General features: G+C 34.5%; 652 protein-coding genes, 18 tRNA genes, 3 other RNA genes and 133 pseudogenes (1 of these 806 running past the window's edge). 380 read left to right on the top strand and 426 right to left on the bottom strand.

What is annotated here, in order from left to right:
- The first annotated feature begins 401 nt into the window (after positions 1 to 401).
- Positions 402 to 1,220 (top strand): transporter associated domain-containing protein, encoded by an 819-nt coding sequence (locus ABLO99_RS08640; protein WP_114517186.1) that lies wholly within the window; start codon positions 402 to 404, stop codon positions 1,218 to 1,220.
- A gap of 459 nt (positions 1,221 to 1,679) precedes the next feature.
- On the opposite strand, the pseudogene ABLO99_RS08635 reads toward ABLO99_RS08640, so the two are convergent.
- Positions 1,680 to 2,002 (bottom strand): annotated as a pseudogene (locus ABLO99_RS08635) (transposase); the annotation flags it as partial.
- A 39-nt stretch (positions 2,003 to 2,041) separates the two neighbouring features.
- Between ABLO99_RS08635 and ABLO99_RS08630 the strand changes: the two are divergent.
- The 3 genes from ABLO99_RS08630 to ABLO99_RS08620 all read left to right on the top strand — a co-directional run bounded on the left by ABLO99_RS08630 (position 2,042) and on the right by ABLO99_RS08620 (position 2,822).
- A complete protein-coding gene (locus ABLO99_RS08630; RefSeq protein WP_349968552.1) occupies positions 2,042 to 2,227 on the top strand; it encodes a hypothetical protein in 186 nt (61 codons plus the stop codon).
- 258 nt (positions 2,228 to 2,485) lie between these two features.
- Positions 2,486 to 2,674, top strand: a complete 189-nt coding sequence (locus ABLO99_RS08625) for a transposase (protein WP_153295556.1) — start codon at positions 2,486 to 2,488, stop codon at positions 2,672 to 2,674.
- Positions 2,595 to 2,822 carry a transposase gene (locus tag ABLO99_RS08620; protein WP_153295514.1) on the top strand — a complete coding sequence of 76 codons (228 nt, stop codon included), beginning with the start codon at positions 2,595 to 2,597 and terminating at the stop codon, positions 2,820 to 2,822. Before ABLO99_RS08625 ends, ABLO99_RS08620 begins: the two co-directional genes overlap by 80 nt.
- An 82-nt stretch (positions 2,823 to 2,904) precedes the next feature.
- Here the strand turns inward: ABLO99_RS08620 and ABLO99_RS08615 are convergent.
- Positions 2,905 to 3,046: pseudogene (locus ABLO99_RS08615) on the bottom strand (IS3 family transposase); the annotation flags it as partial.
- 110 nt (positions 3,047 to 3,156) lie between these two features.
- On the opposite strand from ABLO99_RS08615, the pseudogene ABLO99_RS08610 reads away from it, so the two are divergent.
- The 3 genes and pseudogenes from ABLO99_RS08610 to ABLO99_RS08600 form a co-directional block, all read left to right on the top strand.
- Positions 3,157 to 3,480, top strand: a pseudogene (locus tag ABLO99_RS08610) (transposase DNA-binding-containing protein); the annotation flags it as partial.
- 134 nt (positions 3,481 to 3,614) lie between these two features.
- Positions 3,615 to 4,725: pseudogene (locus tag ABLO99_RS08605) on the top strand (IS256 family transposase).
- A gap of 293 nt (positions 4,726 to 5,018) precedes the next feature.
- Positions 5,019 to 5,851, top strand: a protein-coding gene (locus ABLO99_RS08600) for an IS5 family transposase (protein ID WP_349967383.1) whose coding sequence is annotated in 2 segments (ribosomal slippage) — positions 5,019 to 5,385 and positions 5,385 to 5,851 — 834 coding nt in all. Because the reading frame shifts where the segments join, the coding sequence is not laid out codon by codon here.
- Between the two features lie 45 nt (positions 5,852 to 5,896).
- Here the strand turns inward: ABLO99_RS08600 and ABLO99_RS08595 are convergent.
- From ABLO99_RS08595 to rseP, 10 genes and pseudogenes are all read right to left on the bottom strand, one after another.
- Positions 5,897 to 6,669 (bottom strand): annotated as a pseudogene (locus ABLO99_RS08595) (transposase).
- 61 nt (positions 6,670 to 6,730) lie between these two features.
- Positions 6,731 to 7,561, bottom strand: a pseudogene (locus ABLO99_RS08590) (IS66 family transposase); the annotation flags it as partial.
- 343 nt (positions 7,562 to 7,904) lie between these two features.
- The gene (gene ffh / locus ABLO99_RS08585; RefSeq protein WP_047759401.1) at positions 7,905 to 9,248 is read right to left on the bottom strand and encodes a signal recognition particle protein; all 1,344 of its coding nucleotides are present in this window, start codon (positions 9,246 to 9,248) and stop codon (positions 7,905 to 7,907) included.
- A complete protein-coding gene (locus ABLO99_RS08580; RefSeq protein WP_349967688.1) occupies positions 9,233 to 10,792 on the bottom strand; it encodes a proton-conducting transporter membrane subunit in 1,560 nt (519 codons plus the stop codon). The genes ffh and ABLO99_RS08580 overlap by 16 nt, the downstream gene beginning before the upstream one ends.
- Positions 10,793 to 11,328: 536 nt before the next feature.
- Positions 11,329 to 11,712 (bottom strand): hypothetical protein, encoded by a 384-nt coding sequence (locus tag ABLO99_RS08575; RefSeq protein ID WP_349967686.1) that lies wholly within the window; start codon positions 11,710 to 11,712, stop codon positions 11,329 to 11,331.
- An 85-nt stretch (positions 11,713 to 11,797) separates the two neighbouring features.
- Complete coding sequence (locus ABLO99_RS08570) at positions 11,798 to 14,608, bottom strand: FAD-dependent oxidoreductase (protein WP_349967685.1); 2,811 nt, start codon at positions 14,606 to 14,608, stop codon at positions 11,798 to 11,800.
- A gap of 45 nt (positions 14,609 to 14,653) precedes the next feature.
- The gene (fabZ, locus tag ABLO99_RS08565; RefSeq protein WP_349967684.1) at positions 14,654 to 15,085 is read right to left on the bottom strand and encodes a 3-hydroxyacyl-ACP dehydratase FabZ; all 432 of its coding nucleotides are present in this window, start codon (positions 15,083 to 15,085) and stop codon (positions 14,654 to 14,656) included.
- Between the two features lie 4 nt (positions 15,086 to 15,089).
- Positions 15,090 to 15,650, bottom strand: coding sequence for an OmpH family outer membrane protein (locus ABLO99_RS08560; protein ID WP_349967682.1), 561 nt, complete (start codon positions 15,648 to 15,650; stop codon positions 15,090 to 15,092).
- Positions 15,651 to 18,137, bottom strand: a complete 2,487-nt coding sequence (gene bamA, locus ABLO99_RS08555) for an outer membrane protein assembly factor BamA (RefSeq protein WP_349967679.1) — start codon at positions 18,135 to 18,137, stop codon at positions 15,651 to 15,653.
- A gap of 7 nt (positions 18,138 to 18,144) precedes the next feature.
- The gene (rseP, locus tag ABLO99_RS08550) at positions 18,145 to 19,260 is read right to left on the bottom strand and encodes an RIP metalloprotease RseP (protein WP_349967678.1); all 1,116 of its coding nucleotides are present in this window, start codon (positions 19,258 to 19,260) and stop codon (positions 18,145 to 18,147) included.
- 99 nt (positions 19,261 to 19,359) lie between these two features.
- On the opposite strand from rseP, the gene ABLO99_RS08545 reads away from it, so the two are divergent.
- Positions 19,360 to 19,626, top strand: coding sequence for a succinate dehydrogenase assembly factor 2 (locus tag ABLO99_RS08545; protein ID WP_047759407.1), 267 nt, complete (start codon positions 19,360 to 19,362; stop codon positions 19,624 to 19,626).
- On the opposite strand, the gene ABLO99_RS08540 is transcribed toward ABLO99_RS08545, so the two are convergent.
- Genes ABLO99_RS08540 through ABLO99_RS08530 form a run of 3 tightly spaced genes read right to left on the bottom strand, consistent with a single transcriptional unit; the run spans position 19,604 to position 21,913 of the window.
- Positions 19,604 to 19,921, bottom strand: a complete 318-nt coding sequence (locus ABLO99_RS08540) for a cell division protein ZapA (protein ID WP_047759408.1) — start codon at positions 19,919 to 19,921, stop codon at positions 19,604 to 19,606. The genes ABLO99_RS08545 and ABLO99_RS08540 overlap by 23 nt on opposite strands.
- 43 nt (positions 19,922 to 19,964) lie before the next feature.
- Complete coding sequence (locus tag ABLO99_RS08535) at positions 19,965 to 20,243, bottom strand: HU family DNA-binding protein (RefSeq protein WP_047759409.1); 279 nt, start codon at positions 20,241 to 20,243, stop codon at positions 19,965 to 19,967.
- 20 nt (positions 20,244 to 20,263) lie between these two features.
- On the bottom strand, positions 20,264 to 21,913 hold the full coding sequence (locus tag ABLO99_RS08530) for a 30S ribosomal protein S1 (RefSeq protein WP_349967674.1): 1,650 nt from the start codon (positions 21,911 to 21,913) through the stop codon (positions 20,264 to 20,266).
- Between the two features lie 124 nt (positions 21,914 to 22,037).
- Here ABLO99_RS08530 and trmB point away from each other — a divergent pair, with 124 nt between their 5' ends.
- Positions 22,038 to 22,682, top strand: coding sequence for a tRNA (guanosine(46)-N7)-methyltransferase TrmB (gene trmB, locus ABLO99_RS08525; protein ID WP_047759492.1), 645 nt, complete (start codon positions 22,038 to 22,040; stop codon positions 22,680 to 22,682).
- A 39-nt stretch (positions 22,683 to 22,721) separates the two neighbouring features.
- On the opposite strand, the gene terL (ABLO99_RS08520) is transcribed toward trmB, so the two are convergent.
- Complete coding sequence (gene terL, locus ABLO99_RS08520; protein WP_349967672.1) at positions 22,722 to 24,110, bottom strand: phage terminase large subunit; 1,389 nt, start codon at positions 24,108 to 24,110, stop codon at positions 22,722 to 22,724.
- 71 nt (positions 24,111 to 24,181) lie between these two features.
- Here terL (ABLO99_RS08520) and ABLO99_RS08515 point away from each other — a divergent pair, with 71 nt between their 5' ends.
- Positions 24,182 to 25,246: an alpha/beta hydrolase gene (locus ABLO99_RS08515; protein WP_349967670.1), complete on the top strand. Its 1,065-nt coding sequence runs from the start codon at positions 24,182 to 24,184 to the stop codon at positions 25,244 to 25,246.
- Positions 25,247 to 25,559: 313 nt separating this feature from the next.
- On the opposite strand, the gene ABLO99_RS08510 is transcribed toward ABLO99_RS08515, so the two are convergent.
- The 10 genes and pseudogenes from ABLO99_RS08510 to ABLO99_RS08475 form a co-directional block, all read right to left on the bottom strand.
- Positions 25,560 to 26,912 carry a hypothetical protein gene (locus ABLO99_RS08510; RefSeq protein WP_349967668.1) on the bottom strand — a complete coding sequence of 451 codons (1,353 nt, stop codon included), beginning with the start codon at positions 26,910 to 26,912 and terminating at the stop codon, positions 25,560 to 25,562.
- Positions 26,913 to 26,916: 4 nt separating this feature from the next.
- Positions 26,917 to 31,686, bottom strand: coding sequence for a collagen-like protein (locus tag ABLO99_RS08505; RefSeq protein ID WP_349967667.1), 4,770 nt, complete (start codon positions 31,684 to 31,686; stop codon positions 26,917 to 26,919).
- Positions 31,687 to 32,198: 512 nt separating this feature from the next.
- Entirely contained in the window at positions 32,199 to 33,656 is a 1,458-nt protein-coding gene (locus ABLO99_RS08500; RefSeq protein WP_349967664.1) for a DegQ family serine endoprotease, read from the bottom strand.
- A gap of 3 nt (positions 33,657 to 33,659) precedes the next feature.
- Complete coding sequence (locus tag ABLO99_RS08495; RefSeq protein WP_349967662.1) at positions 33,660 to 34,532, bottom strand: protease modulator HflC; 873 nt, start codon at positions 34,530 to 34,532, stop codon at positions 33,660 to 33,662.
- Between the two features lie 2 nt (positions 34,533 to 34,534).
- The gene (gene hflK / locus ABLO99_RS08490) at positions 34,535 to 35,557 is read right to left on the bottom strand and encodes an FtsH protease activity modulator HflK (RefSeq protein WP_349968534.1); all 1,023 of its coding nucleotides are present in this window, start codon (positions 35,555 to 35,557) and stop codon (positions 34,535 to 34,537) included.
- 454 nt (positions 35,558 to 36,011) lie between these two features.
- Positions 36,012 to 36,502, bottom strand: a pseudogene (locus ABLO99_RS08770) (DNA mismatch repair protein MutL); the annotation flags it as partial.
- 12 nt (positions 36,503 to 36,514) lie between these two features.
- Positions 36,515 to 37,822 (bottom strand): annotated as a pseudogene (gene mutL / locus ABLO99_RS08485) (DNA mismatch repair endonuclease MutL); the annotation flags it as partial.
- Between the two features lie 7 nt (positions 37,823 to 37,829).
- Positions 37,830 to 38,330, bottom strand: a complete 501-nt coding sequence (gene purE / locus ABLO99_RS08480) for a 5-(carboxyamino)imidazole ribonucleotide mutase (RefSeq protein WP_047759417.1) — start codon at positions 38,328 to 38,330, stop codon at positions 37,830 to 37,832.
- 156 nt (positions 38,331 to 38,486) lie between these two features.
- A pseudogene (locus ABLO99_RS08765) lies at positions 38,487 to 38,591 on the bottom strand (IS5/IS1182 family transposase); the annotation flags it as partial.
- A gap of 19 nt (positions 38,592 to 38,610) precedes the next feature.
- Positions 38,611 to 38,778: pseudogene (locus tag ABLO99_RS08475) on the bottom strand (transposase); the annotation flags it as partial.
- 724 nt (positions 38,779 to 39,502) lie between these two features.
- Between ABLO99_RS08475 and ABLO99_RS08470 the strand changes: the two are divergent.
- The 9 genes from ABLO99_RS08470 to ABLO99_RS08430 all read left to right on the top strand — a co-directional run bounded on the left by ABLO99_RS08470 (position 39,503) and on the right by ABLO99_RS08430 (position 44,992).
- Positions 39,503 to 39,799 (top strand): helix-turn-helix domain-containing protein, encoded by a 297-nt coding sequence (locus tag ABLO99_RS08470; RefSeq protein WP_047759418.1) that lies wholly within the window; start codon positions 39,503 to 39,505, stop codon positions 39,797 to 39,799.
- 60 nt (positions 39,800 to 39,859) lie between these two features.
- Positions 39,860 to 40,252 carry a DNA-directed RNA polymerase subunit omega gene (gene rpoZ / locus ABLO99_RS08465; RefSeq protein WP_349967659.1) on the top strand — a complete coding sequence of 131 codons (393 nt, stop codon included), beginning with the start codon at positions 39,860 to 39,862 and terminating at the stop codon, positions 40,250 to 40,252.
- A gap of 28 nt (positions 40,253 to 40,280) precedes the next feature.
- The gene (locus tag ABLO99_RS08460; RefSeq protein ID WP_349967657.1) at positions 40,281 to 40,526 is read left to right on the top strand and encodes a monovalent cation/H+ antiporter complex subunit F; all 246 of its coding nucleotides are present in this window, start codon (positions 40,281 to 40,283) and stop codon (positions 40,524 to 40,526) included.
- Positions 40,527 to 40,532: 6 nt separating this feature from the next.
- Entirely contained in the window at positions 40,533 to 40,832 is a 300-nt protein-coding gene (gene mnhG / locus ABLO99_RS08455) for a monovalent cation/H(+) antiporter subunit G (protein WP_114517297.1), read from the top strand.
- Positions 40,817 to 41,338 (top strand): DUF4040 domain-containing protein, encoded by a 522-nt coding sequence (locus tag ABLO99_RS08450; protein ID WP_349967655.1) that lies wholly within the window; start codon positions 40,817 to 40,819, stop codon positions 41,336 to 41,338. Before mnhG ends, ABLO99_RS08450 begins: the two co-directional genes overlap by 16 nt.
- Positions 41,331 to 41,750 (top strand): Na(+)/H(+) antiporter subunit B, encoded by a 420-nt coding sequence (locus ABLO99_RS08445; RefSeq protein WP_349967654.1) that lies wholly within the window; start codon positions 41,331 to 41,333, stop codon positions 41,748 to 41,750. The genes ABLO99_RS08450 and ABLO99_RS08445 overlap by 8 nt, the downstream gene beginning before the upstream one ends.
- The gene (locus ABLO99_RS08440; protein WP_047759422.1) at positions 41,747 to 42,049 is read left to right on the top strand and encodes a cation:proton antiporter subunit C; all 303 of its coding nucleotides are present in this window, start codon (positions 41,747 to 41,749) and stop codon (positions 42,047 to 42,049) included. Before ABLO99_RS08445 ends, ABLO99_RS08440 begins: the two co-directional genes overlap by 4 nt.
- 138 nt (positions 42,050 to 42,187) lie before the next feature.
- On the top strand, positions 42,188 to 44,098 hold the full coding sequence (gene rpoD, locus ABLO99_RS08435) for an RNA polymerase sigma factor RpoD (protein WP_349967652.1): 1,911 nt from the start codon (positions 42,188 to 42,190) through the stop codon (positions 44,096 to 44,098).
- A gap of 363 nt (positions 44,099 to 44,461) precedes the next feature.
- Entirely contained in the window at positions 44,462 to 44,992 is a 531-nt protein-coding gene (locus ABLO99_RS08430; RefSeq protein ID WP_238580418.1) for an SGNH/GDSL hydrolase family protein, read from the top strand.
- 101 nt (positions 44,993 to 45,093) lie between these two features.
- On the opposite strand, the pseudogene ABLO99_RS08425 reads toward ABLO99_RS08430, so the two are convergent.
- Positions 45,094 to 46,162 (bottom strand): annotated as a pseudogene (locus ABLO99_RS08425) (IS4 family transposase); the annotation flags it as partial.
- Positions 46,163 to 46,674: 512 nt separating this feature from the next.
- Here ABLO99_RS08425 and ABLO99_RS08420 point away from each other — a divergent pair.
- From ABLO99_RS08420 to ABLO99_RS08410, 3 genes and pseudogenes are all read left to right on the top strand, one after another.
- Positions 46,675 to 47,223, top strand: coding sequence for a hypothetical protein (locus ABLO99_RS08420; RefSeq protein WP_238580409.1), 549 nt, complete (start codon positions 46,675 to 46,677; stop codon positions 47,221 to 47,223).
- A gap of 56 nt (positions 47,224 to 47,279) precedes the next feature.
- A pseudogene (locus ABLO99_RS08415) lies at positions 47,280 to 48,383 on the top strand (IS256 family transposase).
- A 185-nt stretch (positions 48,384 to 48,568) separates the two neighbouring features.
- A pseudogene (locus ABLO99_RS08410) lies at positions 48,569 to 48,787 on the top strand (transposase); the annotation flags it as partial.
- Positions 48,788 to 48,858: 71 nt separating this feature from the next.
- Here the strand turns inward: ABLO99_RS08410 and ABLO99_RS08760 are convergent.
- From ABLO99_RS08760 to ABLO99_RS08395, 3 genes and pseudogenes are all read right to left on the bottom strand, one after another.
- Positions 48,859 to 49,166: pseudogene (locus ABLO99_RS08760) on the bottom strand (IS5/IS1182 family transposase); the annotation flags it as partial.
- Between the two features lie 179 nt (positions 49,167 to 49,345).
- Positions 49,346 to 51,142 carry a translation elongation factor 4 gene (gene lepA / locus ABLO99_RS08400; protein ID WP_349967647.1) on the bottom strand — a complete coding sequence of 599 codons (1,797 nt, stop codon included), beginning with the start codon at positions 51,140 to 51,142 and terminating at the stop codon, positions 49,346 to 49,348.
- Positions 51,143 to 51,214: 72 nt separating this feature from the next.
- A complete protein-coding gene (locus ABLO99_RS08395) occupies positions 51,215 to 51,907 on the bottom strand; it encodes a hypothetical protein (RefSeq protein ID WP_349967646.1) in 693 nt (230 codons plus the stop codon).
- Positions 51,908 to 52,016: 109 nt separating this feature from the next.
- On the opposite strand from ABLO99_RS08395, the pseudogene ABLO99_RS08390 reads away from it, so the two are divergent.
- From ABLO99_RS08390 to ABLO99_RS08365, 6 genes and pseudogenes are all read left to right on the top strand, one after another.
- Positions 52,017 to 52,709: pseudogene (locus tag ABLO99_RS08390) on the top strand (IS4-like element ISWpi18 family transposase); the annotation flags it as partial.
- A 101-nt stretch (positions 52,710 to 52,810) separates the two neighbouring features.
- A complete protein-coding gene (locus ABLO99_RS08385; RefSeq protein ID WP_349966866.1) occupies positions 52,811 to 54,088 on the top strand; it encodes an IS4-like element ISWpi18 family transposase in 1,278 nt (425 codons plus the stop codon).
- 197 nt (positions 54,089 to 54,285) lie between these two features.
- Positions 54,286 to 54,879, top strand: a pseudogene (locus ABLO99_RS08380) (IS4-like element ISWpi18 family transposase); the annotation flags it as partial.
- 138 nt (positions 54,880 to 55,017) lie between these two features.
- Positions 55,018 to 55,855 (top strand): annotated as a pseudogene (locus ABLO99_RS08375) (IS630 family transposase).
- Between the two features lie 90 nt (positions 55,856 to 55,945).
- A protein-coding gene (locus tag ABLO99_RS08370) for an IS5 family transposase (protein ID WP_349967383.1) occupies positions 55,946 to 56,778 on the top strand; the annotation gives its coding sequence in 2 pieces (ribosomal slippage) (positions 55,946 to 56,312 and positions 56,312 to 56,778; 834 coding nt in all).
- Positions 56,771 to 56,962 carry a hypothetical protein gene (locus tag ABLO99_RS08365; protein ID WP_349967644.1) on the top strand — a complete coding sequence of 64 codons (192 nt, stop codon included), beginning with the start codon at positions 56,771 to 56,773 and terminating at the stop codon, positions 56,960 to 56,962. The genes ABLO99_RS08370 and ABLO99_RS08365 overlap by 8 nt, the downstream gene beginning before the upstream one ends.
- Positions 56,963 to 56,987: 25 nt before the next feature.
- Here ABLO99_RS08365 and ABLO99_RS08360 read toward each other — a convergent pair whose 3' ends face one another.
- The 3 genes from ABLO99_RS08360 to cutA form a co-directional block, all read right to left on the bottom strand.
- Positions 56,988 to 57,290: a hypothetical protein gene (locus ABLO99_RS08360; RefSeq protein WP_349967642.1), complete on the bottom strand. Its 303-nt coding sequence runs from the start codon at positions 57,288 to 57,290 to the stop codon at positions 56,988 to 56,990.
- A gap of 243 nt (positions 57,291 to 57,533) precedes the next feature.
- Positions 57,534 to 57,608, bottom strand: a tRNA-Gln gene (locus tag ABLO99_RS08355).
- Positions 57,599 to 57,934, bottom strand: a complete 336-nt coding sequence (gene cutA / locus ABLO99_RS08350; protein WP_349967640.1) for a divalent-cation tolerance protein CutA — start codon at positions 57,932 to 57,934, stop codon at positions 57,599 to 57,601. Before cutA ends, ABLO99_RS08355 begins: the two co-directional genes overlap by 10 nt.
- Before the next feature lie 81 nt (positions 57,935 to 58,015).
- On the opposite strand from cutA, the gene ABLO99_RS08345 reads away from it, so the two are divergent.
- The 3 genes from ABLO99_RS08345 (at position 58,016) to ABLO99_RS08335 (ending at position 60,756) form a co-directional block, all read left to right on the top strand.
- Positions 58,016 to 58,174: a hypothetical protein gene (locus ABLO99_RS08345; protein ID WP_349967639.1), complete on the top strand. Its 159-nt coding sequence runs from the start codon at positions 58,016 to 58,018 to the stop codon at positions 58,172 to 58,174.
- Between the two features lie 227 nt (positions 58,175 to 58,401).
- Complete coding sequence (locus ABLO99_RS08340; protein ID WP_349967637.1) at positions 58,402 to 59,697, top strand: ankyrin repeat domain-containing protein; 1,296 nt, start codon at positions 58,402 to 58,404, stop codon at positions 59,695 to 59,697.
- Between the two features lie 429 nt (positions 59,698 to 60,126).
- Positions 60,127 to 60,756, top strand: coding sequence for an alpha/beta hydrolase (locus ABLO99_RS08335; RefSeq protein WP_349967635.1), 630 nt, complete (start codon positions 60,127 to 60,129; stop codon positions 60,754 to 60,756).
- A gap of 472 nt (positions 60,757 to 61,228) precedes the next feature.
- Here ABLO99_RS08335 and ABLO99_RS08330 read toward each other — a convergent pair whose 3' ends face one another.
- The 3 genes from ABLO99_RS08330 to ABLO99_RS08320 form a co-directional block, all read right to left on the bottom strand.
- Positions 61,229 to 61,396, bottom strand: coding sequence for a hypothetical protein (locus ABLO99_RS08330; protein ID WP_349967582.1), 168 nt, complete (start codon positions 61,394 to 61,396; stop codon positions 61,229 to 61,231).
- A gap of 324 nt (positions 61,397 to 61,720) precedes the next feature.
- Positions 61,721 to 62,011 (bottom strand): transposase, encoded by a 291-nt coding sequence (locus tag ABLO99_RS08325; protein WP_349967632.1) that lies wholly within the window; start codon positions 62,009 to 62,011, stop codon positions 61,721 to 61,723.
- Positions 61,989 to 62,522: a hypothetical protein gene (locus ABLO99_RS08320; RefSeq protein WP_349968532.1), complete on the bottom strand. Its 534-nt coding sequence runs from the start codon at positions 62,520 to 62,522 to the stop codon at positions 61,989 to 61,991. Before ABLO99_RS08320 ends, ABLO99_RS08325 begins: the two co-directional genes overlap by 23 nt.
- A gap of 119 nt (positions 62,523 to 62,641) precedes the next feature.
- Between ABLO99_RS08320 and ABLO99_RS08315 the strand changes: the two genes are divergently transcribed.
- The 3 genes and pseudogenes from ABLO99_RS08315 (at position 62,642) to ABLO99_RS08305 (ending at position 64,881) form a co-directional block, all read left to right on the top strand.
- Entirely contained in the window at positions 62,642 to 62,797 is a 156-nt protein-coding gene (locus tag ABLO99_RS08315) for a hypothetical protein (RefSeq protein ID WP_349967579.1), read from the top strand.
- Between the two features lie 207 nt (positions 62,798 to 63,004).
- Positions 63,005 to 63,721 carry a reverse transcriptase N-terminal domain-containing protein gene (locus ABLO99_RS08310; RefSeq protein WP_349967630.1) on the top strand — a complete coding sequence of 239 codons (717 nt, stop codon included), beginning with the start codon at positions 63,005 to 63,007 and terminating at the stop codon, positions 63,719 to 63,721.
- 56 nt (positions 63,722 to 63,777) lie between these two features.
- Positions 63,778 to 64,881, top strand: a pseudogene (locus ABLO99_RS08305) (IS256 family transposase).
- 130 nt (positions 64,882 to 65,011) lie between these two features.
- Here ABLO99_RS08305 and ABLO99_RS08300 read toward each other — a convergent pair.
- On the bottom strand, positions 65,012 to 65,290 hold the full coding sequence (locus ABLO99_RS08300; RefSeq protein ID WP_047758790.1) for a hypothetical protein: 279 nt from the start codon (positions 65,288 to 65,290) through the stop codon (positions 65,012 to 65,014).
- Between ABLO99_RS08300 and ABLO99_RS08295 the strand changes: the two are divergent.
- Positions 65,284 to 66,217: pseudogene (locus ABLO99_RS08295) on the top strand (IS110 family transposase); the annotation flags it as partial. The gene ABLO99_RS08300 and the pseudogene ABLO99_RS08295 sit on opposite strands and share 7 nt — an antisense overlap.
- Positions 66,218 to 66,566: 349 nt before the next feature.
- A complete protein-coding gene (locus ABLO99_RS08290) occupies positions 66,567 to 67,514 on the top strand; it encodes an IS110 family transposase (protein ID WP_349967103.1) in 948 nt (315 codons plus the stop codon).
- Between the two features lie 284 nt (positions 67,515 to 67,798).
- Here the strand turns inward: ABLO99_RS08290 and ABLO99_RS08285 are convergent, their stop codons facing one another.
- The 7 genes from ABLO99_RS08285 to ABLO99_RS08255 all read right to left on the bottom strand — a co-directional run bounded on the left by ABLO99_RS08285 (position 67,799) and on the right by ABLO99_RS08255 (position 75,018).
- On the bottom strand, positions 67,799 to 69,775 hold the full coding sequence (locus ABLO99_RS08285) for a type IV secretory system conjugative DNA transfer family protein (protein ID WP_349967628.1): 1,977 nt from the start codon (positions 69,773 to 69,775) through the stop codon (positions 67,799 to 67,801).
- Positions 69,776 to 69,805: 30 nt separating this feature from the next.
- The gene (gene virB11 / locus ABLO99_RS08280) at positions 69,806 to 70,798 is read right to left on the bottom strand and encodes a P-type DNA transfer ATPase VirB11 (RefSeq protein WP_047759307.1); all 993 of its coding nucleotides are present in this window, start codon (positions 70,796 to 70,798) and stop codon (positions 69,806 to 69,808) included.
- Position 70,799: 1 nt separating this feature from the next.
- Positions 70,800 to 72,263 carry a TrbI/VirB10 family protein gene (locus tag ABLO99_RS08275; protein WP_349967625.1) on the bottom strand — a complete coding sequence of 488 codons (1,464 nt, stop codon included), beginning with the start codon at positions 72,261 to 72,263 and terminating at the stop codon, positions 70,800 to 70,802.
- A 16-nt stretch (positions 72,264 to 72,279) separates the two neighbouring features.
- Positions 72,280 to 73,077 carry a P-type conjugative transfer protein VirB9 gene (gene virB9, locus ABLO99_RS08270; protein WP_349968530.1) on the bottom strand — a complete coding sequence of 266 codons (798 nt, stop codon included), beginning with the start codon at positions 73,075 to 73,077 and terminating at the stop codon, positions 72,280 to 72,282.
- On the bottom strand, positions 73,064 to 73,744 hold the full coding sequence (locus ABLO99_RS08265; RefSeq protein WP_047759309.1) for a virB8 family protein: 681 nt from the start codon (positions 73,742 to 73,744) through the stop codon (positions 73,064 to 73,066). Before ABLO99_RS08265 ends, virB9 (ABLO99_RS08270) begins: the two co-directional genes overlap by 14 nt.
- Before the next feature lie 72 nt (positions 73,745 to 73,816).
- Positions 73,817 to 74,899, bottom strand: coding sequence for a GTP cyclohydrolase II (locus ABLO99_RS08260; protein ID WP_047759310.1), 1,083 nt, complete (start codon positions 74,897 to 74,899; stop codon positions 73,817 to 73,819).
- 31 nt (positions 74,900 to 74,930) lie between these two features.
- Positions 74,931 to 75,018 (bottom strand) — tRNA-Leu (locus ABLO99_RS08255).
- Between the two features lie 190 nt (positions 75,019 to 75,208).
- On the opposite strand from ABLO99_RS08255, the gene ABLO99_RS08250 reads away from it, so the two are divergent.
- The 4 genes and pseudogenes from ABLO99_RS08250 to ABLO99_RS08235 all read left to right on the top strand — a co-directional run bounded on the left by ABLO99_RS08250 (position 75,209) and on the right by ABLO99_RS08235 (position 80,822).
- Positions 75,209 to 76,453, top strand: a complete 1,245-nt coding sequence (locus tag ABLO99_RS08250; protein WP_349967623.1) for a metallophosphoesterase family protein — start codon at positions 75,209 to 75,211, stop codon at positions 76,451 to 76,453.
- A gap of 797 nt (positions 76,454 to 77,250) precedes the next feature.
- Positions 77,251 to 78,494, top strand: a pseudogene (locus ABLO99_RS08245) (IS110 family transposase); the annotation flags it as partial.
- A gap of 43 nt (positions 78,495 to 78,537) precedes the next feature.
- Positions 78,538 to 79,525 (top strand): annotated as a pseudogene (locus ABLO99_RS08240) (IS110 family transposase).
- A 349-nt stretch (positions 79,526 to 79,874) separates the two neighbouring features.
- On the top strand, positions 79,875 to 80,822 hold the full coding sequence (locus ABLO99_RS08235; protein WP_349967103.1) for an IS110 family transposase: 948 nt from the start codon (positions 79,875 to 79,877) through the stop codon (positions 80,820 to 80,822).
- A gap of 278 nt (positions 80,823 to 81,100) precedes the next feature.
- Here the strand turns inward: ABLO99_RS08235 and ABLO99_RS08230 are convergent, their stop codons facing one another.
- Positions 81,101 to 82,477 (bottom strand): malonyl-CoA decarboxylase, encoded by a 1,377-nt coding sequence (locus tag ABLO99_RS08230; protein WP_349967621.1) that lies wholly within the window; start codon positions 82,475 to 82,477, stop codon positions 81,101 to 81,103.
- 276 nt (positions 82,478 to 82,753) lie between these two features.
- Here ABLO99_RS08230 and ABLO99_RS08225 point away from each other — a divergent pair, with 276 nt between their 5' ends.
- Positions 82,754 to 83,440, top strand: coding sequence for a TerC family protein (locus tag ABLO99_RS08225; RefSeq protein ID WP_047759324.1), 687 nt, complete (start codon positions 82,754 to 82,756; stop codon positions 83,438 to 83,440).
- 166 nt (positions 83,441 to 83,606) lie between these two features.
- Here the strand turns inward: ABLO99_RS08225 and ABLO99_RS08220 are convergent, their stop codons facing one another.
- The 4 genes from ABLO99_RS08220 to ABLO99_RS08200 form a co-directional block, all read right to left on the bottom strand.
- Positions 83,607 to 83,849, bottom strand: coding sequence for a transposase (locus ABLO99_RS08220; RefSeq protein ID WP_047759204.1), 243 nt, complete (start codon positions 83,847 to 83,849; stop codon positions 83,607 to 83,609).
- 449 nt (positions 83,850 to 84,298) lie between these two features.
- The gene (locus tag ABLO99_RS08215; RefSeq protein ID WP_153295518.1) at positions 84,299 to 84,451 is read right to left on the bottom strand and encodes a hypothetical protein; all 153 of its coding nucleotides are present in this window, start codon (positions 84,449 to 84,451) and stop codon (positions 84,299 to 84,301) included.
- Between the two features lie 591 nt (positions 84,452 to 85,042).
- On the bottom strand, positions 85,043 to 85,288 hold the full coding sequence (locus tag ABLO99_RS08210) for a hypothetical protein (RefSeq protein WP_349967327.1): 246 nt from the start codon (positions 85,286 to 85,288) through the stop codon (positions 85,043 to 85,045).
- A 1,016-nt stretch (positions 85,289 to 86,304) separates the two neighbouring features.
- Positions 86,305 to 87,318 carry a class I SAM-dependent methyltransferase gene (locus ABLO99_RS08200; protein WP_349967618.1) on the bottom strand — a complete coding sequence of 338 codons (1,014 nt, stop codon included), beginning with the start codon at positions 87,316 to 87,318 and terminating at the stop codon, positions 86,305 to 86,307.
- A gap of 101 nt (positions 87,319 to 87,419) precedes the next feature.
- On the opposite strand from ABLO99_RS08200, the gene ABLO99_RS08195 reads away from it, so the two are divergent.
- On the top strand, positions 87,420 to 87,791 hold the full coding sequence (locus tag ABLO99_RS08195) for a hypothetical protein (RefSeq protein ID WP_410543673.1): 372 nt from the start codon (positions 87,420 to 87,422) through the stop codon (positions 87,789 to 87,791).
- Positions 87,792 to 88,073 (top strand): DUF2610 domain-containing protein, encoded by a 282-nt coding sequence (locus tag ABLO99_RS08190; RefSeq protein WP_349967616.1) that lies wholly within the window; start codon positions 87,792 to 87,794, stop codon positions 88,071 to 88,073.
- On the opposite strand, the gene dapD is transcribed toward ABLO99_RS08190, so the two are convergent.
- Positions 88,014 to 88,916: a 2,3,4,5-tetrahydropyridine-2,6-dicarboxylate N-succinyltransferase gene (gene dapD / locus ABLO99_RS08185; RefSeq protein ID WP_238580391.1), complete on the bottom strand. Its 903-nt coding sequence runs from the start codon at positions 88,914 to 88,916 to the stop codon at positions 88,014 to 88,016. The two genes, ABLO99_RS08190 and dapD, sit on opposite strands and share 60 nt — an antisense overlap.
- Positions 88,917 to 88,954: 38 nt before the next feature.
- Between dapD and ABLO99_RS08180 the strand changes: the two genes are divergently transcribed.
- Entirely contained in the window at positions 88,955 to 89,365 is a 411-nt protein-coding gene (locus ABLO99_RS08180) for an MJ0042-type zinc finger domain-containing protein (protein ID WP_047759199.1), read from the top strand.
- A gap of 191 nt (positions 89,366 to 89,556) precedes the next feature.
- The gene (gene sdhA, locus ABLO99_RS08175; protein ID WP_349967614.1) at positions 89,557 to 91,362 is read left to right on the top strand and encodes a succinate dehydrogenase flavoprotein subunit; all 1,806 of its coding nucleotides are present in this window, start codon (positions 89,557 to 89,559) and stop codon (positions 91,360 to 91,362) included.
- Here the strand turns inward: sdhA and ABLO99_RS08170 are convergent.
- The 4 genes from ABLO99_RS08170 to ABLO99_RS08155 form a co-directional block, all read right to left on the bottom strand.
- Entirely contained in the window at positions 91,334 to 93,823 is a 2,490-nt protein-coding gene (locus tag ABLO99_RS08170; protein ID WP_349967612.1) for an ankyrin repeat domain-containing protein, read from the bottom strand. The two genes, sdhA and ABLO99_RS08170, sit on opposite strands and share 29 nt — an antisense overlap.
- Before the next feature lie 284 nt (positions 93,824 to 94,107).
- The gene (gmk, locus tag ABLO99_RS08165; RefSeq protein ID WP_349967609.1) at positions 94,108 to 94,713 is read right to left on the bottom strand and encodes a guanylate kinase; all 606 of its coding nucleotides are present in this window, start codon (positions 94,711 to 94,713) and stop codon (positions 94,108 to 94,110) included.
- Between the two features lie 41 nt (positions 94,714 to 94,754).
- Positions 94,755 to 96,539: a pentapeptide repeat-containing protein gene (locus ABLO99_RS08160; protein ID WP_349967608.1), complete on the bottom strand. Its 1,785-nt coding sequence runs from the start codon at positions 96,537 to 96,539 to the stop codon at positions 94,755 to 94,757.
- Positions 96,523 to 97,443 (bottom strand): ankyrin repeat domain-containing protein, encoded by a 921-nt coding sequence (locus ABLO99_RS08155; protein ID WP_349967607.1) that lies wholly within the window; start codon positions 97,441 to 97,443, stop codon positions 96,523 to 96,525. Before ABLO99_RS08155 ends, ABLO99_RS08160 begins: the two co-directional genes overlap by 17 nt.
- Positions 97,444 to 97,675: 232 nt before the next feature.
- Here ABLO99_RS08155 and ABLO99_RS08150 point away from each other — a divergent pair, with 232 nt between their 5' ends.
- The gene (locus tag ABLO99_RS08150) at positions 97,676 to 97,960 is read left to right on the top strand and encodes a hypothetical protein (RefSeq protein WP_047759193.1); all 285 of its coding nucleotides are present in this window, start codon (positions 97,676 to 97,678) and stop codon (positions 97,958 to 97,960) included.
- 340 nt (positions 97,961 to 98,300) lie between these two features.
- On the opposite strand, the gene ABLO99_RS08145 is transcribed toward ABLO99_RS08150, so the two are convergent.
- The 5 genes from ABLO99_RS08145 to rpmE form a co-directional block, all read right to left on the bottom strand.
- On the bottom strand, positions 98,301 to 99,182 hold the full coding sequence (locus ABLO99_RS08145) for an aspartate carbamoyltransferase catalytic subunit (RefSeq protein WP_047759192.1): 882 nt from the start codon (positions 99,180 to 99,182) through the stop codon (positions 98,301 to 98,303).
- Between the two features lie 82 nt (positions 99,183 to 99,264).
- Positions 99,265 to 100,281 (bottom strand): Fe(3+) ABC transporter substrate-binding protein, encoded by a 1,017-nt coding sequence (locus tag ABLO99_RS08140; RefSeq protein WP_047759191.1) that lies wholly within the window; start codon positions 100,279 to 100,281, stop codon positions 99,265 to 99,267.
- Between the two features lie 81 nt (positions 100,282 to 100,362).
- The gene (locus ABLO99_RS08135; protein WP_349967604.1) at positions 100,363 to 101,694 is read right to left on the bottom strand and encodes a hypothetical protein; all 1,332 of its coding nucleotides are present in this window, start codon (positions 101,692 to 101,694) and stop codon (positions 100,363 to 100,365) included.
- A gap of 82 nt (positions 101,695 to 101,776) precedes the next feature.
- Complete coding sequence (locus tag ABLO99_RS08130) at positions 101,777 to 102,562, bottom strand: NAD kinase (protein WP_349967602.1); 786 nt, start codon at positions 102,560 to 102,562, stop codon at positions 101,777 to 101,779.
- 21 nt (positions 102,563 to 102,583) lie between these two features.
- Entirely contained in the window at positions 102,584 to 102,796 is a 213-nt protein-coding gene (rpmE, locus tag ABLO99_RS08125) for a 50S ribosomal protein L31 (protein WP_047759189.1), read from the bottom strand.
- Positions 102,797 to 102,921: 125 nt separating this feature from the next.
- Between rpmE and fabD the strand changes: the two genes are divergently transcribed.
- A complete protein-coding gene (fabD, locus tag ABLO99_RS08120) occupies positions 102,922 to 103,887 on the top strand; it encodes an ACP S-malonyltransferase (protein ID WP_349968529.1) in 966 nt (321 codons plus the stop codon).
- A gap of 67 nt (positions 103,888 to 103,954) precedes the next feature.
- Here the strand turns inward: fabD and ABLO99_RS08115 are convergent, their stop codons facing one another.
- Genes ABLO99_RS08115 through ABLO99_RS08105 form a run of 3 tightly spaced genes read right to left on the bottom strand, consistent with a single transcriptional unit; the run spans position 103,955 to position 105,024 of the window.
- Positions 103,955 to 104,605: a hypothetical protein gene (locus ABLO99_RS08115; protein ID WP_047759187.1), complete on the bottom strand. Its 651-nt coding sequence runs from the start codon at positions 104,603 to 104,605 to the stop codon at positions 103,955 to 103,957.
- Positions 104,526 to 104,699, bottom strand: coding sequence for a hypothetical protein (locus ABLO99_RS08110; RefSeq protein WP_349967601.1), 174 nt, complete (start codon positions 104,697 to 104,699; stop codon positions 104,526 to 104,528). Before ABLO99_RS08110 ends, ABLO99_RS08115 begins: the two co-directional genes overlap by 80 nt.
- A complete protein-coding gene (locus tag ABLO99_RS08105) occupies positions 104,656 to 105,024 on the bottom strand; it encodes a recombinase family protein (protein WP_047759186.1) in 369 nt (122 codons plus the stop codon). Before ABLO99_RS08105 ends, ABLO99_RS08110 begins: the two co-directional genes overlap by 44 nt.
- 103 nt (positions 105,025 to 105,127) lie before the next feature.
- On the opposite strand from ABLO99_RS08105, the pseudogene ABLO99_RS08100 reads away from it, so the two are divergent.
- Positions 105,128 to 105,704: pseudogene (locus ABLO99_RS08100) on the top strand (IS481 family transposase); the annotation flags it as partial.
- Positions 105,705 to 105,798: 94 nt separating this feature from the next.
- Here ABLO99_RS08100 and ABLO99_RS08095 read toward each other — a convergent pair.
- Complete coding sequence (locus tag ABLO99_RS08095; protein ID WP_349967600.1) at positions 105,799 to 108,231, bottom strand: ankyrin repeat domain-containing protein; 2,433 nt, start codon at positions 108,229 to 108,231, stop codon at positions 105,799 to 105,801.
- 114 nt (positions 108,232 to 108,345) lie between these two features.
- Here ABLO99_RS08095 and mutS point away from each other — a divergent pair, with 114 nt between their 5' ends.
- On the top strand, positions 108,346 to 110,856 hold the full coding sequence (gene mutS, locus ABLO99_RS08090; RefSeq protein WP_349967599.1) for a DNA mismatch repair protein MutS: 2,511 nt from the start codon (positions 108,346 to 108,348) through the stop codon (positions 110,854 to 110,856).
- A 275-nt stretch (positions 110,857 to 111,131) separates the two neighbouring features.
- On the opposite strand, the gene ABLO99_RS08085 is transcribed toward mutS, so the two are convergent.
- The 5 genes and pseudogenes from ABLO99_RS08085 to ABLO99_RS08060 all read right to left on the bottom strand — a co-directional run bounded on the left by ABLO99_RS08085 (position 111,132) and on the right by ABLO99_RS08060 (position 119,165).
- Complete coding sequence (locus ABLO99_RS08085; RefSeq protein ID WP_349967103.1) at positions 111,132 to 112,079, bottom strand: IS110 family transposase; 948 nt, start codon at positions 112,077 to 112,079, stop codon at positions 111,132 to 111,134.
- 349 nt (positions 112,080 to 112,428) lie between these two features.
- A pseudogene (locus tag ABLO99_RS08080) lies at positions 112,429 to 113,416 on the bottom strand (IS110 family transposase).
- Between the two features lie 43 nt (positions 113,417 to 113,459).
- Positions 113,460 to 114,703: pseudogene (locus ABLO99_RS08075) on the bottom strand (IS110 family transposase); the annotation flags it as partial.
- Between the two features lie 842 nt (positions 114,704 to 115,545).
- Positions 115,546 to 116,319, bottom strand: a complete 774-nt coding sequence (locus ABLO99_RS08065; RefSeq protein WP_349967597.1) for a hypothetical protein — start codon at positions 116,317 to 116,319, stop codon at positions 115,546 to 115,548.
- Positions 116,320 to 116,519: 200 nt separating this feature from the next.
- On the bottom strand, positions 116,520 to 119,165 hold the full coding sequence (locus ABLO99_RS08060; protein WP_349968527.1) for a 2-oxoglutarate dehydrogenase E1 component: 2,646 nt from the start codon (positions 119,163 to 119,165) through the stop codon (positions 116,520 to 116,522).
- Positions 119,166 to 119,562: 397 nt separating this feature from the next.
- Between ABLO99_RS08060 and ABLO99_RS08055 the strand changes: the two genes are divergently transcribed.
- Positions 119,563 to 120,942, top strand: coding sequence for a hypothetical protein (locus ABLO99_RS08055; RefSeq protein WP_349967595.1), 1,380 nt, complete (start codon positions 119,563 to 119,565; stop codon positions 120,940 to 120,942).
- Between the two features lie 7 nt (positions 120,943 to 120,949).
- Here the strand turns inward: ABLO99_RS08055 and trpS are convergent, their stop codons facing one another.
- The 5 genes from trpS to ABLO99_RS08030 form a co-directional block, all read right to left on the bottom strand.
- The gene (gene trpS, locus ABLO99_RS08050; RefSeq protein WP_047759026.1) at positions 120,950 to 121,948 is read right to left on the bottom strand and encodes a tryptophan--tRNA ligase; all 999 of its coding nucleotides are present in this window, start codon (positions 121,946 to 121,948) and stop codon (positions 120,950 to 120,952) included.
- 17 nt (positions 121,949 to 121,965) lie between these two features.
- Entirely contained in the window at positions 121,966 to 122,535 is a 570-nt protein-coding gene (locus tag ABLO99_RS08045) for a nucleotide exchange factor GrpE (protein ID WP_047759025.1), read from the bottom strand.
- Positions 122,536 to 122,596: 61 nt separating this feature from the next.
- Complete coding sequence (locus ABLO99_RS08040; RefSeq protein ID WP_349967592.1) at positions 122,597 to 123,583, bottom strand: polyprenyl synthetase family protein; 987 nt, start codon at positions 123,581 to 123,583, stop codon at positions 122,597 to 122,599.
- A 10-nt stretch (positions 123,584 to 123,593) separates the two neighbouring features.
- Positions 123,594 to 123,908: a 30S ribosomal protein S16 gene (gene rpsP, locus ABLO99_RS08035; protein WP_349967590.1), complete on the bottom strand. Its 315-nt coding sequence runs from the start codon at positions 123,906 to 123,908 to the stop codon at positions 123,594 to 123,596.
- Positions 123,909 to 124,044: 136 nt separating this feature from the next.
- Positions 124,045 to 125,844, bottom strand: a complete 1,800-nt coding sequence (locus tag ABLO99_RS08030; protein ID WP_349967589.1) for a peptidylprolyl isomerase — start codon at positions 125,842 to 125,844, stop codon at positions 124,045 to 124,047.
- A gap of 335 nt (positions 125,845 to 126,179) precedes the next feature.
- Between ABLO99_RS08030 and ABLO99_RS08025 the strand changes: the two genes are divergently transcribed.
- Both ABLO99_RS08025 and rho read left to right on the top strand, forming a co-directional pair.
- Positions 126,180 to 126,782, top strand: a complete 603-nt coding sequence (locus ABLO99_RS08025; RefSeq protein ID WP_349967587.1) for a cell cycle transcriptional regulator TrcR — start codon at positions 126,180 to 126,182, stop codon at positions 126,780 to 126,782.
- Positions 126,783 to 126,977: 195 nt separating this feature from the next.
- Positions 126,978 to 128,384 (top strand): transcription termination factor Rho, encoded by a 1,407-nt coding sequence (gene rho / locus ABLO99_RS08020; protein ID WP_349967585.1) that lies wholly within the window; start codon positions 126,978 to 126,980, stop codon positions 128,382 to 128,384.
- 283 nt (positions 128,385 to 128,667) lie between these two features.
- On the opposite strand, the gene guaB is transcribed toward rho, so the two are convergent.
- Both guaB and rsmA read right to left on the bottom strand, forming a co-directional pair.
- Positions 128,668 to 130,161, bottom strand: a complete 1,494-nt coding sequence (guaB, locus tag ABLO99_RS08015) for an IMP dehydrogenase (RefSeq protein WP_047759019.1) — start codon at positions 130,159 to 130,161, stop codon at positions 128,668 to 128,670.
- 118 nt (positions 130,162 to 130,279) lie between these two features.
- A complete protein-coding gene (gene rsmA / locus ABLO99_RS08010) occupies positions 130,280 to 131,074 on the bottom strand; it encodes a 16S rRNA (adenine(1518)-N(6)/adenine(1519)-N(6))-dimethyltransferase RsmA (RefSeq protein ID WP_349967583.1) in 795 nt (264 codons plus the stop codon).
- 77 nt (positions 131,075 to 131,151) lie between these two features.
- Between rsmA and ABLO99_RS08005 the strand changes: the two genes are divergently transcribed.
- The 4 genes from ABLO99_RS08005 to ABLO99_RS07990 all read left to right on the top strand — a co-directional run bounded on the left by ABLO99_RS08005 (position 131,152) and on the right by ABLO99_RS07990 (position 133,295).
- Positions 131,152 to 131,224, top strand: a tRNA-Thr gene (locus tag ABLO99_RS08005).
- Between the two features lie 24 nt (positions 131,225 to 131,248).
- The gene (locus ABLO99_RS08000) at positions 131,249 to 131,974 is read left to right on the top strand and encodes a triosephosphate isomerase (protein ID WP_047759017.1); all 726 of its coding nucleotides are present in this window, start codon (positions 131,249 to 131,251) and stop codon (positions 131,972 to 131,974) included.
- Between the two features lie 487 nt (positions 131,975 to 132,461).
- The gene (locus tag ABLO99_RS07995; RefSeq protein WP_349967324.1) at positions 132,462 to 132,803 is read left to right on the top strand and encodes a transposase; all 342 of its coding nucleotides are present in this window, start codon (positions 132,462 to 132,464) and stop codon (positions 132,801 to 132,803) included.
- A 324-nt stretch (positions 132,804 to 133,127) separates the two neighbouring features.
- Positions 133,128 to 133,295, top strand: coding sequence for a hypothetical protein (locus tag ABLO99_RS07990; RefSeq protein ID WP_349967582.1), 168 nt, complete (start codon positions 133,128 to 133,130; stop codon positions 133,293 to 133,295).
- A 132-nt stretch (positions 133,296 to 133,427) separates the two neighbouring features.
- Here the strand turns inward: ABLO99_RS07990 and dprA are convergent, their stop codons facing one another.
- Complete coding sequence (gene dprA, locus ABLO99_RS07985; protein ID WP_047759016.1) at positions 133,428 to 134,504, bottom strand: DNA-processing protein DprA; 1,077 nt, start codon at positions 134,502 to 134,504, stop codon at positions 133,428 to 133,430.
- Positions 134,505 to 134,565: 61 nt separating this feature from the next.
- Here dprA and ABLO99_RS07980 point away from each other — a divergent pair, with 61 nt between their 5' ends.
- Positions 134,566 to 134,940: a ferredoxin family protein gene (locus ABLO99_RS07980; RefSeq protein WP_349967581.1), complete on the top strand. Its 375-nt coding sequence runs from the start codon at positions 134,566 to 134,568 to the stop codon at positions 134,938 to 134,940.
- A gap of 228 nt (positions 134,941 to 135,168) precedes the next feature.
- On the opposite strand, the gene ABLO99_RS07975 is transcribed toward ABLO99_RS07980, so the two are convergent.
- Positions 135,169 to 135,450 carry a hypothetical protein gene (locus tag ABLO99_RS07975; RefSeq protein WP_349968525.1) on the bottom strand — a complete coding sequence of 94 codons (282 nt, stop codon included), beginning with the start codon at positions 135,448 to 135,450 and terminating at the stop codon, positions 135,169 to 135,171.
- A 119-nt stretch (positions 135,451 to 135,569) separates the two neighbouring features.
- Here ABLO99_RS07975 and ABLO99_RS07970 point away from each other — a divergent pair, with 119 nt between their 5' ends.
- From ABLO99_RS07970 to ABLO99_RS07950, 5 genes and pseudogenes are all read left to right on the top strand, one after another.
- Entirely contained in the window at positions 135,570 to 135,725 is a 156-nt protein-coding gene (locus ABLO99_RS07970) for a hypothetical protein (RefSeq protein WP_349967579.1), read from the top strand.
- A 207-nt stretch (positions 135,726 to 135,932) separates the two neighbouring features.
- Positions 135,933 to 136,676 carry a reverse transcriptase N-terminal domain-containing protein gene (locus ABLO99_RS07965; RefSeq protein ID WP_349967577.1) on the top strand — a complete coding sequence of 248 codons (744 nt, stop codon included), beginning with the start codon at positions 135,933 to 135,935 and terminating at the stop codon, positions 136,674 to 136,676.
- A gap of 89 nt (positions 136,677 to 136,765) precedes the next feature.
- Positions 136,766 to 138,043: an IS4-like element ISWpi18 family transposase gene (locus ABLO99_RS07960; protein ID WP_349966866.1), complete on the top strand. Its 1,278-nt coding sequence runs from the start codon at positions 136,766 to 136,768 to the stop codon at positions 138,041 to 138,043.
- 582 nt (positions 138,044 to 138,625) lie between these two features.
- A complete protein-coding gene (locus ABLO99_RS07955) occupies positions 138,626 to 138,979 on the top strand; it encodes a transposase (RefSeq protein ID WP_349967575.1) in 354 nt (117 codons plus the stop codon).
- Positions 138,980 to 139,023: 44 nt separating this feature from the next.
- Positions 139,024 to 139,242: pseudogene (locus tag ABLO99_RS07950) on the top strand (transposase); the annotation flags it as partial.
- Between the two features lie 124 nt (positions 139,243 to 139,366).
- Here the strand turns inward: ABLO99_RS07950 and rsmD are convergent.
- The 8 genes from rsmD to ABLO99_RS07910 form a co-directional block, all read right to left on the bottom strand.
- Positions 139,367 to 139,915, bottom strand: a complete 549-nt coding sequence (gene rsmD, locus ABLO99_RS07945; protein ID WP_349967573.1) for a 16S rRNA (guanine(966)-N(2))-methyltransferase RsmD — start codon at positions 139,913 to 139,915, stop codon at positions 139,367 to 139,369.
- A gap of 105 nt (positions 139,916 to 140,020) precedes the next feature.
- Positions 140,021 to 140,650 carry a hypothetical protein gene (locus tag ABLO99_RS07940; RefSeq protein ID WP_047759864.1) on the bottom strand — a complete coding sequence of 210 codons (630 nt, stop codon included), beginning with the start codon at positions 140,648 to 140,650 and terminating at the stop codon, positions 140,021 to 140,023.
- Positions 140,640 to 143,861, bottom strand: coding sequence for a type IV secretion system protein (locus tag ABLO99_RS07935; RefSeq protein ID WP_349967571.1), 3,222 nt, complete (start codon positions 143,859 to 143,861; stop codon positions 140,640 to 140,642). The genes ABLO99_RS07940 and ABLO99_RS07935 overlap by 11 nt, the downstream gene beginning before the upstream one ends.
- A gap of 91 nt (positions 143,862 to 143,952) precedes the next feature.
- Complete coding sequence (locus ABLO99_RS07930) at positions 143,953 to 146,883, bottom strand: type IV secretion system protein (RefSeq protein ID WP_349967569.1); 2,931 nt, start codon at positions 146,881 to 146,883, stop codon at positions 143,953 to 143,955.
- The gene (locus ABLO99_RS07925; RefSeq protein WP_349967567.1) at positions 146,880 to 149,291 is read right to left on the bottom strand and encodes a type IV secretion system protein; all 2,412 of its coding nucleotides are present in this window, start codon (positions 149,289 to 149,291) and stop codon (positions 146,880 to 146,882) included. Before ABLO99_RS07925 ends, ABLO99_RS07930 begins: the two co-directional genes overlap by 4 nt.
- A gap of 17 nt (positions 149,292 to 149,308) precedes the next feature.
- The gene (locus tag ABLO99_RS07920; RefSeq protein WP_349967565.1) at positions 149,309 to 151,798 is read right to left on the bottom strand and encodes a type IV secretion system protein; all 2,490 of its coding nucleotides are present in this window, start codon (positions 151,796 to 151,798) and stop codon (positions 149,309 to 149,311) included.
- Complete coding sequence (locus tag ABLO99_RS07915) at positions 151,791 to 154,196, bottom strand: VirB4 family type IV secretion/conjugal transfer ATPase (protein ID WP_349968524.1); 2,406 nt, start codon at positions 154,194 to 154,196, stop codon at positions 151,791 to 151,793. The genes ABLO99_RS07920 and ABLO99_RS07915 overlap by 8 nt, the downstream gene beginning before the upstream one ends.
- 9 nt (positions 154,197 to 154,205) lie before the next feature.
- Positions 154,206 to 154,502: a type IV secretion system protein VirB3 gene (locus ABLO99_RS07910; protein WP_047759806.1), complete on the bottom strand. Its 297-nt coding sequence runs from the start codon at positions 154,500 to 154,502 to the stop codon at positions 154,206 to 154,208.
- A gap of 64 nt (positions 154,503 to 154,566) precedes the next feature.
- On the opposite strand from ABLO99_RS07910, the gene ABLO99_RS07905 reads away from it, so the two are divergent.
- Positions 154,567 to 156,144 carry a lysine--tRNA ligase gene (locus ABLO99_RS07905; RefSeq protein ID WP_349967563.1) on the top strand — a complete coding sequence of 526 codons (1,578 nt, stop codon included), beginning with the start codon at positions 154,567 to 154,569 and terminating at the stop codon, positions 156,142 to 156,144.
- Positions 156,145 to 156,737: 593 nt separating this feature from the next.
- On the opposite strand, the gene ABLO99_RS07900 is transcribed toward ABLO99_RS07905, so the two are convergent.
- The 6 genes from ABLO99_RS07900 to ABLO99_RS07875 all read right to left on the bottom strand — a co-directional run bounded on the left by ABLO99_RS07900 (position 156,738) and on the right by ABLO99_RS07875 (position 160,306).
- The gene (locus tag ABLO99_RS07900; protein WP_349967560.1) at positions 156,738 to 156,869 is read right to left on the bottom strand and encodes a hypothetical protein; all 132 of its coding nucleotides are present in this window, start codon (positions 156,867 to 156,869) and stop codon (positions 156,738 to 156,740) included.
- Positions 156,836 to 157,465 (bottom strand): ankyrin repeat domain-containing protein, encoded by a 630-nt coding sequence (locus ABLO99_RS07895; RefSeq protein ID WP_349967558.1) that lies wholly within the window; start codon positions 157,463 to 157,465, stop codon positions 156,836 to 156,838. The genes ABLO99_RS07900 and ABLO99_RS07895 overlap by 34 nt, the downstream gene beginning before the upstream one ends.
- Positions 157,466 to 157,503: 38 nt before the next feature.
- Positions 157,504 to 157,653 carry a hypothetical protein gene (locus ABLO99_RS07890; RefSeq protein WP_349967557.1) on the bottom strand — a complete coding sequence of 50 codons (150 nt, stop codon included), beginning with the start codon at positions 157,651 to 157,653 and terminating at the stop codon, positions 157,504 to 157,506.
- A gap of 185 nt (positions 157,654 to 157,838) precedes the next feature.
- The gene (locus ABLO99_RS07885; protein WP_349967556.1) at positions 157,839 to 158,417 is read right to left on the bottom strand and encodes an RlmE family RNA methyltransferase; all 579 of its coding nucleotides are present in this window, start codon (positions 158,415 to 158,417) and stop codon (positions 157,839 to 157,841) included.
- A gap of 76 nt (positions 158,418 to 158,493) precedes the next feature.
- Positions 158,494 to 159,051, bottom strand: coding sequence for a DUF2497 domain-containing protein (locus ABLO99_RS07880; protein ID WP_349967555.1), 558 nt, complete (start codon positions 159,049 to 159,051; stop codon positions 158,494 to 158,496).
- 19 nt (positions 159,052 to 159,070) lie between these two features.
- Positions 159,071 to 160,306: a TolC family protein gene (locus ABLO99_RS07875; RefSeq protein ID WP_349968523.1), complete on the bottom strand. Its 1,236-nt coding sequence runs from the start codon at positions 160,304 to 160,306 to the stop codon at positions 159,071 to 159,073.
- A gap of 164 nt (positions 160,307 to 160,470) precedes the next feature.
- On the opposite strand from ABLO99_RS07875, the gene rplM reads away from it, so the two are divergent.
- From rplM to ABLO99_RS07860, 3 genes are all read left to right on the top strand, one after another.
- The gene (gene rplM, locus ABLO99_RS07870) at positions 160,471 to 160,929 is read left to right on the top strand and encodes a 50S ribosomal protein L13 (protein ID WP_349967553.1); all 459 of its coding nucleotides are present in this window, start codon (positions 160,471 to 160,473) and stop codon (positions 160,927 to 160,929) included.
- A gap of 10 nt (positions 160,930 to 160,939) precedes the next feature.
- The gene (rpsI, locus tag ABLO99_RS07865; protein ID WP_349967551.1) at positions 160,940 to 161,395 is read left to right on the top strand and encodes a 30S ribosomal protein S9; all 456 of its coding nucleotides are present in this window, start codon (positions 160,940 to 160,942) and stop codon (positions 161,393 to 161,395) included.
- Positions 161,396 to 161,540: 145 nt separating this feature from the next.
- A complete protein-coding gene (locus ABLO99_RS07860) occupies positions 161,541 to 161,852 on the top strand; it encodes an HU family DNA-binding protein (RefSeq protein ID WP_349967549.1) in 312 nt (103 codons plus the stop codon).
- Here the strand turns inward: ABLO99_RS07860 and ABLO99_RS07855 are convergent.
- The gene (locus ABLO99_RS07855; RefSeq protein ID WP_349967548.1) at positions 161,845 to 162,552 is read right to left on the bottom strand and encodes a pyridoxine 5'-phosphate synthase; all 708 of its coding nucleotides are present in this window, start codon (positions 162,550 to 162,552) and stop codon (positions 161,845 to 161,847) included. The genes ABLO99_RS07860 and ABLO99_RS07855 overlap by 8 nt on opposite strands.
- Positions 162,553 to 162,843: 291 nt before the next feature.
- On the opposite strand from ABLO99_RS07855, the pseudogene ABLO99_RS08755 reads away from it, so the two are divergent.
- Positions 162,844 to 163,141: pseudogene (locus tag ABLO99_RS08755) on the top strand (IS630 family transposase); the annotation flags it as partial.
- A gap of 200 nt (positions 163,142 to 163,341) precedes the next feature.
- Here ABLO99_RS08755 and ABLO99_RS07845 read toward each other — a convergent pair.
- From ABLO99_RS07845 to ABLO99_RS07825, 5 genes are all read right to left on the bottom strand, one after another.
- Positions 163,342 to 164,076, bottom strand: a complete 735-nt coding sequence (locus tag ABLO99_RS07845) for a hypothetical protein (protein WP_349967547.1) — start codon at positions 164,074 to 164,076, stop codon at positions 163,342 to 163,344.
- A 64-nt stretch (positions 164,077 to 164,140) separates the two neighbouring features.
- The gene (locus ABLO99_RS07840) at positions 164,141 to 164,530 is read right to left on the bottom strand and encodes a phage tail tube protein (RefSeq protein WP_047759797.1); all 390 of its coding nucleotides are present in this window, start codon (positions 164,528 to 164,530) and stop codon (positions 164,141 to 164,143) included.
- The gene (locus ABLO99_RS07835) at positions 164,505 to 164,906 is read right to left on the bottom strand and encodes a DUF3168 domain-containing protein (protein ID WP_349968521.1); all 402 of its coding nucleotides are present in this window, start codon (positions 164,904 to 164,906) and stop codon (positions 164,505 to 164,507) included. Before ABLO99_RS07835 ends, ABLO99_RS07840 begins: the two co-directional genes overlap by 26 nt.
- Before the next feature lie 309 nt (positions 164,907 to 165,215).
- Positions 165,216 to 165,746, bottom strand: coding sequence for a head-tail connector protein (locus tag ABLO99_RS07830; protein WP_349967545.1), 531 nt, complete (start codon positions 165,744 to 165,746; stop codon positions 165,216 to 165,218).
- Positions 165,747 to 165,850: 104 nt separating this feature from the next.
- Complete coding sequence (locus ABLO99_RS07825; RefSeq protein WP_349967544.1) at positions 165,851 to 166,144, bottom strand: hypothetical protein; 294 nt, start codon at positions 166,142 to 166,144, stop codon at positions 165,851 to 165,853.
- A 677-nt stretch (positions 166,145 to 166,821) separates the two neighbouring features.
- Here ABLO99_RS07825 and dut point away from each other — a divergent pair.
- The 8 genes and pseudogenes from dut (at position 166,822) to uvrC (ending at position 175,154) form a co-directional block, all read left to right on the top strand.
- Complete coding sequence (gene dut / locus ABLO99_RS07820) at positions 166,822 to 167,283, top strand: dUTP diphosphatase (protein ID WP_349967542.1); 462 nt, start codon at positions 166,822 to 166,824, stop codon at positions 167,281 to 167,283.
- Positions 167,284 to 167,362: 79 nt separating this feature from the next.
- The gene (locus ABLO99_RS07815) at positions 167,363 to 168,019 is read left to right on the top strand and encodes a hypothetical protein (RefSeq protein ID WP_349967540.1); all 657 of its coding nucleotides are present in this window, start codon (positions 167,363 to 167,365) and stop codon (positions 168,017 to 168,019) included.
- 225 nt (positions 168,020 to 168,244) lie between these two features.
- Positions 168,245 to 168,631: pseudogene (locus ABLO99_RS07810) on the top strand (IS4 family transposase); the annotation flags it as partial.
- A gap of 115 nt (positions 168,632 to 168,746) precedes the next feature.
- Positions 168,747 to 169,449, top strand: a pseudogene (locus tag ABLO99_RS07805) (IS4 family transposase); the annotation flags it as partial.
- 141 nt (positions 169,450 to 169,590) lie between these two features.
- A complete protein-coding gene (locus ABLO99_RS07800) occupies positions 169,591 to 170,337 on the top strand; it encodes a phosphatidylglycerophosphatase (protein WP_349967539.1) in 747 nt (248 codons plus the stop codon).
- Between the two features lie 55 nt (positions 170,338 to 170,392).
- On the top strand, positions 170,393 to 171,232 hold the full coding sequence (locus ABLO99_RS07795; protein WP_349967538.1) for a glycine--tRNA ligase subunit alpha: 840 nt from the start codon (positions 170,393 to 170,395) through the stop codon (positions 171,230 to 171,232).
- Between the two features lie 3 nt (positions 171,233 to 171,235).
- A complete protein-coding gene (gene glyS, locus ABLO99_RS07790) occupies positions 171,236 to 173,344 on the top strand; it encodes a glycine--tRNA ligase subunit beta (RefSeq protein ID WP_349967537.1) in 2,109 nt (702 codons plus the stop codon).
- Complete coding sequence (gene uvrC, locus ABLO99_RS07785; RefSeq protein WP_349967534.1) at positions 173,328 to 175,154, top strand: excinuclease ABC subunit UvrC; 1,827 nt, start codon at positions 173,328 to 173,330, stop codon at positions 175,152 to 175,154. The genes glyS and uvrC overlap by 17 nt, the downstream gene beginning before the upstream one ends.
- A 2-nt stretch (positions 175,155 to 175,156) precedes the next feature.
- Here the strand turns inward: uvrC and ABLO99_RS07780 are convergent, their stop codons facing one another.
- Complete coding sequence (locus ABLO99_RS07780; protein ID WP_047759788.1) at positions 175,157 to 175,648, bottom strand: Smr/MutS family protein; 492 nt, start codon at positions 175,646 to 175,648, stop codon at positions 175,157 to 175,159.
- Positions 175,649 to 175,740: 92 nt separating this feature from the next.
- Between ABLO99_RS07780 and rlmB the strand changes: the two genes are divergently transcribed.
- Complete coding sequence (gene rlmB, locus ABLO99_RS07775) at positions 175,741 to 176,508, top strand: 23S rRNA (guanosine(2251)-2'-O)-methyltransferase RlmB (RefSeq protein ID WP_047759787.1); 768 nt, start codon at positions 175,741 to 175,743, stop codon at positions 176,506 to 176,508.
- A 309-nt stretch (positions 176,509 to 176,817) separates the two neighbouring features.
- Here rlmB and ABLO99_RS07770 read toward each other — a convergent pair whose 3' ends face one another.
- Both ABLO99_RS07770 and ABLO99_RS07765 read right to left on the bottom strand, forming a co-directional pair.
- Positions 176,818 to 178,239, bottom strand: coding sequence for a hypothetical protein (locus tag ABLO99_RS07770; RefSeq protein WP_349967531.1), 1,422 nt, complete (start codon positions 178,237 to 178,239; stop codon positions 176,818 to 176,820).
- A gap of 411 nt (positions 178,240 to 178,650) precedes the next feature.
- Positions 178,651 to 182,052 carry a peptidase M2 gene (locus ABLO99_RS07765; RefSeq protein ID WP_349967529.1) on the bottom strand — a complete coding sequence of 1,134 codons (3,402 nt, stop codon included), beginning with the start codon at positions 182,050 to 182,052 and terminating at the stop codon, positions 178,651 to 178,653.
- 244 nt (positions 182,053 to 182,296) lie between these two features.
- Here ABLO99_RS07765 and ABLO99_RS07760 point away from each other — a divergent pair.
- The 4 genes from ABLO99_RS07760 (at position 182,297) to ABLO99_RS07745 (ending at position 184,361) form a co-directional block, all read left to right on the top strand.
- A tRNA-Val gene (locus tag ABLO99_RS07760) sits at positions 182,297 to 182,369 on the top strand.
- Between the two features lie 27 nt (positions 182,370 to 182,396).
- Positions 182,397 to 183,293, top strand: coding sequence for a cation diffusion facilitator family transporter (locus ABLO99_RS07755; protein ID WP_349967528.1), 897 nt, complete (start codon positions 182,397 to 182,399; stop codon positions 183,291 to 183,293).
- Between the two features lie 52 nt (positions 183,294 to 183,345).
- Positions 183,346 to 183,690: a hypothetical protein gene (locus tag ABLO99_RS07750; protein WP_161794196.1), complete on the top strand. Its 345-nt coding sequence runs from the start codon at positions 183,346 to 183,348 to the stop codon at positions 183,688 to 183,690.
- A complete protein-coding gene (locus ABLO99_RS07745; protein WP_349967526.1) occupies positions 183,684 to 184,361 on the top strand; it encodes a hypothetical protein in 678 nt (225 codons plus the stop codon). Before ABLO99_RS07750 ends, ABLO99_RS07745 begins: the two co-directional genes overlap by 7 nt.
- 221 nt (positions 184,362 to 184,582) lie before the next feature.
- Here the strand turns inward: ABLO99_RS07745 and plsY are convergent, their stop codons facing one another.
- The 5 genes from plsY to ABLO99_RS07720 all read right to left on the bottom strand — a co-directional run bounded on the left by plsY (position 184,583) and on the right by ABLO99_RS07720 (position 189,672).
- Positions 184,583 to 185,155 carry a glycerol-3-phosphate 1-O-acyltransferase PlsY gene (plsY, locus tag ABLO99_RS07740; RefSeq protein ID WP_349968520.1) on the bottom strand — a complete coding sequence of 191 codons (573 nt, stop codon included), beginning with the start codon at positions 185,153 to 185,155 and terminating at the stop codon, positions 184,583 to 184,585.
- A gap of 237 nt (positions 185,156 to 185,392) precedes the next feature.
- Positions 185,393 to 186,859 carry an amino acid carrier protein gene (locus ABLO99_RS07735; RefSeq protein ID WP_349967524.1) on the bottom strand — a complete coding sequence of 489 codons (1,467 nt, stop codon included), beginning with the start codon at positions 186,857 to 186,859 and terminating at the stop codon, positions 185,393 to 185,395.
- Positions 186,849 to 188,198 (bottom strand): amino acid carrier protein, encoded by a 1,350-nt coding sequence (locus ABLO99_RS07730; RefSeq protein WP_349967522.1) that lies wholly within the window; start codon positions 188,196 to 188,198, stop codon positions 186,849 to 186,851. Before ABLO99_RS07730 ends, ABLO99_RS07735 begins: the two co-directional genes overlap by 11 nt.
- Before the next feature lie 8 nt (positions 188,199 to 188,206).
- On the bottom strand, positions 188,207 to 188,992 hold the full coding sequence (locus ABLO99_RS07725; protein WP_349967521.1) for a CDP-alcohol phosphatidyltransferase family protein: 786 nt from the start codon (positions 188,990 to 188,992) through the stop codon (positions 188,207 to 188,209).
- Entirely contained in the window at positions 188,989 to 189,672 is a 684-nt protein-coding gene (locus ABLO99_RS07720; protein WP_349967518.1) for a phosphatidylserine decarboxylase, read from the bottom strand. The genes ABLO99_RS07725 and ABLO99_RS07720 overlap by 4 nt, the downstream gene beginning before the upstream one ends.
- Positions 189,673 to 189,895: 223 nt before the next feature.
- Here ABLO99_RS07720 and ABLO99_RS07715 point away from each other — a divergent pair, with 223 nt between their 5' ends.
- Positions 189,896 to 190,885, top strand: coding sequence for an ankyrin repeat domain-containing protein (locus ABLO99_RS07715; protein WP_349967517.1), 990 nt, complete (start codon positions 189,896 to 189,898; stop codon positions 190,883 to 190,885).
- Here ABLO99_RS07715 and ABLO99_RS07710 read toward each other — a convergent pair.
- Positions 190,860 to 191,692 (bottom strand): IS5 family transposase gene (locus tag ABLO99_RS07710; RefSeq protein ID WP_349967383.1). Its coding sequence is split into 2 segments (ribosomal slippage): positions 190,860 to 191,326 and positions 191,326 to 191,692, totalling 834 coding nucleotides; the frame shifts between segments, so codons are not numbered across the junction. The genes ABLO99_RS07715 and ABLO99_RS07710 overlap by 26 nt on opposite strands.
- Before the next feature lie 351 nt (positions 191,693 to 192,043).
- On the opposite strand from ABLO99_RS07710, the gene ABLO99_RS07705 reads away from it, so the two are divergent.
- The 6 genes and pseudogenes from ABLO99_RS07705 to ABLO99_RS07680 form a co-directional block, all read left to right on the top strand.
- Entirely contained in the window at positions 192,044 to 192,808 is a 765-nt protein-coding gene (locus ABLO99_RS07705) for a hypothetical protein (RefSeq protein WP_349967515.1), read from the top strand.
- On the top strand, positions 192,805 to 193,263 hold the full coding sequence (locus ABLO99_RS07700) for a hypothetical protein (RefSeq protein ID WP_349967514.1): 459 nt from the start codon (positions 192,805 to 192,807) through the stop codon (positions 193,261 to 193,263). Before ABLO99_RS07705 ends, ABLO99_RS07700 begins: the two co-directional genes overlap by 4 nt.
- A gap of 173 nt (positions 193,264 to 193,436) precedes the next feature.
- Entirely contained in the window at positions 193,437 to 195,809 is a 2,373-nt protein-coding gene (gyrB, locus tag ABLO99_RS07695) for a DNA topoisomerase (ATP-hydrolyzing) subunit B (protein WP_349967512.1), read from the top strand.
- Positions 195,810 to 196,002: 193 nt separating this feature from the next.
- Positions 196,003 to 197,469, top strand: coding sequence for an Asp-tRNA(Asn)/Glu-tRNA(Gln) amidotransferase subunit GatA (gene gatA, locus ABLO99_RS07690; RefSeq protein WP_349967511.1), 1,467 nt, complete (start codon positions 196,003 to 196,005; stop codon positions 197,467 to 197,469).
- Between the two features lie 121 nt (positions 197,470 to 197,590).
- Positions 197,591 to 200,155 carry a DNA polymerase I gene (polA, locus tag ABLO99_RS07685; protein ID WP_349967510.1) on the top strand — a complete coding sequence of 855 codons (2,565 nt, stop codon included), beginning with the start codon at positions 197,591 to 197,593 and terminating at the stop codon, positions 200,153 to 200,155.
- Positions 200,156 to 200,385: 230 nt separating this feature from the next.
- Positions 200,386 to 200,481, top strand: a pseudogene (locus ABLO99_RS07680) (IS5/IS1182 family transposase); the annotation flags it as partial.
- A gap of 522 nt (positions 200,482 to 201,003) precedes the next feature.
- Here the strand turns inward: ABLO99_RS07680 and ABLO99_RS07675 are convergent.
- The 3 genes and pseudogenes from ABLO99_RS07675 to ABLO99_RS07665 all read right to left on the bottom strand — a co-directional run bounded on the left by ABLO99_RS07675 (position 201,004) and on the right by ABLO99_RS07665 (position 203,843).
- Positions 201,004 to 201,599, bottom strand: a pseudogene (locus ABLO99_RS07675) (transposase family protein).
- A gap of 451 nt (positions 201,600 to 202,050) precedes the next feature.
- Positions 202,051 to 203,274: a histidine--tRNA ligase gene (gene hisS, locus ABLO99_RS07670; RefSeq protein WP_047759777.1), complete on the bottom strand. Its 1,224-nt coding sequence runs from the start codon at positions 203,272 to 203,274 to the stop codon at positions 202,051 to 202,053.
- Positions 203,271 to 203,843 (bottom strand): NifU family protein, encoded by a 573-nt coding sequence (locus tag ABLO99_RS07665; protein ID WP_349968518.1) that lies wholly within the window; start codon positions 203,841 to 203,843, stop codon positions 203,271 to 203,273. Before ABLO99_RS07665 ends, hisS begins: the two co-directional genes overlap by 4 nt.
- A gap of 169 nt (positions 203,844 to 204,012) precedes the next feature.
- Here ABLO99_RS07665 and ABLO99_RS07660 point away from each other — a divergent pair, with 169 nt between their 5' ends.
- From ABLO99_RS07660 to ABLO99_RS07605, 12 genes are all read left to right on the top strand, one after another.
- Positions 204,013 to 204,261 (top strand): J domain-containing protein, encoded by a 249-nt coding sequence (locus tag ABLO99_RS07660; RefSeq protein WP_237349939.1) that lies wholly within the window; start codon positions 204,013 to 204,015, stop codon positions 204,259 to 204,261.
- A gap of 108 nt (positions 204,262 to 204,369) precedes the next feature.
- On the top strand, positions 204,370 to 205,557 hold the full coding sequence (locus ABLO99_RS07655; protein WP_349967507.1) for an ankyrin repeat domain-containing protein: 1,188 nt from the start codon (positions 204,370 to 204,372) through the stop codon (positions 205,555 to 205,557).
- Between the two features lie 254 nt (positions 205,558 to 205,811).
- Positions 205,812 to 206,870 carry an ankyrin repeat domain-containing protein gene (locus tag ABLO99_RS07650; RefSeq protein WP_349967506.1) on the top strand — a complete coding sequence of 353 codons (1,059 nt, stop codon included), beginning with the start codon at positions 205,812 to 205,814 and terminating at the stop codon, positions 206,868 to 206,870.
- Between the two features lie 122 nt (positions 206,871 to 206,992).
- A complete protein-coding gene (locus tag ABLO99_RS07645; protein ID WP_349967504.1) occupies positions 206,993 to 208,219 on the top strand; it encodes a cytochrome b/b6 in 1,227 nt (408 codons plus the stop codon).
- Positions 208,220 to 208,497: 278 nt separating this feature from the next.
- A complete protein-coding gene (locus ABLO99_RS07640; protein WP_047759771.1) occupies positions 208,498 to 209,259 on the top strand; it encodes a cytochrome c1 in 762 nt (253 codons plus the stop codon).
- A gap of 86 nt (positions 209,260 to 209,345) precedes the next feature.
- A complete protein-coding gene (gene uvrB / locus ABLO99_RS07635; protein ID WP_349967503.1) occupies positions 209,346 to 211,280 on the top strand; it encodes an excinuclease ABC subunit UvrB in 1,935 nt (644 codons plus the stop codon).
- 758 nt (positions 211,281 to 212,038) lie between these two features.
- Positions 212,039 to 213,235: an MFS transporter gene (locus ABLO99_RS07630; protein WP_349967502.1), complete on the top strand. Its 1,197-nt coding sequence runs from the start codon at positions 212,039 to 212,041 to the stop codon at positions 213,233 to 213,235.
- A gap of 38 nt (positions 213,236 to 213,273) precedes the next feature.
- A complete protein-coding gene (locus ABLO99_RS07625; RefSeq protein WP_349967500.1) occupies positions 213,274 to 213,573 on the top strand; it encodes an integration host factor subunit alpha in 300 nt (99 codons plus the stop codon).
- The gene (locus tag ABLO99_RS07620; protein ID WP_047759767.1) at positions 213,570 to 213,902 is read left to right on the top strand and encodes a MerR family transcriptional regulator; all 333 of its coding nucleotides are present in this window, start codon (positions 213,570 to 213,572) and stop codon (positions 213,900 to 213,902) included. The genes ABLO99_RS07625 and ABLO99_RS07620 overlap by 4 nt, the downstream gene beginning before the upstream one ends.
- 46 nt (positions 213,903 to 213,948) lie before the next feature.
- Positions 213,949 to 214,539, top strand: a complete 591-nt coding sequence (locus ABLO99_RS07615; RefSeq protein WP_349967499.1) for a M23 family metallopeptidase — start codon at positions 213,949 to 213,951, stop codon at positions 214,537 to 214,539.
- Positions 214,540 to 214,543: 4 nt separating this feature from the next.
- Entirely contained in the window at positions 214,544 to 217,132 is a 2,589-nt protein-coding gene (gene leuS, locus ABLO99_RS07610; RefSeq protein WP_349967497.1) for a leucine--tRNA ligase, read from the top strand.
- 119 nt (positions 217,133 to 217,251) lie between these two features.
- A complete protein-coding gene (locus ABLO99_RS07605; protein ID WP_349967495.1) occupies positions 217,252 to 217,962 on the top strand; it encodes a hypothetical protein in 711 nt (236 codons plus the stop codon).
- Between the two features lie 114 nt (positions 217,963 to 218,076).
- Here the strand turns inward: ABLO99_RS07605 and folD are convergent, their stop codons facing one another.
- From folD to ndk, 6 genes are all read right to left on the bottom strand, one after another.
- The gene (folD, locus tag ABLO99_RS07600; protein WP_349967492.1) at positions 218,077 to 218,964 is read right to left on the bottom strand and encodes a bifunctional methylenetetrahydrofolate dehydrogenase/methenyltetrahydrofolate cyclohydrolase FolD; all 888 of its coding nucleotides are present in this window, start codon (positions 218,962 to 218,964) and stop codon (positions 218,077 to 218,079) included.
- Positions 218,948 to 219,523, bottom strand: a complete 576-nt coding sequence (locus ABLO99_RS07595) for a UbiX family flavin prenyltransferase (RefSeq protein WP_349967490.1) — start codon at positions 219,521 to 219,523, stop codon at positions 218,948 to 218,950. Before ABLO99_RS07595 ends, folD begins: the two co-directional genes overlap by 17 nt.
- A complete protein-coding gene (locus tag ABLO99_RS07590) occupies positions 219,516 to 219,782 on the bottom strand; it encodes a DUF2312 domain-containing protein (RefSeq protein WP_114516760.1) in 267 nt (88 codons plus the stop codon). The genes ABLO99_RS07595 and ABLO99_RS07590 overlap by 8 nt, the downstream gene beginning before the upstream one ends.
- Positions 219,783 to 219,791: 9 nt before the next feature.
- The gene (locus ABLO99_RS07585) at positions 219,792 to 221,069 is read right to left on the bottom strand and encodes an HlyC/CorC family transporter (RefSeq protein WP_349967487.1); all 1,278 of its coding nucleotides are present in this window, start codon (positions 221,067 to 221,069) and stop codon (positions 219,792 to 219,794) included.
- A 68-nt stretch (positions 221,070 to 221,137) separates the two neighbouring features.
- Positions 221,138 to 222,316: an aspartate aminotransferase family protein gene (locus ABLO99_RS07580; protein ID WP_047759763.1), complete on the bottom strand. Its 1,179-nt coding sequence runs from the start codon at positions 222,314 to 222,316 to the stop codon at positions 221,138 to 221,140.
- 126 nt (positions 222,317 to 222,442) lie between these two features.
- The gene (gene ndk / locus ABLO99_RS07575; RefSeq protein WP_349967485.1) at positions 222,443 to 222,862 is read right to left on the bottom strand and encodes a nucleoside-diphosphate kinase; all 420 of its coding nucleotides are present in this window, start codon (positions 222,860 to 222,862) and stop codon (positions 222,443 to 222,445) included.
- A 112-nt stretch (positions 222,863 to 222,974) separates the two neighbouring features.
- On the opposite strand from ndk, the gene ABLO99_RS07570 reads away from it, so the two are divergent.
- The 3 genes from ABLO99_RS07570 to ABLO99_RS07560 all read left to right on the top strand — a co-directional run bounded on the left by ABLO99_RS07570 (position 222,975) and on the right by ABLO99_RS07560 (position 225,673).
- Positions 222,975 to 223,790 carry a hypothetical protein gene (locus ABLO99_RS07570; RefSeq protein WP_349967483.1) on the top strand — a complete coding sequence of 272 codons (816 nt, stop codon included), beginning with the start codon at positions 222,975 to 222,977 and terminating at the stop codon, positions 223,788 to 223,790.
- A gap of 7 nt (positions 223,791 to 223,797) precedes the next feature.
- A complete protein-coding gene (gene hemH, locus ABLO99_RS07565; RefSeq protein WP_349967480.1) occupies positions 223,798 to 224,826 on the top strand; it encodes a ferrochelatase in 1,029 nt (342 codons plus the stop codon).
- A gap of 61 nt (positions 224,827 to 224,887) precedes the next feature.
- A complete protein-coding gene (locus ABLO99_RS07560; protein ID WP_349967478.1) occupies positions 224,888 to 225,673 on the top strand; it encodes a hypothetical protein in 786 nt (261 codons plus the stop codon).
- On the opposite strand, the gene gshA is transcribed toward ABLO99_RS07560, so the two are convergent.
- Positions 225,670 to 226,824, bottom strand: coding sequence for a glutamate--cysteine ligase (gshA, locus tag ABLO99_RS07555; protein ID WP_047759760.1), 1,155 nt, complete (start codon positions 226,822 to 226,824; stop codon positions 225,670 to 225,672). The two genes, ABLO99_RS07560 and gshA, sit on opposite strands and share 4 nt — an antisense overlap.
- Before the next feature lie 82 nt (positions 226,825 to 226,906).
- Between gshA and hslV the strand changes: the two genes are divergently transcribed.
- Entirely contained in the window at positions 226,907 to 227,461 is a 555-nt protein-coding gene (gene hslV, locus ABLO99_RS07550; protein WP_047759759.1) for an ATP-dependent protease subunit HslV, read from the top strand.
- Position 227,462: 1 nt separating this feature from the next.
- Positions 227,463 to 228,905 (top strand): ATP-dependent protease ATPase subunit HslU, encoded by a 1,443-nt coding sequence (gene hslU / locus ABLO99_RS07545; RefSeq protein WP_349967476.1) that lies wholly within the window; start codon positions 227,463 to 227,465, stop codon positions 228,903 to 228,905.
- A 393-nt stretch (positions 228,906 to 229,298) separates the two neighbouring features.
- Here the strand turns inward: hslU and ABLO99_RS07540 are convergent, their stop codons facing one another.
- Positions 229,299 to 230,180, bottom strand: a complete 882-nt coding sequence (locus ABLO99_RS07540; RefSeq protein ID WP_047759757.1) for an FKBP-type peptidyl-prolyl cis-trans isomerase — start codon at positions 230,178 to 230,180, stop codon at positions 229,299 to 229,301.
- A complete protein-coding gene (locus tag ABLO99_RS07535) occupies positions 230,173 to 231,195 on the bottom strand; it encodes a polyprenyl synthetase family protein (protein ID WP_349967474.1) in 1,023 nt (340 codons plus the stop codon). Before ABLO99_RS07535 ends, ABLO99_RS07540 begins: the two co-directional genes overlap by 8 nt.
- 88 nt (positions 231,196 to 231,283) lie before the next feature.
- Between ABLO99_RS07535 and acpP the strand changes: the two genes are divergently transcribed.
- From acpP to thyX, 4 genes are all read left to right on the top strand, one after another.
- A complete protein-coding gene (acpP, locus tag ABLO99_RS07530) occupies positions 231,284 to 231,544 on the top strand; it encodes an acyl carrier protein (RefSeq protein WP_047759756.1) in 261 nt (86 codons plus the stop codon).
- Positions 231,545 to 231,550: 6 nt separating this feature from the next.
- Positions 231,551 to 232,822, top strand: coding sequence for a beta-ketoacyl-ACP synthase II (gene fabF, locus ABLO99_RS07525; RefSeq protein ID WP_349967473.1), 1,272 nt, complete (start codon positions 231,551 to 231,553; stop codon positions 232,820 to 232,822).
- A gap of 295 nt (positions 232,823 to 233,117) precedes the next feature.
- Positions 233,118 to 234,404 carry a UDP-N-acetylglucosamine 1-carboxyvinyltransferase gene (gene murA / locus ABLO99_RS07520; RefSeq protein ID WP_349967470.1) on the top strand — a complete coding sequence of 429 codons (1,287 nt, stop codon included), beginning with the start codon at positions 233,118 to 233,120 and terminating at the stop codon, positions 234,402 to 234,404.
- Entirely contained in the window at positions 234,397 to 235,236 is an 840-nt protein-coding gene (thyX, locus tag ABLO99_RS07515) for an FAD-dependent thymidylate synthase (protein ID WP_349967469.1), read from the top strand. Before murA ends, thyX begins: the two co-directional genes overlap by 8 nt.
- A 365-nt stretch (positions 235,237 to 235,601) precedes the next feature.
- Here thyX and ABLO99_RS07510 read toward each other — a convergent pair whose 3' ends face one another.
- The gene (locus ABLO99_RS07510) at positions 235,602 to 239,105 is read right to left on the bottom strand and encodes an ankyrin repeat domain-containing protein (RefSeq protein WP_349967466.1); all 3,504 of its coding nucleotides are present in this window, start codon (positions 239,103 to 239,105) and stop codon (positions 235,602 to 235,604) included.
- Positions 239,106 to 239,127: 22 nt separating this feature from the next.
- The gene (locus tag ABLO99_RS07505; RefSeq protein WP_349967464.1) at positions 239,128 to 240,069 is read right to left on the bottom strand and encodes a hypothetical protein; all 942 of its coding nucleotides are present in this window, start codon (positions 240,067 to 240,069) and stop codon (positions 239,128 to 239,130) included.
- Between the two features lie 119 nt (positions 240,070 to 240,188).
- Here ABLO99_RS07505 and priA point away from each other — a divergent pair, with 119 nt between their 5' ends.
- The 5 genes and pseudogenes from priA to ABLO99_RS07480 all read left to right on the top strand — a co-directional run bounded on the left by priA (position 240,189) and on the right by ABLO99_RS07480 (position 246,864).
- Positions 240,189 to 242,660, top strand: a complete 2,472-nt coding sequence (gene priA / locus ABLO99_RS07500; RefSeq protein ID WP_349967461.1) for a primosomal protein N' — start codon at positions 240,189 to 240,191, stop codon at positions 242,658 to 242,660.
- A gap of 130 nt (positions 242,661 to 242,790) precedes the next feature.
- The gene (locus ABLO99_RS07495; RefSeq protein ID WP_349967459.1) at positions 242,791 to 243,597 is read left to right on the top strand and encodes an ankyrin repeat domain-containing protein; all 807 of its coding nucleotides are present in this window, start codon (positions 242,791 to 242,793) and stop codon (positions 243,595 to 243,597) included.
- Positions 243,598 to 244,067: 470 nt separating this feature from the next.
- A complete protein-coding gene (locus ABLO99_RS07490) occupies positions 244,068 to 244,538 on the top strand; it encodes a hypothetical protein (RefSeq protein ID WP_349967457.1) in 471 nt (156 codons plus the stop codon).
- A gap of 202 nt (positions 244,539 to 244,740) precedes the next feature.
- Positions 244,741 to 245,687, top strand: a pseudogene (locus ABLO99_RS07485) (IS110 family transposase).
- Between the two features lie 148 nt (positions 245,688 to 245,835).
- On the top strand, positions 245,836 to 246,864 hold the full coding sequence (locus tag ABLO99_RS07480; protein WP_349967455.1) for an ankyrin repeat domain-containing protein: 1,029 nt from the start codon (positions 245,836 to 245,838) through the stop codon (positions 246,862 to 246,864).
- Positions 246,865 to 247,220: 356 nt separating this feature from the next.
- On the opposite strand, the gene ABLO99_RS07475 is transcribed toward ABLO99_RS07480, so the two are convergent.
- On the bottom strand, positions 247,221 to 247,418 hold the full coding sequence (locus tag ABLO99_RS07475) for a hypothetical protein (protein WP_349967453.1): 198 nt from the start codon (positions 247,416 to 247,418) through the stop codon (positions 247,221 to 247,223).
- 160 nt (positions 247,419 to 247,578) lie between these two features.
- Between ABLO99_RS07475 and ABLO99_RS07470 the strand changes: the two genes are divergently transcribed.
- The 11 genes and pseudogenes from ABLO99_RS07470 (at position 247,579) to ABLO99_RS07420 (ending at position 259,216) form a co-directional block, all read left to right on the top strand.
- A complete protein-coding gene (locus tag ABLO99_RS07470; protein WP_047759748.1) occupies positions 247,579 to 248,229 on the top strand; it encodes a CADD family putative folate metabolism protein in 651 nt (216 codons plus the stop codon).
- A gap of 22 nt (positions 248,230 to 248,251) precedes the next feature.
- Positions 248,252 to 248,638: a dihydroneopterin aldolase gene (locus tag ABLO99_RS07465; RefSeq protein WP_047759747.1), complete on the top strand. Its 387-nt coding sequence runs from the start codon at positions 248,252 to 248,254 to the stop codon at positions 248,636 to 248,638.
- A complete protein-coding gene (folP, locus tag ABLO99_RS07460) occupies positions 248,635 to 249,888 on the top strand; it encodes a dihydropteroate synthase (RefSeq protein WP_349967450.1) in 1,254 nt (417 codons plus the stop codon). The genes ABLO99_RS07465 and folP overlap by 4 nt, the downstream gene beginning before the upstream one ends.
- Positions 249,885 to 250,355: a dihydrofolate reductase gene (locus ABLO99_RS07455; RefSeq protein WP_047759745.1), complete on the top strand. Its 471-nt coding sequence runs from the start codon at positions 249,885 to 249,887 to the stop codon at positions 250,353 to 250,355. The genes folP and ABLO99_RS07455 overlap by 4 nt, the downstream gene beginning before the upstream one ends.
- 528 nt (positions 250,356 to 250,883) lie before the next feature.
- Complete coding sequence (locus ABLO99_RS07450) at positions 250,884 to 251,525, top strand: protocatechuate 3,4-dioxygenase (protein ID WP_047759744.1); 642 nt, start codon at positions 250,884 to 250,886, stop codon at positions 251,523 to 251,525.
- Positions 251,526 to 251,660: 135 nt separating this feature from the next.
- Entirely contained in the window at positions 251,661 to 253,124 is a 1,464-nt protein-coding gene (locus ABLO99_RS07445; protein WP_238580444.1) for a leucyl aminopeptidase, read from the top strand.
- Positions 253,125 to 253,362: 238 nt separating this feature from the next.
- Entirely contained in the window at positions 253,363 to 253,575 is a 213-nt protein-coding gene (locus ABLO99_RS07440) for a hypothetical protein (protein ID WP_017532424.1), read from the top strand.
- Entirely contained in the window at positions 253,560 to 255,629 is a 2,070-nt protein-coding gene (gene nuoG, locus ABLO99_RS07435) for an NADH-quinone oxidoreductase subunit NuoG (RefSeq protein WP_349967448.1), read from the top strand. Before ABLO99_RS07440 ends, nuoG begins: the two co-directional genes overlap by 16 nt.
- Complete coding sequence (nuoH, locus tag ABLO99_RS07430; RefSeq protein WP_047759742.1) at positions 255,613 to 256,638, top strand: NADH-quinone oxidoreductase subunit NuoH; 1,026 nt, start codon at positions 255,613 to 255,615, stop codon at positions 256,636 to 256,638. Before nuoG ends, nuoH begins: the two co-directional genes overlap by 17 nt.
- On the top strand, positions 256,631 to 257,629 hold the full coding sequence (hemB, locus tag ABLO99_RS07425) for a porphobilinogen synthase (protein WP_349967446.1): 999 nt from the start codon (positions 256,631 to 256,633) through the stop codon (positions 257,627 to 257,629). The genes nuoH and hemB overlap by 8 nt, the downstream gene beginning before the upstream one ends.
- Positions 257,630 to 258,378: 749 nt before the next feature.
- Positions 258,379 to 259,216: pseudogene (locus ABLO99_RS07420) on the top strand (IS630 family transposase).
- Between the two features lie 132 nt (positions 259,217 to 259,348).
- Here ABLO99_RS07420 and ribD read toward each other — a convergent pair.
- Together ribD and ABLO99_RS07410 are read right to left on the bottom strand one after the other, a co-directional pair.
- Positions 259,349 to 260,605, bottom strand: a complete 1,257-nt coding sequence (gene ribD, locus ABLO99_RS07415) for a bifunctional diaminohydroxyphosphoribosylaminopyrimidine deaminase/5-amino-6-(5-phosphoribosylamino)uracil reductase RibD (protein WP_349967444.1) — start codon at positions 260,603 to 260,605, stop codon at positions 259,349 to 259,351.
- On the bottom strand, positions 260,605 to 261,786 hold the full coding sequence (locus ABLO99_RS07410) for a deoxyguanosinetriphosphate triphosphohydrolase (protein ID WP_349967441.1): 1,182 nt from the start codon (positions 261,784 to 261,786) through the stop codon (positions 260,605 to 260,607). Before ABLO99_RS07410 ends, ribD begins: the two co-directional genes overlap by 1 nt.
- 47 nt (positions 261,787 to 261,833) lie before the next feature.
- Here ABLO99_RS07410 and ABLO99_RS07405 point away from each other — a divergent pair, with 47 nt between their 5' ends.
- Both ABLO99_RS07405 and ABLO99_RS07400 read left to right on the top strand, forming a co-directional pair.
- Positions 261,834 to 262,280 carry a heme biosynthesis protein HemY gene (locus tag ABLO99_RS07405; RefSeq protein ID WP_349967440.1) on the top strand — a complete coding sequence of 149 codons (447 nt, stop codon included), beginning with the start codon at positions 261,834 to 261,836 and terminating at the stop codon, positions 262,278 to 262,280.
- Between the two features lie 26 nt (positions 262,281 to 262,306).
- On the top strand, positions 262,307 to 262,981 hold the full coding sequence (locus tag ABLO99_RS07400; RefSeq protein ID WP_349967439.1) for an ABC transporter ATP-binding protein: 675 nt from the start codon (positions 262,307 to 262,309) through the stop codon (positions 262,979 to 262,981).
- Between the two features lie 245 nt (positions 262,982 to 263,226).
- Here ABLO99_RS07400 and ABLO99_RS07395 read toward each other — a convergent pair whose 3' ends face one another.
- A complete protein-coding gene (locus tag ABLO99_RS07395; RefSeq protein WP_047759215.1) occupies positions 263,227 to 263,925 on the bottom strand; it encodes an alpha/beta hydrolase in 699 nt (232 codons plus the stop codon).
- 135 nt (positions 263,926 to 264,060) lie between these two features.
- Between ABLO99_RS07395 and ABLO99_RS07390 the strand changes: the two genes are divergently transcribed.
- The 3 genes from ABLO99_RS07390 (at position 264,061) to ABLO99_RS07380 (ending at position 266,840) form a co-directional block, all read left to right on the top strand.
- On the top strand, positions 264,061 to 265,248 hold the full coding sequence (locus ABLO99_RS07390; protein WP_349967438.1) for a cysteine desulfurase family protein: 1,188 nt from the start codon (positions 264,061 to 264,063) through the stop codon (positions 265,246 to 265,248).
- Positions 265,249 to 265,580: 332 nt separating this feature from the next.
- Entirely contained in the window at positions 265,581 to 266,303 is a 723-nt protein-coding gene (locus ABLO99_RS07385) for a Bax inhibitor-1/YccA family protein (RefSeq protein ID WP_047759216.1), read from the top strand.
- Positions 266,304 to 266,840, top strand: coding sequence for a cytochrome c oxidase assembly protein (locus ABLO99_RS07380; protein WP_047759217.1), 537 nt, complete (start codon positions 266,304 to 266,306; stop codon positions 266,838 to 266,840).
- A 45-nt stretch (positions 266,841 to 266,885) separates the two neighbouring features.
- Here the strand turns inward: ABLO99_RS07380 and ABLO99_RS07375 are convergent, their stop codons facing one another.
- On the bottom strand, positions 266,886 to 267,584 hold the full coding sequence (locus tag ABLO99_RS07375) for an ankyrin repeat domain-containing protein (RefSeq protein WP_047759218.1): 699 nt from the start codon (positions 267,582 to 267,584) through the stop codon (positions 266,886 to 266,888).
- 118 nt (positions 267,585 to 267,702) lie between these two features.
- Here ABLO99_RS07375 and ABLO99_RS07370 point away from each other — a divergent pair, with 118 nt between their 5' ends.
- Positions 267,703 to 268,680, top strand: a complete 978-nt coding sequence (locus tag ABLO99_RS07370; RefSeq protein ID WP_047759219.1) for a quinone oxidoreductase family protein — start codon at positions 267,703 to 267,705, stop codon at positions 268,678 to 268,680.
- A 245-nt stretch (positions 268,681 to 268,925) separates the two neighbouring features.
- Here the strand turns inward: ABLO99_RS07370 and ABLO99_RS07365 are convergent, their stop codons facing one another.
- From ABLO99_RS07365 to ispH, 8 genes are all read right to left on the bottom strand, one after another.
- Positions 268,926 to 269,096, bottom strand: coding sequence for a hypothetical protein (locus ABLO99_RS07365; protein ID WP_153295520.1), 171 nt, complete (start codon positions 269,094 to 269,096; stop codon positions 268,926 to 268,928).
- Complete coding sequence (gene dapA / locus ABLO99_RS07360) at positions 269,089 to 269,970, bottom strand: 4-hydroxy-tetrahydrodipicolinate synthase (protein ID WP_349967435.1); 882 nt, start codon at positions 269,968 to 269,970, stop codon at positions 269,089 to 269,091. Before dapA ends, ABLO99_RS07365 begins: the two co-directional genes overlap by 8 nt.
- Before the next feature lie 9 nt (positions 269,971 to 269,979).
- Entirely contained in the window at positions 269,980 to 270,462 is a 483-nt protein-coding gene (ssb, locus tag ABLO99_RS07355; RefSeq protein ID WP_349967434.1) for a single-stranded DNA-binding protein, read from the bottom strand.
- Positions 270,463 to 270,530: 68 nt separating this feature from the next.
- A tRNA-Arg gene (locus tag ABLO99_RS07350) sits at positions 270,531 to 270,604 on the bottom strand.
- A 12-nt stretch (positions 270,605 to 270,616) separates the two neighbouring features.
- Positions 270,617 to 271,405, bottom strand: coding sequence for a hypothetical protein (locus tag ABLO99_RS07345; protein ID WP_349967433.1), 789 nt, complete (start codon positions 271,403 to 271,405; stop codon positions 270,617 to 270,619).
- Complete coding sequence (locus tag ABLO99_RS07340; RefSeq protein ID WP_349967431.1) at positions 271,402 to 272,010, bottom strand: hypothetical protein; 609 nt, start codon at positions 272,008 to 272,010, stop codon at positions 271,402 to 271,404. The genes ABLO99_RS07345 and ABLO99_RS07340 overlap by 4 nt, the downstream gene beginning before the upstream one ends.
- A 4-nt stretch (positions 272,011 to 272,014) precedes the next feature.
- Positions 272,015 to 273,454 carry a hypothetical protein gene (locus ABLO99_RS07335; RefSeq protein WP_349967430.1) on the bottom strand — a complete coding sequence of 480 codons (1,440 nt, stop codon included), beginning with the start codon at positions 273,452 to 273,454 and terminating at the stop codon, positions 272,015 to 272,017.
- A 335-nt stretch (positions 273,455 to 273,789) separates the two neighbouring features.
- Positions 273,790 to 274,716: a 4-hydroxy-3-methylbut-2-enyl diphosphate reductase gene (ispH, locus tag ABLO99_RS07330; RefSeq protein ID WP_349968515.1), complete on the bottom strand. Its 927-nt coding sequence runs from the start codon at positions 274,714 to 274,716 to the stop codon at positions 273,790 to 273,792.
- 20 nt (positions 274,717 to 274,736) lie between these two features.
- Here ispH and ABLO99_RS07325 point away from each other — a divergent pair, with 20 nt between their 5' ends.
- A complete protein-coding gene (locus tag ABLO99_RS07325; protein WP_349967427.1) occupies positions 274,737 to 275,297 on the top strand; it encodes a hypothetical protein in 561 nt (186 codons plus the stop codon).
- A 94-nt stretch (positions 275,298 to 275,391) separates the two neighbouring features.
- Positions 275,392 to 276,270 (top strand): penicillin-binding transpeptidase domain-containing protein, encoded by an 879-nt coding sequence (locus ABLO99_RS07320; RefSeq protein ID WP_238580393.1) that lies wholly within the window; start codon positions 275,392 to 275,394, stop codon positions 276,268 to 276,270.
- Positions 276,271 to 276,272: 2 nt separating this feature from the next.
- On the opposite strand, the gene ABLO99_RS07315 is transcribed toward ABLO99_RS07320, so the two are convergent.
- Positions 276,273 to 276,581, bottom strand: a complete 309-nt coding sequence (locus ABLO99_RS07315) for a hypothetical protein (RefSeq protein ID WP_349967425.1) — start codon at positions 276,579 to 276,581, stop codon at positions 276,273 to 276,275.
- A 300-nt stretch (positions 276,582 to 276,881) separates the two neighbouring features.
- Between ABLO99_RS07315 and ABLO99_RS07310 the strand changes: the two are divergent.
- Positions 276,882 to 277,582, top strand: a pseudogene (locus tag ABLO99_RS07310) (IS4 family transposase); the annotation flags it as partial.
- A 7-nt stretch (positions 277,583 to 277,589) separates the two neighbouring features.
- Here the strand turns inward: ABLO99_RS07310 and ABLO99_RS07305 are convergent.
- From ABLO99_RS07305 to ABLO99_RS07290, 4 genes and pseudogenes are all read right to left on the bottom strand, one after another.
- Positions 277,590 to 278,922 (bottom strand): annotated as a pseudogene (locus ABLO99_RS07305) (IS110 family transposase).
- A 459-nt stretch (positions 278,923 to 279,381) separates the two neighbouring features.
- A tRNA-Ile gene (locus tag ABLO99_RS07300) sits at positions 279,382 to 279,458 on the bottom strand.
- Between the two features lie 39 nt (positions 279,459 to 279,497).
- Entirely contained in the window at positions 279,498 to 279,824 is a 327-nt protein-coding gene (trxA, locus tag ABLO99_RS07295) for a thioredoxin (RefSeq protein ID WP_047759228.1), read from the bottom strand.
- A gap of 89 nt (positions 279,825 to 279,913) precedes the next feature.
- On the bottom strand, positions 279,914 to 280,534 hold the full coding sequence (locus tag ABLO99_RS07290) for a ribonuclease H-like domain-containing protein (protein ID WP_349967423.1): 621 nt from the start codon (positions 280,532 to 280,534) through the stop codon (positions 279,914 to 279,916).
- Positions 280,535 to 280,685: 151 nt separating this feature from the next.
- Between ABLO99_RS07290 and ABLO99_RS07285 the strand changes: the two genes are divergently transcribed.
- From ABLO99_RS07285 to ABLO99_RS07270, 4 genes are all read left to right on the top strand, one after another.
- Positions 280,686 to 280,758, top strand: a tRNA-Gly gene (locus ABLO99_RS07285).
- Between the two features lie 207 nt (positions 280,759 to 280,965).
- Complete coding sequence (locus tag ABLO99_RS07280; RefSeq protein ID WP_349967421.1) at positions 280,966 to 281,361, top strand: hypothetical protein; 396 nt, start codon at positions 280,966 to 280,968, stop codon at positions 281,359 to 281,361.
- A gap of 286 nt (positions 281,362 to 281,647) precedes the next feature.
- Positions 281,648 to 282,532 carry a GTPase Era gene (era, locus tag ABLO99_RS07275; protein ID WP_349967419.1) on the top strand — a complete coding sequence of 295 codons (885 nt, stop codon included), beginning with the start codon at positions 281,648 to 281,650 and terminating at the stop codon, positions 282,530 to 282,532.
- A complete protein-coding gene (locus ABLO99_RS07270; RefSeq protein WP_349967417.1) occupies positions 282,525 to 283,343 on the top strand; it encodes a 3'-5' exonuclease in 819 nt (272 codons plus the stop codon). The genes era and ABLO99_RS07270 overlap by 8 nt, the downstream gene beginning before the upstream one ends.
- 428 nt (positions 283,344 to 283,771) lie before the next feature.
- Here the strand turns inward: ABLO99_RS07270 and ABLO99_RS07265 are convergent, their stop codons facing one another.
- The gene (locus ABLO99_RS07265; RefSeq protein WP_349967416.1) at positions 283,772 to 284,587 is read right to left on the bottom strand and encodes a lipase family protein; all 816 of its coding nucleotides are present in this window, start codon (positions 284,585 to 284,587) and stop codon (positions 283,772 to 283,774) included.
- 68 nt (positions 284,588 to 284,655) lie between these two features.
- A complete protein-coding gene (locus tag ABLO99_RS07260; RefSeq protein ID WP_349967414.1) occupies positions 284,656 to 284,994 on the bottom strand; it encodes a hypothetical protein in 339 nt (112 codons plus the stop codon).
- A gap of 310 nt (positions 284,995 to 285,304) precedes the next feature.
- Between ABLO99_RS07260 and ABLO99_RS07255 the strand changes: the two genes are divergently transcribed.
- From ABLO99_RS07255 to ABLO99_RS07245, 3 genes are all read left to right on the top strand, one after another.
- Positions 285,305 to 287,290: a hypothetical protein gene (locus ABLO99_RS07255; RefSeq protein ID WP_349967413.1), complete on the top strand. Its 1,986-nt coding sequence runs from the start codon at positions 285,305 to 285,307 to the stop codon at positions 287,288 to 287,290.
- 382 nt (positions 287,291 to 287,672) lie between these two features.
- Positions 287,673 to 288,470, top strand: coding sequence for a DUF2163 domain-containing protein (locus ABLO99_RS07250; RefSeq protein WP_349967411.1), 798 nt, complete (start codon positions 287,673 to 287,675; stop codon positions 288,468 to 288,470).
- Between the two features lie 31 nt (positions 288,471 to 288,501).
- Positions 288,502 to 288,588 (top strand) — tRNA-Ser (locus tag ABLO99_RS07245).
- Positions 288,589 to 289,432: 844 nt separating this feature from the next.
- Here ABLO99_RS07245 and ABLO99_RS07240 read toward each other — a convergent pair.
- Entirely contained in the window at positions 289,433 to 289,651 is a 219-nt protein-coding gene (locus ABLO99_RS07240) for a hypothetical protein (protein ID WP_349967410.1), read from the bottom strand.
- Between the two features lie 203 nt (positions 289,652 to 289,854).
- Entirely contained in the window at positions 289,855 to 291,012 is a 1,158-nt protein-coding gene (locus ABLO99_RS07235) for a hypothetical protein (protein WP_349967409.1), read from the bottom strand.
- Positions 291,013 to 291,411: 399 nt separating this feature from the next.
- Between ABLO99_RS07235 and ABLO99_RS07230 the strand changes: the two genes are divergently transcribed.
- Positions 291,412 to 291,789 (top strand): hypothetical protein, encoded by a 378-nt coding sequence (locus tag ABLO99_RS07230; RefSeq protein ID WP_349967407.1) that lies wholly within the window; start codon positions 291,412 to 291,414, stop codon positions 291,787 to 291,789.
- On the opposite strand, the gene ABLO99_RS07225 is transcribed toward ABLO99_RS07230, so the two are convergent.
- Positions 291,786 to 292,631: a rhodanese-related sulfurtransferase gene (locus ABLO99_RS07225; RefSeq protein ID WP_349967406.1), complete on the bottom strand. Its 846-nt coding sequence runs from the start codon at positions 292,629 to 292,631 to the stop codon at positions 291,786 to 291,788. The two genes, ABLO99_RS07230 and ABLO99_RS07225, sit on opposite strands and share 4 nt — an antisense overlap.
- A gap of 130 nt (positions 292,632 to 292,761) precedes the next feature.
- Here ABLO99_RS07225 and ABLO99_RS07220 point away from each other — a divergent pair, with 130 nt between their 5' ends.
- The gene (locus tag ABLO99_RS07220) at positions 292,762 to 294,369 is read left to right on the top strand and encodes an iron ABC transporter permease (protein WP_349967404.1); all 1,608 of its coding nucleotides are present in this window, start codon (positions 292,762 to 292,764) and stop codon (positions 294,367 to 294,369) included.
- On the opposite strand, the gene apaG is transcribed toward ABLO99_RS07220, so the two are convergent.
- Positions 294,366 to 294,770 carry a Co2+/Mg2+ efflux protein ApaG gene (apaG, locus tag ABLO99_RS07215; protein WP_114517720.1) on the bottom strand — a complete coding sequence of 135 codons (405 nt, stop codon included), beginning with the start codon at positions 294,768 to 294,770 and terminating at the stop codon, positions 294,366 to 294,368. The two genes, ABLO99_RS07220 and apaG, sit on opposite strands and share 4 nt — an antisense overlap.
- Before the next feature lie 106 nt (positions 294,771 to 294,876).
- On the opposite strand from apaG, the gene ABLO99_RS07210 reads away from it, so the two are divergent.
- Positions 294,877 to 295,941, top strand: a complete 1,065-nt coding sequence (locus ABLO99_RS07210) for a 5-(carboxyamino)imidazole ribonucleotide synthase (protein ID WP_349967403.1) — start codon at positions 294,877 to 294,879, stop codon at positions 295,939 to 295,941.
- A gap of 603 nt (positions 295,942 to 296,544) precedes the next feature.
- On the opposite strand, the gene ABLO99_RS07205 is transcribed toward ABLO99_RS07210, so the two are convergent.
- Positions 296,545 to 297,582 (bottom strand): aspartate-semialdehyde dehydrogenase, encoded by a 1,038-nt coding sequence (locus tag ABLO99_RS07205; RefSeq protein WP_349967401.1) that lies wholly within the window; start codon positions 297,580 to 297,582, stop codon positions 296,545 to 296,547.
- A 132-nt stretch (positions 297,583 to 297,714) separates the two neighbouring features.
- Between ABLO99_RS07205 and ABLO99_RS07200 the strand changes: the two genes are divergently transcribed.
- Complete coding sequence (locus tag ABLO99_RS07200) at positions 297,715 to 298,140, top strand: hypothetical protein (RefSeq protein WP_047758857.1); 426 nt, start codon at positions 297,715 to 297,717, stop codon at positions 298,138 to 298,140.
- 36 nt (positions 298,141 to 298,176) lie between these two features.
- On the opposite strand, the gene ABLO99_RS07195 is transcribed toward ABLO99_RS07200, so the two are convergent.
- Complete coding sequence (locus ABLO99_RS07195; protein ID WP_349967399.1) at positions 298,177 to 299,454, bottom strand: APC family permease; 1,278 nt, start codon at positions 299,452 to 299,454, stop codon at positions 298,177 to 298,179.
- A gap of 70 nt (positions 299,455 to 299,524) precedes the next feature.
- Positions 299,525 to 300,799: an APC family permease gene (locus ABLO99_RS07190; RefSeq protein ID WP_349967397.1), complete on the bottom strand. Its 1,275-nt coding sequence runs from the start codon at positions 300,797 to 300,799 to the stop codon at positions 299,525 to 299,527.
- A gap of 136 nt (positions 300,800 to 300,935) precedes the next feature.
- Between ABLO99_RS07190 and ABLO99_RS07185 the strand changes: the two genes are divergently transcribed.
- On the top strand, positions 300,936 to 301,565 hold the full coding sequence (locus ABLO99_RS07185; RefSeq protein WP_349967396.1) for a hypothetical protein: 630 nt from the start codon (positions 300,936 to 300,938) through the stop codon (positions 301,563 to 301,565).
- A gap of 184 nt (positions 301,566 to 301,749) precedes the next feature.
- Here the strand turns inward: ABLO99_RS07185 and ABLO99_RS07180 are convergent.
- Positions 301,750 to 303,027, bottom strand: a pseudogene (locus ABLO99_RS07180) (IS4-like element ISWpi18 family transposase).
- Between the two features lie 103 nt (positions 303,028 to 303,130).
- On the opposite strand from ABLO99_RS07180, the pseudogene ABLO99_RS08750 reads away from it, so the two are divergent.
- From ABLO99_RS08750 to ABLO99_RS07170, 3 genes and pseudogenes are all read left to right on the top strand, one after another.
- Positions 303,131 to 303,208, top strand: a pseudogene (locus tag ABLO99_RS08750) (helix-turn-helix domain-containing protein); the annotation flags it as partial.
- 457 nt (positions 303,209 to 303,665) lie between these two features.
- Complete coding sequence (locus tag ABLO99_RS07175; RefSeq protein WP_153295409.1) at positions 303,666 to 303,803, top strand: hypothetical protein; 138 nt, start codon at positions 303,666 to 303,668, stop codon at positions 303,801 to 303,803.
- 21 nt (positions 303,804 to 303,824) lie between these two features.
- A pseudogene (locus ABLO99_RS07170) lies at positions 303,825 to 304,580 on the top strand (integrase core domain-containing protein); the annotation flags it as partial.
- A 162-nt stretch (positions 304,581 to 304,742) separates the two neighbouring features.
- On the opposite strand, the pseudogene ABLO99_RS08745 reads toward ABLO99_RS07170, so the two are convergent.
- The 4 genes and pseudogenes from ABLO99_RS08745 to murD all read right to left on the bottom strand — a co-directional run.
- A pseudogene (locus ABLO99_RS08745) lies at positions 304,743 to 305,045 on the bottom strand (IS630 family transposase); the annotation flags it as partial.
- 47 nt (positions 305,046 to 305,092) lie between these two features.
- Positions 305,093 to 305,247, bottom strand: a pseudogene (locus tag ABLO99_RS08740) (IS630 family transposase); the annotation flags it as partial.
- A 135-nt stretch (positions 305,248 to 305,382) separates the two neighbouring features.
- Entirely contained in the window at positions 305,383 to 305,994 is a 612-nt protein-coding gene (locus ABLO99_RS07160) for a COQ9 family protein (protein ID WP_410543672.1), read from the bottom strand.
- 6 nt (positions 305,995 to 306,000) lie between these two features.
- A complete protein-coding gene (gene murD, locus ABLO99_RS07155) occupies positions 306,001 to 307,368 on the bottom strand; it encodes a UDP-N-acetylmuramoyl-L-alanine--D-glutamate ligase (protein WP_349967393.1) in 1,368 nt (455 codons plus the stop codon).
- Positions 307,369 to 307,797: 429 nt separating this feature from the next.
- Between murD and tnpC (ABLO99_RS07150) the strand changes: the two genes are divergently transcribed.
- The 4 genes and pseudogenes from tnpC (ABLO99_RS07150) to ABLO99_RS07135 form a co-directional block, all read left to right on the top strand.
- On the top strand, positions 307,798 to 309,144 hold the full coding sequence (tnpC, locus tag ABLO99_RS07150) for an IS66 family transposase (protein WP_349967072.1): 1,347 nt from the start codon (positions 307,798 to 307,800) through the stop codon (positions 309,142 to 309,144).
- A 182-nt stretch (positions 309,145 to 309,326) separates the two neighbouring features.
- Complete coding sequence (locus tag ABLO99_RS07145; protein ID WP_349967101.1) at positions 309,327 to 309,548, top strand: hypothetical protein; 222 nt, start codon at positions 309,327 to 309,329, stop codon at positions 309,546 to 309,548.
- Positions 309,549 to 309,656: 108 nt separating this feature from the next.
- A pseudogene (locus tag ABLO99_RS07140) lies at positions 309,657 to 310,760 on the top strand (IS256 family transposase).
- A gap of 80 nt (positions 310,761 to 310,840) precedes the next feature.
- Positions 310,841 to 311,445, top strand: a pseudogene (locus ABLO99_RS07135) (transposase); the annotation flags it as partial.
- 196 nt (positions 311,446 to 311,641) lie between these two features.
- On the opposite strand, the gene ABLO99_RS07130 reads toward ABLO99_RS07135, so the two are convergent.
- The 7 genes and pseudogenes from ABLO99_RS07130 to ABLO99_RS07100 all read right to left on the bottom strand — a co-directional run bounded on the left by ABLO99_RS07130 (position 311,642) and on the right by ABLO99_RS07100 (position 319,547).
- Positions 311,642 to 312,589: an IS110 family transposase gene (locus ABLO99_RS07130; RefSeq protein ID WP_349967103.1), complete on the bottom strand. Its 948-nt coding sequence runs from the start codon at positions 312,587 to 312,589 to the stop codon at positions 311,642 to 311,644.
- Positions 312,590 to 312,938: 349 nt separating this feature from the next.
- A pseudogene (locus ABLO99_RS07125) lies at positions 312,939 to 313,926 on the bottom strand (IS110 family transposase).
- Between the two features lie 43 nt (positions 313,927 to 313,969).
- Positions 313,970 to 315,069, bottom strand: a pseudogene (locus ABLO99_RS07120) (IS110 family transposase); the annotation flags it as partial.
- Positions 315,070 to 315,215: 146 nt separating this feature from the next.
- A protein-coding gene (locus ABLO99_RS07115) for an IS5 family transposase (protein WP_349967383.1) occupies positions 315,216 to 316,048 on the bottom strand; the annotation gives its coding sequence in 2 pieces (ribosomal slippage) (positions 315,216 to 315,682 and positions 315,682 to 316,048; 834 coding nt in all).
- 90 nt (positions 316,049 to 316,138) lie between these two features.
- Positions 316,139 to 316,976, bottom strand: a pseudogene (locus ABLO99_RS07110) (IS630 family transposase).
- 138 nt (positions 316,977 to 317,114) lie between these two features.
- Positions 317,115 to 318,392 (bottom strand): IS4-like element ISWpi18 family transposase, encoded by a 1,278-nt coding sequence (locus tag ABLO99_RS07105; RefSeq protein WP_349967391.1) that lies wholly within the window; start codon positions 318,390 to 318,392, stop codon positions 317,115 to 317,117.
- A 49-nt stretch (positions 318,393 to 318,441) separates the two neighbouring features.
- Positions 318,442 to 319,547, bottom strand: a pseudogene (locus ABLO99_RS07100) (integrase core domain-containing protein).
- A gap of 51 nt (positions 319,548 to 319,598) precedes the next feature.
- Here ABLO99_RS07100 and ABLO99_RS07095 point away from each other — a divergent pair.
- The 4 genes and pseudogenes from ABLO99_RS07095 to ABLO99_RS07080 form a co-directional block, all read left to right on the top strand.
- Positions 319,599 to 320,423: pseudogene (locus ABLO99_RS07095) on the top strand (IS4-like element ISWpi18 family transposase); the annotation flags it as partial.
- A gap of 246 nt (positions 320,424 to 320,669) precedes the next feature.
- Complete coding sequence (locus ABLO99_RS07090; RefSeq protein WP_349966893.1) at positions 320,670 to 320,798, top strand: hypothetical protein; 129 nt, start codon at positions 320,670 to 320,672, stop codon at positions 320,796 to 320,798.
- Between the two features lie 309 nt (positions 320,799 to 321,107).
- Positions 321,108 to 323,810 carry a hypothetical protein gene (locus ABLO99_RS07085; protein ID WP_349967389.1) on the top strand — a complete coding sequence of 901 codons (2,703 nt, stop codon included), beginning with the start codon at positions 321,108 to 321,110 and terminating at the stop codon, positions 323,808 to 323,810.
- 388 nt (positions 323,811 to 324,198) lie between these two features.
- Positions 324,199 to 325,668 carry a hypothetical protein gene (locus ABLO99_RS07080; RefSeq protein WP_349967387.1) on the top strand — a complete coding sequence of 490 codons (1,470 nt, stop codon included), beginning with the start codon at positions 324,199 to 324,201 and terminating at the stop codon, positions 325,666 to 325,668.
- Positions 325,669 to 325,958: 290 nt separating this feature from the next.
- Here the strand turns inward: ABLO99_RS07080 and ABLO99_RS07075 are convergent.
- From ABLO99_RS07075 to ABLO99_RS07040, 10 genes and pseudogenes are all read right to left on the bottom strand, one after another.
- Positions 325,959 to 326,544: pseudogene (locus ABLO99_RS07075) on the bottom strand (phage terminase large subunit family protein); the annotation flags it as partial.
- Positions 326,545 to 326,579: 35 nt separating this feature from the next.
- On the bottom strand, positions 326,580 to 327,080 hold the full coding sequence (locus tag ABLO99_RS08735; RefSeq protein WP_410543671.1) for an ankyrin repeat domain-containing protein: 501 nt from the start codon (positions 327,078 to 327,080) through the stop codon (positions 326,580 to 326,582).
- Complete coding sequence (locus ABLO99_RS08730; protein ID WP_410543670.1) at positions 327,064 to 327,726, bottom strand: ankyrin repeat domain-containing protein; 663 nt, start codon at positions 327,724 to 327,726, stop codon at positions 327,064 to 327,066. The genes ABLO99_RS08735 and ABLO99_RS08730 overlap by 17 nt, the downstream gene beginning before the upstream one ends.
- Before the next feature lie 57 nt (positions 327,727 to 327,783).
- Positions 327,784 to 328,008, bottom strand: coding sequence for an ankyrin repeat domain-containing protein (locus ABLO99_RS08725; protein ID WP_410543669.1), 225 nt, complete (start codon positions 328,006 to 328,008; stop codon positions 327,784 to 327,786).
- A 3-nt stretch (positions 328,009 to 328,011) separates the two neighbouring features.
- Positions 328,012 to 328,484 (bottom strand): annotated as a pseudogene (locus ABLO99_RS07065) (hypothetical protein).
- 13 nt (positions 328,485 to 328,497) lie between these two features.
- Positions 328,498 to 329,681 (bottom strand): annotated as a pseudogene (locus tag ABLO99_RS07060) (DNA modification methylase).
- A gap of 109 nt (positions 329,682 to 329,790) precedes the next feature.
- Positions 329,791 to 330,259 (bottom strand): annotated as a pseudogene (locus ABLO99_RS07055) (crossover junction endodeoxyribonuclease RuvC).
- Positions 330,260 to 330,296: 37 nt separating this feature from the next.
- Positions 330,297 to 330,587 carry a RhuM family protein gene (gene rhuM, locus ABLO99_RS07050; RefSeq protein ID WP_349968511.1) on the bottom strand — a complete coding sequence of 97 codons (291 nt, stop codon included), beginning with the start codon at positions 330,585 to 330,587 and terminating at the stop codon, positions 330,297 to 330,299.
- Positions 330,588 to 330,622: 35 nt separating this feature from the next.
- Complete coding sequence (gene rhuM / locus ABLO99_RS07045; RefSeq protein WP_349967386.1) at positions 330,623 to 331,315, bottom strand: RhuM family protein; 693 nt, start codon at positions 331,313 to 331,315, stop codon at positions 330,623 to 330,625.
- 527 nt (positions 331,316 to 331,842) lie between these two features.
- A pseudogene (locus ABLO99_RS07040) lies at positions 331,843 to 332,481 on the bottom strand (MFS transporter); the annotation flags it as partial.
- Between the two features lie 16 nt (positions 332,482 to 332,497).
- Between ABLO99_RS07040 and ABLO99_RS07035 the strand changes: the two are divergent.
- The 3 genes and pseudogenes from ABLO99_RS07035 to ABLO99_RS07025 form a co-directional block, all read left to right on the top strand.
- The gene (locus ABLO99_RS07035; protein WP_047759694.1) at positions 332,498 to 333,055 is read left to right on the top strand and encodes a GNAT family N-acetyltransferase; all 558 of its coding nucleotides are present in this window, start codon (positions 332,498 to 332,500) and stop codon (positions 333,053 to 333,055) included.
- A 254-nt stretch (positions 333,056 to 333,309) separates the two neighbouring features.
- Positions 333,310 to 334,239, top strand: a complete 930-nt coding sequence (locus ABLO99_RS07030; protein WP_047759695.1) for an AEC family transporter — start codon at positions 333,310 to 333,312, stop codon at positions 334,237 to 334,239.
- A 114-nt stretch (positions 334,240 to 334,353) separates the two neighbouring features.
- Positions 334,354 to 334,521 (top strand): annotated as a pseudogene (locus ABLO99_RS07025) (transposase); the annotation flags it as partial.
- Here ABLO99_RS07025 and ABLO99_RS07020 read toward each other — a convergent pair.
- Positions 334,501 to 334,803 (bottom strand): hypothetical protein, encoded by a 303-nt coding sequence (locus ABLO99_RS07020; RefSeq protein WP_349967385.1) that lies wholly within the window; start codon positions 334,801 to 334,803, stop codon positions 334,501 to 334,503. The pseudogene ABLO99_RS07025 and the gene ABLO99_RS07020 overlap by 21 nt on opposite strands.
- A gap of 108 nt (positions 334,804 to 334,911) precedes the next feature.
- Between ABLO99_RS07020 and ABLO99_RS07015 the strand changes: the two are divergent.
- Positions 334,912 to 335,905: pseudogene (locus ABLO99_RS07015) on the top strand (IS630 family transposase).
- A 42-nt stretch (positions 335,906 to 335,947) separates the two neighbouring features.
- On the opposite strand, the gene ABLO99_RS07010 reads toward ABLO99_RS07015, so the two are convergent.
- The 6 genes and pseudogenes from ABLO99_RS07010 to ABLO99_RS06985 form a co-directional block, all read right to left on the bottom strand.
- A protein-coding gene (locus ABLO99_RS07010) for an IS5 family transposase (protein WP_349967383.1) occupies positions 335,948 to 336,780 on the bottom strand; the annotation gives its coding sequence in 2 pieces (ribosomal slippage) (positions 335,948 to 336,414 and positions 336,414 to 336,780; 834 coding nt in all).
- Positions 336,781 to 336,870: 90 nt separating this feature from the next.
- A pseudogene (locus tag ABLO99_RS07005) lies at positions 336,871 to 337,708 on the bottom strand (IS630 family transposase).
- A gap of 250 nt (positions 337,709 to 337,958) precedes the next feature.
- Positions 337,959 to 338,690, bottom strand: a pseudogene (locus ABLO99_RS07000) (transposase family protein); the annotation flags it as partial.
- 242 nt (positions 338,691 to 338,932) lie between these two features.
- Positions 338,933 to 340,744, bottom strand: coding sequence for a glutamine--fructose-6-phosphate transaminase (isomerizing) (gene glmS, locus ABLO99_RS06995; protein WP_349967381.1), 1,812 nt, complete (start codon positions 340,742 to 340,744; stop codon positions 338,933 to 338,935).
- Between the two features lie 15 nt (positions 340,745 to 340,759).
- Complete coding sequence (gene yajC, locus ABLO99_RS06990) at positions 340,760 to 341,173, bottom strand: preprotein translocase subunit YajC (protein WP_047759698.1); 414 nt, start codon at positions 341,171 to 341,173, stop codon at positions 340,760 to 340,762.
- A 128-nt stretch (positions 341,174 to 341,301) separates the two neighbouring features.
- A tRNA-Asp gene (locus tag ABLO99_RS06985) sits at positions 341,302 to 341,378 on the bottom strand.
- A 181-nt stretch (positions 341,379 to 341,559) separates the two neighbouring features.
- Here ABLO99_RS06985 and rpsB point away from each other — a divergent pair.
- Genes rpsB through frr form a run of 4 tightly spaced genes read left to right on the top strand, consistent with a single transcriptional unit; the run spans position 341,560 to position 344,566 of the window.
- Complete coding sequence (gene rpsB / locus ABLO99_RS06980; RefSeq protein WP_047759844.1) at positions 341,560 to 342,399, top strand: 30S ribosomal protein S2; 840 nt, start codon at positions 341,560 to 341,562, stop codon at positions 342,397 to 342,399.
- Positions 342,396 to 343,256, top strand: coding sequence for a translation elongation factor Ts (gene tsf / locus ABLO99_RS06975; RefSeq protein WP_349967379.1), 861 nt, complete (start codon positions 342,396 to 342,398; stop codon positions 343,254 to 343,256). The genes rpsB and tsf overlap by 4 nt, the downstream gene beginning before the upstream one ends.
- A 10-nt stretch (positions 343,257 to 343,266) precedes the next feature.
- Positions 343,267 to 344,001 (top strand): UMP kinase, encoded by a 735-nt coding sequence (gene pyrH / locus ABLO99_RS06970; protein ID WP_349967377.1) that lies wholly within the window; start codon positions 343,267 to 343,269, stop codon positions 343,999 to 344,001.
- Between the two features lie 7 nt (positions 344,002 to 344,008).
- Positions 344,009 to 344,566 carry a ribosome recycling factor gene (frr, locus tag ABLO99_RS06965; RefSeq protein ID WP_047759701.1) on the top strand — a complete coding sequence of 186 codons (558 nt, stop codon included), beginning with the start codon at positions 344,009 to 344,011 and terminating at the stop codon, positions 344,564 to 344,566.
- Positions 344,567 to 344,797: 231 nt separating this feature from the next.
- Here the strand turns inward: frr and ABLO99_RS06960 are convergent.
- Positions 344,798 to 345,284 (bottom strand): annotated as a pseudogene (locus ABLO99_RS06960) (IS4 family transposase); the annotation flags it as partial.
- Positions 345,285 to 345,555: 271 nt separating this feature from the next.
- Between ABLO99_RS06960 and ABLO99_RS06955 the strand changes: the two are divergent.
- The 11 genes and pseudogenes from ABLO99_RS06955 (at position 345,556) to dxr (ending at position 358,683) form a co-directional block, all read left to right on the top strand.
- Positions 345,556 to 346,888: pseudogene (locus ABLO99_RS06955) on the top strand (IS110 family transposase).
- A 294-nt stretch (positions 346,889 to 347,182) separates the two neighbouring features.
- Positions 347,183 to 347,907 (top strand): annotated as a pseudogene (locus tag ABLO99_RS06950) (transposase).
- A 158-nt stretch (positions 347,908 to 348,065) separates the two neighbouring features.
- Positions 348,066 to 348,659 carry a recombination mediator RecR gene (gene recR, locus ABLO99_RS06945; protein WP_349967375.1) on the top strand — a complete coding sequence of 198 codons (594 nt, stop codon included), beginning with the start codon at positions 348,066 to 348,068 and terminating at the stop codon, positions 348,657 to 348,659.
- Between the two features lie 157 nt (positions 348,660 to 348,816).
- Positions 348,817 to 349,215, top strand: a complete 399-nt coding sequence (locus ABLO99_RS06940) for a hypothetical protein (RefSeq protein WP_349967373.1) — start codon at positions 348,817 to 348,819, stop codon at positions 349,213 to 349,215.
- 60 nt (positions 349,216 to 349,275) lie between these two features.
- Entirely contained in the window at positions 349,276 to 349,659 is a 384-nt protein-coding gene (locus ABLO99_RS06935) for a hypothetical protein (protein WP_349967371.1), read from the top strand.
- Positions 349,660 to 349,710: 51 nt separating this feature from the next.
- Positions 349,711 to 350,913 (top strand): P-loop NTPase fold protein, encoded by a 1,203-nt coding sequence (locus ABLO99_RS06930; RefSeq protein ID WP_349967370.1) that lies wholly within the window; start codon positions 349,711 to 349,713, stop codon positions 350,911 to 350,913.
- 150 nt (positions 350,914 to 351,063) lie between these two features.
- Positions 351,064 to 352,968 (top strand): molecular chaperone HtpG, encoded by a 1,905-nt coding sequence (gene htpG, locus ABLO99_RS06925; protein ID WP_349967367.1) that lies wholly within the window; start codon positions 351,064 to 351,066, stop codon positions 352,966 to 352,968.
- A gap of 37 nt (positions 352,969 to 353,005) precedes the next feature.
- On the top strand, positions 353,006 to 355,591 hold the full coding sequence (locus ABLO99_RS06920) for a hypothetical protein (RefSeq protein ID WP_349967365.1): 2,586 nt from the start codon (positions 353,006 to 353,008) through the stop codon (positions 355,589 to 355,591).
- Between the two features lie 71 nt (positions 355,592 to 355,662).
- The gene (gene hemA, locus ABLO99_RS06915) at positions 355,663 to 356,868 is read left to right on the top strand and encodes a 5-aminolevulinate synthase (RefSeq protein ID WP_349968508.1); all 1,206 of its coding nucleotides are present in this window, start codon (positions 355,663 to 355,665) and stop codon (positions 356,866 to 356,868) included.
- A gap of 117 nt (positions 356,869 to 356,985) precedes the next feature.
- A complete protein-coding gene (locus ABLO99_RS06910; RefSeq protein ID WP_349967363.1) occupies positions 356,986 to 357,480 on the top strand; it encodes a hypothetical protein in 495 nt (164 codons plus the stop codon).
- Between the two features lie 27 nt (positions 357,481 to 357,507).
- Complete coding sequence (dxr, locus tag ABLO99_RS06905; protein WP_349967360.1) at positions 357,508 to 358,683, top strand: 1-deoxy-D-xylulose-5-phosphate reductoisomerase; 1,176 nt, start codon at positions 357,508 to 357,510, stop codon at positions 358,681 to 358,683.
- 64 nt (positions 358,684 to 358,747) lie between these two features.
- Here dxr and ABLO99_RS06900 read toward each other — a convergent pair whose 3' ends face one another.
- The 3 genes from ABLO99_RS06900 to dapB all read right to left on the bottom strand — a co-directional run bounded on the left by ABLO99_RS06900 (position 358,748) and on the right by dapB (position 361,177).
- Positions 358,748 to 359,518, bottom strand: coding sequence for a hypothetical protein (locus ABLO99_RS06900; protein WP_153295698.1), 771 nt, complete (start codon positions 359,516 to 359,518; stop codon positions 358,748 to 358,750).
- A 109-nt stretch (positions 359,519 to 359,627) separates the two neighbouring features.
- Positions 359,628 to 360,386: a phosphate ABC transporter ATP-binding protein PstB gene (gene pstB, locus ABLO99_RS06895; protein ID WP_349967358.1), complete on the bottom strand. Its 759-nt coding sequence runs from the start codon at positions 360,384 to 360,386 to the stop codon at positions 359,628 to 359,630.
- On the bottom strand, positions 360,383 to 361,177 hold the full coding sequence (dapB, locus tag ABLO99_RS06890; RefSeq protein WP_349967356.1) for a 4-hydroxy-tetrahydrodipicolinate reductase: 795 nt from the start codon (positions 361,175 to 361,177) through the stop codon (positions 360,383 to 360,385). Before dapB ends, pstB begins: the two co-directional genes overlap by 4 nt.
- Before the next feature lie 450 nt (positions 361,178 to 361,627).
- Between dapB and ABLO99_RS06885 the strand changes: the two genes are divergently transcribed.
- Positions 361,628 to 362,971 (top strand): alanine:cation symporter family protein, encoded by a 1,344-nt coding sequence (locus ABLO99_RS06885; protein ID WP_047759711.1) that lies wholly within the window; start codon positions 361,628 to 361,630, stop codon positions 362,969 to 362,971.
- 229 nt (positions 362,972 to 363,200) lie between these two features.
- The gene (locus ABLO99_RS06880; RefSeq protein ID WP_153295700.1) at positions 363,201 to 365,528 is read left to right on the top strand and encodes a hypothetical protein; all 2,328 of its coding nucleotides are present in this window, start codon (positions 363,201 to 363,203) and stop codon (positions 365,526 to 365,528) included.
- A 16-nt stretch (positions 365,529 to 365,544) separates the two neighbouring features.
- Here the strand turns inward: ABLO99_RS06880 and ABLO99_RS06875 are convergent, their stop codons facing one another.
- The 4 genes from ABLO99_RS06875 to ABLO99_RS06860 form a co-directional block, all read right to left on the bottom strand.
- On the bottom strand, positions 365,545 to 366,141 hold the full coding sequence (locus ABLO99_RS06875; protein ID WP_047759712.1) for a Maf family nucleotide pyrophosphatase: 597 nt from the start codon (positions 366,139 to 366,141) through the stop codon (positions 365,545 to 365,547).
- A complete protein-coding gene (gene infA / locus ABLO99_RS06870) occupies positions 366,119 to 366,382 on the bottom strand; it encodes a translation initiation factor IF-1 (RefSeq protein ID WP_047759713.1) in 264 nt (87 codons plus the stop codon). The genes ABLO99_RS06875 and infA overlap by 23 nt, the downstream gene beginning before the upstream one ends.
- A 112-nt stretch (positions 366,383 to 366,494) precedes the next feature.
- Positions 366,495 to 368,366: a hypothetical protein gene (locus ABLO99_RS06865; protein WP_349967353.1), complete on the bottom strand. Its 1,872-nt coding sequence runs from the start codon at positions 368,364 to 368,366 to the stop codon at positions 366,495 to 366,497.
- A gap of 158 nt (positions 368,367 to 368,524) precedes the next feature.
- Positions 368,525 to 369,802, bottom strand: a complete 1,278-nt coding sequence (locus tag ABLO99_RS06860; protein ID WP_047759715.1) for an adenylosuccinate synthase — start codon at positions 369,800 to 369,802, stop codon at positions 368,525 to 368,527.
- 180 nt (positions 369,803 to 369,982) lie between these two features.
- On the opposite strand from ABLO99_RS06860, the gene ABLO99_RS06855 reads away from it, so the two are divergent.
- Entirely contained in the window at positions 369,983 to 371,479 is a 1,497-nt protein-coding gene (locus ABLO99_RS06855; protein WP_047759716.1) for a hypothetical protein, read from the top strand.
- A 61-nt stretch (positions 371,480 to 371,540) separates the two neighbouring features.
- Here the strand turns inward: ABLO99_RS06855 and ABLO99_RS06850 are convergent.
- Positions 371,541 to 372,076, bottom strand: a pseudogene (locus ABLO99_RS06850) (IS4 family transposase); the annotation flags it as partial.
- 259 nt (positions 372,077 to 372,335) lie between these two features.
- The gene (gene elbB / locus ABLO99_RS06845) at positions 372,336 to 373,049 is read right to left on the bottom strand and encodes an isoprenoid biosynthesis glyoxalase ElbB (RefSeq protein WP_349967350.1); all 714 of its coding nucleotides are present in this window, start codon (positions 373,047 to 373,049) and stop codon (positions 372,336 to 372,338) included.
- A 150-nt stretch (positions 373,050 to 373,199) separates the two neighbouring features.
- Here elbB and ABLO99_RS06840 point away from each other — a divergent pair, with 150 nt between their 5' ends.
- Positions 373,200 to 374,270: a hypothetical protein gene (locus tag ABLO99_RS06840; protein WP_349967348.1), complete on the top strand. Its 1,071-nt coding sequence runs from the start codon at positions 373,200 to 373,202 to the stop codon at positions 374,268 to 374,270.
- Positions 374,271 to 375,090: 820 nt separating this feature from the next.
- Here ABLO99_RS06840 and ABLO99_RS06835 read toward each other — a convergent pair.
- Genes ABLO99_RS06835 through ABLO99_RS06800 form a run of 8 tightly spaced genes read right to left on the bottom strand, consistent with a single transcriptional unit; the run spans position 375,091 to position 379,068 of the window.
- A complete protein-coding gene (locus ABLO99_RS06835; protein WP_255351247.1) occupies positions 375,091 to 375,219 on the bottom strand; it encodes a hypothetical protein in 129 nt (42 codons plus the stop codon).
- 23 nt (positions 375,220 to 375,242) lie between these two features.
- On the bottom strand, positions 375,243 to 376,193 hold the full coding sequence (mdh, locus tag ABLO99_RS06830) for a malate dehydrogenase (RefSeq protein ID WP_349967346.1): 951 nt from the start codon (positions 376,191 to 376,193) through the stop codon (positions 375,243 to 375,245).
- A 3-nt stretch (positions 376,194 to 376,196) separates the two neighbouring features.
- Positions 376,197 to 376,769, bottom strand: coding sequence for an NADH-quinone oxidoreductase subunit C (locus ABLO99_RS06825; protein ID WP_349967344.1), 573 nt, complete (start codon positions 376,767 to 376,769; stop codon positions 376,197 to 376,199).
- Positions 376,762 to 377,277: a NuoB/complex I 20 kDa subunit family protein gene (locus tag ABLO99_RS06820; RefSeq protein ID WP_114517486.1), complete on the bottom strand. Its 516-nt coding sequence runs from the start codon at positions 377,275 to 377,277 to the stop codon at positions 376,762 to 376,764. The genes ABLO99_RS06825 and ABLO99_RS06820 overlap by 8 nt, the downstream gene beginning before the upstream one ends.
- 4 nt (positions 377,278 to 377,281) lie before the next feature.
- The gene (locus tag ABLO99_RS06815; protein ID WP_047759723.1) at positions 377,282 to 377,635 is read right to left on the bottom strand and encodes an NADH-quinone oxidoreductase subunit A; all 354 of its coding nucleotides are present in this window, start codon (positions 377,633 to 377,635) and stop codon (positions 377,282 to 377,284) included.
- Between the two features lie 18 nt (positions 377,636 to 377,653).
- Entirely contained in the window at positions 377,654 to 378,022 is a 369-nt protein-coding gene (locus tag ABLO99_RS06810) for an HIT domain-containing protein (RefSeq protein ID WP_047759724.1), read from the bottom strand.
- Positions 378,023 to 378,028: 6 nt separating this feature from the next.
- On the bottom strand, positions 378,029 to 378,310 hold the full coding sequence (locus ABLO99_RS06805) for a hypothetical protein (protein WP_349967342.1): 282 nt from the start codon (positions 378,308 to 378,310) through the stop codon (positions 378,029 to 378,031).
- Positions 378,307 to 379,068, bottom strand: coding sequence for a hypothetical protein (locus ABLO99_RS06800; RefSeq protein ID WP_349967341.1), 762 nt, complete (start codon positions 379,066 to 379,068; stop codon positions 378,307 to 378,309). Before ABLO99_RS06800 ends, ABLO99_RS06805 begins: the two co-directional genes overlap by 4 nt.
- 192 nt (positions 379,069 to 379,260) lie before the next feature.
- Between ABLO99_RS06800 and ABLO99_RS06795 the strand changes: the two genes are divergently transcribed.
- Both ABLO99_RS06795 and ABLO99_RS06790 read left to right on the top strand, forming a co-directional pair.
- Positions 379,261 to 380,637 carry a UDP-N-acetylmuramoyl-tripeptide--D-alanyl-D-alanine ligase gene (locus ABLO99_RS06795; protein ID WP_349967340.1) on the top strand — a complete coding sequence of 459 codons (1,377 nt, stop codon included), beginning with the start codon at positions 379,261 to 379,263 and terminating at the stop codon, positions 380,635 to 380,637.
- A gap of 50 nt (positions 380,638 to 380,687) precedes the next feature.
- Positions 380,688 to 381,638 carry a complex I NDUFA9 subunit family protein gene (locus ABLO99_RS06790; protein WP_349967339.1) on the top strand — a complete coding sequence of 317 codons (951 nt, stop codon included), beginning with the start codon at positions 380,688 to 380,690 and terminating at the stop codon, positions 381,636 to 381,638.
- An 8-nt stretch (positions 381,639 to 381,646) separates the two neighbouring features.
- Here the strand turns inward: ABLO99_RS06790 and ABLO99_RS06785 are convergent.
- The 4 genes from ABLO99_RS06785 to rpmF all read right to left on the bottom strand — a co-directional run bounded on the left by ABLO99_RS06785 (position 381,647) and on the right by rpmF (position 384,035).
- Positions 381,647 to 381,720 (bottom strand) — tRNA-Arg (locus tag ABLO99_RS06785).
- Between the two features lie 146 nt (positions 381,721 to 381,866).
- Positions 381,867 to 382,829, bottom strand: a complete 963-nt coding sequence (locus ABLO99_RS06780) for a beta-ketoacyl-ACP synthase III (RefSeq protein ID WP_349967336.1) — start codon at positions 382,827 to 382,829, stop codon at positions 381,867 to 381,869.
- Positions 382,816 to 383,844 (bottom strand): phosphate acyltransferase PlsX, encoded by a 1,029-nt coding sequence (gene plsX / locus ABLO99_RS06775; protein ID WP_047759730.1) that lies wholly within the window; start codon positions 383,842 to 383,844, stop codon positions 382,816 to 382,818. The genes ABLO99_RS06780 and plsX overlap by 14 nt, the downstream gene beginning before the upstream one ends.
- Before the next feature lie 8 nt (positions 383,845 to 383,852).
- Complete coding sequence (rpmF, locus tag ABLO99_RS06770) at positions 383,853 to 384,035, bottom strand: 50S ribosomal protein L32 (protein ID WP_047759731.1); 183 nt, start codon at positions 384,033 to 384,035, stop codon at positions 383,853 to 383,855.
- A gap of 234 nt (positions 384,036 to 384,269) precedes the next feature.
- Between rpmF and ABLO99_RS06765 the strand changes: the two genes are divergently transcribed.
- Together ABLO99_RS06765 and ABLO99_RS06760 are read left to right on the top strand one after the other, a co-directional pair.
- On the top strand, positions 384,270 to 385,052 hold the full coding sequence (locus tag ABLO99_RS06765; RefSeq protein WP_047759732.1) for an MlaE family ABC transporter permease: 783 nt from the start codon (positions 384,270 to 384,272) through the stop codon (positions 385,050 to 385,052).
- Entirely contained in the window at positions 385,045 to 385,746 is a 702-nt protein-coding gene (locus ABLO99_RS06760) for an ABC transporter ATP-binding protein (protein ID WP_047759733.1), read from the top strand. The genes ABLO99_RS06765 and ABLO99_RS06760 overlap by 8 nt, the downstream gene beginning before the upstream one ends.
- A gap of 158 nt (positions 385,747 to 385,904) precedes the next feature.
- Here the strand turns inward: ABLO99_RS06760 and ABLO99_RS06755 are convergent.
- Positions 385,905 to 386,717: pseudogene (locus ABLO99_RS06755) on the bottom strand (IS630 family transposase).
- A 124-nt stretch (positions 386,718 to 386,841) separates the two neighbouring features.
- Between ABLO99_RS06755 and ABLO99_RS06750 the strand changes: the two are divergent.
- Positions 386,842 to 387,674, top strand: a protein-coding gene (locus ABLO99_RS06750) for an IS5 family transposase (RefSeq protein WP_349967334.1) whose coding sequence is annotated in 2 segments (ribosomal slippage) — positions 386,842 to 387,208 and positions 387,208 to 387,674 — 834 coding nt in all. Because the reading frame shifts where the segments join, the coding sequence is not laid out codon by codon here.
- An 86-nt stretch (positions 387,675 to 387,760) separates the two neighbouring features.
- Positions 387,761 to 388,370, top strand: a pseudogene (locus ABLO99_RS06745) (transposase).
- A gap of 224 nt (positions 388,371 to 388,594) precedes the next feature.
- Here ABLO99_RS06745 and ABLO99_RS06740 read toward each other — a convergent pair.
- From ABLO99_RS06740 to ABLO99_RS06730, 3 genes are all read right to left on the bottom strand, one after another.
- Positions 388,595 to 389,755 carry a porin gene (locus ABLO99_RS06740; protein WP_047759734.1) on the bottom strand — a complete coding sequence of 387 codons (1,161 nt, stop codon included), beginning with the start codon at positions 389,753 to 389,755 and terminating at the stop codon, positions 388,595 to 388,597.
- A 131-nt stretch (positions 389,756 to 389,886) separates the two neighbouring features.
- Positions 389,887 to 390,054 (bottom strand): hypothetical protein, encoded by a 168-nt coding sequence (locus ABLO99_RS06735; RefSeq protein WP_153295703.1) that lies wholly within the window; start codon positions 390,052 to 390,054, stop codon positions 389,887 to 389,889.
- 36 nt (positions 390,055 to 390,090) lie between these two features.
- Complete coding sequence (locus tag ABLO99_RS06730) at positions 390,091 to 391,017, bottom strand: hypothetical protein (RefSeq protein WP_349967333.1); 927 nt, start codon at positions 391,015 to 391,017, stop codon at positions 390,091 to 390,093.
- 28 nt (positions 391,018 to 391,045) lie between these two features.
- On the opposite strand from ABLO99_RS06730, the pseudogene ABLO99_RS06725 reads away from it, so the two are divergent.
- The 4 genes and pseudogenes from ABLO99_RS06725 to lpdA (ABLO99_RS06710) all read left to right on the top strand — a co-directional run.
- Positions 391,046 to 391,810 (top strand): annotated as a pseudogene (locus tag ABLO99_RS06725) (IS630 family transposase); the annotation flags it as partial.
- 66 nt (positions 391,811 to 391,876) lie between these two features.
- Positions 391,877 to 392,344: pseudogene (locus ABLO99_RS06720) on the top strand (helix-turn-helix domain-containing protein); the annotation flags it as partial.
- Between the two features lie 242 nt (positions 392,345 to 392,586).
- The gene (locus ABLO99_RS06715; protein WP_349966866.1) at positions 392,587 to 393,864 is read left to right on the top strand and encodes an IS4-like element ISWpi18 family transposase; all 1,278 of its coding nucleotides are present in this window, start codon (positions 392,587 to 392,589) and stop codon (positions 393,862 to 393,864) included.
- Between the two features lie 1,037 nt (positions 393,865 to 394,901).
- Complete coding sequence (gene lpdA, locus ABLO99_RS06710; RefSeq protein WP_349967331.1) at positions 394,902 to 396,287, top strand: dihydrolipoyl dehydrogenase; 1,386 nt, start codon at positions 394,902 to 394,904, stop codon at positions 396,285 to 396,287.
- Between the two features lies 1 nt (position 396,288).
- On the opposite strand, the gene ABLO99_RS06705 is transcribed toward lpdA (ABLO99_RS06710), so the two are convergent.
- Entirely contained in the window at positions 396,289 to 396,651 is a 363-nt protein-coding gene (locus ABLO99_RS06705; RefSeq protein WP_349967329.1) for a hypothetical protein, read from the bottom strand.
- Positions 396,652 to 396,724: 73 nt separating this feature from the next.
- Here ABLO99_RS06705 and murG point away from each other — a divergent pair, with 73 nt between their 5' ends.
- The 5 genes from murG (at position 396,725) to ABLO99_RS06675 (ending at position 400,698) form a co-directional block, all read left to right on the top strand.
- Positions 396,725 to 397,753, top strand: a complete 1,029-nt coding sequence (gene murG / locus ABLO99_RS06700) for an undecaprenyldiphospho-muramoylpentapeptide beta-N-acetylglucosaminyltransferase (protein ID WP_047759262.1) — start codon at positions 396,725 to 396,727, stop codon at positions 397,751 to 397,753.
- Positions 397,754 to 397,859: 106 nt separating this feature from the next.
- The gene (locus ABLO99_RS06695) at positions 397,860 to 398,057 is read left to right on the top strand and encodes a hypothetical protein (RefSeq protein WP_047759263.1); all 198 of its coding nucleotides are present in this window, start codon (positions 397,860 to 397,862) and stop codon (positions 398,055 to 398,057) included.
- Positions 398,058 to 399,016: 959 nt separating this feature from the next.
- Positions 399,017 to 399,262 (top strand): hypothetical protein, encoded by a 246-nt coding sequence (locus ABLO99_RS06685; protein WP_349967327.1) that lies wholly within the window; start codon positions 399,017 to 399,019, stop codon positions 399,260 to 399,262.
- A 591-nt stretch (positions 399,263 to 399,853) separates the two neighbouring features.
- Positions 399,854 to 400,006, top strand: a complete 153-nt coding sequence (locus ABLO99_RS06680; protein WP_153295518.1) for a hypothetical protein — start codon at positions 399,854 to 399,856, stop codon at positions 400,004 to 400,006.
- Positions 400,007 to 400,455: 449 nt separating this feature from the next.
- Positions 400,456 to 400,698 carry a transposase gene (locus ABLO99_RS06675; RefSeq protein WP_047759204.1) on the top strand — a complete coding sequence of 81 codons (243 nt, stop codon included), beginning with the start codon at positions 400,456 to 400,458 and terminating at the stop codon, positions 400,696 to 400,698.
- A gap of 95 nt (positions 400,699 to 400,793) precedes the next feature.
- Here the strand turns inward: ABLO99_RS06675 and pnp are convergent, their stop codons facing one another.
- The 7 genes from pnp to ABLO99_RS06640 form a co-directional block, all read right to left on the bottom strand.
- Positions 400,794 to 403,070, bottom strand: a complete 2,277-nt coding sequence (gene pnp / locus ABLO99_RS06670; RefSeq protein ID WP_349967326.1) for a polyribonucleotide nucleotidyltransferase — start codon at positions 403,068 to 403,070, stop codon at positions 400,794 to 400,796.
- A gap of 14 nt (positions 403,071 to 403,084) precedes the next feature.
- The gene (gene rpsO / locus ABLO99_RS06665; RefSeq protein WP_047759207.1) at positions 403,085 to 403,357 is read right to left on the bottom strand and encodes a 30S ribosomal protein S15; all 273 of its coding nucleotides are present in this window, start codon (positions 403,355 to 403,357) and stop codon (positions 403,085 to 403,087) included.
- Positions 403,358 to 403,364: 7 nt separating this feature from the next.
- Entirely contained in the window at positions 403,365 to 403,556 is a 192-nt protein-coding gene (locus tag ABLO99_RS06660; protein WP_410543668.1) for a hypothetical protein, read from the bottom strand.
- A 131-nt stretch (positions 403,557 to 403,687) separates the two neighbouring features.
- Positions 403,688 to 403,855, bottom strand: coding sequence for a hypothetical protein (locus ABLO99_RS06655; protein ID WP_349967325.1), 168 nt, complete (start codon positions 403,853 to 403,855; stop codon positions 403,688 to 403,690).
- Positions 403,856 to 404,180: 325 nt separating this feature from the next.
- Positions 404,181 to 404,522, bottom strand: coding sequence for a transposase (locus ABLO99_RS06650; protein WP_349967324.1), 342 nt, complete (start codon positions 404,520 to 404,522; stop codon positions 404,181 to 404,183).
- Between the two features lie 279 nt (positions 404,523 to 404,801).
- Positions 404,802 to 405,038: a hypothetical protein gene (locus tag ABLO99_RS06645; RefSeq protein WP_047758869.1), complete on the bottom strand. Its 237-nt coding sequence runs from the start codon at positions 405,036 to 405,038 to the stop codon at positions 404,802 to 404,804.
- 507 nt (positions 405,039 to 405,545) lie between these two features.
- Complete coding sequence (locus ABLO99_RS06640) at positions 405,546 to 405,704, bottom strand: hypothetical protein (protein WP_238580353.1); 159 nt, start codon at positions 405,702 to 405,704, stop codon at positions 405,546 to 405,548.
- A gap of 356 nt (positions 405,705 to 406,060) precedes the next feature.
- Between ABLO99_RS06640 and ABLO99_RS06635 the strand changes: the two genes are divergently transcribed.
- Together ABLO99_RS06635 and topA are read left to right on the top strand one after the other, a co-directional pair.
- Complete coding sequence (locus ABLO99_RS06635) at positions 406,061 to 408,304, top strand: hypothetical protein (protein ID WP_349967322.1); 2,244 nt, start codon at positions 406,061 to 406,063, stop codon at positions 408,302 to 408,304.
- 79 nt (positions 408,305 to 408,383) lie between these two features.
- Positions 408,384 to 410,834 (top strand): type I DNA topoisomerase, encoded by a 2,451-nt coding sequence (gene topA, locus ABLO99_RS06630; protein WP_349967319.1) that lies wholly within the window; start codon positions 408,384 to 408,386, stop codon positions 410,832 to 410,834.
- A gap of 181 nt (positions 410,835 to 411,015) precedes the next feature.
- On the opposite strand, the gene ABLO99_RS06625 is transcribed toward topA, so the two are convergent.
- From ABLO99_RS06625 to ABLO99_RS06585, 9 genes and pseudogenes are all read right to left on the bottom strand, one after another.
- A complete protein-coding gene (locus tag ABLO99_RS06625) occupies positions 411,016 to 411,849 on the bottom strand; it encodes a P44/Msp2 family outer membrane protein (RefSeq protein WP_349967317.1) in 834 nt (277 codons plus the stop codon).
- Between the two features lie 181 nt (positions 411,850 to 412,030).
- Positions 412,031 to 412,462: a group II intron maturase-specific domain-containing protein gene (locus ABLO99_RS06620; RefSeq protein ID WP_161794178.1), complete on the bottom strand. Its 432-nt coding sequence runs from the start codon at positions 412,460 to 412,462 to the stop codon at positions 412,031 to 412,033.
- A 218-nt stretch (positions 412,463 to 412,680) separates the two neighbouring features.
- Positions 412,681 to 413,022 carry a hypothetical protein gene (locus ABLO99_RS06615; RefSeq protein WP_349966860.1) on the bottom strand — a complete coding sequence of 114 codons (342 nt, stop codon included), beginning with the start codon at positions 413,020 to 413,022 and terminating at the stop codon, positions 412,681 to 412,683.
- On the bottom strand, positions 413,012 to 413,455 hold the full coding sequence (locus ABLO99_RS06610) for a zinc ribbon domain-containing protein (RefSeq protein WP_349966862.1): 444 nt from the start codon (positions 413,453 to 413,455) through the stop codon (positions 413,012 to 413,014). The genes ABLO99_RS06615 and ABLO99_RS06610 overlap by 11 nt, the downstream gene beginning before the upstream one ends.
- Positions 413,456 to 413,528: 73 nt before the next feature.
- Positions 413,529 to 413,675, bottom strand: a complete 147-nt coding sequence (locus ABLO99_RS06605; protein WP_153295385.1) for a recombinase family protein — start codon at positions 413,673 to 413,675, stop codon at positions 413,529 to 413,531.
- A complete protein-coding gene (locus tag ABLO99_RS06600) occupies positions 413,635 to 414,150 on the bottom strand; it encodes a recombinase family protein (protein WP_349966864.1) in 516 nt (171 codons plus the stop codon). Before ABLO99_RS06600 ends, ABLO99_RS06605 begins: the two co-directional genes overlap by 41 nt.
- The gene (locus tag ABLO99_RS06595; RefSeq protein ID WP_153295389.1) at positions 414,147 to 414,284 is read right to left on the bottom strand and encodes a hypothetical protein; all 138 of its coding nucleotides are present in this window, start codon (positions 414,282 to 414,284) and stop codon (positions 414,147 to 414,149) included. Before ABLO99_RS06595 ends, ABLO99_RS06600 begins: the two co-directional genes overlap by 4 nt.
- Positions 414,285 to 414,780: 496 nt before the next feature.
- Positions 414,781 to 416,058: pseudogene (locus ABLO99_RS06590) on the bottom strand (IS4-like element ISWpi18 family transposase).
- Positions 416,059 to 416,159: 101 nt separating this feature from the next.
- Positions 416,160 to 416,312: pseudogene (locus tag ABLO99_RS06585) on the bottom strand (IS110 family transposase); the annotation flags it as partial.
- A gap of 823 nt (positions 416,313 to 417,135) precedes the next feature.
- Between ABLO99_RS06585 and ABLO99_RS06580 the strand changes: the two are divergent.
- The 5 genes from ABLO99_RS06580 (at position 417,136) to ABLO99_RS06560 (ending at position 420,677) form a co-directional block, all read left to right on the top strand.
- Entirely contained in the window at positions 417,136 to 417,285 is a 150-nt protein-coding gene (locus ABLO99_RS06580) for a hypothetical protein (protein ID WP_349967315.1), read from the top strand.
- Positions 417,275 to 418,261, top strand: coding sequence for a tyrosine recombinase (locus tag ABLO99_RS06575; RefSeq protein ID WP_349967314.1), 987 nt, complete (start codon positions 417,275 to 417,277; stop codon positions 418,259 to 418,261). Before ABLO99_RS06580 ends, ABLO99_RS06575 begins: the two co-directional genes overlap by 11 nt.
- A 55-nt stretch (positions 418,262 to 418,316) precedes the next feature.
- Positions 418,317 to 419,042, top strand: a complete 726-nt coding sequence (locus ABLO99_RS06570) for a lysophospholipid acyltransferase family protein (RefSeq protein WP_047759453.1) — start codon at positions 418,317 to 418,319, stop codon at positions 419,040 to 419,042.
- Positions 419,043 to 419,085: 43 nt separating this feature from the next.
- A complete protein-coding gene (gene rpsT, locus ABLO99_RS06565; RefSeq protein ID WP_047759454.1) occupies positions 419,086 to 419,355 on the top strand; it encodes a 30S ribosomal protein S20 in 270 nt (89 codons plus the stop codon).
- A gap of 80 nt (positions 419,356 to 419,435) precedes the next feature.
- On the top strand, positions 419,436 to 420,677 hold the full coding sequence (locus ABLO99_RS06560; protein WP_349967312.1) for a citrate synthase: 1,242 nt from the start codon (positions 419,436 to 419,438) through the stop codon (positions 420,675 to 420,677).
- An 89-nt stretch (positions 420,678 to 420,766) separates the two neighbouring features.
- Here ABLO99_RS06560 and ABLO99_RS06555 read toward each other — a convergent pair whose 3' ends face one another.
- Both ABLO99_RS06555 and ABLO99_RS06550 read right to left on the bottom strand, forming a co-directional pair.
- On the bottom strand, positions 420,767 to 422,251 hold the full coding sequence (locus ABLO99_RS06555) for a hypothetical protein (protein ID WP_349967310.1): 1,485 nt from the start codon (positions 422,249 to 422,251) through the stop codon (positions 420,767 to 420,769).
- Positions 422,252 to 422,281: 30 nt separating this feature from the next.
- Entirely contained in the window at positions 422,282 to 422,470 is a 189-nt protein-coding gene (locus ABLO99_RS06550) for a hypothetical protein (RefSeq protein ID WP_349967308.1), read from the bottom strand.
- A 327-nt stretch (positions 422,471 to 422,797) separates the two neighbouring features.
- Between ABLO99_RS06550 and ABLO99_RS06545 the strand changes: the two genes are divergently transcribed.
- Both ABLO99_RS06545 and ABLO99_RS06540 read left to right on the top strand, forming a co-directional pair.
- Positions 422,798 to 423,091: a GIY-YIG nuclease family protein gene (locus ABLO99_RS06545; protein WP_349967306.1), complete on the top strand. Its 294-nt coding sequence runs from the start codon at positions 422,798 to 422,800 to the stop codon at positions 423,089 to 423,091.
- Between the two features lie 107 nt (positions 423,092 to 423,198).
- Positions 423,199 to 423,345 carry a hypothetical protein gene (locus ABLO99_RS06540; RefSeq protein ID WP_349967304.1) on the top strand — a complete coding sequence of 49 codons (147 nt, stop codon included), beginning with the start codon at positions 423,199 to 423,201 and terminating at the stop codon, positions 423,343 to 423,345.
- A gap of 294 nt (positions 423,346 to 423,639) precedes the next feature.
- On the opposite strand, the gene ABLO99_RS06535 is transcribed toward ABLO99_RS06540, so the two are convergent.
- The 3 genes from ABLO99_RS06535 to ruvA all read right to left on the bottom strand — a co-directional run bounded on the left by ABLO99_RS06535 (position 423,640) and on the right by ruvA (position 426,654).
- Positions 423,640 to 424,848 carry a hypothetical protein gene (locus ABLO99_RS06535; protein ID WP_349967303.1) on the bottom strand — a complete coding sequence of 403 codons (1,209 nt, stop codon included), beginning with the start codon at positions 424,846 to 424,848 and terminating at the stop codon, positions 423,640 to 423,642.
- A 247-nt stretch (positions 424,849 to 425,095) separates the two neighbouring features.
- Positions 425,096 to 426,085 (bottom strand): Holliday junction branch migration DNA helicase RuvB, encoded by a 990-nt coding sequence (gene ruvB / locus ABLO99_RS06530; RefSeq protein ID WP_349967301.1) that lies wholly within the window; start codon positions 426,083 to 426,085, stop codon positions 425,096 to 425,098.
- Positions 426,082 to 426,654, bottom strand: coding sequence for a Holliday junction branch migration protein RuvA (gene ruvA, locus ABLO99_RS06525; RefSeq protein ID WP_349967299.1), 573 nt, complete (start codon positions 426,652 to 426,654; stop codon positions 426,082 to 426,084). The genes ruvB and ruvA overlap by 4 nt, the downstream gene beginning before the upstream one ends.
- Positions 426,655 to 426,953: 299 nt before the next feature.
- Here ruvA and ABLO99_RS06520 point away from each other — a divergent pair, with 299 nt between their 5' ends.
- Together ABLO99_RS06520 and ABLO99_RS06515 are read left to right on the top strand one after the other, a co-directional pair.
- A complete protein-coding gene (locus ABLO99_RS06520) occupies positions 426,954 to 427,478 on the top strand; it encodes a c-type cytochrome (protein WP_047759461.1) in 525 nt (174 codons plus the stop codon).
- Between the two features lies 1 nt (position 427,479).
- A complete protein-coding gene (locus ABLO99_RS06515; RefSeq protein ID WP_047759462.1) occupies positions 427,480 to 428,235 on the top strand; it encodes an alpha/beta hydrolase in 756 nt (251 codons plus the stop codon).
- Between the two features lie 133 nt (positions 428,236 to 428,368).
- Here the strand turns inward: ABLO99_RS06515 and ABLO99_RS06510 are convergent, their stop codons facing one another.
- Positions 428,369 to 430,282, bottom strand: a complete 1,914-nt coding sequence (locus tag ABLO99_RS06510; protein ID WP_349967296.1) for an ATP-dependent helicase — start codon at positions 430,280 to 430,282, stop codon at positions 428,369 to 428,371.
- Between the two features lie 122 nt (positions 430,283 to 430,404).
- Entirely contained in the window at positions 430,405 to 430,842 is a 438-nt protein-coding gene (locus ABLO99_RS06505) for a hypothetical protein (RefSeq protein WP_349967293.1), read from the bottom strand.
- A gap of 482 nt (positions 430,843 to 431,324) precedes the next feature.
- Here ABLO99_RS06505 and ABLO99_RS06500 point away from each other — a divergent pair, with 482 nt between their 5' ends.
- The 8 genes from ABLO99_RS06500 to ccmE all read left to right on the top strand — a co-directional run bounded on the left by ABLO99_RS06500 (position 431,325) and on the right by ccmE (position 438,749).
- The gene (locus ABLO99_RS06500; protein WP_349967291.1) at positions 431,325 to 431,750 is read left to right on the top strand and encodes a hypothetical protein; all 426 of its coding nucleotides are present in this window, start codon (positions 431,325 to 431,327) and stop codon (positions 431,748 to 431,750) included.
- Between the two features lie 73 nt (positions 431,751 to 431,823).
- Entirely contained in the window at positions 431,824 to 432,411 is a 588-nt protein-coding gene (locus ABLO99_RS06495) for an NADH-quinone oxidoreductase subunit J (protein WP_349967289.1), read from the top strand.
- Positions 432,402 to 432,710 carry an NADH-quinone oxidoreductase subunit NuoK gene (nuoK, locus tag ABLO99_RS06490; RefSeq protein WP_349967287.1) on the top strand — a complete coding sequence of 103 codons (309 nt, stop codon included), beginning with the start codon at positions 432,402 to 432,404 and terminating at the stop codon, positions 432,708 to 432,710. The genes ABLO99_RS06495 and nuoK overlap by 10 nt, the downstream gene beginning before the upstream one ends.
- Positions 432,707 to 434,554, top strand: a complete 1,848-nt coding sequence (gene nuoL, locus ABLO99_RS06485; protein WP_349967285.1) for an NADH-quinone oxidoreductase subunit L — start codon at positions 432,707 to 432,709, stop codon at positions 434,552 to 434,554. Before nuoK ends, nuoL begins: the two co-directional genes overlap by 4 nt.
- Before the next feature lie 3 nt (positions 434,555 to 434,557).
- On the top strand, positions 434,558 to 436,000 hold the full coding sequence (locus ABLO99_RS06480; RefSeq protein WP_349967283.1) for an NADH-quinone oxidoreductase subunit M: 1,443 nt from the start codon (positions 434,558 to 434,560) through the stop codon (positions 435,998 to 436,000).
- Positions 435,997 to 437,361 carry an NADH-quinone oxidoreductase subunit N gene (locus ABLO99_RS06475; protein WP_349967281.1) on the top strand — a complete coding sequence of 455 codons (1,365 nt, stop codon included), beginning with the start codon at positions 435,997 to 435,999 and terminating at the stop codon, positions 437,359 to 437,361. The genes ABLO99_RS06480 and ABLO99_RS06475 overlap by 4 nt, the downstream gene beginning before the upstream one ends.
- A gap of 17 nt (positions 437,362 to 437,378) precedes the next feature.
- The gene (locus ABLO99_RS06470) at positions 437,379 to 438,239 is read left to right on the top strand and encodes a biotin--[acetyl-CoA-carboxylase] ligase (RefSeq protein WP_349967279.1); all 861 of its coding nucleotides are present in this window, start codon (positions 437,379 to 437,381) and stop codon (positions 438,237 to 438,239) included.
- A 117-nt stretch (positions 438,240 to 438,356) separates the two neighbouring features.
- Entirely contained in the window at positions 438,357 to 438,749 is a 393-nt protein-coding gene (gene ccmE / locus ABLO99_RS06465; protein WP_047759470.1) for a cytochrome c maturation protein CcmE, read from the top strand.
- Between the two features lie 76 nt (positions 438,750 to 438,825).
- Here ccmE and ABLO99_RS06460 read toward each other — a convergent pair whose 3' ends face one another.
- The 3 genes from ABLO99_RS06460 to ABLO99_RS06450 all read right to left on the bottom strand — a co-directional run bounded on the left by ABLO99_RS06460 (position 438,826) and on the right by ABLO99_RS06450 (position 441,374).
- Positions 438,826 to 439,218, bottom strand: a complete 393-nt coding sequence (locus ABLO99_RS06460) for a hypothetical protein (protein ID WP_349967278.1) — start codon at positions 439,216 to 439,218, stop codon at positions 438,826 to 438,828.
- Between the two features lie 95 nt (positions 439,219 to 439,313).
- Positions 439,314 to 441,134, bottom strand: coding sequence for a magnesium transporter MgtE N-terminal domain-containing protein (locus ABLO99_RS06455; RefSeq protein WP_349967276.1), 1,821 nt, complete (start codon positions 441,132 to 441,134; stop codon positions 439,314 to 439,316).
- Between the two features lie 164 nt (positions 441,135 to 441,298).
- Positions 441,299 to 441,374: transfer RNA gene (locus tag ABLO99_RS06450), tRNA-Ala, on the bottom strand.
- A 302-nt stretch (positions 441,375 to 441,676) separates the two neighbouring features.
- Between ABLO99_RS06450 and ABLO99_RS06445 the strand changes: the two genes are divergently transcribed.
- Both ABLO99_RS06445 and nuoF read left to right on the top strand, forming a co-directional pair.
- Positions 441,677 to 441,749 (top strand) — tRNA-Lys (locus tag ABLO99_RS06445).
- Positions 441,750 to 441,768: 19 nt separating this feature from the next.
- Positions 441,769 to 443,022, top strand: coding sequence for an NADH-quinone oxidoreductase subunit NuoF (nuoF, locus tag ABLO99_RS06440; protein ID WP_349968506.1), 1,254 nt, complete (start codon positions 441,769 to 441,771; stop codon positions 443,020 to 443,022).
- 22 nt (positions 443,023 to 443,044) lie between these two features.
- Here the strand turns inward: nuoF and infC are convergent, their stop codons facing one another.
- From infC to nuoI, 3 genes are all read right to left on the bottom strand, one after another.
- The gene (gene infC / locus ABLO99_RS06435; protein ID WP_047759472.1) at positions 443,045 to 443,563 is read right to left on the bottom strand and encodes a translation initiation factor IF-3; all 519 of its coding nucleotides are present in this window, start codon (positions 443,561 to 443,563) and stop codon (positions 443,045 to 443,047) included.
- Between the two features lie 12 nt (positions 443,564 to 443,575).
- Positions 443,576 to 445,477: a threonine--tRNA ligase gene (gene thrS / locus ABLO99_RS06430; protein WP_349967275.1), complete on the bottom strand. Its 1,902-nt coding sequence runs from the start codon at positions 445,475 to 445,477 to the stop codon at positions 443,576 to 443,578.
- 185 nt (positions 445,478 to 445,662) lie between these two features.
- Positions 445,663 to 446,145, bottom strand: coding sequence for an NADH-quinone oxidoreductase subunit NuoI (gene nuoI, locus ABLO99_RS06425; RefSeq protein WP_349967273.1), 483 nt, complete (start codon positions 446,143 to 446,145; stop codon positions 445,663 to 445,665).
- Between the two features lie 206 nt (positions 446,146 to 446,351).
- Here nuoI and mnmE point away from each other — a divergent pair, with 206 nt between their 5' ends.
- The 4 genes and pseudogenes from mnmE to ABLO99_RS06405 form a co-directional block, all read left to right on the top strand.
- Complete coding sequence (mnmE, locus tag ABLO99_RS06420; protein ID WP_349967271.1) at positions 446,352 to 447,680, top strand: tRNA uridine-5-carboxymethylaminomethyl(34) synthesis GTPase MnmE; 1,329 nt, start codon at positions 446,352 to 446,354, stop codon at positions 447,678 to 447,680.
- A gap of 47 nt (positions 447,681 to 447,727) precedes the next feature.
- Positions 447,728 to 447,812 (top strand) — tRNA-Ser (locus ABLO99_RS06415).
- 170 nt (positions 447,813 to 447,982) lie between these two features.
- The gene (locus ABLO99_RS06410; RefSeq protein WP_349967270.1) at positions 447,983 to 448,993 is read left to right on the top strand and encodes an NAD(P)/FAD-dependent oxidoreductase; all 1,011 of its coding nucleotides are present in this window, start codon (positions 447,983 to 447,985) and stop codon (positions 448,991 to 448,993) included.
- 641 nt (positions 448,994 to 449,634) lie between these two features.
- A pseudogene (locus tag ABLO99_RS06405) lies at positions 449,635 to 450,435 on the top strand (terminase); the annotation flags it as partial.
- A 197-nt stretch (positions 450,436 to 450,632) separates the two neighbouring features.
- Here ABLO99_RS06405 and ABLO99_RS06400 read toward each other — a convergent pair.
- The gene (locus ABLO99_RS06400) at positions 450,633 to 451,910 is read right to left on the bottom strand and encodes an IS4-like element ISWpi18 family transposase (RefSeq protein WP_349966866.1); all 1,278 of its coding nucleotides are present in this window, start codon (positions 451,908 to 451,910) and stop codon (positions 450,633 to 450,635) included.
- A 101-nt stretch (positions 451,911 to 452,011) separates the two neighbouring features.
- Here ABLO99_RS06400 and terL (ABLO99_RS06395) point away from each other — a divergent pair.
- The 3 genes and pseudogenes from terL (ABLO99_RS06395) to ABLO99_RS06385 form a co-directional block, all read left to right on the top strand.
- A pseudogene (gene terL, locus ABLO99_RS06395) lies at positions 452,012 to 452,653 on the top strand (phage terminase large subunit); the annotation flags it as partial.
- 117 nt (positions 452,654 to 452,770) lie between these two features.
- Positions 452,771 to 453,559, top strand: a complete 789-nt coding sequence (locus ABLO99_RS06390) for an ankyrin repeat domain-containing protein (RefSeq protein WP_349967268.1) — start codon at positions 452,771 to 452,773, stop codon at positions 453,557 to 453,559.
- 175 nt (positions 453,560 to 453,734) lie between these two features.
- Positions 453,735 to 454,982, top strand: a complete 1,248-nt coding sequence (locus tag ABLO99_RS06385) for an IscS subfamily cysteine desulfurase (protein ID WP_349967266.1) — start codon at positions 453,735 to 453,737, stop codon at positions 454,980 to 454,982.
- 48 nt (positions 454,983 to 455,030) lie between these two features.
- Here the strand turns inward: ABLO99_RS06385 and rodA are convergent, their stop codons facing one another.
- Both rodA and ABLO99_RS06375 read right to left on the bottom strand, forming a co-directional pair.
- Positions 455,031 to 456,134: a rod shape-determining protein RodA gene (gene rodA, locus ABLO99_RS06380; protein WP_349967264.1), complete on the bottom strand. Its 1,104-nt coding sequence runs from the start codon at positions 456,132 to 456,134 to the stop codon at positions 455,031 to 455,033.
- Between the two features lie 45 nt (positions 456,135 to 456,179).
- Positions 456,180 to 457,628, bottom strand: coding sequence for a proton-conducting transporter membrane subunit (locus ABLO99_RS06375; RefSeq protein WP_349967262.1), 1,449 nt, complete (start codon positions 457,626 to 457,628; stop codon positions 456,180 to 456,182).
- A gap of 64 nt (positions 457,629 to 457,692) precedes the next feature.
- Here ABLO99_RS06375 and ABLO99_RS06370 point away from each other — a divergent pair, with 64 nt between their 5' ends.
- The 3 genes from ABLO99_RS06370 to virB9 (ABLO99_RS06360) all read left to right on the top strand — a co-directional run bounded on the left by ABLO99_RS06370 (position 457,693) and on the right by virB9 (ABLO99_RS06360) (position 459,429).
- Entirely contained in the window at positions 457,693 to 457,998 is a 306-nt protein-coding gene (locus tag ABLO99_RS06370; protein ID WP_349967260.1) for an NADH-ubiquinone oxidoreductase subunit NDUFA12 family protein, read from the top strand.
- Positions 457,999 to 458,000: 2 nt separating this feature from the next.
- The gene (locus ABLO99_RS06365) at positions 458,001 to 458,456 is read left to right on the top strand and encodes an outer membrane lipid asymmetry maintenance protein MlaD (protein WP_047759482.1); all 456 of its coding nucleotides are present in this window, start codon (positions 458,001 to 458,003) and stop codon (positions 458,454 to 458,456) included.
- A 187-nt stretch (positions 458,457 to 458,643) separates the two neighbouring features.
- Positions 458,644 to 459,429: a P-type conjugative transfer protein VirB9 gene (virB9, locus tag ABLO99_RS06360; protein ID WP_047759483.1), complete on the top strand. Its 786-nt coding sequence runs from the start codon at positions 458,644 to 458,646 to the stop codon at positions 459,427 to 459,429.
- On the opposite strand, the gene ABLO99_RS06355 is transcribed toward virB9 (ABLO99_RS06360), so the two are convergent.
- Positions 459,430 to 460,026, bottom strand: a complete 597-nt coding sequence (locus tag ABLO99_RS06355; RefSeq protein WP_349967258.1) for a ribonuclease HII — start codon at positions 460,024 to 460,026, stop codon at positions 459,430 to 459,432.
- 5 nt (positions 460,027 to 460,031) lie between these two features.
- Entirely contained in the window at positions 460,032 to 461,012 is a 981-nt protein-coding gene (gene mraY, locus ABLO99_RS06350; RefSeq protein WP_349968503.1) for a phospho-N-acetylmuramoyl-pentapeptide-transferase, read from the bottom strand.
- Between the two features lie 595 nt (positions 461,013 to 461,607).
- On the opposite strand from mraY, the gene ABLO99_RS06345 reads away from it, so the two are divergent.
- The 3 genes and pseudogenes from ABLO99_RS06345 to ABLO99_RS06335 form a co-directional block, all read left to right on the top strand.
- Positions 461,608 to 462,165 carry a hypothetical protein gene (locus ABLO99_RS06345; RefSeq protein WP_349967257.1) on the top strand — a complete coding sequence of 186 codons (558 nt, stop codon included), beginning with the start codon at positions 461,608 to 461,610 and terminating at the stop codon, positions 462,163 to 462,165.
- A 64-nt stretch (positions 462,166 to 462,229) separates the two neighbouring features.
- Positions 462,230 to 462,781 (top strand): DNA-3-methyladenine glycosylase, encoded by a 552-nt coding sequence (locus ABLO99_RS06340; protein WP_349968500.1) that lies wholly within the window; start codon positions 462,230 to 462,232, stop codon positions 462,779 to 462,781.
- Between the two features lie 91 nt (positions 462,782 to 462,872).
- Positions 462,873 to 463,632, top strand: a pseudogene (locus tag ABLO99_RS06335) (IS630 family transposase); the annotation flags it as partial.
- 35 nt (positions 463,633 to 463,667) lie between these two features.
- Here the strand turns inward: ABLO99_RS06335 and ABLO99_RS06330 are convergent.
- The 13 genes and pseudogenes from ABLO99_RS06330 to ABLO99_RS06270 form a co-directional block, all read right to left on the bottom strand.
- Positions 463,668 to 463,811, bottom strand: a pseudogene (locus ABLO99_RS06330) (IS256 family transposase); the annotation flags it as partial.
- Positions 463,812 to 463,898: 87 nt separating this feature from the next.
- Positions 463,899 to 464,869: pseudogene (locus ABLO99_RS06325) on the bottom strand (integrase core domain-containing protein); the annotation flags it as partial.
- A gap of 78 nt (positions 464,870 to 464,947) precedes the next feature.
- Positions 464,948 to 465,846: pseudogene (locus ABLO99_RS06320) on the bottom strand (transposase); the annotation flags it as partial.
- 97 nt (positions 465,847 to 465,943) lie between these two features.
- Complete coding sequence (locus ABLO99_RS06315; RefSeq protein WP_349967255.1) at positions 465,944 to 466,660, bottom strand: hypothetical protein; 717 nt, start codon at positions 466,658 to 466,660, stop codon at positions 465,944 to 465,946.
- Between the two features lie 77 nt (positions 466,661 to 466,737).
- Positions 466,738 to 466,959, bottom strand: coding sequence for a hypothetical protein (locus tag ABLO99_RS06310; protein ID WP_153295372.1), 222 nt, complete (start codon positions 466,957 to 466,959; stop codon positions 466,738 to 466,740).
- 14 nt (positions 466,960 to 466,973) lie between these two features.
- Positions 466,974 to 467,405, bottom strand: a complete 432-nt coding sequence (locus ABLO99_RS06305) for a group II intron maturase-specific domain-containing protein (RefSeq protein WP_161794178.1) — start codon at positions 467,403 to 467,405, stop codon at positions 466,974 to 466,976.
- 218 nt (positions 467,406 to 467,623) lie between these two features.
- The gene (locus tag ABLO99_RS06300; RefSeq protein WP_349966860.1) at positions 467,624 to 467,965 is read right to left on the bottom strand and encodes a hypothetical protein; all 342 of its coding nucleotides are present in this window, start codon (positions 467,963 to 467,965) and stop codon (positions 467,624 to 467,626) included.
- Positions 467,955 to 468,398, bottom strand: coding sequence for a zinc ribbon domain-containing protein (locus ABLO99_RS06295; protein WP_349966862.1), 444 nt, complete (start codon positions 468,396 to 468,398; stop codon positions 467,955 to 467,957). Before ABLO99_RS06295 ends, ABLO99_RS06300 begins: the two co-directional genes overlap by 11 nt.
- Positions 468,399 to 468,471: 73 nt before the next feature.
- Positions 468,472 to 468,618: a recombinase family protein gene (locus tag ABLO99_RS06290; RefSeq protein WP_153295385.1), complete on the bottom strand. Its 147-nt coding sequence runs from the start codon at positions 468,616 to 468,618 to the stop codon at positions 468,472 to 468,474.
- Entirely contained in the window at positions 468,578 to 469,093 is a 516-nt protein-coding gene (locus ABLO99_RS06285; RefSeq protein WP_349966864.1) for a recombinase family protein, read from the bottom strand. Before ABLO99_RS06285 ends, ABLO99_RS06290 begins: the two co-directional genes overlap by 41 nt.
- On the bottom strand, positions 469,090 to 469,227 hold the full coding sequence (locus tag ABLO99_RS06280; protein WP_153295389.1) for a hypothetical protein: 138 nt from the start codon (positions 469,225 to 469,227) through the stop codon (positions 469,090 to 469,092). Before ABLO99_RS06280 ends, ABLO99_RS06285 begins: the two co-directional genes overlap by 4 nt.
- A gap of 496 nt (positions 469,228 to 469,723) precedes the next feature.
- Positions 469,724 to 471,001: pseudogene (locus ABLO99_RS06275) on the bottom strand (IS4-like element ISWpi18 family transposase).
- A gap of 101 nt (positions 471,002 to 471,102) precedes the next feature.
- A pseudogene (locus ABLO99_RS06270) lies at positions 471,103 to 471,255 on the bottom strand (IS110 family transposase); the annotation flags it as partial.
- 753 nt (positions 471,256 to 472,008) lie between these two features.
- Here ABLO99_RS06270 and ABLO99_RS08720 point away from each other — a divergent pair.
- Positions 472,009 to 472,487: pseudogene (locus ABLO99_RS08720) on the top strand (transposase family protein); the annotation flags it as partial.
- Positions 472,488 to 472,654: 167 nt separating this feature from the next.
- Here the strand turns inward: ABLO99_RS08720 and ABLO99_RS06255 are convergent.
- Both ABLO99_RS06255 and ABLO99_RS06250 read right to left on the bottom strand, forming a co-directional pair.
- Positions 472,655 to 473,527 carry a hypothetical protein gene (locus tag ABLO99_RS06255; RefSeq protein WP_349967251.1) on the bottom strand — a complete coding sequence of 291 codons (873 nt, stop codon included), beginning with the start codon at positions 473,525 to 473,527 and terminating at the stop codon, positions 472,655 to 472,657.
- A gap of 96 nt (positions 473,528 to 473,623) precedes the next feature.
- Positions 473,624 to 473,980 (bottom strand): glutaredoxin, encoded by a 357-nt coding sequence (locus ABLO99_RS06250; protein WP_047759608.1) that lies wholly within the window; start codon positions 473,978 to 473,980, stop codon positions 473,624 to 473,626.
- Positions 473,981 to 474,049: 69 nt separating this feature from the next.
- On the opposite strand from ABLO99_RS06250, the gene ribF reads away from it, so the two are divergent.
- Genes ribF through ABLO99_RS06230 form a run of 4 tightly spaced genes read left to right on the top strand, consistent with a single transcriptional unit; the run spans position 474,050 to position 478,109 of the window.
- Positions 474,050 to 474,982: a riboflavin biosynthesis protein RibF gene (gene ribF / locus ABLO99_RS06245; RefSeq protein WP_349967249.1), complete on the top strand. Its 933-nt coding sequence runs from the start codon at positions 474,050 to 474,052 to the stop codon at positions 474,980 to 474,982.
- Entirely contained in the window at positions 474,979 to 475,455 is a 477-nt protein-coding gene (gene lspA, locus ABLO99_RS06240) for a signal peptidase II (RefSeq protein WP_349967247.1), read from the top strand. Before ribF ends, lspA begins: the two co-directional genes overlap by 4 nt.
- A gap of 4 nt (positions 475,456 to 475,459) precedes the next feature.
- Positions 475,460 to 476,800, top strand: a complete 1,341-nt coding sequence (locus ABLO99_RS06235; protein ID WP_349968495.1) for a pitrilysin family protein — start codon at positions 475,460 to 475,462, stop codon at positions 476,798 to 476,800.
- Positions 476,787 to 478,109 (top strand): pitrilysin family protein, encoded by a 1,323-nt coding sequence (locus ABLO99_RS06230; RefSeq protein ID WP_349967246.1) that lies wholly within the window; start codon positions 476,787 to 476,789, stop codon positions 478,107 to 478,109. The genes ABLO99_RS06235 and ABLO99_RS06230 overlap by 14 nt, the downstream gene beginning before the upstream one ends.
- Here ABLO99_RS06230 and purN read toward each other — a convergent pair.
- The gene (gene purN / locus ABLO99_RS06225; protein WP_349967244.1) at positions 478,103 to 478,669 is read right to left on the bottom strand and encodes a phosphoribosylglycinamide formyltransferase; all 567 of its coding nucleotides are present in this window, start codon (positions 478,667 to 478,669) and stop codon (positions 478,103 to 478,105) included. The genes ABLO99_RS06230 and purN overlap by 7 nt on opposite strands.
- 271 nt (positions 478,670 to 478,940) lie before the next feature.
- On the opposite strand from purN, the gene ABLO99_RS06220 reads away from it, so the two are divergent.
- On the top strand, positions 478,941 to 479,357 hold the full coding sequence (locus ABLO99_RS06220) for a hypothetical protein (protein WP_047759603.1): 417 nt from the start codon (positions 478,941 to 478,943) through the stop codon (positions 479,355 to 479,357).
- Here the strand turns inward: ABLO99_RS06220 and ABLO99_RS06215 are convergent.
- Entirely contained in the window at positions 479,350 to 479,871 is a 522-nt protein-coding gene (locus ABLO99_RS06215) for a Na+/H+ antiporter subunit E (protein WP_349967242.1), read from the bottom strand. The two genes, ABLO99_RS06220 and ABLO99_RS06215, sit on opposite strands and share 8 nt — an antisense overlap.
- Before the next feature lie 103 nt (positions 479,872 to 479,974).
- Here ABLO99_RS06215 and ABLO99_RS06210 point away from each other — a divergent pair, with 103 nt between their 5' ends.
- From ABLO99_RS06210 to lgt, 3 genes are all read left to right on the top strand, one after another.
- Positions 479,975 to 480,577: an ankyrin repeat domain-containing protein gene (locus ABLO99_RS06210; protein WP_349967241.1), complete on the top strand. Its 603-nt coding sequence runs from the start codon at positions 479,975 to 479,977 to the stop codon at positions 480,575 to 480,577.
- Between the two features lie 181 nt (positions 480,578 to 480,758).
- Positions 480,759 to 481,208, top strand: coding sequence for an SsrA-binding protein SmpB (smpB, locus tag ABLO99_RS06205; RefSeq protein WP_349967239.1), 450 nt, complete (start codon positions 480,759 to 480,761; stop codon positions 481,206 to 481,208).
- A 6-nt stretch (positions 481,209 to 481,214) separates the two neighbouring features.
- A complete protein-coding gene (lgt, locus tag ABLO99_RS06200; protein WP_047759600.1) occupies positions 481,215 to 482,006 on the top strand; it encodes a prolipoprotein diacylglyceryl transferase in 792 nt (263 codons plus the stop codon).
- Between the two features lie 183 nt (positions 482,007 to 482,189).
- On the opposite strand, the gene ABLO99_RS06195 is transcribed toward lgt, so the two are convergent.
- Entirely contained in the window at positions 482,190 to 482,762 is a 573-nt protein-coding gene (locus ABLO99_RS06195) for a hypothetical protein (RefSeq protein ID WP_349967237.1), read from the bottom strand.
- A 309-nt stretch (positions 482,763 to 483,071) separates the two neighbouring features.
- Here ABLO99_RS06195 and ABLO99_RS06190 point away from each other — a divergent pair, with 309 nt between their 5' ends.
- The 3 genes from ABLO99_RS06190 to ABLO99_RS06180 all read left to right on the top strand — a co-directional run bounded on the left by ABLO99_RS06190 (position 483,072) and on the right by ABLO99_RS06180 (position 484,593).
- Positions 483,072 to 483,242, top strand: coding sequence for a hypothetical protein (locus ABLO99_RS06190; protein ID WP_349967236.1), 171 nt, complete (start codon positions 483,072 to 483,074; stop codon positions 483,240 to 483,242).
- Between the two features lie 158 nt (positions 483,243 to 483,400).
- A complete protein-coding gene (locus ABLO99_RS06185) occupies positions 483,401 to 483,619 on the top strand; it encodes a transposase (RefSeq protein WP_047759597.1) in 219 nt (72 codons plus the stop codon).
- 788 nt (positions 483,620 to 484,407) lie between these two features.
- Positions 484,408 to 484,593, top strand: coding sequence for an IS3 family transposase (locus ABLO99_RS06180; RefSeq protein WP_410543667.1), 186 nt, complete (start codon positions 484,408 to 484,410; stop codon positions 484,591 to 484,593).
- A gap of 16 nt (positions 484,594 to 484,609) precedes the next feature.
- On the opposite strand, the pseudogene ABLO99_RS06175 reads toward ABLO99_RS06180, so the two are convergent.
- The 3 genes and pseudogenes from ABLO99_RS06175 to dapE all read right to left on the bottom strand — a co-directional run bounded on the left by ABLO99_RS06175 (position 484,610) and on the right by dapE (position 488,131).
- Positions 484,610 to 485,411, bottom strand: a pseudogene (locus ABLO99_RS06175) (transposase family protein).
- A 563-nt stretch (positions 485,412 to 485,974) separates the two neighbouring features.
- Positions 485,975 to 486,154 (bottom strand): annotated as a pseudogene (locus ABLO99_RS06170) (IS4 family transposase); the annotation flags it as partial.
- Between the two features lie 780 nt (positions 486,155 to 486,934).
- Complete coding sequence (gene dapE, locus ABLO99_RS06165) at positions 486,935 to 488,131, bottom strand: succinyl-diaminopimelate desuccinylase (protein WP_349967232.1); 1,197 nt, start codon at positions 488,129 to 488,131, stop codon at positions 486,935 to 486,937.
- A gap of 42 nt (positions 488,132 to 488,173) precedes the next feature.
- On the opposite strand from dapE, the gene ABLO99_RS06160 reads away from it, so the two are divergent.
- A complete protein-coding gene (locus ABLO99_RS06160) occupies positions 488,174 to 489,448 on the top strand; it encodes an iron-containing alcohol dehydrogenase (RefSeq protein WP_047759592.1) in 1,275 nt (424 codons plus the stop codon).
- 152 nt (positions 489,449 to 489,600) lie between these two features.
- Here ABLO99_RS06160 and ABLO99_RS06155 read toward each other — a convergent pair.
- From ABLO99_RS06155 to dnaE, 6 genes are all read right to left on the bottom strand, one after another.
- Positions 489,601 to 489,672 (bottom strand) — tRNA-Met (locus ABLO99_RS06155).
- Positions 489,663 to 490,964: an adenylosuccinate lyase gene (purB, locus tag ABLO99_RS06150; RefSeq protein WP_153295638.1), complete on the bottom strand. Its 1,302-nt coding sequence runs from the start codon at positions 490,962 to 490,964 to the stop codon at positions 489,663 to 489,665. The genes ABLO99_RS06155 and purB overlap by 10 nt, the downstream gene beginning before the upstream one ends.
- A gap of 112 nt (positions 490,965 to 491,076) precedes the next feature.
- Complete coding sequence (rplI, locus tag ABLO99_RS06145) at positions 491,077 to 491,601, bottom strand: 50S ribosomal protein L9 (protein ID WP_349967230.1); 525 nt, start codon at positions 491,599 to 491,601, stop codon at positions 491,077 to 491,079.
- A gap of 3 nt (positions 491,602 to 491,604) precedes the next feature.
- On the bottom strand, positions 491,605 to 491,883 hold the full coding sequence (rpsR, locus tag ABLO99_RS06140) for a 30S ribosomal protein S18 (protein ID WP_047759590.1): 279 nt from the start codon (positions 491,881 to 491,883) through the stop codon (positions 491,605 to 491,607).
- Positions 491,883 to 492,656, bottom strand: coding sequence for a 30S ribosomal protein S6 (rpsF, locus tag ABLO99_RS06135; RefSeq protein WP_047759827.1), 774 nt, complete (start codon positions 492,654 to 492,656; stop codon positions 491,883 to 491,885). Before rpsF ends, rpsR begins: the two co-directional genes overlap by 1 nt.
- Before the next feature lie 48 nt (positions 492,657 to 492,704).
- Positions 492,705 to 496,025, bottom strand: coding sequence for a DNA polymerase III subunit alpha (gene dnaE, locus ABLO99_RS06130; protein ID WP_349967228.1), 3,321 nt, complete (start codon positions 496,023 to 496,025; stop codon positions 492,705 to 492,707).
- 845 nt (positions 496,026 to 496,870) lie between these two features.
- Here dnaE and ABLO99_RS08715 point away from each other — a divergent pair.
- Positions 496,871 to 497,077 (top strand): annotated as a pseudogene (locus tag ABLO99_RS08715) (DnaJ domain-containing protein); the annotation flags it as partial.
- Between the two features lie 785 nt (positions 497,078 to 497,862).
- Here the strand turns inward: ABLO99_RS08715 and ABLO99_RS06120 are convergent.
- A pseudogene (locus ABLO99_RS06120) lies at positions 497,863 to 499,140 on the bottom strand (IS4-like element ISWpi18 family transposase).
- Positions 499,141 to 499,232: 92 nt separating this feature from the next.
- Here ABLO99_RS06120 and ABLO99_RS06115 point away from each other — a divergent pair.
- Entirely contained in the window at positions 499,233 to 499,472 is a 240-nt protein-coding gene (locus ABLO99_RS06115; protein ID WP_349967225.1) for a hypothetical protein, read from the top strand.
- Here the strand turns inward: ABLO99_RS06115 and ABLO99_RS06110 are convergent.
- Positions 499,459 to 500,763: a bifunctional folylpolyglutamate synthase/dihydrofolate synthase gene (locus ABLO99_RS06110; RefSeq protein WP_047759587.1), complete on the bottom strand. Its 1,305-nt coding sequence runs from the start codon at positions 500,761 to 500,763 to the stop codon at positions 499,459 to 499,461. The two genes, ABLO99_RS06115 and ABLO99_RS06110, sit on opposite strands and share 14 nt — an antisense overlap.
- On the bottom strand, positions 500,760 to 501,344 hold the full coding sequence (locus ABLO99_RS06105) for an ABC transporter substrate-binding protein (protein WP_349967223.1): 585 nt from the start codon (positions 501,342 to 501,344) through the stop codon (positions 500,760 to 500,762). Before ABLO99_RS06105 ends, ABLO99_RS06110 begins: the two co-directional genes overlap by 4 nt.
- 115 nt (positions 501,345 to 501,459) lie before the next feature.
- Here ABLO99_RS06105 and ssrS point away from each other — a divergent pair.
- From ssrS to ABLO99_RS06090, 3 genes are all read left to right on the top strand, one after another.
- Positions 501,460 to 501,621: non-coding RNA, 6S RNA (gene ssrS, locus ABLO99_RS06100), on the top strand.
- Positions 501,622 to 501,638: 17 nt separating this feature from the next.
- Entirely contained in the window at positions 501,639 to 502,088 is a 450-nt protein-coding gene (locus ABLO99_RS06095) for a type II toxin-antitoxin system RatA family toxin (protein WP_349967221.1), read from the top strand.
- 26 nt (positions 502,089 to 502,114) lie between these two features.
- Positions 502,115 to 502,846 carry a thioredoxin domain-containing protein gene (locus ABLO99_RS06090; protein WP_349967220.1) on the top strand — a complete coding sequence of 244 codons (732 nt, stop codon included), beginning with the start codon at positions 502,115 to 502,117 and terminating at the stop codon, positions 502,844 to 502,846.
- A 28-nt stretch (positions 502,847 to 502,874) separates the two neighbouring features.
- On the opposite strand, the gene ABLO99_RS06085 is transcribed toward ABLO99_RS06090, so the two are convergent.
- Positions 502,875 to 503,153 (bottom strand): DUF2671 domain-containing protein, encoded by a 279-nt coding sequence (locus tag ABLO99_RS06085; RefSeq protein WP_047759584.1) that lies wholly within the window; start codon positions 503,151 to 503,153, stop codon positions 502,875 to 502,877.
- Between the two features lie 251 nt (positions 503,154 to 503,404).
- On the opposite strand from ABLO99_RS06085, the gene ABLO99_RS06080 reads away from it, so the two are divergent.
- A complete protein-coding gene (locus ABLO99_RS06080; protein ID WP_349967217.1) occupies positions 503,405 to 504,052 on the top strand; it encodes an O-methyltransferase in 648 nt (215 codons plus the stop codon).
- 1 nt (position 504,053) lies between these two features.
- Here the strand turns inward: ABLO99_RS06080 and ABLO99_RS06075 are convergent, their stop codons facing one another.
- Entirely contained in the window at positions 504,054 to 504,707 is a 654-nt protein-coding gene (locus tag ABLO99_RS06075) for a glutathione S-transferase family protein (protein WP_047759582.1), read from the bottom strand.
- A gap of 349 nt (positions 504,708 to 505,056) precedes the next feature.
- On the opposite strand from ABLO99_RS06075, the gene ffs reads away from it, so the two are divergent.
- From ffs to dnaN, 7 genes are all read left to right on the top strand, one after another.
- An RNA gene (gene ffs / locus ABLO99_RS06070) (signal recognition particle sRNA small type) lies at positions 505,057 to 505,155 on the top strand.
- A 16-nt stretch (positions 505,156 to 505,171) separates the two neighbouring features.
- A complete protein-coding gene (gene dnaX, locus ABLO99_RS06065) occupies positions 505,172 to 506,647 on the top strand; it encodes a DNA polymerase III subunit gamma/tau (RefSeq protein WP_349967215.1) in 1,476 nt (491 codons plus the stop codon).
- 21 nt (positions 506,648 to 506,668) lie between these two features.
- Complete coding sequence (locus tag ABLO99_RS06060; protein WP_349968493.1) at positions 506,669 to 506,983, top strand: YbaB/EbfC family nucleoid-associated protein; 315 nt, start codon at positions 506,669 to 506,671, stop codon at positions 506,981 to 506,983.
- Between the two features lie 340 nt (positions 506,984 to 507,323).
- Complete coding sequence (locus ABLO99_RS06055; RefSeq protein ID WP_349967214.1) at positions 507,324 to 508,043, top strand: P44/Msp2 family outer membrane protein; 720 nt, start codon at positions 507,324 to 507,326, stop codon at positions 508,041 to 508,043.
- A 294-nt stretch (positions 508,044 to 508,337) separates the two neighbouring features.
- Positions 508,338 to 509,231 (top strand): RNA polymerase sigma factor RpoH, encoded by an 894-nt coding sequence (gene rpoH, locus ABLO99_RS06050; protein ID WP_349967212.1) that lies wholly within the window; start codon positions 508,338 to 508,340, stop codon positions 509,229 to 509,231.
- Entirely contained in the window at positions 509,224 to 509,721 is a 498-nt protein-coding gene (locus ABLO99_RS06045; RefSeq protein WP_349967210.1) for an invasion associated locus B family protein, read from the top strand. Before rpoH ends, ABLO99_RS06045 begins: the two co-directional genes overlap by 8 nt.
- 111 nt (positions 509,722 to 509,832) lie before the next feature.
- Entirely contained in the window at positions 509,833 to 510,984 is a 1,152-nt protein-coding gene (gene dnaN, locus ABLO99_RS06040; protein ID WP_349967208.1) for a DNA polymerase III subunit beta, read from the top strand.
- A 1-nt stretch (position 510,985) separates the two neighbouring features.
- On the opposite strand, the gene truA is transcribed toward dnaN, so the two are convergent.
- Positions 510,986 to 511,723 (bottom strand): tRNA pseudouridine(38-40) synthase TruA, encoded by a 738-nt coding sequence (truA, locus tag ABLO99_RS06035; RefSeq protein ID WP_349967206.1) that lies wholly within the window; start codon positions 511,721 to 511,723, stop codon positions 510,986 to 510,988.
- Between the two features lie 119 nt (positions 511,724 to 511,842).
- Between truA and recA the strand changes: the two genes are divergently transcribed.
- The gene (gene recA, locus ABLO99_RS06030) at positions 511,843 to 512,910 is read left to right on the top strand and encodes a recombinase RecA (RefSeq protein ID WP_047759575.1); all 1,068 of its coding nucleotides are present in this window, start codon (positions 511,843 to 511,845) and stop codon (positions 512,908 to 512,910) included.
- A 190-nt stretch (positions 512,911 to 513,100) separates the two neighbouring features.
- On the opposite strand, the gene ABLO99_RS06025 is transcribed toward recA, so the two are convergent.
- The gene (locus tag ABLO99_RS06025) at positions 513,101 to 513,370 is read right to left on the bottom strand and encodes a hypothetical protein (RefSeq protein WP_349967204.1); all 270 of its coding nucleotides are present in this window, start codon (positions 513,368 to 513,370) and stop codon (positions 513,101 to 513,103) included.
- A gap of 675 nt (positions 513,371 to 514,045) precedes the next feature.
- On the opposite strand from ABLO99_RS06025, the pseudogene ABLO99_RS06020 reads away from it, so the two are divergent.
- A pseudogene (locus tag ABLO99_RS06020) lies at positions 514,046 to 514,601 on the top strand (IS5/IS1182 family transposase); the annotation flags it as partial.
- Positions 514,602 to 514,634: 33 nt separating this feature from the next.
- On the top strand, positions 514,635 to 514,850 hold the full coding sequence (locus tag ABLO99_RS06015) for a hypothetical protein (RefSeq protein ID WP_238580430.1): 216 nt from the start codon (positions 514,635 to 514,637) through the stop codon (positions 514,848 to 514,850).
- Here ABLO99_RS06015 and ABLO99_RS06010 read toward each other — a convergent pair.
- Positions 514,826 to 515,416 (bottom strand): nitroreductase family protein, encoded by a 591-nt coding sequence (locus ABLO99_RS06010; protein WP_047759573.1) that lies wholly within the window; start codon positions 515,414 to 515,416, stop codon positions 514,826 to 514,828. The genes ABLO99_RS06015 and ABLO99_RS06010 overlap by 25 nt on opposite strands.
- Positions 515,417 to 515,501: 85 nt before the next feature.
- Here ABLO99_RS06010 and ABLO99_RS06005 point away from each other — a divergent pair, with 85 nt between their 5' ends.
- From ABLO99_RS06005 to petA, 6 genes are all read left to right on the top strand, one after another.
- Positions 515,502 to 516,029: a biotin transporter BioY gene (locus ABLO99_RS06005; protein ID WP_349967203.1), complete on the top strand. Its 528-nt coding sequence runs from the start codon at positions 515,502 to 515,504 to the stop codon at positions 516,027 to 516,029.
- Positions 516,026 to 516,436 carry a DUF1284 domain-containing protein gene (locus ABLO99_RS06000; protein ID WP_047759571.1) on the top strand — a complete coding sequence of 137 codons (411 nt, stop codon included), beginning with the start codon at positions 516,026 to 516,028 and terminating at the stop codon, positions 516,434 to 516,436. The genes ABLO99_RS06005 and ABLO99_RS06000 overlap by 4 nt, the downstream gene beginning before the upstream one ends.
- A 143-nt stretch (positions 516,437 to 516,579) precedes the next feature.
- Positions 516,580 to 517,446 (top strand): tetratricopeptide repeat protein, encoded by an 867-nt coding sequence (locus ABLO99_RS05995; RefSeq protein ID WP_349967201.1) that lies wholly within the window; start codon positions 516,580 to 516,582, stop codon positions 517,444 to 517,446.
- A gap of 64 nt (positions 517,447 to 517,510) precedes the next feature.
- Positions 517,511 to 517,583: transfer RNA gene (locus ABLO99_RS05990), tRNA-Val, on the top strand.
- Positions 517,584 to 517,634: 51 nt separating this feature from the next.
- On the top strand, positions 517,635 to 520,337 hold the full coding sequence (gene gyrA / locus ABLO99_RS05985; protein ID WP_349967199.1) for a DNA topoisomerase (ATP-hydrolyzing) subunit A: 2,703 nt from the start codon (positions 517,635 to 517,637) through the stop codon (positions 520,335 to 520,337).
- 92 nt (positions 520,338 to 520,429) lie between these two features.
- Complete coding sequence (gene petA / locus ABLO99_RS05980) at positions 520,430 to 521,029, top strand: ubiquinol-cytochrome c reductase iron-sulfur subunit (RefSeq protein ID WP_047759568.1); 600 nt, start codon at positions 520,430 to 520,432, stop codon at positions 521,027 to 521,029.
- A 522-nt stretch (positions 521,030 to 521,551) separates the two neighbouring features.
- On the opposite strand, the gene ABLO99_RS05975 is transcribed toward petA, so the two are convergent.
- Both ABLO99_RS05975 and ABLO99_RS05970 read right to left on the bottom strand, forming a co-directional pair.
- Positions 521,552 to 521,827, bottom strand: coding sequence for a type II toxin-antitoxin system RelE family toxin (locus tag ABLO99_RS05975; protein ID WP_047759567.1), 276 nt, complete (start codon positions 521,825 to 521,827; stop codon positions 521,552 to 521,554).
- The gene (locus ABLO99_RS05970; protein ID WP_349967196.1) at positions 521,818 to 522,033 is read right to left on the bottom strand and encodes a hypothetical protein; all 216 of its coding nucleotides are present in this window, start codon (positions 522,031 to 522,033) and stop codon (positions 521,818 to 521,820) included. Before ABLO99_RS05970 ends, ABLO99_RS05975 begins: the two co-directional genes overlap by 10 nt.
- 143 nt (positions 522,034 to 522,176) lie before the next feature.
- Here ABLO99_RS05970 and ABLO99_RS05965 point away from each other — a divergent pair, with 143 nt between their 5' ends.
- Entirely contained in the window at positions 522,177 to 522,434 is a 258-nt protein-coding gene (locus ABLO99_RS05965; protein ID WP_349967195.1) for a hypothetical protein, read from the top strand.
- Between the two features lie 701 nt (positions 522,435 to 523,135).
- Here the strand turns inward: ABLO99_RS05965 and ABLO99_RS05960 are convergent.
- From ABLO99_RS05960 to ABLO99_RS05930, 7 genes are all read right to left on the bottom strand, one after another.
- Positions 523,136 to 523,918 (bottom strand): SDR family oxidoreductase, encoded by a 783-nt coding sequence (locus ABLO99_RS05960; RefSeq protein ID WP_349967193.1) that lies wholly within the window; start codon positions 523,916 to 523,918, stop codon positions 523,136 to 523,138.
- A gap of 5 nt (positions 523,919 to 523,923) precedes the next feature.
- Positions 523,924 to 524,568 (bottom strand): alpha/beta hydrolase, encoded by a 645-nt coding sequence (locus ABLO99_RS05955; protein WP_349967192.1) that lies wholly within the window; start codon positions 524,566 to 524,568, stop codon positions 523,924 to 523,926.
- A 107-nt stretch (positions 524,569 to 524,675) separates the two neighbouring features.
- Positions 524,676 to 525,041: a hypothetical protein gene (locus tag ABLO99_RS05950; RefSeq protein ID WP_047759563.1), complete on the bottom strand. Its 366-nt coding sequence runs from the start codon at positions 525,039 to 525,041 to the stop codon at positions 524,676 to 524,678.
- A 101-nt stretch (positions 525,042 to 525,142) separates the two neighbouring features.
- A complete protein-coding gene (locus ABLO99_RS05945; protein ID WP_349967190.1) occupies positions 525,143 to 526,948 on the bottom strand; it encodes an aminopeptidase P family protein in 1,806 nt (601 codons plus the stop codon).
- Between the two features lie 132 nt (positions 526,949 to 527,080).
- Positions 527,081 to 528,973 carry a tRNA uridine-5-carboxymethylaminomethyl(34) synthesis enzyme MnmG gene (gene mnmG, locus ABLO99_RS05940; protein ID WP_349967188.1) on the bottom strand — a complete coding sequence of 631 codons (1,893 nt, stop codon included), beginning with the start codon at positions 528,971 to 528,973 and terminating at the stop codon, positions 527,081 to 527,083.
- A gap of 93 nt (positions 528,974 to 529,066) precedes the next feature.
- Complete coding sequence (locus ABLO99_RS05935; RefSeq protein ID WP_349967185.1) at positions 529,067 to 529,627, bottom strand: hypothetical protein; 561 nt, start codon at positions 529,625 to 529,627, stop codon at positions 529,067 to 529,069.
- 169 nt (positions 529,628 to 529,796) lie between these two features.
- Positions 529,797 to 529,872, bottom strand: a tRNA-His gene (locus ABLO99_RS05930).
- A 139-nt stretch (positions 529,873 to 530,011) separates the two neighbouring features.
- Here ABLO99_RS05930 and murJ point away from each other — a divergent pair.
- Together murJ and ABLO99_RS05920 are read left to right on the top strand one after the other, a co-directional pair.
- Entirely contained in the window at positions 530,012 to 531,499 is a 1,488-nt protein-coding gene (gene murJ / locus ABLO99_RS05925; RefSeq protein ID WP_047759559.1) for a murein biosynthesis integral membrane protein MurJ, read from the top strand.
- Positions 531,500 to 531,630: 131 nt separating this feature from the next.
- The gene (locus ABLO99_RS05920) at positions 531,631 to 534,165 is read left to right on the top strand and encodes an AsmA-like C-terminal region-containing protein (RefSeq protein WP_349967183.1); all 2,535 of its coding nucleotides are present in this window, start codon (positions 531,631 to 531,633) and stop codon (positions 534,163 to 534,165) included.
- 372 nt (positions 534,166 to 534,537) lie between these two features.
- Here ABLO99_RS05920 and ABLO99_RS05915 read toward each other — a convergent pair whose 3' ends face one another.
- The 4 genes and pseudogenes from ABLO99_RS05915 to ABLO99_RS05900 form a co-directional block, all read right to left on the bottom strand.
- Positions 534,538 to 534,972 carry an ankyrin repeat domain-containing protein gene (locus ABLO99_RS05915; RefSeq protein ID WP_349967181.1) on the bottom strand — a complete coding sequence of 145 codons (435 nt, stop codon included), beginning with the start codon at positions 534,970 to 534,972 and terminating at the stop codon, positions 534,538 to 534,540.
- 61 nt (positions 534,973 to 535,033) lie between these two features.
- A pseudogene (locus ABLO99_RS05910) lies at positions 535,034 to 536,209 on the bottom strand (phage portal protein).
- Between the two features lie 355 nt (positions 536,210 to 536,564).
- Entirely contained in the window at positions 536,565 to 537,263 is a 699-nt protein-coding gene (locus ABLO99_RS05905; protein ID WP_349967179.1) for a hypothetical protein, read from the bottom strand.
- Between the two features lie 96 nt (positions 537,264 to 537,359).
- On the bottom strand, positions 537,360 to 538,127 hold the full coding sequence (locus ABLO99_RS05900; protein WP_349967176.1) for a hypothetical protein: 768 nt from the start codon (positions 538,125 to 538,127) through the stop codon (positions 537,360 to 537,362).
- 234 nt (positions 538,128 to 538,361) lie between these two features.
- On the opposite strand from ABLO99_RS05900, the gene lipB reads away from it, so the two are divergent.
- The 3 genes from lipB to recJ all read left to right on the top strand — a co-directional run bounded on the left by lipB (position 538,362) and on the right by recJ (position 542,145).
- The gene (lipB, locus tag ABLO99_RS05895; protein WP_349967175.1) at positions 538,362 to 538,979 is read left to right on the top strand and encodes a lipoyl(octanoyl) transferase LipB; all 618 of its coding nucleotides are present in this window, start codon (positions 538,362 to 538,364) and stop codon (positions 538,977 to 538,979) included.
- Entirely contained in the window at positions 538,979 to 539,947 is a 969-nt protein-coding gene (locus ABLO99_RS05890) for an LD-carboxypeptidase (protein ID WP_349967172.1), read from the top strand. Before lipB ends, ABLO99_RS05890 begins: the two co-directional genes overlap by 1 nt.
- A gap of 458 nt (positions 539,948 to 540,405) precedes the next feature.
- Positions 540,406 to 542,145 carry a single-stranded-DNA-specific exonuclease RecJ gene (recJ, locus tag ABLO99_RS05885; protein WP_349967171.1) on the top strand — a complete coding sequence of 580 codons (1,740 nt, stop codon included), beginning with the start codon at positions 540,406 to 540,408 and terminating at the stop codon, positions 542,143 to 542,145.
- Positions 542,146 to 542,198: 53 nt separating this feature from the next.
- Here recJ and ABLO99_RS05880 read toward each other — a convergent pair whose 3' ends face one another.
- A complete protein-coding gene (locus tag ABLO99_RS05880; RefSeq protein ID WP_047759551.1) occupies positions 542,199 to 542,432 on the bottom strand; it encodes a hypothetical protein in 234 nt (77 codons plus the stop codon).
- 112 nt (positions 542,433 to 542,544) lie between these two features.
- Here ABLO99_RS05880 and ABLO99_RS05875 point away from each other — a divergent pair.
- Positions 542,545 to 542,876, top strand: a pseudogene (locus tag ABLO99_RS05875) (IS5/IS1182 family transposase); the annotation flags it as partial.
- Between the two features lie 19 nt (positions 542,877 to 542,895).
- On the opposite strand, the pseudogene ABLO99_RS05870 reads toward ABLO99_RS05875, so the two are convergent.
- A pseudogene (locus ABLO99_RS05870) lies at positions 542,896 to 543,889 on the bottom strand (IS630 family transposase).
- Positions 543,890 to 543,973: 84 nt separating this feature from the next.
- On the opposite strand from ABLO99_RS05870, the pseudogene ABLO99_RS05865 reads away from it, so the two are divergent.
- Positions 543,974 to 544,329: pseudogene (locus ABLO99_RS05865) on the top strand (IS5/IS1182 family transposase); the annotation flags it as partial.
- A 738-nt stretch (positions 544,330 to 545,067) separates the two neighbouring features.
- Here ABLO99_RS05865 and tldD read toward each other — a convergent pair.
- The 3 genes from tldD to ABLO99_RS05850 form a co-directional block, all read right to left on the bottom strand.
- Positions 545,068 to 546,486: a metalloprotease TldD gene (gene tldD / locus ABLO99_RS05860; RefSeq protein WP_349967168.1), complete on the bottom strand. Its 1,419-nt coding sequence runs from the start codon at positions 546,484 to 546,486 to the stop codon at positions 545,068 to 545,070.
- 273 nt (positions 546,487 to 546,759) lie between these two features.
- Positions 546,760 to 546,903, bottom strand: coding sequence for a hypothetical protein (locus ABLO99_RS05855; protein ID WP_153295631.1), 144 nt, complete (start codon positions 546,901 to 546,903; stop codon positions 546,760 to 546,762).
- A 137-nt stretch (positions 546,904 to 547,040) separates the two neighbouring features.
- A complete protein-coding gene (locus ABLO99_RS05850; protein WP_153295628.1) occupies positions 547,041 to 547,205 on the bottom strand; it encodes a hypothetical protein in 165 nt (54 codons plus the stop codon).
- A gap of 637 nt (positions 547,206 to 547,842) precedes the next feature.
- On the opposite strand from ABLO99_RS05850, the pseudogene ABLO99_RS05845 reads away from it, so the two are divergent.
- The 3 genes and pseudogenes from ABLO99_RS05845 to ABLO99_RS05835 all read left to right on the top strand — a co-directional run.
- Positions 547,843 to 549,086: pseudogene (locus tag ABLO99_RS05845) on the top strand (IS110 family transposase); the annotation flags it as partial.
- A 43-nt stretch (positions 549,087 to 549,129) separates the two neighbouring features.
- Positions 549,130 to 550,117, top strand: a pseudogene (locus ABLO99_RS05840) (IS110 family transposase).
- 349 nt (positions 550,118 to 550,466) lie between these two features.
- Complete coding sequence (locus tag ABLO99_RS05835; RefSeq protein WP_349967103.1) at positions 550,467 to 551,414, top strand: IS110 family transposase; 948 nt, start codon at positions 550,467 to 550,469, stop codon at positions 551,412 to 551,414.
- A gap of 388 nt (positions 551,415 to 551,802) precedes the next feature.
- Here the strand turns inward: ABLO99_RS05835 and ABLO99_RS05830 are convergent, their stop codons facing one another.
- A complete protein-coding gene (locus tag ABLO99_RS05830) occupies positions 551,803 to 552,438 on the bottom strand; it encodes a hypothetical protein (protein WP_349967166.1) in 636 nt (211 codons plus the stop codon).
- 158 nt (positions 552,439 to 552,596) lie between these two features.
- On the opposite strand from ABLO99_RS05830, the gene ubiH reads away from it, so the two are divergent.
- Complete coding sequence (ubiH, locus tag ABLO99_RS05825) at positions 552,597 to 553,745, top strand: 2-octaprenyl-6-methoxyphenyl hydroxylase (protein WP_349967165.1); 1,149 nt, start codon at positions 552,597 to 552,599, stop codon at positions 553,743 to 553,745.
- Positions 553,746 to 553,996: 251 nt separating this feature from the next.
- Here the strand turns inward: ubiH and ABLO99_RS05815 are convergent, their stop codons facing one another.
- Positions 553,997 to 555,010 carry a gamma-glutamyl-gamma-aminobutyrate hydrolase family protein gene (locus tag ABLO99_RS05815; RefSeq protein WP_349967164.1) on the bottom strand — a complete coding sequence of 338 codons (1,014 nt, stop codon included), beginning with the start codon at positions 555,008 to 555,010 and terminating at the stop codon, positions 553,997 to 553,999.
- Between the two features lie 90 nt (positions 555,011 to 555,100).
- A tRNA-Phe gene (locus tag ABLO99_RS05810) sits at positions 555,101 to 555,173 on the bottom strand.
- A gap of 74 nt (positions 555,174 to 555,247) precedes the next feature.
- Here ABLO99_RS05810 and coaD point away from each other — a divergent pair.
- The gene (coaD, locus tag ABLO99_RS05805) at positions 555,248 to 555,751 is read left to right on the top strand and encodes a pantetheine-phosphate adenylyltransferase (protein ID WP_047758787.1); all 504 of its coding nucleotides are present in this window, start codon (positions 555,248 to 555,250) and stop codon (positions 555,749 to 555,751) included.
- 74 nt (positions 555,752 to 555,825) lie between these two features.
- Positions 555,826 to 556,035, top strand: coding sequence for a zinc-finger domain-containing protein (locus ABLO99_RS05800; RefSeq protein WP_047758786.1), 210 nt, complete (start codon positions 555,826 to 555,828; stop codon positions 556,033 to 556,035).
- Positions 556,036 to 556,050: 15 nt separating this feature from the next.
- Here ABLO99_RS05800 and ABLO99_RS05795 read toward each other — a convergent pair whose 3' ends face one another.
- Positions 556,051 to 556,677, bottom strand: a complete 627-nt coding sequence (locus tag ABLO99_RS05795; RefSeq protein WP_047758785.1) for a phosphatidate cytidylyltransferase — start codon at positions 556,675 to 556,677, stop codon at positions 556,051 to 556,053.
- Positions 556,667 to 557,362, bottom strand: coding sequence for a polyprenyl diphosphate synthase (gene uppS, locus ABLO99_RS05790; RefSeq protein WP_349967161.1), 696 nt, complete (start codon positions 557,360 to 557,362; stop codon positions 556,667 to 556,669). The genes ABLO99_RS05795 and uppS overlap by 11 nt, the downstream gene beginning before the upstream one ends.
- A gap of 278 nt (positions 557,363 to 557,640) precedes the next feature.
- On the opposite strand from uppS, the gene odhB reads away from it, so the two are divergent.
- The 3 genes from odhB to ABLO99_RS05775 all read left to right on the top strand — a co-directional run bounded on the left by odhB (position 557,641) and on the right by ABLO99_RS05775 (position 561,589).
- Positions 557,641 to 558,804, top strand: a complete 1,164-nt coding sequence (odhB, locus tag ABLO99_RS05785) for a 2-oxoglutarate dehydrogenase complex dihydrolipoyllysine-residue succinyltransferase (protein WP_349967159.1) — start codon at positions 557,641 to 557,643, stop codon at positions 558,802 to 558,804.
- Positions 558,805 to 559,527: 723 nt separating this feature from the next.
- Positions 559,528 to 560,403, top strand: coding sequence for a hypothetical protein (locus ABLO99_RS05780; protein ID WP_349967158.1), 876 nt, complete (start codon positions 559,528 to 559,530; stop codon positions 560,401 to 560,403).
- Between the two features lie 409 nt (positions 560,404 to 560,812).
- A complete protein-coding gene (locus ABLO99_RS05775) occupies positions 560,813 to 561,589 on the top strand; it encodes an enoyl-ACP reductase (RefSeq protein WP_349967156.1) in 777 nt (258 codons plus the stop codon).
- Positions 561,590 to 562,034: 445 nt separating this feature from the next.
- On the opposite strand, the gene secD is transcribed toward ABLO99_RS05775, so the two are convergent.
- Both secD and ABLO99_RS05765 read right to left on the bottom strand, forming a co-directional pair.
- Positions 562,035 to 563,540, bottom strand: a complete 1,506-nt coding sequence (secD, locus tag ABLO99_RS05770; protein ID WP_349967155.1) for a protein translocase subunit SecD — start codon at positions 563,538 to 563,540, stop codon at positions 562,035 to 562,037.
- Between the two features lie 79 nt (positions 563,541 to 563,619).
- Positions 563,620 to 563,994: a hypothetical protein gene (locus ABLO99_RS05765; protein ID WP_047758778.1), complete on the bottom strand. Its 375-nt coding sequence runs from the start codon at positions 563,992 to 563,994 to the stop codon at positions 563,620 to 563,622.
- A 118-nt stretch (positions 563,995 to 564,112) separates the two neighbouring features.
- Here ABLO99_RS05765 and hemC point away from each other — a divergent pair, with 118 nt between their 5' ends.
- The 4 genes from hemC (at position 564,113) to pyrE (ending at position 567,705) form a co-directional block, all read left to right on the top strand.
- Positions 564,113 to 564,991, top strand: coding sequence for a hydroxymethylbilane synthase (hemC, locus tag ABLO99_RS05760; RefSeq protein ID WP_047758777.1), 879 nt, complete (start codon positions 564,113 to 564,115; stop codon positions 564,989 to 564,991).
- On the top strand, positions 564,982 to 565,866 hold the full coding sequence (murB, locus tag ABLO99_RS05755) for a UDP-N-acetylmuramate dehydrogenase (RefSeq protein WP_047758776.1): 885 nt from the start codon (positions 564,982 to 564,984) through the stop codon (positions 565,864 to 565,866). The genes hemC and murB overlap by 10 nt, the downstream gene beginning before the upstream one ends.
- A gap of 68 nt (positions 565,867 to 565,934) precedes the next feature.
- Positions 565,935 to 567,113, top strand: a complete 1,179-nt coding sequence (locus ABLO99_RS05750; protein ID WP_349967152.1) for a dicarboxylate/amino acid:cation symporter — start codon at positions 565,935 to 565,937, stop codon at positions 567,111 to 567,113.
- Position 567,114: 1 nt separating this feature from the next.
- Positions 567,115 to 567,705 carry an orotate phosphoribosyltransferase gene (gene pyrE, locus ABLO99_RS05745; RefSeq protein ID WP_349967150.1) on the top strand — a complete coding sequence of 197 codons (591 nt, stop codon included), beginning with the start codon at positions 567,115 to 567,117 and terminating at the stop codon, positions 567,703 to 567,705.
- Between the two features lie 78 nt (positions 567,706 to 567,783).
- Here the strand turns inward: pyrE and ABLO99_RS05740 are convergent, their stop codons facing one another.
- Complete coding sequence (locus tag ABLO99_RS05740; RefSeq protein WP_349967149.1) at positions 567,784 to 568,203, bottom strand: hypothetical protein; 420 nt, start codon at positions 568,201 to 568,203, stop codon at positions 567,784 to 567,786.
- 55 nt (positions 568,204 to 568,258) lie between these two features.
- A complete protein-coding gene (locus ABLO99_RS05735; RefSeq protein ID WP_047758773.1) occupies positions 568,259 to 568,504 on the bottom strand; it encodes a hypothetical protein in 246 nt (81 codons plus the stop codon).
- Between the two features lie 166 nt (positions 568,505 to 568,670).
- Between ABLO99_RS05735 and ligA the strand changes: the two genes are divergently transcribed.
- From ligA to ABLO99_RS05715, 5 genes and pseudogenes are all read left to right on the top strand, one after another.
- Positions 568,671 to 570,659 carry an NAD-dependent DNA ligase LigA gene (gene ligA / locus ABLO99_RS05730; protein ID WP_349967147.1) on the top strand — a complete coding sequence of 663 codons (1,989 nt, stop codon included), beginning with the start codon at positions 568,671 to 568,673 and terminating at the stop codon, positions 570,657 to 570,659.
- Between the two features lie 290 nt (positions 570,660 to 570,949).
- Positions 570,950 to 571,067 (top strand): annotated as a pseudogene (locus ABLO99_RS08710) (IS481 family transposase); the annotation flags it as partial.
- A 210-nt stretch (positions 571,068 to 571,277) separates the two neighbouring features.
- Positions 571,278 to 572,618 (top strand): ankyrin repeat domain-containing protein, encoded by a 1,341-nt coding sequence (locus ABLO99_RS05725; RefSeq protein WP_349967146.1) that lies wholly within the window; start codon positions 571,278 to 571,280, stop codon positions 572,616 to 572,618.
- A gap of 181 nt (positions 572,619 to 572,799) precedes the next feature.
- On the top strand, positions 572,800 to 574,260 hold the full coding sequence (locus ABLO99_RS05720) for a secretion system protein (RefSeq protein ID WP_047758769.1): 1,461 nt from the start codon (positions 572,800 to 572,802) through the stop codon (positions 574,258 to 574,260).
- Positions 574,261 to 574,595: 335 nt separating this feature from the next.
- A complete protein-coding gene (locus tag ABLO99_RS05715) occupies positions 574,596 to 575,867 on the top strand; it encodes an MFS transporter (RefSeq protein WP_047758768.1) in 1,272 nt (423 codons plus the stop codon).
- 7 nt (positions 575,868 to 575,874) lie between these two features.
- Here ABLO99_RS05715 and ABLO99_RS08705 read toward each other — a convergent pair.
- From ABLO99_RS08705 to yidC, 4 genes and pseudogenes are all read right to left on the bottom strand, one after another.
- Positions 575,875 to 575,986 (bottom strand): annotated as a pseudogene (locus ABLO99_RS08705) (IS481 family transposase); the annotation flags it as partial.
- 59 nt (positions 575,987 to 576,045) lie between these two features.
- Positions 576,046 to 576,513, bottom strand: a complete 468-nt coding sequence (gene nusB, locus ABLO99_RS05710) for a transcription antitermination factor NusB (protein WP_238580335.1) — start codon at positions 576,511 to 576,513, stop codon at positions 576,046 to 576,048.
- Entirely contained in the window at positions 576,510 to 576,938 is a 429-nt protein-coding gene (locus tag ABLO99_RS05705; protein WP_047758766.1) for a 6,7-dimethyl-8-ribityllumazine synthase, read from the bottom strand. The genes nusB and ABLO99_RS05705 overlap by 4 nt, the downstream gene beginning before the upstream one ends.
- Positions 576,916 to 578,616, bottom strand: coding sequence for a membrane protein insertase YidC (gene yidC / locus ABLO99_RS05700; RefSeq protein ID WP_047758765.1), 1,701 nt, complete (start codon positions 578,614 to 578,616; stop codon positions 576,916 to 576,918). Before yidC ends, ABLO99_RS05705 begins: the two co-directional genes overlap by 23 nt.
- Positions 578,617 to 578,729: 113 nt before the next feature.
- Between yidC and ABLO99_RS05695 the strand changes: the two genes are divergently transcribed.
- Entirely contained in the window at positions 578,730 to 579,254 is a 525-nt protein-coding gene (locus ABLO99_RS05695) for a TIGR02281 family clan AA aspartic protease (RefSeq protein ID WP_349967145.1), read from the top strand.
- 24 nt (positions 579,255 to 579,278) lie between these two features.
- On the opposite strand, the gene ABLO99_RS05690 is transcribed toward ABLO99_RS05695, so the two are convergent.
- From ABLO99_RS05690 to dnaA, 3 genes are all read right to left on the bottom strand, one after another.
- Entirely contained in the window at positions 579,279 to 579,599 is a 321-nt protein-coding gene (locus tag ABLO99_RS05690; RefSeq protein WP_047758763.1) for a hypothetical protein, read from the bottom strand.
- Positions 579,600 to 579,681: 82 nt separating this feature from the next.
- The gene (gene secF, locus ABLO99_RS05685) at positions 579,682 to 580,554 is read right to left on the bottom strand and encodes a protein translocase subunit SecF (protein WP_349967144.1); all 873 of its coding nucleotides are present in this window, start codon (positions 580,552 to 580,554) and stop codon (positions 579,682 to 579,684) included.
- A gap of 164 nt (positions 580,555 to 580,718) precedes the next feature.
- Positions 580,719 to 582,101, bottom strand: a complete 1,383-nt coding sequence (dnaA, locus tag ABLO99_RS05680) for a chromosomal replication initiator protein DnaA (RefSeq protein WP_349967143.1) — start codon at positions 582,099 to 582,101, stop codon at positions 580,719 to 580,721.
- 325 nt (positions 582,102 to 582,426) lie between these two features.
- Between dnaA and ABLO99_RS05675 the strand changes: the two genes are divergently transcribed.
- Positions 582,427 to 583,164 carry a glutamine synthetase gene (locus ABLO99_RS05675; protein ID WP_047758760.1) on the top strand — a complete coding sequence of 246 codons (738 nt, stop codon included), beginning with the start codon at positions 582,427 to 582,429 and terminating at the stop codon, positions 583,162 to 583,164.
- A gap of 3 nt (positions 583,165 to 583,167) precedes the next feature.
- Here ABLO99_RS05675 and ABLO99_RS05670 read toward each other — a convergent pair whose 3' ends face one another.
- Positions 583,168 to 583,890 (bottom strand): hypothetical protein, encoded by a 723-nt coding sequence (locus tag ABLO99_RS05670; RefSeq protein WP_349967141.1) that lies wholly within the window; start codon positions 583,888 to 583,890, stop codon positions 583,168 to 583,170.
- A gap of 161 nt (positions 583,891 to 584,051) precedes the next feature.
- On the opposite strand from ABLO99_RS05670, the gene ABLO99_RS05665 reads away from it, so the two are divergent.
- The 7 genes and pseudogenes from ABLO99_RS05665 to ABLO99_RS05635 all read left to right on the top strand — a co-directional run.
- The gene (locus ABLO99_RS05665) at positions 584,052 to 587,126 is read left to right on the top strand and encodes an efflux RND transporter permease subunit (protein WP_349967140.1); all 3,075 of its coding nucleotides are present in this window, start codon (positions 584,052 to 584,054) and stop codon (positions 587,124 to 587,126) included.
- Positions 587,127 to 587,213: 87 nt separating this feature from the next.
- The gene (gene nusA / locus ABLO99_RS05660; protein WP_349967139.1) at positions 587,214 to 588,767 is read left to right on the top strand and encodes a transcription termination factor NusA; all 1,554 of its coding nucleotides are present in this window, start codon (positions 587,214 to 587,216) and stop codon (positions 588,765 to 588,767) included.
- 7 nt (positions 588,768 to 588,774) lie between these two features.
- Positions 588,775 to 591,096 (top strand): translation initiation factor IF-2, encoded by a 2,322-nt coding sequence (gene infB, locus ABLO99_RS05655; RefSeq protein WP_349967137.1) that lies wholly within the window; start codon positions 588,775 to 588,777, stop codon positions 591,094 to 591,096.
- Positions 591,097 to 591,105: 9 nt separating this feature from the next.
- A complete protein-coding gene (locus tag ABLO99_RS05650) occupies positions 591,106 to 591,456 on the top strand; it encodes a ribosome-binding factor A (RefSeq protein ID WP_047758755.1) in 351 nt (116 codons plus the stop codon).
- 3 nt (positions 591,457 to 591,459) lie between these two features.
- On the top strand, positions 591,460 to 592,326 hold the full coding sequence (gene ubiA / locus ABLO99_RS05645; RefSeq protein WP_047758754.1) for a 4-hydroxybenzoate octaprenyltransferase: 867 nt from the start codon (positions 591,460 to 591,462) through the stop codon (positions 592,324 to 592,326).
- Between the two features lie 395 nt (positions 592,327 to 592,721).
- The gene (locus tag ABLO99_RS05640; RefSeq protein WP_047758753.1) at positions 592,722 to 594,014 is read left to right on the top strand and encodes a cbb3-type cytochrome c oxidase subunit I; all 1,293 of its coding nucleotides are present in this window, start codon (positions 592,722 to 592,724) and stop codon (positions 594,012 to 594,014) included.
- Between the two features lie 227 nt (positions 594,015 to 594,241).
- Positions 594,242 to 594,624, top strand: a pseudogene (locus ABLO99_RS05635) (IS66 family transposase); the annotation flags it as partial.
- Here ABLO99_RS05635 and ABLO99_RS05630 read toward each other — a convergent pair.
- From ABLO99_RS05630 to ABLO99_RS05615, 4 genes and pseudogenes are all read right to left on the bottom strand, one after another.
- Positions 594,610 to 594,970: pseudogene (locus ABLO99_RS05630) on the bottom strand (IS4 family transposase); the annotation flags it as partial. The pseudogenes ABLO99_RS05635 and ABLO99_RS05630 overlap by 15 nt on opposite strands.
- 22 nt (positions 594,971 to 594,992) lie before the next feature.
- A complete protein-coding gene (locus tag ABLO99_RS08700; protein ID WP_410543666.1) occupies positions 594,993 to 596,168 on the bottom strand; it encodes an ATP-binding protein in 1,176 nt (391 codons plus the stop codon).
- A complete protein-coding gene (locus ABLO99_RS05620) occupies positions 596,143 to 596,823 on the bottom strand; it encodes an ankyrin repeat domain-containing protein (protein WP_349967135.1) in 681 nt (226 codons plus the stop codon). The genes ABLO99_RS08700 and ABLO99_RS05620 overlap by 26 nt, the downstream gene beginning before the upstream one ends.
- A gap of 752 nt (positions 596,824 to 597,575) precedes the next feature.
- Complete coding sequence (locus ABLO99_RS05615) at positions 597,576 to 598,244, bottom strand: septal ring lytic transglycosylase RlpA family protein (RefSeq protein WP_349967133.1); 669 nt, start codon at positions 598,242 to 598,244, stop codon at positions 597,576 to 597,578.
- 17 nt (positions 598,245 to 598,261) lie between these two features.
- On the opposite strand from ABLO99_RS05615, the pseudogene ABLO99_RS05610 reads away from it, so the two are divergent.
- A pseudogene (locus tag ABLO99_RS05610) lies at positions 598,262 to 599,077 on the top strand (Mur ligase domain-containing protein); the annotation flags it as partial.
- Positions 599,078 to 599,649: 572 nt separating this feature from the next.
- On the opposite strand, the pseudogene ABLO99_RS05605 reads toward ABLO99_RS05610, so the two are convergent.
- The 12 genes and pseudogenes from ABLO99_RS05605 to ABLO99_RS05550 form a co-directional block, all read right to left on the bottom strand.
- Positions 599,650 to 599,948: pseudogene (locus ABLO99_RS05605) on the bottom strand (hypothetical protein); the annotation flags it as partial.
- Positions 599,949 to 599,987: 39 nt separating this feature from the next.
- A pseudogene (locus ABLO99_RS05600) lies at positions 599,988 to 600,227 on the bottom strand (IS481 family transposase); the annotation flags it as partial.
- A gap of 21 nt (positions 600,228 to 600,248) precedes the next feature.
- Positions 600,249 to 600,593, bottom strand: a pseudogene (locus ABLO99_RS05595) (IS110 family transposase); the annotation flags it as partial.
- A gap of 209 nt (positions 600,594 to 600,802) precedes the next feature.
- A tRNA-Ser gene (locus tag ABLO99_RS05590) sits at positions 600,803 to 600,896 on the bottom strand.
- A gap of 99 nt (positions 600,897 to 600,995) precedes the next feature.
- The gene (ppa, locus tag ABLO99_RS05585) at positions 600,996 to 601,502 is read right to left on the bottom strand and encodes an inorganic diphosphatase (protein ID WP_349967131.1); all 507 of its coding nucleotides are present in this window, start codon (positions 601,500 to 601,502) and stop codon (positions 600,996 to 600,998) included.
- 68 nt (positions 601,503 to 601,570) lie between these two features.
- On the bottom strand, positions 601,571 to 602,230 hold the full coding sequence (locus ABLO99_RS05580) for a hypothetical protein (protein WP_349967129.1): 660 nt from the start codon (positions 602,228 to 602,230) through the stop codon (positions 601,571 to 601,573).
- Between the two features lie 171 nt (positions 602,231 to 602,401).
- Positions 602,402 to 602,788, bottom strand: coding sequence for a hypothetical protein (locus ABLO99_RS05575; protein WP_349967127.1), 387 nt, complete (start codon positions 602,786 to 602,788; stop codon positions 602,402 to 602,404).
- A gap of 105 nt (positions 602,789 to 602,893) precedes the next feature.
- The gene (mnmA, locus tag ABLO99_RS05570; RefSeq protein ID WP_349967125.1) at positions 602,894 to 604,006 is read right to left on the bottom strand and encodes a tRNA 2-thiouridine(34) synthase MnmA; all 1,113 of its coding nucleotides are present in this window, start codon (positions 604,004 to 604,006) and stop codon (positions 602,894 to 602,896) included.
- A 318-nt stretch (positions 604,007 to 604,324) separates the two neighbouring features.
- A complete protein-coding gene (locus ABLO99_RS05565) occupies positions 604,325 to 605,401 on the bottom strand; it encodes a rod shape-determining protein (protein ID WP_349967123.1) in 1,077 nt (358 codons plus the stop codon).
- A 20-nt stretch (positions 605,402 to 605,421) separates the two neighbouring features.
- Positions 605,422 to 606,840 (bottom strand): carboxypeptidase, encoded by a 1,419-nt coding sequence (locus ABLO99_RS05560; protein ID WP_349967122.1) that lies wholly within the window; start codon positions 606,838 to 606,840, stop codon positions 605,422 to 605,424.
- Between the two features lie 145 nt (positions 606,841 to 606,985).
- Positions 606,986 to 608,054: pseudogene (locus tag ABLO99_RS05555) on the bottom strand (IS4 family transposase); the annotation flags it as partial.
- 305 nt (positions 608,055 to 608,359) lie between these two features.
- Positions 608,360 to 609,637, bottom strand: a complete 1,278-nt coding sequence (locus ABLO99_RS05550) for an IS4-like element ISWpi18 family transposase (RefSeq protein WP_349966866.1) — start codon at positions 609,635 to 609,637, stop codon at positions 608,360 to 608,362.
- Between the two features lie 432 nt (positions 609,638 to 610,069).
- Here ABLO99_RS05550 and ABLO99_RS05545 point away from each other — a divergent pair.
- Positions 610,070 to 611,402: pseudogene (locus ABLO99_RS05545) on the top strand (IS110 family transposase).
- A gap of 70 nt (positions 611,403 to 611,472) precedes the next feature.
- On the opposite strand, the pseudogene ABLO99_RS05540 reads toward ABLO99_RS05545, so the two are convergent.
- The 6 genes and pseudogenes from ABLO99_RS05540 to ABLO99_RS08685 all read right to left on the bottom strand — a co-directional run bounded on the left by ABLO99_RS05540 (position 611,473) and on the right by ABLO99_RS08685 (position 615,812).
- A pseudogene (locus ABLO99_RS05540) lies at positions 611,473 to 612,575 on the bottom strand (IS256 family transposase).
- Positions 612,576 to 612,654: 79 nt separating this feature from the next.
- Positions 612,655 to 612,924, bottom strand: a pseudogene (locus ABLO99_RS05535) (transposase); the annotation flags it as partial.
- A 140-nt stretch (positions 612,925 to 613,064) separates the two neighbouring features.
- Positions 613,065 to 613,414, bottom strand: an RNA gene (gene rnpB, locus ABLO99_RS05530) — RNase P RNA component class A.
- An 82-nt stretch (positions 613,415 to 613,496) separates the two neighbouring features.
- Positions 613,497 to 614,354, bottom strand: coding sequence for a hypothetical protein (locus ABLO99_RS08695; protein WP_410543665.1), 858 nt, complete (start codon positions 614,352 to 614,354; stop codon positions 613,497 to 613,499).
- A 7-nt stretch (positions 614,355 to 614,361) separates the two neighbouring features.
- Positions 614,362 to 615,171, bottom strand: coding sequence for a hypothetical protein (locus ABLO99_RS08690; protein ID WP_410543664.1), 810 nt, complete (start codon positions 615,169 to 615,171; stop codon positions 614,362 to 614,364).
- A 35-nt stretch (positions 615,172 to 615,206) separates the two neighbouring features.
- Positions 615,207 to 615,812, bottom strand: coding sequence for a hypothetical protein (locus tag ABLO99_RS08685; protein ID WP_410543663.1), 606 nt, complete (start codon positions 615,810 to 615,812; stop codon positions 615,207 to 615,209).
- An 844-nt stretch (positions 615,813 to 616,656) separates the two neighbouring features.
- On the opposite strand from ABLO99_RS08685, the gene nuoE reads away from it, so the two are divergent.
- The 3 genes and pseudogenes from nuoE (at position 616,657) to ABLO99_RS05510 (ending at position 620,170) form a co-directional block, all read left to right on the top strand.
- Positions 616,657 to 617,157, top strand: coding sequence for an NADH-quinone oxidoreductase subunit NuoE (nuoE, locus tag ABLO99_RS05520; RefSeq protein WP_047759149.1), 501 nt, complete (start codon positions 616,657 to 616,659; stop codon positions 617,155 to 617,157).
- Positions 617,158 to 618,369: a tRNA guanosine(34) transglycosylase Tgt gene (tgt, locus tag ABLO99_RS05515; protein WP_047759148.1), complete on the top strand. Its 1,212-nt coding sequence runs from the start codon at positions 617,158 to 617,160 to the stop codon at positions 618,367 to 618,369.
- 468 nt (positions 618,370 to 618,837) lie between these two features.
- Positions 618,838 to 620,170, top strand: a pseudogene (locus ABLO99_RS05510) (IS110 family transposase).
- A gap of 586 nt (positions 620,171 to 620,756) precedes the next feature.
- On the opposite strand, the gene ABLO99_RS05505 reads toward ABLO99_RS05510, so the two are convergent.
- Entirely contained in the window at positions 620,757 to 622,028 is a 1,272-nt protein-coding gene (locus tag ABLO99_RS05505) for a pitrilysin family protein (protein ID WP_349967119.1), read from the bottom strand.
- A 1-nt stretch (position 622,029) separates the two neighbouring features.
- The gene (locus ABLO99_RS05500; RefSeq protein WP_349967117.1) at positions 622,030 to 622,638 is read right to left on the bottom strand and encodes a superoxide dismutase; all 609 of its coding nucleotides are present in this window, start codon (positions 622,636 to 622,638) and stop codon (positions 622,030 to 622,032) included.
- Between the two features lie 127 nt (positions 622,639 to 622,765).
- Between ABLO99_RS05500 and ABLO99_RS05495 the strand changes: the two genes are divergently transcribed.
- Positions 622,766 to 623,260: a hypothetical protein gene (locus tag ABLO99_RS05495; protein ID WP_349967115.1), complete on the top strand. Its 495-nt coding sequence runs from the start codon at positions 622,766 to 622,768 to the stop codon at positions 623,258 to 623,260.
- Between the two features lie 188 nt (positions 623,261 to 623,448).
- Here ABLO99_RS05495 and ABLO99_RS05490 read toward each other — a convergent pair.
- The 5 genes and pseudogenes from ABLO99_RS05490 to ABLO99_RS05470 all read right to left on the bottom strand — a co-directional run bounded on the left by ABLO99_RS05490 (position 623,449) and on the right by ABLO99_RS05470 (position 627,253).
- A pseudogene (locus tag ABLO99_RS05490) lies at positions 623,449 to 624,325 on the bottom strand (IS110 family transposase).
- A gap of 465 nt (positions 624,326 to 624,790) precedes the next feature.
- A complete protein-coding gene (locus ABLO99_RS05485; RefSeq protein ID WP_349967114.1) occupies positions 624,791 to 624,961 on the bottom strand; it encodes a hypothetical protein in 171 nt (56 codons plus the stop codon).
- A gap of 10 nt (positions 624,962 to 624,971) precedes the next feature.
- Positions 624,972 to 625,874 (bottom strand): hypothetical protein, encoded by a 903-nt coding sequence (locus tag ABLO99_RS05480; RefSeq protein ID WP_349967113.1) that lies wholly within the window; start codon positions 625,872 to 625,874, stop codon positions 624,972 to 624,974.
- A 258-nt stretch (positions 625,875 to 626,132) separates the two neighbouring features.
- Positions 626,133 to 626,261 (bottom strand): hypothetical protein, encoded by a 129-nt coding sequence (locus ABLO99_RS05475; protein ID WP_349967112.1) that lies wholly within the window; start codon positions 626,259 to 626,261, stop codon positions 626,133 to 626,135.
- The gene (locus ABLO99_RS05470; protein ID WP_349967110.1) at positions 626,258 to 627,253 is read right to left on the bottom strand and encodes a group II intron maturase-specific domain-containing protein; all 996 of its coding nucleotides are present in this window, start codon (positions 627,251 to 627,253) and stop codon (positions 626,258 to 626,260) included. The genes ABLO99_RS05475 and ABLO99_RS05470 overlap by 4 nt, the downstream gene beginning before the upstream one ends.
- A 92-nt stretch (positions 627,254 to 627,345) precedes the next feature.
- Here ABLO99_RS05470 and ABLO99_RS05465 point away from each other — a divergent pair.
- A pseudogene (locus ABLO99_RS05465) lies at positions 627,346 to 628,623 on the top strand (IS4-like element ISWpi18 family transposase).
- Positions 628,624 to 628,802: 179 nt separating this feature from the next.
- Here the strand turns inward: ABLO99_RS05465 and ABLO99_RS05460 are convergent.
- The 3 genes from ABLO99_RS05460 to ABLO99_RS05450 form a co-directional block, all read right to left on the bottom strand.
- Positions 628,803 to 629,600 (bottom strand): reverse transcriptase N-terminal domain-containing protein, encoded by a 798-nt coding sequence (locus ABLO99_RS05460; RefSeq protein ID WP_349967108.1) that lies wholly within the window; start codon positions 629,598 to 629,600, stop codon positions 628,803 to 628,805.
- A 654-nt stretch (positions 629,601 to 630,254) separates the two neighbouring features.
- Positions 630,255 to 630,383, bottom strand: coding sequence for a type B 50S ribosomal protein L36 (gene ykgO / locus ABLO99_RS05455; protein ID WP_349967106.1), 129 nt, complete (start codon positions 630,381 to 630,383; stop codon positions 630,255 to 630,257).
- A 69-nt stretch (positions 630,384 to 630,452) separates the two neighbouring features.
- Positions 630,453 to 631,271: a pyruvate, water dikinase regulatory protein gene (locus ABLO99_RS05450; protein WP_349967104.1), complete on the bottom strand. Its 819-nt coding sequence runs from the start codon at positions 631,269 to 631,271 to the stop codon at positions 630,453 to 630,455.
- A 126-nt stretch (positions 631,272 to 631,397) separates the two neighbouring features.
- Between ABLO99_RS05450 and ccmC the strand changes: the two genes are divergently transcribed.
- The 4 genes and pseudogenes from ccmC (at position 631,398) to ABLO99_RS05430 (ending at position 636,406) form a co-directional block, all read left to right on the top strand.
- Complete coding sequence (gene ccmC, locus ABLO99_RS05445; RefSeq protein WP_349968431.1) at positions 631,398 to 632,108, top strand: heme ABC transporter permease CcmC; 711 nt, start codon at positions 631,398 to 631,400, stop codon at positions 632,106 to 632,108.
- A 726-nt stretch (positions 632,109 to 632,834) separates the two neighbouring features.
- Positions 632,835 to 634,078 (top strand): annotated as a pseudogene (locus tag ABLO99_RS05440) (IS110 family transposase); the annotation flags it as partial.
- A 43-nt stretch (positions 634,079 to 634,121) separates the two neighbouring features.
- A pseudogene (locus tag ABLO99_RS05435) lies at positions 634,122 to 635,109 on the top strand (IS110 family transposase).
- 349 nt (positions 635,110 to 635,458) lie between these two features.
- Positions 635,459 to 636,406 (top strand): IS110 family transposase, encoded by a 948-nt coding sequence (locus ABLO99_RS05430; RefSeq protein ID WP_349967103.1) that lies wholly within the window; start codon positions 635,459 to 635,461, stop codon positions 636,404 to 636,406.
- Between the two features lie 196 nt (positions 636,407 to 636,602).
- On the opposite strand, the pseudogene ABLO99_RS05425 reads toward ABLO99_RS05430, so the two are convergent.
- The 11 genes and pseudogenes from ABLO99_RS05425 to ABLO99_RS05375 all read right to left on the bottom strand — a co-directional run.
- Positions 636,603 to 637,207 (bottom strand): annotated as a pseudogene (locus ABLO99_RS05425) (transposase); the annotation flags it as partial.
- Positions 637,208 to 637,287: 80 nt separating this feature from the next.
- Positions 637,288 to 638,391: pseudogene (locus ABLO99_RS05420) on the bottom strand (IS256 family transposase).
- A 109-nt stretch (positions 638,392 to 638,500) separates the two neighbouring features.
- The gene (locus ABLO99_RS05415) at positions 638,501 to 638,722 is read right to left on the bottom strand and encodes a hypothetical protein (protein ID WP_349967101.1); all 222 of its coding nucleotides are present in this window, start codon (positions 638,720 to 638,722) and stop codon (positions 638,501 to 638,503) included.
- 170 nt (positions 638,723 to 638,892) lie between these two features.
- Positions 638,893 to 639,730 (bottom strand): annotated as a pseudogene (locus tag ABLO99_RS05410) (IS630 family transposase).
- Between the two features lie 138 nt (positions 639,731 to 639,868).
- Positions 639,869 to 641,146 carry an IS4-like element ISWpi18 family transposase gene (locus tag ABLO99_RS05405; RefSeq protein WP_349966866.1) on the bottom strand — a complete coding sequence of 426 codons (1,278 nt, stop codon included), beginning with the start codon at positions 641,144 to 641,146 and terminating at the stop codon, positions 639,869 to 639,871.
- 135 nt (positions 641,147 to 641,281) lie between these two features.
- On the bottom strand, positions 641,282 to 642,082 hold the full coding sequence (locus ABLO99_RS05400) for an ankyrin repeat domain-containing protein (RefSeq protein ID WP_349967099.1): 801 nt from the start codon (positions 642,080 to 642,082) through the stop codon (positions 641,282 to 641,284).
- A 653-nt stretch (positions 642,083 to 642,735) separates the two neighbouring features.
- A pseudogene (locus ABLO99_RS05395) lies at positions 642,736 to 643,560 on the bottom strand (transposase family protein).
- A gap of 223 nt (positions 643,561 to 643,783) precedes the next feature.
- The gene (locus tag ABLO99_RS05390) at positions 643,784 to 644,719 is read right to left on the bottom strand and encodes a tyrosine recombinase XerC (RefSeq protein WP_349967097.1); all 936 of its coding nucleotides are present in this window, start codon (positions 644,717 to 644,719) and stop codon (positions 643,784 to 643,786) included.
- A 2-nt stretch (positions 644,720 to 644,721) separates the two neighbouring features.
- Positions 644,722 to 646,101, bottom strand: coding sequence for a dihydrolipoyl dehydrogenase (lpdA, locus tag ABLO99_RS05385; RefSeq protein WP_349967096.1), 1,380 nt, complete (start codon positions 646,099 to 646,101; stop codon positions 644,722 to 644,724).
- On the bottom strand, positions 646,094 to 647,203 hold the full coding sequence (locus ABLO99_RS05380; protein WP_349968488.1) for a PQQ-binding-like beta-propeller repeat protein: 1,110 nt from the start codon (positions 647,201 to 647,203) through the stop codon (positions 646,094 to 646,096). Before ABLO99_RS05380 ends, lpdA (ABLO99_RS05385) begins: the two co-directional genes overlap by 8 nt.
- An 88-nt stretch (positions 647,204 to 647,291) precedes the next feature.
- Positions 647,292 to 647,557, bottom strand: a pseudogene (locus ABLO99_RS05375) (hypothetical protein); the annotation flags it as partial.
- A 364-nt stretch (positions 647,558 to 647,921) separates the two neighbouring features.
- Here ABLO99_RS05375 and ABLO99_RS05370 point away from each other — a divergent pair.
- The 5 genes and pseudogenes from ABLO99_RS05370 to ABLO99_RS05335 form a co-directional block, all read left to right on the top strand.
- Positions 647,922 to 648,098, top strand: a pseudogene (locus ABLO99_RS05370) (IS110 family transposase); the annotation flags it as partial.
- 81 nt (positions 648,099 to 648,179) lie between these two features.
- A pseudogene (locus tag ABLO99_RS08680) lies at positions 648,180 to 649,248 on the top strand (IS4 family transposase); the annotation flags it as partial.
- Positions 649,145 to 650,021, top strand: a pseudogene (locus tag ABLO99_RS05345) (IS110 family transposase). The pseudogenes ABLO99_RS08680 and ABLO99_RS05345, both read left to right, overlap by 104 nt.
- A 346-nt stretch (positions 650,022 to 650,367) precedes the next feature.
- The gene (locus tag ABLO99_RS05340; protein ID WP_238580396.1) at positions 650,368 to 651,000 is read left to right on the top strand and encodes a hypothetical protein; all 633 of its coding nucleotides are present in this window, start codon (positions 650,368 to 650,370) and stop codon (positions 650,998 to 651,000) included.
- Between the two features lie 44 nt (positions 651,001 to 651,044).
- A pseudogene (locus tag ABLO99_RS05335) lies at positions 651,045 to 651,397 on the top strand (integrase core domain-containing protein); the annotation flags it as partial.
- Between the two features lie 34 nt (positions 651,398 to 651,431).
- On the opposite strand, the pseudogene ABLO99_RS05330 reads toward ABLO99_RS05335, so the two are convergent.
- The 3 genes and pseudogenes from ABLO99_RS05330 to rpmG form a co-directional block, all read right to left on the bottom strand.
- Positions 651,432 to 651,790: pseudogene (locus ABLO99_RS05330) on the bottom strand (IS4 family transposase); the annotation flags it as partial.
- Between the two features lie 39 nt (positions 651,791 to 651,829).
- Positions 651,830 to 651,958, bottom strand: coding sequence for a hypothetical protein (locus ABLO99_RS05325; RefSeq protein ID WP_349967088.1), 129 nt, complete (start codon positions 651,956 to 651,958; stop codon positions 651,830 to 651,832).
- Positions 651,959 to 652,648: 690 nt separating this feature from the next.
- Positions 652,649 to 652,849 (bottom strand): 50S ribosomal protein L33, encoded by a 201-nt coding sequence (gene rpmG, locus ABLO99_RS05320; RefSeq protein ID WP_349967086.1) that lies wholly within the window; start codon positions 652,847 to 652,849, stop codon positions 652,649 to 652,651.
- Between the two features lie 149 nt (positions 652,850 to 652,998).
- Between rpmG and ABLO99_RS05315 the strand changes: the two genes are divergently transcribed.
- The 5 genes from ABLO99_RS05315 to murE all read left to right on the top strand — a co-directional run bounded on the left by ABLO99_RS05315 (position 652,999) and on the right by murE (position 659,871).
- Positions 652,999 to 654,762 (top strand): Rne/Rng family ribonuclease, encoded by a 1,764-nt coding sequence (locus ABLO99_RS05315; protein ID WP_349967084.1) that lies wholly within the window; start codon positions 652,999 to 653,001, stop codon positions 654,760 to 654,762.
- Positions 654,763 to 654,835: 73 nt separating this feature from the next.
- Complete coding sequence (gene dnaK, locus ABLO99_RS05310; RefSeq protein ID WP_349967082.1) at positions 654,836 to 656,749, top strand: molecular chaperone DnaK; 1,914 nt, start codon at positions 654,836 to 654,838, stop codon at positions 656,747 to 656,749.
- Between the two features lie 96 nt (positions 656,750 to 656,845).
- Positions 656,846 to 657,130: a BolA family protein gene (locus ABLO99_RS05305; protein ID WP_349967080.1), complete on the top strand. Its 285-nt coding sequence runs from the start codon at positions 656,846 to 656,848 to the stop codon at positions 657,128 to 657,130.
- A gap of 7 nt (positions 657,131 to 657,137) precedes the next feature.
- On the top strand, positions 657,138 to 658,370 hold the full coding sequence (metC, locus tag ABLO99_RS05300) for a cystathionine beta-lyase (protein WP_349967078.1): 1,233 nt from the start codon (positions 657,138 to 657,140) through the stop codon (positions 658,368 to 658,370).
- Positions 658,339 to 659,871 (top strand): UDP-N-acetylmuramyl-tripeptide synthetase, encoded by a 1,533-nt coding sequence (gene murE / locus ABLO99_RS05295; RefSeq protein ID WP_349967076.1) that lies wholly within the window; start codon positions 658,339 to 658,341, stop codon positions 659,869 to 659,871. The genes metC and murE overlap by 32 nt, the downstream gene beginning before the upstream one ends.
- Positions 659,872 to 660,009: 138 nt before the next feature.
- Here murE and ABLO99_RS05290 read toward each other — a convergent pair whose 3' ends face one another.
- The 4 genes and pseudogenes from ABLO99_RS05290 to ABLO99_RS05275 form a co-directional block, all read right to left on the bottom strand.
- The gene (locus ABLO99_RS05290; protein WP_047758843.1) at positions 660,010 to 660,330 is read right to left on the bottom strand and encodes an ankyrin repeat domain-containing protein; all 321 of its coding nucleotides are present in this window, start codon (positions 660,328 to 660,330) and stop codon (positions 660,010 to 660,012) included.
- A 91-nt stretch (positions 660,331 to 660,421) separates the two neighbouring features.
- Entirely contained in the window at positions 660,422 to 661,369 is a 948-nt protein-coding gene (gene trxB / locus ABLO99_RS05285; RefSeq protein WP_047758842.1) for a thioredoxin-disulfide reductase, read from the bottom strand.
- The gene (locus ABLO99_RS05280) at positions 661,356 to 661,955 is read right to left on the bottom strand and encodes a peroxiredoxin (protein WP_047759079.1); all 600 of its coding nucleotides are present in this window, start codon (positions 661,953 to 661,955) and stop codon (positions 661,356 to 661,358) included. Before ABLO99_RS05280 ends, trxB begins: the two co-directional genes overlap by 14 nt.
- Positions 661,956 to 662,257: 302 nt before the next feature.
- Positions 662,258 to 662,896 (bottom strand): annotated as a pseudogene (locus tag ABLO99_RS05275) (IS5/IS1182 family transposase); the annotation flags it as partial.
- Between the two features lie 85 nt (positions 662,897 to 662,981).
- Between ABLO99_RS05275 and tnpC (ABLO99_RS05270) the strand changes: the two are divergent.
- A complete protein-coding gene (tnpC, locus tag ABLO99_RS05270) occupies positions 662,982 to 664,328 on the top strand; it encodes an IS66 family transposase (RefSeq protein WP_349967072.1) in 1,347 nt (448 codons plus the stop codon).
- 127 nt (positions 664,329 to 664,455) lie between these two features.
- Here tnpC (ABLO99_RS05270) and ABLO99_RS05265 read toward each other — a convergent pair.
- From ABLO99_RS05265 to ABLO99_RS05235, 7 genes and pseudogenes are all read right to left on the bottom strand, one after another.
- A pseudogene (locus ABLO99_RS05265) lies at positions 664,456 to 665,132 on the bottom strand (transposase); the annotation flags it as partial.
- 129 nt (positions 665,133 to 665,261) lie between these two features.
- Positions 665,262 to 666,770: a bifunctional phosphoribosylaminoimidazolecarboxamide formyltransferase/IMP cyclohydrolase gene (purH, locus tag ABLO99_RS05260; protein ID WP_349967070.1), complete on the bottom strand. Its 1,509-nt coding sequence runs from the start codon at positions 666,768 to 666,770 to the stop codon at positions 665,262 to 665,264.
- Between the two features lie 80 nt (positions 666,771 to 666,850).
- Positions 666,851 to 667,750, bottom strand: coding sequence for a methionyl-tRNA formyltransferase (fmt, locus tag ABLO99_RS05255; protein WP_047758840.1), 900 nt, complete (start codon positions 667,748 to 667,750; stop codon positions 666,851 to 666,853).
- A gap of 19 nt (positions 667,751 to 667,769) precedes the next feature.
- The gene (gene rplT, locus ABLO99_RS05250; protein ID WP_349967068.1) at positions 667,770 to 668,135 is read right to left on the bottom strand and encodes a 50S ribosomal protein L20; all 366 of its coding nucleotides are present in this window, start codon (positions 668,133 to 668,135) and stop codon (positions 667,770 to 667,772) included.
- 21 nt (positions 668,136 to 668,156) lie between these two features.
- Positions 668,157 to 668,363 (bottom strand): 50S ribosomal protein L35, encoded by a 207-nt coding sequence (gene rpmI / locus ABLO99_RS05245; RefSeq protein WP_047758838.1) that lies wholly within the window; start codon positions 668,361 to 668,363, stop codon positions 668,157 to 668,159.
- A gap of 90 nt (positions 668,364 to 668,453) precedes the next feature.
- Positions 668,454 to 668,897: a PAS domain-containing protein gene (locus ABLO99_RS05240; RefSeq protein ID WP_349967066.1), complete on the bottom strand. Its 444-nt coding sequence runs from the start codon at positions 668,895 to 668,897 to the stop codon at positions 668,454 to 668,456.
- Between the two features lie 222 nt (positions 668,898 to 669,119).
- Entirely contained in the window at positions 669,120 to 669,653 is a 534-nt protein-coding gene (locus ABLO99_RS05235; RefSeq protein WP_349967064.1) for a hypothetical protein, read from the bottom strand.
- 48 nt (positions 669,654 to 669,701) lie between these two features.
- Here ABLO99_RS05235 and ABLO99_RS05230 point away from each other — a divergent pair.
- Positions 669,702 to 670,539: pseudogene (locus tag ABLO99_RS05230) on the top strand (IS630 family transposase).
- A gap of 278 nt (positions 670,540 to 670,817) precedes the next feature.
- On the opposite strand, the gene ABLO99_RS05225 reads toward ABLO99_RS05230, so the two are convergent.
- Together ABLO99_RS05225 and ABLO99_RS05220 are read right to left on the bottom strand one after the other, a co-directional pair.
- Complete coding sequence (locus ABLO99_RS05225; RefSeq protein WP_349967063.1) at positions 670,818 to 670,979, bottom strand: hypothetical protein; 162 nt, start codon at positions 670,977 to 670,979, stop codon at positions 670,818 to 670,820.
- Positions 670,948 to 671,826, bottom strand: a complete 879-nt coding sequence (locus tag ABLO99_RS05220; RefSeq protein ID WP_349967061.1) for a hypothetical protein — start codon at positions 671,824 to 671,826, stop codon at positions 670,948 to 670,950. The genes ABLO99_RS05225 and ABLO99_RS05220 overlap by 32 nt, the downstream gene beginning before the upstream one ends.
- Positions 671,827 to 672,021: 195 nt before the next feature.
- On the opposite strand from ABLO99_RS05220, the gene alaS reads away from it, so the two are divergent.
- The 3 genes and pseudogenes from alaS to ABLO99_RS05205 all read left to right on the top strand — a co-directional run bounded on the left by alaS (position 672,022) and on the right by ABLO99_RS05205 (position 676,214).
- The gene (gene alaS / locus ABLO99_RS05215; RefSeq protein WP_349967059.1) at positions 672,022 to 674,613 is read left to right on the top strand and encodes an alanine--tRNA ligase; all 2,592 of its coding nucleotides are present in this window, start codon (positions 672,022 to 672,024) and stop codon (positions 674,611 to 674,613) included.
- A pseudogene (locus ABLO99_RS05210) lies at positions 674,603 to 674,852 on the top strand (transposase); the annotation flags it as partial. The gene alaS and the pseudogene ABLO99_RS05210, both read left to right, overlap by 11 nt.
- 84 nt (positions 674,853 to 674,936) lie before the next feature.
- Positions 674,937 to 676,214 (top strand): annotated as a pseudogene (locus ABLO99_RS05205) (IS4-like element ISWpi18 family transposase).
- A 184-nt stretch (positions 676,215 to 676,398) separates the two neighbouring features.
- Here the strand turns inward: ABLO99_RS05205 and ABLO99_RS05200 are convergent.
- Positions 676,399 to 677,628: a hypothetical protein gene (locus ABLO99_RS05200; RefSeq protein WP_349967057.1), complete on the bottom strand. Its 1,230-nt coding sequence runs from the start codon at positions 677,626 to 677,628 to the stop codon at positions 676,399 to 676,401.
- Positions 677,629 to 678,279: 651 nt separating this feature from the next.
- Between ABLO99_RS05200 and ABLO99_RS05195 the strand changes: the two genes are divergently transcribed.
- On the top strand, positions 678,280 to 679,686 hold the full coding sequence (locus tag ABLO99_RS05195; RefSeq protein ID WP_349967054.1) for a cytochrome ubiquinol oxidase subunit I: 1,407 nt from the start codon (positions 678,280 to 678,282) through the stop codon (positions 679,684 to 679,686).
- On the top strand, positions 679,679 to 680,701 hold the full coding sequence (cydB, locus tag ABLO99_RS05190; protein WP_349968485.1) for a cytochrome d ubiquinol oxidase subunit II: 1,023 nt from the start codon (positions 679,679 to 679,681) through the stop codon (positions 680,699 to 680,701). The genes ABLO99_RS05195 and cydB overlap by 8 nt, the downstream gene beginning before the upstream one ends.
- Before the next feature lie 360 nt (positions 680,702 to 681,061).
- Here cydB and ABLO99_RS05185 read toward each other — a convergent pair whose 3' ends face one another.
- From ABLO99_RS05185 to ABLO99_RS05135, 10 genes are all read right to left on the bottom strand, one after another.
- On the bottom strand, positions 681,062 to 682,531 hold the full coding sequence (locus tag ABLO99_RS05185) for a recombinase family protein (RefSeq protein ID WP_349967052.1): 1,470 nt from the start codon (positions 682,529 to 682,531) through the stop codon (positions 681,062 to 681,064).
- The gene (locus tag ABLO99_RS05180) at positions 682,524 to 682,964 is read right to left on the bottom strand and encodes a DUF2924 domain-containing protein (protein ID WP_349967049.1); all 441 of its coding nucleotides are present in this window, start codon (positions 682,962 to 682,964) and stop codon (positions 682,524 to 682,526) included. Before ABLO99_RS05180 ends, ABLO99_RS05185 begins: the two co-directional genes overlap by 8 nt.
- Before the next feature lie 4 nt (positions 682,965 to 682,968).
- Positions 682,969 to 683,424 carry an ankyrin repeat domain-containing protein gene (locus ABLO99_RS05175; RefSeq protein ID WP_349967048.1) on the bottom strand — a complete coding sequence of 152 codons (456 nt, stop codon included), beginning with the start codon at positions 683,422 to 683,424 and terminating at the stop codon, positions 682,969 to 682,971.
- Positions 683,425 to 683,449: 25 nt separating this feature from the next.
- Complete coding sequence (locus ABLO99_RS05170; protein ID WP_349967046.1) at positions 683,450 to 684,169, bottom strand: ankyrin repeat domain-containing protein; 720 nt, start codon at positions 684,167 to 684,169, stop codon at positions 683,450 to 683,452.
- A 167-nt stretch (positions 684,170 to 684,336) separates the two neighbouring features.
- Complete coding sequence (locus ABLO99_RS05165) at positions 684,337 to 685,497, bottom strand: phage tail protein (RefSeq protein ID WP_349967044.1); 1,161 nt, start codon at positions 685,495 to 685,497, stop codon at positions 684,337 to 684,339.
- A 278-nt stretch (positions 685,498 to 685,775) separates the two neighbouring features.
- The gene (locus tag ABLO99_RS05155) at positions 685,776 to 686,567 is read right to left on the bottom strand and encodes a baseplate J/gp47 family protein (RefSeq protein WP_349967041.1); all 792 of its coding nucleotides are present in this window, start codon (positions 686,565 to 686,567) and stop codon (positions 685,776 to 685,778) included.
- Positions 686,568 to 686,569: 2 nt separating this feature from the next.
- The gene (locus ABLO99_RS05150) at positions 686,570 to 686,905 is read right to left on the bottom strand and encodes a GPW/gp25 family protein (RefSeq protein WP_349967039.1); all 336 of its coding nucleotides are present in this window, start codon (positions 686,903 to 686,905) and stop codon (positions 686,570 to 686,572) included.
- Between the two features lie 2 nt (positions 686,906 to 686,907).
- Positions 686,908 to 687,156, bottom strand: a complete 249-nt coding sequence (locus ABLO99_RS05145) for a PAAR domain-containing protein (RefSeq protein ID WP_349967037.1) — start codon at positions 687,154 to 687,156, stop codon at positions 686,908 to 686,910.
- A gap of 7 nt (positions 687,157 to 687,163) precedes the next feature.
- Positions 687,164 to 687,628: a phage baseplate assembly protein V gene (locus ABLO99_RS05140; RefSeq protein WP_349967036.1), complete on the bottom strand. Its 465-nt coding sequence runs from the start codon at positions 687,626 to 687,628 to the stop codon at positions 687,164 to 687,166.
- The gene (locus ABLO99_RS05135) at positions 687,615 to 688,088 is read right to left on the bottom strand and encodes a hypothetical protein (RefSeq protein ID WP_349968462.1); all 474 of its coding nucleotides are present in this window, start codon (positions 688,086 to 688,088) and stop codon (positions 687,615 to 687,617) included. The genes ABLO99_RS05140 and ABLO99_RS05135 overlap by 14 nt, the downstream gene beginning before the upstream one ends.
- Before the next feature lie 170 nt (positions 688,089 to 688,258).
- On the opposite strand from ABLO99_RS05135, the gene ABLO99_RS05130 reads away from it, so the two are divergent.
- Positions 688,259 to 689,206: an IS110 family transposase gene (locus tag ABLO99_RS05130; RefSeq protein WP_349967034.1), complete on the top strand. Its 948-nt coding sequence runs from the start codon at positions 688,259 to 688,261 to the stop codon at positions 689,204 to 689,206.
- 251 nt (positions 689,207 to 689,457) lie between these two features.
- Here the strand turns inward: ABLO99_RS05130 and ABLO99_RS05125 are convergent, their stop codons facing one another.
- The 13 genes and pseudogenes from ABLO99_RS05125 to ABLO99_RS05065 form a co-directional block, all read right to left on the bottom strand.
- Positions 689,458 to 689,940: a phage tail protein gene (locus ABLO99_RS05125; RefSeq protein WP_410543684.1), complete on the bottom strand. Its 483-nt coding sequence runs from the start codon at positions 689,938 to 689,940 to the stop codon at positions 689,458 to 689,460.
- A 19-nt stretch (positions 689,941 to 689,959) separates the two neighbouring features.
- Positions 689,960 to 690,271, bottom strand: coding sequence for a hypothetical protein (locus ABLO99_RS05120; RefSeq protein ID WP_264377060.1), 312 nt, complete (start codon positions 690,269 to 690,271; stop codon positions 689,960 to 689,962).
- Positions 690,271 to 691,267: pseudogene (locus ABLO99_RS05115) on the bottom strand (major capsid protein). Before ABLO99_RS05115 ends, ABLO99_RS05120 begins: the two are co-directional and overlap by 1 nt.
- A 33-nt stretch (positions 691,268 to 691,300) precedes the next feature.
- Positions 691,301 to 691,660 (bottom strand): head decoration protein, encoded by a 360-nt coding sequence (locus ABLO99_RS05110; RefSeq protein ID WP_349967030.1) that lies wholly within the window; start codon positions 691,658 to 691,660, stop codon positions 691,301 to 691,303.
- A 67-nt stretch (positions 691,661 to 691,727) separates the two neighbouring features.
- A complete protein-coding gene (locus tag ABLO99_RS05105; RefSeq protein WP_349967027.1) occupies positions 691,728 to 692,741 on the bottom strand; it encodes a S49 family peptidase in 1,014 nt (337 codons plus the stop codon).
- A gap of 23 nt (positions 692,742 to 692,764) precedes the next feature.
- On the bottom strand, positions 692,765 to 694,162 hold the full coding sequence (locus ABLO99_RS05100) for a phage portal protein (protein WP_349967025.1): 1,398 nt from the start codon (positions 694,160 to 694,162) through the stop codon (positions 692,765 to 692,767).
- Complete coding sequence (locus ABLO99_RS05095; RefSeq protein WP_349967023.1) at positions 694,159 to 694,863, bottom strand: glycoside hydrolase family 25 protein; 705 nt, start codon at positions 694,861 to 694,863, stop codon at positions 694,159 to 694,161. Before ABLO99_RS05095 ends, ABLO99_RS05100 begins: the two co-directional genes overlap by 4 nt.
- On the bottom strand, positions 694,860 to 695,084 hold the full coding sequence (locus tag ABLO99_RS05090; protein WP_349967022.1) for a gpW family head-tail joining protein: 225 nt from the start codon (positions 695,082 to 695,084) through the stop codon (positions 694,860 to 694,862). The genes ABLO99_RS05095 and ABLO99_RS05090 overlap by 4 nt, the downstream gene beginning before the upstream one ends.
- Positions 695,074 to 696,877, bottom strand: a pseudogene (locus ABLO99_RS05085) (phage terminase large subunit family protein). The gene ABLO99_RS05090 and the pseudogene ABLO99_RS05085 overlap by 11 nt, the downstream one beginning before the upstream one ends.
- On the bottom strand, positions 696,874 to 698,346 hold the full coding sequence (locus ABLO99_RS05080) for an ankyrin repeat domain-containing protein (RefSeq protein WP_349967021.1): 1,473 nt from the start codon (positions 698,344 to 698,346) through the stop codon (positions 696,874 to 696,876). The pseudogene ABLO99_RS05085 and the gene ABLO99_RS05080 overlap by 4 nt, the downstream one beginning before the upstream one ends.
- Before the next feature lie 2 nt (positions 698,347 to 698,348).
- Positions 698,349 to 698,828, bottom strand: coding sequence for a hypothetical protein (locus ABLO99_RS05075; protein ID WP_349968482.1), 480 nt, complete (start codon positions 698,826 to 698,828; stop codon positions 698,349 to 698,351).
- 28 nt (positions 698,829 to 698,856) lie between these two features.
- Positions 698,857 to 700,064, bottom strand: a pseudogene (locus ABLO99_RS05070) (DNA modification methylase).
- Between the two features lie 109 nt (positions 700,065 to 700,173).
- Entirely contained in the window at positions 700,174 to 700,629 is a 456-nt protein-coding gene (locus ABLO99_RS05065; RefSeq protein WP_349967020.1) for a Holliday junction resolvase, read from the bottom strand.
- A 217-nt stretch (positions 700,630 to 700,846) separates the two neighbouring features.
- Between ABLO99_RS05065 and ABLO99_RS05060 the strand changes: the two genes are divergently transcribed.
- Together ABLO99_RS05060 and ABLO99_RS05055 are read left to right on the top strand one after the other, a co-directional pair.
- Positions 700,847 to 702,079, top strand: a complete 1,233-nt coding sequence (locus ABLO99_RS05060; RefSeq protein WP_264376971.1) for a hypothetical protein — start codon at positions 700,847 to 700,849, stop codon at positions 702,077 to 702,079.
- Between the two features lie 64 nt (positions 702,080 to 702,143).
- Positions 702,144 to 703,160: a hypothetical protein gene (locus ABLO99_RS05055; protein WP_349967019.1), complete on the top strand. Its 1,017-nt coding sequence runs from the start codon at positions 702,144 to 702,146 to the stop codon at positions 703,158 to 703,160.
- A 938-nt stretch (positions 703,161 to 704,098) separates the two neighbouring features.
- Here ABLO99_RS05055 and ABLO99_RS05050 read toward each other — a convergent pair.
- From ABLO99_RS05050 to ABLO99_RS05025, 6 genes and pseudogenes are all read right to left on the bottom strand, one after another.
- A complete protein-coding gene (locus ABLO99_RS05050) occupies positions 704,099 to 705,928 on the bottom strand; it encodes an AAA family ATPase (RefSeq protein ID WP_349967017.1) in 1,830 nt (609 codons plus the stop codon).
- 35 nt (positions 705,929 to 705,963) lie between these two features.
- Complete coding sequence (locus ABLO99_RS05045; RefSeq protein ID WP_349967016.1) at positions 705,964 to 707,139, bottom strand: AAA family ATPase; 1,176 nt, start codon at positions 707,137 to 707,139, stop codon at positions 705,964 to 705,966.
- Entirely contained in the window at positions 707,136 to 707,627 is a 492-nt protein-coding gene (locus ABLO99_RS05040) for a hypothetical protein (protein ID WP_349967015.1), read from the bottom strand. The genes ABLO99_RS05045 and ABLO99_RS05040 overlap by 4 nt, the downstream gene beginning before the upstream one ends.
- A 33-nt stretch (positions 707,628 to 707,660) precedes the next feature.
- A pseudogene (locus ABLO99_RS05035) lies at positions 707,661 to 708,466 on the bottom strand (AAA family ATPase).
- Positions 708,467 to 708,488: 22 nt separating this feature from the next.
- Complete coding sequence (locus ABLO99_RS05030; protein ID WP_349967013.1) at positions 708,489 to 709,301, bottom strand: ATP-binding protein; 813 nt, start codon at positions 709,299 to 709,301, stop codon at positions 708,489 to 708,491.
- 52 nt (positions 709,302 to 709,353) lie between these two features.
- A complete protein-coding gene (locus ABLO99_RS05025) occupies positions 709,354 to 709,842 on the bottom strand; it encodes a sigma-70 family RNA polymerase sigma factor (protein WP_230609203.1) in 489 nt (162 codons plus the stop codon).
- Positions 709,843 to 710,095: 253 nt separating this feature from the next.
- Here ABLO99_RS05025 and ABLO99_RS05020 point away from each other — a divergent pair, with 253 nt between their 5' ends.
- The 15 genes and pseudogenes from ABLO99_RS05020 (at position 710,096) to ABLO99_RS04950 (ending at position 722,954) form a co-directional block, all read left to right on the top strand.
- Positions 710,096 to 710,779 (top strand): hypothetical protein, encoded by a 684-nt coding sequence (locus ABLO99_RS05020; protein ID WP_264690058.1) that lies wholly within the window; start codon positions 710,096 to 710,098, stop codon positions 710,777 to 710,779.
- Between the two features lie 6 nt (positions 710,780 to 710,785).
- A pseudogene (locus tag ABLO99_RS05015) lies at positions 710,786 to 712,718 on the top strand (DUF4815 domain-containing protein).
- Between the two features lie 4 nt (positions 712,719 to 712,722).
- Positions 712,723 to 713,907: a hypothetical protein gene (locus ABLO99_RS05010; RefSeq protein WP_349968479.1), complete on the top strand. Its 1,185-nt coding sequence runs from the start codon at positions 712,723 to 712,725 to the stop codon at positions 713,905 to 713,907.
- Positions 713,907 to 714,101: a hypothetical protein gene (locus ABLO99_RS05005; protein WP_114517444.1), complete on the top strand. Its 195-nt coding sequence runs from the start codon at positions 713,907 to 713,909 to the stop codon at positions 714,099 to 714,101. Before ABLO99_RS05010 ends, ABLO99_RS05005 begins: the two co-directional genes overlap by 1 nt.
- Positions 714,098 to 715,579 carry a hypothetical protein gene (locus ABLO99_RS05000; RefSeq protein WP_349967011.1) on the top strand — a complete coding sequence of 494 codons (1,482 nt, stop codon included), beginning with the start codon at positions 714,098 to 714,100 and terminating at the stop codon, positions 715,577 to 715,579. The genes ABLO99_RS05005 and ABLO99_RS05000 overlap by 4 nt, the downstream gene beginning before the upstream one ends.
- 6 nt (positions 715,580 to 715,585) lie before the next feature.
- Positions 715,586 to 716,146 carry a hypothetical protein gene (locus ABLO99_RS04995; protein ID WP_349967009.1) on the top strand — a complete coding sequence of 187 codons (561 nt, stop codon included), beginning with the start codon at positions 715,586 to 715,588 and terminating at the stop codon, positions 716,144 to 716,146.
- A complete protein-coding gene (locus tag ABLO99_RS04990) occupies positions 716,139 to 717,314 on the top strand; it encodes a phage tail sheath subtilisin-like domain-containing protein (protein WP_349967007.1) in 1,176 nt (391 codons plus the stop codon). The genes ABLO99_RS04995 and ABLO99_RS04990 overlap by 8 nt, the downstream gene beginning before the upstream one ends.
- A gap of 13 nt (positions 717,315 to 717,327) precedes the next feature.
- Entirely contained in the window at positions 717,328 to 717,834 is a 507-nt protein-coding gene (locus ABLO99_RS04985; protein ID WP_349967005.1) for a phage major tail tube protein, read from the top strand.
- Positions 717,835 to 717,870: 36 nt separating this feature from the next.
- On the top strand, positions 717,871 to 718,128 hold the full coding sequence (locus tag ABLO99_RS04980) for a phage tail assembly protein (RefSeq protein ID WP_114517844.1): 258 nt from the start codon (positions 717,871 to 717,873) through the stop codon (positions 718,126 to 718,128).
- Positions 718,129 to 718,237: 109 nt separating this feature from the next.
- Positions 718,238 to 720,523: pseudogene (locus ABLO99_RS04975) on the top strand (phage tail tape measure protein).
- A complete protein-coding gene (locus ABLO99_RS04970; RefSeq protein ID WP_349967003.1) occupies positions 720,523 to 720,858 on the top strand; it encodes a phage tail protein in 336 nt (111 codons plus the stop codon). The pseudogene ABLO99_RS04975 and the gene ABLO99_RS04970 overlap by 1 nt, the downstream one beginning before the upstream one ends.
- Before the next feature lie 26 nt (positions 720,859 to 720,884).
- Positions 720,885 to 721,064: a tail protein X gene (locus ABLO99_RS04965; protein ID WP_349967001.1), complete on the top strand. Its 180-nt coding sequence runs from the start codon at positions 720,885 to 720,887 to the stop codon at positions 721,062 to 721,064.
- Entirely contained in the window at positions 721,061 to 722,026 is a 966-nt protein-coding gene (locus ABLO99_RS04960; protein ID WP_349966999.1) for a phage late control D family protein, read from the top strand. The genes ABLO99_RS04965 and ABLO99_RS04960 overlap by 4 nt, the downstream gene beginning before the upstream one ends.
- 97 nt (positions 722,027 to 722,123) lie before the next feature.
- Positions 722,124 to 722,606, top strand: a complete 483-nt coding sequence (locus ABLO99_RS04955) for an ankyrin repeat domain-containing protein (RefSeq protein ID WP_349966998.1) — start codon at positions 722,124 to 722,126, stop codon at positions 722,604 to 722,606.
- A 141-nt stretch (positions 722,607 to 722,747) separates the two neighbouring features.
- Positions 722,748 to 722,954 carry a hypothetical protein gene (locus tag ABLO99_RS04950; RefSeq protein WP_114517864.1) on the top strand — a complete coding sequence of 69 codons (207 nt, stop codon included), beginning with the start codon at positions 722,748 to 722,750 and terminating at the stop codon, positions 722,952 to 722,954.
- Here ABLO99_RS04950 and ABLO99_RS04945 read toward each other — a convergent pair whose 3' ends face one another.
- Positions 722,955 to 723,518, bottom strand: coding sequence for a phospholipase D family protein (locus ABLO99_RS04945; protein ID WP_410543683.1), 564 nt, complete (start codon positions 723,516 to 723,518; stop codon positions 722,955 to 722,957).
- 90 nt (positions 723,519 to 723,608) lie between these two features.
- Positions 723,609 to 724,841: a group II intron reverse transcriptase/maturase gene (gene ltrA / locus ABLO99_RS04940; RefSeq protein WP_349966995.1), complete on the bottom strand. Its 1,233-nt coding sequence runs from the start codon at positions 724,839 to 724,841 to the stop codon at positions 723,609 to 723,611.
- A gap of 88 nt (positions 724,842 to 724,929) precedes the next feature.
- Between ltrA and ABLO99_RS04935 the strand changes: the two genes are divergently transcribed.
- The 21 genes and pseudogenes from ABLO99_RS04935 (at position 724,930) to ABLO99_RS04835 (ending at position 739,941) form a co-directional block, all read left to right on the top strand.
- A protein-coding gene (locus tag ABLO99_RS04935; protein ID WP_349966994.1) for an IS3-like element ISWpi17 family transposase occupies positions 724,930 to 726,034 on the top strand; the annotation gives its coding sequence in 2 pieces (ribosomal slippage) (positions 724,930 to 725,195 and positions 725,194 to 726,034; 1,107 coding nt in all).
- Between the two features lie 129 nt (positions 726,035 to 726,163).
- Entirely contained in the window at positions 726,164 to 726,997 is an 834-nt protein-coding gene (locus ABLO99_RS04930; RefSeq protein WP_349966992.1) for a transposase family protein, read from the top strand.
- 65 nt (positions 726,998 to 727,062) lie between these two features.
- Positions 727,063 to 727,464, top strand: a pseudogene (locus ABLO99_RS04925) (terminase gpA endonuclease subunit); the annotation flags it as partial.
- Positions 727,454 to 727,669 (top strand): gpW family head-tail joining protein, encoded by a 216-nt coding sequence (gene gpW / locus ABLO99_RS04920; protein ID WP_349966990.1) that lies wholly within the window; start codon positions 727,454 to 727,456, stop codon positions 727,667 to 727,669. The pseudogene ABLO99_RS04925 and the gene gpW, both read left to right, overlap by 11 nt.
- Positions 727,670 to 729,082 (top strand): phage portal protein, encoded by a 1,413-nt coding sequence (locus tag ABLO99_RS04915; protein WP_349966988.1) that lies wholly within the window; start codon positions 727,670 to 727,672, stop codon positions 729,080 to 729,082.
- A complete protein-coding gene (locus ABLO99_RS04910) occupies positions 729,083 to 730,147 on the top strand; it encodes a S49 family peptidase (RefSeq protein WP_349966986.1) in 1,065 nt (354 codons plus the stop codon). It abuts the gene before it with no gap.
- Positions 730,148 to 730,344: 197 nt separating this feature from the next.
- Complete coding sequence (locus tag ABLO99_RS04905) at positions 730,345 to 730,716, top strand: head decoration protein (RefSeq protein ID WP_349966985.1); 372 nt, start codon at positions 730,345 to 730,347, stop codon at positions 730,714 to 730,716.
- A gap of 45 nt (positions 730,717 to 730,761) precedes the next feature.
- Entirely contained in the window at positions 730,762 to 731,766 is a 1,005-nt protein-coding gene (locus tag ABLO99_RS04900; RefSeq protein WP_349966984.1) for a major capsid protein, read from the top strand.
- Complete coding sequence (locus ABLO99_RS04895) at positions 731,766 to 732,077, top strand: hypothetical protein (protein ID WP_264377060.1); 312 nt, start codon at positions 731,766 to 731,768, stop codon at positions 732,075 to 732,077. Before ABLO99_RS04900 ends, ABLO99_RS04895 begins: the two co-directional genes overlap by 1 nt.
- Positions 732,078 to 732,096: 19 nt before the next feature.
- Positions 732,097 to 732,573, top strand: a complete 477-nt coding sequence (locus tag ABLO99_RS04890; RefSeq protein WP_410543682.1) for a phage tail protein — start codon at positions 732,097 to 732,099, stop codon at positions 732,571 to 732,573.
- On the top strand, positions 732,573 to 733,049 hold the full coding sequence (locus ABLO99_RS04885; RefSeq protein WP_349968476.1) for a hypothetical protein: 477 nt from the start codon (positions 732,573 to 732,575) through the stop codon (positions 733,047 to 733,049). The genes ABLO99_RS04890 and ABLO99_RS04885 overlap by 1 nt, the downstream gene beginning before the upstream one ends.
- Positions 733,036 to 733,500: a phage baseplate assembly protein V gene (locus ABLO99_RS04880; protein WP_349966981.1), complete on the top strand. Its 465-nt coding sequence runs from the start codon at positions 733,036 to 733,038 to the stop codon at positions 733,498 to 733,500. Before ABLO99_RS04885 ends, ABLO99_RS04880 begins: the two co-directional genes overlap by 14 nt.
- A gap of 1 nt (position 733,501) precedes the next feature.
- A complete protein-coding gene (locus ABLO99_RS04875; RefSeq protein WP_349966980.1) occupies positions 733,502 to 733,756 on the top strand; it encodes a PAAR domain-containing protein in 255 nt (84 codons plus the stop codon).
- 23 nt (positions 733,757 to 733,779) lie between these two features.
- Entirely contained in the window at positions 733,780 to 734,115 is a 336-nt protein-coding gene (locus ABLO99_RS04870; protein WP_349966978.1) for a GPW/gp25 family protein, read from the top strand.
- Between the two features lie 2 nt (positions 734,116 to 734,117).
- On the top strand, positions 734,118 to 734,894 hold the full coding sequence (locus tag ABLO99_RS04865) for a baseplate J/gp47 family protein (RefSeq protein WP_349966977.1): 777 nt from the start codon (positions 734,118 to 734,120) through the stop codon (positions 734,892 to 734,894).
- On the top strand, positions 734,894 to 736,048 hold the full coding sequence (locus ABLO99_RS04860; protein ID WP_349966975.1) for a phage tail protein: 1,155 nt from the start codon (positions 734,894 to 734,896) through the stop codon (positions 736,046 to 736,048). Before ABLO99_RS04865 ends, ABLO99_RS04860 begins: the two co-directional genes overlap by 1 nt.
- Positions 736,049 to 736,207: 159 nt before the next feature.
- Positions 736,208 to 736,903 carry an ankyrin repeat domain-containing protein gene (locus ABLO99_RS04855; protein WP_349966974.1) on the top strand — a complete coding sequence of 232 codons (696 nt, stop codon included), beginning with the start codon at positions 736,208 to 736,210 and terminating at the stop codon, positions 736,901 to 736,903.
- A 25-nt stretch (positions 736,904 to 736,928) separates the two neighbouring features.
- Positions 736,929 to 737,372, top strand: coding sequence for an ankyrin repeat domain-containing protein (locus tag ABLO99_RS04850; protein WP_349966972.1), 444 nt, complete (start codon positions 736,929 to 736,931; stop codon positions 737,370 to 737,372).
- Between the two features lie 4 nt (positions 737,373 to 737,376).
- Positions 737,377 to 737,808, top strand: coding sequence for a DUF2924 domain-containing protein (locus ABLO99_RS04845; protein ID WP_349966970.1), 432 nt, complete (start codon positions 737,377 to 737,379; stop codon positions 737,806 to 737,808).
- Positions 737,809 to 737,818: 10 nt separating this feature from the next.
- Entirely contained in the window at positions 737,819 to 739,303 is a 1,485-nt protein-coding gene (locus ABLO99_RS04840) for a recombinase family protein (RefSeq protein ID WP_349968474.1), read from the top strand.
- A gap of 239 nt (positions 739,304 to 739,542) precedes the next feature.
- Positions 739,543 to 739,941: a hypothetical protein gene (locus ABLO99_RS04835; RefSeq protein WP_349966968.1), complete on the top strand. Its 399-nt coding sequence runs from the start codon at positions 739,543 to 739,545 to the stop codon at positions 739,939 to 739,941.
- 70 nt (positions 739,942 to 740,011) lie between these two features.
- Here ABLO99_RS04835 and ABLO99_RS04830 read toward each other — a convergent pair whose 3' ends face one another.
- Complete coding sequence (locus ABLO99_RS04830; protein ID WP_349966966.1) at positions 740,012 to 742,351, bottom strand: hypothetical protein; 2,340 nt, start codon at positions 742,349 to 742,351, stop codon at positions 740,012 to 740,014.
- 733 nt (positions 742,352 to 743,084) lie between these two features.
- Here ABLO99_RS04830 and ABLO99_RS04825 point away from each other — a divergent pair.
- On the top strand, positions 743,085 to 744,671 hold the full coding sequence (locus ABLO99_RS04825; RefSeq protein WP_349966964.1) for an ankyrin repeat domain-containing protein: 1,587 nt from the start codon (positions 743,085 to 743,087) through the stop codon (positions 744,669 to 744,671).
- A gap of 560 nt (positions 744,672 to 745,231) precedes the next feature.
- Positions 745,232 to 746,003, top strand: a pseudogene (locus tag ABLO99_RS04820) (transposase).
- Positions 746,004 to 746,018: 15 nt separating this feature from the next.
- Here ABLO99_RS04820 and ABLO99_RS04815 read toward each other — a convergent pair.
- The gene (locus tag ABLO99_RS04815; protein ID WP_153295501.1) at positions 746,019 to 746,171 is read right to left on the bottom strand and encodes a hypothetical protein; all 153 of its coding nucleotides are present in this window, start codon (positions 746,169 to 746,171) and stop codon (positions 746,019 to 746,021) included.
- A 12-nt stretch (positions 746,172 to 746,183) separates the two neighbouring features.
- Positions 746,184 to 746,579: a transposase gene (locus ABLO99_RS04810; protein ID WP_238580381.1), complete on the bottom strand. Its 396-nt coding sequence runs from the start codon at positions 746,577 to 746,579 to the stop codon at positions 746,184 to 746,186.
- Positions 746,580 to 746,822: 243 nt separating this feature from the next.
- Between ABLO99_RS04810 and ABLO99_RS04805 the strand changes: the two genes are divergently transcribed.
- A complete protein-coding gene (locus ABLO99_RS04805; RefSeq protein ID WP_349966962.1) occupies positions 746,823 to 751,325 on the top strand; it encodes an ankyrin repeat domain-containing protein in 4,503 nt (1,500 codons plus the stop codon).
- A 10-nt stretch (positions 751,326 to 751,335) separates the two neighbouring features.
- Here the strand turns inward: ABLO99_RS04805 and ABLO99_RS04800 are convergent.
- The 3 genes and pseudogenes from ABLO99_RS04800 to ABLO99_RS04790 all read right to left on the bottom strand — a co-directional run.
- Positions 751,336 to 751,485 (bottom strand): annotated as a pseudogene (locus ABLO99_RS04800) (transposase); the annotation flags it as partial.
- A gap of 2 nt (positions 751,486 to 751,487) precedes the next feature.
- A pseudogene (locus ABLO99_RS04795) lies at positions 751,488 to 752,019 on the bottom strand (pyrimidine dimer DNA glycosylase/endonuclease V).
- 12 nt (positions 752,020 to 752,031) lie between these two features.
- Positions 752,032 to 752,952, bottom strand: coding sequence for an Rpn family recombination-promoting nuclease/putative transposase (locus ABLO99_RS04790; protein ID WP_047759108.1), 921 nt, complete (start codon positions 752,950 to 752,952; stop codon positions 752,032 to 752,034).
- 359 nt (positions 752,953 to 753,311) lie between these two features.
- Between ABLO99_RS04790 and ABLO99_RS04785 the strand changes: the two are divergent.
- The 5 genes and pseudogenes from ABLO99_RS04785 to ABLO99_RS04765 all read left to right on the top strand — a co-directional run bounded on the left by ABLO99_RS04785 (position 753,312) and on the right by ABLO99_RS04765 (position 758,223).
- A pseudogene (locus ABLO99_RS04785) lies at positions 753,312 to 754,217 on the top strand (helix-turn-helix domain-containing protein).
- A 171-nt stretch (positions 754,218 to 754,388) separates the two neighbouring features.
- Positions 754,389 to 755,045, top strand: coding sequence for a RadC family protein (locus tag ABLO99_RS04780; RefSeq protein WP_349966961.1), 657 nt, complete (start codon positions 754,389 to 754,391; stop codon positions 755,043 to 755,045).
- A gap of 102 nt (positions 755,046 to 755,147) precedes the next feature.
- The gene (locus tag ABLO99_RS04775; protein ID WP_349966959.1) at positions 755,148 to 756,284 is read left to right on the top strand and encodes a hypothetical protein; all 1,137 of its coding nucleotides are present in this window, start codon (positions 755,148 to 755,150) and stop codon (positions 756,282 to 756,284) included.
- A 72-nt stretch (positions 756,285 to 756,356) separates the two neighbouring features.
- Positions 756,357 to 757,270, top strand: a pseudogene (locus ABLO99_RS04770) (helix-turn-helix domain-containing protein).
- 38 nt (positions 757,271 to 757,308) lie between these two features.
- Positions 757,309 to 758,223: a helix-turn-helix domain-containing protein gene (locus tag ABLO99_RS04765; RefSeq protein WP_410543662.1), complete on the top strand. Its 915-nt coding sequence runs from the start codon at positions 757,309 to 757,311 to the stop codon at positions 758,221 to 758,223.
- A 249-nt stretch (positions 758,224 to 758,472) separates the two neighbouring features.
- Here the strand turns inward: ABLO99_RS04765 and ABLO99_RS04760 are convergent, their stop codons facing one another.
- From ABLO99_RS04760 to ABLO99_RS04690, 15 genes and pseudogenes are all read right to left on the bottom strand, one after another.
- Positions 758,473 to 759,402, bottom strand: a complete 930-nt coding sequence (locus ABLO99_RS04760) for a patatin-like phospholipase family protein (protein WP_349966957.1) — start codon at positions 759,400 to 759,402, stop codon at positions 758,473 to 758,475.
- Between the two features lie 15 nt (positions 759,403 to 759,417).
- Positions 759,418 to 759,633: a hypothetical protein gene (locus tag ABLO99_RS04755; RefSeq protein WP_349966955.1), complete on the bottom strand. Its 216-nt coding sequence runs from the start codon at positions 759,631 to 759,633 to the stop codon at positions 759,418 to 759,420.
- Positions 759,634 to 759,849: 216 nt separating this feature from the next.
- Positions 759,850 to 760,386, bottom strand: a complete 537-nt coding sequence (locus ABLO99_RS04750; protein ID WP_349966953.1) for an ankyrin repeat domain-containing protein — start codon at positions 760,384 to 760,386, stop codon at positions 759,850 to 759,852.
- Between the two features lie 12 nt (positions 760,387 to 760,398).
- Positions 760,399 to 761,349, bottom strand: coding sequence for a phage tail protein (locus tag ABLO99_RS04745; RefSeq protein ID WP_349966951.1), 951 nt, complete (start codon positions 761,347 to 761,349; stop codon positions 760,399 to 760,401).
- A complete protein-coding gene (locus ABLO99_RS04740) occupies positions 761,350 to 761,559 on the bottom strand; it encodes a tail protein X (RefSeq protein ID WP_208571687.1) in 210 nt (69 codons plus the stop codon).
- On the bottom strand, positions 761,556 to 761,903 hold the full coding sequence (locus ABLO99_RS04735) for a phage tail protein (protein WP_349966949.1): 348 nt from the start codon (positions 761,901 to 761,903) through the stop codon (positions 761,556 to 761,558). Before ABLO99_RS04735 ends, ABLO99_RS04740 begins: the two co-directional genes overlap by 4 nt.
- Position 761,904: 1 nt before the next feature.
- Positions 761,905 to 764,214, bottom strand: a complete 2,310-nt coding sequence (locus ABLO99_RS04730) for a phage tail tape measure protein (RefSeq protein WP_349966947.1) — start codon at positions 764,212 to 764,214, stop codon at positions 761,905 to 761,907.
- Between the two features lie 109 nt (positions 764,215 to 764,323).
- Positions 764,324 to 764,581, bottom strand: coding sequence for a phage tail assembly protein (locus tag ABLO99_RS04725; protein ID WP_349966945.1), 258 nt, complete (start codon positions 764,579 to 764,581; stop codon positions 764,324 to 764,326).
- Positions 764,582 to 764,655: 74 nt separating this feature from the next.
- Positions 764,656 to 765,162 carry a phage major tail tube protein gene (locus tag ABLO99_RS04720; protein WP_349966943.1) on the bottom strand — a complete coding sequence of 169 codons (507 nt, stop codon included), beginning with the start codon at positions 765,160 to 765,162 and terminating at the stop codon, positions 764,656 to 764,658.
- 21 nt (positions 765,163 to 765,183) lie between these two features.
- On the bottom strand, positions 765,184 to 766,347 hold the full coding sequence (locus tag ABLO99_RS04715; protein WP_349966941.1) for a phage tail sheath subtilisin-like domain-containing protein: 1,164 nt from the start codon (positions 766,345 to 766,347) through the stop codon (positions 765,184 to 765,186).
- Positions 766,344 to 766,901, bottom strand: a complete 558-nt coding sequence (locus tag ABLO99_RS04710; protein ID WP_349966939.1) for a hypothetical protein — start codon at positions 766,899 to 766,901, stop codon at positions 766,344 to 766,346. Before ABLO99_RS04710 ends, ABLO99_RS04715 begins: the two co-directional genes overlap by 4 nt.
- A gap of 6 nt (positions 766,902 to 766,907) precedes the next feature.
- Positions 766,908 to 768,404, bottom strand: a complete 1,497-nt coding sequence (locus tag ABLO99_RS04705; RefSeq protein ID WP_349966937.1) for a hypothetical protein — start codon at positions 768,402 to 768,404, stop codon at positions 766,908 to 766,910.
- The gene (locus tag ABLO99_RS04700) at positions 768,401 to 768,586 is read right to left on the bottom strand and encodes a hypothetical protein (RefSeq protein WP_349966935.1); all 186 of its coding nucleotides are present in this window, start codon (positions 768,584 to 768,586) and stop codon (positions 768,401 to 768,403) included. The genes ABLO99_RS04705 and ABLO99_RS04700 overlap by 4 nt, the downstream gene beginning before the upstream one ends.
- Before the next feature lie 2 nt (positions 768,587 to 768,588).
- Positions 768,589 to 769,773: a hypothetical protein gene (locus ABLO99_RS04695; RefSeq protein ID WP_349966934.1), complete on the bottom strand. Its 1,185-nt coding sequence runs from the start codon at positions 769,771 to 769,773 to the stop codon at positions 768,589 to 768,591.
- Between the two features lie 11 nt (positions 769,774 to 769,784).
- Positions 769,785 to 770,498 (bottom strand): annotated as a pseudogene (locus ABLO99_RS04690) (DUF4815 domain-containing protein); the annotation flags it as partial.
- A gap of 101 nt (positions 770,499 to 770,599) precedes the next feature.
- Between ABLO99_RS04690 and ABLO99_RS04685 the strand changes: the two are divergent.
- On the top strand, positions 770,600 to 771,877 hold the full coding sequence (locus ABLO99_RS04685) for an IS4-like element ISWpi18 family transposase (RefSeq protein ID WP_349966866.1): 1,278 nt from the start codon (positions 770,600 to 770,602) through the stop codon (positions 771,875 to 771,877).
- 192 nt (positions 771,878 to 772,069) lie between these two features.
- Here the strand turns inward: ABLO99_RS04685 and ABLO99_RS04680 are convergent.
- Both ABLO99_RS04680 and ABLO99_RS04675 read right to left on the bottom strand, forming a co-directional pair.
- Positions 772,070 to 773,297 (bottom strand): annotated as a pseudogene (locus tag ABLO99_RS04680) (DUF4815 domain-containing protein); the annotation flags it as partial.
- Between the two features lie 6 nt (positions 773,298 to 773,303).
- A complete protein-coding gene (locus ABLO99_RS04675) occupies positions 773,304 to 773,987 on the bottom strand; it encodes a hypothetical protein (RefSeq protein WP_349966932.1) in 684 nt (227 codons plus the stop codon).
- A gap of 171 nt (positions 773,988 to 774,158) precedes the next feature.
- On the opposite strand from ABLO99_RS04675, the gene ABLO99_RS04670 reads away from it, so the two are divergent.
- Both ABLO99_RS04670 and ABLO99_RS04665 read left to right on the top strand, forming a co-directional pair.
- Complete coding sequence (locus ABLO99_RS04670; protein ID WP_349966930.1) at positions 774,159 to 775,409, top strand: hypothetical protein; 1,251 nt, start codon at positions 774,159 to 774,161, stop codon at positions 775,407 to 775,409.
- Positions 775,354 to 776,463: a hypothetical protein gene (locus ABLO99_RS04665; RefSeq protein WP_349966928.1), complete on the top strand. Its 1,110-nt coding sequence runs from the start codon at positions 775,354 to 775,356 to the stop codon at positions 776,461 to 776,463. Before ABLO99_RS04670 ends, ABLO99_RS04665 begins: the two co-directional genes overlap by 56 nt.
- A gap of 139 nt (positions 776,464 to 776,602) precedes the next feature.
- Here the strand turns inward: ABLO99_RS04665 and ABLO99_RS04660 are convergent, their stop codons facing one another.
- From ABLO99_RS04660 to ABLO99_RS04640, 5 genes are read right to left on the bottom strand one after another with little or no spacing between them, the layout of a single operon-like run.
- Positions 776,603 to 778,135: an AAA family ATPase gene (locus ABLO99_RS04660; RefSeq protein ID WP_349966926.1), complete on the bottom strand. Its 1,533-nt coding sequence runs from the start codon at positions 778,133 to 778,135 to the stop codon at positions 776,603 to 776,605.
- Positions 778,136 to 778,171: 36 nt separating this feature from the next.
- A complete protein-coding gene (locus ABLO99_RS04655; protein WP_349966925.1) occupies positions 778,172 to 778,687 on the bottom strand; it encodes a hypothetical protein in 516 nt (171 codons plus the stop codon).
- A gap of 32 nt (positions 778,688 to 778,719) precedes the next feature.
- Positions 778,720 to 779,523: an AAA family ATPase gene (locus tag ABLO99_RS04650; RefSeq protein WP_250294784.1), complete on the bottom strand. Its 804-nt coding sequence runs from the start codon at positions 779,521 to 779,523 to the stop codon at positions 778,720 to 778,722.
- Positions 779,524 to 779,545: 22 nt separating this feature from the next.
- Positions 779,546 to 780,358, bottom strand: coding sequence for an ATP-binding protein (locus ABLO99_RS04645; protein ID WP_349966923.1), 813 nt, complete (start codon positions 780,356 to 780,358; stop codon positions 779,546 to 779,548).
- A 56-nt stretch (positions 780,359 to 780,414) separates the two neighbouring features.
- Entirely contained in the window at positions 780,415 to 780,930 is a 516-nt protein-coding gene (locus tag ABLO99_RS04640; RefSeq protein ID WP_349966921.1) for a sigma-70 family RNA polymerase sigma factor, read from the bottom strand.
- A 216-nt stretch (positions 780,931 to 781,146) separates the two neighbouring features.
- Here ABLO99_RS04640 and ABLO99_RS04635 point away from each other — a divergent pair.
- The 4 genes and pseudogenes from ABLO99_RS04635 to ABLO99_RS04620 all read left to right on the top strand — a co-directional run.
- Positions 781,147 to 783,211: pseudogene (locus ABLO99_RS04635) on the top strand (AAA family ATPase).
- Between the two features lie 2,226 nt (positions 783,212 to 785,437).
- Positions 785,438 to 785,899, top strand: coding sequence for a crossover junction endodeoxyribonuclease RuvC (locus ABLO99_RS04630; RefSeq protein ID WP_047759131.1), 462 nt, complete (start codon positions 785,438 to 785,440; stop codon positions 785,897 to 785,899).
- 103 nt (positions 785,900 to 786,002) lie between these two features.
- Positions 786,003 to 787,279 (top strand): annotated as a pseudogene (locus ABLO99_RS04625) (DNA modification methylase).
- A gap of 133 nt (positions 787,280 to 787,412) precedes the next feature.
- Positions 787,413 to 789,077, top strand: partial view of a hypothetical protein gene (locus ABLO99_RS04620; RefSeq protein WP_349966919.1) — the 5' portion only. The gene runs 273 nt beyond the window's last position; only the first 1,665 of its 1,938 coding nucleotides appear in the window; it begins with the start codon at positions 787,413 to 787,415; its stop codon lies beyond the right edge, outside the window.

Here is a 789,077-nt window from a genome sequence, read left to right as displayed (position 1 = left end):
TCTATTTTATCTACTTTTTTATATATTAAAGCATAGTAGTAGTAATAGTTCTATCAATAAATTGTTATTAACTTAAAATTTAGTAAAAATTAGTGTTACTTAACTTGTGGATAAATATGTTAATAACTTCTATATGCTATTGATTTTACCTTATGATTTATGTGCATAAGTAAGATGTTTAGAATGTTAGTAATTTTCTTTTATGGAAAAACTCTACTGTCATGTATTGTTATAAAATTATGTATATGCTATTAAAAAAGTTGTTGATCAATTGTTGGTATTTGATATCAACAATTAATTCACAAGTTAATTTGACATTATTCACATGCTTATTAAACATTTAATAACAGTTTTCTTGATAGATCTGATCTAAAGACATTTTCACCATTAAAGGGAATAAATTGAATAAGAAAAGAACCTTAGTAGAAAAAATAGCATACAGAATTTTTCTCTTCCTCTTCAATAAAACTTCTGTGTTAAAAAAGTGTGCATCTGATGCATTAATGAATGATCTGTCAGATCCTAGTATATTCAATAGTCTATTAAAATTCCGTGATTGTAGTATAATGGACATAATGACTTCACGTACTGAGATATGCGCAGTAGACATTGAGTCAAGCAAACATGAGGTAATAAAGAAGGTGAAAAGTACTTACCACACTAAGATACCAGCTTATAGGAATAACTTTGATAACGTAATAGGTTTTTTTTATGTAAAAGATGTTATTTTCGATAAGAATAAAAATTTTAATCTGAGAAATATTATACAAAGTGTAATATTTGTCCCATCCTCGATGAAAACAACAAATCTTTTTGTTAGGATGAAATCTTCCAAATCATATCTAGCTATTGTGTTGGATGAATATGGTGGAACTGATGGTTTAATTTCAATGACTGATCTTATAGAAGAATTAATACCAAACATTGATAACGGGAATGAGGTAAATTCAGAATACACCATTACTGAATTATCTCAAAGTAAGTTTGAAGTGTCGGCAAGGGCCCTTATAAAAGATATAGAGGAAAATCTAAAAATAGAGTTGCGTGACTCTGAAGAGGATTATGCTACACTTAGTGGTTTGATTCTTTCAATTGCTGGTAAGGTACCTTCTGTAAATGAAGTCATAAAGTATAAAAATGGTATAAAGTTTATCATCAAGGATGCAAATGAACGATGCATTAACAAAATAATAATAGACTTAAGTGATTACAAAAATTAAATTTAATATTTTTTGGTGAAAGGTACTTTACCTTGGAAGGGGGAGATTACAGTAGCCAGATGTGCAACTTAAGTAGGGAGAAACCATAGGTGTCAAGTTAAGAGAATACACCCAATATAGCAACCATTTAGTATCCGTTCAGGGGAGTGGTTCAAGAAACGATAGATAGAAGATTGTGAAAAGGTTTTAGCCCCCATAAGTGTTGAAAGTATCAAAAATGGCGTGATATAAGGTGATCAACGGCATGCAAGTTACCTCCTGATAGTAAAACAATTGAACGTAAAAAAGAGTCATTAAGATCTAATGTAAACTGTAATAGTGCTATCTTAAATCCGTCTAAGTTGTTTCTTATTTTATAAACAAGAAATAATAAAGCTGTAATAATAATCATATAAATATACACTTTCATTCCATTCATGTCATGGGGGAGTGTTAAATAAACTGTGTCAAACCGAATTTTTAGTTCAACTCAATTCTTAACCTACCAGGAAAAAAGATATCAAGTTGAGACATAGTTAAAGCCCAATTAGACAGAGCCATTCCATTTTTGTTCTACTTTCTTTATAGCACAATATACTTGTTTATACAAGGCATTTGTGTTGGTAAATGAACCTTTGGTCTTGGTAAATTTTCTGATCTGCCTATGTAGCCCTTCAATAGGATTAGTGGTATAAATTAGCTTCCTAACGGAACCAGAATATTTAAAATAACTGGATAAATTTTCCCAATTATTTTGCCAAAACTAAAGGATACTTTTCGCCCCATTTTTCCTCTATAGCTAACTGAGGAAAGGTTTCCCAAAAGAGATAAAAAGGTATAATATGGAATTGAATAATAATAAAAGTAGAAGGATGCCAAAACCATATAGTGAAGATCTCAGAGGACACGTTTTGAAAATAGTTGACGATGACAATGGAAGCAAGATGTTCAAAATCGACAGAAAAACCATATATTGGTGGAGAAAAAGAAGAGAAGAAACAGGTAGTATAAAACCGTCATTTGGCTAGCAAAAGGGACATAGTCATAAGATAAAAGACTTAGATAGCCTGGTCAAATTTGTGGATGTAAAGCGGGATATTAAAGTTGAAAAGATAATTTGAAGAATTTGGCAATATGTGCAAGGACACAGTATATAACTATCTTAAAAAAGTAAACTATAGATATAAAAAAAACTTTTCTTTATCAAGAAAGGGATAAAGTGAAACGCGAAGAGTTCATGAAAAAGATAGAAGAAATAAACGGAGAAAACTTGATATTCATAAGGGATAGAGGACAATAAATTTTATGCATACGGATGGGCTAAAAAAGGCAAAAGGTTATTTGCAGATAAACCAGGATACAAAAGAAGGAGAGTGAGCATAATTGGAGCACTGAATGAAGGAAAAACCATGGATGGGTATTGTAACAGCGAAATATTTGAAGCATACATCGAAAATAGGCTTGTCCCAATATAAAAACCTGATCATTCTCGACAATGCGAGCTTTCATAAATCTGAAAGAACGAAAAAATTAATAGAAAGTGTTGAATGTAAAGTTTTATTTTTGCCACCATACTCGCCGGATTTAAATCCAATTGAGAAATTTTGGTTTGCTATAACGTAAGAAAGTCACTGCCAAATTTTTGGCCTGATCTGCCATTGATTTTGTTTTTTAGCACTCGGGGAAACCTTACTTTGGTTAGCTATAGCAGATCTTTGGCGGGTTTGCGCTTATCAACAGCCATCAATAAAGCATCTATAACTAATCGCTTAGCTACTCATTGACCAGCCAACTAGATCAATTATTGCTGCCAAATATAGCCAGCCATCCTTAGTTTTTATGTATGTAAACCCATACTTTATTTGGCTGACTAGTAGCTTACTATTACCCACAAATATAAATGGACATAAAAACAAAGTATTACAATATTAAAGTTTGCAAATATTAAGGGTGTAAAATGGAAAGCAAGAGTAATGAATGGGCTAAAAATGAATTTGGAAATGCTGTACTTGGGGATAAAAGATTAACTGATCGATTAGTAGATATTGCTGATAGCTTGGCAAATATGCCTGAAAGTTCAATCAATCAAGCATGTGAAAGTTGGTCAGAGGCAAAGGCAGCATATCGCTTTTTCCAAAACGAGAGTATAAAAGAAGCTGACATCTTAGCATCACATATTACAAAAACTGTTGAAAGAGCAAAAGATTATAAAAGAATTATTGTAATTCAAGATACAAGTTTTCTTTCATATACTGGCCACAAAAAAAACAAGCGGGTTGGGGCATAAGTGTTGAAAGTATCAAAAATGGCGTGATATAAGGTGATCAACGGCATGTAAGTTACCTCCTGATAGGGGAAAACTGTGTCAAACCAAGAAATAAAAATATAATTGATATAAAAAAACGGAGGTTTGACATGAGTCAAGTAAATAAAACTACCGGTTTGGTAGATTATAAAGAATTAGAAACCTGTCGTCTATACGAGAAGGAAGACCGTTGACAGGAAAGGAGGGAGCATTAACACCATTTATAAAAAAGCTGCTGGAGGCGAGTCTAGAAGGTGAAATAGAACACCACTTGTCTGGTGAAAGCGAAGAAAATAATCGAAGAAATGGGAAAAACTTTACGTACAACTCATTTGAGTTGTTAACACCTAGAGACAGGGAAGGAAGCTTTGAACCCCAAATAGTTAGAAAAAGACAAACAACAGAACTTGAAGCAAAGGTCTTAAGCACATTTGCCAGTGGCATGGAGATATAGCGTCACATATTGAGGAAATTTACGATCACAAAATATCGGCGGCAGAGATATCAAGTATTACTGACAAACAGTAATCAACGAATGGCGTAGTCGTCCGCTGCAGTCTGTATATCCGATAGTTTTCATGGTTTTTTAAGGAGTTGTGTAAGTAAATGTATGTATAATATATTAGCAAAATGGCAGAAAAGAAGTTTTATTTAGCTGAAAGTGAAGTTCTGGTTGGGAGTACTAAATGATCTCAAAGAGAGAGGAGTGGAAGATATTCTAATTGCATGTGTAGATGGGCTAAAAAGCTTTCCTGCAGCAATAAACGGTGTGTTCCCTAATGCAGAATGTGTATAGTGCATCAGATACGTAACTCACTGAAGTATGTAGCTAGTAAAGAGTTTTTTGAGTGATTTAAAGAAAAGCTTCAAGTAAGGAAATTGCCGAGAATTATCTGTTGGAATTAGATGAAAAATGGGGCACAAAGTACCCTATAATCTTGGCAGAATAATTGGGAAAACCTATCTGGTTATTTTAAGTATTCCGACCCAGTTAGGAGGATAATCTATACTACTAATCCCATAGAGGGGCTACATAGGCAAATTAGGAAATTCACCAAAACCAAGGGCTCATTTACTAGCATAAATGCCTTGTATAAACAGGTATATTGTGCTATAAAGAAAGTGGAGGAGAAATGGACTATGCCTGTACATGATTGGGCATTGACTATATCTCAGCTCGATATTTTCTTTCCCAACAGATTGAAAATTGAGTTGAATTAAAAATGCAGTTTGACACAGTTTATTTAACACTCCCCAATTTTCAGAAAAAATATAACCTGAGGTTCAATATTATTGCTGGTATTGTGAATCTTAAGCACTCCTTTTAGTTAACCTTGATTTTAGTCACCCTCCTTTCCTTTTTTTTATCGCTTGATTCGCAGCAGGTCTTATGTTTCAAAATCCCTTGCTAAGTGTGCCCAACAGATTTGCCTATTTTTATCAAAAAAATAATTAGAGGTTGTCCACAAATCAAGAAATAAGTAGTATATAAAGGCAGAATATTGAGGTAAGAGATGAGGAAAAAATATCCAACAGATTTAAGTAAAAGGGAATGGTCCCGAATAGAAAAACACTTCAGGGTATCGTATAAGAAAGGAGGAAGGCCGCCAAAATACAGTAAGTGTGAGATACTGAATGCAATTCTTTATGTACTGCGCACAGGATGTCAATGGCGCAATTTACCACACGATTTTCCGTTGTGGAAGGCTGTGCATGAACAGTTTAGAAGATGGAAAAAGCAGAGGATTTTTGAGAAAGTGAACTATGATATCACTAAATATAGTAGGTCAAAAATGGGAAGAAGTGAGGAGCCAAGCGCATGCATAGTGGATAGTCAATCGGTAAAAATCACGGAAAAAGGGGGGTCAAAGGTTATGATGGTGCAAAAAAAGTAAATGGGAGAAAAAGACATATAATCACAGATACTCAAGGATTTGTGCTTGGTTGCTATGTAGGAGCTGCAAGCGAAAATGACAGAGATGGGGTGAAGATGGTATTGGACAATATGAAAGAAAAATACAGCAATATTAAGAAAATGTGGGCTGATATGGGGTACCAAGGAAAAGATTTAAAAACCCATATAGAGGAAGAACATGGGATAGATATTGAAATTGTGAAAAGACCTCCATGTAGGTTTTGGGTGCATAAAGATACACCACCAGAACTATTGCCACAACGGGATCCTGGATTTGCAGTACAACCGAGAAGGTGGGTGGTAGAGAGGACTTTTGCTTGGATCAATAGAAATAGAAGGCTATCAAAGGAGTACGATTTACTTACAACATCTACTGAAAGTTTCATATATCTGGCTATGAGTAAAGTTATGTTAAGTAGGGAATATGCTTGAATTTAATGGTTTGTGGACAACCTCTTATAGCTCTTCTCATAATAGTCAGAATAAAAAAGCAGAAACAACAGCTTGAAGGAAAGACTTAAAAATAGGGATATTTTTTTCTAGCTCTGTTCTTTATAGCAAACCACTGATGCTCAATTTCGTTAAAGTCTGGAGAATATGGAGGAAGTTCAGCACCAACTCCTTTAGCAAGATCATCTATTTTAGATTTATAGAAAGTAGCGTTATCAAAGTTTGGCCAGACCTTAAAATTGGAGTTAAAAACTGCTCAAACCAAGCCTCGAAAACATCTTTATTGCAGTAAAGGTCAATGGAGCAATGATTTTCTTTTTATTTAGAGCTATACTGACGCGCTGAGTTTTTTTACCTGATTTTAGTGAATGAAACCTCTCTCCTTTTCTGCAATATCCGTATGTTCTGTATTGTCTATTCCAGATTCGTCAATATATACAAGATTTTCATGACGTTTTGTTGCTATAACTTTTGAAAATTGAGCTCGCTTTTCTTCATTTCTTTCTTTATATCCGTAGATCTTGTAAATCCAATATTTTTAAGTGCTCGTTTGTCGACTGATATTGCCCCAGCATTTCTGACTGAGTTTTGCCACTATGGTTTTTTGCAAATTTGGTAAAAACATTCCAGTCGGTAATTTTATCTACGCTTCCAGGCTTTTTTGACTGAAAATCTCCCGTTTCCTTACGCCTTTTCTGCCACTCATATAGAGTCGTTTTTCCAATTTTAATCTCTTGGCAACAGTTTTCTCCTTCATCCAATGCTTTTTTCCTTAAGTCGTAACTATACTCTGCTGGCATACAAACCCCACTACCATAAATCCATATCTTAACTTGTTTGGATTATTATGAGAAGAGCTATATATGCTGCGTACCTGTCAGTTATTACCAAGCTATTACGATTGCAACATACATTATTTTTTAAAACTTTCATTCCTCTTGACTCTGTAAGTTTTACGAAACTCTCTTGATTACTAACAAATATCCAGCACCAACCAATTTATTGTAATGGCTCGTTTCATCAATATGCAAAACTTCACTTCTGCTTATTTCTTGCTCGATTTGCTCATACGTTTTTCCGCATTTTGACGCAACTCTATGTTCACTATTTGATACGCTGCCAACACTTATGTTCAAATTAAAAATGTCATTTATGATACTAGCAACTTCACGCTTTGAATTTTTGTAAAACCCACTTAATGCTGCAACTACTGACTTAACTCTTGGTCCAAATGTATCTGACATAACACCTTCTGGTAACTTGCTGCTTCTTCTTTTTCCACATTTCCTACAACGTCCATGCTCTAATTGATATTCTACTACATAGGGCTTGATCTCCGGAAGATCAACTTTCTGATGAATGTACGGTTTGTCGCATAATTGCAATCTCTCCTCCGCATTCGCAAGAATTCTATCTTTATTACTTTATCTGCATCCATTTTAGACCGATAATTGCCTTTGTGCCCGACCGACCACCAACATTCCTTTCGCTCTTTGGCCTGTCTTTTTTTATTTTGTATAATTCTTTAGAGCTTGGCAGAGATGAGTTTTTTGAATTTAAACCTAGCCTTTCCTTTAACTCAGCATTTTCTATTTTTAGAGCTTTATTTTCTTCCTCTAACTCTTTTATCCTTGCCTCCAATTTTTCTATTCTTTGCTGTAAATTTTTGCAGACTTCTAAAAGATTAACCATATTACCTCACATTCATTCTATGATTATCTTTTTATCACTCCTCCGTCCATCTGTTTCTCCACTCCCCTGAACGGATACGTATTTTTTCTTCTCATATCTGACACTCCTTTATAATTTGTTCATATTTTTATCTTACTTTATTTCCCTGTCAGATTAAGTCTAAACTATTACACCTAAGTTTACTACTTTCAGGACAATCTCTAACTTATTATCAATTTTTATTATTATGCCAATTCCAACTGCGGAAATTTATTAAATTTGTTACTCCACGCTAAAATAATATACTTCACTACTCAACAGCAATTACAACTGATGGTTTTATTTCTTTCTACTACCTATTGACTTACTTTCTGCTCAGCATATTCATTAAATCAGATTCTTTGAGTTTACCATGATCAACTTTACTGAACTTATTTACCATAGAGCTCATTTGATTATACTGCTTAATTAAAAGATTAACATCAGTTACACTTGTCCCAGACCCCTTAGAAATTCTAAGTCTTCTTTTGCCATTTAAAATATCTGGATTTTGTCTTTCTTTTTCAGTCATTGAGTTTATAATGGCTATATATTTTTTCACTTTATTATCGTCTGGCACACCGCTGCTTAGCTTTTTTGTGAATGAACTAGGAATGAACTTCATTATGTTGCTAATACCATCCATTTTATTGAGAATTTTCAACATTCCTACCAAGTCGTTTAGGTCAAATTTACCCCTTTTTACTTTCTTTTGTAACTTATCAATTTCTTCCTGACCAACAATCTCAGCAGCTTTTTCAACCAATGAGACAACATCACCCATGCTAAGTATCCTTTTTGCAATTCTATCGGGGTAAAAATCATCAAGGTCACTTAATTTTTCACCACAAGCAATAAATTTAATTGGACAATCGGTGATCATTTTCATAGAAAGAGCAGCACCACCACGTGCATCACCATCAACACGGGTAAGAATAATGCCGGTTACACCTATTGCCTCATTGAATGATTTGGCAATGTTGACTGCATCCTGGCCTATCATTGCATCTGCTACTAAAATAACTTCTGCAGGTGAAGCTATTTCCTTTATAGTTTTCAACTCACTCATCATATTATTGTCGATATGAAGCCTGCCTGCGGTATCTAGTATTAATACATCATAATTATCATTTTTTGCTACTGCTACTGCCTTTTTTGTAATTGCAATGGGCTTCTCGTTTATCATTACAGGTAAAGTTTGCACATCTATTTGTCTGCCTAGCACTTCAAGTTGTTTTTGAGCAGCTGGTCTATAAATGTCTAAAGAAGCGAGCATCACTTTTTTCTTTTGTTTTTTTAACTTTAAAGCAAGTTTCCCTGAGGTAGTTGTTTTACCTGCACCTTGTAACCCCACCATCATAATCACAGCAGGGGGTTTAACTGCTAGGTTTAAGTCACTTTTTTCTGATCCGAGAACTGCAGCTAAATTATCCTGCACAATTTTGATTATCATTTGCGCTGGAGAGACACTTTTTATGACTTTTTCTCCAATCACTTTATCTTTAATGTCGTTGATGAATTTTTTTGCAACTTCAAGTGAAACGTCAGCTTCAATTAAAGCTATACGTATTTCACGCATGGCAAGATTAAAATCATCTTCAGAAATAATTGACTTTCCTCTCAGTTTACTAAATACAGAATTTAAACTTTCGGTTAACGACTTAAACATAATAGCATTAGTAGAATACTCATTAAAAAGAGAGAAGAAGCTGAAACAAAACTCACTGAGTTATAATCCAGCACTTCTTTAAGTTTAGTAATATTATTAAAGTATAAGCCAACAAGTGGATTAGTCAAGTTTTGCACTACGCTGGCAAGCATTTCTCTAGTTTTAGAGACTAACTGATTGAACAGCAAGATAATATAGGGTATGAAAGCTCTAAAAATCCAATCAACATCCATTTTAAAATTTATTCTCGGGTAAAATAACTTGCGTAAAAGAATGAACAATAAAGTGGTACATAATAACAAATTAAATTGCGACAAAATATTTTTTGTGTTGTACACAAAATCGAAAATCGAAGGTTTATTGTAAATAGGTAAGTAAGGATTGCCAGCAATTACGCATATAAATGCTAAAATAATCATAGTCATTTTGCCTCCCCTCTCTGCTAAAGGTTTCGACTTACTTTTTACAATAAATATGTAGTAAAGAAACTTGAGCCCCACGCTTAAATAAAGCAGTAAATTTAGAATCTTGTATAAGTTTTTATACACTTCTAAATTAGCACCACTTGCTTCAATCTCGGCTGTAATGTATGATTTACTAATAAATCCAGCGGTTCCAGGAAATGCAGCCATTGTAAGTATTGCAATTATAGCACACATGCCTTCCACTGACATTAAATTACCCACTCCATTAAAACTAATTGTTTTTGTCCGCGAAATAATCGCATTGCTAACCACAAACAATAATGATTGATAAACGAGAGAGAAAATTATGTGTAGCATCAAAATTGGTATTGCCTTTTCCGAAGGGCTGAGTAAACCTCCTGCAATAATCAGCAAGCCCATTTGTCCTACAACATTGTAGCATAAAAATCTACGAATATTTTGCTCAAGAGAAGCAAATATAATGCTGTAAATTGCAGTGATGGCGCCTACAAGCGCTAATATTTCAGTACAATCTTGCCATAGGTTATAAGTGTGTAAAAGCATCACTAAAAAGGAGATTTTAGTAGTAAATAAAGAGAGATATGTAGTGCCATGTAGCGATGCAGCAGGATATGCATCAACAACCCAAAACGAAAAAGGAAAACAAGCACAGTTTATCAATAAACCCCAAATTATCAGGTTAGTGCTTTGAAATGCCAATCCTGCTATTAATATAACCCCAACCAAAAAGTGTACGCAAGCGTACCTTATTGCAGATCCACTATCTCTACAGCTAGCTGCAATAATAAAAGATGCACTGATGGTCATTAATTCAAAGAATACTACAACTAATATTATCTGCTCAGATAAAATTGCACACAATGAGCTGATAGTGTAAGCAGCAAAAGAAAGCATCTCTGAAAAACTCAAATTTTTTGCTGGTAGAACAGCTAAAAACGCAACTGATAGAAAAGATATTAGTACGATACGGAAAGATAAATCATAATTTAGAACTGGATGAGACCAATTTAATATATTACCTAAATTTTCAGGTAGTGTTAGTACTATAACTATTAATGCAATCAGCAGAAGTAGCAGTGACAATTTATAAAGCTGCACAATGATGTAAACCAGTATGGTTTATGCTACCTCAATATACGAATAAAATCAATTTGCATATTAACCACTAATTAAACTAATTACCATATAATTATATCAGGGTTTAGAGGGTTATAGAGAAACCGGTCAGATTAGGTTTTAAATCTAATCTGACCGATAGCTTTAATAGTGAGGTAAGCTTTAATATAGCACTCCTAATTCATAGTGCTACACTCGTGCATAATTTATTTTTAATTTGTGCACGAGTGTTAGTAAATTATTTACTTTTTGAAATAAAGTTTGACATTACTTTAATACCAAGAACTTCAGTAAGTCTGCCAGTTGAAAGTTATTTACTCGCTTTCTCTTAAGTATCTGCATAAATCTAATGGAGTTGGCAGTTTTCAATTCACTCATTCAACTTTTATGACCTTTGCAATAGTTGATCCTATTAAAGAATTCTTTGTTAATTTAGTCTGTATCAAGTGCTGTAATTACGAAATTTGAGCAGCAGATACTGGAACTAAGAAAGCTCTTTAGTAGCTGTATAATGAAAATTAGATTATAAAATTCTCTAACAGTACATTCTGTGTTTCACCTTCATCCACAACAAAAATATAATCAATATTATATTTGTTTAATCCACCTAATATTCTCTCTTGGAAATATTTTTCACCATAACCTTCCATAATAACACTTATATAGTCAGCACTATCAATATCAGAGAGCTTATTACATATTTTTGGATCTTTGACTGTGTAGTGTTGCTTAGATTTACACTCATTATCATCATCTTTACAAAAAGAAATTTTTCCTTTTTGTTTATTATCTGCAGTCATGATAAATCTGTTACCTTCTTGATCTTTTGCTGTAAATTGATTACTGTTCTTGTCTATAGAGTATTTTTCCTTTGGAAATTCCAGTGTTAAGTGATATTTCATAATACTACCTTAATAAAAATTGTTATTGTAGTATAGATTTATTAATAAATAATATATATTGTAGTATAACTAGTACGAAGTGGGTTTAATCAACATCAGTAGGTTTACCAGCTGGACCCATAAGGATTATTTTCTCTCCTTCTCTTAAGTGTCTGCACAAATTAGTGGAGCCGCCAATTTCAAGCACAATAGTGGAAATAATTCCTTTTTTTTTATCTACTTCAGTGCCAGTTACAGCTATACCTTCCATAGCAAGGTTTGTATTATTGGCTTTTCTGCTATTGGTTTCAAAATTTTGCAACCTAAAGAATTGTCCAGGTTTAAAATTCTTTGCCGCAAGTGGTGCTTTGATCACTATTTCCACAACTTTGTCGGTTAAGTATTGGACTTTTATAACCTTTGCAGTGAATTGCTCTTTAATTTTGTTGAAGAATTCTTCATTAGTTGCAGCGTGTGACGCTGGCCGGCCATTATTTAAAAGCTGGGAAATAATAGGGTAACCATTCTTAGCGCTTGCCATAGCTTTCACGACACTGCCACTATATGAAGGATGAAGATCACCAAAAAAGCTAATTGTTTTATTGCCTTGCTTATATACCAATATCCTGTCTTTATTCTGCATCTTAGGAGAAAATATTGGATCTATTTCTTTTCCTGATAAATTCAAATGAGTAAAATACCCATTGCTTAATTTAAAGTGCTTTTTATCTTCTGTTGCAATAACTGTATTTGGCTCAGTACCTGCTGCTATAAAAATAGAACGTGCTTTCATGTATTTGATTTCGCCGGATTTTGTGTCTATTAGTTTTATTGATTCAGCATGATTATATTTATCCGTCACAACTTTAACTGGCTCTAAGTTTTCAATAAAGTAAATCCCTTCTGATAGTGCATTTTGCACCTCTTCGCTATTTAATCGATAACTTGGTGAGTCTTTTAGCTCTTTTCTATATATAACTTTTACTCCCCCGAGACTTTGCATGAATTCTAATATTTTTATTTTTCTACTCTCTTTTTTTGCTAACTCTTGCTCTGCTTGGATCAATTTTGCGTGCGATATGAGCTCATTTGCAATTTCATATTCTTCTTCTGTCCAATCTTTTTCGACATATTTCTTTCCATACTTATCAACCAATATTTCATAACGAAGAAGAAATTTTTCTACTTGAATCGGATAGTAAGCTAAAGCTTCAGTAGCAGTATCAATTGCAGTGAGTCCTGCACCTATGACAATTATCGGCATGCGAACTTGCAGATTTGCTATAGAATCACACTTAAGAGCGCCAGTTAGTTGTAACAACATAAGAAAGTCGGATGCCATGCGCACTCCACGAGCTAGCATGTTTTTTATTTTGATCATTCGTGGCTTACCAGAGCCAAGTGCCAAGGCAATGTGATCAAAACCCAAGTTGAATGCGTCATCAACGGTCATCGTACCTCCAAAACGAATGCCTCCATAAAGTGCGAAATTCTCACGTCTTTTCAATAGTAGTCTAATAATCTTTAAGTGATTTTTATCCCACCGAGAAGTAATGCCATACTCCGCCACCCCACCAAACCCATCTGCCGTGCGTTCACTCAATTTTTCGTATTTGAGATCTTTAATTAGCTGGAAATTATCAATCAAAGGTTCAATCTTTAGTCCATCAATGGAGATAACGCTATGCCCATCATTCAACAAATGATGAGCTAAATTAAAACCAGCAGGACCAAGGCCTACAACTAGGACGTTTTTTCCGGTGGTTTCTTTTGGCAATGGACGTTGAAAATTTAAAGGATTCCAACGGCTAAGCAGAGAATATATTTCAAATCCATACGGTAAACTGAGCACATCATCTAAAATCCTTGTTTCAACCATTGGCACATTTACAGGCTCTTGTTTCTGATATATGCATGAGTTCATACAATCATTGCATATTCTGTTCCCAGTAGCCGCACATAATGGGTTATCTATCATCACAATTGCAAGACTTGCTATGCTGTACCCTTCGCTTTTCACCAGATTCATTTCTGATATTTTCTGTTCTAGTGGACAGCCGTGCAAATCAACTTTCAGTGGGGATTTTTTAAAGATGTTATTATTATTGACTAGCCCCTTTGAGCAACTATCCTTATTTTGCTTATGACAAAATATGCAGTAGTGAACATTATCTAATGCTTTATTCAAACTCACTTTTTCACTTGTTAGGTCAAAACCATATCGTCTTTTTGTTTTGCTTGAATACAATACCTCAACTTCGTCTACTTCTTTTTTAAAGAACGATACGAGATTTTCGTGATCAATTTTTCTGTGAATACTAAAAAGTATACTTTGTTTGTTTTTCACTCTCCACGCTGCATATTGAGCTGCAATCTCTATTTCTTCTTTATGATTTTCCCTATCTTCAAACCAGTGCATTACCTGCTCGGCAAAGGTTTCTTCTGTTGTCGGTAAAGTGAGAAGGCGGTTTAGCTTGCTAGTAACAAGATCAATGTTGATATTTGTTATATCAGCGTATTTCTTCAATGCATAGCGCTGAACAAATAATCTTTTGCACTTATATACTATAGTAAAGTCATTATGTTTTTTCTTTAGCTTCTCTGCTTCTTTTTCAATATTAAAAAGTTTTGCAATAAATTCATCAAGTAAATACGAGAGGTCTATTATTAACTGGCTATGACAACCATCTGTCATCCAAGTAGCTGACACTGGGATCTGTCCTTCTTGTTTTCTAGATCCCAGTGTCAAGCACTGGGATGACATCAAAGAAGAAGCTGCTTTTTCTCTTGCTTCAATTAATAAACAAAACAAGCTTTCATCGCACGATTTTACATAATCTAAAAACGCCTCATCCAATTTTATTAATCCACTGCGAGTGTATAAGTTTGAAAATGAGATTTTGAAATTCAGTTGCATCGTTATACTATACAGTGTACATACTGTTTTTTGCAGATGAAGATTTTATTTGTTTTGCAGTCTTGCTAAGATTGTTGCTTCTGCAGCCTTTTCTTCCCCAACATATGCAACACACTCAAATTTACATGCACCCAAACGTGCATTTTTTATACTGGATTGAAGAATCAACGTGTCCCCTGGAATAACTGGCCTTCTGAATTTTGCGTTTTCAATAGACATAAAGTAAACAACTTTATTTTCTATTGTTTTTTTACCGAGGACACATATAGCAGATGCCTGAGCTAAAGACTCAATTATCAAAACTCCTGGCATTATCGGATGGTCAGGAAAATGACCAATAAAAAATGGCTCATTGAAAGTTACGTTCTTAATTGCTTTTATGCTTTTACCATGGTCACATTCTATTACTCTATCTACTAGGAGAAACGGATAAGAATGTGGTAATATTTTCATAATATCACTGATATTAAATTGCATAAGCTTACTCAATGCTTTGTAAAGCAAATTCAGGTATTTCCTTATTTACATTTTTTAATACCACATCTGATAAATCAACCTCATCCATAGAGTATAGAACTTGATTCTTTTTTGAAATAAGTAGTACTAAATCTATATTGTTTTTTTCTGCTGTTCTTTTAGCAGCTTCTTTTATCTTATTAAAAACACTTTCTACTGCTTCTCTATAGTTTTCTTCTAAATTTGACATTTTTTTAGCGTAATTATCCCTAACACTTACAGCGTGCTTATTAAATTGTTCTGCCCTTTCTTTTTTTGCTTCTTCTGACAAAAGGTCAGATTCTTCTTTTGATGGCTTAAGTTTTTCTAACTCATTTTCAAATTCTTGCTGCAACCTAGAATTCTGTTCCTTTATTTGTTGTTGTATATTTTGCAGAGCCAGAGATTCATTGATAACTTTGTCACTATCAATAATAGCAGCCTTTGTATTAAGCACGCCCTGAGATTGATATCCTACAAACTTATATCCCACAAACATGGAAATAATTAATGCAATAACTGATATTAATAACTGTATATATCTCATTCAAATCCCCGCTTCAATAGAAATTTTAACGTTTGGTGATAGTATTATATCATAAGCTTCCTTTACTAAAGGGAACCCAAAATCTAATCTAAGTCTACCAAAAGGAGAAGGCATTGAAAAGCCAAAACCTGGTGATACTCTTATAAGCTTACTATCATAATATTGCCCACTATACTTCTCTCCTTTATCTAAACCAAAAAGTGTTGCATAGTCAACAAATAGTGAGCCTTTGATACCAACATAGTCATATAGTTTTGGCAGTGGAAAGTCCACTTGCTGCGTTAGATTAAAATAAGTTTTGCCTCCTAACGAACTTTTATTTTTATCTTCCGCTCTTGGCCCAATACCAGAAAGATCAAACCCTCTAATTTCATTACCTCCTTTAAAAAAATTTTGGCCAATGTTTAGTGGTTTATCAGTATAAGAAAAAATATGACCTGCCGCCATCTTAAAGCGTAGCGTTATATCATCGTCAATTTTGCTTAATATAGGATGTGTATAAAAAGATAAAAATTCAGATTTTAAGAAATTCACGGTCCCTCCAAGTCCTGAGATATCCTGACTTAAGCGCAATAAATATCCTTCTCTTGGAGCGTATAGGTTATCCAATTTATTATATGCTAACGTGTATCCCACTGATGAAATCTTATATTTACCTGCTTGGTTCAATACTATAGAAGAGATGCTATCACTGTTTTTCTTATCTTGATCCGTATTTGTGTTGTTATTGCTAGAATTAATGTAAGGGTTGCTAGTATCCTTAAGGTCACTAGGACTGCTAATAGGATTAATAATGTTTTCTTTTCCAATTCTTTCATGATCTGCTGCGGTAAAAAATGCATCGCTATTTTCCTTGCCTTTATCAATGTATATATGGTTATATTTATAGGAATAACAAATGGAATTAGTTAAATTTTCTGTAATCTTGTATGATAATCTTGTTAAAAACCCCATATTGTGGCTACCAAAAGTAGTGTTTGGCTTATCTTGTTTTTCATAAAATAAACCTATACCTAGTGATGTGTCAGAGTCATTAAAGTTATTTTCAATAATCTCAAAATCAGTAGAAAGTACGTGTTGACTTTTTTCGAGAGCAAAAAAGAGCTCTTTTCCAGTACCAAATAAATTCCGGTCTTTGAGCTCAGTTTTAATAAATGCTCCACCAGGAAGAGACACACCTCCTCCCAAATACGACGAAGTAGTGTTTTTTTCTTTAACATTTAAGTCAAGATTTACTGCATCATTATTAACTGCGTAACTATTTATTTTCACTGTTTCAAAAAAATCACTACTCATTAGTTTTTTACGTGATTTTTGAATCTCAGATGTGTTATATGCGTCGCCTTCTGCTATACTGAGCTTTCTTCTAATTACTTTATCTAAAGTGCGATCATTACCATCAATAGTAATTTGGTTTATATAAATCTTTTTACCCGGTAGCACTTTGTAAGTTACATCCATAATATTGTTACGTTGTGTAAATTCTGGATTAACTCTTGCAAATATATACCCTTTTTCATTTAAATGTTTACTTATTTTTTCTACTGTATTGTTAATTTTAACTCTATTAAATATCTGATTATTTTCTTCTGTGATAAATTCTAATATTTCTTTCCTTAAACTTAAATCCTGAATCTCAGCTTCAATATCAACTTCATTATTTCCAAATAAATATTGCTGCTTTTCATCAATCAAAAAAGTTAACTCTATTTGGTTGTTATTATCAATCTCAACAATTGGTTGGATATTATTTTGAATATATCCTTTAGATGAGTAGAAGCGATCAAGCAGTTCTGTGTTAATCAGTAGATATTGAGGTGAATAATGAGTTCCGCTTTTAAAAATTGCTCTAAATAACTTACTAAATATATCATTGCTATGTCTTTTGATAACTTGCTCTAGCTCATTTGCTGAAAAATTTTTGTTACCTATGAATCTTAAACCCTTAATTTTAGAGGTTCTGCCTTCTTTTACCTTAAAAATCAGATTGATCCTATTGCTACCAAGCTTATCTATCTCATATGCAATTTTAACACCAATTTTACCGCTATTCCTATAAAGAGTAACTAGATTTATTAAATCGTTTTGTAATTTTGTTTCAGTAAAAATAGTTAGTGATTTCAACTGGATAACGTTATTTAGCAACTCTTTACTGTTAAATAACTTATTGCCCTTCAATATTACTTTGTTAATTAGTGGATTCTCCTGAATTTTTACTACTAAGTTTGCTTCATCATCCATATAGGCGTTAACACTAGCAAATAACTTTGTTTTATATAAACCTTTTATAACTGAATCTATATCATCATCATTTATATAACTACCTGGTTCTAATTTTGTATAAAACCTTATTGTTTGATCACTTACTCGCTCATTTCCAATATACTTAATATCTTTTATCTGTACTTTTTCCTTATTTTCTAGAGCAGCAAGTAGAATAGGAAAAGAGATAAAAATTATTATTAGTATGTGGAATAACTTTCTCATACGTATCTTAAAAAAAATGCCTAATATCATTTGTGATTGCAACTGCCATCAACAAAAACAATATGGTAGCACCAAAAGTGGCTGCATATTTTTGATATTTCAAACTCAAATCTCTACGTATAACTGCTTCTATGATATAATGAAATAAATGCCCACCATCTAGCAGTGGTATTGGCAGCAAGTTAATTGCAGCTAAATTAGCTGAAATAATTGCCATAAAATATAGAACCATAATAAATCCCTTTTTAGCTGATTGTCCTGAATATTTTGCGATTTTTATTGGCCCGCCTATTTCATTTACATTCCTTTTACCCACAACAATTTGAAAAAGAGCTTTGATTGTTAAACACATAGTGTGGTAGGTTTCACTCACTGATAGGCTAGCAGCTCCAAGAAAAGATGACTGTTTTAACCCCATTATATTAATTGAGGTAATTCCTATAGTTTTTCTTTCTATTATGTTGCCAAAAACATCTCTATCCTCAACTGTAAACGGAGTTAGGGTAGTTCTGTGCTCTTGGCTATTTCTGCTATACTTAATTTCCATTCTTGTTTCAGGGTTTGACATTATCACTCGTGAAATATCTTCAAAGTATTTTATTTTATACTCATTAATCTGTGTAATAGTGTCACCTGGCAGTAGGCCAGCTTGCTTTGCTGCACTTTCTTCAATTACATTACCAATTACTGGTGGAGTACGATAATAGCCTGCCACGCTGAAAAATACTGTGAAAGCTATAACGGTAAATATCATGTTTGCAAAAGGCCCTGCAAAAACTATTGCTGCTTTTTGATATCGAGGTTTTGTATGGAATGAGTATAATTTTTCTTCTTCAGTTAATTTTTGTTGATCAACAGGAACGCTTGCTGCATTAGTATCCCCTAACATTTTAACGTAGCCACCCAATGGAAAGGCACTTAATTTCCATCTAGTTCCAGACTTATCGTTAAAACCAAAAATTTCAGGACCAAAGCCTATAGAAAAAGATTCAACTTTAACCTTGCATGCTTTAGCGACAATATAATGACCATATTCATGCACGAATACTATGACAGAAATTATAAAAGAAAATGATAGAAAATAATATATTCCATCGCTAAGTTGATGAGAAATTAATTCCACCTATATTTAAAATCTTAATCAAAGGCTAAGTATATTAAAATGTGCCTCGCTTGACAAGTATTTAGTTTAGTCTTTAAATTAAAAAAAAGTTTAATGACAATGACAGATATCTCCTTATTAAGAAGAAAATTGATGTATAGGAGCTGGCATAGGGGCTGCAAAGAAACCGATATACTTTTAGGGCATTTTGCATTAAAATATCTTGATAAATTTTCCTTAAGCGAACTAATCGAATACAAAAAAATAGTTGATCTTGATGATTACGAATTATATTGTTACATAACTCGTAAGACACTCCTACCACCTGGCTTGAGTAGTGAGATAGTCGATTTGATTGCTTGCTTTAATCCTTTATGCACTCAATAATCTTATTCACCTTGTTTAGTACTTCAACATATTCTATTTTTCTCTCACTTCTATACTTTTCGCGCTCTTGATTTACTTCATCCAACCACTTTGTTAATTCTAAAATTTTATCCTCGAGAGTCAATGCTGCAAGTAAGAAATTTAATGCGTCTGAGCCCTTACCTCCAGTTTTTTGAGATATGGAGCTAACTAGCTTGTTAAAGCTATTAGCAAGTTGTAATAAATGGTCCTTCTTTTTACTTTCGCAAGATATTTTGTATGTGTTATTACGTATAACTATTTCTACTACTTGCATATGGTGCTATATTGTATGACTTTCACATTTACAATATAGATTTTTATTCATTTATCAAGTTGGATAACTTTTTACTGCTACGAAAATAAGTTTTAAAATATTGATGTTTTGCAACCTTCTGTAACATCAAATTACTTGTCTCTTTCAAGTTATAGCTCCTAATTGAAAAAGAACCAAATCCCCTGATTTCAACTCTACTATGATACTTCAATGCGCTTGAAAGTACCAAAAAAAAACTATCAACTATGGCTGCTATAAAGATCTTATCTAACAGAGGATGTCTTTTTGCTACTTTTGCTATTATATCAGATTTTGTTGCCATTTATATGAATTCACAATAAGTTACTTGGCAGATAATATGATATTATATTTTTCAACACCCAGTACTTCAACTTGTATTTTTTCTGATATAGAAAACCTTTTATTTTCTGGTAAATGCTCTTGATCTATTAAAAGGGCTACATTGTTCTCAACCTCAACAACTAGACCATTTTCTTCTCTCTTACTTACAGTAACCTGCATTTTATCGCCTACTTTAACTTTCTTTATTAGTTCTTCAAGAGGATCATACTCTATTTGTTTTACTCCAAGATAAATCCTTGTCCGATCTACATTAGCCCTTATTACTTTTGCTTCTATTTTATCACCTACATTACACTTTTTTATCTCATCTGAATTATTTCTAGACCAACTTAGGTTTTGCATATAGATTATCCCTTCTACATCCTCACATATCTCAGAATCATCAAAAATCACAGATATTTGTGAACCAGTATTGCTCTTAACTGTACCAGAAACAATAGAACCGAGAGGATATTTATCAATAAATACTTGCCAAGGATTATCTACGCACCTTTTTGTACTTAAACTCATCTTATTTTTAATAGTGTCAATACCAAGAATTTTAACATCTACCTCTTGTCCTATTGTTACAAAGTTACTAATTGGTAAAGTACTCTTATTCCAAGTTATTTCTGATGAGTGCACCAAACCTGCAATTCCAGGTTTAATCTCAACAATAAACCCGCAATCTTTTATACCTGTGACACATCCTTTGTGTATGCTGTTAATTGGACATTTTGACTCTAGATCTTGCCAAGGATTATCTCCTAATTGCTTTACACCTAGGGAGATTTTTCCATTTTCTCTATCTATTTTTATAATTTTAGTTTTTATATGCTGACCACAAGAAAAAATCGCGGATGGATGACTTACATTACTCCAAGAAATATCTGTAATATGTAGTAGCCCATCTATAACTCCCACTGTATCTGATTCATGAATACCGACAAATGCACCATAGTGAGTGATGCTTTTTACTTTGCCTTCTACTATATCACCTTCATTTAAAGATTCTAAAAACTTAATTTTTTCACCAGCGCATAATTTCTCTAACACCAGCCTTCTTGATACTACAATATTCCCCTGCTTCTTATCCATTTTAAGCACGATGAATTTTTGTTCAGTTTCAATAAGGTGATTAGCATCTTTTACTTGCTTCAAATCCACATGACTCAGCGGTAAAAATGCACTTATTCCATCACCAAGATCAACAATAAAACCGCATTTAATTGAGCGTTTAATGATTCCAGCCACTTCATCCTTTGTAACTGTGCTTTCTTCCAACTTATTCCATTTCTCGTCTCTAATTGCTTTCTCACGACTAAGAACAACATTACCATGATAATCTTCAATTCTTTCTACATAAACTTTAATTTTCGAGCCAATAGTGATTTCATCATTACAACCGAGCTCCTTGATCAGAATTCTTCCGTCTGACTTTAAACCAACATCCACCACAATATCATTGGGATTTATTCTTGTAATTACACCTTTTACCACATCTCCTTCTTTAATTCTATTAACAAAAGAATCTTCAAAAAAGGCATTACCTTGATTATCAAATTGGTCTTGAAATATCTCTTCTATGAACTTATTTGATGATAGCTTCCTGATAGTGAACGGCAGACTTACAGATGAATTATTATTCATACTCTTAATTTAAACTTTATTAGAACTCATATATTATATAATATTAATAATTAGTGACAAGTAATTTCTCATTAATTCATTTCTAGAATTGTTTAAGCTATAAAAAATGAGGTTATGTAAGAGTGTGCTATTTGAGAATAACAAATGGATTAGGTCGTTCTCCAGAAAATCTAGGTTAAAGTCGGATATTTTGGAGAAATATTCTATTCAAAATAGCAGGGAATCTATAAAAAAGATCGTAAGCTCGCAAAAAAGAATATGGATAGAAATAGGTTTTGGCAATGGTGAAAATATGCTTCATCAGGTATTCAATGAAACTGATCTATTATTTATAGGATGTGAGCCTTATTTAAAGGGGGTTTCTTGCTTGCTAAAGAACATAGAAGCACACAGCATAAAAAATATTTTAATATGGACAGAAGATGCGAGAGAATTAATTGCCAATTTTCCTGATAACAGTGTTGAAAAATTCTTTATTCTTTTTCCAGATCCATGGCCAAAAAGAAGTCACAACAAAAGACGGTTAATTAATAAGGAATTTTTAAATTTATTAGCAAAAAAAATACTTGTCACAGGGGAAATATTTATTGCAACTGATCATCAAGATTATGCAGAGTGGATAGAGTTGCATATAAAGCAGTGTAACTCTTTAACCTATAAGGAAGATAGTTTTGCAAATTATACTCTTACAAAATACCACAGAAAAGCGCTAGAATATCAGCGTAAAATAAAGTTTTTTAAAGTAAGTGTTATAGATAAACTAACTTAGATTTACCTCTGCTTGTTAGTACAGCTGTGTACGTGACACTCAAACAGCCCTGATTCTAAAGGCATTGGTGTTAGTTTTTCTCACCCACTGCAAATACTGCACAATACTGTCTACTTGATCGTCGTGACGAACTTCTGGAAACATTAAAATCTCATGCTCAAAATCGCTGAGCCATACTGCTTGATGCGGCAGAAAAACCCTCTCAGATTCTATAATTGGGACAATTCGGTGGAATCGAGTTAGTTTGTCATCATGTGGTACTATTTGAATAATAGGTAAATCACTGTTTTTCTTGAGCTCTTGCACCAATTGCTGACCGCTTGCTTTTGCTTCGATTAAAATTGCATGTGGCTTCCACTTTGCAGCCAGTAATAGAACTTGCTCTTTAAGTTTTGGATACTCAAGTTTTGCACGATATACGTCGAGCAAATAGAATTTATTATCTATTTTTGTCCAGGTAGTGCAGACGCTAAAGTCGCTTACGTTACTTGTTGAAATTGCGGTATCCCAACTTTGCGTTACATGCAAGAGGCTATCAGGAAAATTTTTATAGCGCTTTAGCCACTCTCGTTTAATTATACCACTTGAAAGTGGTAGAGGATTTTGTTGGTATTGAGCAGCAAAACCATAACTTCCAAGTTCAGTTTTTATCATCTCAATTTCTTCTTTTCCTTCATTAAGGGAATATAGCAACTGACCTTCTTCCCTTGAGTATATACGCGCTGGAATATGATTATTAACTGAATAAATAATCTCTTTATCTTCAGCTATTATTGGTAAACAGACATGATGCCATATGTTTTTTGGTTTAGAGAGAAGGTGACCAGTTAAATCTTCCAGATGGAGCCTATGCATCACAAGAACGATGACTCCTTTTTTTCTGTCGTTGAGTCTGGTTACTAGAGCCTGATCAAACCAGTTTGCAGCACGCTTTCTAAATGTTTCGCTCAAAGCTTGCGCGGGACTTAGTGGATCGTCCACAATAATGAAATCACCACCTTCACCGGTTAATGTTCCTCCAACTGATGTTGCAATCCTACATCCTCTTTGCACTGTTTGAAATTTATATTTAGTGTTTTGATCTTTGCATAATTCTACTTCCGGAAATAGCTCTCTATACCAATCAGATTGCATTATGCACCTTGTATCAAGTGAGTGCTTTTCGCTAAGCAGTCGAGAGTAACTTGCAACTATTATTCTTGCAGTTGGCTGATTCCCGAGTATCCATGCGGGCCATGCAACACTTACGCATACAGACTTCATCGAGCGTGGAGGCATATTGAATATTATTCGTTTTACTTCACCAGCGCTTGCCGCTTCAAGCCTGTCTGCTATGACTTTTATATACTGATAACCGTTATACTCACACCCTGGCACTACCGTTTGAAAGCATAACTCAATGAATTTGAGAAGGTTTATATTGTTCATAAAAATGAAGATTTTATTTACTTTCTTTAAGATTTTATATATAGCTAAATTAATGTAGTAAGGGTTAAAACATGAAAGAAGCAAGAGAGCAAACCAAGAGAGAACTTATAAGAACTCAAAACGGGATGAAAATCGAGACGATTATTCTTCCTAGTAAAAGTATAAATAATCAAAGTGAAAAACATCTGATATATTTTATTGGTGGAAATAGAGCATTAAGTCCTAGCAAAGATTATTCCCAAAATTGGGATTGGGCTACAGAGCAAAGCATTACTGTACATCTCTTTAATTATCCTGGACTTGGTTTAAGTAGAAACAACTCATTGATACGTAGCAATAGAGTTAAATCTGGTATAGCAGTTGTAACTAACTTATTGGAAAAAGGTATAAAACCAGATGATATTATATTATTCGGAGACTGCCTTGGTGGACATGTAGCTGCAGAGGTTCACAAAAATTTCAAGGATAAGGATATACATTTAAGATGTATCGTTAGCAATGCTGCTAGTTCACTCAAACGAGCGTCTCTTTATTACTTTGATTTTATGGCAAAGTTAAAAATTTTTCTTGCTCCGATAATCAAATTAGTACTAAAGGTTTTTGGTTGCCACTGGAAGACACATAAAATCGTAAATTCAATTACTCCTTATACAATATACTTTAATCGAGAGGGAGACAAGACGATTAAACAGCCAGCTCAGCTTGCGACAAAAATAGAAAGAATAGAGCAAAATGATAAGAGGAAAGATTGCCAAAAAAAAGAAGTATTTGAAGATTTTGAGGAATATGAAGAATTTTTCAAGCAGCATATAATATTAAGAAGGAATGATAAATGTATTGATCCTAAAAAAGCTGATAAAGATATACATAAATTGCCAATTACGTGCTTAAAATCTTCCAACAAAACTGATTATACTTTTCCTGAGCTGATTAGTTTATATATTCAAACGACAGATGAGTATTTTTCTAAACATGGCTCACTAAACAATGAAGAGAAGGTTAAAGCATTTAAAGAAAGCAAATTATATAAAGATTTTTCAAGCTATGAAAAATTTTCACATAACAAAAATCCTTCGGAGGCATTACAGGATGTGAAGCTTGATCTCAGAAGGAAAAATCAACAGACACTGGGATGACAAAGGAGGGCAGCATACCCAGTTCATGTTGGCTTAAGAAACTTACCAAACAAAAAAAAGAGGGTTAGGTTTTTTACTAATTAAACCTGTGTAGGTCAAAATAAGTATAAACACTATGATAATGGTATTGGCGAGGTTTGCCAAGCAAGTTTTTGCAGCGGCTTGCCTTGCGTTCTATTACAAAAATTTTGTGGTACTAATGAGTAGCAAAATGATAGCGAATCTAAACTAAAAAGAATACATTCTTACACTGCTTTAAAGTCTACTAAATTCATTTTCAAAGAATAATAATTATAATATACTTTGTGTGTGGTTAAGATAGCTCTGGAATGGCATAAAGAATTACGCCATCATCGAAATGAAACTCGTTATTTGTATCTGCTGCTGTGTACTCTTTATGAATTTTATAAGAGTTATAAACATCATACTCTGCTTTTATATGGTAATCATAATACTGAAACTCACCATTTTCATTGAAAGAGCCAAATTGATCAATTAATGTAGCTATTTTTCTACCTTTTCCACTCTTTGTTAATTCAAATACATTAGCTGGGCAGTAACCTGGATCAGCGGTTCCTTCTGTGATGAGAAATGATGGTTTATCGTTAAGCAACTTGCAGAAATTTGGTTTATATTCCTTTTTCATACAGTTTAAACTTATATACTGATATTCATCTGGAACGTTTGAGTATTGTGGATCATACTTTTTATGTTCAAAAAACTCATTACCTAAGAAATTACAAAACGTTAATTTATAATCATCATTATTACTGGACTTAACGACTTTAAGGTAATGAAAATCTCTAGGAATTTTTACCTCTTCTTCCGTAACGTGATTACGTATGACCAATTGATCATCAAGCATGTAGTAACCTATTTTCGGTAAAGTAGCTACAAGCTTACCGTTCAACATGATATCTGCTTGATAGATATCATCCGACAACTTCTCTCCTTGTTGCAAAGTAAAATCCCGCCCTGCCTTAGTTGTTGCTTCTGATACACCACACTGTTCAGCCTTAGTTAAGTTTTCTATTATTGTTGATATCTCACTTATTTCTAATATATCATGTTCATTTTTTGTGTATTGATATTTATAGCAACTACCATCTTCACATATCGGAAGACACTCTCCATCTTTGTCTGATATAAAGATATTATCTCCTTCTATTGCAAAATAAAATCCACCTGTTTCTTCTTTAATCTTTTGTAGTACTGGGTCATTTTCATCGTTAAAATTGATGAAGTTTAATACTCCAGTTGTTGTACTTTTTCTAGAAATGAACAATTTAGCACCAAAATATGTACTATCTTTTATGTCGTAAAGCAAGATTCCTATTGGCTTTAGTTTAAGTCCTTTTACAATATCATCACTACTTCCGCTTATGATAGCCTCTTGTTCTATAATAAAATCCTCTTCAACAAGTCTATTATTTTCATCATATCTTCTTGCCTTCAGAGGTGAGTTTCCTTTATATAAAACTATTGTATTATTCTCCCACCTCAATTCTACATCTCTAATAGTGGTACCCAGATCAGCTGTGCCAATGTGTGAATGAATAGTATACCCGTTGCCATTGCTCTCCAATTTGTAATATGTAGTGGGAAGTTTAATCAGCTTTTTATAAAGCGGATTTTTATCGTCTATTTTAAATATGTGTTTTTCCATGATATTACCTTAAATAACTAACAACTTTCTGATTAATGGCACTGAGGCTACTAGGAGGAGCGACATACCTCATAAAACTCCTTGGCTGTTCGTTATCTGCCACTATTTTTTCAGTATTAACGAAAGCTCTTTGCTCCTCATTGTCTTTTAATGTTTCCTCCATATGATCTTTGAAAGTAGCGAAAAATTTACTAGTTTGTATGTAATTAGGGCATGATTTTTTTGCAACTACACACAGAAACTTCAACAGCTCGTTATGATTTTCATCATTAGATAATATAATAGTTGACTGTAGTTTCACTGGATCAAAATTTAGACTTTTCTTTGGAATGCCACATTTTGAAGCTGCTTCTTCTAATACCTTTTCAAACTTTATGGCAATATCTGCTGCATCTATTATTTTTGCCACTTCCTGTATTTTATTTTTTACTTTATATTCATCCTGTCCTACAGAAGGATAAAAGAAATTTATTACTTGAGATATAAATGAAATTGGTTTGCTTGCTCCGCTTGTCACTGGTGCGATTTGCCTCCTTTTTCTACGTGTAGGACAAACTTGATGTGTGGGATGTGTTGTGCAAAACATATTTTTTATCTTACTATAAAGTTCTTGAGTATTTTGTTCTGATTTACTTGCTTCATCAGCAAAACTGTCAGCCTCTTCTTTAAAAACTTTAGCTTCTGTGGCAGATCTTTCAGAAGCATTTTTAGCTACCTCTGCTGCATTTTTAGCATCCAAGGTTTCAGTTCTTGTTTGATTAATCTCACGTAAAAATTGATGCACCACATCAGCACCTATTCCATCTTCTCCCTTTGGACCTGGCATTCCTATTGAACCAGTATCTCCTTTACTACCCTTAAGACCAGATCTGCCAGCCCGACCTTTGGGCCCTTGAGGTCCAATATTTCCCTGTTCACCCTTTGTACCTTTTGTTCCATCCATACCTGGCAAACCTGCAAGACCTACTGGACCTATATCTCCTTTTAATCCATCTGTACCTGGCTCACCCTTGTTACCTGGAAGACCTTGTGCACCTGGCAACCCATCTGTACCGATATCTCCTTTCTCACCCATATCGCCTTTTATTCCTATGGCTCCATCTGCTCCTTTAGGTCCAATATTTCCCTGTTCACCCTTTGTACCTTTTGTTCCATCCATACCTGGCTCACCCTTGCTGCCTGGAAGACCTTGTGTACCATTGAAGCCCCTCAGACCTGTTATACCTGGCAATCCATCTTCTCCTTTAGGACCTTGGACTTCTCCTGGATTTTTCCTTAGTTCTTCTGAAATGCTTTGTGTTAGCTCGGTATTATTTGCAAGTTTTTCTACTAATGTATCACTTAGTAACACATCTGCTAGCTCTTGAATTTTGTTATCAGCTAGTGCAATGGCTATTCCTGTGTGAATATCTTGATCATCGATAATTCTTCCTGCAATTTGCTGCTCTAATACTAAATCTCCGTCTTGATTACGGTATTCAAGTACCTGATTAGCAATGGTGCCACCATTAATTAATTTTTGTACAACTTCTTCAGGACTTGCATTTACACCGCTATCCCCTCTATCACCTTTTGTTCCTGGAGCTCCCGGTGTTCCTGGAGCGCCATCTACTCCTTTAGAACCTACTGGACCCTGCGGACCAGGCATTCCTGGTGCCCCATCTGCTCCTTTAGGGCCTGGGGTTCCGTCTTTGCCAGCTTGACCTGGCGCTCCAGTATTTCCTTTATTACCCATACTTCCTTTAAAACCCTGTATACCTTGATCACCCTTTAGTCCATCTATACCTGGCTCACCTTTTTGTCCTTGCACGCCTGGAAGACCTTGCAAGCCCCTTGGACCTTGGTCACCCATATTACCTTTAGGACCAGATACTCCAGTATTGCCTTGAGGACCTTGAACTTTTCCTGGATTTTTTCTCAACTCTTCCGCTACTCCTTCTTGTAATGCTTGGTCATTTATCAAGATTTTTTTACCTTGATCATCTTTTGCTTCTAGCACTGCTTTTCCTAGCTCATCTACTTTATTGTTAAAGAAGTTATGAACAATATTTTCAACTATTGTTTTTGCTGCGCCCACATTGCCTTTTAATTGAGTATATTCAAGTAAATACTTAGCCAATTTTTCCTTATCTATTTTTTGTTCCACCATGTGGAGAGCTTTTGCTTGCTCACCTAAACCACTATGCAATAGAAGGTACTTAGCAAGTCCCCACCCACTCACCTTATCTCCTACAAGAGTATTAGCCTCTTCTTTGTTCATACTGCTTCTATCAACAAGTAATTCGGCAAGTTTTTCTGCAAATTTTTCATATTTCTTAAAGACCATAGGATCGGGATTATTTTGTTGTGTAACATCGCTTGTTATTGCGTTTACAATATGTTTTGCAATTTCTTTCGCTTCCTTTTGAGAAAGTTTATGTACTACTCCTTCAGTGAGTTTTGCTTCATCAACTTTATTCATAAATTCCTGTGGATCGAGATTAATTTTACCAGCAACCTGAGTTGCAAGATTTTCACCATTGCTGTCCTTTGTATTAAGCACTACGTTTCCTAGCTCAGCTTTTTTACTAGTAACTAATTCTGTTGCAATTTCTGTAGTACTTGGGGTATATCCTTTCTCACCCTTTTTACCCTCTGGACCTTTTGCACCTGTTGGACCATTACTACCTTTTGGTCCTTCATTACCTCTATCTCCCTTCGCTCCACTTTGACCTTGTGGACCTGGAAGACCTATAAAACCTGGCTCACCCTTTTGGCCTCGAGAGCCTGGAAGACCTAGAAGACCTGACCGACCCCTTTTACCTGGATAACCCATCATTCCACCTTTACCTGGACGACCAGGGAGACCTAGTTCACCTTTATAACCTGGAGGACCAGGGAAACCTCGCAATCCTTGTTCACCCCTTTCACCTGGGAAACCTATAAGACCTAGCTCACCCTTTTGGCCTTGAGAACCTAGAAAACCTCTATCACCTTTTTCACCAGAAAAACCTCGCAATCCTTGTTCACCCCTTTCACCTTTGAAGCCTGGAGGACCTTGTATACCTTTATCGCCTTTTGATCCATGCGCACCTGACGCTCCAGTATCTCCTTTATTACCTTTAGGACCTTGAATTTTTCCTGGATTTTTTCTCAATTCTTCTGCTACTCCTTCTTGTAATGCTTGGTCATTTATCAAGATTTTTTTACCTTGATCATCTTTCGCTTCCAGCACTGCTTTTCCTAGCTCAGCTTTTTTACTAGTAACTAATTCTGTTGCAATTTCTGTAGTACTTGGGGTATATCCTTTCTCACCCTTTTTACCCTCTGGACCTTTTGCACCTGTTAGACCACTACTACCTTTTGGTCCTTCATTACCTCTATCTCCCTTCGCTCCACTTTGACCTTGTGGACCTGGCTGACCCCTTTCACCTAGATAACCCATTATTCCATCTTTACCTGGAGTACCAGGGAGACCTCTACCACCTTTTTGACCTGGAGAACCAGAGAAACCTTGCTCACCTTTATAACCTGGAGGACCAGGGAAACCTCGCTCACCCCTTTCACCTGGTTCACCTTTGGAACCATCAAAACTTGCTTCACCAGACATACCTGGCTCACCTTTTTGACCTGGAATACCTGGAACACCAAAGAGACCTTTCTCACCCCTTTCACCTTTAGAACCATCCAAACCTGCTTTACCAGGGAGACCTGGAATACCCAAGAGACCTTCCTCACCTTTTTGACCTGGAGGACCTTGTACACCAGCACGTTCTAATCTTTTAATGTCGCTTTCTAAAGCTTTAATTCTTTCTTCTAAATCTATATATTCTTTAGTGTTCACATCAACCTCCAAAAAGTTGTCAAAATTTTCTAAGTTATAATAATAAGGATATAGATCTCGGTTATTGCCATACTCATCTCCAAAATAACCGAGGTTTAAGTCATGGTAATAATCAGTATATGAATCTGAGCTACTGTCATGCTCATATCCAAAATAACTGGGGTGTAAGTCATAAAATTCTTTGCATTCACCATCTTCATCTGATATGCAGCCAACATAATTATTGCCTAACTTTTTTGCTGTAAAATAACTATCTTGCGCTTTTAAGGTCTTTATTTCATGAAAATGAGATAACTTGAAATTATTATCCCTGCGATCGAATATTGGAATAACGTTATTCAATATGTAAACCTCGCCACTAGTGGTATCATATACATGAACGCTCTTATAGTATCTGTATTGCGGTTCCTTAGAAGGCCAGTTTCTTGCTCGTATTGTGAGCCTTTTATCAGACGAATTTTTAAGATTTTCTAAAATAAGACTGATATTTTTGCTACTAATTATGTCTTTTGGATCTATTAAAACCTTGCTATTTTCTAGCAGTTCATAATTAACACTACATTTGTTAGCATTATATGTGTAAACATGGGCATTATTTGCGTAATTTTTGGGTATATGATCAATAGTAGCTATAATAGTATCTTTGCCATCATAGTAATAATAATAAGGTTTATCAGAGGTAGTAACTAAAGCTAATTTATAATCGTTTCCTACCCTTTCTAGCTTTAGCCGTAGCCCTTGAGATAAGTCGTGTAGTACACTTGTCACGTTATACTTCAAATCCAGAATTTGAAAATCCTGATTAGTAGGTTGTTCAGTGATAATGTAAGATATACTAGGTAGGCTAAGTGTTGTTTTGTCATTTACTCTTATTTGAGTAGTTGTTACATAACGAGTTACATTACTGCAATCTTTTTGAGGAACATCTTCCTTTTCTAGTTTAAAACGCATCTCCACCTCCCTTTGCGATTAGATATAGTTAATTTACAGACGTTAATTATTGATTAATAATGATGATAAGTAAATATAATTATGCTTTATGCTAATTTAATTATAAATTGATTTGTGAAAGAAAGCTGTTCTTTTCTGTCATTCCAGCACCTAAACAGTAGTTACTCACAAGCAAAAAGCAGCTAACTTATGATAACATTCGGTGAAATTGTGGAAAGTTTGGATGTCAGTGTCTGGACATTGGCATCTGTTATGTCACAAAAACAAATGTTCATTATAATTGTAATTAGCTATAAGCATCAAAAACTTTACCAATCTAAAAAAGATAAGGTAAGTCCAGAATTTAAATTAATAATTTACTAATGCTTGGCTAAATATAGAGAAAGCTGCTATAATTTTCACCAAAATGAATTTTATAAAAACACCCTTATTGTTATAATAAAGGGTATATAAGAACCTGTCAAGCAGTTTCTTATGACTTAGATTCGATGATAGAATACAATGTAAAATAGCTACTTCTTCAATTTTATTGAAGTAAAGAACTGGTTTCCATTGCGGTAGATGAGCAACATTATTGAATCTTTGCCGTTTTTCTTTACTGCTGAATCAATTTGTTTTTGAAAATCATTAGTGTTTTCAATATCGATTCCATCTAATTGGATAATGATATCCCCTTTTTTAATAACACGCAGTGTGGAATTACTATTACTATCTACACTGGTAACTACTACACCTTTTGTGGGTGCATTATTTTTTAGTTCTTTTGGCAAATTTGAAACGGTTAAACCACTTATATAACTAGATGTTGATTTATTTTCTTCTTGATTATTACCTAGATCATCGTTTGCAGATTCCTCGATTACAACCTTGATATTGACTTCTTTACCCTTTCTAAGTAACTTAGTTTGTACTTTTTTCCCAAGTTCAGTTCTTGAAACCATTTGCGGTAATTGTGTCATTCTATCAATTTTTTTACCGTCAAATTCTAATAATATATCACCTACTTTAATTCCTCCTTTCTCTGCAGGACTACCCTTTACTACACTTGCAACTAGTGCACCTTTGGTGTCTTTTAAACCCAAGGATTCAGCAAATTCTTTTGTTATAGGCTGAACCTGCACACCAAGCCAACCATGTTTTATTTTTTTGCCACTTTTTAATGTGTCAATAATTGACATAGCTAGATTAGATGGTATAGCAAAGCCTATACCCACGTTACCGCCAGATTCAGATGGGGAATAAATAGCAGTATTAATGCCTATAACTTTTCCATTTAGATGAAATAATGGTCCTCCTGAATTGCCTCTGTTAATTGCAGCATCAGTTTGAATAAATTCATTCATAGTACCAATACTAATGTCTCTAGATCTTGCGGATATAATTCCTGTGCTTACAGAGCCACCCAAACCAAATGGGTTACCTATTGCAATAACTGCATCACCAACCCTTGCTGTATCAGAATTACCAAATGCAACAAAAGGAAGATCTTTATCAGAATTAATCTTAAGCACAGCAAGGTCAGTTTTTGCATCGTAGCCTAAAACTTCTGCTTTGAAGTAAGTGTTATCGTTCATAGTAACTGTAATATCTTGGGCGTTTTTAATAACGTGATAATTAGTTACTATTATTCCACCTTTATCTATAATAAATCCAGAGCCAAGCAACACCACCTCTCTGTTAACGCTAGGGCCCCTGTCCATAAAAAACTGATCAAAGTGCTCAAAAAATTCTTTAAAATCATCAAAGAAATTATTTCTTGGTGTAAAAGGAATTTTAGTTCTATTGTTATTTTCTTGCTTAACTATTTGCTCACTTGAAATATTTACAACTGCAGGAATAAGCTCTTCCACTATATCAGCAAGCCCTTGATATACAGGGCCCGCAACCGTTTTTGTGAACACATTAGCATATGAAGAAAACGCAATTAGAAAATATGCAAATATAGATAAAATAAATGCTTTACTTCTCATAAACTATTTCCACCCCTTGTTCAAAATATCTAAGAAATTATTATTTGGTGAAAGCACGAATTTAGTATTATTTTCGGCAAATGATTTACTGTAAGCGCTCATAGAGCGATAAAAGTTAAAAAACTCTTCATCAACCTTAAATGCCTCATTATAAATTCTAGTTGCTTCAGCATAACCACGACCTCTTATTTCATGCGATTCTTTTGCTGCACTAGCAATAATTCCCCTTTTTAATTTATCAGCTTCTGATCTAACTTCCTGCCCAGCTTGCTCTCCTTCTGCTCTAATTTCTTTTGCTTCTTTTTCCCTTTCAGTTTGCATACGGCGAAATATTGCAGAACTATTTTCTTCTGGTAAATCTGCTCTCTTAATTCTTACGTCTATTATTTCTATGCCAAATTTTTCAGCTTCAGAATAAACTCCACGCTGAATCAATTGCATAACCTCTGATCTTTTTTCATTTAACAAACTGATCAACGAAAATCTGCCTATATTTTCTCTTATGTGTGCTTCTATAACCGGATATAATCTTCTAACCAGCCCTGATTCATTCCTCACAGCCTGGTAAAAAGCAACAGGATTTGTTATTTTATATTTTGCATACGCATCTACTATAATACGTTTTTGATCCGCTGTTATCACTTCCCTTGGGATCTTATCAGGACTTAAATCTAAAACTCTTTTATCAAGAAACTCTACACTATTTATGAATGGTAACTTAAAATATAAGCCACTTTCCCTAACATCTCTTACAACCTTACCCAGCTGTATAACTATCGCTTGTTTTGTTTCTTCTACAATAAACATCGAGTTAGATAAAGCAATCAATAAAACAACAAATATGAAAACAAAAACGATTTTAGTATTACTACTCATGGTTATTTTCCTAAATTTGTAAGAGGTAAATAAGAAAACATACCTTTCAGATCATCAGTTACAACAACTTTGTCTACCTTACTGAAAATATTTTCCATAGTTTCAAGATAAATACGATTCTTAACGAGAGAAGGATTCTGTCTATATTCCTCATAAAGAGATAAAAAGCGATTTGCATTACCTTTTGCTTCATTTATTACTTCATTTTCGTATGCTTGTGCATCTAATTTTATCTTTATTGCTTCACCCTTTGCTCGAGGTATAATATCATTACTATAAGCATATGCTTCGTTTATAGTACGCTCTTTGTCTGCACGAGCGCTTTGTACATCTCTAAACGAACTGATTACTTTTTCTGGTGGATCAATTTTTTTCATTTGAACAGATAAAATCTCTATGCCCATTTGGTATCCATCAAGAATCTGCTGCAATAGAATTCTAGTATCTCTAGAAATTTCTGGTCTGCCTTGACCAAGTGCAAAAGAGATCGTGTTTTTACCTATTATTTCTCTCATGGCACTTTCGGCAGCATTTTTAACACTGAAACCTGGTTTGTAATCCCGCACTTTGAATAAATAGTCCTTAGCATCTCTAACGCGCCACTGAACCTCGAAGTTAACGTTGACTATATTTTCATCTCCAGTTAGCATCACACCTTCACCGCGATCTGTATCTCGTCCATAAGAACCACTTACACCAATTTCTTCACGATTTACTTCCTTAACATTCACTTTGAAAACCTTACCAATAGGATAGGGAAAGTGATAGCGCAAACCAGATGTTTCTGTATCAGAATATTTGCCAAAAGTAAGTTCTATGCCTTCTTCGCTAGGATGAACAATATAAAATCCAGTACAAACATAAAGCAGCAAAATAATGAAAATGATGAAATAAGGTTTTTTGCCTCTATTTCTGGTGAAGCCATTAAAAAAGCATCTTATATCAGACATAGCTTTACTTAAAATATCTTCATTATTGGAACCTACCGGTTTCTTGCCAAGATTCCAAGGATTATGCTCATCCATAAAAATTATTGATTTTATAACTAATACGCTGATATTACTTAATCTTATCAAAAAATGCAAAACTATTTTATTTGCAAATTAATTATCAGAGCGAAAGGTATGATCATACACTGTCTTTTCCCTGTATGATATGGTCGATTCTACAGAATTTGCTGGCTTTGAATTCCTTATTGTCATTCTTGAGATGCACTACGTCTTCGTGAAAACTACTATGATTTTTTAATAATAAAAACGCTAGAATTGTAGTAACTAGTAAGATGAACGCTCTTTTTCTATACCTCATACAATCTTGACATTAATGCCAATAAGCCAAATTTCTCTTATCTTTCAACAGAGTTAAAAGACAGGACAAGTATCTTTAGTCTATATTAACTCAATTTTGTTTACAGTCTTAGAGGTAGCATTGTGCAAGTAAATAGATGTAGATATTGCTAAACAAAAATATGACAATTTCTCACCTCCGCTCAAACAATTTTTCAATATCACTTAGTTTCACTTCTATATAAGTTGGTCTGCCGTGGTTGCATTGTCCAGAATGTGGCGTTTTTTCCATTTGCCTCAATAATTCATTCATTTCCTCTAATTTCATCTTCCTACCTGCTCTAATTGATCCATGACAAGCAATTGTGGCTAGTATTTTATTTACTTTATCTTCTATAGGCAGTGTATCCTCTATTTCTGTTAATCTATCCACTACATCAATGAGCATCTCCTTCACATCTATTGCTCCTAAGATTGCAGGGACTTCTTTTACTATGACCTTATTTTCTGATTTAATTTCAATATCAAAACCCATTTCGAAAAGCTTATCTTTATAAATTTCAATCATCTCCATTCCAGCTCGATTATTGATTTTAACTGTTTCAGGCAAAAGCAATTTTTGTCTTTTTATACTTGATTTTTTTTTAAGCACTCGTATACTAACCTTTCATGGGCTGCATGCTGGTCTACTATAATTAATTTGTCTTTTACCTCGGCAATAATATAAGTGTTATAGACTTGACAGTGTGCAAACCCAAGGGGATAGTCCTCTATCAAATCAGTTTGTTCCCTTTCTAGAACTATAGTTCCTGCTTGTGGTAGAGACTTTTGCATACCAGTATAATCAAACGATTTTGAATGCTCTGACAAGCTTTTTACCTCTACATTTGGAGAAGTAAACTCTCTCATTAACTGATTTTCAAAAGGACTTATTTTCTTTTCATAAAATTCTTTTTGAGTACCAAAACTCTCTGTTGTTGAAGTAATTGGACCACACGCTGGAATGATATCAGAGGTACCTATTCTTGTTGATAATATTTTTATTAGCCCTCTTCTCACTATTTCATATATTAGCCTCTTGTTCTGAAATCTTACCTCTGATTTGTTTGGATGCACATTTACATCTACTTGATCATACGGTATCTCTAAGTGCAGTGCTGCAAAAGGATATCTATCACTTGGAATAAAGTCGTGATACGCATAACGAATCGCACCAACAAGTAGATTGTCCTTAATAGGCCTTCCATTGACAAACGTATGGACCATATCAGACTTACCACGATTGACAGTTGGTCTACAGATGTGTCCTGTGAGTTTAATGCCGTCTTCTTCTTCGTTAATTTCCAGGGAATTATCCTGAAATTCCTTCTCTACTTCACACAGTCTGCTAAATAACGAAGCATGCTTAGCATATTTCAGAAGCTTTTTATTCCCGGAAGTAAGAGTAAACCCAATACTATAGTTGATCATCGCTAAATTATTTACGATATCAATGATGTTCTGCGTTTCCGCCCTTTCAGTTTTTAAGAATTTTAATCTATTGGGAGTAACAAAAAATAAGTCTCTTACTTCAATATGTGTGCCTTTTAATAAAGAACAAGGTGTAACCTCTCCTATTTTTTCTCCCCCCTCATAGCTTATAGACCATGCTTCATCTGCCCCATTTGCCTTAGACGATAACTTTATTCTACTTACTGCTGCAATTGAAGGCAAAGCCTCTCCTCTAAAGCCAAGGTACTTGATTTCTATTAATTCACTATCACTTAATTTTGAAGTAGCGTGACGCGTAAACGCAAGTTTTAAGTTATTCTTCTCTATTCCACTTCCATTATCCATCACAGTAATAAGATTGCGCCCACCACTCTCTATTTTAATTTCTATCTCTGAACTTCCAGCATCTATTGCATTTTCCACTAATTCCTTTACTACGCTTGCCGGCCTTTCTACTACCTCTCCTGCTGCTATACGATTTATAGTTTTCATGTCTAAAAGGATTATTGCCATAAGCTCATTATAATGTTGGTTTCTCTTTTACTGCTTTGGTCTGTTTTTCTCTCCATTTTTTTAATCTACCTGCAATTTCACTGTTAGAAATCGATAATATGGATGCTGAAGTAATTGCAGCATTGCATGCCCCACTCTCGCCTATAGACATTGTTGCAACTGGAACACCCTTTGGCATCTGCACTATAGATAACAGACTATCTAGCCCATTTAATTGCTTGCTGTGCACAGGAATACCAATAACAGGTAAATAAGTAAGCGACGCAGTCATACCAGGCAAATGAGCTGCCCCTCCTGCACCAGCTATAATAACCTTAAAGCCTTTTTCTTGAGCAGACTTAGCAAAATTAAAGAGTCTCTCTGGTGTTCTGTGTGCGGATATTATAAATACATCATGTGAAATTTCCAATTCTTTTAATAAATTAATAGCATGAACCATAGTGCCATAATCCGATTCGCTTCCCATAATTATAGCAACATCTTTTTTCATTTTTGCTGTATTCAACATAATTTTATTTACTAACTAAATAGTGTTTCAGAAGCAACAAATATTTAAATTACATTGCGAATATAATATGGCATTCTCATTAAATAGAAATTTTGAAAATTGAAATTAATCTCTAATGAAAATATAGAGGTACAAATTTCTGATGTAAGAGTCTGCTCATAGTCTTTTCAGAAACAAAGCGATGGAAGCCAGAAGAAGGTTTGTAGGCTAGTATTGAGTTTTTGCTCGCCACAGTCTTCTACATTTTTCCAACCAAGCAAAAAATAACCCATCTTTTGGTCCACTGACAACCACTTTTTAGAATGTATAGCACTCCACAGAATATGCCATACAAATCAACTTTTCTTGGTCTTGTTTTCTTCCTACTGCTCTCCAGTATTAGCCTGATTTTTTCAAATTGCTCTCGACTTATATCACTTGTTTTGCATAGATATACCTCATTCTTAATCTATGCTTATTTTACCTCATCATCTAGAGATTCTTAACGAGTTCTTACAGCGCTATGCCGTTGTCACATAAATTGCATATTTGTCTATCAACTGCACTAAAACTTTTTACATAGCCTTTTCTTTTGCCATTATCTGCGTTTAACACTTTGAGTACCAATTATGTATAAGCTGTTTCCGACCATTGTTTCTTCGCAACTACTTCTTTCATGCTCCAAAACACTTTTTTTACTTCCGCTATGCTTTTCACTTCATTTTTTAAAATAATCTTGCCATTTTGGAAACTCTGTTAGCCCACTCAAAGTAACTTTTTAGAACCTATAACACTCCACAAAATACACTATAAGTCTTTTTGGTTCTGTTTTTCTATAGAGCTCTGCTCAACTCTTTCCCTACTTATCTTACTTTGTTTTCATGATTTATATACTCTATCCCTGACCTTATTCCTTTCTTGAAACCATATACAATCTCTAAAACGAGTTTGTAAAATGATTATTTCTATATTTTAAACTTTATAGTTTTAATTTATTCTTTCTATTAGTGATTTTTTTAACAAAATAATAATTTAAAATTACTAGTATTTTGATAGAGATATAGTCAACTTAAAATTTTAAGATCAGTATATCATTATAGTTATTGACAAATTATATAATATTAATATATTGGTATATTAAATATTATGATATAATACTTAATAAAGCTAATTGGTATGTGAGAGTAAAAATTATGGAAATAATATCATTAAACAATCTGGATAGTACAGAAATAAAAGCAAAGTTGCTTTACATAATAAACAAAATTGTAGAAAAAAATACTTGGACTCAAGCTTGTGCGGCTGAGAAACTTGGTATTGATCAGCCAAAGGTGTCACAAATTAAAAATGGTAAAATAGATGGTTTTTCTTTAGAAAGACTGTTAGGGTTTTTAAGAAAGCTTGATCATGAAATAACAATTACAATAACAGAAAATCAAGCAGTAAAAGCTAAAACAGAAAAAGTAGAGTATGGAGTTGCATCTCAATAGATACGCAGTTGACATCTTATTTTTTGTGATATAGTATAAAGCTTATCAAGGTGGTGTTTTATGGTTGAATCTATTGCAGAAAAGTGTGTAGAACAGGTGCATAACCGTTTTAAATTGGTTCTGCTGGCAAGTCAAAGAACGCATGATTTAAGTACAGGGACAAGCGATCCAGTTCAAATGGTTAAGTTTAAAGGGCATAAGGACACTATAGTTGCTTTATATGAAATAGCAGAAAAGAAGGTAGATACTCATGAGTTGTTTAACCTTTTGGTGAAAAGGTGCAAGGAGTACATGAAAGGAAATATGAATAATGCTTACAGTCGTAGTCCAAGTAAGCTAGCGAGTTTGTTAAATTTTTCTGATCATCAATTTAACACAGATCTTGATATAAGTCAAGGAAGCCAAGATGATGAAATAGATGATCAAGATAGCGGTGAAGAAGTACCAATTTAGAAATCTGCAGAGGTTGTATAGTTTATAAATGATTAGCATTGCTATCTATGCACTTTTGTCCTGTATGAGTGTAATGTTATGTTGTATAGTGTTTAGATCAAGTGATGTATACAATAAGGTTTTAGCATTCAATAATTTTTCAACGCAAGTAGTTTTACTCATAACAGCAATATCAATCATTCTTAATAATTTCTTTTTAATTGATATAGCACTACTGTATGCTAGCATTAGTTTTATATCAACTATAGCACTAATGAGATTAATGTTGTTTTGATAATTTATGATAGCATCCATTCTCATATTTTTAGGTGTTTGTTTAGTAGTCATTTCAAGCGTAGGAGTAATAGTATTTCCTGATTTCTATACTAGACTACATGCTGCAGGTATTGCAGATTCTAGTGGCGCAATGTTGTTGTTGATTGGTTTTGCTTTGCAAAATAAATTTTCAATCAATACTATTAAAATTATATTATTGATTTTTATAATATGGATAGCCAATGCAACTAACAGTTATATTTTAGCGCGTACTCATTATAAAAGTAAGGACTATTCAAGAAGATTAAGATGCTGGAAATACTAAATCTAATATTACTTTTGCTGTTACTCACGGTTACTATTTTTATAGTCCTTTCAAAACACTTAGTTGTAAGTGCTGTTCTAATGTGTGTATTTAGTTCACTTATTGAGCTTATATACTTGATTATGAATGCGCCCGATGTTGCAATTACTGAAGCTTCTGTCGGTGCAGGACTGAGCACAGTCTTTACGTTTGCAGCACTCTCTTTGATAAAGAATCACAAAGTAAACTTATCTCATAGCCCCATAACACTTTTTTTTATGTTGGTTTTGACTGCATGTTTATCATACTTTATGATTCAATTGCCAGATTTTGGCAGTCATGATGCTCCAGTCCATTTGCATGTTGCTCCTTATTATATAGAAAATACTGAAAAAGCTACTGGTATTCCTAATATAGTGACAGCTGTTTTAGCAAGCTTTCGTGGCTATGACACGTTTGGAGAAACTATAGTAGTTTTTACTGCTGCACTTTGTGTAATATTAAAGGAAGAAAAAGAAGATGATTAAAGATCCGATATTAAGTGTAGTAACATTTTTGATGATACCTTTTATCACTTTGTTTGGTTTATACATACAATTTCATGGTGACTACACTCCAGGTGGAGGTTTTCAAGCAGGAATAATTATTGCCTCTGGGGTAATATTATATTCAATGTTATTTGGCATATCTACAACTTTAAAAGCAATACCTTACTCTGTGATCAAATTTACTAACGTGCTAGGTATTTTAACCTATGGGGGAACGGGTATTATAACAGTTTTACTTGGCCAAAATTTTTTATCTTATAATATATTATCAACTAATAATAGCACAGGTCAAAAATTGGGTATTTTCTTAGTGGAGCTGGGTGTAGTATTTACCGTCTGCTCTTCCATGCTAATCATATATATAAGTTTTGCTCGTAGGAAAAAACAATGACCCTATATAATTATATAATCATTACTATATTAATGGTGCTAGGTTTGTATATTATTATAAACGATAAAAATTTAATCAAAAAAATGATAGGGTTAAGTGTCTTACAAGCATCTATTTTGTTATTTTACATATCTCTCGGATACATAAAAAGTTCTTTGCCTCCTATATTGACTTCAAATTTTTATTTATATAGCAATCCTATACCTCACGTTTTAATGCTTACTGCTATCGTGGTTGGAATTGCAACATTTTCAGTTGGATTGTCCATAGCAGTAAGAATGGAGGGAATAATTGATTAAGAAGAGTGTGTATAAATTAACAGTATCTTAAACTATATGAAGTAGCAAATAACTATAAATTAAGAATAAAACTATAAGCTTGCTCATTGTAAGTTTATTTGATAATAAGAAATAAACTTTTAAACTATAAAGGTAATGATGTCAACTATTAATGATACAGAAGATAGAAAAAAAATTATCAGAGCTCTTGTAACTAAAGGTATAAGGAAGGGTGGTTTTATCACCTTTGATGATATAAATGATAAGTTGTCAGATGAAAATTTTTCATCTGATTTTATAGATGATACTATATCTTTATTGCAGGACTCTGGAATTAACATACTTGAAAGTAGCGAAGATGAGGAAGAAGCTCCTTCTAACAGTGATAGTAGCAAACTTGATGATAACGAGACATCGTTGAATACTAATGCAACTTTAGTGCAAAATGATGATCCAGTAAGGATTTATTTGCAAGACATGAGCTCTGTAAAGCTTTTGTCACGAGCAGATGAAATTGAGATAGCAAAAAAAATTGAGTCTGGAAAGCATAACATGTTACGTGCAATAATTGAAACATCAGCGGCATTCAATATGATAAAAATGTGGCGTGATGATTTAAGTGGGGGAACTTTTTTACTGAGAGAAATTATAAATCTGGATGCAATTTATAATTCTGATTTTAATGTGGTACCCAAAGAAAAAAGTGAAGCTGAGGATATTCCTGAAGATGCTAAAGACTGTGTTGATGATGAGGAAAAAGGTAATGATGAAAAGGGAAATGAGAGTGAAGATATAAGTTCAGTGAATTTAAATATTTCTGTTCTTGAAATGGAAAGTGATTTATTGCCAAAGGTTATAATGGCATTGGATGAGATAATCACTTTAACAAATGAGGCATTGATATTGAAAAAAAATTCTAAAAGTTTCTCTAGTGAGCTAGAAAACTTATATAATCAAATATGGTCTCTAGCATTACAAGTTAAGTTTAGTGATGCTGCTATTGCAAGAATTACACAAAAACTTTACGAAATAAATAGATTAATTGTGCTTGAAGAAGCTAATCTTATTGCTGAGGCTAGAAAGTACGATATTGATAGAGAAAGTTTCTATAATGTTTATGGTGATGTACTTTTAAAGCACGAGTTGAGAGAGATAAGTCTTCTAAAGATCAATGAAAACCAGTCTTCTTTTACAGGTAAATTAAAAAATAAATTCTTAAGGTTTATAAACGATAACTATGAGCATATAGCTAGTGCCTTAAGCAGTATTAAGCATCATGTACAAGGAGATAATGTGCAAGAGTTTAAGAAGCTAATCAAGAGAATACAAAAACACGAACGAGAAGTCTCTGAAGCAAAACAAGAGATGATTAAGGCTAACTTAAGGCTAGTGGTTTCGATTGCTAAAAAGTATTCAAAAAGAGGTCTTGATCTGCTTGATTTGATACAAGAAGGCAATATTGGTCTTATAAAGGCCGTAGATAAGTTTGATTATAAACGTGGATATAAATTTTCGACTTATGCTACTTGGTGGGTAAAACAATCGATCACTAGGGCAATACCTGAGCAGTCTAAAGTAGTTAGAATACCAGTTCATATGGTAGAAATTATCAGTAAAATCAATAAAGCATTAAGAAAGATGACTCATAGAATGAGTAGAGAGCCAACATTAGAGGAATTAAGTATAGAATTGGAGATGCCGATAGAAAGAATACGCAAAGTTATGAAAATAGCAAAAGATCCGGTAAGTCTTGAAGCTCCAACAGGTAAAGATGATAATAGTACCTTCGGTGATTGTATAGAAGATAAGCGAGTTTCTAAACCAGAGGATGCTGCAATACTTGCTGACTTGCGCGGTATTACGACCAATGTTCTTGCAACTTTAACAGCAAAAGAAGAAAGAATTCTAAGAATGCGTTTTGGCCTTGGTAAAGATGGAAAGGAGCATACTTTAGAAGAAGTAGGAAAAATTTTTAATGTAACACGTGAGAGAATTAGGCAAATAGAGGCAAAAGCACTGCGCAAGTTGAAACATCCAAACCGCGCTAGAAAATTTAGAGGGTTCTTTTAAGTATACGTGTCAAGTTAAGAAGAAGCTGATTTTGCCGGGAAAAAGTGGAGAAAAAGTCAGAGCGTTTTTAAAATAAAACGTTTTTTCAAAAAGGTATGATATGAAGGAAATACACAATAAAGTTTAAAATGGGGGTTGTAAAAAAGTTGCACCGCTATTTTTCTTTTTTTATGAATCTAATGAAACAACATGCTAATCTACGGTAAATATTATGACAAACAAAGATGACAATTCTAATTCAAAGTATAGAAATTTTTATGTTCTGGGTGATAGTTTATCCGATAATGGTGCAATCATTAAAATTTAAAATAACTTATCCTTTGTAAGAAACGTGAAATTTAGTTCCCCCTTTCATCAAGGAAGATTTTTAGTAATGGTCCTACTGCTGTTGAATATGTAGCAAAGTATTTAGGTTTAAAAGAATTTAAGCCGAGATGGAGTTACTCATTTTTTGGCAAATGCCACGAACAGCAAGGTCACAACTATGCGGTTTCATATGCAACAGCATCTGAAATTCTTGACCTTATTTTTTCTTATTTCTTCAATAAATTTCGTTTAGCTAACCAGCTAGATGTGGTAATTAAACATCATCCAGATATAGGTAAAGAAGATTTATTTTGCATCATAATCGGCGGAAATGATATTATGGTTGCCACTGTTTATAACAGTGTTAAAGCAGAAAAAGTATTGAAACAAGCAGTTAGTGAAATATGCAATGCACTTAAGGTTCTAAATGAACATGGTGTAAAGTATGTGGTTGTTGCAAATGCGCCTGAAGTTGGCTTAATACCAGCTTTTAATAAAGATGAAAAAGCAAGAGAGCTAGCTGCAAAGCTCACAAAGAGTTTCAACGCAAAATTAGCTAATAGATTATATGAAGAAAAGTACATGTGAAATCAAAACATTCGATCTTAACTCTAAAATGAAAAGTATGCTTGGCAAATATAAGAGCAAAGGTTTAAACAATCAAGATGCATGCATATCAAACCTTACTATTACCCATAAGTATAAAGTTCAGTAGCAAGCCTCCATCCTTCTGATAAATCAAAGAGACGTCTCCATCCTTTCCAAAGGGTAATAGGTCCAGGTTCTGGGTCATTTTTTCTGGCTAAGTGGCCTCCAAGCTGAGCAATCCATGAAACAACCTCTTTTATAGTAGGAGTTACATTTGGGCATTTGTGTATTTTCGCGTATAAAACTTTCCACTCTTCTTCAGCTAATAAAGTAGTGTTGGATTGGTTCTTGCAATTGTTGTAATAAAAAAAATTCTCCAAGCAATAACACTCATAACCGTTAAATACCTCATTAATCTTTCTGCTGTTTCAAGTCTACATTCTTCAACTTTAAGGCCGGATTTTAAAATTTTATGAAGTATCTCTATCTTCCATCTAAGACAATACCAACTAACCTTTTCAACTGCCTCATCAAAAGTATTAACAGGAAGATTCGTTAAAAGCATCCACTCTAGCGGACTTGCTTCAGGAGGACAGAACACCATAAACTGCATAAAGTGGTAGGTTATATAACTCTTTATACCTTATGTGCCTTTTAGGCGGATCCATCATAAACTTCCCAAACTTAACCTCTAAACATGCTGTTCTTTTTGGCTTATTATCTCTAGCAGGGATTTCAATTTCTATTGTACCAATGCTAGAGAAGTCTTCAAAAAATTCCATAATTTTTGTTTATCGTTGGAAAATCTGGATTTTCTATTTATATCTCGATCTTTGGAAGCTCTTACTAAAACTGCTGAGTTAAGATTACGTGCAAGTTCAAAAAATTCATAAATATCTGCCTCTCTATCACATACAGTTATAGCTTCAGTTTTAGTTGAGTCTATATATGCTATCTGTTTTCCTTAGGCTTTCTAGCCACTTTATACTTTCTTTATCTTCAATATGTGCTCTTTTACGATTCCTCTCTTTTAGCTCTTTGGCTTCTTCAGAAACAGGTGGTCTCGAGTAAATTTTTTATTCCTAATGCCAAGCCTTCTGTACTAACAGCAAAAGCTGTATGCAGCATAACACCTTTACTACGTTTTCTTGAGATAATTCCCAACCCACTTGCCATTTTTATACCCTCAATATTTGCAAACTTTAATATTCTAATACTTTATTTATAAGTCCATTTATATTTGTGGGTAATAGTAAGATATCAAACATCACAGACCAGTTTGTGGAAGGGGGATTTAGAAAAAATATAAAGATACTCTTAAAGTTGATATTTAAAGGAGAGCTTAATATTTACTATAATCCTGGATGGCTTTGTTGAATAGCTAGTGTTATATTGTAAGGAGAAAAGCTTTTCAATATATGGTTACTAACGCATTTTGTTGTAAAATAAGCATTTTTCAAACAAGTATAACTTATGCCGCAAAAAATGAGAGTAAGTAACCAAAGAGAATATAACGAGTTTCTCAAAAAAAAGAGGAAATGTTTTTCATTTTGTTAATAGAAAATTGGTATGAAAATAGTCCAAAAGTTGCAGGTGCACTTATAGTGGTAAAGTTGTAATTTTAATACACATATCTTTTTAGAATTGGCTTGAGACAAGCTGTAGGTTTTGTAAAAGGTTATATGGTACAAATAGGCAAAAAACTTAAGGTTATCAGCTATACACAAGCTTCCAGAAGATTTAAAAAGCTTAATTTGAAGATTGATGACCATAGAACCAATAAAGATGATTTGGAAAATATTAAAATTGCCGTAGATAGCACTAGAGTTAGTATCTACAATAATAACGGTGGGCATAATACTCGAAAAAGAAAATACAGTGGCTATGGTCAAGTAAGAAAACTACATGTTGTTTTAAACGTAAATGATAAGAATAGTGGTGTTGCTGTGCCGGTCTGCGATATGTTAGAGGAAGTCAGTGATAAATATAACATTTGTTCTATTCGAGCAGATGCGGCTTATGATATAAAAAGTGTGTATAAAGAATGCAGAATATTGTGCCTATTATTCGCCCTAGCTAAAATTTGTTTAGCTATCAGAAAGAAACAAGTAGAATATGAGAATTATGAAGATGGTATTAATGAATGGAAGAAAAAAGTTAAGTATGGAGCACGGTCTTATATTGAAGTCTTTTTCTATAGGTTATTTGGGTTTGGCGGGAGTGTTAAATAAACTGTGTCAAACCAAGAAATAAAAATATAATTGATATAAAAAAACGGAGGTTTGACATGAGTCAAGTAAATAAAACTACCGGTTTGGTAGATTATAAAGAATTAGAAACCTGTCGTCTATACGAGAAGGAAGACCGCTAACAGGAAGAGATGACACCGTTTATAAAAAAGCTGCTTGAGGCAAGTCTGGAAAGGTGAAATAGAACACCACTTGTCTGGTGAAAGCGAAGAAAATAATCGAAGAAATGGGAAAAACTTTACGTACAACTCATTTGAGTTGTTAACACCTAGAGACAGGGAAGGAAGCTTTGAACCCCAAATAGTTAGAAAAAGACAAACAACAGAACTTGAAGCAAAGGTCTTAAGCACATTTGCCAGTGGCATGGAGATATAGCGTCACATATTGAGGAAATTTACGATCATAAAATATCGGCGGCAGAGATATCAAGTATTACTGACAAACAGTAATCAACGAATGGCGTAGTCGTCCGCTGCAGTCTGTATATCCGATAGTTTTCATGGTTTTTTAAGGAGTTGTGTAAGTAAATGTATGTATAATATATTAGCAAAATGGCAGAAAAGAAGTTTTATTTAGCTGAAAGTGAAGTTCTGGTTGGGAGTACTAAATGATCTCAAAGAGAGAGGAGTGGAAGATATTCTAATTGCATGTGTAGATGGGCTAAAAAGCTTTCCTGCAGAAATAAACGGTGTGTTCCCTAATGCAGAATGTGTATAGTGCATCAGATACGTAACTCACTGAAGTATGTAGCTAGTAAAGAGTTTTTTGAGTGATTTAAAGAAAAGCTTCAAGTAAGGAAATTGCCGAGAATTATCTGTTGGAATTAGATGAAAAATGGGGCACAAAGTACCCTATAATCTTGGCAGAATAATTGGGAAAACCTATCTGGTTATTTTAAGTATTCCGACCCAGTTAGGAGGATAATCTATACTACTAATCCCATAGAGGGGCTACATAGGCAAATTAGGAAATTCACCAAAACCAAGGGCTCATTTACTAGCATAAATGCCTTGTATAAATAGGTATATTGTGCTATAAAGAAAGTGGAGGAGAAATGGACTATGCCTGTACATGATTGGGCATTGACTATATCTCAGCTCGACATTTTCTTTCCCAACAGATTGAAAATTGAGTTGAATTAAAAATTCGGTTTGACACAGTTTATTTAACACTCCCGGTTTGGCTTGAAAAATAAATCAGAGGTAAATCGTGTGTTAATTAAGTGCTACTTACTGAACAAATTTACTGATATAGGTATGGCTAAATTTAAATTAGCTGTGTAAATTCATTGTGATTTACATGCCTATCAGTGCTATGCAACATAGCCACACCGATTTTGGAACCTGGACAAACTTTGATAATGCTACTTTTCATAAGTCTAATAAGATTACCGAACTTGCTAAAGGGGTTGGTGCAGAAATTTTATATCTGCCTCCGTATTCTCCAGATTTTAACAAAATTGAGCATCATTGGTTTGCTATAAAAAACAGAATCAGGAACTCTATTCACATCTTTTTGTCATGCTGTTGATTCTTCCTTCTTATGACCTTTTTGGACTGTTATGAGAAGGGCTATACTTATGTTTTTATTGTATGTTTCTTTTTTTTCCTAAAAAAAATCTTTTCTGCTTTTTTTTGCTCTCTCTATGGGAGTTTCTGTTCCGTCTACTACCAGAATCTCATATTGCATTTAATAGCTCTTTTTTTCCAGGCAATGCAAAATCTTGATGCTTTATCAGCGAATGCAGGCACTTTCACTTAGTACGGTAGTGCCATTAACAAATGATCTTCCATGCCTCCTTTTGCCTTTTTCTTAGCCTCTTCCTCTATTAAAATTTCTATTATTTTTTCGAACGTTTTTCTTTTTACTCCTGTCAATCTCCGTAACTCCTCTTCATCAAGTTTACTTATTTGTTTGTATTTCATACCTTCACTAATGTTGCTTTCGGTATGTTCTTGCATATTCCTAAGTTATGCAAGAAATCTTTTGTTGCGTGGCATCTTGTATAGTGTTGATTTAAGATATGATATAGCTATTTCAATGCAAATAAATTTATTGAGCAAATAGCACTTAGTTCTTTAAAATTATGTTTTTAGACATACAGTTAATCATTTATTTTCAAAGCCTCAATAAAAGCATTCTGTGGAATGTTTATGTTTCCTACAGAATGCAATCTTTTCTTACCTTTCTTCTGCTTTTCAAGCAACTTCATCCTTCGTGTGACGTCTCCACCATAGAGTTTGGCTGTTACATCTTTTCTATACGGGTTAATTGTTTCTCTCGCAATAATTTTACTGCCCACTGCCGCTTGAATCGCGATTTTATATTGCTGACGTGGTATCAAGTCTTTCAAACGTGCACATATTTCGCGTCCCCTTTTTTCTGCCCTACTTTTGTGAACGATGCAGGCTAATGCATCCACAGGCTCTCCATTAACTAAAAAACTCAATTTATCTATTTGACTTTCCTGGTAATTGGAAATTTCCCAATCTAAACTTGCATATCCCTTGGAAATTGATTTTAGTCTATCGTAAAAATCAAAAACAACTTCAGACAGCGGTAATTTATACTTCAGCAGTGCTGTTGTCGTATTACCAATATAAGATAAGTCCTGCTGTTCTCCTCTCCTCTCTTCACACAGAGATAGAATTTCTCCTAAATATTGGTCAGGTACCATTATAGTTGCAGTAATCCATGGTTCTTCTACCATTTTAATTTTTACTGGATCTGGCATGTCGCTTGGATTATGAATATTCAGAATCTCGCCGTTTTGTGTTGCAACCCTATATATAACACTTGGTGCAGTTGCTGTTAGATCTAAATCAAATTCTCTCTCGAGTCTTTCTTGGATAACTTCTAGATGCAGCATTCCCAAGAAACCACAACGGAATCCATAGCCTAGCGCATTTGATGTTTCAGCTTCAAAAGTAAAACTTGCATCATTTAAATGCAGTTTTTCCAGTGCTTCCCTTAAATATTTAAAATCATCTGTGTTGTTGGGAAAAATACTGCAAAATACCACAGGATGGACTTCTTTAAAGCCAGGTAATGCTTCACTGCATGGCCTTTTCTCTTCGGTAATAGTGTCCCCTACTTTGCAATCTGCCATCTCTTTCATTGAAGCAATTATAAAACCAACTTCACCTGCTGAAAGTTCACTAGTCATAACTTTTTTAGGAGTGAAAATACCAATATTATCCACTTGATATGTAGCATTATTAGACATCATAACAATTCTCATGCCTTTTTTTAGAACTCCATTTTTAACTCGCACTAAAATTACTACCCCTAGGTAAGGGTCATACCAACTATCAACTAAAATTGCTTGCAGTGGAGGATTTATATCACCTTGAGGAGCTGGAAGTTTTGTCACTATAGCTTCAAGTACATCTTTTATCCCAAGCCCAGTTTTTGCCGATATCAAAATTGACTCACTTGCATCAATACCAATTACTTCTTCAATCTGAGACTTTACTCTTTCTGGATCTGCAGCAGGAAGGTCGACTTTATTAAGCACAACTATTATCTCATGATTATTGTCAATTGCCTTGTACACATTTGCCAAAGTCTGAGCTTCCACTCCTTGGCTGCTATCTACTACCAAAAGTGAACCTTCACATGCGGCTAAGCTTCGGCTGACTTCATACGAAAAGTCGACATGACCTGGAGTATCCATGAGATTTAGGCAATATTGATTACCATCCCTTGCAGTATAGCTTAGTCTTACCGTTTGTGCTTTGATTGTGATTCCACGTTCACGCTCTATATCCATTGAGTCAAGTATTTGATTGGTCATTTCCCTTGTCTCAAGAACGTTACATTCTTCTATTAAACGATCAGCAAGAGTTGACTTCCCATGATCTATATGTGCTATTATTGCAAAGTTTCTTATATTGTTCATAGATCTACTTATTTAAGTAGATCTATTTTACATTTTAAGTATTGTAAGAGCAATTACTTATCTCCCTTTTTGCTAAAAACATGAAGTTGGAGCCTTTACTAGTGGCCGGAAATGCTCATTAGCTGATGATGATTGACTAAGTTTGCTACTTGCCTCATCGCTTTGCTGGCTATTCTGCTTACATGTTGTTACTGCATCAGCAAGGCTTAGGTAAGTATTACCAACTTTAATTTTTACATCTTTATTTTCTTCTAAATCTTTATTATCTGGTTTATCACTTACTATTTTAATAGTGCCATCGCTATTAGCACTTAATGTAATGCTACATTCCCTTTCATCTATATACCAGTTAAACTTTATTTTATACTGAGTTGTGGTACCTAAATAATAATATCTAACCCCCTTATATATGTGACCATTGATAGATTCTTTTTGATCACCATTTGAAAGAAAGAAACCAACAATATTGTTTTTTTTACAAAAATCACTATTTAAAAATTCGCTTACTTTAATATCTGTGCTTTTATTGTCTTCTTTTAGCTTAATTGTTGCATAAAGAAGATTTTGATCCCCATACTTTGTAATTGATACCGCATCAATAGTGCCGCTTTCTATGCACTTGCTAAACTCTTCTTCAATTTTCTTTTCTAATTCTTTTTGCCTTGCTGCATTTTGTTGTTGCATTTTTTCTAGCGCTTCTTTCATTTTTTTCTGAAGTGATTCGGTATTACTAATTAACTTTTCTTCATCATAGCCTAAGGTCACGTATGCTTCACTGCCATTAAGTTAAGGGAAAGTGATGGACTGTATTGTAAAATCAGGTAAGATCCACAAATTAAAAGAAGTAATGACATGAGTAAAAAAAAGAATAATCATGTTTATAAAAAATAAATTGATGAGTTTAAACTTTATAAACGCACACAGAGCATCCTCAAAAGACTTCTCACGAAAAAGAAAGCTGCCCTTCATTAATGTATTTCTCCTGATTTTTAGAAAGAGTGTAAAGTCATTACAAGTAATGCTTAATGAGTTTGTTCTGCATACAAGAAAAGATTACACAATTACGGCAAGTGCATTTACTCAAGCAAGAAAGAAGCTAAAGCATACTGCGTTTTCAGAGTTAAATGATGATATAGTTTCCCTATACTACCAAGATCAGGAATTTAAAACCCACCATGGCTTCAGAGTACTTGCATTTGATGCTTCAATACTGATTCTGCCAAAGAGCGACAAAATAATAGGCGAGTTTGGCTCAAGAGCAGTATGGAATGGAATCCAGAGATTTGAAGACTATACAAGTGCAACCTTTGAAGTTTGCTACGATGTGCTAAATAATATTGCAATAAAATCTGTGCTAAGTAGAGGTGACAGCTATGAGGTTGATTTAGCGATCGGTATGCTTGAATCCATAAAATCAGACGATTTGTTAATCTGTGATAGAGGATACGTATCTTATCGATTTCTTGCTGAGCTTACAGGAAGGAAAATCAATTATATAATTCGCTGTCCAAGTTCGTCTTTCAATGAAATAAACGCTATGTTTAAGCCGGAAAGCCCATCTAGTATGCACTGCCATTAAGTTAAGGGAAAGTGATGGACTGTATTGTAAAATCAGGTAAGATCCACAAATTAAAAGAAGTAATGACATGAGTAAAAAAAAGAATAATCATGTTTATAAAAAATAAATTGATGAGTTTAAACTTTATAAACGCACACAGAGCATCCTCAAAAGACTTCTCACGAAAAAGAAAGCTGCCCTTCATTAATGTATTTCTCCTGATTTTTAGAAAGAGTGTAAAGTCATTACAAGTAATGCTTAATGAGTTTGTTCTGCATACAAGAAAAGATTACACAATTACGGCAAGTGCATTTACTCAAGCAAGAAAGAAGCTAAAGCATACTGCGTTTTCAGAGTTAAATGATGATATAGTTTCCCTATACTACCAAGATCAGGAATTTAAAACCCACCATGGCTTCAGAGTACTTGCATTTGATGCTTCAATACTGATTCTGCCAAAGAGCGACAAAATAATAGGCGAGTTTGGCTCAAGAGCAGTATGGAATGGAATCCAGAGATTTGAAGACTATACAAGTGCAACCTTTGAAGTTTGCTACGATGTGCTAAATAATATTGCAATAAAATCTGTGCTAAGTAGAGGTGACAGCTATGAGGTTGATTTAGCGATCGGTATGCTTGAATCCATAAAATCAGACGATTTGTTAATCTGTGATAGAGGATACGTATCTTATCGATTTCTTGCTGAGCTTACAGGAAGGAAAATCAATTATATAATTCGCTGTCCAAGTTCGTCTTTCAATGAAATAAACGCTATGTTTAAGCCGGAAAGCCCATCTAGTATGGTGGTAGTGTCTACCGCACCTATTAAAGTAGCAAGACAGCTACGAAAGCTAGGATTACCTGATGAGATGAAATTCAGGTTAGTCAAAATAATACTTTCTTCTGGAGAAGTTGAAGTGTTAGTAACATCTCTGTTAGATGAGCAAAGTTTTACAGTCGAAGAGTTTGAGAGATTATATTACTTGCGCTGGGGAGTAGAAACATTTTTTTCTAGGCTGAAGGGAAGATTAAATTTAGAGAATTTCACAGGAAAAAGTATTGAAACTATCAAGCAGGATTTTTGGTCAACTATCTTCATCAGTAATCTAGAAAGTATCATGATAGAAGATGATGAAGAGACGTTGAGCGCACAGAATAGTAAACTAAAAAAAAGCATCAATAAATCTGTCTCATTTAATGCGATTAAAAACTTAGCCTTTGATATTTTTTCTACAGAGTCAGACATAGACTGCATTATGGATCGACTATCACAGTTATTTTTGATGAACACTTTAGTGGTAAGAAAAGGGAGAAGAGTTGATCGTCATAAGATATCTGATATTCGTTCACTCAACTACCAGAAAAGAGCTAGAAAACATGTGTTTTAAATTCAAGATATCTTTTCAGTATCATTGCATTAGTACATTCTTTGCAAAATAACCTGCAATTATTACTTTTTTAAATAACTTGCACTTTTCAGACTCCCTTTTCTTAAAAATTCACCCTAGTATTTACCATAATTATCAATCACTTCAAATTTTTTGTCCAATCTTAACTTCTCTTTCCCTTAACTTAATGGCAGTGATCTAGTATGGTGGTAGTGTCTACCGCACCTATTAAAGTAGCAAGACAGCTACGAAAGCTAGGATTACCTGATGAGATGAAATTCAGGTTAGTCAAAATAATACTTTCTTCTGGAGAAGTTGAAGTGTTAGTAACATCTCTGTTAGATGAGCAAAGTTTTACAGTCGAAGAGTTTGAGAGATTATATTACTTGCGCTGGGGAGTAGAAACATTTTTTTCTAGGCTGAAGGGAAGATTAAATTTAGAGAATTTCACAGGAAAAAGTATTGAAACTATCAAGCAGGATTTTTGGTCAACTATCTTCATCAGTAATCTAGAAAGTATCATGATAGAAGATGATGAAGAGACATTGAGCGCACAGAATAGTAAACTAAAAAAAAGCATCAATAAATCTGTCTCATTTAATGCGATTAAAAACTTAGCCTTTGATATTTTTTCTACAGAGTCAGACATAGACTGCATTATGGATCGACTATCACAGTTATTTTTGATGAACACTTTAGTGGTAAGAAAAGGGAGAAGAGTTGATCGTCATAAGATATCTGATATTCGTTCACTCAACTACCAGAAAAGAGCTAGAAAACATGTGTTTTAAATTCAAGATATCTTTTCAGTATCATTGCATTAGTACATTCTTTGCAAAATAACCTGCAATTATTACTTTTTTAAATATAGCTCTTTTCATAATAGTACAAACGAGGTAAAATAAGATTTTATAGTAGTGAAGGTAAGTATGCCAGCAGCATATAGTTATGATTTAAGAAAAAAAGCAATGGAATCACTAGAAGAAGGATAAAGCAGAGAAGCAGTGGCAGCAAGATTTAAAATTGGAAGAACTACGTTATGGGAGTGGCAGCAAAGAAAAAAAGAAACAGGAGATTTTCAGTCAAAAAAACTTGGAAATGGAGGTTATAATCACAAAATTACTGACTGGAATAAATTTACTGAATTTGCTAAAAAATATGGTGGAAAAACTCTATCGGAAATGGCTAAGCTTTGGAGCAATGTTAGTATCCCAACGATTCATCGAGCTCTTAAAAAAATTGGACTCACACGCAAAAAAAGACATATGGATACAAAGAAAGGGACGAAGAAAAACGCGCTGAATTTTTGAAAATTATAGCAACAAAAGAACCTCAAAACTTAGTTTATATAGATGAGTCTGGCATTGATAACACCGAGGACTACCCTTATGGATATTGCCAGAAGGGACAGAGGTTTTATGCTCTAAAATCTGGTAAAAAAATTCAACGAATCAGTGTGATTGCAGCCTTAAACGGCAGAAAAATAGTTGTTCCGTTAACATTTGAAGGCCACTGTAATATGTTAATAAATGGTTTGAGCAGTTTTTGACACCGATCTGGACAAACTTTGATAATGCTACTTTTCATAAGTCTAATAAGATTACTGAATTTGCTAAAGGAGTTGGCGCAGAAATTTTATATCTACCGCCTTATTCTCCCGATTTTAACAAAATTGAGCATCATTGGTTTGCTATAAAAAACAGAGCTAGGAAAAACATCCCTCTATTCACATCTTTTCGTCATGCTGTTGATTCCGCTTTTCTATAAGCTTTTCGGATTATTATGAAAAGAGCTATAAGAGGTTGTCCACAAATCAAGAAATAAGTAGTATATAAAGGCAGAATATTGAGGTAAGAGATGAGGAAAAAATATCCAACAGATTTAAGTAAAAGGGAATGGTCCCGAATAGAAAAACACTTCAGGGTATCGTATAAGAAAGGAGGAAGGCCGCCAAAATACAGTAAGTGTGAGATACTGAATGCAATTCTTTATGTACTGCGCACAGGATGTCAATGGCGCAATTTACCACACGATTTTCCGTTGTGGAAGGCTGTGCATGAACAGTTTAGAAGATGGAAAAAGCAGAGGATTTTTGAGAAAGTGAACTATGATATCACTAAATATAGTAGGTCAAAAATGGGAAGAAGTGAGGAGCCAAGCGCATGCATAGTGGATAGTCAATCGGTAAAAATCACGGAAAAAGGGGGGTCAAAGGTTATGATGGTGCAAAAAAAGTAAATGGGAGAAAAAGACATATAATCACAGATACTCAAGGATTTGTGCTTGGTTGCTATGTAGGAGCTGCAAGCGAAAATGACAGAGATGGGGTGAAGATGGTATTGGACAATATGAAAGAAAAATACAGCAATATTAAGAAAATGTGGGCTGATATGGGGTACCAAGGAAAAGATTTAAAAACCCATATAGAGGAAGAACATGGGATAGATATTGAAATTGTGAAAAGACCTCCATGTAGGTTTTGGGTGCATAAAGATACACCACCAGAACTATTGCCACAACGGGATCCTGGATTTGCAGTACAACCGAGAAGGTGGGTGGTAGAGAGGACTTTTGCTTGGATCAATAGAAATAGAAGGCTATCAAAGGAGTACGATTTACTTACAACATCTACTGAAAGTTTCATATATCTGGCTATGAGTAAAGTTATGTTAAGTAGGGAATATGCTTGAATTTAATGGTTTGTGGACAATCTCTAACTGTAAAAAAACAGAAAGCTTGGTAGAGAAAAGTAAAGCAATTTCCTGGCTATCAGACTTTAGTCAAGATTTTGTTGAAACATGTATACTGGCTGACTGTGATCAGTTATACGTAAAAAATAAAATACAGCCAATTTTAAAAGGCCTTACTAGATAAACCTTTTTAATGAGGTTTACCCCTTTCACCAAAAAAAAATATCATGTAATCTTTTGTCTATAGCTTCCTCTATATCTTTGATTAATATCTGCTTTATCATGTTCACTTTCTGTTCCGCCTCTTGAAAATTATTGTTACCATAATTGTTCTTATTACTATAACCATAACTACTGCCATTTGGTTTACTACTCTTTTTTCTTCTTGTGCTGAGTATCTGAACTATCTTTTTTTTGAAAAAAGACTTCCAGCCTGTGCTAAGAAATAATTTGTAGAGAAAATGCGGAATAAGGAACGCTACTAATATTCTAATAGAAACTCCATAACCCAAATCACCTCTATTTTCATAATACCATTTTAAATATTGATACAAATGGTAAAATGCATTTTTGAAAGAGCTAAATTCTACAGCATACCAAAAGCCATTGGTGAGAAACATGAGCATAATGCTGGATGTATAAAGATACATCGTGAAAAGAAATAGCTTTACAACTATATCTTTCAAGCTGCCCAGTATGTAATTTAACAACCTTAATTTATAAAAAAGTGATATCATTTCACACACACTTCAATATGGCTGGGGTGGAAGGATTCGAACCTTCGCGTGGCGGTATCAAAAACCGCTGCCTTACCACTTGGCTACACCCCAATATTGTTTATATCAATAACATTATTAACCCAATTCGTAAAAGATTTACTCGCTTTTCCTACGGGTATTACCGCAATAGCTGGTTGATCATAAGAATGCATTGCTTCGATTTTTTCTACAATCTCATCAATTTGATCATTCCTGCTTTTCATAATTGCCGCTACCTCACAACTACTATTAATTTTACCTTCCCATAGATACAGAGAATTTACTTCAGGAAATATATTTACACATACAATTAACTTCTCGTTTAACAATTCTTCAGAAATAATCTGAGCCTCTTTCAAGTTTGAAAAAGTTATATAGACTAAAACTAAATTGCTCATTAAACGCCACATAAATGCACTTTCATTATACTCCACTTAGATTTATTCATCAAGAGAAAATAGAAGAGACTTCTCCAGTGCTTGACACATAGCTGTACAGAAATTGAAGATGTTATCCGAGTAGCTGACACACAGCTGTACGAAAATTATCCGCAAGGAAATGTCATCCGAGTGTTTCCTTCTGCTGTCATTCCAGTGCTTGACACTGGAATCCAGCCTTTCTTACCAACAAAAACTTAGCATAACTTTCGTACTCAAAAAATTCCTGGATTCCAGCGTCGCGCGCTGGAATGACATCTTCAATCTCCTTACATCTCTCTGGAATGACACCAACTGATTTTCTTTTTAATTCCAGTTATGCAAGAAATCCAATGTTTTGGTGAGATTACGAAAAGCCAGTGTCAAGCACTGGCGTGACATCTTCTTGAATCAAAATGTTCGTACAGCTGTGTGCTTGACAATAGAATTTGGCGAGTATAAAAGTAGCTAATAAAGCAGCTCTTGATGAAATTACGTTAGAAAGAGCTGCAGCTAGTTTGTTGCGAGGAGGCATTATGAATAGAGATCAGCAAAAAAAAGCCATAGCTTTAGGAATGAGATTTTATTGGAAGACAATATTTACATATATTAAGCAAGGCGACAAGGAAAGTGCAAAAAGACTTGCAGAGCGTTGTATAAAGGAAAATAAATGGGAATCTAAAGAAGTTTATGGTTACTTGCTAGCTTTAGCTGCTGAGCAAGGAGAAGTTGACATTGCCGAATTTTTTAAAGATCAAGGTGCAAACCTTGATTGTGAAGTCTGTCATGGAAGGACACCACTCTGGCTTGCTATGCAATATCGACACAATCAAATGGTTAAAGCTTTAAAAGAGTGGGGAGCACGAAAGGACACTCATGATATTTTTGGTTCCCCTTCTAGAAGTCATTATACTCCTCCTCCTTTCTCTGCTGGGGCAAAAAGCACCGATCAAAAGGGAGAGATTAGGGATAAGATGGAATTATATTGGCCGGATATATTTTCATACATTAAACAGGGTGATAGAGAAAGTGCAGAGAGAATGATAGAAAATCTTATAAATAGAAGTAAATGGGAGTCTAAAAAAGAGGAAATATATGGCTGCTTATTGGTTATTGCTGCCACTCAAGGTGAGATTCAAGTTGCTGAATTCTGTAAAAATCACGGAGCAGATCTTGATTATGTAAGTTATGGTGGGAGAACATCGTTGTGGCTTGCTAGAGTAAATGGAAAAAATCAAATGGTTGAAGCTCTTGAAAAATGGGGCGCACGTGGAGACACTGATGAGTATTGTGGTAAATCTTCCTCTGATTTAACAAAGCCAGATTATCGTAAAATAGAAGGTTTTTGTCATAATATACTCTCTGAGTGCTTTAAGACAGGTTTAAGCAAAGAAAATTTAGCAAGGACAGTAGAAGATTTTGTGCGAAACAAAGGATATAGGATTAAGGAAACATACGGAGAACTTCTCTTGTGTTCTATTGTTGGACGTGATATCAAAATTGCTGAGTTTTGCAAAGACAATGGAACAGATCTTAATTATAAAGGCCATTCTGGAAAAACACCATTAGAGGTAGCTGAGAAATTAAAATATTGTGAAATGGTTGAAATTCTTAGAGAATGGGGAGCGCGTAAAGACAATAAGTTTTGGAGTAAGTTGCCTTCTTCGAGTTTAAAAGACCCTAGTTGTAGTAAACAAGAAAAACAAAGAGGATGTACGAAGAAAACTTCATGCAACTTGATGTAAGTAGATCTTGCAAGCATTTTAAGATTGTCATTTCGCTAGTTAATGTAAAAAAAGCTTGGCGAAATTTTGATAATAGTATATAATTGATAGTGTTCTATAAAAAGGATGATGCCCAATACTAAAGGAAACGAAATACATCTTATATTCTTTCATGGATTAGGAGACTATTATAAAAATGCAACTGCATTCTGTGAAGGGGAATTTGAGCGCATGTACCTCCACGATAAACCTAATTTTCACATTCATGCACACAAATACCCTGCTGCATTTCAAAATTATGTAACTTATGTCTTAGCCAGCTTCGTATGTTTAGGAACGTCCATATTGCTACCTGCTGTAATACTGCTTACCAATCGAATAACAGCTAGAACAGCCGGGTTGGCAGTCTTAGCAGCTTTAGCTTGTGTTTTTTTATCTATATTGCTACTCATGATTCCGTTTCTAAATAGGAATCAAAACTTATCTAAGTCTTCAATAGAGCAAATTAGTCAACTGATAGATAAAGGTGTAAAACCCGAAAATATTATACTTTTCGGTCATTCTTTTGGAGGAGCAATTGCATCGGAAGTGTTAAGGCATTTTTCAGATAGAGATGTTAAACTTGGAGGCATTGTTTTTACTAGCACCTTTAGTTCTTTTCATACAGCAATAAAGCATTTTCCAATGCCTCAGACGAAAATTTTGAGTATGCTGCCTTCATTTCGATTAAAAGGAATACTAAAGGCCCTAAATTTAGAATTTGACATAGTAGATAATTTGCAAAAGTCACAAAATGAGAAAATGCCAATAGTAATTATTAACCACATGGAAGACAAATTAATACCACTTTCTGCACAGTTGGCAATTGCGATGTTAGATGATGCGCAAAAGCCAAAAGATGAGAAAATGCCTAACTACATAGAAGACGAATTAACAGTAATTGCGATAAGAAGTGGTCGATATCTGATTAAGGTTTATGATGATCTGGGGGGTTCTCATAATAACATTTTGGGTAGTGCCAAACTTACTAGAGAATTAAAAGAAGTGGTACTTAGTAAAGTTACGTCTAGAACGCGTTAACTTTTCTGCCGCTTTTTTTGGCTAAGGTCACATTTTATCTTTATTACGTATTAAATTACATGTATCTGTTCAGGGAATTTGCTAGTGTGAAAGCCAGTACTTCCTTTCTTGTCATTTTAGCTTCCATAAGGAGAGTAGACCGGCGGAACTTCCCCACCAGTCTCTTGCAGAACTGTACGGAAACCTCTCGGTTTATACAGCTCCCATTATTTAGCCTTTTGATCCTAACCCAAGTGTCCAATGATAGAAAATATTTGGAGACCTCTTTCTCACTTTTCCTAGAAATTGCTTTGCTAGCCTTCCATGATCCCGAAGTTTCTCATATTTTGTCCTGACCCATCTTACGAGGTATCTTTCTATATTTCTGAGAGATGTATACATCTCCGATTTATAAAACCTGCCATAGCCAGCCTCTGACTATTGGATGGCTTTGTTGCATCGCTTATCGGATAGTGGGTAAAGCATAATAAATTCATGAAACTACCTCAAACTTAGCCATGCCAATATCAGTAAATTTATTGAGTAAGTAACATTTTATTAGCAACTCTTTTTCTCGATTTACTTCAGATCTATTTCTAAACAAATATTTGCTTGAAAAAAATCCTTCAATATATGACCTTTTTCCATAAACCGCTTCCACTCTTTCACACCGTCTTTACCACATAATCTAATGGCAGCATTCCTTTCAGCCATATAATCCAATTTTGTATGCTCCACTGCACGATTTTTCGGTAAAATTTTTGTCTTTATATCATATACAATTTATAAAGCTTGCGCCTATCATAGGCTCTGTCTGCATATAATGCTTTTATAGCATGCTGAAATCAAGTCAGCAAGCACCGTAATGGTTGACCATTGCTATATTGTGCAGCTATAGCTTTTTTACTATTTATACTCAATATTACATCTTACCTGTTTATAACTGCGATACTTTCCTATTTTCCTTACTGTGACCAGGGTATTATTATAAATTTGTGCTGTCTATTGCAATTTCAATATCTTCCATATTGTTTTTATCAACTCTGCAATCATTGATCTTAATATTGAGCTTTTTAAACCTTCTTGAAGCCTGCGAATAGCTAATGACTGCTAAGCCCTTTCCTACTTGCTGCAAATATCCTTTTATAAACCCTACCGTTTGTCTTAAGCCAATTCTAAAGAGACTAGCGACTATATGCACTAAAATCACAACTTTATTACTATAAATATAATTTCCACCTCGCATTTTGGGGCTATTTTCGTACCAATTTTCCATTAATAAAATGAAAAATATTTCCTCTTTCTTGGAGAAATTTGTTATATTCATAGCAGTTGCTGACCTTCATTTTAGTTGGCATATTTTTCTTTCGTAGGTTAAATGCCTGTTTTATAGTGAATTTCGTCAGTAACTGCCAGTTCTTTTCTCTTGAGTGATGCAACAAAGCCCTATTGGATCTATTTTCTTCGATATTTTCTAATGTTATCCACGTAATCCGATGTATTCTCCATGACTTTATGGTTTTCTTGATCTTCTTCTTAGCTTTGTTGCAAATTGCTGGTAGAAATGAGACGAAATAATTCCTCATCTTATTCTTTGCTATTCTAGGTCTAAAAGTATAGCCCAGAAAATCAAAGCTCTGTGTAGGAAATTCTTCTCTCCTATCATCATCCTTACTGTACACAATGTGTGTCTTTTCAGGATGTAACTTCAGTTTACACTTAGCCAATCTTTCTTCGATCATTACTTTCATAAATTCTGCCTGCTTACGAGTTTTACAGTGTACTATCGCATCATCTACGTGCGACCTGAAGTTGCATTGTTGTGATGGTTAAATTCCATCTCCCCAGACATCAGGGGTAAAGCATGGCCCACATTCTGAGAGGTGGCAACTTTTGGGATGCAAGCATGGGACAAAAGGAGGTAACACCAAACCTTATGGTGAATCCCTTCGAGCAAAGCTGCATAAGGTTACGAAAGAAACCTATGTTAGAACTGTCGTTACGCGGAATATGCGAAAAAAGGTTGAACACGCATAGACCAAAATGGTATGAGATAATTTAAGGAATTAGAATAGTAGATGTCTAGTTTTGATGTTCTTAATCTTCGGTGGAGACTAAGTGCGGCGTGAAACAAGAATGTAGAACAGGGTAACCATCATATTTGCTCTCTTGAGAAGGTAGCCAAACCGCAAGCTTTATGATGGAAGGATTGTCTAAGAAGCTAATGCCTGAAATAATATTCAGGATATGCTGACGTAGACACTATAATTTGGAAGGTAAAGTTATAAGTAGTAGTAAATATGTTATGAACCAACAAAAAGTTAGGTATGAATGGAATGAAATTCCCTGGCGTAAGTTAGAGCAATCTTCATTTAAGCTGCAAAAACGAATTTACCAAGCTTCTAAATGTAATGATGTCAAAAGGATGCACAATCTTCAGAGACTATTACTCAAATCAACAAGTGCAAGGATGCTTGCTGTTAGAAGGGTAACTCAGGATAATAGAGGAAGAAAGACAGCAGGTATTGATGGAAAAGCTAGCCTTAAGCAAAAAGAAAGATTGCAATTAGCAAACTCTTTAAATATAAGGGAAAAAGCAAAACCATCAAGACGTGTTTGGATTCCAAAATCTGTTAAACCAACAGAATATCGTCCTCTTGGAATACCTACAATAGCAGATCGAGCAAAACAAACACTTGTAAAAATGGCTTTAGAACCTGAATGGGAGGCAAAATTTGAGCCTAACACTTATGGTTTTAGACCTGGTAGATCTTGTCACGATTCTATAAGAGCTATATTTGATGCACTAAAAAGAAAAATGGCATTTGTCTTGGATGCAGATATATCTGGATGCTTTGACAATATTGACCATAAGGTGTTATTGGAAAAGCTTCATACCACACCAACTATAGTAAAGATTATAAGAGGATGGTTAAAAGCTGGCATTATGGAAGGAAAAGTATTCCAATTTGGGAGTGTTAAATAAACTGTGTCAAACCAAGAAATAAAAATATAATTGATATAAAAAAACGGAGGTTTGACATGAGTCAAGTAAATAAAACTACCGGTTTGGTAGATTATAAAGAATTAGAAACCTGTCGTCTATACGAGAAGGAAGACCGCTAACAGGAAGAGATAACACCATTTATAAAAAAGCTGCTTGAGGCAAGTCTGGAAAGGTGAAATAGAACACCACTTGTCTGGTGAAAGCGAAGAAAATAATCGAAGAAATGGGAAAAACTTTACGTACAACTCATTTGAGTTGTTAACACCTAGAGACAGGGAAGGAAGCTTTGAACCCCAAATAGTTAGAAAAAGACAAACAACAGAACTTGAAGCAAAGGTCTTAAGCACATTTGCCAGTGGCATGGAGATATAGCGTCACATATTGAGGAAATTTACGATCATAAAATATCGGCGGCAGAGATATCAAGTATTACTGACAAACAGTAATCAACGAATGGCGTAGTCGTCCGCTGCAGTCTGTATATCCGATAGTTTTCATGGTTTTTTAAGGAGTTGTGTAAGTAAATGTATGTATAATATATTAGCAAAATGGCAGAAAAGAAGTTTTATTTAGCTGAAAGTGAAGTTCTGGTTGGGAGTACTAAATGATCTCAAAGAGAGAGGAGTGGAAGATATTCTAATTGCATGTGTAGATGGGCTAAAAAGCTTTCCTGCAGAAATAAACGGTGTGTTCCCTAATGCAGAATGTGTATAGTGCATCAGATACGTAACTCACTGAAGTATGTAGCTAGTAAAGAGTTTTTTGAGTGATTTAAAGAAAAGCTTCAAGTAAGGAAATTGCCGAGAATTATCTGTTGGAATTAGATGAAAAATGGGGCACAAAGTACCCTATAATCTTGGCAGAATAATTGGGAAAACCTATCTGGTTATTTTAAGTATTCCGACCCAGTTAGGAGGATAATCTATACTACTAATCCCATAGAGGGGCTACATAGGCAAATTAGGAAATTCACCAAAACCAAGGGCTCATTTACTAGCATAAATGCCTTGTATAAATAGGTATATTGTGCTATAAAGAAAGTGGAGGAGAAATGGACTATGCCTGTACATGATTGGGCATTGACTATATCTCAGCTCGACATTTTCTTTCCCAACAGATTGAAAATTGAGTTGAATTAAAAATGCAGTTTGACACAGTTTATTTAACACTCCCACAGATTAAAAATACATGAACTCTTGATCTTACATTTCATTTGCGATAGACAATAACTTTACGTTCTCATTAAAGTGTTACTTAACGAGAAGCTTTTTAAAATAGATAATCTGAACTGGATTGACCCTCAAAAAGAGTAAGACAGTATTCAAAATTATCATTATTATCTTCTAAACACTTTAGATACTTGTCAAGGTCTTGCCGATCTTTCTCACTTAAATTATCTGGATCTTTTAGATTATCTAAATCGCGTTCTGCTTTTTCTAATTCATACTTAATGCAGTAATCTTGGCATTTGTTTTCGCATGCTTTTTTGGATGGTGATCTACATTGACGTGTGCATATAAGATCGGGACTTTCTATTTTTTCTTTCATTCATAAGTAAAAAAGAAAAGCGTGAAACTAGGAAAAGGAGCTTTAAGAACGATGATCTTGGGTTTCAAGGTCTGCTGAGTTTTCTACAAAAGCATAATGTGGAAGAAGTAAAGGCATGCATGTGGTTGTTATAGCGAAGCTTTGGCTGAATTTCTGCACAATGCTGGACATTTTGTTAGTGTTGTAAATCCTTATTGTATTAAATCTTATACAAGGAGTAAGCTCGTAAGACAAAAGAATGATCAGACTGATGCAGAAATTATTGCTGATTATTGCCAAAGACAGGAACCAACTCGTTGGACACCACCTTCTTCTGAAATGAAAAAATTAAAACATCTTTATCGTTGCTCAGTTGCGTTAAAAGAATTAGTAAATAACCACCTAGAAAAAAAAGAGAGACTGCCTAAAGAAGTTGCAAATGCTTGGGAGGATCTTGCAACGAATATAGTTAAAAAAATAGAAATAATAAAAAACTCCATACGCAAACTATTAAAGCAGCACAAAGAATTGTTGGAAAATTTTCAGCTTCTATTGACTATTCCAGGAATAGGAGAGGAATCAGCAATAGCTATTTTAGCTGAAATCCCTGACATAAAAGCTTTTAGAGATGCCAGGCAATTGGCAGCATATACAGGAGTTATACCGAAAAATATAACATCAGGTTCATCTGTACATTCTAAACCAAGATTAAGTAAATCAGGTTACAAACATTACGTAAGGCCCTTTTCTTTCCTGCCATAGTAGCCAAGAATCACAATCCTATCATTGTGAGTTTTTGCCAAAGACTAAAGAAGAAGGGTAAGCATAATATGGCAATTGTGGGAGCGTAAGCTACTCCATATCATTTTCGGTATCCTGACATCCAAAAGTGCTTTTGATCCAAATCATATCAAGAATTACAGAACTAGGATGTTGACTGTAGTTTAAAATCAAAAAATGCTTCCAATCCATTCAACATATTCACTAACTGTAATCTGTGTACTGTTACACAATCAGAAGTATTTTTTGATTTTATGATACAGCTTGAGTAATTTTTTTGTTGACTAGCAAGACGGTTGTAAGTTGGAAATATGATATAAAAGAAGCAAGAAGGAAGGTAGCTCTATAAAAAAATATAGTTATCAAAGGCTTGAGCGACCGTAAGACGGTAGTATTACACATACGTAGATATCAAGGTACTCAAGCCTATCCTTCGAGACGTTTGAATAGTTGTTTGGGACATACATATGCACCTGTTTACAATCTTAAATTTTAACTTAAACTCTCGAGGTTCTTTATGGTTATATCTTATCAAAATTTTATTGGCATTGATATCGGAAAACTTGAATTTGTCATTGCAGTGAATGAACAAAAAAGTGTTATCAAGTTTGACAATAGTTGTTCTGGCTGGAAACAATTTTACCAAAAATTTTCAAATATCTTACCCAATTCCATGATAATTTTAGAAGCTACAGGAGGCTATGAGCTTGGCTTATTGTATTTTCTTATTGACAGAAACATTGCTGTGCATCGTGCTAATACTCGTCAAGTTAAAAACTTCATTCTATCTCATGGAACTTTGGCAAAGACTGACAATCTGGATGCAAAAGCGCTTGCCCAATATGGTGTTGAGCGTTGTGGACGTCTGCAGCTATTTACACCTATCTCAAAAGAACAAACCACCTTATTTACACTTTGTCAGCGTCGTGATGATATTACAAAAATGCTTGTTCAAGAAAAAAATAGGCTTAAAACTCCTGGAAATGATTACATTAAGGAAAGTTGTCAACAAACTATTGAATTCCTCAATAATCAGGTAGAAAAGCTTGATCAAGCTATACAAAAAATAGTCAATGAAAACCCTGAACTGAACCGATACCAGAAGATTCTTGAAACAGTTCCTGGAATAGGTAGAAAAACCTCTCAATGTTTATTGTGCCTTATACCGGAACTTGGTTCCTTAAACAAAAGGCAAGTTGCAAGCCTTGCAGGTGTTGCACCTCATCCTAAGGAAAGTGGTAAAGCTATTGGTTACCGAAGGATTATAGGTGGAAGAAGTAACGTTCGTTCAAAGCTTTTCACAGCTGCTATGGCTGCTAGAAACTCCAAGTCAGAACTTGCTGCTTTTTATTGTAAGCTTATTGATAGTGGTAAAAGAAAGATGGTAGCACTCACTGCACTTATGCGTAAAATTATAGTCATCGCCAATGCCAGACTTAAAGAAGCAATTAATTTGCATGTTTAGAAATTTACATGGCAATAATTAAAATTAGTTAATGAATATGTGCGTCCACACACACACTAAACGCACATATTCATTGGCTTAAGCAAGGTAGTAGCTGTTTGATATAAAATTCTATTCTTATACGACAAAATGGGGTTTTATTGCCCATATGAAGTTGCAAAATTACACAAATAAAAAATTTTTAAACATAGTTGATATCTTTCTTATTCCACTTTTCCTTAACTTGACGCCTATGCTTCTTTGAACGTTCCCTCTATTGTGCAGCTTCAACACTTCTCATGTCTCTACAGCACACCTTTATCATCAAACCCATCATCATCTTCTTCCTCGTCATCAAACTCATCCTCATCTTCTTCATCATCAAATCCATCACCACCTTCAAATTTATCACCAATACCTTCGTCCTCAAATTCATCGTTGACCTCTGGCTCATCGTATATTGCATCTTCAGTTTTAGCTTCAACAGGATAATCAGCAGCTTCAATAGCATTACTCTCTTCTTCATTACTAATCTTATCTTCGTTAGCAGCAGAAAAGACCTTATTCGGGTCATATGGCTCTTGTGTAGGCACACGTGTTGGTTTGAGCAGCCTTCTTGTGAATGTGCTGTCATTATAATATAAAATTTTCTTCGATTTAATTGGATAAGTTGATTCTATCAAAATTATCTGATCATCACGTGGCAACATAATAATTTCTTGAGGTAAGAGTAATGCCCTCTGTGTTTCAGAGATATGCAACGATCTTGATGCAGGATTCAAGTCTAAAAATTTAGGTTTATTTAATGATTCTTGTTGTACAGTTTTGTTTCCTATAAGCTGAGATATTAAATTAGCCGTTTCAATATTATTGGCTGCAAAAGTTACTCTATAGGTTGAGTTTGATAAAAAGGAGTTCATTCCTGCTTCTTCATATATTCCTTTGAGCTGTTCAGTATCTTGAACAATCAAAAACAACCTCACTCTGTAACCACGAAAATACGCAATGCCCGTTTGAAATTGCTCCATTTTTCCAAGCGTTGGAAACTCATCCATTAAAAATAATACGCCGTAAGGCTCGTCATCAGATGGCAATTTCCTACATAAAAATTCAGTTGCCTGTTGGTAAAAAACCTGCATTAAAGGCCTTAACCTAGTTAAATTGTCTGGAGTTAAGCCAACATAAACTGTAATTCTCTTCTTTTTAAAATCTAAAATATTAAAATCACTTGATGCAGTTGCAGTATCAATCAATGGGTTTGCCCATAATTCAAGAGATGAGTTCATGGTTGATACAACACCTGATCTTTCTTTGTCAGCTTTTTGTAAAAAAGCCGCAATGTTCATATACGCCACGGGGTGTATTATTTTACCCATTGTGTCCAAAACTACAGCAAGATTGTAAACTACGTCATCGCTACGCATTGTACGCACAACTTCACCAAAAGATTTAACTTTCTCTGGTGCAGCAAGTAAGTATAGTACCACTCCAACAAATAAGCTTCTTGCTTCGTTTTGCCAAAAATCTTGTTCAGGCATAATTAGGTTAGCTATTTTTTGCACATCATCAACCATCTGTCCAGGTTTTTCACTAATCCATTCCAGTGGATTATAACAATGGCTTACTCCATCTGGCTGCGCTGGATTCCATACATATACTTTTTGCCCTTGTCGTTCTCGCCAACCACTTGTTATTTCATAGTTTTCTAATTTTATGTCGTGCACAATTACCGAGTCAGTCCAAAATAATAAATTAGGAATCACAAAACCAACACCTTTACCAGAACCTGTAGGCGCAAAGAGCAATGCATGCTGAAACCCATCAGCAATAAAATATCCTCTCTTATCTTTACCGAGCAATATCCCTTTTTTGCTTCTTAATCCTGCTTTTCGTATGTCTTTCTCTGATGCCCACTGTGAATCTCCATGAAGTGATTCTTTCCTTTTAAATGGTCGCCACTCAATTAATCTTTCTCTCACATTCCATAAAATAATCATCAAAACAATGATAGGCAGTGCAGAAGATACAATTAATTTAATTTTGAGCTCAAGGCTATATAACTCTGGATGATGCCAGCAATATTGTATATGATCAAAAATTGTCGGCCAGAGAGCTTGAGGAAAAGGCGTCAAGCTAGGGTTAATTGCTCTAAAATCCACACTATCTGGACCGTCAACAAACAAGTAGAATAATATACCAGACAAATAGAAGCAAAATTCAAGTATGCTAAAAGATACCACACCTCCTATGAGAATATTGCGTAGGTGATTTCCATTACTCATAAACTACTTTTTCTTAACTTACGTATAAATTTAAGCATTTTCATTTGAAAATCTAGTAAATAATACCTCAGAAACGATTCTTCTGCCCCTACAAGTTCTTTTTAGCTGAATAACAGTATCGATTACATTTCTGATGTATGGTATGATCTGATCTGGGGGAATGCCAAGATTTGCTTGCATAACCATCAGTTTTATTTGCTCAAGGGCCATTGCTGGACTATCTGCATGAAGGGTTGATATTGATCCTGGGTGACCAGTGTTTATTGCTCTAAGAAAGCTAAAAGCTTCCGCTCCACGGAGCTCACCAACTATTATTCTATCTGGCCTTAAACGTAAACACGCCTCTATCAAATCCTGAGTGGTCACTTTTGCTCTGCCTTGCCCTCCTTTAGAAGCAATCAGATGCACTCTATTAGGGTGATCGTTCAAAACTATCTCCCTCGCATCTTCAACAGTAATGATTCTTTCTTCAGATGGAATAGCACGCAAAGTAGCATTAGTAAAAGTGGTCTTACCGGTAGAAGTTCCACCACTAATTATAATATTTTTCTTATTTATTACAGCACATTCTAAAAATTCTTTTATTTTCTTTTGTTTCAATAGCAAATTCAAATGACGATTCACTGGATCATCGATTACTTCTATAACAGCTTCAGAAAAAGCTCCCATCTTTTCATAATCATCCAATGATAATTGCATGCTAGAGGGCTTACGAATTGACATAACTACTTTGTCGGGCTCACATGCTGGTGGAAAGACTATCTGTATACGATAACCATTTGGTAATGTAGCTGAAAGTAGTGGTGCTTCTTCGCTAAGTTTTTGTTCTGTGGCTTGAGCAATCAGCCTGCCAAGAGACTTTAAGTGATTAAGATCAAATATTTCTAGCTTTTCGCATCTTATTTCACCACGATTTTCAATCCAGACTTCCTTAGGCTTATTTATTGATATTTCATTTACGCCTTCCTCTTGAAAGATGCCTTGCAATGGCTCCAAATATGTTTCAAGTGCAACATAGTTCATCTCAATTATTTAATATTGCCTGTGGAGGAAATACTATATCTTGGTTAACAAATACTTTCAATGCAGTGCCTTGATCAACATAAATAGTTGGTTTTTTATCTGTGTATCTGCTTACTATATTCCGCATATCTTTAGAAAAATCCTCGATTGATTTTCCAATTGCTTCATCATAGACAGACTTGCTCCCTTGTTTCCGCAATAATCCCTTTATATCTTCCAAAGTTATTTCATCAACCTTACTACTATCAATTGAGACCAAGCTTAGGTCTCTTACTACTTGCTTAAATGTCTCAACTAAGCTCTTTTCATTAAACGCATTCTTAATTTTCCTAATAGCTCCAAGCCCAAGTTTCCACTTATCATTCTTTGCATTTTCTTCATCTTCATTAGACATGCTCTTCTTACCAATAATATCCTTAAGGGAAGAGATATCTATTTCAGTTGCAGTGATGGATCTCACTGCGTCCATAGGAGTTAACGTATCAATAAGATTAGAGGCCTTTTGCCCTATAACAGCCGAACCAATTGAAACACCAGCAAGTGCCACTGAAGAGAATAATGCACTTACTATTTTATTATCAACTATTCCTGCTATCCCTGCTCTACCAAGCTCGTCAGTACTAAGTGATAAGATAGCAATATCTATTCCATGTGGCATAATCACTCTGTTCCAATTTATATTTACACGAGATTTAGCAACATTCGAGTCAAATGAATAACTACCTATCAATCTTGAGCCTTTAGGTATTAAAACTGTATCACCAGTTTCTGCATAAACATCTCTACTCACCATAGCACGCAGCATTCCTTGCAGATCAGAGTTTATTGCAGTTTCAAGAACAGCATCAATAATTTTACCTTGAGTAATCATTAAACCAAGCTTTCCTACTCTAGTAGCTTTGCTCGACTGCGCTGAAGTGTCGGATAAAATAGCATCAGCAGCCTTGTTCTCTCCACTACTACCTGAAATTATTAACATTTGTGCATTACGTCTTTCTCGAGGATAACCTACACCTCCTATTGTAGGGAACGAAGTAGGTAAATTACTAATAACATTGCTAGAAGGAAAATTTTGCTTTGGCAAAATAGGTATACTTGACACAGGAATTTCTTTTAGTTGCTCTTCTTTTTTAATTTGTTTTACTTCTGGTATAATTTGTGGAGTAGGAAGAGGAGGTAAGGGTGGCAAGGGATCAGTTATTATTCTTTCAGGAACCATTACATTATCTGGAACCTGCTCCAACTTTTCTTTTAATTCTTGAACGTTTTGCTTTATTTCCTCTTTTTTAACAACTCCTAAATCCTCTTTATGAGAAGGACTAAAATAGAAATAATACACTCCACCAGCCAGAAGCACTAAAACCATGATCATCAATGCCCTATGACCTTGATTAGAGCCAACCGTTACCACCTTATTCTCTATTTCTGATTCATCTTCTGAATTGTTACGCCTTTCTTTATTCATATTGCATGTACCACAGCTAAAGAGACCTATTTATAACTTCAACTTCACTACCTTCATAACGCATGAATAGCTTTTTATGCACTCCTTTTATTACAACATAATCATTAAATAACAGTCTTTTACAGGGTTTATCATTCTCTTCTATAAAAATCTGAGGAATTTTATTACTATTTCTAAACTTTAAATAGGTTAAATAACCATCATCAAATAACTCAATCGGAACTATATCTGCATTATTACCTTCATCAATATATGTATAATTGTATCTCGTATTATTTTCTTGTATTATTTTTTCTGAATTTTCTGTAGTATATTGCATTTGAGTAGGTAAAGAAACCTCATCTAAATCAACATCAAATTCATCTTCTTCTTGAGGATAATAAAAACGTATTACGTAAGATATATCCTTTTCAACGGAATAATCGCGATCCACTTTTTTAGCATCAGTATATGAATATTTATCGTAATTTGGTCTTGAAATTAGATCAAAAATGTAATTTCTTTTTTTAGTTGTTGTAATAATCATGTTAGTGCGACTACTGACTTCAAATGGCATGACAAGCAGTTTATTATCATAAGGGCTAATTTTCCAACTTGATGCATCACCAACGGCGATATTCTTGACTTTTTCCCCTTCTGCAAATTCAATATAAGAATAGTAACCTTGACTAAAAACTACCGTAAATACCTCATTAGGGCTATATACAAAAGTCTTTATTCTACTATCTACAGAAATAGGTTTATTATTAATAGATGCATTTAAACTGCCACTTATTAGTAAAGCTAAAACTAACAATATCCTACACATATTCATCATCTACTCTATATGAAATAACTTGAAACCCTAACGGGTTAATATATCTTTGCTGATCATTCATTTCAAGCGATGCATATTTATATGACATCACAACTATCTTATTTTTCCTTGAGGAATTTCCATCTTTTCGTGTAAATTCTATAGAAAACCTCACTTGAAGAGCATCATTACCTAATTTTTGAATTGAACGAATTTTCAACTCACCTTTAGCATCTGAATATAAATTAAAAAGGTCATTCATATTCTGCGATTTTATATAATTGCTAAATTCACTATATACATTAGGTGAAGAAAATAACCTTACCTTTGTATAATAATTATAATTATAATTATACGAGTCAAAAACCTCCCTTGCTTTTATATACTCTGAAATAAAATAATTGTTTAACACTTCATCCGCAGAATATTGTTTTACTGTAACAGGATCAACCAATTGCACTATTCCTGACTTTTTGTCAATTTCTATAACGAATGGCTCAATAGTGCTGCTTGTGCTAATTTTAAATATAGCTAATATGCTTACAGAAATTGCCACTAATAATATTAACGTAAACAAAAGTAGAATATTCCTTTGAGCAATAACTGTGCTGTAGCGATTTGAATTCCAATTTATATCCTTATCTAAGGATTCAGTATTTTTTTCTCGCTTAAAAAATCTTAGCATCTTAACATTCTTAAAAATCTTAACTTATATTAATGAGCATAGCAAATTAACAAAGTAATTATAACAAAAAAACTAAAAAACCCTTAATCCATGGCCTAGCCTACCAAATTTTGTTTCCATATATGAATCATTATATTCATTACGTTCCATAATAAGTGGTAGACACTTTGTAACCTCTATACCATTGTTTTTCAACTCCGATAACTTCCTACCGTTATTTGTAAGTAATTGGATCTTTTTGATGTCTAATTTCTTGAGTATTTCAACTGCAACAGCAAAGCTTCTTTCATCATCTTCAAAACCCAATACTCTATTTGCATCAACAGTATCAAGATTATGTCTTCTTTGCATACTGTACGCTCTTAACTTATTAGCTAAACCAATGCCTCTTCCATCTTGCATCAAATACAATATAATACCACTTCCAAAGTCAGCTATCATTTGAATTGCTTGATGTAACTGACTTCTACAATCGCATGATAAGCTATCTAACAAGTCACCCGTATAGCACGAAGAATGAATTCTCACTAATGGTTCGTCATCTTTATCTGGATTGCCAATGATAATTGCATGATGTTCTCTTCCGCCACTTTCGGTTCTATAAGATATGATATCTACTTCTTGAGTCTGTTTTAAAAATAATGATGTTTTGCACACTTCATATACATCCTGATTTTCTTGAAAATTATTTATGAATGACGTGTCCAGTGCAATAACGTCATTTTTCTCGCACCAATTTTGCATTTCATGGTTATTCTCAAAAGTCATATCAGCCACTAATGCGTATGGCAATAATTCTGAGAATTTAAGCAAGGCAATAGCACATTCATCTATTGTCTTTGAGCATTGCAACTCTTTTATGCAATCTTCCTTTGAACAGTTTATTAAATAGAGCAGTTCATCAAAATTATTCACCAACAGACGTTTGCTGTTATGTTCTTTATTTTGAGATATGTATTTTACCTTACTTGAAGTTAAAGTAACATATACATTACTTGATATAAGCTTGTATTGATTAAATAAATCTCTTTCTAAAGCCTCAACAGCAGCAAACAATAGGTAATTACTTTCATCATATATTACAATTGGCCGGCCACTTCTAATTTCGCTGATAGCTCTTTCTACCTTATTGCTATTCCGATTTTCTATAAACATTTTTACTCATATTAAACAGCGATAAAAAAACTGGTGCGGCCGAGAAGACTTGAACTTCCAAGGCCTTATGAGCCACAGCGACCTCAACGCTGCGTGTCTACCAATTCCACCACGGCCGCACTATATTCTATTTTTTATATAATTATTTTAAGTTACTTAATCATTTTAGAATTTTTCATCTAGAGTGTCAATCTGATACTAGAATAATTTAGAAATTACCTATATAATTTGATTATGAATTTTGTGATTATAAGTTTTAATCATTTAAGATAACCTTACTACTAATTTTTAACTTAGGCTTTTATACAAATGAATATAGCTAATATCTTTATTTTTTTAGCTCTCTCTCTTGTAACTAGTTTTCATTTCGTCCATGCACAAATATTATACACATGGTCTCAAGTTATCCCAGAAAATAAATTAAGCATACGTGCAATTACAGACAATGACATGTGTCCTATTGCTTACGTCGATGGCAAGGAAATAGAAATGCTGAATCGCAGCTCAATTAACAATGGTAATCACAACGAAACAGTCTGTGAGCTGACAGTACAAACAAGTGTCAAAAACATTAGTATTGAGGATCTACAAGTTCCTATATTACCAGAAAAGGTTAATAAAATTGCTTTTATTGGTGATACAGGTTGTAGAATAAATATGTTATTTCAGCAGGAATGTAATTCGGTAGATAGCTGGCCTTTAAAAAAAAATTTAGATTCTATTGCCCTTCATAAACCAGATTTAATTATCCATGTTGGTGATTATCATTATAGACAAACAAAATGTAGAAATACAAAAAAGTGTGGCGATATTTATGGATATAATAAAGAAGTCTGGTACGCTGATTGGTTTGAGCCTGCAAAAGATATTTCAACACAATCTCCTTTTCTTTTTGTTCGTGGAAATCATGAGAGTTGTAATAGAGCTTATGAAGGATGGTTCAGATACTTAGATTCATACCCTTTTTCCCCTAAAAAATGTGAAGATCTTGTTTCTAGTTGGTCTTTAGATGCTGGACCGATTACATTTTTTATTTTTGATTCTTCATCCGGTGAAGACATTTTTACAACCCGAAGCACAATTGATGCTTTTGAGAGACAATTTGATAAATTGATACAAGATAAGCCCACGTGGTTTTTAACTCATAAACCGCTTTGGAGATCTCCAAAAAAAGAATTTTTGGCATTAAAAAGCCATGGTAATCTTACACAAATTGAAGCTTTTGGAGATAAATTTCCAAGCAATGTTACTACCATAATTTCTGGTCACATTCATATAGCCCAGATTTTATTAATGGATAATGTGCCAGACCAGATTATAGCTGGAAACGGTGGTGCATTATTACACGCTCAAGATCAAGAACCTGTTTATCAAAATGTAGAATTTGACTATCCAAACGGTAGAAATTACTTAGCACACGAGGTTAGAAACTTTTTCGGCTTTGGCTTTGCAATATTAAGTTTAGATGATCACAAATTTACTTTCTATAATCAAGATAATAAGGAAATGTATTCTGCAAACCTAATGAAAGACTTTAAACTTAAAACAAATTAAAGTTAGGACTGACCTGTTAATTTATTGTTAGCGATTACACTTTCAAAATGATAAGACTCTATCTTATAATAGAACTTTGTGGTATGCTACTATGACTCGTATTATACTTTGAATTGTCCATATAACCTGTTTTTAGCAATCGATTAATTAGTTGAATAAAACGCTCATCTTAGAAATTTTCACTCAGTATTTCCAACAACACGGTATGATCGATTAAATTATACATGTACTGAGCTCTCCTTCGATAAATCACTTGTACTGACCTTACCCCAAATTATAGCTTTTACGAATAATGAACCACTCGATTACCTCTTGTATCTTGTAAAAAGCATCTAATGTTTTAAGCTTAAGCATTAGGTGGAGGAGGGAAGAACTCTGTTTCTCCTCTTAGATATAAAATCTATAAGAAAGATAAGAGTTCCCTCCTCAAAAGTATAGGCTGGACGGTATCGTAGAAAGACCTAAATGGCTCTAATTCTGTATCCACAAGGTTAGCATCGGACAGATACAAAACCTGTCAAACCAGAAAGAAACTCCTATTTTCTACTTTTTTGAATATAATTTTACGGAGAAGCGCTTCTGCAGTTATAGCCGAGTAGGCAATGGTGCCTTAGTGCTCGTAGGTTAGCATGGTTTTGGAAGGAAAATCACTGATGGAGTCTTTGAGACTACCTCGATTAGAAGAGCGTATAATTCAACCGTTCCAAGCTGAAGTGCTTTTCAATTATTATATGATGGAGGTTAGAAATGGCAAAAACAAAAAGTAAATTAGAGGTCTGATGCGGCAGGAATAGATATCTGTGCATTATGTATGTGTACCAGAAGGAAGAGATAAACAGAATATACAAAAATTCTGCTGCTTCACAGAAGATCTTTATAACTTAGCAAAGTGGTTAAAGAGGTGCAAAGTTACTACAATAGCCATGGAATCAACAGGAGTGTATTGGATCCCCTTGTTTCAAGTACTTGAATCATATGGATTTGAAGTAAAATTAGTAAACGCAAAATATGTTAAGAATGTGCCTGGAAGAAAATCTGATGATTGCCAGTGGTTACAACAACTGCATAGCTATGGACTGCATTTAGACCAGATAATCAAATTTGTGTATTACGCAGCTACGCTAGACAACGAGATAACCTAATAAAAAGTGCAGCAGCACACATTCAACGTATGCAAAAAGCGTTAATTCAAATGAGCATTCAATTGCATAAGGTGATAAGCGATATAACAGGAGTTACTGGCATGCAAATTATTAAAGCAATACTTGAGGGTGAAAGAAATCCAGAAAAATTAGCTGAATTAAGAGATGGACGAATAAAAAATGATAAATCTACCATTGCAAAAGCATTAACTATAGAGAGGAACACCTGTTTACACTAAAACAAGAGTTTGAGCTATACAATATTTATCAGGAAAAAATAGCAGAATGTGATAGAAGTATTGAAGGATATTATAAAACATTTGAGACAAAGTCAGGTGGGAACAAGCTATGTAATAAAATAAAGCGTAAGTCTACAAAACATAGGCCAAATTTTGCTATACACGAAGAACTGCATAGAATTACAGGTAGGGAAAAGTTCCAGGACTTGATGTAGTAACCATACAAACAATAATTTCAGAAACTGGCATAAACCCTAATAGATGGCGGACAGAAAAACACTTTTCATCGTGGTTAGCCCTGCCAATAAAATTACAGGAGAAAAAGTGTTTAGCACAAGAACGCGTAAAGTCATTAATCGTGCTGCAAATGCATTTCGAATAGCTGCTCACTGTGTATCAAGAAGCAACAGCGGAATAGGTGCGTACTGTAGAAGAATAAAGAGACGACTAGGTGCACCAAAAGCAATCACGGCTACCGCAAGAAAACTAGCATGCATTTTTTATAGTATGCTAAAGTATGGGTAAGAATATGTTGAAAAAGGAATGAACTATTATGAAACACGTTACAAAGAGAGAGTTAAAAAAAACTTGATCAAAAAAGCACAGGAATTTGGCTACATCTTAGTTCAAAAAGATGAACTGGTTGAGGGAGTTTCTTAGAAGGCTTACTTTTCGTTTTAAATGGTAACGTATGGGGTTATATATGATCAACAACTTTCTTGGAATTGATGTATCAAAAGATCGCTTTGATGTTTTTCTTTCATTCATAAGTAAAAAAGAAAAGCGTGAAACTAGGAAAAGGAGCTTTAAGAACGATGATCTTGGGTTTCAAGGTCTGCTGAGTTTTCTACAAAAGCATAATGTGGAAGAAGTAAAGGCATGCATGTGGTTGTTATAGCGAAGCTTTGGCTGAATTTCTGCACAATGCTGGACATTTTGTTAGTGTTGTAAATCCTTATTGTATTAAATCTTATACAAGGAGTAAGCTCGTAAGACAAAAGAATGATCAGACTGATGCAGAAATTATTGCTGATTATTGCCAAAGACAGGAACCAACTCGTTGGACACCACCTTCTTCTGAAATGAAAAAATTAAAACATCTTTATCGTTGCTCAGTTGCGTTAAAAGAATTAGTAAATAACCACCTAGAAAAAAAAGAGAGACTGCCTAAAGAAGTTGCAAATGCTTGGGAGGATCTTGCAACGAATATAGTTAAAAAAATAGAAATAATAAAAAACTCCATACGCAAACTATTAAAGCAGCACAAAGAATTGTTGGAAAATTTTCAGCTTCTATTGACTATTCCAGGAATAGGAGAGGAATCAGCAATAGCTATTTTAGCTGAAATCCCTGACATAAAAGCTTTTAGAGATGCCAGGCAATTGGCAGCATATACAGGAGTTATACCGAAAAATATAACATCAGGTTCATCTGTACATTCTAAACCAAGATTAAGTAAATCAGGTTACAAACATTACGTAAGGCCCTTTTCTTTCCTGCCATAGTAGCCAAGAATCACAATCCTATCATTGTGAGTTTTTGCCAAAGACTAAAGAAGAAGGGTAAGCATAATATGGCAATTGTGGGAGCGTAAGCTACTCCATATCATTTTCGGTATCCTGACATCCAAAAGTGCTTTTGATCCAAATCATATCAAGAATTACAGAACTAGGATGTTGACTGTAGTTTAAAATCAAAAAATGCTTCCAATCCATTCAACATATTCACTAACTGTAATCTGTGTACTGTTACACAATCAGAAGTATTTTTTGATTTTATGATACAGCTTGAGTAATTTTTTTGTTGACTAGCAAGACGGTTGTAAGTTGGAAATATGATATAAAAGAAGCAAGAAGGAAGGTAGCTCTATAAAAAAATATAGTTATCAAAGGCTTGAGCGACCGTAAGACGGTAGTATTACACATACGTAGATATCAAGGTACTCAAGCCTATCCTTCGAGACGTTTGAATAGTTGTTTGGGACATACATATGCACCTGTTTACAATCTTAAATTTTAACTTAAACTCTCGAGGTTCTTTATGGTTATATCTTATCAAAATTTTATTGGCATTGATATCGGAAAACTTGAATTTGTCATTGCAGTGAATGAACAAAAAAGTGTTATCAAGTTTGACAATAGTTGTTCTGGCTGGAAACAATTTTACCAAAAATTTTCAAATATCTTACCCAATTCCATGATAATTTTAGAAGCTACAGGAGGCTATGAGCTTGGCTTATTGTATTTTCTTATTGACAGAAACATTGCTGTGCATCGTGCTAATACTCGTCAAGTTAAAAACTTCATTCTATCTCATGGAACTTTGGCAAAGACTGACAATCTGGATGCAAAAGCGCTTGCCCAATATGGTGTTGAGCGTTGTGGACGTCTGCAGCTATTTACACCTATCTCAAAAGAACAAACCACCTTATTTACACTTTGTCAGCGTCGTGATGATATTACAAAAATGCTTGTTCAAGAAAAAAATAGGCTTAAAACTCCTGGAAATGATTACATTAAGGAAAGTTGTCAACAAACTATTGAATTCCTCAATAATCAGGTAGAAAAGCTTGATCAAGCTATACAAAAAATAGTCAATGAAAACCCTGAACTGAACCGATACCAGAAGATTCTTGAAACAGTTCCTGGAATAGGTAGAAAAACCTCTCAATGTTTATTGTGCCTTATACCGGAACTTGGTTCCTTAAACAAAAGGCAAGTTGCAAGCCTTGCAGGTGTTGCACCTCATCCTAAGGAAAGTGGTAAAGCTATTGGTTACCGAAGGATTATAGGTGGAAGAAGTAACGTTCGTTCAAAGCTTTTCACAGCTGCTATGGCTGCTAGAAACTCCAAGTCAGAACTTGCTGCTTTTTATTGTAAGCTTATTGATAGTGGTAAAAGAAAGATGGTAGCACTCACTGCACTTATGCGTAAAATTATAGTCATCGCCAATGCCAGACTTAAAGAAGCAATTAATTTGCATGTTTAGAAATTTACATGGCAATAATTAAAATTAGTTAATGAATATGTGCGTCCACACACACACTAAACGCACATATTCATTGGCTTAAGCAAGGTAGTAGCTGTTTGATATAAAATTCTATTCTTATACGACAAAATGGGGTTTTATTGCCCATATGAAGTTGCAAAATTACACAAATAAAAAATTTTTAAACATAGTTGATATCTTTCTTATTCCACTTTTCCTTAACTTGACGCCTATGCTTTTTTTGAACATTCTCATATACTTTTAAGCATTATTATAAATTATCCCTTCAATAGAGAAGAAACCTGCTTTGAGCAAGAGATCGCTTTATTAATCATATAATTCTCATGATTGTTATTTATTTTAGGCAATTCATACAGATAATTCACCATCATCCCGACTGACTGACTAATGCCTTTTTCAGAAGTATCTGCCATCCAGTTGAGTTGTTTGATTGATGCACCATTGCTTAAATGAAAGTGTGCCACCGGATCATAAGCACCGCCACTACTGCTTTTAACCTTTAGCAAATAGTGTGCACAAAGTTTCAGTAGACACTGTTTTTCGCATTCAACGTTAGTTTTTATGCTTTCTAAAATTTCTTCACCTGATTGTTTTATATTAAGCTTACCTAATAAAGCTACATCTTGATTTTTCAGCCATTTCGTAAAGCCAGGTATTGGAGAAAGAGTTGCGTACGCTCTTATGCTTTTAAATTCCTGCGATAGCTTTTCTACAACCCTTTTGATTAAGAAATTACCAAGACTAATTCCAGATAACCCTGCTTGAGTATTTGATATTGAATAGAATATAGCAGTGCTTGCACTACTTGGATCGCTTGAAGGTACTGATTCATCTAAAAGGTGTTGAATGCTATCTGCAATCTTATTCACCAATGCAACCTCTACAAAAATTAGAGGTTCGTTTGGTATCTTGTAATGAAAAAAAGCAAAACAGAGATGATCAGAATCCAGCCTATTTTTTAAGTCACCCCAAGAAGAAATTTCATGCACAGCTTCATATTTTATAAGTTTTTCTAGCAATGATGCAGGTGAATCCCAGGTGATTTGACGAAGATCAAGTAGATCAACATCAACCCAAGTATAGAGTATATTTTTTAATTCGTTCTCTAGTGGATCCAAACTTCTATATTGGTTCTTTAGCTTAAGCACATCAGAACGCATATCAACAATAAACTTGAGGCCTTCTGGTAAAGAAATAAATTGCTTTAATATTTTAGAACGTGATGATTCAAGAGTTTTTATTAAATCCTGTTCAAATTTATAGTTTAACTCGGGATTTTGATTTTCTTTGTATTCTTTTATTTTCTCATCTATTTCTTCTTTATGTAGACTAAATTTTTCTGCCAGGGTTTGTAAAAATTTTATTTTACCTTTCTCTGATAAACTCAAGTAAAGATTACCAAGAGATACAGTGTTCTTACGTGCTGAGACTTCTCCTCCCTTTGGGTTTAAGCATTCGTTCATCTTCAAGACTAAACTATCGATATCGCGACTACTACTTAAATCAGGGCTAATATTGCCAACCCATGACCTTACAGCATCTGCTACTTCACCTAATATTTTAAAAAAGCCTTTTACTGTTTTCTTATCTTCAACTTTCACTATATCAGTTTTTGCTAATGATTCTTTTGCCATAGGTTCCTCTTAACTGTGTATCTATCTTAAATTAAAAAAAATATTAGTCTACATAGCAAGCATATACTTTCATGGTACAATTATCTTAGAATCTGCTTAAAATTTTCGTAAAAAGAGTTAGATTTTCAATCTTATTACTCTTCTTAAAAAAACACTTTTATTATAAAAATGCCCTTTTCCCTTTTTCTGGGCAAGGTTGATTTCTAATTACCTGAGCGAAGTTACTTAATTTTTACACATCTATTGTAAAGTACAAAGGCTGACTTTGGAATGAAAATGCTAGCCGATACTTGGACTTTATTGATACTTACGCTACTTGAAACTATACTTGGTATAGACAATTTAATCTTTATTTCTCTAGCAATAGATAAGGTGCCAAATCTGCTGAGAGAAAGAGCGCGCCTTATAGGTTTTAGCCTAGCGCTATTGATGCGTTTTGTAATACTATTTTTTACATCATATATATTATCAATGCAAAAACCTATATTTCACGCCGTATCACTGGATATCTCAGTAAAGGATTTACTTATGATTGCAGGAGGGTTATTCCTTATTGTTAAAAGCTCTATGGAGTTATGGAGCGACATTTTTGTACATAAGGAGAACAAAACAAAGGCGAACGTTAAATCACAATTTTTTTTAGTTGTGCTACAAATTATATTAATAGATTTAGTTTTTTCGGTTGATTCAATATTAACTGCCATAGCATTAACTCACAATATGATAATTATTGCTATAGCATTTACATTTTCCATATTAGCAATGCTATTTTCATCAAGTTATACCGCTCAGTTAATAAAATCAAACCCAAGCTTAAAAGTAATTGCCATTCTATTTATTTTACTCGTCGGTGTATATCTAACACTTGAAGGGCTTCACATAGAACTACCAAAAGCATATTTGTATTCTTCATTTATGTTTGCATTGCTTGTGGAAGTTATAGGTAGCGTAAAGAAAACGTAGCAGACCTCTTTCAAAACTATTTTACACGAAGCAAAAATCTAATCAGCGCGTGACGCACATCTGTATGAACATTGTCTAGCAGGAAGGTGTCATCCCAGTGTCTAGACACACAATCGTACAAACATTATCTGTAGGATGCCAGTGTGTGACACTGGCATCTACCGTCTTAAACATCAAGATAAAAATTATTATTTTTTATCATAGCATTTAAACAAATGATGATTTTTCTCATTACAGCAACTTTAGCGGCTTTGCCAGAGTCAACTAAACGCTGGTAAAATACTTTCATTTTTTTATTATGATGCATTGCAACCACAGCAGACATGTATAATGCTTTTCGAGCATAAAATCTGCCACCTATGATTTGAGCTTTGCTTATTTTCCTTCCGATTTCGTTGGTTTTTGGCAACTAAACAAGCTATTTCCTTATTATCTAACCTACCAAGTTCAGGTACCTCTATGAGTAGGATACTTGCGGTCAACACCTTTATAGCTAGTTAGCAGTTTGCTTTTTTCCTTCAAATTAGGATCAGAGTTCTTCTATATCTTTCCTAACTTGCTCTTTTGCAAATTCTATCTGTCTTTCTATATATTTTCTGGCTTTTCCTGTTGAAAACGGCACTTATTTGCATATCGTTTAGATTGCGCTCAACTGCTCTTTTAGTTCTTCTTGCTTTTGTGAAACTATGTATTCTATTACCTCGTCATTTTTTGTGATAAATTCAGCATATTTTTCTAGTAATTTTGCATCTAATTTATCTGTTTTTGCAAAGTGGTTGCAGACCTTTGCAAACCCGATTTGGGTGAGCTCTGTGAACAGCTATGTTATGTTCCCGCAACAACTTTATGACAAATTTTTCATAACCACCTGTTTACACATAACCTAATAAGTACGTTAACTATTTTTGACTTTATAAACTCAGATATAGCTCTTTCTACATTTTCTATACGCTGATGTTTATTATCGATTGAGATATCAAGTGTTTCTTTTGAAACATCAAAAATAGCCATTTTTGTACCTATAAATATAATCAAATAATAATGTAAATGCTGTACAGGATTGTTTTTCTACCGTTCGTACTCCATTTTTTAAAGCTAGGAGTGTACTGAGATGCCTACGATTTCTATCAATCAATCCAATTGACAGCTTGCTCATTATAGCCTTGCGGCTTTGATTTAATATACAATCATTTATATTACCTTAAAGCCTTACTATGCCTTTATTATCCCTTTGGGGAAACCTCTTTTAAGTTAGCTATATGATACCACTTGTTATACTTTCAACACTTATGATGTCTATTCCCGCTGAGTTAGGATTCATTACCTATAATTTGCTTTTTTTTGTTTTTTGTTTGGTAGAAGTCATAGTCCTATCCACCTTGTTTGAGTTTTATTTTTATGACTCCCCCACAAGAACCGTGCTTGCGTAGAGTAGGTAGCCAGCGAGTTACTACTAAGCACTTTTCCAACAACCCCTCTCCGAACCACGCATCCGTATCACGTGGCTCTCCGATAATCTTTACATTTTAAGGAATCACCATCACATTTACCATATTGGATTTTCTTATGGCATTCATGACAAACAACAAGAGTTTTCCTCTGTCATTCAATCATTCTTTTCTTCCATTCAGGTAGTTTAGTATTATTTTTACTTCGCAGATCAGTAAGTTTACGTACCTCAATTTGCTCTTGTGATTTACATAATTCACAAGTTTGCGCTAGTAGTCTTTGTATTACTTCACTACGCTTATTCCATGTTGGTATAACGTTATCATTTACACCGACCCATTTATTCCATTTTAGTGATACAGTACCAAAGTGTGTAATAAGTGGTATCTTTGGTGACAAACTAACCTTACCCAGAAAAAGTAGAGAGGAAGTTAAGAAGTTTTTTCAAAGAGGTGTGATATGACAAAAAGAAGAGAACATACAGCAGAATGCAAAAATGAAGACTGGAAAAAGAAACAGGTCAATCATCAGCAAAAATAGGAAGAGATTTGGGTATTAGCGGCTAAGCAGGTGGGTAAAAACATACAATGTCTGGAACCCAGGAAAAGGAACTTGTGACAAAGAAAAGTTTGATTTAAAGAAAGAGCTGGCAACGAGAGAAAGAGACATTTTAAAAAAAGCCCTGGGATATTTTGCAAACCAAAAAGAGTTTTTATAAAAGAACATGAAAACTGCTATAAAACACGGGAATTATGAAGGTTTTTGAACGTATCTGCTTGTATAGATGGATTACTCAGAAAAAAACAATAAGAGAAGAGCTCATACAAAGAAAAGCATCACAATGCAGGTACGGAGCTCCTAAACTGAATTAAAGGCTTTAGGTAAAATCAAAACAATGTTATGCAGAAAAATGGCATTCAAGCTAAGCTTAGATGAAGGTTTAAAACTACAAATAACATATTGAATCAGAATTTCACCACTGATCAACTAAACAAGATATGGGTTTACGTACATAAAAACCAATCAAGGATGGTTGGCAATAATAGATTTAGTTGATAGGCATAGATATGGCTATTGCGCAAATCTGCTTATAGCGATCAAGGATCACAATACACCTCTAAAAATTATCAATTTTTACTGAGTACAAAAAGTATTATTTCTAGACAAAGGTTGTTGTTATGATAATGCTGTTTCAGAGAGCTTTTTTAGTTCACTCATACTCATTGATACTTCACAATACTCTGCACAACACCGCAATATTTGAATATATAGAAATTTTTTATAATAAACAGCGTAGACATTCTACATTGCATTCCTGAACTTTTTATTTTCATAGCAAAAACTTCTTTACTTCCTCTCTACTTTTTCTGGGTAAGGTCAATAGTCAAAACGTTTAACATAAGAACCACACAAGGTTACAAATGGTGAATCAGCATTGCCTTAAAGAGAGTACCCATATTTTCAGTTAACCTTAGAAATTCACTGAAGATCTTATTTTTTTGTTCATCACTTGCATTTTTCATCAAAGTTTGTGTTCTTTCTTTTATACCAAAAAGGTGTAAAAATTCTCTTTGAGTCAAAATCTCACAATTTACGTGACTTAATGAATCTTTTAATGATTGAAAGTTCACAAGTGCAGTGATGTCACTATTACCGACATTTTCAAGAAAATTAGTATACTTATGCTGTCTTATCGATTGTAGAGTGCTCTTGTATTCAGGATATACATAACCATAATCTATAATCAGGGCAGCTCCTCCATTATTGACTATCTTATTCTCAAGTTTCTTTAATATTGCAATTCCAGCTGGACATATTTCTACCACTGCACCATTGAAAAGTTTTCCTATTCCAGTAATTGGCATTGAGCACTGAAGTAACAACGAAAGACTGCCATTATCCTGCTTTGTCACTCTGTTTTCATACCACTGTCCATCACGATAAACGAACTGGTCAATTGGAAGGGCGTCAAATAACTCATTTGCAAAAAAAATAGTTGGCTGGTTTGGTAAGTTGTTGACATCTGTGTGCCAGTTAATATCTAATCCCTTTAATTTTTCCTTTTGTGTTTTCTGTAAAATAGGACTTATTTCAACTAGGTGAATGTCCATTGAGCTAAAAAAACAGCTATATTTTTTAGTGACTCTTATTACATCGTGAATGAGTGTTCCTTTACCTGGTCCAAGCTCAACTAGAGAAAATTTTGATGGCTTTCCTAGTTTTTCCCATGTATGCATTGTCCAAACTGCAATTATTTCACCAAACAGTTGACTAATTTCAGATGCAGTAATGAAATCACCATCTTTGCCAAGTGGTAATTTATTCATGTAATAGCCGTACTCTTTATGATATAGAGCAGCGTTCATAAAATCACTGATGGATATTGATCCTCGGCTTTTATCAATTAATTCGTGTATATAAGTGAGCATGTTATTAATAAATGTTTAACTATAGCGTGCCATAATATAAAATAGTAGAGTATTTATATATATAGTATAAACTTAAGTTTGTGAGTAATAGTGCTTCAGTTATGGACGACAAAAACACCGGTTATGTTGCCCTTATACCTCAAGATGATAGTATTGAATACAAATTTGAAAAAGCTGTCAATTTTATAGAAAACAAGGTTATAAATGCTGATGGACTAACTTTAGCAGAAATATTTCAAGTGCTAGTTCGAATGTTAAATGGTGATCTAGAATTAGTAAAAAAAGTGCTAGCATGTGCTAATATTATGGTAAAGCATGAAATGAGGGTAGCAAAAGAGTCACAATTGAGCAGAGCTGATGTTCATCGAGCTTTAGAAGGCAAAGAAGGTGTTTTCAATGGGCAAGATTTTATCAAAAAACCACCTCTTTTACCTGCGATGAGATCGGTCAAAAAGAAAAGTAGAGGTCTTTAAATGGCTGAGTCTATAAAAAAGTTTACTGTGCAGTGTGATTTCAAAGGGCAAAGTTCGCCTTTTGCAATATACATAGGAAATCCAAAGGATGATACTCATCCAATTCACCATCAAGATTCCTGGCTTGCAAAGGAGCGTGGAGGAAACATACCTAATAAAGTCAAAGAAAGTCTGCAAAAATTATATAAGTTATCTCAAGAAAATGGAGTCTCTTTTTCAGAGTTATGTGTATATGCCATTACTGTAGTTAGTAATAATGATAAAAAAAATGACGGCAAGTAGTGAGATTCTCAATATTTCATTTATGGAGGTTTTTGATCTCGTCTTCTTGTCCACTTTTTTTACTATAATTGCGCAATAGGTTGAGATATTATTTTTAGATGGAGTAGATCCTGGTACAATGACGGAATAAGGTGGCACTTCACCATAAAATATCTTGTTTGTTTCTCTATCAATGATCTTTGTTGATGCTCCAATAAACACCCCCATGCCAAGGACTGATCCTTCTCTTATTATCACACCTTCTGCTACCTCACTGCGCGCTCCAATGAAGCAATTATCCTCTATAATAACTGGAGAAGCTTGAACAGGCTCAAGAACTCCACCTATTCCCACTCCACCGGAAATATGGCAATTTTTTCCTATTTGTGCACAACTACCAATTGTTGACCAAGTGTCTATCATTGTACCAGAATCAATGTATGCACCAACGTTGATAAAGCTTGGCATTAGAACAACATTTTTACCTATATAAGCAGATTGGCGGACAAAACACCCAGGTACTGCTCTAATTTTTGACTGGTAAAATTTCTCCTCATTCCATTCACTAAACTTGCTACCGATCTTGTCAAACCAGCAATTGGTGTTGTCTATTATTTTGCTTTTTTCAGTGAGAAAGTGTAATAATATTGCCTGCTTTATCCACTTATGTACTATCCATTTTCCACTTGATGACTTTTCTGCTACTCTAATTTTACCACTATCAAGTAACTCAATTACCTTTTTGATTATTACTCTTGCTGCTTTTTTTAGATTACAATCGTTAAGTTTATCTTTATCTTTCCAAATATTTTCTATCTCATCTTGTAATTTTTTAGTTGCAAATTTTTCATTTATTATATACATATTGATATCAAATTTATATTATTTTATACGTAAGCACTATGAAAATACAATGTCATAATTGTACTAAAACCTACTTAGTATCTCGTGAGCAAATAGGTTTTTCTGGAAGGAAGGTGAAATGTACGAACTGCAATCACATGTGGCATGAGTATCTAAAAGAAATGTCAAGCGAATTGTGCTCTGCTAACGCACAAGAAAAAAAAGCTAGCTGGAGACAAAGTTTAACTCTAACTTTTGCAGTGGTTGCAGGATTATGCGTTATAATTGTTGGTGGTATCTTTCCAGGAGAGGTAAGTAAGATATATAAAACAGTTAGTGCATATAAAGATTCAATAGGCCATAAATTAGGGTACAAAAAGGTGCAAACGGAAAGCTCAAATGCGAGAGAACTTGTTGTCAATGAGTTTTATCAAGATTACCTTTTCCTGTCTAATTTTAGATCTAGTTGAATAGGCATAAGTCATCAATGTCATGCAAGTAGCTACACTTATTTCTCATTGTCACGCACTGGAATGACGCTCTATGGTTGTTATGACATCATTTACTATAGATTTGTTCCAGAAGCTTACATTTAGAAAACTTCTATAGATTTTTCCTACTTCTGTGATATTATAAGCCTGTGATGATAAAATAAGTGAATATGGATAAGTTAGCGTATGAAATCATAGAGCATGAGTATGATGTGGTGATAGTAGGTGCAGGTGGAGCAGGGCTTAGAGCAACACTTGGAATGGCTGCAACTAGTTTTTCGGTTGCCTGCATTTCTAAGATTTTCCCTACACGAAGTCATACAGTTGCAGCACAAGGCGGAATTAGTGCAGCTTTGAGCAATATTGCTGAAGATGATTGGCGCTGGCATGCGTATGACACAATAAAAGGTTCAGACTGGCTTGGCGATCAAGATGCAATAGAGTATATGTGTAAAAATGCTGCCAAAGCTGTTATCGAACTTGAAAGTTTTGGCGTACCTTTTTCTCGTACGGAGGATGGCAAAATATACCAGCGTGCTTTTGGTGGAATGACAACTCGCTTTGGTAAAGGAAAATCAGCTCAGCGTACTTGTGCAGCAGCAGACAAGACTGGGCATGCGATTCTTCATACTCTATATCAGCAATGTCTCAAATTCAACGCTGAGTTTTTTGTTGAATACTTTGTGATTGATTTAATTATGGATAGTGAAACAGGAGCATGCTGCGGAGTTCTTGCCTGGTCGCTGTGTGATGGCACATTACATAGATTTCGTGCACATTCGGTGGTAATAGCGACAGGTGGTTATGGACGTGTTTATTTTTCTGCAACAAGTGCACACACCTGCACAGGTGATGGTAATGGCATGGTAGTGAGAGCTGGATTGCCACTTGAAGATATGGAATTTGTGCAATTTCATCCAACAGGAATATATGGTTCAGGGTGCTTGATGACAGAAGGATGCCGCGGTGAAGGTGGATACCTCATTAATTCTCAGGGTGAAAGGTTTATGGAACGTTATGCACCAAAGGCAAAAGATTTGGCTTCTCGTGATGTGGTAAGTCGCGCAATAACAATTGAAATTAGAGAGGGAAGGGGAGTTGGACCGAAGAAGGATTACATGCACTTGAATATATCGCATCTTGATCCAGAAGTGATCAAACTCAGATTGCCAGGCATTAGTGAAACAGCAAAAACCTTTGCAGGAGTTGATGTTACTAAAGATCCGATACCTGTTGTTCCAACTGTTCACTACAATATGGGTGGTATTCCAACCAACTATCATGGAGAAGTGATTACACTGAAGAAAGGTAAAGAAGAAGTAGTGAATGGACTGTTTGCAATTGGAGAAGCGGCATGTGTTTCTGTACATGGTGCAAATCGACTTGGTTCTAACTCGCTTCTTGATCTTGTGGTTTTTGGTAGGGCTGCAGCGCTCAGAGCAAGAGAAAAATTGAAACCTGATACACCGCATAAAAAATTGCATTCAGACTGCACAGACTGGATAGTAGATAGATTTAATAAAATGCGATTTGCTTCTGGAGGGCTCAAAGTAGCAAAAATACGCAGTGAAATGCAGCACACTATGCAAAAATATGCATCAGTATTCCGTGTTGCTGAAGTTTTAGAAGAAGGCAAAAAAGCTATAAAAAAGGTAGCAAAAATGATGTCTGATATTTCACTTGAGGATCGCAGTATGATATGGAATAGTGATTTGGTTGAAGCGCTGGAGCTTGCAAATATGATTCCACAAGCGGTTATTACTATGGAATGCGCAGCTAATCGCGAGGAAAGCAGAGGTGCTCATGCTCGCGAAGATTTTCCCGAGCGCGATGACAAAAATTGGATGAGGCATACTATAGCATGGCTTAAAGAAGAGAAAAACCAAATCAGTGTAGAAATTGACTATAAAAAAGTTGCTGAAAAAACTCTGAGCGATGAGATTGATTTCATCGCTCCAGAGAAGAGGGTTTATTAGTTACACTATCCCTATCACAATTTTTTAATGAGTTCATTATTGATATGGCACTCATTTTAGTGTCTGGAGGACTTTCAGTATGTTCTGATTGATTTGATGATTTTTGCACCTCTTGCTCTTCTAAATCGTTGGACTTATTTTCTATATCTTTAACAGAGTGATTGCATTGTGTATCATTTTTTGGTGCGTTATCTTGAAGTGTAAGTTGCTTTTCTTCAGTAAGCTTTCCTTTAATTTTTCCAAATCCTTCATAAATATTTTCTAAATTCAAGTAAATGAGATAACAAACTCCAATAACTGCTATAATAGATGAGGCAGCTGCAATTGTAATACTTCCTTGAGAAGCGCTGAATATTACTGTACAGGCTAAAGCAGTAAACACAAGCGTTGTCACTACTTTACAAACACCATTATTGACATACTTTACAATATCGCGTGCTTTTAACTTCTTGCCAAAATTGCACTTCAGTTCAGTTCTCATATTATCTGGAATAAGCTTTCTACCTATTGATTTCTCTATTCCTTTTATAATTTTATAATACTCTTTGCTCCATAATCTTTTGGGTAGTATTTGCTTTGGGTCAACACCATTTTGCAATAATTTTACACAGAACTTGATCGTGTTATCACGGCTCTTAGGATTGATCAAATTATGTTTATCTTTTGTCGTCTTAGTAATTAACGCTACTTGTAGTGGTGTTCGTTTTTTTTCGTTAGTGGCGTTTACAGCTTCACCTAACTTGTCTTTGGATATTACTCCTTTTTTCACTAAATCTAATATTAAATTCAAGCATGAAATCTTTTGCTCTCCTTTTAGTAAAGCAATGTGATGCAGAATATTATTACCCTCTTTATCTTGAGCAGTAATATCTGTACCATTTTGTAAAAATAACTCTAAGGCTTTATATCTATTTGTTTTTTCAAATTTTCTATCTGTATATGATCGATCCTCATTTTTTTCTTTTATATGCTGAAACAAATAATGAATAGGTGTTAATCCTTCCCTGTTAGTAGTATTTACAGCATCATCTTTATCTGAAATCAACTCCAAACATGTAATCTTTTGTTCTCCTTTTAGTAAAGCAATGTGATGTAGAATATTATTACCCTCTTTATCTTGAGCAGTAATATCTGCACCATTTTGTAAAAATAATTTTAGGACTTGATACCTAGTAGTTCCTTTAAACTCCTTATCCGTAAGCGACTGGCTTTCACTTTTTTTTCTTATATATTGAAGTAACTGATGTAGAGGTGTTTGTTTTGCTGTATTTTCAGCATTTATAGCTTCTGTGAGTTGTGTTTTAAGTTGCCCTTTTTCTTTCTTCTTACTTATATTTAATATTATATTTAAAAATTTAAGCTTTTGTCCCTTATCCAATTTTGTAACTATCAGGTGTAGAACATTGTTACCATTTGTATCTTTAAGGCTAATATCTGCTCCTTCTTTCAATAATTCCTTAAAAGATTTCTCATCTTTATTTTTAATTGCTAAATGTAATTGATAATTATCATTACTATCTGGAGTATTTATGGCATGGGCTATAACTTCTTCAACTTCTGTTTTTGCTTCTGGCTTTAGCTCAGCCAATTTCTTTAAAAACTTAAGATGGTATTCATTTTGCTTTTTAGATAATTTTTTTAAAGTGTCTGTAGACAAGCTTATCTTGGCCACATGCTCTGGAAATTTCATAAGAAACTTAAGTGTATTATCACTACTTCGAATTGTATTAGACTTATGTTCTTCTTTGGTTATCTTGTTAATTAGTGCAACTTGAAGAGCGTTCTGTTTTTTACTATCAACAAGTTGTGCTAGATCTTCCTCGGGGATCGTTTTTTTTAGGGTGCTTAGAAATTTGTATTTTTGTTTCTTTTCGAGCGATACAATAAGGTGTAAAATATTATTTCCTTTTTCATCTTTTATGCCACTGACATTTATGCAATTTTTTAGATATTTTCTAAATTTTCTGTTATTTCCATTTTTGATTGCTTTTAGTAATTGAGCATCATTGTCCGTTATTTCATTTACTTCATCTTCAAAATCGCTACCGTAGCCACTTTCTGACTCACTGTCCTTGCGATTTTTATTAGAATGACTTTTAGTGACTTCAGAAATTACTTGTTCTTTTGTTTCATTTGATATTTTTTTTGATTGTTTTATTACTTTATCTAGCACTGGAAGGAAGCATTTCGTATAGTACTTATAATATTTTTCCCGTTCTCTAAATGATTCTTTTAATTTTATTAATACTTCAGGACTAGCACCTTCCTCAAATAATCTTTTGCACTTCTTGAGCGTTCTATCTCGACTTCTCGGTCTTTCACGCTTATGTTGTGCTTTTTTTACCTTTCTCTCTATAGTATCATACAATTGCTTGTCTTTTTTATCTTGTTTTTTATTTTTGTTTATATATTTATCTAGTTTGTTTGCATTAGTAACTAATACACTTAGATCTATACTCATATTAAAACCTCAATATTAAAGCTATTTGGCGTTAGCGCTTCAACTAACAACCTATTGAATTGGACTTTTAAATTGAGCTAGATGTGATCGAAATATAGGTGGAAAGGCAGAAAATTAATTTCTGTGAGAAAATTTGCCGTCATAGTTGAACCTCACTTGAACAGTTGCTACTATTTTAACCATTTAATCTTAAAAAATAATAAATATAGCTAAACTGTGAAACGTGCTATTGGCTAAAATAGGATAAGAAACTATAGCTGCAAATATCCAAATTGATGTTTTTATCAGTCTTCCAGACTTGGTTTTTCTTTTAGTTTTTTAAGTCTTTCTTTATTTAGTATGGAGCTTATCTCTTCTACACTTTTATTAATATCATTATTGATTATTACATAATCATATTTACCACGTTTGCTTATCTCTTTTTGAGCTTCGGCTAATCTGCGCTCTATTTCACTTGCATCATCACTATTACGCCTTTGCAGGCGTAACCTCAGCTCTTCCATTGAAGGGGGAAGTATAAAAACACTTACAACTTTTTTCCTCATGAGCTTGAATAAGTGAAATGCTCCTTGCCAGTCTATGCTTAGTAAAACGCTTATTCCACTGCTTAAGTTTTGCTCTATAAAATCTCTTGGTATACCATAAAAATTCTCAAAAACTTTGGCGTATTCAAGCATTTGGCCAGCTTTGCATAACTCGTGAAATTTTTCTTCGGTAACGAAAAAATAGTCTTTTCCATTTATTTCGCCGGAGCGAGGCTTGCGTGTAGTCATAGAAACAGACATAACTAAATTAGTTGATTGCTCAAGTAATTTTTCTGATATAGTAGTTTTTCCAGCTCCAGAAGGGGAGGATAGAATCAGTAGTATGCCCTCATTTTTTACGGTCATTTTTGTTTCTACATAGTTTAACAAGTACATTATAGAGTTTTTTAAGACTTTGTATTTTTTGAATCAAAGTTTAAAAGGCTAGAGCCCTCTAAATTAGAATTTGATAAATTGGTGCCAATAAGAGAGGAATTATCAAAGATAGTATAACGTAAATCGGCTTTTTCAAGATTTGCCTTATTCAAATTAACGTTTACAAACTTTGTCCTACTTAATATTGAATTAGAAAAATCAGCATTTTCTAAATTCATATCCTTGAACTCAAAGTAAGAATAATTTACATCAAATCTTTCACCCTGTGATATTTTCTCTTGCAGATCCTCAATTGAAGTTATAGCATTCTCTAGACTTGTAATTTTTGTCTGTCCCTGATTGTCAATCACAATTGAATTATCAAATTTGCAATCTGTTAAATGAATATCAGCAATTGAACTTTTATATATGCTTGAAGAGTGAAAAGACATATCACTCATTGTTGAATTACTCAAATTGCTAAGAAAAAAACTAGCTTTCCTAAAGGCATTATCATAAAACACAGAAGATCTAAAATCACTTTCAATGAAGTTTGAATTAGTTACTTTTAAATTAGACCACTTTGAGTTATCAGCTAATAATTTGAAGAATATTGAATTTTCTATCTCACTGAAATCAATATTATGGTGGGAAAGCGTACTATTGTAAATTTGAGAGTCTTGAATTTTCGTCTTATACATTGAGGTTGTAGAAAGATCTGAATCTTCTATTTTTGCAGAGGTAAACAATGAATGGTCAAAGAACGAACCATTCATGTCAGAATTCACAACTTTAGTATTATGAAACTTTCCGTGACAAATGTTAGCATCATAGGCATTAACTTTATACAATTCACTAAAACTAAAATCAATATTAGATAAATCAGCATCCTGAAGATCTGCTTCAGAAACATATGCATGTTTTATCTTGGAACCATTTAGTATAGATTTAACGAAGTTTGAATTATCCCCTTTCACATAGGAAATTTGTGAATTGCTTAAATTGGCTTTTTCGAAATTACTATCCACTATAATGGAAGAATTAAAATAGGCGTTCGAAAGATTGCTACCTGCAAAATCCGATTTTTTTATTTCTGCACCATATATGTTAGCATTTTTTAGTGAAGAAAATTGTATCTTGAGCTTGTGTGCATCCACTCCAAAGAAACTTGCATTGTCGAAATTATTCCTCTGCATAACAGTATCGTTTATTTCACTATCACTAAAATTTATGTAGCTAGCATTTGAGTTTGATAAATCGGAGAAATTCATTTTTACATTCAAAAATTTAGTATGCAAACCAATTATATTACGCATACTTACTTTGTTGAGGTTAGAACTAATAAAATCAGCATAACTGATATTAGACTGATCGAATATGATATCTGTTAAATTTGCAGAAGCAAATTTTGAAAAACTCAAATTTGTGCCTTTTATTTTAACGCCATATAAATTAGCATTGGAAAAATTAGCACCACGTAAATCAACATCGATAAAAGACACATCTGATAAATCGGTGTTAGAAAAATCGGCACCAATCAAACTCACTCCGTCAAAAATAGATTTATTTAAATATAATTGACTAAAATTAGCCCCATTTAAATTAGGGCCAAAACCTTTCTTAAAATCTTGTGGAACCCCTGCTTTGCTGCACTGTACTAAAAACTTAGCAAAATCTTTTGTATTGTAAGATACGTATTTTATATCGTGCAGAGCGCTTAAAAAATCATTGATTGGATTTTTTTCATCATCTATTTCATTTCCATAGCATAAATGACCAGCTAAAATTAATATCAAAAGTCTAATTATCTTTTGCATTGCAGGTATTTTCTTTTGTTTTTATAGCAAAGTTATACATATCTGAGTTTTCTTCATTGTTTATTTCTTTATCCTCCAAAAGATATGGCATCATTTCGGCAATTGCGTTTATTATATCGATCTGCTTTTTCTCGATTGCTATGTCGATAGGGGACTTAAAACTATTATTAACCGCTCTAGGGTCAGCACTTTGTAATAAGAGAAAACGAACTGTGTCTATTTGACCTTGCTTCACTGCATAAATTAGAGGAGTATCACCCAGTTTATTTTTAAATCTTAGTATTTCTTGAATTGTTAACCCAATTTTTTCTAACTTATTTATTACTCCTCTTAAACAAGTTAAGTTACCCTTCTTAATGCAATAAAAAAATTGCTTACTGTAATCATCAGTAAATATAGTTGTAGGAAGATGTTCATTAAGGCTATCGTATTGTCGTTTATATATTGACTTACTTTTATGATCCCATTTTTTTGTTATTTCTTTGTTTAGCTTTGTCCATTTTTCGCTTTCTTCATCTTCTTTATTGACAGGTATTGTCTGACTTTCTTTGCTGCTGTCCTTAGTTACTCTTTTCTCTTCAGGCTGTTCTTCCTCTAATAATTGACCTGTTGAAAGCTCAGTATCTTTTATATTAGTCTCCTGGTCAGGTTGTAGGTTTGTTTGTATATTTTTATTACTTGAAGGTACTTCGACTACATTTATTGAGTCTTGGTCTGTGCTTTCCTTTAGTTCGCTCATAAGCGAAGGAATTTTATCCTCTTTATCAGCGCTTTCAGCATCAGTATTGCTTTTCGATTTGTCTTCTTGATTTATGCTGCTTTCATTTTTATTTTCTTCAGGCTGCTCTGCAGCAAGCAGGTTAGATATAACGATTAATAGTATGAAGAATACTTTATATTTCATAAACATTGCAAATATAGGCTTAATTAAAATGATACTATAATCAAATGATTAATCTACAGTAAAAAGTGCCTTAGTTATACTATACAAAAAGGATATCTGCGAAGAATAGGAAAATTTTTAGTACATAAATACAGCTCAAATAAGAATGCTTCCTTTGGTATGCACTATAGGTATAACTTTTTTCATAATTCTCATGTATAAAACAGCATAATTTGTATTTTAGGAGTAATTTATGCTTACAAAGTGTGCTAAACTGATTTCATGTGAGGAAAGTGGAAATAAGCAGTTCGTAGTTTATAATGCCAAAGCATGTGACGGTGATGAAAGATTTAGTTTTTTTACTGAGATGGAAGAAGACGAAAACGAAGGTGAATTACCTAGTACTTGCCCAGTAGGTAGTCTAGTAGATGTTTATTATAACCCTGAGTACTGTTTAGAAGAAAATCATTCCTGCTACGCAGAGTATATGCAATTCTCAGCTGATGATCACTGTAAAGCTGATTGTGGGGTTTTCTAGATTATCTATTGCTATCTATTAGTAGAAATTAACGTATGGCAGACAATAACTGTATGTCACACGCTGGCTTTGTGTTTATAGTAATTTTTTGCAAATAAATGCAAAAAATTACTTGACACATTTTGTAATTTGATTATTCTCAGTGAAAATGAGGGTATTTTAGAGCTCGAAATTCACCTTATTCAAGTCTGCAGACTTTTCAATTAATTTCTCAATAAGAAAATATAGCACAGTCTACTTCAGTGCATACTTAATTTCTGTCATGAGGTGTGTTATATTTTTCTAAATCGTTTTTCATAGGAGGATCATTATGTCTAAAATTCCTTAAAATTAATTAAAGTTAAACATTAATTAAATAGTGCAGTACTGCCTTACGCGTTGCTAATCCAAACTTTACTTGCTGTAAAATAACACAATCTGCTATATCATTGCTAATTTCGATACCTCTATTTATTGGTCCTGGGTGCATAACAATTGCATCGGGTTTTGCGTGCGATAGTTTTTGTGCATCAAGTCCATACAAATAAAAATATTCTTTTTCCGAAGAACTATTATTCATGCGCTCTTTTTGCAATCTCAAAAGCATAATTACATCAGCATCCTTTATACCTTCAGTTAATGAGTAATGAGTTGAATCTACTTCAGGAAAATGCTTACAAATCAAAGTTGGTGGTGCAACCAAGCTTATTTTTGCTCCAAACATTTTTAGCAATCTTATATTTGATCTTGCAACTCTACTGTGCAAAATATCTCCACATATCACAATTTTGAGGTTTTTTATTTGCTTTTTATAATTGATAATTACAAGATAATCTGCAAGAGCTTGAGTTGGATGTTCACTGCTTCCATCACCCGCGTTAATTAGCGAGCAGTTAGCATGCTTTACCAGTGTATTAATGATACCACTACTTTTATGCCTGATTATCATATAGTCAGGATTCATTGCATTTAATGTTTTTATCATATCTTTTAGATCTTCTCCTTTGTTAACAGAAGAAGATTTTATTGGCAAAGTTACAACATTTGCTCCAAGGCTTTTTGCCGCTATTTCAAAAGATGCAAGTGTGCGTGTTGAATCTTCAAAAAATAAGTTTATTACTATCTTGTTTTTTAGAATATGGCTAGTTTCTGTTTCAAAATATTGGTTGGCTAACTTAGTTATATTTTCTACATCACTAACCGTGAGATCTGAGATGTTCAGCAAATTCCTTTTTTTGTTCATAGCTCCCTTTTTGAGCTTATTCTACTTTCTTAATTATTATTTTTCAACTCTACAGTTATAAAATAGAATAGAAGAAAGACTATTATTTCCACTTACACTCGTCTGCTATCATAATAGCCTCAAAGAGGTGCTTCTCAAGCTCACTTATAGGTAGATCACTTTGTGGATAACTTCCCCAAGATTTTAATACATCAGAAGTTTCAATACTTTCAACAATGGGATATTCTTGATTTTTTTCAGCATATAATTCTTGAGCCTGTTTACTTACAAAAAACTCCAATAAAGCTATAGCATTTTCTCTGTTTTTTGCGTTTTTTGTTACTGCTGCGCCACTAAGATTCACCATTACACCATCATTAGGAAAGAAAGCTCCTAGTTTATCTGTAACACTTTTCTTATTTTTTGACGAAAGAATTCTTGCAAAGTAGTAGCTGTTTACTATTGCAACATCCCCTTCACCAGCGGCTACAGCATAGATTTGATCTGTATCACCACCACTTGGCTTTCTTGCCATGTTGTTCACAATTCCACTAACCCATTCCTTGGTATTTTCAAATCCATTTTTTGCAATCATAAAAGCAATCAATGATCGGTTATATGGACTTGTGGAAGAACGCACTAATATTTTCCCTTTCCATTTTTCATTTGCTAAATCTTCGTAGGTACTTAATTCTTTAGGATCTACTGATTCTTTATTGTAAACCAATATTCTGGCTCTTTTTGTAAGGCCAAACCAATAATCTTCACTATCTCTAAATTTAGCAGATATGGCATTTTTTAGAACTTCTGAATCCACTTGAGACAAAAGCCCTCTTTTTTTTGCTAAAATCAAATTCACCACATCTGCGGTTAAAAATAAATCAGCTTCACCACCATTTTCCATGCGTGAAAGTAACTGAGAATAGTCGTCGATGATATAACGTACCTTGATACCCGTATTTTTTGTAAATTCATCAAATAAACTATGTACCAATTCTTCTTTACGTGATGAATAAACATTTACTACTTGCGAATCATCAATTCCGCTATTTTTATATAAAAAATTAACGACTATCAATACAATTGCTACCAAAGGTATAAATACTAAAGCTTTTTTCATATCATAAAACAAATCCCTTCATTTTAAGATACTCAAATAGCAAGGTTCTGGCAAGTGCCAATAAGGGGCATTGAAATTCATCTACCAACCGTAAATAACATCTGGATAATTGTGAGATTGAACTATAACTTGCTCAAGCGTTAAACTGCTGCGTTTAGCATCTTTACTATGATTTTCTTCAAGAACTTTTGTTCTTTCTTGTTTTATTTCCTGAGTGAATTTCTCATTAACACCTTCAGCGCCAATCTTTTCCCGAGAATATATAAGATTAGTACAATTTGTTTTTCTATAGTAATGTACACCAAGACACAAAATTAATAATGCAAGTACACCTGAGCCTATAAGTAATGATAGTCCTATGTCATTAGTCAAAGGGTTCTGGTAAAATTTTTGTACACCATTAACACCATTTGTTGCAAGTAGCCCTAAAGGAAGTGCTACATTTGCAGCAACTACGCCAGTTAATAATGTAGTAAATATAGGCCTATTATTAATTAAGGACTCTATTTTATTAGTTTTACTAATTACTTTTTCGTCAATGTTGATGAAGTCATTCTTAGATTCCCAAGCATTAAGTACAAAATTTGAATGAGTGCCATTGCTGTATTTCAGTCTTACAGACTTTATAGCTTTATCTTTTCGTTGACACTTCAATACGTTATCTAAAACTTCATCTGCATTTTTTCCTTGAGCTTGATATTCTTTGGTATTTACAAACTGTTTTATTCCAAGAAACATTGGACTAATTGCGAGCAATGAAGCAATTGCAATAACTGGTATAATAGTATAGAGCGGACTGTTTGCAAAGAACGCAATAAATTTTGCTTTATCTTGTAAATGCACTAAAGCTGCAGATGTGCCAAGTACAATAGCAGTTGCACTAAAAATTACAAAACCCTTCTGCTGCATGGCATATTTTGCTCTTGGCCAGGATCTGTTTTTTTGCAGTTTAAATTCGCTATTTGTAGACAAAGACTTTTCAGAGCCATCCGTCTTATATGAAGGTGGAGGAGTTGAAGGTGTACCTTGATTATCAGAGCTTTTGCTTGATGATTTTTCTAAATCTTCTAATATTTTACTATCCCAAGGTTCGCTATATATCGTCCCTTCAGAAGATGATCTTCTTAGGCTTGGATTACCTACTCCACTATCTGAACTCTTTTTTGGAGATTTTGTTTTTGGATCTATGGATGCATAAATATGTTCTGGAATGGCCACATTTGATGTTTCTTGCCCTTCTTCATCAGAACTTGATTCGCTAGCCGAATTTGTAGATTGTGAAATTTCATTTTCATCGGTTGTTTGTAACACTGTGTTTCTAGGTGCTGGTGTTGGTGGAGTTGCTGCACTATTTTCACCCTCCGTTGTACAAGAAATTGGTTTAGTTTGATGTTCATCTACTGTTTCAGGCATATTCGCTCCAAAATTAATTACAATGCTCTTTAATTACGCGATAGTTATTAAAATACAGTAAATACTAATTTAAGGATAAATATTAGTATAAGAACTGCTGATCAAAGATCCTTTCATTCAGAGGGCAATCTTTGTCAAAGAGCAAAGTTATTGTGTTTTCCTGTTCTTTTTGTATTTTTACCTGCGATATATCATGGAATTCTTTATAATCTGATACTACAAGTGCTGGACGATTTTTTATATTATTAATGTCAATTTGTACTATCGTGTCATTTGATATGAGCGCTCCATTCCAATGCCTTGGGTAATAACTATTGATGGAAGTCAGTGCAAATAAATTTGAATTAAGTGGCAGAATTGGCCCGCCGGCAGAGAAGTTATATGCGGTGCTGCCTGTGGGAGTAGACAATATTATTCCATCTCCTCTGAATTTTTCTACTTTTAGCTTATCATTAATGGTAATATTCATCTCCACTATTTGATTTGCTTTTCTGAAGACATACACTTCATTTACTGCTATGTAATGGTGTTTTTTGCCGCTTGTGTCTGTGGCTTCCATTTTTAGTAAAGTTAGCTGAGTAGGGACTGCATGTTCTATATGATCAATTAGATCTTTAAAGCATTTATTCATTAAAAACCCGACGTTGCCGGTATTTATTCCATACACATGTACATCTTTATTTCCTATGACGTAGTTGTGCAGAGTGCGTAGCATAAAACCATCGCCCCCAATGACTATAAGTAGATCAATTTCGAACTTACTTTTCTCTGTTATATTGATAAAATTGAACTTCTGTAATAACTGAGATACTTCCTGAGAATTTGGTGATGAAGAAGCAATATAGCCTATATTTTTATATTTATACATGTTTAATAAAGAAGGAGAAAACTAGAAAAGACTCCCATATTTATCATTAAACTTAGCTATTTTACTATCCTTGTCTCCTGATCCGCTTGTCAAGCTTCCAGTCCATGCAGGGTGAGTAAGAGGATCTCTATCAAGTTTTATTCTTTGACCTTCCTTTCCATAAGTGGAATAAGTTTCAAACTCTTGACCGTCTGTCATGACTATAATAACTTTGTGATAACTGATTTCTGCCATTGCTGCTTACAACTTTTTATCAAGTCACATTCTAGTGAATAGGATTGATTTAGTCAATCATTATTGTGAAATATTGACAAAAAATAAATAAAGTAGTATTGTTAGTGAAGAATGAAGAATTTATTATGATTTTTGCTTTTCCTGGTCAGGGCTCTCAATTTGTAGGAATGGGAAAGAGCTTATATGATGAGTTTTCAGTTGCAAGACAAGTATTTGATGAAGTAGATAACACATTAGGTAGAAAGCTGTCTCATTTGATCTTCAACGGTCTTATTGAAGAATTAACCATTACAGAGAATGCTCAACCAGCTATCATGGCAGTGTCAATTGCGACACTACGTGTTATGGAGCATGTGCTTGGTAGGCCCTTTTTTTCTGGTTGCAATGTTAAATATGTTTGTGGGCATTCAGTTGGCGAGTATACAGCGCTATGTGCTGCAGGGGCATTGACGCTTGAGTCTGCAGTTAAATTGTTAAAAGTTCGTAGCGAAGCAATGCATGAAGCTTCACTAAAATGTAAAGGTGGAATGGTTGCGCTACTTGGAGCAGAAATAAGCGAAGTAGAAGATATATTGAAATCAGCTAAAATTGAAGGTGAGATTGCAAACGATAATGGTGGTGGGCAGGTAGTGGTAAGTGGTACTGCAGAAGCCCTTGAAATGTTACCTGATTTGTTTAAAAGCTCGAGTGTGAAGAAAATGATTAAATTACAAGTTAGTGGACCTTTTCACTCATCTCTTATGAAACCCGCTGATGAAAAACTTCTAGAATTTTTAGAGAGCGTCAACATAACTCGCCCTTCGATTCCTTTTGTATCAAATGTTACAGCTAAAGAGGAAAATGATCCAGAAATCATAAGAGCTTTACTCGCTAAGCAAGTCGTAAGCAGAGTCAGGTGGAGAGAGATGGTTTTATATATGACAAGCCGTGGCACTGATAAATTTGTTGAAATTGGGCCTAACAAAGTTTTATCTAATCTAGTTAAAAGAATTATCAGTACAAAAAGCATAGGTAGTGTTGGCGATATTGATAGCTTCTTTAATGAATCATTAATATTGGCAGCGAAAAATTTAAAAGTGAGTTTGAGTTAAATTGTATCTATTTTGTATTACCCAAGCAGTATTATTGCGCTAACAAGAATGTAAGACCTTTTTGGTGTCATTCCAGCGCGTGAACAGTTCTTATTGCCTGGTCAGTCCTCTGGATCCCAGTGTCTGTACGACTAGTACAACATTGCATAATTTTATTATGCCTATTTTGATCAAGATTTGCAAGACTTTTTATGCGAAATACTATGTATAAGTGGTTGTGATTGATTTCAATTTGATGAATTAACATTCTAATAATATTTTGCTTAGTCTGCCAATCTACCAGATCAAGTTTTGATTCAACACTTGAGGAAAAGTTTTTTAAGCTATCTGTAACAAGGCTCAATTCTTGTTGTAATTTCTTTTGATCAAGTACTTTTTCTTTTTCCTCCTCAATTTCTTTTAAATGCTGTTTCATTGTTGTAATTCTTGGCTCAAATTCTTCTTGGCTTATAAACCCTTTGGCATAGCTATCGATAAATTTTTTGATACTTAATCTTAATTTACTTTCTTGCTTTTCACGTGTTTGATTATGTTGACATACCATTAAACCTTGTAATAAATACGTTTCTCTTCTTTGCCGTACTCTTGCTCTTTGTCTATTTTCAGCTAGTTGTGCTTGCACTGAATCAAATAAATTCTCATTGATTATTTTTGGCACTGGAATAATAAGTCCAGTTCTCTTTATCACTATTAAAGCGACCACTTTTAAGCTTGCCACAAGTTCCTTTTTTTGATTTCCTTACTTGTGGTTTTGAGCATGTCTTAGTTTTACCATAAGCTGCTTGTCCTATATAAGCAGGATTTCTTAACATGTTCCAAATAGTGCTTCCTTTTCCAATAGCTTTTCCCTGTTCGTGTTACTATCGGTATCTTATTCAGTTTATGTACAACCTCTCCTATATTTGCTCTTTCTTGACCAACCCAACTAAATATTTTACGCACTACATTTACCTCTTCTTCATCAACCTCAAACTGAGCACTTCCTTCACCTACATGTTTTGCTATGTAGCGATAACCATAAGGTGCATTACTCATTACACTTATACGGCCAGTTTTAGCTGCATGAAGTTTTCCCCTGCGATTACGTTCCATAATTTTTGCACGTTCATACTCTGCTACTGACCTTACCCTGCACAACTATACCCGAAAATTGCTAAACTTAAATTTTGGTGTTTCTTCTTGATTTGACAGATTTTGTTTGTCTGACGCTTATATTTCACACTTTCAAATATTCGATTTTACACTCCCTGTGACAATTTTGAAAGAAGTCTATCGTTGTTTACAAAGGCATGAGATTAGTAGACTACCAAACATTGATGGAGACATCCAGCCTAAAAAGAAGTTCAAACAATATCCTATCGGCTACTTTCATATTGATATCAGAACTGAGGAAGGCATTTGTTTGTTGCTATAGACAGAACGTCCAAATTTGCTTATGTTGAGCTTCACGAAAGCGCTATAAAACCTATAGCTGCTGAGCTTTTCGTAACTTGATTAGAATTTTACCATATAAAATCCGTACCGTTTTGATAGACAACGGTATACAATTTACTAATCAGAAGCGTCATAAATATGCTTTTCAACATATATTTGATAGAGTTTGTGAAGAACATGATATTGAACACCGTTTGACAAAAGTCTTGGACAAGTTGAACGTATGAATAAAACCTTAAAGAATGCTACAGTTAAACTACCGAGCAACTCAAAGAGCATCTTTATGCCTTTGTTATAATTACGCTAAAAGACTCAAAACTCTTAAAGGTCTTACTCCTTTTGAATTTATATGTTCTCAATGCTCCCTGATTTATTTATACTAAGTCCTTACTATTACACTCTGAGAGCATACAGCCTAGCTCGTTTAATATCATAAAATTTGCACTCTTTGGCAATTTAAACTTAAGCTGAGCAACACTAACCTTGCGAACGAACTTTCTCTATGCCCTGTTGTACAATAGGAGATGAAGATATATTTCTTAATGAAGAACTCACACCATGTTTGGAATCTTTTTTTAAAACTTCCTCATGTAAGCTAATTACTTCAGAAGATTTCAATTCTTCATACTCAAAATACCCCTGCTCAATAGCATCGTAGACAGAATAATCGCCAAGCAAGCAATTCTCACCTAACTCTTCTTTATAATTTTTGAACTTTTCCAATGTTTCCTCTTTATTACTTACTTCTACTATAATTTTATTTTTATCTTGCACATCAGGATACAATCTAACATCTACTTTTCCCAAATCAGTATGTAAAGTTAGTACTATATTACCCTTAAGGTTAGTATAATTTCTTACTCCATTTTTCGTTAAAATTTCTATCTCGCTTTCACCGATCGCTATCACGTCTCTTCGCAATTCTGTGCTTTCACCTATTCCATTTATGACTTTCGCAACCTTGACTGTACTATTCTTTGAGCATTTCAAGTAGAAAGTGAAGTTGTCCATTTTTGCCTCTTTTACCGTACCAGTAGTTGCGCTTTTTGCAGCTTCCAAAAACCTTAGAGAATAACGTACATATCTTTTACGTGCTTCTTTCAGATTAGCTTTGTGTCCTTCAAACTTCTCTAGTTTATCAATTACAATTATACTACTCAGAGTTTCAAGTACTGCCCCTTTTGATACCAAATGACATACTATGCGACTAGCAACTTCTATGTCCCTTTCAACTTGAAAAATCTTTAATTCACTAATTTTTTTTATTACATAATCTGTAAAATTATACCTACTTTCATAAGTATTCATATATATATTTCCATCGCAAGAAAAATTTAACCTTACCCCAAATTCTATAGCTTCGGTTACAACCTGTTCTAACTGATTTATGTCTTGAACTTCATCTAATTCACCAAAATATTCATGTAGATTTTGTTTATCTATAGAGGACTTATCCCATAGATTTATACTCTTGCACGAACGCTTTTTTCCATTATGGTCAACTTGTGTTTTTTTACGAAAAATTCCATAAAGAACATCCTTGGCGCCAATTTGTGGTCCTTCTTCCCAACCAAAAAAGTGGCAAATCCTTTCAAAATCTTGAGTATTCTTGTATTCACTCAAAAGCTCTTGTTGCTTGGTAGGGTTTCCAAAAGCAGAGCGTGATTTTTTAAGTAAACTCTTTTCCTTATCAGTTAAAAGGTACTTTTTAGTGTAATAATTGGGATTATTAATTGCGATTTCCATTGGGGTTTTCCCTTTATTATCCTGTATATCACGATTAGCTCCTTTCTCTCGAAGCAAACCCACAATTTTACTACAACTACCAGGACGCGCCGCATAATGCAAAGGCGTTCTTCCTGTAGCGTCTTTTTCATTAGGATCAGTCTCTGCCTCTAAAAGTAAATTCATGAATTCTTCTGCATTGCCACATTCCATAGTTGATAGCACATGCAGTATTGTCAGTTTAGATTCTCCTCTTTTAAGGTTGAGGATGGTTTTTAGATCTTGATTACTTTTATGATCTAGTAAAAATTTTTTAATTTTTTCAACATCATTCTTATAATCCTTATAAGTAACATGTGGAAAATCTTTAAAAATGCTTAAAAATTTTTTATTCAACTCCTTCTGACTTTCTGTTAAGTTGGACATATCAGCAAGCCACGTAGATATCAACTTACCAAATGCACTTCTTTCAACAACATCAGTTAAAGAACAGTCATTGCGAAGTAGCAATGAGTATTTAACCAATTCATATTCATCATCTTCTTGTTGCTGTATTTCTTCTGCTTTCTTAGGATGCTCAAATCCATTTTTTATTAATTTAATAAAGAGCTTTAATGTGCCAAAACTTTTATGTTTTAATAAAGGATCTGCTCCTTTTTCAAATAGAATTTTTACTACTTTTAAATGGCCATTTCTAGTAGCCCAGCATAATGGAGTACGCCCGTACCTATCCGCTACATCAACATTAACTCCCTTTTCTATGAGGGTTTTTACTATTTCCACTTGGCAATTTTCAGCAGAAACAGCATGATGTAATACAGTACTTCTATCCTGACCCACTGCATTAACATTAGCCCCTTTTTCTAACAGGAACTCTACTATCTCTTTATATCCATTGAGAGCAGCACAATGCAAAGGAGTACACCCTTCTTGGTCTGCTGTATTAACATTAGCCCCTTTTTTTATTAAAAGCTCTGCCATCTTTACAAGATTATCTCTAGCAGCTATATGTAAAAACGTATTCTGATCATCGAATGTATAATTTATGTCAAATCCATTATCTTGCCACTCTTCATACGTGCCTGGATCTTCTTTTTCCAACTTCTCTTTTACTCTTTCTATTATATTATTCTCATTTAAATCACTTATTGTACTTAATATTTCTGACAATCGTTCATGTGCCATAATCCTACCTTAAACTATTTGCTTTTGTACTATAGCTAAAAAAAATTATTGATCCATAATAAAATAACCAATGCCAGAGAAAGCTAGTTTATTGCTAACATATTTAAAAGTATTATGAACTTAATAAGAGAACAAAACACTCCTGTGATGGAGCAGTATTTGAACTTGAAAGCTCAATACAAGGATCATCTATTGTTTTATAGACTGGGAGATTTCTATGAATTATTTTTCGATGATGCCATTAAAGCTGCGAAGTTGCTGAATATAGTGCTTACTAAAAGAGGTAATGCGTGTGGACAGGACATACCAATGTGTGGAGTGCCAGCACACAGTAGCGAATCTTACCTGCATAAGCTAATAGATTTAGGATTTAAAGTAGCAATTTGTGATCAATTAGAAACTGCCGATGAAGCAAAAAGGAGGGGCTATAAATCTATAGTAAAACGTGATGTAGTGCGAATTGTAACTCCAGGTACAATTATGGAAGATTCACTACTGGAGGATAAAAGCAATAATTATCTCGCATCCATAGTTGAACAAAATGGAGAGTATGCTATTGGCTGGCTCGAATTATCAACGGGAAAATTTTTTCACACTACAACGAATTTGAAAGCTCTAGATAGTGATTTACTGCGTATATCACCAAGGGAATTATTGATCTCTGAAAAGCTCACTGAAGATGAAAGAATTAGATCAATTTTGAAAAATTATAAGATATCGATTACGCAACATGCACAGAGTTTTTTTGAGTATAATAAATCCCATAGAACGCTGTGCGAATTTTATAAAATCAGAGAGCTTGGAGTTATAGGAAAATTCAGTAAAATAGAGATTATGGCATGCGGTGCGCTGCTTGAATATGTTAGAGTAACGCAAAGGGGCTCCATTCCAAGACTTGAGTTGCCAAAGCCCTATAAACAACAAAATTTCATACTTATTGATGCTTCAGCAAGGAGAAATCTTGAGTTATTTTCAACTCAATTTGGTGAAAAAAAAAGTTCATTAATTTCAGTTATCGATCATACAGTTACAGCCTCTGGTGGACGCCTGCTCAAACAAATGCTTGCTTCACCACTTGCTTGTTCTAAGGCAATTAATTTAAGGCTCAGCACCGTTGAATTTTTTGTAAATCACCATGAGTCATGCAAAAAGATACGGGAAATATTATCTAATATTCCAGATATTGAGAGATCATTATCGCGCTTGATGCTAGAGCGTGGTTCACCAAAGGACATTAATTTATTAAAAATTGGCCTTGGAAAAACGTTAGAGTTATCTGAGCTTTTGTCTACCTTACATAGTTATCACTTAAGTGAAAAACCGGCAGCTAACTCTCAGATGTCATTTCAGTGCTTGACTAGAGAAAAGGAGTCAGTGTCTACTACTCAAGTGATAAGTAGTGACAAGAGTGAATTCAGCACAATACATAAAAGTCTTGGAAATCATAAAAACCTATTCGAGCTTCTAGAGAGTGCTGTACTTGATAATAACCTCAGTTCCGTAAAAGAAGGAGGATTTATCAATCCAAGATATAATCAAGAACTATCTGAGCTATCCTATGTGCTGAACAATAGTAGCAAACTGATCACTAAACTCCGTGAATCTTATCGCGACCTAACTGGCATTGCTGCACTAAAAATATTACACAACAATATACTCGGTTATTATGTTGAAGTGTCAGCAAATCACAAAATAACTTCAGATGTATTTATTCATAGGCAAAGCTTAGTAAACAGTGTTCGCTATACTACTAATGAATTGAAAGAATTAGAAAATAAAATTCTTACGGCACGTGATGCTGCAATCGGCTTAGAAATGAAAATTTTTAGTGAACTGTGTAGTCAAATTGCTAAAGAATCTGAAAAAATTGCTCTTTCTGCAAATGCTTTGGCAAAACTTGATATTAGAACCGCGTTTGCAGAGCTTGCGGTACAAAACAATTACGTAAAACCCATTATTGACGATAGTAAGGAATTTAATATCTGTAGCGGAAGGCATCCAGTGGTTGAAGTAAACAATAAGTTTATTGCAAACAGCATAAGTTTGGCTGGTATACATCTAATTACTGGTCCTAACATGGCAGGAAAAAGCACTTTCCTAAGGCAAAACGCTCTTATCACAATTTTAGCTCATATGGGATCATTTGTGCCAGCAGATAGTGCACACATTGGAGTAATTGACAAGATATTCAGCAGAGTTGGTGCAACAGATAATATAACAGCTGGTTATTCTACCTTCATGGTAGAGATGATTGAAACAGCAACGATAGTCAATCAGGCAACAGATCGTTCCTTGGTGATACTTGATGAAATTGGTAGGGGCACAGGAGTATATGATGGCTTATCTATTGCTCAGGCGGTAATTGAGCATATTCACAATATAAATAAGTGCCGCGCCATTTTTGCAACTCATTATCATGAATTGACTAAAGTAGGTGAATACTTAGAAAATGTGAAATGTTTTTGTGTGAAAATAAAAGAATGGAATGGAGAGGTAATCTTTCTACATGAAGTAATTGAGGGTATTGCAGATGAGTCATATGGAATACATGTGGCAAAACTTGCCGGTTTTCCTGACTCTGTTTTAAATAGAGCAAGTGAAATATTTGAGGAGTTGAAGGCTTGAGAAAGGTAACTATTATTTAAGTACACACAGTTACGGCCAGCATAGGCGTCAAGTTAAGGAAAAGTGGAATAAGAAAGATATCAACTATGTTTAAAAATTTTTTATTTGTGTAATTTTGCAACTTCATATGGGCAATAAAACCCCATTTTGTCGTATAAGAATAGAATTTTATATCAAACAGCTACTACCTTGCTTAAGCCAATGAATATGTGCGTTTAGTGTGTGTGTGGACGCACATATTCATTAACTAATTTTAATTATTGCCATGTAAATTTCTAAACATGCAAATTAATTGCTTCTTTAAGTCTGGCATTGGCGATGACTATAATTTTACGCATAAGTGCAGTGAGTGCTACCATCTTTCTTTTACCACTATCAATAAGCTTACAATAAAAAGCAGCAAGTTCTGACTTGGAGTTTCTAGCAGCCATAGCAGCTGTGAAAAGCTTTGAACGAACGTTACTTCTTCCACCTATAATCCTTCGGTAACCAATAGCTTTACCACTTTCCTTAGGATGAGGTGCAACACCTGCAAGGCTTGCAACTTGCCTTTTGTTTAAGGAACCAAGTTCCGGTATAAGGCACAATAAACATTGAGAGGTTTTTCTACCTATTCCAGGAACTGTTTCAAGAATCTTCTGGTATCGGTTCAGTTCAGGGTTTTCATTGACTATTTTTTGTATAGCTTGATCAAGCTTTTCTACCTGATTATTGAGGAATTCAATAGTTTGTTGACAACTTTCCTTAATGTAATCATTTCCAGGAGTTTTAAGCCTATTTTTTTCTTGAACAAGCATTTTTGTAATATCATCACGACGCTGACAAAGTGTAAATAAGGTGGTTTGTTCTTTTGAGATAGGTGTAAATAGCTGCAGACGTCCACAACGCTCAACACCATATTGGGCAAGCGCTTTTGCATCCAGATTGTCAGTCTTTGCCAAAGTTCCATGAGATAGAATGAAGTTTTTAACTTGACGAGTATTAGCACGATGCACAGCAATGTTTCTGTCAATAAGAAAATACAATAAGCCAAGCTCATAGCCTCCTGTAGCTTCTAAAATTATCATGGAATTGGGTAAGATATTTGAAAATTTTTGGTAAAATTGTTTCCAGCCAGAACAACTATTGTCAAACTTGATAACACTTTTTTGTTCATTCACTGCAATGACAAATTCAAGTTTTCCGATATCAATGCCAATAAAATTTTGATAAGATATAACCATAAAGAACCTCGAGAGTTTAAGTTAAAATTTAAGATTGTAAACAGGTGCATATGTATGTCCCAAACAACTATTCAAACGTCTCGAAGGATAGGCTTGAGTACCTTGATATCTACGTATGTGTAATACTACCGTCTTACGGTCGCTCAAGCCTTTGATAACTATATTTTTTTATAGAGCTACCTTCCTTCTTGCTTCTTTTATATCATATTTCCAACTTACAACCGTCTTGCTAGTCAACAAAAAAATTACTCAAGCTGTATCATAAAATCAAAAAATACTTCTGATTGTGTAACAGTACACAGATTACAGTTAGTGAATATGTTGAATGGATTGGAAGCATTTTTTGATTTTAAACTACAGTCAACATCCTAGTTCTGTAATTCTTGATATGATTTGGATCAAAAGCACTTTTGGATGTCAGGATACCGAAAATGATATGGAGTAGCTTACGCTCCCACAATTGCCATATTATGCTTACCCTTCTTCTTTAGTCTTTGGCAAAAACTCACAATGATAGGATTGTGATTCTTGGCTACTATGGCAGGAAAGAAAAGGGCCTTACGTAATGTTTGTAACCTGATTTACTTAATCTTGGTTTAGAATGTACAGATGAACCTGATGTTATATTTTTCGGTATAACTCCTGTATATGCTGCCAATTGCCTGGCATCTCTAAAAGCTTTTATGTCAGGGATTTCAGCTAAAATAGCTATTGCTGATTCCTCTCCTATTCCTGGAATAGTCAATAGAAGCTGAAAATTTTCCAACAATTCTTTGTGCTGCTTTAATAGTTTGCGTATGGAGTTTTTTATTATTTCTATTTTTTTAACTATATTCGTTGCAAGATCCTCCCAAGCATTTGCAACTTCTTTAGGCAGTCTCTCTTTTTTTTCTAGGTGGTTATTTACTAATTCTTTTAACGCAACTGAGCAACGATAAAGATGTTTTAATTTTTTCATTTCAGAAGAAGGTGGTGTCCAACGAGTTGGTTCCTGTCTTTGGCAATAATCAGCAATAATTTCTGCATCAGTCTGATCATTCTTTTGTCTTACGAGCTTACTCCTTGTATAAGATTTAATACAATAAGGATTTACAACACTAACAAAATGTCCAGCATTGTGCAGAAATTCAGCCAAAGCTTCGCTATAACAACCACATGCATGCCTTTACTTCTTCCACATTATGCTTTTGTAGAAAACTCAGCAGACCTTGAAACCCAAGATCATCGTTCTTAAAGCTCCTTTTCCTAGTTTCACGCTTTTCTTTTTTACTTATGAATGAAAGAAAAACATCAAAGCGATCTTTTGATACATCAATTCCAAGAAAGTTGTTGATCATATATAACCCCATACGTTACCATTTAAAACGAAAAGTAAGCCTTCTAAGAAACTCCCTCAACCAGTTCATCTTTTTGAACTAAGATGTAGCCAAATTCCTGTGCTTTTTTGATCAAGTTTTTTTTAACTCTCTCTTTGTAACGTGTTTCATAATAGTTCATTCCTTTTTCAACATATTCTTACCCATACTTTAGCATACTATAAAAAATGCATGCTAGTTTTCTTGCGGTAGCCGTGATTGCTTTTGGTGCACCTAGTCGTCTCTTTATTCTTCTACAGTACGCACCTATTCCGCTGTTGCTTCTTGATACACAGTGAGCAGCTATTCGAAATGCATTTGCAGCACGATTAATGACTTTACGCGTTCTTGTGCTAAACACTTTTTCTCCTGTAATTTTATTGGCAGGGCTAACCACGATGAAAAGTGTTTTTCTGTCCGCCATCTATTAGGGTTTATGCCAGTTTCTGAAATTATTGTTTGTATGGTTACTACATCAAGTCCTGGAACTTTTCCCTACCTGTAATTCTATGCAGTTCTTCGTGTATAGCAAAATTTGGCCTATGTTTTGTAGACTTACGCTTTATTTTATTACATAGCTTGTTCCCACCTGACTTTGTCTCAAATGTTTTATAATATCCTTCAATACTTCTATCACATTCTGCTATTTTTTCCTGATAAATATTGTATAGCTCAAACTCTTGTTTTAGTGTAAACAGGTGTTCCTCTCTATAGTTAATGCTTTTGCAATGGTAGATTTATCATTTTTTATTCGTCCATCTCTTAATTCAGCTAATTTTTCTGGATTTCTTTCACCCTCAAGTATTGCTTTAATAATTTGCATGCCAGTAACTCCTGTTATATCGCTTATCACCTTATGCAATTGAATGCTCATTTGAATTAACGCTTTTTGCATACGTTGAATGTGTGCTGCTGCACTTTTTATTAGGTTATCTCGTTGTCTAGCGTAGCTGCGTAATACACAAATTTGATTATCTGGTCTAAATGCAGTCCATAGCTATGCAGTTGTTGTAACCACTGGCAATCATCAGATTTTCTTCCAGGCACATTCTTAACATATTTTGCGTTTACTAATTTTACTTCAAATCCATATGATTCAAGTACTTGAAACAAGGGGATCCAATACACTCCTGTTGATTCCATGGCTATTGTAGTAACTTTGCACCTCTTTAACCACTTTGCTAAGTTATAAAGATCTTCTGTGAAGCAGCAGAATTTTTGTATATTCTGTTTATCTCTTCCTTCTGGTACACATACATAATGCACAGATATCTATTCCTGCCGCATCAGACCTCTAATTTACTTTTTGTTTTTGCCATTTCTAACCTCCATCATATAATAATTGAAAAGCACTTCAGCTTGGAACGGTTGAATTATACGCTCTTCTAATCGAGGTAGTCTCAAAGACTCCATCAGTGATTTTCCTTCCAAAACCATGCTAACCTACGAGCACTAAGGCACCATTGCCTACTCGGCTATAACTGCAGAAGCGCTTCTCCGTAAAATTATATTCAAAAAAGTAGAAAATAGGAGTTTCTTTCTGGTTTGACAGGTTTTGTATCTGTCCGATGCTAACCTTGTGGATACAGAATTAGAGCCATTTAGGTCTTTCTACGATACCGTCCAGCCTATACTTTTGAGGAGGGAACTCTTATCTTTCTTACAGATTTTATATCTAAGAGGAGAAACAGAGTTCTTCCCTCCTCCACCTAATGCTTAAGCTTAAAACATTAGATGCTTTTTACAAGATACAAGAAGAGAAGCGGTAAAAATTATTTTAGATATTAAACAATAAAATTAGTAATTTATAGACTCTTAAAAAAAATTATCTTATTTTAGATCAAGATTTCTTAAAAAATAAATATAATAAATAAACCTTAAATGGTTGCTATATTGGGCGTATTCTCTTAACTTGACGCCTATGGTTTATTTAACACTCCCTGCCTGTGCGCTTTGATGCAGATTACTTAAACGCTTCTATTGATAACTATTGCAGTAGCATCTGGAATAATATTCCCTTGGTGGAAGTGAAATAAAGTTAAAGTAGGCTAACATAAAAATTAAGTGATACTGAGGCTCATATTCAAATGAGCCTCAGTATATTTTAAATCTTACCGCCCATTACAATGTTGATGAGTTTCCATACTTGAAATTTGAGGAGATTCTAATTTAGTACTCTGCAAAATAGAAAGTTTTAATAACTCCTTTAGAGCTAATTTTTCAAGTGCTGTATCATCTTTATTTAAGATTTTATCTAGCATGTTGCTTTTCTGTAAGCAATTAACATAATTTCTAGCTTCCCCATTAAGAGCCTCTACTGTGTTGATACAAGACAATACTAAATCCGAGCTCTTTATTGCTAAAATTCCATTTACGAAAATGTCTAATTTTGTTTTATCTTTAGTTAAGTCTCTAGCTAACCTATTTCTGATAACAGGATTATTATCATTAAACACAGTGTATCTAAGATAAAAACTAGGATTAGTAAGTATAGAGTACTCCACAGGTGCTGTGTTGGAAGTGCCGTAACGGCGGTACAAAGACATGCCACACTTAACAACACGATCTCCTCTTGTTGTAGTATCATACCTGAAATTACCATAATACTTTGATAACAAAGAAAAAAGACGTATTATACTTGTACCTCTATCTTTCATTTCCTCAAAAAGCTTTTTATCATTTATTAGTTTGTTCAAGATATAATCCATAGTGTCACACAAATGAAACATACCTCTCTTTTCCAAAATAGCCTCAGCTAATTCGATAGATTTTTTATCCTCATCTATGAAAGTTTTTTCATTTCTATTTAACTGTATGATTTCAGCTTTGCTACTGCTGTATAGGTTAGTTGTTTCTATTAATATTTCAAATCTTTTTGTATTCATATATATTAATTAAAGTAAATATTAATAATATTTACTTTTTAATAAAAATAAATAGAAATCTTAATTTTTTAAACAAAATGAAAGTCCTTTTATATTTGTCTGAGCATCAAAGAGGTTTTATTAGTGTGATCCGTTCTCTATTGCACCTGGCTGGAGCACGTAGTGCCAATACTTTTATAGCACCACTTCTACTGTGAATACTAAGCGATCTGTCTTAGAATCTCCTCTTTTTGCTGCTCATGAACTTTAGAACAACCGCATGCAGGAGATGCAGCAGCAGGTCTTGCAACACACTTAGGTCTTTTTGCTTGAGCATTGAGGCCAGACAATACCTCTTCCATCAATGGGTTGACAAAGAACCATCCTCCCATATTTTTTGGTTCCTCTTGACACCATATAATTTCAGCGTTTTTGTACTTCTCAAGTTCACTGCCTAGTTTATCAGCAGGGAATGGATAGAATTGTTCTAAACGGACTACTGCTATATCGTTTATTTTTTGTGCTTCAAGCATTTCAATTATGTCGTAATAAACTTTACCACTGCATATTACGACTTTACGTATTTTATCATTTGAAGCTAAACTTTTTCTACACTCTGGAATTATCGTGAGAAATTTTTCTTCAAAGTCAGACAGATTAGAAACTGCCTTTTTGTGGCGCAATAGCGATTTAGGTGTAAATGCTACCAAAGGCTTACGGAAGTCTCTGTGGATTTGCCGGCGCAAGGCATGAAAATAATTTGCGGGAGTGGAGCAATTCACTATCTGCATATTATCTTCTGCACAAAGTTGCAAAAATCTTTCTATACGAGCAGAACTATGCTCAGGTCCTTGCCCTTCATAACCATGAGGCAAAAGTAAAACTAGACCACTTGATCGCAACCACTTTGTTTCTGCAGATGCAACAAACTGGTCGATCATAATTTGCGCGCCATTTGCAAAATCACCAAACTGTCCTTCCCAGAGCACCAGTGAATATGGAGAATCAAGGCTATAGCCATATTCAAAGCCCATCACAGCATACTCAGATAGTGCACTATCTATAACTTCAAAGCGAGCTTGTTCTTTGTTTATATTGTTCAGTGGAATAAACGTTTCTTCTGTTACCTGATTAACAAGTCTTGAATGACGGTGCGAAAAAGTACCGCGACCAGAATCTTGTCCTGACAAGCGCACTCCTATTCCTTCTGTGAGCAATGACGCGAATGCAAGACTTTCAGCAGTTGCCCAGTCTATATTCCTACCGGAATTTATATTGTCTATTCTTCCATCGAGTATTTCTCTAACCTTATTGTGGATATTAAAACTGCTTGGAATATTGCCATTTATGTGTACACCTAACTTTTTTAGCTCATCTGGTGAGACACCAGAGTCTGTATAGTATTCATTCAAATCGTTCAACTTTGCTCTTCTTAATTTTGACCACACTCCACCAAACCAGTCGGCTTTTTTGGAAGTGTAAGTCGCTGACTCAGCAAGGCTTTTATCCAATCTTGCCCTAAATTCGCTGCGTAATTTATTTACTTCATTGTCACTTAATACTTTCTCTGCAGTCAGCTTCTCTTCATACAGTGTTCCTGGAGTTTTATGCTTTGATATTGCTTGATACATAAGTGGCTGAGTGAAATTTGGTTCATCGCCTTCATTATGGCCATATTTGCGGTAACATATTATGTCAATCACTATGTCCTTTTTAAATTTCTGCCTATATTCCATTGCCAAACTTGCAGCAAAACTCACAGCTTCTGGATTGTCTCCACTGACGTGAAATACTGGAGCTTCTATTGACTTTGCTACATCAGTGCAATAAAAAGAAGATCGCGCACAACGAGGATTAGCGGTAAACCCAACTTGGTTATTAATGACAATATGGACGATACCACCTACTGTATAACCTTTAATGTTGCTCAAAGTCAGGGTTTCAGCAACCACTCCTTGCCCGATAAAAGCTGCATCACCATGAATTGATATTCCAAGCACAGATCTCATATTTTGCTTTGCTCTTACTCTTCCAGCTAGAACTGGATTTACCGCCTCAAGGTGAGATGGGTTAGGACATAAACTTAAGTGTATTTTTTTACCACCAGCAAGTGCTCGATCAGAAGAGTAACCAAGGTGATATTTGACATCACCAGACACCTCAAGACCACTTAGGTATGCAAGGTTACCTTGAAATTCAGATAGCATTGCCGCATACTCTTTTCCCATAACTTTGGTTAGAACATTAAGCCTTCCTCGGTGAGCCATACCAAGGACTATTTCTTCAATACCAAAAGCTGCGGAATCACTAATGACTCTTTCAATTGCAACAATAGTTGACTCTCCGCCTTCAATAGAAAAACGCTTGTATCCAGGAAATTTCATATGGAGAAATTGCTCGAACATCTCAGATTCGATTAAGTACCTCAGTATTTCTTTTTTATCCTGAGGACTCAGCGTATAGGTCTGGTTTTCAATTTTCTCCTGCAGCCACATCCTCTCCTCGTAAGAGGAAATATGCATAAATTCAAAGCCGATATTCTTGCAGTAAATATCTCTATAGATTTCAGCATCACGCATTGGAGATAGGTTCGAGTATTTTTGATAATTTATTTCTTTATTTACATTTGGTGATAATGGATTTAAGTCTGCAAAAAAATGACCGTAAGATCTGAAAAAATTTGCTACACTAGACTCTACCTTAGTTACATGTTGCGTGTCACAAAATTCCGTTTTATTAACCCCTAAATTGCTCGAAAAAATTCTGTACCAATCCTCCCCGATTGATCTATCGCCCTGCAGATAACGGCTATACATTTCCTCTACAAATTCTGCATTATCACTATAAAGGCAGCTTAAACTTAGCATAATCACTATAAAAGATATCAAATACTTATAAGTATACCTTAAGTTTTTTAAAAAAGAACTCCTTTAGTTTCCAATTATTAAGTTATACAAACACTGCAATCTGAGTTCTCCAGGAAGGGTGTCATTCTAGACTGGCGTCTAATCTTTCCATAAAACATTGTATTTTAACATAAAACAGCTATACTCACCAACTTATGCCCAATCAGAATTCCTAGATCCCAGTGTCAAGCGCTGGGATGACATCTTTTTTGGACTCCTATACTATTGCTGATTGAAGATTATTGAAATTTTTTTTGCACATTTAAGAGCGCAAGCGTTTATGAGTCAGAGGATAAGTCATATAAGATTTACTGGATCTTAATACTTTGAATTTATATTTTAGTAAACGGTAATTGGTATGAGTGATCTATTTAAAAGTGATAATTATGATAAGAATCTCAATTCTTTGATAAGAGCCATAAATCTGAAGGATACAAAAAAAATTAATGAACAATATGATGAAACATTGAGGGATTTATCTCAAGCTCTGAAGGGTTTTACAAATAAGGCAAAGTCAGAAGATGTAGCCAAGTTTGTTATATATAGTGACTTGAATAATTATGTAGAACCGGTGGATGCAAAGCCACTCGGTTTTTTTGGAACATTGAAGGGGATATTAGATAGAGTTTTGGGAAAAGATATTCCAGTTAAGGATAATGACATAAGAGATTTTGTTGGTGATGAATTATCAAGTTTCACTATAGAAGAAAAAGCAGCCGAATATACAATCATTTTGAAAGGAATTAATGTATTCGGCTATGAAAAATTTAATGCTTTGAAAAAATTTTTAGACTCAGAGCAGAACAAAAAAAGCCAGGAGGAACATAAACCGCATGAAGTAAACTTGGAAAGCAGAACAACGCCAAGGCAAAAGAAAGAAAAGCAGCCAAAAAAAGAATCTGCTAGTAATCACATGAAGCAAATAAAACGACCAACAACAGCGCCTCCGCCACCTCCTATTACTTCAAATGAGCTTAAACCTGAGCCTCAGAAAAAGGTTGCTACTACTGAAAAGAAGAAGGTGCGCTTTGAATCGAAACCAGAGATTATACCTTTTGATGATTCAGGATATGAAAGTTTATCAGATGAAGAGTCTGATAAAAAAATATCTAATTACCAAGAAAAAGGGTCAATTTACGTAACAGTTCCTAAAGAACATATAGAAGCGAAAAGAGAAAGTAGAAAGAAACAGCCAACAAAACCGTCAATAGCACCACCAATGCCAAACGCTATCGGTCAAGAAGTGAGGCAAAAACCTAAAAAAGATAAACCTGAAATACCACCAAAGCCTAAAAACCTAGGCCAACAAGTGAGCACGAAACCAAGGATAGTAGGAGTGACTCCAAAAAAATCAGCTAAAAGTAAACCGATAGTACCGCTAAAAAAAGCTGCTGATAAAGCAGCACCAGAAGTAAAAGTGGTTACTATGAAAGAAAAAGTAAATAGCAAGAAGGACGGCAGAGTAAAGTCAATGGTAGAAAAAATTGAGCAAAATCAAGCTGCTGAGAGCAAAGCCACTCCTGCTGCACAAGCAGATATCGGTATGAAGAAAAATCCTGAACCATCGCCAAAAGCTGCCTCTCAATCTCACTTATTTCCGACAGGAAATAAAAGATCTAAAATGAACCCCATAACAGCAAAGTCCGATCCCAAGCCTCCAGTTAGTGAAAAACCTCTTCTCACGCATGTCAGCGTAAAGAAAATAGCTGCACGATTTGAAAGCCATGGGAAGAAATAGCTATAACCTATTGAACAAACCCTATAATATCCTTGGTCTTTCTTATATTGTTATTTGCAATTTCTGCTGCTTTCTTTGTACCTTTTTTTAATATTTCATGTAAATGGAATTGGTCTTTTAAAAGACCGTTCATCTTCTCACGTATCGGTGATATAACACCGATGATTAAGTCAGCTAACTCTTTTTTGAAGTGCTTCATGTTATGCTTGTTCATTTCTTCGCACACTTTATCCACGCTTGTGTCACTAAGCACTGAATAAATGCTCACCAAATTGCTTATTTCTGGACGACACTTTAAAGTACAAAAATCAAAGCTTGAGATTGAATCTGTTTTTGCTTTTTCTATTTTTTTGACAATTAAGTCATCCGTATCATCAAGGTTAATGCACGAATGTTCTGAAGGGTCAGATTTACTCATCTTGCTTGTACCATCTCTTAAGCTCATTATTCTTGATGTGCAATCCAAAGTTAAGATTTCAGGTACGATGAAATAATCCAGTTTATAATGATTGTTAAAAGCTGATGCAATATCACGTGCAAGCTCCAAATGCTGTTTTTGATCATCACCAACAGGAACGTATTTAGTTTGATACAACAATATATCTGCAGCCATAAGTACTGGATAACTATATAATCCAAGAGAGGCTTTTTGCTTATCATTGCCAGCCTTGTCTTTAAATTGAGTCATACGACTGAGCCAACCAATTGGCGTGTAGCACCCAAGTAGCCAACAGAGCTCTGCATGCCCACTAACTGTAGACTGATTAAAAATAATGGACTTTTCTGGATCTATTCCACATGCAATATAAGCTGCTGCTGTTTTGAAAATATTACTTTTTAATTCGTTTGCAGGAAGCTTATTTGCTGTGATTGCATGTAGATCAACAATGCAAAAAAGAGATTTATATTTATCCTGTAAGCCTATCCACTGTTTGATTGCACCAAGATAATTACCTAAATGTAGTACGCCACTTGGCTGGATACCTGAAAAGACAATACTTGTCATTATACATTTACCTCATGCTAATCGCTTCCACAATCAGTAGATTTCTTAGAAAGAATAACCATTGCAGGACGGAGCAACCTATTTTTGATAGTATAACCAGTTTGTAGTACTTCTATAATAGTACCAGGCTCTTTTTCATCGTCCTCTCTTTCCACAACGGCTTGGTGTAAATTACTGTCAAAAAGCTCACCAAGTGGATCTACTTCCTCTATTCCATGTTTTTTTAGATCATTTATAATTTTTTGATAAGCTACTTTAATCCCCTCATGAACAGGATCACCATCTTTCAAATTTTCCATTACTTTTTTTAAATTGTCGCACGAGTCGATCATATCACGTGCAAACTTTGTGACTGCATAGTCACTTGCATCGCTAATTTGCTTTTGCATTATACGTTTGACGTTTTCATTATCTGCAACAGCACGGCGTAAATGATCTTCAAGCTGAGCTGCACGCTCTTTTAATGTATTGAGATCTTCATTTAAATCATCAGTTTGCTTATGGTTATCACTTTGTTGGTCGTCACCTTTCTGCCTACTTACCATATCAGCAAACTTCTTCTTTTTCTCTTTACTGCTATCTGACATATTATTACCCTTAAGAATCTAATAAATATATAGCAATTAATTCGAAAATATCAAGCGCCAGCTACATTCGTCTTTCTATGCTCGCATTTAAAAAGTCAATTAAAGTAGTTTTATAAAAAGAATCAGAAAAAGTACTAATATCATTTTGTGCCATATTAATGTAGTGTCTAGCTTTTTCCATAGAAAGCTGAATGGCATTATGGTGGTTAATATAGTGTAATGCTTGGTTAAAATTGTGTCTAGCTGAAGAAAAGCATTTTTCCCAGAATTTTTGCTCTGCTGGACTGCCCTTTTCGTATGCTATAATAGCAGGTAAGGTGACTTTACCTTCGAAAAAGTCTTTTCCGACTTGTTTTCCAGAAGTGCCTTGATTAGCAGTATAATCGAGCATATCATCAACTATTTGAAATGCCATACCAAAATTAAAACCAAAATTCTTTAGCCTCTCTGTTTCGTCATTTGTTGCACCAGATACTGTAGATGCAGCTTCACAGCATGCAGAAAATAAAGATGCTGTCTTTTCTCCAATGATATCAAAATAATTTTTCCTAATCGTGTTAGGGTCAAAACGCGTTGTCATCTGCTTTATCTCACCCTTCACAAGCAAGTTTGATGCCTTAGATAAAATAGAGAGAACACTTAAATTTCCACATTCTATAAGCCATCTAAATGCCAAGGTCAACAACAGATCACCAACTAAAATGCTTGATTTATTTCCCCAAATTTTATTCGCTGTTGCAACTCCATGGCGTGCCTTACTTTCATCAAGCACATCGTCATGAAGTAAAGTAGCGTTGTGTATAAATTCTACCGATGCAGCAATGTTGATCCTACTCTCTCCAGAATAGCTCAGCATTTTACATATAATAAAAACGAGCTTAGGCCTTATCTTTTTTCCTCCTGATTTAACAAGATGAGATATGATATCGGTAGCAAGCTTCGCATCTTCATCATTGACATTTTTGAAGATAAAATCATTCATAGTTGATAAATCATAAGATACGATATTATCTAATTTACTATTGTTTGTTAAATCAGTGTTTAGCATTTAAGAAGACTTATGCTTCTTGTTCTTGTGCTTTCCCGACTTTCTTCTTTTCTATTTTTTTTGATTCTGTTTCTAAAGTTACTATGCCTTTTTTAATGAACCACAGTACCCTTTCAGTTGCCTGCGCTCCTACACTTAGCCAATGTTTTAATCTATCAGCTTTCACTACAATACGACTTTTATTGTCTTTTGGTAACATTGGATCGTATTGTCCTATTTTCTCAATAAAACGCCCATCTCTTGGTGCTCGTGAATCAGCTACAACTATCCTATAAAAAGGGCGTTTCTTTGCGCCAAACCTTGCCAACCTTATTTTAACTGCCATGTCAACCTTTATTCATATATTAATTACAACTTAATACAATAAACAGTTCAAGTCAAACTAATTGTACCTCTTTTACCTGAAAACAACATAACTTCCGCTAATCACTCATAAAAGGAAGACCTAAGATAAAACTTTTTTATATATCATCAATCATAGCGTGGTTAACTTCAACTATATACTTTAATTTTAGATAGCGAATTAGCTGTTCCTTTAGCGGTATCATCACACGTTTTCCAGTGTCAAGTATGTTTAATTTACCATTTGATAAGTGCATTTCTTTTAAAACACCTATTATAATTTCATTGTTGTATTGAATAGGCTCTGTTACTAAACCAGCTGTCTTCATATTAAAAATCTCTTCTATAAAAGAAAAAGGGTAGCTTTGTTCATTGCGTTGTATTTGCTGATCTTTAACCAATTTTACACCTTGCATTTCTTCCAAATCTGTCTTTTCTTTTAGTTGAACTGCAACTTCTTGTCCTAATTTAAACATTCTTTCTTTTATAAACTCACTACGCCAAAGCTTCACGGCTGATGCCCTACTTTCTTCAAAACTTTGTAATTTAGGAGGAATGATATCAGTGATTTTTACACTAACAACAGCGTCCCCAACGTCCTTGAAATAACCTTTCTGATCCTTTTCTCGCGAAAAAATGAAAGAAATCAAATCACCAGAATCTCCTACGTTATTACCGTTTTGATCTTTTCCACTCGCATCTACTGGACCAATAGTTTGTATAGGCAAATTGTATTCACTCAATATTTCTTCAATTGCTGTGCCATTGTATATCTTATAGTTCACTTGGTTTATGAAGTCATTGACTCTTTCAAAAGACTTTTGGTTAGTTAAAACTGACTTTATGCCTTTTTTTAAATCAACTAAGTCTTCATCAGAGATTTGATGCGCACTTTCCACTTTTATTATGTGCCAACCAAAACTGCTTGCTAAAACTTCACTTACTTCACCTACTTTGAGAGCAAATACCTTTTCTCTCACGTCTTCTGGTAAAGAATCCTTGGTTATATTATCTACTCTAGTTTCCTCAAGTTTTGCTTTACCAAACTTTTCTACTATCTGTTCAAAGCTCGTTTTACCCTCCTCAAATGCCCTTCTTGCTGTCTCAGCTTTCTCTTTGGTAGAAAATATTACATTGAATATATCTCTTTGATCTTTAAGTTCCTGTTGTTCTATTACACCATCAACTTCTTCATCTGAGATTTTGATTTGATCTTCAAAATACTTTTGGTCCAGAGAAATATATTGCGCAGTTCGATACTCAGGATAATAAAAATTGGACTTATTTCTTTCGTATAAATCAAGTAAGACTTGATCATTTGGCTCAGGAACGTTTGTAACTGCATCTTCAGTTATTTTAACAATATCAACTACTCTAGTTTGGTAGCGACTTTTGTATATCTGCTCGTCAATTTTCTCGCCAAAAGTTATCGGATAATTATCTTTAAATAATGAAGTCATGAACATCATTACAGGCAGGATTTTCTCTAGCTTTGCTATATACTCCTTTTCTGTAATATGCAGGCTATTTAGCGTTTTATGGAATTTACTTTTGTCAAATTCGCCTTTATCATTTTGAAAGTACTTGGTATTTTTAATATGGTTTTTTATAGACTCTTCTCCAACTGTTAATCCCAGTTCACTAGTTAGGTTAAACAATAGTTTTTGCTCTATAAGTGCATTAAGCAAATCGTATTTCAGCTTTTTTACTTGTTCTCCACTTGCATCAGATCCAGAGATTTGCTTTCCATAATTTTGATATAGCGATTTATACTCATCTGATGTTATAACTTCTTTTCCAACTCTAGCTACCTCTTCTTTTTCATCATCATCTGATAAAAGGTTGCTAACTCCCATGAAGATTAACAAGCAAGCTAAAAGGACAACGGTTACTTTAGTGAAAAAATTTTTAACATTCATTTTAAACTCAGTTAATTAATGGTTAATGATAGGATAGTGATAATATAATTCTTGTAAACCTGTTGCTTTATTAGCTAATATATATAATATTACAATATATTAACTTAAAATTTAACTCTCCTCTTAGATAAAAACATATATTCAACTGAGTTATACTATACCTTAAGAAGGGAAAATATTTTTTTGAATCGTTTGAAATATGCTTAAAGGTAAGCGCATTTAATTAACCTAAGAGGTGAGAAATATAAACCAAAAAGTTGTTGAATGACAAAGTTAATGCTTTTTTAGTTTTAATAGCTTATATTTTATCTTTATAACAGTAAAGGAATATTAACATGGGAGATGTTTTTTTGATGTCAATGGAGCCTTCTAAGGACAATAACGATAAAAATGAACAATTTCTCATGCAAATAGCTGCTTGGCTGGTAGATAACACTAGTTTAACTTTTAATCAAATAGCACAATGTTGCAAGTTAGCCCTTGAAAAAGTACAAGACATAGCTGATGAGGAAATAGAAGTTGAAAAGTATGACCCTATTATTTCTGGAATAATTACTGAAAAAGAAATCGATGATTGCAAAAAAAATCCAAATCGTGTGCCAAATTTGATTATGGAAAATATAAAAAAAAGGAGAAAAGCGGTTTGCAGCATTCTTGGCTTTGCTTCTACAATAAGGCGTAGAGATAAACCTAATGCGATTTATTATTTGGTAAAAAAATTTCCTATCTTTAACAATTATGTTATAGCTAAGCTAGTGAGTACAACAAATTATACAGTTGAGCAAATAAGAGATGGATCTCATCATAACATGCACAATATAAAACCCCAAGATCCTGTACTGCTCGGCTTATGTAGCCAGGAAAATTTAGAAGCGGAAGTGGAAAAAGCAAAGGTAGAAGAAGAAAAACAACGAAGGTTAAAAAATATAAATGAATAGCTATTGATGATTCTCAAATTTTTGCGATTTGTGAACATTAAATTAACTTGACTTGTTAGTTTTTGTCAGTATAATATAAATAAAGTATCTAGTTTAATAGTAATTAAGCTTAAGTACGCACTAAAAACTAGCTCATTTATTATCTTATAGTCACATCTTAGGTTAGTAAGCATCAGTTAAAATTTTTGGAGGATTATGACAACAATCAATGAAGATGTCTTAGCAAAAGGAAAGGTTATAGATCAACCTGAAAAAGGTGAACGAGTTCACAATAATGATACAGTAAACCAGATAGCCATTGAAGGTACTGAAAAAAACAAAAAAACATTAGATCTGAGCGAATTAAAAAAGAAAACAGCAGAAGAATTGTTAGAGTTAGCTGAAGAAAGAAAAATTTCAACTAACGGTAAAAGCAATGGTAGAATGCTAAAGCAAGAAATAATATTCAGCTTAATGAAGAAAATGAGCGAAGAAGGAGGCATAACCACAGGGAGTGGAATAGTGGAAATATTGCCTGATGGTTTCGGTTTCTTACGTTCAGCAAGTGCAAATTATGCCCCAAGTACCGATGATGTTTTTATTTCCAACGGGCAAATAAAGAAGTTTAATTTACGCACAGGAGATATGGTATATGGGGAAATAAGGCCACCTGGTGATAAAGAAAGATATTTTACTTTAACTAAGGTTCAAAGTATAAACTCTACTGAAGTCAGTGAATTAAGAAAGTACGTCCATTTTGATAATTTGCTTCCTCTTTATCCTGAAGAGAGCTTAATCCTTGAAAACAACAGCAGTGGAGATAATAAAAAAGATATAAATATGCGTGCTGTGGATATAGTGACACCTCTTGGAAAAGGACAAAGAGCATTGATAGTTGCTCCGCCTCGTATAGGAAAAACGATATTGCTTCAGCAAATGGCTCACTCTATAGCTACAAATCATCCTGAAATAGAACTAATAGTATTACTTATAGATGAAAGACCCGAAGAGGTGACAGATATGATGCGCTCTGTAAAGGGTGAAGTGGTAAGCTCTACATTTGATGAACCTGCCTATCGTCATGTCCAGCTTGCTGAAATAGTAATAGAAAAAGCTAAAAGAATGGTCGAGCACAAAAAAGATGTAGTGATTTTGCTTGATTCTATAACTCGTCTTGCACGTGCTTATAATGCAGTAATTCCTTCGTCTGGAAAAGTTCTAACTGGCGGTGTAGATTCAAATGCACTGCAGAGACCAAAACGCTTTTTTGGAGCAGCTCGTAATATTGAAAATGGTGGTTCTTTGACAATTATCGCTACAGCTCTTATAGAAACTGGTTCAAAAATGGATGAAGTTATTTTTGAGGAGTTTAAAGGTACAGGTAATGCTGAAATTATACTCGATAGAAAGCTTGCTGATAAACGTATATTTCCTGCTATTGATATTACAAAATCCGGAACAAGGAAGGAAGAGCTATTAGTTAATAAGGCTATACTAAATAAAATATGGGTGTTGCGTAGGATACTTAGTCCTATGGGATCTGTTGAAGCGATGGAGTTTTTGCGCGACAAATTACTTTTAACAAAGAGCAATGCTGACTTTTTTAACTCTATGAATCACTAGAAGTAAGCCAGTTATGATTGGATATGCTGAGCAAAAAGTAAAACGCTCTTATAGCTAAAATAATTTGGATTTACCAGATAGATAGTTAAGTTGGTAATCTACCTTAAGTTGCTGTTCCAGCGTGTAGCACTAGTTTTGATCGAAAATTTTGTACAGTCAGTTTATTTACAATCAATTTTCCAGTATCAGCTACGTAAATGACATCTTTTGGACTCTTAATATTAGTATGTTTATACAATTGTGTATCAGTATTGGAGTTGACATATTCCAAAAAGAATCGTATCTACTCTGAATCATCTGACAGGTTGTATGCTTGATAAGCGTAATTTGGAGCTTCCTGTGTAATGATTATATCATGAGCATGACTTTCTCTTAATCCTGATGCAGTAATAGTAACAAATTTGCAGTTTTTTTTCATCTCTTCTATATTACGATTACCAGTATAACCCATTGCAGCTTGCAATCCACCAATTAATTGACAGATCACTCCTGAAGCTGGACCTTTAAAAGGAACTCTTGCTTCTACTCCTTGTGGGACTAAATCAAGCTTTGAATCTTTATCTTGAAAATAACGGCTAGCTGAACCTCTTTTCATTGCGCTAATAGATCCCATTCCTCGATATTCTTTATATGCTCTACCCTTATACATGATAATCTCACCTGGGCTTTCGTCAGTACCAGCAAAGATTGAACCTATCATCACAGTATCAGCACCAGCTGCAATAGCTTTTGCAACATCTCCCGAGTATTTTATCCCACCATCAGCAATTAGTCTGACGTTTTTTGTTCTACACACCTCTGCAACATTCTTGATTGCAGAGAATTGCGGTATACCAACACCTGTAACTATTCTGGTAGTACAAATTGATCCGGGTCCTATTCCAACCTTCACTGCATCAACACCAGCATCAATCAACGCTTCAGCAGCCTCCTTTGTTGTAATATTTCCGCCGATTAATTGCGTATTCGGATACATCTTTTTTATTTCTCTAATGGTGCTGATAACGTTTTGGGAATGACCATGAGCGGTATCTACAATAACCACATCGACTTCTTCTTCGATCAAAGCTTCACATCTTTCTATATCATCTTTTTTACCAGTACCAATTGCAGCGGCAACTCTGAGCCGACCTTTACTGTCTTTACACGAATTTGGATATCTATTGTATTTTTCAATGTCTTTAACTGTAATTAGGCCTATGCAACAAGAATTTTTATCAACAACCAAAAGCTTCTCTATTCTATTTGCATGCAACAATTTCATTGCTGAGGCGCTACTCACTTCCTGCTCCCGCACTGTCACTAACTTATCTTTTGTCATTACTTCGGAAACTTTTATATTCATGTTCTGGTCTTCAATAAATCTTACATCTCGGTTAGTTAAAATTCCCACTAACTTGCGTTGCTCAACTACAGGAATTCCAGAATAGTTGTACTCTCTCATTAATGAAATTGCTTCCGCAACCGTTTTATCTGGGGAAATTGTAATTGGGTTATACACGATCCAACTTTCATATTTTTTCACCCTTCTTACTTCTAAAACTTGTTCATCTATTGATAAATTCTTATGTATGCAACCTATTCCCCCATGTTGGGCAATAGCTATTGCAAAGCCTGATTCAGTAACAGTATCCATTGCGGAGGATATGAGAGGGATATTTAGTTCTATATTATTTGTTAAATAAGTTTTTGTATCTGCATCACGAGGCAATACATCAGAATAGGCTGGTAAGAGAAGTACATCGTCAAACGAATAACAAGCTTCCATTTTTTTCATATGCTTTATTTAAAGCTTATACGCCAATTAATGAAATTGCAATAGAGCTTTTGTAAAATTAGCCTGGCTCCAGCTGTTTTTAGATCAAAATAGGATAGGGATGTAGCTTCTAATATATTTATCGCATAATTATGTTATTTGCTAGCAAACAAAACTGTTCAATAGTTAAGCTTTCTGGACGTTCGTCTCCACTCAGTTTAGCATTCTCAAGAATAGTTGAGACATCACTAGTTATACTTTGCAAGCTATTTCTCAGCATCTTTCTTCTTTGAGCAAAAACAGCACGTGTTAGCTTTGTTAAGGTTTCTAAATTGACTGCAAATCTTAGGTTGGACAAAGGTTTTACTGTAATTACTGAAGAATATACTTTTGGTCTTGGAAAAAACTCCTTAGATTCAATATCAAATTCCTTTTTTATGTCGCATAGTAACTGGCTTAGCACTGATAGGGAACCATAATCTTTAGAATTAGGTTCTGCTGTAATACGCTCTGCTACCTCCTTTTGGAACATTAACGTCAAACTCGTAAAAAATTTTATATTATTTAACCACTTTAAAAATAACACTACCGAGATATTGTAAGGCAAGTTAGCAATGACTTTAACTGGACATTCTACCAGCTCTTTTTCTACAACATTAAGTGCATCTGCTTCTATAATTCTATATTTTCCCTTATGCTCATTCAGCAATTGTTCATGATGTTTCACTAAATTACTATCTTTTTCTATAGAAAGTAGAAACTTTGGATTATACGCCAATATTTCCCTTGTTAACGCACCATATCCAGGACCAATTTCAATAACATTAAAATCTTTCAGGCTACCAGCTAAGGCAACTATTCTTTTTGTTATCTCATTCGATAAAATAAAATTTTGCCCTAGACTCTTTTTTGGCTTCAATAAAAATTTTCTCATATAATCTTATTATGCAGTTTTTTAAAAATTAGTTGACGAAAATTCACTGATAATTGTATATTGTCAGTGTATTTAATGCCGGCTTAGCTCAATTGGTAGAGCAACTGACTTGTAATCAGTAGGTTGTCAGTTCAAGTCCGACAGCCGGCACTCTTATCCATATAAGAAAAATTGATGTCCTTTTTAATAGTAGCAAATTGGAAAATGAATGGAACGCGTTCTTCATTTGTTGACTTCATAGACAAACTTAATGATAAGAGCAACAAAATTACCTCTAAATTAGTAATTTGCCCTCCTTTTACATCATTTCCAAGCAATATAGAGTTGGACAACAATATTAAAATAGGAGCACAAAACTGCCATCATAAAAAATCTGGTTCTTATACAGGCGAAATTAGCGCAGAAATGTTAAAGGAGCTAGGATGTAGTTACGTAATACTTGGACATTCTGAAAGAGCTCATGAAACAGATAGTGAAATAAAACTGAAATCAGAAACAGCAATAGAATCAGGCTTACACCCAATCATCTGCGTAGGTGAAAACTCAGAAGATTATAAAAATAAAAAAACAAAAGAAGTAATAGAATATCAGTGTAAAAACCGTTTACCAACACATGGTGAATATACCATAGCATACGAACCGATATGGGCAATAGGAACAGGAAATGTGCCAAATAATGACGCAATTGCTGAGGTGATAGAGACAATAAAATTTTGTACTGGTAAAAAACACATTATATATGGTGGTTCAGTCAGCTCAGAAAATATAGAAAATTTACTTAGTATTCCAAATTTATTAGGAGTTTTAATTGGTAGTGCAAGCTTAGATTTTGATCACTTTTATAAAATTATACAACAAGTCGAGAAAAATTTTTCTCTTATTAATTCTAAAAATAGATAATACTCAATATAGGAATAGGTCTATCACGTGCGTCTCAGCAGATTCCGCTAACATATAGTGAGATTGACGGTTGTCAAGGTGACACTGATTTCTATACAAAAGTGGTGTCATCTAAATACTGACACTGATTTCCATCCAAGACGGTGTCATTCCAGTGCCCAGACACTGGAATCCAGAAAAAGTAATTTCAACCAAGTGATAAAGGCTGGATTCCAGCATCACGCGCGCAGCTGTACGAACATTATCTGTAAGAAGATGTCATCCCAGTGCCCAGACACTGGGATCCAGTTAAATTTGCGAGTATAAAAGTAGCTGCTTTATGTTAAAATACAACGTTTCTGATGGTGATGGAAAAATGGATGCCAGTGGGCTTTGTTGCATCACTCAAGAGAAAAGAACTGGCAGTTACTGACGAAATTCACTATAAAACAGGCATTTAACCTACGAAAGAAAAATATGCCAACTAAAATGAAGGTCAGCAACTGCTATGAATATAACAAATTTCTCCAAGAAAGAGGAAATATTTTTCATTTTATTAATGGAAAATTGGTACGAAAATAGCCCCAAAATGCGAGGTGGAAATTATATTTATAGTAATAAAGTTGTGATTTTAGTGCATATAGTCGCTAGTCTCTTTAGAATTGGCTTAAGACAAACGGTAGGGTTTATAAAAGGATATTTGCAGCAAGTAGGAAAGGGCTTAGCAGTCATTAGCTATTCGCAGGCTTCAAGAAGGTTTAAAAAGCTCAATATTAAGATCAATGATTGCAGAGTTGATAAAAACAATATGGAAGATATTGAAATTGCAATAGACAGCACAAATTTATAATAATACCCTGGTCACAGTAAGGAAAATAGGAAAGTATCGCAGTTATAAACAGGTAAGATGTAATATTGAGTATAAATAGTAAAAAAGCTATAGCTGCACAATATAGCAATGGTCAACCATTACGGTGCTTGCTGACTTGATTTCAGCATGCTATAAAAGCATTATATGCAGACAGAGCCTATGATAGGCGCAAGCTTTATAAATTGTATATGATATAAAGACAAAAATTTTACCGAAAAATCGTGCAGTGGAGCATACAAAATTGGATTATATGGCTGAAAGGAATGCTGCCATTAGATTATGTGGTAAAGACGGTGTGAAAGAGTGGAAGCGGTTTATGGAAAAAGGTCATATATTGAAGGATTTTTTTCAAGCAAATATTTGTTTAGAAATAGATCTGAAGTAAATCGAGAAAAAGAGTTGCTAATAAAATGTTACTTACTCAATAAATTTACTGATATTGGCATGGCTAAGTTTGAGGTAGTTTCATGAATTTATTATGCTTTACCCACTATCCGATAAGCGATGCAACAAAGCCATCCCAGTGTCACGCACTGGAATGACACCATCTACTACTCAAATTACCTGCAAATTGCAATTTTCGTACGATTGTGGGGTTATAGCTTAGAAAATTAACGATATTTTATTCCCCGGTGAACGCTCTATTTTGTTTTCCAACTCCAGTTCCAAAAGAGCCATTAGAGCTATGTTGGTAGAAAGTCCGCTTGCTAATATAAGTTCATCTATATCAACAGGTACAGAGTTAATATGATCAACTATAACAGATTTTGCCTGTTGTAATTTTCCTTGTTTTTGGTCAGCAACGATATCAAATAGACTTTTTTGCTGAGGAGGTAAACTAAACCTAATACTCTCTATTATGTCATCAGCGGATTCAACAAGTTTAGCGCCGTTTTTAATTAAATAATTACTACCACTACAGCGTGAATCTAGAGGGAAACCAGAAACTGCAAACACCTCTCTTCCTTGATTCAAAGCAAAATCTGCTGTGATGAGAGAACCAGACTTTTTTGATGCTTCAATTACCACAACACCGAGTGACAGGCCAGATATAATACGATTCCTTTGAGGAAAATACTGAGGCTTTGGTTTAGTAGTAAATGGAAGCTCAGTAATTACTAATCCGCCATTTTCAGTGATTCTTTTGTATAGATCAAAATTCTCTTTTGGATACACCACATCAATTCCGCTTGCTGTAACAGCAATAGTGGGATGATTTTTGTATATTACACTGTTTGCTGCGGTATCGATTCCTTTTGCAAGTCCAGAAACGATAACAAAACCAGCTTTGCTTAAATCAAGTGCTAGTTTACTGGCAAAATTTCTTCCATTCATCGAAGAGTTACGACCACCAATTATTGCAATTATCTCACGGCTTAATAATGATACATCACCAAGCACGGTTATTACAGCTGGACAATTCGTTATATTCCTTAAAATATCGGGGTAACTTGGGTCACATGCTGGTATTATTTTGGCTCCAATTTTTTCTGCACTCTTAATTTCTTCTTTTGCACTTTGAATTCCATAATCCTTATTAGCTAACTCATTAAGATATTTAAGCACTTCATCTAGCGAACCACATGCTCTTAGTATACTAAAAAACTTTACTGGTCCCACAGCTCTAGCCAAGCTTAGCCATATTTCTAGTTCTTCGTTATTTAATTTATTTATCTTCATAAAAGGCTTGAATTTCTTATCAATTTAGTGTACCCAAGATAATGTAAATATACAGTGTTTTATGACGCATTTTGTTACAGATAAATGCATAAAATGTAAATATACGGACTGTGTAGAAGTATGTCCCGTTGACTGCTTTTATGAAGGTAAAAACATGCTTGTGATTAACCCAGATGAGTGTATTGATTGTGGAGTGTGTATACCTGAGTGTCCAGTAGATGCAATTGTAACTGATGATTCCATAAAAGATATTCTAGAGCTAGATGAAAGCTTACTGAATAATGAACAAAAAATCTTTAAATCATTTTATAACATAAACGTAGAATATTCGCAAAAGTGGCCAAATATCACAGCTAAAAAGCAACCCCTAGATACAGCAGAAGAGTATAAAGAAAAAAAGGATAAAACAGCTTATTTTGACGAAAATTTAGGGTAATATTAACAAAGAAAAAAAGATTAAACTCCTTGTATAACCATATGAAAAGCTAGCAACTCACTCTTTTTTGTCATTACAGGGCGTAACGCACGAACATTGTAGTTTGAGTCCACCAAGAAAGATGTCATTCCAGTGCCTCTATGATGTCATCCCGCTACGTGTTAGCGGGATCTATAGCTAACCCAAATTAGGTTTACCGAAACAAATTTTATGGTTGTACTGAACAATTTAAGTTGTCATTCCAGCGCGTAACGCTGGAATGGCTTTGTTGCAAATTGCTGGTAGAAATGAGACGAAATAATTCCTCATCTTATTCTTTGCTATTCTAGGTCTAAAAGTATAGCCCAGAAAATCAAAGCTCTGTGTAGGAAATTCTTCTCTCCTATCATCATCCTTACTGTACACAATGTGTGTCTTTTCAGGATGTAACTTCAGTTTACACTTAGCCAATCTTTCTTCGATCATTACTTTCATAAATTCTGCCTGCTTACGAGTTTTACAGTGTACTATCGCATCATCTACGTGCGACCTGAAGTTGCATTGTTGTGATGGTTAAATTCCATCTCCCCAGACATCAGGGGTAAAGCATGGCCCACATTCTGAGAGGTGGCAACTTTTGGGATGCAAGCATGGGACAAAAGGAGGTAACACCAAACCTTATGGTGAATCCCTTCGAGCAAAGCTGCATAAGGTTACGAAAGAAACCTATGTTAGAACTGTCGTTACGCGGAATATGCGAAAAAAGGTTGAACACGCATAGACCAAAATGGTATGAGATAATTTAAGGAATTAGAATAGTAGATGTCTAGTTTTGATGTTCTTAATCTTCGGTGGAGACTAAGTGCGGCGTGAAACAAGAATGTAGAACAGGGTAACCATCATATTTGCTCTCTTGAGAAGGTAGCCAAACCGCAAGCTTTATGATGGAAGGATTGTCTAAGAAGCTAATGCCTGAAATAATATTCAGGATATGCTGACGTAGACACTATAATTTGGAAGGTAAAGTTATAAGTAGTAGTAAATATGTTATGAACCAACAAAAAGTTAGGTATGAATGGAATGAAATTCCCTGGCGTAAGTTAGAGCAATCTTCATTTAAGCTGCAAAAACGAATTTACCAAGCTTCTAAATGTAATGATGTCAAAAGGATGCACAATCTTCAGAGACTATTACTCAAATCAACAAGTGCAAGGATGCTTGCTGTTAGAAGGGTAACTCAGGATAATAGAGGAAGAAAGACAGCAGGTATTGATGGAAAAGCTAGCCTTAAGCAAAAAGAAAGATTGCAATTAGCAAACTCTTTAAATATAAGGGAAAAAGCAAAACCATCAAGACGTGTTTGGATTCCAAAATCTGTTAAACCAACAGAATATCGTCCTCTTGGAATACCTACAATAGCAGATCGAGCAAAACAAACACTTGTAAAAATGGCTTTAGAACCTGAATGGGAGGCAAAATTTGAGCCTAACACTTATGGTTTTAGACCTGGTAGATCTTGTCACGATTCTATAAGAGCTATATTTGATGCACTAAAAAGAAAAATGGCATTTGTCTTGGATGCAGATATATCTGGATGCTTTGACAATATTGACCATAAGGTGTTATTGGAAAAGCTTCATACCACACCAACTATAGTAAAGATTATAAGAGGATGGTTAAAAGCTGGCATTATGGAAGGAAAAGTATTCCAATTTACAAAACAAGGTACAATTCAAGGGGGAACTATTACACATTAAGTTAAGGGAAAGTGATGGACTGTATTGTAAAATCAGGTAAGATCCACAAATTAAAAGAAGTAATGACATGAGTAAAAAAAAGAATAATCATGTTTATAAAAAATAAATTGATGAGTTTAAACTTTATAAACGCACACAGAGCATCCTCAAAAGACTTCTCACGAAAAAGAAAGCTGCCCTTCATTAATGTATTTCTCCTGATTTTTAGAAAGAGTGTAAAGTCATTACAAGTAATGCTTAATGAGTTTGTTCTGCATACAAGAAAAGATTACACAATTACGGCAAGTGCATTTACTCAAGCAAGAAAGAAGCTAAAGCATACTGCGTTTTCAGAGTTAAATGATGATATAGTTTCCCTATACTACCAAGATCAGGAATTTAAAACCCACCATGGCTTCAGAGTACTTGCATTTGATGCTTCAATACTGATTCTGCCAAAGAGCGACAAAATAATAGGCGAGTTTGGCTCAAGAGCAGTATGGAATGGAATCCAGAGATTTGAAGACTATACAAGTGCAACCTTTGAAGTTTGCTACGATGTGCTAAATAATATTGCAATAAAATCTGTGCTAAGTAGAGGTGACAGCTATGAGGTTGATTTAGCGATCGGTATGCTTGAATCCATAAAATCAGACGATTTGTTAATCTGTGATAGAGGATACGTATCTTATCGATTTCTTGCTGAGCTTACAGGAAGGAAAATCAATTATATAATTCGCTGTCCAAGTTCGTCTTTCAATGAAATAAACGCTATGTTTAAGCCGGAAAGCCCATCTAGTATGGTGGTAGTGTCTACCGCACCTATTAAAGTAGCAAGACAGCTACGAAAGCTAGGATTACCTGATGAGATGAAATTCAGGTTAGTCAAAATAATACTTTCTTCTGGAGAAGTTGAAGTGTTAGTAACATCTCTGTTAGATGAGCAAAGTTTTACAGTCGAAGAGTTTGAGAGATTATATTACTTGCGCTGGGGAGTAGAAACATTTTTTTCTAGGCTGAAGGGAAGATTAAATTTAGAGAATTTCACAGGAAAAAGTATTGAAACTATCAAGCAGGATTTTTGGTCAACTATCTTCATCAGTAATCTAGAAAGTATCATGATAGAAGATGATGAAGAGACATTGAGCGCACAGAATAGTAAACTAAAAAAAAGCATCAATAAATCTGTCTCATTTAATGCGATTAAAAACTTAGCCTTTGATATTTTTTCTACAGAGTCAGACATAGACTGCATTATGGATCGACTATCACAGTTATTTTTGATGAACACTTTAGTGGTAAGAAAAGGGAGAAGAGTTGATCGTCATAAGATATCTGATATTCGTTCACTCAACTACCAGAAAAGAGCTAGAAAACATGTGTTTTAAATTCAAGATATCTTTTCAGTATCATTGCATTAGTACATTCTTTGCAAAATAACCTGCAATTATTACTTTTTTAAATAACTTGCACTTTTCAGACTCCCTTTTCTTAAAAATTCACCCTAGTATTTACCATAATTATCAATCACTTCAAATTTTTTGTCCAATCTTAACTTCTCTTTCCCTTAACTTAATGGCAGTGGTGAAGTTCCACCCCTGAAGATTGGAATTCAAGCAGTTTAGCTTTAACCATATTGATCAGGTGTTGCAAGCCGTTATCTTACACATCTTCAGATAACTCTCGCTTTACATACATGCTCTTGTCCTCCTTCCCTTTCGGGTTAAAGTTAGTTGTTCACCTCGAGGCCCTTTATTCTGAACCCCGCTTAGCTCCGCTAAGTATTTCTTAATGCGTACCACGGCGCACACTCGCATCTCATAAAGCTCCCACTAGTCATTAGCCCTAAACTATTACAAAAGCTTAATACTCGAAAAAGAAAATACAGTGGCTATGGTCAAGTAAGAAAACTACATGTTGTTTTAAACGTAAATGATAAGAATAGTGGTGTTGCTGTGCCGGTCTGCGATATGTTAGAGGAAGTCAGTGATAAATATAACATTTGTTCTATTCGAGCAGATGCGGCTTATGATATAAAAAGTGTGTATAAAGAATGCAGAATATTGTGCCTATTATTCGCCCTAGCTAAAATTTGTTTAGCTATCAGAAAGAAACAAGTAGAATATGAGAATTATGAAGATGGTATTAATGAATGGAAGAAAAAAGTTAAGTATGGAGCACGGTCTTATATTGAAGTCTTTTTCTATAGGTTGTTTGGGTTTGGCTTGAAAAATAAATCAGAGGTAAATCGTGTGTTAATTAAGTGCTACTTACTGAACAAATTTACTGATATAGGTATGGCTAAATTTAAATTAGCTGCGTAAATTCATTGTGATTTACATGCCTATCAGTGCTATGCAACATAGCCACACCGATTTTGGAACCTGGACAAACTTTGATAATGCTACTTTTCATAAGTCTAATAAGATTACCGAACTTGCTAAAGGGGTTGGTGCAGAAATTTTATATCTGCCTCCGTATTCTCCAGATTTTAACAAAATTGAGCATCATTGGTTTGCTATAAAAAACAGAATCAGGAACTCTATTCACATCTTTTTGTCATGCTGTTGATTCTTCCTTCTTATAACCTTTTGGACTATTATGGGAAGGGCTATACTTTCTCTGGAAACTTGCAGGAGCAGAATTTATGCACATAAAACCAGTTCGTGTACAAAAATAGCAATCGTGTGATAGATGTTTAGGACGGAGATTCAAGTGAGTAAAGAAAGGAAAATTATTTTTGCAATACCGTAGGTACGCTCCAAAATTATACTGAGATTTTTATTGCACTTAAAATCTTCGTTCTTCCTAATCTCCAGAATTATCAATGCATCATTATTTAACCAGCCTGAGTGAGCTAATCCTTCTAAAGTTGAATTAACTAGATTACTATTATAAGGCGGGTCTATAAAAACTATATCGCACTTTGAAATAGATCTTGGTAATCCATTAGCATTGCAACAAATTAACGTGATATCGCTCATAATTCCAAAATCTTCTGCTGTTTTTTTAGGCAGTTGCAAATTGTAATAATCTGAATCTACCATGAATGCATGTTTAGCACCTCGAGAAAGCGCTTCAAATGAAAAAGAGCCACTTCCGCAGAATAAATCAAGCACATTCAAGTTATAAATAGATTTTCTTGAAGAAAGTACACTAAATATTGCTTCTCGGACAATACCCATAGTTGGCCGTACAGCTAAATGCTTGCCTGTGGTTATTTTTCTTCCACGATATTTGCCTGCAATAACACGTAGCATATAAAACAAGCTCCAAATCAACTAATTATTTAATAATATACATTTAATGTCAACATGGCTTTAGCAGTCTAATAGAGAGAAAGTTGCTTGTGGAGAAACGCAAGATCAATCTCTTTTCTTTGATTTATTTGCTATACTGATTGCATGGGCAATCTCGTCTTGTAAATCATCATGATTGTTTTTTTCATCATGACTTAGCTCTTCAATTCTACTTTCTAACTCTAACTTAATTATAGTATTGATTTTCTCTATATTATCGAGGAAGTTTTTACATTCTTCATCACTATATTCTTCACCAGATGCTTTTCTTTCTATAAATAGATTTTTGAACCCTATTAAATTAGAACTCTGATCGGCATTCAACACAATATTTCTCTCTATAAAACTAAGATCTGATAGTAATAAACTAACCTCAAGTAGATCTTCACTTTTAATATCTGCAAGACTACTAAGATTGTCTAAGACGTTAAACACCTTAAACTCCTCTTGCGCAATTTCTTGATCTTCCTTGTCAAATTCTGACGATAGCCCTTTATCATCTATAAGTCTCTCACTCAGAGCTTTATTGAGCTTTGAAAGATTAACATCATCTTGCTTAGTGTTATGCAATAACAAATCTACTCTTGCTCTGCGTGCATTCAAAACATCATCGTAATCGTTTAACTTGATGTTACCATCTTCGTCTTGCTGCAAACCATAATATTTTAGTCCTTTAAAGTTATGATTACTTGCCATTATCATCCTTGTTATTATCCTCAGGTCCTTTTGGTTCTATACCTAATTTTCGTGCTACTTCACTTGGTTGGTTAGGCTTATTTTCTTTTAATGATTTGTCTTTTTCTGGTTCCCTCTTGCGGCCAATAGTGTAATCATGAAGCCTTTTCAAGAATTCCCTTCTATGCGTTTTTGCTCTATAAAGCAAATTATGCTGATAACCATCCTTTTCTCCCGTAGCAGGGTTAATTCCTATAGAGTCAAGACCATGCTCCCAAGTAAACTTCATAGCATCTTCTACTGTATAGCCTAAATGTGATCCTACATATCCTTTATAATATTCTAAGTATTTACCAATTCTTCTATGTGCAATATCTTCTTTATCAACTCCAAATGCCCTGTAAATTTTTTCCTCAAGCTTGTCAACATCATTTTTAGGCGATGTTGCAAACTTCGTTGCTTCAATAGTAGCACCTACAAATTTACGTGGCACATCAATAGCGTATTTCAGCACTCCTCCAACTCCTGGTATTCTACCTAGCAAATTAGCTGTACCTCCAGCTAATCTGTCTGGTACATGAGTAGCCCAACTGCCTAAAGACTCTAACTTTCCACCAGCAAAGTTCTGCCACTTCTGCTTTAATCCCTCTGTGATACCAGCTAGAGGTGATGCTTGATACATACTAGATATGCTATAAACACTAAACCCACCACCAGCAATGCTTGAGCCCATCTGTTGTACGAACTCCTTCAAAGAAAACATCAAAAACGAAAGCAAGAACAGTACAAAGATCTCTCCTGCATTGATTAAATAACCTCTCTGTATGTCCCGCACCCTTTGGTAATCGCTATTTTCTTGATAGTTTTGATTTACATCATAAAAATCCTCTGATTGGCAGCTTGCACTTTGCATAATTACACCTTGTACTAAAGACTTTATTTCACTTTTTGAATTTGGTTGAATGATACCCTTTTTGTAGTTGCCTATTATTTTCTCATAATTTTTGCATTCTTCTTCATGTTGTTGAGACTGACAATAACGCCTCTTTATCTTACCATCTATCTTCTTGTCTATACTACCTATCAACAATAAGATATCAGCCTTTTCTGATGCATGTAATAAACTATTTGTTAGACGCACTAGATCTTTTTCACTTTCACTACAACCAGCGCTAACTACCATATCACTTTCCGCAATATAATGATCTGCTGGACTACCCTTAGTACCAGGAATTGGATTAAAGAAAGGATAATCTATATAACGAAAGCCTTTTTCAACATAATCTGGTGGCAGAGGAATATATCCAGCACCACCAGTGAACTTTACTGCACCACCTTCTCTGCTTAGCTTTTCTATTCCTTCTATATTCTTATCTACGTTCAATGGAGAAGCCTCCCCGATAGTATAAGGTACAAAAATTTGCCCTGGAGTCCAGCCAAAGTATTCTTTATCAATTATACAAAAACCACCAAATACCCATTTTGGAGCGCATAACTTTATTTCAAGCCATTTATTATAGCATACAGTAAAACCTAACTGTTTATAAAAGGTATTCATTATCATTGCAGCAAGTAATGACAGCAGGGTAAATATCATAATTGATTGCAAACAGAAACTAATACAGAATTTTATCCAACCCTCAAATAGACTTTTCAGCGGTGAAAATAAAATAGAGATCAGGAATAGCGGCATTATAGCTATAAGAAAAGCTATGCCCATAAAACCAGAAAGGAATATTATGTAGGCATAAATACAGAGTAGAAAATATAAGACAATCCCTATAAAAATTGCCGGTATCATAAGGAGACTCGCCCACATTTGATAATGTAAAAATGCTGTAAACTTTTTCCAAACAGAGTAAGCAAAAAATTTATTGAACATATCCTCCATGAAGCTGAACAATTTAGCTTCATCTCCTTGAGCAACGTTTGAATTACTTCCGGTGTTCATGTTGGGAGCAAAATTAGTAATTATGCTTATCAATTGTTCAAGACCTTTGACAAATAAAACAAGAAAATGATCATAGAAAAATTTAAAACTTCCGGGAGATATAAGCGCTACAACTAGAGTGATTTTCATCATTCTGATGAGCATATCTTGCTTAGCTTGTTGTATCATACCAAAAAGATAGAGAAGTGATGAAATCACTACAAACAGAACAAGCAAGGAAAGAACAAAATTATGAAAGCTTGTACCTTTCTTAACCATATTTTGGAACATAGTTTGTGCAGCTGCAGGATCATCAATTTTAAAATGTTCCTTGCAATTTTCGTTAATCAACAATACACATTTTAGATAGTTATAAACGTAATCAAAAAATCCAAAGGTACTTGGCTGCTGCACTCCTCCCAAAAACTCAAAAGAGTAGCCGCCTGCATTGTCTAGATAATATCTGTCTAATATCTTTACATATATTTTCCATCCCTTTTCTAATTTCACCGGGTCACAATTTCTGTCTTTTAATTTAGTGCTATCTCTATCTAAAGTAAAAAGTCCATTGTCGCCTTCTGCTGTAGAGTTATAACCTAGATGTACAGTAAGAGATTGAGGATTACGCATAGATTTCAGACTTTGATTAGGATCTGGTTCCATAGTTTGCTTACCATCCTGATCTGTAAAAGTTCTTCTGAATAGAAGGTAAGCACCATGACCGTTAGTAAACCAACATGAAGCACCACGTTTTTCTTCTCTATCATCTTCACTAATACATTTGCAATTTACAGTACAACTTGCATTAGAGTCACTTGAAATTTTCTGTGGCGCATTAGGCTTGTAATCATTACAAACTAAGTGAAAGTCAGGCAAACTATTATCGCCTTGCTTGCCTTCAAATTTGGTTACATATTTTAGCTGTTCCAAGCTTTGTAAACTATAACTACCTTTAGATTCTTTCTTGTTATTATTACTCCAAGATGTCCATGCACCATTTACTCTTACTACTAAACTATCTCCATTGGTTTCTAATCCAGTATCTTTCCACTTAACCACCTGATTATGGTGGAAACCATAATTAATTTCGCCAATATCAGAATCTATAACTTCCTGATCTTTAGGAATAAAAGCATCGTGATCTTTTGAAAAATGAGCACCAACTGCAACTGGTTCAGGACCAAAATAATCAGCAGATATACATCTTGGAAAAGGCATGTCATTCTTACTACAACCTGTGATCAGCACACAGATTACCAAAATTAGTAACCTAAACCAACATCTGCCTAAGCGTGATTGCATAGCTAAACTTTTCCCAAATACAGAATAAATCTCTAAAACCTTATACTTTAAACATCTTTTTAATTAGTTACTCTATAATATCATTCATATCTCATCCATCTTCATTTTCTTTCTCTCTTATTCTATTAGACTCCCCTTTCTGATCAGGCCGGCTTAGTGTTTCAGGTCTGCTTGATTTTTTATCAGAACTCCCTTTAGATTTCTCTTTCTTGTCTAGTTGTTTCAACTCTATCGCAGTTCGATCTTTACTCATTCCCTGTTTGATGTTCTGTATCATATTTTGAGTTTTATCATCAAGACCAACAGTTGACAGCATAGCTTGTGATGCGCTCCTAGCAACATGACCAACACTTTGAGCAACTCCATAACCAGAGCTGAACAGTGCCTGAGCTATAGTTTCTGATACAGAAACAAAAGCTTCCATTGCACTGGCAATAATAAGATATATAAATGCCTGGACTAGGTCTATAGGTAATGCTGCAAAGTGCCCACCAGCCTTTTCTCCAATACTAAGTGCAACATCAACACTAGTACTAGGACTATAACCAAGAGGTAATATTGACTTCATAAGGCACAGATCATACGATAAAAAATTTACGCTAATTAAACATTGATAGCATGCAGAAAAATTTGTGAGATTGTATAAAACTGAATACATCAATTGGTTTAAAAGAGACAAAGATGAAAATAAAATGACTGGTTGCAATGAAACATGAGCTAGCGTTTTTATCCAATTATCAAACAATCCCTTAGTTTGTTGAAATAGAATAAATATGATAAATAAAGGAGCTAATGACAATAAAAATGCTACTAAAACAGTAGATATCACATACTTGAACGTAGCACTAATAATGCATTTTAAGAACGTAAAGGTAGCTTTAAGTATCATCAAAAAAGCGATAAAACCAAAAGGACCAGAGAGCATTAACGATAAAAACTTCAACCATGTTTCTCCTGTAAATAATACTCCCGCTGTTAAATCTAAGAATGCAAATTTTTTACCTCCTTCACCTATATAGCCAGAAAAACTATCAACTAAATAAATGCTACCATCCACAAAGAGCCCAGACAAAATTGTACCAAAGAATTCCCAACTTCTATTGCTAAAAGCAAAAGCTATAAATGCTATCTTGAACACTCTTATAATAAAATCGAATTTACTTAACTGTATTGTTCCAAGCATATAGCCAACAACAGTAAATATAACGTATAGAATAAGTAAAGCTCTTACTCCTTGTAGAAGCCCCTTTCTATATCCTTCGTACGGAATTTTAATTCCATTTTCATCTCTTGCTGTTATGAAATCAAAAATCTTGTTTATAGTTGATGAAATAAAATCGTTTATTTTTCTTTTTAAAAATAAATTTACTGTATATTTGTTATCTTCATAATATTTGCCGTCTTTGTCCGTAATATCATCTCTCTCTACGTTACTTACATCAACACCAAAATATATTTTCTTAGACTCTTCGTTCCCCAAATGACTTCCATCTATTATGTAATAATTTACATCATCCTCTGTTATTTTATCCAAATTCTTTACTTTTTTGAAATCATTAGTCTTTATAGCAGATGGATCTCCTGGCGGATTATCACCCAAGTACATATACAGTTTTTTACCACTATCGAAGTTACATGATCTAGTCACTTCAACATGATATCCACCTCTATGAAGTTGGTAGTTGCCATTACTTGCTATAGCAAGCATCACATTACTACCAGGTTCTACCTCTTTATTTACTTTATAGTCATGATTTAATTTTAAGGAAAAATCCTTAAAATTATTACTTATTTTTGAGCATACCAGATCATCATTTGCTTCTTTCCTTTTTGGAAAACATTGAATAGCTTGAGCAGTATCCTGATCATCAAGATCGCCAATTTTTGCAACAAGAGCCTCAGCCCAAGAAATATCTCCTCTGCTCTCTTTGAAGTTTAATTTAGAGTTTGATATTAAATTAATGTCAATCTGCTTAGAATCTCCTTTATTTCCTTCAATCTTTTTTAGCTCATCCTCAATGCCTTTAAGGTGAGAATACATGTCACACTTATTGCCTTTATCATACTTTTTGTGTCTTACAGAAGAAACACAATTTCGTTTTCTTTCTGCACCTATCCCAAAACCCCATATACCCTTTTTATTGTAGCATATGTTCTGATAGTGACAATTAAGCTCATAAGAACTGTACTTATTTGCCTCATTATCACATCTTTCCCCACTACATAATTTATCCAGTCCTATTTTAGCTCGTCGTAAATCTAACAATGCGCCATTCATCCATGGACTTCCATTTTTAATATAATCCTTATTAAAGTGTACCTTATTATCGTATGGAGTGTAGCCGTTACCAACTAATACTTTTCTTTTCTTCATGCTTTCTTTACTAAGCTGTGGAAATTCTACTGCAGTCCTTTTACCACTTTCTCCACAAAAGAACGTTCCTCCATTGAGCATTTCTTTTATTGTAACTCTGTCTTTGTCATCTTCTTTTTCAGTTCTATAACAATTGTCATCAAAGCTGATACCTTTTCCTTCTGGATTATCATAGTCAATTGGTATCTCTCTGGGAACTAAGCTAAACCTTAATTTATCACCAGGGTTTACTTTGATTCCAGTATCCACATAACGTCTCTTACTATATGATTGACCGTTTCCGAACCCTGTGTCTCTACACACTTCTTGCTCGTTAAGACCAGAATTATTAATTAACTCGCTACTGTAATTTGGTATTGAATCATCGGTACAAAATACAGCAGGCACAAGTACTCCCTTTGGACTTTGACCTTCTTTAAGAGGACAGAAATTCGCTGATCCACCGAGAGTAAATTTGATTTTCTCATCCTGGCTAATTACTTGACCAGAGTCAATCCAATGAATTTTAACTCCTTCATCTGCTTTATAAACTGGAACATCTACGCTGACACTAGTATTTCTGCTCTGCAGACCAGGTTCAACACAATCCATCGTGCAGCCAGTAATTACAAGATATAGTATCAATAATAATGATCTTCTGCTCATCATTGATTTCCTGTGTTTGTTGGTATTTTAGGCACTGATCTTTGGGCTGGTTGTGGTATTTGAGGTCTTCGACTTGGTGTACCAGATTGCTGACCTGCTCTTCTTTGAGCGCTTTGCTCATCTAAACCTACTACTCCCATTAAGCTTTGCTGATATTGCCTTCCTGGTTCGCTTGCTACATAAACACCAAACAACGAATCAGATATTGTCGAAGATGCTGCAACTAAAGCTTTCATAGCATGTCCTAAAATAACAAAAGCCATCATAGCGGTGATATTAGGTACATACTTGGAAGCATAACCGTAAAAAATACAAGGATTAAAAATCCTTAAGTTAAGATTAAGTATACATGTAGGGCAGACCTCAAAATTAAAGACCGAATACACAATATAATCCATAACCTGGCTTATTAATGATATAAAAATTAAAAGCACTACCGGATGAATTGCAAATCTTGCTAAATTTCTGATCCAATTGTGAAACATCTGTCTGGTATATCCAAATAGAAGACAAATAATAAAAATAGGTGCCAAGGAAAGCAACAATGCAACTATTGCTATAGACGTGATAAAAGAAAATAAGGCATTAAAAATGGATAAGATTACTGTTATTAAACCCCAAATCACCAAGCAAAATGATACAATACCCAAAGGACCAGAGAATATAAGGGATACTATTAATAACACTGAGTGTGCTGATAAAAACCTATTGAGTGGTAAATCAAGAAATTCAAAAACATTTGACGTTGTACCTCTGAAATTTGCTATTTCTATTAACTGTTTTGGAGTGTTAACAAACATAGAAAATGCGTTGTTATAAAAAAAGTTCCAGCTGTTATCCTGCAATAGCTGGGTAATGATTCCTATCTTTACGCATATAATTAAAAACTCATATATAGAAATATGAGTTAACCCAAAAAAGTAGTAAAGTGTGTACAAAACTATATATAACACTAATAACGACACTATTGTAGATCTGATGGTCTTTGTTCTATTTGACGCTACAAAACTTTGATAAAGAGATTTTACAGGGCTAGTATCAGAGTGAATCGCATTAGTGTCTTTGTAGCTAGAGCCGAAAAATGCAGTTTTTACTTTTTCATCAAAAAAATTATATATCGCACTAAAAGTTTTCGTAGGTGACTCTTTAGTTGTGAGGTTAATGCTAAACTGACCTTCATTTTTGTAATCGCAACCATGGTCTCTTATTCCGTAATATATGTTGCCTGTTTTGTCTTTTAGCTTTTCTTTTAAGCTTTCCATGTACTCAGTATCATGAACTCTGTTAATATCAACAGGTATATCCCCCTGGGTTTCGTCAGGGCCATGTTCAGGGAATGTGTCAGAAACACGTATGTACAAGTCATCTTTCGGACTAGGTATTCTTGTTACTCTTATGTTGTAGCCGCCCTTGCCATTACTATCCCCCAACCAGAAAGTTAATTTTGGTACTGGGTGGTCTTTACTTACCTTGTGGTCATAATTAGTATATGTACCACCATTTTGCAAATATTCAAAACTTTTTTCACCCTCCATATTAACTCTTAAGTGTGGAACATAAGTTTTGACTTTTGCATTCTTTAAAACATCACCAATAATCTCAGCATCTGCGAATTTACCACCAGAACTATTTAAAGCGCTAGTAATAGAATTAAACAATTCGTGTTCTGTAGTATTATATTCAACATACACACAATCTTTTTTAGTGTTAGAATTATAAAACTTGCATATACATCCACACGCTAGATTGAGAATATATGTATCTACTTTGCTCACCTGGTTGTCTGAAAGCCCGCTACAGTCTATATTTTTTCCTTGTTGTTTTACAAAGTTGATAATCTCTTTAATTTTCTCTTCATCTTGACCTGACTCTGAAGAATCGGAACTCCAATACTCTTTTCCATTCAACCACTGTGGATCACCTATAATGTACTTATTAGGACATATTTCACCTTGACAATTCTCTTGATTTAAAACATGTGCAAAATACTCCTTCTCCCCTTCACCACAACTCTCGTCAATTTTTTTATAGGTAACCGTGCCATTATCATTTTTACACATTTTACTGCCAATAACACTAAAACTTATCGAATCACCTTCTTTAAGCGCAAATGGCAATGTAACAACAATAGGGTCTTTCCCAGGTTGAACTGCAAAATCTTTATACCGCTTAGGACAAAAATTAACCTTGCTGGGCACTATGCTAATCTCTGTTACTTTTACACCACCTGAGATATAGACACCAGAATCAACCCACTTCTGCTCTGTTGACACTACATCTAGTTTCTCACGCAAGCCTGATAAATCTTCTGGCTTAATACAGTGATGTTCCCCGCACCCAGATAATAAAAAGAGTACCACAAAACTTATGCATAGCTTACCCAAGTTTTGGTTGCTCAAACGCTCAAACATCTGTTACTCACCTGCGCTCACTCTCCACCTGATTTTATAGTTTCACTAGAGGAGGATCCCTTATTAGCATCTCCACCTCCTCCAACAGATCCTCTTGCCTTGTTTACAGCTGCAGCGGCAACTTGACCAACACCACCAGCAGCAGCTTTGGCAGCAGATAAAGCTTTATTCACCATTTGCGCAGGCGTATTGCCTGAACCTAGTGCTGCTCTATGGTTACCAGCAAGCTCAGCAGCCATACCGGGAAGAACGTTTAAAAAATGGTAAAATAAAAATAGCACTAAACATAACTTCAGTAACTCTCCAAGTACAGAGTTACTAAATTCAATATACGCAAAATCAACCAGACCAAGCAGCATGCTTTTCTCCCATTTGTATTCTTGTAGCATGCACGCTAAAGTATTTGGATTGTTAGTACATCCTCCTTTTTCCAACTTAAACCAATATGTTTTCTTGCCTAATATTTCAACTTGCTCTTCCTCAAAATTTAAACCTCTATAAAAGATTTTATCACATGCTATGAACATAAAAGATAAAAATGCAAAAAGGATAACAGGGTATAAACTGTAGGTAATTAATTCTTTTACCCAACCATCAAAATATCCCTTAGTATGTTGAAATAAAACCATAGGAATGAATAAAGGCGATAAAATGATAATTACACTAAGAGCAACTAAAGATAAGATAAATACATAACACATCCACAAAATAACCATCATCATTAAAATGGCCATGAATATACAGACAAGAGCTACTAAAATTTGCCCACCAGCAAAAATAATACCTATTATTGAACCTGCTACTAACAAGACAGGAGCAGCGCCAAGCAAGACTGCTAACGCTACAACACCCCCAGTACCAATTTTGCCACCAATTCCATCAAAAGGTGCTCCTAAATAAAATAAAATCCTGCAATCAAACCTATCCCAAGGTGCAAGATAACTGTAAGATACCTTCTTTCCTGTATGAAGAGCATATTCATAATCTGTACCTGCATTGTAATTACATATACCTTGACTCTCAGATGACGCTTTAAGCACTATTTCTGATAAACCATTTGAAAGTCTTGTCAATTCTCCGTAATAATGAGACATGGTGCTACCTGTTGTGAAATAAATCACCAAAGCGAATTTAATGATCAACGTGTACATTTCTTGTGGACTGCGAACACCACCTGACATGGCTTTTATAGAGAACAGTATTAAAGCCAAAACTAGAACAGCAGTTACGGTGTTTTTTAGCTTTTTTTGTGCCACAGATAAGAAACTGCCTTTTTTATTCCCATTCTTGTCTTTCAGTAGCTCACCACTTGAATCGATACCTGCCACTAAATTGTCTAACGATTCCTTAATGCATTGCACTATCATAGAAGTTATGGGAATAGGAGATAATGATTTACTTCCTGCTTGATTATAGCAAGCTTCAGAGATATACGAGCTAAAACAGCCTTTATTGTCGTAACCTATAAAAATTTTTCCTTCTTTTTCCTTATTTCTTATAATAGTTTTATGATCTTTATTGGGATCAATTTCTATCGGCTTGTCAGGAATACTACTAGTCTTATCTTTGAAAATCATCATAGATTTTTCACACATAGGAGCAAGTGGATCAGGTGGCAATTCCGTGCACCCTATATCAATTCCTTGCGGCCAAGGAGTTCCAGCTGCTCTAACTTCAGCCAATTCCACGCATAACCTGCCCATTTTTCTTACTGCCCTGAATGTTGACCCATGTATGTCTTCGCTCTGTCCAGCTTTAAGCACTTTACACTCTAGATCGCCATCAACCTTCGGAGACCATGACCCACTTTCATATCCAGTGTCTTTCTCCCTGACATCAAATTTTATTTCTCCAAAAAGATTACCAAAAGTTAAAGGATTGCGATGACACACTTCTATGTATTCACTATATTGCACGCCATTTTTTGGCCAGTAATAGTTTTCCTTGTTGACATCAACAACATTCCAATTAGTAGAGTCTAAAATCTCTTTTTCTGTTTGTTTTCCATCTTTTCCTGACCTTTTCTGTAATTCAGAAAAATATTCGTCTTCTGTTTGATAATTTTTATCTGTGTCATTACTATAATCTGTGTCTTTTAGTTTGAAATTTTTATACTTTCCATCATGATCACGTGCAACTGGATGCCTAACAAAACTATGCTGACAAACAATAAGTCCCCCTACCGCCTTCCAGACTCCAACAACTGCAGCTATCATTCCAACAATAACAAGAGCGGTAAACAAACCAGCAGAAGAGACGATTAAAACAATGCCAGTAAATATTGCGCCAACAGCAATCGCTATTCCAGCAAGTGCTGCAACTGTTTTAAACGCTCCACAATCAGGATTAGAGGCACGACTAAAACTGCCAGTGGAATGAAATCTACTAACAAATTCTGTCTTGTCAGTACCACTTACTCCATCTGCAAATACTGGATATGAAAGTAGAAAATCTATATTTAATAAAAATATCGCAATTAATAGCAATGAAAGTTTAGTTTTAAACATTTTTCACCCTTTGATAAAACACAGGCAACCATACTTTTGGATTATCTCCGACCTCTTTTAGTATATCATGTAACAGTAGAACACTTTCTGCACGTCCAGATAATACGTTGATCACATCATCCAAATCTTTTAGATCTATTCTAGCTACTACAGCATTAACCCCCTGCTTTACCAAAAAGAATCTAGTACTTGGATCTGTGTGTTTGATCAGTATGTATTCACGTTCAGTTAACATAAAAACATCTCGGTAGACACTAGTAGCTTTCAGATTTGGCAAAAAAATTTGTGTTGCTGTCTGCTGTACAAGCGTATCACTAATAGCACTTTTACTCGCATCTTCAACACTCTGAGTAGCAAAAATCACAAAAGCATTTAACTTTCTCAGCACTTTCAACCAGTCCTTTATCTTAGGTGCAAAAACTGGATTATCTATTAACGCCCATGCTTCATCAAGAACAATAATAGATCGAGTGCCATCAAGAGATATACTAATCCTATGAAATAAATAAATCAAGACTGGTCCAAGAGCAACAGGATCCTTGAGCAAGCTAGCCATTTCAAAGCCAAACACCCTTGCTTTTGAAAAATCTAGCAAATCTTCTTTATTGTCAAATATTGCAGCGTGAGAGCCATTGTCATGCCACATAGATATTGCTCCAGCTAAAGTATCAGGGCCTTTATCTCCCAAAAAAGGTACGAAACTTCTCAAGACTCTTTTTTCTTTTTCTAATTTAAAATTTCCCTCGATTGCATCATTAATTATAGCAATGTCTCCTGAAGAGAATTTATCGTTGTACACCGAGATTAAGGATTTTATCCATTCCATTAAAAATGTTCTATTATCAGGAGTATCGTCAAGTTGTAGAGGATTAAAATTTGTTTTAGTTCTTGGTTCTATTATAGTGTAGATGCCGCCAAGTGCTCTCAAAAAAATCTCTGCACCACGATCTTTATCAAAAAAGAATATTCTTGGAGAAAATTTTATCGTTTGAGCACATAAGAAATTCATTAAAACAGTCTTACCAGCACCAGTTGGCCCAATTATCATAGTATGTCCAACATCTCTTATATGAAAGCTGAAGAAAAATGGTGTGCCAGATGTTGTGTCAAAAACTGTAACAGCATCTCCCCAGTGGTTATTGAATTTTTTACCAGTAGGATAATTATGCTGAGATGCAAAGCCAGCCAAATTAAGACTACTTATCGTACCTTTTCTTACTATATAATCAAAATTACCAGGAATTTGCGCCCAAAATGCTGGTTCAAGGTTAACTCTCTCACGAACAGGATAAATACCACAATTAGAAAGCTCTGATTCTACCAACGACAAAGCATTATCTAATGATTTAGGGCTTTTCTCTATACATAGGATAGTTAAGTGATGTTCACCAAACGCAATCTTACCACTCATTGCATCATCAAGCGCATGAGAAATTTCTGCTATTTGAGAAATAGCTTTATCTGCAGATTGTATCATCCGATTTTGCTGTATCTGCATTTTTGCAATTGCCATTTGCCTATTTGTAAATTGAAAAGATTGTGTGATGATAAATTCATAAGGAAGTTGCAAAAAAGAATCGAGCATCCCTGCAGAGGTATTATTTCCATATTCCTTGATACTAACTATTCCAGCGTATTTACTCTCATTATGAGTCACAACCTGTATCATCTTACGACCAAAAAATAACCTATGTACTGGTAAGTATCTTGATATTTCAGTTTTTAGTGGAAAGAGCGTGTTTGTAACAAATCCACAATTTACAATTCTAGATAGAAACTCCATTATTTCACAAAATAGGCCGTTTGGAGTTTCTTTCACTTCAAGAATTTTAGGCGAATAATTCCTAAGGCTTGTCACTATACGATTGGTCGTTTCCTCTAGATCTTCATAGGTAGCACACATATCACTTTCCCAAGCATGTTTTGAAGTTACATGCCCGAATTTCTTTAATAAATGTGATAAAAACTCTACTCCTTTTGTGTCTGCTCTACGAATAATCGTAATGTATAGGTCATTAATAAAAGATCGCCTCGTTGCGTGTTTTTCTCTCCATTTTAGATTTACATGATTAGCAAAAAAATTTGGCAAATTCTGACTTGCAAATTCGTCAGAAAAGATATTTTTCTTACGCCTAATGGTATGAAAGTACAAACTAAATGCTGGAGATGAAATGCTTCTTAGCATCTGATTTCTGATGTTGTTCTGTATTACCAAATCTTCATCATCGGCTGTTTCAAACGCAAAGCCACTTAATTTGATAAACTTAACCAACCAATTCTGCTTTGTTATTAGGGTCGTACTATTCCAATAGCAAGAATAAGGTATAAATTCAGCAGCGTGAACCTCCCTGCTTAGAGTAGATTTATTCTTCGATTGAATAGCTCTAAATCTCAGCATCACACTACTTCAAGTAATATCATAAGTATTAGCTCCATGATAAAAACGATTTAAACATTTGGAGCATTTTCCCAATTTTACCATAAATAACTCAATAAACAACGGTTCCTTTGCAGAAGCTATATAGCCAAGTCCATGTATCCCTGGTAACATCAGGAGAATTACTCTAAGATCATTTGTATTAATGAAAATTAGCATGCAAATTAGAACGTTTAATATTGCAAACATATAACTCACACCAAAAAGCATTGCAGGTCTTGTAAGACCTTTAAATAATTGATCCGTTTGTATACTACCTGTAGACATATCTTTAACCTTCTAATAATAGCTTTAACACTAATACTACATCATTAATTAAAAATCCATTGAAATGAATAGCACTTTAGGTAAGATAATTAATTTAAATTCAATGACTACAAGCTGGCCATTTCAAGAAGCAGAAAAAATACTACAAGAATTTCCTAATAAAAAAGAGATAATATTTGAGACTGGATATGGGCCTTCAGGTTTGCCGCATATTGGTACTTTTGGGGAAGTTTTTCGTACTACAGTTGTTGCAAATGCCCTAAAAAAAATAGCTCCTGGTATAAAAACCAAAATCATTGCAGTTTCCGACGATATGGATGGTTTGCGAAAAATACCAGATAATGTACCAAATCAGGAGATGCTAAGGGAATATTTAAATAAGCCATTGACTATGATACCAGACCCATTTGGTACTCATGAAAGTTACGGTCATCATATGAATTCATTGCTGTGTAAATTCCTTGATTTATTTGATTTTGAATATGAATTTAGAAGTGCTACAGAGTGTTATAGATCTGGTGTTTACGATGAAAAGCTCTTACTCTTGCTGAAAAATTACGACAGAGTAATGGAGATAATGCTTCCGTCATTCCGAGAAGAAAGACAGCAAACCTATAGTCCATTCTTACCGATATGCCCAAAAACTTCTCAAGTTCTACAAGTTCCAGTAATTGAAAGAAATACAGATAAAGGAACAATCACATACGAAGATGCAAATGGAGAAAAAATAGAAATTCCAGTGACAAAGGGAAGATGCAAATTGCAATGGAAACCAGATTGGGGAATGAGATGGGCCGCATTTGGAGTCAATTACGAAGCTCATGGAAAGGATTTGACTCCATCTGCTGTGCTTTCAAGTCAAATATGTAAAATACTTGGAGAAAATCCACCGCTTTTGTTTTGCTATGAGTTATTTCTTGATAAAGAAGGAAAGAAGATATCAAAATCAAAAGGAAATGGTATTTCGATCGAGGAATGGCTAACTTATGCGCCCACAGAGGGTTTAGCGTTATACATCTTTCAGAGTCCTAAAAAAGCTAAACGTTTACATTTTAGTGTGATACCAAAATCAACTGATGAATATTTGGAGTTTGTTAAGCGTTACAATAAGAGTGAAGAAAAGGATGTAAACAGTTCTGTATGGCACATTCACCAGGGTAACGTTCCTAATATCGAAACTTCGGGTATAAACTTCTCATTGCTTTTAAACCTAGCAGCAGCCTGTAATGCTGAAAATAAAGAGATTCTTTGGGGTTTTATATCGACTTATGCATCGGACGTTACACCGAAAAATAACAAAATGCTCGATAGGCTTTCAGACTTTGCAGTTAGGTATTATCACGACTTTATCAAACCAACAAAAGCGTATAAGACTCCAAATGAAAAAGAGAAAGAAGCGTTACTAGATTTAAAGAATACCCTGCATTCTCTATCTATAATCGCTACTGCCGAAGAGATTCAATCTCAGATTTTTTCCATCGGAAAAAAACACAATTACAATAACTTACGTGATTGGTTTCAGTTTTTGTATGAAACACTACTTGGACAAAAAACCGGTCCAAGAATGGGATCTTTTATAAAGCTTTATGGAATAGATAATACAATCTCTCTTATAGAAAGTGCTACTGAACGTACACTTTAGAGTTTACCTTCTTTCATTTGAGCCCTCTAGTTTTACTACTTGACAAACTTTCCCACTTTCCTTATTATATCAACAAGAGTATTTATCCTTGTTTTCGATCCGCGCGGTCTCAATGACAAAATTCAGTAAAAAACTCAGATATTTATTGGCAAATTACATAAAATTATAGCGGCTGCATGTCTTTTTTATTTTTTCTACATTCAGCCAAAACGCGCTTTAAATAAGCGTTAGCACATTATTACAACGCCAATTTAAATTATTATAGGGTCAAAACTCGCTATACGGGGGTTCTTTTGTCTTTTTTTATTTAGTAAATTTCTTAATATTTATAGCTAAAGTAATTTTAGAGAGCCAGCGCGTGACCAGTTCTTATTACCTGGTCAGTCTTCTGGATCCCAGTACTGGAATAACAAAAAAGAGGGCGCTGGGATGACACCATTTGCTGTCTTCAAAATGAATGTTCATACAGCTAGCATCTAGAATGTTTAAACCTTAATTCTGTTTTGGTGTTAAATAAGGTATTCTAGTATCTAGATACCTCGCTAAATAAAAACTTGGAGAAAAGGAAGAAGAGACTTCTTCCTTCTACTTAACTACGCTGTTATAACTAACTCTGAAGAAACTCCTGGTTGTGCATGAACTTCATTTAGCTCATTACCAGGTTTTAGCATTGCTTGTGCAATAGCGTCCTTTAGCTCATTACAAGGCTTAGACACTTCATACATAATACCCACGCAACAAGTCCAGTAAGTACAGCAGCAGCCACAGCTATACCAGCCATAGCACCTACTGATAATGACACACCAATAAAATATGCAGAAGTAACTACTATAGCAGCTACAATAGATGTAATAATAAATATACCAACACCCAAGACTACTGCTTTTATAATTGCTTCTTCAGTAACCATTTCTGCTAGATTCTTGCCTTCACAATCATCTAAGAAAGGATCAGCACCTTCTTTTAATAGAGCTCTTACTACCTTGTTATGGTTTTCTTTAGCAGCAATATACAAAGAAGTTCGTCCATGTTCATTTGGAAGATCAATACAATTAGGCCTCTTATCTAATAGAGCTTTTACTATCTCCGTTTTGCCTTTCTCAGCAGCAAGATATAAAGGAGTTCTTTCCTTTTCATCTCGCAAACTAACATCTATGTTTTGTACTGCTAATAGAGCGTTTACTATCTTTTCCTTACCTATTTTAATAGCAAAATTCAAAGGAGTTTGTTCAAATACATCTTGTAAATTAACATTTATTCCTTTTACTGCTAATAGAGCGTTTACTACATTTTTTTGATTATTTAGAAATGCTACATACAATAGTGTTAATCCTTTATCACCAGTATTAAATCGACGATTTATATCAAAATTTTCCTTCCCCCATTCTTCATAAGTAGATGGGTCTCTTTTTTTAGTTGCTCTTTTATTTTTTCAACTATGTTATTACCATTCAAATCATTTTCACGATTTACTATACTTAATATCTGTTCCAACAATGCTAAATACATATCAAACTCTCCTATAAAAATAATAATATACTTTAATTATTATATATTTAAGTAATAAAATCAAAAATTCAGTAATTATACCTAACTATCACAAACACTCAAACAAGAAAAAGGGGCTTTTGTGCGAGCGTTATTAATCTTCAGTTTAATAGGATAAGATTCGTCAACGTTTCTGTAAGTATCTGCTATACAGAAGAGTTGCCATCAATAAAGCCTAAACTTACCAAATACATTTCTGTAGATTCAGATCTACTTGACTTTGGTTTGAAGTATCTTACTGTTTTGAACATTTTTTTTAGCTCATTGCAGAAATTTTTATCAGATTCTCCTTGAAAAATTTTTACTACGAACTTACCATCATGATTCAAGAAATGCTTTACAAAATTGAGCGCTGCCTCGCATAAAAGCATAATTCTGATATGATCTAACGATTTTAAACCGCAAGATTCGGGTGCCATATCAGATAAAATTACATCAAATTTGTGATCCTTGAATTTTTCTCTTAAAATTTCAAGTTCGTTGATAATATCACACTGTATACACTCTACTCCACTAATTGAATTTATTGGTTTTATGTCAACAGCAACCACATCTGCTCCTTTCTTAGATGCAACTTGTGACCATCCACCAGGAGAAGCACCAAGATCAATAATTTTTTGCCCTTCTTGGAATAATTTAAATTTATTATCTATTTCTACTAGCTTGTATGCTGAGCGTGACCTATAACCATCCTTGCTAGTTTTTCGCACATACTGATCATTCAAATGACGATGTAGCCACCTTGTTGAAGATAGTTTTCTGCCTCTAGCCGTCTTTACTCTAGTTTTTATTGCTAATATCCTACTTATTATTGATTATATCTTTGAGCTCTTTTTCAACTACTTCTTTTACCAGTGCATGTAGATATTTATTTAGCCATTCTGAGAGCTGAGGTTTTAAAAGAGATGTAACTAATTCTTCAACAGTAAGGTTCGCTTTTCTTTGTTGTTTATGCTGCAATTCGTTTTGCATTTTTCCAAGCAGCGCTTTGATCTCCTTCATATTCTCTTTTAAAACTAGATGATCATTATTTTGCGCTTGTAAGCCGCTATTACTCGCTTTGTTATTACTCATTTGGATATTATCGTACAAATTTTTTTCTTCTGAGTTGTAGCTATGGCCATTAAATTGGTTGTTTTTGCAAGCCATTTCCTCACTTTGGTCATCATTATCAATGTCCTCTTTTTCACTATTTTCTTTTTTGCCATCTTCTTCCATGTCTTCTGGATACTCTTCCTCAAGGTATAACACATCATCACTTTCATCTTTTATTTCTGCTTTTGCGTTTTTACCCGATATAGCTTTTTTTATATCTTCTAGAATATCTTTTACAGATTGATTACCTTGTTCATCATGCATAGTGCTAATACCATTAAATTTAGAGGTTTATACTATTTATTATAAAAAGCAAATTATAAACACTAATCACATAATTGCTTTTTGCTTCAACTAAGTCTGAACGTGCTTTAAATAATGCATCTTCAGTGTCCAAAAGGTCAGATGTACTCTTTAAACTTAAGTTTACCTCTTGCTCAACTCCTTCCAATGCTAGAGCTGCTGCTTTTTCCGCTTCTTGACTTGCTTTAATAATGGCTTTTGCTGTCAGCACATTATTCCAAGCATTTACAACTGCTTGTTCTATATTTTTTACCGTTTCATAATAATCGTAGGTAGATTTTTTTGCATCCATTTTAGCTTTACTGACACCAAAAACATTAACTCCTCTTTTAAAGATTGGAACATCAAGAGTAAAAACTACATGAACATTTTCTAATAGCTTGTCTACCTTCATACCATCCTCCCCAAAATTTTTGCTTGCGCTTAGATTTAAAGAAGGAAGCCACTTGGAGCTTTCAGCAATCACTTCCATTCCGGCTGCTCTTTTTTGATAAACTGCTGCTTTTAGAGATAAATTATTGGTTTTTGCTAACTGTAAACATTCATTTAGCTCTGGGATAGAAGGTAGTTTATCATTAGCTTCAGAAAGGTCATCAGCATCTTCGCCAATCAAATGATAATAAGCAATATTTGCCAACTTTAATTTACCTTCAGCATCAACTCTTTCGGATATAGAAGACGAAAATTTTGCTTTTGCTAACGAAACTTCAGCATTGGTTACCTCTCCAAGAGAAAAGCGTTTTTTCATAGCTGACAAATGTTCCAAAGAAACGCGTTCTTTATGTTCTCTGAGTTTTAATATTTCTGCCTTTTGTAAAACATTAACATATGCTTTCACAGCGCTGAGTGCTACTTCTTGCTTCGACTGTTGAAATCTCATTTTTGCTGCTTTAAGAAGATGACTTGATCGGTTGAATGTAGCAAAAGTGCCCCCACCATCTATTATCCTTTGGCTTAATATCAGGCGTTTTCCAGGTAAATTAGATTGATTATAAAGATTAAAATTACTATCAAAATTGTACTGTAAATTAATGTCAGGTAAAAAACCAGCTAATCCAGAAGATTTTAGTTGTTTTTCAGCACTTTTATATTGGTAAAACTGAGACTTTATTTTTGAGCTGTTTTTGATAGCTTTACTTATAGCCTCTTCCAGATCGATTGCATGGCAACTTATAGCACTAAAAGCGATTGCAAATATAATAATCAATCGAAACATTTTACTTTCTAACATGGTATTTAAGTTACTAACATAAATTACTTGAGTAATCAATAACTAATTTAGTAATCAATAACTAATTTAGTAATCAATAACCAATGTTGTTGACACTATTGAGAAATTTAATATATAGTAACTTACTATTGTGTATATAAGATTAAGACATGAAAACTTTTTTCTTGAAAGAGAAACAAATCAATAAAAAGTGGTTTATTATAGATGCAGAAGGGTTAGTGGTAGGTAGGCTCGCAGCGTTTATAGCAATGCTGTTACGCGGGAAGCATAAGCCTGAGTATACACCTCATATGGACTGTGGTGACAATATAATCATTGTTAATGCGGAAAAGGTGTATTTCACCGGGAAGAAGCTTAAAGATAAAATTTACTATAAGCATACAGGTTATTCTGGTGGTTTGAAGAAAACTACTCCAGATAATATTTTAAGTGGCAAATTTCCTGAGCGTGTAATAAAAATGGCAGTGAAAAGGATGCTTGATGATGGGCCTATGGCACGTAGACGCTTTGAAAATTTGTATGTTTATTCTGGTTCAGAGCATAAGCATCAAGGACAGCAACCTGAAAAGATAGATTTTGCCTCTTTGAATCGTAAAAATAAAAAGTAATGGAGTAAAAATGAAGAGTTCTATAATAAATAACAATGATTGGTCAGAAAAGACAATTAAATCAGCAGTTGATTCGCTTGGTCGTTTATATGCTACAGGCCGAAGAAAAGAATCTGTAGCAAGAGTATGGATAAAGCCGGGAAGTGGAAAATTTAGTGTTAACAAAAAAGGCGATCTAATTTCTTATTTTAAAAGAGAAGCGGCGTGCCAAATGATTAAAGCACCATTTATAGTAACTTCTATGTTAGGTGAATATGATGTGTTTGCAACTGTAAAAGGTGGAGGGCTATCTGGCCAAGCAGGTGCCTTAGCTCATGGAATAAGCAAAGCTTTAAGTAGTATAAGTCAAGATTTACACTCTATATTACGTAACGGTGGGTTTTTAACTAGAGATTCACGTGTTGTTGAGCGTAAGAAATATGGTCAACATAAAGCTCGGAAAAAATGTCAATTTTCTAAGAGATAGTGATTTTATAGTGGTGTTTTTTGTAAATATTGTACAAATATTTGTGTAAAGTTTATGATGTCTTCTATTTTTGTAATAAATTTAGTTGACTATTGATATTAGCATAATATGCTGTTTATGTGATTTTTCAATATTAAGGTAGTTTATGAGTAAAGAAGATATAACAAAACAACTAAAAGAAGGTTGTGCTAATCAGGGTATATGTATAACACAATCTGATTCGAATAAGTTGTATGACACGTTCATGGGAATAATCAAGAATGAGATAAACTGTAAAGGTGAAATACGTCTACATGGAATAGGTACACTCTCTACTGTTATAAGTCAGGAGAGACAATGCCGTAATCCTCAAAATGGGAAGATTATGACTGTTCCTGAAAAAACAAGGATAAAATTTAAACCAAGCAAAACTTTTTTAAGTATTGTAAGGCACAAGAAAAAAGTACCTGCTATTTAGATATTGTCATTTTCATCCTTTTGATTACACTGTGTAAGCCATAAAATATAGCCTCACTGATTAAAGAATGGCCTATATTAAGAGCTGAGATGTGAGGTATTTCTTTTATTCTTTTAGCGTGTTTATAAGTTATGCCGTGTCCTGCGTGGCATTCTATTCCTAGCTTGTTAATGTATTCTGTAGCATTGATAATTAACTGTAGCTTTTTCTCTGATGGATTATTGCAGTAATTTCCTGTATGAATTTCTATTATATCAGGTTTCATCTTTAACTTTTCAAGATATTTTAGTTGATCAATATTTGGATCGATAAACAGTGAAACTTTTATGTCAGAGCTATGCATTTCCTCTATTATACTAGAAAGTTTGCTATATATGTTAAAGATATCTAGGCCACCTTCAGTTGTTAGTTCTTCTCTTTTTTCTGGTACTATACAAATCGAATAGGGTTTTACTTTTTTTGCTATTTTGAGCATTTCTTCCGTGGCTGCGATTTCAAGATTTAGCTCGGTGCTTATAGTTTTTTTTAGGGTAAATACGTCTTCATCTCTAATATGCCTTCTATCCTCTCTTAAGTGCACGGTGATAAAATCTGCTCCAGCATCAATAGCTATTGTTGCTGCTTTTAGCGGATCTGGATAAAAAGTGCCACGCGCGTTGCGAAGTGTTGCAACGTGATCGATATTAACACCTAATTTCACAATTCATCTCAAAAATTATTTATAGATTATACGTATCATTAGGTCTTCTGCATAGTCATTGTTTAATGCCATAGCTGGGAGACGGAGCTACTAACAAACTCTGCCAGCTATGTATTTTATTATCTTCAATCTGTGCAGATTAAACGACAAAACAACATTGAACTTCTTTCGAAACTCATTTTGCCAGCTCTAAATTGTATAGCCCTACTCATAATAGTCGAAAAAGAGTAAGATATGGATTTATAGTAGTGAAGGTAAGTAGCATATAGTTATGACTTAAGGAAAAAGGTAATGGAAGCGTTGGATGAAGGAGTTGCCAAGAGATTTAAGATCGGAAAAACAACTTTATATGAGTGGAAGAAAAGACGTGAGAAAACGGGAGATTTTCAGTCAAAAAAGCCTGGAAGAGTGGAAAAATTACCGACTGGAATGCATTTGTAAGGTGGCAAAACTCAGTCAGAGATGCTGGGGCAATATTAGTAGACAATCGAGCACTTAAAAATATAGGATTCACAAGACCTACGGATACAAAGAAAGAAATGAGGAAAAGCGAGCTCAATTTGCAAGGGTTATAGCGACAAAAGAACCTGTGTAGAGTCTGGCTATGGATATTGCTAGAAAGGACAGCCCTAAAATCTGGAATCAGCTCTTAAACATAACTTGGTCACGATTTTCATTAAAAGATAAGTACAGAAAAACTAGAGTATCTACCTTAACTTCCCTGAATTCGCTCACAATCTCTTAACTTGACGCGTATGCTTTTTTTGAAATCATGCTTTTATCGATAACCTACATAGATCGACCTTTTTGTGAATCTGGGTTTCTGCTTTCTTCAACTTGCTTTGCAAAAGACGTCTCTTGTGTGTTCATATGTTGAAGTGGTTTAGCAATTTCGCGCACAACAGTAGCAATTACGGTTAAAAATGCCTTCAACAATCCACCTAAAACTCCACCAACTGCTTCCCTGCCATATATACGAGCTTGCTTTTCGTTATCGTCAGCAGTTTCCCCTACTCTTCTTCTTGGATCCATTCTATGAGCAATAACTGAAAATAGCACTCCCCTAATTGAAGACTTCATTCGTGCTTTTGCCTTCTGAACATCTCCATCACTTGCTGCTTCATGTTTTTGCCTATTATTCATTAACTCCTTTTGTTGTTGAACGCTTAAAACCTCTTCCATCAGTTGTTTCTTTCTCTTTTCCAGAACTCTTTTCTTGGATTCTGATTTATCGCGAGTGTGCTTTGTGGTTTCAAGTTCTACATCAATATCCTCAGATGCTGCCTGACTATATAAGGTTTCTATGAGCCTATCTATACTTCGCTTTACTTGCATAGTCCTTTCGTAACTATCTAAATTATCGATTCCTTCATCAATTTGACTTAAAATATCCTCAAAAGGTTTTAAATATTCTTTGCACTGCTCTTCGAGCTGATTTTCATTCTTCAAATTCCTTTCTCTTCTGTCATCGCTATTCTCTTCAATATTAGCATCGTCTTCCTCGAAAAGATCTTCATCATTCATAATTTTTTTAATTCAGTTAAAATCTTCACCAATCACTATTGTATATGAAAAAATTAAATTAACATTAATGAAAAGTGTTTACAACTTCAGCACTAGCTAAAACTACAGTGAAGCTATCAAAAGTGGCAGGGTCGTAATATCTCTCATACAGTTCAACTGAACACCTAAGCCTTATCTTCTCCTTAGCACTAAAGCTAATTTCATAATCATTATTAGAGTTTAATATTGCAGAATTACGCAATAATTCATCAGCCATTGCAGAGTTTAAAATGCCATTAATTTTTATTGTAATCTGTCTACTTCCAGCACAATCAAGCACTTTTCTCCAGCCAAAAGAGGAAATATCTTTCATCTCTTCTTTGTTATTACGCAAAGTAAACCTTAGATTTCGTATATTATTCAGCACGACGAAATTACTGTCATGACCTTTAATTTTCAGCTGTAATTTGCTCATTGCTACCTCCTTGTATTAAAATATCAAAATTAATTGTTGAATGTAAAGCTTCATCATACTGATTCATAGCACAATTACTTTCCAAAATGGTCTCACTACTAATGCTCTTTACCACCAAGCTAACATGCTTTATAGCAGCAAGCATGCTGTTTATATGATAAGTATATATGTCGCATGAAAATCTTACTTTTGTAGCAAAGTTAGATAGCATATGCAGATTAATATAATTTACTATTCGCAATCTCAGATAAGGAATAGTAACCTGCTTAGGTAGGTAATCATAAATGTTAGTAATGTATTTCTTTAAATCAGAGTTTGCTTTTAATGCTGCATAAATACTATTATACAACTCATTTATAATTTGAATTTTTTCCATCTCACAGATACGGTTACGAAGATTGCAATTTGTAGGTACGACAGATGGTGTCATCCCAGTGCTTACTGTACGAACATTATCTGTCAAGAAGATGTCATCCCATGCCCAGACACTGGTTCACTTTATAATGATGTCATTCCAGTAGCCCTTTCTTGTCATCCCAGTGCTTGACACTGGGATCTAGGAAAATTTGCGAGTATAAAAGTAATGTTAAAATACAACATTTCTGATGATGGAAAAATGGATCCCAGTGTCTGGGCACTGGGATGACACCATCTGTTGTATATGCTATTGAATGACAAACAGGAGTTACAAAACAACCTTTGGTTCGCGAAACGGAGAATATACCTTCTTTACTTCAGACAAATTGCTACTTACTTCTGATTCACGATTTTTATAAAGAGCAGAAACATGCTGCATAATACCCAGCTTTATTTGTTCAGGAACGCTGTCATAACCAGCTTCGTATACAACATCAGCCCTTATTATGCTCAAATAATTGAAAAATTCAATATAGCTCCCTACATCACTAAAATAATAACTAAGTTTTCGATTTTTATCAGTAGCCAATATTATTTTGTTCACAGGACCATAGCTTAAATAGATTCTACGAGGTATATAACCTTCATATGAAACTTGCCACGTTTGCTTTACCAGTGACTTTTCCATATGCCACTGAGCATAATCAGTTGCCATAAAAATAAAACTTGAAATCAACTTATCATCTTGATCATTTTCAATGCGTAAAAAAGATTTAACCTCTTCTAAAGTAACTGGAAAAGATTTAGGCTTAGATTTACGCTGTACATTTATGATTGGATACTTTTGTCTTGTTGACATAACAACCCTCCTTTTCTATATATAGCTAAAATAAGTAAGACTTATCTGTGAAAAAAATCTGACTTATTTTAGTTATAACTCAATACTAAATTGCAGCAGCAACTCTATCGTATGAATATATTGAGAAGAGAACGTACAAAAGCTGTTTCTCCCTTTTTATTGATCAAGTTTACTAAGCCGGATTTTAGTAGATTGATATTCTGAGAATGAATGTTATTGAAAGTGGAGTTTATCTCTTTAGCAAGCAGACTGCGAAATTTCTGCACACTTTCATATGCAATATTTTCAAGTTCATGCGCAAACTTATCTTGAGCTACAGCTGCTATATCTTCAACTTCCTCATTGAACTCTTCTAGCTTTTTTTCCTTAGCTTTAAAGTTTTTCGTAAAAGTTTTCATATTAATCAACCTCAACTATTCTTATGATTATAATGACAATAAAAAAATTACCGAAGTAAAAAATTTGTACTACGATACTTAAAACAATTGCAGCATAGTGAAGCCCAAATCGGTTCACTTTATAGCGTGAATTCAAGTAGCCCCTTTGGTGTCATCCCAGTCTGGGATCCAGACTTTAATTGTTATACTTGTAAATAAGTCTGGTAAGAATAAACGTTCATCTCAAATGCAGTATTTTTGTTGAAATAGCTCAACTGGATCCAAGTATTCTAGGCACTGGGATGACATCGTCATAAAGTGAACCAGCTTCACACGCCACCATTTCGGTCTGTTTTAGCCACAAATGTTAAGAAATTTACCAAGCAAAAAAAAAGGCAAAAGAATCCCCTAATAGTGAGTTTAATAATTTAAACTGATAATGTGCTAACAAGCGCGTTTTGGCTGAATGTAGAAAAAATAAAAAAAGCCGCTATAATTTTATGTAATCCGCCAATAAGTACCCTAAGTTTTTTACTGAATTTTTGTTATTGAGCCTGCAGGTCAAAAACAAGTTTTGAGTCATAAATACCCTCAATGTCATAATAAGGAAAGTTGGCAACATTTGTCAAGTAGTTTTCTTATCTTTTGCAGGTATAATTTACATGCTACAATTAAATTTTCATAACTGGTGAATAAAAATGCAAAGAGATAAAATTAAAGTAGAAATAAAAAAGTTATCACATGGCGAAAGCCTGCCTCTTCCCTGTTATATAACCACGCAGAGTGCTGGCATGGATCTTTATGCTGCATTGGACAATACTATTATTTTAAATCCACTTGAAAGATTACTTATTCCAACTGGAATTGTGATTGCAATACCAAACGGTTTTGAGGGACAAGTCCGCCCACGTTCTGGACTTGCTGCAAAACATGGAATCACTGTTTTAAATTCTCCGGGCACTATAGACTCTGATTATCGAGGTGAGATTAAAGTTTGCCTAATTAATCTAAGTAATCAGTCATATGAGATAAAAAGAGGAGATAGAATCGCACAAATCCTTATCACTCCTGTACCTCAGGTAATTTGGAACAACACAGAAGAATTCTATGCAGAAGAAACTGACCGCAATGAAGGAGGCTTTGGCTCAAGTGGTAGATAATTTATTGTTTATAAGTTGACAATAATAATTTTTTCATATACTATATTAATATATTATTAATTTATTTTAAGAGGTAATTATGTCAATTTTTAAAAACCACCGTCACAAAACAAACATTGCACTTGCAGCATTTACTTCTGTATATGTTATAGGCGTAGCAGTAGTATTTTCAACACCGTATTTGCTTTCGATTCTAGAGCCAATTACAGTTTTTACAGCTATACTACTTGGAATGAGTATTTTCGCATTTGTTGCTGCTGTTACACTGGTTGGTTTAGCAATATATCCCATCATCAAAAACAATGAAATATCTGAGCCTAAAGCTCCGAGCATTGTTATTAGAAGTAATAAAGGAGATCTATTTGCGAAAGTAAAAGATGAAGATTTCGAGTATATCAAAACACACACAAAAAATAAGAATCAAGATGGCAGTGTTATCTCCGATGAGTATCGTATAGATTTTAACTTCGAAAATCACAGTTACTACATTACTGCTGCAGGTAAGGAAATGGATAACAATGATGTATTATTAAGGATAAATTCAGTAGGAAGAAAAAATGATAAAGGTGAGTATGAATTAATACATAAAGATAAAGAAAAGTTAAAAACGTTAGGTTTAGGCGCTGAAGAAAATGATGCTAAAGAACTAATCATTAGACTTTTGCCAAGATCAATTTTTAAATCACTAGAAGTTAAACACGAAGAGCCAGAAAAATTATTAAACAACCAAGTATAAAAGGGGTGGACTAAATAAGTCTGCCCTTTAGTGTTAGTTATTTAAACTTATTGTAGAAACTGCCTTAAAAAATAGACGTTTACATACTTGTGAGAAGGTATCTGTTCAGTCAATGGCGTCAACTTAAGGGGAGATATTAAGGAGTAAAATACTACAAGAGACAGGGCTTTTGTTTCTATTTTATTTCAATAAAAAAGTTTAAAATGTGTCTTTTTTAGGTGAGACATGCAAAAAGGAAAAAACCTTATCTTACAAATAAAAAATGCAATATACTCGAAAACTTTTCAGAAAATCCATTGTATTGAGTTTTACACGAACAAGAAAACTTCCTTTTTCGACAGTATTTTCTATAGTTAGTTAAAAAAAGTTTGGGAATAGAATGTGAACTTATGGAGCCGTTGACATGTACCTTCAAAGCAAGCTTTCTCTAAAGCAAGATATATTTCAAGAATTTAAGCATCCGAACAGCCTATCAGGATGAACCTGAATTTGGAGAGGTTATAGACTTATTGCAGTAGATGGATGAGATTACCCAACTCCGAAGAAATCATATCCGAGTTTAAACCAAATGGAACAACAGGCACCATTGGCAATTTGTTTGTTGATTTATGTATAGCTCTTTTCACAATAATCCGAACAGATCATAATAACACACTGCTGGCCTCCTGGCTTACAATAGCTATAAAGACGTTTTTACCCACGCTCGGACTATTATAAGAAGGGCTATACTTCACTGATTTGCAGTGCTCGTCTTGCCGCTTAGAATGTAGGTGAGCAAACACTGGCAAAAGAGCAATTACCCGAAGTTATTACTAAAATGCGTTTGTTAAATCAAATTATTTATCTATTATCGTGTTCAGTAAAATTCATTCAGCAGCATTATGATTTGAAAGTAAACTTTATTTTTCGCTTGCAAAAAAGAAATTATAGTAAGCTATGGGCGAATTAGATTTTGATTTTATATTAGAAAATGAAAATCTAAAAAATAAAATGAAAGGACAAAAAGTAAGAGTTATAGTGCTGACATTAGCCAATGGAGAAACAGAGTTTTTGATCGAGACTTTGGAAGATATCAGTAGAGCTTATCTATTAAGGTGGCGCATAGAGGAGTGCTATAAACGACTCAAAGTAGGATAGAGAATTTTTCTGGGATAAATTTAGAGACAAGAATTTTGGGCAAATGTGCAATATTCATATGTGTGATGCACAAGGGCCTTGGAACCCAGATCAAATTGCTGAGTATCGTTTAAATTTTTCAGTTTTATTTGGTGTGATGAGGCAGAAACTTTATCAAGTGCTTGTTGCACCAAAAAACTTTCAAGACCTTTTTAAGTATACGCGCTAAAGTTAAGATCCGACCGGGAAGATTGTATAGCCGCACTAAAGCAGATAAGCCTAAACGACATCATATCTTTAGGAGAATTTGCTAATGTATTCTCTTAAGTTAACGCCATTGTCTGTTCAGATACGGTCATTTTTAACTATTTGCCTTTTTTCTATGCAAGAAGTGTATTGATAAGTCCATTACAATTCAGTATTGTGAAAAATATAAGTCAAGTGTTAGTTAGGACATGGGGATTTTTTTTCAATTTTTGGGTAAGGTGCTAGGCAAGGTTTTTCCTGCCAAAATAGTAAGCTCTTTTTTAGGAGTAGGATATTTACCGGGTTGGCAGCATTATTGGTCTTCTTTTTTAATATTATTTATTACCGACATTATATTAATGCTTACATACGGAGGTGATTTTATACTATATAAAATGCCGAATTCAGGCATAGTTGTAGCTGCTATTCTTACCAAGCTAGCAATAGTTATGTTAGTGCTGCAATTAGTTGGCATATCTATTTTTCATACTCAAGATCCTTCAGCCAGCAGTGATGAGAATATAGTAATACAAATAGCATCAGGACAGGTGATGACTGTTGCGCTTTCGATGCCGGCAATAATGTCAATTTATTATATTGTAAGTAAATTCTATTTAAGTATATGCAAGGCAATACTTAAATGTCCATTTTGGTTTAATGATCTTATGCATTTGTTCTTTTTCTTTATAATACCTTATTTATTTTTTAATATTGTAGAAGTAATAAAACCATGGCCGATAAGTACGATACAGCTTAGTTATAACAATGCAATATCAATCACATTTGAAGGGATTTTTCATGTGTTTTATGCAGTGATTTTATTGTACTTGACTGCATTTATATTCTGCGATCTGACTATGCATGATGCGATTGTTTTAAACAAAAGCATATTTGAGTATGTAAAAGAAAGTTCAATAGCCTTGAGTGACTATTTTCATGGCACTATTAAAAAATAAGTATAGAATAGTACTTATTTGCTTATGTATTCAGTTTAAAAGATATACAGTTTGCGTGAATCTACAGGATATAATAAAGGGATTACAAGATTTTTGGGCAAATGAAGGGTGTACTATACTTCATCCATATACGTCTGAAGTTGGAGCTGGAACACTACATCCCGCAACAATCATGTCAGCGATTGACGAAAAATCAACAAAAATTGCATATCTGCAACCAGTAATAAGACCTGCAGACGGACGCTATGGCGACAACCCTAATCGCTTATATCAGCATCATCAATACCAAGTTATAATAAAACCATCTGGCAGCAATTTGCAAGATGTTTACTTAAATAGCTTAAAAGCTCTTGGTGTATCGACAAAAGAATATGATATTAAGTTTATTGAAGATGATTGGGAAAACCCAAGTGTTGGTGCATCCGGTCTTGGCTGGGAAGTTACATGCAACGGAATGGAAGTAACACAACTTACTTATATACAGCAAGTGGGAAGTATTGACTGCAGAATAATTCCTGGTGAAGTAGCATATGGGTTAGAGCGTTTAGCAATGTGCATACAGGGTGTAGATAATGTTTACGACATAATGTGGAATGATAGTGGTGTAACTTACGGAGATATTTTCAAACAAAGAGAGTATGAGTTTTCTTACCTGGCACTTGATTATTATGATACTAAAGTAGTACAACGGCAGTTTGAGGACACAGAAAAACTGTGTAAATTCCTTATCGAAAAAGAATTGCCAGTAGCAGCTTATGACCAATGTATTAAAACTAGCCATCTACTTAATCTACTTGATGCAAGAGGTGTGCTTGGTGTAAATGAACGTACAGCCTATATTGGTAGAGTGAGAGAGTTAACAAAAAAATGCTGTGAATTATATAGAGCGAAGTAGAATATGTTGTCACAATTATTGTTTGAATGTCTTTCAGAAGAAATTCCATCAAGAATGCAGAATTCATCTGCAGCTCAGGTTAAGAGCTATATCATTAATGCTTTTAGTAAAAATAATGTGAAATTTGCATCTATAGAAGTTTATGTGACTGCACGTCGCATTGCTCTTTTTATTGATGGAATAAGTGCTTTGGAGCTAAAAGATTCTAACAATGAGATTAAAGGACCAAGAGTTAATGCACCGAAAAGTGCTATCGAAGGTTTTTTGAGAAAAAATCGGAAAGGTGAAGAAGATTTACTCATTCGCAAAGTAAACGATGAAGATTTTTACTTCATTAAGAGAGAAAGCTGCTTATTTAACATCAGCGGGTTTCTCAAAAATCAACTGGAGGAAATGCTAAAAAACTTTTCTTGGCCAAAGAGTATGAGATGGAGTGAAAGAAAAGAGAGATGGGTTAGACCAATTAAAAATATTCTATGTATTTTAAATGACGAAATAATACCCATATCTTTTGCAGGGGTTACAGCATGCAACGTGACGTATGGTCATAGGTTTCTTTCAGGTGATGCAGTACTTACTGTTAGAACACCCAAAGACTATTTTGAATTGTTAGAAAAAAATAATGTCATTCTCCAGTTGGACAAAAGAAAGCAATTTATACTAGATCAGATTAATAAGTTTACAAAAGAGGAGAACTTACAACTTGAAAAAAATGATTATTTACTTAATGAATTGGCAGGGCTTATAGAGTGGCCAATAGTATTATTTGGTAAAATAAAATCATCAGAGTTACCGAAGGAAGTAATACTTAGTATAATTAACATGCAGCAAAAGTATCTTGCTTTAAGTAATGGACAGAAAATTTCACATTTTGTTACTGTTGTAAATGTTAACAATAATGAAGTTGTCAAAGGTCATGAAAGAATATTAGAAGCACGTCTTGCTGATGCCCAATTTTTGATGTCTCAAGACAAAAAGGAAAACCTAGATTACTATGTCAAAAAATTGAGCTCTATTTCATTTCATGCTTCGCTCGGTAGCGTAGAAGAAAAAGTGAAGCGTATTATTACTCTGTCAAAGTATGTAGCGATATTTATTCCACATGCTTCACTAATTAAAGTTGAACGTGCTGCATATTTAGCAAAGGCAGATCTTGCAACGTTGATAGTAAAAGAATTTCCGGGATTGCAAGGAATAATGAGTGGATATTACGCTTCTTACTTTCAAGAAGATAAAGAAGTAGTAGAAGCTATAACTGAGCACTATAAGCCAATCGGATCGGAACAAGAATGCCCTAAATCTCCTACTGCGATTGCTGTAGCTATTGTAGACAAAATGGATAGTTTGGTTGGTTTAATTGCAGCAGGTGAGAAAATCTCTGGTTCGTATGATCAGTTTGGTTTGCGGAGAATGACAATTGGTATAATTAGAACAATACTTGAAAATAATTTGCATATTCCAATTAGGCTACTGATAGATAAGTCAGTATCTTTATGTTCAAGACTTCTCTTTAATAAAAATACAACACCAGTTGATAAGCCAAATGAAAAACAAATTTCAGAGCTAGTATTTAAATTTTGCTTAGAGAGGTTCAAGGTTATTTTAAAAAATAGAAATATAAGGCAAGATATTGTAGATTCAATAATATATAAAATCGATATTAATGATCTGCTGACAGCAGAAAAGCAAACTGTTATACTGGATCGTTATCTTAGTACGCCAGAAGGTGAACAGGTTCTAAGCACTTATAAAAGAGCCAGTAACATGATGAGCAAAGTGAGAAAAAGTGATGGCACTACTTATAATGCATCTTACAGTAAGAAGTTTTTGATTGAAAATGAGGAGATTGCGCTATCAAATTGTGCTATAGCTGCTTGTAAAAACATAAAACAAGCGATAGAAAATAACGACTTTAATACAGCGCTTGATGAACTTGCTCGTTTTGCTCCATTTATCAATCAATTTATGGACAGTGTAAAGATTAACTGTGATTCTAATGAGCTTAGAATAAACAGGTTATCTTTGCTTGCAAATGTTGTTTCTAGCTTTCATTTAGTAGCAGAGTTTAACCTTATACAGGTTAAACAATTGATAAATGCTCAGGCAATATAAGGAACAAATCAAATCATCTCCACAATCCTGTGGCGTTTATAAGATGGTTGGAGATAAGAATAAGGTTTTATACATTGGTAAAGCAAAAAACTTGAAGTCGAGGTTATCCGACTACCTTCAATTCGAAAACCTTTCTGAACGAATCAGAGTAATGATCTCACAGGTTATTAAGGTTGAAATATTCATCACTGAGAATGAAATCGAAGCATTGCTTCTTGAAGCACAGTTAATAAAATCGTTAAAACCATCTTATAATATTTTGCTTAGGGATGGAAAATCTTATCCTTATATAACAATTTCTAAGCATGGTTATCCAAGAATAGCAAAATATAGAGGTAAGTTTAAGAAGAATGAGTTTCATTACTACGGCCCTTTTCCATCTGCTGCTGCTGTTAAGAACACTATATTATCATTGCAAAAAGCTTTTCTCTTAAGAGTATGTTCAGATCAATATTTCTCTTCAACAAAAAGACCATGTCTTGAGTATCAAGTTAAGCGCTGTTCAGCACCATGCGTAGATAAAATTACAAAAGATGATTACTGCAAATCAGTAAAACAAGCACAAGATACTCTGCTAGGAAGGAATAAAGAAGTGCAAAGACAGCTATTTTCTACAATGGAAAAGTGCAGTAGGGAGATGAATTACGAGCTTGCTGCTGTCTATAGAGATCGATTGAAATTTCTTCAGCAAATTCAAATGCAGCCAATGGATTTTTCTTTTGAAGAAGATGCAGATTTCTTTAGCGTTGTACGTGAGGCAGACTTAGCATGCATTGGTGTACTATCTTTCAGAGATAAAAGTAACTATGGAAGCATTCCTTACTTCATTGAGAATTGTAGTGATCATCCAAATGATGAAATTTTATCCACCTTTTTGGTCAATTTGTATAATCAAGTTAGCACACCACCAGCACAAATTTACGTTCCCGATTTTATTAAGGATAAGGAAATTATAGAACAAGCACTTTATGCTCTTACTCAAAAATCAATAAAAGTTTTGTATGCGAAAAATAGTAAAGAGCGTGATTTGTTGAATTTTATTTACAATAATTCTAAGCATAGCCTAGAGCAGAAGCTTACTGATTATAGAAATAACCTAGAAAAGCTCGAAGAGCTTAGGAAGATTTTCTCGTTACCAAATATTCCAAAGCGTATCGAGGTTTATGATAATAGCCATATATCTGGAAATCAACAAGTTGGTGTGATGATTGTTGCAGGGCAGGAAGGTTTTTTAAAAAGTGAATACAAAAAATTTACTATAAAAGAAGAAATTTCAGGTGATGACTATAAAATGATGAGAGAAGTGCTGATTAGACGTTTCTCTGGCAATATAAAAGATATAATCCCTGATTTTTTACTGATTGATGGCGGTCCAGGACATGTTTCCATAGTGCATAATGTGTTGGAAATATTGAATATAAAAGTTCCTTTTGCTTGTATGGCGAAGGGTCATGATCGTAATGCAGGAAATGAAAGATTTTATGTGCCGGACAGAGAAGAATTTACTCTAGCAAGTGACAGCAAGGTCATGCTTTATTTACAATTACTGCGTAATGAAGCCCACCGCTTTGCAATAACTTCGCATAGAAAAAAACGTGATAAACAGTTTTTTGCTTCACAATTAAGCAAAATATCCGGCGTTGGCAATAAAAGAAAGAAGGCACTCATGTCTCATTTTGGTTCGGTAGAAAACATAAGCAAAGCTTCTCTAGCTGAAATTCAAAACGTACCTGGAATTAGTAAAGGTTTAGCAGAAATCATTCTTAAACACGTAAATTATAAGAGAGGTGCTCCTAAAGAGATACTCTGAAATCAACTTTTATTTCTTCTTAATAAGACATAAAAAGCCCCTTTGCCACCATGTTTTTTTGTGGCTTGCTGGTAGTATAAGATCATATGCCGAGCTTTTGTATCATTCAACCACTTATTTAAGCTATTCTTTATAGTGTCTATTTTATCTATGCTATTACCATGCCCCGTAATTATCAATAAGCACCTATTCCCTGCTTGATAATTTTTAACAATAAAATCTATCAATTTACAATAAGCATTATCTATACTATAGCCATGTAAGTCGAGTTTATCGCTTATAAAATATTTGCCCCTATCGATCTTTAATTTTGTATTGTAGTCAAGACAAAATGATGAATTACCATTATCGGTATTAAGAAAATTTCCTTGTAAGCCGGAGGTACCTTTATCAATCATAGATTTTATATTTACTTTATGATCAACTTTCAAAGTAACTTTTCCACATTCTATTGGCTTAACATTTTTTTGCCAATCTAACTCATCATCTGACATAAACGCATTAATTGAATTGCATAATTTTACAACAATATATAAACACAGTAAAATATTGCTTATTCTATAAAAACCAGATTTTCAATAATACGATGAAATCATCAAAAGCTAATGAAAACTGTTGGCTATACGGAAAGCACACTTGCATGTCAGCATTAAGAAATAAAAATAGACAGTGTATAGAATTGTTAGTAACAGGAAACTTCTACAGAGAATGTGAGAAAGAAATTAGACAATGTGCAGATAGTAAGGGCATTAAAGCTCAGCTAGTAGAGAACAAAATATTCAATGATATTTTACCCAAGGGTGTAAATCATCAAGGAATTGCTTTAAAAGTTGCTCCTATTTTTCACAGCTTAAATATCGAAGAAATAGCTGAAAGATCAGGTGAAAACTCTACTATAGTCATTTTAGATCAAATTACTGATACATACAATATAGGGTCGATTTTAAGAACCTCAGCTTGTTTCAACATTGATGCATTAGTTTTACCACATCACCATTCACCGAGCGAAAATGCATCTATTGCAAAAGCAGCAAGTGGAGCACTAGATATTGTCCCTCTAATATACGTTACAAACATAGTAAAAACTATGGAGTCTCTCAAAAAGATAGGCTACTGGTGTTATGGGTTTGATTGCAATGCTAAGGAAAATATAGATGAAATAAAGAACTTTTGGAAAAAAAGAGTAATTATTTTTGGCTCTGAAGAGAAAGGAATGCGGAGATTAGTTAAAGAAAGTTGTGATTATCTTTTAAAAATCCCAATGTCAAACGTAATTGATAGTCTAAATGTTTCAAATGCAGCAGCAATAGGACTATATTCCATCTACATTAAAACAAAAATAACTGCAAATTAGTTGCAATAAAAAATAGACTTCTTGCCTTTTATCAAGACCGTTGGAATCTAGAAAAAAGGTTGTCATTCTAGCTTCACATGCACAGTTGGAAGATGTCATGCCAGTGCGTGACACTGGGATCCAGTTAAATTTGCGAGTATAAAAGTAATGTTAAAATATAACGTTTCTGATGATGATGGAAAAATGGATGCCAGTGTCTGGGCACTGGCATGACATCTTTCTACAGAATAATGTTCGTACAGCTGTGTATCACATGCTGGAATGACAACAGTGAATGACATAGCGAGATATCATCTACTGGCACTTACATTACCAATCCCAAGAAAGTGGTGCACTTGGATCTATTGGAATCTCGAAGGATGGCTGTGACATTACAGCTGTTTGTAAGTCCTCATTCTGTGCTACAGCTGTTTGTAAATCAGTATTATTTGCTACAGCTGTTCGTAAGCCAGCATCAGCTGCTACAGCTGTTTGTAAAGCTGGAATAGCTGCTATAGAATTTGGATTTGCTAAAACCGCTTGTAAGCCAGCATCAGCTGCTACAGCTGTTCGTAAGTCAGCATTCATTGCTACAGCTTCTTGTAAGTCAACGTTTTCTGCTACAGCCGTTTGTAAAGCTGGAATAGCTGCTACAGCTTCTTGTAAATCAGGATTATTTGCGACTTCGTCTGCCAAATCTTGTTTATTTTTAGCAATTAGTTCACTAGCTACTTCTGAAGGCACCGGTTTTAATCCTTTTTCACCTAAGAATGCTTTTGCTGCTTGATTGCCCTGAGCACCGTATGGAGTTTCAGGAGCATCAAGGAATCCTCCTAATTTTTCTACTAAAATTGATTTTGTACCATCTTTAGCAGGAAGGATAGCTTCTGCAAAAGCTTTTTGATTTGCTGCATCTGTAAGATTGGAAGCATCGACTTTAGCAAATGCAGTATCAGCATCTGATTTAGTATAAACTTTCTTATTATCATCAGAACCAACTGTTGCAAGAGCAGGAACTAAAACATCCACAACAGCTTGTTCTGCAACTTTTGTTGCAAGATCTGAAGTTTTAAGAAATGTAGTATCAGCAGCTGTTTTGGTATAGACCTCATCAGCTGGAGTAGCTTTAACATATACCTTATTTGTAAAATCAGGAGAAGCAGTTATAGAATCCACAACGTCTTTTTCTGCAGCTTTTGTTGCAAGATCTGTAGCCTTAACGAATGCAGCATCGGCAGCAGGTTTAGTGTATACGTTACCGGTAAAATCAGCAGAAGCAGTTATAGCATCTACAACAGGTTTTTCTGCAACTTTTGTTGCAAGATCTGCAGTTTTAAGAAACGTACTCCCTGCTTCAGTTTTAGTGTAAACCTTCTTAGTATCATCAGTACCAACTGTTGCAAGAGCAGGAACTAAAACATCCACAACAGGCTTTTTTGCTACTTCTCCTGCAAGAATTGTTTTACCGTTTTGAACGCTTTGTGTAGCGAATAATGAGCCTATAATACTTCCAAGACCTGTTGAAGTAGTTTCACTATTATCACCTTTTAGCTGATATTTAAATACTACATCTTTTAGGGTGCTTAGCTTGATATCATCGATTTTATTAAGATTAGCAATACTTGAAGCATCTAGGGTATATTTATTACCATTGCCATCTTCATAAACTACGACTTTAGCATCACTTAAGTCTGCTGCTGTTGCTTCTGTGCTTCTTCCTGAACCTGTATAAAATTTTAAACTAGCCACCATATAACTCTCCGTTAATTATAAAAATCATAATGTGCATGAAAACAATATAAATTCCGTAAATACTAGATTTTGCATGAGATTTACTTGAGGTCTTTTGCTTTAGAATTCTTCTCTTGTGATCTAAGTATATAGCAGACGATGTCATCCTAGTAGCCCCCTCGGTGTCATTCCAGTGCGTGACACTGGGATGACATCTTCTTACAGATAATGTTCGTACAGCTGCGCGCGTGATGCTGGAATCCAGCCTTTATCACTTGGTTGAAATTACTTTTTCTGGATTCCAGTGTCTGGGCACTGGAATGACACCGAAGGGGCTACTCGGATCTAGCTAGCTCAAATCACAATGTTCATACAGTTGTGTGTCTGGGCATTGGAATAACAAAAAGAGGGCAGTGCCCTCCTTGTAGTGTATTAGATGTAGGTCGAGTTATGATCGTGATAAACATGATCGCTTGTGCAATCAAACATTGTCGCAAAACCATTCTCTAGATAGAGATTGTATTCATGATGTTGGTCTGATAACTCAATGTTATCTTGCATTTCTAAGTTGAAATGACTTGAATCTGACAGCAATTCGTAATTCGGATTATCTATTTTACTAATGCTGCTTATTACTTTGCCATTACCACTTGATATAGCCAAACTATAGCTATCACCATCCTTCATTATTTTGATGGATACCTTATCCTCAGGTAACACTATAAGCTTTTTCGTATCACTATCGTGAATTACAAATTTGCCATCTTTAAAGTAATACTTGTCTTCGGGCAAAGCACCAACCTTATAATCTGATGTATGCAGTTTGTTCCAAAACTTTAACACAGAGCCTTTATCTTCTCCTTCTGCTCTATCATACAAGGCTTTCACATCATTGTAATCTATGGTTACATTTGCCTTGTGCTTTCCTTCTAAGTCTCGATCATAGTTCTTTTCTATTTTCAAGATTGTGTCTTTTAATACCTGCTCTTTCTCCTCCACTGAAGCTGACCTTTTTGCCCTTGTTGGAATTTGTGGCTGATCAGACTGCATTTCACTATTGTCGTTTCTCTCTTCAGCAACAATATTAGTAGTACTATGGCTCATGTTAACTTCTGTCTTAGCTTCACTTACTTGCCCTTTTGGACTTTCGGTTTGTTTCTCTTTTGTGAATATTCTCTGATAGTCCGTGTAGCCTCTATTAGTATCACCGATATCGCCATCACCTTGATCGAAAGTTATTTTTTTACTTCCATTCCCCATGTCCTCAATTTCAACTTGAGGAGAAACAGATGCGAGGAAATCATTATAACTGTAGTTATAATCAGCAGAAAAGAATATTTTTCCTTTGAAGTTATGGAAATTATTAGATAACATTCCAATTTCTTCATCAGTATCACCATCAAATAGTTTTACTTTAGTGAAATATGCTTGATCTTTTATTCTAACTATTTCGCCACTTGAGTTTCTTTGTATGTGGTAATCATTTGGGTCGTACTTTATAGCAAAAAGTTTGCCAGAGCCATATTTCTCTAAGTTTATAAGGCCCACATTTACATGTTTATGGGAATAATCTCTCTTCTCATATTCATGTGCAAATATTGGATCTATATATCCATATTCATCTGGTATGCCATTATACTCTCTCCCTTCAGAATCAGATGGTGCTAACTTATATTGTCCATCCTTTTGCACTAACTTTAGATGAGTAACTTTTTCAGGTAACTGATAGCGCACATTTTTTCCGTGATCATGAATGAACAAGTTACTTCCATTTGTAATTTCACCTCTTTCATTTTTCACCTCTTCGGTAATATAAAAGCCCATATTTTTGAATGCATGTAGATTTTCGCCTCCTTGCTTTACAACCGCTTCGTATACATCGTCGTTTGTCCTATCTGTCCCCTTATTATCCAGTAATTTTCCTTTTTCCACGATTACTCCATTTGCCTTTTGCTCATCAGAATATTGTGCATGCTCTGAATCCTGATGATTCAAAATTTTAGTACCTCTAAGGAGTAGAGAATCTAAATCTTTTTGGATGTGTCCAGTGCTAGGATGCAACAATTCATTTTCATGCAAATGTGCTTCATCAAAGTATTCATCACGTTCAACTGTTCTGCCGTCTATTAAAGAAGCTTTATAATGACCATTTTCTTTCGTAATCGCCATATAAGCACCACCATCATATTGAGTATTTAAGTTGTGCAGTATATCCTCAAAAACGAAAATTTCTTTAGTTTGGCCTTCAACTTGCTTGAAAAATCCTGATTCGCTCGATAATTCTCCAAGCTTTGTATCTCCATCTTGTATGGATAGCGCACCCATATTCCCGTGACCATGGGCTTTTATAGAGAAAATCTTACCTTCTTGTAGATCAATATGATTTGTACTCCTTATTAAGTTTGGATCGATATTGATCATCTCTTCTAACATCTTTTCTACATCGATGTTCTTAGTCGCTTTTACTTGTTCTAAGCCAGTGTTTATGGTTTTATCAAGTAAGGAATTTTTCAATTCTTCATATCGAGAGGAAGAAGTAATGAAATTATATTTTTCCAAAAGTTCTTCATAGGAGATCTCTTGTTTATGATATCTTTCAAGTACTTCAGTGGATTCCTTATGAATCTGCTCATCGAGATTCTTTAGTTTCTCATCGCAAGTTTTTTTCAAAGTTTCATCATACTTTGACAATACATTTAAAACCTGACTCTTATATTCTTGACTGTTTTGATATTCATTACCTTGTTGATCAGAGTAAGTTAGTTTATCCTGTTCATTAGAAGTTTTTACTACCTTGAGGAAATGATATTCCTTTGATATATCAAGTGTATCATCTGTTGCCCTATTTATAGCACGAGCAACATCATAAAATGCGACGTGTTCTACAGGAGAAAAACTTCCAACGTTTTCTCCATCCATTTTTTCTATATTTGCTTTATAGTAGGATATGTTTTTAATTTCTCCACCCACTATTTCTTGACCAGTTGCTATAAAAGCTCCTTTTGTAACTTGCAAAGCGTTAAGATGTTCCATTGCAGTTTCTGTATCATTCTCAGCAAGCCAGCCTTTAAAATTATCATTATGCCCTTTTATTTTAGAGAGAAAGTCTTTTGACTTATGTGAGTCACCTTGACGTAAAGCATCTAGGTAGTCTCTTAATAAACTAGGATCTTTTTCCTGTAAGTACATTATCAACGCATGACCTGTTTTATAAACCAGGCTATTTGCTTCGTCGTTCTCTGAATATTCTAAACTTAAAATTTCACTTAAATTCAAATTTGTAGCTTCAGTTTTGTCGATACTTGATCCTTGAGAATTGAATTTATGATCTGAATGGTGCTCAAAGTAATCTGCAATTCCTTCCATTAATACTGCAGGTAGGTGCTCACCTCCTGTAGCCAAGTAAGTTAAACCATGTGCAAATTCATGCTGAAGGTTATGAACGCCACCTTGTTGGTAGACATACATTTCAGCAAAAACATCAGCTTCCCCTTTGTAGTAACATTTACCACCTTCATCTCCAAGGTAAGAACCGAAACCCTCGCTTCCGCCAAGGTGAGTGTAATCATCCTTGTCATCAAACATATAAATTTTAAATGTTTGTTCTGAGTTGCTGTGTTCTAACTCGAATGCGTCTTTAAAATTAGTAGCTGTTTCTCTTATCTCACTTTCAATGTTAGCAATTTTACTTGCTCTTAAATTATGAGAATAAACCTCTACTTTAATATTTAAATCTTTAACTTCTACAACATGTGGCGAATTAAACCCTTTGCCGTTATTGTTGAAATATTCTTCTTTAGTTATATTTTTATTTATTTGTTGATTGATTGTCATAATTCTAACCTCTAATTTACTAACTCTTCAAATATAAAGTGATCTCTACTAAAAAAATGTGAATTTTCATATTGGTATAGTCTATATCTTAGTGAAGAAATATAAGTAATTAATTTAATATGAACAATATAAGATATAGCTTGACTACAAAAAAAATCTACATTCTAACGTTACATTAGGATAGGGTAAGAATTAAAAGCAAATTGACTTCTATTCCACTGAAGCACTATACTAAAGCTACGATGGGTAATTAGCTCAGTTGGTAGAGCACTTGCTTGACGTGCAAGGGGTCGCTGGTTCGAGCCCAGTGTTACCCACGTTTTTTGCTCATGAAAAGATTTTATATGACAGCAGTCCACAATGGCAAACACTCAGCAGCAGCATCCAAGCGCTTAATTTATTCTATAATAATAGTTGCAATAACAATGCTTATGGAGATAGCAGGTGGAATAATTTCACACTCGCTTGCTCTGTTATCAGATGCAGGACACATGCTCACTGACCTTTTTGCCTTGGTTTTAAGCTGGATAGCACATAAATTTTCAGCTAAGAAATCTGATTTACAGAGGTCATATGGTTACCACAGATTGCAGATAATTGCAGCATTTATTAATGGTTTAACTCTATTTCTCATTGCAGCGGTCATTATAATTGAATCAATAAAAAGATTTATTTTTCCAGTTAATGTTGAATGGAAAGTAATGCTAATAATTGCCACACTTGGCCTGATTTCTAATATCATAGTCTTTTTTATATTACATAGTAAATGCGAAAGTAACATAAATATAAAAAGTGCTGTATTACACGTCATAGGAGATATTTTAGGCTCTGTGGCTGCTATACTTGCATCCATAATTATCATGCTTACCGGATGGCAAATAGTGGACCCTATTTTGTCAGTATTTGTCAGCGTAATAATCTTAAACAGTGGCTATAAAATTCTCAAGAATTCTTGCCATATACTCCTTGAAGGTACACCTGAAGGTGTATCTGCTGAGGAGATCAAAAGTGAGATTGTATCTAAGTTACCTGAAGTGATAGATGTGCACCACATACATGCATGGTCACTGTCTGATAATTATTTTATAATTACCATGCATGCCAAAGTAAAGCAAGATGCACAACACACTGATATTTTGTATGAGATAAAAAAAATACTACTAAATAGGTTCGAGATAGCACACTCTACAGTCGAGATCGAATACGATGAGTGTGCGGATAATAAGATACTTAAACATTGACGTTTTAAATTACTATGCTATTACTAGGGTGTAATGATGTTGAAGGTAAGCTATGATAGGTATTTCTCAATTACAATTTCCTTCAAAGGAATCTAGCAGGCTAAAGTTTTTTGTTTACCTTGGTATTGTACAAGCGTTAAATATATTAACTATGCCCACCAGTATAGCAATTTCTTTTGTGGCTGTTCTTTACAGATTAGAGATCCAGACTTTTCTTACCTATAAAAAAATAAAGAATGAGGAAGTAAATAAAAAGGAATATTGGAAAATGTTTATTAAAGATAATATAATCAAGTCAGTGTTTTTTTTATCGTTAGTAGGGTTTATATTATATCTATCCTTTACTAAGGCTCTCATATTAGCTTGGCTGTTAGCACCGATACCATTACGATGTTAATAATTTTGTTGCAACCTGAAGTCAGACCAAAAAAACTTAATCCTATTGCCCTGTTTAAGAATGCAGTGAATTTACTTTTGGATGGTGCACGAGAAAATTTATTCGGTATGAAGTATATTATTAATACTGCTATTGAACACACATTGCCTAATTTATCGAATGATAGTATTATTGACAATATTAATATATTAAAAGATAAATATGGTGAGAAGGTACCAGAACCTAAGGATGTTATACGTAATGATGAGTTTGTTAAGTTTATCCAGTATATAAAAGAAGAAAAAGAGTTTAGGAAGAGTAATGAACAAGAATTCATTAACTATCTTAATAGATGGTGCAATAATGATGAACAAGTTCATGTTTCTGGACTTACAGGAGGGCAAATTTTATACTTAGTTCTAAAGGCTTGTAACAGTGGAGATAGTGAATCAGTTGCAGCAAAAAGGCGGGAATTGGCAAAGTCTTTAATGTATGCCATAAATTATGCTCAAGGGACGTTTATTCCTGAAACTTGCTTTACCGGTATTATTGGTGCTGCGGTAAAGTCATTAAAAGGAATACACCCTGATATTAGAGTAAAATACCTTATGGAAGACAGAATTGGAATGGATGCAAAAGATGAGGCGTATGAGTTTATTAAGAAAGAGCTGAAAAAAAAAGAAGAATCATAAAGAAATCCTCAATGCTTGGAATAAGTCAGATGATAGCAGTAAACAAATAACTTCTAATTTTATTCAAGAGATCAGGATGCCTTTAATGAGAAATTTGTTTAGCTTGGACTGTAGTGAACAGAATGTAGTAGATACAATAGAAAATCTTGAATATATTAATCCAGAAAAATTAACCGACCCAAACATCGATAATATAAGAAGTAACAGGATCAGCACGTAAATTATAAAAACTTATGTTCCTTGCCTTGCAAAAGGTTTGTGATGTTTTTGTGGTGCTTGAGAAAAACTAACACTTCTATAACTATGAGTGTTAAGGATAAATCCATTTGAAAAAAGAATGAAGTTATCACGGCTATTGTAATAGCACTTAACGAAGCAAGAGAAGAGTACCTAAAGATAAAAAATACCATTATCCAGGCAAATATAAATATCAGGGCAACTAGCATATTAAGTGCTATCAAAACTCCCAAAGTTGTTGCAACTCCTTTGCCTCCTTCAAATTTTAGCCAAATGGGAAACATGTGCCCTAAAACTGCTAAAATTGCAGATATATATATACAAAGATTGTCATCGAAAAATTGTTGTGCTATATAAACCGCGATAAACCCCTTAAAGGTATCCAGAAATAATGCAAGAGCAGCAAGGCCTTTATTTCCTGTCCTTGCAACGTTTGTAGCGCCAATGTTTCCTGAGCCTACCTCTCTTAAATTTATCCCCTTTATTTTTGCAATAATTAAGCTAAACGGTATTGAACCGAGTACGTAGGATAGTATAAGGATTACATACCTCTCCATCATTCTAGCATCCTCTCTCTTGTCATCCGAGTAGCTGACACTGGGATCCAGCGAACTTTGTTCGCAAACGAATCTAGTAGATAAATATAAAATTTTACATTAAAACATAACACTATGGTGGAACTATATGCAAAATAGATCCCAGTGTCACACACTGGGATGACAAAAGGGAGTTTTGCTATGACAAGAAGATGATACTGAAATGACATCTGTTGCTGTACCTTCATATGCCAAAATTTAATTAATTTTATTATTCCTCAGCCTTTTTAGGTAGCACTGAACTTCATCGTTAATCTGATTACTGAACAGTATGAGCGCTGTCATATTGATGAGTGCTAAACAAGAGAATAAAGCTCCACCAATATTGGCAATAGCCATTATATCTTTAGAAAGACCAGAGAAAAATGCCACAATTATTACCGATATTCGGTATATCACTATACTCTTTGCACCAAACAAATATAACCATCCCATTTCACAGCAATAGACAAATGAAATTACTGAAGAAAATGCAAATAAAGGCGCAGCTATTGTTAAAAGGATAGGAAACCAAGAAGAAACTGTCTCAAATGCTTTTTGGGTGATCAGTATTCCCTCGCCAGTGCTGGTCTGGTATGCACCTGTTATTACTATTGTTATTCCTGTTAAACAGCAAATTAACATTGTGTCAAAGCATGGTTCTATCATCGCAACTAGTCCAGTTCTAACCGGCTCCTCATCTTTAGCTACCGCGTGAGTGATTGAAGCAGAACCAACACCTGCTTCGCTGGCAAAAACCGCCCTTTGAATTCCAGCAACAAATGCTCCTACCACTCCTCCACCAACAGCATTGAAGTCTATCATACTGGAAAACAATATTTTTAATGTATTGCCAAAGTTGTGAATATTGAATGCAATGATTGTGACACAACTGAAAATATATATGAGCGACATAATAGGCACTAGTGCAGAAGACACCCTGGCTATCCTTCTAATTCCACCAATAATTACTAGAGCAAGTAACATAGAAATTATGGAAGAGAGAAACCAAGGATGACCATCTATCCAATTTGAATAACCAGATAATATTGAAACCATTTGGTTAGTTTGAAACGCTACACTTCCACCAAGACCTGATAATATAAAAAATACTGCATATATAGCAGCCAGAACAATACCAAGTTTTTTAAATCCAAATTCCTCTAGCCCATTTCTTATATATTGAAAAGGACCACTGAATAACTGCTCTTGACCCTCTGTTCTGTGCCTGAATGCTAAAGTTACTTCAGCAAACTTTGCGGACATACCAAAAAAGCCTGTAATCATCATCCAAGGTACCGCTCCTGGCCCTCCCATTGAAATTGCAATTGCAACACCAGCAACAGTTCCAAGACCTACTGTGCTTGATAGCGCGGTTACGAATGCCTGAAAATGCGTAATGTGACCATCGTGATGATCTGTGTTATATTTTCCACACAAAATAGCGAATGCATGCTTAAACATCCTTATGTTGAGAAATTTAAAACGTAGTGTTAGAAATATATAACCAAAAACCAATAGAAGAATTATAAATGGTACGTGAAAGATCTTGAAAAACAATACTTCATTCATGAAGTTGCTTATTCCATTTAATGCAATGTCATAACTTTTGTAAAAAATTGAAGCAGCATATACATCATTAAACGATAGGCAAAATAACATCATATAAAGCAATCTATAAATCATGTTTATACCTTTCGTAATAAGAGTCTACTGCATTTGAAACGTCCCTTCTCAGTAGGTATATTGCAACAGCATTTGGAATCATAAGGCACATAAACAGGCTGTCACCTAAATAAGATATAAATTCTATATTTTTTGATATACAGCTGATATACACTGAACCCACTATAAAAAATTGAAATAATATCAGTACTTTTTTGTTACCAAATAAGTACACAAGGGCAACTTCACAGTAGTAATAATAAGCTATTATCGTGGAAAATGCAAAGGAAAACATTATCAGCGGAAGAACTAGCTTGCTAAATAAAGGCAAGGCTGTCGAAAATGCTGAGCTAACTAACGTAATATCACCGATTTCATTGGTACTGTGCATACCAGTGATAATTATCACAACACCAGTCAAAAATGAGACTAATATTGTGTCTACAAATGGTGCAATCATTGCAACACTCCCAACTTTAACTGGGTCTTTCTCTTTTACAATTGAATGTGCTATAGCTGCTGTTCCAGTACCTGCTTCATTAGCAAACACTGATCTTCTTACCCCTGCTATTAATCCACTCAATACTCCACCTCCTATAGCTGATTTGTTAAAGATATCTTGAAACATTATAGATAGAGCATTCAAAAGATTACTTCCGTTTGCACAGATTAAATACACGCACATGCCTACATATAACATTATCATAATCGGCCCTAAACCTGTTGCAACGAAAGCAATTCGCTTTATCCCTCCCAGTATTACAATTAATACAAGCAGAGATATAATAACAGATGAGTTGTATTCAAATAGGTTATTTGACAACGCTGCAATTTGATTTGCCTGAAATGGTATGCCGCCCAGAATCATTGCAACAAGCAGCATAATCACATAAATAAATGCGAGGGATTTGCCAGTTTTTATAAATCCAATCTTTGCAAGTCCATGCTCCATATAATAAAAAGCTCCACCAGTTGTGTTTTCAGAGCGGTAATTGAATGCAAGCACTACTTCAGCAAACTTTATTGACATACCAAATATTCCAGTAACTATCATCCAAAAAACTGCACTTGGTCCCCCTATTGTGATAGCTATTGCAACTCCTGATATTGTTCCAAGACCAACTGTTCCGGAAATGACTGTTGCAAACGCTTGAATATGAGTGATTACACCATTGTTATTGCCATTACATTTTAGGTTGAATAGCGTCTGTATTCCATGTTTGAATAATCTAAAGTTAGTAAATTTGAATTGAATCATACAAAAAACTCCAGTTGCAATTACCCAAATAATTATGAATGGAATGTTAAATATCTTTATATATAGAAGAGAGTTTAATAGATCAGTTACTTTTACAACCATGCTGCTCACTATTTTTTATATAGCGGACTAGTTTTATATGCGTAATATATATAAAGTCCGGTACTTATTGGAAGAGTCAATATATAAACTGCACCTAAAATTGGTAGTGTTATCCAGGGCTTGCTTATAAAAAATATGATCAATATTCCAAAAAATGATACAAAGATATAGGATAAACTTTTAGGGACATAAATGTACTTTGCGGAGAAAGTTGGAATATGACTTATCGAAAAAAATGAAATGGCCAAAAAGTAACAAGCTGTATTCCTTGCGTTAAAAAATTGCTCTATAAGAAGTAAGTATTCACTTTCATGAGATTGGAAGGTAATAATTATTGGTAACAGAGTAAGTAAAGCGCATACAGGAGCTGGAATGCCGGAAAAGAAATTTTTTTTCCAGTATAGTTGTTCTGAATGTAGCGAAACATTGAATCTTGCAAGTCTTATTGATATGCAGATTACATATATCATTACTAAGATCCAACCTACAACTTTAATTTCATTTAACTTCCAAAAATACAAAAGAAAGGCAGGTGCTGAACCAAAATTCAGAAAATCTGCAAAAGAATCAAGCTGTGCTCCAAAATCGCTAGTTGATTTTAGAATTCTGGCTATTCTACCATCCATTCCATCTATTATTGCTGCGATGATAATAAAAATTGCTGAAAATTCCCATTGTTCATTAAATGTGAATTTAAGTGAAGTAAGGCCAGCACATAAACCCAGTAAAGTTATAAAGTTTGGAAATAATTTGGTAATAGGTAAGAATTTACCGTTACTTCCATCGTTATTCATATTACATCAAAAATAAGCTTCTCTTGCTTGTTTAAATCTGCTATAATTGTTTCACCACCAATAACAGTTTGCCCTTCTGAAACTCTTACCTCTATGCCAGCAGGTATATAAATATTTACTCTACTGCCAAATCGTATAATTCCAAATCTTTCACCTGCTTTTACACTTTGAGATACTCTCAAATTACAAACAATGCGACGTGCAATAAATCCAGCTATTTGTTCCACAGTGATTTCTTTCCCCTCTTCATATTCAATCACAATAACTTGCTTTTCATTTTCATTACTAGACCTATTGCTTATTGCAGAAACAAACTTGCCTTTTTTATAATTCATTTCCTTTATCGCACCAGATATTGGTATACGATTCACATGGACATTCAAAACACTTAGAAATATGCTGACAAGTGTAAACTTCTTTCCTTCTTCGTTTTCTGCTAACAAAGGAGAATTAACTTCTTCAATTTTTGAAATCACACCATCAGCAGGGCTTAATATGAAATCCTTATTGTTTGGTACAGCTCTTGATGGGTCACGAAAGAAATAAGTACATAATAGTGTTGGGAATAAGCAAGTAATGCCAGCCCCCCAAGATATAGAGAATGCTATACACGTCACTATAAAGGAAACAATTATAAATAAATAACCTTCTCTGTTTATGTTAGGCAAACCAAAGCACATAACTTATTCTCGATAATTCATTATTAACAATTTATCATTTATAATTTCTCATGAAAAGCTTTTTTTTACTGTTTCACTTTTGGAATTATTATATAAACATTTGCTTATAAAATCGTTGATAGATATCTATTTTTTAATAGAAATTGAAGTTTTTTTTAACTATTATTAATACAATCTTAATAAAAACTTAATAATATATGAATTAATATGTTCGCAATTTCGTATGACGGGGGAAATAGAAAAAGATGAATCTCCTTCCTTACACGTTGCAATTAAGGCGGGTGATATTAAAACTGCAGAACTACTAATAAAATCTGGTGCAAACGTCAATGATAATTATGAACGTAATCGTACACCACTGCATATTGCCATCGGGCATAAGCAATTTAAAATAGCGAAATTGCTGATAGAAAGTGGAGCAAACGTTAACGCAAAAACTGAAAATCATGGCAAAGATTACTTAACACCAATGCACCTTGCAATTTTTGCAAATACGCCAGAGTTTATAGAATTACTATCTAGCCATGATGCGTTAATTAATGAAAGAGAAAGCACCGAAGGACATACACCTCTTCACTTTGCTGCTTTATATGGAAATAAAAGTGTAATACAAGCCTTAGTTGATAAGGGACGGAATATTGAAGATATAGATAACAATGGGCGAACAGCTTTATTTTTAGCTACTAGACAATGCACTGAAGCAGAGGATGATAGCAGAATAGAAATTATCGAGTACTTGATAAATAAACTCAAAGCAGGCGTAACAAAAAAAGATAATAATAACAACACAATACTTGTTTCTGCTGCTAATAATTGTCCTGGAAAGGTAGTGAAACTCATCATTAAACAATATATAGAAAGCTTTGGCAGAGATCAGTTGAAGAATTTTATCAACTACAAAAATAAAGCTGGAATGGATGCTTTGGATATCGCGCTCAATAGTGGGAATGAAAAAGCCATTGAAGTACTTAGATCATATGGAGCAGATATTGAAAAGATAGAAGGTGAAAGTCGTCTATTTCGTACAGTAAAAGAAGGTAATATAGAAAAAACGGGGCTTCTTTTAAAACAGGGAGCAAACATTAATATAAAAAATGGGAGGGGACTTACTCCTTTAGATCTTGCGATGCAGGAAAACGATCAAGACATGACTCGATTCCTAAGAGGTTGTCCACAAACCATTAAATTCAAGCATATTCCCTACTTAACATAACTTTACTCATAGCCAGATATATGAAACTTTCAGTAGATGTTGTAAGTAAATCGTACTCCTTTGATAGCCTTCTATTTCTATTGATCCAAGCAAAAGTCCTCTCTACCACCCACCTTCTCGGTTGTACTGCAAATCCAGGATCCCGTTGTGGCAATAGTTCTGGTGGTGTATCTTTATGCACCCAAAACCTACATGGAGGTCTTTTCACAATTTCAATATCTATCCCATGTTCTTCCTCTATATGGGTTTTTAAATCTTTTCCTTGGTACCCCATATCAGCCCACATTTTCTTAATATTGCTGTATTTTTCTTTCATATTGTCCAATACCATCTTCACCCCATCTCTGTCATTTTCGCTTGCAGCTCCTACATAGCAACCAAGCACAAATCCTTGAGTATCTGTGATTATATGTCTTTTTCTCCCATTTACTTTTTTTGCACCATCATAACCTTTGACCCCCCTTTTTCCGTGATTTTTACCGATTGACTATCCACTATGCATGCGCTTGGCTCCTCACTTCTTCCCATTTTTGACCTACTATATTTAGTGATATCATAGTTCACTTTCTCAAAAATCCTCTGCTTTTTCCATCTTCTAAACTGTTCATGCACAGCCTTCCACAACGGAAAATCGTGTGGTAAATTGCGCCATTGACATCCTGTGCGCAGTACATAAAGAATTGCATTCAGTATCTCACACTTACTGTATTTTGGCGGCCTTCCTCCTTTCTTATACGATACCCTGAAGTGTTTTTCTATTCGGGACCATTCCCTTTTACTTAAATCTGTTGGATATTTTTTCCTCATCTCTTACCTCAATATTCTGCCTTTATATACTACTTATTTCTTGATTTGTGGACAACCTCTAAGAGAGAATAAAGCAAAAACGGGTTTAGAGATGAAAGTTTAGTTAGCAGCATTAGTTACGCTAACTATTATAACTCTTGGTTTAGCGCTAGTAGTGTATTTTATTGTGAAAGGTATTCAAGAAATTGCTGCACAAAAAACAGGCAGTACTCTCAATAATGCAGAAAGCACAAAGATAGAATCTCCAATCAAGCAAAAATAAAAGCAGCTCACAGATAGTTGATAAATTTCTTGCTTTATTTACATGCTTTCTATAGCATAGCATATTAATATTAGAATGGGGTGTGTGTTATGTTTGTAGGTCAAAATAATAATCAACAGCAAAATAGAAATAGGGCACAGGATTTAATAGAAGAAGCGCAAAATGTTCACAACAACACTAGTAAAACTAAAAAGCTCATCAATATAGTTTTATTAGTAAGTATGATTTCTCCGCTTCTTTTCATCATACAATTCCTTTTATATTTATTATTAGTAAATTATTTTTTCAAACCAGGAGAAAATGAAAAAAGGTCGTCAGCATGGTTAAAAAATATCATTAGAGGAATATTAACAACTATTTTGATCGTATGTATTATTCCTTCCTGTATGTTTTTAGTGCTGCCTATGTTGTTCTTGTGGCTGCTAAATCGTGAAGGAGTACAGCAGCTTAATAGTTTAATACAACAAATTCCAAAAGAAGAGATACCTTTCTTCCATAGTTTAACTAATGTCCTTCCTTTTGCTGTAAAAACTACTCATGATCCAAGTGCAGTTGCTAGTATAAACTTGAGTGTTAATAGACTCATAGAAAAGCATAAAGAGAATCTAAGCAAAGATGAATTCTATGTACAGCTAAATAGAGGCAACACAAACGACATTGAAGAGTATATCAAACAGTCAAGTGAATTTACAGAAGGTGATAAATCTCATGCACTTGAATGCTTAAGATTTATCAATAGAACAGGAGATAATTTTAAAGACAATCATAGTAAGCTAACACTAAAGCAGGCAGCTGTTTTATGTTGGAAAGCCTGCAACGATAGAAATGAACAGAAAATCAAAGAATCCCTTTGAATGGTGAAGACATAAAAAATAGAAAAGATATGTTTGTAAAGGGTCTTGTAGACGCTGCAACAACTTACGGTACTCAAGGTCAAAATTGTGCAGGTGGAACATACAATAAACTGTTTGAGTCTTTATCTGATTTGCATCCATTAGTAGTTATTACACTAGATGAAGAAGAAGCTAGAGCAATGATAAGAGAAACGATTACGCAAAAATTCCCTGAAATGGCCAGAGCCAATTTTAGCAATTTCTCTGAACTAGAACAAGGAAGGATCCGTAATAAGTTACCAGAGTTATCATCTGAAACGGTAAGGTATATTATGACTACGCATTCAGCTGTCGAGAGAAGGTGTCAGGAGTTCAGCAGTAAACTAAACAACGATAAAAAGGATGAAATATTAGAAGAGTGTATGAGTAATCTATCCTGTGTTAATTTGGAAAGTCTAAGCAAAAGGGAAAGGTAAATTATACCTCACTGTAGTTATACGTCTTGAAATATAAAGCAGGGTTTCATGTAGGTAGTGTAGTATATTTTACCTATATACCACAACCAAAGATACTTCTTTCAGTTTTAAAATCTTGCTAATCGTTGTATACAAATGTAATATTAATTAACATTTATAAATAAAGCAATTCCATGGAAAGTAATTACAACGCTGACGCAATAAAAATCCTAAGAGGTCTTGATGCTGTAAGAAAGCGTCCAGGTATGTACATTGGTGATACTGATGATGGATCTGGTTTGCACCATATGGTGTATGAGGTTGTTGATAATGCGATAGATGAGTCTTTAGCTGGATATTGTGATAAAATTGAAGTTAGCATAAATGAAGATGGATCAGTATCTGTAACTGATAACGGTCGTGGCATTCCAACTGATATTCATGAAGAAGAAGGAATATCGGCAGCAGAAGTAATAATGACTCAACTTCATGCTGGTGGTAAGTTTGATAATAATACCTATAAAGTTTCCGGTGGATTACATGGTGTTGGAATCTCGGTTGTAAATGCATTATCAAGCTGGCTGGAATTAACTATCTGGCGCAACAAGAAAGAACACTTTATACGCTTTGAAGATGGTGAGTCCATTGAATCCTTAAAAGTAGTGAATGAAAACACAAACAAAAGAGGAACTAGAGTGACATTCATGCCATCAACAGAGACTTTTAACGGTGTCGATTTTAGTTACTCTACTCTTGAGAGTCGCATCAGAGAATTAGCATTTTTAAATTCAAATATCAAGATTACTTTGTGTGATTTACGTAATAAACCATATGTGGAGTCTCACTTTAACGATAGTAAACAGTCTGAAGATAATTTCGGCACAGCAAATTTTGTACGGTACTTAGATAAAAACAAGACACACATTACTAAAATTGCCAGCATTAGAGATGATGTGAAAAATCTAGGCACCAGTGTAGAAATATCGATGGAGTGGAATGATTCTTACTATGAGAATATGCTGTGCTTCACAAACAACATAAGACAAAGGGATGGCGGTACGCATTTGGCAGGGTTTAGATCTGCACTAACCAGATGTATCAATAACTATGCAACCAATGAAGGGTTTTTGAAGAAAGCAAAAGTGAATTTGACCGGAGAAGACGTTAGAGAAGGCTTAACTTGTGTTTTATCTCTCAAAATGCCTGATCCTAAATTTTCTTCACAGACAAAAGATAAATTGGTCAGTTCTGAAGCGCGGACAGTTGTAGAGAGTATAGTTTTTGACAAATTAAGTACAATACTTGAAACTGACCCCAAGTTAGCAACAAGTATAGTAGAAAGAGCGATTAGATCAGCAAAAGGAAGAGAAGCAGCAAGAAAAGCACGAGAGTTAGTTAAAAATAAAAATAATATTGATATCGCAACTCTACCTGGAAAGCTTGCCGATTGTCAGGAAAAAGTTCCTGAGTTATCGGAATTGTTTATAGTAGAGGGTAATTCCGCAGGTGGTACTGCAAAGCAGGGACGTAATCGTAAAACACAGGCAGTACTTGCATTAAGAGGGAAAATTCTAAACGTAGAACGTGCAGGATTGGATCGTATTTTTTCATCTGCAGAAATTGGCTCTCTGATCACGGCAATTGGGGCTGGAATAGGGAGTGAGCACTTCGATATTGAAAAAACTAGGTATCATAAAATTATCATTATGACAGACGCAGACGTTGATGGCTCACATATAAGAACTTTGATTCTAACTTTCTTTTTTAGACATATGCGCGAAGTAATTGAAAAAGGATATTTATATATAGCGCAGCCACCGCTCTATAAAGTTACAAAAAATGCCAAAGATACTCATATTAAAGATGACGAAACTTTTGAAGAGTATATAGTAAATTCAGCGATTAAAAGATTAACATTAAATGGTATAGGCAAAGACTTGCGTTTCGTTTTGAATAAGTGCCTCAGTATTTCAAACATTAGCAAAAATTATGATAGGGAAATACCACAAGATCTCTTAGAATCATTGCTAATTTTAAGCAAAAAGAATGCTCTATTGTCTGCTGATGAGATATTAAAATATTTAAAATTGATGTATAGTGAATATAATTGGGAAGTAGAAGTAAAAGATGAAGAAATTCACATTGCTAAATTGTTTCAAGGATTAGCAGACAAATATGTATTCTCGCTTAGCATGCTTGAAAGCAAAGAAATACAGAATATATTGAGTTCTCTTGATAACATAATTGACTTATTTAATGGTGATTCATTTTTAAAGTCGCAAGAAACTGAAATAAAAATAAAGTCTCCAAGTGCACTTGCAAAAATAGTAATGGATTGCGGTAAAAAAGGTTTAACTCTGCAGAGATTTAAAGGCCTTGGTGAGATGAATGCTGATCAGCTTTGGGAAACTACACTCAATCCAGAAACTAGAACTCTGCTAAAAGTTGAAATAAAAGATTATGAGGAAGCAGATAGCATATTTTCTGTGCTGATGGGTGATATAGTTGAACCACGTCGTGACTTTATAAATAACAATGCACTTAACGTACATGATGTTGATATTTGATTTTAGAAACGCTAAACCCTTATGGCTTGTGATTCCAGCATTGTGTGCCAACACAACATTTAAAACGTACTACTAATCAGTTCATTTTAGAAATCTGAATTGATCTTGATTGTATTCCTATTTTCGATCATAAATATATAGATTTTCTGCCCTACTGTTGTTATAATTAATACCTCGCTAGAATTGAATATTAATGAATGAATTGAGAAGGTTAAGTATTACAGAGATGCATGATGGACTTAGGCGGAGAGATTTTTCTGCTGTTGAGCTTGTAGAGACGCATGTTAATGCAGTCGAAAATGAGCAACTAAATGCATTTGTAACAAAAACCCCAGAAATCGCGATAAAAGCCGCTAAAATAGCAGATGAATACTTCTTGAAACAAAAAGATAATATCTCACCACTTATGGGCATACCAGTTGGTGTTAAAGATTTATTCTGTACAAAAGGGATAAAAACAACAGCATGTTCAAAAATGCTGGAAAATTTTGTTCCAACTTATGAATCTACGGTGTCTGACTTACTTTTAAAAAATGGAGCAGCCATTCTCGGTAAACTTAATATGGATGAGTTTGCTATGGGTTCTGCGAACACAAATAGCTATTTTGGTCCTGTTGAAAATGTATGGATTAGAAAAAGCGATGGAGAAAAGGTTGTTCCCGGTGGATCTTCTGGTGGATCTGCAGCATCAGTTGCTGGGTTTTTATGTGCTGGAGCACTAGGAAGTGATACTGGTGGATCTGTACGTCAACCAGCAGCTTATTGCGGAGTAGTGGGAATAAAGCCAACTTATGGAAGGTGTTCGCGTTTTGGTATGATTGCATTTGCAAGCTCTCTCGATCAAGCAGGAGTAATTACTCGTTCTGTTTCTGATTCAGCATTAATGCTGGAAGCGATTTGTGGCTATGATGAAAAAGACTCAACATCAAGCGAAATGCCAGTACCTAAATTTTCCAATTTTGTAAATGGCGATATCAAGGGTAAGCGCATTGGTATACCAAAAGAATATAGGATGGATGGAATTTCAGAGGAAATAGTCCATAATTGGGAAAAAGTTACTTCCTATTTAAAAGAAAATGGTGCTGAAGTTATTGACATTGCTCTGCCTTATACTAAACATGCAATACCAGTCTACTATTTAATTTGTTCTGCTGAAACTTCATCTAATCTAGCTCGTTATGATGGTGTACGTTATGGATTTAGGGTTGATGCTGACACCCTTGAGGAAATGTATTCGTTAACAAGAGCAGAAGGTTTTGGTAAAGAGGTAAAAAGGAGAATTTTAATTGGTGCTTATGCGCTTTCTTCAGGTCATTACAATGAGTATTACGAAAAAGCGCAGTGCATTAGGGCGCTAATCAGAAATGATTTCATAAAAGCATTTGAAAAAATAGATTATATACTTGTACCATCTGCTCCAACAGAAGCTTTTGGCTTAAATGAAAAGCCAGATCCGCTAATGATGTGCATTAATGATGTGTTTACTGTGCCAGCGAGTCTGGCAGGATTGCCTGCTATTTCTGTTCCTGTTGGGCTCTCCAATGAGGGTTTGCCCCTTGCTTTGCAAGTAATTGGAAATTATTATGATGAAGCTGGAATATTAAATATAGCTAGTGTGATAGAGCAAAATTGCGGCAGAATAATTAACTCTCTTATGTAATATGTTTTCTTATAGTAACTATAAAATAGTGATTATAATTTGAATCTTTAGCTATAGGAAACAAGAATTTGATTTTTGTAGCTAAATAATAGACCATCAAAGGCACACATAAATATCTACAATGAAAGAAAAAACTTTCACAATCATTGATGGTTACAGCTTTCTTTTCAGAGCTTATTACGTTTTGCATCATTTAACTACCACAACCGGTATTCCAATAGGTGCTGTGTACGGCTTTCTTAATATGGTTCTGAAGTATATTTCCCATTCGGACTACTTAACTATAGCACTTGATTCAGGAAAAAAAAACTTTAGGCACGATTTATATACTAAGTACAAAGCAAACAGAGTAACGCCTCCTGAGAATCTAATTCCACAGTTTACCATACTGAGGGAAGCTGTAGAAGCTTTTAACCTCAGCTATGAAGAGATTGAGGGTTATGAAGCAGATGACATAATTGCAACACTAGCTGCAAAATATACCAATCATCAAGACTTTAAGGTGGTAGTAGTTTCCTCAGATAAAGATTTATTTCAACTTTTGAATTACAATATTTTGATATTTGATCCCATTAAAAATATATACATAGATGAAAAACAGGTAATAGAAAAATTTGGTGTAAATTCAAACAAGCTTCTTGATTTATTTTCTCTAACTGGAGATGCATCTGATAACATTCCAGGTGTCCCAGGGATAGGCCCAAAAACTGCAGCTAAATTGCTGGATGAATTTGATTCGCTGAATAATATTATAGAGAACATTGATAATATCGAACAAACAAGAGTTCGTAATATTCTTACTGAACATCAGGAAAAAGCACTCATTTCAAGAAAGCTTTTATCATTATGCGAAAGAGTAGATCTTCAGCATGACGTTGCAAAATACGAAATCCATCCTCCAAATATGGAAAAATTGTTATCCTTTTTAAAGAAGTATGAATTTAATTCATTGATAGGAAAAGTGGAAAAGCTTTTTTCTTATAATGGGTCTAGCACAAAAGAGGAAACAGAGTATAGCAGTGAAAAGTTAGAGAAATTTTTAGAGCACTGCAGATATGAAGGCAAAGTTGCAGTTCATTGCCACTTTGAAAACAACGCGTTAAAAAAAATCTCCTTATCTTGCAATGAAGATAATATTTTCTACATAGATCAAAACTATCTACAAGATGCACTCACTATAATAAATTCAACTTTATTTTCAAATGGGGTGCTTAAAATAATACATGATATTAGAAAGATCAGAGAAACATTCCCTACAATAGAGAAAGTGCTAGACTCAATTGATGACTTGATGATCATGTCATATAGCCTTGACACAGGGAAGCATGATCACAGCATTCCAAACATAGTTGCACATAATTTGAGTGAAAATGTAGAAACTTTCTCGGCAAAAACTTTAATAGCGATCCATGAGAAACTGACACGAAGATTATTTCAGGAAAAACTTTTTACGATTTACGAACGCTTTGACAGGCCTCTCATGAAAGTAATATTTGATATGGAGAAAAATGGAATACTGCTCAATATTCAAAAACTACAGGAATTGTCTGATAAGTTTCAACAGCTAATCACTGTACTTGAGAACGATATATACGACTTGGCAGGGGAAAAATTCAACATTGCATCACCAAAACAATTAAGTGATGTTTTATTTAATAAAATGGGGTTGAGTAAAAAGAAAAAGTCAAAATCTGGATCGTACAGCACCAATTATGAAGTGCTAGAGGCGCTTGAAGAAGAAGGGGTAGAAATTGCAAGTAAAATTTTAAGTTGGCGACACCTAAGTAAATTAAAGGGCACCTACACTGATGCATTAATAAAACAGGTTGATCCTCTTGATGGTAGGATACACACAAACTTTTCGATAACTATAACTGCAACTGGAAGGCTGAGCTCAAGCAATCCTAACTTGCAGAATATTCCTATCAGAAGCGAAGAAGGAAATTTCATCAGACAAGCATTTATTGTGCCAAAAGGATGCAAGATAATCTCTGCTGACTATTCACAAGTAGAACTAAGACTCCTGGCACACGTTGCAAACGTTGCAGCATTTAAAGAAGCTTTTGCAAACAGGCAAGATATTCATGATATCACCGCAAGACAAGTTTTTGGAGTGCAAGAAATAGATGAACAATTAAGACGCAAAGCAAAATCCATTAATTTTGGAATTATATATGGCATTAGTCCATTTGGCCTTGCAAAGCGGCTTGGAATTACCATTGCGGAAGCTGCTGAATATATTAATTACTACTTTTCCTGTTACCCAGAGATAAAGGTCTATATGGAAAAAGCAGTATCTATCGCGAGACAGCATGGTTATATAGAGACTTTGTTTGGTAGAAGATGCTTTATAAAGGACATAAACAATAAAATTCCTTATCTAAGACAATTTGCAGAAAGGGCAGCGATAAATGCACCACTGCAAGGAACTGCCGCTGATATAATAAAACGTGCGATGATTCAGCTTTTTGATCAGCTAAAATCAGGTAAAATAATCCTGCAAGTGCACGATGAATTGCTTGTAGAAGTTGAGGAAGTCAGAGTACAAGAAACAGCGAAACTTATGAAAGACATAATGGAGAATGCAGTAAAAATTACTATACCACTTGAAGTAGAAGTAAAAATTAGTGATAACTGGGCTCTTAATTATGACTTAAACATGGCGGATTCTAAGAACATGTCTTAAAAGGGAATAAAGAAAAGAATATGATTAGGTAAGCAAAAAATAGGAGGGTAAATTGTATCCAAGTAATGTAAGTGACAAGGATTTTTCGCCGTGGAAGAGTGTGTATCTCAGGTGGATGGCAAATTGGAAAAAATACATGATATGCTAGTAAAAGGGGTGAGAAAAATGGTTGGTAAAAACGAAACGCCTTCAGTAGGAATAGTTAATCAGTGAAAACAACTCAAACCAGGGCTGGCAAGAAAATAAAGGGTAGGAAACGTCATGTTGTTGTAGATACAGTAGGGCTAGCAGATGTTCATAGTGCAAGCGTTCAAGATCGTGATGGTATCTTTTGTTCAAGCTAAATGCAAATGTACGTAAGTTTTTTGCTGATCAGGGATATATAGGCAAATTGCAAAATCACTGTTTATTGGGAAATGTTCAAAAAAGCATAAGCGTCAAGTTAAGAGAATACGCCCAATTAGCAACCATTTAAGGTTTATTTGTTATATTTATTTTTTAAGAAATCTTGATCTAAAAAGATAATTTTTTTTAAAGAGTCTATAAATTACTAATTTTATCGTTTTATGTCTAAAATAATTTTTACCGCTTCTCTTCTTTCTTATGCCACTTTTCCTTAACTTGACGCCTATGGTTTATTAACACTCCCATCAAAAGCTGATCTTCATTTATTTTTAGTTGCCAAGTAATTATTGTTGATGTCGAGTTCTGTTAATAATTGATTCAAAGGTAGCTGTGTACCGCAAATCTCAAGTACCATTCCTTGCTGAATAGCCTGCTCAATGTCGAATATTAGTATATCGGTATTTAATGAATCATCATGCAAGATAATAGACCTCTTGCATAACTCATATGGACAACTCCAAATTGTAAATTCCGGAAATAAGATTGAACCTCAGACTGAAGCGTTTCCTTCGATTTCTATATCTATCCACTATAATTTTGAATCTTTTGAGCAATTCTATCACATTTTCAACTACTGCTCTCTTAGCTTTTGATTTTCTTTCTTTTGCTCTTTTGTTAAGAGGTTCTTTTTCGTTTTCCTGTATGGCAATTCAACGTTTTCATGAATTTTTTGCAAACCTCTGTACCCTGTATCTGCTAGCACCTTCATTTCTGGTAAATACGCACTTTTGACTCTTTAAAAATCCAAAAATCACACACCCTGCCGTTTGAAAATGACGTACATATCACTCTCTTGCTCTCTTTTTCTATCACTACTTATGTCTTTTTATATGCTGTACTTTCGCTAATTCCATAGCTTTATGAAAATATGTACGATATTCTCTCAGTGCCATAAATAGTATACCCTCTTCACTCAACTCTACCTCCTTTAACCTTTTTTTCCTTCCCGTAAAATCTCTACCATTTTATTAAATATTACCTTTTTTACTCCTGTTAACCTGCGAAATTTTTCATCATCCAACTCTTCTACTATTTTCACCTTTTCCCTTACTCAAAACCCATCATTGTACACTCTTCTTAGCTTTGTTCTAGTTTCAAAGAGGTTTAATGAGATCTGATGATTGTTCCATCAATTATGGAGATTTCCAAATCTGGATCTTGTTGTGCATACTTAAGTAATTTTACCAAAATTCCCTTTTCGCACCACTTTTTAAACCTCCTATGTATACTCCTGTAATTACCGTAAATTCTTGGTCATTGGCAGCCATTTTGCCACACTGCTTCCATAAATATTCTTAACTTCTCCTCATTTTTACTGTGTATTCCTTTTGTGCTCTTTAAAAATGCAAAAATTTGCTTCCAAATTTCCTTTTTTATGTGATATTTCATGCGGTAACTTCTCTATATTTATGATCATTAGGTTAAATTACCGCTTTTTTATACTTCCTGCCCTCAATTAATTTGACCTGCTAACATTTTGTTCACAGAGCCTAGATGTTTTCTACTATTTTATCGCGAGCGATTATTTTTTCTTCACTCGTATCCATATTTTTAATTTTTAAAGTTTTACTGCTTAGCTCTTCATCACCAAAGATTAATGCAGCTTTTGCATTTGCTTGATTTGCTTTTTTCATGCGGGTTTTAAGCGTTCCGCTATATTCGTGAACTACATATAAACCATTTTTGCGCAATTCATTTACAAGTATTAGAGCATGTTCTTCAGCTTCTCTACCGATTGGAATTAGGTAAATGGGTCTCTCTTCTTTTGCAACATAGTTGATTAACTCCATTATGCGTTCAATACCTCCTGCAAATCCTATCGCTGGAGTGTGTTTTCCACCTACTGAAGATACTAGATTATCGTATCTTCCACCGGCAAAAACTGCCCCTTGTGCACCTAAATCTTCTGTGACAAATTCAAATACTGTGTGACAATAATAGTCTAGACCTCGAACTAATTTGCTATTTACAGTGTAAGGTATGCCAAGAGCTTGCAGTCCATTTAACACCTGGTCAAAGAAATATGAAGATTCTTTTGTATAGTGATCACTGATTTTAGGCGCATCAGAAATTATTAATCTATCTTTCTCATCCTTAGAATCCAGTATTCTGAGTGGATTTTTGATCAACCTATTTTTGCTATCTTCTGATAGATCGTTTTGATACTTTCTAAAGTATGATATCAAAGCTTCTCTGTATTTGGTTATTGTTTCACCATCGCCCAAAGAATTAATTTCTAGTTTTACATTCCTATTAATGCCAAATTCAGTTAGTAAGTGCTGAGCAAGTGATATCAATTCAATATCAACTTTTGGATCTTCTATGCCAAAAACTTCAAAATTTATCTGATGAAATTGCCTTTGTCGTCCCTTTTGTGGTCTTTCGTAACGAAATGCAGGTCCTGTTGAGAATAATTTTATCGGTGTTTGCAGTTTTTTTTCAATGAGCAGTCTGACAATCGCTGCAGTAAATTCAGGACGCAGAGTTATGCTCTTTCCTCCTTTATCATTAAAGGTGTACATCTCTTTATTGATGATATCTGAGCTATCACCTAAAGTCTTTGTGAAAACTTCTGTGTATTCAAATATCGGAGTTTGAGCAGGCAAAAAGCCGTATAAACTTGAGATTCGATTTGCTATTTGCTCTATGTGTTTAAACTTGTACCATTCATCAAACAGGAGATCTTTTGTTCCTCTAACCGTTTGATTAGTCATAGTGTGGTCTCTATACCTGCAACCTCTGGTATGTGGTAGCTCAGCATATTCTGCACTCCTTGCTTGAGGGTAATTGCAGCACTTGGGCATCCAGAGCAAGCTCCTTGTAGCTCAACATAAACTATCCCGTCTTTATAGCCACGAAATTTGATATCGCCACCGTCTTGAGCAACTGCAGGTTTGATATAACTTTCCATCAATTCTTTTATTCTATTTACAATTTCTATATCATTCTCATCGAAAAATTCTTCATCTGGCAAGTTGTTGTCATTCACTCCTTCTTTATCTAGTGCTTTTCCACCTGAAGTAAAGTGATCCATAATTGTAGTTAAAACTTCTACTTTTAATGTATCCCAATTAATTCCACCCAATTTTGTTACTGAAATAAAATCATGACCAAAAAACACTCTTACCACATGTTCTATTTGAAAAAGATTTGCTGCTAACTTGGAGTTTTTTATTTCATCTGCATTTGAAAAATCGGCTGTTTCTCCTTCGCTTAAAATTTCAAACCCAGGAAGAAATTTTAGTGTGTTTGGGTTTGGTGTTTCTTCAATCTGGATAAACATGTTATTTACCACAATAATTATAATTGTTACTATTTAATCATAAAATGATAAAAAAATATACATGTCATTCATCTTTTTCCTTTTTTTGATATTCGCAATAATCACTTTTGTCCTGCCTAGCGTTGTTGTATTTTTTCTCTTTCTGGCGAAGAGAAATAACATAAGTTTTATGATGAACTCTATATTAAGTAAGTTTTTAAACGAATTTAATAGTGGTACAAGTTACAACAAAAATTATACTGGTGATAACATGTCTAAAGACGAAGCATTAAAAATACTGGGGCTAAATCCTGAAGCAAGCCAGAATGAAATCAATAAAGCATACCAAAATTTAATGAAGCTAGTCCATCCAGACAAAGGAGGCTCAGAATATTTTGCACAAAAGTTAAACGCAGCACGTGATAAGTTGCTGAAATAACAATTTCTTACATTGTAAAAACCTCTTTAATTTTCCATATAGATTTTGCTAGCACACATTCAATTTATATGGTATAAGGGCTAAAAATATTAGTCTTTAGGAGGGTTTATGCTCACAAGTACAGAATTTAAGAAATTGGAAGATGATCTACGTTCTGCAGTGAAGGAAGAGAATTTTCAGAAAGTTAAAGAATGTGTTAAAAAAGCAAAAGAGGCTGAAACTGCTACTCTCAATTCCAACGTTATTATTAACTCTAAAGATGTGAATGGTAACTCACCTTTATCGATTGCTGTTAGTAAACAAGATTTAGAAATGATGAATTTTTTAATTGAGAATGGTGCAGATGTTAATATTGAGGATTATTTTCGTATGCCACCTATATACTATGCTGTTACGAAGGGCACTACAGAAATGATAGAGCTTCTAATCGATAAAAAGGCTAGGATTAGTGGCTACTTTTCATACGCTCGTAAAGAACGTACTCTTGTAGGTTGGGCTATAGATGAAAATAGTCCGGAGAAAGTGGAAGTCTTACTTAAGCGTGGTGCTAGCCCAAATGGTAAATTTGATCTTTACGATCACTCACAAGATTCATGTCTACATGCTGCTGTTAAAAAAAATTACTTAAGGATAGTTGAGCTTCTTATCATACATCACGCTGATGTTAATGTTCAAAACGAACAGGGACAAACACCTATATACTTGGCTATTAAATCAAAACGCCAAGAAATAATAAAGCTATTATACGATAATGGTGCTGATATTGACAATGTTAAGGACATAAGAAACGATACACCATTAGATTATGTTAAGTCATTTTATCCTGGTAAAACGATAAAAGAAATTGCTGCAGAGGCAGAAAGTGCCAATTTAAACCCAGAAGATACTACTCTTGCACCAAGTAGTGCAGTAAAACCTTCCTCTTTTATTAATAGTATATTTAGTGGGATAACTACCACCATCAGTTGCTTATTCAGCAGTGCTCCTGCTTTACCTCCTGCACAGCAAGCTGTTGCCCATTCGGCTGAAAGCCCAATTGGTTTTTCGCAAGTTGATTTTAATGGAACAGTTCTGCTAGCTGATGTGGTAATCAGAAAGTTTATCGGGAGGAAATATTCAACACCATTGGATGATTCGCTTTTGACATTGGAGCAAATTAGAGAAAGAAAGGTTAGTGCTATAGAAAGGAATATCAAGATGGCAATTAGTGAGTTTGAAGAACTTGATCAATGTCCTAGGAGTTCACTAAGTAACACAACAATATCTAAAGGTGTATGTCATCAAAAATCCCTCTAAATCAGTTAAAATAAGCACTCAAATTTGAGTGCTTATTTTTCTATCCCTTATTTCCTCTTCTCAAACACATTGCTTCTTATCAAGAGCCAAAAAATTCGAATAAGGAAGCTCGGAATGCTTTGCACAAAAGTTACATGATAGGTTGCTGAAGACCTAATTTTTAACCATTGAAAATTTTTCTCTGTAAATTTTTACTTGTGCACACTAAATTGTGTGATATAAAGCTGGAAACATTGTTCTTCAAGAGGTATTTAATGGAAAGACAAGAAATAATTGAGAGCCTGAGAAAAAAATTACTTGCTGCTATAAGCATGGGTGATTTTCAGAAAGTTAAAGAATATATTGAAGAGGCAGATCATAGACACATAAAAAATGAGATTTTGAATGATGAAAAATATAGTATGAATCCTATGCATTCTGCTACTTACATAGGTAACTTAAAGGTATTGCAGTTTTTGTGTGACAGTGGTGCTGATGTTAATACTACTATTAGCAGTCGATATTTGAGCACTCCCTTACACATTGCTGCTATTGATGGCAAACTAGAAATAGCACAATTTTTACTTGATTGTGGTGCTAACATCAATGCTACAAATTATAAAGGCTTTACACCTTTGCACTTAGCATCTTTCTATTGTCGCCCAGATATAGTAAAACTTCTGCTCTTCAACAATGCTGATACTAGTATTAAAGATATGAATAGCAAAACAGCCTTGGATGTTGTTGGAGGTTATAGAAGAGATAGATGTAATAGCAATAGTAAAATTCAAGAGATAGAATCTGTATTGAGTAGTGCAGCGAATCTTTCACTATTCCCTACCAAAGCAATTAAGATAGAATTGGAAACTAATAATACCACAGACTTGGCAAGTAGCACAGTGAATTCTTCCTTCACTCTTACCAGAGAAAATTTTAAAGAAGCTAGCAGCACTACAAGCAGCGCAGTAAAATCTTCTTCTTCTATTAATAGTATATTTAGTTGGGTGAGAGCTTTAACTACCGCCACACTCAATGGCTTATTCAGCAGTTCTCCTGCTTTACTCCCTGCACAGCAGGCTGTTGCTAGAAAGATTGATTTTAATGGAACAGCCCTACTAGCTGATGTAGTGGTCAGAAAGTTCACAAGAGAAAAATATTCAATGCCATTGGATGACTCATTTTTGACGATAGAACAGATTAAAGAAAGAAAACTTAATTCTCTAGAAAGAAACATCGAGACGGCACTTAGTAAGTGTGAAAAACTTTATCAGTGTCCTGGAAGTTCACTAAGCAACTCAACAACATCTAAAGGTATATATCAAAAGTCCCTTTAAAATAAGCACTCAAACTTGAGTGCTTATTTTCGTGAAATCTATTCTTTAAATTTAAACTTTTTATTGTGCGTTGTAGGTAAGTTGTTACAATAAAATGAGTTAAGGCGAAAAAACTTTAAGTTATGGAAGATGATAGCAAAAAAGAAATAATAGAAGAAAAAGGTATATTAGGTTGGATAGAGTATAGGCTTCCTATATTTTCTTTTCTAAAACACACTGCTTCTTATCAAGTACCAAAAAATTTAAATTATGCTTGGAACTTTGGTTCTTTAGCTGGTATAGCACTAATTTTGCAGATAATAACAGGTATATTTCTTGCTATGCATTATACTCCGCATGTTGATTATGCGTTTAACAGCGTGGAGCGTATAATGCGTGACGTAAATTACGGATGGTTGATACGCTACACTCATGCTGTTGGAGCTTCGCTTTTTTTTATGGTTGTATACGTCCATATAATGCGTGGATTGTATTATGGATCTTATAAGAGGCCACGAGAGATGGTGTGGTTTATTGGCATATTTATATTTTTTGCAATGATGGCAACTGCCTTTATGGGGTATGTTCTTCCCTGGGGGCAAATGAGTTTTTGGGGTGCAACAGTCATAACCAACTTATTTTCAGCCATACCCCTGGTTGGCAATGAAATAGTTACATGGTTATGGGGCGGTTTTTCTGTTGATAACCCAACACTTAATCGTTTTTTTGCACTGCATTATCTTCTGCCTTTCATTATTATTGCTTTAGCTATGTTGCATGTTATTGCTCTACACAGATTTGGTTCTAGTAACCCAAGTGGAATAGAAGTCAGGTCAGATAAGGATACCATTCCATTTTATCCTTATTATATAGCAAAGGATTGCATAACTTTTGGCTTATTTTTTATAATTTTGTTTGCATTTGTTTTTTATGCCCCTAATTATCTTGGGCATCCTGATAATTATATAGAAGCTGATCCTATGGTAACTCCAGTACATATAGTGCCAGAGTGGTATTTCTTACCTTTTTATGCGATGCTGCGTTCAATTCCAAATAAACTTATTGGTGTACTTACCATGTTTGGGTCTATTTTAGTGTGGTTTCTTTTGCCTTGGCTTGATCAATCAAAGGTTAAAAGTGGTGCTTATCGTCCACTGTTTAAGAAATTTTTTTGGGTTTTTGCAGTAAATTTTGCATTTCTTGCTTGGCTTGGCGGTCAGGAAGTCAAAGAGCCTTACATCACTTTAAGTAGGCTTTCAACTCTTTATTACTTTTCATACTTTGTGATAATTTTACCTTTACTTAGTAAGTATGAGAAACCAAAAGAACCATCAAAAACCATAAGTGATTCTGTGCCGGAGATGAAGTAATGTCAACTCAAAGCAAATTCCTTACAAAATTCTCTGTCATCCCAGCTTCACAACTTTATGAACATTGTACACGACACACAGCGTCATTTCGCTATCTTCTGTTGTCATCCCAGTGCTTGACACTGGGATCCAGATATAAAAATACTTATAAATCATGCAATGAACAACAAATTCTGGGAGTGCACGATAACCATAATGTCAGTGATGAAATAAACTGGATTCCAGTGTCAGCTACTTACATGACATCAATTCGAAATTTACTAAAACAGTGGTTACGCATGGGATCTAATGTATTTGCAGTCTTTTGCATGTTATTCCTGTCTAGTTTTATATCTGCAGAAGAATTCACACCATCACCAAATAAGAAGATGGATTGGAGTTTTAATGGGATTACCGGATCTTTCGATAGAGAGTCAGTTCAGCGTGGCTATAAGGTATACAAGGAAGTCTGTGCTGCTTGCCATTCAATGAATAGAATAGCGTTCCGTAACTTGCAAGATGTTGGTTTTTCTGAAGAGGATGTAAAACAAATCGCAGCCTCTTATCAAGTGAAAGATGGGCCAAATGATATGGGTGAAATGTTTGATAGGCCGGGAGTATCTTCGGACTATTTTATTGCACCTTTTGACACGAAAGAAGCAGCTGCAGCAAGCAACAATGGCGCAATTCCACCGGACTTATCATTAATTGTCAAAGCAAGACATGATGGTGCAAATTATGTCTATTCACTACTAATTGGTTATCAAAACGGTGAACATGATGAGAACGGTTTATATTTTAATCCATATTTTTCAACAGGTAGGTTAGCTATGGCACCACCGCTTTCTGAAGGAATGGTAGAATATGATGGTGCAAGGCAAGCTACAGTTGAAAATATGGCATATGATGTGGTAAATTTTTTACAATGGGCAGCGGAGCCAGAGCTGGAACGCCGACATAAACTTGGGTTAAAAATAGTGACATACTTTATAATTTTGACGGTGTTTTTTGTATTAACTAACAACAGGATTTGGAGCAAGCTCTATAAAAAGAAAAAATAGAGTTTTTTTATGTTCATTCTTTTATACCTTATTTACACTAGCAAATGTATTATATAATAATAAATACATTATGAAAATATAAAGGTATGGAATTTCAAATAGTTACACATTTTCAGCCAGCTGGAGATCAACCACAGGCAATAGATAGCTTAGTTGAAGGGCTAAATAACAACAAAAGAGATCAGGTTTTGCTTGGAGTTACCGGCTCTGGAAAAACTTTCACTATGGCAAATGTTATTGCAAGAACAAACAGGCCTGCGTTAATTATGGCGCATAATAAAACTTTAGCGGCGCAGCTTTACGAGGAGATGAGAGGATTTTTTCCCCACAATGCTGTTGGATACTTCATTTCTTATTATGATTATTATCAGCCTGAAGCTTATTCGCCACAAACTGACACTTATATTGAAAAAGACTCTTTAATAAATGAAAGAATTGATATGCTACGTTACTCCGCTGTCTGTTCGCTTTTGGAGCGCAGGGACACAATTGTAGTTGCCAGTGTTTCCTGTATATACGGTCTTGGTTCGCCTGAAAGTTACCTCAATATGACTATATCCCTTAATATTGGAGATAAAGTGCGTGTTAATGATTTCCTGAGTAATTTAGCTGATCTTCAATACAAGCGCTCTGATGTTAGATTTGAGCGAGGATATTTCAGAGTGCGTGGCGACATTATCGATATCTTTCCTACCTATTATGAAAATAAAGCTTGGCGTCTATCATTGTTTGGTGATGAAATAGAAGAAATTTTTGAAATCGATGCCATGACTGGCAATATTATCAGACGCATAGATAAAATCACCATTTTTCCAAACAGCTATCACATTACATCACGTGAAACTCTATTGCAAGCAGTTCAGCTGATCAAAAAAGAACTTCATGAACGCTTGGATTATTACTATTCACAGAACAAAATTGTTGAAGCAAAGCGCCTTGAGCAGCGTACTAATTTTGATATTGAAATGATGATGGCAACGGGAGTGTGTAAAGGTATTGAAAATTATTCTCGTTATCTTTATGAAATGAAAGCAGGGGATCCACCGCCTACGTTGTTTGAGTATTTACCTAAAAATGTAATTTTATTTGTTGATGAAAGCCATGTAACCGTTCCCCAGATAGGTGCAATGTATAGTGGCAATGAAGCACGTAAAAAGAAATTGATTGATTATGGTTTTAGGCTCCCTTCTGCTTCTGATAACCGTCCATTAAAATTTGAAGAGTGGGAGGCAATACGGCCCCAAACTATTTACGTTTCGGCTACTCCTGGAAAATACGAATTAGAAAAGACTAATCATGCATTCATAGAGCAAGTTATCCGCCCAACAGGACTCACAGATCCCATCTGTACCATAAAACCAACAGAGAATCAGGTTGATGACGTAATTCACGAGGCGCAAGTAACAATAAAAAAGGGATTTTGTATTCTAATTACCACATTGACAAAAAAAATGGCTGAAAAGCTAGCTGAGCATATGAGTGAGCTCAGTATGAAAGTAAATTATCTGCATTCAGATATTGGTGCACTGGAAAGAATTGATATTATATGTAAATTAAGATCGAAAGAAATCGATGTTCTAATTGGTGTTAACTTACTGCGGGAAGGTCTTGATATTCCCGAGTGTGGGTTAGTTGCAATTTTGGATGCTGACAAAGAAGGATTTTTACGATCGGAGACTTCACTCATTCAAACGATAGGCCGTGCTGCACGCAACGTTGAAGGCAGAGTAATTTTATACGCAGATAAAATGACTAATTCTATGGATCGCGCACTGAAAGAAACTGAAAGGAGAAGAAAGAAACAGACAGAGTATAATACACTGCATAATATTGTACCAAAAACTATAATAAAGCCTATATCAAATACTTTACAGGAAAAAGTGGTAGTTGAGAATTTTAATAAGGATGATCTAAACAGTTTGAAAAAGCAAATGTTGAAGCATGCTGAAAATTTAGAGTTTGAAGAGGCGGCAAAAATAAAAGGTATTATTGAAAGATTTAATAATAGACCCATTGAATAACTGGAAAAAAGATGAATAATTAATAGCTAAACTGACTTTGATTTACCAACAATTTGAAAAAACATCATCCGAGTGGCAGAAAAAAGGTATCTGTTCAGGTGCATGACTAATAAATATTGAAATCAGTGCTTCCTTTCTTGTCATCTAAGTAACCTCTGTAGTGTCGTTCCTGTAGCCCCTTCGATGTCATCCCAGTGCCCTCTTTCCTGTCATCCGAGTAGCTGACACTGAGATCCAGAAGGCTGACCAGGTAATAAGAACTAGTCACGCGCTGGCTCTCTAAAATTACTTTAGCTATAAATATTAAGAAATTTACTAAATAAAAAAAGACAAAAGAACCCCCGTATAGCGAGTTTTGACCCTATAATAATTTAAATTGGCGTTGTAATAATGTGCTAACGCTTATTTAAAGCGCGTTTTGGCTGAATGTAGAAAAAATAAAAAAGACATGCAGCCGCTATAATTTTATGTAATTTGCCAATAAATATCTGAGTTTTTTTACTGAATTTTGTCATTGAGCCCAAAAACAAGGATAAATACTCTTATTAGTATAATAAGGAAAGTGGGAAAGTTTGTCAAGTGGTTTTTATTGGCTGTTGTGCTGGAATAGGTCTACTTTGATGGCAGTTTAAATTTCACAATAAATTGTTTGTTTAGTTTCCATAGCTTTTATATCATACTATAATTGCAACTGTTTTAACAGTAATCAGAGCCTAAAGGAGGCTTAGTATCAATGGATTACTCGTAAAATAAATTTTATGGGAAGTAGAGCTTGGTTCATTTGGTTGATCAGTAACTTGATTGTTATATTCAGCAATATGCAGATAATCTATACTTTTATAAGTGTAAATCTTGAAAAAGAACTTGGGATCACAATTGCGCAAGTTGCACTGGCTAATTCAGCATATACTTGGACTTTTGCCATCTCACAATTTTTCAGTGGGGCAATGTTTAACGTTTTTTCCAGTAAAAAAATTTATTTTTTCTCATTGTCAATTATGATCTTTGGGTTTTTTGTCCTTATCAACAGTGACAATTTTGCCCATTTAATTTTATCTCAATTGTTGATTGCAATTGGAGCATCGTTTGGTTTTATTGGCGCTGCTCATATAAGTAGCACATACTTTCCCATTACCCAATTTGGATTAATGTTTTCACTAGTGCAGACAATTTCAAGTCTTTCCGCTTTGATGATTCAAATGTTATTCTCTAGCTTTCTTGCTGAAGGTGCAGATTGGAAGAATCTAATTGTATGCGTAATATTATTTGGCGTGTCAATATTTGTACTTATGTTTTTTTATCCAGAAGGATTTTCAAAAAAAAGTTTGGAAAGATACATAATAAAAAGCTCTATAAAAACAGTAATACGTTCTGTACTAATGGTGCTAAAATTAAGAGATATCTGGATAACCTCAATAGTGGGTGCTATTACTTTTGGAACATTTTTAGCGCTTAATATGTTGTGGGCACCAAGGTTACTAATCAACTTAGAGCTCAATACAATGGAGTCAGGTGTGGCAACTGCAATATTGTGGCTTGGTCTTGCAATTGGTGCTCCAATTGCAGATCTAATCTCAAATCTATTTGAAAATAGAAGGCACGTAATCTCCGCTTTTGCTCTACTGCAAGGCATTTCAATTGTTATTTTACTATACAGCCACTTAACAGTTCATATTGTATACTTTTGTATGTTAATGTTTGGTTTTTTTTCAGGAGGACATATGCTTAATTTTACTGTTGGCAGTGAGATTGTGGAGCGGAAATACATTAGCACATCATCATCCATTATCAATGGATTTATGTTTATTGTCAGCGGAATTGTAGTATCAGTTTTAGCGCTTTTTCCAGATTATCAAAAAGCGCTTTTCACAGTATTTGCGATGTTAGCAGTTGCTAGTATTTTAAATTATGCCACAAAAGAAACATACTATAAAAATAAAGTAGCTGAATCTTGAGTCGATTGCTATATTATATTGACATACTGTAATAAATTATGGCAATAAAAGACACAACAGTAACTAAGGCAACAATAGCTGAATGCATAAATCAGGAAATTGGACTATCAAAAGAAGACTCTATTGCGATAATAGATGATATATTGAATGAGATAAAGACAAGCTTGGTAAAAGATGGAATAGTAAAAATATCTTCATTTGGAACATTCTTGGTTAAAAAAAAGAAAGAAAGGCCAGGAAATATACCAAATACATCGAAAAAAGTAGTAATTCAAGCGAGAAAATCAATTTCTTTTAGATCTTCACAAGTGTTAAAGAAATCAATAAATAATCGATGAATAAGGAAAAATTATTTTATACAATTGGGGAAGTAGCTGAAGAACTACATTTGGAACAGCATGTTTTGAGATTTTGGGAAAGTCAATTTCATCAAATCAAACCCATAAAACGTAAGGGAAGAAGACTATATGATCGTAAGTGTATAGAGGCGATAAAAAAAGTAAAATACATGCTATACGATAAAGGATATACAATAAAAGGAGTACAAAAGGAATTTTGTAATGACGTAAAAATCAATCATGATTTAAGGAATTTGTTTCAAGAACTTACTGATTTAAGAGACTATTTGATTGATAAAATAAATGAAGAAAGTAATGAGCAGACGTAAAACACTATAAAGTTTTGTGAAAGTTGATATATCTAGAGATAAGTTTATGTTTCGTATAGTCTTGTTCTTTATATTATCAGCAATACTGATAAGCTGTGGCCTGCAAAAACCTGCTTCTGTACTACTTAAAGGTGAGGAGTTTTATGGGAAAAGAGACCTAGAGTACACAAGGGAATACCATTTGATTAAAGAAAATGTTGATTCTTCGCTGCGAAAAGAAAGTAGAAAAGCCTTCGTAGATAAGGTATATAACAATAATGCACAAAGCATGTGTAAATTTGTAATACCGGTTAAAGGTGCAGCTACCTCTTCTGATAAAATATGTCAGGATGGCATAAAAATTACTGCTCAAAATGGAATAAATGTTATTGCTTCTGCACCTGGCAAAGTAATATACGTAGGTAAAGGACTGAGGTGGTATGGAAATTTAATTATAATGGAACATAAAGATAATTACATGACTATGTACTCCTATTTAAAAAACATACAAGTTGAAATTGATGATAAAGTAAAACAAGGCCAGGTTATTGGGTCTGCAGGTAAATCAAGCACACAAGATAAAGATCCGCAGATGTGTTTCACAATACGGCATAATGGTCAAGCAGTCGATCCTTTGGCACACATAAATTGTGATTAAATTTATGAAATATGATTTTAAAAACATTGAAAAATTCTACCAAAATAAGTGGGATTTTTCTGTAAGCAAAGATAGTAAAAAGAAGAAATGTTACGTGTTGGAAATGTTTCCATATCCATCTGGTAAGATTCACATGGGGCATCTGCGCAACTATGCAATAGGGGATGTAATAGCACGTTACAAGAGAGCTCGTGGATTTGAGGTTTTGCACCCAATTGGCTGGGATGCGTTTGGATTACCAGCTGAAAATGCAGCGAGAGACAATAACATTAACCCTGCGGCGTGGACAAAAGAGAATATAGACAATATGCGTGCGCAGCTAAAGTCTATAGGTCTTTCCTACAACTGGAATCGTGAGCTCTCCACATGTGATCCCGATTATTACAAACACGAACAGAAATTTTTCCTGGATTTTTTAAAGCATGAGCTTGCCTATCGAAAAGAGTCGTGGGTTAATTGGGATCCAGTGGACCAAACAGTGCTTGCAAATGAGCAAGTGGTTGATGGAAAAGGATGGCGATCAGGTGCAGTTGTTGAAAAACGTAAGTTATCTCAATGGTTTTTGAAGATTACTGATTTCGCTGAAGATCTACTTGAGTACTTGCAAAATTTAAAAAACTGGCCAGAAAAAGTCAAAACGATGCAAGAACGCTGGATAGGAAAGTCCGAAGGGGTAACTATAGAATTTGAAATAGTTGGCTTGAATAAGAAGTTAAAGATTTTTACAACTTCTCCTCATACTTTATTTGGAGCTTCTTTCTGTGCAGTGGCAGCAGAGCACCCTATTGTGCAGGATTTAAAAGATGGTTCTTTTGCTGTCATTCCAGACGCTTCTGAAGCTTTGTCATCCCAGTGCTTCGACACTGGGATCCAGGAAATAAAATCGAAAAGAGAGAGTGACGGAAAAATCGGGATTTACACAGGATTAAATGTCAAACATCCATTTCTTAATAAAGAGTTGCCACTTTATGTAGCGAATTTTGTGTTGATGGAGTATGGAGAAGGTGCAATTTTTGGTTGCCCTGCACATGATCAGCGTGATTTTGAATTTGCGCAGAAATATGATTTGCCGATTATTCCCGTTGTTTCTTTGGCCCACTTAGGTGTCATTCCAGCGCGTGACCAGGATTCTTATAATCGATCCCAGTGTCAAGCTACTTGGATGACAGAGGATTTAAATGAAGCCTATACTGGCGATGGAGTGATGTTCAACTCCGAATTTTTAAACGGACTAACGGTTAATGAGGCAAAGGAAGTAATCATTAAAAAGCTTGAGGAAAAAGGAATAGGTAAGAAAACAATAAACTATCGTTTGCACGATTGGGGAATTTCAAGGCAACGTTATTGGGGATGTCCTATACCTATTATATATTGTAAAGATTGCGGAACTGTGCCAGTTCCAGAAAAAGACCTTCCTGTAGTTCTACCAACGGATGTAGAATTTACAAGTGGTGGTAATCCTCTGGATAAGCACCCAACTTGGAAATTTGTTGATTGTCCAAAGTGCGGAAAGCAAGCAGAGCGTGAAACTGATACATTCGACACTTTTTTCGAGTCTTCTTGGTATTTTGCTGCATTTTGTAGTGAAAATAAGTCTATCAATAAAGATGCGTGTAATCGTTTTATGCCTGTTGATTATTATATAGGTGGGATAGAACATGCAATTCTGCATTTGCTTTATTCAAGATTTTTCTGCCGTGCTTTGACCAAATGTGGCTATTTTGATATTAAAGAGCCTTTTTCTACTTTAATCACTCAAGGAATGGTCTGCCATGTAACTTATAAAGATGAGAATGGCAAATGGCTCTTTCCTGAAGAAGCAAAAGATTTGATGGCACGAGGTGCTAAGGTTCAAGTTGGGAAAGTTGAAAAGATGAGCAAATCGAAAAAGAACACAATTGACCCAAACTTTATCATAGAAAAGTACGGTGCTGATACTGCTCGCTTGTTTGTATTATCTGACACTCCTCCAGAAAAAGATATGGAATGGTCAGATGATGGCGTAGAAGGCTGTTCTCGCTATATAAATAAATTGTGGCGTATGGTAATGCAGCTAAGGCCTATACAACTGCCTGTCATTCCGGCACGTGATGCTGCAGTGTCACGCACTGGGATGACACCAAATTACACAGATAAACTTCTAGAATATAGAAAAAAAATTCATAAACTCTTACACGGACTTACAGATGACTTGGAAAACTGCAGATTAAACTGTGTGGTAGCAAAATTCCGTGAAATGACGAATTTAATAGCCGAAATAGATGTAAAAACTGGAAAATCTCTTATTGATGAAGGTATATGTATACTAATCAGAGTAATCGAACCGTTCATACCACATCTAGCTGAAAGCCTATGGCAAGAAATAGGAGGTCAACCTTGGCCAAAAGCTGATGAATCACTACTAATTGATAATATGGTGACTGTGGCAGTGCAGATCAATGGAAAGTTGCGTGCGACTATCAAAGTAGCAACTGATTTACCTCAAGAAGAATTGAAGAAAATAGCAACAGGTTCTGTATCTAATAGAATCGATCAAAGCAAAATTCGCACTATATATGCTATACCAAATAAGGTAGTAAACATAGTTATATAAAAATTTGAGTAGCACGTCCCTAATTTTATAGTTATACTTTTTTTGATATGCAGTTATATCTTTTTTAATATAAAGGATATATACTTACGCATTATATATTTTTTTGTATGGGTAGTTATATGAAAATAAAGAGATTGTGTGTTTTGGCTGTATTGCTCACTTCATCTCTAGCAGGTGCAGATGATAATGCAGCGGCTAATTTAGAGAGTCAGTACTATGCAGGTTTAAACTTTGGTGCTGGTTGGGGTGATGGCTTTAAAATGAAACCTGGCGTTGTTCTTGGTTACCATTATGATCAAAACTCCGAATTTGAACTTGAGGTTCTCAGTAATGTTAAGTCATTAAAGAGCATAGGAGCTAGCTTATTGGTAAACTACCGCTTCTATCCTGGTCTTAATATTGATCCCGTTAAGCTATACGTTAGTGGAGGTTTAGGTGGATATGTCCAGATAATTGAAGCTAAATCAGGATCAAACGCAGCTCAAGCATTACAAAATGTAGTAGGCAAGGACACGTCATTAGGCGGGGCAGTAGAAAAGGCAGACGCGTTAGCAAGCAGGTTAGTAGAAAAGGTGGGGGTAGTAAAAAATGTAGCGGAAAGGGTAGACGAGGCAGTAGGCGAGATAATAGGTACAGCCCCAGAACCATCTTTAGTAGATAAAATACTGGGTGCTATTTCGTACAAACTAAAGGTTGGTGTTGATTATGAAGTTACTCCGCAGATAATTGGTACAGTTGGTATGACCATGGGTGGGCAACTAAGTAGTTTTAAACCACCATTACAAATACCGGACGCGATGCTAGAGGTAGGAATACGTTATAATTTTTAATGCTCTAAATTGCATATTTCTGTAGTGGATAAGGTGATCCTGCAAAGTGGTTTGCTGTTTGGACAAAATTAGATGTTATTATCTAGAGACGGGGTATCTATTCTTCTCATGCCCTCAACTAATGAAATTAGAAGCATCAACTCCCTGCTGCAAGCAAGCAGCGACTACAGTGTTCATCATTAGAAATGCAATTGTCATCGGGCCAACGCCTCCTGGTACTGGAGTAATTGCTTTGACTTTTTCTTTTATTCCTTCGAAGTCAACATCACCTACGAGCTTACCTTGATTTCCTACATTAACACTATTTATGCCAACATCGATCACTATTGCACCTTTCTTTATCCAATCTGCTTGAACAAAATTTGGCTTTCCGACTGCTGCAACTACTATATCCGCTTTAGAGCAATATTCAGCTAAATCCTTGCTTTGTGAGTGTAAGATGGTAACGGTGCAATTTTCTTGTAACAATAGGTGAAACATTGGTTTACCCACAATATTTGACCTACCAATCACCACTGCGTTTTTACCGGAAAGGTTCTCTTCAATTGATTTAATTAAATGCAAAGAACCTTTAGGAGTGCAAGGTATAAGGCAGTTTTTTTCACCTTTAACTAATCTACCAACGTTTTCATTGTGGAAGCCATCTACATCTTTTTCAATACTTACTGCGTTAATTACTCTGCTTGCACTAATATGATTTGGTAAAGGCAACTGTACTAAAATGCCATGCACAGATCGATCTTCATTTAACTCATTGATTTTTTCAATCAATTCATCTTCTGAAATATTATTAGGCAAAACAATGGTCTCAGAACTTATGCCTATTGATTCTGCTTTTTTCTGTTTGTTGCGGACATAAACCTGACTTGCTGGATTGCTGCCCACGAGAATTACTTTCAGGCAAGGAAAAATATTATGCTCTCTCTTTAAAGTATCAATTTTTTGTGATAGCTTCTCACAGAGACCATTAGCTATTTTTTTACCGTCAATAATAATTGTCATTTCCTTGCCACTCCTTGAAATTAGGTAATGCGATATTAAATAAATTCAATACTTTACCAACAGAATGATTTACAATATCACTCAAAGATTTTGGTTTAATATAAAAAGCAGGCATTGGCGGAGCAATAATTGCTCCCATCTCCGTTAGTTTTAACATATTTCGTAGATGCCCAAGATGTAGTGGCGATTCTCGCACCATAAGAACTAACTTTCTTCTTTCTTTTAGCGTTACATCTGCAGCTCTTGTCAATAGATTGGAAGTAACACCTGATGCAATTTCAGACATTGTCTTCATAGAACATGGAGCAATAACCATCCCTGAGGTTTTAAATGAGCCGCTTGCTATTTTTTCTCCTATTTTTTCTTCAGAATAGTAAAAATCTGCAAGCAATGTAATATCTTCAAGTTTTTCTTTCATCTCATGAGCTAGAGTTATTTTTCCAGCACTGCTGATCACTAAATGAGTTTCATGGTTGGTATTTTTTAGTGCTTCTAGAATCCGTACACCATAAATAGAACCAGATGCTCCACTTATTCCAACTACAATTCTACTATTCACTTAGTTCTTCTTCGCAACTCATTCCTAATGCACGTTTATAGGTATCAAGTAATATTTCCTGTTCCTCTCTGTCACCATCATCCATCTTTCTTAGCCTAATAATTTGTTTCATCACTTTTGCATCCCAGCCTTCATCTGCGGCTTTTGCATATATATCACGAATGTGATCTTGCACATCCCTCTTTTCTTGTTCAAGTTTTTCGATTCTCTCTATGTAACTCTTCAACTCTTCAGCCGTTATTTTTACTGTATCTTCCATAGAACCCAACTAATTAATTGCTACTATAGTATTATCAGTTTTTACTTGTACTTCAATAACAGTAATAACATTTTTATCTTTTTTTAAAATCTTAAAGCAAAAACCGTACATGAAAAATTCTTCGTTTTCGTCAGGAATGCGTTCTATCTCGTTTACAATCATACCCGCTAGAGTCGTAGCTTCATCATCAGGGAGATTCCAGTGTAACTGTCTGTTAATGTCTCTAATAGTAGATTTCCCTTCTATGTGATACACATTATCAGATATTTTTTTTATAAAATTCTCCGTGATCAAATCATGTTCATCCGAAATTTCTCCAACTATTTCTTCCAGTATATCCTCAAGAGTTACGATTCCCTGCAGTGCTCCATACTCATCAATAACAAATGCAAGGTGTTTCCTGTTTTTACGGAAGTTGTGAAGTTGTACACTAAGCGGCATACTTTCTGGTATAAACCAAGGCTTTGACATAACCTGGGCAATCTCTATTTTATTATCCTTTTCACGCAAGGCGTTTATTAGATTTTTCACGTGAACCACTCCAACAATATTATCTGGTTCTCTTTGCCATAAAGGTACTCTACTATGACTGCTGATTAAAATCTCTCTTATTAAATCTTCTTTGTTTCGATCTATATCAAGAGAAAATAAGTTTCTCCTGTGGATCATAATTTGTGATATTTCTGTTTCAGCCAAATCAAGTATACTACTTAGCATATCTAAATCCTGTTGCAGCATAGTTCCTTCACTGCGGTGAAGAGTAATCATATTACGCATTGCGTCTGCTGCGGATATTATCTCCCTATTCTTATGAAGCCCACATAACTTCAGAATGAGATTGACAATAAACTGAATGCCTAATGTCAATGGAGAAAGAATCTTGACAAAAAACAGCATAAAATAAGCAGAAAGTAATGTAAATTTTTCAGGATTTTGTATGGCGTAAGTTTTTGGTAAAACTTCACAAAATAGCAAAATACAAAACGTCATCATGACTGTTGAAAGAAATATGCCCTCACGCCCAAAAGAATTTATAAATATTGCTGTAAATAAAGCAGAGCAAGTAATGTTAATAATTGTATTGCATACTAATATTGTTCCTATTGTTAATTCTTTTTTACCTAACAAAAGGTCTATTATCTTAGCTTTTTTGTGACCTTCTAGCTTTAGTTTATTGACTCGGGAGCGGCTAATTGAGGTTAACCCTATTTCTGCTCCCGAGAACAAAAACGATAAAATCAACAAGAAGAAAATTGCTGACAATACTGAAACCAATAACCAATCCATTAAAGTATGATGTTATTGCAATATAGAAACAGAGTTGATTTTATATGTTGTAAGGAGCATTTGCAAGTTTATATATCTTTAATATTAAAAAACAAATCATGAAATATATCACACACTGCATTCACATGCACACTCTCAACAATAAGTGGAGGAGTTATTCTTATTACTCTATTATTTAAAATTTTAGTCACTATTAAGCCATTGTCAAGGGATTGGCTAACAATTTTATCAGCCAAAGGTACTCTAAGCTCTATCCCTATCAATAAACCCTCTCCACGAACTTCTGAGATTATCTTCGGAAATTCTTCAGCTAAAGGCAACAATTTTTCTTTTAGATATTTACTAACCTTCTTAACATGGTCAAAAAAGCCTTCTTCTAGCATTACATCGAGTACTGCATTACCAACAGTCATAGCAAGTGGATTGCCACCATAGGTTGATCCATGAGTTCCTGGAGTAATTGCTTCTGCTATGTAATCTTTTACTAAACACGCAGCTAGGGGAAATCCATTACCCATAGCCTTCGCACAAGTGAGCATGTCAGGTTCAGCTCCTATATTTTGATAGTAAAATAGAGAGCCAATCCGTCCATATCCGCATTGCACTTCATCAAAGCATAAAATTATTCCTTGAGCTTTTGTTATCTCTCTTACTCTTTTTAGATACCCTACGTCCAATGGATGTACCCCTCCTTCACTTTGTATAGGCTCTAAAAATATAGCAGCTGTTTCATTGCTGATTTTTTCCTCTAGCGCTTTAATGTCATTTCTTGGTACCTTGTCAAAACCAGAAAGGAGTGGAGCAAAACCTTCGCGTGATTTTTCATTTCCTCCAGCAGAAATTGCAGCAATACTGCGGCCATGAAAACCTCCTTCAATTGTAATGATGCGATTACGCTTTTCCTGATTTTTTGAGTAGAAATAACGGCGAATAAATTTAATTGCAGCTTCTGTTGCTTCAAGTCCACTTGAGCAGAAAAAAACTTTATCAGCAAAGGTAAGTTCTGTTAAACGCTGAGCGAGCCTCTCCTGCTCAGGGATAGTGAAAATATTAGAGCAGTGCCACAATGAACCCAATTGCTCTTTCAGTTTATCTGTAATGTATGGATGACAATGGCCTAGAGAGGTTGTAGAAATTCCCGCAGCAAAGTCTAAATATTTTTTACCATCCTTATCGAAGAGATATACTCCTTCTCCTCTAACTATAGAAGCTTCAGATCTATTATAGGCATTAACAATATGATCCATTTTAAATATTATCTATACTATGCATGAAATTGATATAAAGCTTTTCCTTCATAACTAAAAATTTAGCTAATATTCCATAGCTCAACATAAAATTCAGAAAATTTAATTATGTATAAAAAAGTAAAACTACACTAATTCACACTCAGCAAAAAAGAAAGCTATTTCCCTATGAGCATTTTCTAGACTATCAGAACCATGAACTCTATTTTCACTAATGTCATCAGCAAAATCACCTCTGATTGTGCCTTTATCTGCCTGTTTTGGATCTGTAGCTCCCATGATTTGTCTGTATTTACTTACTGCATTTTCACCAACTAAAACTTGAACTATCACAGAACCAGAGGTCATAAATTCCACTAATTCTCCAAAAAAAGACCTATCTTTATGAATTTCATAAAACAGCTCTGCTTGTTTTTTTGTCAGCAGCATCATTTTTTGTGCTATAATTTTCAGCTCAGAGCTTTCAATGTATGAATTTACCTTGCCTGTAATGTTATTTTTTACTGCATCAGGTTTTAATATTGAAAGTGTTTTCTCAATTGCCATGTTGTTTCTTATATAAGATTGTATATTTGTAGATTTATTTTATTATAAATTTTGATTTCATAAAAGCATTTTTTTACTTATAGTTAAGAACAAACCATCAAGGAGGTATTGTATGGGTGAATGTTGTAAAAATAACACTACCAAACAAGCTGAGCCTACCACTGAAAAACAAGTTGGATCTACTGCTAAAAAATTGGTCAATAACTTGAAATCGTCAATTTTTTGTGGAACAAAAGGATTTTTGACTTTTAATTTGGCATTTTTAAGTTATTTGGAATATAGCTCACATCATAATACAGAATTAAAAAAAGGCGCTGCCTTTGCAATGAAAAGAAATACTATTCCGTTTCTTGAAATGGCTGTTATAGTGCCATTTGTTTGTTTTGCGCTGCCAGCTATGGTAGGTAGTATAAGTCTTATACAGTGTGCGCTTATATGTGCTGCATTGATGGTTGCAACATGCTTTTTTGTAAGAACTTTTCACGTGCGTGAGGAGTTAATGGAAAAAATCACCAACCATAGTAGAAAAGAAATAGACACGGAATTTAAGAAGGATGCTATAAAATTTCCTATTTTCAATCAAAATAGAAAACACATCGAGTATAATTCGCCTAATCTAGGGCAACCACTGTATGAAACGAGTAGCACCTCTCTTTTCGTTAAAGTTTTACTTTTCCCTCTAAAGGTTCTTCTGAAGGTCCTGCAAAGTTGTATCATGTTATCTTTAGCTGCTGTTGAACTTCTTGAAACGGTACCAAGTCTTTTTGTCGATACATTTTTTGATTGGAGCTTCACATCCACCAAGAGTAACCTGCAGAGATCAGGCCATTTATTGTATGCAAGTGTGAGAAATTTAGTGCCTGCAACTAAACTCGATGAGTGTGTAGCTAATTTTATAGGCGCCCCAGAAGTAACTTGTTGTAAGTAGTGCGTAGGTGAAAAAGGCAGTTATCTTATTTAACCTTGGCGGACCTAATTCATTGAATGCGGTTCGTCCTTTTTTATTCAATCTTTTTTATGACAGGAGAATAATCAATCTACTGAATCCCTTTCGGTTTCTTTTAGCAAAGTTTATATCTGCAAAACGAGAAAATATTGCACGAAAAATATACGAGGAAATTGGAGGTAAATCACCAATTTTGGAAAATACAAAAGCACAAGCTAATGCACTTGAATGTAAGCTTAATGAACCTATCTTGTGTCATCCCAGTGCTCAGACACTGGGATCTAGAAAAAAACACTGGATTCCAGCGTCAAGCGCTGGAATGACATCAAAAGTATTCATCTGCATGCGTTATTGGCATCCATTTGCTGATGAAGTTGTTAAAAGCGTAAAGCAATTCGATCCTGACGAAATCATTCTGCTACCACTATATCCCCAATATTCAACCACCACAACCCTGTCATCCATTGAAAATTGGCAGAAAAATGCCAAAAAATATAGCCTAGAATGTAACACAAAAGTAATCAATCATTACTATGACAATAAAGACTTTATTGAGGCTCATGTTAATCTGACGTCTAAATATTATAAATTAGCTAGCAAAATCGGTAAGCCAAGAGTCCTATTTTCAGCCCATAGCCTACCTATTAGTGTTATTAAAAAAGGCGATCCTTACGCTTCACAGATAGAAAAAACAGTAAAATTAATAGTAAAAAAATTGAATATTGAAGATCTTGATTGGGGAATATGCTATCAAAGTAAGGTTGGCCCTGTAAAATGGTTAGAGCCGAGCACTGAAAGTGAGCTGTCACGCGCAAGAGCCGATGATATACCTGTAGTTTTGTCACCTATATCTTTTGTTTCTGAGCATTCGGAAACGCTAGTTGAACTTGATATAGAGTATAAAGCAATTATCAAAGAAGGATATTACTTTCGCGTACCAACTCTCAGTACCGATTTCTTATTTATCAAGTGCTTAGCTGACTTATGTGTAAATCACCCTCAAAGTCCTAATTTATAGCACTTTTCTTTTAAGATTTTTATAGTAAAGTAGTAAAAAGCTATTATTTTATTAGCTATTTATGCTAGAAAAAAAAATAAATACATTTGCACAAAGGGTACACGCTGCCCATAACCATGATCTCAGAAAGATGTATTGTATTGCAGTAGGTTTAACAGGCATATTGTGTAAGATTTCACTACAATTTTGTTGCGAGTTTATTGACAATAACAGATCTAGTATTTCTGCTGTATCAGATATTGCCAAGTTAATAAAATTACCAACATCAGTATTATATATTCTTCATTCCGGACTCAGCTTAGCTGGATATAAAGCTCAAGATGATAAAGGTGAACCTGAAAAAACAGTACAGGTTGTAGGTAGCTCGGCCTTCTTGACACACCGTATCATAGGAATATTGATGCAGACAAAAATCATTCATTTCTTAGCTGGAAACAATAAAGATATAATAAGTTATATTAGCTTAACATCAGCAGTTCTGTTTCTATTTTCAGAATTTATAAGCTACTATTATACATGGAAGAAGTATCTGGATAATAAGGATTCTGAAAAGTCTGCTAAATATAGTAAAGACGTTATTTTTAGCACATTCGCTTTGTCATTGGGCTTGTTAAGCTTCATCTTAAAAAGAATGGAAATTTCAACCATACCAATAGATTTGGGTGGTGGTATAATCTATAACTTCAACTTAAGCGTAACAGTGAGTATAATATTAAGTCTGGCATACTTGGTATCAAACATCGATAGATTTGTCAATCAACCTAGTAATGGTACGGATCCTTCTACTGGACTTGATGGCGCTCGCCATACTCAGCATAATGGCAACATTATAGAAATTAATGATTAGAGATGAAAAGACCTAATTTCCACTGCTAATGCTAGCACTGCTAATTTGCTAACAATGTTCCAAAGTGGCAGGGTTTTATTTTCTTGGCTAATATCATAAAATTCACAGTCAGTGGAATTCAAGCTAGAATATATATCTTTTCTGCTATTACACCTATATAAGTAGCACATTGGTATATTTCCTATGTAGTATATTAGCGGTTCTGCAGGACTGCGCTTAAATACATCGATGGTTGGTACACCTTCTTGTATAATAACGCTACTTACTTCTATCCCTTCCTTTACCTTTTTCATTTTATGGCGCTTTTTTTTGTTGAGGTTTAATACTTCTTCACCGCTTGTCACTGTTATGATACCCATCCCGTATGTGCCATTGCTTGCTTTGATAAAAACGTAAGGTTGTGTTTTTATTTTATGTTCCTGATATTTTTTTTGTACTAAGGACAATATTTGATCAACTTTAACCGCTATTGCTTTTAGTGATGAATCATCATTAAAATCTACTTCATTGCAGTTTTCTGTAAATGCAGAAATAAGCCATAGATCTATTTGAAATTCGCTACAAAACTCGGATGCTAATTCTTGATAAATTTTAAAATATTGAAATTTCTGTCTACTGTGCCAACCATATAATGGGCTTGGTATTATCTCTTGTTTTACATTTTTGAGAATATCAGGAATGTGGCTTGTCATGTCTCGATTCAGTATAACAACATCGGGTACAAACCCTGAAGTTGTCTTTAGCAAAGAGTTTTCTTCTACAATAGTCTCGTATAATTCTATTAAATTATATGCTTCACTGTGAAAGAGACCGATTTTAGTCTCGAAATCTGCAAGTTGCAGTATTTTTTCTATGGCAAATACATTTTCTATATACATTTTATTTCGTGTGTAATTCTCTGGTATTATAAGAGCCTTTTTATATTGTTTTGTTTCAAAGTAGCTTTTTATCAATTTTGCTGCTGTTACTCTCGATATTTCACTTAGATTATTGAACCCTGCAGGAAACAAATTGGCGTCTACTGGAGCAATTTTGCAGCCTGAATTCCTAAGATCTATGGAGCTATAAAATGGTAATGTAAGGCCATTAAATTTTGTTTTGAACCAACTATTTATATCTTTTTCCAAATTTGAATGAATTATATTTTGCATCTACACTTTAAATGTTATAAGAAAAGTACTATATTATAAGCTATAATCTTAACTAATACTTACAATATAAAGTAGCAAAAAAATGATTCATCATGACAACAGTAAAATGTATGGGACTACTATACTGTCAATTAGAAAAGATAAAAGTGTAGTAGTAATAGGTGATGGACAAGTCTCGCTAGGCCATACCGTTATAAAATCTGGAGCAAAAAAAGTTAGGCGTCTTTCTGGTGATTCCGTAATTGCCGGTTTTGCTGGAGCAACGGCTGATGCATTTACCCTTTTTGAAAGACTGGAGTCAAAACTTGACAAACATCCGGGACAGTTAATGAGAGCATGTGTTGAACTTGCAAAAGACTGGAGAATGGATAAATATCTAAGGAAATTAGAGGCTATGATGATTGTGGCAGATAAATCCATTTCATTGGTCATTACAGGAACGGGTGACGTTCTTGAACCTGAAGATGGGGTTGCAGCCATTGGCTCTGGAGGAAATTTTGCTTTATCTGCAGCAAAGGCTTTGATTGACGTCGAAGGGATATCAATAGAGGAGATTGCAAAAAAGGCTATGAAGATAGCTGCCGATATATGTGTTTATACAAACCATAATGTAATTATCGAAAAAATAGAGGAGTAATATGTCAAGAATCTTGTGTACCAATTCTTTTGCTCAACCTGTAGTAGGTCAATCTGATAACTGCAATGAAAAAAATGTCCTCTATGAAAATGAAGGTACAGAAAGTAGTAGCACTCAAAGCTCACAAGCTTTATTAGATGATCTACCACCACAGAAAATAGTTAAAGAGCTGGATAGATTTATAATTGGGCAGAATGACGCAAAGCGTGCTGTTGCTATTGCACTCAGAAATCGTTGGCGTCGAAATAAAGTCCCACTTCCACTACGTGAAGAGATTATACCTAAGAATATACTCATGATAGGCCATACGGGAGTTGGCAAAACTGAAATAGCTCGCCGTTTAGCAAAGCTTGCTGGTGCACCTTTTATAAAAATTGAAGCAACGAAATTTACCGAAATAGGATATGTTGGGCGTGATGTTGACTCGATAATACGTGATTTAGTTGACACAGCAATAGTTTTAGTTAAGGAAAAAGCATGTAAAGCCTTAACTAAAAAAGCTTTGGATTTAGCAGAAAAGATAATAGTTAATTCCATGGTTGGCAAAGATGCAACTGAGGAAAGCAAAAAGGTTTTTAGAGAAAGACTGAGAAATAAGGAATTTGAAGATGGAGAAGTTTCTATTAACGTCAGGGAGAGCAAGGGTATGCTACCCACTTTTGATATACCTGGTATGCCAGGTGGGCAAATTGGCGTGATGAATGTAACAGAAATAGTTGGCAAGATGTTTAATGGGAGCAAAAAAACAAAAACTATTACAGTTAAGGTAAAAGAAGCTCGAGAAATATTGGTTAACGAAGAAAGTGAGAAGTTAATGGATGAAGATAAGGTAATCAAAGAAGCGATTGATCTTGTTAGCAATGAAGGCATAGTGTTTTTAGATGAAATAGATAAAATTGCAGCACGTACAGAAATAAAAGGTGAAGTCAACAGAGAAGGGGTGCAACGCGATCTTTTGCCACTACTTGAAGGAACAACTGTTTCAACTAAGTATGGTCCAGTAAAAACAGACTATATATTATTTATTGCATCTGGTGCTTTTCATTTGTCTAAACCATCTGATCTTTTACCAGAATTACAGGGTAGATTGCCAATTAGAGTGGAACTTAAGGCACTTACTCAAGAGGATTTAATAAAAATATTAAAGGAACCAGAATCTAGTTTGTTAAAGCAGTATATAGCTTTAATGAAAACAGAAAATGTGACGCTTGGGTTCACTGATGATGGTATAGAAACCATAGCTGAAATAGCGTTTACAGTTAATAGAGAAGTAGAAAATATAGGTGCAAGAAGGCTTCATACTGTCATGGAGAAGCTTTTAGATGAAATAAGTTTTATCGCTTCTGAAAAAAACAGTGAAAAATTTGTTATAGATAGTAAATATGTAAGAGACAAGCTTGAATCAATTTCAAAGCAGCTTGATTTATCTAAGTTTATACTTTAGAAGAAGCTCTTTTTAAGCAATATAGAGTATTCAAAAGATTTTATTTTTTCTTATCTCTATAGCTATATTCCTGTATCTGTTCAGCAGAGTGGCAAAATGAGGTAGATGAGAAAAGACAACTATAGGAATAAATGGTGTTATGAAAGTATATGATACTAAAAAGGCTACTTGAATTGACAAACTAGAAAGAAATGGGTGTCATGCCAGTGCCCAGACACTGGCATCCAGTTAAATTTACGGAGTATAATGGGTTGCAGTGTCAACTACTTGAATGACAATGTTTTGATACATGATCAGAATTCCTAGATCCCAGTGTCAAGCACTGGGATGACAAGAAAGGGAGCATTGGTTTCAACATTAGCCGTACATCTGAACGGATACATATTCTTTAAGCTATTTTTCAATAGTAGAATTCAAGCTTAAATCAATTATTGAGATATTTTCTTCATCAAAATCTATGTCTTTTATTAATATACCAGTTAAAAGGTCGGGTGGAGAAAGAATAGTTCTTTTATTACCAGCTCTCATTCCCACAACTCCAAGTTCTATAGCAAGTGGTGCTTTTCTGTCACCAACTTTAAACTGCACTGTTTGATCTTTGATTATATACTCACCATTATGTCTCTTTATGCTATATTGAACCGATATCTCATCACCACACTTTACTTGTTTTCCAATTTTGTTAATTAAGTCATTAAAAATCATCAGGTTATTTACTGAATCAGGATATTTATCTTTTACTTCAATCAGTTTGATGTAATAAGAGTTAAAATTCATTTTGTTGTCATCAGCGGCAATAGTAACTACACGTTCTCCGCCTTCTTTCATACCTATTACCCCTAAATTCACTTCTTTTAGATAATCCTGACCTATTTTCAAAGTGACATCAGTCGGAAGTAGCATTGCTAGATTGTTGGATATTTTGTACATTTGTAGCAGGACTTCTTGGCCACAAAAAGCCTTGCTGCCACTGCCTTCAGTAATTTCATAAAAATTTATCGGCTCTTCTTCTTTTTGCTGCGTTATTTCTTCTAAATATTCTGCTAGCCCATGCTTTTCAATATAGCGATCAAGTGCTGATTCAAGTATTGGCTTGACTAGATAACGTGCTATCGTCTGTGTTAAACCATCATGTGTGGCATTTATCTCGTAAAGCTTGTCCCCTTTTTCCGGCTTATCTTTGTTTATATAAACAATAGTAATTATAAAAGCAGAAGCTAAAGTGAGAACCATTACTACAGAGATAAATATTTGTAATATAATTTTTTTAACCATCTTTTCTTACTTGATTCAATAAATCATATAAATAATTAGTATTCCCTGAAAGCACACTCAAATTATCTGAGGCTTGTTTAAAAAGGCCATCTATATATTCTTCCATCTCACTTTTTCCAAGCACAGATATCAAATTATTTGTTTTATCCTGCTCATAATCTTCAATATCATCCTTAGCTTGAAAGATAAGCCCTAGATTTATTCCATAGTTATATGATGCTCTCCGCTCTTCGCTTGTAGCATTGCCTATTATAGCCCCTATTTCACATGAAGCTGCAAATAGTTTTGCAGTTTTCATCAAATGAACTTCCTTTATTTTATCAGCTTGGCCCGACGTCATTCCAGCGTTATACATACAGCCGTACGAATGTTGTGGTTTTAAGGTAGAAAGGGTGTCATTCCAGTGCTTGACACTGGAATCCATTTCATGTTCAGCTTCACCATCGCATGGCTTTTTGCACGAAATGCTTGTAGGTAAAGCCTTCTGGATCCCAGTGTCAAGCACTGGGATGACATAGGGTTGGGGGTTAAAATCTATATGCTCACTGTTAATATCTAAAATCTGTCCTCCCACCATTCCCCTAACTCCTATTGCCTGAGAGAGCACTTTTATAATCTCACAATTTAATGAAGATAATACCTCAAAAGCCAGGGTAAGTAGTGCATCTCCAGCAAGTATTGCTGTTGCTTCACCAAATTTTTTGTGGCAGCTTGGCTGGCCTCTGCGGGTGTCGCTGTTATCCATACATGGTAGATCATCGTGAATTAGGGAATAAGCATGAATAAATTCAATTGCTGCTGCTGCTGTTATTGCTTTTTCAACCTTTATGTTGAATATCGACGAAGATGCTATGACTAAAAAAGGACGTATGTATTTTGCAGGAGCAAGAAGCACATAACGCATGGCTGATATGAGCCTATTTTGACTATTTTTAGGTAAAATCCTGTTTATTTCTGCAATAAATAAATTTCTTGTTGCTTCATCTAGCATACAACACATTGAAGCATATCTCATCTAAAAACCTTTATAATAACCATAAAAACTATTGCAAACATCAAAATTTCTTATAACATCGAAGGTATAGATTATTTTTTGGTGAAAAATGAGTGAATTGGCAAAAAGTACTAGAGAAGATATAGAAGAAAAGGTAAAAAAGATCATACTAGAGCATATTAGTAAGGATGTAGAAAAATTTGATGGCTCTTCAAAGCTTTCAGAGCATGGTGCAGACAGTTTAGATGCAGTTGAGATTATCATGGCAGCCGAAGAAGAGTTTGGTATAGAGATTCCTGATGAAGATGCACAAAAGATGGAAACCATGGAACAGATAGTTGAATATGTAGTAAACAAAGCAAACAATTAATGTTGAATGAGCAGAAAAGTAGTAGTTACTGGTATTGGCTTAATTACTCCACTAGCAGTAGGTGTTAATAACACTTGGTCAAGGTTGATCAAAGGTAAATCTAGCATAAAAGAAATCAGTACAGATAGGTTTGATTTTTCTGATCTTGCTTGCAGGGTTGCAGGGCAAGTTCCAACGCAATCTGATGATATTGAAAGTTACTTCGATCCACTAGGTTATATTTCTGAAAAAGACCTAAAAAGAACAGATCGCTTTATTCATTACGGCATTGCAGCTGCTATTCAGGCAGTAGATGATTCACTAGTTTTGGAAAATCAAAATATTAATAAAGAGCGAGTAGGTGTAGTTATTGGTTCTGGTATAGGTGGCCTTCCATCAATTCAAGAAAACGTAATTACCATGCAAGAAAAGGGGCCTAGGCGTGTCAGTCCATTTTTTGTCCCTGCAAGCCTAATAAATTTGATATCTGGCCATATTTCTATCAAATACGAATTTACAGGTCCAAATGACTCAGCGGTCACTGCATGTGCAACAGGTGCGCATGCAATTATAAACTCAGCAAGAGCTATAAAACTTGATGAAGCTGATGTGATGATTGCAGGCGGAGCAGAAAGTGCGTTATGCAGAGTTGGAATTGCAGGTTTTGCATCGATGAAGGCGCTATCAACTAAATTCAATGATAAGCCTGAAGAAGCCTCAAGGCCATGGGATGAAGAACGCGATGGGTTTGTCATGGGCGAAGGAGCAGGTATATTAGTGCTGGAAGAATATGAACATGCAAAAAAAAGAGGAGCAAAAATATATGCAGAACTCACTGGATATGGATTAACAGGAGATGCGTACCATATCACAGCACCTCATCCAGAAGGAAGAGGCGCATTTAAGGCAATGGAGCTTGCTTTAAAAAATGCACAAATCAGCCCAAGTCAAATTGGGTATATCAATGCACATGGCACTTCAACACCACTTGGAGACAAAATAGAAGTAATAGCAATGAAGCAGTTATTCGGTGAGTATGCCTATAAAATACCTGTTTCCTCGACTAAATCTTCTATAGGACATTTACTTGGTGCCGCAGGAAGTGTTGAAGCAATATTTAGTATCCTTGCATTAAAGAGCGGAATTGTTCCACCAACTTTGAATCTGCATAAACCTTCAGAAGGATGTGATTTGAATTTTGTACCATTTGAAGCTCAAGAGCATAAAATTCAGTATGTGCTTTCTAATTCATTTGGTTTTGGTGGCACTAATGCGTCTCTTATTTTTGGAAAGTTGTAGTTAACTATGCTATTTTGAATCGACTATGAAGATGTCATTCGAGTAGCTGACACTGGAATCCAGCCTTTACATAATCATCAAAATGTTGTATTTTAACATAAAATGACTACTTTTATGCTTACCAACTTAACTAGATTCCAGTGTCGAGCACTGGAATGACACCCCTTGTTACTCCAAAATTTGCAAATTACAACAGTTGTGTGGTACTATATGAAGAGATCTGACTTGATATTGTTTGCAATTTGCCTTTTACTGCTGGTTCACTATACTTATTCAATAAAGTCTAGCTTAATAAATGCATAAAATATTAGTAAGGAGTAATCATAGACCCTTGGTTGGAAAAATCAAGATTAATGGTTCAAAGAATGCCGTCTTACCAATAATGGCGGCGAGCTTGTTGAGTAATTCTTCAGTAACTTTGCATAACGTACCTGATTTAATTGATGTACACTTGATGTCTGAGCTGCTTAAGAGTCTTGGTGCAAAAGTGAATTTCATACACAATAAAGATTATAAAGCAAATCACACTTTAAAAATTGACTGTAGCAATATCAATAACCATTTAATATCACATAAAATTGCAAGCAGACTGCGAGCATCTTTTCTAATGTTGGGTCCAATGCTTAGTAGATTTGGTAAAATTGCAACAGTGTTTCCTGGTGGGTGTAATATTGGAAAACGTCCTGTTGACATGCATATCAAGGCGCTTGAAGCAATGGGAGTTCAAATTGAAATTGATGGCTGTAATATAACTGCAACAACAAAGGGGAAATTGCAAGGCAAAGAAATAACATTTGAAAAAGTGAGTGTTGGTGCAACAGAAAATATAATAATGGCAGCAACACTTGCAGAAGGAGTAACGATAATAAGCAATGCTGCAATAGAGCCGGAAGTTCTTGATTTAATAGAGTTCCTGAAGAGGATGGGTGCCAATATTGAAGTCAACAACACAAAAATCACAATAGAAGGCGTTGAGGAATTAAACGGATGTGTCCACAAAATAATACCAGATCGCATAGAAACCGGTACATATGCGCTAGCTGCTGTCATTACCGGCGGCGAGCTAAAGTTAGAAGGAGTAAGTCTATCTGATATAGGATGTATTGCAAATGAATTGAAGACTATAGGAGCCAGAGTTGAGTTACATGACGATGGTATTATTATTTCCAGAAAAAGTGGCCCTATTAAATCTGCTCACGTTGCAACAAATCCATATCCTAACTTTCCCAGTGATATGCAACCACAACTAATGTCTGCAATGTCAATTGCAGGTGGAATATCAGTAATTGAAGAAAATGTTTTTGAAAATAGATTTGCACATGCAAATGAGTTAAGAAAATTAGGTGCTGATATCAGCATCGAAAAAAGTAAAGCTACTATAAGTGGAATAAAGAGCTTATCTGGAGCTGATCTACATGCTAATGACTTAAGATCAACAGCAGCTTTAATTCTTGCTTCTTTGGTAGCAAATGGAGAAACTACAATAAATAACTCACATCATTTATTGAGAGGATATGAAGCAATGGATGAAAAACTCAATTCATGTGGAGCTGATATCTCCTTGAGAATATATTATGAATAGGCGAACTACAATAAAAGAAATAGATGACATTCTATACGAGGAACATAAGGTATTAGATCATGGATTTGTTCGAGTGATTGATTATATGGGCTCTGATAGCGCCATAGTCCAAGCCGCTCGAGTTTCTTATGGAAAGGGAACGAAACAGATAAATCAAGATGAGGCGCTTATAAAATATTTGATGAGACACCATCATACAACTCCATTTGAAATGTGTGAAATTAAGTTTCACGTGAAACTTCCAATTTTTATTGCAAGACAATGGATAAGACATAGAACTGCAAATGTGAATGAATATTCTGGAAGGTATTCAATACTTGATAATGAATTTTATATACCAAAACCAGAACAGGTTGCAAAACAATCTGATAATAATAAACAAGGCAGTGGTGAAGCTTTTGATTCAAATACTTCAAAAGAAATAATAGATTCTCTGACAAATGATTCTAATTTAGTATATTCTCATTATGAGAAATTTATTGAGCAGGGCCTTGCAAGAGAAATTGCCCGAACTAATCTAACACTTAATTACTATACCCAATTTTATTGGAAAATAGATCTGCATAACCTTCTTCACTTTTTAAGGCTTAGAGCTGATAAGCATGCCCAATATGAAATTAGAGTTTACGCAGAAGTTATGTTGGATATAATAAAGAAATGGGTTCCGCTGGCCTATAATGCTTTCGTTGAATATTCCTTAAAATCAGCCTGCATTTCAAAAACTGGTCTTGAAATAATTCGCAAATTAATAAAAGGAGAAAATGTTACGAGAGAAGAAAGTGGCATTGGTAAAAGAGAATGGGATGAGCTGATGTCTATACTTGGTAAATAATCTTGAACTGTTGCATAGTTGTTATTTACATAGCACGTGAAGGATAGCTGTACAAAACCCAAAGGGTATCATCCGAGTAAACACTAATTTCCACCATCATCAGAAACGTTGTATTTTTTTATACTCGTGAATTTAACTAGATGCCAGACTGGCATGACACCTTCCTTTTAAAACTCTAGTAGTCAAGCGCACAACTGTTGCAATTTGTAGGCAATTTTAGTAGTAGGTGGTCAGCACTTGATGCTGGAATCTAGTAAAAAAAGCCAGTGTCAAGCACTGGGATGACACCTTTCTGATTGGAATGATAGAAGATCATGCAAAAACCCTAATTTCCTATATCAATTAATTCTCATCCACTTTTTATGTTACATAAACTCATCATTTTTATAGAACATCTCATTAAAATCATTCAAAATTCCAAAATCTTGATTTTTGATAAATAGATGCCCATCTGTAATATAGGACTCGGCAAGAGTAAATGGTTCATCATAATGCTGCGATGCTGGCTTGACAATTCCATTATATAAAACCATTATTTGCTCGTAGTTGTATCCACTACCATCATGATGTTTGCCACGTATAGTATCATAAAAATTTCTTACATCATCATACGTAACTTGCAGCTCTACCTTATATTTTCCCATTTCAATAGGTTCACCCACTTTGATTTTTAAAGAATCTTCCTGATTACTCTTCACATTATCTATAACAATTGTTTCCTCTTGCTTCTCTTCATCCTCTCTTAGCGATCTTTTATTCCTTTCTCCACTTGCAGGTTGATCTGCCGGCATTTGATCTATATTGTTAGGTTCATCTTCTTGCATAATAGTTTTTTTAAGATATTTAAGCATGTCCTCTCCAGTCTCTTCCCGAATTGCAGCTTTCTTTGAAAGTTCTTGATAATAAAAACCGTCATCACCATGTTTTTTACTATCCGCTACATCTTTGTATAACTTTGCATCTTTTATACAAAATACAGCATGATCAAGCAATGTATCTCCTTCTTTATCCACAACATTAATATCAGCACCGTTTTTTACTGGGTACTTTACTGTATCTAATTGCCCATTCCTCACTGCATGAACCAACGGTGTCCAACCATCATTATCCTGCACGTTAATATTCGCACCGTTTTCAACTAAACGCTCTATCATCCCCTTACTCCCAAGATCAACAGCAAGGTGCAAAGGTGTTAAGCCGTAGCTATCCTGAACATCAATATCCGCATTGTGCTCTATGAGATATTTAACTACTTCCATATTTTTCATGTACATGGCAAAATGTAGTGGAGATTTACCAGAGCTAATATCACGAGTGTCAATACCTACACCATGATCTATTAAGTACTTAGCAATTTCCGTGTGTTTTAGCTCGATTGCATAGTGCAGCAGCGTTTGAGCTGACGTGTTCTTGATACTAAGATCTGCATCATGCTCAACTAAACTCTTAACTATTTCCGCATGTCCTAGCTTAATAGCAGCAAGTAACGGAAAACCCTTACTATTAGGATCTGCATTATGATCTAACAGATACTTCACTATTTCTGCATTACCTGAATAAATAGCACTGTATAATGGTGCTTTGGAATAAGCATCTTGAATATTAGGGTTTGCACCACGATCTACTAAGTACTTAGCTATCTCTGTATTGCCAGATTCAATAGCATAGTGTAAAGGTGTCTTGTAATAGACATATTGAGTATTAGTTTTATGATAATAATTATCTCGAATATTAAGATTTGCGCCATTATCAATAAGATATTTTGCTACTTCCGTATTTCCTGACTGAATGGTGTAATGTAGTGGTGTTTGTCCATTATGGTCTCTTGTATCAATATATGCATTGTGTTTTACAAGCGTTGCTACTTTGCTTAAATCTCCTAATGAAGCAGCAGAATGTAAACGTGTTGCACCTGTTACCTCGTTTATCTCATTCACATTTCCTATAGCATCTTCTTCTTTATCTTCGTCGATTGACCTTTTCTTTCTAGATTCGACTTTACTTTTCACTTTAACTTCTTCGTTTATAGATTGATCATTAGGTTCCTCTATTTTTAAGGGATGTTGTGCATCTGCAACACTGCTTGAAGCTTCCACTTCGTTGATAGAATTGTTATCCATATTTTCTATTACACTTCTCATAACAACTTCTTTTTGCTCATCTTTGTCTTCTTCTAGTAACCTTTTACTTCTTTCTTTTTCTTCACTAACAGGTTGTTCAGCTTTATCCTCTTGCGTACTTGATACTCCGTGCTCATGCTTTAGACCACTCAACTCAGCCTTGACCCACTGTTTAAATTCTTGGTCATAGCCTTTTAGCTCAGCCAAAAAATCCTCAAATAATTTATTACCTTGAGACCTATTCGTACCAGATTTAGAAAGGCTCTTGAGCAAATTATCAATCATATCTGGGTGTTTATCTTCAAGAAATTTGATCACTTGTTCAGCGTCTGAATGATAATATTCCCCTTTATCGTTCATAATATTATTGCGCAATATCTCATCTGGTTTGAGATCTTTATTTCTTATTGCAATCAAGGCCTCTTTATCTCCGTGATCATTGATATGCTGACCGTCTTCCAAGCTTGCTATATAGTTAGCAACTCCTTCATGCATAGCTTTAGGTAAAATGTCACCCGTACCGTAATAGGAATTAATGACAGTCAAAGCGTGTCCCAATTCGTGTTTTAAAGTTTTACACGAGTCATCGAATTGGTCTTGTAGATAAAAATAAACATGAGTTTCTGAGCCGCGACCTTGGAGCGTCAAACCGGAATTGCCTTTATAGTTAACGTTCAATTCCTTCAGATAGTTTTCGTAGTCACTTTTTGTGTTAAACACGAAAACGTTGACTTTATTTTGTATATTGTGCCAAGGCTGAGAATTATTAATGCCAAATATCGAGTCAAAGTCTTTTATACTATTCTCGATGGTGTCTTTTATATCACTTATTTTTTCCTGACTTAGTTCTTTATTATCATATTTTATGTTTATTTGAAGCTTGTGTTCGCTGTAAGTAATAACCTCATTATCTGGTACAAGATCTGCTACAATTTTATTGCCACTTTTTACATCCATCCACTGCTTAAATTCTTTTTCAATTTCCGAATTATTCAAAATATGCTTGAATTTTGATATCGCTTGTACTCCATTGAAGGACATTTCAGTCAGCAATTGCTTTATGAATTGAGGATGTTTTTCTTGTAGGAATGTTACCAAGCAATCTGACATTCTATAGTCGTTAGACATACTTGCTATTTTATACGGTGTATCATACCCAGATTCCTGCATTTTGTTGTATGCTTCTTTTGTGTAGTGCATATCGCGAGTGCTTTCTTTTTTAGCTGCATCATAGCTCCACATGAAAAGCTTCATACCGGTACGTAAAATTTCAGGTACTGCATTGAGGTCGCCAGTGGCGTACTCAAGAAATGCATCGCTCATTTTTTCCATTAAGATTTTAGATTTTGCACAAAGTAAGCCATTTACATCTCCAACAATGAAAGTCTTTGCTATCGTGCCGTCAGCTTCATGTGCTCTTACTGTTCCACCACCCCATAATTCTCTATGGTCTTTACCACCTGAAAGTTCCTTTATATGAGCTTTGTAATCATCATAATTTTTCAGCGCATAAAGCTGCAATTTTACCGGACCAGCATGACTGCTTTTTTGTGAATAAAAATTTTCAGACCAAGCTCCATAAGCATCTTTTACAGTTTGTTTTATATACTCGGGTGTATAACTAGCTAGCCCCCCATATTTCACTTCTATCGTAAGCTGATCGTTTATTACTATACTTTCTTTATTTGGAAATAATTTTTTAATCAACGTTTGTGATTTATCATATCCAGAGTTTATTTTGAATTTCATATCCACCTCTTAAAAATTTTCACTATAAATAAGTCTTGGTGTTAACTAGCCCTTGCCTGATTTTGCATAACTGCTTAGATAGTTGATCATCGCTGAAAAGCCGATGCTTAATATCGAGATATTTAGCACAGCTGCCAGCAGCAGGCATTGAGTAGAAACCGCTTTCAAGTTCAAGATAAGAACTGCTATTGAGAACGAAAAATAAATCGCTCTGGTCAAGCAGTATGTCATAATCATGGCTCATACAATGCAAGTATTCATTGCCTTCATACTCTGCTATGTAGTACTTACTTGCATCAAGATCATCATCGAGTTGTAAAATTGCTGCTGAACGTCCATTTCCAATACCATGACCTTTTATTACTTTAAATATTTCAATCTCACCATTTTCTATGAGTTCTCTTAACTTTTCATTCTTTTGATTCAATTCTTTCTCTGCTTGTCTTTTTTCTTTTGCTAATTTTGTTTCTTTTTCAATAAATTTGTTTTGTATCTGCAAAAACATGTCTTGAATGGTTAAGCCATTTAGAAAGTGATCTAGCACACTTGATGCAAGTGACCGCAATTCACCATTATCTTCAAAGCTCTTCTCCTGCTTTTTGTTATATTGATTGGGGTTATAGATTGCATAAAGAGGATAAAAACCACAATTCACCTCGTCGAATGATAACTCTATTGAAAATCCGTTGTGATCAAGTGGAAGTTTAGTAGCTAAATATCTACCATTATTATCTCTGACATATAGCTCATTTATACCGTAGTGCCCACCATATTTATTGTAATAAATATAAAAATTTTCAGGATTAAGATCAAAATAATCATCTAAATTGTTAAGCTTACCGAGCTTTTCACATAGAAAATTCTTGCTCTCATCTGTAAGTTTGATACGTGTAGAAAAGTAACATCGGTCTATTGGGTCACCTTTTTCTACTTCAAAGTCTAGGACTATTTTATCGCTAAACATACAGAATTTCCTCACATTTTCAATATTTATGATTATAAATCGTGTACTATGAAAAAAGCATTAAGGTGTATCTGATTTTTCTGATTCATTCGAAAATTACAAAAATAGTTTAGGCTGCCATGACAAGAATAGTTGAGATATTACTACCACTTCCAATTGATCAGTTATTTTCATATGCAGTTGAGGAAGATACTGAAGTTTCAATTGGGGATTATGTGGTGGTACCATTTGGTAGAAAGCGTTTGATTGGAATAGTTTGGAAATGTAGTGACAAGAGCGATCGAGAATTAAAATGCATTAAACAAAAGGTCGATTTACCGAGCATCAGACCAAAGTTGATCGAATTTGCAGAGTGGGTTGCGCAATATAATGTAATACCTATTGGTATGCTTGCAAAAGTGATAATGGGAGGAGTATTAAAGGTAAATCAGATAGATAAACTAGTTTATGCTGAGCAAAAGCAGGAAATAAGCAAAATAGACTACAAATTAAACTCTGAGCAGCAGATAGCTCGTGATAAAATAATAAGTAATTTGAATGAGTATTCAGTAACTTTACTTGACGGTGAAACCGGGTCTGGAAAAACGGAAGTTTATCTCTCTGTGATTACAGAATTGATTAAGAATTATAGTACATATGAACATTGTCTACCAAAAAGGTTTCACTCCGTGATGTTTCCCCTATGGTGTCATTCCAGTATTTCCTTCTCCTGTCATCCCAGTGCCCCGACACTGGGATCCAGTTTTTTATATCATCTTATTACAAACGTTTATTTTAATTTAAGACCAATACCTAATTTACAATCAAAATTCCTGGATTCCAGTGTTAAACACTGGAATGACATCTTTGTATTTAAGGCAAAACCCACTGTAACACTTAGCATACTGCCTTTGCCACGTACTGGAATGACACCATTTGCTATGCAATTTACTTTCAAAAATAAACGTTATGTCATTCCAGCGTTCAATACACAACTAGACGAATGTTACAATATAAGAGTAATTTTTACCAAAAAGGATGTCATCCCAGTGCCCCGACACTGGGATCCAGAAAACTTAATTTCAAATCAGTACACTAAGCAGTTGTACGATAAAGACTGGATTCCAGTGTCAAGCACTGGAATGACACCAGAAGAGGGTAATGCACAAGTTCTGATCCTTCTACCTGAAATTGTTCTAACTTCACAATTGGTAAATCGTGTTCGCAGTCAGACATCTGGCAATATAGCTCAGTGGCACTCAGGGCTCACTCCAAAAGCTCGTCGAAATAATTGGCTCAGTATCGCAAATGGAAGTGCGCAGATAATTATTGGGGCACGGTCAGCGCTTTTTTTACCTTATAAAAACCTAAAATTGATCATCGTTGATGAAGAGCATGACTCATCTTTTAAACAAGAACAAGGAGTTATATATAATGCCCGAGATATGGCAATTATCTTAGCAAAAATAGAAAACATTCCGATTGTTTTATCATCAGCTACTCCGCTGCTTGAAACAATTTATCATGTTAAAAACGGAAATTACAATCATGTAAAATTGACTAAAAGATTCGGTGGTGCAGAGTTGCCACACATAAAAGTAGTGAATAATAAACAATGGATTTCCAATGAGCTTTTCGAAGGCATAAAACAAACCATAGAGAAAAAACAGCAAGCTATGCTCTTTCTAAACCGCAGAGGGTATGCACAACTTGCAGTTTGTAAAAAATGTGGATATAAAATTTCCTGCTCAAATTGCGCTGTTTGGCTTACATACCACAAAAAGAAGAACGTCCTTTTGTGTCATCATTGCTCTTACCAGTCAAAACTTCCAGAAAAATGTTCTAATTGTCAAAGTGAGCAGTCATTGTTCCTTTATGGTGTGGGAATTGAAAGATTGCTTGAAGAAATAGTGAAACTAATACCAAATGCAAAGACTGCGATTATAAGCAGCGATCAGAAGTCGCTTGGTAACATCATTGACTCAGTGCTCAAGGAAGAGGTGAATATCATAATCGGTACACAAGTAATTGCTAAAGGGCATAATTTTCCTAAATTAACTTTGGTTGGAGTGATAAATGCAGATTTAGGCCTTGAAAATTCTGACCTTAGGGCAGCAGAAAAGACGTATCAATTATTGCATCAAGTTGCAGGAAGGTCAGGAAGGTTCAATGAGAAAGGAATGGTAATAGTGCAAACTAATAACCCTGAAAGCTTGATAATAAAAGCATTGCAGCAGCAAAAAAGGGATTTGTTTTATGAAATTGAACTTGAGTCAAGGCGCAAAGCTAAAATGCCACCATTTAGTAGGCTAATAGCGCTTATAGTTTGCGGTAAGGATCAATTTGCAACGCAGAAAGCAGCAAGTGAGATAACAAGCTTTTTGCATAATCAGTATTCAGCTACTTCCCAGCGCTTGATGCCGGAAGAATTTGAAATTTTTGGCCCATCGCCAGCAGCAATAAATTTCTTAAATAATAAATATCGGTATAGAGTGTTACTCAAAATACACAATAAACATAGTCTATCTTTGAAGAGAAAGCTGAAATATTGCTGTAATTTGAGTTCAAATATTGCAGTAACAATAGATGTTGATCCTGTGAGTTTTTTTTGATGGATTTTCGGAATTTATTTGACATTTGTATAGATTGTCAATAAATTATATTAATTTTTTAATTAAAAATTTGACTTTTAGTAGAATTTATTATATTATTAATATAGCTAGGTTAGAATAGGTAAATAACATGACTGCTTTACTTAAAATCATTAATAGTCTACACAAGAATTTTATAGAAAAAATTGAAGAGTTGCAAAAGCATCTTAATGATAATAGAGAAATTGTGATTAACAAGACGTTATTTACAGATACTATTGTCAATAGAGTCCCTGTAAATGGAGAGCTTATCAATAAGAAAATAGAAAAGATAGTATACCCTATTTTGCACCACTGTATTAAATTCGATAGTGCAAGGTCTGAAAAAGGAGATATATTACCGTTTCAAAACGTAATGAATATTTTAGATGAAGTGGTGAATAGATTTGTTACTCCTGAGTATTTCTATGGATTGATAAATTTTCAAGATCAAAGTGGAAAGACGTTATTACACCAAGCTGTTACAAGTAATAACACTGAGGCAATAGAAGCACTTTTAAAACATGGTGCAAATCCTTTGATAAATAATAGAAATAGGAAAATTCCATTAGATTTAGCTGAAGGAAAAACAAGAGAAGTACTCATTAAATGTATGAAAGACCAAGCTAAACTGAAAAAAGAAAGTGCTAAATATAATAGTTTATGTGGCGTTATGCCTGGCGTTTTTCTTGGTATTGGACTCGGTGTTGGTGGTGCTTTAATACCTTCAATGACTATTATATTATGTGCAATAGCAGCATCTGCTCTCATTGCTGGAATAGCAGTTGGACTGGCTATGTATTTCCTAAGTCAGGACTATAAACAGGCCACATCGATAGAAAGCGTTGTTGCTATTAATTCTTACTTTTATTCTGCTGAGCATGAAAAGATTCCAGTTAATGGAGCAGCACTAGAATAACTGTGAGTTTCTTTTAACTATCCATTTGAAATCTGATTAAAATTTTGAGAAAATGTAGCTATAAAAACCGCAGGTACCAGTTGGTTTTTATTAGCTAAAGTAAAGGTCAAGTATCTGGAATTCTGGACATAAAACCCTCCTGTATAAAAAAGATTTGGCAACGCACATACGACAGAAATTAAGTACACTTACATGCTCTGAAGAATACATTTTTTAATGAGTTTAATAAAAAAGTCTGCAGACGGAGATAGATTTTTGAGCTCAATAAATATCTCTAGTTGTAATTATAATCAGATTTAAAATATGCGGAAGTAATTTTTTTGCTATAAAATCTTCTAAAAGTTTTACACAAAAGTTAGTGTCGTAAGTATTTTTATCAAAAACTATTTTAAGAAAATCTTAAATGGGGTTGAAAAATTTTAAAGATGGGGTATTCTGCTTGGCATGTAACTCTCGTAAAAAAAAGAAATATGAAAGGTCAAATAAACGCTGCAGCAAATTTTCAAGTAGAAGACTTTGAGTTTGAAAATGCTACAGAAATTGGTGACTTTAACTCCTTAGCTAGAGATAACAATTATTCAACACCTCTAGGCATAGCAAATTCCTTGAATACAAAGCTAGAAAATAGTGCTCAGGCTAAAGATCAAAAGAATGAGATGCCTTTTTCCAGTAGAAGAAGTAGCTCGCATACTTTAAAACTTTCTCCTAGTGGAAATGCTAAGGTTAATGTTCAAGATAAAACACCTTCTGCCGTTCGAGGTAAACCAGGTATAGCTGGACTGTTTAAAGGTAGGAATAGTGTGAATATAACTCCTAGTGCAAAAATTCCATACAAAGTGCAACGTAGCTCTGCAATTGATTACAGTGCTGTAGAAAGTATAGGGTCACGGCTATTAAATATCTGTAAAGGAGAAGAAGAAGGTTGTAAGTTGGAAATATGATATAAAAGAAGCAAGAAGGAAGGTAGCTCTATAAAAAAATATAGTTATCAAAGGCTTGAGCGACCGTAAGACGGTAGTATTACACATACGTAGATATCAAGGTACTCAAGCCTATCCTTCGAGACGTTTGAATAGTTGTTTGGGACATACATATGCACCCGTTTACAATCTTAAATTTTAACTTAAACTCTCGAGGTTCTTTATGGTTATATCTTATCAAAATTTTATTGGCATTGATATCGGAAAACTTGAATTTGTTATTGCAGTGAATGAACAAAAAAGTGTTATCAAGTTTGACAATAGTTGTTCTGGCTGGAAACAATTTTACCAAAAATTTTCAAATATCTTACCCAATTCCATGATAATTTTAGAAGCTACAGGAGGCTATGAGCTTGGCTTATTGTATTTTCTTATTGACAGAAACATTGCTGTGCATCGTGCTAATACTCGTCAAGTTAAAAACTTCATTCTATCTCATGGAACTTTGGCAAAGACTGACAATCTGGATGCAAAAGCGCTTGCCCAATATGGTGTTGAGCGTTGTGGACGTCTGCAGCTATTTACACCTATCTCAAAAGAACAAACCACCTTATTTACACTTTGTCAGCGTCGTGATGATATTACAAAAATGCTTGTTCAAGAAAAAATAGGCTTAAAACTCCTGGAAATGATTACATTAAGGAAAGTTGTCAACAAACTATTGAATTCCTCAATAATCAGGTAGAAAAGCTTGATCAAGCTATACAAAAAATAGTCAATGAAAACCCTGAACTGAACCGATACCAGAAGATTCTTGAAACAGTTCCTGGAATAGGTAGAAAAACCTCTCAATGTTTATTGTGCCTTATACCGGAACTTGGTTCCTTAAACAAAAGGCAAGTTGCAAGCCTTGCAGGTGTTGCACCTCATCCTAAGGAAAGTGGTAAAGCTATTGGTTACCGAAGGATTATAGGTGGAAGAAGTAACGTTCGTTCAAAGCTTTTCACAGCTGCTATGGCTGCTAGAAACTCCAAGTCAGAACTTGCTGCTTTTTATTGTAAGCTTATTGATAGTGGTAAAAGAAAGATGGTAGCACTCACTGCACTTATGCGTAAAATTATAGTCATCGCCAATGCCAGACTTAAAGAAGCAATTAATTTGCATGTTTAGAAATTTACATGGCAATAATTAAAATTAGTTAATGAATATGTGCGTCCACACACACACTAAACGCACATATTCATTGGCTTAAGCAAGGTAGTAGCTGTTTGATATAAAATTCTATTCTTATACGACAAAACGGGGTTTTATTGCCCATATGAAGTTGCAAAATTACACAAATAAAAAATTTTTAAACATAGTTGATATCTATTTTGACCAAGAGATTAATTTTCTACATACAAACGCTTGTTTGTATGATGTCTTATCGTTGCAAGATGAGAAAAATCAGGACACACCTTTACATGTAGCTGTTAAAAAAAATCGTATTAGCTTTGTAGAAAAACTTTTATGTCTTCTTAAAGAACCATATCTTTCGAATACATTCTATAAGTGCAAGTATTTTGAACGTAATCAAGAGAATGAAAAGCCGCTTTCTAAAATTATCAATGCTAAGAATAAAGATGGAAAAGATGTAATTACTCTGGCTATTGAGGGTAATAATTCAGAATGTCTTTCAGCTCTTTTCGACTACTTAACTCGTGAAAATATTAACAGAAGGAAAGATGTTGAAAGTGAGTACACACCTCTACACGAAGCTGTGCTTCTTCGCAAGAATGAAGCAATCAAAAAGCTTCTAAAATCAAGGGATATAGATACTGAACTTATGGATAAGGAATCTTATAAAGCATATAATTATGCTAATGACAAAGAGGCAATAGAATTGTTTATTGAGCACTATAGTAGTAAAATTAGTAAGTTGCGTACAAGATTAGAAGATAACAATAAAAAATTAGTGCGAGTTAAGTCTGTCCTGAGCAGAACAAAATTTATTTGTGTATGCTTAGCAGCTTTTGGCTCTTGTTTTAGAATGTATAGAAATTCTCATGACATAATAAGTGAAGAAGTGAGCAAAGATATGTTATATTATTCTCTTGCATTGCTCTCCAACACTACGGGTCTAATATTATTTTTTAATTATTTGATCGATACAATACTTTCCAAGTATGAAGAAAAAAATTCTAGTTTGAATAAAGAATCAGACAGTTATGTAGAAGAAAGAAATATATTGGAAAATAGATTGCATTATTTTCAAGAAAGCACATTTTGCGATACTAGGGCAACTACGCAAATGTTTGAGATAACTTCAGTTATACCTGAAGCAGAATTAAGTTGCAGTAGATTGTGATTACATTTTTCTAGAACAAAATTTCAGGACCACCCTCTTACATAAGTTTTTTTGTGTTGTTACAGTGCGCAGCATTGCAATTGTTAGTGTCTGTAAAATTCCATTATATTGTAAAAAAATTACTTCCGCATATTTTGAATCTAATTATAATTAGAGATATTTTTAAGAGCTTAATTTATTTTTGTCTGCAGACTTTTCGGTCAATTTTTCAATAAACTTCAGTGTATATCTGTCGTATGTGCGCTGCATTTTATTTTTTATACAGGAGGGTTTTATGTCCAGAATTCCAGATACTTGACCTTTACTTTATAGGCGCCTATGGTTTTTATAGAGAAAGTGTAGAAAAAAATAAGGGTCTAGTGGCAAATTATCTTAGTGGAGGTATTAAAATTTTTCTTTACCTCTAAATCCGTTAGTTTTTGAGTTATATTCTGACTCATTGAATAATCCTTTACATCACTGAAACACTGTTTCTTTTTCTTTATTTCTTTCTTACCATTCTCTTCATATATCGTTTCTGCTTTTATCTTTGGTTGTTTCTCTTGATTGAGCAATCCCTTCTTTTCGATCTGTGAATTCTAAAAAGAGTGAAATTAGCTCAGGAATTATGCTCACTTGATGAGCACAATTCTGTAATCGGAGATAAGGTGGTGAGAAATGTCTCTTGACATCTGGTGAACCTAAGCGTAGCCTGAAATAGTTTTTTGTTTATTTATGACATTTGTTCAATCACTTAATAATCAATTAGATAGTTTACACTTATTAAAACATCCGTTTTACCAGTCATGGAATGAAGGTAGCTTAAGCATGCAGGCTTTACAAACCTATGCTAAGGAATATTATCACCATGTTGCTGCTTTTCCTCGTTATATCAGCGGTATACATTCTTTATGTTCAAGTCTAAAGATGCGGCAAGTTTTACTTGGTAATTTAATAGAGGAAGAACAAGGTGATGAGAATCACCCAGAATTATGGCAGCGTTTTGCTGAAGGGCTGGGAGTAGCAAGGCCTAATCTTTTTGAAGATGTACAGGTTAAGGAGACGCAAGAATTAGTTGATGGTTATTTTGACATTGTAAGATCAGGTTTTGCAGAAGGTCTTGGAGCTTTGTATGCTTACGAACGTCAAACTCCGGAAATTTCTAAGTCTAAAATCGAAGGCCTGAAAAAACACTATTCAATAAACGACGAACGTTCTCTCAAATTTTTTACCGTTCATATGGAAGCTGATGAGTGGCATTCTGAAGAATGTGCAAACCTTATTGCAGATTTAAGCGAAGAAGAGCAAGAGAAAGTCATGCAAGGTGCTAAAAAAGGAGCAAAACTCTTATGGGGTTTTCTTGATGGCATTAACGTTTGTCATTAATTATAAGTAGATACTAAATTCAGTGGTAGTATGTAATTTTCTTATATCTGATCTGCGGCTTTGGGTTCATTTAGGATGTAGCGCAGAAGAGAAGTTTTCTCCCCAATTGGTGAGTATTGATGTTGGTTTCACTTTTAAATCTCCTCCTTTAGGGCTTACAACTGATCAACTTAAAGATACTATTTGCTATTTGGAGGTAGTGCAGAACATTCAATCTCTCGTTCAGAGCAAGCAATTTAATTTAATCGAACATTTAACTCATGATATATACAGGGTGATTAACGACCTTTTGATGCAAAAAGAGCATATTATTTCTTCTGTCAGGGTAACTACTCACAAAACTGCACCACCAGTTCCTGGTGTACATGGGGGCGTTTTTTTTACTTACTGTAATGAATTGCAAGAATGATCTATATTTCTATTGGCTCAAACATAGGGAATCGCCTTTCCCATTTACAAAAGGCTACTGAGTTACTGAAGGAGCGCTATTTAAAAGACTTAAAGTCTTCGATCATTCTAGAAACTAAGGCTATTTTACCAAATGGTGCTCCACCTGATTGGGACAAGCCATTTCTCAACATGATTGTCTATGGAAGTTGTTCTTCTTCTCCTGAGGAGCTATTAAAAGGCTTAAAACAAATCGAATGTGACATTGGCCGTTCACAAGTCTATGAAAAATGGGCACCTCGCATTATTGATTTGGATATTTTGTTATGGGGTGACTTAACGCTCGACACACCTGACCTTAAAATTCCTCACCCAGAATTGGTAAATAGACCATTTTTGCTCCACTTGATGGCAATAGTTAACAAAACATTTGCTTCTAATGTTCAAAACTGTTTTTCAAAAAGTTTTACGCTCTCACCAAAGCTTATGGGTATTGTCAACATTACCCCTGATTCATTTTCAGATGGTGGTCTTTATTATGATGCAGATCGAGCAACCAAGCAGGCATTGCAACTGGTATCAGATGGTGCAAGCATAGTTGATCTTGGGGCTCAATCAACAAGACCTGGAGCTTCAATACAGACGCCAGAGAAAGAGTATGCACGTCTAAAGCCAGTACTTGATAATCTTAGTGATTATATGAAAGCTGGTGATATTAAAGTCAGCATTGATAGTTTTTGGCCAGACGTTATTTTAAACGTTTTGAAGCACTACAACATTGCCTGGGTAAACGATCAGAAGGGAGATCTGAATGACCATACTCTAAAAGCAATTGCTAGCAGTGGATGTAGTATCGTTATTATGCATTCACTCTCCATACCACCACATAAGGACAACATTATTCCACATGACACTGACTCAATTGATATCATGAATAATTGGGCAGAGAAGAACATTAACAGACTACTAGGCCTGGGTTTTGATGAAAATTCAATAATTATTGACCCCGGTATTGGTTTTGGCAAATCTATGTATCAGAATATTCAGATTTTACGCAGTATAGAAACGTTACAAAATTTTGGCTGCAAGGTTTTAGTTGGCCATTCCAGAAAGTCATTTATTTCTTCTTTTTCCACAGAACCTGCCTCTAATAGAGATTTAGAAACAATTGCTACATCAGCTATACTACAAAATAAGGTTGATTTCCTTCGAGTGCATAATGTGCGTGATCACATGCGATTTTTTGTAGCCCAAACTGTCTTACAGGAATGAAGATTATTGGAATTATGGCTGTTGACCCTCATGGGGTAATTGGAATAAATAATGATTTGCCTTGGCATTATCCAAGTGAGTTCAAACATTTTTGTCAAGTGACTGACAAACAAATTATTGTGATGGGAAGAAAGACATTTGAAACTATACCTAAAAGCATATTAAAGAATCGTACACCTATTGTTTTCTCTCGTAACAAGTGTTTTAATAGAGGCCCAAAATGTACTGTCGTTTCTTCTATGCAAGAGTTTCTGTTGATTAAAAGTAGTTCTCAAATTTTTGTGATTGGTGGAGCGCAGATAGTACATCTTTTTTTAGAGCATAACCTAATCTCAGAATTTATTATGACTGAAATTCATAAAACTTATAAAGGTGATACGTATTTCAATTTAACACTCCTTGATGGATGGAATAAAACTATTCTTACCAAAACACAAGATTATACTATATGCAAATTATTGAAGTAACTTATCGTATTGAAAGCATTTTGCATAACTGGAATTCGAAGAGTTCCAGCGCGTGACCAGATTTTCTTATTGGATCCCAGACTGGGATGACATCTCTTTACGGATAATGTTCGTACAGCTGTGTGTCAAGCACTGGAATGACACCTATCTTGGGCTCCTTTAGCCATAAATATTAAGGAATTTACCAAATAAAAAAAGGCAAAAGAAACCCCGTGTTAGCTAGTTGTCACTCTCTAATCCTGCAAATTGGCGTACTATACTGTCTTAAACGACTTATAAGCGCGTTTCAGCTTATATAGGTAAAAACCCAGAAATGTTGTGAAGACATAAGGTGCACATAGTGCAAAAAATTAAAAATAAGACGCCAACTACGTTGTTTTCTTGCTGTTTAACCTGCACAAATGAAGATAACTGAATACCTTCAGTTTCATGGTAAGGGGGCTGGAGAGGTTTGTCAAGTAAGTTTTTTGTTTCTATTCCCAATAAAAGTTTGTTATATGGTTATGCAAGAAGTCTATTATAAATGAAATGAATGTGAAAAATATCTTATTAGCGCTTTTAGTACAAACGGTATTCAGTTTGCCGCTATTTGCAGCTGATCCTGTTTTGCTCAACTGCATTGAAACTCCAGAAATATATGACCTTGATGCAAGGCCAAAAAATTTTAGCTCTTCAAACAATTTAAGAAGGAAACCTGGTTCTCCAAATAGTGCAACAGGAGAATTAATACACATAGTGGGTAGAATTACTGATATAAACTGTTTACCAATACAAAATGCTGTAGTTTCTATATGGCACGCGAATTCACGCGGCGTGAACCATTACGATAAGAATATAGAGGATGATCCGAATTTTGCTGGATCAGGAAGGTTTGTAGTGAATAATCTTGGCTATTATAATTTTATTACGATAGCACCTGGTAAAATTGGTGATAGAGCTCCACATATTAACTTTCTAGTTCAACATCCAGATTTTCCAGAATTCACAACGCAAATGTTTTTTGCTGACCATAATTGCGATAATTGTGCTGATCCTGTTCTTGAAGATTTTGTTAGTAACGGGCTTGCAAGCCTTCTCATAACACCATTTACTTACAGTGATCAGGTCATAAAAACCTATATGTTTAACATTACCTTGGGCGGATATAATAAGTTCTCTAATAAAAGATAAAAACCCTTGCATGTAAGGGAGTCCATAGTAAACTTGAGTGTTATTGTACTTAGGATGTATATGAAAAATATCTTACTGATGTTTTTGCTATGTTTTATGTACAGTTTACAATTATTTGCAACGGAGATGCCAGCAATGAAAATAACAATTTCTAAAATTTCGCCCAATTTTAAAACAATAGTAATGGGTTTATTTGAGGATAACGAAACCGTAAATGATGGCGGGGTTTTGCAAGGAAAACAGATCATAGATAATATAAAGCAATTTAGCGATTTCAATGGAAGTTTTGGTGAATTTTTCTCTATTACTTTGCCAGAAGAAAAAAATGTCATAGTTATTGGGCTTGGGAAGAAGGATGAATGGAATGAAAATAAAGAATTAAATATTGGTGGTAAAATATATTGTGAGCTAAGCAGATTAAAAATCAAGAAAGCAGCGGTTTTAATCGAAGGTAGTGTAGCAAATGTTGCATATGGTGCATTTCTGCGTAGTTTTAAGTTTGATAAGTATAAAACTAAAAAGGATGAGAAAACTACAGAGGTAGAGGAGATTACCGTATTAGTAAAAGATGAGCAATTAAGTAATGCTGAAAGATCATTTGAGCACTTAAGACAAGAAGGTGAGAGTATATTCCTCGCGCGCTTTTTTATAACAGAGCCTCCTAACATTCTATATCCAGAATCTTATGCTGATCATATAAAAAAAGAACTTACTAAGCTTGGCCTTGAAATCGAAGTGCTTGATAAAAAGCAGATGGAAAAGAAAAAAATGGGAGCCTTGCTTGGAGTCGCACAAGGAAGTAGTAAAGAACCAAAATTAGTAGTGATAAAATGGAATGGGGCTGCTAAAGAACAAAAGCCAATTGCTTTTGTTGGTAAAGGTATAACGTTTGACACTGGTGGAGTATCACTCAAACCTTCACGTGGTATGGAGTCGATGAAATATGACATGGCAGGCTCTGCTACTGTGGTTGGGGTGATGAATGCTTTAGCAGGACGAAAAGCAAAAGTAAATGCGATCGGTGTGGTTGCACTTGCAGAAAATGCAGTAGGTGGTAATGCTCAAAGACCAAGTGATGTAGTAACTTCAATGTCTGGACAGACAATAGAAGTGTTGAACACCGATGCAGAAGGAAGGCTCATACTTGCAGATGCTTTATGGTATACACAAGACAGATTCTCACCAAAATTTATGATTGATCTTGCAACTTTAACTGGTGCTATAGTGGTTGCACTTGGAAATAACGAATATGCTGGTCTTTTTTCAAATAATGATGAATTAGCAAACCGTCTAATCGATTCAGGAAATGAAGTAAATGAGAAGTTATGGCGTTTTCCTATGAATGAAACTTATGACAAAATTATTGATTCACCGATTGCTGATGTTCAAAACATCGCTCCTGCAGGCTCTGGTGGAGATAGCATAATGGCTGCACAGTTTTTACAGCGTTTTGTGAATGAAACTTGCTGGGCACATTTAGATATCGCAGGCACTGCTTGGCACGAAAAAGGTACTGACATTTGTCCAAGAGGAGCAGTAGGTTTTGGTGTAAGGTTACTTAATAAGTTGGTTAAAAAGTACTACGAAGCCAATGATTAAAGGTCTTTATACTGGATTTATGGCTTGGCTACATGAACGTTTATTTTCGAGGCGCAGCAAATGAAAGTAGCTGATACATATTTCTTTTTTTCTGGTCAAGCGCTGGAATGATATCAAGGGGTAACTTTTTATTTAAACAATAATTACAATAAGAGATCTATTGAAATTTTAAAGTTATTAAATATTGACGCTATATACTTAAGTGTTAAAATAAAATGAGAAGTTTTTAGGAGTTTATATGGCAGCAGGTGGGAAAGCAAAGACAGCTAGTAAAAATAACCCTACTCAGCGTAAGAAAGCCGAGCAAAAAATGTATAAAGATAAACCGGTAAAACCTGTTAGATATATAGATCGTGACTCGCGCATGAATTATATGTCTGCTCAATATGACAACGGCAATCTGGTTGAAGATGAGATAAGCGGCAATCCTATAAAGTGGGAAGCTGTATAATAGTTGTGGTTAAAGTTACTATTAATTCTAAGGAATGTGAAGTAGAGTATGGGCTCACTATAATTCAAGCTTGTGAAGTCGTGGGCGTTGAAATTCCACGTTTTTGTTATCATGAGCGTTTAGCAATTGCTGGTAACTGCAGAATGTGTTTGGTTGAAGTCGAGGGTGGACCTCCAAAACCAGTAGCCTCTTGTGCAATGCCAGTTACAGAAGGGATGGTTATTCACACTGATACCCCTAAGGTTAAAAAAGCACGTGAAGGTGTGCTTGAGTTTTTGCTAATTAACCACCCGCTTGATTGCCCAATTTGCGATCAAGGTGGTGAATGCGATTTGCAAGATATCACGATGACTTATGGGAAAGGAAACAGCAGACTTGATGAGCATAAGAGGGCTGTGCAAAAAAAACACTTCGGACCACTGATTGAGACTGCGATGAATCGATGCATTCATTGCACTCGGTGTGTTAGATTTTTGTCTGATATTGCAGGTACAAATGAACTTGGAGGAATCGGAAGGGGAGAAAATGTAGAGATTAGCACTTACATAAAAAGGCATATTAGTTCTGAATTATCTGGAAATATCATAGATCTCTGCCCGGTAGGGGCTTTAACTTCAAAGCCTTACTCCTTTACAGCGCGTCCATGGGAGCTATCACATTGTGAGACTATAGATGTGCTAGATGCTGTGGGAAGTAGCATTAGAGTTGATTATCGTGGCCTGGAAGTTATGCGAATATTACCAAGGCTGAGCGAAGAGGTAAACGAAGAATGGATATCAGATAAAACCCGCTTTGCCTACGATGGACTAAAAGTTCAGCGTCTTGATCGACCTTATGTAAAAAAAGATGGTAAATTAGCCCCAGTTGATTGGAATGAAGCATTAACTATTGCTGCAAAGAAATTAAAGAATACAAAATCAAATAAAATAGCTGCAATTGCAGGTGATTTAGCAGATTGTGAGTCTATGCTTCTACTCAAAGAAGTGATGCAGAAGCTCGGCTCGGGGAATATAGACTGCAGGCAAGATGGTGCAAAGCTTATACCAAGTAATCGTGGGTCATATGTGTTCAATACCACTATTGAAGGTATAGAAAATGCAGATTTGTGCCTGCTTATAAATACAAATCCAAGGATAGAAGCACCAATCATTAATGCAAGATTGAGAAAGAGATATTTACAAAGTGGCTTCACTATTGCAAGTGTTGCTCCTAATATTGAATATCTATATAATGTTGAAAGATTAGGTGATGACCCAAACATTCTAAACGAAATAGCAGAGGGAAATCATAAATTCTGTGAGTTACTGAGTGCGGCTCAGAATCCTATGCTAATTATCGGTCAAGATGCGTTGATAAGAGACGATTCTGAATCAGTTCTAGTTCTAGCTGGCAAAATTGCAGAAAAATTTAACATGGTCAGGGATGACTGGAATGGCTTTAATGTGCTGCATAAAGCTGCAGCAAGAGTTGGTGGGCTAGATATTGGGTTTGTTCCTAAAAAAGGTGAAAGGGATATTAATCAAATATTGCAATATGCAGAAAGTGGTGAAATAGAAGTTGTCTATCTTCTTGGTGCAGATGAAATTGATATATCAAAATTAGAAAATACATTCGTAATTTATCAAGGTCATCATGGTGATAAGGGTGCACATGTAGCAGATGTTATCTTGCCTGGTGCTGCATATACAGAAAAATGTGCAACTTATGTAAACACTGAAGGTCGAGTGCAAAGAACAAATTTAGCTGTCTTTCCTCCTGGTGAAGCAAAGGAAGATTGGTTGATTATTAAAAATTTATCCCAATATTTGGGCCTTTCCTTATTATACGATAGTTTATTTTATGTGAGGAAGAAATTAGACGCTATTGGCCCACAATTTAGAAATGCTGACCAAGTAGTAAAAAATAAATGGGTATCAATTGCCTGTGATGAGATCAAATTAAGCAATATCCCTTTCACTCTAAAAAATTGTAATTTTTATATGACGGATTCAATAAGTCGCGCTTCAAAAATAATGGCAGATTGTACTAAAGCTTTTTATGAACACGCTAGTTAATATTTTATTTATTTTAGTACCGCTACTACTTTCAGTTGCATATTTGACATACTTTGAGCGTAAGGTCCTTGCTGCAATTCAACTGAGGCACGGTCCAAGTGTAGTTGGACCTTTTGGGCTATTGCAGCCATTTGCAGATGCTATTAAGCTACTGATTAAAGAGCCGATAATACCATTTAGAGCGAGCACCATACTGTTCATTATGGCTCCAATGCTTACCTTTATCTTGGCATTAATTGCCTGGGCAGTTATACCGTTTGGTGCTGAAGTAATTGTAGAAAATGGCCAACAAGTAGTGATTCCTAAGGTTATAGCAAATATTAATGTTGGAGTGCTTTATGTGCTAGCTATATCGTCGTTGGGAGTATACGGCGTAATTATTGCAGGCTGGTCAAGCAACTCCAATTATGCATTCCTTGGCGCTATACGGTCGGCTGCTCAGATGATTTCATATGAAGTTTCAATAGGCTTAATAGTTGCTACAGTTATTGTTACAACTGGTACGTTGAACCTTGGAGAGATGGTGGTAGCGAAACACAATATGCCATTTTGGGTTGATTTACTACTAATGCCTATAGGAATAATATTTTTTATTTCTTTGCTTGCAGAAACTAATCGTCACCCATTTGATTTACCAGAAGCTGAAGCAGAGCTTGTCTCTGGATATAACGTTGAATATTCATCCATGCCTTTTGCCCTCTTTTTTCTTGGAGAATATGCAAATATGATTCTAGCAAGTGCTATGATGACGATATTCTTTCTAGGAGGATGGTATCCGCCGCTGGAGTTCAGTTTACTTTACAAAATTCCAGGTTTAATTTGGTTCGTTTTGAAGATAGTTATACTTTTATTCATATTTATTTGGATTAGAGCAACAATACCTCGTTATCGATATGATCAGCTAATGCGCCTTGGTTGGAAAGTATTTCTACCAATATCAGTGTTTTGGGTGATACTCATTTCAGGGGTGTTGCTCTTTACTGGGAATTTACCAGAATCCAATGTTTAATTTTCCAAATACAAGATTAAGACGCAGGCGCTCGAGCAAATGGGTTCGCAATTTAACAGGTGAAAATAGTTTATCAGTAAATGATCTGGTTCTTCCTCTGTTTGTTCACGACAGAGAAGAAACAACTGAACCAATTTCTGGCTTACCAGGCATAAAGTGTTATTCAATAGATGAATTAGTGTCTATAGTTAAGGAAGCTAAAGATTTAGGAATTAATGCTGTTGCAATTTTTCCTGTAGTTGATAGTAAACTAAAATCTGAAAACGCTGAGGGAGCATATAATTCTGACAACTTAATCTGCAAAGCAATTTGTGCTGTAAAATTAAAGGTACCTGAAATTGGTATTATTGCAGATGTTGCATTGGATCCATACACTATTCACGGCCATGACGGCATTTTAAAAGGCAATCAGGTGGATGTAGAAAATGATGAAACTGTATCAGCATTGTGTAAGCAAGCGCTTGCTCTAGCGAAAGCAGGATGTGATATAGTTGCTCCTTCTGATATGATGGATGGTAGAATAGGAAGAATCAGAAAATCATTAGATGATAACAACTTTCAAGACTTATTAATATTATCTTATGCGGTGAAATATTGCTCTAGCTTCTATGCTCCATTCAGGCAAGTCGTTGGTTCATGCGGGCTATCACATTCTATAGACAAAAGTGGTTATCAAATGGATTATAAAAATGCACACGAAGCAATGTGCGAAATTGAAATGGATATAAATGAAGGTGCAGATTTTGTTATGATTAAACCAGGTATGCCATATTTGGATATTATTAAAACAGCAAGTGATAAGTTTAATTTTCCGATTTTTGCTTACCAAGTAAGCGGTGAGTACGCAATGATAAAAGCTGCTGCAAATAATGGCTGGCTAGATTATGAAAAGGTGATTTATGAATCTTTGATTGGTTTTAAACGTGCGGGTGCAAGTGCAATATTCACTTACGCTGCACTTGATGTTGCAAAAAATTTGGTATCTGCTTAGCAGTGTGGGACATTTAAATAGGCAGTTGGCTGAAGCTACTTGACAAACCTCGCTATTTTCCTTACCATGAAAGTGAAGCTATATTATTTAACTTTCCAGTCTGTGCAGATTAAAATGACAAGAAGACTTGTATTTGGTGTACTATTTTTGCACTATGTGCATACTATGTCTTTATAAAAATTTTGGGTTTTTCCCTACACAAGCTGAAAAACGCTGTTTAAGACATCACCCAACGTCAAATTTTAAAATAAAGAGTGAGCTACTCCGGGGATTCTTTGCCTTTTTTTAATTAGTAGATTTATTAAATATTTATAGCTCACATGAAACAATAAATGGCGTCATCCAGATTTGACACTGACTGTCATAAAGGCTTGCATGACACTCGTTTCAGCAGACAACGTTCGCACAAAATTCCCTATTTCAAATCTTAATTTTCAACTTAAAGAGGTACATAATGTCAAATAACTTCAATTTTAAAGAATTTTTTCACCATTGTGAAGCAAATAGTATAGCCTTTCTTATAATAGTCCGAACAGGGTAAGATATGTGTTTATACCTATAGTAGGCTAGTAGCATATTATGATCTGTTCGGATTATTGTGAAAAGAGCTATACTTTAGATGATATACAACGGTACTGTATACTGTGGCAATCAGTGATAGCACAGGCAATGGCTGATGCAGCAAGTATAGCTCTTTTCATAATAGTACAAACGAGGTAAAATAAGATTTTATAGTAGTGAAGGTAAGTATGCCAGCAGCATATAGTTATGATTTAAGAAAAAAAGCAATGGAATCACTAGAAGAAGGATAAAGCAGAGAAGCAGTGGCAGCAGGATTTAAAATTGGAAGAACTACGTTATGGGAGTGGCAGCAAAGAAAAAAAGAAACAGGAGATTTTCAGTCAAAAAAACTTGGAAATGGAGGTTATAATCACAAAATTACTGACTGGAATAAATTTACTGAATTTGCTAAAAAATATGGTGGAAAAACTCTATCGGAAATGGCTAAGCTTTGGAGCAATGTTAGTATCCCAACGATTCATCGAGCTCTTAAAAAAATTGGACTCACACGCAAAAAAAGACATATGGATACAAAGAAAGGGACGAAGAAAAACGCGCTGAATTTTTGAAAATTATAGCAACAAAAGAACCTCAAAACTTAGTTTATATAGATGAGTCTGGCATTGATAACACCGAGGACTACCCTTATGGATATTGCCAGAAGGGACAGAGGTTTTATGCTCTAAAATCTGGTAAAAAAATTCAACGAATCAGTATGATTGCAGCCTTAAACGGCAGAAAAATAGTTGTTCCGTTAACATTTGAAGGCCACTGTAATATGTTAATAAATGGTTTGAGCAGTTTTTGACACCGATCTGGACAAACTTTGATAATGCTACTTTTCATAAGTCTAATAAGATTACTGAATTTGCTAAAGGAGTTGGCGCAGAAATTTTATATCTACCGCCTTATTCTCCCGATTTTAACAAAATTGAGCATCATTGGTTTGCTATAAAAAACAGAGCTAGGAAAAACATCCCTCTATTCACATCTTTTCGTCATGCTGTTGATTCCGCTTTTCTATAAGCTTTTCGGACTATTATGAAAAGAGCTATAACTTGCACTTTTCAGACTCCCTTTTCTTAAAAATTCACCCTAGTATTTACCATAATTATCAATCGCTTCAAATTTTTTGTCCAATCTTAACTTCTCTTTCCCTTAACTTAATGGCAGTGAAGGCAATCTATCCCACACCTCAGCTACATCCTCACTAAACTCTATTATCTCTGTTTTTTTGAACTGGTAACATTTGTTAATAGATTGAATTCCTAAATTTCCTATAAAAGGAGTGGCGTCATTACCTAAAATTTTACCACTGCGGCAGATTATCAGCCTGTCTATTAAACTATGCTTTAATAGTTCTGTAATTAACACTCCTCCACCTTCAACTAATAATCTTGTTATACCAATTTTTGAAACAAGTTTTGATACCATGTCTTTTAGGCAGACTTTGCCGATAACATCATGTTCCGATGTCATTCCAGCGCGTGACCAGTTTTCATTATGCAATTGCTTGAAGTTTTCTGGATCCCAGTGTCTGGGCACTGGGATGACAGGAGAAGGCATTGGAATGACAGGAGAGTGTGTTGGGGTAACATCTGGAATAACAGGAGGTTTGTGATTTGAATTGACTATCAAATAATTAATGTTTTTTATTTTTTTCTCTATTTCTCTGTTTGTAATCACCCAAGTTGTTATTTTGTCTGCAGTCTTTGCAATATTATGCTCTTCCTTCAATTTCCCTTGGCTATCGATAATTAGCCTTATTGGCGACCTTTCTTCGAGTCCTGGTAATCTGCAAGTTAAGAGTGGATCGTCATTGATAAGGGTACTACTGCCAATCATAATTGCATCATATTTTGCTCTGAGCTCATGTACCCAATTTCTTGTATCTTCGCTTGTTATCCATTTGCTATCACCTGTAAATGTTGCGATTTTTCCGTCAAGAGTTGTTGCGATTTTGCAAGCTATAAATGGTCTATGGAGTTTCTTACTGGTAAAAAAGCCAACATTTAGTTTCTCTGCTTCTTTCTGCATAATCCCTTGTTTTACTTCAATTCCTGCATCTGCTAAAGCTTTTATCCCTCTACCTGAAACCCTACTATCTGGATCAATTGTTGCAATCACCACCATTTTTATTCCAGATCTTATGATTTCCGTAGTGCAAGGCTCTGTAACTCCAAAGTGGCAACATGGCTCAAGAGTGACGTACATAGTTGCACCATGAGTTAAGTCTTGAGCATTTTGCAAAGCAACTACTTCTGCATGTGGACGTCCACCGATTCCTGTGTAGCCTTCACCGATCACCATACCGTTTTTTACAATGATACACCCAACAGCGGGATTTGGTGCAACACTTCCAAGACTTTTTTCTGCAAGTTTTAATGCGATCGACATGAAATAATCGTCGGTCATTAGAAAGAAGTCATTTCGTATGAGGTATCAAAAATTCTTCTGTGCTCGTGTATGGCAAATCTATCTGTCATACCTGAGATATAATCACATATTATTACTGAACGCTGAGATTCATAAGCAAGCTTGTTCCATTCTATAGGTAATAACCCTGGGTTTTCATAAAAACATTGAAAAAGCTCCTGTACTATACGTTTTGCTTTGCTCATTGTTCTATTCAATTTATAGCTTCTGTATATTTTTTCCATGTTAAATTTTTTCATCTCTTTTGTGGCATTTGCAACTTCTGGTGAAAATGTGACTAGCATTTTATTTAGACCTCTTACATCTTCTACGCTTTTTATTTTGTAGTCTTTAATATTTTTTTCAGTCTGAAAAACGACATCATTTATCATAATTCCTATAGCTCTACTCAGTGATTCATGTATGAGTTTGCTTTGGGCCAATTCTGAATATTCACTCCTTACGTCTTTAAACATTGTGCCAATTAAAGGAACATCAAGCAAATCTTCGATGGTTACTAAATTTGCTCTGAGTGCATCATCAAGGTCGTGAACACTGTAAGCAATATCATCGGCAATTGAAGCAACTTGTGCTTCAATGCTTGAAAATTCTTCAAGCTTTAGATCATATTTTTCATTGTATTCTAATAACAGCTGATTATTTGTGTGGGATACCGTATTTTGACCAAGTAAAGGACCGTTATGCTTTGCAACACCTTCAATCACTTCCCAACTTAGATTCATGCCATTAAAGTCAGCATGTTTTTGCTCGAGATAAGTTAAAATCCTTATAGCTTGAACGTTATGATCAAACTTATACTTCTCGTTATCAACTTGAACTAGAGCATCCTCACCTGCGTGACCAAATGGAGGATGACCAAGGTCATGTGCAAGCGCTATGCATTCAGTAATGTCCTCATCTAGGCTGAGCCTGCGTGCGATGGATCTTGCAATCTGCGCAACTTCAAGGCTATGAGTTAGCCGAGTGCGATAGTAGTCATGCTCATAATTGATAAAAACTTGTGTTTTGTATCCTAATTTCCTAAATGCATTAGAATGAATAATGCGGTCCCTATCACGCTGAAAACAGCTGCGATTTTCGTCTTCTGGCTCTTTGAAATTTCTTCCTTTTGTTTTATTTGGAAAGCACGCGTAACTTAATAGAAAATTATTGTTTGACATGTAAAATTTCTAGTATAATAAGTTATCAATAATGAACGGTGATTGTTATGTCAACAGATTACAATATTAACTTAACTGACAATGCGTTAAGGAAAATCTACTCCCTTGTAGAACAGGAAGGAGATGAGAGTTCTGTTTTGCGGGTTGCAGTGTCAGGTGGTGGATGTTCTGGCTTCAAGTATAATTTTCTTATGGATAAAGTAAATAAGAAGATGTCTTTGGATGACGAAGATGATGATGAATTTGATGACGAAGACGACGATTATGAAGACAGTGAGGACTATAGAATTCACTCCAGCTTTAGCACAAGTGGTAAAGATATAATAGTTAATGATGAAAATGGGAACCCTGTGTTAATGGTTGATAATTGTTCAGCAAAATTTTTAAATAACTCAACTATAGATTATACTGAGGATCTAAGTGGTTCTGGTTTTCAAATCAAGAACGCTCTCGCTAAGTCTCGATGTGGGTGTGGTAACAGTTTCTCGGTTTAATTGCCTTTACTGGGTCTTTTTATAATATGGGTAGTGATGTAGCACTAGAGCTAGCTTCTGTGAGTAAGAGCTTCAAAAAAACTCCTGCTATTGTAAAAGATATCAACCTAAAGATTACAAGAGGGCAAGTAGTTGCATTGATTGGCAATTCAGGATCAGGAAAAACAACTGTATTGCAAATTGCAGGCCTGTTGGATGAGCCAACTTTAGGTGCAGTAACAATAGATGGAGTAAATTGCACGCAAGCCAGCAATAAATATAAAACTCATATAAGAAGAAATTTTCTTAGCTTTGTTTATCAATTTCACTATTTATTACAAGAGTTATCAGTATTGGAAAACGTTATGCTTCCTCAGCTTGTTGCAAAAAGGAGCAAAGCTGAAGCAAAAAAAAAATCGCAAGCAATATTGGAAAAATTTGGTCTGGAAAATAAAGCAAGTAGTATGGTATCTGAAATTTCTGGTGGAGAAAGGCAGAGGGTCGCAATTGCAAGAAGCATTGTAAACTCTCCAAAGCTTTTACTTGCAGATGAGCCAACAGGAAATTTAGACCCAACAAATTCTTTGAATATATTTTTGCTGTTGCATTCGTATGTAAAGGAAAATAATAGTTCTATGCTTATAGTGACACACAATTATCTTCTTGCAGAAAAAGCAGATCACATTTTCCAGTTAAGTAATGGATCATTAATGAAGCTGTGAATGGAAGAAGCAATACAATACAAACTACCTATACCTTATACTTATTTAACCAATGATCATTAACAGAATATAACTCGCACGAAATACTTTCATTGCTTTTTATACACGGACTCATTAACTTACGCTGTTTGCTTAGAAAACATCCTGACAACATAAACATTGCTAAAACGAGAAATAATAATTGCTTAAGCATAACAAGACCTTTTTTATTTATATTAATACATTCATTTCTCTCATTTGTAAAGTTAGGCATATTCTTTTACTCTTACCTCTTTTTTAGCTTTCTTGGAAGAAGTAGCTGCACTGTTTAAGCGTAGTTTTATATAGTTATCTATAATTTGAACTACTTCCTCTTCTTTATCCCTCAAAAAGTGATTAGTATTGTCTACTATGTAGTATTCCATATGGTCACTTTTTATCGAGTTTATTAACCTTTGTGCTAATTCTGTTACATCGCCTTCTTCTGAAATTGTATCATTATTGCTTTGTATTATAAGTCCAGGGACTGGACAGGGAGAGAGAAAAGAGAAATCGTATTTAGTTGCTGGAAGAGAAAGGGCAACAAAACTTACTATCTCTGGACGGCGCATTGTCAACTGCATAGCTACCCATGCTCCAAAAGAAAAACCGACTACCCAAATTGGAACGTTGTTAGAGTTATGCTCCTGAAGCCAATCAATAGCTACTGCAGCATCAGTTAATTCTCCTATACCCTTATCAAAAGTTCCGGTAGATTTTCCGACGCCACGAAAATTAATTGTCAATGCAGAAAAGTTATTATCGATAAAGGATTCATATATACTATGTATAATCTTACTATCCATACTACCACCATATTGGGGATGGTGGTGTAAAATTAGTACAACCGGTGCATTAGTATCTTTGCTTTGATGGTATCTACCTTCTATCTTTTTTGTTGAATTATTTAAAAAGACTTCTACCATTATGACTCCTCATAAGAACCTGTTTTGACAGGCATTGATAATCTAAATTACTTATTAATTATGTATTAATCTCGCTGTCTTTGCAATAAATTTTTTATCGTGTTAAAGTTAATGTACATAATTGGTTAATGGTAAGTGACAAGCAAGCCTGTGAGTTTATTCTCTCTGGAAAATAGTAGTTGCGTGTATGCTGATTATAATGCAACTGCTCCAATGAGTAAAAATGTAAAAAAAAGTATATTTGAGGTTTTGTCAAAACAAACACTAAATCCATCATCGCTGCATAAAAGAGGACAAGAAGCGAGGAAGATTCTTAAAGATGCAAGAGATAACGTACGTGATGCTCTTGGCGTTCCAGATGATAAAGAAATAGTTTTTACATCTGGTGCAACTGAAGCGAATAACCTCGTCATGAGAGGAATAGCAGGTTATCTGCATGTAATTTCAGCTATAGAGCATCCTTCAATTCTTAATTCTGCATGTAATCCACATATAATACCCGTTAATCAAGAGAGTATTATTGACTTTTTAGAGCTAGAGAAAATTCTAAGCGAACTTAAAGGAAATAAAGCAATAGTTTCAGTTATAATGGCAAATAACGAAACCGGAGTTATTCAACCTATTGAGGAGATAGCTGAAATAGCACACAAATTTGGAGCAATTTGCCACACTGACGCTGCTCAAAGTGTTGGGAAAATTGAAGTGAATATGGAAGATTTAGGAGTGGATTTACTTACTTTATCTGCCCACAAATTTGGTGGTATAGCAGGTAGTGGAGTTTTAATATTTGACAAAAAGCTTGTAATAGAACCTATTATAATAGGTGGTGGGCAAGAAAAAGGATTGCGTGGTGGTACAGAAAATATTGTCGCAATCGCAGGTCTTTCTGCTGCATTGCAAAACATTCCAGATCTTCTATCAAAAATGGATGAAGTAGAGAAGCTGCGTGATCAATTGGAGTGTGAGTTATTAAGTCTTGTCAGTGATATCAAGATCTTTGGCAAAAATTCTAAAAGGTTGCCAAACACAAGTTTTATTTATATGCCGGGAGTGAAGAATGATTTGCAGCTCATGCATTTTGACTTAAATAATATTGCAGTCAGCAATGGTTCTGCATGTTCTTCTGGAAAAGTTGGGCCTTCTCATGTTTTGCTTGCAATGGGAGCAACAAAAGAGCAAGCAGAGTGTTCAATTAGAATCAGTATAGGTCCAAAGGTTACCCCGCGAGACATAGAAAAAATAGTGGATTGTTGGTGTAGTATCTATAAGAAGAATGCCTTAGTAAATGCAAAAACTACTTTCACCATTCCTCTTAAATCATAATTAAAGGGGATGGTAAAAATAATTTCTATTGGCTGGGGTTATTATAATAGTTACACGCTACCAGAAACTGGCTTGCTTATAGTTATGCAAGAAATTCTCTAATTGCGTACCAGTCAACTTGATTCTCACAGATACCACTGCTGTTATATGTCTTATAAATTACTAACAGTCCAAAACCTTTAACTATTTACACATCAGTATTGATAATTGTCCATTTTTTCTCCTGGGAACTCCGCTATTTAATTGCAATTGCAGTATATCATTTTATACTTGATAAAAACGCTGTATTGTATTATAATGTATCATCAAGAGATAATAAAGGAGTTACATTTATGCCTTATATGAGAAATGAACAAGATATTCGCTCTCAAGGCGTTTATTATAGCGCTGGGCTCAGAAGTTACCTAACTAAAGTATATAATTATATGGCTTTAGCTTTGGGCATTACAGGACTTGTTGCGTTCTTAACGGTATTTTCTGGTTTTTTTTCGGTGATCTATTCTAATCCCGTTCTATCGCTTGTAATAGCGTTCTCTCCAGTTGCATTGGTGTTTTATATGTCTTTTAGGATTCAACACTTAAGTGCTCAGTCCACAGTTACTATATTTTTCTTATTTTCAGTCTTAATGGGGCTTTCCCTATCTTATGTTTTTGTAGTTTATACTTCAGAAAATATAGCAAGGGCGTTTTTCATTACATCGATCATGTTTGGCTCTATGGCTTTATATGGTAATACTACCAAAAGAGATCTTACAAGTATGGGCTCTTTTTTGGTTATGGGAGTCTGGGGGTTAATCATTGCATCTATAGTTAATCTGTTTCTTGGAAGCAGTCCTCTCTACTTTGCAATATCGTTTGTATCAGTGGTAGTGTTTACTTTAATGACCGCATACGATGCTCAAAGAATCAAAGATGTTTATTATAGGTATAATGATGGCTCAGAAGTTGCAACCACTAAGCTGGCAATACTTGGTGCAACTAATCTTTACTTTGACTTCATCAATATATTCCTCAATTTACTCAGGTTACTTAACTTGTTCAACAATAAGGATTAGATGTTTTCCTTTTTAAGGGGAAGCAATAAGAGTTCTATAGTTTTCCTCCTAATATCTTTAGTGGTATTGATGCTGTGTCTTGCATATGCTTCGGTACCATTATATAGTATTTTTTGCAAAGCTACTGGATATGGTGGCACAACGAGAAAAGCAACTAATGCAACAATAAGCGCAACTGACCAAAAAATCAGGGTTCACCTTAATGCTGATATAATGTCCGGTCTGCCTTGGGAATTTAAATCAGAAACTAACTACATCGATACAAATATAGGGCAACAAAGTTTAGTGTTTTATTATGCAGAAAATTTATCTGACCAGCCTTCATTTGGAATGGCAGTATATAATGTCACACCTTTTAAAGCAGGTAAATATTTCAATAAAGTTGCATGCTTTTGTTTTGAAGAGCAAATGCTGCTACCAAAACAAAAAGCGGCTATGCCTGTATCCTTTTACGTAGACCCTGAAATAATGCGTGACAATAGCACGAAAGATTTAAGTGAAATAACACTATCGTATACGTTTTTTAAGCTTAAATAACAAACCTTTTCCTATTGTGATTCAAACAACAGTTATACAATAGATCTATTGAATTGAGCAGGAGCTCTTATTTGCTTTTTGCGCACTGACTACTTGTGTCTCAGTGCTTGGTGTAATCAATTCCCATCCTTCATTATTTGCTTCACAAGCATTCCAACATTGAGCCAATTCCTTATTATTTTTTACAGAATTTGGCACTTCTATGTTGGGATTTTTTTCTAATGTATGCTTAATTAAAATCTTACAGCAATCTTCGCAGTTAATTGACTTATCTGTACCATATAATTTAGTAACGCAATCTAAAGCGGTATTTCCACCGTAGTGTTCATGTGGGCTATCATTTACCCCCGCTTCTATGAGAGCCTTTAACACGTCTGGAGAACGAATCAAAGCGCAGGCATGTAAATATCCTTTTTCGCTTTGCACGTTAGCCCCTGCTTTTATTAAAACTTGCGCTAGATTTGGTAAAACGCAAGGTTTGCAATTAATAGCAATAGAAAAGAGACTATCTACTGGAAAGCCATCATAGTCTTTCAAATCAAATTTGTGATTAATATCAAAACCTTTTTTTTTCCAAGAAGTGTATAAATATTTATAATAGTTTTCTTTGCTTGAAGTTCGCATTCCACTTTCTAGCCTTTCTTTTATTTTTTTTATTACATTACTAATATCTAAATCGTTATCTTCATCCACTTTGTACAACGCATTATGCAAAACACTATAAAGCCAAATTTTTCTATTCATTATAATTTATACCTTAAAACTATTAATATACGCTTATATAGTATATAAACTGTAAGTAACATTTTGCAAAATATTAATTGTTAGATAACATAATCAAAGTTTTTATCTTACATTCATCATGGTTAGAGCTATACAAATTAAAAAAACTGGAGGACCAGAAGTATTAGAATTTGTAGATAAGAACATAGGCGAGCCAAAAGGCGAGGAAGTTTTAGTACGTCACACAACTATCGGCTTAAATCGTTATGATTTAGAACACAGAAAAGGTATGCGCAAAATTAAAGATTTGCCATCAGCGCTTGGAGTGGAAGCAGTGGGAGTGATTGAAAAGCTTGGTAAAAAAATCAGTGATGGATTTAAGGTTGGAGACAGAGTTGGATATTCCACAGCTCCTCCAGGGGCATATTGTGAAAAGCGCATTATACATCAGAAATATCTGATAAAAATTCCAGATGATATATCTGATGAAGTTGCCGCTGCAGTGCTGTTTAAAGGTATGACAGCTCACTATTTAGTTAATCAATCTTATAAAATCAGGCCTGGTGCTTTTGTATTAGTTCATGGAGCTAATGGTGGTTTAGGACAAATAATATGCCAATGGGCAAAGGATAAAAAAGGTGTAGTGATAGGTTCTGTGAGCTCTAACGAAAAAATGAAGATAGCTTTACAAAGTGGCTGCGCATACGCAATAAACTATAATGATAAAGGCTTCGTTTCTAAAGTTATGGAAATTACGCAAAACAGAGGAGTAGGTGCAGTGTATGACCCTATAGGTTACGCTACAAGCAAGCTTTCTTTTGAATCTTTAGGCAGGTTCGGCATATACGTTTCCTATGGGCAGATATCAGGTAACGCTCCTATTAGTTTTTCTTTACTTAGTTCACGTTCGTTATTTGCAACTGGAACCTCAATATATCACTATAAGCATGATAGATTCACATTAGTGCTTACCACAATGGAAATCTTCGAGATGCTAAGAAAAAAAATTTTAACTGTACGGATCAATAAAAAATATAAATTTGATGAAATAATTCAAGCCCATCGCGATATGGAAAATAGAAAAGCAAGCGGGCTGAATATCATCAAAGTCTCTTAAATAAATTAATAGTTAAAATCAACCATTCATTAAATTATATCAACTAGAATTTCACATGGTTAATTCTCTTTTGGGAGAGTTAAAAGTATACAGCTGTAGCTAAACTGACTGAGATTTACCGACAAGTTTGAAAAACTACAAACTTGTCATTCCGCTACTCGTTAGTGGTACAGTAGTACAATGTCTTAGCTATAGATATTATGCTTACAGTAGTTTCAAAAGAAGCTGAGTAGATAAGTTGTATTTTAAGCTAGATTTGATATCTCATCTAACATTATAAGTATTATCACTTCAATAACATATGGAGCTGTTATTTTCCTTTTAAATGAATGCTTTTCTCCACCATAACAAGTTAGTTCATTTGATGCGGGTGTGGAAGTTGATGGTGTGTAGGTCGTGTTCCTAGCACTAATCATTGGCCAATTCTTTCCATCTAAGAATCATTTCGTTGGCTTGCCTCAATGTTTCAATAGAAGGCAAGTCTTCTGTGCTGAGTGGTAGTCGGACAGTTTTGTGTTCTATGAGCCCAATATCATGCAGGAGTGCTTTAGTAGGTATTGGATTGCTGGCAGCAAATAGAGCTTTGCAAGCTTGTTGCCAACTATCTGCCTGAGAGTCCTTGCCACTCATACATTGCTTAACATATTCATGTACTACACGTGGCCAAACATTGGCAGCAACAGAAACTAGACCAGCCGCACCATAAGCTGCCATATCAGATATCATATTATCATCTCCACAAAACACCTCAATATTTAGTGCAACTTTCTTATACTCAATTAAAGTATCAACAGTTCCACTTGAATCTTTTATAGCCCAAAATTTTTCATGGCTGGATAAGTTACGTACAGTTTCAGTATTAAGACTCACTCCTGCTCTTGATGGAATATTGTAAAGCATGGCTGGCACATGTGCTTTTTTAAGCAGCTTTTCAAACCATAAAGTCTGCCCCATAATTCCGGGCTTTGCATAAATGGGAGTTGTCATTAGATAGCCGTGAATAGGCATACCCTTGCAAAAATCAAGCCATTCAAGAGTTTGATATAGATTCACTCCTGGTACACCAATTATAATTTTCGTATTTGATTTTAGCTCACATACAAATTCAACTAATGTACGCTTTTCAGAATCAGTAAGCGATAAGCTTTCACCTGTGCTACCCAGTAACACTACACCATTTTCAGCTTCAGCTTGTATTGTAAGTAAACGCTGCAAACTTTGGTAATCTATGCTATTTCCATTGTAATTAAAAGGAGTAACACAAGCAGTCCATAAAAATGTAGATTTCAATTGAAGTTATTAAAATGGTATTTCATCATCAATTAGTTCCTCTTTTATATCGCTGTCAAAACTTCTGTGTTTATCTTTTTGTTCTGTTTCATTTTGTTTGTATTCACTTGGCTTGTAATCAGAGTTTGACACACCGTTTCGTGAATCTAAAAGGGTAAGGGCACTATTAAAGTTATATAGCACCACCTCTGTCGTATACCTTTCACTACCATTTTGGTCAGTCCATTTTCTAGTTCTTAGAGAACCTTCAACGTAAACTTTACTACCTTTGCGCGCAAAATCTTTAACAATCTTTACTAACCCTTCACTAAAAACTACAATATTATGCCATTCTGTTTTTTCAGAACGCATACCAGAAAATTTGTCAGTCCAGCTTTCAGATGTGGCTATCGAAAAACTTGCCATCTCTTTCCCATTTTGTGTAGTCCTAATTTCAGGATCTTTTCCTAAATTACCAACTAATATGACTTTATTTATAGTACCACTAGACATAATTATGCTTTAAAGTAAATCTCTTTATTATCTTATGTGGAAGTATTATTGTCAAATTTAATTAAAAACGCGCTTAGAGGGATTTGAACCCACGACCTTTGCCTCCGGAGGGCAACGCTCTATCCAACTGAGCTACAAGCGCAAATATATTAGATTATTTAATAGATAAACTATCTAAATCAAATTTTTGTTCTGGATAAAGCGTAAACATAATACTCCCATGCACAAAATATACATTTTTAGAATTACTCATCCGTTCCTTTGTTGCCTTTTGATCTACAGCCCATGAAAAAGTTACATAATTCTCAGTCACTGAGTGTACTTTTAAATCTTTAGTATTTATAAATAGCTTCCCATTTACCCATATTTTCCATGTATTTGAAGAAAAGTATAAAATTGAATCTAAACTGACTACTTTACAATTGAAACTTTCCTCTTTTGCAATTTCTGAAGGCTGTAAGTTAAACTTTTCCATCTCACTAACTATTCTATCGACCTGCTCTTCATCAAAAAAAATACTTTTTATGTTACCATATTGCGACAAAGTACTCTCTGTTGCCTCTTTTATTATGCTGTCTCGATCTGTATAATAATTGTTGATAAAAAAACACTCATTTGCACGCAAATTTGCTATATCAATAAAGTCATTTATTTCTTGATTTCCAACTTTTAAAATACTTTTCAAGTACTTCTTTTCTATAATCATTCCATCATTAGAATGATGACAGACCATTTCATCATTGCCTTGTCTTTCTATATATACACATAAATTTTCACTATTTAACCCTAATATTTTATGCTCAATAAAATCCTCATTACTGATATATTGTCGGCAAGAATACTTCTTACAAGTTCCTATGCTTTCTGTAAGATCTTCACAATTACAATATGCACTAACATTGAAAAATATCAGCGTAAAAATAAAAAATAGCTTTATATTCATCTACTTAATATGGTATACCAATCAAAAATTATATTAGCTCTTACTAACTCTATCATATTACCACTTAAAATCTGATTTATATCTGCAGCATCAATATTTCTCTGCTTATTTAAAATAAGAGATTTGATCATAACATAACCAGGCAAATTTGGAATAGACTGTAGAAATAAAAAAATATGCTTATCGCTGATTGAGCTTAAATTTAGGACCACTTCACTTTTTATTATTTTTGTGCGTTTACTTTTGCTGTAGAGCTCAGTTTCTTCAGGTATAGAGATTGATATTTCAGGTTCTAATATGTAGTATCTTTTGTATAGCTTGTTAAGCTCAAAATTTAAGTTTGCAATATATTTACTACTATGTAAATTTGAAGAAGAAATTCTTTTCCATGAATCTAGATTTTTATTTAGAATGATTTCTTTTTTTTGAATTTCAGTAATCTGTAAGTTAATAGAACGTATTTCCTCAACCGCGGTTTGATTTTTATTATAAACCTTCTTGTTATAGATAAAAAAGCATGTTGATAACCCTATTAATACAGTAGATAATAATAAGTAAGATATAAACTGAATTGTAGCTTTTCTTTTTAATTGAGAGATAGTCATTAATCTACATTGCCTCTCCTATTTCAACATCAATAGATAGGTTTTGCTCTTTAGTAGGAGGTAAGCTAGAAATATTAATGTCATAGGTACGAAAATTATCGTTTAAATTTTTTTGTAGTTTCTCGTATTGATAAGAAATATTTTTACCGGATTGAAAATCAAACCTTAAAGTTGTGGTAATATAACTTTTTGCCTCATTATAATTCCATTCAAATGATCGAAGTTCGATACCTGGTACTTTTAACTTTTCTACATACTTAACTTGTGTAAGAGGAGAGTATTCTATTTTTGATAAAATATTATTGATATTAATAAAATCGTAAATTTCATCTATTTTTTTTACATTATAGCTTTGGCTAAGTTTTATTAGTTGGTTATTTAAGGTGCTCTGCTTTGCGGATAAATTATCAGCGACATTGAAGTTTGAATACAAATTTAGCAAACAAAGGGCGTTAATTACAACTAAAACCAGGGCGAAGTATAGAAAAATTCGAGAAGAGTTTAAATAAAGGTAATTGAATAGATAAAATTCTTTAGTTTCCTTTGTATTAAAAATAGCTGCTAATTTATTCTTAAAGCTATGAAACAAAATTATGGTATCGCAAAAGTTATCTTTTTCACTTATAGCTAGTTCTGCTCCTAATAGTTTGCCTAACTCATATGGAGTTAATATGTTCACACTGTTCTCTGAAAAATTTATGACTGATAAACTAGCTTTAATATCTTCTGACACTATGATGCAAAGGTCGATAGGGTTATTTTTTTCAAACCTAAACTTAGTTAGGGATCGAATAGTATCTTGCACTTCCTGATATATTCCACCAGCAATAATTCCTGGTAAATTATCATTAGTAAATGGTACTAAACGCGTAAATACCATTTTATTCTCTTTAAGAACCACTTGTCTATAGCCTCCCGTTTTAGTTGCAGCAACTATAATTTTCCAATTACTGGGATCTTTATGTAGAATCTTTTTTGTTATATTACTTATTTCTATAGGAAACATTAATATTCCCTTAAAGTTGGAGCCTATCTCAATAAACACATTCAACCAATATTCTACTAAATGCTTTGCTTTTGATGAAACAAGAAGATAGCACCAGTTTTGATTGAATTTGTTTGGCTTCTCAACCAAAAAAACTGAACTTATGTCATTATTACGAGAAAAATGCTCCATCTTTGTTTTTGCTGATAGATAGGCGCTAATCTTGTTTGCCCTTGTAATAAACTGTAGCGAGTAATTTTGATCTGCATGATTAAGTACCAGGTATAAAGGTGCTTTTTTATCTGACGAAAGACATGAAATTAAATCAGAAACTGCTTTATCGTTTTTGCCCTTAACAAAATACCTTTTATTTAAAGTGTTATTTTTAAAATATAGTAACATTATGCCTTCTTCTCCGATAGAAAGCATAAACTTACTTTTGGATTTTGACCCAAACATATTAACAAAGTGTATACTTATCTAGAATTAAAAAGGTAATGTATTGAAATTCATTAAACATTAGAGGGAAATATTATTATGAATTTTCACAGCAACATTATTTATATTATAAATTTTTGATAAAATTAGTAGTAATATTAACCCATTTATATGACGAAGGTTTTTTATATTTTAGTATTCCCCTGTAGGATTTTCTTACCTTAAGGCGAAGGTATACTAGACATAACTTAACCTGACAAACAAGAATTAACTATATATCAGCTTGATATTTTCTTTTCCAACAGACTGAAATTTGAGTTGAACTAAAGGCTTGGTTTGACGCACTTTGTTGCACATTACCATTTAGTACACTTAAACTGAACATTTTCAGTGAACCCATCTGGCATAACTGAAACTTTTGTATTCATATTTATTTTTAAGTAATTTACTAATTCATCAACTAATATGTCAGGAGCAGAAGCACCTGCAGTAATTCCTATCTTTTCTACGCCTTGAAACCAGCTTTTATTCACACAGCTATAATTATCAATCAAGTAGGCTTTTTTTCCTCTTGCAGTGCACAGATCTAATAAGCGGTTTGAATTTGAACTATTTTTACTTCCTACAACTAATACCATGTCTACAATTTCAGCTAGCTTTTTAACAGCATTTTGTCTGTTTTGCGTTGCATAGCATATGTCCTTTAAATCTGGACCTATTATATTTGGAAATCTGAGCTTTAGAGCAGCAATAATTTCATGGGTATCATCGATGCTTAATGTGGTTTGTGTAACATAAGACAAATTATCTGGATCTTTAACCTTTAAATCATATACATCCTGCAAAGTTTGTACTAAAGTGATAGGATTGTTTACTCTTCCCCTAATTCCCTTAACTTCTGGATGGTTTTCATGCCCAATGAGAATTAATTCTTTACCACTATTTTCATACCTTTTTGCCTCTTTATGCACTTTGCTGACTAAAGGACATGTTGCATCAATCACTTGAATACCCTTTCTTTTTGCCTTATCTTCTATATTTTTTGATACTCCGTGCGCGCTGAAGATCAGTATTCCTCCATTATCTTCAATTTCCTCGATACTGTTCACAAAAACCACTCCTTGTCTCTTAAAGTCCTCTACTATATATTTATTGTGAACAATTTCGTGTAGCACATAAACTTGGCACTTGTTTTTGTATTTTTCTAAAGTAATAGCTAATATGTCCACAGCTCTTTTTACCCCGGCACAAAAACCTCGCGGCTCAGCTAAGATAATTTCCATTTTTGTCAAATCAAGTAAATATGCAAGCATTACTTAAAAATAAGCTCCGCTCACTGTGTTTTATAGTACCATTATTTACGTTTTATATAATAATTATTTTTCGCATATTCTCTTTAACATTTGATCAACCTACTACTTCAGAAAATTTTAGAAAAGATAATACAGTATATAAACAACTTGATATTTTAGATAGAAATGGAGTGGTAATAGCAACAAATGTGCCCACAACATCACTATATACAGATGCAACCAAAGTAAAGAATCCGGAAAGTATAGCAGCACAACTGTGTTCTATTTTGAATGATCTTGAATACGAGAACTTATATAGAGTACTTACTTCAGAAAAGAAATTTGCTTGGATAAAGCGGCACTTGACTCCAAAAGAACTGTTAGTAATAAAAAATGCCGGCGTGCCAGGAATAAATTTCTATAACGATGTAAAACGTATATATCCTCACAGCAATTTATTTTCACACGTTCTTGGTTACACTGACATAGATGGCAACGGTATTGCAGGAGTTGAGGCATATATAAGTAAAAACAATGAGCAAGAAAACCCATACTTAGATACACGAGTATAGTGCATAAAGAGCTAACTATAAAGCTGTAAGCAGATATCAGGCACTCGGCGGAGTAAGAATTGTTTTAAATGTGAGAAATAGTGAAGTCATTTCGATGGTCAGTCTACCTGATTTTAACCCCAACCTACAGAATAAGGCAGAAGACGTACAAAAGTTTAATCGCACCAGTCTTGGGGTGTATGAGATGGGATCGGTGCTAAAATTCTTTACAATAGCCGCAGCGCTTGATGCAAACGTTACAAAAACTAGCGATTTATATGATGTATCAACACCAATCACCATTGGAAAGTATAAAATTCAGGATTTTCACAAATCTAAAATTCCAAAAATTACTGCGCAAGATATATTTGTAAAATCATTCAACATTGGTGCAGCGAAAATTGCAGTCAAATTAAGCATTGAAAAACAAGTAGAATACTTTAAAGCTATGAAGCTATTTTCTCCTTTAAAAATAGAAGTACCAGAAAAATCTACACCGATAATCCCGGATAAACGGAGTGAAAACACTTTAATAACAGCATCTTATGGTTATGGCATAGCTATAACTCCTATACATCTTGCACAAACTGCAGCAGCATTAATCAACAATGGGATATTTCATAACGCAACCTTGATGTTGAATAAAAGAAGTATAGGAGAGCAAATTATCTCAAGAAGAACCTCCAGGGAAATGAGAAAATTATTACGCGCAGCAGTAACAGATGGCACTGGCAGAAAAGCAAAAATAAAGGCATATTCAATAGGAGGAAAAACTGGATCGGCGGAAAAAGTTGTAGATGGTAAATATAGCAAAGATGCAAACATAGCGTCATTTATAGGAGTACTAACTATGCTTGACCCAAGGTATATAGTGCTAATTGCTATTGATGAACCTCAAGGAATGCACCACACCGGGGGAATAATTGCTGCGCCTATAGTAAAAAACATTATAAATAGAATAGCACCTATACTAAATGTTACACCTGAGATGTAAAATTATGATTGCTTTACTATAACTTCAAATCTATCATTACCAAAATCCTTATTAATATACCAAGAACCATCATCTTTAGTTACAAACTCAAGACCTTTAAGGTCTCTTTTTATTGTCTTTCCATTTTGACCATCAATAGCGATATTAATATCGAATGTAATAACGTCTAGATTTATCATAGCTTCTTTCCCGCTGCATGAATTTAGACTGAACTTGCCTAACATGACATCATTAAAACTCACTTCCCCTGTATAGACATCACACTGACCGTCCACACAATACGTAGTCTCAATATAGAAAAGGTCTGACATATAAAACACCTTGCGTTTATAAAAAAAGAGCTAAATATATATAGCTAGTGCAGCCCTACGCCACGCCACTATAGTTGTAAACCTAGAGCACTTTATCTATAATACAGCTAGGAATGTAAAATTCAACAGTTAATTGTGTAAGGAAGTCTAAATTACTATATCTTAGAGGAATGGCTGGGAATGTTCAAAAAAGCATAAGCGTCAAGTTAAGGAAATAAAGGTATGAAAGAGATAGAATAATAAGGTATAAGTTTTCCTGGATATATGAATGAGAGAACTTGCAATATAGCTTGCTTATAAAAAGACCTCAATGAATTCTTTAATGAAAAAGCAGACAAAATATCAATTGCAGTAGGTTTTATAAAAAGAAAGAGAAAACTTAATGGCTCATCATTCATAAAAGCTATGGTTTTTGGTAACATTAGGAGTTGATGATTGCAGCATAGAAACAATGTGCCAATTGCTAAATGAAGACTCGATAGAAATTACAAAACAGGGTTTAGGTTTAATAAAGAAGCAGTTGAGTTTATGAAACAAATGTATTTTATGTTTATTTAACTACGGATTGATTGCAAAATTTTACAGCAATTAGGAAGCGTTAAATTATTGGATAGCAGCTACATTAGCCTACCCGGTAGCATGGAAGATATGTACAAGGATAGCTATAGAGATTGTGAGAGTAATACCAAATCAAGAATAAAGCTACAGTTAGTCTTTGATTATCTGAATCAAGCGCTAGATAAATTAAATTTAATGGAGGTCAGATCAAGGTTATAGGGATTATCTTGAACAGCCAATGATTTTTTGATTTTGGCTACTTTGTGCCTAGTTCTTTTAAACAAATCAATGAAATAGGAGCTTTTTCATAAGTCGTTGATACCAACATATATGATAAATCAAAAAATAGAGCTATTGGAGTATTTGGAAGGTCAATTATCTTCAGAAAAAGATTAGGAAAGGAAGTAAAAATTCAGGTAAGAATTATATGTCAAAAACTAACAGTCTCTCCTAAGAAACTCCTTGAACTAACTCATCTTTTTTTACCAGGATATAGCCAAATTCAGAAGCTTTTTTACTCAGATTTTTCATAACCCTGTTTTGATAAAGTTTTTCGTAAGAATCAATTCCTTTTTCGACATACTCTTGTCCATACTTTAGCATATTATAAAAGATACATGCTAATTTCCTTGCCATAGCAGTGATCGCTTTTGGAGCTCCCAGTCGTTTTTTCCACTTTCTGCATTGTGAACCAAGAGCAGTATTACTTTTTGATACACATTGTGCAGCAAGCCGTAAGGCATTTGCAGCACGATTTACGACTTTACAAGTTTTCGTGCTAAACACTTTCTCTCCAGTGATTTTATTACCAGGACTCAGCCCCAACCAAGACGAAAATGTTGGCCATTTGTTATGGTTGATACCAGTCTCTGAGATTATGGTCTGTATACTTAGTACACTGAATCCTGGATCTAGTAAAATCTATCCCGATAACCCGGTATAATTCTTCATGCAAATTAAAGTTTGGATCATTTTTTTGCTTGCCTTGTGCTTTACTTGTTGATTTGCTCTCATCAGATTTTGTTTCAAATGTTTTATAGTAGCTTTCAACGCTTCTATCACATTCCTTTATTTGTTCCTGGAAAAAAGTATATGCTTCATATTCTTGCTTAAGTGTAAACAAGTGTTCCTCTCTGTAGTCATCGGTTAATGCCTTTACAATAGTAGATTTATCATTTCTTATTCGTCCATCCCTTAATTCAGCTAATTTTTCAGGATCTCTTTCACCTTCAATTATCGCTTCAATAATCCTAATACCTGTTACACCGTTAATATCACTAATTGCCTTATGTAACTGAATGTTCATCTGAATTAATGCCTTTTGCATGCGTTGAGTGTGTGTACTTGCGCTTCTGATTAGATTATTACGTTGTCTGACGTAGCCACGCAGTACGCAAATTTGATCATCTGGTCTAAATGATCCTTGGAGCAGTCCATAGCTATGTAACTGTTGCAACCACTGGCAATCTTGAACATCAGATTTTCTACCAGGTACATTTTTAATATGCCGCGCGTTTACTAATTTTACTTCAAATCCATATGATTCAAGTATTTGAAATAAAGGAATCCAATATACTCCCGTTGATTCCATAGCTACCGTTTTAATTTCACACTTCTTCAACCATTTTGCTAAGTTATGCAGATCCACTGTAAAACAACCAAACTTTTGGATATGTTGCTCATCTCTTCCTTCTGGAACACATACATAATGTACAGATGAGCCAATGTCTATTCCTGCCGCATTAGGGTTCATTACTTCCAACTTATTTTTTACTTTTGCCATTTTATACCTTTAGTATATAATTTATCATTGAAGAAGCGCTTCAGCTTGAGACGGTAAAATTAAGGCACTCTCCTAAACGAGGTAGTCTGAATAGACTCCATCAATGGTTTAACCGTCACCTTCAAAACCATGCTAACCAACGGGCACTGTGACACCATTGGGATATCGGTCATAACTGCAGAAGTGCTTCCTACGCAATTATACCAACAAATTACTAAAAACTTAAATTAGGGAGTTTCTTTTTGGTTTGACAGGTTTTGCCTGTTCGATGCTAACTATAATGATAATCAGATTTAGAATATGCGGAAGTAACTTTTTTTGACAATATAATGGAGTTTTACAGACAAATAACAAACACTAATTGTCTTACAATTGCAACACTACAGAAAATTATATTAACTTTCTGTAACAACACAAAAAATTTATGTCAGAAAGTAGGTTTTGCAATTATATCAATAGTGGTGGGATTGGTAGGACTCGAACCTACGACCAATTCGTTATGAGCGAACTGCTCTAACCGACTGAGCTACAATCCCTTTTATCAACACCTATAATACACACAAAAGGAAATTTGTCTACTCGCTTATTTCACTATCAACCCAACTTTGCAAATCATTTGGTGCACCAATTTTACGTGCAATTTCCTTACCATCTTGAAATATGATTAAAGTAGGTATAGATTGAACTCCATACTTACTTGGCACCTCAGTTTCTCCATCTATGTCGAACTTGCAGATCTTGATCTTGCCTTTTCTATCCTTGGCTAATTGCTCAATACGTGGCATCAGACTTTTGCATGGCCCGCACCATTCTGCCCAAAAATCTACCAGAACTAACCCTTTATAGTCAGTGACTTCAGATTTGAAATTTTGATCATTTACCGCTTTAATATCATCACTCATAAAATACCTAAATTTTTGTAAAATATATCCTATCAATTAGCAGCTAATCAACTAAATTCTTTTGAACTGAAGTGTTTTGCATAAAATGATTACATTTGATGGTTAAAGATATCTACATTTCCCCAACCCATTAAGTCTAGCTCAATACGAGTAGAAAGAAATTCAAAGCACTTTTGGGCCAACTCTTTTCTGTTTTCACGTTTCAGCATTGAGTCTAGCTTTTCCTTTATTCTATGGAGATATAAAACATCAGATGCAGCATAACTTTTTTGCTTGTCTGTTAAATTTTCATTTCCCCAATCAGAAGATTGCTGTTGCTTGTTTAGTTTGGTATCAAGCAGTTCTAAGCACAATTCTTTTAAGCTATGATTATCTGTGTAAGTGCGAACTAAACGTGAGGCTATTTTCGTGCAATAGCACGGCAGTGCCCAAGTTTTTAAGTAATAATGTATTATGCTTACATCAAACCGCGCAAAGTGAAAGATTTTGGTTATATTTTTATCCTCTAATATTTTTCTCAAATTTGGAGCTGTATAATCGTTTTTGAATTGAATCAAATGAGCGTTGCCATCATCAAAAGAGAGCTGCACAAGGCATAATCTGTCTCTGCTATGAAGTAGCCCCATTGCCTCTGTATCAACAGCTATAGACCTTATACCATCTGGTATTGCACTAGCTGGCAGGTCGTCTTTATATACAAATATTCTCATAAATTTAATATATTGCATGGCACATATGATAACAAAAAATGTGTCTTAAGTATACGAAAAGATCATAGAAGGTTGTCTCCCACATTTTTCATATACGTGGGGTTTACAAATTGTGACATGCACCTATAATCAAAATAAGCAGAATTTAACTGCGGGAGTAGCTCAGTTGGTAGAGCGCAACCTTGCCAAGGTTGAGGTCGAGGGTTCGAATCCCTTCTCCCGCTTTTTTTTCAACATAAAAAAATTACTTCACTTATCCAACTAATCTAGCTATACTAAAAATAGCTAAAAGCTTTTTAGAAAATAAGGGGTTATATGAAAAAAAAGAAAAAAATAGTGTTATACTTTATTTAGCAATTTCAGGCATAGGAGCAACAATAGGAGCACTTACAGGTTTTGGGTTCAGCTTTACAGCTTTATCACCATTGGTAATGGGTGGAATTGTTGGTTCTATAACTCCAGCATTGTTTACAGCTCTGTGTGCGGGGATTCTGCTATACGAATTTTGCAAAAAAGGCTCTATTGAAAAGAATGATAAAGATGTTTGTGTCGGTTCAGGTATTACCACACCTGCAGGTGCTGTAATTGGAGTTGGCCTTGCTGCAGCTACAATGGCTATTTTTCCCGGTGCAACGCTCGGAATGGGATTGGCAGCTTTAGCAGGTGCAGTGATAGCGCCCATAGCATTAATTGCAGGGATGTTAGTAGCAGAAAATGTTATTGCACCAATAGCTGAAAAAGTGAATGAGTATATTATATCACCTATAGTTGAGCGTTTTTCTTCAAAAGAGGAAAAGAGCAAATTACCTCAACACGTGTCTGCTTAGCAGAGTGGCAAAATAAGGTAGACAAGAAAAGACAACTAAATGGGTGTCATGCCAGTGCGTGACACTGGCATCCAGCCTTTTCACGCAAAAAACGTTGTAAGGTACTTATCAACTTAGTGCCTAATCTGGATCCCAGTGCCAAGCACTGGGATGACATGATGGAAGCTAGGATGGCAAGAAAAGGAGCACTGGCTTCAATATTTGCATATTAGCCGCTCCCCTGAACAGATACACCTGCAAAATAATCAATTGACGTTAGCATTTAGCTTCCTTTATAATTTCCTTTGTGAAAGAAGAAAAATGTTTATTTGTAACGATAGCTGGTTTGCCAAATGCTGGAAAGTCTACATTAATTAACAGCATCGTAGGCAAGAAGATTGCAATTGTCACCCCTAAGGTGCAAACAACAAGGACGCAGGTAAGGGGTGTTACAATATGTAATGATACGCAGATTGTCTTTACTGACTCTCCAGGAGTGTTTTCAGCAGAAACAAAACTTGAGAAAGCTCTAGTTAAATCTGCATGGGGAGCAGTTAAGAATAGTGACATTACTTTGTTGCTTGTTGATGTAAGCAATTACTTAAAAAACATAGAAAGAATAAAAACTATATTCGCACGACTTCAGCGCACAAAAGGCAGATGTATTTTGGTTGTCAATAAAGCTGATTTAGTAAAAAGATCAGAACTCAAAATGGCACATGAACATCTAAATTTCCTTTATAAGTTTGAAAAAATTTTTACGATATCGGCACTGAAGAATGATGGACTTTCTGATTTGATGAATTATTTATCTGAAATTGCACCGATAAGCCCTTGGTTTTATGAAAAGAATCAAATAACTGATTCCTCGGATGATTTTTTATCAGCAGAAATTACGAGAGAAAAGTTGTTCTTGAACCTGCATGAAGAATTGCCATACTCTACAGCTGTTATAACTGAACAATTTGAGGAAAAAAAAGATAAGAGTTTAGTCATAAAACAGATCATATTTGTGTTGAAAGATAGTCATAAGAAAATAGTGCTAGGGAAAGAAGGTGGTAACATAAAAAAAATTAATATCGAGGTGCGTGCAGAACTGGAAAAATTATTTGAATGCAAAGTTCATCTCTTTTTGTTCGTAAAAGTGCGACCTTGGACTGATCGCCCTGAGGAATATATAAGTAATGCTTAATTCTTTGTTGGTATTTGACATTGAAACTATACCAGATGTAAATTCCTGTAAGAATTTACTCAATATTAGTGATGATAGTAGTGTAAAAGAGAAGAGGGACGCATTAACAAAATATCATCTTGAAACAACAAACGGGCAAAACTCTTTTCTGCGTCAGCCCTTCCACCTTGTTGTAGTTATTAGTTTTTTACTTTGTAATATAACACGCCAGGGCGGTTACGAGGTATTCACACTACAAGAAATAAGATCTGGAGGTACGATAAACTCTAATGAAAAAGAGTTAGTGAAAGGATTTTTTAACTACATATCAGAGAAAAAGCCAAGACTAGTTTCATTCAACGGACGCACTTTTGATATACCGGTACTGAAGTATCGTGCTATGGTTCATGGCATTCAAGCGGAATATTTTTACAAAGCTGGCGATAAGTGGAATAGTTACAATCAGAGGTACAGTAGTGATTGGCATTGTGATTTACTTGAATCTCTCTCTGACTTTGGAGCTTCTGCAAGAATGAAGATGAACGAAGTTTGCGCAGCATTTAATCTTCCTGGTAAGATTGGAGTTGATGGGTCACAAGTTATGGACTTATACGATAGTGGCAAAATACAAGAGATTCGCGATTATTGCGAAACAGATGTGATCAACACTTATTTGATTTACTTGAGGTTCATGCATCATCAAGGAAGAATGACTACAGAAAGCTATAATAAGAGCATAGAAGAATTGCTTTTAGAGTGTGAAAAAAAAGAGCATCTAAAAAAATTTAAAGAGGAATGGAAAATAACTAGTGGTGAAAACTTTTATACTTGAATGTAAATGAATAGATATTATGGAGCAATCTAATAAGTATCCATTCAGCAGGGTGGCAAAACAAGATAGACAAAAACATAGGAACAAATGGTGTCATTTGACACTGGCTTTTGCACAAAAAACGTTGTAGAGTGTTTACCAACTTAGTTGGATCCCAGTGTCAGCTACTTGGATGACAAGAAAAGAAGCACTGGTTTCACATGCATCTGAACAGATACATCTAATAATTGCTCCATAATAATAGTTATAAGCTCCTTGCAGTAGACAAGGCATTCTCATATGCCATCTGCTTAACTTCTGCTTGTTCAAGCTGAGAAGAATTTTTATTTTTTACTTCTTCGAAAAAATTTGACCCACTAAAAATATAATTCCCTAAATTAGCAGCATAATATTGAGCATTACCTAGAACTGCACAGTTATAGCCCTTCTTATAATAGTCCGAACGTGGGTAAAAACGTCTTTATAGCTATTGTAAGCCAGGAGGCCAGCAGTGTGTTATTATGATCTGTTCGGATTATTGTGAAAAGAGCTATAATTCGGCTTAATATTCTCGAAGGGTAGTAAAAGAGAGAAACGTTATTGTTTGATTGGAAGTCATTTTCATCCATTATTTTAATGGCTTCATGATAACCATCCATTTTATGAACAGAATATCCTTCAGGTACTGATATTCTTAATTGTGCACCTACATGAGCATAACCAAAGACACCAGGTGATACCGCCGGCACTGGATCTTGTCTATGTTGAGTTACTCTAATGGTTTTTTCTTGCAGAACATCATTATAAAATTCACTAGCAGTAAGGTCAAAAACTCGTGGATCACCAAAAGTTGCAACATGGATATCTTCAGCTCCTTCTGTTTTGTTGAGGCATAAAGCAGCTATCTTGGCAATAGCTCCTCCCATACTGTGACCTGTGAGATTAAATTTAAAATCTTTGATTTTTGATCCTTGTTTTTCAGCACGAGATTTCAAAATGCCATAAAGATTAGGCCATGAATCCGTAAATGAATTATAAAATCCTCTATGCATTCTTCCACCTTCAGGTAAAAATTCCGAAGTAGTAAAAAGTACATTTACATCAGTGATTCCATCGTTTACACCATGGCTCAGACGAGTACCGTGGTAAGCTATTGTAATTTCTTTACCTTTTATGAAAACATGACCAGCATCTTTTTCAAAGCTATTACCAAATGGAATAAATTCATAACCTTCGCTAATAAGTTCAGCTCTAGTTTTATACATTTTTTCAGTAGATGGAATAATCTCAAAATCTTCTGTAGTTTCAAATTTAGTTTTGTATACTCTTTGAGCTAGATTGTTACATTTTTTTTACCTAATTTTTCATCATCATCGCCATAGCTTATCTTGCAGAAATTACTCATTTCCAATAATTTCTCTCTTTCAAATCCTGCAATTTTTACAATACTTTCATCTATTTGATAATTAGAAGGTAAAGAACATGGCTCATTTGGGTCAGCACGATTTATAAATTCATAATCTTCAATGATCTCAAACTCATCATCATATCCTTTCATCTCACATTTGCTGTCATCTAATGAAATGGAGCTTGACTGTTCAGGTTTATCTAATTGTAAATCTATGCCACTACCTGTAGCGCTAAACCAATTGCGTAAAAAACTAAAATCCATAAGTACCTTAATCTATTAACTATAATACAAATTAATATTATTGTCAATAACTTATATTAATATATTAATCTTTTTTTGTGCTTTCACTTTGAGTAAATTTTACTTCCATAGAATAAATATAGAGTTACAATGTACCAACAAGCGACCTTTGTGCTAAATTTTGGTTAATATACACGTTGAGCGTATTAAGAAAGTTGCTTTTAAAGTATTGCATTTTACTTTTATTTTCGCTATAAGATTGCTTTAAGTTGGATTTTCAACATCCTTATGCTATTTATGTTATGATTTTAAAATTTTTTGGGGGCACTTCATGAAAAAATCTATTTATACTAGAACTGCTCTGGCTTCTCTATTGACTTTATGTTCTTTCAGTGGCTTTGCTGCTGACTTTTCTGACGAGAGTATGAAGGAAGTAAAAAAGCAAGAGAGTAACGAGTCAATCAAAACTTCTGGAAAGATGGAAGTGATGAAGACGTCAAATAAAAAACTAAAAGAGAAAATGGACAGGGTATGTAATGCTGATCCAAGAAAAAAAGCTGAAGAGCTTAAGAAAAAAGAAGAGCTAAGATTAGCAGCTGAGCAGAAGAAAAAAGAGGAGTTAAAATTAGCAGCTGAACAAAAGAAGAAAAAAGAAGAGTTAAAGTTAGCAGCCGAACAAAAGAAAAAAGAAGAAATCAGACTGGCAAATGAGAAAAAAGCAAAACTTATAGAGGATTCAAAGGCGAAAGCCCTGAAAGTTAAAAATTCTAATGTAGAAAAGTCAAAAACTAAGGGTTCTAAAACCAAGAATGCTAAAATTGAAGCTGAAGATATAAAAAAGGATGTAAAAGTTGTTAACAGCAATACAGAGGAAAAAGGTAAGGCAAGTCCTGTTGTTTCAGTTGGTGGCGTTGATATTATCGATACCAACCAAGGAAAGGATGGCTTAAGGATAACTTTTGGTGGTGTTGTTGATTCTCAAGGTTATGGTAACTATGGGTTAAGTGACTATGAGCATTATAATATTATGCCAGGGAAATTTACAAGTTATTTTGATGTTGCTGAAGATAGTATAAGAGGAGCAAATCTAGTATTTCCTGAAGGGATAGGAAATATTGGTGATTACAGCGAAAACATGGGCATGATTTCAGATGCAATATTGCACTTAAGAGCTGAAAACAAAAATGAAGATTTAGGACTTCTTTATGGTGCTGATGTGCAATTTCATGTTCCAGTGACTGAAGGTAAAGGAGCTTCACAAGGTGTGAATGCTGCAAGAGGTAGAAGTGCACATGTATTCTTAAATTCAAAATATGGTGATCTGAAACTTGGCTATCAGTTTGGTCCTGAGTCTCTAATGAGGCTTGATGCAACAAGGATTGCAACTGTTGACGGAGCTGCAGATAGTGACTGGTTCAGGAAAGTGAACTTAGAAGGAAATGCTGCAAACTTTCCATTTTACGTAACACCACGTCTTTACACTGAAAGCTTCTCGAGCGAGAGTGAGAAACTCTCCTTCCGTATGGCAGGGAAATACAACAAAGATGTTATGACTACATTGCCGTTTAGAGCTGCTTACTACTCGCCAAATTATATGGGTGCGAGATTTGGTATTAGCTACTCACCTCGTTACGATAATAGTTTATCTATTGTAGAGGATTATGGTAATGTAAAACATGTTGGTCCAGGCTATGAGCACATAGTAAGCGCTGGCGCGTCATATGAATATGATTTTAGTAAACATAATATAAAAGTTAAAACTTCCGTAGTTGGTGAGTTTGGTTTTGCAAAAGAGCCAAGTAAAGATAAGCACCTTTATAATGAGTTCATAGAATACAATAACCTAGGAGGTATGAATTTAGGTGCAAGCGCTGATTATAAGATTGATGAAGATCAAAGTGTAAAATTTGCTGCCTCTTTTGCATATTTAGGCAAATCTGGTCAACCTAAGAATATCAAGAAACTCGACCCTGTTTCAAAAGAATATAAAGATATTAATGATGATGTTAGAAAAGGTGGCTTAGAGCAATTTAATGACAAGGACACCATGTATTGGACTGCAGGTGCTGGTTATCAATATGATAATATCTACACAAGCTTGACATACTTTGGTAGCAGAATGAGCGATAAAGATATGCTTCATAATGTTGCACTTGGTGTTCAATATGATCTATCTTCTTCATGCAGTAAGAGCAAATTTGTTCCTTATGCAGCCTTACATTATTTTACGACTAATGAAAAAGGTGCACTGCAAGATCAAAAGGTACCTTCTAACCAAGGAATTCTTCTACTCACTGGTGTGAAGTTTTCTTTCTAGTTGGTTCTAGTAATACACACCACAACTTGAGTGTGGTGTGTGTCTTGTCTGTTAGTGTTTTATTTGCTGATTAAGTAAACATCAGTCGGTACATGACAATCTTACGGGTACTTGTTTTAATTTACATGATTAGTGATGTCATCCCAGTGCTTGACACACGATTGTATAAGCGTTTGTTTTAATTCGCATAACAGGTGGTGTCATCCCAGTGCGTGACACTGATCATCAGAAACGTTGATTACTTTTATACCCGTAAATTTAACTAGATGCCAGTGTCTGGGCACTGGCATGACACCCTATAACTACTCAGATAATGGGTAAATCGTCATAATCCCTTACCTATCGAACTTTTCAAATTTAATCAATTAAGCGGGAGGCAACTATGCAAACCAAATTAAAAAACCATTTAGCTGGAGAATTACTTACCATCGCTACTTGCTGGAAATTAACGCTTGTAAGTGGGGAAGTAATGGGATTTACTGATTATGACGAGGATTTAAATGTCAATAATATACTTTATAAATCTTCAAGTGGGTTTACAGCTAGTAGTATACTATTAAACAGCGATTTGAGAACTGACAATCTAGAAATTGAAGGAATATTAAATAATGCTGATATTAAAGAAGAAGAGGTTTTATCAGGGAAGTATGACTTTGCAAATATCGAAATATTTCTTGTGAATTATAAAGATTTAAGTCAAGGAATGATGAGTCTGCACTTTGGAACTTTTGGTAAAATAACATTAAATAGTGGTAGATTTATCGCTGAAATTAGAGGACTTGCAACAAAGCTTGAGAGAAGCATAGCAGAATTGTATTCTCCTGTATGCAGAGCACAATTTTGCGACGATAAATGTAAAACTGATGCTAAAAAGTTTAGTAGAACAAGCACGATTACTAAAGTGATAGACGAAAGAAGATTTGAAGACACTAATTTGGTCGAAAGCGATGGATATTATAAGCACGGAGTAGTGAAATTCTTTAGTCCAGCAACATTTGAAGTTGTAGTTAAGGAATACAAAAATAAAGTAGTTACATTATTTGCTTTACCTCCATATAAAATTTCTACTGGGGATAAATATTCGATACTTGCAGGTTGTGATAAAGCATTTTTAACGTGCAAAAACAAGTTTAACAATACTGTGAATTTCCGTGGCGAACCATACATACCAGTTGTTTAGCAGCACAATTTTCAATATTATGAATAAGTATGGAAAGGTGGCTGAGTGGTCTAAAGCACACGCTTGGAAAGCGTGCACATATGAAAATATGTCGGGGGTTCGAATCCCCCCTTTTCCGCACATTATTTCTAGTATAACACAGTGTTTTTGTCCTACTTAGACTGGGTTAATTGCTGAACTTTTGTAACCGCATTATAATTTGGTTGACCAATTTGTTTATTATTAGCACATTTTACAACTGTCTTTTATTAGAGAAAATTCGTCTATCGTAGCATTATCACAAATAAACCGTAAAGTAGAAGATAGACAAAAGACCACAATATGCGAGAGTCAGGAACAAACTACTCTACAGAGATAGTTACTATAAAACCGACGCTAATAACGAATTAGAGATAAACGTTGCAAAGGTATCTGTTCAGCAGAGTGGCAAAATAAGGTAGACGAGAAAAGACAACTATAGGAACAAATAGGTGTCATGCCAATGCGTGACACTGGCATCCAGTCCTTTTGCACAAAAAACGTTGTAAAGTGTTTACCAACTTAGTTGGATCCCAGTGTCAGCTACTTTCATGACAAGAAAAGAAGCACTAGTTTCAATATTTGCACATTAGCCATGCATCTGAACAGATACTTGCAAAGAATAGGAGTGGATCAACCGGCAAAGTCACAGTAAGTTAATACTGGAAGAATATTAATCTAGGATTCGTAAATGTCTTTTCTATGTTTTATTGAAACAATGGTTACTTCATATTATGCAGCATTGACATGATAGATAATACGATAATCTCCAGTCCTTAGTCTTCTGTGCCCTTTGAGTTTGTAACGCAACGATTCACCAAGATCAGTTGGGTTAACTGTAAGGCGCTCTTTTATTATTTCTTCAACTCTTAACTTTATTGTCTTTGGAAGAACTGGTAAATCCCGTCTAGTAACATTTTTTAGAAACTTAATCTTATAGCGCTTTAGTCCCACTTGACGTCTTTTAGATCAACTGTCTCTGCACCTGGAACATTAAGTTCAGCAGCACGTTCAATTAGTATTTTATCTTCCTCATTTTCAATTGCTTCTTGCATCAGCTCCTCTACCAACTTTTTAACAGGCTTATTTCTTATTTTAGCCAGCCCAGCAAGACACTCTGAAATTTCACTGTTGAAAGTTATGTTAATTCCTGAATCTGCCATAAGTTTTACCGAAGTTTATCAGTAATTATACAACATTTTTCTGAATTTTTCAATAAGACGAAGCCTTTTCTGATAGATAAAAAGGCTCCATTTCAAGCAATGAAACTAGGATGATTATATCAGTGTTGACCCTCTAGGTCAATTCTAAATCTCTTATGAAAAAGAGCTTTCACAAAAATTTGTAAAAGCTCCCATATAGAAAATCAACGCTGAATAGAAGAGCCTGCTCCTTTGACATCTGCTTTTGTAACATTTGTCAAAGGTTTCATTGACTCAGAACTCTCTTCTTGCACTTCTGAAGCAAATTCTTTAAGCGCAGATTTTGCTTCAGGATTCTTTTCTACGAGTTGTTCTATTTTTGCACCTTCTTTACTTGAAGAAGCTTCAACAGCTTTTGGTTTAGAACGCCTGTTTAGCGAAGGTTTTACTTTTTCCGTACTCTTCTCTTGTGTTTGTTGTAATCCCAATGCTTCATACAAGAACTTTGTTTCATGCTGTTTTCCTACCATTACGTCTTGATGCGCACATATCTGCTCATCAATAACACCGTTTCTTTTGAGAATTTTTGCAGAACCATCGCTACTAACTGAGATATCCATCTGACACTTTTTCCCTTCAACTTCCCAAGCTATAGTCATATCATATGAGCCATTAAGAACTTCATATGACCTTATTTCTTGTCTATCTTCATCTTCACAAAGTGTTAAACGTACTCCTCTTGTTTTATTTTCGTCAGGTTTGCAAATTGTAATTGCGTCTATACCATATTCTTTGCATTTACTTGCTTCTAAGAAATCTCTTAAACACACCGGATCTTTTCCTGCAATAGCTAATCTTGCAACAGGAAAAGGAATGAAATTTTCATCTAAATTTTCCTCAAGTGCTGCAAACTTTATCTTGTTAGATTGCATACCATAAAGTTCCTTTACTACTTCCTTAGGAACATCTCCTGAAACCATCTTAGAACTATGATTTACATCATTAGAATCCGCAGAGACCCCAAGTAGGTAATCTCGATACATTCTCAAGGTTTCTTCATCATGAATATCATACAGAAGATTTATGTTCTTTTGACGAGCTTCCCAGGTTTCTGCATCATGAACCTCGTAACCACTTTTGTACATCTTAGGAAAAGCTTTTCCATTACTTACTGAAGAAAACCACTGTTTTTTAATTTCTTTATCCAAGTCAAGAGCTTCCCTATAGTCATGGAGTACACCATTCTCTATATAACCAAAAACTCCAGAAAAAGTAGAACTTTCTTTACTTATATCATGAATTTTACCTACCTTTCCGCCATGAGAAACTGTACTTACCATTTCCTTGGCTTTATTTTTAAGATTTTTAAAACTACTTAACATAATAACCTCACGTTAATTAACATAATTTATTATGACATTACGGACTATGCTAAGTCAAGTTTTAAATCTGAATCTTTTATGAAAATTAATATTCTTTACATGGTATACATATTATACCATTTCTAGTAGACAAAAAGCTTAAGTGAAAAAGCGTAAAGGGCAGCTCTATCCTTATTGATTTCTTAGTAGACTGCAATCGCCAAAAACACAAATTCTACATATTGTTCTTCCAGCACTTGACACTAGAAAAAACAACCTGGTCTTGGATTTTAGTAGATGGTGCTGTCAAATTATAACAGCTATAGTGGTGAAACCAGCTATTTATTTTTGCATGGAAATTTACCAATTATTAAAATATTAAGTGTAGTAAAAATATATTCTAATAGTATGGAAAAATAAATGAAATTTGAACAATGTGTAAAAGGTAAAATGTTAGAGTTAGATCATCTTAGGCACAAAACAATAAATGATCTTACAAATTTTGTAGACACAAGACCAGATATCGAAGAATTTGATTGGATAAGCAAAAATACTAGTAATAACCTAAAGCGTAAAAAAGGTAACAATATTAGTAATAATATGAAACTTAGGTGTATAGGTGCAGCAATTGGTTTAGTTAGTTGCAGCATATTATTTAGGGTAAGCAGCTTTAACTCTTGTTGGTGTTTCTGGTGTAGTGTTGTTGGTGCGTTACTTGGAGCTGGAGCGGGCTATGTCGTAGGTAAATGTCTTGATAAAATTGAGGTTACAAATATGCAAAGAGAAAGGAGTTGTTAAAGGTTCGTGTTGTATTCTGAATTTCTTTCAATACTTAAAGATTTACAATCAGAGCAAACCACCTGTCCACGTGGAACTGATTTCAGTTCATCAGTGGAAACTTGATTTGAGCAGAATATGCATTTTATTTTATCACTTGGGGCGAGTGAGTGATCAACAGCAATTCTATCATCAAAAACAAAACACTCGCCTTCCCAATTACCACTTTTGTTGTCAGTTTTTTCAAGGTAGGAAAGAATACCGCCTTTAAGGTGGTAAACATCGTTAAATCCAAGGCTTTTCATATATGCTGTAGATTTCTCACATCTGATTCCACCAGTGCAGTACATAGCCACTTTCAGGTCTTTACTTTCAGAGAAAGACTCTGCCCACTGAGGAAAATCGCGAAAACGTTGAGTGTGCGGATCGATTGCATTTTTAAATTTGCCTAGTTTTACTTCGTATTCATTTCGTGTGTCTATTACTAAAATGTCAGGTTGAGAGATAAAATCATCCCAATGCTCCGGATCAACGTACTGACCTCTAACGGCAGTATCGAGATTACTTACACCAAGATTTACAATTTCTCTTTTTAACCTCACTTTCATCTTACTAAATGGTTGATATTCTGCCGCGCTCTCTTTCCATGTAAGACCTTTCAGCCTGTCATCAGAACATAGAAAATCAAATATTTTATCAATTGCGGTTCTTCTACCAGATACAGTTGCATTAATACCCTCTTCTGCAAGTAGTATAGTACCCTTTAACTCCACGTTGTCGCATGCAACTTTTATTTCGTCTTTCATGTCATAATAATTAGAGAGTTCTATAAAGTGATAGAAAGTTGCAATGATGAAACTCATGATTAATTAGTTTATCGATTTAAAACATAATATATAAAATTATAAAGATATTCAATAGGACGGCTGTTAATTACTGGATATCTTCAGTTTTTATATATAACATTTTAGTATCAAATATAGATTCAAATTAATGTTTTTGAGAATATTTAAAAATATATTCTTGTTTTTAGTAAGTATATTATTTGTCTGTCCTATACTATCGTTAATATCGATTCTATTTACAGAATCAGCAAATTCTGGATGGGTAATTAGTACACTTTTCCCTGAATATATACTCAACACGTTGATTTTGATGGTAGGAGTAGGGGTAATATCCTTCATATTTGGAGTAATTCCAGCTTGGCTTACTACATTTTTTTCGTTTCCAGGAAGTAAAACTTTTGAGATTGCTTTATTCTTTCCGATATCAATTCCTGGATATATAGTATCGTTTGTTTATGTAAACACGCTAGAATTTCCAGGCCCAGTTCAGAGCTTATTAAGAGATATTTTTCAATTGAGCAAAGGTGACTATTGGTTTCCTGAAATAAAATCTCTAGGTGGTGGAATATTAGTAATGGGATTTAGCCTATATCCATACGTTTATATGTTAGTCCGCTCAAGTTTAAAGAATGTTAGTAACTCAGTCACTATTGCATCAACACTTGGGTTTTCTTCATTACAGAGCCTGTTTTCTGTCATCACACCCTCTATACGCCCATCAATTATAGCTGGACTGTCCTTGGTACTAATGGAAGTAATTACAGATTTCGGCACACCACAGTTTCTTGCTATCGATACTTTCACGACGGGAATATACCGTACTTGGTTTTTACTGCATGACAAATATTCAACTACTGTTTTGGCAGTTGCAGAACTGATTTTCGTTGCAACACTAATAGTTATCGAGAAAAAACTACAAAAAAGAGGAATATCCTACTCTTCAATCAATACTAATGCAGATTATCACAATAAACGGAGTATAAATGGTTCTATACCATTGATCTTTACTTATACTATGTGTGCACTGCCAATATTAATAGGTTTTATTTTGCCAATGATTCCACTTATATATTGGAGCATAGAGAAGGGGTTTTTCATATATGAAGCAAGATTCTATAATATAATAGCAAACAGTGTTGGTTTATCATTTATTACCGCATTAATCTCAATTAGCATTGCGATAGTTATTGGATATACAGCGCGTAGAAATAAGATAATCGCTAATATAGCGCGTTTCATTTCTCTCGGATATGCAATTCCAAATGCAATTATTGCAATTAGCATAATAATATTTTTAAGCAGAATATCCTCTTTCATTACTCAATATATTGTGGAAATTAGCTTGGTAGGAACTATTGGTGCTTTAGTTTACTCATATTTATTTCGTTTTTTTGCCGTATCTTTCAAAGCGGTGGAGTCGGGGCTCAAAAAAACACCAAATGAAATTGAGTGGACTGCATATACTATGGGTCATGGGCCTATTTCTACATGCCTGAATATTCATATCCCTCTTATCAAGAAAAGCATAATGTCGGGATTTCTGCTCGTATTTATGGATACTATAAAGGAACTTACGGCAACACTCATTATAAGACCATTTAATTTTGAAACTATATCAACTAGAATATATGAACTTGTAAGCGACGAGCGTTATAGAGAAGCTGCCCCATTTTCGTTAATGATAGTTATGATAGGCTTAATCTCTACGATAATCTTATTCACGCTTGATGATAAGGATCAAAAATTTGATAGTTAATGAGGTCTAGTGTTAACGTATGGACTATCTAAGGAAAAGGATGGTACCATAACCTCAAAGGTTTTTATGCTCTCTTCGTTCAGAAATTCATATTTACCCTGCATTATTCCTGATGGTTCATTTAAGTATGTTCCACTTGTATATTTGAATACCTCTCCAGGTTTTATTACAGGTTGTTCTCCAATAACACCAACTCCGGAAACTTCATTTATTTTGCCCTTATAATCTATTATTTGCCAATAGCGACTTAACAATTGAATAGTTGATGAACTTTTGTTTTTTATCTTAACATTATACATCCACACGTAGCAATTTTCATAAGGAATGGATTGCTCTTCAATGTAAATTGGTAAAACTGTAACTTCAACAAAGTTAGTAGTAAGTGTGTATTTCATGGTCATTATAAAGCATTCATGATAAGAACTTAACACATTTCAATTATACACTTTTTTCATAGATTTTCCAAGCATATTATCGTACTCTAATTATGAAATATTAATTTATATTATGAACAAACCAGATCCACTTGGTAAAAAAGTGATAGGAATAATAGGAAGTGGGCAATTGGGTAGAATGACCGCTATCGCTGCAATGAAACTTGGGCAAAGAACGCATGTTTTTGCCAGTGCTAAAGACGATCCAGCTTGTTCTGTTGCTGATGATTTAGACTTCTCTGATAAGAAGGCACTTGAATCTTTTGCACAGAGTGTGGATTTAGTCACTATTGAGTCTGAAAATATTCCATGTAGTGCAATTGATATTGTGTCGCGGCATGCAGATTTTTATCCAGGCAAAAAGGCGTTACACATTTCGCAAAATAGGCTGAGAGAGAAAGATTTTATTAGAGGTTTGGGCATAAAAACTGCTGATTACAAAAGTATACAAAATTATAATCAGCTACTAGAAAGTAGTGAAACTTTTGGCTATCCAACAAGGCTGAAAACAACAGAAATGGGTTATGATGGAAAGGGACAATATGTGATTGAAAATGATTATGAAGTAAAACAATTTGTTTCTTTTGATTGGAATACACAATATATTCTAGAAGCAAGTATCGACTTATTGAAGGAGATTTCAATAGTTATTGCAAGAGATCAAAATGGTAGGGTGGTCTTTTTTCCTATAGCAGAAAATTGTCATGTTGATGGAATACTTGATACTTCGACAGTACCAGCTAAAATAGATAATAAATTAACTAAAGAGGTACAAAAAACTGCAGAGAAAATAGCAGCTGCGCTTGATGTAGTAGGAATTCTAACTATTGAGTTTTTCATCACTGAAAATCATGAGTTACTAGTTAATGAACTAGCCCCAAGACCTCACAATTCTTGCCACTGGAGCTTGGATGCATGTAACGTTAGTCAATTTGAGCAATTGGTTAGGGTAACATGCGGGTTACCTATACAAGAAGTAGTATTACGCTTCCCTTGCATGACAAAAAACATAATAGGTCATGATATATATGATTCTCACAAGTATCTGAGCAACAAAAAAGCTAGCTTAACCATATATGGGAAAAAAGAGGTTAGGGACAAGCGTAAAATGGGACATGTCAATATAGATTTAAGTTAACAGTTTTTCTACGTCATACCACCACAATATTACAATTTGCAGGGCCGCAGATGGCGTCATCTCTGGTGTCATTTAAGTAGCTCCTCTTGTCATCCAAGTAGCTAACACTGGTTCCTTTATAATGGTGTCATCCCAGTGCTTGACACTGAGATCCAGTTAAATTTACGAGTATAAAAGTAATGTTAAAATACAACGTTTCTGATGATCAGTGTCAAGCACTGGCTCGCTAAAATTACTTTAGCCATAAACATTAAGAAATTTACCAAATAGAAAAAAGGCAAAAGAATCCCCGAGTAGTGAGTTTTGACCCTGTAATAATTTAAATTGGCATTGTAATAATGTGCTAACGCTTAAAATAAGCGCGTTTTGGCTGAATGTAGAAAAAATAAAAAAGACATGCAGCCGCTATAATTTTATGTAATTTGCCAATAAATATCTGAGTTTTTTACTGAATTTTGTCGTTGAAACCGCGCGTATCAAAAACAAGGATAAATACTCTTATTGATATAATGAGGAAAGTGGGAAAGTTTGTCAAGGAGTTTTCATGGCCTAACGTTACGGCGCTGCATACAAATTTCCTCCGAATTACAACACACGTGCACTCTACTTGATTGACAAATACTCTTTTATTAGAATCTCCAAAATCTGTACTATATTTAGTGCTGCACCTTTGCGCAGATTATCAGCCACTATCCACATATTTAATCCATGCTTAACAGTGTTGTCTCTTCTAATACGCGATACATATACAGCATCCTCCTGTACAGTATCAATTTGTGTTTTATATCCACCATCTTCGCGTCTATCGTGTACTAAAACCCCACTATCTTCGGCTTCACTGAGTATTTCACGAGCTTCTTCTTCAGTTATATGCTGATCAAATTCTACATTTACTGCAATAGCGTGACCGATAAAGACAGGTACCCTTACACAAGTTGTAGTCACTCTTACATCCTCCCCTAAAATTTTTTTTGTTTCCTCTTGCATTTTCCATTCCTCTTTTGTAGAGCCGTCTTCCATGAATTCTCCTATATGAGGAATGCAATTAAATGCTATTTGCTTAGGAAATATTTCAGGTTTTTTAGCTTCGTTCATAAAGATTTTTTTTGTCTGGTTGTAGAGTTCATCCATTGCTGCTTTACCTGCACCAGAAGTTGATTGATAAGTTGAAGCAACGATTCTCTTTATTTTTGCTTTTTGGTGCAATAAATGCAATGCCAGCAACATCTGTATTGTAGTACAATTTGGGTTAGATATTATATTATGGTTTTTGTATTCTATGATTTTATTTTTGTTGATCTCTGGAATCACTAGTGGCACGCCTTCTTTCATTCTAAAATGGAAGGTGTTATCTATTACAATGCATCCAGCCTTAGTTGCAATCGGTACGTATCTCTCAGAAACATGAGATCCAGCACAGAAAATTGCTATATCAATTCCAGCAAAGTCGTGATCCTCGAGGCCTAAGACAGTTAATTCCTCATCACCGAAACTCACCTTTTTCCTCTCTGATTTTTTTGATGCAAGTGCAATTACAGAACCTATTGAAATCTTTCCTTCGTTTTGAAACTCAGCAAGCGTGCTTAATACCTCACGCCCTACTCTTCCGGTTGCTCCAACAACAGCAATTTTATATCCCATATAGATAAACCTCTGACTTTAAAGCTATATTATATTTTTACTGATAAAATTTACAATTATTTTAATATTTTTACCTTGCAATTAACCATAATTTAGTTATAATTACATTATGTTGATAATATTGCATGAGAGATGAATAAAGAATATAGTGACACTAAGGTTAAGCCTTCGGTATCTACATTTCAAAAGCTTGAAAAAGTCAATAGATCAGAGGCTCAAAATGTTCTTTCGAAAAAAAGCAAGCCAGCAATAAATTTTGATGATAAAAAGTATGGTGTAAAAATTCCTAAGATAGACCAACATCTCTCAAATAAAAAGCAAGAACCTTTTGGGTTAAAAGATTTTTTAAGGTCAATACTAATAATGGGAAAGTTTTTAGTGAAAATTTTCACACATGAAGAAAAGGCATATAAAAAACCGCAATCGCAAGTAGGTGACTCTAGCAAAGCAAAGGATGAGGCTTGCGTAGATAATAAATATACAGAAGAAGTGAGCAGCAAACTTAAGAAGAGTAATGTTGAACAGGTGGACAAAGAGGAGAAAAATCTTGATCCATAGATATCGATTATTTAAAGAAATCTCCAGCTATAATATTCACTGCATAGAACCTCTGCGATACCAAAGTAAATAAACGGGTATGCCGCTTGCAGTAAACAAACTTGCAGTTAGCAAGGTATTTATAGGAGTTTCAAGTATCACCCAACAACAAAAGATTGTTGCTATGCTACCAATTAAAAATTTGCAATAATTTTTCTCCTTTATAATTACCTTTAAAAAAACAAGGCTGCATGTGAGGTAGACAAATAAAAATGAAATTACAGAAAAGTCAATAATTGATTTAATCTGCTGAGCAAAATTGTTTCTTGAAGTGAGAATTAATAAAACTACAGTGCCAACTGAGCTAATTGTTATTCCCCAAAAGGGAGAGCCATGCTTATTCCTTTTAGCAAAGAATTGTGGCATTAGTTTATCTTCTGCAAGACCAAAAGCAACCTGTCCACTAGACAAAACCCAAGCGTTTAGACTACCAACACAAAAAATGAATGCAATTATGGAAATAATTAAATGCCAATTACCAGAAAACATAATTTTTATCGCATCAACATATGGTGCTCTTGAACTTGCTAAATTATTGCCATTAATCAATCCCATAATCGCGAAATTGTTGATAAAATATATAACAGCAACACAAATTGTGCCAAGCACTACAGCTTTTGGTATAGTTTTAGCTGGATTATCAACTGACCCTGCAGGTGCTGTTGCCAATTCAAGTCCAATAAAACACCATAGAGTAAGGAGTGTAGAGCGAGCAAGAATTTGCGATGTTGTAAGGCTTAATACTTCTTCACTTGTGATAAAATTATTTCTATCGAAAAAAAACAACGCTGCTATAGGTATTGCAAGCAATACAGCAACCTTCACAACCGTGAGTAGAAACTCAACGCGCCCTGCAGTAGCTATTCCTCTTAAATTTACTAACGTAATGACTGTAAATAGCAGTAACTCTAAAAGCAAACGCATGCTTTGGATATCTTCATGGAAGAATGGTGTAAGATAGCCAACACCCACAACTATTAAAGCTGTTGTACTAACCCATGAGATCACCCAATATGTCCAACCAACAAAGAAAGCTGCGGTAGGACCAAAAGCATGTTTTACATAAACGTGAGGACCTCCAGTTTCTGGAAATTTTGCACATAGTGTAGCAAAGACTAGTGCAAGAGATATGGCGCCAAAACCTGATATTACCCAGCTTATAAGGCTATAAGCACCATATGGAGCAAGGCTAATTGGAAGCATGAAAACCCCAGAGCCGATCTGACTACTAATAACTAAAGCAAAAACAGCCCAAAAACCTATTTTATTTGACACAATACCTCTTAATTCTATTAATGTAAGCCAGTAGTATAGCTTAAGAATTTTAGCAAATAAAAAATTTAAGTTAAGTTTTTAGTTTATGATACCAAAGTAGATAAATAAGTGTTCCGCTTAAAGGGAATAGGCTTGATATTAACAATGTTTTTATAGAAGTCTCGTATACTATCCAGCAGCAAAAAGATACAGCCACACCCCCAATTAAAAATTTGCAGTAGTTTTTCTCTTGTATATTAACTTTGAAAAAAGCAAGGCTACATGCTAAGTAGATAAACAAAAATGACATTACAGAGATATCAATTATTGAAGTCACTTGCTCAGCAAAACTTTTGTTTGATGTTAGGACAAGTAGAGCTAATACCCCCAAAGTACTGAGTATTATTCCCCAGAATGGAGCATCGTGCTTATTTTTTTTGACAAAAAATTGCGGCATTAACTTGTCTTTTGCAAGGCCTAAGGTGACCTGTCCATCAGCTAAAAACCAAGCGTTTAAATTACTTATGGAAACGATAAAAGCAACAACAGAAATAATCAAATGCCAATTACCTGGAAACATAATTTTTACTGCATCAACATATGGTGCTTTTGAACCGGCTAGGTCGTGACCGCTTATTAACCCCATGATTGAAAGGCTATTGATGAAATATATCACAGCAACACAAACTGTTCCGAGCACAATGGCTCTTGGTATTGTCTTAGCTGGATTATTAACGGATCCTGCAGGTGCTGTTGCTGATTCAAGTCCAATAAAACACCATAAAGTAAGTAGTGTAGAGCGAGCAAGAGTTTGCGATATTGTAAAGTTTGATACTTCCTCGCTTACAATAAAATTATTTCTATCAAAGAAAAATAACCCTGCTATGGGTATTGCAAGAAGTGCAATAATTTTAACAATGGTTAGCAGAAGCTCAACACAGCCAGCAGTAGTTACTCCTCTCAAGTTTATTAGCATAATAGCTAAAATTAATATTATTTCTAAAAGCAAACGTATATCTTGTGTATCATTATGAAAAAGTGGAGCTAAATAACCAATACTTGCAATTGTTACAGCTGTTGAACTCACCCATGAACTCACCCAATACGTCCAACCAACAAAGAACGCTGCAGTGGGGCCAAAAGCATGCTTTACATAAACGTGGGGACCACCCGTTTCTGGAAATTTTGCGCAGAGTGAAGCAAAAACCAAAGCAAGAGATATAGCACCAAGACCTGATATCACCCAGCTTATAAGGCTATAAGCGCCATATGGAGCAAGGCTAATTGGGAGCATAAAAATTCCAGAGCCAATTTGGCTACTAATCACCAAGGCGAAAATAGCCAAAAAGCCTATTTTATTTGACACGATAATTTTTATCTGAATATATCAACAATATAGCTGAAGCTCAGAAATTTCAATCGATCTTTTTTATATAAAAATTTACATCTTTTTTATTTATACATACAATTAAGGGGTATATTAATAGATTGTTAGGAGAGGTATGAATCCAAGATTAAAAAATTTTTTGATTATTTGTGGGGGTGTTTTATTAGTTAGTCTTGCTATTGGAGCAATGGCTTTATTTCTCTACCTATTGGAATTACTATCTTTCTATCTATTGAAAGTACTGGCACCCTTTGTTGATACGCTTGCAAAAACTTCAAATGAGGTATTAATAGCATTATGCATTGTTTGTATCGTGTGTTGCGTAATACCTCTTATTTTTTCAACAAAGATTATAAGCAGTTATCAATCTTTTAAACGTGAAAATGCTGATAGTAATATTTTTTCTGAAGTGTATAACGATCCAACAATAAGATTAAAAGATAAAATTTTGTTTTTCTCCATATATTTGATATATTACATTCAGTTACCACTTTTATATTGCGCGTTAAAAATATCTGCCCTTATTAGGTGGCTAGTAGGTTTGAACATTCACAGGATAATACCAGGTATTACAGTCGTTCTCACACTTATAAATGCTATATTATTGATCCCAGTGACACTTCTTGAGTTAATAAAATATCCATTGATAAAGTTTTTTTCACCTTTGGGCTTGAATGTAAAGCAGCTTAGCTTCTTGTTCAACGTGAATGATGTAGGTACCGGCAGCCAGAGTCACTGCCATTAAGTTAAGGGAAAGAGAAGTTAAGATTGGACAAAAAATTTGAAGTGATTGATAATTATGGTAAATACTAGGGTGAATTTTTAAGAAAAGAGAGTCTGAAAAGTGCAAGTTATTTAAAAAAGTAATAATTGCAGGTTATTTTGCAAAGAATGTACTAATGCAATGATACTGAAAAGATATCTTGAATTTAAAACACATGTTTTCTAGCTCTTTTCTGGTAGTTGAGTGAACGAATATCAGATATCTTATGACGATCAACTCTTCTCCCTTTTCTTACCACTAAAGTGTTCATCAAAAATAACTGTGATAGTCGATCCATAATGCAGTCTATGTCTGACTCTGTAGAAAAAATATCAAAGGCTAAGTTTTTAATCGCATTAAATGAGACAGATTTATTGATGCTTTTTTTTAGTTTACTATTCTGTGCGCTCAACGTCTCTTCATCATCTTCTATCATGATACTTTCTAGATTACTGATGAAGATAGTTGACCAAAAATCCTACTTGATAGTTTCAATACTTTTTCCTGTGAAATTCTCTAAATTTAATCTTCCCTTCAGCCTAGAAAAAAATGTTTCTACTCCCCAGCGCAAGTAATATAATCTCTCAAACTCTTCGACTGTAAAACTTTGCTCATCTAACAGAGATGTTACTAACACTTCAACTTCTCCAGAAGAAAGTATTATTTTGACTAACCTGAATTTCATCTCATCAGGTAATCCTAGCTTTCGTAGCTGTCTTGCTACTTTAATAGGTGCGGTAGACACTACCACCATACTAGATGGGCTTTCCGGCTTAAACATAGCGTTTATTTCATTGAAAGACGAACTTGGACAGCGAATTATATAATTGATTTTCCTTCCTGTAAGCTCAGCAAGAAATCGATAAGATACGTATCCTCTATCACAGATTAACAAATCGTCTGATTTTATGGATTCAAGCATACCGATCGCTAAATCAACCTCATAGCTGTCACCTCTACTTAGCACAGATTTTATTGCAATATTATTTAGCACATCGTAGCAAACTTCAAAGGTTGCACTTGTATAGTCTTCAAATCTCTGGATTCCATTCCATACTGCTCTTGAGCCAAACTCGCCTATTATTTTGTCGCTCTTTGGCAGAATCAGTATTGAAGCATCAAATGCAAGTACTCTGAAGCCATGGTGGGTTTTAAATTCCTGATCTTGGTAGTATAGGGAAACTATATCATCATTTAACTCTGAAAACGCAGTATGCTTTAGCTTCTTTCTTGCTTGAGTAAATGCACTTGCCGTAATTGTGTAATCTTTTCTTGTATGCAGAACAAACTCATTAAGCATTACTTGTAATGACTTTACACTCTTTCTAAAAATCAGGAGAAATACATTAATGAAGGGCAGCTTTCTTTTTCGTGAGAAGTCTTTTGAGGATGCTCTGTGTGCGTTTATAAAGTTTAAACTCATCAATTTATTTTTTATAAACATGATTATTCTTTTTTTTACTCATGTCATTACTTCTTTTAATTTGTGGATCTTACCTGATTTTACAATACAGTCCATCACTTTCCCTTAACTTAATGGCAGTGATTCGAGAGATACATTTTACCGATTCAAAGAACTATACGAAACAGGAGGAGAAGAGGCATTATATGAGTGCACCAAGAAAAGCGTTTAGAAGACAGTTGGTCAACCTAGGCAAAGTCTAGCCAGCAGCCTAGAACAAACCATTATGCTGCGTAAGGTAACGAACGTAGTAAAGCTAATGGAATGGACAATACAGGGTGCAACGAAAGTGAAGGTATTGAGTTCCGAAATTGCCAACATCATGGAGGTCGACACTTTCCATATAGTGGAAGACAGTATGAAGGATAACGACAAGGCAAGTTATCACTCACTCTATCGGGATCTGAGGCCGTGTCATGTATTGAGATGGAGTTTACGTAAACTTGGGAGATCCTTTGTATTCCCATTAAGGTACGTTGGAACAAGTCAACAAAGGCGAGAATTAACGGAAGATACAAAGGAAGTCGGACTGATTGATAGTACTCAGAGTGTGGGAAACAAGGGGAAGCGATCAGCGGTATAGTTAGGGATTGTTACACCAACACAACAGAGGTTGGGATATGATGCAAGGAAAACTAAATCAGATAGCAGTAATAAAAGATGCTGTGAATGCTACACTGAAGAGCCGTATGCGGGAAATTCGCAAGTACGGTTCTGTTGGGGGGATCATAGCAACTAAACCTAATAGGAGGATTTAAAGTTATGATCTCTACCAGACGATAAGTAAAAGCAAGCCATTATATGCAAATAGAGTATCAGAGAATATAGAAAAAGCAGATAGCAATAGAATTTCCAGCATATGGACAAGAAAGAGCAGCAAATGAACTGAAAAAGAGAGGAATTCTAATATCTGCTAGCGGGAATATGGCAAAGAAACGACCTTGAAAATTTTAAAAAGAGATTGAAAGTGCTGGAAGCAAAGGTAGTACAAGATGGTATAATTTTGACAGAGGAGCAAGTTACTGCTTTAGAAAAAGCTAAGGAACAAAAAGAGGCACATGGCGAAATTGAGACACAACACCCTGGATACTTAGGTAGTCAAGATACATATTATGTAGAAAGGTATTGGACGAATTTATCAACAAACTTTCATTGACACCTACTCTAGAGTGGCCTTCGCTAAGCTTTATACGGAGAAAACTGCCATCACAGCTGCAGATCTTCTCAATGATAGAGTTATACCATTTTTTGATGAACAGATTGCTACGCATTTTAACCGATAGAGGTACGGAGTATTGTGGCAAACCAGGGAATCATGCGTACCAGCTATATTTGGGAATAGAAAATATTGATCACTCTAGAACCAACTCCACAGACTAATGGCATATGTGAAAGGTTCCACAGAAGATGAATGTTACAATATTATCTTTAGAAAGAAAATTTACACCTCTTTGGCAGAACTTCAGTTAGACGTAGACCATTGGGTGCATTCTTACAATAGATCTAGACCACATTCGGGTAAATATTGCTATGGCTATGCAAACCTTTTTTGACAGCATGCATATTGCCTACCAAAAAAATATTGATAACATTAGAACAGATTCTGATATCGGTTTTGACTTCGTCGATTCTTCTGTCAGTTAATTCATGCCTGTCAGATTAAGTCTGGGCTATTACACATTATCAAAGTTTGTCCAGATCGGTGTCAGAAATTGCTCAAACCATTTATTAACATATTGCAGTGGCCTTCAAAGATTAACGGAGCAACTATTTTTCTTCCACTTAAGGCTGCAACCATGCTGATTCCAGATTTTAGGGCTGTCCTTTCTGGCAATATCCATAGGGATAGTCTTCGGTATTATCAATACCAGATTCATCTATATATACTAAGTTTTGAGGTTCTTTTGTCGCTATAACCCTTACAAATTGAGCTCGCTTTTCCTCATTTCTTTCTTTGTATACGTAAGTCTTGTGAATCCTATATTTTTAAGTGCTCGATTGTCTACTAATATTGCACCAGCATCTCTGACTGAGTTTTGCCACCTTGCAAATGCATTCCAGTCGGTAATTTTATCCACTCTTCCAGGCTTTTTTGACTGAAAATCTCCCGTTTTCTCACGTCTTTTCTTCCACTCATATAAAGTTGTTTTCCCGATCTTAAATCTCTTGGCAATAGTTTTCTCCTTCATCCAACGCTTCCATTACCTTTTTCCTTACGTCATAACTATATGCTACTTACCTTCACTACTATAAATCCATATCTTACTCTTTTTCGACTATTATGAGTAGGGCTATACCTCATAGCTATTCTATGATTAGACCACCTTGTCTACCTTGCTACTCCCCCGAACAGATACAGCTTTCTACCATTCCTTTTAAACGGGTTTTAAACTTTTGAAACGTCATGACATTGTTGATACGCTTATCAAGAAACGATAGAGTATCCACAAAATCTTCTGAATAATCATTAATAAAAAAAAGTATCGTACTTAAGTACACTCCAGCTAATATCACCCGTTTTGTATAGTAGTTAAAATCTGTTGATTGATCGTAAATACCGTACCAAATTGTGCTAACAGTTCTGTACAAGACTTTACTAGAAAAGTATGTATTTTTTGGTAATATAGAGGATGATAAAACATTTTTTAAAAACTCTCTGTAATTTGGTAACTTAGCATAGTTTGAAAGGCGTATTTGGACAGCTAACTTTATCCGCTCTCTTACCTTCATATCTTCTAAATTATAATTCCAAAGTTCAGTTTCCATTGAGCTATTTAAGTCCTCTGCTATGTACTCCAAAGCACTATATATTCCATTTTGAAATTTACAAAAACTATTGGCTAGGTTAAGGTCCGTGCACACTTTCAATAAGGTTGCATCACTTATTCCTTCAAATGGAATAACCTTAATCAGCTTATCTACTATTAACTTCATTTCATCTCGTTTCATGCAATATCACACTAAACAACATATGTAATTGTACCTGAGATTTTCAAACATTCTGCAAAATGCTTCACCACGTTCTTTAAAATTTTTCCATTGATCAAAAGAGGAACATGCAGGAGAAAGTAATATCGTTACTTCTTCTTTGCTATTTATTGCCTCTTTAAAAGCCAGTTTAAATGCGTTTTCTAGATTATAACACTTCATATAATCTATTTTATTCTCCATAATATTTGCAAAAACTTCAGTTGATTCCCCAATAAGAAAAGCTTTTCTAATCTTGGTGAAATGCTTGCTTAATGATTCTATTCCACCTTTTTTGCTTTTTCCACCGACAATCCAATATATGTTTTTATAAGATAAAATTGCCTTTTCACTCGATTCTGCATTGGTTGCTTTGCTATCGTTGATAAAAAGTACATTCTTTATTTTGCCAAGTAGTTCATTTCTGTGCCTTAACCCTGGGAAGGATTTGATTCCGTTGATAATGGTGTTGCTATCTACTCCAAGTAGCTTACATACGGCATATGTGGCTGCCATGTTCTCTGCGTTGGATATTAGGTTTATTTTTACGTCGCTTACTGATAAGCTATGATTCTCTAGTTTTCCAGTGCCTAGGCACTGGGATGACAAAGAGGGTGACATCGCAGCTGAGATTGAAATTTTGTTCCCAGTGAATTTATTGAATACATCAGCGGTAATTTTGTTATCACATCCTATCACAGCAATCTTGCTACCGTTTATCAATTTTAATTTAGTTGCTATGTAGTTATTCATACTTCCATGTCTATCTATGTGGTCTGGTGTGATGTTGAGCAATACAGAAATATCCACATTAATTTCATTCATTATCTCCAATTGGAAAGAAGAGAATTCAATTACATAAATTTCTGCGTCTCTTTCTAAATCCAAAATAGGAACACCTAAATTTCCGCCAATAGCTACCTTTTTCCCTGCAGATTTTAGTATGTGCCCTATTAGTGATGTGGTAGTTGATTTGCCATTTGTTCCTGTGATGCCTATAACCTTCTGATTTGTAGTTTTAGTTTCAAGAAATAGCTCAATGTCTGATTTTATTTTGCAATCAAAGCTTCTTGCAAGTTTCACTATCCAATGCGTTGTTGTTGGCACTCCAGGGCTTAAAATCAATGTTCTTATCTCATGCCAATTATATTCTTTGGGATGAATAAAATTACACTCTTTATATATCATTTTTGCATTTGCTATTTGTTCTTCATTGTCATCCCATGCATAGATTCTTGCACTGCTCTTTGTTAGAGCATTAATGACAGACAAACCAGTTTTACCAAGGCCGAAAACCGCAACACTTTGATTTTTGTATTTGTTTAGTTGCACTGCTAGATAACTTATGCGAGCCATTTTATAAAGATATCGTACAAACTACAACAGACTTCTTGTATAGGCCACAACTGTCATTCAGTAGAAACGAAAAAATTACTTTATAAATTTCGTCAGTTCACTTATCATGAAAGTGAAGCTATATTATTTAACTTCCCAATCTGTGCAGATTAAAACGACAAGAAGACTTGTATTTGGCGTACTATTTTTGCACTATGTGCATGCTATGCCTTTATAAAATTTCCGGGTTTTTCCCTATACAGGCTGAAACGGGCTGCTTAAGACATCACCCAACGTCAAATTTTAAAATAAAGAGTGAGCTACTCCGGGAATTCTTTGTCTTTTTTTGCTGGTAAATTTCTTAAATAGGTAACCGTTCACGGAGATAAAGTGGTTTACAAAGTAAGTATAAAAGTGTAAAGAAATAGGAAGCTAAATATGGAATGGTAAATGATAACAGTGCTGCAAGAGAGGGTTGTGGCAGAAAACGTTAATCTCAAGGAAGAAATAAAAGCGCTGATCAGAGAAAATGATAGCTTGAAAGCAAAAATAGTTGAATTAGAAGACAAATTGGGCTTAAATTCGCAAAATTCATCGCTACCACCGTCACGAGATATATATCGTAAGAAAGCAAAAAAGAAAAGTGATAAAAAACCAGGAGGTCAGCCAGGACATAAGGTGCATAAGCGTAAATTAATGGCTGCAGATGAGGTAGTGAGCTGCACAATTGATACGATTTGTATGTGTGGAGGTAAGGTTATTTTAGAAGATGAAATTATTCATCAGAAGGCAGAGTTGCCAGAAATTAAGCCAATTATAACTGAGTACAGATTGCAAAGAGGACGTTGTAGAGTATGTAAAAAAAGAATTACAGCAAATTTACCCGAAGGTGTTGCAAGAGATCTTCTAGGGTCTAATGCTAAAGCGATCATAAGCAGCCTTAGCGGCTTTTTTATTAACTCAAAAAGAGAGGTACAGCAAATTTTAGGCAGTATTTTTAATCTAAATATAAGCCTTGGTTTAGTTTCAAATACTGAACGCAGGGTATCGAAGAAGTGTGCATCTGAATATGAAAAAATGAAGGAAGAGTTGCAAGAAAGCGAATATTTGCATATAGACGAAACAGATCAAGGAAAGAGAGGCTGGAGTTGGGTAATAACGAACAAAGCGTTGACACTTCTGAGGGTAACTGAGTCTCGTGGTAAGAAGGTGTTGAAGAGTTTACTGCCAGAATATGATGGTATAGTTGTGAGCGATAGATACGCTGTATACAATTACTTCAATCGTGAAAATAGACAGATATGTTGGGCACATTTGGCAAGAGATTTTGAGAGATTTGCCCATAGTAAAAATGTTGAAGTAAGCAAAATTGGCCAAGCACTAAAATCGCTCAGCAATAAGGTGTTTGTAGTAGATAAGGCAAAAAAACAAAATTTGATAGATAATTTGAGATTTTATCGACTGATGCGAAAAATTCAGAAAAGGGTAAAACATTTTTTACGTAAAATGACGAGGGTTGTAAATAGCACTCAAGCTTCAAGAATGGCCGCTAAGATGTTACGGTCTGAGGATATGATGTGGAAGTTTTTAAGAAAACCTGAAGTGATAGAAACAACCAACAACCTTGCAGAACGGCAAATTAGACGGTACGTAATTTATCGTAAAAACAGCTTTTTCACCTGGTCAGAACGTGGAGAAAGATTCGTGGAAAGAATGTTGTCGATATTTTTGACATCACGTCTAAATGGCCAGAACCCCTTTCAAAAGCTACAGAATCTAGTAGCTGTCACTGCTTAGTTCTTTATTCATTCTCACAATCCGTGAACGGTTACCTTAAATATTTATAGCTAAAGCAAATAACATACTGTAATTGCTATTGAATGATGGAGAGACATACTCCATTATTTTAGCACGAAGTAACAAATTCAATGAATTAGTTCTTCAAGAATAATTTAAACTTTTACAGTAGGAGTAGTCTCATGAAATATTATAGCGGGTTAGATATCTCACTCAAAGAAACTTTTATTAGTATTGTTGATGAGAAAGGAAAAATTGTTGAAGAAGAGGTTGTTGCAAGCGAAAGCAAGGCAATAGCTGAGTATTTGCTCAGTCAAAGTAAAGAGTATGAAGCAATAGGAATAGAAGGGTATAAAGAAAGCAGTAGTTGCATTAGCAAGAAAACTAGCTGTAATTATGCATAGAATGTTGGTTGATAAAACAGAATTTTATTATTAATAAAGGGAGTGTTAAATAAACTGTGTCAAACCAAGAAATAAAAATATAATTGATATAAAAAACGGAGGTTTGACATGAGTCAAGTAAATAAAACTACCGGTTTGGTAGATTATAAAGAATTAGAAACCTGTCGTCTATACGAGAAGGAAGACCGTTGACAGGAAAGGAGGGAGCATTAACACCATTTATAAAAAAGCTGCTGGAGGCGAGTCTAGAAGGTGAAATAGAACACCACTTGTCTGGTGAAAGCGAAGAAAATAATCGAAGAAATGGGAAAAACTTTACGTACAACTCATTTGAGTTGTTAACACCTAGAGACAGGGAAGGAAGCTTTGAACCCCAAATAGTTAGAAAAAGACAAACAACAGAACTTGAAGCAAAGGTCTTAAGCACATTTGCCAGTGGCATGGAGATATAGCGTCACATATTGAGGAAATTTACGATCACAAAATATCGGCGGCAGAGATATCAAGTATTACTGACAAACAGTAATCAACGAATGGCGTAGTCGTCCGCTGCAGTCTGTATATCCGATAGTTTTCATGGTTTTTTAAGGAGTTGTGTAAGTAAATGTATGTATAATATATTAGCAAAATGGCAGAAAAGAAGTTTTATTTAGCTGAAAGTGAAGTTCTGGTTGGGAGTACTAAATGATCTCAAAGAGAGAGGAGTGGAAGATATTCTAATTGCATGTGTAGATGGGCTAAAAAGCTTTCCTGCAGCAATAAACGGTGTGTTCCCTAATGCAGAATGTGTATAGTGCATCAGATACGTAACTCACTGAAGTATGTAGCTAGTAAAGAGTTTTTTGAGTGATTTAAAGAAAAGCTTCAAGTAAGGAAATTGCCGAGAATTATCTGTTGGAATTAGATGAAAAATGGGGCACAAAGTACCCTATAATCTTGGCAGAATAATTGGGAAAACCTATCTGGTTATTTTAAGTATTCCGACCCAGTTAGGAGGATAATCTATACTACTAATCCCATAGAGGGGCTACATAGGCAAATTAGGAAATTCACCAAAACCAAGGGCTCATTTACTAGCATAAATGCCTTGTATAAACAGGTATATTGTGCTATAAAGAAAGTAGAGCAAAAATGGCTCTGCCTAATTGGGCTTTAACTGTATCTCAACTTGACATCTTCTTTCCTGGTAGATTGAAAATTGAGTTGAATTAAAAATGCAGGGGAATGTTCAAAAAAGTGTGTCAAACCGAAAAAAAAGTAATAAATTGATATAAAAAAATGGAGGTTTGACAATGAGTCAAAAAGTAGTAAACAGAACTAACGGATTGGTAGATTATAAAGAGTTGGAAACCTGTCGTCTATACGAGAAGGAAGACCGTTGACAGGAAAGGAGGGAGCATTAACACCATTTATAAAAAAGCTGCTGGAGGCGAGTCTAGAAGGTGAAATAGAAAACCATTTATTAGCTGAAAGTGAAGAAAATAATCGAAGAAATGGGAAAAACTTTACGTACAACTCATTTGAGCTGTTAACGCCAAGAGATAGAGAAGGAAATTTTGAGCCGCAAATAGTCAAAAAAAGGCAAACAACAGAGCTTGAAACGAAGATTTTGAGCACATTTGCCAGTGGTATGAGCTATAGAGATATAGCTTCACATGTTGAGGAAATACATGATCACAAAATATCGGCAGCAGAGATATCAAGTATAATTACTGCCTATAATTAATGAATGGCGCAGTTGTCCACTGCAATCCGTATACCCAATAGTGTTTATGGTTTTTTAAGGAGTTGCGTAAGTAAATGTATGTATAACATATTAGCAAAATGGCAGAAAAGAAGTTTTATTTGGCTGAAAGTGAGGGATTGGTTGGGAGTGCTAAACGATCTTAAAGAAAGATATCAACTATGTTTAAAAATTTTTTATTTGTGTAATTTTGCAACTTCATATGGCAATAAAACCCCGTTTTGTCGTATAAGAATAGAATTTTATATCAAACAGCTACTACCTTGCTTAAGCCAATGAATATGTGCGTTTAGTGTGTGTGTGGACGCACATATTCATTAACTAATTTTAATTATTGCCATGTAAATTTCTAAACATGCAAATTAATTGCTTCTTTAAGTCTGGCATTGGCGATGACTATAATTTTACGCATAAGTGCAGTGAGTGCTACCATCTTTCTTTTACCACTATCAATAAGCTTACAATAAAAAGCAGCAAGTTCTGACTTGGAGTTTCTAGCAGCCATAGCAGCTGTGAAAAGCTTTGAACGAACGTTACTTCTTCCACCTATAATCCTTCGGTAACCAATAGCTTTACCACTTTCCTTAGGATGAGGTGCAACACCTGCAAGGCTTGCAACTTGCCTTTTGTTTAAGGAACCAAGTTCCGGTATAAGGCACAATAAACATTGAGAGGTTTTTCTACCTATTCCAGGAACTGTTTCAAGAATCTTCTGGTATCGGTTCAGTTCAGGGTTTTCATTGACTATTTTTTGTATAGCTTGATCAAGCTTTTCTACCTGATTATTGAGGAATTCAATAGTTTGTTGACAACTTTCCTTAATGTAATCATTTCCAGGAGTTTTAAGCCTATTTTTTTCTTGAACAAGCATTTTTGTAATATCATCACGACGCTGACAAAGTGTAAATAAGGTGGTTTGTTCTTTTGAGATAGGTGTAAATAGCTGCAGACGTCCACAACGCTCAACACCATATTGGGCAAGCGCTTTTGCATCCAGATTGTCAGTCTTTGCCAAAGTTCCATGAGATAGAATGAAGTTTTTAACTTGACGAGTATTAGCACGATGCACAGCAATGTTTCTGTCAATAAGAAAATACAATAAGCCAAGCTCATAGCCTCCTGTAGCTTCTAAAATTATCATGGAATTGGGTAAGATATTTGAAAATTTTTGGTAAAATTGTTTCCAGCCAGAACAACTATTGTCAAACTTGATAACACTTTTTTGTTCATTCACTGCAATGACAAATTCAAGTTTTCCGATATCAATGCCAATAAAATTTTGATAAGATATAACCATAAAGAACCTCGAGAGTTTAAGTTAAAATTTAAGATTGTAAACAGGTGCATATGTATGTCCCAAACAACTATTCAAACGTCTCGAAGGATAGGCTTGAGTACCTTGATATCTACGTATGTGTAATACTACCGTCTTACGGTCGCTCAAGCCTTTGATAACTATATTTTTTTATAGAGCTACCTTCCTTCTTGCTTCTTTTATATCATATTTCCAACTTACAACCGTCTTGCTAGTCAACAAAAAAATTACTCAAGCTGTATCATAAAATCAAAAAATACTTCTGATTGTGTAACAGTACACAGATTACAGTTAGTGAATATGTTGAATGGATTGGAAGCATTTTTTGATTTTAAACTACAGTCAACATCCTAGTTCTGTAATTCTTGATATGATTTGGATCAAAAGCACTTTTGGATGTCAGGATACCGAAAATGATATGGAGTAGCTTACGCTCCCACAATTGCCATATTATGCTTACCCTTCTTCTTTAGTCTTTGGCAAAAACTCACAATGATAGGATTGTGATTCTTGGCTACTATGGCAGGAAAGAAAAGGGCCTTACGTAATGTTTGTAACCTGATTTACTTAATCTTGGTTTAGAATGTACAGATGAACCTGATGTTATATTTTTCGGTATAACTCCTGTATATGCTGCCAATTGCCTGGCATCTCTAAAAGCTTTTATGTCAGGGATTTCAGCTAAAATAGCTATTGCTGATTCCTCTCCTATTCCTGGAATAGTCAATAGAAGCTGAAAATTTTCCAACAATTCTTTGTGCTGCTTTAATAGTTTGCGTATGGAGTTTTTTATTATTTCTATTTTTTTAACTATATTCGTTGCAAGATCCTCCCAAGCATTTGCAACTTCTTTAGGCAGTCTCTCTTTTTTTTCTAGGTGGTTATTTACTAATTCTTTTAACGCAACTGAGCAACGATAAAGATGTTTTAATTTTTTCATTTCAGAAGAAGGTGGTGTCCAACGAGTTGGTTCCTGTCTTTGGCAATAATCAGCAATAATTTCTGCATCAGTCTGATCATTCTTTTGTCTTACGAGCTTACTCCTTGTATAAGATTTAATACAATAAGGATTTACAACACTAACAAAATGTCCAGCATTGTGCAGAAATTCAGCCAAAGCTTCGCTATAACAACCACATGCATGCCTTTACTTCTTCCACATTATGCTTTTGTAGAAAACTCAGCAGACCTTGAAACCCAAGATCATCGTTCTTAAAGCTCCTTTTCCTAGTTTCACGCTTTTCTTTTTTACTTATGAATGAAAGAAAAACATCAAAGCGATCTTTTGATACATCAATTCCAAGAAAGTTGTTGATCATATATAACCCCATACGTTACCATTTAAAACGAAAAGTAAGCCTTCTAAGAAACTCCCTCAACCAGTTCATCTTTTTGAACTAAGATGTAGCCAAATTCCTGTGCTTTTTTGATCAAGTTTTTTTTAACTCTCTCTTTGTAACGTGTTTCATAATAGTTCATTCCTTTTTCAACATATTCTTACCCATACTTTAGCATACTATAAAAAATGCATGCTAGTTTTCTTGCGGTAGCCGTGATTGCTTTTGGTGCACCTAGTCGTCTCTTTATTCTTCTACAGTACGCACCTATTCCGCTGTTGCTTCTTGATACACAGTGAGCAGCTATTCGAAATGCATTTGCAGCACGATTAATGACTTTACGCGTTCTTGTGCTAAACACTTTTTCTCCTGTAATTTTATTGGCAGGGCTAACCACGATGAAAAGTGTTTTTCTGTCCGCCATCTATTAGGGTTTATGCCAGTTTCTGAAATTATTGTTTGTATGGTTACTACATCAAGTCCTGGAACTTTTCCCTACCTGTAATTCTATGCAGTTCTTCGTGTATAGCAAAATTTGGCCTATGTTTTGTAGACTTACGCTTTATTTTATTACATAGCTTGTTCCCACCTGACTTTGTCTCAAATGTTTTATAATATCCTTCAATACTTCTATCACATTCTGCTATTTTTTCCTGATAAATATTGTATAGCTCAAACTCTTGTTTTAGTGTAAACAGGTGTTCCTCTCTATAGTTAATGCTTTTGCAATGGTAGATTTATCATTTTTTATTCGTCCATCTCTTAATTCAGCTAATTTTTCTGGATTTCTTTCACCCTCAAGTATTGCTTTAATAATTTGCATGCCAGTAACTCCTGTTATATCGCTTATCACCTTATGCAATTGAATGCTCATTTGAATTAACGCTTTTTGCATACGTTGAATGTGTGCTGCTGCACTTTTTATTAGGTTATCTCGTTGTCTAGCGTAGCTGCGTAATACACAAATTTGATTATCTGGTCTAAATGCAGTCCATAGCTATGCAGTTGTTGTAACCACTGGCAATCATCAGATTTTCTTCCAGGCACATTCTTAACATATTTTGCGTTTACTAATTTTACTTCAAATCCATATGATTCAAGTACTTGAAACAAGGGGATCCAATACCACTGCCATTAAGTTAAGGGAAAGAGAAGTTAAGATTGGACAAAAAATTTGAAGTGATTGATAATTATGGTAAATACTAGGGTGAATTTTTAAGAAAAGGGAGTCTGAAAAGTGCAAGTTAGAGGTTGTCCACAAACCATTAAATTCAAGCATATTCCCTACTTAACATAACTTTACTCATAGCCAGATATATGAAACTTTCAGTAGATGTTGTAAGTAAATCGTACTCCTTTGATAGCCTTCTATTTCTATTGATCCAAGCAAAAGTCCTCTCTACCACCCACCTTCTCGGTTGTACTGCAAATCCAGGATCCCGTTGTGGCAATAGTTCTGGTGGTGTATCTTTATGCACCCAAAACCTACATGGAGGTCTTTTCACAATTTCAATATCTATCCCATGTTCTTCCTCTATATGGGTTTTTAAATCTTTTCCTTGGTACCCCATATCAGCCCACATTTTCTTAATATTGCTGTATTTTTCTTTCATATTGTCCAATACCATCTTCACCCCATCTCTGTCATTTTCGCTTGCAGCTCCTACATAGCAACCAAGCACAAATCCTTGAGTATCTGTGATTATATGTCTTTTTCTCCCATTTACTTTTTTTGCACCATCATAACCTTTGACCCCCCTTTTTCCGTGATTTTTACCGATTGACTATCCACTATGCATGCGCTTGGCTCCTCACTTCTTCCCATTTTTGACCTACTATATTTAGTGATATCATAGTTCACTTTCTCAAAAATCCTCTGCTTTTTCCATCTTCTAAACTGTTCATGCACAGCCTTCCACAACGGAAAATCGTGTGGTAAATTGCGCCATTGACATCCTGTGCGCAGTACATAAAGAATTGCATTCAGTATCTCACACTTACTGTATTTTGGCGGCCTTCCTCCTTTCTTATACGATACCCTGAAGTGTTTTTCTATTCGGGACCATTCCCTTTTACTTAAATCTGTTGGATATTTTTTCCTCATCTCTTACCTCAATATTCTGCCTTTATATACTACTTATTTCTTGATTTGTGGACAACCTCTTATAGCTCTTTTCATAATAATCCGAAAAGCTTATAGAAAAGCGGAATCAACAGCATGACGAAAAGATGTGAATAGAGGGATGTTTTTCCTAGCTCTGTTTTTTATAGCAAACCAATGATGCTCAATTTTGTTAAAATCGGGAGAATAAGGCGGTAGATATAAAATTTCTGCGCCAACTCCTTTAGCAAATTCAGTAATCTTATTAGACTTATGAAAAGTAGCATTATCAAAGTTTGTCCAGATCGGTGTCAAAAACTGCTCAAACCATTTATTAACATATTACAGTGGCCTTCAAATGTTAACGGAACAACTATTTTTCTGCCGTTTAAGGCTGCAATCACACTGATTCGTTGAATTTTTTTACCAGATTTTAGAGCATAAAACCTCTGTCCCTTCTGGCAATATCCATAAGGGTAGTCCTCGGTGTTATCAATGCCAGACTCATCTATATAAACTAAGTTTTGAGGTTCTTTTGTTGCTATAATTTTCAAAAATTCAGCGCGTTTTTCTTCGTCCCTTTCTTTGTATCCATATGTCTTTTTTTGCGTGTGAGTCCAATTTTTTTAAGAGCTCGATGAATCGTTGGGATACTAACATTGCTCCAAAGCTTAGCCATTTCCGATAGAGTTTTTCCACCATATTTTTTAGCAAATTCAGTAAATTTATTCCAGTCAGTAATTTTGTGATTATAACCTCCATTTCCAAGTTTTTTTGACTGAAAATCTCCTGTTTCTTTTTTTCTTTGCTGCCACTCCCATAACGTAGTTCTTCCAATTTTAAATCTTGCTGCCACTGCTTCTCTGCTTTATCCTTCTTCTAGTGATTCCATTGCTTTTTTTCTTAAATCATAACTATATGCTGCTGGCATACTTACCTTCACTACTATAAAATCTTATTTTACCTCGTTTGTACTATTATGAAAAGAGCTATATTTAAAAAAGTAATAATTGCAGGTTATTTTGCAAAGAATGTACTAATGCAATGATACTGAAAAGATATCTTGAATTTAAAACACATGTTTTCTAGCTCTTTTCTGGTAGTTGAGTGAACGAATATCAGATATCTTATGACGATCAACTCTTCTCCCTTTTCTTACCACTAAAGTGTTCATCAAAAATAACTGTGATAGTCGATCCATAATGCAGTCTATGTCTGACTCTGTAGAAAAAATATCAAAGGCTAAGTTTTTAATCGCATTAAATGAGACAGATTTATTGATGCTTTTTTTTAGTTTACTATTCTGTGCGCTCAATGTCTCTTCATCATCTTCTATCATGATACTTTCTAGATTACTGATGAAGATAGTTGACCAAAAATCCTGCTTGATAGTTTCAATACTTTTTCCTGTGAAATTCTCTAAATTTAATCTTCCCTTCAGCCTAGAAAAAAATGTTTCTACTCCCCAGCGCAAGTAATATAATCTCTCAAACTCTTCGACTGTAAAACTTTGCTCATCTAACAGAGATGTTACTAACACTTCAACTTCTCCAGAAGAAAGTATTATTTTGACTAACCTGAATTTCATCTCATCAGGTAATCCTAGCTTTCGTAGCTGTCTTGCTACTTTAATAGGTGCGGTAGACACTACCACCATACTAGATGGGCTTTCCGGCTTAAACATAGCGTTTATTTCATTGAAAGACGAACTTGGACAGCGAATTATATAATTGATTTTCCTTCCTGTAAGCTCAGCAAGAAATCGATAAGATACGTATCCTCTATCACAGATTAACAAATCGTCTGATTTTATGGATTCAAGCATACCGATCGCTAAATCAACCTCATAGCTGTCACCTCTACTTAGCGCAGATTTTATTGCAATATTATTTAGCACATCGTAGCAAACTTCAAAGGTTGCACTTGTATAGTCTTCAAATCTCTGGATTCCATTCCATACTGCTCTTGAGCCAAACTCGCCTATTATTTTGTCGCTCTTTGGCAGAATCAGTATTGAAGCATCAAATGCAAGTACTCTGAAGCCATGGTGGGTTTTAAATTCCTGATCTTGGTAGTATAGGGAAACTATATCATCATTTAACTCTGAAAACGCAGTATGCTTTAGCTTCTTTCTTGCTTGAGTAAATGCACTTGCCGTAATTGTGTAATCTTTTCTTGTATGCAGAACAAACTCATTAAGCATTACTTGTAATGACTTTACACTCTTTCTAAAAATCAGGAGAAATACATTAATGAAGGGCAGCTTTCTTTTTCGTGAGAAGTCTTTTGAGGATGCTCTGTGTGCGTTTATAAAGTTTAAACTCATCAATTTATTTTTTATAAACATGATTATTCTTTTTTTTACTCATGTCATTACTTCTTTTAATTTGTGGATCTTACCTGATTTTACAATACAGTCCATCACTTTCCCTTAACTTAATGTGTAATAGTTTAGACTTGATCTGACAGGCATGAATTATCTGACAGAAGAATTGAAAACCGATATCAGCATCCTGTTTAATGCTATCAATATTTTTCTGATAAGCAATATGCATACTATCAAAAAAGGTTTGCATAGCCATAGCAATATTTACCTGAATGTGGTCTAGATCTATTGTAAGAATGCACCCAATGGTCTACGTCTAACTGAAGTTCTGCCAAAGAGGTGTAAATTTTCTTTCTAAAGATAATATTGTAACATTCATCTTCTGTGGAACCTTTCACATATGCCATTAGTCTGTGGAGTTGGTTCGAGAATGATCAATATTTTCTACCCCTAAATATAGCTGTGATTTTCAGGTTTGCCACAATACTCTGTACCACGATCCGTCAAAACACGTAGCAATCTGTTCATCAAAGAACGGTACTACCCTATCATTAAGAAGATCTGCAGCTGTGATAGCAGTCCTTTCTGTGTAAAGCTTAGCAAAAGCAACTCTGGAATAGGTATCAACAAAGGTTTGCTGGTAAATTCGTCCAATACCTTTGATATTACCAACATAATAACTGTCTTGGCTACCTAAGTATCCTGGATGCTCTGTTTCAATTTCTCCATGGGCCTCTTTTTCTTCCTTAGCCTTTTCTAGAGCTGTTATCTGTTCTTCTGTTAAAATGATACCATCCTGAGCTACTTTTGCTTCTAATGCCTTTAACCTCTTTTTAAAGTTTTCAAGATCGTTTCTTTGCCACACTGATCTTATTCCACTTGCAGAGATCTCTCTTTTTCAGTTCGTTTGCTGCTCTTTCTTGTCCGTATACTGGAAACTCTATTGCTATTTCAACTACTGCTTTTTCTATATCCTCCGACACTCTATTTGCATACAATGGCTTGCTTTTGCTTATCTCGTGTAAAGCCTCTTCTCCTCCTGTTTCATACAGTTCTTTGAAGCGGTAAAATGTATCCCTTGAATATCCCATACGCCTGTGATACATTTCCTAATTGCTTTGCAAGTTCTAGCAATCCTAACTTTGGTTTTAGTATTTTTTCTTGTGTTGTACTCATATCTGACACTCCTTTAAAATTTGTTTGTATTTTTATCTTACTTTATTAACCTGTCAGATCAAATCTAAACTATTACAGCTAAGTAGAGGTGACAGCTATGAGGTTGATTTAGCGATCGGTATGCTTGAATCCATAAAATCAGACGATTTGTTAATCTGTGATAGAGGATACGTATCTTATCGATTTCTTGCTGAGCTTACAGGAAGGAAAATCAATTATATAATTCGCTGTCCAAGTTCGTCTTTCAATGAAATAAACGCTATGTTTAAGCCGGAAAGCCCATCTAGTATGGTGGTAGTGTCTACCGCACCTATTAAAGTAGCAAGACAGCTACGAAAGCTAGGATTACCTGATGAGATGAAATTCAGGTTAGTCAAAATAATACTTTCTTCTGGAGAAGTTGAAGTGTTAGTAACATCTCTGTTAGATGAGCAAAGTTTTACAGTCGAAGAGTTTGAGAGATTATATTACTTGCGCTGGGGAGTAGAAACATTTTTTTCTAGGCTGAAGGGAAGATTAAATTTAGAGAATTTCACAGGAAAAAGTATTGAAACTATCAAGTAGGATTTTTGGTCAACTATCTTCATCAGTAATCTAGAAAGTATCATGATAGAAGATGATGAAGAGACGTTGAGCGCACAGAATAGTAAACTAAAAAAAAGCATCAATAAATCTGTCTCATTTAATGCGATTAAAAACTTAGCCTTTGATATTTTTTCTACAGAGTCAGACATAGACTGCATTATGGATCGACTATCACAGTTATTTTTGATGAACACTTTAGTGGTAAGAAAAGGGAGAAGAGTTGATCGTCATAAGATATCTGATATTCGTTCACTCAACTACCAGAAAAGAGCTAGAAAACATGTGTTTTAAATTCAAGATATCTTTTCAGTATCATTGCATTAGTACATTCTTTGCAAAATAACCTGCAATTATTACTTTTTTAAATAACTTGCACTTTTCAGACTCCCTTTTCTTAAAAATTCACCCTAGTATTTACCATAATTATCAATCGCTTCAAATTTTTTGTCCAATCTTAACTTCTCTTTCTCTTAACTTAATGGCAGTGGATCTGGTAGGAGGCCAAGAATTATCACATACTCTGGTCCGCAGGAAAGTGTGGCAAGAAGAGAAGATGTAGGTATAAGCAACAAGCTATTTTTTACACATGGTATAGAAATTGGTCTTACTTTACAAAAGGAAGCGTTTAAAACTAGAAATTGGAAAGCCAACGTTAAAGAAAAGTGAGTGTAGAAAAAAAGAAAGTATAAGTTCCATGAAAAATTCTAAAAAAGTGTTCAAAAAAACGTATGCATCAAGTTAGGGGTGAGCTTAGGGAGGTTCATACCTTAAGCTTAGCTTCCTTTTATCAAATTATTCTTGAGAAAGGATTAGACTTTTTTGCTAGTTCCTAGTATATTTTAATTGAATTATTATTTTATTAGAATATATACTAGCATCTAGTTGTGTAGTAAGGCATAATAAGTAATGCTGCTTATTTGATCTGCTAATAGTGAGAATCGGTATAATGTATTTAGTAGTTAATTTGGAGGTGAAATGGATTTTGACGGTTGTGTAGAAGATGGTGCTTTTACAGTAAATTGTCTTGCTGATATCAGAGAAGTAGTAGATTCTTTAAAAAAAAATTATCCAGGTATTCGAAAGTTAGTTATAGACGCGAAGGGAGTAGGGGATGTAAGACGGAAAAAAATTACTCTCTCAGAAATGGAAGCTTTAGCTAGTTTGACGAGTCTTGTAGAGCTTGATTTAAGAAATTGTTCCCCTGCTCATCATAAGGTTTTAGAGTGCTTGGCTAATAGCAATTTGACAAATCTTGAAATTCTCGATGTGTGCAATTTTAAAGTTGGTCATATGGGTGCGAGAGCCTTAGCTAATGGTATGACAAATCTTACTTCACTTACTTTAAGTAGTAATAGTATTGGTAATGAAGGTGTAGAAGCCTTAGCTAGTGGTAATTTGACAAATCTTACAGAGCTTATTTTACATAATTGTAGTATTGGTAATGAAGGTGTAGAAGCCTTAGCTAAAAGTAATTTGATAAATCTTACTTCACTTATCTTAGATAATAATAATATTGGTAATGAAGGTGTAGAAGCCTTAGCTAAAGGTAATTTGGTAAATCTTGAGCATCTTCAATTAGATAATAATAATGATATTGGTGATCGAGGTGCGAGAGCCTTAGCTAATGGTAATTTGATAAATCTTGAATATTTTGCTTTATGTTGCAATCAGATCGGTCCAGAAGGTGTAAGTGCGTTAGCTAGAAGTGTGATGACAAGGCTTGATGAGCTACATTTAAGAGATAATGAGGTTGGTGATGGGGGCGCTTTTGCCTTAGCTAATGGTAATTTGAAAAATCTTAGGCATCTTACTTTAAGTAATTCTGAGATCGGAATGCAAGGTGTGCAAATCTTAGCTAGAGGTAATCTTAGCGGTCTTTTTTCACTTAATTTAAGTCATAATGATATTGGTGATGATGGTGCAAAGGCTTTAGCTCAAGGTAATTTGACAAATCTTATAGAACTTAATTTAGCTGCTTGTGATATCTCTGACATAGGTATAGAATCCATAATTTATGGTAAGGAAGACGAGCACCTCCCTAGTCTTAAAATGCTTACTTATTTTAGTGATACTTCTCTTGATGGAAAGGCAAAGCTGAATAGTATTAGTGATTGTGCAATTTCAAGATTGCGTAGTGTTGGTATTGGTAATATGGTACCTTATCAAGGAAGTGTAGGAACTTCTCATCGATGTTATCAGGCAAATGTGGCAACTTCTTCCGGTTTTGGTGAATCGTATGGAGAAAGTGCAATGGCTTTACCTCGTCATACTCAAGTGAGTACGAGAGCTTCAGAATCCGTAGGTCAAGCTGATAATAGGCCAAATTCAAATTTTAGTCTTTATCAACATCATCCGGCAGGTGCGGTAGCCTCTCATAGTTATGGTGCATTGCGAGGATCCAGTGGCAGCCAGCATGGTCCAAACTCTAACTTTAGTCAGTATGCACAAAAAGGTTCAAAAGCCTCTTCTAACCTTAGTAAAGTAACGAAGAAAACGGCTCATAAGCTTAAGAATAGGACTCTGTATAATCTTTACCCTAGTCAAGCGACTATGGGAACTTCAGGATCTGCAAGTCAAGTCGATAATCAGCACAGTCATTACCAATCTTATCAAGGAAGCGCAGAGGCTTCTTCTAGTTATCAACATCGTCCGGCAGGTGCGGCAGCCTCTCATAGTTATGGTGCATTGCGAGGATCCAGTGGCAGCCAGTATGACCCAAACTCAAACTCTAACTCTCATTATCATCAAGCAGGTGTATCAGTCTCTTCTGATCGTGGTGGACCGTATGAGGGTATTATGCATAAATCTAAAGCTGATGGAGCGGATCGTGAAAATTTAAACACTCCAGATCCATATGAAGTCTTAAGAAATCAAGATAGAGCTCTTGCTGAAACTCCTGCGCTTTTTCAATTTGATTCGTGGGAGACTTCGCAATCTGTAAACCAAGGTGGAGTCGTGCAATATTCAGGAAGTAAAGATAGGGTTACTGATACTCCTATGACTGCATTTTCTAGAAGATTTGGTAATATAAATCCTGGATCTTTCCCTAGTAATGAAGATGTTGAGAAACAGTTAAGTAGTCTGAGTGATCATGATATGGAAATTTTGCAGCCTGTAGATCAATGTAATAGTGGGCTGGACCCAAATTCTAATCGTCAATTTTATCCAGTGGCTTCTGGTTCTAAAGACTTAAGTCATGGAGGTCCGAGTAATCCTGCTTATCAACAGAACGTAAGCACACATTCTGGTCCTTACTTGATGCATGGAGGGAGTAGGATGGCTCGGCAAGATCCTTGTAGTAATAGAATGGGTGCGAGATCACAGCCATCTTTGGAAAGTCAGCATGGTCCTATTCGCGTAGGAGGTGATGGAGAGTGGGCTCCTTTACTTCCCGCTATGCATTCACTACAAAAAATGCGAGCCCTATTTGGAGGTGTAGATGTTAATGCACAAGCGGCAGCCTCTCATAGTTATGGTGCATTGCAGGGATCCAGTGGCAGCCAGTATGACCCAAACTCTAATTCTAGTTATGGTAGATCGTATGGAGAGGGTGCAGTGGCTTTGCCTGGATACAGTCAAATGAGTATGGAAGCTTCAGAATCCGTAGGTCGAGCTGATCATCTGCCAGATTCAAGACTGAGTGATATAAACGTACACAAATCGGGGGTGAATAGATAAAACTATTGAGGTATTTTCTATTAAGTTGGTAGGCAAGAGTTTTTCTTGTTAATTTTTACTCATGTGTTAACTGCGCAGCTACTCAGGAGGAAAGCAAATAAAGAAAATTCATGCAGCAATAGGATGTCAGTTTTAGTGAAGTTTATGGAAGTGTCAAGTTCAATGGAAGAAAAGAAAATATAAGTTTTGGGTATATGTACTACTTAGCACTCTAAGTCATAATTGCAGGTTTATTCTATCAGGTAGGTTAAAAGAAAGTTTATGTAAACACCTGAACTTACTACAGAAACTCAAACATTGCAAAATAGTAAAAATATTATGTCAAAATTAACTTGACTCATATTATATATTGTACATAATATATCATCTATCTAGGCTAGGGGGCAGTATGGGTACAGAGTTAATAAAACATGTTGTAAGCGAACAAGAGCATAAGAGAGGAATAAGTACTGAGCCAGGATGGCCAAAAATTGAGTGTAATAGCGATGAAGAGCCAACTTCTGAAAATGACGTAGCAGATTTAGATGATTATAGTTTGTTTGCCCAAGGAATAAGTAATCGTCCGGAATGTTATGACCTTGATCAGAGACATGAAACTGGGAAGATTGCTGACACATGTGTAAAACATACATTGTCGTATCAAAGTGAAATTGATAATAGCTTAACTGATGATAGTGATTTATACTGGAAAAGATATGGGCATTACTCTATTAGTCCAAGAGACTCTGCTTTAATTAAGCTAGATCTACCACTGACTAAGAGTGAGAAAAGTCTAGTTGATGAATTTCGTAAAGAGTTAAAAGATATAGTAGCAAAAGGCTATAGGGGTAAGCATGAAAATTTTACAAACACTGATTTAGAACGTATAGAATGCATAACAAATAAATATTTGCAAAAAGGGATAAGGCTCAATTCAAAATGTAATGATGATGGATATACTATAACAAGTTTAATTTTTAAGGAAATAAGAAATATCCCTGATAGAATACGACAGCATAAGGGATTACCACCTTATGAGAATTTATCAGACGATAGTGAGACTATAACAAGTTTAGTTTCTAAGGGAATAAGAGGTATTCCTACCTACGAAGGTGTATCAGATGACAAAAATATAGGTGTTATACGCAATATCATGAATAATTTACTATTAAAAGGTGGAAGAGTAAAATGCAGTTCCTTTTACAACAATAGGTTATTGTATGCAACTTATGGGTTCAGTTATGAGATTTTTGCAGAACGTGAAGAAATCGATAACAAGCTAAAAAGCGTAGCATATGAAGGTATTATAAACAGTAGTGCCAAAGGCAAAGCTTTACACACAGAGATGGATAATAGATATTTTTATATAAAATATTCGCAAGATAGCACTGTTGAGGCTGCAAAAGTTATAAATAATCCAAAAGTGAAAGATTTAAGTTTTAGACACCATATATTTCATATTGGAGAGAGTATAGTAAGAGTTGAAAATGTAGGAGGAAAAAGAAATTATACAGATGTCTTAGGAGGTGGCATTGAAATGTCCTTTATCACTGAAGTAGGCAAGATTAGTATTCATCTATGTCCTAGTGCTGAATATAGTAATATAATAGAAGTAAAGCTTGATGGAGAGAGCCAGGAAAAATTTGACAAATTAAAAGGTCAATCAAGTTTAGGGGAAAATTGCCTTTTAGGAGGAAAAAGCATTCTACAAGCTGTAAAAGATGGAAATTTTGAAAGAAATGTATCTATAGAGTCAAGTGAAACTATTAAGCAATTAGATTGTGTAGTAAAGGAATCAGATGCTCCGTTTACTCTTATGAGGCCAATTGATAGTTTAGACCAGCTGCAAAATTCGAAAGAAATAGTAGTGTGTTCATAAAGTCAACTAAAATTATTAAACAAAAAGAAGGTTTTGGCGGGGTAAAAAAAATTGATGTATTTTCAAAGCAAGGAGAAATAGCATGAGGATTTAGAAAAGTTCAGTTAATAATTAAAAGATCATTTTAAAGAAATTATTTTCCTTTCTTGATATTTATTCCTTTTTAAACATAGCCTTTCGTGTTGGATTCAGAAAAGACTGGCTGCTCCACACTTTCTACTTTTTCGAGTTTTGATTGAAGGGCTGTCAGGGACATTTAGCTCTTACGCAATAACTTTGGAGTTCTGGAATCGTTTCATATGTAAGTTTAAACTATTACAACTGAGCAGTACTGGATCTCCTTCACCTCCTGAATCTCCTGGATAGGCATCTATTTCATCAAGAAAGAGATATTTTACTGGCATAGATCTCAGTGCTACACTGCTATTTGCTCCGGTTATTACTACTATTCCACCTGGAAATTCCTTACTTTGTACAGTATTGCCTGAGTCTCTTGACCTTGGGTCTTTTACTTTACTCTTTAAACATGGCGTACTCTCTATTAACGGCGCAAATCTTCCTTTTGACCAACGCTTTCCCATTTCAACTGTTGGCTGTACTACCAGCATTGGACCTGGTGTTTGATCGATAATATAGCCTATCCAATTATTTCCTGCTTCTGTTCCTCCAATCTGCGCTCCTTTCATGAATACTACTTTTTCTGCTGGTGAGGACGGAGATCATGATTTCTTTTAAATAAGGAGTTCTTTCCGTTCTCCATTTTCCTGGCTCTGATGCTGCAGTTGCTGCTAAAACTCGATACTCATTTGCCCACTCTGACACTTTAAGCGACGAATCTGGTCTTAAACCTTCAGAAAAAGATGTGGCGTATATCATATCACTAGCTCTTCACCATCATTAGATAACATCACTTAAATTAGGACTACTTGTTTTCTCACTTTCAAGTTCAGTAAACATTTTTTTTCAAGCGCTTCTTCTATATACTTTTGAATTAAATTACTCATTGCTATTGCAGCTATAAGCGCAACTATTCCCACCATTACCACAGCTATAATGTTAGGGTAAATTCCTACTATTGCTATTGCGCATACTGTTATAGAAACACAGATAATACTGCTATATTTCTTTATTTTTTTATCTGCTATTTTTCTTTCTTCAAAATACTTGTTGCTCAATAAATGAAATGTCGGAAAGTTGTCATTTTTTCCAAATAAAACTATATCCTTTTCTTTGCTTAGTAACTTTATCAGTTTTACGTTATTTGTTGTTATTGCGTACTGAAAAACATCTGTAGCATCTGCTCCTTTCTTTAGCAGTAATTTTACTATATTAAAATGCCTATTTATTGCCGCAAGATATATCACTGATTCTCCTTTATTGTTTAAAATATCTACTTCAACTCCCTCTTCCAAAATCGCTTCTAGGAACTCCTCGTATCCTTTTTTTTGCAGCTAAATGAAGTAAACTGTTCTTCTCTACTCCATACCTATTACTTATTAAAGCTTTTACTATTTCAGATTTTTTCTCTTCTTTCGCATAACAAAATGGTGTCTTGCCATTATCATCTTTAATCAAAGGATCTATGTCTTCTCGGGTTAGTAATACTTCTACTGTTTTAAGTCTTTCAGCGTAATGTAGTGGTGTTTTATTTTCATAGTCTTGTAAATTAACTCCAGCATTAGGAACATTTATTAAGCATCTTACAATATCTAAACATAAGTCTTTTTCGTCATAATTACTACTACTTATAGCTACATGCAAAGAAGATAATTTCATTGCATTTCTGCCGCTACCAGCTATGTTAACATTTGCACCAAGATTTGAAAGTAATTTTACTACTTCTAGCTTCTTGTTGTTTACTGCATAATGCATTGCTGCATGATTTCTCACGTCAAGAACATCCTTATCCGCGTTTCCTTCTCTAATTAAAATTTCTACTATTTCTTCATGCTCAGCTCCTGATGCTAAGTGTAACGGTGTATGTAGTAAAGCATTCTGCTCATTAACATTAACCCCTTTGTTGAGTAAAAACCTTACAGCATTTGCTTCATTCAACATCGCAGCTAAGTGCAGTAAGCTATCTTCCTCTGATCCGTATTTGTGATTGATTAATGCTTATAATATTTCTTCTCTTGCACAATCCAGGGCACTTTTACCATCATCATCAGTAATTAGTGGATTAATATTTTTCCTATTTAGCAAGAGAGCAATCATACTAAGCTCGTTAATTTCTACTGCATAATGTAGTGGAGTTTTCCCATTTAATCCTCTAACATTTACATCCACTCCTTGTTGATTAATAAGACACTTTATTAATTCTAAACTTAAGTTAGCAGACATTATTTAAAACTTAATATTAGATAATTCTTCAAGTGAGTTTGTAATCTCTTCAGTTAGCGCCATATGAATCTTTTCAGTGTCACTCAGTGATGCAAGTAGTGCTGAAACTCTATTTGGAATATTAAGCAAATTATTACGGACAACCCTTGCTACATTAAATGCATCGCGCTTTACTTCTTCTACTGCTACAAGTTCTCCTATCTCAGCTTTAGCTTTTGCCTCAAGAAGTTTACCTCGTTCCATTTCATTTTTTATTCGAGTTTTTAGCAACATTGTAGAAAGATTAGTTGTGTTTTCTGGATTTTTCCTCCTCAGTGGCTGACTTGGATCTCGTATTGCTGCCACCGCTTCATTTGCTTGTTCTCTATTTACCAAACCATTCTCCAACTCAATTATTCCTTTTTTACTAAATAACAGACATATTACTTTGAAACTCCTATCTCTCTTGCCCATTCTGTTTGTGTGATCTTTTCCACTTTTTTTGCCCCTTTATTGCTGTTTTTCTTCTTGAATTTGTGCAAAAGTTTTGTCAGTACCAGAAAGAATTGCCTTCCTACCTGTGTATATTTGCCAACGTTTTATGGTTACATCTACAAATTTAGCTCTATTGTCCTACAAATTCTTCCTGTTCTCTCACATGCAATCAGTGTACTTCCAGAACCGCTAAATGGATCAAGTACTATGTCTCCTGATCTGCTGCTGTTTACTATTGCTCTCTCCATTAGCTCTACTGGCTTCATTGTTGGGTGCAGTGAGTTATTTATCATAAAACCAGAGGTCACTTTCTCCATGCCACTCACGTTTATTGCCCCTTTTCCATCCATAGAGCATTGCTTCGTATTGTCTTTGATAATCAGATCTGCCTAGCGTAAAATGATTCTTTGCCCAAATGATAAATGTTGACCATTTTCCTCCTGCCTCCTCAAATACTTTTTGCAACGTTGAAAACTCTGATGATGATATGCAGATGTAAATTGCACCTTTTGTATATGCTAAAATATGGGAACAGATGCCATAGAGAAAAAGCTCATACTTTTCACCTTGTTTAATATCTTTTTGTCTTAGCTACTACCATAATCAACGTTATATGGAGGATCACAAACAGTAATGTCTGCCATTTTATCATCTAATACTGCTTTAAATGATTCAACTACAGAGCTATCACCACAATAGATTCTATGATCACCTAAAATCCAAAGATCACCTGGTTTTGTTATTTCTACTTTTTTGTCATCAACAACTAAGTCAGAAAGATCTTCTTTTTCACCATCTAAATCATCAAGAAAGTTTTGAACTTTTTCCAATTCAAATCCAGTCATTTTAAGATCAAACTGCAAATCTTCTAACTCTTGAATTTCTACCTTTAAAAGATCATCATCCCACTTTGCCCAGTTAGCTGATTGATTTGCCAGTAATCGAAAAGCTTTGGTTTGTGGTTCATTTAGATTATCACTTAAGACCACTGGAATACTCTCCATACCGAGTTTTCTTGCTGCTTTAAGTCTTAAATGACCATCAACCACAGTGCCATCGCTTTTTGCAACTATTGGTATACGAAAGCCAAATTCCCTGATTGAAGCACACATTTTGTTGACCACATCGTCATTTTTACGTGGATTACGCTCATATTCAACTAGGCTTCGAGTAGGATAATAGTGGATTGCTAAATTCATATAATTGCTATACTAATTAAAAAGTTAATATTCAAAATATATCTGACGCTAAAGAAGGCCTTGGGTCAAACCCACCAAGTCCGCCAGCCTGGCCGAAAGGACCCACTTCCTATGTGTTATCTAGTATATTAAAATCTTTACTAAAATTATTAACGTAAAACATCAATGCCAAAGCATCTGCTTCGTTATCATCTCGAGGTGAAAAACCTTTTTCACGTATCGCTTCAATAACTTCACTTTTGCTTGCATTACCATTACCAGCTATAAAGCGTTTGATAGTTTTAACATTAACACCTTGGTAGGGAATATTGTTCTCTTCACACCAAGCAGACAGCACTGCAAGGAAACCACCGTAGCAATGCGCAGCATCAGTTCCAAGGTGTCTTCTTACTTCCTCAAAATACACTGCTTCAATATCTGAAAATCTTTCCCTCATCTCATTGAGTCACCTACGAAAACTTAAGAACACCTCCACTGAAACGGCTACCATGAAAGTTTTCACTACCACTTTGAATTACTCCATCTGTAAGAATTGCCCAGCCTGTTTGTTTGCCGAGGTCGAGTGTTAGGATTGACATATTTTCTTTTTTGTATACTTATAGACCTTTAGTTTTTCTACTTATAAGGAGATTTCTTAATTAGAGTTTTCTTTCTATTTTCTTCTACCAATTTATCAAAGTCTGACTTGTATGATTTATCTTGTGTTTTTCTGAATTCTTTATATTCTTCTGCAGCTAAGGCAATTGCTACCTCATGAGAAACTTTACCGCAGTTCTTTAATATCTCTTGCTCATTAAATCTTAAAAATGCATCAAGCTTTTCCTTCCAATCTTTCATATACATTACCTTACCTCGAGCAGCTTGAAACTCTGCGTGGTCTATATACATATTCACTATCTTATTCAGTTGAGCAATTTCATTTCTATCTAAGTAGTTTCTTGCTATATGTGTATCAGAAAGAAATATTTCCCTTTAGGTGCTTTTCGCCAATTTGTTAGGCCCATATTTGGTTTATTTCTATTTGCTCTATTTGTTATAATTTCCGCTGCTGTATTCCCGGTAATGGCAAAATGCAATTTGTTCTGTACTACAGCAAAGAAATTTTTCGTTTCAATTGCACAATTTGAATAATCTACTGAAGTTGCATAAATATCTGTAATTTTCTGGTAAGCCATACGATCACTAGCTCGAATTTCTCTTATTTCTTCAACTAGCTCGTCAAAAAACCTGGCATCAAATTTTGTACCATTTTTAAACCTGTTACTATCTATTGCAAAGCCTTTAAAAATGTACTTCTTTAGTTTATCGGTTGCCCATGTACGAAAAGCTATGCCACTAACACGATAGCCTACTGATATAACAGCTTCTAAATTGTAGAACACTACATTACGTTTTACCTCTCTTTCTCCCTCTTTTTGAATTATCGAAAATTCTTCGGTAGTTGAACTTTTATCTAACTCTTTACTTAGATAAATATTCTTTAGGTGCAATGAAATATTATCACTTGAACTACCAAATAGCTCAGCTATATGTTTTTGTGTAAGCCACAGATTGTCATTTTCAAACCTGACCTCTATATGTACCTTTCCATCTTCTGTCTCATAAAATAAGATTTCATTGTTATCTGGTTTCATACATCTTTTCAAATTGTTATCTGCTTTAAGTAGCAATTTTATTTGAAAGAGATTTCCATACTCTGTTCTTGGATTGCTTTTATCATAAAGTTTTAAGCTTATATAATATATATTCAGGATTTGAAAAATTTTTGTCCAAAAAATCTTCTTCTTAAATAAACTTTTTAGAAAAAACTTTGTTAAAAATCAGTAAACAAGCATTGTATAATTATTGGTCAAGACTTTCAGATTTCTATCTTAACTATTTAAATAGTCTATTATGTTATTATGGTGTGGTAAGCATCGAACAGGCAAAATCTGTCAAACCAAAAAGAAACTCCCTAATTTAAGTTTTTAGTAATTTGTTGGTATAATTGCGTAGGAAGCACTTCTGCAGTTATGACCGATATCCCAATGGTGCCACAGTGCCCGTTGGTTAGCATGGTTTTGAAGGTGAAGGTTAAACCATTGATGGAGTCTATTCAGACTACCTCGTTTAGGAGAGTGCCTTAATTTTACCGTCTCAAGCTGAAGCGCTTCTTCAATGATAAATTATATACTAAAGATATAACCATAAATTTTGAACTCGATAATAATTTTTTGTAATCTTTCATCATTTTTTTTAGACTAAAAATATCACGGTCCTTTTTTGTTTCTGGTAACAGAAAAAGCAGCAAAACCCAAGAGATTAAACAAAGTATTGCAACACTTGCATAGTTGCCACGCCACCCAACAATTTCGTTAATGAAACTGCCTAACACTGGTGCAATTGCCATGACAACTGTTAGAACAGAATTCATGATCCCGATAAATTTCACCGCTTTGTCACCTTTATAGCTGTCTGCAATAATTGCAAACACAACTACAGATGTGCTTACACCAATGCCTTGAATAAAGCGGGAGATTAGAAGATAAAAAACTGACGGTGCAACAACACAACCAACAGCACCAATTAATAGAAAAGTATTACCTATGATCATAATTCTCCTTCTGCCATAGCATTCGGATAATGGACCAAAAAACAACCCTCTTATGCAAAAGCCTAAAAAATTATAGGCGATAGTTAATTGAATTGTGCCTTCTGATACATTAAAATAGCGTACTATATCTGGAAAGCTAGGTATAGAAATGTCAATTTCAATAAATTTGGCAATTAGAGATAGGATTAATAGAAAGGGTAGTAACATTTGAGATTTTTAATTAATGAATAAAAATATCACATTTAAAACGTTGAAAGAAGAACATTTTTTACTGTTATTAAAATGGTTAGAAACACCTCACGTAAAGCTATGGTGGGATGCGGATATAAATTGGACACCAGAGTTAATTGAGAAAAAATATAGCAACTACGTTAAAGGATTCAAATGTTTGAAATTTGAGACACAAATTATTGAAAAACCGATGCATGCATTCATTATTAATTGTGACGGAGTTGATATTGGTTATATTCAATACTATAACAAACATGATTTTCCACCTGAGCAGGGCTACGATACTTCTGAGCTTCCAGAAAGCTGTGCTGCTATAGACTGGTATATCGGAGAGCTGGATTATGTGGGCAAAGGCATTGGTCCACAAGCTTTGAATATATTTTTAAACGAATTTGTCTTTAAAATTTTTGAAAATGCCTTTGTCGACCCAGATACAGCGAATGTTCGTGCAATCCGTGTTTACGAAAAAGTTGGCTTTAAAAAAATTAGGGAAAGCAATGGTGCGATTTTAATGATTAAGGTAAGAATTCCTGAGAACCACGCAAGATGAGTGTTTTTTCAACGGTCCACCTAAATTATTACAAGTGGTTTATAAAAATATACAAGAAGCTTTATACAAACTTAACATAATTTTATTATGAAAATATTATTCTTAAGTCCTATATAAAAACAAATTTTGGCACTAAGTGAATCTTTTTTTATTAACTATGAGCTGGATAAATTGGAAAATAAATTTTATTTACTTTTATAATACCTTAAGATCTAATATCACTTTATCAATCAAAAGTATCACGATAGGCTAGTATGTTCCTTACTCTTTTTCTAAAAATATTGCCTATTTATATTACAATGTTTATTGGTTATTTAGCAGGAAAATACCTTAAAATTGATAGAAATACTATATCTCAAATACTCTTTTATATAGCTAATCCAATAGTGATTTTATATGGAGTATCTCATACAGAAGTTAATTTAAAAGTAATTTCTCTGCCGATTTTGATATGGTTTATAGGTAGCACTATGTCCTTATCAGTGTATTATCTTTCTTCTTTTTTGTTTAAGGACAACACGAGAAACATATTAGCATTTAGCTCAGGTAGCACAAGTATGGGTTATTTTGGCCTGCCGATTGCCATGGCTTTATTTGATGAAGATTCAGTGTCTGTGTATGTTGTCTGTTATATAGGAATGGCACTGTTTGAAAATAGCTTAGGATTTTATATAGCTGCAAATGGTATCTATACCGCAAAAGAATGTGTATTAAAGTTACTCAAACTTCCTTCGTTATATGCGATGATTCTGGGCTTTTTTTTAAGTATATACGATATACAAATACCTACCTTTTTAACAGATGTTATGATAAATATCAGAAGTACATTTATTACATTAGGAATGGTGCTACTTGGAGTAAGTGTTGCACAAATTACAAATTTTAAAGTAGATTGGAAGCTTGCTTTGACCACTATTGTAGCAAAGTATATATTCTGGCCATTATTTGTCTTAGGAATTGTTCTACTAGACAAAAATGTTGTAGGTATATACGATGAAAGCATATATAAAGCACTGATATTGCTAGCTATTATTCCAGTTTCTGGATCTAGTGTAATACTTGCTAACATTTTAAATTATCAACCAGATAAAGCTACTTTATTGCTCCTAATTAGTACTGCAGTGGGACTATTTTATGTTCCACTTATAATATCATTATTTTTTACTAAACTTGTCCTTTTTTGATCAAAAATTTAAGCGCCAGGACTATTGATAAAACTTGAATTTAGACTAGACTTCTTGGATAATCATATAAGAACCTGTTAAGAATCTCTAGATGATGAGGTAAAATAAGCATAGATTAAGAATGAGGTATATCTATGCAAAACAAGTGATATAAGTCGAGGGCAATTTGAAAAAATCAGGCTAATTCTGGAGAGCAGCAGGAAGAAAACAAGACCAAGAAAAGTTGATTTGTATGGCATATTTTGTGGAGTGCTATACATTCTAAAAAGTGGTTGTAAGTGGACCAAAAGATGGGTTATTTTTTGATTCATCTGAAGCAATATTTTTAATTAACAATTCCACTGGTTTGCGAAACACACACTGAGGAAGTGTGTTACTTTTTGATTTACCTAAAATAAGACCTTTAGTTATAAGATTAACGAAAAATCCTTCTTCCTTACTATTAGCTGAAATATAATTTATTACTCTAGATACAGCATCCATCGCTAACTTCTCAATCCCCCTCTTCCAAGAAATATCCATAACCTTAGTCATTTGTTCCTCAAAACTTTGAAAAATTTCCAAGCCAGCATCTACTAAAATTTTTCTTATACCAATTCCCGCTATACAAAGAACAGATAGATAATAATGGGAAAGAAGTCATACTAAAGTAAGTGAAATAGCGAGGTTTAAATGGCATTAAGATCAAAACTATTAGACGAAAAAGTTGTAAATTTGGCGAAAGAAATGTTAAAAAAGGTCAGAAATAACGCATATGTTTCAAAAAAGTTACAAGCGGTGATAGCAGGAAAAGAAAGTAGTATAAGCGCTGTGGCAAGAATATGTAAAATTTCAAGGACTGCTTTGACTGAATGGATAAAGCATCTAAAATTTGGTAGAGTAGAAAAATTATTTGCCCCGTCTCAGCGGCGAAGAAAAAGCAAATTAAACAAAAATCAACGTGAGCAAATTGAAATATGGGTAGAAAGAAATCCAAATATTACTATTAAGGAAGTGCAAATAAAAATCTCAGAGGAATTTGGCCTAAACATCAGCAAATCAACAGTGCACCGTGAGATACAAAGGATTTACATAACACCGAGGCCAATGCACCATAAACAAGATAAAAATAAGCAAGAAGAGTTTAAAAGATACTTCAATAAAATAGTCAATTCCCACCCTAAAAAGGAGGTGTTTTTTTGATGAATCACGATTTGGAACTCATTCAAAAATCGGACACGGATAGTTTAAAAAAGGGTTCAGAACGCAGGTTAAAATGAAAATTGGTAGACAAAATTTCTATATCTACAGTGCGGTAAATCCAAGAAGTGGTAAGAAAATTAGCCTACTTGCTCCATATGTAAACACTGATTGTATGAATATATTTCTGGAGCAGATGTCGAAAGATTTAGGCACGAAAGAAGCCTTTCTTGTAATGGATTGTGCAAGTTGGCATAGATCAAAAAGTTTGAAAATTCAGGAAAACATTACCATTATATACTTGCCTCCTTATTCACCGGAACTAAATCCTGTTGAAAGGTTGTGGCAATATATCAAATACAATACTTTACGCAATAGTATCTACGATACCATAGGTTTACTTGAAGATGTTTTGTGTAATTTTATTGTCAATATTTCCAGCACTACTATTAAACGAGTTTGTAATGTTTCTTATTTGTTCGCTTAGTAATGGATTTTGGTATTAGAGGTTGTCCACAAACCATTAAATTCAAGCATATTCCCTACTTAACATAACTTTACTCATAGCCAGATATATGAAACTTTCAGTAGATGTTGTAAGTAAATCGTACTCCTTTGATAGCCTTCTATTTCTATTGATCCAAGCAAAAGTCCTCTCTACCACCCACCTTCTCGGTTGTACTGCAAATCCAGGATCCCGTTGTGGCAATAGTTCTGGTGGTGTATCTTTATGCACCCAAAACCTACATGGAGGTCTTTTCACAATTTCAATATCTATCCCATGTTCTTCCTCTATATGGGTTTTTAAATCTTTTCCTTGGTACCCCATATCAGCCCACATTTTCTTAATATTGCTGTATTTTTCTTTCATATTGTCCAATACCATCTTCACCCCATCTCTGTCATTTTCGCTTGCAGCTCCTACATAGCAACCAAGCACAAATCCTTGAGTATCTGTGATTATATGTCTTTTTCTCCCATTTACTTTTTTTGCACCATCATAACCTTTGACCCCCCTTTTTCCGTGATTTTTACCGATTGACTATCCACTATGCATGCGCTTGGCTCCTCACTTCTTCCCATTTTTGACCTACTATATTTAGTGATATCATAGTTCACTTTCTCAAAAATCCTCTGCTTTTTCCATCTTCTAAACTGTTCATGCACAGCCTTCCACAACGGAAAATCGTGTGGTAAATTGCGCCATTGACATCCTGTGCGCAGTACATAAAGAATTGCATTCAGTATCTCACACTTACTGTATTTTGGCGGCCTTCCTCCTTTCTTATACGATACCCTGAAGTGTTTTTCTATTCGGGACCATTCCCTTTTACTTAAATCTGTTGGATATTTTTTCCTCATCTCTTACCTCAATATTCTGCCTTTATATACTACTTATTTCTTGATTTGTGGACAACCTCTTATAGCTCTTTTCATAATAATCCGAAAAGCTTATAGAAAAGCGGAATCAACAGCATGACGAAAAGATGTGAATAGAGGGATGTTTTTCCTAGCTCTGTTTTTTATAGCAAACCAATGATGCTCAATTTTGTTAAAATCGGGAGAATAAGGCGGTAGATATAAAATTTCTGCGCCAACTCCTTTAGCAAATTCAGTAATCTTATTAGACTTATGAAAAGTAGCATTATCAAAGTTTGTCCAGATCGGTGTCAAAAACTGCTCAAACCATTTATTAACATATTACAGTGGCCTTCAAATGTTAACGGAACAACTATTTTTCTGCCGTTTAAGGCTGCAATCACACTGATTCGTTGAATTTTTTTACCAGATTTTAGAGCATAAAACCTCTGTCCCTTCTGGCAATATCCATAAGGGTAGTCCTCGGTGTTATCAATGCCAGACTCATCTATATAAACTAAGTTTTGAGGTTCTTTTGTTGCTATAATTTTCAAAAATTCAGCGCGTTTTTCTTCGTCCCTTTCTTTGTATCCATATGTCTTTTTTTGCGTGTGAGTCCAATTTTTTTAAGAGCTCGATGAATCGTTGGGATACTAACATTGCTCCAAAGCTTAGCCATTTCCGATAGAGTTTTTCCACCATATTTTTTAGCAAATTCAGTAAATTTATTCCAGTCAGTAATTTTGTGATTATAACCTCCATTTCCAAGTTTTTTTGACTGAAAATCTCCTGTTTCTTTTTTTCTTTGCTGCCACTCCCATAACGTAGTTCTTCCAATTTTAAATCTTGCTGCCACTGCTTCTCTGCTTTATCCTTCTTCTAGTGATTCCATTGCTTTTTTTCTTAAATCATAACTATATGCTGCTGGCATACTTACCTTCACTACTATAAAATCTTATTTTACCTCGTTTGTACTATTATGAAAAGAGCTATACTTCATCTTCTATAGGCACAATTGCTGCAGAAACCTTTTTCCCTATGTTCTTTTGCAAAAACATAAACTATACCTTCAATAACTTTAGAAACACCTAATCTAGACGAACCTAGTGGAATGGAATTATTCATGGTAGAATTGATACAGGTTAATGTTTTGCCTGTTTTTAGTTTTTTTGAACCTGGTTTTATCTCCTCAGAATATTCAAATATCTTTTTCTCGCATTCTTTAACAAAAGTCTTAACAAAAAGATTCTATAACGGTCTGCTATAATTTTAAACCTCTTGAGCAGTTCTATTACATTTTCAATTACTACTCTCTTAGCTTTCGATTTTTTCGTCTTTGCTCTTCTGTCAATGGGTTCTTTTTTGTGTCTTCCTATATGGCAGCCTCTACATTTCCATGAACTTTTTGTATGCCTCAGTAGCCTGCATCTACTAAGACCTTAAGTTCTGGTAATATCGCTACTTTTGACTCTTTAAAAATCCAAAAATCATGCACCCTACCGTTTGAAAATGACGTACATATTGCTCTCTTTTTCTATCACTACTTATGTATTTATAGTGTGCTTTCTTTTCTTGCCAGAGTAGAAATCTCGTTGCTTTTTTTTTGGCCTCTCTATTGCTGCTTCAGTGCTATCCACTACTATAACTTCATATTCTACACCTGACTTTACTAGCTCATTTTGGCCAGGAAATCTGGATGTTTTATTAGAGAACCCATTTTGCTATTTTATACGCTGTGCTTTCACTTACTCCATAGCTTTATGAAAATATGTTCCATATTCCCGCAACACCATAAGCGGCATATTTTCCTCGCTCAGCTTGTTTTTCCTACCTCCTTTAGCCTTTTTTCCTTCCCGTAAAATCTCCACCATTTTATTAAATGTTACCTTTTTTACTCCTGCTAACCTGCGAAATCATCCAACTCTTCTACTATTTCCACCTTTTCCCTCACTAAAAATACTTATCTTGCCATGTTTTTTCCTCTTATCCTAGTTTTTAAAGAAGTCTATTTCTGAACGAATACATACTGATTTCTCATATAAACAATGGTTATGCAAGAAGTCTAATATTAATGATAGCAATGAATTTATTAGCAAAATTCATTAATTTATAACTGACAATTAGAGCTGTTGATTAGAAACTAACTTTAAACAAATTACTCAACTGTAACAGATTTAGCTAAATTTCTCGGACAATCTACGTCTAACCCTTTTTTTGCTGCAGTAGAATAAGCAAGGAATTGCATAGCAACACTGTAGATAATGGGGGAGACAAAATTATCAACTTCTGGAAGTTGCACCACATCTATGCAAATTCCCTTTAAGAGTGGCGCACCTTGCCTATCACTAAAAGCAATTACTTTACCTTTTCTTGCGATAATCTCTTGTATATTGGATAGCGTTTTAAAGAATAAATCGTCGTAAGGGATAATTGCTACAACAAGCACAGTAGAGTCTATTAAAGCAATGGAACCGTGCTTCATTTCTCCCGCTGCAATACCAATTGTGTTAATGTACGAAAGTTCTTTTATTTTTAATGCGCCTTCCATTGCAACTCCATATGAGCTTCCTCTGCCAATTAAAATAACATTATTGTGCTCTAATATACTGTCTGATATATGTTGTATTTTCATTACATCCAAAACATGCTCAACATATTTGGGAATGGAATTAATAGCATCGTTTAGTTGTTTTATCTTCTTTTCATTGAGTATACCTTTTATTTTTCCAAGCTCTACAGCAAAGCATGCTAAAGTTGCAAGCTGCGCAGAAAAGGTTTTTGTTGAAGCAACACCAATCTCGGGTCCAGCAAAAGTATGCAATACAATATCTGAGATCTTCTCGATGCTACTGTTAACTGTGTTAGTTATGCTAATAATCGTTTGTTTCTGCAATCTCGCATAACGTAGTGCTTCCATAGTATCTGCAGTTTCACCAGATTGAGAGATGAATAACCCAGTGCTACCTTCTTCCAGCTTGACGTTGCTATACCTAAATTCTGATGAGATTTCCAGATACACTCGAACTTGAGCAACACTTTCCAGCCAATATTTCGCTATTAGTCCAGCAAAATAAGATGACCCACATCCGACTATAGTAATGTAACCCAGTTCAGAGAATAATTTTTTGTTGGCTTTTTTATATTGCTTGTAAAATTGGTTTATTGTTTTGTTTAATGCATATGGTTGCTCTAAAATTTCTTTTAGCATAAAGCTAGAATAACCGTTTTTGCTAATTAGAAAATTGCTTGGAGTACTATTTTCTATGCTGCGTTTAACTTGTGCGCCATTATTATATATACTAACTTCGCTAGATTTTATTACTGCAATATCATTATCCTCCAAATGCAATATTCTTTCCACAAGTGCACTTAAAGCATTAGAATCAGATGCAGCAAACACTGCATTACAGTTATAGCCTATTGCTAAAGGCAAATTTCTTTTTGCAACAAACAGAGCGTCTGGATATTCTATAAATAATAAAACCAAAGCAAATGAACCTTGTAAGTTGCTTAAACACTTAAATATAGAATCAACTGGCGACAACCCTTCATCAAGATATGAGATTAACATGTTTGGTATCACTTCCGTATCAGTGTCAGTATGGAAAGATATTCCCTCTTCCTCTAGGCCCTTTTTTAACAGATTGTAATTTTCAATTATACCGTTATGAGCAACAACAACATTATTTATACAAATGGGATGAGCATTTTTAAGATTTGGAGATCCGTGTGTAGCCCAGCGAGTATGTGCTATACCAATTGTACTGCTAGATATTTTACTCTCATGAATAACTTCACATAACCTTTCAACTTTACCTTCTGATTTTTTGACTTCTACCTCACCTTTATTATTTATTATTGCTATACCTGAAGAATCATACCCTCTGTATTCCAATTTTTTTAGTCCAGCCAGTAAAGTTGGTACTACTGAATCACCGTTACTTACTATACCCAGTATTCCACACACAACCAGTTTCTTAAATTATGAAGCATTTTTGCCCTTTTTACTTTCCTCTAGTTTGTTTTTTTTGTCATTCTTTTCAATCTTGCCTTTTTCAATAGGTTTAGCTACTACTTTTTGAATTTCTTTGTTTAAGACTTCAGATATAGCAGACTTCAGGATTTTTATTTCAACTTTTGGTGCTATTTCTATTATAAACTGCGCACTTGCCTCATCAACTTTGCTAATTTCACCTATTATTCCACTAGAAGTAATGACCTTATCACCGCGTTTTATTTGATCTATCATCCTTCTATGTTCCTTTAGTTTTTTGTGATTTGGGCGAATAATGAGAAAATAAAATACCACAAATATTAAAATGAGTGGAATAAAACTAGCAAAAGATGTCGATACATTGCTAGTTGCATCTGCTGCAAAGACTTCAGAAATGAACATATTTAATCCTAATTGTTAACGATAAATTCAAGTAAATTAAGCAGTAATTACAATACCATGTCAAGTCTCTGAAAGAAATTACTACAAATCAACAAGAAAATGGATCAGTAAAAGTGCTTCTGATATAATGGCGGGAGTGATGAGACTTGAACTCACGACCTCATGCGTGACAGGCATGCGCTCTAACCAACTGAGCTACACCCCCCATTTCTTTCTAACGTTTGCAACCTTAAAGCTAATCAACGTATTGCCACTTGTCAATATTTTTTGTTTGCGCTTTGTTGTCTTTTGTATTACTATGTAAGTAACTTAATTTCACACATGGCTTATGCAAGTAGTCCCATGAGGGTTATGCCATGGAAGATAAACTATTTGGAGAAGTAAATATGACAAATTTACCTGAAGTTACCATACGTGATTTAGCTGAAGCTGGTGTACATTTTGGCCATAAAATTAGTCGCTGGAATCCCAAAATGGCCCCATATATATACGGTATACATCAAGAGAATCGTATACACATAATTGACCTGCGAAAAACATTATCGTTGCTAAAAGTAGCAATAAAAGCTTTGTATGACGTTGCATCTCAAGGTGGTCGCATTCTATTTGTTAGTACGAAATTTCAAGCTTTGGATATTGTTGCAAGTGAAGCGGTTCGTTGTGGTCAATATTATGTAAATCATCGATGGCCTGGTGGTATGCTTACTAATTGGAATACTGTTTCTTCTTCGATAAGAACCTTGATACAATATGAGAAAATATTAAATGATGAAGATAGTATCTTAACAAAGAAAGAATTAGGAAATATTGAAAAGAAAAGGCGAAAGCTTGATCAGACATTGGGTGGCATTAGAGAAATGGGAGCAGTTCCTGATATTTTATTTATTATTGATACTAACAAAGAGCATATAGCAGTTAAAGAGGCTAAAAAACTGGGCATTCCAATTGTTGCAGTACTTGATACCAATTCTGATCCAGATGATATTGTCTATCCTATACCAGGAAATGATGACTCAAGAAAATCAATAGAGCTCTATTGTAAATTAGTTGCTAACTATATATTAGCTGGAATAGAGTCTAGTTTGGCAAAGTCTAAAGTTAAGATTGATAATATAAAGAGTGATGAGCTTATTATTCAAGAAAAAGAAGAGGGTATTGTGCAAACTAAAAAGAAGCGTAGTAAGGTTCACACAGAAAAAGAAAGGGAGGTAATAATAAGTAAATGAAAATGGATTCAGGTAGTATAAGGGAATTACGCGATAGAACAGGGCTTGGCTTAAGCGACTGTAAGAAAGCGTTAGAAGAGTGTGATGGTGATGTTAAGAAAGCCATTGATAAGTTACGTACAATAGGACTTGCTAAAGCTGACAAAAAGTCTGATAGAGTAGCTTCGGATGGGCTTATTGCTATGTGCTTGACTGAAAATTATGGTGTATTGGTTGAACTCAATTGTGAAACTGATTTTGTTGCAAGAAATGAAAAATTCATAGAATTAGTTTCAAATTTAGCATCAATCGCTTGTCAAGAACGTTGTACTAGTGTTGATGAGTTAAAAAATGCCAAATATGGAGACATTGGCACAGTGCAGGGAGCTATTATGAACGGTACATCAGTTCTTGGTGAAAAGTTAGAGTTAAGCAAGCTTTGCTATCTGGAGGCTAAGGATGGGATTGTTGCTGGTTATGTACATGGTGATGTGCGTAGTTTAGGTAAGATTGGTGCCTTAATTGTATTGCAATCATGTAGTGATAAGGCAAAATTACAAGAGATTGGAAAGCAAATAGCTATGCATGTAGTTGCTATGAAGCCTGAAGCTTTGTCTATAGATGATTTAGATCAAATGAAGTTGAAAAATGAACGTTCTATAATTGAAGAGCAAGTAAGGAGCTTAAATAAACCTGAAGAAGTAGCAAAAAAAATAGTAGATGGACGAATGGCTAAGTACTGTGAAGAAGTTGTTTTACTAGAACAAAAGTTCATAAAAGATGATAAAATAAAGGTTTCTGACTTTATAAAATCAAGCGAGTTGAGTGCTGTTAGATTATCTGATTACAAGTTACTTGTTTTGGGCAGTGCAAACTAAATGGCAAGAAATGTCTTCCTTAGCAGATAAAGTAAAATACTCTAGAGTGTTATTGAAGATCTCTGGTGAAGCTTTGATGGGATCAAAGCAATTTGGCCACGATATGGGAATAATAAGCCAATTATGCAAAGATATAGCTGATGTTAACAGGCTTGGAGTTCAGGTTTGTATTGTTGTTGGTGGTGGAAATATTTTTCGTGGTGCATCTGCATCTTTAAGTGGCTGTGAAAGAGCAAGTAGTGATTATATTGGAATGCTTGCAACTATAATCAATGCTTTGATTTTACAAAATTTTTTAGAAAAAAATTTAGTAGCTTCTAGGGTATTATCTGCAATACCCATGGCCACTGTATGTGAACCTTACATAAGAAGGAAAGCTATTCGCCACTTAGAAAAAGGTAGGGTGGTAATTTTTGCAGCAGGTACAGGCAACCCATTTTTTACTACAGATACAGCTGCAGCTTTACGTGCTGTTGAAATGAACTGTAATGTTATTATAAAAGGTACGCAAGTAAGTGGTGTATATTCTGCCGATCCAAAAAAAAATGAGAATGCTGTGATGTATGATAGGCTTTCTTATACAGATTTGCTAACTCGTGATTTAAAAGTTATGGATGCATCAGCAATTTCACTTGCTCGTGAGAATTCTATCCCAATTATAGTTTTTTCTTTAAGAGAAGAAAAAACGACCGATATTGTTAAGGGTCAAGGTACTTATACTATAGTCTCAGATTGTAAACATTAGGTAATTTATGTTAAACGAAATAAAAGCTAAAACAAAAGAAAGAATGCTAAAAACTATTCAGTCTTTTCATGATGATATGAAAGGTGTGCGTACTGGTAGAGCTAACGCATCATTACTTGATGGTATAGTTGTAAATATCTATGGTGGGCATCAAAAACTTAACCAAGTTGCAGGTGTTTCAGCTATAGATAACAAAACTCTATCAGTTAAAGTTTGGGATATCACTGTTATGGGTGAAGTAAAAAATGCGATACTAAATGCTAACCTGAATTTAAATCCTGTTGTTGAAGGCAATACTATACGTATAGCTCTTCCGGACTTAACGCAAGAAACCCGTGAAAAATTAGTGAAATTATTGCATCAATTTTCTGAAAATGCACGAGTTGCGATTAGAAATATACGCAGAGATGTTATGGAAGAAATAGAGGAAATGAAGAAAAATAAGCAAATCTCAGAAGATGATTTTCATGGTGCCAAAAAGGAAATACAAAACATTACTGATGATAATGTAAAAAAAATCGATGACGACTTATCTATTAAAGAAAAGGATATATTGCATCATTAGGTTAATATGAAAGAAATCTTCAGTAGTGAAAAAACATACAAGGGTGTCGTACAAATGCAACTGTATGAGTGCTGTGATTCATAGTTTATCTAGATTCTCAGTATTATGCACACAATTATCGCACATTACTATTTGCAGGTAATTTGCATAGTAGATGATGTTATTTCAGACTGGAACCAATCTTTATGTAATCTCACTAAAAACGCGGGAGTGTTAAATAAACCATACGCGTCAAGTTAAGGAATGTAGAGAGCTTAAAGTAGATACCCTGGTCTTCCTATATCTGTCTTTCAAAGAAAACTTTGACCAGATTACAGTAAGCTTTTTTAGAAAAATTTTTAAATTACTGACAATATTATTTAATATCAAAAAGAGCTCTCTAACCCACCTTTTCAATTCAATAAATGCCTTTGTTAAACTGTGTTCTTTTTTAGTTTTGTAATCATTCCGTGAAATACGAGAATAGCACATAATTTTGTGTATAGCTCGCATAATACTCTAAATGGATTTGTCTTTCCTTTTAGTTTATCAAGATTGATATGACTTTTATATAGTTTAAATAGTAATTCGATTTGCCATCTTACTCTATAAACCGTCAACAGCATTAATTTTACTCTCTGGAACATTAGTTATAAATATTGACCAATCTAATAACTTTTGATTCTTTTTAGAAGATATGTGATTTTGCTAATTTATTAGCTTTTCTTCTTCTGGCTAGCATCGAACAGGCAAAACCTGTCAAACCAAAAAGAAACTCCCTAATTTAAGTTTTTAGTAATTTGTTGGTATAATTGCGTAGGAAGCACTTCTGCAGTTATGACCGATATCCCAATGGTGTCACAGTGCCCGTTGGTTAGCATGGTTTTGAAGGTGACGGTTAAACCATTGATGGAGTCTATTCAGACTACCTCGTTTAGGAGAGTGCCTTAATTTTACCGTCTCAAGCTGAAGCGCTTCTTCAATGATAAATTATATACTAAAGGTATAAAATGGCAAAAGTAAAAAATAAGTTGGAAGTAATGAACCCTAATGCGGCAGGAATAGACATTGGCTCATCTGTACATTATGTATGTGTTCCAGAAGGAAGAGATGAGCAACATATCCAAAAGTTTGGTTGTTTTACAGTGGATCTGCATAACTTAGCAAAATGGTTGAAGAAGTGTGAAATTAAAACGGTAGCTATGGAATCAACGGGAGTATATTGGATTCCTTTATTTCAAATACTTGAATCATATGGATTTGAAGTAAAATTAGTAAACGCGCGGCATATTAAAAATGTACCTGGTAGAAAATCTGATGTTCAAGATTGCCAGTGGTTGCAACAGTTACATAGCTATGGACTGCTCCAAGGATCATTTAGACCAGATGATCAAATTTGCGTACTGCGTGGCTACGTCAGACAACGTAATAATCTAATCAGAAGCGCAAGTACACACACTCAACGCATGCAAAAGGCATTAATTCAGATGAACATTCAGTTACATAAGGCAATTAGTGATATTAACGGTGTAACAGGTATTAGGATTATTGAAGCGATAATTGAAGGTGAAAGAGATCCTGAAAAATTAGCTGAATTAAGGGATGGACGAATAAGAAATGATAAATCTACTATTGTAAAGGCATTAACCGATGACTACAGAGAGGAACACTTGTTTACACTTAAGCAAGAATATGAAGCATATACTTTTTTCCAGGAACAAATAAAGGAATGTGATAGAAGCGTTGAAAGCTACTATAAAACATTTGAAACAAAATCTGATGAGAGCAAATCAACAAGTAAAGCACAAGGCAAGCAAAAAAATGATCCAAACTTTAATTTGCATGAAGAATTATACCGGGTTATCGGGATAGATTTTACTAGATCCAGGATTCAGTGTACTAAGTATACAGACCATAATCTCAGAGACTGGTATCAACCATAACAAATGGCCAACATTTTCGTCTTGGTTGGGGCTGAGTCCTGGTAATAAAATCACTGGAGAGAAAGTGTTTAGCACGAAAACTTGTAAAGTCGTAAATCGTGCTGCAAATGCCTTACGGCTTGCTGCACAATGTGTATCAAAAAGTAATACTGCTCTTGGTTCACAATGCAGAAAGTGGAAAAAACGACTGGGAGCTCCAAAAGCGATCACTGCTATGGCAAGGAAATTAGCATGTATCTTTTATAATATGCTAAAGTATGGACAAGAGTATGTCGAAAAAGGAATTGATTCTTACGAAAAACTTTATCAAAACAGGGTTATGAAAAATCTGAGTAAAAAAGCTTCTGAATTTGGCTATATCCTGGTAAAAAAAGATGAGTTAGTTCAAGGAGTTTCTTAGGAGAAAGGATCAGTTAATTGAAGGAGTTTATTAGGAGAGATATTTTGAGAGCTCAAAATCTATCTTTGTTTGCAGACTTTCAATTAATTTTTCAACAAACGTATCTTCTTCAACGTATACACACATCTGTCGTATGTATGCTGCATTTTTTTCTAATCTTTTTTACACAGGAGGATTTTATGTCCAGAATTTCAGCTATAGCCCTTCTAACAATAGTAGGAACAGGATAAAATAGGGACGGGGTAACAAGAAGGTAAAAGTGCCAGCAGCAGCTATGACTTAAGGAAAAAAGCCATTCAGGCGTTGGATGAAGGAGAGGGTAAAACAGCAGTAGCAAAGAGGTTCAAAATTGGTAGAGTAACATTGTACAAATGGGAGAAAGGCGCAAAGAAACAGGAATCGAAGAAACTGGGGAATAGGGGTAAAATCACCGACTGGAATGCGTTTGCAGAATTTGTACGGCGGTAAAACACAATCAGAGGTGCTGAGGCAATATAAGTCGTCAAACGATTCATAGAGCTCTAAAAAAATGGATTTACACGCAAAAAAAGACTTATGGATACAAAGAAAGGAATAACGAGCTGAATTTTTGAAAGTTATATTTGCAGAATCTCCTAAAAATCTGGTGTATATTGATGAATCTGGATACAAAATGTACGGGTATTGTAGAAAGGGAGAATGCACTAAAGTCAGGTAAAAAAACTCAGCATGATTGCAGCTTTAAACAAGGGTCGACCTTCGAAGATTATTGTGATACAGAGGTTTTTAATGGCTGGTTCGAGCAACTTCTGGCACCGATCTGGACAAACGGTAATTTTGGATAATACAATTTTTCATAAGTCTATAAAGATTGTCGAATTTGCCAAAAGCGTTGATGCAGAAATTCTCTCCGTATTCTCCTGATTTTAATGACATTGAACACCATTGATTTGCTATCAAAAACAGAGCCAGAAGCTCTGTTTAAATCTTTTTGCCAAGCTGTCGATTCTGCTTTTCTTCATTTGTTTCCACTATTATGAGAAGGGTTATAATATTTCTTTTAATATGATATGCTTAACTTTTTTTTCAAGACAGGTTCTGAGAAAAGTGGGAAATTTTTCCATAAAGTTAAAGACTTACTGCTTTCTTTATGAAAGGTTTGATGTTATGGTTTAATGAGCTATCCTGAATTTATTGAATGAATACTAATATAAGAAATTTAGTTCATGCTTTTTCTAAATTGCCAAGTTTAGGGCCATCATCATCAAGAAGGTTAGTTATACATTTACTTCAAAACAAAGAGAAAGTCATGCTACCACTTGCATCTTTGGTCAGAGAGTTAGCGGATCTTATAATAGAGTGTAAGATTTGTGGAAACTTAGATACTAAATCGCCATGTTCCATTTGTATTAACCCAAAGCGCGACACCAAATTAATGTGTGTAGTAGAAGAATTAGGCGATCTATGGGCATTTGAAAAAGGAAATATATACTCAGGTATGTATCATGTTTTAAGTGGCAGATTGTCAGCAATAAATGGCGTAGGTCCAAAAGAACTCAATCTTGATAACATTCCTAAAAGAGTTACAGAATTTAAAATTGAAGAGGTCATTATTGCAATCAATCCGACATTAGAAGGCCAAGTTACTGCGCAATATATAATTGAATTGTTAAAAAACTCGAATGTCAAAATATCGCGCCTTGCTTGCGGCATACCAATAGGTGGAGAAATTGACTACCTAGATGAAGGGACGCTGAAGATAGCGCTTACGTCAAGACAGGATATTAAATAATATTCCATTTCTTTTTAGCAAGCTATAAGTTTTTTATCATACTACCACTACTTATAAAATACTAAATTTTAGTGGCATACTTCAGCCTAAAAACTTGCTTTACTAAATTCTTGAAATATTGTACATTTAAAGCATAGTGTTTTAAAATGAGGGAGTTATGTTAACTTTTGCACGAGATGGAGTACGTTATACTTATAATTGGTTAATCAAAAAATCAAGATCAATCGCTCTTGATTTCATTGCGCTATTTAACAAAGAATACGCAGATAGTAAACGAATTGGATATATAATAGAAGATCATCTGGTTAGAAAAGATCTGATAAATATTGAGCCTGAACTTGAAATCAAATATGACCTAAAAAGAGATCTGATGAATATTGGACCTAAATTTGAAATCAAATATGTCCCAAAAAAAGTAATGGAACAAGAACATAGATCTATTGAAAATCTGAAAAATGTGATTCGAGTAAGAATTGATGATCAAATTAGGTCGGGGGTGTCGAGGTTTGGTTATTGTTATGATGGGCAAGATCCTTATTTTTATGCAATCAGTTAGGCACATAAAATAAAGGGAATAACAAAAGATAATACGGACTTAGTTCTTCTTTTGTGGCTAATGTATGTTCATGTACCTATAGATGAACATGGAGAACTATTAGAGGATCTTGTAAAAAATCACTCCGGTAATAGAGCTGAGATGATAGAAAAGTTATATTCACTTCAAGAAGAAGGTAAGTTATCAATAAATAGTCGTGAAAGCCTAGATGGGATAATTAAAATATCCCCACTTATAGAGAAGGAGTATATTTCAAATGGGAAATTTTCTATTATGCAAATGATAAATTCTGGCAATTTACATGGCTTAGTAGAAAGGTTAACAAAAGATACAGAAGGAAGGGTAAAAGAGTTAACCGGCATAGATATTCAATATAGTCCCAAAAGCAGTTTGAAGAACCTTTCCATTCATGCAGTGATAGAAAATTATGGATTATTTAAGTAAGTGGACTCTTAACTTATAAAATGCTATAGTAAAATATAGCATAAGGATCTTATGTGCTTAAAGAAACTTACATCGCTAATAACATTTAGAAAAAAAGAAGAGGAGCAATTGCCTAAGGTAACAACTTGGGAGAATGATTGCTTAGGTTATAAACAAGTTGCAAGTAAATTTAGTTCTATAATCAAGACAATCGATAAGTCTTTTTCAATCGTATCCTTAGAAGGATATGATAAGTGGGGTAAGACATTTTTTTTGAAAGAATGGGTAAAGGATCTAGAGCAGCAAAATGAAATTGCAGCTTATTACAGCGCATGGGATATTAGTGCGCTAGATCAACCATTGCCTTCTTTTTTGCATTTTCTGTTTGAGGATCTATTCGCATCATACAAAGTAAAAAGGAGTGTTATACAGCAGTTCAAAAACATAAACCAAGAACTATTTTCTCTCAATACATTAGGAAAGCTAATCAGTAAATCTCCACTCGCTATGCTTTCAGTATTTCTCGATGCTGCAAAAGAGGCTGATAAGAAAGACATAGGTTTTGTCTTGGGTGAATTAAATCTTCTCCAAAGGAGAAAAGAGAACATTAGAGATTTTAAGATACAACTAGCAGATGTGGTTAATAAAATCAGGAAAGACAAAAACATTTATATAATGGTGGATGATCTTGATATATGTCGCCCTAAATTCATTGTCGATTTTTTAGAATCCATAAAGTACATGCTTGATGTTGAGGGACTGGTTTTCATTATCTCTGTTAGTCAAGATAAAAGTAACGTGCAAAGAGCGATCAGCACAATACTTGGACCAAATTTCAGCCTAAAATCTTTTACTGATCTCTCTTTGCATTTGCCAAAACAGCCAATAGAGAAATTTACAAGAAAGCTGTTTCAAAATATTGAATTGCCGAAAAAATCAAAGAGCTTAATTATAGATAGCTTTATATTTTATGCAGAAAGCTTCTCATTATCATTGCAGGCAATAGAATACTGCGTAAAGAAAATAAAGCTATGTTATGCGAAAATTGATCCGAATTTATTTACATTTTTAGTAATACTACAGTCAGTAAACACTAATTTGTATGAGGAATTATATTCATCACCTCAGAAAGCACTGGAGAAGATTGAGAGCGCTTTGATTCTAAACGGTCAGGAAGAATGGGAAAAGCTTAAAACTTCTCTTGAGACTACTTTTAAAGAAAAAGAATCAAAGACTCACAAATCTTTGAAGCAAATAAGAGATATCTTATTCTAAGAATAAAGAGAATTGTAGAACAGAACCCTCTTCTTATCATTTCAGCTTGCATGACAAATTGGCTCACATAAATTTTAGCATATATGACCTTGAAAGATCGCTGTGCAATACTTAAATTATTAGAATAGTAGGCTAATAATGGAGCTCAAAATGCACAACGTACAAGAAACTGAAAATTTAAAATTTGATGCTGAAGTAGGAAAAGTACTGAATATAGTAATCCACTCGCTTTATACCAATAAAGATATCTTTTTACGTGAGTTAATATCAAATGCATCAGATGCATGTGATAAATTGCGCTATGAATCACAGCTAAATCCTAATTTACTAGATTCAAGTGATGAATTGAAGATTACCATTAGCTCCAATAAAGATAAGGATGAGCTGTATATAACCGATAATGGTATTGGGATGAGTAGGCAGGATTTAATAGATAATCTTGGCACGATTGCGAGTTCTGGTACGCAAAAATTCTTAGATGCGATCAAGAATAATAAAGATTCAAATCAAGCTGTAGAGCTGATTGGAAAATTTGGTGTTGGTTTTTATTCAAGCTTCATGGTTGCATCAGAAGTGATAGTGGAATCGAGAAAAGCTGGAGAAGAAGAGTCTTGGATCTGGAAATCGAAAGGAGATGGAGAATATTCAATTAGCAAGTTAGATGATCAAATCGCTCGTGGCACAAAAATTACGCTCATCATGCGTCCTGAAGAGAGCGAGTTTATGGACAAATTTCGTATTGAAAACATTGTTACTACTTACTCTGACCACATAAATTTTCCCGTTGAATTTGTAAACGAAGAAGGAAAAAGTGAAAAATTAAACAGCAAAGCTGCAATTTGGACTAAGCCAAAAAATGACGTTACTCAAGAAGAGCATAACGACTTCTTCCGCGGTGTTGCGCATGTAGGTGGTGAGCCTTGGATGATACTGCATAATAAAAATGAAGGTGCAATAGAGTATACGAATTTGCTTTATGTTCCTTCTATCAAACCTTTTGATTTGTTTCATCCAGATAGACGCTGCTCTGTAAAATTATATGTAAATAAAGTGTTTATCACTGAAGATAACGTGCAAATAATACCACAGTACTTGCGTTTTATGAAAGGCGTGGTTGATTCACCGGATTTGCCTCTCAATATCAGCAGAGAAACACTGCAAAATAATCGTGTTGTTGAGCAAATTAGGAAATCTTTAACTAAGCGTGCTATATCAGAGTTCGGTAAAAAAGCAAAAGAGAATTTAGAGGAATACACAAAATTCTGGGCCAATTTTGGTGCGGTATTAAAAGAGGGGCTTTGCGAAGCTATCCCAACTGATGAGAGAGAAGCACTACTTTCCATTTGCAGATTTAATAGCACTGGTGATGAGAAGTTAGTCAGTATTGATGACTATATAAGCAGAATGAAGGCTGAGCAGGAGCATATCTACTATCTCACAGGCAATAGCCTTGATTCAGTGAAAAACAGTCCACAACTTGAAGGGTTCGTCAGTAAAGGATTGGAAGTTCTTTTATTTGTTGATCCAGTTGATGATTTCTGGACTAGCGTGATTCATGAATATAAAGATCAAAAATTTAAGTCTGTGACTCGCGCTGATGTTGACTTAGAAAAATTCTCTTCAGAAGAAGATAAAAAAGATGAAGAAAGCAAGTCAAACGAAGAAAAAACTGAGGGAAATACGGATTCTATACTCGAATATTTCACCAAGATTCTTGGTAATTCAGTAAAAAGCGTGAAAATCTCAAAAAAATTGACCGACAGTCCTGTATGTCTAGCGGTTGATGAAGGAGCTATGGATCTTCGCATGGAGCGTTTTTTGCGCGAACAAAAGCAGCTAAATTATCGTACACCAAAGGTGCTGGAAATTAACACTAAGCATCCTGTGATAAGAAGTATAATGGAATCTCACGCTGAAAGTGGTGAAAATTCAACACTGGAGGATATGATTCACTTATTGTTCTATCAAGCTTGTATAGTGGAAGGCGAAGAGATGGACGATGCAAGTCTGTTTGCTAAAAGACTTAATAATTTGCTTGGCAAAATTTCTGTTTAATGCTATACTTAGTTTAGCTGATAATTAGGGAGAAAATATGTTTGATTCTAATTTTAGAGACTTTGTACCAAAGGAGCAGGGTCAGTCAAGTAAAGTTTTTAATAAATCAGACTCTAGGGATTCAGGTACTGAAGAAGAATTTGAAATTTTAGAGCAAGGAGAAATTAAAGAACGTCACCATTCTGAAGATTCAGGTAATGAGAGTCAAGAAGACTCTGAAGCTTTAGGTAATGAAAATCAAGAGATACTAAATATTTCACATGCTAAGGATTTAAGCTTAGGGAATGCAATGCTTGCAAACTTTCCTGGTGATTGTGATAAGTTGTTCATTGTGGAGTCAAAAGATGAAGATTCGTATGACATCATTCCTAAAAATTTAACCTTTGCTAAAACAGTAAATATCTTCAATCAAGCTGTAAGGGAAGACAATTGTGAAGAATTAGATAAGATTGTACAAAATATTGAAGAGTATGAAGGTAGGTCTATTACGCTCGATACTGTAAATTTAAAGAGTTTTTGTAGGCAACAACTTAACTTGAATTTACAAAATAATCAGCATATATACTCAAATATATTATCACGATATAAATTTGATCAAGAGAATTTTGAGTATCATCATTCAGTAAAAGAATTGGTGCTACTCGCAATTGCAGCTAATGATAAATTGGCAGAAAAATATCGGGACATACTTTTTGCTGAAGGGAATTTAAGTCTTTTACCTTTACTTGTTGGTAGTCAAAAATACATAGAAGTTTTTATAGAAAAATTCCATGGTATCGATGGGGTTTATGATAAAGTGAAGGATCAAACTATACAATTTGGTGAGCTTAATAAGATTGGCTTTTTCTCAGTCATAGCATTAAGAAAAGAACAAGAGTTGCTAGAGACAGTTCTTGTAGAACACGTCTTAAAGGATTTTGAGCATGTATTAAAAACAAGTGATCCCGATCCTTTATATGGCGTACTTGAAACAGCATCTCTGGTCAAAAATGAAAAATTTATCACGATAGTGCTAAATGCATTTGAAAGGTATATTAATGAGCCAACTAAAGATGTGAAAGATCTGCTAAAAAGGAGTTTTGTTACTCTATTAGAAACTGCAATAAGTCAGGAACATCTGCCCACCATCAAGTACTTGTGCGGGCGATATATCAATAAAAAAGGTTATGATATATATGAGCAAGCATTTGCGGACGATAGAGTTATTAAAGTACTCAATCAGCAAATCTTGAAAAATATAGAAGCTCGTTGTAGGAAAGAAATTTATAATTTGATTCTGAAAACTGCATTAGATGCTGGTAATATCACATTTATTGAGCACTTATGCAAAAGACATCCTGAATGCAATAACGATGTTATCGATGCAAATAGATCAGCAATTTCTGTCATAAAGAGTGATGTTTTATCAGAAAATTCAGAATCCAAAAGTACTGACAGCCAACAGCCACAAGAAAATGTTGACAAAGGAGAAAATATTATGAATAATGAAGATGCTTCAAAAGAAGCTGTAGGTAATAATTTTGAGGAGGGTAAAATGCTTAAAAGTACAGAAACTATAGAGGAAAAATTATCTGATGCTATCTTCGGTCTTAATTATGAAAAGATAAGGTCTTTAGTAGAACAGGTAAAGCAAGAGGACAATAGTCCAAAGCAAATCATTAATGAGGCTTTGAGGAAAGCTAATGAGATGAAAGTTGAAAAGAAAGGTGAAAGGTCCCTAAGCGAGATTAAAAAACTTCTTAAAAAAGAGCTCGAAAACATTTCTATACCACCAGTGGACGATAGTGTAAAAAGTATGGGTGCTGCTGCAAGTAGCCAAAAAGTTCCTGTAGCGGAGCGTAAAAAAAGCGAGCTGGATTCACTATCGCCGAATTCTGAGGATGATGATTTTTCTAAACTTGAAAGTAATAAGAGTGATGACTCTGCCGGAACTTCTTCAGACTCTAATAGTAATTCTCCATTTGAAGAAATTAATAAAGAAAGTCATGAAACAAGAATACCTATAATTGAAACAGTGGAACCTAAAGCAACAGTTTCTGCATCAGAAATGCCCTCAGTGGAGATTGAGGGAGCTGAATCCAATAATGAGCAATTTGATAATCTAAATGACGAGAAAGATAATCCTGCAGTATCAAATTCTGTAAATCAGGATAGATCAGCTCAAAGTCCTGTTCATGATAGTCAACGTGGTATTACGCACGATGAAGATTTTACTGTTCCATCACCATCATCAAATTTTGCAAGTAAAAATCTTAACACTGTAATATCAATTGATAATAACAGGGAAGAGCAATCTGCTGAGTGTGTAGAGGAAATGTCTAACGAAAATACACAGCCAAAACCAACGTTGCCAACAATTAATAAGCAAAGCAGCGAAAGTAACCAAAAAACAACTGCTCTAAATACAAAAAAGTATGTTGTAGCTGCTTCTGTACTTGCAATAGCTGGTATTGCCTTAGGAGTGGCTGTTGCAGTTTACTTGGAAATGTTAGCGGTAGGAGTAGCAGTTGCAGCAGCTTGTTGTCTTATTGCGGCTACAATTACGTACTGCTATAGGCCTAAAAGCTCACTTGAGGATAATGAGGTTGAAAAGTTTGATAAAAGTACATCTTATTGTGGCTGATAATGAATAAATATAGTAGTCTATCATTTAATAATTTATTATAATTGTATTTATTATTAATAGATAAAAACTTGGTAGACTACGAAGAGATATTTTCAAGTAAAATCAAAGATATAAAAGAAGAAGGGCGCTATCGTGAGTTCACACATTTCGCGTCATTGCCTGGCAGGCTTCCCTATATTATGGATTATGAAAGAAATAGGGAAGTTATTGTCTGGTGCAGTAATAATTATCTGGGAATGTCGCAGAATGAGAGTGTTATCGCTGCTATTCAAAATTCATCTGTTGGTGCTGGAGGAACGAGAAATATATCCGGTACGACAAAAGAAGTTGTTGAGCTTGAGAAGTCTTTAGCTGATTTGCATCAAAAAGAAGCTGCTTTAACTTTTGCTTGTGGCTACCTTGCTAATCAAACTACACTTAGCACTTTATCGTCTGTTATTTCGGGTGTGGTAATTTTTTCAGATGAGAAAAACCATTCTTCAATGATAGAAGGTATAAAATCAGGCAAAAGACCAAAACACATATTTAGGCATAATGACATTGATCACTTAGAGCAGCTGCTAAGGTCTATAGATGTAAAAATGCCGAAAATAATAGCGCTTGAATCCGTATATTCAATGGATGGTGATGTAGCACCGCTTGAAGCGATATGTGATCTGGCAGATCAGTATAATGCAATTACCTATTTGGATGAGGTGCACGCAGTTGGCATGTATGGCCTTCGTGGTGGTGGAATTGCAGAAAGAGAAGGCTTGATGGATAGAATAACCGTTATTCAGGGTACATTATCAAAAGCTTTTGGAGTGATGGGTGGGTATATAGCGTCTTCAAAGAGCTTGGTGGATGTAATAAGAAGTTCAGCTCCAGGATTTATTTTTACTACTGCTATGTCGCCCGTTTTAGCAGCGGCAGCAAAAGCAAGCGTTGAACATTTAAAATCAAGCAATGTTGAAAGAGAGAAGCAAAAACAGGTTGTTAAAAAAGTAAAAGACTCACTGAGAAATGCAGGAGTGAATTTCATTCAAACAGAAACTCATATAATTCCAATAATAATTGGCGATCCCGAATTGTCCAAAAAAGCGTCAAAATTGTTATTTGATGAGTATGGAGTATATGTTCAACATATAAATTATCCAACAGTTTCAAAGGGAACTGAGCGCTTCCGTATTACCCCTACACCTTATCATACAGATGAAATGATAGAGCATTTAACAGCATCTCTTGTAAAAGTTTTTGAGAAGATCAACATCCCTTTGAATTTGTTTGACCACTAGATGTAACTGAAGGATCATTGACGTACCTGTTCAGGCAATGGCGTCAACTTAAGAGCCTTATTGATATTTTGCGATGTTTGTGATAAAATAATAGCTTAAGGCTTAGAATAAAAATTTATGAGTGAAGCTCAAGGTCCAAATATTGCAGAATGGCAGGCACAGCAGCAGCACCAGGAAGCCGCTAGTGAGAAAAGCGGTTTTGGTCTTGGTCATAGTGACTCTGTTGCAACAATTGTGGATGGAATGAAGTGGATATTCAACTTTCATGAAGGAGCAATTGCTGCTTATGGTAATGTGTTCGAAGGTTTGGTCAGTGGTAGCAGTCTAGTAACTTTATTTGGGAAATCAGGTAATATGTTTGGCATAAAATTTCTTGAAAACCTTGCGGAATATTTTTCAGGTGGAGGTGGAGAAGATATGCCATCAGAAGGAATGGGTATGGACTACGGTGATGAGGGGCATCATCCGGATGATTATCCCCACTCTAACAATGAAATAGCTCAAAGTGCCGATGGTTTGCATGATATGCATGATGCAGGTGATCATCATGGCCAATCTTTTTCACCTGGTCCTTCACCATCTGTTGGTGATGATCATGAGCTTGGTTACTAAATAACTAAGAAGATTTTATTGTAATTAGTGAAAAAAGTTTCAGTTTTAGGATCAACAGGAAGCATTGGAAAAAAGACTGTAGATTTGCTCTCAAAGAGAAAGGAAGAATATCAGGTGGAAGCACTAAGTGCCAATTCTAACTTTGCTCTGCTAGCACAACAGGCAAATCTACTTAATGCAAAATATGCTGCCATTTCTGATGAAAGGTTCTACAAAGATTTAAAAGAAGATCTACTTGGTACAAACGTCAAAGTAGAAGTTGGTGCTCCAGGTCTAGCGAATATTGCTTCTCTACCTGTTGATCTCTCAGTTATTGCAATAGTTGGCATTGCAGGCCTTAAGCCAGTCATGCAGACCATAGAAAGCGGTACTAAAGTTATTGCTCTAGCAAACAAAGAGAGTATTGTTTGCGGTGGTAAGTTACTACTTAAAAAAGCTAAAGAAAAAAACGTACAAATAATCCCTATTGACTCTGAACACAACGCAATTTTTCAAGTTTTGCAAAATGATGATAAATGTGTAGAAAAGATTATACTCACTGCCTCTGGTGGACCATTTTTAAATTATGGCCTTGAACAATTAAAAAATATTACAGTAAATCAGGCTCTAAGTCACCCTACTTGGAACATGGGAAAGAAAATCTCAGTTGATAGTGCAACAATGATGAATAAGGCACTAGAAATAATAGAAGCACATCATTTATTCAATATCAGCCCAAATAAAATTGAAGCAGTAGTTCACCCTGAATCGATAGTACATGGAGTTGTAGTTTATCAGGATGGTTTCAGCTTTGCTGTGCTTGCAGAAACTGACATGGCAATTCCTATTGGATACGCTTTGTCTTGGCCAGAAAGATCGGCTTTAAATCGTAAATTAGATTTAACAAAGCAAGAAAAATTAACCTTTCAAGAACCAGACCACAAACGTTTTCCTGCACTAAAGCTCAGTATGGAAGTGTTAAATTCTTCCTCTCCACACATAAATAGTATTGTTTTCAATGCTGCAAATGAGATAGCTGTTAATGAATTCTTGAAATCACGAATCGGTTTTTTAGAAATAGTAGAGGTAGTAAAATCAACAATAGAAATTTTTGACAAGCACACTGATATTAACTCACTATCTGATATAATAAGCATTAATTTTGAAAGCCGTATTATTGCCAATGAAATTATCAAAAATTTGTGTACAGCTACCGCTTGTTAGCACTGCAGCATTTAGTAACAAAAACTTCTTCTGATGTACCAAAGCTGCATCTAAAGTAGCCCTGCTAATACCTATAGCATGGACCAAGCGGTATTATAGCACGTTTTTCACCATTTGGAAATTCTACATTTGCATTCACAGTAATAAGAACTTCTTTTAACATATTCTCCACTCTAGCCACATCTAAAATGGTACCAATGCTTTGCTGATTATTAATACTTACAGCATGGCTCAGCGGTGCTATAGTATATTTTTTACCATTTGGAAACTCCACACTTGCACCCGCAGTAGTAAGAACTTCTTTTAATATATTTCCCGCTCTAGCTGCATTTAAAATGGCATTAATGCTTTGCTGATTATTAGTACCTATAGCATAGCTAAGCGGTGTTAGAATATGTTTTATACCATGTAGAAACTCCACACTTGCACCCGCAGTAGTAAGAACTTCTTTTAATATATTTCCCGCTCTAGCTGCGTCTAAAATGGCATTAATGCTTCGCTGACTATTAGTACCTATAGCATAGCCAAGCGGTGTTAGAGTATGTTTTATTATACCATTTGGAAACTCTATACTTGTACTTGCAGTAGTAAGAACTTCTTTTAATGCATTCTTTACTCTAGCTGCATCTAAAGTGGCCTGAATACCATATTGACCATTAATACTTATAGCATAGCCAAGCGGTGTTAGAGTATGTTTTTCGCCATTTAGGAATTCTTTAATTATATTCGTAGTAGTAAAAACTTTCAGTAAATCATCTTTTGATACTACCTTCAGAGCGCCCTGATTACCTTTCCTTAACCGTCTATGAAAATTTTGTTGTTCTGCTTTAGACATATAGTTACCTCTATAAAAACTTGAATTAACTACTAATATGTTGCCATGAAAAGTCAACTTTTTTTTCTGAATGTTATATAATTCCAGAGCGTTTTTTTATGATAGGCTTTTAATGATCTAGGATATACTCCTTCGTTAAGGGAGATTGAGCATTTTCAAATATTTCTTGAGTACTTCCGGATTCAACAATCTTGCCGTTGCAGAAAAAAATTATACTGTCAGATAATTTCTTAGCTTGCTTCATTGAATGAGTTACCATAATTATGGTGAACCTCAATTTCAACTCTTGTATAAGATTTTCGATTGCATTGGTTGCCATTGGGTCAAGAGCAGAGCATGGTTCATCCATTAACAAAATAGTTGGCTTTACTGAAATTGCACGAGCAATGCATAATCTTTGTTGCTGGCCACCAGATAAATTGAGTGCACTATCTTGCAATCTATCTTTCAACTCTTCCCATAAACCAACTTTAGTTAAACTACTTTCTACTATTTCATCTAATTTTTGCTTATTTTTCACCATGCCATGCAATTTAGGCCCATAAGCAACATTATCATATATTGACTTTGGAAAAGGATTTGGTTTTTGAAATACCATACCAACTTTTGCTCTGAGCAATACGACATCCATATCACGTGAATATATATTACCCAGTCCATCGATTGCCAGCTCACCGGTCGCTTTACATCCAGGTACGTAATCATTCATACGATTAAAACAACGCAAAAATGTCGATTTACCGCACCCAGAAGGTCCGATAAAAGTTGTGACTTTCTTTTTGCAAATATTCAAATTTATATCGAATAAAACTTGTTTAGAGCCATACCAAAGATTTAAATTTTTAACGAAGGCGTATTTATCGCTCATACTAAATCCTGCATTGAATAAAGTCCTGGTATTTCCTTTTTATTCTCGCACAACCATATTGCTGCTTGAACCGCCCCTCTAGCAAACGTTGTACGATTAATTGCTTTGTGATTTAATTCTATTCGTTCATCGAAATTAACAAACATGACACTGTGATCTCCTATTACTCCACCTCCACGAGATACTGCAAAGCCTATTCCTCCTTTCCCTCTTATATTTGAATTATTATGTGAATATTGATTGAGCTCAAAATCCACTTTTGCAGCGTTAGCAACTGCTTTACCAAACTCTATAGCTGTTCCAGATGGTGAATCCTTTTTTAAATTGTGATGCATTTCCCAAATTTCAACGTCATACTCATTACCTAAAAGCTTGGCAGCTTCTTTTACTAATTTCAGCAACACATTAACTCCAACACTCATATTTGCTGACCATAATATTGGAACTTCAGCAGCATACTCTTTTAAATTGAGACCTTCTATTCCAGTTGTACCACTAACTAGCGGTTTTTTAAATTTCACAGCCGCCTTAAGACAGTCTAGCATACATTCTTTAGTTGTAAAATCTATCACAACATCGGATAACTCAAATACATCATTAATAGAACTTGTAACTTTAATTCCCAAACCAGAGCTATGGCCTACAATAGACCCAACATCTAAGCCTATACACTCACTGCCCAAGCGAGTAACAGCACCTGCTACTTCCACTTTGGTATTCGTAATTAATTCATTGAGTATTTTCTTACCCATTCTGCCTAAGCAGCCTATTACTCCAACTCTAATTTTCATAAAGCTTTTTCACTATATTAGCCTTTTTTTGAAGCTTTGTCATCTTTATAAGCTATAGCATAACTGTATGAATACTGCATTTAGGCCTACCAGATTCCAGTGCCTTGACCACAACTATTGCAATATGGGGTATATTATTAAATTCTTAAAGATCCCCCTGTGAAACATTATGAAGTTAATCTGAATAGAGTTAGATTAATGAGGGAATGTTGAAAATGTTCAAAAAAGCATATGCGTCAAGTTAAGAGAAAATGAGCAAATTTAGTGCACTCAAAGTTGATATTCTTGTTTTTCTGTATTTGTCTTTTAAGGAAATTTTTGACATAGAAAACTGGTCCCAGTATCAGCTACTTAAATGGCAAGATAATAGTGCTAGGATGCAGAAACAAAAAATAGGTTAGGTATTTTCAACTTTTGTTGTATACTCAAGTGAAAATCTGACTTTTACAGATGGATACAGTAAAGTTTGTCTTATTACTGCCAACAATATTACTCATACTAATCGCTGGTGTTTACTTATCGGTTAAATTAAAATGGTTACAGATATTTAGATTACCATACGCCCTTTCACTCCTTGGAGCTAAAAAAGGAGGAAATAAATTTTCTTCTATAGCTGCCCTGTTTACAATCTTAGGAGGAAATTTAGGAGTAGGAAATATTTCAGGAACTGCTGTTGCTCTAAAAACCGGAGGACCGGGCTCTATTTTATGGATGGTAATAATTATTGTTATCACTTCTGTGATAAAATATGTTACTTGTTATCTAAGTATAAAAACCAGAAAGGAAAAAAATGGACGGTTTATAGGTGGCCCTGTAGCCTACATAATTGATGCATTTAACTCTAGCAAAGCTACAATTGTTTTTCTAGTTGTTATGATAATAGCTTCAATAACAGTTGGTAACCTTGTTCAAGTAAATTCTCTATCAATACCACTCAGCATGGTAGATGTACCTGTAGTCATTGGCGGCATTGTAATGGCTATAATATTTTTTATTGTTACAGCTCTCAGTTTAAAAAAAATTAAAATTTTTATATCGGCTATGATACCGATAATGACGGTGAGTTACCTCACACTTTGCGGTATCATATTATTTAAGTTTAGTGAAAATATTCTTCCTTCTCTAAAACTAATAACAAGCACTTTTTTTACAACTAGTAGCTTTAACTCTGGTTTATCTTTGGGTTTGATTTTAGAAATGTTGACTATTATTCAAGTAGGAACTCTGCGAGGTATTTTTGCAACAGATATAGGGCTTGGCCTCGAAGGTATCGTTCACTCTTCAATTGTTCCTAAGAAAAACAATAATAAATTTATCATTGAGCAGAGCCTAATCACAATAATATCGCCTTTTATAGTTGCACTTATAGTGTTCATTACGACAATGGTACTACTTGTCACAGATTCTTGGATTACTGATTTAGAGAGCACTAACATGTGCATATTTGCTTTTAGAAAAGCTATGAATTGGCCCTATATTGACTGTTTAATTATGGCCATAATGTTTTGCTTTGCCTTTACTACTATTTTTACTTGGTTTTTTTGTTCAAAACAAACAATACGTTATGTGTCTATGCATAATAAATACACTAAAATCTGGACTATAGTTTTTACCTTAATCATTCCACTTGGTGCAATCGGTGGAGTTAAGCTACTCTGGGACATCGCTGATATCTCGATTGCTGCTTTGCTATTTATTAACATATTTGCTATACTCAAACTCACTTCTCAAGATCCAGAAGTATTTACTATGAGTAACAAATATTTGAAGTTGCAAAAGAAGCGCTATAGCTAAAGCAATTTAGGCTGAAAAATATGTTTATAGCTAATTATAAGTGATATTTTAAGTTATCATTCCAGCGTCACGGGGGATTGATCCAGATTTTTTTACAAGTCATAGGATGGAGCTATAGCTAGTGTCACCACGTTAGCAATACAACCTCCTTTAATAAAAACTCAACCAATTCTCTTGATAATTATATTAGCTAAGGCTAAAAGGCAGAGGGTTATTAGTGAGGGAAAATATGTATACTCAAAACACACAACAGTATCACGAATTCATTCGAGGATTTTTTACTTTATTTGATGAAATAAAAAAGGAAGACAATCCAATTTATAATTCTAGGGTTGGTTTTAACGCAGTAAAGTTTCTAATAAAGCACTCCACCTGGAATTTGGATGAAGATGAAGACAAAAATGAAGCGTGTAAAGTGATCCTTCAAGAACACAACAAGATAAAAGAAGATAGACAAGGGCTTCAAAGAAAAGCTAAAGAGATATTGAATGAGTATATTTATGGTGATGTTAATGATGGTGTTAAAGAAATTTCAATATACGGTGACCACGCAAGTATCGAATTGAAAAATAATAAAAAAGAGTTTAAAATCAGCGAGTTTTTAAATAGTGATTTTTGTCAGAAGAATGGAATTTCGGGATTTTCAACGTTGCACAGCGATGGAAAGAGCGGAATGCACGGTTTTGTTGCCGAGGAAGGAGGGAAAAAAATAAGGCATTATGTTGTAACTGATGGTTCATATGAAATGACTTTGAATTGGCATGATAAAAATGGAAAGAAATGTACCATCAAAATCAAGATTGATAAAGATGGTGTAGATCTTACTGAACGTAATGGTATTACTGCAGAGGAATTAAAAGCAAACAAAGACGTAAAAATAGGTGGGTTATTCTTATATCAAATACAATTCAGGAAGAAAGGACGAGAACAAGAGAATCAACAATCATCAGAAACTTTTATAGAAAGTAACAGTAAAAATATTGGTGTTCAAACACATCGTACACTAAGCCACAATCAAGATAATAGGCAAGAGGATGAGCGGTATGACAATCCTACATTTGCTACATTTGGACATGCTGTACCTGGAAGCCGAAAACCAGACGGAAAAGAAAGTTTAGAAAACTTTCAGTCCCCTCTTGCAGAGAACTCACAGAGCAAAAGAACTCCACCATCACCACCGCTCAGAACTAGTTCACTACCTAATGATCAGCAAAAAGGTGAGTATCAGCGAACTATTTTATCAGGTGGAAACGGCTACAGATTTCCATCTTCTGATCCTTCAAAAAGTACTATTTTCACCAAGTCTGTGATCCACAATCAAGATAATAGGCAAGAGGATGAACGGTATGACAATCCTATATTTGCTACATTTGGGCATGCTGTACCTGGAAGCCGAAAACCAGATAGAAGTGAGCAAACACCTAATAATCAGCAACAACCTAAAACTCCGCAACAAGAAGGTGGACAGCCGCTTTCTACTACAGCGCTCAATAATAAAAGTGACTCGGGCTATTCATCTCCAACTCATGCCAATCATGGACAATCTAAAGTGGATCCTGAAGATTTAACCCAGAAGCTTGAGGAAGAGAAGTTAAATCACCAAAAGGAAGACAAATCATCGCAAAAGCATGGACAAAATAGTGAGAATCACGATAGTGAAACTCATAAAACATCAAATGAGTCAATTGATGAAAAGTTAAAAAGTGCTCAACCTACTAACCCAGCTGATCAAGTGATGGGTGAGCTAAAAGAAGTATTGGAAAAACCAAATGGAGGATTAACAGAACCAGAACAACAGGTTACTAAAGAAAATATTTCTAAAGATTCATTCTCAGAAAACGTTTTAGAAAAGATAGGAGAAGGTAAACAATATGACACTATACGTAAGTGGCTAAAGGATAAAATTGAAGGTAAAGAAGATAATCAAAACCTGGATGCACTAGAGGGAAAACTATCCAAAAAATATGGTCAAGGTAATATTGTAGAAAAAAGAGAGAACGATGGTGGCAAACCTCTATCTTCGGTGAACATTGATGGAAGTAAGGAGAGTTTGATAGATGTTGAACAAGGTAGTGACACTCGATCACAGAAAAGCTCTCGCAGGAGTGGACAAGAGTCTGAAGAAGGAATTAACGAAGATGTTAAAGAAACTAGTTTTAATACACCAGAGAAAATTCAGTCTGAATTGCAAAAAGACGATTTAGCAGATGTAAAAACAGTGGCAGCTTTTAAAAGTAGAAACGATGAATTTAAGGAAACGTTAAATAGAGAGCTTGAAGCTGAGGAAAAAATTGAAGTAAGTTCTAACAAGGTTCGTAATGAGCCAGTTGGTCAACCTATTGATCCAGCTGGCCAAGTAATGAACGAGTTAAGAGAGGCATTAGGAAAGCCAGGTAAAGGATTAAAAAGACCAGCACGACAAATCGCAAGCACTCTTGTTACAAATTCAAAAAATCCATTCCTGGGACAAATAAAACATGATAAACCTATACATCAATGGTTAGAAAAAACATTAGCAGAACGAGAAAATGCTGACAAAAACTCGCACCACCGCTAATTAGGGACGAAACCAACTAATTGTTATTAAGACTAAAATAATTACTTAGTAAACAATAGGCTTCGTGTAACGGCAATCCGATAACGGAAGAATAGGAGCCGCGTAAGAACAATACGAACATCCCAGCTAGGCCTTGTATATTGCATCCTCCTGCCCTATTTTTCCACTCTTCTGATGCTAAATAGTACTTAATTTCTTGCTCACTGAGACGTTTAAATTTCACTATTGTAACCACAGTTCTAATATGTTGTTTGGATTGATCGGGAGTTAATAGACATACGCTGGTGTATACTCTATGCCTTCTTCCTGATAACAAGCGGATGCATTTTTCTGCTTGCTCAACGTTTTCAGCTTTGAACAATATCCTTCTACCACAAGCAACAACTGTATCAACACCAAGCACAAAATAACTTGGATTTGAGCTTTGTATTCCCTCAGCTTTACTTTTTGCCATACGGATTGAATAATCCTTTGGAAGTTCCTTCTTCAAAGGAGTTTCATCTATGTTTGCTGGCAGAATTAAACCTGGTTTAATATTTACTTGCTTTAGTAAAGCTATACGCCTTTCCGATGATGAAGCGAGAATAAGATTATTTAGAGATCGTTCTGTCACTTGTACCTTTAAGCCTTCTAATTATCCTACCCTTTCTCGCATTTCTATCATAAACACTCATCTCAACTAATACTCTATCGCCTATAATTATGCGTATTTTACTTCTTCTTACTCTCCCTGATACATGACAGATAACCTCACGTTCATTGTCCAACTTCACTCTAAATTCTGCTGCAGGTAGTAAAGCAGTTACTGCCCCTTCTACTTCAAAAATTGTTTTTGATTTATCGTCTTTTATCATTGTCGTATTATAATTTAATAATCTTTTTCAGTCTACTATAGATTTTAAACTATTATCAATACAAGAGATTTTTATATTCTACTTGAGCATTGCTCTTGCAACTTAACCCCAATCATCTCCACATAATGCAAGAGGAAAGCGAGCTACCTACGTTTCTACTCTCTGCCACCTTCTCAATAGAACTTATAGAACTTATGTTAGAAGATAAATCATTATCACAATTTTCCTCATCGCTACCATATCCGCCATCAAAGCTTAAAGATCTGCGTAATGTTGTCTTTTCTTTCAGTGGAACATAAGACTCATTATCAGGCTCACTAGAAACGCCCCCTTTTAGAATATAAAATTGATCGTTGAGGCTCCTTTGTCCATCAGCACGAATTTTTTCTTTTAGTCTATCAAGCATTTCTATAATGTGATCATCATTGCACTCATTATCTTCATCTTTAGTGAGTTCAAGTATATCTTCTGGAAATTCCTCGTACTCGTTTTCTGACTCTTCAATGTCGAACTTTAGTCTCTCTTCTTCAAGTTCATCTTTCAAATTGCTACCCTGCCTCTCTAACCTTACAATTGTTTGATTAGTTTCTGCTTCTATTTCTTGCTTTAATTCAACATTTTCTTTAGATAGCATTTGATTATCTGGAATCAATTCATTCATTCGTTGTGAGTTAGTTTCTGCTTGAGTTCCGATTTGTTGTGAAGCAATTTCTAGTTGAGTTTTAGTGTGCTGTAAATTGACTTCTGATTGAATTGATGCATTGCTATTAATAGAAGGAAGGCTATTATCAGCATCAACTTTATGATCTAATTTCCCCTCTGGTTCCTTACCTTGATAGGCCACTATAGATTCATTGTGAAAATTAATAGGTACAACATCAGTATCCTTATCCTTTTCTAGTGATTGCATTACAGCATCATATAAGGAGAGACCTTGAATATATAATTCATCGTTTTGCTTTATTAATTCTAGGATCTCCTTTGATGACACAAAATCTTCACCATTAAATTTTAGTACTTCAGTTATGCCATCACTACTCACATTCATAATCATGGTACACATTCCGAATCCATCCTTTACAGACCAAGTGCTTGTCATTTCATAACATGCGCCTTCTTTAAACTCATAATATCTTTCCTTATCTTTTTGATGAGCGTGTATTTCATGTTTTTTATTGCAATAGATATTCAGTTCTTTAATATCTTTCTCTTGCTGTAAAACTTCACTAATCTTTGTTGGCTCACTCTTATCGTAATTAATAAGGTTAATATTCAAAACTCTATGATCGTTACCAGTTTCTGTGTAATAAGCTTGAAGCTCTACGTCTTTCCTCTCAAAATATTTACTTGCAGCTTTTTTTCCCTGCTCTGCCAATTCTATGCATTTATTTATATCTTCCTCAAAGCTCTTATTAGCAGACTCTGTTACTGCTTTATCTATGTACGTTTGTTTGAAATCTCTATCGTTTATTAAGTCATAAAAACTCCACTCATCCCCAAAAGCCCTCTGCACGTAAGTGAAATTCTTTTTTTCCTTTAGTTTTCTTAAGAGCCACACTTTTTCTTTAAGATTTTTCAGTTGAAGGCTTATCCTTGCCTTTACACTAGAGTTTTTTGCAGGAATACTCGCTTCTTCTAATTCTTTAAACAATTTATTATCTTTTATAATTGAGTAGCAAAACTTCACAATAGCAGAATTTGCAAACAAAGGATCTTTTTTTATACCTTCATCAAGAATTTCTTTAAAATGTGCAAATTGAGGTAGAACATAAAAATTGATTATTTCTTTTTCTGATCTCGTTTTATTAGCATGAGAGATATTATCTAATTGTGAATATAACTCTTTGAATGTATGGTAGATAAGTGTAGAGTAATAAACTTCCCTATTCAGTGAAGTTGGTCCTATACAAAAATGCTTTTCAAATTGATCACCTATTTTTCCTGCCTCTACTGCTTTATCTCCCTTAGTCAAACCTGCAATCATAATATATCTCCTTCAACTATATTTATATTATAATAATCAACATATATTTAAGAAAAATCACACTGCTCACTGTATTTTTACACTGCTACTTTGCATAATAGATTGTTTGAAGTCACACAAGTATCATTTTTTATTAGATAAAAGTTAACAAGACATCTTCATAGATTTTTAAGCTTAATAACATCCTCTCTTTTTGGGCTAGTTGAAATTAGATGAATTGGTACACCTATTAATTTTTCTAACCTGTCTATATATTTTATTAAATTGATAGGTAATGCTTCAATCGACCTTTTACCTTGAGTATTTTCTTTCCAGCCAGGAAACTCTTCATATATCGGCTCTAATTCCTCTTGTATTGAATGTGATGCGGGTAAATAATCATACATTTTTCCACTATACTTGTAACTAGTGCATATTTTAATTGTATCAAAAGAATCAAGAACATCTAATTTGGTTAATACAATGCTTGAAACTCCAGAGAGTTGAACAGCCTGGCACACTAAAACTGCATCAAACCATCCGCAGCGCCTTCTTCTATTGCTTACTGTTCCAAGTTCCTTGCCTATAGAAAATAAGCTATCTCCAATTTCGTTATTTTGTTCAGTAGGAAATGGACCATTACCCACTCTTGTTGTATACGCTTTTGCTACACCAATAATGTGAGCATTGGAGGATAATCCTGAGCCTGTTATCGCTTGCGATGCTACAGTATTACTTGAAGTAACAAAAGGGTAAGTTCCGTGGTCAATATCTAAAAATGTGCCTTGAGCACCTTCAAATATTATTTTCTTGCCTTCTTTCATAAAATCATTTAGCACCTTCCACACAGGTTTTTTATATGAAAGAATTTTTCCTGAAATCTGTCGAATTTCCTTTAATATTTCTTCTTTTTCAACTACCTGATATTCAAAGCCTTTTCTGATAGCATTGTGGTAATTCAAAAGAGTATCCACTCTTTTATTGAGCTCGTCTGCGTTTTCTAAGTCACAAAGGCGTATAGCTCTCCTGCCAACTTTATCTTCATAACATGGCCCTATCCCTTTGTTTGTTGTGCCAATTTTGCAATTTCCGTTTAAATCTTCAAACAGCTTTTCCTTATCTTTATGTACACTGAGTATTAATGGGCAGCTTTCAGATATCATCAAATTATTATGATTTATGTCTACCCCTTTAACTTTCAATGATTCTATTTCTGAGATTAGAGCTTGTGAATCGAGAGCAACGCCATTTCCTATGATAGATATTTTGCCTGACCTCAGAACAGCAGAGGGCAGTAAATTTAATTTATAAACCTCATCATCTACTACTATAGTGTGACCTGCATTATTTCCTCCCTGAAATCTCACAACCACATCTGCATTCTCAGAAAGATAATCTACTATTTTACCCTTGCCTTCGTCACCCCATTGCAGACCAACAATTACAATATTATTCATCACTATTTTCTAGATTAATACGTAAATATTAATGCAGCATGTTACAAATGGAAAGAGAAATCTGCGCCTTTCCTGCACCTCTTAAATAAAGAAATATACTGTCGATTTTCTTAATATATTACCAAATTATTCATCATTATATGATACAACTTACAACATATTTACAGTAAGGTGTTATTTATGAAAGAGGCAAAAGGAAAAAATAATAAGAGTCCAGTAGTTAGATTAAAGGCCACAGCTAAAGAGTTCAATTTTAGTAAATTAAGAGCAGATCAAGATAATGAATTAGCAAATTCTGGTGAAACAATGTTCTTAGATTTTCAAAGGATGAATTTTATTATTAACGGAAAAGAAATAGATAAAAATCTTATTATTGCATTTAAGGAAGGAGCTAAAGATTATAAAAATGAGATTTTTAACCGTGATAATTTTGATAATCTCTCTGAAGAAGGTAAAGCTTTTATGGAACCAGCACTTAAGGAACTTGATCAAGATAGACTATCTGAAGTTTGGGAAAATCATTGTAATAGCCCTACAGTTGCTGATGAGAAAAAAATTGATGAATATAGAAAGGAATTTGAGAGATTTTATAACGCAGGGAGAAGCTCTTATCATCTATTCTCCAAAAAAGATTACCGTGCATTAGCAAAGGAAATTTTCAAGAAAATGTTTAGATACGCTGAGGCAGAAGTTCCAAGTGATGCTATTTTAGAAGAGTTAGTCACCAATTGTAATCAAGCAGGGTATGGAGCTGGTATATTTAATGAATCTCATGCCGCACTCAGTAGTTGTAACTTAACTCCACACAGTCCTAAAAAAGCGCTAAACATTTACTGTACTGACCACAACTGCATAAAAGTGAAGTCTGATATGGCAATGCCTATAACTACGTTTGATAATCCAGAAGAGAAAATATGTGACCTATCTAGCTCATTAGAATTCACACTTGAATCTCGAGATGGCAAAGATGTTATAACATATAAAGAAGGTAAATTGTCACTTACTATTCCTGAAGAGTTGAAAAACTATAAAGATAATGGCAAGAGCTTGTTTGATATTATTAAAGAATATTTTGAGACATTCTGTGCAAAATTAGGATTTAAACATGAGACAAAAATACAAATAGAGCATGACTTAGGTACTCAAATCAAAGTAAGTAACTATTTGGATGGTACGATATCAACCACAGGATCAGATGCAAATGAAGAATTTATCAATCTTTTAAGGAAAAATCTCAGAGGGAGGTTATTGGGATCAGGAGTTGCTCTAGAAGATGTTAATGATTTTGTTGCAATCAAGGTGTCTACCGCTATGGATCTATTGAGTGATTATGCTAAATTGGAAGATAATAAAGAAAACAGAGAGTTATTAATAAGTGAAGTAGCAGATAATTTAGGGATTTCATCTCAAGATAAAGAAGCATCAGGAGTAATAGGCTCTTTACCTTCTTTGATAAAAGGTCAGGTTAATCATAATCAAGTGCAGTGTGTCGTAAATATTTTTACCAATTTAATTATTGAAGGGAAAAGCGAAATATACGAAAAAAAAGGTGCGGTTAATGCAATTCATCAGAAGGTAGATAAGGCAATTGTTGAACAAGATATAGGAAATGATAACTGGACAGATAAAATAAAAAAACAAAGATTATCTATGGAATCACATGAACATTTACATTAAAGGATACTGTGTACAGATAGGCTCCTTAAATGGGAGTGTAAAATAAACCATAGGCGTCAAGTTAAGAGATTGTGAGCGAATTCAGGGAAGTTAGGTAGATACTCTAGTTTTTCTGTACTTATCTTTTAATGAAAATCGTGACCAAGTTATGTTTAAGAAAAATTTTCAAACTATTAACTTTATTCTTTAGTGCTAAAAATAACTCTCTAACCCGTCTTTTTAGCTCAATAAATGCCTTTGTTAAACTGTATTCTTTTTCACTTCTGTGCAACCAACTATGCCGTGAAATATAAGAATTGCGCACAATTTAGCATATAGTTCACATAATACTCTGCACGGTAGCTTATCAAGTCTGATATGGCTTTTATACAATTTAAATAATTTGCCACCTTACTCTATTGCTCAGCACTAATTTTATTTTCTGGAACATTAGTATTGACCAGTTTAACAATTCTTGTAGAGGATGTATATCCTTGCGATCTCGCTAATCTATTAGCTTTCCTTCTTCTGGCCATATTCAGTTAGTTTCTGACATATAATTCTTACTCTAATTTTTGCTTCTTTTCCTAACAATACCTCGTTTTCTAAAAATCTCTTTGCAAGATATTTTTAAAGAGAACCACAGATTCATTCTTTTCATAAATTCCACTGCTTCTTCAGTAAATCTAAAATCTCAATTATAAACCTTGTTGTAATTGAGATTTTGTCTGCTTTTTCATTAAAGAATTCATTAAGGTCTTTTTATAAGCAAGCTATATTGCAAGTTCTCTCATTCATATATCCAGGAAAACTTATACCTTATTATTTTCCTTCACTCTTTACTTACACTTTTCCTTAATTTGACTCCTATGCTTTTTTAAACATTCCCGAATGGCTGTTTAGTTTTTTTGTTAATCTTTTTTACCATGCTGTCAATCATATGCTTTATCCCTTGATATACGGAGTATATACTTTCATCGCTACGCATATAAGCAGAACAGGAAAATACATTATGTTCTTCGTCTTCTATTGATAACCCTGTATCGCACTTTATGTGTTCACCACCAAGCTTCTCTATCAACTGTTCTCTGTCATCTCCTATAGTGACCTTAACCTTACTTTCTTCTTTACCTATCTTGCTATTTAAAATTGAAACAATGATGGCTGGAGATATGCATATCGCTCCTATCGGCTTTTTTGTAACAAAAAATTCTGAAACTAATCTTTCAAATTCAGGCATTACTGTTACCATGTCTTTATTTTCAGCTAAGTCAGACAAATTTTTTGCAACCCCGTATCCACCAGGTACGACTAGCATGTCAAAATTTTCAGCTTTGGCTTCCTTTAAGTCATATATTTCGCCTCTTGCGATTCTTGCTGCTTCTACAAGTACATTCCTTTTTTCTTTTGTTGCCTCTTTTGTTTTATGATTCATAACTTGTGTGATATTGATATCAGGTGCAAAGCATTTAACATTCACTTCCTGCTGATCAAGCACAAGCAGACTTAAAACCGCTTCTCTTACCTCTGCACCGTCAAGGTGACCACACCCTGATAAAACCACAGCAGCTTTTAATTTTTTTTCACCCATAAAGTACCTTAATTTCATGTAATCTAGATATTTTAATACAAATTCTATATTTGGTAAAGAGGTTATTATATTAATTATCTCATATCTATTATAATATAATTAATAATTAGTATATATAATTAGGCATATTTATAGTTGATAAAGTTGAATATGGCACCTACAAACAGTACGTTTTTTGACATTGACTACCCAAAACTAAGAAAAACTATTTTAGATACAATAGAAAGCATTGCACAATCTCCACAGGAAGAAAAAGGGAAGTTGTTTGAAGCCCTATCAAAACAAGTTGAAACAATGAATCTCGAAGGTTTAAGTTTAGCGATTAATGACCAAGGCTTGCAAAAGGAGGTAAATAAAGAATTTTTTATAAAATTCATTGAAAAAGCGCTTGAAAATTTAAAACCTGAAGATATCAAGCCAGAAATCATAGAGAAAGTATTACAATCCGTTGAGCATGAAGCAATAAGTAATGTTATAAATAATAATAAAGGTCCGCTGGACAATCTAGTCAATTATTTTAAATCAGCATCTGCAAATAAAAAAATTGGAATAGCTTCTACCGGAATAGTATTGGGAGTAGCATTTTCTCCGCTTATTGTACTTGCTACATTAATAGCGCTTGTAGCTATTGGAGCACGTTATGTAGGAATAGGTATAGGAAAGGCAGGGGAAAAAATAAAAGAAGGAGCGATTGAGGCAGGAAAAGCAGTGAAAAGTTCAAGTAAGGATGTAATAGATAAATTACCTAAAGTTCAAGCAAGAGAGAATAACTTTAGTAGATTAAAAACAAACGTGCTTGAAGCTATTGCAAACATTAGTCTTAAAGATAGTACAGACGTTAACATTAAAGAAGACCTTGCTGATAGGAAAAAAATATTAGAAATGCTTCAAAATGAAGGGCAGCGATCTGCTATACAAGAGTTAGTAAAGAATGGAACCATTGAAAATTTTTCAGAAGATGACATGAGCAGACTTATGAACAAAGGTCTTAGTACTCATGTAGCAGATATGGAAAGATCTAAAGACACGGAAGAATCTAAAAAGAAAGGATTTCACATTCTTATGGATGAATTTCAATCTGCAATTATGGCAATTGGTAGTGACATAAAAGAGGTAAAACAAAAAGTTAATGAGAAAGCTCAGGAAATAAAGCCAGATTCTCAATTGGGTAGTTCAAGTGCTGAACGAGTGAGTGAAGAAGAAATCACAGGACCGAGTTGATGCATTTGAGGAGCATTTTGACGCAAAAATTACTATTAGAAAGGGGAGTGTTAAATAAACCATACGCGTCAAGTTAAGGAAAAGTGGCATAAGAAAGAAGAGAAGCGGTAAAAATTATTTTAGACATTAAACGATAAAATTAGTAATTTATAGACTCTTTAAAAAAAATTATCTTATTTTAGATCAAGATTTCTTAAAAAATAAATATAACAAATAAACCTTAAATAGTTGCTATATTGGGTGTACTCTCTTAACTTGACGCCTATGGTTACTAAAATTGTCCTATGTAAAAATGAAATTCTTGCATTTCGTTTAATTAGCTTTGATAAGGTAGTCAGTAAAATCCCGTATAGCATGAGCCTTACATTTAAACTCATTTCTAGCCAATAACCGTTCTCTCCAAGAAGGCTTACCCATTGTCCAAGAGCAATCAATGCAAAACACCAAATTAATTTGGATTTTAGTAAAATACCTAATATTACATATAGTATGCATGAAATTAAGGTCACATTAAGAAAATACCTACCTATAATATCAGGCTTAATCTCATTTCCATATAGTGCAGCAAAAAATATCAGAATTGTACAAGGGGTAAACAAAACCCCTAAAAAAGCAATCCGTTATTGCTATAAAATTTTTCTGGCCACTTTATTTTACTATAGGCTCCAGATGCATAAAATAGGATATCCAATGCTGCTACAATGAAGCTCACCATCATTTTATTATTTTCAAAGTACTTTATTAGCCCTTCTATAAAGCCAGTAGATGCAATAATAAGGAAAAGTATCGCGAAAGGGATAATAAAGATAGTAAACTTTTCTCAATCAAAACCAATGACCTTTAGGCTACTGTTTAATTCATCACACTGCTTTGTACTAATTAGATTTTCTCCTTTCCAAAAATTCAATGCTTCTTTTATTACAGATACATTGTGTCTATAAACTTTCATTATAAATTTCTCTTAAATAATTATTAGAATTTTATTAGATTTACCAGCTCTTTTACTGCATTCACAGATTTATTGAACATCTCTTGTTCACTATCATTCATTTTAACTTCTAGAACTTTTTCAATTCCATTTTTGCCAATAATAGCAGGGACACCAATAAACAAATCTTTCACGCCATATTCACCATTAAGATAAACAGCACATGGTAATATACGCCTTTTGTCTTTTAAGTATGATTCTAGCATACATATGGCTGAAGATGCAGGAGCATAGTATGCGGATCCAGATTTGAGTAAATCAACTATTTCTTTTCCACCGTTGCGTGTACGCTCAACTATCTCATCAACTTTTTTCTGTGTGATGAGACCCATATTAATAATTTGGATAAGTGGAATGCCAGCAATGGAGGCACAGTTGATTAGTGGTACCATAGTGTCACCATGTCCTCCAAGCACAAAAGCAGATACATCTTCAATAGAAATATTTAACTCACTTGCAAGAAAATAACGAAAACGAGCAGAATCAAGCACTCCTGCCATACCAACAATCATATTAGTTGGCAGATTTGAAGATTTGTGTACCACTGAAACCATAGCATCCAAAGGGTTGGTAACCACTATTACAAATGCGTTTGGAGAATGTTTTTTAATATTTTCTCCAACCTCTTTCATTACTGTAGCATTAGTTTGCAGAAGGTCATCCCTGCTCATTCCAGGTTTTCTAGCAATGCCTGCTGTTATTATAATTGCGTCAGAGTTTTTTATATCTTCATACCTATTTGTACCAATAATATTGACATTAAACCCATCAATAGGAGATGATTCTGCAATATCAAGCGCTTTACCTTGTGGTATTCCATTGCTGATATCAAGCAAAACAACATCTCCTAGCTCTCTTAGTGCAATAATATGGGCAAGCGTTCCACCGATATTTCCTGCGCCAATCAAAGATATTTTTTTTCTTTGTGCTGTCATTTTCTACTCCTTTGTATTTACTTTTGTATCTTTACCTTCCCAAGGGGATAAGCTATCAAACATACGAAAATCTTGCGGTAAATCTATAGGATTATATACAATCTTTTTTGCCTCTATATCATATCTTACTTCCTCATAACCAGTGAGAGGGAAATCTTTTAACATTGGATGACCTTTGAATCCATAGTCCGTTAAAATCCTACGTAAGTCTAGGTGACCCAAAAACTTTATTCCATACATATCAAACACTTCGCGTTCAAACCACGAAGCCGTACTAAATATCTTCGCTACGCTTGTAGGCATATCACTCTCATATAACTTAAGCTTTATATGTATTCTAGTGTTATACACAATGCTGAGCAAATTGTATATTAGCTCAAAACGCTTCTCTCTATTTGGGTAATCAACCCCAAAAATATCAACTAATAACTCAAACCTGCATTTTTCATCATCACGTAGAAAAGATAGGTGCTTTTCAATTTCATCTAAAGTTGAATATATTACAATAGTACCGTCGTCCTTTTGAATACACTCGCATTTAAGCTTTTTTTGCATATACTTTGCAGTTTTATCCATGCTTTATACTTTGAGTTCGTTTTATTTTGTTTTGTAGGCATAGCATTCCATATAGCAACGCTTCAGCGGTTGGTGGGCATCCAGGAACGTACACATCAACTGGTACGATCCTATCGCAACCGCGAACTACTGAATAAGAGTAATGGTAATAACCACCACCATTTGCACAACTTCCCATAGAAATAACATACTTCGGGTCTGCCATTTGATCATAAACCTTGCGCAATGCTGCTGCCATTTTATTAGTTAGTGTGCCAGCAACAATCATCACATCTGATTGACGTGGGCTTGCACGAAACATTATGCCATATCTATCAAGATCATAACGGCTGGATGCAGTATGCATCATCTCAACTGCGCAACATGCAAGACCAAATGTCATTGGCCACAATGAACCAGACCTTGCCCAATTCATTACGTAATCTGTTAAATCACCAAATTTAGTGACAAGAAACCCTTCTTTTTTATAATGACTCCAATCATCGTTAGATAGAACTTGACCTGTCATAAACTTACTCCCATTCTAATGCACCTTTACACCACTCATAGATAAAGCCTATAGTGAGTATTGCAAGAAATATCATCATAGACCAAAATCCACAATAGCTTATTTTAGATAAAGAAACAGCCCAAGGGAAAAGAAAAGCAATTTCTAAATCGAATATTATGAACAATATTGAAACTAAGTAAAATTTTATGTCGAAACTTTTTCTTGCTCTTGATAAAGGATTAAAGCCACACTCATATGTAGAAAGTTTTTCGCCATCTGGGTTACTGACTGCAAGGAACATAGGTAATACACCTAAAGTAAAAGATACTACAATTGATACGCAGATAAAGATTACTATGGTTAAATATTCGCTCATTTAACAAAACATATAACACTATGAATTTACATGCTTTCCTAACTTTTTACCACCTAAAATATGCACGTGAAAGTGTGGTACAACTTGTTCTCCGTTTTCACCGTAGTTAGTAACTAATCTATATCCTGTTTTTTCTAAATTGTATTTATGTGTTATTTCTCTTACAGCTTGAAAGAAGCTTACTATTTTCTCCGCAGAAGCTTTTAAAATAAAATCATCATATGAAGTATATTGACTTTTTGGTATAACTAAAATGTGAACTGGCGCGTCAGGGTACTTATCACAAAAAGCCAGTACACTCTCATTTTCATATACCTTCTCGCAAGGTAATTCGCCTCTTAATATTTGAGCAAAGATGTTAGCATCATCATAAGCTGTACTACCCATACTTTATTAAATTCCTGGCCCTCTCCTATTTTGCTTATGATTTGGTGTAGAAGGTGAGCTTATTGCTGCTTCGCTAGAAGCATCTTCAAGACTTGAAACGTCTTTTAGCTGTATATCTTGTCCACGCAAAACTGACCCACAGTCCATTTGGTGTTTTTTTGAAAACGTTTCTATTCTATTTGCTCTTCTTGCAGCAATAACTTCTGGTTGTAAATGATACATATCTCCAGGAACGGTTAGGCTGTGATATCTCTCCTCCATTTTAACTTCATTCGTCCTATTCCTCATAACTCATAACCTCCAATATTTTCATGTTTATCAACTTTACTCCGCCAACTATTTAAAAACTCCTCTGATGACTTTTTTACAGTCATGGAACTTGCAACTTCTGATGAACGCTGCTTTTGATTATTATATCCATTATACAACTTTTCTGCAATACCATACAGCAACTTTGGATCTGTATGAATTTTAAATTCTCCGCCAGTAATTTTTGCCAAGTTTTTGAGATCACAATCAACCTTATTATAAATTTCTTCAAGAGCGCACTTTTTTATTGCTTTTTCATCCATACCTGGATTTTTATCTTTTATTTCTTGAATAATCCCCTCAACATCAACTTCAATTACAATTTTGTTCTCTTCTTTAAAAATATTTATATTCGGCAGTTCTTTCTTTATTTCACCTAATTGCTCTGAACTTAAGTAAGGTACATCCCCCGTTAAAGTTCTTGACGCTAAAAAAGCTACCTTCCCTGTCCCTTTCTTTTGCTCTGTTATTTGTACACCAAGATCCTTACTAGCTTGTGTGGTTTCTATAAGTGGATCATACTCTTCAAGTGGGTTGCCAATAATAGAACGCCCGCCATTTTTTATGTCGTGCCGCATTTCATCCCAGGACTTAAACCAATTCTTTGGCCATATAGGGTATACTGCACCCTTGACTAGGATTTTTATACCTCTACCCAGAAAACTTCCTACTCTCGAAGCCACATTACCAACTTTAGCTAATATAGAGGTAGATTTTTCATTTTCTCCTGTTAACATACATACCTCCAAGGCACTTCCTACAACCAGACCCTACACCATATCTAATTATAGACAAAAATATTTAAACTTATATATCCATTATAAGATGAAATTATGGAGATTGCAACCATTATTTGCACATTGTCTAAAACATGTAGTATTTTTGCTACTTTTATTGTTCAATTTATTATAAAGAATACTCTCTAAATTATGGTTAAATGGAACACAAATAATATCATTGATGCAACTGGCGGAAGAGACATAAATGGTTGTAATTGGATACATAACTTAAATATTTCAGCGGACACAAGAAGCATAAAAAAAGGTGATTTATTTATTGCACTCAAGGGAAGGAATTTTGATGGCCATAATTTTTTGCATGAAGCGTTTTTAAAAGGAGCTGCTGCTGCGGTAGTAAGTGAAGATAAATATAGAAATTTTCCTCTAATTGTTGTGCAAGATACTCTAAAAGCTTTGCATAATATTGCATCATATTACATTAGAAATGTTCTTGTTAATGCTAAAGTTATCACAATCACAGGTAGTGTCGGGAAAACCACTACAAAGGACATGCTGCACACTGTTTTATCGCAATATGGAGTGTCTCATGCAAACGAAGGTAACTTGAATAATAATATAGGATTGCCTTTTACGATTCTAAAAGCCCCAAAAAACTGCCAGTACTTAATCCTTGAAATGGGAATGAATAGAGCTGGTGAAATAAAAGAGTTATCGAAGATTAGCAATCCGGATATTGCAGTTATTACCAATATCGAACCTGCACATGTTGAAAATTTTTCATCACTATTTGACGTTGCACAAGCGAAGTTAGAAATTCTGTATGGTACGAAAAATAACGGTACTTTGGTCTTGAACAGAGATAATAAATACTATGATTATCTCTCATCATGCGCCAATAGAAATGTAATAAGCCTCGGTAAAGATAAAAATGCTGAAGTTTGCTTATTAGACATAATAAGAAACGATGACAGGTTAAATTTAAAAATAAGACTAAATAATAATCAAACTATAAACTGTAATTTACGTGTGCAAGGTGAGCATTTTGCTTATTCGCTACTTGCTGTTGCAGCAGTTGTGCAAAGCCTCAGACTTGATTTATCAAAATTACCACTTGCACTTAAGAATTTTAGTGTAGCGAAAGGTAGAGGCAATATTCATAAGGTCAAATACAATAGAAAATATATACATTTAATTGATGACTCCTATAACGCCAGCCCTGCTTCGATGAAAACTGCAATAAAAACTTTGAGTACATATTCTAATCAGAGAAAAGTAGCTTTGCTTGGTGATATGTTGGAACTTGGTGATAAAAGCATAGAATTTCATACAGATTTGGTTAAGATTGTCACAGAAAATAATATAGATAAAATTTATACAGTTGGTAAATTTATGTTAGAATTGCATGAGCTTTTGCCAGATAATATAAGAGGCACGCATTTTAATGATTCTAATCAATTGAAAAGTGATTTAGCTAACATTATTCAGAATAATGACGCAATTCTAGTTAAAGGCTCACGAGAAATGAAAATGGATCTTATTGTACGGGAATTCATAATAGAATATTAAGCAAAATCATTGTACTAATTTACAGTAACAAATTATTAGGAACTTTAATCGTGACAAAACGTGTAATTATTTTTGGTGGAACGGGGTTTATAGGAAAACACATCGTAAGACGCTTGGCAGCGGCGGGGTATTTAATAAGAATATTTACTCGTGATCAGGAAAAAGCTGCTTGTCTAAAGTTATGTGGCAACTTAGGGCAAATATCAATACTTGAAGGAGATTTTTTTAATGAAAAATCAATTTTAGAAAGTATGGAGGGGTGTGATGTTGTTATAAACTTAGTGGGAATATTATACGAAACAAAAAAGCACGATTTCTATACCGTTCATGTTGGAATAGCTGAAAAAATAGCCAGAGCTGCACAAATAAAAAATGTATCTATGATGATACATTTTTCTGCTATGGGAATAGAAAATAGTAAGCTGTCAAAATATGCCAAAAGTAAACTGAAAGGTGAAAAAGCTGTAACTTCAGCGTTTCAAGGAGCAATAATAATTAAGCCCAGTCTTGTATTTGGTAAAGAAGATAATTTCTTTAATAAATTTGCAAGATTAGCAACAATTCTTCCTTTTTTGCCGTTGATCGGTAGTGGAATAACTAAGTTCCAGCCGATATGTGTAACAAACTTAGCTGAAGTGGTACATCGTATTATCAGCTTTAATAAGCAAGATAAAAAAATTTATAATATAGGTGGACCAAAAGTTTACTCTTTTAAAAGCTTGTCAAAGTTTATTCTAAATGTTACTAACAGAAAGTGTTTACTGATCAATGTATCTTTTCCAATGGCAAGATTGATAGCCTTCTTCTTAGAAAGTAAAGTTGTTTCTGTGCTGTTAAAACCCATAACCGGAGATGCAAGCCCTACACTTACTCGAGATCAGGTGAAAGTTATGATGAGTAGTTCAATCGAAAAGTCAGATGACCTTGAAATAATGAAAATTCGACCATTAGCAATTGAAAATGTGGTGCCAGAGTACTTGAAGATTTATAGAAAGTATTGATAGAAGAATGTGCCCGGTAGGATTCGAACCTACGACCCACAGCTTAGAAGGCTGTTGCTCTATCCAACTGAGCTACGGGCACACAGCATATATAAAATGCTTCTTAGTACACGTGAAGTCAAGTATTTCTTGTGAATATGATGTTTGTAATAATATCTCAAAACTTTGTCAGTACAGCATGTAATGCTGAAACTTAAAAAAAAGAAGCTTGAGTGACATGCAGGAAGTCTAATAGCGCAGCAACACAGAACCCCAGGTGAGACCTGCACCTATCGAAATCAGCAGTACCAGATTTCCTGATTTTATTTTTAATTCTTGTATTGCGTAGTCTAAGGCTAGTGGAATTGACGCTGCTGAGGTATTTGCATGCTTATCAACGGTATTAATCACTTTCTCTATAGGAAAATCTAATTTCTTTACTACTGCTTCAATAATACGAATGTTTGCTTGATGGGGAATTAACCAGTCAATATCAGTGATTTTTAAATTGTTGCATTTCAGAGTTTCCTCTACTGAGGCTGTTAACTTATCCACTGCATGTTTAAACACTTCTCTTCCATTCATGCATATTTTTCCAGAATCACCAATAGAGGATGTTCCTTCGTTTGTACATAATATGTCCACATTGCCATCAGAGTGTAAGTTTGTTGATATAATGCCGTTGTTACCCATTTTTGATTTTATTATCACCGCTCCAGCACCATCACCAAAGAGTACACAAGTTGACCTATCTCCCCAATCAACAATCCTAGACATTATTTCAGCACCAATAACAAGCGCGTATTTAATTCTGTTGTTAGATTTTATGAGAGAATCAGCAACTGTAACTGCATATATAAAACCAGAGCATGCTGCTTGCACGTCAAAAGAAAATGCGTTTTTACATTTTAATTTATTCTGCACAATAGTTGCACAGCTAGGAAAAGTTTTGTCAGGTGTTGTTGTGGCAATTATGATTAAATCAATTTCATCTACTGAAATTTTAGCTTTTTCTATAGCATTTCTTGCTGCATTTACAGCTAAGTCTGATGTTAATTCTCCTTCATCTGCTATATGTCTTTGAACTATTCCTGTTCTCTGCCTTATCCATTCATCGTTTGTCTCAACTATCAATGCAATTTCGTTATTACTCAACGTTTTTTTTGGTAGGTAAGATCCAGTGCTCAATATAAGGTTCTTATTTAATCTCACTAATCATCCTCTGGTTTAAATTTTCATTAATTGCGTTTACTGCGAATTTTATAGCATGAGCAAAAGAAATAGCATCAGAATTTCCATGGCTTTTAATAACGATACCATTTAACCCTAAAAACATAGCTCCACTTCTAATTTTTGGATTAAAACGCTCTAAAGCTTTATTTAGCTTGGGCTTCAACAATATGCCAAGAAGCATTTTTGTCATCCATGAGTTAAATACTTCCTGTTTTATTAGACTGATAAAAGTACCAGCAGTTGCCTCAGCTGTTTTGAGCATTACATTACCAACAAAACCATCAGCAACAATTACATCTATATTACCCTCTAAAAATTCACTTGCCTCTATATATCCTTTGAAGTTAATACTTTGAGCATTGCTGAGTAACTTAAAAGCTTCTTGCACTGAGTCAGTGCCTTTAACTTCTTCTGTACCAATATTTAGCAAAGCGACTTTAGGATTTTCAACTTTTAATGCTATTTTTGCAAATATACTTCCCATTAATGCAAATTGAAATAATGAGTCAGCATTACAGTCAACATTTGCACCAAGATCAAGCAACGCAAAACTTTTTGTTTTAGTTGGACAGACAGATACAATAGCAGGGCGATAGATATTTGGTAATGTTCCTAGAATAAGTCTAGAGATTGCCATCAATGCTCCAGTGTTGCCTGAAGACACCACTCCGAAAGCCTTACCTTCTTTCACTGCGCCAATTGCAGCCTTCATACTTGAATCTTTGCGATATCTCAGTGCAAAAGAGGGCTTATCATTTGGAAGAACATTGTCAGAGCAATGGGTAAACTCGGAATTATCACTTACTTTTTTATATTTTGAAAGCAAAGGAGATATTTCTTTCTGATCTCCATAAATATGAAAAAAAACTTTAACGCCTAGATCAACAAGATTATCCAAAAAAAAACCAGCGCCTTGAATTATGGAAAGAGGCGCAAAATCGCCCCCCATAGCATCAAGTGCAATAACTATGTTATTGTTGATCGTGGGTAACATACCATGAGCTACTCCGCTTGTTGTTTAATGAAAACACGTTTTCCTTTGTAACTGTTGTCAACTGCTATGTTGTGAGGCAACATGAATTCTCCAGTTGTTGCACATACCACAATATTCTTAGGCTTAATAGCATGATGAGAACGATGCATATTACGCCTTGACTTTGACTTTTTTCTTTTTGGAACTGCCAAAATTTACTCCAATCCAATCATATAACACAATTTATTAGTAGCATGTTTTTTACAAGAAGTAAATAGCGAAATGAGTAAGATTTTCTTATACAATTCAGTCTTATAAACTTAAACTAAAGCATTTTGACCAAAGCATATTGAACTTAAGACATATCTTGACTATACTCTGCGGTGAAGTTAATAAAAATTTTAATAAAATCAGTAAAACTAATTTTTAGCTAAGATAAATGCAAAGTGAGTTCCTTTGATATAAAAAGTGTTAGAATAATCGGTAGGTGCTTTATCAGCTTTCTGTTGAAGCTTGGTAACGCATTTGTGTTTTTTATTCAGTCTCTATACCATTGCTTTGTGCCGCCATATTATTTTAGCAATGTAGCAAGACAAATTATAGAGATAGGCTTTTTCTCTTTGCCAATTGTTGGGCTCACTGGAGTTTTTATAGGAGCGGTGATAGTTTTACAAAGTAGCTTAAGTGGTCTATTAATTAATCAAGAACAAGTAATACCTAAACTTGTTACGATCACTATCATTAAAGAGTTAGGGCCAGTTTTGATCAGCTTAATAATGGTAGGGAAGGTTGGATCATCAATTGCGGCAGAAATTGGTACGATGCGTATCACTGAGCAAATAGATGCACTTACAACTTTGGACATCAATCCTTTCAAATATTTAATTGCACCAAGGATTTTAGCGTCAATCATAGTATTTCCCATACTTACAGTATGTGCAGATCTAATAGGAATATTTGGAGGGTATGTCACTGCAGTCTTTGAATTTAACCACAATTTAAATATATACATAAAATATACGGCTCAATTCTTTAATGTGTATGATTTTATTATTGGGCTAATGAAAGCAACTGCTTTTGGCGCCATAATTTCTGTTTCAAGTTGTTATTACGGTTACCATTGCAAAAAAGGTGCACGAGGAGTAGGTGTTGCTACAACATCAACTGTTGTTTTATCGTCCATACTGATCATTTTAACAAACTACTTGATTACTTTGATACATGCATAGCCCCATAATATCAATATTGAACTTAAGCTTATCTTTTGATGATAGAACGATATTAAACGACATAAGTTTTGATATATCGAAGGGAGAATCATTAGTCATACTTGGCGGCTCGGGAAGTGGCAAATCTGTATTAACAAAAATAATCATTGGCTTGCTGACACCAGACTCAGGATCTATTAAAATAAATAGTAAAAGCAAAAATAAATTTGGAGTCTTATTTCAAAATTCTGCTTTATTTGACTACGTTACAGTGTGGGAAAATATATCTTTTAATTATAAAAAACGCTTTGATATCAGCAAAAAGGAGGCAAAACAGCTAGCAATCAAGAAGTTAAATGACGTTGGATTGGAAGAAAACATAGCAGATATGTTTCCAATAGAGCTATCAGGCGGAATGAAGAAAAGAGTCGCACTTGCAAGGGCAATTGCACATAACCCAGAAATTATTGTATTGGATGAGCCAACTTCAGGATTGGACCCAATTATGTCAGATATAGTAAACGAGATAATAATAAAATTATCTAAAGATCTTTGCCCTACAATTATCACGATTACACATGATATTCATAGCGCATTTAAAATAGCTGATAGAATAGCAGTATTATATGAAGGGGAGATCATTTCCCATGGAACTGTTCAGGAAATACAAAATACTAATAACGAATATATAAAAAAATTCATTCATTGTATATAGCTATAGGTTTACAAACGATATTGTGAACGCTATATCTATCCTAGCTTGAGCTACCGACAATCGTCGTTCTGTTGCTCGTATAGTGCCACGGAGGTATGGTGTGTTAGCTATAAAACAACGCATTCAATATAGATAAAGTATAGCTCTTCTCATAATAGTCAGAATAAAAAGGAAGAATCAACAGCTTGACGAAAGGATTTGAAAATAGGAATGTTTTTTCTTGCTCTATTTTTATGGCAAATCAATGATGCTCAATTTCATTAAAATCAGGAGAATATGGTGGTAAATATAAAATTTCTGCACCGACACTCTCGGCAAGTTCACTGATTTTTTTGGACTTATGAAAAGTCGCATTATCCAAAATTACCGTTTATCCAGACCGCAAAATTGGTGTCAAAAATTGCTCAAACCATCCATTGAAAACATCTGTATCGCAGTAGCCATCGAAGGTCATAGGTGCCATGATTTTCCCTTTATTTAATGCTGCAACCATGCTGAGTCTTCTTTCCAGATTTTAGAGCATAAAACCGCTATCCTTTCTGGATAAGCATAATCTTCGGTGTCCAGATTCGTCGATATACACTAAGTTTTCAGGTTCTTTTATTTCTATAATTTTTGTGAATTTGGCACGATTTTCTTCGCTTCTTTCTTTGTACCCATAGGTCTTTTTTCTCGTAAAATTGACCTTTTTTAAAGCTCCGCTAATCGTTTGACAACTTATATTGCCCAAACAGTTTAGCCATTTCTGATAGAGTTTTTCTACCGTGCTTTTTAGCAAATTCAGCAAACGCATTCCGGTCAATAATTTTGTGCTCCATTCCCCAGTTTTTTCGACACCAGTTTCTTTGCGTCTTATCTGCCACTCATATAATGTTGTTTTTCCTATTTTAAACCTTTTCGCTACTACTTCCTCCCTCATCTAGAGCTTGCATTGCTTTTTTCCTTAAATCGTAACTATATGTTGCTGGCACTCTTACCTCCTCTTACCATAAATCTTTATTTTATTATATTCGGACTATTATGGAAGATGCTATAAGAGGTTGTCCACAAATCAAGAAATAAGTAGTATATAAAGGCAGAATATTGAGGTAAGAGATGAGGAAAAAATATCCAACAGATTTAAGTAAAAGGGAATGGTCCCGAATAGAAAAACACTTCAGGGTATCGTATAAGAAAGGAGGAAGGCCGCCAAAATACAGTAAGTGTGAGATACTGAATGCAATTCTTTATGTACTGCGCACAGGATGTCAATGGCGCAATTTACCACACGATTTTCCGTTGTGGAAGGCTGTGCATGAACAGTTTAGAAGATGGAAAAAGCAGAGGATTTTTGAGAAAGTGAACTATGATATCACTAAATATAGTAGGTCAAAAATGGGAAGAAGTGAGGAGCCAAGCGCATGCATAGTGGATAGTCAATCGGTAAAAATCACGGAAAAAGGGGGGTCAAAGGTTATGATGGTGCAAAAAAAGTAAATGGGAGAAAAAGACATATAATCACAGATACTCAAGGATTTGTGCTTGGTTGCTATGTAGGAGCTGCAAGCGAAAATGACAGAGATGGGGTGAAGATGGTATTGGACGATATGAAAGAAAAATACAGCAATATTAAGAAAATGTGGGCTGATATGGGGTACCAAGGAAAAGATTTAAAAACCCATATAGAGGAAGAACATGGGATAGATATTGAAATTGTGAAAAGACCTCCATGTAGGTTTTGGGTGCATAAAGATACACCACCAGAACTATTGCCACAACGGGATCCTGGATTTGCAGTACAACCGAGAAGGTGGGTGGTAGAGAGGACTTTTGCTTGGATCAATAGAAATAGAAGGCTATCAAAGGAGTACGATTTACTTACAACATCTACTGAAAGTTTCATATATCTGGCTATGAGTAAAGTTATGTTAAGTAGGGAATATGCTTGAATTTAATGGTTTGTGGACAACCTCTAAGAGATTATCTTGAAAGTAGGATAAGGTATAGTATAAGAAATGTAAAAGTGAGGTAAGAAATGAGAAAAAAGTATCCAACAGATCTAAGTGAAAGGCCGAATAGAAAAATATTTCAGAGTATGATACAAGAAAGGAGGAAGACCGCCAAAGTATAGTAAAAGAGAAATATTAGAGGCAATTTTCTATGTATTGCGTACAGGATGCCAATGGCGGGAATGCTATGGAAGACTGTGTATGAGCAGTTTAGGCAATGGAAAAAGCAGGAAATTTTTGAGAAAATGAATTGCCAAATATAGCAGGAGAAAAATAGGAAGAAATGAGAAGCCAAGCGCTTGACAGTCAATCTGTGAAAACTACAGAAAAAGGGGGGTCAAAGGTTATGATGGAAATAAAAAAGTAAAAGGTAGAAAAAGGCATATAAAGAAAGAATATGACATAGATATTAAAATTGTTAAAAGACCTCCATGTAGATTTTGGGTACATAACGCTTGAGCTGCTGCCAGCGAGAGAACGGGGATTTTAAGTACAGCCAAGAAGGTGGGTTGTAGAAAGGACTTTTGCTTGAGGAATAGAAGGCTATCAAAGGAATATGATTTGCTTACAACATCTACTGAAAATTTCATATGCCTTGCTATGAATAGGGTTATGTTAACGAGGAAATATGCCTAAGTTTTCTAGTTTCAGGACAACCCTAACTTTCGGCGTCGTCATATCTTAAATTTGTTGATATTTACTACATTAACAGACCGAAGGTTTTAGTCCATATCTTTTTATTGAAAATCTTATGTAATAGTTATTTTTATCATACCAAATAGCGCATATATTAATAACTCGATTTTATTCTCATTGCTTAATATATACCACATTACAACACTTACACACCGGTTATTTCATTAAAAACTTAGCTTCAGCCCAGCCAAGAGCACATACCCGGAGTTATTACTTTCGATTTCAGGTTCTTTGGTACTAAATTTTACAATATCGAAGTAGTATGAAGTACCAATAGCTAATGGATATTCAAGACTGAAAGCCTGTGATGTTAATTCGTTTGTACCTTTACCTGCAATATCTCTAACACTATTAAAATATGTTAAGCTCAATTTACGAGAATCGGAGTGGTAAGCAACACCTGCATTTACATAATACATATTATTTGTTTCAGGACTACGCTTCTCACCAGATTTACCGCCATTACCGTACGAAAAAATGCAATCAAGTTCAAAAAGTTTTAGCTTCAAGCCAAAATTCCAGTGTAGTAATTGATTACGGCATTTATAATTTTCAGAAGTTCCATCTGTGCAATCAGTTAAATTTTCCCTTGCAAATTCACCAGTTAAAGCAGTAGTAAAATTTATTTCATCTGATAAGCCATTTTTATAGGAAAGACCAGCGGCTATTAGATTATTATATTGTAAATTATTTTTTCCTGGAACATAACTGAATCCAAGTTGAAAGTTATAGATTTCAGGAGAAATATAGTTTATTGTTGGTTGTTTTAACTTCAGTTCTAATCCATTATAGTCGCTGTAAATATTGGGTTTTACCCAAAATACCTTGTCCTTGTCATACCCAGGATCAGCATCTCTTTTTTCACTACCGTGCAAATTTGCATAGTTTGTCCAATGACCATTTATTCCTCCAGCAGCTGTATAAATTTTTGAAGTGTTAATTAACATACTCTGACTAACTAAACTTCCTTTACCATATTCAACTGATCCAAACTCTTGATTCTTTATGATAAAATACCACTTTTCCATTTCTAACTTTTCTATGTCTAATGCTTTTAGGTTTGCAATACTAGAAACTCCTGCCTTAACATTAAACCCCATTTGCGTATTTAGATAAAGTTGCTGCAAATAAAGAAAGCGCAGATCTGAATAGCTTGAGGTCTTGTCTTTGGCAGAGCTAAAAGAATCTCTATTGAAAGCGTAGCCAAATCTTAAATCTATTTTTCCATCTAGTTCTGCATAAAATATCTCCTTATCTAGAATTACCCTAGCGTTAGCACTCCCTACCACGAATAATAATGAAAATAGTGTGATCAGTAACCTCATAGGCAAGCTTAAATTTTTAATATAAGCTTAATAGAAATAAAAAACAACCCATATAGGCAATTTCCACAAGAATATGCTAAAACTTAAATAAAATAAACACAAAAATTAAATAGGTAGATAAACAAAGTGCTCTAGTCCCTTTGTGCACTTTGCTCATCAAAGACTCTATTTGTTTCTAAATTGCCTTGAATACTAGTGCTAGGTTTATTTTCTTGCTCTTTCTTATATAATGACCACCCATATAGTCCAATTGCTGCAGATATAACAAGCGCTGCTAAAAATATATATGTTTGTGTCACGAATGCTAATACTATAATAAAAGCCAAAAGATACTGTTATAGCAAAACACACAGTTGATCTATTACATTGAATATTTTGCATTTTATGCTGAGGTGATTTTTGTCCTTTATTTTGTGCTCTATTAGACTGAAGTGATCTTTGCTCCTCATTGCGTACTCTGTCAGATTGCACACTTTTTCCCCTGTAACACTTTTATCTAGCACCTTTAATGCTCCGCTAAACATTAACACAGTTTCTCCTAATGTTTTTCTAGTAAGATTTTCCTCTACTGCAATATTACCGCTTGCAGATAATGCACCATTACCAACATATCCAACTCCCTCACCCATTATAGTTTCTGCAAACTTCCCTCTTGTTAACGCTCTACTTAGTGCACTAAGATCACCATAATTAACAGCAATACTTTTAACATCACTTTTGCTTATCAGCTCATTTAATTCTTGATTCTTTCCAGCACTGACAAATGTTCCACAAAATCCTGAATATTTTTTATCATCTTGTTCTATTTCCTTAGCAGCTTCTATTGCTGCGTTGACAAAAATCCTTTTTGCTTCTTTTTTGCCACTTTCACTAAAACGATCAAAAAAAGCATTAGGTACTACAAGGCTTAATCCTTCTTTATGTTTAGCAGCCATTAAGGCATTCAGTTTAATTATACCTTTAAATTTATCTTTAAGCTGAGGTTTTCTGTCACTTATTAATTCCTTACCTTGAACAAAATACTCACAATCTAAACTATTTCCTCCTTTTAACTTAGGAAAAGTAGTATAATGAACAACGCTCTTTATAGAGTCCTTCAGCAGTTCTCCTGAAGAATCTAAATATTGTACTACTTCGGCTCTTATAACTATATAAGAAGATTTTTGCTCTAGCTCTTTCCTATAATCTGCAAAACTCTTACATTTATACCAATGCCCATTAAGGAGAGAGCGGATAGACAATAAAGAGAAAAAAAAGTCCATACTGAAACAAGTAAAATAGCGGGGTAAAATAGGATTAAGATCAAAACTATTAGATGAACAAGTGGTGGAATCGGCAAGAAAAATGCCGAAAAAAGTAAGAAACAATGCATAAAAAAACTAAATGCTGTAATTGCTAGCAAAAAAGCATAGCATAACGGCTGTAGCAAAGATATGCTGCATTTCAAGAAACGCAGTAACTTCATGACTTAAAATTTGGAAGAGAAGAAAAACTATTTGCTCCTGCTCAATGCTGTAAAAAAACTAGATTGAATCATAGCCAACTTGAGCAAGTTGAAGTATGGATAGAAGAAAATCCTAATATTACTATTAAAGAAATGAGAATAAAGATTCAGAAAAAATTTGGTCTGAATGTCAGTAAGTCTACAGTGCACCGTAATATATGAAATTTTCATATATTACACCAACACAATGTGCAAGATAAAAGAAAACAAGAGGAATTCAAAAAAAAATCTCAATGAAGTTATTGGCAAGTATCTTGGAAAAGAGCTGTTTTTCTTTGATGAATCGCGGTTTGGCACACATTCGAAAGTCGGACGTGGTTGGTTTAAAAAGGGCATCAGGACAAAGGTTAAAATAAAATTAGGTAGACAAAATTTTTATCTCTACAGTGCAGTTAATCCTAAAAATGGAGAGAACTCTAGCTTATTTGCACCGAATGTCAACACTGAATGTATTTCTTAAGCAGATGTCCCAATATTTAGGAACAAGAGAGGCTTTTTTAGTTATGGATTGTGCTAGTTGGCATAAGTCAAAAAATTTAAAGGTGCCTAAAATGTATTAAACAAGACTTACTTTAAAAAAGTAAGTTATAAAATAATAAAAGAAAGGAGTGTTAGATATGAGAAATAAAAATACTAAAACCAAAGTTAGAGAACTAGCAAAGCAATTAGGTAACGTATCACAAGCGTGTAAAGTATTCGCGTGATACATTTTATCGATTTAAGGAGTTATATGAAAATGGGGGAGAAACATGAAATAAGTAAGAAAAAACCCCTATTAGCAAACGGAGTTTCCGAAGATATAGAAAGGGCAGATAGCTACAGAATTTCCAGCATATGGACAACAAAGAGCTGCAAATAAGCTGAGAAAAAGGGATTTCCGAAGGTGGCGTAAGATCTGTATGGCTAAGAAACGACATTGAAACATTTAAAAAAAGACTTAAAGCCCTTGAAGCAAAGGTTGTACAAGACAGTATAATTTTAACTGAAGAGCAACTTGCAGCATTGGAAAAAGTTAAAGAGCAAAGAGAAGCTCACGGTGAAATTGAAACACAGGTTATTTACGATCTCAAGATACTTATTACGTAGAAGGGCGTTGTAATGGGGAGTGTTAAATAAACTGTGTCAAACTGCATTTTTAATTCAACTCAATTTTCAATCTATTGGGAAAGAAAATGTCGAGCTGAGATATAGTCAATGCCCAATCATGTACAGGCATAGTCCATTTCCACTGCCATTAAGTTAAGGGAAAGTGATGGACTGTATTGTAAAATCAGGTAAGATCCACAAATTAAAAGAAGTAATGACATGAGTAAAAAAAAGAATAATCATGTTTATAAAAAATAAATTGATGAGTTTAAACTTTATAAACGCACACAGAGCATCCTCAAAAGACTTCTCACGAAAAAGAAAGCTGCCCTTCATTAATGTATTTCTCCTGATTTTTAGAAAGAGTGTAAAGTCATTACAAGTAATGCTTAATGAGTTTGTTCTGCATACAAGAAAAGATTACACAATTACGGCAAGTGCATTTACTCAAGCAAGAAAGAAGCTAAAGCATACTGCGTTTTCAGAGTTAAATGATGATATAGTTTCCCTATACTACCAAGATCAGGAATTTAAAACCCACCATGGCTTCAGAGTACTTGCATTTGATGCTTCAATACTGATTCTGCCAAAGAGCGACAAAATAATAGGCGAGTTTGGCTCAAGAGCAGTATGGAATGGAATCCAGAGATTTGAAGACTATACAAGTGCAACCTTTGAAGTTTGCTACGATGTGCTAAATAATATTGCAATAAAATCTGTGCTAAGTAGAGGTGACAGCTATGAGGTTGATTTAGCGATCGGTATGCTTGAATCCATAAAATCAGACGATTTGTTAATCTGTGATAGAGGATACGTATCTTATCGATTTCTTGCTGAGCTTACAGGAAGGAAAATCAATTATATAATTCGCTGTCCAAGTTCGTCTTTCAATGAAATAAACGCTATGTTTAAGCCGGAAAGCCCATCTAGTATGGTGGTAGTGTCTACCGCACCTATTAAAGTAGCAAGACAGCTACGAAAGCTAGGATTACCTGATGAGATGAAATTCAGGTTAGTCAAAATAATACTTTCTTCTGGAGAAGTTGAAGTGTTAGTAACATCTCTGTTAGATGAGCAAAGTTTTACAGTCGAAGAGTTTGAGAGATTATATTACTTGCGCTGGGGAGTAGAAACATTTTTTTCTAGGCTGAAGGGAAGATTAAATTTAGAGAATTTCACAGGAAAAAGTATTGAAACTATCAAGCAGGATTTTTGGTCAACTATCTTCATCAGTAATCTAGAAAGTATCATGATAGAAGATGATGAAGAGACGTTGAGCGCACAGAATAGTAAACTAAAAAAAAGCATCAATAAATCTGTCTCATTTAATGCGATTAAAAACTTAGCCTTTGATATTTTTTCTACAGAGTCAGACATAGACTGCATTATGGATCGACTATCACAGTTATTTTTGATGAACACTTTAGTGGTAAGAAAAGGGAGAAGAGTTGATCGTCATAAGATATCTGATATTCGTTCACTCAACTACCAGAAAAGAGCTAGAAAACATGTGTTTTAAATTCAAGATATCTTTTCAGTATCATTGCATTAGTACATTCTTTGCAAAATAACCTGCAATTATTACTTTTTTAAATAACTTGCACTTTTCAGACTCCCTTTTCTTAAAAATTCACCCTAGTATTTACCATAATTATCAATCACTTCAAATTTTTTGTCCAATCTTAACTTCTCTTTCCCTTAACTTAATGGCAGTGATCTCTCGAATATCCCATACGCCTGTGATACATTCCCTAATTGTTTTGCAAGTTCTCTAACTTTGGTTTTAATATTTTTTCTTCTCATATCTGACACTCCTTTATAATTTGTTTATATTTTTATCTTACTTTATTAGCCTGTCAGATTAAGTCTAGACTATTACATGTAAAGATTATCGGAGAGCCACGTGATATGGAAACAGTCATGCGTGGTTCGGAAAGGGGTTGTTGGAAAAGTGCTTAACAGTAACTCGTTGGCTACCTACTCTACTTTCCGTACAGTTCTGCAAGAGACTGGTTGGGGAAGTTCCACCGGTCTACTCTCCTCGTCATAAAGTGAATCAGCTTCACACGCTACCATTTTCGGTCTCTTTTAGCTATAAATATTAAGAAATTTACTAAGTAAAAAAAGGCAAAAGAACCCCCAGTCATTGTTTATTTTCAGTATCGGCGCTTTTTAGTCTTAAACACTGCAATTAATCTAAGTTACAAATGTTTAAGAAATTTACCAATAGAAGAAAAAGATAAGGAATCCCCGCAGTAGCTTACTCTTTATTTTAAAACTTGACGTTGGGTGATGTCTTAAACAGCCCGTTTCAGCTTGTATAGGGAAAAATCCGGAAATTTTATAAAGACATATCATGCACATAGTGCAAAAATAGTACGCCAAATACAAGTCTTCTTGTCGTTTTAATCTGCACAGATTGGGAAGTTAAATAATATAGCTTCAATATTATAATAAGGGAATTGGCAAGATTTGTCAAGTTGCTTCTATGTACCTGAGTATTGATCATACTGGTTCCATCTGTTATATATAGTCTTTTGAACACGAAGAAAACTGATGAATAAGTATGATATTACAGTTATAGGTAGCGGTCCTGGTGGTTATATAGCAGCAATTAGAGCGGCGCAGCTTGGATTTAAAACTGCAATTGTTGAAAAGGAAGTAAATTTAGGCGGTATATGCTTAAATTGGGGATGTATACCAACAAAATCGCTACTTAGAGCATCTGAAATTTATAGATTAATAAGAAGATCAGACGAATTTGGTATAAAAGTAAAAAATGCAAGTTTTGATATACAATCGATAGTGAAATATTCAAGAAACGTTGTTGGTAAGCTATCAAATGGCGTTGAGTATTTGATGAAAAAAAATAACATCAAAGTTCATCAAGGCTTCGGTAAACTTACAGGTAACCATACTGTAAAAATTCTTAATGATAAGAAGGAGGAGGAAATTTCTTCCAAGCATATCATTTTAGCAACAGGCGTGAGGGCACGAAATCTTCCTGAAATAGAAGCAGATGGAGATTTAATATGGAATGCGCAGCACGCTATGACTCCAAAGAAGTTACCAAAATCTCTACTAATCATAGGTTCTGGTGCGATAGGGATAGAATTTGCAAGTTTTTATAGTACTTTGGGAGTTGATGTAGCAGTTATAGAGATAAAAGACACTATTTTGCCACTGGAAGATAGGGAGATTTCAAGCTTAGCACGAAAAATATTTACAGATCAGGGAATAAAAATATATACAAGCAGCAGTGTAAAAACTTTTACTAAAAATAAAGACTCTGTTCAAGTGCAACTGAGTAGCAGTGAAAGCAAAGAATTTGATAGAATGATTGTTGCAATTGGTGTTCAAGCAAATACTGAAAATATAGGCTTAGAAAACACAAAAATTAAGTTGAGTCTTTCTGGTTTTATTGAAGCGAATGAGTGGTATGAAACAAATGAGCCGAACGTGTATGCAATAGGTGATGTCGCTGGTCCGCCATGTTTAGCGCATAAAGCAAGTCATGAAGCTGTAATCTGCATTGAGAAGATTGCTGGTAAAAATGTCCATGTGTTAAAAAAAGAGTGCATACCAAATTGCACTTATTCCCATCCACAAATAGCAAGTGTTGGCTTGACTGAAGAACAGGCAAGAAAAAATGGATATGATATAAAAGTAGGGAAATTTCACTCCAAATTTAATGGTAAGTCTATTGCACTAGGTGAAACTGAAGGGTTAGTGAAAACGATTATAGATAAAAAAACAGGCGAGCTTCTTGGAGCTCACATGATAGGAGCAGAAGTAACAGAGTTAATTAGCAATTTTGCTCTCGCAAAGCAACTAGAGGGAACAGACTGTGACATGAAATCTACGATTTTTCCTCATCCAACCATTTCAGAGATGATACACGAATCAGTACTTGCTGCAGATGGTGAATCGCTGAATAGTTGAATTAACGTTCTATCGTTTTGGAGTTGTCAATGTTGTGCTGTGCTGCAATTTGAGTACCAGCGTCAGATTTCTGTAACCTTTCTTTTAACCCTTCAGCTGCTTCTTTCACTTCAAGCTTTTTTTCCTTATTAAGATCCTCTGGGCTTTTTCTTTTACTATCTAAACCTTGTTGTCTATCAATGTTTTTATTGAGTTGTTCTTGCTGAGGTAGATCAACAACTGAGTTAAAAAGAGCTTTTATAATGCTTTTTAACAATCTTATAAAACCTCCGCTTCTGCCCTCTCTTTGTTTTTGAGGGTTGTTTTTCATGTTAGATTCTTTTTTACTGTTACTACCTTTAGGCATTTTTAACTCAACTATCATAAAGCTTAATAAAATTTTACATGCAAATTATTAAAAAGTGATTAACAATCTATTATCAAATTGCTACTTACAGATGAATATTATTCTAGCAACAGGCGGTACAGGCGGACACATTTTTCCAGCTATAACTTTAGCAAAAGCACTAAAGACACAAGGATACAATTGTATATTATTCACTGACCAAAAAATCATCAATGTAGAAGGTTATATTTTACCATTGTGCAAGCCAAGTGGCAACAAATTGAAGTTTCTCTTTTTGTTAATGTATAGTTGTGCACTAGCAATATATAAAATCAGAAAATTGAAACCAAAACTAGTCATTGGTTTTGGTAGCTATGCTTCTTTTCCAACTCTTCTTGCAGCAAAGATTCTTTCTATACCTATAATTTTACATGAACAAAATACAGTTTTAGGGAGGGTAAATAGATTCTTTTTCAAGAGTGCAAAATTAATTGCAACTAGCTTTCCAGAGACTAAGTATGCAGAAGGTAGTAAATGCGTTTTTACAGGAAATTTTGTCGATATAGAAGCACAAGACTATTCTAGTACTGAAACAGTCTTAAACGTGTTAATAATAGCAGGCAGTCAAGGTGCAAATTTTTTTGATAATGTAGTGAGCAGCGTAATTTGTAATTTGCCTATTAAAGTGAAAAAGAAGATTAGAATAATACAGCAATGCACAAAGAAAAATATGAACAAAGTCAAGAGTCTATACAAAAGTGAAGAGATTGATTGTGAGTTAAGTGAATTTTTCGATGATATGGAGAATAGACTGGCCAATGCTCATTTGGTAATTAGCAGAGCAGGAGCAACCTCGATAGCCGAGATTACTCTTGCTAAACGTGCTGCTATATACATTCCCTATCCTCACTCAAAAGATAACCATCAATTTTATAACGCAAAGCATATTGAAAATTCGGGAGCAGCTGTAACGGTTGAGCAAAATAGTAAAACAGAAAAAAATCTTATAGAGCTACTAATCAATTTGCTTCTTAATCCCAAAAAATTGCTTAACATAGCAAACAACACCAAAAAAACAGGAATAAAGAGTGGTACTATTGAGATTTTACATCAAATTCGTAAATTAGGCTTGGTAGATTGATAAGTTATTTCTGAAAGGCACGTATTAATTGTAATAGTTTAGACTTAATCTGACAGGGAAACAAAGTAAGATAAAAATATAAACAAATTATAAAGGAGTGTCAGATATGAGAAGAAAAAATACTAAAACCAAAGTTGGAGAACTTGCAAAGCAATTAGGAAATGTATCACAGGCGTATGGGATATTCAAGAGGAGATACATTTGCCGCTTCAAAGAACTGCATGAAACAGGAGGAGAAGAGGCATTACACGAGCATTATATGCAAATAGAGTATCAGAGAATTGACCTTACCCAGAAAAAGTAGAGAGGAAGTAAAGAAGTTTTTGCTATGAAAATAAAAAGTTCAGGAATGCAATGTAGAATGTCTACGCTGTTTATTATAAAAAATTTCTATATATTCAAATATTGCGGTGTTGTGCAGAGTATTGTGAAGTATCAATGAGTATGAGTGAACTAAAAAAGCTCTCTGAAACAGCATTATCATAACAACAACCTTTGTCTAGAAATAATACTTTTTGTACTCAGTAAAAATTGATAATTTTTAGAGGTGTATTGTGATCCTTGATCGCTATAAGCAGATTTGCGCAATAGCCATATCTATGCCTATCAACTAAATCTATTATTGCCAACCATCCTTGATTGGTTTTTATGTACGTAAACCCATATCTTGTTTAGTTGATCAGTGGTGAAATTCTGATTCAATATGTTATTTGTAGTTTTAAACCTTCATCTAAGCTTAGCTTGAATGCCATTTTTCTGCATAACATTGTTTTGATTTTACCTAAAGCCTTTAATTCAGTTTAGGAGCTCCGTACCTGCATTGTGATGCTTTTCTTTGTATGAGCTCTTCTCTTATTGTTTTTTTCTGAGTAATCCATCTATACAAGCAGATACGTTCAAAAACCTTCATAATTCCCGTGTTTTATAGCAGTTTTCATGTTCTTTTATAAAAACTCTTTTTGGTTTGCAAAATATCCCAGGGCTTTTTTTAAAATGTCTCTTTCTCTCGTTGCCAGCTCTTTCTTTAAATCAAACTTTTCTTTGTCACAAGTTCCTTTTCCTGGGTTCCAGACATTGTATGTTTTTACCCACCTGCTTAGCCGCTAATACCCAAATCTCTTCCTATTTTTGCTGATGATTGACCTGTTTCTTTTTCCAGTCTTCATTTTTGCATTCTGCTGTATGTTCTCTTCTTTTTGTCATATCACACCTCTTTGAAAAAACTTCTTAACTTCCTCTCTACTTTTTCTGGGTAAGGTTAGTTTGTCACCAAAGATACCACTTATTACACACTTTGGTACTGTATCACTAAAATGGAATAAATGGGTCGGTGTAAATGATAACGTTATACCAACATGGAATAAGCGTAGTGAAGTAATACAAAGACTACTAGCGCAAACTTGTGAATTATGTAAATCACAAGAGCAAATTGAGGTACGTAAACTTACTGATCTGCGAAGTAAAAATAATACTAAACTACCTGAATGGAAGAAAAGAATGATTGAATGACAGAGGAAAACTCTTGTTGTTTGTCATGAATGCCATAAGAAAATCCAATATGGTAAATGTGATGGTGATTCCTTAAAATGTAAAGATTATCGGAGAGCCACGTGATACGGATGCGTGGTTCGGAGAGGGGTTGTTGGAAAAGTGCTTAGTAGTAACTCGCTGGCTACCTACTCTACGCAAGCACGGTTCTTGTGGGGGAGTCATAAAAATAAAACTCAAACAAGGTGGATAGGACTATGACTTCTACCAAACAAAAAACAAAAAAAAGCAAATTATAGGTAATGAATCCTAACTCAGCGGGAATAGACATCATAAGTGTTGAAAGTATAACAAGTGGTATCATATAGCTAACTTAAAAGAGGTTTCCCCAAAGGGATAATAAAGGCATAGTAAGGCTTTAAGGTAATATAAATGATTGTATATTAAATCAAAGCCGCAAGGCTATAATGAGCAAGCTGTCAATTGGATTGATTGATAGAAATCGTAGGCATCTCAGTACACTCCTAGCTTTAAAAAATGGAGTACGAACGGTAGAAAAACAATCCTGTACAGCATTTACATTATTATTTGATTATATTTATAGGTACAAAAATGGCTATTTTTGATGTTTCAAAAGAAACACTTGATATCTCAATCGATAATAAACATCAGCGTATAGAAAATGTAGAAAGAGCTATATCTGAGTTTATAAAGTCAAAAATAGTTAACGTACTTATTAGGTTATGTGTAAACAGGTGGTTATGAAAAATTTGTCATAAAGTTGTTGCGGGAACATAACATAGCTGTTCACAGAGCTCACCCAAATCGGGTTTGCAAAGGTCTGCAACCACTTTGCAAAAACAGATAAATTAGATGCAAAATTACTAGAAAAATATGCTGAATTTATCACAAAAAATGACGAGGTAATAGAATACATAGTTTCACAAAAGCAAGAAGAACTAAAAGAGCAGTTGAGCGCAATCTAAACGATATGCAAATAAGTGCCGTTTTCAACAGGAAAAGCCAGAAAATATATAGAAAGACAGATAGAATTTGCAAAAGAGCAAGTTAGGAAAGATATAGAAGAACTCTGATCCTAATTTGAAGGAAAAAAGCAAACTGCTAACTAGCTATAAAGGTGTTGACCGCAAGTATCCTACTCATAGAGGTACCTGAACTTGGTAGGTTAGATAATAAGGAAATAGCTTGTTTAGTTGCCAAAAACCAACGAAATCGGAAGGAAAATAAGCAAAGCTCAAATCATAGGTGGCAGATTTTATGCTCGAAAAGCATTATACATGTCTGCTGTGGTTGCAATGCATCATAATAAAAAAATGAAAGTATTTTACCAGCGTTTAGTTGACTCTGGCAAAGCCGCTAAAGTTGCTGTAATGAGAAAAATCATCATTTGTTTAAATGCTATGATAAAAAATAATAATTTTTATCTTGATGTTTAAGACGGTAGATGCCAGTGTCACACACTGGCATCCTACAGATAATGTTTGTACGATTGTGTGTCTAGACACTGGGATGATAGAAAGTAATTCCACTCTCAATAGAAACCTGATGATGAATCATTATTACCAAATTTTGGCCTATTTCTATTATTAAAACCAGAGCGAGGACGAGTAGGTCTATTATTCTGATAATTAGCTCCAGGTTTTTTATTAAACGAACTATTATAATAATTATCCCTATTATTTAAACCATCTTTCCTTTCTTCATTGTAAAGCTTACCTTCAAAAAATTCACCTGTTTCTTGATCGACACGACGTCTTGACAATTTTGGGCACCCACCCTTTTCAAAATCAATTATCAAAGCTTTGAAGGTATCACCCTGTTTAAGTATGTCCTCAATAGACTCTACATGTTGATTAGCTACTTCGCTTATATGCATTTTTCCTTTCCTTCCATTAGGAAGCTCAAGCTCTACAATAGACTTCTCTATATTTATAACCTTAGCATCAACTATAGTACCTGGCTCTGGTTCTGTTATTGAATCAATCATCATATTCTTTGCAATTTCAGCTTCAGTATTACTCATGGCAAAAACAGAAACTTTACCGTCATCTCCTATTTCAATTTTTGCATTACTTCTTTCACATACACTGCGTATATTTTTTCCTTTAGCACCAATAGCTGCAGGAATTTTATCTTTACCTATATAAAATGATACCACTCTTGGTGCATGATCTTTTATATCCTTACAATGTTCTGAAATTACTGCATTCATTTTTTCTAAGATATGTAACCTTCCAGCTTTTGCTTGTTCTAAAGATTTTTCAACAATTTCAAAGCTTATACCAGAAATTTTCATATCCATCTGCAGCGCCGTAACCCCTTCACTAGTTCCTGCTACTTTAAAATCCATGTCGCCAAGATAATCTTCATCACCTAGTATATCAGAAAGTATTACACATTCGTTTTCGTCTTTGATGAGGCCCATAGCAATTCCAGCAACAGGAGCCTTTATTGGTACACCCGTATCCATTAATGCAAGGGAGGTTCCACAAACTGTTGCCATGGAAGAAGAACCATCAGATTCCATAATTTCAGATACTACTCTTATTGTATAAGGGAATTCAGATTTATCAGGTAAAACAGGATGAATTGCTTTCCAAGCAAGTTTACCATGACCGATTTCTCTCCTTCCTGGTGCACGTATAGCAGAAGCCTCTCCAACAGCAAATGGAGGGAAATTATAATGCAGCATGAAATGCTCACGTCTATCTCCTTCAATATCATCCACAATTTGCTCATCTTGTGTAGTACCAAGAGCAGTAACAACTAGCGCCTGAGTATTACCCCTTGTAAACAGCGCAGAACCGTGAGTCTTGGATAGAATGTCAACCTCAACTTCTATCTGGCGTATTTCATCATACTTACGACCGTCTATTCTTATACTTTTCTTTCTAATCATTTCACGCACTAAAGATCTTTCAAAGTTTTTTACTGCATAAGTAATTAACTTTTCGTCTTTTCCAGCCTCTTTAAGAGTATTTAATATATTATTTCTGACCGCTTCTAGAGCTTGAACTCGCTCTTGTTTTACTGTTTTTAAATATGCTTTTTCAAAATCTTTGCCATATTTTTCAAGTTCTTGAGTTACATCTGATATATCAACAGGAACAAAGCTTTCAGGTTTATTACCGACTGTATCAGCAAATTCTTTTATAAGCTTAATGATAGGTTGAAGATGTTCATGACCAAATTTTATTGCACTCAGAACATTTTCTTCAGAGAGCTCTTTGACTTCCGACTCGACCATTAAAATCGAATTTTCATCACCAGACAAAAACAAATCCAAGTTGCTTGCTTTCATCTCTTGAACGGAAGGATTGAGTATATAATTGTTGTTTTCATCGCAACCAACCATAACTCCAGCTATAGTAAAGTGAAGAGGAACACCGGAAATTGCAAGAGCTGCGACAGTACCTATCAATGCTGGTACTTCAGGAGAATTGACTGTATCGTAAGTTAATAAATTACATACTACACTAATTTCATCGTGAAAACCTTCTGGGAATAGTGGTCTTACACTTCTGTCTATTACTCTTGAAATTAAGGTTTCTCTATCAGACGGTTTTCCTTCTCTTTTAAAAAAACCACCAGGAATCTTACCCATGGCATAACTTTTTGCAATAAACTGCACATTTAAAGGAAGAAAATCAACACTTTCTTCCTTTTTTTTATGCACAACAGTTACTAAAATAGAAGTATCACCGTAATTTACAACTACTGAACCATCAGCTTGACGTGCTATTTTTCCAGTTTCTAAAGATAAGGTACGTCCACCCCAATCTGTAGATTTTTTTATAATTTCAAACATACAAAATTCCTCGATTATTTTCTAATGCCTAACTTCTCTATTAATTCTTGATAGGCTTCATTACCAAATTTACGCTTTATATAATTTAAGTGCTTGCGCCTTTTACCTATCAATATAAGTAAACCGCGCTTAGAGTGATGGTCATGCTTATGCACTTTAAAGTGCTCAGTTAAATTACTGATCCTCTCGGTTAAAATTGCACATTGTACAAAAGATGAACCTGTATCATCTTCTTTAATTGCATATATACTGATCAAATTTTTTTTCTTTTGGGATGTTATTGACATCTAAACCTCATTTCAAAATATTAAAAACACGAATAGGCTTCACATAACCATGAGTAAAACTGCAAATTGCAATAGGTACATCACCCACTATCGTACAAAAAATATCATAATTCTTTAAATTACGCAAGTTATTTAATATAACTTCTTGACCTTTTCTGATTTTCTCCGCTTCCTCTAAGGAAATTTCAACTTTGAACATCGATTTTAAAGCCGATTCAATGGGGATGATGAAACTTTTGTATTACTTCCTGTATCTTCTGTCATTCCAGTGCGTGACACTGGGATGGTTTTGTTGCATAGCACTTCATGTGGTGGTGGTTTACGACAAATTCATGTAACTATTTCAAATTTAGCCATGCCAATATCAGTAAATTTATTGAGTAAGTAACATTTTATTAGCAACTCTTTTTCTCGATTTACTTCAGATCTATTTCTAAACAAATATTTGCTTGAAAAAAATCCTTCAATATATGACCTTTTTCCATAAACCACTTCCACTCTTTCACACCGTCTTTACCACATAATCTAATGGCAGCATTCCTTTCAGCCATATAATCCAATTTTGTATGCTCCACTGCACGATTTTTCGGTAAAATTTTTGTCTTTATATCATATACAATTTATAAAGCTTGCGCCTATCATAGGCTCTGTCTGCATATAATGCTTTTATAGCATACTGAAATCAAGTCAGCAAGCACCGTAATGGTTGACCATTGCTATATTGTGCAGCTATAGCTTTTTTACTATTTATACTCAATATTACATCTTACCTGTTTATAACTGCGATACTTTCCTATTTTCCTTACTGTGACCAGGGGTATTATTATAAATTTGTGCTGTCTATTGCAATTTCAATATCTTCCATATTGTTTTTATCAACTCTGCAATCATTGATCTTAATATTGAGCTTTTTAAACCTTCTTGAAGCCTGCGAATAGCTAATGACTGCTAAGCCCTTTCCTACTTGCTGCAAATATCCTTTTATAAACCCTACCGTTTGTCTTAAGCCAATTCTAAAGAGACTAGCGACTATATGCACTAAAATCACAACTTTATTACTATAAATATAATTTCCACCTCGCATTTTGGGGCTATTTTCGTACCAATTTTCCATTAATAAAATGAAAAATATTTCCTCTTTCTTGGAGAAATTTGTTATATTCATAGCAGTTGCTGACCTTCATTTTAGTTGGCATATTTTTCTTTCGTAGGTTAAATGCCTGTTTTATAGTGAATTTCGTCAGTAACTGCCAGTTCTTTTCTCTTGAGTGATGCAACAAAGCCCACTGGGATCTAGGAAACTTAACTGCAAGTAATGCATTGGGTTTTGTGAATATGGGTTTTGCGTTATAGAATGAAACACTTTTGGTGAATTTGTCAAGAGAACTAGATCCCAGTGGGCTTTGTTGCATAGCACCTTAAGCAGTGATGGTTTACGACAAATTTATGTAATGATTTCAAATTTAGCCATACCAATACCAGTGAATTTGTTGAGCAAATAGCACTTAATTAGTAATTCTTTTTCACGATTTACTTCAGATTTATTCCTAAACAAATACTTGCTTGAGAAAAATCCTTCTATGTAAGATCTTTTCCCATAAATTGCTTCCTTTTTCCACTCTTTTACACCATCTTGTCCATATAATTTTATTAACCTAATAGCAGCATTTCTGTCAGACATATAATCTATTTTTGAATGTTCTGCTGCATCCTTTTTTGGTAGAACTTTTGTCTTTATATCATATACAATTTATAAAGTTTGTGCCTATCGTATGCCCTATCTGCATATAATGCTTTTATTTTGTGCTGAAAATTAACTTCTTCAAGCAAGCTCCATAGTGGTCAGAGTAGACGCCATTACTGTATCTTGCAGCTATAGCTTTTTTACTATTCACACTTAACATAACATGTAACTTTCTTACTTGCTCGTAGCTTCGGTACTTTCTATCTGCACTGTTTTCCTTACTGTGGCCAGGAGTGTTACTGTAAATTTGTGCTATCTATGATAATTTCAATATTTTCCATGTTGCTTTTATCAATCCTGCAATCATTTATCTTAATATTAAGTTTTTTTTGATGCTTGTGAATAGCTGCAAATTTTTTCCTATTTGTTGCAGATATCCTTTTACAAACCCTACCGTTTGTCTTAAGCCAATTCTAAAAAGATTAACGATTATATGCACCAAAATCACAACTTTATCACTATAAATATAGTTGCCGCCCTGCATTTTGGACTATTTTCATACCAATTTTCGATAGCTTCATCGATGTAACGAAAAATATTCCCCCTTTTTTCAAGGAATTTGTTATATTCGTTTTGGTTACTGACTTTCATTTTCTGTGGCATATTTTTTCTTCAACAGTTAAATGGCTGTTTTATAATGAATTTTGTCAGTAGCCACCAGATTTTTTCAGTTGCTATGCAACAAAGCCATTTCAGCGTCACGCGCTGGAATGACAGAAGAAGGTGCTGGGATGACATTATAAGGGCACTGGGATGACAAGAAGAGGGCACACTGCCGTCATAAAGGAACCAGTGTTAGCTACTTGGATGACAGAGAGTAATGCAAGAAAATAATTGGATTTTTTGTAATGCTACAGAGTCCAGTATTTTCTACAAACTTTCACGTAATTTGTTAGCAAAATTGACAGTTGCTGAGATACTGGGTAGAATGTTTACATAATAGTGTTGAGTGAGAAAAAATGGATTTTAATCAATATGTCAAAGACGATATCCTTGAAGTATCTTACTACTATTACCACACAAACATAACTATGAGTGAATACATAAGCGCACTGATAAGTTTCTTACAAAGTAACACACACATTACAAGGCTTAATTCAAATAGTAACAAAGTTGGTTATGAAGGCGCAATAGCTTTAGCTAAGCTCAAAAATCTTACTGAGCTTAGTTTACATTACGACAAAATTGGTGATGAAGGTGCAATAGCTTTAGCTGAATCTTTATGCCTAAAAAATGTTAGAATTTCTCTTAAAGAGAATTCCATTGGTAATAAGGGCATGAAAGCTCTAGCTGAATCTGAGAACCACCTTGAAATAGATGGTTATGTAGATAGCTACAGCCTTCTAGGTTTTTATGAGTATCTAAAAAGATCATGGTCTGAAGCAAGAGCAAAGTCTAACGGTAATGTTGGCAAGCTAGATGAAGACACTACAAAGAGCTTGTTCTTTGATCTTGTGCGACAAAATCATCACAGAGAGAGAATTGAGCTTCTGCTGAATGATTCTGATAAATATCCCTTTTTAATCAACTCAAAAGATAGTCAAGGGCACACGCTATCTCATTTTTATACTCATTCTCCTGAGATGCAAAAGTTTTTGTTTGAACATGGTATGATTCCTGAACAAGAAAGGAATCAAAGAGGAGATGATGCACGTATTGCACGAGATAGTCAATCTGTTCATGCAAGTCCAATAGTTAAACGGACAAATTTTTTTACTAGGAAGCTAGTTGAATCCATGGAAGCCAGTAAAGAACAGTTAGAGCGAGCAGCAGTTTCTTACGTAGGGAATATAGGACTACTTAAACAATATCAGAATGATCCCATTTACGTACAAAGTATAAGATTACTTAAAGGATATCAGAATCAGAATGATTCAATAAAACTGAGGCTTCTTAGTTTAACTGATAATGAAAAAAGAAGTGTGATGAAAGAAACATTACGTGAGACTGATCCTACACCAGGTGATGAAGAATTTATTAAGACTGTCATTGATAAAGCTGAGCAAGCACTAAAACGGCAGTATTTAAAAAAGAACTGCCACGGTGAATATGACGAGGGATATCCTACAAATAGGATGCAGTATGATTACGCAAGGGATGATGCAAAAATTACTATACCTGAATCTATAGGTTATATAAAACTACTTATTGATAATTTTTCTGTTCCACTGAAAGAGAAAAAAGAGTTGCTAGTTGCTCTTATGGAACAAAATCCAGATTTGGTAAAGAACAAATTATCTAAGGTAAAAGAAAAACTTGGAAATAGCGTAATCCTCGATAAAGAACAGTTTAATAAAACAGAACTACATGGATTATTAAATGGTATAGATGACGGTAAAGAAGTAGATAAGTTGTTTAAAGAAATCAGTGGCTTAGATATAGAAAAAGTCTGGAGAGAGCAAAAAGAGTTTGTTCTCCTAAAACAAATATATATAGCAGCAACAACTTATGGTGAAAATAGCAGTGCCTGCATCCAAGGCACATGGACCCAGATTATTAGTAGTATAGAAGAAATTAGCTCGGAAATCGTGAAACAATATGATTGCTATTTAGAAGAAGAACAAAAGCTGGAGGCACAAAAAGATGTTATTACGGAAGAGAACATTACACCATTTGTAGAAAATTTAGCTAAGAAATTAATTCAATATGTCGAAGACAATCCAGAGTCGAAAGAGGTTCTGCAAAATCACTTATTATACTTAGAACATATAGATGTTGATGATCCTGAGAAAGTTACGTTTGAACAACAAAAAATTTTAGCAAAGATTAACCAAGAATTCACTGCAAATATCACAAAACTCTTGGTTAATTATGGTAGAAGTATACCAAAAGAAGATGAATATAAAATTATAATTAAAGAATTATTTGAAACTGAGATAATGAAAGATTTTGCACTAGAAAAAGATGATCAACCACAAATACTTACACAGTCTAATATAAAAGACTTAAATCAACCAGCAAAACAATCTCAAAGTGTTTATAGAAAAATAGGTATTGGATGTGATGTGGTTATTGGAATAGCTGGAGTTGCTTTAGGAATAGCTATTGCAGTTCATTTGGAAATGTTAGCAGTGGGAATAGCAGTTGGAGCAATTTGTTGTCTGATTGCTGCTGCCATATATTATTGTAATCAGCCTTCAAAGTCACTTGAAAATAGCAACGTCCAAGGGTTTTCTGGAGAAGATCTACAACCCGGTTCGTAAAATTCACAAGACCTATTAAAATATTTTTTTACTTTTTATTCTATATATTTCAACATATTACCTTTAAGTACTAATAATTATGGCATTATTGATAGTTGAGTCGCCGGCAAAGGCAAAGACGATAGGTAAATATTTGAGTAAAGAGTTCAAAGTTGCTGCATCCTTTGGACATGTGAGAGATCTGCCAGTGAAGAACGGTTCTGTCGATCCGGATAATGATTTTGCCATAAAGTATGAGATTATTGAAAAAGCAGAAAAGCATGTAAAAGAGTTAGTCAAGGAAGCGAATAAAACATCGGATATATACCTTGCAACCGATCCAGATAGAGAAGGAGAAGCAATAGCTTGGAATGTGATAGAGGCGCTAAAGGAAAGGAAGGCTATCAATGATAAGAACAAAATTTACAGAGTGGTCTTTAACGAGATAACAAAAAGAGCCGTGCAAGAAGCTATAAAAAATCCACGCGAAATAAATATGGACTTAGTACATGCACAGCAAGCACGAAGAGCTTTGGATTACTTGGTTGGGTTTAATTTGTCACCACTTTTATGGACAAAGTTATCAGGAAGCAAGTCTGCAGGGCGAGTGCAATCTGTTGCACTTAAGCTTATATGCGAACGAGAAGATGAAATTAGTAAATTTATAACACAGGAGTATTGGAGCATAAAGGCAGAAATGCAAAATAGCAAAGATGAGGCTTTTTTTGCTATGCTAAGCCACTATGACAATAAAAAGCTAGAAAAATTTGATATTAAGAATGAAGAAGAAGCAAAGAACTTAGTCAGGGAGATTGAGTCAAGGCAGTATGCTGTAAGCACAGTAGAACGCAAGCAAGTTAAGAGAAACCCGCTTCCTCCATTTATTACTTCAAGCCTTCAGCAAGATGCAGTGAATAAACTGTATTTCAACGTGAAAAGTGTTATGCGCATAGCGCAAAATTTATATGAAGGTATCGATATTGGCGGTGAAACTGTAGGGTTGATAACTTACATGCGTACAGATGGGTTTCATATTGCAGATGAGGCTATAAACTCAATTAGAGGGTCAATTAAGTCATTATATGGTGATAAATATTTACCGCAGTCTCCTCGTAAATATGTAAAAAAGGTCAAAAATGCTCAAGAAGCACATGAAGCAATTCGTCCAACTGATATCAATAGAACGCCGGGTAGTATTAAGGATTACTTAACACCAGAGCAATTTAAATTGTACGATTTAATCTGGAAAAGAACCATTGCAAGTCAAATGGAATCGGCGATTCTTGATCAAGTGGTAGTTGAAATTAGTTCTACTGATCAGAAAGTGATTCTGCGAGCAAGTGGATCAAGTATATTCTTTGATGGTTTTTATAAAGTCTATCAAGATAACATGGAAGCCGAAAATGAAGGCCTGCTACCTGCCATGAAGGAAGGGGAAGCGTGTAAGCTGATTTCAGTTGAGCCAAAACAGCATTTCACTCAACCGCCACCTCGTTATAGTGAAGCAAGTATTGTTAAAAAAATGGAAGAAATCGGTATAGGTCGCCCATCAACTTATGCAACAATTATTTCGGTATTACAAGATCGTGAATATGTTTCATTGGATAACAAAAGATTTATTCCAAGCAGCCGCGGTAAGATCGTGACTATATTTTTAGAAACTTTTTTTCAGCGTTGTGTAGAGTATGACTTTACAGCGCAAATGGAAGAAAGGCTTGATTCAATCTCAAATGGACATGCAGATTGGAAAAAAGAACTAGGCTATTTTTGGGTGCCATTTTTTAATCATGTAAATTCTGTTAAGCAAATGACACATGATGAGATTTTTAGTGGTATTACTGACTTAGTAGTTGATTGGTTTTGTTCAGAGAAAGGAAAAGAAGAAATAGGTAAAAAATGTCCTAATTGCTCTGGTGGTATATTGAAATTAAATTTTGGAAAAGCCGGTGTGTTTCTTGGATGTTCTAACTATCCTGCATGCAATCATACAAAAGAAATTACGGGCAGTAATGACAATTCAGAATATCCAAAAAGTTTGAGTATAGATGATGTGACAGGCCAAGAGGTAATGATCAAAAAAGGTCCTTTTGGACTTTATCTGGAGTTTAATAGTGAGTCAGAAAAGAAAAAAAAGATTTCTGTACCAAAAGATATAAATGTTAATGATATTGATCTAAATACCGCCACTCGATTACTTTCCCTTCCGAAAATAATCGGAGAACACCCAGAAACTGGAAAGGAAGTAAAAATAGGTCTTGGACGATTTGGGTACTATATTCTCTATGATGGTCGATACTTTTCTCTTAAAAAAAGCTCTAAGGAGGTATTAGACACACAATTAAACGAAGCTATACAAATTATTGAGAGCAGCCCACGCAAAGAGCTAAAATCTCTTGGTTTTAATGAAAAGGGAAAAGAAGTTTTTATCTGCAACGGTAGGTACGGATTCTATATAAAATGCGGTAAAACAAACGTTGCTTTGGGCAAAGATATAGATATTGAAAGTATAGATCTGAAAAAAGCCTTAGAGTTGATTAAGAATAAAAAGTAGACTTCTTGCATGATCATATGCTCTTTATTGTCGTTCCAGTGCGTGACGTTGGAACTTAGAAAGAAGAACCTGAGTGGCAGGAAAGAAGCCACTCGGGTGACGAGAACGCTGATTCTGCTACTAGTCAGCGGCCGTAGTAGTGTGACGCAGACGTGCTACCAAGAAAATGTCTCTATAAGAGTTAAGCTTTGCTGGCAAAATGGAAAGTAAGACCAGCTTCTATACCGTGTGTGTGAAAAAAGCTGTTCTGTATAGTAGTAGACATTTGATTATCACCTATTTGTTTACCCATTCCACCTTTTGGCTTATTTTGGCCATTATTAAGGTCGGGACCCCTTAAGGTTTCTGATTCGCACTCACTGCTACCAATAACACCAAAACCTCTATATCCGATATGCATATTTACATCTTCGTTTATGCGATAATCAAGGCCAGCTTTGAATTGACCTGCAGGTCTTATTGACGTTTTTTCAAACATCGTCATTCTTGTTCCACCAATTCCAATGCCAACGTAAGGAGAAAAAGAGAAACGTTCACTTTTCCAATGATGATAAACGTTTGCCATTATAGATGCGTTTTCAATTTGGTCATGATTAATAATTGATCCATATTTACCTTCACTTTCTATGTACGATATTGTCATTTGGCCGCTTGTTAAACCAATATTATCCACTTTTACAGAAGAATACATCCCTTCCAATTCAGCTCTATAGATATTATTACCCAGTTCTCCTGTGTAACCAAATGCTACACTTGCAGCAAAAGGTGGATTATAATCTCCTTTATACTTACTTAGTAGCTGACCTTTTGTGTCCTGAGAATTCCTATCATTTATAGACACCATATTAGCGCTTGTAGCATCTTGACCTCCAATTTTTGCTTTTAACTCACCAAAGTTCAAATATTGACCGTAATATCCACCACCAAAGTAAAACCCTTCTGCTTCACTTGCAAAGGATTGTTGTGACAACAATAAAGCAAGTGCTGTAACTGCTAACGTTTTTTTACTCATCATGACTACTCCTCTAGTTAAAATAGCTACTTTAATACTAATTAATTAAAAATGGTTTAATATGAAAAACTGACCTTACCCAGAAAAAGTAGAGAGGAAGTCAGGAGAGTAGACCAGGAGAACTTCCCTCCTGGCCCCTCGCAGAACCCTACGCGAGACTCTTGCCTCATAAGGCTCCCACTAGTCATTGCCCTAATCCTATACTTAATTTCCAGTGCACAAAAAGATTTGGTCTACTCTTTGCGATTCTTTCTAGTAACTTAGCTGCTTTGGTCTTATGCCTATTCAGCTTCTTGTACTTTGTCTGCAACCACTTTCTGAGTTTCCTATTAAACATTCTTATTATGCTATCTAGTGCAGTTATATGATGCTTCCCGTAATAGTTAAACCACCCTCTCAGGATTGGATTACATATTCGTGATATATCTTCTATTTCCAAGTTTGTTCTTCTAGCAAATTTCCAGCTTCTAATTTCTTTCTTCATCTTGTTCAGGCTTTCTTTACTTACAGTTGGAGTAAAACTTACAAACAGACTACTATCTTTTCTATTTCGTACAAGTCTTTTTCGAAATTCATATCCAAGAAATGTAAATGACACATTCTCATGATTATCCATTCGTTTTCCATCTTGACAGTAGATAATTTTGGTCTTTGTATGCTTTACTTCCAATTTGCAAATCTTCAGTCTCTGTTCAAGTTGAGTTAAAAATAGTTGTGCTTGGTACACAATGTATAACACCATCATCAGCATATCTTGCCCACTTTACACTTGGATATTCTCTTCTCATCCATGCATCAAAGCTGTAGTGCATGAATAGATTGCTTAAGATAGGACTAACTACCCCGCCAACAATGTTGCAAATTTTTCTTTTCTTCTCGATTATTTCCAGGAGAGTTTGGTAGCTCTTTTACACGAAATACCACATTTACGTCCTCAAGGTTAATTTCAATTCTCTTGACTAACGTTCTAATAATATCACGTTTAGTTAGCCAGCCTGCGTTATCAAGGTTTGATGTAATATTGGAAGAAAAGTCTTCTAAATTGGTTATAACCAAAGTTAATTCCTGTTTTAATTTCTTTTGATCGAATATCCTTTTCTTCTCCTCTTCAATTGTTTTTAAACTTTGTTTCATTGCTTTAATTCGTGGTTCAAATTCTTCTTGATTATTGAGCATAACTATCAATAAGTCTAGCAATACCACGTTTTAATTTATTTTCTTGTTTCTCTAGTAAATCGCTTTTTTGATCCCATGATGATTTTTTAAGCTCTGAAAGTCTACGCCTGTATTCTTCCAAAACCCTATTTGGATTTTTCAATAAATGCTTAACCTCTTCCCACACGGCTGTTTCTAATGCATCTGTACGAATGTGTTTATTATCACAAATTTTATTACCACCAAAACGGTAAGAATCTCTACCTATACAACGATAATAAGCATAATGATCAATTTTTTCTCCTCGCTTATTTCTTACAGGACTTCCGTAATATGCATAACGACAACGCTTACATACTTGTAGTGAATGTTTTGCTCCTCTTTCTCTTGTCCTTGCTATTTTTCTATTTTCAGCTAATTGTTCTTGAGCTATATCAAATACATCTTCGTCCACTATATTTGGCACTTTAACATAAATCCAATTTGCTTTTTCAACAGAATAGGTAGAGTAATTATCTTTCGGTTGTTCACAAGAATGTTTCTGTGGTCTGATATGTTGTACCTACTTTTGTTTTACCAAAAGCCGCTTGTCCTTTGTAAGCAGGATTTTTTAACATACCCCAAATCACACTTCTATCCCAGCACTTTTTTCCTGTTCGTGTTATAATAGACATAGTGTTTAGCCGACGACACACTTCCCCAACTTTCTCTTCCTACCCACAAAAATACTTTCCTAACAATATTAGCTTCTTCTTCGTTTATTTCAAATAAAGCTTGTCCTCCTCCCATATATTTATCTATATAACGATAACCATAAGGAGCTCCTCCCATTACGCTTACACAACCTTTATTAGCTGCGTAAATCTTTCCGCGACGACTTCGTTCCATAATTTTCGCTCGTTCATATTCTGCTATCATACCTTGCATTTGTAACAGTAACTGAGATTCTGGATTATTGTTAATCTCATAATTTAAGAAAACCGTTTCTGCTCCTGCTTTCTCAAATTCTTCAAATTTGATATGCATATTTCCTAGATAAGCGATCAGGTGAATGAATCTATCAATTTTACCTTCTGTTACTTTATCATGTAATTTTTCTAGATCAGGACGGACTAACACTGTAGCCATTGTCAATAAATTTATACTCACTTGTACCCATCCGTACTAATTTGCTTCTCTAAAGCTGCAACTTGACTTGCTATTGTATTTTCTTGTGCTTGTTTCCCTGAAGAAACTCTTGCATATAAACTCACTGTTACCATTTGATCCTCCTTGAATCCCATTTTTATGTTTTAAATTTTTTTGGCTTACTTGCTTTGACACGGCTTTTTCATAAGCATCTAACAAATACTTTTCTGCCAACTGGTTAGTTTCATAGCTACAGCTAATCCGTATAGCTAATCTCTTATTCCCCATGAACTTTCCTTGAAATAATATGTTCATATCATTCATTGAAACTGATGGTTAATTGATTGTTGGCACTATAAATAAATGGCACTCTTGTTTTTGGACATAGAAGTTTTCGAGAAATGCTTTTCTCTAATTTTACGTTTTTTGCAACATTGTTGGCGGGGTAATTACACCACTGCCATTAAGTTAAGGGAAAGAGAAGTTAAGATTGGACAAAAAATTTGAAGTGATTGATAATTATGGTAAATACTAGGGTGAATTTTTAAGAAAAGGGAGTCTGAAAAGTGCAAGTTATTTAAAAAAGTAATAATTGCAGGTTATTTTGCAAAGAATGTACTAATGCAATGATACTGAAAAGATATCTTGAATTTAAAACACATGTTTTCTAGCTCTTTTCTGGTAGTTGAGTGAACGAATATCAGATATCTTATGACGATCAACTCTTCTCCCTTTTCTTACCACTAAAGTGTTCATCAAAAATAACTGTGATAGTCGATCCATAATGCAGTCTATGTCTGACTCTGTAGAAAAAATATCAAAGGCTAAGTTTTTAATCGCATTAAATGAGACAGATTTATTGATGCTTTTTTTTAGTTTACTATTCTGTGCGCTCAATGTCTCTTCATCATCTTCTATCATGATACTTTCTAGATTACTGATGAAGATAGTTGACCAAAAATCCTACTTGATAGTTTCAATACTTTTTCCTGTGAAATTCTCTAAATTTAATCTTCCCTTCAGCCTAGAAAAAAATGTTTCTACTCCCCAGCGCAAGTAATATAATCTCTCAAACTCTTCGACTGTAAAACTTTGCTCATCTAACAGAGATGTTACTAACACTTCAACTTCTCCAGAAGAAAGTATTATTTTGACTAACCTGAATTTCATCTCATCAGGTAATCCTAGCTTTCGTAGCTGTCTTGCTACTTTAATAGGTGCGGTAGACACTACCACCATACTAGATGGGCTTTCCGGCTTAAACATAGCGTTTATTTCATTGAAAGACGAACTTGGACAGCGAATTATATAATTGATTTTCCTTCCTGTAAGCTCAGCAAGAAATCGATAAGATACGTATCCTCTATCACAGATTAACAAATCGTCTGATTTTATGGATTCAAGCATACCGATCGCTAAATCAACCTCATAGCTGTCACCTCTACTTAGCACAGATTTTATTGCAATATTATTTAGCACATCGTAGCAAACTTCAAAGGTTGCACTTGTATAGTCTTCAAATCTCTGGATTCCATTCCATACTGCTCTTGAGCCAAACTCGCCTATTATTTTGTCGCTCTTTGGCAGAATCAGTATTGAAGCATCAAATGCAAGTACTCTGAAGCCATGGTGGGTTTTAAATTCCTGATCTTGGTAGTATAGGGAAACTATATCATCATTTAACTCTGAAAACGCAGTATGCTTTAGCTTCTTTCTTGCTTGAGTAAATGCACTTGCCGTAATTGTGTAATCTTTTCTTGTATGCAGAACAAACTCATTAAGCATTACTTGTAATGACTTTACACTCTTTCTAAAAATCAGGAGAAATACATTAATGAAGGGCAGCTTTCTTTTTCGTGAGAAGTCTTTTGAGGATGCTCTGTGTGCGTTTATAAAGTTTAAACTCATCAATTTATTTTTTATAAACATGATTATTCTTTTTTTTACTCATGTCATTACTTCTTTTAATTTGTGGATCTTACCTGATTTTACAATACAGTCCATCACTTTCCCTTAACTTAATGGCAGTGGATCCAATACACTCCTGTTGATTCCATGGCTATTGTAGTAACTTTGCACCTCTTTAACCACTTTGCTAAGTTATAAAGATCTTCTGTGAAGCAGCAGAATTTTTGTATATTCTGTTTATCTCTTCCTTCTGGTACACATACATAATGCACAGATATCTATTCCTGCCGCATCAGACCTCTAATTTACTTTTTGTTTTTGCCATTTCTAACCTCCATCATATAATAATTGAAAAGCACTTCAGCTTGGAACGGTTGAATTATACGCTCTTCTAATCGAGGTAGTCTCAAAGACTCCATCAGTGATTTTCCTTCCAAAACCATGCTAACCTACGGGCACTAAGGCACCATTGCCTACTCGGCTATAACTGCAGAAGCGCTTCTCCGTAAAATTATATTCAAAAAAGTAGAAAATAGGAGTTTCTTTCTGGTTTGACAGGTTTTGTATCTGTCCGATGCTAACCTTGTGGATACAGAATTAGAGCCATTTAGGTCTTTCTACGATACCGTCCAGCCTATACTTTTGAGGAGGGAACTCTTATCTTTCTTACAGATTTTATATCTAAGAGGAGAAACAGAGTTCTTCCCTCCTCCACCTAATGCTTAAGCTTAAAACATTAGATGCTTTTTACAAGATACAAGAAGGGAAGCGGTAAAAATTATTTTAGACATTAAACAATAAAATTAGTAATTTATAGACTCTTTAAAAAAAATTATCTTATTTTAGATCAAGATTTCTTAAAAAATAAATATAATAAATAAACCTTAAATGGTTGCTATATTGGGCGTATTCTCTTAACTTGACGCCTATAGTTGAAACCACTATCTTTTTATATTAAAACTGTCATATATACTATAGTATGATAAGCATAGACAGATATAGCTAAGGGATGTTCCATATTGTGGCAGAGCTTACTTTAGGAGATGTTTTTTATAGGTTTGATGTTATAATTAAAATATGACAAAAACAAGATCAAATTTGAAAAAAAGGTTAAAACAAAAGTTTGTAGTGCTGACCTTATTGATAAACGCTTTATTTGTCTCATATTTTCTCATAAAAAACACAGGAAATACTTTTAATCAAATTATAGTCAAAGAAATAAATATAGGAGCTGACAATGAAAAATAAACAACCACAAAATAAAAAAGAGAATCTTTACGTAACGTATTACATAGATGCTTTAGCTTCAGAAAAGTCCTCTACGCAAAATACTTTGGAAAGTTATCGTTCAGATTTACATCAACTTGAAAAGTTTTTATTAGAAGGAAGCACTACCTTAGTTGGTGCAAGTAAAGCTAATATTAAAGATTATGTAAACTTTTTATATACACAAAAAAAATATAAAAGTAGCTCCATATCAAGAAAAATTTCTGCTATAAGAAATTTCTATAAGTGCCTATTTAATGATGGAATAATAGACTTTAACCCAGCACCGGCTAGTGATAATGAATTAAAAAATCCAAAGGTTTCTCGTCCTTTGCCTAAGTGTTTAAGTATTCAAGAAATATTTTCGCTCATGGAAACAGTAAAAAAACCAGCAAGCGGATCAAATAAAGAGATGAGCAATAAAAGGCTATGTGCAATTTTAGATATCCTTTACTCTTCCGGGATGCGTATTTCTGAACTAATTAATATGAAGTTATGTGAAGTATCAAATTTAGTAAACAGTAACGGTAAAGAAGGCTATATAATAATAAAGGGAAAAAGTGGCAGAGAAAGGCAAATCTTTTTTAATGAGCAAGCATTGCAAAGCCTTAAAGATTACTTATCAGTTCGTGAAAATCTGCTCCCTAACAACAAAAAATCTGATTGGCTATTTCCAGGTGATAAACCTAATAAACCAATTACAAGGCAAAGGATTGGTCAATTAATAAAGGAATTAGCAGGAAAGTGCAATATTGATAAAAATAAAGTCTCTCCACATGTGATTAGGCATTCTTTTGCTACCCATCTACTAAATAGCGGAGCAGATATTGTGTTGATACAGAAAATTCTTGGCCATACTAACCTTTCTACAACACAAATATATACTCATATTGCTAACGAAAAGTTAAAGGACAAACTAGCTAATTCGCATCCTATTACTCAGATGATCAATAATTAAACTTATTGTTTTTAACTTGTAATAAAGTTAAATTTAAATAAATTTATGTGAGTTTGTGATTGCAAGTTTATTGTTTAACTTATTCCTTATATTATGGGAAGTATTCTATACTTTAATTACTCTCCCTGTAATTTTCTTTTCTGAGTGTGTAATAACCATTTTTCTCGTCTGTTCGGTGAAGGTTGTATTATTCACGCTGCGTTTATTATGTGGCATTAAATATGAAGTGAGGGGAATGGAAAACATTCCTCAGCAACCTTTTATCATTGCATCTAAACACCAATCTCCATTTGAAACATTTATTTTTATACTACTATTTAGAAAAGCGGTTTTTATTTTAAAACGTGAATTGAAATGGATTCCATTCATTGGTTTACATCTTATAGCGCTGAAAATGATTTTTATTAACCGTTCAGATGGTATCAGTTCTATACGCCATATAATTAAACTAGCAAAAATGCATATAAAAGAAAATAGAAGCATAATAATATTTCCTGAAGGTACAAGAACAACTATAAACCAAAATATAAAATATCAACCAGGTATTGCTGCTTTATATAGCGTATTATCTGTTCCCGTGTTACCGGTTGCTTTAAACACTGGTTTGTTTTGGCCAAAAAGCATACTTTCTCTGAGAAAAAATCCCGGAAAGGCAGTAATAGAAATATTGCCCCCAATATATCCTGGGTTAAACAAAAATGAATTCTTGCAAAGTTTAGAAAAAATTATTGAAGAGAGAAGCAGTGGATTAATTGCAGAAAAAACTGATATTGCAAATTAACAAAAAAACTTTATAATTAAAAGAAAAGTACAGGTATTAATATATGGCAAATCATAAGAGTGCTAAAAAAATGATAAAGGTAATAGCAAAACGCACTTTAATAAATAAGATGCGGAAAAGTAAAACTCGCACTGCTATTAGAAAATTGGTCGATGTAATCAAGTCTGGTGATAAAGAGAATGTTGTCTTAGCATTTCGGGATGCTGAATCTAATTTACACAAGTGTGTGAGTAAAGGTGTTCTTCATAGAAATACTGCTGCGCGTAAAATAAGTCGCTTAAATGCAAAAGTAAAAGCATTGATGACAGCATAATATGGTTAATTTAAAGTTAATCGGATTAATATATACTCTTCAGTTTGTATATTCTGTATAAAATTTAAGTAGCTTGAGTGATGGATAAAAAAGCATTATTAGAACTAAGTAATGGATTAAAAATTGAGCTACCCATATTAAGTGGAACAATAGGTCCTGACGTGTTGAATATCAAGGATTTATATAAGACGACAGGATTATTCACTTATGATCCGGGGTTTGTTTCCACAGCTTCATGTTCTTCTTCGATTACATTTATTGATGGAGATGAAGGAGTTCTTAAATATAGGGGACATGATATAGCTGATTTGGCAGAGAATAATAGTTTTACTGCTGTGGTTTATTTATTACTCTATGGTGAATTACCCAATTCAGAGCAACACAAAAAATTTCTTCTAAAAATACAAGAATCATCCAAAGTATCAGAGCAAGTTACAAATGTAATCAAAGCATTTCCAAGAACTGCTCACCCTATGTCGATTTTAATTGCATGTCTTGCAAATTTGTCAGCATCTTACCATGAAAAGCATGGCAACAATATCAATGGTGAAGATTTGGATTTTGGAATTTCTGCAATAGCACAAGTTCCTGCAGTTGTTGCAATGATATACAGGCATATCAATGGTCAGAAATTCATAAATGCCAATAATGAATTGAGCTATAGTGAAAATTTCTTAAAGATGATGTTTGGTGATGCTGTTGATAACACCCTTTTTGCACAAGCTCTGGATAAAATATTTACTCTCCATGCCGATCATGAACAGAATGCTTCTACGGCAACTGTCAGATTAGTAGGGTCAGCTGGTTCTAATCTATTTGCAAGCCTTTCTGCAGGAATTGCTACACTTTGGGGTCCAGCACATGGTGGAGCTAATGAGGCAGTTATAAATATGCTGAAGGAGATAGAGCAAAGTGGAGATGTAGATAGATTTATTGAAAAAGCTAAAGATGATAAAGATCCATTTAAACTAATGGGATTTGGACATCGTGTTTATAAAAGTTACGATCCGCGCGCGCGTATATTAAAGGATGCTTGTTATGAGATTCTAAGTAAATTAGAGCAAAATAATGAACTACTTAAAATTGCAAAAAAACTTGAAGAAATAGCTTTAAAGGATGAATATTTCATCGTACGTAAGTTATATCCAAATGTTGATTTTTACTCAGGTATAATAATGAATGCTATCGGTATCCCTTCAAGTATGTTTACACCTATTTTTGCACTTGCAAGAACCACTGGCTGGGTTGCTCAGTGGTATGAAATGATAAACGATAAAGAAACCAAGATTTGTAGGCCAAGGCAGCTCTACCTTGGCAAGTAAAATTTCATTCATAATTTTTTTGTAACTTCTTTAGAATTTTTCTACTACAGAAGCAGTAGGGCCAAAACTTTGACCCTACTTAAGTAAATTTATTCTGAAAAATCTCTTTCACCAACTGGTACACGTGCACGCGATTCTGTAGTAGATGATTCAAGTTTTGAATCGGGCGAAGGACATGATTTGCCAGAGGATTCTAAAAAATGAACACCACCACTATCTCTATTATTTTTTTTCATTCCGTCTGATATATCTGTAGATTCTGGTTGCTTACGTTTTGGAGATTGACGTTTCATTGAAAATCTTTTAATAAGTGAAGTAGAGTCTTTCTCAGGTGAACTATCACTTGAAGAACATGCAGCAGAACCCTTAGGTTTCGGAGGTGTAGTCTCAATACCACTATCTCTATCTTCTCTTTCTTGAGGTAGCGTTTTTGGTAGAGGAGAATCAAGTGGTGGTGACAATTTTGGCACACGCGCAGGATCAATGGATAGCTGATGATCTTTGTTGATTACAGAGCTCTCTATGATCTTATCCATCACACAGTAAGCAATGTCTGGGTTAGCAAAATCTATTGCATATATTTGTCTGACACCATACGTTGGCAGACCTCTTTCTGCAATATCATTTTTTAAATCACGCAACACTTCTTTACCACCAAACACCTCATTATTAATATGGTTAATTTCTTTCTCATTCAAAAACTCTATATAATTACCACAATCAACAATAGGAGCTAAAATTGAAAACTCATCTTTACTTTCTTTATGGGAGGTATGCCACATAGAATTAATGGGTAAGTGCGGAAGTGCCTTACGAATTAAATCAACCACTGCGAACTTCAGAGTCTCATTCATTTTATTCTCGGCACTTGGAACTTGAAAACAACGACATATCACGGATACTTCATCCTTTACTATGTCTTTAATAAGCTCAGGATTATCAAAAACGCTTTTCTTTATATACACATAATTTCCCTTCTCTTGTAAAAAATCCTTAGTTTTTTTAGGACCATTTTCATAATCTATTATCCTCGATGAAAGAAATTCTACAAAAGAATCTTGCAAACTTTTTTTATGACATTCCGCACCATATAGATAAGATCCCTTATCAAAGACTTCATCGACTATATTATCATCTACATCATCTAGATTCAAATCCTCTTCCTTTATAATAGTAGAGGTTGCATATCGCGCAAGTTCATTAGCTAGCAAAAACTTTAGATTAGAAACCACCTTTTTACCCATTGGCACCAAAAGTTTATTATCTTTAGTCAAATTCACTTGATCAAAGTTAAAAGGAAAAAATTTTGTATAAAAACAATCATCAAGAATAGTTTCATCTGGACAAAATCTTTCTATTACTTTTTCTTTCATATTGCTCAAGTACTTCTTGCGCTGATTAATATCCATATTTTTATCAAATGAGAGAACAATATGATTTTCCTTAGAAGGGAAAAGACTTCGCTTCACACTTTTTACTTCTACAGTACAATTAGTAACAACAGCATCACTAAAACGAAGAATACTATTAAACGCTTTTACTAATTCTTGATTTATTTCACTTGTATTAGGCATAACACTACCTCCCTAATTAAATTAATATAATTACTTACTACCCCTACTACTGCCCTGACCACTCTTATCACTACTGGATTGATTTTGTTTCATTTGTTCTTCCTCACGCTTAATTCTCTCGCTAAAATTATCCATTCTCTTTAGATCTAAGTATTTTTTCTCAATCCTTGTTCTCTCTGAATCAGGTGCTTTTTTGTTTGGATCATTATTACTATCCATATAAACCTCTCAATTAAAATATTATGTAATCAGTATATTAAAAATAAATTATCAGCACAAGCAGTTTTTTTATATTTTCTAGCATAAATTTTATTTGCCATTTTTATATCCAGTGTCAAGCACTGGGATGACAACGGAGGGGCTACTTGAATGACATAGAGAGGAAGTACTGGGATGACAACCTGTTAATATAAACTTTCTGGATTCCAGTGTCACACGCTGATCGAAGGGGCTAACACCCCTTTGGTACATTACGCACTGATTTCCATTCAAGACGGTGTCATCCCAGTGCTTGACACTGGGATATAGTAAACTTATTTACTGTATATGAAAAGTTATTATATTTATATACTTGCAAGTGAACGCAATGGAACCCTATATACAGGTATAACATCAAATTTGACTAAACGAATTTGGGAACACAAAAGCAAAGCCATCTCTGGTTTCACGTCAAAGTACAATGTTTGTAAACTAGTCTATTTTGAAGAATTTCAAGACATAAATTTAGCAATTAGTAGAGAAAAACTCCTGAAAAGTTGGCAGAGAAAATGGAAAATAAACTTAATTGAAAAAACAAATCAAGAATGGAAAGATTTATATGATGAAATTGTATCTGGATGACGGTATTTGAGTACACAATTTTATGAATATTGTAATCAAACAGACCAAGAAAGATGTCATGAAAGTAGCTGACATTGGCATCCACTCTTCTTTTTTCCTAGATCCCAGTGTCAAGCACTGGGATGACACCTTTCCTTATGGACTTAAGTCACAACTGTACGAACATTGCAATATGGCACATAATAAACGATCAATTCTTGGCACTGGCTCCCATTCAAGACGGTGTCATTCCAGTGCTTGACACTGGAATCTAACTTTTACCATAATCATTAGAAAATGTTGTATTTTAACATTACTTTTATATTCCTGAATTTAACTGGATTCCAGTGTCACGCACTGGAATGACAACCTGTTAATATAAACTTTCTAGATTCTAATGTCACGCGCTGATCAAAGGGGCTAACACCCTTTTGGTGCATTACGCACTGATTTCCATTCAAAACGGTGTCATTCCAGCGCGTGACGCTGGAATCCAGAAGAAAAAAATGGATCCCAGTACTGGGATGACAACGAAGGGGCTACTTGAATGACAAAAAAAGAGAGAACCATTACGATCTCTCTTTGCTAACTGAAGAAGTATGATTCTCAACTTTTATATTAGTTAATCCTTCTGGCCGCTCCACAGGAGCATTAGACTTTTGCTGATTATTCATTGAACGATTGCGTGTAGAAGATTTTCTTACCTCTGCTTTCATAAAATCACCACCTCGTTGTCTTTTAACTCTCCTCCTTGGTATCTTTTGCTCTTTTTCTGGAGCAGGTGGGCACACAGCTACCTTTGGTTTTTCAGTTTTGTCTTCTTTTTTACTCACTTTTTCCTGTTTTTGTATTTCACTATTTTTGTGGTTTATAACAAATTTAGGTGAAGTGTCCACTAATTTTTCTACAGGTAAAAGAGCACGTTCTTGCTTATTCAGAGTGATTGGCATTGGAACTTTGGATGAAAAGTCAAAGAGGTGAACTGGTGCGATTTCATTCACTTTTATTTCTACTTCTTGACAAACTTCTTTTTCTTTTGTTTTTTCCGCTTTTTTGTCTTCCTTTTTCTCGATTGCATCTTGCCCTACTACTGCTGCTAAATCAACTGCAAAAATTTCTGTAAACATTGCAATAACAGAGCCAACAAGGAAAGTTTGAAGCTTCAACTTTAAATTTTGCAATGCTTGCAAACGTTCTAGTATTGCTATTTCTTCCTCAGGAGATAACCCACCACTGAGTAATTTCTCCTGCAATTCTTTTATCTCTTTGTCTAGCCTCTTGTCCCAACTTAAATCTAAATTGTTTTTGAAGATCTTTTTGATTAACTCCTTAAGCTTATCACGCAAAAACTTGATTATTGAAAGAAGCAGATTTTTCTCTTTCTTCTCTTTGAGCATTTTGTAAACTTTCGGGTCTACATTTACTTCAAAAAGATTAAAGAGGGATTCAAAGAAATTTGCAAATGCTCCTTGATTATCACCAGCAAAGTAATCCTCATCGTTTTTTATCTGTAGCTCTACTTGAGACAATGTTTCATCAACGTAACTCGCAGCCTGACGCTCAAGCTCTATTCTCTTGAGCTCAGCTTTTCTGGCAAGCTCCTCTATGAATCCTTTTAATTCATTGATCTTCTGCTCTGCAGAGAGATCTTGCTCCCTAATTCGACTAATGAAGATTGAACTATCGTCGTTTCCGTTATTACTTGAAAAATTTTCCATCATTTTTTCTCCCTCAATTGAATTACTGTTTTCGTAGCTACTTAGAAAACTTTTGACCATTTTACCCCTACATAAAACTCAATTTTACAGCATCAAATATTTAATAAATATTAATCTTAAAATATCAATAAAATTATTGACATTTTTAACTTATGCTATATGTAGCTTAGCATACATTACATAATCTTTCAAGAACATCTTTACTATACTCTAGTATTCTTATTTGCCCACACAACACCTGCAAAACATACAACAAGAGAACATTATAATATTTATTATGTCAATAATCCAAGAGTATATTGACATGCTAACATATGCCTGAATTGATGCTGAGGTATTCCTTCGCTTGATCAGTTAAAACACGTCCTCTTGGTGTGCGCTTTACAAAGCTGATTTTGATTAAATAAGGTTCTACTGTTTCCTCAATATTGCCAACATCTTCAGATAGCGCAATAGATATAGTGTCAACTCCAATAGGTCCTGAGGTGTTAAACAAAAATCTCAGATAATCCATATCTAATTTATTTAGTCCCATTTTATCTATGCCCAATTTTGATAGTGCAGAGCCGGCAATTTCACAGGTAATTTTTTTATCATCTTTTACTTCAACAAAATCCCTTATTCTTCTGAGTAATCTCAAAGCAATTCTTGGAGTACCACGCGCACGGCAGGCAATTTCCCGTGTAGCATCTTCTTCAATTTCAGCAGAAAGAACTCTTGCACCTCTTTTTATAATATCAACCAGTTCCTCGAAAGAATAAAACTCAAGATGCAAAGGGATGCCAAAACGATCCCTAAGCGGTGCAGAAAGCAGTCCAAGCCGCGTTGTTGCCCCAATCAGTGTAAATGGTGGTAAATCTATTCTTAAAGTGCGTGTAGATGGGCCCTCACCTACTAATATATCCAGGCAAAAGTCTTCCATAGCAGTATATAAAACTTCTTCAATGCTGCGGTTTAATCTATGGATTTCGTCGATAAATAAGACATCTTTTGCATTTAAAGTAGTGAGTACTGCAGCTAAGTCCCCAGCTTTACTGAGCAACGGACCAGAAGTTGCACGAAAGCTAACCCTTAACTCCTTAGAGACAATTTGTGCTAAAGTTGTTTTGCCAAGCCCTGGAGGACCATAGAGTAATACGTGATCCAAGGCTTCAGCTCTCGTCTGTGCAGCGTTTATAAACACTTTTAAATTTTGTATTAAGTCTTTTTGCCCGACAAAATCATCAAGTTGCTCAGGCCTGATATTTAAATTGCGTACATCTTCAGAATATTCCTTACTACATGATATTGATTTCATAGTGTTTTAAGCGCCATACGAATAATATCTCTAGTGTCCAAGTTTTGTGATTCATCCTCTATTTTTTTTATCATATTATAAGCTTTTGTTCTTTCATATCCAAGATTGATCAGAGCTGAAAGGGCATCTTCACTAATTGGATGAAAATTATTGTTATTTATCTCTAATTTACTTACTTTGCCACTCAGCTCAGTGATAATTCGATTTATGAGCTTCGGGCCAAGTCCACTCACCTTAAGTGCTAGTTTATCCTCATTCATAATTGCCAAAAACAGCTGTTCTGGAGTTAGTTTACTCAAAATTGACATTGCGGTTTTATAGCTAACACCGCTCACTTTAACTAGTAAACGCAGACACTGCTGTTCTTCTTTACTTATAAAACCATATAGCTGAGCAACGTTTTCTCTGCCATTTGCATAAGTGTCGATAAGTAATTTTACTCTATTTCCGATTGAACAAGCACTTAAAGTTTTGGCTGAAAGGTATACTATGTGGCCAATACCATTCACATTCAGGATTATGTGATCGCTGCACACTTCATCAACTATTCCGCTTAGATTTCCTATCATTTTTAGTATTGCATAAAGTTCAGTTTAAATGCTCCTGAATCTTAGGTCAAGCAAACGAACATTATAACAGTAGCTCCTTGACAAATTCCTCCAGTCTTATTATTATGGTGTTAAGGTTCTTTTCGACTCAAAACTTGTTTTTAATCCGCGCGGGTTCAACAACAGAAATTCAGTAAAAAGCTTGGGTATCTATTGACTAAGTAGTAGAAATTTCTATCTTTGGTGAAATTAAGGTAATTGTTTGCTGTTTGCAAAAATATTTGCATAATTTAAGTAACATTACTTGATAAAAATTAACTATGGAGCTTAATAAGATTGCAGCATCGATTTTACTTTCTGGATTAATAATTATGATGGTGAGTAATGTAGTTGATATGCTCTACAACCCAGAGGATTCTAAAATAGAGCACCAAACAATAGTAGCAGCCAGCAATGAGCTTCAGCAAAAAATTGAACAAGTGGCACTTGATATTGGAGCACTCATGCAGAACGCTAGCTTTGAAAAAGGTAAATCAGCAGCAAAAAAATGTATAGCTTGCCATAGTTTTGAGAAAGGTGGAATGAATAAAGTAGGACCAAACTTATGGAACGTGGTTGGAAATAAAAAGGCCCATCTTGGCAGCTCATTCAATTATTCAAAAGCACTACTTGAAAAAGGTGGAAAATGGGGGTATGATGAGCTATTTGCTTTTTTAAAAAATCCAAAAGCCTACATAAAAGGTACACGTATGGCATTTGCAGGCATTTCCAACTCAAAAGAGATTGCAGATCTAGTCAGTTATTTACGCCAATTAAGTGATAGTCCGGTTGCTTTGCCAAAGTAGTATGGGTTATTGTAAATTACTTGATGGAAGTAATGGTCATATAGCATATCGAAAGCTACAAGGAAAGAAAGCTTCTATAGTTTTTTTTTGTGGATTTGCATCCAATATGGATGGAACTAAAGCAACTGCCATTTACAAATTTTGCCAAGAAAGTGACGTAGCACTTGTGCTCTTTGATTATCTTGGCCATGGTAATTCAAGCGGTGACTTCACTAATTATACAATAAGTGATTGGCAAAAAAATTGTGCTAAAGTGATAAGCGAATTAACTAGCAACAAACAAATAATTATAGGTTCAAGTATGGGAGGATGGCTGATGTTGCTCACTGCCCTTCAATTTCCAGAAAAAATTGCAGCATTAATCGGCATATCGTCTGCTCCTGACTTCACTGAAGATTTAATATTTAAGCAATTGTCAGATAAACAAAAAGAAGAGCTGGTCTCTAAAGGTGTAATAGATTTTACTTCAGGGCATTGTACATACAAAATAACTAAAAATTTGATTGAAGATGGCAGAAAGAACCTTCTTTTAAACAAAGAAACAATAGATATAAATTGTCCTGTGCGCTTGCTGCATAGCATTAATGATAAAGATGTTCCTTATCAAGTTTCATTAAATTTAGCTGAAAAAATCAAATCAACAGACGTTGAAGTACACTTAATAAAATCAGCAGAACACAACATGTCTGATAATCATTCACTGAAAATTTTATTTAAGACCATTAGAGAATTTTTGCCAGAAGGAATATATAGTTGAAGTAATTTGGTATCCGTTCAGCAAAGTGGCAAAATAGGTAGACAAGATAAATCAAAAAATCAAGAAAAGGCAAGTTTACAACAATCCAAGTGGATTACACTCTCCTTGTAAACAATGTTCGTACAGCTGTGCTTCAACAGCAGGCGTTACTCTTGATCACCTCAACATTTTCTCTTGGCAGTTCTTTAATAAATCGAGAAGTGCGCATTGGTTGCCACTGATTATTAATTTCCCTCCTATCTGCACATGAAATGATTAACCTTTCTTTGGCTCTGGTTATTCCAACATATGCAAGTCTTCTCTCTTCCTCTAAAGCTTTACCGCTTTTATCCTCAAAAGATCTTTGATGAGGGAATAATCCTTCTTCCCAACCAGGTAAAAACACACACGGGAATTCAAGCCCTTTAGCTGCATGAAGAGTCATAACATATACAGTGTCATCGCTATTCATGTTATCTACTTCCATCACCAGGCTGATGTGCTCTAAAAAAGTTGTGGCATTATCGAAATTCTTTAAAGATGAGATGAGCTCTTTGACATTTTCTATTCGTGCTAAACCTGTTATTCCTTCATCTTCAAGCATTTCAATATACCCTGATTGATTTGCTATAGTTTTTACAAATTCGCAAAGCGGTTTAACGCTTACCATTTCTTCCCAAGCTTTAATTTTATTTAAAAAATCATTTAGTGAGAGTTTAATTCTTTCGGTTACTTGATCACTATTAACTAATATTTTTGCTGCCTCAAAAAAAGAAATTTTGTTATCCTGAGCAGTCGTGTATATTTTCTTTAGAGTTGTAGCTCCTATGCTTCTCTTTGGCCGATTTACGATCCTTTCAAAAGCTAAGTCATCATTATTGTTTGTAATAAGTCTTAAATATGCGATTATGTCCCTAACTTCCTGACGTTCGTAGAATTTTACGCCACTTATAATCTTATAGGGAATTGAATATTTTATAAAATACTCTTCGAGAACTCTAGTTTGAAAAGTGGCCCTGACCAGCACTGCAATGTCACTAAATCTGTATTTATTGAGCTTTAATATCTGTTCGCTTATGAATCTTGCTTCAGCTTTTCCGTCCCATAATTTTATTAGATTTACCTTTTCCCCTTCAACGTTTATTGTCCACAATTTTTTTTCTAAACGAGTCTTATTGTGATTGATAACATATGACGCAGTTGCAAGTATATGGGATGTTGACCTGTAGTTACACCCCAGTTTAATGGTTTTTGCATTTTTAAAATCATCGGAAAATTTCAAAATATTTTCAATTTCTGCACCACGCCAACTATATATCGATTGATCGTCATCTCCTACACAACAAATATTTGAGTGCTCTTTTGCAAGGTATTTTAGCCAAAGATATTGTATTGCATTTGTATCTTGATATTCATCTACCATGATATATTTAAACTTGTTTTGGTAGTAGGACAGAATCTCATTCTCTTGATTAAAAAGTTGTATGTTATATAACAATAAGTCACCAAAATCGACAGAGTTAAGGAATTTCAACCTTTCTTGATATTGGTGATAGACTTTGAGTGCAGTCACGTATAGTGGCCTAAATGATTGAACATCTTCTACTTCAGACGGCAATAAACACTTCTCTTTCCATTGCTGGATGGTATTCATAATGGTCTTACATTTTTCTGATAAGCTATCAGAGCTTATTTCACTCATGATATTTTTTATTACTTGTAATTGATCATCCACACCAATGATTGTGAAATTGGAATTTAAGCCCACAATTTCAGCATGATAACGTAAAATTTTTGCTGCAATTGCGTGAAAAGTGCCAAGCCATGGTATGTTTGTGCCCGTTAGCTCAAGTACCCTTGATACCATCTCATTTGCTGCTTTATTTGTAAATGTCACTGCTAATATCTCATCAGAATAAGCGTGACCATTTCTAATTATGTGTGCTATTCTTGAAGTAATCGTTCTTGTTTTTCCCGTTCCGGCTCCTGCTAGTATCAAAACTGGCCCATTTACGTTAGTTACAGCTAATTCTTGCTCTGGGTTTAGCAGTGAGAGATAATCGTTCATTGAAGCCCTATAGATTACTAACTTCGTAAAGTTAAACCTATGATCTAAATATTGTAAAGGTCTTATTGAACATAACAGTCAACTCACTCAAGTACTAAACATTTAAGCGTAGAATTTTGTATCTATCTTACCTGAGTAATTGGTATATGCTGAGTAATAACAACTTGATTTGAGTCATTGGCACCAGGACTTCTACTTATTGGATTGATGGGTGGAGTTTTGAATGGTCTATACGTGCAATTTAGTTCCTCCACTTCTCTTTTTCCAATTATCTCTTTGACTTTAACGGGAGATTCTTCTTGCGGGATATAGTGGTTATGCATTGCAAGTCGTTCAGTGAGGTTTTCATATGTTTCTTTCAACCAAGCTCCGATATCATACACAAATCCATACGCTTTTTCTTTAAATTCTCTCCATGATCTATCTAAACTGGCTAGTGTGTTATTAAAGTAAATTGTCACATAATCTCTTGTGGTGCATTGATAACTTTCTCCATCTAGTCTGCTACTTTGTGCGTTAGAACTATTGTTACTTTTGAAATAACCAAATATATTGTACATTTTGAGCTACCGCTGACTATTAATATACATATATTATGCGTTAATAAATTAAAACTGTCAAGAATTTTACTACTTGCACTCTGTAAAGTTTTTGTTGTGTACTTTGAACTTTAAGAAAAATGGACGCCTAAATTTGACAATTGTGAAAATATTAGTTAAAATTATTGTATGTTAAGTATAGTAAATAGGAGAAAATATGCCTACTAATTCTGATGAGCAAAGAAAACTTTTACTTGAAACACGGATAGTTATTATGTTTTTAACATTTGTGAAAAATTTAAGAATCTATAATGTTTAATCAGTTAAAAAAACGACTGACACAATAAGTTATGATGTTGAACAAATAAAGGAGCCCTCTGAGGAATTTATTAAGCAAATCAATGAGATACATACTTCATTTATGTGGAAACTTGATAGTCTTGATCATGATACCTTGAGAAAACACTTTAATGAAGGAGTAACAATAGATGCACTAAAAGAATATGTGCAATCTGTTTGGACAATACTTAGAATGCACTTCAAAGATTTTATATAAATTTGGTAAGTTAAATGATGAAGAAAAACAACAAGATAGTGATTTAGCAGCAGAAAAACTTAAAATAGTAGAAGAGATTTCACAAAAATCTAAAAGCAAACAAAATGCTCGTAGAGCTTATTATGCTTTAGGTAGTGGTGCGGTGATAGGAGCAGCTATAGGCATACCTTGCAGGAGTTTAACTCCTGTTGTTGCTGTTGCAGTATTTATTGCAGCCACTGTTGTTGGTGCACTGGTGGGTTATGGTATTGGAAAGTTTTGCGAGAAAGTAAGTGAAGAGAAGCAAAATGATCCTGATATGAGTATGTGTACTGCAATTAAGAATGTACTTACTCCCGAATGTTTAAAATCACAATCGCAAGTTCATCCATAAGGTAGGCATTTAATATTGACTTTACAGCAATAATTACTTTAAGTTAGTAACTATTGTTGCAGTTAAAGTATCAATGCCCTTTTTCTTTTATTTTTTTGCAATTCTTAGCATTTTATCTGCTGTATGCGTAATCAGCGTAAGAAATCCTGTGCATGCAGTATTATTTTTAATTTTCACCTTCGTTAATTCTGCAGTTCTTTTTATTCTCCTTGGCGCTGAATTCATTGCTATGATGATATTGATAGTATACATCGGTGCAGTTGCAGTGTTATTCCTCTTTGTAGTTATGATGCTCGATGTTGACTACATAAGGTTGCGCCAAGGTTTTGCAAAGCATTTCACTCTTGGTGCTATATTATGTGTTGTGTTTTTTCTAGTCATCAGCTTTGTAATTAGCAGCTCAGCACCGAATATAAGCAATGTTATAAACTATAATACCAATAACGTGAAAGCTATCGGTAATTTGCTCTACACTGACTACATGTACGCTTTTCATCTTTCTGGTATTCTGCTGCTTGTTGCAATTGTCGGTGCAATTGCTCTTACTTTGCAGGACAAGAAAAAAGGAGTTAAAAAACAGAATATATTAAAGCAATTGACACAATCTTCATCTGTAAAATTGGTTAAGGCTAAATTTGGAAAAGGAGTGGAATGGAAATAGGATTAAATCATTTTTTGATGGTTGCTGCTGTTTTGTTTACTATTGGGGTGTGCGGTATTTTCATTAACCGTAAGAGCATAATCAACATACTGTTATCAATAGAAATATTACTGCTGGCAATTAATATCAACTTAGTCGCTTTTTCTGCCTTTATGAATGATATAGTTGGGCAAATTTTTGTGATGTTTGTGTTGACTGTTGCGGCAGCAGAGTCAGGAGTTGGACTTGCAATATTGGTTGTATATTATAGAAGTCGTGGCAATATAGATGTTGAACAAGCGAACTTAATGAAAGAATGATGGATATACTGAAATTAATAGTATTTTTGCCACTTTTTGGTTCACTATTTGCAGCACTTTTTAGAAAAAGTCAGTTAGTTACAACGGCAGGGATTGGAATATCTGCAGTTTTATCTTGGTATGTTTTTCTCACCTTCTCTGAAAACTATCATTTAGTTTTATTTCCTCTATTTTCATTAAGTGTATTAAAAGTAAATTGGGCAATTAGTGTGGATGCTCTCTCATCCTTAATGCTTATTGTTATTACCACCGTTTCACTAGTAGTCCACCTCTATTCTATCGGTTATATGAAGCATGATAAAGGGAAGTCGAGGTTTTTTTCTTACCTATCGCTATTTACGTTTTGCATGATTGTGCTGGTTGTAAGCGATAATTTCGTGCAGCTTTTTTTTGGCTGGGAAGGGGTTGGCCTATGTTCTTATTTACTCATAGGATTTTGGTTTCAAAAATATTCTGCAAATAATGCAGCAATTAAAGCATTTGTTGTGAATAGGGTAGGAGACTTTGCACTATTGATTGGGATCTTTCTCATTTATTATACATTTCACTCTTTGAAATTTACTGAAGTTTTTGACACAGCTGATCTTCTTGGCGCGCAGAACATTAGAGCATTCTGCTGTGAATTCAAAGTAATTCATATAATATGCATATTACTTTTTATTGGCTGTATGGGTAAATCTGCACAGCTTGGTTTACATGTTTGGTTGCCAGATGCAATGGAAGGGCCAACCCCCGTCTCTGCACTTATTCATGCAGCAACGATGGTAACAGCAGGTATATTTTTAATAGCAAAATGTTCTCCATTGTTTGAGTTATCAAATGTGGCACGAGAATTAATAGTTATTGTTGGTGCACTTACTGCTTTTTTTGCAGCAACCGTTGCGATTACTCAGAATGATATAAAAAAAATAATTGCTTATTCAACCTGCAGTCAACTTGGTTATATGTTCATGGCATGTGGGCTTTCTGCTTACAATGTTGCTATTTTTCATTTAATGACACATGCTTTTTTTAAAGCTCTACTATTTCTTGGTGCTGGCAATGTAATTCACGCAATGCATCATGAGCAAAACATTCAGGAAATGGGAAATTGCTGGAAGAAAATCCCTTGCACTTACACTCTAATGTGGATTGGGTCTCTTGCACTTTCTGGAATATTTCCATTTGCAGGTTTTTATTCAAAAGACTTGATAATTGAACATGCTTATAGCACGGATAGCTTTGCTTTTGTAATAAGCTTAGTTGTTGCATTCTTCACAGCGTTTTACTCTTGGAGGTTATTGCTTCTTGTGTTCCACAGCCAAAAACAAAGTAAAATTAATATACATGAGGCACCAAAGATTATGCTTATACCATTACTGATACTTGCTTTTGGATCGGTATTTTCTGGAGTGTGGGGAGCAAATATTTTGAACATAACTAGTAATACGTTTTGGAAATCAAGTTTAGTAGTTATTGACGAGCATGGAGTTCATAATTTCTTTATAAAACTACTGCCAACCTTAGCAAGCCTAAGTGGAATAGCACTTGCGTACCTAATTTACCAATATCAAGTAATTAGGCAAATTAAGAGTAAATTTTTACTTAAGTTCTTGCAGAATAAATGGTACTTTGATGAGGTGTATGAGTTTGTTATAATTGTACCAATAAGGTTTATATCTAAGCTCCTATGGAAGTTTGATGTTAAGGTTATTGATTCATTTGGACCAAATGGTGTTGTAGGGTTGGTTAATGAATGTTCAAAAAGTTCTATAAAGTTACAAACTGGTTATATATTTGATTATGCATTTATTATGTTTGTTACTTTAATAATCGGTGCTTTATATATTATTGGAATTAAATAGAAGGTGTTGTTACTTAGTATATTCTTGCTTCCACTGATAGGAGCGTTGATTTTATCCTCGATCAGGATTAATCATCAATCTATACACCTAAGATTCCTTGCCCTATTTTTTGCTGTACTTCCATTTTTGCTTAGCATTGTAGCTTATATAGAATTTGATTATAACAATGCGGACTTTCAGTTTGTCAGCTATCCAATCAAGAATGTAGGAATAGGGATAGATGGTATATCGTTGTTTTTCCTTCTGCTTACAACTTTCTTGTTTGTAATTTGTATACTCTACAACTGCAAAATGAGTTATACGACCCTAAAAGCCTATATGGCATTGTTTCTACTGCTTGAGAGTTTTGTAGTTGGTTTTTTCGTTTCACTGAATGCTATAAGCTTTTATGTGTTTTTTGAAGCTGTTTTAATACCAATGTTCTTTATTATTGGCATTTGGGGAGGGAAGCAAAGGGTATATGCGACGTTTAAGTTGTTTCTTTATACATTAACTGGCTCATTATTATTTTTACTTGGGTTGGTATACATCTATAGTGTTTTTGGAACGTTTAGTATACAAAAATTAGCTACATTAGTGCCAAGCCTTGATCTTGAAGTGCAGTCATTGCTGTGGATTGCATTTTTTATTTCTTTTGCAATAAAAGTACCGATGTTTCCATTTCACACTTGGCTTCCTGATGCGCATGTGCAATCACCAACTTCTGGATCTGTGATTTTAGCTGGCTTGCTTATTAAAATGGGAGGGTACGGATTTTTAAGGTTTTCTATTCCAATGCTTCCTCAGGCAAGTTTGTATTTTTCAAATTTCGTTGTTGTGCTGAGCATTATTGCGGTGATATATGCTTCTCTAGTTGCGTTTGCTCAAGATGATATAAAGAAGTTAATAGCTTATTCTTCAATAGCACATATGGGGATCGTTACCGCTGGCCTCTTTTCATTTTGTGAGGAAGGAGTACTGGGTAGCATATTTCAAATGATTAGTCATGGCCTTATTTCTGCTGCTTTATTTTTGTGTGTTGGAATGCTATATACTCGAATTGGAACTTTGAAGATTGCAAAGTATTTTGGCATAGTAAATACAATGCCAAAATTTGGTTTTATGTTTATTTTGTTTTCAATGGCTTCAATAGGGCTACCTGGAACATCTGGGTTCATAGGTGAGTTTTTGGCCATGGTTGGAATGTTTAAGAGCATAGGTTTTTTTACAGGATTTATCGCACTTGGCACTATTTTAAGCGCAGTTTATATGCTGAATTTATGTAAGCAAATAATATGGGGGGTTAGCTGTTCTAAATTACTAAATAACCGCTTGGATAGCATAGAACTTTCTGTCTTAATTCTGCTTGCAGTGGTTGTTATTTTGCTTGGATTCTACCCAACCCTTGCACTGAATTATTTGAAGCCATGTATGGCAAATTTGTTAGTCAAATATAATGCGCTATGAATTATATACAGATATTGCCGGAAACGTTCTCTATTATCTCCTCGTTAGTGTTGCTACTGCTTGGAATTATATTTAACCGCCGAACTATCAACTTATTAGCACTTGGCTGCACAGTGATAACTTTGATTATTTTAATTATTTCGGCAGAAAACAATGAAATTTTTCTCTTTAATTCGTTGTTAAAACTCAATTTATACATCAGGTCAGCCCAAGGGTTAATTCTCAGCACAGGAATTTTAATACTTTTGATGCTGAATTTATCAAAATATGACTATAAATATGAATTTTCAATACTGATTCTTTTTGCGCTATTTGGCATGATAACTTTGGTTTCAGCAAATAGTCTGATTTCTTTTTATTTAGCTTTTGAGTTGATGAGTATATCTTTGTATGTTCTTGCGAGCTTTAATAAAGATTCAGCTTATTCATGTGAAGCAGGAGTGAAATATTTTACACTTAGTGCACTATCTTCCTGCATTATGCTATATGGAATGTCGCTGCTTTATGGATATACAGGACAAGTCAATTTCTCTGAGCTCGGTTCATTCTTGCAAAGCCATCAGATAACTTATGGAATAGTTTTTGGGTTAGTTTTTATCCTTATTGGTTTGTGTTTCAAGCTTGCTATTGCTCCTTTTCATATGTGGGCTCCAGATGTCTATCAAGGTGCACCTACCATAGTAACTGCGTTTTTTTCTACGGCCCCAAAAGCTGCACTTGTAACATTTTTAATTCGATTGATGAATGAAGAGTTAGTAAATGTAAAAAGTTATGTTCAGCCTATTTTCTTATACGTTTCAGCATTGTCTGTGCTTATCTCAGCTTTTGGGGCCTTGCGTCAGCAAAACTTAAAAAGGCTGCTTGCTTACAGTTCAATTGGTCACATTGGCTTTATATTTGCTTCACTTTCTATTTTTACACAAGCAGGAACAGATAGTGCCTTAATGTATCTGGTGATATATATCATCACAAGCATAGGGCTATTCTCATATCTCGTACAAATTGACGATGATGATTGTGATATTGCAAATTTATCTGGTATAGGAAAAAAGCAACCAATTTTAGCATTCCATCTTTCTGTACTGTTACTCTCGATGTCGGGAATACCTCCACTTGCAGGTTTTATCGCTAAATTTTTTATATTCAAAAGTTTAATAAATTCTGGCTTTATCAGCCTGTCTTTGATCCTTGTAGTGGCAAGTGTTATATCATGTTACTATTATCTAAATATCATAAAAGTTATGTATTTTGATAAAGCTGGTGTTAATAAGGTTGCTTATTCTAAGGGTCTATTCATTATCACTTCAGTGGCTTCACTGATCAACCTCGTTCTTTTCTTGTACGTTTTACTCACTCATTGAACTAAAGGGCTGACAAGGTGATCCCTGAGGGCTTTCATATTTATCATTACAAAGAAGTTTCAAGCACTAATAGAGAAGCATTAGATTTAATTGATAAAGGAATATCTAATGAAACTATTATTATTGCCGATAAACAAACAGAGGGTAGAGGGCGCACTGGAAAAAGCTGGATTTCTCCAGAGGGTAATCTCTATGCAAGTTTGATAGTAAACCTCTTTAACGATTATCTAAGTGAAAATCAGCTTTCGGTGTCATTCCAGCGCGTGACGCTGGAATCTAGGAATAAAGAAGCCTGGTCAAGCACTGGGATGACATCGGATGATACTGGGATAACAGTAGGCTTAATGAGTCAAGTTAAAGACATCAGCAAATTAACAGAATTGACTTTTGTTACTGCTCTTGCTGTCGAAAATACGTTACTGTCATTTGTAAGCGACAGTAACATTCAACATAAATGGCCAAATGACATTCTAATCGATGGCAAGAAAATAAGTGGAATATTGCTTGAAAAAAGATCCAATTCGAATTGGCTTATTGTAGGAATTGGAATTAATGTCAATCATGCACCACTTCCAGAAACAACGTGTATTAGCAATTACGGTGAGTCTGTGTCTAACATAGATCTATTAGAGAAATTAATAATAAATTTTAATAAGCTAAGAAAGCAATGGCTGTTTGATGGGTTTCATGCTATAAGAGAAATGTGGCTCACAAGAGCATTTAAGCTGAATAAGCAAATCAGTGTAAAGTTAGCTGACAAATTGTATGAAGGAATTTTTGCTGATATAGATAAAAGTGGTAAATTGGTGTTGCAGCAAAAGGATGGAAGCTTAATTTATTTTGATGCAGGTGAGTTGTTTATTGATAATGCATTATGAATACATATGTAATTTTTGCTTACCTTATTAGTTTCACGCTGATTGCTGGAGAGCTAATTTTTACCATTTCTTGCTATACTAAAAGTAAAAAAATTCTAGAAAGCCTGAAAGATAATAATGAAGAAGAAACATAAGCGATTACTTATAACTTCAGGAATTTTCTGCTTTTTAAGTTGTGCAGTTTTTTTTATTTTAACAACGCTCAAAGAAAATATCTCATTTTTCTATACAGTAAGTGAGGCAATAGTTTTACCAAATAGTCAAAAGCCAATCCGTGTTGGTGGAATGGTTGTTGAAAATAGCGTGATACGCAACGAAAGTGAAGTGATTTTTCAAATGACAGATTTTAACAAAAGCGTTGTGGTAAAATACCAGGGAATACTTCCACCGATGTTTTCGGAAAAAAGCGGTATTGTCGTGCAAGGTAAAATGTCTGATAATAGTACCTTTCTTGCAGATACGGTGTTTGCAAAACATGATGAGAACTATATGCCAAAAGTTTTAAAATAAACTCCCTAACCCCAGCTATACCTAAATAGTATGTGGAGAAAGCAGCAACCTGCTAGCAAGCTGTTACCTCTTTATATTAAAACAATCCGTTCTCTTCGCCAGTAACATGGAATACTGGAGGAGCTGCTAATGGAGGAGCAATATCTTCGAAAGCTTGTTTTAAATCACTGAGATCTTTTACTAAACCACTCTTTTGATCACCAACATCTTCAATTAGTTTTGCAACTTTTTTCTCTTCATCTGTTAATATCGTATTTAACTTATCAATGAGGTTTTGATTTATACTATCGACCATCTCATTAATAACATTTTGAACATGAGCACCTACTATAGCTCTTGTTAGTTGTTGCTCCGTGAAGTTTTTCCCCTGGCTTTTTAGCTTGAAAGGTCCAATGATATTAACTTTTTGCTCATTGTTTTCTGTTGCAAAACCTTGTACATTGTTTTGTAGACTTTTATCTGTTCTCATATGAGTTACCTCCATAACATTATTAATAATTAAACTAGCTGCTACTCTCATCAGACAACCTTTTTCCAAACTCGTAAGCACTGGCTTACAAGTACTCAGATTTCATGGTAAGCATATTCTTCGACTGCTATAAATTCAGTGTTAGTATCTTGGGAAATACGGGGTGATGAACGCAAACTTTCCAACGCTTCGCTGTACACAGGTGGCGGTAGAAGTTCTTCTAGCTTCTCATAAACCTCTTTTAGCTTTTCATTTTGCTCGTCAAGTTTACCTTTTAATGAATCAATAATAGCTTGAGATTGATCTTTATTGCCAAGATCACCAATCACAGCTGTTACTTTCTCATAAGGCAGCTTGTGAATAATCTCTTTAAGCTCTTCTACGCCTACGTTATCCAAAAGTTCTTTAAACTGCTCATTAGACATATTGCGAGCAAAAGCTTGAAGTTTGTCTGGGTTATCAGCTAAAGACTTGATGATAATCTGAATCTTATTAGAATCAGTTAAATCCTGAGCAATTGCTTCAAGTTTCTCATGATCAAGCTTATTAACTAAGTCTTTCAGTTGTTCTTCTTGCAGACTATTTACTAAAGCTTTCAACTGATCACCTTCTAACTCTTTGGAGAGTATTGTCAAGTGGTGCTCAGCCAAGTCTTTTGCAAGCACTGTAAATTGTTCGTTATTTAAAGTTTTAATAAGTACTTTGAACTGATCCACTTTTAAGTGAGGTAAAATTTCTTTTACTTGCTCTGGACGTAAGTCTTCCACTAGGGCTCCAAGCTGAGCACCACTTAAAATAGGAACAATTATTTGTAATTTTTCTGGATTTAGTTCCTGAGCGAGAGTTTGTAATTGGTGATTGGTTAGATGATCCACTAAAGCTTGGAGTTGATTATCTGTTAAATTCTGTACAAGAATCTGCAATTGCTCGTTACTAAGAGCATTGGCAAAAGTCTTTAATTGGTTTTCTGTTAGGTCCTTAATAAAAAATTTAGTAAATATATTTGATGATATTATTTCTTTCAAATTACTATAATCATTATATAATATACTATTGTTCAGCACTATACTTTCTACGAGGAAAGTAGGAGTTTGAGGATTTTCATCTTCCACAGGATTTCCTCGGCTATCTGATAGGTAAAGTTGATAATCATTACCGCTACCTTCAAGTGTAATATATTCGCATTCCTGTGGGGCTACAAAAATACAAAAAGATCCTTGTAATAATAGCATTTTTATGTCTACCAAATTGCCATTAAAGTATGCAAGAGAGAGGCCTGGTATTGAAGCAATTTTATTATTTGTTTGGTCATATACACTAGTGAAAGGATAATAAGACATTATCCCTCCCTTGAACTCTGGTATAACGGCAAGGATTTCTTCACGTGCAGGATCAGATAAAATAGAGAAGTTGTTTGTATCGCTAAGGCTTTTTTTTGCTGATTCAAAATCAAAGCTAGAGTCAGTTCTAATTTTAGATTTTATGCAACATTCACCTGACTCTTTATCGAATATACTTAATGAATAACTTTTGCCTTTTATCGGAGATGGTACTTCCTCTAATTCCACTCTAGCAAAATCTTTATCACTATCATCAACATGTTTATCTTGTTTGATTGTACAGAGGTTTAGTTTTTCTCCATCTTCTTTCAGACACAACATTTCTTTAGTATACTTACCATTATACACTGTAGTTCGTTTAATTTGGCACATCTGCAAGGGTAAACTTAGTTCTATAAATTTACTTTCATCATCTAACGCTTCAAAATTCACTTTAGCAAGATTGTATTCAGAATGTTCTATATACCCCCTATCACCGTGAAATGATCTTGGAACTCCTTCAAAAATAGAGATGCCGTTAATATCGGAAATCTGATCTCCAGGCACTATCTTGAAAATATGTTTTTCACCACTCATAAATATTATTTAATAAATTTAATTATAGTTATTCTAACATTTATTGATTAACTTATGATTAAGTTGATATATACTGGAATGATAATAATAGATATCACTAGAGGATTAGTATAAAACCCCGATGAACTAAATAGACTGACTTTATGGTATATTGAAACCTATATTGGTGGAGGCAAGCGGGATCGAACCGCTGACCTTCTGCGTGCAAAACAGATGCTCTACCAGCTGAGCTATACCCCCACTTGCTTAAAGCATAAATCACTCAGGCTGAAATGCAAGAAATATTTATCTATTGCTAAATAGTTAACAAATTCTGCAGTTATGTATAATTCGCTATCTTTTTGTCTTTTCAGATTTGTAATCACTCTACAAGCTTTCCAAAATGAATCTGTAAATTGAAATTTAACAAGAAGTTTTCCTTCAAAAATTCTTAATTAAATTATCACTAACGCAGTATATTTATTTAACCACACATGAAAATTTTAGTTTGATTAAAATGGATAAAAACTATATTACTGTTTAGTACAGTTGAAAAATGAAATGATCCCGTAGCTCAGCCGGTAGAGCAACTGACTTTTAATCAGTGGGTCACGCGTTCGAATCGCGTCGGGATCACTCACAAATTTTGAAAAACATGCTAAAAGAACAAGACAAAATATTCACCAACCTAAATGGTAAAGAAACTCCACTACTTGAGGGTGCAAAAAAACGTGGTAGCTGGCAAAAAACAAAGGAGTTACTAGATTTAGGATCAGAAAAGATCATTGATGAAGTAAAAAAATCTGGCTTAAAAGGTCGAGGGGGTGCAGGATTTCCCACCTACCTTAAGTGGAGCTTTATGCCCAAAAATCCTCCAAAAGCATATTTAGTAGTCAATGCAGATGAGTCAGAACCTGGTACATGTAAAGATAGAGATATATTACGATATGAGCCACATAAGTTACTTGAAGGAATTCTCCTGGCCGGCAGAGCGGTCAGCGCATCAGTTGCGTATATTTATATCAGGGGTGAGTTTTATAAAGAATATTTAGTTCTAAAAAATGCGCTTAAGGAAGCCTATGAAGAAAATTTAATTGGAAAAAATGCCTGCAAATCAGGCTATGATCTTGATGTGTTTATCCATAGGGGTGCAGGAGCTTACATATGTGGGGAAGAAACAGCTCAACTCGAATCAATTGAAGGAAAAAAGGGCTTTCCTCGCATGAAACCTCCATTTCCTGCAGGTGTTGGGCTTTTTGGCTGCCCAACCACAATAAACAACGTTGAAACTATAGCCATGGTTCCAGATATTCTGAATCGCGGAGGAGAATGGTTTGCATCTCTTGGTAAACAAAATAATACTGGTACCAAGGTCTTTTGTATTTCAGGACACGTAAACAATCCGTGTAATGTTGAAGAAGAGCTCGGAATTCCACTACGTGAATTGATTGAAAAATACGCAGGTGGAGTGCGAGGAGGTTGGAATAATTTACTTGCTGTAATACCTGGTGGGTCTTCAGTGCCATTAATTCCAAAATCTATATGCGATACTATTGAAATGGATTTTGATTCATTAAAAGCTGCACAATCAGGGCTTGGTACTGCTGCTGTAATAGTGATGGATAAATCAACTGATATAATAGCTGCAATAGAGAGGTTATCACACTTTTATATGCATGAGTCCTGTGGCCAATGCACACCATGCCGTGAAGGTACTGGATGGATGTGGAGGATTACAAGAAGGATGGTAGCAGGAAATATTAAACTTGATGAAGTAGATAAGCTACTTGATCTTACAACTCAAATAGAAGGACATACAATTTGTGCACTTGGTGATGCTGCAGCTTGGCCGATTCAAGGATTAATCAGGCATTTTCGTTATATAATTGAAGAGAGAATAGTAACTTAACCTATACTTTTAAGTCGTTTTGCTACTTAGCAGCCAGAGCTAAAAAATATTGATTCCCTTCCCTTTTAGGTGTTAATTCTACCTTTGCAATGTCTTCAGTATCTCTAATTAATCGTTCTAATTTTTCCAACCCAACCTCAGTATTTGTAAGTTCTCTACCTCTAAACCTCATTGTGACTTTAATTTTATGTCCATGCGTAAGAAAATCCCTTGTTTGACGCAATTTTGTTTCGTAGTCGTGATCACCAATATTAGGACCCAGTTTAATTTCTTTTGTAGTTAATGCTTTTTGTTTCTTTTTTGCTTCACTTGCCTTCTTTTTTATATCATACTTTTGTTTACTATAGTCCAGTATTTTACATACTGGAGGGGTTGAATCAGGTGCAATTTCTACCAAATCTAAACCGACATTCTGAGCAGATGCCAAAGCTTGTTCTATTGGAACAATTCCGATCATTTCACCATTATGATCAACTAAGCGTACTTCCTTAGCTGTGATGAGTTCATTAATTCTGTTTTTATTGTTCTTTTTAACTTGCAAATTTTAGCTCCATTAACTCAAATTAATACTTTTTAACAGCAATTCAGTAACCTTCTCCAAAGAAAAAGACTCCTGTTTTTCTAATCCCAAATTCCTCACTGACACAGTTTTACTTGCAACTTCATTTTTACCTATAATCCATAATATAGGAACCTTGTTTGAACTATGCAAGTGTATCTTATAACTAATTTTTTCATTGGTCAAATCAGTCTTGACTCTCACACCTTGTTCTTTTAAAATACTGCTAATTTCTGTGGCGTAACCGTCAGCCTCATTTGTAATGGTCAGAATAGCAAGCTGTGTTGGAGCAAGCCACAGTGGAAATTTTCCTGCATAATGCTCTATTAGAATTCCAATAAAACGTTCAAAAGCTCCAAGAATTGCTCTATGTATCATAACAGGGTGGTGCTTTTGCCCATCTGCTCCTATATAAAAAGCTCTGAGCCGCTCTGGTAAAATAAAATCAACCTGTAACGTACCACACTGCCAGCTTCTTCCTATTGCGTCCTTTAGAACAAATTCTAACTTGGGACCATAAAACGCACCTTCACCTGGACTTGGTTCATAACTTAAGCCCGCTTCTTTAACAGCTTCAAGCAGCGCTTTTTCAGCCCTATCCCACACTTCATCTGTTCCAGCTCTCACATCTGGACGGTCTGAAAATTTCACAGAAATTTCATTGAATCCAAGCTCTGAATATACTTCTTTTAAAAGGTCACAAAACTTTACAGTTTCAGAATTTACTTGTTCTTCCATACAAAAAATGTGTGCATCGTCTTGCGTAAAACCACGCACTCGCATCAGTCCGTGCAATGAACCTGAACTTTCATTCCTATGGCACATACCAAATTCTGCCATACGCATCGGTAAATCACGATAGCTTCTGGTGTGAGAATTAAAAATCTGCACATGACAGGGGCAATTCATGGGTTTTATTGCTAGCTTTTTACTTTCAGATTCATCAACAATAAACATATTTTCACGAAATTTATCCCAATGTCCTGACTTCTCCCACAGCTCTTTACTTACTAAAATAGGAGTTTTTACTTCAAAATAGCCATTACTTATCAATTTCTTTCTTATATAAGACTCAAGAACATTATATAAAGTATATCCCTGTTCATGCCAAAAAATCTGCCCAACAGCTTCTTCTTGAATGTGAAATAAGTCCATATCCTTGGCAATTTTGCGATGATCACGCTTTTCTGCTTCTTCCAACCGCGCTATATAAGCATTTAATTCATCTTTATTTCTCCATGCCGTTCCATATATGCGCTGCAACATGGGACCTTTCGAGTTACCACGCCAATATGCTCCTGCAACTTTCATAAGTTTAAACGCTTTAACTCTGCCAGTTGAAGGAGAGTGCGGACCACGGCATAGGTCTACAAAATCGCCTTGTCTATAAACAGTTAGGTTTTCACCCTCTGGTATGGATGAGATAATATCAATCTTATATTTTTCGCCTATGCTGCTAAAAAAGTCAATTGCTTGCTTACGAGTCCAAACTTCTCGGACGAATCTGTGGTTACTTTTTATAATTTCCTTCATTTTTTTTTCTATTGCAGCAAGATCGTCCGTGGTAAAGGCACGATCTGTAGCAAAATCATAGTAGAAACCATCCTGAATTGTTGGCCCAATAGTAATCTGAGTATTAGGAAAGAGTTCTTTCACTGCCTGAGCCATTATATGAGCAGCATCGTGTCTTATTACGTCCAAACCCACTTCGTCACTGAGCTGTATTACCTCTATCTCTGTGTCAGATTCAATTTCACGTGAGAGATCATATAACTCACCGTTTACTTTCAATGCAACTGCTTCTTTCAAAGCATCCGGTTGTAATATATCAAAGCCAGTAACTCTACCACTGTATTCTTTTACTTTTTGTTCGGTTGAAAAGGTAACTTTTATCATTCATCAGACCTTTTGTCATCCCAGTGCGTGACACTGGGATCCATGTTTCTTTTTTTTCTAGATTCCAGCGTCACGCGCTGGAATGACACCAAAAGGTGAGCTACTGATCTTTCACTTAAATAACAGCTGTACAAGAGATCTATTACATACTTGCTGTAAGAAGTTTTAATTGTTGACATACCTAGTTAATAATACGGCCTATTCTTTTTCAATCTGAGTGCAATTACATCCTCCCAAATTTCACCATTACGCAATAATTTTTCCTTATTATACATTAACTCTTCTCTTGTTTCTGTGGCAAATTCAAAATTAGGGCCCTCAACAATTGCATCAACAGGACACGCTTCTTGACAAAGCCCGCAATATATACACTTTGTCATATCAATATCATAACGCGTAGTGCGGCGAATGCCACCTTCCCTTTCCTCTGCTTCAATAACTATTGCTTGGGCAGGACAAATAACCTCACATAATTTACAAGCTATGCATCGTTCTTCACCGTTTGGATACCTACGCAACGCATGCTCACCACGAAACCTTGGACTTAAAGGGCCCTTCTCCATAGGATACCTCAGTGTGACTTTCGGTTTGAACATGTATTTCAATGTAATAGCGAACCCTTTAATCAACTCTACAAAAGACCAATACCAAGCTAATTTCTTGAGCATAAAATATTTAAAAGCTGCATTTATAATTATAATTCATATTATCAGTTTTCAAAATAAATATTTTCATCCGAGTGACCTTTACAGTTTTTTATATAATGTATTTATTAATATGATATTACTATAAACTAGCAAGATAGATAAAAATTTTGAATATTTTCAAATTAGGTATTTTGGTTTCTTAAATTGCTAAGTAGTTTATATGAATAATGACAAACACAAATGAAACTATTTTCGCTTTATCGACCGTATTTGGTAAGTCAGGAGTTGCAGTAATTAGAATTTCAGGCGAATACGCGCTTAAAGCTTTAAATCATTTTCATATTAAGAAAGAAATTAAACCAAGGCTTGCTACTTTAGTTGATCTATATGATGATTCCAATCAATTGATAGATAATGGAATAATCATCTATTTCCCCGCTCCAAACAGTTTTACTGGCGAGGATGTTATAGAGTTACAAGTGCATGGAAGCAAAGCAGTCGTAAAAATCATCTTGGAGGAATTATCAAAAATTTTCGTTACGGCCAGGCCTGGAGAATTCTCACTTAGGGCTTTTCTAAATGGTAAATTTGACTTAACGCAAATAGAAGGAATTGCAGACTTAATTAATGCTGAGACGAAAATGCAAGCTAAACAAGCGATTAAGCAGATATCAGGAGAATTGGAGAGACTATACAGCAATTGGAAGCAAAGATTGATAACGATACAATCCAAAATCGAAGCGTATATAGACTTTCCAGAAGATATTTGGGCAGAAAAAAATGAATTGGAAAAAATTAGTAATGAAGTGCAAGCTCTTGTGCGGTTGATACAAGAGCATTTAAATGATAATAGACGGGGTGAAAGGTTGCGTGAGGGTTTACACGTTGTAATAACTGGTGAACCAAATGTTGGTAAATCAACGCTGTTTAATTTCTTGGCCAAACGTGATATTGCTATTGTTTCTGAATATGCAGGCACAACAAGGGATGTGCTTGAAGCTCATATTGACATTGGCGGATACCCAATCATTCTATCTGATACTGCTGGAATTCGTGAAAGTTCAGATCCAATAGAATCAGAAGGCATAAGTCGAGCAAAAAAGAGGTCTTTTGAAGCTGATTTAAGAATAGAACTGTTTCCTTTTGAACAACGTTATAATGTCAATTGCAACGTTGTAAATAGCGATACTATTTATGTATTGAGCAAAGCTGACAATGCAATTAATGAGAGAAATACACTGATTGGCGATGTAGATTTTCTATCTATTTCTATTCTAAAGGGAATAGGTACAAACAAATTGATCTCTCTTATAAAAGAGAAGGCAGAGGAAAAATTTGGGCATGATAGAGACACTCCTGTAATTACTCGGCAAAGACATAGGGGTCACATGCAGAAGGCGCTAGAACATTTACAACGTTTTAATATCGATAATCCAATTGAGTTGATATCTGAAGATTTGAGGCTTGCTGCATTTGAACTTGGTGCAGTAATTGGGGTTATTAATGTTGAGGAAATATTGGATAGTGTGTTTAGCAGTTTTTGTATAGGTAAGTAAGATTTTTATAGATTGCTTGAAATTAAATATTGTGGTAGAAAAGAGGTGGACGGATGGCCGAGCGGTTTAAGGCACCAGTCTTGAAAACTGACGTACGGAAACGTACCATGGGTTCGAATCCCATTCCGTCCGCACTTACTTCTCAGACTCACGATGTTAGTTAATTTTTAGAGCTTATTTAGATGGTTCGTAACGCTGTAAATCTTATCTAATCTAGCTACGTCTTTTTAAAATACATCCCTTTGTAAATTGACCTTATTAGCAAAGAAAGTTAATATCTATAAATAGATTACCATCTGAATATGGAAACCGATATAGTAATAATAGGTGCAGGGCCTGTTGGAATATTCACTGCTTTTCAAGCGGGAATGCTTGATATGAGATGTCATATAATAGATATTTTGGATCAAGTAGGAGGACAATGCACAGCTCTTTACTCAGAAAAGCCAATATATGATATACCTGGTTATCCTGTAATTACTGCTCAAAAATTAATCGAACAATTAATGAAGCAGGCTTCACAATTTAAGCCTATTTACCATTTAAATCAAAAAGTAGAAAAGATTTCGAATAACTGCAATCAAAGCTTTATTATCATAACTAATACAGGCACAGAGGTAAAATGTAAGGTTGTTATTGTTGCTGCAGGTAACGGAATGTTTGAACCTAACCGTCCACCCTTAAGTAATATATTAGAATATGAAAATAAATCTGTATTTTACAGTGTAAATAAAATTTCTGATTTTCAGGACAAAACTATAGTCATTGCAGGGGGGGGTGATTCTGCAGCTGATTGGACTGTAGAACTCTCTAGAGTTGCAAAGAAAATTTATGTGATACATCGAAGAAAAGAATTTCGCTGCACTCCTGAAACTAGAAATAAATTAGAAACACTTGAAATTGATGGAAAAATAGAACTTGTAGTGCCATATCAATTACATGAACTAGCCGGAAATGACGGGCAGTTGATCGCAGTGATAGTAAAAAACATTGCCTCTAAGGAAGAAAAAGAAATATCCGCTGATTTTTTGCTGCCATTTTTTGGATTATCAATGAATCTTGGTCCAATAAACAATTGGGGTATACAGTTAGAACATAGCCGCATAGTTGTCGACCCAGCTACACTTAGAACCAGTAGAGATAGGATATATGCAATCGGAGATATAGCTACTTATTCAGGCAAACTCAAGTTGATACTAAATGGTTTTGCTGAGAGCGCAATGGCTTGTTATGACATATACAAAGTAATTCACAACTCTCCAGTTAACTTTCAATATTCAACTTCAAAGGGAATTCATGGAAATAAAGAGTAAGGACATTCATGAACCTGCATGCAGTTATCTCAAGCATAAGGGAATACAAACGAAAAAGATTACTTTACAAACCTCATCAGTCTCCTTATCATGACAATAAGAGTATTTATCCTTGTTTTTGGGCTCAACGACAAAATTCAGTAAAAAACTCAGATATTTATTGGCAAATTACATAAAATTATAGCGGCTGCATGTCTTTTTTATTTTTTCTACATTCAGCCAAAACGCGCTTATTTTAAGCGTTAGCACATTATTACAATGCCAATTTACATTATTATAGGGTCAAAACTCGTTACACGGGGGTTCTTTTGCCTTTTTTCGCTTGGTAAATTTTTTAATATTTGTAGCTAAAGTAATTTTAGAGAGATGTTATGTAAGTAGCTGACACACAGCTGTACGAGCATTCATTTTTGAAGGTAAATTGCATAGCAAAGGTGTCATCCCAGTGCTTGACACTGGGATCCATCTCTTAATACAGCCTCATCAAAAATGTTGTGTTTTAACATAAAATTAGCTGCTTCTATGCTCATAAACTTAATATCCAATCAAATTTCCTGGATCCCAGTGTCAAGCACTGGGATGACAACAAAGAAGCTGACACCACCGTAAAGTAGATTTCAGTAACACTATAGGAGACTAATATGAACTTTTTAAAATTTATTGAACTATGCTTTCAAACGGTAATGCCAGGGTGTGAGTATAACAATTATCAGTATATAAAAATTATAGCAGACAGGCTTGAAGCAGCAGGCACTGGTGAAGTAAAGCGAATAATATTCAATATGCCTCCGCGCTCGATGAAGTCTATGTGCGTGAGTGTTGCATGGCCCGCATGGATACTAGGGAATCAGCTAACCGCAAGAATAATAGTTGCAAGCTATTCTCAGCGGCTTAGCGAAAAGCATTCGCTCGACACTAGGTGCGTGATGCAGTCTAGTTGGTATAAAGCGCTATTTCCAGAGGTAGAACTATGCAAAGACCAAAACACTAAATACAAATTTCAAACAATGCAAAGAGGATGTAGGATTGCAACATCTGTTGGTGGAACATTGACTGGTGAAGGTGGAGATTTTATCGTCGTAGATGATCCACTGAGTTCCTCTCAAGCTTTGAGCGAGACGTTTAGAAAACGTGCCACAAATTGGTTTGATCAGACTTTAGTAACTAGGCTCAATAATAGAAAAAAAGGAGTTATTGTTGTTGTAATGCACAGACTACATCAGGAGGATTTGACTGGGCATCTTCTCTCCAAACCAAGAAATATATGGCATCATATTTGTTTGCCAATGATTTCTGAAAATAAGGAAATTATCTATTCAATCAAAAGATCAATTCTCCCTTCTCCTGTTTCTATTATTCAAGTAACTACAAATGAGTGCAAAAGCTCAACAGGCGCTACATCTTCAAGGATTTTATACTTAAAAAAGGAAGGTCAGCTGCTATCACTGCCATTAAGTTAAGGGAAAGAGAAGTTAAGATTGGACAAAAAATTTGAAGCGATTGATAATTATGGTAAATACTAGGGTGAATTTTTAAGAAAAGGGAGTCTGAAAAGTGCAAGTTATTTAAAAAAGTAATAATTGCAGGTTATTTTGCAAAGAATGTACTAATGCAATGATACTGAAAAGATATCTTGAATTTAAAACACATGTTTTCTAGCTCTTTTCTGGTAGTTGAGTGAACGAATATCAGATATCTTATGACGATCAACTCTTCTCCCTTTTCTTACCACTAAAGTGTTCATCAAAAATAACTGTGATAGTCGATCCATAATGCAGTCTATGTCTGACTCTGTAGAAAAAATATCAAAGGCTAAGTTTTTAATCGCATTAAATGAGACAGATTTATTGATGCTTTTTTTTAGTTTACTATTCTGTGCGCTCAATGTCTCTTCATCATCTTCTATCATGATACTTTCTAGATTACTGATGAAGATAGTTGACCAAAAATCCTGCTTGATAGTTTCAATACTTTTTCCTGTGAAATTCTCTAAATTTAATCTTCCCTTCAGCCTAGAAAAAAATGTTTCTACTCCCCAGCGCAAGTAATATAATCTCTCAAACTCTTCGACTGTAAAACTTTGCTCATCTAACAGAGATGTTACTAACACTTCAACTTCTCCAGAAGAAAGTATTATTTTGACTAACCTGAATTTCATCTCATCAGGTAATCCTAGCTTTCGTAGCTGTCTTGCTACTTTAATAGGTGCGGTAGACACTACCACCATACTAGATGGGCTTTCCGGCTTAAACATAGCGTTTATTTCATTGAAAGACGAACTTGGACAGCGAATTATATAATTGATTTTCCTTCCTGTAAGCTCAGCAAGAAATCGATAAGATACGTATCCTCTATCACAGATTAACAAATCGTCTGATTTTATGGATTCAAGCATACCGATCGCTAAATCAACCTCATAGCTGTCACCTCTACTTAGCACAGATTTTATTGCAATATTATTTAGCACATCGTAGCAAACTTCAAAGGTTGCACTTGTATAGTCTTCAAATCTCTGGATTCCATTCCATACTGCTCTTGAGCCAAACTCGCCTATTATTTTGTCGCTCTTTGGCAGAATCAGTATTGAAGCATCAAATGCAAGTACTCTGAAGCCATGGTGGGTTTTAAATTCCTGATCTTGGTAGTATAGGGAAACTATATCATCATTTAACTCTGAAAACGCAGTATGCTTTAGCTTCTTTCTTGCTTGAGTAAATGCACTTGCCGTAATTGTGTAATCTTTTCTTGTATGCAGAACAAACTCATTAAGCATTACTTGTAATGACTTTACACTCTTTCTAAAAATCAGGAGAAATACATTAATGAAGGGCAGCTTTCTTTTTCGTGAGAAGTCTTTTGAGGATGCTCTGTGTGCGTTTATAAAGTTTAAACTCATCAATTTATTTTTTATAAACATGATTATTCTTTTTTTTACTCATGTCATTACTTCTTTTAATTTGTGGATCTTACCTGATTTTACAATACAGTCCATCACTTTCCCTTAACTTAATGGCAGTGCAGCTGCTATATCCCCTAGATGGAGGAGAAATTGAAATGATAAAGGCTGAACTTGGGAGTTACGCTTTTGCTGCTCAATATCAACAAAATCCTCTGCCACTTTCAAGTGGTATAATTAAGCAAGAATGGTTGAAACGCTATAGAAATTTTCCTGACAATCTCTCACATATAACTCAGAGCTGGGACACTGCGGTTTCAACAAATGATTCTAGTGGCTTTAGTGTCTGCACTACCTGGACAAAGGTAGATAATAAGTTTTATTTACTCGATGTGTACCGTGCGAAGCTTGAGTATCCAAAACTTAAAGAACAAGTTCTGTCACTAGCTTCAAGATGGAAGCCACACGCAATTTTAATCGAAGCAAAAACGAGTGGTCAGCAATTGATTCAAGAGCTAAAGGCAATACCTGTTATCGAGATAGTGCCGCATAACAGTAAGCTCGCTCGATTCCACCAGATTGTTCCGATAATAGAATCTGGCAAGGTTTTTCTGCCACACCAAGCAGTATGGCTGAGCGACTTTGAGTATGAGATTTTGATGTTTCCAGAAACCCGCCACGACGATCAAGTAGACAGCACCGTGCAGTATCTGCAGTGGATGAGAGACAGTAGCTCGCGAGTTGCAGCTATACGAAGGTTGTGATTTAAGAAACAATAAGAGCGTATCTAAGCTTAATTATTAGCTCATTTAAAATAAATATTTATTTTCTAGCATGATATGTAATAATCAAGTATATTAATCAAAGCTAGAGGCAAAGTTATGACAATAAGTTTTCTAAATTGGAACACATTATTGAGTTCAGTTAGTGCTGACAAAAATTTAAGCAAAGATAACGTAATTGAAAAAATACAAAATAGGCTAAAAAGGCATTCAAAGAAATATTATGAAGAGTGGGAAAAATCTGGCTTTGATATAAATTATGTGTATAAAAATGTTGGAAAAGTGACTCTTTTGCATTTAGCTGTTTCCTGTAACCTAGAAAATATAACAAATGCTCTCATAGAAAAAGGTGCAAATGTTGATGAAAAAGATTGTGATGAGAAGACTGCTTTGCATTATGCTGCTGAGAATCGTTACAAAGACATAGTAAAGGTTTTAATCCAAGTAGGAGCAAATGTTGATGTGCAACATTTATATGGAACTCCTTTACATTATGCTGTTTCTTATTGTCGCAAAGAGACAGTAGAGGTTTTACTCGAAAAAGGAGCAAATGTTAATGCAGTAAATACACATGGAATGACTCCTTTAGATTATGCTAAGGGTCAAAACGTAGAAGTTCTATTAAAGGCAGGAGGACGTTCTTTTGTGAAAGCATTTAATAGAGGGGTTGCTGCCGCTGTAGAAACTGCATTATTAGTTGCTGCTATAGCAGCGGTGCTTTTTGCAACTGGGACAATTGCGATACCTATAGCTATAGCAGTGGTTGCAGTTATAGCACTAGCAGTTGGTGGTGCTACATATATGATGTTAAAGCCTGATACTCAAGTTGATAAACCAATCTTAACAAATGGACAGCAAGAAGCTGCTAGCGCTAGTAGGGTTGCCTAGCGCGTATTCGACCTACCAGTGTCAAACACTGATCATAGGGAATGACATTTTACAGGGGCACTGGAATAACATAGGAGAGAGCGCTGACAACTTTCGTTTAGGCAAGATTATATCTTGAAAAAATTAAGCTTTAGTGCTATTAAATAGTTGTAAATTTTGTCTCTGTGGTAGCTTTATGAATGTTGAAAGTAAAAAAATACATGATGCTAAAATAAAATTACCAATATTTCTTGATTATCAATCTACTACTAAAGTGGATCCCCGCGTTTTAGAGGTGATGATACCTTACTTTGGTGAGTTCAGTAATGCACACTCTCGTAGCCATTCATTTGGTTGGACAGCTGAGGAAGCAGTAGAAAAAGCAAGGAAACACATTGCTGACTTGGTGAACGCAGAAAGCAAAGAAATTGTCTTTACCTCGGGTGCAACCGAATCAAATAACATGGCAATCAAAGGCATTGCTCACTTTTATAAAAATAAGGGAGATCATATAATAACTGTTTGCACAGAGCATAAGTGTGTTTTGGATTCTTGTCGGCATCTGGAAAATGAAGGCTTTAAAGCTACATATTTGCCCGTTAAGCAAAACGGAATTATAGATTTGTTGAAACTTGAGGAGGCAATCACTGATAAAACAATTCTGATTTCAGTGATGATGGTGAATAATGAAATCGGAGTAATGCAACCTGTCAAAGAGATTGGTGCAATATGTAGAAAATATAATATATTTTTTCATACAGACGCTGCTCAAAGCTTTGGAAAAGTTCCAATAGACGTAAATGAAATGAACATTGATCTTATGAGCCTTTCTAGCCATAAAATTTATGGACCTATGGGAATAGGTGCATTATATGTTCGTAGAAAAAATCCTCGAGTTAGATTGACACCACTAATTAGTGGTGGTGGACAGGAGAGAGGCATGCGCTCTGGTACAGTTCCAACTCCCCTCGCAGTTGGTTTTGGTGAAGCGGCACGTATCGCTAAAGAAGAAATGGAAACAGAAGCAAGCAAATTAGAAGAACTGAGAGATATTTTGTACAACAAAATAAAAGAAGCATTTCCTGATGTTGTTTTAAATGGTGACTACGAAAATAGGATTCCAGGTAACCTTAACTTAAGTTTTCCTTATGTTGAGGGTGAGTCTCTTATCATGGCAATCAAGGATTTAGCAGTAAGCTCTGGTTCTGCATGCACATCTGCATCCCTTGAGCCTTCTTATGTCATAAGATCACTAAACAATGGCCACGATCTTGAGCATTCATCAATTAGATTTGGCCTTGGCCGATTTACAACTAAAGATGAAGTTCTATATGCAGCAGATCTTGTTACTAAAAATGTTGGACGGCTAAGAGAGATGAGCCCACTTTTGGAAATGGTACAAGAGGGAATAGATTTAAGCACCGTAAAATGGGATTCTCATTGAAGAATAAGACGTTAACCATTAGCAGAGTGATGGTTGTCTAAGCTCTTTCTATGGGTGAAATCGGAAACTTAGCTTTAAGTCCTTTGTAGATGATACGGAACTAAGTAGCAGTCCTATACATATTAAGCTCGCAGCAGTTGTGCTTCCGCCATAGGATAGAAATGGAAGTGGGTCACCTATTATAGGTAATAGGCCTATTGTCATTCCAATGTTTATAAAGAAATGAGCACCAAAAAAGGCAAAAATCCCGATAGATGTTAACTTAGAAAAATAATTTTTTGACCTGTAAGCGATAGAGAATATTATAGCGAGCAATGTGGTATAGAGTAAAATCAAAGTCATGCTGCCTAAAAAACCCCATTCTTCGCTCAGCACTGCAAAAGCAAAATCTGTACGCTTTTCTGGCAAAAATCCAAGTTGAGTTTGACTTCCGTTAACAAAGCCCTTACCAAACAAACCTCCTGAACCAATAGTTATTTGAGATTGCTGTGCATTATAACCTATTCCAAGTGGATCCACTGATGAATCCAAAAACGATAATATCCTTTGCTTATGATAAGGGCGCAAAAAAGGCCAAATAGCTGGTATTGCGAAAATGCCAAGTGTTCCAAAAATTATTAAATGAGATCTTTCCATTATTGCTGTGAATATAATTGATGCTCCTATAAAAAACATTATCACAGCTGTGCCTAAATTAGGTTGCTTCAATACCAGAAATACAGGTAAGAAAATAATTATAAGCGGCTTAAATAAGCTTTGAAATTTCATCATTTTATACACACTTTGTTTATTAAAATAACAAGCAAGTGCAAGTATTAAGCCTACTTTTGCAAATTCTGATGGTTGCAAGCTAATTGAACCAATTCTTATCCACCTTGTAGCACCCATTATGTGCGAACCAAAAAAATTTACTGCTAACAGCGCAATTACTGCTGCTATATAAAAAAAATAAGCGTGTTTCAAATAAAAATCTAGTTCTATAAATGACATAGCTATAGCAAGTAAAAAGAAGAAAGAGAATATGACCAATTGATGAATTGCAAATGGAGCCCACTTTCCTCCAGCAGAAGAATATTGAACAACAATGCCAACGCAAAACAGAGCTATTACGTTAATGACTAGTAATAAGTGAATCTTCTTTAGCTTATCCACAGCGAAAACTTTACAGACTTTGAGGTATAATAAAACATAAGAAAATCAAAAAGCAAATTTATCAATCACTAATCGAATTAGATTGCTATATATCCCAGTTATTACCGTTAAAGTTGCCATAAACAATGGGCAAAAGAGCATAAGGAATGGCACCTCGTTAAGTGTCACTCCAACGTTTGATTCTGTACTGTTTTCAAAATATATTTTCTCTACCATTCTCCACATATATATTAGTGCAAGAAAAGAGCCAGCAGCAAAAACTGTAAGGGAAGTCCATGCATGAGATTCGATAATTGCTTTCATCATATACCACTTACTTACAAAGCCATTTGTCAAAGGTACACCGATTAATGCCAAACTAAGTAGAGTAAATGCAAGTGTTGTATAAGGCATTGACTTTTTTAGTCCTGACAAATTTTCTATCTTTGTCATACCAAATTTATAAGAAATACACCCTGCAGTCATAAATAAAGACGTTTTTATCATGCTGTGATTTACTATGTGAAGAATTGCTGCAAATAAACCTGCTTTTGAATTTAAACCCAGCATTAAAATTATATAGCCAATCTGACTGATACTGGAGTGAGCAAACAGTCTTTTTATATCTTTTTCGGTTATTGCAGATATTGATCCAAATACAATAGCGCAAAGTGCGAGGATAATTATCACATTATGCAGTGGTAAGAAAAAATTTTGCTGGAAAACAGTATAAAAGATTCTGATAAAAACATATATCATCACTTTTGTCACTGTGCCTGAAAAGAATACGCTAATGAAGCTTGGTGCTTCACTATACGCATTAACTAGCCATTTACTGAGTGGAAACAGTGCCATCTTGATCGAGAGACCAACAAAAATGAACAATGTACCAAGTCTTATGATGTTATTATCGTATAATGGCACTATCCTTTCAGCCATGTCTGACATGTTGAGCGTTCCCGTCATAGAGTACAAAAGTCCGATGCCAAATAAGTAAAATGTTGCTCCCACAGTACCACTAATTAGATATTCAAATGCTGCAACTAGGGCTTTCTTATCCCTTCCCATTGAAACTAGGACATAGGAAGAAAGAGATGAAATTTCTAAAAAGACATAAAGGTTGAATATATCATTTGTTACTAAAATCCCAAGTAGTCCACTTAAGCACAGTAAAAATAGAGAATAAAAACCAGTGATTTTGTTTTCGCTAATCTCTTTTTCATTAATATGAAAGCTATAAAGCACACTAATTAATGCTATAAAATTCACCAAAGTTAGAATCAAGGAGTTTAATACGTCGATTCTTAACTCTATTCCATACGGAGGAGCCCAATCTCCAAGGTAATAAGTTATAATTTCACCATTGTATGTTTTTATGAGCAGCATCAATGAGATCAAAAAAGTAGCTGTTGTTGCGGTAAAAGAAATAAACCAAGATATCTTGTGCCTCTTGGCAAGAAAGCAAAACATTGACGCAATTATTGGTATAATCACTTGTAGAATTGGTAATTGCATTAAACTATTGTTAATACATCGTTAAAGTATTAGTATATATAATACTTTTTATTTTAATACCTTTATGTTATCTAAAATTTATAATGCAGTAACAAACCTATTACGAAGAAAAGGTAAACTTATAGGGGGGGGCGAAAACGGAAATTCTTACTATGAATCAAGTAAAGGAAAAAGATGGGTGACATACGGAAATATTTCTGAGCCAACAACAATTTCTCCAGAATGGCATATATGGCTGCATTATACCGATAATGCAGTACCAGTTAACAATAAAAAGAGAAAAATTCCTAATTTAACGGGTACAAAAGATGCATACTACCCAAACCAAAAGGTGAAAAACTACTATGAAAGCTGGAATCCTAATAACTGAAGATGCAAAGGTCAAATATACTTGAAATAACTGCTGGGTCATTTGTATTAATTTTCACTATTTTTCTTATCTTCTTTGCCATTGACAAGCTATCTTACATAAAGAAAAATTATAAGGATTGCTATAAAATACATGGCCTTTTTACTGATGCTAACGGTGTAGGAGTCGGCGATAGCGTTAAAATTTCCGGCGTAGGTGTTGGAAGCATAACTGGTGTATCACTTGATAAAGCTACCTACATAGCGCGAATCGATATGTGCATAAGCAGAGATATAAAATTGCCAGTTGATAGCTCAGCTCTAATCACTAGCAGTGGAGTTGTTGGCAGTAAGTTTGTTAATATAACACCTGGCGCAGATCCCAAATTAATTTCACACGGTGGTAAGATAGTGCATACTCAAGCTGAAGCAAATATGGGAGGAATAATGGATAAAATTATTGGTATGTTTACGAAGTGAAAATGGCAGAATTCCAAGTTTATCCGTTCAGTTGAAGCCTCCTGTAGTTCTAAAGTATTCAAAGCGTCTGCCTGATTTCTTGCTTTTTTTACCCCTTACTAACCTATAATTGGGCTTTATAGTATAGCTTAATGGTTGCAGTACATGTCTATCAATGGTAAAATGAAGATTAATTTATTTTGATATTATGATTGGTTTGCTGTTTGCCGTACTGTTGTTCTTTTGTGGTGGTGATGCACTTGCAAAACAGGAGCCACGCTCAATAGCCGGTGATAATCACATAAAGGTAATGAATTATAATCCACAAGCTGTACATAAGTATACGGGTTTTTATGGTTATCAATCCAGTATATTGTTTGAACCAGGGGAAGTAATACAAAATCTTTCAATGGGTGATGCAACCGGTTGGCAACTCCTTCCTCAAGGTAATAGATTATTTATTAAGCCTATAGACGATATTGCCGATACTAATGCAACTATAATTACCAATAAAAGAGTTTATTACTTTGAGTTTCACGCTGAGGAAGCAACTGGATTAGATGATCCAAGATTAGCATATGAAGTAAGGTTTCTTTATCCACTATTCAACAGTGATGAGATTTATTCAACGAGTAACGGTAATATTCTAGAGCAAGCTAGTCATACCATTATTCCTGATATAAATGATATTGAAGTTATAAAGAAGGGCTTAAATTTTAACTATTCAATCTCGCATGTTAAAGGCAGTCAGTCAATAACACCAATCAAGGTTTTTGATGACGGAAAATTTACATATCTACAATTTAATAAAATAAACTCTGATCTCCCGGCAGTTTTTATGGTTGATTCTGCAGGGTATGAGTCTTTGATCAATTTCCGTACAGTTGATGACTATCTGATAATCGAAAGAGTAAGTTCAGTATTTACCTTAAGGAATGGATCAAGTACAGTTTGCCTATTTAATGAAAGCATGCCTTTCAAAAAAGGTAAATGATTAAAATGCCCGAGATATGGGTGCAAAATTTTTTCTATGGTGTTTCGTAATTCCATAAAGACTAATAGCATTAAGGTGCTCTTTTGTTCCATATCCTTTATTTTTATACCAGTTATATTTGGGATGTTTATTGTGCAACTCTTCCATAAGCCGATCTCTTGTAACTTTTGCAATGATTGAAGAAGCGGCAATTGATATACTCAAACTATCACCATTCACTATAGATTTTACTTGCCATTTCACTTCAGGTGGTTGATTACCATCAACTAGCACATAATCTAATTCTAGATCCAAATTCACCAGTGCACGTTTCATTGAAAGCTTTGTTGCTTGCAAGATATTGTATGAGTTTATTTCTTCTACGCTTGCCATTCCTATACCAAATTTTGCAACAGATGTTATTTTTTCATATAGGACTTGCCTACACTTAGGAGTCAATTTTTTCGAGTCGTTGATTCCATCAATAATTGTATTTCTATCGATAAACACTACAGCTGCAGATACCACTGGACCAGCAAGCGGACCTCTTCCAACTTCATCTACTCCTGCTATAATGCCTGATAATGTATTTTCTAATGTAAAATCTGGATATTTCATAATTCCTATAATAAGAAAGCTAAAGCAAAAATCGAACAAACAATAGAAATTATCCAAAATTTTATAATTATTGTATTTTCTGACCACCCTTTCTTTTCAAAGTGATGATGTATTGGTGTCATAAGGAAAACTCTTTTTCCTTCTCCATATTTAAACTTTGTATATTTAAAATATGATATCTGAATAATCACAGAGAGAGTCTCTATTACAAAGATTATTCCAATAATAGCAAAAAGCATTTCTTTTTTAATTAGGACACTAGTTAACCCTAAAGCTGCACCGATTGATAGGCTTCCAACATCACCCATAAATATTTTTGCTGGATGTGTGTTAAACCACAAGAAACCTAAAATGGCTCCTATAAATGCGATGCAGAATAAAGTAATATTTACATCTGCTTGAGTTATGTATGCAATTAGCCCCAAAAAAGCAAAGGAAGTGATGACTTGAGTTGCAGCAAGGCCATCTAGGCCATCTGTGAGATTTGCGGCATTAGAAGAGCCGACAATTACAAATGCAGCAAACGGAACATATAGATAGCCAAAGTCGATTATTACTTCTTTAAATAGGGAAGTTTTTGTAAAATCTTCAGCAGATTGTAGTTTAAGTATAGACATAACAACCAGAACGATGACAAACTGAATGAGTATTTTGGTTTTTGCACTTAAACCTCTGTGGTGATTCGTCTTCAATTTTAAATAGTCATCAATAAATCCAAGTAGAGCAAAAAATAGAGTTATAAATATCAGTAATAAAACTTCTGGTGTTAATTGATTCCAAAGCAGGATTGGTAATAAAGCAGAAGTGAGTATTATTATTCCACCCATAGGTGGTATATTCTTTTTTGTTATTAAATGGCTTTCTGGTCCACATGATCTGATTGGTTGTCCATCTTTACTTATCTTTTTTAGAAGTTTTATAAAATAAGGAAAAAGAATGAGCCCAAAAATAAATGAGGTAAAAAACGTCTTTGTAGCTAAGATCACCTGCCTATCCAAATTGACTAGATATTATACCAAAAGCTTTACCTAATCTCAATTTATACCTTTTTAGCAGCTCATTTTAATTTAGGGTAAATTAGTTATTGATTAATTATGACAAAGTCTGCATACTGATATTTAGTTAATGGTAAGAGGTGATATATATTAGATTTAGCTTATTTAAAAAGCTTTTGGGAACTATTTTAGTACCCTATAGTGAGAATAGAGTTAAAAATCCTCACACGCATACAGTAAAAGAACCTTCCTTTGGTGATATAGCTTTAAAGTTGAGTAAGGAAAAAAGCAAGAAGAGCATCTTATTCTTCTAAAGGGTAAAAGCAATAGCTCTGTTACAACTTTAACAGAAGGATCGTCTAGTACTCAGAGTGCGTCTAAATCAACATCAGGCAAGAACGAGCGTAGATATATCAAATTAGACAGCGATGAAGAATGGGATGAATTCTTTGAGTTACAGAATGATCCTTCCATTAATACTACAAACAAAGAACCTTTTTCTCCGAAGAAAGGAGAATTTCACTATCATTGTAAAGAGATTGTAGGCAAAATTGCTGACCAAATTAAGGCAGAGATATCTGAAGGTATGAAAAATCATACCATAGGGTCCATAATGATAAAAGGAGGCAAAAGGGAAGATAATATTGTTTACCCTACCGTGAGAGTTGTGCTACAGGTCAATAAAGAAGGAGTAGATATAGCTAAACTTCTAAGCGGTAGTATATGTGAAAAGTATGATGTAAGAACAATTACATTTTGTCATCCTAATCAAGAAAAAAAGAGAGGGGCATGTTGCTATATTAATGATGATGAGGAAAGAGTTTATGAAATAATTAGTGGGTTATATGAAATGACTTTAAAGTGGTATGTTGATGGGAAAGAATGCAAAATTAAAGTTAACATTGACGGTGAGAACGGTGTAACTCTCCTTGAAGGCAACGGTGTTACTGCGGAGCAGTTGCGCGCAAATAAAGAAGTCAAAATAGGTAAGAAACGTGAGCCAAAATCTTTATATGAAGCGTTAGCATCGCAGCTGCAACAAAGAAGCTCTGAATCAGTCAAAGTTTTACAACAGCCTACAACAGGTATGGAAGATGTGACAACAACACCAACTTCTACTTCTCAGAGATGTATTTTTGACTAAATAAATAAGAAAAAGCAAAAATAGTATAAGTTGTTTGCAAATGTAAGCAACTTATACTTCTATGATGAACAACATGATACTACCGAGAAATTTCTACGACCGGCCAACTTTAACCTTAGCTGGGGAGCTGCTGGGAAAAACGCTAAAATTCTTTAATTTTAGCGGAATAATAACTGAAGTTGAAGCGTATATAGGAATGGATGATCCAGCTTGTCACGCAGCAAGAGGCTATACTAATCGAACCTCAGTAATGTTTGGTACTCCGGGGTTTTCGTACGTATATTTTATATATGGAATGTATTATTGTCTAAATATTGTAACAGAAGCAGAAGGATTCCCAGCAGCAGTGTTAATACGAGGATTAAAGATCATTGAACCGCTTGAAGCAAACTTAGGCGGGCCAGGCATACTGTGCAAAAGATTAAACATTACAAAAGAACATAATAAACAAGACCTTACTATAAGCCACGAATTTTGTGTTTATGAATCTCACCTCAAACCGGATTATGTGTGCACTCCAAGAATCGGAATTAGTAAAGGCCAAGAGAAATTTTGGCGATTTAAAAGTTGCGCTTTAGCAGAAATGCCTAAAATCACACTCGACAATAAATATTAGACTTCTAATACCAATTCCTCTTACATAACCAACAAATAGATAGTATATATGAAGGGGTTATAGTAAAAATAGTTGAATATGGAAGTATAAAGTGGCATTAAGGTCAAAACTATTAGACAAAAAAAGTTGTAAATTTGGTGAAAGAAATGTTAAAAAAGGTCAGAAACAACGCATATGTTTCAAAAAAGTTACAAGCGGTGATAGCAGGAAAAGAAAGTAGTATAAGCGCTGTAGCAAGAATATGTAAAATTTCAAGGGCTGCATTGACTGAATGGATAAAGCACCTAAAATTTAGTAGAGCAGAAAAATTACTTGCCCCATATCAGCGGCGAATAAAAAGCAAATTAAACAAAAATCAACGTGAGCAAATTGAAATATGGGTAGAAAGAAATCCAAATATTACTATTAAGGAAGTGCAAATAAAAATCTCAGAGGAATTTGGCCTAAACATCGGCAAATCAACAGTGCACCGTGAGATACAAAGGATTTACATAACACCGAGGCCAATGCACCATAAACAAGATAAAAATAAGCAAGAAGAGTTAAAAAATACTGCAATAAAATAGTTAATTCCCACCCTAAAAAGGAGGTCTTTTTTTGATGAATCACGATTTGGGACTCATTCAAAAGTCGGACACGAATGGTTCAAAAAAGGGATCAGAACGCAGGTTAAAATGAAAATCGGTAGACAAAATTTCTATATCTACAGTGTGGTAAATCCAAGAAGTGGTGAGGAAATTAGCCTACTTGCTCCATACGTAAACACTGATTGTATGAATATATTTCTGGAGCAGATGTCGAAAGATTTGGGCACGAAAGAAGCCTTTCTTGTAATGGATTACGCAAGCTGGCGGGAGTGTTAAATAAACTGTGTCAAACTGCATTTTTAATTCAACTCAATTTTCAATCTGTTGGGAAAGAAAATGTCGAGCTGAGATATAGTCAATGCCCAATCATGTAAAGGCATAGTCCATTTCTCCTCCACTTTCTTTATAGCACAATATACCTGTTTATACAAGGCATTTATGTGTAATAGTTTAGACTTGATCTGACAGGCATGAATTATCTGACAGAAGAATTGAAAACCGATATCAGCATCCTGTTTAATGCTATCAATATTTTTCTGATAAGCAATATGCATACTATCAAAAAAAGTTTGCATAGCCATAGCAATATTTACCTGAATGTGGTCTAGATCTATTGTAAGAATGCACCCAATGGTCTACGTCTAACTGAAGTTCTGCCAAAGAGGTGTAAATTTTCTTTCTAAAGATAATATTGTAACATTCATCTTCTGTGGAACCTTTCACATATGCCATTAGTCTGTGGAGTTGGTTCGAGAATGATCAATATTTTCTACCCCTAAATATAGCTGTGATTTTCAGGTTTGCCACAATACTCTGTACCACGATCCGTCAAAACACGTAGCAATCTGTTCATCAAAGAACGGTACTACCCTATCATTAAGAAGATCTGCAGCTGTGATAGCAGTCCTTTCTGTGTAAAGCTTAGCAAAAGCAACTCTGGAATAGGTATCAACAAAGGTTTGCTGGTAAATTCGTCCAATACCTTTGATATTACCAACATAATAACTGTCTTGGCTACCTAAGTATCCTGGATGCTCTGTTTCAATTTCTCCATGGGCCTCTTTTTCTTCCTTAGCCTTTTCTAGAGCTGTTATCTGTTCTTCTGTTAAAATGATACCATCCTGAGCTACTTTTGCTTCTAATGCCTTTAACCTCTTTTTAAAGTTTTCAAGATCGTTTCTTTGCCACACTGATCTTATTCCACTTGCAGAGATCTCTCTTTTTCAGTTCGTTTGCTGCTCTTTCTTGTCCGTATACTGGAAACTCTATTGCTATTTCAACTACTGCTTTTTCTATATCCTCCGACACTCTATTTGCATACAATGGCTTGCTTTTGCTTATCTCGTGTAAAGCCTCTTCTCCTCCTGTTTCATACAGTTCTTTGAAGCGGTAAAATGTATCCCTTGAATATCCCATACGCCTGTGATACATTTCCTAATTGCTTTGCAAGTTCTAGCAATCCCAACTTTGGTTTTAGTATTTTTTCTTGTGTTGTACTCATATCTGACACTCCTTTAAAATTTGTTTGTATTTTTATCTTACTTTATTAACCTGTCAGATCAAATCTAAACTATTACAGATTAGTAGTATAGATTATCCTCCTAACTGGGTCGGAATACTTAAAACAACCAGATAGGTTTTCCCAATTATTCTGCCAAGATTATAGGGTACTTTGTGCCCCATTTTTCATCTAATTCCAACAGATAATTCTCGGCAATTTCCTTACTTGAAGCTTTTCTTTAAATCACTCAAAAAACTCTTTACTAGCTACATACTTCAGTGAGTTACGTATCTGATGCACTATACACATTCTGCATTAGGGAACACACCGTTTATTGCTGCAGGAAAGCTTTTTAGCCCATCTACACATGCAATTAGAATATCTTCCACTCCTCTCTCTTTGAGATCATTTAGTACTCCCAACCAGAACTTCACTTTCAGCTAAATAAAACTTCTTTTCTGCCATTTTGCTAATATATTATACATACATTTACTTACACAACTCCTTAAAAAACCATGAAAACTATCGGATATACAGACTGCAGCGGACGACTACGCCATTCGTTGATTACTGTTTGTCAGTAATACTTGATATCTCTGCCGCCGATATTTTATGATCGTAAATTTCCTCAATATGTGACGCTATATCTCCATGCCACTGGCAAATGTGCTTAAGACCTTTGCTTCAAGTTCTGTTGTTTGTCTTTTTCTAACTATTTGGGGTTCAAAGCTTCCTTCCCTGTCTCTAGGTGTTAACAACTCAAATGAGTTGTACGTAAAGTTTTTCCCATTTCTTCGATTATTTTCTTCGCTTTCACCAGACAAGTGGTGTTCTATTTCACCTTCCAGACTTGCCTCAAGCAGCTTTTTTATAAACGGTGTCATCTCTTCCTGTTAGCGGTCTTCCTTCTCGTATAGACGACAGGTTTCTAATTCTTTATAATCTACCAAACCGGTAGTTTTATTTACTTGACTCATGTCAAACCTCCGTTTTTTATATCAATTATATTTTTATTTCTTGGTTTGACACAGTTTATTTAACACTCCCACTGAAATACTTAAACTCCTACTATTTTCACTTCACTTGTTGCTGCACTGAGTGACTTGAGTTCATACTAGCACCCTGATTTTCTGCATAACTTTCTCTACAGGAATTTGACGAAGAGTTTACTATATCGCCATACTCTAAATCTTTTACTGCTTCCAAGACTCCCTCCTCAATTTTTTTTATAATCTCTAGACTTAAGTTAGGGTAAAATTTATTTAACGCTTCTCTTATGTGAATCGTATACTTTTTATCTATATCAATATATTCGCCATCTTGTCTGCTCTTCTCACATCCTCTTCGATCACATTCATCAATTTGCTCTTCAAGGCTACACTTTTTTAATATGTCACAATTTATGTTTGCTTTTACTTCTTCGCTTATTTTTTTCTCTAATTCATCCTTGGTTTCATCATCAATCTCAAACTTAAGATCTTTCATTATCTCATTTTTTATCTTTTCTTTCAATTCATTCTCAGTCTTATCACCAATCTCAAACTTAAGACCTTTCTCTAGCTCACTCTTAATATCTTCTTTCAGTTCATTTTTAGTCTTATCATCAATCTTACACTTAAGATCTTTACCATATTTATCATAAATCAACTTACTCTTATTGACTTTACAATCATCCAATTTTGTGAACAAATTAACTTTCACCATGTCACTAACAGAACATGTATCAGGTGGTAATGAACATGCACGACTTGTATTTTTTTGATTTGAATAAAAATAGGTACTTTTTAACATAAAATGACTCCATTAGTAAATAAATTTATTAAACATAAAATGAAGTGTGTACTAACAATGTACATATTTCACTACTTTCATATAATATAAACAGTACTTTCTGGCACTGACACATTGTAAGCAGAAAAGAAAAGTTCTCTATCTACTATAGAGTTATTCACCGCCTCTACGCATCTATCACATTCAGAATTGCCGTGACAACTGCCCGCAATTCTACCGTCTACAATCTCAAGGAGAGTAGACCAGGAGAACTTCCCTCCTGGCCCCTCGCAGAACCCTACGCGAGACTCTTGCCTCATAAGGCTCCCACTAGTCATTGCCCTAATCCTATACTTAATTTCCAGTGCACAAAAAGATTTGGTCTACTCTTTGCGATTCTTTCTAGTAACTTAGCTGCTTTGGTCTTATGCCTATTCAGCTTCTTGTACTTTGTCTGCAACCACTTTCTGAGTTTCCTATTAAACATTCTTATTATGCTATCTAGTGCAGTTATATGATGCTTCCCGTAATAGTTAAACCACCCTCTCAGGATTGGATTACATATTCGTGATATATCTTCTATTTCCAAGTTTGTTCTTCTAGCAAATTTCCAGCTTCTAATTTCTTTCTTCATCTTGTTCAGGCTTTCTTTACTTACAGTTGGAGTAAAACTTACAAACAGACTACTATCTTTTCTATTTCGTACAAGTCTTTTTCGAAATTCATATCCAAGAAATGTAAATGACACATTCTCATGATTATCCATTCGTTTTCCATCTTGACAGTAGATAATTTTGGTCTTTGTATGCTTTACTTCCAATTTGCAAATCTTCAGTCTCTGTTCAAGTTGAGTTAAAAATAGTTGTGCTTGGTACACAATGTATAACACCATCATCAGCATATCTTGCCCACTTTACACTTGGATATTCTCTTCTCATCCATGCATCAAAGCTGTAGTGCATGAATAGATTGCTTAAGATAGGACTAACTACCCCGCCAACAATGTTGCAAATTTTTCTTTTCTTCTCGATTATTTCCAGGAGAGTTTGGTAGCTCTTTTACACGAAATACCACATTTACGTCCTCAAGGTTAATTTCAATTCTCTTGACTAACGTTCTAATAATATCACGTTTAGTTAGCCAGCCTGCGTTATCAAGGTTTGATGTAATATTGGAAGAAAAGTCTTCTAAATTGGTTATAACCAAAGTTAATTCCTGTTTTAATTTCTTTTGATCGAATATCCTTTTCTTCTCCTCTTCAATTGTTTTTAAACTTTGTTTCATTGCTTTAATTCGTGGTTCAAATTCTTCTTGATTATTGAGCATAACTATCAATAAGTCTAGCAATACCACGTTTTAATTTATTTTCTTGTTTCTCTAGTAAATCGCTTTTTTGATCCCATGATGATTTTTTAAGCTCTGAAAGTCTACGCCTGTATTCTTCCAAAACCCTATTTGGATTTTTCAATAAATGCTTAACCTCTTCCCACACGGCTGTTTCTAATGCATCTGTACGAATGTGTTTATTATCACAAATTTTATTACCACCAAAACGGTAAGAATCTCTACCTATACAACGATAATAAGCATAATGATCAATTTTTTCTCCTCGCTTATTTCTTACAGGACTTCCGTAATATGCATAACGACAACGCTTACATACTTGTAGTGAATGTTTTGCTCCTCTTTCTCTTGTCCTTGCTATTTTTCTATTTTCAGCTAATTGTTCTTGAGCTATATCAAATACATCTTCGTCCACTATATTTGGCACTTTAACATAAATCCAATTTGCTTTTTCAACAGAATAGGTAGAGTAATTATCTTTCGGTTGTTCACAAGAATGTTTCTGTGGTCTGATATGTTGTACCTACTTTTGTTTTACCAAAAGCCGCTTGTCCTTTGTAAGCAGGATTTTTTAACATACCCCAAATCACACTTCTATCCCAGCACTTTTTTCCTGTTCGTGTTATAATAGACATAGTGTTTAGCCGACGACACACTTCCCCAACTTTCTCTTCCTACCCACAAAAATACTTTCCTAACAATATTAGCTTCTTCTTCGTTTATTTCAAATAAAGCTTGTCCTCCTCCCATATATTTATCTATATAACGATAACCATAAGGAGCTCCTCCCATTACGCTTACACAACCTTTATTAGCTGCGTAAATCTTTCCGCGACGACTTCGTTCCATAATTTTCGCTCGTTCATATTCTGCTATCATACCTTGCATTTGTAACAGTAACTGAGATTCTGGATTATTGTTAATCTCATAATTTAAGAAAACCGTTTCTGCTCCTGCTTTCTCAAATTCTTCAAATTTGATATGCATATTTCCTAGATAAGCGATCAGGTGAATGAATCTATCAATTTTACCTTCTGTTACTTTATCATGTAATTTTTCTAGATCAGGACGGACTAACACTGTAGCCATTGTCAATAAATTTATACTCACTTGTACCCATCCGTACTAATTTGCTTCTCTAAAGCTGCAACTTGACTTGCTATTGTATTTTCTTGTGCTTGTTTCCCTGAAGAAACTCTTGCATATAAACTCACTGTTACCATTTGATCCTCCTTGAATCCCATTTTTATGTTTTAAATTTTTTTGGCTTACTTGCTTTGACACGGCTTTTTCATAAGCATCTAACAAATACTTTTCTGCCAACTGGTTAGTTTCATAGCTACAGCTAATCCGTATAGCTAATCTCTTATTCCCCATGAACTTTCCTTGAAATAATATGTTCATATCATTCATTGAAACTGATGGTTAATTGATTGTTGGCACTATAAATAAATGGCACTCTTGTTTTTGGACATAGAAGTTTTCGAGAAATGCTTTTCTCTAATTTTACGTTTTTTGCAACATTGTTGGCGGGGTAATTACACCACTGCCATTAAGTTAAGGGAAAGAGAAGTTAAGATTGGACAAAAAATTTGAAGTGATTGATAATTATGGTAAATACTAGGGTGAATTTTTAAGAAAAGGGAGTCTGAAAAGTGCAAGTTATTTAAAAAAGTAATAATTGCAGGTTATTTTGCAAAGAATGTACTAATGCAATGATACTGAAAAGATATCTTGAATTTAAAACACATGTTTTCTAGCTCTTTTCTGGTAGTTGAGTGAACGAATATCAGATATCTTATGACGATCAACTCTTCTCCCTTTTCTTACCACTAAAGTGTTCATCAAAAATAACTGTGATAGTCGATCCATAATGCAGTCTATGTCTGACTCTGTAGAAAAAATATCAAAGGCTAAGTTTTTAATCGCATTAAATGAGACAGATTTATTGATGCTTTTTTTTAGTTTACTATTCTGTGCGCTCAATGTCTCTTCATCATCTTCTATCATGATACTTTCTAGATTACTGATGAAGATAGTTGACCAAAAATCCTACTTGATAGTTTCAATACTTTTTCCTGTGAAATTCTCTAAATTTAATCTTCCCTTCAGCCTAGAAAAAAATGTTTCTACTCCCCAGCGCAAGTAATATAATCTCTCAAACTCTTCGACTGTAAAACTTTGCTCATCTAACAGAGATGTTACTAACACTTCAACTTCTCCAGAAGAAAGTATTATTTTGACTAACCTGAATTTCATCTCATCAGGTAATCCTAGCTTTCGTAGCTGTCTTGCTACTTTAATAGGTGCGGTAGACACTACCACCATACTAGATGGGCTTTCCGGCTTAAACATAGCGTTTATTTCATTGAAAGACGAACTTGGACAGCGAATTATATAATTGATTTTCCTTCCTGTAAGCTCAGCAAGAAATCGATAAGATACGTATCCTCTATCACAGATTAACAAATCGTCTGATTTTATGGATTCAAGCATACCGATCGCTAAATCAACCTCATAGCTGTCACCTCTACTTAGCACAGATTTTATTGCAATATTATTTAGCACATCGTAGCAAACTTCAAAGGTTGCACTTGTATAGTCTTCAAATCTCTGGATTCCATTCCATACTGCTCTTGAGCCAAACTCGCCTATTATTTTGTCGCTCTTTGGCAGAATCAGTATTGAAGCATCAAATGCAAGTACTCTGAAGCCATGGTGGGTTTTAAATTCCTGATCTTGGTAGTATAGGGAAACTATATCATCATTTAACTCTGAAAACGCAGTATGCTTTAGCTTCTTTCTTGCTTGAGTAAATGCACTTGCCGTAATTGTGTAATCTTTTCTTGTATGCAGAACAAACTCATTAAGCATTACTTGTAATGACTTTACACTCTTTCTAAAAATCAGGAGAAATACATTAATGAAGGGCAGCTTTCTTTTTCGTGAGAAGTCTTTTGAGGATGCTCTGTGTGCGTTTATAAAGTTTAAACTCATCAATTTATTTTTTATAAACATGATTATTCTTTTTTTTACTCATGTCATTACTTCTTTTAATTTGTGGATCTTACCTGATTTTACAATACAGTCCATCACTTTCCCTTAACTTAATGGCAGTGGATCCAATACACTCCTGTTGATTCCATGGCTATTGTAGTAACTTTGCACCTCTTTAACCACTTTGCTAAGTTATAAAGATCTTCTGTGAAGCAGCAGAATTTTTGTATATTCTGTTTATCTCTTCCTTCTGGTACACATACATAATGCACAGATATCTATTCCTGCCGCATCAGACCTCTAATTTACTTTTTGTTTTTGCCATTTCTAACCTCCATCATATAATAATTGAAAAGCACTTCAGCTTGGAACGGTTGAATTATACGCTCTTCTAATCGAGGTAGTCTCAAAGACTCCATCAGTGATTTTCCTTCCAAAACCATGCTAACCTACGGGCACTAAGGCACCATTGCCTACTCGGCTATAACTGCAGAAGCGCTTCTCCGTAAAATTATATTCAAAAAAGTAGAAAATAGGAGTTTCTTTCTGGTTTGACAGGTTTTGTATCTGTCCGATGCTAACCTTGTGGATACAGAATTAGAGCCATTTAGGTCTTTCTACGATACCGTCCAGCCTATACTTTTGAGGAGGGAACTCTTATCTTTCTTACAGATTTTATATCTAAGAGGAGAAACAGAGTTCTTCCCTCCTCCACCTAATGCTTAAGCTTAAAACATTAGATGCTTTTTACAAGATACAAGAAGGGAAGCGGTAAAAATTATTTTAGACATTAAACAATAAAATTAGTAATTTATAGACTCTTTAAAAAAAATTATCTTATTTTAGATCAAGATTTCTTAAAAAATAAATATAATAAATAAACCTTAAATGGTTGCTATATTGGGCGTATTCTCTTAACTTGATGCGTATGGTTTATTTAGCACTCCTAAACCAAATAAACAATGCATGGAAGATCGTTTGTTAATGACACTACTGTACCTATTTCCATAAAGCTATGAAAGTGTCTGCATTCGCTGATAAAGCATCAAGATTTTGCATTGCCTGGAAAAAAAGAGCTATTAAATGCAATATGAGATTCTGGTAGTAGACGGAACAGAAACTCCCATAGAGAGAGCAAAAAAAAGCAGAAAAGATTTTTTTCAGGAAAAAAAAGAAACATACAATAAAGACACAAGTAGTTATAGCAAAAGAAAGTAAGAAAATTATATGTACTTCCTTTGCTAACGGTAAACGACATGACTTTAGGATTTTTAAAGAGTCGATGTTATCAAGTTTTAGCTGATAGGGGTATGCAAAAGTTTCATAAAAATGTTCAACTCCCTCATAGGAGATCAAAAAAGCACCCTTTACCAAAAGACAAAAAAGCAGAGAACTTTTTAGCCAAAGAGTTGTAGTTATTGGTTTACTTAAGCGATTTAAAATAATTTCAGACAGGTATAGAAATAGACGAAGGCGTTTCGGTTTACGGTTTTGCCTCTTTCTATAATTTTTAGCTGCTTCCTTAGATTATGCAAGAAGTCTAATGTCATTCTAGTGTTTAACATACATCTGTATGTAGTTACATTGGAATGACAGAAAGCAGCTCAAAGGCTCTACTCAACCAGTAAAAAACAGATATATGTAGACATTGGCTAAAGCCATTCTAATAACATTTTAGTGAAACTTAACAAGTTTATCTATAGTTTTAGTGATAATTTTTGGAGTATTTGGAGAAACTTCTGAGCCCAGCCTATTTAATTGCTCTATAGTAAACTCGCTATTCTCATTTATTATAAAATCACATAAAATATCTTCTATATCTTTAATAACACTTTCATACTCTCTTAGAGGATGGTTATTCGGATATCTATGGATAGTTTTGATGCTAGAATACTCAACGAAAGCTTGATCTTTAAAAGCAAGTTGTCTCAATTTCTCTTTGAATTTTTCTTCTTCCTCTCTTGCTAAAAAGCAAGACTTTATCAGTGATTCTGTAATCGAGTTTATAGCCTGGTGTATTTCAGAATGCACTATAATTTTGATGATATTTTCTTCCACTATGCAGTCATAAATGCTTTTTTCGCTCTTTAATGATTCTATAAGCATTTTGCTGTTTTGTGAATTCAATTCCAGATTCTCTTCACTCATAGGAGTCATTATAAAGGTATTCTTGTTTACTCTGATATTAAATTGCGGAAATCCTTCAGAAAAAGAAAATGTTATATCCTTAAACTCAAGTGCATGATTATATGCAGAAAAAAAGGTATTTGCTATGACGCTGTTTGGTACCTTCATTCCATGCTTACTCAGGTGATATAGCACATTTTCAACATCACGATATGTAAAACCTGTATCTTTTATCAATTCAACAACTTCTATGCGATTGTGTTGTTTATACTCTATTCTCACTTCTTCTGTAAAAAGCGTTCTAGCTGCTATATGTTTATCAAGGACTGTGAAAATCTTGATGAAATTCTCTAAATCTTGTTTGTTAATTAATTCAATATTAATTAAGTTTTTGCTAATAATTGTAATATTTTTTATCATTTCTTTCCCACTAAAAAAACTCACTAGATGAATTGTATTTTTAATTAATTAAAAATTGTTTAAAGTGAACATGCCAGCAACGGTAAGGCAAAAAAATCACATAAAATCATCATGTGATATAACACATACCTCATGTTCATTACTGCTGCTTGTGTAAGCTGTTGCATCAATGCTATCTTCATTGTTATTTAACATATCATCCAACTTTCCTTCTTTTTCAAGATCCATCAATTTGTCGCTTCCTGCAATATGGTGAATATAATTTCCATTGTCATCAGTAATAAAGATCTGTGGAACTGTTCTAACGTTATACTTTGATTTTATGTCGTTAAATAGATCTGAGTTTTTGAGCACATCGATTTCTTCATATTCCACACCTTTTTTATCTAATAAATCCTTTGCCCTTATGCAGTATGGACAGCCCTTCTTTACATATATCACAACATTTTTCACAATTTATCTCCGTAGCTTACTAAAATATAGTTATTATATATAAGAAATATTTATAAAATATCAAATTGTATGAAAGTTATTTATAATTGTGAGCAAAGGATAGAAGATAATTTAGCACTAACTTTCGGAAATTTCGATGGCGTTCATTTAGGGCATAAATTCGCGATTTCTACTCTAAAGAAGATAGCGCAGGAAAAAGGATTACCTTCCGCAGTTTTAACTTTTGAGCCCCATCCATCCACTGTCTTATCTAGCAGAAACAATTTTAGATTGATAGATCAAGAACAAAAAAAGGAACTAATCTGCAGCCATGGCATAGATTACTTATATATTATCAATTTCAATGAAGGTTTTGCTCAAGTAAGCTGCGATGACTTTATTAGTAAGATTCTAGTAGATAGGTATAGTGCTAAACACATAACTGTTGGAGAAAGTTGTACTTTTGGTCATAAACGACTAGGTAGCATATTAACTCTAGAGAAATATTCTGAAACGTATGGATACTCTTTAACTAAATTAGAGCCATTGATAGTTGATGGAGAAATTTGCTCTTCTTCTTCAATCAGAGAGCATTTACAAAAGGGTGAAATAGAAGTTGCTAATAAGTTGCTCGGCAGGCTTTATCAAGTCTCTGGTGTTGTGACAAAAGGTGCGTTTAGAGGTAGAGAAATAGGATTTCCAACCATAAACATTCCGCTAGAAGATTACATGATAAAACCTAAGTTTGGTACATATTACGCTAAAGTGGCACTTTCTGAAAATAGTGCAAATTGGCTATATGGAGTGGTCAACATTGGTATGAGACCTACATTTAAGGACTTAAAAAAACCTATAGTAGAAATGCACATATTTGACTTCAATGAAAATGTATACAATTTAAAGGTTGATATACAACTTTTAAAATTTATTAGGCCAGAAAAAAAATTCCATAGTATTAACGAGTTAACAAAACAAATAGATCGTGATATACTAAAAGCTTACCAGTTAAAGATAAACTTATGAAGAGGATATGTTTAATTATTATATTGATTATAGTATTGTTTGATCAAACGAGTAAATTGTGTATAAACTCATTGATTGATGAGGGGGAGTCAATCGAGGTTACTAGTTTTATGAAATTAGTTGAAGTTTGGAATTCAGGGATTAGTTTTGGAATGTGTAGTGCTCTGCCTCATGGCAGCTTCTTTTTTTCGGCATGTTCAATATTAATAATTGGTATACTTGCATACTTGATATACAAATCTAATGATAAGTTAATTTACCTTGGTTTTTCTCTGATGATTGGTGGAGCGATCGGAAATGTAATTGACAGAATCTATTGGGGAGCTGTATATGATTTCATATATTTTCATATCAATGATTGGTATTGGCCAGCCTTTAATTTAGCGGATCTATCTATAGTTTGTGGAATGTGTACATTGTTATATAAGTGGTATATATACGATAGGTCTATCTCTAAGCAAAATGAGGAATGAAATAATGCTTCGCAAATTCTTTAGTTTTTTTATACTACCTGTGTTTTTTTTCATTTGTCCGATTTCTTTGGAAGCTGAAAGCGTAAAGCACAGCATAAAGCATGCTAAGCTCAGCAATGGACTAGATGTCTATGTTGTTCCTAATCATCGGATTCCAGCTGTTTTTCATGCAGTAATATATAAAGTTGGGGGAATGGATGATCCAATCGGCAAAGCAGGATTGGCTCACTATTTTGAACACTTAATGTTTGAAACTACAGGGAAATTTAAAGACATAGAATCCACTTTGGGCAGCATTGGAGCACAGTTTAATGCGTTTACCACTAAAGAATATACCTGCTACTACGAATTGGTTCTCAAAAAAGATTTACCATTAGCAATGGAAATTGAAGCAGATAGAATGGGCAATTTTGATGTTACTCAAGACAAAATAGATAGAGAAAAAAATATCGTATTAGAAGAAAGGAAGATGAGATTTGATAATAATCCTGAAGCTTTATTATGGGAGGAAATAAACAGTGCATTTTATCGTAATGGTTATGGCAGATCTGTTATTGGTTGGGAGAGCAATATTAAAACTTACAATCAGGATGACATAACGAGGTTTCATGATAACTATTATCATTCAGGTAATGCTATACTGCTCATTGTTGGCGATGTGGAATTTGATGAGGTAATGAAATTAGCGGGAGAAAAATATGGCGAAATTAAAGCTAAGCCTGTGGTTAGGCATTATCCAAACCAAGATCCAGTACATAACGCAGATATATCGGTAACTTTAGAAAGCACTGAAGTGAAAGAGCCAGTTTTATACTTTCGCTATCGTGTTCCTTTATTTGAGCAAATAAGTGAAACTTTTCCTGTTGATTTGGCAGTTGATGTTTTGGGGAATGGCAAGTCTAGCAAGCTATATAAAGATTTAGTTCTAGATAAGAATGTAGCAGTGGAAGTATTTGCTTATTATAACAGTTTAGCTTTTAGTAATGGCTATATTGAGATTTATGTAACTCCAAAAAGCGGAGTGAATTTGGATACTGTTGCAATAGAGTTAGACAATGCTGTTAATAGATTTACCTCTGAAAAAATAACAAATGAAGAACTGCAAAGTACAAAGTCTAAATATAAAGCAGCACAATTTGATAAACTATCTGATTTAACTAATATAGCAATATTTTACATACCACGTCTAGCACTAGGTATTCCACTTGATGAAATAGACATTTCATATAGCAAAATTAATTATGTCAACCTAGAGGATGTAAACAACAAAATTCACGCTATCTTTTCTACTAATAAATTAGTCGGTCGTTTGCTACCAAAAGGAGGTAATAATGAAGATAAGTAAACTTGCATTTCTACTTTTTCTCTGTTTAGGCTTTAATTTGCAAGCAAGCAGTCACTTAAATATAGAGGAGGTTACTACTAATAAAGGATTTAAGTTTTTGTTTGTTGAAAACCATGATCTACCAAAAGTTTCACTCAATATATCGTTCAAAGATGCAGGTTGCGTGTATGAAAGTCCAGAAAAACAGGGGCTTGCTTGGTTTACTTCTCTTGTAATTCAAGAAGGAGCAGGAAAAAATGATGCCAAAGATTTTGTAAAAAAGCTTGAGGATAAAGGAATTAGTTTAAATTTTATTGCTGGTTTAGAAGCATTTAGGGTTTCATTAAATACTTTATCTGAGAATCTAGAGGATGCAATTTCACTACTGAGTGATGCTATAATGCGCCCTAAAGTTGATCCTGAAGGATTGAATAGAGTTTTTGAAAAAATCAAAGTAAACTTTAATAATTTTGAAAAAGATCCTTATTTTATTGCTGCAAAAGAGTTAGATACGTTGCTGTTTAAAAAACATCCTTACTCAAAAAGTGAATATGGAACTCTTGACACTGTAATGAGCATTACTAGAGATGACGTTTTAACATACATAAAGCGTAATCTTACTAAGGATAATATAGTTATAAGTGTTGTTGGTTGTGCAAAAAAAGAAGAAGTTAGTACACTGATCGATAAATATTTATCTAGATTAGCATCAAAAAGGTCAAAAGTTAGAAAAATAGCTGTAAAAAATGATTTTGGTCCTGCAGAAAGTAAGAGTGTTTTTATGGATATACCACAGAGTGTAATACTTTTTGCTCAAAATGGTATAGCTTATGAAGATCCAGACTACTATAATGCTCAAGTTTTGGTTGATGCGCTTGGTGGTATGGGGCTGAATTCAATATTAATGAAAGAATTGAGACAAAATCTAGGTATTACTTATGGTGTTGGTGCACGTAATGTTCCTAATAAGCATGGAAATATTATATCTGGATTTATGAGTACTGATAGTTCTACTGCTAGCAAAGCTATATTGGCGGTAAAAGATACATTTAGCAAAGTAAAAAAAGAAGGAATTGACGAACAATTATTCAAGAATGCAAAAACCAGTTTAGTAAATAACCTTACCTTCTCTTTCCTATCCAATAATGCGAATACAGCAATGTTGCTGGATAGTATGCAGATAGACGATCGTGATGTTAACAGTATAAATAATTATACGAATATCATTAATAATATTAAATTGGAGGAAGTAAACAAATTGGCAAGTTCTTTACTAAATCCTGAAAATTTATTCTTTGTTGAAGTTGGAAGAAACGCTCAAGGTCAATAATTAATACCTTCTGCTATTGATCTTACTGCTTCCACATAACACTTATGCTCTTCAGCTAAGATGCGCTCTGAGAGGCTTTGAACATCATCATTTGGTAGCACTAGCACAGTAGCTTGAGCGATTATGGCTCCAGCATCAACTTCAGGAGTGACATAATGTACAGTACAACCTGTAATTTTTACACCTGCTTTCAGAGCTTGCTCTTGGGCATTTAGGCCCTTAAAGGATGGAAGTAAAGAGGGATGAATATTTATAACTTTGTTATGCCATTTATTCAGGAAATTAGCCTTTAGAATTCTCATAAACCCTGCGAGGCAAATTAAATCAACCTTATGTTGAACAAGTATTTCATGAATTTTATCAGTATCAAGTGGCTTATCCTCAACAACAAACGCTGGAACTCCTACTTGCTCTGCTATTTTAAGGCCTTCAGCTTCACTGTTATTTGTGATAATACATACAGTTTCTGCGGGAAAATTCTGATCATGACATGCTTCTATCAAAGCCTGCATGTTTGATCCTCTGCCTGAAATGAGTACTCCGAGCTTTATTTTTTTCATTGTAGCATAGTGTGAAATTTAATATTAACAAAACAGCTCAAAAGGAAGCTTTATTTTAGAGTAAATACTATTGTATAGCAATAACTATCATTTTACACTGCTGGATAACATGGAATTAAAGAAATCATTTAGTTTGGAGTAACTTTAACGTTTAATTTTAGGAATATTATGTGATTTATGGTAAATAAATGCATATTTTTATGGTTGCGTTATTATTTATTTAACAAAGTATTAGTATAATTACTACACTGAATTAAATGGAGAAAATTCAATGAATAAGTTACCAAATAATGCAAAAATAAGCAAATCTCAGGTTACTCAGTGGGAGATAATAAAAAATTGTGAATATTCTGATAATTGTTTGTCAAAAATAGTAACTTTATATGTCATTAAGATGGTGCAATTATCAGATATTTATACGAGTAATGAACCTGAAATTAACACTATACTTACAAGAATAAGCATAACAAGTGAAAATGCATTTTTAAATAAGGTTGTTAATATTGAAATCATGGAGGATATTTTTCCACATAAATTCAACAGCAAGAAGAAAAATAACATATCAAGGCTAGAAGATTTGTACAATTATTTATGTTCTATTGTTGGTGATAGCCTTCCGAAAGAAATGCTTGAAAGCCTAATAAGAGAATATAGGGACGCTGTTAACTTATTTAAAGCAATTACTTAACTAGATGTAGCATTTTTAAGACTTTACTTTCTATTTCAAAAATGCCACTTTCAAGATCTTTATCTATCAAGCATATGGTAGATAAATATGTTTTCTGCTTCTTTTCAACATTGATAGTTAAAGTCCCAGGGGTAATCGTAATCGAGTTAGCAAATAATGCAATGGTCTTATCATTATGTCCTGTGCATCTTCTTACAATAACAATTGGCTCAACTGTAGATTTGAATCGTAGTACCTTTTTTGTTACATAAATACTTGACAAAATAATTTGGTACATTAGCCAAGGTACATAACTTACAAACTGATAAAACGACAGTCTACCCCTACCATTTAGAATTTGATTAAGAGTGCTTTCAGCGTTCACTAATCTTCTAAAGACAAGCAATGTAAATGCAGAGGAACACACTCCACAAAAAATAAAAAATGGCTCAAAATAACCAGACAATATAATCCATAGAGAAAACAAAATCACAAATGATAGAGAAAAAAACTTAATATTTTGCCTAACTTTCATGGTTTGGAGTATAACTTAAATTATTTTTTAGGAAAATAAAAAGTTCTTGATCTTTGTGTCAAAGATTATGATAACCAGGTTATTTTAATAAAGTGGGGAAGTTATGACGCTTGATGATTTCATAAAAATGCTTGCAGAAGTAAATGATACTTCAGGTTTAAATAAGAACAACATAGTTGAAAGAATAAAAACAAAATTAGAAAGAAGTGATTTATGGAGATGGGAGAATAGTGGATTTAATATAAATCATATATTTACTACACATAGTGATCTAGATCCTGTAGAAACTACATTGTTGCATTTTGCTGCTAAGAGTGGTTATGAGAACATAGTAAGAGCTCTAATTGAATATGGAGCATATGTTGATGCATGGAACAGCGATGGATGCACTCCTTTACATTTTGCTGCTGAAGGTGGTAATGGAAATATAGTAAGAACTCTAATTGAACACGGAGCATATGTTGATGCGTGGGATAATGATAGAAGTACTCCCTTACATTTTGCTACTAGAGATGGCAATGAAAATGTAGTAAGAACTCTGATTGAGCATGGAGCATGTGTCAATGTGTGGGATAGTTGTGGACGTACTCCTTTACATTTTGCTATCGATCATGAAAGTATAAGAGACATTTTAATTGAAAGTGGGGCATATGTTAGTAAGCAGAATAATAACGTATATGCTCCTTTACACTTTGCTGTTGAATGAAATTGTAAGGATGTAATGAGCTTTTCGTCAAGCAATAGGGCTAAAATGGAGGTAGAGAGAGTAGAGCAGATTACACCTGTGAAAAGATTGAAAACCACACCTGCATTTTTGAAATAATCGTTTTGTTATGAATTAAACTAAAAATTCTGTAACATATTGAAGCTTAAAGATATCTTTAGATATGGAAGTTATTGCAGAAAATAGGAAAGCAAGGTTTGAATATTTTATCTTAGAAGAATTTGAAGCAGGTATGATTTTGTTAAGTAGTGAAGTGAAATCACTAAGAGAGAGAAAGGCAAATATTTCTGATGCTTACGTTACCGAAAAAAATGGTGAAATATGGTTATACAATATGCATATTGCAGAGTATAAAGCTGCAAACCAAAAGAATCATAAGCCGAAAAGAGAACGTAAATTGCTTTTGCATAAAAAAGAGATAAATAAGCTAATTGGTCAAATCAAAACCTCTGGAATAACTGTTGTGCCACTTTCTATCTATTTTAATGATAAAGGGTTGGCAAAAACTAAAATTGCTATTGTGAAAGGAAAAAAACTCTACGATAAGAGAGCAACCATAAAGCAGAGAGAGTGGAACCGTGAGAAAAGTAGATTGTCTAAGAATAATTTGTAGTAAAATATGTCTTTAAATCCAGTAATTTTCAGCATCGGTCCTGTTTCTATATATTGGTATTCTTTAGCATATGTCTTGGGTATAGTTTTTGCATATTGGTATTTACATAAGTTAGACAATCAAAAAATATTTACTAAGAATTTTTACGATTCGTTATTAATAGCCACTATTATAGGTATTATCCTTGGAGGCAGGCTTGGCTATGTATTGATATATGATCCAGTTCTTTATATAAGCAATCCTATCGAGATATTAAAGACCTGGGAAGGAGGGATGTCATTTCATGGCGGTGCTATAGGAGTTTTGCTTGCAGTAATAATCTCCTGTAGAAAACATAACATTCCTATATTTTACACACTGGATTTAATTTCTTGTGGAGTTCCGATAGGTTTACTCCTAGGTCGCATAGGCAATTTTATAAATGGAGAGTTATTTGGCAGGGTTACAACTATGCCATGGGGTATGATGTTTCCAGAAAGTGGTGATAATTTGTTACGCCATCCAAGTCAACTTTATGAAGCATTTTTTGAAGGAGTGCTGCTTTTTATAGTTGTAAATTCACTATTTTTCTTGACCAGAATGAGATTGTATTACGGTGCGACAACTGGTATTGCAGTTATGTGGTATGGAATAGTGCGTTTTGTGATTGAGTTTTTTCGCGAGCCAGACTATCAAGTTGGCTATTTATGGTTCGATTTAACTATGGGACAGTTACTTTCTATACCTATGATTTTGCTGGGAATGTTTGTATATTTAGGTGCGTTAAACTTAAGATTTAATACGAAATCTGTTCAATAGAGAAAAGGTAAGTTGAGTAGAGAAATATAGTAGGAGTCTATCTACTCCATAACATGTACAACTGTACAAATTTTTCGTGTTGCAGAGAATAAATGTAAGACCAGCAAACCTTTGTTGAATAGCTATGAGAAAAACTTAGTAGCTACTGACCAAATTCATTATTAAGCAGATACTCATTTTCCCTTAGAACCTTCTTGATTGAGAAGCTACTCTGTTAAAACATATTTTTAATTTTTGCCAGAACCTTGGTTGATTATCATTAACCTTTGTGAATGCTATGTTTAAACTGTATTTTGGATCGTTTGGCAAATCATATCTAATGTTAAGCGTTGAAACTTTGTTCTTATTATAAGCAGAAACATCGTCATATGATAACTTTGTCGTGTAGCATTTTATACGCTTTTGCTGATCATACACTATATCACCTGATTCCCCTTCTAGTTCCACAAATTTCGTTTTTTTCTGACATTCCTTGATTTTTATTAAATCATTGTCTAGTGATATTGAAATCGGCAGCGTATTTCCAGCATATTCTTTAGCTAAAAGCTCACTTTGAGGATACATTTTTATTTCCCTTTCAAAATGTGAGTCTATAAAATTATTGCTCCAAAATTTATCTCCAGAATGTACGTATTCGTCAGTAGCGTAAGGTACACCACCATAACTGCATTGAATTTTGTAATCTCCAATACCATTGTCTTGAAAAAAATCATGAACGGTAGTGTAGCTACCAGTAACATCGTCTATGTAATCCATTACCTAACCCTTAAAACCTTTGATTCATTACACAACATGTAATGACATTAATCAACCAGAAAACCTTTTTGATAACAAGTATCTAGGGAGCATATTGATAGGATTGTGACATCCGTATTCATAAGTGTTGAAAGTGGTGATAAAAGGACATAAAGAGCTATTATTACAGAAAAATGGAGGTAATAATGGATCAAATAGAAGGAATACTGAAATTAATTAAAGATGAGGATCTAGAAAGATTGGGAAAATTAAATGAGGTAGATAACTAAACTATTGGGCAAGATTATATTCAAGGGTCTAATGAAGTTAATGGGGCAGAAAACAAGTCTTAGGACGCTAGAAATGGTAGTAAATCGGTGTGTGATAGATAAGGATGAAGTTCACGCAAACAAGTGTCGTTTGCATAATGCTAAAGGAAAAGCCAGAGAATACATAGAAAAACAGATAGAATTTACCAAAAAACAATTGGAACAAAATTAGGCAAGACATAGAAGATATAATAAACTCTGACGCTAATTTGAAGAAAAAAAGCGATACTATGACTAGTTATAAAGGAGTTGGACGAAAAACTGCAAGTATCTTACTCATAGAAGTACCTGAACTTGGTAGTTTAGATAATAAGGAAATAGCCTGTTTAGTTGCCAAAAACCAACGAAAGCGGAAGGAAAATAAGCAAAGCTCAAATCATAGGAGGCAGATTTTATGCTCGAAAAGCATTATACATGTGTGCTGTAGTTGCAATTCGTCATAACAAGAAAATGAAGGTACTTTATCAGCGTTTAGTTGATGTGATGAGAAAAATTATCGTGTGTTTAAATGCCATGATAAAAAATAATCATCTTTATGTTGATGTTTAAGACGGTAGTACTGACCTTACCCAGAAAAAGTAGAGAGGAAGTTAAGAAGTTTTTTCAAAGAGGTGTGATATGACAAAAAGAAGAGAACATACAGCAGAATGCAAAAATGAAGACTGGAAAAAGAAACAGGTCAATCATCAGCAAAAATAGGAAGAGATTTGGGTATTAGCGGCTAAGCAGGTGGGTAAAAACATACAATGTCTGGAACCCAGGAAAAGGAACTTGTGACAAAGAAAAGTTTGATTTAAAGAAAGAGCTGGCAACGAGAGAAAGAGACATTTTAAAAAAAGCCCTGGGATATTTTGCAAACCAAAAAGAGTTTTTATAAAAGAACATGAAAACTGCTATAAAACACGGGAATTATGAAGGTTTTTGAACGTATCTGCTTGTATAGATGGATTACTCAGAAAAAAACAATAAGAGAAGAGCTCATACAAAGAAAAGCATCACAATGCAGGTACGGAGCTCCTAAACTGAATTAAAGGCTTTAGGTAAAATCAAAACAATGTTATGCAGAAAAATGGCATTCAAGCTAAGCTTAGATGAAGGTTTAAAACTACAAATAACATATTGAATCAGAATTTCACCACTGATCAACTAAACAAGATATGGGTTTACGTACATAAAAACCAATCAAGGATGGTTGGCAATAATAGATTTAGTTGATAGGCATAGATATGGCTATTGCGCAAATCTGCTTATAGCGATCAAGGATCACAATACACCTCTAAAAATTATCAATTTTTACTGAGTACAAAAAGTATTATTTCTAGACAAAGGTTGTTGTTATGATAATGCTGTTTCAGAGAGCTTTTTTAGTTCACTCATACTCATTGATACTTCACAATACTCTGCACAACACCGCAATATTTGAATATATAGAAATTTTTTATAATAAACAGCGTAGACATTCTACATTGCATTCCTTAAGACCTGCTGCGAATCAAGCGATAAAAAAAAGGAAAGGAGGGTGACTAAAATCAAGGTTAACTAAAAGGAGTGCTTAAGATTCACAATACCAGCAATAATATTGAACCTCAGGTTATATTTTTTCTGAAAATTGCGATAAACATTCGACATAATCTTAAATATCTTTATCTCTCGGATCTTACTTTCTACTCTCATTCTAAATGATGCTAATCTTCTATTATGCTCTTTCTGCTCTGGAGTTAATGGCTTTTTACGATACTTTTTATATAGAATTATAACATTGCTTTGCAATTTTTGCCAACCTTGATATCCAGAATCGGCATATTTTATGCTATCGAGTGGTAGATATTTTTCTTGTTTCCTTATGCGAAAATCGCTCACGATATGACTTTGACACTGATAAAATTCTTCCTCCTTCTTCGATAATAATCTCAGTTTTCATAGTGTTGGTTCTTTTTTTTCCTGAATATCCGTTTTTTACTATCTTCTGGCCTCTGTATTTGCTGTTCTGTAACATCAGCCAGAATTTTCAGTATTTTTTCTGGTGTCATACTTCTATCTTTTGTTATAGTCACTTTTTTGGCGAGTAATGGCTCTATTCTCTTAAGTAACCTACATACATTTGCGTTGTGCACATTGAATAGGCATCCTAAAAATCTATGTGTTATGTAAGTGCGATAGTACAAAATTACACAAAATTTCCAGAGTTGGTAGTTCTACCATGGCACTTTTTCTGTTTTTCAAGCTTTTCCCATCCAGACCTCACTTTTTCCACTACTTTTTCGAACTCCTCTATAGTTAAACCTGTTATATTACGAAAGTTTCTTCGGTGTTTCCTCATATTATAGTAACTAAAGCTCATTTTTTACCTTACTCAATCTGCTGATTCTTCTTCTACCTCTCTCCCATCATTTTTTCAATCACCTTTTGCAGCGGGTCTTGAGAAATTTGATTCATCATTTTCATAATAAAAATGCCTTTACTTCCTCTCTACTTTTTCTGGGTAAGGTCACTATACCAGTTACTATATTGCTGACCGCTTCCCCTTGTATTCGGCTTTCCCACACTCTGAGTACTATCAACTAGTCCGACTTCCCTTTGTACCTCAATAGGAATACAAAGGATCCCCAAGTTCATTTAGAACCCATCTCAATACATGATACGGCCTTAGATCCCGATAGAGTGAGTGATAGCTTGCCTTATCGTTATCCTTCATACTGTCTTCCACTAAAATGCAAAATGTTGACCTCTATGATGTCGGAAATTTCGGGACTCAATACCTTCACTTTCGTTGCACCCTGTATTGTCCGTTCCATTAGCTTTACTACGTTTGTTACCTTACGTAGCATAATGGTCCGTTTTAGGCTGTTGGCTAGACTTTGCCTAAGTTGACCAACTGTGTTCTAGACGCTTCTCTTGGCGCACACATTCTATTCCTAAACTTTTTTTAACTAACTTTAAAATCATAGAAAATACTGTCGAAAAAGGAAGTTTTCTTGTTCGTGTGAAACTGTTTTTTCCAATACAATGGATTCTCTGAAAAGCTTTCGAGTATATTATATTTTTAATTTGTAGAATAAGATTTTTCCTTTTTGCATGTTTCACCTAAAAAGGACATATTTTAGACTTCTTTGTTGAAATAAAACAGAAACAAACGTGCTGTTTATTGCAGCTTTTGGGTAATTTAATGATAAAAATTTTAGAGAGAAATTTTATACACTATCGCTGATATTTTTCCTTAAGTTGACGCCATTGCCCGTTCAGTCCTGTCTCTTGTAGTATTTTACTCCTTAATATCTCCCCTTAAGTCGACGCCATTGCCTGTTCAGGTGATAGCTAATGTGCAAATATTGAAACCAGTGCTTCTTTTCTTGTCATCCCAGTACTGAGATGACATCGTCATAAAGTGAACCAGCTTCACACGCCACTATTTTCGGTCTCTTTTAGCTATAAATATTAAGAAATTTACTAAGTAAAAAAAAGGCAAAAGAAACCCCAGTTACTATCTATTGTCAGTATCGGCGCTTTTTAGTCTTAAGCACTGCAATTTAGCTGCTTTTAAATGCAATCACAAATGTTTAAAAAATTTACCAGCAGAAAAAAAAGACAAAAAATCCCCGTAGTAGCTAGTTATTCTACTCTTTATTTTAAAATTTGACGTTAGGTGATGTCTTAAATAGCGTTTTTCAGCTTGTGTAGGGAAAACCCGAAATTTTTATAAAGACATAGGATGCACATAGTGCAAAAATAGTACGCCAAATACAAGCCTTCTTGTCATTTTAATCTGCACAGGTTGGAAAGTTAAATAATATAGCTTCATTTTCATGGTAAAGGAAAGCGGGAAGGTTTGTCAAGTAAGTTTTCTTCTCTATAGGCAGCTGCACCTCAAGCTAATAATGGACCATCGGGAACATTACCAATTACATTGATCTGGTTTAGTATTTTATTAGTTGGGTAAAAATAATTTTTTATAAACTCCTTATATATAGCTGTTAATTTGTGTATATCGTCTACTGACACACATTCATTTATCTGATGTGCGGTTCTGTTGATCATACCAAATTCAATCACTGGACAAATATCCTTAATAAACGCAGCATCAGATGTACCACCACTTGTGCTCAGTACAGCATCAATACCGGTCATTTTATTTATCGCATCAAGCATAATATCAGTATTTCTATCAGGAGTAGAGAGAAAAACGCTCCTGCTGCTTTGCATAGAAAGTTTATAATCGTTGGTTACATTGGAGCATATTTCATCAATCAGCTTATATAAACTATTAGGTATTTGTATATTGTTGTACCGAATGTTGAAAATTGCAGATATTGAACTAGGTATTAGATTGCTAGTATTATTTCCAACATCGATAGTAGTAACTTCGCAATGTGAAGGCTGAAAATATTTATTACCATTATCAAAAGTGGTATCTTTTATTCTACTTAATATCGATATCATTTTATATATTGGGTTATCCGCTAGGTCTGGGTAGGCAACGTGCCCTTGTTTACCATGGCAAATCAATTTAAATGTTGCAGAACCTCTTCTACCTATTTTTATGGTATCACCTAATTTCTCACTACTCGTTGGTTCTCCAACTATACAAAAATCTATCTTTTTTTGCTTGCTTTTCATCCATTCCAAAACGGCCTTTGTTCCATGTTCTTCCGTGCTTTCTTCAGCGCTGGTAATCAATGCACTGATTGAACCGCTGAATCGAAACTTACCTGCAACTGAATCTACGATAGCAGCAATAAATGCAGCTACTCCGCCTTTCATATCAGCTGCTCCTCTTCCATATAGCATTCCATCTCTAACTTCTGGCTTAAATGGATCAGATATCCAATCTTTTAACTCACCTGGTGGTACAACATCAACATGTCCAGCAAAACACAAGTTTGGTACTCCATTTATATATTTCGCATAAAGATTTTTAACTTTATCGCCAAACTCCAAAATCTCACATTCAAAACCACTTTTCTTGAGAATGGCTGCTATATGCTCTATTGCCCCATCGTCTTTTGGTGTTATACTTTTAAAAGAAATTAATTTCTTAGTTAGCTCTACAGGGTCAATCTTCATATCAATCTTGAAATACTAACATTACCATATTGTAAACATTCTATGCGATATTTAAAACAAATATTACAGCAAACTGAACAAGTTCTTATAAGGGAAGTAAAAGTACTTGCTGATAATATTTATGAGATATGTAGACAATACGGAAATGACATTTTTCTGATTGCAGATGAAAATACAGCAAAACTTTTAAACAAAAACATACTTAATAAAGTTTCTCATTTAATTATTCCAGCCACACCTGTCATTCCAGCGCGTGACGCTGGAATCTATGATGGATCGCAGTGTCACGCTACTTGGATGACACCAAATAGACTGAACAGAGCTGCTTCTCTCCAAACTGTAAACCTAGTTAGAAATAAAGCAAAAGATAGTGACTTAATAGTTGCATTTGGCAGTGGCACTGTTAATGATATCTGTAAGTACGCAAGCTATTTAGAAGGCAAAGACTACATATCCTTTCCAACAGCTGCTTCCATGAATGGATATAGCTCTGCAAACGCTTCAATATTAGTTGATGGATATAAAAAATCGTTCGGAGCACATCTTCCAAAGGCAATATACATTGATACCGATATAATTGCCAATGCACCACCACGCCTCACATTAAGTGGATTTGCAGATTTCATCTGCCGTTCAACAGTACAAGCCGATTGGCTATTATCTCATCTATTACTTGGCACAGAATATAATGAACTCCCCTTTAAACTTGTTCGCAATCTGGAGGAAATTTTGCTCAGAGAACACTTGGCACTTGCTAAAAAAGATAAAAGAGTAGTTTTATTACTTATGGAAGCCTTATTGATTTCAGGACTCGGAATGGTGATGTCAAAAGGCAGTTACTCTGCAAGTCAAGGAGAACATATGATAGCTCATGCAATTGAGATGGTAACACAGGATTATTCCTCCTCGTTACATGGGGAAAAAATTGCTGTGACAACGATTACCATGGCTAACTTGCAAGAGGAGATATTGTCAATACAAAACCCGATTACCAAACCGATCACTTTAGATGTAAAACATATAACTCAGTGCTTTGGTAATACCGAATTTATAAAAATTCTAAAGCAGAAGCAAATGATGCAGCAAAAAATTCAAGAGATTATTTGCAAAGAATGGAGTAATATTTCTAGTTTAATTAAGCAAAATTTACTATCTGCAAAACACCTGCAGAAAGTATTTGAAGATCTATCAATTCCGTACTTACCGGAGCATCTTAATTGGAACAAAGAGCAATATTGCAAGGTAGTCAATCTTACATTTGCAACAAGAGATAGATTCACCTTTCTTGACCTAGCTAATTGCATAGAAGAAAGTTAAGTTTTGTAGTGAAATTCTGTCATCTGAAAGAGACCAAAGGTCAAGTTTTTATAACTTCATACTCATCATTACCTAGCACAACTGAATTTGAATGAGCTGACATACTGTTTTGCCAAGTGCGCTGCTCTTGCCGAACCATAGTTTAGCTTGAGTGGCTGAGGAGGGATTTGAACCCCCGACCAAGAGATTATGATCCTCCTGCTCTACCACTGAGCTACTCAGCCTCATTAAAAACCTTGCTATATATATGATCTATATGTTTCGTATAATACTTCAAATCAAACAAAGATTCAAGTTTTTTAGAGTTAATAACTTCAAGTAAGGATTTATCTTGTTTCAGTTCGGCCAGAAAATCACTATTGTTTTGTTTCACTTTCATTGCATTGCTCTGAACAATTTTATACGCCTCTTCCCTCGCCAAACCACTATTTACCAACTCGAGTAATACTCGTTGTGAAAAAACCAAGCCTTTTGAAGAATTTAAGTTCTTTTCAATGTTTTCCTTATTGATCACCAATTTATCTATCAAATCTGTTAATCGTACTAAAGCAAAATCCATTGCTGTACAAGCATCAGGAGCAATGCATCTTTCCACAGACGAGTGCGATATATCTCGTTCGTGCCATAATGCAACATTTTCTAATGCAGGAAAAACATAGCTGCGTATTAAGCGTGAGAGCCCGGTTAAATTTTCACTTAAAATAGGATTACACTTATGCGGCATAGCAGAACTTCCCTTCTGCCCAATAGAAAAATATTCAGAAATTTCTCCAACTTCAGTTCTTTGCAAGTGACGTATTTCAACAGCAATATTTTCTATTGAACTTGCAACCACTCCTAAAACCGAAAAGAACATGGCGTGTCTATCACGAGGAATGACTTGGGACGATATGGTTTCAGGTATAAGTCCCATTTCTTTCGCTACATACTCTTCAACAAATGGATTAATATTTGCAAAATTACCTACTGCACCTGATATTTTACAAATTGAGATCTCTTTTTGCGCGCTAATTAATCTCTGATAATTGCGTTTAAATTCAGCATAAAATCTAGCAAATTTTAATCCAAGAGTTATTGGTTCTGCATGCATTCCATGACTGCGCCCAACACAAACAATATCTTTATAGTCCTCAGCTTTTTTTTTCAATACTATAAGTAAATTTTTTAGATTCTTGAGTAAAATATCACATGACTCTTTCAACTGCACTGCAAGGCATGTATCTAAAACATCAGAACTTGTCATTCCGTAATGGAGATAACGAACATCAACTCCCGCTTTTTCAGCAATATATGTCAAAAAAGCTATAACATCATGTTTTACAATGGATTCAATTTCGTTAATACGCTCAATATCAAATTCAATAGCACCAGAGAGCTTTTCAGCAACATCATTTGGAATAACTTTTAATTTTGCTTGAGCTTCACATGCTAATTTTTCTATTTTGAGCCATATGTTGAACTTATTTTTTTCTTCCCAAATAGAAGAGATTTCTTTACGGCTATAGCGCGGGATCATTAAATGATCCCCGTCTTATCTTTGAACATTCTAGATCCCAGTGTCACGCAATGGGATAACAGAAAAAAAAGGCACTGGAATGACAGGAATAGTTGAAATATTTTATTCACTGCTATTCGTTACTTGTATCTTCTTGTTGCTCAAATTTCTGATTTTGCAACTTTACTTGCCTCAATTCATGTGCATCTTTTTCAGATCTTACAACGTATATGGTAATTGGTACTATCACTTTACTATGTAATTCTATATTTACTTGATACTCGCCCAAATTTTTGATACTTATTCCACCAAAAGATAAATTATGATGACTTATCTCATACCCTTCTTGTAATAAAATTTTTGCAATTTCACGTGTTGTTACAGAGCCAAAAATCTTTCCATCCCCTGAAGCCTGCTTTATTAATATTACAAATTTATCATACAATGATGATCCAAGCACTTTTGCTGCACTTAACTTTTTGATATTTTCTTCTTCCAATAACAAACGCTGTTCCTCTAACTTTATTAAATTTTCCTTAGTAGCTTTCATCGCCTTTTTTTGTGGAAAAAGAAAATTACGTGCATAACCTGGCTTAACTTTGACAACTTCACCAAGCTTACCTAAAGTTCTTATATTTTCCATTAAAATTATTAACATAAATTACCTAACTTTTTTAGTACAATAAGGAGCAAGAGCTAAAAAGCGTGCCCTAATAATCGCTAAGCGTAACTTCCTTTGTTTTTTTGCACATACACCTGTTAATCTTCTAGGTAATATTCTACCATAGTCAGAGGTAAACTTGGATAATAAATCTGTATTCTTATAATCTATGTCTTCATCTTTAGACGCAGCAAGAGGGCAAACTTTAGAACGCCTAAAGCCAGTCCTATTATTTATAGATACGTAAGAATTATTAAAACTATTTCGTCTTTTCATCATTATGCGCTTTGCTCCTCAATTTGTTTATTCATCATATAAGATTTACCTTCAAAAAATTTATTAACCTGCACAGACAAGTGGCGAATAACGTTCTCATTAAGTTTCATTCTACGCACAAATTCATCCAAAATGCTTGCAGTAGAACTTATGCACATTATACAATAATGACCGCTCTTCACCTTATTTATCGGATATGCAAAATCCAATAGACCCCAATATTCATATTTTATCAATCCTGAAGCTTCAATGTTTTTCAAAAGCACTTCCAGCATTTTATTCAATTGATTTGAGCCTGCTATTTTAAAATTTTTTAAAACCTCTTGGAGGATCTTTATTAGATGTTGTGAAATATTTTCCTTAAAAGCATTTACTATATTATAGATAAATGCACTTTTAGTATTAGCTTCCGGAAGCTTTGTAAAATCTTGTGTTATTCCAAAATCCCTTAGTTCATCTTTCAACTCTTTATCGATTTTTGACTTTATTTCTTTTAAATTTGAGAAATCTTCTTCCAACTCAACCCATAAAATTTTTGTAAGCTCTTCCAAGACACTAGAGTAAACAATCAGACTCTCTTTAATGTTTTCAGCACTTATCTCTAACTCTTGTTTTGTAACTGTGCCATATTCTCTTTCTATAAAACTTTTAACCCCCTGAGAAATAACATCTGCTTTAATATTTTTCAACGAAATAGCCAATTCTTGGACCATTTCTTCTACTTCTTGCCGCAACAAGCTCTGTTGTGCTATAAAAGTAAATTCATAAAGATTCACTATATCTTCCTTTAATATCAATTAAACACTTCATTATATAAAACTTTTTTATATAAGCAAGTTATTTGTATTAATTTCTATGCCTTTAATCCAACTTAAGTTAGATATTTCACAAATAGCTTGGGGGGTGATTGAATATGCACCTGGCAACAAGATGCTTACTTTATGTTTTTCAAGAAGAAGCTCAAGCATTATTTTGGTTTTGCCTCCATTTTTCAACACTGAATTCAACTCCTCAGCAACTTTTTGCAAATCTGCACATACAGCAGTTAAAACTAATCCTCTCATTAGAGAAGTGACCTTTTCTGTAAATTCAGATATGTCCTTTCCTGATAGCCTCGTTATGCTCTCCGAAATTTCAAGGTCAATTACTACAAATGTTCCAGGCGAAAATAGATTCCTTTTTTCTTCTATTATTTCATTATTGTAGAATGCTACTTCAGAAACATTGTGGGGGTCAGAAAGCGTGAGGATAACAAATCTTCCACGCTCTGAAGTTCTCATACGTACATTTAATATTACACCAGCAGTTTTTGTCGTCTTACTCTCTCCGATAAACCCAATATTTAATTTTTTCAAAAGAGTTCTAAATTTTTCAAGTGGGTGATTAGTTAAGTAAAATCCCAGTGAAAATAACTCATGCTCTAATTTTTCCTCTTCATTGAAATCTTCCACATCCTCGAGTTTTGGCTTGAGGACATCAAGATTGCCAAATAAAACAGCTTGATTTGACTGCCTATTTTTATTTGCAAAGTAAATCAGCGTATCTATTGATTCATATAGTTGCTTTCTATTTTGATGCACACTATCGAATGCTCCAGATTTAATTAAGCTTTCTAGTGCCCTTTTATTTATTATATGACCCGAATTTTGAACGAATTCCCATATGTCCTTATAAGGACTTGAGCGTGCGTTTACTACCCCTTCCGCTATAGACAAACCAACATTACGCAGAGCAGCAATTCCGTAACGTACATGTTCACTCTCTATTGAAAATTTAGCCTTAGATTTGCTGATATCAGGTGAAAGAACAGCAACTCCACTGAACTTTGCAGCATGATAAAATAAGTTTAGCTTGTCTCTATCATCAATATTTAGATTCATCAAGGCCGTAAAAAATTCTAACGGGTAGTTAGCCTTAAGGTAAGCTGTTTGGTAAGATATAATCGCATATGCAGCTGCATGAGATTTGTTAAACCCATAACCAGCAAATTTTGCAACAAGGTCAAAAATATAACTTGCCCTATCATAACCAACACCATTTTTCGTTGCTCCTTGGATGAAAAGTTCACGTTGTTTATCCATCTCTTCTTTGATTTTCTTACCCATAGCACGTCTGAGTAAATCTGCCTCTGCAAGGCTATACCCAGAGAGAATACGTGCTATTTCCATTACCTGTTCTTGGTAGATTATCACTCCGAATGTTTCTTTCAACACCTCCTCAAGCAATGGATGAATATAATCTGGCTTTTCAAGCCCGTGTTTTCTTGCAATATAAGTTGGAATGTTATCCATAGGCCCTGGACGGTAAAGGGAGATTAAAGCAATGATGTCTTCAATGCAGTCTGGTTTTAGCTTTATTAAAGCTTCTCTCATACCCGAACTTTCAAGCTGGAATACTCCAATTGCATCACCTCTTGAGAGCATTTTATAGGTTTTCTGATCATTCAAAGGTACTGAAGAAATATCAATTTTTTTTTCATTGCGATTGACTAAACGACAAACATGATCTATTAGCGTTAGCGTACCAAGTCCGAGAAAATCAAATTTTATTAGCCCAGCTTTTTCCACATATTTCATGCTATATTGAGTGATTGGCAGAGCTGAATTTGGATCATAATACACAGGAAAAAAATTTTCTAATTTTTGATCGCATATTACAATTCCAGCAGCATGAGTTGAAACATGACGGTATATTCCCTCAAGCTTAAGAGAGATATCAAGGAGTTTTGCAATTACTTCATCACTGTCCCTTTCTTTCTGCAGATTTTGATCAAACTCTATCGCTTGTGATAAAGTTACAGGGTTTACTGGATTAAACGGAACCATTTTGGATATTTTATCCACCTGAGCGTAAGGCATCTGCAGCACCCTACCAACGTCACGCAGCACAGCCCTAGCCTGCAATTTTCCGAAAGTGATTATTTGAGCAACATAACCGTACTTCTTCCAAACATAATCAATAACTAAGTCCCTCTTTTCCTGGCAGAAATCAATATCAAAGTCAGGCATCGATATACGATCAGGATTTAAAAATCTTTCAAAGATCAGACCAAATTTTATTGGATCAAGATCTGTAATTTGTAGTGCCCAAGCAACAATTGATCCAGCACCAGAACCCCTTCCTGGACCAACTGGAACGCCATTTGCTTTGCTCCAACGAATAAAATCAGAAACTATCAAAAAGTAGCCAGCGTAGTTCATCGAAGTTATTATGCCCAGCTCGTAATTTAGCCGATTGTGGTATTGCTTAAGGCTTATGTCCGTTTCAGTTGCAATACGAAGCTCTAATCCCGCAATCGACTGCTCCCTCAATTCTTCATTCTCAGTTTTATTTTCTCGACAAGGAAATTTAGGCAAAATAGGCTGCCTACTTCTTGGCATGTAAGAGCATCGTCTAGCTACTACTAAGGTGTTATAAATTGCTTCGGGGATATCGCTAAACAGCTCCTCCATTTCTGCCACAGATTTGAAATAATGCTCAGTGGTTAGCTTTTTCCTGTTATTTTCGAGAGCATAACTACCCTCTGATATACACGTTAATATATCATAAGCTTCATAGTCAGATCTATTTGTAAAGAATACGTCATTTGTTGCAACTAGTGGTATATTGCGCTGATAAGCAAAGTCTATCAAAGCTCCTTCAAGCTCTAGCTCTTTATTCAGCCCATGACGCTGCAATTCAACATATAAATGACCATCGAATGCTGAAAGCAGTTTTTCAACCGTTTCTTTATCTTGCCCCAATAATAGTTGAGCCAAACATCCACCGGTTAAAGCGATTAGACCCGTACTTAAATTCAATAGCTCATCAAAATCAACGTAAGGAATATCGCTGTTGTTCTTGCGCTTTCTAAAAGACTCACTCACCAAAGTGACTAAATTAGTGTACCCTTGTTCATTTTTTGCAAGCAATAATATAGATAAATTTTGTTCTGAATGTTTAACTATAATATTGCATCCTATTATTAGCTGTATTCCCCTACCTGCTGCATATTCTGCAAATTCGAGTGAGCCAAATAAATTACCTGAATCAGTAATTGCAACCGCCGGCATTTTATTTCGCAAACAAAGACCGATCAGCTCCTCAATTTTAACCGAGCTTTCAAGCAGCGAATAAACACTATGAACACGTAAGTGTATGAACATAAAAAACTTTAGATGAGCAATAGAAGGATAACATTAATTTACCCGTAAGGATATGAAAAGGTCCAACAGGAAAAACTTGACAAACCTTGCCATTCCCCTTACCATGACAGTAAGAGTATTTATCCTTGTTTTTGATCCGCGCGGGTTCAATAACAAAAATTCAGTAAAAAACTCAGATATTTATTGGCAAATTACATAAAAATTATAGCGGCTTTTTTTATTTTTTCTACATTCAGCCAAATCGCGCTTAAAATAAGCGTTAGCACATTATTACAACGCCAATTTAAATTATTATAGGGTCAAAACTCGCTATACGGGGGTTCTTTTGTCTTTTTTTTATTTAGTAAATTTCTTAATATTTATAGCTAAAGTAATTTTAGAGAGCCAGCGCGTGACGCTGGTTCCTGGATCCCAGTGTCGGAGCACTGGGATGACAACAAAGGGCTACTTGAATGATACCCATATTCCAGCATTTGATGCTGAAATCCAGAAATTTTTACTATAAATAAGCATATTGAGCACAAAATTATGCTAAAACACAACGTTTTGAGATTACGGAAAGCCAGTGTCAGCTACTTGGATGACACCACAGAGGGTACTGGGATTACACAAAAAGGGCTACTTAAATGACAAGATAGATAGAACTGGCATGAATTGGATTTGAGTAACTCAAATGACCAATGAAAACTGTAACCCTAAACATTGAAGCACTATTATGCACTAAATGATATTTACATACACTTATCATGCTAGTCATGACAAAAATAGTTCATACAATAAGCATGAATGAAATAATTGACATGATTTGGAAATGTATATATTAATAGTTAGTTAATTTATAGGATATGACTAGAAGGATTTTGAATGAAAATGAGTATCAAGCTTTTAAGCAGTTGTTTTTAATATTTAATATTCAAAAGAAGGGTGTGGTAAATTCTGATATTGAGAATATTAAGAAAAAGTTTAGTAAACAATATCGTGAATTATCGTTAAAATATCACCCAGATAAAAATCCAGATAATAAAGAAGCAGAGGAGCAATTTAAGGTTATTGCACAAAATAAACCATTTTTTGAAGAATTTGTAATAAAGCCGTTGGAGAAGGGTTTAAACAAAAGGAATAATTTAATGAAAGAATTACGTGGTAAGTTATGGAACCATAGTTATGAAGAATTGCAAGGATACTTAGGTGATAAGGGCAGAAATAAACTTCATAGTAAGCAGCAGTCAATTAACAATAATATAATTGCTTATTCAAAATATCCTTCTTATTCAAATCTCTTAGGAAGTATTTTAGTATTCTTCACATCCATTGCATTTTTTATAAGCAATGGTGTTACCTATAATGTCCCCTTAGCAGTAGGTTTTTTTGCTCCTTTGTTAGCAGAATTTGTTTTGAGTTCAGCTATCGCGAGCATTTATATTAGAAATGAAAAAGAGTTTAATAAGCAGACTAATATTCTATTATTGTCTAACTTTGACCAAGAATGCGAAGATTTTTCAGAAAGCGATAGGACTAAATTAAAGTGGCTAAAAAATTCATTTATTTTGAGCAATATAGTCTGTACATCTTTAATGTTCTTCGGTGTGGGATTAGATTTAGTTGCCAATGGCTTTGGTATAACTAACTCTATGATGTTATCACTGCCATTAAGCTAAGGGAAAGAGAAGTTAAGATTGGACAAAAAATTTGAAGTGATTGATAATTATGGTAAATACTAGGGTGAATTTTTAAGAAAAGGGAGTCTGAAAAGTGCAAGTTATTTAAAAAAGTAATAATTGCAGGTTATTTTGCAAAGAATGTACTAATGCAATGATACTGAAAAGATATCTTGAATTTAAAACACATGTTTTCTAGCTCTTTTCTGGTAGTTGAGTGAACGAATATCAGATATCTTATGACGATCAACTCTTCTCCCTTTTCTTACCACTAAAGTGTTCATCAAAAATAACTGTGATAGTCGATCCATAATGCAGTCTATGTCTGACTCTGTAGAAAAAATATCAAAGGCTAAGTTTTTAATCGCATTAAATGAGACAGATTTATTGATGCTTTTTTTTAGTTTACTATTCTGTGCGCTCAATGTCTCTTCATCATCTTCTATCATGATACTTTCTAGATTACTGATGAAGATAGTTGACCAAAAATCCTACTTGATAGTTTCAATACTTTTTCCTGTGAAATTCTCTAAATTTAATCTTCCCTTCAGCCTAGAAAAAAATGTTTCTACTCCCCAGCGCAAGTAATATAATCTCTCAAACTCTTCGACTGTAAAACTTTGCTCATCTAACAGAGATGTTACTAACACTTCAACTTCTCCAGAAGAAAGTATTATTTTGACTAACCTGAATTTCATCTCATCAGGTAATCCTAGCTTTCGTAGCTGTCTTGCTACTTTAATAGGTGCGGTAGACACTACCACCATACTAGATGGGCTTTCCGGCTTAAACATAGCGTTTATTTCATTGAAAGACGAACTTGGACAGCGAATTATATAATTGATTTTCCTTCCTGTAAGCTCAGCAAGAAATCGATAAGATACGTATCCTCTATCACAGATTAACAAATCGTCTGATTTTATGGATTCAAGCATACCGATCGCTAAATCAACCTCATAGCTGTCACCTCTACTTAGCACAGATTTTATTGCAATATTATTTAGCACATCGTAGCAAACTTCAAAGGTTGCACTTGTATAGTCTTCAAATCTCTGGATTCCATTCCATACTGCTCTTGAGCCAAACTCGCCTATTATTTTGTCGCTCTTTGGCAGAATCAGTATTGAAGCATCAAATGCAAGTACTCTGAAGCCATGGTGGGTTTTAAATTCCTGATCTTGGTAGTATAGGGAAACTATATCATCATTTAACTCTGAAAACGCAGTATGCTTTAGCTTCTTTCTTGCTTGAGTAAATGCACTTGCCGTAATTGTGTAATCTTTTCTTGTATGCAGAACAAACTCATTAAGCATTACTTGTAATGACTTTACACTCTTTCTAAAAATCAGGAGAAATACATTAATGAAGGGCAGCTTTCTTTTTCGTGAGAAGTCTTTTGAGGATGCTCTGTGTGCGTTTATAAAGTTTAAACTCATCAATTTATTTTTTATAAACATGATTATTCTTTTTTTTACTCATGTCATTACTTCTTTTAATTTGTGGATCTTACCTGATTTTACAATACAGTCCATCACTTTCCCTTAACTTAATGGCAGTGATGATGTTATCCGGCTTATTACTTTCATTACCATTCACGCTTTTAATTGTTGCTTTACCTGTTTTAAATGCTGCAAGTAATTATATTCTCAAAAAGACAACTATAAATTTAATTGAGGAGCAATTTAAAGGTGATGGTCAGTTTATAGAAGTTGATAACGAAAAGCCAAGCAGTACTATGAGCAATCAAAGTTATTTTCCCATCGGTCAGTTAAGTCTCACATATCATTAAAGTTAGTATTCTCCATAGCGAAGTCTCTGGCTAGAAATAACGAGCCACAGATCAGTATGGTTTTGATGTTTTGGATAGAGGCTTTTAATATGTGATTTAATATTGCATCGCCGATTGATTCACATTCAATAGCGTTTACTCCTATATTATTAGCTCCTTCTCTAATTGAACTTGTATTTGTTGCTTTAGGCTCAGATTTAACACAAACTGCGCATAATAGTTTGATATATGGCTTTAAGTGCTCTAAGAACTCTGCCACGTTTCTGTTGCGAGTGACACCAAAAATCACATAAACACCTTCAGCAAAATTGTCTCTTATCCACTGAGCTAACACTCTGGCACCATCGTTGTTGTGTGCACCATCTAGAAATAATTGCCAATCTTTTGGTAATAAAGAAATTAAATTACCTTTTTTTATAGACTCTAGCCGCGCAGGCCAATAAGTGCGCTGTAAACCTGAAGCAATGTCCTCTTTTCCAATATCAAATCCATATTTTCCACTTAAAATGCTACATGCTACAATGGCAGTTCCTGCATTGATTATTTGGTGATCACCCTTTAAAGATGGCAGAGAAAATTCTATTGATTGAATAGCTGATTGAAAGACCATTCTGTTATTCTGTTTTTCGCAATTCCATTCAAGCCCTCCTCTGTACAGAGGAGATCTCTTATTTATTGCATGGTGTTCTAGCGTATTTATTATAGATTTCTCTTGTGGCGCTATTACGCAAGGAACATTAGGTTTCATTATTCCAGCTTTTTCACTTGCTATAATCTCCACAGTAGGACCAAGATATTCTGTATGATCAAGGGCAATGGCAGTGATAATTGTTAAAATCGGATTATCTATAACATTTGTTGCATCAAGCCTTCCACCCATACCTACTTCAACTAAACTAATATCAGCTTTATGACGAGAAAAAGCTAAGAGAGCTGCAATTGTTGTAGCTTCAAATAGAGTAATAGATTGCTTTCCAATTGCGATGCGACATTCTTCTAACAAATTATATAATTCATTGTCGTCGATATGGCTGCCTGCAACAACTATTCTCTCATTAAAATTCACTAAATGTGGAGAAGTGTATGCATGAACCTTATATCCTGCTGCTTGCATTATATATCTTATAAACGATAGTGTCGATCCTTTACCATTAGTTCCAGCTATGTGAATTATTGGCGGTATTTTTTTCTCAGGATTGCCTAATCTATTGAGAAAGCTTTTTATGCGGTCAAGAGAAAAATCCTTTGGTCTACTGCCAAGCGGCTTAGGCCAATGAGGCATGTACATCATGGATTATTGTTACATTTTAATTCGTCTATTACACTTGCCATGCCATGCGTGTCGATTTTTTCACTAAATTGAGAACGTTGATTAATGGCAATACTTATCCCACTCATTATAACATCGTTTATTAAGAAAGAACTATCACTTTTAGTAACTTTAAAGTCAATATTTGTAAATTCCTCATCACCATAAGAAAGTCTTGTTCCTATCAGACAGGTTTCATTGTCAACTGCTTTTGTACTCATTATGATCATTTCACTATTATTTATGTATTTATACAAGATTTTAGCGCACAAACGCGTGAGATATACTTCATATTCTTTTAGAAAATTTTCTTTTTCTCTCTGAGTAGCCAATTTCCAATATTTCCCTATGACAAATCGAGATATTCCTTTGAGGTTAACGTTATTCTGAATGATCTCCCGAAGCTTTTCGTGTACATGCTCTAGATTTTTTCTGTTTCCTTTCATAGATGTGCTGTCTACTTGCTGCTTCATGACAAGCACAAAAGTTTTGTGACCTATGCAATTAGCGTAAGCGCTTGAATAGGTTATAATAAAAATAATTAAGAGTTTAATAATGTTCATAAGATATATTTATTAGCTATGATACTAAAAATGCAAAATTTAACAAAGGCAAAATAATAATCGCTAGCTTTAATATATCTATAGACATACTCTATATAAATAATCTATAATTAATGGGGGTCTGTGCTATACGTTATGAGTTAAGTTAAATTTCCCGAGCGATAATTTCTGATCAAGGGGATTGCCTCTGTTAATTTCATTGAAATTAGTACGTGATACCCACTTTAACTTTAGGTCTCAGGAATCTACTAAGACTGACGGTAGATACGGATCCCATTTTCATTATTCAGGTTTATGTTATACCAATATAAAGAACAAGGTATCTTTTTCTGTTCATCTCATGAGATATTTCAAGTTGTAATTGACGTTGAGAAGTATCCTGATTTTGTTCCTTGGTGCAAAGCTGTTTACATAAAGGAAAAAACTGATAGCCAAATGATTGTGGATCTCCTCGCAGCTTTTCATGGTATTAAAGGAAGCTACACATCAGGAGTGACCTTCCTTTCTCCAAGTGGAACAAATGAAAGTTGGATAAAAGCTGTGTCATCAAATGGAATATTTAGACATTTATACAACGAATGGAAATTCACTCCTATGAACGAAAATAAAACTATGGTAGAGTTCTATATAGAGTTTGAATTTAAATCCAACTTGTTTTCCACTTTATTAAAGTCAGTATATAAGTATACACAAAGCAAAATAATTGCTGCATTCAAAGACAGAGTCGAAAGCCTTGCCAAGTAAAAGTTATCTTGACATTATTTATATAAATGCATTATTTTTTTAATAAGTTAAGTGTTTCTATTGTAATGATTTTTAGATTATTGTTTTTACTAATTTTTATAAGTGTTAGTTCTTATGGAGCTATTGAACAAAACTTACCCAATACTCGAAACACTGATGAAATAACACCAAAAGAACTACTATCACTATTGCCTGATGATAAATTATTAGGAGATCCAAAAGCACCAATTTTAATGATAGAATACGCCTCACTCACTTGTTATCACTGTTCTCTTTTTCATAAGAAAGTTTTTCCTAAAATCAAAGAGAAATACATAGACACAGGTAAGATGTTATATGTATTTCGTCATTTCCCTTTAGATTATAGAGGTTTAAAGGCTGCAATGCTGAGTCATTGCTATGAAAAACAAGAAGACTACTTTAATTTTAACAAAGCTGTTTTTAATGCAATAGACTCGTGGAACTACTACAATTTCAGTGACTTAACTGTATTACAAAGAATTGCTTCACTAAGCAATTTGAAGCAAGATGCATTTAACCAATGCATTAATGATAAAAAAATGATGGACAAAATTATAAATGATAAATCACTGGCAATTGATAAACTTGGTATCACGGCTACTCCAATATTTATCATCAAGCTTAACGATGATAAATATTATGTAGAGAATAGTAAAATCAAACATGAAGGATATAAAGAGCTAAAATACTTCACTAACGTAATAAATGAATTATATGGAAAAGCTATAGTGAAATAGTACCACTGCAGCTTACCACATAAAGACTCTATACTGAATCATTGCTTTTTGCCGCTGTTTGTTGCTTTTTACGCTCAAACTCTCTTTTTTTACTGTGCCAAGCATAGTAATACATGGCAATTTTATTCTCTATTAATACTATCGTTCCATCATAAAATTGGACCATATCCATAACTTTTTTCTGAGCTTCGTTAAAGCGTTCTTTGTACTTCTCGCGGTAAGCTGGATTGTATAGTAATCTCACCCCTTCATTATTATTAGACTTTTTGTTTAACGTTTCAACTTCATTAGCAATGTTATAAGACATATAACCCCCTCTAATTGATTATAAAAAATTACATTTTAAGAGAGATGTGAATAAACAACTCCTTAATTCTAGTATAACAATTGATTATTATACTAGTTAACCATAGTAAAATATATAATAATTTTTGTCACTTAAAATTTTACTTTATAAAATAACAACTTAAAATAAAAGTTTTTATTATTTTAAACTATATTATTATATCTACAAATCTTGTATAGATTGAACCTCCCTAATTTATATTATAAAACTTAATGCGTCATAACTTTAGCACAAAATCGTTGTACATAAGAAACTTATTTGCAAAAGAGTATAAAAAAATAGAAGAATATTGTACTCTTGAGAAGGGGCAACGTATTCAAATTACTCCTGAAGAAGGAAAGTTACTCAGTTTATTTATCAAAATTCATAAAATCAAAAGTATCGTTGAAATTGGCACGTTATATGGTTATTCGTCAATTTGTATGGTAAAGGCTCTATCGGAAGACGGTCATATATATACAATAGAAAATAATCCTCAGCATTGCAAAATAGCAAAAAAAAATTTTAGTATTTTTAATCTGAGTGACAAAATTTCTTTAATAGAAGGCAATGCATTGGAAAAACTTAATGAATTTTCAGCAAAAGCACCTTTTGATATGATATTCATCGATGCTGATAAAGTTAGTTATCCTAAATATTTAGATTGGGCAGAGCTATACATTAAACAAGATGGGCTGATTGTTGCAGATAATACTCTATTGTTTAACACAGTATTCTTAGAATCCCCTCCAAAAAGAGTGTCAGAGAAGTCATGGCATGCTATGAGAGAGTTTAATGATAGATTGTCAGATGAAAAGAAATATTTCTCTATATTGATTCCGACTGATGAAGGAATGACTGTAGCTTTAAAGCTAACGTAAGTTAAAAATCAAGATCAGCATAATGTTTAGGAGGAGTTAAGCCAAAAACTCTCTCTAATAATATTTCGCGAAAGCAAGGCCTTGATTTAACAATGGAGTACCATTCTTTTAAAATCTTACTTTTTTCCCATGGAAAACTATTTACGTAGTCTATTATAGAAATATGCGATGCTAAGGTAATATCGGCCAAAGTGAACTTATCGGTTGCAAGCCAAATATTTTTGCTAATTAAGTATTCAATGTATTCTATATGGTAAGATAGGTTATGTTGAGCTGCATGAAGAAACCTAGAGTCAGGGCTGCGGTTAATTATCACTTTTTCGTTTATGACATATTTAGTAACTTCATTATAAAATTTATTGTCAAACCAGTTAATTAAAGCACGTGTTTTAGACTTAATAACAGTAGAAGAGTCGAGCAGTTTGATGTTGCTGCTATAAGTCTCCTCTAAATATTCACAAATAGCGTTACTATCTGCTATAATAAGGTTGTTATCCATAAGCACTGGTACCTGTCCAGTTGGATTAATCTTCATGAATTCATTCCGCTTCTCCCATGGATTTTCGTATACCAAATCGCAACTCAGCTTTTTCTCCTTGAGAAGAGCTCTAACTTTTCGTGAAAACGGACAAAGAGGAAAATGATACAAAATCATAATATTCCTCTTTTGTTGTCCCAGTACCTATAGGTTGTCATGCAAGTAGCTGACACTGAAATCCAGCTTATTTCATTATAGACATTATTTTTAACATGTACTCCTAGAATCCATTGTCCATTGTATAATTTCCAAATATTTTTATACTTGGATCCCAGTGTCACGCACTGGGATGACATAAATAAACGCTGAAATGGCATAAATAAACATTGGAGCGACAATCTTATAATAACTTGCATAACAACTAACTTTTTGTTTATTTGAAAGTAACAGTGTACGAAATTTAACATATCAAGCTATCGAGCTGATATAGAATATACCTTGCTAAATAAAAAAAAAAGTATAACCTTTTATAAGGTATGCAGGCAAAAATTCTGTAACTTGGTCAGGTCAGAAATGAAGCAACCATATCAGAACCTTTTTGGGTTGCATACCTATTTGTACTATTTGTTTTATTCTAGGCTATGAACATAGCATTAAAATATCGTCCTAGTAGCTTTAAGGATTTAGTAGGTCAAGATATATTGGTGCGTATACTAAAAAACGCTTTTACTCTTAACAAAATTCCACAATCTATACTGCTTTCTGGCAGTAGTGGGATTGGTAAAACTACTACTGCCAGAATAATAGCTTTATGTTTGAATTGTTCATTAGGACCAACTTTTGAACCTTGTGGATTATGTACAAATTGTCTGGCGATAAAAAATTCAAGTCATCCAGATGTAGTTGAAATCGATGCAGCAAGTCACACTAGCATTGAGGACGTTAGAGTGATTTTAGGGGATATTTGCTATTTACCGATAAGTTCTAAATTCAAAGTTTACATTATAGATGAAGTACACATGTTATCTAGTAGTGCATTTAATGCATTACTTAAAACTCTAGAAGAACCACCATCTAACGTAAAGTTTATTCTGGCAACTACAGAAATAAAAAAGATACCAATAACTATTATTGCACGTTGTCAAAGGTTTGACTTATATAACATTCCTTCAGCTAAGATAGTGGGGCGTTTAAATGATATTGCACAAAAAGAAAATTATTTTATTGAAAAAGAAGCATCAGAATTAATTGCTCACCACTGTAGTAATTCAATGCGTAACGCTTTATTTTTGATGAATCAAGCAGTGCTATATAGCAAAGATGGTACAATATCCACTCAAAGTGTTACAGACATACTTGGTCTAGTAGATAGAAACGTTATATTTGATCTACTGGAAGCAGTATTAGATAGTGATTTACAGAAGGCTTTGTCAGTATTCGATAACGCGGTAAAGACAGCAAACTCACTCAATATTTTTGAAGATCTGCTGCAAACAATCCAGTTAGTGTGCCGTTTTTTAATTACAAAAGAGGTTGATACAGGATGTGAGAAGAGCAGAGTAAAAGACTTGAGTACAAAGAAGTCTTTAATATTTTTTTCGAGATTGTGGAAGGTGTTGCTTAAAAGTATTCAAGATATAAAAGTTTCAACATGCAATGAGGTTGCTGCTGAAATGATGTTAATTAGCCTTTGTTATCTTTCCGATTTACCTTCTCCGGAACAGGTGATCAAGAAAGTTCTTTCGCAGAGTATACAGCAGGGAAATACGCGTAATATAGGAAGTGAACAGCAACAAAATTATGATTTTAATAAGGTTTTGCAGTTATTAAGGCAGAGTAACCAAATTTATCTTTACAAACAACTGTGTAGTAATCTACAATTAATAGATTGTAGACTTGGGTATTTAAAATTAAAAGCTGTATCTAAGTTGAATAGTAATTTTTGTAATGACTTGAAAAATTACTTAAATCAAGCTACTAAGCAGGAGTGGGTTATTATAGTTGATACGAGTTATATGAACAGGGAAGTGAGCAATTTAAATTATGCACCTGCAGTTAAGGGTATACTGGATACGTTTAAAGGTGCAAAGGTGGTTAATGTGGAAAATAAGGAGTAAGTTGTGGATTTCAGTCAAATAATGAAGCAAGCGCAGGAAATGCAAAAGAGGCTTGCGGAAGCTCAAGAAAAATATATTGGAAAAGAGTTTCAAGGTATTTCTGGTGGTGGTAAAGTTTCTGTATTAGTGGAAGTTATAAAAATAGGTAGCTATAAAGCTAAAAAGGTAAACATAGACTTAGAGCTTATGAGAAATGAAGAAAAAGATATAGTAGAAGATTTAGTGACAGCAGCGTTTAATGATGCTATTAAAAAAGCAGAAGAGGATATGGCAAATGCAACTTCTGATCTTGCAGGTGTGATGGGTTTACCACCTGGATTTAAACTTCCTTTTTAATCTGTATTACTAAAATTTCTCTTGATGTAATAACTAAGTATTTTCTTTTTACTATTTCTAATACTAGTATTTCTTAATGTAGCATGTTTACATTACTGCACGAACATGAAGCAAGTTACAGTGGTAAAAACAAAGCAGAAGATAAAAAGACTAGTGAAGTGAAAATCAAGAACGAAAAAAGTCATATAATCCTGTTTATTTATTAATAAAGCCTTTGTGTTCTTCTGAAAAGAAGTTAAGATATAGAATATTTTGTGTTATTAAGTTAGCACTTGACTTAACTTTAGTTATCATTTAGACTGCTAAAGTGGAATTTTAATTTTTTTTAACGAGGGCAATTATGCATTATAAAAAGTTTTTTTCAGCAGCTGCTTTAGTGACGTTGCTAAGCCTATCAAACTCTGCTTTTTCATCAGATCCTATTGGTCCAATAAGTGATGAAGAAACCAGCTACTACGTTCGTTTGCAATATAATGGTGAAATTTCACCTTTCAAGACAAAAATTGATGGTATTGAGTATAAAAAAGATAATAACGACGCTCAAGATCCTTTAAAAGCATCTTTTATGGCTGGTAGTGGTGCATTTGGTTATAAAATGGATGACATCAGAGTTGATGTTGAGGGACTTTACTCACAACTAAACAAAAACGACGTTATTGGTGCAGAATTTACTCCAGCAATTGTTGCAGACAATGTGACAGCTTTTTCAGGATTAGTTAATGTTTATTATGATGTAGCAATCGAAGATATGCCTATCACTCCATACGTTGGTGTTGGTGTTGGTGCAGCATATGTAAGCAATCCTTTAGCAACAAAAGTTGCTGGTGATAAAGACTCTGGATTTGGTTTTGCTTATCAAGCGAAAGCTGGTGTCAGTTATGACGTAACTCCAGAAATCAAACTTTACGCTGGCGCTCGCTATTTTGGTTCTTATGGCGCTAACTTTGATGGAACAAAACAAGATCCTGATGATCCAGAGAAAAAGGTTACTGATAAAGGCGCACACAAAGTTTTTTACAGTACTATTGGTGCAGAAGCTGGAGTAGTGTTTAATTTTTAGTCTATCTCAGTCTTGTTATCCCAGTGGGTTTTTCTTGTCATTCAAGTAGCATGACACTGGGATCTAGAAAAAAGAAATGTGAATTCCAGTGTTTGAACACTGGAATGACACATTGTTTATTTAAATTATAGCGTTTATTGTTACGCGCTAGTAATTTTAATCAGGTAGCTGATGTTGAAGTGTATTGTTGCTAAGATTTCAATTGGATGGAAAGTTGTGCTTTTTTTAATTAAAGCTTGAATTTCTCACTAAAAATCAATATATTATATACATGGAGTTTTAATTTAAGTTATTATGTTGACCCCAGTAGCGAATTTATATGTTAATAGTAGCACTAATCTTATGCAATATATTGCTGAAGTGCGAAAATTTCCTATGCTTTCCCAAGAAGAGGAAGTGCGATTAGCAAAAAATTGGCAAGAACATAAGGATATTTCTTCTGCTCACAAGTTGATTACCAGCCATTTGAATTTAGTAGTAAAAATTGCAATGAAATTTAAGAACTACGGGCTATTGTTGATGGACTTGTTCATGGAAGGAAATATGGGTTTAATGCATGCAGTGAAAAAGTTTAATCCTGACTTGGGATTTCGTTTTTCAACTTATGCAGTATGGTGGATTGAAGCTTCAATAAAAGACTTTATATTGAAATCTTGGTCACTTGTGAAAATAGGTACAACGCAAGCGCAAAGGAGATTATTTTTTAGTTTACGTAAAATGAAAAAAAGAATTTTACAATACACAAACAGAGAAACTTTGAGTAACGAAGAAATAAAAGCAATATCAAGTGAGCTTTCTGTATCTGAAGAAGATGTTGTACAAATGAACTATCGTTTGGCTTGTAAGGATCAGTCGTTAAATAATTGTATAAAAATAGGTGACGACTCTAAAAAGGAGTTACAAGATATGATTCCGTGTAATTTAGTCAGTCAAGAAGTAGCTTACCAGAATCATGAAGAAAAGGCATTAAAAGAAACAATTTTAAGCAATGCATTGACAACTCTTAACGAAAGATCAAGAGACATTTTTATTAGCAGATATTTGTCTGAGAGTAATCAAACTTTGGACGAGCTTAGCAAAAAATATTGTGTTTCAAGAGAAAGAATAAGACAGTTGGCTGAGCAAGCGATGAGTAAGGTAAAACAACATATAAAATCAGAGAGTTTGAAACTTGGTTTACATGCGTAGTCTTTTCGTATTTCTAATATTTTTTTCAATAGGCACCTTTGCATCGGTTAGTAACGTACAACTGAACGAAAAATATAAAGATTGGTTTGTGTATACTGCATTGGAAGATGGTGAAAAAGTGTGTTACATTGTATCCTACCCTAAGAAAAAAAGTGAACATTATACAGCCGATCGCAAACCGTATGTAATGATCAGTTACGTTGATAAAAAAGCAGATGAGGTAAGCGTCACTTCTGGTTTTCAATATAATAAGGAGCCTGTAATTCTCAATATTGATAAAAAAGCTAAATATCAATTGCCGATAATACAGGGAAGTCTTGCGTGGTCAGATAATACAAAAACGGACCAAGATTTGATTCTAAAAATGAAGCAGGGATTATCAATGATAGTTAATGGAAAAGTAAAAACAGCAAATGTTGATGATACTTATTCCTTGCTTGGGTTTCAAAAAGCGTACCAAAAAATGCATGATTTATGCCATACAAAGTAAATTATTGATCACTAAAGTATAATATAGGCTGTTTTGTCTCTCAGACAAAAATATGGATATCACTTTACATAGAATATGAATATCATTTAAAATATATTTTTGAGAATTAATATGTCAGAAATTGCAGATGTAGGAATCAAAGAACAAAGTACTGTGTGTGAACAAATGCGTTTTAGTGTAAGTCGTGCAAGTCTTTTAAGCACGTTATCGAAAGTAAGTGGAGTGGTTGAAAGGCGCAACGCGATAGATGTTTTGGCATGTATAAATATCAAAGCACAGTATGGCAGCATAAAACTGAAGGCTACTGATCTTGATATTTCAGTATTTGCCTCACTTGCTGCAGATATATCAACGGAAGGAGAAGTGAAAATCTCAGCACATACTTTATATGACATAGTGAAGAAGTTGCCAACTGATTTGGATGTCAATTTCGAAATGAATAACCAAGGAAAATTATTGATATCCTGTGGAAATGCAAATTTTTCTTTACCGAATGTAGTTTCAAATAACTTTCCTGTCCTTGAAGAAGATGGTCATCGATACAATTTCACTCTACTAAGTGCAGATTTGGTAGACTTATTGACTAAAACAAGGTTTGCTGTGTCGCTAGATGATACAAGGTATAATTTAAATGGGATATATATACATACAGATGAGCAATTTCTGTACTGCGTTGCAACTGATGGCCACCGTTTATCACGTATGAAGAGCCATAAGCCTAAAGATATCAACGGCAAATTTGGTGTGATCATTCCACGTAAAACTATCATGGAACTGTTGAAAGTATTGGGTGATTGTAATGAGGTTAATGTAAAACTTTCAGATAGAAAAATCAAATTTACATGTGGTGAGTATATTCTAATATCAAAACTGATAGATGGGACTTTTCCAGATTATAAAGCCGTTATCCCAACGTCTCAAGATAAACAAATGATTGTTGAGAGTAGTAAGCTTGCTAGTGTTATAGATCGAGTTTCTGTTGTTGTGTCCGATAAAATAAAATCCATTAAATTTTCATTGCAAAAGAATTTATTAACTCTACATTCAAACTCCCAAGAGTGTAGTGATGCAACTGAGTCTATAGAGGTGGATTACGATGGAGCTCTTGTGGAAGTAGGATTTAATTCTCGTTATTTGCTTGATGTTTTATCCTGTATAAAAAATAAGTGTAAATTTAGCTTGTCAGATGGTAATAGTGCTACAATTATCACTGATGAAGATGATTCAAGTGCACTATATATAGTGATGCCAATGAGGACTTAAGCTAGTAATCTATCTTTACTAAGTATAAGCCGCAAGGTGGTGCAGTGATTCCAGCAGCGTTTCTTTTACATTGACTTAATATATTTAGCATTTCTTGTGGATTAGTTCTGTTTTTTCCAAATTCAACTAAAGTGCCAACAATGATCCTCACTTGGTTATGTAAAAAGGAAATAGCAGATATTTTGATGTGTATATGACTTCCATTTTGTACTATATCAATATCGTCGATTGTTCTGACCGGATTTGTAGCTTGACAATCTTTTGAGCGGAAGCTTGAAAGATTATGTTTTCCAAGCAGGTGTCTAGCAGCTTCACGCATGATGTTTACGTCAAGTGGGTTAAATACTTGCCACACATAACCGATTTCCAGAGCTGCAGGAGCGTAGCGATTAATTATTCTATATTCATAATATCTTTTTTTTGCTGAGAAGCGTGCATGAAATGCATCATCTGCAACTTCTGCACCAAGCACAACTATAGGAATCGCTTTTAAGTGATAGTTTATTCCATTTCTTATTCTGTAAAGCTCAAATTGCCTTTCCATATCAAAATGAGCAACTTGCCCTAAAGCATGAACCCCTGCGTCAGTTCTGCCACCACAATTCAAAGTGACTTTCTCACCGCTAAAATTAAATATAGCGTTTTCTATGGTCTCCTGAATTGAGTTAGCAGGGTGTTGTTGCTTCTGCCAACCAGAGAAACCACTACCATTGTATTCTATCGTTATTTTGTATCGCACTACAAAGTCTATCTATCTTAATATAATTTAGGTCACTAACGTTCTTCGTTATTAAAAAACCCTTGGCAGATTGTTCGCGTTCAATTACCATGGAGATTATACAAGTTAATAAATGATCCATGGCAAACAACCCAGAAGAAAGAAATAATGATAAGCAAAAAGCACTAGATAATGCAATAAGTCAAATTGAAAAAGCATTCGGTAAAGGTGCAATAATGAAGCTGAAGCAAAACCCTGTAGAAAAAATAGACACGATATCCACAGGGTCGATTGCACTTGATTCAGCTCTGGGTGTTGGGGGACTGCCAAAAGGACGTATAATTGAGATATTTGGCCCTGAGAGTTCTGGTAAAACCACCCTTGCTTTACATGTAATTGCTGAAGCACAGAAAAAAGGAGGATTATGTGCATTTATTGATGCGGAGCATGCGTTGGATGTTATATATGCTCGTAAACTTGGGGTGAATACCGATGATTTAGTGATTTCACAACCAGACACTGGAGAACAAGCGTTGCATATTGTTGAGTATTTAGTATGTTCTGGTGCAGTTGATGTAATAGTTATTGACTCTGTTGCAGCATTAACTCCAAGAGCTGAAATTGAAGGGGATATGGGCGATCAGCACATGGGATTGCAAGCAAGACTTCTAAGTCATGGGCTCAGGAAGCTAACCTCTGCAGTTTCAAAAGCAAACTGTATATTGATATTTATTAACCAAATTCGTATGAAAATAGGAGTAGTATATGGAAACCCTGAAACTACCACCGGTGGAAATGCGTTAAAATTCTATACTTCTATAAGACTTGATATAAGGAAAGTTGGTGCAATAAAGGATAAAGAGAATATCACGGGTAATGAAACGAGAGTTAAAGTTGTAAAAAATAAAGTTGCTCCTCCATTTAGAGAAGCAAAATTTGATATAATGTACAATGAAGGCATATCAAAACTTGGAGAAATAATAGATATAGGAGCAAAACTTGGTGTGCTTGAAAAGGCAGGTGCTTATTATTCATATAACAATACGCGTCTTGGGCAAGGAAGGGAAAATGTAAAAAATTACCTTAAGGCAAACAAAGAAATTGCATATGAAATAGAAACAAAAATCAGGGATTTATTTAAAAATCACGATGATTCTATCGCAATAGAAGAGGAACACGAACAACTTCTAGAAGAATCAGTATTCTAATTTAGATTAGGATGAAGTTTTAGTATCCATTCAGATGCATGTGAAACGCAGTGCTCCCTTTCTTGTCATCCCAGTGCCTTGGCACTGGGATGGTTTTGTTGCATAGCACTTCATGTGGTGGTGGTTTACGACAAATTCATGTAACTATTTCAAATTTAGTTATGCCAATATCAGTAAATTTATTGAGCAATTAGCATTTTATTAGCAATTCTTTTTCTCGATTTATCTCAGATTTATTTTTGAAACTAAATCCAAATATTTGCTTTAATCTATAGAAAAATGCTTCAATATAAGACCGTGTTCCATACTTAACTTTTTTCTTCCATTTTTTAATACCATATTTATAGTTTTCATATTCTACTAATGTACTTGTTTCTTTCTGATAAGTAGTCAGCTCTAGTATCCTTCCTAGGCCGAATAACAGGTATAATGTTGTATTTCCTGCATTCTTTATACACACTTCTTATATCATAAGCTGCATCTGCTCGAATAGAATATACTTATCACTAATTTTCTTTAACACATCACAGACCGATAAATAGTCCGGAAATTAGTATGCTTATTGCTTTCTTATCGTTTATGTTTAAAACAACGTGTAGTTTTCTTACTTGATCATAACGATTGTATTTTCTTTCTCGAATATTAAGTTTACTATGGCCACCATTGTTATTGTAGATACTAACTCTCGTGCTATCTATAGCAATTTCAATATTTTTCCAATCACATTTCTACGATCATCAATTTTCAAGTTTTGAATCTTCTGGAAGCTTGCGTGTAACCTTAAGGTTTTTGCATCATATAACCTTTTACAAAACCTACAGCTTGCCTTAGACCAATTCTAAAAAGAACATGTATTAGAATCACAACTTTATCACTATAAATGTACCCGCAACTCTTGGAGTGTTTGCATACCAATTTTCTATAGCTTCGCTGACAAAATAAAAAATATTTCCCCTCCCTTGAAGAAACTTATTATATTCACCATGATTACTGACTCTCATTTTTTGCGGCATGTTTTCATTAAAATGATTATTTTACTAAAATGTGTTGGTAACCATATATTTAACAAGAACCTTTCCTTTATTACCACCTTAAAATACTCTAGCTATGCAACAAAGCCATTCTGTATTATTGAACTTATATAACACACCGATTCTTGAGTAACTTGTATAACTCAAACATTTGCCGATTATTCAAGAAAATGGAACCACTTTTGGCTAAAAAAATCTCAATAAAAAAGGACAGGCCAGAAAGAATTTTGAAGATATTAGCAGATGTAACCAATACAACGGCCAAAAGATAGAAAAATTGTCTTATTCTGGAAAGAAAAGAGTAAACACAATGAAAGCAGAAATCGTTATAAAAGAAGATGGGCAAATTCTATCAGTATCACACAGAGCACGATTTTAAGATACGAAAACAGGAAAAAATGTTGCCAAAAGAGAATGTAAAGTATGCAGATTCTGGGGTGGCAAAAATTGAGAGTAACGTTGTAATTCCACATAAAAGGTATCGGGCTGACGGATGATCAACAATCGGAAGCTGGTATCATTTAGGTAGAGCATAAAATCTGTGAAATTAAGATTTTATGTCGCATACCTATCGCAATTTTCAGAAGAAATACAACATGAATAATTGCTGATCTGGTAAACCTCAGACATGGGTTTTTATTGATCCTGCTGTTCGCCTAACTCATGCTGAAATTAGTTGCATACCGTTTCGCAGTGGGTCTTATTTTTAATTGGCACTTTGCTGTTTATGGCTTTCGAGAAGATATGTGGGACGGCATGGATTATGAATTGGGAAGTAAAAAGCTTCTATGGAAAGACTGGCAAACAATTGAAGAGGGTAGAATGAAAAAGCATTATTTACCAGATAATCCAATTTTTAAGATATTAAGAGAAGAATGGTCAAGTCAGCTCGCTGGCCATTCGTCATAAAAAAATATTTCTTCTATTGGCTTTCTTTTTTTTTCTTTGATTTCAGCACCCTCTTCTTCGTAACCAACTGCTATTACTGACATTACATTAAAATCACCGGATATATCGAACTCTTTCACTATTTTATCTCTATCAAAACCGCCCATTTGGTGGGCCATTAAGTTCATAGCTGCAGCTTGTAGCATAAGTCCATAATTCGCTGCGCCAGTATCGTGATTAGCCCAAAAATTTTCACCTTTATCAGATTTACGGAAATTCCTAGCGCTTAGAGATATAATTAGTATTTGTGCATCTTTTGCCCACTTTTGATTAGATTCATCAAGGCAATTGAGCAATTTTTTCCATGCGTTTTGATTGCTCTGTTTATTGCATATCATATATCTCCAAGGTTCATCACCAAAACACGAGGGTGTTAGCCTTACAGCTTCTATTAAAATATCCATTTCTTTCTGAGATATTGCTCTTGTATGATCGTATGAACGTCCGCTGTGTCTTGTTTTCATCAACGATAATAGATCTTGTGGTTTACTTATCATTTTTAATTTTATAGTGCATAAATAATTCATTGTAGCGCAATACAAGCAAAATTTAAATTGCAAAACCTCTTACACATATATATTACATTTAATAAGTTATTTTTATTGGGAAGGTATGTTTATAACACAATCTAGCAGTAGGTCAACGCTGGCTGAAATATTGTCTTGCGTTTTACTTTTGTTCTTGACGGCTCAAATAAGCATACCATTGCAGCCTGTACCTATCACATTGCAAACTTTAGGAGTGATGCTTATTGGGCTTAAATTTAATCGCAGAACAGCGTTTTATTCCGTACTTACGTATATGTTACTTGGTGCAGCAGGGTTGCCTGTCCTTGCAAGTTTTTCTGGTGGGTATCACATTTTTCTCGGGCCAATAGGTGGGTATTTAATTGGCTTTTTAGCTGCAGTGATGGTGATGAGTAGAGTAAATGAACTTTTAAACTCTAAATGTGAATCACTTGTACGTAATTCTTTAAGTTGCCTAGCTGGTACAGTTGTAATCTTTGTTTGTGGTGTTAGTTGGCTTGCTATTTACGTAGGTCTGGAACAAGCAATAATGGTAGGCGTTTTACCATTTATCCTTCCTGGTTTGGTAAAAATTTTTCTACTTGTAGCGGCTTTGCAGTATTTGAAAAAGTGATAAGGTTTCGTCCTCATCATTTCATGTGCACTCTTGCATTTCAGGGATATGGGTATTCTCAGGGTTTTGTAGAAAATTATAAAAAGATAGCAAGTGAAATGGTTAGTGATTCCAACACTCAAATCAAAGTGGTCGGCAATCTTGATAGTATTTGTAGTGCTTGCCCAAACCAGACTAAACAAGGTAAATGCACCACACAAGCTAAAGTTTTAGAGCTAGATAGAAGGCATATGGAAATTTTAGGAATAAAAATTGGCGAGACTTTGACCTGGAGTGAAGCGGTAGAAAAGATTAGAGAGAAAATGTCTTTAAAGAAATTTGACTACGCATGTGAGGGGTGCAACTGGCAGCCATATGGAATATGTAAGAATGCTCTTTTAAATTGTCATGCTTACAAAGGTAGTTGACAAAATGTTAAGATAAATTGAAGTACTTTCATGAAAATGAGGCAAATATGAAGTACAAAAATGCATTCTAAATAGTGTCTGCCAATTAATAATATCTTTATTATTATATTAGATAAGTAATTTAGCATTTATGAATTTGTAATGTGTTGCGTATAGTTCAAAGAAATAAGGTTTACTGGTTACACGCTGCAGCCAATCCCACAACACTAGGACCTATGTTGATCTGCATGTTAATTTGCGTTGTAATTTTATGGAGGTCTTCTGTTACCTATGCTAGTGAAAATTTGGAAATACAAAAGGCCCTCGATAATGTTGTCAAGAATATAAAAGCTGATAAAAAATATAAAGATCTTGATGTTATTGAGAGAAAAAGTGACAAATTTAATATCAAAATTTCGCAGAATTCTGGCAAGAATTTTGACATATACTCTATTTTAAAAAAAGCAAAAGATTCCTTTGAGTTGGGAGATAATGAGACAGCTATTTCTCTCCTTAATCAGATTATCGCAAAATTTCCTTATCATAAAAGTGCTTTAATTGGACTAGGGAATATTTATTACACTAATAAAGAATACAAAAAAGCTGTAGAGATTTACACAAAACTGTTAAAAGAATACTCTAGTACCCCTTATATATTAAAAAATTTTCTGACGATAATCTCACAATATGATCCTGATTTGGCATTGAGTGAAATGTTGAAATTATATGATATACACAAGAATTACGCTCCTTTATCAGCAAATTTAGGTCTGATCTATATGAAAAAAGAGGATTATATAAAAGCTAGAGAATATATGACAGAAGCAATTTCTCTCGATCAAAACAATATTTTTTATACCTATAATTTAGCTGTTATTCTAGATAAACTCTCAGATTTTAAAAATGCTGCAGCATTTTATTTAAAGTTGTTGAACATGTCAAAAAATGCAAGTGAGAGAATACCTTTACACAAGGTAGCAGCAAGACTGAAATTTATAAAACTCCACAGTGCGCACTCAGCGATTTCATAAGAGGTACTTGCATCGCTATTTTTGTTTACAACAACAACATTGAACTATAGAATTGTATCTAGAGGGGCAATTAGCTCAGCTGGTAGAGCATCTCGTTTACACCGAGGAGGTCGGCAGTTCAAGTCTGTCATTGCCCATTAGTCTAGCTGAATGTTAGTATTACAATTATTTCAATCAAAGTATAAAAAATGCAAGACAATATAGTACCAGTTTCGATAGTAAAAGAGCTAGAAGATTCTTATCTCTCCTATGCAATGAGTGTAATCATAAGCCGAGCTATACCTGATGTGCGAGATGGATTTAAACCTGTACATAGGCGTATATTATATGCAATGTCGAGAGCTGGATTCGATGCCGGTAAGCCATATAAAAAGGCAGCTCGTATAGTTGGGGACGTAATGGGAAAATATCACCCACATGGTGATGCAGCTATTTATGATTCCTTGGTCAGGATGGCTCAAGATTTTTCTCTTCTTTTACCGCTCATTGATGGGCAAGGTAACTTTGGTTCGATAGATGGAGATCCGCCAGCTTCAATGCGATACACAGAAGCAAGGCTTCAAAAAGTGTCGCACTTTTTACTGAATGATATTGATGAAGATACAGTTGATTTTAGGGCAAACTACGACGGAAATGAAACGGAGCCTGTCGTATTGCCGGCAGAATTTCCGAATCTATTGGTAAACGGTGCAAATGGTATTGCAGTTGGTATGGCAACCAATATTCCTTCTCATAATCTTGGCGAGATAGTTGATGCTTGCATGTTATATATAGATAACCCTGAAGTTACTCTAGATGAATTGCTTGAAGTAATACCAGGGCCTGATTTTCCAACAGGTGGAACGATTCTTGGCAGATCTGGAATAAGATCAGCGTTTGCTAAAGGCCGAGGTTCGATTGTCGTGCAGGGTAAAACCCATATAGAAAATCTGCCACAAGATAGGCAAGCGATAGTTATTGATGAGATACCCTACCAAGTAAATAAAGTAAGATTAATTGAGAAAATAGGTGAGCTCGTAAAAGAAAAAAGAATTGAGGGCATAACAGAAATTAGGGATGAGTCTGATAAGTCTGGTATCAGGGTAGTAATTGATCTCAAAAAAAACACTGAAGCAGATTTTATATTAAATCAAATACTAGGACTTACTTCTCTGAGAAGTAGCTTTAGCGTTAATACTTTAGTTCTGAACAACAACAGACCTACTTTGATGTCATTGAAAGAAATCATAGCTGCTTTTATTGATTTTAGAAAAGAAGTACTACTCAGGAGAACAGGGTTTCATCTAAGAAAAACGAGAGAAAGAGCTCATATATACATAGGGCTCTATATTGCGGTCCTCAGCATAGATGAAGTGATAAAAATCATCCGTGGTGCAAAAGATCCTGAAGAAGCAAGCAGAGAGCTTTTAAACAAGAAATGGAAAACCTCAGCTGAAATAAACGCAATTATTGAGCTAATCTCAGATAGCACGAGCTTTTTGAAAGACGGAGTGTATAGATTAACTGAACTACAAACGAAAGCTATTCTTGACATAAAATTGCAACGTTTAACAGGCCTTGAAAAAGACAAATTAGAAACTGAGCTAAATTCAATGATCAACTTGATAAAAGAATATATTGCTTTTCTTGGCTCAGAAGAGAAATTAATGCAAGAAATAAAAAACAATTTACAAGAAATAAAGAATAGATTTGCCGTACCACGAAAAACTGCAATAGAAGAATCAGATATGGACATTGAAGCTGAAGATCTAATTCTACAAGAGGATATGGTAGTGACCGTAACTATGAATGGTTACATCAAACGTGTTAAGCTCTCTCACTATAGAACCCAGCATCGTGGTGGAAAAGGAAAGCTAGGACAAGGATTAAAAGAGGAGGACATAATCACAAAATTATTTGTTGGAAATACTCATACTAGTCTTTTATTCTTTTCTAATACCGGTCGAGTTTACAGATTAAAGGTTTATAAACTGCCTCTTGCAGAGCCAACTGCACGTGGAAGAGCGCTTGTTAATATATTTCCGCTTAGCGATGGTGAAACAATAACTAATATAATGCCATTACCAAGTGAAAATAACGAAAATCAAAACATAGTTTTTGCTACTGCTCATGGAAACATAAGGCGTAACTCCTTAACAGACTTTCACTACATTCCAAGCAATGGAAAAATAGCAATAAAGCTCGACGAAGGGGACAAATTAATATCAGTTAAAGTATGTAGCGAAATTGATCATGTTTTACTTTCAACAACACTTGGAAAAAGCATCAGATTTGTTGTAAACGATGTGCGTCAATTTAAGAGTCGCAATTCAGATGGCGTAAGAGGTATCAAACTTGCAAAAAGTGACAGTGTGATATCCATGACCATACTAAATGGCATAGGTATTGCAACAGAAACAAAAGAACTTTACTTAAGAGTTCCGCTTGCAAAAAGACTGGAAGCTGCAACCAACAATTCAATTGATTCTAAATTAGAAAAAACTTTGAATGATTTAGGAATAGATAATGAATTATTCTTAAAACTCGCAGTGAATGAGGAGTTCATATTAACTATTACTGAAAATGGCTTCGGTAAAAGAACTTCTGCATATGAGTATAGGATAACCAATAGGGGCGGTTCTGGTGTTGTCAATATTTCTACTACTAGCAAAAAAGGTAATGTTGTTGCTAGTTTTCCAGTTGAGCTGGATGACAATATAATGCTTATTACAGACAAAGGGAAGTTAATTCGCATTTCAGTCAACGAAATTAGAATTGCAGGACGTAGTACTCAGGGAGTCACTCTCTTTAAAACAGAAAGTAGAGAGAAGGTGGTGTCAGTGGCAAAAATTGAAGATCCTGATTCCACTAAAGATAGTATTTCTGAAGTTGAAAATTCTATTTCTTCTTAATTGTAATAAAGGCTAAGCAAATAGTGCAAATTTCTGTTGATTAATCTATAGTATTTAAATTAAAATATATATATATGGTCAAGTAGAGATTGATGGGTAAGAAATTAACTAAAAATAAAAAATCATTGACAAATGAGAAGAATAAAAAAACACTTCCTGTTAAAGATCTTACCAGAAATAAGAGTAGAAGAGATTTTATAACGTTAACTACGTGCGCCATGGCAGGTATAGGAGCTGCAAGCGGTCTTTGGCCGCTGGTTAAGTCTATGAGCCCTTCTGCTGAGGTTTTAGCAATATCTACGGTTGAGGTTAATCTATCTGATATTCAAGAAGGGCAAGGAAAAAAAGTAAAATGGCAAGGTAAACCAGTATTTATTCGCAGACGTACAAAACAAGAGATTGAGGCTGCAAGAGCCATAAATGCAGAAAGTTTGAGAGATCCTGAGTCAGACGAAAAAAGAGTATACAAAGGGAAAGATGAATGGTTAATTATGATTGGAATATGTACCCATCTTGGATGTGTACCAGTTAATCACGCCACAAAAGACGGCAACGGTTGGTTCTGCCCTTGTCACGGTTCATATTATGACACATCAGGCCGAGTGATTGGCGGTCCTGCACCAAAAAATATGGCTATACCTGACTACTTTTTTCCAAGTGAAAATGTTGTAGTAATTGGCAAGAAAGCTTAACACATAGAAAAGTGGCTAATGTACAAATAAAGCGCGTAGCTGTACGAATAAAGGTTATTTCCTCGGTATAAAAGATCCATATTCTGGTTCTGCTGATTATTCAATTGATTTGCTAAGTGAGAAGAAGCAGACATACTCGTAGCAGTTTTGCGGCCTGCAGAGCCATGTATAGTGCTATTTGCTAATTGAAGGCAAGCACATCCTTCCTTTAAACCACCAGTTATGGTGTCAAGGCTGCTCTATTCCTGTTGTTATTCCTTCTATTCCACTCGTGTTTGCAAGTAGCTTATTGTTTTATAGTCTTTGAGATAATCAAATATTGGTCTCTGAGCCCTCCTTCCTCTTTACCTTAAACCGGAGACTCCTCAAACTCAAGATCTTGTTTTCGTCACCTCTCCCAATGAGTTATATATATAACTCATAGTGGGGGATAGCCAAAAAAATGAGTTATTTTTGAGCTGAGCGAAGCCGCCTAAGGTGAAGAGCAAGGAGGGTTGTATAATAATATATTTGAGTTTATATTTATTTTTTATAAATATCACATCTATGTCCTATCTCTGTGATAGTCACTATATGCTCTAATTGATTTACCCTGTAAATTATACGGTACTCACCAACTCTTAGCCTTCTACGTCCTTTTAAGTTATGATATAGTGGTTCACCAAAATTCATTGGATCAACTGTAAGACGTTCTTTTATAGCCTTTTGAATTCTTAGCCTTATTGTCTTTGGAAGGTTTGGTAAATCTCTCTCAACAACACTCTTGAGGGACTTAACTTTATAATGCTCTAATCCCACTTAATATCTTCAAGATCAATTGTTTCTGCACCTTCAACATCACGCTCATCAGAAATTTTAGACACTAAAAAATCTTCCATTTCACGATCTATTGCTTCTTTAAATAGCCTTTCTGCTAATTCTTGAGTGGGCTGCTTAGTGAGCTCAACTAGCTTGGCAAAATGCCGCAAAGTTTCTTTACTGAAAGCTATATTAGCGTTTGCCATAAATTTTACCAAAATCTACTAATAATTATACAACATTTTCCTGAAATTTTCAATAAAGAAAGCGAAGTAATTATACTAATATTAACATAATATTAATGCTTATATGTTAAAATTATATTGATTTTTTAATTAAGGAGTATATTATGGTAGAATATAGGTATAGCGGGAACCCTTTAAAGTGCGTCAACGATTGTCATACAGATTTCTCGAACCATCAAGAAATAGGAAAACTGACGGATTGCGTTAAAGAGTGTCAAGCTACTCATTTTAAATTTCCCCCATCTCATTCAGAAGAGCCAACACCTATTAATATAAGTGATATATTAATAGATATTAGAGATAATTTCTATGATCTTGCAAATAATTTCCATAATCTTGCAAGTTCAGTGTCTGTTCTGTAGCAGATACAGGTTTAATATCAAAAAAATGTGAGGCTTCTTTTGTACTCTATTCTTCTGAAATTTTCAATAAAGAACTATATTGACAAGTAATTACAGACTTAGTATATAGCTTTTGCTGATGTTAAGGAGAAATGACACAGACTAAGTATAGTATTGCAAGACATCAAATGTTAGTAAGTTAGTCTACTTTGAGGAATTTAAAGATATAAGTTTAGCAATTAATAAAGAAAAGCTTCTAAAGGTATCTGTTCAGATTCATGTGAAACCAGTGCTTCTTTTCTTGTCATCCCAGTGCTTGACACTGGGATCCAGATTGACGAAAACGCTCTACAACGTTTTTTGTGAAAAAGGACTGGATGCCAGTGTCAAGCACTGACCATTTGTTTCTACGTTTTTGTCTATCTTATTTTGCCACCCTGCTGAACGGATACTTCTAAAGAGCTGGCAGAGAAAATGGAAAACAAACCAAGAATGGAAAAATTTATATGATGAAATCATATCTGGATTCCAGTACTTGAATGACACCCATTTCTTTCCAGTGCTTCCTTTCTTGTTATCTCAGTTTCCATCATGTCATCCCAGTACTGGGATCCAGATTGACGAAAGCGCTCTTACAACGTTTTTTGCCAGTATCAGCTACTTTCATGACAACCATTTGTTCCCATAGTTGTCGTCTACCTTATTTTGCCACCCTGCTGCAATTATTTTCTCCATTCTGATGTATGTAAGCTTTTTAATCCCATCTTGTAATCAGGATAAATTAGAGAGATATCAAGATCTTTTTTAATTTTAGTATTACTCACTTTTTTTGATCCTAAATAAAAACTCTGCACATAATCTGGCAAGGAAGTTGGCTCTGGAGGGCTAATATTGAGAAGCTCGGCTGCATACATTACCACTTCTGATTGCGTAGCAGGTAAGTCATCCGCACAATTGTATATTTCACAAGGCTTTATATTTTGCATGGAAGAAAATAAAATATTCGATATATCTTCAACGTGAATATGAGAAAAAATTTTTTTCACATTTCTTGCTTTGCCAAGCTGTAAGTCAATTAACGCATTTCTACCAGGGCCATATATTCCAGCCAAACGGAAAATATGCACAGGTAATTTGCTATTTAGCCACTTCTTTTCAGAATCAAGGCGCTTTTCTCCTCTGATTTCTATAGGTTTTGTTTCAGATTCCTCATTCACCCAATTACCACAGTGGTCACCATAAACGTTAGTTGCAGACAAATAACCCACCCATTTTACGTTTTGCAGACCATATCTTTCCACAACATCATCGCCATCTGGAGGAATAGAAATTAAAACATGCGTTGCACTTTTAAGTAGATCTTGGTTGACTTCCTCATAATCAAAAAGAGTTACATTTTGTATACTTTTATTTCTTGATGTACCGCTAACTTTCCAACCTAAGTTCAGTAGTTTTTTCGATAGAAATTTAGCTACATATCCATAGCCAAAGCAAAATAAGTGCATGGAAATTAATTTTTAAAATTCTTTTTGATAAATTCTACCCCTAACTTTATTCCCTCTTCATTAATAATATGCCCTAATCCATGAATTGGGTATCCTTCAACATTTACTCCATTTTCTTCCAGAGCTTTAACCGCTAAGTCAAGGGACGAAAAAGGTACCACATCATCAGCGTCACCATGAATAACACATATGCTAGGTTTTGATTTGATCTGCGGTGCAGTTTTTGAAGGCGAAAGAAATCTACCAGAATAGGCAACAACTGACGCACAAGACTGAAGCCGGGTAAGAGCTACATTTATTGCAAGCATTGCCCCTTGAGAAAATCCAACTAAAGAAAGCTGCGTATCTTTTAAACTAAGTTCCTTTAATTTTGTATCAATAAAATGACTTACAATTGATGTGGCATTTTTTACCCCACTATATAGTGCTTCCTCACTACGATCTTCTAAGCTAAACCACTGATAACCATCACCTATTTCTCTCTTAAACGGAGCACTGGGAACTACTAAATATGAATCAGGCAAAAACTTGCTCATAACTTTAGCAAGGTGAGCGAAATTATCGCCACTTGAGCCCCAACCATGAAAAAAAATAATCAAATTTTTCTTATTTTCATCTGCACAAATTTCTTGGCTTTTAAGTTCAATCATCTCTTTATGTTTTTTTTAATGGCGATACCAAATTTCAGCCTCACTATTATTAAGCAAATTTGATATGAATAAATACTACTTGCGTAACCTTGATAACTAGAATAAAACTACTGAGCTTCAATTTTTTCTATCAATTTTTTGACCAAGCCTCTCAATCTTTTGCTAGAATCATCAAGCTCTTGAATTTGTGAAGCATCTTTTCTCATGAGCTCTTTGTGATTACTCTTTATGTAATCATACATTTCCTTCATCTGAGCAATCATCTTGTTGATATCCATATCACCCATATCAGGTATCATGCTAGGCATATTTCCTTCTAGCATACCACCAGCCATAAGTTGCTGAGACATTTGCATGAATGGCTTTAAGGTCTGTTGAAGCAAATTAGGGTCGCTTGCCAATTTTTCTATCTGCTCCTTGCAAGTATCCATGTACTGCTTCATAAATTCATCTTCTTGCACTTTGTCTGTCATAATTACACCTACTTGAAACCATATCTCTTAATTATATATTGTTTTAAATTAAAAACAATACAAAAACTACCATATTAATACTTAATTAAATAACAAATTATCTATTTTAAAGGGTAACACACTTTCTTTAACCATTCCTTATCTTTCATGCCATTTTTTAAATTTTCATAGACAAATTGATGGTAGATATTTATCCAGTTAATTTCATCTTCAGTAAGTATTTGCACATCTATTAGCCTTCTATCATACGGAACAGAGGTCAATTGTTTAAAGCTTAAGAAGCCATTTTCTCGCTTTTCAACATACATCAGATTTTCAATTCTTATTCCATACTTTCCTGGAATGTAGTAGCCAGGTTCATTAGAAAGTATCATTCCTGGCATAAGTTTCACTTTATTTCCCTTTGATATTGCTTGCGGTCCTTCATGCACTGAGAGATAACTTCCTACTCCATGCCCTGTACCATGCATGTAGTCCATTCCAAATTTCCATAGATGAGTACGTGCTAATATATCCAACTCCCCACCAGTAGTGCCAGGGGGAAAGACCGCACTTGCTATCGCAATGTGAGCTTTTAGCACTGTTGTGTAGTGAGCTCGTTGCTCATTGGTTGGACTGCCAATTGCTATAGTTCTCGTAACATCGGTTGTGCCATCAAGGTACTGACCACCAGAGTCAATTAAATATAACCCTTCTTTTTGAATGACTTTATTTGTCTTATTATTTGCACGGTAATGAATAATCGCTCCATTTTCATTAAATGCAGAAATTGTTGGAAAACTTGGTTGCTTAAATAAATCCTGCTTTCTTCTATATTCTAAAATCTTTGCTTCAGCTTCAAGTTCAGTAGTTTCATTGCCAATAAGCCAATATAGAAAATTTATAACTGCTACTCCATCTCGAATGTGTGCATTTATAGCTCCAGTTATTTCAATTTGATTTTTTATTGCTTTATGAATCAAACAAGGATCTTCTCTCTCAATTATCTGCTTATTTTCTATTAGACCTTTTTCATTACCTATTGTCATCCCAGTGCTTGACACTGGGATCCATACTTTTTTATTTCTGGATTCCAGCGTCACGCGCTGGAATGACACCGAAGCTGATTTTTCATTTAAATAATGGTTATACAAGGGATCTATTGCATTCATAATGCTCATTGGAGTTGTGCTTGGATCTATCATTATTGAATCTAGCTTATGCAGTGAATTTTTTAGCTCACTAATATCAAAAATATTTATATGATTATCAAAATTTGCCTGCATAACTGAATGTTCTTTATCTCGAATAAATAAATCAACGTTGTCGTTTTTATACAATATAGCACGGCCGAATATACAAGGAGTATATTCAGCACTTTCATTTCTTAAATTTAATAACCATGAAATTGAATTTGGATCAGTCAGAAGCACTGCCTCAGTTTCTATGTTTTTAGCTACTCTTTCACATTTATCCTTACTACTCTCACCAGAATACTCAGCTACGTGTGAAATTATCGTTTGTTTTTGATGACTATTTTTTCTTTCAATTGAATAGAATACTAGTTTACAAATACCTTCATATTTTCTTATTTCTTTTATAGTAAAATACTGTGGATAATAACCCAGTGAGGTAGTCAATGTTAAGTTTGCTTTTACCCACCTGTGTGGATCCTCTTCTTGTATATTATATATTTGAAAATTGTCTTGATCGAGTTGATTGTGAGCTTGTGTAATGTAGCGTCCATCTGTAAAAAATGGACACTTGTTGTTTTTTGTAACAATAAGTAGCCCATTTGTTCCTATGAAGCCACATAACTTAGTTAGCTCCTCTGAATACTCATTTAAATACTCGTCTTTGGTATGCAGCATAAATGCATCAACATTTATTTCGCGCATAAAAGAGCGAAATTCTTCAATTTTTGACATGATATTACCTCTAGACTTGAAAGATATTTGAAATTTTTAGGAAATTTTTGCTTAAAAAAGCAAGCTTACTGTGGTAACACAGCTACTTCAGGCTATAATAATTAACAAAGCTACCCCTGTCAAGCAAAATCTTCAATTAGCAATTTTTCTATTTCTCAAATACACCAATATGCTAACTATCGCTGCTGGAGTAATGCCTTGTATTTGTTTCGCAATACCAATTGTTGCTGGCTTTATTGACTGCAACTTTTCTATCACTTCACTGGACAGACCTTTAATCTGTGAATAGTTGAAGTTGGTTGGAATCTGAGTACTAACTTCCTCTTGTAAAAACTTCATATCTGCTTCTTGTCTTACTAGATAAGGCTTGTATTTTGCTTCAATTGCAACTGCTTCACATATTTCATTTTTGGTTATGCTGACTACCGTGGTGTCATTCCAGTGCGTGACCATGTTTAATTCTGGCCATATTTCTCGTAATTTATTCCAGTCAATATTTGGATAACCAAGCAAATCTAGTGCTGTTTTTCTTATTCCGTCATAAGATATTTTAATACCATAGGACCTGAGCTGCTCAGGAGTAATTGTTAGGCTCTCCAATTTCTCCTCAAGTTGCTTAATAGACTTAAGTTTACTCTGTAAAACAGAGTATCTCTCATGCGACACAAGGGAGATGTCATAACCTTTTTGTGTCAATCTTCTATCTGCATTATCTGACCTAATTGCTAGTCTATATTCTGCACGCGAGGTGAATAATCTGTAAGGTTCAGCTATCCCCTTAGTGACCAGATCATCTATCATTACACCGATGTATGAATCTGTACGATGGAGAACAAAAGATGCAGAAAGCGCTGCATTAATTCCAGCAATAATTCCTTGTCCTGCTGCTTCTTCATATCCAGTGGTACCATTAATTTGGCCAGCAAAGTAGAGACCTTTAATTTTCTTAGTTTCAAGAGTATGAAATAGCTCTCGTGGATCGATATAATCATACTCAACTGCATATCCAGGTCTTAATATTTCTGCATTTTCGAGCCCTTTAATACTCCTTATCATTTCACACTGCACCTTGATAGGCAATGAATTTGAAATTCCATTTGGATATATAGTGTTATCGTCAAGCCCCTCTGGTTCTAGAAATATTTGGTGACTATTTTTTTCTGCAAATTTTTTAACTTTAACTTCAATTGATGGGCAGTATCTTGGTGCAACAACATCATCTAAATGTGAAGAAGCCGACCTATGAAGATTCTCTCGAATTATTCTGTGCGTATTTTCATTAGTATGAGTAATAAAACATGAAACCTGAAGCTGGTTAATTTTCTCTGTGAGATAAGAAAACGGTGAAGGTGGGTTGTCGCCCACTTGCTCTTGTAATACCGACCAATTTATAGTGCCACGATCAAGCCTTGGTGGAGTTCCAGTACGCAGTCTACCTAGTTTGAAATTATATTTCTTCAGCGTATTTGCAAGCTCTACTGCAGGTTTATCTCCCATTCTCCCTGAAGGAGTTGCTTGCTCTCCTATATGAATCACACCACGTAAAAAAGTTCCTGTAGTCAAAACAACTTTACTTGTCAGTATACGTTCACCTGAGCTTGTTATTACAGCTTTTATATAAGACTCTCCGTTGCTATCGCTTTCTATAAGAAAATCTTCAACTGACTCTTCTTTTACCGTCAAATTGTCATAATTTAGAATAATTTCTTGTATTGCTTTTTTGTATAACTTTCGGTCTGCTTGTGCGCGTGGTCCCCATACCGCTGCACCTCTGCTACTATTTAAAATGACTGAGTGTATGCTTGCTCGGTCGATAGCCCCTCCCATTATTCCATCAAGAGCGTCTACTTCCCTAACTACAACACCCTTTGCAACCCCTCCAATTGCTGGATTGCAAGACATTTCCCCTATAGTTGAAATTTCATGGGTTATAAGTAGCGTGCTTGCACCAAGACGAGCTGCAGCTGCAGCTGCTTCACACCCAGCATGACCGCCACCTACTATCACTACGTCGTATTTATGCATTGAGTAACTCCTACTCTATAATATTCCAACTATTAGTAATTGATGTCAAATTTTACAGATTCCAGTATTGCACACTACTCTTACTTGATCAGCTTAAACTGCCGTCTCTTTTGCAGAAAAAACTTCTTCAACTATAGGAGAGGTAATACTTTTATTAACTTCTTCTCCCGGAAAGGTAATACATTTATCCACTTCTTCTTCCTGAGATATTTTTACATATGTAGAATCTATAATCGAAATTGCACCTGCTACAGATGTAATTGCTGTTTCATCTGCACAACGCGCTATAGCTACAGTTGCAAAAAACCCTAAAATCGGTGCTATCAATGCTATCATTCCATTTATTAATGTAAATCCTATTATTGGATTAGGAAAAACAGCAGCTATGCCTGCAGTAAGTATAATTCCAATTATAGCACTTGCAGATATAGTAATACTCAAAAGAATTGCTGCTTTTTCATGATTTTCCCCAATAGGATCTCTTTTGCAAAGTTTGTATAGCAAACATCCTATGTGAAGAATCGCAAGCAATACTGGAACCGTAGAACCAGCAATTCCACCCATAGCTAAAGGTGATGAAGTATCAAAGCTCAACCACCAAGCTAATACTCCTAGTACTGACACTATACTATAAACTAGCAAACACACATACATACAATCCCCTCACTAATTAACAAATGCCATTTTTACTCTAAATCATAAACTACCCCCTTCACTCTCAGCCATCTAAGCAGCACATTGGAGTAACAAAAAATGCTAACGGCAAATAATGGCTTTGCAAAAATAGAGAATGTTTATGTTTCTGTAAAGTGGAAAATTTTAATGGGGCGAGCGACCAGGATTGAACTGGCGACATTCAGTACCACAAACTGACGCTCTACCAACTGAGCTACGCCCGCCAAGATATAAAATTTCTAACATATAAGCGCAAATAGTCAATTGATTATTTAACCTATCCCCTTTTTTGGAGGGTTTTAAGTCAATAAATATTTTCATTTATGCTTTTACCATTATAGTTAATCGTATTGACACTGTGGTATGTTTAAAAGTATTTTCACATTTAGTTTTTTTACGGCTATTTCAAGAATCTCAGGGTTAATAAGGGATGTATTGATTGCTACGGTTATTGGTGCAACTTCTCTTGCAGACATGTTCTTTTCTTCGTTTCGTTTTGCTAATCTATTTCGAGCATTTTTTGCAGAGGGAGCATTCACTACCTCATTTATACCATTATACTCTGCAGAATCATATGATGATAAAAAGGCATTTAATTTCGCAAGTAGTGTAATATCCATGACGTTTATTATCCTAGTAATTTTTTGCCTTATCATGCAAACTTTTTCCCCTTATATGATCCAAATTTTTGCTCCTGGATTTGACAAAAACAAATTTACCCTCACTTTAACTTTATCAAGAATTATGATGCCCTACATAATCTTTGTCTCAATTGCATCACTTATTGGCGGAATGCTGCAAGTAAAACAACGTTTTGCTTCAACAGCTATTGCACCAATTATTTTGAATCTCTGTTTAATCATCAGTTTGTTTTTACCTTACATTGAAACACCTGCTCATAACCTTTCTATAGCTGTCCTGATCGGAGGGATTTTACAGCTAGTTCTGATACTGTTTAGTGCATACAAATTAAAGGCTTTCTTTTCTTTTAGCCTGGCATTAAGTAATGAAGTGAAGTTATTTTTTAAGCGTGTGATACCTGCAATTATTAACAATTGTGTAACACAGATAAGTGTATGGATTGACACAATCATGGCAAGTTTTATACCAAGTGCAGTGTCCTATATATATTATGCCGATAGACTAAATCAACTACCGCAAGGAGTAATTGGTACTGCAATTGGCACAGTGCTTCTTCCATTAATTTCAAAACAAGTAAATGATATTGAAAACATAGTAAAAATACAGAACAAAGCTCTCAATATAGGATTAATGTTAATTATGCCAATAACTGCTGCTTTTATCATTATTCCTGATATAATTTTACTTACGCTTTTTTCTTACGGTCAATTTGATTATCATGCAGTGCAGCAAACTGTTCCTACATTAGTAGCATTTTCTCTTTCTTTACCTGCATTTATTATAAACAAAGTACTGCTGCCCACATTTTTTGCTAGGGGAAATCTAAAAATACCAACTATATTTTCGCTAATATGTCTTGGAATCAATATAGTGTTAAACCTTTTGTTGATGAATAAGTATCAGCATATAGGAATTGCTATTGCTACTTCCATTTCCACTTGGATAAATTCCATCTTATTAATTAATTATTTAATAATAAATAAAATGTATAAGATTAGCCAAGTGTTATTACTAAATATTGTAAAAATTCTCGTTGCAACATTGGTTATGTCAATAGTTCTTTATCTCTCTAATTACTTATCAGTAGGGTTATTTTTCCTGACTCGTATTGTTTATTTAGTAACTTTAATAGCTTTGAGTGTTATTGTTTATTTTAGTACTCTCTATTTAATGTTTAGAGGAAATTTGAATAATTTGAAATATGTATAAACTAGATCTTTTGCTAAAGGAACAGCAAACGGTGTCATCCCAGTGCGTGACACTTGGATGACAGGATTGGATGACAAAAATAGGCGCTGAGATGACAAGACGAGAAGGAATGCTGGAATGAGAGGTCTATTATGAAACTTTCTTTATACGCCATATTATCAATCTCTTTAGTATTAGTCCTTCTTCATGTTGCCGCAGCTTTTAAGGATTGGAGTGGCTACAGGGAATATATAATAAAAGAGTTAGAGAAGAAGTATGATGCGAAAGTACATATTGTAGGAAAAGTTGAAGTTTCACTCATTACTCCAAAACTCACTATTTATAATATATATATACAATACAATAAAAATAAGGAGCAAAAGTTATCAGACTTAATTAGTGCAAAAAAAATTGAAATAAGGCCATCGTTCCTATCGTTGTTTTTATTTTCATTGCAACCAAAGTCAATTACATTGCTTGGTATGAAAAGCAATAAAGAAAATTTAATTAACATCATAAATGCAAAAGCCAGTGATAACATAGTCGATATAGTAATAAAAGACAGCAAAATAAGTTTTAATAATAATTCTGCTGATACTGTTAACATACAAGAGGTTGCTGTAAAAAAAAATAAGCAGTTTTTTGGTAAAGTAAAGATTGGTAATAACAATTATGATTTTTCAGGAAAGGTTAATATAACAAAAAAGGATGTACACATTAGTGTTGATTCAAATTTTGCAAATTTGCTATTCACAGGTAATAAAAATCAAGAAGAGCTCCAGGGTAATTTAACACTAATGATTAACAATAGCTCTGATTCTGTAAGCAACTTAGCAAAAATCATTAATCTTAGCTTCCTTTCTTATGCGATTCCCAGCGAAAATATTAAGATATCATCCAATATCAGTCTCAATGAAAGTGAGTTTATGGCAACTGATTTAAAAATTGATTCCAAAAGCATGCAGGCCAGCGGTACAATACAAAACGATAGAAAAAGCGATTACACTAATTTCAATATTAGCTTCAGTAAAGTTGACTTAGATTCCATACAAAATGATTCACAAAGAACAACGAACATGAAAGACCTTCTGGAATGTTTTAGAGCAGTTGTGCCAAAGAACTTGAGCTTAAATTTTAATATGGAAGCTTCTAACATTCAATATCAAAACAAAATATTGGACAAATTTCATGCTACGCTAAAATTTGCTGATAGCGAAATAAAAGTTAATACGCTTCTTCAATTTCCTGGAAACAATAACATATCTCGCTTATTAGGGAAAGTTTCAAATAATGGCAACTTGTCTGAATTTAATGGTGATTTATTGATAAAGGGCGAGTCATTCATCTCACATTTTTTCCCTTCTATAAAAACAAAAGAAGATGAGAAAAATCAATTTACACTAAGTTCTAAATTGCACCTTGCACCAAGAATATTATCCATTTCAGAAATTAGATTAACAAATGATAAGGAATTTTTAGAAGGATCAATCAATGTAAATCACACGAAGAAACACAATGTGATTGGTGGTAAGTTTAGTATACGCAATCTCAATGTGGATAAATATAATTATTCATTATTCAGTAACTTATCTAATGTGCAATGGCTGAGCAACCTGAAGTATGATGTAAATATAAGAACTAGTGTTAAAGATTCTATATTAAATGATACAAAAATCGAAGATTTGTATTTCCTGTTAATGATAGAAAAGGGTAAGCTAGCTGCAGATGAAATAAAGATATCTGGAGAAGATTTTGACATTACCGGCAGTGCGAAAATATTAGTGGATCAAAAATACACTAAGCCTTTGCTAGATGTAAACCTTACAGGCAATAAATTTAATGGAAATATCTTTAAATTACCGAGTTTAGCAGAGGTAAAAAGAAACTCAAGAAATGAAATAAATCAAATTCAATGGTCAACAAAGCAGCTTGATTTCTTGGGTGATAAAGAAGGCTTTGACGCAAATGTGCAAATCAAAACTGTAGAATTTAAAACTGGGCAGAACGTCTTGAAAGATTTTAATTTGGACACAGTGATAAGAAACAACACTATCACTATCAGGCAGGTAGGTTACGTACTAGGAGACGGGCAAGTGTTTTTTCAGGGTTATTTAAGAGCAGGCTCAATGCATACAAAATTTTCTATTGCAAATTTGGACACTAAAGAAATTGGCAAAGTTATAGGAATTAATAACATAAATGGTCAGATAAGCTTAAGTGGTGAAATCAAATCTCAAGGAAAAAGCTTTTATGATTGGGCGAGTAATTTATCAGGAAAGGTAGATTTGCAGGCACAAAAAATAAAGTTTATCAATGTAGATTTTAATTCATTTATTGCTAATTTATTAAGTAGTAAAAACAAATCTGAAATCTCCACACTTGCTCATACTGATATATATAAAGGCAGTACGCTCTTTAAAAATATTATTGGAGAAGCAAGTATTAAAAGTGGTGTATGTTCAACTAATTCACAGTTTTATATCGATCAAGCATCAGGTTCTATTTCTTCTAATTTAATCTTATCTAACTTCTCCTTAGCTTCTATATTCAGACTCTTTTTCAGACTACCAAACCATAATAGTCCTCTTTATATCGAGGCACACTTAGATGGCCCTATTTGGCGTCCTAAGATGAGTTTTGATGTAGATCAAATTTTCACCACTTTAATTGACAAGAAAAATAATTAATCGTATCTGTTCAGATGCATGTGAAACCAGTGCTTCTTTTCTTGTCATCCCAGTGCTTGACACTGGGATCTAGCTTTCATGCAGTCCCGATTAAAACGACATGCTTGAACATAAGGTTGACTACTTGTACACTTACCAGCCTATCAAAGTTCTTGGATCCCAGTGTCAAGCACTGGGATGACAAGAAAAGAGGGCATTGGCATGACATCTTCCTACAGCTGTGCGTCAAGCACTGACCATTTATTCCTATGTTTTTTGTCTATCTTATCTTGCTACTCTGCTGAACGGATACATTCATTTAGCTACATGATTTAGAAGGCAGTAAACTTCATCTACCCTCAAGTTGATTTGTGTTTAATTGTAATAGTTTAATTAACAACAATACTGACTAATTGCTCGTAACTCTTCAATGCTTGTGTCACTGCAGCTTGTGCTTGGACTCCCTTCTTCAAGCAATAATTGCGTTATCGCCGTGTGGCCTTTGAGAACAGATGAATGTAAAACAGTAACGCTAGAATTATTCACTATATCAACATTTGCTCCGTTTTTAAGCAATAATTTTACCATATTTACATGGCCTGCCTGAACAGCATGACATAAAGGAGTAAAACCATAATTGTCCACTGCATTAACATTTGCTCCGTTTTTAAGCAATAATTTCATTTCCTCTAAACGATTGCCGCAAGCAGCATAATGTAAAGGAGTATCACCATTAAGATCTGCTGCATTAACATTCGCTTTGCGTCTCGATGACAATTCTATATGAGGAAGAGTAAAATTTACTGAATTTTCTTGTTCTTGATACATAAACTACCTCCAATTTATTACAGCTTAGAATAAATACCTACACTATACTTAGCAATAAATATCAACTCAACTTATCACCATCCTGCAGCGGTGGCAAGCCAAATTCTTCCCTTTTTTCATTAAGCGTCATGAAGTTTGCGTTTTCCACGTATTTCCACATCTTTTGCCTTTTTTCCATGAGAATTTCTATCGCGTCTTTGTCGTACGACAAGCACAAGTCCTCACCAAATTTTGGTGTCAACCAAGAGTTTAGGTGACAGACAATGTTTTCCAGTGTCGGTAAAACCGTCTACTCCCAAAGAGAAAGACGTGCTTCAACTAAATTACTGTAAGTGTTATCACCGGGTATGCCAAGCAACTGTGGTGGAACGCCAAAAGCTAGCGCAATATCGCGAGCTGAGCTGTGTTTTGACTCAATAAAATCCATGTCCCTCGGTGATAAGCTCATTTCCTTCCACTCTAAACCTCCTTCAAGCAATATAGGTCTTCCAGCGTTGACAGGACCTGAATAATGATCGTTTATCTGTGCTTTCAAGCGTTGGTACTGCTCTTGACTTAAGTTTCCACCGCTTCCATCCTTTTCTGATTTCACAACTATTGCACCGCTTGGTCTTGCACCACTTTGCAGCATTGCCTGATTCCAAGCACCAGCCTGATTATGCTGATCTATACTATATGCAGCTGCCTCAATTGGTGACAGTCCATACCAATCATTCAAAGGGTTAAAGGTTTTAAGATGCAGTACTGTTGAACGCCCAGTCAATTTATCAACTTTAAAGTCATAACTGTTGTTATTTACGGTATAACGATAGATATAAGGAATGTTATTTCTCCCTGGAACAATTTCAACCCTATCGGGGCGCAGAAGATAAAGCTCTGTTGGTTTGTTTTGCAGCTCAATCATCAATATATAAGAATTGCCGTTAACTAATCGATAAGTTACAATCCCCTCAATAAATTCCGATTTTGATGTCATTGGATTAGGAGAATAAAGCAACTTCAGTAATGGATGTGCTTTTAGTTGCGATTTTCCCTGGTCAGTGAGCTGGCAGAGAGTAAAAGGTACCGAAGATGCAGCACTTGCAATCATATTAATTGCTCGAAAGGCAATAACATTTTTTATGTAACCTTCCTCAGCAAAACTTACATAATCACGCCTACTCCAACTTGGTTCCATCATTAGTTGCAAAGCAGAGTATTCACTGCTTTTCTTTTTTTGAAAAATGTTAAAATTCATATGTGCCTCCTGAAAAATTGAATTTAAGGTAGAATTAATTTGGGATGTTAGAGTAGCTGACACTAGGATCTAGGAAAATAGAATCAACACACAAAGCTACTTATTTCGAAAACAGTATGTTAAACTAACTTTGCCTCGAACACAAAGCCAGCGCGTAACCAGAAAAAAAGAAGAATGGATCCCAGTGTCTGAGCACTGGGATGACATCGAAGTGCTACTTGGGTGACAAAGAGAAGGCACTAGGATGACACCGTAAAGGCCAGCTACCTAAATGATAAGAGAAAACATTACATTAATAAAGAAATATAATTAAAGAATACTTATGCCTCCAAGGTAGGCATAAGTATCGCTTCTGTTAACAAAGCTGAGGCTCTCTTTGGAATTCCTCAACTTTTGGATCATTAATTTTGCTATTGCAGCTATTGTATGCATAAACATTAAGATAAATGCCTGTCACTATTCCAACAAGCATGCACATTCCTGTTACCACTGCAGCTACAGTAAAAGCTGTGCCTAAAGTTCCACTTGTAAATATAGCTGCTATTAACGTTGGAACAAATAGACAGAATGAAGGTTTGGTTATGTAGCTATGAATCTTGTCAGCTCTATCAAAATTTTTCCACGATTCAGCAAGATCTTTCAATGGACCAGTAAGATTTCTTGCCATTTTAACCTGGGTTTCTAAGTTTTGCTTAAAGTAATCACTCAAACTAACATTTGGAGAGTTGTGAGTAGGAGTTAAAAAAAAGAAAAAACATAACTCCTGTGCTTTAAACTCCCCATTCATGCACTTAAAATTCCTAACATTAAGTCCGGGTCCAATATACCTAAGGTCAAACTGCATATTAGGATTCAATATATGATTTAAACTATTTGCCTTTTTATCTATTAAAGCTTTAAATTCTTCTTTGTTCTTATCATAGTAGTCAATAAAATCTTTTAACTCTTTTGATAGCTTTTCTAGATCTATTTTTATGCCATATATTCTCAGTTGGAACAGAGTATTAAAAAAGTTTTGTAAATAATCCTTGGTATTACTAAAGCTGAAACACAATGATCTACCGTGGTCAATTTTTGCCCAGAGTTTTTCTGTTACTTTTTCACCTTTTGCATCCTCATACTCTTTTTCTATTACACCAAAATTTCCTGGTTATATATCACTCTCTCCAAGCAATATTTGTGCAGCTAATATTTTCTCAAAACCTTTTGCATCTTGGTAATTTTTACCTTTTTCCTTAGGATCCATTAATGTTATAAACTTATCCAAAAACTTTGATCTCAGATGAAGCTTATCCTGGCTTTTCTCTTGCTCAATGCATTCTTTAGATTGATCTTGAAACTTATATTCCCCTTTCTCATATTTCTCGTGGCTTTCACTACTCTGTGCCTCGTTCTTTACAAATCTTTTTTCTGGCAAATCGTTATTTGTTACCAATTCAACAATTGGAGCTCTATCATGCAAAAACAGCTTATATAAATCACCAGCAACATATTCCCTGATAAAATCAGCAATATTAAGGTCATCATAACATATATTCCTTTCTACCTTCGGCCATGATCGATCAATAAGCTTGTTTATCACAAAGTCTGGCAAATAAGGAGCTTCCAATTTTGTAGCTTTTCTTGATCCTTTGTAAAAGAATTCTTTGAATTGTGCTAGCTTAGACTGTTTTTCCTTTTCTGTAAGCGTGTGGTTTAGAACAGACTTAATCATGAAAGTTGCCTTATCACTTTCACCATATTGATGCTCTGCTTGAAATCCTGAGCTGTAGCCTACTTCCTTCTCCCCTACTTTCTTAAACTCGCTCATAGGCTGGAGTGTTCTATCGTGGAAATGTTTTTTAAGAAGTAGAGTTTTTTGTTCAAACTCTGGATCTGTAATACATAACTTACCTACTTCATTATTTGTATTTAGCATAATTACCCCCTAACCAAAGAAATTTTAACAAAAATGTTAAATGATTATTAATAATGCTAGCATATCCAGCAACATATATCAAATCTTTTATCACCACCAAGCAGTAGCAAATACTTTCCTTTTTCGTTATGAAAATTACATGACTTGATACGGTAAGCTTTAAAAGCTCACCAAAAGCCTAAACTTGCTTGAAAATCAAGTAAGTATTATAAAATTAAATAAAAGAAATTGAATATGACAGAATGGCTAATATCTAACCAACTTATTGATTATAACAATGCTGTAGAATTCATGGAAGCAAAAATTCAACAAATTTACAATAATTTATCTGACGAGCTAGTATGGCTGCTCCAGCATCCTCCACTTTACACTTCAGGAATCGGTGCAACAGATAATGATATTGTTGAAAAATTGTTTCCTGTCCATAAAACAGGCAGAGGTGGTAAATATACATATCACGGGCCAGGGCAGCGCATCATATACTTAATGCTAAACCTTAAAAAAAGAAACAAATGTGACATAAAACTATATATTAGAGATCTTGCTAATTGGATCATAAATGTTTTAAAGCACTTCAACATATCTGGAGAATTCAAAGAAGACAGAATAGGTATCTGGGTGAATAATAATGGAGTAGAAGAAAAAATAGCAGCTTTTGGCATTCGCTTGAGAAAATGGGTAACTTATCACGGCGTAGCGCTTAATGTCTCTCCGAATCTTTCCCACTATAAGGGTATTATTCCTTGTGGACTGAAAGATTACGGCGTTACATCAATGGAAAAACTAGGAGTAAAAGTTTCTCTTTGCGAATTAGATGATATATTAAAGCAAGAGTTTCATAAGATATTTTAATGTATTCCTTTATTCTTTATTTTCTATGCCTTTTACTCACTAATCCTGCAAATCAAGTTGATATTATTGCTCCTTCTTCGAAAGGAAAAGAATCAGATCTGCCTACTATAAGAGAATACGTAAAAACTTTGGATTTTAATCCTCACATTTCGGAGAAAATATACAGTAATGACAATCCATTTTATTCTAACTCTGATGAGTTTAGAGCGAATGATTTGGTTAATGCGCTCACTGATGATAGCAAAATAATTTGGTGTATCAGAGGAGGAGAAGGGGCTTCTCGGCTGATTCCTTACCTAGAAAAGCTGCCCAATGATAAAAAAGAAAGAATTGCTCAAAACAAAAAAATTCTTATAGGCTATAGTGATATCACTGCTTTACATATTTATCTGCAAATTAAATATGATTGGCAAACTCTTCACGGCACCATGTTAGAAATGATAGTAAATAACTCCGTTGCTGAAAGTTCTGTTGAGAAATTGAAAGAGTTAATTCTTAAGCAATGCAACTCTATCAGATTTGACAACTTAAAGATGATAAATAATGGAGTTAGACTAAAAAATGGCAAATTAGAGTCTAAAATCATCGGTGGTAATATGACTTTAGTCGAAAACAGTATAGGAACTGCTTGGCAAATAAACGCAAAAAACAAAATTCTATTTTTAGAAGACATAAGAGTTTATCCATATTCAATTGAACGCAGTTTAGATCACCTAAAACAAGCTCATATTTTTGATGGAGTAGATGCAGTAATATTCGGTGACTTTGTTAACTGTTATAATGATACTCTTGTCGAAATTGTAAAAGAAAGGTTTGCAAAAAGTGTCAACTTTCCAGTATTTACAATAAAAGGAGTAGGCCATGGACATATAAATGACCCTTTACCTTTCAACACTTACACTACCATCAGCATGCAAGACGAGAAAGAAGGTTTGTTCTTTATGGATTTCACCACAGTGGAAAAGTAGCCTCTTTCTTTTATCATTCCAGATTCTTGCAAACAAAATACTATAGAATTAAAGAATTACTACACACTAAAAAGGGCATGTGTCAATTACGCTTAGACAAACTAGTGTGAAAGATAAGCTAAATTTTTTAATATAAAAAATATCTTACAATGGAAAAGCATAACGGATTGCATTATACATAAAACATAATCTAATTTTAAACCACTTAAGAAAGAACTCCTACGTTACACTACCTAGTCATGATCAACATCTCCGATTAAAAAAATACTATAATAGGGATAAGTTAAAAATATAATAATAGTGTTTCTAATTGCTTTGTCTTTGCATTAAAAAGCCAATTTTCAGTGTCAGCTACTTTCATGACATCCTCCTGTATCTTTTTTCTAGGTTATACAGAAGTCTAACACAATTATAGAATAAGCTTAAAAGTTCTGATACAGTATTTATTTACAAAGAATATGCTACTCGACATTGAAAAACGCAGCATAACAAATGCACTGTGGGAGTTACAAGAAGCAGATCAAAGGGAAATTTTAACTCTTATACAGAGATTTGAGTTACCAGAAATATTAGCAAGAATATTAGTTAGTCGTGGTGTTAACATAAAAAATGCACATGACTTCTTACATCCACTAATCAGATCGCTATTACCAGATCCTTTTCACCTCCTTGATATGGATAAAGCTGTTTCTCGCATAATAAAAGCAATAAACAATAATGAAAATATTGCAATATTTGGTGACTATGATGTTGATGGTGCAACATCATCAGCATTGATTAATAGGTACCTAAGAGCGATTGGGACACGCTCTATAATCTACATTCCAGATCGTGTTGATGAGGGCTATGGATTAAACACAGATGCTTTATTACAACTTAAAAAGAAAGGAATTGATTTATGTATTTCTGTTGATTGCGGTACGCTTGCATATCAACCAATAGAAGATGCAAAGGTCTTTGGACTTGATATTATAGTTGTCGATCATCACCTTGGTATAGAAAAATTACCAAGTGCTGTAGCAGTTGTTAATCCCAACCGCCTTGATGAGAGCTCCCCTTATAACAACCTAGCAGCAGTTGGAGTGTCATTTCTGCTAATTATTGCTCTTAATAGAAATTTACGTGAAGAAGGATTTTTTACCAACAAAAAAGAACCAGATTTATTTGATCTACTGGATCTTGTTGCACTTGGAACTGTCTGTGATGTTATGCAGATTACAGGTCTAAATAGGGCTTTTGTTTTACAAGGATTAAAAGTTATGTCAGCAAGAAAAAACGTTGGCTTACGTGTTTTGTTTGACGCTTTGGGAATCCTTGAAAAACCAAGTGTTTCACGGTTAGGGTTTAGTATTGGGCCATGCATAAATGCCGGAGGAAGAATTGGAGAAGCATCCCTTGGTGCAAGGTTGCTTTCCACCGATGATGAAGAAGAGGTGCATTTAATCACGCTAAAATTAATAGACTTAAATAATGCAAGGAAAATGTTAGAAAATGAGGCTCTCTTAGAAGCTACAACACAAGCGGAAAAATTTGCCCAATTAGGTGTAAATTTTATAATGGTAAGCGGCAATTGGCATCAAGGAATAATTGGTATAATTGCATCAAGGCTAAAGGAGCAGTTTCACCTACCAACGATAGTGATATCTTTAAACAATGGAATAGGAAAAGCAAGCTGCAGATCAATTTCTGGAGTAGATATTGGTGCTGCGGTTCTTTCTGCGAAATTTACCAACCTAATCATTGAAGGTGGTGGTCACAATATGGCAGCAGGATTTTCGATTAAGGAAGATAAAATAAGTGATCTACATGATTTCTTTACTGAAAGATTTGCAAACTCCACAAACGACAAAACCATCAAAGTTGATGGTATAGTAACAGCTAAAGCAATAAACTTACCCCTATGGAATCAACTGCAGCGCTTAGAGCCATTTGGTGTTGGCAACCCCGAACCGAGATTCATCATTCAAGGAGCAAAGATAAGGAGGCCTGAAGTTGTAGGAGTTGACCATGTAAAATGTTTTATTGTTGACGACAATATTATGGTAAAAGCTATTGCGTTTCGCTCTGCAAATACTAAGCTTGGCTCTGCTATTATGCAGGGTAATGTTAAAGCCATTTTGGGTAAAATCTCTATGAATTATTGGAATGGCAATGAATTTGTGCAGTTTTTAATAGAAGATGTGTTGAGTATCAGTTGATTTTACACTCAAAGAACCAATAATAGAAATTATTAGTTCTTTAAGTAGTACTGTTAAAGTATATCTACTAATGATGTGAGACTGTGTACTATATCCATGGAGGAATCACATTTTGTGTACTGTACATCTTGACTATCTATCCATTCTTTAAACTCTTCTGGATTTTTGTTGTCAATATCCCATATTTTGTTAAATATATCATGCCATTTTACATTATCTCCTAACATAAAATATTCAGAAATATCATCAATTATCTCAGGATGCTTTTCTCCTAAAAATTTAAACATAAGACCTGCAGCAAAAGAGGAGAAATGGTTATATAAAGAGCAAGAAAAAGTGAGGTAAAATGAGCTTAATAATCTAAAAGAACATCCGAGGAATTTTCGAGATGTAACAGGTCTGACAATAGAAGAATTCCAAAAGGTTGTCGAAACCAGAGTGGGAAAAGGTTGAAAAACAGAAGAAATGCCATGGAAGAACGTCAAAATTGCCTGTATTGGAAGGCAAAATCTTCTGTATAATTCTGTATTATTGAACTTATATAACACACCGATTCTTGAGTAACTGCATAACTCAAACATTTGCCGATTACTCAAGAAAATGGAACCACTTTTGGCTAAAAAAATCTCAATAAAAAAGGACAGGCCAGAAAGAATTTTGAAGATATTAGCAGATGTAACCAATACAACGGCCAAAAGATAGGAAAATTGTCTTATTCTGGAAAGAAAAGAGTAATACCAAAATCCATTACTAAGCGAACAAATAAGAAACATTACAAACTCGTTTAATAGTAGTGCTGGAAATATTGACAATAAAATTACACAAAACATCTTCAAGTAAACCTATGGTATCGTAGATACTATTGCGTAAAGTATTGTATTTGATATATTGCCACAACCTTTCAACAGGATTTAGTTCCGGTGAATAAGGAGGCAAGTATATAATGGTAATGTTTTCCTGAATTTTCAAACTTTTTGATCTATGCCAACTTGCACAATCCATTACAAGAAAGGCTTCTTTCGTGCCTAAATCTTTCGACATCTGCTCCAGAAATATATTCATACAATCAGTGTTTACATATGGAGCAAGTAGGCTAATTTTCTTACCACTTCTTGGATTTACCGCACTGTAGATATAGAAATTTTGTCTACCAATTTTCATTTTAACCTGCGTTCTGAACCCTTTTTTAAACTATCCGTGTCCGATTTTTGAATGAGTTCCAAATCGTGATTCATCAAAAAAACACCTCCTTTTTAGGGTGGGAATTGACTATTTTATTGAAGTATCTTTTAAACTCTTCTTGCTTATTTTTATCTTGTTTATGGTGCATTGGCCTCGGTGTTATGTAAATCCTTTGTATCTCACGGTGCACTGTTGATTTGCTGATGTTTAGGCCAAATTCCTCTGAGATTTTTATTTGCACTTCCTTAATAGTAATATTTGGATTTCTTTCTACCCATATTTCAATTTGCTCACGTTGATTTTTGTTTAATTTGCTTTTTCTTCGCCGCTGAGACGGGGCAAATAATTTTTCTACTCTACCAAATTTTAGATGCTTTATCCATTCAGTCAAAGCAGTCCTTGAAATTTTACATATTCTTGCCACAGCGCTTATACTACTTTCTTTTCCTGCTATCACCGCTTGTAACTTTTTTGAAACATATGCGTTATTTCTGACCTTTTTTAACATTTCTTTCGCCAAATTTACAACTTTTTCGTCTAATAGTTTTGATCTTAATGCCATTTAAACCTCGCTATTTCACTTACTTTAGTATGACTTCTTTCCCATTATTATCTATCTGTTCTTTGTATAGCGGGAATTGGTATAAACACAATGAAAACGGAAATTGTTATAAGAGAAGATGGGCAAATTCTATCAGTGTCACACAGAGCACGATTTTAAGATACGAAAACAGGAAAAAATGTTGCCAAAAGAGAATATAAAGTATGCAGATTCTGGGGTGGCAAAAATTGAGAGTAACGTTGTAATTCCACATAAAAGGTATCGGGCTGACGGATGATCAACAATCGGAAGCTGGTATCATTTAGGTAGAGCATAAAATCCGTGAAATTAAGATTTTATGTCGCATACCTATCGCAATTTTCAGAAGAAATACAACATGAATAATTGCTGACCTGGTAAACCTCAGACATGGGTTTTTATTGATCCTGCTGTTCACCTAACTCATGCTGAAATTAGTTGCATACCGTTTCGCAGTGGGTCTATTGAAAAATTTGTTGAGGTTATTTGATAGGCAAGTTATTTTATTCATCGTTACTTCTCTCACTAAAAACATATCTGTGAGAACTTGTTATTCTATCTCCTTATATCTTTTTCCTTAACTTGACTCCTATGATAGGCTGAGCGGTATCGACCTAAATGGTTCTAATGCAATTGATAATTTCTCCTTTTACAATACCTGCTTTATGTTATCTTCTAACCAATCTAACAAATATTTCTTAAAATAACTTTACCCCAAATCTATCTTTTATCCTACTCAGTGATGAATGATTTAGTACTTTATCTTCAAGACTGAATCTGCAAAACTACCTATATTCTACATTAAAGTGGATCTCTCTACATAACTGACGATTTGACCATATTCCATATAGATGGCAAATAATTTGCATCCTAAAATTCTCTATTTCTTCCTTTTTCAACAGCCTGTCCTACCTAATACGAGTTGTAGTAATTGAAACAGTGCATCCATAAACTTTGCTCAATTAAAGGCTTCTTGCTTTTTTTAGGAATTTTCTGAAAATTACCCTATTGAATTCCATGGTATTATTTTTGTAACATTATTACATACGTTATGATAAGGAAGTTGAAGAAATTTGTTAAGTAGTTTTTATGAGCTACTTGAATAACGGCTACAATGTTTATACAATTGTGCGTCATGTGCTGGAATTCGTTTTAGCCATCTATATCTTAGTTCCACCAACAGTTATTGCGTCGACTTTGAGTGTTGGTTGACCAACTCCAACGGGCACATTTTGTCCATCTTTTGAGCATGTGCCAACACCAGGATCTAACTTTAGATCATTACCAACCATAGATACTTTTTTCAACACTGTTGGACCGTCACCAATTAGTGTTGCTCCTTTTACTGGCTGTATAATTTTGCCATTTTCTATTAGGTAAGCTTCCGAAGATGAAAAAACAAACTTTCCTGACGTTATATCAACTTGCCCACCATCGAAATTTACTGCATATAGACCTTTCTTTACGCTAGATATTATTTCCTCCGGTGTATGTTTTCCAGGCAGCATATAGGTGTTTGTCATGCGCGGCATAATAACTTCTTTATAACTTTCTCTTCTACCATTACCGGTTGGATTTACACCCATGAGTTTAGCGTTCATATGATCCTGCATGTATCCTTTGAGGATCCCATCCTCTATCAATATATTATAACTGGGTGGAGTGCCTTCGTCGTCTACGCTGATAGAGCCACGCAAATTAGGCAGAGTTCCGTCATCAACTACTGTAATGTCACTAGCTGCTACTTGTTTACCCATAGAATTTGAAAATGCTGAGACTCCCTTACGATTAAAATCGCCTTCAAGTCCATGACCTATAGCTTCATGTAATAATACCCCTGGCCAACCAGAACCTAGAACAACCGTCATTTCTCCGGCTGGAGTTGGAGTTGCTTCAAGATTTACCAGTGCTTGTTCTAACGCTTGGTTTGCAACTTCTTTCCACTTTTTCTCAGAAATAAACTTACTATAAGAATCCCTTCCACCGTGTCCTGCGGAGCCTCTCTCGGTTCGACCATCTTTCTCTACGATGACTAACACATTAAAACGTACCAGAGGCCTGATATCGCTTAATCTGTGATCACCCTTTATTATTTGTACGACTTGCCATTCTCCATTTAGAGTTATTTTTACTTGCTTCACGCAGTTATTCTTGGACCTTACATATTCATTAACCTCATTGAGTAGTTTAATCTTTGAGTTTAGATCCATTTCATTTATGGGGTTAATCTTTGAATACATGCCTTTTTTCCCCTCATTTAAGTTTATTGAATTTATTTTGTTTAAAGATACTGAGCTTTTCACTATAGAGGCAGCATTACTAATTTCCTTTTCACTAATTTCAGAAGAGCAAACAAAAGATGTACTATCCTCACAAAAGGACCTTAAACCAAACCCCTTTCTGATATTCAAATCCATGTGTTTCAATATGTTATCATCAAAAACCAGGGACTCTGACTGGCAAAGCTCTAAAAATAGTTCACCACCATCACTATTGCTCAAAGCATTATTGACTATTTTATACACGTTATTAATATTAACATTGTTTTGAGCAAAAAATATTTGATCTAGATTTGGCATTACCTTTGAACTAAAAATTGTTTAAGTATATTATTTAATTTTAACATAGTAAATCACAAAAAGCCCGTTAGGCTTTATTGCATATCTAGTGAAGTTTTTTCCTGAACAAATAATTTCATGTTACTATTTCGAACTCAGCCATACCAAAAATTTGTTCATTAAGTAGCATTTAATAAGTAGTTCCTTCTCCCTATTTATCTCAGATTTATTTTTTAAACTAAACCCAAATGTCTCTTTTAACCTATAAAAAAAGCATTCAGTATAGACCATATTTTACTTCCTCTTCCATCTTTCTTTACCTTTTTCATAGCTTTCACATGATTTTATTACACTAATGTTGCTATTTCTCTCTGATAGCTTTCTCATAGACTCTTGCGTGTTTTCTTGCAGCTTGCATTGTTTATATATACTTACCATATCATAAGCTGAAGAACAGGTAAAATATTTTGTTTATTGCCTATTTTATTCAACATTAGGCATGCCGGTAGCTGTACATGCATATCACTTTTTTACTGTTTATGTTTAAAATAACATGTGACTTTCTATATATTTTCTTACATTCTCCTTATTATGGTTATAGCTATAATACTAATTCTAGTGCTATCTATTGCAATTTCAATATTATTTTTATCAACTCTGCAGTCATTGATTTTTATGTTAAGCTTTTTAAATCTTCTAGAAGCTTGTGTATAGCTGATGACCTTGAGATCTTTACCCATTTATAACCTTTTATAAAACCAACTGCTTGCAATTCTAAAAAGATATGTGTATCAAAACCACAACTTTATCACTGTAGATGTACCTGCCACTTTTGGATTATTCTCATACCAGTTTCCAATCGCTTCATTAATGAAACGAAAAATATTTCCTCTTGTATCTTGTAAAAAGCATCTAATGTTTTAAGCTTAAGCATTAGGTGGAGGAGGGAAGAACTCTGTTTCTCCTCTTAGATATAAAATCTGTAAGAAAGATAAGAGTTCCCTCCTCAAAAGTATAGGCTGGACGGTATCGTAGAAAGACCTAAATGGCTCTAATTCTGTATCCACAAGGTTAGCATCGGACAGATACAAAACCTGTCAAACCAGAAAGAAACTCCTATTTTCTACTTTTTTGAATATAATTTTACGGAGAAGCGCTTCTGCAGTTATAGCCGAGTAGGCAATGGTGCCTTAGTGCTCGTAGGTTAGCATGGTTTTGGAAGGAAAATCACTGATGGAGTCTTTGAGACTACCTCGATTAGAAGAGCGTATAATTCAACCGTTCCAAGCTGAAGTGCTTTTCAATTATTATATGATGGAGGTTAGAAATGGCAAAAACAAAAAGTAAATTAGAGGTCTGATGCGGCAGGAATAGATATCTGTGCATTATGTATGTGTACCAGAAGGAAGAGATAAACAGAATATACAAAAATTCTGCTGCTTCACAGAAGATCTTTATAACTTAGCAAAGTGGTTAAAGAGGTGCAAAGTTACTACAATAGCCATGGAATCAACAGGAGTGTATTGGATCCCCTTGTTTCAAGTACTTGAATCATATGGATTTGAAGTAAAATTAGTAAACGCAAAATATGTTAAGAATGTGCCTGGAAGAAAATCTGATGATTGCCAGTGGTTACAACAACTGCATAGCTATGGACTGCATTTAGACCAGATAATCAAATTTGTGTATTACGCAGCTACGCTAGACAACGAGATAACCTAATAAAAAGTGCAGCAGCACACATTCAACGTATGCAAAAAGCGTTAATTCAAATGAGCATTCAATTGCATAAGGTGATAAGCGATATAACAGGAGTTACTGGCATGCAAATTATTAAAGCAATACTTGAGGGTGAAAGAAATCCAGAAAAATTAGCTGAATTAAGAGATGGACGAATAAAAAATGATAAATCTACCATTGCAAAAGCATTAACTATAGAGAGGAACACCTGTTTACACTAAAACAAGAGTTTGAGCTATACAATATTTATCAGGAAAAAATAGCAGAATGTGATAGAAGTATTGAAGGATATTATAAAACATTTGAGACAAAGTCAGGTGGGAACAAGCTATGTAATAAAATAAAGCGTAAGTCTACAAAACATAGGCCAAATTTTGCTATACACGAAGAACTGCATAGAATTACAGGTAGGGAAAAGTTCCAGGACTTGATGTAGTAACCATACAAACAATAATTTCAGAAACTGGCATAAACCCTAATAGATGGCGGACAGAAAAACACTTTTCATCGTGGTTAGCCCTGCCAATAAAATTACAGGAGAAAAAGTGTTTAGCACAAGAACGCGTAAAGTCATTAATCGTGCTGCAAATGCATTTCGAATAGCTGCTCACTGTGTATCAAGAAGCAACAGCGGAATAGGTGCGTACTGTAGAAGAATAAAGAGACGACTAGGTGCACCAAAAGCAATCACGGCTACCGCAAGAAAACTAGCATGCATTTTTTATAGTATGCTAAAGTATGGGTAAGAATATGTTGAAAAAGGAATGAACTATTATGAAACACGTTACAAAGAGAGAGTTAAAAAAAACTTGATCAAAAAAGCACAGGAATTTGGCTACATCTTAGTTCAAAAAGATGAACTGGTTGAGGGAGTTTCTTAGAAGGCTTACTTTTCGTTTTAAATGGTAACGTATGGGGTTATATATGATCAACAACTTTCTTGGAATTGATGTATCAAAAGATCGCTTTGATGTTTTTCTTTCATTCATAAGTAAAAAAGAAAAGCGTGAAACTAGGAAAAGGAGCTTTAAGAACGATGATCTTGGGTTTCAAGGTCTGCTGAGTTTTCTACAAAAGCATAATGTGGAAGAAGTAAAGGCATGCATGTGGTTGTTATAGCGAAGCTTTGGCTGAATTTCTGCACAATGCTGGACATTTTGTTAGTGTTGTAAATCCTTATTGTATTAAATCTTATACAAGGAGTAAGCTCGTAAGACAAAAGAATGATCAGACTGATGCAGAAATTATTGCTGATTATTGCCAAAGACAGGAACCAACTCGTTGGACACCACCTTCTTCTGAAATGAAAAAATTAAAACATCTTTATCGTTGCTCAGTTGCGTTAAAAGAATTAGTAAATAACCACCTAGAAAAAAAAGAGAGACTGCCTAAAGAAGTTGCAAATGCTTGGGAGGATCTTGCAACGAATATAGTTAAAAAAATAGAAATAATAAAAAACTCCATACGCAAACTATTAAAGCAGCACAAAGAATTGTTGGAAAATTTTCAGCTTCTATTGACTATTCCAGGAATAGGAGAGGAATCAGCAATAGCTATTTTAGCTGAAATCCCTGACATAAAAGCTTTTAGAGATGCCAGGCAATTGGCAGCATATACAGGAGTTATACCGAAAAATATAACATCAGGTTCATCTGTACATTCTAAACCAAGATTAAGTAAATCAGGTTACAAACATTACGTAAGGCCCTTTTCTTTCCTGCCATAGTAGCCAAGAATCACAATCCTATCATTGTGAGTTTTTGCCAAAGACTAAAGAAGAAGGGTAAGCATAATATGGCAATTGTGGGAGCGTAAGCTACTCCATATCATTTTCGGTATCCTGACATCCAAAAGTGCTTTTGATCCAAATCATATCAAGAATTACAGAACTAGGATGTTGACTGTAGTTTAAAATCAAAAAATGCTTCCAATCCATTCAACATATTCACTAACTGTAATCTGTGTACTGTTACACAATCAGAAGTATTTTTTGATTTTATGATACAGCTTGAGTAATTTTTTTGTTGACTAGCAAGACGGTTGTAAGTTGGAAATATGATATAAAAGAAGCAAGAAGGAAGGTAGCTCTATAAAAAAATATAGTTATCAAAGGCTTGAGCGACCGTAAGACGGTAGTATTACACATACGTAGATATCAAGGTACTCAAGCCTATCCTTCGAGACGTTTGAATAGTTGTTTGGGACATACATATGCACCTGTTTACAATCTTAAATTTTAACTTAAACTCTCGAGGTTCTTTATGGTTATATCTTATCAAAATTTTATTGGCATTGATATCGGAAAACTTGAATTTGTCATTGCAGTGAATGAACAAAAAAGTGTTATCAAGTTTGACAATAGTTGTTCTGGCTGGAAACAATTTTACCAAAAATTTTCAAATATCTTACCCAATTCCATGATAATTTTAGAAGCTACAGGAGGCTATGAGCTTGGCTTATTGTATTTTCTTATTGACAGAAACATTGCTGTGCATCGTGCTAATACTCGTCAAGTTAAAAACTTCATTCTATCTCATGGAACTTTGGCAAAGACTGACAATCTGGATGCAAAAGCGCTTGCCCAATATGGTGTTGAGCGTTGTGGACGTCTGCAGCTATTTACACCTATCTCAAAAGAACAAACCACCTTATTTACACTTTGTCAGCGTCGTGATGATATTACAAAAATGCTTGTTCAAGAAAAAAATAGGCTTAAAACTCCTGGAAATGATTACATTAAGGAAAGTTGTCAACAAACTATTGAATTCCTCAATAATCAGGTAGAAAAGCTTGATCAAGCTATACAAAAAATAGTCAATGAAAACCCTGAACTGAACCGATACCAGAAGATTCTTGAAACAGTTCCTGGAATAGGTAGAAAAACCTCTCAATGTTTATTGTGCCTTATACCGGAACTTGGTTCCTTAAACAAAAGGCAAGTTGCAAGCCTTGCAGGTGTTGCACCTCATCCTAAGGAAAGTGGTAAAGCTATTGGTTACCGAAGGATTATAGGTGGAAGAAGTAACGTTCGTTCAAAGCTTTTCACAGCTGCTATGGCTGCTAGAAACTCCAAGTCAGAACTTGCTGCTTTTTATTGTAAGCTTATTGATAGTGGTAAAAGAAAGATGGTAGCACTCACTGCACTTATGCGTAAAATTATAGTCATCGCCAATGCCAGACTTAAAGAAGCAATTAATTTGCATGTTTAGAAATTTACATGGCAATAATTAAAATTAGTTAATGAATATGTGCGTCCACACACACACTAAACGCACATATTCATTGGCTTAAGCAAGGTAGTAGCTGTTTGATATAAAATTCTATTCTTATACGACAAAATGGGGTTTTATTGCCCATATGAAGTTGCAAAATTACACAAATAAAAAATTTTTAAACATAGTTGATATCTTTCTTATTCCACTTTTCCTTAACTTGACGCCTATGCTTTTTTTGAACATTCCCTTCAAGATGGGTAGAATGTAGTTTTAGGTGAATAAAATATTTCAAGTGGTGGCAGCTACCTTAGCTGTAAAAAACAATCTACAACTTAAGAAAATTTTATTTGAAAAACAGTATAATCTTATTTCACTCTTTACTCTATAAAAGACTATCTTCAACTTGAATATGTTGAAAAATATTTTGCGTATTATCCAAAAAGTTATTCTTTATATTAGTTAATTCAGATTGTTTTTGGGATAAATTATCCTCCATTGTTCTGTTAAAACAATCAAGATCATTGCACTTTAATTGAGAGTGCATGTCTCCATTTTCATATAAACTTCGTATAACATCATAATATGCTCGAGTTTCATCAGTTTCTGGTTGTTGCTTTTCCCTGAGTATTGCCTTTAATTTCGAATCTATGTCTAATTCTTTTTTTATAGCTTCAGTAGCATTTTCATGATACTTTTTATAATCCTCAAAACTCTTTAATATTTTATCTTTTACTTCGTTTTGTAACATTTTTAGCAAATCTTTAGCATGAGGTTTTTCAATTTTTTGCTTCCACTCATCATATGTATATTTTTGTTTCCCACCATATTTTGTACCATAACACTCGCCTCCTACATTAAATATTTCTTCGTTGCAGGTTTTATCACCCTTATAAAAGTAATCGCTTATATTGATTTTATCGCGAGTTACAGTTTGTTTAATTGCTGCTTTGTTTTCTCTAAGCTCTTCTCTATATTTGCTAATGCAATTTGACAATTCTTTTGTGCAATCTGTAGTCATAAATTGGTTCCTTTAATAAAACAAAATCTTTAGCACAAAATAATTAATACTTTGTTACTAATGTTAGGTATCCTAAGGTAGTAATAAGAAGTTCAGTGTCTACAAAGTTTATTTAAACTGTTTTCAAAACGAATAAAATATAATTTTAGGTAAATAAAATGAATTACGATGTAATCATTTCAGGTGGTGGGCTGATTGGTCTTATTACTGCTATTGGCCTCAGTAATGATTCTGTATCTGTAGCCGTAATTGAAAAAAATAGTCTACCACGTACAGTTAATGACAATCGAGCATTTGCCATTTCTCAAGGATCAAAAAAGATATTGGAAAAATTAGGGATCTGGCAGTTCTTAGAGGGTGAAACTGAACCAATACTTGATATATGCATATTAGATGGAGATAGCCCATTTACTGTGCACTATGACCATAAAATGGTCGGTGAAGAACCAATGGGTTATGTAATCAACAATGCTATTATATGGAATGCAATCAATAATAATTTTTTGCATAAACTCAATATATATTCTCCACGTTCCTATAAAACAATTGCTTGTGACAAAGGATACGTGGAAGTTACTCTTGATAATGATCAGCAATTGATATCATCGCTATTTATCTGCGCTGAAGGTAAAAACTCTAAGTTGCCAAAGTTGTTTTCTATACCAATGATAAAATTTGATTATAAACAAAATAGTATAGTATTTAATGTAAAGCATGAATTGCATCACCAAAACTTAGCTGTAGAGCGGTTTTTTCCTGGTGGTCCATTTGCAATTTTGCCAATGAAAGGTGGCTATACTTCTTCAATAGTTTGGACAGAAAAATACGAAATTTCAAAAATGCTAATGAGCTTATCCGAAAAGGAATTTATCATAGAGCTCAAAAAAAGATTTGGTTCTTATTTGGGAGAAATTGAGTTAGAGAGTGAAAGAAGATCTTACCCTTTGAGTTTTACTTTTGCGAGAAAGTTATATAAAAGCAGAATTTTGCTTATTGGCGATGCAGCACATTCAATCCATCCAGTTGCAGGTCAAGGACTTAATCTTGGAATGAGAGATGTAGAGAGTGTTATAAGACAAATAACTACTGCAAAAGTCTCTGGTATTGACGTTGGCAGTCATTACCTATTGAAAAAAATTTCACGTGACAGATACTTTGATAATTTTACCATGGCACTTGCAACTGATGGGCTAAATAGGATATTTTCCAATAGAATATTTTGCGCTAGAGCATTTGGTTTAATGGTAGTTGAAAATTCAGATTTTCTTAAAAAACGTTTCATTCGGCACGCTATGGGATTTATGTAAACTACTGTTGTATCACAATGTTTGTACAGTTATGTGTGTTCCACCAAAAGTGTCATACCAGTACTTCCTCTCTTGTCATTCAAGTAGCCTTTTCTTGTCATCCCAGTGCCTAGACACTGGGATCCAGAAAACTTAACTTTAAATAAATCTGGATTCCAGCGTCACGCGCTGGAATGACACCCATTTCTTTCCAGTACTTCCTCTTCTGTCATGCCAGTGCATGACATTAAATGATTTTCCTTATTTTAGCATTAAGCGCGATAAAGAAAATCATTTATAATTGCTATAGCAACTAATGTTGAAACCTGACGTTCCTTGTGATTTGATAGATAGAGGTTTTTATCTGACTTCACAACAAGGGCTTCTGGATGACTTTGAAAGTAAATATTACCATGCTTATCTTCAATAGCCTCTATTACCCCATCACTCGAAAATGCTGTAACTTTATATCCAAGTAACTCCAATTTTCTTCTATTTTCTGGTGTATTGCTCACTGCTCCCGAGTGAGCATCTGGAAAACATGTTGAAAACCAACCATTTTCGTCAGGTGATAAAAATCTAGCAACCACTTCGGCTAAACGACTGTTGGGAACGATCTTTATCTGCTGGAGAGGTACATCCTCTTTCTGTGGATTAGGTGCTGATTTTAAATGAGATCTTCGCTTCTCTTCATCACTCACAAGATTTGCCACACTCACTACTTCAATTCCCTTTGCATTCATTATGCCTTGCAAACCACCACATATGCCAAGTAAATGAATTGCAGGGTTATCATCAATGATTTTTACAATTGCTTCAGTAACAAGCTGGCGACAAGGAGTAGGAGGAAAAGGTTCGGAGTGTAAATTGTAGTAATTTCCTGGAATGAATATTCTATTTATTTTGTGTTCTTTAATAAACTTTGCAACTTTAACTTTTATTCGGTCTAATGTTAACTTTTTTGCCAATGTTTCATCTTGTTTTGCGAGATTAAGTGACTCTGTCTGAATTTTTTTAAGGCTAATTATTTCATTATAATCAATCAGTACAATTTTAACTCTAAAATTATTAAGCATCTCGTAGACACTTTGAGATAGCCCAAGCTCATGCGGGTATGTCTCTTCTTCCGTTTTTAACAAACCAACAACTATGTCATCATTTACTCTATTTTCTGCCGTCAAGGCAGTTGATGCCGGTTTTTCACTAACGCCAGCATAAGTAATATTGCTTAATAATAGAACTACAATTAATAGGATATTAAACACTTTGCTATAACATTTATACATATAGTTTAACTTCTTAACACTTATATCAACATCATAACATATTATAGAATATTTTGCAATAAAAAGGTAAATTTGATAAGAAAAAGAATGTGGCCTGAGCAGGAATCGAACCAGCGACACAAGGATTTTCAGTCCTTTGCTCTACCAACTGAGCTATCAGGCCAACTACGTACTTTCATTTTTAGATAAAAAACGTTATCATGTCCATCAAAAGTTTTTGAAGTATAGAAACAAAAAATGAACACTAATAACAAAATAGGAATCTACCCTGGTACATTTGATCCTATAACCTTTGGGCATCTTGACATAATAAAAAGAGCATGTAAGCTAGTCGATAAGTTAGTAATCAGTGTTGCAGAAAATGTTAATAAGCATACTGCTTTTGACATAAATCTGCGCACAAGCATGGCTGAAAATGAAGTGAAAGGACTAGGGATTGATGCAAATGTCATATCTTTCAATGGGTTATTAATGAAGTTTGCCAAAGAGCAGAATGCCTCTGTTATTATCAGAGGGCTCAGAGCAGTATCAGATTTTGATTATGAGTTTCAAATGAGTTGGGTAAACTACAAACTCTCTCCTGAAATTGAAACTATATTTCTTCCTGCGTCTGAGGATACTCAATTTATCTCATCAAGTTTTGTAAAGGAAATAGCGAGATTAGGAGGAGATGTTAGCAAGTTTGTATCAAAAAGTGTAGAAAATGAATTGATTAACCTAAATAGGGTAAAAGATGGATAATAAATATCCGTTGTCTTTTTTATTTTCAAACGAGTATGTTCAATGTATAAAATACTATAAACTAAAGGAGCGACATGTCAGAAGTGAGGGATAATAATTTAATAGTTTGCTGCCGTGGTGATGAGAATGATGATGGTTCTGGTCATCCAGTAGTATATTTACATAAAGAAGGAGAAATGTGTTGTCCTTATTGTAATAAGCCAATGAATGAAATAGTAAACTTCGAAGAATTTCAATCTATTGAAGTGAAAGCAGTGAGTGAAAAGAAAAGAACCCAAATTTAATAGTACTTCATTTTTTTAGCTTATGTAAATAGCAATGAGAGGGGCAGTAAAAATGAAGCTATCCATACGGTCAAGTACTCCCCCATGACCGGGTATTATACCTCCACTATCTTTAACATTGTAAATTCTTTTGATGAGTGACTCAGTAAAATCTCCAAGTTGGGCTAGAATAGCAATTGTAAAGCCAATTATTGGAGAATAAAGAATTGGAAATAAACTCAAAAATATTGAGCCAAAAATTGTACACACTACTCCAGCTAAAACTGCACCAAAAAGCCCTAACCAAGTTTTGCCTGGGCTAATGATTGGACAAATTCTAGTTTTACCAAAATTTTTGCCGAAAAAATAGGCAGCAATGTCGATACTCCAAATAGTTAAGACGAGCCATATTAGTACATATTTTCCCTGTGGTAAGCTATAGAGGTATATTAACGAGGCATTTGGTAATGCAATTAATAGTAATGCGAAAATGTATAAGATTCTATTGCCCTGAGTTAGGTTATACCATTCAAAAGAAGATAAAACTGCGATTGAAAAAATTAGTAGATAAAATGATAAATCACTGAAATATGTAGCAAAAGAAAATATGAGTAATATTACTATTGAGGACAATATTCTAACCATAAAGTTATTATCTACCATATTTTTTCTCTCTTTTTGTATAATCTTCTAGTGCTTCGGTCAAATCTTGACAAGAAAAATCAGGCCACAAAGTATCACAAAAATACAATTCAGCATAGGCTGCTTGCCATAATAAAAAGTTGCTTAACCTTTTTTCGCCACCAGTGCGAATTAATAAATCCAATTTTGGCAAATCCTTAGTATACAGAAATTTTTCAAATTCGTCTTCCAATACGCAATCGATATTTCCTTTTATGATGTTGTTGATAGCATGTATAATTTCTTGCTTTGCTCCATAACTAACTGCAACAGTAAGTAATAGGCCATCGTTCTTATGTGTCACTTCTTCTGCCTTTTTAATTTGATCGAATATTTTACTGGGCAATAGACTTAAATTGCCAATAAAATTCAGTTTAATGTTATGATTGTAAATGAAATTGATTTTATCTTCATTGGTTAAAACGGAATAAAATAAATCAAATAGGCAGTTAGTTTCGTTTTTAGGTCTGAGCCAATTTTCCATGGAAAATGCATACAAAGTTAAGTAAGGTATGGTCAAGATTGTGCAATGCTTAGCAATATCACATGCAACCTCACTGCCTTTTCTATAACCATCAATTTTTATCCTTCCTTGATTGTTTGCCCACCTACCATTACCATCCATAATAATTGCTAGATGTTTTGGCAGAGATTCTAGATTTAACATTTGAATTCAACCTGTTATTCGGTTTTACCCATCCTAACAATATCAATTAACTTAACGTCTATATCTCTGTATGAAGCGTTCACTACATCAACCTAAAACTATATTATTACTGAAAAATCATTGATAGTCTATACTCTACTCTATGAATAAAGTTTTCTGAACCAGCTACTTAGATGATAGGTGGCAGAAAAACTTGGTACTTCTAATGAATTTATTAGTTTGTTATACACTTCTTTTCATGTATAAATTTATAGAAAGTTTTATACGGAAGTTGTTTTATGAGCAAAATTATAGAAGTCAGAGCACCAAAAACTCTTGGTGGTGAATCGATCACGGAAGGTATAGTCAAAATAAAGAAAAATATTGGCGAAGCAGTAAAATTAGATGACTTGATCTTTGAAATTGAAACTGACAAAACGGCGTTAGAATTACCTGCAGAAGCTTCAGGACAAATAACTGAATTTTTTGTGAAAGAAGATGATGTAATCAGCCCTGATCAATTACTGGCAAAATTTGCTGTAGGAGAGGTAAAAGAAGAAGTAAAAAAAGAAGATAAAGGCGAAGGCGCTGCTAAAAAAGACGCTCCGTCAGCTCGTAAAATTATGGAAGAAAATGCAATCAGTGCAGAAAGTGTAAAAGGAACTGGCATGGGAGGCAGAATAACAAAAGCAGATGTGATAGATCATATGAATAAGGCTGAACAACCTGCGGTCGAACTACCAAAAAGTGTAGTAAGTGGAGAGAGAAGAGAAGAACGAGTGAAAATGAGCAAAATAAGGCAAGTAATTGCTGCTCGTTTGAAAGCATCGCAAAATACTGCTGCAATACTGACCACGTTCAATGAAATTGACATGAAAAATGTCATGGATCTCAGGGCAAAATATAAAGAAACTTTCGAAAAGAAATATGGAATAAAATTGGGTTTCATGTCGTTTTTTATAAAGGCAGCAGTGCAAGCACTGAAAGAAATTCATGAGATTAACGCTGAAATCTCAGGTGATGAAATCATATATAAAAATTATTATGACATAGGTGTTGCTGTTGGCACTGATAAAGGTCTTGTTGTGCCAGTTATTAGAAATGCTGACCAAATGTCATTTGCCGAAATTGAACTCACTTTAGTTGCCCTTGGTAAAAAAGCACGAGAAAGTAAGCTGCAAGTGTCAGACATGGAAGGTGCAACATTTACTATCTCAAACGGTGGTGTATACGGTTCACTCCTTTCCACTCCGATAATAAACCCTCCGCAATCTGGAATACTTGGCATGCACTGTATACAAAATAGGCCAGTTGCTGTAGGCAACTCAATTGAAATCAGACCGATGATGTACATTGCTCTCTCTTACGACCACAGAATAGTTGATGGCAAAGGAGCAGTTACTTTCCTTGTTAAAATCAAAAATTACATAGAAGATCTAAATAGATTGGTTTTGGAAATTTAAATAATATCAGTTGTTAAAAGCAGCAGGCAAGTTTTTCTGAAATTTTCAAGATGGGGGAATTGTTGTTACAGATATTTGTTTATAAAGGCAATTTATACGAAAAATGGTCAGTGCTTACTGTACGAACATTGTGATTTAGGCCTAATAAAGAGGGTGTCATCCCAGTGCTTGACACTGGTTCTTTTTTTCTGGATTCCAGCGTCGCGCGCTGGAATGACATCATTTACTATGTGCCATATTGCAATGTTCGTAAAGTTGTGTGTGTGGTCCACCAAAGGGGTGTCAGCTACTTGCATGACACTATCTGCTATTTTTACTTATAACTACCTTGCCTGAACGAATATGAAACGGTTTTTGGCTACTCACGAAATAGATTTGGCCATAATCTTTTCCACTCTTATTTCATATTCTTTAAAGTATTTCTATTTCCTACACTTTCTTTATAAAAACCATAGGCGCCAGTTGGTTTTAAAGTAAAGGTCAAGTATCTGGAATTCTGGACACAAAATCCTCCTGTGTAAAAAATAAAATGCAGTGCACATACGACAGAGATTAAGTACGTGTGCGCGCATGCTATCTAAAACATTAAACATAAGATTAGTAATTTTACCATTTCTATATAAAGTTTAATTGAGAGCCCTTTCAGAAATTTGTAGGGCTTTTTTTTTGTTGACCTCTCATTAAAAACATTTTATGTTAACGATATTTATAGAGAGGTATATAATGTTAGGTAATCCAAAAAATTCTGAAGTTGTAAATCCAGTTTCTTTTTGCAAGGAAGCTTATGCGTCTAAGCATGAGGATATTGAAGAAAGGAAAAAAAGAGAAGCTTCTGAGAAGTTTCTTGTTATTAATAATCAGGAAGAGTGGGAGAAGTTCTTTAAAGCGCAGAATGATACTTCTACTAATACCACTAATAAAGTAATACAAAAGCCTCATGTTCATAAGAATAGTGAGGGTATGTATAGGTACACTGCTGAAGGGAATAAGTATAATGGTAAGGAGATTACAGGCAAAGTTGCTGAGCAGATTAAAGAGGAGATAGCTAAAAATGTAAAAAGTAGTGTTATAAAACTCAAGGAAAGTAAAAACGCAGATAATAGTGTTAAGCCTGTTGTAAGAATTGTGCTAGATGATAACACAAAGGAAGTAAATTTGATGGGTCTTATAAGTAATGATGTGTGTAAAAAGTATGAAGTAAAAACAATTACGCTGTGCCTTCCTGATAAAAGTCATACAAGGGGAATACGTTGTCAGATTGATGAGCATGGAGCAAGAATTTATGAAGTAGCTAACGGTTCATATGATATGACCTTGAATTGGTATGTTGAAGGAAAAGAGTGTAAGATGAAAATCAATATTAGTGATGACGGTTCTGTAAAGCTTATTGAAAGCAATGGTTTCACTTGGGATCAGTTAGCTGCATACCAAGAGGTAAAAGTAGGAAGGCAATATGAAGCAAAGCCTCTATATGAAGCATTATCGCATTTAAGACAAGAAGGTTCTGAAATAGTAGGGGTTTCACATAAGCCTTCAGCAAGTATAGAAAGTGTAGTTGTGCCAAAACAACTTTCTTCTGCTCGAGGAGTAAGTAATTAAGAAGGCGGTATGAGCTGCTTGCAAATGTAGGCAGCCTATATCTTAACGTCCTTATTTCATATTCTTTAAAGTATTTTTATTTTCTGTGCTTTCTTTATAAAAACCATAGGCGCCAGTGGGTTTTTGCTAAAGTAAAGGTCAAGTGTCTGGAATTCTGGACATAAAATCCTCCTGTGTAAAAAATAAAATGCAGTGCACATACGACAGACATACACTGAAGTTTATTGAGTTTGATTAAAAAGTCTGCAGACAAAGATAGATTTTGAGCTCTTAAAATATCTCTATTTGTAATTATAATTAGATTGAAAATATGCGGAAGCAATTTTTTTTAATATACGCTAGCTACAGTTAAAACATAATTGACTTTGCCTAGTTAATATTCCAAATTATAAAAAAGGCAAATAATTTTATGGTATTGCAGGGCAAAAAAGGGTTAATAACTGGAATAATGAATAAAAGGTCGATAGCGTATGGTATAGCAAAAGTTCTTTCAGAGCATGGAGCAGAATTTGCAATCACTTATCAAAATGAAACAATAAAAGAAAAATTATTACCAATAGCGAATGAATTAAATGTGGAGCTAATATTGCACTGTGATGTTTCAAATGAGGAAACCATAGATAATGCTTTTAAGGAAATAGAGGAAAAGTGGGGTACTTTTGACTTTTTGGCACATGCAATAGCATTTTCCGATAAAAATGAGTTAAATGGTAAGTATGTCAATACTTCACTAAACAACTTTTCCAAGGCAATGCATATATCGTGCTATTCTTTTACTGCTTTAGCACAAAGGGCCGAAAAAATGATGTTAAATGGTGGTAGTTTACTTACTTTATCTTACTATGGTGCTGAAAAAGTGATGCCAAATTATAATGTTATGGGTTTATGTAAAGCAGCACTTGAAGCAAGTGTAAAATATATAGCATGTGATCTTGGTCCGCAGAACATCAGAGTGAATGCAATTTCCGCTGGTCCAATCAGAACTTTGGCATCTTCTGGAATAAGTGATTTTCACTTCATATCAGAGTGGAATAGAAATAATTCTCCGCTTAGACGCAATGTTACAATAGAGGATGTTGGTAAGGCAGCACTATATTTATTAAGCGATTTAAGCAGTGGTACAACTGGAGAAATTTTGCATGTTGATTCAGGGTATAATGTTGTAGGAATGAAAGTAGTAGACTAATAAAGTACTGCAGATGCATGTGAAACCAGTGTTTCTTTTCTTGTCATGCCAGCTTCCATATTTACCCCAGCTTCCATAATGTCATCCCAGTGTCAAGCACTGGGATGACACCATCATAAAGGAATCAGTGTCAGCTACTCGAATGATAAGAGAGGGGAATGACATTTCACCATGTCATTCCAGCACTTGATGCTGGAATCCAGTTTTCTTTACCAAAAGTGCCTCATTTTATAACGCAAAACCCATACTCCAATTAATTACTTGCAATCTGGATCCCAGTGTCAAGCACTGGGATGACAGTAGAAGAAGCACTGGAATGACATCACAAAGGCTACTCGAATGACATCTTCTTACGGATAATGCTCATGCAGCTGTGTGTCACGCACTGACCATTTATTCCTACATTTTTTTGCCTATCTTATTTTGTCACTCTGCTGAACAGATACTAAAGTACTAGCTTCTTCGGGTTCACGCACAATTCTATCAGGAGTTTTGTGACTGTAATTGCAGAAAACATCGAGCATAAGACTCCTATTGATAAAGTGACAGAAAACCCTCTAATTGCTCCGCTACCAATAATAAACATTATTCCCGCAGCAATTAATGTAGTGAAGTTTGAATCAAGGATTGTTTTTATTGCATTTTTGAATCCTTCTTCAATGGCACGAGCTGTTCTTTTTCCTGCTCTTATTTCTTCGCGAATACGTTCAAATATCAAAACATTTGCATCTACAGACATGCCAACAGTTAGTGCAATGCCGGCAATTCCAGGGAGAGTAAGAGTTGCTTCAAGTAGGGTGAGAATGAGTAGTATGGAAGTTACATTAAAAGCAAGCGCAACAGACGCCAACAAGCCTAACTTGCCATAAATAATCATTATAAATAAAGCAACAGCGATAATTGAAATTATCGCTGCTCTTTTTCCTGCTTTTATTGACTCTTCTCCAAGGCTTGGACCAATGTTTTTTTCTTCAATTATTTTAAGTGGTGCAGGTAGTGCACCAGATTTTAAAAGTATTGCAAGTTCGCTCGCTTGTTTTTCAGTGAAGTTACCGCTAATTTCTCCCTCTCCATTTAGAATTGGTTCACGTATCGTTGGTACAGTTAAGACTGTGTTATCTAGAACAATTGCAAAAGGCTTTCCTACATTTTCTTTAGTGATTTTCGCAAATCTTTTACTCGCTACGCTGTCAAATTTAAAATGTACTGTTGGTTTACCTAAATTGCTGAATCTAACTGATGCATTGACCAATGAATCACCGCCTATTTCAGTCTTGCGGAATATTGGATAGGAATTACCCAAAGAATCCTTGAGCATAACCGTAGTTTCATAGTCTATATCTTGCAACTTTGCTACGTTAGTGTTTGCAAAATGGAAAGCTAGCTTAGCTGTTTTGCCAAGAAGAGATTTTATCTGCTGAGTGTCTTCTACTCCAGGAACTTGGACTAATATCTTATTCTGTCCTTGTTTTTGTACACTTACTTCCTTAGTACCAAGCTTATCTAATCGCCTTTGGACATTAATTATCGATTCAGAAACTACTTCATTGATTAATGAATTCTTATAATTCGGTTTATATGAAATGAGAATTGAAACATCCTTTCTACTCAGCTCTAAGTTTGGGTTTATTTTGTGGATTAACGTTGAAACTTTTTTGTAATCATCAATATTACTTAAAGTTACAACTATTTGTTTATCGTTTTTTATGCTACTTTGCGTTAACAGACCTTCTTTTATCTCATCGGCTAGCATGCTAGATTTTTCTTTAAAGTAGAAATCTAAGTCTACGTCCAGGAGCAGAGATGATCCACCTTTCAAATCAAGCCCTAGATTTATTCTCTTTTTTGAGATGAAAAACTTATTATCAAAGAAATTTGGCAGTATTATGTATAAAGATAGCAAAAAAATTAGTAATACCGAAAGAGATTTAACTATGAGCTTGCTTAACATAAATTTAAACTATACTAGGTGCATTGTAAACCGAATAGTTGCTAATCACAAGTACCTAAAAAAGATTAAGACTACTTAACTATAATTGACGGTCTGCAATTTGCTCTTCTGAAACATTATTTACTGAAATGTTATAAATGTATGAATTAGGTTCAGAATTAGCTTTAAGATTCTCTATTTGTTTATTTCTTCTAATGCTATCAATCGGAAGGTAAATGCATAAACCAAGTATTGAAAAAGTAACTATAGTAGTTGGTATGTGAGTAGTAAGAAATTCACTATAACTTGGACCTTCCCAATTGAGATGATTAGATAGAGAAGGATGAGAGAAAAAACTGGGAATTGCTACTGCTGTACTTAATGCTGTTAGAACACTAGCGACAGTGAAACTGAAAAGGGGTAAAGCATTTTTTTTATTAAATCTGCCATTAGAATCTTTTAAAATATCAAACATATAAACTCCTCAATTACTAACGCGCGTGATACTAAGAGCTAACTACAAAATGTTCAATAACTAAATTGGAGATAATAAAAAATAGGCATAGAATATAGACATACAATATGAAGAATATATGCTAGTTAAAATAGGTACGAGGGGAAGCGACCTTGCAATTGCCCAAGCTTTGGAAGCAAAACAAAGATTATCAGAGTCTTTTCCTAATCTATCCTTTGAGATCATTAAAATTAAAACTTCTGGTGACAAACATGCTAATGTAAACCTTGCTGAAATAGGAGGTAAGGGACTGTTCCTCAGAGAGATTGAGGCTGAATTGCTTGAGAATAATATAGATATGGCAGTTCATTCGTTAAAAGATGTACCTGCATTTTTCTCGAAGGATTTGGCAATCCCTTGTGTTTTAGAGAGGTTAAGTCCATGTGATGTATTTGTTTCTCATAAATATGAAAGCCTAAAATCTTTGCCACAGCAGGCTATGATTGCAACTTCTTCAATAAGAAGAAAAGTTCAATTGCTAAATTTTAGGCCAGATCTGAATATAGTACCACTGCGTGGAAATGTGGCAACTAGACTGCAAAATCAAAATTTTGATGGAATAATTCTAGCTGAAGCAGGGCTGATAAGATTAAAAAAACATCACTCAATTACAGAGGTATTGCCACCAAAAGTCATGTTAAGCGCGGTAGGGCAGGGGGTAATTTGCATTCAATGTCGAAAGAATGATGTAAAAGTTATCGATCTTTTAGAGAAAATTAATAATAATATGTCTTTTATAAGGACAAAATCAGAGCGCAGTTTCATGAAGACAGTAAATGGTTCATGCTTTACGCCGCTTGCAGCCTTGGCAGAATATGTGAGTGAAAACATGCTGCATCTTTATTGTATGTTAGCAGACGAAAGGGGTATATACTTTACTGAGCGCACTTCGTTTGTAGAAGATGCAGAAAAAATGGGTATGGATGCAGGATTAGAGTTAAAGTCAAAATGCTTATAAGCTTACCTAAAGTACGCGGAATCTATCGTTATAATGTTTTAATGTCTAAAATGACATGGTTAAATGTTGGTGGCCAAGCTGATGTACTATTTAAGCCACGTGACATTGAAGATCTAATGTGCTTGATAAAGGATACTGAGTTACCAATTAGTGTTATTGGTGCAACATCTAACATAATAGTGCAAGATAGTGGCATTCGAGGAATAACGGTGAAATTAGGTAAGGAATTTGCGTATATTAAATGTAAAGATAATAACTCCATAATTGCGGGTGGTGCTGCGCTGCTTAGTAACCTTGCATACTTTGCTGGGGAACAAGAAATTAGCGGACTTGAGTTTCTTGCTGGAATTCCAGGAACAGTTGGCGGTGGAATAGAAATGAATGCAGGTGCATATGGTAGTGATATTGCAAGTGTTGTACAGTCGATAAGAGCAGTAAATCTAGAAGATGGAAATTTATATGAATTCTCCAGCGAAGAAATGGGATATTTTTATCGTGGACATAGTCTAAAAGGAAGGTGGATTTTTGTTGAAGCTGAGTTTAAAGGAGTAAGTTCAGAGTATGAGCTTATATTGCAAAGATTAAAGGAAGTTATTGATAAAAAAAACAAAAGCCAACCAGTAGGAGGAAAAACTGCTGGCTGCATATTTAAAAATCCAAGAGGCTGCAAGGCATGGAAACTGATTGATGAGTCCGGCTGCCGAGGATTAAATAACGGCAGAGCTAAAATTTCTAAGAAACATTGTAATTTTCTGCTCAATTACAATAATGCAACTGCATTTGACTTAGAAAACCTTGGCAACAGAGTAAAAGATGCAGTAAAAGATAAATTTAACGTTGAACTTGAGTGGGAGATAAGGGTTTTGGGTAGATAGCTGCTTCCGGTTATTTTAACCTAATTCCAAAAATTATTGTATAATATTATTTTGAGGTTTTATTTTCGATGCACAAACTTGCAATACTCTTTTCTATACTGCTTGCAGTCGTTGCTTACTACTTAAATAATGAAGTGATATTTGAAGTTGCAAAGCTATTTAGCGATATATTCATCAGTCTGTTGAAATTGATTAGCTTACCTTTAGTTTTTCTATCTATCGTGTCCACAATTTCCGGGCTTAAAGACTCAATTGAAATTAAAGTTTTACTTAAGAAAACACTGTTTTATACGCTGCTTACAACCATTATAGCTGCGTTTGTTGCGCTATCTTTCTATTTACTCGTGGATCCAGTGAGAAAAAATTTCATAAGTAACACAATAGAAAGTGTGAGTGACAGCAATCACAATTACTTTTCATACTTAAAATCACTCATTCCATCAAATTTTGTGCAAGTTTTTCTTGAAAATAACGTTATTGGTAGCATACTAATTGCTTTTTTAATGGGTGGAGCTATTATTTCGCTCTCAAAAGAAAAACAAGATATATTACACCAAATATTCTCTGCACTGTTTGATACACTTCTTAAAATTGCTCAAGGATTATTAAAGTTTATTCCTCTTGCTGTATGGTCTTTTATCACATGTTTTTTATACGAGTTAAAGGGTGGCAGCGAATTCCATAGTCTTTTTTGGTATTTTGCTTGCATAATGTCTGCAAATTTCGTGCAAGCATTTGTGATTTTGCCACTACTTATGTGGTATAAAGGCATATCACCAATTCAAACGATGAAGGGAGTTATGCCAGCACTCACACTTGCATTTTTTTCTAAGTCATCCAGCGCGACGCTGCCTACAACTATAGAATGTGTGCAAAATCAGCTAAAGGTACCAAAGAAATTATCGTCTTTTATTCTACCAATATGTACAACAATCAATATGAATGCGTGTGCTGCATTTATTTTAATCACAGTGATGTTTGTTGCGGAGATGAACGGGCACACATTTTCCTTAAGTGAGATGTTCATATGGATTTTCTTAGCTACAGGAGCTGCAATTGGCAACGCTGGAGTGCCGATGGGGTGCTATTTTATGGCAACTAGTTATCTGGTATCAATGAATGTTCCTTTGTACATTATGGGACTGATTTTGCCTATTTATACAATCATCGATATGCTTGAAACTGCAATAAATGTGTGGTCTGATGTCTGTATAACGCAGATAATTAATAAAGAATGTAAAACTTAAAATGATACTAGATAATCCGATAATAAAAGAATTTGAAGAAGCTGGTGCGATTTTGCACGGGCATTTTGTACTCTCATCAGGGCTGCACAGCGATACGTATATACAATGTGCTAAGATCTTTGAACATCCAAGCAGAGCGATGAAAATTTGTGAATTATTGGCAAATAAAATAAGAAAAGAGATTATTGAACCCATAGACTTAATACTATCTCCTGCAATTGGAGGAATAATAGTGGGTTATGAGATTGGCAGACAGCTTGGAATCAGAACAATGTTCTGCGAGCGTGTTAATGGTAAGTTTGAATTGCGCCGCGGATTTAAAATCAAACAAGGTGAAAAAATATTACTAATTGAAGATGTGATAACCACAGGTAAATCTTCACTTGAAGCAGTAAAATGTGGAGAAGAGGAGGGAGGTAAAGTTGTTGCTGAAGCTTCTTTGATAAAGAGAAATAGTGAAACAAAACTACCTTTTCCTATCATATCTTTGATTGAACTGAACATCAAAAACTATAGCGAGGAAGAACTGCCAAGTGAATTAAAACAATTACCCATAACGAAACCTGGGAGTAGAGAATATTTAACAAAGTAATTCTATATATGGCTAAGGTTTTTATGGGCTTTTTCAATTTTGCCCATAAAATCCCTAGTACGAAAACTCCTGTTGTGATTAAAAATACACTAAATCTTGATTTTCACATGTTGCATTTTCTGCCATAAGAGAAAATAATTTTGCGCTCTCATGGAGACTGTTTGCACCAATTTTTAAGATATGAGATGTTGCTTCTGTAAGTTCACATTCAATCTTATTTATTTTTCCATTCAAATTTTTATGTGCATCTTTGATTAACTTATCCATTTCACTTTCTAAAAGTTTTCTTGCTTCTTCATTTTGTTCAGTGACAAGATCATCTATTTTGCTTGTGATCTCAGGTTTGATAAGGCTTTCAATTTTTTCTTCACTGTATTTTTTTACTTCTTCTTCTACCTGAGTTTTTATTTCTGGCTTCAGCAGATCTGCAACTTCTGGTCCTACATTTTTTACTGCTTTTTCAGCTGCTTTTTCGGCACTTGCATCTACTGACTTCAATATACTTTTTTCTATTTCCTGAGCTTTTTTGTTTATTTCAGCTTCAGCTGTTTCTTTAGCTGCCTTTTCTAGCTTCTGCCTTTAAATCGTCACTCATTTCGGCTATTACTTCTCCTGCAGCTTCTTTTGCTGCCTTACTTACGCCCAACACGTCTCTTATTTTACTACCAAAGTTCCAGCTATATGCTAAAGGTTCATAACTCAATTGACTTTCTGAATTTTTTGGTTCGTTCGGATCTACTTTCCATACTGTATTCTGTGTGTCGTACCTCAGTTGATCATCCCAGTTATATTTTGTCATAATATACTCCTTAACTTAAAAATAATTCTAATATTAATATAAATATTATATTAATATTAGTATAATTACTTTTCAGAACAGTAGTATGCATAGCAAATTGAAATCATTTATGGTACCTTTTGAAAAAAATTCATGACTTGACGACAAAGAGCATTATATTGGTATCATGACTAACTTAGAAAAGATGAGAGAGAAACTGCAAGATCAAATTAATTATCATAATGTCTTATATTATCAAAAAAGTAAGCCAGAAATAAGTGATGCTGAATATGATGAACTGAAGAAAAAGTTAGCTGGAATAGAGGCACAACTTCCACTTCCACGAGATTATGCAACACAAGATAGTGTTGGTGCTCTCCCTGATGAGAGGTTTTCTAAGGTGGAACATCAAGAACCTATGCTTTCTCTTGAAAATGCTTATGATGAACAAGGTGTAGAGAAATTTTTGTCTAAAATAAAGAGGTTTTTAATTAAGAATGAAATAGAGATACTATGTGAGCCAAAAGTTGATGGATTGTCGTTTTCTGCAATTTATGAAGATGGAAGATTTGTTAAAGCTGCAACTCGAGGTGATGGTTTTGTAGGAGAAGATGTAACTCACAATGTTGCAACAATAAAAAGCTTTCCTAAGTTTTTACAGGGTGTGCAAGGAAGGCTAGAAGTAAGGGGTGAAATATATATCAGTAACAGCGATTTTTTGAAGTTAAATGAAAACAATGAGTTTGCTAATCCTCGAAATGCAGCCGCTGGTTCTTTAAAGCAATTGAATGCGAACATTACAGCAAAGAGGCCTCTTAGATATTTTGCTTATTCTTTAATTGGTGAGATGGAGAAAAGCCAAAGTGAAGTACTAGAAAAGCTTGAGAAACTTGGTTTTTGTGTAAATGAGCATCGTTCCTTAACAAGTAGTTTGAATGGAATGCTGAAGTTCTATAATGAGGTCTATGATTGCCGCTATAACTTGGATTATGATATCGATGGAATAGTCTATAAAGTAAATGATTTTGTGCTACAAAGTCGTCTGGGAAGTACACACAAAGCGCCACGCTCAGCACTTGCATACAAGTTTTCTGCGGTTTATGCAAAAACAAAGTTAAATAAGATATTTATACAGGTGGGTAGAACGGGGGTTTTAACTCCAGTTGCAGATTTAGTACCAGTCAATATCGGCGGAGTGCTAGTTAGCAGAGCAAGTCTACATAACCAAGATGAGATAAAACGTAAAGACATAAGAGAGGGAGATGTTGTAACAATTAAAAGGGCAGGGGATGTGATTCCTCAAATTGTCAAAGTAGATGAAGGTTCTCGTCACGCAAATACGCCTGAATTTGTGTTTCCTGACATATGTCCTGAATGTGGTAGTAAAGTACAGATTGAAGGAGTAGCAGTAAGATGTCCTGAGGAATTTGCCTGTAAAGCTCAAATAATAGAAAAACTAAAACACTTTGTGTCAAAAGATGCATTTGACATTGTTGGCCTTGGTGAAAAACAAATAAAGTTTTTTTATGATCTTGGCCTAATAAGACAAATTCCAGATATTTTTGCTTTAGAGGAAAGATTAAAGGAATTTTCCTTAGAAGAGCAGCATGGTTGGGGCGAGAAGTCAATAGCCAATCTATTAAGTGCTATACAAAATAGAAGAGTAATCACTCTAGATAGATTTATATTTTCTTTGGGTATCAGATTTATCGGCCAAGTTGCAGCGGAATTGCTCGCAAATTATTATATTTCTTACGATAACTGGTATGATTCGATGTCATCAAATGCTGCTGAGTTAGTAGGTATAGATGGCATAGGAGAAAAAGTAGCTGAGTCTTTGAAATCATTTTTTTCTCAGAAATGTAACATTAAAATGTTAAATAATCTTACCGCATATCTGCAAATTCTCCCTATGAGCTCCAACTCTAGCGATTCTGTTTTAAATAACAAAATTGTAGTGTTTACTGGTAAATTACGTGCTATGAGTAGAGGAGAGGCAAAAGTAAGGGCTAAAGCTTTGGGGGCAAAGATTAGTTCAAGCCTTTCTGCTAAAACTGACTACCTAATTGCAGGAGAAGATCCAGGATCAAAATATAAAAAAGCAATTGAGTTAGGTGTGGAAATTTTAGATGAAGACCAGTGGAATAAAGTGGTGAGTTCAGAAGTGTCTGAATAACCATACGCATCAAGTTAAGGAAAAATGGCATAAGAAAGAAGAGAAGCAGTAAAAATTATTTTAGATATTAAACGATAAAATTAGTAATTTATAGACTCTTTTAAAAAAATTATCTTATTTTAGATCAAGATTTCTTAAAAAATAAATATAACAAATAAACCTTAAATGGTTGCTATATTGGGCGTATTCTCTTAACTTGACGCGTATGGTACTCCCTATGTCTATTTTCGAATTTGCCTCATAAATCCCTCCCTCCACTGCTTCTTATACATCGCCATGCAACAAAGCCACCACATTTGAGTAAATATTGCTATGTAAACGTTTTTTGATAGTATACATGTTGCTTTTCAGAAAAATATTAGTAGCATTAAACAAGATGCTGATATTAGTTTTCAATTCTTCTGTTAGTTAATTCACACCTGTCAGATCAAGTCTAAACTATTACATTTTAGTTGTATTAGATAAAACTTAAGCATGCCTTTTTAGTTAATCTTGACTTTAGCCATCCTCCTGCCCTTTTTCTTACCGTTTATCGCAAATCTCCCTAACGTTATCTCTTATAGATTCATTCAAACTTAATTAAGTGGGAGTATTGTTAATGTGAAAGAGGGAAATGGTATGGCACGTGAGGAAGACATACATCAATTAGTAGAAAGTGGTTTTGATATTAACTCAAAAGATGCAAGCGGAATCACTCTCTTGCATAAGTTTACAAAAGAAGGTGATTTAGTTGGAGTAAAATCATTACTAGAGCACGAAGCTGATTTTAATGTTGTGGACAACGAAAACAGAAATCCACTGCATTATGCTATTATGGATGGACATAAAAAAGTTGCTAAACTTCTTGTTAATCAATTAACAATTAATTCTAGAGATAAAAATGGATTTACTCCACTGCACCTTGCTACATTACAAGATGACACAGAGTTAATAGATTTTTTAATAACAAAAGGGGCAAAAATTAATGAAAAAGATGCTGAGGAGGGCTACACTCCTCTTCACATAGCTTCATTATACGGCTCTAAAAAGAGCGTCCAGACTTTAATTAATAGTGGAGCAAATCTCGAATGTGAAGATAACAACTTTCGCACTCCTTTATTTTTGGCCATTTATCAATGTACTACACATTATGAAAGTAGAGCAGAGATTATAGAATATCTGATAAAGAAAGGGGCAAATATAGAGGCCAAAGATTCAGAAAATAATACTACGCTTTTTCTAGCAGCGTATAACAACAAAATACAACTGGTAAAGCTTATTGTAAAGCAAGCAAAAGCTAGGTTGAAAGAGTTTATTTGCACAAAAAACAACCATGGTTTTGATGCACTGGATTGCGCTATTGAGCATAATAATAGGAAAATGGTAACATACCTTGTTTCAAAGGGAATAGAAGCAGATGACCAAGATTGTAGCGGTAATACCAGGTTACATAAAGCTAGCTATAATGGTGATACTAAAGCAGTTAAGCTCTTGCTGGAGCTTAAGGTAAATGTTAACGCCGTCACTAGATGTAACAGAACTCCTCTGCTACTTGCAGCTAAAAAAGGCCATGTAGAAATTGTAAGAATGTTATTAGCAGTAAAAGCCAATATGAATATTTGTGATCAACAAGGTTTTACACCTCTGCATCTTACTATTCAAAAGGATTATTTTGATATAGCTCAGCTGTTAATAGAAAAAGGAGCAATTAATTGTAGTAATGATTATATTGCAATAGATATGTTTATTGACAAGGCTCATAGAAAAAAAAATATCGAAGAAAATTACAAAAAATTTTGTAGATTTTTGATGCTTTACCTGAAAGAGCTAAATAGTAAACACAAAGCCTTTTGTGTACTTTCAATCCTAGCTCTAAGCTTAACAATTATAGGTTTACCATTTATTTTCAAGCCTATTATAAAATATAGAGAAAGAAGTAAAATATATAAAAAAATTAGGGCTATGCTGATCTACATTTAAATACAAGATAGAGTGTGCAAAACATATTAGCCGCGGTGCTAACGAGTAGCGGAATGACGGTTGTCTAAGTCACTTTAGCTATAGCTAATATATGATAACTATCTGCTCGATGAAAATGAAATTAAATACATTTTTAACATTTTTATAGAAAACTATTAGTATAGACTTGTATGCTGCCCTCATGGTTATTTTTAGATGTTTAATACTCCTTTTTATTATTTCTTGTACACATCTACCTACCAAGCAATATCCTATTAACATAAACAATTATAAGCACAATTACTTGTTGCAACAATACAATACTCCTTTGGAGAATAATGAACCAGCAATACCAGAAATGATACCTTTGCCGGTAGAATTTCCCGATCTTACAATCAGTAATCAGTTTCTTTCTATTAATGTTAATGAAGAAGTATCAGTAAAGGATTTACTGGTTGAGATAGGAAAACTTTCTGACGTTAACTTGGATATAGACCCCAAAATATCAGGTAATATTATTTTAAAGCTAAAGGATAAGAATATAAATGAAGTAATTCAGAATATAGCCAACAGTGCCAAATTGCGTTACTCAATAAATAATGATGTAATTAGAATTGAACAGGATTTGCCATACGCACAAAATTATTACGTAGATTTCATCAATATTCAACACTCTGCTCAAAGCAATTTTGTCATTGGTAACAATATTACCGACAGCGATGCTGATAGAAACTATAACAATGTTACGAAGTCTCAATATAGTAGTGACTTATGGAATTCGTTAGAAAAAGGCTTAAACGCAATAATGGATGTTAACGGAGTGGATGATGGTGAATTTCTTTCATCCAACAGAGAAGCTGGTGTCATTATTCTGAATGCTAGAAAAGATATTCACAAAGCTGTTGAAGAATATATTAATAAAGTTAAGAAATTGGCGTCTTCTCAAGTAATGATAGAGGCCAAAATAGTTGAAGTTATATTAGACGATAAATACCTTTCTGGTATCAACTTAAATGATTTGCATAATGAAACCAAATCTATGACAAATCAAGGTAACTCCATTATTGACCTAGCGATAAACTCTGATCTAGGGTATTTAGTAAAAAATCTAAATAAATTTGGCACTTCAAAGGTAATTTCAAGCCCTAGAGTACATGCTATAAATAATCAGCAAGCAATGATTTCATTTACTAAAAACCATATCTATTTTACTTCCGATATACAGAAAGATACCAGAAATTCTTTAATTACCAAGATGAATAGCACTCCAATAGGTGTGGTGTTAATAATCCACCCAAGCATTAACATTGATACTAATGAAATATTCATGGATATACACCCAACTTTATCAAGGATTAACGATTACACTAAAGACCCAAATATAGAATATGTCGCACAGCAGAATAAAATGAAATTAAATAGCAACATTCCAATTGTTGAAACCAGAGAAATGCACTCTACTTTAAAAGTTAAGAGCGGCGAAGTTATGGTAATTGGTGGGCTTATAGAGCATAGAAAAGATACTTCAAGCTCACTGCATCAAAAATCAAAGAAACTGGCTAATAACTCCAAGACAGTAGAAACCGTTATCTTCTTGAAAGCAACAATCGTACCAACACTTGGTTTGTTAGACATAAAAGATAGGAATTTATATATATATTAAATGTATCCGTTCAGCAGAGTAGCAAAATAGGTAGACAAGATAAACCAAAAAATCAAGAAAAAGTGAGTTTACAACAAATGCAAGTAGCTACTGTACGAACATTTGTTCGCGAAGAAATATTATAGTAGGTTTTGTCTTAAACACAAAGGTGTCATCCCAGTGTCAGCTACTTGAATGACAGGGAAAGGAGTACTGGGATGACACCTGGTTATGCAAGAAATCTATTTCCAATTTTAATAATATTTAAATTGCTACATACGAACCATACGCTTGAGTTGCAAAATTCCAAAAAGAAGCCAAAATAAAAATAAGCAGACATTTACAAATTAAACTAAGTGTACAATCAACAAACAAGGGTATTGATAGCAACGATACTCTGCAGAATCGCAATATGGTATGACCATATGCTCTTTATCGATCTGGTTAACATAATTAGTAGAGAGTTTTGTTGTGCAAAAGATATCTACTACAGCATCCTGCAATTGTTTGGAATTGCAGGATTGGGTGCTATGGTAAGGCCACTTGGTGCATCTGTATTTGGTCACATTGGTGACAGGTATGGAAGGAGAATGGCGTTAACGATTGCTATCTTGCTAATATCGATTCCGTCTAGTCTCGTTGCGTTTATTCCAAGTTATAATAAAATAGGTATAACTTCTACTGTATTGCTTCTTACAATCCATCTGATACAAGGGATTGCACTTGGCGCTGAACAAGGAGGCAGTTCTGTTTATCTCATAGAGCATTTACCTAATAAGAAAAAACTAGGAATGTTTTTTGGAATAATAAGTTTTGGTCGCTCCATTGGTATATTGCTCTCTGTAATTGCAGTGATCATCTGCAAAAAAAACACTGATTTTAACGCTTGGGGTTGGAGGGTGCCGTTTACTTTTTCAGCTATTTTAGGATTAATCAGCGCATATAGTATATACACATTAGGAGAAACTCCAGCGTATGAAAAAAATCGAGAACAAAGAAATTTACCTAATTTACCAATAATAGAGCTTACAAAACGCTACAAGAGAGCCCTGATACTTGCCATTTTAATATCTGTACCTGTTAATGTTGCTGTTGGATTTACCATATTTCTTAGAACAATTGCAAAAGAAATAGTGTCGGTTGAGACTTATGTAACAACGTATGTCAACGAAGTTGTGCTCGTTATAACCAGTATATTAATGCCGATATCTTCAATAGTGCTTGGAATTTTAGCTGATAAGGTAGGAAGAGAGCGTACAGTAATCTTATTTATAGTGATCACAATGGCACTATGTTGTCCTATGTTATCTATTGCATATTACTATAAGAGCTATCTTATAATTATGTTGAGTGTGATGGTTCTTTCTATAATAGAGAGAGGTATCAATCCTATAGGGATAGTTACTGCTGAGCTTTTTCCTACCAATGTTAGATTTAGTGGTGTGAGCTTATCACGCAACATCTCTTTTGCCTTGCATGGTGGATTCACTCCTATGATATGCACTTGGTTTACTATAACATTCCCTAAAATAAACTTTGCTGCTGGGCTTTATATAGTCTTCTGCTTATTGGTCAGCCTGATAGCAATATTGCAAATAAAGCCACAAGATAAAAAATGTGATTGGTAATTTTCTCTTAGCTATATGGTCCCAGAGTGCAATGGTGAGGGTTTAGTATAAATAAATCAGGAGCATTGAGAACATATAAATTCAAAAGGGGTAAGACCTTTGGAAGCAAAAGGCCTTTTCATAATCTTCTATCTATCGTTTTTTAAACCACTCCCCTAAACAGATACGTGAGAAGTGGCTAAGGATTTTTATTTAGTCTGACTGCATCCTTTACCTTATCTAATAACCCATTAATAAAACCAATTTTGTTTGGGGCATCAAGTAAATCAGATGCAATGTTAGTATATTCATTAATAATAACTGGGGCTGGTGTATCACAATTAATTAACTCACATACTGCAACACGCAAAATAGATAAGCTTATAAGATTTAATCTTGAAAGTGACCAGCTTGAGTGTAAATAAGACTCTATTATTTTATCATATTCTTCACTACTTTTTATAACTTTATGCAATAAATTTTCTAAGAACTGATAGTCACATTCTTCGCATTCCAATATATTCTCCAACTTACTTATGTAGTCTTTAAGCTCACAATCTTCCAATTTAAAAGTGTAACCTATAAAAATATTCGAATAAACAACCTGTACGGCAAGAAATCTTGCTGTACTTCTTTTTATGCGCCAACTTTTATCTATATCCATCATTTTAATTTATTGTGTAAATCTATCATACGCAAAACAGTTGAGGCTGCATGGCCACCAACGTTCTTTTTGTTTTTGTCAGCTCTAACTAGTGCTTTATCTTTACTATCTGCTGTGATTATGCCCATACCAAGAGGTATTGCATAACGCATAACAATTGCATTTAAGCCTTCGATTACTCCTTTGCAAACGTATTTATAATGATCAGTTTCACCGCAAATTACGCATCCAAGAGCTAAATAACCGTTATAATTAGTATTCTTGCCTTTGATCGCAAAGAGAATTGTAGCTGGTATTTCAAATGCACCAGGCACTTCAATTATCTCATAATTAATATTATTTCCTTTGAATTTATTAGTTGCACCCTCAAGCAAAAGGTTTGCTATTTCAGTATAATAATTTGAATTAACTATTAGTATTTTCGACATTCATCCCCACTTTTCTTGTTAAGAAGAACTTTATTAAGGATTGTTGAATTAAAGTTATAATATTACTAAATATCCAATATATCACCAAGCCGGCAGGAAAAGAAGAAAAGATAAAAACAGAAATGTAAGGTAAAAATTTCATAACATTTACTTGAATGTCATCTTTGCTGGGTTCGCTTAACTTTTGCTGAATTATCATAGTAATACCAAAAACTATAGGTAAAATGCCTATAGAAATAGGAAAGTTATAATTAAACAACCCAAATAATGTAAAAATGTTTGTTGGATCAGGAGCTGAAAGATCCTTAATCCATAAATAAAAAGGGGCGTGTCTCATCTCTATAGTAACAAATAATACTTTATATAGAGCAAAAAATACTGGTATTTGTATGAGCATAGGGAAAATGCTCGACATTGGATTTACATTATTTCTCTTGAACAACGCTATTGTCTCTTTATGCTGCTTTAAGCTGTCACTTTTATATAACTCTTTTATACGAGTTAGTTCAGGTTGAAGACTTTTTACCTTAAACATTGAAATATATGATCTATTAGACAAGGGAAGCATCAAAAGCTTGATTACTAAAGTTAGCAATAATATTGCTAAGCCAAAATTTTTCAAAACAAAGTTAAAATATTCAAGCAATAAAAACACTGGCTTGGTTATAAAATAAAGAACACCAAAATCTACAGCCTTATCAAACAAAGGTATATTGAGAGTGTCTTTATAAGCATCAAGTAAATTCAATTTCTTCGCCCCAGCAAAAAAGTAGTTCAGAGTAGAAGCACTTGCACCAGGGAGTATATGTTTGTAAGGTCTAACAAAATCTGCTTGAAATTTATCAATATTATTAACATTCGTATACTTGATGCTTACATTTATTTTATCAGATTTTTCAGTTATGATAGCTGTAAACCAATATTTATCAGCAAAACCAAACCAACTTTTTTCACTTGTGCTTGTCTTTATTAAACGTTTCTTGGAAATATCCTTATATGTCCACTCCTCCAGTTTATTGTTAAATGCACCTAGTACTCCTTCGTGTGATATCCAATAGGATTCGTTAATATTATCACGTTTACGATTGATTTTACCATAAGGAACTAAAACTACGTTATTTTTTGTGTTATTTTCAACAATTTGCTCGATTTTAAACATGTAGTTATCATCAAGGCTAATTTTCATTCTAAATACGATCCCATTGTCATTATTCCAAAATAAATTGGCCACTTTTCGACTAGCCAGCTCAGTCTCATCCACTTGCCAGACTGTTTTAGAATCTGGAATTTTAATTTTGCCACTTGGATCGAGCCATCCAAATTCTGCAAAATATACATCTTTTGATTCTCCAGGTGACAGTAAAACTACTTGTGAAGAGGAAGAACTCGGTTCTAAGTGATAATTAGTTAAAATTAAGTCATCAAATCTTGCACCTTTCAGAGAAATCGATCCTTCAATCATGTTATTGATTAAATTAACTCTCTGTTCTCGAGTAGAATTAATAATTTCAGAACGATTTTGATGTATTATAGGAGCAAGGTCGTTAGAAGATTCAATATGTTCAATCGATGGCTGGCTTTGGCTTGTGTTAAGAAAATTATCATAAATAATATGCCATAATACCATAATTAACATGGAAAGAATTGTTGCTAAAATTAAATTTTTTGCTTCTGACATGAAATTAAATCTAACATACCTCCTTAAAGTATATATTAAATATTGTACTAAAACAATAAAATTTACTTATTTTTAATAATAGCTTTTAACGCTAATCTTAAAAATTTACTCTTATGGCTTCAAATGTTAATAGTATGAACGCAGCAAAAAATCTAGTTATTTGGCTACTGATAATAGTCATTACTGCAATGTTCATTGATTCACAAGGAGATAAACTAAGCAATAGGTTTCTGAGCACTTTTCTACCATATAAAGGAAGAGTTCAAGATGGCGGAAGTATCGAATTTACAAAATCATACGATGGACACTTTTATATTCAGGCTCAAGTCAATGATCGTAATATAACGTTTCTGCTTGATACTGGAGCAACTGATATTGTTCTATCACAAAAAGATGCGTTACATGCTGGTATTAACTTACAAAACATTCGAGATTTTAAAATATATGAAACTGCAAAAGGTCAAATAAAAGCTGGTGTTGTTCACATCCCTCAGGTTAAAATAGGAAAGTTTTTAATCAATGATGTGCAGGCTAGCGTTAACACTCATTCTATGTCCCATTCATTACTTGGAATGAGCTTTTTGAGGTATTTTCATTTTACTATTAGAGATAATAAGTTGATATTACATCGTGACTAGAGAATGCTACTGATGAGTAGTAATTCAATGCATTCGATGCTGATCCTTTAAATTAGCTGTACATGCATTAGAAAGCTCATCCTTGGTATCGGAATTTTCTTGCTTCCCTTCCCTAATTTTATCACAAAGCCATTCAATACCACGACCTGCCAACATACAGACTACTAAAGATGTAGCTAACACTGCCATCAAACCAATACAAAGAAAATAACTGTCTGCTGTACTCATATGAGTTGTAGAGCCAAAGTATAAAATACCGATGCATAAACAAGGGCCAATAACTGTACCACAGATAAAACCGGCTATTTTACCTTTATCATGACAGTGGCTTTGATGTTTTATCATAAAAATACCATAATTTATTAATTATATAACTATCATAATTGAGATTTTAGTAAGTGTCAATTGATATATTAACTCTTATGCTTCACCTGCTTATTAAAGCTCTGCAGGTCAATATAGGAGCAGAGATAAATATTGCAGAGCAAGTGCCAATTGCAATGCCAAAAAAGATGATCAAGCTAAAATCTTTAACTACACCTGTACAAATCAGCACTAAAGGAAGAGCAGCAAGAAGAGTAGTACCTGAAGTTAACATAGTGCGAAATAGCGTAGAATTAATACTAGCATCAACTATTTCATCCATTGCTGCATTTTTTCTACTCTTTTGATACTCTCGAATCCGATCGTATATAACCACTGAATTATTGATTGAGTAGCCAATCACGGTAAGTAGAGCTGCAACTGATGAAATATTAAACTCAATACCCGTCAAGCTGATAAAGCCAAGAGTTAAAATTGTGTCATGAATTAGTGCCGTTACTCCACAAAATCCACATTGCCAATTAAACCTAAGCCAAACATAAAAAAATATTCCAACAATTGCAATTAACATGGATGATATTCCTTCAAATATCTGTGTTGAACCTATTTGTGGACCAACATAGTCTATTTTGCGGTAAATTATTGAATTACCCAGTTTTTCTTCTAGTATATTTTTGACTTTTTTAATTTTATCCTCATCTCTCTCGTCTTTAAACCGCATAACTAAATTATCACTAGCTTTTGAACTCTGTATCGTAAATCCATTCTCTCTTAATATATTAAGAATGGTATGATCCTCACTTGAGGATTTTATCTCCATCAAAATTCCACCTGTGAAGTCTATGCCTAAATTTACTCCACGCAGCACAACAGTAAGCACTGAAAAAATGATAAGAATAACGCTAATAAACGCTGTCAATTTTCCATATTTACTAAATTTGATATCAAGATTGTCTGGAATAAGTCTAACTGCCATATTTCCTACTTAAATTTTGATTTTATATACTTTTCAAGCAATCGACTAGCCATTTTCTCTTAGCTTACTAATATTGATCCTTGGTTCACTTAATCTATTTGAAAGAGAGGGAAAGGATATTCGATCAAAGAAATGAAAACAGCCTGGTTATCATTAATAAAGTGCTACTTAAACACCTTTTTTAATCGACTGATTTCATCAGCAAATTTTGGGTCAGTTCTTATAAAATTTTCTACTTGTTTGACTGCATGTATAACAGTAGCATGATCTCTGCCACCAAAGCTTCTTCCAATATCTGGTAGGCTTTTTTGCGTAAATTTCTTGGCAAAATACATAGCTATTTGTCTCGGTCTCGCAAGACTGCGGAGCCTTCTATTAGATTGCATATCTGCAACCTTTATATTGAAAAATTCAGCTGTTTTCTTTTGTATTTCTTCTGTTGTGATTGACCTATGATTTGATCTAAGAAGATCAATTAGGGTCTCACTAGCTGATTCTACCGTCATACTTCTTCCAATTAACGAGGTATGGGCAACCTTATTTAATGCTCCTTCTAATTCTCTTATATTGGATTTTATATTCCTTGCCAAAAACTCTAGGACATCCTTTGGAACATACATATTCATTCGCTCCACCTTCGCCTGCAATATACCAAGTCTTAATTCAAAAGTTGTTTCATTAATATCTGCAACTAATCCCCAACCAAGTCGTGATTTTATTCTTTCTTCTACTCCATCAAGATCACTAGGAGACCTATCAGCTGATATAACCAATTGTTTATTTTGGTCTATCAATGCATTGAAAGTGTGAAAAAATTCTTCTTGTGTACTATCTTTACCACTGATAAATTGCACATCATCTACCATCAATACATCTACTGATCTAAATTGCTCTTTAAATAACATAATATCTTTGCTCCTCAGCGCTGTAATATATTGATACATGAATTTCTCTGCCGATAAATATACCACTTTTCTTTTTGCTGATGGAGAATTGACTATGTCCCAAGCTATAGCATGCATTAAATGTGTTTTACCAAGTCCCACTCCGCCGTATAGAAACAAAGGGTTGCTTCCTGATATTGGATCTATAGATTCCGCTACACGCTTTGCTGCTGTAAATGCTAACTCATTTGACTTTCCTACCACAAAATTATCAAAAGTGAATCTGGGATCTAGCGGTGAACCAAGATTATGATTATTTTCCTCTCTATTTTTTAGTATCGTATTAGAATTTGAACTCCTTTCTTCAATTACTTGAATATCAATAGAACATACACTTTGATCTTCGCTTCGCCATAATGATAATATTTTTTCCATGTAGTGAACTGTAATCCACTCTTTTATAAATCTTGTTGATACAGATAACAAAACTTCTCCATTTCTGCTGCTGACAAATCTCAGTGAACTCAGCCAGCTGTTATATGTTGCTTCTCCATAGAGATTATAAAGACAATTTTTGATTTTTTCCCAAGTAATATTGTGGTCTGTTACTGTAATAATCTGATCAAAAAACATAGTAGAAACCTTAGGGCTAATTAAGTTCATATACCACACCAAGAAAAACTAATAATCAGAAAAACATAAGATAATCAATAGCTTACTGTAAGATGAAAAGCTAATACTACTTAATACATACTAAAAATTATGTAGATTTTTTGGTGATTTGTAAAGGATATAAAAACACTAAAATTAATCATTTTTTTGAAATAAAAATGATCAATTTGTAAATATCGCTTGTACCGAGGATTAGAAGCATGTTATTAAAAACAGTAATACATTGTGTATAAATAAAATATTAAATTTACTGGCAAATAAGTAAAGTATTCATATAAATATAGCTAATCTAATATAAATTTATTGAAGTAAATTTGTGATTATATTAAGTAATTTGAGCCATCATACTGTATTCGGTATTGAACTGGAGTTTTACACTGAGGGAATAAAAAAAGAATATTTATTTCTGAGTAGCATCAAAAATAAAATAGCTTCACTTGGATTTTTTTGTGAGAAAGAGAGTTCTATAAATCAATATGAGATAAAAAGTGTTTGTTATACGAATTCCGATAATTTAATTAAGCATTTTGAGTTAGCAAAACAATTACTTACTGAAGTAGCACAAAAACTTGGTGGAAATGTTTGTTTTAAAGCAAAGCCCTATTTGGATAGAGCAGGGAGTGCATTAAATGTGCATGTTAATCTCGTGAATTCAAATCACGATAACTTATTTTATAGCAACGAGCAAAAATATAGTGACTACCTGATTCATAGTATTGGTGGATTATGTTCAATGATGAAAAAACATATGTTGTTTTTTGCTCCAAATGATGAATCATATTTAAGGTTTCAACACCCAGATATTCATACTCCAACTACGATTAGTTGGGGAGTAAATAACAGAACTGCTGCAATAAGAATTCCCTATTTTGGCAACGATTTCAAAAGGTGCCGACTGGAGCACCGTGTTCCCGGAGCAGACTGTAACCTTGAACAAGTGCTTATAGCAATAATTGAAGGTATAATTTTTGGTATAGAGAACAAAATTACCCCGCCAGATAGAGTCTACGGCATTGCATCTGATCCTCAATATGAGATGGAGAGGTTAATATAACAACTATCTGTCAAATCCTAATCCGTTAAACCCCTTTTGGGTAATTGATTGTTCTAATACTCTTCTCACATCATTATCTACATTTCCGTACTGTAATAACAAGTCTGAAGGGGAGGGTTTTTGCGTACTTTGAGATCTAAGCCCTGTATTATTGGTAAGGTTGCCCGTTGACTGCCCAAAAACTTGATTACCAAACACATCTATGCGTTCAGGTAAAGATCTCATTTGATTCTTTACAGAGCTAGAATTATTTTGTGCAAAAGTTTTATTATCTGGCTCACCAAGAACAATTTTGTCAGGTGCTGCCATAGTTTTTGTATAATTAACAGAATGACTGCACTCAGTGTTCTTGATTTCATCAAGAATTGGTTCGCCAAATGCGTTTATAGGACCACCAAGTAATCTTTTCTCCATGCGTTCTTGTGCTCTTTTATTTTTTAATTCTTCTTCTAACTCAGCTTCAGTTTTTTCTGGCTCTTCTACGGTATCTTTTTCTTCACTTTCATACCCTTCATCTTTTGATATACCATGAGTTTTAGCAGATCTAGCTTTTACTTTATGAATCAACGAAAGTAATGCGTAAGTAACTGCAGCAGCAGTAACCATAATGGCTATCTTTGCAGCGATGTGAATCACTGTTAAAAATACTAAAGTTGATGAAGCACCAACCAACCCAGATACAATAACTTTATTCTTGCCTTCTTTTACACTTAGAACTGCTACCATAATAACTCCTCAAATACCACGCTAAAGTTATATTATATAGAGATTTTCTTATGCTTGCAAATCTGTAAAAATTTTGATCGTTTACATAAAACTTTATAAGAATTAATTAATATATAATTTATCTTAGCTATAATATGATATAAATGCGTATAATGTCTGGCATGAAAAGCTTACTTGTAGAGAGGAATAGAACAGTAATATTATTGCTCATATTGATTTTTACCTTCGGCTCATACACTTATATAAAAATGCCAAGAGAAAGCAACCCTGATATACAGATTCCTATAATCAGCGTATTTGTCGGGCTTCCTGGTATTTCTGTCGAGGATAGTGAAAAGTTATTAGCTATTCCAATAGAAAATGAACTAAGGTCTATTGAGGGCGTGAGAGAGCTAAGGGCACTTGCAACTAATGACGGTGCTCACATGATAATTAAGTTTGGCACAGAATATGATACCAAAGAAGTACTTGATAACGTCCGTTCAAGGCTCTCAAACATAAAATCAAAGTTACCTATTGAAGCGGAATCTCCGATAATCAATGAAATAAACTTGAGCTTATTTCCGATACTAAACGTTGGCTTGATTGGTAATTTGCCGGAAAGAGCTTTAACTGAAATAGCGCGCAAACTAAAGAAAGAAATAGAATTTCTGCCAAATGTTCTCAAAGTTGAAGTAGCAGGTATACGCAAAGAAACAGTAGAAGTTATAATTGAGCCTACAGTTCTAACAAAATATAACATTCAATCAAATGAGATATTTCAAGCTATATCAAACAACAACAGATTGGTGAGAGCCGGATCACTAGAAAATGATACCGGTAAATATTCGATCAAAATATCAGGGTTATTAAAAGACATAGAAGATATTATGAATATTCCTATTAGATCTCAAAGTGATGCAGTTTTGAGAATCAAAGATATAGCAAAAGTATACCTTGGGTTTGAGGATCGCCAAGGATTTGCTCGTATTAATGGACTACCTAGCATTGTACTAGAGATTTCAAAACGTAATGGAAAAAACATAATAGACACGGTAAATCAAGTAAAATACTTAATGGACAAAGCAAAAGATCAATTACCTGAAAATTTAAAAGTAGTTTATTTAAATGACCAGTCAAAAAATGTACGTGATGTGCTTGACGATTTGGAAAACGGTATAATATTTGCGGTATTACTAATATTAACCATAATAATGCTCTTTATGGGAACAAGGACTGCTATTCTTGTTGCACTATCAATACCTGGCTCCTTCCTCATGGGAATAATAGCTCTTTACCTCATGGGTATTACTCTAAATATAGTTGTGCTCTTCAGTCTAATTATGGCAGTCGGCATGCTGGTTGATGATGCAATTGTAATCAGCGAATATGCTGATAGAAAGATGATTTGTGGCATGGATAAAGTAGAAGCTTTTTGTACCTCAGTTCATGATATGTTCTATCCAGTTTTATCATCAACATTGACTAAATTAGCAGTGTTTTTCCCTCTGTTACTCTGGCCCGATACGGTCGGTAAATTTATGCAGTACATACCAATTACAATAATTCTAACTTTGACTGGATCGCTCATTATGGCTTTAGTTTTTATACCAACACTTGGTGCAATATTTGGTAAGCCTTCGATAACTTCAAAAAAAGAAATAACAAGAATGAGTGCTATAGAAAGTGGTGAGATAAAAAATACTGGGCCTATAATAAGAACTTATGTACGTATGTTAGAGAAAGTCTTAGATCACCCCAAAAAATTTGTATGTGTTGTTGTGTTTGCTTTATTTTTGTCTAGTATATTATATTTTACTTTTGGTCCTGGGTTGAAGTTCTTTCCAGATGTAGATTCAGATAACATTTTAATCAGCGTTAAAGTAAAAGAAAGCTTATCAGCCAAAGAACGAGATTTGATACTTAAAGAAGTAGAAGAACGCATTCTGGGTGTTGAAAAAGAAATTTATGTTTTTTATACTAGATCGGGAATATTTTCAGACAACGTTATTGCCAAAATTCAATTGGAACTTGTGGATTGGCGCTGCAGGCGCAAAGCTAAGCAAATACTAAATGATATAAGGAGCAGTGTGCAAAACATGAAAGGAGTAATAATTGATGTACAGGAACAAAAGTCAGGACCATCAGCTGACAAGCCAATACAAATTAACTTAAGCGGAAGTGCATCCAGTTTGAATTCAGTAGCAGAGAAAATCCTAAAAATCATGGACCAACCTTCATCCGGATTTATAAATATTCAAGACAGTAGATCAGTGCCTGAAATAGAGTGGAACATGAGTGTTGATAAGAGTAAGGCTACAAGCTCTGGAGTAAATGTTGCAACCATTGGCGATTTTATAAAGATGGCTACAAACGGAGTATTAATTGGAAAATATAGACCAAATAACACAGATGAAGAAATTGATATTGTACTACGCTTTCCCAGAAAGAGTCGCAGCATGAAGACTATAAATAATCTCTTTATTAATACAGTAAATGGACCGTATTCTATGAGCAGCATAGTAAAATATGTTCCCGAAAAAAAGGCAAACAAGCTAAGTAGGATTGATGGATCACGCACAGTGACAATCTCTGCTGATATTGATACTGGCTATCTTGTTGATGAAAGAGTAAAACTCATTCAAAATTCTATTAGCCAAGATTGGAACAAGGAAGTAAGAATCGATTTTAAAGGTGACAAAGAAGATCAACAAAAATCAGGAGCATTTTTACTAAAGGCTTTTATATTAGCAATTACATTAATGATATTAGTGCTAGTGGCACAGTTTAACAACATATACTATACATTTATAGTAATGACAGCAGTATTTTTATCCACAACATGTGTATTTTTCGTTTTCTTTCTTATTCAGCAAGTTTTTGTAATTGTCATGTGCGGAGTGGGAATAATTGCTTTGGCAGGAATTATAGTGAATAATAACATACTATTGCTTGATGCCTTTCATCAACAAATTAAGGTACACAAAAACAGCATTAAGCAATGTGTAATAAACGCTTCAATTTCTCGTGTCAGGCCAATACTCCTTACCGTTGCAACTACAATTTTTGGCTTAATACCAATGATTACCAGATTGAATATCAACTTTTTTACGTTGCAAATCACATATGATGCTCCATCAAGCCAGTGGTGGGTTGATATTTCAGCAACCATAGCAAGTGGAGTATTGGCTGCAACGATTTTAACCTTATTCTTGACTCCTGCGCTGCTCGTCATACAAAAATATGAAAAAGCTTGACTTAAATTAGCAACTATTTAACATTTTAGATAGCGTTCTTTGCCCGTTGAAGCTATAATTATAACTAATTAAATTGGATTTATTTATATGATTGCTAATCGTAAAAGCAGTGTTAAGCAGAAAAGCAACAAGAATAACATAGTTGGAAGCCTTGATGTAATCAGAACAGCAGGAGAGCTCTCACTTCAAAAAGGTTTAGATTTTGATATTATAATAAATGCACTTAAAAGTGCTATCGAAGCAGTGGCTCAACAAAAGTATGGCAGCAAAAGTAAGATTATAGTCAATATAGATAGAAACACAGGCAAAGTTACCTCATATAGACAACTAAAAGTCATTGATGATGAGTCAAAAGAAAATGAATGTGACTTAATTAAGTTGACACAAGCTAAGTTAAAAAAAGGAGATGCAAAAGTTGGAGACACTATTAGTGAGTTGATTTCTCTTGATACTGATCTTGTTTCAGCAAGGATTGCCCAACAAAAGATTTCTCAAGTAATTAAAGAGGCAGAGTTAAAAAAGCAATATGAGGAATTTAAAGATAAGGTAGGAGAAATGAGGTATGGCATCGTTAAACAAGTAGAATATTCAGATCTTATTATAGACATAAATGGCATTGGGGCATACCTTCCTTTGCGGAACTTGATTGGTGGCGAGTCATTTCGTGAAGGAGATAAAGTAAAAGCTTACATACAGTCTGTTAAGCGCTCTGATGATGGACGTCAAGTCATTCTTTCTAGGACTCATGAAGGTTTTTTAGAGGCATTGTTGCATCAAGAGATACCAGAAATTGCTGAGAGATTGATAACAATTAAAAGTATAGCTAGAGATGCTGGTTCAAGATCTAAAGTTGCTGTTTTTTCACCTGATAAGAATATCGATCCAGTGGGTGCTTGCGTTGGAGTTAAAGGAGATAGAATAAAAACTATTATACACGAATTAAACGGTGAAAAAATCGACGTCATACATTACTCATCAGATTTGGGTCAATTTGTTATTAAAGCCATTACTCCTGCAGAAGTATCAAAGGTCATTATTGATGAAAATGAAAATTGCATAGAGTTAATAGTTGCTGAAGATCAATTGAGTTTAGCTATAGGAAAAAAGGGTCAGAATGTAAGATTAGCTTCAGAGCTTGTTGGATGGAAAATTGAGATATTAGGTATTCAGCAAGAATCAGAAAGGCGAAGTAAAGAATTTAATCAATGTTCAGCTTTATTTGCTGAAGCTTTGAACTTAGAAGAGATTATGGGCCAGTTATTGGTAACAGAAGGCTTTTCAAGTGTAGAAGATATATCTAACACTTCAATTAAGGAGCTTGCTTCAATAGAGGGCTTTAATGAAGATATTGCAAATGAACTTCATAATAGAGCAAATAATTACCTAAAAGCAGAGAATGATAGAAAAATAGAAGAGCTAAAAAATTTAGGTATGGAAGACGATGTAATTAACTTAACCTTATCAATAGATAATAAAATTGCTCTTAGTAAACATAATATTAAAACTTTAGAGGACATAGCAGATTTATCAAATTATGAGTTTTGTAGCATACTCTCTTCCTCAACTAATAATAAAGACAATCTAAAAGATACAGCAGATTCAATAATCATAGAAGCACGTAAAAAGCTTGGATTAATATAAAAACAATATGAATAATGAAGATATCAGTAATAAAAAATTAACCCTACAAGGCTTAAGCAAGCTTAAATTAGACATTAATTTAAACTCTTTAGATAGTCAAAGTACTGGTACTACAATAGTAAAAAAAAGAAGAAAAATTCATTCTGCAGAAGAATATAGTTTATTTGACGAGAGTAAATTAGGCTCTTTAACTGAAAAAGAACAAATTTCCCGCATTAATGCTGTACAGAATGCTACTTTGCTGAAAGAAAGGAATCAGAGAGAACAAGAAGAGAAAATAAAAAAAGAAGGAAGCAATCAAGAAGCTGAAGATAAAAATGAATCACACTCTGTACCTAAAGAAATAAATAAGGAAGTTTTAAGTAATACTAACTCAGTTGAACAAAAAGAAGATAGTATTGAATATGAGAACAATGATAAAAAGTCTTTTAAAGCTAGCAAAGATATATACTCTAAGCATTCTAAGCTAGTAATTACACAGGCAATAGATGAAAGAAATGAACACCTCCCTGTATTTAAGCAAAAATTTGGTATAAGAAGTAAACAATCAAAGTTTACTAAGGGTAAAAATATAGCAAGAGAAGTTATTATACCAGACAAAATAACTATCAGGGAGTTATCTATTCGTATGGCAGAAGATAGCAAGAGTGTGCTAAAAATGCTCAAAGAAGAAGTTGGGGAGAGCTATAGAGTAGATGATCTAGTAGATCCAGATATAGCATGCGAAATAGCAAAAAAATTTAATCATACGGCTAAACGAGTAAGTGATGCTGATAAAGAAAAGAATTTACTCTTCATAAGCAACAGAGAAAACTTACCTAAAAGACCAAAACCACCTATCGTTACTTTTATGGGACATGTGGATCATGGCAAAACCTCATTGCTTGATGCATTTCGTGAATCCAATGTTGCAGAAAGAGAGTCAGGTGGCATCACTCAACACATAGGTGCTTATCAATTGACGACAAAAAATAAGCAAAAAATTACTTTCATTGATACACCAGGGCATGAAGCGTTTACTGAAATGCGTGCACGTGGTGCCAATATTACTAATATAGTTGTAATAGTAGTTGCAGCTGACGACGGAATCATGAAACAAACAGTTGAAGCAATAAACCATGCAAAAGCAGCAAATGTCTCTATTATAGTTGCCATTAATAAAATTGATAAATCACAATCTGGTGATGTAGAAAGAATAATTAATAGTTTGCCTCAATATGATCTAATCCCTGAAGAACTTGGTGGTGATGTTATAATTGTGCCAGTATCAGCAAAAAAGAAAACCAACTTAGATAAACTAGAAGAGGCAATTTTATTAATCGCTGAATTAATGACGCTAGAAGGGATAGAGGATTGTCGAGCACTTGGGTGGGTAATAGAATCTAAAATAGACAAAGCTAAAGGAATATCAGCTACATTAATAGTTGAAGAAGGAACATTAAAGATTGGTGATATAATGATAATTGGTACAACATACAGCAAAGTACGCAGTATGGTTAATCACCTTGGTCAAAGAGAAAAAGTGGCACTACCTTCTACTCCAGTTGAAGTCACTGGTCTAAATGGTGTACCAAATGCTGGAGATAAATTTGTTGTTGTAAACTCTGAAAAGCAGGCTCGTGAAATCGTTGAATACAGGTTAGAAGTGCTCAAGAAAAAGAAAGAAGATCCAGACGACAATAATTTAGATATATTCAGTCGTAATGACGGTGAAATAACAGAACTATCTGTAGTTTTAAAGTGCGATGTAACTGGTTCTATTGAAGCAATATCAAGCTCAATTGATAAGCTTGGTAAAGACCAAGTGAAATTAAATATTCTACACAAAGCAGTAGGGGGAGTAACAGATTCAGATGTGCTGCTTGCAGAAGCATCAAGTGCAGTGATTTTAGCTTTTAATGTAAGGGTGGACTCAAAAATAAGAGAATTAGCAAAACAAAAAGGTATAGAAATACATACTTACAATATAATATATGAGCTTATTGAAGACATGAGGATGTATCTAACTAAAATGTTAAAGCCTGTTACACGAGAGGTTCGTGTTGGTTCTGCATCTATAAGGCAAATATTTAATGCATCTAAAGCCGGTAATATCATCGGATGTTATGTCACTGATGGAATTATAAAAAAAGATTCTTTAATTAAGGTAGTGCGTGGCGGCAAATTGTTGCATGAAGGAAAGTTAAAAGCACTACGTAGATTTAAAGATGATGTTAAAGAAGTAGGTGTAAATTTTGAATGCGGAATATCGCTAGAGGGTAATATCGATGTTAAAGTAGGAGATATTTTGGAAGCTTATCAATTAGTGCAAGAAGAAAGAACGTTATAGTAGCTGGACATGAAAAAGGAAATTAGAAACCTAAAAGTAGCATCAGTATTACATAAGGCAATATCAAAAGTCTTAATGGAAGGTAATGTGCTTAATGAAAAAGTAGTAGTATCTGATGTAAAGCTAAGCAAAGATTTGAAGAAAGCAGATGTATATATTGTGTTATCTTCATTGAACATCCAAAATGATAATGATGATATCAGCACTGTTATTAATGAAATGAACCAATCTGCATGGTCAATACGCAAATCTATATTGCGTTATGTTGACCTACGGTTTATACCTGAGCTAGTTTTCAAGCCTGATTTAGCATTCGATAATTTTGTTAATGTAAGTAAAATATTACGTAATTACACTTAATTAATGTATTTCAACCATTACTTCTCATTAATGAGAATACACAGTTTAACAGGTTTATGGCTTGTACTATTTCCCAGTTTGAGCGGTATTCTGCTAGCTTCAACTTTTCTATCATATCAGGCTTTTTTGCTCCTTATTTTGTTTACTATAGGTGCATTCTTAATGAGACCTGCAGGATGCATAATCAACGATATATTCGATAGAGAAATAGATGCACATGTTGAACGAACAAAATATAGGCCACTTGCAAGTGGTGCATTAAATATAAAGCAAGCTTTAGTTCTACTTTCACTGTTACTGTCTATTGCCCTGCTAATCTTACTATTAACTAACAGAACTACGCTTATACTTGGAATAGTTTCAATGTGTATGGTAGTTGTTTATCCATTACTAAAACGTTACGTTTGGTGGCCACAATTGTTTTTAGGGTTTACTTTTAACATGGGATCACTCATGGGCTCAGCAGCAATAACAAACCAGATTAGCATAGAATCCTTGCTATTTTATATAGGATGCGTCTTTTGGACACTTAGTTATGACACTGTATACGCTCATCAAGATAAAAAAGATGATGAAAAACTCGGAATGAAATCTACCGCATTATATTTTGGCAATACAACAAAATCTTGGTTGAAAAGATTTTACTTAATATCCTTAATGGCGTGGTTATACGCTGGTATACTATCATCATTAAATAACATCTTTTATATTGCTCTACTTGCTATAGGGTTCATATTTTACAACCAACACAAAAATTTCAATCCTGACGATTCCAGTCAATGCATGTTCATATTTAAAAATAATTCCCAGGTAGGACTTTTGCTCTTCTTCGGTATTCTTTTAGATAGAATTGTAAATTCTACTTTTTAGAACCTGTACATGATCTCAAGAAAGGAATAAAGCAGGAGATAGAGTATATAAATTATGAGAATAAAGTGACATAATTAGGGAAAAACCTAAGTAGAGTTCTGTAAAAAAAACAAAACCAAAAAGACTTATGATGTATTTTGTGGATTCTTAAATGTCTTGAAAAGCGGTTGTCAGTGAACCAAAAGAGTTTCCAAAATGGTGCAGTTGCTACGACTACTTTAAAAAATGGAGTGAGAAGCCTCAGGCAAATAAAAAAAGTGCTTTGAGCGTGTATTAAAATTGGTTAGACAGAGCAATGGATTGTTGTAATGTCATTTGAATCACACATGGAAACACTAATCAATTTGAAAAATTCATCCTGTATTGTATTATAGCAATCAGAAGTAAGAAAGACCATGCTCAACATACAAAATAACGCCACAACTTGCAAACAATGGATATTTTTGGCAGTATGTGCTCTTGCTTGTTCTGGATTGCTGTCAATAATTGTTATTTTTTTACGATTGCCTTTTATTTCTTCCTTCGTTCCTTCTGCACAATATATTTTTGATAATGCGCTGGTGATACACGTAAATTTATCAATTTTGGTGTGGATGTGCTCCATAATATCTCTGCTTTTTATCATTAACCTACAAAACACCAATAATTGGTTTAGCTTCCTATGGGTTCTATCAACCCTTTCTATGCTGCTGATGTTTATATCTGCATTTGTTCCAAACACTGAGGTTATCAAAAGTAACTATATTCCTGTGTTACAAAACAAATTATTTTTACTCGGACTAAGTTTATTTATTGTCAGCGTATTAATAAATGCAGTTCTTGCATATATGTCAAATAAGCAAACCTCATACCTCTATGTGGGACAGATTGGGCTAGTTATTATACTTGTTTCATCATTTCTTTGCTTTGTTTTAGCATATAATAATATGCCGACAGATATATATCATTCAGATAAGAATTTATTTTATGAATATCTCTTTTGGGGAGCTGGACATTTGCTGCAATTTGCGTTTGCTCAAGCAATGTTTTTAGTGTATTTAATCATGCTGAATTCCAGTGCCAGTCTAGCCTCAAGCAATAAAATTTTACCGCTATTTATCAACACAATCTTGGCTGTAGGCGCACCGTTTACATATTTTGTTTATACAGTGGATAGTGCTGAGTTAGTACAGTTCTTTACTTGGCATATGAGAATTGCTGGAGCAGTTCTGCCGTGCTTCCTAATAATACTAGTGTATCGCAATATAAAGACCCTACTCAATGATAAGGGCAATTATTTGCTTCATTCGTTTGTATTGTTCATCTATGGAGGTGTGCTTGGAGTGCTAACTATTGAAGGCAATGTCACAATTCCTGCTCATTATCATGGTTCTGTGGTTGGAATCACTATAGCTTTTATGAATTTCATTTATTGGCTATTACCTAAATTAAACTTTCAAGAAGTAAAAAACTCTAGCATAAAATGGCAGATTTATGCATACAGCTTGGGACATTTTCTCCATATTACTGGCCTTGTTTGGCTTGGTGGGTATGGTGCCTTAAGAAAAGTTGCAGATCTGCCAAGTATTTCATCGATGTTGGCACGTGCTTGTTTTATTACGGGTGGCGCTATATCAGTTATTGGTGGAATGTTATTCGTAATAGTTGTGCTTTTACATCTGCTTAAAGGCAAAGCGCGTACCAACTGACCCATAGAAACAAAACTAAAAATTGCTTTACAAACTCCGCCAACTCCATTACCATAGCCCTAAGGGTATTAAAACTTGTTTTTGACCTGTAGTAGGGTCGAGAGCTAGCGCGCTTAGGGCTTGGTGGCTGATCCATTATTTTCATCCTGGTCCTCAAGTGTCTGTTCAGGGTAGCGGTGAAACAAGGTAGACAAAAAAGACTAATCATAGAGTAGCTGTGAGGTAATATGGTTGATGTTTTAGAACTCTGCGAAAACTTAAAAATAGAGATAGAAAATTTAAAAGCAGAAAATGAAGCTCTGAGAACGCTCAATTAAAGGAAAAGCTAGGTTTAAATTCTAAAAATTCATCAATTTCCAGCTCAAAGAGTTATACAAAATAAAAAAGGGCAAGCCAAAAAGTGAAAAGAGTATAGGTGGTCAGGTTGGGCACAAAGGAAGTTTTCGTGCCAAAATGGATGCAGATGAGGTGGTAAAAGTTACCCACTTGCAAATGCGGAGGAGACCGTACATTCATCAAAAAGTTGGAAATCAAGCCTTATATAGTGGAATATCAATTAGGTTGTCGGAGATGCGGAAAAAGAAAAAGTAGCAAATTTATGCCTAATGTTATTTTTAGATGGATTCATCACGAAGCTTCCAAACCTAACTTCTAAATTTGCTGTTCTTTTTATCTTTTGCAGGAATTTCAACTTCTATTGTACCTACAAGGCGAAAAGATTTCCCATAACTTCTTTTCGCCTTGTTCAGGATATCTAGATTTTTTATTTACTGTTCTATCTTTGCTAGCTCTCACGAGTACTGCTGAATTAAGGTTATGTGCAAGTTCAAAAAAGTCATAATTGGTTCTTTGAAGGTTTGTCATTTCTTCAGGTCTCGAATAAACTTTTTGATTCAGTATCCCTAGAACTAGACTTTCTGTACAGCAAGAGCTGTATGCATTATAATGCCTTTTGCATCTTGCTAATCCTTTTGTTTTCTATGCACTTTTATTAAGCGTTTTGCTCAAATTTATAAAATTCTCAATATTGTTCAACAACTCCATCTTACTATCCGCTTGCTCATTCTCAACCTTTTTAGATTTAAGATCTTTAAGTACATTATTAAAATCATCCATGGTCACTGTTATTTTTGGTTCATCTTCTGACTCTTCTTTGTAGATCTGATCTATAGCATGAAATTTTGCTTCATTTACCAAATTTTCTAGATCAGCTCCTGAAAAATCATTAGTTTTATCTGAAAGTTCTGCCAGATTTACATCTGATGCCATTGGTACTCCCTTCATATAAAGAGTCAATATTTTTTCACGTAGGCTCTTATCTGGTAAAGAAATTTCAATGTGTTTAGAGAGGCGACCTGGTCTAATCACCGCTTCATCTAAACTGTCTAGACGATTAGTTGCAGCAATCACTGTCACGCCTTCCATAGGATTAAAACCATCAAGCTCGTGTAAAAACTGATTTACAATTCGGTTGTGTTCTTCATTACTTCGTCCACTATTACTACGTTTTGTACAAACAGCATCTATTTCATCTATAAAGACTATGCAAGGAGCATTTTCTCTCGCTTTTTCAAAAAGATCTTTTATGTAATGTGCGCTGTGTCCAGCATATTTTTGCATACATTCAGATCCAGAAACGCTAATAAATTTAGCATTAGCTTCACATGCAATTGCACGAGCAATAAGAGTTTTACCATTCCCAGGTAGACCATATAAAATATAGCCTGTTGGCATCTTGCAACCTAACATTTCAAGAGCTTGCTTCTTCTTCTCTGATATATGACCACAAATCATTTTTAACTCTTCTTTTACTTTCTCCGAAACAATAACATCATCAAGTGTTACTTTTTTCTGCTTGTCTGGATCAACTATCTCTATTCTAGAAGAGCCTTTTATTCCACGAACAAGATCATCTAATTCTTTTGAGTGTGTTGCTTTGTTAACCGATTTTTTTTCATCACTCACTTTTTCAACATTTATTATGTCTAAATCTTGATCTTCTTCAATCTCATTTTTAGCATTCAGTTCAGCCACTTTGTACGTAATATATCTAGCTATAGATGCAAATGCATACAAAATACTTACATACAACAACACCTTTAATACAGGCACATCAGATGCAATTACATTAATCGCAGCAATTGATGTTGCCATAGCAGCGCCTAACAACGACATTGAGCAAAAAACGATATAACCTTGAATGTTTCGCTTTTTTCAGCTGAATTAAGTATCCAGAGCCATTAGGATGCTTGGATGCATAAATATCCACTGGAGTTTTATCATGAAAATTCTTTAACCAAGGATCTGCATTTTTTCTTATTAGAATTGATATTGTTTTTCTATTTCCATTATCTGCAGCATAATGCAAAGGAGTATTGCCCTCTTTATCCATTACATTAACACTTATCCCTTTATTTAAGAAAAATTCTACTACTTCAGCATGACCATTTTCAGCAGCTAAATGTAAAGGAAACTTCTTGTGCTTACTATCTTTCTTATTAACATCAGCTCCTGCTGCTACCAGGACTTTTGCTACGTTTTCAAAGCCACCTCTAGCAGCTACGTGCAACAATGTAAGTTCTTGACTAAATAAATGATTTAAATCAAATACAGCTTTTCTCCACTCTTCATTAAGTTTTTGACTAAATAAATGATTTACATCAAATCTAACTTTTCTCCACTCTTCATATAGATCTTGATCCTGTTTCTTTAGTTCTTCTTGTATTTCCTGAATTATATTATCTTCATTTAAATCTGCCTTATCGTTAATTATACTGAGTACTTTTGCTAGTAATTGATCACTTGTCATAATCTTATCTTTAATCTTAAGTAATATATTTAATTATTATATAGCTATAATAAAAAGTCAATATTTATTTTAAATAAGGTAATAATTGGGATTGTGAATAGTGGTTCGGTCATTCACCCCTTTTTCGTCATTCAAGTAGACCTTCATTGTCATCCCAGTACTGGGATCCAGAAGGCTGATCAGGTAATAAGAACTGGATTCCAGCATCAAGTGCTGGAATGACATAGTGGAATGTCACGCAATAGCCCCTTTGGGAGTACTCCTTTTTCTGTCATTCCAGTGCTTGACACTGGAATCCAGATCAAGTACGGCTATCATCCAAATAACCCTTCGTTGTCATTCAAGTAGCCCCTTCGTTGTCATCCCAGTGCCCAGACACTGGGATCCAGGAACCAGCGTCACGCGCTGGAATGACACCTCTTTTAGGTTCTTTTAGCTATAAATATTAAGAAATTTACTAAATAAAAAAAGATAAAAAAACCCCCGTATAGCGAGTTTTGACCCTATAATAATTTAAATTGGCATTGTAATAATGTGCTAACGCTTATTTTAAGCGCGATTTGGCTGAATGTAGAAAAAATAAAAAAGACATGCAGCCGCTATAATTTTATGTAATTTGCCAATAAATATCTGAGTTTTTTTACTGAATTTTGTCGTTGAGCCCAAAAACAAGGATAAATACTCTCATTGATATAATAAGGAAAGTGAAAAAGTTTGTCAAGGAGTTTTTGGCATACTATGCACTGCAGGTTTTAACTTACTTTTATGCAATATTGATTGTTCTTAAAAAGCAATCTAATATTTTTTATTCCTTGATTACGAAGCTTTGATGCAGCTAATTTAGCAGCCTGAGCGTTTACAAAAAATGCGACATATCCCTTGCTTTCTGCACTATTTTGTTTTGGGTGACGTTTCTGCATTTCTTTTTCATATTGCCTTTTGTAATGAGGAGTATTTTGTATCAATTGTTCTGACCTCTTTCTTAGGTACTCGACTTTTACCTTTGCAAGCCCAGACTTATGAAGTCCTAAAACTTGTGCTGCCTTTTCTGATAGATCTATTATTCTACCTTCAACAAACGGCCCCCTATCGTTCACTCTTATAACAAGCTTTCTTTTGTTTTCTAAGTTAGTAACACGAACAAAGCAGGGTAGGGGTAAAGTCTTATGCGCTGCAGAAATCAAGTGACGGTTAAACACTTCACCGTTTGCTGTAAGTGTCCCATGATCTTCTATTCCATACCACGACGCTATTCCTACTTCTTCGTAACACTTACAGTATTTTGGATGATAAATGATACCATTTATTGTATAGCTATTGCCAATTTTATAATGACCTGCAGTCTGATTATACCTGTTGCTAAAACTACAACTGCTCATCAAAATGAATATTAGGCATGGAAAGGCTAGGTTTTTTATCATTGTATTTAGTGAAAGCCATGAGGATTTTAAATTATACTATAATAAATTTAGTAATAAGTAAACGTCTACTGCCAAATATGCACAGAACTAAAAAAGAAGTAATACATATAATCGGTATAGGTGGAATAGGAATGAGCGCAATCGCTGAAATTCTTCACAATTTCGGTTATAAAGTTCAAGGCAGTGATACGCGATCAAACGACAATATAGATAGGTTACAAAAACTAGGTATAGAGGTCTATATTGGTCACGATGCCAGTAGCATTAGACAAGCTCAAATAGTCGTACATTCTTCTGCAATAAAACCTGATAATGTGGAGCTAGTTGAAGCAAGAAATAACAATAAGACCGTTTTACATAGGTCAGATATGCTTGCTGAAATTATGAAAGGTAAATATGTGATAGCGGTTTCGGGTTCAAGTGGCAAGACAACAACAACAGCTATGATTGCTTCCATTTTTGATCATTATGGGACTGACGCCACTGTAGTTGTGGGAGGAATATTAAATTCCTATCAGAGTAATTCAAAATTTGGCAAGAGTGACATTTTCTTAATCGAGGCTGATGAGTCTGATGGAACTATGTTAAAAATTCCTGCAAATATTGCTGTTGTAACAAGTATTAATGACGACCATATAGACCATTACGGTACATTTAACGACATCAAAAATGCATTTTCTCAATTTGCAAACAACGCGGATTTTGCAGTTTTACCTGATTTTTTGGACATTGACTATAATGAAGGTAATTCTGTAACGTTTGGGTTTGGAAACGGTAAGATTAGGGCTAGCAATATCAAACAACACAATAATAGCATAGAATTTGATGTGCTGATTAGTATAAACGAAAATAACTTGATTAGATTGCCAACTACTCGAATAATTAAGAGTAATGAGGCAAAAGCAGCTCTTGATTCGTCTCTTCAATGCTTGAAACTGGACTCTCGTTTCAATGTTGAACAAAATACTATAGAATTCAAAAAGACAATCCCTAGAAAATCTCTACATCCCAAAAAAAGTAAATCGTACTAATGCTATTTGAACGAACTAGCGCAAAAGTAAGCTAAATTTTTTTGAGGCACAAAAACAGCAAGAAACAGTTATTTGAAAGAAAGTTGGAATTTGAAATGCCTTATGTTTAATTGACATAGTACCAAGCTAGTTGTGTATCAAAGATATTTTACACAATTTTTTCTGTTGTTAGTCTATCCCCTTTTAATTAGACTAGTGGACGTCCTTTTTAAAATATCATTGTTTATTGAAAGTGGGATAAGATTGCTAAAAAAATGTTATATATTACAGGATTTCAGGTTATTGCTAAGCGTTGAAAATTGGCTCTAAACTAATAGTGGTGGTAAAGAAATGCATAATACTACTAATAATATGTATCTGTTCAGGGGAGAGGTTTAAGAAATGATAGATAGAAGATTGTGAAAAGGCCCTTCGTTTCCATGTTAAGTATAACGAAATTATCTGCTCAAGTTCCTGTTTCGATTGTGTAAAATATGAATTTTTGCGGTAAACAACATAATGTCGTATTTGCCGTTCAGCACGTCAGCAGCAGGATCATCCAAAAATTTCCAAAGATTTGCCTTTTTTTATCAGCAAAGTACCTCTCGGTTACTACCAAACTATTATGATTGCAGCATACATTGTTTTTTAAAACTTTCATTCCTCTTGACTCTGTAAGTTTTACAAAACTTGCTAAGCTGTAATAGTCCAGACTTAATCTGACAGGCATGAATTAACTGACAGAAGAATCGACGAAGTCAAAACCGATATCAGAATCTGTTCTAATGTTATCAATATTTTTTTGGTAGGCAATATGCATACTGTCAAAAAAGGTCTGCATAGCCATAGCAATACTTACCAGAATGAGGTCTAGCTCTATTGTAAAATGCAACCAATGATCAACATCTAACTGAAGCTCTTCCAAAGTACTATAAATCTTTTTCCTAAAGATAATATTGTAACATTCATCTTCTTCTAAGAAACTTCCCATTAGTTATTCCTGTTGAACTAAGATATAACCGAATTCCTGTGCCTTTTTGATTAAATTTTTTACAACTTTCTCTTTGTAACGTGTTTCATAATAATCTATTCCTCTTTCTACATATTCTTGTCCATACTTCAACATACTATAAAAGATACATGCTATTTTCCTTGCAGTAGCAGTAATTGCTTTTGGTGCTCCTAGGTGCTTTTTTAATCTTCTACAATATGCACCCATTCCACTTTTGCTTTTTGATACACAGTGAGCAGCCATTCTGAAAGCATCTGCAGCACGATTCTTAACCTTACGAGTTCTTGTGCTAAACACTTTTTCTCCAGTGATTTTATTACCTGGGCTGCAATCAAATTAAATAGAACTTAGATTATATTTTTTATTAATCAAATGAAATTTGCTACATAGTGGTTAAAATTTTCGAAACAGTTTGTTTTTCTTTGATATATTGAACTAATTTAGATAGTTGGAGACGTAAGACCTACCGCAAAAATTGAATATTTTTTATGGTTAAAAATAATCAACACTCAATTGAGTACAGAAATTTGACATAGTGGCGGAAGGAGAGGGATTCGAACCCTCGATACGACTTTTCAATCGTATAACGGTTTAGCAAACCGCCGCCTTCAGCCGCTCGGCCACCCTTCCAAATTAATTACTATAATATCAAGACCTTTACTGCCTGTCTAATGCTTTTAACTGCAATATTAAAAACAACAATATTTTTCTAAGCAGCTCTAATGCAAACTAATTTCTACTTTTTTCAATGATTTTTTTTGCTTTTTCTACATCAGCCCATTCTCCAACTGTTACCGTTTTTCCCTTTTCTAAATCTTTATAATGAGAGAAGAAATGAGCAATTTTATCTAGTAGGTTTTTAGGTAAGTCAGAATAGTCCTTTATATTGTCATAATAGCTATCAACACTGGAAACAGGCACAGCTAATATCTTTTCATCTTCTCCTTTTTCATCTTTAGTGAGTAATGCGCCTATTGGACGCACCGATATTAAAACACTAGATGCTAAGGGAAATTGAGTTAGCACCAAAACATCCACAGGATCACCATCACCTGCGCAGGTATTTGGTATAAACCCATAATTGCAAGGATAAGTCATTGAGGTAGATAAAAATCTGTCAACTTGTAACAACCCAAGCTCTTTATTAAATTCATACTTTACAGGCTCAGCATTTGCACTTATTTCAATTACCACATTCACCGCATTTGGTCCCGCTGTTATTTTACTTAAATCCATAAATTACCTTCTTAACTTAAGAATAAGCATTATACAATATGTACTTTTAAGTTGCTACATTTATAAACTTATTTTACATGATGCTGCATCAAGTTCTCGTTTGTCGCTCCATTGATTATTGAAAGCGGTGGTTCTTGCGGTGGTTTCAGTAGTTGAAATAAAGCATATACTATTACAATAGTGAGTACTGCAGCAACCATCAGATTAGCTTGTGGTATAGTATTTGTTATTGAGTTGAATAACCTTTGTTTCATAAGGAAATAGTCAGCAGCATATAATCCAACAGATAATATAAACATACCTAAAGCTAGTTTACAGAACGTGTTTTTATACCCTCCTTTTTGTTTATTGTTACTACCTAATACATACTCACCCCTTTCTTGCGGAGCTAAGTAGCGTATATTTCTAAGATCTGTTACTCTTTCTTCAAATTTATTACTATTTTGCTTTTCTAGCAATTGCTTTAAGATTGGGCCGATGCTTTTAAAGGTTAAAAAATCTTGATTATTCTGATTTGCCAATATGTTAAATGTTCTGTTTACTCCACCTATCTTTTCACGGTTCAGCGTATATTTAGTAGTTCCATTCTCATTTGGTAAATCGATACATCCTAATATTTTAGTTAAGAATAATATTAACGGACTCCCAACTAGCTCTAATACTTCTCTTTTTACTGTTTTGTTAGATGATGAAAGTTTTTTATAGTGACTACCTATGGAAAACAACAATGCTACATCTTTATCTACTTTTATATTGTGGATGGAATAATAGCTGCTGATAATGCACTTATTTAATACAAATTCTCTGTCATATTCGTTTAATGCATTTTCTTCACTTAGTAACTTTCTAACATCAATAAGTACCTTATTTTCAAAATCTTCTACTGTTTTAAATATTGATTATCTCTTTGGATTTGCCAAAACGTTAAGTAAATCTAATTTTCTTCCATCTACTATTTCGTGTATGTCTTTACCTAACTCAGACTCCTTAATAACTTTATATATTTCATCTATGATATCTTGAGTGCTCAGATTATTACTTCCGCTTAAAATTTTATAAGCTTGAGTATAAATTAAGAACAACCCTTGTAGACTAAATTGTAAGTTAAAATATTTATCTAATGATTCCTCTTTTTTTCTAACGAATGAAGACAAACCAATATGGTTTCTGTGGTCTATTTTACCAGTTAAGTTAGCATGTTGAAAATTGCCTAAAAAAATAAACAAGGCCTCTAATAAATTGCCTTTACCAACAATTTTTATTAATTCTTCAACTTCTTTAACCATCCCTCTAGTCCACAATATAATAATTACCTTTATGGTATATAGGATAAAATAGCAATAAATATTATTGTACGTTTACACTCTGCATTAAAAAATTAAGCTACCAAATTAAGAGCATATCCACCCTCCACCAATAACTTGTTCGCCCTTATATGCTACACAAGCTTGACCAGGACTGATGCCAAAGTAATCGTCGTTTAAAATGACATAGGCTTTATTTTTTTCGTCAGTTGAATGTATTGTTGCTAAGCTTCCTGCATGTGATGACCTGAGTTTCACAGTTACTTCCATATCTTCTTTTGGTTGCTCTAACCAATTTAACTCTTTGACCAATATCTTTTTTTGCATTAGCGCGTTGATCGGACCCACTATAACCTCATTATTCTCTGTATTAATTTTTATCACGTAAAGAGGTTCACTGTACCCAACACCTAAGCCTTTTCTTTGCCCTACTGTAAAATTCACTATGCCACTATGCTCACCTAGCACTTTTCCATTCACATCCACAATTTTTCCCTTCTGTACAGATTGTGGAGCTAATTTAGCTATTGTTTTACTATAGCTTTCGGAAACAAAGCATATATCTTGACTGTCCGGCTTTTCAGAAATTTGTAAGCTGAAATATTTTGCTAATTTTCTTATATCACTTTTATAGAACCCACCTAGTGGAAATCGCAAAAGCTTTAACTGCTCCTCAGTAGTTGCAAACAAAAAATAACTTTGATCTTTACTTTTATCAATGCTTCTGCACAACTTTACCTCACCATTTTTTTCTAACCTTCTCACATAGTGTCCTGTTACGAGCACATCCGCACCAAGATTTTTTGTAATTTGCAATAGATCACGAAACTTTACTGTTTGGTTACATCTTACGCATGGTATGGGAGTTTCCCCACGCATATAGGTACTCGCAAAATCCTCTATTACTTCCTTTTTGAATATTTCCTCATAGTTTAAAATATAGTGAGGAAAGCCAACACTTTCAGCCACGCGCTTAGCGTCATAAATATCCTGTCCAGCACAACATGCACCTTTTCTTGCGTTAGCATTACCGTCGGTGCCATAGAGTTGAAGAGTCACACCTATCACCTGGTACCCAAAGTTATATAGCAGTGCTGCAGCAACTGAGCTATCAACTCCACCAGACATTGCAACAACAGCCTTAGTTTGATGCGGAGCTTTATCTTTTAACAAAGGTTCAATTTCAAATTCTTTTAGCATAATCGCCTTAATTTATAAACGCAAATCTTGTGTCATTCTAACATACAACTGTGCAAACGTTTTGATTTGGGAGAAATTTACATAGTAGATGATGTCATTCCAGTGTGTGACACTGGAATCTAGTGTCTATTTATACAAATTCATTAAAACAGCATATTTATTTGTAATCAAGTTTCCTGGATCTCAGTGTTTGGACACTGAGATGACACCCCTTCCTTATGAAAATTGCCTTCAAATTACTTGGTGCGTGACACTGGTATCTCATTTATATTACATAATTCCATCAAAACAATTCGATAAACTACCTTCAAAAACAATTTAATCTTGCTTGAATAAAACATGGCCAAAATAATCCATGTTTTCAAGCACTTTTCCACTACCCAAGGCAACACAACAAAGTGGATCATCTGCAACTCGAACTGGTAACCTTGTTGTTTCACTAATAACTTTACCCAAGTTACGCAATAATCCACCGCCACCAGATAAAATTATTCCTCTATCAACTATATCAGAAGAAAGTTCAGGTGGAGTACTCTCCAGTGCAGTCCTAATAGCAGAAATTATCTGATGTACAGGTTCTATTAGACTCTCTGCAACTTGGTATTCTGATAAAAGCATTTCCTTCGGCATGCCACTCACTAAATCCCTGCCTTTAATTATCATTCCCTCTTTGTTATTTTCACCTGGAAGACTGGCTGAACCTACATTTTTCTTAATTTTTTCAGCAGTTGTTTCACCAATTAATAACTTGTGATTTTCGCGAATATATGACTTTATTGCCTCATCCATAATATCACCACCCACTCTGGCAGAACGTGAATAAACAATTCCACCTAAAGAAATAATTGCAACTTCAGTTGTACCCCCCCCTATGTCAACAATCATAGAGCCTTCAGGCTCGGTAACAGGGAGTCCAGCGCCAATTGCTGCAGCCATTGGTTCTTCAATTAAGAATACTTCGTTTGCACCAGCACTTTCTGCTGCATCTTGTATAGCACGCCTTTCAACTGGAGTGGACCCAGATGGAACACATATGATAATATTAGGTTTATTGACAGTGAATTTTGTGTTTGCATTACGTATGAAATATTTTAACATTTCTTCCGCGCTTTTAAAATCAGCAATAACTCCATCTTTCAATGGCCTTATCGCTTCTATTTCTCCAGGCGTCTTTCCAAGCATCATCTTAGCTTTTTCACCAAAAACACGAGGAACGTAGCTTCCTTTTTCTTTCACTCTCGCTACAACAGAAGGTTCATCAAGCACTATCCCCTGACTTTTCTGATAAACTAAAGTATTTGCAGTACCAAGGTCTATAGCAATATCGCTAGCAAACAAACCTTTGAAAGTAAAAAGGCTATAAAACTTTCCGGTTAATTTTTGAACAAAACTCATACACAACTCAAGAAAACCATTTATTGAGACAAATTATACTTTTCAGATAAATAGCTAGTGTAGCATTCAATATCTAAATCCCTGCCTGTTACCTTTTTTAGCTGTTTCAAAAAGTCATACTTTGCACTGTATACATTTTGAGAGAACCAATCGATAAGTAAACTAAAATCTCCTTTTACTATAGCATCCAAACATTCGTAATGATTCTTCTTAATGAAAGAAAAAAACTGCACAGCAGCGATTAATGCTATAACTTTAATAGGAAAGTAGCCTATAACACCACTTGTCCAATGCTCATCTTGAAAATAAGTGTCTAGCTCATTTTTAGCTTTTACTGGAATTTTATAGTGCTTAATACCTTCAAGCCATCTATCATGCAGATCTTTGATTTCTAACGTACCATTTATTATATCCTGTTCTAACTTAGTTCTCATCATAATATGTGCTAATAAAGTGAACTCATCCGCATTCTTTAAAAAAGATGAAAGATTTACTTTATTGAAAATCAAGTACAAATTTTCAACACTGCTATTAGTTTTGCCTTTTATAGCAAATTTCTCTTTTATGTGTGGTTGGATGAACTCAATAAATTCTCTAGATGTTCCAATCATCCTTTCCATGAATAACCCTTGAGTTTCATGCATAACATGTTTCGTAATGGAGCTCTTTATAGAATTTTGCGCTAAACATTTTTGATGAATTGCATAACCATTATGCCGTAAAAGTAAAAACAAACCACAACAAAAATCAGATTCATCATAATCTATAGGATCATAATAAGAAGTGGAAATCTCATTTAGTGTAACACTCATTTGATGTAAGCACGACGAGCCAAGTTCAATCTGTTTCTGAATTGCAACTTTTTGTATACTGGTAACCTTATCTTTCTTCTGCTTTTCAATTATTTTCTCTACGTTTTCACTAAAAAATTTGCCTAACTTAGGAAATATTTCCTTTATGTTCTTTTCTGTGATATTAGAGTCATAGTCAGCAAGCAGTGAGTCATATTTTGAGCACTTTAATTGCTGCGATTTTATAGAAGCTACTTCACGAATAAGTTTGATTAGATCAGCAAAGCGTTCTTTTAGCTTTTCTAAGTTACTGACTTCATAATTAGATAGCTTCCATAAATTTTGACATTCAATCTTAGCTTTGGACAAAGATTTGACTAAATCAACAGGAATAGCACTATTGCTTTTATGTATTCCCTCTATTAACTTTAGCTGCGTAGCGTCTGCACCCTTAGTATTGCTAAGAGCATCTGCTAATGATTCTTTTATTGCATCATGAGAGATAATTTCATGTCTAATTTCCTCTAGAAGACACATTTGTTCGATCTTATCCTCTATATCCAATTGGCTTGTGCTTAGTACTTTGAGTGTATTTTCGATATTCCTTACCTCACATAATACTTTTTCTAAAAACTTACAAGATCTCATTTTTATTCATTGTTTTGAAAATATCTGTTTAACATCGTAATAGATTAATAATAAAGTTAAAAGTATATTTGCTTACAGTACAATAAAAAAATTGTATTTTTATTCCTTTATTGGATTTTTCAACGTAGGGTCGAGAACCTTACTATTACCCACAAGTATAAAGTTCAGTAGCAAGCCTCCATCCTTCTGATAAATCAAAGAGACGTCTCCATCCTTTCCAAAGGGTAATAGGTCCAGGTTCTGGGTCATTTTTTCTGGCTAAGTGGCCTCCAAGCTGAGCAATCCATGAAACAACCTCTTTTATAGTAGGAGTTACATTTGGGCATTTGTGTATTTTCGCGTATAAAACTTTCCACTCTTCTTCAGCTAATAAAGTAGTGTTGGATTGGTTCTTGCAATTGTTGTAATAAAAAAAATTCTCCAAGCAATAACACTCATAACCGTTAAATACCTCATTAATCTTTCTGCTGTTTCAAGTCTACATTCTTCAACTTTAAGGCCAGATTTTAAAATTTTATGAAGTATCTCTATCTTCCATCTAAGACAATACCAACTAACCTTTTCAACTGCCTCATCAAAAGTATTAACAGGAAGATTCGTTAAAAGCATCCACTCTAGCGGACTTGCTTCAGGAGGACAGAACACCATAAACTGCATAAAGTGGTAGGTTATATAACTCTTTATACCTTATGTGCCTTTTAGGCGGATCCATCATAAACTTCCCAAACTTAACCTCTAAACATGCTGTTCTTTTTGGCTTATTATCTCTAGCAGGGATTTCAATTTCTATTGTACCAATGCTAGAGAAGTCTTCAAAAAATTCCATAATTTTTGTTTATCGTTGGAAAATCTGGATTTTCTATTTATATCTCGATCTTTGGAAGCTCTTACTAAAACTGCTGAGTTAAGATTACGTGCAAGTTCAAAAAATTCATAAATATCTGCCTCTCTATCACATACAGTTATAGCTTCAGTTTTAGTTGAGTCTATATATGCTATCTGTTTTCCTTAGGCTTTCTAGCCACTTTATACTTTCTTTATCTTCAATATGTGCTCTTTTACGATTCCTCTCTTTTAGCTCTTTGGCTTCTTCAGAAACAGGTGGTCTCGAGTAAATTTTTTATTCCTAATGCCAAGCCTTCTGTACTAACAGCAAAAGCTGTATGCAGCATAACACCTTTACTACGTTTTCTTGAGATAATTCCCAACCCACTTGCCATTTTTATACCCTCAATATTTGCAAACTTTAATATTCTAATACTTTATTTATAAGTCCATTTATATTTGTGGGTAATAGTAAGTTCTAAGGGGAGAGAACAGTTTCACTGCCATTAAGTTAAGGGAAAGAGAAGTTAAGATTGGACAAAAAATTTGAAGTGATTGATAATTATGGTAAATACTAGGGTGAATTTTTAAGAAAAGGGAGTCTGAAAAGTGCAAGTTATTTAAAAAAGTAATAATTGCAGGTTATTTTGCAAAGAATGTACTAATGCAATGATACTGAAAAGATATCTTGAATTTAAAACACATGTTTTCTAGCTCTTTTCTGGTAGTTGAGTGAACGAATATCAGATATCTTATGACGATCAACTCTTCTCCCTTTTCTTACCACTAAAGTGTTCATCAAAAATAACTGTGATAGTCGATCCATAATGCAGTCTATGTCTGACTCTGTAGAAAAAATATCAAAGGCTAAGTTTTTAATCGCATTAAATGAGACAGATTTATTGATGCTTTTTTTTAGTTTACTATTCTGTGCGCTCAACGTCTCTTCATCATCTTCTATCATGATACTTTCTAGATTACTGATGAAGATAGTTGACCAAAAATCCTGCTTGATAGTTTCAATACTTTTTCCTGTGAAATTCTCTAAATTTAATCTTCCCTTCAGCCTAGAAAAAAATGTTTCTACTCCCCAGCGCAAGTAATATAATCTCTCAAACTCTTCGACTGTAAAACTTTGCTCATCTAACAGAGATGTTACTAACACTTCAACTTCTCCAGAAGAAAGTATTATTTTGACTAACCTGAATTTCATCTCATCAGGTAATCCTAGCTTTCGTAGCTGTCTTGCTACTTTAATAGGTGCGGTAGACACTACCACCATACTAGATGGGCTTTCCGGCTTAAACATAGCGTTTATTTCATTGAAAGACGAACTTGGACAGCGAATTATATAATTGATTTTCCTTCCTGTAAGCTCAGCAAGAAATCGATAAGATACGTATCCTCTATCACAGATTAACAAATCGTCTGATTTTATGGATTCAAGCATACCGATCGCTAAATCAACCTCATAGCTGTCACCTCTACTTAGCACAGATTTTATTGCAATATTATTTAGCACATCGTAGCAAACTTCAAAGGTTGCACTTGTATAGTCTTCAAATCTCTGGATTCCATTCCATACTGCTCTTGAGCCAAACTCGCCTATTATTTTGTCGCTCTTTGGCAGAATCAGTATTGAAGCATCAAATGCAAGTACTCTGAAGCCATGGTGGGTTTTAAATTCCTGATCTTGGTAGTATAGGGAAACTATATCATCATTTAACTCTGAAAACGCAGTATGCTTTAGCTTCTTTCTTGCTTGAGTAAATGCACTTGCCGTAATTGTGTAATCTTTTCTTGTATGCAGAACAAACTCATTAAGCATTACTTGTAATGACTTTACACTCTTTCTAAAAATCAGGAGAAATACATTAATGAAGGGCAGCTTTCTTTTTCGTGAGAAGTCTTTTGAGGATGCTCTGTGTGCGTTTATAAAGTTTAAACTCATCAATTTATTTTTTATAAACATGATTATTCTTTTTTTTACTCATGTCATTACTTCTTTTAATTTGTGGATCTTACCTGATTTTACAATACAGTCCATCACTTTCCCTTAACTTAATGGCAGTGGTTTAGGTTTGTCCCTTTTTCTTGAAATATCTCCCAATCCACGTGTTTTTTTCTGGCTAGCATCGAACAGGCAAAACCTGTCAAACCAAAAAGAAACTCCCTAATTTAAGTTTTTAGTAATTTGTTGGTATAATTGCGTAGGAAGCACTTCTGCAGTTATGACCGATATCCCAATGGTGTCACAGTGCCCGTTGGTTAGCATGGTTTTGAAGGTGACGGTTAAACCATTGATGGAGTCTATTCAGACTACCTCGTTTAGGAGAGTGCCTTAATTTTACCGTCTCAAGCTGAAGCGCTTCTTCAATGATAAATTATATACTAAAGGTATAAAATGGCAAAAGTAAAAAATAAGTTGGAAGTAATGAACCCTAATGCGGCAGGAATAGACATTGGCTCATCTGTACATTATGTATGTGTTCCAGAAGGAAGAGATGAGCAACATATCCAAAAGTTTGGTTGTTTTACAGTGGATCTGCATAACTTAGCAAAATGGTTGAAGAAGTGTGAAATTAAAACGGTAGCTATGGAATCAACGGGAGTATATTGGATTCCTTTATTTCAAATACTTGAATCATATGGATTTGAAGTAAAATTAGTAAACGCGCGGCATATTAAAAATGTACCTGGTAGAAAATCTGATGTTCAAGATTGCCAGTGGTTGCAACAGTTACATAGCTATGGACTGCTCCAAGGATCATTTAGACCAGATGATCAAATTTGCGTACTGCGTGGCTACGTCAGACAACGTAATAATCTAATCAGAAGCGCAAGTACACACACTCAACGCATGCAAAAGGCATTAATTCAGATGAACATTCAGTTACATAAGGCAATTAGTGATATTAACGGTGTAACAGGTATTAGGATTATTGAAGCGATAATTGAAGGTGAAAGAGATCCTGAAAAATTAGCTGAATTAAGGGATGGACGAATAAGAAATGATAAATCTACTATTGTAAAGGCATTAACCGGTGACTACAGAGAGGAACACTTGTTTACACTTAAGCAAGAATATGAAGCATATACTTTTTTCCAGGAACAAATAAAGGAATGTGATAGAAGCGTTGAAAGCTACTATAAAACATTTGAAACAAAATCTGATGAGAGCAAATCAACAAGTAAAGCACAAGGCAAGCAAAAAAATGATCCAAACTTTAATTTGCATGAAGAATTATACCGGGTTATCGGGATAGATTTTACTAGATCCAGGATTCAGTGTACTAAGTATACAGACCATAATCTCAGAGACTGGTATCAACCATAACAAATGGCCAACATTTTCGTCTTGGTTGGGGCTGAGTCCTGGTAATAAAATCACTGGAGAGAAAGTGTTTAGCACGAAAACTTGTAAAGTCGTAAATCGTGCTGCAAATGCCTTACGGCTTGCTGCACAATGTGTATCAAAAAGTAATACTGCTCTTGGTTCACAATGCAGAAAGTGGAAAAAACGACTGGGAGCTCCAAAAGCGATCACTGCTATGGCAAGGAAATTAGCATGTATCTTTTATAATATGCTAAAGTATGGACAAGAGTATGTCGAAAAAGGAATTGATTCTTACGAAAAACTTTATCAAAACAGGGTTATGAAAAATCTGAGTAAAAAAGCTTCTGAATTTGGCTATATCCTGGTAAAAAAAGATGAGTTAGTTCAAGGAGTTTCTTAGGAGAAAGGATCAGTTAATTGAAGGAGTTTATTAGGAGAGAGTGTTAAATAAACTGTGTCAAACTGCATTTTTAATTCAACTCAATTTTCAATCTGTTGGGAAAGAAAATGTCGAGCTGAGATATAGTCAATGCCCAATCATGTACAGGCATAGTCCATTTCTCCTCCACTTTCTTTATAGCACAATATACCTATTTATACAAGGCATTTATGCTAGTAAATGAGCCCTTGGTTTTGGTGAATTTCCTAATTTGCCTATGTAGCCCCTCTATGGGATTAGTAGTATAGATCATCCTCCTAACTGGGTCGGAATACTTAAAATAACCAGATAGGTTTTCCCAATTATTCTGCCAAGATTATAGGGTACTTTGTGCCCCATTTTTCATCTAATTCCAACAGATAATTCTCGGCAATTTCCTTACTTGAAGCTTTTCTTTAAATCACTCAAAAAACTCTTTACTAGCTACATACTTCAGTGAGTTACGTATCTGATGCACTATACACATTCTGCATTAGGGAACACACCGTTTATTGCTGCAGGAAAGCTTTTTAGCCCATCTACACATGCAATTAGAATATCTTCCACTCCTCTCTCTTTGAGATCATTTAGTACTCCCAACCAGAACTTCACTTTCAGCTAAATAAAACTTCTTTTCTGCCATTTTGCTAATATATTATACATACATTTACTTACACAACTCCTTAAAAAACCATGAAAACTATCGGATATACAGACTGCAGCGGACGACTACGCCATTCGTTGATTACTGTTTGTCAGTAATACTTGATATCTCTGCCGCCGATATTTTATGATCGTAAATTTCCTCAATATGTGACGCTATATCTCCATGCCACTGGCAAATGTGCTTAAGACCTTTGCTTCAAGTTCTGTTGTTTGTCTTTTTCTAACTATTTGGGGTTCAAAGCTTCCTTCCCTGTCTCTAGGTGTTAACAACTCAAATGAGTTGTACGTAAAGTTTTTCCCATTTCTTCGATTATTTTCTTCGCTTTCACCAGACAAGTGGTGTTCTATTTCACCTTCCAGACTTGCCTCAAGCAGCTTTTTTATAAACGGTGTCATCTCTTCCTGTTAGCGGTCTTCCTTCTCGTATAGACGACAGGTTTCTAATTCTTTATAATCTACCAAACCGGTAGTTTTATTTACTTGACTCATGTCAAACCTCCGTTTTTTATATCAATTATATTTTTATTTCTTGGTTTGACACAGTTTATTTAACACTCCCTATTAGGAGCATATGAAATGTAATTTGTATCACAAGAACTCTTTTGTGAGCTTTCATTCTTTCAGCTGTTTTAGCAACATGTGAAGCCAAAATCTCACTTTCTTTTACATTCTTATTTTGAAAAAAGCGTTTGCTTCAGACCAACTTTCACATGCCTGATTGATTGAACTTTCAGGCATACTTACTAACAATATTTACTAATCGGTCAGTTAGTCTTTTATCTCCTAGTATAGCATTTCCAAATTCATTTTTAGCCCATTCATTACTCTCATTTGCCATTTTTATACCCTCAATATTTGCACACTTTAATATTCTAATCCTTTATTTTTATGTCCATTTATATTTGTGGGTAATAGTAAGCACGTAAAGGGTACGTGAAATGTTTTTTATATTTACATAGTATGGCTGACATTCACGCATTGCCTAGGTGAAATATAAGCCGAGTTCTGTTTATGTAGCTATTTATCTGGAGTAAATGTTACCATTTACTTCATGCGATTTACCCGAGTAGATATGAGAAAAACATAAAGTCTACTTCTATTTAATCTTGCTCCTAGTGTTGGTTACTTGACTACCAATGTTGCCATTGTCATGGTGTGCTCTTACCACACCTTTTCACCCTTACCTAATAATATTTTAGGCGGTAATTTTCTGTAGCCCTATAACTGGAGTTACCTCCGGCGGGTATTACCCGTCACTATTTTTCCTTAGAGCTCGGACTTTCCTCTGCTATGTTTATCACACAACAGCAGCTACTTATTTCACCCAGGAACTATATTTTAACATGAAAATTACAAAAGCAAAAGACAATTTCCTAACAGTCTACATACTAAAAACACTCAGACAAATAGCTAAAGGTGATATTCCGGCACATCATCACTATCCCAAGATAAGCTTTTTTCACTTTTAGACTCCAGTTCAGTTAATCGAGATCCTGGTCCACCGCTTAAAGACGATGAGCTACTTCTTGATCGACTACTACTTTCTATTGATATACTGTTTAGTACTATTTCAGATTGATACATAGTTTGCATAGATATATGGCTCATTCTGTTACTAGCGATAAAAATTTCTTCATCGCTATTGCCACTTGAAGATGATAGCCTTCTATCATTGAAATTAGTTAGTTCTAACACAGGAGCAGCATTACTACTCTTAACATATTTATATGCTATGAATCCTATAATTCCAGCAATACCTATTGCTCCAATTAAAGATCCCCCTATTATTCCTGCCCTATCAGACCCTATAGCAAGTTGAGTAAGCTGTGGTGAAGCTGTAGATTGAGAAAATAAAGTTGTAGTGAGCAGAGGAGTTGTTGCCTTTGTTCTAGTACTTGGCATAATAGACAATGTTTGTATAGTTTTCTCTGAGTTTGTTGTTGGCACATTAGTTGGCATTGTAGTAATCATAGCCGATTGTGAGGTTGCAATAGTTTCAGCTATTGTTGTTGGTTCTGATGACGTAGATGTCGTACCTGTTTTAGTTGTTAATTCTGTTAAAGGTTTACTCATCGTAGTACTTCTTGCTTTAGAAGTCGACGCAATAGTCGCTGCTGTAGATTTTACAGTACTTGTCTCGGTTTCCGAAGGCACACTAGTTGACGTTGTAGCAACCGTGGTTGTTTGTGGAGTAGTAGTTGTTTTTGCTACTGTTGTTGGCTCCACTGTTGTAGATTTTATTGTGCTTATTTGAGTTGTTGACTCCATCGAAGGTTTACTCGTCGTAGAAGTAGGTGCAGCGGTAGTTGATGCCTCTGGTTGTTGTCTCCACTGTTACTGTACTTGTTTGAATTGTTGACTCTGTTGAAGGTTTACTCGTTGTAGAAGTAGGTGCAACGGCTTCTGTTATCAATTTAGTAGTCTTCAAAGCGTCAGTTCTTGTTGTCCCGGTAATTGCAGCGGTTGACGCTCCTTTAGAAGTCATAACTATTTTCGTAGTAGTTATAGGAGCCACAGTACTGCTGGAAATGATACTAGGCGTCAATTGACCGTTAATGATATTAACAAAATCACTGAGAGCTTTGATACTACTTGTCGGTATTATCGTTGCTTTAGAAGATTTTCTAGAGCTCTCTCTATTAAAAGTTATGATACTTTCTCCACTTACCGCAGTTACGATAAAACCTTCTTGACCATTGTCTTTAACGTACAATTGATCTACAGAATCTTTAAATTCATGAATAATAAAGTTCGACTTTGATCCATTCTTAACAAGACTTGTTAAATGTAAAGTTTGTTTATTAGGCAACCGGTCTTCTGCAAGAAAAGCAACTAAATCATCACCTACAGTTCTTCTTACATACTGTAAAAAATTTATTTCGCCTGGATTAGAAGTAATAGATGACGCTGTATTTATCTGACAATTTTTCTTACCAAGCAAACATTCATCTTTCTTTCCACTTTTTAGATCCTCAACCACTTTGGCCATATCGAACTTAAAAATATTTGTTTTCCTTACTTCTGGATTTTCAATACTATTTTTTCTCACTTGCGAATAAAGTATCGTATTTTCATCTAATGCCAATTGCCCTGGGTTATTAAATTTGAATAATTTTCTTTCTATAAGACCGTTTTTTCACGCAAAACCTTAAATTTTCCATTCGTGTCTGATTGTAGATACCAAGAAACTAAAGTTTGATCCTTTAAATTATGAGCGATTACAATGACATTACCATTACCAACTTTTACTGCTTTTGGTTGAAAGTAACTATTGTCTTCATTTGCAAGACTATCTCTATTAATGTTCTTGTATAATTTTACTTTTCCTACGTATTCAACTAAGGGAACATTAATTGAATGCTTGATTTCGTAAGTGTTGAATGTTAAGCCTTTGATGCATTTTTCTTCTTTGTTAATTTCTTCTGTAGGAAAGATAACTCCAACTTTATCTACTTCAGCTGAATCTTCTATTAGTGTGGGAGATAATTGGCCCTTGAATTCATTTGCTACGTTGACACATGTATCACACTCGTATGTTTTCGATTGATATAATGGACTAATAAGTAACTTTACTCTACTGCTTCCATTACCGTTGTCTTGATAGCTAAGTCCATAAGCAATTTCATTTTTCTCAATGAATGCTATGTTTGTTATACTGAAATCTGTTACTTCTTTAACTTTCAGTATAGTTGTATTAACTCCAAATAATCCACTTAATATAGACATAATTATATTTAAAATTTTAATAAAATGCTATTATGATTATTTCTATATGTAACGTCAATAAAATTTTAACTAAAATTAAGAAATTAATTTTTAAGTACTCTGAGATAATACGCTAATAAACCCAGACTTTCCATAGACAATATGTTTCCTTTGAAACCATATAATAAATTTAGCAGCTTTGTTGACAACAGAAACTCCTTTACAAATCCCCCAAATTTCCTTACCATGATAGTAAGGGTATTTATACTTGTTTTTGACCTGCAGGCTCAATGACAAAATTCAGTAAAAAACTCAGGGTATTTATTGGCGGATTACATAAAATTATAGCGATTGCATGTCTTTTTTATTTTTTCTACATTCAGCCAAATCGCGCTTATTTTAAGCGTTAGCACATTATTACAGCGCCAGTTTAAATTATTATAGAGTCAAAACTCACTACTAGGGGATTCTTTTGCCTTTTTTCTTTGCTTGGTAAATTTTTTAATATTTTTAATTAGCTATACATACTGACATCATATCCCAGTGCGTAATACTATGATTCAGAAAAACTAAACGCAAATTGCATAATTAAAGACTAGATTCCAGTGTCAGCTACTCGGATGACAATACAGAGGCTATTGAGATGACAGAAAAGAGTACTGAGATGGAAGGAGAAGGGATGCTTGAACGACAGAGCACCATTAGGTGATAAGTGTGGGAGTGAAGCTTACAGACACAATCAATGTGAACTGCGGTGTTACAAAAACTCCAACATTTAAAGTCATTGCCTTTTTATGTAAGAAGTCTAATTGTAATTATTAGTCTTTCAGATATAATCTGTTGAGATTTACATGAACCTTATTAGATGAAAGAGAAAGAAGAGCAGTTTAGTTTTACATCAGACAACCTCAGGAAAGCGAAAAAGTCTATAGAGATGTATCCTAAAGGTAGAGAAGGTAGCGCTGTCATGCCTTTACTATATCTCGTACAAGAACAATGCGGATGGGTTCCTGAATCTGCCATGCGCTATGTTGCTGATATGCTGCATATTCCACATATTCGCGTATATGAAGTGGCAAATTTTTATACCATGTATAATTTAAAACCAGTGGGTAAATATCTGATACAAGTTTGTAGAACAACTCCTTGTTGGTTATGCAATAGCGAAGAAGTGTTAAATACCTTTAAAAAGAAACTTGGAATCAATATCGGTGAAACTACTAAAGATAATCTATTTACTTTAAAGGAAGTTGAATGTCTTGGTGCATGTGTTAATGCTCCCGTTGCGCAGATCAATAATGACTTCTATGAAAATCTTACTCCTGAGAAAGTAGAAAACATCATAACAGAACTTTCAAGCAAATAGATGGAAAAGTTCTCGTTTAGGATAATCAAGCAATCAGGTTCTGCAAAAGTTGGCATTATTAAAACTCCAAATGGAAACGTAGAAACACCAGCATTTATATTTTGTGCAACCAAAGCTGCTATTAAAGCTGCAGATATCGAGAGAATCAGAGAAGCAGGTACTCAGGTAATACTTTCCAACACCTATCACCTAATGCTTCAACCGGGAGAGGATACTGTGGCAAAGCTTGGTGGCTTGCACAAGATGATGGGATGGAGTGGACCAATGCTCACTGATTCTGGTGGATACCAGATATTTAGTTTAGGACACGGATCAGTTTCAGAAGAGATAAAGGGAATAAGACAGAAACAAAAAACTCTGATCAAAATTAACGAAGATGGGGCAATTTTTCGTTCTTACATAAATGGTAAAACTTATTGTCTAACTCCTAAAAAATCGATACAAATTCAACAAAAATTAGGTGCAGATTTAATCTTAGTTTTAGATGAATGTACTCCATTCCATGTTAGTAAAGAATACACAAGAAAATCAATGCTCATGAGCCATAGATGGGCTGAACGTTCTTTAAATGAGTTTGAAAAAAATAATGATGGCAAACAGGCGCTGTATGGAATTAGCCAAGGCGGAGTGTATCAAGATTTACGTAAAGAAAGTTGTGATTTTGTCAACGATTTGCCATTTTTTGGTCAAGCAATAGGTGGATCGCTTGGTCAAAGCAAAGAGCAGATGTATGATGTAGTTTCTTTTACTATGGAACATTTAAAAAAAGATAGGCCTACTCATTTACTTGGTATTGGTGGCATTGTGGACATTTTTCGCGCAGTAGAGCTTGGTGTTGACACATTTGATTGCGTGCATCCAACTCGCCTTGCAAGACATGGTGGCGCACTTGTTAAAGTAAAAAACAGAGATTCTATTTCTTCAAAGTGCAAAGAGCATATTAATTTGCGAAATCAACGATTTGAGCTAGATGATAACCCAATTGAAAGTGACTGTTTGTGCTTTACCTGCAGGAAACATTCAAGAGCTTATATACACCATCTACTGAAAGCTAAAGAGTTGCTGGCTTACACACTTGTTACCGTTCACAATGTTTTCTTCATGAATAAGTTAATGGCATCTATAAGGCAGGCAATATTGGATGATAGGCTAGATCAAGAGAAAAATAATTGGATTAGTGAAATACCATTGCACTGTGAATTATACACCTAGTTCATATTTTTTCTACGCTTATTTTATATTCCTTAAAACAGAAAAAGCCTTCCTCTTCCTACTCTTTCTTGGCTAATCCATAGTTAGCGTTTTTTGCGCATGTGCGTTGCATTTTTTAATCTTCTTTAAAAACTCGACAGTACATTATATATACGGGTACACTAAAAACGTGGTTTTTATGAGGCATTTCTGGCTAGCATCGAACAGGCAAAACCTGTCAAACCAAAAAGAAACTCCCTAATTTAAGTTTTTAGTAATTTGTTGGTATAATTGCGTAGGAAGCACTTCTGCAGTTATGACCGATATCCCAATGGTGTCACAGTGCCCGTTGGTTAGCATGGTTTTGAAGGTGACGGTTAAACCATTGATGGAGTCTATTCAGACTACCTCGTTTAGGAGAGTGCCTTAATTTTACCGTCTCAAGCTGAAGCGCTTCTTCAATGATAAATTATATACTAAAGGTATAAAATGGCAAAAGTAAAAAATAAGTTGGAAGTAATGAACCCTAATGCGGCAGGAATAGACATTGGCTCATCTGTACATTATGTATGTGTTCCAGAAGGAAGAGATGAGCAACATATCCAAAAGTTTGGTTGTTTTACAGTGGATCTGCATAACTTAGCAAAATGGTTGAAGAAGTGTGAAATTAAAACGGTAGCTATGGAATCAACGGGAGTATATTGGATTCCTTTATTTCAAATACTTGAATCATATGGATTTGAAGTAAAATTAGTAAACGCGCGGCATATTAAAAATGTACCTGGTAGAAAATCTGATGTTCAAGATTGCCAGTGGTTGCAACAGTTACATAGCTATGGACTGCTCCAAGGATCATTTAGACCAGATGATCAAATTTGCGTACTGCGTGGCTACGTCAGACAACGTAATAATCTAATCAGAAGCGCAAGTACACACACTCAACGCATGCAAAAGGCATTAATTCAGATGAACATTCAGTTACATAAGGCAATTAGTGATATTAACGGTGTAACAGGTATTAGGATTATTGAAGCGATAATTGAAGGTGAAAGAGATCCTGAAAAATTAGCTGAATTAAGGGATGGACGAATAAGAAATGATAAATCTACTATTGTAAAGGCATTAACCGATGACTACAGAGAGGAACACTTGTTTACACTTAAGCAAGAATATGAAGCATATACTTTTTTCCAGGAACAAATAAAGGAATGTGATAGAAGCGTTGAAAGCTACTATAAAACATTTGAAACAAAATCTGATGAGAGCAAATCAACAAGTAAAGCACAAGGCAAGCAAAAAAATGATCCAAACTTTAATTTGCATGAAGAATTATACCGGGTTATCGGGATAGATTTTACTAGATCCAGGATTCAGTGTACTAAGTATACAGACCATAATCTCAGAGACTGGTATCAACCATAACAAATGGCCAACATTTTCGTCTTGGTTGGGGCTGAGTCCTGGTAATAAAATCACTGGAGAGAAAGTGTTTAGCACGAAAACTTGTAAAGTCGTAAATCGTGCTGCAAATGCCTTACGGCTTGCTGCACAATGTGTATCAAAAAGTAATACTGCTCTTGGTTCACAATGCAGAAAGTGGAAAAAACGACTGGGAGCTCCAAAAGCGATCACTGCTATGGCAAGGAAATTAGCATGTATCTTTTATAATATGCTAAAGTATGGACAAGAGTATGTCGAAAAAGGAATTGATTCTTACGAAAAACTTTATCAAAACAGGGTTATGAAAAATCTGAGTAAAAAAGCTTCTGAATTTGGCTATATCCTGGTAAAAAAAGATGAGTTAGTTCAAGGAGTTTCTTAGGAGAAATAAAGAAAAACATCAAATAGCGTTTTGCGTCTCAGCCGTTACACTCTTAGTCGGTTTATCATTAATCGCAACTGGAATTGCAGTGGGTACTGTACCTGTTATAGCTTCTTGTCTAATGATAGGAGGAATTTTGACTGCCTTATCTGTTGTGCAATCAGTAGAAAGCTATTTATTTTTATGAGACAGCGAGAAAACTTTCAATAAAGTGATTAGTAGTATGCGCGATGAACCAGAAAGCAAACTTTTTATAGAAAGTATTCTGCAACCATTCATTGAACTTTTTAGTAAGCATAAGCAACATAATTAAAGTACACTAAGCTTTGAGCAGCAGGGTGGCAAAATAAGATAGACAAAAATGTAGGGGCAAATGGCCAGTGCTCTTGACACTGGCACCCAGTTCTTTTGTACAAAAAACATTGTAGAGCGCCTCCATGTTAGTGCCTAATCTGAATTCCAGTGTCACGCGCTGGAATGACACCAAAGAGACTAGTTGAATTACAAGAAAAGAAGCACTGGTTTCATATATTTGCACATTAGTCATGCATCTGAACAAATATCCTTTACATTATTAGTTATACACCTAGTCTCTAAGCATAGAAACCACTTTATCGTAACTTGGCAATGATTTAATTTCTCCAATTGCAGCTATAGTGGTTTTTTCATGCTGAGATAACAATTCTTTTGCTGCTTTTTTTACGTTAGCAGTGGTAACTGCACTAATTTTTTCTATTAATTCATTTTTACTGATGTATTTATTATAGTGACCGTAGTAGTATCCTAACGTTTCAGCACGTGAGCTAACACTTTCGCGTGACATTAAAATTTGGGATTTTACTCGTTCTTTTACTCTATTTACTTCTTCTTCCTTCAGATCATCCGTGGACAATTTCTTTAGTTCTGTCGTTATGGATTTTAAAAGCTTATCTAGATTACTACTATCTGTACCAGCAAAAATGGAAAGCATTCCCGTATCAGCATAGCTAGAGTTGAATGAGTAAATGGAGTAAGCAAGCCCCTGCTTTTCTCTTACTTCCTGAAACAGGCGTGATGACATGCCACTTCCTAGTATAGAATCAAGCACTTTAAATGTATGATATTTATTATCATCACGAGAAACGCTAGGTAGCCCAATTAATAAATGTACTTGATCTAATTTACGATGCTCTAGATATTCGCCACCGGTATAACTTGCATTCTGGCTTTTTTTTAGCTCTTTTGAATGAATCTTTGAGAGAAAGTCTCTGATTAATTGAACAACTTCCTCATGCTCAACATTTCCTGCAACAGCAAATATAATATTTTCACCAAAGTAATGCTGATTTATGTAGTTATCTAGATTCGCTCGAGTAAAAGATTTGACAGTATCTTGCGTACCCAAGATTGACCTACCAAATGGTTGATCTTTATAAGCTACTTCAAAATATTTATCGAAAATGATATCACTCGGTGAATCATTGGTTTGAAAAATCTCTTGTATTACAACACCCTTTTCACGTTCCAATTCATCTTCTGGAAATATAGAATTTATTAATATATCTATTAATATATCTATCCCAGTTTTAATATCCTTTTTGAGAACCTTCGCATAGTAACTGGTGCTTTCCCTACCGGTGCAGGCATTAAAAGCTCCACCTATGTCGTCAAAAGCTTTCGCAATTTCAAATGCAGTTCTCGTTTTCGTTCCTTTGAAAGCCATGTGCTCTAAGAAATGAGATATTCCATTTTGCTTTGCACTTTCAGCTCTACTGCCAACACCAACCCGTATATTTAAAGCTACGGAATCAACGTCATGCACCCGCTCAGTTATTACGCGCAGACCGTTATCTAGTTTTGTTACCTGTGGAACGTTCATCTTATATATTCTTTGTTAAATTCTCTTCTGCAAAATCCCAATTGATCAAATGATCAAGAAAAACTTTTATGTAGTCAATTCTGCGATTTTGACAATCTAAATAGTATGCATGCTCCCACACATCCATAGTAAGCAGTGGTACCTGATCATAAATTAGCGGCAAATCCGCATTTGGAGTTTTAGTAATTTTGAGCTTTCCTTTTTCAAGCACTAACCATACCCATCCACTACCAAATTGGCCTATTCCACAATTTGAAAATTCTTCACAAAATTTATCAAAACCACCGATATCATCTTGAATTTTTTTTGCCAAAAAACCATCATCTTTAGGCTTACCACCACCGTCCTTCTTCATTGAATTCCAATAAAAAGTGTGATTCCAAACTTGTGCTGCGTTGTTAAATGTAGGAACTTTGTCACTATGGCTATGAACTTTCGTTACTAATTCCTCAATTCCCATATGTTGATGGTCAGTATTTTTAACCAGCTCGTTAAGCTTATTTAAATACCCCTTATGGTGCTTGTCATAATGAAAATTCAATGTATTTGCAGATATATAAGGCTCTAAAGCTGCTTTATCATATGGCAACTCAGGTAAAGTAAAACTCATGCTGACCTCTTTATTTCCGATGGTATGGTAATATGTGCTTTTGCGCAACACATAATTTAGTATTGCAGTTATTCTAAAATAAGTTATACTAATGAGGTAATTATATTTTTATTTTTAGAGGAGTAATATGTCAAGTTTATATAGCAAATTTAAGGGATATGCTGAATTGGGAATTACCCCTACCGAAAGCGTTATAGGTAACGAAGTTCCAAAAAATAGTTTCTATAAATCCGTTCACCTCATCAACAGTGTTGTTGGACCAGTGAAGAATGTAGCTTTTGGTAATTTACTAATTTCTTCTGTAACTCATAATATTGCTTTTACATTAGCTAATGTAGTTCTACAACCTTTGTATCTAGCATTGGCGTATCTATCATATTGGCCGACAAAAGGGTTAGCGAAAGCAACAGATAATTTTAATCTTAAGAACAATACAAAATCGTTGATAGATTATTCGTGCATGTTGTCAAATAAGGCATGGGGCCATAGTCATCTATTAGCTAACTTTGTTAACACAGTTTTGAGTTATGCTGTTAGTGCTGTCATCTGGGCTGTTGATAAAGTGGCAAGTAAGTTTAGTGATGCAAAGACTGAAGATGTCGGTAATAGTCATCTTTTATAAAATATATTGTGGTATCAACTACGTTTTTTATAAATTTTTTTATTGACATAATTTTGCAACTTTGCCCAATCATGCAGGTAATAAAAACCCATTCGTCATAGGAATAGAATTTTATGTCAAACAGCTATTGCCTGCTTAAGCTAATGAATAAGTACTTTAAGTTTGTGTGTTATTCACAATATTCATTGTCAGTTACTGCTGTGTAAATTAATTGCTTCTTTAAGTCTTGCATTAGCAATTACTATAATTTTACGCATTAGAGCTTACGATCTTCAATAAGTTTAGAATAAAAGCCACCAAGTACAGATTTCGATTTTGCTGCAGCCATGGCTGATATAAAGAGCTTTATTACTTCTACTACCTTCGGTAACCAACAGCTTTACCACTTTCCTTAGGATGAGGTGCTACTCCGGCAAGACTTGCTACTTCTCTTCTGTTTAAGTAACCAAGCTCTGGTATTAAATACAGAAAATCTTGTGATAACTTTTCAGGAACTGTTTTAAGGATTTTTTGACGTTGTTGTAACTCACGGCTTTCATCAATGATTTTTCGTATAGTATTTCATCTATTTGGCTATTAAAGAATTCAATAGTTTTTTGACAACTTTCCCTTATATGGTCGTTTTCAGGTGCTTCCAGTCTACATTTTTCCTGAGTTCTCATTTGCGTAACGACGTTGACAAAGTGCAGCTAGAGTTGATTGTTCTTTTGACGTAGGTGCAAATAGAGAGAGAGTTCTATGGCGCATATTGAGCAAGAGCCATCGCATCTGATTTATCGGATTTTGCTAAAGTTCCGTGAGATAAAATAAAACTTTTTACTTTGCGGGTATTAGCTCGATGTACTGTGATATTCTTGTCAATAAGAAAATTCGACAAACCAATTTTCCTGTGTTTTCTAAAGTCACTAAAGAATTAGGTAAGATATCTGAGAACTTTTGACATAATTGTTGCCAACCAGAAGTATTATTGTCAAATTCGACAGCATTCTTCTGCTTGTGAACTGCAACAACATTTTTGAATTTTCCGATGTCAATGCCAATAAAATTTTGATAAGATGTAATCATGATAACCTCGGTAGTTTTATTAATTTAAGATTGTAAATGGGTGCATACCACACAATTATTCAAACGTATCGAGAGATGGGCTAGTGTACCTTGATAACGACGGTTGTAATACCAATTTTCCTTCGGTCGCACATGCCCGTGATAGTTCTATTCCTATAGTGAGTAGGGTTATCTTTCCCTCTTGTTCGTTTTATAACATATTTTTAACTTACAATATTCTCTTTGGTTACTTACTCTCATTTTTTGTGGCATAAGTTATACTTGTTTGAAAGATGCCTATCTTACAGCAAAATGTGTTAGTACCATACATTTTAAAGCTTTTTTCCTTCATTAAACCAGCACTAGCTATGCAATAAAGCCACCCAGGAAAGCAACATTGAAAATTTTAAATATGGCTTCACACACAACTGATTCCTCCATGCAGAATAGGATCAATACTTCCATTGCTTTGTGCTAACAATTTTCCTAAAGGATCCTCCAATTGCTCATTTTCATATGGTGGTGCTGAAGGGTTCCTATTTCATGATGATCAGAAAAATCTATTAAATTACTTATTTTTGGTTCTACTTTTGATTCTAATTCCTTTTCATCCTCTGCACGCTTTGGTCCTTTTATAAAGTCTTGTATTTCCTTCACAAAACTTTGCTCATAGTACCTCTGTACTAAATAAACCACACTTGCCAGTGCAAGTAGTGTAGCAACAGTTGGTGGCAGAATTGGTAGTGAGTAATGCATGAAAAAAATAGAACATATCGCGCTGGAGTTGACTAGGCCCTGCAAGCATTTGAGCAAGAAGTGGAGTAAATATAGATAACGTGAATACAGGGAGGAAAACGAGCAAGGAAGAAGTCTGTAATGCTATTTTTATATTTCCTGATATTATAATCTTTTTTGCTTTATTATTAAGACTTTGATATATATTCTCAATATTAGTGTCATCCTTAACATAAGCTGTTAGTTTTTTTTCGATTATCTCTATAAGCCCACTATTTAGTATAGAGAAATACTGGGGTGGATAAAACCTTAATTTTACTTTATCACCGTTGAGAAGGTTTTTGATGTTTTCTTTGCATAATTTAATTTTCTCGACCTTAGATGAAATTTCGGTTATTTTTTCACTCTTTGTAACAAGTACTTTACCCTGTTTAACATCCACTTCTTTACCAGATAACTCAGATGTCTCTTTGCGCAATAGCTTCTGCTCGTCTTGCAGCTTTTTTAGCTCCTCATCCATTACACCTTGCAACTTTTGATTTATCTTATCCAGGTCTCCTTTTGCTTCTTTTAGTAAATTTTTATAAGTAAAATACTTTAACAAAATAGGTAAAATTGAAGAGTCTTTCCTATAAGCAAAAGCGAAGACATTCAAGGTAACCTGATTAGGTATTATTTCTTTTGGTAAAACTACTTTACGTAGATCCTCTGAAACTATATCTGCTAGGTAAGTTTTATAATCTTTTTTGTTACCATCAACTGGTCTATAAAATTCTTTGTTACTGAATACCTTAGCTAATGCTTTCGTGTCAGATTCTATAATATTGCTCAACATTAAAACTCCCTAATTCATCGTTTTGTACATACAGTTTAATAGTATTTTAATGACATGTCAAATTAATGTAATTATTAACTATATTATTTAATTCATCAAGCTATATCTAAATAATGGTTATGCAAGAAGTCTACTCCTATTGTACGTCAAGAACAACCACAAGTTCATTAGGGTTCATATAAACTAAAGCATTTTTTGCTCGCTCATCAAGCAAATCTAAATCTAAGCTTTCCTCATATAAACCGAATACTTTGTTGTTCAGCTTTTCCTTTTCAAAAGAGATAATCTGTTATCTAAGTGAGAAGGTTGCCCTTCTTCACTCGACTTCAAAACCGGACTTGATAGTTTACCCATCATCCGGCTTCTCTCTAATTTGGTGCTTTTCATGCACACCTCCTATGTACTTCATCATGACAATGTCCATGCAGCAAGGATAAATTTTTGCTCATATTATTGCGTCTATTAAGGTCTTTATGGTGTATCTCTAGGACGTCATCACTTTTAAACCAAAGTTGACATTGAGCACATTTACCTTGTTGCAACTTCATTAATTTTGTTACCCTTGGTGGCTTATCTGGAATCTTCCTTAAACGATTACCCCAATAGATCCAATCCCCATCATATGGCGATTTAGTTCCTTTCACTTTGACATGCCGTTTGATAGCATGATCGCTGTGTCTAATAAGATGAATCTTGTTACTTGCCATAAATCTCCAGTTGTCATTTTTATACTTATTAAAGTATTTCCTCTTAATCCAGCATTTACCTTTGTTTGGATGTCTACGGACTGCCCATTTCCAAAGGTTTCTATGCACTATATCACTCATTAATTCAAAGGTTTTCCTAGAAACTACTAACATATAATATTGACTCCACCCTCTAACTATAGGATTAAGTTCTTTTATTACTGCTTCTTGCGTTGCTCCACGCAATCCTTTAAGCTTATGTTTAATAGTGAATTTATGCTGTTTTATAGATTCTTGACTTGGTTTCATTAATAACTTGTAACCTTTCTTACTACTTCTTGTTGGATAATGTCTTATAGAAAATCCAAGAAAATTGAATCCTGGTTCTTCTCCATTTAAAGTGTGAGAAATCTTTGTCTTTGACATTTTTAATCCTAGTCCAATGGTTTTTAGCCATTCCTCGACTATTATCCTTGCCTTAAGAATGATTTCTTTACTTTCATGTAGGACCGCAAAATCATCGGCGTAAGCAATTACACTTATTGATTGTTGTGCTACTGTACGTGATGCCTTGCTACCATATTTCCTTTTGGCGTATTGAAAAAGTTCACATACTAATGCTTTTTTAATATGACTTTCTAATCCATGTAATGCAATACAAGCAAGTAAAGGAGAAATTGTTCCCACTGCCATTAAGTTAAGGGAAAGTGATGGACTGTATTGTAAAATCAGGTAAGATCCACAAATTAAAAGAAGTAATGACATGAGTAAAAAAAAGAATAATCATGTTTATAAAAAATAAATTGATGAGTTTAAACTTTATAAACGCACACAGAGCATCCTCAAAAGACTTCTCACGAAAAAGAAAGCTGCCCTTCATTAATGTATTTCTCCTGATTTTTAGAAAGAGTGTAAAGTCATTACAAGTAATGCTTAATGAGTTTGTTCTGCATACAAGAAAAGATTACACAATTACGGCAAGTGCATTTACTCAAGCAAGAAAGAAGCTAAAGCATACTGCGTTTTCAGAGTTAAATGATGATATAGTTTCCCTATACTACCAAGATCAGGAATTTAAAACCCACCATGGCTTCAGAGTACTTGCATTTGATGCTTCAATACTGATTCTGCCAAAGAGCGACAAAATAATAGGCGAGTTTGGCTCAAGAGCAGTATGGAATGGAATCCAGAGATTTGAAGACTATACAAGTGCAACCTTTGAAGTTTGCTACGATGTGCTAAATAATATTGCAATAAAATCTGTGCTAAGTAGAGGTGACAGCTATGAGGTTGATTTAGCGATCGGTATGCTTGAATCCATAAAATCAGACGATTTGTTAATCTGTGATAGAGGATACGTATCTTATCGATTTCTTGCTGAGCTTACAGGAAGGAAAATCAATTATATAATTCGCTGTCCAAGTTCGTCTTTCAATGAAATAAACGCTATGTTTAAGCCGGAAAGCCCATCTAGTATGGTGGTAGTGTCTACCGCACCTATTAAAGTAGCAAGACAGCTACGAAAGCTAGGATTACCTGATGAGATGAAATTCAGGTTAGTCAAAATAATACTTTCTTCTGGAGAAGTTGAAGTGTTAGTAACATCTCTGTTAGATGAGCAAAGTTTTACAGTCGAAGAGTTTGAGAGATTATATTACTTGCGCTGGGGAGTAGAAACATTTTTTTCTAGGCTGAAGGGAAGATTAAATTTAGAGAATTTCACAGGAAAAAGTATTGAAACTATCAAGTAGGATTTTTGGTCAACTATCTTCATCAGTAATCTAGAAAGTATCATGATAGAAGATGATGAAGAGACATTGAGCGCACAGAATAGTAAACTAAAAAAAAGCATCAATAAATCTGTCTCATTTAATGCGATTAAAAACTTAGCCTTTGATATTTTTTCTACAGAGTCAGACATAGACTGCATTATGGATCGACTATCACAGTTATTTTTGATGAACACTTTAGTGGTAAGAAAAGGGAGAAGAGTTGATCGTCATAAGATATCTGATATTCGTTCACTCAACTACCAGAAAAGAGCTAGAAAACATGTGTTTTAAATTCAAGATATCTTTTCAGTATCATTGCATTAGTACATTCTTTGCAAAATAACCTGCAATTATTACTTTTTTAAATAACTTGCACTTTTCAGACTCCCTTTTCTTAAAAATTCACCCTAGTATTTACCATAATTATCAATCGCTTCAAATTTTTTGTCCAATCTTAACTTCTCTTTCCCTTAACTTAATGGCAGTGAAATTGTTCCTCCTTGAATTATACCACATTTAGTAGGTTTAAACTTTCTATCTTCCATAACGCCTGCTCTCAACCATCCTTTTATAATTCTCTTTAAAGTTGGTGTGGTATTGAGTTTTTCTAGCAATGCGTGATGGTTAATATTATCAAAGCATCCAGAAATATCAGCATCCAGAATAAATGCTGTTTTCCTTCCAAGTGAAATAAATATAGCCGCTATTGCATCATGACATGACCTACCAGGTCTAAAACCAAAAGTGTTTGACTCGAACTTTCCCTCCCACTCCGGTTCTAGTGCCATTTTGACAAGTGTTTGTTTTGCTCGATCTGCTATCGTGGGTATACCAAGAGGGCGATACTCCAGTGGTTTTCCAGATTTTGGGACCCAGACACGTCTTGATGGTTTTGCTTTTTTTCTTATATCCAAAGAGTTTGCTAATTGCAATCTTTCTTTTTGATTAAGACTAGCTTTTCCGTCAATGCCTGCTGTCTTTTTTCCCCTGTTATCCTGAGTCACCTTTCTGACAGCGAGTGTTCTTGCACTTGTTGATTTGAGTAATAATCTCTGAAGCTTATGCATCTTTTTGATATCATTACACTTAGAAGCTCGGTAAATTCGTTTTTGTAGCTTAAATGAAGATTTCTCCAGCTTACGCCAAGGAATTTCGTTCCATTTATACCTAACTTTTTGTTGGCTCACAACATATTCACTACTACTCATAACTTTACCTTCCAAACTACAGTGTCCACGTCTGCATATCCCAAGTGTTACTTTGAGCATTTGCTTCTTAAACAATCCCTCCACATAGAAGCATTCAGTTGGCCACCTTCTTAGTTATCCTTCTTAAACAAAGAATAATAAGAGCTTCCATGTGGTTACTCCGTTCCATGACTTTGTTTCACGTTAGACTTAGATTCCTACTATTTGCCGGAAGCTGAGAATATCCATAATCAAAGAAACTAAAACTTTGACTCCTCTTTTGCTTCGTACCATTTTGGTCAATGCGTTTTCAACCTTATTTCGCATATTAAACCTTACGACAATTCAGACATAGGTTTCTCTCGTAATCATATCTAACTCTGTTTGCAGGAATTTGCCATAAGGTTTAGCATTACCTGCTTCTATCTCATGCTTGCACCTTAGAGGTTGCCAATCTCTAAAATGTGAGATACACATTATCCCCGATATCTAGGGAAGATGGAATTTAACCATCACAAAATCACGACTTTCGGATCGCACTTAGCAAAAGTTTATTGTAATTGATTTCTTTTTTAAAGTGGATTAATGTTAACAAGCCATATTTGCCTGTAATCGTACTAATACTAAAATATAATATAAGAGAAGAAATGAGCAAGGCTATACTCAAGCATAACAACTTTTCTTTCTAGATACAACCACCATGTTTCCATATGATATGAGAAGGTGAATAAAAAGCTAAGAACCTTGACGCGCTTTACATCTTGGATTTACCTTATTTATAACGTAAATCTTACCATCCCTTTTTACAACTTTACAATTTTTATCTCTATTGCGATAAGATTTTAGCGACGCTTTAACTTTCATATCTATATTAAGAACTAAATTACCCTATATTATGATTATTTATAGAGAGTTAGTCAATTGGTAAATTTTTCACATTTTATTAAAATATTGTATAATTGTTGCTGATACTTCTTCAATCGACTTTTGCGTGACATCAATAATTGGCCAGTTATTTTGCTTAAAGAACTCCTCTGCTTCTTTAATTTCCTTTTCTACTTTTCTAGGGTCAGCGTATATATTATTATCTTTGTTATTAATTGAAGTAAGTCTATTTTTGCGTATTTCTACTAGTCTACTTGGGTTTATTGTTACTCCTATCGCCAGCTTATTTTTTAATTTTGCCAAATCGACATAAAAGGGTACTTCACTAATAAAAGGAACATTTACAACCTTGTAGCCTCGATAAGCTAAATACATACTAGTGGGAGATTTTGATGTGCGTGAAACTCCAATCAAAATTATATCTGCTTCATAAATATCTTGAATATTTTGTCCATCATCATGATTAATCGTGTAATTTATTGTGTCAATGCGCTGAAAATATTCGTTGTTTATCTCAGTATGCAAGTCAAGCTTTTCGTCTTTTTCAATTTCAAGATAGGATGAAATTTCTTTAATAATATGTGATAATATTGCTCTGTAGGGAATTTTCAGCTTTATACAGTTATCTTTTAGATATTTTCTTAGCTCATCATCAGTAATAGTGCATATAACAAAATTATGCTCATCATTTTTCCTATTAATTTCCTCCAGAATTTTGTCAATCTGCTCTTCTCCTTTTACGAAAGACCAAACATATTCGATCGTTTCTACAGAACGAAAGTGCTTCAGGGCTGATTTTGCAACTGATATAACAGTTTCACCACTTGAATCTGATACTAAGTGTAGATTAAGCTTTTTAAGGGTCATATGGCAAATAGGCAACCTGCTCTGAAATTATGCTAATTTATTAACCTACGTAAATATAGAAAAACTATCTTGTTGATAAAAGTCAAACTAATTGGTAAATTCTTAACACAATTATCCTCAAAACAAATGTTTTTATTAAAACCTACAAATTTCTCTTCTTTCTCTAAAAAAGCACTACCTTGGCTTGGGGTTATTTGTTTCGCATGTTTTTTAATTGGAATGTTTTTGGCGTTATTTTTTTCCCCAGAGGATTATAAACAAGGAAAAATTGTACGAATTATGTACATTCATGTGCCTTCTGCATGGCTTGCTCTTGGAATATATGGACTTATTGTATCACTCAGTTTCATTTCGTTGGTGTGGAACAATAGCATTGCTAGTATCTTGGCACATGCTGCTGCTCCTGCAGGGACAGTCTTTTCGGCAATATGTTTAATCACAGGCAGCATTTGGGGAAAAGGAACTTGGGGCACTTGGTGGGTATGGGATGCAAGGCTTACTTCAATGCTGATTTTATTTTTCCTATATGTTGGCTACCTTTCATTGTGGAGCGCTTTTGACAATAAAGCAAGGGCAGAAAAATCAGCAGCAGTATTTGCCATTTTTAGTGCTATAAATATTCCCATAGTAAAATTTTCTGTGAATTTATGGTCTACTCTTCATCAGCCAGCAAGTATTCTAAGAAGAGGTGGAGTAGCAATAGAAAGTTCTTTACTGTTGCCACTCATTGTAATGTTTATGTTTTATGCCACATTTTTTTTAGTAGTGTGGATACTGTACTCACTTTACTTAATTAATTTGTACAAAATAAAAAGAGAAATCAGTATGCGGTATTAGATAGTCTTGCAATTCTATAGAAGAATATGCTAGAGAAAATTAAGCAAAATACCTTTGGTCATTTCAGATACCCATAGGCGTCAAGTTAAGAGTACGCCCAATATAGCAACCATTTAAGGTTTATTTATTATATTTATTTTTTAAGAAATCTTGATCTAAAATAAGATAATTTTTTTTAAAGAGTCTATAAATTACTAATTTTATTGTTTAATGTCTAAAATAATTTTTACCGCTTCCCTTCTTGTATCTTGTAAAAAGCATCTAATGTTTTAAGCTTAAGCATTAGGTGGAGGAGGGAAGAACTCTGTTTCTCCTCTTAGATATAAAATCTGTAAGAAAGATAAGAGTTCCCTCCTCAAAAGTATAGGCTGGACGGTATCGTAGAAAGACCTAAATGGCTCTAATTCTGTATCCACAAGGTTAGCATCGGACAGATATAAAACCTGTCAAACCAGAAAGAAACTCCTATTTTCTACTTTTTTGAATATAATTTTACGGAGAAGCGCTTCTGCAGTTATAGCCGAGTAGGCAATGGTGCCTTAGTGCCCGTAGGTTAGCATGGTTTTGGAAGGAAAATCACTGATGGAGTCTTTGAGACTACCTCGATTAGAAGAGCGTATAATTCAACCGTTCCAAGCTGAAGTGCTTTTCAATTATTATATGATGGAGGTTAGAAATGGCAAAAACAAAAAGTAAATTAGAGGTCTGATGCGGCAGGAATAGATATCTGTGCATTATGTATGTGTACCAGAAGGAAGAGATAAACAGAATATACAAAAATTCTGCTGCTTCACAGAAGATCTTTATAACTTAGCAAAGTGGTTAAAGAGGTGCAAAGTTACTACAATAGCCATGGAATCAACAGGAGTGTATTGGATCCCCTTGTTTCAAGTACTTGAATCATATGGATTTGAAGTAAAATTAGTAAACGCAAAATATGTTAAGAATGTGCCTGGAAGAAAATCTGATGATTGCCAGTGGTTACAACAACTGCATAGCTATGGACTGCATTTAGACCAGATAATCAAATTTGTGTATTACGCAGCTACGCTAGACAACGAGATAACCTAATAAAAAGTGCAGCAGCACACATTCAACGTATGCAAAAAGCGTTAATTCAAATGAGCATTCAATTGCATAAGGTGATAAGCGATATAACAGGAGTTACTGGCATGCAAATTATTAAAGCAATACTTGAGGGTGAAAGAAATCCAGAAAAATTAGCTGAATTAAGAGATGGACGAATAAAAAATGATAAATCTACCATTGCAAAAGCATTAACTATAGAGAGGAACACCTGTTTACACTAAAACAAGAGTTTGAGCTATACAATATTTATCAGGAAAAAATAGCAGAATGTGATAGAAGTATTGAAGGATATTATAAAACATTTGAGACAAAGTCAGGTGGGAACAAGCTATGTAATAAAATAAAGCGTAAGTCTACAAAACATAGGCCAAATTTTGCTATACACGAAGAACTGCATAGAATTACAGGTAGGGAAAAGTTCCAGGACTTGATGTAGTAACCATACAAACAATAATTTCAGAAACTGGCATAAACCCTAATAGATGGCGGACAGAAAAACACTTTTCATCGTGGTTAGCCCTGCCAATAAAATTACAGGAGAAAAAGTGTTTAGCACAAGAACGCGTAAAGTCATTAATCGTGCTGCAAATGCATTTCGAATAGCTGCTCACTGTGTATCAAGAAGCAACAGCGGAATAGGTGCGTACTGTAGAAGAATAAAGAGACGACTAGGTGCACCAAAAGCAATCACGGCTACCGCAAGAAAACTAGCATGCATTTTTTATAGTATGCTAAAGTATGGGTAAGAATATGTTGAAAAAGGAATGAACTATTATGAAACACGTTACAAAGAGAGAGTTAAAAAAAACTTGATCAAAAAAGCACAGGAATTTGGCTACATCTTAGTTCAAAAAGATGAACTGGTTGAGGGAGTTTCTTAGAAGGCTTACTTTTCGTTTTAAATGGTAACGTATGGGGTTATATATGATCAACAACTTTCTTGGAATTGATGTATCAAAAGATCGCTTTGATGTTTTTCTTTCATTCATAAGTAAAAAAGAAAAGCGTGAAACTAGGAAAAGGAGCTTTAAGAACGATGATCTTGGGTTTCAAGGTCTGCTGAGTTTTCTACAAAAGCATAATGTGGAAGAAGTAAAGGCATGCATGTGGTTGTTATAGCGAAGCTTTGGCTGAATTTCTGCACAATGCTGGACATTTTGTTAGTGTTGTAAATCCTTATTGTATTAAATCTTATACAAGGAGTAAGCTCGTAAGACAAAAGAATGATCAGACTGATGCAGAAATTATTGCTGATTATTGCCAAAGACAGGAACCAACTCGTTGGACACCACCTTCTTCTGAAATGAAAAAATTAAAACATCTTTATCGTTGCTCAGTTGCGTTAAAAGAATTAGTAAATAACCACCTAGAAAAAAAAGAGAGACTGCCTAAAGAAGTTGCAAATGCTTGGGAGGATCTTGCAACGAATATAGTTAAAAAAATAGAAATAATAAAAAACTCCATACGCAAACTATTAAAGCAGCACAAAGAATTGTTGGAAAATTTTCAGCTTCTATTGACTATTCCAGGAATAGGAGAGGAATCAGCAATAGCTATTTTAGCTGAAATCCCTGACATAAAAGCTTTTAGAGATGCCAGGCAATTGGCAGCATATACAGGAGTTATACCGAAAAATATAACATCAGGTTCATCTGTACATTCTAAACCAAGATTAAGTAAATCAGGTTACAAACATTACGTAAGGCCCTTTTCTTTCCTGCCATAGTAGCCAAGAATCACAATCCTATCATTGTGAGTTTTTGCCAAAGACTAAAGAAGAAGGGTAAGCATAATATGGCAATTGTGGGAGCGTAAGCTACTCCATATCATTTTCGGTATCCTGACATCCAAAAGTGCTTTTGATCCAAATCATATCAAGAATTACAGAACTAGGATGTTGACTGTAGTTTAAAATCAAAAAATGCTTCCAATCCATTCAACATATTCACTAACTGTAATCTGTGTACTGTTACACAATCAGAAGTATTTTTTGATTTTATGATACAGCTTGAGTAATTTTTTTGTTGACTAGCAAGACGGTTGTAAGTTGGAAATATGATATAAAAGAAGCAAGAAGGAAGGTAGCTCTATAAAAAAATATAGTTATCAAAGGCTTGAGCGACCGTAAGACGGTAGTATTACACATACGTAGATATCAAGGTACTCAAGCCTATCCTTCGAGACGTTTGAATAGTTGTTTGGGACATACATATGCACCTGTTTACAATCTTAAATTTTAACTTAAACTCTCGAGGTTCTTTATGGTTATATCTTATCAAAATTTTATTGGCATTGATATCGGAAAACTTGAATTTGTCATTGCAGTGAATGAACAAAAAAGTGTTATCAAGTTTGACAATAGTTGTTCTGGCTGGAAACAATTTTACCAAAAATTTTCAAATATCTTACCCAATTCCATGATAATTTTAGAAGCTACAGGAGGCTATGAGCTTGGCTTATTGTATTTTCTTATTGACAGAAACATTGCTGTGCATCGTGCTAATACTCGTCAAGTTAAAAACTTCATTCTATCTCATGGAACTTTGGCAAAGACTGACAATCTGGATGCAAAAGCGCTTGCCCAATATGGTGTTGAGCGTTGTGGACGTCTGCAGCTATTTACACCTATCTCAAAAGAACAAACCACCTTATTTACACTTTGTCAGCGTCGTGATGATATTACAAAAATGCTTGTTCAAGAAAAAAATAGGCTTAAAACTCCTGGAAATGATTACATTAAGGAAAGTTGTCAACAAACTATTGAATTCCTCAATAATCAGGTAGAAAAGCTTGATCAAGCTATACAAAAAATAGTCAATGAAAACCCTGAACTGAACCGATACCAGAAGATTCTTGAAACAGTTCCTGGAATAGGTAGAAAAACCTCTCAATGTTTATTGTGCCTTATACCGGAACTTGGTTCCTTAAACAAAAGGCAAGTTGCAAGCCTTGCAGGTGTTGCACCTCATCCTAAGGAAAGTGGTAAAGCTATTGGTTACCGAAGGATTATAGGTGGAAGAAGTAACGTTCGTTCAAAGCTTTTCACAGCTGCTATGGCTGCTAGAAACTCCAAGTCAGAACTTGCTGCTTTTTATTGTAAGCTTATTGATAGTGGTAAAAGAAAGATGGTAGCACTCACTGCACTTATGCGTAAAATTATAGTCATCGCCAATGCCAGACTTAAAGAAGCAATTAATTTGCATGTTTAGAAATTTACATGGCAATAATTAAAATTAGTTAATGAATATGTGCGTCCACACACACACTAAACGCACATATTCATTGGCTTAAGTAAGGTAGTAGCTGTTTGATATAAAATTCTATTCTTATACGACAAAACGGGGTTTTATTGCCATATGAAGTTGCAAAATTACACAAATAAAAAATTTTTAAACATAGTTGATATCTTTCTTTAAGATCGTTTAGCACTCCCAACCAATCCCTCACTTTCAGCCAAATAAAACTTCTTTTCTGCCATTTTGCTAATATGTTATACATACATTTACTTACGCAACTCCTTAAAAAACCATAAACACTATTGGGTATACGGATTGCAGTGGACAACTGCGCCATTCATTAATTATAGGCAGTAATTATACTTGATATCTCTGCTGCCGATATTTTGTGATCATGTATTTCCTCAACATGTGAAGCTATATCTCTATAGCTCATACCACTGGCAAATGTGCTCAAAATCTTCGTTTCAAGCTCTGTTGTTTGCCTTTTTTTGACTATTTGCGGCTCAAAATTTCCTTCTCTATCTCTTGGCGTTAACAGCTCAAATGAGTTGTACGTAAAGTTTTTCCCATTTCTTCGATTATTTTCTTCACTTTCAGCTAATAAATGGTTTTCTATTTCACCTTCTAGACTCGCCTCCAGCAGCTTTTTTATAAATGGTGTTAATGCTCCCTCCTTTCCTGTCAACGGTCTTCCTTCTCGTATAGACGACAGGTTTCCAACTCTTTATAATCTACCAATCCGTTAGTTCTGTTTACTACTTTTTGACTCATTGTCAAACCTCCATTTTTTTATATCAATTTATTACTTTTTTTTCGGTTTGACACACTTTTTTGAACATTCCCCTGCATTTTTAATTCAACTCAATTTTCAATCTACCAGGAAAGAAGATGTCAAGTTGAGATACAGTTAAAGCCCAATTAGGCAGAGCCATTTTTGCTCTACTTTCTTTATAGCACAATATACCTGTTTATACAAGGCATTTATGCTAGTAAATGAGCCCTTGGTTTTGGTGAATTTCCTAATTTGCCTATGTAGCCCCTCTATGGGATTAGTAGTATAGATTATCCTCCTAACTGGGTCGGAATACTTAAAATAACCAGATAGGTTTTCCCAATTATTCTGCCAAGATTATAGGGTACTTTGTGCCCCATTTTTCATCTAATTCCAACAGATAATTCTCGGCAATTTCCTTACTTGAAGCTTTTCTTTAAATCACTCAAAAAACTCTTTACTAGCTACATACTTCAGTGAGTTACGTATCTGATGCACTATACACATTCTGCATTAGGGAACACACCGTTTATTGCTGCAGGAAAGCTTTTTAGCCCATCTACACATGCAATTAGAATATCTTCCACTCCTCTCTCTTTGAGATCATTTAGTACTCCCAACCAGAACTTCACTTTCAGCTAAATAAAACTTCTTTTCTGCCATTTTGCTAATATATTATACATACATTTACTTACACAACTCCTTAAAAAACCATGAAAACTATCGGATATACAGACTGCAGCGGACGACTACGCCATTCGTTGATTACTGTTTGTCAGTAATACTTGATATCTCTGCCGCCGATATTTTGTGATCGTAAATTTCCTCAATATGTGACGCTATATCTCCATGCCACTGGCAAATGTGCTTAAGACCTTTGCTTCAAGTTCTGTTGTTTGTCTTTTTCTAACTATTTGGGGTTCAAAGCTTCCTTCCCTGTCTCTAGGTGTTAACAACTCAAATGAGTTGTACGTAAAGTTTTTCCCATTTCTTCGATTATTTTCTTCGCTTTCACCAGACAAGTGGTGTTCTATTTCACCTTCTAGACTCGCCTCCAGCAGCTTTTTTATAAATGGTGTTAATGCTCCCTCCTTTCCTGTCAACGGTCTTCCTTCTCGTATAGACGACAGGTTTCTAATTCTTTATAATCTACCAAACCGGTAGTTTTATTTACTTGACTCATGTCAAACCTCCGTTTTTTTATATCAATTATATTTTTATTTCTTGGTTTGACACAGTTTATTTAACACTCCCTTTATTAATAATAAAATTCTGTTTTATCAACCAACATTCTATGCATAATTACAGCTAGTTTTCTTGCTAATGCAACTACTGCTTTCTTTATACCCTTCTATTCCTATTGCTTCATACTCTTTACTTTGACTGAGCAAATACTCAGCTATTGCCTTGCTTTCGCTTGCAACAACCTCTTCTTCAACAATTTTTCCTTTCTCATCAACAATACTAATAAAAGTTTCTTTGAGTGAGATATCTAACCCGCTATAATATTTCATGAGACTACTCCTACTGTAAAAGTTTAAATTATTCTTGAAGAACTAATTCATTGAATTTGTTACTTCGTGCTAAAATAATGGAGTATGTCTCTCCATCATTCAATAGCAATTACAGTATGTACGTCCACACGGATTAAAAGTATAGCTCTTTTCATAATAGTCCGAAAAGCTTATAGAAAAGCGGAATCAACAGCATGACGAAAAGATGTGAATAGAGGGATGTTTTTCCTAGCTCTGTTTTTTATAGCAAACCAATGATGCTCAATTTTGTTAAAATCGGGAGAATAAGGCGGTAGATATAAAATTTCTGCGCCAACTCCTTTAGCAAATTCAGTAATCTTATTAGACTTATGAAAAGTAGCATTATCAAAGTTTGTCCAGATCGGTGTCAAAAACTGCTCAAACCATTTATTAACATATTACAGTGGCCTTCAAATGTTAACGGAACAACTATTTTTCTGCCGTTTAAGGCTGCAATCATACTGATTCGTTGAATTTTTTTACCAGATTTTAGAGCATAAAACCTCTGTCCCTTCTGGCAATATCCATAAGGGTAGTCCTCGGTGTTATCAATGCCAGACTCATCTATATAAACTAAGTTTTGAGGTTCTTTTGTTGCTATAATTTTCAAAAATTCAGCGCGTTTTTCTTCGTCCCTTTCTTTGTATCCATATGTCTTTTTTTGCGTGTGAGTCCAATTTTTTTAAGAGCTCGATGAATCGTTGGGATACTAACATTGCTCCAAAGCTTAGCCATTTCCGATAGAGTTTTTCCACCATATTTTTTAGCAAATTCAGTAAATTTATTCCAGTCAGTAATTTTGTGATTATAACCTCCATTTCCAAGTTTTTTTGACTGAAAATCTCCTGTTTCTTTTTTTCTTTGCTGCCACTCCCATAACGTAGTTCTTCCAATTTTAAATCTTGCTGCCACTGCTTCTCTGCTTTCTCCTTCTTCTAGTGATTCCATTGCTTTTTTTCTTAAATCATAACTATATGCTGCTGGCATACTTACCTTCACTACTATAAAATCTTATTTTACCTCGTTTGTACTATTATGAAAAGAGCTATATTTAAAAAAGTAATAATTGCAGGTTATTTTGCAAAGAATGTACTAATGCAATGATACTGAAAAGATATCTTGAATTTAAAACACATGTTTTCTAGCTCTTTTCTGGTAGTTGAGTGAACGAATATCAGATATCTTATGACGATCAACTCTTCTCCCTTTTCTTACCACTAAAGTGTTCATCAAAAATAACTGTGATAGTCGATCCATAATGCAGTCTATGTCTGACTCTGTAGAAAAAATATCAAAGGCTAAGTTTTTAATCGCATTAAATGAGACAGATTTATTGATGCTTTTTTTTAGTTTACTATTCTGTGCGCTCAATGTCTCTTCATCATCTTCTATCATGATACTTTCTAGATTACTGATGAAGATAGTTGACCAAAAATCCTGCTTGATAGTTTCAATACTTTTTCCTGTGAAATTCTCTAAATTTAATCTTCCCTTCAGCCTAGAAAAAAATGTTTCTACTCCCCAGCGCAAGTAATATAATCTCTCAAACTCTTCGACTGTAAAACTTTGCTCATCTAACAGAGATGTTACTAACACTTCAACTTCTCCAGAAGAAAGTATTATTTTGACTAACCTGAATTTCATCTCATCAGGTAATCCTAGCTTTCGTAGCTGTCTTGCTACTTTAATAGGTGCGGTAGACACTACCACCATACTAGATGGGCTTTCCGGCTTAAACATAGCGTTTATTTCATTGAAAGACGAACTTGGACAGCGAATTATATAATTGATTTTCCTTCCTGTAAGCTCAGCAAGAAATCGATAAGATACGTATCCTCTATCACAGATTAACAAATCGTCTGATTTTATGGATTCAAGCATACCGATCGCTAAATCAACCTCATAGCTGTCACCTCTACTTAGCACAGATTTTATTGCAATATTATTTAGCACATCGTAGCAAACTTCAAAGGTTGCACTTGTATAGTCTTCAAATCTCTGGATTCCATTCCATACTGCTCTTGAGCCAAACTCGCCTATTATTTTGTCGCTCTTTGGCAGAATCAGTATTGAAGCATCAAATGCAAGTACTCTGAAGCCATGGTGGGTTTTAAATTCCTGATCTTGGTAGTATAGGGAAACTATATCATCATTTAACTCTGAAAACGCAGTATGCTTTAGCTTCTTTCTTGCTTGAGTAAATGCACTTGCCGTAATTGTGTAATCTTTTCTTGTATGCAGAACAAACTCATTAAGCATTACTTGTAATGACTTTACACTCTTTCTAAAAATCAGGAGAAATACATTAATGAAGGGCAGCTTTCTTTTTCGTGAGAAGTCTTTTGAGGATGCTCTGTGTGCGTTTATAAAGTTTAAACTCATCAATTTATTTTTTATAAACATGATTATTCTTTTTTTTACTCATGTCATTACTTCTTTTAATTTGTGGATCTTACCTGATTTTACAATACAGTCCATCACTTTCCCTTAACTTAATGGCAGTGAAGATGGCCCTCCCTTCTGCTTGGGCTTTTGTTATCAAGCTTTTTCAGGTACTTGTTGGTTAGCTACTTCTAAGTCAAGTTTATCTAGCTTATCACTAGGCTTTGATACTGAATATGTAATACCACCAGCAATAACTCCTATTACTAACGCAGCTATAATCGATATTGGTAACTCAACGCCGGCAATACTGCATCCAATAGTTACTGTCAGTCCAATTATAATACTCGTTATAATACCTGAAGCAAAACTAATTATTGCTTTCATTTGCTTAGCTTCTGCCTCTTTTAAAAGCTGTATTATATTTTCATCATTAGCTAGGTCTCTTGGAGTTTTACCGTTCTTATTCTTTATTAAAGGATTAGCCCCTTTTTCTAATAGAGTTGTCACTACGTCTTTATAGCCCTTCAAAGCAGCCCAATGTAAAGCAGTTTCGCCATTATCATCTTTTTGATCAAGGCTAACCTTTTTATCGTCTACAAAGTATTTAACTATATCTAAATGGCCATTAAAAGCAGCCCCATGTAAAGCAGTTCTGCCATTATTATCTTTTTGATCAAGGCTAACCTTTTTATCGTCTACAAGGTATTTAACTGTACCTAAGCGACCGTTAAAAGCAGCTATATGCAATAATGCTAATTTTGCATGATATTGTTCTTTATCTATGGTACATGATACATAAAATAGATGATTTACATTAAAGTCTTTTCCTTCCCACTCTTGATATGTATCTTTATGTTTTTCTTTTAAATTCTCTTTTATTGCTTCAAGTATATCACCCTCGTTTAAATTTACTGCATCTAGTATTTCTTTCCACTGTTCCGATGTTAAAGTCATAAGTATCTCCTTTTTACTAAAAATAATAATATACTTTAATTATTAAATATTTTAATAGAAAGGTCAAGATTTATATACTTTTTCATGCTTTATATAAGATTATTAATAGCCACTTTAGATTGATTAGTATGGAAACATACTAAAAATTAGCGCCATAAAAATCTTGAATGTTTACTTTTTCAAAAAACACAAAAAAAGTACCTACCTTCGTGAGAACAACTTAAATAGAAGCGGCGTTGTGCAAATAAAAGCGTGAGATTTTTACAACAAAGCTAAACAAATTAGTTCATACAAAAATTTAGTCGAAATTGGCCAATTAATCACTTAAATGTATTAAACAAGACTTACTTTAAAAAAGTAAGTTATAAAATAATAAAAGAAAGGAGTGTTAGATATGAGTGCGCCAAGCAAAGTGCGTAAAATTCAGTTGGTCAACTTAGGCAAAGTCTAGCCAACAGCCTAGAACAGACCATTATGCTGCGTAAGGTAACGAGCTTAGTAAAGCTGGTGGAATGGACAACACAGGGTGCAACGAAAGTGAAGGTATTGAGTCCCGAAATTTCCGACATCATAGAGGTCGACATTTTTCATAAGATCTGCTGCGAATCAAGCGATAAAAAAAAGGAAAGGAGGGTGACTAAAATCAAGGTTAACTAGAAGGAGTGCTTAAGATTGATAATACCAGCAATAATATTGAACCTCAAGTTGTATTTTTTCTGAAAATTGCGGTAAATATGGGACATAATCTTAAATATCTTTATCTCACGGATCTTATTTTCCACTCTCATTCTAAACGATGCTAATCTTCTATTATGCTCTTTCTGCTCTGGAGTTAATGGCTTTTTACGATACTTTTTATATGGAATTATAACATCGCTTTGCAATTTTTGCCAACCTTGATATCCAGAATCAGCATATTTTATGCTGTTGATTGGTAAATATTTTTCTTGTTTCCTTATACGAAAATCACTCACGATATGACTTTGACACTGATAAAATTCTTCCATCTTCTTCGATAACAATCTCAGTTTTCATAGTGTTGGTTCTTTTTTTCCTAAATATGATTTCTTCCGTTTTTTACTATCTTCTGGCCTCTGTATTTGCTGTTCTGTAACATCAGCCAGAATCTTTAGTATTTTTTCTGGTGTCATACTCCTATCTTTTGTTATAGTAACTTTCTTAGCAAGTAGTGGCTCTATTTTCTTCAACAACCTACATATATTTGCGTTGTGCACATTGAACAGGCACCCTAAAAATCTATGTGTTATGTAAGTGCGATAGTACAAAATTACGCAAAATAACTTATCTTCCAGAGTTGGTAATTGTGATTTTCTACCATGGCACTTTTTCTGTTTTTCAAGGTTTTTCCACTCAGACCTCACTTTTTCCACCATCTTTTCGAACTCCTCTATAGTTAAACCTGTTATATTACGAAAGTTTCTTGGGTATTTCTTCATGTTATAGTAACTAAAGCTCATTTTTTTACCTTACTCAATCTGCTTATTCTTCTTCTACCTATCTCACATCACTTTTTCAATCACCTTTTGCAGCAGGTCTCATGCTACAAAACGGGCACTTATGGCACCAGTGAAGAATTCGGTTATAACTGCAAAAGTGCTTCCTGTATTATTATATTTAAAAGCTACTAAAAACTAAACCTGGAGAGATACAATGCCTTACTCCTTGAAGATACAAGTTTCTTCATGTGGTTTGACAGATTTTTTCTGTTCGGTGCTTCAAACTCTGCTGAAAATTCTTATACATATTAAAAACATCTTGATAATTGAGGTGAGTGTAAACTTGAGTGGTCTCAAGGCTTGAATGGCCAAGCAGTTGTTGTATTGATCTTATGTCAATATCTTCCTGAAGCAAATGAGTAGCAAAACTATGACGAAATGCATGTGGAGATAAAATTTCTGGTAAGTTTAAAAATCTTCTTATTTGTTGCAAACGATTAGCAACATAAGTTCTTCCCAATTTTTTTCCTCTTACTCCCAAAAAAAGATATTGTGCTTCATCAAAATAAGGACAGGCTTTTATATACTCCTGTATACATTTTTTTACTACCGGAAGAATGAATACCTGCCTTTGTTTATCTCCCTTACCTGTTACTATTAAACTTTCATTGTTAATATCACTAATCCTAAGGTTCAACGCTTCACTGATTCTTAAGCCCGTTCCATATAGCAGAACGATAATTGCAATTTCTCTTTTTACCACCCAAGGCTCGCCTAAATCAGGCAATTTCATTTCTTTCAATAGAGTTTTTATGTTAGATATTGAAAGTGCTTTAGGAAGAGTTCTTCTCTGAATTGGCCTTGATAAGGAAAATACAGCTTCATTGTCTATATTGTGGTTGTTTTTTATGTACTTGAAGAAATTTCTGATTACTGACAATGCACGAGCGTTAGATCTTGCATTCACACCTCTTGCATAACGAGAGGTAAGCCAACTTCTTAACTCAGGTATACTTAAATTTTTCAGAGTCCCAACATTTACTTCTCCACCAATGTGAGTATTTAGGAAACTTATAAGATCCTTCAAGTCCCTCATGTATGACTCTAAAGTGTTTGGTGAATAAGATCTGTTGCACCTCAGCCACTCATACCATTTTTCAATGATTGAACTGAGGTCCACAATTATTTTTTAAAGAAAGCATCAATGCACGCGTCGCGGAAGGCCTCGTTTATATCAGGGTGAGAGTGACAAATTCTGTATATATCCTCTGCTGCTGCGCCGTATGCCATTGCAACCACTGCTTCGTTGATTAGCGTATCAGCGTATGCCCCTATGATATGCACACCGAGTATTGTATCTGCTTTGCTACAAGTCAGCACTTTCACGAATCCTTCAGCATCATCAATGATTTTTGCTCTGCCGTTTGCAGCAAATTGACATTTACCAACTTTGTATTGACGGCCAGCATTTTTGAGTTCCTCTTCGGTTTTACCGATCGAAGAAACCGCAGGGTGAGTGTAAATGACAGATGGTATAATTTCATAATCAACGTGAGGTGACTGTCCTGCTATTATCTCTGCGACTGCTACCCCTTCTTCCTCTGCTTTATGAGCAAGCATTGCTCCACCGATCACATCACCAATAGCAAATATTCCTTTCACATTAGTTTCATATCTGTTGTTAACTTGAACGAAACCACGACTGTCTTTCTCTATTTTTTCAAGACCCTCAGTGCATGGTTTGCGACCTACTGCAACCAGCACCTTATCTGCTTCTATAGTGTTTGTTTGATTATCTTTTACAGAGCAAACTTCCACATTCAAAGAGTTACTACTTTGTTTTATCTCCTCGACTTTAGTGCTAAGTAAAAATTTCATTCCTTGTTTTTGTAGACTAGAAAGTAGAGACTTACTTAATTCTCCATCCATTGCTGCAGCGATTCTATCAAAAAATTCTACTACAGTGACTTCAGACCCTAGCCTCCTCCATACAGAAGACATTTCAAGCCCTATTGCCCCGGCTCCGATTACGACAAGTTTTTTTGGTACTTCAGTTAAAGATAGTGCACCGGTGGAAGCAATAATGTCTTTCTCATCGATATTAATTCCTGGCAAAGAAATAACATCAGAACCGGTTGCAATTACTATATTTTTTGTCTTCAGCACCTTACCTTCAACTGAAACTTCAAGATTACCTTGGTCAAAAGAAGTAATTTTCCCAAGCCCATTGATTTTAGTGATTTTATGAAGGTTAAACAGATATTCTATACCTTTTCCAAGTTCCTGAACTCTGGCGTCCTTATAACCTAGCATTTCTTTTAAATCGAAACTTGCGTCCTTAATTTTTATGCCAAGCTTCGACAGATCATTTTTCGTGTGAGCATACTGATAGGAAGAATGGAGCAATGCTTTGGAGGGTATGCACCCAACCCGCAGGCACGTACCACCAAAAATGCTATTTTTATCTATACAGGCAACTTTCAATCCAAGTTTTGCAGCAGCGATAGCACACTTATAACCACCTGGACCACCACCTATAACAATCAGGTCATAATCAATCATAAAGAACAAACCTATTTTCTAAAGAATAAACACCTTTTCTCTCAGTTGTTACATATATCTTATTGCGAGTAAACACTGGAGTGTGAAACACATTACCAGGTACTTTGACTACCTTTCCTGCACTTTCAGATCCCGGAAAAGCAAACATTGAACCTTTATTGCTTGTCACCCACAGTGTATGGGCATGCATAATTGGAGCAAACAATTGCGTATTTTCTATTAAATTAGATGTCCAGACCGTTTCTCCATTTTTTATATCCAGGCCGATTATTTTATTATCTTCAGTTACTATAAAAATTCTTCCGCCTTCTTTTTGTTTCTCTGCAGGAATAAGAGGACTATAATATGACTCAATGTCTGATACACTTTTTACTTGCAGTGACTTTGACCACAAAATATTTCCTAATTTCACGTCAATACCATAAATATAAGAATTGTTTGTAGCTATTAAAGTATCGCCAAGCACTCTCGGTGTAGTAGTTACATCTGCGAGCTGTGTATCCAAAAGGTTTGTAGCCAATTTTTGGCTCCACAATTTTTTACCGTCTTCATTAAAAGCTATTAACTCACCATTTGAAAATGGTGCTATTATTTTATCGTTAGAAATTGTTGGCGATATGGAATACAAACCTCGAACCTCATTGATACCGTTCTGATAAGCCCAAACGGAGCTGCCATCTTTTATATCAAACACGTACAGATAATTATCAATAGTCAATACTACCAATTTATTATTTATTACTGCTGCTTTCCCTCTTACTGGAGCTCTCAATTCTTTTTCCCACTCAATCTTGCCAGTTTTTGCGTCTATTGCGTGTAAAGTGTTATCCACTATAAAGAAAACATTTTTTTCATAATGCGATAGGCTCATGTTACCAATTTTTTTCCTATGTGAGAGGTGTAATTTCCAATTCATAGCCTTTGAGTTATCAATATCAAAAGAATATAAAGCACCGTGCTTGTCTGATAAAATAACGCTATCTTCTGTAAGCACTGGAGCTACATATCCTTGAGATAGTTTTTTATCCACTAGACTTATTCGTTCGTTTGCCATTGTATAGTTACTATACAATAACATTATCATGACAATTATTATTTTCATTATTTGGTGAAAACAAGATTCATTAATATACATACTAGAAACCTGAATCACAACGAAAATGTTCTTATTGTATATTAAAAGCATTGATTCATAAATAGAATGTCATACCATTATGTGAAAGGGGCTCTAAGAACCTGTTTAAAATCTTTTCAGGAGTAGAGCAGTGAAAGCAAATTTGTAAGCTGGTGTTGAGTTTCCGCTCGCCACAATCGCCTACATTTTTCTAACTAAGCAAAAAACAACCCATCTTTTCTACAATACAGCAAAGGTATGCAATTCCTTACTCTTTATCACTTCAACAGTTGCACCAATAATATCTTTTATTTGAGTTGCAAATTTTTCTCCCGTATAACCCGCATGGCTTTGTTGCATAGCTAGTGTTATATTGTAAGGAGAAAAGCTTTTCAATATATGGTTAGTAACGCATTTTGTTGTAAAATAAGCATTTTTCAAACAAGTATAACTTATGCCACAAAAAATGAGAGTAAGTAACCAAAGAGAATATTGTAAGTTAAAAATATGTTATAAAACGAACAAGAGGGAAAGATAGCTCTATTCACTATAGGAATAGAGCTATCACGGGCATGTGCGACCGAGGGAAAATTGGTATTACAACCGTCGTTATCAAGGTACACTAGCCCATCTCTCGATACGTTTGAATAGTTGTGTGGGACATACCCGTTTACAATCTTAAATTAATAAAACTATCGAGGTTATCATGATTGCATCTTATCAAAATTTTATTGGCATTGACATCGGAAAATTCAAAAATGTTGTTGCAGTTCACAAGCAGAAGAATGCTGTCGAATTTGACAATAATACTTCTGGTTGGCAACAATTGTGTCAAAAGTTCTCAGATATCTTACCTAATTCTTTAGTGACTTTAGAACTTACTATTACCCACAAATATAAATGGACTTATAAATAAAGTATTAGAATATTAAAGTTTGCAAATATTGAGGGTATAAAAATGGCAAGTGGGTTGGGAATTATCTCAAGAAAACGTAGTAAAGGTGTTATGCTGCATACAGCTTTTGCTGTTAGTACAGAAGGCTTGGCATTAGGAATAAAAAATTTACTCGAGACCACCTGTTTCTGAAGAAGCCAAAGAGCTAAAAGAGAGGAATCGTAAAAGAGCACATATTGAAGATAAAGAAAGTATAAAGTGGCTAGAAAGCCTAAGGAAAACAGATAGCATATATAGACTCAACTAAAACTGAAGCTATAACTGTATGTGATAGAGAGGCAGATATTTATGAATTTTTTGAACTTGCACGTAATCTTAACTCAGCAGTTTTAGTAAGAGCTTCCAAAGATCGAGATATAAATAGAAAATCCAGATTTTCCAACGATAAACAAAAATTATGGAATTTTTTGAAGACTTCTCTAGCATTGGTACAATAGAAATTGAAATCCCTGCTAGAGATAATAAGCCAAAAAGAACAGCATGTTTAGAGGTTAAGTTTGGGAAGTTTATGATGGATCCGCCTAAAAGGCACATAAGGTATAAAGAGTTATATAACCTACCACTTTATGCAGTTTATGGTGTTCTGTCCTCCTGAAGCAAGTCCGCTAGAGTGGATGCTTTTAACGAATCTTCCTGTTAATACTTTTGATGAGGCAGTTGAAAAGGTTAGTTGGTATTGTCTTAGATGGAAGATAGAGATACTTCATAAAATTTTAAAATCTGGCCTTAAAGTTGAAGAATGTAGACTTGAAACAGCAGAAAGATTAATGAGGTATTTAACGGTTATGAGTGTTATTGCTTGGAGAATTTTTTTTATTACAACAATTGCAAGAACCAATCCAACACTACTTTATTAGCTGAAGAAGAGTGGAAAGTTTTATACGCGAAAATACACAAATGCCCAAATGTAACTCCTACTATAAAAGAGGTTGTTTCATGGATTGCTCAGCTTGGAGGCCACTTAGCCAGAAAAAATGACCCAGAACCTGGACCTATTACCCTTTGGAAAGGATGGAGACGTCTCTTTGATTTATCAGAAGGATGGAGGCTTGCTACTGAACTTTATACTTATGGGTAATAGTAAGACTTTAGAAAACACAGGAAAATTGGTTTGTCGAATTTTCTTATTGACAAGAATATCACAGTACATCGAGCTAATACCCGCAAAGTAAAAAGTTTTATTTTATCTCACGGAACTTTAGCAAAATCCGATAAATCAGATGCAAGGGCTCTTGCTCAATATGGATTTGAGTGTCATAGAACTCTCTCTCTATTCGTACCTACTTCTAAAAAACAATCAACCTTGGTTGCACTTTGTCAACGTCGTTACGCAAATGAGAACTCAGGAAAAATGTAGACTGGAAGCACCTGAAAACGACCATATAAGGGAAAGTTGTCAAAAAACTATTGAATTCTTTAATAGCCAAATAGATGAACTCAATAATACTATACAAAAAATCATTGATGAAAGCCATGAGTTACAAGAACATCAAAAAATCCTTAAAACAGTTCCTGAAAAGTTATCACAAGATTTTCTGTATTTAATACCAGAGCTTGGTTACTTAAACAGAAGAGAAGTAGCAAGTTTTGCCGGAGTAGCACCTCATCCTAGGGAAAGTGGTAAAGCTGTTGGTTATCGAAGGTGGTAGAAGTAATGTCCGTAAAAAGCTACAGCTGCCATGTCTGCTGCAAGGTCCAAATCTGTACTTGGTGCCTTTTATTCCAAGCTTGTTGAAAGTGGTAAGAAGAAAATGGTAAGCTCTAATGCGAAAAATCATAGTAATTGCTAATGCAAGACTTAAAGCAGCAATTAATTTGCATACTCTCACAACGGTGACTGAAATTGGCTAATGAATATGTGCGTCTACACAGACTTAAAGCACATATTCATTAGCTAAACAGAAATTGTTATGGCAGCTGTTTGATATAAAATTTTATTTCTATGACACACGGATTTTTATTGCCCACATGATTGAACAAAGCTACAGAATTACACAAATAAAAAATTTTTAAAAAAACATAGTTGATAACGAGTTTCTCAAAAAAAGAGGAAATGTTTTTCATTTTGTTAATAGAAAATTGGTATGAAAATAGTCCAAAAGTTGCAGGTACACTTATAGTGGTAAAGTTGTAATTTTAATACACATATCTTTTTAGAATTGGCTTGAGACAAGCTGTAGGTTTTGTAAAAGGTTATATGGTACAAATAGGCAAAAAACTTAAGGTTATCAGCTATACACAAGCTTCCAGAAGATTTAAAAAGCTTAATTTGAAGATTGATGACCATAGAACCAATAAAGATGATTTGGAAAATATTAAAATTGCCGTAGATAGCACTAGAGTTAGTATCTACAATAATAACGGTGGGCATAATACTCGAAAAAGAAAATACAGTGGCTATGGTCAAGTAAGAAAACTACATGTTGTTTTAAACGTAAATGATAAGAATAGTGGTGTTGCTGTGCCGGTCTGCGATATGTTAGAGGAAGTCAGTGATAAATATAACATTTGTTCTATTCGAGCAGATGCGGCTTATGATATAAAAAGTGTGTATAAAGAATGCAGAATATTGTGCCTATTATTCGCCCTAGCTAAAATTTGTTTAGCTATCAGAAAGAAACAAGTAGAATATGAGAATTATGAAGATGGTATTAATGAATGGAAGAAAAAAGTTAAGTATGGAGCACGGTCTTATATTGAAGTCTTTTTCTATAGGTTATTTGGGTTTGGCTTGAAAAATAAATCAGAGGTAAATCGTGTGTTAATTAAGTGCTACTTACTGAACAAATTTACTGATATAGGTATGGCTAAATTTAAATTAGCTGCGTAAATTCATTGTGATTTACATGCCTATCAGTGCTATGCAACATAGCCTTGACGGATCGTGGTACAGAGTATTGTGGCAGACCTGAAAATCGCAGCTATATTTGGGAGTAGAAAATATTGATCATTCTCGAACCAACTCCACAGACTAATGGCATATGTGAAAGGTTCCACAGAAGATGAATGTTACAATGTTATCTTTAGAAAGAAAATTTACACCTCTTTGGCAGGACTTCAGTTAGATGTAGACCATTGGGTCCATTCTTACAATAGATCTAGACCGCGTTCAGGTAAATATTGCTATGCAAACCTTTTTTGATAGTATACATATTGCTTATCAGAAAAATACTGATAGCATTAAACAGGATTTTGGTTTTGACTTTGTCAATTCTTCTGTCAGTTAATTCACGCCTGTCAGATTAAGTCTAAACTATTACAGCTAAGTTCTGTATTCTTTTTCACTTCTGTGCAACCAACTATGCCGTGAAATATAAGAATTGCGCACAATTTAGCATATAGTTCACATAATCTCTGCACGGCAGCTCATCAAGTCTGATATGGCTTTTATACAATTTAAATAATTTGCCACCTTACTCTATTGCTCAGCACTAATTTTATTTTCTGGAACATTAGTATTGACCAGTTTAACAATTCTTGTAGAGGATGTATATCCTTGCGATCTCGCTAATCTATTAGCTTTCCTTCTTCTGGCCATATTCAGTTAGTTTCTGACATATAATTCTTACTCTAATTTTTGCTTCTTTTCCTAACAATACCTCGTTTTCTAAAAATCTCTTTGCAAGATATTTTTAAAGAGAACCACAGATTCATTCTTTTCATAAATTCCACTGCTTCTTCAGTAAATCTAAAATCTCAATTATAAACCTTGTTGTAATTGAGATTTTGTCTGCTTTTTCATTAAAAAATTCTTTGAGCTTTTTTGATAAGCAAGTTATTTTATTCATTGGTTCTCTCACTAAAAGTATATCTGGGAGAACTTATTATTCTATCTCTTTCATACCTTTATTTCCTTAACTTGACGCCTATGCTTTACAGAGGCCCACGCAGTTGTTTACTTTTTGTGACAACATGTTCTGAAATTCAGGACCGTAACTTAATTGATCATCCCGACTTTTATAACTATATTTTGTCATAATATACCCCTTGATTTAAAAATTGATATAATATTAATATGCTAATACTAACATTATATTAATATAAGTGTTATTACTTTTTGAAAAAAAATCATTACTTGACAACAAGGCCACTGGAATGATGCCGTTAAGGGTACAATATTTGCTTAGTGAATACCAAGTCTGCATTTCTTTCTATTTTTCTTCTCTATCTTATTTTGCCACTCTGCTGTTTGTTCTGTACTCAAACTACATTCACATTAGACAAGCTCAGGTTATTTTTACGTTTATATATTGATCCGACCCAGCCCAATAAGTAAGTCAAATAAGTATCTCAAGGAAAACCCTTAGATTTTTGACCTACTGTGTGATACTTTAGGTTTCAGAGCGTTTTCTTTGTTTTGTACTTTTATGTTTATTAATTATTCAATAATCCTTATTAACTTCAGTCTCTCTTGCCTTATATTACTTAGCTCTATCATTATAGTATGACTTGGCTGTAGATTTTACATAATAATAGACTTACTTTAATTTTTCTTCTTTAAACAATACGTGTCTTCTGACCACTGGATCATACTTCCTAAATTCGAGCTTCTTGGAAAGCTTCTTAGGATTACGTTTTTTTACATAAAAATAGCATGTTAGTTTCTCCTCTCCAGTTTTTGTTATCTTGTTTGCAGTACTAACTAACTTAACAAGCAAAGAAGCATTTTTTTTCGCCATGATTATAGTAATATAATAAATTCTATGCAAGTTTATTACACAAAACACTGAAAGTCAACCGAATAATGCAGATCGTAAAATTCTTGACAATCAATAATATATTAAGTAGCATAGAGCCAATTTCGGAATGAAAAGCAGACGGTAAATAAGTGGCAAATGATGGCAAAAGGTTATTGTTGATAGAAAGTGCTAACTGTTCTAACGAGGTAAGGATTGCCTTACTAGTTAATGATAAGGTTGTAGAGTTTGAACAAGAATTCAAGGAAAAAAGGCAATTAAGAGGTAATATATACGTTGCTTATATAAAGCGTATAGAACCTGCTTTGCAGGCCGTGTTCATTGAATATGGAAAAAATAAACAAGGTTTTTTGTCTTTTTCTGAGATATCTCTAAATTACTTTAATATTCCAGAAAAAGAAAAGGAAACTATCTTTGAGGGCTGTTCCAATGATAATCACACAGAGGAAACGCTAGCAAATGTTTCCTCTGATTCTACAGTGAGCAAGAGTATTGGTGAGTCTGGCAGTAATTTTGTGAGGGAGATACCTTTACACAAAAAGTACAAGTTACAAGATGTGATTTCAGTAAATCAAAAGATATTGGTTCAACTCACAAAAGAAGAACGAGGAAACAAAGGAGCTTCATTTACAACATACATAACTTTAGTCGGTAGATACTGTGTTTTCATACCTAATTCCATGAGTAAGGGTGGAGTATCTCGCAGAATTGAAGATACCAATGTTAGAAAACAGTTAAAGGATATATTAAATTCAATAAATTTACCAAAAAGATCAGGTTTGATAGTAAGAACTGTTGGTGCAGGAAAAAGTAAGAAAGAAATTGAGCGAGATTACGATTACTTATCTTCATTGTGGCAAGACATCCAAAAAAATGCCTCTTCTGTAAATGCTCCGTCATTAATTTACAATGAAGTAGATGTGATTATAAGATCTGTTCGTGATTTTTGTAGTAATGATATAGAGATTATAGTGTCTGGAAAGGAAGCTTTTGAAGCAGTAAGGCGATATGCTAAAAATGCATTAAAGGGTAGTAAGTTGTGTTACAGATTATATAGAGGTTATGTTCCAATCTTTACTCACTATAAAGTCGAAGATCAAATTTCTGAGTTATATGGCAATAGAGTAGAATTGCCATCTGGTGGGTCTTTGGTAATAACCTTAACTGAGGCATTTGTTTCAATAGACGTAAACTCAGGAAAGATGACAGGAGAAGATAGCATAGAAGAAACGGCTTATAGAACTAATATGGAGGCAGTACTTGAAATATCAAGGCAAGCGAATCTCAGGGGACTATCAGGGTTAATAGTCGTTGATTTTATTGACATGTTGAAATATCAGTATTGTAGAGCTGTTGAGTCTGCTATCAAGCAGGCGTTTAAAGATGATAAAGCTAAAGTTCAATTTAGCTTTATAAATGACTTTGGTTTAATGGTCTTTTCAAGACAAAGAATTAAACCAAATATACAAGAAATTAATACTACAGAGTGCTTACACTGTAAAGGTATTGGAAGAGTGAAATCAAACGAAGTGGTTGTTGCATCGATACTAAGGAATTTGCAACATATTGCTAATAAGAATCAAAATAAGTCCTTTGATTTAGTAGCTCGCAGTGCAGTTATAGCGCACATTTTTAATAATAAACGCGATGTAGTTTCTACAATCGAAAAAGAGTTCAATATTACATTGGATGTTAGTATCGATGACAGTTTAGATGTGAATACATTTATTTTAAAGCAAGGAGATGATGTTAATTTAAATGATTATGAGCCATTACAGAATTCTGGATATCAAATTGTGAATAGCAGCAATAAAGAAGCCGATAGCTCAAATAAACTACTAGGCAATTTTTGGTTGACTAAATGGCTTTCGCGTCTTTTGAGTTCTAATAACTAAACGGGACTTGTAATTAACGAGTCTTATACTTATATATCTTATATCAGATAATATTTACAATGGGGTACTCATTATGGGAAGAGCAATAGGTATAGATCTCGGGACAACAAATTCTTGTGTTGCAATAATGCAGGGTAAAGATACAAAGGTAATAGAAAATAAAGAAGGGGCAAGAACTACTCCGTCTATAGTCGCATTCACTTCGTCAGGAGAAAAATTGATTGGTGCTCCAGCAAAAAGGCAAGCAACTACCAATGCAAGTAATACCTTTTTTGCTACTAAGAGATTAATAGGCCGTCAATACGGTGATTCTGAAATGAAAAATCTAAACGTGCCGTATAAAGTGTTTGCAGCAAAAAATGGTGATGCATGGGTTAAAACAACTGATAATAAAGAATACTCTCCTAGTCAAATTGGTGCATATATACTACAAAACATGAAAGAGGCAGCAGAAGCTTATCTTGGAGGGGAAGTAAAAGATGCTGTGATAACAGTGCCAGCATACTTCAATGATTCTCAACGTCAAGCAACAAAAGATGCAGGAAAAATTGCTGGATTAAATGTGCTCAGGATAATTAACGAACCAACTGCTGCAGCACTTGCTTATGGTCTTGATAAAAAGCACGGACACACAATAGTAGTGTATGATCTTGGTGGTGGTACATTTGACGTTTCAATACTTGAAATAGGTGATGGAGTTTTCGAAGTGAAAGCGACAAACGGTGATACTCATCTAGGTGGTGAAGATTTTGATAATGCGGTAGTGAATCATTTACTTGATGAATTTAAGAAAAGTAATGGGATTGACTTAAAGAATGATCCAATGGCTATGCAAAGAATCAAAGAAGCTGCTGAAAAAGCGAAAATTGAATTATCAAGTGCAATGGAAACGGAAATAAATCTACCGTTTATTACAGCTGATGCAAGTGTTCCAAAACACTTAAATATGAAATTAACGAGAGCAAAACTTGAAAGCTTAGTGAATGATTTAATCGAAAGAACTATGGCTCCTTGTAAAAAAGCTCTTGAGGATGCTGGTTTGTCTGCTAGTCAAATTGGCGAAGTGGTTCTTGTTGGTGGCATGACTCGTATGCCAAAAGTCATAGAGAAAGTTAAAGAATTCTTTGGCAAAGATCCACATAGAGGAGTCAACCCTGATGAAGTTGTAGCAATTGGAGCTGCAATACAGGCAGGAATCATTCAAGGTGATGTAAGAGATGTGTTACTACTTGACGTAACTCCACTTTCTCTTGGTATTGAAACTCTAGGGGGAGTATTCACTACACTTATTGAACGTAATACTACTATTCCCACTAAAAAATCCCAGGTGTTTTCAACTGCAGAAGATAATCAAACAGCTGTTACAATTAAAGTGCATCAGGGTGAAAGAAAATTGGCAGTTGATAACAAGTTACTTGGTCAATTTAGTTTAGAAGGAATACCTCCTGCTCCGCGTGGAGTTCCACAAATTGAAGTGACATTTGATATAGATGCAAATGGAATAGCGCACGTTTCTGCAAAAGATAAAGCTACTGGAAAAGAGCAGAAAATACGTATTCAGTCTTCAGGTGGCCTATCTGATGATGAAATAAATCGCATGGTAAAAGAAGCTGAAGAAAAAGCACAAGAAGATGAAAAGCGTAAGAAATTTATTGAAGTGAAGAATCAGGCAGATAGCTTAGTTCATTCTACAGAAAAATCTCTGACAGAGTATGGTAATAAAATTTCTCCGGAAGATAAATCTGCTATTGAAAATGCAGTTAACGAATTAAAGGAAGTTAGTAAATCTGATAACATTGATGATGCTGATTCAATACAACAAAAGGTTACTAATCTTTCCCAGCTTTCTATGAAGCTTGGAGAAGCTATGTATAAGGAATCTCAACAACAGCAAGGTGGAGAAAGCTCATCCACAACAAATAATGAGGAAGAAAAAGTAGTAGATTCTGATTATCAAGATATAGATAATAAAGAAGAGAATAAGTAATTGTGTATTGTTCTATCACTTTTCTTGTCATTCCAGTATTTGAAGCTGGAATGACAAGAGGAAAGCTGTACCATATTGTTGGTTAAAGGAACCATTATGGATATTATTAAAACGATAGAAGAAAAGCTACGCGGTTCAATAAGTGTAGTTGATATTAATATTATCGATGAATCAGCGAAGCATGCAGATCATTATTTTGCTTCGTCTTCAACACTACCTTCACATATCAAATTAGTATTAATATCTAACGACTTTTCTGGAATGAGCTCTTTAAAGAGGCATAAATTGATCTATGAATTATTAAAGAGTGAAATAGAACGAGTACATGCGATTTCTCTTAACTTATATACGCAAAGTGAATATAATTTAAAAAATAAATAGTAGAAACGTGAGAGGAGAGTCTTTATTAGTTAAAGCAGGGAGAAAATTTAATGATTATAAAGGATCGATGAACCCACCAGTTTATCATTCTTCTACCATATTATTTCCTACTTACAAGGATTACTTAAGTGCAGCGAATGGGGAGAGTATATATGATGTGATCAATGATGGTGTTGCAAGGGATTACAGCTATAGTAATGTTGGTACGCCTACTGTTCATTATTTTTCAAATGCACTGGCTGAAATTGAGGGTAGGGGACAAGCACTCATCTACCCTTCTGGATTATTTGCACTTACTTTTGCTATTTTGACTTTCACTAAAGCAGGTTCGCATGTCTTGATACAAGATAATAGTTATTATAGGCTCAAGAGATTTGCCGAAAATGAACTACCAAAAAGAGGAGTAGAAGTAACTTTCTATGATCCAACGCAGGATATAACTGATTTAATTCAGAGTAACACTTCACTCATCATGATTGAGACTCCTGGTTCTATAACGTTTGAGATTTCGAATATAGAGCATATAGTAAAAGTCGCTAAAGAACGTGGAATCGTAACTGTTTGCGACAATTCATGGGCCACTCCTTTATTATTTAAGCCGCTTGATTATGGAGTTGATGTTACACTATATGCGGTGACAAAGTATCTAGCCGGTCACTCAGATTTAGTGATGGGAGCTATTATTGCTGAAGGTGAAATTTTTAAATTGCTTTATGAGAGCTATAAAAATTATGGAGTAACCATTCAATCGCACGACTGCTACCTTGCACATCGGGGGCTAAGAACACTGCACACACGTATGAAAAGGCACAGAAATACAGCAATGGAAGTGGCAAAGTGGCTGGAAAAACATCCAAAAGTCAAAAAAGTCTTATACCCGGCACTTTTTTCCTATCCTCAGCATGATTTATGGAAAAGTTATTTCAAAGGAGCAAGTAGCGTATTTAGTATAGTACTGGATAGAGAATATTCATGTGAGAAACTAAGCTGCATGGTTGATCATATGAAAGTTTTCGGCATCGGTGCTTCTTGGGGAGGGTGCGACAGTTTGATATTACCAATAGATCATAGATCTATGTCAAGATCTGTAATGAATTCAGATTATGATGGAAGTTTTGTGCGAATATTTTGCGGATTAGAAGATCCTGAAGATTTGATTTTTGACTTGGATGCTGCATTAGTAAGACTGCCATGTTCAAGCATTAAAAATGATTGTGAGACTGAAAGAGCTACTGCATAACATTGTAAATGTTGATTTTGATATTGAAATCAAAGGCGTCACATGTAATCCTAAGAGAGTCAAAGAAGGTTATCTTTTTGTTTGTGCGTCAGAAAGGAACAGGATTTTCATAGATCAGATATTATCTTGTGGAGCTAAAGCGATAATTGCAAGTGATTGCATAGCAAATGGTGTCATTCCAGTGCCCAGACACTGGGATCCAGAAAATTTAATTGCAAATGAGCATACTAGGCAATTGCATAATGAAAACTGGATTCCAGTGTCTGCTACTCAAATGACAGATACTCCAAGTTTTGCAGTGCTTTACCACCCAAACCCTCAAGAAATATACAGCGAAATAGTCAGCAGGTTTTATCAATTCAAGCAGCCAAAATATGTTGCTGCTGTAACAGGCACAAATGGCAAGACTTCAGTAGTAGAATTTTGCCGCCAGATTTGGCAAGATAATGCAGCATCTATAGGAACACTTGGAACATGTATCAATAATGGCAGAAAAGGTAATAGCAACAGTCTTACCACTCCAGGTGCAGATGAACTTTACGCAACATTGCGTGGTATAAATGTAGAACACTTAGTATTGGAATCATCAAGTCATGGAATTGATCAATACAGAATCCACGGACTTAGGCTCGCTGCTGCAGCTTTTACTAATTTCTCTCAAGATCATTTAGACTATCACAAAAGTATCGATGAGTATTTTGAGGCTAAAAAAAGGTTGTTTTGTGAGGTATTGCCAAAAGAAAAAACAGCGATTTTAAATGCAGATATAGGCGAATACGGAGAGTTGCTCAACATAGCTGAAAAGCGTGGCAACAAAATTATAACCTATGGAAAAGCAGCTTCTGACATTGCTTTAATAAAGCAAATACCAACTCAAAGTGGCCAACATCTGACAATTAAAATCGGTGGTGAAATTTATGATACGTTTTTTCCACTTCTAGGGCAATTTCAGGCGTATAATTTGCTGTGTGCAATTGGCATAGTTATCTCATCTGGAGTGGAATATCAAAGGATATGTATAGACAAACTCGCTTCTCCACCAGGGAGAATGGAAAAAGTGAAGCCTTTTGCATTTGTGGATTATGCGCACACTCCAAGTGCACTTAAACAGGCTCTGTTGTCTTTAAAATGGCACTTTAACAAAAAAATAGTTCTAGTGTTCGGTTGTGGTGGAAATCGTGATCAAACAAAACGTGCAGAAATGGGTAAAATAGCACAAATGTGTGCGGACAAAGTAATAATCACAGATGACAATCCGCGTGATGAAGATCCGGCAAAAATTCGCCATGATATTTTACTACATTGCCCTGATGCACTGGAGATAGGAGGTAGGAGAGAAGCTATAGAGAAAGGAGTAGATATTGCCTATAACGAGGGTATGATTCTGCTGGTCGCAGGAAAAGGACATGAGAAATTTCAAATTTTAGGAAGCCAAACTTTTGAATTTAGTGATGTTGAGGTTATTAGAAAGAGCCAAAAAAATGAGTTATTTTTGAGCTGAGCGAAGCCACCTAAGGTGAAGAGGAAGGAGGAATGTATATAATATGTTTATAGAGTTGTTTTTTACTATAACGTTGAAAAATCGTAGAGAATAGTGTATACTATTAACACTTTTTAAGTGGGTTTCCTATGCCTTTTTCTAAATTTCTAGATCCAAAATTAGAGTATTGCGTTCTTTAGTTTCTTGAGCATTAATATTTAAATTTTGATGTTGTAAAAGCAACATCATCATTTTTAAACATATAGGGCTGTCATCACCATTCATGATAATAGTCATTAGTGGTGTATATCCCGCATCAAACGCATTAACATCCGCACCTTCTTCCAGAGCTTGTTTAAAATCTTCTAGAATTTCATCATCAATTGCCTTAAATAACTTTTTTGTTGATGCACTGAACTGTCCTAATGCTGTACCATCAACAAATCTTCTTCCAAAAGCTACATTGTTTTCAAAAGGCATACTAAATTCTCCTCATCTTATAATTTATTAACACAATTATAAAAAAAACAAAGAAAATTGCAAGCAATTTAATTGAAAACTTTAAAACTAGTTATGATTCTAAAAACTTTTCCGCATCAAGTGCAGCCATGCACCCTGTTCCTGCAGCAACTACTGCCTGGCGATATACCTTATCTTGAACATCACCAGCAGCAAACACTCCTGCCCTACTGGTTAGAGTTGTCCCAGGTTTCGTAATTATATAACCTTGCTGATCCATTTCAACAAAGCCCTTAAAAATACCTGTATTTGGTGCATGCCCAATTGCAATGAACACACCATCCACTTTCAACTCCTGAACTTCATTGGTTTCCGTCGATTTAATTGTAATGCCAGTAACTTTTTTAGGATTTTCTTCCCCAAGAATTTGCTCCACGGTATGGTTCCACATTATTTTTATCTTATCATTTTTAAAGAGTCTATCTTGCATTACTTTTTCCGCTCTTAATGAATTACGCCTGTGTATTAATATTACTTCTTTGGCAAATCGAGTTAAAAATATTGCCTCTTCAACGGCAGTATTTCCACCACCAATCACAACTACAACTTTATTCTTAAAAAATGCGCCATCACAAGTTGCACATGCTGAAACTCCATAACCTTGAAATTTCTTTTCACTCTCCAGATCAAGCCACTTTGCTTGCGCACCAGCTGCGATTATAATTGCATCTGAATAGTAGTCATTACTATTACCAAAGGACTTGAATCTATACTCATTAGAATCCTCAAATTGTTCAACGCTTTTTATTTCGTCATCTATTATCCTTGCCCCCACCTTCTCTGCATGCAACCTCTTTTGTTCCATGAGTTCTGGACCTTGTATAGAAATAAAACCTGGATAGTTTTCAACATCAGTAGTAATTGTAAGTTGGCCACCAGGTTGCATTCCTGTTGTTACAATTGGCTCTAAATTTGCACGTGCTGCATATATAGCAGCAGCATAACCCGCTGCCCCAGATCCAATAATAAGAACTTTTGTACTAAATCTATAATTCTGCACTGTGTGAGTTTAGATAATCAGCCACTCCTTCATCGCTTGCCTGCATTGCAGGCTTGCCTTTTTTCCACCCTGCTGGACATACTTCACCATGCTCTTCATTATGTTTTATTGCATCAATAATTCTAATAAACTCATCGACATTACGTCCTAAAGGTAAATCATTTATCGATTGATGACGCACAACAAACTTATCATCAATAATGAAAGTTGCTCTTAGTGCAATTGAGTCATCATGTAATACTCCATAATCTCTTGCTATAGCTTTTTTAAGGTCAGATACTAAAGTGTAGCTAATCTCTCCAATGCCACCATCATTAACTGGAGTCTCTCTCCATTTAAAATGTGAGAATTTTGAATCTACACTTAACCCTATAACTTCAACACCACGTTTTGAAAAGTCTTCTATTTTGTTACTAAGTGATATCAACTCAGTTGGACAGACAAAAGTAAAATCAAGCGGATAGAAAAAAAGGACAGCATACTTATCCTTTATATGTTTACCCAAGCAGAAGTCGTCAACTATTTTTCCGTTAGCGAGAACAGCAGGAGCAGTGAAATCGATAGCGGATCTTGTTACAAGATTCATAACTAACCTATTCATTTTCAATATTTACAATTTTACACCTTGATACATTTATATGCAAGTTTTCTTTAGCCCCAATCCTATAAAAACTTCCTTTTACGTTTGTAAAAATGTTATGATAAGAGCTAACTTTCGTGAGCAAGGAAGTAGTTTATATCCAAATATTACTATTTTCCACCTTTTCTCTTTTCAATTTGTGCAACCATTTCTTTTGCATTTATATTCATGGAAGGTAAATTTTTGCTGGCAAGATGGTTGATTGAAAGACCCACTGCGAAACGGTATGCAACTAATTTCAGCATGAGTTAGGCGAACAGCAGGATCAATAAAAACCCATGTCTGAGGTTTACCAGATCAGCAATTATTCATGTTGTATTTCTTCTGAAAATTGCGATAGGTATGCGACATAAAATCTTAATTTCACAGATTTTATGCTCTACCTAAATGATACCAGCTTCCGATTGTTGATCATCCGTCAGCCCGATACCTTTTATGTGGAATTACAACGTTACTCTCAATTTTTGCCACCCCAGAATCTGCATACTTTACATTCTCTTTTGGCAACATTTTTTCCTGTTTTCGTATCTTAAAATCGTGCTCTGTGTGACACTGATAGAATTTGCCCATCTTCTTTTATAACGATTTCTGCTTTCATTGTGTTTACTCTTTTCTTTCCAGAATAAGACAATTTTTCTATCTTTTTGCCGTTGTATTGGTTACATCTGCTAATATCTTCAAAATTCTTTCTGGCCTGTCCTTTTTTATTGAGATTTTTTTAGCCAAAAGTGGTTCCATTTTCTTGAATAATCGGCAAATGTTTGAGTTATACAAGTTACTCAAGAATCGGTGTGTTATATAAGTTTGATAATACAGAGGATTTTGCCTTCCAATACAGGCAATTTTGACGTTCTTCCATGACATTTCTTCTGTTTTTCAACCTTTTCCCGCGTAACCGTTCACGGAGATAAAGTGGTTTACAAAGTAAGTATAAAAGTGTAAAGAAATAGGAAGCTAAATATGGAATGGTAAATGATAACAGTGCTGCAAGAGAGGGTTGTGGCAGAAAACGTTAATCTCAAGGAAGAAATAAAAGCGCTGATCAGAGAAAATGATAGCTTGAAAGCAAAAATAGTTGAATTAGAAGACAAATTGGGCTTAAATTCGCAAAATTCATCGCTACCACCGTCACGAGATATATATCGTAAGAAAGCAAAAAAGAAAAGTGATAAAAAACCAGGAGGTCAGCCAGGACATAAGGTGCATAAGCGTAAATTAATGGCTGCAGATGAGGTAGTGAGCTGCACAATTGATACGATTTGTATGTGTGGAGGTAAGGTTATTTTAGAAGATGAAATTATTCATCAGAAGGCAGAGTTGCCAGAAATTAAGCCAATTATAACTGAGTACAGATTGCAAAGAGGACGTTGTAGAGTATGTAAAAAAAGAATTACAGCAAATTTACCCGAAGGTGTTGCAAGAGATCTTCTAGGGTCTAATGCTAAAGCGATCATAAGCAGCCTTAGCGGCTTTTTTATTAACTCAAAAAGAGAGGTACAGCAAATTTTAGGCAGTATTTTTAATCTAAATATAAGCCTTGGTTTAGTTTCAAATACTGAACGCAGGGTATCGAAGAAGTGTGCATCTGAATATGAAAAAATGAAGGAAGAGTTGCAAGAAAGCGAATATTTGCATATAGACGAAACAGATCAAGGAAAGAGAGGCTGGAGTTGGGTAATAACGAACAAAGCGTTGACACTTCTGAGGGTAACTGAGTCTCGTGGTAAGAAGGTGTTGAAGAGTTTACTGCCAGAATATGATGGTATAGTTGTGAGCGATAGATACGCTGTATACAATTACTTCAATCGTGAAAATAGACAGATATGTTGGGCACATTTGGCAAGAGATTTTGAGAGATTTGCCCATAGTAAAAATGTTGAAGTAAGCAAAATTGGCCAAGCACTAAAATCGCTCAGCAATAAGGTGTTTGTAGTAGATAAGGCAAAAAAACAAAATTTGATAGATAATTTGAGATTTTATCGACTGATGCGAAAAATTCAGAAAAGGGTAAAACATTTTTTACGTAAAATGACGAGGGTTGTAAATAGCACTCAAGCTTCAAGAATGGCCGCTAAGATGTTACGGTCTGAGGATATGATGTGGAAGTTTTTAAGAAAACCTGAAGTGATAGAAACAACCAACAACCTTGCAGAACGGCAAATTAGACGGTACGTAATTTATCGTAAAAACAGCTTTTTCACCTGGTCAGAACGTGGAGAAAGATTCGTGGAAAGAATGTTGTCGATATTTTTGACATCACGTCTAAATGGCCAGAACCCCTTTCAAAAGCTACAGAATCTAGTAGCTGTCACTGCTTAGTTCTTTATTCATTCTCACAATCCGTGAACGGTTACTCATTAAGATCTGGTGTGAATCGCAATAGTGCTATTTTAAATCCCTGTAAAAAGATTAGGGAGTGTTAAATAAACTGTGTCAAACCGAATTTTTAATTCAACTCGATTTTCAATCTACCAGAAAAGAAGATGTCAAGTTGAGACATAGTTAAAAGGCAAAGTTGTAGTCCACTTTTACTCTACTTTTTTTATAGCACAATATACCTGCTTATACAAGGCATTTGTGTTGGTAAATTTTCTGATCTGCCTATGCAGCCCCTCAATAGGATTAGTAGTATAAATTAGCTTCCTAACTGGCCCAGAATACTTAAAATAACCAGACAAATTTTCCCAATTGTTTTGCCACGATTTTGTAACCAAGGGATATTTTTTCACTCCATTTTTCTTCCAGCTCAAGCAAATAATTCTCGGCAATTTCTCTGCTTGCAGCACGGTATACTTTTTTCAGATCATTCATGAAAACTTTCACATCTTTACTGGATACATATTTCAGTGAATTCCTTATCTGATGCACTATACATTTCCGCATTAGCTATTTATCGCTGTAGGAAAGCTTTTTAATACATGCAGTCCTCTACTCCTCTCTCTTTAAGGTCATTTAGCACTCCCAACTAAAACTTCGCTTTCAGCCAAATAAAACTTCTTTTCTGCCATTTTGCTAATATGTTATACATGCATCTACTCACACAACTCCTTAAAAAACCATGAACACTATTGGATACATTGATTGCAGTGGGCGGCTGCGTCATTCATTGATTACTGGCAGTAGTAATGTTTGATATTTCTGCTATAGCTAACCAGTGTCAGCTGACGTCATTCTTGATCTCTTATATCACACAATGTTCGTACAGTTATGGTGGTATGATATGGAAAAATCTCTAGCCATAAGACACAAAGCCTAATGGAAAAAACTGCGAACGCCAGTGAAAAACATAGCAATTTTATTCTCATTTGCAGCTGCTATCACATCTTGATCTTTCAACGAACCGCCAGGCTGAATTATAGCTGTGATCCCATGTTTTGCACTTTCTACTATGCTATCTGGGAATGGAAAAAATGCATCTGAAGCAAGTACCGCGCCTTTACATTTTTCACCTGCTTTTTTTACTGCAATATTTACACTATCTATTCTGCTTGTTTGTCCTGCACCAATGCCAATAGCACAACCGCCTTTTGCTATCACTATTGCATTGGATTTTACGTGTTTACATATTTTCCAAGCAAAAATAAGGTCCTCTTTTTCTGTTGTAGTACATTCTATTACTTGACTCATTTCTCCTATTGCGTGGTTATTATTTTCTTGCACTAAGAACCCGCCAACAACATTTTTAATTTGGTACTTCTCATTTTGTTGGAAAGATTTATGAATAATCACTCTTAAATTTTTCTTTCTTTGCAAAATTTTTAGTGCTTCATTGCTGACTGAAGGTGCTATCACTACTTCCAAAAATATCTCGTTTAATTTTTCTGCTAGCTTTAAATCTATCTCCCGATTTAAGGCAACTATGCCACCAAAACTGCTTATTTCATCACACGATAGAGCCTTTTCATATACCTCCAAAGCATTATTGCCAACAGCAGCACCACATGGGTTATTGTGCTTTATTATCACTGCTGCAGGCTCTTTAAACTCAGAAATTATGTTAAGTGCGGACTCTATATCTACTATATTATTATAACTCAACTCTTTTCCATGTATTTTTTCCAGCGGATATTTGGTAAATTGATTGCTATAAAATGCAGCTTTTTGATGAGGATTTTCACCATACCTGAGTTCTTGTACTTTATGTCCATATAGTGCAAAAAACTCTGGCAATTCATTATTTTTACTCTGGGATAAAAACCAACTGTGAATGTTAGAATCATAGTGTGCAGTGAGAGCAAACGCTTTAGTTGCCAAATGTTTTCTACATTCCAATGTTGTTTCACTGTTATTTTTTATCATCTCAGCTTTTAGTGTTTCATAATCTTGAGTGCTAGAAATGACTGAAGTAAAATGAAAATTTTTTGCTGCAGCTCTAATTAATGCCACTCCACCAATATCTATTTGTTCTATGATTTCCTCCTCACTTGAGCCACCACTTACTGTTTCCCAAAATGGGTATAGGTTAGTTATAAGCAGGTCTATCGGCTCAATATCTAGATTTTTTATCTCCGTTTTGTGTTTTTCTCTATTACAAAGTATTCCTCCATGAATTTTAGGATGTAAAGTTTTCACTCTACCACCTAGTATCTCTGGAAATTGTGTGTAATCTGAAACTTCTCGTGTTTTTATTCCGGCATCAGATAGCACTTCATAAGTATTGCCCGTTGAAAGAATTTCTATTTGTTGCTGCATTAGAAATGATGCAAGGTCAATTATATTTGTTTTATCATATACTGATATTAAAGCTCTTTTAATTTTCATTTTCATATGGAAGGTTTTTTAAGATTATATCTAAGAAAAAGAAATTTAGCTATTACATTTCTGTACTAATTCAAAGTAGTTTATTCTATAAATTTTTTTGTCACACTTGACTTTAAGCCACGAACGAAGTCTTCAATACTGCAAGGATTTCTTCCTTCCATTTGTACAACCTTAGGAATTAAAGTGCCGCCTCTTAAACTTATATGTATATTATCGTTAATAATCTTGCCATGTTCTGAAGCAGAAGCTTCAAAGTCAGCATCAAGTATCCTGATACGTTTATTCTCTATCTTAATGAATGCTTTTGGATAAAAAGCTTTAACTTTTCTATAAGCAACTTCACAGGTATCACTTGCGTAAATTTGATAGTCTTCTACTTTGTCAGCGTAACACGCGTCATTATCATTCTGTTTTAAGGGAACCTGCTTTTCAATTTCGTTTAGCACTTCCAGCAGTAAATCACTACCTAATTCAGACAATTTATCATGCAACGTCTTGTAATTATCGTTCTTTTCAATAAGAAGTTTTCTCTGTTTGAAAACAGGGCCAGAATCTAATCCTTCATCCAATTGCATGATACTGATCCCAGTTTCTTGATCCCCTGCTAAAATTGCATGCTGTATCGGAGCTGCACCGCGCCACCTAGGTAGCAATGAAGGATGAATATTAATACAATCATATTTTGGAATATTCAAAATTCCTTTTGGTAGTATCAATCCATACGCAGCAACAACTGCAACGTCTGGCTTAAAATTTCTAAACTTTTCTTCCTCTACTGGAGATTTTAGAGAGGCAGGGATACATACCTCCATGTCACTTTTTTCAGCAACAACATGTACTGGAGATTTTGTTAGTCTCTGCCCACGCCCTGAAGGTTTTGGTGCCTTGGTATATACTGCTACTATTTTGTTGTGCGATTTCAATAGTAAGTTTAACGTACTAACCGCAAACTCCGGTGACCCCATGAAAATAATTCTCATGTTTTCAAGTGTTTTTGCTTTAAGAATTTTCTGCTAATTTGCTATTTACAGTTTCTATTAATTTAGCAAAATTATCCTTATAATTAACAGCCATCTCAGCAAGAATTTTTCTGTTTAAATCAATTTTAGCAAGTTTAAGACCATGCATAAACCTACCATAAGTAAGCCCATATTCTCTTGCTGCTGCATTAATACGTATTATCCACAAGCCACGAAAATCACGTTTGCGATTTCTTCTATCTCTATAAGCGTACTGCAGTGCTTTTTCAACTCTTTGTAATGCAATTCTATAACAATTCTTTGCCCGTCCTCTATAACCCTTTGCTAATTTCAATATCTTTTTATGACGAGCATGAGTATTGACTCCACATTTTACCCGAGCCATTTTTATTTTACCTCCATTTTATTAAATACCATAAGGCATATAAAGTTTAACTATACGCGAGTCAGATTTATTGAGAATTGCTGTGCCGCGCTGATTACGAATATTAGATTTACTTCTCTTTATCATGCCATGCCTTTTGCCTGACTGAGTAGAGATGACTTTACCCTTAGCTGTAAGGCGAAAGCGCTTTTTAACAGAAGATTTAGTTTTTAATTTTATTTTTGTCATATCCCAAACAAATTTACAAACACCACTATCTAGTTCCTTAGTAGTACAAGTATAGATAATTTTATTAAAGAATCAAATTAAAATTATATTCTAAAGGAGCTTAAATGTAATTACGCCTAATATATGTGTTATACCTTCTTTATCCCCAATTGGCAACAATACTTGCCTCATTTTAACACTTTCACTTTCTTCCTCTTCGTTAATTGGGCATTTACTTTCTATTAGAGCATCAAGTTTATCAATAACTGCACCTATTTTATATAGCAGCAAAAACGGTGCATCAATTGCATACTTATTATCGATAAACATCCTTTTTTCAAAACCATAGAATTCAATGGCTTTTTCTCCTGCATTTTCACAAACATAACCTCGATCTTTAACTTCAATAATAAAACAATGCTGCCATGACTCCATGATTTCTGCAGTGTCTATTTCATGTCTTTCTGGCCATTCCCTATCTGATCCTTTTATATCGCTCCAATGTTGAATAACTACATTCACTATTCTTCTTTCTTTGCCTGCATAATTTTCCATTACAAATTCCATACATAAAACACAGATATGAGGTAAATTTATCGTGAATGTATTGATTTTTTCTTACTAAAGGATGTACATTGTTGAAAATTCTCATCCTGCTTGCACAATAAGTAATGATAAATTAAGTATAATAATTAGAACATCAAAATTATTAAATGAGGAAGTTATAAAAAAAAGTACTGAAAAGAATTCTATTAAAGAGTATTTGGAATATTTTGGCTAATTAATACAATTATCTCTACTTTCTAAGGTTATTACATTTAATAAATTACTAGATGGAGTTTCTTCTTTAGACCTACTATGGCCTTTACTTTTTCTATTACAAAACCAATATTTAAATGGTACAGCTGCTACCACTGCTAACATACCTACTGTTAACACTCCCATATTTTCCTTGTTTGATCGAGATGTTCCCAATAATTTAGGCCTTCTCACATTCGTATCACGAAGTATAAGACTATCTAAAATATTTGTTGTATTTTTAACATTTTCTATATTTTGTGTCATCATTTTATGACTAGCATTTGACTTTTTTATTTCTTCTATTACTTGTTTTAAGTCTGATAGTTCTGTTGTTGCACTTTCAATAGCACTAGCTTCCAGCTTTTGCAAACCCTCCTTACTCGAAAACCCTTTGAGATATTTTTCATAAAATTCTTTGGCATTACATCTTTTATGACTTTGTATTTCTCCACTCTTAAGACCAGAAACAATATCATCAATCATCGATCGATAATTTATAGCTCTTTTCATAATAGTACAAACGAGGTAAAATAAGATTTTATAGTAGTGAAGGTAAGTATGCCAGCAGCATATAGTTATGATTTAAGAAAAAAAGCAATGGAATCACTAGAAGAAGGATAAAGCAGAGAAGCAGTGGCAGCAAGATTTAAAATTGGAAGAACTACGTTATGGGAGTGGCAGCAAAGAAAAAAAGAAACAGGAGATTTTCAGTCAAAAAAACTTGGAAATGGAGGTTATAATCACAAAATTACTGACTGGAATAAATTTACTGAATTTGCTAAAAAATATGGTGGAAAAACTCTATCGGAAATGGCTAAGCTTTGGAGCAATGTTAGTATCCCAACGATTCATCGAGCTCTTAAAAAAATTGGACTCACACGCAAAAAAAGACATATGGATACAAAGAAAGGGACGAAGAAAAACGCGCTGAATTTTTGAAAATTATAGCAACAAAAGAACCTCAAAACTTAGTTTATATAGATGAGTCTGGCATTGATAACACCGAGGACTACCCTTATGGATATTGCCAGAAGGGACAGAGGTTTTATGCCCTAAAATCTGGTAAAAAAATTCAACGAATCAGTATGATTGCAGCCTTAAACGGCAGAAAAATAGTTGTTCCGTTAACATTTGAAGGCCACTGTAATATGTTAATAAATGGTTTGAGCAGTTTTTGACACCGATCTGGACAAACTTTGATAATGCTACTTTTCATAAGTCTAATAAGATTACTGAATTTGCTAAAGGAGTTGGCGCAGAAATTTTATATCTACCGCCTTATTCTCCCGATTTTAACAAAATTGAGCATCATTGGTTTGCTATAAAAAACAGAGCTAGGAAAAACATCCCTCTATTCACATCTTTTCGTCATGCTGTTGATTCCGCTTTTCTATAAGCTTTTCGGACTATTATGAAAAGAGCTATACTTTGGGATTTTCTGCATGCACTATTTCTCCTTCAGCAACAAGTATACGATAAGATGAATCATCAAGCATACATAATTGAGTTTTAAATCACCTCCTCCCAATAGAGAGAAAGATTTATAAAATTTTTTGTAAGTAGTGACCACGAGCAGGTTTCTTTTTCCCCTTTGATTCCAAAGCATTACAAATGCTGGTAGAGCTTAAGGTGCATCCTTGTGATGGCACTGTTGTGCCATCACAATCTGGGATTTTACTCGATGCTAATTTGAGAAGATAGATGCGCTACTGATGTAGCATTGCTGAGCAAAGATTCTCTTTCTTCTGCTTCTGGTGTAGCTCTGGAATGCTCAAGTTGAGCTTGCTCAGAAAGGCTTGCCGTCTCACCATTGCTCCTCTGTGCTTTTTTCAACATCGTAGCTGCCTTCCCTATTTTTTCTGTGCCATATAAAGTATCCTAATCCTGCAAAAGCTACTGCTAGCACTCCACCCAATATACCACCAGCAATCCCTGCTACTGATATTCTTATATATTGTCCTCCATTTATTTCCGGTAATTTAGGCCCTTCCACATCCGTACTATTAAATATAGGATGTTCTAATACTTCTTTTGAATTGCTATCAAAACGGGAAACACTCCTTATATTTTCAGTCGCAATTCCATTGCTAGCATTTGATCTTACTACTTCTCCTACTACGTTGTTAATCTCTTTAGTAGTTGCTTTGCTTGATGCAAAGTCGAATAATTCTGGCTCTTGTTTTTTTAAAGAAGCTGGTTCTATAGTTACATATTCACTATCTTCTTTCATCTGATAATCAACCCCTTCAGTAGTAGATCTTCTCAATTGGTTAATTTGCATATTTTCATCAATTATTTCTTTTAGCTCTTGTGTTACTTCCTTATCCCAAAGCTTTTTTAGATATCTTTCCTTAAATTCTCTATAATCATATTCTTTATTATTTTGTATTTTTCTACTCTTAAGACCTAAAATAATTCCATTTATTATCGATTCACAAATTGCTTGAGGAGTTTCTATTGATTTTACTTCTCCTGTAACAAAGCCTATCTGAGCTACTCTAGAAGATATAGAGAGGTAGTCTATTGTTAAATCCTTTCCTTTAATTGAAAATTCTATCCTTCTGTTTTGTTCTATACTTTCCAAATCAGATGCAATTCTAATTGTTGGACTATCCATCTCCTGCTTATTTGTTGTTTCTCTCTTTCGCATGCTATTCTTAGTGTTTTGGAATTCTTTTGGCATTTTATGCTCCTTAAATTAATTAATAAATATTACTACATATATGATGGATAAATTATTTTTGTCTATAATTTTTATTAAGATTTTTACATAAAAATTATATATATTATTCTAAATAATATATATCAATATTTAGATTGATAAATTGATTTTACTCTCATTACAGCTTATTATGCGTAGATAACCTTAGTAAAAACGATGAAGCTAAACGAAATTAGAGAAAGATTTATAAAATTTTTTGTAAATAATAATCATGAGCAAGTTCCTTCTTCTCCTTTGATTCCAGAGCATGATCCAACACTCATGTTTACAAATGCTGGTATGGTGCAGTTCAAAAACATCTTTACCGGTGCGCAAAAAACTGAAATGAAACGTGCTGTCTCGAGTCAAAAATGTCTCAGAGCAGGCGGTAAACACAATGATCTGGAAAACGTTGGCTATACAACCAGGCACCACACATTTTTTGAAATGCTTGGAAATTTTAGCTTTGGTGATTACTTCAAAGAAACGGCAATAGAACTCGCGTGGAAATTTATCACTGAAGAATTGCCTCTTGATAAAAACAGACTGTCCATAACTGTCTACCACACTGATGATGAAGCATATGAGATTTGGCATAAGATAAGTGGCTTTTCAGATGATAAAATCATCAGAATTGCAACAGATGACAATTTTTGGAGCATGGGCAATGCTGGCCCATGCGGTCCGTGTTCTGAAATCTTTTACGATTATGGAAGTCCTGATTTGCATGAGGACGACGGAATTATTGAAATCTGGAATCTGGTGTTCATGGAATTTAATAAAGATGAGAAAGGTAATTTACAAAAATTACCAAAAAAATGCATCGATACCGGAATGGGTCTTGAAAGAATAGCAGCTGTTATGCAGAAGGTCCATGATAACTATGATATCGACCTATTTTCCGCTCTGGTAAGTAAATCGCAAGAGTACTGTGGAAATAAGGAAAATAAAGTAGCTCATAAGATTATCACAGATCACCTTCGTGCAGCTGCATTTCTCATCGCAGAAGGAGTGCTCCCTGGACACGAAGGCAGAAATTATGTACTACGCAGACTGATCAGGAGAGCAGCACGTTATATTCACCTACTTGGATATAATGATTCTCTATTGCACCTTGTTTTTCCTGCACTCATAGATGGCACAAATTTGGCTTATATGGGAGATGTTTATCCAGAGCTAATCAGAGCTAAAAGCTTAATAGAAACGACGTTAAAATCAGAGGAAGAAAACTTTAAAGACACTTTAATGAAAGGCATTAATCTCTTGGACAAATTTACTGCAGATTTAAAATCAGGTGACACTCTGCCTGGAGAATCAGCATTTAAACTATATGACACTTATGGATTTCCTTTGGATATCACTCTTGATATTTTGAAAGAAAGGAAAATAAATTTTGACCAAAAAGGTTTTGACAATGCAATGAAAGAGCAAAAAGAAAGAGCACGTGCTAATTGGTCTGGATCTGGTGAAAAATCTGTTGAACAAGTATGGTTTAATTTAATTGATCAGTTTGGCAAAACGGAATTTGTTGGTTATGAGCGTGATGAAGTAAAGGACGCAAAAGTACTAGCAATAATTTCCCCTAAAAATGAAATGATTGATTCTGTGAAAGAGGGAGAGAAGATAACCGTTATACTTGATAAAACACCTTTTTATGGTGAGTCAGGTGGACAAGTGGGAGATACTGGAAGTATAATCAAATCTGACAAAAGTATTATCACAGTTGAAAATACCAACAAGATTAACGACCTATATTTACACAGATGTATCGTGAGATCTGGTTCAGTTCGTAAAGGTGACACAGTTACAGCAAGCATTGACAAAGAAAGAAGGCAAAACTTAAAAAGAAACCATTCTGTTACACACCTTTTGCACTTTGCATTGAGGCAAATTTTGGGCGATCATGTCACTCAAAAAAGTTCTCTAGTCGCACCAAATAGACTAAGATTTGACTTCAGTCATAGCATGCCAGTCACTCAGGATCAGCTGTTTTCAGTAGAAGATACAGTAAATTCTCTAATCAGAGAAAACCTTTCTACATCTACAAAAATTCAAGGTATGGATCAGGCAATAGACGAAGGAGCCATGGCTTTATTTGGTGAAAAATATGGTGATAAGGTTAGGGTTATAAAAATTGGAGATTCAAAAGAATTATGTGGCGGTACACACGTGGAGCGTACTGGAGAAATTGGTTTGTTTAAGATAGCAGCAGAATGTTCCGTTGCATCTGGAGTAAGAAGAATTGAAGCTTTAACCGATCAAGAAGCAATTAATTATGTACGCAATAATGAAATTAGCTTAAAAAAAGTTGCAGAATCTGTAAAAGCACCAGTAAATGAAATAATAAGTCGACTCAGTATTTTAAGCCAAGAGCGCAAAGAATTTGAAATCAAAATAAAAAATCTTTATAAAAAGCTTGTCAGTGTAGAGAATATAAAAAGTACCGAAATAAATGGAATAAATTTCGTAAGCCACACTTTCAATGACGTTCCAGTAAGTATAATAAGGGAATTTGTTTTGCAGCAACAAAAACCAAAAACTGTAATAGCCTTCACGGTAACAGAAAAGGATAAAACAGTTTTGATTGTCAAAGTAAGTAAAGACTTGACTGATAAGATCAATGCAAAAGAGCTAGTATCTACTGTAACCGAAAGGGATTGCGGTGGAAATGCCGAACTTGCTCAAATAGGCTGTGATAGCAATAAAATAGATGATGCCATTACAGCTATTTATAGCAAAATAACAGCTTATAAGGACTATTACAGATAATGCTACTTTTCATAAGTCTAATAAGATTACCGAACTTGCTAAAGGGGTTGGTGCAGAAATTTTATATCTGTCTCCGTATTCTCCAGATTTTAACAAAATTGAGCATCATTGGTTTGCTATAAAAAACAGAATCAGGAACTCTATTCACATCTTTTCGTCATGCTGTTGATTCTTTCTTCTTACGACCTTTTTGGACTGTTATGAGAAGGGCTATACTGGTATCACTGCCATTAAGTTAAGGGAAAGTGATGGACTGTATTGTAAAATCAGGTAAGATCCACAAATTAAAAGAAGTAATGACATGAGTAAAAAAAAGAATAATCATGTTTATAAAAAATAAATTGATGAGTTTAAACTTTATAAACGCACACAGAGCATCCTCAAAAGACTTCTCACGAAAAAGAAAGCTGCCCTTCATTAATGTATTTCTCCTGATTTTTAGAAAGAGTGTAAAGTCATTACAAGTAATGCTTAATGAGTTTGTTCTGCATACAAGAAAAGATTACACAATTACGGCAAGTGCATTTACTCAAGCAAGAAAGAAGCTAAAGCATACTGCGTTTTCAGAGTTAAATGATGATATAGTTTCCCTATACTACCAAGATCAGGAATTTAAAACCCACCATGGCTTCAGAGTACTTGCATTTGATGCTTCAATACTGATTCTGCCAAAGAGCGACAAAATAATAGGCGAGTTTGGCTCAAGAGCAGTATGGAATGGAATCCAGAGATTTGAAGACTATACAAGTGCAACCTTTGAAGTTTGCTACGATGTGCTAAATAATATTGCAATAAAATCTGTGCTAAGTAGAGGTGACAGCTATGAGGTTGATTTAGCGATCGGTATGCTTGAATCCATAAAATCAGACGATTTGTTAATCTGTGATAGAGGATACGTATCTTATCGATTTCTTGCTGAGCTTACAGGAAGGAAAATCAATTATATAATTCGCTGTCCAAGTTCGTCTTTCAATGAAATAAACGCTATGTTTAAGCCGGAAAGCCCATCTAGTATGGTGGTAGTGTCTACCGCACCTATTAAAGTAGCAAGACAGCTACGAAAGCTAGGATTACCTGATGAGATGAAATTCAGGTTAGTCAAAATAATACTTTCTTCTGGAGAAGTTGAAGTGTTAGTAACATCTCTGTTAGATGAGCAAAGTTTTACAGTCGAAGAGTTTGAGAGATTATATTACTTGCGCTGGGGAGTAGAAACATTTTTTTCTAGGCTGAAGGGAAGATTAAATTTAGAGAATTTCACAGGAAAAAGTATTGAAACTATCAAGTAGGATTTTTGGTCAACTATCTTCATCAGTAATCTAGAAAGTATCATGATAGAAGATGATGAAGAGACATTGAGCGCACAGAATAGTAAACTAAAAAAAAGCATCAATAAATCTGTCTCATTTAATGCGATTAAAAACTTAGCCTTTGATATTTTTTCTACAGAGTCAGACATAGACTGCATTATGGATCGACTATCACAGTTATTTTTGATGAACACTTTAGTGGTAAGAAAAGGGAGAAGAGTTGATCGTCATAAGATATCTGATATTCGTTCACTCAACTACCAGAAAAGAGCTAGAAAACATGTGTTTTAAATTCAAGATATCTTTTCAGTATCATTGCATTAGTACATTCTTTGCAAAATAACCTGCAATTATTACTTTTTTAAATAACTTGCACTTTTCAGACTCTCTTTTCTTAAAAATTCACCCTAGTATTTACCATAATTATCAATCACTTCAAATTTTTTGTCCAATCTTAACTTCTCTTTCCCTTAACTTAATGGCAGTGGGTACTTAAATCACCTCTATCAAGTTCTTCAGTTACAGACTTTCCATACGCTAGAAATTTATTTAATGAATCAACATCTCTTTTCTCTAATACAGATCGTATATACTCCGCTTGTCTAGAATCCATAAATCCCTTGATTTGATCACAATTAGCTATATCTAATATGGCCCATACTGGCTCCATATAATCCTTTTCCACTAAAGGTGTTAACAAAACTGTGCGAAAAAGAGGGAATTTATCCTCTAGTTCTTCTCTTATCACTAAAGCACGATGACTTTCAAACCCTTCCTTCATCCACATATGCATAAAAAGTTTTACAATTTCATTCACATAAGGTTCTGAATGTTTCTTGATCTCCATATCTAACCAGATATTATAATCATCTTCTGAGACAGAATTTGGACTTAAGAAGTCAAACAATTTTTGAAATTGATCAAAGCGAAGTGCACCCTGTAGCGTGTTTAAGCTACCATAATAACCATTCTCAGCTAAGTCTCTTTTTAGAAGTTCTGGGTATTTATCAGGAGTTATTTGACTAAAACAAAATTCGAATATTTCAGGATAACTATTACAACGGTTCCCTGCTGCATATACCGCTGTCTTCATGAAGATTTCATCCTTTTTCTGTTCGCTCATCTCACTTTCAGGTAATGATTTTATTTTATTCCAAAAGAACTCTACTGCCTGTTCCTGCTTAAAACTCATAGCACATTCAAGCCCATACTCATACGGATGACGACCATTTAAATTTAGTTTAGAAATGTGACCGCTAACAAAATGTGACCAAAAAACTATTAAAAGATTGCCTCCTAGAGTCTTAACTAAGTGACCATAATCCAACAGACTGCTCTTACCTTGAGCTGATAGTTTATCTTTTCTCTCTTCAAATAGAGCAGTAATATCTTCTTCTAGACAATACCGACAGGCAATTTCATATCTCTTGTCAGTGCTAAAGGGATTGTTTAAATCTTGTCCAATCAACTTTTTACCTACCACTTGCCTATCAAGCTTAACTCCGTGTAAATTGTCTACTTTTTTCCAACAATCTTCATTAGACAGCACTTGCGCAAGAAAATTACGTCCTTTCTGGCCACTTTTTTGGTGTAGACGCCAATTTGCATAGCACCAGCGTTCAATTTGAAAAAGCTTAGATGCTCTATAGGGATCATCCTCTTTAATAGACGAAAACAAAACTTTTGGAATATCTGAACGCAGCATAATCACCCCTCTATGAATGGAAAAACATGGAAACTAGTACACCTAGCATACACCATAGTAATTTAATACCACTTTAGGCAAGATATCCTATCTCTAAATTTTGTCAACCCCTAATTTGAAAAAATTTTTTAATCTGAAGTAATTTTCAAAAAAGGCTCTTAATAGGCTTAATATAAGGTCTTTTTTAAATTCTGTTTTTTATAAGTCTACCTTATTCTAAAATAAACTAATATTAATTTAGTACTGTATCTTATTAAGAATTTAATAAACACCCATTTCCAGCGTTCAAAACCAAGGGCGGTGAGAATCGTTCGTTTTGGGATGAGTTGGTCTACCAAACGATACGTGCGAACTTTTCTGTATAGTAATTTTACTATATTGCAAGACCAGCTATATTAGCCTACTTTTTCCACATTTAGATGCGAACCAATTTGCCTAATTTTGTTGCAAAAGTTTCAAACTTTTATTTTCACAATCCTATTTTTATGCAACGTGTTCTCACGAAGGTAGGTACTATTTTTATGTTTTTGAGTAAACAATCGAATTTGCTTTGTTACTAACAGGTACACTTGTTAAAATATTTTGTAAAAAATGAGTTGACTTACAGGCAAATTCGACTATTGTCTACAATGTTATAAGCGTTGGGTAAAAATGTTTGAACTTGACCCTCTACTACTAGCTCGAATTCAATTTGCCTTTACAATAAGCTTTCATATTATATTTCCTGCTCTCACAATTGGGCTTGCAAGTTTTCTAGCCTTTTTGGAATGGCGTTGGCTTAGGACTGGTAATACACATTTCTGTGATATTTATAAATTCTGGATCAAGATTTTTGCTGTTGTTTTTGGCATGGGGGTGGTATCTGGTGTTGTCTTATCTTATCAACTTGGTACAAATTGGTCAGTGTTCTCTGATTGTATAGCTAATGTTCTTGGCCCTCTATTTTGTTTTGAAGTTCTAACAGCTTTTTTTCTAGAAGCATCTTTTTTAAGCATTATGTTGTTTGGGTGGAATAGAGTAAGTCCGCGTATGCATTTTATTTCCACCTGTATTGTTGCAGTGGGAACACTTATTTCAGCTTTCTGGATCATTGCAGCTAATAGTTGGATGCAAACACCCGCTGGATTCTCAGTTAGTGAAAATGGACTTCTATATCCAGTCAATTGGTTAGAGGTGATTTTTAATCCTTCTTTCCCTTATCGTTTTATTCATATGGTAACAGCAGCCTATCTTACAACAGCGTTTGTAGTGGGTGGTGTAGGGGCATTCTATCTTTGGAAAAAACGACATGCTCCTCAAGCAAGAATCATGCTTAGTATGGCAGCTATTATGGTAACTTTGGCTGCACCATTTCAGCTGTTTGTGGGGGATGTACACGGGTTGAATACATTAAAGCATCAACCTGCTAAAATTGCTGCAATGGAAGGCTTATGGAAAACCGAAAAAGGTGCTGGCCTACTTTTGTTTGCTTATCCAGACCAGGAAAACGAAATTAATCACTACGAGGTAAAAATTCCTAATCTTGCCAGCTTGATTTTAACACATGATTTTTTAGGAGAAGTAAAAGGGTTAAAAGAATGGAAAAAGGAAGATAGACCACCTGTAATATGGGTATTTTGGTCCTTCCGTATAATGGTTGGAATTGGAATTTTAATGATTATGATTGGGTTAATTAGTGTTATACAATACTTTCGTGGCAAATTATTCCAAAGTTGCCTCTTGCATGGATGGTGGATATCAATGATGCCTTCTGGGTTCATAGCACTACTTGCAGGTTGGTATACTACTGAAATTGGTCGTCAACCTTACACTGTATATGAAGTTATGCGCACAATCGAATCATTTTCACCTGCGATCATTGGTCCTCAAGTCGCATGGTCTTTGATTACATTTATTGTTATGTATACCCTTATATTTGGAGCAGGTAGTTATTATATTTTGAAACTTATATATAAAGGAATTCCTATCATTAAAGAGAAAGAGCAGTTTTATAAACACGGTATTGAAGCTTCAGTTATTGAGGCTGGTAAATTTGGAAAAAGTAGTAACCATGTTTGATTTTTCTTCATCAATTAATTTACCACTAATCTGGGGGTTGCTAATTGCCACAGCTGTTTTACTTTATGTTGTAATGGATGGATTTGATTTAGGCGTTGGTATTTTACTTCCCTTTGCACCATCAGATAAATGTCGTGATCATATGATAAACTCGATCGCACCATTTTGGGATGGAAACGAAACATGGTTGGTATTAGGTGGTGGAGGATTATTTGCTGCTTTTCCTCTTGCATATTCAATATTAATGCCTGCTTTTTATATTCCAATTATTATTATGTTACTTGGCCTTATCATACGCGGGGTATCCTTTGAGTTTCGTTTTAAGACAGAAGAAAAATACAGGCAATTATGGGATTATGCCTTTCATTATGGGTCACTTGGTGCTGCATTTTGCCAGGGCATGATTTTAGGTGCATTTATATATGGTGTCAAAGTAAACGGACGCAACTTTTCTGGTGGCCAATTTGACTGGGCAAGTGCTTTTAGTGTAATGACAGGAATTGCTGTAATATTTGGATATGCACTTTTAGGTTCTACATGGCTCATAATGAAGACAGAAAGTATAACACAAGTGTGGGTACGCAAGGTTGCTTCCTATACTCTTGGTTTTGTGGGTATCTTCATGGTGCTGGTGAGTGTAGTGACACCATTTTTAAATGAAGGTATTAAAGGCTTTTGGTTTAGTGTGCCAAATTTTTATTATTTATTTTCCATTCCACTATTAACATTTTGGCTATTTTTCGTGCTGTGGTTTGATCTTCAAAATGTTAAACGTGAGTACCGTCCATTTTTTCTTAGTATTGCTATTTTTTTTATGGGATATTTAGGTTTAGGAATTAGCATATATCCATGGATTGTACCCTTTCAATACACTATTCTTGATGCTGCTGCTTCTGGACCAAGTTTATCTTTAATGTTGGTTGTTATAATACCACTTTTACCTCTGATTTTAACCTATACTGGTTACTCATATTATGTTTTTCGTGGAAAATCAAATTATGAACACACATATTAAAGAGTTAGTAGCCTCATGGTTAAAACGTCACTCTCAAATCAAGCAATTGCTCTGGTTTATCATTTTATGGGTTGGTGGTTTATTAGCAGTATCGATATTAACTTACCCGATCAAACTGATAGTTAATTTTTGTAAATAACATATTTCTCGTACTTAACTGTTCCATACAAGTCAAATTGAGAGAAAGTAGTATCTGTATGAAGAAAGATAGTGTAAGTTAATGGCTTAAAGATTATTCTAAAAAAGTTATCTTCTTTTGTTTCTTTTTAAATTTACTTGACGTGCATGGCTTGCAAATAGGTCAAAATGGCTATTTCAATTTGTAACTACCTTGCTCTCCACCCTTCAAACGAATGACATCTATAAGATGCTAAACTTCTTTAATTGCTCACTCCATAACATTGGTATTTGCCTCAAGTCAGCTAGCCTCAAATCTCTTGGTTGCCTCCCATTTACTATGTCCTCTTTAATTTTTGGTGCTAAATAGTTCAACCTCAAGATTTGCTGTATACGTCTTGTACCTATGTTTATTTTCTTACTCAGCTCTTTTATATTTGCATATTCTCCTTCCTCTAGCTGACGTTTCCACAAATGAGCTCTTACCACTGCTTTCAGTAGTACATTATTTGTTTTACCTTCTGGCTCTACTACTGTGCATTTATTTCCCTTCTTCTTTGTTGGTATAAATTTTTCCTCTGATTCAAAATGCACCTCTATTCCATCTTCTCTTACCATTACTCCCTTTATTAACTTTTTCACTACTTCTTTCTGCTTTCCAAAACTTAGATTTCTCCACTCTTCTTCCCATTTTTCATATAGCTGTTCAGCTTTCTTCATCACTTCTTTTTCCACTTCTCCAGCAATTATTGTTCTGTTCACTGATCCACAATCCTTCCCCCTTAAATGGTTATTGCACACATAATATCGGTACCTTTTATTTTCCTTTTTCGCATAGGTCAACGTCATATTTACATCACAGCTCTTGCACTTTATTATCCCCTTTAGTAGCGCTTCCTCATATTTTGCTTTTCTATATGGCTGATTCTTTATTAATTCTTGCGCTTTTTGCCATTTTTCTTCTTCTATTATTGCTTCATGTTTTCCCTCATATTGCTTCTCATAATGCTTGATTTTTCCCATATATATTGGATTTGTTATTATTCTCCTTACCGTCGCTTTTTTAAAGATATCTGATTTTGTTCGGTATCCTTCTCTGTTTAACTCTCTTGCCAACTCTGCCATTGACTTCAGCTCCAAATATCTTTCAAATATATGCTTTACTGTTTTTGCTTCTTTCTCATTTATTATTAATTCTTTATCTTTTACATCATATCCAAGCGGCAAAATTCCCCCCATCCATAGACCCTCTTCCTTCGATGTTGCTATTTTATTTTTTACCCTTTCTACGATCATTTCTCTTTCTAGTTGTGCTGCTCCTGACAATACCGTTTGTACAAATTTTCCCATTGGCGTATTATTGTCAAATATCTGCGTTACTGCTACAAAATTTACTCTATGTCTTCTAAAAAATGATGTTACTTCGATGCTGTCTTTTGTTTCTCTTGATAGTCTGTCTAGTGTGTACACTACTACACAATCTACCTCTCCTTTTTTTACATCTTCAAACAATTCCTTTATTGCTGGTCTTTCTAAGTTTTTTCCCGAGAAACCTCCATCGTCGTACCTTTTGGCCAATGCTACCCAGCCTTCTTTGCTCTTTATGTACTTCTCACATGCTACTCGTTGCGCATCTAAACTGTTAAACTTCTGCTCTAGACCGTCTTCATTTGACTTTCTCGTATATATTCCACATCTTATCCCTTTACACATTTTCCCTTCCCTTTTGATCACGCAAACCAAATAGGAGCGGCCCATTGTAACTCATTCCCATTATTTTTCCGGCTACTGCTGATAATGATGTGAAAAATTCTTCTCTGTAGATTAAACCCTTATCTGTTACCATTACTGCGTGAGTCTCTTCCCCTCTCTCTAATATTAGCTCTGTTCCCTCTACTGGCAGTTTATCGCTACTTATTCTTTTTCCCTTCTCTAGCCGATCTGCCAGATACTCTAGTCTTTTTGTCCCCTTTCTTGACATTTCTCCATACGCTTTTTCCTGCATTCTATAAGCTAATCTCGGTATCAGATATTTCTTTGAGTATCTAGGCGCTTCTTCCCCAAATACCTTCTTCCATATTTTTCTCAGTTCATCCAAAGGTTTTCTCTCTAAATTCATTACTTTCTTTTCTGTTTCTTTCTCCATATTTTTAGCCCTTCATAAATAACTTTTCAATTCTGTCTGTTTCTTTCTTTAATACCTCGGTTACTTCTTTACTATAATCCATTGCTGTCATTCCAAATTTATCTGCTTGCTCTATTTCTCCTCCAGCTTTCACTAGCTCCTCCACTATTTCTTTTTCACCTACCATGCACGCAAGGTGTAGAGGTATGCATTTATTTCCATATTCCTCAGCATTTACGTCTGCTCCTGATTTTATCAATTCCCTCACGATTTCTAGACGTTTTTCCGTTACCGCTAGGTGCAGTGCTGTATATCCTTCTACATCTTTAGCATTCACATTCGCTCCTTTTTCGACTAATAACTCCACTGTTTTTACCTCTACTGCATAATGTAGAGCTGTTCTTCCTTTTTCGTCTCTTGCATAAATATTTTTAAATGAGTTCTCTAATAGAGATTTCTCTTTCTTACCAAGCTTTATCATAATCTACCCCTACCTTTCTTTAAACCTAAGCCTTCCTTTTCACCACCTCATCTATCATCTCATTTACTTGGCTCATTATCTTGCTTGCTAAATTTTGACATTCCTCCTTTATTAGTGATTTGTCTCTTTTCCTTATTTCTCCTATCTCTATTATTTTTAGCTCCGGCATGTAGCTTCCATTCAACATGTCTGCTATTTCTCCCACTAGCCCCTCTATTCCATAGCAGGTCAGTTCTCTACTTTTTGTTATTCCACCTTTTTCTCTCAAAAATTTGCTTGCCTTTTCACTTTCTTTGCTATCACACAGAGAATACTTTTCACTTTCCCAGATATAGTACATTGGTGTTGCACCATATTTATTCAGTTGATTAACCTCAGCTCCTGCTTTTACTAGCTCCTTTATTATTTCAACTCCTGCTCCTCCCATCTTGCACGCAGAGTGGAGTGGCGTACATCCAGTGACATATTGAGTGGCATTTACTTCTGCTCCCGACCTTAGCAGTACTTTTACATTTTCTAAACTTTTTGCGAATACTGCACAGTGCAGAGGTGTATAACCATTTTTATCTCTTGCATTTACCTCTGCTCCTTTCTTTATTAAGAACCTCACTGTTTTGTAATTGGAGATTTCTACTGCTTGGTGTAATATCGTCTCTCCTTCTTCATTTCTTTTATTAATATCCTTACTTGATACTTCTTTACAAAACTTACTAAAAGATTCTCTCTTTTCTTTGCTAAACTTCATACTTACCTCACAAAATTAGCTTTTCTAGCGCCAGATAAATTTCTTATATTTACCTGCTGCTATTCAAGTCATGTCCTTTTTAGCATGAGAAAGCAAGTCTTTTTCTTTTTATTTCATACACTTTAACCTATTATTAATATAATATATGAGGGTCTAAATATAAGTACTTAACTTATTATAGATATTACTTGACTATTTTTCCAACTTCTGTGCAAATGTCGATGTTCGTGCCACTTCAGTACTCCTGGATAAAATACTAAAATGTGCTTTTCTAATTCGTGTATTGAGTCTTTTTGCTCTAAATCATTTTTATAGTAAACGTTGTGTTCTGCTAAAACATATTTTCTGACCTTCTGATCTGTATAATTTTCTACTTTATAGTTGTGAGTAACGCTAAACCTTTCTAAAATTGGCTTGTGTTTTAAACTCCAATGTTGCCCTGAAAGTTTATCGTTTCCCAATACAAATTTATTCCCTCTTTCCTCTATACTACCAACTGGAAAACATGTGTTTATTTCTCCTAAATTCCAACTATCCGATAATACTATCTGCGCTTTTGCAAATTTAATCGATGGTAATAAACTCTGTGGTAATGGATATAGTGCTTTTAAGTTGTACCACTGATGACTTCTTTCATAGATACCTTTGTAATCCTTTGTGTGAGGCTCTGTTTCTCCAAGTACTGCTACATCTAATCGATATATGTCATTACTAAATGCTTGCTCATAATGCTCTCTTAAATAGTTGTCTACAATCTCTACTAACGGACCTCTAGAACTGAAAAAATTTATTCTTCCAAACGATAACACTGGCCCATTTTTTTCAACTTTTATACCAGAGTAGTCTGATAACAAACTTCCAAATAAACTTTCATCTAAAATAAACCTATAAACGTTATAGTGATCATTGAAAATCCTCATTAGTCGAGATCTTGCTGGTAACGATAGTTTTGCAAGTTCTACTACTGCATCCACAAAAAAGTCATTTGGAACATCTTTTATTCCTATTTGCAACTCGAAAAAATGTTTACCAGGTGGTTCTTCGATAATTGTAATATCTTCTATATTTGCCCATTTTAGTGCTATTTTTAGTGATGCTGGAGTTCCTCTCAGTCTTTGAAATTTTACTCCTTCTACTATGGCTTTTCTTCTATCTTTTACCCAGCGCAGTATTTCTTCTAAACCATATTCTTCTATTATCCACGGCAATGTTTCTTCTTTAAGATTAAACTTAAATCCTTTGATACAGCTTGGATCAACCTTATAATCTATTGCATCAACCAGTGCTTGCTCTTGCTTTGTTGCGTTTGGCAGTAATAAACTTTTCATTTGTCTTTTCTTTCAAGTTGCTTTAATTTCCTTTATTTAGGTAGCTTATGAGTGAGCAAGAGATCATTGCAGAACTGATAAAAAACAAAAATATTCTCGGTATTAAAAATACTTTCTTTGATATTTGACTATATTGTTAATACCTTAAAAAATAAGTTGCAACAGCTAGGAGAAGGAGAGTCTTTTCGTCTGCATAACATTGGTCATTTTTATCCAGTAAACCTTAAACCACTTATTGCACGTAATCCTCTCACTGGCACAAAGCAAAAAAATACGTTTTAAATCCTATCTAACTTGACGTAGCTAAGCACCGCACACTCATTCCCCAGTACCACAACATCCTCTTTTGGTTCTATTAATTCTACATTCTCTACACCCTCTACAAATAGATTTGCTATTATCCAAGATCTTGTTACACTCCACCCTAATCTTTTTGCTAATTCAAATTTCTTAATAAACTGCTTCTTGATTTCTTCCTCTGATATTACAGGACTTATGCTCATTCTGCTGTGAATATCTATTTCCGTAATATTGCAACCAATTACTGTTACTGTATCGGTTAAAACCCTTATATCATCTCTAGTAACCTGCTTTTTTACAATTTCAAGTAGTTCTTCTGACACTATGCCAGTTGTGGATAATTGTGTTGATAAAATCGAGATCTGTACTTTTCCTGGTATAGGTGATTCTACTAACGCATCTTTTACTCTACTATCTGCTGACAGTGCATGATAACGATAATTTCCTCCTGTACTCCAGCCTTTTACTTTTGCTTTTACCCTCTTTCTAAATCGTTCATCATTTTCCTCTTTTTGTCTCTCTACTCCATAAAATTCAGCTAAATTATCAAGATCTTCTCCTACTGCAAATTTCAGTAAATTACCCTTTACAGCTTCGTTTATTCTTTCTCTGAGCAAAAGTTCTCGCCATGCTGCTACCTCCAGAATCTTTATCGCTGGGTCACTTTCAACTAATGCTGTAAAACTTGCGTCACGCTTCACCAATTCTTCCCTCATCCGAGACAGAATTTCTTCGAAGTTCAGTGGCTCAATAATGTTAGTCTGCTGCATCTTTATATTACAACCCCATCAAAGCGAATGTTTTTCCCACTTGGTACGTATAATCCTTCTAGGTCAAGCGTTACTTTTCCTTCTTTTACTTCTGTAATTTTTACTTTTTCTAACTTAAATCTCTTTTCCCATTTTTCCAAAGCTTCTGCAGTTGCTGCGTAAATTTCTAGTGTTAAATCTCTACTGATTGGTTTATCTACTAATTCAAATAGCCTAGACCCGTAATCTCTCCTCATTATTCTACTGTTAATAGGAGTGGTTAATATATCAATTATTGATTGTTTCAGATGTCCTATTCCTTCTAATTCCTTACCTGTTTCTTTATTCATTCCTTTCACTCTTAGCCTGCAAACGTACTATTGCTACCACTGATCACCTTGGAACCACAAGAAACCATATCACCAACTCTTCCCACTCCAAACCCATTGGCAAAAACTGTTTTTGATCCTTCAATTAATACTCTTCCTTCTGTAAAATTATCTCCTTTACGGCAAACTGGCTTACCATTGACAAAAACATTGTTACTGCCACTAATACAAAAATGCGGTATAGCTTCTCCGCACTGATTTCCTAGATGTACTATCTTCACCTTTTCCTCAATTTAGATTTATTCTTTTCGCTTTTAGGCTTATTTCGCTCTTTGTCATTTCTATACTCGATTCCCCAGCCTTCAGTGTTATTTTGTCTACTACTTCAATCTCTAAATGATGCTTCTCTTTATCATATGTAAACTTTGTCCCATCTTGAAATTTTACACTATTTATTTCTTTTTTATTTTCTAGTGCAGCGTACTTTTGTTGATATATTCCAGGAAGTACTACTCCTAAAGATAATTCTCCCAGCGGGGAAAGTATAACTACTTGCTCATCAATATCTGGCGGAGACCAATTTCTATCTTTTCCTGCTTTGCTTGTTATCCATGGCAACCAATCTGTTAAAAGTTCTCCTATCTTCACTCTTACTTTTGCTTTCTCATAATCTACTTCTTTTACAACTCCTATTCGTACAATGTTTGCTAACTTTCTTTGCAGCTCTGAAATAGCAAAATTACTCTCTAACATTTATTTCACCGATTTCTATTTTGTGTGGCATAAATTTTCCTTCTTTCCAAATAGATCGCCCTACGTGTATTGTATGCACCCATTCAACCATCCACACTAAATATGCATCGAGCTCTGGTCTAAAGTCATCTCCTCCTCCTGATATAAATTCTCCCGGTGAAACATTTTTCACGTTCCAAGTATTTTTATTTACTACTTTCGCAACCTCAGCAGCTAATGTTCTGACAATAAGAGGAGCATTTTCGATTGTTCTATCAACTACTATTCTAGCTTCAAATCTTGCTTTCAGAGCTAATTCTTCAGTTCCAGGATCTTTTCCCGATTCTAAACTCACAAGCTCTACAAATAACGCTGGCGCTAATAATTCTTTTCTTATCGATGGATAAATTTCACATGTCTGTATAGACGGTTGTAAGTTGGAAATATGATATAAAAGAAGCAAGAAGGAAGGTAGCTCTATAAAAAAATATAGTTATCAAAGGCTTGAGCGACCGTAAGACGGTAGTATTACACATACGTAGATATCAAGGTACTCAAGCCTATCCTTCGAGACGTTTGAATAGTTGTTTGGGACATACATATGCACCTGTTTACAATCTTAAATTTTAACTTAAACTCTCGAGGTTCTTTATGGTTATATCTTATCAAAATTTTATTGGCATTGATATCGGAAAACTTGAATTTGTCATTGCAGTGAATGAACAAAAAAGTGTTATCAAGTTTGACAATAGTTGTTCTGGCTGGAAACAATTTTACCAAAAATTTTCAAATATCTTACCCAATTCCATGATAATTTTAGAAGCTACAGGAGGCTATGAGCTTGGCTTATTGTATTTTCTTATTGACAGAAACATTGCTGTGCATCGTGCTAATACTCGTCAAGTTAAAAACTTCATTCTATCTCATGGAACTTTGGCAAAGACTGACAATCTGGATGCAAAAGCGCTTGCCCAATATGGTGTTGAGCGTTGTGGACGTCTGCAGCTATTTACACCTATCTCAAAAGAACAAACCACCTTATTTACACTTTGTCAGCGTCGTGATGATATTACGAAAATGCTTGTTCAAGAAAAAAATAGGCTTAAAACTCCTGGAAATGATTACATTAAGGAAAGTTGTCAACAAACTATTGAATTCCTCAATAATCAGGTAGAAAAGCTTGATCAAGCTATACAAAAAATAGTCAATGAAAACCCTGAACTGAACCGATACCAGAAGATTCTTGAAACAGCTCCTGGAATAGGTAGAAAAACCTCTCAATGTTTATTGTGCCTTATACCGGAACTTGGTTCCTTAAACAAAAGGCAAGTTGCAAGCCTTGCAGGTGTTGCACCTCATCCTAAGGAAAGTGGTAAAGCTATTGGTTACCGAAGGATTATAGGTGGAAGAAGTAACGTTCGTTCAAAGCTTTTCACAGCTGCTATGGCTGCTAGAAACTCCAAGTCAGAACTTGCTGCTTTTTATTGTAAGCTTATTGATAGTGGTAAAAGAAAGATGGTAGCACTCACTGCACTTATGCGTAAAATTATAGTCATCGCCAATGCCAGACTTAAAGAAGCAATTAATTTGCATGTTTAGAAATTTACATGGCAATAATTAAAATTAGTTAATGAATATGTGCGTCCACACACACACTAAACGCACATATTCATTGGCTTAAGCAAGGTAGTAGCTGTTTGATATAAAATTCTATTCTTATACGACAAAATGGGGTTTTATTGCCCATATGAAGTTGCAAAATTACACAAATAAAAAATTTTTAAACATAGTTGATATTTCTTCCTTCAGTGTGCTGCAAATTGCTTGATGTAAATCTGTCCAGAACTTTGTCATATCTTTAAAATATAGTTTAGCTCATGCTTAAAGTATTTCTCAAACTCTCTCTCACTCTCATAATTAACAAGGTCTTTTATTATTCTTGAGCCTTCAGGTTCCAGTGGTAGCTTTACTTCTTGTATTGGCAATGCTGCTCTTCCTTCACGTTTAAACATACCGCTATTTCCTTTTTGCATAACTGCTGCAAATCCTCCTATAAACTCATGCTTTCCTACTTTTGATCCTCTTCTTGTTTTTTGTGTTTTTCCAATTGCCGATGCTCTAATGTCATAGAGATTTGCTCTAATTAACACTTCTAATCTGCTTGTTTTTGCTTTAAAAATTCTTAATCTCTTTCTTATCAAACTTTTCTTTTCCTCACTGATTTCCTTAGCTGCTTGCGCTTTTAACCATAGTGCTGTTCTATTTAGTGCTTTTATAGCTGCCAGTTTTACTTTCTGCTCTTTTCTGTCAATATTGGAGATTATTTCATTAATATTGTTACTAACTTTAATATTAAACACTTTCTATTGCCTCAATTTTCCATACTTCACCCGAAGAATCTTTTAACGGTGGTTCAAAAATCTTATAGAATCTTTTTTCAATCTTGATATAATCACCTATGCTAAAGGAAGTAACGTCCTTACTGCGTATCTCTATTGAGGCAATTTGCTGAGTTAATGCTCCATCTGCACCTAGAGAGTACGTAGTCTCAGGACGTTTTATTAGCACTTTTATTTTACGAATACTCTCCTTATTTTTATTACAATATATGGCTTCCACTCCTAAATGCTCAAAACAATCTTCCAATAATTTTCCTATATTCATCAACTAGAACTAATTTTTACCAAAACTGCCGGACGATGGCACATTGGCAATGGATTCGACTGCGTATGTAAATCAGTTCCTCTATCAAATCTCCTTGGCTCTTGTTTTGCATATAGTGGCTGTCCAAGAGTATTTACTGTCTCATTAAAGTCTGCTGGTGCAAAATATGTTGTAAATGTACTTGCTGTTCCTACTGGAAAACAGTGCCCTGTATCTCTTTCTATAAACCTTCTCGCGGTTCCTTCAGGATCAGTTGCTTGTCCTCTATATTCCTCAAACATTATACCACAGAACGCAAATCCTGACCTCATATCATTCCTTAGCGCTGCTCCTTCTTGCCATCTTTCATATGCTTCTTTTACTTTTGCATGAGAAGTTAGTGCATCAAAAAACTCAGGGCTTACCAAGGCATGAATTCCGGTCATATATTCGCCACTTAAGTTGTCTTCAATATGTCGCAATACCTCCATACACTTACGCTTTACATCTGTTGTTGCTGTTCCAGGGGCAAAATTTACTACTTTTGGTGTAATTTCAAATTCGTTGTACAGATTTAATAATTCTGACCCATCAGCATCTAAAATTATTCCCTTCAGCGCTCCCATTCGCAAATGCTCTAATGTTATTGCATGCTTGTTTCTCATTAGCTGCAAATGATCAGTTATTACATCTGCCAGCGCTTTAAGTTCACTCTCTGATCCAAATGCCCTTATTCCTTGTACTTCCCCTGGCAGCACTACATCATCATGCGGAATGTGCGGAATCGTAAATGTTCTTACCTTTCTTTTGCCGCGTTTTCCTACTGTTGCTGGTGCCCCTGGTACTTGCGTTGGTAATAAACTTAATACTCCGTTGTGTTCTTCTATGGTAATATGTCTAAATCTTACTTGGAAACAAATTTAAATTTTCAACTCGTCCATAATTTATCGGCAATATATTCATCGCATTTGTTAGTGCCGTCATGCTAAATGCTGCGTTTGTAAATGGATTTTGCATTTCTTTCTCTCCTTTTTTTCTTATTAATTTTAGTTAAACTCCTTTGCGGATGATGATCCCTCGTGCTTCAAGTTGCTTTACTGCTGCATTTTTCTGCTCTTCATTAATATTTGCTGGCCACACAACCGCATGATCTGCTAGTATTGCACCACGAGTAATAATTACTGCTTTGGTATTTTCTGTCGCATTTACATCACTTGTTATTACACCTATTGCTCCATCTGTTGAAGTTGGATCTATTATCTTAATCATGTTATCTTTATCGAGAGCCACTACTGTACCAAGTTTAAGATTTTGTCCCTTTGCTACTGTTATCTGATCTCTTGAATATAGACTTGACACCTCATACTTTAATAGGTCACCCAGATTATTTTGTTCGCTTATACAACTCATAAATTTCTCTCCTTAACTGCTTACCGCCGCTTTTATCAATGCTATATACGGCGGTTATAAAAATACTTTAACTCCTACGACTTCTTGCTACCTGTATCATTAAATCTTCTCCTGAATTCTGTGGTATTGCACTCAGTATCTCTGTCTTTTTCGTTCTCTCTGCAAGTAATTCCATTAAAACTTCCCTGGCTTGCTCAATACTTACGCCTTGCTCTATAAATTCTCCTATTTTCTCTGGCATCTTTGATACATTACATAATCTTATTATCTCTAAAATTTCTCTACGACAGTTCTCCTCAATAGTTGTCATACTAACACTCCTACTTTTATGATTGTTGATAAATTCAAAAAATGTTGTAACTCCATCTGCAAGACCTATTTCTACTGCTTTCTCGCCAAAATGTAGCCCTGCTTCCGTTGATTTGATTGCTTCTATAGAAAGGTTTCGATTGCGTGCTATTAGCTCAACCAGCATTCCATACAAACGATTCACTTCGCTTTTCAGGTTTTCTAAACTTTCAGACGTTATTGGCTCATGCGGATTTAAATCATTTTTTCTACTTCCTGCAAATACTGTGGTATATTTTATTCCTTGCTTTTCATCAAACCCACTTTGATCTATATGACTTGCTATTACTCCTATACTTCCTACTCCTGAAGTTCTACTCACAAATACCTTTTCAGCGCTAGAGGCTATAGCGTACGCAGCAGAATATGCATCATCATTTGCTATTGCAATAATTCTCTTTTTTGCTCTTGATTCATAAATAAAATCAGCTAGGTCAAAGACACCGTTTACTTCCCCTCCTGGACTGTCTATGTCAAGTAGAATCGTCTCTATGCTTTTATCTTCTAAAGCACTCTCTATCTCTTCATGAATATTTTCATACGAAGTCATGTCTAAAATATGATCAAAAGCTTCTGTTTTTTTTGTCAAAACTCCATAAATACGTATTATTGCTATTCCTTTTGGGTTTATATGAAAATGCTTTAAATTCTTAAAGATAGGTTGTTTGCTGTTATATAATGATAGTAGTTCAAAGCTTCTTCTCTCTACCATTATTGGTTTATTTATCCACATCACCTTCCTCCCCTTATTGTATTTTATGGCACATTAACGTCACAATCGAAACAAAGTCCAAAAGAATTAGCACGCTTTTGATCTTCTGCTATTTCTTGGTCAATTTCTTCTACATCGTAACCCATTTCTGATACTACTTCTGAGCGGCTCTTGAAGCCATTTCTTACTGCCATTTGCTGTGCTTGTTGATCTTTTAAAGGATCCACCCAATCAAATCCCTGTGGTATCCATTTTACTTCTTCTTTCGCTGCTTTTACTACTTTTTCATCTATACAGAGTTCTCCAGAAAGTACTGCTAACTCTAGCCATCTATTCCAAATAGGTCTACAAAACTGGAACACTATCACGTTATGCTGTAACATTGCACACCTTCTGCGAAACTCTATCAGCCCTGCTCGAATGGATGAATAATTAACGCCGGTTAAATCTCCTGTTAGTTGCTCATATGTTATTCCTTTACCTATTGCTATTGCCCTCAGTTGCTGTCTCATATAACTTCCTCCAACATCAGATGGCTCTGAAAATTTTATGTCCTCTCCTGGGTCTAAAAGTTGCATTATTCCAGGCTCTAAACCAGATAGTGCTACTCCTTGCTCATTACTTTCACCTTCTCCTAAAATATTTGCCTCAGGATCGAGCCTTGTAATAAACCCAGCAAACATTGCTGCAGTTTTCTTTCTTACCAGCTCTGCATCATCATATTGATCAAGTTCATAAAGCTTTAGCAGTATATTAGAAAGCCATGGCTCTCCTCTAATTTGCCCAGGTCTTAAAGGTTTGTAGATATGTAAAACATCATTTGCCGGTACTCTAACTGATTCTCCAAACGAACCTTCACCTGGGTGCTCTCTAAATAAGTAATATGCTTCTCTTTGACCAAGTCGGTTAAATTCAATGCCACTACGAATAATATTGCCATTTGCAAGTGTTTGATTGCTCTTATTATCTAAATGTTCAGACTCAAGTACTTGTAATTGCAGAGGTACACATAGACCATCTTCAGGTTTTCGGATCCGCAGACGTACAAAACATTCTCCTCCCTCTATCATACTCCTACATACTAGAGCTTGTAATCCATAAAAATCACTTACTCCACTACTGTCTGCTTCATCTGTCCATTTTAGCCATAATTCTTGTACTTTCTTTCGAAATTCTCCATCTCTTGCTTTTGATTGCGATTTTATTCCTGTTCCAATAGAGTTACTTACTATTGTATCAATAATATTTGCTGCATATGGATTTTTTCTTACCATATCACGAGAGCGGCTACGCAAGTGCTCAAGGCTTTGAGAAAGCAAATTATTTATGCTTCCCGCTTCTCCTTGCCAATACATTACCCTTCTTCCTGAGCCTGCTGCATCCCAGGCTGAACTTTTGATTTTTGGCTTGCTAAATAGTTGTTTGAAATTTTTCAGCATCATACTAACCAAAATTCTCTTAATTCTTTTAATGTGCCGTTAAATTTATTTCTGTCACATTTTCCGATTCCACTTACTTCATGTGGCTCTGGACCATTTTTACCGTCGGTGTATTGCCATAAAATCCACTTATTCCAGCCTTGCGGTAAAACAGGTTGATCTCCATATCTTGCTATCCATAATGAACATTTAGTCAAAATTGGTGTGGCAAAATCTTTCAAAAAATTAGCACCTCCATACACTAAAGGTGAACGCCCTGTTTCTTCTTGAACTTTTTTAATAAAATCTTCTGCTTGTCTTGGTTCTATATTTTTTCCACTTTCGTTCTCTTCAATATCAAGAGCAACAATTGTATTTTTAGCTTTACCCACTGTATTCAAAAAGTGATTTGCTTGATCCTTTCCATCTTCCCCTACACCGAAATGATATGAACCCCATAATAGACCCAAGTCTTCAGCTTCTTTTCTTCTTTCTTTGTATTTTGAATCTATGTACTCTGTTCCTTGCGTTGCCTTATGAATTACTCCAACTATACCACTCTCTTTAGCTAACTCAAAATCCACATTTTCTTGCCAATGTGACAAATCTATTATTCCATTTACTGAACTCTCTCTATTGTCCCATAGTTTTATGAAAGTTTTTAATTGCTCTAAAAATTCAGAATATTCCTCTTTTACAACTTTTCTCAGAAAATTTTCCCTCATATAACTCCTTTATTTGTTGCAAAAATAATCTTTCGTTTAGGCTTCATTCCAGCAATCTTTAGTTCACCTTTGATGCGTTGTCTGAGGCTGAGCAAATCATTTATCTGAACTTCAGCATATCTCACCACATGGTCACCATATGCAATTGATACTACTCGCTCTCCGCTTTGCAGTTTTTGAATTGCTTTCTCAACTTGAGTTAAATACTCTTCACTGTACATTTTGATTACCAAGCCATTTACTCTGTCTTAATTTTTTGGGCTTTTTGCTTTCCATTTTTCCACTCAAACTATTCCATTTACTCTCTGGCCAACGATCAATTCCAAGTGCAATAGATGCTGCTCTCGCATAAATTCGGCAATCCAGTACTTCATTTCTTTCTCTTACCTTTTGCCACTCTTGTTTAGTGTATCCTTTTACTACCTTGCTGACTAATTGCTCTGCTGTTAGCTGTTTAAAATATTCAGGTGCATACTCCGGAAAGTGACAATATCCTGCTGGAGCTTCTTCACCTTCTTTTAAAACATTAAGTAATTGAAAAAGCTCTGACTTTAATATCGATACTCCTACTGGCCAGAGCTTTATTCCTCTTTTCAGCTTTTGCCCTCCAACTTACTCTACTTGGGCTGCTAAGTGGCACTAGGGCTTTATTTACACCTTTCACTGCCATTACTCTTCCAGAGCCTTGATGACCTCTTACCCAATTGTAAACTTCCTGTGTTGCATACCCTGCATCTACTGCCATCATGCTTATCATGTATTCAAGCCCATTTTTACCGATAAAATGATGATTTAAGAGCTCAGAGAGTTTTCCCCATACTTCTCCACCTCCTGTATCTCCTTCAAATACTCGGTAGTCTATTGACCAACTTTCACGACTTTTTCCCCATGCTACAACTTCCACCTCTAGACGATCTTTTTGGACACCTACTCCTGCTGTGAGGATTACTTCGCCTTTTGGTACTGTGCCAATCTGAAAAAATTCTCTCCTGTTAAATAATTGCTTCCAGTCTGGTACTTCTCCTTTATCTACCCAGGTTTCTCCAAGTGTGGTATTTATCCAAACTTTTAGTAATTGTTCACTTTCTTTTGCATGCATTCTACTGCTTGAGTCCAACTATACCAGCCAACTGGACTTGAAAGATGAAATCCTTTTTTCTCACCTTTTACTCTATTAGTAGGCCTCCATTCTCCACGCTCAAGCATCTCTGTTTTTTGATGATTTTCTATCTTTTTACCACATTCTATACATATATAGTGTGCTGTATTTGGATTTTTATCTTCCCATTTTATTTGTGACCACTTTAGAACTTGATAGTAATTACAATGCGGACATGGTACAAAAAAATATCTCTTATCTGTTGCTTCAAATTCTTTCTCAATTCTGCTTATTCCATGAATCGTTGGTGTTGATACTAAAAAAATCTTTCGCCGTGCAAATGTATTAGTTCGTGCAATACTGAGTAGTACTGGATCTCCTTCTCCTCCTGAATCTCCTGGATATGCATCTATCTCATCAAGAAAGAGATACTTTACTGGCATAGAGCGAAGTCCCACACTGCTATTTGCTCCAGTTATTACTACTATTCCACCTGGAAATTCCTTACTTTGTACAGTATTGCCTGAGTCTCTTGACCTTGGGTCTTTTACTTTACTTTTTAAACATGGTGTACTTTCAATCAGTGGTGCAAATCTTCCCTTTGACCAACGTTTTCCCATTTCAACTGTTGGCTGCACAACTAACATTGGACCTGGTGTTTGATCTATGATATAGCCTATCCAATTATTTCCTGCTTCTGTTCCTCCAATCTGCGCTCCTTTCATGAATACTACTTTTTCTGCTGGCGAGGATGGAGATCATGATTTCTTTAAGATATGGCGTTCTCTCTGTTCTCCATTTACCTGGCTCTGATGCTGCAGTTGGCGCTAAAACTCGATATTCATTTGCCCACTCTGATACTTTAAGCGACGAATCTGGTCTTAAACCTTCAGAAAAAGATGTGGCGTATATCATATCGCTAGCTCTTCATTATCATTAGATGATATTTCCACATCACTAAAAACAGAACTGCACTCACTTGTTTTCTCACTTTCGAGTTCAGTAAACATTTTCTTTTCAAGTGCTTCTTCCATGTACTTCTGAGTTAAATTACTCATTGTTATTGCAGCTATGAGCGCAACTATTCCCACCATTACCGCAGCTATAATGTTAGGGTAAATTCCCACTATCGCTATTGCGCATACTGTTATAGAAATACAGATGATACTATTATATTTCTTTATTTTTTTATCTGCTATTTTCCTTTCTTCCAAATATTTATTACTCAGAACGTGAAATGTTGGAAAGTTCTTCTGTCTTCCAAATAACACTATTTCCTTCTCTTTACTCAGTAGTTTTATTAATTTTGCGTTGTTCGTTATTATTGCATACTGAAAAACATCCGTGGCATCTGCTCCTCTCTTTAGCAACAACTTTACTACGCTAAAGTGACCTTGCTTTGCAGCAACATAAATTCCCGTTTTTCCACTCTCATCTACAACATCTATTTCAACTCCTTCACCTAGAATACTGTCTATTAGATCTGCATATCCTTTTCTGGCAGCTAAATGAAGCAAACTGTTTTTATCAGTTCCATATCTATTACTTACTAAAATCTTTACTATATCTAATCTATTTGCTTCTTTTGCACAACAAAATGGTGTCTTGCCATTATCGTCTTTAATCAAAGGGTCTATATCTTCTCGCGTTAGTAATACTTCTACTGTTTTAAGTCTTTCAGCATAATGTAGTGGTGTTTTATTTTCATAATCTTGTAAATTGACCCCAGCATTAGGAGCATTTATTAAGCATCTTACAATATCTAAACATAAGTCTCTTTCGTCGTAATTACTACTACTTATAGCTACGTGCAAAGAAGACAATTTCATTGCATTTCTGCCACTACCAGCTACATTGACATTTGCACCAAGATTTGAAAGCAATTTTACTACTTCTAGCTTCTTGTTATTTACTGCATAATGAATTGCTGCATGGTTTCTTGTGTCAAGAACATCTTTGTCCGCATTTCCTTCTCTAATTAAAATCTCTACTATTTCTTCATGTCCAGCTCCTGCCGCTAAGTGTAATGGTGTGTGTAGTAAAGCATTCTGTTCATTAACATTAACCCCTTTGTTGAGTAAAAACCTTACAGCATTTGCTTCATTCAACATCGCAGCTAAGTGAAGTAAGCTATCTTCCTCTGATCCGTATTTGTTATTAATTAGCGCTTGTAATATTTCTTCTCTTGCACAATCCAGGGCACTTTTACCATCATCATCAGTGATCAGTGGATTAATATTTTTCCTGTTCAGTAAGAGCGCAACCATACTAAGCTCGTTAATTTCTACTGCATAATGCAGCGGTGTCTTTCCGTTTGATCCTCTGACATTAACATCCACTCCAGGTTGATTGATGAGGCATTTTATTAATTCTAAAGCAGACATTATTAAAATTTAGCGTTAGATAATTCTTCAAGTGAGTTTGTAATCTCTTCAGTTAGCGCCATATGAATCTTTTTAGTGTCACTCAGTGATGCAAGTAGCGCTGAAACTCTATTTGGAATATTAAGCAAATTATTACGGACAACTCTTGCTACGTTAAATGCATCGCGCTTTACTTCCTCTACTGCTACAAGTTCTCCTATCTCAGCCTTAGCTTTCGCCTCAAGTAGTTTACCTCGTTCCATTTCATTTTTTATTCGAGTTTTAAGCAACATTGTGGAAAGGTTACTTGTATTTTCGTTTTCTGGATTTTTCCTCCTCAGTGGCTGACTTGGATCTCTTGTTGCTGCTACCGCTTCATTTGCTTGTTCTCGGTCGATCAAACCATCCTCCAACTTAACTATTCCTTTTTTTACTAAATAACAGACATATTGCTTTGATACTCCTATCTCTCTTGCCCATTCCGTCTGCGTGATTTTTTCCACTCTTTTCCTCCTCTCTTTTTGCTCCTTTTTACGAATTTTCTTCTTGAATTTCCGCAAAAGTTTTACCAGTACTGGCTAAAAGGGCATCTCTTCCGGTATATATTTGCCAACGTTTTATGGTTACATCTACAAATTTAGCTCTATTGTCCTGCAAATTCTTTCTGTTCTCTCACATGCAATCAGTGTACTTCCAGAACCGCTAAATGGATCAAGTACTATGTCTCCTGGTCTGCTGCTGTTTACTATTGCTCTCTCCATTAGCTCTACTGGCTTCATCATTGGATGTAGTGTATTGTGTGTTGGCTTATCATAAAACCACAGATCGCTTTGATTTCTACCGCCATGCCACTCACGTTTATTACCGCTTTTCCAACCGTAGAGCATTGCTTCGTATTGTCTTTGATAATCTGATCTGCCTAGCGTAAAGTGATTCTTTGCCCAAATGATAAATGTTGACCATTTTCCTCCTGCCTCCTCAAATGCTTTTTGCAACGTTGAAAACTCTGATGATGATATGCAGATGTAAATTGCTCCCTTCGTATATGCTAAAATATTGGAACAGATGTCGTAGAGAAAAAGTTCGTACTTTTCACCTTGATTATCATTTAATATTTTTTTATCTTCTCTCTCCTGACTGCTACCATAATCAACATTATATGGAGGATCACACACAGTAATATCTGCCATTTTATCATCTAACAGCGCTTTATATGATTCAACTACAGAGCTATCACCACAATAGATTCGATGATCACCTAAAATCCAAAGATCACCTGGTTTTGTTACTTTTTTGTCATCAATAGCTAAGTCAGAAAGATCTTCTTTTTCACTATCTAAATCATCAAGGAAATGTTGAACTTTTTCTAATTCAAATCCTGTCATTTTAAGATCAAACTGTAAATCTTCTAACTCTTGAATTTCTACTTTCAAAAGCTCATCATCCCACTTTGCCCAATTAGCTGATTGATTTGCCAGTAATCGAAAAGCTTTAGTTTGTGGTTCGTTTAAATTATCACTTAAAACCACTGGAATACTCTCCATACCAAGTTTTCTTGCTGCTTTAAGTCTTAAATGACCATCAACCACAGTGCCATCGCTTTTTGCAACTATTGGAATACGAAAGCCAAATTCTCGAATAGAAGCACACATTCTGTTGACCACATTGTCATTTTTACGTGGATTACGATCATATTCAACTAGGTTTTCAACAGGATAGTAGTGGATTGCTAAATTCATATAATTGCTATACTAATTAAAAAGTTAATATTTAAAATATGTCTGACGCTAAAGAAGGTCTGGGGTCTGACCCACCAAACCCGCCAGTATGGCCGAAAGGACCCACTTTTTATGGATTTTTCGTCTTATTAATATCTTTACTAACATAGAACATTAATGCCAAAGCATCCGCCTCATTATCATCTCGAGGTGAAAAACTTTTTTCACGTATCACTTCAATAACTTCACTCTTACTTGCATTGCCTTTGCCTGCTATAAAGCGTTTGATAGTTTTAACATTAACACCTTGGTAGGGAATATTGTTCTCTTCACACCAAGCAGACAGAACTGCGAGAAAACCGCCATAGCAATGCGCTGCATCAGTTCCTAGATGTCTTCTCACTTCCTCAAAATACACTGCAGAAATGTCTTTCAAAGAATTGAGCCAATTACGAAAATTCAAGAAGCACATGCCACCTCCGCTAAAACGGCTACCATGAAAACTTTTGCTTCCACTTTCAATTACTCCATTGGTTAGAATTGCCCAGCCTGTTTGTTTGCCAAGGTCCAGTGTTAGGGTTGACATTTATATTCAGAATTTGTTTTGCTAGAGTGCTATATAATATATATTCAGGATTTGAAAAATTTTTGTCCAAAAAATCTTCTTCTTAAGCAAACTTTTTAGAAAAAACTTGGTTAAAAATCAGTAAACAGCCCTTGCATAATTATTGGTCAAGACTTTCAGATTTCTATCTTAACTATTTAAATAGTCTATTATGTTATTGTGGTGTGGTTAGTTTCTTATGAACATTTATCCAAATCGTAAATTTTGGGAAGATGATTTAGAAGTCCCTGTTAACCATTTGCTTGATCGTTTTCACAATACAAAAATACGTCAGTCTTGGATAGATTCACTTTCTGGTAAGCAATTAAATATTATTTTTCAAAACTCCTTTAAAGATAAATTAAATGCTCAACTCTTTGATGATGAAAGTTACGATAATACATCTGTACAATACAAACGTAAAGTGATTGCTAATTATTCCGATTCTCTCGTTACTTACTACTTGATTACCTGTTTTGACCGTGCAAAACTAGAAGTTACTGTCAGTGAAATTGCAAGATCTGCATTAACTACGGAACTCATGAAATCCTACCTTGTAAAAAATAATAATAAATATGATAAAAAGTCTTTGCTGTTTCTACTGTTTCATGCAGATTACAATCTTTTAAAGTCTGTCTATCACTTTGAAAAAATACAAAGAAAGAGTTTCATGTCTTTTGCCTTACAAAAAATACCAAGACGACCAAGTACTCCATTTAAGGACTTTATCTCAGAGGAAATCATACAACAAATACTGAAAGAAGATAACATTAAGAGAAATGACAGTTTCGAGAATCAACTACAAGGTTTCTTCTATCATCAGAATCGTTTATATGTGTTAATACGCAAAGCTAGCGATATAGATTTGTTGTTAAATTCAAACAAAGTTATTCATGGCCATAAGGCAGAGTGGATGATTTTGGATTTTCTACTAAATGGCACTCAGGTAGATCTTGGTGCTAGAAATATTGATCAAGCTATAGAAATAGCAAATAGCATTGCAAGTTGTTACTTTGGCTGCGAATGTATTTTTGTAGATGTGCAGGATAAAAACTTCGCGGAACAGGTGCATAAATTTATAGAAACTTGTATTAATGAATCTGATTCAAATATTCGTGTTTTTGAGTTAAAGTTTCAGTCAAATCGTTTCAATTACAGCTATACTAATATCACTTTGACTGTCGCTCCATATGATCCTATTGCACCGGAATTGCATGTTTTAAAGCCATTTGTAGGAAACATAGTGCCACTTATAGAGTCGATTAAAGTAATATTTCAAGGCAAAAAGATAGGCTTATTTTTCAAGAGAAGTGATGAGTACATAGCAATTTACTACTCTGAACATCCTCTGAATAAAAGGGAAAGAGAGGATTTTAAAGCATACATAAAACAATTTTATGGTCTTACAATCTTGCCAAGAGCAAATCTCTGATCTTCTTAATTCTGGCAGCTCTTGGGTTAATCCAAATCAAAATTACATCAAAGCAGCAAGGTATTTGTCAGATCTTGAATTAATTCAGATGCAAGAGAGGTCTTACATTATCTGCTCTCGTAGACAAGATAAATTAGATTGGCCAAATATAGTTGATCCATACTGTAACAATGAGATTTTCATTGATGAGGACTTTAACGAAGCATGCGATAATATAATTTGTGAAAATTGCAACCGTGATATTTTGCCTAATACCTACAAGAAGCAAAGATTTCACCGCTTATCTGTATATTTTAACCCAGAGAAATTTATGAATTGGTTTGAAGGTCAGCTAAGTGATACAAATTTTATGTGGCAAAAAGTGGAAAGTGGAGTTTATCATGTTGGTGGACAAGGTCAATTTGTAAATCTCATTGTTCTTGATTTTTGCACCAATCCAACATTCTTAACGATAGATAAGCTTAAAGCTAATCCAACTGTATTAATAATACTGAGAAAAAATCCATCAAACATACCTCTTGATTTGCCCATAGTAAAAATGGTTGACCTTTTCTTTCAGCATAAGACTTTAATTGAAGTATTCCAAGAAGCAGCACAAAGAGGAGTACTAGAGTTCATACCAAATACTTCAATGCAAATCTTACATACTGCACTTAATCTAATTGAACCTTCTAAAGAGAAAGAATTACTAAAGTTGCAATTGATAGAGGGCTCACTTTACGTAAACAATATAGAGATTCTAAATAAGAAAGCTGTAGCATGTATGAAGGTTTTTCGCATATTATTTGAACAATTTTTGAATGATTGTAAAAAAGAATTACCTCCTGAAAAACACATGTTGCTTAGCATAACTGAAATAGAAAAGCGCCTAAATCTTGATCCAGAAGCAGATCCAGAACATCACATCAGAAAACCACTAAACACAATCCAAAGAACAATAAAAACCACCTTAGCTAAAAAATTAGGACTAAACATCGAACGTAATGATGTGATTCAAACAGTTGGTTGGCCTGGATCATCGCGTAGAGATTATGGTTACCGTATTAACCCTTTTACTTTGGTTATAAAAGCAACTCGTTAAGTTTTAGAGATACTAAATAACCAATTAAACGCCATAAGTTACGTAAAATATCGACTATACAAATCTGTCATACATTAAAAAAATTTCTTTACAACTAAAGTAAAACGTGATAAAATCAACATATGGTCTTTCTTATAAGTTAAGACATGGTGTTAATCGGCTTTTAAGGGCTGTTATAAGCGTTCTTTAGGTCAAGGTGGTATTAATTGTACCCTGAAGTTGTAGGATGACTTTAAAACGCAATTACGGGCCATTTGTTTTTTCTGAGCGTTTTCTTTCGTTTCTTTTATCAGATAACTTTGAAAGAGAGCTTTCCATAGCTTATTATTGTAAGTAAAAGAGAAACGAACAGAGTAGTATGTTTTAAAGTCATACTACTATATTATTATATAATAATAGGAGTTATTCTGAAAACTGAGAGTTGAACAAAACCCTCTATATTCCTGAACTTTTTCCCTATTGCTCAGTCTGCAGCTATAAAATTCAACAATCCCTCTAAGTTGTTGAAAATCTCGCATTTCTTTCATCCTTACTAAATTCAGTCTGCATAGACTAAGCAAATTCTGAAGACAAACTGAGCAAATCCGAAGACTGAAATAACTCATATTTTCTATTTTAATTTTATTAATCGCAGATGCTATGATGAACCCAAGTATTCGGATTTTCAACTGGTAAAATGCTACCATTCTCCGTTGATTTATAGTCGGTTGGTAAGACCTTTTCATAAATTGTCACTTCTTTATTCAGTTGGTGATCAAATACCTTACTTTTCTTTTCCATGCCTGCAACACAAAGTACTCCATATCTAGTTCTTGCTCCATTTTTACCTTCTCTGTTAAATTTTATATAGCCTTTTGTAGCTAAAGTATCAATACGTTCACGGATCGAATGTTGACTACCAAGACCTGCTTTATTCTCAAATGCCTGACAGAACGAATTTATTGTATATAGACGTCCCTTCCGTATAAATTAATTGTAGAATACCTACGCGAACGTTCTGCATCTAACCTTTGGCCATAATCTTTGTTCACAAGTCTTTGCGATTCATAATCAACTACGTACCAGTTATTGTTAATCTTATCAATGTATTTTGATGCAATAGCGTGGCCATTACGTAACTCAAAGATTAGTTGACGTTTACTTTGTTGTTCATCTGGTCTGTGCATAATTATTCCTGTAGTATAAAATCCCCTTAAACTGCTTGCACCGCTAAAACTTTGAAATGGGTCTTCTTCCAATGATTTCTTTTGCATCTTCTTTGTGTGGTGTACTAAAATAACTCCTGCATCTTGATTAGCCAGCTTTCTCAATTTACCAACCCTTTCTTGTAGAAAGAATAACATAGCATTGTTGTCATTTTCACTACTATTCTCGCCGGCATCAAAAATATTGCGTAGTGGATCTATTGCTATTATATCAACTGCATTCGAGCCAAATGAACTTTCTATTTTATCTACAATAATCTCTATACTATCATCATTTAGAAGTAACTCCACTTGTGGTGTAATAACTAAGTTATATCCAGCAATTTCAAGAAGTTCTTCATTTAGTTTAATTTGCTGAAGACGTTCACGCATATAGTGATAGCCAATTTCAGTTTGTAAGTAAAAGATTTTCAAAGGTCTTGTGGGCATCATGTTCAAAAATGGAATTCCTCCTGCCATGTGTAATAACCAAGAAATAAGAAAATCACTTTTTCCAACCTTAGGTGCACCTGCAAACACCAATAGTCCTCCTGGAGTTAAAATTCTTGGAACTATTATGTCTTTCGGCATTGGTGATTTATCGTTTAAATACTTTATTACTGGAATTGCTGAAAGTGAAATGCAACGTCCTGCTTTTTGAACTTTCGAGAATTCCTCGGTAGTTGATAGTTTTTTCACATATGGAACTTGAAGAATTAAAGATAAGAATTTTTCAACATTTATACCTTCTTTCACGCAATCAGCAGCGTCCCAACCCTTTGGTTTATCTTTAGGTATTTCCAAAATGCAAAGTTCTTCAACTCCAAGACAAGTAAGTTTCATAGCAGATTTTTCAGCGTATTTCTTACCTGCTTCATCATTATCTGGCCATATAATAATGTGTTTACCTTTAAGTGGAGTCCAATCTGTTTTTTCAATAGGTGCATTTGCTCCAGACATTGCAGTTGTGGCAGTAACACCTTGCTCTATGAGAGCATTTGCACACTTTTCCCCTTCTACAAGAATAATTTTATCGGACTTTAAAATACCTGGAATATTATATAGCGGCCTTATCTCTGGTACACTAAAGGTGGATTTTTTGATATCAAAAGGAAGATATCTCTTTCCACTATCATCATCATAACGATATACTCTAACAATAGCTTGGCCGTTTTCATCGTAATAATCCCAATATGCAGTTGGATTACCTGCAGTTTTGTCAGTTTTGATCTTTTTAAAATGACCAAGCCATTCAGCTATAGAGTCGATTACTTCAGTAAACTCTGTTCTAGTACTTTTTCTATGCACTTCTGCCCAAAGATCAATTATATCTCCACCTTCTTTTGTTGCAAAATCGTGCCATAGTCCAGCTTCACTACCACTTAATTCTACTACTAGACTTTTTCCTTTATCGCCTTGTACATTGCCTACATAAAACTTATCACCACGAAAAGTTCCTCTTGGTAATAGATATGAAAGGCATGATCTGATATTTAACAAAAGCTGAGCTTTAAGCTGTTCTTTTTCTACTAACGATGCATTTTTTCGTGAAGCTGCAGTATTAAAATTGCAATAGATATCCATAAAATCTCCAATATATTTAAAGTTTAGAAATTTGGTTAAGCTGTAGCTATCCAGCGTCCGTTAACCATATTTATGAATTTTGTTGGTATTGGTTTGCCATTTTTAAGTTCGTACATCAATTGCAGAGTATTCCTTTCTGGCCTAAATATCATTACTCCAGATGTATATAAACTTCTTAAAACATTAGCACCACTCAATGCTTGAAATGGATTCTTTTTTAACGTGGTTGTTGACACTTTTTTGGTGTAATGTGTAACTATTACTCCAGCCATAGGATTAGTGATAGAGCGTAGTTCATTAATACTATTTTGCAGAAAAGAGATCATACTCCTATAATCAAAAAGAGAGTCTATCACTATAAGATCAACTGTTTTTACATCAAGATTTTCCGACATAATTTCTTTTATTTTTTCCACATTCAAAGTTAACTGTACTTTTTTAGTAATAACTAAGTTTTCTGTTCCTTCATCAAGAATTTTCTTGCTGATTCTTAGCTTCTGTAAGCGCTCTCTTATGTAATCATATTCCATTTCATCCTGTAGATAGAATATCTTAAGTGGCCTTGCAGGCTTCATACCAAGAAATGATACTCCAGCAGCTAAATGTACCAACATGGAAAGTAGAAAATTACTCTTTCCTATTTTAGGAGTTCCACCTATAACCAAAAGACCGCCTGGAGTTAGAATTCTTGGGCCTATTATATCTTTTGGCATTGGTGATTTATCATTCAAGTAATGCCTTGCTGAAAACGATGTAATTTTATGTTCTGTTGTGTTTTCTTTAGTATTTAACCACCTCTTAGCGGAATTTATATCACCTTTAACTAAAGTCCAAAGATCAATAATATCACCACTAATTCCTTTAGTAAAATTACGCCAATTTCCAGCTTCTTTACCCACTATTTTAACCGTAATCATATCCCCGTCACAGTTGCCAACATAAGTCCTCTCTCGATAAAAATTACCGTTTGGAATTAGGTAAGGTACACACTTCTTAATATTATCAATCAATAATCCTTTTATTTCCTTTCTCTGCATAAAACCCCCATACATACTTTTCATACGTTTAGAGCTGAGATTAGCTAGCTCACAAACAGTTTCAAAAGACTCTGAATCAAACCATTTAATTGCTTCTTTCTTTAGCTCTACTGCTGCATCTTTGATAGCTCTCTCAATTACAGCAATCCAGAGCTTCTCTTCGTCGTACTTCAAAATGGCACCCAATCAACTTCAGGTTGCTCTGGGGTAATAACAGTAGCAATCTTGTTTTTTTCTCCATACCGATCAGCTTCAATACCAACTTTTGCAGTAAACTCTAACCCGTTAAAATCAGCTATAGAGTTGATTTTTCTAGCAACAACTGCTTTTTCTGAAGTGTCATGTGCATGAATGTTCCGTGCTGACTCTAAAATACTTCTAAGCATAGAACGTCCAGATTCTCCCCAAGTATCTTCTCCTTCAACGCTTGCTTTGCCACTTTTAATACCAATTACTTGAAAAATCTTACGTTTTGTATATAGACCTTCAGTGACAGTAAATTCAGCGTTTAAATAGATGCTGCCAGTAGTATAGCTTTTAGTGAACCAATTTTCATAACCTCCTGGTTTAATCGCCATTTTGACTTTTACTGTTGTACCTTTTGGTATCAAATTACTTTGTGATTTTGCAGTATTAAAATCAGTTAAAAAATCTGTTAGCATATTGTTCCCTATAAATTAAGTAAAAAAAAAGAATCAACTCCATTGGTCTACAAGTTTCCAACGACCATCTATCTTATCGACAAGCTTACTTGCCACACGTTCACCATTACGCAGTTCAAATACTATCTGACGTACAGTACTTTCTTCATCATGAGCAAACATTACCATACCAGTACTATAAAATCCTCTCAAAGAACCAGCTCCGCTCAAACCCTGAAATGGATCTTCTTCTAGCATCTTTTTGGAAAGTTTTTTTGTATGGTGGGTGAGTATTATGCCAGAATCTGGATTAATAATATTTCTCAATCTCTCAAGTGTTTTTTGCAAGAAGAATAACATAGCGCTATTGTCGTTTTCATTGCCATATTCACTTGAGTTAAAAATGTTACGAAGAGGATCAATCGCAATAATATCAGGCTTAAAACGTTCTTTGACAGTATTTTTAATTTCATCTATTTCTTCACTGCTGAAAGATAATTGTACTCTTGGCGTGATAATTAAGTTACTGGCAGCTATGTCCAAAAGCTCTTTATCCAGTTGAAGTTGTTGTAACCGTTCTTTCATATATTCATATTCAATTTCAGTTTGCATGTAGAAAATTTTCAAAGGTCTATTTGGTGTCATACCAAGAAATGATCTACCAGCAGCCATGTGGACAAGCCAAGAGATCAAAAGTCACTCTTGCCAATTTTAGGTGGGCCAACCAATACTAATAGACCTCTTTTTGTCAGAATCCTTGGTGAGATTATATCTTCTGGTATAGGCGATTGATCATTCAAGTATTCTTTCACACTGAAAAAGGGAATTTTTTGACCGATATTGAAAAAGCTTTGTTCCATATTACTCCTTTTAAAATTAAATTTAGGCAACAGAAGCCAAGGTTTTGGCTTTAATTTTCGCAAGTAATTTACCTAAATGCGGTTCTTCAACCATATCAAGGCAGCCACTTCGATCTTTAGCAGGGTATCCCCAAGTATTAATAGTCTGACAGACAAATGAACGTTTCTCTGTACCATCATCTTTCTTGATTCCAACCATGCTGATTACCTCATCAACTATCCCTGGAATCTCACTAGCAGTTTTAGCTCCTTCACATTGAGGTAGCCAAGTTGGACGATTGCAGTCATCGAGATATTGACCTAATGTGCCAACTATGATGATGTCTTTATCTCTGATATGTTGAAACTGATTGAGCCAAGCCATCATCTCTTGAGCAAGCAACCCATAAGCAGCTCTTTTATCTTCTTTTCCTGATCTATCGGAAAAAGCTTCAGGTTGCATCCTTGCCCATAATAGACATAAACGTGAAGCAACGGTTATACTATCCACAAAGATGCATCGGTATTTAGACACTTCAGAAAGAAGATCTTTGTGCTTGCTACAGACATGCTCATAGTGTTTCTGACTATACGCCTGATCAGATTTTAGTGCAGGGTTCGGACCACCAATTAGGCAGGCAATATCCCGAGCTTGATTCCAAGTACGAACACTAATTGAATCTCCCTGCCAATCTTGAACAGCAAGCAGACCTGCTTCAAAGTCAAGACATAGTGTTGGTTCACTTATAGTCTTTAAGAGGCTGGTTTTACCAATACCGTAAGGACCAAAAATTACTACTTTTATGCCTGTAGTTGTTTTCAATCTTTCATTATTGTTTAAAATTTTAAAAGTCATTTATTCACCTCAATGGTATATGTTATATATTCAGGAAAGGTAGAATTTATGTTCAATTTTTCTTTTTGCCCTTGTAGTAGATGGAAGAGAGTTTTATACGTATTTTTCTTACCATAGTATTTAAAGTAGTTCTTGATATGTTGTTCATCTTAGCAACTTCATATAAGTTAAAGTACTTGAGTTGCTCGCATATCTTTTGCATCTTTCTTGGTAGCGTTGAAATCATGTAATCTACATCAGTACGTTTCGCTACTTCATCTTCAAAAGCTTCTGTTTTCTCAATATTGACATAGTTATTAATATTGCGCTTCATACATAGTTGTTTCTCCAATAAGTTATTGGCACGACGTTCAGTTAATCTTGCTACAAAAGTGTTAAAGCTACCTTTACTTTCGTCATATCTATCAAGATAAGTCCAAATTTCACAGAAAAGTTCTTGCTCAAGATCTTCATGAGTTTCATGAGCAAAGCATTCAAAAAGTTTTAATCTCTTAGCTTGATACCGTATATTTTGAACAACTATGGCAGTTTTTAGTTTCATAACTTTTCCCTAAAACAATTAATGCTTTAAGGATGAGAAACTATAGGTGCACTTTGTAGGACAGGAGCAAAAATAAATAATACAGATGCAATTTTTAACCTATTGATATTCTATTGTTTTTTTTTCGAGAATAATACAGTTCGATTTTTAAATAATACTGCAACAAAAAATTAGGCAAAAATTCATTTTTTTTTGGACAAAAATTTTCCAAATCCTGAATATATATTATATAAGCCTTTCAAACTCATCATAGGTGTCAATTCTTACACAATCAGGAAGAGCAGCAATAGCAGCCAGCATAAAAGAACAATCTCTACATCTTGCTTGGGGCAGTGGTGATGCCAATTGGGAAAGTAGTCATCAAGTCGAAAAAGTTTTTGTTGAGGATGAAATAGCTCTAGATCACCATACTATTAAAGATGTAAGGGTTTTTACAGGACAAACAACTTATCAGCCAAGTATAGATTATATAGTTGATAGCAGTAGTGGTGTAATAAAACGTACGGAAAATAGCTCTATCACGGCAAATAGTGCAGTTACTATAGAGTATACTGAAAGCACACCACCAGAGCTGATAACTTCTGAAAAACTGCTCAATGAGCTTGGTAGACGTACTGCAGATGAAGTTCTTTTTTGCACAGGTGATGAGAATGGAGAGCTTTTGACTCCAACAGGGAGGTTTAGGTCCTCAAATGTACCAACCAATAATTTATACCTTAAATTTACTTTCGATTTCACGGACGCAGCAAATCAAGTGATAAGGGAATTAGGGGTTATGGTTGGTACTAAAATAAAAGAAGGATTACCTGAAGGACAGAGATATTTTGAACCACAAGATATAGAAGATCCTGGAATTTTATTGGTCCTTGAGCATACAGTGCCGCTTATCAGAACTGCTGCCACCCGGGAAACTTTTTCATTTGTTGTAACCTTTTAGAATAAAATGACTTTAAACGCCTATTATAACCGCTTTAATCCTGACAAAGAGTACGAAAAGTTTGTTCCTTGCAGGAAGAGGTCTACAGTCTGCAGAATTAAATGAGACTCAGGAGTATGCTCTTTCTAAGCTTAAAGGCATAGGTGATGCAATATTTCGTGATGGTGATGTTATAACGGGAAGCAATTGTATTATAGATGCAAAAACTGGTAAAGCTACACTTGAGGGAGGAAAAATCTATCTGCGCGGTGCAGTTAGAAAAGTTGAAAAAGAAGAATTTGTTATTCCACTGAGTACCACAGTTCGCATAGGTGTTTATTATGTAGAATCTACGATTACAGAACTTGAGGATGAAAACCTTCGTGATCCTGCTGTTGGTACAAGAAACTATCAGGAAGTAGGAGCTGCAAGGCTTAAAGTTTCCACCATTTGGGGTTATCAAGCAGAAGGTCTTTCTCCACGTTTTTCTGAAGGAGAGTTTTATCCAATCTATAACATTGAAAATGGAGTATTAATAGAACATTCACCACCTCCACAAGCAAACATAGTAACTACTGCTCTTGCTAGTTATGACAAAGAAGCAAATGGTTCCTACGTCGTAAATGGTCTTGAAGTAATGTTCCTGCAAAAGGAAGAGGGAGAAGGAGGAAAAAAAATATTTGTGATTAATGAGGGCAAAGCTCATGTTGATGGCTATGAGATTGAACTTCCTCACAGTATTCGTGTTTCTTTTGATGAAGATCCGGATATAAAATCAGTTGAATCAGAACCACATACTTTTCAGCCAAATAGCCAAAGAGTAATGGAACTGAAGGTTAATGATTTTCCAATAAGTGAAATTAAAAAAGTAGATATAACTGTTCAAAAAACCATTACCATTACTCATGGTTCATATTCAGGAGCTGTTGATCCGATACCTGACTCTGCAGTACTTGAGATTATTCAAGTTAAACAAGGCAATGTTATTTATGAAAATAGTATAGATTACAAACTAAACGCAGGAAACGTTGATTGGTCATTACCTGGTAAAGAACCAGCTCCTGGAAGTAGTTACCTGATAACCTATCGCTGCCGCACTCATATAAGCCCTGAAGATATAAGCGAAGAGGGATGTAAAGTAAAAGGAGCAGTTGATAACAGCTTGGTTCTGATTGATTACACCTGGAAAATGCCACGCTATGATTTAATTACTATCGATAGCAAAGGAGCAGTAAGGAGAATAAAAGGTATAGCTCACCCTTGGCGACCATCAATGCCTAAAGCACCTAGCGGACAACTTTTGCTCTGCTACATTCATCAGACATGGAAAAACGGAGAAAAAGAAGGGGTAAAAATAGTGAATAATGCTATTCATGCTGTACCGATGAATGAGCTTGAAGCAATGAAAAAAGGAATAAATGATCTTTATGCGCTGGTTGCAGAGGAACGTCTACGCAGTGATGCAAATTCAAGAGAACCTACCACCAAAAAAGGAGTATTTGTTGATTCATTCTTTGATGATGATATGCGCGATCAAGGAATTTCGCAGTCTGCAGCGATAGTAAACAAGGAATTAATTTTACCGATAGAAGTAGAAATTATTGATGTTGAAAGAGGTAAAGAACCTTATTTATTGCCGTATGAACTTGAGCCAGTGCTTGAGCAGCTTTTACAGACTAAAGGAGAAAAGATTAATCCATATCAAGCTTTTGACCCAGTACCGGTTCAAATTACTCTAAATAAAAACATTGATCACTGGACGGAGGTTACCACGAATTGGAAAAGTCCAATAACCAGGGTATTTAATGTTAAAGAAACAACAGAATTGCTGTCAAGTACTTCATACGAAGCTGAATTTATGAGAGAAGCAGTACAGAATTTTGAAATTGAAGGTTTTGAGCCAAGTGAGAAGCTTAAGGAGGTGAAGTTCGATGGTATCGTCATTCAGCCTACTGCATAAAAACATGCTCACAGCTAACAATCAGGGAAAATTACAGGGAAAGGTGAAAGTACCAGCAAATATTCCAGCAGGTACTAAATTAGTACAATTTTATGGGGATAAAGGAAGCTATGGAGAGACAACTTATACTGGTAAAAAAACTATTACCATAGAAGAGAGAAGAAGAGTTATCGCAGCAAGAAGAATTGACCCTTTAGCCCAAACATTTACTTTAAATGAGAGCAGACACATAGGAGGTGTAGAGATATGGTTCACAAATAGCGGCAAAAAACGTGTTGTTGTGCAGATTAGAGCAATAGCAGTGGGAATGCCCTCGCAGACTGTCATTGCTGAAAGCTATATTGAGCCAAAAGATATAAAGATAGATGGCACAGCAACACGTATCACTTGGTCACCAGTGTTTTGCCATGCAGGAGAGGAGTATGCAATAGTTTTGCTAACCGATGATGCAGATACAGCAGTAAAAATAGCAGAGCTTGGCAAATATGATGTAGTAAATAGCCGTTGGGTAACAAGCCAGCCATATCAAGTAGGAGTATTACTATCATCAAGTAATGCAAGTACCTGGACTCCGCATCAAAATTTAGATTTAACGTTTCGACTACTAGCTGCAAAATTTAGTGAAAATTCTTATGTTATTGATCTTGGGAAAGTTACTGTAAACAACGTATCAGATTTAATAGTTTTAACAAATGTTGAAAAAGTAGCATTTGATACCAATGTAGAATTTATCTTAACAGATGAAGAGGGAAAAGAAAACTTTCTGTCTGATAATTTACCACTCGCACTGCGTGAAAGATTATCTGGAGAGCTAACGGTAAAAGCAAGCCTAAAAGGAGGGCGAGAAAAAAGTCCTGTTCTCTATCCTGGGTTACAGCTAGTTCTAGGTAATCTTTCAGAGTCCGGAGATTATGTAACGAAAAGCATTACAGCAGGAGCTAACACCAAGATCACCATAACATATGATGCGCTAATACCTGGCACTGCAGATGTTAAAGCATATGTACAAAAAAACGTGGATTGGCAATTAGTAAATTTAACATCAGGAAAACCAATTGGAGAAAATTTGGTAGAGAGAACTCATGTGCTGACAAACTTTAATGGCAATGAGACTAGGGTAAAATTAGTTTTAAGTGGAACAGTTGTTTATCGCCCTAAGGTAAAAAATCTCAGAGTGATTGTCACATAATGACTGTTGACCAAACCAAACGAGGATATCCACTGCCTCATCCAGAAAATATTGCAGTTCAAGATGTGGTACGTATTCGAAGAGCTATAGAAAAAATAGATGAAGATATTACCGAAAGAGAAGATGAGCATAATCAACTAAAAAATAATTTTAAACGATTTAGATTTGAAACTTTTTTGAATTTTTGGGAATGAAAGAAGCAATATACCAAAGGATAAAGGATTTAGCAGCAAACAGCACACCTGATCAACTGGCATATCTTGCAAAATCACTGGAATTGATAGCAGATAAAAAAGCTATTGCTGACATTGTGCAGATGACTGAGGTAAAAGAGATAATTGATGTACTACAAAAGAGGCTTAAGGATTTAGCAGAAAACAGTACACCAGATCAGCTTGCATATCTTGCTAAGGCATTGGAATCAATAGTAGATAAGAGTGCAGTGTCTGAAATTGTGCAGATGACAGATGGAAAGTTGAAAGAACTTCTAAACTCCGCAAGATCACATTTGAATGACATAAATACCAATAAGGAAAATTCAATATCGGCAATTACTGAAGCAAAAACAGAATCTGTAAGTGAAATAAATACTCTAAAAACTAAAACCTTGAATACTTTAAAAGCATCATCAGATTCACATATATCGCTACTTGATACGAGAAAGAATGCCAACATTGCAGCAATAAATAGTGTTGGCAATGATCATAAAGATGGTCTAAAAGGTTTAGTGAATAACTTCCGCACTGTTAATGATGTGCCAAGTGGTTCATCGATTATGAGGGAGATCAGGAGCAGAGAACCAACCAAGCTTAACTCCATAAATGATGTACCAAGTGGCTCATCAATCATGAAAGAAGTAAGAAATCGTCATATGATTGAACCTGGAGCATTACCTTTTTTATTTGGTGTACTAAGTAGAAAAAATAATTACTTTGGCCGCGGAACTTTTACAACTGAGCTTGGTCAGTGGAGTAGTGATGTAACAAAAACAGACTATATGCTACAACTACTAGCAGGTACTCACACATATGATACAAGCTATGTTAGTTTTTATCGGCCAAGACAACTCAGTTTTTTAGAGGGAAGCAAAGGTACATTTATCTATGGAGAATCATACCCAAGATTTATGTATGATGGATTTTCTGAGCAATTCAATATGCTGAAATACCCTTATGCTGCACTGGGAGTAATATTCGTAAAAAACACAAGCAATGTAGATATAAGTAAAACTCTAAACTTTGTTGGATCTGCAATGTGGTATAAAGATGAAGTTAATTATGGAGGAGCAGGATTATTTATAGGTACACCTGATAAAACTAATACAAGGAAGTCAGAGATTTCGAGAATTACTTGGACACGTATTTACCAGCATGAAATTAACAGTCCTGAATTTATTGCATCAGGTAACATAATCATTCCAGCAGGAAAAACCGTTACAGTGTTACTTTATACGTCATCTAATCTTCACTCAGAAGGTGAAAGAGTTGGTGAGACACCTGAGTTCTTTGCAAGTGAGCACACGTATAGCACAATCTATGGTCAATTTATTCAGTGGGGAATATATAATTTTCGCAGCAATTTTCTCACCAAAGGGCTTGAGGTGGACGTAGAGAGAACGCTAAGGGCTTGGCAATGTCCAGGATTATCTAAAACCTATGAGCTCTGGAGGTAACAAACAATGTCTATCTACATTAGATTTGAGAATGATAAACAAGTTGAAACAACAACGCTTGAAAGTAAGCCAACTGGAAATGATTGGTATGAAGCACCAGAAGATTTTGATTGGCAAAAAAGCTATTGTTTAACAGAAGGAGGAAAAATTGCTCAGCGAAATCAAGAAGACATTGAATTGGAGTTACTGCAAAATGCGAAGTTTTCTGCACTTTCTAATCTTCGTGCTTATTATGATAACTATACTCACCAATACGCAGGGCATTCTCACCAAAAAGCTAAATCTTATGAGATTCAAGCGAAAGCCGCAGAGAACATTTTAGCAGCACCAGAATCTATGAATGAAAAGGATGCAGAAATTATAGAGCCTTTAGCAAAAGTACGTGGTATTACAGTTATTGAAATGGCAAGAATAATTGAGGAAAAAGTGAAAAAAGCAGTAAAAGCAATAATTAAATGTGAAGAGCTTGAAGATTTATCCAAAAGAAAGATTGAAGAAGCCAAAAGTGAAAATGAGCTACAGACTTTGCTAGATGATTTCAGGAAAAAAATACAAAGAAATGACTGAAGAATTTTTACATGACGTAAATGTTATTGAGGTAACCTCAGGGGCTAAAGCAGTACGTACAGCTAAATCATCAGTGATAGGTGTAATTGGTACTGCACCTGAAGCTGATGAGCAAAAGTTTCCGCTAAATAAACCAGTGTTAATTGCAGGAAGCTTAAAAGAAGCAGCAAGACTTGGAAAGAGTGGCAGTTTACCTTCTGCAATAAATGGAATATTTTCCCAAATCGGTGCAACAGTAGTAGTTATTCGAGTTAAAGAAAGTGATCCAAAATTAAAAGAAGAAGAGACGCTGAAAAATATAATTGGCGGTGTTGATAAAGAGACTGGAGAGTATCAAGGGATAGAGGCATTCCTCAGCAGTGAAAGTATAATTCATGTTGCTCCAAGAATATTAATTGCACCTCAGTTTACTCATCAGTTACCTGAAATAGATGGAGTAAATCCAGTAGTGAGTGCTTTAATTTCCATAGCAGAAAAATTAAGAGCAATTATTGTTGCAGATGGACCAAATACTAATGATGAAGAAGCAATAAAATGGAGAAAAAGTGTGGGCAGCTCAAGAGTTTACGTAGTTGATCCTTGGGTTAAGGTATTTATTGAAGGAAAAGAAGGAATCTTGCCAGCAAGCCCATTTGTAGCTGGTTTAATAGCTAAGATAGACAGCGAGCAAGGCTTCTGGCACTCACCTTCAAATAAAGAGATAAATGGTATTGTTGGAACAAGCAGGCCTATTGATTTTACGCTCGGTAATATAAATTGTAGAGCAAACCATTTAAATGAAAATGAAGTAACAACGATAATTCATCAAAATGGCTACAGGCTTTGGGGAAATAGAACATGTTCAAATGACTCAAAATGGGCTTTTTTGTCAGTGAGAAGGACTGCAGATTTAATCAATGATAGTTTACTTCGAGCTCATTTATGGGCAGTTGATCGCAATATCACCAAAACTTATATAGATGATGTAATTGAGGGGGTGAATTCTTATCTGGCAAGTTTAAAAGCACAAGGGGCGATTATTAGCGGAAAATGTTATGCAACCCCAGAACTCAATACACCAACAAACATTGCAAGTGGAAAAGTATACTTTGACTTTGAGTTTACACCACCATATCCAGCAGAACAGATTACTTTCAGGTCACATCTTGTGAGTGGTACAATATTATAAAAAAGAGGAAAAAATGTTACCGAAGATTTTAAAGAATTTTAACGTATTCGTAGATGGTCGGGGTTACGCAGGAAAAATAGATGAAATTACCCTACCAAGACTTACCATAAAAACAGAGGAGTACCGTGCTGGTGGTATGGATATTCCAATAAATATTGACATGGGCATGGAAAAGCTTGAAGCAGACTTTACTTTTGCTGAATACGACACAGAACTCTTTCGGCTATTTGGGTTGATAAATGGAAATTCAGTAGCTTTGACACTCAGAGGTGGAATGCAAGGGAGTGGTAGTAACGATATTGAAGGAGTAATTATCAACCTTAGGGGCATATTCAAAGAATTTGATTTTGGTAGCTGGAAACCTGCTGAAAAAGCAACGCTGAAGTGTACTGTAGCTGCTCATTATTATAAACTTACGATAAATGGTAATGAGCTAATAGAAATCGATGCTGAAAATATGATGAGAAAGATAAATGGTATTGATCAAATGGCTTTGTTGCAAACGATTTTAGGAATATAAAAACTTATTTGAAATTTTATTTTTAAGGAGGAAGTAATGCACACTATAACACTTAATAACCCAATAACAGTTGATGGAATTTCTGTCTCAGAACTTACTGTTAGACGTCCAAAAGTTAGAGACTATCTTGCAATTGAACGCTTAAATGGTAGTGACCTTAGTAAAGAAGTAACTTTGACTGCCAATTTGACATCAGTTGCAAAAGAAGCGATTGAAGAGTTAGATATTGCTGATTATGTGAAAGTGCAAGAGGTATTAAAGGATTTTTTTTCACCGATTATCCAAAAAACTTGAGATTAGAAATACTAGTGCTTGGCTCTATCATAGGTGGTGGAGTTGAGCACATTCTTGATATGGAGATTAGTGAGTTTATTTTATGGAGCAAATTAGCTAGGGAGTTCAAATGTCAGTATTATCGATAAAAATAGGTGCGGTACTTGATGGCAGTTTTAATACTGTAATAAAGGGAAGCAGTAGTCAACTTACCCGTCTTGGTGAGAATATAAGAAAGCTTGATTCATCTTTAAAATCAGTATCAAAGTTTAAGCAGTTGGGTAGTGATGTTTTAACTAGCAGAAGGTCATGGAAAGGTTTTGAGGATCAGGTAAAATCTTTAGCTAAACAAATGAAAGCAATAGAGAAACCAAGCAAAACTTTAAAAGCTGAGTTTGATAAAGCTAAGTTTTCTGCAACAAAAGCAAAAGAAGCATATTTGAAAAAGAGAGATGCTTTGCATTCATTTAATGAAGAAGTAAGGAAAAGTGGAAGAAATATTAAGTCATTAGTAAGTGATCAATATAAACTTGGTTCTTCTATTGAAGTGCTAAAAGGTAAGTATGGTAAGCTTGGGTCTGCAATACGTAGTCACCAAAGTTTTTTAGCAAGCAAAGCACATTTTAAGTCACAAATTATAGAAACTATTGGGCTAGGGCTAACGCTTGCAGCGCCAATCAAAGTTGCTATTGATTTTGAATCGGCTATGGCTGATGTTAAAAAAGTAGTAAGGTTTAATGATAAAAAAGACGAAGCTAGTAAATTTGCTCAAGAGCTCAAAAAATTATCTCGGGAAATACCCTTGTCAGCTGCAGAATTAGCACAAATAGCTGCAAGTGGTGGTCAACTTGGTATTGACAAAAATGATCTTATAAAGTTTACAACAGTAGTTGCCAAAATGACCACAGCGTTTGATATGTCGGCAGAAGAAGCTGGTAATGCTATTGCAAAAATATCCAATGTCTATGGAATTAAAGTTGATGGTATGGAAAATGTAGGTAACATAATAAACCATCTTTCAGATAATACTGCTGCTAAAGCTAAGGAAATGGTTCTTACACTGAATAGAATTGGTGGTAATGCTAAACAGTTTGGTTTAGAAATTGATCAAGCAAGTAGCTTAGCAAGTGCGTTCATAAGTTTAGGTAAACAACCTGAAAAAGCAGCAACTGCTATAAATAACTTTCTTAGTAAACTACAGACCGCAAGGGAGTAAAGTCCTGAATTTCACGATGCATTAGATGAGATGGGAACAAGTATAGAAGAGCTCGAACAAACTATTAAAAAAAATCCTCAAGAGGCAATATTGCAATTTCTTGAAACTTTAAAAAAAATAGATGACCAAGAGCGTGCCGGTATTCTTATGAATCTATTTAGTGCTGGGTTTCAAGATGACATTGCTCTTTTAGTAGGAAGCTTAGACATTTACAAGAAAGCTATTGAACATTTAGCTGATAAAGAAAAATATAACGCTTCAATGTAGGACGAATTTAACAATCGGGCAAATACTACAGCTAATAAATTACAATTACTTAAAAATGCAGTATTTGAAGCTGGTATGAATCTAGGGTCAGTAATGTTGCCTACTTTAAATTATGTAGATGGAAGTTTGAAAGCAATAACAGAGCGTATAGCTTCTTTTGCAGAAAAATATCCAACTTTAACTACGGCAATCATGAGTACTTTAGCAGCTTTGATAAGTTTGAAAGTCTTAGTAGTGGGATTAGGCTATGGAATTACTTTATTAGGAAGTACAATTTTTGGTCTTAAAGCAACAATACTGACAACATTTTCATCTTTATCAAGTATAGTTTTTCCTGCAGTAATAACAGGGCTAAGAGCAATAACACTCGCTGTAATGACTAACCCAATTGGACTTTTAATAGCGAGTCTTGTTGCTGGTGCAGCTTATGTTCTAACTAACTGGCAAAAAGTGAAAGACTTTTTCTCTAGCTTTTGGAAATCACTCATTGAACCTATAGGAAAAGCTTTTTCATGGATGGGAAATACAGTTAGTAGCATATTTGCTGAGAATAGCCCGATTAGAAAATTTGAAAGCAATGGAAATGTTGTTAATGAGCTTTCTAAAAATAGCATTTTCAGTAACGGAAACCCATTGACAAGTAATAGTGCTATTAAACAATTTTCAGAAAATAGTAAAGGCAATTTTGAGAGTTTTAAAGTTAAAGGTGTTATAGAAGAAAAAAGAGCTATAGAACAAGAAGAAGTTGAGAAAGCATTCAAGAAAAGTAGATGTGAAAATAGCGAATCGAAAGTATATAACCAAGCATTCTATCAAACGTTTAATATCAACATTAAATCTGAAGATGTGCGCAGTGTTGCTGATGCAGTAATAGAACGATTTAGAGAACAAGCACGTGGGGCACTTTTTGATATAGTTGAAGAGTTACATTGATGTTGCTTGGAAAATGTAAGCAACCAATAAGCCTAAGATACAGTAAAGAAAAAAGGTGGTATACAATTGAATGTATTGAAAAAACGTTGCTACAAAACATTGGCTCAGGAATTGAATGTATTGATCTGACAGGAGTGATTTATCCACGTTATCAGAGTAATGGCTTAGAACAGCTAAAAAATATACGTGATACTCAAGTTCTAGTTGATAATTCAGGAAATGTGCTTGGAGATTTTGTCATTACTAATGTAGAAGAAAAACAGATATTATTTTTTCCTGATGGAAAACCAAGAAAAATTGAGTTTATTTTGAAGTTAAAAAGTTACAATAAATGATTTATTATTACACCAAAAAAAACGAAATGTTAGATCTGATTTGCTGGAAACATTATGGATACAGTAGTGGAGCAGTGGAGGAAGTATTGCTTGAAAATCCAGGCCTTGCAAAATACGGAAGCTTTTTGCCCGCTGGATTAAAAATTAAGCTTCCTAAAATTCAGAGAATATTGAAAGAATCTGTTATAAATATTTTAGATGAATGACACCAGATTTTGATATAGTAGCAAAAAATAACCCAGTAACAGAGGTTTTAAAAAAGAGTTTAATATTACTACGTGTCACTGATGGATCAGGTACTACAAGTGACGAAGCTGAGATATGTATTAATTATAGCTCTAGCGCTTTAGAACTTAAGGGCAATTTACAGGTTTTTCTAGGATATAAAGAAACAGGTTTATTACCTATGGGGGTATATAAGGCAAATCAAATTACAATACAAAGTCCACCACAAACTTTAAGAATAAAATGTGACGCTGCAAGTTTAAGAGGATCATTAAAGGAAAGAAAATCAAAGGAATGGAAAGACATTACCTTGGGAGATTTGATTAAAGAAATAGCACAAGAACATGGGTATGAAGGTAAAGTCGCTGAAAGATTTGAAAATATATTTATACCACATACCATTCAAGCAGATGAAAGCGACATGAGTTTTTTGGAAGGATTAGGCAAAAAATATGATGCACTAGTAAAACCAGCAGGAGGATATATAATTTTTATTCCGAAGGGAGAAGCAAGATCAGCGACTGGAAAGATGTTAGGTACAACAGTATTGACACCTAAAGATATTATAAATTGGGAGGTAAATTTTAATGTGCGTAACAAATATGGATCTGTTATTGCAAAATGGCACAGTTATGAGAAGGGAGAAACTATAGAAGAGAAAGTGGGAAATGAGAGTCCAAGTTATACCCTGCAAACGCTTTACTCTACCGCAGAATCAGCAATTAGTGCAGCAGCAGCTAAGTTAAAACAACTAAAACGTAGTACATCAAATTTAAATGTAACTGTTCCTGGTAATCCAGAATTATTTGCAGAAGCTAAGATCAGTCTTTCAGGATTTTGTCAGGAAATTGAAGGCGAATGGGTAATCAGCAGGGCAGAACATATTCTGAATAATAGAGGATATCAAACTATAGTAGAGGCAAAAGTGAGCAAAGCTATTTAAATGAAACTTAAGCAAATGATTATTTAATTCTAAAAAAATGTTAGACATGAACAAAATAAGTAAGAACATAAAGAATAAGATAAATTTTCTATGGCTTATGATAACAATTATATGTGTTGTTGTTACATGTTGCTATACAAAGAGTAAAGCTGTGAGTAATTATAAAACAGTACTACAAATTGCTTCTGAAAATTGTAACTTAGAGGTTGTAAAACTTTTGGTAGAAAATCTATTAGATGTTAATGTGCAGGTTCCTAAATTAACAGCATTACATTATGCTTCAGAGGCAGGTTGTTTAGAAGTTGTGGATTTTCTAGTACAAAAAGGAGCTGATATAGGCGCTTCTGGGGGGTGTGAGGGATGGACACCGCTGCATTATGCTGCAGATCAAGGACGTTTGGAAATTGTTAAATTTTTATTAGACAAAGGAGCAGATCCTAGTGCTGTAGCTAAAGATGGAAGAACACCTAGAAGCATGGCTGTAATATCAGAAGAACGTAATAAAGATAAAAACAAGCAATACAGAGAAGTAATAAAACTACTTTCCAATGCAGAAGGCTCGCTCAAAAATAGCAAATAAAATCAAAGATATATTGGAGTCATAAGGATCTGCAGAAGAGCAATACGAATTCAAATAGTGACTACCACAGCAAAATATAGAAACTGAACATATTTCTTCTTTTATCAGTAATTTGCAATTACTTTATAATCAGTAAAAAATATGCTAAAAAAAATCCCAATTACAGTAATTATTACCATATTAATCCAAACCGTAGCATTGATATGGTGGTTATCCAAGCTAGACTCAAGGGTACAATTTCACGATAAACTTATTGAATATGGTTTAATGGAAAAAGTATTAGTACTTGAGGAAAGGGTAAAAAATCTTTCTGAGGAATTGGATGAGCTTAAAGCTGATTTAAAGTAATTATTCTTCTACTTTTGGTGTATAAGGATCAGATTGAGATTGACGATCCTTCCAGTTTTCGATGTATTGCTCAACTAATTGAGGATCCCCTGTTATAATCAGTAGATTCTCAGCATTTCTTGATTCAGCTGCATAGGTGAAATTAAAAGAGCCAGTTATTATTTTGTTATCATCAATAATCATTATTTTACTATGAGCAATCGCTGGTTTAAAGTCTACCCAAATTGGGATTTTTTGCTCAAACAGCTCATTGATAACACTATACTTTGAGCTAACTTGCGATTCGTCGAGAATAACCATGACATCAACTCCACGCTTTTTAGCTTGAACCAAGGATTCAGCAATAGGCTTCGAGGTAAATTGGTATGCTTGAACCAACACAGATTTTTTAGCATAGTCTACAGAATCAATTATTAGGTTGGTGCAATTTTCTCCAGGCGTGAAGCAGACTGTGGCTTTTGGGCAGGAAACACATCCCGATAAAAGCGAACAAGTTAATAAAATCAATAAATACCTAACGTAGGGTCGGGAACTGGCGCGCCTCTTTAGGGTTTGGTGGCTGATCCATTATTTTTCATCATGGGCCTCAATCCAAATTCCCATATTTACGTTTCCAGCTCCCGCCTCATCAAACGCAGCATGCAGTTTTCCGCACTACGCTTCCCTAGTAGTTTCTTTACCAAAGTTTATAGCATATTGTGCTGGTAGTGCTTTCGGAACGTAATACCTTATTCTGTAGTCTTCATATAAACCTAGCGTTCGGTATATCCATTCGTTACTCCACTTCTTCCAGCCAAATCCTTTTGCTTTTCTGGCTCGCATTAAGTTGCGTCTTACTTTCTTCATTACCCACTGTTTCACGTACCTGAAGGTTCGACTTGAGTGTCCAATCCTAAAGTAGTTTACCCACCCTCTCAATATTGGATTAATGATATGAATCACTCTTCCTATTGGTTGCGACTTATAGCAGCGAAATATTTCCTTCAACTTGCGTATTAGGTTTGTCCGTGCTTTCATCTGTGGTGTTGTTTGTATGCTCCACTTTCCTTGTCTTGTAATTTTCCTTCGAAAATCAAATCCTAAGTAGCTGAATATTCTTCCTTCTTTTAGATTGATTACTTTTGTCTTTTCTTCATTTACTTCTACTTTTAGTTTTGCTAATTCTTCTTGTACCCTTTTGTAAACTGATTTTTCTAGCCATTTCCATTTTGGGTGTCCACTTATCAGTATCACTAAATCATCAGCCCATCTGGCGTATTCTATATGTTGATATTTTCCCTCTTTAGTCACCTCTTTTGCTTTCTCTAGCATTTTGTCTACCTCATTTAGGTATATATTACTCAGTAATGGCGAAATTGGTGATCCCTGTGCTATTCCTCGTTTTCCTCCTATCTTGAGGATTAGCTTAATTAAGCGCATGACTTCTTTATCGTTTATTCTTTTTGCAATTTTCTCCATAAGAATATGATGTCGCACGTTATCAAAGTAGGATTTCAGATCTAGGTCAATACATTTTGTGTTGCCTTCGATTGCTGTTTTTGCTACTCTGCTTATTGCTTCACACGCTTTTCTTTTTGGTCTATATCCATATGATCCGTCCTGAAAGTCAGATTCGAATATTGGTTCAATTATTAGCTTTAGTGCTGTTTGCACTACTCTATCCCGGATGCAGGGTATGTTCAACATTCTGAGTTTTTCTTCAGATTTTGGTATTTCCTTCCTCCGGTTCCTATTTGGGCTATAGGTTTTGGTTATTAGCTCGTGTCTTATTTGTTGGAGGTACCCTCTTAAGTCTGTTGCTTCTATTGATTCGAATGTCACTCCATCAATTCCTGGTGCTCCATTACTCTTCTTCGTTAGCTTGTAGGCTTCCTCCAGTGTCTCCATTTTGCAGACATGAACATAGTATAATGCACCCCATAAACTAGACCAAAAAAAATGGTTAATCCGAGTAGGAAGGTAAAGGGGTAAAAGTATGGCAACAAAAAAATATGAACCAGAGTTAAAAGCAAAGATAGCTTTGGAAGCAATAAAAAATCAAAAAAGCACATCTGAGATATGTAGTGAATATAAAATACCATCAACAAATCTATATGATTGGCGTGATAGAGTATTGGCAAGGTTAAAAGACCTATTTGTTGAAGAAAGTGAAAGTGCGAGAAAACAAAGAATCTTAGCGCAAGAAATAGAAAGTTTACATAAAGTAATAGGAGAATTGACAGTGGAAAATAGTTATTTGAAAAAAAATTACTGAAATAAGCAAAAAAGATAGAGTAAGGTTTATAGAAAAAGATTCTGATCTGTCAATTAGGAAACAGGCTGATTTACTGGAGATTTGCAGATCTAGCTTATATTATAGGCCTATAATTAATAACGAAAGTGAAGTAGCAAATTTGATTCAATTGGCTTCTGATTGCCGTTATGGATATCGTAAAATTACTGCTGAAATCATAGCGAGTGGGGTAGTAGTCAATCACAAAAAAATCTTAAGAATTATGAAAAAAATGAAGATTAGTGGGCTGTATTGTAGAAAAAGATGTAATACAAGTATTAAAGAAAAAAAGCATAAAATATATCCTTATTTACTCAAAGATTTGATTATTTGTAGAGTTAATCAGGTATGGGCTACTGATATAACATATATTATGGTAGAAGGTAAGTTTGTCTATTTTGTAGCAATAATGGACTTGTATAGTCGCTATATTATTGCTCATTCATTATCACCATATCTCGATGCTGGATTTTGCCTTTATACTCTCAAAGAAGCTCTAAAACAAGGTAAACCTGAGATTTTTAATAGTGATCAAGGGGTACAGTTTACTTGCTACAACTTTATTATGGAATTAGAGCGTGCTAATATTAAAATCAGTATGGACCATAAAGGACGTTGCTTCGACAATATATTTGTTGAGCGCTTATGGAGAACTTTAAAGCAAGAAGCTATATATTATTATAGACCAAATAGTATCAGAGATTTGAATCTTATAATAAATGATTTTGTTGCTTGGTATAACTATAGAAGGCGACATCAGACTCTACATTATAAAGTTCCTGCTGATCTTTATTATCATAAACAGTAAATGAATATATTGATAAATACTTTAAATGTGTGTCGACGTATTTATCAACATAAGACCCCCTGCGAAAGTAGAGAAAAAGGAAGAGAGAGATAAAAAAGGATGTAAAATAATAAATTTAGCAGAGGTAAAATGACAACAAGTTACGAAAAAATAGCAAAAACACCTTATATCTTTTACCAACTAACAGGGTTAAAAGTAGAAGAATTTCAAAAAATAGTGAAAAAAGTTAGGCAAGAGTGGGAAAGGATAGAAAAAGAGAAGAAATGCCATGGAAGGAAATCACGCATTGGAACATTAGAAGATAAAATTTTATGTGTATTGATTTATTATAGAACTTATATAACTCATCCATTTTTAGGTTATTTGTTTAATTTGCACAACTCCAATATTTGCCGGCTATTGAAAAGAATGGAACCGTTACTAGCTAGAAAAATTACGATCAAGAAGGATAGAGCAATGACACCAGAGAAGATACTAAAGGTTTTAGCAGATGTTACAGAGCAGTCGATACAAAGACCTAAAGATGTTAAGAAACGAAAGAAATCCTATTCAGGGAAGAAAAGGTCTAACACAATAAAGACTGAAATTATTATAGAAGAAACTGGGAAAATTTTGTCTGTGTCAAAATCACATAGAGGTAGAGTGCACGATTTTCTCATAAGAAAACAGGAAAAGTTTCTTTCAACTAATAGCATAAAATATGCTGATTCTGGTTATCAAGGTTGGCAAAAGTTGCAGAGTAACGTTTTGATACCGTATAAAAAATATCGCAAAAAGCTACTAACAGCAGAGCAAAAGGAGCATAATCAGAAGCTTGCATCGTTTAGGATGAGAGTAGAAAATAAGATACGGGAGATCAAGATTTTCAAGATTATGTCGCACGTTTACCGCAATTTTCAGAAGAAACTTAATATGAGATTTAATATTATCTCTGCTATTATTAATCTAAAGCATGCTTTTTAATTAGTTTCTGTTCCTACACTTTCTTACCCTATTTTGTTACTTACCCGTTTCGCAGGGGGTCTTAAGTTGGAGGGCAAAAGCTGAAAAGAGGAATAAAGCTCTGGCCAGTAGGAGTATCGATATTAAAGTCAGAGCTTTTTCAATTACTTAATGTTTTAAAAGAAGGTGAAGAAGCTCCAGCAGGATACTGTCACTTTCCGGAGTATGCACCTGAATATTTTAAACAGCTAACAGCAGAGCAATTAGTCAGCAAGGTAGTAAAAGGATACACTAAACAAGAGTGGCAAAAGGTAAGAGAAAGAAATGAAGTACTAGATTGCCGAATTTACGCAAGAGCAGCATCGATAGCACTGGGAGTAGACAGATGGCCAGAGAGTAAATGGAATAGTTTGAGTGGAAAAATGGAAAGCAAAAAGCCCAAAAAATTAAGACAGAGTAAATGGCTTAGTAGTAAAAATGTACAGTGAAGAATATTTAACTCAAGTTGAACAAGCAATAAAGAAGCTTCAGAGTGGCGAAAGAGTGGTATCAATTGCATATGGTGACCATGTGGTGAGATATGCTGAAGTTCAGATAAATGACTTACTAAACTTAAGACAAAGAATTAAAGCTGAGCTAAAGATTGCTGGAAAGAGGAAAGTTGTTTTTTCAACGAGTAAAGGAATTTTATAAATGCTGCTAAAAACCTTCAAGCAATTGTTTAACAAACCAAAGATAAAAAGCTCTGCATGGGACGCTGCAGGATCAGGAAGAAGATTTTTTCACTTTCAACCAGAGTCAGGAAGCATAAACAATTTGCTGTCTCAAAGTCTTGAGCACTTACGCAGTCGATCACGTGATATGGTAAGAAAGAACTCGTATGCAGCAAACATCATCGATACGATAGTAAGTAACTCTGTTGGGACAGGAATAAAGCCGCAGTCAAAGGCGAAAGATGCAGAGTTTCGGAAAAAAGTACAAGAATTATGGCTGAGATGGACAGATGAAGCAGACAGCAGTGGGATAAATGATTTTTATGGGTTACAAGCTTTGGTCTGTAGGAGCATGATAGAGGGAGGGGAATGTTTTGTACGACTGAGAACGAGAAAACGAGAAGATGGTCTTTGTGTACCGTTGCAACTGCAAGTACTTGAATCAGAGCATTTAGATAATAAGAGCAATCAAACCCTTGCCAACGGTAATGTAATTAGAAATGGGATTGAGTTCAATAGGCTTGGGCAGAGAGAAGCGTATTACCTTTTTCGAGAGCACCCTGGTGAAGGATCATTCGGTGAATCAGTGAGAGTGCCGGCAAATGATGTTTTACATGTCTATAGACCACTTAGACCTGGGCAGATTCGAGGAGTACCGTGGCTTTCTACAGTACTGTTAAAGCTCTATGAACTTGATCAATATGATGATGCAGAATTAGTGAGAAAAAAGACTGCTGCAATGTTTGCTGGATTTATTACGAGACTCGATCCAGAAGCAAATATTTTAGGAGAAGGTGAAGCAAATGAGCATGGAGTAGCGCTGTCAGGCTTAGAACCTGGGACTATGCAATTACTTGATCCAGGAGAAGATATCAAATTTTCGGAACCATCTGATGTTGGAGGAAGTTATATGAGACAGCAACTGAGGGCAATAGCAGTAGGCACAGGGATAACGTATGAGCAGCTAACAGGGGATTTAACGGGTGTCAATTATTCATCAATCCGAGCAGGGTTAATAGAGTTTCGCCGGAGGTGCGCGATGTTACAACATAATGTGTTAGTATTTCAGTTTTGTCGGCCAGTATGGGATAGATGGATAGAGTTAGCCCTACTTTCCGGAGAACTAGATATAGGCGAAGAATGGACGAAAAAAGAGGTAAAATGGATACCACAAGGATTTGATTGGGTGGATCCGCTGAAAGACCAGCAAGCACAGCAAATGGCGGTAAGAAATGGATTTAAAAGTAGGTCAGAGGTGGTATCAGAGCTGGGTTACGATATAGAAGAAATAGACCAAGAAATTGCAGAAGATCAAAGACGTGCAAGTGAACTGGGCTTAAGTTTTGATTCTGACGTGCAAGGTAATTTTAATACTAATACTGAGATAATATAAATGACTTGGATTAACAAGCCAATGATGATAGAGCAGAGAAGTTTTGATCTATTGTCATTACATGCAAAAAAGCAGCCGATTTTCAAAAACATAAAACATGTAACAAGAGATAGTGAAAATGGAATAAAAGTAATACCAATACATGGAATCTTGACGAAAAAGTCAGAAGCTTTTGATGATGTGTTGGGGATGACATCGTATGAGAAGATACGTGAAGAGATAGAAGAAGCTTTAATAAATGAAGAAGTAGAAACAATAATTTTGGACATAGACAGCCCCGGAGGGGAAGTAAACGGTTTATTCGACCTTTCTGACTTTATTTACGAAGCAAGGACAAAAAAGAGGATTGTGGCGATAGCAAATGATGATGCATATTCTGCGGCGTATGCGATAGCGTCAAGTGCTGAAAAAGTATTGGTAACGAGAACTTCAGGAGTTGGAAGCATAGGAGTAATAGCAAGTCACGTTGATCAAAGTGGATTTGATGAAAAACAGGGGGTAAAATATACCACAGTATTTGCAGGAAAGAGAAAAAACGATTTAAATCCGCATGAGCCAATAACATCAGAAAGTATGGAAAGCTTGCAAGGAGAGGTAAATCGCCTATATGAGATGTTTGTCCAGCTCATAGCACGAAACAGAAATTTGTCCATGGAAAGAATCAAATCAACGGAAGCAGGGTTATATTTTGGAGAAAAAGCAATAGAGATAGGACTTGCTGATGGAATGACAATTCTTTCATCTATTAATAAAAACAGGAGTATTACTATGAATGAGAAAACTACAACTGACCTAGAAACTGATAATTTAACTAATAAAATCAAGAATGACAGCTATCGTACTGAAGTTCTTGAATTAATACGTTTATGTAATTTATCAAAGATGCCAGAGAAAATAGGAGAATTTATTGAGCAGGATGTAAATGCAAAGCAAGCCCAAGAGATATTAATGTCAATACTGGCGGAGAGAACGAAGAAGACAGAGATACTGAGTACAATACCGCAAAATACACCGGAAGACTTGATGATGCAGGTAGCAAGAACTCGAGCGCAATCTGGCATTTGAGAAATTTAGGTATCAGCAATTACAAACGCCGCAGTAAATAAGTGACCAAAGTCCGCCAGAATATGCAATTACAGATCTTTTACCGCGGCGTATAACAGCTACAAACACGGCGGTAAACAAGTAGCCAAAATTATTATAAATCTTTTACCGCCGCGTATCAAACATGGCGATAAAATTAAAGAAAAAAAGGAGCAAAAATGACAAGTATAACTGAAGCAAATAACTTAGGTGATCTTCTGAAATATGAGGCATCAAGTCTATATTCAAGAGACCAAATAACAGTAGCAAAAGGTCAAAATATTAAGCTTGGTGCAGTAGTTGCGAAGAAGACAGACGATGGTTTTATTAGGGTACTTAATCCAGCAGCTACGGATGGAACGCAAACAGCGACAGGTGTAATAGTAAGTGATGTAAATGCAATAGAAAACACCAAAGCAGTAATCATTACACGTATAGCAATGTTAGCTGATCATGCAGTGGTGTGGCCAGCAAATATCACTGAAGAGCAAAAAGCTGCAGCAATAAAGCAACTTGAAGCACGTGGTATCATCATCCGCAAAGGTGTCTAAACTTCAACTCAACTTAAATTAATAGGGAAAACAAGGGGAAAAAACATGCAAAATCCATTTACAAATCCAGCATTTAGTATGACAGCATTAACAAATGCAATGAACATATTGCCGATAAATTATGGACGTACAGAAAATTTAAATTTATTTCCAAGTAGGTCGGTAAGATTTCGTCATATTACAATAGAAGAACACCACGGAGTTCTCAGTTTATTACCAACACAATCCCCAGGAGCACCAGCAACAGTAGGAAAACGCGGCAAAAGAAAGGTAAGAACATTTACGATTCCGCACATTCCGCATGATGATGTAGTGCTGCCAGGGGAAGTACAAGGAATAAGGGCATTTGGATCAGAGAGTGAACTTAAAGCGCTGGCAGATGTAATAACTGATCATTTGCAGCTAATGAGAAACAAGCATGCAATAACATTAGAGCATTTGCGAATGGGAGCGCTGAAGGGAATAATTTTAGATGCTGATGGGTCAGAATTATTAAATCTGTACAACGAATTTGAAATTACACCAAAAGTAGTAAATTTTGCCCCTGGAACAGCAACAACAGATGTAAAGCGTAAGTGTATGGAGGTATTGCGACATATTGAAGACAACTTAAGTGGCGAATATATGACCGGAATTCATGCCTTGGTAAGCCCTGAGTTTTTTGATGCACTAACTTCTCATGCAAAAGTAAAAGAAGCATATGAAAGATGGCAAGAAGGAGCAGCGCTAAGGAATGATATGAGGTCAGGATTTGCGTTCTGTGGTATAATGTTTGAGGAATATAGAGGACAAGCAACTGATCCTGAAGGAACCGCGAGAAGGTTTATAGAAAGAGATACAGGGCACTGTTTTCCAGTAGGAACAGCAAGTACATTTACAACATATTTTGCACCAGCAGACTTTAATGAGACAGTAAATACTCTTGGACAGCCACTATATGCAAAACAAGAGCCAAGGAGATTTGATAGAGGAACTGATTTACATACGCAGTCGAATCCATTGCCAATGTGCCATCGTCCGGCAGTTTTGGTAAAAATTAGTTCTAGTTGATGAATATAGGAAAATTATTGGAAGATTGTTTTGAGCATTTAGGAGTGGAAGCCATATATTGTAATAAAAATAAGGAGAGTATTCGTAAAATAAAAGTGCTAATAAAACGTCCTGAGACTACGTACTCTCTAGGTGCAGATGGAGCATTAACTCAGCAAATTGCCTCAATAGAGATACGCAGTAAGGACGTTACTTCCTTTAGCATAGGTGATTATATCAAGATTGAAAAAAGATTCTATAAGATTTTTGAACCACCGTTAAAAGATTCTTCGGGTGAAGTATGGAAAATTGAGGCAATAGAAAGTGTTTAATATTAAAGTTAGTAACAATATTAATGAAATAATCTCCAATATTGACAGAAAAGAGCAGAAAGTAAAACTGGCAGCTATAAAAGCACTAAATAGAACAGCACTATGGTTAAAAGCGCAAGCAGCTAAGGAAATCAGTGAGGAAAAGAAAAGTTTGATAAGAAAGAGATTAAGAATTTTTAAAGCAAAAACAAGCAGATTAGAAGTGTTAATTAGAGCAAATCTCTATGACATTAGAGCATCGGCAATTGGAAAAACACAAAAAACAAGAAGAGGATCAAAAGTAGGAAAGCATGAGTTTATAGGAGGATTTGCAGCAGTTATGCAAAAAGGAAATAGCGGTATGTTTAAACGTGAAGGAAGAGCAGCATTGCCAATAAAGGAAGTTAAGTTGCCACTCGAACCTGAGGCTTCAAGAATAATAGGGAATCTTGTTAATTATGAAGTTGAGAAAGTCTTTACAAAATTTTTTAAACGTGAATTGAGCTGCAGAGTATGATGAATTGGAAGGATTTGCATAATGCAATTTGTACTACATTAAAGAAAGAAATATCAGCAATTCAAACTTGTGAAATTTATCCATCGATAAGAAAAGAATTATTAGCGCCAGCGGTGTTTATAGAATTATCAAGTCTAGAGCAAGGAAAAGATCCAGGAACAGAGGAGCTGGCGCTAAGAGCAAAATTTGAAGCACGAATTGTGATTGATAGCACAATAGAAAATGCACCTATTATTGTCAGATCATTAGCAGCAGAAGTAGCAAGAGTAGTAAATAAAAATACTTGGAACGTGAAAAATGTTTCACCAGGAGAATTTATATCAGGAGGAGGAGATGATTTTAGGCCGGAGTTAGATGCGTATTTGGTGTGGATGGTTGATTGGAGTCATCAGCTTCATTTAGGTAAATCGACATGGACAGAAAATAAGATTAAGCCACATACCATAAACGTAGGGAATATAAATGTTGGATCATAATTTTGCAATTTCAGAGCTAGGTAGAAAATTAGCGAATATCATTCGTATAGGAGTTGTAAAAGAAATAGATTATGAAAAAGCAAAAGTAAGAGTGAAAATAGGAGAATTTTTAACAGATTATCTGCCATGGATAACTTCTAGAGCAGGAGAGGAAAGAAGCTGGCTACCACCAAGCATAAATGAACAGGTAGTAATATTGTCACCATTGGGAGAATTATCTTTAGGAGTAGTACTTCTTGGAATATATCAACAAAAGTACTCTGCTCCAGAAAATAAAAAAGAGGTGAGTAGCTTAACATTTCAAGATGGAACAAAGTTGTCATACGATAAAGATAAACATCATTTAGAGATTGAAGTAGTAGATAAAATAACACTGAAAGCTGGAGAATCGAGTATAGAAATGACAAAAAGTGGAATAAAACTGAAAGGAAGTAGAATAGATTTAAATTGACATGAGAAGAGCTATAGTTTGTACAGGTGATAATTGTACTGGAGTACCTATTCATGTTTGCGTAAGCGGGAGTAAAGATGTGCGTATTAATGGTAGATCTGTCTGTCGTAGAAGTGATACCTTAACTATGGGAGAGACACTAGCACAAGGATCAAACAGCGTATTTGTAAATGGTATTGGTGTAGCGAGAACAGGTGATGTGGCGTCCTGTAGTTTTCAAGTAGTAAGTAAAAATCAAAGTGTGTTTTCAAAATAAAAAAAAATTAAAGTAGTCGAAAAATGAGAGGAATGGACGCTAAAACAGGAAAAGAATTAGAAGGAATAGAACATCTAAAACAATCAATAATTGATATACTGACCACTCCTATTAACAGTAGAATAATGAGGAGAGATTATGGGTCAAGACTATTTGAATTAGTAGATAAGCCAATAAATAGAGATTTAACTTTGGAAATCTATGCAGCAACAGCAGAAGCACTGGAAAAATGGGAAAAGAGATTTAAGTTAGAAAAAGTAAAAGTTGAAGGAGTAAAAGAAGGGAGAGTAACATTGAATTTAGAAGGTGTCTATCTTTCAGAAGGTAAGTTCATAAATATTAATGGAGTAGTTGTTTAAAAATGCAGCAGCCTGAATCACTGAACTTTGAAGAGATTTTTGCTCGGATGAAGGAAGAGTTAGTGAAGCGTGATGCAAGCTTTACAGGATTGGTAGAAAGTGATCCAGCAATGAAGGTATTAGAAGTAGCAGCATGGCGAGAACTTTTGCTTAGAGAAAGAATAAATGAAGCAGTAAAGAGTAACTTACTTAAATTTGCGACAGGAGAAGATCTTGATAATTTGGCTGAGTTTTATGGAGTGGAAAGACAAAAAGAAGAAGAGGATGAAAGATTTAGAAAGAGGGTAAAAGCAAAAATAGCAGGTTGGTCAACAGGAGGAAGTAAGGAATATTATAAATATCATGCACTGTCAGCAGATAGTAGAGTAAAAGATGCACTAGTAGAATCACCTATACCAGGAAAAGTACAAATTTCAATCTTATCAACACAAACTGGCATAGCATTAGAAGAGCTACTGGAAATTGTAAAAAAGCAGGTTACTAGAGATGATATAAGGGTTTTAACAGATACAGTAACAATAATTGGCTGCAATATTATGGAAATAGATATCCACAGCAGAATGAGCATAAGTCCTGTAATATCAGAGGAAGAAATCAAGAAGCAGTTTATTAAGAAGTTTGAAGCAAATAGAAGGCTGGGATGGAATGTTACAAGATCATGGATAATAGCGAATCTATTTGTAGATGGTGTAGAAAACGTAGAATTAATCGAGCCAAAAGAGGACGTTGTAGTACTAGGAAATGAGTGCGCTGCATTAAGAAAGTTAAAGGTTGAGTAATGTTATTGCCACCAAATGCAACAAAGCAGGAAAGAGCGCTGGTAGATGTGATAGATTATAAAGTAGATCCAAACTGTATCAGAGGATTTAAGTTTAGTCTTAAAGAAGAAACATTGCCGTGGATAATAGAAGAATATGGTTTAGAAGAGATACTGCGTTGGGTAAAAGATAGAAGAAAAGCCGTAGTAGAAGGAGTAAAATTTCAAAGACTGCGAGGAACACCTAAATCACTTAAAATAGCACTCAAGTGGGCAAATATAGAAGACATTACAATCATCGAAGAACCACCCGGTAAACACTTTTTTGAGTTGCAAGTAGGGATAAAAGAGGTACCAAATGACTTCTTCGTAGATGCAGTAGTAGAGCTGGCAAAACTATCACTGCCTGTAAGATCCAGATTGATGAGGATTTTTAACGATTATTATAATGCGCAGAGATTTATATTGGATGAGAGTTTATTTGGAGATCTTCTTTCTGATTATTCAGGGGTAAAAATAGAAAAAGATGGACCAGTGTTATCATTTGGAAGAGTAAATTTTTTCAGGTCTAGTGGTCCAGTTATTAGGATTATAGAAAACTATCTACGCGATCATTATGAACGAGCTTTAAGCAATGATATATATCGCCTAGATGTAGCAATCCTTGGAGAAACCGAGCCTCACATAAAGGATTACAAAGGCATCTATGAAAGAGATCATTTGTGGTACAACTTAAAAGCACTATATCCATTACCACAGAGTTTATTACCAGCAATAAAGTTTGCGAAAGCGCAAGTTATATTATCGGACAGTTGGAACTTAGGAGAAACAAATGCGTGCTTTCCGGTTGGTAGCATAGAAGAAGAAGGAAATAAATTTGTATTGGGAAACGATAAACTTTCAGGGCAACATTGGAGTTTAAAACACAAGCCAATTTTAGAAAGGTTTAGCGTTACTCACAACTATAAAGTAGAAAATTATACAGATCAGAAGGTCAGAAAATATGTTTTAGCAGAACACAACGTTTACTATAAAAATGATTTAGAGCAAAAAGACTCAATACACGAATTAGAAAAGCACATTTTAGTATTTTACCCGGGAGTACTGAAGTGGCATGAACATCGACATTTGCACAGAAGTTGGAAAGATAGTCGAATAATATCTCTAATAAGTTAAGTACTTATATTTAGATACTCATATATTATATTAATAATAGGTAAAAGTGTATGAAATAAAAAGAAAAAGGCTTGCTTTTTCATGCTAAAAAGGACATGACTTGAATAGCAGCAGGTAAATATAAGAAATTTGTCTGGCGCTAGGTTTGTGAGGTATGAAATGAGTTTTAGCAAGAGTAAGTTTTTTAAAGAAGTATCAAGTAACGATATTAATAAAAGAAATGAAGAAGGAGAGACGATCTTGCATCAAGCAGTAGAAATCTCTGATTACAAAACAGTGAGATTATTAATAAAAAAAGGAGCAGAGGTTAATGCAAGAGACAAAAATGGTTATACACCTCTGCACTGTGCAGTATTCGCAAAAAGTTTAGAAAATGTAAAAGTGCTGCTAAGAGAAGGAGCAGAAGTAAACGCCACTCAATATGTCAGTGGATGTACGCCACTCCACTCTGCGTGCAAAATAGGAGGAGTTGAAATAATAAAAGAGCTAGTGAAGGCCGGAGCTGAAGTTAATCAACTGAATAAATATGGTGCAACACCAATGTATTACATCTGGGAAAGTGAAAAGTATCGTCTATGTGATAGCAAAGAAAGTGAAAAGGCAAGTAAATTTTTAAGAGAAAAAGGTGGAGTAACAAAAAGTAGAGAACTGACGTGCTATGGAATAGAGAGGCTAGTGGGAGAAATAGCAGACATGTTGAATGGGAGTTATTTACCAGAGTTAAAAATAATAGAGATAGAAGAAATAAGGAAGAGAGACAAATCGCTAATAAAGAAAGAATGTCAAAATTTAGCAAGCAAGATAATCAGCCAAGTGAATGAAATGATAGATGAGGTGGTGAGAAGGAAGGCTTAGGTTTAAAGAAAAGGTGAGGTAGATTATGAGTAAAAAAGAAAAAGAGGAGTCACTATTAGAGAACTCGTTTAAAAATATTTATGAAAGAGACAGAACAGCTCTGCATTATGCAGTAGACGCAAAAACAGTGAGGGTATTAGTTGAAAAAGGAGCGAATGTGAATGCAGCAGATGTAGAAGGACACACAGCACTGCACCTAGCGGTAACGGAGAAACGTCTAGAAATCGTGAGGGAATTGATAAAATCAGGAGGGAATGTAAATGCTGAGGAATATGGAAATAAATGCACACCGCTGCACCTTGCATGTATGGTAGGTGAAAAAGAAATAGTGGAGGAGCTAGTGAAAGCTGGAGGAGAAATAGAGCAAGCGGATAAATTTGGAATGACAGCGATGGATTATAGTAAAGAAGTAACCGAGGTATTAAAGAAAGAAACAGACAGAATTGAAAAGTTATTTATGAAGGGCTAAAAATATGGAGAAAGAAACAGAAAAGAAAGTAATGAATTTAGAGAGAAAACCTTTGGATGAACTGAGAAAAATATGGAAGAAGGTATTTGGGGAAGAAGCGCCTAGATACTCAAAGAAATATCTGATACCGAGATTAGCTTATAGAATGCAGGAAAAAGCGTATGGAGAAATGTCAAGAAAAGGAGCAAAAAGACTAGAGTATCTGGCAGATCGGCTAGAGAAGGGAAAAAGAATAAGTAGCGATAAATTACCAATAGAAGGGACAGAATTAATATTAGAGAGAGGTGAAGAGACGCATGCAGTAATGGTAACAGATAAGGGTTTAATCTATAAAGAAGAGTTTTATACGTCATTGTCAGCAGTAGCAGGGAGAATAATGGGAATGAGCTACAACGGACCTTTATTATTTGGGATGCGTGATAAAAGTGAAAATTGAAGAGAATAAAATGCTAAAAGAAGTAAGGTGTGCGATATATACGAGAAAATCAAATGAGGATGGGCTAGAACAAAAGTTTAACAGTCTTGATGCACAGCGAGTAGCATGTGAGAAATATATAAAGAGCAAAGAAGGCTGGGTGATATTGGCAAAAAGGCACGATGATGGAGGATATTCAGGAAAAAATTTAGAAAGACCAGCGATAAAGGAGTTGTTTGAAGATGTAAAAAAAGGAGAAGTAGATTGTGTAGTAGTATATACACTAGATAGGTTATCAAGAGAAACAAAAGACAGCATAGAAGTAACGTCATTTTTTAGAAGGCATAGAGTAAATTTTGTAGCAGTAACGCAGATATTTGACAATAATACGCCAATGGGAAAGTTCGTACAAACGGTATTATCAGGAGCAGCACAACTAGAAAGAGAGATGATAGTAGAGAGAGTAAAAAATAAAATAGCAACATCAAAAGAGCAAGGATTGTGGATGGGAGGAACTTTACCGCTGGGATATGATGTGAAAGATAAAGAGTTAATAATAAATGAAAAAGAAGCGAAAATAGTAGGGCACATATTTGAAAGATATGTGGAGCTAAAATCAATGGCAGAATTGGCAAGGGAGCTAAATAGTCAAGGTTACAGAACGAAAGCAGATATCTTTAAAAAAGCGACGGTGAGAAGAATAATAACAAATCCAATATATATGGGAAAAATCAGACATTATGAGAAGCAATATGAAGGGAAGCATGAGGCAATAATAGAACAAGAAAAATGGCAAAAAGCGCAAGAATTAATAAAGAATCAGCCATATAGAAAAGCAAAATATGAGGAAGCGCTACTAAAGGGGATAATAAAGTGCAAGAGCTGTGATGTAAATATGACGCTGACATACTCAAAAAAAGAGAATAAAAGGTACCGATATTATATATGTAATAACCATTTAAGAGGAAAAAATTGTGAATCAATAAATCGAACAATAGTAGCAGGAGAAGTAGAAAAAGAAGTAATGAAGAAAGCAGAGCAGCTATATGAAAAATGGGGAGAAAAAGCAGAAGAATGGAAAAATTTAAGTTTTGGAAAGCAAAAAGAAGTAGTGAAAAAGTTAATAAAGGGAGTAATGGTAAGAGAAGATGGAATAGAGGTGCATTCTGAATCAGAGGAAAAATTTATACCAACAAAGAAGAAGGGAAATAAATGCACAGTAGTAGAGCCAGAAGGTAAAACAAATAATGTACTACTTAAAGCAGTGGTAAGAGCTCATTTGTGGAAACGGCAACTAGAAGAAGGAAAATATAGAAGTGTGAAGGAGCTAAGTGCCAAAATTAGTATAGGTACAAGACGTATACAGCAAATCTTGAGGTTGAACTATTTAGCACCAAAAATTAAAGAGGACATAGTAAATGGGAGGCAACCAAGAGATTTGAGGCTAGCTGACTTGAGGGAAATACCGATGTTGTGGAGCGAGCAATTAGAGAAGTTTTATGGATTAGTGTTGTAACGTTTATAAATAATGCTCACAGAAACTTATACTCAAATATGTAAGGATATTAACATAAAATAGCGAAGATCTTGATACATATTAACAAATAGTTAAAAGCAGGAAAATCTTCCCAGTAAGGAATGACAGGTTACTTGCGAGTTTAGTCCAAAACTTTAGTTAATAAATTAACTTATATTGACTTATATAAAAGTATTAGTTATACTATTAGTAATTTATTAATAAAAGAGGCTAACATTATGACAGACTTTATAGATTTTTTCAATAATGATTCAGAATTTGTTGATGATAACTCTTATTATGAAGTACACAAATATAATAAAGATGGTCAGCATATTAAAGATGATTTTTACTTATACTCGCTGGCGCTTCACCCGTGTGGAAATGAAGATGAAAATTTATCATTTTTTCATAAAGATCATGAGAGAGAATCTCTTATGTGGCTAGACAAAGAGTATTTGCAAATATCAGAGGGTAGCTGGAGAAGCGGAAGCTATTATAGTGATCTTTTGAATTCTGACTATGTGGTAAATGATGTAACTTTGGATAAAAACATAGTAGAATTTAATGTAACTCCAACTGTAGAGAGCTACTCACAAGAGGTAAATAAAATTGTAATCTCGAAAATCGGCGCTTGAAGAAAGGTAATTTATAACCCTTGACCTTGCCTAAAAAATCTGTTATCTTAACACCGAGGTACTTAAACTCCTATCCACGCTGCACTGAGCGACTTGAGTTCATACTAGCACCCTGGTTTTCTGCATAGCCTTCTCTACAGGAATTTGACGAAGAGTTCACTATATCGCCATACTCTAAATCTTTTACTGCTTCCAAGACTCCCTCTTCAATTTTTTTAGATGAGCTAACTCTTTCAGAAGACTGACAAAATTTTCTAGATCGTTCAAAAGACCCTTGTTTTATGGCTTCATTAACTAATAATCCACCAAGGAAGCAATTTTCCCCTATTTTTTCGTTACAGCTTTTCAATTTCCCTAACTTTTCTTGATCTCTTACTTTTACCCCTATGAAATTTTCATCCTCCTCATCAAGATATAATTCAACTTCTAACTCCCCCAAGCTGGTGTAGAAAGTTAACACTATACCGTCACTACCTGTAATGTCAGTGTAATTTCTGTTTTCCCCTTTAATGTCAATTCTTACTATACTTCCTCCTATTTTTAACGTGCAGACTTTTAATTCTAGAGGTTCTACCTCCAATTCATTTGTAATTTTTACAGTCTCAACAATACTACCTTGTGGATACTTTATATAAGAATATATATTATCTATGTTTATTTCTAACTCATCTTGAATTTGTTTGTTTTTGTTCACAATGCTTTCACGCGCAGCTTCTTCTAGCCGGCTTCTAATTTCTTTACATTCACCAGAAAGATAGTCATCAAACTTTGTTTTATGGTCAAATATAAGTTGCGTAGTTGCTTGTTGTCCCTCGTCTTCTTTGTAGTTCACAACAAATCCCATAGTCACATGTGACATTCTATCGTTGTAGAAAAGACATCGCTTCACTTTCCCGCCTTTCAATAGTACATCTTCAGCAATATTTTGTATAATGTTTATATTGTATATATCTGTTGCTAGATCTTCACTACAATAAATAAATCTACCAGAGGTTACTTCTGTAACATCGTCAAGAACATCTTGTATTTTCTCAAATACTAAGTTCGCTACAGTTGTTCTATTGTCATCACAATATGAGTTTAATTTTATTCCCCTTTTTATATACTCACTTACTACACCTTCAATATCTTCTAGAGCACTCTTTGACCAAGCTTTTATAGATTCTTCATACTTTTGTATACTCTCTTTTGTAATTTTCTCATACTCTTGTTTATTTTTCTCCGCTATATCATTCATCTTCTGAAGAAATTCGTCATTTAACAAACTCTCTTCATCAGTCAATGGTATTTCTTCTTCTACTAAAGATGAATCTCCTTCTAAAAAAGGAAGAGAGTTATCTAAATCATAGCTTGAGTTCGAGTCTTCCTTTGAGTTAAAATTGCTTGGATTGGTATCAGTATTACTCGCGTGTAAGCCGTCACTAACTGGAATAACATTTGGCCGTGAATCCCAATCTGTTATTTGTTTTGCACACGCCCCACTTTGTTTATTTTTTACTTCACTACTCATAGCATACACCTCAGGGGAGTAAGTATAGAAATGAGATAGTGCGTGTCCTTGCTCATCTCTTGAATTAATTGGAAAAGGATATTTATCAGGATCATTCAGCAGAAGCTTTATTCTCTCTCCGCAATGATTTTGTTGCGCAAGATCAAAAAACAACCTTTTTACACTGTTTTCATCTAGTTTGCCAACATTATTGTTAGATTTTGCTCTTGCTTGAGACCATAATGCTTTCAGCTTTTTACAAAAATCTATAGAGCTGTCTTGATTATCTATACTAAGTTTATCTATGAATTCCCAGTATTTTTCAGATTCAGCTAAAGCTTTTGCTCCTTCATCACTAATATTGTTATAAGCCAAATCAAGTGCAGTAAGTTTTGTAAGATTAACTAAAGCTTTTGCTCCTTCATCACCAATATTGTTATAAGCCAAATCAAGTACAGTAAGTTTTGTAAGATTAGCTAAAGCTTTTGCTCCTTTAGCACCAATACTGTTCTGACTCAAATCAAGCTTAGTAAGTTTTGTAAGATTAGCTAAAGCTTTTGTTCCTTCATTACCAATGTTGTTATGAAACAAATCAAGTACAGTAAGTTTTGTAAGATTAGCTAAAGCTTTTGCTCCTTCATCACCAATATTGTTATAAGCCAAACCAAGTGCAGTAAGTTTTGTAAGATTAACTAAAGCTTTTGCTCCTTCATCACCAATGTTGTTATTATCCAAATTAAGTACAGTAAGGTTTGTAAGATTAGCTAAAGCTTTTGCTTCTTTGTCACCAATATTACAATTCTTGAGAGAAAGTTGTGTGATGTTTCTATTCTCTTGCAAAAAGCTTATCAATTCCTTGATATTTACTTTTTTATCATTCAAAAATAATCCGTTGCCTTCAATAAACTCGTTGAAATTCATTTTTACCTCACTAAATATTATTACATTACTATTTTAGCAAATATTTTTCAAGTAATATTGAAGTTTATGAAAAATACTGATTTCGTAGTGCCACAAAAAATTTATTTATGTACTTTTTTTAAAAAGCATAAAAATAGTACATATATTTGTGAGAACAACTTAAATAGAAGCAGAGTTGTGCAAATAAAAGTGTGAAATTTTTGCAACGAAGTTAGGCAAATTAGTTCATATCTAAATGTGGCTGAAGTAGGCTAATATAGCTGATTTTAGCGTATAGTAAAATTACTATATTAAAAAGTTCGAATGTATCACGTGGTAGACCAACACATTCCAAAACGAAAGATTCTCACCGCCCTTGATTTTGAACGCTGGAAATGGTTGTATTATTTAAATTTTTAGCAATATTTTCTGTTAAGTTAATATCAATCTGTTTTAAAAAAAGTTGTATTTTCTTGTATCTTAATTCTGTTTTTAATATGGTAAGTTAGGGGCATTAAGTACTCAATGGAGATTTACAATAGTTTTATGCTTTAAATAGAATAAAATTCCCCTGATTCATATTGTCCCTTTTGCAAAAAACATCCCTGACTTTTCCTCTGCCTTTTCTTGTCAAGGTCAATTATAAGAAAGGCTATAAGTTATCATGTGACGCTGTAATCCAGAAAATTTTATCCATAGCTTACGGATTATTAATAACTTTGCCATAGTAATATAATTTTACAGTAGGTGTGGAATGAGTGATTTAAACAGAGATGTAAATGCTAAATTACTTAGTGCTAGATTACTTTATCTTGTTAAATCTAATGAAGTTGATGAGGCAAAAGATCTAATAAACACAAGAGTAGATGTTAATATAAAAGCAGATGTTAATGTAAAAGATGACTATGAAATGGCTTCTTTACATTTGGCTACTAAAGAGTGCTATGTAAAGATGGCAGAGGTTCTATTAGGAGAAGATGGAATTGATGTTAATATACAAAATGCAGATGGATGGACTCCTTTACATTTTGCTGCTAAAAAAAATTGTAAAGAGATAGCAGAGGCTCTATTAGAAAAAGATGGAATTGATGTTAATATAAAAAATGCAAAAGGATTGACTCCTTTACATTTTGCTGCTGAAAGCAATAGTAAAGAGGTAGTAGAGGCTCTATTAGGAAAAGATGGAATTGATGTTAATATACAAAATACAGATGGATTGACTCCTTTACATTTTGCTGCTGCAGGCAATAGTAAAGAGGTAGTAGAGGCTCTATTAGGAAAAGATGGAATTGATGTTAATATACAAAATACAGATGGATTGACTCCTTTACATTTTGCTGCTGCAGGCAATAGTAAAGAGGTAGTAGAGGCTCTATTAGGAAAAGATGGAATTGATGTTAATATACAAAATACAGATGGATTGACTCCTTTACATTTTGCTGCTGCAGGCAATAGTAAAGAGGTAGTAGAGGCTCTATTAGGAAAAGATGGAATTGATGTTAATATAAAAAATGCAAAAAGATTGACTCCTTTACATTTTGCTGAGAATGAGGAAATAAAAACTCTATTAAAAAAAGCAGCAGAAAAAGCTGATGAAAGTTTAGTTCATGAGCCATCGATAGATAATGAAGGAGGTCTAGAGGAAGATGTTGGGCAAGAAGGTAATGTCCAGCCAGTTATACAAGAACAAGACCCAGAGGAAGAATCACAGAAGATCAGTGCAGAAGAAGGAAATGATGTTAATATAAAAAATGCAGATGGATGGACTCCTTTCGATTTAGTTGAGGATGAGGAAATAAAAACTCTATCAAAAAGAGCAGTAGAAAAAGCTGATGAAAGTTTAGTTCATGAGCCATCGACAGATAATGAAGGAGGTCTAGAGGAAGACGTTGGGCAAGAAGGTAATGTCCAGCCAGTTATACAAGAACAGGACCCAGAGGAAGAACCACAGGAGATCAGTGCAGAAGAAAGAAATGATGTAAAAATTGAAGCTGTGAAGCCTGATAATGGACGTTCTACTGATACAGCACCTACACAAAATGATGTTAGTCTACGAAGTGAATCATTAACAAGTGAAGAACAGTCGAGCTCTTTCTTTGGTAATTTGTTTAGTATACTTATGAAGCCTTTTTCTTTAATAGGATCATTTTTGGGTGGCTTTTTTTCGTGGTTGTTTGGATCTGATCAAACAACTGAGCCAGAACCATTGAGTAATTCAGGAGGAGATGAATTATCAACTAAACTTGATCAAACAACTATGCAAGAATCACTGAGTAACTCAGGAGGAGAGGGGCTAAAAAACTATCAAGAGGGTGACAAAAATTCCTTTGATATTATATAAAAGAGTATCTTAAAAAATTCTGCGAAAAGTTAGAGGTTGTCCATAAATTAGTAGAATTAAAGAAAATTCCTCTTTATCATAACCCTAGTCATAGGGAGTGTTAAATAAACCATAGGCGTCAAGTTAAGGAAAAGTGGCATAAGAAAGAAGAGAAGCGGTAAAAATTATTTTAGACATTAAACGATAAAATTAGTAATTTATAGACTCTTTAAAAAAAATTATCTTATTTTAGATCAAGATTTCTTAAAAAATAAATATAACAAATAAACCTTAAATGGTTGCTATATTGGGTGTATTCTCTTAACTTGATGCGTATGCTTTTTTGAACATTCCCATCTATGGCGCTTTAATTTTAATTATAGCCCTTCTTATAATAGTCCGAACGTGGGTAAAAACGTCTTTATAGCTATTGTAAGCCAGGAGGCCAGCAGTGTGTTATTATGATCTGTTCGGATTATTGTGAAAAGAGCTATAGCTTGCCGAGTAGCTGAATTAACGTATAGCTCTTCTCATAATAATTCAAACAAGTTAAGACATGGACTTATGGTAGTGGGATTTGTATGCCAGCAGAGTATAGTTACGACTTAAGGAAAAAAGCATTGGATGAAGGAGAAAGTAGAGCCCAAGAGATTTAAAATTGGAAAAACGACTCTATATGAGTGGCAGAAAAGGCATAAGGAAACGGGAGATTTTCAGTCAAAAAAGCCTGGAAGCGTAGATAAAATTACCGACTGGAATGTTTTTACCAAATTTGCAAAAAACCATGGTGGCAAAACTCAGTCAGAGATGCTGGGGCAATATCAGTCGACAAACGAGCACTTAAAAATATTGGATTTACAAGACCTGCAGATATAAAGAAAGAAATGAAGAAAAGCGAGCTCAATTTTCAAAGGTTATAGCAACAAAACGTCATGAAAATCTTGTATATATTGATGAATCTGGAATAGACAATACAGAACATACGGATATTGCAGAAAAGGAGAGAGGTTTCATTCACAAAATCAGGTAAAAAAACTCAGCGCGTCAGTATAGCTCTAAATAAAAAGAAAATCATTGCTCCATTGACCTTTACTGCAATAAGGATGTTTTTGAGGCTTGGTTTGAGCAGTTTTTAACTCCAATTTTAAGGTCTGGCCAAACTTTGATAACGCTACCTTCTATAAATCTAAAATAGATGATCTTGCTAAAGGAGTTGGTGCTGAACTTCCTCCATATTCTCCAGACTTTAACGAAATTAAGCATCAGTGGTTTGCTATAAAGAACAGAGCTAGAAAAAATATCCCTATTTTTAAGTCTTTCCGTCAAGCTGTTGTTTCTGCTTTTTTATTCTGACTATTATGAGAAGAGCTATACTTGTTTCTTTCTGATAGCTGAGCAAATTTTAGCTAGGCCGAATAATAGGGATAATATTCTGCATTCTTTATGCACACTTCTTATATCATAAGTTGCATCTTCTCGAATAGAACGAATGTTATACTTATCACTGATTTCCTTTAACATATCGCAGATCGATCAGAGCAACACCACTAGTATGCTTATTGCTTTCTTATCGTTTGTGTTTAAAACAACGTATAGCTTTCTGTAACCATTGTATTTTCTTTCTCGAATATTAAGTTTACTATGGCCACCGTTGTTATTGTAGATACTAACTCTCGTGCTATCTATGGCAATTTCAATACTTTTCCAATCACATTTGTTGATTCTATGATCATCAATTTTCAAGTTAAGCTTTTTGAATCTTCTAGAAGCTTGAGTATAGCTAATGACTTTGAAGTATTTTCCCATTTGCTTTATACAACCTTTTACAAAACCAACTGCTTGTCTCAAACCAATCCTAAAAAAATGAACCACTATGTGTATCAAAATCACAACCTTGTCACTATAAACATTCTGCCATTTTGGAACCATTTTCGTACCAATTTTCTATGGCTTCATTGACGAAATGAAAAATATTTTCCCTTTTTTCAAGGAATTTGTTACACTTGTTCTAGTTACTGACTTTTGTCCTTTGTGGCATGATTTTTCTTTAAGCAGTTAAATGGTTATGTTATAATAAATTTTGTTAGCAGCCACCGGATTTTTTTGATTGCTGTGCAACAAGGCCCTTTTCAGTAGCCTTAGAGAGAGTATTAGGAAAAGTTTGGAAATTTAATGATAAATTCTTTTAGATCCCATAGTAAGCAAATTCGTGAACCATTTAAAGATATTGGGAGTTTTCTCCCACATAAAAATAGTTACATATCTCCTGAAAAAGGCCGAGATAAGGAAAATTGTGCACCAAGTGTAAGTCCTAGTAAGTTTACTCATAAAACTTTGGAAGAAAAAAATTATGAAGAGCTATTGAAACAAGAAGATATTGCTCGTATTGCACGGCTTAAGTATGGATGGCATGGAGGCGGCAATATACTGTTTGAAGTAATTGGATCAGCAAGTCATTTAGAAAAGCAGATACAAGGCTATATTAAGTTGAAAGTTAAAAAGCCTGCTATTTTTATAATCAACAAAAATGCCAATCATTGGGTAACGCTAGTTATAAAAACAGAATTTACTGCTTATTATGCTGACTCTTTAGGTTATGATATTTTCTCCTTTCAAGAGAGTGCAGAGAATGTTGGATTTTTTAAGGATAGTAATTACAACAATCTTCAAGAGCTGTTAGAGTCAAAACTGAGTGGTATTCAAACTCAATCTTTTTGTATTGAGCAACAGAAAGATGGTTACAATTGTGGAATATATGCCTTAAAAAATGCAGAAATAATTATGGACAAGAATCATGAGTTAGAGAAAGTATTAAATTACGAGTTAAGTGAGCAGGAGTTAAAGGAAATAAGGATTGAGTTCTCGTGCTTGTTACAAAAAGAAAAATTTGCAGAGCAGAAACCTCGAATCAAAGAAGCTAACAATAATGATGATTATCAATCTAAACCAAAGCAGAAATATCAGCCAAAACCTTCTGTCAATAGTTCAGTATTTTATTGTAACGAATTTAATGAGCACGATTTAGGTGATAATGAAAACCCTTTAAGAAGAAAGTTCAATGCAATAGTTAAAGACTTAGAGGAAAACAACAGTACAAGCCAAGGAAATATAAAGTTAATAAAAGGTGATGGGAATATTGAATATTTTCGAGCTAAATTAAGTGATAGTGACAGATTATTATTTACGAGTACAAAGCATAATGATAAAGATGCTTTTGTTATTTTAGAAGTAATTCTGAGTCATGATTATCGTAAGTCTAAATTTTTAACAAATAAAGAAAAAATAAAAAACATAAAAATAATAAGTGAAGAAGGTTCTGATAGCGCAAATACAGTAGAAATTGGAGATGTTCCACAAGTTAGTTATCTTGGTAAATTTATTACTTTTAATGCAAAGCAGGAAGATATAGTTGAAAGGGTTGGAAAGTTTGAATTACCTTTAGTTATTAATGGAGCTGCTGGTAGCGGAAAGACATCAGTGGCTTTAGAAAGCCTTAAAAAGATGGAAGAGAAGTTCAAGGGAGGAAAAATTCTATATATTACCCAATCTGAATATCTTATAAAAGAGTCAAAAAAAATATTTGAATACGAATATTACGATGAAGATACTCGTGAGTTCAAGATTGATACTCCAAAGGAAATCGAGTTCTTATCTATTCATGAATTTTTTGAAAAGGTAGCAAAAAAAGATGTAGAAGGAAAGAAATCGATCAATAGAAATAAGTTTTTTTCATGGTTCAAGAAAATATGCGAGAAAGGTAAATTTAAAAAGTATAAAAAAGACGGAGATAAAATATTCGAAGAATTTACAGCTGTGATAGGTGGAGGAAGTTTATTAGGAGAAGATGGAAAAGATAGATATGCTAAATTAGGAAATAGACAATCTATATTTCCTATAGATAAAAGGAACAGTGTTTATGATTTTTTTGAAGAATATAGGAAATTTATAGAAGGAGATCAAAAGTATTATGATCCTAACCTTATTGCTCATAAGTGTACTGAAGCTAAAGAATACGATGCGGTTATTATAGATGAAGTGCAGGATTTGACTGAGAGCACATTGGATTTAATATTAAAAAGTTTAAAAGATGAAAGTAAGGGTAATTTTTTATTATGTGGTGATGTTAATCAAGTGATACATCCAAGTTTTTTTTCTCTGTCTAGGTTAAAGTCTTCTCTCAGTAATAAATATGAGAAGAATCAAAAGTTAAAACTTTGTAATCTTGAGAAGAACTATCGTAATAGTAAGCAAGTTATTGAATTAGCCAACCGTATACTACACTTTAAGAATTATTGTTTTGCTTCAGAAGATAAGATGACAGAAAAGGAAAAAGAGCTTTTTTTTATGGAGAGTGATAAAGAGAACGATGGTAATGTCGGCTTTGTTGCTAAGGATAAAGAGCAGGAAATGGCGGAAAAAGTATCTGGCTCTACAAATTGGGCTGTTTTAGTTCTGAATGATGAGAATAAAGAAGATGCTCGTAAATTATTTGATACTCCACTTGTGTTTAATATACATGAAGCCAAAGGCTTGGAGTTTAGGAATGTGATTCTTTGCGAGTTTACGTTCCATAAAGCTTATAATGAGATATGGAATATAGCATGTCCTGATAAAGATGAAGGGAAGATTAAAAATACTATTAAGGAAATCCGTGATTTGTACAATGCAAAGAATGCAAAGACTTCAAGAAATAAGAATAAGGAAGATAAATCTTTTGAGGAATATAAATTTTATATAAATGCTCTGTATGTCGGAATTACTCGCGCTATTGGTAGTGCCTATATTATGGATGATGAAAAAAAGTGTAATTTATTGAAAGTAATAAAACCGAAGAAAATGGTTAGTGTAGATATTAAGAAAGAAGAATCCACTCCTGAAGAATGGAGAGATATGGCACTAAAGTTAACAGATGAAGGAAATGTAGAGCAAGCTGAAAATATAGCAGTGAAATTGCAACTCAAGGAAGAAAAAAAATATGCTCAAGAGATCACAGATGCATTAAAAGCTAAAAAGTGCCGTATGGGAGAAGTAACAGATGCTGTAGTACAGTCTCCTTTAGACAATGATAAATCAAATTCAGAGTTAAAAATTGATATAAAAAGTAGCCAGAATAAGGCACTAGAGTTAATGGATGAAGGAAACAAAAAGCAAACTAAAAATATAGCGATAAAGGCTCAAGAAAAGCTTTCTTTAGACAAGAATGAATCAAGGCGAACAGGAGGGAACGTTTTAAAGAAAGACTGCCATAAGGCAAAGACTAGTTCTGACAAGGATATTAAGGGTCTTTTTGACGCTATTGAAAGAAATAACTTGAGACAGGTTAAGAATGCAATAAGTAAGGTGGGTAGTAAAGCTGAGGACTATGTTGATGTTCAGAATAATAAAGGTTTAACTCCTTTACATGTGGCAGCATTGAAAGGTTGCGATGATGTAGCTAAGTTTCTTCTGAATTTTAAAGCTAGGGTTGATGCTAGGGTTAGTGATGGTTTTACTCCTTTGCATTTGGCAGCACAAGAAGGTCGCGATGGTGTGGTTGAGCTTCTTCTGAATCATGGAGCTGATGTTGATGCTAAGAGTAATGATAGTACTATTCCTTTACAGATGGCAGCACAGAGAGGTCATAAGAATGTAGTTGAAATTCTTCTGAATCATGGAGCTGATGTTGATGCTAAGAGTAATGATAGTGCTACTCCTTTATTGATAGCAGCACAGGGAGGTCACGGTAGTATAGTTAAGCTTCTTCTGAAGCATGGAGCTGATGTTGATGCTAAGAGTAATGATAGTGCTACTCCTTTATTGGCAGCAGCACAGGGAGGTTACGGTAGTATAGTTAAGCTTCTTCTGAAGCATGGAGCTGGTGTTAATGCTAAGAGTAATGAAGGTCTTACTCCTTTATCTGTAGCAGCACAAGGCGGTTATGATGATATAGTTAAGCTTCTTCTGGATCACGAAGCTGATGTTAATGCTAAGAATATTCAAGGTTTAACTCCTTTACATGCGGCAGCATTGAAAAGTTGTGATAATGTAGCTAAACTTCTTCTGGATCATAAAGCTGATGTTAATGCTAGGGGTGATGATGATTTTACTCCTTTGCATTTGGCAGCACAGAGAGGTCACGGTAGTATAGTTAAGCTTCTTCTGAAGCATGGAGCTGATGTTAATGCTAAGAGTAGTCAAGATTTAACTCCTTTGTCGTTAACACTAAATGATTGTCCTGAGGTAGCTAACCTTCTGTTTGCTGACCCAAATATTAATGTTAGTTGTGTAAAGATTTTGTCTATTAAAAAGAAAGAAGACAAAGAAAAATTTCTCCAAAAATTATCTCAAGATAATGAGTTGTTTAATCTGATAAAACAAGCAGCAGAAATAGATGAAAATAAGCTAGATAAATTGCTTAAAAAGATAAAAGAGCTACTAGAATCAAAAACTGAGTACGGTTTCAAACCAAGCTTAAACTACTCTCTAGATGGTAAGGATGAAGATACGACTATTAAAATTGCTATTAAAGTTGGTGGAAAGGTATTGCAGCTCTTACATGATTATGCGGAGAAGAATATAGATACAGACACTGAAATATTTAAAAAACTAAAACATGCTAAAGAAAACTCTCAGTTTAAGAGAGATCTTTGTAATGTTTCTGTCTCTAATCATTCTACTTTAGCTCAAAGCTTCTAATTTGATAGTATTAACTTCTTAACTCTTTAATTTCATCTACCGAAAGGCCAGTGATTTCAGCAATAACATCAATAGAAACACCGGCCTTGAGTGAGTTTTTTGCAACTTCGATTTTCTCTGCTTTTCTGCCTTTTTCATGACCGATTTGGATGGCTTCTCTATTTATAGCTGTGGTATTGTGTAGCAGATTATCCAATCTGGTGCTTCTCTGCCATTTTCCCACTTAGCAAATCTCATCTTTTCCTTGAGATAATATCCCTTATAAGCTTCCACAGCGCTGCTACATTTATACTGATCCGGGCAGTGCTTGTATAAAAGCTTGCATATCAGTTGATTGAAAAATGAGTAAATCCTTATTACTATCACACCAATCTATTACTTCCTCTGATTTATGTTTTCTTTTGTATCGCCAGGTGTACTCTTTACATAATTCTTTTCCATATCCTATCAACCAATAAAAATTTCCTTTCGACTGTCTAGCCCATAGAGAGCAAGGATGGTTTTTGTGAGTAAGTTTATATGGAATTTCTATATTTTGGTCTGTAATGCTGACTAAAGGATTTGGCGCTTTTAATGCTATTGAAAAAACACTGCTAAGTAATTGAGCAGTTTCTAATGGCATTTTCACTATATGCTTATCGCATAACATTTGTGCTGCAATTATAGGATTTTCGTCTAATACAAAGATATTCATCCAGAGATAGAATTAACCTAGGCCTTTAACTTCATTAACCGTAAGACCAGTAGTTTGAGCTATGACATCAATAGAAACCCCTGCTTTAAGTAGATTCTTTGCAACTGCTATTTTAGCTTGCTTTTCACCCTCTGCTCTACCTTTTTCATGGCCGATTTGGATGCCTTCTTGTCTACCTTCTTGTCTACCTTCATGTTTAGCATCATCGAGTTTTTGTTCCAAAATAGCCTTCTCTTTCTGTACACTCAATATTCTTTCCTCATATGCGATCAAATCTTTTTCATTCCAGCGAAACCTGTCTAATTCATCATATGCTAACTTTATTATCGGAGCTTCTGCTGCTATCTTTTTCAAATCTTCTTCAGTTGTTTCTTCTGCGTATTTAAAAAAGAAACACCATCTCTCTGTAGTATTCTCTAATTGCTCTACCTTATTTTTTGTAAATTTAGGCAACTCAATAAAGACAAATTGTAGATCTTTTAAGTAATGACCATTGGTTTTGATATCGCGTATATTATGAGTAGAAATATAGTCAACTTCTTCAGGCAGAAGGTTACAATTGGAAATAGCAATAAAGAAGACTTTCTGAAGATCAATGTAATTACCAGATTTATCTAATTGCCGTGAGTAAGCCTTAGCAGCATAAAGTTGAGCACGTTTTTCAAAGCCTTTATCACGAGCGAGCTGCATTTCGATGACAAATCTATTACCAATAGAGTCCTTGCAAAGAACATCAACAATGCTTTGCTTGTCAGAGGCAATTTCAGGGTCCATAATAGTGCTGAGGAATTCAATTTCTATTATTTGATCAGAAGTAGAAAAGTCCAAGATATTGTTCAGGAAGCAAATGAGGATATTTTTATTCTTTTCAGAGCCAAATATTTTCTTAAAGCTAAGGTCGTTTTTTGGATCAAGAAATTTAGAAAAAGCCATGACGAATTAACCTAGAAAGCATTAATAATTATACACAATTCTGTAGAGATATTCAACGTTTTTGTGTTTAGTCTATTAAAGTTAGCAAAATTTCAAGAATTGGCAAAAAACTACCTTCATAGATAACCCTAGAATGCTACTACGTACCTTAGACGCCTTTTGTAGATCTTTTCTATCAATTCTTCTATAAGGCACATTAAAAGGCCAACAACATGATTTAGCAGCCTCAAAGATACCTATTTAAAGTGTGAACTTCTCGTTTTAGCTTGTCACAGCATAGGCATTTAATATACTAGTTTTCAACAAAGGTCTAGCAAAATTTCTATCAAAACTTCTAAAATGGCAGGCTACGAAAAAGAATGACCGTTAGCTATACTAATTCTTTAGATCACGAAGTGGGAGAGAAAGTAAGAAGTTGGAGGTTAAAGCGAGGTTATACTCAAAAGGATTTAGCAGAGAAAATCGGTGTAACATATCAAATAGTACTACAATATGAAAAAGGAACACGTAAAATTTCGATTAAAAAGTTGTGCGCTATAGCAAAGGTGTTATCAATTAATATTACGGATCTTATTCCTGTATCAAATGAAAAAATCTGTTTTGAAGATAAGGGAGAGGAGATATTAAATCTAGTAAGAGAATATAAAAAGATTAATGATCAGGAGTTACGTAGAATGTTTTGTTTGCTAACCAAATTTGTCCAAGTCAGTGAAAAAAGTAGTAGGAAAGCAGAGAAAGTAAAAATTGCAAAGGGTTTGGTTAAAGAAGGAATTTCTGTTGATGTCGTTGCAAAAACAATAGGTCTCTCTACTGATGAATGTGTTGAAGAAAAAGTTGGTTCTATCTACTGCCAAATAGGAAAAAAGATAAAAGAATGGAGGGCAGTACGGGAGTATACTCAAAAGGATTTGGCTGAGAAAATGGTTACAACACGTGACGAAATAAGTAACTATGAGCAAGGAAGGGTTGCTGTTCCACTTGATAAATTATATGAGATAGCAAAGGCATTATCGATTAATATTATGGACCTACTTGAGCTAACAGAAGATGCAGATGATAAAATGGTACCTAATTTAATAAAAGAATACAAAAAGATTGAAAGCCAAGTAATGCACTAATAAAATCTCTGCTTGAAAGCATACAAATTTGCGAAGAGAAAGTGAAAAGAGCAGAAAATTGCAAAGGATTTAGTGAAAGGAGGAATTTCTATTGATATTATTTTGCAAGCGGTAGGCCTCTCTTTAGACGAAATTCAACAAGTTTAAAATAAAAAAATCAGTATATATTAATATCTTCACCTATTCATGAAAAAATAAGTAAAAAAGATTGAGAAATTGATTTGACTTCACTCGCAAGCTATGGCTCTATGCCAATGCTGATAAAAAAACAGCAGTAAATATTTAAAAAAAGTTTGTTGTTAGTGAAAGGTAAATTATATGAATAAAAGTAAAGAAGAAATCGAATTCAGAATATTAGAAAGCAAAGGAAAAGCACTACTTGATCGTGAAATAATGGAAACGTTTCTAAGTGCAGTACATGAAAGGCCACAAGCTCAAGAAATTGCTAAAAATCTGGTGAATACCTATACAGGAGTAGGAAGGATTTTAGGTCGAGAAATGGATGACCTGAAAGTCATAGAAGGAGTAACTGATTCTGCAGTGGCAATGATTATGTGTGTTAAGGAAACACTAGAAAGGGTACTGAGAGAAAAGCTCAAAAGTGAGCCAATAATGGACTTACAAGGGCTAGTAGAGTACTTAAACGTAAGTATAGGTCACGCAGAGAGGGAATGTGTAAAAATATTGTATTTGAATAAAAGGCGCCAATTAATCGGAGAAGAATCCTATATTGGTGAAATGGAAAAAGCACCGGTGTACATAAAGGAGATTACAAGAAAGGCATTAATAAAAAATACAACATCAATAATAATGTCACATAACCATCCTGGAGGAAGTTTAGAACCGTCAGAAGAAGATCAAGAAGTAACAAAGAGCTTAGCAGCAGCATGTAGTACTGTAAGCGTTAGATTATTTGATCATATTATCATTACAAGTGCGGGCTATTTTAGCTTTAGAGAAAACGGATTGTTATAGCAGAAAGTATTTGCAAGTTTACTCACTACAATTTATGCTGAGTAATAGAGTGTATAAATTAAGGTTTGTATACTTAAAAAGTATTTTTAATATGAGGTTTATATGACTAGTAAAGATCAGAATAAAAAGACTAATGTTAATCACAAGAAAATATTTGGTGCTCTTGAAAGCGTTGATATAGAGCAGTCTAAATTTGTGAGTAAAATTAATAACCAGAAGGAGATAAACCGGGAGACTTCCCCTAGCAGAAACATTCGCGAAAACAAAATCAACTACGGGAAAGGATTTGACTACATATATGGCGCAAAACCTGTAAGCGATCAAGCAGAAGATTTAAATCCGTTTACTTCAGCTTTAAAAAAAATAAAGCCAAATACAGAAAAGTTGAGCTGGTTTAAGAGTGCGATAGTAGAGGCAAAAAACGTAAATGAATTGCACAAAACTATAGACCAAGTACTAGCCTCTGGAGCAAGAATAAATGCATGTAATGATGGAGAATGGAGTATTGCAGAGTATGTAGTATTGGGTACACATTTTCACAGATTAGAAAAAAGTGATCGAAAAAAGCTAATACGTAAATTAATGCTAAGCGGTGCAGAGTTTCATGATACTCTACTGCAGAATAAACTGATAGGTGAAATCTATAATGAGCTACAACCAGAAGTTCAGCCACAGATAGATAAGCAACTAGAAGAACTAGAGAAAGCTGGCGAAAGTGCTGTTCAGAAAGGAGAATTAATAGATATCGAGATAGATAATAAAATGCTTTTTATGGAATTCTCTGAAGATAGCAAGGTAGAGGTAACCAAAATACTGAGAGAGTTAGGGAGTAATATTTTAAAAATTGGCAATGATGCAGTTGAAGTTAAAAATGAGAAGGGAGGTATAAGAAACTATACCGATATTTCAGATGGCAGCTCTGTCATGTTAGAATTTCCTACGAGCATTGGTAAGCTAAATATTATATTGTACCAAGATGTAAAAAAATATGATCAAGTACAAGTGAGAGTAGAAAACAAGGAAATGTGGGCTGAATTACAACAAAGAGGAGAAGAAATAGGAAAAAACTGCCTTTTCGGGGGAGTGAAACTTAAAGAAGCGGTAGAAAGAGGTAGTTTCACTAGATGTGGCATATGGAATGAAAAGTATGCTATAAAAGATATTAGCAATGATGAAGTATTGTCTCCGTGGGTAAATAGGGTATGTGGAGGTAGTAAAGAAACTTTTAGGGGGCTTTAATTAATCTATAGACAACTTTAAGGTTTTAGAGTTTACTGGAGCCTTTGAGCTATAGTAGAAAATATTATATGTATGGTTCTTTTCGTGGAAAGAAGTCTAGACTATGAAGTAGGGAAAAAGTAAAAAATTGGAGGTTAGAGCGAGGTTATACTCAGAAAGATTTAGCAGAGAAAATTGGTGTAAAGTACTGGGTAATACTGCAGTATGAGAAAGGAAACCGTAGAATTTCAATTGAAAGGTTATATGCTATAGCTGAGGCACTATCAATCAGTATTACGGATCTCATTCCTGTATCAAAAATCTGTTTTGAAGATGACGGAGAGGAAATATTAAATCTAGTAAGAGAATATAAAAAGATTAACGATCATGAGTTACGTAGAATGTTTTGTTTGCTAACCAAATTTGTCCAAGTCAGTGAAAAAAGTAGTAGAAAATCGGAAAAAATAAAAATTGCAAAGGGTCTGGTTAAAGCAGGAATTTCTGTTGATATTGTTTCACAAGCAATTGGCCTCTCTGCTGATGAATGTATTGAAGAAAAAGTTGGTTCTATACACTGCCAAATAGGAAAGAAGATAAAAGAATGGAGGCTAGTGAGAGAGTATGCTCAAAAAGATTTAGCAGAGAAAATGAATACAACACGTCACGAAATAAGCAACTATGAACAAGGAAGGACTTCTGTTCCACTTGATAAATTACATGGAATAGCAAAGGTGTTATCAATTAATATCATGGACCTACTTGAACTAACAGGAGATGAGATAGAAAATAAGCTACCTGATTTGGTTAAAGAATACAAAGAAATTGAGAGCCAAGAACTACGTAATGCATTAAGAGAGTCTCTGTTTGAAGGTATAAGGATTTGTGAAGAAAAAGTGAGAAAAGCGGAAAGGATCAAAGCTGCAAAGGATTTAGTAAAAGGGGGAATTCCTGTTGATATTATTTTGCAAGCGGTAGGTTTACCTGTTGATATAGTTTTAGATGGGTAGCTCGTGGAAAAATTATAGTAATAGAGTTTTTTTCTTAAATGGAGGTATATGTGTTTGTTTCTGCAAGCAATGTTAGTTATGGAATAGGGCAAAAAATAGAAAATTGTAGGTTAATGCGAGGTCATACTCAAATAGGATTAGCAGGTCAAATAGGTTTAACATACCAAGAAGTGAACAGCTATGAAAATGGCTATAGCGCTATTCCTGTTGAAGTATTATATATAATAGCAAAAGCATTATCAGCTACTGTTACAGATCTGCTACCTGAATCAGTAATAGTAAGAGAGTATAAAGATGAAGACGAAGAAATACTCTATCTAACAAAAATATATGAGAATCAAAAGTTAGGCAAAATAGTACCTTCATTAGTCAGGTTTGTTCATATTAGCGAGAAAATCAATCAAGAGGAGGCAAGATTAGAAGTAGCAAAAAATCTAGTTAAAGAAGGAGTTTCAGTTGACATAATTTCCCAAGCAACCGGCTTATCTATTTACGAGTATGATAATACAGAGAAAGAAGTCTGCACTGATTCTATATACTACAGAGTAGGGCAAAGAATAAGAGAATGGAGATTGATAAAAAGGTATACTCAAAAAGATTTAGCAAACAAAGTTGGTTTAACACTCAAGGAAATACACGAGTATGAAATAGGATACACTGCCATATCATTTGACAAATTATATCAAATAGCAGAAGGATTATCAGTGAATATTAAAGTTCTGCTGCCTAAAACAAGGGAAAGCAAAAAGCTATTGAGTTTAATGGATGAGTACAGAGAACAAGAATCATTAGATGCGTTAGTTAAATCTCTATCTGAAGATATGAAAAGCGGCAAGGAAAAAGTTAAAAAAGCAGAGAAAGTCAGGGTTGCAAAGAATCTATCAAAGGCAGATATTTCTATTGACATTATTGTGCGAGCAAGTGGCCTAACTGCTGATGATTGTGAAAATTGAATTGTGTTAAAGACGGTTGGGAATGTTAAATAACACATTAAGATATAAGCAAAAATAGTTATATACTTAATATAAATAAAAGTTGCAAATAATCTAAGTATGCTGAATGTTTCTATTGATGCTATTTCTAAAATAACAGATTTATCTATTGAGGAGCTTGAAAATTATGCTTTCAAAACTTAGCCTGGTTTAAAAACTGCAGTAGTTTACTGACTCATAAATAATATATTAAAATATTAGAGAGAATAGTTATATATTTAATATTTCTATACAGAATTTCTCTATCACTTTCTGATTTTCCTCTATCATTGCCTTTGCCTCTTGCTGAAGAGATTTGATATTTTTTGATGTAATATTATCCATGTCAGGTGATGCTATTTTTAATTGCGATTGTATGCGTATATATTTATTAGCTATAACTTGATTAAGTTGGTAGTTGACTGCATCTAAACTTGAAGAAAACATCACATGTAGTAGTGGTTTTATCCAGCCTATTTTTCCAAATCTCTTTGAATTGGCATACTCTATGCTTCTATCTGTTCTGCCAGTACCTATCGATAACAGTAGAATATCATCATTAGGAAATAATCTCTTACCACTAGCATATGCACAAGCCGCTGGATTATTAGCAAATACCCCGCCATCCACTAATACCATTTCCTTTTGGTTGATTTTAAGATATTTAGGTGCAAAGTAAGTAGGTGCAGCCGTTGCAGCTCTGAGTGCATCTTTCAGCTTAATATTACCTTCTTTCCAGCTTTTGAAGAAAAATGGGCAATTATTGTAAATGTCGTAACTTGTAAGCAATACATTACTTAATGTATTTTTTAGAATATCCTCTCCAAAATATTTATCCAGTACAAATTCAATATTTTTATGTGGATATTGTGCACAGTTAAACCAAGATAATATTGCTCGCCTAAAAAATGAAGACTTAAAAATATATGACCCGTATTCTTGGTAAAGCTCAACTAAATCATTTGCTGAATATTGGGGATTTCCCCGTTCATCTTTTTTGCATAACCCTGCTACAACAATTCCACCGGTTGAAGTACCTGCCATTAAGTCAAAGATTTGGGAAATTGTCTTCCTTGCTCTCTTTTCTATTTCTGCTAGAATTACTGCTGGTATTATTCCCCTTATGCCACCTCCATCAACGGATAAAATGTATTTTACCACTATGAAATTTAGTTGTTATTTGTGTTTTTGCTCAAGCTCATTAACTTCTTCAATGAGATTTTTTACCCGCTCCTCAAGGCGATAAACTGTTTCTATTAGTTCGTGATTTCGTTCTATAAATTGATCATGAATTTGTACTCTTAAATCAAGCTTGGCAAGCCACCAAATTGTTGCTATGGTCTGTATCACCATCGTTACTATTACTGTGATTGGGATTTTTTGTTTTTGCATGCTTTTCCTGATTGTATAATAAAAGACTTTCAATTATTTCTTATTTGGTAGTGTTCATAAGCGTCAAGTTAAGTGCAAGCGGCATAAGAAAGAAAATGGAAAAAAACTATTTTAGACATTGAGTAATAAGGTTAATAATTTATGGATCAATCTAAAAAAAATTATCTTAAACTTGACATGTATAAATATTTCCTATTGTTTCCCAGTTACGAAATATTACTGCTCAGATTTGTGTTCCTTTTCAGCATTATAGAGCAAGTGTATAATTTCATCGTATGGTTTATCTTTATTGTGCCGTGATCTTAGCACAGCTACATCTCTTGGGTTTTTTCCATCTTTATTTCTGATTGTAGGATTTGCACCTTTCTCCAATAAAAACCTTATGATTTCTAAATCCCCTCGATACGCAGCATTGTGAAGTGCTGTACTTCCATACCCGTTGATAATATTTACATTAATTCCTTCGTCTATCAAAAACTTGACAACTTCTAAGCATCCTTCTCCTGCAGCATAATGTAGTGTAGTAAGTTTAAAAATTTGCGTATCTATATCTAATAAATTTTTTACTGAAAACTTCGCAATTTCTAAGTTACAATTTTCAGATGCAATCCGCAATATTGTTTTATAATTATCTGTAGCTTTTACTTTCATATAGCAATAGGTAATAATAACACATACTACTGTTACTATAAACCACCAAAAATGTAGCTTATTTCTTGAGTCTCTGTTCATATTCAATACTTTTTTCAACATTAAACATTTGTTTTACTGATTTTTTCTTAACGTTGATGCTGATAACACAGTGCGATAACCTGAACTATCTAACACATGTTCTGCTCTGTCAATTACCCATTCACCGTCTATATCTTGATAAAACCCTAACAAGCTAAGTTTCGCCTCTGCAAATAGTTCTGGATTACCAGGCATAGTGATGTCCAACACTGCATTATTTCGCTTTAGTTGTTTTAACTTAGCATTTGCTGCACTTAGTGCTGATTCTACATTAGAGTAAAGCGTTTGTATAGTATAACTTGGACTACCAAAGCCAACTGTTTCTGATATAGTTTCACCCCTTTCATAGCTATGCCATTTTGCAACCACTGAGTTGTACCTGCTTACGGTAAAATGCACTTTCCAATTTATTGTGTCTTGAGGTCTAATAGCTGTTGTTCCTAAAGCTTTTCCAGTTGCCGACTTTGCTTTGCCTTTTGGAATAAAGAGTATGTATCCTCCAGCTAGCTTTGCCATTGCTTCGCGTTCTATTGCTATTTTTGTTAGTAAACTTATATCACTTTCTTCTATTTGGTTAATATGTAGAATCAACACATTTTCAAATTCTTCTGCAACTCTGCACCCATATCCGTGTTTCTCTGCTATTTCCTTAACCAAGTTACCTAGAGTAATTTGATGCCATTCTTTAGATACTTTTTCTTTTAATGAGAGTCTTAAATTTGTTGCATGAGCCTTTATTAGTAAGGTTTTAGGTGGACTTTGCACTGTAATTTCATTAACTGTATATACACCCATTGGCAACACATCTGTTTCTCTATAACCTAGAGCAATATTTAATTCATTTGGAATATCTATGTCTTCGTCCCTGTAATCAACATGTACTTCAACTACATCGTCTATTGTCCCAGATTCATCTGTAAGGCGCAATGATATGACTCTATCTTTAATTGATTCACATTTATCTATTATAAAATCTGGCTGCATTTATTCCCAGACCTTTAATTTTGACTTTTGTACTGGTTTCTGAATAGTAGGAAGCTTTATCTTTAATCCTGCAGGCAAAAAGCTTCCGTATTCTGCCAAACCTAAGTTCTCTGCTAGTACTAATTCCACTACTCCATCCGTAAATCCGTAATGTTTCCAGCAAATCAGATCTAGCATTTCTCCTTCTTTGGCTAAGTAATATATAATCATCTATAGCTCTTCAAACTCAAACTAAATTCAACTTTTCTTGGTAGTCCACTAGGTAAAAAATACATCTGCTTTTCTTCTAACCTGGTAATTACGAACTGTCCTAAAATATTACCTAAACTATCTACTAAAACATGTGGTTTTTCAGCTTCTTTCATATTCTTTAATTGATTTAGCCCATTGAGATTATGTAGATAAATCGTTCCTTCTAAATCTATATCTTCTATACCTTGACCGATATTTTGTAATAGTGGCATATTTTCAATACACTCAATTGTGCTCCAACGATTTTCCCTATTATACTTTAAACTTGTTGGAGCAAATTTATACGGGCCAAGAGACAACATTTTAATAAACAGGGTCTATGGTATCAAACAGAACATCACGTGATTTTTCTCTTATCCTTTTTATTACTTCATCAGCAAGGCTGCGAACATCTTGATTTGGTGCTGCTTGTACACTTATGTTGAAATAATTATGTTGAGTTTGGTTAAAGGTTTTATTTTCATATTTGCTTTTTACGTACTCTTTTAGATTTTTCTCATCTACTATAGATTTCTTTTCTGCGATAGCATGTTTAATTTTAACATTATTCCAGCTATTTTTAGAAATTCCTTTCATCACACTATTATTTGATAAAGGATTCCCATTATTAAAAATACTATTTTTAGAAAGTAAATTGCTAGCTTCTCCATCAACTAACGAAATAACAGTTTTTCTCTTCTCAAATTCTTTTATTGGACTATTTTCTGACACTTTCCAAAATACGCTACTAACTGTATCTCCCATCCATGAAAAAGCCTCTCCTATCGGTTTTATGATTGATTTCCAAAAACTAGCAAAAAATTCCTTCACTTTTTGCCAGTGAGTGATAACAAGTGCTGCACCAGTGACAAGTCCAGCAATTAAAAGCCCTATAGGATTACTCATTACAGCAAGCGTTATTGCTCTTAGCCCTGTTATTACTGCAGGAAAAACTGTAGCTGATAAAAATGAAAATGTTGCAATTATTTTTGCCCTTAAACCGAGAACTGTACTTGCTAAAAAAGTAAACCCATAACCTAAGCCTACTACTAAGATTTTCAAACTTATTAAAGCTGCTATAGTTCCCATGATTGCTGTAGTTAAGGTTGGATATTTTTCTGCAAATAAGGCTATGCTCCTAGTTTTTTCTTGTAAAAATTCAGCTATAAATTTTAAAGTAGGCAGCATCACCGAGCCCAGGTTCATACCAACTTCAGCTATTGCATTGCGAAGGAGTCTTAATTTATTGGCTGTAGTGTCTGCACGATTTTTGAATTCTTTTTGCAGAGAGCTTCCATACTTTTCTGTATTAGCCAATAACTTTATTGCATCCTCATACTTATTAAAACTTCCAGCTAATAATGCAATATCATCTTGATATTCCTGACCGAAAAGTTTCATCAGGATTGTAGAACGTTCCTGATTATCCATTTTCTTTAGAGTTTGAAAAAAGTAAAGTAGTGCTTTTTCCCCATTTTCACTTATCCTTTGTACCATTTCTTCTGCGGCTATGCCCGTTTCTTCTAGTGCTTCCTTAAATTCTTTTCCTTGACCTTCAGCAGTTTGAAGTTTTGAAAGTAGTGCATTTATAGCAGTTGCAGCTTTTGCTGGTTGTTTGCCCAAACTAATGAAAGCATTTACTAAGCTACTTGTTTGTTCAAACTTTAATCCAAACTGCTTTGCAGTACCACCAACTATTGCTAGAGCTTCAACCATATCTTTTGCTTTAGCAGCAGTGTTATCTGACAAGTGGTTGATCACATTACCAACGTGTTCCATTTCACTAACATTAATTCCATAAACGTTAGAAAGTTTAGCTATAGAATCTCCTGCTTGTTCTGCAGACATATCAAATGCTGTAGACATTTTTGCCACTGTTTCTGTAAACATAAAAAGATCTTCTTTCTTGATACCAAGTTGACCACCGCTTGCAGCTATTTGTGCTAATTCTGCAGCAGATAATGGTATAGTACGTGACATCTCTTTTAACTTCTTGGCAAATTTATCAGCTTCCTTTGTCTTTTCGTCAAAATCAACTACTTTTTTAACATCAGCCATAGCCGATTCAAAATCAATTGCAACTTTAACTGGAGCTGCAAGCGAAAGGCCTAGCCCAATAGTCTCTATAATTTGTGACTTAAAATGTGCTTTGCTTGCTAAAAAACTTTGGTGACTACGTATTGCAGACCCAAGCTTACCATACTTACCTTTTAGCACTTCAATAGAAGAACCAAGTTTATATTGATCACTTACTAATGACTTAATATTTCTTCCACTTTTCCTTACTTCTTCATTAAATGAATGCAAAGCATCTCTCTTTTTCAAATATGCTTCTTTTGCTTTTGTTGCAGAAAACTTAGCTTTATCAAACTCAGCTTTTAAAGTTTTGCTTGGTTTCTCTATTGCTTTCATTTGTTTAGCTAAAGATTTTACCTGATCCTCAAAACCTTTCCATGACCTTCTGCTAGTTAAAACATCACTACCCAACTGCTTAAACTTTGATACTGATTTTAAAGATGAATCAAGCTTTCTTATATTCTCACCAAGACGGGTAAGTTGACTACTGCTTCCCTTTATTACAGTATTAAAACTGCCATCAAGTACCGCACCTATTTTTATCGATAATACTGACATTTGAACTCCCTAGCTAATTTGCTCCATAAAATAAACTCACTAATCTCCATATCAAGAATGTGCTCAACTCCACCACCTATGATAGAGCCAAGCACTAGTATTTCTAATCTCAAGTTTTTTGGATAATCGGTGAAAAAAAATCCTTTAATACCTCTTGCACTTTCACATAATCAGCAATATCTAACTCTTCAATCGCTTCTTTTGCAACTGATGTCAAATTGGCAGTCAAAGTTACTTCCTTATTTAGGTCGCTACCATTAATGCGTTCTATTGCCAAATAGTCTCTAACTTTTGGACGTCTAACGGTAAGTTCTGAGACAGAAATACCATCAACTGTTATTGGGTTGTTTAGTGTTATAGTTTGCATAAAATTCTCCTAAAAAAATAAAATCTTGTAAAACGTTTTTGATCAACATCTAAAAAATAGAATTCTAAAAATCTTCATATTCCAAGCACTGTCTGAAGTAATGCCATCTGATCAACACCATTTATCTTTCTAATCATATTTTCAGCATCGATTTCTATTAACTCATTACCACCGATAGTAAGTTTATAGTAATGGGCAGCTACAGTACACTTCAGCGTTGCTTTTTCAGCAGGTTTCCAGCTACCAAAGTCAAATTCTTTGAATATGCCCCTAAGGTTGATAATTACTCCTTCAATATCATTGCTTCCGCTGCCTTGTAATCCGCCCCTTAGCGTCAAAGATACCGAATTTCCATTTATCAACCCAAAAAGTCTAAATAGCTCTGAATCATACTCAGAAAAAGTGAAATCTGCTTCTAGCTTTTCCATGCCTATATCAATATTTATTGGAATATCCATACCACCAGCTCGGTATTCTTCTGTTTTTATGGTAAGCTTCGGCAAGGTTATTTCATCTATTTTTCCTGCATAACCCCGGCCATCTACGAATACATTAAAATTCTTTAAAATTTTTGGTAGCATCTTTCTTCCCCTTAATAAAATTTACGATATTTCATTATTCACCAACCATGAACGAAAAGTAATCTGTTCAGCTGGATATGGTGGTGTAAATTCGAAGTCAAAATATACTTTTCCGCTTGCAATATTTGCTGGTGTATTGAATTCGGGTGTTGCATAACATTTTCCGCTGATAATAGCTCCTTGTGCTTTTAAATTGGCCAAATAAGAATTCACCCCCTCAATCACATCATCTATATAAGTTTTGGTAATATTTCGATCAACTGCCCAGAGATGAGCTCGAAGTAAACTATCGTTAATTAAATCTGCAGTACGCCTCACTGATAGAAAAGCCCATTTCGAATCGTTTGAACATGTCCTATTTCCCCAAAGTCTGTAGCCATTTTGATGAATTATCGTTGTTACTTCATTTTCATTTAAGTGGTTTGCTCTACAATTTGTATTACCGAGCGTAAAATCAATAGGCCTGCTCGTTCCAACAATACCGTTTATCTCTTTATTTGAAGGTGAATGCCAAAATCCTTGCTCGCTATCTACTTTAGCTATTAAACCTGCTACAAAAGGACTTGCCGGTTTTTCTTCCTCTTCAAAGACCTTAATCCATGGATCAACGATGTAAACTCTTGAGCTACCGATGCTCTTTCGCCATTTTATTGCTTCTTCATCATTGGTATTTGGTCCATCTGCTACTATTATGCTTCTTAGCTTTTCTGCTATAGAAATTAATGCTGAAATCACTGGATTTTTGCCATCTTCTGGTAGTTGGTGAGTAAACTGAGGTGCAATTAATATTCTTGGCGCAACATGAACTATGCTTTCACTGCTGAGAAATGCCTCAATTCCCTGATATTCTCCGGTTTCCTCATCAACACCGCCAATTATATTCTTCAGCGTCTCTTCTTCTTTTAATTTTGGATCACTTTCTTCAACTCGAATAACTACTACTGTTGCACCAATTTGGGAAAATACTCCATTTACTGCTGAAAAAAGAGTCCCCTTTTTGCCAAGTTTTACCGCTTCTTTTAAGCTTCCTGCTATCAGTACTGGCTTATTCAGTGGAAATTTTTGCTCGTCAGCTTCAGGTGCAGTACCTATTACTCCTATCACTGATGATTTAGCTGTGCGTACTACCTTGGCCCCTGAGGTTACCTCAATAACATTTACACCATGTAAAAATTGCTCTGTCATTTTTTTTGCATTCTTTGTTTAAAGTCATTGAGCAAAGCCTGTAGCTCTACTTCACTTTTAGCTTCTTCAATTTTCCTCTTCGCCATGTCTTCCAACTCCTCGCATTTCACTATCGCTTTTACTGCTTTTTTCACTTTTTCCTCGATTATCCTTGCCATTTCGATAACTGTAATACCACGGACTTTTGCTAATGGCTCTATAACTTCTGCATCTTTCTTATTTATAGACTCTGGTGATGCTAAAATGTTCTCTGCGGCTTTTGCTTGTATTTCGTACGACTTAAGCTTTTGATGAGAATATCCTGCATATTGGTGAGTATAGTTATTATAATAAGCACGAAGACTAGAAAATGCAGAAAGTTTCGCAGTTTCCAGTAATTCCAGCTCAATATTTTCTTGACTCCTCTCAACAATTTTCCCTCCTTCTGTTAAACAATAACTCTTTTGCCAGTCGAAATTTTCTGGTGCTTCGTACCAATCATTCCCTGTTGGCTTACTTTCAAGCGTTGTTGTTTCTACTTGTTTATCATTCTCAAATCTAATATAGATAGACATTGTTTGTTACCTCCAGAGCTCATAGGTTTCAGATAATCCCGGACATTGCCACGCTCTTAGTGTCCTCTCTACATCAACTTCAAGCCCTGCAGTTAAAAAGTTGTTACGTATGTTATAAATTCCCCACTGGATAAACTGACCATAGATATGTACATCACCTGAAAGCATACCTTCACTAACTTTTCCTCTGGAATATAGATAAGATGATGTATAAAGTAATACTGCAACTGTTTTTCCTGCTGGAATTTCTACATTCCCTGATCCAGCAAAGCTGCTACTATAACCCGTGTGTATGTAAACATTTTTCCACGTTATACTTGAAATTCTTGACTTATTAGCATTGGTGTTATCAGGAATTCCCACAAATAATCCTGCACTTGCATATTCCGCACTCCAAGATGATCCAACAAATTCTATTGTTTTATTTATGTTCGCATTGGTTGTATTTTTTACAAATATTACTCCAAGTGCAGCATATGGGTAGTAATATATTGAATCATGACTACTCGAAAAACTGTTTGTGTATAACTCTCCGTAAATAAATGTACCTTTATTTCCCTCTATAAAACTGAGTTGTCTTGGCCGATAAAAGCTAACGTAACTTGTATCGTATATATGGCTACCTGCTAGTAGTTGTAGCATGTAGTCGGTTCCACTGTTCCATTTTCCAAATTCAGTTGTGAAAGTTCCATAGCCAAGGTAATTATTTTTTCTACTGAGCACACCAAACAAGAAAGGTAATGACCCTAGTTCAACCATATTTCTCTTTTTCACTTCTTTCATAATTGATGAACTGCTAGGCACATCATTGATGGAGTTGAATTTGGTTGTGAGTGTTCTTAGCTGATTTTCCCTAATTTTTATCTCGTTTGTAAGGGATGCTTTTAATTGCTCATCTCGAGTTTCTATTTCTCCTATAATTGATGAACCAGGTGGTACATTATTAATAGCACGAAAACTTTCTACTACACCTTTAAGACCATCTTTATGATTGTTGCTAATACTGTTTATTGCCGCAATATTGGCATCCTTTCTCGTGTCAAGTAGCGATACATATGAATCTGATGACACTTTTAAAGTATCCAAGGTGTTAGTTTTTAGCGTATTGATCTCATTTACAGACTTTGTCTTTGCTACAGTTATCGCTGATATTGAATTTTCCTTGTTAGTGTTTATCTCATTCAAGTGCGATCTTGCAGCGTTTAGGAGCTCTTTCAACTTTCCATCTGTCATGTATACAATTTCAGACACTGCACTTTTGTCGACTATCAATTCCAATGCTTTAGCAAGATATGCTAGTTGATCTGGTGTACTATTTGCTGCTAAATCCTTAAGTCTTCCTTGTAGTGCATCAATTATTTCTTTTATTGTGGTCATTTGTACAACGTTGGAAATAGCTTTTTTATCTGCTATCAATTCCAGCGATTTTGCAAGATATGCCAATTGATAAGGTGTGCTACTTGCTGCTAAATCCTTTATCCTTTGGTATATTGCTTCTTTCATTCCCAAAAATTCAAAAAAGTTTCAAATCTAAATCGTTCAAAATTATTTTTAAGTTCCTCTTCTCTTTCACTCATATCTTCATCTATCTTTTCTATGGCTCTGCGTATACGTACTACATCTTGAGCAGCAATGTTCTCTGGATGCGGCAAAGGATATCCTCGTTTAGTTTCATCATTTGGCATTTCTATGTTACAATCACTCTTAAATTTTTCACTCTTGGACGATAAACAACCGTTCCGCTAAGCACTAATTTTACCCTTGTCTCATTACCATTAAAATTTGATAGCACGTGAGTTCTTTCCACCCAGTTGTCTCCTATTGGTTTTCCCGTTGTTAAATTTACTAATTGCCATTCTCCCACGTTTTTCTCTACATAAGTTTTAACGTCTGCAGTACCGGGTATCAATGCATCGTAGGTAATTGTTATCTTAGTGTTAGAGCCGGCGGTAATGCTCCTGGTGACATAATCTCCTTCTTCCCTTATATTTCCCAGAACTAGCTGTAACCCAGGATATAACACTGGACTTTTTTCTTGCCCTCCTTTTAGGCTTGCTTTTACCGTTAGCTCTCCAGATAATCTTTCACGCAGTGCAAGCGGCAAATTATCAGACAAAAAGTTTTCTCTTCCCTCTTCATCTGTTAAAACAAATTCCACATTGGTATCAAATGCTACTTTTTCGACGTTCGTCAAAACAATTAAATCTGAAGTATTGTTTGCTGTAACTTTGCCCAGATCAACAACGTGAGAATTTTCGCTAAATTTTGCAGCTAGTAGTCGAAACGTTAAATCTAAATTTTGATGTGGAGTCCAAGTACTTGCATTGCTCGATGAAAGTAGTACTCCTACTTGATAAGGCTGACTGGTTACCCAACGGCTGTTTACTGCATCGTATTTGCCAAGTTCTGCTACTTTGACCGCATTTTCCCCGTCATCGGTAAGTAAAACTATCGCATATTCCTGCCCTCCATGGCAAAACACTGGTGACCAAGTTATACGCGTTGCTGTGCCGTTAGTATTGATTTTAGTTGGCTCGATGGAATTTTCAGCGATAACTGTTTGCGAGGGCACTCCAACTGTTGTTTCACGAATCTGCACAACAACACGTCTTTTGCCGCTATTTGTAAACCATAGATCTACACCTCCTATATGCCTACTTTCATCCAAGGTAAATGTCTGTGCCAAAGGATCAACACGTTTGCTGGAAAAAACTCTTCTTCTTTCTTCTATGGTAATAGTTTTTTTACCAGTATATGTTGCTTCTCCATAGCTTCCTTTATCCCCATAAAACTGTACTAATTTAGTACCTGCTGGAATATTTGCCGGTACTTTCACCTTTCCCTTTAATTTTCCCTGGTTGTTAGCTTCCACTTTTTTTTCCCCTATGCCACGGGTTGAATGACGATGCCATCGAATTTTATCTCTTTAAGCTTCTCATTTGGCTCAAAACCTTCGATCTCAAAATCTTGTACTGCTTCTCTCATAAACTCAGTTTCATATGAATTACTTGACAATAACTCTGTTGTTTCTCTAGTATTAAATTCTCTTGTCACTGGACTTGACCAATTGGTCTTTATCTCGGTCCAGTGATCGGTGTTTTTGTTCATGGTAACTTTTGCAGGTATCGGATCAAATGCCTGATATGGATTGATCCTTTCACTTTTAGTCTGTAAAAGCTGTTCCAATACCGGCTCAAGTTCATACGGCAACAAATAAGGTTTTTTTCCCTTCTCAACATCAATAATTTCTACGTCTATTGGCAAAATTAGTTCCTTGTTTACTATTGCTGCAGTTTGGGAAATACCCTGATCACGCATATCATCATCAAAGAACGGATCAACAAATACTCCTTTTTTTGTGGTAGGTTCTCTTGAATTTGCATCATTACGTAGACGTTCCTCTGCAACTAGCACATAAAGATCTCTTATTCCACTCTTCATTGCTTCGAGTTCATTCATCGGTACAGCATGGATAGCATTATTCATTACTTTCACCTTTTCCCCATCTTTCCACGTCTGATGAATGTAGCAGAGTAAAAGTTGTCCGCTAGGCGCTTTTGGCATTGATGGTTTCCAAGGGTGGGCAATTCCTTTTATCACTGCCATTAAGTTAAGGGAAAGTGATGGACTGTATTGTAAAATCAGGTAAGATCCACAAATTAAAAGAAGTAATGACATGAGTAAAAAAAAGAATAATCATGTTTATAAAAAATAAATTGATGAGTTTAAACTTTATAAACGCACACAGAGCATCCTCAAAAGACTTCTCACGAAAAAGAAAGCTGCCCTTCATTAATGTATTTCTCCTGATTTTTAGAAAGAGTGTAAAGTCATTACAAGTAATGCTTAATGAGTTTGTTCTGCATACAAGAAAAGATTACACAATTACGGCAAGTGCATTTACTCAAGCAAGAAAGAAGCTAAAGCATACTGCGTTTTCAGAGTTAAATGATGATATAGTTTCCCTATACTACCAAGATCAGGAATTTAAAACCCACCATGGCTTCAGAGTACTTGCATTTGATGCTTCAATACTGATTCTGCCAAAGAGCGACAAAATAATAGGCGAGTTTGGCTCAAGAGCAGTATGGAATGGAATCCAGAGATTTGAAGACTATACAAGTGCAACCTTTGAAGTTTGCTACGATGTGCTAAATAATATTGCAATAAAATCTGTGCTAAGTAGAGGTGACAGCTATGAGGTTGATTTAGCGATCGGTATGCTTGAATCCATAAAATCAGACGATTTGTTAATCTGTGATAGAGGATACGTATCTTATCGATTTCTTGCTGAGCTTACAGGAAGGAAAATCAATTATATAATTCGCTGTCCAAGTTCGTCTTTCAATGAAATAAACGCTATGTTTAAGCCGGAAAGCCCATCTAGTATGGTGGTAGTGTCTACCGCACCTATTAAAGTAGCAAGACAGCTACGAAAGCTAGGATTACCTGATGAGATGAAATTCAGGTTAGTCAAAATAATACTTTCTTCTGGAGAAGTTGAAGTGTTAGTAACATCTCTGTTAGATGAGCAAAGTTTTACAGTCGAAGAGTTTGAGAGATTATATTACTTGCGCTGGGGAGTAGAAACATTTTTTTCTAGGCTGAAGGGAAGATTAAATTTAGAGAATTTCACAGGAAAAAGTATTGAAACTATCAAGCAGGATTTTTGGTCAACTATCTTCATCAGTAATCTAGAAAGTATCATGATAGAAGATGATGAAGAGACGTTGAGCGCACAGAATAGTAAACTAAAAAAAAGCATCAATAAATCTGTCTCATTTAATGCGATTAAAAACTTAGCCTTTGATATTTTTTCTACAGAGTCAGACATAGACTGCATTATGGATCGACTATCACAGTTATTTTTGATGAACACTTTAGTGGTAAGAAAAGGGAGAAGAGTTGATCGTCATAAGATATCTGATATTCGTTCACTCAACTACCAGAAAAGAGCTAGAAAACATGTGTTTTAAATTCAAGATATCTTTTCAGTATCATTGCATTAGTACATTCTTTGCAAAATAACCTGCAATTATTACTTTTTTAAATAACTTGCACTTTTCAGACTCTCTTTTCTTAAAAATTCACCCTAGTATTTACCATAATTATCAATCACTTCAAATTTTTTGTCCAATCTTAACTTCTCTTTCCCTTAACTTAATGGCAGTGATTCCTTTTATTCTCCTTACTACCCCTTTTGCGTCTATGGTGATTAAATCATAACGGGGCATTTTCCAGGTGTAATCAACTAAAACCAAGCTATTGTCAACTGCTCCCCTTACTTTACATCCCTGTTCATTTACATCTTCAGGGCTTACATGAGTGCGAAAGCGGTAGGTTATTTGATAACTACTCCCAGGTGCTGGTTCCTTTCCCGGTAATGACCAATCAACATTTCCTCCACTGAGCTTGTAATCTGTACTATTTTCATAAATAACGTCTCCTTGCTTTATCTGAATAATCTCAAGTACCGCAGAGTCAGGTATCGGATCAATAGCTCCAGAGTATGAACCATGAGTAACGGCAAATGTTTTTTGAACAGTTATATCTACTTTCTTGATTTCACTGATTGGAAAATCATTAACCTTCAGTTCCATTACTCTTTGGCTATTTGGCTGAAAAGTATGTGGTTCTGATTCAACTGATTTTATATCCGGATCTTCATCAAAAGAAACACGAATACTGTGAGGAAGTTCAATCTCATAGCCATCAACATGAGCTTTGCCCTCATTAATCACAAATATTTTTTTTCCTCCTTCTCCCTCTTCCTTTTGCAGGAACATTACTTCAAGACCATTTACGACGTAGGAACCATTTGCTTCTTTGTCATAACTAGCAAGAGCAGTAGTTACTATGTTTGCTTGTGGAGGTGGTGAATGTTCTATTAATACTCCATTTTCAATGTTATAGATTGGATAAAACTCTCCTTCAGAAAAACGTGGAGAAAGACCTTCTGCTTGATAACCCCAAATGGTGGAAACTTTAAGCCTTGCAGCTCCTACTTCCTGATAGTTTCTTGTACCAACAGCAGGATCACGAAGGTTTTCATCCTCAAGTTCTGTAATCGTAGATTCTACATAATAAACACCTATGCGAACTGTGGTACTCAGTGGAATAACAAATTCTTCTTTTTCAACTTTTCTAACTGCACCGCGCAGATAGATTTTTCCTCCCTCAAGTGTAGCTTTACCAGTTTTTGCATCTATAATACAATTGCTTCCCGTTATAACATCACCATCACGAAATATTGCATCACCTATGCCTTTAAGCTTAGAAAGAGCATACTCCTGAGTCTCATTTAATTCTGCAGACTGTAGACCTCTTCCTGCAAGGAACAAACTTTTCGTACTCTTTGTCAGGATTAAAGCGGTTATAATAGGCGTTTAAAGTCATTTTATTCTAAAAGGTTACAACAAACGAAAAAGTTTCCCGGGTTGCAGCAGTTCTGATAAGTGGTACGGTATGCTCTAAAACTAACAAAATTCCCGGATCTTCTATATCTTGTGGTTCAAAATATCTCTGTCCTATAGGTAATTCTTCTTTTACTTTAGTACCAACCATAACCCCTAATTCCCGTATCACTTGATTTGCTGCGTCCGTGAAATCGAAAGTGAATTTAAGGTACAAGTTATTAGTTGGTACATTTAAGGGCCTAAACCTTCCAGAAGGAGTTATAAGTTCGCCATTTTCATCACCTGTGCAGAATAGCACTTCATCCGCAGTACGTCTGCCAAGTTCATTCAAGAGCTTTATAGAATTTATAGGTTCAGGTGGTGTGCTTTCAGTATACTCTACAGTAACTTTATCACTTACTGGAATAGAGCTATTTTCCGTACGTTTTATTAGACCAGTACTACTATCAACTGTATAGTCAACACTTGGCTGATAAGTTGTTTGTCCGATAAAAACTTTTACGTCTTTAATGGGATGGTGATCTAGGGCTATTTCATCCTCAACAAAAACTTTTTCGACTTGATGACTACTTTCCCAATTGGCATCACCACTGCCCCAAGCAAGATGTATTGGTTGCTCTTTTATGCTTGCTGCTATTGCTGCTCTTCCTGACTCTGTGAGTATTGACATTTCCCTTTTTACGCAGACCTATTACTTAATATATACATTTTTCATTGTTGTATGTTTAAGTGAAAGAAAAATATTTTTATCGATTTGTTTTCTTAAATCTTTGTTATAATTTTTACCGTTGACTAGTTTTTGAATTATGTTAAATGTAGCGTATTATATTATACATAATATATGGTTAATCTTTATCCTAGTAGAGAATTCTGGGAGAGTAGTTTGGAAATGCCAGTAGATCATTGGCTGCCTAGCTTTCAAGATGAAGAAATACGTAAAAATTGGCTTAATTCTCTTTCAGGTAGACAACTAAATGTTATTTTTCAGTATTCCTTTACACATAAGCAAAATGGCCAATTATTTGAATTTCAGAAACATGACGATATTTCAGTTCAAGAACAACGCAAAATTCTTATAGGTTGCTCAGACTCTTTGTTCAGCTATTATCTACTTAGCCACTTCAACCATTCTAAACTTGAGTCTGCTGTTGTTGAAGTAGCAAGGTCTGTTTTGACTGAAGAGTTGATCACAAACTTTCTATGTAAAAATAACAAACATGATAAAAAATCCTTAATTTTTGTTTTATTCCATAGTGACCCAGAATTAATCAAATGTGTTTACCATTTTGATAAAGTACAAAAGAGAGGATTTTCATCTTTTGCTTTACAGAACTCTCCAAGGCAGATGAAAACTCCATTTAAAAACTTTATATCAAAAGAAGTTACTTACCGATTACTAAAAGAATACGATGCTGAAAAAGATGATGGCTTTGAAACTCAACTACAAGGTTTTTTCTATCATCAAAATCGTATATATGTGTTTATACGTCGAGCTAGCGATAAGGACTTACTTTTTAATTCAAATCGTATTATCCATGGATATAGACCAAGTTGGATTATTCTGGATTTTTCATTGCACGGTAATCAAGTAAACCTGTGTGCTAAGAATTTTAATGAAAGCCTAAAAATAGCAAATAGTATCGTAAGTAATTATTTTGAATGTGAATGCTTATTTATCGACATGCAAGACCAGAATTGTACACTTCTTGTTGCAACATTCTTGAAATCTTCCATAGAAGGTACTGATCCTAATATTTGTCTATTTGAGGTAAAGTTTCGTTCGACTCAGCTCAAGAAAGACACGTACTTAGTTGTAGTCACCAATCCAGTTAACTCAATTGCTCGGGAATTACAAATGCTAAAACTAACAATCGAGCAAGATAATTCACTTGTTGAATCTATTCGTATTGTATTTCAAGAGAAGAAAGTGACTCTGTTCTTTAAAAGGAATCAACATTATACTACTATTTATTACTCAGAGCACATACTCAATAAAAACGAGCGAGAAGATTTTAAATCATTAATGAAAGAGACCTATGGACTTACAATTCTCCCAAAAGCAAGCTGTTGCAGATATTCTGAGATCTCATGACTCCTGGATTGATCCTAGTAAAGCTTATTTAGAAACTGCATTGTGGTTGTCTGGCCTTGGTTTTATTAAATTAAAAGAAGTTGATTTTGTTATTTGCTCTCGTGAAGAAGATCATCTAGATTGGCCTCACGTATTTTACCCAGATTGTAATAATGAAATTCCTATTAGTCGAGATTTTGATGAAGAGTGTGATGACATGCTTTGTGAAGATTGTTGTCGCTATATTTTACCCAATACTCATCAAAAGCAACGATTTCACCTACTATCAACCAATCTTAACCTAGAAAAAATTGCACATTGGTTTGAGAGTCTATTGAACAACTCAAAGTTCATCTGGCAAAAAGCAACAGAAGGAGTTTACCACGTAAGTAGCCAAGGTAGCATCGTAAGCCTAATTATTCTCGACCTTTGCACTGATGCAGTACATTTCACCATAGATAAACTTAGAATTCAGCCCACTACCCTTATTACCGTAAGAGAAAATGTACCAAACTTGCCACTTGTTTTGCCTATCGTAAAAATGTCTGATCTTTTTTGTGAGAATAAGAGTTTACATGAAATAATTCTTGAAGCAGCTATACCAGAGTTAATTGCTAATGTTTCTACGCAAATCTTTCCCATTATTTCACTAAAGGAAGTTAAACCTAAATTACCAAAAAAGGTTCTACAACTAAAGTTTTCGCATGGTGTGGTTTACGTCAATGACATCGAAGTAGTAAATAAACGAGCTACGTTGTGTGTTAGTATTTTTCGCGTTTTATTCAAACAATTCCTTAATGATTTTGAAAATGATGTACCGTTAGAGAAACATATACCCCTTAGCATTGAAAAAATAGCAGACCGTTTAACTTTTCATTCAGAAATCACAGATTTAGAACAACAAATAAGATATCCTCTGAATAAAATGCAAAGAACGATAAAAGAAAAACTAGCCAATCAATTGGGATTAAGCATTAAACGTGATGATGTTATTCAAACCATTGGTTGGCCAGAATTAACTTGTAAAGAACACGGTTATCGTCTTAATCCCTTTACTCTTATGTTAAAAAGGTAAATTTCTGCTTCACCTCTTGTATTTCCTTTTATAATTTTATTTCCACAGCTACTTCAGATTTGATGGCATATTTTTATTCTCTATGAGCTTTAGCCTTCCTACAACGACAAAGCTTTTTGAAACCCTATTCTTTTGCATACTAAATACCGCAAACTTGTGAATACCAACTGCCATTAACCTTACTGATAAACTTTGTTGGCAAGGACTGACCATTTTTTGACTCAAACATCAACTGGCGAATATTTTCCTCTTCGATTGGTTTTAACATGAGCATACCAGAAGTATAAACATTTCTTAAACTGCTTGCACCACTTAAACTTTGAAAAGGATTTTCCTTAGGAAGCTTTTTATTAACATTGTGAGTTAAGATAACTCCTGCACTTGGATTAATTGTAGAACGTAACTTTTCGACTTTTTCCTGCAAAAAGGAATACATAACATTGTTGTCATTTTCATTTCTATAGTTAAAGACATTGCGTAAAGAGTCAATAACGATAACATCTACCTCTGCTGGGTTGAAAAATTGTTTTACGGTATTATAAACTTTACTCTCGTCAAGTAGTAAATTAGTATCAGATGTAATAGCAAAGTTATTGGCAACTAAGTCCAAAAGTTTGCTGTCAATCTTAAGTTGTTGTAGTCTCTCACGCATATAGTGATAGCCAACATCAGTTTGTAGATAAAAGATTTTTAGAGGTTTTACTGGTACCATATCAAAAAATGGAACACCTGCTGACATATTAGCGAGCCAAGAAATCAAAAAATCAGTTTTTCCCACTTTAGGAGTACCACCAAATACTAATAATCCACCTGGTATTAAGATTCTTGGGGAAATTATATCTTTTGGTATTGGTGACTTATCGTTTAAATACTGCTTTACAGAAAAAGCTGAGATGTTTTCTTTAACTACTGGATTGGCTGATATTAACAGCCGGTTTATATCTATTTCTTCTGCAATAGCATCAAGAGCACTCCATCCACTCTTTTTACCTTCTGGAATGTTGAAAATAGAGTACTTTAGATTACTCAGCTTATTAGCTATTTTTTCAGCATACTGCTTACCTACTTCATTATTGTCTGGCCAAATGATGATCTGCTTTCCATTGAGAGGTGAAAAGTCTGTCTGATCAATTGAGTCAAACATTACTGTTGTTGCTGTGATACCATGATTTGTTAATTTTTCAGCACATTTTTCGCCTTTTACTATTACTACTCTGTCTGATTTTATGATTTCAGGAATGTTGAAAAGAGGCCTTGAATCACTACTGCGCGTTTTAGTATTCCAAGCATAATAACTGTTATCATTATAAAGATAGACATAAATAATGTCTTTGCCGTTTTCATCACGGTAAATGAATCTTTCAGCATTGAGCCATTTTGATATTAAGCCAATAACGTCAAAAAGTTTAGTTTTACCAGTAACAAATGCCCAAAGACTGATGATATCTCCACTTTTACCGGTAACTAGGCTAGACCAATTTCCTGCCTTCATGTCGACTACGATTTGGTCCTTTTGTAGATCAGCAATACAAAACTTCTTTTTATAGAATCTTCCATTAGGAAAAAGATGAGAAATGCATGCTTTAATATTATGAAGTAGCAGTGATCTAATTCCTAAAACATCTTCAGAATCTTTCCACAAAAAGTTTTCTGTAATACTCCAAAAATCCATATATCCCCCATATTTATTTTTTTACTTTTAAATTTTTTAATTCCAATTAACTGTTGCCTTCATAAAACTCGCGTAACTACCATATTCTGGAGTAATCACTGAGATGATCTTATTTTTTTCACCATATCCACTAGTTTCCGTACCAATCTTAACTAAACATTCCAGGCCATTTAGTTCTGAAATGGATTTAATTTTACGGGCAAGATTTGCTTCTTCTCGATCATCATGAGGATAGATATTGCGAGCTGACTCCAAAATACTCCTGATCATCGAACGACCCATTTCTCCCCAAATATCTTCTCCGTTTTCGTTTAATTTACTACCTTGAATACCAAAAATTTGATAGATCTTACGTTTTGAGTATGGTCCTTCTACTACAGTAAATTCGAGATTTAAGTAAATGCTGCCAGTATTTTTACTTTTCGTGAGTAAGCCATTTGGTTCATGACCTCCAGGACAAATTTTAACCAATACTTTTGCTATGGTACCCGCTGGTATTAAGCTACTCCTTGGTTTCGCAGTATTAAAATCAGTTAAAAAATCTGTTAGCATATTGTTCCCTATAAATTAAGTAAAAAAAAGAATCAACTCCATTGGTCTACAAGCTGCCAATGACCATTTATCTTATCAACAAGCTTACTTGCCACACGTTCACCATTACGCAGTTCAAATACTATCTGACGTACAGTACTTTCATCATCTTGAGAAAACATCACCATGCCAGTACTATAAAATCCCCTCAAAGAACCAGCTCCGCTTAAACCCTGAAATGGATCTTCTTCCAGCATCTTTTTTGATAATTTTTTTGTATGATGAGTGAGTACAATGCAAGCATCTGGATTGACAGCACTGCGTAGCTTTTCAAGAGTCTTTTGCAGAAAAAACAGCATAGCACTGTTATCATTTTCATTTCCATACTCACTGCTAAAGATGTTACGCAATGGATCTATGGCCAAAACATCAGGTTTAAAGCGTTCTTTCACGATTTCCTTGATTTCACTTATTTCATCATGATTAAATGATAAATGCACTTTTGGCGTAATGATTAAGTTGTTAGCAGCTACATTCAAAAGTTCGTTATCAAGTTGAAGTTGTTGCAACCGTTCTTTCATATATTCATATTCAATTTCAGTTTGCATGTAGAAGATCTTCAAAGGTCTACTCGGCGTCATGCCAAGAAACGAAACTCCAGCAGCCATGTGGACAAGCCAAGAGATCAAAAAGTCACTTTTGCCGATTTTAGGTGGGCCACCCAGTACCAACAAACCTCTTTTAGTTAGAATTCTAGGGGAAATTATGTCCTCTGGTATTGGCGTTTGATCACTTAAATACTCCTTTACGCTGAAAAAGGGGATTTTTTGACCGATATTGAAAAAGCTTTGTTCCATATCACTCCTTTTAAAATTAAATTTAGGCAACAGAAGCCAAGGTTTTGGCTTTAATTTTCGCAAGTAATTTACCTAAATGCGGTTCTTCAACCATATTCAGGCAGCCACTGCGATCTTTAGCGGGATATCCCCAAGAGTTAATAGTCTGACAGACAAATGAGCGAACCTCTGTGCCATCATCTTTCTTGATTCCAACCATGCTAATTACTTCATCAACTATCCCAGGAATTTCACTAGCAGTTTTAGCACCTTCACATTGAGGTAGCCATGTTGAACGATTACAGTCATCGAGATATTGACCTAGTGTGCCAACTATGATGATGTCTTTATCTCTGATGTGTTGAAATTGATTGAGCCAAGCCATCATTTCTTGAGCAAGCATTCCGTAAGCAGCTCTCATGTCTTGCTTTCCACTTCTTTCAGAAAAAGCTTCAGGTTGCATTTTTGCCCATAATAGACATAAACGTGAAGCAACAGTTATACTATCTACAAAGATGCATCGGTATTTAGAAACTTCAGAAAGAAGATCTTTATACTTGCCAGATACATGTTCATGGTGTCTTTGGCTGTATGCTTGATCAGATTTTAGTGCAGGGTTTGGCCCACCAATAAGACAAGCAATATCTCTGGCCTCATTCCAAGTGCGCATATTGATAGAATCCCCTTTCCAGTCTTGTACAGCTAAAAGTCCTGCTTCAAAATCAAGACAAAGTGTTGGTTCATTCAAAGTTTTAAGCAGACTGGTTTTGCCGATTCCATAAGGTCCAAAGATTACTACCTTTACACCTGTTACTATTTTTACCCTTTCTTTGCTGTTTATTATTTTTAAAGTCATATATCGCGGCCCTCCTATAAGAGTTATACTAGAACTGTTACTTGTTGTTTGATTTGCTAAAAAAAATTTTTTATGTGCCGTCTTATTCGTTGCAAAGTGTTATAAACTGTTGTGCGTGGTATTCCATTTATTTCAGCTATTTCTGGAACACTGAAAAATTCCAGTTGTCTGCATAGTACTTGCCATTCTTGGGGTAGTGTTGAGATAACATCGTTCACATCAATACGAGTTGTGATTTCAGTGATAAAACGACATCTATCATCAACTACTTCATGTAGATCATCAGGATCAACATAGAATATACCTTGTCTGCCACCACGTTTTTTACAGAGTTGCTTATTGATTAAATTAATAGCTCTACACTTAACAAGTTGACATACAAAGGTAGAAAAAGAGCTTCTACTTTCGTCATATTTCTCAATAGCAGGCCAAATCATACAGAAAAGTTCTTGCTCAATATCTTCAAGACTGTCATGCGCAAAACACTTTAAGTTCTTTATACATTTTGCGTAATGTCTAACGTACTTGACAATTATGGGATCAATTCCTGAGTAAGAATTCTTTGATTTCATTAAAGCTCCTTGAATAATTAACTATCAAGGATGACCTTTATAGACGGTTAATTGCAGGTTCGGAGAAATTTAAATAATTGCGATACGATTTTAACCTATTGATATTCGCTTGCTTTTTTTTGAGAATAGTTGCGGTAGCATTTAAAATAATGTTGATGTAAACATTAGCCTTCAAAACTTGAATAACTCTTATGTAAGGTTGTTTATGGTTTTATTATGAATATCGATTCTAAATCTTTAAATGATAAAGCAGAACTATTGCTTAACATAAGATCTTGCCTTTTTTACCTTTTACCAAGAGGAACTTTCCGTGGAGATAAGTTTTACGTAGGTGATGTGCATGGTAATAAAGGAAAAAGTCTGGTAGTAGAATTAAGTGGCAGTAGAGCTGGGTTATGGAATGATTTTGCAACTGGAGAAGGTGGTGACATTATCGACCTTTGGGCAGCTGTGCATAGAAAGAATGCAAGGACAGAGTTTCCTGAGGTAATAGCTTCAATAAGTGAATGGCTCGGAAATAATAAAAAATACAGAGAGAAACAATATGTTGATGAAGACTTCGAGAAATTTATTACCCACAGTTGGAATTATTATGATGAAAATGGCCAGGTCATTGTAAAAGTTTACCGTTCTGATCCTCCTGGAAAGAAAAAAGTATACAAGCCTTTTGATGTCAAACAATCTAAGTTTGCAGCACCAGAGATAAGGCCACTCTACAACATTCCAGAAATCTTAAAGTCTGATAAAGTTATTCTGGTTGAAGGAGAAAAATGTGCAGAAGCGCTGATAGAACAAGGAATTGTAGCTACAACAACAATGTCAGGAGCAAATGCACCTATTGAGAAGACAGATTGGACTCCACTTAAAGGTAAACACGTTGTTATATGGCCAGATAATGATGAAGCAGGTAAACGATATGCTGAAAATGCTGCAAAAAAGCTTTTAGAGATCGGAGTTGCATCACTTGTTATTCTTAATATTCCACAAAATAAAACAAAAGGCTGGGATGCTGCTGATTGTGTGTTAGAAGGAATAAGAGCTTCTGAGTTTATTGAAAGGAGGTTAAAAAAATGATAAACTCAATATTTTAGATTGGAATCTCAGCCGTTATTTAGGTGAAGTACCAACACAAAAGTTCCTAGTTGAAGGGTTATTTCCTTTAGGCGTTACTTCAATAGTAGCTGCTATGGGAGATACAGGCAAAGGAATGCTACTACTTGATTTAGCTCTCAAAGTTGCAAGTGATAAGGATCAGATGTGTGGCTTTGGTTCACTTGTTACTGAACATGGATCAGTAGTGATTTTTTCAGCAGAAGATGATGCAGGTGAGGTACACCGCCGCTTAGAACGACTTGACCCTAAATGTGAAAGATTAAAATATAAAGACAAACTATTTATTGTACCACTGCCAAACGTTAGAGGATCACTTACAATACTCAGAAATGTTCGTGGTAAAATCGTCGAAGTTTCTCCTGAATTCGAATCCATAATGAAACAGCTCGAGGAAATTAAAGATCTGAAATTGATAGTATTTGATCCACTTGCTTCATTTATCCATGCAGATATAAATGCTGATCCTGCTGTAGGGGATTATCTAATGTGCTTATTATCTGATTTAGCATGTAGTACTGGAGCTTCGATAATTACTGCTCATCACATGAGAAAGCCAAAAGGAGAAAAACCAATATTAACTGCTGAACAAGCACGCGATGCAATTAGAGGTACCTCTGCTCTTGTTAATGGTGTTAGATGCTCATACGCTTTTTGGCCAATAGAAAATACAGCTAGGCTAGAAATCTTTAAGGCAGTAGGAGAAACACCAAGACAGAATGCTTTATTTCATGGGGCAGTTGTGAAGGCCAATGGGTTAGCTGATCGCACTGTAAGAACTTATCTAAGAAATCAGGAAACAGGTCTACTAGAAGATATAACAATACAACTAACAGTTAAAAATGCTAGTGAAAAAGACCTTAAAATATGTCTTATCGATGCAGTTACACGATCTGCTGCTTCAGGGCATCCATTTACTCACACAGGAAGCACAGGAGTATATAAGCAACGACATAGACTACCTGAAGTTTTTCACAGCATGGGAAGGGATAGACTAGAGCGTATGGTACAGGAACTTTTGCAGGTAAAGCAGTTAGTTAAAGTGATGTCTACAGGTTCAAGAGAGGATAAGTGGCTTGACATTCCAACTGGACCATTTGCTTGTGGTATAGGAAAATTCACTCTTGGAGCTGAAGATTTTAGCTATAGGGAAAATTTAATGTTAGGATAAGTCTTTTTTTATGGGTAAAAATATTTTAGAGTTTACCCAGTTTTCTCTATTGCCCTTTCAATCTATATAGCTACTATCAATTTACATCCACTCAACTAAAACTTAGCACTTAAGAAATAGCACCATCAATGATTGTATTACATTCCTAATTCCTAGGTTCCTAAATCAGTAATTAGAAATCAGGAATCTAAATTCTGCGTGAGAGCTAGCTTTTTTACCTACGTTCCTAAAAGCGTTCCTAGAAATCACATGTCTAAAGTCAGCCAGTGAGGCGGATTCTAGCTTCCTAAAACCCTTATATATTATATATATATAATAGTAATAAATAATAACAGTAATAATAAATATAAAATATATTGGATAAATAGAAATAAAGAAGACCTAGAGAGATTACCACAAAACATTACTTAAATTTAATGAAAAAAATACAACTTTGAGACAATTGCATTTAGTGCGGATTTAAAGTGATTACACGACTCCAGGGTACAATTTACTACTAAGACCTAAGTTACTTATGTAAGGTAGCTTAAAACTCGATTATGAGGCATTTCTAAATTATCTTTTACCTTAAATTTTTACTTACTACAAAAAACCCTCTTTCATTTTATCATGTTTTTTATTCGTTGTAAAATATTTTTTCAAAATAATAAGCTAGATGAACTGCAAAGTAGTTGTCAACTGATGTTTGAATTACGTATGCTATTCCATCAAAATATAAATCAATAACTGCTGGCATATCAGAGGCTTATAAATAAAGATTATGGCCAAAAGTTAGATGCAGAACGTTCGCGTAGGTATTCTACAATTAATTTATACGGAAGGGACGTCTATATACAATAAATTCGTTCTGTCAGGCATTTGAGAATAAAGCAGGTCTTGGTAGTCAACATTCGATCCGTGAACGTATTGATACTTTAGCTACAAAAGGCTATGTAAAATTTAATAGAGAAGGTAAAAATGGAGCAAGAACTAGATATGGTGTGCTTTGTGTTGCAGGCATGGAAAAGAAAAGTACGGTATTTGATCATCAACTGAATAAAGAAGTGACAATTTATGAAAGGATTTTACCGACCGACTATAAATCACTGGAGAATGGTAGCATCTTACCAGTTGAAAATCCGAATACTTGGGTTCATCATAGCATCTGCAATTAATAAAGTTTTCATAGAAACTATGAGTTACTTCAGTCTTCGGATTTGCTCAGTTTGTCTTCAGAATTTGCTTAGTCTATGCAGACTGAATTTAGTGAAGGCAAAAGAAATGCGAGATTTTCAATAACTTAGAGGGATTGTCGAATTTTACAGCCGCAGACTGAATAATAGGGGAAAAAGCCAGGATTATAGAGGGTTTTGTTCGACTTTCAGTTTTCAGAATAACTCCTATTATTATATAATAATATAGTAGTATGACTTTAAAACATACTACTCTGTTCGTTTCTCTTTTACTTACAATAATAAGCTATGGAAAGCTCTCTTTCAAAGTTATCTGATAAAAGAAATGAAAGACAAATGGCCTGTAATTGCGTTTTAAGACGATTCTATGATCTGAGATACCACCCTGACCTAACTAACGCTTGTAACACCCTTTAAAACTCGAATAAAAGGCACTCCAAACAATTCTATTGTTGTAAAACAAACTTACGCGTAAGTTTAACGTCATTTTTATTCATTGTAAAGAAAAAATTTGTATGAAGGTCTTATTTAGAAAACTCACTTTGCAATAGCTTTACTTCTACCATAAGTTTAACAGGCTTCAGAAGGCTCTTACTCTCATCTTTTTTTTATGCTGATAAAACTCAAATAAACACTGAGTTTGGTCAGGTCTCCGTGGAATACTCAATAGCCTCTTGGTATCTGATAGCAAAAAAAAGAAGTGTAATCTGAGGTGAGCTTTTGGTGAATTGAGAAATTTTCAATTCTTTCAAACGACTTATTGTTTTTTCAAATCTAGCTCATATCAACTTTTTGGAAGAAATAACTTAACTAAAACAAAAAATTTTAGTGCAAATCAAATTTCTGACCTCATTTCTAGTATATATCTGTTAAGAGGTGGTTGAAAGAGCTACTATAACGTAGACAACCTCGACCCACATACTTCTTAGGGGTAGCACATGATTCTTGGATTTCCGTTGTTGGCCAATAAAAAAACTATAAACCGCTTTTTGATAGTACATTTTGACAGAACCAAACGATATTTAGTGCTACTTATAGTTTTAAATAATAGCAAATGCTAACACTAGACCTCGGCAAACAAACAGGCTGGGCTATTCTCAAAGACGGAGTAATTCAAAGTGGCAGTGAAAACTTTCATGGTAGCCGTTTCAGTGGAGGTGGCATGCATTTTTTGAGTTTTCGCAATTGGCTTAATTCCTTGGAGCATAAGTTCACTGCGGTTTATTTTGAAGAAGTAAGAAGACATCTTGGAACTGATGCAGCGCATTGCTACGGTGGTTTCCTTGCCGTTCTCTCTGCTTGGTGTGAGGAGAACAATATTCCCTACCAAGGTGTTAATGTTAAAACTATCAAACGCTTTATAGCTGGTAATGGTAATGCAAGCAAAAATGAAGTTATTGAAGCGATACGTGAAAAAGGTTTTTCACCTCGAGATGATAACGAAGCAGATGCTTTGGCATTAATGTTCTACGTTAATAATTTTAGTAAAGATTTTAATATGCTAGATAGCACATAGGAAGTGGGTCCTTTCGGCCAGGCTGGCGGGTTTGGTGGGTTCGACCCCAGGCCTTCTCTAGCGTCAGATATATTTTGAATATTAACTTTTTAATTATTAAGATATGAATTTAGCAATCCACTACTATCCTACTCGAAACCTAGTTGAATATGAGCGTAACCCACGTAAAAATGACGATGTGGTCAACAGAATGTGTGCTTCTATTCGAGAATTTGGCTTTCGTATTCCAATAGTTGCAAAAAGCGATGGCACTGTGGTTGATGGTCATTTAAGACTTAAAGCAGCAAGAAAACTTGGTATGGAGAGTATTCCAGTGGTTTTAAGTGATAATTTAAACGAACCACAAACTAAAGCTTTTCGATTACTGGCAAATCAATCAGCTAATTGGGCAAAGTGGGATGATGAGCTTTTGAAAGTAGAAATTCAAGAGTTAGAAGATTTACAGTTTGATCTTAAAATGACAGGATTTGAATTAGAAAAAGTTCAACATTTCCTTGATGATTTAGATAGTGAAAAAGAAGATCTTTCTGACTTAGCTATTGATGACAAAAAAGTAACAAAACCAGGTGATCTTTGGATTTTAGGTGATCATCGAATCTATTGTGGTGATAGCTCTGTAGTTGAATCATATAAAGCGCTGTTAGATGATAAAATGGCAGATATTACTGTGTGTGATCCTCCATATAATGTTGATTATGGTAGCAGTCAGGAGAGAGAAGATAAAAAAATATTAAATGATAATCAAGGTGAAAAGTACGAACTTTTTCTCTACGACATCTGTTCCAATATTTTAGCATATACGAAGGGAGCAATTTACATCTGCATATCATCATCAGAGTTTTCAACGTTGCAAAAAGCATTTGAGGAGGCAGGAGGAAAATGGTCAACATTTATCATTTGGGCAAAGAATCACTTTACGCTAGGCAGATCAGATTATCAAAGACAATACGAAGCAATGCTCTACGGTTGGAAAAGCGGTAATAAACGTGAGTGGCATGGCGGTAGAAATCAAAGCGATCTGTGGTTTTATGATAAGCCAACACACAATACACTACATCCAATGATGAAGCCAGTAGAGCTAATGGAGAGAGCAATAGTAAACAGCAGCAGACCAGGAGACATAGTACTTGATCCATTTAGCGGTTCTGGAAGTACACTGATTGCATGTGAGAGAACAGAAAGAATTTGCAGAACAATAGAGCTAATTAGCGGCTCTGGAAGTACACTGATTGCATGTGAGAGAACAGGAAGAATTTGCAGAACAATAGAGCTAAATTTGTAGATGTAACCATAAAACGTTGGCAAGTGTACACAGGTAGGGAAGCAATTCTTTCTGGTGCTGGTAAAACTTTTTCAGAGATTCAAGAAGAAAAACAGTAAGAAAAAAGTGGAAAAGATAACGCAAACAGAAATTTAGTAAGCCTTGGTAGTTGTAATATTAATTTACTGGTATATACCGTATTTTAATGAGTTTAGCGTAACAAATAACTTTGGATTAAATGTGGTGTACTCAATGAATCAAGAAAAGACGTTAGCTGGAGTAGTAACGTCGCAAACAAATAATGAAGCATCGTTTTCTGAAGAAGTAGAAAATAATGTTTCAAATTCTACACTATCTGTTAAGGAGAGAATTGAATTGTTTGAAAAAGGTACGAAGCAAACACCTATTATTAAGGAGAAACATATGAAGCAAACTTGCGGTAGTCACGATCTGAAGCAGTGCAACACTGAATACAAAGCAGCTTTTTCAAATGTGATTAGTAATGGTAGTGATGGCAGTATTACACTAGGAATGGACGAGGCAGGTGCTGATCAATTTGATGCACTTTCAGTGTTGGATAAGAGTGAAGATACAGAGGATGAATTTAATGCAGTTTGTGAGGCAAATGGAATAGAATATAACCGTCCGTATTCTCTTGATCAGTTTGAGGCAGCATCCAACACATCTTCCAACCCCAAAATAGACAATACAAAAGAAATGCAAAAAGAGGAAGAGGATAAAGAATTAGGAGATAAACCAAAGCCGTTACCTAGGAATGGAATGTTAGAGAAGGACAATATTAGAAATGTAGCTCCACCTTCACCTAGAACAGCAGAAAATCATCGGTTGAGTATTATTCAGAATATTGCACCACCAAAGCTACCACATTCTTCTTTCCAATTAAATGGAGAAAAATGTGATGAGCAAGAAGCTATAGGAGAACCTATGTATGCAACTATAGACAAAAATAAAAAATTCTCGAAAAGAGGTTTAGATGGTGAAATAAACGATCAAAGTCCGGAGATGGAAAAGTCAAATTCTGAAGAAACATCAATTAAGAAAGGATCAGAAGATATAATTGGTGAACCTGTAGATCTGAATACAAAATTTTTAAAAAAGAGTTTGGAAGGAAGTGATAGTGGAATAGACAATAGAAGTGCAGAGATGACAAGATCAAATTCTCAAGTAACAGAAATGAGTGAGTCTTGTGGCAATCAAGGATGGGAGAATATGTCATTAAATCATGATAGTCCAGTTACACTTTCAACTAGCTCATCAGAAAAAAGTGATAATGAAGAAACCCCGTTAATTAAAAAAGAAAAGAAAACAAATAGAATTTTGCCAAGAGTAAAATATGCAGTGCAGCAGAAGGAATTTATAATTTTCGGTATAGCTGCTGTTGCACTTAGCGTTTCTGCAGCTTTGGTATATTTACAGGATAAAGCACAATTTATTGCATTTTTTGCAAACAGTGTCATCTATGTAACTATACCAATTCTAGCTGTTGCATTATTGGTTGCAATTAGTCCGATATTTTGTGGAATAAAGCAATTTAGAGATACTGAAGAGTGTCAAATAGGGAGAAAGAATGCGAATGAAACTTTGAATCAGGTGCGAGAGTATCAATCAAAAGATAAAGTAATAAAATCAGTCAAACTGGAATACGGCAATGGTACTCATTCGCATTTTACACTTAACGCTTGGGAGGGTAAGAACAACTTCATTAATATTGACGACAAAGTCATTAGTAGAAGAAATAAAGTAGAATCAGTAATCAAAGATAGGCCATTATTTACAGCATTATTAAGCAGTTTGGTTGCTGCAAATATAGTATTGCCTTTATTACTGTATGTAGAAGGTGGTATTAATAGTGTACAGAAGTTTTACCAGAACGCTTTGATTAATAACGTAGGGTTA

This window comes from Wolbachia endosymbiont of Armadillidium arcangelii (assembly GCF_040207875.1).
Lineage (GTDB): Bacteria > Pseudomonadota > Alphaproteobacteria > Rickettsiales > Anaplasmataceae > Wolbachia.
This window is presented reverse-complemented; position numbering and strand designations above follow the sequence as displayed.

Excerpts from the sequence above, each read along its gene's own strand:
- ABLO99_RS08630 (WP_349968552.1), top strand. The coding sequence starts at position 2,042 with ATGGAATTGAATAATAATAAAAGTAGAAGGATGCCAAAACCATATAGT.
- ABLO99_RS08620 (WP_153295514.1), top strand. The coding sequence starts at position 2,595 with ATGAAGGAAAAACCATGGATGGGTATTGTAACAGCGAAATATTTGAAG.
- ffh (WP_047759401.1), bottom strand. The coding sequence starts at position 9,248 with ATGTTTAAGTCGTTAACCGAAAGTTTAAATTCTGTATTTAGTAAACTG.
- ABLO99_RS08575 (WP_349967686.1), bottom strand. The coding sequence starts at position 11,712 with ATGAAATATCACTTAACACTGGAATTTCCAAAGGAAAAATACTCTATA.
- ABLO99_RS08570 (WP_349967685.1), bottom strand. The coding sequence starts at position 14,608 with ATGCAACTGAATTTCAAAATCTCATTTTCAAACTTATACACTCGCAGT.
- fabZ (WP_349967684.1), bottom strand. The coding sequence starts at position 15,085 with ATGCAATTTAATATCAGTGATATTATGAAAATATTACCACATTCTTAT.
- ABLO99_RS08560 (WP_349967682.1), bottom strand. The coding sequence starts at position 15,650 with ATGAGATATATACAGTTATTAATATCAGTTATTGCATTAATTATTTCC.
- bamA (WP_349967679.1), bottom strand. The coding sequence starts at position 18,137 with ATGAGAAAGTTATTCCACATACTAATAATAATTTTTATCTCTTTTCCT.
- ABLO99_RS08545 (WP_047759407.1), top strand. The coding sequence starts at position 19,360 with ATGACAGATATCTCCTTATTAAGAAGAAAATTGATGTATAGGAGCTGG.
- ABLO99_RS08540 (WP_047759408.1), bottom strand. The coding sequence starts at position 19,921 with ATGCAAGTAGTAGAAATAGTTATACGTAATAACACATACAAAATATCT.
- ABLO99_RS08535 (WP_047759409.1), bottom strand. The coding sequence starts at position 20,243 with ATGGCAACAAAATCTGATATAATAGCAAAAGTAGCAAAAAGACATCCT.
- ABLO99_RS08530 (WP_349967674.1), bottom strand. The coding sequence starts at position 21,913 with ATGAATAATAATTCATCTGTAAGTCTGCCGTTCACTATCAGGAAGCTA.
- terL (WP_349967672.1), bottom strand. The coding sequence starts at position 24,110 with ATGAACAATATAAACCTTCTCAAATTCATTGAGTTATGCTTTCAAACG.
- ABLO99_RS08515 (WP_349967670.1), top strand. The coding sequence starts at position 24,182 with ATGAAAGAAGCAAGAGAGCAAACCAAGAGAGAACTTATAAGAACTCAA.
- ABLO99_RS08510 (WP_349967668.1), bottom strand. The coding sequence starts at position 26,912 with ATGGAAAAACACATATTTAAAATAGACGATAAAAATCCGCTTTATAAA.
- ABLO99_RS08505 (WP_349967667.1), bottom strand. The coding sequence starts at position 31,686 with ATGCGTTTTAAACTAGAAAAGGAAGATGTTCCTCAAAAAGATTGCAGT.
- ABLO99_RS08500 (WP_349967664.1), bottom strand. The coding sequence starts at position 33,656 with ATGAGAAGTAAAGCATTTATTTTATCTATATTTGCATATTTTCTAATT.
- ABLO99_RS08495 (WP_349967662.1), bottom strand. The coding sequence starts at position 34,532 with ATGAGTAGTAATACTAAAATCGTTTTTGTTTTCATATTTGTTGTTTTA.
- hflK (WP_349968534.1), bottom strand. The coding sequence starts at position 35,557 with ATGGATGAGCATAATCCTTGGAATCTTGGCAAGAAACCGGTAGGTTCC.
- purE (WP_047759417.1), bottom strand. The coding sequence starts at position 38,330 with ATGTTGAATACAGCAAAAATGAAAAAAGATGTTGCTATAATTATGGGA.
- ABLO99_RS08470 (WP_047759418.1), top strand. The coding sequence starts at position 39,503 with ATGGAAATAATATCATTAAACAATCTGGATAGTACAGAAATAAAAGCA.
- rpoZ (WP_349967659.1), top strand. The coding sequence starts at position 39,860 with ATGGTTGAATCTATTGCAGAAAAGTGTGTAGAACAGGTGCATAACCGT.
- ABLO99_RS08460 (WP_349967657.1), top strand. The coding sequence starts at position 40,281 with ATGATTAGCATTGCTATCTATGCACTTTTGTCCTGTATGAGTGTAATG.
- mnhG (WP_114517297.1), top strand. The coding sequence starts at position 40,533 with ATGATAGCATCCATTCTCATATTTTTAGGTGTTTGTTTAGTAGTCATT.
- ABLO99_RS08450 (WP_349967655.1), top strand. The coding sequence starts at position 40,817 with ATGCTGGAAATACTAAATCTAATATTACTTTTGCTGTTACTCACGGTT.
- ABLO99_RS08445 (WP_349967654.1), top strand. The coding sequence starts at position 41,331 with ATGATTAAAGATCCGATATTAAGTGTAGTAACATTTTTGATGATACCT.
- ABLO99_RS08440 (WP_047759422.1), top strand. The coding sequence starts at position 41,747 with ATGACCCTATATAATTATATAATCATTACTATATTAATGGTGCTAGGT.
- rpoD (WP_349967652.1), top strand. The coding sequence starts at position 42,188 with ATGTCAACTATTAATGATACAGAAGATAGAAAAAAAATTATCAGAGCT.
- ABLO99_RS08420 (WP_238580409.1), top strand. The coding sequence starts at position 46,675 with ATGGTACAAATAGGCAAAAAACTTAAGGTTATCAGCTATACACAAGCT.
- lepA (WP_349967647.1), bottom strand. The coding sequence starts at position 51,142 with ATGAACAATATAAGAAACTTTGCAATAATAGCACATATAGATCATGGG.
- ABLO99_RS08385 (WP_349966866.1), top strand. The coding sequence starts at position 52,811 with ATGTTTATAAAAAATAAATTGATGAGTTTAAACTTTATAAACGCACAC.
- ABLO99_RS08365 (WP_349967644.1), top strand. The coding sequence starts at position 56,771 with ATGCTTGAATTTAATGGTTTGTGGACAATCTCTAACTGTAAAAAAACA.
- cutA (WP_349967640.1), bottom strand. The coding sequence starts at position 57,934 with ATGAGCAATTTAGTTTTAGTCTATATAACTTTTTCAAACTTGAAAGAG.
- ABLO99_RS08335 (WP_349967635.1), top strand. The coding sequence starts at position 60,127 with ATGATTCCGTTTCTAAATAGGAATCAAAACTTATCTAAGTCTTCAATA.
- ABLO99_RS08325 (WP_349967632.1), bottom strand. The coding sequence starts at position 62,011 with ATGGAAAATTGGTACGAAAATAGCCCCAAAATGCGAGGTGGAAATTAT.
- ABLO99_RS08315 (WP_349967579.1), top strand. The coding sequence starts at position 62,642 with ATGGGACAAAAGGAGGTAACACCAAACCTTATGGTGAATCCCTTCGAG.
- ABLO99_RS08300 (WP_047758790.1), bottom strand. The coding sequence starts at position 65,290 with ATGAAAGAAAAAATAGAAAGTCCCGATCTTATATGCACACGTCAATGT.
- ABLO99_RS08290 (WP_349967103.1), top strand. The coding sequence starts at position 66,567 with ATGGTTATATCTTATCAAAATTTTATTGGCATTGATATCGGAAAACTT.
- ABLO99_RS08285 (WP_349967628.1), bottom strand. The coding sequence starts at position 69,775 with ATGAGTAATGGAAATCACCTACGCAATATTCTCATAGGAGGTGTGGTA.
- virB11 (WP_047759307.1), bottom strand. The coding sequence starts at position 70,798 with ATGAACTATGTTGCACTTGAAACATATTTGGAGCCATTGCAAGGCATC.
- ABLO99_RS08275 (WP_349967625.1), bottom strand. The coding sequence starts at position 72,263 with ATGAATAAAGAAAGGCGTAACAATTCAGAAGATGAATCAGAAATAGAG.
- virB9 (WP_349968530.1), bottom strand. The coding sequence starts at position 73,077 with ATGAATATGTGTAGGATATTGTTAGTTTTAGCTTTACTAATAAGTGGC.
- ABLO99_RS08265 (WP_047759309.1), bottom strand. The coding sequence starts at position 73,744 with ATGCTAAGATTTTTTAAGCGAGAAAAAAATACTGAATCCTTAGATAAG.
- ABLO99_RS08260 (WP_047759310.1), bottom strand. The coding sequence starts at position 74,899 with ATGTTTATAGAAAATCGGAATAGCAATAAGGTAGAAAGAGCTATCAGC.
- ABLO99_RS08250 (WP_349967623.1), top strand. The coding sequence starts at position 75,209 with ATGAATATAGCTAATATCTTTATTTTTTTAGCTCTCTCTCTTGTAACT.
- ABLO99_RS08235 (WP_349967103.1), top strand. The coding sequence starts at position 79,875 with ATGGTTATATCTTATCAAAATTTTATTGGCATTGATATCGGAAAACTT.
- ABLO99_RS08230 (WP_349967621.1), bottom strand. The coding sequence starts at position 82,477 with ATGGCAAAAGAATCATTAGCAAAAACTGATATAGTGAAAGTTGAAGAT.
- ABLO99_RS08225 (WP_047759324.1), top strand. The coding sequence starts at position 82,754 with ATGCTAGCCGATACTTGGACTTTATTGATACTTACGCTACTTGAAACT.
- ABLO99_RS08215 (WP_153295518.1), bottom strand. The coding sequence starts at position 84,451 with ATGGCTATTTTTGATGTTTCAAAAGAAACACTTGATATCTCAATCGAT.
- ABLO99_RS08200 (WP_349967618.1), bottom strand. The coding sequence starts at position 87,318 with ATGCTCACTTATATACACGAATTAATTGATAAAAGCCGAGGATCAATA.
- ABLO99_RS08195 (WP_410543673.1), top strand. The coding sequence starts at position 87,420 with ATGGACGACAAAAACACCGGTTATGTTGCCCTTATACCTCAAGATGAT.
- ABLO99_RS08190 (WP_349967616.1), top strand. The coding sequence starts at position 87,792 with ATGGCTGAGTCTATAAAAAAGTTTACTGTGCAGTGTGATTTCAAAGGG.
- dapD (WP_238580391.1), bottom strand. The coding sequence starts at position 88,916 with ATGTATATAATAAATGAAAAATTTGCAACTAAAAAATTACAAGATGAG.
- ABLO99_RS08180 (WP_047759199.1), top strand. The coding sequence starts at position 88,955 with ATGAAAATACAATGTCATAATTGTACTAAAACCTACTTAGTATCTCGT.
- sdhA (WP_349967614.1), top strand. The coding sequence starts at position 89,557 with ATGGATAAGTTAGCGTATGAAATCATAGAGCATGAGTATGATGTGGTG.
- ABLO99_RS08170 (WP_349967612.1), bottom strand. The coding sequence starts at position 93,823 with ATGAGTATAGATCTAAGTGTATTAGTTACTAATGCAAACAAACTAGAT.
- gmk (WP_349967609.1), bottom strand. The coding sequence starts at position 94,713 with ATGACCGTAAAAAATGAGGGCATACTACTGATTCTATCCTCCCCTTCT.
- ABLO99_RS08160 (WP_349967608.1), bottom strand. The coding sequence starts at position 96,539 with ATGCAAAAGATAATTAGACTTTTGATATTAATTTTAGCTGGTCATTTA.
- ABLO99_RS08155 (WP_349967607.1), bottom strand. The coding sequence starts at position 97,443 with ATGAAATATAAAGTATTCTTCATACTATTAATCGTTATATCTAACCTG.
- ABLO99_RS08150 (WP_047759193.1), top strand. The coding sequence starts at position 97,676 with ATGCTTACAAAGTGTGCTAAACTGATTTCATGTGAGGAAAGTGGAAAT.
- ABLO99_RS08145 (WP_047759192.1), bottom strand. The coding sequence starts at position 99,182 with ATGAACAAAAAAAGGAATTTGCTGAACATCTCAGATCTCACGGTTAGT.
- ABLO99_RS08140 (WP_047759191.1), bottom strand. The coding sequence starts at position 100,281 with ATGAAAAAAGCTTTAGTATTTATACCTTTGGTAGCAATTGTATTGATA.
- ABLO99_RS08135 (WP_349967604.1), bottom strand. The coding sequence starts at position 101,694 with ATGCCTGAAACAGTAGATGAACATCAAACTAAACCAATTTCTTGTACA.
- ABLO99_RS08130 (WP_349967602.1), bottom strand. The coding sequence starts at position 102,562 with ATGTATAAATATAAAAATATAGGCTATATTGCTTCTTCATCACCAAAT.
- rpmE (WP_047759189.1), bottom strand. The coding sequence starts at position 102,796 with ATGGCAGAAATCAGTTATCACAAAGTTATTATAGTCATGACAGACGGT.
- fabD (WP_349968529.1), top strand. The coding sequence starts at position 102,922 with ATGATTTTTGCTTTTCCTGGTCAGGGCTCTCAATTTGTAGGAATGGGA.
- ABLO99_RS08110 (WP_349967601.1), bottom strand. The coding sequence starts at position 104,699 with ATGTTAAGAAATCCTGCTTATATAGGACAAGCAGCTTATGGTAAAACT.
- ABLO99_RS08095 (WP_349967600.1), bottom strand. The coding sequence starts at position 108,231 with ATGGCACATGAACGATTGTCAGAAATATTAAGTACAATAAGTGATTTA.
- mutS (WP_349967599.1), top strand. The coding sequence starts at position 108,346 with ATGAACTTAATAAGAGAACAAAACACTCCTGTGATGGAGCAGTATTTG.
- ABLO99_RS08085 (WP_349967103.1), bottom strand. The coding sequence starts at position 112,079 with ATGGTTATATCTTATCAAAATTTTATTGGCATTGATATCGGAAAACTT.
- ABLO99_RS08065 (WP_349967597.1), bottom strand. The coding sequence starts at position 116,319 with ATGAATACAAAAAGATTTGAAATATTAATAGAAACAACTAACCTATAC.
- ABLO99_RS08060 (WP_349968527.1), bottom strand. The coding sequence starts at position 119,165 with ATGCTAAGTTTAAGCTGCCTTTATAGTGATAATGCAGAATTTGTAGAG.
- ABLO99_RS08055 (WP_349967595.1), top strand. The coding sequence starts at position 119,563 with ATGAGTGATCTATTTAAAAGTGATAATTATGATAAGAATCTCAATTCT.
- trpS (WP_047759026.1), bottom strand. The coding sequence starts at position 121,948 with ATGACAAGTATTGTCTTTTCAGGTATCCAGCCAAGTGGCGTACTACAT.
- ABLO99_RS08045 (WP_047759025.1), bottom strand. The coding sequence starts at position 122,535 with ATGTCAGATAGCAGTAAAGAGAAAAAGAAGAAGTTTGCTGATATGGTA.
- ABLO99_RS08040 (WP_349967592.1), bottom strand. The coding sequence starts at position 123,583 with ATGCTAAACACTGATTTAACAAACAATAGTAAATTAGATAATATCGTA.
- rpsP (WP_349967590.1), bottom strand. The coding sequence starts at position 123,908 with ATGGCAGTTAAAATAAGGTTGGCAAGGTTTGGCGCAAAGAAACGCCCT.
- ABLO99_RS08030 (WP_349967589.1), bottom strand. The coding sequence starts at position 125,844 with ATGAATGTTAAAAATTTTTTCACTAAAGTAACCGTTGTCCTTTTAGCT.
- ABLO99_RS08025 (WP_349967587.1), top strand. The coding sequence starts at position 126,180 with ATGGGAGATGTTTTTTTGATGTCAATGGAGCCTTCTAAGGACAATAAC.
- rho (WP_349967585.1), top strand. The coding sequence starts at position 126,978 with ATGACAACAATCAATGAAGATGTCTTAGCAAAAGGAAAGGTTATAGAT.
- guaB (WP_047759019.1), bottom strand. The coding sequence starts at position 130,161 with ATGAAAAAAATGGAAGCTTGTTATTCGTTTGACGATGTACTTCTCTTA.
- rsmA (WP_349967583.1), bottom strand. The coding sequence starts at position 131,074 with ATGAGAAAATTTTTATTGAAGCCAAAAAAGAGTCTAGGGCAAAATTTT.
- ABLO99_RS08000 (WP_047759017.1), top strand. The coding sequence starts at position 131,249 with ATGTCCTTTTTAATAGTAGCAAATTGGAAAATGAATGGAACGCGTTCT.
- ABLO99_RS07995 (WP_349967324.1), top strand. The coding sequence starts at position 132,462 with ATGAATATAACAAATTTCTCCAAGAAAGAGGAAATATTTTTCATTTTA.
- dprA (WP_047759016.1), bottom strand. The coding sequence starts at position 134,504 with ATGAAGATAAATAAATTAAATAACGAAGAACTAGAAATATGGCTAAGC.
- ABLO99_RS07980 (WP_349967581.1), top strand. The coding sequence starts at position 134,566 with ATGACGCATTTTGTTACAGATAAATGCATAAAATGTAAATATACGGAC.
- ABLO99_RS07970 (WP_349967579.1), top strand. The coding sequence starts at position 135,570 with ATGGGACAAAAGGAGGTAACACCAAACCTTATGGTGAATCCCTTCGAG.
- ABLO99_RS07960 (WP_349966866.1), top strand. The coding sequence starts at position 136,766 with ATGTTTATAAAAAATAAATTGATGAGTTTAAACTTTATAAACGCACAC.
- ABLO99_RS07955 (WP_349967575.1), top strand. The coding sequence starts at position 138,626 with ATGTTAGAGGAAGTCAGTGATAAATATAACATTTGTTCTATTCGAGCA.
- rsmD (WP_349967573.1), bottom strand. The coding sequence starts at position 139,915 with ATGCTACGTGTTATTGCAGGCAAATATCGTGGAAGAAAAATAACCACA.
- ABLO99_RS07940 (WP_047759864.1), bottom strand. The coding sequence starts at position 140,650 with ATGGCAAGTAATCATAACTTTAAAGGACTAAAATATTATGGTTTGCAG.
- ABLO99_RS07935 (WP_349967571.1), bottom strand. The coding sequence starts at position 143,861 with ATGCAATCACGCTTAGGCAGATGTTGGTTTAGGTTACTAATTTTGGTA.
- ABLO99_RS07930 (WP_349967569.1), bottom strand. The coding sequence starts at position 146,883 with ATGATGAGCAGAAGATCATTATTATTGATACTATATCTTGTAATTACT.
- ABLO99_RS07925 (WP_349967567.1), bottom strand. The coding sequence starts at position 149,291 with ATGTTTGAGCGTTTGAGCAACCAAAACTTGGGTAAGCTATGCATAAGT.
- ABLO99_RS07920 (WP_349967565.1), bottom strand. The coding sequence starts at position 151,798 with ATGTTTAAAACTAAACTTTCATTGCTATTAATTGCGATATTTTTATTA.
- ABLO99_RS07915 (WP_349968524.1), bottom strand. The coding sequence starts at position 154,196 with ATGCTGAGATTTAGAGCTATTCAATCGAAGAATAAATCTACTCTAAGC.
- ABLO99_RS07910 (WP_047759806.1), bottom strand. The coding sequence starts at position 154,502 with ATGTCTACAGGTAGTATACAAACGGATCAATTATTTAAAGGTCTTACA.
- ABLO99_RS07905 (WP_349967563.1), top strand. The coding sequence starts at position 154,567 with ATGAATAGCACTTTAGGTAAGATAATTAATTTAAATTCAATGACTACA.
- ABLO99_RS07900 (WP_349967560.1), bottom strand. The coding sequence starts at position 156,869 with ATGTATGAAGTGTCTAAGCCTTGTAATGAGCTAAAGGACGCTATTGCA.
- ABLO99_RS07890 (WP_349967557.1), bottom strand. The coding sequence starts at position 157,653 with ATGTATTTAGCATTGTTGGAACAGATATTAAGTATAGTAAATCGTGAA.
- ABLO99_RS07880 (WP_349967555.1), bottom strand. The coding sequence starts at position 159,051 with ATGCATGATGAACAAGGTAATCAATCTGTAAAAGATATTCTAGAAGAT.
- ABLO99_RS07875 (WP_349968523.1), bottom strand. The coding sequence starts at position 160,306 with ATGTTTCGATTGATTATTATATTTGCAATCGCTTTTAGTGCTATAAGT.
- rplM (WP_349967553.1), top strand. The coding sequence starts at position 160,471 with ATGAAAACTTTTTTCTTGAAAGAGAAACAAATCAATAAAAAGTGGTTT.
- rpsI (WP_349967551.1), top strand. The coding sequence starts at position 160,940 with ATGAAGAGTTCTATAATAAATAACAATGATTGGTCAGAAAAGACAATT.
- ABLO99_RS07860 (WP_349967549.1), top strand. The coding sequence starts at position 161,541 with ATGAGTAAAGAAGATATAACAAAACAACTAAAAGAAGGTTGTGCTAAT.
- ABLO99_RS07845 (WP_349967547.1), bottom strand. The coding sequence starts at position 164,076 with ATGAATGATGAAGATCTTTTCGAGGAAGACGATGCTAATATTGAAGAG.
- ABLO99_RS07840 (WP_047759797.1), bottom strand. The coding sequence starts at position 164,530 with ATGAGCAAATTACAGCTGAAAATTAAAGGTCATGACAGTAATTTCGTC.
- ABLO99_RS07835 (WP_349968521.1), bottom strand. The coding sequence starts at position 164,906 with ATGGAAAAAATTCAAATTATAAATGAGTTGTATAATAGTATTTATGCA.
- ABLO99_RS07830 (WP_349967545.1), bottom strand. The coding sequence starts at position 165,746 with ATGTCAACAAGACAAAAGTATCCAATCATAAATGTACAGCGTAAATCT.
- ABLO99_RS07825 (WP_349967544.1), bottom strand. The coding sequence starts at position 166,144 with ATGAAAACTTTTACGAAAAACTTTAAAGCTAAGGAAAAAAAGCTAGAA.
- dut (WP_349967542.1), top strand. The coding sequence starts at position 166,822 with ATGCAAAGAGATAAAATTAAAGTAGAAATAAAAAAGTTATCACATGGC.
- ABLO99_RS07815 (WP_349967540.1), top strand. The coding sequence starts at position 167,363 with ATGTCAATTTTTAAAAACCACCGTCACAAAACAAACATTGCACTTGCA.
- ABLO99_RS07800 (WP_349967539.1), top strand. The coding sequence starts at position 169,591 with ATGGGGATTTTTTTTCAATTTTTGGGTAAGGTGCTAGGCAAGGTTTTT.
- glyS (WP_349967537.1), top strand. The coding sequence starts at position 171,236 with ATGTTGTCACAATTATTGTTTGAATGTCTTTCAGAAGAAATTCCATCA.
- uvrC (WP_349967534.1), top strand. The coding sequence starts at position 173,328 with ATGCTCAGGCAATATAAGGAACAAATCAAATCATCTCCACAATCCTGT.
- ABLO99_RS07780 (WP_047759788.1), bottom strand. The coding sequence starts at position 175,648 with ATGTCAGATGATGAGTTAGATTGGCAAAAAAATGTTAAGCCAATAGAA.
- rlmB (WP_047759787.1), top strand. The coding sequence starts at position 175,741 with ATGAAATCATCAAAAGCTAATGAAAACTGTTGGCTATACGGAAAGCAC.
- ABLO99_RS07770 (WP_349967531.1), bottom strand. The coding sequence starts at position 178,239 with ATGGTGGCTAGTTTAAAATTTTATACAGGTTCAGGAAGAAGCACAGAA.
- ABLO99_RS07765 (WP_349967529.1), bottom strand. The coding sequence starts at position 182,052 with ATGACAATCAATCAACAAATAAATAAAAATATAACTAAAGAAGAATAT.
- ABLO99_RS07755 (WP_349967528.1), top strand. The coding sequence starts at position 182,397 with ATGACAGCAGTCCACAATGGCAAACACTCAGCAGCAGCATCCAAGCGC.
- ABLO99_RS07750 (WP_161794196.1), top strand. The coding sequence starts at position 183,346 with ATGATAGGTATTTCTCAATTACAATTTCCTTCAAAGGAATCTAGCAGG.
- ABLO99_RS07745 (WP_349967526.1), top strand. The coding sequence starts at position 183,684 with ATGTTAATAATTTTGTTGCAACCTGAAGTCAGACCAAAAAAACTTAAT.
- plsY (WP_349968520.1), bottom strand. The coding sequence starts at position 185,155 with ATGGAGAGGTATGTAATCCTTATACTATCCTACGTACTCGGTTCAATA.
- ABLO99_RS07735 (WP_349967524.1), bottom strand. The coding sequence starts at position 186,859 with ATGATTTATAGATTGCTTTATATGATGTTATTTTGCCTATCGTTTAAT.
- ABLO99_RS07730 (WP_349967522.1), bottom strand. The coding sequence starts at position 188,198 with ATGGTTGTAAAAGTAACTGATCTATTAAACTCTCTTCTATATATAAAG.
- ABLO99_RS07725 (WP_349967521.1), bottom strand. The coding sequence starts at position 188,992 with ATGAATAACGATGGAAGTAACGGTAAATTCTTACCTATTACCAAATTA.
- ABLO99_RS07720 (WP_349967518.1), bottom strand. The coding sequence starts at position 189,672 with ATGTGCTTTGGTTTGCCTAACATAAACAGAGAAGGTTATTTATTTATA.
- ABLO99_RS07715 (WP_349967517.1), top strand. The coding sequence starts at position 189,896 with ATGACGGGGGAAATAGAAAAAGATGAATCTCCTTCCTTACACGTTGCA.
- ABLO99_RS07705 (WP_349967515.1), top strand. The coding sequence starts at position 192,044 with ATGTTTGTAGGTCAAAATAATAATCAACAGCAAAATAGAAATAGGGCA.
- gyrB (WP_349967512.1), top strand. The coding sequence starts at position 193,437 with ATGGAAAGTAATTACAACGCTGACGCAATAAAAATCCTAAGAGGTCTT.
- gatA (WP_349967511.1), top strand. The coding sequence starts at position 196,003 with ATGAATGAATTGAGAAGGTTAAGTATTACAGAGATGCATGATGGACTT.
- polA (WP_349967510.1), top strand. The coding sequence starts at position 197,591 with ATGAAAGAAAAAACTTTCACAATCATTGATGGTTACAGCTTTCTTTTC.
- hisS (WP_047759777.1), bottom strand. The coding sequence starts at position 203,274 with ATGACTAATCAAACGGTTAGAGGAACAAAAGATCTCCTGTTTGATGAA.
- ABLO99_RS07665 (WP_349968518.1), bottom strand. The coding sequence starts at position 203,843 with ATGTTTATCCAGATTGAAGAAACACCAAACCCAAACACACTAAAATTT.
- ABLO99_RS07660 (WP_237349939.1), top strand. The coding sequence starts at position 204,013 with ATGATGAACTCTATATTAAGTAAGTTTTTAAACGAATTTAATAGTGGT.
- ABLO99_RS07655 (WP_349967507.1), top strand. The coding sequence starts at position 204,370 with ATGCTCACAAGTACAGAATTTAAGAAATTGGAAGATGATCTACGTTCT.
- ABLO99_RS07650 (WP_349967506.1), top strand. The coding sequence starts at position 205,812 with ATGGAAAGACAAGAAATAATTGAGAGCCTGAGAAAAAAATTACTTGCT.
- ABLO99_RS07645 (WP_349967504.1), top strand. The coding sequence starts at position 206,993 with ATGGAAGATGATAGCAAAAAAGAAATAATAGAAGAAAAAGGTATATTA.
- ABLO99_RS07640 (WP_047759771.1), top strand. The coding sequence starts at position 208,498 with ATGGGATCTAATGTATTTGCAGTCTTTTGCATGTTATTCCTGTCTAGT.
- uvrB (WP_349967503.1), top strand. The coding sequence starts at position 209,346 with ATGGAATTTCAAATAGTTACACATTTTCAGCCAGCTGGAGATCAACCA.
- ABLO99_RS07630 (WP_349967502.1), top strand. The coding sequence starts at position 212,039 with ATGGGAAGTAGAGCTTGGTTCATTTGGTTGATCAGTAACTTGATTGTT.
- ABLO99_RS07625 (WP_349967500.1), top strand. The coding sequence starts at position 213,274 with ATGGCAATAAAAGACACAACAGTAACTAAGGCAACAATAGCTGAATGC.
- ABLO99_RS07620 (WP_047759767.1), top strand. The coding sequence starts at position 213,570 with ATGAATAAGGAAAAATTATTTTATACAATTGGGGAAGTAGCTGAAGAA.
- ABLO99_RS07615 (WP_349967499.1), top strand. The coding sequence starts at position 213,949 with ATGTTTCGTATAGTCTTGTTCTTTATATTATCAGCAATACTGATAAGC.
- leuS (WP_349967497.1), top strand. The coding sequence starts at position 214,544 with ATGAAATATGATTTTAAAAACATTGAAAAATTCTACCAAAATAAGTGG.
- ABLO99_RS07605 (WP_349967495.1), top strand. The coding sequence starts at position 217,252 with ATGAAAATAAAGAGATTGTGTGTTTTGGCTGTATTGCTCACTTCATCT.
- folD (WP_349967492.1), bottom strand. The coding sequence starts at position 218,964 with ATGACAATTATTATTGACGGTAAAAAAATAGCTAATGGTCTCTGTGAG.
- ABLO99_RS07590 (WP_114516760.1), bottom strand. The coding sequence starts at position 219,782 with ATGGAAGATACAGTAAAAATAACGGCTGAAGAGTTGAAGAGTTACATA.
- ABLO99_RS07585 (WP_349967487.1), bottom strand. The coding sequence starts at position 221,069 with ATGGATTGGTTATTGGTTTCAGTATTGTCAGCAATTTTCTTCTTGTTG.
- ABLO99_RS07580 (WP_047759763.1), bottom strand. The coding sequence starts at position 222,316 with ATGGATCATATTGTTAATGCCTATAATAGATCTGAAGCTTCTATAGTT.
- ndk (WP_349967485.1), bottom strand. The coding sequence starts at position 222,862 with ATGGCAATTGAGAAAACACTTTCAATATTAAAACCTGATGCAGTAAAA.
- ABLO99_RS07570 (WP_349967483.1), top strand. The coding sequence starts at position 222,975 with ATGGGTGAATGTTGTAAAAATAACACTACCAAACAAGCTGAGCCTACC.
- ABLO99_RS07560 (WP_349967478.1), top strand. The coding sequence starts at position 224,888 with ATGCTAGAAAAAAAAATAAATACATTTGCACAAAGGGTACACGCTGCC.
- gshA (WP_047759760.1), bottom strand. The coding sequence starts at position 226,824 with ATGCAAAATATAATTCATTCAAATTTGGAAAAAGATATAAATAGTTGG.
- hslV (WP_047759759.1), top strand. The coding sequence starts at position 226,907 with ATGATTCATCATGACAACAGTAAAATGTATGGGACTACTATACTGTCA.
- hslU (WP_349967476.1), top strand. The coding sequence starts at position 227,463 with ATGTCAAGAATCTTGTGTACCAATTCTTTTGCTCAACCTGTAGTAGGT.
- ABLO99_RS07540 (WP_047759757.1), bottom strand. The coding sequence starts at position 230,180 with ATGGTTAAAAAAATTATATTACAAATATTTATCTCTGTAGTAATGGTT.
- ABLO99_RS07535 (WP_349967474.1), bottom strand. The coding sequence starts at position 231,195 with ATGAGATATGCTTCAATGTGTTGTATGCTAGATGAAGCAACAAGAAAT.
- acpP (WP_047759756.1), top strand. The coding sequence starts at position 231,284 with ATGAGTGAATTGGCAAAAAGTACTAGAGAAGATATAGAAGAAAAGGTA.
- fabF (WP_349967473.1), top strand. The coding sequence starts at position 231,551 with ATGAGCAGAAAAGTAGTAGTTACTGGTATTGGCTTAATTACTCCACTA.
- murA (WP_349967470.1), top strand. The coding sequence starts at position 233,118 with ATGCATAAAATATTAGTAAGGAGTAATCATAGACCCTTGGTTGGAAAA.
- thyX (WP_349967469.1), top strand. The coding sequence starts at position 234,397 with ATGAATAGGCGAACTACAATAAAAGAAATAGATGACATTCTATACGAG.
- ABLO99_RS07510 (WP_349967466.1), bottom strand. The coding sequence starts at position 239,105 with ATGAAATTCAAAATAAACTCTGGATATGATAAATCACAAACGTTGATT.
- ABLO99_RS07505 (WP_349967464.1), bottom strand. The coding sequence starts at position 240,069 with ATGTTTAGCGATAAAATAGTCCTAGACTTTGAAGTAGAAAAAGGTGAC.
- priA (WP_349967461.1), top strand. The coding sequence starts at position 240,189 with ATGACAAGAATAGTTGAGATATTACTACCACTTCCAATTGATCAGTTA.
- ABLO99_RS07495 (WP_349967459.1), top strand. The coding sequence starts at position 242,791 with ATGACTGCTTTACTTAAAATCATTAATAGTCTACACAAGAATTTTATA.
- ABLO99_RS07490 (WP_349967457.1), top strand. The coding sequence starts at position 244,068 with ATGAAAGGTCAAATAAACGCTGCAGCAAATTTTCAAGTAGAAGACTTT.
- ABLO99_RS07480 (WP_349967455.1), top strand. The coding sequence starts at position 245,836 with ATGAAGTTGCAAAATTACACAAATAAAAAATTTTTAAACATAGTTGAT.
- ABLO99_RS07470 (WP_047759748.1), top strand. The coding sequence starts at position 247,579 with ATGACATTTGTTCAATCACTTAATAATCAATTAGATAGTTTACACTTA.
- folP (WP_349967450.1), top strand. The coding sequence starts at position 248,635 with ATGATCTATATTTCTATTGGCTCAAACATAGGGAATCGCCTTTCCCAT.
- ABLO99_RS07455 (WP_047759745.1), top strand. The coding sequence starts at position 249,885 with ATGAAGATTATTGGAATTATGGCTGTTGACCCTCATGGGGTAATTGGA.
- ABLO99_RS07450 (WP_047759744.1), top strand. The coding sequence starts at position 250,884 with ATGAATGTGAAAAATATCTTATTAGCGCTTTTAGTACAAACGGTATTC.
- ABLO99_RS07445 (WP_238580444.1), top strand. The coding sequence starts at position 251,661 with ATGAAAATAACAATTTCTAAAATTTCGCCCAATTTTAAAACAATAGTA.
- ABLO99_RS07440 (WP_017532424.1), top strand. The coding sequence starts at position 253,363 with ATGGCAGCAGGTGGGAAAGCAAAGACAGCTAGTAAAAATAACCCTACT.
- nuoH (WP_047759742.1), top strand. The coding sequence starts at position 255,613 with ATGAACACGCTAGTTAATATTTTATTTATTTTAGTACCGCTACTACTT.
- hemB (WP_349967446.1), top strand. The coding sequence starts at position 256,631 with ATGTTTAATTTTCCAAATACAAGATTAAGACGCAGGCGCTCGAGCAAA.
- ribD (WP_349967444.1), bottom strand. The coding sequence starts at position 260,605 with ATGACCGACGATTATTTCATGTCGATCGCATTAAAACTTGCAGAAAAA.
- ABLO99_RS07410 (WP_349967441.1), bottom strand. The coding sequence starts at position 261,786 with ATGTCAAACAATAATTTTCTATTAAGTTACGCGTGCTTTCCAAATAAA.
- ABLO99_RS07405 (WP_349967440.1), top strand. The coding sequence starts at position 261,834 with ATGTCAACAGATTACAATATTAACTTAACTGACAATGCGTTAAGGAAA.
- ABLO99_RS07400 (WP_349967439.1), top strand. The coding sequence starts at position 262,307 with ATGGGTAGTGATGTAGCACTAGAGCTAGCTTCTGTGAGTAAGAGCTTC.
- ABLO99_RS07395 (WP_047759215.1), bottom strand. The coding sequence starts at position 263,925 with ATGGTAGAAGTCTTTTTAAATAATTCAACAAAAAAGATAGAAGGTAGA.
- ABLO99_RS07385 (WP_047759216.1), top strand. The coding sequence starts at position 265,581 with ATGCCTTATATGAGAAATGAACAAGATATTCGCTCTCAAGGCGTTTAT.
- ABLO99_RS07380 (WP_047759217.1), top strand. The coding sequence starts at position 266,304 with ATGTTTTCCTTTTTAAGGGGAAGCAATAAGAGTTCTATAGTTTTCCTC.
- ABLO99_RS07375 (WP_047759218.1), bottom strand. The coding sequence starts at position 267,584 with ATGAATAGAAAAATTTGGCTTTATAGTGTTTTGCATAATGCGTTGTAC.
- ABLO99_RS07370 (WP_047759219.1), top strand. The coding sequence starts at position 267,703 with ATGGTTAGAGCTATACAAATTAAAAAAACTGGAGGACCAGAAGTATTA.
- ABLO99_RS07365 (WP_153295520.1), bottom strand. The coding sequence starts at position 269,096 with ATGATTAGTGCTAGGAACACGACCTACACACCATCAACTTCCACACCC.
- ssb (WP_349967434.1), bottom strand. The coding sequence starts at position 270,462 with ATGTCTAGTGGTACTATAAATAAAGTCATATTAGTTGGTAATTTAGGA.
- ABLO99_RS07345 (WP_349967433.1), bottom strand. The coding sequence starts at position 271,405 with ATGAATATAAAGCTATTTTTTATTTTTACGCTGATATTTTTCAATGTT.
- ABLO99_RS07340 (WP_349967431.1), bottom strand. The coding sequence starts at position 272,010 with ATGACTATCTCTCAATTAAAAAGAAAAGCTACAATTCAGTTTATATCT.
- ABLO99_RS07335 (WP_349967430.1), bottom strand. The coding sequence starts at position 273,454 with ATGTTTGGGTCAAAATCCAAAAGTAAGTTTATGCTTTCTATCGGAGAA.
- ispH (WP_349968515.1), bottom strand. The coding sequence starts at position 274,716 with ATGGAAATTATCTTAGCTGAGCCGCGAGGTTTTTGTGCCGGGGTAAAA.
- ABLO99_RS07325 (WP_349967427.1), top strand. The coding sequence starts at position 274,737 with ATGCAAGCATTACTTAAAAATAAGCTCCGCTCACTGTGTTTTATAGTA.
- ABLO99_RS07320 (WP_238580393.1), top strand. The coding sequence starts at position 275,392 with ATGGTCAGTCTACCTGATTTTAACCCCAACCTACAGAATAAGGCAGAA.
- ABLO99_RS07315 (WP_349967425.1), bottom strand. The coding sequence starts at position 276,581 with ATGTCAGACCTTTTCTATATTGAGACTACGTATTGTGTGGACGGTCAG.
- trxA (WP_047759228.1), bottom strand. The coding sequence starts at position 279,824 with ATGAGTGATGATATTAAAGCGGTAAATGATCAAAATTTCAAATCTGAA.
- ABLO99_RS07290 (WP_349967423.1), bottom strand. The coding sequence starts at position 280,534 with ATGAGAATATTTGTATATAAAGACGACCTGCCAGCTAGTGCAATACCA.
- ABLO99_RS07280 (WP_349967421.1), top strand. The coding sequence starts at position 280,966 with ATGGGTGGAATTGTTGGTTCTATAACTCCAGCATTGTTTACAGCTCTG.
- ABLO99_RS07270 (WP_349967417.1), top strand. The coding sequence starts at position 282,525 with ATGCTTAATTCTTTGTTGGTATTTGACATTGAAACTATACCAGATGTA.
- ABLO99_RS07265 (WP_349967416.1), bottom strand. The coding sequence starts at position 284,587 with ATGTATAAAACTAGAGCTGAACTTATTAGCGAAGGTTATGAATTTATT.
- ABLO99_RS07260 (WP_349967414.1), bottom strand. The coding sequence starts at position 284,994 with ATGGATTTTAGTTTTTTACGCAATTGGTTTAGCGCTACAGGTAGTGGC.
- ABLO99_RS07255 (WP_349967413.1), top strand. The coding sequence starts at position 285,305 with ATGAAAAAATCTATTTATACTAGAACTGCTCTGGCTTCTCTATTGACT.
- ABLO99_RS07250 (WP_349967411.1), top strand. The coding sequence starts at position 287,673 with ATGCAAACCAAATTAAAAAACCATTTAGCTGGAGAATTACTTACCATC.
- ABLO99_RS07240 (WP_349967410.1), bottom strand. The coding sequence starts at position 289,651 with ATGGCAGATTCAGGAATTAACATAACTTTCAACAGTGAAATTTCAGAG.
- ABLO99_RS07235 (WP_349967409.1), bottom strand. The coding sequence starts at position 291,012 with ATGTTAAGTAGTTTTAAAAATCTTAAAAATAAAGCCAAGGAAATGGTA.
- ABLO99_RS07230 (WP_349967407.1), top strand. The coding sequence starts at position 291,412 with ATGAAATTTGAACAATGTGTAAAAGGTAAAATGTTAGAGTTAGATCAT.
- ABLO99_RS07225 (WP_349967406.1), bottom strand. The coding sequence starts at position 292,631 with ATGAGTTTCATCATTGCAACTTTCTATCACTTTATAGAACTCTCTAAT.
- ABLO99_RS07220 (WP_349967404.1), top strand. The coding sequence starts at position 292,762 with ATGTTTTTGAGAATATTTAAAAATATATTCTTGTTTTTAGTAAGTATA.
- apaG (WP_114517720.1), bottom strand. The coding sequence starts at position 294,770 with ATGACCATGAAATACACACTTACTACTAACTTTGTTGAAGTTACAGTT.
- ABLO99_RS07210 (WP_349967403.1), top strand. The coding sequence starts at position 294,877 with ATGAACAAACCAGATCCACTTGGTAAAAAAGTGATAGGAATAATAGGA.
- ABLO99_RS07205 (WP_349967401.1), bottom strand. The coding sequence starts at position 297,582 with ATGGGATATAAAATTGCTGTTGTTGGAGCAACCGGAAGAGTAGGGCGT.
- ABLO99_RS07200 (WP_047758857.1), top strand. The coding sequence starts at position 297,715 with ATGAATAAAGAATATAGTGACACTAAGGTTAAGCCTTCGGTATCTACA.
- ABLO99_RS07185 (WP_349967396.1), top strand. The coding sequence starts at position 300,936 with ATGAATCCAAGATTAAAAAATTTTTTGATTATTTGTGGGGGTGTTTTA.
- ABLO99_RS07175 (WP_153295409.1), top strand. The coding sequence starts at position 303,666 with ATGATGCAAGGAAAACTAAATCAGATAGCAGTAATAAAAGATGCTGTG.
- ABLO99_RS07160 (WP_410543672.1), bottom strand. The coding sequence starts at position 305,994 with ATGAAACGAGATGAAATGAAGTTAATAGTAGATAAGCTGATTAAGGTT.
- murD (WP_349967393.1), bottom strand. The coding sequence starts at position 307,368 with ATGGCTCGCATAAGTTATCTAGCAGTGCAACTAAACAAATACAAAAAT.
- tnpC (WP_349967072.1), top strand. The coding sequence starts at position 307,798 with ATGATAACAGTGCTGCAAGAGAGGGTTGTGGCAGAAAACGTTAATCTC.
- ABLO99_RS07145 (WP_349967101.1), top strand. The coding sequence starts at position 309,327 with ATGAAATATTATAGCGGGTTAGATATCTCACTCAAAGAAACTTTTATT.
- ABLO99_RS07130 (WP_349967103.1), bottom strand. The coding sequence starts at position 312,589 with ATGGTTATATCTTATCAAAATTTTATTGGCATTGATATCGGAAAACTT.
- ABLO99_RS07105 (WP_349967391.1), bottom strand. The coding sequence starts at position 318,392 with ATGTTTATAAAAAATAAATTGATGAGTTTAAACTTTATAAACGCACAC.
- ABLO99_RS07085 (WP_349967389.1), top strand. The coding sequence starts at position 321,108 with ATGGATTTTGACGGTTGTGTAGAAGATGGTGCTTTTACAGTAAATTGT.
- ABLO99_RS07080 (WP_349967387.1), top strand. The coding sequence starts at position 324,199 with ATGGGTACAGAGTTAATAAAACATGTTGTAAGCGAACAAGAGCATAAG.
- ABLO99_RS08730 (WP_410543670.1), bottom strand. The coding sequence starts at position 327,726 with ATGTTGAATGAAGCAAATGCTGTAAGGTTTTTACTCAACAAAGGGGTT.
- ABLO99_RS08725 (WP_410543669.1), bottom strand. The coding sequence starts at position 328,008 with ATGTCTGCTAACTTAAGTTTAGAATTAATAAAGTGTCTTATTAATCAA.
- rhuM (WP_349967386.1), bottom strand. The coding sequence starts at position 331,315 with ATGAAACCAGATAACAATGAAATCTTATTTTATGAGACAGAAGATGGA.
- ABLO99_RS07035 (WP_047759694.1), top strand. The coding sequence starts at position 332,498 with ATGAATAAAAATATCACATTTAAAACGTTGAAAGAAGAACATTTTTTA.
- ABLO99_RS07030 (WP_047759695.1), top strand. The coding sequence starts at position 333,310 with ATGTTCCTTACTCTTTTTCTAAAAATATTGCCTATTTATATTACAATG.
- yajC (WP_047759698.1), bottom strand. The coding sequence starts at position 341,173 with ATGTTCATTTCTGAAGTCTTTGCAGCAGATGCAACTAGCAATGTATCG.
- rpsB (WP_047759844.1), top strand. The coding sequence starts at position 341,560 with ATGACAAATTTACCTGAAGTTACCATACGTGATTTAGCTGAAGCTGGT.
- tsf (WP_349967379.1), top strand. The coding sequence starts at position 342,396 with ATGAAAATGGATTCAGGTAGTATAAGGGAATTACGCGATAGAACAGGG.
- pyrH (WP_349967377.1), top strand. The coding sequence starts at position 343,267 with ATGTCTTCCTTAGCAGATAAAGTAAAATACTCTAGAGTGTTATTGAAG.
- frr (WP_047759701.1), top strand. The coding sequence starts at position 344,009 with ATGTTAAACGAAATAAAAGCTAAAACAAAAGAAAGAATGCTAAAAACT.
- recR (WP_349967375.1), top strand. The coding sequence starts at position 348,066 with ATGAATACTAATATAAGAAATTTAGTTCATGCTTTTTCTAAATTGCCA.
- ABLO99_RS06940 (WP_349967373.1), top strand. The coding sequence starts at position 348,817 with ATGTTAACTTTTGCACGAGATGGAGTACGTTATACTTATAATTGGTTA.
- ABLO99_RS06935 (WP_349967371.1), top strand. The coding sequence starts at position 349,276 with ATGTATGTTCATGTACCTATAGATGAACATGGAGAACTATTAGAGGAT.
- ABLO99_RS06930 (WP_349967370.1), top strand. The coding sequence starts at position 349,711 with ATGTGCTTAAAGAAACTTACATCGCTAATAACATTTAGAAAAAAAGAA.
- htpG (WP_349967367.1), top strand. The coding sequence starts at position 351,064 with ATGCACAACGTACAAGAAACTGAAAATTTAAAATTTGATGCTGAAGTA.
- ABLO99_RS06920 (WP_349967365.1), top strand. The coding sequence starts at position 353,006 with ATGTTTGATTCTAATTTTAGAGACTTTGTACCAAAGGAGCAGGGTCAG.
- ABLO99_RS06910 (WP_349967363.1), top strand. The coding sequence starts at position 356,986 with ATGAGTGAAGCTCAAGGTCCAAATATTGCAGAATGGCAGGCACAGCAG.
- ABLO99_RS06900 (WP_153295698.1), bottom strand. The coding sequence starts at position 359,518 with ATGTCTAAAGCAGAACAACAAAATTTTCATAGACGGTTAAGGAAAGGT.
- pstB (WP_349967358.1), bottom strand. The coding sequence starts at position 360,386 with ATGAGCGATAAATACGCCTTCGTTAAAAATTTAAATCTTTGGTATGGC.
- dapB (WP_349967356.1), bottom strand. The coding sequence starts at position 361,177 with ATGAAAATTAGAGTTGGAGTAATAGGCTGCTTAGGCAGAATGGGTAAG.
- ABLO99_RS06885 (WP_047759711.1), top strand. The coding sequence starts at position 361,628 with ATGGATACAGTAAAGTTTGTCTTATTACTGCCAACAATATTACTCATA.
- ABLO99_RS06880 (WP_153295700.1), top strand. The coding sequence starts at position 363,201 with ATGTATACTCAAAACACACAACAGTATCACGAATTCATTCGAGGATTT.
- infA (WP_047759713.1), bottom strand. The coding sequence starts at position 366,382 with ATGATAAAAGACGATAAATCAAAAACAATTTTTGAAGTAGAAGGGGCA.
- ABLO99_RS06865 (WP_349967353.1), bottom strand. The coding sequence starts at position 368,366 with ATGATTGCAGGTTTGACTAAGGGAGATAAAGCAGTAGAGGCAGGAAAA.
- ABLO99_RS06860 (WP_047759715.1), bottom strand. The coding sequence starts at position 369,802 with ATGAATAATATTGTAATTGTTGGTCTGCAATGGGGTGACGAAGGCAAG.
- ABLO99_RS06855 (WP_047759716.1), top strand. The coding sequence starts at position 369,983 with ATGAAAGAGGCAAAAGGAAAAAATAATAAGAGTCCAGTAGTTAGATTA.
- elbB (WP_349967350.1), bottom strand. The coding sequence starts at position 373,049 with ATGGGTGAAAAAAAATTAAAAGCTGCTGTGGTTTTATCAGGGTGTGGT.
- ABLO99_RS06840 (WP_349967348.1), top strand. The coding sequence starts at position 373,200 with ATGGCACCTACAAACAGTACGTTTTTTGACATTGACTACCCAAAACTA.
- ABLO99_RS06835 (WP_255351247.1), bottom strand. The coding sequence starts at position 375,219 with ATGAAAGTTTATAGACACAATGTATCTGTAATAAAAGAAGCATTGAAT.
- mdh (WP_349967346.1), bottom strand. The coding sequence starts at position 376,193 with ATGACAGCACAAAGAAAAAAAATATCTTTGATTGGCGCAGGAAATATC.
- ABLO99_RS06825 (WP_349967344.1), bottom strand. The coding sequence starts at position 376,769 with ATGGATAAAACTGCAAAGTATATGCAAAAAAAGCTTAAATGCGAGTGT.
- ABLO99_RS06820 (WP_114517486.1), bottom strand. The coding sequence starts at position 377,277 with ATGACAGGTCAAGTTCTATCTAACGATGATTGGAGTCATTATAAAAAA.
- ABLO99_RS06815 (WP_047759723.1), bottom strand. The coding sequence starts at position 377,635 with ATGAGCGAATATTTAACCATAGTAATCTTTATCTGCGTATCAATTGTA.
- ABLO99_RS06810 (WP_047759724.1), bottom strand. The coding sequence starts at position 378,022 with ATGGGTAGTACAGCTTATGATGATGCTAACATCTTTGCTCAAATATTA.
- ABLO99_RS06805 (WP_349967342.1), bottom strand. The coding sequence starts at position 378,310 with ATGAGGAATAGGACGAATGAAGTTAAAATGGAGGAGAGATATCACAGC.
- ABLO99_RS06800 (WP_349967341.1), bottom strand. The coding sequence starts at position 379,068 with ATGTTAACAGGAGAAAATGAAAAATCTACCTCTATATTAGCTAAAGTT.
- ABLO99_RS06795 (WP_349967340.1), top strand. The coding sequence starts at position 379,261 with ATGGTTAAATGGAACACAAATAATATCATTGATGCAACTGGCGGAAGA.
- plsX (WP_047759730.1), bottom strand. The coding sequence starts at position 383,844 with ATGTTACCCACGATCAACAATAACATAGTTATTGCACTTGATGCTATG.
- ABLO99_RS06760 (WP_047759733.1), top strand. The coding sequence starts at position 385,045 with ATGCATAGCCCCATAATATCAATATTGAACTTAAGCTTATCTTTTGAT.
- ABLO99_RS06740 (WP_047759734.1), bottom strand. The coding sequence starts at position 389,755 with ATGAGGTTACTGATCACACTATTTTCATTATTATTCGTGGTAGGGAGT.
- ABLO99_RS06730 (WP_349967333.1), bottom strand. The coding sequence starts at position 391,017 with ATGGACTTTTTTTTCTCTTTATTGTCTATCCGCTCTCTCCTTAATGGG.
- ABLO99_RS06715 (WP_349966866.1), top strand. The coding sequence starts at position 392,587 with ATGTTTATAAAAAATAAATTGATGAGTTTAAACTTTATAAACGCACAC.
- lpdA (WP_349967331.1), top strand. The coding sequence starts at position 394,902 with ATGAATAAGTATGATATTACAGTTATAGGTAGCGGTCCTGGTGGTTAT.
- ABLO99_RS06705 (WP_349967329.1), bottom strand. The coding sequence starts at position 396,651 with ATGATAGTTGAGTTAAAAATGCCTAAAGGTAGTAACAGTAAAAAAGAA.
- murG (WP_047759262.1), top strand. The coding sequence starts at position 396,725 with ATGAATATTATTCTAGCAACAGGCGGTACAGGCGGACACATTTTTCCA.
- ABLO99_RS06695 (WP_047759263.1), top strand. The coding sequence starts at position 397,860 with ATGAGAAGAAAAAATACTAAAACCAAAGTTGGAGAACTTGCAAAGCAA.
- ABLO99_RS06680 (WP_153295518.1), top strand. The coding sequence starts at position 399,854 with ATGGCTATTTTTGATGTTTCAAAAGAAACACTTGATATCTCAATCGAT.
- pnp (WP_349967326.1), bottom strand. The coding sequence starts at position 403,070 with ATGTTTGAAATTATAAAAAAATCTACAGATTGGGGTGGACGTACCTTA.
- rpsO (WP_047759207.1), bottom strand. The coding sequence starts at position 403,357 with ATGTCAATAACATCCCAAAAGAAAAAAAATTTGATCAGTATATATGCA.
- ABLO99_RS06660 (WP_410543668.1), bottom strand. The coding sequence starts at position 403,556 with ATGTTCAAAGTTGAAATTTCCTTAGAGGAAGCGGAGAAAATCAGAAAA.
- ABLO99_RS06650 (WP_349967324.1), bottom strand. The coding sequence starts at position 404,522 with ATGAATATAACAAATTTCTCCAAGAAAGAGGAAATATTTTTCATTTTA.
- ABLO99_RS06645 (WP_047758869.1), bottom strand. The coding sequence starts at position 405,038 with ATGTCTGACAGAAATGCTGCTATTAGGTTAATAAAATTATATGGACAA.
- ABLO99_RS06640 (WP_238580353.1), bottom strand. The coding sequence starts at position 405,704 with ATGCCACAGAAAATGAAAGTCAGTAACCAAAACGAATATAACAAATTC.
- ABLO99_RS06635 (WP_349967322.1), top strand. The coding sequence starts at position 406,061 with ATGGATTTTAATCAATATGTCAAAGACGATATCCTTGAAGTATCTTAC.
- topA (WP_349967319.1), top strand. The coding sequence starts at position 408,384 with ATGGCATTATTGATAGTTGAGTCGCCGGCAAAGGCAAAGACGATAGGT.
- ABLO99_RS06625 (WP_349967317.1), bottom strand. The coding sequence starts at position 411,849 with ATGATGAGTAAAAAAACGTTAGCAGTTACAGCACTTGCTTTATTGTTG.
- ABLO99_RS06620 (WP_161794178.1), bottom strand. The coding sequence starts at position 412,462 with ATGGATAATCATGAGAATGTGTCATTTACATTTCTTGGATATGAATTT.
- ABLO99_RS06615 (WP_349966860.1), bottom strand. The coding sequence starts at position 413,022 with ATGCTCAATAATCAAGAAGAATTTGAACCACGAATTAAAGCAATGAAA.
- ABLO99_RS06605 (WP_153295385.1), bottom strand. The coding sequence starts at position 413,675 with ATGTCTATTATAACACGAACAGGAAAAAAGTGCTGGGATAGAAGTGTG.
- ABLO99_RS06595 (WP_153295389.1), bottom strand. The coding sequence starts at position 414,284 with ATGGGATTCAAGGAGGATCAAATGGTAACAGTGAGTTTATATGCAAGA.
- ABLO99_RS06575 (WP_349967314.1), top strand. The coding sequence starts at position 417,275 with ATGAAAAATAAACAACCACAAAATAAAAAAGAGAATCTTTACGTAACG.
- rpsT (WP_047759454.1), top strand. The coding sequence starts at position 419,086 with ATGGCAAATCATAAGAGTGCTAAAAAAATGATAAAGGTAATAGCAAAA.
- ABLO99_RS06560 (WP_349967312.1), top strand. The coding sequence starts at position 419,436 with ATGGATAAAAAAGCATTATTAGAACTAAGTAATGGATTAAAAATTGAG.
- ABLO99_RS06555 (WP_349967310.1), bottom strand. The coding sequence starts at position 422,251 with ATGCCTAATACAAGTGAAATAAATCAAGAATTAGTAAAAGCGTTTAAT.
- ABLO99_RS06550 (WP_349967308.1), bottom strand. The coding sequence starts at position 422,470 with ATGGATAGTAATAATGATCCAAACAAAAAAGCACCTGATTCAGAGAGA.
- ABLO99_RS06545 (WP_349967306.1), top strand. The coding sequence starts at position 422,798 with ATGAAAAGTTATTATATTTATATACTTGCAAGTGAACGCAATGGAACC.
- ABLO99_RS06535 (WP_349967303.1), bottom strand. The coding sequence starts at position 424,848 with ATGGTCAAAAGTTTTCTAAGTAGCTACGAAAACAGTAATTCAATTGAG.
- ruvB (WP_349967301.1), bottom strand. The coding sequence starts at position 426,085 with ATGAAATCAATATCATGTAGTAAGGAATATTCTGAAGATGTACGCAAT.
- ruvA (WP_349967299.1), bottom strand. The coding sequence starts at position 426,654 with ATGATAGGAAATCTAAGCGGAATAGTTGATGAAGTGTGCAGCGATCAC.
- ABLO99_RS06520 (WP_047759461.1), top strand. The coding sequence starts at position 426,954 with ATGGAGCTTAATAAGATTGCAGCATCGATTTTACTTTCTGGATTAATA.
- ABLO99_RS06515 (WP_047759462.1), top strand. The coding sequence starts at position 427,480 with ATGGGTTATTGTAAATTACTTGATGGAAGTAATGGTCATATAGCATAT.
- ABLO99_RS06510 (WP_349967296.1), bottom strand. The coding sequence starts at position 430,282 with ATGAACGATTATCTCTCACTGCTAAACCCAGAGCAAGAATTAGCTGTA.
- ABLO99_RS06505 (WP_349967293.1), bottom strand. The coding sequence starts at position 430,842 with ATGTACAATATATTTGGTTATTTCAAAAGTAACAATAGTTCTAACGCA.
- ABLO99_RS06500 (WP_349967291.1), top strand. The coding sequence starts at position 431,325 with ATGTGCAATCTGTTTGGACAATACTTAGAATGCACTTCAAAGATTTTA.
- ABLO99_RS06495 (WP_349967289.1), top strand. The coding sequence starts at position 431,824 with ATGCCCTTTTTCTTTTATTTTTTTGCAATTCTTAGCATTTTATCTGCT.
- nuoK (WP_349967287.1), top strand. The coding sequence starts at position 432,402 with ATGGAAATAGGATTAAATCATTTTTTGATGGTTGCTGCTGTTTTGTTT.
- nuoL (WP_349967285.1), top strand. The coding sequence starts at position 432,707 with ATGATGGATATACTGAAATTAATAGTATTTTTGCCACTTTTTGGTTCA.
- ABLO99_RS06475 (WP_349967281.1), top strand. The coding sequence starts at position 435,997 with ATGAATTATATACAGATATTGCCGGAAACGTTCTCTATTATCTCCTCG.
- ccmE (WP_047759470.1), top strand. The coding sequence starts at position 438,357 with ATGAAGAAGAAACATAAGCGATTACTTATAACTTCAGGAATTTTCTGC.
- ABLO99_RS06460 (WP_349967278.1), bottom strand. The coding sequence starts at position 439,218 with ATGAGAACAGATAAAAGTCTACAAAACAATGTACAAGGTTTTGCAACA.
- ABLO99_RS06455 (WP_349967276.1), bottom strand. The coding sequence starts at position 441,134 with ATGAGTGGTGAAAAACATATTTTCAAGATAGTGCCTGGAGATCAGATT.
- nuoF (WP_349968506.1), top strand. The coding sequence starts at position 441,769 with ATGCTAAAAGAACAAGACAAAATATTCACCAACCTAAATGGTAAAGAA.
- thrS (WP_349967275.1), bottom strand. The coding sequence starts at position 445,477 with ATGATAAAAGTTACCTTTTCAACCGAACAAAAAGTAAAAGAATACAGT.
- nuoI (WP_349967273.1), bottom strand. The coding sequence starts at position 446,145 with ATGCTCAAGAAATTAGCTTGGTATTGGTCTTTTGTAGAGTTGATTAAA.
- mnmE (WP_349967271.1), top strand. The coding sequence starts at position 446,352 with ATGACAAACACAAATGAAACTATTTTCGCTTTATCGACCGTATTTGGT.
- ABLO99_RS06410 (WP_349967270.1), top strand. The coding sequence starts at position 447,983 with ATGGAAACCGATATAGTAATAATAGGTGCAGGGCCTGTTGGAATATTC.
- ABLO99_RS06400 (WP_349966866.1), bottom strand. The coding sequence starts at position 451,910 with ATGTTTATAAAAAATAAATTGATGAGTTTAAACTTTATAAACGCACAC.
- ABLO99_RS06390 (WP_349967268.1), top strand. The coding sequence starts at position 452,771 with ATGACAATAAGTTTTCTAAATTGGAACACATTATTGAGTTCAGTTAGT.
- ABLO99_RS06385 (WP_349967266.1), top strand. The coding sequence starts at position 453,735 with ATGAATGTTGAAAGTAAAAAAATACATGATGCTAAAATAAAATTACCA.
- ABLO99_RS06375 (WP_349967262.1), bottom strand. The coding sequence starts at position 457,628 with ATGCAATTACCAATTCTACAAGTGATTATACCAATAATTGCGTCAATG.
- ABLO99_RS06370 (WP_349967260.1), top strand. The coding sequence starts at position 457,693 with ATGTTATCTAAAATTTATAATGCAGTAACAAACCTATTACGAAGAAAA.
- ABLO99_RS06365 (WP_047759482.1), top strand. The coding sequence starts at position 458,001 with ATGCAAAGGTCAAATATACTTGAAATAACTGCTGGGTCATTTGTATTA.
- virB9 (WP_047759483.1), top strand. The coding sequence starts at position 458,644 with ATGATTGGTTTGCTGTTTGCCGTACTGTTGTTCTTTTGTGGTGGTGAT.
- ABLO99_RS06355 (WP_349967258.1), bottom strand. The coding sequence starts at position 460,026 with ATGAAATATCCAGATTTTACATTAGAAAATACATTATCAGGCATTATA.
- ABLO99_RS06345 (WP_349967257.1), top strand. The coding sequence starts at position 461,608 with ATGAAAAATCATACCATAGGGTCCATAATGATAAAAGGAGGCAAAAGG.
- ABLO99_RS06340 (WP_349968500.1), top strand. The coding sequence starts at position 462,230 with ATGAACAACATGATACTACCGAGAAATTTCTACGACCGGCCAACTTTA.
- ABLO99_RS06315 (WP_349967255.1), bottom strand. The coding sequence starts at position 466,660 with ATGTTAAAAAGTACCTATTTTTATTCAAATCAAAAAAATACAAGTCGT.
- ABLO99_RS06310 (WP_153295372.1), bottom strand. The coding sequence starts at position 466,959 with ATGAGGCAAGAGTCTCGCGTAGGGTTCTGCGAGGGGCCAGGAGGGAAG.
- ABLO99_RS06305 (WP_161794178.1), bottom strand. The coding sequence starts at position 467,405 with ATGGATAATCATGAGAATGTGTCATTTACATTTCTTGGATATGAATTT.
- ABLO99_RS06300 (WP_349966860.1), bottom strand. The coding sequence starts at position 467,965 with ATGCTCAATAATCAAGAAGAATTTGAACCACGAATTAAAGCAATGAAA.
- ABLO99_RS06290 (WP_153295385.1), bottom strand. The coding sequence starts at position 468,618 with ATGTCTATTATAACACGAACAGGAAAAAAGTGCTGGGATAGAAGTGTG.
- ABLO99_RS06280 (WP_153295389.1), bottom strand. The coding sequence starts at position 469,227 with ATGGGATTCAAGGAGGATCAAATGGTAACAGTGAGTTTATATGCAAGA.
- ABLO99_RS06255 (WP_349967251.1), bottom strand. The coding sequence starts at position 473,527 with ATGATAAAAAATATTACAATTATTAGCAAAAACTTAATTAATATTGAA.
- ribF (WP_349967249.1), top strand. The coding sequence starts at position 474,050 with ATGAAAGTTATTTATAATTGTGAGCAAAGGATAGAAGATAATTTAGCA.
- lspA (WP_349967247.1), top strand. The coding sequence starts at position 474,979 with ATGAAGAGGATATGTTTAATTATTATATTGATTATAGTATTGTTTGAT.
- ABLO99_RS06235 (WP_349968495.1), top strand. The coding sequence starts at position 475,460 with ATGCTTCGCAAATTCTTTAGTTTTTTTATACTACCTGTGTTTTTTTTC.
- ABLO99_RS06230 (WP_349967246.1), top strand. The coding sequence starts at position 476,787 with ATGAAGATAAGTAAACTTGCATTTCTACTTTTTCTCTGTTTAGGCTTT.
- purN (WP_349967244.1), bottom strand. The coding sequence starts at position 478,669 with ATGAAAAAAATAAAGCTCGGAGTACTCATTTCAGGCAGAGGATCAAAC.
- ABLO99_RS06220 (WP_047759603.1), top strand. The coding sequence starts at position 478,941 with ATGAATAAGTTACCAAATAATGCAAAAATAAGCAAATCTCAGGTTACT.
- ABLO99_RS06215 (WP_349967242.1), bottom strand. The coding sequence starts at position 479,871 with ATGAAAGTTAGGCAAAATATTAAGTTTTTTTCTCTATCATTTGTGATT.
- ABLO99_RS06210 (WP_349967241.1), top strand. The coding sequence starts at position 479,975 with ATGACGCTTGATGATTTCATAAAAATGCTTGCAGAAGTAAATGATACT.
- smpB (WP_349967239.1), top strand. The coding sequence starts at position 480,759 with ATGGAAGTTATTGCAGAAAATAGGAAAGCAAGGTTTGAATATTTTATC.
- lgt (WP_047759600.1), top strand. The coding sequence starts at position 481,215 with ATGTCTTTAAATCCAGTAATTTTCAGCATCGGTCCTGTTTCTATATAT.
- ABLO99_RS06195 (WP_349967237.1), bottom strand. The coding sequence starts at position 482,762 with ATGGATTACATAGACGATGTTACTGGTAGCTACACTACCGTTCATGAT.
- ABLO99_RS06190 (WP_349967236.1), top strand. The coding sequence starts at position 483,072 with ATGGGGCAGAAAACAAGTCTTAGGACGCTAGAAATGGTAGTAAATCGG.
- ABLO99_RS06180 (WP_410543667.1), top strand. The coding sequence starts at position 484,408 with ATGATAATGCTGTTTCAGAGAGCTTTTTTAGTTCACTCATACTCATTG.
- dapE (WP_349967232.1), bottom strand. The coding sequence starts at position 488,131 with ATGAAGATTGACCCTGTAGAGCTAACTAAGAAATTAATTTCTTTTAAA.
- ABLO99_RS06160 (WP_047759592.1), top strand. The coding sequence starts at position 488,174 with ATGCGATATTTAAAACAAATATTACAGCAAACTGAACAAGTTCTTATA.
- purB (WP_153295638.1), bottom strand. The coding sequence starts at position 490,964 with ATGATCCCGCGCTATAGCCGTAAAGAAATCTCTTCTATTTGGGAAGAA.
- rplI (WP_349967230.1), bottom strand. The coding sequence starts at position 491,601 with ATGTTAATAATTTTAATGGAAAATATAAGAACTTTAGGTAAGCTTGGT.
- rpsR (WP_047759590.1), bottom strand. The coding sequence starts at position 491,883 with ATGATGAAAAGACGAAATAGTTTTAATAATTCTTACGTATCTATAAAT.
- dnaE (WP_349967228.1), bottom strand. The coding sequence starts at position 496,025 with ATGTTCATACACTTACGTGTTCATAGTGTTTATTCGCTGCTTGAAAGC.
- ABLO99_RS06115 (WP_349967225.1), top strand. The coding sequence starts at position 499,233 with ATGGCAGTGATGATGTTATCCGGCTTATTACTTTCATTACCATTCACG.
- ABLO99_RS06110 (WP_047759587.1), bottom strand. The coding sequence starts at position 500,763 with ATGATGTACATGCCTCATTGGCCTAAGCCGCTTGGCAGTAGACCAAAG.
- ABLO99_RS06105 (WP_349967223.1), bottom strand. The coding sequence starts at position 501,344 with ATGAACATTATTAAACTCTTAATTATTTTTATTATAACCTATTCAAGC.
- ABLO99_RS06095 (WP_349967221.1), top strand. The coding sequence starts at position 501,639 with ATGTTATACCAATATAAAGAACAAGGTATCTTTTTCTGTTCATCTCAT.
- ABLO99_RS06090 (WP_349967220.1), top strand. The coding sequence starts at position 502,115 with ATGCATTATTTTTTTAATAAGTTAAGTGTTTCTATTGTAATGATTTTT.
- ABLO99_RS06085 (WP_047759584.1), bottom strand. The coding sequence starts at position 503,153 with ATGTCTTATAACATTGCTAATGAAGTTGAAACGTTAAACAAAAAGTCT.
- ABLO99_RS06080 (WP_349967217.1), top strand. The coding sequence starts at position 503,405 with ATGCGTCATAACTTTAGCACAAAATCGTTGTACATAAGAAACTTATTT.
- ABLO99_RS06075 (WP_047759582.1), bottom strand. The coding sequence starts at position 504,707 with ATGATTTTGTATCATTTTCCTCTTTGTCCGTTTTCACGAAAAGTTAGA.
- dnaX (WP_349967215.1), top strand. The coding sequence starts at position 505,172 with ATGAACATAGCATTAAAATATCGTCCTAGTAGCTTTAAGGATTTAGTA.
- ABLO99_RS06060 (WP_349968493.1), top strand. The coding sequence starts at position 506,669 with ATGAAGCAAGCGCAGGAAATGCAAAAGAGGCTTGCGGAAGCTCAAGAA.
- ABLO99_RS06055 (WP_349967214.1), top strand. The coding sequence starts at position 507,324 with ATGCATTATAAAAAGTTTTTTTCAGCAGCTGCTTTAGTGACGTTGCTA.
- rpoH (WP_349967212.1), top strand. The coding sequence starts at position 508,338 with ATGTTGACCCCAGTAGCGAATTTATATGTTAATAGTAGCACTAATCTT.
- ABLO99_RS06045 (WP_349967210.1), top strand. The coding sequence starts at position 509,224 with ATGCGTAGTCTTTTCGTATTTCTAATATTTTTTTCAATAGGCACCTTT.
- dnaN (WP_349967208.1), top strand. The coding sequence starts at position 509,833 with ATGTCAGAAATTGCAGATGTAGGAATCAAAGAACAAAGTACTGTGTGT.
- recA (WP_047759575.1), top strand. The coding sequence starts at position 511,843 with ATGGCAAACAACCCAGAAGAAAGAAATAATGATAAGCAAAAAGCACTA.
- ABLO99_RS06010 (WP_047759573.1), bottom strand. The coding sequence starts at position 515,416 with ATGAATTATTTATGCACTATAAAATTAAAAATGATAAGTAAACCACAA.
- ABLO99_RS06005 (WP_349967203.1), top strand. The coding sequence starts at position 515,502 with ATGTTTATAACACAATCTAGCAGTAGGTCAACGCTGGCTGAAATATTG.
- gyrA (WP_349967199.1), top strand. The coding sequence starts at position 517,635 with ATGCAAGACAATATAGTACCAGTTTCGATAGTAAAAGAGCTAGAAGAT.
- petA (WP_047759568.1), top strand. The coding sequence starts at position 520,430 with ATGGGTAAGAAATTAACTAAAAATAAAAAATCATTGACAAATGAGAAG.
- ABLO99_RS05970 (WP_349967196.1), bottom strand. The coding sequence starts at position 522,033 with ATGGCAAACGCTAATATAGCTTTCAGTAAAGAAACTTTGCGGCATTTT.
- ABLO99_RS05965 (WP_349967195.1), top strand. The coding sequence starts at position 522,177 with ATGGTAGAATATAGGTATAGCGGGAACCCTTTAAAGTGCGTCAACGAT.
- ABLO99_RS05960 (WP_349967193.1), bottom strand. The coding sequence starts at position 523,918 with ATGCACTTATTTTGCTTTGGCTATGGATATGTAGCTAAATTTCTATCG.
- ABLO99_RS05955 (WP_349967192.1), bottom strand. The coding sequence starts at position 524,568 with ATGATTGAACTTAAAAGCCAAGAAATTTGTGCAGATGAAAATAAGAAA.
- ABLO99_RS05950 (WP_047759563.1), bottom strand. The coding sequence starts at position 525,041 with ATGACAGACAAAGTGCAAGAAGATGAATTTATGAAGCAGTACATGGAT.
- ABLO99_RS05945 (WP_349967190.1), bottom strand. The coding sequence starts at position 526,948 with ATGTCAAAAATTGAAGAATTTCGCTCTTTTATGCGCGAAATAAATGTT.
- mnmG (WP_349967188.1), bottom strand. The coding sequence starts at position 528,973 with ATGCATAAATACGACGTAGTGATAGTAGGTGGCGGTCATGCTGGGTGT.
- ABLO99_RS05935 (WP_349967185.1), bottom strand. The coding sequence starts at position 529,627 with ATGTATGTGTGTTTGCTAGTTTATAGTATAGTGTCAGTACTAGGAGTA.
- murJ (WP_047759559.1), top strand. The coding sequence starts at position 530,012 with ATGTTTAAAAGTATTTTCACATTTAGTTTTTTTACGGCTATTTCAAGA.
- ABLO99_RS05920 (WP_349967183.1), top strand. The coding sequence starts at position 531,631 with ATGAAACTTTCTTTATACGCCATATTATCAATCTCTTTAGTATTAGTC.
- ABLO99_RS05915 (WP_349967181.1), bottom strand. The coding sequence starts at position 534,972 with ATGTATCAAGAACAAGAAAATTCAGTAAATTTTACTCTTCCTCATATA.
- ABLO99_RS05900 (WP_349967176.1), bottom strand. The coding sequence starts at position 538,127 with ATGCTAAATACAAATAATGAAGTAGGTAAGTTATGTATTACAGATCCA.
- lipB (WP_349967175.1), top strand. The coding sequence starts at position 538,362 with ATGACAGAATGGCTAATATCTAACCAACTTATTGATTATAACAATGCT.
- ABLO99_RS05890 (WP_349967172.1), top strand. The coding sequence starts at position 538,979 with ATGTATTCCTTTATTCTTTATTTTCTATGCCTTTTACTCACTAATCCT.
- recJ (WP_349967171.1), top strand. The coding sequence starts at position 540,406 with ATGCTACTCGACATTGAAAAACGCAGCATAACAAATGCACTGTGGGAG.
- ABLO99_RS05880 (WP_047759551.1), bottom strand. The coding sequence starts at position 542,432 with ATGTTTAAATTTTTAGGAGAAAAGCATCCTGAGATAATTGATGATATT.
- tldD (WP_349967168.1), bottom strand. The coding sequence starts at position 546,486 with ATGCCAAATCTAGATCAAATATTTTTTGCTCAAAACAATGTTAATATT.
- ABLO99_RS05855 (WP_153295631.1), bottom strand. The coding sequence starts at position 546,903 with ATGGTAAGTATATATAAACAATGCAAGCTGCAAGAAAACACGCAAGAG.
- ABLO99_RS05850 (WP_153295628.1), bottom strand. The coding sequence starts at position 547,205 with ATGGGTAAAGATCTCAAGGTCATCAGCTATACACAAGCTTCTAGAAGA.
- ABLO99_RS05835 (WP_349967103.1), top strand. The coding sequence starts at position 550,467 with ATGGTTATATCTTATCAAAATTTTATTGGCATTGATATCGGAAAACTT.
- ABLO99_RS05830 (WP_349967166.1), bottom strand. The coding sequence starts at position 552,438 with ATGACTACAGATTGCACAAAAGAATTGTCAAATTGCATTAGCAAATAT.
- ubiH (WP_349967165.1), top strand. The coding sequence starts at position 552,597 with ATGAATTACGATGTAATCATTTCAGGTGGTGGGCTGATTGGTCTTATT.
- ABLO99_RS05815 (WP_349967164.1), bottom strand. The coding sequence starts at position 555,010 with ATGTATAAATGTTATAGCAAAGTGTTTAATATCCTATTAATTGTAGTT.
- coaD (WP_047758787.1), top strand. The coding sequence starts at position 555,248 with ATGAACACTAATAACAAAATAGGAATCTACCCTGGTACATTTGATCCT.
- ABLO99_RS05800 (WP_047758786.1), top strand. The coding sequence starts at position 555,826 with ATGTCAGAAGTGAGGGATAATAATTTAATAGTTTGCTGCCGTGGTGAT.
- ABLO99_RS05795 (WP_047758785.1), bottom strand. The coding sequence starts at position 556,677 with ATGGTAGATAATAACTTTATGGTTAGAATATTGTCCTCAATAGTAATA.
- uppS (WP_349967161.1), bottom strand. The coding sequence starts at position 557,362 with ATGTTAAATCTAGAATCTCTGCCAAAACATCTAGCAATTATTATGGAT.
- odhB (WP_349967159.1), top strand. The coding sequence starts at position 557,641 with ATGAGCAAAATTATAGAAGTCAGAGCACCAAAAACTCTTGGTGGTGAA.
- ABLO99_RS05780 (WP_349967158.1), top strand. The coding sequence starts at position 559,528 with ATGTTAGGTAATCCAAAAAATTCTGAAGTTGTAAATCCAGTTTCTTTT.
- ABLO99_RS05775 (WP_349967156.1), top strand. The coding sequence starts at position 560,813 with ATGGTATTGCAGGGCAAAAAAGGGTTAATAACTGGAATAATGAATAAA.
- secD (WP_349967155.1), bottom strand. The coding sequence starts at position 563,540 with ATGTTAAGCAAGCTCATAGTTAAATCTCTTTCGGTATTACTAATTTTT.
- ABLO99_RS05765 (WP_047758778.1), bottom strand. The coding sequence starts at position 563,994 with ATGTTTGATATTTTAAAAGATTCTAATGGCAGATTTAATAAAAAAAAT.
- hemC (WP_047758777.1), top strand. The coding sequence starts at position 564,113 with ATGCTAGTTAAAATAGGTACGAGGGGAAGCGACCTTGCAATTGCCCAA.
- murB (WP_047758776.1), top strand. The coding sequence starts at position 564,982 with ATGCTTATAAGCTTACCTAAAGTACGCGGAATCTATCGTTATAATGTT.
- ABLO99_RS05750 (WP_349967152.1), top strand. The coding sequence starts at position 565,935 with ATGCACAAACTTGCAATACTCTTTTCTATACTGCTTGCAGTCGTTGCT.
- pyrE (WP_349967150.1), top strand. The coding sequence starts at position 567,115 with ATGATACTAGATAATCCGATAATAAAAGAATTTGAAGAAGCTGGTGCG.
- ABLO99_RS05735 (WP_047758773.1), bottom strand. The coding sequence starts at position 568,504 with ATGACAAAATATAACTGGGATGATCAACTGAGGTACGACACACAGAAT.
- ligA (WP_349967147.1), top strand. The coding sequence starts at position 568,671 with ATGACTAACTTAGAAAAGATGAGAGAGAAACTGCAAGATCAAATTAAT.
- ABLO99_RS05725 (WP_349967146.1), top strand. The coding sequence starts at position 571,278 with ATGGCACGTGAGGAAGACATACATCAATTAGTAGAAAGTGGTTTTGAT.
- ABLO99_RS05720 (WP_047758769.1), top strand. The coding sequence starts at position 572,800 with ATGGTTATTTTTAGATGTTTAATACTCCTTTTTATTATTTCTTGTACA.
- nusB (WP_238580335.1), bottom strand. The coding sequence starts at position 576,513 with ATGATGGATATAGATAAAAGTTGGCGCATAAAAAGAAGTACAGCAAGA.
- ABLO99_RS05705 (WP_047758766.1), bottom strand. The coding sequence starts at position 576,938 with ATGTCGAAAATACTAATAGTTAATTCAAATTATTATACTGAAATAGCA.
- yidC (WP_047758765.1), bottom strand. The coding sequence starts at position 578,616 with ATGTCAGAAGCAAAAAATTTAATTTTAGCAACAATTCTTTCCATGTTA.
- ABLO99_RS05695 (WP_349967145.1), top strand. The coding sequence starts at position 578,730 with ATGGCTTCAAATGTTAATAGTATGAACGCAGCAAAAAATCTAGTTATT.
- ABLO99_RS05690 (WP_047758763.1), bottom strand. The coding sequence starts at position 579,599 with ATGATAAAACATCAAAGCCACTGTCATGATAAAGGTAAAATAGCCGGT.
- secF (WP_349967144.1), bottom strand. The coding sequence starts at position 580,554 with ATGGCAGTTAGACTTATTCCAGACAATCTTGATATCAAATTTAGTAAA.
- dnaA (WP_349967143.1), bottom strand. The coding sequence starts at position 582,101 with ATGAACTTAATTAGCCCTAAGGTTTCTACTATGTTTTTTGATCAGATT.
- ABLO99_RS05670 (WP_349967141.1), bottom strand. The coding sequence starts at position 583,890 with ATGGTAGCAGTTCTAAGTGTAAAAGAAGGCAAGAATAAAGTTATTGTA.
- ABLO99_RS05665 (WP_349967140.1), top strand. The coding sequence starts at position 584,052 with ATGAAAAGCTTACTTGTAGAGAGGAATAGAACAGTAATATTATTGCTC.
- nusA (WP_349967139.1), top strand. The coding sequence starts at position 587,214 with ATGATTGCTAATCGTAAAAGCAGTGTTAAGCAGAAAAGCAACAAGAAT.
- infB (WP_349967137.1), top strand. The coding sequence starts at position 588,775 with ATGAATAATGAAGATATCAGTAATAAAAAATTAACCCTACAAGGCTTA.
- ABLO99_RS05650 (WP_047758755.1), top strand. The coding sequence starts at position 591,106 with ATGAAAAAGGAAATTAGAAACCTAAAAGTAGCATCAGTATTACATAAG.
- ubiA (WP_047758754.1), top strand. The coding sequence starts at position 591,460 with ATGTATTTCAACCATTACTTCTCATTAATGAGAATACACAGTTTAACA.
- ABLO99_RS05640 (WP_047758753.1), top strand. The coding sequence starts at position 592,722 with ATGCTCAACATACAAAATAACGCCACAACTTGCAAACAATGGATATTT.
- ABLO99_RS08700 (WP_410543666.1), bottom strand. The coding sequence starts at position 596,168 with ATGGCAACATCAATTGCTGCGATTAATGTAATTGCATCTGATGTGCCT.
- ABLO99_RS05620 (WP_349967135.1), bottom strand. The coding sequence starts at position 596,823 with ATGACAAGTGATCAATTACTAGCAAAAGTACTCAGTATAATTAACGAT.
- ABLO99_RS05615 (WP_349967133.1), bottom strand. The coding sequence starts at position 598,244 with ATGATAAAAAACCTAGCCTTTCCATGCCTAATATTCATTTTGATGAGC.
- ppa (WP_349967131.1), bottom strand. The coding sequence starts at position 601,502 with ATGGATTTAAGTAAAATAACAGCGGGACCAAATGCGGTGAATGTGGTA.
- ABLO99_RS05575 (WP_349967127.1), bottom strand. The coding sequence starts at position 602,788 with ATGGTTAAAGAAGTTGAAGAATTAATAAAAATTGTTGGTAAAGGCAAT.
- mnmA (WP_349967125.1), bottom strand. The coding sequence starts at position 604,006 with ATGCTAAAAGAATTTGAAATTGAACCTTTGTTAAAAGATAAAGCTCCG.
- ABLO99_RS05565 (WP_349967123.1), bottom strand. The coding sequence starts at position 605,401 with ATGAGTTTTGTTCAAAAATTAACCGGAAAGTTTTATAGCCTTTTTACT.
- ABLO99_RS05560 (WP_349967122.1), bottom strand. The coding sequence starts at position 606,840 with ATGAGATCTTGTAAGTTTTTAGAAAAAGTATTATGTGAGGTAAGGAAT.
- ABLO99_RS05550 (WP_349966866.1), bottom strand. The coding sequence starts at position 609,637 with ATGTTTATAAAAAATAAATTGATGAGTTTAAACTTTATAAACGCACAC.
- ABLO99_RS08695 (WP_410543665.1), bottom strand. The coding sequence starts at position 614,354 with ATGGAGTCAACAACTCAAATAAGCACAATAAAATCTACAACAGTGGAG.
- ABLO99_RS08685 (WP_410543663.1), bottom strand. The coding sequence starts at position 615,812 with ATGTCTATATTAAGTGGATTATTTGGAGTTAATACAACTATACTGAAA.
- nuoE (WP_047759149.1), top strand. The coding sequence starts at position 616,657 with ATGAAAGAGAAAGAAGAGCAGTTTAGTTTTACATCAGACAACCTCAGG.
- tgt (WP_047759148.1), top strand. The coding sequence starts at position 617,158 with ATGGAAAAGTTCTCGTTTAGGATAATCAAGCAATCAGGTTCTGCAAAA.
- ABLO99_RS05505 (WP_349967119.1), bottom strand. The coding sequence starts at position 622,028 with ATGAACGTTCCACAGGTAACAAAACTAGATAACGGTCTGCGCGTAATA.
- ABLO99_RS05500 (WP_349967117.1), bottom strand. The coding sequence starts at position 622,638 with ATGAGTTTTACTTTACCTGAGTTGCCATATGATAAAGCAGCTTTAGAG.
- ABLO99_RS05495 (WP_349967115.1), top strand. The coding sequence starts at position 622,766 with ATGTCAAGTTTATATAGCAAATTTAAGGGATATGCTGAATTGGGAATT.
- ABLO99_RS05480 (WP_349967113.1), bottom strand. The coding sequence starts at position 625,874 with ATGTTGAGCAATATTATAGAATCTGACACGAAAGCATTAGCTAAGGTA.
- ABLO99_RS05475 (WP_349967112.1), bottom strand. The coding sequence starts at position 626,261 with ATGAAAAGCACCAAATTAGAGAGAAGCCGGATGATGGGTAAACTATCA.
- ABLO99_RS05470 (WP_349967110.1), bottom strand. The coding sequence starts at position 627,253 with ATGGCAGTGGGAACAATTTCTCCTTTACTTGCTTGTATTGCATTACAT.
- ABLO99_RS05460 (WP_349967108.1), bottom strand. The coding sequence starts at position 629,600 with ATGCTCAAAGTAACACTTGGGATATGCAGACGTGGACACTGTAGTTTG.
- ykgO (WP_349967106.1), bottom strand. The coding sequence starts at position 630,383 with ATGAAAGTTAAAGCGTCGCTAAAATCTTATCGCAATAGAGATAAAAAT.
- ABLO99_RS05450 (WP_349967104.1), bottom strand. The coding sequence starts at position 631,271 with ATGACCCTTAAAAAGCTTAATCTACACTTAGTATCAGATTCAAGTGGT.
- ccmC (WP_349968431.1), top strand. The coding sequence starts at position 631,398 with ATGTTTTTATTAAAACCTACAAATTTCTCTTCTTTCTCTAAAAAAGCA.
- ABLO99_RS05430 (WP_349967103.1), top strand. The coding sequence starts at position 635,459 with ATGGTTATATCTTATCAAAATTTTATTGGCATTGATATCGGAAAACTT.
- ABLO99_RS05415 (WP_349967101.1), bottom strand. The coding sequence starts at position 638,722 with ATGAAATATTATAGCGGGTTAGATATCTCACTCAAAGAAACTTTTATT.
- ABLO99_RS05405 (WP_349966866.1), bottom strand. The coding sequence starts at position 641,146 with ATGTTTATAAAAAATAAATTGATGAGTTTAAACTTTATAAACGCACAC.
- ABLO99_RS05400 (WP_349967099.1), bottom strand. The coding sequence starts at position 642,082 with ATGACTTTAACATCGGAACAGTGGAAAGAAATACTAGATGCAGTAAAT.
- lpdA (WP_349967096.1), bottom strand. The coding sequence starts at position 646,101 with ATGATTGATTATGACCTGATTGTTATAGGTGGTGGTCCAGGTGGTTAT.
- ABLO99_RS05380 (WP_349968488.1), bottom strand. The coding sequence starts at position 647,203 with ATGAAAATAATAATTGTCATGATAATGTTATTGTATAGTAACTATACA.
- ABLO99_RS05340 (WP_238580396.1), top strand. The coding sequence starts at position 650,368 with ATGGTACAAATAGGCAAAAAACTTAAGGTTATCAGCTATACACAAGCT.
- ABLO99_RS05325 (WP_349967088.1), bottom strand. The coding sequence starts at position 651,958 with ATGAATAAAATAACTTGCTTATCAAAAAAGCTCAAAGAATTTTTTAAT.
- rpmG (WP_349967086.1), bottom strand. The coding sequence starts at position 652,849 with ATGGCGAAAAAAAATGCTTCTTTGCTTGTTAAGTTAGTTAGTACTGCA.
- dnaK (WP_349967082.1), top strand. The coding sequence starts at position 654,836 with ATGGGAAGAGCAATAGGTATAGATCTCGGGACAACAAATTCTTGTGTT.
- ABLO99_RS05305 (WP_349967080.1), top strand. The coding sequence starts at position 656,846 with ATGGATATTATTAAAACGATAGAAGAAAAGCTACGCGGTTCAATAAGT.
- murE (WP_349967076.1), top strand. The coding sequence starts at position 658,339 with ATGATTGTGAGACTGAAAGAGCTACTGCATAACATTGTAAATGTTGAT.
- ABLO99_RS05290 (WP_047758843.1), bottom strand. The coding sequence starts at position 660,330 with ATGCCTTTTGAAAACAATGTAGCTTTTGGAAGAAGATTTGTTGATGGT.
- ABLO99_RS05280 (WP_047759079.1), bottom strand. The coding sequence starts at position 661,955 with ATGAATCTTGTAACAAGATCCGCTATCGATTTCACTGCTCCTGCTGTT.
- tnpC (WP_349967072.1), top strand. The coding sequence starts at position 662,982 with ATGATAACAGTGCTGCAAGAGAGGGTTGTGGCAGAAAACGTTAATCTC.
- purH (WP_349967070.1), bottom strand. The coding sequence starts at position 666,770 with ATGAAAATTAAAAGAGCTTTAATATCAGTATATGATAAAACAAATATA.
- fmt (WP_047758840.1), bottom strand. The coding sequence starts at position 667,750 with ATGAGAATTATTTTCATGGGGTCACCGGAGTTTGCGGTTAGTACGTTA.
- rplT (WP_349967068.1), bottom strand. The coding sequence starts at position 668,135 with ATGGCTCGGGTAAAATGTGGAGTCAATACTCATGCTCGTCATAAAAAG.
- rpmI (WP_047758838.1), bottom strand. The coding sequence starts at position 668,363 with ATGACAAAAATAAAATTAAAAACTAAATCTTCTGTTAAAAAGCGCTTT.
- ABLO99_RS05240 (WP_349967066.1), bottom strand. The coding sequence starts at position 668,897 with ATGGAAAATTATGCAGGCAAAGAAAGAAGAATAGTGAATGTAGTTATT.
- ABLO99_RS05235 (WP_349967064.1), bottom strand. The coding sequence starts at position 669,653 with ATGAAAAGAGCTATAAATTATCGATCGATGATTGATGATATTGTTTCT.
- ABLO99_RS05225 (WP_349967063.1), bottom strand. The coding sequence starts at position 670,979 with ATGTTGAAAAAAGCACAGAGGAGCAATGGTGAGACGGCAAGCCTTTCT.
- ABLO99_RS05220 (WP_349967061.1), bottom strand. The coding sequence starts at position 671,826 with ATGCCAAAAGAATTCCAAAACACTAAGAATAGCATGCGAAAGAGAGAA.
- alaS (WP_349967059.1), top strand. The coding sequence starts at position 672,022 with ATGAAGCTAAACGAAATTAGAGAAAGATTTATAAAATTTTTTGTAAAT.
- ABLO99_RS05200 (WP_349967057.1), bottom strand. The coding sequence starts at position 677,628 with ATGCTGCGTTCAGATATTCCAAAAGTTTTGTTTTCGTCTATTAAAGAG.
- ABLO99_RS05195 (WP_349967054.1), top strand. The coding sequence starts at position 678,280 with ATGTTTGAACTTGACCCTCTACTACTAGCTCGAATTCAATTTGCCTTT.
- cydB (WP_349968485.1), top strand. The coding sequence starts at position 679,679 with ATGTTTGATTTTTCTTCATCAATTAATTTACCACTAATCTGGGGGTTG.
- ABLO99_RS05185 (WP_349967052.1), bottom strand. The coding sequence starts at position 682,531 with ATGTGTAAAGGGATAAGATGTGGAATATATACGAGAAAGTCAAATGAA.
- ABLO99_RS05180 (WP_349967049.1), bottom strand. The coding sequence starts at position 682,964 with ATGGAGAAAGAAACAGAAAAGAAAGTAATGAATTTAGAGAGAAAACCT.
- ABLO99_RS05175 (WP_349967048.1), bottom strand. The coding sequence starts at position 683,424 with ATGATAAAGCTTGGTAAGAAAGAGAAATCTCTATTAGAGAACTCATTT.
- ABLO99_RS05170 (WP_349967046.1), bottom strand. The coding sequence starts at position 684,169 with ATGAAGTTTAGCAAAGAAAAGAGAGAATCTTTTAGTAAGTTTTGTAAA.
- ABLO99_RS05165 (WP_349967044.1), bottom strand. The coding sequence starts at position 685,497 with ATGAAAAGTTTATTACTGCCAAACGCAACAAAGCAAGAGCAAGCACTG.
- ABLO99_RS05155 (WP_349967041.1), bottom strand. The coding sequence starts at position 686,567 with ATGCAGCAGACTAACATTATTGAGCCACTGAACTTCGAAGAAATTCTG.
- ABLO99_RS05140 (WP_349967036.1), bottom strand. The coding sequence starts at position 687,628 with ATGTTAGAGAGTAATTTTGCTATTTCAGAGCTGCAAAGAAAGTTAGCA.
- ABLO99_RS05130 (WP_349967034.1), top strand. The coding sequence starts at position 688,259 with ATGGTTATATCTTATCAAAATTTTATTGGCATTGATATCGGAAAACTT.
- ABLO99_RS05120 (WP_264377060.1), bottom strand. The coding sequence starts at position 690,271 with ATGAATATAGGAAAATTATTGGAAGATTGTTTTGAGCATTTAGGAGTG.
- ABLO99_RS05110 (WP_349967030.1), bottom strand. The coding sequence starts at position 691,660 with ATGAGTTGTATAAGCGAACAAAATAATCTGGGTGACCTATTAAAGTAT.
- ABLO99_RS05105 (WP_349967027.1), bottom strand. The coding sequence starts at position 692,741 with ATGTGGATAAATAAACCAATAATGGTAGAGAGAAGAAGCTTTGAACTA.
- ABLO99_RS05100 (WP_349967025.1), bottom strand. The coding sequence starts at position 694,162 with ATGATGCTGAAAAATTTCAAACAACTATTTAGCAAGCCAAAAATCAAA.
- ABLO99_RS05095 (WP_349967023.1), bottom strand. The coding sequence starts at position 694,863 with ATGAGGGAAAATTTTCTGAGAAAAGTTGTAAAAGAGGAATATTCTGAA.
- ABLO99_RS05090 (WP_349967022.1), bottom strand. The coding sequence starts at position 695,084 with ATGTACAGTGAAGAGTATTTAACTCAAGTTGAGAAAGCAATTCAAAAA.
- ABLO99_RS05080 (WP_349967021.1), bottom strand. The coding sequence starts at position 698,346 with ATGTCTGCTTTAGAATTAATAAAATGCCTCATCAATCAACCTGGAGTG.
- ABLO99_RS05065 (WP_349967020.1), bottom strand. The coding sequence starts at position 700,629 with ATGTCAACCCTAACACTGGACCTTGGCAAACAAACAGGCTGGGCAATT.
- ABLO99_RS05060 (WP_264376971.1), top strand. The coding sequence starts at position 700,847 with ATGAACATTTATCCAAATCGTAAATTTTGGGAAGATGATTTAGAAGTC.
- ABLO99_RS05050 (WP_349967017.1), bottom strand. The coding sequence starts at position 705,928 with ATGGATATCTATTGCAATTTTAATACTGCAGCTTCACGAAAAAATGCA.
- ABLO99_RS05040 (WP_349967015.1), bottom strand. The coding sequence starts at position 707,627 with ATGCTAACAGATTTTTTAACTGATTTTAATACTGCAAAATCACAAAGT.
- ABLO99_RS05030 (WP_349967013.1), bottom strand. The coding sequence starts at position 709,301 with ATGACTTTTAAAATTTTAAACAATAATGAAAGATTGAAAACAACTACA.
- ABLO99_RS05025 (WP_230609203.1), bottom strand. The coding sequence starts at position 709,842 with ATGAAACTAAAAACTGCCATAGTTGTTCAAAATATACGGTATCAAGCT.
- ABLO99_RS05010 (WP_349968479.1), top strand. The coding sequence starts at position 712,723 with ATGCTCACAGCTAACAATCAGGGAAAATTACAGGGAAAGGTGAAAGTA.
- ABLO99_RS05005 (WP_114517444.1), top strand. The coding sequence starts at position 713,907 with ATGACTGTTGACCAAACCAAACGAGGATATCCACTGCCTCATCCAGAA.
- ABLO99_RS05000 (WP_349967011.1), top strand. The coding sequence starts at position 714,098 with ATGAAAGAAGCAATATACCAAAGGATAAAGGATTTAGCAGCAAACAGC.
- ABLO99_RS04995 (WP_349967009.1), top strand. The coding sequence starts at position 715,586 with ATGTCTATCTACATTAGATTTGAGAATGATAAACAAGTTGAAACAACA.
- ABLO99_RS04990 (WP_349967007.1), top strand. The coding sequence starts at position 716,139 with ATGACTGAAGAATTTTTACATGACGTAAATGTTATTGAGGTAACCTCA.
- ABLO99_RS04985 (WP_349967005.1), top strand. The coding sequence starts at position 717,328 with ATGTTACCGAAGATTTTAAAGAATTTTAACGTATTCGTAGATGGTCGG.
- ABLO99_RS04980 (WP_114517844.1), top strand. The coding sequence starts at position 717,871 with ATGCACACTATAACACTTAATAACCCAATAACAGTTGATGGAATTTCT.
- ABLO99_RS04970 (WP_349967003.1), top strand. The coding sequence starts at position 720,523 with ATGTTGCTTGGAAAATGTAAGCAACCAATAAGCCTAAGATACAGTAAA.
- ABLO99_RS04965 (WP_349967001.1), top strand. The coding sequence starts at position 720,885 with ATGTTAGATCTGATTTGCTGGAAACATTATGGATACAGTAGTGGAGCA.
- ABLO99_RS04960 (WP_349966999.1), top strand. The coding sequence starts at position 721,061 with ATGACACCAGATTTTGATATAGTAGCAAAAAATAACCCAGTAACAGAG.
- ABLO99_RS04955 (WP_349966998.1), top strand. The coding sequence starts at position 722,124 with ATGATAACAATTATATGTGTTGTTGTTACATGTTGCTATACAAAGAGT.
- ABLO99_RS04950 (WP_114517864.1), top strand. The coding sequence starts at position 722,748 with ATGCTAAAAAAAATCCCAATTACAGTAATTATTACCATATTAATCCAA.
- ltrA (WP_349966995.1), bottom strand. The coding sequence starts at position 724,841 with ATGGAGACACTGGAGGAAGCCTACAAGCTAACGAAGAAGAGTAATGGA.
- ABLO99_RS04930 (WP_349966992.1), top strand. The coding sequence starts at position 726,164 with ATGACAACAAGTTACGAAAAAATAGCAAAAACACCTTATATCTTTTAC.
- gpW (WP_349966990.1), top strand. The coding sequence starts at position 727,454 with ATGTACAGTGAAGAATATTTAACTCAAGTTGAACAAGCAATAAAGAAG.
- ABLO99_RS04915 (WP_349966988.1), top strand. The coding sequence starts at position 727,670 with ATGCTGCTAAAAACCTTCAAGCAATTGTTTAACAAACCAAAGATAAAA.
- ABLO99_RS04910 (WP_349966986.1), top strand. The coding sequence starts at position 729,083 with ATGACTTGGATTAACAAGCCAATGATGATAGAGCAGAGAAGTTTTGAT.
- ABLO99_RS04905 (WP_349966985.1), top strand. The coding sequence starts at position 730,345 with ATGACAAGTATAACTGAAGCAAATAACTTAGGTGATCTTCTGAAATAT.
- ABLO99_RS04900 (WP_349966984.1), top strand. The coding sequence starts at position 730,762 with ATGCAAAATCCATTTACAAATCCAGCATTTAGTATGACAGCATTAACA.
- ABLO99_RS04895 (WP_264377060.1), top strand. The coding sequence starts at position 731,766 with ATGAATATAGGAAAATTATTGGAAGATTGTTTTGAGCATTTAGGAGTG.
- ABLO99_RS04885 (WP_349968476.1), top strand. The coding sequence starts at position 732,573 with ATGAATTGGAAGGATTTGCATAATGCAATTTGTACTACATTAAAGAAA.
- ABLO99_RS04880 (WP_349966981.1), top strand. The coding sequence starts at position 733,036 with ATGTTGGATCATAATTTTGCAATTTCAGAGCTAGGTAGAAAATTAGCG.
- ABLO99_RS04875 (WP_349966980.1), top strand. The coding sequence starts at position 733,502 with ATGAGAAGAGCTATAGTTTGTACAGGTGATAATTGTACTGGAGTACCT.
- ABLO99_RS04870 (WP_349966978.1), top strand. The coding sequence starts at position 733,780 with ATGAGAGGAATGGACGCTAAAACAGGAAAAGAATTAGAAGGAATAGAA.
- ABLO99_RS04865 (WP_349966977.1), top strand. The coding sequence starts at position 734,118 with ATGCAGCAGCCTGAATCACTGAACTTTGAAGAGATTTTTGCTCGGATG.
- ABLO99_RS04860 (WP_349966975.1), top strand. The coding sequence starts at position 734,894 with ATGTTATTGCCACCAAATGCAACAAAGCAGGAAAGAGCGCTGGTAGAT.
- ABLO99_RS04855 (WP_349966974.1), top strand. The coding sequence starts at position 736,208 with ATGAGTTTTAGCAAGAGTAAGTTTTTTAAAGAAGTATCAAGTAACGAT.
- ABLO99_RS04850 (WP_349966972.1), top strand. The coding sequence starts at position 736,929 with ATGAGTAAAAAAGAAAAAGAGGAGTCACTATTAGAGAACTCGTTTAAA.
- ABLO99_RS04845 (WP_349966970.1), top strand. The coding sequence starts at position 737,377 with ATGGAGAAAGAAACAGAAAAGAAAGTAATGAATTTAGAGAGAAAACCT.
- ABLO99_RS04840 (WP_349968474.1), top strand. The coding sequence starts at position 737,819 with ATGCTAAAAGAAGTAAGGTGTGCGATATATACGAGAAAATCAAATGAG.
- ABLO99_RS04835 (WP_349966968.1), top strand. The coding sequence starts at position 739,543 with ATGACAGACTTTATAGATTTTTTCAATAATGATTCAGAATTTGTTGAT.
- ABLO99_RS04830 (WP_349966966.1), bottom strand. The coding sequence starts at position 742,351 with ATGAATTTCAACGAGTTTATTGAAGGCAACGGATTATTTTTGAATGAT.
- ABLO99_RS04825 (WP_349966964.1), top strand. The coding sequence starts at position 743,085 with ATGAGTGATTTAAACAGAGATGTAAATGCTAAATTACTTAGTGCTAGA.
- ABLO99_RS04815 (WP_153295501.1), bottom strand. The coding sequence starts at position 746,171 with ATGTTAAAGGAAATCAGTGATAAGTATAACATTCGTTCTATTCGAGAA.
- ABLO99_RS04810 (WP_238580381.1), bottom strand. The coding sequence starts at position 746,579 with ATGGTTCCAAAATGGCAGAATGTTTATAGTGACAAGGTTGTGATTTTG.
- ABLO99_RS04805 (WP_349966962.1), top strand. The coding sequence starts at position 746,823 with ATGATAAATTCTTTTAGATCCCATAGTAAGCAAATTCGTGAACCATTT.
- ABLO99_RS04790 (WP_047759108.1), bottom strand. The coding sequence starts at position 752,952 with ATGGCTTTTTCTAAATTTCTTGATCCAAAAAACGACCTTAGCTTTAAG.
- ABLO99_RS04780 (WP_349966961.1), top strand. The coding sequence starts at position 754,389 with ATGAATAAAAGTAAAGAAGAAATCGAATTCAGAATATTAGAAAGCAAA.
- ABLO99_RS04775 (WP_349966959.1), top strand. The coding sequence starts at position 755,148 with ATGACTAGTAAAGATCAGAATAAAAAGACTAATGTTAATCACAAGAAA.
- ABLO99_RS04765 (WP_410543662.1), top strand. The coding sequence starts at position 757,309 with ATGGAGGTATATGTGTTTGTTTCTGCAAGCAATGTTAGTTATGGAATA.
- ABLO99_RS04755 (WP_349966955.1), bottom strand. The coding sequence starts at position 759,633 with ATGCAAAAACAAAAAATCCCAATCACAGTAATAGTAACGATGGTGATA.
- ABLO99_RS04750 (WP_349966953.1), bottom strand. The coding sequence starts at position 760,386 with ATGTTGAAAAAAGTATTGAATATGAACAGAGACTCAAGAAATAAGCTA.
- ABLO99_RS04745 (WP_349966951.1), bottom strand. The coding sequence starts at position 761,349 with ATGCAGCCAGATTTTATAATAGATAAATGTGAATCAATTAAAGATAGA.
- ABLO99_RS04740 (WP_208571687.1), bottom strand. The coding sequence starts at position 761,559 with ATGATTATATATTACTTAGCCAAAGAAGGAGAAATGCTAGATCTGATT.
- ABLO99_RS04735 (WP_349966949.1), bottom strand. The coding sequence starts at position 761,903 with ATGTTGTCTCTTGGCCCGTATAAATTTGCTCCAACAAGTTTAAAGTAT.
- ABLO99_RS04730 (WP_349966947.1), bottom strand. The coding sequence starts at position 764,214 with ATGTCAGTATTATCGATAAAAATAGGTGCGGTACTTGATGGCAGTTTT.
- ABLO99_RS04725 (WP_349966945.1), bottom strand. The coding sequence starts at position 764,581 with ATGCAAACTATAACACTAAACAACCCAATAACAGTTGATGGTATTTCT.
- ABLO99_RS04720 (WP_349966943.1), bottom strand. The coding sequence starts at position 765,162 with ATGCTACCAAAAATTTTAAAGAATTTTAATGTATTCGTAGATGGCCGG.
- ABLO99_RS04715 (WP_349966941.1), bottom strand. The coding sequence starts at position 766,347 with ATGACAGAGCAATTTTTACATGGTGTAAATGTTATTGAGGTAACCTCA.
- ABLO99_RS04710 (WP_349966939.1), bottom strand. The coding sequence starts at position 766,901 with ATGTCTATCTATATTAGATTTGAGAATGATAAACAAGTAGAAACAACA.
- ABLO99_RS04705 (WP_349966937.1), bottom strand. The coding sequence starts at position 768,404 with ATGAAAGAAGCAATATACCAAAGGATAAAGGATTTAGCAGCAAGTAGC.
- ABLO99_RS04700 (WP_349966935.1), bottom strand. The coding sequence starts at position 768,586 with ATGCCAAATGATGAAACTAAACGAGGATATCCTTTGCCGCATCCAGAG.
- ABLO99_RS04685 (WP_349966866.1), top strand. The coding sequence starts at position 770,600 with ATGTTTATAAAAAATAAATTGATGAGTTTAAACTTTATAAACGCACAC.
- ABLO99_RS04675 (WP_349966932.1), bottom strand. The coding sequence starts at position 773,987 with ATGTCAATACTCACAGAGTCAGGAAGAGCAGCAATAGCAGCAAGCATA.
- ABLO99_RS04670 (WP_349966930.1), top strand. The coding sequence starts at position 774,159 with ATGGTTAATCTTTATCCTAGTAGAGAATTCTGGGAGAGTAGTTTGGAA.
- ABLO99_RS04665 (WP_349966928.1), top strand. The coding sequence starts at position 775,354 with ATGGACTTACAATTCTCCCAAAAGCAAGCTGTTGCAGATATTCTGAGA.
- ABLO99_RS04660 (WP_349966926.1), bottom strand. The coding sequence starts at position 778,135 with ATGGATTTTTGGAGTATTACAGAAAACTTTTTGTGGAAAGATTCTGAA.
- ABLO99_RS04655 (WP_349966925.1), bottom strand. The coding sequence starts at position 778,687 with ATGCTAACAGATTTTTTAACTGATTTTAATACTGCGAAACCAAGGAGT.
- ABLO99_RS04650 (WP_250294784.1), bottom strand. The coding sequence starts at position 779,523 with ATGGAACAAAGCTTTTTCAATATCGGTCAAAAAATCCCCTTTTTCAGC.
- ABLO99_RS04645 (WP_349966923.1), bottom strand. The coding sequence starts at position 780,358 with ATGACTTTAAAAATAATAAACAGCAAAGAAAGGGTAAAAATAGTAACA.
- ABLO99_RS04640 (WP_349966921.1), bottom strand. The coding sequence starts at position 780,930 with ATGAAATCAAAGAATTCTTACTCAGGAATTGATCCCATAATTGTCAAG.
- ABLO99_RS04630 (WP_047759131.1), top strand. The coding sequence starts at position 785,438 with ATGCTAACACTAGACCTCGGCAAACAAACAGGCTGGGCTATTCTCAAA.